We start from the raw sequence: 922,746 nt of genomic DNA on the forward strand, positions 1-922,746 counted from the left end.
CAGCAAAATGTTTTCATGCGGGCTGGGCTGCTCAATCAGGCATTATCGCGGCTTGTTTAGCTAAAGGTGGAATGACAGGACCAGAAACGATTTTTGAAGGCCGCTATAGTTTGTACCAAACACACGGTATCCGTGAAAATGCGTCCCCCGAACAAGTCGCTCAAGACTTGGGCAGTGTCTGGGAGTTTATGAACGTTTCCATTAAGCCCTACCCTGTTTGCCATTTTGCCCATGCTACCGTAGATTGTGGGAGACGATTATTACGACAAGGTATAACCCTAGAACAAATCGCCAAAGTGGAATGTGTCATTGACCCAGTTGCCGCAGCCTTGATTTGCGAACCACCGGAACAAAAATGGGCTCCTCAGAGTGCCTATGCGGCAAAATTTAGCCTCCCATGGCTGTTTGCCGCAGGTTTTATCGAAGACAAATTAACATTAAGTTTGCTCTCACCCGAAAATTTACAACGGACAGATATCCAAAACCTCGCTAAGAAAGTGAGTTACCGTTATCCCACTAAAAATGAAATTCCTTTTCCTACCTATTTTCCTGGCTTAATTTTTGTCACATTAACCAATGGTAAGACGCTAACGGAACGATTAGATATTCAATACGGTAACCCGAAAAATCCAATGTCATTGGAGGATATTGAACGTAAATTTTATGACAATGCGGGATTGATAATGGGAGATGCACAAGCGACACAGCTTGCGAAAAACGTATTGTCGTTTGAAACAAAAAACATAAAAGATATCACACAGTTATTACGTGTCGCTCTTTGATAAACGCGACTCGCGAATAGAAGCCCATACTAAACGGGCTTCTATTTTCCTTTCCCTGTATTATTCATTCAACTGAGCTATGATTTGCTGCAAATGCGCAATAGCAACGTCATTTAGTGGCTCTTGTGGGCGGATCGGGTCACCGACATTAAAACCTTGAATGTTTAGAGATGCTTTAATGCACGATGCGAGTGCATATTGCGTGAAAGCTTCATTGATTTGCCACAGTTCTTTTTGTTTTGCTAACGCAGTATCCCAATCTCCTTGTGTCGCCAACTCGTAGAGTTCTACACACTGTTTTGGCAACACACAAGCAGGCCCCGCCATCCATCCCACACCACCCAATTTAATGACTAATAAGGGGATATGAGCTGAAGCACTAAAAATTTTAACCCGCTCACCAAATGTGTTGAGCATCGTTAATAACCGACCTGTATTACTCGATGCATCTTTCACATATTCGATATTGGGAATGTAACTTAATTCATTCAGAAGAGAAATAGATAGCACATCCCCTAATAACCCTGGGTTGGTATAGACCGTCATGGACTTTTCAGGAAAAAATTCGGCTATTGTCTGGAAATAACTCAATTGAGCCTTATCGCTCAAAGGGTACATTTTTTGCGATATCAGCACCATGCCATCAACACCTAACTTAGCATACTGCTCTGCTTGAAAACACGCATCTGACGTTGAAAAACCCGCAACACCCGCTAATACAGGTACTCGCCCTGCGGCTTGATCAACGGTAATGCGGACGACTTCATTACGTAATTCCTGTGACAAATAAGCGTATTCACCTGTACTACCTAACGGACTTAATCCATGAACGCCACTCGAAATAAGGTGTTCAATCAGATGGCGAAGGGATGATTCAAGAACAACTCCCTTGACTTGATCGACAGGTGAAACAAGATAAGGGAAAATACCGTGAAAATGGGTCATAACCATTCCTAATTTTAATTGTTATAAGAGATAACTTCTGTTTGTTCATTTTTTAGAGAGTCAAAAAGAATTTGTGCAGCTTTAGTTGGGCTTTTTGAGTTGAGATACAGGTTATATCTAATTGCCGGAAGTGCTGGTAAACCTTCATCCTCACCAAGTATACGCAAGTCCTCCCCTGAAAGCTCGATTGAACGCGCCATAATGCCTAATCCGGCTCGAACTGCAGCACGTGCACCAGATAATGTTGTTGCCATATAAGCAATTCGCCAAGGTATTTGCTGTTGGTCGAGGTGATTAATCATCATCTCACGATAAGTGCTCGGCTCATCTAACACCACTAATGGCAGCGGTTGATCTAAGTTAAAGCTGAAATGTTTTCCGCAATACCATAGGGAAGGAGAAACACGTAAGACAATTTTAGGGTAGCCAACGTGCTCCTCTGTTGAGATAGCCAAATCGAGTTCATTATCCTCTAACATTGACATAAGAAATGGGCTACGCTTTACAATAATATCCATGATTAAATTTGGATAAGCCCCTGAAAATCTTGCTAATAAGTCAGGCAATATGGTGTTTGCCGTATCATCTGGTGAACCAATTTTCAGAACTCCGTCAATCTCTTCATAAACGAGTGATAAACACGCTTCATCATTAAGGCGAAGAATACGGCGGGCGTAGCTCAACAGTTGAGTGCCAGAATCCGTCAATGCTTTATTTCTGCCCTGCCGTACAAACAGCTCCTTACCAATGAGTGATTCCAACCTTTGCATTTGTTGACTCACCGCAGATTGCGTTCGGCAAACGGATTCTGCGGCAGCAGCAAACGTTGCACCATCGACAACCGCAATAAAGGTACGGAGTAAATCAAGTTCCAAATTAAAAATAGGACGTTTAGCAGCTGGCATTTTAGTTATCTCTTTTCTTAAGGTATGTGGTGTCATCCAATCAAAGTGTTTAATTTACATACTAAGAAAAAAGTTTTAAATAATCTATGTTAAAGCTCAATAGTTTGGTTTTAAATTGGGTTGGTTTAATTCATATATTGATGAATTTACCTTATGGAGAAAGATTTGATGATGATTTCCTTCATATTCATGAGACCTATAACCATAAACTATTGTTGAACCTTATGGACACTGAATGTATCTTGGCTTTAGGCTAGAAAACTCAAATAAATTTAAAGAGTCGCAACTACCAATATAATAGTTGCATAATTAAAAACTAATAAAATTATTCATCAAGATATTTTGTATAATGCCATTTAACTTTCGACAAAATAGGTATTCATACATCTACTTTTAGTAATTCAATTAAAATCTATCCTCTGATATTAACATTTAAAAAAACAGTACTAAATTAAAGTAACTTTCAATGGTAATAGGCATTTAATTTCAGCCATATCTATTCAATATTAAAAACAAGGACAGTGCTATTGGTGTGTAATCCAGAAGTTATCTCACTCGTAGCAGAGAGTCTCGATTGAAATTTTAAGTTTATTGAGGAAGCCGTTGTATTGATTAAGCCTGTATTGCCATATCCTTCTATACTTAATTGTGAGCTCACACCACCTCCCAAGTCAAGGTTAGGCCTAGCGATAGTGAAACGAACAGTGGCTGGATTTGAACAACTTAGCTGTATCATTTTCTCTGCAATATTACCATTTACAGATCTTGAGCTTACCACATGGTGATCAATATCAATATCGCCAACTATTTGGCAAGAATTATTAGTCGGAGGCATTTTGGTACACCCTACTTCTTGCATGGTCATAATATCACTAGCACTGAGAGAATTGAATTTAGTTACCAACCCTGTACAGATCCCTGTTATTTCCGCTCTTGCGTGGATCCTCACATCATCATTACTCCCACTTGCAGGCCTGCTTTTCAGATATTCCGTATAAATTTCTTTCCATGTCATTGGTTTTTCAATAGTCATATACTTACATGAGATGCAGGTGTAACTTCTTCTACCTTCATACCCCCCACCAAGAGCTCCTACAAAAATCCCATAATAACAAAAACGTCCCTGTGGGCAAGTTACCAATACATCATCGTTTGCACTTGCTACCGAAATCCATGATATGCCATATCGTTGCATGTTAGGATAATAGAGCTTTTCTGCAGAAGTAGCATATAGCGCGTCACTATTTACAGAAAAGGAAATAACAAGCAATAGCAAAGCGTATATTTTTTTTTGCATAACAAATTCTCTGATTTTAATTAAAATTAACAAGTAATGTTGCTGATGCGTAAATCGCTCCCCCTTTTAACGCTCTTTTATTTCCAACCTTCGGAGTTAGCGTTAAGTAGGGTTTTTGATTATAAAAAAAATTAATTTTCTCACCGAGTTTTATCGGGGCCCCGTCCGCTTTTAACGCCAAGCCAAGCTCTTTTTCGCTAGTCGCCAATAGATCTGAATCAAATTCAGCTGAAGCGCCATTCAATGAAATGTTTAAAGAAGGGTTACTCGTTGCATTAGAACATTCAAGTATATAAGGTATCGGCATTTCATACATACTTCCATCAACTTTTGTAGCAACAATATCTTTAAAATCAATAATAATTGGTTGATTTGCCCCATCTTGGCTGTATAGATCACATGTTTCCTCAGTTGTTATGACACTCACCTTAATCGTTGCAGTTGCAGCGTAACTAAGTTTCAGTGTCAGGAAACAAATAAGTATTACTTTTACAAATCTGAACCAGAAAATTTTTATAATTGCTGTGTTTTTTTTCATTATAATTTATCTCACTCTTTGCTAAATAAATTTTATTTTTAATATAGGTATTAGATAAAAATTCAAGTATATTTCACCTTAAACTTCAATTCGTTTATTTCATTGTACGTTTGTATACTGAAATTACTCGTACTGTAGAATTAATTTGGCGGCAGCACTGGTAAAACTCCCAGCTTGAATATTATTTGAAGCAGAATTAAGCCGAGGCCTAACTAACAATGATGGAACTGTACCTGTTGTAAAAAATGACGATACTGTACCAAGTGGAAATTTTTTATTGGCTAATTTAAATTCAAACCCAAGATTTTCGTTATTAACTGATTTCAATAGGGTAGGATCAAAATTAGCTCTATCTCCAGTTAATTTTAGCGATAACACTGGACTACCATTTCTACACGTTATTTTAAAAGGAACAGAAAAGTTATAACTCTCATTTTCTATTCCTTTTTTGGTGATATCTTTGAAATCAACTTCAATGGTATCACCACCTTGTAAATTTTTAATATCACATGTTGTCGAGAGCACGATGACTCTCACATTTATTGAAAGTGTGCTCACATCGGAATATGCATTCGTCGATATCAATATTAAAAAAAATAAATGAATATTCCAGCCACAGATTACCTTAAGTCGTCTACCATTCATTATTATTCAAACTCCACTAGGTAATAGAGTGTTGCCGTAAACGATCCCGGAACAAGTGATTGGTTTTCGAGCGCTTCCGGTGTCGCGACAACTGATGCATATAACGGAATGCGCATTGTACCGCTCTCAATCGGTTTTGCTGGCAAGGGACTTCCCATAGGAATATGCCCACGACTTAAGCTGTCATCCGAAATACTAATGACGGCCCCTTTGGCCACACTGCTTGCATCAAACGCCAAATAGCCATCGGGAGTGACACTGACAGCAGTTCCATTGAGCGTGATCTTGACACTATTCGCGAGTGCTGGATCACAGTTTTTTAATGTCAACGTAAAATTTTTGGCGACTGAATGACCGTTCTTATACAGCTGTTTATCCGTGATGGTGCCCATATCGACAAAGACTGGGATCTCTTCATCAATGACGCAGGCCAAATTGAATAAAGTGCCTTCATAATTCACTGTATTCGTGTCATCACACCATGCCGCGCCACTGAAGAGCATCCCGCATAATCCTATTACGCATCCATATTTGAATACCATACAATCTCCTACGGATAATTGAGCGCCAATGTCGCTGATGCAGTAAATTTACCGGCGGTTAAAGCACCCTTCGGGTCTTTCACCGGAACCGAATAAAAGAAAATTTTCTGTTCTCCATTTGAGGGCATCTTTAACGTTAAGGGAGTATTTAACCCTACCGGCTCCCCAGAACCGTCTTTTTGGTATAACCGTATCCCCAAACCGTCTTTATCCGTGAACAACGCTTTCCCATCAAATAAGCTTGGAGTACCACTATAGAGCAACTCAATGGCGGCATTTGTTCCGAGCGTCTCATCACACGACACAGTTAAGGTCCAATCCTGACGAAAGCGCACGCCATCGATCCGCTGGATCCCGACCTCATCAAATCTGACACGAATAGGTGCCCCTTTCCCATCATCGCCATACACATCGCACGGTGGATTTGTGATTAAGTTTCCTTTGATATTGATGTTAACCGATGAATCTCCCCATACGGGAGCACTGAAGAGCCCACATATACTTAATACTCCCCACATCTTCATTATCCAGCTCATTCGCTTTATCTCATCTTAGTCATAACTCAATTGCACACCCATGACGGCATAAAAAGCCCCCGGCGATAACACACTCGCCACCCGTACTGGCGTCACCGTGTAATTCAACACCGACTGACCTACCGGCAGTAAACGCGGGGAGCTGTACTGCCCCAATGTCAGTGGTTGGCCCTCACTATCCTTAATGACTAATCCTATTCCGCTAATTCCATGCAACTGAACATACCGCCCCGTACCGTCAACATCACTCGTCAAAAATCGTACCGATACTCCCGGTTGGTCTACACTCCACGGCATCTGCCCGGTCTGCCTATCCATTCGCGCATTCGCCACCGCTAAACAATCCGTTAATTCCAGTTGAAAAGGAACACTCCGCCCCTCACTGCCCACGGCAGGCAACTCGCCCACCCCTACAGTGCCCAACTCAATAGTTTGTTCTTGGCTTTCCATCACCAGTCGGCACGGGCTGTCTGTTAGCGATCCGCGAACCCGTAAAATGCCGTGCTGACCATCAACGTTCCAATTATTCACAACACGATAGTCCACTGGCGATGGCGACGCCTGAACGTGGTTATCCACCACACCCCAAAGCAATGTCACCACTAAGCACAACTGCCAGTATGCTGTGTTATTCCATGCTCTCATCGCCTTCCCCTGATTTCGTACGTTACGATTTTTCACTCGCCACATGACACGCGCTACCTTGGCATGTAAAGCTTAATTCTGGTCGGCCACCGTAATCATTAATCGTGATCAGTGTTGGATTGTTCCCTAACTGCGCACTACTTACCCCGAGACTTTCCTGACCAAACGGCGCTATCATCACCGGTGCAAAGCTGTTTGCATCGCCCTTTAAAGTTGGCGAAAATGCATTAATCACCGTCACGTAATACGGCGTCGGATTTTTCACCACCGCTTGCGATCCCGATTTATCCAGCGTCAGCTGGTTGATTGCCGGTTCACTATTATCAGCGGGAATGATCGCTTTCGGGCGATAAAACAGTTTAACTCGCGTTTGCAACGCCACCTGCAACACATTCGCTTTATCACTTTTCGGTGGAATTTCTCGCAAATTAAAGTAGAACAAGCTCTCTCTATCTTGCGGTAAGCTACTGGCCGTAACCGGTAAAGCTTCAATTTTAATTTGACTCGTCTTACCCGGCTCTAATCGCTGTACTGGGGGCAACACCACCAATGGGCTATTCACTTTTTTGCCTTCGGAGTTTTCTAACCACCCTTGCGCTAAATAGGGTAAGCTCTGATTGTTATTACCAATATTTAACGTCATGGAGGTTTTATCTCCTTCAAAAATAATACGGGTACGATCCATCGTAATCCCCGCGGTGGCCAACTGACTGACCATCAAACCACACATCAGTAACCCGCTACGGGTTGTCTTATTCAACATCATACGTTTACCTTTTTTGATTCGGTCTATTTCTTGCTTATTTATTGAGTCGGATGCGTCATCGCATCCGGCGTTAAGCGTTCACACGGCAACAGCACCATGTTCGTTAAATCCATCAGCGGCTCAGGAAACTGCACACGGCACCCTGCCTCACTGCCCCAGGTTACGGTCATCTCGCCACCCGGAACAATCCCACTCAGATAAGTGCTTCCTTCATCGGCCACAATCCCGGTGTTTTTTCCTTGGGCATTGACAACTTGCGCCCCAAACGGCGGATAACTGCCATCGGCAAGACGAATAACCACCATCGCTTTTTCCCCCGACAACACATTAAAGCGGCGGTATCCCACTGCTCCCTCGGTTAACGTCGCTTGGACGACCGACTGCTGAGCATCCACATTGCGCGGTAAATGATTCAAATCAATCTGCACATTGTTACGGTAATAACTGTTCATATCGCCAATCACCGCTTTACCAAATCGGTTTGTCGTCACTGGCGCGCCCACCCCACGGATAGGTACGCCAGCCACTCCGTCAGTGTCTACCAACAGGCGAGAACCTCCTACTTGGCTGACTCGGTGTACAGCTCCCCCTTGCGCAGTCAACGTGACCCCGCCATTTGCACTGAACCCCACCGCTTGGTAATTATTTTCCGCATAGCTGGCATTCGCCGACACAAAGGCCGAGTCCCCTTGATAAGAGACAAAACCACTTGTGGAGACCCCTTTGCGATTTTCGCCTGCACTGAGGTTATACGACAGTCGGTCATTCATCATGCTGTAATAAGAGGCGCGATGACTCGTATCTCCACCTCGGGTATCCATCGAATAACTGACACTACTGCCCTGACTGCCCCACGGCATTGACAGTGACACGTAGGCACTGTCATCATTGACCCCTTGATTCACTTGGCGATTCAATGACACTGACGCACTAATATTCTTAAATCGTCCCCAGTCAAAGTACTTAGAGAGCATCAAGTTGTAATAGTTGTTCTCCGGTCGATCCCAATAAGTTTGATGGTTATAGCTCAGGTATAGCGACAATCCACTGTCAATGAAGTTTTTATTAAATGACAGCGTGTAAAGCTCTTTACTGCCGCCGTAATGCACCCCGGTTTGTTTAGCTGTTAAAAAATCATTCATACTCATAAAATTCCTCTCCGAGAAGCGGTAACCAGCAAACGTCACTTGGCTGTGATATTCATCAAAATTCTTTGAATAACTCAACCGATAGGAGCCCCCACTTAGGGTCCCATTCTCTGGTAACCGTGCCCGCGACTGGGTGAGGTCTATTGATAACGCCCCGAGGGCTAATAAATCGCGACCAAGTCCTACCGACACCGCTTGATAACGTTGACTTCCCAGCAATCCGCCAAACATTGACCACCCATTGCTGATCCCCCATGAAAACTCCCCAGAGGCAAAATTCTCCCCTTGACTATGACGCTCATAATCTGTCGGTTGCCCCAGAGCCACCTTATATTGCACTTGCCCTGGGCGCGTCAGAAACGGTAAGTTCGACGTGTCCACTTCAAAATGCTGAGTACTACCATCTTGCTCCGTCACCGTCACGTCCATCTTACCATTCAAGGCGTCCGATAAATCTTGGATCCGAAAAGGACCCTGTGCCACTTGTGTCTCATAAACCACTCGCCCTTGTTGACGAACAGTCACGGTAGCGTTGGTGCGGGCAGTACCCACGATTTCTGGCGCATAACCGCGTAAGTTCGGGGGGATCATGTTTAAATCCGTCCGAATGGTGGCCCCGATAAAACGAAATGAATCAAAAATGGCTGAATTGAGGTAATCTTCCCCCAACGTTAACTTGGCGTGTAACGCCGCCAAGGCCCGGTAGGCATAAAATCGGTTCCACACCATATCGTGATCAGACTGACTGTTTTCCCCTGTCACTTTACTCATCTGTGCTTGCCACTCCCCTCGCATCCGCCACGCCCCTAAATTCACTCCAGTGGCGCCATTACCGGTAAGTGTGTAGGTTTTTTGGTTGCTTTGTTTCGGGTCATTAATACTGCCATTGACGTTATAATCAAACATCAAAGCCGATAAACCGTTATCCCAGCGGGCCGGTGGATCCCAATCGGGTGAGTTGTACTCCAAGTAGGCTTGCGGCACATTCACCAACAGTGAGGACGAGGCTAAATCCCCTGTCGCACTCAACCCCGACAAACTAGACAACACTAAACAAGAGCCATCCGTAGACCACTTCAACGACTTTTCAGCTTCCGAAGTCAACCCAAATTGGGCGACCAGAGTGGGAGATAAACAGGGGACACTGCCTGTTTCACTATTTTCTTGGGATTCGAACAGCACTCGCTCTTCCCCTAGAGACTGCTGATTTACCTTCACGGTAAGTAAGTAGTCCCCCGGCATTATATGACCCGCTTGAGAAAATTGGTTTAAATCAATATTTTTTCTGTCTTCTACGTCTAATACATCCATATTAAACTGCACATCTTGACCCCAAGTTAACACGCTTTTCCCGCTCAAAAGGGTCGCGATAATCACCGCTAGAAGGCGATAACGCATACGAGGATATAAATGAAAAGACATAAAAAATCCTTATTCAAATCAACACCAATAAAATAAAAAACGCATATTGTTGTTCTTTTTTTTGTGATAACCCGTTGTTCTTATTGTGATAATTAGTCGTAATCTAATTTAAACCGCAGCGTGCTTTGAAAGTCCCCCGGTGTGTAAGCCGAGTTATTACTCACCACACGAAGCCCATATTCCAGTTTACGGTCACCGCGAAGAAGTGCCCCCGCCCACAGCGGCTCGCCGGGCAAAATAGGCTGCCCCTGAGCATCATCAATGCGCAGAGCAATCCCAGTCGCTTGACCAAAAACCGAGAACCCGTTCCGCTCAGCTGGGCCCTCAAAGGTGAGGGAAAAATTCGCCCATACTGTGCCCGTCGACGACGTTAAACGGCAATTAATGATGTTGATAGCAAATGATTGGCGCGTCCCCTCCCCCCACTGTTTTAAGGAGGCCAGTGGCACGGTATCGAGTACAATCGTTTGGTCAAGGGACTCCATCGCGATAGCACACGGGGTCTCTAAGATACTGCCCCCCATATTGACGATACCCTTGAATGTTTCTGCTGCCACAGCAGGGATACACAACACCATACTGACGCCTATGACTAACCAGCCCTTCATCAGATCATCTCCTGATGTCAAATCAGGTGTACCATGCCGGAGCAATGGCACACCTACAGCGATAACTTAGTTGTATGACATGATAAAGTTAGTGGTCGCGTCAAATTTACCTGGCGTCACGCTTGTGCCTTTAATACCTTGCAGAGCAGCTTGGAAACGGAACGTATTATCTCCCGCCACAAAATTACGCTCGGTATTGTCGTTTAACACCACCTGTGTGCCAGAGCCAGTCATTAATTTAACGCCCGCTCCTTGTCCGTCACCGCTGATCTGCAATAAACCGGTTTTTTCGGAATTATTCATCCACTCCGTACCAGTAAATTTAATGTTGACAGTGTTGTTGTAAGTTTTATCAACCGGATTACCATCATCATCCGTACCTTTGTAGGTTGCATTTAAGGTGCATCCCTCTAATTTGATGGCAAACGGCTGCGCAGAAGACATGCCACCATTTTCCAAGGTCGTGTTAGAGATTTGACCTAATGGCACTTCTTGGCTTTCATCACCCGGAGCAATTGAACATGGTGCGGTGATGATCGAACCGCTGAATCTCACTTCACCACTACCTGCGTCTGCAGCAAATACAGAAGAACTCATTGCACCAAACACCATTGTTGCAATAACTAATTTTTTCATATTTCTACCTATATAATTTAAATAAACAAATAATCAAATGATTATTAACACACACAATAAAACCATACTTATTTAATAAGTATGAACGGAGAACTTAAACTTTTATATTTAAAAATTTAAGTTATAAAAACCAATTAAAATTTACGAGAAAACTTATTGGATATAACTGAGTAAAAATAATCAGACCAATCCTTATCTAATACTTTCAAATAATTATTTAGCATATCAACAGAAATCTTACATAGTCCATTTTCATAGCGGGAAATTTGTTGCTGACTCAAGTTTAATAATTTCCCTAACTCTGTTCCTGTTAATGATTTTTCTATTCTTGCTGATTTTAAAAAATGACTCGTTTCTGTTGTAATGTCGGGTTTATCTTTATGCCCTTCATAATCTTCTATCTTATCTATCTTATCTATATTTTCTAAAAACATAGTTAAGTCTCCTAAAAGTTTTACATTATAAAAGCCCATTCCTATTTGGATTTAATAATCTATCGACTACATAGACTAGATTTAAAACCCTGACGATTTTTTTATTCTATTTTTCATATTAAACAAGATGCTTTAATTTAAAAGTAGACACAATACAGAAATAATAAATATTAATTAAATCGTATTCTTATTCTTTTTTCTCACTCAACATCTTTGATGGGCACACTATAGGTTCATCCCCTATCAGAGTAAAAATGTTTTAAACAATGAAAATAACAACTCATCATAGGCGTGAGCTATCAAAAAATATAAAAACATATATTATAGCCTATTAAAAATGAATTATAATTTCTTATATCCATATATATCAATGGCTTAACCAGTCACATCCTGCGGGATTATAAAATTAACATCATTAACATAGTTAAATTAACCTTTTTTTATACACAATAAGGGTGTTTTTATTTTCATTTTGTTACAATTAGACCATATTTGACATATGGTTATTTTATCAATTCCCCTATATTGCTTATCAAAAATAAATCTCACTTATCTATCGAGACAACATCCTCACTAATAAAATGTGTATTTTTTCTGAAATAAGCCCCCACAAGAACATAATGAAACAACTTGTCTTCTGCGCTATGGCAATAGTATGAAGCGCCGCCGACGATAACTGATTGTTTTTATATCAACATAAGCCGTGATATCAAGGTAGCTTCTCTATAAGAAGAGCCTGCTAATAGGTAAAGAGTCTGGATGTCTTGTCTTTGGTAAACGTAGGCAGGGTGGTATTCGAGTAGAAAGTAAATGTGCGAACTCATCGAATGGAAAGAAAAACAACAAAACACATTAAGTGGATAAACCCATCTAACTTATTGTTAATGAAAACCTATTAGATTAATAATCACTGTTTTTTTATCTTTTTTTTCTAAATGTAAAAAAATAATTCTGTCAAAACACATTAATCCTCTAAAAAAAATGCATTGACAGAATCAAACACCATAAAAGCCATTGAAGGCAAAATAAAACACTTGAAAAATTACAACAAAACTTTTCTGGGGTCGACTTTTTACTCCACAGTTGAGTAAACTCAATGCAGCTAATCACTTTATCTGTTAAAATGCTATTTTACAGCTAAAGCATAAACATATATGGAACAATACGTTGTAAGAACAGCATATAATGCTTAACATAAACAATATATGAAATTATAAGTGTAAATTATAGAACTCGTGTTTATGAAATTGACATTCTGTCTTTAGCACAGCAAAAAGGCTAAACAATGATATATATATTGAACAATCGCATAGAATACAATTCTGATACCGCCGAAGTGTTTCAACTAGGTTCCAACATTGACATAGCCAAATTTACCCCCATTTTAAATCGTATTTTCAGAATTTTAGTCGAAAATAATAAAATGATCGTGCCAAGAGACGAGCTATTAAAACAAGTATGGAATGACCACGGCTTGAATGCATCCGTTAATACGTTAAACCAATATATTAGTACTCTCAGGAAGCTATTGTCTCAGCACCTTGACATCGACAATGCTATTTTAAATATTCCCAAAAAAGGCATCATATTATCTTCAGAAATTGTTATCACCTTTCCTCAGGTTGATGAAATTAATAGTAGTGAATTGGCTACAGCACCAGAAAAACTGAACGAAATGAATAAGCCTGCTTTAGTTGAGCTTGATATTAATAATAACAACGAACCTGTCTATGACAGTAATTCATCCTCTATTGCTAGCAAAGTCACAACAAGTAAAACATCAAAACGCAATTTTTTCTTGAAAATAACATTTGCAGCTATATTAGTCCTATTTTCAATTTATAACTTGTTTTTTAACACATTAAAGTTTGAAAAGGTGAATACCTATCTTGTCAGTGCTATAGAATCATGTCCTGTTTATTCGTTTAAAAATAATTTTGACAACGTACACGACCCCGCGATTATCCAAGAGCATATAAACGAATTTAGTTTAAGATGTGATAATGAGGCTATCTTCTATTACTACAATAATCATGATAATCCTCGAGCTGAAAAGCAAAGCATGCTGGCTAAGTGTGAAGAAAATAAAATGTGTATTTCAACAAGAATCAATAGATAGGCCAGAAATGAAAATGAAAAAACTATCCCTTTCATTATCCATCATTATACTGTTATCCATCGTCTCACTTATTTACTCTATCACCAAGGACGATAGCAAGCATTGTGGTGCGCATATTTATTCAAGTTTCCCTTCTGTCTCAGGGGAAACAGGGTATAAAATTGATTTAAGGATCGTTAATCAAAAAGATAATAGCGGTTATATAAAATTAGTTGGTACCATTACATCTGATAAAACCTATTCGGTCAATCGCGTTATCCACTATACAAACTCAGTTATTGATGAAGTTGATAATTTAAAAACAGAAGTCACTCTCGTCAGAAAAGCAAAGAATGATAACGTCAGTGATGAGGTATTTAACAAATACTTAAAAGCATTTTCTTATGGTACAACTAGCTATTCACAAGTTAACCAAATTTCCTCTGGAAACTACCTGTTCTCAAGTACATTTGGCCCTTATTTTATCTGCGGCGAACAAAAAGAAAATGAATTACCGTCTATCTAGGAGATGTTGATTGGTGCCCTTAGTGCTCTTATCAGGTACGCACTGTAATCTTTCGATACCGCAGCGTGATTCGGAGGCAGAGCCGAAATTTCGTTTTCCTCCCACAATTTGCCTGTTTATTCTTTCGAAGACCGAGCTAAGTCCGAGTCAATCAAGCGGTGCATTTGAGTTAGTGTCGTTGAATCGTTTTAAGGATATAGTGACGAGCTAGCTACCCATTGCTAAGATTGGATTTGCGAGGTCGAAATCGTAGCAATGAATGCATCGATTTAGAGTAGCAGAGCCCCATGCCCCTATCACTGTGCTTTGTTATATCTGGAACCGGATAAAACCCACAAATTCAATTCGCAACGCTCGCTGCAAGATGAAAATTTATTTTTCATCGAGGGAGCAGAAGATCTGTTTGCGTGAAATTTGATACCCGTACTCCCGAAACGAAAGCGAGATTAGCTCATCAGAAAAAGAAATTAAGGTGATTTTGCAGCAATGTAGGTCAATATTTAAAGGCGATGGAGGATAGCAAATCAGCCCTAAAAGTGTGCGCACTTTTATTCTGATTCGCATGACCTACGGGCGGTTTTCGCTAACTAACTCGCCCGTTTAACATAAAGGGATTATATATAATAAAACACAGTAAATTTCTGATTGACAAAATTGTTGGTTAAGATATTAATCTTATCAATTGCAATTTAGAAAAGGAATGAAAGTGTGTAGTCAAATATACTTGAAATTAACAGGAAGTAAGCAAGGGCTGATTTCAGCGGGTTGTTCAAGTTATAATTCAATAGGAAATAAATACCAGGATAATCATACAGATGAAATATTCGTTTACTCAACAAATTACGATATAATATGAAAATATCGCTCAGGATATTTGTTTTTTTGTATTTTATTTTTTTATTAGCGTTGGTTAGTATCTTTTCTATATCTGATTATGAATGGATGGTTGGGAGTGGTGACGTAGATAATCTTTGTCAACTTCCGTTGGGAGGTAGGTATATAATTGAACCTATATTGATATTAATTCCGTGTACCTTATTGCTTTTTTTAGAAAGAAATAAAAAAGTAAGATGGGGTTATATATTAATTGTAATTATATATATCATATGGTCTTTTTTTCTGCGATTTACTTTATGCTAAAAAGCATTTTATGATTCTTATAGACTGTGTATAAAATTCCTAATGCTCCTGCCCCTAACACAGTATCAAACGATAAAGAAATTATGGATGCCTGTTCGGTTCTTAGTTAAATTCTAATGGATGGAGATACCGTGTTAGTCGCAGGAAAAGTGAATAAACGTATTTTCTAGCCAAGTTAAAAGTGATAAAAAGGGAACAATGTAAAATATTTTACATGATTAATAAAAAACTCCCCCATGTAGAGGGAGGTAAAATACCATGACTTCTGTTTATATCGGCATCAAGTAAGGCTCGACATCTCTTGCTGCGCCTCTTGCGAGCTCGCTTTTTTGATAATGGCATACAGGACACCAGAAACAAGTGTACCAACCACGATAGCCAGTAAATACATGAATACATGATTAATAGCCCCAGGGATCAGCAAGACAAATAAACCGCCATGTGGTGCCATTAATTGAATCGCAAAGTACATTGACAGTGCTCCAGTGATTGCCCCCCCAATAATACAAGCAGGCAATACACGAATAGGATCTTTAGCAGCAAATGGAATTGCCCCCTCTGATATAAAACACAAACCAAGAACAAAAGAGGCTTTGCCCGCTTCACGCTCTGCTGGAACAAATTTATGTCTTGCCAACAAGGTTGCAACTCCCATCGCTAATGGCGGTACCATGCCTGCTGCCATAATGGCCGCCATTGGTGCGTAAGTTTGCGAACTCAATAGACCGACCCCAAAGGCATACGCTGCTTTATTAACAGGTCCCCCCATGTCAGTACACATCATCGCACCAAGGATTGCCCCCAAAATGACTGCATTAGTTGTTCCCATGGTGTTCAGCCAATGAGTTAACCAATCCATTAACCAAGCAACTGGATGACCAATAACATAAATCATCGCCAACCCGGTAAACAAGGTTGATATAAGCGGCACAATTAAGATTGGCTTCAGTGCTTCCATTGTGTGTGGTAATTTCAATCGGGTACTAATAAAGTGGGCACTATAACCCGCGAGAAAGCCTGAAATGATCCCACCTAAAAAACCAGCGCCTAACGTGGTTGCCAATACCCCACCGACCAAACCCGGTGTTAAACCTGTTCGATCGGCGATGGAGTAAGCAATATAACCAGATAAAACGGGTACCATCAAAGCTAAAGCAGTATGCCCACCAATTAAACTCAGCGCCCAGGCTAATGAGCCTTCAACATTTGCAGCATCTAAGCCAAATGCAAATGAAAGAGCAGTACACAACCCACCAGCGACCACCATAGGTAACATATAAGAAACCCCGGTTAATAAGTGGCGATAGACGCCTCTTTTTTCACCTTTATTACTCGGTTGTGTCGCGGCTTTGTGACCTTGTGGAGTAAACAGTGTGGCTTCTATTTGTGCTTTATCCAACTCTTGAGCTGTTTTTTTCAATGCAGCACTCGTTGAAGTACGATACATCCGTTTTCCTGCAAATTTATCGACATTAACTTCAATATCTGCTGCAACAATCACTAAGTCTGCTTTAGCGATCTCTTCTTCGCTAATTTCGTTACCTACACCGACGGAACCTCGAGTTTCAACTTTGATATTCCAACCGCGCTTTTTCGCTTCCGCTTCCAACGCTTCAGCGGACATATAAGTATGTGCAACCCCTGTTGGGCAAGCAGTAACAGCAAGAACAGAAAAAGGCGTTGATGCATCCTCAGCGGGTTGTACTGCTTGGTATAGTTTAGCCTGCTGTTTTGCTTTTTGTAGAAATTGACTCGGATTTTGTACCGCATTTTCAAGCGTATCGAAATAGACTTTTTTACCTGCCAAATCATAATGTTCTGGAACATTATCTCCAGCGACAATAACAATATCTGCTTCTGACAAATTTTCAGTAACCGTGAATTCTTGGGCGGAAGCAGCGTTTTTTAATGCGTCAATAGCCAGCCAAGCAATGGCTGGATTTTGTTGACGATTTGCTGTAATGAATATTTTCATGGTGTCTTTCCTTACTCAGGCTTGAAAGGGTGTAGATCAACCCGCGCCATCATACGGGCAAGCTGTTCGCGATCCGTGATCCCCACATTCGATTGCGATACAGCAAGCGCAGATACAGCGGTTGCAAGTCGTAGAGTATGTTCACTGGTTTGACTCATCATCAGGCCATAAATCAAGCCTCCAACCATGGAATCCCCTGCACCAACTGTACTGATCACTTCACACTGTGGCGGCTTAGCAAACCAAGCTCCGGATGAATTCACCCACATAGCGCCTTGCGCGCCTAAAGAAATCACGACATGTGCGATCCCTTGAGCCCGAAGTTGATTAGCGGCTTCCACAATATCTTGATGGGTTCGCAACGGCCTACCTGCCCAAATCTCTAATTCGCGATGATTAGGTTTGACTAGCCAAGGAGAGGCTTTTAAACCCGCAGCAAAAGCCTCACGGCTGCTATCAAAAATGACGCACATACATTCATTGCGTAATCGCATCATCCATTTAGTAAACTCGTCTAATGCCACTCCTGTAGGTAAACTACCACTAACGCAAATCATATCGAATTGCCCAGCCCAACTTAGGGAGTCAGCAACAAAGCGCTGCCAATCGGCTTTTGTTATTTCAAACCCCGAAAAGTTTAAGTCGGTCACTTCGCCATTTTTTTCAGTGAGTTTGACATTGATACGTGTACGTCCCTCAACCACTTGAAAGCGGTTAGCAATCCCTGTTTCGCTAAAAACTTTTTGAAACCCATCTTGGTTTTCTTTTCCGAGGAAGCCGCCAACAGTGACATCAATGCCAAGGTTTTTAAGTACCTTAGCAACATTGATACCTTTACCTGCGGCATGTAAGCCTGCTGTCTTGACTAAATTCACATCGCCTTTATCAATTTGAGGTAATAAGCCAACTAAATCATAGGCTGGATTTAATGTAATTGTTGCAACCCTACGACTCATGCTACTTCCTCCCCCAACCCATCATTAATGGCTTGAGCAATAGCGGACATCGCTTCAACGGCATCAGCACCTTGTGCATTAATACGTAAACGATGGCCTTTTTTGGCACCTAAACTGACCACTTTCATTAAACTGCGTCCATTAACAGGCGTGGCTGAACCATCAAGGTTAGCCACAGTGACGTTACTGTCGTATTTTTTAATCGTGTTGACTAATATTGTACTTGGGCGTGTGTGTAGCCCGTGTGGATTACGGATCACAAACTCCTCGGTAATCCCTTCAGCCGTTTCCGTTTCAAGCAGCTCACTGCCTGCTAATAAAGAAGCAAGCGCATCAGCATCCGTCACTTTCAGCAAAGTTTCAATTTGTTGGTGCTGAAGCAACTGGTTCAAATTAGCAAGGAACGGTGCGACTTGCTCGTCCGCATAGGAGAGTGTGATCAGCATTTTCACAGGTTTGCCTTGATAACTCAGTGATGATTTGGTTGTAACCAAAGTAATAGCACTGTGCAGGTTACCGACTGGGCTATCACTTAGCCAAATACCTTCCCCAAGATAATGTGGGGATTGGGTCAACACATGCGTAATAAATTCGGCATTAATAACTTGATGCTCTTGGAGATGAGCCAAATTTAATACTTGTAATGAATTTAAACTGTTAGCTTCAGTATTTAATGTCACCATTACACCATCAAATTTGAGAGGTTTAATGGTTTCCTCCCCCATTAAAAGGCGACGTAGAAGTTCAGCTGAATCGGCTTTTGCCATCGCTTGGGCGACGGCTTCATCACTGATGATATGTGTGAGTTGGCGTAGTAGTGCAAGATGTTCATTCGAAAGTGCTGCAATACCAATAACAATGTAAGCGATTTGCTCATCTCCCCAATCAACACCTTGAGGAAATTGAAATACGGCAACACCTGTTTTAATCACTTGGTCACGTGTCTGTGTTGTACCGTGAGGGATTGCAATACCATTGCCTAAGAAGGTTGGTGCTTGGTTTTCTCTTGCGAGCATTCCAAGTACATACCCCTCTTTAACATAACCAGCTTCAGCTAACGCTGTGGCGACTTGCTTGATAGCCTCGTCTTTACTATCTGCTGTCGCCGCAAGATGTACATCTTGTACTGACAGGTTGAACATAGTGTCTCCTCATTGCCATAATAACTGAATCGATTCAATCAATATAAGCTTAGCCCTATTACATTTAACTTAATATAGCATTGTTATCGTTACCATTGATGCTGAATCGTTTCTTATTGCTTAATTAAGCTACTCTACATTCCCTTTATATGGCTATTAAATTAGTCGACAAATGTGATCTTCGTCTAATTTTTAGACGAAAATTAATATTTAGCTGAAACTTGCTGAAAATAATATTCAGTTTAGTTATATGAAAAAGTTGCATAAAATCTATTGTATAAATTGATGATGATTGATTCATTTTTCAGCAAAAAGAACAAGAGGTAAATGTGAGTTTGCATAGAGAATAGAACTTACTGATACTGAGGCTGTTGATCCTTGCTACTGATTTTTACCGCTAAAAAAGGATCAAAAAATAATCCCCAAAGTGGATAAATGCATCCGTCGTGCTGACTGGCGACGATTTGAATCAACTATTGTCCCTAAACGGACCCTACGGGTTCGATTAAAGCATGTTTCACTCATTTGATGCGACGTTAAGAGGCTCTTACCTTGCCTAAAATGGCGTTAATTCGAATAACAGTTGACCATTAAAGATAAACAGCACCTAATACCGCTATTTTGGGATTTAATCTTGCCCTTTTATTTTTCACCATTCATAGAAACAATTTTACCGGTGTTGTTTGAACCACTATATGTTTCAATGACGCCAAAATTGAGTACTGTCGTAATTTAATCAATTACTCTGCAAAACTCACCTGCTGTATTAGATTCTAAGTAATGCTGATTGATATGAGTTAAGTGAGATTGGCATGTATTAAGCAAAAATACAGAGAAACTCTTATGAACACTGGATTATAAATGCAAAAAAAGACACCAGTTGACGTTTATTTATATCAAGGACGATCTCGCTTTCATTAGTCAATAAGTTGTTTATGATTGATATAAATAATAGAAAAAATTTTGTATACTCAAATCTATACCCCGTGGTTTGAAGTTTGAAAACTGAGTTACGTATTTCTATAATTTCTTTAAATAAACCGCCGTCATAAAACCCTATTTATTTTAGATATTAATATTATACAAAAACAATCGCTAGCCACTCTTATTTATTGTAATTAGTGAAAATTATTAAAAATAACTTGTCAATCTTTTGTTGTTAATTAACAATACAATCAAACTTAAGCTAAATAAAAAGATATTCATGGCAATAGGCTACTTTTTACGAGTTGGTGATAAAACCACCTGTGGCGGTCAGATTTTAACCGGTGATAATACCTTTATATTTCATGGCAGAGCTGCTGCACGTCAGGGGGATTTGGTTACCTGTGGCAAGCATTCAGGAACATACAATATTCTGGGTGGCGTTAGCAATGTATGGGGTAATGGCCGTATGATGGCGGGAACACTGGATAGTTTTAGCTCCTGTCCATGTAAAGCAAGACTGATAAACTCCATCACTGACTGCTACAGTAAAGAAGATGAGCCGATGTCTCGCGCATATAACCCTGTAGCTCCCGAAACTCCGACTCAGCAACCAATTAGCCAACCAAGTAATCATTACGCTCCTTCTATTATTGCCAATGACAGCAACAAAATTAGAATTGATGCACAACACCTAATTGATTGTGCTGATGAGCTTTGTGAAAAGCATCTCTATTATCCTGAAGTAAAAAGCGAATTTAAAAACGATGTTGAAACTTTTGCTTATCAAATTGTTGATCAGGTTGAATCTGGCCAAAAAAGTTATGAACAAGGTTCTGCCGAGTTAAAACAGGAAGAAAAGAGCTTAAGAGAACAAGCATTTGACCTTATTTCTAATGGATTATCCATTGTTGGCGGTATAGCTATGACTGGTGCAGGTATTGGATTATGTTCTACTGGTCTAGGTTGTTTAATTGGAGCACCTCTGATAGCCCACGGAGTTAATGGGATTTATGAAGGAGGAGTGGGAATTTATCAAGGAGATAGCAATATTCAAGGTCCTTTACGTGAGGGATACAAAGCCACGGCGAAATTATTAGGTTTTAATGAATCAGTAGGAAATCTAGCCTATGATCTCATTGATTTAGGTATCTCCATATCAGGCAAACTAAAACTCATTCCAAAGCTAAATGAATACGGTAATCCAAATAAAAATATATTCTTTAAAGAATATATGAGAAAAGATCTTGAGTATGCTTATAAACAATTGAGTAATAGGTTACTTATGGTTGAAATTGTTAGTGATGGTCTTTCGTTACTGGATATAACGGATGATATTAAAAATATGATTGTTATTGATAAAGAAAATAATCATATTAGTCTTGTTATCAATGAACCTGAAAAAATATCAAATGTTAAAGAGATTGTTGATGAGTGCTATACGGCCATGCTAATCACGGGTAATGATGATACTCCATCGAAAATACTCGTATGCACAGATAAAAATGGCAAACCGTATTATGCGGATTTAGCTGGTATTCCATTAGGTTAAAATCAGGAAAAAAAGTGATCTATTTTATATATTACAGTCTAAGCATAATCAGCTTTTTTTTATATGTATCCTTAAAAAAGAAAAAGTTATCTGATTACAGGAATAATCGAAAATTAAACTATATTAGAGTAATATCTATCATTAGCTTTTACTGCATGGGAACATTTAGCTTATACCTTATGAGTATTGGAAAAAATGATGACATTAAAGATTGGAGCGTCCTAATATCTTCATTAGTATTATTATTAATGTACTTCTATTTTATCTCTACATTAGAAACACCCAAAAGATAAAATCTACTATGATATGAAGTGGTCAATAAAATCTGGCCACAGTTTTAGAGTTTTTCCAAAATAATCGTTCCGACTCATTGGGTGTTAACCCACCGTTATATTGATGGGGTCTGAGTTGACTGTAATAGCCAATGATATATCGGGTTATTTCTTGTTGTGCCTCTATCATATTTCGGTAACCTAATGCGGGCACCCATTCCGCTTTTAAACTTCGAAAAAAACGCTCCATGGGTGCATTATCCCAGCAATTACCGCGTCGAGATAAACTTTGCTTTATTTGATAGCGCCATAATAACTGGCGATATTCGCGGCTTGTATAATGCCTACCTTGGTCACTATGGAACAGAAGGTTTGTCGGTTTTCCTCTCAATTCAAAAGCCATCGAGAGCGCATTTGCTGTAAGTTGACTATTTGGTGAAAAGGACATCGCCCAACCAACAGGTTTTCGAGAAAATAAATCCATCACAACAGCAAGATACATCCAGCGATTACCCGCCCAAATAGACGTGACATCACCCACCCAAACTTGGTCTGGCTCTGTAACAGCAAATTGACGTCCTAAATAATTCGGTATTTCAACGTGTTCCTGAACGGCTTTCTTATATCGATGTCTTGGTGTTTGGCAACTCACTAAACCTAATAATTTCATTAAATTAGTCGCTCGATAACGGGATAATTTTATCCCTTTTGCAGTGACCATACCCGCAATTGTCCGAGCGCCCGCGGAACCTCGGCTTTGTTCATGGGCTTCGCGCACTTTAGTACGTAGCTGTAATTGCCCTATCGTCACTTTCTTTGAGCGATAACACCAATATTTGTAGCTGCTTCGATGAACATTAAACACGCTGCATCACATACTAACACAATAGCTCTGACTCAGTTTTTTGATTAACGTGAATTGTTCAGCGAGTCCGACATCACCAGAGCAGTAGCCTTCTTTAGAATTTCATTATGCTCTTCTAGGCGAGCAATTTTCTTTTTCAATTCACGGAGTTCAATTTATTGAGGCGTCATCGGTAAGGCTTTGGGTGAAATGCCTTTACGCTCTTGTTTAAGTTGGCGAACCCATCTGTCCATGGTGGATTTACCCACATTCATGGCTTCTGCGGCTTCAATCGTAGAGTAGTTTTGGTCAACAACGAGTTGAGCCGCTTCAAGCTTAAATTCAGCACTGAAATTGCGTCGAGTTTGCTTTGTCATATATGTCACCTGTTAAGTTATGAGGCGTATAATAACACCTCTATTCAGGTGGCCAAATTAACTATGCCACTTCACACCTATATTTCAACATCAAACCTTATTGAGTATAATTTTTACTATTTACCTTTTATCTATAGCCCCCTTATTCTTTTTATGCATCAAAAATAAGATAATTAATGGCTATCGTTTTTTCTTTTTCATAGCTCTACCGTACATATTGTCTGTAATTACTTGGTACTTTAATATTTATATTTCTAATCCGAATCATTACTCCAGTAGTGGTTCAATCACTGGAGTATTTGGCCACATGTTCATGGTTTCTTACGTAATACATGGTGTATTTTTCATTCCTATAGTTGCATATGCAGCTGATTTTTCACTTCGTAAGATATTGAAGTTACTGAGGTTAGATGATAATTAACTTTAAAGTAAAAGAAAAAACCTTAAAAAAGTGAGCCTTATATGATATCAAACAATGATGCAACGTTTCCTACTACAAATATACTGATGATAAAGGGAAGGGAATGAGCAGAAGTATCACACTAATGGAGATATTATGAAATGATTCCCTATATTGCTTACTATTTTTTTGCTTTATTAGGCGTAATAGCCTATTTTGAAATAAAAAAACGCTATGCTGTAAATTATCATCATTCAAAACGATTAATTCTGGCAAGACGGCTCTTAATCATTTCTGATTATATTATTGCAGCCTATGGTATTTACTTAGCCTCAGAATTAAAAGGAGATACATTATTCAATTGGAGTATACTCGTTTCAGCTGTGATCATTTTATTAATTTATTTAAAAATGATATGGGCATTAGAGTCTTTAGGACGGCGTTAATATAGGGTAGAGCCTTAGTCTACCCGACCCTGTAAATAATTCTGTGTATTTGCCTTTCATTAAATGTGGCCGTCTAGGCGGTCACCAAACTCAATAATAAAACGACTCATTGCCTGTTTCCAGTTTTGAATTGGCATACTCCATTTTTTAGAGGCTGATTCGATGGCGAGATAAATCACTTTTCTGACTGAATCATCACTCGGGAATACTTTTCACTTCTTAATAGCATGACGAATAACACTATTGAGTGATTCAATCGCATTTGTCGTGTAAATCGCTTTGCGAATATCATCGGGATAAGCAAAAAACGTATTTAAATTCTCCTGTTCACTCCCCATTAATTGAGACACCCCAAATTAGAGTTTTCTAACTGTTTACGATAGACCTCCGGTGGGAGGTGATTTAAACTTTCATGAGTTCGATTCAAATTATAATCTTGTTGCCAAAACCACACCATTTCACGTACTTGGCTTAATGATTCAAATAAATAGGCATTTAAAAATTCACGGCGAAATGAACCATTAAAGCGTTCGATAAAACCGTTTTGTTGCGGTTTACCGGGTTGAATATGGCATAGCTCAATCTGATTATTTGTACAATAATTCAATAGATTAACTGAAATAAGTTCAGGCCCATTATCCACGCGAATTTGTTTTGGCAATCCTCTATCGATTTTCAAACGTTCGAGTACTCTAATAACCCGTTCAGCTGGCAACGAGGTATCCACTTCAATCGCCAAACATTCACGTGTTCCTTCATCGATAATATTTAAGGTTCTGAAACGCTTACCACAATATACACTGTCATGTACAAAATCCAATGCCCATTGAACATTCGGGATTTTTTCAATCACTAACGGCCTTTTTTCACGTACAGGGCTCACTTTTTTAACACGACGTTTTAGATTTAATCCTAATCGGCAATAAACACGATAAATGCGTTTATGATTAAAGGAATAACCTTGAAATCTCAGCCGAAAATAGCACTTCCAAAATCCTGATTGTGGCGATTTAGCTAAAACGGATTGGAGTGCATCAATCACTACACAATCTTTTTTACGCCAATCAACAGATTGACGATAAAATGTTGCGCGTGATAATGATGTCAGCTGACAAGCTTTCATGACTGATAAACCGGCACTCTTCAATGATTGAGCGCTGGACTTCTTCTCAGTCACTACCAACCCTTTTTTGCAAAAAGTGCCTTCATGGCATGATTTTCAAGGCTAACTTCTGCAAACATTTTTTTGAGCTTTGCATTTTCCTCTTCAAGCTCTTTTAATCGTTTAACATCATTAGCTTCCATACCACCATACTTTGATTTCCAATTGTAGTATGTAGCATTACTAATCCCATTTTGGCGGCATATATCTTCCACTTTCATACCAGAATCAGCGAGTTTTAAGATATTAACGATTTGAGTTTCAGTAAAACGGGCTTTTTTCATCATGACCTCTGCAAGTTTTAGGGCAGAAAATCTAATTATAGCTGTCTTATTTTAGGGGAAGTAGACATTACTAGATAAGGTTATTATTGATTTTATTAGATATTTTTTATTATATGGATAATTTGAGACGTTAGTATACGTCAAGATGGTGCGAAGGCCGGACTCGCTTTTTATATGCAATGCATTGTTTTTGTTTGAAATAAATTAATAGAAAAATTTTTGTATACTTAAATATATACTCAGCGGTTTAAATCTATCATTAGATTAGCTGTATCTCATAGAAACATGTAGTTTATCTATCTATTTAACTATAGAACATTTATTATTTATACTATGTAGTTACTCACTCATTTAGTAGGCAATATTATGGTAACAGTAACAAGAGAAATAATGAAAGAATGGATAATTGAATGCCTACAAGAAAAAGGCGGTAAAGCTTGGCCTCGTGAAGTCTCAAAATATGTTTGGGAGCACTATGAATCTAAGTTGAAGGCTTCCGGCAATATTTTATATACATGGCAATATGATATTCGTTGGGCAGCACAGCAGTTAAGAAATGATGGTACTCTTAAAGCAGTGAACGGCAGAAGAGATTTGCCATGGGAGTTAGACTCATCGTTATGATAAATAGAACATTCTATTTATCAGTTTTAACAAATTATAAATTGAGACAACGCTATTTTAAGAGATGCTATACATCATATCTTACAATTTTTTTCAGCTTCCTGTACTAATTTTAAAAGAAGCTTTATGTCTAAACCAACATCACCATATGTAAAACTAGTTTCAACAATATTTTTTTTCGATTTTCGTAAATCATAATGAACATGATCAGGCCCATAAAAAATATCATGATGATCAGCTGAATCAACCCTAGATAGCGCCTTTCCTTCAGCACTTAAAATATTATAGGCATAATTTGATAAAGAATGTTGTCTAATTACTATAGTAATTCCAGAATGTCTACGGGCAGTTACAGTATTTCCATCAACTTTAATAATCGAACATTCAAGACTTGTTTTAAGAACATCACAAGTCTGCTCGAGACATTCTTCAATAGTTAATGGGAATGTATTTGAAAATATGTCTCTACCCCCCAAATGTTCTGAGAGATAATTCAGTAATGTTGATTTATCCTGAGATGCTACCTCATGTTCCAGACATAGTTGCATACCAATCATCATTCCTGAGTCTCCATAAATTGTACTGGTTGCTACTCGATCTGTTTCTACACCACAAACTAAACATTTCCCATTGGAAGATAGCCAAACCCCTTGATTTACAGACGTATTTTTCAATCTCCCATCAAGTAAACCATTAAAAAAATTTGAATCCATATTTCTTTTATTCAACCAAACTTTATAACGCTGCATATATCCAACATCATCGATTAATTTTGAAAAATTAGTATCATCTATAGGATTCAGTTTAACTCCTTTATTTTCAAGATAGCTACCTATTCGAGCAAACAAAAAAAGATCACTTGATTTCATAAAATAAATTCTAGCTGCTGGAAAATGAGTTGTTGGCTTATACAACGCATTTATATGTAAAACATCAGCACTAATATAAACATGAACATCATTTGCATCACGCATCATCCAAAGTAATTCTTCTTTATTAAGCATTTCTATGGTTAATACAGGTTTTCTTTCCTGTAGTACATTTCCTCCCAAACACTGAATCATGCTATCTACAGCCGAACCACTTAACTTAAGATTAATACAATCAGTTATTACATCTGTTAGTTTCACTATACTCTTCCTTATTTTTATTTAATTTCACAATAATCAAATTATCAAATAGCTTACCAAGCATTCAATAATTTCATTCCTAATCCCTCACCAAATAATCACAATATTGCCTTGATAAAATATCTTCTAGTATCAATTAACATAAAATGTATTTGAATAGACTAACTCCTATTTTTATATATGAATTCTTATTTACTAAAATGCTCATACATCTTCTCTGTCATCACCCACAGTGCCTTATTCAATTTGATATTGTCCACTCCCCATCAATGCTATTAACAAAACGCGTGCGAGCTCGCTTGCCTTTAGCGTTCCTACCTGATAATCCTCCCTTGATTAAATTTTCCTGTAAACGTTGGTACACCGTCCACAGATCATCTTTCTTATCTTCCCAGCGACGAGGTTGTAATACTTGCTCTTCGGTAATAGGTTGATGCTCCTCACCAAAGCGATAGGTTAAAGCCGCATGTGCCAAGGCCTGCTGTGCTGGTGGCGGTAACAATAACGATTGCATCTGTTCGCGCTTTTCAGCCACCGTATCAAACGTTTCCAATACCTCATACGCCCCTTCAATCACTTTACCCACCACATCGCCTTTGTGCGGTACACGCACTTCACCAAACGTATCTCCGCAAACCAAACCATTTTGACATACCGCTCTAAATAGCCCCGGTAACATCTGATAGCTACTTGATCCATCATGACTGTTTAAGAGGATAATTTCAGGAACTTGAATCCCTGTGATTTGATCGTGTCGCCTGAGCCGTAACATATGCTTGATGTGCTCTCGACGGCTGGCATCGCGTACACGAATCTGGCAAGCGAAGAACGGGTAGAAGCCTTCCTTTTGAAGACTATCTAATAAGGTAATGGTTGGGATGTAAGTATAACGTTCACTTCTGGATTCGTGTTTTTCTTCTGAAAATACGATAGGTACTGTGCGGAACAATTCTTCAATGGTTAACGGGCGGTCACGACGAATGCTATTTGCCGCACCAAAGCGGGAAGCTAAACGAGTCATGGGAATTTCTCTAAAGATGAATTAATGGAGATAAGTCAACGCTGCGAATGGATCTGATGAGAAAGAATGATTTAATCGATTATATGAAAAATTTCAGTAGATTCAGCATGCTGTATTGCATAGTCACGAAGCTGATAGAAACGCTCGACGAGAGTGTCACTTTCCGTTTGAAATGACCATAAACTGTACATCATCAAACATACAGCAATGCCTGCCGCTTCACAGCTAACGTTCGCTTCATTGCCATTATGCGGATTGAATAGCGTAAGCTCCTCTTGATTCAAATCGGGATAAATAAATGCACCACCGTTAGATAAGGTGCAGTATTCCCAATAACCGCTAGTGTACTCATCGCAGAACTGGCCCATAATAGTGAAAATCACGACTTCAAACGTAGCGAAGCCTTTAACGGTGCAAAAGTGGCTTTGCCAGAAATTTGGCCTAACAGAAAGTGTGTAGATACAATCAATTATACCAACAGCAGGTACTTGATGTGGGTTGACCTTAGTATACTTAGGAAGACTGAAAAGTGGGGAAAAGCCTTGTAAACTTAAGATTTCAGATACAAAAAAAGACGTCCGTTGACGTCTCTTGATGTTCTTATGGTGCCGAAGGCCGGACTCGAACCGGCACACCCGAAGGCGGTTGATTTTGAATCAACTGCGTCTACCAATTCCGCCACTCCGGCACTGAAGTGATGTGTTTCTTGGAAAACGCTGCCATTATACTTGCCTTGTGTCTACTGGCAACACTTATTCGTGTTGCGGGCGATTGTTCGATTAAAAAAAAAGCATATTGAACAATAATACGGTGAGCAGATAAGAAAGCTTCTTTTGTTTATATATTGATTAATGAGTATGTTACTTTTTTGCTAATTATTTTTTCATACCCGTACTTGGGCGGCTAGGGGCTGTTGTTCTTTGATGGTCAACTGTTATTCGAATTAACGCCATGTTAGGCAAGGGGAAAGGTTCGCCGCCGAGTGAACTTGACTAGAGCCTTTCAACGTCGCATCAAATGAGTGAAACGTGCTTTCATCGAACCTGTAGAGCTGCGTTTAAGGACAATAGTTGATTCAAATCGTCGTCAGTCAGTACGAGGGAAACATTTATCCATTTTTTGGATTGCTTTTTTGGTCTTTTTTAGCGGTAAAATTCAGCAGCAAAGATAAACAGCCCCTAGCGATAGGCTATTATTTTTGTTAGTTTAACCGCAATCAAGTGCAATATTAAAAGGCGTTATTATGGGTTTTGTAGGATGGATAGCAACAGGGGTCGTTATTGGCATCGTAATTGGTGCAATAATGCGAATTTTCGCTAAGAAAAAATAAGGTTGGCTGAAAAGCCACTTGCAAACAATCATATCGGCTGGCTCCAAACATGAAGAAATCATTTCTAAAAATTCTGTCTGTATCTGCGTTGTCCCTTGCTTTAATGGCATGTTCAACCAAGACAGAAAAAACACCTAAGTTTTTACAAAGTAATGATGTTGAATCCTCAGATTGGCAGGTTTTTGAGGGAGATAGAAGGACTTACGAGCGCGTCGCCAAGATTGTCGATTTATATGCTAATCGTATTTTTAATGAGAGCGATGCACGAGGTATGGCGATTATCGTTATTGATAATAACCAAACACTATCCCGTTATTATGGTGAAACCGCACCCGGTAATGGAAAGAAGCCTGGTCCAAATTCATTAATTCGCATAGCATCGATTACCAAATTAATGACAAGCGAAATATTAATTAAGCTTGAACAAGACAAAAAACTACTTATTACCGACCCACTACAGCAGTATGCTTATCACGGTGTTACGGTGCCTGACAACGGCAGCGGGCAACCAATTCGTTTGTATCATCTTGCAAGCCACACCAGTGGGCTGCCGCGTGAACAACCCGGTGGTAAATGGGGTCGTCCCGTGTTTATTTGGCCAACACAAGATAACCGCTGGGCATGGTTAAAAACAGGTAAGCTGGATGCAACACCAGGAACAGAAGCCTCCTATTCTAACCTCGCTTACGACTTATTGGCTGATGCGATGATCAAGGCTACTGGTCAGCCATATCCACAGCTATTTAGCCATTATGTGACATCTCCTGCGAAGATGACGGACACGACTTACACCCCAAGTAATGCGCAATGTGCCCGTTTAATGGAAGGAACTAAACCAAGCCCATGCCATAACACCCTTGCTGCAGCAGGTAGTGGTGGTGTGTATTCAACGCCTGCAGATATGCAAAAGTGGATGCAACAATTTTTATCCACCGATACTAACTTACGTAAAGCTACGGCAGCGCGGGAACAAGGTATTTACTTTCCGCGAGAAAAGCTATTAGAAATTAAAGGGATGGATGTAGCTGGTCATGCTGATGGGCTAGGCCTCGGCTGGGTTTATATGAAACCGAAAAATGGCATTCCCGGCATTTACCAAAAAACGGGCGGCGGTGGCGGCTTTAATACCTATATGGCGATGATCCCCCAGCAAAACATTGGTGTTTTTGTGGTAATGACTCGTAAAGATAGTAGCAAATTCAGCAAGTTAACTTTGGGTGTTAATGAGTTAGTCGCATCACTCTCATCTAACCATGCGTATGGGAAACATTGAAAGGGTACCGTCGACGCTTTACAAGCAATGGCGAGTTATACCCCTACTCTAAAACGCGGATTTACCCGGGTTATTACGTTGATAGCAACAACAGCCTGATCCCATCAGGCTGTTCAGACTGCTGACAAACCGATTAGGTTTGCCAGCAGGTTGGAAAGGTTTTGAAAAAATAAGGAAAATCAATATATTGATTTTCGCCTGATAACACAAAGTGGGAAAACCACGCTTTTCTCCCACTTTGTCAACAACCTCAACAGCCTGATCCCATCAGGCGGTTTTTAACAATTTTATTCTTTGTTTTTATAATCAATTTCCCCCCGTTCTCGGTATGCTTTTTGTCTGTTAATTCGACTTAAAGTATTTAATATGAGAATAAAAGCTTTTTCATTACAGTCTGACTTTTACGCCAAAGAGTGCCATAAAATCAGCCAAACTGAACTAAAACAAGTGTTAAATCACATTAAAAATCACCCAGTTCAAGTTCCAAAACCAAAATCCATTGCGCTCCAAATTTCTGAAGATGACTCAGATGATTTAGCGCTTTTGGCAGTAAGAGCCTATCGACAAGAAGAAAGGCGTATTTACCGAGAAGAGTGCAATGCCGCTTTTAAATTTAAAGTACAAAACAGCATGAAAGGGGGGATTTTTTCCCTTGCTCAGCAAATTGCTAATAAAAGCGGTAAAAATATTTTAGCCATTGATAATGTAGATAATTCAAGCTACCCAAAAAGAAAATTATTTAAACCGCATCCCCCTTTATTAAGGTTAATCAGTTCACTAGGCTATTCACTCCTTGGCTAAACATATCCATTATTTCAGGTGAGTAGCTGAGCGTTTGCATATCACTATTCGGTAACTCGTGATCTCATCGCCTAAGGCTGTTTATCTTGGATGGTGGATTTTGATTCGAATTAAAGCCATTTTAGGCAAGGGAGAGCCATTTAACGCAGCATCAAATGAGTGAAACGTGATTTAATCGAACCTGTAGGGCAGCGTTTAAGGACAATAGTTGATTCAAATCGTCGTCAGTCAGTACGACGGATATGTTTAGCCATTTTTTTTGGTTTTTTTTTTTGGCTTTTTTAGCGGTAAAAATCAGCAGCAAAGATAAACAGCCGCGAGCAATTTAGCCTATTTTTTAATTTACGTAGCGCTTTATACAATGTTTTCGCTTTGCTAAAGGCTATGCTTATTTGCTTTTTTATTACTCAAAAAAGGAAATAAGATGAAAATATCATTATTTTTTTCACGTCATATACTACGACCCAGTACCACTAGACAAGGCAACGCTTCTGAGTTAGTCCTACAACTGAGAAAAATCGCTAACCACCATAGCGTTTTCCCTACGCCTCAAAAGCCAATTCAGATAGAAATTGACCTTAGCCAGTTTGACCATCTCAAGCTGAAAGATTTAAGGAAAACCCCTGAATATCAACAGCAAGTGGCTGACGCTCGCCAAAATGCGCAAAAAGAATTTGCAAAAATAGAACAGCAGAATGCCTACAGGATCCGCCAATCTTATACCGCAAATGGCGGATTTTTTTCTTACGCTCAGCAATTAGCCAATAAAAGCGGGGCAAATGTGATTGGTGTTAAAGGGGAATATGTCAGTTCATTAGAAGGAAATAAGCAACAATACATCTTATTTCGACCGCAAAATAAATTTCTCGAGATCCTCAGTAACTTCGGTAATTATCTTCTGAGTAAATAATGGTAAAAGAAACAGGCTGTGAAACATAACAATCCACAGCCTTTTATCAACATAAACGGTTATTTCCGTTTAACTAACAAGACAATACTCACAATTAAAAACAGTAAGCTTGGTAAGATAGCAGCAATAATCGGAGGCACGGAATACACAAGGCTCCAGTTACCAAATCCTTGGTTGAGCACGTAAAATAAGAAGCCACCGACAATACCCGAAACCACTCGAACCCCCATTGGAACAGTGCGTAGTGGCCCAAAAATAAAAGAAACTGCCATTAGCATCATCACTGCCGCGGATAACGGCGCTAAGATTTTTTTCCATAAACTTAGCTCATATACCGCTGCCACTTGCCCACTCTCTTTTAGGTATGAGACATATTGATATAGACCCCGAATTGATAACGAATCGGCATTAAGGGAAACGATCCCAAGTTTTTCTGGGGTCAGGTTAGTTTTCCAGTCAACCGTCAACCGTTGTGAACCTGTGATTTTTTTCTCGCTACTGAGAATCGACTCATCCACCTGTGATAACACCCACTGCTGATTAGCCGTATCGTACTCACCACTTAAAGCAAACATTACTGATTTTAATTTTTGTTGTTCATCAAAGCGATAAATGGAAATATCCTGGATTGACATTGCGTTATTGATGCGCTGAATATGAATAAAATCACGACCATCTTTTGCCCACATTCCCTCATCAGTTACCACTAATGAATTACCCACAATTTTTTCTGCGCGGTAATTTCGTGCCCACTGCTCCCCCGCAGGGGCAATCCATTCACCGATAAACATGGCAACAATCACCAGTGGAATAGCCGTTTTCATCACCGACAGTGCGATTTGCAAACGCGTAAAACCAGAGGCTTGCATCACCACAAGTTCACTACGGGAGGCTAGCGCACCAAGCCCCATTAAGGCCCCCAATAGTGCAGCCATTGGAAAGAAAATATCGATGTCTTTTGGTACCGTCAGTAAGGTAAATACCCCTGCACTGAGTGCGGTGTAATCCCCATCCCCCACTTTGCGAAGCTGTTCGACAAATTTAATGATCCCAGACAGCGAAACCAGTAAAAATAGCGTCATCAAAATAGAATTTAAGATGGTTCGCCCGATATATCTATCTAAAACACCAAACATCAAGCCGCCCCTTTACTTAATTTAAGACGCATACGGCGCATTGGGACAGTATTCCACGCATTGAGGATCACCGCCAAGGCCAAGTAGCCTAAGTTCACTGCCCACATGGTATAACGAGGGTCAATGTCACCTTTATCAGCGCTATTACGCAAGGTACTTTGCAGTAAGAAGAAAATAAGGTACAACAACATGGCTGGCAACATGCTAAGGACACGCCCTTGACGAGGGTTTACTTCACTTAATGGCACGACCATTAAGGCCATCACCACCACAGAGAAGACGATTGTTAAGCGCCAGTGAAATTCGGCATTCGCCTCTGGGGTATTTTCCGCCCACAGTTGCAGCATATTTTTTTGCTCAACGCGATCATTACGTGTTTCACCTGATTGGTGATCAACAATCGCTTGGTAGTTCACAAAATCTGTAATACGAAAATCACGCAATAATGCGGTTCCTTCATAGCGAGTCCCTTCATTTAGCACAACCACTTGGCGACCATCGGGGTCTTCTTTCATATAGCCGCTATCCGCGACAACCACAGAAGGGCGCTGTTCATTCGCCGCACGCAATTGAGCAAGGAAAACGTGTTTAAAGTTGCTGCCTTTAACATCACCAATATACAGCACGTAGTTGCCATCTTTTGTGGTTTTAAATTGCCCTTCCACCATTGCCGCAAGCCCCGGATTTGCTTTTGCATCCGCAAGCACTTGTTCTTGATATTGCGATGACCATGGCAACATCCACGTGATATTGGCAATCGCCACCATTGCCGTGATCGTAGCAAGCACTAATGCGGCTTTGACTAACACGCTTTTACCCAAACCACAGGCATGCATCACCGTAATTTCGCTTTCAGTATAAAGTTTACTGTATGTCATCAATAGCCCAAGAAATAGGCTTAAAGGCAAAATAAGCTGCGCCATTTCAGGCACACCTAGCCCCAACAAAGGAAGTACTAAATTTGAGGGAATATTGCCCTGAACAGCTGCGCCCAAAATGTCTATCGACTTCTGGCTAAAAAAGATTAGCATCAATACAAAAAGTATGGCTAACTGGCTTTTCAGGGTTTCTCGTACCAAATATCTAATAATGATCACGCTTATTACGCCTGTGAAAACTTGTCTTTTGGGAAGAAAATGGCTAAGTTCGTTCAATGTCTGCCATTTACTAACATATACTCTGGTTTATTGTATGGCTAGAATGATATAAAAGCATTCTCTATACTGATTGAAATATCAGAACATGCTTAATATTCGTGAAACCAGATATACTTGCCATACTTCACGTTGTTTCGCAATAAACAGCATACAACGTGAGTTATTTCGCGTATAGATGGTTAGTTTAACATAAAGAGTTTATTCTCTATGAGGTAGATCATGCGAAACGTTAATTTTAGCGGGAGCATCGGCCTTTGTCTTTAAGATTCAGGAGAACGCATGGAGTTTAGTGTAAAAAGTGGTAGCCCGGAGAAACAACGCAGCGCATGTATCGTTGTCGGTGTCTTTGAACCACGCCGTCTGTCCCCAATTGCTGAACAGTTGGACAAAATCAGTGACGGATATATCAGCGCCCTGCTGCGCCGTGGCGAACTTGAAGGTAAAGTAGGTCAATCCCTGCTACTCCATCATGTACCTAACGTTCTGTCTGAACGCATTCTGCTTATCGGCTGTGGTAAAGAACGCGAGTTAGACGAGCGCCAATTTAAACAAATTATTCAGAAAACAATTAGCACACTGAATGAAACAGGCTCAATGGAAGCCGTTTGCTTCCTGACTGAATTACATGTAAAAGGTCGCAACAACTACTGGAAAGTCCGTCAAGCCGTCGAAACTGCAAAAGAATCGCTGTATGTGTTTGATCAACTGAAAAGTAATAAAACAGAACATCGCCGTCCACTGCGTAAATTGGTATTTAATGTCCCTACACGCCGTGAGCTCACCAGTGGTGAACGTGCAATTTCTCATGGCTTGGCTATCGCCTCTGGGGTTAAAGCCGCTAAAGACCTGAGCAATATGCCTCCAAATATCTGTAATGCAGGTTATTTAGCGTCTCAAGCGCGTCAATTAGCCGATCTTTCAGACAGCAAACTGACCACTCGTGTGATTGGTGAAGAGCAGATGAAAGAGTTAGGTATGAATGCATATCTAGCCGTGGGTCAAGGTTCACAAAACGAATCACTGATGTCCATCATGGAATATAAAGGCAGTCCAGATCCTGACAGCAAACCCATCGTTCTGTTAGGTAAAGGATTAACCTTTGACTCAGGTGGTATTTCTATCAAACCGGCCGATAGCATGGATGAAATGAAATACGACATGTGTGGTGCGGCTTCTGTTTACGGTGTCATGCGCTTTATCACTGAGCTACAGTTACCTCTTAACGTGATTGGGGTACTGGCTGGTTGTGAAAACATGCCGGGAGGCCGTGCTTATCGCCCTGGTGATATTCTCACGACGATGTCAGGCCAAACTGTTGAAGTACTCAATACCGATGCAGAAGGTCGTTTAGTGCTGTGTGATGCGCTAACCTATGTTGAACGTTTTGATCCTGAGTTGGTTATCGATATCGCGACCTTAACGGGTGCATGTGTCATTGCTTTAGGTAGCCACTATACGGGCTTGATGTCGAATCATAATCCACTGGCTCATGAGCTGTTAAATGCCTCTGAGCAGGCTGGCGACCGTGCATGGCGCTTACCGTTAGCGGATGAATATTTTGACCAAATCACGCCGAACTTTGCTGACTTAGCGAATACAGGTGGTCGCCCAGCAGGTGCAATTACCGCAGGCTGCTTCCTCTCTCGTTTTGCGACCAAATATAATTGGGCACATCTCGATATCGCGGGTACGGCATGGCGTTCAGGCGCAGCGAAAGGCGCAACCGGTCGCCCTGTTTCGATGTTGGCACAATTCTTATTGAATCGTGCTGGCTTAAATGGTGATGAGTAATCCCATTTAGTGGCTTAACAGTACTTCGTCTGTAATAATATCCCGAAGAGCAATAGCGATTCGGGATATGTTTTTTTTGGTTTTCGATATACGAATAAAGCCATTTTGAGGCAGCTATAAAAAAGTATATAATTCAGCGTAGAGATAATCTTGCACTGACCGCTGAGTAAAGCGTAGCCAACACCCCTACAAATTTAAGTATAACCCTTAACGTTATACCCTAAATAATTGAATTTGTAGGTAGGCGGCAAGTGATTGAGGCCTTAGGAGTAGACAAAAGTATGTGACTAAGGCGAAAGCGCATAGCCAACACCCCTACAAATTTAAGTATAACCCTTAACGTTATACCCTAAATAATTGAATTTGTAGGTAGGCGGCAAGTGATTGAGGCCTTAGGAGCATACAAAAGTATGTGACTAAGGCGAAAGCGCGTAGCCAACACCCCTACAAATTTAAGTATGACGGGTATAGATGGGTATATGAAAAAAGGTACATTCTATCAGCTAAAAACCCCCTCCCCACACGCTGAATACGAAGCCCACGAATGGTTAGCTTGTGAGCTTGCTGCTCAAATGTGGCGTCATGGAAAACGGGTTTTGATTGCGTGTGAAACGCAACAAGAAGCCGAAAAAATTGATGAAGCCTTGTGGCAACGGGATCCTCATCAATTTGTTCCCCATAATTTGGCAGGAGAGGGTCCTCGTTATGGTGCACCTATTGAAATTTGCTGGCCTGAAAAACGGGGCAATTCCCCTCGTGATGTTTTGGTTAATTTACAATCACATTTCGCAGATTTTGCAACAGCTTTCCATGAAGTGATAGACTTTGTACCTATTGATGAAACTTTAAAACAGTTGGCGCGTGAACGGTATAAAACATACCGCAGCGTCGGCTTCAATTTGACAATGGCGACGCCGCCAACTTACTGAATATAAAGATGATGGAAAAGAAACCTGATAGCCCAATGAACGAGCCTTCCCTCGATAAAACCTATAACCCCGCAGAAATTGAGCAGAGCCTGTATGCTCACTGGGAGAAAAGCGGTTATTTTAAACCTAATGGGGATACCACCCAAGATAGTTTCTGTGTCGTTATTCCACCACCGAACGTCACTGGTAGCCTGCACATGGGGCACGCTTTCCAACAAACTATCATGGACACTATGATCCGTTACCAACGTATGCAAGGTAAAAATACCTTATGGCAGACGGGAACTGACCATGCGGGTATCGCAACTCAGATGGTGGTTGAGCGTAAAATTGCAGCGGAAGAAGGTAAAACTCGCCACGATTATGGTCGTGAACCGTTCATTGACAAAATTTGGCAGTGGAAAGCAGAATCCGGCGGCACTATCTCACAGCAAATGCGCCGTTTAGGTGACTCTGTTGACTGGGATCGCGAACGCTTCACCATGGATGAAGGCCTGTCTAAAGCGGTAAAAGAAGCCTTCGTACGGATGTATAAAGAAAACCTGATTTACCGCGGCAAACGCCTCGTTAACTGGGATCCTAAACTGCATACCGCCATTTCTGATCTTGAAGTTGAAAATCGTGAAATCAAAGGTTCCATGTGGCATCTGCGCTATCCACTGGCTGACGGCGCAAAAACGGCTGAAGGTAAAGATTATTTAGTGGTTGCCACCACCCGCCCTGAAACCATGTTAGGGGATACTGGTGTTGCCGTTAACCCAGAAGATCCACGTTATAAAGATTTAATTGGCAAAGAAATTATTCTACCGATTATTAATCGCCGTATTCCAATTGTGGGTGACGAACACGCGGATATGGAAAAAGGCACGGGTTGCGTGAAAATCACCCCTGCTCATGACTTTAACGACTATGAAGTCGGTAAACGCCATCAGTTAACAATGATTAATATGATGGATTTAGATGGTAATGTACGTCACGAAGCAGAGGTTTTCGATACCAACGGCCACCCTTCTACTGCCTATAGCAGTGAAATTCCAGAAAATTACCGTGGGATGGAGCGTTTTGCTGCACGTAAAGCCATCGTTGCCGAATTCGATTCACTCGGCTTATTAGTTGAAGTTAAACCTCACGATTTAACCGTGCCTTACGGTGACCGTGGTGGTGTGGTTATTGAGCCAATGCTGACCGACCAATGGTATGTACGCACGGCACCTTTAGCGAAAGACGCGATTAAAGCCGTAGAAGATGGTCGTATCCAATTCGTTCCACGCCAATACGAAAACATGTATTTCTCTTGGATGCGTGATATTCAAGATTGGTGTATTTCTCGTCAGTTATGGTGGGGTCACCGTATTCCTGCATGGTATGACGATAAAGGCAATGTCTACGTAGGCCGTGATGAAGACGAAGTTCGTCGTGAAAACAATCTAGCGGCAGATATTGCACTGCGCCAAGACGAAGACGTATTGGACACATGGTTCTCTTCCGGTCTGTGGACATTCTCAACATTAGGTTGGCCAGAAAATACCGATGCACTAAAAACTTTCCATCCAACAGATGTATTAGTTAGTGGCTTCGATATCATTTTCTTCTGGATCGCCCGTATGATCATGATGACCATGCACTTCATCAAAGATGAAAACGGCGAGCCACAAGTGCCATTTAAAACGGTCTACATGACAGGTCTGATCCGTGATGAAGAAGGCCAAAAAATGTCTAAGTCCAAAGGGAACGTTATTGACCCACTGGATATGATTGATGGAATTTCACTCGAAGATCTGCTGGAAAAACGCACGGGCAACATGATGCAGCCACAATTGGCTGAAAAAATTGCGAAACGAACCCGTAAAGAGTATCCGGAAGGAATTGAAGCCCATGGTACTGACGCACTACGCTTTACGTTAGCAGCATTAGCGTCAACGGGTCGTGATATCAACTGGGATATGAAACGCCTGTCTGGTTACCGTAATTTCTGTAATAAATTATGGAATGCAAGCCGTTTCGTTCTGATGAATACGGAAGGCCAAGACTGCGGTCAAAATGGCGGTGAAATGAGCTTCTCATTGGCTGATCGCTGGATCATGGCACAGTTCAACCAAACCGTGAAAGCGTACCGTGAAGCGCTAGATACTCACCGTTACGATATCGCCGCAGGTATTTTGTATGATTTCACATGGAATGAGTTCTGTGACTGGTACTTAGAGCTGTCTAAGCCTGCGGTTCATAAAGGTAACGAAGCGCAAGTTCGTGCCGCTCGTTTTACTTTAATTGAGGTACTAGAAGGCTTGCTGCGCCTTGCTCATCCAATCATTCCATTCATTACTGAGACCATTTGGCAACGTGTTAAAGTGGTTAAAGGTATTGATGCCGATACCATTATGCTACAAGCGTTTCCAGAGTTCGATGCGGCTAAAGTCGATGAACTTGCACTGAGCGATCTTGAGTGGATCAAAGAAGCGATTATTGCTGTACGTAATATCCGTGCAGAAATGAACATTTCTCCAGGCAAACCACTGGATGTGATGTTGCGTGGTGCTTCTGCGGATGCTAAACGCCGTGTAGAAGAAAACCAAAGCTTTATCAAATCGATGGCACGCTTAGAGAGCATCCGCATACTGGCTGAAGGTGAAGAGGCCCCTGTTTCTGTCACTAAACTGGTTGGTGGTGCTGAGCTACTGATCCCAATGGCTGGTCTTGTCGACAAAGACGCGGAACTGGCTCGTTTAGATAAAGAGCTGGAAAAAGTGGTTAAAGAAATTGACGCTATTGAAAGCAAACTGGCAAACGATGGTTTCGTTAGCCGTGCACCTGCTGCGGTAGTGGAAAAAGAGCGTGAGCGTTTAACTGCAAATATTGAAGCGAAAGCGAAAATTGAAGCACAGAAAGTGACTATTGCCTCTTTGTAATCATTAAGTTTTGCATCTCTCGCCCTGACTTGTCATCGATGAGTCAGGGCTTTTTTATCTCTGAGTATTGAAAAACCTTGAAAGATCCTCAATATCATAAGCATTGCACCAACCAATGGTTCAATTGAAGTTATAATCAATACAAATAAAAAGAGATGTTCTCATGACAACAAACACAACCTCTACTGTTCAAATTCGTTTAATTGAACCTAAAGATAATCCAGGGATCGCGGCAGTTATTCGTGAAGTTTCCGCAGAACATGGTTTAACCGCAGATAAAGGTTTTGCTGTAGCGGACCCTATTTTAGATACCTTATATGAAGTGTATAGTAAGCCACGCAGCGCGTACTGGGTGGTCGAAATGGACGGTAAGGTAGTTGGCGGCGGCGGGATTTCTCAAGTTGCCGGTGGCGACGAACAAACCGCAGAACTACAAAAAATGTATCTCTCATCTGTATTACGCGGTAAAGGCTTAGCCAAGCAAATCGTCCTTCAGTCACTGGAATTTGCTAAACAGCAAGGTTATACCCGCTGCTACTTAGAAACCACTAAAGAGCTGCAAGCTGCGATTAAATTATATGAAAAATTAGGCTTCGACTTTATCGATGAGCCTCTGGGTAATACTGGTCATAGTGACTGTGAAATTCGCATGTTGAAGGCGTTATAATTTTAATCCGTAAAACAAAAAAGGATAGTTTTTAGCTATCCTTTTAAGTCTATAAACGATTCGACTAATTATTAATGAACCCGATCTTCTGGTTCAGGATCGTCACCGTCTTCGTCGTCATATTCTGCGTCTGGATCTTCAAAATAAGTGCCCCAACCATCGTAATTGACGCCCATTTTTTCAGCCAGTTTCATTAATTGCTCAACCTGAGCATCAATTAACTCTGCATTTAATGCACTTTCACTGATCACATCACAGCACATTAGTGTTTCACCCGTTTCGATTTCGAGCTCTTCTGCATCCGTCACTTCATAACCGAGTTTAAACGCTTCAACTGCGGCCTTTTCTAATAACGCAAAGTTATCCGCAGAAAAGTGATGTTCAATGGCATACAGTGCATCTGGGTCACTGCCATCTTCCAGTAATTCTTCGATAATTAGCCGAGTTTCTTCGTGCTGTGCATCGAGTTCTGCTTTATCAACCATATCCACACCCCTTATTCCATTATCGCTATTCTCTGCCTCATTCTCCCATAGGGTTAGCAGTGAAACCATACTTTTCAAAATAATTCTTTTTCATTTGGGGTTGATTTTGAATTTTTATGAATATAAATTGAATATTAATTCAACTAAAAAAGGCTGCATTTTATGAATCCCTTCTATAATAAGCATTTTCTCAGATTATTGGATTTTACTTCTAGCGAAATTCATTCATTATTAAAACTCTCTGCTTGGTTAAAATCAGAAAAAAAAGCAGGGACTGAGCCCCCCCTTCTTGCTGGTAAAAATTTAGCCCTTATCTTTGAAAAAGATTCCACACGCACCCGCTGCGCATTTGAAGTTGGCGCCTTTGACCAAGGCGCTAGAGTGACCTATTTAGGGCCTTCTGGTAGCCAAATTGGCCACAAAGAAACGATGAAAGATACCGCAAGAGTCCTCGGCAGAATGTACGATGGGATCCAATATCGGGGCTTTGCGCAAAGCACTGTTGATGTATTAGCCGCGCATTCGGGAGTGCCTGTGTGGAATGGACTAACTAACGAATTCCATCCCACACAGTTATTAGCCGACTTGCTGACGATTCAAGAACACCGACCAAATACCCCTTTCTCTGAAATTAAATTTGCATATTTAGGCGATGCGCGCAATAACATGGGTAACTCTATGTTAGAAGCGGCCGCGCTGACAGGGTTAGATTTGCGTTTAGTGGCGCCTAAGAGTTGCTGGCCTGAACAGGCGCTGATTGATACCTGCCAACAAATTGCCAAAACGACAGGGGCGAAAATCACGCTCACTGAAGATGTGGCACAAGGTGTCAAAGGGGCAGACTTTATTTATACCGATGTGTGGGTATCAATGGGGGAAGCCAAAGAGGTTTGGGCACAAAGAATTCATCTGTTAAAACCTTATCAGGTCAATATGGATGTGATTAAGTTAACAGGTAACCCAAATGTAAAATTCCTGCACTGCTTACCTGCATTTCACAATGAAGACACTACGCTTGGGGCACAATTAGCAAAAGAGTTCAATATGTTTGGCGGATTAGAAGTGACTGAAGAAGTGTTTGAGTCCCCTTACAGCATTGTGTTCGATCAAGCAGAAAACCGCTTGCACACCATTAAAGCCGTGATGGTGGCGACATTAGCCCCTGAATTACCCGTTACTGTTTTCTAAGCCTATGCCCCTCAATGCAAACTATTGGGTTGAGGGGCAATAGAATCCGCTAAGGTCGCTCGCCTTTTGCTAAACGCTGATTGATGCTTTCAATCACTTCCGGCAAATCAGCCAAGGTATCAATCACATAATGAGCACCTGCGGCATACAGCTTATCTACCGCGCGCTGTTTAAGTATATCGACGTCATATTTGGGCATCCTTTGATACTCATCCCATGTTTTACCAAACTCATTCCCTGATAGAGCCACCCCAACACTCCACATCCCAGCATTACGCCCTTCTTCGATCCCCGGTACCGCATCATCCACTTTGATACAGGTGAACACGGAATGAATACCTAATTCAATCACGTTTTTCAGTGCCATCCATGGCCCTGGGCGTGCCCCTGCTGGGATATCGTCACTCGCCACCCAATAATCCGGCTGATAACCTTGTGCAGCAGCTGCGGGAACCAGTTTTTCCATCACGGCTCTAGGATACCCAGAACAGGAACCTATCTTAATGTTTTGCTGACGTAGTGTCGCAATAGTGTCGATAACACCTTCAATTGGAGAGGCAAAATCGACAACTTTGGCAATTTGCAGTGGCATAAATGCAGCGTAGATAGCATCAATATCCTCATTGTTCATTGAGCGCTCAAATTTTGCATTCCAAAGGGCATCAACTTCAGGTAATTTCCCCAATGCTTCAATATGTTGCCACTTGCCTAGCCCCATTGGGATCCGTGCTTGTGCTAGGGCAATGTTAATATCAAACGCACCTTTAAAGGCTTCAATAAAAATTTGAGTCGGCGCAAAAGAGCCAAAATCGACGGTAGTGCCCGCCCAATCGAGAATAACAGCTTGAATGCGAACCATATTTTTCCCTTATTATTTCCAGTAAATGGCTTTTTCAATTGCCACCAGCAATGCATCTATCTGTTGTTCATATACTTCACCAATATTTCCAATACGAAAGCAATCACTCTGAGAGACTTTCCCCGGGTAAATAACAAAGCCTTGAACTTTTAAGCGCTGATAGAATGTGTTGAATTGATAATCAGGTGAACTTGGTGAGTAGAATGCAGTGATAATTGGCGAATGCACGTTATCTTCGAGTAATGTGGTAAAACCTAATGCTCTCATACCCGCGACCAACTTTTGTTGGTTTTGCTGGTAACGTTGAAACCTTGCCACAACCCCACCTTCTTCGCTAAGCTCTTTAAGTGCTTGAGCAAAAGCCAGCACGGTATGTGTGGGTGAAGTAAACCGCCATTTGCCATGATAATCCTCCATACAGCGCCACTGTGCATATAAATCAAGTGAGAGTGAACGTGAATGCCCTTTACATTGTTCAAGGGCTTGAGTTCGCGCGATCACAAAGGCAAAACCGGGTACACCTTGAATACATTTATTGGCTGAACTAATTAAGAAATCGATGTTTAGCGCAGCAATATCCATAGGGATCCCCCCAAAACTACTCATTGCATCCACGATATAGTGTTTTTGATACTGTTTGGCTAATTTCGCCACTTTTTCGATAGGGTTGAGGATCCCTGTCGTGGTTTCACAATGCACCATGGCAATGTGTGTAATTGCGCTATCTTGTTGTAATATTTGCTCAATCCATTGCTCATCAGGTAAAGTCATTTCACCACAATCATACACACAATGATTGATAGCCAGTCGCTGAGCCATTTCGGCCATCCGTGTGCCATAAGCCCCATTACTGATAATAAATACTTTGTCCGTAGCGCTCACTGCACTACCTAAAACCGCCTCTACAGCATAACTTCCACTACCTTGCAGCAAAACAGCGGAGTACCCTGATTGAGTTGTCGCTAATTCAACAAGCTGTTGGCGAATACGCTGTACCACCGCCAGATTGTAATCATCATCCCATGTGCAACTATCAAATAACATCGCCTCTTTGACGGTTTTCGAGGTCGTCAGCGGCCCTGGAGTTAATAACAAATAATGATCCGTTGTCATTCAATTCACCCTTGGTCTATACCAGATAACTATTATCATGGTCGTAAATAAGCCAAAAGGTCAAAGGAAAAGTCGCTATGAAACAAAAAATTCATATAACTATGTATAATGTGAAAAAACAATAACAGGAAATAGCGATGAAATTATCAACGGAGGAAACCCCTCAATACTTGCTGATTAAGGCACAGTTGCAGGCGCGTATCCAAAATGGCGCATTAAAAAGTGGCGACAAGCTCCCTTCTGAACGCGAGCTTTGTGCCATTTTTAATACGACAAGAGTAACCATTCGCGAAAGTTTGGCGCAGTTAGAGTCCAGTGGTGCAATTTACCGCTCTGAACGCCGAGGCTGGTTTGTCACACCGGAGCGCCTTTGGCTAGATCCCACGCAAAATACCAATTTTCATAAACTCTGCATTGAGCAAGGACGGCAACCGAAAACTAGGTTACTGGACGGACGGGTGGCCACCGTACCTCTTGATGCGATGTCCCCACTGCAACTTCAGCCTTTTGAGCAAATCTATCTCCTGACTCGTTTACGTTTCGCTGATGATAGAGCGGTTTGTTATTGCGAAAACCACTGCCTACCCGCTCGCGTTCCCGAGCTACTGAGCCATGATCTCAACGGTAGCTTAACCGAAGTGTATGAAGCACATTTTGGGCTGATATATACCAGCATGCATTTATCCTTCTATCCAACCGCAATGCCCCCGCAAGCGGCTCATGCGCTAGGTGTGTCGGTTGGTCGACCTGCTTTGCTGTTACAGCGTTTAAACTATGATCAATATGGCCGAATTTTGGATTACGATGTGGAATATTGGCGACACGATAGCCTGCGTATTGAAGTTGATACCTTATAAACAGAGGTTCTAGCCAAGTTCACTAGGTGGCGAGCCTTGCCCCTTGCCTAATCTAACTTTAATTCGAATAAAAATTAACCATCAAAGATCAACAGCCCCTAGGCCAATAAAATATTTTTCGCTATTTAATCGCATTTCATCTTTTTGTCATATAAACCCGTTAGCGTAAAAACATCTGGTATATACCAATACGATTTACCTAACTGGAGATAACCATGAAACCGACTTATTTAGCTGGATTATTGATAGCCGCCTTTTGTTCTACCTCTGCATTTGCAGCTGATATTGTGACAGTTTATTCCGCTGATGGTCTACACGATGGCAACAATAGTTGGTATAAGAACCAATTTGCTGCTTTCACCAAGCAAACAGGCATTAAAGTTCAATATGTAGAAAGCGGTTCAGGTGCCATCGTAGAAAGGCTGGCTAAAGAGCGCACTAACCCTCAAGCGGATGTGCTGATCACCGTTCCTCCCTTTATTCAACGCGCCGCTAAAAATCAGTTACTTGCTGAATTTACCCCGGACGCAGCCACTCATATTCCAAATTCAAACGCTTACTACACCCCCATTGTCAATAATTACCTAACGTTTATCTATAACGCGAACTTATTAAAATCACCGCCTGAAAATTGGGATGCACTACTCGACTCTCGTTTTAAAAATAAATTGCAGTATTCCACACCTGGACAAGCAGGCGACGGGACGGCAGTGATGCTACAAGTTTTTCATAGTTTCAAAAGCAAAGACGCTGGGTTCGATTATTTAGGAAAGTTACAGGTCAATAATGTGGGGCCATCTGCTTCTACAGGAAAGCTCACCGCCCTTGTCAACAAAGGGGAATTGTATGTTGCTAACGGTGACTTACAAATGAACTTATCCCAAATGGCACGAAATCCAAATGTGCAAATTTTCTGGCCCAAAAATGAAAATGGTGAACGCAGTGCTCTGGTTCTGCCGTACGTCGTCGGCTTAGTGAATAATGGTCCAGAAACTGAAAATGGCAAAAAATTGATTAATTTCTTGTTAGATAAGCCATCCCAAAGCCGTGTCAGTGAGCTTTCTTGGGGCATGCCTGTCCGTTCGGATATCACACCATCAGATGCACAATATCGTACTGCGGTGAAAACCTTAGAGGGAGTGAAAACTTGGCAACCCAATTGGGACGATGTCGAAGTGTCTCTTTCTGCTGATATTTCCCGCTGGCAGCAAGTCACAGATAGCGAGTAATTTGGCATGTTAATGAAACGACAACCTATCACCACGATGCAAAAAACCGCACACTCTGGTATTACCTTAGAGTCTTTGCGCGTGTCTTACCACAATCATGTCGTGCTAAAACCACTCGACTTAACCATCGAGCCAGGTGAAATATTAGTGCTCATTGGTCCATCAGGTTCAGGCAAAACAACAGTATTACGCGCAATCGCAGGGTTTGCACAGCCCGATAACGGGCGAATTTTATTGGGTGATATGGATATCACCCACCTTCCCCCCTATCAACGCGGTCTGGGAATGGTGGTGCAAAACTATGCGCTTTTTCCCCATATGAAAGTTGAAGACAATGTCGCATTTGGGCTTCGAGCACAAAAAAAGTCTAATTCATTGATTAAGGAGCGAGTCGCTGAGGCATTAAATATTGTTGGTATGACGGATTATGCAACCCGCTACCCTCATCAGCTTTCCGGTGGGCAACAACAGCGTGTCGCCATTGCAAGAGCTATTGCGGTACGTCCTCGCGTGTTACTGCTCGATGAACCGCTTTGTGCGTTGGATGCGCAAATTCGTCACAATATGGTAGAGGAAATTGCGCGTTTACACCGCGAGCTCCCTGAACTCACCATCTTATATGTCACTCATGACCAAACTGAAGCCCTCGCATTAGGGGATAAAATTGGCATCATGAAAGAGGGCTATCTTGTTGCTCATGGTGAAAAAAACGCCTTGTACCACCGACCGCCAAACCGTTTTGCGGCTGAGTTTTTGGGGCGAGCTAATATTTTACCCGCCACACCTCTCTCCTTTTCCGCCACGCCTGCTCAAGTGAATGTCAGTTGTGCGGGTACATTGTTAGAGGCACAAACATTAGGAATGCGAGCGGGTACCCAAAAATTTGTGTGTATTCGCCCGCAGCACATCACTTTAATTCCTCATTCTAAAGCGACTAATCAACTCCATGGCAGATTGCAATCCATTCGCTGGCAGGGGGATCTTACTCATTTAATTTGTGATGTTGCAGGGGAAACGATGAGTGTTGCTGTTACACACTTAGCAACCCCTCCTCACGTTGGCGATAAGCTCACGTTATGGTTTTCTCCTACTGATACCGTTTTGATTGAGGAATGATATGTCACACATCAGATTGTCAAAAGGCCCCTCCTTGACGCTCAATCCCTTGTATTGGGTCTTGCCACCCCTACTGGTGCTCATCACACTATTTTTTTACCCACTATTGCTTATTGCAGCACAAGCACTACAAACTAAAACAGGGGAATTTGGGCTAGACGCATTTTGGCAACTTATTGAATCAAAGCGTTTTATTAGTGGGTTATGGAACACGCTACACATTGCCTTTTTTGCCACAATGGGTTGTCTGGTTGTAGGTAGTGTTCTATCGCTGATATTGGTTTTTGTGCCGTTTCCGGGCAGCCGATTTATCACTCAAGTGATTGATACTTTTATTGCTTTACCGACATTTTTAATTACCCTTTCGTTTACGTTCATTTATGGCTCAGCGGGATTACTCAACGGGGCATTAATAGCGATGTTCGATTTTGAGCTTCCCCCTATTGATTTCCTGTATTCCGTTAATGGGGTGATTTTAGCTGAGATCACCGTATTTACCCCGCTGATCATGCGTCCATTAATGGCTGCACTGCGCCAGATAGACAAAAGCCAACTCGAAGCCGCCAGTATTTTAGGTGCGCATCCTGCGCGTGTTATTACCCAAGTTATTTTTCCTGCCGCCATCCCTGCACTGCTTGCTGGTGGTAGCCTCTGCTTACTACTAACCACCAATGAATTTGGCATTGTCTTGTTTATTGGGGCAAAAGGCGTCAACACCTTACCCATGATGGTATACAGCAAAGCTATACTAGAATCTGATTATACGGTGGCTTGTATGATTGCCATGGTCAATATTGTGCTGTCGATCGGGTTATTTTCCCTCTATAGACTGGCGACAACTCGCCTTAGCGCTAGGTGAGAGGCTGTTAGCTAAAATGGTTTTAATTCAAATAAAAATTCACCATCAAAATAAACGGCCCTTAGGAGCTAATAATGTTGATTTGGTCTAAAAAAGGGCGCATAACGGTCATCGTTATCGCTGTCACGCTATTTAGTAGCTTATTTTTACTACCATTGATGATGATTTTACTGTCGAGCTTTAGCCGACAATGGAATGGCATTTTACCCACCGGGTTTACGTTTGAACATTTTGTGAATGCGTTTAGTGGACCTGCATGGGATGCCATCTTATCAAGCTTAATCGTTGGGTTGTGTGCCAGTTTATTTGCTTTGTTTTGTGGACTTTGGGCTGCATTAGCGCTCAGAAGGCAAAGCACCAAGTGGCAAAAATTTTGCGGTATCGTATTTTATTTACCCAGCGCCATCCCATCTGTATCGATTGGACTTGGGATCCTTGTGGCATTTAGCCAAGGTTACTTTCAGATGAACGGCACATTTTGGATCGTGTTTAGTGCCCACTTTGTTCTGATCTCTGCGTTTACTTTTAGCCACATTTCCACAGGGTTAGCACGTATTTCTCCCGATATTGAAAATATTGCCTCCAGCTTAGGCGCTTCCCCTTGGTATCGGTTATGTCATGTGACGTTACCATTATTGATGCCATGGATGATATCAGCCTTAGCATTAAGCCTATCACTGTCTTTAGGGGAATTAGGCGCAACCATGATGCTATATCCACCTGGGTGGGTTACATTACCAGTGTCGATTTTTAGCTTAACCGATCGGGGGAATATCGCCGATGGCTCTGCACTCACCATAGTGCTTGTGGCAATAACCCTACTATTAATGATGAAGCTAGAAAGAATAGCCAAAAAATTGGGGCAAAAATAATCACGAAAAAGCCTAAAAAGGCTTTTTCACTTTTCATCCATATCATCGAGTGTTTCAATAATCGTATTTTTAACATGCTTAACATATTTAATACAATTAACATATTTAAAAATAATTTAAGTTATTAATCATAAAAGCATTGAAATGACACTTAAGTAATTAGGCGGACAATTTAAAATAAATCGCTGAGTATTTATACTGAAAATTAAATATCATTAATCCACTGAGGCTTAAAAAAAGCGTTTTCCATTGCATTAAGCGAAAAATCAATATTAAGTTTTTATTTAAACTATCGCTATTTAATAACAATCACATATTGTCTAAAATGCTCTTTCTTTATATTAATAAAAAGGAATTTTTCATGAATTTGCTAAAAAAAAGTGGATTAGCATTGCTCGTCTGTGTTTCTTTACCTGCGTTATCTGCTGTCCAAAATATGCCAATTAATATTAAAGGTACATTTTCAAATGTCACTCAGCCTTGTACGGACACTAAGCTTGAATTTACCACGGCTTTCGGCGCTATTAACACGCTAGAAAAAGTGGGTGATGAAACATCCTATAGAAGCTCAGGCGGTTTAAGTTTTAATTGCCAATTCCCTGCTAAAGCAAAACTAACGTTCACCGCCAACAATGCACCAAATGCACCTGATTTATTTAAAACATCGAGTGATGCTTTTGGTGTTAAATTAAAATATAATGATGTGGAAGTAAAACCGGGTCAGTCTAATGATCTTAACGTTTCCCAAGGAAGTAATTATATTTCTTTCCAAACAAGCATGAAACGTGTATTAGCCAATGGCCCTAACGATTTTGGTAATCATACTTTTGATATCATCGGTAATTTGGCGATTACTTACCAATAATATATTACCTCTACATTTTGAACTGAGTCATCGTGTTACTCAGTTCAAAATGTTTGATTATAATAAATGAGTAATAACGCTTATTTTATTTGAGATATTTATAATGTATGCCATTAACTTAAAAATATTTATTCCATCTATATTATTATTCGGTATTACACCTTACTCTTTATCTGCAACACAAAATATGCCTATTCATATTAGTGGAACATTTTCAAATGCCCCATTATGTCAACTTACTGACAATTCGACCTTTTCAAACTTTACTCATGAGGCTAATTCCTCTAAAAAAATAGGGCAAGAAACCACAGCACACAAAGTTCCGCTTTCCATTGATTGCGAAGCACCAGTTAACGCTCAATTATCATTTACAACACCGGCAAGTGCCCATTCTAGTCAGCTATTCCAGACGTCGAGTAAAGCACATGCTATCAAATTAAGCTGGCAAGGTGAGCAAATACTACCGAATAAAAGCATTGCTATCACGATGACGCAAAATCAAAAAATTTATTATCTCGACGCTGCATTAGTGAGAGTTGCACCGAGTGGCGTAGGTGATTATGGCGAACACACGTTTAACATCGCAGGGAATTTGGCGATAGATTACCCCTAAATAATTTCCAATGATATCTGTGATGATAAGTTTTCCATCTTGCTGATTTCTTAAATTTTTATTGATTTGACTAATTTTCAATCCAAAAATAAAAAATAAAATTTTCATTTTTCTTTATGCAAACGCTTGCGTCAGCAAGAGACATGGGTATAATGCGCCACAATTTGTCGGGAGAAACCATGAACGCTGCTGCTGTATTTTTTACACAGAACACCTCCAACGTACTGCCTTCGAGCGGTCTGGACAGCCTGTTTTTTCCCTCCGTATTGATAAAAAAGCCCCTCATTGAGGGGCTTTTTTTTGGCCTATAGACTTAACATGTCTTGCTGACAAAAGGAGAACAACCATGCCGAATCCTTTATATCTTCGCGATATCATTTCGATTAACGATTTAGACCGCTCAGATCTTGAGCTTGTGCTCACCGTGGCTGCATCATTAAAAAAACAGCCACAACCTGAATTTCTGAAACATAAAGTCGTTGCAAGTTGTTTCTTCGAGGCATCAACCAGAACACGTTTATCATTCGAAACTGCAATCCACCGCTTGGGGGCGTCGGTTGTGGGTTTCTCTGATAGCACCAACACATCGTTAGGTAAAAAAGGCGAAACCTTAGCGGATACGATTTCGGTTATTAGCCAATATGTTGATGCGATCGTCATGCGTCACCCACAGGAGGGCGCAGCACGTTTAGCAAGCCAATTTGCAGGCCAAATCCCTGTCATCAACGCTGGAGACGGTTCTAACCAGCACCCAACACAAACTCTACTGGATTTGTTCACTATCCAAGAAACACAAGGCCGTTTAGAAAACTTGCAGGTGGCAATGGTTGGTGATCTCAAATACGGCAGAACCGTACACTCACTAACGCAGGCCTTGTCTAAGTTTGAAGGAAACCACTTCTATTTTATCGCCCCTGAAGCGCTATCTATGCCGAACCATATCTTGCATATTTTGGAAGAAAAAGGCGCAACTTATAGCTTGCACAATAATATCGATGAAGTGATGCCAGAGCTGGATATTCTGTATATGACACGCGTCCAAAAAGAGCGGCTTGACCCGTCTGAATATGCGAATGTGAAAGCACAGTTCATCTTGCGTGCCGAAGATTTACATTCAGCCAAACCAAATTTAAAAGTCTTACACCCACTGCCACGTATTGATGAAATCACCGTAGACGTGGATAGCACACCTTATGCCTATTACTTCCAACAAGCAGGTAACGGTATCTATGCACGCCAAGCGTTGCTATCACTGGTTTTAAATAAAGAATTGGCTATCTGAGGAGGAACTTATCATGACACACGACCATAAACTACAAGTTGAAGCAATCAGCTACGGTACCGTTATCGACCACATTCCTGCTCAAATTGGCTTTAAGCTACTAAAATTATTTAGGCTGACCAAAACAGATGAACGCATTACCATTGGGCTAAATTTACCCTCAAGTCATCTGGGCAAAAAAGACATTATCAAAATCGAGAATACCTTTTTAACCCCTGAGCAAGCTAACCAATTGGCGATGTATGCCCCAGAAGCGACCGTGAATCGCATTGAAGACTACCAAGTCGTTGAAAAATTGGAATTAACATTACCTGAACATATCGATAATGTGCTGGTATGCCCTAACAGTAACTGTATTAGCCACAATGAACCCGTTGCAAGCAGTTTCCGCGTGAAGAAATTGGGCAAAGAAGTCGCATTGACCTGTCGTTTCTGTGAAAAAGAGTTCGATAGAGATGCTGTGATCAATAACCAATAGGTTATTTCAGCGTAGACTTCGGTGTTGTCTGGGCGCAATCCGTGTTTTAATAGTGCCTAATAGCCATAAAAATGTGACTCCACCTAAGTAATATCAGACGAGTCGCTTCTTTTACGTGATGAAACGGAGTAATTATGTCATACGAAATCAATACAGAAAACGCACCCGCTGCCATTGGTCCATACGTTCAAGGCGTTGATTTGGGTAGCATGGTTATCACTTCAGGCCAAATTCCTGTTGATCCAAAAACGGGGGACGTGCCAGAAGATATCGCCGCACAGACTCGCCAATCACTGGCTAACGTCAAAGCGATCTTAGAGAAAGCAGGCTTAACAGCAGCCGATATCGTCAAAACCACTGTATTCGTTAAAGACTTAAATGACTTTGCGACAGTCAATGCGACCTATGAAGAATTCTTCAAGCAACACAATGCGCCATTCCCAGCGCGTTCTTGCGTTGAAGTCGCCCGTCTTCCAAAAGATGTAAAAATTGAAATCGAAGCAATCGCAGTACGCAAATAACGCTTAATTCTATGCAGGCACCCCATTATCCTGATGGGGTGTTAATCACCGTCCATTGTCAAATATTACGCGGCTCTCTACGTCTCCCCCTTCTTTTCTTTTTTACCGTCAGGTTTCTCCCCTAAACCAACCGACGCGTCAATAATTCAACCCATCAGCATGGTGACAACAAGTGCCATCATACCTGAAGGCAATAAAGCGAATTCATACTGTGAATACCTGTTATTAATTATAGATACATGATGATTTCATTTTCTTAATTCATGATTAAACTCATCGCCAATACTGGGCAATTTTCGTTAACTTAATGGAAACTTAAGTTAAACTTTTTGATTACCCACAAAATTATTTATTTTTCCCCCCACGTTGAATATTCAGGAACTTAATTATTTTCCTTGTCTTAGATCAAATTAATGTCAGCTAAAAAAAAGTAATATCCCACATATTGTGTTTTAATTGCCAGCATAGACACTATATGTAGTATTTATTCACATTTTATCCACAGATAAACGCTAAGCAGAAAAACAACGGATAACACCGTAGCGCGGTGGATAACATAAAAGGAGAGAGACAGTGGGAACGGTTGTCATTAAAAGAGATGGTTGTCAGGTCAATTTTGACCTTCCGAGAATTCAAGAAGCTGTAAAGCGTGCCGCTGCTGCGGTGAATGTTAAGGATGACGATTATTGTCTTCAAGTTGCCTCTATTGTAACAGAGCAACTTTGCGACCGTAGCCAAGTGGATATTGGTGAAATCCAAGACGCTGTCGAAAACCAGCTAATGGCGGGACCATACAAAGATTTAGCTCGTGCTTATATTGAATATCGCCATGATAGGGACAGCGAGCGTGAAAAACGCAGCCAACTTACCCATGATATCCGCGGATTAATTGAGCAAAGTAATGTTTCCTTGTTGAACGAAAATGCCAACAAAGACAGTAAAGTGATCCCAACTCAGCGAGACTTGCTTGCCGGGATCGTGGCAAAACATTACGCCAAGCAGCATATTTTACCTCGCGACGTCGTTCTAGCTCATGAAAGAGGCGAAATTCACTATCATGACCTCGACTATGCGCCATTTTTCCCGATGTTTAACTGCATGCTGATTGACCTTAAGGGCATGTTAACCAATGGGTTTAAAATGGGAAATGCAGAAATTGAACCCCCTAAATCAATTTCTACAGCCACAGCGGTCACTGCACAGATCATCGCTCAAGTCGCTAGCCACATTTATGGTGGCACAACCATCAACCGAATTGATGAAATTTTAGCCCCTTATGTGGCAATTAGTTATCAAAAACATTTAAAAGTGGCGCAAGAGTGGGGAATTGCTGACGCAGAAGGTTACGCGCAAAACCGTACAGACAAAGAGTGTTACGATGCATTCCAATCTTTAGAGTATGAGGTAAATACGCTACATACTGCTAATGGCCAAACGCCATTTGTCACTTTTGGCTTTGGGTTAGGTACATCAAAAGAAGCGCGTTTAATTCAACAGTCTATTTTGAGAAACCGCATTGCAGGCCTTGGCAAAAACCGTAAAACCGCGGTTTTCCCTAAACTCGTTTTCGCCATCAAAGATGGATTAAACCACAAACTGAGCGACCCAAATTACGATATCAAACAACTCGCGTTAGAATGTGCCAGTAAGCGTATGTACCCCGATATTCTCAATTATGACCGTGTTGTTGATGTTACTGGCTCATTTAAAACCCCAATGGGCTGCCGTAGCTTCTTAGGTGTTTATGAAGAAAATGGCGAGCAAATTCATGATGGTCGCAATAATTTAGGCGTTATTAGCCTGAACTTGCCACGTATTGCTATTGAAGCACAAGGTAGCGAAGATGCATTTTGGGCGATATTGGATGAGCGCCTCACTATCGCGAAAAAAGCCTTAATGACACGGATTGCCCGCCTAGAAACGGTGAAAGCCCGCGTTGCCCCTATTCTCTATATGGAAGGCGCTTGCGGCGTAAGGTTAAAAGCAGATGATAATGTCGCTGAAATTTTCAAAAATGGTCGAGCCTCAATTTCCTTAGGCTACATTGGGCTACATGAAACTATCAATGCGCTCTTTGGTTCAAAAACCCATGTGTATGATAGCGAAAAACTGCGTGAAAAGGCGGTGGCTATCGTCAACCGTTTACGTCAGGCAACGGACGAATGGAAAGCCCAAACAGGCTACGGTTTCAGTTTATATAGCACTCCTAGTGAAAACCTGTGCGACCGTTTTTGCCGCATCGACACAGCTGAATTTGGCATCATTGAAGGCGTCACAGATAAAGGCTACTACACCAATAGCTTCCATTTAGATGTTGAAAAACAAGTCAATCCATACGACAAAATTGACTTTGAAGCCCCTTACCCTGCACTCGCGAATGGCGGTTTTATTTGCTACGGTGAGTACCCAAACTTGCAACACAACGTCAGGGCGCTGGAAGATGTGTGGGACTATAGCTATCAACATGTTCCTTATTATGGCACCAATACACCAATAGATGAGTGTTATGAATGTGGTTTCTCTGGAGAGTTTTCCTGTACCAGTAAAGGTTTCACCTGCCCTGCTTGCGGCAATCATGACACTAACCGAGTCTCAGTGATCCGCCGTGTCTGTGGTTATTTAGGTAGCCCAGATGCAAGGCCATTCAACGCCGGTAAACAAGAAGAAGTGAAGCGTCGTATCAAACACTTAGGTAATGGTCAAATAGGCTAATGGTATGAATTATCACCAATACTACCCTGTTGATGTGGTTAATGGTCCAGGAACCCGCTGCACACTATTTGTGGCGGGCTGTGTTCACCAGTGTCGTGGTTGTTACAACCAAAGTACATGGCGTGTGGATTCAGGAGTACCATTCACCCAAGAAATGGAAGACCAAATTATTCAAGATTTGCAAGATACTCGCATCCGTCGGCAGGGGCTTTCCCTTTCTGGTGGAGACCCACTACACCCTGCTAATTTGCCAGCGATACTTAAATTAGTAAAACGGGTAAAAGCAGTTTGCCCAGATAAGGATATCTGGCTTTGGACGGGTTATAAATTAAATGAGCTGACTCTCGAACAACAAAAGGTAGTCAGCTTGGTCAATACCTTGATTGACGGCAAGTTTGAACAAGATCTTCATGACCCGCGCTTAATTTGGCGCGGCAGTGCAAATCAAGTGATCCACTATTTGCGCTAGGCTTTTCGTCCCCAATGCAGTTTTGTGCCAAACCCCAATTTATTGTCCACCATTTTGACCTTTTCTAACTGAAGCTGCCAAATTGGCAGTTTCGCTGTTAGGGCAACAGGGAATCGTCGGCAATAGACCTTTCGAGCTTGCTGTTCCGCGTCCCCGACAAGTCTTTTAATTTCACCAATAAATTGGATCCCCTGTATTGTATTAACGGCTTTGGTTTGTGTGGAGATTGTGCCTGCCACATGGGCGTTAGCAACCATCAATTGACCATGCTTAGAATCAGTGTCTGTCATTAAAATCAATGACATATTTTTCGCATCAAATGCATAATAACAACTGGCGGGCCAGATATCATTGTGATGATGGGTGAATAAGGAAAAAACGTGTTGGCGAGAAATATAGCGCTGAATGTGTTTTAAGGTTTGTTCAGGCGTCATAGCGGTTTCCATATAGGCTCGTTCAGAACAAGCTCATGGAGATCACTCCATAAGCTTGCTAAAACAGTTCTGAACGCAGGTATAAAGTTCGCTATTACTATAGCCTAACTAATTAGAAGATGGTTCTAATTAGTTAGAGCTTTCACTCAAAACAATTCGAGTTGTAGTTAGGCGGCAACTGTATAAGGCACACATATGTAACTAGTGCGAATAAACGTAACCAACAACGCTACGACTCGAAGTATAAAGAGTACAAAGATTATTTGTAAATAGCCGCTGTCCCACTCATGGAATTCTCACCACCTGCTGAGATCACACGGAAAGAAGCTGCCCCAGCTTCATCAGCTTTTTTGGCCAATTGTGCGGTCAAGTCATTTACACTAACTGCACCGGTAACTGAAACATAACCCGCTACAGGCTGATTAGAATGTTGAACTTCATCAGCAGCCATTGAACCAAATGATACAGCACCCAAAGCTAAAACAGCAGCGAATAATGTTGATTTTTTCATATTGCGTTCCTTTTTGTAAAATTGATTTTTAATCGGGTTTTTACTGTCACCCTGTGATGTTGATCATATTATGCACTTTAACTTGGAATGAAAATTAGCATATTTTGCTATCATCATTCAAAAAAATTGAATGATAACCTATATTGAGGTTACAAATTTGTGAAGGTTTTATTGTGTTTTTTATTTATATATTAATGTGTTATAAATAACTTCTTTAACAAATATATTCGTCGTTAACCTATCGTTTTTATAAGACATATCAGCACAAAATGACAAAAAACACCTCAGAAAAAAGCGAGTTAAAGCCAAATAGCTGGTATCTCTATCTGGTGAGAGAAAAAAATAACGCACTTTATTGTGGGATCACGACAGATGTGCAGCGCCGATTTGCGCAACACAAAGCGGGAACGGGTGCAAAAGCGTTGAAAGGAAAAATGCCTCTAACATTAGCATTTTCATGTTTGATAGGCTCGCGTTCAGCCGCTTCTCAAATGGAATATCAAATTAAGCAACTGAATAAAAAAGCAAAAGAAAAGCTGGTCATTGACCAGCCTGACGATATTATTGCTTATTTAGCTCACGCTAAGTTGTCAAAATGTGAAGAGTAGAGCACATCACCGTGCTGCTCACCTATTTCACCATTTTCTAATCCGCAAATTAAAAAGTGAGCTTGTTGTTCTGGCCATTGGCAACGAATACCATGCTTAGATGCAGGCACAAACCCAAAGCGTGAGTAGTATTGCTCATCACCCAAGACAACCACAGCACCGTAACCAAATTCATTCAGGCTATCTAACCCTTCATAAATCAGTTTCGCTGCAATACCTTGCCTCTGATGCGCTTTATTAACCGCCAATGGGGCTAGCCCCACCCACTGCACGTCCTCACCATTTAGATCAACGGGAGTAAAACCAACATAACCGATCACTTCGCCGCTATCATTAGTGGCAACCACACCTAATGTCAGCAAACCGTCCTCTCGTAAATGCTGAACAAGGTTGGCTTCTGCTTCAGTAGGGAAAGTGTCACGCAGTAATCTATCAATGCCCATGGCATCAACTGGGATTTCTACCCGAATTAACATGAGGTCAACGCAGGGGCTTTATGCTCTGCGTCCTCGCTATCGTGTACCGTTTTAATCACATCCGCTAGTTGCAACAGTGCAAAACGCAATGGCGCTGGCATATTTTCGAGCTCAAACGCATCCATCAAGTTTTTCACATACAGCCCTAACTCGGTATCCCCTTCAATTACCAAACGGCGTTGGAAAAATAACGTATCAGGATCTTCCTTACGAGCCGCTATTAGCACTAAATCATTTGCATTGCCGCTAACACTGACGTCCGCTTGAGCATGTTGCTTAACCACAAGCTGCCCCTCTTGCAAACTGATAAACCATACCAGCGCTAAATCACGGATTTCCACTTTGAGCCATTTATCTTCTAGAAAATCAAGCTCCCCTTCTTTAACTGACTCACGAAACTGCCAACTTAATAATTGTTCAAGCACCTGACGTTGCACAGCAAATGGGGTCACTTTTAAAGGCAATTTCAAAAGTGAAGGGCCTTTTGTGATGAGTTGAGAACGAATTTTACCTAACACAATACTGACTCCCGTATTCATTGTCTGCCCGTATTCGTGTAACTACTTAATCAGAGTAGCAGCTCGAAGTAATTAGGGTAACATGTTGTCTATACACATAATTTAGAAAAATCCTAACAATCAATAATCACATTCGTTGATATTATTAATGTGCTATTTGAGTTATGATAAGTATCTTGCCAAAAAATAGGGGCTCTGGTTTGATCCTATATCAATTTTTACCCATCTCGCCAGTATTTATTTTTTATCTGTCCGTTTTGCCAATTGTGTAACGAATACAAACATCCATTAACAATTTCTCTGCTCTAAATCAAAATCTATAACAGTTCCCTTGATTAAAATAGCGACTGTCAAAATTTATACAGGATAGGTCAATGGAATTACTCTGCCCAGCAGGAAACTTGCCTGCTTTAAAAGCCGCAGTCGATAATGGCGCTGATGCGGTGTATATCGGGCTAAAAAATGATACCAATGCTCGACATTTTGCTGGCTTGAATTTTACGCAAAAAAAACTCCACGAAGCCGAGCGCTATGTTCACAGCCACAATCGTAAATTACACATTGCCATCAATACGTTCGCTCACCCTGATGGATATCAGAGATGGCAGGATTCCGTGGATCTTGCCGCCGATCTCGGTGCCGATGCCCTAATTATCGCCGATATTGCCATGTTAGAGTATGCCGCAACCAAATATCCACATATAGAAAGACATGTTTCTGTCCAAGCCTCTGCTACCAACACGGAAGCTATCCACTTTTATCAACGCAACTTTGATGTTCACCGCGTGGTACTGCCTCGCGTACTCTCGATCCATCAAGTTAAACAACTGGCGAAAAATAGCCCTGTCCCCCTCGAAGTGTTCGCCTTTGGCAGCCTATGTATTATGGCAGAAGGGCGCTGTTATTTATCATCTTATCTGACAGGAGAATCGCCAAATACCGTTGGCGCCTGTTCCCCTGCCCGCTTTGTACGCTGGCAACAAACGGCTGATGGCATGGAGTCTCGCTTAAATGATGTGCTTATCGACCGCTATAACGTGGATGAAAATGCAGGTTACCCTACACTGTGTAAAGGTCGTTATTTAGTGGATGAGCAAAAATACCATGTGTTGGAAGAGCCCACCAGCCTTAATACCATCGAATTATTACCTGAGCTTATGGCTGCCAATATTGCATCTGTAAAAATTGAAGGTCGCCAGCGTAGCCCCGCTTATGTCTCTGAAGTAGCGCGGATTTGGCGTCAAGCTATCGACCGTTATAAAGCTAACCCCAATAACTTTGTCACTGATCCGAAATGGATGAAAGCACTCGGTAAGCTTTCTGAAGGAAGCCAAACAACACTCGGTGCTTACCATCGTAAATGGCAGTAATAAAGAAGGTGAAAATATCATGCAGTATTCTTTAGGATCAGTACTTTATTACTGGCCAAAACAGACATTAAACGACTTTTATCAACTCGCGATGCAAAGCGAAGCCGATATTATCTATCTCGGCGAAACGGTGTGCAGTAAACGCCGTGAAATGAAGCCTAGCGATTGGATTGAACTCGCACATCAATTAGCCAAAAGCGGCAAGCAGATTGTATTGAGTTCCCTCGCGCTCCTACAAGCCCCTTCAGAGTTGAAAGAAATCGCAAAATTGGTGGATAACGGCGAATTTTTACTTGAAGCCCATGATTTTGGCGTCATCAACATGCTAGTAGAGAGAAAGCTGCCATTTGTTGCAGGCCATGGTCTCAATTGCTATAACGCACAAGCATTGAATATCTTACTGCGCCAAGGAATGACCCGTTGGTGCATGCCGGTAGAGCTCTCCCGTGATTGGCTGGTTAACTTGCTCAATCAGTGTGAGGAGCTCGGTATTCGCAATCAATTCGAAGTCGAAGTCATGAGCTATGGTCATCTGCCCCTCGCCTATTCTGCCCGTTGTTTCACCGCACGTTCAGAGAACAGGCAAAAAGATGATTGCGAAACTTGCTGCATTAATTACCCTCAAGGGCGTAAAGTACTTTCCCAAGAGCAACAACAAGTGTTTACCTTAAATGGTATCCAAACGCTCAGTGGTGACTGTTATAACCTCGGGAACGAATTGGCCTCAATGAAAGGCTTGGTCGATATCGTTCGCATTTCCCCCGAAGGCGTTGATTCCCTTGATGTGCTCGCGCAGTTTAAGGCCAATGAAGATGGCATGATGCCATTAAGTATCGAAAGCCAAAGCTGCAATGGCTATTGGCGACAAATTGCAGGGTTATCGTTGGTGCCTTGAATGCACATCTTCTTAAGTACTAGAAGCTAAAATCATGCAAATGCATTGCACAATGCATTTGTATTAAAAACTGAGCTTATCGACCAGCATTCCCATGATTTATAAATAATAAAAGTACCGAGAATAAGAAAAAATAGAAAAGAAATTATCCGTAAATAACTCGACAGTTTTGTCAGAAACACCTCGTTTTTCGATATGTAAATTATTAGTCTGCTTTAATCCCTGCCCATCTAGTTAATGGGATCTAACGCACAGTAATAGGTTTTCAGCCACTAGAATTATTAAATTGCTCCCCACTATAAATCAAGCAAAGGACGTTACAGGCACTTTGATGTTTATAGGTGACAAAATTAATTAGAGTACTAGATGTAGTTCCCATTTGGTAATGGCACTTTTTTCGGCATAAAGGTAAACCTTCGGCGGCGATAAGGACATTTCTAAATGGGAACTACAGCGGTGGATCGCTTAAGCACCCTTATATTAAATAAGCGCAATAATAACCATATCATTGCGCTATTAAGCTTTTAATATGCATTAGGTCTAATTTTAAAGGTTTGTAAGATCCTATCCCAAATATCAACCATCTATTCATCCGTATAATGAACAACCTTACTTGATGAATGCATCAGTATGCTAACGGAAGGGTGTAGATAACCGATATTCTTTTCATTCGCGTAATATTGGAAATAATAAAACTTATCGGATTGATTGTCATAACGAGGATCTCGACCTAACGTGAGCCATTCCTCTCCTGACACATTATTAAATTGCGTTTTTCCTTTTCGTAACGTTTTGCCGTCATATTGAGAAAGAACAGATTTAATTTCATCAGCCCTATCAAGCATACTTTCCTTTTCACTTTCTATCGTATTATCCATGTCGACCGCCCAATAGAATTGCGGATTTTCAAACACCATGGAAATTTCTTCTTGATGCGGTTTCCCGTCATCCTGAATAAAACCATAAGGAATACAGATCCCTTTATCGGTCGGAATTTCATTTTTCGAGCGACCGTGCAAACGAGAAATCAACGATTGCATTGTTGCTAATTTTGGTGTTCTATCTGTAAATAATCTATTATTTTTCTTGTATCTTTCTTGTCTATTTTTATATTTATCTTTAGTAATATCTCTATATTTTGAAGTGATGATAAAAGCCACACTATCAATATATATATGAGCTTCTAATTCTCTAGCGGCATCTGGATAAGCATAGCTTTCATTTCTGTCAAAGATAACGCCATTATTTATTCTAATTATCTCTTTCAAAAACGGCCCATCTGACTCATCACTCACACGTTGTTTTTTTAATTCATCTTCGCGCAACTCAATACGTTGTTGAAATGCAGGGGGATAAATAAACTGACTTTCAATCGTCATTTCATCAATTTTGACAATGGAAGAAAGTTCTTGTGTTAAGGCTTTCGGATAATTGAAGGTATAACGACCTAAACAATAGGTCGGCGCATCATCAAACAGGTTATTAATCACAGCAGAATCCTTTTCATTAAGTGAACGTGAATACGTTTTATTGGGCACTGAGCACGCAGCCAAAGCACCAACCAAGACAAAATAGATAAAACCAATCAATCCCTTTTTCATCACGGTTTCACCTCATCCGTTTGCAAGATACGACACAGGGAACGCAAGGTAAATTTAATGGCGGGGGAGACATCTCCTGTTTTTTCGTATGTATCAAATTCCGTATCCCCTTTCAATGGCGCAAACTGATAAGCATTCTGATGGTCGACATTCATTTCTAAAATTTCTTTAAACAGGTCTTTTCTATCTAAATTGATGGAATATCTAGGCACGGTGCCATCACCGGGTCCCCCCCTCATAATCCATTGAGGGTGTACTTTTCCACTTATCACTGGATTTGAGTAACGTATATTCACGCTTATCACCATAAATATCAGTAGAACGGCTATCATCAGACACCCATAACCACGAGGTTTTATCGCGTAATTTCCATGTCACCGTTTCATCTGATCGGCGACTGTCTTTCGGCTCATTTTCATCAAAATACGCCCCATAAAATTGATAGGTGTTTACATGATACTTATTGTCCATTTTTTGGATAAAAGGAGCGACTTTCCGTTCAATTATATTTTTATAATTAATAAAGTTTTTTTTGCTTGTAGCATCGTTTTTATCAAGAATGTCTGACTCATACATTCGCCACCACACATCATCTTGAAGATAGATTTCTTCGAACGGGTCACCATTTTGAGGTAATAAAAAGTCTGTCACTCCATCTTGATTTCCTTTCTCAATCCGTAGCCACGGTTTACCATGATTATATTTCGGAGAAGGTAGGAGCTGCATAGGCGCAGGAGATTGTGCTAGTACCGACATGAGACGAGTCGCACTCATTCCCAGCACTAACCCCATCGGCATGGAATGCTCACCAATTTTCATCATTTTGTAGGCTGTCGGGGAGCCCAAATCTGGCATCACGCCATGCACAATCCCGAGGATTTTATCTTTGTAGGCCGCATCTAATAATTCAGAGGCGTAACGGGATACCAATCCCCCCATGGAGTGGGTCACCAGAATAACTTTTTCATGCCCTTTTTCAAACGCTAATCCATGTCCAATACCACCGTTTTCATTGGTGTTATACATTCTTAAAACTTCGTCGATGTATTTTGCAAGGTCTTGCGCTGACTGAGCATTGTCTTGTAACCAGTTATAGCCAAAAACATGAAGAGGAAGGAGTAGACTGCGGTAATGAGTTGCTTCAGAAAGCGAAAGAGGATTTTCATCATCATCTGAAAGTTTTTTATCTAAGATATGCTGAAATATAGACTTCGAATCTTTGCCTTTACCTTCAAAATATTCCGTTGCCGCAGCCGCAGAGCCAATACCGTCTTTTCTTGCTTGATTATAATAATCTTCCCATATCAGCAATTCTTTTTGTAACTTTTCTAATGAGTCGAAATAAGAAAATCCCAACGCACTTCCCCATCCCCTTTTTTGGCGAGAATTAGCAAAATAGGTAGATTCGTTATCATCATTACCTACTTTTTGACCAAAATCCGTTTCAACTGCGTTAGGGTCTAGTAATTCACGACGACGCTTTCCTGATGTAAAAACCCACCCGAGTGCATCCCATGCGGTTAATGCCTGATTACTGCGTATTCGCCAGACCGAATCGCCCGTATCTTTATGTTTTAAGTTAGACCCCATAATACCGGGTAAAAAAATGACAGGGACAACTTTGGTTGCAGGGAGATAAAGATGGGCTTTAGCGTTCCGTGATTGATGCTCAGTCGTACACTCCCAAGAAACCCGTTTTTTCTCATCAAACTTACAAATTTACCCGGAATATGCCGTGTTTATCGCTGTAAAACACCAGGGGCTTGCCGTGTTTGTGAATGTATTCACGGGTTGCCAGCATATAATCGAATGCTGATTCCGTTTCCCCGAAGCGCAGGTGCATTAACTGACCGGTAGCATCGTCAACAAAGACCAGCAGACAGCATTTCGGGGCGCATCCTTCAAACCAGTCATGCGGGGAACCATCAATCTGTACCAACTCACCGAAACAGTCATGCCGGTTGCGGGGCTGGTAAATACGGGGCTTGCGCCTGACATAAGGAACCCAGAGGTCGTCAGCGATCATCCATTTGCGGAGTGTTTCAACGGAAATAACTATACCGTGCCGTTCCCTGAGTTTTTCAGCCGCCAGAGTCGGACCGAAGTCGGAGTAATCCTGATGCACCAGAGCCAGCACATGAAGTTTAAAAGATTCAGGTAGACAGTGATTGCTCGGTTTTCCCCGGTGGCCGTGAGCCAGTCCAGCGGCGCCTGACTCACGGTAACAGTTAACAAGCCTCTGAACCTGTCGTTCGGTCAATCCAAGTTGTCCGGCAGCATCGCGTCGGCGTAATCGTTTTTCACAAACCGCCTGAATAACATTAATCCGATCTAATTCTTTATCTGACATAGTCACCAACATTTTGAATGTCATTGTCGCGGCAAAAGGTTTTCTCCTTTATGCCGCAAAAAGTGACATTTCTAAATGGCTAAAAAGTGACATTATAATATTGGTGCTACAGTCGCATTACGCTTAAGCACCTTTATTTTAAATCTGAGCGATAACAACAAAATTATCGCTCTAGCATTAATTAAAACGCATTCGGTTTATAACGTAGCGAACCGACAATTCGATCCCAAATTTCGACCATTTGAGCTTCATTGTAACTAGTCTGTCGATATTCACTATTTAATACAATATTTAACCATGGCTTCTGATATGTCGATGTAGCTTCGTTCGCATAAAAATCAAATTTATATACTTTCATTTTTACGCCATCATAATTTTGTTCACCACCAAATAACCATGTTTCTGCTGGAATACCATTCGGCGATAATTTTTGTTTCTGAATAGATTTAAAATAAGTATAATTAAGTGACTCATCTATTGCACCACTTCGATTAAACAGTGTGTCATCTGAACCAACTATAGTATTATCTGATTGTAATCCAATAATAAAATCTGAAGTATCATAAGCAAACCCAACTTTTTCTGAATGTTTTTTTCCATTATCGAGAATAAATCCATTAGGAATACACAAGCCTTTTCCTTCTGGAATATTATTATCTAATCGCCCATTTAGCCGAGAAATTAGAGATTGCATCTCAGCTATTTTTAAAAATCGATTATTCGTATCAGCTTCGCTAAATCCCGATACTTCCATATACGATTTTTTTTCATCGGCATATTTATCAGCGGATAAATCTAAAATATCAGTTGTAATTATAAATGCTATATTATTGAGATATACATGTGCTTCCAATGTTCTATAAGCGTCATTAGAGCCGGATTGATTTCTATCAAAAATAACACCTTTGTTATCCGATAATAGAATCACTTCTTTAAGTGCAGGTGAATTTTCTACACTTTGCTTCCACTCTCTTAATTCTTTTTCGCGTAAATCAATACGTTGTTTAAAAGCTGGAGGGTAAATAAATCTACTTTCAATATGAAAATCATCAATAAACACACTATCACGTGAACTATTTTCCCAGTTGGCAGGAACATCAATGATATAACGTCCAATACATTGCGGCTTAGTTTGTTCAAATAATGCATCTACCACGATCTTTTCCTTTTCCGTTAATACTTGACGCGAAGTTTCATTAGAAGTAATGATAAAATAACTAGCTAATCCACAAAACAAAGCCCCACATAGGCCTATGAGGGCACTAATCTGCGGCTTCACGAGCAACTTCCTTATGTACTACTTTGATGATAGATCTTAGAGTAAATTTTACGGCAGGAGTTAATAAATTGGCTGTAAAAATATTCTCTACTCCATATGCGCTTTGGTGCTCAACATTTGTTGCTAATACACTTTTGGCCGCATATCGAATAGATAATAATGACTCTACAGGCACAGTACCATCCCCAGGTGAATTTGATGAGTTTAGTTTATATTCGTTCATTACGTTGTCTTGAATAATTCGATACCTATCTTGTGGTAAACTATCAGTTCTAGTCGAAGTAATTAAGCGTCCTAGAGTAGTTTTACTCCATTCTAAATAACCATCAGTATTAATTGTTTTTCCATAAAAAACATAAGTATTAGGATGATAATTTCCTTTTTCTTGATGGAGAATAAATGTTTTAACTTTATTTTTCATTAAGATAGAGTATTTATTCCAGTTCTCATCTATTTTTATTTTATCGGAATGAATAATATTGGATTGATACAATTTCCACCAAACATCATTTCTTAAATAAATGTCCGTAAAAGGGTCAGAGCTATCTACTTTAGGATAATTTCCGTCACCATCAATCATTAACCATGGTGATTTATATTTAGGATAAGGTAATAATTGCAGTGCTGCAGGTGCTCTTGCCAATACAGGCATTAACTCTTTAGCTGTAGCCCCTAAAACACTTCCAGCGACCCCTTCTTGACCTGCTCCCGTCTTCATTCGTCGATAGGCAGCTGGCGAACCTAGATCAGGAATAACTCCATGTATGACACCTAATACTTTATCTTGGCATCCATTAAATGAACCTTCAGCTGGATTCATTGCGTACCTAGCTACTAGCCCCCCCATAGAGTGTGTTACTAGAATGACTTTTTCTGTGGCTAATCCATAACCATGTTTATACCTATAAAGATTAAGTATCTCGTCAATATATTTGGCTAGGCTAGCAGCTGAAATTGCATTGTCCTGCAACCAATTATAACCAAATACATGAACTGGATATAAAAAACGCTTAAAATGAGTCAGTTCATCTGAAGTCAATACAGATTCATTTTCAGCTTCTTCCGTATTAAAACGTTTACCTACGAGTTCATTTAGTATCCCTCGAGCTTTAAATGAATAACCTCGAATTTGCTTAACACCAACAGCATCACATTGCCAATCATCCAATAATGCTCCCTGAAAAATACTTAAAAACTGGCTATAACTGAATCCGAGAGCTTCTCCCCAACCACGTTCTCTTCGAGAAGGAAATAAACATCCATCATCCGAAAATGGAGTATGAATTGTATTGTCTATATCACCACGATCATCAACATATGTAGTTTCTGGGTTCAGTAATTCACTTCGAGTTTTTCCAGACATTCCTGCCCATTTAAACAAAACACTTGGTAAATGATCTCCCCTCCAAACTGACTCATATCCTTGACTCTTACCTTTTTTTAAATTTGTTCCCATAATCCCAGGAATAAAAATGACAGGAATAACTTTGGTTGGCGGAACGATACATTTTGCTTCGGCATTAAGGGATCTGTGTTGTAATTGAATATCAATCCACTGACACTTTCCATTCTCATCCCACTGCGGTAGGTGATAGGAAACGTGCTGGCATTCGCCAATATCTGGGGGAGTTTTCTCTGACATGGCGCTAATCCTTTTGACTAATCATTAAAAAAAACAGGATAGCATAATTTCGCTTAAGTTTCTGCTTGATGTGTCCGATTTATTAATTTGCCATAAGACCCATTATGTTAAATCAGAGCGATAACCACAAAATTATCGCTCTAGCGTGAATTAAAACGCATTTGGTTTATAACGCAGCGAACCAACAATTCTATCCCAAATTTCAACCATTTCAGCATCACTGTACGTTGTTTTTTTGTTATCATTAAACAATGTCAGACTTAAAAATGGTTTATCAAACGAGGATGTACCTTGATTTGCCTTTAACAGAAAATAATAGTAGGGAAAACCTGACTCCACTTTATTTTCTTTTTCATTATAAACATCTTGTTGCCCCGCCATTAGCCATTCTTGAACCGGAACGCCATTAGGTTTTATTTCACCTTTTTTAAACGTGTGCATATTATTTAATACCATTGATTTTTTTATTTCTGATGAGCGATTCAATAACGTATCATCAACAGCCGTAACATGGTCTTCCATATTTACCGATAAACTAAAATCATCATTTTCATATAAAAAATATAATCTTTCTGTAGGCTTACTATCATCATCAACTATAAACCCATTAGGGATACAAACGCCTTTTTCAATTGGGATCTCATGATCTAATCGTCCACTCAGTCGTGAAATCAATGATTGCATTGCAGCTAACTTAGCTGGCTTTTCATTCATATCAACTTCAGAAAAACCTGCTTTTTTATACGATTCTTTTCTATATATGTGTTTCGGATTTGATAAATCCAATATATCTACAGTAATAATAAACGCGATATGCTCTGTATATACATGAGCCTCAAGTGTACGACTTGAATCATCCTGCCCTGAATTATTCCTGTCAAAAATAACACCTTTGCCGTTCGGTAATTGAATAATCTCTTTAAGCACTGGAGCGTTTTCTTCGCTCGTTGTTCTATCTCTTAAGGCTTTCTCACGTAACTCTATTCGTTGCTTAAATGCAGGAGGATAGATAAATTGACTTTCAATTTTAAAGTCACCAATAAATATTTTATTTCTTAGCTTATTATTAAATGATTCAGGGACATCCATTACATAACGTCCAATACATTGAGGTTTGACTTTTTCAAACAATGTTTCCATTACAACCTTTTCCTTGTCTGTTAACGGTGATGGCAAAATTTCACGAGTTAACCAAAAAAATGCCATAATAATTATCGCAATAAGCAACCCTACAATTTTTTGTAGTTTAGTCAGCCGCACGAGCATCAACCTCTTGTACGATCTTAATTATCGACCTTAACGTAAATTTAATGGCATCACTGAACTCTGAATACCTCACACTATTTAATGCATATGCATTCTGGTGATCAACATTTGTCGCAAGGACACTTTTAATTAGAGGATTACGTTTTATGAATTCCAATGATTCAATGGGAACTGTTCCATCCCCAGCAGTATCTGATTGTGTTAAAATAAAATCGCAATACTGACCATCAGAAAGGAGCACTTTTTTTTGGTTATGAGGCATTTCTCTATTGGGGTCGACATAGGGAACTTTGCGAGTATATTCCTTTCCTGCATAATAAAGCGTAACAGTTTGTCTATTATCATTGAGTGTATTCCATGCTAAAAAACCATCTGTTTTTTCTTCTGTCCCATAGAATACATAGGTATTCGGGTGATATAACCCTTGTTCTTGATGCTCCATAAAATTTCTAACATTTATGTTTATAAATCTAGCATAAGACTTCCAATTACTATCAATTTTAACCTGTTCAGAATCAATGATGTTGGATTGATATAATTTCCACCAGACATCGTTACGCAAGTAAATATCAGTGAAGGGATCTAACTTTCCTGTTTTAGGATCTTTTGTTTTGGGGTAGCTGCCTTCGCCTTCGATAGTGAGCCATGGTGATTTATAACTGGGGTAAGGTAGAAGTTGTAGTGCGGCAGGAGCTCTGGCTAACACAGGCATTAATTTTTCAGCAGTTGCTCCTAATACTTTACCTGGAGTCCCTTCTTTGCCAGCCCCCGTCTTCATGCGACGATAAGCCGCCGGAGATCCCAAATCAGGAATAACACCATGCACCACCCCTAACACCTTATCTTGGCAACCGTTGAAAGTTACTTCTTTCGGCGGATTCATGGCATAACGAGCAACTAGGCCTCCCATAGAATGGGTGACTAAAATGACTTTTTCGATAGCTAAACCATACCCATGATCATATTTGTACATATCTAAAACATTATCAATGTATAGAGTCAGTTCTTCAGCGGATATAGCATTATCCTTTAACCAATTATAACCGAAGACATGCACAGGAAAGAGAAAGCGTTTAAAGTGCGTTAGCTCAGGAGCGGTTAGCGGAGAGTCATGAGTATCTCCGAGTTTATCACCCACTAAATCATTTAACACACCTTTAATTTTTGTACTTGTAGCCTTAACTTCGGGAACAAAATTATAAATATCCGTTTGCCAATCATCTAACAACGCATATTGGAATACTTCTAAAAATTCCCCATAGCTCAAACTCAGCGCTTGTCCCCACTGCCGTTTGTATCGAGTTGGAAATAAATTTCCATCATCAGAGAAAACAGAATGAGTAATGTAACTAGTGCTTTTATATCTATTTTCAACTGTTGTCGTATCCGGATCTAATGTTCTTCGACGTTCAGCGCCATCTTTAGGAACAAACTTTAGACTATCAGCCCCCATAAACCATTCCGCATTCCACGATGATTCGCCAACATCACTTTTAAGATTTGTTCCCATGATCCCCGGAATAAAAATAATCGGTATCACCTTAGTTGGTGGAACGATACATTTAGCTTCTGCATTGAGGGATTTATGTTGAAGCTGTATATCAACCCAACTACATTTTCCTTTTTCATCCCATTGAGGTAAGTGATACGAAACGTGTAGACATTCTCCTGCTTCAGGGGTGTCTTTTTCTGACATAACGCAGTTCCTTTAGAGTTTTCCTTAAGGTAAACAAGATAACGTAATTTAGCTTAAATTTCCGCTTAATATGTCTGATTTATTAGATTCCCATAAGCCCCTTTATGTTAAATCAGCGCAATAATGGATATATTATTGCGCTATAAGCGTTAGTATGCGTTAGGGCGGATTTTAAAGGATTGCAAAACCCTATCCCAAATATCAACCATCTGTTCATCCGTATAATGAACAACCTTACTTGATGAATGCATCAGTATGCTAACGGAAGGGTGTAGATAACCAATATTCTTTTCATTCGCATAATATTGGAAATAATAAAACTTATCGGATTGATTGTCATAACGAGGATCTCGACCTAACGTGAGCCACTCCTCTCCTGACACATTATTAAATTGCGTTTTTCCTTTTCGTAACGTTTTACCGTCATATTGAGAAAGAACAGATTTAATTTCATCAGCCCTATCAAGCATACTTTCCTTTTCACTTTCTATCGTATTATCCATGTCGACCGCCCAATAGAATTGCGGATTTTCAAACACCATGGAAATTTCTTCTTGATGCGGTTTCCCGTCATCCTGAATAAAACCATAAGGAATACAGATCCCTTTATCGGTTGGAATTTCATTTTTCGAGCGACCGTGCAAACGAGAAATCAACGATTGCATTGTTGCTAATTTTGGTGTTCTATCTGTAAATAATCTATTATTTTTCTTGTATCTTTCTTGTCTATTTTTATATTTATCTTTAGTAATATCTGTATATTTTGAAGTGATGATAAAAGCCACACTATCAATATATATATGAGCTTCTAATTCTCTAGCGGCATCTGGATAAGCATAACTTTCATTTCTGTCAAAGATAACACCATTATTTATTCTAATTATCTCTTTCAAAAACGGCCCATCTGACTCATCACTCACGCGTTGTTTTTTTAATTCATCTTCGCGCAACTCAATGCGCTGCTTAAACGAAGGGGGATAAATAAACTGACTTTCAATCGTCATTTCATCAATTTTGACAATGGAAGAAAGTTCTTGTGTTAAGGCTTTCGGATAATTGAAGGTATAACGACCTAAACAATAGGTCGGCGCGTCATCAAACAGGTTATTAATCACAGCAGCATCCTTTTCATTAAGTGGACGTGAATACGTTTTATTGGGCACTGAGCAAGCTACTAAAGCGCCCATCAAGACAAAACCGAAAAAGCCAATCAATCCTTTTTTCATCAGGGTTTCACCTCATCTGCTTGCAAGATACGACACAGGGAACGCAAGGTAAATTTAATGGCGGGTGACACATCTTTCGTTTTTTTGTACGTCTCAAACTCCGCATCGCCTTTCAGTGGTGCGAACTGATAGGCATTCTGATGGTCAACATTCATTTTTAAAATTTCTTTAAACCGACCTTTTGCTTGTAAATTAATAGAGTATTGAGGCACTGTGCCATCACCGCCACCGCCCTCATAATCCCTTGAGTGAGTATCCCTCCACTTATCGCTGGATTTGAGTAACGTATATTCGCGCTTATCGCCATACATCTCAGTAGATCGGCTGTCATCCGACACCCATAACCACGAGGTTTTATCACGTAATTTCCACGTCACTGTTTCATCTGAGCGGCGAGAGTCTGTCGGATCATTTTCATCAAAATACGCTCCGTAAAATTGGTAAGTATTCGCATGATATTCACCGTCCATTTTTTTGATAAAAGCAGATCAATATAACGCAAACGAAAAAGAATCACAGTCACATTACGCTTAAGCACCCTTATATTAAATAAGCGCAATAATGGATATATTATTGCGCTATAAGCGTTAGTATGCGTTAGGGCGGATTTTAAAGGATTGCAAAACCCTATCCCAAATATCAACCATCTGTTCATCCGTATAATGAACAACCTTACTTGATGAATGCATTAGTATGCTAACGGAAGGGTGTAGATAACCGATATTCTTTTCATTTGCGTAATATTGGAAATAATAAAACTTATCGGATTGATTGTCATAACGAGGATCTCGACCTAACGTGAGCCATTCCTCTCCTGACACATTATTAAATTGCGTTTTTCCTTTTCGTAACGTTTTACCGTCATATTGAGAAAGAACAGATTTAATTTCATCAGCCCTATCAAGCATACTTTCCTTTTCACTTTCTATCGTGTTATCCATGTCGACCGCCCAATAAAATTGCGGATTTTCAAACACCATGGAAATTTCTTCTTGATGCGGTTTCCCGTCATCCTGAATAAAACCATAAGGAATGCAGACCCCTTTTTCGGTTGGAATTTCATTCTTTGGGCGACCATGTAAACGCGAAATTAGTGATTGCATCACTGCTAGTTTTTCAGGCTTATCATTGATAAGCCAATTATGTTTTTTATAATCTAATTGCTCTTTTTCATACTTAGAGCTAGATATATCATCTATCTCGGTCTTAATAATAAAAGCAACATGGTCGATATAAACATGTGCTTCCAACTCTCTTGATGAATCAGGTTTAACATTATTGATATTATGATCAAAAATAACCCCATTATCTAATCGAATAGTCTCTTTCAAAAATGGTGCATTAGAATCACGCCTTACAGTAGCTTTTTTTAGTTCATCTTCGCGCAACTCAATGCGTTGTTTAAACGAAGGGGGGTAAATAAACTGACTTTCAATCGTCATTTCATCAATTTTGACAATGGAAGAAAGTTCTTGTGTTAAGGCTTTCGGATAATTAAAGGTATATCGCCCTAAACAGTACATCGGGGCATCATCAAAGAGAGTATTAATCACAGCAGAATCCTTTACATTAAGTGAACGTGAATACGTTTTATTGGGCACTGAGCACGCAGCCAAAGCACCAACCAAGACAAAATAAATAAAACCAATCAATCCCTTTTTCATCAAGGTTTCACCTCATCCGTTTGCAAGATACGACACAGGGAACGCAAGGTAAATTTAATGGCGGGGGAGACATCTCCTGTTTTTTCGTATGTATCAAATTCCGTATCCCCTTTCAATGGCGCAAACTGATAAGCATTCTGATGGTCGACATTCATTTCTAAAATTTCTTTAAACAGGTCTTTTCTATCTAAATTGATGGAATATCTAGGCACGGTGCCATCACCGGGTCCCCCCTCATAATCCATTGAGGGTGTACTTTTCCACTTATCACTGGATTTGAGTAACGTATATTCACGCTTATCACCATAAATATCAGTAGAACGGCTGTCATCAGACACCCATAACCACGAGGTTTTATCGCGTAATTTCCATGTCACCGTTTCATCTGAGCGGCGCGAGTCTTTCGGATCATTTTCATCAAAATACGCCCCATAAAATTGATAGGTATTCGCATGATACTTATTGTCCATATCTTGAATAAACGGCTTAACAGTGTCCCTTATTATTTTTTTATATTTTTTCAAGTTAGAATCAATTAATTCCGATTTTCCGTCCAAAACATCAGCCTCATACATTCGCCACCACACATCATCTTGAAGATAAATGTCTTCAAATGGATCCCCCGTTTGAGGCAGTAACAAATCCGTCACGCCATCCGAACTGCCTTTTTCAATACGTAACCACGGTTTCCCATGATTATATTTCGGAGAAGGTAAGAGTTGCAGAGGTGCTGGAGATTGCGCTAATACCGACATGAGACGCGTTGCACTCATACCCAGCACTAACCCCATCGGCATCGAATGCTCCCCAATCTTCATCATTTTGTAGGCTGTCGGAGAGCCTAAATCTGGCATCACGCCATGGACAATTCCGAGGATTTTGTCTTTGTAGGGGGTATCTAATAATTCTGATGCGTAACGTGATACCAATCCGCCCATGGAGTGAGTTACCAGAATGACTTTTTCATGCCCTTTTTCAAACGCCATCCCATGTCCAACACCACAGTTTTCATTGGTGTTATACATTCTTAAAACGTCGTCGATGTATTTTGCAAGGTCTTGAGCCGACTGAGCATTGTCTTGTAGCCAGTTATAACCAAAGACATGAAGCGGAAGTAATAGATTTCGGTAATTCGTTGTTTCATTAATAGAAAGAGGTTTTTCATCTTTGGGAGTGAGTTCTTTTTCTAAGATAAAACGAAAGATAGATTTTTGGCTGAAATGTTCCTTCGCTAAACCCGCTGAGGCAGTACCGTCTTTTTTCGCTTGGTTATAATAGTCCTCCCAGACTAATAATTCTTTTTGTAACATATCGAGAGGCTCAGCATACGAAAACGCCAAGGCACTTCCCCACCCTCGTTTTTGTCTTGAATTAGCAAAGTACGTGGACTCATTGTCATTTTTATCGACGTCTTGAGTTGTGTCTGTTTCTGTTTCTGCTGGGTCGAGTAATTTTTTTCGTTTATTACCTGAAGTGAAAAGCCAACCAAGTGCATCCCAAGCCATACCTCCCGTACTCTTTCGGATACGCCAGATTGATTTTTTATCTTTTTTGCTTCGTAAGTTAGATCCCATAATGCCAGGTAAAAAAATAACAGGGACAACTTTAGTTGATGGAAGATAACAGAGGGCTTTAGCATTTTCAGATTTGTGTTTTAGTTGTAGGTCTTTCCAGACAACACATTTGTTATCGTCAAAATCAGCAAAGCAATGTTGGATGGTTTCGTTTTGTTCATTCTGATTCATGATGCACACTTTAAATTTAGGTTATATTTAAATTATAACCTAAATTAAGAAAAACAACAGTGAGATTCTGGCGAAACGGTTATATCCTCACAAGCCCCATGGTGTTAAATAATGGTGAGTTTGCCATTCAAAGCAACCTGTTTCCTCCCCTTCTTTCACCGATTTCAGGCCAATTTCTTCGTCAATCTGAATGATGTAAAAGACGAATCAATACGACATAGAAACGGCTCTAAATTTTCAGCATAGATATTCAGTTAGTCGTATCTTAAAATCGCTTCGATGAACGTTAACGTAGATGTATGGCCGGTTTTTACCTACTAATTAGCTCGTTTAACATAAAAGTGACTAGTTGCCCTCAGAATGTAGCTCCAATTTAGTAATGTCACTTTTTAGCCATTTAGAAATGTCACTTTTTGCGGCATAAAGGAGTAAACCTTTTGCCGCGATAAGGACATTCAAAATGTTGGTGACTATGTCAGATAAAGAATTAAATCGGATTAATGTTATTCAGGCAGTTTGTGAGAAACGATTACGGCGGCGTGATGCTGCATTTCAGCTCATTTGACCGATCGTCAGGTACAAAGGCTTATTAACCGATATCGGAAGTTAGCTATTTCAGTACTGGCTCATGCACAGCGTGGGAAACAAGGTAATCACAGCTTTTCTGATGGTTTTAAGCTTCGCGTTATGTCTTTACTTCACTAAAATTACAGTGATAAGCACGGTATTTTTCGCGTTAATCTCCCAAACTGTACCCCCCAATTTGGTTCGGTGCTCCATGATATTGACGTCGAACTGATTTGCGCAGATAGCCCACAATTTAAAGGGACAAACCACAAACATTGGGGGTCTCCTCAGTTTCGGGCTAAAATTTTACAACAATTCCGTATATGCTTTCGCTGCTGTGAAAAAGATAAAACCACCATTATAGGTTGCAGTACATTACCGCCATATGACTCCCCAAATGATGCCTATCGATTATTTACTCAATACTAACTGATGACTTGAAAAGCCGAAGCCAAGAAGCAAAAAATGGTGGCAAAAACCTGTGTTCCTGACTTAGCAACAGATTTTCTACTCAAAAGTCACGATTAATGCCGATGCCTGCGCCAGCGGTTAAATATATGCGTTAGATGGCGTAATTCCCCATCACGCAGCATGCCAATAAGCACACCAATAACGGTATAGATCACGCCTAACGTCAGCATCATCACGATATCCATCAGAACATCGCTAAATGGTAAGCCCATTTGGTTAAGACTCGCCATGGCATTTGTTGCCCACGTGGAGGGCAGTGCAGAGGCAATCATTCGCACCCAATCTGGCATAGCTTGCAACGGCCAAATCGTGCCTGACATATAAAACACAGGGGTAGTAATAAATGCCAGTGTTAAGTAAATCATCTCCACACTGCGCAAACATTCTGTCACCAACTTACCTAGGCCAAGAACCGCTAATAGGAATGGAAAAGTAAACAACCAAATCACATACAGTGGTGCTTCTTGTCGATAGCCTAATACCCACGGCCAAAGTGCGAAAAATACGGTAGATAAAAATAACCAAATCGGAAGCAAGGCTGATAGAGCCCCTAAATAAACCGCTAACGGTGGTTTTCCTTTAGGCGTAGAACGAACGGCAATACTGACTCGCACACAAGCAATCAACAAGGAGTGCTGTAATAACATCACTAATAAGCCAGGAAAAACAATTGCCGCAAAACTGATCCCGGGGTTATACAAGGGTTCCGTTTCACTGCGAACAGGGGTAATGATCACCTTAGCTTGCTCTGGACTATAACCCGCTTTAGTTAATAACTGAGTGTTATAAGCATTGAGCAATGTCTGGTATGCCTTAGAGAGTTCCTGCTGAATTTGCCCACTCGCCAAGCGGTTTGTCGCGTCCCCATATACAGGTACGGTAATATTTTTACCACTTAATAAATGCTGCTGGAAATCCGTTGGGACGATGATGATCGCAAATAGCTTTCGTGCAATCATATCTTGCCGAGCTTGGGCAAGATTATCGTAACTGTGTAACTGTACTTTAGGAGTCGCATCTAAATCACGGATCAGCTCGCGGCTCGCGGTACTATGATCCATGTCAATCACAGCGACGGGCAAGTCCCATAATACCGGCCTCGCATATACCAAGCTCATCACACATAGTGACACCAAAAGGAGCAGCCACATGGGCTTTTCCAACATCCCAAGCAACACCTTGCGGAAGGTCGCAAAATACACAGTCATTATGCAGCGCCTCCTTGGGTTTCTAATCGTTTCACTAAGCGCTTACGCACTAAGAAAGCGGTAACAACAGGGTAAATGAGTAAAAATAAGCAGACCTCGACTATCCGCCCAAATGAAATTTCCCGTAAGAAAATATCGAACATCGCATTAAGCGTATGGGTTAGCGGTTCAATATTGGAAATAATCCGCGCAGGTAAAATCATCGCTAATTCAGGCACCGCCATCCCCGAGAAAGCTAATGCAATACTCACTAGCATCCCAATTAAGCTATAAGCCATGATGGCACTGGAGGTAAAACTAAATAGCAACAACCCAATACTTTGTGCCGCTATCACATAAAAGAACCCCACCACAATCATATACACCGGGTTCCCGATCACTTTAGCATCAAAAATTGTGACCAGTGCAGCGAGTTCAACCGCTAATAATGTACTGAAAAATAAGGTATAAGGTGCCATTTTGCCTAACAACGCTGTCGCAAAAGGTTTAACACTCTGCAACGTTGTACCACGAGACATCGTGTAGATTGTCGCTGTCACCACAAACAGTTGGAGCATATGAATAGTCGCAGCAAACTGTTGATAATAAATATAGCTGCCACTTGGATTAAATAAGCTGTCATAGGAAAGGGTTACTTGCGCTAAAGGCGGCAAGGCTTTTCCCATCGATGTCGCCATTTCTTGGCGGTATTTCCCATTCAGTTCTGCCACCAGCCCGCTAAAGTCCTGAATAGCATAGCTTCCAGATGCATAAAATAACGCATTATAATACATCCGCAACTCAGGCTGACGACCACGCAGGACATCCTCTTCAAAATTATGAGGAATATACAAAAGCGCATAATCTTTTGAACTTCCTAATCTTTTCAATGAAGTGTTGAGGTTATCATCCACCGTTTTGACATCTGCATGAGGACCCGCATTTAAGTCACGAATAATTTGCCGAGACACTGGACTATGATTGTCATCCACCACCGAAACAGGCAGATCCATCAAGGTTCCCTCTGAAAAGTTAGCGCTAACTAACGTAAACAACATCAGCGGGAACAACCAACTTAACCAGTGAAAAACAGGGCTACGGACAGCCATTTGCGTTTCGCGGCTAAAAGCGTGTTCAAAGCCGTGCCAAGCGAACTTAAGTTTCATGGCAACACCTTTATTTATCCCAGTGCCATAACACACTCATACCGGGCCTTAACCCCTCGATTGGCTCCACTGGATACAAACGAATTTCAAAGGTTTTTAAGTCAAAATCCCCTGTAGCACGAGTCGCACGCTTCGTTGCATAATCACCTTTTGGTGCGATATAACGAATTTCTGCCTCAACCATTTTGTTACCTAAAGCAGGGACATCCAACTGAACTTTATCGCCTTTTTTCACATCCACTAGGATATCTTCACGCAGGTTATAGATAAAATATGCTTGTGGTAGACGGATCAGCGACACTAGAGGGCTACCCGCATTAAATAACTCACCGATTTCTGCTGGGATTGGACCAACCTCACCATCGACAGGCGCTTTGACCTGTAAATCATCAATTTGTACTTGGATTTCAGCGAGTTTTTTCTCTGCTTGTTGTAAAGCCGCTTCATATTGGTGACGCTGCTCAATACGGTCACCTTGCTCGCCTTCATCTAAACGCGCTTTAGCTCCTTGTACTTGTGCGAACGCAACATCTTTAGCTTTACGTGCATTATCCAACTCATTTGCGGAAACATAGCCTTTGCTTTTTAAATTGCTTAAACGCGCATATTCACGGGACGCATTTTGGTACTGTGAATTAGCTTGAGCTAACGACGCTTGTAAGTCACGAATAGTTTCTGCTCTTGTTCCATTTAGTGATTGGTCGAGTTGTGCTTTCGCTTGGTCTCTCGCTGCCTTAGTGGCTTCGTACTGCGCTTGTAACTCAGGGCTTTCAAGCGTCAATAATAATTGCCCCTGTTTGACATCATCTCCTCGCTCTACGTGCCGTTGCACCACACGACCTTTGGCTTTCGAAGTGACAATCACTTCAGGTGCATCCACCTCACCCTGTAGCAATAGATATTGATTATGGGAATGGAACAGTGCCGCTGCTGCGATTAAGATAAGCATCAGCAAAATCAGTGCTATTGTTCTTTTTTTCATTATTTATGCAAACCTTAAATAATAACGGAGGAAACTATTATCCCTAGAGTATGACAAGAAAATTAAGTACAGCGTTAATAAATTCGTGCGCAAGATCACGAAAAGGCAGGCCATCGTTTAATATTGAATCGATTTTTTCCTTATGTCAAATAATGATGGAATTGCTTAATTTAAATGTCGATTACTTAACCAATGACTTACGATATAATCACTCACCAAATAAAGACCAAAATAGATTACAAGAGTAAATAACTCCACCCCAAAATAAGAATCCCACAACGTGATCGCGACGAGCCATGCTCTAAATAGTTCGCATTGTGGTTAGGCAACAAAGAATCGAGACCTTAGGAGCATACCTGAGTATGTGACTAGGGCGAGATGACGCAGTCAACACCCCACAATGGGTAATACGATGAGCCATGTTCTATACCATAATGAAGCATGCTCTAAATAGTTCGCATTGTGGCTAGGCGACAAAGAAACGAGACCTTAGGAGCATACCTGAGTATGTGACTAGGGCGAGATGACGCAGTCAACACCCCCACAATGTGAAATATGACGAGCCATGCTCTAAATAGTTCGCATTGTGGCTAGGCGACAAAGAAACGAGACCCTAGGAGCATACTTGAGTATGTGACTAGGGCGAGATGACGCAGTCAACACCCCCACAATGTGAAATATGACGAGCCATGCTCTAAATAGTTCGCATTGTGGCTAGGCGACAAAGAAACGAGACCCTAGGAGCATACTTGAGTATGTGACTAGGGCGAGATGACGCAGTCAACACCCCCACAATGTGAAATATGACGAGCATGGGATGAGCATGTACGAATTTGACTTAATATTACTCCTACTCCAGCAAATGTGCGTCTACCTAGTAATCGCATGGGCACTCAGTCGCACCCCGCTCGTCATTCCTTTGTTAAAAGTCACCATCCGCTTACCTCATAAGGTGATGTGCTACCTGATTTTCTCGGTTTTTTGCATTATCGGTACTTATTTTGGCTTACATATCAATGATTCCATTGCTAATACCCGTGCTATTGGCGCGGTATTAGGTGGGCTACTTGGCGGTCCTGTAGTAGGGTTTGCTGTCGGTTTTACTGGCGGGATCCACCGTTACTCATTAGGGGGAATGAGCGCATTTGCCTGCATGGTTTCAACCATCGTGGAAGGGCTGATTGGTGGGTTGGTGCATCGTTACTATATGAAACGCGGCGAAATAAATAAAATTTTTAACCCTGTGACCGCGAGTTGTGCGACTTTTGTCGCTGAGCTCCTTCAGATGTTAATTATTCTATTACTCGCCCGTCCTTTCGACGAAGCGGTAGAGCTAGTAAGAAGTATTGTCGCACCGATGTTAGTTGCAAATACCATTGGTGCCGCCATGTTTATTCGTATTTTACTCGACCGCCGGGCAATTGTTGAAAAATACACCACCGCATTTTCGGCACAAGCCCTTAAAATCGCCTTAACCACTGAAGGCATCTTGCGTAAGGGTTTTAATGCGGATAACAGTATGAAAGTGGCCAAAATTATTTACCAAGAGCTTGAAATTGGTGCGGTTGCCATTACAGATCGGGAAAAAATACTTGCCTTTATTGGTATCGGAGCAGATCATCACCGCCCCGGCACACCTATTTCATCAAGCCAATCAAGACAAGCCATTGATAATAATGAAGTTGTTTATGCTGATGGCAATGAAACGCCGTATAAGTGCTCCCTGTGCCCGACCTGCAAACTCGGCTCTGCCCTTGTCATCCCTTTACGGGGTGAGAATGACCGTGTGATCGGTACGATAAAACTCTATGAAGCCAAAAATAGCCTATTTAGCTCGATAAACCGCACGTTAGGTGAAGGTATTGCGAGTTTATTTTCAGCTCAAATCTTAGCGGGGCAATATGAGCGCAATAAACAGTCGCTGTTGCAGTCGGAAGTGAAGTTGCTCCATGCGCAAGTGAATCCCCACTTTTTATTTAACGTGTTAAATACGTTACAGGCCGTGATCCGTAAAGATAGCCAACAAGCCGGGCAATTGGTTCAGTATATTTCAACCTTTTTCCGTAATAACCTCAAACGTCCCGAGCAAAACGCCACTTTGGGGGAAGAAATCGAACATATCAATGCTTATTTACAAATAGAAAAAGCACGCTTCCAAGATAGTTTGCAAATTCATATTGAAATCCCAGAAGAAGTCAAACACGTCGAATTGCCCGCATTTACCTTGCAACCCCTTGTTGAGAATGCAATTAAACATGGCACCTCACAGTTATTAGAGACCGGATATATTACAATACGCAGTTATATCCGCAGTGAGCATGTGTATATCGAAATAGAAGATAACGCTGGGTTATATAAACCCGCAAAACAAAGTGATGGCCTTGGGATGGGCTTGGTCGATAAACGCTTGCGCTTAAAATATGGCGAACAATATGGCATTAGTGTCGAACACGAGCCAGAAAAATATACCCGAATGAAAATTTGTCTGCCATATTTGGCGGCTTCCTAATAATGATAATGTAACCCTATGAATGTATTAATTGTTGATGATGAACCCCTTGCACGGGAAAACGTCCGTTGCTTGCTTGAAGAACACGATGATATTGAAATCATTGGCGAATGCGCTAACGCCATTGAAGCGATTGGCATTATTCATAAAAAAAAGCCTGATGTGGTCTTTCTTGATATCCAAATGCCACGTCTAACCGGCTTAGAAATGGTGCGCATGCTTGATCCCGAAGACCGCCCTTATATTGTATTTCTGACTGCCTTCAATGAATTTGCTATCCAAGCGTTTGAAGAACATGCTTTTGATTACCTGTTAAAGCCCCTTGAATCTGAACGACTCGAAAAAACGTTAAATCGCCTACGCCAAGGCACACAAAAACAGAACCTTGAGCTTCTAAGCAACAATGAGCCGCTGAAATTTATCCCCTGTACAGGTCATAGTCGGATTTATTTAATGAAGCTTGATGAAGTTTTATACGTGACATCCCGTATGAGTGGTGTGTATGTGATGAGTACACAAGGGCAGGAAGGTTTTACAGAACTCACTTTACGAACCTTAGAAACTCGTACACCTTTAGTGCGCTGCCATCGCCAATATTTGGTCAATATGACTCAATTAAACGAAATCTTGTTTGGCGACGGAGGACAAGCCGAACTGGTACTCAGTTCCGGTGAGCATATACCTGTCAGCCGCCGTTACCTCAAACCGCTAAAAGAGGCATTGGGGTTAGTTTAAGTGTTTTTTCAACCTCTCACACATGAACTTAGCGTGTAAATTAATAATAAATTGGTACAGCAAGCCGATTTTTCCATAGTCAGAAACATACGCTCAAAAAACACACAATAGGTTATTCGGTATTTCCCATTGTGTGCTCACCATTTATAGTGACAAAATATGTCTAATACAATGTCGCAAAAAGCAGCACGTGAAGGCCTTGGTAACCCAGAACTGTTTAATGGGGGGACAAAAAATGGGCAATCTGAGTTTTTATCCAAACAAGTGAAGAACGTGAAATAGAGTTAAAAGAAAGGGAAAGAGAGCGCCAAGCAAATGCGCTGCTAAAATTGGTGATGGCAGCAAAAGATAATGTTAAAAATAAAACAACTTCGTCTCCTGAAAAAGCACTAGAAAAATTACGTGCAGTAAGAAAATAATAAACGGAAATTGTGGTGGAACAACCATATGTGGTCACCCTGACAGAAACTGCATTATGGTCACTACAGGATGTAGATAAAACGCATTATCGCTACTATCTACTTAGGTGAGAATGATTAATAAAAACCCGCATTTCCAAGAAATGCGGGTTTCATTTTATTAGGAATTAAATTCCCTAAAACCTAGCTATTACGCGTTATGGCTGCTGCTACGACGACGTGGAGCTGCATTATTACCATCTTGACGTGGCGCTGAGTTACCACGGTCACGGTTACCACCGCCACGGCGTTCACCACCCCCGCGACGCTCGCCGCCGCGATCATTACGACGACCTGCACCGAAACCACCTTCACTACCGCCTTCACGACGTGAACCACCACGACGTTCGCCACCACGGCGTTCGAATGGCTGTGCATCGCCGATCAGTTGCATTTGCGTTGGTTTATTCAAAATGCGAGCACGGCTTAAGTGAGTCAGCACATCAGTTGGCATACCTTTTGGTAATTCGATTGTAGAGTGAGTTCCGTACAATTTGATATTACCGATATAACGGCTGCTGATATCTGCTTCGTTTGCAATTGCACCAACAATGTGACGAACTTCTACACCATCATCACGCCCCACTTCGATACGGTACATTTCCATATCACCAACATCACGGCGTTCACGGCGACCACCACGTTCACCTCGTTCAGCACGGTCAAAACCGTTACCATTACGGTCACGGCGGCGATCATCGCGATCATTAAATTCACGACGTGGACGGCGCGGTGCATCAGGTGGCAGGATCAGCGCACGCTCACCTTGAGCCATTTTTAACAATGCTGCGGCTAAAGTTTCCATGTCGACATCTTCTGATGGAGACATTTTTGCTAACAGTGAACGGTATTGGTCTAAATCGCTGCTTTCTAATTGCTGTTGAATTTTATCCGCGAATTTCGCTTGACGACGTTGACTTAGCAACTCAGCATCTGGCAATTCAACTTCAGGAATAGTCAGCTTCATGGTGCGCTCAACGTTACGCAGCAGACGACGCTCACGGTTTTCAACAAACAGTAATGCACGACCTGCACGACCCGCACGCCCTGTACGACCGATACGGTGAACGTAAGATTCCGCATCCATTGGGATGTCATAGTTAACGACTAAACTAATGCGTTCAACATCCAGACCACGTGCCGCAACATCAGTTGCGATCAAAATATCCAAGCGGCCATCTTTTAAGCGCTCTAACGTTTGCTCACGCAGTGCTTGGTTCATATCGCCATTTAGGGCCGCACTGTTATAACCATTACGCTCTAGCGCTTCAGCCACTTCTAAGGTTGCATTTTTAGTGCGCACGAAAATAATCGCTGCATCAAAATCTTCTGCTTCTAAAAAGCGCACTAATGCTTCGTTTTTACGCATGCCATACACAGTCCAATAGCTTTGAGCAATGTCTGGACGAGTTGTAATGCTAGCCTGAATACGAATTTCTTTCGGATCTTTCATAAAACGACGTGTAATACGACGAATCGGTTCAGGCATGGTTGCAGAGAACAGCGCAGTTTGGTGTTCTGCTGGAATTTGGCTCATGATGTTTTCAACATCTTCAATAAAGCCCATGCGCAGCATTTCATCAGCTTCGTCTAAAACTAAGCCTTTTAATTTAGATAAATCTAACGTGCCACGTTTCAGGTGGTCAAGCAGACGACCTGGCGTACCCACAACAATTTGTGGGCCTTGACGTAATGCACGTAATTGTACGTCATAACGTTGGCCACCATATAAGGCAACAACGTTTACGCGGTTCATATGTTTAGAGAAATCGCTCATTGCTTCCGCAACTTGCACAGCTAACTCACGAGTTGGCGCCAGCACTAAAATTTGTGGCGCTTTTAAATCTGCATCGATATTGTGCAGTAATGGCAAACTAAACGCAGCGGTTTTACCGCTACCTGTTTGCGCCATACCTAATACATCGTTGCCATCCATTAACAATGGAATACATTGTTGCTGGATTGGAGAGGGTTTTTCATATCCCAGGTCGTTCAGTGCTGTCAAAATAGATGCTGATAAACCTAAATCAGCAAAAGAAATATCGGTCTCAGTAGTCATGTAAAGGTGCCTCATACATAGTGGCAGCCAGTTTACATAACCATGGGAAAATCATTTCGGTCATTTTCATTTAAAATGTGAACTGGCTCAAATTGTGTTTATTAAACGAACAAATAGGCCGTCATCCCAAGGGATGATGACTTAAAATTTTTCAATGAAATGTTCGTCAGCTATTGCTGGCCCGATTCTAAAAGGTCGTCTTGTTCTTGGCCTAACAGCGCCAATTCCAACAATGCATAGCGGTGTTCAACAAAGCTGTGAGCGTTGTTAGCTACCGTCAGTTTGAATAACGCAACTGCGCTATCCTTATCCCCCAGACTTAGGTAATGCTTACCTAAATAGAAGTTAGTTTCACTGAGATGCTCAGCGAGCGAAGTGTTATCCGTAGAAGTTTCTTTCAAACGCGCCATCAATGTATCTTCATTGATGTTGCCAAGATAGAACTCTACGATATTCCAGCCCCATTGCCCTTTCTCCGCTTGGTTGTAGCGGGCAGCAAGATTATCTTGTGCCATACGCGGATCTATGTTTTTCTCTACGAGATAAAGCCATAGAGTGCGAAAAGGATCATTTGGATCTATCTGATAATACGCCAGCAGATCATCCTGCGCTAGTTTGTATCGTCCACCGTAATATAATGCGATGCCACGATTCATCCGCGCGAAATTGTAAGTTGGATCAAGCTCTAAAACAGAATCAAACGCTTCATAGGCAGCATCATAATTGCCTGCCTGCGTAAAGTATATCCCTAAAAAATTAAAAACTTCAGGAATATCAGGACGTATGGCTAACGCAGTCGAAAAATCGTTACGCGCTAACGCCCTTAAACCGAGACTATCATACAACACACCGCGCTCATATAAAAGCTGTGCGTACTCATCATCGGTTAAAGATCGGCTCGCAAGGATTTGTTCCATACGCGCCAATATCACTTCTTGTTGTAATGAAGGTTGAAGTGGAACGGCAAACACCTCGTTCTTTCGCCAATCTTTGCTACTACATCCAATAATAACAAAAAAGATAAGCGCCAAGAGCACACGCTGGAGCGTGCGATAATCTCTCACCCGAAGACAGATACTGTTCAACATACTCCGTCCTTACATTACCACGCTTTACAAATTATGGTTTCAGCCAATTGGCCGATAGCGCTCTACTAAAGTAGAGCGCTGTCTTTTAGGTCAGCTTACTCTGCTGAGTCCTGTGGCTGTGTGCCTTCTTCTTCAGTTGGCACAACCGCTTCTTTCATGCTCAGGCGAATACGACCTTGACGGTCAATTTCTAATACCTTAACAGGAACTTCTTGACCCATTTGCAGATAGTCAGTGACTTTCTCAACGCGTTTGTCTGCGATTTGAGAAATGTGAACCAGACCTTCTTTACCACCACCGATTGCAACGAATGCACCGAAATCAACGATACGCGTTACTTTGCCTGGGTAAATGCGACCCACTTCAACTTCAGCAGTAATGTCTTCGATGCGACGAATTGCTTCCTTCGCTTTCAGACCATCAGTTGCCGCAATCTTCACAGTACCATCATCTTCGATTTCGATCGTTGTGCCAGTTTCTTCCGTTAGCGCACGGATCACTGCACCACCTTTACCGATGACATCTTTGATTTTGTCTGGATTAATGCGGATAGTATAAATACGTGGCGCAAATTCAGAGATTTCTTTACGTGGGCTGTTGATTGCTTGTTCCATTGTACCAAGAATGTGCAGACGGGCACCTTTTGCTTGGTTTAAAGCAACTTGCATGATTTCACGTGTGATACCTTCGATTTTGATATCCATTTGCAGTGCGCTGATACCTTCGCGGCTACCTGCAACTTTAAAGTCCATATCACCTAAGTGGTCTTCATCACCTAAGATGTCAGACAGCACAACGAAATCATCACCTTCTTTTACCAGCCCCATTGCAATACCTGCAACAGCAGCTTTAATTGGCACACCCGCATCCATCAGTGCTAATGATGCACCACATACAGATGCCATTGATGATGAACCGTTAGATTCAGTGATCTCAGATACAACACGGACTGTGTATGGGAAATCAGCGTGATCTGGCATCACAGCCAACACACCACGTTTCGCTAAACGACCATGACCGATTTCACGACGTTTTGGTGAACCCACCATGCCAGTTTCACCAACTGAGTATGGAGGGAAGTTGTAATGGAATAAGAAGCGATCAGTGTATTCGCCCATTAATTGGTCGATAACCTGTGCATCACGCTCTGTACCCAGAGTGGCCGTTACCAGTGCCTGAGTTTCACCACGGGTGAACAACGCAGAACCGTGAGTACGTGGTAACACACCAGTACGGACATCCAGTGCACGCACCATGTCTTTTTCACGACCATCGATACGTGGCTCACCGCGAATAACACGGGAACGAACAACTTGTTTTTCTAGGTTAGCCAGGATCTCAGATACTTCAGATACATCGACGTTTTCGTCTTCAGCAACTAAAGCTGCGATAACATCTTCTTTGATTAAATCAACTTGCGCGTAACGCTCTTGTTTCTCAGTGATGCGATAAGCGTCACCTAAACGACTTTCTGCTAATTCAGCAACACGGTCATGCAGCGCTTGGTTAACTGGCTCTGGCTGCCAATCCCATTTCTCTTTGCCCGCTTCTTTAACTAACTCATTGATGTTCTGAATAACAACTTGTTGTTGGTCATGGCCAAATACCACAGCCCCTAACATTTGTTCTTCACTTAACAAATCAGCTTCAGATTCAACCATCAACACGGCATTATCCGTACCTGCAACCACTAAATCTAAGCGGCTGTTTTTCAGTTCATCTGCCGTTGGGTTCAGTACATATTGATCATTGATAAAACCAACACGTGCAGCACCAATAGGGCCATTAAATGGGACACCAGATAGTGCTAATACTGCAGAAGCACCAATCATGGCAACGATGTCTGGGTTAACTTGTGGGTTAACAGAAACAACGGTAGCGATGATTTGAATTTCATTTAAGAAACCTTCTGGGAACAAAGGACGCAGAGGGCGGTCAATCAAACGAGCGATTAATGTTTCGCCTTCACCAGGACGACCTTCACGGCGGAAGAAGCTACCTGGGATACGACCTGCAGCGTAAGAACGCTCTTGGTAGTTAACAGTTAAAGGGAAAAAATCTTGGCCTTCTTTAACTTTTTTCTGCGCTACCGCAGTCACAAATACTGCGGTGTCATCCATATTAACCATAACTGCGGCTGATGCTTGACGAGCAATCATGCCTGTTTCAATGGAGACGGTATGTTGACCATATTGGAATTTACGAACAATAGGATTTAACACAATAGTACCCTTTTTGTAAGGCTACCTGAGCTTCTCGGGTAGCATTGGCTTATTCTTCCTACAGCCTCGCGACTAATGAGAAGATTGATCTTCCAATCATCAACGTTCTCATTAGCCGCGCGAATCGGATGTAGCGAAGAGGCATATTAAAACAGTTAATTACGACTTATAGCTTAACATTTAAGTTAAGTACAATTCGAGTATTACTTCAACTTTCAAAATAACTTTTAGCAGAAAAGGGGCCAGAGCCCCTTTTCACTGAAACTGACTATACTCGTCATATTTCAAGATACAGCATTGTTGACTACACTCACTCGCACTAGTCACATATTTATACATGTTGCTAGTATCTCACTCACTTGTCGCCTAGCTGCACCTCGAATTATTGAGAGTAAGACTAGCGACGCAGACCCAGACGCTCGATCAGAGCTGTGTAGCGTGCGATATCTTTACCTTTCAAGTAAGCTTGTAAGCGACGACGCTGTGCAACCATACGCAGCAGACCACGACGGCTGTGGTGATCTTTTTTGTGCTCTGCAAAGTGGCTTTGCAGATGGTTGATTTGTGCAGTCAGCAGCGCGATTTGAACTTCGCTTGAACCAGTGTCATTTTCACCGCGGCCGAATTCAGCAACGATCTTAGCTTTCGCTTCATTACTTAGAGACATAATAAACTCCAAAAAATTAATGTAAGTGGTGAGAGCCAATCTCTAATTTAGCATCTCAAGATTAAGCGCCGCTATTCTACGCTGCTTAACGCAGCAAAGCAATAAGCGCCACTAAGCGGATTGTTCATTTTCCACAACCAAACGCTTTGGTGCAAGGCGAGCATCTTCACTGATGAGCGCAATACCGATAAAACGTTGCTCTTCGCCGCAGGTAACACGAACCATGCAACCCTCTTCAAGATCTTGAACGGCAGCTCGCACAGGTTGCCCCTGTTTAAAATAAGCGGCTGTTTCCTCTGTAATATTTACAGCAGGAAAGTGAACAACTGCGGTATCCATTGGTAATAACAAGGTATCCAAAAGGGATTCAAACGTCCCTTCCCCAGCATCCACCTTCGCTCGCAATGCAGCTAATTGTTCCAAGGTCACCATGCGTTCATAAGGATAGTTAGCGACTTGTAAGCGACGCAAGTAAGTAACATGTGCACCGCAACCTAACATTTCGCCTAAGTCATCAATAATAGTGCGAATATAGGTGCCTTTTGAACAATGAATTTCCAGTTCTAACTCGTCATTTTCTAAACGGATAAACAGTAATTCATAGACAGTAATTGGGCGTGCCTCACGCTCAACAGTGATCCCTTTGCGGGCATATTCATATAACGGACGGCCTTGATGCTTCAGCGCTGAATACATTGAAGGAACTTGTAATGTATCACCACGGAAAAATTCTAAGGCATCATCCAGTTGCTGCTGTGTAAACTCTACATTACGCTCACTGATAATTTCGCCGTGTGAATCCGACGTGTCAGTGCGTTGCCCTAGGCGAGCAATAACGCGATAACGTTTATCTGAATCGAGTAAAAATTGGGAAAATTTCGTTGCTTCACCGAGACAAACAGGCAACATACCTGTCGCAAGGGGGTCAAGCGCCCCCGTGTGCCCAGCTTTATTAGCATTAAAAAAGCGCCGCACTTTTTGCAGCGCATCATTTGAAGAAATATCCGTGGGTTTATCCAGCAGCACTACGCCGTCAATATGACGGCCGCTACGACGACGCCCCATTATTTTTCCTCTTTATCACTAACATCCGCACGACGTTTTTCATCATCGCGGATCACATTTGACACTAAATTAGACATTCGCATACCGTCAACAAGGGAATTGTCATATTCGAATGTTAACTCAGGAATAATGCGCAAACGCATTGCTTTGCCAATTAATGAACGAATAAAACCCGATGCTTCATTTAATGCTTTAATGCCATCAGCAACCATCTCTTCTTCGCTTTTATCATTGGCGATATTGAAAAAGGTCACAAAGACTTTACCGTATGCGAGATCGCGAGATAACTCAACACCTGAAACGGTAGCCATACCAATTCGCGGGTCTTTAATTTCACGCTGTAAGATGATCGCAATTTCTTTTTGCATCTCTTGCGCAACGCGCTGAGCACGACTGAATTCTTTTGCCATCGTTATGTCTCCTGACAATAAAGGGGGCTATCGCCCCCTTAACACTATTTTGCAGTCACGATACTTCGTGGGTTGTCACAAAATTAACCGTCGATAGAACGTTTAACTTCAATGACTTCGAAGACTTCGATCATATCACCAACGCGAACATCGTTGTAGTTCTTAACACCGATACCACATTCCATACCGTTACGAACTTCACTGACGTCATCTTTAAAGCGACGCAGTGATTCTAACTCACCTTCGTAGATAACTACGTTATCACGCAGGACACGGATTGGGTTGTTACGTTTAATCGTACCTTCGGTCACCATACAACCCGCAACAGCACCAAATTTCGGTGATTTAAATACGTCACGAACTTCTGCAAGTCCAATGATTTGCTGTTTGTACTCTGGTGCCAACATACCGCTCATTGCTTGTTTGATTTCATCAATCAGGCTATAGATAACGGAGTAGTAGCGTAAATCAACGCTTTCACTTTCGATAACACGACGCGCTGATGCATCTGCACGGACGTTAAAGCCAAGAATAATTGCGTTAGATGCTGCCGCCAATGTTGCATCTGTTTCGGTGATACCACCGACACCAGAACCGATGATTTTCACTTTCACTTCGTCAGTTGACAGCTTCATCAGAGAGTCAGTGATCGCTTCACAAGTACCTTGAACGTCAGTTTTCAGTACGATATTCAGTTCAGAAACTTTACCTTCTTCCATGTTAGCAAACATGTTTTCCAGTTTAGATTTTTGCTGACGTGCTAATTTAACATCACGGAATTTACCTTGACGGTACAGGGCAACTTCACGTGCTTTTTTCTCATCACGGACAACAGTCGCTTCATCACCAGCAGAAGGGACATTAGACAAACCTAAAATCTCAACAGGCATTGATGGGCCCGCTGATTGAACCTCTTTACCCAGTTCGTTACGCATTGCACGAATACGGCCATATTCAAATCCACACAGAACGATGTCGCCTTTGTTCAGCGTACCTTCTTGAACAAGAATGGTTGCTACTGGACCACGACCTTTATCTAAGTATGATTCAACAACGACACCGCTTGCCATGCCAGCGTAAACCGCTTTCAGTTCTAAAACCTCAGCTTGCAGTAAGATTGCATCAAGCAGTTCATCAATACCTGTTCCTTTCTTAGCAGAAACGCTAATGAACTGTGTATCACCGCCCCAATCTTCAGAAATAACACCGTACTGAGACAGTTCGTTTCTGACGCGATCTGGATCGGCTTCTGGCTTATCAATTTTGTTTACCGCAACCACGATTGGCACACCAGCAGCTTTTGCGTGCTGGATTGCTTCGATAGTTTGTGGCATTACACCATCGTCCGCTGCAACCACAAGAACAACAATATCCGTTGCCTGAGCACCACGAGCACGCATTGAGGTAAACGCGGCGTGACCTGGGGTGTCTAAGAAGGTAATCATACCTTTATCAGTTTGAACGTGGTAAGCACCGATGTGCTGAGTAATCCCCCCCGCTTCGCCTGATGCCACTTTCGTTGAACGAATGTAGTCAAGTAAAGAGGTTTTACCGTGGTCAACGTGACCCATGATGGTCACAACTGGTGCACGTGGTTCTTTCAGCGCTGAGCCAGTGTCACGGTCATTCATTACCGCTTCTTCTAACTCGTTCTCACGACGCAAAATAACTTTGTGACCCATTTCTTCTGCCACTAATTGTGCAGTTTCTTGGTCAATCACTTGGTTAATGGTTGCCATTGCCCCCATCTTCATCATTGTTTTGATGACTTGAGAACCTTTAACCGCCATTTTGTTAGCCAGTTCGCCAACAGTAATGGTTTCACCGATAACCACATCGCGGTTTACAACTGCCGCCGGCTTAGTAAAGCTTTGCTGTAAAGAACTCCCTTTACGCTGTTTGCCTTTTGTACGACCAGAACGACCTGCGGCACGCTCTTCTTCACGATCCGCTTTTTCAGACAGTTTGTTACCTTTTTTCTGGCGAGGCGCTTTCGCTGTACGGTTACGTGAACGACGACCTTCTTCTTTCTCATCACTTTCATCTTCAGCGGCACGAGCGTGCGTAGAAGTCGTTGTGTGATAATCGCTGTCTTCTTCAGCTTTCGTTTCAGCGGTCCATTTCTCGCTGTTCTCTTCAGCCATTTTACGAGCTTCTTCAGCGACACGGCGCGCTTCAGCTTCAACTTTACGTTGAGTTTCTTCTTCCGCTTTGCGTTTTAACTCCGCGGCTTCAGCTTCACGGCGTTGTTTGTCGGCATTGCTTTCTGATGCTTTGCCTGCTTTTTGTGGATTTTCGCTTGGTTTCACTTTTTCTCTTTCCGCTGCTTCGCGCGTCGCTTTATCTGCTGCTTCACGTTTTGCTTTCTCTTGGGCGTCACGTTTTGCCAATTCCTGTGCTTCACGTTTTGCAGCTTCTTCTGCTAAACGTTTAGCCTGAGCTTCACGTTGTGCCAGTTCTTCAGCTTCGCGCTGTGCCTGCTCTTCCGCTTCACGCTGCGCCTGCTCTTCCGCTTTTGCTTCTTCAGCGTCACGGTTCACATAAGTGCGTTTTTTGCGGACTTCAACATTTACCGATTTGCTTTTGCCACCGGTGACGGGGACGCTCAGCGTGCTACGAGTTTTACGCTGTAGTGTCAATTTGCTTGGCTGCCCCGCTGCCCCGCCTTGTTCGCGGTTTAAGTGGTTCAGTAAAGCTTCTTTTTCTGACTGACTAACCGAGTCATTCTCACCTTTTGTGATCCCTGCTTCAGCAAATTGCTGTACCAGGCGATCAGCGGTGGTTTGAATTTCCCTTGCCAATGATTTTACAGTTTCTGTCATGCCGTTCCTTCCTGCTACAGTGTTTACGCATCGTTACCGAACCAGCAAATATTACGTGCGGCCATAATGAGCAAACCTGCTTTCTCATTATCCAGACCTTCAATATCAATCAGATCGTCGATGCCCTGCTCAGCAAGATCTTCCAGTGTACAGATACCACGAGTTGCCAAATTATAGGCCAGAGTACGATCCATACCTTCAAGATTCAACAGTTCTTCTGCTGGCTGATTATCACCGAGGCTCTCTTTTTGAGCCAATTCAATCGTAGTGAGGGCTGCTTTCGCTCTTTCACGCAGAACTTCAACGGTATCTTCATCAAGGCCGTCAATTTCAAGAAGTTCATTAATAGGCACGTAAGCCAGTTCTTCTAACGTCGAGAAGCCTTCTTCAACAAGTGCAGTGGCGAACTCTTCATCAATATCAAGATGCTTGGTGAATGTGTCAATAGAAGCGTGTGCTTCTGCCTGATGTTTTGCATTCAGCTCTTCTGCGGTCATGACATTCAATTCCCATTTGTCATCACCACGGTGTTTTTTCAGTAACTGAGCCGCTAAACGCACGTTTTGTCCGTTACGTCCGATTGCTTGTGCTAAGTTGCTGCTTTCTACGGCAACATCCATCGTACATTTGTCTTCATCGACCACGATAGATGCAACATCAGCCGGAGCCATTGCATTAATAACGAATTGAGCTGGGTTATCATCCCATAACACAATATCAATTCTTTCGCCGCCTAATTCACTTGAGACAGCTTGAACTCGTGCACCACGCATACCAACACAAGCACCCACAGGATCAATACGCTTATCGTTGGTTTTTACTGCGATTTTGGCACGAGAACCAGGGTCACGCGCGGCCGCTTTGATTTCAATAATTTCTTCGCCAATTTCCGGCACTTCAATGCGGAATAATTCTACCAGCATTTCAGGGCGAGAACGTGTAACGAAAAGTTGTGCACCTCGCGCTTCGGGACGAACATCATACAGGACTCCGCGGATGCGGTCACCTGGGCGGAAGTTTTCACGTGGCAACATATCTTCACGTAAAATAACCGCTTCAGCATTGTTACCTAGGTCTAGCGTGATATTTTCACGGTTAACTTTCTTCACTTGCGCGGTGATAATTTCACCTTGGTGCTCACGGAATTGGTCAACAACCATCGCGCGTTCCGCTTCACGCACTTTTTGTACGATAACTTGTTTTGCTGTTTGTGTGGTAATACGGTCAAACACAACAGACTCAATTTGATCTTCGACATAACCGCCTAATTGCAGTTCTGGGTTTTCAAATTGTGCTGCTTCTAACGTGATCTCACGCGTTGGCATTGTCACTTCTTCGACAATTAACCAACGACGGAAGGTATCAAAATCACCTGATTTGCGGTCAATTTCAACACGTACATCGATTTCTTGCTCGTATTTCTTTTTGGTCGCCGTCGCTAGTGCAGTTTCCAGTGCCTCGAAGATTTTTTCACGAGGAAGGGATTTTTCGTTAGAAACCGCTTCTACAACAGCCAGAATTTCTTTATTCATCCTAGTTGCCTCATTGAACTTTATTAAAAGTGGGGTACCAAGTTAGCTTTCTGGATGTTGCCGAGGGCGAACACCTCATCCTTACCATCTACAGTAACCGTAATCATTTCACCGTCTACCGACTTAATAATACCTTGCCATCTACGGCGGTTCTGCATCGCTATACGTAAAGCCAGGGCAACTTCTTCACCGATAAAACGCTCATAATGAGCAGCGGTGAATAATGGACGTTCAAGCCCTGGTGACGATATTTCCAGGTTATAAACTACGGAGATTGGATCTTCGACATCCAATACCGCGCTCACCTGATGGCTGACATCAGCACAATCATCAACAGTGATGCCTTCTTCACTATCGATGAAGACACGCAGTGTCGATGTGCGACCACGGACAAACTCTAAGCCAACAAATTCAAAGCCTAGTGCCTCCACCGGTGCTGAAATCATCTCTGTTAATTTCTGTTCTAATGTGGACAAGCCCACCCCCAGACATAAAAAAAGGGCATATAGCCCAGTTAATTCGATTGTCAAATAACAAAAAACCCCGAAATTCGGGGCTTTTGCAACTGGACCCTGTAGTGCACGGGTTCACCATGTTCTTATTATACCTTTAAAGTCTAGAGAAATCGATGAGAAATTTTGAGAGCTAGGTTTGATAATAAACCTGATTACTACATCGGATAACTACTATTGACTGCGATAATGACAAGGTATGTTAAGTAAGAAATGGTTGCGGGAGCCGGATTTGAACCGACGACCTTCGGGTTATGAGCCCGACGAGCTACCAAGCTGCTCCATCCCGCGTTCGAAAACGTGACATATTCTACACAGATAACCTGTAAATCACAAGCTATCTAAAATAATGGTGCCGAGGACGGGACTTGAACCCGTACGCCCGTTTTGTAGGCACTACCACCTCAAGGTAGCGTGTATACCAATTTCACCACCTCGGCACTGAGGCGAGGCTATCAATCAATAATCAATAACCTCAAATTTTTAACTTCACACTCATCTCTGAGCTTACTGCATAATGATGGCATAACTGCCTTCATTCGGGAATCTCGAACACTTAACGAGGAATGTCGCTCGTTGGTGCCGCTGGTGCTGCCGGAACGTCTGTTGGTTGCTCGACTTTAGCAGGTTCACTAATGTTTTCCCACTTACTACCACTACCTGTTCCATACTTATTAGCAGTCATATTGCCAAGTATTAAACTGATGATGAAAAACACAGCAGCCAAGATCCCAGTCATACGGGTCATGAAGTTACCTGAACCCGATGAACCAAACAGTGTTGCAGAAGCGCCCGCACCGAATGATGCACCCATGTCAGCACCTTTACCTTGCTGTAACATAATCAGACTAATCAGACTGATAGCTGCTATCAAGAGGATAATTAAAAGAGCTACGTACATTTGAGTTACCTATTCAGTTGCGGTGCATAGCCTGTGCTATGACCTTTATTACTGCACACCTGCTCATTCACTGTGATAAAGGATAGACCTTACAGGATTGAGCAGGTGCGAATACTAACCAAAGCTGAGCCGACAAGCAAGTCTATTTTGAGTTTCTCTTGCTTATTTGCAGAAAAAAACACCAAATCAGCGAAATACCGTGCTCACCAATAACATTCTACACACCAAATCATTTACACAAGAAAGAATCTATATTCTAACTCATTGACGGCGCGAAAGATCTATACACTCAATAATTCAACAATGCAGCCAACAACGCTGCAACTTGAAGCATGATGAGTCTATTTAGCCCGCCGCTTTAACAGCATCCGCAATACGATTTGCCATCGCTGTAACATCGGCTTCATTTTCCCCTTCGACCATGACACGAATTAACGGCTCAGTCCCTGATTTTCTCAGTAACACGCGCCCTTTGCCTGCCAATTGTTTTTCAACTTCTTCATTGGCTGCAATGACAGCATCACTTTGCAGAGGATCGTGTTGACCTTTAAAGCGCACATTGACTAATACTTGAGGGAGTAATTTCATACCGCTGCATAAATCATGGAGGCTCATATGATTGCGAACCATTGCACTAAGAACTTGTAAGCCCGCAACAATCCCATCACCAGTGGTGGTTTTATCCAGTAAAATCACGTGGCCTGAGTTTTCGGCCCCCATACGCCAGCCTTTTTCCTGTAATTTTTCCAGTACATAGCGGTCACCCACTTTTGCACGTTCAAATGGAATACCGAGCTGTTTCAGCGCAATTTCTAAGCCCATATTGCTCATCAGCGTACCCACGACCCCCCCTTTTAATTGGCCTTGGCGTAGCGCTTCACGGGCGATAATATACAGGATTTGGTCACCATCCACTTTTTCGCCAAGATGATCAACCATAATGATACGGTCACCGTCGCCATCAAATGCTAAGCCAACGTGGGCTTGCTCTTGCAAAACTTTTTGTTGTAACTGGCGAACATCTGTTGCACCACATTCTTCGTTGATATTGATACCGTTAGGATCACAACCAATTGTGATAACTTCAGCACCTAATTCACGAAAGACGTTTGGGGCAATATGGTAAGTAGCACCATTTGCGCAGTCGATGACAATTTTTAAACTAGAAAGGCTTTGTTCATTCGGAAATGTGCCTTTACAGAATTCAATATAACGACCCGCCGCATCCACGATACGGTTTGCACGACCTAATTCTGCCGATTCAACACAGGTAATCGGCTTTTCCATTTCCGCTTCGATAGCTTCTTCCACTTCATCTGGAAGCTTTGTGCCATCGATAGAGAAAAATTTAATACCGTTATCATAATAAGGGTTATGAGATGCCGAAATCACGATCCCCGCTTCAGCACGGAATGTACGAGTCAAATAAGCAACCGCAGGTGTTGGCATTGGCCCCGTAAAAGAAGCCGATAAACCCGCTGCGGCTAAGCCTGCTTCTAAGGAAGATTCCAACATATAGCCAGAAATACGCGTATCTTTACCAATGATAATTTTGCGTGAACCATGGCGTGCCAACACTTTCCCCGCTGCCCAGCCTAATTTTAAAACAAAATCAGGGGTAATTGGACTGTCACCCACTTTGCCACGAATACCATCAGTACCAAAATATTTACGAGAGCTCATACGCTTATTTTTCCTTTTCTGACAGAGTCATCTGTACCACTTGCATCGCTTGTACCGTTTCTTTCACATCATGAACACGAATGATGTGAGCCCCTTGCATGGCAGCAATCACTGCGCAAGAGAGGCTGCCTGCGAGGCGTTCTTGTGGTGGAACATTCAATAATTGTCCAATCATAGATTTACGTGACATGCCTGCCAATAGCGGTAGTCCGAAATTATGAAATTGGTCTAAGTTTGCCAATAACTGATAATTATGCGACAAGTTCTTACCAAATCCAAAGCCCGGATCAAGGATTATTTGTTGTCGCTCAATCCCTGCCGCCACACAGCGGGCAATTTCACCTTCGAGATAGGTTTGAACTTCACGCACCACATTTTGATAATTCGGCGCTTCTTGCATGGTTCTTGGCTGCCCTTGCATATGCATAATACAAACTGGCAAGCCAGTTTTCGCTGCCACACTTAATGCGTCCGGTTCATGGAGTGAGCGAATATCATTGATGATATGCATACCGACTTTTGCAGCTTCGGCCATGACCTGCGCTTTTGAGGTATCGACAGAAATCCATACATCGAACCGCTTAGCTATCGCTTCCACGACAGGGACAACCCGATCTAACTCTTCATTGACCGAAACCTCAGAGGCACCCGGCCGCGTTGATTCGCCACCAATATCAATAATTGTTGCGCCTTCTTGCACCATTTTAGCGACATGTTCTAGGGCATCATGATAATGATTATGGGTGCCACCATCTGAAAACGAGTCAGGAGTGACATTCAAAATCCCCATCACTTGCGGGGTAGATAAGTCAAGGATGCGACCTCTAGCTGTGATGTGCATATTTATTTTTTCCTTAACGAAAAAAACCCCAGCGAACTGGGGCTTTATGATTTATGTTAACGATAGCTTATTGTGCCTTGTTATCGTTATTATCTGATGAATTTGATTCATCAGACTGATTGCTTTGTTCTTCAGTACGGTTTTGTGGCTCTTCGGATTGCGGTTTTTCAACTGTTTTCCCCACCGTTGATGGACCTTTACCGAATGTACCAGTCACATTGCTGACTTTCTTGTCTTCATCCCAACCCGCTGGTTCACGTACTGGACGACGATTCATCAAATCATCAATCATCGGCATATCGATAGTTTCATATTTCAGTAATGCATCTTTCGTTGCATGTAGAATATCGATATTGTCTTCCAGTGTTTTGTAAGCCAGTTGGTAACAGTGATCTAAGATTTTCTTGATTTCTTCATCGACAATACGCGCTGTTTCATCAGAAATACCAGAACCATTACCTGAAGAACGACCTAAGAAGGCAGGACCTTCTTCTTTCGAGTATTGCATTGGCCCTAAACGGTCTGAGAAGCCCCACTGCGTTACCATGTTACGGGCAGTATTGGTTGCAAACTGAATGTCGGAAGAAGCACCTGTGGTGACTTTGTCACGCCCATAAATCAGCTCTTCTGCAATACGACCGGCATAAGCTGTCGCAATCATACCTTCGAGTTTTAAGCGGCTACGGCTAACTTCATCACCTTCCGGTAAGAAGAATGCCACACCCAATGCTTGACCTCGTGGAACGATAGTCACTTTATGGACAGGGTCATGCTCAGGCATTAAGTGACCGATAATCATATGACCACCTTCATGGTAAGCCGTTGATTCTTTTTGCTCTTCGGTCATCATCAGAGAACGACGCTCTGCACCCATCCAAATTTTGTCACGTGCTTTTTCAAATTCAACCATGGAAACGACACGCATATTTGCGCGAGCCGCAAACAGTGCTGCTTCGTTAACCAAGTTAGCTAATTCCGCACCGGAGAAACCAGGCGTTGCACGAGCCAGAACGAAGGTGTCTACACTTGGGTCAATAGGCACACGACGCATATGCACTTTCAGGATTTGTTCGCGACCACGTACGTCTGGCAAACCAACAACGACTTGACGGTCAAAACGACCAGGACGTAATAATGCAGGGTCAAGAACATCCGCACGGTTAGTTGCCGCGATAACAATGATCCCTTCATTACCTTCAAAACCGTCCATCTCAACCAACATCTGGTTTAGGGTTTGTTCACGCTCATCATGACCACCACCTAAACCGGCACCACGTTGACGACCCACGGCATCGATTTCATCGATAAAGATAATACAAGGCGCTGCTTTTTTCGCTTGCTCAAACATATCACGAACACGTGAAGCACCCACCCCCACAAACATTTCCACGAAATCTGAACCGGAAATGGTAAAGAATGGTACTTTCGCTTCACCGGCAATCGCTTTAGCCAGTAATGTTTTACCTGTACCCGGTGGCCCTACCATCAGGACACCTTTAGGAATTTTACCACCGAGCTTTTGGAAGCGTGCAGGTTCACGTAGGAAGTCTACGATCTCACCCACTTCCTCTTTGGCTTCATCACACCCAGCAACGTCTGCAAATGTTGTTTTGATCTGATCTTCTGTCAGCATGCGGGCTTTACTTTTGCCGAATGACATAGCCCCTTTGCCGCCGCCACCTTGCATTTGGCGCATAAAGAAAATCCAGACACCAATCAGCAGAAGCATTGGGAACCAGGAAATGAAAATAGATGTCAGTAAGCTAGGTTCTTCTGGTGGTTCACCAACGACAGTCACATGCTTATTCAGCATGGTGTCTAACAGCTTTTCATCCTGCATAGGAAGATAAGTTGTATAGCGGCTATTATCAGCCTTTCTGACGTTCAATTCACGACCTGTGATACGAACTTCACGTACCTGATCCTGGGCTAACTCATTGATAAACGTTGAATAATCAACTCTGCGACTATTCGAATCGCTTGGGCCAAAACTCTGGAACAAGGACATCAGAACAACTGCGATGACTAACCAGAGAATCAGGTTTTTCGCCATGTCACTCAAGGGATTAACCTCATATTACAACTGTGTTAACAAATAACGCTCAGGGTACTATAGTTTTAGTCCTGTCGCTACAATGTATACTTCACGCGACCGTGCCCGCGAAGATTCAGGTTTACGAACTTTTACTTTCGTAAACAGGGAACGGATATCCCTGAGGTAGTCGTCAAAGCCTTCTCCCTGAAACACTTTAACAATGAAACTTCCTCCAGGTGCCAATACTGCACGGCACATATCCAATGCTAATTCAACCAAATACATAGAGCGAGGAATATCAACAGCTGGTGTCCCACTCATATTTGGTGCCATGTCAGACATGACTACCTGTACTTTTTTGTCGCCAACTCGTTCTAGCAAAGCGGCGAGTACTGCTTCGTCACGAAAATCCCCTTGCAGGAAATCCACCCCAACGATTGGGTCCATCGGTAATAAGTCACAGGCAATCACTCGCCCATTATGACCTATTTGGCTAACAACATATTGTGACCAGCCCCCCGGGGCAGCACCTAAATCGACAACGGTCATACCTGGTTTAAAAATTTTATCACCTTGCTGGATTTCCTCCAGTTTAAACCATGCACGTGAGCGCAACCCTTTCTTTTGTGCTTGCTGAACATATTTATCACTAAAATGCTCTTGCAACCACCGACTTGAGCTTGCCGAACGTTTTTTATTGGCCATTGTACTTTCCAACTATACTAAAAGATCTACAACGATATTGCTGCTTCTTTACCATCGAACAGATATAATTGATGGTGATAGAGATCAGATGGCGGTAGAATAAGCCATTTTCAATACTAACCAAGCAAAAAATCGATGAATCTTAATAAAAAACAAATTCAGCACCTTAAAAGTCTCGCTCACCACTTAAACCCTGTTGTTATGATTGGCAACAATGGGTTAACCGAAGGTGTCTTGGCTGAGATTGAACTCTCATTAGCACATCATGAGCTTATCAAAGTCAAAATCGCAGGCGAAGATCGTGATACTAAAAATTTGATCGCTGATGCGATTGTTCGCGAAACTGGTGCAGTTAATGTACAAATTATTGGTAAAATTCTTGTTATCTATCGCCCGTCGGCAGATCGCAAAATCATTTTACCTAAATAATACCCCATCATTTATATAAAAATGCCATTGAAAGCATGTTTTATATGAAGAAAAAGGCCGCCTGCGGCCTTTTTCTTTAAATCAGGAGAAATAATATAGCTAATTCAGGGAAATAGGAATCAGATATACTCAACTTTAAGAATTTCGAACTCGACCTCTCCACCTGGGGTTTTGATTGAGACCGCATCATCGACCTCTTTGCCAACCAAACCACGCGCTATCGGTGAGTTAACCGAAATTAAATTTTCTTTGATATCCGCCTCGTCATCACCCACAATACGATACGTCAGCTCTTCATCGGTATCAACATTCAAGACAGTCACTGTTGCACCGAAAATCACACGGCCATTGTTCACCATTTTGGTCACATCAATCACTTGGGCGTGTGAAAGTTTCCCTTCGATTTCTTGAATACGACCTTCACAAAAGCCTTGCTGCTCACGAGCTGCATGATATTCAGCGTTTTCTTTTAAATCACCGTGTTCACGCGCTTCAGCAATTGACGCAATGATTTCTGGGCGGCGGACTGATTTTAGGAACTCAAGTTCCTCTCTTAGTTTATCCGCACCAAATACTGTCATTGGGATCTGTTTCATTAATAAATACCTCGGTTTCAATCCTATCTAAAAACAAGTATCTTCCTGATTTTGTAACAACAGTACACTGAACACCGCTGGAAACCAGGGGGCTCTAAGTAAATAACTCAATCAGACTCATGTACTCATTTATCTTATCATAATGTACGTTATTTTAACTGAGACTTAATAACGGGTCATCGTTTACTTTATAAGGCATTACACTTTAGTATGTGCAGTATGTCCACTTTAATGCGTGAAATCTATGTCATTACTTAACTTAACCAGAAAATGGATGCTCACTTTTGGGATTGCCTTAGCCAGTTGTCAAGCTTTTGCTATCCCCATTGATGACTACAAGCAATACCTACCAGATGGCACTAATCTTGCTCTGGTCGCGCAAAAAGTGGGAAGCAATACCCCATTGATTGATTATAATGCACAACAAATGGCACTCCCTGCAAGTACACAAAAAGTGGTTACTGCACTCGCCGCCTTGTTGCAATTAGGACCAGACTATCGTTTTGTCACCAATTTCGAAACCAGCGCCAAGCTAAACAAGAATACCTTATCAGGGGATTTGGTGATCCGCTTTAGTGGCGATCCGACACTGACTCGTCAGCAAATTCGTAATATGGCTAATGCGTTGAAACAAATAGGGATCCAGAAAGTTGATGGGGATTTAATTGTCGATATTTCTGCCTTCGCCAGCCACGATAAAGCACCGGGCTGGGTGTGGAATGATATGACCCAGTGTTTTAGTGCTCCACCCGCTGCGGCAATTATTGACCGAAACTGTTTTTCAGTTTCCCTTTACCCTGCCGAACGTGCTGGCGATACCGCGTTTATTAAAACGGCCAATTTTTATCCGGTTAATATGTTCAGTGAAGTCAAAACACTGGCCAAAGGTTCACCTGAAGCACGCTATTGTGAGTTAGATGTCGTGCCCGGAGAATTAAACCGCTACACCTTAACAGGCTGCTTAACTCAACGTAGTGAACCACTTCCTCTCGCCTTTGCTGTACAAAACGGGGCAAGCTATTCTGGAGCGATTGTCAAAAATGAACTAAAAACCGCTGGCATTGAACTCACTGGAAGCGTGAAAAAACGCACACAGCCAACAGCGCAATCACAAGTTTTGGTTAAAACGGAATCTAAGCCACTCCATGATTTGCTCAACGTGATGCTGAAAAAATCTGACAATATGATAGCCGATACGGTTTTTCGGACGATTGGCCGTGAATATTATGGTGTACCAGGAACTTGGCGATCTGGATCCGATGCCGTAAGACAAGTGCTAAAACAAAAAGCAGGGATCGATCTTGGCAATACCGTCATGGTAGATGGATCTGGGCTATCGCGCCATAATTTGATCACCCCCGCAACCATGATGGAGATCCTTCAGTTTATTGCCAAAAATGATCAACAGCTTGACTTTATTTCCATGCTTCCTCTTGCTGGCCATGATGGCACATTGCGCTATCGTGGTGGCTTTGATGAAGCTGGCGTAAATGGTAAAGTTTCAGCAAAAACAGGGGCATTACAAGGGGTGTACAACCTCGCAGGCTTTATTACTACTGCCAGCGGGCAACGTGTTGCTTTTGTGCAGTTTATTTCAGCTTACGCGGTTCCACAAAGCCAACAACGCAGCCGCCGAGTACCGTTAGTGCGTTTCGAAAGCCGGTTGTATAAAGATCTGTATAAAAATAATTAGTTGTTAAATTACATTCATTAAAAAAAGGCGCTTTTGCGCCTTTCAGACTGCTGACAAACATAACATGTTTGGCGGCAGGTTGGATAGGTTTTGAAAATAAACAAGGAAAATCAATATATTGATTTTCGCCTGATAACACAAAGTGGGAAAAACCACGCTTTTATCCCACTTTGTCAACAACCTCAAAGGCGCTTTTGCGCCTTTTTGTATTTCTAAGATAACTTATTTTTGGTAAATAATTTCGACACCTTCGTCGTCATCTTCATCCCAATCATCATCCCAGTCATCAACGTCTTCAGCACCCGAAAGCTGCTCTTTGTGGTAGTCGTCCCACATAAATTCCACTTTTTCTACTTGCTGCGCATCTTCTGTCGTTGCCATATCCCGTGGTTGGGTATTCATAAATTCCATAATATCCCAGCACAGTGCTTTTACACCTTCATGATTAACCGCTGAAATCATATAGAATTTATCTTCCCAGCCCATTGCTTTAGCAATTTCAGCTGCGCGTGTGGCAGATTCTTCTTCCCCTAAAATATCAATCTTATTGAAGACTAACCAACGTGGTTTTGCCGCCAATTTTTCACTGTATTTTTCTAATTCGCTAATGATGATCTTCGCGTTTTCAACCGGATCAGATCCATCGATCGGGCAAATGTCGATCAGATGCAGTAATACGCGACAACGCTCTAAGTGTTTCAGGAATTGGATCCCAAGGCCAGCACCTTCCGCAGCCCCTTCAATTAATCCAGGAATATCTGCAACAACGAAGCTTTGTTCGTTGTCCATACGTACCACACCTAAGCTCGGTACTAATGTGGTAAATGGATAATCTGCCACTTTGGGTTTTGCCGCAGAAACAGAACGAATGAATGTGGATTTACCTGCATTAGGCATTCCCAACATCCCAACATCTGCTAACAGCATTAGCTCTAACAGTATTTCACGTGTTTCACCTTTGGTACCCATGGTACGTTGGCGTGGAGCACGGTTGACTGATGATTTAAAACGGGTATTACCCAGACCGTGAAAACCGCCCTTAGCGACCATATGACGCTGTTCATGGCGCGTCATGTCACAAAGTACCTCGTTGGTACCAAGATCGCGTACACGCGTTCCTACAGGCACTTTAATCGTGATATCTTGACCACGTTTACCTGTACATTCACGACTTTGGCCATTTTGCCCACGCTCCGCACGGAACGATTTTTCAAAACGGTAATCGATTAACGTGTTGAGGTTTTCGTCTGCTTGTAAGTAAACGTCCCCACCATCGCCACCGTCACCACCGTCTGGTCCCCCTTTCGGGATGTATTTTTCACGGCGGAAGCTGACACAACCATTGCCACCATCTCCTGCCACGACCAATATTTTGGCTTCATCTACAAATTTCATAATTCTCTCTCCGCTTCTGAGCCGCATAACGCTGGATGGCTGTTCTACTCAGAGATGGTGCATCTTTAATACGTGTGTAGTTCATTAAAGATCAAATATCTGAATATAAAAAGCCCCGCAAAAAGTTTTGCAGGGCTTTAAGTCTGAATTAAAGATCAGAAAACTTATTCAGCTTCGATGCTGATAAATTTACGATTGTTTGGACCTTTAACTTCAAATTTCACTTTACCATCCGCTAATGCGAACAGAGTGTGGTCACGGCCACAACCTACGTTGTTACCTGCGTGGAACTTAGTACCACGTTGACGAACGATGATGCTACCTGCTAATACAGCTTCACCACCAAAACGTTTAACACCTAAACGTTTTGCTTCTGAGTCACGACCGTTACGAGTCGAACCACCAGCCTTTTTGTGTGCCATTAATCTGCTCTCCTAAATCTTAAGCGATGACAGTGATCTTAACATCAGTGAACCACTGACGGTGACCCTGTTGTTTACGGCTATGTTTACGACGACGGAATTTGACGATTTTTACTTTTTCGCCACGACCGTGTGCAACCACTTCCGCTTTCACTTTAACGCCTTCAACGACAGGAGCGCCGATTTGGATCTCATCGCCATTAGCAACCATTAAAACTTGATCAAATTCAACAGTTTCACCTGTTGCGATGTCCAGCTTTTCTAGGCGGACAGTTTGACCTTCGCTAACTCGGTGTTGTTTACCACCACTTTGGAAAACCGCGTACATATTAACTCCGCTTTCCGCGTACTCGCTAAATATTTCAATTCCAGAGTACGCTATAAAATATTCACAATAGGGCGCGAATTCTACGCAAAAAAGCATCAGAACACAAGCCAATAATGCGGTTAGATGACAAAAAATACGACTTTTTTGTCAACAACCTCTTTTTAGTGCTGATTTAGCATCAATAACTCAAATTGTTACTTATTTAAACATTTTTTGCATCACACCTGATAATCTTATTATTAATAATGTTATGCTAATGGTATAAGTGTTCTATTCGGTCTCCCATTTTGTTCGTCAGGGAATGAACCAAAAACTAATAATATGAATAAATTACGATGAATTTAGAATCTATTATTGAACTAACAGCTGAGGATATGTCAGCAGTAAACGAAGCTATCCTCAGCCAATTGAATTCAGATGTTGCGCTAATTAACCAGCTTGGTTATTACATTGTCAGTGGTGGAGGTAAAAGGATCCGCCCAATGATCGCAATATTGGCAGGAAGATCCTTGGGGTATTCGGGACATAAACATACTCAAGTCGCCGCTTTGATCGAGTTTATTCATACGGCAACATTGCTGCATGATGATGTGGTTGATGAATCCGATATGCGTCGTGGAAAGCAAACCGCCAATGCCGTATTTGGCAATGCTGCAAGCGTTTTAGTGGGTGACTTTATCTATACTCGATCCTTTCAAATGATGACGGATCTTGATTCGATGCGCGTTCTCAAACTGATGTCTGAAGCCACTAACGTGATCGCCGAAGGTGAAGTTTTACAGTTAATGAACTGTAATGATCCTAATATTACTGAAGAAAACTACATGCAGGTGATCTACAGTAAAACGGCTCGTTTATTTGAAGCTGCGGCTCATGCATCTGCCATTTTAGCAAGTGCAACACCTGAGCAAGAAAAAGCGTTACAGGATTATGGTCGCTATATCGGTACAGCCTTTCAGTTAATCGATGATTTACTGGACTACGATGCAGATAATGCTCAGTTAGGTAAAAATACAGGGGATGATCTGGACGAAGGTAAACCAACGCTTCCACTTCTTCACGCGATGCAAAATGGGAATGAAGAAGAGTCTGCATTGATCCGACAAGCCATCGAACAAGGTAACGGTCGCCACTTGTTAGAGACCGTTTTAGCAACGATGAAACGCTGTGGGTCACTTGAGTACACCTATGCACGTGCACAAGAAGAAGCCCAAAAAGCGATCGATGCCCTTAGTGCCATTGATGATTCTATTTATAAAGAAGCGTTAATTGGACTTGCTCATATCGCTATCCAACGCCATTCTTAGGGGCGGTTTATCTTTGCTGCTAATTTTTACAGCTAAAAAAGGTTTAAGAAAAGGGGAAATTATTTTTCCCCTTTTTCGTCTTCATCGATTTGTGCCAGAAGTGAAGATAGGCCATAACGCAAAATATATTTAACGATTTTATTACGTTCAGCCTCGGTTAGTTGATAATACGCTTCCGACCAAATTTGTAATGCATCCGTTCTTTGGCTCTGGTAAGGCACGGGCGGTTCGCATAAACTCAATTGACCTTGAATTTCTCCGGGTAAGCTCTCAATATAATACTCAACGGCTTTACCTTGGACGCCCCGTTTGCGTCGGTGTTTCCAGCCTTCTCGCCTAGCCATTAGATTAACGCCCTGCGGCGAGGTTGGGAGACCTTCAAGCCCTGCGAGTTCTTTCGCAGTGAACCACAATTTTTTCATATCTTCACTTTCACGCTTATATTATGAAACCTGCTATTGCAGCTTTATCGAATCGTTATTTGTAAAAAACAGACTAAATATAATATTATTTTTATATAAAAATTATTTACAACTTAAGTATTTGTAAACGACTTTTTGTTAATTAAATCAATTAGTGCCAACGCACCTTCTCGTATAATAAATGCCAAAATAACCTCGCGTTCATCATTGGAAAGTTGGTTGTAAGCTTCCTGCCAGATAAACAAATTATCATTTCGTTTTACCTGATAGATTGGCGAAACCTCGTTTACAAATTGCCCCTCAAAAATATCGATAGGTAGCGAGCTAATATGGTATTCCAGTGCCTTTCCTTGAATACCTTTTCTTTTACGACACGTCCAGTTCTCACGCCTTGCCATGGCGTTAATACCTTGGGTTGTCATGGGAAGCCCTTGCAACCCAATCAACTCTTTCGCTGTTAGCCATTCCTTGTACATACTGACCCTCCTAGTCCCGATGACAATGTGTTTACAGTTGTTGAAAACTATCTATAGTTTCTTAAAACCCGTTAACTTGTTCATTTTATTAATAACAGGAAATAATAATATACAAACTATATATGTTATTTTCATTCTAATTTCTTTTAATAACAGACAATTAAATAATTTACTCGCTAATAATTTGAGTAATTTTATTGAGTAATGCAGATATATTACCGATACAAGTAACGAGTAGCAGTAAATACGCCATTCTCAATACTAACTCGAAATAGTTAGTTTTATTTTCAAAGTTTTATCTTAATTCACAGTTATTAACTCAGGTTTTCTATTTAATTTCACAAAAACCACGGTAGTTTCATAAAATAGAATTTTTAGAAAAAACCAGAAATTATTTTAGAAAATTTCTGTTATTTTATTTCCAATAACAGGACGATTGTATTGAATGTATCACAATATCCCGTTACTCGTACCACTAACTCTACATGATTCTGAATGAAAAAAGGACTAAAAAATGATTTTACGGAAGTCAGACTGGCACCCAGCCGACATCATCGCAGCATTACGTAAGCGTGGAACTACACTTGCAGCTATTTCGCGTGAAGCAGGACTGAGTTCTTCAACACTCGCGAATGCCCTTTCACGTCCTTGGCCTAAAGGTGAATGGATTATTGCCAACTTTTTAGGCATCCACCCATCTGAGATTTGGCCAAGCCGATATTACGACCCAATTACAGGTAATTTATTAGAAAGGAAAGTAAGAGAAAAAATACCAGAGGAAGATTAAAACCGAATGAAAATAGCTATAAGGCCGTGAATAATAACCCAATTTATTCACGGCTTTATCTTCTTATCATCACCCAATCGGGAAAAATATTATTTCATCCGCATAAAGCCGTCAGCTAAATCTTGCTTTAAGTCATCCAAGTTTTCTAAACCAATTTGGAGGCGTAATGTTGGTCCCCCCGGTTGCCACTGGGTTACAGTACGGTATTCTGCACAGTCAAACGGAATAATTAAGCTTTCAAAGCCACCCCATGAATATCCCATGCCAAAAATCGATAAGCCATCCAGCATATTGGCAATATCTGCTTGGGTGTATTTAGGATCTAATACGATGGAGAATAACCCAGATGATCCTGTGAAATCCCTTTTCCATATTTCATGCCCCGGACAGTCAGTAAATGCGGGGTGTAAGATACGGATCACTTCAGGGCGTTCTTTCAACCAGTGAGCAATATTGAGTGCCCTTTCTTGAGCTTCTTTTAAACGGATCGGTAACGTTCTCAGTCCGCGCAAAGCAAGAAAGCAGTCTTCTGCTCCCGGTAGCATCGCCATGTAATCATAAGTTTCACGTAATTTAGGCCACCACGCTTGGTTGGCAGAGACAATCCCCATCAGTAAATCAGAGTGACCACCTAAATATTTTGTGCCTGCTTCTAACGAGATATCACAGCCCATCTTATGTGCTTTAAAGAACAAAGGTGTTGCCCATGTATTATCGATGATAGTGGCAATATTATGCCGTTTCGCAACATCAACAATTGCAGGAACATCTTGGATCTCAAAACTTTGAGAGCCTGGGGATTCTAAAAAAATAGTACTGGTATTTGGTTGGAGAAGCTTTTCAATCTCTGCACCAATCATAGGGTCATAATAGGTTGTCTTAATTCCCATTTTGTCCAATAAACCATGACAGAATTTACGAGTTGGCCGATAAACGCTATCTGGCATCAGCAAGTGATCACCCGTTTTCAATGTCGTCAGTAAGGCTAATACAATTGCCCCTAACCCTGATGGCGAAAGCACGGTGCCTTCTGCCCCTGCAAGTGCAGACCAAGCTTGCTCTAATTGCTTTATGGTCGGCGTTCCCGCAGTACCATAGTTAAATTCGGCTCTATCGTTGATTAAGTCATCAACTGTTGGGAATACCACTGTTGAACCACGATAAACTGGCGCGTTCACAAACCCTGCTTGCTTTGCAGGATCTCTCCCAAGCTGGGTGACTTGTGTATCAACATGAAATTCAGAAACGGCTTTTTTCTTCATGAGATCCTCTCATCAACATCATTATTTATTCGAAAAATTTAAAGAATGGGGATAGGCACAGCAACACACCAAAGAAAATGATGAACCACACTGTTGGGCCTTTAAATTTGTGTAGTGCAGGCACTTTGTAAACCAGATAACAAGGGATCAGGCAAGAGACGATACCAAACAATGGACCACCTAGCTGCATAAAGAACAGGATCGAGAACCGTGTTGAAACCCAGAACCACAGCGCAATGATCACACCTAAACATACCCCATAGTGCAATGCTGTCTGGTTAATCCGCTCTTCTGGAATAAAACGGCTGATAATATTCACCACAATGCCTTTTATCGCCTCTTGGAAGCCTAAATAGATCCCTAAGAATGCCGTTAAGATAGCAAAAATATTGAGTAACGCAGTCATCACTTTCACAACCGAGCCCGGTATTACTTGAGCAGCAATTGCTAATGCAGAAATATTTTGCTCAAAGGCAGATACCGCTTGTTCATGGCTAATTGAGAAAGTAAAAGAAAATGCAAAAAACAATACCGCTACAGCTAAAATAATATAAGCAACACGGTTAGCCCGTATCGCACGGTACGTAGCGATACGTTTATCACTTTCTACCTTACGATACGCAATATTCATTGGGCTTAAGATCTGCACAAATAAAATGGAGAACAAAGTAAATGGCAATGTTAAGAAAACATCTCGCATAAAGGGCAGAAAATCAGGGAAAGCCGTGATATTGCCAAAGTTCCAATACGGCACCATAACAACACCAAGTAACACAATAATGCCAAATTTCACGATAACCATTGGGCCTGATACTTTAAATAGTAACCGCTCCCCTTGGGCTGCTATCGCCACTAATACGGAAATAATAATCAACCCGTACCAGACAGAATCCGATAATAAGCCTTCAGTTAACCCAAATGTTTTAATGTAAGAAGCACTGTCAAAAGTGACCGCCAGTGAGTAAGAAAACATACCGTGCAATAACATTAAGAAATACGCGATCCCTAAGGCTATCCCCCAGTTTTTGCCTAAGTATTGTGTAATAACACTGGCATAGTCATTGCACTCTTCAGACTCTGATAAGGTTCTCAGATACAAATTTTGTAACCAATAAATTGCTGGATAAGAAAGCAGGGTTGCAGCAATAAAGACCCAAATCCCTTTAATACCAATTTGCACAGGCATAAATACAATCCCTGAGCCAATTGCCATCCCGATACATAAAATAACCCACCCCACATCATATTTTGTAAAAGGGATCTTTTTGGTATCAATCGGATGGTCTGCACTTGCCTGAATACTATTAGACATAGTCTATTCCTCAACGTTATAGATTTAATTATTCAAAAAGTTAGGAACAACATTATTTTGTCGGCGCTAGTTTTTAGTTATCACCGTTTTTTAATACTGGTGTGGCACGAGTAAACTGAGATAAATTCACAATTATAGTATGCTGGAATAAATGGGTTTAATAGGGCAGGACAATGCTAATAAATAAAAACACTTTTGCGTTTAAAGCAAAAATTGACAGCTACGCGATTTTTCGACACTTGGAGTTATTTATCAAAATCGTCGAATGCAATAGTTTTAGTCTGGCCGCAAAGAAGCTCAATGTAACGCCATCATCTGTTAGCCGAGGGTTACAACAACTAGAAGACCAACTGGGCGTTGTATTACTAAAGCGGACAACTCGAAATTTTATTTTGACGGATGCTGGGCGCTATTTATTGCAACGATCGCAAAATTTATTAGCCGATCTCGATGATTCACTGATCAATACCGCCAGTTTTTATCAGCATGCTCAAGGGCAATTAAAAATCACCTGTTCTATTGCATTTGGAGTCTGCCATTTAATGCAAATCTACAGTGAATACCGTGAAACAAATCCCAAGGTAAGTTTATCCGTTGATCTCAATGATGAGCTCATTAATTTAAATGAAGTGGATTTTGATATTGCATTACGTATTACTAGCCACCCACCTGAGAATTTCGCATTACGAAAAATTTGTAATATTAATTGGGTATATTGTGGCAGCCGAACGTATTTCGAGCGTTATGGTATTCCCCAATCTCCCGCCGATATTGCATCACATAATTGCTTAATTAACCCGAATATTCCTGACACGTGGCGAATGACAGATAAAGATGGCAGCGCCTATCCTTTAGAAATCAATAATATGATTGAAGTAAATAGTAGCTTAGGTCTATTAGAAGCAGCGCGCTGCCACCAAGGTATAGTTTGCTTACCAACTTATATGTTAGGAAATTATATTGAAAATGGAGAGTTGATCCCTGTCTTGCTAGATTACGACCCAAAATCAACACCTTTTGCGCTGTATGCTTTATATCATCCAACTCATACGCACTCACCAAAGATCAGAACGTTTATTGATTTTTTAGTCGAAAAAATACCGTCAGATCCCCATTGGGATCACTGGATGCGGCAACATGCATCGTAATAGGACAGAAAACAAAAAGGTTGAGTTCTTTTAAAAACTCAACCTTGAGGTTGTTGACAAAGCGGGAAAAAGCGTGGTTTTTCCCACTTTGTGTTATCAGGCGAAAATCAATATATTGATTTTCCTTGTTTATTTTCAAAATCTATCCAACCTGCCGCCAAACATGTTATGTTTGTCAGCAGTCTGAAGGTTGAGTTCTTTTAAAAACTCAACCTTCTTTTTCAGGGACATTTAATGGTCATTAGCCATTAATGAATTTTTCACCTAATTCGATATCCTTTTTCAGGACATCTAACATATCTTTCAGCGCTTTTTCTTCAAATGCGCTTAATTTACCGATTGGCAGGTGTTTTTCGATACCGTTTTTACCTAAAACAACAGGTTGTGCGAAGAAACGTGCATGTTCACCTTCACCTTCAGTGTAAACACATTCAACAATGTTGCTTTCACCTTGTAGACCACGAATAAGGGATAAACCTAAACGTGCCGCAGCTTGGCCCATAGACAGTGTCGCTGATCCGCCACCTGCTTTAGCTTCAACCACTTCAGTACCTGCGTTTTGAATACGCTTAGTCAGTGCGACGATTTCTTCATCAGTGAAGGTAACACCTGGGATTTGAGACAGTAATGGGAGGATTGTCACACCTGAGTGACCACCGATAACGGGGACTTCGATATCATTGACATTTTTACCTTTTAATTCAGCAACAAAGGTATTAGAACGGATGATATCTAATGTGGTCACACCGAATAAACGGTTTTTGTCGTATACGCCTGCTTTTTTCAGAACTTCGGCAGCGATTGCAACTGTGGTGTTCACTGGGTTAGTGATGATACCAATTAATGCTTTCGGGCAAGTTTCTGCGATTTGTTGAACGAGGTTACGAACAATACCCGCGTTGATGTTAAACAGGTCAGAACGATCCATACCTGGTTTACGTGCAACACCGGCAGATATAAGAACAATGTCCGCACCTTTCAGTGCAGGTTTCGCATCTTCACCAGCAAAACCGGCCACTTTAACATCCGTTGGGATGTGGCTTAAGTCAGCAGCAACACCTGGAGTGACGGGTGCGATGTCGTAGAGGGAGAGTTCTGAACCCGCTGGAAGCTGGTTTTTGAGAAGAAGGGCGAGAGCCTGACCGATACCACCTGCTGCACCTAGGACTGCAACTTTCATTCTGAAACTCCTTAATTTGTACTTTAAAAAGATATCACTTTATTTGTTTATACACTCAACACATTACGTATAAAAAACAATTTGTTAACAGATAGAGAGAGAGTTTAACGCTAGAGAATTCGTTGACTAATTCTTTCTATTCTAAACAAATTCCTTATCTGTTAATGAGATAACGGGCACTTTTTTAACAAATAGTTTTTCTCACTATTGCTTTTCGCACAATAAGTTGTTTTTACTGCTCATTATTCAAGCAAAAACCAGTTTATTAACAATGATTTTACAACATTCATTGAGTAAATTTATTGATATCTTATGCTAATTTTCTTACTCACTCTTTAAGATTAATTACCCATAACCACTATAAACGGGATAACATAAAAGCCAAATAGCACCATTATCATTGATTATTAAATCATCATAACGCAATTTTGTTGCATAAAAATGCACTTTTACGGATAATACAACTTAGTTTAATGCCGATGAATGGGTTAATTATGCGCACTCCGTCTAAACAAGAAGACTTAGTTAAGGCTTTTAAAGCCCTACTCAAAGAAGAAAAATTTAGCTCTCAGGCTGAAATTGTCACGGCTTTGCAGGAAGAAGGCTACGAAAACATTAATCAATCTAAAATTTCCAGAATGCTCACCAAGTTTGGTGCCGTTCGTACTCGCAATGCGAAAATGGAAATGGTGTATTGCCTCCCCGCTGAACCCGGTGTGCCAACCGCCACCAGCCCATTGAAAAATCTCGTTTTAGATATTGATTACAACCCTTCGGTTGTCGTGATAAGAACTAGCCCTGGTGCTGCTCAGTTAATTGCTCGCTTACTGGACTCATTAGGTAAAGCAGAAGGCATTTTAGGCAGTATCGCAGGAGATGATACGATTTTCTCTACCCCTGCAAATAACTTCACGACGAAAGAACTATACGAAGCCATTTTAGCGCTGTTTGAGCAAGAGCTCTAGTTAATAACATCAACCATTGATGTCAAATTCAGGGGGAAAAGCATCGGTTTTCCCCCTTTTTATTGACGCCATAATTAAGGACTTTATCGTGCTATTCGAGATTTTTCGCAACATTGTGCATTATAGCTTTCATTTTTTAATGCCAATTTTGTTCGCCTATCTGTTTTGGCGAGAAAAATGGAAGTTAGCCGCTTTGATTATGATTGCAACGATGGCTATCGATTTAGATCACTTGTTGGCAGATCCTATTTTCGATCCGGATCGCTGTGGTATTGGTTTCCATCCTCTTCACTCCCTTTGGGCCGCTATAGCCTATGTTATCCTACTGTTTATGCCATCGTGGAAGCTGAAAGCCATCGCGGTTGGGTGTTTGTTCCATCTTTTTACCGATTCGTTAGACTGCTATATGGGCAGCTTAAAGAAAGAAATGGATAACCCCGTGACATTAAGCTGGGTGATAGACCAACCGTCTTCTAGGGGGGAGTGTATCTTTGATGGTCAATTTTTATTCGAATTAACGCCATTTTAGGCAAGGCAAGAAGTTCGCCGCCTTGTGAACTCGGCAAGCGTCTCTCAACGCAGCATTAAATGAGTGAAATAAGCATAATCGTTGATTAACATATCCATTCATTTTTTTGGTTATTTTTTGACATTTTTAGCGGTAAAAACAGCAGGAAAGATAAATACTCTCAGCAATAAAAAACCCAGCAACCTTAAGGATCACTGGGATTTATTGAGCCCATCACTAACAGGCTTAATTATTCATCCAGTTCAATTTCCGCTTTGGCTTTTAAGCCTGCGAGTAATTTCCCATGGATACCGCCAAAGCCACCATTGCTCATGACTAGGATATGGTCGCCGGGTTGTGCGGTTTCAATGACCATATTGGTCAGTGCATCAACATCGGCACTCCAACGGGCGGGTTGTACGCATTTTTCAGCGATATCCGTGACCATCCAAGGAATGTTGGCCGGTTGGAATAAAAAGACTTCATCGGCACGACCTAAAGCTGGGGCGATATCGTTTTTATTCACTCCCATTTTCATGGTATTTGAGCGAGGCTCTAACACCGCAATAATACGGGAAGTTCCACCGACCTTGCTGCGTAACGCTTCGAGTGTGGCTAAAATCGCGGTTGGATGATGAGCAAAGTCATCATAGACGCTCACCCCATTTTCCACGCCACGCAGTTCAAGGCGACGGCGCGCATTGATAAATTTATCCAAAGCAAGACAGGCTTCTTTAGCTGGCACCCCTACATGGTGAGCCGCAGCAATGGCCATTAAGCCATTTTGGATATTATGGTTTCCGACTTGTTGCCAAGCGACTTCGCCCACTTTTTCTTGTTGATAATAGACTTCAAAGTGACTGCCATCATGGTTTAATTTTACAGCTTGCCATTCACCATGTTCTCCTCCCACCAGTTGTTGCTCACTCCAACAGCCCATACCAATCACTTGTTTTAAATGATTGTCATTATCTGGGGTAAAGATTTTACCACTCGCCGGCACAATACGAACAAGATGGTGAAATTGTTTTTGAATCGCTTCGAGATTTTCGAAAATATCCGCATGGTCGAACTCAAGGTTGTTCAAGACCAATGTTTTAGGACTGTAATGTACGAATTTTGAACGTTTATCAAAGAAGGCACAATCGTATTCATCTGCTTCAATGACAAAAAATGGGCTTTCACCAATTTTGGCCGACACATCAAAGTTGCCCGGTACACCACCAATTAAGAAGCCCGGCTTGTAGCCGCAATCTTCTAGGATCCACGCTAGCATTCCTGCTGTTGTGGTCTTACCGTGCGTTCCCGCCACAGCAAGTACCCAACGCTCAGGTAACACATGGTCATGTAACCACTGAGGCCCTGAAGTATAAGGTAAACCTCTGTCTAACACCGCTTCAACACACGGGTTACCACGTGTCATGGCATTGCCAATCACCACCATATCCGGAATGGGGTCGAGCTGCGCCGGATCATAACCTTGAATAAGCTCAATGCCTTGATTTTCAAGCAATGTACTCATTGGCGGGTAAACGTTCGCATCAGAGCCCGTCACTTTATGGCCTAAAGATCGCGCCAATATCGCTAAGCTCCCCATAAAGGTACCGCATATACCTAAAATATGTATGTGCATTCTTTTTCATCCAATTAGCATGAGGTTCGTCACTATTCTACCCATCAATAGCAGGTTTATAAATGCATTAACCTATTAATCTTTTTTTTATTTAGTTAAACTCTCCCCCGCGCGGGTATAATCGGCCCGCAAAACCTTTGTTAATTTTATTCAGGACCTTCGTCATGAAAACATTAGGCGAATTCATCGTCGAAAAGCAACAAGATTTTCCTCATGCAACAGGTGAGCTGACGTCATTACTGTCAGCGATTAAACTGGGCGCTAAAATTATCCACCGTGATATTAATAAAGCTGGACTCGTCGATATTCTTGGCACTAATGGTGTTTCGAATATTCAAGGTGAAGTCCAGATGAAGCTCGATCTGTACGCAAACGAAAAACTGAAAGCGGCTCTAAAAGCACGCGGAGAAGTCGCCGGTATCGCCTCTGAAGAAGAAGACGAAATTGTCATTTTCGAAGGAGACCGTGCAGAAAACGCCAAATATGTCGTATTAATGGATCCACTAGATGGTTCTTCGAATATCGATGTAAACGTTTCCGTTGGGACAATTTTCTCAATTTACCATCGTATTACCCCAATTGGCCAACCGGTAACGGAAGCTGACTTTCTGCAACCAGGCAACCGCCAAGTTGCTGCGGGTTATGTTGTTTATGGTTCATCAACCATGTTGGTTTATACCACCGGTGTTGGTGTACATGCCTTTACTTACGACCCATCATTAGGCGTATTTTGCTTATCCCATGAGAAAGTTATGTTCCCATCGGAAGGCAAAATGTACTCCATTAACGAAGGGAACTACATTAAGTTTCCTATGGGCGTTAAAAAGTACATTAAATACTGCCAAGAAGAAGATAAAGCAACCAACCGCCCTTATACCACACGCTATATTGGCTCATTAGTGGCGGACTTCCACCGTAATTTGCTCAAAGGGGGGATCTACATCTACCCAAGTACTGCAAGTCACCCAAATGGAAAGCTGCGCTTACTGTACGAATGCAATCCAATTGCGTTCTTAGCTGAACAAGCTGGGGGAAAAGCGAGCGATGGTGCGAACCGTATTTTAGACATCATTCCAAGTGAATTACACCAACGTGTTCCATTCTTCGTCGGAACAGAGTCCATGGTGGAAAAAGCAGAATCATTTATGCGTGAATTTCCAGACGCTGAATAATTCAAGTTCACTGATGTACAGGCGAGTTTTCCCGCCTCAACCTGCTGACAAACCGAATCGGTTTGGTAGCAGGTTGGCGAAGTTTTGAAACTAAACTGGGAAAATCAATTTATTGATTTTCGCCTGATAACACAAAGCAGGGAAAATCACGTTTTTACCCTGCTTTGTCAACAAGCTTAGGCGGGTTTTCCGCCTTTTTTGTCCCTTTTTTTCGCCAACTAGTGAGTTTTATCCCTTTTTGCGGCTATAATGTCCCCCACGCTATCTACCCGAAAATGTTAGTGACATAATAATCGGTAACTAACATTATTGAATCAATATGTTAATAGTCAGCGGGTAAATTCATTATTCACACAAAGGATGCATTTAAATGGGCCTGAACAATGTACCGGCAGGTAAAGATCTGCCAGAAGATATCTACGTTATCATCGAAATTCCAGCTAACGCAGATCCTATCAAATATGAAGTTGATAAAGAGTCTGGCGCGCTGTTTGTAGACCGTTTCATGTCAACAGCGATGTTCTATCCGTGCAACTACGGTTACATCAACAACACACTGTCTTTAGATGGTGACCCCGTTGACGTGTTAGTCCCAACACCATATCCATTACAACCTGGTTCAGTCATTCGTTGTCGCCCAGTTGGCGTCCTGAAAATGACCGACGAATCAGGGGAAGATGCAAAATTAGTGGCCGTTCCACACACTAAACTGAGTAAAGAATACGACCATATTAAAGATGTGAACGATCTCCCTGAGTTACTGAAAGCACAAATCACTCACTTCTTTGAACATTACAAAGACTTAGAAAAAGGTAAGTGGGTTAAAGTTGACGGTTGGGATAACGCAGAAGCCGCTAAAGCAGAAATTATTGCTTCTTTTGAGCGCGCTGCAAAAAAATAATTTTCCCTCACGGAAAATGAACATCGTTGAAGCTCTGGCTAACCCCAGAGCTTTTTTTATGCCTTTAAAATAAAAACGCCGGTGATATTACCGGCGTCAGACTGCTGACAAACATAACCTGTTTGTCAGCAGGATGGAGCGGTTTTGAAAATAGACTGGGAAAATCAATATATTGATTTTCGCCTGATAACACAAAGTCGGAAAAACCACGCTTTTCACCTACTTTGTCAACAACCTCACGCTGGCGATATCGCCAGCGTCCTACACATAATCCACACGGCACACTATCGTGGGATTATTTTTCTTCATCACGTTTGAGCCAGTCGCCACTTTTAATTTGGCGCAGACCATCAACCGAATGCTTATATATATAAATCCAAGCGTTGCCATATGGCGTCGGAATTAATTCCCTCACATAGTCTTGAGAATTTTTCTTTAGCTCATCTAGCTCAGTCAAAATCGATGGATTGATGCGATATACCTCACATTCAATTGAGCCATCGCCTTTCACCACCGCTGGATAAAATCCAAGATCATACAGTTCATAGCCTTCTAGCTTATGCTCGCCTAGCAATTGGGCATAAGTCATCCAGTGATGATTTCCTTGCTTTTGTCTTAAGCTGCCATAAACAATTACACGCATAATCTAAAACTCAAATTGGTAAAGGAGATCCAAGGCCTGATTCACACCAGACACAGCTTCTAAATACAGTTTTGGCATCAACCGATAACGTAAAGTTAACGTTGCCAATGAGTCAAAGATACCAACTCCATACTTCACTTGTAAATCATTAGTGATTTTACCGCTTACTACAACTTGCGAACCATCCCCGACACCTTGGGTATCAACGGCTAAATCGGAAACACCAAATGTCTCACCAATTTTACCCACCAATTGCCCACTTTGTGCAACACCGAGACCTATCAGCATTGAAGTCATCTGAGCGCCATTTGCATCACCGCTATCTAAGCCCTCTCCCCTGAGTAGATAAGAAAGTGCTTCTTGTTGTGTTTTAGCAGGCTCAGAGAATATCTCGACTTTGGGTTTATCGGCAAGCCCTGTCACCTTCACACCCGCGATCACGCTATCTGCGGTGTTGTCTGGGTTACGGATTGCCTCTAGATTTAAGAATGGTTGGTCAGCAGGGCCTGAGAACTGAATTTGCCCTTTACGCACAATCAGATCCTGACCATAGGCACGGAAACGACCATCAGGAATATCCACCTGACCATTAATATGCAGGCCATGCATATTTTGAACCACTTTCAGCAGCCCTGTAAGGCGAGCTTTTAACCCAAAGGCATCTAACCGCACATCATTACCAATTTTAATATCTAAATTGGTTTGAATCGGAATTGAGGGCGCTTTTTCCTCAATTGGCTTCAAGTTGCTATCTAACATGACCACATCAGAAGATGCGCTCACCGCAGACTCTGGAAGCTCTTGAACTGTAATTCTTGCCCAAGGGATAGTCACTGAGCCAGTGAGTGTTAGGAGCGACGGTGAAGCATCAAACACGATATCAGGCTGTACATCAATTTTAATCATCGGTGGCATCGCAACGCGTAAATTATTTCCACGCGCCATCACTTTCGCCCGCCATGCATTAATATTGCGCCAGTCGGCATCACCATCAATATTCAAATATCCTTCAGGGGTATTGATCTGCCCATTCATTACTGAACTGGTGCCATTGAAATTAATGCCTAAATGACCGCTTTTAATATCAAACGGGATCATCGCGGATTTAACTTCTAAACTGGAAAGAGATAAATTTCCATTTAACAGGGGGTTATTTGCAGAACCACCTAAACGTAAATTCGCATTTAAACGACCATTCGCCACTTCTTTTTCACCAAGTAATGGCTTGATTAAATCTAAGGTAATGGAATTAATTTCAACATTGCCCGATAGCAAGCGACGTTTTTCAATATCCGTAACTTGCAGGTTACCGCGCATTTGCCCATTATTGGCGAGACCAAATAACCAATTAAGGTTTGCTTTCCCGTTTTTCAAAGCGGCACTGAGTGTTAGCGTATCAAATGCAATTGGTAAACGCGTTCCTTCAACAAACTGAGTGGCTTTAACGTCATTTCCACGCAGATCGACCTGTACTTGTGACATGCTACCATCTGCCTTCCAGATAGCATTCGCCTTACCGCTAAATACACCGCTAACACGGGTATCTTTTGGCATAAACGGTTTGATCATCGCTAAATCGAAACGTTCTAGCACTATGTCGGCACTGCCACTTTTGCCTGCTTTAATCGGCTTTGGTACACACAACCGTGCGTTGGGATTAACCCAACAATGGCTACCAATAGTCACTTCTTGCGTTTGGTTAGCATAATTGAGTGACATGGCTTGATTTAAGCGCCATTCGCCCACGACTGTATCAAATAGCGTATTCGATAATGCCCCTTTCCACACCTCAGTTTGGCGGTCAAACCCACCAGCTAACGCCAACTGCCCTGAAACGGGTTCCCCCTTCATATTCAGTTTTAAAGTATGTTGTTTTTCACTGCCTTTGGCATCTAACGTCAGGTTGCTAACGACTAAATCACCCTGCCTAAGCTGACGTAAAACAACCGATAAATCCCCTTTGATTTGCTCCCCTGTTGCAACATTCCCTTTGATAGCAACATTTTCGATCGCGAGGTCATTTTGCCACTTGACGCCTCGTGCAGTGAGATCAACCAACGCTTCTGGCGTTTGCAAATTCCCGCGTAATTTCACATCACCAACAATCACACCGCCAAGCCCTGGCAGTAGCCCATTTAAAGCAGGGGCATTAATTTTAGCATCTAGATCCCATTTCTCCGCGAGAGCGCCCTTAACATCCACATTATTCTTACCTAATGCTAAATTGAATTGGGGTATATCCCACTGACCTGCGGCATTACCTTTTGCCTGCCCACGGGCTTTAAGTAAGTTATTTTTAACATTACCATCTAGCATGATTTCGGGGATTTCTAGCTGCCAGCTTCCACCATATAAGCTACCGCGAGTGGCAATCTTACCGTCCACTTTTGCTGGCCACTCTGGGTACTGTTTGGCGGTGTTAATCCCTGATAGGGTCAGCACCGCATTCCAACTAATCGCTTTGCTCCAATCGGCAACACCTGTGAGATACGCATTTCCTTGCAACGCAGCAAGGCGTAAACGCGTTAAATTAATTTGCGCTTCATTGCCTTTTGCATCAAGCATCAAGGTGGATGGCGGCAAGTCTTGCCCAGTGATTGCAGAACGTAACGATAGATCATAAGCCGATGGTCGACCATTTAAACGTAAGCGCGTGCCATCTAATTGATATTGTGCATCGCCGACTAACGGCCAGGCTAATTTATCGCTTTCTAGGGTTAATAAAATTGGTAAATCTGCTTGAGACAGGTCAGTTTCTGCATCTAACGTGGCATTAATTGGCCCTTGTAAATTGAGCGCCAATTTCAATTCATCAATCAACCCACCTTTGAGGGATAAATCGATTTTCTGACCATTCAAATCCTCTAAACGGCTTTCTCCAATAACAGACAAGGAAACTGGCCATTTGTCTTGCAGCGATGCGGTTCCAGATAACGAGATATCCCCTTGCGGTGCATCAATTTTAAGTTGCTTAATCAACACTTGCTGCCCTTGATTGGACAAACTGAGGTGCAATTGGTTGATTTTAAAGTCAGTACCACCAGTTAATTGGAAGTTCGAGGCATTGATCCCCTCAACGTTTAAATCGACAGGCAGAATGATTTCTGGCAATTGTGCTAATAATGGCTTTGAAAATAGCCCCTTAAGCTCATCCGCAAGGGATTTTTGCTCATCGATTGGCGTCGGGTCTGGCTGCTTTTCTTCAGTAGGCTGTGCTTGCGGGGTCTCAGGCAAGTTGATCGCCAAATCAATAATATCCGTCGGGATAAGAGTAATCCCCCTACCTTCCCATGTTGCACCAGTAGTGAATTTGGCTAAATCGATAGCCATGCCATCTACCATGACATGTGTTTCAACCAATGACAGCTGTTCTAAACGGATAGTTAAAGGTGCTTTTAGTTCTGTAAGCGGCTCAGAAGGCGGAGCCTCTTCCGATGGTGGAAGCTGTGAAGTATCAACGTTAACCGTTACATTTTCAGTGCCTAGCGTGTTAATACATAATTCACCGCGAGTTAAGCAGCCTAATTTAAGTGCCAAGTGTAGTTTCCCTGCATTAACATCCACACCGGGCATTTGATATTTAACACCGGTTAAGGTGAGGTCACGAATATCGCCGTCTATTCCTTCTATCGTTAATTCAGGAACAAAGCGCGTCACCGAATTTAAGGCAAAATGAAAACCCGATTTTGTGCCAATCACCCAACTAAGTGCTGCGATCACAAGAACTAGAATGAACAAAATGGAAAGACTCGTCCACTTTAGCCACTTCAACCACCTCATAATTCCGTCCCCAAACCAATATAAAATTGTATTTTGTTGTTATCTGGATCATTAATTGGCGTCGCAAGATCAAACTTAATGGGGCCTACGGGGGAAACCCAACGAATACCGACACCCGCACCTGTTTTGAAATCACTTTTCTTAATATCATCCACAGCTTCACCACTATCGATAAAGGTTGCCCCCCACCAATTTCCAGTAAAGTTATACTGGTATTCAACAGATCCAACGGCGAGTTTAGAAGCACCTGTTAACTTACCTTTGCTGTCTTCAGGGGAGATTTTTTGATAACCGTAACCACGCACACTGCCATCCCCCCCTGCGAAGAAACGCAAATCGGGTGGCACTTTGTCAAAATCATTGGTTTCAATCCAACCTAAGTTACCACGCACGATAAAACGGTGCCCTTCCCACGGTGTTCGGATCCATACGTTTTTAGCTTGTAAAACTGCAAAATCGATATCCGAACCCCATATTTTATTTGAGTAATCAATGGAATAACGCTGACTATCTCCCCATGTGGGCATCACGCCCCCCCGCTGACGAATGCGACTCACGTAAGCCCCCGGATATAACAGCATGGTCGTATTCGTCACATCCGCTTGGGTAAAGTTACTCAGCATCCAACGCATATTCACACCATATTGCCAACCCGATGAATAATCCCAGTTACGAGACACATTCAATGTCGTTGTATTGGCTTGTGTATCGTTTAAATCTGTACGCTTAAACCCACCCTGCACGGCGTAATATTGTTCAAGGGGGTTAGCTTTTAAGGGGATTTTATAACTTGCATCAATCAATTGCTCAGGCTGAGAAAGACTAATACTTGAGGTTAAACTCTGCCCACGTGAGTTTACCCATGGTTTATTCCATGTTGCTTTAACACGAGGACCAACATCTGTTGCATAGCCACCCCCTAACTCAATAAAGTTTTTCGCACGTGGCGTGACGACCGCTTCCATCGGCAACTCATAGGAATTAGCTTTTCGAGCACTGACAATACGTGGCGTAACAATGGCAGAAGAGAACCAGCCGGTTTCCGCTAATCGTCGGTTGAATTCTGCTAATTGTTCTGAGGTGTAGTATTCACCCTGTTTAAATGGAGCTAGGTTATTCAGATAATCTTCGCGAATTTGCGAACCTTGATAAGTGATGGCTCCAAATCGGTAGCGCTCACCACTATTGTAGTCAAAGTCCCAGTATGAGGCATGATGGTCAAGGGAGATGCCTAACTGGCTTTTTTCCATCACACCATCAAAATATCCCTTACGAATCGCTAAACTATTAAATCGGCCTTTAAAATCCTCATATTCACCATCATTTTGTACAATATCTAACTTCGGCGTGTATTGTTTCACCATCTTTTCAAAATCGGGGTCAGTCTTTGCTGCACCTTGTAATTCTACATTCACGCCTTTTAATAAAATGGGCTCTCCTGGGTTCACTTTGGCGGTCAAAACAGAACGAGCAGGGGGGGCCTTCTCTTCATAGCTAAACTCAACCGTCGGTTGGTAATAACCCAAAGGCTTTAAACCTTCCTGAATTGCTTTCTCAACACGCGCTCGAAAACGGCCGTTTGGCACCACTTCATCTTGGGATATATTAGAAAGCTGTACTCGAACGTTTTGATTAAGTTGTCCTTCAAGCCCTTCTACATTAAGGCGAAGATTAGCCGCATGCACAACAGGCACAGCCACAGTTAAGCAGAGAAAACAGATTTGAGGGTATTTCGACACGCCTGCTCCTAAGGTGGTAGAAAGGTTGACTAAAGGCTTCATATCAATTTATTTTGAGTAAAATTAGCGATAGACACAAGTTTTTATCTCTATTTTTAGATTATTTGTGTGGTCAGGACCAATAGGAACCATTATGCCTTTTAATAAATTTCACTCTGCAAATATTTCACAGCCTCTGCCTGGCAGAGACAGCACAATTCCTTGTTCACCATATCACGCTGTTAACCATCATTCGATTGAGATTATTCCTAAGAATATGGAAGTGGCTTATTTTGCAATGGGTTGTTTTTGGGGGGTTGAACGATTATTTTGGCAACAACCTGGGGTTTATACCACTTCAGCAGGCTATTGCGGTGGCATAACACCAAACCCAACTTATGAAGAAGTGTGCTCTGGGCGAACGGGTCACGCAGAAACCGTGCGTGTGGTTTTCGACCCAAAAGTTATCAGTTATGCTCATCTATTGAGACTATTTTGGGAAAATCACGACCCTGCCCAAGGTATGCGCCAAGGTGGCGATATTGGTAGCCAGTACCGTTCCGGGATTTATACTTTAACGGATGAACAAGACCAGCAAGGGATGAAAACCTTGCAAACCTATCAAGAAGCCATGAAAGCACAAAATGATCTTCGCCCTATCACCACAGAAATCACACCACTGGAAACCTTTTATTTTGCAGAAGATTACCACCAGCAATATCTTTATAAAAATCCCAATGGCTATTGCGGCCTAGGTGGTATCGGTGTGTGCATGCCACCCTCTTTAGATATTTAACGCAAACAGATCCACCTTTATTTATTTTTAGGCTAATGCTTTAACAACAAATATATCTACAATTATTCGTGCTATCGATAGGCGGTAAAGAAAACGCTCCCAATGAGCATACATCAGTATGTGATTTGGGGAGTTTTATGCAGCCAACACCCCTACAGCGCAAGAGCAGGATGAATATGAATATGAATATTCAAAATTATTCGTGCTATAGGTAGGCGGCAAAGAAAACGCTCCCAATGAGCATACATTAGTATGTGATTTGGGGAGTTTTATGCAGCCAACACCCCTACAGCGCAAGAGCAGGATGAATATGAATATGAATATGAATATTCAAAATTATTCGTGCTGTAGGTAGGCGGCAAAGAAAACTCTCCCAATGAGCATACATCAGTATGTGATTTGGGGAGTTTTATGCAGCCAACACCCCTACAGCGCAAGAGCAGGATGAATATGAATATTCAAAATTATTCGTGCTGTAGGTAGGCGGCAAAGAAAACTTTCCCAATGAGCATACATTAGTATGTGATTTGGGGAGTTTTATGCAGCCAACACCCCAATAGCGCAAGAGCAGGATGAATATGAATATTCAAAATTATTCGTGCTGTCGATAGGCGGTAAAGAAAACGCTCCCAATGAGCATACATCAGCAGGTGATTTGGGGAGTTTTATGCAGCCAACACCCCGACAGCGCAAGAGCAGGATGAATATGAATATGAATATGAATATGAATATTCAAAATTATTCGTGCTGTAGGTAGGCGGCAAAGAAAACTCTCCCAATGAGCATACATTAGTATGTGATTTGGGGAGTTTTGTGCAGCCAACACCCCTACAGCGCGAAGAATGAAGAATATTGACGAATATCTCGCCAGCCATCTATACTAACACCACATATCAACAATTTGCGCATACCGCGCACCGTATATTTGTTTACTTAATATATTTTAATATTCGAGACTATGCCTTTAAAGAATTTTGAATTGAATAAATTCACCCTTTGAAAGGCTGGATAACTTATGCTCAACAGTTTACTGATCGTTCTTTTATTATGCGCAATTAGCGCATTTTTCTCTTTGTCAGAAATTTCACTGGCCGCTTCTCGTCGTATAAAACTCAAGTTAATGGCTGATGAAGGCAACATTAATGCAGCTCGAGTTCTAAAGTTACAAGAAATGCCGGGTATGTTTTTCACCGTGGTACAAATTGGCTTAAATGCCGTTGCTATTCTTGCGGGTATTGTTGGCGAATCGGCATTCTCCCCTGCTTTATATGACGTTTTCATTCAATTTTTATCCCCTGAATGGGCACAAAAAATCGCATTCGTTCTATCGTTTACCATCGTTACCAGCTTATTTATCTTAGTGGCGGACTTAACGCCAAAACGTATTGGTATGGTAAAACCTGAGGCTATTGCTATTCGCATTGTCAATCCAATGCGTTTTTGTTTAGTCGTACTCAGCCCTTTTGTTTGGTTCTTTAATGGCCTTGCTAATCTCATCTTTAAATTATTTAAATTACCCATTTCACGTAATGAAGATATCACTTCAGATGATATTTTTGCCGTGGTAGAAGCTGGGGCTGTTGCTGGGGTACTGCGTAAACAAGAACATGAATTAATTGAAAATGTGTTCGAATTAGAATCACGTACCGTTCCATCTGCAATGACGCCACGTGAAAGCATTATTTATTTTGATAAAAACGAATCCGAAGACAGCATTAAACACAAAATTTCCACTCAACCACATTCTAAGTTCCTTGTTTGTGAAGGGGATATTGACCATGTTATTGGTTACGTGGATTCAAAAGAACTCCTTAATCGCGTACTGAATGGGCAAAGCTTAAACTTAAATGATGGAGTTCATATCCGTAGCACACTAATGGTGCCAGATACACTCTCCTTATCGGATACATTAGACGCATTTAAAAATAACGGTGTTGATTTCGCGGTGATTCTCAATGAATACGCCTTAGTAATGGGCGTGATCACCATCAATGACGTCATGATCACCTTAATGGGGGATTTAGTCGGTTCAGGGCAAGAAGAACAAATCGTCGTACGTGATGAAAACTCGTGGCTGGTCGATGGTGGAACACCGATTGAAGATGTACAACGCATTTTAGATATCGATGAATTCCCCGATTTTAGCAATTATGAAACTATCGCTGGCTTTATGATGTACCGCTTGAGGAGAATGCCTAAACGTACAGATTATGTGAAATACGCTGGCTATAAGTTTGAAGTGGTGGATATTGATAACTACAAAATAGACCAATTACTTGTAACGCGGCTCACAACAGCACCTTCCCCCGTGATTGTGCAGCCAGGCAAAAGTACCATTGAAATGACTGATAGCAAACAACAGACAAAAGGTACTGACCATTAGCGTTTGCTAGGGGCTGTTTCTTTCAATGCGCCACCTTAAGTGGCGCGTTAGTCATCAATAATTAACCTTGATTAACCTACCCTAATTCTGCCTGTAGCAGTGAAATCTGTTTGTTGACTTCGCTCATCACACTGTAATGGCGTTTATCACTCACTTTTGGCGGTAAAATCTTCCCATAATTAAACTCAAATGCTCCAAAATCCTTTATATAGAGCCGACCACTGAAGAGTGTTTTAACATAAAGAGCAATTTTAAATGGGTTATAGCGGTTAAATACTTTCATTAGAACTTTTCCTCCCCGTTGTTCTTACGTACGGTACTTCGTAATGCATACCGTACATTAATCATAGACCAGAAATTTCTACTTTGGTTCTAAAATTGCAGTTTTATTCAATTTGCTGACATAACATGACAGTGTCAAATAACGGTTAAATCCCCTTCAAACTGTGCATTTATTCTGATTTTTAAGAAATTGTTAAATTTTCACTTGTAACTCATCCGATGAGCTATGCTATAAATACACGTAGAAAAAGATTTTCGGGCTCACATTCATATCACGATCCAAGGGGCTTTTATGTTTAAAAATATGTGTATTTCTCTTTGCTTACTCAGCTTATCCACTATTGCCACAGCCGCAAATATTCAACTAAACCAATCTGTTCCTGCTGTTTCAGTCACCGATAAAGGTGAATTAATTCTTAATAAAGAAAACAAACTCGATTATCAACCGTGGAAAAGCCAGCAGTTGGTAGGGAAAGTGCGCACTATCCAACATATTGCGGGACGCTCCTCGGCAAAAGAAATGAATGCACCACTGATTGAAGCCATCAAACACGCCAGATTCCCGCATGATACCTATCAAACCACCACTATCATTAATACCGATGATGCAATTTTTGGTACGGGCGTTTTTGTTAAAAATAGTGTTGAAGACAGTAAAAAAGAGTTTCCCTATTCTCAGTTTATTGTCGATAGCGATGGTGTAGTAAAAGCCGCATGGGGGTTAAAGCCTGAAAGCTCGGCAATCATCGTGTTAGATAATCAAGGGAAAGTGCTATTTTTCAAAGATGGTGAACTTAATGAACAAGAAATTGAAAAAGTCATTGGCTTACTGATTTCTTCTTTGAAGTAATCACATCATCAATCCCTTCATGTGAAGAATATTCAGTGAAGGGATCCGCTTATTTAGCCGTTTTCAAAAATAGTGAGTTATTCTAAAATACCCTTATTATAAATATGCATAATTATCTTCATTTTGCTAATAATCAAGCAGTGTAATTAAAGGTATTAAGGCATCACCACATTATTTTAACGCAAAAACCACCTGTCTCTGCGTGAGTAAACATAACATGTAAGTTATGTAACTCCGCAATTCGTTTCACAATAGACAGTCCCAAGCCACTTCCTGTTTTCTCTTGTCCTGGCGGTCGATAAAAACGCTCCCCTAAACGTTGTAAAACATCAGAAGTTACCCCCTCACCATTGTCTTCAATTTCAAGATGTCCGCTATACAATGTGATTTTCACTTCGCCTTTTTCTTTACCATAACGAATGGCATTGTGAAGTAAGTTACGTAGCAACACGCCAAGTAATAGCGCTTGCCCTTTAAATGGTTTTGGTTGTGAAATAATCGTTTGAATAATTGCTGTTCCATAGGTCATCGCTTGCGGTTCAATATCTTTCACTGCCGTATCAATCAAGTTTTCCCACGTCAGTTCACTGATATCTTCCAACTGTGCTGAAGACTCTAACCGCGATAACGTCAATAATTGATCGACAAGTCGTGTTGCCCTATCAATGCCTTCCGTTAAATTTTCGACGGCATGTTGACGGATTTCACGGTTATTGCCTGCAATTTGAACCACTTCCGCTTGCACTCTTAATGCCGCAAGAGGACTACGTAACTCATGAGCAGCATCGGAAGTAAACTGCCTTTCACGCATAAACATTTGGTTAATACGACCGAACAAGCCATTTACTGAATCGATAATAGGTCGAGCTTCACTGGGGATCCGTGCGACTTGTATGGGGGTTAACTCGTTGGGCTTTCGTCGATATAGTTGGTTTGCAACATCATTAAGAGGACGTAATGCACGAGTTAGTAACCATAAAAATACCAGCAACATCGCAGGTAATGCCACCAGCCATGGCATAAATTGAGCAACCATAATGTCCGTTGCCATCTCTTGGCGATATTCCCACTCCTGCCCAACGGCAATCACATACTGCCCATTCTGAGATTTTAGCCAGACAAACCGCCAAGGATCATCACTCCCCGCCATTAGACCATCAGTAAAGCCTTCTCGCGTGAATTCGAATCTAATATCACGACCATTATCACCGTCGTTAAGCACCATTTCCCCTTTTGAGGTAAACACCGCAAATGCCAGTGCATCATCATCTTGGTGACCACGGTTCTTACGCAATAATTTTTTTGTTTTTGTCAGTGAAGGCTTCGTTAATGCCAAATCTGAAGGTAATACCGATAATCGCTTAGCAAATGCCATTTGCTGCGTATCAAATAGCTCATTGATTGTTTTATAACTTTGATACCATGCCAATGAGCTGGCAATTCCCCACGTGAGCAGCGCAAGAAATAATAATGTTAAGGTAAGTTTTAACCGCAGACTAAAGGTTTTCATTGTTGATTATCACCTAGCCGATAACCTACACCGTGAATTGTTCGAATAAATTTATTTCCTAATTTACGCCTTAGGTGGTGAATATGTACCTCAATGGAGTTACTCGATACTTCCTCATCCCAATTATACAGTTTTTCTTCAATCAGCGAGCGTGATAATACTTTGTTGGGATTGTGCAAAAAAAGGGACAACAACGCCAATTCTTTACCCTTAAGCTGAATAGGCTCCCCTTGAAGGGTGACTGTCATCGCGATGGGATCCATTTCAACCTCACCATGGCTGAGCTTGGGGGTGAGTTGACCACTTCTACGGCGGATCAACGCTTGCAAACGCGCCATCACTTCCATCAGTGCAAAAGGTTTGCACAAATAGTCATCCGCGCCTTGTTGTAATCCTTGCACGCGTTGATCAAGCGCATCTCGCGCTGTGAGAATTAACACTGGCTCATCCCGTCCTTCAGTGCGCCAGTGCTTTAGAATATCCATACCATCAATATTGGGTAGGGATAGATCCAGCACTACCGCATCGTATGGTGCATCAAAGAGTGCTTGCTGCCCGTATTTACCGTCCATAAACCAATCCACCGTAAACCCGAGCTGTGTTAAACCGACTTTTAATCCGTCACCAATAAGCCTGTCATCTTCAATTAATAAAATACGCATACCTTCCCCCACATCGGAATATTATTATATTTATCCCATACTCGATAAGATGACTAGCTATTATTAACGAAATTAAAAATATAATGCATTAGGCGAGTTTCTTAAGATCCTGTTAAGATCTACCTGCTTTAATGTCCTCCATACGAACCCGTTAATGTTTTATTTGGAGATAACGATGATGAAAAAATTACCTTTAATAACTTTAGTTGCCGCCCTTGCCACTGCCCCTGTTTTTGCTGCTAATGGCGGTTTTGATGGCCCAGGCGCTGTGACCAACACCGCCACACAAAACACCCAAACAGGTGGTTTTATTGGTCCAAATAGCGGTGAAATGACCGTCGCAAAAGCACTTGATATGTCAGACGATAGCTGGGTTATCTTACGCGGTAATATTGTTAAGCAGCTTGATCATAAGCATTATGAGTTTACCGACGGTACTGGCACTATCAATCTTGAAATCAGCGAAAAACGTTGGAATGGAATTAATGTCACCCCTAAGGATAAAATCGAAATTCGCGGTAAAATTGATAAAGATTGGAATTCAAGAGAAGTTGAAGTTAAACAAATTCAGTTAATCAAATAATTGAGCCCACTTAAGGTCTGTTTATCTTTGATGGTCAGCTTTATTCGAATTAAAGCCATGTTAGGTAAGAGGAGAGGTTCGCCGCCTAGTGAACCTCTCAACGTAACATCAAATAATGTGAAACGTACTTTATTCGCCCCCGTAGGACAGCGTTTAGGGACAATATTTGATGCAAATCGTCGTTAGCCAACATGACGGATACATTTATTCCTTTTTTGGATTATTTTTTGACCTTTTTTAACGGTAAAAATCAACAGCCCTAGTATATTGCCAGCTTAGAGCCCTTAGCAAAAGCAGGCTTTCCTCTAAATCTTATTTCTTGCTATTTTTAACGGTGCTAAATTAGCCTTTAAATATCATTGTTTGCTAAGGCTGTACCATGACTGTTAACCAACCGAAACTGCGCAATATTCAAGAAAAACTCCTCTCAGATAATTGGTATATTTTAAAGAAATACACCTATGAGCTACAAAGGCGTGATGGCAGTTGGCAACGACAAGAACGGGAAGTGTATGACAGAGGAAACGGCGCCGTTATTTTGTTATACAACAAAACCAAAAATAGCATTATTCTCATTCGCCAATTTCGTATGCCAATGTATGTAAATGGCTACCCAAATTTTTTAATTGAAGCAGCCGCAGGCTTGCTCGAAAACGCCTCCCCAGAAGCACGTATTATTGCCGAAGCTGAAGAAGAAACTGGTTTTAAAGTCGATAAACTAGAAAAAGTGTTTGAAGCTTTTATGAGTCCAGGCTCGGTCACAGAAAAACTGCATTTTTATATCGCCGAGTATAGCGATAATAATCGTAGCAATGAAGGCGGCGGACTTGCAGAAGAAGGGGAAGATATTGAAGTGTTAGAGTGGCCTTTTCCCAAAGCGCTTGAAGCGATCAGAACAGGGGAGATTGTCGATGGTAAGACAATTATGTTAATACAGCACCTCGCCTTAAATTCAATTCTGAAAAGCTAATTATTTTATCGACTCACCGCAGTTTAAATAAATGGCTGTGAGTCTTTTCATATTTACCTCTATTTTAACAGTATCATTATTTATATATTTCATTCATTAAAAAAGGCATTTAATCCCCGTCAGTCAATAAACGACAATCAAAACAAGATTCAAATAAATGTTGTATTTCAATTAAATAAAAACATACCGTCTTTACTAGAAATAAAGTTACTTTCGCTTTGACCTGTTACTAAAAAAACCTTAGATTAAAAACATTATATATTTTCGCCATTTTAATATTGTCATTTTACGAACCCTATTTTTATCACTAATCAGTCTAAATTAATTTTCAAGTCATACCCTTTTCATTAAGGAGCTAAATAAGATGATACGTTGTGTTCGTATGTGGACAGGTGAAGATGGAAACTCCCTGTTTGAAGAAGGCACACTGGAACTGGATAGTGTCGCCCGTGGTGATGGCCAAACCCCAGCTATTTCAGTTAGCGAACTGACTTTTCGTGAAACTGAGTCAGGTAGCTCATGGGATTGGCACAAAGATCCCGTCCCTCGTTATGTGATCACCCTTTCAGGCACCTTAGAATTTGAAACTAAAGATGGTTCTAAATTTATTATTAATCCGGGTGATATTTTACTCGCACAGGATAATACTGGAACAGGTCACAAATGGCGACTGATCGGCGATGCCCCATGGCGACGCGCTTATGTTGTCTACCAAGAAGGCACGGAACTGTGTTTCACACCGACAAAAAAATAGAGGCTTTTTATGACTAAACCTATCGCAGAAAACGTTGATATTGCGCTGATCGGTGCAGGGATCATGAGTGCGACACTGGGCACTTTCTTAAAAGAACTTGAGCCATCGCTAAATATTGCCGTTTTTGAACGTTTGAATGATTGTGCACAAGAAAGCTCTCATCCATGGAATAATGCGGGAACCGGCCACGCAGCTAACTGTGAGATGAACTACACCCCGCCAAATCCTGATGGTACCGTTGATATCAGTAAAGCCCTTGAAGTCAATACCGAATTCGATTTATCTCGCCAATTATGGTCATACCTCGTTACCAAAGGGAAAATCAAAAACCCACGCGATTTTATCCACCCTTGCCCTCATATGAGCTTTGTTTGGGGTGCTGACAATGTGAAATTTTTGCAGCAACGCTTTAAACAGATGTCAGCCCACCACTGCTACCACAATATGGAATACAGTGAAGATCCAAAACAAATTAGTGATTGGGCCCCACTGTTGATGGAGGGTCGAGAAGATGACAAAAACCTTGCCGTTACACGTGTTGTAACAGGGGCAGACGTTGATTATGGCGCACTGACGCATTTATTAATGGCGCAGCTCAGTGAACAATCTGGTTTTACCCTTCACTATAAACATGAAGTCGTGGATGTCACACAAACCCCTGATGGCCGTTGGAATGTTGAGGTCAAAAATTTACTGACCCATGAAAAACAAGTTACATCGGCAAAATTTGTGTTTGTCGGTGCAGGTGGTCGTGCTATTGAGTTGCTACAAAAATCAGGGATCCCGGAAGGAAAAGGCTATGGAGGCTTCCCTGTTAGTGGTATTTGGCTACGCTGTGACGATGAAAACGTTGCCGCTCGCCACCACGCTAAAGTTTACGGAAAAGCCGATAAAGGCTCACCACCGATGTCTGTCCCTCACTTAGATACTCGCATCATTGGCGGAAAACGCTCTTTATTATTTGGACCGTATGCTGGTTTCTCAAGTAAGTTTCTAAAACATGGTTCTTACCTAGATCTGTTTGATTCCATCAGATTGAACAATATTGAACCGATGCTCGCTATCGCGAAAGATGATTGGTCTTTGGCTGAATATCTTGTGGGACAAGTTCTGCAAACTTCTGCACATCAATTCTCCATGTTGCAAAAATTCTACCCCGATGCGCAACGTGAGGATTGGAAAGAAGTGGTGGCAGGCCAACGGGTTCAGATCATTAAACCCGATCCGGTGAAAAAAGGTGTATTGGAGTTCGGTACTGAGCTTATTACTAGTGCAGATAAATCGTTCACCGTATTAATGGGGGCATCGCCGGGGGCATCTACCGCAGCTTTTATTGCCTTAAACGTGCTAAAAGAATGCTTTGCTAATCAACTTAAAGCTGATGGTTGGGAAGCGAAGTTAAAAGCGATTATTCCTACCTATGGTATTGATTTAAAACAGGATGCAAAAGCCTGTTTAGATATCCGAACGGCAACCGCTAAAGTACTGCAATTAGATAATTAACATTTGATAAGGTTGGGAAACCACTTCCCAACCTTTAACACCCGTTAGAATAAAATCACCCGAAAACCGGGGTTCAAAAATGAGCTTCTCGGTGTGTAATCTAAGGTTTTGCCATTCCAATCAACCACTTTTGCACCAGCACCAATCGCAATCGCATGGCCTGCCGCCGTGTCCCAAATATTTGTTGGCCCAAATCGAGGGTAAAGCTGTGCTTTTCCCTCCGCCACAAGGCAAAATTTCAGCGATGAACCAATTTCTACCGTTGTGTGCTCTCCCATTTGCGCCAAATAATCCATTAATTCGCTATCTTGATGGGAGCGGCTTATCACAATCACTGGAGGCTTGCCATCATACACATGAATTTGCTGCTTATGACCGCCTTCTTCTTTCCATGCTTGGTTTCCTTCAGCATAGTAAAGCAGCCCTTTTGCAGGTGCATACACAACGCCCATAACAGGCACACCCTTTTCAATCAACGCAATGTTTACCGTAAAATCCCCATTACGATTAATAAATTCTTTTGTGCCATCAAGGGGGTCAATAAGCCAATAACGCTGCCAATGTTGTCGGACTGACCACTCTGGGGGATCTTCTTCAGAAAGTTGAGGAATATCAGGCGCAATACGAGCTAAGCCAGCTGCAATAATCTGGTGAGCGGCAATGTCTGCCTCTGTGACAGGAGAATTGTCACTTTTATGATCAACCCGCAACGGCTCTTGCGCATTGTACGTTTCCATAATGGCATAACCCGCTTCTTGAGCAAGCTGACAAATTTGTTGTAGCATTTTATTCTCCTTACCCATAACTCTTTTACTGCCAGATTAGCAGCCTCAGTAGGCAAATACACGTCAAATTGATCAACACACTCTTTTTTGTCGACATTGTCACTCGCCCACACCACCCGATCACCATAATTTAAATTTAGATTAAATCAATTAAGCTAGCGTGCCGCAAAGAGAAAAAAGGTTGTCGATTGTATGAATTTGACTTTCGATACTTTATATAGCTTAATAAATTTCACTTAAGATATATTTGTCTCTCTTTAGTACAATGTGGTAGTGCATCTTTTCTCTTTACGTCGATCACGAAACGCTATGATCATCAATTACAACTCTAGGAATAAATATGGATACCCCTAGTTACCGCTTTTTTTTAAATTGCCATTTCTATTCGTTATTGTTTGGCTTCTAGCCGAATATGTTTCGTTTCATGCAATAATGCTTCCTGAACTACTCCAATATGTTCCAGTCCATTATCTAAATAATATCATCTATGGATTACGAATTTATTGGTTCTATCAAATTTTTTCCTTGCTGTTCTTTACCACTTTAATTTTTTATTACTTTCGGCTAAATCAAGTTAACATTAAAAATGTTATTGCTGTTGCTTGTATGGCAATTGCCTATTTCGTGATATTAAAAATCAGTGATTATGTCTCTACTCAACTCGTTAATTTCAATGTTGGTGAGGTTTCACGGTTTAATCGCCCGAACGTTCTTTACATTTTTGGTCGCGATATTCTAAAATACATCGTGAATATATTGATACTCATTTTAATATTCATACCAAGAGTGTTTTTATGTAAGAAACCCAAGATTGCTTTTCACGTAACTAAGAAAAATAACTCTTTGATATATAATTCTTTATACATCATAATCATGATGTTTTTCATTCTGACTAGTGCAGTCCTTATCGTATATAGTGCCTGCGTACTTACTAATGACCCTACGCTATTCCAAAATATTTTATTGTTGAGTTATCAACTGTCAGAATACTTATTTATCGGAGCCTTTGTTGCCATTATATTCTTATTCTTAACTGTCTATAGAACCGTTAAATTCCAAGACGAGTCCCTAAAATTAGGACGGTTAATGATATCTTGCCTTATCAATACCCTCATCTTTTGGGTGATCTTTTTCTTGGTCATCAGCCTAATTTATTTGACATCAACTATGTCACAAGACCTTGCTGACGAAGACAAAATCGTATTAATCGGTGGCCTGATTTTCTTCATTCCGATATCACAAATGATCAATCGACTGATGTTTAAAAAGAAATCAGAAAAAAATATCACGGAGAAAATGGAAAAGAGTGACTTAACCCAATAATCATTATTATAAATAATGGGCTTTGTGATGTTCTCTTGCTAAACAAGAAAGAATCATCAACAAAGCCCAGAATAGTATTATTCAGCGAGTTTATTCGATAATTGTTATAAGATTTCTAACAATTCAACTTCGAATACTAAAGTGCTGAACGGAGGAATAGATGCACCTGCACCACGCTCACCATAAGCTAAATTGTGCGGGATATACAGTTCCCATTTAGAGCCAACAGGCATCAGAGTCAGTGCTTCAATCCAACCTGGGATCACGCCACTTACAGGGAATTCTGCTGGCTGACCACGTTGAACAGAACTATCAAACACAGAACCATCAATTAAACGGCCAGTGTAGTGAACACGAACACGGTCTGAGCGAGATGGGATAGCCCCTTCACCTTGGTTGATCACCGAGAATTGCAAACCAGATTCAGTCGTTGAAACACCTTCACGCTTTTGGTTTTCATCAAGGAATTTTTGGCCTTCTTCAGCCAATGCGGCTTGGCGAGCAGCACGAACTTCGTCCGCGCGTTCATGAACTTCACGTAATGCTTTATGCAAGCTTTCAACAGGAACAGATGGCATATTGCCTTCTAATGCATCGACAAGGCCTGCTAAAATTGCGTTTGGTACTAAACCTTCTAAGCCAGACTCTAATAGTTGCTGACCCACTTGTAGACCAATACCGTAGCTTGCTTGAGCTTCTACCGAATCAAAATTTTGGTTTGCCATGAAAATACCCATATGGTTTTTGATAAAAACCAAGGATAGCAGTCCCCCTGCTATGGGTAAACCCAAACCATCAATCTAAATAATAAAACCCTGAGATTACATCTAAATTTATTCAGTGTTCTCTGAAAAATTGGATCACGCTCTAAATTACCCAAAAACAGTGTTAGTATGCGTATAAATACGCCCTAATTAATACATTGCCTCGTCAAGGAGGAGTGATGGTTAAGCTATCTAAATTCCATATCTATAGTATTGCCGTGTTAGCGCTAATTGTCGTGGTTGCCCTGTTTTGGCCAACAGGTGATGAGCCATTGAATAACACACCGCAAAATCAACCGATTGTCATTCCCCCTCCGACAACGCCCGATATCACAACGGCTCCTATTCAAACACCTTCGATTCAACAGCCTGAAGGCAATACGCCACAACTCCCAACAGAGCCTGAAATTGTGCCTGAACCCATAGAGCCTGAGCCAACAGAGCAACCTACAGTAACACCACCACAGGTGCAAGAACCGCAAACAATACGTCCCGCCGCCAATGAATGGCAAAATTATCGTGTTCAAAAAGGAAAAACGTTGGCACAACTGTTCCGAGACAACCATTTACAAGCAAACGATGCCTTTATCATGGCCCGTGTTGAAGGTGCTGAAAAACCGTTGAGCAATTTACGCCAAGGGCAAAAAATTCGCTTAAAAGCAAACAGTAAAGGTGAAGTTCAATTACTGGAAACAACAGCGTCTGATGGAAAAACTTACAGCTTTGCACGGCTAAGTGACGGTAGCTATTATCGGACCCCTTAGTTTTTAGGTGGCTGATTGAGTATCACGCCACCTTATTCTTTACTCAAAGAATACAGTTTGTGACTGTATCATCACTATTTGCCTTGTGCTCAGCAAAAAAATAGATTAAATATTATCTTTAACTACAAAAAAAGGTAATAACAACTTATTATGCTAAAAAATAAATGGGTTAAGGTATTTTTAGGGTGTCTATTTTTATTCATTGCGTCTTTAATCGGCTATATTTCTTGGGTGAAAATTAATGCAAACGCCTTATGGAATATAGTGAATGAACAATGCCTTTCACCACAAAAAACCGTTTTTGCATCCCCCTCATCTTGCCTCAAAGTTGATAAAGAAAAACATTATGTCTTATTCAAAGACAAGCAAGGCCCACGGCATAACCTCGTTATTCCTACCAGTACAATTGCGGGAATTGAGTCTCCCCAATTACTTGAGCCTTCATCACCAGACTATTTTGCTATCGCTTGGCAAGAAAGAGAGAGCTTATTGCCAAAAGCGGGAACACCGTTCCCTCATGATTTATTAGCAGTTGCAGTAAATTCGCCATACGGTCGCTCACAGAACCAACTGCATCTTCATATTGCTTGCTTAAAGCCTGAAGTGAGCCTGCAAATTAACCAAGTCTCCACACATATAACAACAGATTGGGCAACTTTACCAACTAAGCTCATCGGTCATCATTATTTAGCTAAAAAACTCCAAGATGAGCCTACCAAGCCAAAAAATGCATTTAATCAACTGAATGAATATGTCGAAAAACATCAGGATAAAATGAGTAATTTTGGTTTAGCGCTAATACAGCTTACAGACGGCTCAAAGGTGTTACTTGCCAACCGAGTCAATATTTGGGATTTAAACTTAGGCTCCGCAGGGGAATTACTTGATTATCAATGTGTAGCAGCTAATCAGTAAGCGATAATGGATAGGATATAACACGATAAAATAACGGATTTACTTAGAAAGCAAAAAACACCGGACTTAGCCGGTGTTTTTTGACTGGTATCGTCGATAAAACGACAACACCTACCATCATTATTGATTATTCAGCAACGATGATAACGTTCAGCTCTGCGAAAACATCGCTGTGTAACTGGAAGTGAACTTCGTGATCACCAGTAGTACGCAGAACGCCGTTTGGCAGGCGAACTTCGCTTTTCGCGATTTTAACACCAGCAGCAGTCACTGCATCAGCGATATCACGAGTACCGATTGAACCGAACAGTTTACCTTCGTCACCAGCTTTAGAAGCCAGAGTAACAGAACCCAGTGCAGTAACAGCTGCTGCACGAGCCTGTGCTGCTGCCAGAACGTCAGCTAATTTAGCTTCCAATTCCGCGCGGCGTGCTTCGAAGAATTCGATGTTTTTCTTAGTTGCAGGAACAGCTTTACCCTGTGGTACTAAGAAGTTACGAGCATAGCCCGATTTAACGTTAACCTGATCACCCAGGCTACCTAGGTTAGCTACTTTATCAAGCAGAATAACTTGCATTACCTTATCCTCTTAAGTCGTTAATGGACTGTACCAATTACTGATGACGATCAGTATATGGTAACAGAGACAGGTAGCGAGCGCGCTTGATAGCACGAGCGAGCTGACGCTGATATTTTGCACGAGTACCGGTGATACGGCTTGGTACAATTTTACCACTTTCAGTGATATAGTTTTTCAGCGTTGCGATATCTTTATAGTCGATCTCTTGAACGCCTTCCGCTGTGAAACGGCAGAACTTGCGACGACGGAAATAACGTGCCATATGGCTAGTCTCCAGAATCTATCAAATCAATCTGCTCGGCATGGAGGACTATCTTGCTGATCCCATTGCGCCCTTGATGAGTGCTAATGAAACCGCTAACTGTAATCCAACTGCCGACCGTTATACTGTGAGTACGGGCTTGTAAGGTTTGTCCGCTAGCGATAATGGGCATTCTGCACCATGCTTGCCTTGACAGTCCTGCTTCCTGTTGTTGTGAACGATGTTCTAAAACAAACTGGCAGTGAGGAATGCCTGACGGACTCACTTTTCGAATCAATGCTTTGCAGACCATGCCTGTTAGCACCAAACGATTAGTGGACACCTGCGCAATTACTCTTCAGAATCCCCAGTTTCTTCTACTTCTTCATCCTGATATTCATCAGAAAGGTCACGGCTACGACGTTCGTCTTTAGCTTTAACCATTGGAGAAGCTTCTGTTACTGCGTGTTTTAAGCGCATAACCATGCTGCGGATAACGGCATCGTTGAAGCGGAAGTTAGTTTCCAGCTCATCAATCGCTTCCTGTGGAGCTTCTACGTTCATAAGAACATAGTGAGCTTTGTGCAGTTTGTTGATTGGGTAAGCCAGTTGACGGCGGCCCCAGTCTTCCAGACGGTGAATCTGACCTTGTGCGTTAGTGATGACAGCACTGTAACGCTCGATCATGCCCGGAACCTGTTCGCTTTGGTCAGGATGGACCATAAAAACGATTTCGTAATGACGCATTAGTAGTTGCTCCTTACGGATTATTAGCCTCCTGTCTGGGTTAACCGCGGCCCGCGGAGGCAAGGAACTTGTTGAGTGCGGCTAAAAAATTGACGCGTAACTATACCCATCCCTGAGATAAAACTCAAGAGATGGATGCCTTTTTACACAAATATTATTTTTCACCGGAAACTGGCAAGCGCTGGCGCACAGCTTCAAATAAGCAAACCCCCGTCGCTACTGACACATTCAGTGAAGACACTGAACCCGCCATTGGAATGCTGATTAATTCGTCGCAATGCTCGCGGGTTAAACGGCGCATACCTTCCCCTTCTGCGCCCATCACTAATGCAATCGAGCCAGTCAGTTTGCTTTGGTATAAATTATGATCAGCTTCACCTGCCGTGCCCACAATCCATACATTATATTCTTGTAGTAAGCGCAATGTTCTGGCCAGATTGGTCACACGAATTAATGGCACATTTTCAGCGGCACCACACGCCACTTTTTTCGCGGTCGCATTTAATTGTGCCGATTTATCTTTTGGTACAATCACTGCGTGAACACCTGCGGCATCTGCGCTGCGCAAGCAAGCACCTAAATTATGTGGATCAGTCACACCATCCAATACCAATAAGAATGGTGATGGTGTGCTTTCTAATAAATCGGGCAAATCACCTTCTTGGTATTGCTTACCCGGCAACACTTTCGCAATGATCCCTTGGTGAACTGCGCCTTCAGTTTGGCTATCCATCCATTGACGATTTGCAACTTGGACGACAACACCTAATGCTTCTATTTCATGCACGATCGGCATCAATCGGCGATCTTCACGACCTTTTAGGATATACACTTCTTTAATACGTTGCGGAGAACGCTCAAGTAAGGCTTTCACTGCGTGAATGCCGTAAATAATTTCGCTCATAACAGTCTTATGTTTAATCAAAAATGAGAAAAGTGGCGTTCTTACGCCACTTTCGTTAATTAACAATGCACTACGCTAACAAAAAATTATCCCTCTTGTTTTGAGGATTTCTTCGCAACGCGTTTAGCTTTTAATTTTGCGGTAATTTTCTTGGTTTTATCGGAAGGTTTTTTCCCCTTTCCTTTCCCTTTTGTATCCGATTTTGCTTCGCTTTTTTTCCCTTTTTTATCGGAACGGCGAAATGCAGAATCAGGCTCGAAGTTTTTATCTTTACGAGCATCCGCTTTTCGACGAGCTGGACGCGTTGCATTTTTGACTTCTTGCTTCATTTTGTCCCGTGCAGTTTTACCCGGGTTCTTCGCTTTACGGGTCGTTGAAATTAAGGCGAAATCAATAGTACGCTCGTCCATATGCACCGCTTCAACCCGAATTTCCACTTCATCACCAAGGCGATACGTGGTTCCTGATGATTCACCAATTAAGCGCTGACCAACGGCATCATAACGGTAGTAATCGTTATCAAGGGTAGAAACATGCACTAAACCGTCAATAAACAGATCGTTAAGACGAACAAAGAAACCAAAACCGGTCACACTCGTAATGAGACCTGTGAATACTTGCCCCACTTGGTCTTGCATAAAATCGCATTTCAACCAGTCAGCTACATCGCGCGTTGCTTCATCAGCCCGGCGTTCAGTCATCGAACAGTGCTCACCGAGTTGCAACATGCTATCCATGTCAGCGTGCCAGCCGCCCGTTTCCGTCCAACGCTTATCTGAATGGCCATGTTCTTTTGCCAACAGATATTTAATACCGCGGTGTAGTGTTAAGTCGGGATAACGGCGGATTGGCGATGTAAAGTGGGCGTATGACTTAAGCCCTAAACCAAAGTGACCGCGATTTTCAGGATCATAAATCGCTTGTTTCATCGAACGCAGGATCATGGTTTGCAATAGCTCATGATCAGGTCGGTCAGCCACCTCATTCATCACCTGTGCATAATCTTTTGGTTCTGGCTTCATACCACCCGGTAATGTCAGACCTAATTCGCTGAATACTGAGCGTAAGTTCATTACACTTTCTTCTTTTGGACGATCATGCACACGATACAATGCAGGCTCTTCGTTTTTCTCAACAAATCTTGCTGCCGCAATGTTAGCTAAAATCATGCATTCTTCAATTAATTTGTGCGCATCATTGCGCTCAACGGGCTCAATACTTTCAATACGGCGCTCTGCATTGAAGATAAATTTCGCTTCTTCGGACTCAAATGAAATTGCACCGCGCTCAATACGTGCGGCATCTAACGCTTTATATAACTGATGTAAGTGCTCAATGTGCGGAACCAGAGTTTTATAGTGTTCACGCAATTCTTCATCTCCTTCCAAGATTTTCCATACTTTTGTATAGGTCAATCTTGCATGGGAGTTCATTACTGCTTCATAAAATTTGTATGAGGAGAGCTTCCCTGAAGCCGATACCGTCATTTCACACACCATACACAGGCGATCTACGCCTGGATTAAGTGAGCAAAGACCATTAGACAGCACTTCAGGCAGCATCGGTACCACTTGGGATGGAAAATAGACCGAGTTACCGCGGCTACGCGCCTCTGTATCTAGCGCAGTTTGCGGGCGAACATAGTAACTCACATCCGCAATGGCAACCCATAAACGCCAACCGCCACCTTTTTTAGGCGCACAATAAACGGCATCATCGAAATCGCGCGCATCTTCACCATCGATGGTCACTAACGGTAAATCACGTAAATCTACCCGGCCTTTTTTCGCAGACTCAGGCACATGTTCGCTCAAATCAGCAACTTGTTTTTCAACTTGTGGCGGCCACGAATGCGGAATTTCATGGGTACGTAAGGCGATTTCAACCGCCATCCCCGTTCCCATGGTTTCCCCTAATACTTCAATAATATTCCCGACCGCTTGAGAACGGCGTTGTGGGCGAGTCACTAATTCAACGACCACGACATTCCCCATACGAGCACCGCAAATACGGTCTTTCGGGATCAAAATATCAAAACTAAGACGACTATCATCAGGCACGACAAACCCCATGCCAGATTCAATAAAATAGCGCCCCACAATTTGGTTGTTTCTAGGCTCTAATACTCGAACCACGCGAACTTCAGTGCGTCCTTTACGGTCTTGCCCATAGGGTTGTGCTAAAATCACATCACCATGCATTGTGCGTTTCATCTCATCTTGAGATAAATAATAATCTTCTTTTTTACCATCAACACGCAAGAAACCGTAACCATCGCGATGGCCAATCACTTTCCCTTTTAATAAATCCAAACGCTCTGGCAATGCATAACATTGGCGACGTGTAAACACGAGTTGACCATCACGTTCCATTGCCCTTAATCGACGGCGTAACGCTTCTAATTCATCTTCCGTAGAAAGATTAAGTAACTGGGCAATTTCTTCGCGATTAGCTGGCGCGGTACGCTTCGAGATTAAATCAAGAATATATTCTCGGCTTGGAATTGGGGATTCGTATTTTTCTGCTTCTCTTTCCTGAAAAGGATCTTGTGACATCGTTACCTCCGTTGTCATCAGAATTCATAATCACTGCCTGTATTAATCAAGCAGTAATTGATAGAGCGGGCTGTTATCTTTCACCATGTCCGCCAGCGTATATTGATCAAGTTCTTGTAAAAACTGCTGTATTGCTTGGTGTAGCACACCTTTTAAACGACACGCAGGTGTTATGTGGCAAAACTCACCACTACAATTAACAAGGGTCAGGGGCTCTAATGCTCTTACAACATCCCCGATACGAATTGATTCTGCTGGTTGCCCTAATGTAATCCCGCCATTTTTGCCACGAGTGGCTCTTATATAACCTAAGTGACTGAGTTGATTGATAATTTTAACCATATGGTTACGCGAAACGCCATAAACGTCCGTCACCTCTGTAATACTGGTCATCTTCCCTTCCCCCAGAGAAGCCAGATAAATAAGCGCTCGTAACCCATAATCGGTAAAACTCGTCAGTTGCACAATCACCTCAAAATTTTTGGCTTTTACTCACACGACCCAAAATGGGTTGTTCGAAAATTGTCTCATCTATTTTAAAATGCAGATAACCTAATTTGCACCTAAATAGCGTTAGGTTATGCACAGAATATAGCATGCAATTGAATTATGTGTTCATAAATACAGTTTAGCGTATTACGTATCGCAAATATGCATCTAATTACACAGAATCTGCACACAACAGTAACTTAGTTCAATCATTATGAAGAATGTTGACGGTTTATCAAGGAAGTGACATCGTGAAGGGAGGTAAAGCTGTCAATAAAACTGCGCCTGTATCAGACGCAGTCTTTGTGATTACTCAACGTCGAACGGGTCACGCAAGATCATTGTTTCTGCGCGATCTGGACCGGTTGAAATAATATCAACGGGAATACCGGTTAACTCTTCAACGCGTTTGATGTAGTTCAGCGCTGCTTGTGGCAGTAATTCTCTTTGCTTCACACCAAAAGTGGTTTCTTTCCAACCTGGCATTGATTCGTAAACTGGCTCTAAACCATCCCATTCATCCGCAGCTAAAGGTGTTGTTTCCAGCACTTTGCCATCTGGACGACGGTAACCCACACAGATTTTCACTTCTTCTAAACCGTCTAAAACATCCAGTTTAGTCATGCAGAAACCTGACAGTGAGTTGATTTGTACAGCACGGTTAATTGCAACAATATCTAACCAACCAGTACGACGTTTACGACCCGTCGTTGCACCAAACTCTTGACCTTTCTCACGCAGGAATTCACCTGTTTCGTCGAAAAGTTCAGTTGGGAATGGACCTGCACCCACACGTGTTGAGTAAGCTTTGATAATACCCAGTACGTAGTTAACATAACGTGGACCTAAACCGGAACCTGTTGCAACGCCACCCGCAGTGGTGTTTGAAGAGGTTACATACGGATATGTACCGTGGTCAATGTCCAGTAATGTGCCTTGTGCACCTTCGAACATCACAAACTCGTTGTTCTGGCTTGCTTTATACAGCAGATCAGAAACATCGATTACCATGCCTGTCAGGATATCGGCAATCGCCATAATATCATCCAGTGTTTTTTGGTAATCAACAGCAGGTTCTTTATAATAATGAACAAGTTGGAAGTTGTGGTATTCGACGATTTCTTTTAATTTTTCTGCAAAAGTTGCTTTATCGAATAAATCCCCAACACGCAGGCCACGACGAGCAACTTTATCTTCGTAAGCAGGACCAATACCACGACCTGTAGTTCCAATTGCTTTGGAACCACGTGCTTTTTCACGCGCATTATCTAATGCGATGTGATAAGGCAGGATCAGTGGGCATGCTTCTGAAAGACGTAAACGTTCGCGAACAGGAACACCGCGGTCTTCCAATTCTTTCATCTCTTTCATTAATGCGTCAGGCGCAAGAACAACACCATTAGCAATGATGCTGATGACATTTTCACGAAGAATACCGGATGGAATTAAGTGGAGAACGGTTTTTTCACCGTTTACAACAAGCGTATGGCCAGCATTATGGCCGCCCTGATAGCGAACTACATATTTAGCGCGCTCTGTCAGCAAGTCGACGATCTTGCCCTTCCCTTCGTCACCCCATTGGGTGCCCAGTACGACAACGTTCTTACCCATTTCGAAATACACTCGGTTGCTTAAAAATGAATTCTACCATCAAAAATGAACTGTTCCAGTGATATTTTGGCATTACTTAAATTTTTTTCTGGAAAGCAAGTTAAATGGCATTTTTATTTCTGCCGTAAACTCAAAATGAATGTAACCAGTTGAGCAGCTTAAATTTTCCCTGAAAAATCCTACACTTAAAACGACAGGCGAAAAAAAGCCCACCGAAGCGGGCTTTTCTTTAATAGATTAACAGTTATTTTGCTAGGTTGCACGCAACTTAGTTTGATTATTTATTAATCTGTTGCACGAAGCTTAGTCGGTGCTTTCATAAAGCGGAAGAAATCAGTATCTGGACTCATGACCATCACGTCTTCACCACTTTTGAAGCTTTGCTCATACGCACGTAAGCTACGAATAAACGCATAGAACTCTGGATCTTGGTTGAATGCATCCGCAAACAGTTTCGTTGCCATCGCATCACCTTCACCTCGGTAAGTCAGTGCGGTACGCTCTGCTTCTGCCAGTGTTTCAGTGACTGTTTTATCAGCAACTGCGCGGATTTTAGTCGCTTCTTCCTGACCTTGTGAACGGTGCTGACGTGCAACCGCTTCACGCTCCGCACGCATACGTGCGTAAATAGCCTCAGAAACTTCATTCGGCAGCTCAATACGTTTAATACGTACGTCAACAACTTCAATACCTAACGCCGCCATACTGTTTGCATTCACAACCAGTGGTTTCAAGTTAGTTTCTTTTTCAACACGCGCCGCAGCATCAGCTATTGCAGCATCAGCTTCTTTTGTTGCATCGTCAGTCGCAGTCCCTTTGTTCAAGGCATCACGTACATCGACAGTTAAACGACCCCGTGAATCGGTGATAATGTCTTTAACACTTAAACGACCAAATTCAGAACGTAAACGGTCACTAAATTTACGTTTTAACAGTGTTTCCGCTTGATATGGGTTACCGCCACCGGTGGCCACATAGTAGCGGCTAAAATCAGTAACACGCCATTTCAGGTAGGAGTCCACCATTAAGTCTTTGTTTTCGCTAGTCAAATAACGGTCAGCCTGAATTTCCAGTGTCTGAATACGTGCATCTAACATTTTTACCGTTTCAATAAATGGAACTTTAAAATGCAGACCCGGCTCATAGATGATCGGTTTATTTTCAGCGTCACGCAGAACCTTACCAAAACGCAATACGATACCGCGGTCCGTCTGAGGAACAATAAAGATAGATGCGTATGCAACTGCTAAGATAGCAATTACGATAACAATTAGCGATTTACGCATGATTATTGTCTCCCTACTCTAACAGCATCGCCACGAACAGCACTGTTTGGCTGTACTGGTGTTGCAGCAGAAGATGACGAATTACTGCTTGGTGTCGCCATTCTTGCTGACGGATTAACTTTTGGTGCTGAAGCTGCGCCTGAATTTGTACCGCGCATGATTTGCTCAAGCGGCAGCACTAACATGCTATTGCTCTTATCATTCGCAATAACTTTACGTGTATTCCCTAACACACGCTCCATCGTTTCGATATAAAGACGCTCACGGGTGATTTCTGGTGCAGCACGGTATTCAGGTAACATTTTCGCAAAGCTCGCTACCTCCCCCTCTGCTTTAAAGACCACACTCGCTTTGTAAGCTTCGGCTTCTTCAATCAGACGTTGTGCGTTACCTTTTGCCAGAGGAAGAACTTCGTTTCGATAAGCGTGTGCTTCACGAATGGTTTTTTGTTCTTCTTCCCTTGCAGAGATAACGTCATCAAATGCAGCTTTAACATCTTCAGGTGGACGCGCTGCTTGGAAGTTGACGTCAAGCAGTGTGATACCCATTTTGTATGGTGCAATTGTCGTTTCGAGCTCTTTTTGTGTCACATCACGAATAAAAGCACGATTCGTCGTCAGTACTTGCTCCATTGCTGATTGACCAATCACACCGCGCACAGCACTGTCTAACGCCTGACGCAGACTGTTATCTGGGTTCGTTACGCTAAATAAGTATTGAGCAGGGTCAGTCACACGGTACTGAACGTTCATTTCAACGCGGATCACGTTTTCATCTGACGTTAACATCATGCCGTTTGTCGCTTGTTCACGTACTGTTTCTACGTTAACAGGCACAACCCTATCGATAAAGGTTGGCTTCCAGTTCAGACCCGGTCCAACAACACCACTGTATTCACCAAAACGTAACACTACGCCGCGGTCACTTTCTTTGATGGTATAGAAACCAGAACCTGCCCAAACAACTACGATAGCAGCAAGGGCTAACATACCTAAACGACCGCTGATTTGTGAAGGCTGTTTATTATCACCATCACCACCGCTGCCGCCTTTGTTTCCGCCTAGCTTACTGCCTATTTTTCGAAAGAGATCGTCGAGATCATAAGCCCCACGTTTTCGACCACCTTTGTTCCCGCCAGAGTTGCCGCCTTTATTGCCGCTTCCCCACGGATCGCGGTCTTGTCCGTCATTACCGGGCTGATTCCACGCCATGTTTTAGCTCCATTCTTTATGATTGATTTTCAGGGCTAAGAGCTCCACTCACCATATCTAAAGCCGTTCCTAATATGCTGAGTTTATGTGTCTCTTAATATCAATTCCATTGCCTGACCGCGTTGTTAAACCACGTAGTCAGGTAATTGCTGCTCTTGTTTGCACAAACGTCGCCAATCCACCATTGGCATACGCACCTCAAGGCCGATTGAGCCGTCATCTTCCAACCATTCACGTTCGATTGACTGGAGTTGATAAAAGCGGCTACGTAAACGGCCCTCGTTTGGTGGTAAACGCAGTTCATAATGTGCGATTTCACCTGAAAGGCGTTCCGTCAATGCTTGTAACAGCAATGGGATACCTTCCCCTGTTTGCGCGGAAACCCAAACACGAACAGGTTTGTTATCCTCATCTCTGTCAATACGCGGGACAAAATCTTCCAGCATATCAACTTTGTTCATCACTAAAAGTGCTGGTATTTCATCCGCTTCAATTTCTTCCAACACGCTTTCAACCGCATGAATATTTTCATCCAAGCGAACATCTGCTGCATCGATAACGTGCAGCAATAACGTTGCTTCACGTGTTTCTTGCAGGGTTGCTTTAAAAGCCGCAACCAAATCATGTGGTAAGTGGCGGATAAACCCCACGGTATCGGCTAGAACGACAGCCCCCACATCTTCAACATTAATACGACGAAGCGTTGGGTCAAGTGTCGCAAATAGCTGATCTGCTGCATAAACATCTGCGGCGGTCATACGGTTAAATAAACTCGATTTACCCGCATTGGTGTAACCCACGAGAGAAATTGTCGGAATATCCGCTTTACTTCTCGCTTGACGCCCTTGTTCACGCTGTTTTTCTACTCGGCTAAGACGCGATAAAATCTGTTTGATTTTATCCCTTAATAGCCGACGGTCTGTTTCAAGCTGAGTTTCACCGGGGCCTCGTAAACCGATCCCCCCTTTTTGGCGCTCAAGGTGCGTCCATCCTCTCACTAAGCGAGTGGATAAATGCCGTAATTGTGCCAATTCAACTTGAAGTTTACCTTCGTGCGTACGCGCTCGTTGAGCAAATATATCTAAAATTACCCCTGTACGGTCAACAACCTTACATTGGCAAATCCTTTCGAGATTACGTTCTTGAGCAGGGCTTAGGGTATGATTAAACAGCACCACATCTGCGCCACTTTCTTCAACGGCTTGAGCTATCTCTTCCGCTTTACCATCCCCAACAAAAAACTTTGGGTGAGGTGCTTTACGGCTGCCTGTGACTATTTGTACGGGTTTTACCCCTGCGGACGTCACAAGTGACTCAAACTCTGCCAGATTATCAATGTCTTTTTCTTGAGAAAAAAAGACATGGACCAACACTGCTAGTTCACCACCTTCATACCTATCAAACAAGGTGCAACCTCTCAGGCTAAACAATAATTGCCAAGGAAAAACACAGGTATAGTCTCCCTACCCATGTTTTCCTTGTCTTTTAGCGTACAAACTTACTCAGTGACTTCGCCATCCTGCGATGCAGGAGCACCTGAATGGTAGTTACCATTGCCTGTGCTACCACTAGTACCACTGTGGTGAGAAACAGGGCGTGCAGGGACAACAGTAGAGATAGCGTGCTTGTAAACCATCTGGCTAACTGTGTTTTTCAATAAAATGACAAATTGGTCAAAAGATTCAATTTGCCCCTGCAATTTGATGCCATTAACGAGATAAATAGAGACCGGAACCCTTTCACGACGTAATGCGTTCAGGAACGGATCTTGCAAAGATTGCCCCTTAGCCATTCTATGTTTTCCTTATTTCGTTGTTTTTAAAAGAGAATCTTTAAGACTCCCAAAAGTAACTACTCAAAAATTGCGCTTAACGTTCTAATTGTACACAAACATCCGTCCTATGCACGTACTACCTGCATAACTGTGTCAAGCGCCTGCTGCGGTTGCTCACTATCTAACCAGTGAACATTCTCCCAGCTTCTTAACCAGGTTATCTGGCGTTTTGCCAATTGGCGTGTTGCACAGATCCCCCGATAAACCATTTCATCATGGCTAATTTCGCCGTCCAAGTAAGACCACATTTGCCGATACCCCACACAACGAATAGCGGGGAGATCAACATGTAAATCACCTCGGAGGTAAAGAGCACGGACTTCCTCTTCAAAACCGGCGTCTATCATCTGATGAAAGCGTTGTTCTATGCGTTCATGTAAAATTTTACGATCTTGTGGCGCAATAGCAAACTGAAACACATTATAAGGCAATTCTTCCCCTGCTGTTTGTGTCATTTCAGTCAAAGTTTGTCCTGAAATGAGATACACCTCTAAAGCGCGGGATAATCTTTGTGGATCATTCGGGTGGATCCTTGCCGCAGCAACAGGATCGACCTCTGCTAAACGACGGTGAATTTCACCCCACCCTTGTTCTTGTGCTATTTGTTCTATTTGCGCACGCACATTCGCATCGGCAGAAGGCAATGGTGAGAGCCCTTCCAATAATGCTTTAAAATACAACATCGTGCCGCCAACAAGTAAGGGTATTTTACCTTGCTCGGTAATCTCACTCATTACTTTTAATGCGTCACGACGAAAATCAGCAGCGGAATAGGGTAAAGATGGATCGAGAATATCAATCAAACGATGAGGGGCTTTACTGAGTTCCTCAGCAGTTGGCTTTGCTGTACCAATATCCATTCCACGGTAAATTAACGCCGAATCGACACTAATAATTTCCACAGGCAAATGCTTGCGAAGTTCTATCGCTAAAGCAGTTTTACCTGAGGCAGTCGGCCCCATTAGGAATATTGCATCTGGTTTTTTCTGAGTTACTAAATCACTCATTTGTTAGTGCCGCTACCACGGATTGTAAATTAATTAATTGTAATAATGTTGGTGGCGGGTTTTTTACCCACTGCGGGCAAATCCGCTCAACATCAGCCAACAACTGAACAGCTTGTGCTAAACTCCAACTTTCTTCTGTTTTCACCTGTGAAATCGCTTTGGCTAACCATTGTGCGATATCTTGTTGTGTGATGCTTTCTTTTGTCGATAAAAAACGAATCAGATCAGAAAAAAGTTGCGATAAATTTTGTGTTCTTAATGGTAACGATACCGTATGAATTGTTACTTTTCCATGAAATATCGTGGCTTCGATACCAAATATTGCCAATTGTTCCTTGTACCGCTGTAAAACCTCTATTTCATCGTTTTTAAGTGACAATTTTAGTGGTATTAATAGTGGCTGCGGCTTGAGGTTTTCACCCTCTGGTGACAATTGCGCTAATTTCAATAAATAATTAGCTTCCGTTAAGGATAACAGGATTAGCCCCAACGAAGACTCAATTAATGCAAAGTTTTTTGAGTAAATTGTCAATACTTTACCAAAAAGGTAGTTATCCGCACTTTTTGCCACAGATTGGGAAGAAACTTGAAACGTATCCATAGGTTGGCGTTCAGGAAAAAGTGGTTTTTTATCTTCCTCTGCAACCGGGATCGACATTAAGCGTTGGTAAAGCTCTCCCGCTTTTTTGTCATAGTTAGCACCATAATTTTTCGACGCCATATTTTCCGAATATTGCGAGGCAGATTTCGGCTCAGAACAACTTGAGTCCGCAGTGCTTACTGACTGACGACCTATAGACTGATAAGCCGTTTGCGGTTCTCGTGCCGTTTTCTCACCCTGTGACCGAGGTTCTATTCCATTATTTTTAGAAGATGACACAGAGGAAGAGAAATAGTTGTCCCCGGCTGATGTGCGATTTTCAAACTCAGTGTTCGCAGGCTCTATTCCCGGTAATTCATCTATTGATGCCGCTTCAAGCAACACAGTACGCACCGCTTGATAAATAAAATCATGTACTAATCGTGCTTGATGAAAGCGCACTTCATGTTTCGCAGGATGGACGTTCACATCCACTTGTTTTGGATCGATGGTCAAATACAGCACATAAGCAGGCTGTTGATTTTCGTCTAAATGACCTTCAAATGCTTGGCGGATCGCGTGGTTAATTAACCGATCGCGCATCATCCGCCCATTAACATAACAATACTGAGTTTCGCTCACCGGCGTATTTGATGGAGAAACGACCCAGCCTTTAATCGCAAGGTCGCTATGTTCCCAAGACAGAGCTAAAGCCCCTTGCATAAAGCCAGTGCCGCAAATGGTCCCAAGTCGTCTTTCTTGTTGAATTTCATCATAGGCAGCACGGTACTGCCTAACCAATTTTCCATTATGTGTCAAATTGATAGCAACATCAGGACGCGACAATGCAATACGGCGTACCACTTCATCAATATGTCCAAACTCGGTTTTTTCGGTGCGCATAAATTTGCGCCGAGCAGGGGTATTATAGAATAGATCCAACACTTCAACCGTGGTGCCATTGGGGTGAGCCGCAGGCTTTATCGTCACTTGCATCTCTCGCCCTTCCGCATAAGATTGCCACGCTTCAGTTTGATCTGCCGGTTTTGATGTCAACGTTAGCCGAGAAACCGAGCTAATACTCGCTAACGCTTCTCCGCGAAACCCCATACTCATAATGGCTTCAAGATCATCAAGCGTTGCAATTTTGCTGGTCGCATGGCGAGCAAGGGCAAGGATTAATTCGTCTTTACTGATCCCACAACCGTTATCACGAATACGGATCAGTTTCTCTCCACCACGCTCAATATCGATATCAATGCGAGTTGCCTTGGCATCGAGACTGTTCTCAACCAGCTCTTTTACAACAGATGCAGGTCTTTCGACCACCTCACCTGCTGCAATTTGGTTAGCCAGTTGAGGAGAGAGAATATGTATTGCCATTACTCAGCTCCTTATTTGGGTGCGGCTTGGATCGGGTTCGCAAGGAAATACTGACGCAGCCCTAAGTGAATGGCCTCAGCCACTGCCTCTTGGAATTCATTGGATTTGAGCAACTGCTCTTCCGCTGCATTGCTGATAAAACCTGTTTCGACCAGAATGGATGGAATATCTGGTGAACGCAGAACGCCAAGGCTGGCATGTTCTGGCGTTTTCTTATGGATATTACCCACCTTTCTCAGTTGCTGAATTACTTGAACAGCAACATCATACCCTACACGTTGAGAGTGGCCGAACTGTAAGTCCAATACAGCTTGGCTTAAATATGGATCTGCACCACTGAGCGCATCACCAGCTCCCCCTAATAATTCAGATTGTTTTTCGCGTTGTTCTAACCAGCTACCTAACTCACTGTTTGCACGGCGATTTGATAATACCCAAACAGACGCCCCTCGTGCGCTACTATTTGGAGCAGAGTCTGCATGGATGGAAACCAACATATTCGCCCCTTTTTTGCGCGCAACATCAGAGCGCCCACTGACCGAAATAAAGTAGTCACCATCTCGTGTCATTGCTGGTTTAAACATAGGGTCGGCTTCAAGACGCCGATAGAGTTTTTTCGCAACGCTCAATGTCACGTCTTTCTCTTTATAACCATTTTTCCCAATTGCACCGGGATCTTTACCTCCATGCCCGGCATCAATGGCGATCACTACCTGTTTGCTACCTTTTGGCATACTTTTGTATTTGATTGACGCAGGGTTTGAAACAGGCGCTGGCGCTGAACTATTCATTTTTAATGGTTTGTCCTGTGTATTATTGACCACAGGAGCAACATTATTATTAGTGCGATTAAATGAGGTTGAGTTGGTTGAGTTACCTGTTGAAATCGTAAAAACGAGTTGGTATACCCCGCCAACTTGTTTTAAAACAGCCTTGGTTTTTGCTGCGCGGGATAACTCCATCACAATACGTTTATGCTGGCTATCCACAGGTTGGCTTGAGCGCACCAACTTCACCAAATCGCCTGCTGGCACTTTTAGTGGTAAACCCAGGATGTCACCTCGTTGTTTAACATCAACAACGAGTCGCTCAGGTGAATGCAACGGAAAATAAGAATAATCAGGTTTACCATCAATAAAGCTTAATGTCACCTCAGCTTGCGATGGGCTATTATTGACTTGAATATTTGACAGTGTTGCGGCCTGCGCTTGCACAGCAAAAAGCCATGCCAATGAAAGCATAAATAGGACAAAAGCTGCCAAAAAACCCTTTTTTGATATTCTGTGCATTAATGCATTCAACATGAGCTATTAGTTCCTTAGAATTGGGGTAATGTTTCTAATAATGACTCCCCATTTGCAGACAAAGCAACAATGTGAGCCTGACGCCCTTCATTTTGATACGTGAGATGAAGCTCAAGATCCGCGTCGGGTAAAAAGCCTTTACCCTGTTGCGGCCATTCGACCAAACAGATCGAATTTTCAGAAAAATAGTCGCGAATTCCCATAAATTCAAGTTCTTCAGGATCAGCTAAGCGATAGAGATCAAAGTGAAAAACATGGCGATCGGCTAACTCATATGGCTCAACCAGTGTATAGGTTGGGCTCTTTACATGACCTTGATGGCCTAAAGCTTGTAAGAAGCCACGGCTAAAGGTGGTTTTCCCCGCACCAAGATCACCATACAGGTGGATCACTGCACCTTGGTGACATGCGCCAGCTATTGCGCGACCGAGTGCAACCGTTTGAGTTTCATCAGCCAATTGTATTGTACGTTCTTTCATAGTGTTCTTTTGTGACATTATTGATGAGCTTGTTGCTTATTTCTCGTCTAATGACGCTATCAATATACGCAAGCAAGTGTATTTCAGCGCCTTCCAATACCATTGACCATATTAACCTAAGCGCCGTTATTTTTCTTAATTAAGATTGCTGGAATGATCAGTTAAGAAATATCTTATAATAGATCTCAATACTCAAAGGCACTCTTTTCCTTCATTTTGACAAAAGTGGCTTCCATGGTAGAGTGCCAGCCGTTTTATTTTTACCGTGATAGGATCTGATGGCTGCATTACTCGATCTCGACCTTCTCGCTCAGTTGATCAAACAATGGGGCATTGAAGCAGGCTTCCAGCAAGTGGGGATCTGCGATACAGACTTGTCTGCTGAAGAGCCTAAACTGCAAGCATGGCTAGACAAGCAATACCACGGTGAGATGGAATGGATGGAACGCCACGGTATGATGCGAGCGCGCCCTCATGAGCTCCACCCCGGTACTTTACGAGTTATCAGTGTTCGCATGAATTATCTACCTGCCAAAGCCGCATTCGCTAGCACGCTAAATAACCCTGAACTCGGCTATATCAGCCGCTATGCGCTTGGTCGTGATTATCATAAGCTATTAAAAAAGCGCTTAAAAGCCCTTGCCGATCGTATCTTAGCTTATTGTCGCGAATTTGATGGTGCGACCTTAACTGATGGTATCACGATCGATCCGCTGAATTTTCGCCCATTTGTTGATTCTGCCCCCATTTTGGAGCGTCCTCTCGCCGTTAAAGCTGGTTTAGGGTGGACAGGGAAGCATTCATTAGTCTTAAACCGTGAAGCGGGATCGTGGTTTTTTCTTGGAGAACTACTTATCAACCTTCCAGTGCCTGTTGATAAACCCATTGAGGATAACTGTGGTCGTTGTGTTGCCTGCATGACCACTTGCCCAACAGGTGCCATTGTTGAACCTTATACCGTTGATGCTAGGCGTTGCATCTCTTATCTCACCATTGAGCTTGATAGCGCTATTCCTGAAGAATTTCGTCCATTAATGGGGAATCGAATTTATGGTTGCGATGACTGCCAATTGATTTGTCCGTGGAACCGTTTTTCACAGTTGACCGACGAAGACGATTTTAGCCCAAGGAAAGCACTACATACACCTGAATTACTTGAACTATTTTCGTGGAGTGAAGACACGTTTTTGAAGGTAACCGAAGGTTCTGCGATCCGCCGCATTGGCTATATTAAATGGCTAAGGAACATCAGTGTTGCGCTAGGCAATGCACCTTATCAAGACAGAATTGTACTCGCTTTACAAAATAGGTTAGGGATCAACGAAATGTTAGACGAGCATTTTCATTGGTCCATACAACAACAGCTAAATCGCCGCCTCGAAAACCAAGTCACAATTCAGACTTCACAACAAAAACGCCTTGTACGCGCCATTACTAAAGGTTTGCCTCGCGACGCCTAAAAAAAGGCCTGTCATATAACTGAAATCTATAATTGTCAAATCAATGTGAATAAAATAAAAAATCGCTTTATAGACAATGGGTAAAGAATTTGCAAGTTGTACTTAGCACATTTTCAAAAAATAAACTCAACCTCTATAAATCAATAAGTTACAAATTCATTCACAGATTATCTTTACGCGATAGTAGCGAAAAAAGATTGAGGTAAGCCTGTGGATAACTCTGTGCAATAAGTGATTGCTATTTGGCATATAAGCGCACACAAACTCTGTAAGCTGTGGATAACTTTACTATGTTGAATTGTGATGAAAAACACTGATTTTACGTTAACGAATCGAAAATAAGTTGTCAAAAAACCAGGTTAAAATGAAAATTTGCCTGAGTTAAATAAAAAACACATTTTTTGTTTATTATTTAAACATTGATCTTTAAGGCTTAGATACCTTTCGAACGCCTTATTGCTAAGGGGTGGCTATTCTATGGTGACCGGAAGTCGAATGCAAGTAAAAATCCAAAATAGATCCGAAAAAGATCGCCAAAGCCGCATAGATCCTAGCTTAACAAATAACTAGCCGATAAAATCACTAACAGAAGTCAGTTAATTAAAATAGGTAATTTTACTTGTGTTTTAGTCCAAAAATATCACTTGGATTGAAGATATGAAAAACAACTTAGAAGTGAAGGCAAAAAAAGATTGGAGCGGGAAACGAGACTCGAACTCGCGACCCCGACCTTGGCAAGGTCGTGCTCTACCAACTGAGCTATTCCCGCATTTGGTGGGTACTGCTATTTAACTAAAACACTAAGGAAGTTTGGAGCGGGAAACGAGACTCGAACTCGCGACCCCGACCTTGGCAAGGTCGTGCTCTACCAACTGAGCTATTCCCGCATCACGAAAATAGTGCTTTAGCTAAAACACCAAGAAAGTTTGGAGCGGGAAACGAGACTCGAACTCGCGACCCCGACCTTGGCAAGGTCGTGCTCTACCAACTGAGCTATTCCCGCAGACCATTTCTGGGTGTTTTCCGTGCCGACATCATTGCAAAAACTTCATCGGTACGGGGAGCGCATTATACGAAAAATTCAGAGACTAGCAAGCCCTTGCATTCAAATTTTTCATTTTTTTGTTCGTTTGCCGACAAAACAGTCACAATGGTGGTTTTATCAACAAACGTTGTAAAAATCTGATTTCAATACATTAACATTGGTAACTTACTCAACGATAATACATATATCAGCCTATTGGTCGCAGATTTATAAACTTTTTCATCTTCCCTTTTACCAACCGCGACAACAAAAATAACAACTCATCAATAACTTTTTCCATTCCCTTAGAGCACGCTCATCAAATGCAATATCAAATATCATCAATGTTCATTGTACTCATCATAATCTCCTTTTAGGATCCACTGTGAGAATAATATAATGACAAGTGTGATGTAATATGTAATACAACATCATGTTTGAACACAAAAAACCGCCTAAGGGCGGCATCTTTGTTATTTCGTTACTTCAATATAAATGTCTCTCGATAATAAGCCAGTTCAGCGACTGACTCACGAATATCATCAAGGGCTTGGTGAGTATTTTTCTTAGTAAATCCCGCTAAAATTTCTGGTTTCCAGCGGCGAGCCAACTCTTTTAAGGTGCTGACGTCTAAGTAACGATAATGGAAATAGCTTTCTAGTTCAGGCATATAGTTAAATAAAAAACGTCTATCTTGCCCAACGCTATTACCACAAATTGGCGATGCGCCTTTCGGCACCCATTGTTCTAAAAACTCGAGGGTTGCTAATTCCGCTTCGCGCTCACTCACTGTGCTTTTACGCACACGCTCAACTAAACCGCTTCCTGTGTGGGTATTCACATTCCACTCATCCATCAAAGCCAATTGTTCATCCGTCTGATGTACTGCAATCACTGGGCCTTCTGCTAAAATATTAAGATCGCTATCTGTTACAATGGTTGCAATTTCAATAATGCGATCACGAACGGGATCGAGACCAGTCATTTCTAAATCGATCCAAATTAAATTATTCTCATTCTTTTGCATGATATACCCTAACTGCATTCTGTGAAGTTAAGGTATGATAGCACTCTTCACGCCGCAATGCGTGAGTGATATTCCAACCACAGCCAATAGCGAAGAGAGGACAGGTGGCTAAACAGAAACTTTCGAAAGGCCAACAGCGCCGAGTTCAACAAAATCATCAAAAAAGACTAAAAAAACAAAAGACAGTCGAAATCGATGATAGTCAATTAGGTGAAGCACAAGAAGGCTTGGTGATTAGCCGCTTTGGGCAACACGCTGATATTGAAGCGAACGACGGCACTATTCAACGCTGTAATTTGCGTAGAACTATTGCGTCCCTCGTAACAGGGGATAAAGTTGTGTGGCGCCCTGCCTTAAATACCCAAACTGATATCAAAGTTAATGGTGTTGTCGAAGCGGTTCATGAACGTCACTCTGTACTCACACGCCCCGATTATTACGACGGTTTAAAGCCAATTGCCGCCAATATCGACCAAATTGTCGTGGTTTCTGCAATTTTACCGGAGCTTTCCCTTAATATTATCGATCGCTACCTTGTCGCTTGTGAGACGATTGGCATTCAACCGATTATCGTCCTGAACAAAGTTGACCTACTTGATGAAGAAAATCGTGAGTGGGTGAGCGATTTAATGACTATTTATAGTGAAATTGGCTACCAAGTATTAGAAGTATCCAGCCATACCAATGAAGGTATGGAAGCACTTACTAATGCGCTAGCTGGTAAAGTTTCGGTGTTTGTGGGGCAATCTGGTGTAGGAAAGTCCAGTTTGCTTAATACATTGCTTCCACATAATGAAGAAGCCATTTTAGTTAACGAAGTTTCAGATAACTCAGGTCTGGGTCAACATACTACGACCACAGCCCGCTTATACCACTTTCCACTCGGTGGTGATGTGATTGACTCTCCGGGGGTTCGCGAATTTGGTTTGTGGCATTTAACCACGGAACAAGTGACGAAAGGATTTGTCGAATTTAAAGATTACCTTGGCGGTTGTAAATTCCGTGACTGCAAACATTTAGACGATCCCGGTTGCCTGTTACGTGAGGCCGTAGAAACAAACAAAATCGCAGAATCACGATTTGAAAATTACCATCGCATCTTAGAGAGCATGGAACAAGTGAAACCACGTGGCAATTTCACTGGGAAAGAGAAATAAGGTTAGTGAGTGCTTACAATTTAATTACTCAATTCTTTGCTTTAATTTACGCTAACTTGCGCTAAATAGTTCAAGCTGTCGCTGGGTATACACCAACAATGTGGCAGTTTGAAATATGCAAAGTAAACTGTGTACAATAGCGGCCTTTTCGCTAACATACCTTTAAAAATCAGAGGTTAACGTGCTAGACAAAATTAAAATTCGCTTGCAATATATGCTTCCAAAACAATGCCTTACTGAGTTTGCTGGCTGGTTTGCAAGTCGAAATGCTGGGTTTATGACGCAATGGGCAATTAAGCTGTTTGCTAAAGCCTATAAAGTGAATATGAATGAAGCGCAAAAAAGTGAGCTCACCGCGTACGCAACCTTTAATGACTTCTTTATTCGCCCGCTAAAAGAAGATGCACGCCCCATTGTTGAAAAAGACAACCAACTGGCACAGCCAGCTGATGGTGCTGTGAGCCAATTAGGCCCTATCAATGATGAGCAAATTTTCCAAGCGAAAGGTCATAGCTACACCGTTGAAGCCTTACTGGCGGGTCAATATCAGTTAGCAGAGCGTTTTCGCGGCGGCGAATTTATTACGACTTACCTCTCGCCGAGTGACTATCACCGCGTCCACATGCCGTGTGACGGTTTACTCAAAGAGATGATTTATGTTCCAGGCGATCTGTTTTCTGTTAACCCATTAACGGCACAAAATGTTCCAAACCTGTTTGCACGTAATGAGCGCTTGATTTGTGTCTTTGATACCCCTGTCGGCCTAATGGTACAGATTTTAGTGGGGGCAACCATTGTTGGCAGTATCGAAACGGTGTGGAGTGGCTGTGTCAATCCCCGCCGCGAAGGCATTATTAAACGTTGGGTTTACCCTGAAATAGATTCTGAAGGCGCAGTTTTCCTGAAAAAAGGTGAAGAAATGGGTCTGTTTAAGTTAGGTTCTACTGTGATCAACTTGTTTGAACCGAACAAAGTGACCTTTAATTCCTCACTGATCCCAGGTTATGCAACACGTATGGGTGAGCTACTCGCCGAAACGGTTTCAGTTGACAATCTCAACGGATCTGCCGAAGTTTAATTTACGCTTATATTCCTTGAAGGAGCTCCTCACTGTGCGTTTGATTATCAGTTTTGTACTTAGCTTGTTAATCGCTTTTTCTTCCGTTGCGGCGCCCACAGCATTGCAGGATGAAGCACAGATTAAGCAGGAGCTCAAACAACTTGAATCAAGTACTAACCCAAAAGATGCGGAAATAGCTCAAGCGTTACAAGGGGCGCTCAATTGGATGAGCGAAACCCGTGACTCCGATGCTAAAGCCAAGTCTTACCAAGAAGCTATTGATAATTTTCCCAAAATTATCAAAGAAATACGCCAAAAATTACTTAATGAAAGTGATGAGCCAGCCCCGATCCCCGTAGGGATTAGTTTAGGTGAGCTTGAGCAACGTATTATCCAACTTAGTAGTCAATTACTGGATCAAAGCCGTTTAACACAGCAAGAGCAAGATAAAGGTCGTGAAATCAGTGAGTCATTGAGTATTTTGCCCCAGCAATTGTCTGAAGCAAGACGTTTACTCACGGAAGCAAGCTCTCGCTTCCAGTCACTCAGCGCACCGGCTACGCCTTTAGCTGATGCCCAGTATACCTTAGCTCAAGCCGAAGTAAGTGCTCGCAAATCCACGGTCAATGAACTGGAAATGGCGCAGCTTTCCGCCAATAATCGCCAAGAAATTTCACGTCTGACGCTGGAGCTGTATAAAAAACGTTACCAACGCATGGAGCTTGAGCTGCAAAACCTGCGTGATTTCCAAAATACTCAGCGCCAGCAAAAAGCGATTTTGGCGCTTGAACACACCGAAATGTTGGCAGCCCAAGGGGAGTTGACGCCTTTTTTAAAAGAAGAATTAGATATTAACCGCAAAATGTCTCAGGAGTTGACTCAGCAAGCTCAACGTATGAGTGCGATTAATGCCAGCCAAACCGAGATTTCCACCAGCATTCGTGATGCACGCCAAGCGCTGACGACAATCCGTGAACAAGCGCAGTGGATCAGTAGCTCAAGCACTCTTGGGGAAGCGCTAAGAACACAATTATCACGCTTACCTGAGATCCCTAAAAGCCAGCAACTTGACCGCGAAATGGCGGATCTGCGTGTACAACGCTTAAACTATGAAGACGCTCTTGATAGATTAGGCAAAATTAATACGGCGGAGCAAGAGGCGGAACACGCACTCAACCCTGCTCAAATCCAAGTGTATCAGTCACTGATCAAAACGCGTCGGGAACTCCTGACTTCACTGATTTCTGGTCTTGATGCCGAAATGTTGGAGCTAACAAAGCTCAATGTCGCAACAGGGCAATTAACTGATGCCCTCAAAGAAGTGAAAGATGCCTCAAACCGCTATCTGTTCTGGGTGGCTGATGTGCCCCCTATTAGTATTAATTACCCTGTTTCACTGGTTACTGATATTACACAGTTGCTCTCACTGGATACGCTCTCCCAAGTCGCAGGCGCATTGAAAGTGATGCTCACCACCCAAGACACCTTTTTGTATCTCTTGGGTTCCATCGTCTTAGTGATCTTCAGTGTGAGTACTCGTAAGCACTACCAAGCCTTCCTTGATCGCTCCAGCTTGCGTATTGGTAAAGTCACGCAAGACCGTTTCTATTTGACCATTCGGACAATTTTCTGGTCAATTATCGTCGCCCTACCATTACCGATGATGTGGTCAGCAATTGGCTATGGGTTGCAAAGTGCATGGCAATATCCTATGGCGGCGGCAATTGGCTATGGCGTCAGCGCTACCACACCACTGCTGTGGCTATTTATGATCAGTGAAACGTTCTCTCGCCCAACAGGCTTATTTATTGCCCATTTTGGCTGGGATAAAGACGCTGTAAAACGGGCGATGCGTTATTACCGTATGGCGATATTTGTTATCGTCCCATTGGTGATGGCAATTATTACCTTCGAACACTACAGTGACCGTGAGTTTGCTGCTAGCGTAGGGCGTTTATGCTTTATTTTCCTCTGTGTGGCTTTAAGCTTAATCACCAACAATTTGCGCCGTTCTCAAATCCCTCTCTATCTGGATAGACACAGTTCGGGGGATAATGTTGTCAATAAAGGCCTATGGTGGATGATATTGCTTGCCCCAATTGTCGCCGCGTTTTTCTCAATTTTGGGCTATTTTTCTACCTCCCAAGCGCTGCTAGCTCGTTTAGAAACATCCGTCGCGATTTGGTTTGTGATTTTAATTGTCTATCACACCATTCGCCGTTGGATGTCAATGCAACGGCGTAAACTGGCATTTGAACGAGCAAAACAGCGCCGGGCTGAAATACTCGCACAACGTGCAAAAGGTGAAGACGATAACTCGCACGCGAGTGGCAGTAATGAAGGAAATATTGATATTGAAGAACAGGTTATCGACCTCGACACCATCAGTACCCAGTCTGTTGGCTTAGTTCGCTCGATTTTGACCATGATAGCCTTGGTTTCCCTAATTTGGCTATGGTCTGAATTACATACTGCGTTTTCTTTCTTGGAAAACATTCGGTTATGGGACGTGACGTCTACTGTCAATGGCGTAGATACCGTACAGCCTATTACGATGGGCTCCATTTTTATCGCTATCCTAACCATTATTATCACTGCACAGTTGGTTCGAAACCTGCCTGCACTCCTTGAATTAGCCGTATTGCAGCATTTGGATTTAACACCTGGCACAGGTTACGCCATCAGTACACTGACGAAATACACCATTACAATCATTGGTACCATTGTTGGCTTCTCCATGCTGGGTATTGAGTGGTCGAAACTGCAATGGTTAGTCGCTGCAATGGGGGTCGGGCTTGGCTTCGGTTTACAAGAGATCTTCGCCAATATTATTTCTGGTTTGATGATCTTGTTTGAAAAACCCATCCGTATCGGCGATACGGTGACGATCCGCAATTTAACGGGGAGCATCACCAAGATCAACACCCGAGCCACGACCTTAACAGACTGGGACAGAAAAGAAATTATTGTGCCAAATAAGGCTTTTATTACTGAACAGTTTATTAACTGGTCACTTTCTGACACCATCACTCGTATCGTAATGACGATCCCTGCGCCATCTGATGCGAACAGTGAGCTTGTCACCAATACCATTTTACGTGCGGCAAAACGCTCTACGATGATCTTAGACAACCCGGCACCTGAAGTTTATCTGGTTGATTTGCAACAAGGTATCCAAATATTTGAATTGCGGGTGTATGCCGCAGAAATGGGTCATCGCTTGCCGGCCCGCCATGAAATACACCAAAATATTTTAGCGTCCTTTGCAGAACAAGGCATTACTCTGCCATTCCCACCATTCCAAGCAAGGGTGGATGTACGCGATAACTCACTGCAAAGTGCAACCAACAACCTTTCTTCTGCACGTAACCCTCCACGTAAGTCTGGCGAGCTGTAGGTCATATTATGGGGCAAGGTTTTAATGATAAAGACGAAAGCCTTATATTAAGGATCACCCAACTCGAACGAGTTGGGTCGATTTTGTTCTTTTTAATTCCATTAATTATCTTATTAATTGTTGGGAAAGCATTTGCCTTCAATATACTCTATCTGTGGCAAATTTATTGTCTGGTTTATATTGGTGTATTTAGAGTGATTGTCGCTAAACTTTCATCAAAATCATTACAATTAGAGATCAGGCGTGGATGGGGATATAACCGCTTTTATCGGTTGAGCTGGTGCTACCTTGTACTGTCCATTATCATAATGGCGGGAGCTCAGTTTCTCTCCCGCTAATCAGTGAACATTAATTCGCCTTATACCCATAAGACTTAATATAACCTTCCGCCAGCTTTTGTGCTTGCGCCAGTTCCGTTGAACTTAATTGAGCTGCAATTTTCTCTTGTAGGCGATGGCTTTCAGCATTACCACTGTACACAGCCGTTGATAGCCATGCATAGGCTTGTGGTAAGTTTTTCTTCACACCCCGCCCTTCAGAATACATTACACCAAGGCGATCTTGGGATTTAGCATCTTGTTGTTTAGCCGCTTTACGGAACCAAAAAACGGCCTTTTCATCATCCAAATCAACACCACTGCCGATTGAATACATTTGACCAATATGAAATTGCGCAATCACGTTGCCGCCTTGCGCCGCTTTTCTATACCAAAAAGCGGCTTTTTCTACATTCTGAGGAACACCAAGCCCCTGCGCGTACATCATTGCCATATTGGTTTCAGCGCGGGTATCGCCATTGTCGGCTGCTTTTTCATACCACAGCATAGCCTTGTCATAGTCGCGGCGAACCCCAAACCCATTGACAAACATGGTTCCTAAACGAAACTGAGCATCAGAGTTACCTTGATTACCTGCCTTAATAAACCATTCCGCCGCAATTTTTGAATCTTGGGATACACCTTGGCCTTTAAAATAGCGCTCACCCAGTTGAAATTGAGCATTTGGGTCACCTTTTTGCGCTAACTGTGTTATTTGTTCAAGGGTAGGCTGCTGTGTTGATGATGCGGTGGTCGGCGTAACAACCGGTTTAGCGGTTAAAATAGAACTAAAACAAACAGAACCTAACAACAGTGCTAACGCAATTTTTTTCATCCTAAGGAACCCTCAACAGTGCAATCTGCTAACTGTGAATACAGCGCTATCCATTAATATCGACCCAAATACTTATCACCCTAGTTTAAATTCAGTTTTGTCAGGAAAAAATAGGAAAAGTGACCTAATTTCCATAAAAAGCACATTTCGTTGCATTACACGTTAGTCACCCACATTTACGAGCCTGAGATAAAAAAGCCAGACAAACATTGGGTTTATCTAGCTTATTTATTTTATAAAAACGATTGTTACTGATTGAGGTATCGATGCCTTAAATAACGAGCAACAGCGTCATCTGCATTTGAACCAATGACCTCCATTTGAGGTAAAGCATCTTTGAGCAACTGGTGAGCATTTTGCATAATGCAACCTTTTCCAGCCACGGTCAGCATCTCTTTGTCATTCATACCATCGCCAAAAGCAATACTGTCATTAGCCATAAAACCATGTAGCGCGGCAACTTGTTTAAGGGCTTCTCCCTTAGAAACAGATCCCGCCATCACTTCCAAACAGCTACGTAAGGAAAAAGTGACATTAACGCGATCTTGCCAACGGTTTTGAATACGTTGCTGTAAATCCACCAGCAGGTCGTGATCTTCGCTAGTGAAATAGACTTTGCAAACTTCAGATGTAGGAAAATCATGGCGATCGAATAATTGATAATTAAACACCGACTCTTTGAAGAACTCTTTTTGCTCTGGGCTTTCACGGTTAATAAACCAGTCATCGCCATGATAATAGTTGGTAATCAGCTCCGGATTATCAAACTCCATCAAGCAAAGTTCATGGGCAATCTCAGCATCCACATTATGCTCAAAAATTAAATCCCCTTGCGTGTTATGGATCCTAGCCCCATTAGAGGTGATCATATAGGCGTCAATGCCTAACCCATCACGGATTTGTGCAACATCCACATGATGGCGACCCGTAGCAAACACAAAACGGACATCCTGTGTTGCAACGAGCTGTTTCAATGTGTCTTTAGTATAAGACGTTAAATCATGGTTGGGCGATAACAGTGTCCCATCCAAATCGGAAGCCACTAACGGATATTTCATATTCAAACCCTAACTAATACTGGTCAAAAAAATCACAGATAGCATTGAGCGCCATCGCTCTTAACGCATCCACTTCAAATAGGATTTCATGGTGAGCCCCTTCAATAATGAGGGGTAATTTTTCTTCTCGTCCTATTTGCGCTTTTTGCCGACTTTGACAAAAAGCTTGTAGCTCTTTATTGCTGACCACTTTTTCTTCACTTGCTTCTAACACCATCAGTGGTACATCAATTTCTCCCGCTTTCGCGATTAGCTCATCACCAATCGCAAAACTTTCGCGTAACCAGTGGTATGTTGGACCACCAAGTCGCAATTCTGGATAGTCCGCATAGTAACGTAAGTAGCGTCGATAACGCTCTGAACTATGGGTTAATACATTAATTAGATATGGTAAGGGTTGCCATTTACCCGTTGATGCGGCGTAATCATTACGCACACTTTGGCGTGATTCTGCTCTATCGACGATAAAACTGGCCAACCAACGTGGCATTGGCAAATTAATACCAATCATTGGCGCGCACAGCGCTGCTGCATCAAACGTCACACTATCCCGTAACAGATAACCCGCTAAAATCGCACTCCCCATTGAGTGGGCTAATGCATAACACTTCGGATAGTGGCGATACTTCACTTCTAATTCAATAAACTTTTCAAAATCATCAATATAATCAGTAAATTTTTCGACATGACCTTTTTGAGGATCCGCTAACATACGCCCCGATCGCCCTTGCCCACGGTGATCAAGAATAAAAACATCATAGCCTAAATGATAAAAATCATACGCCACTTCAGGATATTTAACGTAGCTTTCACTACGACCTGGTGAAATGACAATGGCTTTATGATGCTTTGGATGAATAAAGCGAACATAGTGGATTGGGATCTCATCAACCCCTTGAAAGCGGAGTTCTTCTCGGCACTGCCAAAAGTCTAAAAGCGGGCCATTGGCAAAAGCTGAAAATTGTGTTTCTCGTGTTAACCAGCGCTTTTTTAGGCTTTCAGGCGTCATCCTACTGTTCCTTATTTATTCATTCATAACCTTCAAGGTGGTCTCGGATGAGAGTCATAAACGACTCGCCAAAACGCTCAAGTTTTCGTTCACCTACACCGTTAATTAACAGCAATTCTGCGGGAGTCGTCGGAACATGTTCTGCCATTTCAATTAACGTAGCATCATTGAACACCACAAATGGCGGGATATTGTCCTCATCCGCTATCGACTTACGTAATTTGCGTAACTTAGCAAACAGTTTCTTATCATAATTGCCATGGTAAACTTTATTTTGTTGATTACGGCTTTTTGTCACTAAAACACGCGGCACCGCCAACTGTAACGCCGATTCACCACGTAAAATGGGCCTTGCTGCCTCAGTTAATTGCAGCGCCGAAAAGTGAGTAATATTTTGGGTGATCATTCCCAAATGGATCAACTGGCGGATCACACTGACCCAGTGCTCATTACTTTGATCTTTTCCAATACCGTAAACGGGTAATTTATCATGACCTAAATCACGGATACGTTGGTTATTTGCACCGCGTAATATTTCGACAATATAGCCGATACCAAAGCGCTGACCAACACGATAGATACAAGAAAGCGCTTTTTGCGCATCAATTAACCCATTGTATTGTTTCGGTGGATCTAAGCAAATGTCGCAGTTACCACAAGGTTGTTGTCGGTTTTCACCAAAATAATTGAGTAGCACCAAACGACGGCAAGTTTGTGCCTCAGCAAATGCAGCAATGGCATTAAGTTTGTGACGTTCAATATCCTGTTGCATACCTGCGGGCTTTTCTTCAAGACAACGACGCAACCACGCCATGTCCGCAGGATCATAAAATAAAACCGCTTCGGCTTCGACGCCATCACGCCCTGCGCGCCCTGTTTCTTGGTAATAGGCTTCAATATTACGCGGGATATCAAAGTGCGCCACAAAACGGACGTTGGATTTGTTGATCCCCATACCAAATGCAACCGTCGCGACCACAATTTGTAAGTTATCTTTCAAAAAGGCGTCTTGCACCCACTCACGCTGTTGGCTATCTAGCCCTGCATGATAAGCTGCAACACTCAACCCCCGTTTTTGTAAACGTTCCGCGGTTTCTTCCACTTTGCTGCGGCTATTACAGTAAACGATTCCTGCTTTGCCTTTTTGACCTTTAATAAAAAACCAAAGCTGATCCAATGGCTTATATTTTTCGACTAAGGTGTAACGAATATTTGGTCTATCAAAACTGCTAATATGCACCAGTGGGTCATGGAGTTCCAATAAACGAATAATATCCGCTCGTGTTGTTTCATCTGCGGTTGCTGTCAGCGCCATGACAGGCACATTCGGCAATGCTTGGCGTAATTGCCCTAATGCACGGTATTCAGGTCGAAAATCATGCCCCCATTGAGAAATACAATGCGCTTCATCCACGGCTAATAATGTGATATCCCAACTTGAAAGTTGATTCAGAAAATAATCGGTTAATAGCCTTTCAGGGGCAACATACAGCAATTTAATCTCACCATTGCTGCATAGCTCCATGATTTGACGCTGCTCTAGCGGTGTTTGGGATGAATTTAAACATGCTGCGTTCACGCCATGTAAACGTAATTGGTCGACTTGATCTTTCATCAAAGAAATAAGCGGCGAAACCACCAGCGTCACACCTTGCTTTACCAATGCAGGGACTTGGTAACACAAGGATTTTCCACCACCAGTTGGCATTAATACTAAACAATCTCGGTTATCTAAAATAGCACCGATAACTGCATCTTGGCCGGGACGGAATGACTGATAACCAAACGTACTATTAAGCACATTTTCAGCCAGTGAAAGTTGGTTAATGACACAAGCAGTGGACACAAACTTCCTCAATTTCTAAAACAAGTCGCTGCCCATTTGAGCAGCGAAATTGTTGGTTTATGACACGGTAATTTAGCCTTGCCAGATAATGTTGACCATGCGGGCTGTAAACTACATCATATCGTTTAGCATAACACCAATACCAAAACGTGTTTGGCGATAATTGTAGTCTATCATTGACTCACCATAACCGCTAAACAACTGGGTATAAAATCGCACATGTTTGCTAATTGGGTAGCTCCAACCTAATTCTGCGCCACCATATCCTGTGTTCCAATTATAACGCCCGGTCGTGGTAAAGACGCTATCTCCCATTGTATAGCCGACTTTTACGCGGTAATACCCCATATATTTTGTGATATCCGAGTTATCATCACTACCTTCGCTTTCATGTATGCGATACCACGGTTTAAGATCAACTTGCCAATTACCATTTTGTGCCATCGCCCGTGCATAAATGCGGTTCCAACTGCGTGATGTTGGGTCAGAGCGACCGTTTGACTCATGGTTAAAACCCGTTTCAAACTCACGTAATGTCCAGCCTGCAAACTGATAATCCGTCAACCAGCCGACAAACACTTGAGGTTCATAATTGGTTTCACGAAAAGGTGAAGATTCTTTTTTATTACTCAACTGCCACCAAGATCGCTGGGTATATGAAACCGCTAAAATAGAGTCATCCCCTGCGATCCCTGCCCAAAGCGGAAACGCCAAGCTTAATTGAAATTTTACTTCATCCTTTAACGCATCATCTCCCCAGTTATAACTGGAAATGGCGTTTTTATTCATTGAGGATGTATAGGTATAAATTATGTAATTTGATTCATACGGATACAAAACAAATGGATTATCATAATTTTGCAATAAGCCAGAAATGATGCTACCACGAATTGGCGTATTATCCGTTATATTCTGATCGGCTTGAATATCTGTATTTTCAGCAGCAAACAGTGATGCTGACCAAAAACAGAGCACTGCACTTATCAATATCGGTAAAGCGCGCATTAGCTATTCCTATTTTCATTATCATAAAAATAAAGTTTGTCCTATTTTACACACAAAAACGCGCAGCTGTTGAAAGATTATTCATACGTTTGTTAGAGACATATTTAATACATAATGTTAACGTCTTGTTTACCTATTTTTTAAGGGATGAAGCCGATGAATGACCGCACTTATACGTTAGAAGAAGCCAGTGAGTTAATGAGCCACGCATTTATCTATAAAATGCCGTTTAATCAACTACTCGGAATTAAGTTGGCACATCTTAATGACGATTTTGTCCAGCTTACCATTGAAAACCGCCAAGCGTTAATCGGTAATTTCACGCAAAATATCCTACATGGTGGCGTGATTGCCTCTATTTTAGATGTCGCAGGTGGTATGGTATGCATTAATCGTATTTTACAACGAATAAACCCGCTCACTCATTCTGAAATTGTCGATAAAATGTCCCGAATGGGTACCATTGATTTACGAGTCGATTATTTGCGCCCTGGCCGTGGGCAGATATTTACAGCGAGTGCCAGCTTACTGCGAGATGGTAATAAAATCGCAGTCACGCGTTGTGAATTACATAATGAAAATAATCAACATATTGCAACGGCAACAGCGACTTATCTTGTAGGATAAACCATTCTTGTAAATAATTAGTTACCCAGTAAACTAATTACTTGTAAAAAAACATGAGCAATGTCACATTAGAAGCATCAAAAACCGAGCCGCGGAATCACTATCATCTACGGCTCGTTATCTCTGTATAAGTTTCTTTTTTGTCTTTAATTCAATTTCAGAGCCAACAATGAGCCAGCAAAATACTACCAAAGGCGTATTATGTGCCTTAGGCGCCTATTTTATTTGGGGTGTCGCACCTATTTATTTTAAAAGCATCCAAGAAGTGCCCGCAGAAGAAATTCTGACTCATCGTATTATTTGGTCATTTTTCTTTATGTTATTGTTATTAACTGTGACACGCCACTGGGATTATCTACGCCAAGTCCTCAAGCAGCCAAAAAAAATATTAATTTTAGGTGTTACAGCAACCACAATTGCCTGTAACTGGCTGATCTATATTTGGGCTGTCAATAATGGTCATATGTTACAAGCTAGTCTCGGCTATTTTATTAATCCGCTCGTTAATGTACTGTTCGGCATGCTCTTTTTACAAGAACGTTTCCGTCGTATGCAATGGATCGCGGTTGGCCTTGCTTTAACAGGTGTCTTAATCCAATTATGGCAATTCGGTTCTGTGCCTGTCATTGGCTTAAGCCTTGCGGTGACCTTCGCAACTTACGGATTATTACGTAAAAAATTGGGGGTTGATGCCCAAATTGGCATGACCTTTGAAACACTTTGGTTGCTTCCTGTGGGGATCATCTTCCTGTTATTTTTTGCAGATAGTCCAACCAGCAACATGGGAATGAATGATTGGCACCTCAACGCATTGCTGATTGCCGCAGGCGTCATTACTACAGTACCATTATTGTTATTTACTGAAGCTGCTAACCATTTAAGACTCTCAACATTAGGTTTTTTCCAATATATGGGACCGAGTATTATGTTCTTGTTGGCGGTCTTTGTGTATGACGAAGTTATGACAGCCGAATTGCTAATCACCTTTGGTTTTATCTGGGTTGCATTAATTTTATTTACATTAGATGCATTATATACCCAACAAAAGCTGAGAAAAAAATAACGCTCATTGTGTCATTATTGTATCTCTAGCAGCCATTAATTAGCCTTATATCTAAACATCAACGTAGGTTTTATTTTGAAACCCACGTTGGTGTTTCATTATATGGAACTAAACTAGTTAATTTCATTAATGGAAACAAACTCACCAATTCCGTTTTTAATGCGTTAAAGGTTTTATTTTAAATAACCTTAAATAAAATAGATTAATTATCATTAACCATTTTAATTTATATTTTTATTTAAAATAATTCACATAAAATCAATTGGTTATGCGATATTTATTGAGCTTGATTTTCTAAAAAAAATGGCTATTATTTAACTTATCTTAAACTCATTTCAATTAACAGCTTATCTATCAAACAACTTATTGAAATAAAAGTAGTTGTCTATTTTTTTAAATTAATGATTGCTTAATAGGCGCTTGGTAATTATATTGTACGCCGCTTGTATTCACCCCAGCGGATGGTGATGGTCCGATTCATCACTGACGTTTCATTAAAGTGCGCACGATGACATGCATTTAACATGTCCTGGTGCGAGGTTTTCTGAAATTGAATACAACCGGCTCTAAAATTTAATTTAATACAACCATGTAGTGTTAATACTCAAATAATTCGAAATCACAACTCGGCGGCAAGCAAGAGAGTCGCTAGCAGCATACAAAAGTATGTGACTAATGCGGCGAAGCCAACAACCTTGTGGTTCGAAGTAGGACGAGTACGACTCTAAATAATTCGAAATCACAACTAGGCGGCAAGCAAGAGAGTCGCTAGCAGCATACAAAAGTATGTGACTAATGCGGCGAAGCCAACAACCTTGTAGTTCGAAGTATGACGAGTACGACTCTAAATAATTCGAAATCACAACTAGGCGGCAAGCAAGAGAGTCGCTAGCAGCATACAAAAGTATGTGACTAATGCGGCGAAGCCAACAACCTTGTAGTTCGAAGTATGACGAGTACGACTCTAAATAATTCGAAATCACAACTAGGCGGCAAGCAAGAGAGTCGCTAGGAGCATACAAAAGTATGTGACTAGTGCGAGCGAGCGAAGCCAACAACCTTGTAGTTCGAAGTATGACGAGTACGACTCTAAATAATTCGAAATCACAACTAGGCGGCAAGCAAGAGAGTCGCTAGGAGCATACAAAAGTATGTGACTAGTGCGAGCGAGCGAAGCCAACAACGTTGTGGTTCGAAGTATGACGAGTAAAACTGCATTTTAGGTTTGCTCGGCCTGTATATTCAGACAGAGCTGACGTTGTTAAGGGCTTTTGGGAAGGGCTTCAAAATGCAACAGAACACCGTTCAAATGAAACGCGTACTGACGACTCCGGCGTTAGTTTTTTTCGGGTTGGCCTATATGGTACCACTCGGAATTTTCACCACCTATGGGCAAGTCACCGTATTAAGTGAAGGCCATCTGCCTATTGCTTATTTAATTACATTAGCTGCCGTCTTTTTTACCGCCATGAGCTATTGTCGCATGACTAGCGCGCTTCCACTTTCGGGATCTGCCTACTCTTACGTACAAAAAACTTTCGGCGGCACATTTGGCTTTTTAGTGGGTTGGGCGCAATTGCTCGACTACCTATTCCTGCCGATTATCAACTACATTGCAATTGGCATCTTCGTCCATGAAGCTTTTCCAAACATCCCAATGTACGTGATTATTTGTAGCACCATCACCATCGTTAGTATTATGAATATTTTGGGAATTAAATTAGTTTCCTCAATGAATATGCTAATCATTTTGATGCAAATCGTGTTTATTGGCGTATTTTTATACTTAAGCTTTAAAACATCATTTGTATTGGATACGGATGCGTTATTAGCGCCAATTACGGTCATGGCAGATCAGGTCCCCGGGCTGTTTGCCGGTGCCGCCGTCTTATGTTTAGCATTCTTAGGCTTTGACGCGATTTCAACTATGGCTGAAGAAACTAAAGATGCACGCAACGCATTGCCAAAAGCGATCTTATACACCGTGTTTATTGCAGGTACCCTGTTTGTTGTTATTTCCTATGGTGCACATTTAGTTTACCCAATGTGGCAGGATTTTATTCCGAATACCGATATCGCCAGCCTTGCTGTTATGAAACAAGTTGGCGGCGCGATGATGGCATCAAGCTTTATTACAGCCTATGTGATTGGTGTTTTTGCTTCTGCCATGACATCGCAAGCAAGTATCGTGCGTATTTTCTATGCAATGGGTCGTGAAGGCGTGTTACCTCGCTCACTGTTTGCTTATCTGCACCCAAGGTTCAATACACCCGTTTATTCAATTATCTTTGTGGCCATCGCGTCTTTGCTTTCACTGGTGCTTTCTTTAAGCATGGTTGCGTCGATGATCAGCTTTGGCGCACTGATTGCTTTTACCTTTGTAAACTTATCGGTGATTAAGCATTTTTACATTGATCGCAAAGCGCCATTAGATAATACAAAAATTATTACCTGCCTTATTATGCCTTCCATTGGTGTTGTTCTAACCTTATGGTTATGGACCAGCCTGGATAGCGAAGCCTTTAAGGTTGGTTTATGGTGGCTAGCGGCAGGTGCTGTTTATCTTGCGCTGCTAACCCATGGCTTTACTCGTCGTCCACCTGCAATTTCTGACGACGAAACAGAAATGATTATTAACTAATCATTCGAAGCCTAATAGATCATTACGGGGAAAGCATTTGCCTTCCCCGTTGTTTTTTAGCTCTGGTGCTTTCTCAAGCACCACTGATACAGATGGTTTACAATGAATAATCAATTTGCTGACGTTATTTATTTTAACGGTTATATCTACACCGCAGATGCTCAAGATCGCGTTGTTGACGCGATTGCTGTTCGTGATGGCTATATCTTAGCGACGGGCAGTTCTGATGAACTCCATCAATATGTTGGACCAGAAACAGAAAGTATCGACTTAGAAGGCAAAATGATGATGCCTGGCATCATTGATGGTCATATGCACCCATTTTGGGGAGGCATTCAGTTATTCGGTTGCCATTTAAATTATGAATCGCTAACCATCAATCAAATTCTTGAACGTGTACAAGATCACTTAGATAAAGACCCACGCACAGGCGAAAATGATTGGCTGAAAGTGACGGCTTGGCTACGCCAAGGCATGATCCCTGCGGGTATTGACATGTACCGCGAAGACATGGATAAACTGAAGACTAAACGCCCTGTTGTGCTATTTTCTAACGACTGCCACACACTACTTGCCAATAGCCGTGCGCTAGAGCTATTCGGTATTACTAAAGATACGCCTGAGCCACCCGATGGTAAAATTGGTAAATACGAAAATGGCGAACTCAACGGTATTTTAGAAGATGCACCAGCAATGCGCGCAGCTGACAGCATTCCTTCTATTCGTGATGATCAAGCCATTGAAGTTGCCGAACTCGTGCAAAAAGTACTTAATCAGCAAGGCGTCACCATGGTCATGGATGCCCGTGTTTCTGAGCAGCAACTCGAGGCATTTTCTCAATTGCAGCAACGTGGTGACCTCACTATTCGCTTCCAAGCTGCTCGAGAAATCACCCCAGACGAAACCCCTGATGTTGCATCTGTTGCTGCTGCAGTTGATAAAGCCGTTGCTTTCGCCAAAAAATGGCACCAAGCCGATTGGACTCCAACACCGGGTATCGGTTTGAATAATATAAAAATGTTTGTTGATGGTGTTTTACAATTCCCAACGATGACAGCCTCATTATTACAGCCTTATCGCATTAATCAAGGTACTGATGATGCACCCAATTGGGTTGAGAGCGACAACTATGGCGATCTGTATTTTACGGCTGAAATCCTTGATGAATTGATGGAAAAAATTGCGGCCGCAGGGTATGACCCACATTTGCATACGGTAGGTGAAGGTGCGGTTTCTATCGTCTTAGATGCTATTGAAAAAATGCGAGCGGCCCATCCTGAAAAAGATATTCGTCCAGGTTTAGCCCACAACGAGCTTGTTCATGCGGATGATTACGCACGTTTTGCTCGCTTAAAGACCATCGCTTGCTTATCTTTCCAATGGGCGGCACCAACACCTGAACTGGCAGCATTCGAAAAAAATATGTTAGGGGAAGCGCGTTTTGAGCAACTAGAGCCAATCGCTAAATTTATTGATGCCGGTGCAACTGTTGCATTTGGTAGTGACTGGCCTATCGATGACTTTGACGAATGGTATGACTTAAAAGTGGCAGCAACACGCCGAGGCCGAGATATCAATGGTCAACAAGCACCGAGATTAAATAATGACCGCGATCTGACCGTAACTGAGGTTTTACGATCTGCAACCATTGATTCTGCTTATGCACAGCACCGTGAAGACGTGTTAGGCTCACTAGAAGCGGGAAAATTTGCAGATATGATCGTGCTAGATCGCAATGTATTTGAGATCCCTGCTGATGATATTGAGAATGTAAAAGTATTACGCACTATTATTGGCGGAAAAACGGTTCATATCGCTTAATAATATCGTTATTTAATTACTTAGAATAAAGATATTAAATAAACACCCCAAAGATTAAATATAATCCAGGGGTGTTTTTAATTGGGTACTTAACTCCAAAACCTAAAGCAATTAAAAAGAGAAATTACGAAGGAATTGACTCCCTCGTAACACAACATTATTTTTCGTCAGAAAATATTGTCTGAACAACCGTATTTCCATCACTAATCACGACATAACACAGCCTGCCGCATATTAATAACAAAACACCTAACACGGTAATACACGTTGATACCAATGCAATCACTGGCAACTTGCTCATTCCCCTTGACCTCTTAATTGTTAAGAGGGACAAGCCTAACTATCTAGGTTTGGATCAGGCCTCGTTGGTGAATAATAACTAACGGGGCTTTTCCATTTCTAGTTCAAACACTTTTCCATCTTAATATGCTTAAACCAGAAAGGCTCAAGCATCCGCCCAAAATAATAACAAAGTTTTATATCTCACTGACGTTTAACTCCATATAAATAAAAATATAATTTTAATCACCTAATAGTTTATTTAATAATTATTAGATAAAACATCATTAATAGAGTTAAATTATTTGCTTGCCTGTTTATTTCAGAAAAAGGCTAAAAACCTGCAATTCTAAAAATAGCACTTGCAAAATAAAAAAGTTACAGCTAGTATCCGCAGCGTTTTATATTCATCAACTAACTGCAAGGAGGGTTACCATGACAACAATTAATCAAACTCTTTGCGGGCACTCTCAGAAATAGTCACTCTCGTTAGTTAACCTATTTTCTTAAATTTGCCTGCTAATCACCTTATTTTTCAATTAAAAATGAGTTAATAGCTTATGGGCAATACCTTACATACTGTGGACGAGCAAGTTAGCTATATCGCCACAGAATCAACATGGATTGAAAGTAAAGCAATCCAACAATTACAAACCACTGCAAACTTACCTGATATGGTATCCGTAGTTGGCATGCCAGATCTCCATCCGGGTCGTGGATACCCAATAGGTGCAGCGTTTTTTTCAACTAAACGGTTTTATCCGGCTCTTGTGGGCAATGACATTGGCTGCGGAATGAGCTTGTTTCAAACAGATATCAAACAATCAAAAGTTAATCTTGATAAGTTAGAAAAGCAGCTTTCAGATATGCCAGACCACGCCCCGTTAGCATGGCTTGATGACAATGTTCCTAATGACATGAAATCACATAATTTTATGGCATCATTAGGCTCTATTGGTGGGGGCAATCATTTTGCTGAATTTCAATCAATCGATGAAATACTACAACCTGAATTATTTGCTGAAATTGGTTTAAGTAAACAGCAATTACTGTTACTTGTTCACAGTGGCTCCCGCGGTTTAGGGCAATCAATTTTACGCCAACACGTTGAAACTCACAGCCATAATGGGCTTTTAGACGATACTGAAGATGGGAAAAAATATCTCCAAGCACATCAAGATGCGCTGAACTTTGCGCAGGTGAATCGTCGTTTGATTGGCTTACGTATGTTGCAGCAAGTAAAGGCAAACGGAGAGCTAAGATTAGATATTAATCATAATTTAGTTGAACCCTGCCGTATCAATGGTATTGATGGCTGGCTTCATCGTAAAGGTGCCACACCATCTGATCGTGGCTTTGTGATTATTCCTGGATCACGTGGAGACTACAGTTATTTAGTCGCACCTCAGCCAAATGAAATTTGCTTGAATTCCCTTGCCCATGGAGCAGGTCGCAAATGGATGCGAGCCGAATGCAAAGGCCGTCTTTCACATCGCTATTCACCCATTCAGCTATCACGAACAGCGTTAGGTAGCCGGGTTATCTGTGCAAACAAGCAATTGATTTATGAAGAAGCTCCGCAATCTTATAAATCCATTGAAACAGTGATTGAAAGCATGGTGGATATCGGTGTTATTCAGGTTGTTGCAAGACTAAAGCCCGTTATCACCTACAAAACCAGCGGGGAATGTTAATCATGCTATTGCAATTTTCCTCTGCTCAAGGTCCCGCTGAATGCTGTATTGCGGTAGAAAAAGCCCTTGCCTGCTTTTTGCAAGAAGCGAAAAATATGGGAGTTTCTACAGATATATTAGAAACATTTCCGTCTAAGCATGGATTAAAATCGGCCTTAGTTTCCCTCGATGGAGAACAAGCTGAACAACTAGCCCAAGATTGGTGTGGAACAATACAATGGCAATGCCAAAGCCCATTGCGCCCACGCCATAAACGCAAAAATTGGTTTATGAATGTGACCCGTTTTTCACCCATTCAACCTATTGAAGAAAGTGAAATCGAGTTTGAATTCACAAAAGCACAAGGCGCAGGGGGGCAACATGTGAATAAAACCGCTTCCGCTGTCAGAGCAAAACATGTTGCTACAGGGATCACTGTAAAGGTTCAATCTGAGCGTAGCCAACATGCGAATAAAAAACTGGCTAAGCAATTAATACAGTGGAAGCTTAATGAACATCAATCACAACAAGTTAGCGCATTAGATAAGCAACGCCATCACTCTCATTATCAAATTGAGCGAGGAAATGCGACAATTATCTTTTCAGGTAACGAGTTTAAGCGGTTGATTTAAAACTGCTAATCCCCTCTAACCTCTGAGGGGATTAGCCGATTGAATGCCACTATACGCAATAAGAGTAGCCTAATACAACATCGGGTGTACATGGGAAAATGGTATCAACCATTTTGGCATTATCACCAGAGAACAGATTTATGTTCTGATCGTGTAAACTGGATATTTGCTCTCTTAAATTTGCATCGATATTAGCTTGCTCTACAAAAATATTTTTTGAAAGCTCACCTTTATAAGCACAAGGATTGATATTCGCGAATATCAATCCTGATTCAATTTCGTCTATTTCTTTATTTATCCGGTTAAGTACAAGTTGATAATCTTTGTTCTCTGCCTCAAGATAATTGATTAGATAATCATCTTTATTGTTAGAATTAATTTCATCTTCAATTTGCTTTTTATTCCAATTAATTAGCGCTTCCAGTTCTTTTGGGAACTCTCTTTCTTCACCTAATGCAATTAAATATTCATTTCTAGTAAAAAATAATTTCATAATAAAATTCATCCTTATTATTTACATTTAAATTAATGATAAATTGACTATCATCGACAGGTGCAGATCATGGCCAAAATTAAAATAGCCAAATTACGTTGGAACTCAACGTGTATTTTATGATGAAATGAACAATTAACTGCCAGCCTCCTTGCAGAGGCGGCATCGAGGGTTATACGCTAGAGAAATTTTTCAGTTAAAAACCAACCGGCTATACTTTCGCGTTTTTGTTCCGTAGGTAGTACTTCATGGGGGAATTCTTCTGACATAAAAAAGATCATTCTTCCTGCTAAAGGTTCCAACTTAAACAACTGATTATCTTCTTTATCAAAAACAACGAGCTCCCCCCCATCGCCTAATTTCCATGACTCATTCATATATAAAACGGTTGTCACTTTACGGCGACCGACCCCTCTAGGGTTATCAAGGTGTTTTTTATAAAACCCACCATTAGGGTAACGACAAAAATGTGTTTCAAAATCTCGTAATCCTAAGTACAACTGGCGATTTAGTGCTTGTCGTATCTCCTCCATTTTATCCATATAAAGAACAATAGGTGCTCCCATTTCAGGTTCTAACCAAACGGTTTGATCCCCCCGAATTGCTTTATTACCTTGCAATGAATCTCGATGACCTATACGAGCGTCCTGCAATGTATTTGGGATGCATTGTTTAATTGCTTCGATACCTGACAGGGTCAGGAAATCGTCCCACACATACCAACCCTGTGTGGAAAGTGAATCAATAAATGTATTAATAGACATGATGAACATTAGGAAGGTTATTCGGTAAAACTTTATACGGCAAGATGATAAAAAAATAAAATTAAAAACTTAAATCTTATTGATTAACCGACTAAATCAAACTCTATCACTAAAAATATTACCTTTACTTTCAAAGCATAAGAAAATAGGGAGGTTATCCCTCCCTTAAAAACACACTTTGTCTTTAACTATTTTTACCACTCAATCAGCAAAAAGCGGTTCGCCCGATACCGCCGCAACTACACACGATGCGCGTTGATTCCGTTTTTATCGGTTGCTCTGTTATCCCTATACTTTCTAATGCGGATTTGAAAGCTGATATCTGCTCTCTAAGTAATAAATCCTCGACTGAATTCATGAATGACTCGGCGACATGACTTTTTCTCAGCTCATTTTGCAATGATCCCAAACGAGCATGGTTATAATCATTAATCATTTGAATAGTTTCTTCTCTTATTTCAGTAAGTAAATTATTGATATGTTCAATTTCGTTATTAACCCTAACTAGGCTTTTTCTCGTATCCTCTGAAATTGACTTTTTTGAATGATGATGAATTTTAGCAACCAAATATTCTTCATAAAATCGTTGATTTGAATGCTCATAGTCTTGATGACTTACTTCAATTGTTTTATCTATTTCAAACTTTAACTCTTCTTGAGTAAATTGTTGTTTAGCGAATTCTTTCAAGCCATTTTCCATCGAATTTATTTTCGCTTGAACTGTATTATTCATTATACCTATATTACTCATTTGTTTATTTAGCTTATTATCTAACTCTGAAGATATAACCTGAAGCTTGTGGAGTGATTTATCTGACTTACCTGTTAAATTTGATATTTTATTAGCATCTGAGATCAAATTTAATTGCGCATGATGTATAGAATCTTCCAATCTATTTATACGCCTGTTTAATACGTTAAAAAGATTTTTTATTTTACTGTGTCTGTCATTAGACAATGAGAAATTCATTTCCATATCGTTATCTCCTTAATTAAATATATAATATTATCTAAATCACCGCAGCTAGATATTATCGTGCGATGTAAGAAGTAACTAATTTATTTTTTATATAACAACTAGCATTATATTTATAAAAATAGGCACACTAGCGATATTCTCCTCACAACTGACAAATAGGCTCTTTTTGACTACTTGGAGCTGTTTATCACTCTTTTAGATCTTAAATCTATTAATTTATAATGAATAATGTAAAGCGGGATAAAACACGTTTTATCCCGCTTTACCAACAAGCTGTAAACTATAAATTCTCTAATCTTGCATAAGAGGCCACCAGCCATTTAATCCCCTGACCTTGGAAAGCAATTTGTAGACGACAGTGCTCTCCGCTTCCCTCAAGGTTTATAATTGTTCCTTCTCCAAATTTAGGGTGCAATACTCGCTGACCTAAGGCGTATCCAGAATCATTTTGGCTAATCGGTGTACCAAGGCGTTGGTGGCTAACAGGGCGTGAAACCGTCGCACGCAAACGAACTTCTTCTACACATTCCGTGGGCAGTTCACCAATAAAACGCGATGGGCGATGATAAACTTCTTTACCATATAAACGGCGACTTTCGGCATAAGTAATGGTGAGCTTTTCCATGGCTCGAGTGATACCGACGTACGCTAAGCGGCGCTCTTCTTCTAAACGACCGCTTTCATCCATGGACATTTGACTTGGGAACATGCCTTCTTCCATCCCCACAATAAAGACGACAGGGAATTCCAAACCTTTGGCAGAGTGTAATGTCATTAATTGAACGGCATCTTGGCTCACATCGGCTTGGCCTTCACCAGATTCTAGCGCCGCATGGGATAAAAAAGCCTGCAATGGCATCAAATCTTGATCTTCATCTTGATAGCTGAAGTCACGAGTCGCGTTGACCAATTCCTCCAAGTTCTCAATACGGGCCTGTGCTTTTTCACCCTTTTCTTGTTCATACATTGCTCGCAGACCCGAGTTATTGATCACTCTATCAGCCTGAACATGTAGTGGCATCTCTTCAGTTTCTTTCGCCAGTGCATCAATGAGTTCTAAAAAACGCTCAATGGATGCAGCAGCACGACCACCCAGCACTTGCTCGCGAAGTAAGTACTCACAACTTTCCCATAAGGTTAATTGTTGATCCCGTGCAGTTTGACGAATCGTGTCTAATGTGCGTTCACCAATCCCACGTGTTGGTGTATTAACCACTCGCTCAAAGGAGGCATCATCATTGCGATTGGCGATGAGCCTTAAGTAGGAAAGCGCATCTTTAATTTCTTGCCGTTCGAAGAATCGCTGCCCCCCATAAATGCGATACGGCATTGCACTTTGAATTAATGCTTCTTCAAGTACACGAGATTGAGCATTGCTACGGTATAACATGGCACAATCTTGCAAGGCACCACCATTTTCCTGCCACTGTTTGATGCGCCCAACCACATAGCGTGCTTCATCTAATTCATTAAATGCACAATAAAGAGAGATCGGCTCGCCATCACCGCCTTCCGTCCATAAATTTTTACCTAAACGGTCGCTATTATTGGCGATCAACGCATTCGCCGCTTTTAGAATATTGTTGGTTGAACGGTAATTTTGCTCAAGACGAATGGTTTCTGCGCCAGGAAAATCATTGAGGAAACGCTGAATATTTTCAACTTGGGCACCACGCCAGCCATAGATAGATTGGTCATCATCACCAACGATCATCACTTTACCGGTTTCACCTGCTAATACGCGGATCCATGCATATTGAATACTGTTTGTGTCTTGGAATTCATCAACCAAGATATTGGTGAAGCGCTCACGGTAATGTTGCAACACATGGGGCTTATTCAACCATAACTCATGTGCCCGCAACAGTAATTCAGCAAAGTCCACTAACCCAGCACGATCGCACGCTTCTTGATAGGCTTGGTAAACTTTTAACCATGTGGCCTCAACAGGATTACCATAACTTTCAATATGCTGTGGACGAAGCCCTTCATCTTTTTTGCCATTGATATACCACATGCCTTGACGCGGCGGCCACTGCTTTTCATCAAGGTTCATCGCCTTAAGCAACCGACGAATTAAGCGGTACTGATCGTCACTATCTAAAATTTGGAAGTCTTGAGGTAAGTTGGCATCCATATAGTGTTGACGCAACAAACGATGTGCCAAACCATGGAATGTGCCGATCCACATGCCGCCTTCACTAGTGCCAATCAATTGATTGATTCGATGGCGCATTTCAGCCGCTGCTTTGTTGGTAAAGGTAACCGCCATAATCGAAAATGGCGAGGCATTCTCAACGGACATCAGCCATGCGATCCGGTGTACCAATACGCGTGTTTTTCCGCTTCCGGCTCCCGCAAGAACAAGTAAATTGGTACGCGGGGCAGCAACTGCTTCGCGCTGTTTGTCATTTAGACCATCGAGCAGATAAGAAACGTCCATAATTACCATCAAAGCAAGACAGTGGGATTTACCACTGTATTTTTATACAGAAAAATGATTATACCAGTGACAAGAGAGATTCCAACTGGGAAATTTCAACATGCGGCAATAAGCGTACGTTTTTCTCTTCCATCAGTGTTTTTTGACTTGGGTTTATCCAACAAGCTTGCATGCCGCTATTAATCGCCCCCTCTACGTCTGTGAGCAAATTATCCCCCACATGCAAAATAAATTGAGGTTCAATATCTAAGCGCTGTGCTGCTAAGCGATACATATCACAAAAAGGCTTAGAACGACCATCGGGGCCAGCTTTTAAAACAAACTGAAAATAATCCCCCAAACCACAGGCTTCAGGCTGTGCATTGCCGTTGGTGATAGCCACTAATGGCAATTTTTCAGCAAGCTGGAGTAATGTTTTATGGGTTGATTCCGGAATATCGATTTGATTACGCCAATAAGTAAAATGCGCCATAATGTCATCGGCACCTTTTTCGGCATTTTCCCGAGAATAACCATAATGGCACAACATCATTTTTGAAGAAAGCCAGCGCCAGCGTGAAATATCATGGAAAATTTCAGGTTCTTGCTCTTCCACAAGGCGACGAAAAGCATACAAATCATCATTGTTAAAATGATTAAATTTCGGGTCATATTCACGTACAAAGCGTAAAACTTCTTCTTCCGTTTTATCAATAACGGGGTGGTTATCGTAAAGCGTGTCATCCAAATCAAACGTTATCGCTTTAATTGGCGATAGCGGACGGTAAAAATGCATTACGGTTTCTCCCTCTTTGCTCTCGGATGAGCCACATCATAAACGTTTGCTAAGTGCTGGAAATCAAGGTGCGTATAGATTTGTGTTGTTGATAAATTCGCATGGCCTAAAAGTTCCTGCACTCCTCGTAAATTACCACTTGATTCAAGGATATGTGTCGCAAAAGAGTGGCGTAATTTGTGTGGGTTAATGTGGCTGTTAACCCCTTGTTTGATACCCCATTGTTCAAACCGTTTTTGAACATTGCGATTTGAAATTCGTTTGCCACTTTGGGTTGAAATAAACACCGCATCGTCTTCAGGATCATACAGCTCACGCATTTCTAACCAGCGTTGTAACCAACTCACTGCGGTTTTTCCCAGTGGAATTTTGCGTTCTTTGCTGCCTTTCCCCATCACCCAAACTTCACCTGTGGTTAAATCCAAATGACGAACATTTAACCCCACCAATTCTGACAAACGCAACCCCGCACCATACATCACCTCAAGCATAGTTCTATCACGAACGACTAGCGGGTCGCCACTTTCCATATTCAGTAGCTGGGAAACTTCATCCACATCCATATTCTTCGGCAGGCGTTTCTTGGCCTTGGGTGCTTGGATCGCCTTTGCTGGGTTGGCGGGTAATTCACCTTGGTGCACCATCCAATCACAAAAACTTCTTAATGATGAAAGACGTAGTGCCATACTTGCAGCTTGAAGACCCGTCTTTCGGCTTTTTGCTGCAATGTTACGAACAATCGTCGCATCAAGCCGTTGCCAGTCATCAATTTTCAACGCAGCCAACATGTCAACAATAACACTCAGTTGACGGCGATAATTTGTGATAGTGACCGGGCTTAATCGGCGCTCAACACGCAGATAACGTAAAAACGCATCAACTTGGATCATCAGCCTGCTAGGCTGAACATCTACAGGCGTTCTATCCATTGGCATAACAACCTCGGAAGAATTTGCGTGACTTTTTCTAGCATTACCGTGCCCATTCCATGTTGGTAATGTTCGCGGTCTCGGCTGGTAAAAATCACCATACCGGATTCACCATGATTGCCAAATAATGAAATTGCGACAGAGCCAACATTCAATGCCTCTGGCAACAGTAGCTGAATTTCAGGGCCATTCAAGCGACCTAGATAATTGCGCCTTTCCCCAAATCGTTGAATTCTTACGGGTTCAAATACACGGCGAGAAATCACTAATTGATGTGCATCAAGGGGAGCAGACAAACGCCAGCTATCACTAAATAGACGCACTGATGCACCAGATAAGCCAAGTTTTTTCGCCCAACGATTCAGAGCTTGCAGCATTTCTTGTAAGCTTTTTGATGATGACATTTCAATCACCAACAGTAATAACTCATCAAAAAGCTCCACATTCTCATGTGCTTGCTCAACCATAAAACGGATATCTTGCTCAAGCTCTTTTATCTTTATCCGTTGGCGATTCATCACCAATTCAGGCAACGAAATCGCCCCGTTCACCACGTGGGGAACGTTTATTTGCTCAACAAGTGTTGGATGGCGCAGAAAAAAATAAGGATTTTCCTTCAGGTATTTCAGCACGTCATTTTCATCCATTTGATGGATCGCTTCGGGTGCTTTTTCAGTTTTATCCATACTATCCTCTTAGCCCTTTCAAGATTAGATTTGGATCACTCCATCATAAACGTGTGTCGCAGGCCCCGTCATATACAAAGGCGTTCCTGGCCCGTCCCAAGAAATCGCCAGAGAACCGCCTGGTAAGTCCACATGAACCCGTTTAGCTAATAAACCTTGAGAGATCCCAACAGCAACAGCGGCACATGCACCGCTTCCACAAGCTTGCGTTTCGCCGGCACCACGTTCGTAAACACGTAAACGAATATGTTCTGCGCTAACAACTTCCATAAAACCAATATTAGCACGTTCAGGGAAACGCTCATGGCTTTCGAGCGCAGGTCCTAAAATCTCGACTTCAGCAGTATGGATACTTTCAACTTGAATAACACAATGTGGGTTACCCATTGAAACAACACCACATAATACTGTACGTTCTTGTGCTCGAATAATATACGTTTTTTCTTCTTTAATAGCGCGAAATGGAACTCTCTGCGGCTCGAAATCAGGCTCCCCCATATTCACACTGACATCATCATTTTCATTAATGGTTAATGTCATGCGGCCGGATTGGGTGCTGACCTTTATTTTTTGCTTATTCGTTAATCCCTTAAGGCGAACAAAACGTGCAAAACAACGTGCCCCATTCCCACACTGTGCAACTTCACTACCATCGGCATTAAAAATACGATAATGAAAATCGAGGTCTGGATCATAAGGCGCCTCAACCAGCAAAAGCTGATCGAACCCCACCCCGGTATGTCTATCGGCTAAGCGACAAATCAATTCAGGGGAGAAATACACATTTTGGGTCACTCCATCAACCACCATAAAGTCATTGCCTAAGCCATGCATTTTAGAGAATTGCATTTCACGCTCCATAGCGAGGAGTTACTGATTATTCGTTGCTTGAGCAGGCTCTTTTTCCGAGCTGCTTGGCGCAGTAGGTTGCACATCAGATACTTGCTCAGATGTTGCATTTTCTTCTGGTGGAAAATAAAGAGGACCTTTTAAGCCACAGCCAGAAAGGGTAAATAAAACAACAAGTGCGCTAAGCCCAATTAAACTTTTTTTCATTCTTTTTCGCCTGTAATACTCACTTTTACCATCTGATATTTTTACACAATAGCAGGTGTGAACCCGCAAATCACGTCTGTTTATCAAGCATGTTGACATTATATACTTTAGGCTAAATTTAATCTGAAAATTTTAATCGCTTCCCTCCCTGCACATTCCCCCCTATAATTTTGATTAACGATAATAATTTCAATTAACTAATTGTGAGCAAACAGGAACTTAACCGTGAATGATAGCGAATTTCATCAACGAGCGGAAACGCTGCTTAGCACCATTGAAGAACATTTAGATCATTATGATGGCGATGCTGACATTGATTGTGAAATTAATGGTGGCGTGATGACTTTAAGTTTTGAAGATGGCAGCAAAATTATTATCAATAAGCAAGAAGCTTTTCACCAAATATGGTTAGCCACCAAACAAGGTGGATATCACTATGATTATCAAGATGGGCATTGGATTTGTGACCGTTCAGGTCATGAGTTTAAAGCAAAATTGGCTGAAGCTATCGCGTTTCAAAGCCAAGAGCCGTTTTCTTTTTAAGAAATGACAAACCATTGGCAGGCCATTAATCTGCCAATGGTGATTCATAAACAGCCCCTAGTAATAGTGTGCTCGTTGCTGCCCGAGTGATGTTGGGCACATATCATGACCAATTTGATCGTTTTCGTCTTCTGTATCAAACGACCACGTTGCGCCAGAAAAAGCGACCACTTGGTTTTTACCATCTTGATTTATAATTTGGTAAAACTGCGGCAGATTAAAATTAATAAAATTAGCGCCGTACGTAAAACGGTCGTGGGAAGAAGAGTAGAACCTACTCACATCACGCACTAAATCTTCTTTTGACCCTTCGCAGTGGGAATAGATTTCAACACGGTTTGCTTCATCTAAGACGTAGATATTAAACCCTGTATTATCTGGGGTATTTTCAAAGAAAAATTGCACAATCCCTTCACTGGCATAACCATCAACGACTGCTGGCAAGTGATTATCACTTTTTGCTTGCAGCTTCACTGGCCAACCATGCAATTTGTTATGAGAAATTGCGCCATAGAATTCAACGGCATTTTCAAGTTTCTGTACTGAAACGTTTAGGCGCTCAAAGAACAACCCCCACGTTTGCCCTGCCATTCGCAGCGCTTTAAAACGCCCTGGGTCATTACGGTTACTGGATAAACGTAACTCAATACATTCAGAAACTAACTGCTGCACGCGGGTACGGATCAGGCCACGTAAGTGTTCACTATAACAAAATACTTCAACCGCTTCAGGCGGTGCGGCATCTTGGTGCATCTTGCCTAAAATGGTTTTTAGCGCTTCTAACATACATTGCTCACCACTGAAATGCAGGGTTCTCACCTCATTCCATGAATTGCGATATAGCAAGTCAATACTGCCGATAAGGCATTGTTGTGATTCGCCAAAGCTGAAAATATCAAGCTTTCTGAAATCCACATGCACCACTTGCTCAGAATAAACCTCAGTTGGGTCTTTTTCTAAATTAACGATAATGGCGAGGTGGCGAATTTCACATGGGCTGTATAGCGCTTTTGGTGTGGGTGCAGGCAAGCGGATCGGGAAGTGGCTAGAGACGTCATGCATCAACTCAAGCAGTTTTCGTTCATCACACTGAGATTGCCCATTGTGCATATACACTTGCGTATTTTCGGTAAGCAACCCGTTAAAATACGCCCATGCAACTAATTTATTCAAATAGCGGTTATATTCTAACGGCTGATGACCAATGATCGCATCAATATTGGGGGCTTGGTTATATAGATACCAACCACTGCGATTCGCTCGCCCAGCAGGTACATAGATAAAGGTTAAGTGGGATTCGCTTAAATCCGGTGAAATCTGTGGATTCACCAATGTCACTTTACCCGGTAAGGCTTCAAAAGCCGCGTATAACTTACGTGTTAATACCCCAATATCTTGTGGGCTTGCACTAACACTTAAATTATTTCGACGCGCAAAACGAATGAGGTTTCGGTAGCTTTGCATCATTGTATCAAGTAATTCATTGTGCGCTTGACGAACACGCTCAATTTTCCATTGATTGCGCGAATCAAGTAATGCTAGACGTTCCGCACTCCAGCCCCACGACTCAACAAGTTGAGATAAAACATCGCGACGCCAACCAGAACACGCATTGCCATCTTCTTCTGACAATTTTTCACAGACTTTAAGGTAGAAACAGCGGCGGATCAGGTCAAGGCGGGTAGAATCATTGATTTCAGTAAGATAGCGCGTAACGCGGTCTAACATCAAACAGTACGAATCCAACCCATAACTCACGATTTCACCTGCATGTAAATGGCGTTTAAACTCCATTGCTAGCAGCTTACCGTGAGGATAGTCCCAAGAATAAGACTCAAGTAAAATACTTTTTAGTACCGCTTTGTACGGTGAATCAACACTTTTATATAGCTGCCACAAACTCGCACCAAAATACTCGGCCGCTGATAGCTCCCCTAATCCACCTAAATCTAACCACTCATTTGGCGTTAATACACCCTGTGCATATAACCCCATAACGTATTCATCGTAATGCTGTTCTTCTTCAACAGGTACCATCGTCCACAGCAAACGTTTTCCTGCCATGCGCACTGCGGTGCGATAAAATTCATCTAATAACAGGATATGCTGCGTTGAGCCGCAATTTTCCCCACCGATATGTCCACTAGCATGGTGACGAAAACGGTTTTCATCGATTAAAAAAATGGTGACATCAATGCCTAAAGAAGCCGCCCACTGCTCAATTAAGGTACATTTTTTTTGCAAAAGACGTTTTTCTTCTTGATCGAGCCATGACGGATGACAAACCCATACATCAATATCCGAACAGTGGCTTTGCCCCACGGAAGAAGTACTGCCCATTGAGTAAATGCCCGCGATAGGTAACTCACCATTTGCACTCGAATCAATGGGTAAAAAGCGTTCGAATTGCTCTAGCCATTTCGTTTGTTCAGTATCTGGTGAGAAAAAACACACGCCATGGGGAACTCTACCTTCGATAAAACCAGGCATCATCGGGTGATGATAATGAAACAAGACTGGCAATAAGCTATAAACCTGTGAAAAGGTTTCGCTCATAGACGCCGTCGCACGCTCTAACCGTAATTGGTTTATCGCATCAAGTCTTTGCTTTAAGGTTTCAATATAGAGATACAAAGGTTACGCCTGACTGAATGAATGTAATACAAATCTGGGAATTTCCCAGCACCCAACAGATAGAGATAGATTTAAAAAAGTTTTCAAATGAATTGCCGGAAACGTGATCAATTTAACACCTTGGAGCAAAAGGGTAAAGTAGATCACATAATTTTATACGCTTATTTTTGATACAAAATGCTTTTCAACATATTGTATAAAAAGACTTTTTATTTTTTAACCCAGCAGAATATCCCTTGTTTTTCAATGGAATAATATCACTCACATAAATTGTTTATTAAAACAACAATTCAAAAAGATATTAAGTACAATACGCACAGCGCCTGTGCTTGCACGCTTCAACACAAATTTAGGCAATCTCAACCTTTACTCACAATGTGAATAGCACGATTAGCTAAAGAAATAATCAAATTGCTATCTTAGGTCATCATCTTTTGAATCACTTTCCTACATCATGGTCATAAATATAAACCTATTACAAATAATCTAGATGGCTATTTTGTGCCCAACTGGAAAAAAAATCCTTAACATGTTAAAACTAATGCCAATTGTATGGTTAATACACGGCAATTTTTGCCAGAGAAAACAGCAAAATGACATCAACACATATCGTGCGTATTGCAACGCGTAAAAGTCCCCTCGCCCTATGGCAAGCGCATTTTGTCAAAGATAAATTAGAGCTGCTTCACCCCGGTTTACAGGTTGAACTGGTCCCTATGGTAACAAAGGGTGACATTATTCTTGACACCCCGCTCGCCAAAGTTGGTGGAAAAGGGTTATTTGTCAAAGAACTGGAGCTTGCGCTATTAGAAGGACGTGCGGATATTGCCGTTCATTCAATGAAAGACGTCCCCGTAGAATTTCCTGAAGGGCTAGGGTTAGTGACTATCTGTGAACGCGAAGATCCCCGCGATGCATTTGTGTCTAATCAGTACGACAATATTGACGCGTTACCCAAAGGCAGCATCGTTGGCACATCAAGTTTGCGCCGCCAGTGCCAGCTCAGAGAGCTTCGCCCTGATCTCATTATTCGTGATCTACGTGGTAATGTGGGGACTCGCTTATCAAAACTCGATAACGGCGAATACGATGCGATCATCCTCGCTGTTGCGGGTTTAAAACGTTTAGGGCTGGAAGAGCGTATCCGCACTCCGCTTGAGCCGGAGCAATGCTTACCGGCTGTTGGACAAGGCGCTGTCGGTATTGAATGCCGATTAGATGATACTGTTACTCGTGAGTTACTGACCGCACTGAATGATGATGTTACTTCAATTTGTGTGCTTGCAGAGCGTGCAATGAATATGCGTTTAGAAGGCGGATGCCAAGTGCCTATCGGCAGCTATGCAATTTGGCAAAATAATAAAATTTGGTTACGCGCCCTCGTTGGTGCGCCAGACGGTAGTGTGATTATTCGCGGTGAACGCCTTATCGCACCACAAGAGGCTAGCCAAGCGGGTATTTCACTCGCTGAGGAGTTACTCGCACAAGGCGCGAGAGAAATTTTAGCTGAAGTCTATAAAGGAAACCCACCTGCATGAGAGTCCTTGTCACACGCCCTGAGCCCTCAGGTTCAGAGCTGATAACGGCAATTACCTCAATAGGTGGACAAGCTTACGCTTCTCCTTTAATCAGTATTGGGCCGGGTGCCGAGCTCAATACCTTAGCGGCTCGGCTAGATGCCTTAGAAAGGAACGATTTGGTCTTTCTTTTGTCGAAAAATGCAGTTGAGTACGCAAATTTAACGCTTGAACAAATGGGCCGTAGCTGGTCTGATAAGCTATCTTACTACGGGATTGGCCGCTCTACTGGTCAATATTTTCAGCAGATAACGGGCAAAATAGCACGTTGGGCTGAACAAGGAGAAACCAGTGAAGTGCTTCTGACCCTTCCTGAGCTCCAATTCTTAGAGGGCAAACGCTGCCTTTTATTGAGAGGGAATGGTGGGCGAGAACTTCTCGCATCCACATTACGCTTACGTGGTGCCCACGTTGATTATTGCGAATGTTATGCAAGGCGACCGGTGAACTACGACAAAAAGCAATTTAATCAGAAATGGGTGCAAACCGATATTACTGATGTCGTGATCACCAGTGGCCAAATGTTAGCCTTACTTGAAGAATTAATCACCGATGAGTATCGGGTATGGTGGTTTTCCCGCCGCCTGCTTGTTGTCAGTGAACGGATTGCAGATCTTGCTCGCCAAAGTGGCTGGCAGAAGGTCTGTGTAGCGAATAGCGCAGATAATAATGCTTTAGTTGAAGCATTAATCTCAACCGACATGGGATGCTAATTTATGACGGAACACGATAAAACAACCGAGACGGTGACCCCAGAAACAGACGAAAAATCAACTGATCGCCGTGGTTCCAAACCTTCTTCGGAACAAAAACGTTCTGGTCTCGTAGGCGGAATTATTGCTATTGCGGTTATCATCGCCATTGGGGGTGGCCTCTATTATTTCACCCAACAAAGCAATGCTAAATTAGTTAATGAAAACAATGAACTAAAACAGCAGCTCAGTGATTTAATCGAACAACAAAACTCAGATAGGCAGCGCATTGATGCCCTGATTGCCGCGAATAAAGACATCAAAAGCCATTCAGTGGAGTATGAAGATAGATTAAACCGCCGTATGCAAGAGCTGCAAGCCCATGTCACTGCGCTGTCGAGTGCAGATGTCAAAAGCTGGCTAATCGCTCAAGCCGATTTCATGGTAAAAATGGCTGGCCGCAAATTGTGGAATGACCATGATCCCATTACTGCGGCTGTTTTGCTAAAAAGCGCAGACTCTAGCTTAGCCGAGATGAACGACCCGAGCCTATTTGATATTCGTAAATCTATCAATAATGACATGGCAAAATTGGCGGCGATTAACCAAATTGACTATGACGGTATTATTTTACGGTTAAATCAGCTCAGTAATGAGGTCGATAACTTACGCCTCGCCGATTTAAACAGCGGTGATGCTACCGATGACAGCAATAATGATGTGAGTGACGATATTTCCGATTGGAAACAAAACCTGTTACGCAGTTGGAAGAGTTTTACCAACGACTTTATTACCGTCCGAGCACGTGATGGTTCTGAAGCACCACTGTTAGCACCAAATCAAGATATTTATCTGCGCGAAAATATCCGTTCACAGCTTTTAATCGCAGCTCAAGCGGTTCCTCGTTATCAAGAAGAAACCTATAAGCAGTCATTAGAGCAAGCTTCTACATGGGTAAGAGCCTATTTTGATACGGAAGCACCTGCCACCAAAGCCTTTCTATCAACCATTGATGAGCTCATCAATCAACCGATTGATATAGAAATGCCAGATGCGCTTGAAAGCCAAGAAAAACTGGAAAAGTTAATGCAAACTCGCGTTCGCAGCATGCTGTCACAATCCGAAACGAACAACGCCACTGATGGTGCAGTGGATGCCGCCGTTGAAGCGACAAAAGCTGCCGAGGATGCCGTTCCTGCCGCTGATGCGCAAACTTCGGATACAGAGCACCCTTTTGGATCCGCTGAGCCTGCTGGCAATAGGGGGTAATGATGATTAAGGTATTAATCCTGTTTCTGGTTCTGATTGCAGGTGTGATCTTAGGGCCGCTACTGGCTGGTCATCAAGGCTATGTCTTTATTCGTACAGATAACTACGATATTACCACCAGTGTTACCAGCTTAGTTTTAGCTTTTATTTTGTTGCAATTTGTTCTGCTATTCCTTGGCTGGTGTTATCGCCGTTTTATCAGTACAACTTCACGGACAAAAGGATGGGTTAGCGGACGTAAATACCATAAAGCGCATACTCAGACCCAAAAAGCATTGCTGAAATTAGCTGAAGGTGATTTTGAGCAAGTTGAAAAGCTGATGAGTAAGCACGCCGATTTTTCTCAACAACCTGTCATTAACTATTTAATGGCGGCTGAAGCGGCGCAGCAACGCGGTGATGAGTATCGTACTCATCAATATTTAGACCGTGCTGCTGAAGCTGCTGGCAGCGACCAACTTCCTGTTGATATTTGCCGAGTGCGCATTCAATTAGCTGAAGGTGAAGTCCATGCTGCACGTAATGGTATTGATAAGCTAATTGATAAAGCCCCAAGGCATCCAGAAGTTTTACGTCTCGCGGAACAAGCTTATTTGCGTTCAGGGGCTTATCAAGCACTGATTGAGTTACTCCCCGTCATGGCCAAGATACAGTTCCACAGCGAAGACGAGCTTGATGCATTAAAACTGAAAGCTTACAAAGGGTTAATGAACCAATGTATGGCTGAAGGTGGAAGCAATGGTCTTAAAGATTGGTGGAAATCACAACCTCGCCGTGTTCGTCATGAAACTGCTCTTCAGGCTTTCTTAGCCGAGCATCTCATTGAATGTGGTGACACCAAAAGTGCAGAAAAAATGATTATTGATGGGTTAAAGCAACAGTACGATGAGCGCTTACTCCTGTTAGTGCCCAAAATTAACAGCGATCACCCAGAAGCCATTGAAAAAACGTTATTACATTTGCAAAAACAAAATGGTGCAACACCTTTATTAAACAGTACATTAGGTATTTTATCGTTACATAATGCCCAGTGGGAAAAAGCAGAAGCTTACTTCAAAGCAGCTTTAGCACAACGCTTTGATGTTCAAGATGCTTCATGGCTGGCAGATACCTACGATAAGCTGCATAAACCAAACGAGGCCGCCAAGATCCGCCAAGAGGCTTTAACCCATTCATTGAAACAAGAACGTACTTAACCATTCCCTAATAAAAATGCCACAGAGTGTGGCATTTTTATTAGACGCGTCACCACAACTCCCTACAAAAAACTTAGTATCCAGCGCCCCCATTGTCATCGTAACGTTGCATAATATCCGTGCGATCAGCACCGAAACAATTGGCTATCCCTCTTTAAGGCAGTTAACCCGATTAAATATCACCATTTTGGGTAGGTAAATAATTAGTCAGTGAACCTGAGCATTTTCACCCTCTATTTCTACCCGTTCAACATCAAAATCGTACAGACACAGGAAAAGTCACCACGTTGTTTTTCGATCGCATCCTGATCAATTATTTTACGTCTGTATAGTGTGACAAAGCCTAAATAGACGTGCATCAGGAAGATACAGTTAGAGCGGCTGCTAAAAAAGAAACTCACCGAAATGATCTCAGCTTGCTCTGAATGTAGTAGGGATCTACGTCCTTTAGCCTTTTGCCAATCCGCAAATGCAGTGCCCCGATAAACACTCGGAAAATTGCTGTTCCACCTCGCTTTATTGCCTAATTCATATCAGAAAAAGATAAAGTAAGTATTATTATCGGTATAAGGGATAAAAAAATTTCTTCCCCAAAAAAGACAAAATGACGCATTGCAAACAAAACAGACACAGCTATGTCATAAACCAAACACATAGTGTATAAAACACTATATGCATTTTTGTTTTGAATCAATTTGGGAAATCTATATGAATGCAATTAAAGCTATTTGGCGCTGGATTATCGCGACACCAAACCGTTTGCAAATCTTTTTTGACTTGCTGCTGTTAGTTTTATCCCCTTTTGTTTTTATCATGATCATTGGTTTTAATACTGAAGACCTCAGTAAAGATATTTTCATTATTACATTTATTATTCTTTGCTATACCTATATCACTCGCTGGTTCAGTAAATGGTTTAGCAAAGGCAAAAACTAGTCTTCTTACTTAATTTCAGCCTCTTATTCACGTCAGTAAGAGGCAATTACCATGAAAAATGCAAAAAAAAACACCTGCACTAGGCAGGTGTAAAATACAATCAGGTCTACAGACGGATGGTGCCTCACTCAACGTTTCGCCCGTTCGTTGATGGTAAGAGGATGAGCTCTTAATCATCTAAGTTGGACAATAGGCACCGATAATCGGCTTTGCGTCATCTCTAGGTTTATGAAGCATTGCTATCATAAGAGGTGAGATGAGCATCTACGTATTTAATAATGCAGGATGCGTGCCAACTTTACTAAAATCTATTTTTTTTCTATCACGCACCTTAATTATCCGTACTGCCTCGGTTTTTCAGGTTAATTCGTATCTAAAAAATCCAACTGTTCGCCCACCACAATTTACATAGCCTTTCACAGACATTAAGGTGCATTTTGCTGTCTCAATATAGAGACACCTTAACACAGTTATAAATTTATCCTTATAAATCAACAAGTAAAATGTCTCCTTTTGGCGACATGAAAATATGCGTTTGTATAAAAATCACGACACTTATTTTTTATATAAAAAACAATGCGTTAAATAATGATGCTTAATATGGACAATTTAATGAACATCATGAGCCTGAAAAGGAAAAACGAGGGGATTTAAAAATAGTGAACAGATAAACTGAGTGAGCAATATTAAAAAATATTCAATACCGCTAAAAAGCAAAAACCCCGCAATTAAGCAGGGTTCTTTAAATTGGTCGGCGAGAGAGGATTCGAACCTCCGACCCACTGGTCCCAAACCAGTTGCGCTACCAAGCTGCGCTACTCGCCGAAATATATAGCTTTACATCAATTTTTTTCGTGGTGCGAAAGGGGGGACTTGAACCCCCACGTCCGAAGGACACTAACACCTGAAGCTAGCGCGTCTACCAATTCCGCCACCCTCGCAATGTCACAAAAAAAATGGGGTGGCTAATGGGACTCGAACCCACGACAACTGGAATCACAATCCAGGGCTCTACCAACTGAGCTATAGCCACCATAACTTCACTTTTTTCAAAGCGTTGCTATCATACTACATACAACGTCATTTTGCCAACCGTAGCGACGTGCTAAAACTGGTGCGCCCGACAGGATTCGAACCTGAGACCTCTGCCTCCGGAGGGCAGCGCTCTATCCAGCTGAGCTACGGGCGCTTAACGCCGTTGCGGGAGAGGATAGTACGGATTTATCTACCCGCTGTCTAGTCCTTTTTGCAATAAAAATATCGATTGCTTGCCTTTTATCCATTTCGTCGAGAAAGAGAGCACTTTTGCCCTCTTTTCTACTCGACCTGTATTTAATCGGTCAGAAAATATCTTGCCTATGCATTTTTAATCCCCCGATTTACCCCCTGAATCAGAAAATAAAGCAGAGAAACCGCACCTAAAAAGAGAGCGCCAACAATTAATGACATCCGTGTATCGGGATTTATCGCCATTCCCACTAATACACAGGCTAAGAATAACAATGTGGCGTAATTGATCCACGGAAATAAAATTGATTTAAATGGGTGACCAACTAATTTTTCTTTATTTTGTTGGCGAAAACGAATTTGGCTAGTCAGTAACACTAACCAAGGCACCATCCCAGGCAAAACACTTGCGCTGTACACATACACAAAGACTTTTTCTGGATTCGGGATAATGTAATTCAAGCTCGAGCCTGCAACGAGACACAGTATAGTAAAACCAACACAACGTGCAGGAACACCATTTTTAGTGAGCTTTAATAACCCGCTCGGCAACTGCTTATTTTGTGCTAATGCGTACAGCATGCGACCGCCACTGTACATGCCACTATTACATCCAGATAGTGCCGCAGTGAGCACGACAAAGTTGATCACTGCTGCTGCAGAAACAATACCCACTTTCGCAAAGGTTAATACAAACGGGCTACCTTGCTGCCCTACCTCTGTCCAAGGAAATAAAGTGACAACAATAAAAATCGCGCCCACATAGAAAATCAAAATACGCCATAAAATATTATTAATGGCCTTTTTCAATGTCACTTGCGGATTTTTCGCTTCACCTGCGGTGATCCCAACTAACTCAACGCCTTGATAGGAAGCGACAACAATACACAGCGCAAATAAGAAGCCTTTCCAGCCCCCCGCAAAAAATCCACCATGTTCTGTCAGATTCGCGAGCCCTATTGGCTCAAAGTGATTACCAAGACCGAAAAAGATTAGCCCTAAACCAATCAGGATCATAACCACGATGGTTGTCACTTTGATCATAGCGAACCAAAACTCTAATTCACCATACAAGCGTACTGCGGCAAGGTTTGCCAGTGCGACTAATAGTACTGCGATAATGGCAAATACCCACTGAGGCACATCAGGGAACCAATACTCCGCATAGACGCCAATTGCAGTGATCTCCGAAATACCGACCGCCACCCACATAAACCAATATCCCCATGCGGTAAGGCAGCCCCAAAATGGGCTCAGATACTTATAGCCAAAAGAAGCAAACGAGCCCGTTACAGGCTCAAGAAACAGCATTTCCCCCATGGAGCGCATAATGAAGAAAACAAAAATACCCGCAATGATATAGGCCAAAAGTACCGATGGCCCTGCCCATTTCAGCGTACTGGCTGATCCCATAAATAAACCAACACCAATTGTTCCACCAAGCGCAATAAGCTCAATATGCCGTGCTTCAAGCCCACGCTGAAGTCCCTGCTGTGGATTCCCCATAAATACCCCTGTCATTAATTATCATCGTTAAATCACAGCATTAATTGGAACGAAATTAGTCGTAATCACTGTAATTTTTTAAAAAAAGTCGGCTATCCGACTGAAAAACACGTCATAAACTCAAATTAGAGAAAAAAACCATGATCTGCATTTATTTTTGATGAATTATAGGAATATTTGAACAAAGAGACCAGCAAATACGCAAATGAGGGATTATGCAATTAAATGAAGACGTAAATAATGTGAGAAACCAACAAACAATAAAGCGGGAAAAGTTCACCTTTATCCCGCTTTATCAATCGGTAATCGCTGGGGTGTAAATTTACAACTTCCCACCGTAGTAGTAGCCTAAAAACTTCAATAACTTAAACTGACGAGTAATACGCGAAGGCTGTGATAATAAACGATACAACCACTCTAAGCCCAAGTTTTGCCACACTTTCGGGGCTCGCTTCACATGGCCTGTAAAGACGTCGTAAGTCCCACCAACGCCCATATAGAGCGCATCTGGGTGTACAACACGACAGTCTCGCATAAAAATTTCTTGCTTCGGTGACCCCATTGCGACCGTAACAATTTTTGCACCACTTGCATGAATTCGTTCAAACAGTGCACTGCGTTCTTCCACGGTAAAATAGCCATTTTGTGAACCCACAATATTCACATTCCATTGTGCGCGTAGTTTATTTTCGGTTTGCTCGAGGATTTCAGGCTTGCCACCGACCAAGAACACTGGCGTACCTTCACGCCCTGCTCTTTCCATCAGTCCTTCCCATAAATCCGCCCCAGCAACACGAGAAACCTTAGCGTCTGGGTATTTACGTCGGATAGCACGCACAATACTGATCCCATCGGCATACAGATACTCTGCCTGCCCCAATAAGGTATTTAGCGCGGTATCTTTTTCCGCGATCATCACTTTTTCCGCATTAATCGCGACTAAAGTACCTGTCTTGGTCTCGTCACCCGCAAACAAATAATCCAAAAAGTGAGCCATATCCCTAAAACCCCATATATTATGGCCACGAATTGAATACTGAGGAACAGATGAAGATTGAGTTGATGACGGTTCCATAATGCTTCCTTAACGACTTTCACGCTGTTGGCTTCTTAAAAAAGAAGCTGTTTTTGTACGGATAAGCCCCGCACTTTCAAATAACCAATACAGTAATTTTGCCAAGACCAAGCACAGCCCGAAAATTAAGCAGAAAAAGACGACTCGCGAGACAAAAGAGTCAACCCCTTCACGTGCTAGCACGATAATATTGAAAATCGCCCCGAAGCAAAACGCCTGCATAATCGCAGCTTTATAGCGGTTTGGTTCTTGCAAACTCATGCCATAGATCCAGTCAAACCACTTAATAATTAAGCCTACAGCAATCGCGCCGAGCGGAATAAAAATAACCCCGCCCATCACCACTAATGAGCCGATCAACGTCGGCGAAATGGCTAACCCTGAGTGATTATTAAGGACTTCCCATGTAAAATAGTTCGCTGAATTCAATACAGTATCTGGTCGTTCTGGCCATACCCATGATGGAATAAATACATAAAAATCACGAATAATTGGAGCGAGCCCTTGGAAATCCATCTGATCATAATGGCTGAGCAATAAGGCAAGGTTTTCCCATGGCGAGAACGTATCTCGAGTCAAGTATAGGAAGGTATAATAGGCTTCCGCACCACTCACATCTAGCCCATAACGCTTCAATGCAAGCCAGAACATCCCGACAATGCTGGCGACGCCTGCCGCAGCCAACATCCATAACGTTATCCAGCCTCGAACAATTCCGATAAACAAAAATAGTGCGAAGGCGATGATAATATTTGCCCGTGTTCCGCCCACGATAACATAAGTTAAAAAGCCAAAAGCCACCGTGCTGACAAGGAAGAAAATCCAGCGTTTTTGCGTAGGTCGTAAGAAATAAACAATCAACATTGCAGGGATAAAAAAGTAGAAGAACCGCTTCAATGCGACCCCTGAAACCTGACTAGAGAAAATTTGGCTGTAGGATTTTAGCTTAAACAGTAAAAAACCGTTTTGCATAAAGAAGATCCCTACCGTCACTACCGCGACAAATATTAATAGCATACAAGTCAGATTAGTTTCGACTTTATTCATGCTAAATAACGCTCGTCGTGAAGTATCCACTTTACGTGATAACCGTGTTTTATAGGCAACATAATAGATGGCATAAAAACTGGTCGCTGCAAGTTGCGCATAGAGGAGATAATCTGCTGTCACAACCGCAACATCAAATTGGAACACCAAGGCGCAGGTCAGTGGGAAACCGAAGTAAAACGTCAATAAATACAACATTGAAAAGAAAATGTTGAAGTTAAAACGCACACGTAAAAATTCTTTATACAGCAAGATGCCGATAAAGAGGATTGATATCAGGTAGACCAACGCTAAGCCACCTAACTGCGTTAGCGTCATGCTTGCCCCTCCGCAACACTGAGAATGGCTTTCCAACCCTCAGTAAAGTTTGGCGCGAAAAATTCAATATGGCTTTTATCCAGTAAGGCCATTTGGCGCTGTGCTTCATCCACCAGCGGCGGCGTCAGTTCATCACCATAGAAAAACACCGGAACATTTTGCGCCGTTAAGTCCTGCCAAAACGTGTTTTGACGACTGATTACAAACGGAATGCCGAATTGAATCAACAAACAGACGGTTCCAACACCTTGCTGACGATTAAAAATAAAATAGCCAAGATCGCAAGTCTTTAACAAGTTAAGATACTCACTGAATTCCATCCGTTCTTTGAGGATCTCCACCTGCCCCGCCGCAAATTCACTGTTTGCCGCGTCTTCCACTTGCTGAATATAAACTTGGTTATTCGCAGGATAACCCATTGGGATAATCACACGAGCTTTATCACCAAACTGCTGTTTAATCGCGCTCAGCGCCTCTACATGGCGATTAGAACGATCCCCTGAGTTACCGAGCAGGATGGTCAATTGCTCGCCTTCACGTGGCTTACGTTCGCTTATTGTTAACGCAGGATCCATCCGTGTCGGGAAGTACAGTACCGAAGCCGGTACTTTGGGGGTCGACTGATGGAAATAACATAAATCCCCACGTGTCGCACAAACATGCCCAACCTTTTTTTGTGCTAAACGGCGTAAAACATAAAATAGCTTAAATTTCAGCGAAGTGGATTCTTCGTATAGATCTGCACCCCAAATATGCCACCAAAATTGGTGGGGCTTAATTTGACCGAATAACAGTGCCAGCCAGATCGGGGCATTAAATTGTCCATGAAAGAAAAAACGAGTGCGACGTTCGGCTTTTGCACGCTGGATCACGCTTTTTGCTATCGATTTTTTATTTTCAAAAACGTCAATTTCGAGCTGAGGATATGCGTCAGCAAGATCCACATCATCGCTGACGACCATAAAATGTGGTTTTTGCGATGGTGCCATTTCTTGGCTAATAACGTTGTTAAAAAACGTTAAAACTGTCTGATTATGATGCGGGAGATTCGATCCCAGTACATGTATTAAGGTTGTCATGCTCGCCTACGGTAAATCAAGAATACGCAACAACATAAAGTAAAGTATACAATATAAGTGGCCATATAGGCCTGTGTTGCACCAAGCGCACCATGCTCAGGGATCAGCCAGTGAGCAAACCCCATCAGCAACACAAATTGGCTGACTTCTGTCAGAACATAAAAACGCAATGCGGCTTTCGCTATCACCAAATAACCGAACACATATGCGCCAACTTTCAATACATCTCCCACCAATTGCCAAGCAAAAAGGTCTCGCATCCCTGTGAATTTTTCAGAGAATAACAGCCAAATTGCAAAATCACGCAATAACCACACCATAAAACTGGCAACCGCGACAGCCGGTAAAACAAATTTCAACGCTTTGATAATTTCCGATGAAATCTCACTTTTATGCTGTAAACGCGAAAGTGTTGGCAGTAAATATACTGAAAATGATGCGGTAATAAACTGCAAATAGGCATCTGAAATCGTACTCACCCCTGCCCATAATCCCACATCATCCCAGCTATAACGCTCCGCGAGTAGATTTCGCATCATGATATAAGCGACAGGTAACGTCACTGAGGTTAACAACGCCATGATGGTAAATTTCCCCAAGTGCGTTGCAATGGCTTTATCCCATGTGGGTTTTAGCATTGACAGTGAAAACTGTTTGCGCCGAACGATCATTAACCCCGCAGGCAGGACAACTAAAGCTGGCACTAGGGCTAATCCGGCAAGCGCCCCCTCATATCCCCCTAAGATATAGCACAAATAATAAGCAACCACACCCACTACGCTACCCAAAATGATAGCTTGAGCGTTACCTGATGCGTCTCGATAGCCTTTTAAAATCGCCAAAAAGTAGTTTGCGTATGCGATCCCCATCTGAATAAATGCGACGGCATAAATCACAGAGGTATAGTCGGGACTATCAAATAATAATTGACTGATAGCGCCGCTAAATAGCAAGAAAATAACGGCTAATAACGTTGAAAAACCTAAGATTAGCGTTGACGATGTACCTAAAACGGCACGAAGCTTAACAGGGTCTTGATGGTGCTCTGCCACATATTTTGTGACACCATTGAAAATACCCGCACCAGACAAAACACCAAGCACCGTAATCAATTGGCGAAAATTCCCTGCCAACCCGACACCGCTCGGTCCAAATGCAATTGCCAGTAATTTAACAATCAGCAGGCCTGCCCCGATCTTAATCAGGGTAGACCCAGCTGTCCAAACGGATGCTTTAGCTAACGACATTAGGCAAAGAACGCCTTAATGTGCTCGATAACCGTTTGCTGCTCTGCATCAGTCATATTGTAGAACATTGGCAAACGCACCAGACGATCACTTTCTTTCGTGGTGTACTTGTCTTCACCATGGAAGCGACCAAACTCTAGTCCCGCAGGGCTAGTATGCAGCGCAACATAGTGGAACACGGTTAAAACACCGTGGGATTTCATAAACTCATTGAATTCCGTACGCTCTTCCACATCTTTCAATTTGATGTAGAACATATGAGCATTATGAACCAACCCTTCAGGCACAGTGGCCAACACTAAACGACCTGCATTCACCAGCGGTTGCAACGCTTGGTAATAACGTTTCCACAGCAGTAAGCGGCGTTCGTTAATTTTATCGGCTTCTTCAAGCTGCGCCCACAGATAAGCCGCTTGTAAGTCAGATAACAGATAGCTTGAACCGATATCGCGCCATGTGTATTTATCCACTTGCCCACGGAAAAACTGACTGCGGTTTGTCCCTTTCTCACGGATCACTTCTGCACGGCTGATTAAATCTTTATCATTGATTAAAGTCGCACCACCTTCCCCACCAGATGAGTAGTTTTTGGTTTCATGGAAACTGTAGCAACCAATGTGGCCGATTGTCCCTAAGGCTTTGCCTTTGTAAGTTGACATAACCCCTTGTGCTGCATCTTCAATAACGAATAAATCATGTTTTTTGGCGATAGCCATGATGGTATCCATTTCACAGGCAACACCTGCGTAATGAACCGGCACAATCGCACGCGTGCGTTCTGTGATAGCCGCTTCGATTTTTGTTTCATCAATATTCATGGTGTCTGGACGGATATCCACAAACACAATTTTCGCACCGCGCAAAACAAATGCGTTTGAAGTTGATACGAAAGTGAAGCTCGGCATAATCACTTCATCGCCTGGCTTAATGTCAATCAAGATCGCCGCCATTTCTAATGATGCAGTGCAAGATGGCGTTAACTGCACTTTTGGGCAATTAAAACGCTTTTCCATCCACTCTTCACAACGCTTTGTGAAGCCACCGTCACCACACAGTTTGCCACTTTCCATGGCTTGTCTCATATACTCTAATTCAGTGCCTACAACGGGTGGTTTATTAAATGGAATCATGTTGTCCCCTGTATAACCAATAGGCGGTACTAGCAATCGCCGCACCGCTACGTGAATAAAGATTTAATGCCGCAACATTACTGATTTGGGTGGCAACATTTAACTGTCTTTTTTGGTGTTGCACACACCAGTCGAATGCCGCTGACATCAATTTGCGACCCACTCCTCGCCCTTGTGCATCAGGCATTTTTGCTAATAACCCGATGCGTGCAGTAGCATCATCAATATGACGCAAACTCACAAAGCCTAAAATGCGACCAGCCGCGTCTTTGACTAATAAACAAGTATGGTCAAACGTACCAAGCACAGCTTTTTCTATCCACAAAGCGTAAAACCGTCCGCTATCCCCTTCACGATACCAAGGGGCACGAAAACGGCTGTTACTAAAGACAGATGCAGCAGCTTGTTGCAGTAAAGGGACGTCAGCCACTTGCGCCGCAACGATGCTGTCTACCGCCGTTAAACCTGCCTTTAGATAAGCATTTTCTGTGCCAATAGTCAGTGCAAAATCAATTTCACCCTCAACAAATGAAAACCCCATACTCGCTAAGTCATCAATCAACAGCGTCTCAGACGCTGCGACTTTAGCTTGGACGATATCGTACGCATCCATTTGATAAGCAAGGACAGTTTCTCGGTTATCCCCCGAAAAATTTAATTTTGCGGTTGAGCGATGAAAAAAATTGCTCTCCCACTGCAAGCTATCAATACTGGCGCGGACGGACACGAAGTAAATCCTCTAAATATTGCCCATAACCGGTTTTTTTCAGTTGCTGCGCAGATACTGCGACTTGTTCATCGGTTAGCCAACCATTACGCCATGCGATTTCTTCCAAGCATGCAACTTTAAAACCTTGGCGTTTTTCAACAGTTTGTACAAATGTACCTGCTTCAATCAAGCTGTCGTGAGTCCCCGTATCCAACCAAGCAAAACCACGGCCAAGCAACTCAACATTTAGCTGCCCGCGTTCTAAATACATTTGATTGATAGAGGTAATTTCTAACTCACCGCGTTCAGATGGCTTAACCTGTTTTGCAAACTCAACCACTTGAGAGTCATAGAAATATAACCCAGTTACCGCCCAGTTTGACTTCGGTTTTGCCGGTTTTTCTTCTATGGATAACACTTTAAAATTATCATCAAATTCCACCACGCCAAAACGCTCTGGATCCATGACTTGGTAACCAAATACCGTTGCCCCATGAGAACGCCCTGCTACCGATTTCAACTTCGGGCTAAACGAATGGCCAAAAAAGATGTTGTCCCCTAACACTAAGCAACAACTATCCCCATTGATGAATTCTTCACCAATAATAAAGGCTTGCGCTAAACCATCGGGTGATGGCTGCTCTGCATAGCTCAGTTCAATACCAAACTCATGCCCATCACCCAATAAGCGTTTAAACATCGGCAAATCATCGGGAGTCGAAATAATTAAAATTTCCCGAATACCCGCTAACATTAAGACTGAAAGCGGATAATAAATCATTGGCTTATCGTAGATAGGCAATAATTGTTTAGAAATACCACGGGTGATTGGGTGCAAACGTGTTCCCGATCCCCCAGCTAAAATAATACCTTTCATGGTTTCACCTAATTGCCAAGGCCTAAGCGTTCACCGGCGTAGGAGCCATCTTGTACTCGACGCCACCACGTTTCGTTATTCAAATACCACAAGACCGTTTTACGAATACCCGATTCAAAGGTTTCTTGTGGTTTCCAGCCTAATTCACGCTCAATTTTTGCGGCGTCTATGGCATAGCGCATATCGTGACCTGGTCTGTCTTTCACATAAGTGATTAAGTCACGGTAATGTGCCACACCTTGTGGTTTTTGTGGATGTAGCTCTTCAAGCAGCTCACAAATGGTTTCAACCACTTGAATATTACGGCGTTCATTATGCCCACCAATATTGTAGGTTGAGCCAGGTTGAGCTTGAGTTGCCACCAAATGCAGTGCACGAGCATGGTCTTCCACAAACAACCAATCGCGAATTTGTTCACCTTTGCCATACACTGGCAGCGGCTTACCGGAAATCGCGTTCAAAATAATCAATGGGATCAGTTTTTCCGGGAAGTGATACGGCCCATAGTTATTCGAGCAGTTAGTGATCAGGGTTGGCAACCCATAGGTTCTATGCCATGCACGCACCAAATGGTCACTGGATGCTTTAGAGGCTGAATATGGACTGCTTGGAGCATAAGGTGTTGTTTCTGTAAAAAAACCTTCTGGGCCATCCAAATCACCGTACACTTCGTCTGTCGAGATGTGGTGAAAACGGAATGCCGATTTTTTCTCTTCATCCAACCCAGACCAATAATGACGAGCCGCCTCTAACAAAGTGTAAGTACCCACAATATTCGTTTCAATAAAGGCCGCAGGACCATCAATAGAGCGATCAACATGGCTTTCTGCCGCTAAATGCATAACGACATCCGGTTGATATTGTGCGAAAACCCGATCAAGTGCAGCTCGGTCACAAATATTCACTTGCTCAAACGCGTAGCGTTCATTGCTCGCTACAGAGGCAAGGGATTCGAGGTTGCCGGCGTAAGTCAGGCAATCAATCACAATCGCACTGTCGTTCGTGTTCTCAATAATATGACGAACCACTGCGGAGCCAATAAAACCCGCGCCTCCTGTGATTAAAATGCGTTTCAACGCCATACTCCTTTTGTATCCACCACCCATTTTTGCGGGATCGCTGAACCCTGAATGCCTTTAAAGACATTGTGATCGACTAACATTAGGATCACATCCGCTTCATTAACCGCTTTTTCAATTGAGACCAGCTCAGAAATACCTTTTAGTGATGTTGGCAGCTCTTCAATATGCGGCTCAACAGCATAAGTTTTACCTGGATTCCAATTAGCGACCATTTTAGTAATGTGCATTGCTGGGCTTTCACGTAAGTCATCAATATTCGGTTTAAACGAAAGGCCGAAACACGCAATGGTCACTTCGTTGGCTTTTTTACCCGTTTCGACTAAACAATCCGCAACGGCAGCCTTCACTTGGTCCACCACCCAAATCGGTTTGCCATCATTCACTAAACGTGCTGTATGGATTAAACGGGACTGCTTTGGATTCTGTGCAACGATAAACCATGGATCAACCGCGATACAGTGACCACCAACGCCTGGACCCGGTTGTAGGATATTGACACGCGGATGACGGTTTGCAAGGCTGATCAGTTCCCATACATTGATATCTTGTTCTGCACAAATTAATGATAGTTCGTTGGCAAACGCAATATTCACATCACGGAAGCTGTTCTCCGTTAATTTACACATTTCAGCCGTTCTTGAATTCGTCACAACACATTCCCCTTCAAGGAAAATGTTGTATAACTCGCTAGCTCGTAGTGATGATTTTGGTGTCATACCGCCGACAACACGGTCATTTTTAATTAATTCGACCATCACTTGGCCCGGTAATACTCGCTCTGGGCAATAAGCCACATCAATGTCCGCTTCTTCACCTGCTTGGTGCGGGAAAGTTAAATCTGGGCGAGCTTCAGCCATCCACTGGGCCATTTGCTCGGTTGTCCCCACTGGAGATGTTGACTCAAGGATCACAAGGTCCCCTTTTTTCAACACAGGTGCAATCGACTCAGCAGCAGACCGAACATAAGCTAAATCCGGTTCATGATCACCTTTAAATGGTGTTGGAACAGCAATTAAGTAAGCATCGGCTGGCTGTGGCTTCGTAAAGGCTTTCAGATGACCTTCTTCAACGGCTTTTTTTACCACGATATCTAACTCAGGTTCCACGATGTGGATTTTCCCCTGATTAATGGTATCCACCGCATGTTGGTTAACATCTACACCAACAACCTGTTTTTTACGTGATGCAAAGGCTGCTGCTGTTGGTAAACCGATATAACCAAGGCCAATAACAGAAATAGTTTCAAAACTCATAATTTCACCTGATTACTTTTTAATGCTGTAAGAATACGCTGACAAGCATGACCATCCCCATATGGGTTATGTGCGCGGCTCATTTCGTGATATTCCGCATCATCTGTCAGTAACCGATTAACTTCGTTAACAATTTTTTGTGTATCTGTTCCCACGAGGCGAACTGTACCTGCGTCAACCGCTTCAGGTCGCTCAGTGGTATCTCTCATGACTAACACAGGTTTGCCAAGCGAAGGTGCTTCCTCTTGGATCCCCCCAGAGTCTGTCAGAATCAAGTAGGCATGATTCATTAAGTAAACAAACGGCAAATATTCCTGAGGACTAATTAAAATAATATTATCAATATTATGCAAAATACGTTTTACAGGCTCACTCACATTGGGATTCAAATGCACAGGGTAAACTACCTGCACATCTGGGTGTGCCTGTGCAATTTCAGCCAATGCGTGGCAAATACGCTCAAAACCACCACCAAAACTTTCACGGCGATGGCCAGTGACTAAAATCATTTTCTTATTCGGGTCAATAAATGGGTAATTTTCTGCTAATTTTTCCATCATGTGCTGGTCGCTCATGACTTTGTCGCGCACCCATAACAACGCATCAATCACGCTATTGCCTGTCACAAAAATATGACTATCCGGAATCGACTCTTTTAATAAATTTTGGCGTGAGTTTTCTGTTGGTGCAAAATGGAACATCGCCAAATGACCTGCAATTTTACGATTGGCTTCTTCAGGCCACGGAGAATACAGGTTCCCTGTACGTAATCCAGCTTCAACATGACCGACAGGAATACGATGATAAAATGCAGCAAGGCTCGTTGCCATGGTCGTTGCTGTATCACCATGAACAAGGACAACATCAGGCTGAAAATCCGCAAAAACACCTTTTAGCCCTTCAAGAATGCGGCAGGTAATATCGGTTAAATCTTGCCCTGGCTTCATAATATTGAGATCGTAATCAGGAGTGATCTCAAACAGTTTCAGTACTTGATCGAGCATTTCACGATGCTGAGCGGTAACACAAACTTTTGCTTCAAAATCTGTGTCATTCGCCAGTGCATGAACCAACGGCGCCATTTTGATGGCTTCTGGTCGTGTGCCGAATACAGTCAATACTTTCACAATGACTCTCTTATATTTATCTTTCGCAGTGTGCTGCTTATTTAATCTTAATGACTTCATCAAGCCACTGACACATGCGCCAGTGGCTTATCCCAAAATCAAGATGGGCGACGGCGAGCAAGTACCACTCCGGCACCAACTAACAATCCTATAGCGCCCCATAGAACCATCATAAAGGCTCGACGTGGGCTATCGCGTTTGACAGGATCTTCAGGCGTACGCAAGTAACGATAAGCTTGAAAATTATCTTGGAGAGTAGGCCCTACACTTAATGTGGATAACATTGCGATGTTTTGATCATAATCTGAATCATGATCGGGCCCTGTTGCTTTTAATGTTTCTATTTGTGCCTGTAATAATGGGGCACCTAACATGAACATTTTAGAATCAGGAATTTCATCTACAGGTGTTGTACTTTGATTACGCACAATACCTTGCTTTTCCGCAACCTTAAGAGCTTGCTCCAGCGCATTTAAACGTCTTTCATAAGCGGCCGTTGCCACTATGTCTTCACGTTTAACCAACGCTTTCATGGATTGCATTTTGGTTGCCCAAGTGCCTTTAATTTCATCATTCAGATTTGCCGTTGCCCGTTGATTCGCAAATTGTATGTATTGGCGTAACAACTGGTTTGCATCTGTTGATGTTTCAGCCACTAATTTAATACTATCGGTTAAGTTTTTTACTTCATCAGCAGGAGTAAACTCAATATTATTAATGAGCTCATCCAGTAATACGGCATCTGCTTTTGCATCGTTCTCTAACCGTTGCTTGTAATAATCTGTACCTAACCAAAATTGACGGCGGGTATCGTAAGACCCAAGTTGCTTCGTAAACTCTTGATAAGCTTCTTTTGCAATTGTCGGCAATTGTCCTTCTTGCCCGGTGGTATTAATACGGGAATCGAGGTTACGCAGAAACTGTTGCTGGGAATAATAGCTTCCCAAATTGTTCACGGTTGGTAAGTCCGTAATGGCTGTCGCACTCCATTTGGGCTGCATAAAATAGGATGCTCCCAATGCAATTGCAGCAAAAATCACGGCAAATGCAACGATCCAAATTTTGCCTTGCCACAAGGAGCGACATAAACCACGGATATCCAATTCCGGCTCTATTGGCGTTTGATGCTGACTCGGTTGTGTTTCTGAGTTATTCACTGCACAGAACCTCTATTTTCGTTTTTTCGTTACCGTACTGCACCTCTACGCGCTCTACGTCTAACTCGTTTGATAAAACGGGCGACTTTCCAAGCTCGTTTGATGCAATAACCATACATCATAAATACAAGCAAAAATAATGCCAACATTACCCATTCTGGTACAAATGTTAAGCGTTCGCCGATAATACCGATGCACGCTAAAACGGCTGCTGACAATGTAATCAAAACGAATGCACCTTTAGGGGTAAAACCTGAACGCATAATTAAATGGTGAATGTGTTGACGGTCTGGCGAAAAAGGGCTCATTCCTTTACGAATTCGACGATACATAATCGCAACCATGTCCATCAGTGGAATTGCAATAATCCACAGTGCTGTAACAGGGTTAATTGGATGCACTTCTTCTTGTGTCGACGCCACCAAAATCCAAATAATCGTAAACCCGATTAAGGTACTTCCCGCATCGCCCATAAAGACTTTAAACCGACGACCTAATACGCCTAAATTTAAAAGGATATAAGGAAGGATAGCTGCAATAAAGGCAAAACACCAAAATGCTAACGCATAATTGCCATTTTGGTACAACAGAAAACCTAGCGCACCAAAAGAAACCGAAGAAAGCCCACCAAGTAAACCATCAATACCATCAACCATATTAAACGCATTTATCGCCGCCCATACAGCAAATAAGGTGACAATATAACCAAACGGCCCTAACACTAGCTCCCACGGACCAAAAGCATGGCCTAACGACTCCAGTTTCAGACCCGCAGCCGTCATCATCACGACCGCCACAATCGCTTGAACACCCGCTCTTAACTTCACGCTAATATCAAACCGGTCATCCAGAGCACCGATAAATACCAATAACCCCGCGCTCGCGATATATAGCCACTTATGAGGGATATACTCCTCTGTGATATAAAACGCAAAACAGATCCCAAAGAAAACGGATATTCCCCCAACCAGAGGAATAAGCCCTACGTGTTTCTTTCTAAAGTTAGGTTTATCAACTAACCCGATTTTTATCGCAACGATACGGGCGAAGAAAATAAAAACCAACGAAAACAAGAAAACGTAGAAGAGGTTGGTTGCAAAGTGTATGGTGTCCACTATTCGACTCTCTTGATATTTTTTATTTAACTATAAATACTAAACTTTTATTGGCGAATGCCGGTAGCCGATAAAAGTAAAAGTGCAATCGCTACTGCATTATCATCCCAGCAATAAAATCTACTATAAGACGAATCTATATTCATAAAGAGATTACTGTAACATTATTAAAAAACACACATTATTCGTGTTGTTAATTCAATAATAGAACCCTACTCATTTTATACTTAATAACTGCAAGATGCATGCCATAAAACTATACACCCAATAAGAGCAAGCCAATTGTTCACTTCTGCATCAATTGATATTTTCATATAAATCAAATAAATAATTTCAATTGAAACAATAAACCCGATAGACAACATTGAATGATGTCAATAATACTTATTATTAAAAACAATAACCCGTCTATTGGATAAAAAAGCGTTCTATCAATTTATTATCAGCGATAAATGTAAAAACGAAATATTTAATCGCCTTTAGCTTTGTCCTACATCGCCAAGACTAATATAAAATCACGCATATTTAACAGGTTTAAAGTAAAATGTGTAATGGATGTATGAACATAAAAAAAGCGCCATGTTAGGCGCCTTTTCTATAGCTGGACAATCAAACAACTAAGCTCTCTTCATAAAATCAAAGAACTCTTCGTTGGTTTTCGTCATCGCCAACTTGCTAATGAGGAATTCCATCGCATCAATCTCACCCATTGGATGAATAATTTTACGCAAGATCCACATTTTTTGCAGTTCATCTTGAGAGGTGAGTAACTCTTCTTTACGTGTACCTGAACGGTTGTAATCAATCGCAGGGAAGACGCGTTTTTCCGCAATCTTACGAGAAAGGTGCAGTTCCATGTTACCTGTACCTTTAAACTCTTCGTAGATAACCTCATCCATTTTTGAACCAGTATCAACTAATGCCGTTGCAATGATAGTCAGGCTTCCACCCTCTTCAACATTACGTGCCGCACCGAAGAAACGTTTTGGACGATGTAAAGCGTTGGCATCCACACCACCCGTCAACACTTTACCGGATGAAGGAACCACCGTGTTATAGGCACGAGCAAGACGGGTAATAGAATCAAGTAAGATAATCACATCTTTTTTATGTTCAACCAGTCGTTTTGCTTTCTCGATAACCATTTCTGCCACTTGGACGTGACGTGCAGCTGGCTCATCAAAAGTCGAAGCGATAACCTCACCTTTCACTAAGCGCTGCATTTCCGTGACCTCTTCAGGACGTTCATCGATCAACAGAACCATCAGAACGCAATCTGGGTAATTGTGTGCAATGTTAGCGGCAATATTTTGCAGTAACATAGTTTTACCCGCTTTTGGCGGAGCAACAATCAGACCACGTTGGCCACGACCAATTGGTGCGGCTAAATCCAAAACACGCGCCGTTAAATCTTCTGTTGAACCGTTACCACGTTCCATACGAAGGCGATTATTTGCATGTAATGGGGTTAAGTTTTCGAAAAGGATTTTGCTACGGGCGTTTTCAGGTTTGTCGAAGTTGACTTCGTTGACTTTCAGGAGGGCAAAATAACGTTCACCTTCTTTAGGAGGGCGAATTTTCCCTGAAATGGTGTCACCTGTGCGTAGGTTAAAACGGCGGATTTGGCTAGGAGAAACGTAGATATCATCAGGACCTGCGAGGTAAGAACTGTCTGCTGAACGGAGGAAACCAAATCCATCCTGCAATATTTCCAGTACGCCATCGCCGAAAATATCCTCACCACTTTTCGCATGCTGCTTCAAAATGGAGAAAATAATATCCTGCTTTCTCATACGGGCTAAGTTCTCTAGCCCCATGTTTTCGCCTAACGTAATCAATTCTGATACTGGCGTATTTTTTAATTCGGTAAGATTCATAATGGTGGGTTCTTTAACTCGGGGTAATTCTCGAACTATGAACGTAAATTGACGGCAACCTATTTATTTAGGTGCCAGTTTAACTTAACTGCCCTGTTGAAAGCCAACTTAATGAAGACCAACAACAATGCATAAAAATTTGTGCTAGCCACTGCTAAGTTTGTTTTAACATATGACCATGATTTATCTGAACGATGCTCGGTATATTATTAGAAACACACACAACATTAGCAATAGTTTTTTTGTACATTTAGGACAACATCTATCCCAATATCGCAAATTTAAGTTCAGTTTTACATAAAAAACAAATTTTACTGAGCTCTAATTTGTCCCGACGCGTTTTTACATCCGAAGATCTAACAACGCATTATGTTATTACCGCTACTTATGCGCTATCCTTAAGGTATATGAAAAACAGATGAACAATGATAAAGAATCTAGCGGATGCTTAACTCAGTGCCTATGTTCTCAATTTTCATATTTAAAATCATTGCGTCATCAGTTTTTATCATTAACAACTATGACACTACTGAACTAACTAGCTTGATATATAAGATAAGAGCAACGGAATACAAGGTCATTCATACGGGTGCGACATGAGGAATAGGCATAACTTATCATGCTTAGATGAAGACGTCTAGCGACTCTCTTGATAAAATAGATACGCCGCTAAACGTTTTAGATCACATATAACGATAACTTACAGATTTTCGTCTAGAAATTCTTTCAGTTGCGTTTTAGATAATGCACCAACTTTTGTGGCTGCTACACTACCATTTTTGAATAATAATAGGGTCGGGATACCACGAATTCCGTATTTTGGTGCCGTAGCCGGATTATCATCAATATTCAGTTTTGCGATGGTCAATTTGCCTGTATATTCTTCAGCAACCTCATCAAGGATAGGCGCGATCATTTTACAAGGACCACACCATGCTGCCCAAAAATCGACGAGAACAGGTGAACTTGATTTCAGAACTGCAGTTTCAAAACTTGCATCAGTTATATGTATAATTTTGTCGCTCATGTTGTACTCCAAAGGATCATCTTTTGCAGACTTAGTGTAACATTATTGGCAGCAGTATGCTTTATTTCAAAAGATACACTTTCGTAAACCAACCGTTAACTGATATTCTAATATACTATGAGTAAAGCACACTTGACAGAAAAGAAGTTTTCCGACTTCGCATTGCACCCTAAAGTCATTGAAGCTCTAAACAAGAAAGGCTTCAATTATTGCACGCCGATACAGGCGTCAACATTGCCTTTCACTGTCGAAGGCAAAGACGTTGCGGGACAAGCGCAAACAGGTACAGGTAAAACGTTAGCATTCTTAACGTCTACGTTTCATTATCTATTAACCCACCCTGCAATTGAAGGGAGGAAAGCGAATCAGCCACGTGCGCTTATGATGGCACCGACTCGTGAATTAGCTGTTCAGATCTACTCTGATGCCAAAGAATTGGCGGAATACACAGGTCTAAAAATGGGTCTCGCTTATGGTGGTGATGGCTACGACGAACAGCTAAAAGTTTTGCAAAACGGTGTCGATATCCTCATTGGAACGACTGGTCGCCTTATTGATTATGCTAAACAAGGCCATGTGGACTTAACTGCCATTCAAGTCGTTGTGCTTGATGAAGCTGACCGTATGTATGATCTTGGTTTTATTAAAGATATTCGCTGGTTATTCCGTCGTATGCCTGAGGCTGCTGACAGATTAAATCTGTTATTCTCAGCCACACTATCTTATCGTGTGAGAGAGCTCGCCTTTGAGCAAATGAACAACCCTGAATATGTTGAGGTTGAGCCTTTACAAAAAACTGGTCATCGTATTAAAGAAGAACTATTTTACCCTTCAAATGAAGAAAAAATGCGTTTACTTCAGACCTTACTCGAAGAAGAGTGGCCTGAACGTTGCATCATTTTCGCTAATACTAAACACCGTTGTGATGAGATTTGGGCGCATTTAGCCGCAGATGGTCACCGTGTTGGCCTATTAACTGGTGATGTTGCTCAGAAAAAACGCTTACGTATTTTAGAGCAATTTACACAAGGCCATTTAGATATTTTAGTCGCAACTGACGTTGCTGCTCGTGGATTACACATTCCATCAGTGACCCATGTCTTTAACTATGATTTACCTGACGATTGTGAAGATTATGTTCACCGTATTGGCCGAACTGGCCGTGCAGGAGAAAGTGGTAACTCAATTAGCCTTGCTTGTGAAGAATACGCACTTAACTTGCCTGCTATCGAAGAATATATTCAGCATTCGATTCCAGTGAGTAAATATAACAGCGATGCTTTATTAAGTGATTTACCAGCACCTAAACGTCGTCATCGCCCACGCCCTGGAGGCCAGCGCCGCAACTCAAATGCACCGCGCCGCCACAATAGTCCACGTAATAACCATAAACGTCCAGGCTGAGTAAAAACGCTATGCTGAAAACTTCTTCTCTTTATGCTGCTATCGATTTAGGCTCAAATAGTTTTCACATGCTCGTTGTGCGTGAAACTGCTGGCAGCATACAGGTTATTTCTAGGGTTAAGCGAAAAGTTCGCCTTGCTGCTGGGTTAGATAAACATAATCATCTTTCTACTCAAGCAATGGAACGTGGTTGGCAATGTTTGCGGCTTTTTTCGGAGCATCTGCAAGATATTCCAAATACACAAATTCGTGTTGTTGCAACTGCAACGCTGCGCTTAGCAAAAAATGCCGATATTTTCATTGAAAAAGCCAGCAAAATCCTAGGAAATCCGGTTAAAGTCATTCAGGGGGAGGAAGAGGCGCGTTTAATTTACCAAGGTGTCGCACACACAACAGGGGGCCCAGATCAGCGATTGGTGGTCGATATTGGCGGTGGAAGCACTGAACTGGTCACTGGCACTGGTGCAAAAGCCCAACAGCTGTATAGCCTGGAAATGGGTTGTGTAACATGGCTTGAGCGCTATTTTAGCGATAGAAGTTTAACAGCAGATAACTTTTCAGCTGCGCAAGCCGCAGCCAAAAAAGTGATCGAACCCGTTGCTGATGCCTTAAAAAACCATGGCTGGAAAATATGTGTTGGTGCATCTGGTACCGTGCAAGCAATCCAAGAAATCATGATTGCACAAGGTATGGATGAACTTATCACGTTGCCTAAATTGCAACAACTTAAGCACAAAGCCATTCAGTGCCAAAAGTTAGAAGAGCTTGAAATCGAAGGCTTAACGTTTGAACGCGCACTGGTTTTTCCAAGCGGCTTATCCATTTTGATCGCGATATTTGAAGTGTTAAATATCGATAATATGACCCTTGCAGGCGGTGCTTTACGGGAAGGCTTGGTTTATGGCATGTTAGAATTGCCGATTGAACAAGATATTCGCGCCCGTACAATACGTAATATCCAGCGCCGTTTCCAAGTCGATATTGAGCAAGCTAGCCGAGTTCGCCAATTAGCTGAATATTTTTATTTGCAAGTTGCTAAAGATTGGCAGCTAGATAACCGCTGCCGAGATTTATTATCGAGCGCATGTGCATTACATGAAATTGGCCTGAGCGTTGATTTTCGCAAAGGCCCCGAGCACGCCAGCTATCTGATCACTCACTTGGATCTCCCCGGCTACACACCCGCACAAAAACGGTTATTGGCTGCATTGTTAAAAAACCAACAAGGGCCTGTGGATTTAGCGCCACTTAGCCAACAAAATGCACTACCTGTGCAACAGGCCTACTATTTGTGTCGTTTGCTTCGATTAGCCATTATTTTTGCCAGCCGCCGACGTGATGACACATTGCCCGCCTTAAGGTTAAACGCAAACGCAGACAGACTCACCATTATGTTGCCTTACCGTTGGTTATCGGAGCATCCACTGCGTGCAGAAAACTTGCAGCAAGAAGTTCAATGGCAAGGATATGTAAATTGGAGATTAGAGCTGGAAGAACGTAATAGTTCGAATTGTTAATATATTCTGGGGCTGTTTATCTTTAATGGTCAATTCTTATTCGAATTAAAGCCATTTTAGGCAATGGGAGAGGTTCGCCGCCGAGTGAACTCGGCAAGAGCCTCCTCTCAACGCAGCATCCAATAAGTGAAACGTGTTTTAATCCAACCCGTAGGGCAGCGTTTTAAGCATCATACTTCATCCACATAATCGTCAGTCAAGTCAGATTGACGTGCCCATCCTTCGGATTGTTTTTTGGCCTTTTTAGCGGTAAAAATTAGCAGGAAAGATAAACAGCCCCGAGCTCTATTCTGGTGCCGAATTTCACCCAATGATTATCACTCGCTTTTCTTATTTAACCCCAAGCGCGCTTTAATGTCCGCCAGAGCAGACTGCCCTTTTTGCATACGTTCTTCGGCACTGACCACTTTGCGCTGTTGCTCCCATTCAAGATCATCTTGCGGTAATTCAAGTAGGAAGCGGCTAAGCTCAGGGCGGATTAATTCGCCATATTGGCGGCGCTCGCGGCAATGAGTGAAAAACAACTCTTTTTGCGCTCTAGTGATCCCTACATACGCTAAGCGGCGCTCTTCATCAATATTGTTCTCATCAATACTACTTTGGTGTGGAAGTAATCCTTCCTCCATACCCACCAAAAAGACATAAGGGAACTCAAGACCTTTGGATGCGTGCAACGTCATCAATTGAACTTGATCAGCTCCTTCATCATCTTCACCGCGCTCCATCATATCCCGTAATGTAAAACGAGTGACAATTTGGCTGAGTGTCATCGGCTCGTTCAACTCATCCCCTTCAACCATCTCACTCATCCATGTAAACAATTGATTGATATTTTTCATTCGCATTTCTGCGGCTTTAGTACTGGTTGATGTCTCATACAACCAGCTTTCATAATCCATTTCATGCAGTAAGTCACGTACCGCAATCAGTGGATCTCGTTCTGACGTTCGAACAATGCTTTCCATCTTTTGGGTAAAGCGTTGCAATGCTTCTAAACCTTTACCCTTAAGGGTTTGCTCTAGTCCTAAATCAAAACTGGCTTGATACAGGCTTTTACCCCGTTGATTCGCCCACTCCCCCAATTTCTGGATAGTTTTCGGGCCAATCTCTCGACGAGGTGTATTTACTATGCGTAAAAAAGCACTATCGTCCTCTGGGTTAGTAAGCACTCGCAAATACGCTAATAAATCTTTAATTTCCGGACGTGAAAAGAAAGATGTTCCACCTGAAATACGATAAGGAATACGGTTTTGCATCAACATTTTTTCAAAGATGCGAGACTGATGATTACCGCGATATAAAATCGCATAATCTTTATAATCCGTTTTGTTGATGAAGTGATGGGCAATAAGCTCACCTATCACTCGTTCCGCTTCATGATCTTCATTATTTGCTGTTAACACTTTTAATGGCGCACCGTAACCCAGCTCTGAAAAAAGTTTCTTTTCAAATACATGAGGATTATTGGCAATTAAAATATTCGCCGCTTTTAAAATACGTCCTGAAGAACGGTAATTTTGCTCAAGCTTAATCACATTCAACTTAGGAAAATCTTGACTGAGTAACACCAAATTTTGCGGTCTTGCACCACGCCAAGAATAAATCGATTGGTCGTCATCTCCAACGACTGTAAACCGAGCGCGTTGGCCCACCAGCAATTTCACTAATTGATATTGGCTAGTATTAGTATCTTGGTATTCATCCACCAGCAAATAACGGATTTTTTGCTGCCAGCGCTCACGCACTTCTTCATTTTGAGTTAAAAGAACCGTCGGTTTACTAATTAAGTCATCAAAATCCAGCACGTTGCAGCTTTTTAGATGTAATTCATAACGGCGATAACATTCTGCAAAATGATGTTCTTTTTCCGTTCGAGCTTGCCCGACAACTTGTTGTGGCGAGATCAGATCGTTTTTCCAATTTGAGATCGCAGAGATCAGCTGCTGTAACAGGTCTTTATCTTCTTCAAGTAAATCAAAGGTCAATTCTTTAAGTAACGCCATTTGGTCTTGATCATCAAACAACGAAAAGTTGGCTTTAATACCTAACGCCTTATATTCCCGCTTAATAATTTCCAAGCCCAATGTATGGAAGGTGGAGATGATTAACCCACGTGCCTCTTTTTTACCTAGAGTTTGTGCCACACGTTCTTTCATTTCACGTGCGGCTTTATTGGTAAAAGTTACTGCGGCAATCTGCCGAGGTTGATAGCCACATTTGCGGATCAAGTGCGCAATTTTATTAGTAATAACACGAGTTTTACCTGATCCGGCTCCCGCCAATACAAGGCAAGGGCCATCGACAAATTCAACTGCCTGTTGCTGGCTTGGGTTTAATCGCATGGTTTTCTACGTCACTCTTATCTAGCGCCAAAAGATACTGAACCGAATTGTAGCAGAAACCAGACCAACTCTTGAGCCGTTAATTTTCTCAATTTATAAAAAACAAAAAACCACATCATTCATCAGAACGATATGGTTGCCTTGTTCTTTTATGACATCAATATATTTTTCTAAATTTATAAAAAACAAAAAACCACATCATTCATCAGAACGATATGGTTTGCTTTGTTCTTTTATGACATCAGTATATTTTTCTAAATTTATAAAAAACAAAAAACCACATCATTCATCAGAACGATATGGTTTGCTTTGTTCTTTTATGACATCAATATATTTTTCTAAACTATTCGCGTTAGAGGAAGGCGGCAAAGGAGGTTATCTCAAGGAGCATACAAAAGTATGTGACTTGGGTAACCGAGTGCAGCCAACGCACCTATCACGCGAAGAGTGACGAAAAATTAGTTGGCGACAGCGATCTTCTTCATATCCGTCATATACCCACGTAACGTCTTACCGATTTTCTCAATAGGGTGATTACGGATTGCCTCATTGATATCGCGTAATTGTGCGTTATCTGTACCATTATCAGCAACTGGCTTCGCTAAATCGCCTGCTTGTAATTTAGCCATAAAGTCTTTCAACATCGGCATAACTGCAAATGAGAACAGGTAGTTACCGTATTCCGCTGTATCTGAAATAACGACGTTCATTTCATACAAACGCTTACGAGCGATGGTATTAGCAATCAGTGGCAATTCATGCAGTGACTCATAATATGCAGATTCTTCTAAAATGCCCGCTTCTAACATCGTCTCGAACGCTAATTCAACACCTGCTTTAACCATCGCAACTAACAGGACACCATGGTCGAAATACTCTTGTTCTGCAATTTTACCATCATATTCTGGGTAGTTTTCAAACGCAGATTTACCTGTTTCTTCACGCCATGCCAACAAGTTTTTGTCATCATTTGCCCAGTCAGCCATCATCGTTGCAGAGAACTCACCAGAGATGATGTCATCCATATGTTTTTGGAACAGAGGTGCCATGATAGTTTTCAACTGCTCAGACAGCGCGTATGCACGTATTTTTGCAGGGTTAGATAAACGATCCATCATCAACGTGATACCGCCTTGTTTCAGCGCTTCAGTAATCGTTTCCCAACCAAATTGAATTAATTTACCTGCATAGCCCGGTTCAACACCGTCCGCAACCATTTTGTCATAACTCAGTAACGCACCCGCCTGTAACATACCGCATAGGATAGTTTGCTCTCCCATCAGGTCAGACTTAACTTCTGCAACAAATGAAGATTCCAGCACACCGGCACGATGCCCACCCGTCGCAGCTGCCCATGCTTTAGCAATCGCCATCCCTTCTCCTTTCGGATCATTTTCTGGATGAACAGCAATCAGCGTTGGAACACCAAAGCCACGTTTATATTCTTCACGGACTTCAGTACCTGGACATTTTGGAGCAACCATCACAACAGTAATGTCTTTACGAATTTCTTCGCCCACTTCAACAATGTTGAAACCGTGTGAATAGCCCAGTGCTGCGCCTTGCTTCATCATAGGCTGAACAGCACGAACAACGGTAGAGTGTTGTTTGTCTGGCGTTAAGTTAATAATTAAGTCCGCCGTTGGGATCAATTCTTCATACGTACCGACTTTAAAGCCGTTTTCTGTTGCTTTGCGCCATGAAGCACGCTTTTCGCTGATCGCTTCTGCACGTAATGCATAAGCGATATCTAAACCAGAATCACGCATGTTCAGGCCTTGATTCAGACCTTGAGCACCACAACCGACGATGACGATTTTTTTCCCTTTCAGGTAGCCAGCTTCGTCCGCAAATTCTTCACGTTTCATAAAACGGCACTTGCCTAACTGAGCTAACTGCTCACGCAAATTCAATGTGTTAAAATAATTCGCCATTGTCATACTCCATTGTTCTGTTGTGTTCGTTATGTCAGGCAAGTAATTTGCCTGTCGCTTATTTTTAAGCGTTTATGGATTTACTATATGCGATGTTTCGCATTGCTTAAATTGATATATTAACAATACAATGTTGCAATATTCGCAACGTGGTTAATTACTTCATTAGAGGCCAAAATGGATATTCGTGATCTAAAACTTTTTTTGCATTTAGCGCAGAGTTGCCACTTTGGCCGAACATCCAAAGCGATGCATGTCAGCCCTTCAACACTGTCTAGGCAAATTCAGCGCCTAGAAGAGCAACTTGGCCACCCATTGTTTGTCCGTGATAACCGCTCGGTAAAACTTACACAAGCGGGCGAACATCTAAAACAATTTGCTCAACAAACCTTGTTGCAATATCAACAGTTACAACACGCCCTTAACCAACAAAGCCCTTCACTCAGTGGTGAGTTACACCTTTTTTGCTCCGTCACCGCCGCCTACAGTCATTTACCACAAGTTTTAGATAAGTTCCGTGCTTTACACCCGTTAGTCGAAATAAAGCTGACAACAGGAGATGCCGCTGATGCGGTTGAGAAAGTGGAAACTCACGAGGCAGACCTTGGTATCGCCGGTAAGCCTGAGCGTTTGCCTGATAATGTGCGTTTCACCAAAATTGGCGAAATCCCTCTAGTGCTTATTGCCCCATCGTTACCTTGCGCTGTACGCTCAATGGTAACTGAAAAAGAACCCGACTGGTCAACAGTGCCATTTATCCTTCCTGAGCATGGCCCATCACGCAAACGTATCGAGTTATGGTTTCGCCGCCATCACATCAATAATCCGGTGATTTATGCCACGGTATCGGGTCATGAAGCGATTGTCTCAATGGTCGCGCTTGGCTGTGGTATTGCCTTGATCCCAAGTGTTGTCGTGGATAACAGCCCTGAGCCGGTTCGTAGCCGTATCTCACAGCTCGACAATATTTCGATGGTAGAACCTTTTGAACTCGGCGTTTGCCTATTAAGCAAACGCCTGAACGAACCATTAATTAAGGCATTTTGGGCCTTACTCCCAGACAACTCAATCTAAGATTTTCTGGCTCTCTTGTGGTGCTAGGAAAAAGCGAAAAGACGGGTTGCCGGTCTCATCGTGATACTCATACCCTAGCGCATCAAGGTGTCGGTCAAAACGCACTTCTGGTCCTGCAAGCTCAAATGCCGCCAGCACTCGCCCATAATCTGTACCATGACTACGGTAATGAAAAAGCGTAATATTCCAGTGTGTTCCAAGTGTTTCTAAGAATCTCAGCAACGCTCCTGGGGACTCTGGAAATTCAAAGCTAAACAATCTTTCATCTAATGGTTTTGATGGGCGACCACCTATCATATAACGCACATGAAGCTTTGCCATTTCGTCATCAGATAAATCATTGACTTCATAGCCATGGCTTCTGAGTTCTTGGATAATTTCCGCGCGTTCACCATCACGACCACTTAAACGTACCCCAACAAAAATGCATGCTTGATCAGGATCTGCATCCGTATAACGGTAATTAAATTCAGTGATTGCACGGTGACCTAATAGCTGGCAAAAGCGTAAAAAACTGCCTTTTTGCTCAGGAATAGTCACCGCCAGCAGTGCTTCTCGTTGTTCACCAATTTCACAGCGTTCAGAAACATAACGCAGTCCGTGGAAATTCATATTCGCACCGGACAATATATGCGCTAAACGCTCCCCTTTGATGTTGTGCTGTTGCACATATTTTTTCAGCCCCGCCAGTGCCAACGCACCTGAGGGTTCCGCAATGGCACGGACATCTTCAAAAATATCTTTCAGTGCTGCACAAATAGAGTCGCTATCTACCGTGATAACGTCATCAACGTATTGTTGACACAACCTAAAGGTTTCATCACCAATACGTTTAACCGCAACCCCTTCTGCAAATAAACCGACACGCGGTAAATCAACAGGATGACCTGCTGCTAATGCAGCTTTCAAACAGGCGGCATCTTCCGCTTCAACGCCAATGATTTTAATTTCTGGCATCAATTGTTTGATGATAACCGCCACCCCCGCGATTAAGCCCCCTCCCCCCACGGGGATAAAAATACGGTCTAAATGTACGTCTTGCTGTAATAACTCCAACGCAATTGTTGCTTGCCCAGCAATGACAGATGGATGGTCAAAAGGGGGAACAAAGGTATAACCCTCTTCTTCGGCCATGGCGATCGCTTTCGCCTTTGCCTCATCAAAATTCGCACCATGTAAAATGGCTTCGCCCCCAAAACTACGAACGGCATCCACTTTGATATCTGCGGTTGCCACTGGCATGACAATTTTGGCTTTAACACCAACACGGCTTGCCGACAGGGCTACACCTTGCGCATGGTTTCCTGCCGACGCAGTGACAACCCCTTTAGCTTTTTGCTCTTCCGTTAAACTGGCGATCATGGCATAAGCCCCCCGCAACTTAAAGCTGTGTACGGGCTGCCTATCTTCGCGTTTAACTAAAATCGTATTACCTAAACGTGCAGAAATTTTATCCATTTGTTGAAGCGGCGTAACTTGAGCCGCTTCATAGACCGGCGCACTGAGCGCCGCCTTTAAATAATCAGCACTTGTCGGTACTGCGGGTAATGGTTTTGCCGCTGCCACATCATCCCCCTAATTTAGACTTATCGCGTACAGCGCCTTTGTCTGCACTGGTTGCTAAGGAAGCATAGGCACGCAAAGCAAAAGAGACGTCGCGCTGGCGATCACGTGGTGTGAAAGCTTTATCACCACGTGCTAATTCAGCTTCGCGGCGTTGATTAAGTTCACTTTCACTGACATCCAATACCATGGTTCTTTTGGGAATATTGATATCAATCATGTCGCCATCTTGAACCAGCGCTAATAAACCGCCACTTGCCGCTTCTGGCGAAATATGGCCAATTGACAAGCCTGAGCTACCGCCCGAGAAACGGCCATCAGTAATAAGTGCGCAACTTTTGCCGAGGCCCATCGATTTTAGGTAGGACGTTGGGTATAGCATTTCCTGCATTCCCGGCCCACCTTTTGGCCCTTCATAGCGGATCACAACTACATCACCTTCCACGACTTTTCCACCTAAGATTGATTCAACGGCTTCATCTTGGCTTTCAAATACTTTTGCAGGGCCACGGAAAGTTAAGCTGCCCTCATCAACCCCTGCTGTTTTGACGATACAGCCATCTTCTGCAATATTTCCAAAAAGTACCGCCAGACCCCCGTCCAAACTATAAGCATTTTCAATATTACGAATACAGCCATTTTCACGATCAGTATCCAGTGAAGGCCAACGGCAATTTTGTGAAAATGCTTTCGTGGTGCGGATGCCCGCAGGTCCTGCGGAAAACATGGATTTCACACCCTCATCTTTCGTCAACATAACATCATATTGCGCCAATGTTTCTTGGAGAGTGAGACCTAAAATATTAGTGACATTTTCTTGCAATAAACCAGCTCGGCTCAGTTCACCTAAAATACCAATCACACCACCCGCACGGTGAACATCTTCCATATGGTATTTCTGTGTACTTGGTGCCACTTTGCATAAGTGAGGCACTTTGCGAGACAAACGGTCGATATCTTCCATCGTAAAATCAACATCGGCTTCTTGTGCTGCAGCCAGCAAATGGAGAACCGTATTTGTAGAGCCCCCCATAGCAATATCAAGCGTCATAGCATTTTCAAATGCCGCTTTATTGGCAATATTGCGAGGTAGCGCGCTTTCATCGTCTTTTTCATAATAGCGCTTTGTTAACTCAACAATGCGTTTACCCGCATTGATAAACAAGGTTTCACGATCTGCGTGAGTGGCTAATAACGAACCATTACCTGGCTGAGATAAACCTAGTGCTTCGGTTAAGCAGTTCATGGAGTTTGCAGTAAACATACCTGAACACGACCCACAAGTTGGGCAAGCGGAACGCTCAATTTGTTCACTATCCGCATCGCTCACATTTGGATTCGCCCCTTGGATCATCGCATCGACTAAATCCAATTTAATAATTTGGTCTGAAAGCTTGGTTTTACCTGCTTCCATCGGACCACCAGAAACAAAAATAACAGGAATATTAAGACGTAACGACGCCATTAACATTCCTGGGGTGATTTTGTCACAGTTAGAAATACACACCATGGCATCTGCACAGTGCGCATTAACCATATATTCGACAGAATCGGCAATTAATTCACGGGAAGGTAAGGAATACAGCATTCCGCCATGCCCCATGGCAATCCCATCATCAACTGCAATTGTATTAAACTCTTTCGCTACACCACCTGCATTTTCAATTTGCTCTGCAACCAGTTTTCCAAGATCGCGTAAATGCACATGACCAGGAACAAACTGAGTGAATGAGTTAACAACTGCAATAATGGGTTTTCCAAAATCAGCATCGGTCATCCCGGTCGCTCGCCACAATGCACGTGCCCCCGCCATATTACGACCATGAGTTGTTGTTGCTGAACGGTACTTAGGCATATCTTTAACTCCCGTGTTTAAAACAGGCGGGGAACGTCCGCCTGTAACATCTATTTTAATTTAATTATTAAGGGTTTACTGGATCTAACCAGCCCCATTTGTCTTCCGTTGTGCCATTAAATAAACCAAAGAATGCTTGTTGAATTTGCTTAGTCACTGGACCACAACGACCAATACCAACTTGAATACCATCAACACTGCGTACTGGGGTGATCTCTGCCGCAGTACCTGTCATAAATACTTCATCAGCAAGATAGAGGGACTCCCGTGATAGTGTTTGCTCACGGACTTCAATACCCAGATCTTTGGCCAACGTTAAAATCGCATCACGAGTAATGCCCGGTAATGCTGATGATGTGAAAGGAGGTGTATATAAAATCCCATCTTTCACTTCAAAAATATTTTCCCCAGCACCTTCTGAAAGATAGCCGTGAACATCTAAAGCAATACCTTCTTGATAACCATGGCGGCGTGCTTCGCTACCAACTAATAGAGAAGATAGGTAGTTACCGCCTGCTTTTGCCCCCGTAGGAATAGTGTTTGGTGCAACACGGTTCCACGAGGAAACCATCGCATCAATTCCCTGATCTAAGGCTTCTTCACCTAAATACGCCCCCCAAGGGAAAGCGGCTAAAATCACATCAGTGTTATAACCATTCGGCGGGTTAACTCCCATGCCAACATCACCGATAAAGATTAGTGGGCGAATATATGCGCTGACTAAGTTGTTTTTACGTAAAGTCGCACGGCAAGCTTCCATTAATTCTTCCACGCTATAGCTGACAGGCATACGGTAAATTTTTGCAGAATCGTGCAAACGTTGCATATGCTCACGGTGACGAAAAACCACAGGTCCTTTGTGAGAATCATAGCAACGGACGCCTTCAAATACTGATGTTCCATAATGCAGAGCATGAGACATTACATGAACCTTTGCATCAGCCCATGGCGTCATTTCACCGTTAAACCAAATAAAGTCAGCTTTCTTAGTCATTTTTATCTTCCTTACATTGCACTTTGTGTGCGTAATAGTCGTGATTCTTGTTGTAGCACTTCAACTTCTGTAATGTCGGAAAGCTTGGTTAACTGAGCACAAAGCTGAGTTAACGGCCTCTGACTACTTACAGTCAGTTCAATATTAACATTACCGCCATCTATTGATTGCCCCATATTCATGGCATTTATCTGAAATCCACGGTGGCGAGTGACCCTTAATATACGCTCTAAAACCTCAGGACGGAAACGGGCCAATATCGAGAGTTGATGTTGCATCATAATGGTTTCTCCATCATTTTTTCATTACTTGCCCCTGGTGGAACCAATGGCCAGACGTTTTCTAATTCATTAATTGATACCTGCAGTAAGTAGGCACCCTCGCTATTCAATAATTCATCTAATGCGGCATTTACTTCAGATTTATCAGTAATACGCTTCCCTTTAATACCAAAAGCACTCGCTAACGCAACGAAATCTGGATTATCTGTTAATATCGTTTCGCTGTACCGTTGTTCAAAAAACAATTCTTGCCACTGACGCACCATACCTAAACGCTGGTTATCCAATAAAAGAATTTTTACAGGCAATTGTTTACGTTTTATAGTGCCTAACTCTTGAACATTCATCATGAATGAACCATCACCAGAGACACAAACAACGGTATCTTCCGGCCTAGCAACTTGTGCGCCAATTGCTGCTGGGATACCAAATCCCATCGTGCCTAATCCACTTGATGTTAAAAAATTTTCAGGAGCATCCACAGTAATGTGTTGTGCTGCCCACATTTGGTGCTGCCCTACATCTGTCGTAACAACAGTGTTTGGCTTCATTTTATCCGACAGTTGTTTCAATAAGAGTGGTGCATAAATAGGCTCCCCAGGATGGTCATAACGCCACCCAAACTCTTTTTTCAACTGCTGAACTTCCGCTTGCCAAGGTGTAATTGTCTTTTTCAGTATTAATTTAGGTAATAACGCTTTTGCATCACCGTGCAAGGCCACATGAGTTTGGCGTAATTTATCTAGCTCAACATGGTCAATATCGATATGGATCACTTTGGCATTTGGCGCAAAGGTATTTAATTTCCCTGTAACACGATCATCAAAACGAGCACCAACTGCAATCAGTAAATCACAGCGTTGTACCGAAATATTAGCGGCTTTCGTACCGTGCATTCCTAGCATTCCCAAATAATTTTCATCCGCTGGATCGACAGCACCTAACCCTTTTAACGTTGAAACAGAAGGTAATCCCGTGTAGGCAATAAACTCGCGTAACTCAGAAACTGCACCTGACATCCCGACACCGCCACCGATGTACAACATGGGTTTTTCTGATTGCTCTAGCAATGCTCTCGCTTGCTGTATTTCAACTTCAGGAGATGGCATTTCTTGTTCTACAGGCATTAAAAAAGGTGAAAGCTCTGCGTGTTGCAGCTGAATATCTTTCGGAATATCAATCAGTACAGGCCCAGGACGTCCACTATTTGCGATTGCGAAAGCTTCAGCAAGGACACGAGGTAAATCCTCTATCGACTCAACTAAAAAGCTATGTTTTGTGCAGGCTAAAGAGAGTCCTAACACATCAATTTCCTGAAAAGCATCCGTTCCAATAAACTCAGAAGCCACTTGCCCTGTTATAGCAACAACAGGAACCGAGTCTAACAGTGCATCCGCTAATCCAGTGATTACGTTTGTTGCACCAGGTCCTGACGTAGCGATACAAACCCCTGTTTTACCTGTTGAGCGCGCATAACCAATTGCCGCAATGACTGCGCCTTGCTCGTGTCTGCACAATAAATGCTCCACACCACCATCATATAATGCATCGTAAACTGGCATAATTGCCCCACCGGGGTAACCAAAAACAGTATCAACCCCCTGAGTTCGTAACGCTTGAACTAACCATTGTGCTCCGTTCATGCTTTTCTCCTGTCCGCCTATGCTCTATCCATTTGTATTTATTATGTTTTATTTACTATCAGGGCATTAACAAATATTCACGTCAAAAAAAACCCCGCGCCTTTCGGTGCGGGGTTCTCGTAAGATCTGGCTGTTATTTTAGCCTTCGTCGTCCAAGTGCAGCCCCGCACGGTGGGATAATAATCACCACCACGCTAATAATAATTAGGCTAACTGCTTGGATAAATGCGTTCATGAGTTTTACTTTTTTTAACTTTATTTGTTGTCCTTATTAAAGAGTTATCATTTTAAAATAGCTTTGACAACTTTTATTTCGTTTATTTATTATCAAAATATTTATCTTCAATAAAATCAAAGCATTAAAATAAATTCAAAATAATATGCTAACAAATAAACGAAAAACCAGTGATTACCCACAAACTCAGCAGGATAATCAGCTACATCCCCCATTCTCCATCAATGGAAATGGGTTGATATCACCTAACCTAATTGATTACTTTTTCTTAACATTATCCAAGAGACTGTCAAAATATATCCTTTTCAAAAAGACCTTAAACCTAGAAATATCAGCTTCTTAATGCGCTTCCCAAGAAAATGGAATAGATAAGTAACTAAACAAATAAATTATCGAGCCGCTTCGCAAATACTATTTTTTAGTCTTAAAAGTCAGCTTGTTTTTAACAGAATATTACTCTGATAATTGTATCGGAGGTTTTATGGCACTAGCGATTGTTTATACTAGAGCTTCAATAGGCATGGAGGCACCTCTTGTCACTGTTGAAGCACATATTAGTAATGGGCTTCCAGGCCTAACATTAGTCGGTTTACCCGAAACGGCAGTCAAAGAATCGAGAGATAGGGTCAGAAGTGCACTACTAAACAGTGGGTTCGAATATCCCGCAAAAAAAATTACGGTAAATTTAGCACCTGCGGATTTACCCAAGGAAAGTGGTCGTTACGACCTTGCAATTGCAATCGCTATACTCGCCTCATCAGGTCAGATATCACATGATATTTTAAACAAGCATGAGTTTTTAGGCGAACTCGCGCTTTCTGGTGATATACGCTACGTCAACAGCGCTATTCCGGCGGCACTAGCTGCATTAAAACAGCAACGAATATTAATTATTTCAACAAAAAATCAGCATCAATTGAATCTGTTGCCTGATAACAGTGTTCAGTTCGTAAACTCTCTACTCGAACTTTGTCATTATTTTCATGGAAATAATAAACTTGCGTTTAATTGCCAGATAAAACAACCACGACCATGTACTAAAAATGGAAATAATATCAATGATATTATAGGGCAAGAGCAAGGTAAGCGAGCACTCGAAATTTGTGCAGCTGGGGGACATCACTTACTCCTTTTAGGTCCTCCTGGAACGGGAAAGACAATGCTCGCTAGCCGACTTATTACATTATTACCCGTTCTTACGCCTCAGGAAGCGCTAGAAGTCGCTTCGCTACATAGTTTAAGCCAAACGACTCAAAATGCCATAGATTGGCCAACAAGGCCATTTAGAGCCCCTCATCATAGCGCATCAGTGGCAGCTCTCATTGGTGGTGGTTCGCTACCTAAGCCCGGAGAAATTTCACTCGCACATCATGGAATTCTATTTCTAGATGAATTACCTGAGTTTAGTCGTGCCGTCTTAGATTCATTAAGAGAACCTCTTGAATCAAGAGAAATCAGTATCTCTAGAGCGAAAGCAAAAGTCTGTTATCCTGCGAACTTTCAACTTGTTGCCGCACTAAATCCAAGCCCTACCGGGCACTATCAAGGAGCAATGAGCCGTTCCTCACCAGTATGTATTTTGCGCTACCTTTCCCGCATATCAGGTCCATTCTTAGATCGCTTTGACCTTTCCATTGAAATACCTTTGTTGCCCATAGGTTCACTCAGCAATCCCACTAACCAAGGAGAAACTAGCGAACAAATACAACTGCGTGTTATTCATGCAAGAAATAAACAGCTAGAGCGAGCGGGGAAAATAAATAACTTACTAACATCGAAAGAAATAACACAATTTTGTTCTCTAAAAACCAAAGACGCTTTATTCTTAGAGGATGCACTAAACAAGTTAGGTCTTTCCATCCGGGCTTGGCATAAAATCTTAAAGGTTTCTCGGACTATTGCAGATCTTAATGAATGCTCAAATATTGAGCGAGAGCATTTATTAGAAGCGCTTGGGTATCGAGCAATGGATAAGTTATTGCTTCATTTGCAAAAACAAGTAAGCTGAGCGGAGGAGAAATAACATATTATTTATCGTACAAAATAAAGGGACCGAAGTCCCTTATCTTATACGATGGTAATATTAGTCATCTGTATCAGTGTAGTCTTCCGATGGATCTATCTGTGGTTTACCACCAGACAACGTATGGAAGCGTTTTGGACGATTAATACGACTAGAGTATTTTACCCAAACTTTTTCTTCCGGGGTAACAGGTTCACGCTCACCGCGGCAAACAGCAACGAAGAGTTTCTCCTCATCAGTTTGTGCTGTGCGTTTACCAGTATCAAGCTCATTAAAAGCTTGACCAAGGCGCTCAAGTAACTGAGCCTCTTTAATGGTGAAATCACCATGACGAGAAAAACCACGTGGGTAATGCTTGTTATCAAAAAAACGATTAGTCGTGATGAAGCTTTCTGCCATCTGACACACTCCTAACTTATTGCAGTCAAACTCTATATGGCGCGGAGTATTAGACAGCATTGACAATCTGTAAAACAAAACATTTAAATCATCACGACAAAAATAATTGGAGATGTATGTGGACAGCGAGTTATTGAGAACTTTTTTAGAGGTAAGCAAGACTAGGCACTTCGGTAGAGCCGCAGAATCACTCTACTTAACGCAATCTGCTGTCAGCTTTCGTATCAGGCAGTTAGAGACTCAACTAGGGACTAGCTTATTCACTCGCCACCGAAATAATATTCGACTAACTGCTGCGGGTGAGCGATTAGTACCCTATGCCGAATCTTTAATGAACACTTGGCTACAAGCCAAAAAAGAAATTTCTCATGCATCACAGCATACTGAACTTTCAATTGGTGCCACGGCTTCATTGTGGGAAGGCTACCTCACTGATTGGGTAGAAGCGCTGTATACTCAACATGATGAATTACGATTAGAAGCCCGTGTTTCTACCCGCCAATCACTTGTAAAACAATTACACTCAAGAGAATTAGATTTACTGATAGCCACTGAACCACCCAAAATGGATGAATTCGAAAGTACCATCATTGGGGCTATCGAGCTTCAACTCATGGCTTCACAAAAAAATATCGCCCTGACAAATTACAACTACATAAAGCTAGAATGGGGAGCTGATTTTCATCCCAAAAATGAATCAGCACTAACTCAAGATGATACGCCAGTGATGATCACAACATCTGCCCATATTACACGTCAATTACTTCCTGTATCACTTTCAGCGGCATTTTTACCTGCTCATTGGGTAAATCAGTATCCTGCGCTAAAAACGCTGTCAGAAACATCCATAACTAAGCCATTATATGCAGTATGGCTACAAAAAAATGATCAACAGGCCCTTATTAATCAATTGATTAAAACACCAATAAAAAATGCACCATTACAACTAGCAGAATAAACAGGATGAGTGAACGATTTCATCCTGTTTATTACTGGTCATTTCAGCATTGATGATTCTTCTAAGATATATTCAATCCGTTAAACGCACGTCAAAAAGCTGTAAAACAGAGCTTAAAAGGCATTTTTGTCCAGAAATAAGCGCAAATTGATGTTCATCATACCCACATTATCAATTTAATTTTCTGAATCCTTTTAGCTGTAAAAATCAGTAGGAAAGATAAACAGGTTCTAAAAACATTCAGGAATAAAAATTACGTCAATATTGTTTTTAACAGGCTTGATGAATACAAAAGAGAAAGTACTGAATGAGGGAAAACAGGTAACAGGAAGAATTTAACAAAGAAAATTATCACAATCTAGATAAAGAAAAACCCGATTAATATAACCGGGTTATCAATAGATACTTCTTTTATTATTACTTAATTGGTAACTGGCAGGGGCGGAGAGACTCGAACTCCCAACACCCGGTTTTGGAGACCGGTGCTCTACCAATTGAACTACGCCCCTAAATTAAGTGGCGGAACGGACGGGACTCGAACCCGCGACCCCCTGCGTGACAGGCAGGTATTCTAACCAACTGAACTACCGCTCCACTTATTCTTTCGCCTTTCGGCTGCTTATTATGAAATCTCACAATAAGGCTTTAATTTAATGTCTGGCAGTTCCCTACTCTCACATGGGGAGACCCCACACTACCATCGGCGCTACGGCGTTTCACTGCTGAGTTCGGCATGGGGTCAGGTGGGACCACCGCGCTATTGCCGCCAGACAAATTCTGTCTCTTCCCGTTTAGTTATCTTTCACTAAACCAGAAGTGCAATCTTGAACAAGCTGTTGTGTCCTTCACCTTTCGGCTTCTCACCCTCTTGAAAATCAACACACTCTCTCTAAAACACCTTCGGTGTTGTCAGGTTAAGCCTCACGGTTCATTAGTATTGGTTAGCTCAACGTATCGCTACGCTTACACACCCAACCTATCAACGTCTTAGTCTTAAACGTTCCTTTAGGACCCTCTAAGAGTCAGGGAAGACTCATCTCAAGGCAAGTTTCCCGCTTAGATGCTTTCAGCGGTTATCTTTTCCGCACTTAGCTACCGGGCAGTGCCATTGGCATGACAACCCGAACACCAGTGGTGCGTCCACTCCGGTCCTCTCGTACTAGGAGCAGCCCCTTTCAATCTTCCAACGCCCACGGCAGATAGGGACCGAACTGTCTCACGACGTTCTAAACCCAGCTCGCGTACCACTTTAAACGGCGAACAGCCGTACCCTTGGGACCTACTTCAGCCCCAGGATGTGATGAGCCGACATCGAGGTGCCAAACACCGCCGTCGATATGAACTCTTGGGCGGTATCAGCCTGTTATCCCCGGAGTACCTTTTATCCGTTGAGCGATGGCCCTTCCATTCAGAACCACCGGATCACTAAGACCTACTTTCGTACCTGCTCGAGCCGTCACTCTCGCAGTCAAGCTGGCTTATGCCTTTGCACTAACCGCATGATGTCCGACCATGCTTAGCCAACCTTCGTGCTCCTCCGTTACTCTTTGGGAGGAGACCGCCCCAGTCAAACTACCCACCAGACACTGTCCGCACCCCGGATCACGGGGCAACGTTAGAACATCAAACATTAAAGGGTGGTATTTCAAGGTTGGCTCCACGCAGACTGGCGTCCACGCTTCTAAGCCTCCCACCTATCCTACACATCAAGGCTCAATGTTCAGTGTCAAGCTATAGTAAAGGTTCACGGGGTCTTTCCGTCTTGCCGCGGGTACACTGCATCTTCACAGCGAGTTCAATTTCACTGAGTCTCGGGTGGAGACAGCCTGGCCATCATTACGCCATTCGTGCAGGTCGGAACTTACCCGACAAGGAATTTCGCTACCTTAGGACCGTTATAGTTACGGCCGCCGTTTACTGGGGCTTCGATCAAGAGCTTCTCCTTACGGATAACCCCATCAATTAACCTTCCAGCACCGGGCAGGCGTCACACCGTATACGTCCACTTTCGTGTTTGCACAGTGCTGTGTTTTTAATAAACAGTTGCAGCCAGCTGGTATCTGCGACTGGCTTCAGCTCCATGAGTAAATCACTTCACCTAATGCCAGCGTGCCTTCTCCCGAAGTTACGGCACCATTTTGCCTAGTTCCTTCACCCGAGTTCTCTCAAGCGCCTGAGTATTCTCTACCTGACCACCTGTGTCGGTTTGGGGTACGATTAATGATAATCTAGAGCTTAGAGGCTTTTCCTGGAAGCGGGGCATGAGCTACTTCGCCACCGTAGTGACTCGTCATCAGATCTCAGTGTATAGTGAACCGGATTTGCCTAATTCACCCACCTACATCCTTAAACCGGGACAACCGTCGCCCGGCCAGCCTAGCCTTCTCCGTCCCCCCATCGCAATTATCACCAGTACGGGAATATTAACCCGTTTCCCATCGACTACGCATTTCTGCCTCGCCTTAGGGGTCGACTCACCCTGCCCCGATTAACGTTGGACAGGAACCCTTGGTCTTCCGGCGTGCGGGTTTTTCACCCGCATTATCGTTACTTATGTCAGCATTCGCACTTCTGATACCTCCAGCATACCTCACAGTACACCTTCACAGGCTTACAGAACGCTCCCCTACCCAACGAACGTATCCTTAAACTGACTTGCCGTGCGTTACCGCCTCGACTTTGATGAACGCATTGACGTCACTGCGTTCCGTCAATCGTTTTGATACATTGCAGTACCACTTAATCAGTTTAAGTGATACGTTCGCTGCCGCAGCTTCGGTGCATAGTTTAGCCCCGTTACATCTTCCGCGCAGGCCGACTCGACCAGTGAGCTATTACGCTTTCTTTAAATGATGGCTGCTTCTAAGCCAACATCCTGGCTGTCTGAGCCTTCCCACTTCGTTTCCCACTTAACTATGACTTTGGGACCTTAGCTGGCGGTCTGGGTTGTTTCCCTCTTCACGACGAACGTTAGCACCCGCCGTGTGTCTCCCGTGATAACATTCTTCGGTATTCGTAGTTTGCATCGAGTTGGTAAGTCGGGATGACCCCCTAGTCGAAACAGTGCTCTACCCCCGAAGATGAGTTCACGAGGCGCTACCTAAATAGCTTTCGGGGAGAACCAGCTATCTCCCGGTTTGATTGGCCTTTCACCCCCAGCCACAAGTCATCCGCTAATTTTTCAACATTAGTCGGTTCGGTCCTCCAGTTAGTGTTACCCAACCTTCAACCTGCCCATGGCTAGATCACCGGGTTTCGGGTCTATACCCTGCAACTCATTCGCCCAGTTAAGACTCGGTTTCCCTACGGCTCCCCTATTCGGTTAACCTTGCTACAGAATATAAGTCGCTGACCCATTATACAAAAGGTACGCAGTCACCCCATCCTCAAATGTCCCGCTTGCCTTGCCGTCCAATCTTGCCCGATTTTTTAACTTCCGCTGCTCATGGACTTCTATGTCCACTGCGCGGCGGCTTGAAAAAATCGACCAACCTTGTTAGCCAATGCTGCGCTGCTCTTGTGGTGGTGTTTTAAGCCATCACTCAATTGCCGAGGCACTTGAGTGATGGGGCTCCCACTGCTTGTACGTACACGGTTTCAGGTTCTATTTCACTCCCCTCGCCGGGGTTCTTTTCGCCTTTCCCTCACGGTACTGGTTCACTATCGGTCAATCAGGAGTATTTAGCCTTGGAGGATGGTCCCCCCATATTCAGACAGGATAACACGTGTCCCGCCCTACTCGTCGAGTTCACAACACCAACACCTTCGGATACGGGGCTATCACCCTTTACTGCCGGACTTTCCAGACCGTTCTCCTGATGCTGATGCTGATTAAGACTCTGGGCTGCTCCCCGTTCGCTCGCCGCTACTAGGGGAATCTCGGTTGATTTCTTTTCCTCGAGGTACTGAGATGTTTCAGTTCCCTCGGTTCGCCTCGTTTGACTATGGATTCATCAAACGATAGTGCAACGAATTGCACTGGGTTTCCCCATTCGGATATCGTCGGTTATAACGGTTCATATCACCTTGCCGACGCTTTTCGCAGATTAGCACGTCCTTCATCGCCTCTGATTGCCTAGGCATCCACCGTGTACGCTTAGTCGCTTAACCTCACAACCCGAAGGTGTCTTTTCGTGTCATTCTGACGGGTAATGGCTGCGCGTGCATCGATTCTATGTTGGGCAGTGCTCGCAATGCTCACGTACTCATGTACGCTGCGCTTGCTGTGCGCTGGCCGCCTTGAATCGCTGACTGCTCGCTCATTACGTTTTGCCATCATGACAAAGAACATCTTGAGTTGAGATTTTTGAGAGACTCTCACATCGTTTAAGCGATAAACGATGTGCGTTGTTTCAATTTTCAGCTTGTTCCAGATTGTTAAAGAGCATAATTGTTAAACCTACTATACTGTAATAGGCTTAATCATTATTGAGTAAAAGCTATCGCGAGCACCGCACAACACAGAAATGTTGACGCGCAGCCTTTCGATATCCTGAAGTGGCGTCCCCTAGGGGATTCGAACCCCTGTTACCGCCGTGAAAGGGCGGTGTCCTAGGCCTCTAGACGAAGGGGACAACAAGTTCTTCAGTCAATCTTAGATTGGCTTTACTCTCTATTTCATCAGACAATCTGTGTGAGCACTTCACAAGTACACTTCAATGGTAAGGAGGTGATCCAACCGCAGGTTCCCCTACGGTTACCTTGTTACGACTTCACCCCAGTCATGAATCACAAAGTGGTAAGCGCCCTCCCGAAGGTTAAGCTACCTACTTCTTTTGCAACCCACTCCCATGGTGTGACGGGCGGTGTGTACAAGGCCCGGGAACGTATTCACCGTAGCATTCTGATCTACGATTACTAGCGATTCCGACTTCATGGAGTCGAGTTGCAGACTCCAATCCGGACTACGACGTACTTTATGAGTTCCGCTTGCTCTCGCGAGGTCGCTTCTCTTTGTATACGCCATTGTAGCACGTGTGTAGCCCTACTCGTAAGGGCCATGATGACTTGACGTCATCCCCACCTTCCTCCGGTTTATCACCGGCAGTCTCCTTTGAGTTCCCGACCGTATCGCTGGCAACAAAGGATAAGGGTTGCGCTCGTTGCGGGACTTAACCCAACATTTCACAACACGAGCTGACGACAGCCATGCAGCACCTGTCTCAGAGTTCCCGAAGGCACTAAAGCATCTCTGCTAAATTCTCTGGATGTCAAGAGTAGGTAAGGTTCTTCGCGTTGCATCGAATTAAACCACATGCTCCACCGCTTGTGCGGGCCCCCGTCAATTCATTTGAGTTTTAACCTTGCGGCCGTACTCCCCAGGCGGTCGATTTAACGCGTTAGCTCCGGAAGCCACTCCTCTAGGGAACAACCTCCAAATCGACATCGTTTACAGCGTGGACTACCAGGGTATCTAATCCTGTTTGCTCCCCACGCTTTCGCACCTGAGCGTCAGTCTTTGTCCAGGGGGCCGCCTTCGCCACCGGTATTCCTCCACATCTCTACGCATTTCACCGCTACACATGGAATTCTACCCCCCTCTACAAGACTCTAGCTGACCAGTCTTAGATGCCATTCCCAGGTTAAGCCCGGGGATTTCACATCTAACTTAATCAACCGCCTGCGTGCGCTTTACGCCCAGTAATTCCGATTAACGCTTGCACCCTCCGTATTACCGCGGCTGCTGGCACGGAGTTAGCCGGTGCTTCTTCTGTCGGTAACGTCAATCGTTGATGATATTAGCATCAACGCCTTCCTCCCGACTGAAAGTACTTTACAACCCTAGGGCCTTCTTCATACACGCGGCATGGCTGCATCAGGCTTGCGCCCATTGTGCAATATTCCCCACTGCTGCCTCCCGTAGGAGTCTGGGCCGTGTCTCAGTCCCAGTGTGGCTGATCATCCTCTCAGACCAGCTAGGGATCGTCGCCTAGGTGAGCCATTACCTCACCTACTAGCTAATCCCATATGGGTTCATCCGATAGCGCAAGGACCGAAGTTCCCCTGCTTTGCTCCTTAGAGATTATGCGGTATTAGCCACCGTTTCCAGTGGTTATCCCCCTCTATCGGGCAGATCCCCATACATTACTCACCCGTCCGCCGCTCGTCAGCGGGAAGCAAGCTTCCCCTGTTACCGCTCGACTTGCATGTGTTAGGCCTGCCGCCAGCGTTCAATCTGAGCCATGATCAAACTCTTCAATTAAAAAGCTTGATGCTCAAAGAATTAAACTGTTAATCCAATCCGCTTATGTTCGGCTAACTTTGTCGGCTTCGTTGCGTTTTCCTCGCCGTACTTAAGTACTGTCTCGGAAATACTCACTCGCCTTCGCGTTATCCTTCCATAATCGAATTGTCACATTGTTAGTTCATATATGAATTAACGTGTTAGTCACTCTTCAAGACTTAAAATCAAATATTTTTTTGATAGCGTCCTGTGAGTGCCCACACAGATTGTCTGATAAATTGTTAAAGAGCGTTGCGACTGAATCTTTCGATTTTCGACTTCAAGGTCGTTGTCGCGAGGTGACGTATAATACGTTTTTCTTTCAGAAAGTCAAGTGTTTATTTTTAACTTTTTCTTTCTTCACACCTTGTTATCACTTACTTTTTTAAGTTTGGCTTAAGGTTTTCTTTTTCCAACCTCGCCACCGAAGCGGTTTGCCGTGACAACGGATGCGCATTATAGGGAGATGTCAGAATTACACAACCTTTTTTTTAAAAAAAAACACTATTTGGGGATAAAATCACCACTCTGCTTTTTTTAGCTTCATAATGATTATAAAAAGAACGTTTTCACTCCTATAATTCTTACTTTGACGCCGTTATTTAGTACATTAGATCACAGCGTGCTCATGATTTGTTTATTGTCCTCTATTTTTCATTTTTATGGTTACTGCGATGAATAAACCTTTACGACCTTACTTAGGTATTTACCCTTCAATCGGATCCCGAGTCTTTATTGACCCATCTTCCGTTGTTATTGGTGATGTACGATTAGCTGAAGATGTAAGTATTTGGCCTCTCTCCGTTTTACGTGGCGATGTAAACTATATTGTTATTGGCGCACGCACAAATATTCAAGATGGTTCCGTGCTACACGTAACGCATAAGTCCGCCAGTAACCCAGAAGGAAATCCATTAATTATTGGTGAAGATGTGACTATTGGGCACAAAGTTATGCTTCACGGTTGCACTATTGGTAATAGAGTATTAGTTGGAATGGGTTCAATCGTGATCGATGGTGCCGTTATAGAAGATGATGTAGTGATTGGTGCGAATAGTTTAGTTACCCAAGGTAAACACTTAGAATCTGGCTACTTATATATGGGTAGCCCAGCAAAAGCCATTCGAAAACTAACGGATGCTGAACTGACTCATTTACGTTATTCCGCCAATAATTATGTCGAATGGAAAAATAATTATTTATCTTCTGATAATACGTAAATTCCATTTTCATCATCAAAGCCTTGTGTAATCAAGGCTTCAAACTCTTCTTCTATATCCCAACGATTTTGTTGAAATAACATTAAAGCCGTTTCTTGCATTCCATATCGTTGAAATAAAAGAGATTGCGAAATCGTACATTCTGAAAGCAAGCCGCTAATTAGCACAGGAAAACGCACTACTCTAGATAATTCGTCCCATTCCTCCCTATCTGGAAATTGGATCAATTGATTCACGCTTTTAATTCCTTATATAAGGCAGATAAAACAGGTGCAATTTCGGGTAGGACTCCATGCCACAATTTAAACGAGAACGCTGCTTGCCCGACTAACATCCCTAGTCCATCAGCAATTTTTATGGCTTGATGTTGAGTCGCAAATTCAAGAAAGGGTGTTAATGTCCTTTGATAAAACATGTCATAACAAGCGACATCCTTCGTAAAAACAATTGGGTTGATTGCAGGGATCTCTCCGCTAACACCTGATGATGTCGCATTTATAATAAGATCAAAATCAGCACATTCGATCTTCTCGATCGCTTTTTTGCGAATTCTTCCTAATGATGAGAACTCGTTAACCAAAGTTTCTACTTTAGAGAATGTTCTATTTGTCAGTGTGATATCACAACCAAATTCTAACAATGGCAGCAATGCTCCACGTGTTGCTCCACCAGCGCCGATGATGAGTATCCTGCTATTTGGGTGCACAAACTCTAAACGCTGTAAGTCTAACAGCAACCCCATACCATCAGTATTGTCGCCAAGTAGTCGGTTATCATCAAGCTTCATTACCGTATTGACCGCACCACAAGTTTGGGCACGTTCCGTCAATTCTGAAACAGCTAGAAAAGCGCGTTCTTTAAATGGCAATGTGATGTTTGCGCCTTTTCCACCCTGTGAAAAAAAACCTGCCAAACTTTCTTCAAAGCTTTCTATTGGCGCTAAAATTTTTTCATATTCAAGATCAATCCCCGTTTGTTCTGCAAACATCCTATGTATAAACGGTGATTTACTGTGTTGAATAGGATTTCCAAAGACTGCAAACATTTCCATTAATTTTTACCCTTTACGATACAATTCGCCTGTCTTAGCATCCCTAATTTCGGATGGGTTTTGGCGACCACCAACAATGCCATCAAGAACAGGCACCCTGTCATTAAACTGAGCGATAACTTCTTCAGTCGTTCTGCATGGCTCAAACCCGCTTAGATTCGCGCTTGTTGATACTAATGGTTTGCCATAATGACGGCAAAGCTTTTTGACAAGTTCATGGTCGGTTACTCTTACAGCTAATGTATCAAACCGCCCCGTTAGCCATTTAGGTGTTGTCGCTTTAGCTGGGATCACCCACGTTACTGGTCCGGGCCATGTGGAAAACATCGCTTGCTTTTGTTCTTCCGTTAATTGTTCATCATCAATATAACCTTTTAATTGCTCATAATTATCAGCAATAAGAATCAACCCTTTTTCCCAAGGGCGCTGTTTAAGATCTAAAAGTTGATGAACGGCCGTCTCACTATCAGGATCACAACCTAAACCAAAAACAGCTTCAGTGGGATAGGCGATTACTTTTTCTTGTTTTAACGAAACAATAATACTCTCAATTGCAGGTGTAGATTCATTTGACATAGTTTTACTCATTATTCTTTTTGTTGCTTACCGCAGCGTTTGCTGGCACAAAATAATCTTACTCCCTGTCCCCCCCTTTTTTCCATCAATAATGGATATTCACAAAATACACATTTACCAACGATAGGTTTATTATTGAGAATAAACTGACAGTTAGGATAGTTATCACAGGCATAAAAAGTCTTCCCAAAACGGGATTTTCTTTGAAGTAAGTTGCCTTTTTGGCATTGTGGGCAAGGGGCTTTTGTTTCATCCGGCTTATCTATAAGCTCAATATGCTCACATTCTGGATAATGACTGCAACCAATGAACATGCCAAACCGACCTTGTTTTAATACCAAATCATGCCCACACTTTGGACAAAGTTGCCCATCTAACACCTTGACAATATGGCTTTCAATACTCGCCCTCAATGGACGCATATAGTGACATTGCGGGTAACTAGAGCATCCAAGAAAAGGCCCATGGCTGCTATTACGGATCACCAGCAGAGAATCGCACTCTGGGCAATGTTCCTTTTTATCTGTATCAAAAGGCAATGATTTCGACATTTTTTTCTCTTACCTTTAATCAATCACTTAATTAGCTTAGTCTGACATATCCACCACTACAGGCACGGATCACACCGTTAATTTCCATCTCAGTTAGAATCGAAACAACTTGAGTAATCGGCATCTGTACTTGAGCTGCAATAACATCCACTGGTGTAACTTGGTAGCCCACCACATCGAAAAGTTTATTTTCAGCTAAACCAAGCTGGGGGAGTGTGCCATTGTCTAGTTGTGAATCGATGGAAAGCTCAGATTGCACCCAATTTAGCCCATCCCTTAAGTGCTGTAAAATATCCTCAGCATCTACTAATAAATAGGCACCCTGCTGCAATAACCAATGGTTACCACCAAATGCAGGATTACCAAGCGGCGCAGGAAGTGTAAAAAGGTCACGATTTTGCTCAATAGCATAACGCGCCGTAATTAAAGAGCCACTTTTCATGCCTGCCTCTATTACCACTACCGCTTTACTTAGCCCACTAATAATTCGATTTCGCCTTGGAAACTGTTTTGGTAATGGCGGTGTATCTGGCCAATATTCTGAGACTAATGCCCCTTTTTCTTTTATTTGTTCGGCGAGTTCATAATGCTGCTTTGGGTAAATATTTGCCAAGCCACTTCCCAAAACAGCAATAGTCACTCCATTGTTATCCAAAACCGCTTTATGGCTTATCCCATCGATTCCTAACGCTAACCCGCTAGTAATTGAAGCACCATATTGGACAAAGTGCCTGACAAATTCAACTGTCCACTTTCTCCCATACTCACTCGCTTGCCGACTTCCCACTAAGGCAATTTGTTGTGTTATCAGAACGTCTTTTTTTCCTACCACAAAAAGCAAAAGTGGCGGGTGATGGATCTGCTTTAATAAAAATGGGTAAAGTGGGTCAGTAAAAGTAATCATTTGATTGCCCTTACCCATTAACCATTGCTGTACTTTTTCTAATCGGTACTTCGGTACATTAAGGAATTGTAATCTCTGTATTTCATTTAAACCACAGTGCTGTAAAGCTCGGTTACTGATTTTACTAAGCTGTTTTAGCTCATTAATCATTTTTACCGCATGAGTGGGTAATAATCGACTGACCTGAGACATTCTTAGCCATATTTCTTGGGGATTCATTTCGTCATCCTGACTGATTAGTGGATACGTTCTTCAGTGAACAAATCATAACCAATACTGTCAATATGATGGATAAATGTCTAGAATAGGCATTAATTCCCATTCACATTTTGGAAACTGCTCGAAAAATTTATGACAGTCTTAAACGTGTTACATTATCCAGACGAACGCTTACGCACAATTGCTAAGCCAGTCGAAAAAGTTGATGCGCAGATTCAACGCATTGTCGATGATATGTTCGATACCATGTACGAAGAAGAAGGTATTGGGCTTGCTGCTACACAAGTGGATATCCACCAGCGGATCATCGTTATTGACGTTTCTGAAACGCGTGACCAACGCTTAGTGATTATTAATCCTGAATTATTAGAGAAATCAGGTGAGACAGGAATAGAAGAAGGTTGCCTTTCTATCCCTGAGCAGCGTGGGTTTGTTCCGCGAGCAGAACAGGTCAAAATTCGAGCATTAGATTATAACGGCGAGCCTTTTGAGCTTGAAGCCGATGGCTTATTGGCTATTTGTATTCAGCATGAAATGGACCACCTTGTTGGTAAACTGTTTGTTGATTACTTATCGCCTTTAAAACGCCAGCGTATCCGCCAAAAAGTTGAAAAACTAGATAGGCTAAGAGCGAAAGAAGCCAAAAATAGTTAGCTGAGTGAATAGAAACAGGGAAATTAACGTGTCAGAATCATTAAAAATTATCTTTGCGGGAACACCCGATTTTGCAGCCAAACATTTAGCTGCTCTCCTTGAAACCCAACACCAAATTGTTGGCGTTCTTACTCGCCATGATAAACCCGCTGGTAGGGGGAAAAAACTGACGCCAAGTCCTGTAAAAGTGTTGGCTCAGCAGCATGATATTCCTGTATTTCAGCCTATCTCCCTAAGAGATGCAGAAAATCAACAATGGCTCAAAGATAGAAATGCTGACCTCATGATCGTCGTCGCATATGGATTGATTTTACCACAAGCCGTTTTAGATATTCCGCGCTTAGGTTGTCTGAATGTACATGGTTCTTTATTGCCTCGTTGGCGTGGAGCTGCGCCGATCCAACGTTCAATTTGGGCGGGAGACACTGAAACTGGCGTGACGATTATGCAAATGGATGCAGGGCTTGATACCGGTGATATGCTGTATAAAGCAGTATGCCCAATCACAGCAGATGACACGAGTGCGACGCTGTATGAGAAGCTCGCGATCACAGGACCCAAAGCTTTAATTCATACCGTTGATATGTTGGCTTCTGGTCAATGCACTGCTGAAAAACAAGACGATACTCTCGCCAACTATGCAGAAAAACTTTCTAAAGAAGAAGCGCGTATTGACTGGCAACAAGACGCCACACATATTGAACGTTGTATTCGCGCATTTAATCCGTGGCCGATGAGCTATTTTATGGTTCAGGAACAAATGATTAAAGTTTGGCGAGCTGAAGTGATAGAAGGTTCATCGGGTAAACGACCCGGAACAATAGTTAAAGCCGATAAAAATGGGATATGCATTGCCACAGGAAATGGCCTATTAAATATTACCCATTTACAACCACCAGGCAAAAAAGCGATGAGTTCACAGGATATACTAAACTCTCGCCGTGAATGGTTTACCCCAGAACAAATTCTAGATTAATTAATCTGTAAACTGCCTGAAATATCAGGCAGTTTTATTTCAGTAACTAAAAGACCCATCTTTATTTATGAAAAACACATACAATTTGCGTAGTCTTGCTGCCACTGCAATTAATCAGGTTCTTGATAATGGACAGTCATTAAGTACCGTTTTGCCTGATCTACAACGCAATATCAACGATAAAGACAAAGCACTATTACAAGAAATATGCTTTGGCGTACTACGCAATTTGCCTAAACTCGAATGGTTTATTAGCCAATTAATGGATAAACCACTTACAGGTAAACAAAGAACACTGCACTATCTGATTATGGTGGGGATCTATCAGCTCCTTTATACACGTATACCCGCTCATGCCGCATTAGCAGAGACGGTAAACGGTGCAGTCGCACTCAAACGCCCGCAGCTAAAAGGTTTAATTAATGGTGTATTGCGTTCTTTTCAACGCCAACAAGTCCAATTAGAAGAACGAATCGCTAATAACAATAGTCGATATTTACACCCAAGTTGGTTACTCAAACGGTTACAAACTGCCTACCCTAATGAATGGCAAACTATTATCGAAGCCAATAATCAACGACCACCGATGTGGCTAAGAGTCAATTCCCAACATCATACAACCAAACAATACCTGAACTTATTAGAACAAGCGCAGATAACCGCACACTTGCACCCAACTCATCCAAGTGCGATCCGATTAAACGAGCCAACCGCAGTGTCAAAATTGCCAGGCTTCGAAGACGGTTGGTCAACAATACAAGATGTATCCGCTCAAGGCTGTGCAGAAATGCTCGATCCACAAAATGGGGAAAGTATTTTAGATCTATGTGCCGCCCCTGGTGGCAAAACAACGCATATTTTAGAGCTCGCACCAAAAGCAAAGGTTTTGGCTGTAGATATTGATGAGACACGTCTTAAACGTGTAAAGGAAAATTTAAATCGCCTCAAGCAACATGCAACCGTTGTGCAAGGAGATGGTACCCAGCCAGAAAAATGGGCTCAAGAACAACAGTTTGACCGCATCTTGCTTGATGCGCCTTGTTCAGCGACGGGCGTTATCCGTCGTCATCCCGATATTAAATGGCTGCGTCGTGAGTCTGATATAAACGAACTTGCAGAATTACAGGCTAAAATCTTAGAAGCCATTTGGCCTTATCTAAAAACAGGTGGTACTTTACTGTATGCAACATGTTCTGTAATGCCTGAAGAAAACAGCCAGCAAATACAGAATTTCCTTGCTAAGCATATTGATGCACATCTAAATGATGGAACTCAGGCAGGGTTACAAATATTGCCAAGTGCCGAAGGCGGTGATGGCTTCTTTTATGCACGTTTAATAAAACAAGCACAATAATAAGTCGTTAGTTACCTAATATAGGAATATGCAATGAAGATCATTATTCTAGGCGCTGGGCAAGTAGGCGGCACACTTGCTGAAAATTTAGTTGATGAGAACAATGATATTACAGTAGTTGATACAGATGGTGATCGTCTGCGTCAGCTACAAGATCAATTCGATCTACGAGTCGTCAATGGCCATGGTTCACATCCGCGGGTGCTTCGTGATGCAGGAGCCGAAGATGCTGATATGTTAGTCGCGGTGACAAACTCTGACGAAACAAATATGGTTGCTTGTCAAATTGCATATAGTCTATTTAATACGCCAAATAAAATTGCACGTATTAGAGCCACCGAATATATCCGTGAGGCGGATAAGCTATTTCTTCCAGAACAAATCCCTATTGACTATTTGATCTCCCCTGAACAATTAGTCATTGATTACATCTACAAACTTATTCAATACCCCGGTGCACTACAGGTTGTTAATTTTGCAGAAGGTAAAGTCAGCATTGTTGCCGTAAAAGCCTATTATGGCGGTTCACTTGTCGGAAATGCTTTATCGAGTTTACGTGAACATATGCCACATATTGATACACGTGTTGTTGCAATATTTCGACAAGACCGCCCAATTCGCCCCCAAGGCTCAACCGTTATTGAAGCGGGTGATGAAGTCTTCTTTGTTGCTTCAACACAACATATCAGAGCCGTTATGAGCGAACTACAAAGACTTGAAAAACCCTACAAGCGCTTAATGATTGTGGGGGGAGGTAACGTCGGGGCTGGGTTGGCTCGCCGTTTAGAAAAAGATTATAGCGTTAAACTTATCGAACGAAACCAGCAACGAGCGACCGAATTAGCACAATTATTACATGACACTATAGTGTTTTATGGTGATGCGTCTGATCAAGAGCTGCTGACTGAAGAACATATTGAGCAGATGGATGTATTTATCGCTCTCACAAATGATGATGAAGCCAACATCATGTCTGCCATGCTAGCCAAAAAAATGGGCGCGAAAAAAGCGATGGTGCTTATCCAACGCTCTGCCTACGTTGAGCTTGTTCAAGGCGGGGTCATCGATATTGCCGTTTCACCACAACAAGCCACAATTTCAGCGCTATTAAGTCATGTAAGAAAAGCCGATATTGTCAGTGTATCTTCTTTAAGAAGAGGAGTCGCTGAAGCCATTGAAGCCATTGCACATGGCGATGAAAATACCTCAAAAGTAGTTGGTAAAAAAATATCGGAAATCAAACTTCCTCCAGGAACAATTATTGGTGCAATAGTTCGAGAAGAGGAAGTTATTATTGCTAGCGATTACAATATTATTGAACAAGGTGACCATGTCATTATGTTTATTACAGATAAAAAATATGTTCCTGACGTGGAGAAATTATTCCAACCGAGTCCATTCTTTTTATAAAATAATAAAAAAAGATAGTAAATATTTGCAGCTTAATAATTCTAACGTCTATAATTTGTTAACCTAACACACATTTTGTTTCAATTGGGTTACTTATTAAGGGGTCGTCGATGAGTTTTTTAAAAGATTTTCGCGAATTTGCCATGAAAGGCAACGTAGTGGATATGGCTGTCGGTATTATTATCGGTGCTGCATTTGGTAAAATTGTCTCTTCTCTTGTTGCTGATGTCATCATGCCCCCTCTGGGCTTACTTATTGGTGGCGTTGACTTTAAGTCATTCAGTATCGTACTAAAAGAAGCACAAGGTGATTTGCCGGCTGTCGTACTTAATTATGGAATGTTTATACAAACTGTATTTGACTTTCTTATTGTCGCTTTTGCCATTTTTATGGCGATTAAAGTCATGAATAAAGTTCGTCGTGAAAAAGAAGCGGCTCCAGCTGAACCAACACCACCATCAACTGAAGAAGTTTTATTATCAGAAATTCGTGATTTATTAAAAGAACAGAATAAAAAATAACTAAAAGGCCAGTGGTAATAAGTAAATAAACTTATTACCGCTGGCCTCCCAGTTACCGACCTTATTATTTTTTCCTTTTCTTGTATAACTTCCTTTCCCTTTTTTATTTTTTTCAACTCTTTGACGAAATAATGGATCATGAAGTAGCGCTTCAATCGCATTATCTTTAATTTCACCACGTTTGTGCTGATATTTACTCATAATATTACCTTTATATATTTCACTTAATAAATCAATAAACCGTAGAAGCACCTCGTTCTAATATCTCCATAATAGAGCAGTATGTTGTCGCATGTTCATCACCACAGCATGCAGAACTCAGCATCTTCAATGAGTCGCGCATAATAATAAGCTCTTGGATCTTTTTTTCAACTTCCAGCAATCTGATATCAACAATATGTTTAGATTCCTGACAAGTATGATGCTCTGGATCGACTCGAATAGACAATAATTCCGCTATCGCTTCTAAGGTAAAACCTAATTGCTTAGCATATCGAATGAAACGTAATCTTTGCAGATCTTGTTCTGTAAACAAGCGATAACCACCTTCAGTTCGTACCTTATGCCCCATCAAACCCTGTTTTTCATAAAAACGAATTGTATCTGGAGTCACATCCGCTAGCTTTGCAATTTCACCTATCTTGTACATGCTCATAATACTGACCTACAAATATGGGTTGATAATAAGAAACTCAAGGGAAGAAAACCATTAAATTGAAGGGTAAGAATAGCAGGTACAAAAAAACCGGGCAAATATACCCGGTTTTCTTGAAAGCGACAACAGATTACTCTGCAGCAGCTTCTTGAGACTCAACAGCACGGTCAACAAGCTCGATGTAAGCCATCGGAGCGTTGTCGCCTGTACGGAAGCCACACTTAAGAATACGAGTGTAACCACCTGCACGAGCTGCGAAACGAGGTCCCAGTTCATTAAATAATTTTGCAACGATCTCGTTATCACGAGTACGTGCGAATGCCAGACGACGATTAGCTACGCTGTCGGTCTTGGCAAGAGTAATCAGCGGCTCAACGACGCGACGCAGTTCTTTCGCTTTAGGCAGAGTCGTCTTGATGATCTCATGACGAACTAAAGAACCAGCCATGTTACGGAACATAGCTTGGCGGTGGCTGCTGTTGCGGTTCAATTGACGACCACTCTTACGATGGCGCATGACCTTATCCTTCTCAGTAAAACCTTAACCTGTGATCTTAATCATCAGCAATACTTGCTGGTGGCCAATTTTCTAAGCGCATGCCCAGAGAAAGACCACGAGATGCCAAGACGTCCTTAATTTCAGTAAGAGATTTCTTACCAAGGTTAGGCGTTTTAAGCAACTCAACTTCTGTACGCTGTACCAGATCACCGATGTAGTGGATAGCTTCTGCTTTGAGGCAGTTAGCAGAGCGGACAGTCAATTCCAGATCGTCAACTGGGCGCAGTAAGATAGGATCGAATTCTGGTTTCTCTTCTTTAACTTCTGGTTGACGTACATCACGTAAATCAACAAAAGCTTCAAGTTGTTCAGCCAGAATGGTCGCTGCACGGCGAATCGCCTCTTCAGGATCGATTGTACCGTTAGTTTCCATTTCGATAACTAACTTATCCAAGTCAGTACGTTGCTCAACACGAGCTGCTTCAACATTGTAGGCAATACGCTCTACAGGGCTGTAGCAAGCATCGACTAACAAACGACCAATTGGGCGCTCATCTTCTTCCGAATGAACTCGGGCAGAAGCCGGCACATAACCACGACCACGCTGTACTTTAATTCGCATATTAATAGATGCGCTTTCGTCAGTCAGGTGGCAGATGATGTGCTGTGGCTTGACGATTTCGACATCACCATCATGGATGATATCGGCTGCAGTCACAGGGCCAATGCCAGATTTATTCAAGGTTAAAATAACTTCATCTTTCCCCTGAACTTTTACCGCCAGCCCTTTCAGGTTGAGGAGAATCTCCAGGATATCTTCCTGTACACCTTCTTTGGTGCTGTACTCATGCAGTACACCATCAATCTCAACCTCTGTCACCGCACAACCCGGCATAGACGAAAGCAGAATACGGCGCAGTGCGTTACCTAGAGTATGACCAAAGCCACGCTCTAAAGGCTCAAGGGTCACCTTAGCGTGCGTCGAACTCACTTGCTCGATATCTACCAGGCGCGGTTTTAGAAACTCTGTCACAGAACCCTGCATTGTGTCCTCTCTTTGGTGCTAAGCTTTACTTGGAGTAAAGCTCGACGATCAGGTGTTCGTTAATGTCCGCAGACAAGTCAGTACGTTCAGGAATACGTTTGAACACACCTTCCATTTTAGCAGCATCAACTTCCAGCCAAGTTGGCTTCTCACGCTGTTCAGCCAGCTCTAAAGCAGCCTTAATACGAGACTGTTTTTTAGCTTTCTCACGAACGCTGATAACGTCATTCGGGGAAACCTGATAAGAAGCGATATTAACTACGCGACCATTTACCATGATAGCTTTATGGCTAACCATTTGACGTGCTTCTGCGCGAGTTGCGCCAAAGCCCATACGGTAAACGACGTTATCAAGACGACCTTCCAGCAGAGTCAGCAGGTTTTCACCTGTGTTGCCTTTCAGACGTGTTGCTTCTTTGTAATAGTTACGGAATTGACGCTCTAGAACACCGTAAATACGACGAACTTTTTGTTTTTCACGTAACTGAACACCGTAGTCAGACAGACGCGGTTTACGCGCTCCGTGCTGGCCTGGTGCCTGTTCTAATTTACACTTGGTGTCAATCGCGCGAACACCAGACTTCAGAAAGAGGTCTGTTCCTTCGCGACGGCTCAGCTTGAGCTTAGGACCCAAATATCTAGCCATTTTCTTTCTCCAACAGTCCTAAAAAAAACGAAACGTATTAAACGCGACGTTTTTTCGGTGGGCGACAACCGTTATGAGGGATAGGAGTCACATCAGTAATATTAGTGATGCGGAAACCAGCGGCGTTCAGAGCACGAATTGTTGATTCGCGACCCGGACCCGGTCCCTTAACCATAACTTCCAGGTTTTTGATTCCGTATTCTTTCACAGCTTCTGCGCAACGCTCTGCTGCAACCTGAGCTGCGAACGGAGTAGATTTGCGAGAACCACGGAAACCGGAACCACCGGCAGTTGCCCAACCTAATGCGTTACCCTGACGGTCAGTAATTGTAACGATAGTGTTGTTGAAAGAAGCATGGATATGAGCCACACCGTCTGAGACTTGTTTTCTTACACGCTTACGTGCACGAACTGGTGCCTTTGCCATTATTTCAATACCCCGACTTATTTCTTGATCGGCTTACGCGGACCCTTACGGGTACGAGCGTTAGTCTTAGTACGCTGTCCGCGCACAGGAAGACCACGACGATGACGTAAACCACGGTAACATCCAAGGTCCATCAGACGCTTGATGCTCAGGGTAATTTCACGACGTAGGTCACCTTCTACCACATACTTGGCAACTTCGTCACGCAGCTTGTCGATTTGTTCTTCAGACAGCTCACTGATCTTAACATTTTCAGCAATACCAGTTGCTTCACAGATAGCCTGTGAACGAGTTTTGCCGATGCCGAAAATCGATGTTAAAGCGATTACGGTATGTTTATGATCAGGAATGTTAATGCCTGCTATACGGGCCACTATGCACTCCTAAGTTAAAATATACATTACTGTGCTGAAAAGCCCGTTTTCAGGATACTCAAACAATAATGTATCTTAGATAAAAAAGATTGGCTGGCTAATTTAGCCAGCTCAACCCAACTTTGCAAGAAAAAAATGCTTTTTCTTAACCTTGACGTTGTTTATGTCTTGGTTCAACACTACAAATTACACGAACGCTACCATTGCGACGGATAATTTTGCAGTTACGGCATAATTTCTTGACGGAAGCACGAACTTTCATTTTTACTCTCCGTAACTTCTAAGCAAACCATAATCACACAAAGTGATTACTTACCTTTCAGGTTTGCTTTCTTCAATGCAGACTCATATTGACTTGACATCATCAGAGTTTGCACTTGAGCCATAAAGTCCATGATAACGACAACCACAATTAAGAGGGAAGTACCACCAAAGTAAAAAGGTACTTTCATTGCGTCACGCATGAACTCCGGGATTAGGCAGATGAAGGTAATATATAGTGCGCCGACTAATGTCAGGCGAGTCATTACCTTATCAATGTACTTGGCCGTTTGCTCTCCCGGACGAATTCCTGGTACAAATGCACCGGACTTCTTCAGGTTATCTGCTGTTTCTCTTGGGTTGAAAACCAACGCCGTATAGAAGAAACAGAAGAAGATGATCGCAGAAGCATAAAGCAACACATATAACGGTTGACCAGGCTGTAAATACATGGAAATTGTAGTCAGCCAGTCCCAGCCAGTTCCATCACCAAACCAAGATGCTATTGTACCCGGGAATAGTATGATACTGGAAGCAAAAATTGCAGGAATTACACCCGCCATATTCACTTTTAACGGTAAATGCGTACTTTGTGCTGCATAAACACGGCGTCCTTGCTGGCGTTTAGCGTAATTAACAACGATACGACGTTGACCACGCTCCATAAACACAACAAAGAAAGTTACCGCGAATACTAATACCGCAACCAACAGCAACAGGAGGAAGTGCAGATCGCCTTGCCGAGCTTGCTCGATGGTATGGCCAATAGCCGGCGGTAATCCCGCAACAATACCAGCGAAGATAATGATTGAAATACCGTTACCGATACCTCGTTCAGTTATCTGTTCACCTAACCACATCAAGAACATTGTCCCTGTGACTAAGCTAACAACAGCCGTAAAGTAGAACGGGAAGCCTGGATCAATAACTAACCCTTGCATCCCTGGCATATTCGGTAGACCCATTGCAATACCAATAGATTGGAATATTGCTAATACCAGAGTACCCCAGCGAGTATATTGGCTTATCTTCCGACGACCTGCTTCTCCTTCCTTCTTAATCTCTGCTAATCGTGGATTAACCACTGATAATAATTGGATAATAATCGATGCTGAAATATACGGCATGATACCCAAAGCAAAGATAGAAGCACGGCTAAGAGCACCACCAGAGAACATGTTGAACATTTCAATGATGGTGCCTTGTTGCTGTTCGAGCAATTTGGCAAGCACAGTGGCATCAATACCAGGGATTGGAATAAAAGAACCAATTCGGAAAACAATTAGCGCACCAATTACAAACAAAAGTCTGCGTTTAAGTTCGCCAGCTCCACCTTTGGCACTTTGAAAATCTAATCCCGGTTGTTTAGCCATCTGTCACTTATTCCTCAATTTTACCGCCGGCAGCTTCGATTGCAGCGCGAGCACCTTTAGTAACACGAAGGCCACGTACAGTAACTGCACGGTTCACTTCGCCAGACAGAATAACTTTCGCAAATTCAATCTGGATGCCAACAACGTTCGCGGCTTTCAGTGCGTTCAGATCAATAACATCGCCTTCAACAGCAGCAAAATCAGACAGACGAACCTCTGCAGTGATCATTGCTTTACGTGAAGTGAAGCCGAATTTCGGCAGACGACGATATAAAGGCATCTGGCCGCCTTCGAAACCACGACGTACGCCACCGCCAGAACGAGATTTCTGACCTTTGTGACCACGGCCGCCAGTTTTACCCAGACCAGAACCGATACCACGACCTACGCGTTTAGGCGCGTGCTTGGCACCTTCAGCCGGAGACAGAGTATTTAAACGCATCTCTTACTCCTCAACTTTAACCATGTAGGAAACCAAGTTGATCATACCACGAACGGCAGGAGTATCCTCACGTTCTACTGTATGACCAATGCGACGCAGACCTAAACCAGTCAAAGTTGCCTTATGCTTAGGCAGACGACCGATTGAACTGCGAACTTGTGTAATTTTAATAGTCTTAGCCATGGCCGATTACCCCAGAATTTCTTCGACGGATTTTCCACGCTTAGCTGCGACCATTTCTGGAGACTTCATGCTGTCTAAAGCATCCAGTGTTGCACGAACCACGTTAATTGGGTTTGTGGAACCGTAGGTTTTAGCCAGTACGTTGCGAACTCCAGCTACTTCTAACACAGCACGCATTGCACCACCGGCAATGATACCGGTACCTTCGTGAGCAGGTTGCATAAACACGCGAGAACCGGTGTGTGTACCTTTCACTGGGTGGAATAATGTGCCGTTGTTAAGAGCAACGGTTTTCATACTGCGACGGGCTTTTTCCATCGCTTTCTGGATTGCTGCCGGAACTTCGCGCGCTTTGCCGTAGCCAAAACCAACGCGACCGTTACCATCACCAACTACAGTCAGTGCGGTAAAGCTGAAAATACGGCCACCTTTAACGGTTTTTGCTACGCGGTTTACCGCGATCAGCTTTTCCTGCAGTTCGCCAGCTTGTTTTTCGATGTGAGACATCTTACACCTCTACCTTAGAACTGAAGGCCAGCTTCACGGGCAGCATCTGCCAGTGCCTGGACTCTACCATGATATTGGAAACCAGAACGGTCAAAAGCAACAGCAGTGATGCCTTTTTCCAATGCGCGTTCAGCAATTAATTTACCAACTACTGCTGCTGCGTCTTTGTTTCCAGTAAACTTAACTTGTTCATTGATAGCTTTTTCTGTAGTAGAAGCTGCAACCAATGTTTCAGAACCGTTTGGTGCGATAACCTGCGCATAAATATGGCGTGGAGTACGATGTACCACCAGGCGAGTCGCACCCAATTCTTGGATCTTACGGCGTGCGCGGGTCGCACGACGGATACGAGCTGCTTTCTTATCCATAGTGTTACCTTACTTCTTCTTAGCCTCTTTGGTACGCACGATTTCATCGGCGTAACGAACACCTTTACCTTTGTAAGGCTCAGGACGACGGTAAGCACGCAGTTCTGCTGCAACTTGACCAATCACTTGCTTATCCGCACCTTTCAGTACGATTTCAGTTTGTGTTGGACATTCAGCAGTAATGCCTGCTGGCAGTGCGTGTTCAACCGGATGCGAAAAACCTAAAGACAAGCTAACAGCATTGCCTTTGATTGCTGCACGGTAACCAACACCAACCAGTTGAAGCTTTTTAGTGAAGCCATCTGTAACACCGACAACCATTGCATTACACAGTGAACGAGTCGTACCCGCTTGTGCCCATGCATCATCGAAACCAGCACGTGGTCCGAAAGTTAAATGGCCATCTTCATGTTTAACTTCAACTGCATTATGGATAGTACGAGTAAGCTCGCCGTTTTTACCCTTAATCGAAATAACCTGACCGTTGAGTTTTACCTCTACGCCGGCAGGAATGACGACGGGTGCTTTTGCCACACGAGACATTCTTTCCTCCCGAATTAAGCTACGTAGCAGAGAATCTCGCCACCAAGACCAGCTTGGCGAGCTGCACGATCAGTCATGACACCTTTAGAGGTAGAAACAACAGCGATACCTAAGCCAGCCATAACTTGTGGCAGCTCATCTTTTTTCTTATAGATGCGCAGACTTGGGCGGCTTACACGCTGAATGCTTTCTACAACAGCCTTACCTTGGAAATAACGTAAAGTCAGTTCCAGTTCTGGCTTGATGTCGCCTTCAATTTTAAAATCTTCAATATAACCTTCTTCCTTCAGCACTTTGGCAATCGCCACTTTCAGCTTGGAGGAAGGCATGGTGACCGCAACTTTGTTCGCGGCCTGACCGTTACGGATACGGGTCAGCATATCCGCGATGGGATCTTGCATGCTCATCTGTCTTTACTCCCGTGATTCAAATGGAATTACCAACTTGCCTTTTTAAGGCCCGGGATTTCACCGCGCATAGCGGCTTCACGGACTTTAATACGGCTCAGACCAAACTTCCGCAGGAAACCGTGCGGACGCCCTGTTTGACGGCAGCGGTTACGCTGACGAGAAGGACTTGAATCACGTGGCAGTGTTTGCAGCTTGAGAACAGCGTCCCAGCGATCTTCATCAGATGCTTTAACATCAGAGATGATAGCTTTCAATTCAACGCGTTTTGCGAAGAACTTCTCAGCTAATTTAGCACGTTTAACATCACGCGCTTTCATAGATTTCTTAGCCATGAGTACCCTGCCTTACTTGCGGAACGGGAAGTTGAACGCTGCTAACAGTGCGCGACCTTCGTCATCTGATTTCGCAGTCGTGGTGATAGTAATATCTAAGCCACGCACACGATCCACTTTATCGTAATCGATTTCAGGGAAGATGATTTGTTCACGAACACCCATGCTGTAGTTACCGCGACCATCGAAAGACTTAGCGGACAAGCCACGGAAGTCACGAATACGTGGTACAGCAATAGAAATCAGACGCTCAAGGAACTCCCACATGCGTTCGCCACGCAGGGTTACTTTACAGCCGATTGGATAGCCCTGACGGATTTTGAAGCCTGCAACAGATTTGCGTGCTTTGGTGATCAATGGTTTTTGACCAGAGATAGCTGCTAAATCAGCTGCTGCGTTATCCAGCAGTTTTTTGTCAGCAATCGCTTCACCAACACCCATATTCAGGGTGATCTTCTCGACCCGAGGGACTTGCATGACAGAAGTGTAACTAAACTCAGACATGAGTTTATTAACAACTTCGTCTTTATAGTAATCATGCAGTTTCGCCATCGTATACTCCAAAAATTACTTGATAGTTTCACTGTTAGATTTGAAGAAACGGACTTTTTTACCGTCTTCGAATCTAAAGCCTACACGGTCAGCCTTACCAGTTGCCGCGTTAAAGATTGCAACGTTAGAAACTTGAATAGCCGTTTCTTTTTCAACGATGCCACCTGGTTGGTTCAGAGCCGGAACTGGCTTCTGATGTTTTTTAACCAGATTAATACCTTCAACGATAACTTTACCAGAAGAAAGAACCTGTTTTACTTTACCGCGCTTACCTTTATCTTTACCAGTTAGCACGATAACTTCGTCATCACGACGGATTTTCGCTGCCATAGTTCGCTCCTTAGAGTACTTCAGGTGCCAGAGAGATAATTTTCATAAACTTCTCATTACGAAGTTCACGAGTTACCGGCCCAAAAATACGCGTACCGATTACTTGCTCGCTGTTATTGTTTAATAACACACAAGCATTACCATCGAAGCGAATGACAGAACCGTCAGGGCGACGTACACCCTTCTTGGTGCGCACCACTACCGCTTTCAGGACATCACCCTTTTTAACCTTACCGCGTGGAATTGCTTCTTTAACAGTAATTTTAATGATGTCGCCTACATGTGCATAGCGACGGTGCGAGCCACCTAGAACCTTGATACACATTACGCGACGTGCACCGGAGTTGTCGGCCACGTTCAGCATAGTCTGTTCTTGGATCATTTTAGTGCTCCGCTAAATGTCAACTACTACTGAGCCACCTCATCTCATTATGAAGAGGCCGTTCAAATATACCCATACTACGAGGGCGCGGCATTATAACACCACATCAACGCGATGGACAGAAAAAAATAAACGGCTCAGTCAAAAAGAGCCGTTTATTCATCAGTAAAGCCTATTCTATTACAGAACAGCTTTTTCTACAACGCGAACTAAGGCCCAAGACTTAGTCTTAGACAGTGGACGAGTTTGGCGGATTTCTACCACGTCACCAATTCCACATTCATTGTTCTCGTCATGTACGTGCAATTTAGTCGTACGACGGATGAATTTACCATACAGAGGGTGTTTCACCATACGCTCGATAGCAACAACAATAGATTTCTCCATTTTATCGCTAACTACACGACCTTGCAGAGTACGGATTTTATCGCTCATTACGCACCTGCCTTCTCAGTCAGTAAAGTCTTCACACGTGCGATATCGCGACGCACTTGTTTCAACAGATGAGACTGTTGCAGCTGACCGCTTGCAGCTTGCATACGTAAATTAAATTGTTCACGCAGCAGATTCAGCAGTTCAGCATTCAGCTCTTCAACGCTTTTTACGCGCAGCTCTTGTGCTTTCATTACATCACCGTCTTAGTTACAAAGGTGGTTTTGATAGGCAGTTTCGCTGCTGCCAGAGAGAATGCCTCACGAGCCAGCTCTTCAGGCACACCGTCCATTTCGTACAGGACTTTTCCAGGCTGAATTAAGGCAACCCAATATTCTACGTTACCTTTACCTTTACCCATACGAACTTCAAGTGGTTTCTCAGTAATTGGTTTGTCTGGGAACACACGGATCCAGATTTTACCTTGACGCTTAATAGCACGGGTCATAGCACGACGTGCCGCTTCGATCTGACGTGCAGTCAGACGACCACGGCCAACAGCTTTAAGACCGAAAGTGCCGAAGCTAACATCCGTACCTTGCGCCAGACCACGGTTGCGGCCCTTGTGCACCTTACGGAATTTTGTACGCTTTGGTTGTAACATCAGCGACTCTCCTTACTTGCGGCCTTTACGCTGCTGCTTTTTAGGTTGAGCAGCTGGTTTCTCAGCTTGTTCAACGGCAGCCATACCACCCAGAATCTCACCTTTGAAGATCCATACCTTAACGCCGAGAACACCATATGTAGTGTGCGCTTCTGAAGTGTTGTAATCGATATCAGCACGTAATGTGTGCAGTGGCACACGGCCTTCACGATACCACTCGGTACGAGCGATTTCAGCACCACCTAAACGGCCGCTGACTTCAACTTTGATACCTTTAGCGCCCAGGCGCATTGCGTTCTGTACTGCACGCTTCATAGCACGACGGAACATAACACGACGTTCCAGCTGTGAAGAAATGCTGTCAGCAACTAATTTTGCGTCCAGTTCTGGTTTACGAACTTCGGCGATATTGATTTGCGCAGGAACACCAGCGATATCCGCTACTGTTTTACGCAGTTTTTCAACGTCTTCACCTTTCTTACCGATAACGATACCTGGGCGAGCAGTGTGAATAGTCACACGAATGCTTTTCGCAGGACGTTCGATAACGATGCGAGAGATTGACGCTTTTGCCAATTCTTTATTCAAGTACTGGCGTACTTTAAAGTCGCTGTCTAGGTTGTCAGCGAATTCATTAGTATTCGCATACCAAGTAGAGTTCCAAGGTTTGACAATACCCAGGCGAATACCATTAGGATGTACTTTCTGACCCATTGCTAGTCTCCAGAGTCTCAGCGATCGGACACAACCACAGTGATGTGGCTGGTGCGCTTAAGAATACGATCTGCACGGCCTTTCGCACGCGGCATGATGCGTTTCATAGTTGGACCATCGTCTACGAAAATTTTCGCAACTTTCAGGTCATCAATGTCAGCGCCATCGTTTTGCTCTGCGTTAGCAATTGCAGATTCAAGTACTTTCTTCACTAAACCAGCAGCTTTTTTGTTGGTGTAGGTCAGAATTTCCAGAGCTTGCGACACTTTCTTACCGCGAATCAGGTCGGCAACTAAGCGAACCTTCTGGGCAGAAGAACGAGCGTGGCGATGTATAGCTAAAGTTTCCATCTCTTCCTCCTATCCTTAACGTTTCTTAGCTTTCTTATCTGCCGCATGGCCGCGATAAGTGCGAGTCGGTGCGAATTCACCCAGTTTGTGACCAACCATTTCGTCGGTTACGAAAACTGGAACATGCTGACGACCATTATGGACAGCGATGGTCAATCCGATCATATTAGGAAAGATCGTTGAACGACGGGACCAAGTCTTGAGAGGCTTCTTGTCTCCGCTTTCCACCGCTTTCTCTACCTTCTTCAGCAAGTGCAGGTCAATAAAAGGACCTTTCTTGAGAGAACGTGGCATGGCTTATCCTCTAATTATTTTTTAGAACGATGACGTACGATGAATTGATCAGTACGCTTGTTGCTACGAGTTTTCTTACCTTTGGTCTGAACGCCCCATGGTGTTACTGGGTGTTTACCAAAGTTACGGCCTTCACCACCACCATGTGGATGGTCTACTGGGTTCATCGCAGTACCGCGAACGGTAGGACGAATACCACGCCAGCGGCTAGCACCAGCTTTACCGAGAACACGTAACATATGTTCAGCGTTACCAACTTCACCTAAGGTTGCACGGCAATCTGCTAATACTTTACGCATTTCACCAGAACGCAGACGTAATGTGACATAAGCGCCATCACGAGCAACGATTTGAGCGTAAGTACCTGCTGAACGCGCTAACTGACCACCTTTACCTGGTTTCAGTTCGATGTTATGAACTGTAGAACCAACAGGGATGTTGCGCATTGGCATTGCATTACCAGCTTTGATTGCTGAATCAACACCAGATTGAATCTGGTCACCAGCTTTCAGGCCTTTTGGTGCAAGAATATAACGACGTTCACCGTCTTTATATAGAACCAGTGCGATGTTCGCAGAACGGTTTGGATCATATTCCAAACGTTCAACAACCGCAGGGATACCATCTTTGTTGCGTTTAAAGTCAACTAGACGATAATGTTGCTTATGGCCACCACCGATGTGACGGGTAGTGATACGGCCATTGTTGTTACGACCACCGGATTTGCTGTTTTTTTCTAACAGCGGAGCATAAGGTTTACCCTTATGCAGCTCAGGGTTAACCACTTTAACTACGTGGCGACGGCCCGGAGACGTAGGTTTACATTTAACAACTGCCATTGTTCTTTACTCCTCCGACTTACTCAGCACCGCTAATGAAGTCCAAATTTTGGCCTTCTTTCAGCGTGACGTAAGCTTTTTTCCAGTCGCTACGACGACCAGTGCGCTGACCGTGGCGTTTAGTTTTGCCTTTAACCAGCAAAGTGTTAACACCTTCAACTTCAACTTCAAACAGTTTCTGTACAGCAGCTTTAATTTCTGCTTTAGTCGCGTCTTTCGCAACTTTGAGAACGATGGTATTGCTTTTTTCCATCGCTGTAGAAGCTTTTTCAGATACATGCGGCGCGCGCAGTACTTTCAGCAGACGTTCTTCACGGATCATGCCAGCATCTCCTCAACTTGCTTCACAGCATCAGCAGTCATAACCACTTTGTCGAAAGCAATTAGGCTAACTGGGTCGATACCTGCTGCATCACGGACGTCAACCTTGTACAGGTTACGTGCTGCTAAGAACAGATTTTCATCTAATTCAGCAGTGATGATCAGAACATCTTGCAGAGCCATATCTTTCAATTTCTGTGCCAGCAACTTAGTTTTAGGTGCTTCAACAGAGAACTGTTCGACAACGATCAGACGATCTTGACGTACCAACTCAGAGAGGATGCTTTTTAACGCACCACGGTACATCTTTTTATTAACTTTTTGACTGTGGTCCTGTGGTTTAGCTGCGAAGCTAACACCACCAGAGCGCCAGATTGGGCTCTTGATTGAACCAGAACGTGCGCGGCCTGTGCCTTTTTGACGCCATGGTTTTTTACCTGAACCAGAAACTTCAGCACGAGTTTTCTGAGCACGAGTACCTTGACGAGCACCAGCTGCATACGCAACAACTACTTGGTGAACAAGCGCTTCATTGAAATCACGCCCGAAGGTAGTTTCGGAAACAGTCAGCGCGCTTTGCGCGTCTTTCATTACCAATTCCATTCCTATCTCCTCGACGTTAAGCCTTGACAGCCGGTTTTACGATCAGGTTGCTACCAGTTGCTCCTGGAACAGCACCTTTGACCAGCAGCAGGTTGCGCTCAGCGTCAACACGTACTACATCTAAGCTTTGAACAGTGACACGTTCATTACCCAGTTGGCCTGCCATTTTCTTGCCTTTAAACACTTTGCCCGGAGTCTGGTTTTGACCGATAGAACCCGGAACACGGTGTGACAAGGAGTTACCGTGAGTAGCATCTTGAGTACGGAAATTCCAGCGCTTAACTGTGCCAGCAAAACCTTTACCTTTAGATGTACCAGTAACATCGACTTTTTTAACGTCAGCGAAAATTTCAACGCTAATGCTTTGACCTGCAGTAAATTCAGCACCTTCTTCAGTACGGAATTCGCGCAGAATACGGCCAGCTTCAACGCCAGCTTTAGCGAAATGACCTGCTTCAGGCTTAGTTACACGGTTAGCTTTTTTGCTACCAGTAGTAACCTGAATTGCATTGTAACCGTCAGTTTCTACAGTTTTAACCTGAGTAACGCGGTTATTTTCAATTTCGATAACAGTTACAGGGATAGAAACACCATCTTCAGTGAAGATACGTGTCATTCCCACTTTCTTACCGACTAAACCAATCATTGTTTCAACCTCTCAATCGTTCGACGACCTGATTAACCCAGGCTGATCTGCACGTCAACGCCGGCAGCCAGGTCCAGACGCATCAGAGCATCAACGGTTTTCTCGGTTGGCTCAACGATGTCAACCAGACGTTTGTGAGTGCGAATTTCGTACTGATCACGCGCGTCTTTATTAACGTGCGGAGAAATCAGAACGGTAAAACGCTCTTTACGTGTCGGCAGCGGGATAGGACCACGTACCTGCGCACCAGTGCGCTTAGCAGTCTCTACGATTTCCGCAGTTGATTGATCGATTAAACGATGATCAAAAGCTTTAAGGCGGATACGGATTCTTTGGTTCTGCATGAGACCAGAGCTCCAACTATTTTATAAACGTAAATGATTACTCCTCGCACCCATTTCGATTGATGGGGGAGTGTAATCGTCTTGATGTAACCCCCATATCGGGAGTATTGTCTAAATGAGCAACAAATTGTTGACTCAATACTGATATTTCAGTCCTAGTAAACTAGGGCTTACTCATCAGTAAGCCCGCGCATTATACGTAAATTATGGTGAAACGCAAGCAATAGCGGAAAATATGTGCGAATTTTCTGGTCGTCATAATAAAAAAGCGCCCAACGCTGATAGGATCAGAAATTAGGCGCTCGTAAAAGCCAAAAAATCTCACTTAAGATAGCAAACTAAAGTCACTACTCTTCAATAATTTGTGCTTGTAGGTAATTTTGAATACCTAAACGTACAATTAAGTCTAACTGTGTTTCTATCCAATCAATATGATTTTCTTCATCAGCTAAAATTTCAATCATCAGATCTCGGCTGACATAGTCATGGATAGAGTCTGCATATTTAATTGCCTCTTTTAAATTTTTTGCGCCATCAAGTTCAAGCTGTAAGTCAGACTTCAGCATTTCTTCAACATCTTCACCGATATTTAGCTTACCTAGGTCTTGTAGGTTAGGAATACCTTCAAGGAAAAGAATACGCTCTATATATTTATCCGCGTGTTTCATTTCATCGATTGACTCATGGTATTCCATCTCATTGAGACGTGTAAGCCCCCAATTTTTAAACATACGCGCATGTAAAAAATATTGGTTAATAGCGACTAGCTCATTGCCCAACAACTTATTAAGGTGGGCTATCATTTTTTTATCGCCTTTCATTTGTACCCTCCATCGCTTCCAGTCTTTTAAGTGTAGTACTGAAATTGATTAGTAGAGTAATTTTTACACAATCATTTATGTAAAAAGCAATAAAGTAGGCAGGTAGATAATTTGAAGAGCTAAGAATTATGCCACTTCAATCGCACAGATTGCTTCTAGATGAGTGAGTTCTTGTTGCAAAATTTCTCTGGTTTGCCGAATACATTTTCCACATTCACGACCTACTGGCAGGACTTGGCGCAACCCTTTTAATGAAGTGACTTGATATTTTCTCACCGCATTTCTGATTTGCTTATCTGTAATGGCTTCACAAAGACATACATACATAGTTATTTACTCATCAATATTACTATTAATGATTCTAAATAAAAATGATTAGCATTTCAATTATCGTTTTGACTGTTTTACAGACTAAATACGCGATAGATACTTCGAGCATTAACTTCGAGTTTAGGCTATAAAAAAGGCACCGATTAAGGTGCCTTTTTCTAAAACTTGTGATGTTATGTATTATGCAATGATTTTTGCAACAACACCCGCACCTACAGTACGGCCACCTTCACGGATTGCGAAACGTAAACCGTCGTCCATCGCGATTGGGTGGATCAGGGTAACGATCATGTTGATGTTATCACCTGGCATTACCATCTCTACGCCTTCTGGCAGTTCGATAGTACCGGTTACGTCAGTTGTACGGAAGTAGAACTGTGGACGGTAACCTTTGAAGAATGGAGTATGACGACCACCTTCATCTTTGCTCAGGATATAAACTTCTGATTCGAATTGGGTGTGTGGCTTGATTGAACCTGGTTTAGCCAGGACTTGACCACGTTCGATTTCTTCACGCTTAGTACCACGCAGCAGAACACCAACGTTCTCACCCGCACGACCTTCGTCCAGTAATTTACGGAACATTTCAACGCCAGTACAAGTTGTTTTTGCTGTTGGTTTGATACCAACGATTTCAACTTCTTCACCAACTTTGATGATACCGCGCTCAACACGACCTGTAACAACTGTACCACGACCTGAAATTGAGAACACGTCTTCAATTGGCAGCAGGAATGGTTTGTCAATTGCACGCTCTGGCTCTGGGATGTAGCTGTCTAAGTGCTCAGCTAATTCAACAATTTTCGCTTCCCACTCTGGAACACCTTCCAGCGCTTTCAGAGCTGAACCGCGAACAACTGGAGTGTCGTCGCCTGGGAAGTCGTACTGAGACAGTAACTCACGAACTTCCATTTCAACTAATTCTAACAGTTCTTCGTCATCAACCATGTCACATTTGTTCAGGAACACGATGATGTAAGGAACGCCAACCTGACGACCTAACAGGATGTGCTCACGAGTTTGTGGCATTGGGCCATCAGTCGCAGCAACAACCAGAATTGCACCGTCCATCTGCGCAGCACCAGTGATCATGTTTTTAACATAGTCGGCGTGTCCTGGGCAGTCTACGTGTGCGTAGTGGCGAGTTGGGGTGTCGTACTCTACGTGAGAAGTAGAGATAGTGATACCACGCGCTTTTTCTTCTGGTGCGTTATCGATTTGGTCGAATGCACGCGCGTTACCGCCGTAAGTTTTAGCCAGAACAGTAGTGATTGCTGCTGTCAGGGTAGTTTTACCGTGGTCAACGTGGCCGATAGTACCAACGTTAACGTGCGGTTTTGAACGTTCAAATTTTTCTTTAGACATTAGATTGTCCCTCTAAGACACGGAATCGGTGGTTAAACCACATCAACCAAGCAAGAAATTATTTCGCTTGTTTTTTTCAGGAGACAAATCAGGGAGATAATTGAGAACATAAGGGAAGTGGTGCTGATAGGCAGATTCGAACTGCCGACCTCACCCTTACCAAGGGTGTGCTCTACCAACTGAGCCATATCAGCACATCTTGGAGCGGGCAGCGGGAATCGAACCCGCATCATCAGCTTGGAAGGCTGAGGTAATAGCCATTATACGATGCCCGCAATGAACTCGGCTACCTGAGTTATCAGCTGTTAAACTGTTCCTTGAAGTTTCTATAAGAAAACCTTCTTGGAGATGGTGGTGGGAGAAGGATTCGAACCTTCGAAGTCTGTGACGGCAGATTTACAGTCTGCTCCCTTTGGCCGCTTGGGTATCCCACCTATCCAAATTTTTAATGGTGCCGGCACCAAGAGTCGAACTCGGGACCTACTGATTACAAGTCAGTTGCTCTACCAACTGAGCTATGCCGGCATCAAGTGCTGCGCATTCTAGGAAGAGTGAGCGCAGGTTGCAACAAAAAAATTTAATTTTTTGTTCGTTTGCTCACATTTTATCCGCTTTTTGTATTTTTGCTGATTTTTTAACTATTTTAAGATTAAAACATCAGCAACAGCTGTTAACTATAATCCATTATTATTCAGTCCGTAAAGTCCGATAATCGACTCCAAACATTTTAAATGTCATTATTTAGTCTCTATCACATTTTTAGCGCTTTGATTAATCGGTTATTTTCCCAGCAATCGCACCTGTTTTTTTTGCTTAACTCAAAAAAAAATCATAAATATTATAAAAAAGCTTACGCCTCCCCCCCATCACTCGCTATGATGCTAGCAAATTTTTTGGATACGGGTGTTTAGGCAACCTGTCCAACCTGCACAAAATAGGCAGATGTTGGTTTATGAAAAAGAACGAAAATTTTATTACTACGCCATATTTAGAGTTTGATAGAGAGCATTGGGCAACATTACGTGATTCTGTCCCTCTGACATTAACATCCAGTGAGCTACTCGAGTTAAAAGGTATTAACGAAGAGCTTTCAATGGAAGATGTTATTGAAATTTATCTGCCTTTATCGCGCTTATTGAATTTTTATATTAGTTCTAACTTACGTCGTCAGGCTGTCCTAGAGCAGTTTTTAGGCACTAATGATGCAAAAGTACCTTATATCATCGGTATCGCCGGGAGCGTGGCCGTCGGTAAGAGTACAACCGCTCGTTTATTACAAGCGCTATTAACCCGTTGGCCAGAACACCGTAAAGTTGATTTAATTACGACAGATGGGTTTCTTCATCCGAATCAGGTATTAAAAGATCGGAACATTATGAAGAAAAAAGGTTTTCCACAGTCATATGATATGCGTAAATTGGTTAACTTTGTTTCTCAAATAAAATCAGGCGCACGAAATGTTCGAGCGCCAGTTTATTCCCATTTAACCTACGACATTGTTCCAAACCAAGAACAAGTTATTGATCAACCTGATATTTTAATTTTAGAAGGGCTAAACGTATTACAAAGCGATATGGACTATCCACAAGATCCACACCATGTGTTTGTCTCAGATTTTGTTGATTTCTCAATCTACGTTGATGCCCACCCTGCACTATTAAAGCAATGGTATATCAGCCGCTTCCTTAAATTTAGACAAGGTGCTTTCTCCGACCCGGATTCATACTTTCATAATTATTCAAAATTGAGTGAAGAAGAAGCTATTAAGATTGCAGGAACAATTTGGGATGAGATAAATGGACTTAATCTTGAAGAAAATATTTTACCGACTAAAGAACGTGCAAGCCTAATAATGACAAAAGGCGAAAATCATTCAATTCAAAATGTCAGATTAAGAAAATAATATATATTGGCCGAAAGTTCTCGGCCAATCATTCCTTATTCGTTTGGTCTTAGCGATATTTCACCACCGATATAGGGGATTATTTCCCCATTATCTTTTTGCAGTAACAAAGCGCCCTGTTCGTTAATTCCTCGCTCAACACCAGTAACAATATCATTTCCAATCAATAGTTTAACTTTTCTTCCTAGAAAGTTATCAAGCTTAAACCATCTGTCCAAAAATGGCTTTAAGCCTTCTTTTTCAAATATAACTAATGATTCTTTTAATGCTTGAATAATATTAGCCGATAATTCATTTCGTTCTATGTCTTCGACTTCATCTCTCAATGATGCCCACTCTTGAGTTATTGTTTTTGTATTTTCTATATTGGTTTTATTCATACCAATATTAATACCGATACCAATAATAATATGAGCAGCATCTCCAGTTTTACCCGTTAATTCAACCAAAATACCTGCAAGTTTTTTATCATTCATATACAGGTCATTGGGCCATTTTACTTTTACTTTTTCTTTGCTTATTTTATTTAAGGTTTCCGCAATTACTATCCCAACAACAAGACTCAAGCCAACTGCTGCCGCTGGACCTTGGTCCAATTTCCAATACATTGATAAATAAAGATTACATCCAAAGGGAGAAACCCATTGTCGACCTCTTCGACCTCTACCTGCACTTTGATATTCTGCAAGGCAAGTATCTCCCGATATCAAGTTTGGGATGCGCTCAAGCATATACTGATTAGTAGAATCAATTACAGGCTCTACAATAATATTTACATCATTAATGCGTTGTTTGATGCTATCTTCGTTCAGTAAGTTTATTTGATAAGGGAGCTTATATCCCTTACTCGTCACAGTTTCAATGTTTAAGCCCCATGAACGTAACGTTTTGATATGCTTATTGATAGCAGCTCTACTCATTCCAAGCTTCTCACCAAGTTGTTCACCGGAGTGTATTTGAGCATCCGCTAAGATATCTATTATTTGTAAAGGGATAGATGTTTCTTTCATTGAATATAATCCATTGCGTTCACTTCGCCATGACGGCCAATAAATCGAACTTCCGGTTCTAAAATAATATCAAAGCGCTTAGCAACGCTTTGGCTAACGTATTTCGCTAAGTTAACGACATCTAACCCTGTTGCTTGGTGTTTGTTAATTAACACTAGCGCCTGCTGAGTATGCACCGCTGCTCCGCCTACCTCATGCCCTTTTAGACCACACTGATCAATAAGCCAACCTGCTGCCAATTTTACGCGACCATCCGCTTGCTGGTATTGAGGGCAGCTTGGATTTTCTTGTTTAATCTTAGCCGCTTTTTCAGCAGAGATAACCGGATTTTTAAAAAAGCTCCCAGCATTACCTGTTACTGCGGGGTCAGGCAATTTGCTTCTACGAGTTTGGCATACTGCATCAAAGACCTGTTTGGGAGTTACTGTTTTGGGGTTAAACATTGTCAAGTCACCGTAAGTCAGTTTAGGCTCCCACTTTTTAGCGAGCTTTAGCCCAATACTAACTATGGCATAACCATATTGATATTCATGTTTAAAAATACTGTCACGGTAGCCAAATTGGCACTCACTTGCTGCAATGCGCGTTTCTTGATTGGTTTCCAGTGATAAGATGTCTACATAGTCACAAATATCTTTCAACTCAACACCGTAAGCACCGATGTTTTGAATTGGCGCTGAACCTGCACATCCAGGAATTAAAGCGAGATTCTCTGCACCATAAATTCCTTTTTGTAACAACGTTTCTAATAGCTGATGCCAATTTTCACCAGCTTGAACATGTACATACCAATAGTCGTCACATTCAGTAATTTCAATGCCTTTTAACTGATTAATAATGACAATACCGTCAAAATTCTCTACAAATAAAACATTACTCCCCCCGCCAAGTAATAATATTGGCAAGTTGTCATTTTTCGCTTCAAGCCATCGCTGATGGAGTGATTGTTTATTCTCTACTATAAAAACTGACAGTGCTTTTGCATCAATGCCAAAACTGTTAAATGGCTTGAGTTCAGAAGTTTGATTCATTACTACCTTCAGGGAAAATATAACGATAATAAAGTAAGTCTATCAGCCAGAGTTAGCCGTGGGTAGCAAGAATAATAAAATAAGATAATTTGAGGTGTTTTATGGAACAGTCAGCTTACTTTCGATAGAAAGCAAAAAGCCACCCATTGGGTGGCTTCTTATATTTAAAACCTAGCAGTTCCCTACTCTCACATGGGGAGACCCCACACTACCATCGGCGCTACGGCGTTTCACTACTGAGTTCGGCATGGGGTCAGGTGGGACCACCGCGCTATTGCCGCTAGGTAAATTCTTTTTAAATGCCGATTATATGGTGCTGATACCCAGATTCGAACTGGGGACCTCACCCTTACCAAGGGTGTGCTCTACCAACTGAGCCATATCAGCAATATGGTGCGGTCAGTTAGTACTGACACAACCTTTAAATTTAATGTCTGGCAGTTCCCTACTCTCACATGGGGAGACCCCACACTACCATCGGCGCTACGGCGTTTCACTGCTGAGTTCGGCATGGGGTCAGGTGGGACCACCGCGCTATTGCCGCCAGACAAATTCTGTTTCTTCCCGTTTAGCTATCTTTCACTAAACCAGAAGTGCAATCTTGAACAAGCTGTTGTGTCCTTCACCTTTCGGCTTCTCACCCTCTTGAATATCAACACACTCTCTCTAAAACACCTTCGGTGTTGTCAGGTTAAGCCTCACGGTTCATTAGTATTGGTTAGCTCAACGTATCGCTACGCTTACACACCCAACCTATCAACGTCTTAGTCTTAAACGTTCCTTTAGGACCCTTTAAGAGTCAGGGAAGACTCATCTCAAGGCAAGTTTCCCGCTTAGATGCTTTCAGCGGTTATCTTTTCCGCACTTAGCTACCGGGCAGTGCCATTGGCATGACAACCCGAACACCAGTGGTGCGTCCACTCCGGTCCTCTCGTACTAGGAGCAGCCCCTTTCAATCTTCCAACGCCCACGGCAGATAGGGACCGAACTGTCTCACGACGTTCTAAACCCAGCTCGCGTACCACTTTAAACGGCGAACAGCCGTACCCTTGGGACCTACTTCAGCCCCAGGATGTGATGAGCCGACATCGAGGTGCCAAACACCGCCGTCGATATGAACTCTTGGGCGGTATCAGCCTGTTATCCCCGGAGTACCTTTTATCCGTTGAGCGATGGCCCTTCCATTCAGAACCACCGGATCACTAAGACCTACTTTCGTACCTGCTCGAGCCGTCACTCTCGCAGTCAAGCTGGCTTATGCCTTTGCACTAACCGCATGATGTCCGACCATGCTTAGCCAACCTTCGTGCTCCTCCGTTACTCTTTGGGAGGAGACCGCCCCAGTCAAACTACCCACCAGACACTGTCCGCACCCCGGATAACGGGGCAACGTTAGAACATCAAACATTAAAGGGTGGTATTTCAAGGTTGGCTCCACGCAGACTGGCGTCCACGCTTCTAAGCCTCCCACCTATCCTACACATCAAGGCTCAATGTTCAGTGTCAAGCTATAGTAAAGGTTCACGGGGTCTTTCCGTCTTGCCGCGGGTACACTGCATCTTCACAGCGAGTTCAATTTCACTGAGTCTCGGGTGGAGACAGCCTGGCCATCATTACGCCATTCGTGCAGGTCGGAACTTACCCGACAAGGAATTTCGCTACCTTAGGACCGTTATAGTTACGGCCGCCGTTTACTGGGGCTTCGATCAAGAGCTTCTCCTTACGGATAACCCCATCAATTAACCTTCCAGCACCGGGCAGGCGTCACACCGTATACGTCCACTTTCGTGTTTGCACAGTGCTGTGTTTTTAATAAACAGTTGCAGCCAGCTGGTATCTGCGACTGGCTTCAGCTCCATGAGTAAATCACTTCACCTAATGCCAGCGTGCCTTCTCCCGAAGTTACGGCACCATTTTGCCTAGTTCCTTCACCCGAGTTCTCTCAAGCGCCTGAGTATTCTCTACCTGACCACCTGTGTCGGTTTGGGGTACGATTAATGATAATCTAGAGCTTAGAGGCTTTTCCTGGAAGCGGGGCATGAGCTACTTCGCCACCGTAGTGACTCGTCATCAGATCTCAGTGTATAGTGAACCGGATTTGCCTAATTCACCCACCTACATCCTTAAACCGGGACAACCGTCGCCCGGCCAGCCTAGCCTTCTCCGTCCCCCCATCGCAATTATCACCAGTACGGGAATATTAACCCGTTTCCCATCGACTACGCATTTCTGCCTCGCCTTAGGGGTCGACTCACCCTGCCCCGATTAACGTTGGACAGGAACCCTTGGTCTTCCGGCGTGCGGGTTTTTCACCCGCATTATCGTTACTTATGTCAGCATTCGCACTTCTGATACCTCCAGCATACCTCACAGTACACCTTCACAGGCTTACAGAACGCTCCCCTACCCAACGAACGTATCCTTAAACTGACTTGCCGTGCGTTACCGCCTCGACTTTGATGAACGCATTGACGTCACTGCGTTCCGTCAATCGTTTTGATACATTGCAGTACCACTTAATCAGTTTAAGTGATACGTTCGCTGCCGCAGCTTCGGTGCATAGTTTAGCCCCGTTACATCTTCCGCGCAGGCCGACTCGACCAGTGAGCTATTACGCTTTCTTTAAATGATGGCTGCTTCTAAGCCAACATCCTGGCTGTCTGAGCCTTCCCACTTCGTTTCCCACTTAACTATGACTTTGGGACCTTAGCTGGCGGTCTGGGTTGTTTCCCTCTTCACGACGAACGTTAGCACCCGCCGTGTGTCTCCCGTGATAACATTCTTCGGTATTCGTAGTTTGCATCGAGTTGGTAAGTCGGGATGACCCCCTAGTCGAAACAGTGCTCTACCCCCGAAGATGAGTTCACGAGGCGCTACCTAAATAGCTTTCGGGGAGAACCAGCTATCTCCCGGTTTGATTGGCCTTTCACCCCCAGCCACAAGTCATCCGCTAATTTTTCAACATTAGTCGGTTCGGTCCTCCAGTTAGTGTTACCCAACCTTCAACCTGCCCATGGCTAGATCACCGGGTTTCGGGTCTATACCCTGCAACTCATTCGCCCAGTTAAGACTCGGTTTCCCTACGGCTCCCCTATTCGGTTAACCTTGCTACAGAATATAAGTCGCTGACCCATTATACAAAAGGTACGCAGTCACACCCCGAAGGGGTGCTCCCACTGCTTGTACGTACACGGTTTCAGGTTCTATTTCACTCCCCTCGCCGGGGTTCTTTTCGCCTTTCCCTCACGGTACTGGTTCACTATCGGTCAATCAGGAGTATTTAGCCTTGGAGGATGGTCCCCCCATATTCAGACAGGATAACACGTGTCCCGCCCTACTCGTCGAGTTCACAACACCAACACCTTCGGATACGGGGCTATCACCCTTTACTGCCGGACTTTCCAGACCGTTCTCCTGATGCTAATGCTGATTAAGACTCTGGGCTGCTCCCCGTTCGCTCGCCGCTACTAGGGGAATCTCGGTTGATTTCTTTTCCTCGAGGTACTGAGATGTTTCAGTTCCCTCGGTTCGCCTCGTTTGACTATGGATTCATCAAACGATAGTGCAACGAATTGCACTGGGTTTCCCCATTCGGATATCGTCGGTTATAACGGTTCATATCACCTTGCCGACGCTTTTCGCAGATTAGCACGTCCTTCATCGCCTCTGATTGCCTAGGCATCCACCGTGTACGCTTAGTCGCTTAACCTCACAACCCGAAGGTGTCTTTTCGTGTCATTCTGACGGGTAATGGCTGCGCGTGCATCGATTCTATGTTGGGCAGTGCTCGCAATGCTCACGTACTCATGTACGCTGCGCTTGCTGTGCGCTGGCCGCCTTGAATCGCTGACTGCTCGCTCATTACGTTTTGCCATCATGACAAAGAACATCTTGAGTTGAGATTTTTGAGAGACTCTCACATCGTTTAAGCGATAAACGATGTGCGTTGTTTTCAATTTTCAGCTTGTTCCAGATTGTTAAAGAGCATAATTGTTAAACCTACTACACTGTAATAGGCTTAATCATTATTGAGTAAAAGCTATCGCGAGCACCGCACAACACAGAAATGTTGACGCGCAGCCTTTCGATATCCTGAAGTGGCGTCCCCTAGGGGATTCGAACCCCTGTTACCGCCGTGAAAGGGCGGTGTCCTAGGCCTCTAGACGAAGGGGACAACAAGTTCTTCAGTCAATCTTAGATTGGCTTTACTCTCTATTTCATCAGACAATCTGTGTGAGCACTTCACAAGTACACTTCAATGGTAAGGAGGTGATCCAACCGCAGGTTCCCCTACGGTTACCTTGTTACGACTTCACCCCAGTCATGAATCACAAAGTGGTAAGCGCCCTCCCGAAGGTTAAGCTACCTACTTCTTTTGCAACCCACTCCCATGGTGTGACGGGCGGTGTGTACAAGGCCCGGGAACGTATTCACCGTAGCATTCTGATCTACGATTACTAGCGATTCCGACTTCATGGAGTCGAGTTGCAGACTCCAATCCGGACTACGACGTACTTTATGAGTTCCGCTTGCTCTCGCGAGGTCGCTTCTCTTTGTATACGCCATTGTAGCACGTGTGTAGCCCTACTCGTAAGGGCCATGATGACTTGACGTCATCCCCACCTTCCTCCGGTTTATCACCGGCAGTCTCCTTTGAGTTCCCGACCGTATCGCTGGCAACAAAGGATAAGGGTTGCGCTCGTTGCGGGACTTAACCCAACATTTCACAACACGAGCTGACGACAGCCATGCAGCACCTGTCTCAGAGTTCCCGAAGGCACTAAAGCATCTCTGCTAAATTCTCTGGATGTCAAGAGTAGGTAAGGTTCTTCGCGTTGCATCGAATTAAACCACATGCTCCACCGCTTGTGCGGGCCCCCGTCAATTCATTTGAGTTTTAACCTTGCGGCCGTACTCCCCAGGCGGTCGATTTAACGCGTTAGCTCCGGAAGCCACTCCTCTAGGGAACAACCTCCAAATCGACATCGTTTACAGCGTGGACTACCAGGGTATCTAATCCTGTTTGCTCCCCACGCTTTCGCACCTGAGCGTCAGTCTTTGTCCAGGGGGCCGCCTTCGCCACCGGTATTCCTCCACATCTCTACGCATTTCACCGCTACACATGGAATTCTACCCCCCTCTACAAGACTCTAGCTGACCAGTCTTAGATGCCATTCCCAGGTTAAGCCCGGGGATTTCACATCTAACTTAATCAACCGCCTGCGTGCGCTTTACGCCCAGTAATTCCGATTAACGCTTGCACCCTCCGTATTACCGCGGCTGCTGGCACGGAGTTAGCCGGTGCTTCTTCTGTCGGTAACGTCAATCGTTGATGATATTAGCATCAACGCCTTCCTCCCGACTGAAAGTACTTTACAACCCTAGGGCCTTCTTCATACACGCGGCATGGCTGCATCAGGCTTGCGCCCATTGTGCAATATTCCCCACTGCTGCCTCCCGTAGGAGTCTGGGCCGTGTCTCAGTCCCAGTGTGGCTGATCATCCTCTCAGACCAGCTAGGGATCGTCGCCTAGGTGAGCCATTACCTCACCTACTAGCTAATCCCATATGGGTTCATCCGATAGCGCAAGGACCTAAGTTCCCCTGCTTTGCTCCTTAGAGATTATGCGGTATTAGCCACCGTTTCCAGTGGTTATCCCCCTCTATCGGGCAGATCCCCATACATTACTCACCCGTCCGCCGCTCGTCAGCGGGAAGCAAGCTTCCCCTGTTACCGCTCGACTTGCATGTGTTAGGCCTGCCGCCAGCGTTCAATCTGAGCCATGATCAAACTCTTCAATTAAAAGTGTTTGATGCTCAAAGAATTAAACTGTTAATCCAATCCGCTTATGTTCGGCTAACTTTGTCGGCTTTGTTGCGTTTTCCTCGCCGTACTTAAGTACTGTCTCGGAAATACTCACTCGCCTTCGCGTTATCCTTCCATAATCGAATTGTCACATTGTTAGTTCATATATGAATTAACGTGTTAGTCACTCTTCAAGACTTAAAATCAAATATTTTTTTGATAGTGTCCTGTGAGTGCCCACACAGATTGTCTGATAAATTGTTAAAGAGCGTTGCGACTGAATCTTTCGATTTTCGACTTCAAGGTCGTTGTCGCGAGGAGGCGTATAATACGTTTTCCTCCGTGAGAGTCAAGCAATTTTTTGCTTTTTCTTTTCAGAACCTCTCGCTGCCGTTTCAGTGTTCATCGCGCTTTGCGTTGTCTTGTTCCCGGTCAGTGGTGGCGCATTATAGGGAGTCAGAAAAATCTGGCAACCCTTTTTTTAATATTTTTTTTCGTTCGCTCAGCTTTTCAACGAATTTACGTTAAAGTGCTAGTTTTTCCAGCGAATTGAACCCTTCTGCTTCAAGTACTGGCCTTAAACTCTGTACTGCATCATTCATTAACAAGCAGTACGCAAAGTCATCTTCGTTAGAATTATGAATTTCTGCCTGATTGTTTATCAGCCAAAGTGTTCTTCTGGCGATTGCAGCCCCTGAATCTATAAACCTTGTCCCATTTGGTAGCACTTTTTCCAGTTCTTCTATTAATAGAGGGAAATGGGTACAACCTAAAATCACTGTGTCTGGAGGCTCCGGCATTCTTATCCATGGCCTCACAGTTTGTGCAACCTCTTCTAACGGTAGGTTCTCCCCGTGCAGCTTTCTTTCCGCTAATTGGACTAGTTCCGCTGAACCTAATGAGATGACTTGGCAATCCGTAGCAAAACGGTCAATTAGTTCTTTGGTATATTCGCGATTTACCGTCCCTTTAGTTGCCAATAACCCAACCACGCCATTACGAGTGAGTTTCGTTGCCGGCTTAATTGCAGGAACCACGCCCACAACAGGGAAGGTAAAATGCGCCCTTAGATTCGGCAAGCTAACAGTGCTTGCAGTATTGCAGGCAATAATAGCAATTGTTAAAGGATGTTTTGACGCTATCGCATTTACAATTTGATAGACCCTATCAATAATAAACTCTTCACTTTTTTCACCATAAGGAAAAGCTTCATTATCGAATGCATAGATATAGTGCGCATTCGGGATCATTTTTTTGACTTCACGATAGACAGATAACCCGCCCACTCCAGAGTCAAACACCAGAATGGTCGGGCGAACAGATAGGTTGTTATTAGAAGTTGTAGCTTCCGGTAAGGAAATATTCTCTTCCAGCGGTGCGATAACCATACGCGGTCTCATAGTCTTTATCGAACATATTAGCTATTTTACCACGAATTGTGAGATGTGAAGTGATTGGATATGCCGCAGTGAGATCCCAGATGCTAACGCCACCGAGTTTTAATCTTTTATAGTCACCAGTACTATTATCATATTGACCAAAGTCTTTATCATATCTAGAGCCAATATATTGATAAGTTAACCCCCAATCTATATTGGCAACATTCCAATCTAGTTGATATTTAACTTGTTGCTTAGCACGCCGAATTAAAACTTTGTTTGTTTTATCGTCTCTAGGATCGGTATATTGATATGTAAACTGATGACGGAATATGCCTGTATCCATATCACCATTCCATTCTATTCCTTTTATCGTTGCTTCACCGACATTTCTCCATCCCCAATTAGTCTCAGCTTTTGCATCAATAAGGTTAGTAATTTCATTCTTATATGCGACCAATTGCCAACTTAGAGGGCCAGTAAGCCCTTTCACTCCACCTTCCCATTGTTTACTTTCTTCTGGCTTTAGCTCTGGATTACCATATGGTGCTGACGCATATAGCTGACTAATATTTGGCGCTTTATAAGCTGTAGCATAAGAGCCTGTAAGCTGATAACCGTCAATGAACTCCCATCCTGCACCCGCTTGCCATGTTGTATGCCAACCAAACTCTGAGTGTTTTTCAGATCTTACTGCACCTTCAAGAGTAAAAGCAGAAATTGCTTGCTGAGACGTTAAATAAAATCCAGTGTTATTGACAGATTCATTATTTGGTAATGAAGAAGTTCCAGCTTCTATGGTTTGTTTTTGATAGTCTACACCAGCCGAAACAGTACCATGTTCTAATTGGTAGTTATTTCCCCATTGAACGTTATATTGCTTAGAATCATCAATACGGGAACCTTTACCATACTGACCATATCTTGGGTCATAGTTATAATCTTTAACGTGACTATAGCTACCCATTAATGAAGTAGAATACTTCTCTTGATGATATTTAACACCCGTTTCATAGGTGCGACTATATAACTTACGTGTATCGACAAGCAAATTTGCATATTGATCATAATATGCATCATATCGGGTACGGTTATCATAACCATAGGCTCTTGCATACGCTAAAACATCTGTAGCAAATTGATGTTCAACACCCAACCATAACGTTTTATTTTGGAAGCCATCTTTATCTGGTTGTGGGTGTCCGCCAGTATTCCCCCTAGCCTCCACATCAAACCCTTTGGTATACGTATAAGCAGCAGCACCAGTAACTGTGGTGTTTTCACCAATCTTTTGCTGAGTTGAACCGTTATAGTTTTGATAACCATAAGAGCCGATACCTGCATTCAACGTGGTTCCATCATTATCACGGCGGGTGATGATATTCACTACACCACCAACAGCATCAGAGCCATAAACGGCAGAGCGTGCGCCGCGAATATATTCAATACGCTGAACCAGAGAAATCGGGATTTGGCTCATATCGGATGAACCTGAAATACCTGCCTGATTTAAACGAACTCCATCAATTAACACTAAAACATGACGAGATTCTGTACCTCGAATAAAGAGGGAACTCATCTGTCCCATTCCGCCATTTTGCGCGATATCCACCCCCGGTAAACGCCTTAGGACATCAATGACGGTATTTGATTGCCAATGGTCAATATCTTCACGAGTCACAACGGTCACTGGCGCTAATATAGAAGAAATGGGTTGTTCAAAACGGTTTGCTGACACGACGAGCTGGTCAGACTTATTGGTAGCATTTGCACTTGCCAGAGAAGAAATACCACATAACACTGCCAGAGCAGCGGCCGATAATGGCAGCAACTTTTTATTATTCATTATGATTACACTCGGAAAATCAATTAAATTAAAATTCCGCGAGGTTGAATATAAGATCCGCGCAAATATTCAACGAAGCGATAAGGTGTGTGGCAGGTATCGGACTTATAAAGTAACAAGTTGAGTTTCTATATATGAAATAAAAACGATATATAAGATGAAAATTCGACCTGTTATATCCCCTAAATAATTCAAGTGGCATGTCGGCGGCAAGCGAAGATATCCCTAGGAGCATACTGAAGTATGTGACTAGGGTAGCTGAGCGATGCCAACACCCATGTAGCTTGAAGAATGACGGGGACACCTTAATTACCGTTGCGCGTCAGTCTTGGATTTACACCAAGTTCCCTAAAACCACAGCCTAGTATCCTAAGTGGAATAGCATTTAGTGTCTATGGATGGATAATGAAAACTGGACATCTTCGCTGCATTCCCTACAATTTCGCCCCTGATACGAATTTTTTACTGTTTTATGGGGCCAAGTATGCCAAATACGTTGCACACCAAAGACTATGAACTGCAACTTGCAGAGAAAACTGACCGTTTAAAGGCTATGATGGCCCCGTTTAACGCACCTGAACCTGAAATTTTTTCATCTCCGAAATCACATTACCGTATGCGTGCAGAATTTCGCGTTTGGCATGATAAAGATGATTTATTTCATATCATGTTTGATCAAGAGACTAAAGAACGCATTCGTGTCGATCAATTTCCGGTTGCTAGCCAATTGATTAATCAAATGATGGCGGCATTGCTGCCACTGATTAAGCAAAGTGAATTACTGCGCCATAAGTTATTCCAAATCGACTATTTATCGACGCTAAGTAACAAACTGATTATTTCACTTCTTTACCATAAGAAGTTAGGGGAAGAATGGATTACTGAAGCAAAAAATTTAAAAGTCGCATTAGTTGAAAAAGGGTTTGATTTACAGTTAATCGGTCGCGCTTCAAAAACAAAGATCATGCTTGATAATGATTATGTGGATGAAGTTTTGCCTGTAAATGGCAAAAATATGATCTATCGCCAAGTCGAGAATAGCTTCACACAGCCTAATGCTCAGGTGAATATTAAAATGTTGGAATGGGCCATTGCTGCCACACAAAACTCAACTGGTGATTTATTAGAGCTGTATTGTGGAAATGGGAACTTTTCATTGGCATTAGCGCAAAATTTTGATCGTGTATTAGCCACTGAAATTGCAAAGCCTTCGGTTGCCGCTGCTCAATATAATATAGAAGCAAATAATATTAATAATGTGCAGATTATCCGAATGTCCGCTGAAGATTTTACCCAAGCAATGCAAGGGGCTCGTGAATTTAGACGTTTGGAAGGAATTACGCTTACAGATTATCAATGCAATACGATTTTTGTTGACCCGCCACGTAGTGGTTTAGATGATAAAACGGTGAAACTCGTTCAAGGATACGAACATATTTTGTATATTTCCTGTAACCCAGAAACACTTTGCGATAACTTAGCAGAGCTCAATAAAACTCATAAAATAGAAAAGCTTGCGCTATTTGACCAGTTCCCCTATACCCATCATATGGAAAGTGGCGTCCTCTTAACCCGCCGTTAGTTGTTAAGACTATCCCCTTTCAATACAAAAGCGCCGCAATATGATGCGGCGTGAGGTTGTTGACAAAGTGGGATAAAAGCGTGGTTTTCCTTGTTTATTTTCAAAACCTATCCAATCTGCCGCCAAACAGGTTATGTTTGTCAGCAGTTTGGCGACGCAATATCATGCGGCGTTTTATCGAAAAACTTATTTAACCTTAATTCTCAGCTTCTTGCTCAAGTGCCAGTTCCGCTTTTTCTTTTTTACGTGCTTTCCAGCTCGCATACATCCATAACGCTAAAATGACGATAAAGGTTGCTGGAATAAAGTTGGAGCCAATTTCAGGGTTTTGAACACGTAAAATCGCAGCATAACCAAAGATCCCAATAAAGAAGCTACCTGCAACAAATTTAGGTAGCCCTATAGGCATCGCTTGGTGTAAGTAACGTTGGTGCAAACAATAGGCTGCCAAAATAAGAGTCAGAATTGGAAAAAATGAAAAGTCGACTAACGAGTTGAATAACGTTGAAAAGGTTCCATGGGTTGCAAGGCCAATCACAAAGGCTAGCAATAATGTGCTTCTTTCATAGCTTTTTTGGTCCATCATTGATTCTCCTTATTATTGAGTAAGATCCGGGTCAGTTTGATTTTGTTTTTCCTGTTCACGGCGGTACCAATAGTAGGCGCCTTTAGCGATCATTCTTAGTTGCAATACCAGCCGTTCTTCGAGATTCCTGCGTTTTTCTTCATCAATATCAAGCGCTTCAGCTCCTGCACTGAAAACGATCGTCACCATCGCCTCGGCTTGCATTTCAGTAAAATGACGAGGCATCCGGCTTTCAAGTTGCAGGTAATCCGCTAACTCCGCAATAAAATGTTGTATTTCCCGTGCAACGGCCGCACGAAACTCAGCGGATGTGCCTGAACGTTCACGCAATAATAACCTAAAGGCGTTGGGGTTATTACCAATAAACTCCATAAAAGTTGAGACTGATGTGCGGATCACACTCCCGCCTTTTGCGATACGCTGTCGTGCTTGTCGCATAAGTTGGCGTAACATCAAACCGCTTTCGTCAACCATGGTGAGACCGAGCTCATCAACATCTTTAAAATGACGATAAAATGACGTCGGTGCAATGCCGGCTTCCCGTGCAACTTCACGTAAACTTAAACTTGTAAAACTACGTTCAGCGCTTAATTGGCTAAATGCGGCTTCGACGAGTGAACGCCGAGTTTTTTCTTTTTGTTTTGCTCTAACGCCAATAGTGTTACTCACAGTGATCCTAATTTCTATGTCATTAAACATTAATGAACGCATTGAAGGTTAATAATAAGCAAGAGCTTATCTTCTAGCATACCTGATATTTCCTAATCTGGTTTAGCGAAAAATCGACTCTTCTTGCAAATTAACAATTTTCAGCACTTCGCTTACCTGCTTTGAAGCTTTCTTACTGATATTTTCTTACGTATTTATAGAAACGTTTCCACTTTTCTCTATACCCTACCCGAATGCGAAAAAATAGATTCACCAAAAATGCACTCTGTTAGCAAATTAATTTCCTCAAAAAGACAAGGGAAATTAGGCGAAATAACCAACTAATGATAACATATTGTTGTCATTTTGTTTTAGAGCAGGTCTTACCTCATGCAACTTACCCATTTTGATGCAATAGTGATTGGTTCAGGTCCCGGTGGTGAAGGTGCCGCTATGGGGCTCGTGAAACAAGGAAAAAACGTTGCTGTTATCGAACGTTATAATAATGTCGGCGGAGGCTGTACCCACTGGGGAACCATTCCCTCAAAAGCCCTCCGTCATGCCGTTAGCCGTATTATCGAATTTAATCAAAACCCGCTTTATAGTGATAATTCCCGCAGCTTAAGCTCCTCTTTCTCTGAAATTCTACGACATGCAGAAACCGTTATTAGCCAACAAACTCGTATGCGCCAAGGATTTTATGAACGAAATGGTTGCCAAATGTTTTCAGGGGAAGCCACTTTTATCGATGAGCAACATGTCAGTGTGCGCTATGCTGATGGAAGCTGTGATGTTTTAAGTGCAGATAAAATTGTGATAGCCACGGGGTCACGTCCTTATTGCCCTTCTGACGTTGATTTCAATCATTCCCGAATTTATAACAGTGATACGATCCTCAATCTAACTCACGAACCTCGCCACGTCATTATTTATGGTGCGGGGGTTATCGGTTGTGAGTACGCTTCAATATTTCGTGGATTAGGCGTTAAAGTGGATTTGATTAACACTCGAGATCATTTATTGGCTTTCCTTGATCAAGAAATGTCTGACGCGTTGTCTTATCATTTTTGGAATAGTGGTGTTGTTATTCGCCATAACGAAGAATATGAAAAGATCGAAGGTGTCAATGATGGTGTTATTGTTCACCTGAAATCAGGTAAAAAAGTCAAAGCTGACTGCCTATTATATGCCAACGGAAGAACCGGTAATACTGATGGTTTAGGTCTTGCAAATGTTGGTATTGAAGCGGATGGTCGCGGCCTCATTAAGGTTGATAAAGCTTACCGTACAACAAATGAACATATTTATGCTGTTGGTGATGTTATTGGTTATCCAAGCCTCGCCTCGGCAGCGTATGACCAAGGCCGAATTGCTGCACGTGCAATTGGTGGTAGCTTAGGTAATGCTCATTTAGTGGAAGATATCCCCACAGGGATTTATACCATTCCAGAAATTAGTTCAGTTGGCAAAACAGAACAAGAATTGACTGCAATGAAAGTGCCTTATGAAGTGGGTCGCGCTCAATTCAAACATTTAGCTCGCGCACAAATTGCAGGAATGAATGTTGGTAGTTTAAAAATATTATTCCATCGTGAAACGTTGCAAATACTCGGTATTCACTGTTTCGGTGAAAGGGCGGCTGAAATTATTCATATCGGCCAAGCTATCATGGAACAAAAAGGTGAAGGCAATACCATTGAATATTTTGTGAATACTACATTCAATTACCCAACGATGGCAGAAGCATTCCGCGTTGCGGCATTAAATGGTTTAAATCGACTATTTTAATCGCCAGTCATGATGGTTGCTTTTTTCCTAGCAACCATCATCTCAGCCGACTACTCGCTTATTTTAACGTTTTATTCCTAGGGGCTGTATTCTGACCTTTTTTAGCGATAAAAATCAGCAGAAAAGATAACCAAGCCTAGACTTTATTCCTATAGTAGCTATCCATTGAATTATAGATAGTTTCCGCTAATTGCTCATAGCGACCACGTAAAGGTGAACCAGGGCGATATACCAGAACAATTGTCCGTTTTGGCTCAGGTTCAATGCAATTTAAATAACACACACCATCACGGCACACTTCGTTTGGAACAGCTAAATCAGGCAAAAGTGTAATACCACTTCCTGCCGCAACCATATTTCTTAATGTCTCTAAACTCGTGGCTCTAAAATGCGTGTCTTCTTTCGCACCCGCTTGGAAACAAAAACCCATAGCCTGATCTCGTAGGCAATGGCCATCTTCTAACATTAATAATTTCTCGCCGGACAATTCGCCCATTTCGATGGTATCGCGGTCATGCCATGGGTGACTTTCATAAATAGCCAGTTTCATTGGTTCTTCAAATAAAGGCACGACAATAAACGGGTCTGTTTCTTTTACTTCCGCTAAAATTGCACAATCTAATTTACCGCTATCCAATTGCGCTAAGAGTTGCTGAGTTTGCGCTTCATGCAAATAAATTTCTAACTTTGGATGAGCTTGGTGCAATTGTGGAATGATATGAGGTAATAAATATGGCGCAACTGTTGGTATTAAGCCAATATGCAATGGACCAGACATGCTTTCCCCTTGCAGTGCCGCCATTTCTTGCAAAACTTTTATTTCCCGCAAAATAGTACGCGCCTGTTCAACGAGCAACAGTCCTTGCTGAGTAAAAAGCACCTTACGACTGGTTCTTTCTAATAACATCACACCCAGCTCTTCTTCTAATTTGCGAATTTGTCCGCTCAGTGTTGGTTGGCTGACATGGCAAGAATCCGCGGCGCGTCTAAAGTGTTTATGTTCGGCGAGTGCAACAAGGTACTCTAAATCTCGAATATTCATATTTCTTTTCCTTTCGTGAATTCTTTGTCATCCAAAGATAGATAATACCAATCACTATAATGATATTGTTTTGTTTTATCTATTAATATATTGTAAATCCCTCGAAAACTTCCCTGTTTTTACTTAGTTTACTGCCAAAACTGAAACAAATAGTAACATTTAGAAACAAAATGTATCAATGGACAATAAAGTAAACTTAACCTCTCTTTGCATAAATGGTGAATTTTTTTTATCAAATTTCACTCACATAACACATCTTTCTATTAAACATTTATTACATAAATCAATATGTAACACTATATTCATAATCTTTAAGTAATAATATACTAGTACTGGAGTGCAGCTAAAAATACAAAAATAATGACTTATAATTCAAAGCAGGCAATTTATCATATTATTTTTATACTTTCGTCTTGCGAATATAACGTGCAAAATCTCTTTTTTAAAATTTTATACACATTTATACACAAATACACCCTAGAAAAAACCAAAATAGACAATATATTTGCAATAAGGAAAGATAAAGCAAAATCCCTGCAAGCCCATAATTAATGGTTTCATATAGTATCGTCGCTTCTAAATGTTTTTCATCAATGATGATAAAGAGGACAAAACGCTATGGACACTATTAACCTTTCTTATCAAGTCAATCCTAATGACGCGCTAGAATATAAAAAGCGTACATAACACAGCAATATTATAAACAGAATGATCTTGGTTACACAAAACTTATAGTCCCATATTAGAAGTTATTTATCACGCTTGAGCCGTGCTCATACAAGACGAATAACGCGAAGAATGAGTAATATCGTTTAAATACAAGTTTAGTGACAAGAGTACATGAACTGTCCCTATATAAAAGCTTAATAGCAAAAAAATCAACAACAGAAAGTTAAAGTTGAGAGGCATAAATTACGATATTCATCGTAATTTAAATCAATACTGAAACATTTATATGATAGATGGCATAAGTTTAATCAAGAAAGTAATAAAACAAAGATTGCCATACTCGTTAAATTTTTAAAATTTGATTTAAATAAAGCTAGCCCAGAAACATTCTGTCATATTTTTTTTCATAATCATATAAAGTTTGTAAATTTCCATTAGAAAGTTAATTAAAAATACCAATACATAATTGAAATTTTATATATCAACCTAAGGAGCGCTCTTATGATTTCAAACTGATCGACAACAGATAAAACCAATAAAAGACGACATAAAATGGATATTGCGGGATATGCAACCACAAAAACCGCATAATACCAGAATTTTATCCTTGATCGTGTTTTCTTTAAATACAATTTGCCATGCAGAGGTAATGACAAGTTTCTATTATATTTTCACACATTTGAATTTTTAGATTTACACCTTTAAGGAGTTTTTCGTTTTATAATTCTTCCCATAGCAATACACGAGCATGTAAACAATAAACAAATTCATTTAAACTTTTATTTAGGAAATAAATATCATGAAAGCAAATAAAATCTCTTCAGTATTAGCATTAACTTTAATCGCAACTTCATTGTTCTCTGCTAATATTCAAGCGAAAGAAAATACGATTAACTTTAAAGCGGCCATTGTTATCCCACCATGTAGCTATGATGTCAATGAAAATGGAGTTGACCTAACTTTTTACAATGATAACACAAAAAAAATGAGCTCTATTTCTATTAATGTTGATAAAGAGAAAAAGTCAGCAGAATGGAAAGTATTAGAGAGCAACCGTAGTATTTATCAGTTGAATTGGACTGATAAAGAAAAAGGATTTGCAATGTTATCAGTTCAGCAAGCTTAATTATTATATAACCTAACCTTTTTAATATAAAACATAGACATATAGCCAACTGATTTTTTTATATAATTTGGTTGTAGGATACTATTATGCAAAATTCAATAATGAACAAAGTATTAACCCTCTCATTAACAGCTTTATTATTACTTTCAGCGTCAAGCTTATGTCGTGCTAATGCCAGTAATGACCAATCCGCGAATATGATTCATTTTTACGGTGCGGTTTTTCATCCTGCATGCACAAATAACATAACAGACAATGAAATTATATTAAATTGCTTAAATGAGAAGACAAATACCACAACCTCAAATATAGCGTTAAATAATGTGACTCAAATAAAAGGTTGGAAAGTCATTAATGATGGTAGAAATGAGTATTCATATAACTGGGTTAATAAAGAAAAGCAGTTAGGAATGTTAACTATCAAATATATTTAAAAAGATACGTGTTATGGGATTTGGGGTAGTCATGCTACCCCCCATTTTTACAGCCAGATAAAAAACTATAAACCCAGCAGAGCTTTCGCTTCCACAATGGCTTTCGCCACCTGCTTCTGAGATACCCCACCTTTAGCTAACCTTTTATCTAAACACGACTGTAACGAAAGAATGTCGTATACATCGAGTTGGATAACATCACTGAATTTTTGCAAATCACTTAACGCCATTTCTTCTAGTGCTTTACCTTGAGCAATTGCAGCGACAACCGCTTCACCGACAATATGATGCGCTTCACGGAAGGGAACGCCTTTTGCGACTAAATAGTCTGCCAACTCCGTCGCATTTGCATAACCTTGTTTGGCTGCTTCTTCACACCGTGGGCGGCGAATTTGAATACCATCGAGAACTAATACAGCCATATGCATACAATCTAACCAAGTATCTAAGGCATCAAATAAACCTTCTTTGTCTTCTTGCATATCTTTGTTATAGGCAAGTGGTAACCCTTTCAAGGTCATCATCATACCCGTTAATGCACCTTGAACTCGCCCACACTTACCACGGATCAGTTCTAGTGCATCAGGGTTTTTCTTTTGCGGCATTAATGAAGAGCCTGACGTAACTTTGTCAGATAACTCAATAAACCCTGCCTCACCGCTATTGAAGAAAATTAAATCCTCAGCAAAACGCGACAAATGCACCATACCAATACTGGCATCAGACAATAATTCGAGGACGTGGTCTCGGTCGGAAACAGTGTCTAAGCTGTTGCGCGTCGCAGATGCAAAACCAAGCCAAGAGGCAAGTTGCTCACGATCAATATCATAAGCGGTTCCGGCTAATGCTCCGCAGCCTAATGGGCTAACATCCAAACGCTTTAAAGTATCTTTTAAACGGCTTTCATCACGCGCTAACATTTCACCATACGCTAGACACCAATGAGCAAATGTCACTGGCTGGGCGCGTTGTAAATGGGTATAACCTGGCATCACTGCGTCTTGGTTGTTTTCTGCTGTGATCACTAACGCTTTTTGGAGTTCAATAACTGCTTCTAGCAATAATGCAACTTGGTCTTTACACCATAGTTTTAAATCTGTCGCGACTTGGTCATTACGACTACGACCTGTATGTAATTTTTTACCCAAATCACCGACTTTATCAATCAGCTTGCCTTCTACCCAACTGTGAATATCTTCCGCATCACTTTGCAGGATCATTTCAGGATTGTCTTTGACTTCTTTTAGCAGTGCATTCAGTGCCTGTTCTAAAGATTGTTGTTCGCTATCTGTCAGCACACCGACAGTAACTAATGATTTTGACCATGCGATTGAACCGATAATATCTTGTTGCGCTAAGCGATAATCAAAACGTAATGAATCATTAAACTGTTTAAACCGCTGATCTGCCTGCTGACTAAAACGTCCACCCCAAAGTGCCATAAAGGATCCCTACCTGATTGAAAAAATAAGTTTTTAACGCCCGACAGCAATAGTCGCTGTCGGGTTACTACGATTGACTTTATTTTGCTTTGTTTTGCTCTTTCAACGCACGAATACGTGAAGACAGGGAATAAAGACGGATAAAACCACCAGCATGGCTATGGTCATACACTTCATCTTCACCAAATGTCGCAAACTCTTCTGAATATAAGCTCTTATCTGCTTTCTTCTGAATAGCAGTCACTTGACCTTTATACAGTTTCAGTACTACTTCACCTGTCACATCTTGTGCTAAAGATTCTGCCGCAGCTTGCAATGAATGACGCAATGGTGCGAACCAACGACCATCATAAACCACATAGGACATTTCTAAACCTAACTGTTCACGCCATTTATAGCTATCACGATCTAGCACTAATTGCTCGACACCACGCAGTGCTGCCATCATGATGGTGCCTCCTGGGGTTTCATAACAACCGCGAGATTTCATACCCACTAAACGGTTTTCAACAATATCGATACGACCAACACCGTGTTTCGCACCTAACGTGTTCAATGCTTCTAAACAGCCTAATGGAGACAGCACCTTACCATTAACAGATACCACTTCACCTTGTTTCACACCAACAGTAACCAGTTCTGCTTCGTCTGGTGCGTCTTGTGGATCCACAGTCCATACCCAGCAATCTTGGTTGGCTGCATTCCATGTACTCTCTAGCACACCACCTTCGGTGGAGATATGCCATGCGTTTTCATCACGGCTATAAATTTTTTCAAGGCTAGCTGTTGTCGGGATATTCCGTTCTTTCAGGTAATCGAGTAGGGCTTCACGGGAACGTAAGTCCCACTCACGCCACGGTGCAACCACTTGTAATTGTGGGGCTAATGCCGCATAGGTGCTTTCAAAACGCACTTGGTCGTTACCTTTACCTGTTGCTCCATGGGCAACGGCATCTGCACCCACTTTTAATGCAATTTCAACTTGCGCTTTCGCAATAATTGGGCGAGCCATTGATGTACCTAATAAATAGCTACCTTCATATAACGCACCTGTTTTTAATACTGGATAGATATATTCTTTGACAAACTCTTCGCGTAAATCAACGACATAACATTCTGATGCCCCCGATTGCAGTGCTTTTTTCTCAACACCGACTAAATCTTCTCTGTCTTGTCCCACATCGGCAACAAATGCAACCACTTCACAATCATCATAGTTTTCTTTCAACCATGGAATAATTGCCGATGTGTCCAAGCCGCCTGAGTATGCTAATACTATCTTTTTAATGCCCTTTTTCATAACGTACCTATCCGCTCAATTAATTTATTATGTGTATGGCTCGCTTACGATGCCAAGATCCGAGTTCCAATTGCCGTTCCATTAAACAGCTCAGGAAGTTGTTCTGCGTGACGCCAACTTGCAATATCGACGGAACGTTGTAGTGCAGTGGCTGCCTCTAACGCCGCATTCACTTTCACAATCATTCCATCTGTAATAATTCCCTGCTCAATAAGTTTCTGCGCTTTTTGCGTGGTCATCTCATCAATTTTTTGGCCTTTGCCATCTAAAATGCCGCTGACATCGGACAATAAAACCAGATCCGCATTGAGCGCCTGAGCCACTGCCGTTGCGGCTTGATCTGCGTTCACGTTCATCAGTTCGCCATCTGGCGTTATCCCTATGGAACTGATAATTGGCAAATAACCTGCACCGAGAAGCAATTTCAATAATTTGGCATCTCCCGGTTTCGCATTGCCGACATGACCCAGTTCGTCATTTAGCTGCGTCACCACTGCACTTTGTCCATCACCGAGTGATAACCCCACCGCAGGCAATTGGTGTTTGATGCTCCATGCCAGTAAGGTCTTATTTGCCGTACCCGCTAATGCACCGGTAATAATGTCAATTTGATCAGCTGGTGTGACACGCAGCCCCTGCTTTTTCACAACAGGAAGTTGCAATTTCTGCATTAATTCATCAACTAAACAGCCACCACCATGGACAATCACCAGCTCGCGTTGATGTGCTTGGCGATAGGTTTGAATGGCGGTAAAGAGTTTTTCTAACGCTTCGGTACTATCGAGTAATACTCCGCCCAATTTAATCACTAAGGGTTGCATGGTTTGTCCTTATTAAAGTAATGACTGAGTTTCATTGAAACCAAAACGAATATTCATGCACTGCACGGCTTGTGCGGCGGCACCTTTAAGTAGGTTATCTTCTGTACCGACGAGAATCAGGTGTTCCCCTTTCAATGCATAGCCGATATCACAAAATGGTGTGCCAACGACGGATTTCAATGCAGGAACACCTTTATCGTATAAACGCACTAACGGTTTGTTTTGATAAGCATCTTTAAATGTTTCACCAATTTTCTCCGCCGTAACCCCCGCCTTTACTTTACACGTGATAGTGGCGAGGATCCCCCTTGAGAAATTCCCCAAGTGTGGTGTAAAAATCACTTCCTGCCCCAAATGTGCTGAAATTTCAGGTTGGTGGCGATGAGTGAAAATACCATACGGCTGCAAGCTGACTTCACAGAAACTATTTGTCATTGATGCCTTACGCCCTGCCCCTGATACACCACTCGTTGCGTTGATAACAGGCCACATGCTGTCATCCAATAATTTCGCTTCAATTAACGGTTTTAACGCCAATTGTGATACCGTTGGGTAACAACCCGGTACGGCAATTAGCTGAGCTTGGCGAATTTTATCGCTTTGCCATTCTGCTAAACCGTAAACTGCTTGCATTAACCATTCGGTATTTGTATGTTCAAAGCCATAGTATTGCGTATAAAACGCCGGATCTTGAACACGGTATGCACCTGACAAGTCGAACACCACGCAGCCAGCCTCAAGGAATTGCGGGGCAATATCGTGGCTCACTTCGTGTGCTGTGGCGAGAAAAACGACATCAATCCCTTTTGCCGCCTCAGCAACATCGCTTAATGGCTGCACAGGAAGGTCAATAATGCCTTTATACTGGGGATATAAATCAGAAAAACGTTTATTTGCATCGGCACTTTGCGCAGAAACCATCAATCCTTGAAGGTTAATGTTAGGATGGCGTTGCAAATAAGCGGCTAATTCTGCTCCAGTATAGCCACTGGCCCCGATAATGAGTGTGTTCAACATATGCTTTCTACCTTGTACTCGTGACCCAAACAGTTTAATGTGTATTTTTATTCAAATAAAGTGCATGAATATTGATACTATTATGGATTAAGGCTGTCAACAGTGAATATTAAATTACCTGCATTTATTGAGATTTATCGTCAATTAATTGCCACTCCATCAATTAGTGCGACTGATTCTCATTTGGATCAGAGCAACAAAGCCCTTGTGGAGCTTCTTGCTGGATGGTTAGAGACGCTGGGGTTTTCGGTAAATATTCAACCTGTACCGGAAACACGTGATAAATATAATCTGCTTGCTTCCATTGGCGAGGGTAATGGCGGTTTGATGTTATGTGGTCATACCGATACCGTACCTTTTGATGAGGGTCGTTGGAGTAAAAACCCTTTCGAGCTTACTGAACACGATGGCAAGCTTTATGGTCTCGGCACCGCAGACATGAAAGGCTTTTTTGCTTTTATTGTCGATGCCCTACGCGACATTGATCTTACTAAACTCAAGCGCCCTCTTCATATCCTTGCTACCGCTGATGAAGAAACCTCAATGGCGGGAGCGCGTTATTTTGCAGCGAATACGGCACTGCGCCCTGATTTTGCCATTATCGGTGAACCGACTTCGTTACAACCGATACGTGCTCATAAAGGTCACTTGTCCAACGCGATCCGCATTACGGGCCAATCGGGACACTCAAGCGATCCTGAGCGTGGTGTAAATGCGATTGAGCTAATGCATGAGTCAATTTCTCATTTAATGACACTGAGAAATACATTAAAGGAACGTTTTAATAATCCTGCTTTTGTTATTCCATACCCTACAATGAACTTTGGTCATATTCATGGTGGTGATGCGGCAAACCGTATTTGTGGTTGTTGTGAATTACATATGGATATTCGTCCATTACCGGGGCTAACACTGCAAGATTTGGATGAGCTATTAAATGATGCTCTCGAACCTGTACGGGCAAAATGGCCAGGTCGTTTAGCAATTGAATCAATGCACCCTCCGATCCCCGGTTATGAATGTCCGACCGACCATAAAATGGTCGCAGTGATTGAACAGTTACTTGGTCAAAAAGCAGAGACTGTGAATTATTGTACGGAAGCACCGTTTATTCAGGAACTCTGTCCAACGTTAGTACTCGGCCCGGGTTCCATAGAACAAGCGCATCAACCCGATGAATTTATCGATATGCGCTTTATTGAGCCAACCCGTCAATTAATTAGCCAAATGATTGAACACTTCTGTTTCACTGAATAAATCTGACTAGCCACTGATGCGAGCGCGACACTAACTGAGTCGCGCTTTTTTATCATGAATTTTTTTCCTCTTCTGTTTGAAAAAACATCAGCGTCATAATTTAATTTAAGTATTGACTATTGATGCCGATCTGGTAATTTCTATTTAGACGTCTAAACGTATAGATGCATGTACGGATATAATAACTTATAAAGATCATTGTCAGTCTGCTAATTGCGAGGTTACAGGGTATGAGTTTTTTTCACGCAAATCAGCGCGAAGCGCTAAATCAAAATTTAGCTGAATTAGATGGCCAAATTAATGTTTCATTTGAATTTTTCCCACCTCGCAGTGAAGAGATGGAGCAGACGCTTTGGAAATCCATTGATCGGCTCAAAAATCTCAAACCCAAATTTGTTTCTGTCACCTATGGCGCTAACTCAGGTGAGCGAGATAGAACCCATAGCATTATTAAAGATATCAAAGACAAAACCGGCTTAGTCGCAGCACCTCACTTGACGTGTATCGATGCCAGCAAAGACGAATTAAAAGCTATTGCTCGTGATTATTGGAACAATGGTATTCGTCATATTGTTGCCTTGCGTGGGGATTTTCCTGATAGTAGCCATAAGCCCGATATGTATGCAGCAGATTTGGTTGAATTATTAAAAGGCGAAGCCGACTTTGATATTTCTGTCGCGGCCTACCCCGAAGTTCATCCTGAAGCCAAAAGCGCGCAGGCTGATTTAATTAACCTGAAAAAGAAAATTGACGCAGGGGCTAACCGTGCTATCACTCAATTTTTCTTTGATGTAGAAAGTTATTTACGTTTTCGCGACCGTTGTGTTTCTACCGGCATTGATGTGGAAATTGTGCCAGGGATTTTACCTGTTTCAAACTTCCGCCAATTAGAGCGTTTCGCCAAACTTACCAACGTGCGCATCCCTTCATGGATGAGCAGAATGTATGAAGGGTTAGATGATGACCCAGAAAGCCGTAACCTTGTTGGCGCATCCATTGCGATGGATATGGTGAAAATTCTCAGCCGTGAAGGCGTCAAAGATTTTCATTTTTACACATTAAACCGTTCTGAATTGACCTATGCTATCTGCCATACGCTTGGTGTTAGGCCTTAATGAATTATCGGTGATAAAACCCGCCATTTCTGTTTTATCACCCTCATCCCCACATCATGACATCACCTAAAATAAAGCTGGCTCTGGAATATTCACTGGAATAAACAAAGAAAATCAATATATTGATTTTCGCCTAATAACACAAAGTGGGGAAATCCACCGCTTTTCTCCCACGTTGTCAACAATCTCATCCCATGGCTAAACATGGGGACGTCTTCAACCTGAGGCCGCTAATCAGCGGCCTTTATTTTCCTTATGGAGTACGATTTAGAATTTCCGCGTGTGCACCAACCGGGAAGATGTTTACCTCAGTAAAATCCTCATCTTGATAACCCATAATGCATCCATCAGTCCGCAATTCGTCCAGATCAATCAAAATAACCCCTAGCGTCGGTACAATTTTTTCTCGCCATACAAACAGATAGAGGTTATCTGATACTTTGATGTAATGACAGCGATCGACATCTGCTAACCCTTTTTCGACACCATCTAAGCAGTGCCATGCATAATATTGCTCATTGAAATAAATATGCTCATAACGTTCCTTAGGGTTATAGGTATACCGATTGCGTAACCCTAAAAGTTCCGTGGTATAAGCCACAGGTTCACCATCAATATCCAACAAACCGAACATGATTTGCGTTTTTACATCTGTTAGAGGTAAATTTCGCTGTATACGGTGAAAAGCGGAAACAGCCACATCCGCAGGGGTTGGTAATTGCCCTTGTACTACGACACAGTTATTGTTTATCTGATTAATAACAATACATAAGCTACTTCGCCAGTCTGTTGGGTCTTGAAAACGAATATAATAGATGGACGGGCGAATCGACGTGATACGGCAGGGGAGTTCTTTCCCATCCCATAAGATCCGTTGTGTTTGAGGAAAGCTTATTGAAACCACGGATCCCCTATCAAGCTGTAAATTAAATGTCTTTCCTGTCAATTCATCAGACGGTGATAAAATATAGCTATCAGGTGCAAAACCATCTGATAATGCACCGACTTGAATAAATGCAGTTTCTGTACTCATATCATCCCCTAGGTAAATGCCAGTGTTGGTAGATCAACCACGGTCGCTCCACCATCAATAACGAGTGCAGCCCCGCTGATCATCGACGCCTCTTCTGAGCAGAGGAAGCGACACGCAAGCGCCACTTCGTACGCGGTGGCGGGACGCTGCAATGGAACATCTCGACAAACATATTGATAGGCTTCATCCAGTGACATCTGATGTTGTGCCATTAACGGCTGCATTTCTTCATCTGCCATCGGTGTTTTCACCCAACCTGGACAGATTGCATTTGCGCGCACCCCCTCTTTACCAAAGTCCCGCGCGACAGAACGCATTAGCCCAATCAAGGCATGCTTAGCTGTCACATAAGCGCAAGATTCTGGTCCAGCAGCGAAAGAGGCTATCGACCCCACAAACAGCACATTGCCCTTTTGCTGAATTAATGACGGTAAACAACCTCGGACACTGGCAAATGCGCTGTCTAGATTCGCGCGCATCGATTGGTGCCAAAGTGCGTCACTCACTTTATCCACAGCCCCTAGCCCCATTCCACCAGCACTACAAATCAGCACATCAATATGATCGGTATGTTGAAAAATATGCGGCAAAATAACCTGTTGCCACGCTTCTTCTGTTGAGACATCCGCAACAATTGGTATCGCACCGCTGACTGTTGCGACATCTTCTAAGGGGGCGGCACGTCGACCAATCACAAACACCGTATCGCCTTGCTGCCTAAATAGCTGCGCGCAAGCACTACCTATCCCCGTGCCACCACCAGTGATCACTACAGTACGAGACATCTCCCCCCCTTTCACTATGTTAATTTTGGGTTAATCGATTTGTTAATATAGAAACAAATAACGGTTGATGACTATCGACCAAAGGAATGAATATGGCAAAACAAGGTGAAAAATTGGCGGGAATGGAAGGAAAGTCACATAAACGCTTGTCATGCTGAAACAATGCTAAGAGGGCGTCAGACTGCCGACACATAAAATGTTAGGCAGCAGGTTGGATAGGTTTTGAAAATAAACAAGGAAAATCAATATATTGATTTTCGCCTAATAACACAAAGTGGGAAAACCACGCTTTATCCCACTTTGTCAACAACCAAACGCCCTCTTAACAGAGAGCGCTTGGTTTAACTAAAAAGACTATCCTGTATTACGCATCCCTGCTGCAACACCTGCAATAGTCACCATCAGCGCTTGTTCAACGCGCGGGTCTGGGTACTCTTGCTGGCGAGAACGGTGCAGCAATTCTGCCTGTAATACGTTAAGTGGGTCGGTATACACATTACGCAATGCGATAGATTCGGCGATCCAAGGTAAATCGGCCATCAGTGCTTCATCTTTTGAAACCGCCAGCACGCTTTTAATATCATCCGATAACTGGTCACGCAGCTTCTGTCCCAACGGCCACAAGCGCTCTTCCACTAAACGGTGGTCATAATATTCCGCCAGCCATAAGTCAGCTTTTGCATACACCATCTCTAACATCGCGATCCGTGTATTAAAGAACGGCCACTGTTGCCACATTTCATCAAGTACGGCCTGTTTGCCTTCGTGTTCAATCACATGTTTAAGTGCTGCGCCAGCGCCTAACCATGCCGGCAACATTAAGCGGTTTTGTGTCCACGCGAAAATCCATGGAATGGCACGTAAGGTTTCCACACCGCCTGTTGGTCGACGTTTTGCTGGGCGTGAGCCTAATGGGAGTTTGCCGAGCTCTTGCTCTGGTGTTGCAGCACGGAAATACGGCACAAAATCTGGCTGCTCACGAACATAATCACGGTACATGGTGCAAGACACATCAGACAACGAATCCATGACAGATTTCCACTCATTTTTCGGCTCTGGTGGTGGTAATAAATTCGCTTCTAGAATTGCACTCGCATACAACGCAAGGCTGCTAATCGTGACTTGAGGTAGACCGAACTTAAAGCGGATCATTTCCCCTTGTTCTGTCACACGTAAGCCACCTTTTAAGCTCCCTGGTGGTTGAGACAGCAGTGCAGAATGTGCTGGTGCACCACCACGACCTATTGTACCGCCACGTCCGTGGAATAAGGTCAGCGTAACGCCTTCTTTTTCACACAGTTTGATTAATGCATCTTGTGCGCGATATTGCGCCCATGATGCTGCCATCACCCCCGCGTCTTTTGCGGAGTCTGAGTAGCCAATCATCACCATTTGGCGATCATCAATAAGGTTGCGATACCACTCAATACTTAACAATTTAGTCATAACGCTTTCGGCGTTATTCAAGTCCTCAAGGGTTTCAAATAACGGCGCAACAGGCAGACGAATAGAAGCCCCCGCTTCTTTTAGCAATAATTTTACGGCTAAAACATCCGAAGGGACTTTTGCCATGGAAATAACATAAGCGGCGATGGAATCATTTTTTGCTTTAGCTATCACACGGCAAGTTTCAAACACTTCCTGGGTTTCTACGCTTGGCTGCCAATCCTGCGGGATCAGCGGACGACGTGATTGCAATTCGGTTAACAAGAATTGCTGTTTTTCCTCTTCAGACCACTGCCCATAATCACCTAACCCTAAATACTGAGTGAGTTCTGCGATGGCATCTGTATGGCGTGTGCTTTCTTGACGTACATCGATACGCACCAGTTGCAAACCAAAACAGCGAATGCGACGCAAAGTATCCAGTAGCTGACCATTAGCAATAATTTTCATATTGCAGGCAATCAATGATTGATAACAGGCGTATAGCGGATCCCATAACTGCGCGTTATCCGTTAATAAATCTGCGGGAGGCAGCACTTGTTCGCCTTTCACACGGCGCTCTAAATATTCCAGCGTGGAGAATAATTGGCTGCGCAAGTTTTTGGCGATTTGGCGATAAGGTTCGTCAATATCATCGCCCCCAGCTAAAGCGCGCAGTTCAGGCGTGGCTTCTGTCATGGACAACTCAGACACTAACACCTGAATATCTTTAAGGAATAAATCTGCGGCTTTCCAACGACTTAGTAGCAAGACATGGCGAGTGACATCTGCCGTCACATTTGGGTTACCATCGCGATCCCCCCCCATCCATGATGTAAAACGGATTGGATTAGCTTCAACAGGGAGAACCGCCCCAATGGACTCTTCTAACTGCTCATTAAACTCGCGCAAAAATGCAGGAACCCCTTCCCACAGTGAGTTTTCAACAACAGCAAACCCCCATTTCGCTTCATCTATTGGCGTTGGGCGGATCTTACGGATTTCATCTGTGTGCCATGATTGAGCCACTAATTGACGCAAACGGCGCATAATGTTATTGCGCTCATAATCCGCAATATCATCGTGATCGAGTTGAGATAAACAATTATTCACCTCAACCAATTTGTGGATCAAGGTGCGGCGTGCAATTTCAGTTGGATGAGCGGTTAACACCAACTCGATGGATAACTGTTCCACGGCTTTTTGGATATCGTTATCGGTAAAACTTTTATCTTTTAAGCGGCTAAATAATTTTTTCAATGCCACAGGGTTACTTGCGGCTTCACCATGTGGAGAAATACTGTGGTACTGTTCAGCCACGTTAGTCAGGTTTAAGAATTGGTTAAACGCCCTTGCAACGGGAAGCAATTCATCATTTGAGAGGTTCTGTAATGTCATCAGCAGTTTTTGGCGCTGGACTTCATTACCTGCACGGGAGGATTTAGAAAGCTTACGAATGGATTCAACTTTATCAAGTATATCCTCCCCTAATGCTTCCTTGATGGTATCGCCGAGTAGCTTACCCAGCATACTGACATTACTGCGCATTGCGGAATATTGCTGATTCATGAGACTCCTGACCTTGTGCTTCTGGCAGAATGCATCCCCGCACTAAGCACGGTTAACAGACTGCGACCTGTTTCCTGTAACAAAATTTCAGTCGGCTGCGTTAGAGTTGTCGTTTTGTGATACAGCCCGCTAAATTTACCCTTGAGTGTATATTCATATCAGAAAAAAATGGCTTTGGGGGATTTTTCTGAAATTTAATTACAGCTTTATTTTTATTAATTTTTCTTATTTAAGTATTGTTTCAGCGCAATATATCGTCGATTCAGCACTTTTAAGACATGAATAATGTTAAAGAATTAAATCATCAGAATAAAAAGAGGGAAAAAATAACCTGTATTAAAAAATTTCATAATGTATTGGCACCCCGAATAAGGGCACCAATACTCGGAAAAGAGGCTATAACAATTGAGATAGGCGGTTTAAATCTGATTGGATTGCCCCGGCGGTGACATCTCGCCCGGCTCCCGGACCGCGGATCACTAGGGGGTTATCACGATACCAACGGCTTTCAATAGCAAAAACGTTATCACCTGGTAATAACGAAGCCAGCGGGTGATCGGGTTTTACTGCTTCCACCCCCACTTTGGCTTTTCCTTTCACTGCATCAAAACGCGCCACATAACGTAATACTAACCCGAGTTCTTGTGCGGCTTCTAAGCGCTGCTGCATTTGCTCATTGATAACGGCGCTATTTTCGAAAAACTCATCCAAAGAGCCGGTCTGTGCTTGCTTAGGTACTAATGATTCAACACGTACTTCATCCGGTTCGATGTCATAACCTGCCTCGCGGGCTAAAATAATCAGCTTACGCATGACATCTTGCCCGGAAAGGTCAATACGTGGGTCAGGCTCCGTTAAGCCTTGCTGCCACGCTTGTTCCACGAGCTCACTAAATGGCACCGTACCATCAAATTGCAAAAATAACCAAGACAATGTGCCCGAGAAAATACCGCTGATCGCCAATATCCCATCACCGCTTTCTTTTAAGTCACGCACCGTGTAGTTAATTGGTAACCCCGCCCCCACCGTCGCGTTATATAACCAATGGCGACCTGTTTTCGAAAATGCATCACGAATTTGGCGATATTGCTCTGTTGGCGATGCACCTGCGATTTTGTTGGCGCTGATCACATGAAAACCGTAACTGGCGAAATCCACATAACTTTCGGCTAGGGCTTCACTGGCAGTCACATCTAAGACGACTAAGTCATCATACGGGTGAGAGCGCATCCAAAGGAATAAATTATCATCTTCATGTTCAACAGCTTCATCATCAAAAAAGGCTAACGCACGGCTTGGGTCGATACCTTGATAATTCAATAAGCTGCGTCGGCTATCCACTACCCCCGCCAACACAAAATCAAAGTCACTACGGGCTGAAATATTGTGCTGCTCCGCGGCAAAAAGTTCTAACCAACGTGCACCGATATTGCCTTTACCAAACAGCACTAAGCCGATACGCTTTTCGGCGCGGAACAAGCTTTGGTGCATTCCTTGGATAAGATGTTCAGTTTGGTTAGTTCGCAGTACCGCAACTAAGCTGATGGCATCTTCCGAGTGCCAAATAAATTCCACGGGTTGGCCTTTCAGTTCTTCATAAAAACGGTGGCTATGTAACGGTTTTTTACAAACCCCTGCGCCAACTAAGGCCACTAAAGAGAAACCTTCACGTAAGGATAATGCCCCAGGTAACGCCGCCTCTTCGAGCACATTTAGCGCACTTTCCACAATCTCAGAGGTATAACAGAGCTGAATTAACGCGCGATCATCGTGAATTCCCTGCGCAAGTGGACGCAACTGTACGCGCTTGAGCAGTAAATCCACATCTTTGCAGATTTGTTTAAAATCACGCCCGGCTGCAATGCGCAGCTCAATTAAGCAAACATCATCGTGGCTCGTGACAATTTTTGCCCCTGCACCAGAAGCTAAAACGCGCTCTATTTTTGTAGAACCCTGCTCTGGCTGGTAACTGCATCTTAGCTGCAAGTCAATATTGCTCACAGAAACAGGTTGCAAAGTCCGAGTATGTAACACAGGAGCCGCTAAACGCGCTAATTCACTCGCTTCATCGAGACGTAATAAAGGCAGCAAGCACGCATCTTTGACTTTACGAGGATCGGCACTGTACACCCCAGCAACGTCACTCCAAATTGTGACTTTTGCCACATCGGCTAATGCACCAACTTGGGTCGCAGAATAGTCACTGCCATTACGCCCTAACAGAACTGTTTCCCCTTGTTGATTGCGTGAGATAAACCCTGTGACAACAATACGACGATTAGGTAATTGGGTTAGCAGTTGCCGTAATAAATAGCGTGATTGTATCTCATCCACCTGTGGTTGTGCGGCACGTTCTGCACGTAAAAATAAACGCGCATCCAGCCAAGCACTTGCCATACCTGTTTGCGCTAATACTTCGGACATCAAACGCGCTGACCAAATTTCACCATGCCCGACAACTTCCGCATAAATCGCATCATTGGCTGGTTGATCAAGTAATGCGCTTAAACGCTCTAAATCTTGAATAAATAATTGGCTCAATACTTCCGCTTGTTTTTCAGGTAGAAGGCTATTAATTAAATCCAACTGATAACGACGCAAGGACTGCTGTGCTTGATGAGCCGATATACGATCACTTTGGCTCAGCTTTAGCCAATTAATCAATTGATTAGTTGTACTGCCAGCTGCGGAAACCACCATTAAATCACCGGGTTGGCTATAGTTCGCCATAATAGCTGCGACTCGCTGGTAACACTTCGCATCCGCTAAACTACTTCCCCCAAACTTATGTAACTGACGGTGACAAGGTGCCACCTCAACCGCTGTTAGTACACTCATCAAAAACTCCGCTAACGTTGTGCCGCAACCTTGAATGCTTGGTCTAAATCTGCAATTAAATCCTGCGCATCTTCTATCCCGACAGAAATCCGCAATAAACTATCTGTAATGCCCGCCTCAAAACGTGCCTGTGCAGACATACCTGCATGGGTCATTGTGGCTGTGTGCGAAATCAATGTTTCAACTCCACCTAATGATTCCGCTAATGTGAACAGCTTTAGAGCCCGTAAGAAATGACGTAACTGTGCTTCATCACCTGCAAATTCAAAACTTAGCATTGCCCCAAAACCTTTTTGTTGTTTAAGTGCAATTTCGTGCCCTGGATGATCGTCTAATGCAGGATAATACAATTTTTTGACCAAAGGCTGAGCTTTAAGATATTTTACGATTTCATGTGCATTTTGTTGCTGCTGTAAAATCCGTGGGGATAAGGTTCGGATCCCTCTTAATAATAAATAGCTATCAAATGCCCCACCTGTTACACCAATATTATTGGCCCACCATGCTAATTCTATTGCCCATTTCTCATCTTTTGCAATCACTACGCCAGCCACAATATCTGAATGGCCATTAAGATATTTTGTACATGAATGCACGACAAAGTCCGCACCAAGTGCAATAGGCTGCTGAAGTACTGGACTCAAAAATGTGTTGTCCACAACAACCAGCGCGCCCGCTTCATGAGCTAACTGAGCAATCTGCTGGATATCAAAAATTCTTAATAACGGGTTGCTCGGTGTTTCAATTAGCACTAATTTTGGTTTTTTCGCTAGTGCAGCCCGCAAAGCGCTTTCATTACTTTGATCAACAAACTGGACTTGATATGCACCACGCTCATGTTGACTATTAAATAAACGGTAACTCCCGCCGTAGCAGTCATGGGGGGCAACTAGTAAATCCCCCGGACGTAAAAATACCGTGCAGATTAGGTGAAGCGCTGACATGCCACTGTTGGTCATCACCGCACCGCTCCCTCCTTCCAGTTGCGCCAATGTTTTTTGCACAATATCACGACCGGGGTTACCACGACGTGAATAATCATGGGCACGAGGTTCATTAAAGTCAGTAAAATTATAAGTACTGGATAAATAAATGGGAGGCACTACGCAACCAAATTGTTGGTCTTCATTTAATCCATTATGAATTGCGATGGTTGACGGTTTGTAAGTCATAAACGCTTCTCCTGAACAGTGATAGTTCGAATCATACCCACCGGATGTTTAGACGTCAACATATCTAGACGTCTAAACCTCTTTACGTTTATATCAAGTAATGGAATAATCAGCCTTAATAATTATGTGTAAATTGATAGTCAATCGCATAAGTAGACTTAGTTCATTAATTTTATACAACATTTTGTGATAAACTAAGCTAAGTCACGTCTCACATATATGCAGGTCTTCTCAATTTAGGGCTTAGAATAAGTTTCTATTAAAAAGAATATGCATATTATTTTTAATTATTTACTGAAAATATCCAAGGTATCTCATGGCTGAATGGAATGGTGAATATGTCAGTCCGTATGCTGAACATGGCAAGAAGAGTGAGCAAGTAAAAAAAATTACAGTATCTATTCCATTGAAGGTACTAAAAATTTTAACTGACGAACGTACTCGGCGTCAGATCAATAACTTGCGTCATGCCACTAACAGTGAATTACTGTGTGAAGCATTTTTACATGCCTTCACCGGCCAACCACTGCCAAACGATGAAGATTTGCGCAAAGAACGTAATGACGAGATCCCTGAAGCTGCGAAAGAGATCATGCGCGAACTGGGTATTAACCCAGAAACGTGGGAATATTAATCCTTACGAATTGTGCATTCGCTATTCAAAAATCCTCACTGCGTCACATCGCCCGTGGCGTAGTGCCTCTTTCTAGATAAAAAACGCACTAGATTCCTCTGAATTCTTTTCAATTCAGAATCCCCCTCAAGCTTTATCACTGACCACGCTCTACACTTTCTGCGAATAACCTATAGTCACAAATAATAATTAAAATTATGAAGGATAGTTCAATGAATAAATATAACCTGACGTTAATTGGGCTACTTAGCGGTGTGTTGATGGTCACTGCTGGGTGCGGAAATCGCCCACATATGGCATCCCAAGACTATAATAATATCGCAAAACCCCAAGCTTCAGAGAAAAAACTTGGAACAAAATGGGGAGAAGATGTCAATTCTGCGGTTACCACGGTCAATGCCACTCGCTTAACCAATACGCCCTTTGATACTGCCGCTATATATTACCGTGGTGAAAGAGTCCCGAGTCACATTCAAACCATGAATTATATTTCGTTATCCCCTATCGAAATCAAGGTAACGGATGAACGCGGTCGTAAAATGCCTATGTATCGCAATAACCAAGGGCAATATATTTTGCCAGCCCAAGAAGGACAACGTTATCAATTAACCATCAAAAATACCGATAGAAATCGGATTTATGAAGTCGTAACAAGTGTCGATGGCATTGATGTATTAAATGGTCGAGCAGGCTCTTATCAAAATAGCGGATATTTAATTCGCCCAAGAAGTGAAGTGACAATTGAAGGCTTCCGTAAAAGCCAAAATCAAGTCGCTGCATTCCGCTTTGCGGCTCCTGAAGAGTCCTATGTGAACCAAAATGTCCAAGGTGACGAACGCAATATTGGTGTCATTGGCTTTGCACTTTTTGAAGTGCGTGAAGAACTCCCTGATTGTGAAGCCAATCCGTTCCCAGCAGAGACACAATACGCTCCAGAACCGTGTCGTAAACGTTAGTGATAATAGCGAAAAAAGCGTATATCTCACGATTGCGCTTTTTTACGTTGATAAAAAATTCACCAAATAAAGACTGAAATTATTAACTTTTATTATATTTTAATTCTAAGTTAATAACATTTCGTCGTGCTATTTGGCAATTTCTCCCATTTATATTGATATTGATCATTTACCTTAAGATATAATACATTTTAATTTATAATAAATGCTAATTATTAATAAGCTAAATGGATGGTATTTCACGATGAAAAAAATAATTGCAGTCTCTCTTTTAAGTTTAATCTCAAGTATGGCGATGGCATCTAACAGCGGCTTTTATGTTTCCGGTAAGATGGGAACCTCCATAGTCAAACTGTCTGACCAAAAATGGTCTGATGAAGATGACACCATTGGAGGCGGCAGTAAGACAAAAGGTGTATTTGGTGGCGGTATCGCTCTCGGTTATGATTTATATGATGCAACCTCTTTACCTCTGCGCACAGAATTAGATATTACTCTGCGTGGTAAAGCCTCATCTAAGCATAACTTGGGCACAGATTCATGGGATAATGGCAATGGATCTTATTACTACGAAAGTGAAGATGGTAAAAACGATATTACCTTAAATACCTTTATGATTAATACTTACTATGATTTCAAAAACCAAACCAACTTCACCCCATATGTGTCTGTTGGCTTAGGTTTAGCAAGTATTAAACATAAAGCGCAATATATCTATACTGAAACCAATTCAGGTGGCAGTGAATATGATGAATTCTCAAAATCAAAAACCAACAGTAATTTTGCTTGGAGCTTAGGTTTAGGTTCACAATACGCGATTAATGATAATCTTTCGTTGGACTTAAGCTACCGTTTCTTAGATGCAGGCAAATCTGAGGTTAGTTATAACGATGATGGCAACACCATTAAATCTAAAGTAAAAGTGCGTAGTAATGACATTATGCTCGGTGTGCTTTATCGCTTCTAATTTTCCTATTTAGAAATACATAGTGCCAATTTTAGGCATCAAAAAAGGGAAACTCAGTTTCCCTTTTTTTCGCATTTCACAAGTTCGATTATTTTTTAGAACCTGGGATGCTGAAACGTTGGTTGAAGCGATCAACACGACCACCAGTCGCAACATCACGCTGTTTACCAGTGTAGAACGGGTGGCAGTTACCACAAACGTCCAGGTTCAGCGAATGACCAGCAGTTGAATTAATTTTCATTACATTACCGCAAGAACAAGTTGCAGTAACTTCTTCGTATTTAGGGTGAATACCTTTTTTCATGGGAGAACCTCTATTAAGGCCGTGTCGCCATTCCAGCCCTAACGCCGGACACCACACGTCGTGTTGATTGAATTTAACGTATTGGTAAAATTAAGTACCAAAGGCGGCGGATCATACAGAAATTCTATTTATTGCGCAATGAAAAACGCGTAAATTTTGTGATATTCTAGTTGGCTATCGCACTTAACATCGAACAAAAAAACAGACGGAAATCCAGTTATGATCGTCGTTCAGGTGGCTTTACCTGTTCCTTTAAACCGCACTTTTGATTATCGACTCCCAGATAACATGCCGCTCCCTGTTGTAGGAAGCCGTGTGATGGTACCGTTTGGTAAACGCCAAGCTCTTGGCATCGTAGTCAAGCATAGCGATAAAAGCGAATTTACAGAAGACCAGCTCAAAACTATCGAGCTGGTTCTCGACACGCAACCTCTGTTTCCTGACGATGTGTGGCAACTTTTACTGTGGTCTTCTCAATATTATCATTATCCAATTGGCGAAGTGCTATTTCACGCATTACCAACGTTACTGCGCCAAGGAAAAGCCGCTGAATTTACCCCAATCTGGCAATGGCAAGTTACTGAGATGGGGATCTCGGTCGATCTGAACGAATTGAAACGATCCCCTAAACAACAACAGGCGTTAGCACTGCTCAAGCGCCGCCCAGTTTATCGTCACCAAATCAGCGAGCTTGAAATCAGTGAAAGTGCTCTGCAATCTCTTAAAAAGAAAGAGTATATCGAATTGCACCCAGTACAGCCGAGCGTTGAAAAATGGCAATCAACTTTTGATGTGTGCGGTGAACGATTACGCCTTAACAGCGAACAAGCGACCGCTATCGGTGCAATACGGGCTCAGGACGACGAATTTTCACCTTGGTTACTGGCGGGGATCACTGGTTCAGGGAAAACGGAAGTTTATTTGAGTGTATTAGAAAATGTGTTGGCACAAGGGAAACAGGCCTTAGTTCTGGTACCTGAAATTGGTTTAACCCCACAAACCATTAACCGTTTCCGCGAGCGGTTTAATGCCCCTGTGGATGTACTGCACTCCGCCCTCAATGATAGCGAACGTTTAGCCGTTTGGTTGCGCGCCAAACTCGGTCAAACAGCCATCATTATTGGTACGCGTTCCGCGTTGTTTACGCCATTTGCCAACCTAGGCATTATTATTATTGATGAAGAGCACGACAGCTCGTATAAACAACAAGATGGTTGGCGCTACCACGCACGGGATTTGGCTGTTTTTCGCGCGAAAAAAAATAATATTCCCATTGTGATGGGCACCGCAACGCCTTCACTCGAAACTTTACTCAATGTGAAACAGCGGAAATATCGCCAACTTAACCTTACAATCCGCGCAGGGAATGCCCGTCCTGCGACGCAACATTTAATTGATTTAAAAGGCCAACCGCTAAAATATGGCCTTTCACACATACTTGTTCAGCATATCAAAACGCATCTGGCACAGAATAATCAGGTCATTTTGTTTTTAAACCGCCGGGGCTACTCCCCAGCCCTCATTTGCCATGAATGCGGCTGGATTGCTGAGTGTCAACGCTGTGACCACTACTATACGCTGCACCAAAATATCCACCAGCTACGCTGCCACCATTGTGACAGCCAACGCCCTGTTCCTCGCCAATGTCCGCAATGTGGTTCAACACATTTAGTCCCAGTTGGTATGGGGACAGAACAACTTGAAGAAGGGATCTCTGAGCTGTTTCCAGATATCCCTGTTACGCGTATTGATCGCGACACAACCAGTCGAAAAGGGGAGCTTGAGCAACACCTAAACCAAGTGCACGAAGGCGGCGCTCGCATTCTTATTGGCACGCAAATGTTAGCCAAAGGACACCATTTCCCCGATGTCACATTAGTGGCACTATTGGATGTCGATGGCGCGCTATTTTCCAGTGATTTTCGTGCCGCAGAGCGTTTTGCTCAACTGTATGTGCAAGTTTCAGGTCGTGCGGGTCGAGCAGGCAAACAAGGGGAAGTGTTTTTACAAACGCATCATCCTGAGCACCCTTTACTGCTGACCTTGTTAGAAAATGGTTATGACGCATTTACTCAAGAAGCAATGGAAGAACGGCGTGTGGCGATGCTCCCTCCCTATACCAACCATATTTTGATCCGTTCTGAAGATCACAATAACCAAGACTCGCGGCAATTTTTACAAAATGTCCGTCAGTACATCACTGAGCACCCAAAAAGTGATACAAAACTGTGGATTTTGGGACCATCGCCATCAATTCAGGCAAAACGCGGGGGGCGTTTCCGCTGGCAGTTACTGTTACAGCACCCATCTCGTCCCTACTTGCAGCAATTTATGGCGCAATTATTGCCTGAAATCCTCAAACAGCCAGAAAGCCGCAAAGTAAAATGGAATGTCGATGTCGACCCAACGGACAGCTAAAGTATTACAGAATTTAAAGGGTCATTTTTACTTTGCTCTCGTTATGTTGTCGGTCTTCTTTCGCCTTTTCGCTTCCAGTTTATTGATATTGTGAACTATCTGTTTTTTTTGCATAAAATGCCATATTTTGTGCAAATTTTATACAACTTGAGTTTCACTTATCCTTTAGCACCCTAAATTATTTTTGAAATTTGCGAAGCAGCTCTAAAAAATGATACGTGTCACACTTTTTATGCAAACTAGGTAACAGATATTATTGAGAATCCAATTAGAATAACTTCTAATCATAAATAATGACGTACTTGCGCCATTCAAAAAAAGCAAACGATTAAATCAATCTAAGGAAGGCGTTGTGGAAAGTAAAAAACACAATAACACGGCGACAATGAAAGATGTTGCTAGTGCAGCGGGCGTTTCGACAGCGACTGTCTCTAGAACATTAATGAACCCTGAAAAGGTGTCCTTACAAACGCGCCAAAAAGTTGAACAAGCTGTTATGGATGTTGGCTACTATCCTCACAACTTGGCAAGAAGCTACAAGCGCAATGAATCAAAAACGATCCTTGTGCTGGTTCCCAATATCCGTGACCCATTTTTTAGTGATGTCGTCTGTGGCATTGAAGAAATCGCCGCCCAAGAAGGTTACTTTGTGCTGATTGGTGACTGCAAGCACCAAGAAAAACAAGAAAATGCCTTTATTAATCTGATTATTACCAAACAAATCGATGGCATGGTGTTATTGGGCTCAAATATTCCGTTCGATGTGTCAACTGAAGAACAAAAAAATCTACCACCGATTGTCATGGCAAATGAGTTTGCCCCTGAATTAAAACTGCCTACAGTGCATATCGACAACTTAACCGCTGCATTTAATGCCACCCATTACCTTCAAAAACAAGGCCATAAGCTGATCGCCTGTATTGCAGGGCCGTCTCATATGCCACTAAGCCAGTACCGTTTAGAAGGCTATAAAAAAGCGATGTTAAGAACAGGGGAAAAACTGCGTGATGAGTACATTATTCGCGGTGATTTTACCCATGAGGGTGGCGCTGAAGCGGTGAAAACCCTGCTATCACTCCCTGAACCGCCAACTGCGATTTTTTGCCATAGTGATATCATGGCGATTGGGGCAATGTGGCAAGCCAAAAAAATGGGATTAACCTTGCCTGATGATTTATCTTTTGTTGGTTTCGATAACTTAGAGCAAGCAAAATATACCTTGCCCGCATTAACGACGATCAACCAACCTCGCGCAGAAATTGGTCATCATGCGATGCAATTGCTACTTGAACAAATCCATGGCAATAATGTGACACCGGGTTCGCGTCTCCTAGATTCTGATTTAATCATCAGAGAGAGTACAAAAGCGCCTAAAAGCTAGTCAAAATTGTTCAGGTTAAGTAACATGTTAGTCCAAATGATGACTAACAATTGATAACTAGTGAATTAATAGCGTGGCACAAAAAGATTATGTAGCTCGTGGGCGGTCATCCGCCCGTAAAAAAGGCAAAGGGAAATCAAAAAAAGCACAAGGGCTACCAATGACCACGTTGGTTGTTGCAGTGGCGATTGTTGTGCTATTTGTTGGCGGCCTGTTTTATATCACCCACAACAAAAAGGATGCGCCGCAGCCACAAATTGCCACGCCTTCAGCACCGCCGGGTAGCACGCTTCCGCCAAAACCAGAAGAGCGTTGGCGCTATATTAAAGAGTTGGAACGCCGCGGTGTTGACCTGCCAAGCACTCAGCAACCTAGCTCCAGCAACAATATTCTGCGTCCTTCTGATTTAACGCCAGAACAGCGTCAATTATTAGAGCAAATAGATTCAGATAGACGCCAACCTGTAACAAATTTGCAGGAGGTGCCGTCCAATGGCAGGCCTGTTCCACGTTCGCAAGTGATCATCAATGAACCCGCTCAACCTATTGAGCCCGTTCAGCGCAAGCCAATTATCAATACTGAACCGAAACCAGAAACTCGCCCTGCGGCACCAATTACCTCCGTACAACCGGCAACGCCTGCGGAGCAAAAACCTGCAAATAACATGCAAAACATGTTAGTGCAATGTGGATCATTCCGTACCGCTGACCAAGCAGAGTCTGTTCGTGCAACATTAGCTTTTGCTGGAATTGAGAGTCGAGTAACCGCTAGTGGTGGCTGGCATCGGATCGTACTTGGCCCTTATTCCAAGTTAACAGCAGAAAAAATGCGCGACCGAGCAGCAAGTGTTGGTGTCTCAGGTTGTATTCTTCGTGCATCAGGGGGTTGAAAAATACCATCCCCCACCCCATCTACTGTTTTAGCGCACTCATGAGCGGTTATTTTTGTCTTCAACTTAATCCAAGTGATAGTTAACCAACAACTATCACTTGGGTTTTGTCTCTTGAAAATAAAACTCAACTGCATTTTTTTGTAATAAAACCAGGGGCTAACTCATGACAACAATCGTAAGTGTTCGCCGTAATGGCCAGGTCGTAATCGGTGGTGATGGACAGGCGACGATGGGTAATACCGTCATGAAAGGCAATGTCCGCAAAGTTCGCCGTCTTTATAATGACAAAGTCATTGCCGGATTTGCCGGTGGCACCGCAGACGCATTCACGCTTTTTGAACTGTTCGAACGTAAACTCGAATTGCACCAAGGTCATTTAACCAAAGCGGCCGTTGAACTCGCCAAAGATTGGCGTACAGACCGTATGCTACGCAAGCTTGAAGCACTGCTTGCCGTCGCAGATGAACACACCTCTCTCATCATTACAGGTAATGGTGACGTAGTTCAGCCAGAAAACGATTTAATCGCTATCGGTTCAGGTGGTCCATATGCGCAATCTGCCGCACGTGCACTATTAGAAAATACAGATTTAAGTGCCAAAGAAATTGCTGAAAAAGCGCTCGCTATCGCTGGCGATATCTGTATTTACACCAACCATAATGTCAACTTTGAAGAAATTTCTTCAAAATCATAAGGATTGTTAGTATGTCCGAAATGACTCCACGCGAAATTGTCAGCGAACTCGACAATCATATTATTGGCCAGCACAAAGCCAAACGTTCTGTTGCCATTGCCCTGCGTAACCGCTGGCGCCGTATGCAATTAAACGAGGTGTTACGCCATGAAGTCACACCTAAAAATATTCTGATGATTGGTCCAACAGGGGTGGGAAAAACTGAAATTGCTCGCCGTCTTGCAAAATTAGCCAATGCACCATTTATCAAAGTTGAAGCGACAAAATTTACTGAAGTGGGTTATGTGGGTAAAGAGGTCGACTCAATTATTCGTGATTTAACCGACTCCGCCGTAAAAATGGTGCGTTTACAATCCATTGAAAAAAACCGCTACCGTGCGGAAGAAATGGCAGAAGAGCGCATTCTTGATGTTCTGATCCCACCGGCAAAAAATAATTGGGGGCAATCGGAACCAGTTGATGAGCAATCACCCGCACGTCAAGGATTCCGTAAAAAATTACGTGAAGGCCAATTAGACGACAAAGAAATTGAAATTGAAGTATCTGCTGCGCCAATGGGGGTTGAAATTATGGCTCCTCCGGGCATGGAAGAGATGACCAACCAATTGCAATCCATGTTCCAAAACTTAGCAGGGCAAAAACAGAAACCTCGGAAGATGAAAATCAAAGAGGCATTCAAACTGCTGGTGGAAGAAGAAGCCGCTAAGCTAGTTAACCCAGAAGAGTTAAAAGAACAAGCCATCGAAGCTGTTGAGCAAAATGGTATCGTATTTATCGATGAGTTCGACAAAATCTGTAAACGCGGTGGACAAACTTCAGGTCCTGATGTCTCTCGTGAAGGGGTGCAACGTGACTTACTGCCACTCATTGAGGGCTGCACTATTTCGACTAAGCACGGTATGGTGAAAACTGACCATATCCTGTTTATTGCTTCCGGTGCGTTCCAAGTCTCGAGCCCATCAGATTTGATCCCGGAATTACAGGGACGTCTGCCAATCCGTGTTGAGCTACAAGCGCTAACGACTGAAGATTTTGTGCGGATCTTAACCGAACCAAACGCCTCTTTAACGGAACAATATAAAGCGCTAATGGCGACTGAAGGGGTGAATATTGAATTCACCGCTGATGGTATTCGTAAGATTGCTGAATCTGCATGGCAAGTGAATGAGTCCACCGAAAACATTGGTGCACGCCGCTTGCATACTGTGCTTGAGCGCTTAATGGAGGACATCTCTTTTGATGCGAGCGACCGTAGCGGTCAAACCATCCAAATTGATGCACAATACGTGAAACAGCACTTAGATGAGCTGGTTGCGGACGAAGACTTGAGCAGATTTATTTTATAATCTTATTAATTATCAGGTTTTCATGTATCCTTAATATACATTGGCTAAAGTGCAGCTTTTATCGCTGCACTTTTTCTATGAAATATTCAGCCCATTGCATAGAATATACTCAGGTATTTTTCCATGCGATGGGTTATTACATTTTTAAGTACGCATCTCAAAGAGTTTGAATGATAGGTAATTGCATGCAGCCGACATCCACAACAATAAGTCGTAAACAAGCTTGGATTGAAAGTCTTCGCCCTAAAACCCTGCCTCTCGGGGTTATCGCCATAGTCACTGGCTCTGCACTCACCTACCTGACGGGTAACTTTAAATGGCCTGTCGCCTTGCTTGCACTGATTACAGCCGGCCTACTACAGATTTTATCTAACCTCGCGAATGATTACGGCGATGCAGTAAAAGGCTCAGACACCGCTGAACGTATTGGGCCACTACGTGGAATGCAAAAAGGGGTTATTACCCAAGCGGACATGAAAAAGGCACTGAAACTCAATATTGCCGCTGTCTGCCTATCTGGGTTATTGTTAATCATTGTTGCCTGTGAAAAGCCTGAAGATGCTTTTGGCTTTCTTGCCCTTGGTCTGGTGGCGATTGTCGCCGCTATTACCTATACCGTGGGTAAAAAACCGTATGGTTATCTGGGGTTAGGCGATATTTCTGTTTTAATTTTCTTTGGTTGGCTAAGTGTGATTGGCACCTATTATTTGCAAGCCAATACGTTCAACATCATCACCGTACTCCCAGCTACCGCATGTGGGCTGCTTTCTGTCGCCGTATTAAACATCAATAATATGCGTGATATCGAAAATGATATCAAAGCAGGAAAAAACACCTTAGCCGTTCGTTTAGGGCCACAAGGTGCGCGCATTTATCATGCAATAATCATTATCGTTGCCATCCTATGTTTAGTGATGTTCAAGCTTACCTACCTATCAGGTTGGAGCGGCTGGTTATTTCTATTTGCCGTTCCTATGCTGCTCAATCACCTTCGTCGTGTTGTGACCGACCCGACTCCCGAAGGGATGAGACCCCTCCTTGAAAACATGGTCAAAGCAGCACTGGTAACGAACGTTTTATTCGCTATTGGCGTGGTAATGAGCAAATAATCTGCGTTATTTGACTAATTTTTGACTTTTCCCGTCTATTTTTAGGCGGGGAATTTTGCCAAGTGCGGTTCAAAAGGGATATACTGATATTCTCTTGCAGCAAAAAAGACCTAAATCCTATGAAATATGATACTTCCGAACTCTGCGATATATACCAAGAAAGCGTTAACGTGGTAGAACCTCTTTTCTCCAACTTTGGTGGACGTACTTCATTTGGCGGTCAAATCATTACAGTGAAGTGCTTTGAAGATAACGGCCTTCTGTATGATTTGCTGGAAGAAGAAGGCGCAGGCCGTATTCTGCTAGTCGATGGCGGTGGTTCTGTTCGTAAGGCGCTGATCGATGCTGAAGTGGCAAGGCTAGCCGTTGATAACCACTGGGAAGGTATTGTGGTTTATGGTGCCGTGCGCCAAGTTGATACCCTAATGGAACTGGATCTTGGGATCCAAGCTATCGCTGCGATACCCGCAGGCTGCCCTGATGAAGGTATCGGTGAAAGCGATATCCGCGTTAACTTTGGTGGCGTAACGTTCTTTTCGGGTGATTATCTGTATGCTGATAATACAGGGATCATTTTGTCTGAAGAGCCCCTCACTGACAACGGTGATGACGACTTTAACGACATTATCGACGAATAACCTTCACAAATACAAGAATCGATAAATAAGGGCAATCGCCCTTATTTTTTTGTCATTAAGCAGATGCTCGTTTCTGTTTACAACAGGTACAGCAATGATTGAATTCGAAGATACTCATAAAAATAAAAAAGGCCACATTAATAGTGACCTGATTTAAAATCAGTTTTCCGTAAATAATCCACATCATTCCTCTATTCTATATAGTTCGTTTCGTAGGTAGGCGGTAAGCGAGGCTAGCCCAAGGAGCATACATCAGTATGTGACTTGAGTAGCTGAGTGCAACCAACACCCCTACAAAGTGAAATATGACGAGGAAATTACTCTATATAGTTCGTTTCGTAGGTAGGCGGTAAGCGAGACTAGCCCAAGGAGCATACATCAGTATGTGACTTGAGTAGCTGAGTGCAACCAACACCCCTACAAAGTGAAATATGACGAGGAAATTACTCTATATAGTTCGTTTCGTAGGTAGGCGGTAAGCGAGACTAGCCCAAGGAGCATACATCAGTATGTGACTTGGGTAGCCGAGTGCAACCAACACCCCTACAAAGTGAAATATGACGAGGAAATTACTCTATATAGTTCGTTTCGTAGGTAGGCGGTAAGCGAGACTAGCCCAAGGAGCATACATTAGTATGTGACTTGGGTAGCCGAGTGCAACCAACACCCCTACAAAGTGAAATATGACGAGGAAATTACTCTATATAGTTCGTTTCGTAGGTAGGCGGTAAGCGAGACTAGCCTAAGGAGCATACATCAGTATGTGACTTGAGTAGCTGAGTGCAACCAACTCCCCTACAAAGTGAAATATGATGAGGAAATTACTCTATATGGTTCGTTTCGTAGGTAGGCGGTAAGCGAGGCTAGCCCAAGGAGCATACATCAGTATGTGACTTGAGTAGCTGAGTGCAACCAACTCCCCTACAAAGTGAAATATGACGAGGAAATTACTCTATATAGTTCGTTTCGTAGGTAGGCGGTAAGCGAGACTAGCCCAAGGAGCATACATCAGTATGTGACTTGGGTAGCCGAGTGCAACCAACACCCCTACGAAGCGAAATATGACGAGGAATTTAGACTTCTTCCATCTTGCCTAACAACGTACGTAACCTCTCCTGCCAAGCTTGCTGTTCTTGCTTCAGTTGCTCATTTTCACGCACGAGTGAATCAGTTCCTGATTTTGCCGTTTCTAATTCTTGGCTTAATGCACTGTTTTTATCTTTTAGTTCGTCGATTTCCATTTGTAACAAGGTAATTGTATCAATCGCTTGTTGGACTTTGGATTCGAGTTTCTCAAATACTTCAAATGACATGTTTCTGGTCTCCCTTATCAGCTTTAACACGATTGTAAGTAGCATGATCCTCTGTGTCCAGTTTCTTCCTTCTGATCCCGCATATCGTTATGATAAAAACACTGGTCTGATCACATAGCAAAGGTCGATTCCGTCACTATTTTTGTTTGTTTTTTTTCGCTTTAGTGATGCAACACGCATTTTTCAATTTCGATATTTCTCGTTTATGTTCTTTAACGATAAATTTACAGGTAGGGGTTTTCAACTAGAAAATCTTAACTTAAAAAACATTACAATAATTTTCATTTTCGTAGGATAGAAACATATGAGCCAAATGACCTCAACATCTCTCACAGGTCAGTGCATTTCGGAATTTTTAGGGACCGCACTGCTTGTATTTTTTGGTTTAGGTTGTGTTGCCGCCGTCAGGATAGCAGGGGCACAGCTTGGCCTCTGGGAAATCAGTGTTATTTGGGGGTTCGGCGTTGCTTTAGCTGTTTACCTCACCGCGGGTATCTCAGGCGCTCACCTTAATCCGGCAGTGACCCTCGCGCTATGGCTATTTGCTTGCTTTGATAAACGCAAAGTTGTGCCGTATATCATTGCGCAAATGCTGGGCGGTTTTTGTGCCGCTGCATTGGTTTATTCCATGTACTCCCCTGTTTTTTTCGATTACGAACAAGTTCACCACATTATCCGTGGTACACAAGAAAGCTTATTCACCGCAGGGGTGTTCTCGACTTACCCTGCTCCACAAATTAGTGTGTTCCACGCATTCTTTATTGAAGTCGTCATCGCGGCAATTCTCGTTTGCTTAATCTTAGGTTTAACGGATGATGGCAACGGTGTTCCTCGTGGCCCACTCGCTCCACTGTTAATTGGTATCTTAATCGCGGTTATTGGCGGTTCATTTGGTCCTCTGACAGGTTTCGCCCTCAACCCAGCACGGGATTTCGGGCCTAAAGTTGTCGCTTATCTGGCAGGATGGGGCGATATCGCCTTTACCGGTGGTCGCGATATTCCCTATTTCCTTGTCCCATTGACAGCACCGATTGTCGGTGGTCTGCTAGGGGCCTTCGGTTATCGCAAATTAATCGGTCGCCACTTACCATGTATGGTATGTGAAGAAGAGACCAAAGCAGAAAAATTATCCGTCAAAAAACCAAAATCCTCGGAACAGGCTTAAATTATGACAACTGAAACTACCATTGAAAAAAAATATATCGTTGCACTTGATCAAGGCACAACCAGTTCTCGAGCTGTCGTACTCGACCATGATGCGAACATTGTGAGCATTTCACAGCGTGAATTTACCCAAATTTATCCAAAGCCAGGCTGGGTCGAGCATGATCCAATGGAAATTTGGGCATCACAAAGCTCTACACTGGTTGAAGTGTTAGCCAAAGCAGACATTCGTACTGATGAAGTGGCTGGAATTGGGATCACCAACCAACGTGAAACGACCATTGTTTGGGAAAAAGCGACGGGTAAACCTGTTTATAATGCCATTGTGTGGCAATGCCGCCGCACCGCAGACTTCTGCACCCACCTAAAACAAAATGAAAAAGATTTAGAAGAGTATATTCGCCAAAATACAGGTCTTGTCGTTGACCCTTATTTTTCGGGAACGAAAGTTAAGTGGATTTTAGATAATGTCGAAGGCGCTCGTGAACGCGCTGAAAAAGGGGAGTTGCTATTTGGTACCGTCGATACATGGCTGGTTTGGAAAATGACACAAGGTCGTGTACATGTAACGGACTATACCAACGCATCTCGTACTATGTTATTTAATATTCGCAATTTAGAGTGGGATGATAAAATTCTCAAGGCATTGAATATTCCACGGATCATGTTACCTGAAGTCCGCCCTTCTTCTGAAGTGTATGGGCAAACGAACATTGGGGGCAAAGGCGGCACACGCATTCCAATCTCAGGCATGGCGGGTGACCAACAAGCGGCCCTGTATGGTCAGCTGTGCGTGAAACCGGGCATGGCGAAAAATACCTATGGTACAGGCTGCTTCTTGCTGTTGAATACAGGAGAAACCGCCGTTCGCTCTAACCATGGGCTGCTAACCACCATCGCCTGCGGACCAAAAGGGGAAGTGAATTATGCCCTTGAAGGCGCAGTGTTCGTTGGTGGCGCATCTATCCAATGGCTGCGTGATGAATTAAAGCTGATTGATGAATCCACAGACTCTGAATATTTCGCGATGAAAGTGAAAGATAGCAACGGCGTATATGTGGTGCCTGCTTTTACAGGTTTAGGCGCACCATACTGGGATCCCTATGCACGTGGCGCAATTTTCGGACTCACTCGTGGTGCTAACCGCAACCATATCATCCGAGCAACACTAGAATCCATTGCTTACCAAACTCGAGATGTCCTTGATGCAATGCAAGCCGATTCTGGCGAACGCCTAAAAGCATTGCGTGTTGATGGTGGTGCAGTGGCAAACAACTTCTTAATGCAGTTCCAATCTGACATTTTAGGTACACCTGTTGAACGTCCAGAGGTGCGCGAAAGTACCGCATTAGGAGCCGCTTATCTCGCTGGTTTAGCAGTCGGTTTCTGGAATAACATTGATGAGCTACAAAGCAAAACCACGATTGAACGTGTGTTTAAGCCAGGTATTGAAACAACAGAACGCAATTTCAAATACGAAGGCTGGAAAAAAGCCGTTGCACGTGCACAAGAGTGGGAAGATAAAGCTTAGTTATCAATTAAACATTGGGCTCGTTGATGCAAAGGCGGTACTTCGGTACCGCCTGAGGTTGTTGACAAAGTGGGATAAAAACGTGGTTTTTCCCACTTTGTGTTATTAGGCGAAAATCAATATATTGATTTTCCTAGTTTATTTTCAAAACCTATCCAATCTGCCGCCAAACATTTTATGTTTGTCAGCAGTCTGAGGCGGTACTTCGGTACCGCCTTTTTTGTTTTGTAATAATCAATTAGCTAATAAATAAAACATTAGTCATTAGACAAATAATAAATTAGAAAGGTTAAATGAGCTTGTTTACACTAATTCCGGAATAATTTATTCAATAAAATGAGGAAAGTGGTTATGGAAAACCCAAAAAAACAAGGCATGATCGCCATTGCTCAATACCCAAATAATCGATTTGGACTTTCAGTTCATACCCGGGAGAGAAGATCAAAAGCAACAACTTCTTTTACCTATGAAAAAACCGTTCCAATGAGTGATATTTACTCTGATTCATCCACCATTGAGCCTAAAAAACAACAAACCGAATGGGTGTATGAAGGCACGCTTCGACCTCTTGAAAAAGGCACAGTAACTTTTTTAGTAGATAACCATAACAGCCCGTTGTCTGTTGAAATACAAGGCAAAAAAATCCATCTCCACCCTGAAAACAGTTTTGAAACGATCACGCTCACTGATTTACAACACAACCAGCCTATCCCAATTAAATTTACTGCACTAACAGAAGGTTACGTTCCTAAGTTTCGTTTTCTTTGGCGCATAAATGGCCTCATCACTCCTGTCCCCGACTATACGGTTACCTCGCCTGCGATATCAAACAACCGCACTGCCCCGTCTAAGCCTGTAGTTGCAGCGACAGTGAATATATTAACGACAAAAAACCACCAGAAAAAACTGCGCATAGGGATATATAAAAATAAAGGCCGGATCGCGGTCATTAACAGCCATTCACCAATTTTAGCCGCCCTAAAAAATAACCCTAAAAATTCAAATAATGGTTTGCGTGCATATCACCTATTTAGCTGGATGATAGACAAGCCACGGTTAGCTGGAGAAAATAAACAAAGCTTCATCTTAAGCACATTACCCTCCACGCAATTTTCGGGTTTTGACTTTCACCCAAATCAAAATTTATTCGTGGATAGCTTTAATTCTCCCCATGAATGGACAAAGGGTGAACCTAGAGCACAAGCTCAATTATCGGATTTGTTATTACCGAGTGGGCAATGGCATCGCCATTACGATACTGTCGTGATATCAGAAAGTGCAAATGATAAGCAGGTGGAACTCATTCAGCACTGGCTTGAACTAACGGGAGGCAGCCTATTAATTATTCGGGATAAGCATAAAACCATGTCCCCATCTGTACGAAAATTAATCACCGCTATTGAACCTATTGATAATATCGACAGTGCAGAACCAACGCTGACAAACACCGCTTTTCAGCAAGTCATCTCCTTGCCCCCCTCGTCCCTCAGTGCTCACAGACTTAGCCCTGAGTTACTCGAAAACGTACAATACTTTTCTCTCAATATCAAAGACGCTAATAACAAACCTATCGTGACTTTTCATGATATCAAGGTTAACCCGTCCCATTCATGGCAGGCACTAGCGCAAGAAATAGAAACAAAAGTGAACCACGATTTAACGTCTCGTTCCCTGCCTCCCATTACGGTACGGTATAAAAACAACACACTTAACCTTCGTGGAAAAGGCATGATTTTTGCTCAATTCCAATTAAAAAAAATAAATGATATTCCCTATTTTCAAGTCAATAAAAAGATGTCTACCTTTGTTGAGAATGAAAAAACCATTCACCAAATGACATTTAAGCTAAATGGCTTTAACCATTGGACCCACTTGTCGTTCAGATTTGTTGGTGACAATAGAGATATCACGCAATATCGTGCACCTTTTAAAGCATTTGATACTCAATTTAGCAGCGCAGAAAATTTTGCTAACTATTTAGAAAATTATTTACGTCATCAATTAAATGACAATTCCATTCGTGTTGTGCTCAAGCAAATTGATAATCAATATGTCGATAGAAAAGAACAACATCTACAAATTATTGTCCCTAAAGGTCGCAGATTTGAGCAGTTTAACTTCGGGTATCAACAGCAAATTTTCCCAATACTCGTTGCTGAAAATCCAGAGGCTGAAGCTAACAAATTAGTGGTAGGTGCGATCCAAGGTAAACTACCGGATAATAACAACATTCAGCAATATCAAATCTTAGAGCAGCCCAAATTTGGCAAAGTGACATTAAACCCGATAACAAAAGAGTGGCTCTATTACGCTAACGAACAGTCCGCCGAAACCAATGACGACCAATTTGATCTTGTCGCTATCATGGGTGATGGAAGCCTTTCTGCACCGATGTCTATTCAGCTACAATCCAATACGCCACCGAATTTAAGCCTTCCTGGGAAGCGAATATTTACCATCCCAGATCCTATCTATCAACAACCTAAGCCACGTTATCACCCTGTGCCACAGAATATGCATATACATTCTATCCAAGTTGCTCAAACGCACTTGCAATCACCAAATGCAGACTCTGTAAGCTTAACGGCCAATCGGTGGGTTCTAATTAAATTAGACATCACTAGCCCATCCTCTGCGAAAGCCCCGGATTTTGTCGCCATCATTAGTGATAACGATGGAAAAGAACTTGGACGGGTTAGACTTATTGGGCCTGATACCCTGCCTATCGCATTAACACCCCAGCCTGATGCAACCAATATATTTGCACACAAAGCGCATGCCACAAGTTTTACCGCACCATTAAAAGGGGAATGGATAAAGCCCAATATCAAAATACGTATTCTAGCGAATAATACCCCAATTATTTCAAATGATACTGATATTCATGGTGTTATTTCTCCCAATATCACCCTTGATAGCCATATTGTGACCTACGTTGATAACAGCAGTGTTTATCGACAGGGGCATGGGGTATATACATACTCACCACTAAGTTGGGGGCTAGAAGCTGCGGCAAAGCTGCCGATTAAACAATTAACACTCTATAGCTACCCTAGCAGCTCACGTAACCCCAGTTTGGTGCCCTATATTGATCGTAATATTCATTATTCGGTGTTAGTTAACCCGAAATATGATGACTTGAAGAAAATCCCCTACCATATTGATTCTCAGATATATTGGGCCACTTTAAATAGCCAACAACACAAGGAAAAACATAATGTTAACTCTGATTACTATTACACAGCGACTGAACAATTTATCCCATTAAAACCCCATGGGCAGGTATTGGGATTGGCATCACCACATTATGGCGGAGGGGTTAATAACCCAATAACTTTATGGCATGAAATCTTTGGTCATGGTCTTGGCTTACCCCATACAACGGACAAAAACCATGGTAACAACATCGCTTATGACCAATACAGGCAACATTACATTACTTATAAATATAAAAATGCATCAGGTGATTATGTGGATATGTACCCTACCATGTACCCATATCATTCATATTTTACCAGTGAACAATATGATGCCTTTTTACCTCATACTGGTGAATACAATAAAAAAATCCATCGTAATCTAAAAACAAAAATGCGCTGGCAACCAAATGAAATACAAGGTGAAGATAAAGAAGATGGTGGGTTTGCGGGGGAAGGTTTCTACCAACATTGGGATGATGACACACAAACATGGGTCACCCTAACGCAATATAATTGGTCAAAATACAATTATCACCAAGTGGACATTGATCAACTCCCTCATCAACGTGATGTCCCCGTTTATTGGCTACGGGGACTCTCTTTAAAGCTAGCGGATGGCTCACCACACCCCTACAACTATATCAATGTGGATCGCACTATCGGCCATTTACCTGCCGATTATCATAATCTCGAAACAGGAGAAGGTCGTCCTTTCACTCGATATAACAGTTATGGATTAAAAGTCACTTATGCAACTCAAGGCGGATTATTAACAGAACGCTTGCAAATCCAAGCTGGGCAAGATTTTATAAGTTTAAACATTGCCGATAAAGGTGAATTAGTCAAATTTTCAATCCACGAATTAAGCTCACAAAAAACGCTCGGATCCACTGTATACCAATATAAAAACCCCAGTTCATTAATCAATAGAGTCTTTTCTCTTCATCATGAAGAAACATTACCTGAAAAATTATATCTCGATAATTATTGGTCGGGCAGCCCAGTGTTTTGGGCCACCACAGATAAAGAACTACTCGATTTTTCTACTGGTGTTGTGAATATGGATAAAATTACCCCACAAAGCGCCCTTTTCGCGAGTTGGATTGAAAATGGGCGGCGTCGGCAACACACTATTTCGCTTGCAAAGCCATTTGGTAAACAGCATAAAGAGGATACCAATACCCAATTTTTCCCACTCAATCATCTGAATATGCAAGGTGATCCACACAATACCCCTTCAACACATATTAACGTGCTGTCGTCGCAGTCGTTTTTACCCGATGTACACGTTAACCAACAAATTAATATTTTAAGGTTAGGTTTACCTGAAGATAATTACCATTATTGGGTCGTTTTGATGATTTATGATGAGCAAGGAAACATCCAAGAGTACACACCACTGGAGTCTTGGCATATATCTGGCAATCAAAAAACATTGACGGTCAAAGGAACGATAGACAGTACACCGGGGTTGGAACTCGCTGGTATAAAAATATATATCGATAAGCACTTACAGGATGCTGTTCCCGCAAGCTCTATTTGGCTTCATCAAAATAAATCAGGACAATTAGCAGAAAACAGAGAATTTTTAAACTATGACCGCCCAGTGATCTTTAATTCAATCGCCGATCAACCTGAACAATTTGTTTCCATACCAGAAACACAAAGGGATTTAGCGTTATCAGCACATCAGCAATTAATACCATCCACAACATTGGTTGCACCGCTGATCGCATAAAAATAATAGGCGGTAACCGTCTACCGCCTTATTTCTTATACCATCCGTGCCGTTTGATCCATACGTCTAGCCAGTGGAAGCCAGCACAAAACCACTAAAACCGACGTTAAAAACATCAGCAAGCCTAAGCTGAACTGACCATTTTGTGGCATAAGTGATGAAATCCATGTTGCCACCCCCGATCCTACATTTTGTAATCCCCCCACCAAAGCGCCCGCAGCACCGGCTAAATAAGGGAATGGTTCCATCGCCCCCGTTGTGGCAAGGGGAAACAGCATACCTGCACCAAAGAAAAATACGGCAGCTGGCACTAACAATGTCCATGTATTCATGATGCCAAACCAGCTAGGCACCCACATCATTAAACCCGCTGACAAACAAATCAACACGGATTGCCACATCAAATTATAGAAGGTTTTACCTTCCCGCCCGGCATACCAAGCTCCGAAAAAAGCCGCAGGAATTGGCAAAATAAATAAAATACTAACAGTAATACTACTCAGCCCTAACACACCGCCCATTAGAACGCCGCTACTTGCTTCAAAAACAGCAATCCCTGCCAGCGCGCCAATTAGCATAGTGAGATAGGATAAAAATGATCCGCTAGATAATAACTCGCGATACGATGCTATCATTTTATGTTTTTCTGGTGATACTGGACGGGTCTCAGGTAACCAGCGGTACATGCTAAATAACACACTCGCCCCTAAGACAAATAGGAAAATATAACATGCGTGCCAGCCAAAGAAGTGCGCTAATATCCCACCAAACATCGGGGCTAATAATGGACTGACTAAAACCCCCATATTTAATAAACTATTTGCATAGCGTAATGCCGTGCCTTTATATAAATCTCGAGGCATTGTTCTCGCCATCACACCTGCGACCCCGGTACCAAGACCTTGCATACCACTAGCAATCGTCAGCGTATTTAATGTTGGCGCAAAAATTGCCACAATGGTGGAAAACAAGAAAATGGTCAGTCCCGCTAAAATCACCGGTCTACGACCAATTTGGTCAGATAACGGACCATATAATAATTGTGAAAAGCCATATGAAAATAAATACGCCGCCATCACCTTTTGAACCGCACCAGAAGGCTCATCAAAGTACACCGCGATTTCAGCGATCACAGGGACATAAATAGTTTGTGTCATTTGGCCGACAGCCGCCAATGCAATAAGCATTAATAACAGATTGAAATGTTCCAGCTTTCTCATTTTTCTCTCAGACACAGCAAAAATTCCAGACACACAGCAACCCAGTATTATTAAAACTTAATAATACAAACCGAATATTGGAATTGAATGACAAATATTTAATGTTGTTTTACGTATTAACAACTGCCCAGATAAACAGCAAATAACACGTTTTGCTCTAATGTGACTAAGATAACAAAATTTAGACTTTTTTCTAAGTAGCTCGACATTTTAGTTTACACACCAATGGCAGCCATATTCGCCACACCTGTCAACTTAACTGTACATTAAAATCAAAAAATACCCATTATTAAGAATAATTCACTGGAACACATAATCGATAAGCGTAAATAGTGAACTGCTTTAGTATTAAAACCTACTGAACAATGCCCTGACTAATTACGGCAAAATATCGCCTTACTTAGCAGCGCGGATTTTGAAATAACAAGAGGTGGATTTATGGCAAATTGGGTCACTGGAAAGGTGGTTGAAGCCAAATTTTGGACGGATACATTATTTAGCCTTGTCATCGACGCCCCCATTAAACCTTTTACCGCAGGACAGTACGCAAAACTTGCCCTAGAAATCGAGGGAGAACGCATTCAACGGGCCTATTCTTATGTGAATGCCCCCAGCGATAATCGACTTGAGTTTTATTTTGTGATTGTTCCCGAAGGAAAGCTCAGTCCGAAGCTCGCACAATTAAAACCTAACGATACACTGCAAATTACAGATGAAGCCGCAGGTTTCTTTGTGTTAGATGAAATTCCAGAATGCAAAAATTTATGGATGCTCTCGACAGGAACTGCCATCGGCCCATTTTTATCTATTTTGCAAGAGGGAAAAGATCTCGAGCGGTTCGATAACATCGTGTTATTGCATGCAGTACGCTATGAAAAAGATTTGAGTTACCTGCCATTGATGCAAAAACTCGAACAACAGTATCAAGGAAAATTAAAAATTGTCACGGTTGTTAGCCGTGAGCACACGCCAAATGCGTTGCATGGCCGAGTACCTGCATTAATTGAAAACCATCAACTCGAAAATGCCGTTGGTCTCTCTCTTTCCCCTGAAACATGCCATGTTATGCTGTGTGGTAACCCTGAAATGGTGAGAGATACCCGTGATATGCTCAAACATAGCCATGGAATGATTAAACATTTACGCCGCAAGCCAGGTCATATTTCTAGCGAGCAATATTGGTAAACTCGCACACATACTACCCTGAGCAATTTCAGGGTAGGAATATATTATAAATAATTCACCGTTTCGGTTTTTTCGCCGTATTTATTGGCGCTATCCATTCCCACAAAGACGCCGCAATCTAATAGCATAATCATCGAAATAAATAAGGGTAAAAATCGGCCAATCCCCCACTGCCAAATGGGCGCAAATTGACTAACATCCATAGAATAAAGCGCGAAAGCCAACACGATCAATGCAAACCATCCACCTGATTTCCCCCTATCGTGTAAACGTTTTGAGAAAATAGCCGCTAAGGGATAAAGCAGGAGGACAAAAAGAAACAGAGTCACCATTTCAGGCAATAAAAATGTATTCTGTAACAGGACAATCACGGTCACTAAAATAAAACTGGCGGCAATACCCGCCCAAAATGGTCGTCGACCCATTCGACCTTTGAAGGAAAAAGCCCATTGTTGTAATGTCATTACCTATAATCCTGATACAATGTGAAAAACCAAAGAATGAGTGGCAAAAAAATGACTCAAACCTTAATTCGTTCGATATCCGCCATCATAACCATTTTTGTACTCAGTGCGCCACCTTTGGCGCTCGCACAAAAAGTGCCAACACTCCCTGACACGGATTTTGAAGTGGCTTATTTAGCCCCTGATGCGGCATCTTTTGATCTCACCATTCCTGAATTACGCAATCAATTTAATCAAAGCTATAAAGATTTATATCTTCATGAATATAAAGTAATTGCAAGCCAAGATATTGCGGCACCCTATATTCGCGCAGCCTCGCGCATTAACCAACATATCTATTCTTCTGCTGTGTTAGAGCGTGGTAGTGAAAAAATCAAAAGCTTACAAATCACCTTACTCCCCACAGATAACGCACAAGAAGCCCAAGAAAATCGCCAATTAATGGAACGCTATACAATTGCGATTATCCATCAATTCGCCCCTGAGGTATCTTTAGATAAAGCCCCTGAACTCACCACGGCTTTAAATAAATTTATGGCCAACCAAAACCCAACCCATGCGGAAGAAGCACGGTTAGGTGGCCTACGATATATTTTAGTAAAAAGTGACAATAATGTGCTTACTTTTGCTGTTGAACCGATTAAGCTAGAGCAACAAACACCCTAAACAGACTGTGATCACGCTCTAACAACAAGCATGATGAAAAGCAAAGCTATTATGCCCTAATGTTCTTATAATACGTTAAGGTGAATGGCGGCAAAACTGTCACGTTGCGTCAGCAGCATTAATGCGCAATGAATAACTTATTGATTAATCATTCAAACTCTCTGGTTGGAGGAAATAACATGCGACATCCATTGGTAATGGGTAACTGGAAATTAAACGGCAGCACCCATATGGTCAATGACCTGATCGCTGGCCTGCGTAACGAACTGAGCAGCGTTGATGGCTGTGATGTAGCGATCGCACCACCAGCAATCTACCTAACTCAAGCAAAACATGCACTGGCAGGTAGCCGCATTGCATTAGGTGCACAAAACGTTGACGTAAACCTGTCTGGTGCATTCACTGGTGAAACATCTGCTGAAATGCTAAAAGATGTTGGTGCAAAATACATCATCATTGGTCACTCTGAGCGTCGTACTTACCACAAAGAAAGCGATGAGTTTGTTGCTCAAAAATTTGCAGTATTAAAAGAACAAGGCTTAATTCCCGTTCTGTGCATTGGTGAAACTGAAGCGGAAAATGAAGCAGGTAAAACGGAAGAAGTTTGTGCTCGCCAAATCGATGCCGTGTTAAACACGTTAGGTGCGCAAGCATTCCAAGGTGCGGTCATCGCATACGAGCCGATTTGGGCTATCGGTACAGGTAAATCTGCAACCCCTGCACAAGCACAAGCTATCCATAAATTTATTCGCGCTCATATTGCGAAAAAAGATGCGGCGATTGCTGAACAAGTTATTATCCAATACGGCGGTTCAGTAAACGCAAGCAATGCGGCTGAACTGTTTACCCAGCCAGATATCGATGGCGCATTAGTGGGTGGCGCATCGTTAAAAGCGGATGCATTCGCTGTCATTGTTAAAGCCGCTGCACAAGCCAAAAAAGCAAAATAATATTATTTTGTAAATTAACAATTAACCGCCATTGATTGGCGGTTTTTTATTTAGATTAAATTTAAAAATAAATAATTAAAATAAAAATAGAAAAAATTAAATTAATAACAAATTAAAAATCAAACGATTAAATAAGAATAAAAAACACAACAAAAAATCAAAAAATAGATTTATTTTCAATGTAATACATATTGAATTACATCTTTAATTAATCCTAAACCAAACAATAATAATAGACATCCTTGCGGCTTTAATTCAGATTTATCTTGCTTAACAAATCAGTAAAGGTTAATTAAATCACTCGCAAGGATAAAAATGAAATATATAATTAATTTAGTATATTGTATTATACTTATATTTCCTGTTATTTGCTTTTCTGAAACAAATAATGATTTTTGGCGTGTTAAAACCAATGTCTATATGGAAATAGAAGAATACCAAGGTCAGCACGATAAATTTAAAAACAAAGTGTATGACAAAATCAGCACAGTCGGTCAGTTATCTCTCTCCAACCCTGAGTCTCTGTGGCGTTTCGATTTAGAACACCGTGAATCAATGAGAAACCATGGGCGTAATTTCAGTACATCACGTGATTCTTACCTTCGTAGCCGAACTCAACTTGATATAACAAAGCAATTTGTTAAAACAGCAAAATCTGACCTTGAGATTGGTGCGCGATATCGTAAAGAATCCAATGATGCTCATCCTGATACAAAATCACGCTCTTCCAATAGTATGTATGCACTAACACCCGCTGGTAACTATCGTTTTAATAACCAATGGTCTTTTGATTTTTGGCTTTCTTACTACTATTACAGTAATTATTTCAATTCAAACAGTCACGAAGCGGAAACAGAATTGGGGGTAACCTACAAATACTCAGATACATTAAAAGCAAAACTTGCCTTATATTACGATAAAGCATGGGATAAAAATTTCAGTACCCGATTTATACAATCACAAATTCGTGCTTATTTACCTTTTACATTAACGACCAATTGGCATATTTCCCCTTATATTCGTTATACATTACAAGATGAAACCTACGATAAAAATTTCTATCTGGTGCAAAAAATCAATAACGGTTTTCGCCTCGGCACAAACGTAGAATACCAAGCAACGCCATCCCTCACGTTATGGGGCGGCATAGCCTATGAACCCTCAACCTGGAAAAATCCTAAAGATAATGGTATGACTTCTGGCGATAGTAATAAGCAAACTCTGTATATTGGAAAAATCGGCGTGAAATATCGCTGGTAACCGCGTTAAGGGCAAGATAAATAAGGGCTTTCGACAGTACCTAATATGCGAAAGCCCCATAAAGATTATAATATATATGCTAAATCGCTGAAGTTGTCGGTAGGCGGCAAGCAAACGCGACTCTAGTCACTGCGCTTTTATTTGGATTATCTGTTGTATTGACCTTTCTGTTTGTTTATATATTCCCCTTAAGTATAAGTTTTTCTTTTTAATTATTTCCAGTATTTGGTGCTATCTGTCAGCCTCGACTTATCGACAATTTGATGAGGAATCGAAGATGGCACGTTCATGGCAGGTAACGAAATCGCAACTAACGACAGCATTGTTATTGGTATTAGCAACGGGAGCTTGGGCGAAAAACATCCAATTATTGAATGTGTCTTATGATCCGACTCGTGAGTTTTATCAACAATATAATCAGGAATTTAGCGATTATTGGCAAAAGAAAACGGGTGATACCGTTACAGTGCGCCAATCTCACGGAGGATCAGGTAAGCAAGCTATCTCTGTTATCAATGGGTTAGAGGCAGACGTTGTGACGCTAGCTTTAGCGTATGATGTTGACGCCATCGCACAAAGTGGTCGTATAGATAAAAACTGGATAGAAAAACTGCCTGATAATTCAGCTCCTTATACATCAACAATTGTCTTTTTAGTGCGCAAAGATAATCCGAAAAATATTCGCGACTGGGATGATTTAATTCGTAAAGATGTTTCTGTGGTGACGCCTAATCCGAAAACATCAGGTGGCGCACGTTGGAATTATTTAGCTGCATGGGGTTATGCGTTAGATAAAAACCAGCAAGATCCCGAAAAAGCGAAGCAGTTTGTCAAGCAGCTATACCAAAATGTGGAAGTGTTAGATTCAGGGGCGAGAGGAGCCACAAATAGCTTTGTTGAACGCGGTATTGGCGATGTATTGATCGCATGGGAAAACGAGGCATTACTGGCTATTAATGAGTTAGGCAAAAATGACCAATTTGAAATTGTGACGCCAAGTATTTCTATCTTAGCGGAGCCAACAGTCGCCGTTGTCGATAAAACAGTAGACAAACGTGGCCGCCGAGACGTTGCAGAAGCTTATCTGGCACATCTTTATTCGCCAGAAGGCCAAGAAATTGCCGCGAAAAATTATTACCGCCCACGCAATAGCGAAGTGGCGAAAAAATATCAACAACAATTTCCAGCACTGAAGTTGTTGACGGTGGATAAAGATTTCGGCGGCTGGCAAGCCGCGCAAGCAACGCATTTTGCGAATGGGGGGGTGTTTGACGACATCATCCAGCGCTGATACTCGTCATATTTCAAGTTGTCGATAGGCGGCAAGTGAAGCTAATCCCTAAGAGCAAACATATGTATGTGACTAGGGTTAGTGAGCGCAGCCAACACCCCTACCGCTTGAAATACCGCCAATACCCATCTTCTAAATAGTTCAAGTTGTAGGTAGGCGGCAAGTGAAGCTAATCCCTAGGAGCATACATAAGTATGTGACTAGGGTTAGTAAGCGCAGCCAACACCCCTACAGCTTGAAATACCGCCAATACCCATCTTCTAAATAGTTCAAGTTGTAGGTAGGCGGCAAGTGAAGCTAATCCCTAGGAGCATACATAAGTATGTGACTAGGGTTAGTGAGCGCAGCCAACACCCCTACAGCTTGAAATATGAAGAAGATTTTAGTAGAGCTTCTTAGCAGTATCAAACCAATCCTTCTTAAAGACACGCTTCATATTCATTACTGCATCAATAATATCGTGGTGAACCAATTTCTCATTTTGGATCCCCACACAGCGACCACCGTAGCCTTCAAGCAGTAATTGAATAGAGTAAGCTCCCATACGTGATGCTAAAATACGGTCATAAGCGACGGGTGACCCGCCACGTTGGATGTGCCCCAATACTGTTGCTCGGGTTTCGTGGTGTGTTTCTTGCTCAATATATTTGGCCAGCTCGCCAACGTCACAAACGTGTTCGGTGATAGCAACAATCGCATGACGCTTACCTTTTTCAATACCACGTTTGATTTCAGATAGTAATTCTTCACGGTCAAAGGCCATTTCTTGCTCGGGCAACACTAAAAACTCACAACCGCCCGCAATCGCCGCAGATAAAGTTAAATCCCCGCAATAACGCCCCATCACTTCGACGATAGAAATACGTTTATGGGATGTTGAGGTATCACGCAAACGGTCAATGGCTTCAACAACGGTTTCAAGTGCCGTAAAATAACCAATGGTGTAGTCGGTTCCTGCCACGTCATTATCGATTGTGCCGGGTAAACCAATGCAAGGGAAGCCAGCTTCTGTCAATGCTTTCGCCCCTAAATACGAACCGTCACCACCAATAACAACCAGTGCATCAATATGGTTTTTCTTCAGATTTTCAACGGCGATAGCACGCACTTTTTCATCACGGAATTGTGGGAAACGAGCTGATCCTAAAAAGGTACCGCCACGGTTAATCATATCGGACACACTGTATCGGTCTAATTGCTTCATGCGGTTTTCATACAGGCCAAGGTACCCATCAAAAATACCCATCACTTCTAAACCTTCACCTAAAGCGGCACGTACCACGCCACGGATCGCGGCATTCATGCCTGGTGCATCGCCACCACTCGTTAAAACCCCAATTCTTTTAATCTGCTTGACCATGATGACCTCTGATTAATGAATATAAAATTGCAAATCTATGAAAAACCGTTAAACCACCCAATAACCCGCTTAAAACCTAAAGCTGAATTGATTCAACAACTGGCATAATACGGTAAAGTTAAGATTATGCATCTGCTTTCCATCAAGCTTTTGTGTTTTATTGTGATCCAGTTTACATAATTCTAGTCGATGACCTCAATAGGTAAACTTTTCCCCTCTAAAAAGAGGTTTTCAACAAATTAAAGCGACAATACTCTAAGGTCACCTTAGTTTGAAACACAAATTAAGTGAAGATAATACCACTTTAATCCATTATACGCTGTAGCCACAAGGCAAAAGAAAAGCACCATTTGGTGCCTTATCTTAGTGAACGAACAAAAACGAAAATGAAACGCCGTTAAGTGTAATAATAACGCGTTAAATGGAAAAAAATCGGTGCTGCAAAACACAGAGAATCGATACGATCTAGCATACCACCATGGCCTTCAATAATCGCACCAAAATCTTTGATTCCACTATCACGCTTAATGGCAGACATGCATAACCCGCCGACAAAGCCCATAATGGTGATCGCCAACGACATTAACCCCGCAACCCACCAACTAAATGGTGTCACCCAGTATAAGCAAATTCCAATCACTACAGAGGATAAAATCCCCCCAACAAAGCCTTCTATCGTCTTATTTGGGCTTAATTTAGGCACAATTGGTCGTTTGCCCATCAGCTTACCAAAGACATACTGCAAGACGTCCGAAATTTGCGTCACAATAATTAAGAAGAGCAATAATTTGACATTTTCCCCTTCGTAACCCTCTATATTGAGCATCAATAATGCAGGAACATGGCTTAAGCAGAAAACTGTCACCAACATCCCCCATTGAATTTTTGCGGTCCGTTCAAGAAAATGGAAGGTATCCCCTGCCAGTGCAATACGTGTAGGTAAAAAGAGAAAAACAAACACAGGTACAAAAATTGAAAACATCCCATACCACTCAATACCAACCAAAAGGTATTGCAGCGGAATAAAGACAAAGAAGCACCAAAACAGCGCTTCATGGTCACTTCGTCGAGTTGGCGTTAAGGTAATAAACTCACGTAACGCAAAGAATGATATCAATGCAAATAAAATAACCACGGCGATATTACCGAGCACCACCGCTAATACGCAGATAATACACATCACCCACCATGCCCGGATCCGAGCATTTAAATTATCAATGGTTGGATTACTTTTATCACCAGAATAACGGTAGGCCAAAATCCCACCTATCACACTCGCAAAAACCAATATGCCAAACACACCCGATAACAGTAAGGCTAATTCGCTGTCCCAAAAACTCATGGCATCAACTCCTCTAATGCTTCCTTGGCACGTTGCAAAAATTCAGTTTTATTTTCATGCTCAGTTAAAGGTGAGAGAGGCTTACCGACTACCGCTGAGCAAATCACTGGCACAACCAATTTAGACCCTTTAGGCAGTACACGATTAAGGTTTTCGAGATAAATAGGGACGACTTCAACCTCTGGGTATTTTTTAGCCAAGTGGTAAAGACCACTCTTGAATTGGCTTAATTCTTCCCCATTACCACGGGTTCCCTCGGGGAAAAATATCAATGAATGCTTGGCGGCTAAAACGGACTCAAGGGGTTCAAGGATATGACCTTGCGCAGGTTTATCCCCTTTTCTCTCCACCAGAACAGCGCGAAAAACCTTATTCACCAAATAACGACGAAACGGAGTTTTGTCCCAATAATCTTTCGCCGCAACTGGGTGAACAAAATGGCGCATAAGAGGTGGTAAGCCAGACCAAATGACTAACCCATCCAAATGACTTGAATGGTTTGCATAATAGATACGCGGAGTTATCGCAGGCTGGCAACCCACCCAACGCGTACGAACCCCTGTCAATAAGCGACAAGTTCCCGATAACAGCATTCCCATTCCTTTTGCGAGAAGGGAAACTTTCTGCACTTTTTCCATCTTTTTTCCTTGCTAACGTTTTATCAAACGTAAAACTGCAACATCATGAAAAAACCTGAATATCGTTTACTCAATAAGATAGAGAGTGATTTGCGGGAAGACAACGGGGTAAGTTCTGATTTCTAACACGAAGATAAGAAGATAAGCAAAAAACAAAGCAAAGGGCGGTTTATCTTTGCTGCTGATTTTTACTTCTAAAAAAGGTTAAGAAACAACCAAAAAAATCGATAAATGTATCCGTCGTGCTAACTGACGACGATTTGAATCAACTATTGTCCCTAAACGCTGCCCTACGGGGTCGATTAAAGCATGTTTCAGGTATTTGATGCTGCGTTGATAGGCTCTTGCCTAAAATGGCTTTAATTTGAATAAAAATCAGCAGCAAAGATAAACAGCCCCTAGGTGCAACAATGCTAATTGACATTGTTGCACCTTATTACCAACAATAATTAAAAATTATTTTTTGTCAGCGGCGATACGGTCACGGATGTTTTGTGCACGCTCACTTGAAGGTGGGTGAGAGTCAAACATACTGGTTTCTTGGCTGCCCATTTTGGCTAATTTCTCAAAGCCAGTCACTAAACCTTCCGTTTTCACACCACGTTTTTTCAGTAAGTCATAAGAGAAGTTATCAGCTTCGCTTTCTTGGTGTTGAGAGAACTGGGAGTTGATCAGTTTTTCACCCAGTGCAGCAACTTGAGATGCGCTCAGTTGCTCAACAACGCCACCTGCTGATGCGGCCGCAGTACGAGCTGCAACAGTTGCATAAGCCACTTGCATTGCTTTACGAGTGTGACCTAATGCAACGTGTCCCATTTCATGGCCCAGAACGCCTTCAACTTCGTTGTCGTTCATGATATCCATCAGGCCGCTGTACACACGTACACAACCATTTGCCATTGCCCATGCGTTTACATCGTTAGTCATGTAAACTTTATAGTTAACTGGTGTGCCATTAACTTCGTTACCCAGAGCTTTTGCGATTTTGTCTAAACGTTTGGCGTATTTGCTCGACGCTGGCGCAATTTTGTTTTGTGCATCCATCTCTTTACAAGATTGGTCACTTAATTGCTTAACATCTGAATCACTCAGTGTTGCCGCTTGGAATAACTGCATACCTGAGTTAGTCAGCATTCCTTGGTCTATATTTTTACAGCCCGTTAAAATCACAGCAGAAACAGCAACTGCTACAAGCGCTTTCATTTTCATAGAACGTTTTTCCTTTAAAAAATACCGTTATTATTTTTTTAGTGAGGCTAAAGACTATAAATTTTGCGAAAAATAACAATAGGAATAAAGGCATAATTACACGTTATATGAATTTGATAACATTTTTACTAAAATAGCTTAATCAACAGAGTAATATTTTTTCCTAAAAACGAATTAATGATAAAAATATCGATAAGTCACCAAATAAATAGCGTCCCCTCTAACTACTTAATAAATAACTCTATTATACAATAACTTTGTTCTGAAAATTGCTGGGTTGTTAATTGCAATGGTTGCCTATTGTTTCTCACCAATAACGTTTCAGACTGATTTAAGGCGAAGGTTTGCAAATTCACTTGTAGTCCCAAATTGGGTGCGGTATTAAAAATTAATATGTGGTTTGCATCACTGATCCAAGTGTTGCTTGGTGCTGAATTTACCCACTGTAGTCGTGCTGAATATTTCTCAGGGTTATAAATCAAATTAAAATCACGAATAGCGTCTTTGACTAACTCAGCATGCACATCGCTTTCTCCCTTAAATGCAAAAAATTCCTTCTGGCGTAATGTTACAGGAGGCTGCGTATCCACATGCAAAATCATCCCTTCACCTTCTAATACGCCAATAATACGTTGGCGATTTAAAAAATGAGAAAACGGTCCTGCTGTTTTAACATCCGCAATAGACACTCGCCAATCAAAGTCATCAAGCCCTTCACCGTGGCTTCTTGCCACTTCCAACGTGACACCTTGCCCATTTTTCCAAGGCATACTGCGATAATCCTGAACGGTTAACACTTGAACCATAACGTTATCCTATTTTTTTAGTAGAGAGGTAATTGCAAGATAATGGCGATAGAAAATGGAAATAGTATGCTAAATCTGTGTTGTGGGTAAGAACATTTATAGCAATATAAACTTAGAGGCTGTTTATTTTTACTGTTACTTTGCTGCTATGTTGATAGGCTGTTGCGAAGTTCACTCGGCGGCGAACCTCTCCCCTTGCCTAAAATGGCTTTAATTCGAATAAAAATTGATAATGAAAGATAAACAGCCCCTATTACTAAATACTTTTAAATTGTCGCTTAATCGTAGACACCTTTGCCTGTCCGTCCATCTGTGACGAACTTCAGAGTGATAGTAATTTGATGTTCAGTCAAACTGGCTATTCGCCCTCAGGGTACTGATTAGTATGGATGAAAATCTCTGAAAGTGAATGGTACTTTTTACTGAAATACTTACGCATTGAATTTACGTATCACTATGAGTTCGTCACAGTCACTGACTATCCATAGCACTAAAACAGATGATGAGAAAGAAAAGATAGACCAAATTTTAGAAAAAGCCTGCCAAGGTAGTTTCTGAGTACTGATATGAAATAAACAACTAGCGAACCTTATGAAACGAGAAGTCGCAAATGCCACTTAAGTTTTGTTTAATGGTTCATTTATGTATAGAATACCCGACATTAAACTTCATACTTGAATGGGTAATATGTCGGCAATCGTATCTCGCATCAAAAATAGTTCATTTCTGAAAATATTGTTAATTTTTATATATTTTACAACCATTCACTACGCTATGGGCTACCACTTTAAGCCTTTTTATGTTATCGCTATTACTGGGCTTGCAATATATTGTAATCAGTATCGTAAGTTATATATCGTATTGATTATGTTTTATGCAATTGTTGCATCCTTGTATTTACCTGTAGGTTTACTTTATGGTCCGCCTGATTACAATATTTTTTCATCCTTTTATTATACAAATCCAGAAGAGGCCAAAGGATTTATCAGTAATATTAATTTAAAGTATTACTTGCTATCGGCACTGATCTTTTTATTTGGGATTATAGTATGTCGAATGAACATGACTATCAGCAAGAATGTAAAAAGGATATCAGTATCAATATTTTTGCTTATCACAATGATACAACCTGTTAAAGCTATTTATGGCAATAGCATAAAATTACTTTTAACATCAGGATTACCTGAAATCAGATTTTTTACTGAAAGCTTATACTATTTAGATTACTTAGAAAAAGAAAAGAAATCGATAGAAGGCTCCCCCTCTTTCGGTGAATTAACGGTTAATAATAAATATAATACATATGTGGTTATCATTGGCGAAAGTGTTCGCCGTGACTTTATGCATAACTACGGTTTCCCTATCAATAATACGCCATTTATGAGCAGCGTTGATGGTGTTTTTTATAATAACTATATATCTGCAGCAGGTTCAACAAACCTTTCACTATCAAGAAGTTTGTCTATGTATCCAGTGATGCCCAATAATATCATTACACTAGCAAACAAGGCGGGGTTTAATACTTACTGGATTTCTCGTCAAGGTCAAAGCGGAAAACATGATGGACCTGTTGCTTCTATCGCAAAGAGAGCAAATGATAGTTATTTCTTTGGTGGTAAAACAAATCTATCTGAAAATGTTATATCAGAAGATGGGTTAGCTTTTCCCAAATTTATTCAAATATTAAACAATCCCTCTAAGAAAAAACTTATTGTTATTCATTTGATTGGTAGTCATTCACCATTCTGTGCACGAGTTTCAAACTCATATGAAAACTTTTATAAAAGTAAAGATCTATCCTGCTATGTACAGAGTATAAAAAATACAGATCTACTCTTGTCAAAAATATATTTTGAGCTATCAAAAAGTAAAGGGACATGGTCAATGCTCTATTTTTCAGATCATGGGCTTTCTTTTATCGATGATCAACAAGATCTAATTCATGGTGATAAGAAAAGACAGAATTTTGAAGTACCATTATTTATTACATCCTCCGATTCAACTAATCGGGAAACAATATCAGCGAGAAGAAATGGACTTAATTTATTTCAATTATTTTCAGAATGGCTAGGAATTAAAGAAACTAATATAGAATATACTTGTAGTATGCTATCAAATAACAATTGCGAAAATCAGAATGCAATAATTGACTTTGATAAACATATTATTGATTTCAATACATTAGATAATGACAATATAAAATAATACTTATTGGGATAAAGCCTTCGATTGTTTAGAAATGAAAGGTTTTATCCTATAAATTAACTAATTCTGTACTAACCCATCAACATAATATAAGAATTAATGATATTAAAAGCTAAAACACAAAGATATTCCCCCAAAAATTCCCCCCATAACAACAGAACAAGTCGAAATCCACGAATTAAAAAAGAAAATTACACGCTTTAAGAAACTTAATGAGCGCTAAAAAAACTACCGCTCTGGTGATGTCGGACTCTATAAACAATTTTCGCGGGTGCGGATCGAGAAACTGAGTCTGAGCTTTAGTATTAAAAACAGTGTGGCATATTCAGTTTACCTGAAAAAATCTCACTGAAATTACTACTTATAGATTAGTATATATTCTTCAATTTGATCCTGACCAATTCATCCGTACACTAAAGTGTCCACGGACTGTCCACACTTATGATTTTTCGTGACTTTTATGGACGCCTAATGAAAATGTTATCACACTGATAAATAAAGGATTTATTTATTTTTGCGATAAAAAAAAGCCCCTAACAGGGGCTATAAAAGACAGGGATGGTGTTCGTTATTAAGGTTTAACTCGTTGTTATATTTAACATTATAATTTACGCCGTCCACGTTCCGTCCACATCGACCATTATTGACCTAGCCCCTCCCAAATGAGGGGCTTTACTTATCATCCAATCCAGACTCTAATTTAAACCCACTTAAAAGGAGGACTCATGGATAACTTATTTTTTATACTTACTCTTATAGCCTTGATTGCTTTTGTTCTAGGATTAGTAAAGCCTAAACTTGTGTTCATGCCCAATAGAAAGAAATCTTCACTTGTTTATTCTGTATCCGTCCTTGTTCTACTTTCTTTATTCATTGTTTTTGCTGAGCCTTCACAGCCCCAAGAGCAAACGAAAAGCACCCCACAAACTGAAGAACAAAAACAGCCACAAAATAATAGTTACTTATCTAGTGACCAAGAATGCACGAAAGATAATAAAATTTATGCAACCGCAAAAGATGCAATGGAATATTTCAGTGATTATTATCCTGAAAATAACACACTCGAAATTATTAGTGAGTCACCGCTAAAAATTAGATTATCTCCGCAAGCTGTTAGTAATGATATTGTTGATGTAAAAGAGTTATTAACTAAGCGCGCTGTTGTCTATGGTGTATACCGTGCTTTGATTAATACACCAAACGATAAAGTTACAGTAACATCCTACTTGGTAGATTTTGAAGGTAAAAAGCTGAAAGACTCACCAGAATATACAACAACTATCACTAAACCACAGGCATTAGAGATCATTAAAAAAAATATTCCGGTTAATAATTTGAGTGAACTAACCGATGATAGCTGCTCTTTTACTGCACAGTTCAATGAATTACGATTTGATGATAGCGGTAAAAAAGGCTTTGATACCTTTTTCAATGAATTGATTAGTGTTTCTAAGTAATATTTAGCCCCTCAATTGAGGGGCTTTGATTTCTATAATGCTAAAGACGGTTGTTGGTATTTGTTCGGATGCGGTTCAACAACATTAACATGTGCGGGTTTAACAACAATTTTTGTCACTGATTCGTGACTAACAAATGTACAACCACAATTAATATTTTGGCACTGGTTATAACGTTCTTTGGTTTCGGATGAAACTTGATAGGAACTACGTGTATGTGCAGCATGACCGCATTCGGGACAATTCATCATGATAGATTACCTTTTGTCATGATGTTGATGTTATGTGAATTATATCATGTGTTTTTATACAGTCTAAAAAATTATTCGTCAGCTATATCTAAATCCGAAATTTTCACTTCTAACTCTAATGCGGTTGTAAAACCACTGTCATTCAGTGAATGAACGACTCGTGTTAATGTCCAGTCCGCGTTATCAATTTCGGGTTTAAATCCGCTCACTGTGACGGGCATTTCAGGGTAGAGATCTGCACGGCCAACCGCGAGTTGAATCGAAAATGAAGCTACACCACGTTGGATTTTTTCCCAGTTGGCTTTTGCGGCTCGGGCGGCATTTTCTTTCGTGGCGTAGGTATGAGAAAGCGTCAGGACGTTCCCTTGTTCGCCGGCTAAATATTCCCCTTGTTTTTCTTTTGGTTCGGCGGGCTTTGTAGGTTTTTTACTTTTTCGCTTACGCTTTACCGTCACTGCTTTTTTCTTTTTTGGCTCACGAGTGTCAAGCCAGTTAGCAATAACCCCCGTATATGCACCACGATCAGCTAGTGAAAAACGGTGGCTGTCACCGACAGAGCGAGTAATATGCATAGTTTTAATGGGTTGGCCAGTCGCAGTGAGCCCTTGGCCTTGCTTCATAAACAGTAAATTCCCGTTTTTAACCGCAACGATTGCACCTTCTGATTTCGCCACTCGCGTTAAAAATGAGCCGTCCGATTCGTTGGTTTGGTCAATATGGGCAAGCTTGATTTTATCTAATTTTTCATCAATAACAGGCTTCAGCTTGTTGCGCTCAGCCAAGGTTCGCACGATATCGCCAAGTGTTTTCTGGTGATATGACTGCTCACGCTTAACGTTTAAGGTCTCGCGAAAATCTGCACTACGACCACGGATCATGAGCTTATCTGGCACGCCGCTATGTTCAATCTCATCAACCGTAAACGTTCCCTTGTAGATCAGCGGTTCATTTTTCCAACCAAGATGCAATGATAAGGTTTCTCCTCGTTTAGGTAAGGCGAGTTTTCCGTCACTATCATCCAGCTCAATATCTAATTGGTCAGCTTCAAAGCCGCGGTTATCTGTCATAGTTAATGACATTAAACGCCCCTGAATCAGGCTATTAATATTTTCACCGCCTGCCGCAAGCACAAAAATAGGGGTTAACTCATCGTTGGTTAAAAAACTCATAGTGGCAAGGCTCCGCGAATATCATTGAGCTGCTGACCTAGATCACCAAACATTTGAGACAGCGATTCATCCGTGCGTTTTAATTTCAGCGTAAAATCAATTTTTCTGGGTGCGCCATCGACAAAAAACTCACTTTTTGATTGCGTGATTTCTTCAATCACGTACATACCGTAAATATTTCCCGTTCCATCAATCAGTGACCATGCGCGGCCTGTTTCTGCCATTTGCTCTAATACGAGCAATGATAATCTACCGCCCGTCAGTGACGGCAATAAGGTGCCACTGAGGGTGATGTCGTCGTTATCAAGGCCGATAAATTGAACTGCGGGGCGTTTGCCAACACGGTTATTCACTCCATATCGGTATTTTTGATTGATTTGCATCATTTGGTAAGGCGTTGTATTTAATTGAAATACAAATAGACCTAGCGCTGCCATTGCCATGTTAATAATCCTCGCTATCTTGGTAGCGGCTTAATTGCCTTGCCTGCTCTTGTCGCTGGCGTTGCTCTAACTGTCTCGCGACTTCTCTTGCAATGTCGCTTGCTGATTGGTTGGGCTGTGGGTAAATATTAATAATTGGCGCAGCATTTGCCATGTGACGATTTTGATTAACCGTGACTGGGGCGGGATGGTAATCGCTGGCAGGCAGTGCATAAGGGTGGATAGGCTTGGCAATGGCAGTCATTGAGCCGAAAGTCAGTGCAGCGGCCGCAAGGGCGGCAGTGTTTTTTCGGCTGGTAATATGCGCAGGACCATTCACAATTTCAGGGCCATATTCCCCTGCAATGCCAAATTGGCCACGGGGAATAAACCCGCCACTGTCGAACATGCCCGCACTTTTCATACCGGCTTGAATGACGGTCACTTGTGACATGGCACGGACAGTTTTGGTTTCATCCGAAAGCATCCAATCGGGTAATATGTTTGTGGCCATTTGCTTGAGTTCGGCAAATTGGGCTTTCAGTGCTTCCCACTTTTCCAGAATGCCGTTTTTCAGGCTATCAATGATCTCACCGCCAATTTGTTTAAAGCGTTCCGGTAAACCTTTAACATCAGCGACAATCTGATCCCACTTATCAGAAATGGTCTTCTTAACCAATGTCCACATACGGACGGTAATAGACACAATGCTATCCCAATGCTTATAAATCCATCCAGCTGGCGTCCAATTTAAAATGAGTGATTTTATCGCTTCAAATGCATCTTTAAAAATGGTCGTGACTAAATTCCATAACCCTTTCGCATAAGGGACAATATCATCCCAATATTTATAAATCAGGTAAGCCGCGCCAGCAATGGCGGTAATAATTAAGATAATCGGGTTAGCTAATAGCGCACGGCCTAGCATCATAAATGCCGTTCCAATTAACTTAATAGGCTTAATGAGTAATGATAGAAACCCACTGCCTTTGATACCTAACACGGACAGACTCAATTTCGCCATGGCGAGTGGTCCAATTAACGCAGCAATCATCAATGAGATACCGCCACCAACGGCCAGCACCGCACCCAACCCCAATGTGATCATAGTAATTTGTTTAACCAGTTCAGGGTTTTTCTTTGCCCATTGGCCAAACTTCGAAATGAGGTCTGTGACTCGTTTAGTGATATCGCGCAAAGGGCTATCCGCACCGCCAAAAATTTGTATTCCTACATCTTCATAAGCCGAGGTTAAGTTTTTTAAGTCGCCATCAAGGTTATCTGTCATGGTTTTGGCAACTTTTTCCGCTTCCCCTTTAGCGGCTTTAATTTCGGCAATCATGGCCTGCAACTGACCTGAGCCAGCTTGATCAACCAATACCGAGAGAGCAGAAAATGCCTCTTCACCGGCAATATGTTTAAACAGTCCGGCACGCTCAGCTGTTCCCATTTTTTTGGTTTTTCTGTCTAGCTCGGCGAGTATGTCGGTAAATTGGCGCAAATTACCTTTGGCATCACGGGTTTTAATTTTCAATTTATCAAGGGCTTCGCCGGCCATTTTCGGCGGCTCTGCTAAACGCCCTAAAATAGAGCGTAAGCCTGTACCGGCCATACTGCCTTGAATACCCGCATCGCCGAGTTTACCGGCAGCAACGGCGGCAGTCTCTAAATCAACACCGAGCCCCGAGGCAACCGGCGCAACATATTTCATCGTGTCGCCAAGCATAGTGAGGTTTGTGTTAGATCGCGTAAACGTGGCAACAAGGGCATCACTGACACGGTTCATTTCATTAGAATTCAGCTTAAAGCCGGTCAAGATGTTGGAACCAATATCAGCCGTGGTGGCCAAGTCAATGTCACCGGCCAATGACATGGATAAAGTGCCAGACATGGCATTTTTAATTTGCTCTGGTTTAAAACCAGCCATGGCATAAAACGCTTGACCTTGTGCAACTTCATTAGCGGTGAATGCGGTTGTCGCCCCAAGGTCTCGCGCTTGCTCCCTTAACATCTTGTAGTCGTCGGAATTTTTATCAAGGCGGGTTAAGGCTTGCACTTTCGACATGCCGATTTCAAAATCATAGCCTGGTACTAAGACTTTTTTAGCCGCATAACCTAACCCCACACCGGATGCAAGGATGCCCGCGCTGCTACCTGCCATTTTATTACGCACTCCCATGGCATTTTGATAGCTATTTTTTGCCGCAGACATTCGCTTTTCTTGGTTGGCTACCCGTTTTAGTTGCTGCTCTTGTTGCTGTAATCGCCGGCTTGTGCTGGCAATGTCGCTATTTAATTTGATTTGGGCTTGGCTTAGCTGGCGTGTTGAAATCCCACTGCCTTTTAGGGCTTCCCGTTGGCGCTGCAATGAGGCACTCAGTGTGCCGGTTTCAGCTTTGAGTTTTGCGGCAGCCGCTTTTGCGCGGTCAAGCTCCCGTGATTGGGCCCTCGTGGGATTTTGAACGGTGGATAATTCACGTGCGAGCCGGCTAACTTTGGCGGTAGCTTGTTGGTAGGCATTATTTGCTGCATCAAGGGATTGCTTGGTTTTCTTAAACCCGTCAATTTGCTTGGCTTGGTTGTTGAGCTCTTTGAGTTGTTGTTTAGATTGGCGGAGGGTTTCCGCCAATTTTTTATTCGACGCTTGGGCACTCTTAAACGGTTTTGTAAATTTATCAACGGCGCTTAAAATCACCTGTAAACGTAAATCTTTACTCATCTTCTACACCGCTACGTTTAAGGGCGTGATAACGCCATTCTAATAATTCGGTTAGGGAAAATTCATCGGTGACAGCCGGTGACCAGTGAAAAATAGTGGCAATATCTGCCACTAAATCATTGACGGTTAATCGTTCTGGAAATCCATAGTCACCGACTTCGGTAACAAAAAAAGCACAAGCTCTTTGGTTAAATTCAGCATATCCGCAGGGTTCATCATGATTAATTCAGGTTTCGTCAATGCCGGTGCGGTGACGCGGGGTAATACCAACATTGCCGAATCCACATCCATTTCCATCAGTGCGGCTAAGCGAACACCACGCAATGCGCCAGAATTGGGTTTACGTACCACAATCTCTGTTACTGTGGTTGTTCCACGTGTGATGGGTTCATCTAGCGTGACGGTGATTTGATTTTTTTCTACTGGTTCAGTCATTTACTTTTCCTATAAACCTAATGCGGCGCGTTGTTCTTCTAGGCGATCAACACCATCAACTTTTTCAATCATATTGAGTAAATCAATCTCAATGAGTGTTTCACCGTCCCAAATGAGCTTGTAATACGTAGCATTAAAAGGCGCTTTGACTTGGGTGTTTTCACCGGCCTTGCCATTACCGGAGTCAATTTCACTGAATCGACCACGTAGCACGACCTCAACGGCGGTGTATTCTTTGGTATCTTGGCGTTGATAAGCACAATTGAGGCGCAACATAACACCATCAATTTGAGTGATACCCCATTGCTTATAGAGCTGGGCTTCTAAGCCTCCAAATGTTAATTCGGCAGAGAGTGCATCATCTTCTAGCCCCATATCAATTTTGACGCCGCCGTTCATGCCGCCGCCGCGGTAGGTTTCAAATTTACGGGTGATTTTCGGTAGCGTGATTTCTTCAATACGCCCCATATAGCTTTCACCCTCATTGAACAAATTTAAATCTTTAAGTTTGCGTGGTAAGGCCATGATTACCCCTTAATTTTTGAGCCAAAATCTAATAAATAGCGGTCAGTGATACGCTGACGTAACAGTAAGTTTTCCAGTGGGGGTACGGCTGTATAGTCATAATCAATGTATAACTTGCCGCTTTTCAGCTCTTCTTTGGTGTTAACGTCTGGATCGAACCAACATTCACCACCCAATAAATAACCCTGCGTTGTCATGCTGCGCAGGTTTGCATTGATACTTTCGATAATATCGCGAGCCAGTGAGGGATTAAGTGCGCCGTCAATTGACCAGTCGAGTCCCTCGGCGATGGTATCGGATAACACTTGCGCGGTGCGGGTGTAAGATTCAAAGGCAAACAACGGATCATCTGAGCAAGTACGGGAGCCCCAAAACTTGAAGCCGTTATTGCGAATTAGCGTGGTGATATCGTTTTCGTTGAGTAAGCCAGCATCGGTGGCGGGGTCTTGTAAATCCCATGACACATCGGCAGAAATGCCTGTGACACCATTAACGCCAACGTTAGACAAGGTTTTATGCCAGCCAATATCATTATCAATTTTGGCGCGTAAGCCCAAGGCACACGCGGTGGCGTAGATATTACTTTCTGCGTTCGCGACAGTGTCCCAGCTTTGAAACTCAGGCCAAATCAACATTAATTCACGTTGATTAAAGTTTTTGCGGTAATCAATCGCCTCGGAAATAGTTTTACTGCCATAGGCGCTAATATAAGCCATGGCACGCATTTTTTGCGCGATACCGGCGAGCGTTGATGAAACTGCCTGTGTATCATGAGCCGGTACGGCTAGAATGCGAGGCTTAACACCTAAACGGCCTTGCGCCACAGTCAATGCCTGTAAGCCGGTTTTTCGTCCATCGGGGGTAGTGCCACCAATAATATTGGATGTGGTTTCTGCTTCGCTTTCGCCTTGTTCAACGCGTACAACCACGGTAACAGGTTTTGATTGGTTACCAACAGCATCCAGTGAGCGTGCAAGCGTGCCGGTTTCGCCAGCTTTACCTGCCGCATTTTTCACATCTGTAATTAAAACAGGGGTATTGAGTGGAAACGCTTTTGTGTCTGCATCATCGGCAGTACACACCATTCCGACAATGGCGGTATTGATGGTGCGAATTGGTCGCGTGCCTTCATTGAGTTCAATCACTCGCACGCCGTGGTGATAATCTTGAGCCATTACTAGCGTCCTCTATTTTGCAATAGCTCAATTTTGGGTTGGGGTTAAGGCAAATGCACGAAATGGGGATTGTGTGAGGGATGAAACAAAGCCCCGTTGATTGGGGCTCAGAGTAGATTAATGTTATTCGGGTTTTTCAGGCCAATCAATATCTGGTGCTGTTGATGTATCAATACGATTTAAATCAACACGGTACTGTTTCCATGTATTTAACCGCATAAGCTCTTTATCCGTTGCGACACCTAAATCGACAGCATCTTGTAATGGTGTTGTCTGGTTGATTGCTTCAATCAGTAAAGCTTGTTTTTGAAGTTCTGCATTAGAAATTAATTCCTCTTTTGAGGGTTGTGTTAACGATATGGCTTCTGATTCAGTTATTTCAATAACTGATTGTTCTAACCAATCTTTAGGCGATTCATCATTACCAAACGCAAAAACTTCATTATCACTATTTTTATAATATCTCATGTCCTTAACTCCAACCATTTGAAATAACTTGCATTAACACCACTGCCGTTAAAATTATATGTTGATGAAGGGGGAATAATGGCTGTGATATTAATATTCTGCCCCGTGCTAGAAAATTTGAAATGGTTACAAGTTATTCCATCTAAGGTAAATGACAATTGATTACCTGAATTAGTCGAGCCTGCCAAATAAACTACAATCGGTTTTCCGGTTGTGTTTGTATAGTTGGTGTTATATTTCCGATTTGAGGTGACATCTTGCCATTTTTGTCCGTAACCTAGGCCACTCCCAACAGCAAACTTACTATCTACCTCTGCTTTGGTATACGCCCCCACATCTCCTGCGGTCAGCGAGATATCTGTACTTAATGGTTTATTGTTGACCTTACGCCCACTCGGAACCCTACCATTCGCGTTATTATTCGCATTAGTTGCCGCAGTATTAGCCGCATTTGCCGTGGTCTGCGCATCCGTGCCTGCCTTTTTCGCATCAGCAACTTTGGTGTCGGTTTCTGCTTTGGTATACGCCCCCACATCACCCGCACTTAGTGTGATATCGTCACTTAATGGTTTATTGTTCACTTTACGCGTACTTGGCACACGACCATTAGCATTATTATTCGCATTAGCTGCCGCAGTATTAGCCGCATTTGCCGTGGCTTGCGCATCCGTTCCGGCCTTTTTCGCATCAGCGACTTTGGTGTCGGTTTCTGCCTTGGTATAAGCCCCCACATCACTAGCACTTAAAGTAATATCTGCACTTAACGGCTTATTGTTTACCTTTCGCGTATTTGGCACACGACCATTAGCATTATTATTCGCATTAGTTGCTGCTGTATTGGCCGCATTCGCTGAATTTTGTGCATTAACAGCCCGTTGGTTAATTTCCGTGGCCAACTTGGGTGTGATAGCTTTGGTGTTATCGGCACTCAGAGCATCAGCCAATTGCACAAAACCTTTGGCGCTAGTCGTTGCATCGGGGTGATTACGGCTTTTAACGTGAGCCTCAATCGCTGTTTTTACTGAATCATCCACATAGCCGCGCGTGGCAAGCACAATCGCGGGGTCAACTTTCAATGTAACCGCTTCAGTATGGCTGACAATCAAAATCATTCGAATGGTTTGCGTACGACCTGAACCCTCGGCTAACAATGGCTTATAGGTTTCAGGGCAATTCGCCACGGCTACCAATAACCCTGATTTATCAAACAAACCGATTTCACGTATCCACCAACCACCCTCATTTTCAGGGATCACTTGTTCCGCAATAACTTGATTAGTATTCATAGGGTCAATAAATAACGTATTAATTGCTGCTCGGCGCTTTTCATTGACTAATTTAGTTTGCTTGGTATCTGGTGCGGGCAAGGCACCGCCGCCGTCACCAACCGCCATGTGCGTTAATTCAATTTTCGTGCCGAGGGCAGTCGCCTCTGCAAGCACTTTTTCACCATAAGTGGTAAGCAATGCAAAATATTTCATTGGAGAGTCACCCTCATTTCATCAATAACATGTACCGCTGCCCCTGTGGAAATCGTACCACCTGAGCTGATCACATCTGGCGTGTATGGGTAAACGGTTAATTCATCACCGCTATAGCTAGCCGCAGAACAATAGATTTGGCCTTTGGTTTCAAGCTGAATAGTAAGCCCGACTAAATGACGGCTTGCCGGCTTGGCATCAAAAATTAATGCTTCTAACTCTTGATACATTTCCTCAGTAATACCGGTTTCCAGTACCCCAATATCAAGGCGAAACGTGCCGGCGGTTTCATTGGTTTTCCACCACTCGATCACACGAATTAAATAACCCAATGGCTCAACTACACGGCGCAAAGCGCCAATCGTGCCCTTGTGTTTATGAATAAACATCGCTGCTTTAACAGCATCGCGCTTGGCTTTTTCCGTCCAGTTTTTATCCCATCGGTCAACACTGAACGCCCACGCCAGATACGGCAACAAATGCACGGGGCATTTATCAGGGTTCCAAAGTTCACGAATAGGAATAGGCACGCGCTCAATCTGTGCCAATGACTCAGCGGCCGCGAGCTCTAACGGTGATGAGCCGACAGGTAATAAACGATTATTCATCTGAACCCCCTAATGCCACGTTAATTTGTGTGCAGAAGCTGGCCTGTGTTTTATCCAATTTGATATCTGCAACCGGCTTTTTCAGTTCAACGCGTTGCACGCCTTGAACATGCAGCGCGGCATAAATGGCGCTAAGGACAATGTCACGGCCTAATCGGTGTTGCTGTGTCGCATAGCGTTTCACTTGTTCTTCTGCCGCCGCCATAATCGGTTCGTATTCAGGGGAGGGATAACAGTAAATCACCGCGTCGATTTCATAGTTAACGATGGTTGCTGATTGTACTGTGACACGATCAGCAACCGGTCTAACGTCCTCATCGTTTAACGCAATATTCACTTTCTCAATTAAATCAGCCGGTGCGCTGCCGTTCCCCTCGCGGGATAAAACCGTAACCGTGACATGAGCCGGTAGCGGACTAATTACCGAGGCATCAGAAACCCGACCATCAGCGCTGCGAGCATGATATTCATAACTGCCAATAGGGCCAGCTACGCTTAACGCTTCGAAAGCGGCCGGTATACGCATACGTAAATTGGCATCAGACTCATACATCGGTGCAATCGGTGGGATGGCGTTTTCATCACCCGCAGATAACATCAAGCGTTTCACGTTATTATTGGCTGCCAGTTGGTCAAGGTCGACACCGGTAGCAAAAGCCACCATACTTGCGCGAGCCGCTTCATTAACCCGCTGACGTAAAATCAATTCTCTATAGCAATTTTCTTGCAGTAATTTGGTTAACGGCTCGGATTCTAATTCTAAAGTGCGGGCTATCGCTTCCCGCTGTTCTTCTGGCATTGCAGCGATTAACGCGGTTTTGCGCTCGGCAAATAGCACCTCAGAATCTAATAGTTCGACAACATCGGGTGCCGGCAATAAACTTAAATCAATACTGGCTGCCATTGTTACCTCACATTGACCGAAAAATTAAGTGACTGGTTGGTGTCTTGGGTTGTGGCTTCAATATCCACAATCATCTGCGCAGCCTCGGTGCTATTTAGGCTAATGCGAGTTAATAAAATGCGTGGCTCCCATTTCAACAATGCGGTGTAGCACGCTGACATTAACTGCAATGTCAGCGCGGAATTTTGTGGCTGGTCGATAAGTTCTGATAATAGCGAACCATAATTTCGCCGTGCGATGCGTGAGCCTATAGGGGTAATCAAAATATCGCGCACGGATTGGCGTATATGTTCAATATCGGAAAGGCACTTTCCATTTTCTCGACTCATGCCGCAATATCTCATTGTGGTTTTCCTGTGGATTCGCCACCGCTACGTACACCGCCATGAGTGTGCTCATGCAACGTAATACCATTGGATGTAATTGCGCCGCCGGTGTGTGTGAAATTGCCCGTCATTTTGCCGCCCTCGGTGACATTGAGCGTGGCACAGGTCAGATTTTGTGAACAAATTACAGTTGGGGTTGTCAGGTTAATTTGTTTGCTTGCATTAACGACAACCACTTTTGTGGTTGCGTTGATTTGCTCACTGGCCTCAATCGTAGCCGTTTTAATCCCTGTTGCGATTAATGCACCAGTAGCGGGTTCATATTCAATGATTGCCCCGTCTGAATAAGTACGATGATCTGCTGTGAGGGAGTCTGTTGGTTCTGAGTGTTCATTGGAAAAGATACCGGTTAGCACAAATGCCGTGGTAAGTTCACCGCCTAACGCCAAGATAAGGACTTGCTCACCCACGCTTGGTGCGTTCATCGTGCGCGTGCTACCGGCGCGTAAGGTAACCCAATTTAGCCAGTCGGTTTCTAGGTTTCCAATTTGCACACGACAGCCTTTCTTGGCATCAACATTAGTCACGCTACCAATGCGGATCAGGTTTCTGATTAGACGTAAAATATCTGCATTATTCATAAAACATAGATTGCCACGGATGAAGAATAAGGCATATGTATATGGCTTTGTGCCATGATTGGCACAAGTTGAATAACGTGAAATTAGTTATCTTTACAGCTTGTAGTTTATAAACTACAATTGCATCATGAAAGAACTTAAACAAACTGAAGCATTCCGTTTATGGGAATCTAAGCTAAAAGACAAAAGGGCTAAGACCATTATAGCAACGCGCCTATTTAGGTTAGCAAATGGATTAGCTGGTGATGCAACGCCCGTTGGAGAAGGGATCAGTGAATTAAGAATCCATCACGGCCCTGGCTATCGTGTTTATTACCAACAACGAGGGAATACGATAATTCTTTTGCTATGTGGTGGTGATAAAAGCTCTCAATCACGAGATATTACATTAGCTAAGACACTGGCTAAAAAGTGGATTTTAGAGGAAAACAATGATGAGTAATTTAACAACCTATGACCCAGCGTTGGCGCTAGTTGATGATGAAGAGATTGCATTTTTTATGGCTGACGCAATCGAAACAGGAGATTCAGCGTACATTGCGAAAGCGTTAGGCATTGTGGCCAGAGCCAAAGGTATGAGCCAAATCGCGGCAGAAACGGGGCTTTCCCGTGAGCAGCTATACCGTTCATTTAGTGAAGATGGCAACCCTACGCTAAAATCCACGTTAGCCGTGATGAAAGCGCTGGGTGTTGAACTTACGGTAAAAACCCACATTAACTAGTTTTATCACCGAGCCAGAAAATCAATAATCTGGCTTTCAATATGCCTGATTTCTTGTGGCGTCAGCCCTAGCAACTGGCGTGATGGGTAGGTAATTTTTGCATTGCCAATACGCTCTGTTAAACCAAATTGATGCACGCCAGCAATATTCCCCGCTGAAGGTAAAAAATAAATCGCTGCTTCTTTATCGCTGCTATACGTTCTTAAAAAACGGGCAGTGGCGAGTTTTTTAAACATGCGCGTTTGCTTGGTTTTACGCTCAGTGCTGATTTTATCTTTCTTGATGCTGATATAGCGCTGAATATCTGACTTACGAAATGAACGCTGGGCTTTTTTATTCGCGTCTTGGCCAGTAATGGTTTTGCTATTACCTCGCCAATTCCGTAAGGTGCGTTTTTGGCCGTGCCACATAAATTGGATCTCACGTTGTACCGTGACAAAATTGGCTTTGCGTTTGGTGTATGGGCTGCCATCCGAATTTTTTTGTTGCTGTATTCGCTTAATTTGAGAACGGCGTAAATCACGAGTGATTTCTTTCGCCAGCTGTCGGCGCTGGCCTTGTGACATCCGATTTAATAAATGTGTTAACTCGTTGTCAAGTTGACGCAAAGTATCATCATTCATCGTGTCGTTGACCATTCATCAAAAGGATTAGTTGGCTCAGGGGTGGCTTCAATCACATATTTGCCGTCTTTATCAATCGCTAATACGCGCTCAGTGAGATTTAAATCAATACTAATGTGGGCGGTTTTGTTATCTAAAATTACCGCCTCAAATCTAAAATCTTGTTGCCGCTTTGCGGGGTTCGCTGAAATATCGGATTGATTTTTTCTTAGCCAATCATTGACTACCGCAATTAAGACATTTTGGTCACCACTATAGCGCTCAATAATAATATTAGCAGTGTATTCATATTCAAAACTGGGCGTTTCTTCCAAGGTGGAAATAATCCGCCCGTTTTCAACGAACAAGTATAAATTTTCGGGGTTATCTTTGAGAAATGGAATTTTGCGGTCTAAATATTCCCGTAAGTTAGTGAGTTTTTTCACGGTTCCGTTCCTCATCAAATTGCTCAATCGCACTTAGTTGAATATTGGCGGTTTCTAAGGCTGCAAGTAAAGGGTCAACCATCGAAGCCAAATCGCAATAAGTTAGAACCCGTCCGGTAGAGGCGGTGGTACTTGCTGGGTTAATGTTTTCGGAATGGGAATGCATTGCGATTGCACGGATACGGTAGGCGTTGTCGAGCACCCGATCAGCAAGATACTGAGGCACAGGCAAATCACACGTTGGCTCGTTTTTAAGAATGGTTTTATATTCAATTTTTCTTTCCTCGGCGGCGGCGCGTTGAATAATACCGCGACGATAGGCATCACCGGCGATTTGATTTGCACGGTGAAAACTTAATGATTGGTCAGTGATCAGCGCGGATTTTTTATCAACGTCTAACGCGAGTTGTTGGTTTTCTGCCGTGAGTATGCCGACTCGTTCATTGAGCCGGTCTATTTTTTTGATACCTTGCCAGCCAGCGAATATGACACCAGCGACAAGGAGTAATGCGAAAGCGATTGCCCATTTTTTCATATTAAACATAAGCTTTTCGTCTCGCATTATTGGATTTAAACATCACAACATCGCCCATGCTTTTTCAAACAATTCATCACTGTATGGCTGCTGACCATTTTCAACATGGACTATCGCTTTAGCGATTTTGAATGCCGTTTCTTTGTCGTAAACATCAAGGCAATCACGACGACCAAAGCCCGTTTCTTTACAGACACGATTAATATAACCCTCTGTATTATTGCGGTCTTTTGCCGGTGCCCAACGTTCAATAATTTCTTCCACCGTATCAATTTTGCCGCAACCAACCCCTTGTTTTCCCGTGTAGGTTGAATAGGTACGCAAAAGCTTGAATAATGCACGAATACCGTATTCAGGTTTCTCAAAACGGCTATGACGAGGCTCAATGCTAGGGTCAAATGCTAACTCCCCTCGCCATGAATTTCTCGGGTTATAATCAATATTGCCCGGATTGTTGTTGCGTATGCCGCGTGGTACGTTAGACATGTTTTCCTCCAGTAAAGCGTGACCATAAATAGGAAAGTCCGATACTTCCCATCGCACCAAATACACCGGTGGTGAATAGGGTGATATAAATGCTCTGATTGCCCTCAATACAGAGCAATCCCCCTAGCAACCCAACAAAGCCAGAAACGACCATTTGCATAAAAGCCGCAAACCAGCTCCACGGGGCATTATTCGTTTTAACGTCAATGATGTATCTCACAACACCTCCCCACATTGAAATGAAGAGCATTAATAACCACTGTGCGATACCGAAACTGTTCGGATCTTTATCAAACATGTATCAATCCCATAGCTGTATAAGTGGCTGTACCGGCTCTTCGGTAATTTCAGGTAACTCAATCAATAGCCCCGCAGGTAGCACGGCACCTTGTTCGGCAAGATTGGGATTGGCTAACAGAACAGCTTCTGTCATGCCTGTCGTTCTGCCGTAAAATCGCCAACAGATCCCGTCTACGGTGTCACCTTTTATCGTTCTGGTTTTCATATCAATTCAACAATATTGTGTGTCGTGCCCTTGATGCGCTGAATTGCCCAAACAGCATCACGCTGTAAATCATCAATATTCGTCTCTAAGGCATCGGCTTTTTTGCTACCGTTCGGTGTGGTGTCTATATCGCGGTAACGTTCGATTAAGTTTGCTTTTGCCGCGCTAAATACGGCACGGCGATAAAGGATCACTAATTCTGATACGTCAATCTCCCCATGCGTGATTTTGTTGGCCGGAACCACGTCTAACGTTGTATAGCCCAACTGAATCTCTTGATGTTGAAAGCGGGATAATTCGCGGTTAGTTTCAATAATGGCGTTTTTTAAAGCTTCAATTAATCGACTTTGGGTGACCGTACCGTCAACTCGCATTGACTCGCGAAATGCACGGGTATTAATCGCAGGCCAAAAATCACCACTGGTGATCGTTTCGTCTTTTTCGTTAGCGGGTTCGGGTGAAACAAAATCCATGAGGTCACCTTAAAATAGGTAGGCGGTGGGCGAGAGTCCGAAAAATAAATTTCTTATCTCGCGCCGCCTTGCGCGTTGGCACGTTCTTTATTCGTCAGCACTGTTTTTTGCTGACAAAAACTTTTCAATATTCTTAATGTCCTGCTTAACACCACTGCGCTCATTAAGCTCAAGGGCTCGCATTAATTCACATAAAGCTGGTTGTGGAAAATCATTATCGCGCAGGCTGTAACCCAGCCATTTATGCAGCTCGGCACGGACTTTATCGGGCATATCTTCATGCTCAATCAATGCCATGGTGCGCTGCAAGATATCCAATGGAATGGGATTTTTTGCGGTATAGGCTTCTTTGGCTCTATCCCCCATTTCTTCGGCAATGGCACAGCCGGTTGTGCGAGATTGACCTGACGGCATGGCGAGCTTGTGCTTTAGTGCATACTCCGCAATATCTAGCCCTTGCTCGAACAAACCGGCGTCAAAACTCCACAACATGAGATACATCAATACATCATCTTGAACGCCTGAATTGCCTTTTAATGTTTCAGTGATCCACGCCTCGTATAGCGGCAAGGCTTTACGTTTGTATGCGGCTTTGCGTTCAAATGATTGTGTTTTACTTAAATCCCGCATGTGTTGGCGCAACATCAATTTGACTTGTGTTGCTGCCGAGGGGTCAGCAAGAACGCCATAGGCGCTGACGTTCTTAGCTTCAACCTGCATACGTTTTCGTTCCCACGGATTCACAGCTTATTCTCCGGTTGGCGCGTCTTTTACTTCGTCCGGCTCAGTAGGCTCCGCCGGTTTTCCTGACGTCAGCTCGATGTTTTCAATCAACGCCACGCAGTCGTAATCTTCAACAATGTAATCTTCATTAACAGACTCATAGTTTTCGATACGGTCACGTTTGGCATTGTCCACCACTTGACGGCGGCGTGATTCGATTTGCCAGTAGATAGATAAATTATCTAACCGTGTAATAAGCATTCCATTTTTCGGGAAATAAGGAACACGTACCGCCGGCAATCCACCGAGGCGTTTTTGGCTGATAATCACATCCGCAGCTAACGCCTCGGTATTGGCTTGATCACGATTAACGATAGGGAAATATTTATCGGCTAAAAGTGAGCGACCACAGATAACCACTAAATCGGTATCATCGGCATAGACTTCAGAAATGGCGTGGTCAACGGCTTGCATAACCAGTGCATCAAGGTTTTCATACTCTTCACCTTTACCCACTTTGATAGGCTCAGGGGTGATTTGGTTGGTGTCTTTATCGGTTGAAGAACCTAAAACATGTTCAGGGGCTTCAAGGCGAATTTTATGTAACCAACCGATGTTGACGTCCTGTAGCATTTTGTTGACTGTACGGTTTGAAGTTGCCGCGCGGCTCGTACCATTAAAACCAATCATAATGCGATCAAGGGCTTGGCGCTGAATAATGGCATCACGGATACGGCGCTGGAAATCTTGAAACATTGCCCACATATCCAGTTTTTCGTAACGGATAGCAGTATCGAAGTTTGTTTGACGGCAGTGATAACCTTGTTTGGCCAATTGTGTTGGGTCAGTCGGTTCGCGGTCTTGCTTCGTGGTGTCCGTCGTGCCGGCAACCGTTGAGCCAATGCCGAGGCCGATTTTTTCGCCCACTTGGTCTTTGACAGGCACAATATTAATTTTGGTCAGAAAGACGGCGCTTAACTGAATTTTGCTTTCCAGTTTTTGGGCTGCCGAAGGCTCAATTTCCACTTTTGAATCTGTGAATTCGTGTGGCTGAACACCGTAAATCTCACCTAGACGGGTCATGTAACCGTTAAATTTAACTTTTGTTTCTTTTCTCATTGTTTTTCCCGTTTAGCAATCAGTCAGGTTTTCAGTGTTGGTTGTATTGCCGCCAAAAGACGTGGGGCGGTGTTGCTGATTATCTTGCTGGCTCAAATCTTTTTTGAGTTGGTCCAGCTCACTGCGCAGGGTTTCATTTTCTTCTTTGATACCCGATAACGCTTTGACTTGTGTTTCAAGCCGAGTCAGCTTTTGTGCAGTTTCGGTTTGCTCTTCCGCGCAAAGCTCTACCGCTTGGTGAATGTCATTGAGTTCAACATCATTGCGCTGACGTTCGCGACTGAATTTCGCCATGATGCGATCTTTCAAGCTGGGTTTTTCTGGTTTGTTTTCTTCTTCGGTAAATTCAATCACCGTTTCTTCCGCCGCCGTAAAGACGTTATCTTTATCTTGCTTGCGTTCTGAGAAAGTCGCGGCTTTATCTGCACCAGTACTAAATTCCAACATGCTCGTGCCGAGACTGGCGGGGTTATCCGTCACAGCCAATCCCACCAAATAAGCCGAATTCATGTCGGAAAAATTAGGGTTAATTTCAACGGAGGTGTATACCTTTTGACGCTTACGATTCATCTCAATTAATGAATCTGTTGGCGATAAAATCCCGTATAGAGCAAGCTTACCTTTCAGAGCTCCTTCACTGATTTCTTCTGTGTAGACAGATTCCACATCACCGAAACGCGGCATCCATGAATAATTCATATGCTCCATGTTGATACGGGCACCGTAGACATTTTTGTCATAGTTTTTTTCGATATCCGTTAACCATTGGCGCTGTACTTTACGCCCATCGGTTGTGGCTCCCTCAACACAAAGGCGCACAGGTTTAGATTTTTTGGTCATTGCTCAAGCTCCGGCAATTAAATTTCATGCGTAGATAAAAAATAATGGCCCTATGTTTTCAGGGTTGAGGGCTAAGAAACAATGCTTTGCTATTGTGTGGGAAATAGTACAACGGCGACACGGGGCGAGAGGGCGAGTGAGCCAGTAATCTGGCGACATGAAAACATTACACGATTTTGACCCAAGAAAACGCGCCATGCACCTGTATTTTAACGGGTACCGAATTGCGCGCATTGCTGAAATCCTAAAAGAAAAAGCCGCCACTATCCACAGTTGGAAACGCCGCGATAAATGGGATGAAATCACTCCCGTTGAGCGCGTAGAAATGACGCTGGAAATGCGACTTTGTACGCTAATCAGCAAAGAAAATAAAGAGGGAAAAGACTATAAAGAAATCGACTTGCTTTATCGCCAAGTGGAGCGGCATGCCAAAATTCACAAATACCAAAACGGCGGTAATGAGGTAGATTTAAACCCGAAACTGGCCAATCGCAATAAAGGTGAACGCCGCACCCCTGAGAAGAATTTATTTAGCGAAGAACAGATTGAAAAGCTGGAAGAAATCTTTCGTGAAAATATGTTTGCGTACCAAAAGGTTTGGTACGGCGCAGGCCATAAACACCGCATTCGTAACATATTAAAATCACGGCAAATCGGGGCAACCTATTTTTTTGCTCGAGAAGCCTTTATGGATGCGCTGACCACTGGACGCAATCAGATTTTTCTCTCTGCAAGTAAAGCACAGGCCCATGTCTTTAAAGGCTATATCATTGATATGGCGCGAGAGGTTGATGTTGACTTAAAAGGTGACCCTATTGTTTTACCCAATGGCGCAACACTTTATTTTCTTGGTACTAATGCTCGAACTGCGCAAAGCTATCACGGCAATCTGTACTTAGATGAATATTTCTGGATACCCAAATTCCAAGAATTACGCAAAGTCGCCTCCGGTATGGCCATGCACAAGAAATGGCGTCAAACCTACTTTTCGACCCCATCCGCACTAACACACAGCGCGTATCCGTTCTGGTCAGGCAAATTATTTAATCGTGGTCGTCGTAAGGCCGATCACATTGAGGTCGATATCAGCCATCAAGCGTTAGTGAATGGCATGATGTGCGGGGATGGTCAGTGGCGGCAAATTGTCACCATTGAAGATGCCATGCGCGGCGGATGTAATTTATTCGATATTGATCAACTCTATTTAGAATACAGCCCTGATGAATTCGAAAACTTGCTGATGTGTGAGTTTGTCGACGATATCGCATCCATTTTCAATTTGCAGCTAATGCAAAAATGCATGGTGGACAGTTGGGAAATATGGGACGACGTTCAACCGTTAATGATACGCCCCTATGCTTTCCATCCCGTTTGGATTGGTTACGACCCTGCAAAAGGTACTCAAAACGGAGATAGTGCCGGTTGCGTAGTGATTGCCCCACCGCTACATAAAGGCGGTAAGTTTCGCATACTTGAACATCACCAATGGCGCGGCATGGATTTTCGCGCACAATCGGATGCAATAAAAGAACTCACTGAGCGCTACAACGTGCAATACATCGGGATTGATTCCACAGGTATTGGCCATGGTGTCCTGCAAAACGTACGCGAATTTTTCCCCGCCGCAAAAGAATTTGTCTATAACCCTGCGTTAAAAAATGCGTTAGTGCTTAAGGCTTATGACGTGATTAGCCATGACCGCCTTGAATATGATGCGGGAAGCAATGATATCACGCAATCTTTTATGGCCATTCGCCGTGCCACTACCGCCAGTGGTAACCGCCCAACTTATGAAGCTGACCGCAGTGAGGAAGCCAGCCATGCCGATTTAGCGTGGGCAACCATGCATGCGCTTTATAACGAACCGATCACCGGTGAAAATCACAATCAACATAATATCGTCGAGGTCTTTTAATGAGCCGTAAAAATAAAAAACGCCAATCACAAACACTGGCGCAAAAAACCGACAGCGCATCAATGGAAGCATTCACTTTCGGTGACCCAATCCCCGTACTGGATAAGCGTGAAATTTTTGATTATTTAGAATGTGTGCAAATTGATAATTACTATGAGCCGCCCATTAGTTTTAATGGCCTTGCTCGCACGTTCCGTGCAGCTCCACACCATAGCAGCGCAATTTATGTAAAACGTAATATTCTCACCAGTACCTTTATTCCTAATAAATATTTAAGTCGTCAGACGTTTGATAGTTGGGCATTAGATTTTTTACTGTTTGGTAATGGGTATCTTGAAGAACGAAATAACCGTCTGGGGCAATCACTGAATTTCAAACATTCGCCGGCTAAGTTTACCCGCCGCGGTGTTGACTTAGAAACTTACTGGTTTGTGCAATATGGCTACGATATTAAACCGTATGAATTTCAAACGGGCAAAGTGTTTCACTTGATTGAGCCGGATATTAACCAAGAGTTATACGGTTTGCCGGAATATCTCGCGGCAATCCCCTCCGTACTGCTTAATGAATCGGCAACACTATTTCGCCGTAAATATTATCTCAATGGTTCGCACGCAGGCTATATCTTGTATATCAGTGATGCAGCACAAAAAACCGATGATGTGGATAAAATTCGTGAAGCCCTGAAAAGCAGCAAAGGGCTGGGAAATTTCCGCAATTTATTTTTGTATGCACCAGGGGGAAAGAAAGACGGCATCCAAACAATCCCACTCTCTGAGGCGGCGGCAAAAGATGAATTCCTCAATATTAAAAATGTGAGCCGTGACGACATGTTAGCGGCACACCGTGTGCCACCACAAATCATGGGGATCATTCCTGAAAATGTGGGCGGCTTTGGTGATGTTGAGAAAGCGGCAAAAGTATTTGTGCGCAATGAGTTGATGCCGTTACAAAGTAAGATGATGCAATTGAATGATTGGTTTGGCGGGGAGATTATAAAGTTTGAAAAGTATTCTCTGGACTTAGACGACGAATAATATCACGCGTAAATTCAATGATACCGCCCACTGAGGCGGTATTTTTTTTGCCCGTAGGTAGGTGATCTCGATGCCCTAAATAATAATAGAACCCCACTGTATTATACCAAACCTAACTCACCAAGACGAATCCGCAATAAATTACCCCCATCAAATAGCGATTTAAACGCACTATACGCCACCACAAAGCGTGCAAAATTAATTGCTATCTAGTTATAGAAATTTGATTTTAACGCTGTGACGGCTCGGAGATTTTGCGGACGAATATTTAACAATAAACACCTCGCCGCGCAATCGTGACCCCGCCACGCCTGCCCACTAAATAGGTCGGTTTTCATGCACCTGCAAGAGATCGTCTGAACCGCGCCAGTAGTGGAGCCTCGCACAGGTAACGATCCTTTTTTGATCTTGCTAATTTAGGCGGAAAAATGCGAAATTTACGCGTCAGGCAAAGTAAAAATAAAAACCGCCTTTTATGTATCAAGAGTCCGAAAAATAATCTCGTCTAAAACCCAAAACGCGCGATTGCTCCCCCGCCTCGCCCGCACACAAAAGGTGTGCTTTTTTGTGCAGTTGTGCCGATCACTAAAACCCGCACCAGTACAGGTACCGAGCAGAAAATAAGTTAAGGCTAAATTTGTGCAAATTGATGCGAAATTGTGAGGTTATTTTAGACAACAAAAAACCGCTAAAAAGCGGCTTATATTTTCAATTAAAAAATTAAATTATTGTTGTATTAGCTATTATATGTTTTGACATATTACAATTAAAAATAGCCATTTAGATATGTTTAATTGACTAACTCTTGCTCGTTTCCGCTAATGAACTCCGCTGGATAAGATGCTTCTTCCTCTGAAGAAAAGCTATATTCTTCCAACGAATATCTACTGAATTCTCTTTCTAGCCTTTTTGTGAATTCATCTTCACTTAAAATTTGTATTTTTTGTTTTGACTTTGTATTTTCAACTAATGTTATATGACAAATCCGTTTTTTGATTTCTTCACCTGAGGGAGCGGTATCGATTTTATCTTGACCGATCGCAGCAAAGATACCGAGTAGTGCCTCTTTTTCTTCATCATTTATGCGATCCTTAATATCTTTATACTCTCTACCTTTAAATTTCGATGGTATTGTTAGTATAATTTGTAGCTTATAGTCGATGTCATCAGGTAACTCATCATGCGTATCAAGTTTGAAGTACACCCCTGAACAATACTCAGAAAAATTTTCTTTACCCCATATTCTTTTTAACCGCTTTTTCTTTGTATCTATTCGCCTATTAAATGCATCTGGAAATACTGATTTTCTATATCTCTCTGCAATCCAATCAAGCAAACAACCGAGCTCTCCCGCCCCCCATTCAATATCCTTTTCAACCTTGCATTCTAATAAAGATTCGCGGCTGATTTGTAAAAAACCCATTGCTGAGAACTCAATACATAATTCATCACTACCTTGTTTAGCGGTTAAATGAATTCTTCTCGGGTGCTTACCATAACGAAAATTTGAGTGCGGGTCAGTACATGTTCCGACCAATACCTGCACCCATGGCTCACTATCAAAATCAGTTGATATCAACGCACAATCATACAACACAGGAACCATAAAAATAGGCTTAGATAAATCATATAGCTTTTGTAACTTCTCAGGTAAAAGAGAAACTAATTGAGTATTCTTACTCAGATCAACAAAAGCTCCTCTCTTCCAGCCTGCGTCAATCCATCGCTGTCTGATATCATGTGACATGATTATAAATCCTTAAACAATCCCAGAACGAGTCACATACCCATCCAAAATACTGTATGAATCGTAATATGCTTTCAGTAAAACATTTAAATCTAACTTAGGAGCAGTAAATGCTCTAGCTAGATCTTCATCATAAATATTTCCAAAAATCATTTTTGCAAAGTAAAATTTATGTGAATCATCAAATTCTCTAGAAAATTGATTTAAAATATTTAAATTTTCTTCAATATTTTTATTTATTCTAATCTCGTTATTTTTCTTCCAATTATAAAGAGTTTTTCTTTCTACTCCTAAAATTTTTGCCCACTGAGAGATATTAAAGCCAAACTTATTTCTTAAATTTTCACTAGTTACAACTGCACCATTGGACAAAATATCAGAATCAGAAACTTGAGTAAAATTTGCATCAGAAGCTATATTGCTGTAGCTTTCTACTGGTTTACTCTCGGAATCATCATCTGCCAGATTCTGAGGAAAACATAAAAAACTAGTAAATAAAGCCAAAATTAGCATTTTTAATAGAAAAGAATTTTGAGCATCTGTATTTGCTTCTGTATTATGTAAATTATATTGAGGATTATCTACATTATAAATCCCAGCATCAAAATCATGCCCTTGGCTTTCGGCTATGGCTTTATCGCTACATAAATCAGAATCCTTAATCATAGTATGGATATTTCCGATATTTTTATTGCAGTCAACAAAATAATCCCCATAGTTACTCACACTCATAATTTATTCCCTTCTAACTATTACTGGGTAATTACTATATCATTAAATATGATATTTGCATTATCTCTTAATTCACTTAATTTATCCAGTATCTCATTGATATTAAAGTCATTACTCTCTCCTTTTCTTCTCGGAATATAAAATGAATTTATATCTAATAATGCCATAGGCCCTTTTACCGTACTGGAAAAATCCGCAAAATCTGACGATATATCAAATAGTTCAGGAGGAATCTTTGTTCCATTCAATGCTATTCCGCTATTAATGGCAACCGCATTATCCTCAATAACATACGTTGAACTTAAATTACTTCCACCTTTACGCCATCCATTCAAATCCGGCTGTAGGAAATCACGACGTTTTATTACATCTTTAAAATCATAATCAGGGTTGTAATCAAAATTATTTATATATCTAATTGACACACTCTTGAGATAGTTTATTTCAAACTTACTCTTAATGAACTGAAGAACAGGTTCTATCCGCTCGGATAACCCTGCAAAATTTTTATAAACCTTTGTTTGAACAACAAGGGAGTCTGTAGAGAGACGAATAGACCAGTCAGAATTCATCGATAAAAGAACACAAATTCTCTGCTCTATCTTTTCTATTCTCGGCACTCCACCATCATTCAATTTTATTTCAATCCCTTCCCTTACCTTATTACTATCAAATATAGGATAATGTAATCTAAATTTTTCTATAAATTCCTCGACTAAAGAAGAAAATCGCCCCTCAGTTATTCCCATGAATTCAATTTTTGAGAGTACATATACTAAATGGTTAGCACTCATAGTAAGCTCCTTATTAACTCTCCGCATATTTTACACAATTTTTCATGCTTACGCACTAGATTACACAAAAAATCATCAGTAATGAGGCAAATTACACACTTTTTTTTTGTTTAGCGCTTATTATTTTCATTCATGATGCTTTTTTAATTCACCAACTCTAGCCAACACATCAGCGCACCGTTGTTTATACTTCCGACTTCTAGCCTCTTTTTGTGCTGCTATTTCTTGTTTTCTTTGCTCTTTTCCATCCTCTGTCAGCTCTAACCTCAGCCGTTCCCCGTCTAATTTCAGATAATAGTCACCATCACTAACCCCCATGCCTTTAGTAAACATGATTTCAACGTGTGGAATATCAAAATCAATACCAACCTCTTTGGCAAAAGTGACTATTTCGGACTGAATTTCTTTATCACTCTCACTTAGTTCAATTTTTGATATCTGTCTTTGCTGATTACACTGTGATATTTCGCTGCCTGCGGCGTTATTAGCGTCTGTTTCTATAAACGCGAAACCGTATTCCTTAATGTTGCATACTTCACCTGAACCCTGTTCAGGCTCGTAAAATTGCACATCTGATAGATTGGACGTGATCCGCGATCTACAGTTATTGACAGGACTCCGAGGCGCTCCGCTGTCGCTTCTTAAAAGATTAAGGTCAACGTCAACGGCGCTTTTCTTGACGATTTGATACTTTCTGTCGCGTGTTTTGATGACTGGAGAAGCAGATTTTAGTTGGTTGTAGATACCAACAACTTTCTGAACATCTTCACCGTAGACATTTACATCACTGTTCTCACGAGCAACGCGTATCGTTTCTTCACTCCGACGAATACATGGGCCACCTTGTGACATCACATACTCAAAGAAATCACCACTATCTGCTGCTGCGCGCACGCGCTCTGCAACTTCACCGAGCTGATCAGCAATAGAAACACCACGCAAACAAGAACGACGACACTCTCGATAAGCGCCTTTTGATGGGAGTTTATAGAAATGAAATTGTGGAATACGCCAAGTTGAAGCCCACGCACTAACTGCCGCCGCCATACTTTTTAAATCTTTTCCGGTTTCGTGGTCTATCTCACCATCAAGGGCGTATCCGTCGATATTTTTAGCAATATATTTTGCGATATAGCCTACTGCACCACCGCGATTCATGTGTTTACATTCAAAACGGTACTTATGTGCGCCGGCCTCGTCACCATCTTCTTTTAATGCACGTTTGCGCATGATCTCAATGGCTTTTGCCCGACTTGCTTTATCAACAAATAACAACATGTGCCAATGCGGTGTACCATCATGATGTGGTTCGACAACCCGAACACCATAAATATTGATATTGTTATCATTGAAAGCGGAACGAATACGCGACCACACTTTGACTAAATAACGCTGCCCGTCTTTTGGTGTATAGGCTTCATCTTTCCATTTATGGTTTAGTACGGCGTAATAATCATCTTTTCCGGTTTCTTTATTTTTCTCTTTACGTTGCTTTGTCGGGTGGTACTTTGACGGGCACGTCAGCGTGATAAACATCCCGATATCACCGCGTTCTTTTGCCACGCGCTCAATCCCTGCCATTTGCGCCATTAATTCCATGCGGCGAATTTCAGGGTTTGACACACTGGCCATCACTTTATCGAACAGATCAAAACGCTCACCTGTTTCAACATCTTGAATATCCATACCCTGTAAATATTGCATGTTGGATAAACGCTGTACTTGAACAGCGCGGATCGCTTGCTTACTGGCGTATGGGTGGCGATTAATGCACACATCCATATTGGCAATCATGATTGCCTCAATCCACTGTGTTCTATGGGCTTTTAGCTTACGGTGCCAGTAATCTGCATTTACAAGGCGAGAAATAGCTGCGATCACTTGGTGCATGGTTAGGTTTTGCTTCCCTTTGCGGTGCTTTCGGTTTTTTAACACTTTGAGATAACTTTGGTGATAAAGCGGTGTGACATGCAAATTTAAAGATAATTCAGCCAGTGCCCCGTAAATTTGAGTTTGTGCTGAATCTTCATAGATAATTTTACGGTCGCCACCATTTTGCTCAGTTAGCTGGTCACAATATGTTTCATATAGCGTGAAAAAACCATTAGAAATGTGCTCTGCCAGTTTTTTGATTGGTTTGTCATAAAGGTCAAACAACCGGTTAAATTGACTGATTTCAGGTGTAAAGCGAGTTGAAAGTGTCAATAGCGCTTTCGTTTTTAATTCATATCGTGAATTAACCGCTGTGATACGTGGAAATATCCGCTTATAAAAATCAGAGCGTAAAAATTCATAAGCTTTATAGTGGCCTGATTCTTTAATGATGTATTCATAATGCTTTTGAATGCGATAACGTAAAATACGCGGTAAAGTTTCAATTTCATCTAAAATCGCTTGCGCATGAATTTGTTGTTCATGGGTAAGGGATTTCTCAAGTGCGTCAATATCAGCTTTGTAGTAATTATTTTTTTCTGGCTTATTCCACGGATACGGAAATACCATATCCGCAGTATAAGTTAACGGTTGCTGCGTAAAATCTAATACCTTAGACATTTAGCGCACCACCCAAGGTTTCAGGCCGCAATGCGTTGATGGCCGTTTCACAACGGCGTGAAATGATATCAACTGTTTGGCGGTAAACATCTAATGATTTGATGCCTTTACCTTTAACGCGGCTAACATGATAAGAAGTTAATTCAATCGCCAGCATCCACGGATCAGAATGGCAACAAACCAACTCATAGCAACGAGCAATTTTATTGATTTGCAATAGTCGCCATTGAACCGCTTTTGAATCTTCGTCAACATGACGTTGAATAGCAAAAGCGGTCCCGCTGATGTATACGCCGTCTTTAGGATCGAGAATCATTAGTGAATCCCCGCTAAAACAGCAATAATTTCTTTAGCCGGCGTTCGCTTTCCATTACTAGCAATGGTGCGTGGTGCTTCTATCTCGTGGATAGTAAAACCGAGGTCAGCGTAAAGCGCCTTTGCTTCTGGTGAATTAGAAACGGTGATTGGATTGCCTTGGATATCATTAATATCTTTTAGAGCTATTGCTAATGCTTCGTGGTCTGCATCAGTAAAGCTGGCGGTATGATATTGCGTGAAGCTATCACGCCCGCCCATATAGGGTGGATCACAATAAACACCATCACTGAAATCAACTAATGAAAGGGTGTCTTGCCATTCAAGATTTAAAATTTGAGTTTTAGTGAGATAGGCCTTATCACAGAAACTATCAATTTCACTTTTAGGAAAATAGGGAGCTTTGTATTGACCAAAGGGGACGTTGAATTTGCCTTGTTGGTTATAACGACATAACCCGTTGAAACAATGTCTGTTTAAGTATAGAAATAAACTTGCTTGTCTTAGCCGTGATAATGCTTGTTTACTATCATTAAACTCTGATCTAGCAAGATAATAATCAGCGCTATTATTCCTTCTAAAAAGTGGCAAAGCCTCTATTAACATACTCTCAGGTAAGATAGTGAGAGTTTCATATAAGTTAATTAAATCAGGGTTAGCATCAGCAATTAAATACTGCTCATAGTCAGTATTCATCATCACAGCGCATGAGCCTGCGAACGGCTCGACTAAGCGTTTAGTTTTTGGTAAGTGTGGGCGTAATTGCTCCATGATACGAACTTTAGAACCGGCCCATTTAAGTATGGTTTTATTAGCCACTTCACACGCTCCGATAATGTTTACTTTTAAGCTCAAAAATCGTTTGGCAATCAATACAGCGTGTACAACCCTGTGATGCAATGCGGCGCGCTTCTGAAATAGGTTTACCGCAGTCTTCACATTCAAAAGCGGAAACATTGACTAGACGATTAGTAATGGTTTTGATTTGTTGCTCACGCATGAGCATTTCGTGCTCGCTTGCGCGGTCAATTTCTTTAGACATGATCCAGCTCCGCAGCTAGGTTTGAGTAATGCTCAGACTCACCAACTAATAACTGGTGAATTTGTTCATCGTTTAGTTTTTCGTTAATTAACTTGCACGCGATGGCTTCAAGGCGAGAGGAAAATTTATCAAACATGACTTTTCTCTCATCCTCGCGAATAGCCTTAATACTGATTGCGACAACGGAATAATCATGTTCACCCGTTGCAGGATCAGCACCGATTAATATTGGTTTTATTTCTTTATTTTTCATTATCAAACCCTCAGATTTAGAATGTAGAAATCCCTGACGCGTTAACGTCATTAATTTTGTTTCTTTACCTTAAATAGGCATGGCGATATGTTTAGGGAATAGCGCCGTAAGTGCTTTAATTTGATTTATTGCTGAAATAATTGCTTGTTGTTCCTCTTTATTAAATTCATCGAAACCTAAATGATGTTGGTTGCTTTTTATTTCCGCTAAATAAAAAATCATATTTAGCATCCGTACATCACTTAATCTCAAGTACTCAATAAATCCGGCTAGCTCTCTATTATCTGGATTTTGTTTATCACAATGAAATACCGATGTTCTTAACTTTGCGGCTTGGTTTAACCCATTTACTCTATTTTCAAAGGTTGCCCCTTGATTTTGATAAAGCTTGATATTTGCTTGGTGCGCGATGATATCGGCTGGCCTTGCATCTTGCTTTACGTTATCTAGTAACTGGATTAACTGTTTAGTTTTCACTAATACAGCCACTGAATTACTCATTGTTTTTATCTAATAGCAACTGAGAACAAGTACAATAAAAACAAAATACCAGCGACCAATAATATTTTATCCATCAAGGTTAATTGGCGTTTTTTATTTCGTTTGTGTTCATTAAATGATGAACTCGTTAATTTATGTTTGTGTTGCTGAAATTGTAATTGAGTCATTTTTTATTCCTATTTTCGCGTGTTCTAAATTACACTATGGTATCTTTTGCTTTAACCTAAAATATAAAGGACCAAGTAATGTACGAAACACCTATTCAGCACACTATCCGAAAAGAACTAGAACCTTTACTAGAGAAACTTAGTGATTTAACGTTTCAAGTTAACCTACAGCACCGACTGATAATTGCATTAATGAGCGAATTACCAGATGGAGCATTAAAAGGTTTTACTCCTTTTGATATGGCTATAAGGGATTACATAAAACACTTCCCAGTAAACTCTGATCAACACTATGATGTGATTACAACTATCAATCAATGCATTGAATTAGCTGAAAATTATAAGAATACATCTCCAGTTGAATGATACTCACCCTCATTAAACTCCTCGCCATCGGATATATGTATCAAAACCTCTTTTAGGTCGGTGGCATTGTATTTCTTTCCATTTGATAAGATTAAACACATACAACCCAATGAAGCTACAGGATAGTTTGCTGTAATCATTTGAGGGTTAACTAAGTGATTTTTCCCATTAGCTCTAAACATTAAGTATTTCAATTTCTACTCCTAAGATAGAGCTTATTTATATAGAGTGCCGCATCACTCATTGAATCAAATAAACCGAATGAATCATCATTTCGTTGGACATGATAGCGGGTTACTGGATTCATAGATTTAGCGGGCAATTTGATAATTAAAAAGCCACGATATTTAAAGCTGTGAGTTGAAATTTGTTCGACTTTCATATTACAACCCTACCCATAAAAGCCATGTTTTCCGTTGCTCTTCTGTACGGCTATAAAATGCCTCATCCATACCACGGTTAAACTCAGTAATGCTTACCCAAATTTCACCAGCACGGCTTTTTGGTTTCGCTGGATCACGAAATTCGATAATGGGTAATTTTCCGTGTTTAGCCATTGTCTTGACCGCTTCATGATTTTTACCGATCAACTCCGCAAATTTTGCCAATGGCACTGCATTCACCGGATATTTGACATTGATTTGCTCTTTATTCATTTGTTACCCTCGTTAGATCAAACCTTTTAAAACCTTTCATTTCGGGTTTTATGGGTTTTTGCGCGTCAATCGGTTCGTATAAAGAACCGATTGACTGAATACTAGTTCGTTAAAGGAACCATGTCAATGGACATATCTCAAAAAATTAAAGCTGTGAGGCAAGCTGAAGGATATAGCCAATCTCAACTATCTGATTTAGTTGATATATCTATTAGTACCCTAAAGAAAATAGAGGCTGGCTATCAAGAACCCAGCGTTTCAACTCTGTCGAAAATAACCAAACATCCTAAATTTGATAAGTATGCCTTATGGATAATTAGCGATAAAACACTCCCTGAAGCTGGTCAGATTGCACCAGCCCTCGCACACAATGGGCCAGAGAAAGAAACCTCACCCCACTCAGGAAAGAAAACTGGTTAGACGTTCTATATCTATATTCTGACTACTGCTGGTCACAGTCAGTCAGCTACATCGGAGGGCTTACTTATGGCAATTAAGAAGCTCAATGATGGTCGATACGAAGTGGACATACGCCCCAATGGAAAAGGTGGTACACGATTAAGACGGATTTTTGATCGTAAAGTGGAAGCTGTTACTTTTGAAAAATATGTCATTGCAAATGCAAAAAAATTCTCTGGTGACGTAGAGCAGGCAGGAAAAGTAAGACTGATAGAATTACTTGATAGGTGGTGGCTATACCACGGTCAAACCTTAAAAAATGGTGTTATCGAAAAAAGGCATTTACTCAAAACAGTAAAAGCCCTCGGCAATCCAACGATGAACCAGTTAGATAAACATGCACTTCTTGAACATCGTAGCTCAAGACTAATTGACGGTATTAGTCCAGCAACAATTAACAGAGATTTGTATCGCTTATCTGGGATGTTAACAGCCCTTGAAAAGCTAGAATTATTCAAGAGCAAAAACCCGTTAAAGGGTTTACCACCACTTAAAGAAAAGCAGCCCGAGCTAACTTTTTTAAGTGATCGTGAAATAGAAACATTACTTAGCTCTGTGTCTGGTGATTACAAGCTTATCGCCCTACTTTGTTTAAGCACCGGCGCAAGGTGGAGCGAAGCTGAAACATTGCATAGTGAGCAAGTCCAAAATGGGCGAGTTACGTTCTTACAGACGAAGAATGGCAAGAAAAGGGTTATCCCTATTTCTGACGAATTGGTAAGCCAAATCAAAACCAAGAAATCAGGAAAATTATTTAAAGTGGATTACAACACATTTAGAGAAAAGCTAAAGGAAATAAAGCCTGATTTGCCGCGCGGACAAGCAACACACGTCTTACGACATACGTTTGCTAGCCACTTTGTAATGAATGGGGGAAATATTGTTGCACTAAAAGAAATATTAGGACACGCGAGCATTAACCAGACAATGGCCTATGCTCATTTAGCACCTGATTATTTGCAGTTAGCAATAAAACTTAATCCACTAAATGGCTTGAAAATTTAATTATATTGAGGTGGGCGACCGTCCACTTTCCGTCCACCTCTGCGAGCTTTGATGAACTTTCATAGCCTTTTAAAAATTGATAAGTTGCTGTTTTTAAAGGATTGAGAATATAACTTATTGAAAAAAAAGCCCCTAACAGGGGCTATAAAAGACAGGGATGGTGTCTATGGCAAGGAAAAACTTCATTAATTGCTACTTCACTACTTACTTCAACATTAAGGGTCTAAAACTAACTTGCTTACTTAACAACAACTTCAGGTACTCTCAATCTGATTTATTGGAACTGCATCGCTTGATATTCCGCCATTTTGTGTTGGTGGATCTGCTCAAGCTGGCTTTTCTGCTCTGGCGTTAATAACTGGTATAATTCATGGTGAATACGTGCCATTTCAACGCGTTGTTCCAACTCTCTTTGCATTCTTTTTTCAAGTTGCTGGCGAACCGCTTGATCATCAAAGCGATCCGCGATAATTAATTTATGTAACGCTTCACGTTCCTGCATTAATGCCGTGTTATCAGCATGATAGTGGCGCTGTGTTGCCATCAAATCACGAAGTTGTTGGCGCTGTTTCTCATTTAATGTGATGCCATTAAACATAAACGTACTGGCGCGTTCTTCGCTACTAAACATCTCATGTGCTTGGAATGGCACCACGACTTGATGGGCTGTCGAGGATGCTTGTTCAGGTTGCATCTGCAACATCAGCGGTGCTGGGCTTTCATTCACAGAGGTTGGCGCAACCTCTGCAAAAGCAATTGCAGGTCCGAACACAAATGCAGAAGCAAAAACTAACATTGCGGTTTTATGTACTGTATTATGTACTTTGCTATGTGTTGTTCTTCGCATTTGACACCTTGTCTCCGAACTGTGCTCGTGATTCAATGTGAACAAATATACACCTGTGGCTGCAAACTAGCGTCAGAGCATGTAAAAGAACGTAAAGTCATGGAAACGCACAGATTGTTATCGTATTTTGGCAGTTGGAGGACTTAAAAAATGCACAAAATCCTATTAGTTGATGACGACCGTGAACTCACGTCGCTGTTAAAAGAACTGCTGGAAATGGAAGGTTTCAATGTTGTCATCGCCTATGATGGTGAACAGGCATTGCAACAAATCGACTCGTCCATTGATCTGCTTTTACTCGATGTCATGATGCCGAAAAAAAATGGTATCGAGACACTCAAAGAATTACGCCAAATTCATCAAACGCCAGTCATTATGTTAACCGCTCGCGGCAGTGAACTGGATAAAGTGCTGGGCTTAGAGTTAGGTGCCGACGACTACCTGCCAAAACCATTCAACGATCGCGAACTTGTGGCGCGTATTCGTGCATTACTGCGTCGCTCAAACTGGAGTGAGCAAACGCAAGGGGATAACGGCAACACCCCTGTATTGCAAGTCGATAAATTGCAACTCAACCCAGGTCGTCAAGAGGCCAGTTTTAATAATGAAATCTTGGACTTAACCGGTACTGAATTCACCTTATTATATCTATTAGCACAGCATTTAGGCCAAGTAGTTTCACGGGAACACCTTAGCCAAGAAGTACTGGGCAAGCGTCTAACGCCGTTTGACCGTGCTATTGATATGCATATTTCGAATTTACGCCGCAAACTGCCAGAACGCACCGATGGTCAACCCTGGTTTAAAACCTTACGTGGCCGCGGATATTTAATGGTTTCTGCCACATGATCAACAGCTTAACCGCACGGATCTTTGCGATTTTCTGGTTCACCCTCGCACTCGTGCTAATGCTAGTGCTGATGGTGCCTAAGCTCGACTCTCGGCAGATCACGGTTCTGATGGAAAGTGAGCAACGCCAAGGGGAGATGCTTGAGCAACATATTGAAGCCGAACTTGCACAAGCGCCAATGAATGACCTACTTTGGTGGCGTCGCATTTCGAACGCCATCAAAAAATGGGCACCGCCGGGCCAGCGGCTGATCATCGTCACCAGTGAAGGTCGTGTTATTGGTGCGATGCCAAGTGAAATGCAGGTGATCCGTAACTTTATTGGTCAATCCGATAACGCTGATCACCCTAAAAAGAAAAAATATGGTCGTGCTGAAATTCTTGGGCCATTCTCTATTCGTGATGGTGAAGATCACTATCAACTCTATTTAGTGCGCCCAGCCAGCAGCCCACAATCTGACTTTATTAACTTGTTGTTCGATAGGCCATTCTTGCTGTTAATTGCGACCATGTTAATCAGTGCCCCACTGTTATTATGGTTATCTTGGAGCTTAGCGCGGCCAGCACGAAAACTCAAAATGGCAGCGGACGATGTGGCTAAAGGGAATCTGCGACCGCACCCAGAACTGGAAGCGGGTCCCCAAGAATTCCTGTCGGCGGGGAACAGTTTCAACCAGATGATCAGCGCACTGGATGGTATGGTCAGTGCACAACAGCGCTTAATCTCTGATATCTCACATGAATTACGTACCCCGCTTACTCGCTTACAATTGGCAACCGCCCTATTACGCCGTCGCCATGGTGAAAGCAAGGAACTGGAACGCATCGAAACCGAAACACATCGTTTAGATAGCATGATCAATGATTTACTGGTGCTCTCCCGTAGCCAGCACAAAAATGAGATCCTGCGTGAAAATATCAAAGCCGATGAACTTTGGGGGGATATTTTAGATGATGCCAGCTTTGAAGCTGAGCAGATGAATAAAACCCTCGATATCACATCAAACCCAGGCCCTTGGCCGTTGTATTGTAACCCTTCGGCGATCGGTAGTGCGTTTGAAAATATCGTGCGTAATGCGTTGCGTTATTCGCACACACATATTGCCGTTGATTTTAAAGAAGAAAACAACGGCATTTTGATCACGGTAGATGATGATGGCCCAGGTGTCAGCCCTGCTGATCGCGAGCATATCTTCCGCCCATTCTACCGTACAGATGAAGCGCGAGATCGTGAAACTGGCGGCACAGGGTTAGGCTTAGCCATCGTTGAAACTGCGATAACACAGCATAAAGGCTGGGTTAAAGCCGATGATAGCCCTCTCGGTGGGTTAAGGTTACAAATCTGGCTACCTGAACACGGCCGCTAACCACCTTCAACATTTCGATTCAAAATAGCCTTCTAGTTTCATATAGAAGGCTTTTTTCTATCTATGCATTAAATAGCAAGATATGAAGCTAATAGAGAATATTCTTATATTGCCTATTCAGTGAAATAGCCCCTAAACCGCTTAGCCAAACATTATTCTTTTTATTATAAAAAAACCCCATCAAATAAAATGAACAAACTATTAAAGCAAGATAATTAACATATAAAACCAAGCAGGATAACATCACTATATATCTTAATAAGTTACCTACCCCTATGCCGAATGTATTAATCTGATATTCTATTTTACTTAATTTAATTGTGATGATTGCTACTGCTCATAAAAGAATTGATGGCGACGGTTTAGCTTTCACATACTGATAATAAAACAAAATATCACTACATTTTATATTGGTTTAATTTTTAAAAACTGATTTATCTTTATTAACCTGTTCAATATTGGCGAACTCAACTTCAAACGGATTTATCAATGAAAAAATTCAAGCTTACCAAACTGGCCATGCTTGCTGTACTGGGCGCAATAAGCACGCACAGTGTTGCTGGGGGATTGGTGTTACCCAACGATAACTTACGCAGCGATTTAGCGTGGCTTGCAGAACGTAACGTGATCCAAATTAGCTTATCCACTTGGCCACTCTCCCAAGAAGAAATTACTCGTTCTTTGAATAATGCGAACATTACTAATAACGAACAAGAAGCGATTATTCAACGTATTAAGAAAAACCTAGATCGCAAAAAGAACAGTGTCCAATTGGAAACGCACTTTGCTTCTAGTCACAATTCGATGCCTCAAGGCTTTGCTCAAAGTGAAAAAAGTGACATTCGTTATACCGTTTCAGGTAACTACAGCACGGACGATGTGGATTTAAACCTTACCGCCAGTGGTGAACGTGCTCTACGTGTTGAAAACGGTTCTGACTACAACCTGAACGGTTCATACGGTGGGGTTAAAGTCTGGAACCAGTGGATCACTTTCGGTGAGATCCCACAATGGTGGGGCCCCGGCCATGACGGCAACTTAATTCGCACCGATGCCGCTCGCCCTGTTACCGGCTTTTTACTGCAACGTGCTGACCAAAGCCCATTTGAAACCCCGTGGTTATCGTGGATTGGCTCTTGGCAATACCAGCTAACTGCGGGACAGATTAAACAATATTCTTCACAGCCAAATACTAAGCTTATCGGCTTACGTATGACCATGAACCCAACCGACTTCTTCGAACTGGGCGGTTCTCGCGTCGTCATGTGGGGAGGCGATGGACGGCCTGATAACTGGAGCTCATTCTGGGATGCTATGGTAGGCAAGGACAATACAGGCGATAAAAATAAAGACCCAGGTAACCAACTGGCGGGTTTAGACTTTAAACTGAAGCTGTACCCATTAATTGACTTACCTGTCAGCGTATATGGGCAAATGGTTGGTGAAGATGAAGCAGGTATGTTCCCATCGAAAAATGCCTTTATGGGGGGTATCGAGGGGTATCACACCCTGTGGGGTCAACCGTTAAATTGGTATATTGAGGGGGCTAATACCCATCACGAATGGGATAAAGATGGCGTAATGTATCGCCACTTTATCTACAAAAATGGTTATTACCAACAGGGTGCATCATTAGGTCACGCCATGGGCGGTGATGGTCGTATGCTCACCACTAAAGTGGAATACACCCTTGATGACGATAACCGTGTTAGCACGCGTTTAATGTATGCCAAGGTGAATAAATCGAACTTTGATGGCAATAAATTATTTCCACGATCTGAAACCATCAAAGGGGCCGATGTAGGCTGGTGGCATAACTTTGATAACGATGTGAGCACTGACGCAAAAGTGTGGGTTTCAAAAACCGATTACGAAACACGCAATGACTTGGGTGCCGCAGTGACAGTAAACGTGCCGTTTAAGTGGTGATCGTTTTATAACCGTAAGTGATGGCATTATCAAGACGGATTATCGGCAAAGGATAATCCGTTTTTTTTTTGCAATTTGTGTCTGTTTTGTCGCAAAATATATATAGTCGAAAAAACAACCATAAAGATTGGATAAATTACAATAATCAATCACACCAATTATTAATCTATACCCACACCTATTTGGTGTGGAAATAAGCGCAATTTATTTTTGCGCTTATTATATCCATACTAAAGCTAATGATATAAAAGGATTAACTTAAGCAAAATATTTAATCACATTACGAGTGTATTAAAAGAATTATAACCTGATAATTTAAAATAATTTATTTATTTGATACTCCTATTAGGACTATTCTTTAAGACTATCACAGCGATAGTCACCCACTAGGATTAATGGTATTATTAGTCGTTTTCGCTTGACCCGATCCGCCATGAGGCATACTCTTTGGTCGGCAAAAAACAATAAGCTATGCTTATCAATTGAGCGCGATGCAAAAAGTGTAACGTTTTCAATTAATAAGTATGCATTTACAATTTTAATGGTGCTCTGGGACCCGATAACCCAGTGCGGTAGCTATGGGTTATTAATAAAAATACTTCTTATGAAATTATCAAAATCAGAGTTTAGTAATATAGCGAAAATAGTCAAAAGCATCTATATGGATGAGGATATTATCAAAATAAATAAAATTGGCGGAATGACTAATATCAATTACTTCTGCGAGACTAGTGTGCGCCAATGTGTTGTACGCATTCCCGGAGATAATACTGAAGTTATGATAAATAGAGAATACGAAAAATTTAACTGTCAGTTAGCTACAGAATTACAATTGAACCCTGAATTATATCACTATGACCTTGAATCTGGAATAAAGATTACAGCATACATTAATCAAAGCTTAACATTAACGCCGCAAAGCGTTACTGAAAAAAACACACTAAAAATGATAGCTAGTACATTAAAAAAACTACATTCATCTAACTTAAAATTTGCGAATCATTTCAATGTATTTGAGCAATATAGAAACTATATAAAAACACTAGTTAAAAGTGATATTAGTTACAATAAATTTGAAAAAACAGAAGAGTTTTTTTACGCGTTAGAGGAAATACTTAGATATAAATCTAACGTTTTAGTTGCGTGCCATAATGACCCTGTACCTGAAAATTTTTTACTCAAAAATAGTAATATCTATCTCATCGATTGGGAATATTCTGGAATGAATGACCCTATATGGGATATCTCTGCATTTTTTGAAGAATCCAATCTTTCAGATGAATATGAACGTTATTTTTTAGAATTATATTATGAAAAAGAAGTAAGCAATGAAATTCTTGAAAAAATTTTAATATATAAAATATGTCAAAATTTCTTATGGTCTGTTTGGACATTAATTAAAGAGAAAAATGAAAAATTATTTGGTGATTATGGAAACATTCGATATCAAAAATGCTTAAAACAAATAGAGCTATACAAGGAAAGGCACTATGAAAAGTAAATGGATTATAATTGGTTTATTATCTGGTATTTTTTGGGCTTTAGATACATTATTATTAGATAATCATATTTCAAAAACCCATATACCTGATTATCTTTTTATTCTCATTCCATTATTAATAGCACTTTTCCATGATCTTTTCTCTAGTTTATGGCTTTTACTGAACATTCAAATTAGAAATGATCAGAAAGAATTGTTATATTCTTTAAAAAAGAAGAATAGTTATGTAATTTGTTTAGCCGCGCTCGCAGGTGGTCCTATAGGTATGTCGTTTTACATACTGAGCATATCATATAGTAATGCATCTATTGCTGCTACGATATCAACTATATACCCAGCTATCGGGTGTATCATTGCCTTTATCTTTTTAAAAGAAAAAATAAAAATAGTTAATATTTTAGGTATAATGCTAGTTATACTATCCACATTTTATCTCGGTTTAGATATAGATAGTATTAAAAACAGTTCATTACTAGGTTTTATATTTGCTTTAATATGCGCTTTGGGCTGGGGTTTAGAAAGTAGTATTTGTTCATATGCATTAAACAACAATCTAAAATATAATATTGCCCTTCTATTTAGACAGGTAACTTCATCTATTATATATATATTGATAATTGTAATTTTTTTCGATTTTACTGAAACAAAAGAAAGTTTATCTATATTATTTAATGGATTAATTTTTTATTTAATACCAATTTCATTAGTTGGTACAGTATCGTACCTATTTTATTATAACGCTATTGGTTTTTTAGGACCAATTAAAGCTATGGGGTTAAACATAAGCTACTCCGCCTGGTCTATACTTTTAGGCTTTACCATTTTTAATCAAGACTTCTATATGAGCTTATTATTTATAAGCATAATTATTATTTCAGGTTCTTTACTAACCAATATTAATAATACAAAATTGGACACACTAAAATGAATGCAATAATATTGGCAGCTGGTTTTGGCTCACGATTTGGTGATATTACAAAGAAAACACATAAAGCGTTACTACCGGTAAATGGCATACCAAATATAGAAAGAACCATATGCTATTTAAAAGAAAAAAATATAGATAATATCATCATAGTAACTGGATATTTGGAACATCAGTTTAGCTATCTAGAAACCAAGTATAATTGCATTATAATACACAACGAAAAATATGATATATATAACAATATATATACCATTTATAAAGCATTAAAATATTTTGGTGATTGTGAAGGAACTTATGTCATTGATGCTGATGTTGCTATATTTAGAAATTTTTTCTCCACAACGGAAAAAAATAGCTATTATTATTTAATACAACGACCACTTAGCCAAAATAAAGAATGGGTTCCTATCATTGATAAGGATACAATCATAGATATTACTGTATCTAACGAATATAAACCATCTTTGCTTGGAATATCATTTTGGAATGATAAAGAAGCCAATAGAATAAAAAAAGAATTTGATAAATATATTAATAAAAAAACATTAACTAATAGCTCATTATATTGGGATGACATCCCTAAAAATATTTTAAATGAATTAAAGCCAAAGTATAAATTAGTTGACAGCACTGCTGCTATTGAAATGGACACCGTAGACGATTATAAAAAAGCCAATGGTTTTTATTAAAAATGATTATAAAAAAAATAATAAATCATAGCCTATTTCAAAATACTTTTTTCTTAAGTTTAGTGAAGGCTCTTGATCTTATTTTGCCATTAATGACGATTCCTTATCTAACTCGAACATTAAATGTAGATGAGTTTGGTTCACTCATTGTTTGCATGGCTGCATATAGTATGGCAAATATCTTGACTGATTTTGGTTTTGGTTTATCAGCCCCTTATGATATATCAAAAAATAAGCATGACAAAAACTATATAAATTCATATTTAACTTCAATATTCACCTTGAAGCTAATATTTATTTTTACCGCAACTATAATTCTTTATATCTATTTCAATTTAGACCATAATTTGTCTGGCGTAGATGAATATACCATATTTCTAATTTTTGGAATCGTTTTTAGCTTAGCTTATCAAGCACAATGGTTCTTCTTAGGCATAGAAAAAATGAAATCCATAGCAATCTTAGCATCGCTAGGGAAACTAAGCTACTTTGCTTTTATCTTTATAATTGTTCCGCATTATAAAACAGTTAATTCAGTATTACTTTGTTCCTTTATTAGTAATTTTATTCCCTTTGTTTTTTATATGAAGTTTATTCACGCAGAAGGATATAGAATAACCAGAATAGAACTAAATAACTTAGTTAAAATATTTTATAGTAGCTTAAGCTTTTTTATATCTAGACTTGCTGTTGGAGTATCAACTACAGCTAATGGAGTGATAATTGGCACTATATTAGGTGTGAATGCCGCAGGATTATATGGAGCAGCAGAAAAAATTTATAATGCTGGCATCAGTTTAGTTATGCCGATTTCTAATGTATTTTATCCTTACATGGCAAGGACAAAAAACTATAAATTATTAATAAAATCTATAATTGTATTAGCTTTGCTCGCTATAGTTGGATGCATAGTGATTTCCAATATTTCCTCTTGGTTTTTTGTCGCATTTTTTGGTCCTGAATATAAAGAGTCTGCAAAAATATTTGATTTATTTTTAATATTAATCCCAATAAATGTCATTTCTATTTTTCTTGGTTATTCAGCTTTTGCTATTGTTAATAAGCCTGAAATAGCAAATTATACTGTTATATTTAGTGCTGTAGTATATATAATAACATTTTTTCTTTTATACATTACAAATAGTATTTCTATCTTTAACATTATGATAATGATAATTAGTATCGATATCTTTACTGTCCTTACTCGAAGTTTCCTATTTTATAAAGAAATAAAAAAAATCAAAAAGGATTAATAACCATGCTTAATTCATACGAAACATTACGTTCAGCTCAAATTGTATTAATTGAAGGGCTTAAAGAAATAGACCGAGTCTGTAGAATACATAACATTGAGTATTGGATAGATTCAGGAACTCTATTAGGAGCAAAAAGGCAAGGAAAATTTATTGAATGGGATGAAGATATAGATATTTGTATGACTCGAGAAAATTTTGATAAATTCATGCTTTTAGCAAACCATTCACTAAACAAAGATTTATATTTTTTACAAAATAAAATAACAGATAAGCACTATGACCTACATCCAGTTCCTGCAAAGCTAAGAGTCAATAATACAAAATTACTATGGACTGACCAAAATGGTCAAGAATATAATTATAATAAGCTCGCTCACTCTGGTTTATATATAGATATTTTCGCTATGGATAAAACGCCAAGATTTATGCTACCTGGAAATATATTAAAATTATTATATAAAATTTATTACCAAAGACGCTATAACAATAAAACTTTATATAAGAAAACAATTTCTTTATTTGGAAAAGTATTTATATATTATCCTATGCTTGAGTTCCTGAATAAAAAATATATAAAATGGGTGAATAAATATCCTAAAGCCATAGGATATGATTATTGCTGTGATATGGGATTAAGGCACTACCGTTATACTAATGAGATGATTTTTCCATTATCATCAATTGAATTTGAAGGCAACCATTATCCATGCCCAGCAAAAGTACACGAGTATCTATGTGAAACATATGGTAGTGAGTATATGATACCACCAAAGGTCAAATATCAGCATGGTATTATAAAAAAAATATTCAACAAAGAATTTAATAAATAATTCAATTGTAACTGAAAGGACTAACTTTTGACTCTAGATCTAGATATAGTTTTAATTTGGGTTGATGGTAATGACCCTGAATGGCAAAATGAATATAAAAAATATTCTAATAAGTATATTAATGGTGATACTAGTGAGATTCGATTTCGAGATTTTGAATTACTGAAATATTGGTTCCGAGGGATAGAAAAATACACCCCATGGGTACGTAAAGTCCACTTTGTAACATGTGGTCACCTTCCAAACTGGTTAAATATTAATAATGAAAAAATTAATTTTGTCAGGCATAGTGATTTCATACCTAAGGAATACCTCCCAACATTTAACTCACATACAATCGAACTTAATCTACACAGAATTGAAGGGTTAAGTGAGAATTTCATTTATTTTAATGATGATTTTTTTATTATAAATAAATTAGAAAATAATTATTTTTTTAACTTAAAAAATAAATTACCTAAAGACTGCTTGATTTTCAATCCTATTATATCTGGGGGAATTTCACATATAGTAATGAACAATCTTGATGTCATAAAAAATACCATACAAAAAAAGAGATAATGAAAAAACACTGGAAAAAAATACTAAACTTAAAATATGGTACTGACCTACTACGAACCTTACTATTAATGCCTTGGCCGGAATTGATAGGTTTTAAAGATACTCATCTACCTGTTCCATTCAATAAGAATACATATATTGAATTGTGGAAATTAGAATACGACATCCTACACAAGACATGCAAATCTAAATTTAGAGAAGATAATAATATAAGTCAATATCTTATAAGATATTGGCAACTATCTAATGGCTTATTTGAAGCAACTAATGTTACAAAAAACTCAAAATACCTTGATTTAGGTAGAGATGATATTAAATATATCTGTAAGTTAATTGAGGATCAAAATAAGAGCATACTAATTATAAATGATGCAAATGTAGAGGATTTTGAGAGTGTAAAAAACAAACTAATTAATTCTTTCAATAAAATATTACCTGAAAAATCCACCTTTGAGAATGACGTAAACTAAAATGCTTGAAACATACGTTATTTATAATTCAATCTTATTTTCATCTATAGCCTTATCCATTCTATATAAAAAAATAAACTCAAAATTAATAAGCAAATTTTTATTAATATTACTATTTTTAATTTTATGGGTACCTGCATCTATACGGTATGGTATAGGTACAGATTACTTTAGCTACTTAGGTATCTTTGAGAACGCTAAAACAGGTTATATAAACACTGAAATTGGTTATTATTTCATTAATATAGGTGTATCATTATTAGAACTAGATCCTCAATTTATATTTGTAATTTCATCATTTATTATATACTTTAATTTAATTGCGTCACTTAATAAAAATTTTTTGTTAACAGCCACCTTTATCGCAATATGTACGTTTTATTTACCTTCATATTCTTTAGTCAGACAAGCCATTGCGATCAGCTTTGCTGGATTAGCAACCGCACAAATAATTAAAGGTAATGATTTTAGATTTATCATATTTATTATAGCAGGTGCATTATTTCACACATCAATATTAATATTGATTCCATTTTATTTTTTAAAAAGAGTGAGCATACCTAAGAATTTATTAATTATAATTACTATATCTGCTTCAATAATCATATATAAATCTGAGGTTCTTATAGATGTTTTAAATAATTCAGTATTAGCATCAACTAAATATGGTTATTATGCAGAAAGTAAATTTAACACATCAGCTGAAATAGGTTCTGGACTTGGTGTCGTCATAAAAATATTAATTCCTATGTTAGCTATGATTTTCGTGAGAAATAATAAAGAAAACAATATCATATTGTTGTTCTGTGTAGGTTCTATAATCGCTAATGTTGCATCTACAAAGATTTATATTTTTAATAGAGTAGCTGATACATTTATGTTCCTTCCATATATAACGTTGCCTCTATTATTAGAAAGCTTTAAATTGAAAACAAATAGAATTATAATTATTATAGGATTACTACTATCTTTTGGTATTTATTATGAAAGAACTATTTTTACTAATCTCTCAATAAATAATTCAGGGTTAGGTATCAATCCTTATGTTAGTATTTTTGACAGGTAATTTATGAATAATAAAGTTAGCGTAGTCATGCCTTGTTTTAATTCTGAAGCAACCATATCTAGAGCTATTAACTCTGTGCTTTCACAATCTCATTCTAATCTTGAGCTAATTATATGTGATGATTCATCTACAGACTCAACAAAAAGTATAATCAAGTCATTTACTGACGAAAGAATAAAACTAATAAATAATAAATATAATAAAGGTGCAGCTGGCGCTAGAAATTCATGCTTAGATTGTTCCAGTGGAAAGTATATAGCATTTTTAGATAGTGATGATTACTGGGGTGATACTAAACTGAGCAACCAATTATCCTTTATGGAAAAGCATAATAGTTTTTTTACATATGGTAATTATTTTATTGTAAATAATTCTCTTGTTACGGGCCGGTTTGAAGCTAATAATAAAATTTATTATCATGATTTAATTAAAAAATGCGATATAGGTTGCCTCACAGTTATGATTAAGCACGAATTATTAGGTAACTATCGATTTCCCGAAAACTATAAAGAAGACTACAGGCTATGGTTAACTTTATTAGCTAAAGACAAAAAGCTATGTGCGCTCAATTATAATGGAACAGATTCATTTTATAATTGTGATACTAATAGCCTTTCAGGTAATAAAAGAAAAGAATTATTAAGGCAATGGTTAGTAATAAATGAACAACCAATACGGCTGTCAAAAAAAATATATTGTATAACTTATTATGTTTTTAATGGTATCTACAAACACATTATACAATATAGATCAGGGGTTAAGAGCTGTGAAAAATAGAAAAAAAATAGTATTTTTGATTGCTGATATATCTTGTGTTGGTGGTATAGAGCGAGTTAATTCCTTATTAGCCAATGGATTTATCGATATTGGTTACGAAGTAGAAATCATTTCGTTATATAAAACCAATGATAATATAAATTATTTTTTAAATGAAAATGTCACCGTAAGCTATATAAATGAAGATAGTTATACTGGTCGACCTGGTAGTGTTTTAAGGCTTTTCAAACATCTATTATCATTTAAAAAACTTAATCAAAAACTTAATAAAACAGTTAAAAACTATACTATAGTTAATAGTTTTCCTATGGCAGTTTTAGCTTTTCCCACCTGTTTATTCTCAAAGTCTCGCTTTATTGTAATCGAGCACGTTCATGCTCTTTACTACAATAAGCCTCTTAGAATATTTCGAAATTTTATTTATAAATTCTATAATGCTATTGTTACTTTAACCGAACAAGATAAATTATTTTATGACAATAAACATCCCCATGTTTATAAAATTGAAAATCCTCTTAGCTTTGAAACTAAGATTAAAGCCAATATAGATAGTAAAAATATAATTGCAGTAGGTCGTTTAGAAAAACAAAAAGGGTTTGATTTGCTAATAAATGCCTATTCTCAAATAGATAAAAAAACTAGAAGTGGTTGGACTTTGAATATTTATGGACAAGGCGGAGAAAAAGATCATCTTCAATATCTAATTAAAAAATATAGTCTTGATAATGAAATTTTTTTGCATGGCGTTGTAAGTAACATATCTGAAATCTATAATAAACACTCAATTTTCACATTTTCATCTCGTTTTGAAGGCTTTGGAATGGTTTTAGTTGAAGCTATGAATAGTGGATTACCATGTATTTCCTTTGACTGCCCAACAGGACCAAAAGATATTCTTTTAAATGGTGAAGTTGGGGTGTTAGTTGAAAATGGTAATATAGATAAATTCGCTTTAGCTCTAAAAAGCTTAATGATAAATGATAAATTAAGATATGATTATTCAAAAAAATCTATTATTCGTTCAAATGATTTCAAACTTGATACTATCATCAATAAATGGGAAAAACTTTTTATGAATCTAGATTTGCTTTAATATACTATATTTTAATTAAATATTAATAACCTTCTTTTAAAAATTTTATAAATTAAAAATCTATCTGGTATATCCATAGCATAAAAAATGAGAGCTATCATATGAAGAGTTACTTCATTACTTTATTATTTGTTTTAACACTTACTGGTTGTACCGTCACCCCCGGTGCCTATATGTCAACTTCAGGAAAAAATGTAGTTGATACTGGTGATCGAGATATTACCAAACTGGTTGATATCTACCCAATTTCGCCCAAATTATTGGATGAAATGTACACCGCACCGACTATCGCCAAACCCAATCCTCAGTTAGAAAAACAATTGATAAACTATGAGTACCGCGTGGGTGCAGGTGATGTATTAACCATTACGGTTTGGGATCACCCTGAACTGACTATCCCTGCGGGTTCTTACCGTAGTGCACAGGATTCCGGTAACTGGGTACATGCAGATGGTACTATCTATTATCCGTATATTGGTAAAGTGAAAGTCATCGGTAAAACCGTCACCGAAATCCGTACGTTAATTAGCAACCGCTTAGCCACCTATATTGAGTCCCCACAAGTGGATGTCAGTATTGCTGCCTTCCGTTCACAAAAAATGTATGTGTCGGGTGAAGTGGCTAAACCCGGTACGTTACCTATCACTAACGTCCCCCTCACTATCTTAGAAGCCTTTAATAATGCCGGTGGCTTAACGGAAAAAGCGGATTGGGATAATGTGGTGCTTACCCGCAATGGCAAAGAAATTAAAGTGTCATTACAGGACTTAGTACAGTATGGGGATTTAACCCAAAACTACCTAATGCTACCGGGTGATGTGCTATATGTACCGCGCAATGACGGTCAAAAAGTATTTGTAATGGGTGAAGTGGGTCAACCAACCACATTGACTATCGACCGTGCAGGGATGAGTATTACTGAAGCATTAAGTAAAGCCAGTGGGATTGACCAAACAACCGCCAATGCAACTGGCGTGTTTGTTATTCGCCCAATTAAAAACCAGCCAGCACAAGACAAAGAACTTGAAGCGTTACTGCCGAAAAAAATGGCGGCGGTATATCAGCTAGATTTATCCGATGCCACATCGCTGGTGATGGGAACCGAGTTTAAACTGCAACCTTATGATTTAGTGTATGTCACTGCGGCACCTGTGGTGCGTTGGAACCGCCTGATCACCCAATTATTGCCAACTATTGCATCTTATAACCAGCTAACAGAAGGCACCAAACGCATTCACGATTGGTAATCGACATGTTTAATCATATTCTCGTTGTTTGTATGGGAAATATCTGCCGCTCTCCGACGGGGGAGCGGTTATTGCAACACTATTTCCCGACAAAAAAAATTGACTCAGCAGGAATTATTGCGAAAGATGGTATCCCTGCCTATGACAGCGCTATCCGTATTGCCAAACAGCATCAGCTTTCTCTTGACGGCCACCAATCACGGCGGTTAACCGGCGAAATATGCCATAAAGCCGATTTAATCCTCGTGATGGAAAACGACCATATTGCTAAAATCCACCAGCAGTTCCCTGAAACCCGTGGAAAAGTGATGTTATTTGGTCAGTGGATTAATAAAACCGAAATCCCCGACCCCCATAAACGCAGTGATGAAATGTTTGAACATGTTTATCAGTTAATGGAAAAAGCTGCGATTGCTTGGCAAGGCAAAATTTAATTTTATTGGATGACTTAACATTTAACCTATTATGAACACAACAAAAAATAACTCCCCTGCTGCAGATGAAATCGATCTGCTCGCCCTGTTTAAAGTTTTGAAATCCAACTCTATTAAAATTGGGTTTTTTACCGTAATTTTTGCGGCAATTGCGGTAACGTATAGCCTGCTAGCAACGCCGATATACCAAGCCAATGCCACACTGCAATACGATAAGCTAGGGCAAGTCTCATTACTTGACCAAATGAGTGATGTGTTGCCATTTGGTAATAGTAATAACCAAGTGGACTCTGAAATTGAAGTGATCAAATCGCGCATGGTATTAGGTAAAACCGTGGCCGATTTAAACCTTGATACCCTCGTTGCGCCAGCAGGCTTTATCAGTAAGCTGTTCGGTGAAACCGCACCTTTAGCTATCACTGTCTATCAACTGCCTGACCATTTAGTGGGTGAACCAGCAACCTTAACATTTACTAGCGACAACACATACTCACTGAATATTGACGGTCAGGTCTTTGGTGGTAACGTGGGCGAAGTGCTTAAGCAAGGTGAAATAAATTTACTGGTTGCCCGTTCATCCGCGAAAGCGGGGGAGGAATTTGCCCTAGTCAAAAACGCCCGCTACTCGTCCATTGAAGATCTACGTAATGACCTAACCATTGGTGAAATCGGTAAAGGCACTGGCATTATCAACTTAGCGATAAAGGGTGCTGATAAAGCGGAAAATGTCAAAATTCTCAATAGCATTATCCAAAACTATGTTGACCAAAATACTGAGCGTAAAAAAGAGGTTACGAATAATACCTTAGTGTTCTTAAATGATTACTTGCCAACTATTAAAGCAAAACTGGATAACTACGAAAACCAGCTTAATGCGTTCCGTAAAAAGAATGAGTCTATTGACCTCTCTTTAGAAGCCAAAGCGGCATTAGACACCGCTTTACAGGTGGAAGAAAAACTGAATGAACTCACCTTTAAAGAGGTGGAAATTCAGCAATTATACACCCGTAACCACCCCGCTTATCAATCGTTATTAGATAAACGCCAGCAGTTGTTGCGAGAAAAAGAGAAAATCAGTAAAAATATTCAAAAACTGCCGAATACCCAGCAAGAGATCGTGCGTTTAACCCGCGATGTCGCAGCAGAGCAGGCGATTTATACCCAACTCGTTTCAAAACAGCAGGAACTCAGTGTCTTGAATTCAGGGATTACCGCGGATGTGCGGATTATCGACTCTGCTGAATCCCAACCTAAAGCTGTTGCCCCAAAAAAATCGCTGATTGTTGCTCTTGCCACCATCCTTGGTTTTATTGTCGGTTGTGCTTATGTGATTGCCCGTGAGTTCTTTAATAACAAAATTAAAAGCACCGAAGATATCGATGCGCTGGGTGTGAATGTGTATGCCACTATCCCATTCTCTACCTATGAGAAAAAACTGATTGAAGCAGGGAATAAAAACCCATTAGCCTTAGAAAACCCTGCCGATACTGCTGTTGAAGCCATCCGTTCACTGCGTACCAGTGTGTATTTCTCGGTGATGAACCAAGGGAATAACCTAGTGATGGTCACCAGTGCCTCACCGGGGGTGGGGAAAAGCTTTGTGACCTCCAATATGGCGGTGGTACTGGCTAACGCAGGGAAAAAAGTGTTATTAATCGATACCGACTTACGCAAAGGCCGTTTACATAAAGCCTTTGGTTTAAATAATAAAGGTGGGTTATCGGAATATCTTTCACAACAAAGTTTAGAGGCTCCAACCATTCATGCCAATGTGATTGAAAACCTCGATGTAATTTGCCGTGGTAAAAATGTTACCCACTCCTCGGAGCTACTAATGGGTGAGCGCTTTAAACAATTACTGGATAAAGTGAAAAACCAATACGATATCGTGGTGATTGATACCGCACCAATCTTAGCCATTACTGACTCGGCGATTATTGGTAAATATGTGGGTACCTCACTGCTGATCGCCTTCTACGGCGTGAATACCGTGAAAGATGTGGATTTATCACTAAAACGCTTTAAGCAAAATGATATCGATATCACGGGTGTAATACTCAACGGTATTGATGCCAGATCCGACGATTATAATTATCACTACGAATATTAAAACACAGGGATAGAATTGATGAATCACCAAGTCTTAGTCACTGGCGGCCTCGGCTATATTGGTAGCCATACCTGTGTGCAAATGATCCAGCAAGGCATGCAGCCGATTATTTTAGATAACCTGCATAATGCTAACCTTGAAGTGCTTAACCGTATTGAAGCCATTACCGGTATAAAACCCGTGTTTTACCAAGGTGATGTGCGTGATCGCCAAGCGTTAGACAGCATTTTTGCCAATCACCAAATTCATTCGGTGATCCACTTTGCTGGCCTTAAAGCAGTAGGGGAATCCGTCGAAAAACCGATTGAATACTATGACGTTAATGTTAATGGTACATTAGTGTTAGTGGAAAGCATGAAAAAAGCGGGTGTTAAAAGCCTGATTTTTAGCTCATCGGCCACTGTGTATGGTGAGCCGGAGCATATTCCATTAACGGAAGAGGCTGCGGTCGGTAATACCAATAGCCCATATGGTACCAGCAAATATATGGTTGAACGTATTCTAACTGACTTAAATATCGCAGATAACGAATGGTCCATTTCATTACTGCGCTATTTTAACCCCGTTGGTGCTCACAATTCAGGCCTGATGGGTGAAGACCCAAATGGTATCCCAAATAACCTTACCCCATTTATTGCCCAAGTCGCGGTAGGTCGCCGTAAGGAGCTCGCCGTATTTGGTGGCGATTACCCAACTAAAGATGGTACGGGTGTGCGTGATTATATTCATGTAATGGATTTAGCTGATGGCCATATTGCCGCGCTCAATAAGGTTAGTCAACAAGCAGGTCTGCATATCTATAACCTTGGAACAGGGACAGGAACAAGTGTTTTGGAAGTGGTCGCTGCCTTTGAAAAAGCAGTCGGTAAGCCAATACCTTATACTATTTCTGAGCGCCGTCCTGGTGATATCGCGGAATATTGGTCAACGCCCGCTAAAGCACAACGTGATTTAGGTTGGACGGCAAAATACTCCATTCAAGATATGGCAGATGACGTTTGGCGCTGGCAATCCATGAACCCGAACGGTTATAAAAGCTAACGTTAATTAGCAGTAATGAAAACGAGCCCCTGTGGCTCGTTTTTTGTTTTTGCCGCGAAAATCAAAGTTCCACATGAAAATAATGTGATTTGCGCGTACACTCTTTCCATCATTTTTTATCATCAAAAATATCAGTCAAACGTTATGCCACACATTGTTTTATTCGAACCTGAAATACCACCAAATACGGGGAATATTATTCGCCTTTGTGCTAACACGGGTTTTAGCTTGCATCTGATCCACCCTCTTGGGTTTACGTGGGATGATAAGCGCCTACGCCGCGCCGGGCTGGATTACAGTGAGTTTGCCGATATCAAACATCATCATGATTATTATGCTTTTTTAACTAGTGAAGGGCTAAATCCTGATAATAACCAGTCGGAAAGTGGTGCTCGCGTGTTTGCCTTAACCACCAAAGGTAAACCAAGCCACAGTAATGTCAGCTACCAAGAAAATGACTACTTGATGTTTGGCCCTGAAACGCGCGGGCTACCGCCTTATGTGCTGGATAATATGCCAATGGAGCAGAAAATTCGTATTCCTATGCTAGCCGATAGTCGTAGTATGAATTTATCGAACTCTGTTGCTGTTGTGGTGTTTGAGGCATGGAGGCAATTGGGGTATGCAGGGGCTCTACTGAAGGACTAGACTATAAAAGGAGCTCAGTTTGAGTTCCTTTAGTTTTACTCAATAAAAAAATGCTCTCCACCAATTAATGGAATCAACCTTGCGAGTACATCATCAAGAACACCCTCATCAGCAACTACCCCAAACTTCATACTTCTATCTTTCCAAGATAGTGTTTGAATAAGGTTTGCCGCAGCAACACACGGAGTATCTAGGTTATTTATAGCAACCTCTGTAATATGTCCTCTAATACTTGTGCTAATAGGACAACAAATAACCAAACCTGATTTTTTATTATATTCCACACTGGATAAAATGAGTGCAGGTCGATATTTTCCTATTTCTTTTCCTTTCGTTGGCTCAAAATCTAGCCAGATAATATCATTTCGCCTTGGGATATAACTTTTACTCATTCACCAATTTCCATATCGCTAACTTGAGCTAGTTCATCTGCATGACTATTATATTCATTCATATTTTCAAGCAGATATGATTCAGAAAACATTCTCATCTTCTTTTTTGGAGAAAGTACCAAATTACCGTTATTAACGGTAAGATCAAGCTGCTGCCCAATATCAATACCTAATTGCTTCAATATAGCTGATGGTATGACAATACCTTGACTATTACCCCACTTTTTTATAGAAACACTCATTTCACTTACCTCATACTTATTTTGAGCATACCCATTACCGAATGTATAAACATTGTATAACTCTATTCAGATCAACGCAAATTTTTGGTGTTTTTTTATACAAAAAATAATTACACTGAATCATACGAAAAAGGATTACAATCCCGTATCAGACTAGTATCAATGAAGCATAAGACTGTAGCAAATCAAGAAAAAGCAATCCAACAGCTAAAATTACATAAATAGAGCAAGGATCCCACAACTCAAATCCCATCCCCATCTTCAAAACCCCAAATACTGCCATTAAAGTTTTGATCCATTTCCAAGGATGGCTTATCACTGGTTGGTTTGCCAACAATGCGAGCAGGAACCCCCGCCACCGTTGTGTGAGGAGGTACAGGGTGAAGAACAACCGAACCGGCACCAATTTTGGCACCGCGACCAATTTCAATATTGCCTAAGATTTTGGCACCAGCCCCTATCATTACCCCTTCTCTGACTTTCGGGTGGCGATCACCACAGGTTTTGCCAGTACCGCCGAGTGTAACGGATTGCAGAATAGACACATCGTTTTCAACAATGGCAGTTTCCCCAATCACGATCCCCGTTGCGTGGTCAAGCATAATGCCACAACCAATACGGGCCGCTGGGTGAATATCCACCCCAAATGAAACAGAGATTTGATTTTGCAGATAAACCGCAAGGGCTTGACGGCCTTCTTTCCACAACCAGTTGCCAATTCGGTAAGCTTGCAGTGCATGAAAGCCTTTCAGGTACAGTAATGGCGTGGAATATTTATCAACAGCAGGGTCTCGCAGGCGCACAGCGGATAAATCCATGGCGGCGGAGAAAATCATACTCTCATCATTGCGATACGCCTCTTCAACGATTTCGCGAACTTCAAGAGCAGGCATAATCGGTGAGCTGAGTTTATTTGCCAACATATAGCTGAGCGCACTACCCAAATTATCATGCTTTAATAATGTCGCGTTAAAAAAACTGGCTAGGAGTGGTTCGCAGTCAGCAAGCGACTTCGCTTCTTCTTTAATGAAGCCCCAAATTCTATCCAATTCTTCACGCGACATAATGACTCACCTATCTGTTTTTATGTTTACCCTATTATGTAACTTAATTAGGCTAATTTTTATTAATCATGCAGTTTGGGCATATCGGCAATTTCATCTTTTGTCGCACGACCTAATAGGGCCTGCGCCGCCTCCAACACGTTTTTATGGCGATAGAGGATCTGATAAATTTGCTCAGTGATTGGCATTTCAACCCCAGCACGTTCAGCAAGTGCACGGACTTCTTTGGTATTTCGATACCCTTCAACGACTTGACCAATCTCTTTTTCTGCTTCTTCCACCGTCACGCCATCGCCTAACATCATACCAAAGCGACGGTTACGGGATTGGTTATCGGTACAGGTTAACACTAAGTCACCTAGCCCTGCCATCCCCATAAAGGTTGAAGGATCTGCACCGAGCGCGACACCAAGACGGCTCATTTCCGCTAAACCACGGGTAATCAACGCGGTACGCGCGTTTGCCCCAAACCCCATCCCATCAGAGATCCCAGCACCAATCGCAATGACGTTTTTCACTGCACCGCCAAGCTGCACACCGACCATATCGGGGTTTTTGTAAACCCGAAAGCTTTTACCACAGTGAAACAACTTTTGCAGATCATCACCAAATTGGCTATCACTCGCAGCGACGGAAATCGCTGTCGGTAAACCTGCCGCTAATTCTTTGGCGAACGTTGGCCCAGATAATACTGCCAGAGGAATTTCGTTACCTAATACCTCACGCGCCACTTCTTGTAACAAACGCCCTGTATCCCTTTCTAAGCCTTTGGTTGCCCAAATAATACGTGAATCAGCACGCAAGTAAGGTTGGATTTGTTTGAGTACATCGCCAAAAACATGGCTCGGTACGACTATCAAGATATTGGGACTCGCTTCAACGGCACGTTTTAAGTCCGTTTCGAGAGATAAACTATCAGGGAAAGAAACGCCAGGCAAAAATGCCTGATTGCTACGATCTTGTTCTAATTGATGAATGTGTTTTGGGTCATGACCCCACAACACGACTTGGTGTGCATTACGAGCAAGCGTAATGGCTAAAGCGGTGCCGTATGAACCGGCACCGATCACTGACATTGAAGCAGTATTCATTAAGCGTCCTATTGAACCTCTGAGTTCTGCGCTTGTTCGCCTTGTTGCTGCTGTAAGTAGTTCATGAACAGAGCATCAAAGTTAACTGGCGCTAAATTCAATTGTGGGAATGTACCGCGGCCCACTAAACTCGTAATTGCTTCACGCGCATAAGGGAACAGAATGTTCGGGCAGTATGCACCTAAGCAATGTGCCATTTGTGTGCCATCGATCCCTTCGATAGAGAAAACACCTGCTTGTTGAACTTCACACAGGAATGCAGTCTCTTCACCTAAGGTGGCCGTCGTCGTCACACGTAAAACAACCTCATAAACGCCTTCTGACAGCTGGCTTGAAGAGGTGTCTAAGTCTAATTTAATCTCTGGCTGCCACTCTTGTTGAAAGATGTGTGGTGCGTTCGGTGCTTCAAAAGAAACGTCTTTTGCGTAGATGCGTTGAATTTGAAAGACCATTTCTGAGTTGTTTTGTTCTGACATGTTTATGTACCTTTAACTTCCATATGAATTTTCCCTGTTATTCTTTGAGCTACAGGGGTGTTCGCTGCGTTGCGCTACCCAAGTCACATACTGATGTATGCTCCTTGGATATCTTAACTTGCTGCCTACCTGTAGCCCAAATAATTTAAGGGAAACCCTATTATTCTTCGAACTACAGAGCTGTTCGCTGCGTTGCGCTACCCAAGTCACATACTGATGTATGCTCCTTGGATATCTTAACTTGCTGCCTACCTGTAGCCCAAATAATTTAAGGGAAACCCTATTATTCTTCGAACTACAGAGCTGTTCGCTGCGTTGCGCTACCCAAGTCACATACTGATGTATGCTCCTTGGATATCTTAACTTGCTGCCTACCTGTAGCCCAAATAATTTAAGGGAAACCCTATTATTCTTCGAACTACAGAGCTGTTCGCTGCGTTGCGCTACCCAAGTCACATACTGATGTATGCTCCTTGGATATCTTAACTTGCTGCCTACCTGTAGCCCAAATAATTTAAGGGAAACCCTATTATTCTTCGAACTACAGAGCTGTTCGCTGCTTTAATGCAACCCAAGCCAATAATGTTTATGACTTGGGTGCAATAATATGCCGGATAATTACTTCTTACCACGAGCTAGAGGAAGGTTTTCACCTGCCCAGCCAGCAATCCCTTCTTTCAGGACAAAGACTTTTTCAAAACCGTGCTGCACTAAGTGCTCAGCGGGTTTGTTTGATTCCATGCCACTTGCAGAAACGACAATCACCGGTTTCTGTTTGTGTTTTTCCAGTTCACCTAAATTATTATCTTTAATTTCAGACGGTGTTAAGTTAATAGAATCAATGATATGGCCTTTACGGAAATCGTCACGAGAACGCAGATCCACAATGACCGCCTCTTCTTTATTAATCAGTGTAATCGCTTGTGCACGAGCAATCACTTTCGTTTTAGAAAAGAGGCTTTTAAAGGTCATAACGACCACAGCAACTAATAGCGCTATCCACACCAGACTCAATAACATGTTCCGGCTTACAAATTGCATGATTTCTTGGATCATGGGGGGCAATCACTCCCGTTAGTTAAAAACAAATATCAAAGGGTTCAGAGTATACCTGTGTGTTGAGCTAATTACAGCCAATTCGCGCAAACTACCGTGTTTTTTTTGCAGTAAAGCACGCAAAATTAATACCATTTTACTGAAAAAGAAAATTCCTTTCTCGAAGCTGTACGCAAATATTTTAACACAAACAGGGCTAAACGGGGCTAACCTGTAGATTAAATAGGCGCTCAGTAATAAAAAACGGTTCAAAACTAGCTATACAAAATAAATCAGTGATAATAAAACTATATTATTTGACTTAATTAGCATTCATTGCAGGGCAAAAATCCGAATTTGTAAATGTTTTCAATACTATTTGTTAGAGAGTGCTGGAAACCGTCACTTGCAGATGAAATAATCAGTTATTGCATTTAATTGAGGTGATCTATCACAATGGCCAATACACAATATCGAATGAAAGTGCCCTTTATTCGTCAGGCTATTACATCCGCCCTACTTAGTTTAGGGCTGCTTGCCATCGCCCCTACGCACACCGCGCTTGCAAACCAGATCACTGAAAATAAAGGGCAATTACACGACTTACTCAAAAGTATTGCTGAAAAAGAAAAAAGCGTTAAAGAGCAACAAGCCAAACGCTCAAATTTACTTGAGCAGCTTAAACAGCAAGAACAAAGCATTTCGGCTGCGGGGCGCAGCTTGCACGAAACTCAAAATCAATTAAAACAATTAGAAAAAGAAATTACCTCGTTAAATAGTCATATCAAACAGCTACAAAGTAAGAAACAACAACAAGAAAAATTACTCGCAGATCAACTTGATGCCGCTTTTCGTTTAGGTAAACACCAAGGGTTAACATTGATGTTTAAAGGAGAAGAAGGTCAGCGGGAAGAGCGAATTTTGGCTTACTATAGCTATTTAAATCAAGCCCGTGAAAAAACCATTGTTGCATTGGAAGAAACCACCAAAACGCTGCAACAACAAAAACAATTAGAGCAGAAAAAACAAGCTGAACAGAAAAGTACCCTGACTCGCCAGCAGCAAGAGAAACGTAAATTAGACAATATTCAAGCTTCACGACAAAAAACACTGGCCGCCCTCGAAAGTACGTTAAAAGAGGATCAAAAAAACCTTGCCGTTTTAAAACAAAACGAAGCGAGATTGCGTGACAAAATTGCTCGTGCAGAACGTGAGGCCAAAGCCAGAGCAGAACGCGAAGCCAAAGAAGCAGCACGAATTCGTGCTCAAGTTGCTGAAAAAGAACGCCAAGCAAAACAGAAAGGTTCAACTTATAAGCCATCTGAAAGTGAGCGATCACTTATGTCCCGAACCGGTGGTTTAGGCCGCCCGGCAGGTCAAGCCATGTGGCCCGTTCGAGGTCCACTGCTGCACAATTATGGCGATGTTATTTCCAGCGAGCTACGTTGGAAAGGTATGGTGATCGCGGCAAATGAAGGCACCCAAGTCAAAGCCATTGCAGATGGACGTGTTTTGCTTGCAGACTGGTTACAAGGCTATGGGCTGGTTGTTGTAGTTGAACACGGTAAAGGCGATATGAGCCTGTATGGCTATAACCAAAGTGCCTTAGTCAATGTAGGCCAAGAAGTTCGTGCGGGCCAACCAATTGCGCTAGTCGGTAGCAGTGGTGGTCAAGAACGCCCCGCCTTGTACTTTGAGATCCGCAGACAAGGCAAAACCGTTAACCCTCGCCCATGGTTAGGAAGATAACCCCGTAAACTTAACATCAAACGATTAGGATGACATTATGTTAAAGCGCTTGCCCTTTAGACTATTCATTAGTTTACCTCTGTTACTGATGAGTCTACAGGTGAGCGCAGCAAAGCTGGCGATAGTGATTGATGATTTTGGCTATCGCGCTAAAGAAGACAACCAAATTTTAGCCCTTTCTCCCGCAATCACTATAGCGATATTACCGAGCTCTCCCCATGGCCGTGAAATCGCAGAAAAAGCTTATCAGCAGGGGCGTGATATCCTGATCCACATGCCGATGAAGCCGTTAAGTAAACAACCTTTAGAAAAGGACACATTAACACCATCCATGAGCACGGCAGAAGTTGACCGTATAATCAAAAATGCGATTGCTCGAGTGCCTCATGCAAAAGGGATGAATAATCATATGGGGAGCGAAATGACCTCCAGCTTGTCTGGCATGCGTAATGTGATGCAGAGCCTAGCGCAATCGAATTTATTTTTCCTTGATAGTGTCACTATCGGCAATACACAGGCAGGGAATGCTGCGAAAGAATTTGGCGTGCCAACATTACGCCGCCATATTTTTATTGATAATCACCAATCAGAAGAAGAAACTCGTATCCAGCTCAATAAAGCCGTAGCGTATGCACGTAAACACGGTAGTGCGGTCGCCATTGGTCATCCACACCCCTCCACCGTCCGAGCTTTACAAAAATACTTGCCCCAACTGCCTAGTGATATTGAGCTCGTTGCCGTGAGCACATTAGTCAATCCACAAGACGCAGCAAAACAACCAGCGAAATCACTCAGAATGCTGTCTGAAGAGGCGCAGAAAAAAACGGCTCAAGCTAAAGTAGAGTACTCGAACGATGGGCAACCCCAAACATCCGAACCAATTGACGCTATCGAGAATAAACCCGAAGATAAAGCTGTTGTTGAGCCGTTAGGTATGTGTGAGGTCGACGTACCAGAAGCGAAACGGCAAGGCATCGAATTGATGATGTTTATCGTCGAAAATATATACCAAGACAAAACATTACAACCGCTGCTTTTAGAAAAAAAACAATAAAAAACTATGCTCGTTAATACAGAGCACTAGATAGCGAGTTGCCCCCTTCTGAAGATACCCTCTCAGAAGGGGATGATTAGTCCATTAATCCCAGTTTAAAATGACTTTTCCTGCTTGGCCTGACCGCATGACATCAAAGCCTTTTTGGAAGTCATCAATGGAAAATTGGTGGGTAATGATAGGGGATAAATCTAACCCTGATTGGATTAACGTTGCCATTTTGTACCAAGTTTCAAACATCTCGCGACCATAGATGCCTTTAATAAACAACCCCTTAAATATTACTTGGCTCCAATCTGTCGCCATTGAGGCAGGCGGGATCCCTAATAGCGCAATGCGCCCACCGTGGTTCATGGTATCTAACATGGTTTGAAAAGCGGCAGGTGCCCCTGACACTTCTAACGCCACATCAAAGCCTTCTTTCATGCCTAGCTCGTTCATTACCTCTTTTAGGTTTTCACGGCTAACATTTACTGCCCGTGAAACACCCATTTTTTTCGCTAATTCAAGGCGATAGTCATTCACATCAGTAATAACAACATGGCGAGCCCCCACATGGCGACATACCGCTGCTGCCATAATCCCAATTGGCCCTGCACCTGAAACCAACACATCCTCACCCACGAGATCAAAAGAAAGTGCAGTGTGTACGGCGTTACCAAAGGGGTCAAAAATAGCTGCAATTTCATCTGGGATATTGTCTGGGATCTTAAATGCGTTGAAAGCGGGGATCACCAAATATTCGGCAAAACACCCTGCGCGGTTGACTCCCACACCTATCGTGTTGCGACAAAGGTGGGTACGACCACCACGGCAATTACGGCAGTGACCACAGGTAATATGCCCTTCCCCTGACACTCGGTCACCAATATTAAAACCTTTAACTTCCTGCCCAATCGCAACAATTTCCCCTATATACTCATGACCGACAACCATCGGGACAGGAATAGTTTTTTGCGACCATTCATCCCAGTTATAGATATGTACATCCGTACCACAAATAGCGGTTTTACGAATTTTGATCATCACATCATTGTGTCCGAGTTCCGGTTTCGGAACGTCCGTCATCCATATACCTGGTTCAGCTTTCAGTTTGGACAGTGCTTTCATAAAAGACCTTTTATTTGATTATATTGAAGGGATGTTGACCTTTGCTGATGATTTTCACTGCTTAAATTGAGGCAAAAAATGGCATTGGTTATTTTTAGAGCCTTTGCTTTGAAGCACTAAACAATTTTAGTGCCACCGCAAAATAGCCCTTCGGGTTCGATTAAGCGTATTTTTCTACGTTGAAAGCCCCTTGCCAAGATTACTCGACAGCAGGGCTCTCCCTTTGCGAAAAACACGCTTAACTCGAATAAAGCCATTAACAGCCAATAACCCCTAATTTTTTACCAATACGGGTGAATGCATCAACAGCGTGTAAAATATCCTCTTCACTATGTGCCGCAGACATTTGCGTGCGAATACGCGCCTGCCCTTGGGGAACCACTGGGTAGAAAAAGCCAGTGACATAAATGCCTTCGTCAAGTAGCGCTTTGGCAAAAGTTTGCGCAAGCTTTGCATCCCCTAGCATGACAGGGATGATGGCGTGATCAGCACCAGCCAGACTGAAGCCTGCGGCGGTCATTTTCTCTCTAAATAACACTGCGTTACGCCATAATTTTTCGCGCAAAGCTTGCCCTTCACTCATCATATCAATCACTTTGATGGAAGCGGCAACAATGGCGGGAGCAAGGGAGTTAGAGAATAAATAGGGACGAGAGCGCTGGCGTAACCACTCAACCACCTCTTTTTTGGCTGCGGTATAACCACCCGAAGCCCCTCCTAGCGCTTTACCTAATGTGCCCGTGATAATATCGACGCGCCCCATGACATTACAGTATTCGTGGCTACCGCGACCATTTTCTCCCACAAAACCCACCGCATGGGAATCATCAACCATCACTAACGCTTGGTATTCATCCGCGAGATCACAGATAGATTGTAAGTCGGCAATCACGCCATCCATAGAAAAAACGCCATCTGTAGCAATAAGAATATGACGAGCCCCCGCTGCTTTGGCTTCTTCTAAGCGTTCTTTTAGCTCCACCATATTGTTATTACTGTAACGGTAGCGCTTGGCTTTACTTAGCCGCACACCATCAATAATTGAAGCATGATTTAATGCATCGGAAATAATGGCATCTTCCGGTCCTAATAAGGTTTCAAATAGACCGCCGTTCGCGTCAAAACAAGATGAATATAAGATAGCATCTTCCATCCCTAGAAATGTGGCTAGCTTATTTTCCAATACCTTATGGCTATCTTGTGTTCCACAAATAAACCGCACTGAAGCCATCCCAAAACCGTGGCTATCCATTCCCTGCTTTGCCGCGTCAATTAGCGCCGGATGATTTGCTAACCCAAGGTAGTTATTGGCACAAAAGTTAATGACGCGCTTACCACCTGTAATTTCGATGTCTGCATCTTGAGAGCTTGTGATAATGCGTTCGTGCTTAAATAACCCGTCAGCGTCAATCTGGGTGAGTTGTTCACGGATTTGCTGATAAAATCTGTCTGACATGCTGTAATTCCTATCGAGTGGCTATTCATAGAGTTTAATAATAGTCTCTAGAAGTGACGATATTCTCAGCACAAAAAAGTTAAGTTTGCTGGCAAGATCACGATAATTGTCTTGCGCGAATTCCTCTGCTTAGTTCAATTCTCTGCTATCAATACTACCGTCTCGCCAAAGAGATGTTATTATAGTCACCAATGATTTTTCTATTTTACTAACCCATTTGAGGTATACCCCATGATCATAGTCACTGGCGGAGCTGGTTTTATCGGCAGCAATATCGTTAAAGCCCTAAACGCAATGGGCCGCACAGATATCCTAGTCGTGGACAATCTGAAAGATGGCACTAAATTTGCCAACCTGGTTGACCTTGATATTGCGGATTACGCGGATAAAGAAGATTTTCTTGTTAGCATTCTTTCTGGCGATGACTTTGGTGATGTCGATGCCGTATTCCATGAAGGTGCATGTTCATCCACAACTGAGTGGGATGGCAAATATATGATGGATAATAACTATCAGTATTCTAAAGAGTTATTACACTACTGTTTAGAGCGCGAAATTCCATTCTTATACGCCTCTTCCGCGGCAACTTATGGCGGTCGTAGCGATAACTTTATTGAAGAACGGGAGTTCGAAAAACCATTAAATGTTTATGGTTACTCTAAATTCCAATTTGACCAATATGTCCGTGAAATTCTACCTGAAGCCGAATCACAAATTTGTGGTTTCCGCTATTTCAACGTTTATGGTCCAAATGAAGAACATAAAGGCAGTATGGCGAGCGTGGCCTATCATTTAAATAAGCAAATTAATGAGGGGCAAAACCCGAAATTGTTTGAAGGCAGTGATACATTCCGCCGTGACTTTATTTATGTTGGTGATGTTGCTGCGGTTAATTTATGGTTCTGGGAACATAACGTTTCGGGTATTTTCAACTGTGGGACTGGACGGGCAGAATCCTTCCAAGCGGTTGCCGATGCCGTGACTGATTTTCACAAAGATAAAAATGTGGCTATCGAATACATTGAATTCCCTGAAAAATTAAAAGGTCGCTACCAAAGCTTTACACAAGCTGACCTCACCAAATTACGTGCTGCTGGCTATACTGCCCCATTTAAAACGGTTGCAGAAGGTGTCACTGAATACATGCAATGGCTCAATAAAGACGCGTAATTGGTATTTATGAAAATATTGGTGATTGGCCCCTCATGGGTGGGGGATATGATGATGTCACAGAGCCTTTATCGCACAATAAAGGCGCTGCATCCTCATGCGCAAATTGATGTAATGGCACCACAGTGGTGCCGCCCTTTGCTCGCAAAAATGCCAGAAGTTAATCAAGCTATCCCCATGCCTTTAGGCCATGGAGCCCTTGAAATCGGTGAACGTCGTCGATTAGGGATAAGTTTGCGGGAAAATGGGTACGATCAGGCGATTGTTTTACCTAATTCGTTCAAATCTGCACTTGTTCCGTTTTTTGCAAACATAGGCAAGAGAACGGGCTGGCGCGGGGAAATGCGTTATGGGTTACTCAATGATATTCGCCCTTTAAATAAAGACGCGTTTCCATTAATGGTACAACGTTATGTTGCGCTTGCTTATGATAAGCAAGCTATTCAATCTGCTAACGATATCCCATCACCAATATTAAAACCTAAACTTGTCACTGTTGCACAAGAGGTCAGTGAAACACGGCAAATTTTTGGCCTTGATGACTCTCGCCCGATTATTGGTTTTTGCCCCGGTGCCGAGTTTGGTCCCGCTAAACGCTGGCCACACTACCATTATGCGGCACTCGCTGAGGTGTTGATCAGCTTAAAAGGCTATCGCGTTTTACTGTTTGGTTCGCAAAAAGACCATCCTGCGGGGGAAGAGATTCGCCAAAGTTTAACCGATGACGCCAAAGCATATTGCCATAATTTTGCAGGGGAAACTTCACTAGAACAAGCCGTTAACTTGATTGACGCCTGCCATGCTGTTGTCAGTAACGACTCAGGGCTGATGCATGTTGCGGCTGCATTAGATAAACCGTTGGTGGCACTTTATGGCCCAAGTAGCCCAGATTTCACGCCACCGTTATCTGATAAAGCAGAAGTGATCCGCTTAATTGAGGGGTATCATAAAGTCCGTAAAGGGGATGGCGAAAGTGGTTACCACCAAAGTCTGATCGATATCCAACCTAAAATGGTTTTAGACGCATTAGCACGTTTAAATATAGGTATTGAATAATGCGAGTATTATTAGTCAAAACATCCTCAATGGGCGATGTTTTACATTCTTTACCTGCATTAACCGATGCTCAGCAGGCTATCCCCGGTATCCAATTTGATTGGGTGGTTGAAGAAGGCTTTGCGCAAATCCCCACATGGCATAGTTCGGTCAACCAAGTGATCCCTGTTGCTATCCGTCGTTGGCGGAAAAACTGGTTTTCTGCGCCGATCAGAGCCGAACGTGCGGCATTTCGCGAAAAGTTGCAAGCAACCCACTATGATGCAATTATCGATGCTCAAGGGTTACTAAAAAGCGCTTTTCTCGTGACTCGTTTGGCTCACGGCGATAAACATGGTTACGATCGCCATAGTATTCGCGAGCCGCTAGCCAGTTTTTTCTACGATCACCGTTATTCAATTAGCAAGCAGCAGCATGCCGTTGAACGCATTCGCCAGTTATTTGCCAAAAGCCTTGGTTATACCTGCCCGACACAGCAAGGGGATTACGCCATTGCGCAGCATTTCTTGCAACCATCGGTCAATCATGAACCCCCTTATGTGGTTTTTCTGCATTCAACTACCCGTGATGATAAACACTGGCCGGAAGAAAATTGGCGCAAGTTAATTGCGTTAATGGCTGAGAGTGGTGTAAAAATTAAGCTACCTTGGGGCGCACCACACGAGGAACAACGTGCAAAACGACTAGCAAATGGGTTTGATTTTGTTGAGGTATTACCAAAACTGACTCTTGCCGAGGTCGCACAGCAAATTGCCAATGCCAAAGCGGTTGTTTCTGTTGATACTGGGCTTAGCCACTTAACTGCGGCATTGGATAAACCTAATTTTACGCTATTTGGCCCTACCGATCCGGGGTTGATTGGGGGCTATGGGCGGGAACAGCATGCTATTAAGTCTGTGGATAAGCTAATGATGTCAATTGAACCTTTAGAGATCTTCAAGAGCATTAATATGATACTTTAGTACTATATCTTACTATGTATCATTGTGTAGCCACATAACCATACCTTATTAACTAAAATACTATGAATAAATCAATTACAGTTGTGACCGCATTTTTTGATATTGGAAGAGGTAGTTGGAAAAACCAAAATAGTGATTTTGAGAAATTTGATCGCACAACTGAAACCTATTTTAACTATTTTAGTAGATTAGCTAGTTTAGATAATGAACTCATTGTTTTTACATCTGAAAATTTTAAAAATAAAATTTTATCTTTAAGAAAAGGGAAGCCGACACATATAGTCACCATTGATATCTATAAAAAATTCAAATTCACGCTTAAAAAGATATCAACAATTCAAAATAGCGATTCCTTTAAAAACTTAATCAACCCCGAACTACATAATAATCCTGAATACTGGTCTAGTAAGTATGTCTTAGTAACCAATTTAAAAACTTTTTTCGTCAACAAAGCCATTGAGATGAAACTTTCAAATAGTGAATTCATCTCATGGATTGATTTTGGATATATTCGAAATAATAAGACATTATATGGTATCAAAACGTGGTATCACCCTTTTCGGCATGATAAAGTCCATTTTTTTACTATTAAAAATATATTAGATTTATCAGATAGAAAAGCCGTTTTGAATGCTGTTTTAAATAATGAACCCCATATTATTGGCGGGGTAATACTTGCAACTAGCGATAAATGGGTTGAGTTATATAAACTCGTTGTTGAAACCCAAAAAGAATTTCTCGCTTCCGGCATTATTGATGATGACCAAGGTATTTTCCTTACATGCGCCAGTAAAAAACCCTCTCTCTTTCAACTAAATTATCTAGGCCGAATGCGATGGTTCAAAGTGTTTAAATTATTCCATAAAGGTTCAAAGGTTAATTATTTAACTCGCCTTGGCATACTACTAAGAATAATCAAGTAACAAAATTACATTGGTCAACTTAATGGGGAAAACGCCTTGAATTTCAAGGCATTTTTCTATTTCTGCGGCGCAATAAAACCAAAGCACATAGTTTCAGGTGCAGCATCGGGCTCCGAACGGTAAATCACATCTTCTTTTTCGATAGTAAATTGTGGCCAAAACTTACGCACTTTTGCGAAGTTTTCATGGGCACAATCATCGTATTTTTTGCCTAGAAGCAGTGCACCATGCTGGCGAATTTCACCTTCAGTAATATCGCGGTTATACACATTCGGCGGCATATGCTTTTCCATCGACCAAGGTTGGATCACATGTGGCCGATCTTTCCCATAAATAATAAACCATTGATATTGATTATCTTCACCACCAACATATTTAACAGGCGTACCATAACGTTGGTACCAGCGCTCTTCCCCTTCCGCTATCAAGGTTTTTACACCGATAAACTTTTGCCCTGCGCCACGAATATTCGCGGCCTGAACGGTGATATACCCCGCCACCACTAAACCACCAAAAATCGCAAGACCAACCAATGATTTCTTAAATGGTTTTCTGGGCATCACCGTTATTGAGCCAACAAACAAAGGTGCCATAATGGCCATAAACGGCTGTAACCATTCCGTGATCCGCCCGCCATCATGGAAAGAGAACCAGCCGTATATTATGGCTAAGGGAAATAAAATAATAAAATTAGCCATGCGGTTAGGCAGAGCCTTAGGCCAGCCTAACTTTCCGCCGCTGCAATAAACAATAATAGTCGCAATCACTAACGGGTAAAAAACGCTTAATGCTGCTTGAGTTGTGTGGAAATTAAAGCCTGGGTCAATTTGAGAATCAACCCATTTAAAGGCGGAAAAATCCGTTGCCATCAACCAAAAGAAATTAGGTAGGACTAACGCAAACCACAGTGCGATAGCCAAATAAAATACAGGATAACGATAGCTTTGACGGACTTGTTTAACAAAAAGGGTCAGTAAAAAAACTGAACCCACTAAGGCTAACGACGAGTATTTCCCCATGGTTGCCAGCCCAGCAAACAAAGCAAAAGGCAACCACCAAGCCGGGTTATCTTCAACGGCTCGCAAAAAGAAATACAGCACCCATGGCCATAAGGTCACTAAGATATAGTTATCATTATAAGGAATAATATCAAAGTTAATGACACCGGATAAATTCAGCATCAACATCGCAAACCAAGCAAGGTCACGACGCCCCGTTAAACGATAAGCCAGTTGCCAAACGCCCAGCAAACCAAATGCAATACCAACAAAATGGATCAAATACCAATAAAAACTATATGAAATCCCCAAATAGATAGCTGGCCACATCAATACGCCAACAAACCATGGATTTTTCGGTGAGCCCCATTCACCATTCATCCCCCAATTCACAGCTTCCACCGTGTCATAAGGCACTGTTGGGTCAAAATAGAAACTCGCTAAGATCCAAACTATGGCATAGCCTATGATCCATAAATAAACATATTTATTTGAAATTGATTGATTAATTGCTGGCATATCGTCTTAAAAGATAAGGGAAAAAATCCAAGTATTCTATTGGTGACTAACAAAACACAGCAGAATACCCCTATAACAAACGGTGCAGTCTACTATAGTTTAAATGTAATACTAAGATGTGGGAGAAAATATTCGTGTTTCATTGCTGTAATGTTCAAGTTAACCAATCTCAAAAAGACACACTTAATCATTATTGTTCTTTTGGCGGTAAATAGGGCTGTAATAATGTTAATAAACGTTGGAGAGCCCCTTGGTTTTCATGCAACACTTCCGCAGCATGGCGACCATAATATAAGCGGTAATCTTCATCAGAAAGTAAGCTCGTCACCGCTTGTGCCATAGATTCACTGTCCGTCACAGTGATCAGCCCATCTGCTTGCGTTAACTTGCCACAAATATCTTTAAAATTAAAGGTATGCGGGCCCATTAAAACAGGTAATGCATGAGCCGCCGCTTCCAGAGGGTTATGGCCCCCCGTTTCAACTAAACTTCCACCAACAAAGGCAATATCCGCAATTCCATACAGCAGCATTAACTCCCCCATCGTATCGCCAATCACTACTTGGATATCTGCGGTCGGGATCGTGTTAGCACTACGGCGAATATACGTTAAGCCTGCTTTTTGGGTAAGTTCTTGCGCTTTTGCAAAGCGCTCGGGATGGCGTGGCACTAAAATTAACAGTAAATCAGGAAAGCGTTTTAATAACTTTTGATGTGTTTCTAAAACAATGGCTTCTTCACCATCATGTGTGCTTGTCGCAATCCATACAGGTCGATGAGCAGCCCACTGGCGACGTAATGTAATGGCGCGTACCGCCAATTCGGGAGTCACGGAAATATCAAACTTTAAACTTCCCGTCACACTTAATTGCATGCGCCTTAACCCCAACTGAACAAAACGCTCGCCATCTTCTTGGTGTTGTGCTGCAATCATCGTGACATTACGCAACATGCGTTTCACAAAACTACCTAATTTTTGATACCCCGCCGCAGAGCGCTCTGATAATCGTGCATTGGCGATAACCAATGGGATTTTTCGCTTATGTAGCTGATTTATCATGTTAGGCCAAAGCTCAGTTTCCATGATAATCACAAGTTTAGGGTCAACCTGCTTGAGAAAACGGCGCATCGCCCCCGGTAAATCATACGGGAGGTAAACATGGTCAACATCATCACCAAATGCAGATAATACGCGCTCTGAACCCGTTGGCGTCATTGTTGTAACAGTGATAGGTAAGGAGGGATAGTGATGGCGAAGAGCTCTCACTAAAGGGACAGCAGCGAGGGTTTCGCCAACAGAGACTGAATGCAATAAAATGCCTTGTGGGCTAACTTTACCCGCACAAAAACCATAGCGTTCCCCCCAACGTTTACGATACGCAGGCGCTTTTCGGCTACGCAGTAAAAGGCGAACCCATATAAATGGCTGGATAAGATAAAGAAGTACCTGATATAACCGCAGCAATAACATTCGATCTGATTCACTTACCAAAATTGGCGCTATCTTACCATAAACATTCTGCAAAAGTGTGCAGAATATGCACCTAAAAATTCACAGGACCTCACTAACTCTTGTTGCAACCCTGCATGATAGCCGATATGGTTAAACTCTTACATCGCTTATTTACACGACTATTTTGAATAAGCAAGAACAAACAATGAGATACTATCGCCATGGAACATAAAGCCATCTACCCAGGTACCTTTGACCCGATCACAACAGGGCATGTTGATATTGTCACGCGTGCAGCGGCAATGTTTGATCATGTGTTATTGGCTATTGCAAATAGTCAACGTAAAAACCCGATGTTTACCCTTGATGAAAGGGTTTCCCTTGCAAGGGAGGTGACATCCCATCTTGATAATGTTGAAGTCGTGGGTTTTTCGGAATTAATGGCAAGCTTTGCACAAAAGAATGGCGCGAATATCTTGATCCGTGGTGTACGTTCCGTGGCTGACTTTGAATATGAGTGGCAATTGGCCAATATGAATCGCCACTTTGTGCCTGAATTAGAAACCGTGTTTTTACTACCATCACAAAGTTTGTCTTTTGTGTCTTCGTCTTTAATCAAAGATGTTGCACTTCACGATGGCGATATTTCCTCTTTTCTACCGCCAGTGGTTGCAGATGCGATGCTACGTAAGCTCAATAAAATATAGCCATCACGGCCTATTTTTGGCATTGAGGGCAAAAAAACGTACTGCGCTGGCCTTGTTTAATACTTTCTATTGGTGCTCCGCACATTGAACAAGGCTCCCCCTTCTTACCATATACAAACAACTCTTGGGCAAAATAGCCCGGCTTGCCATCAGACTGTAAAAAATCTTTTAAGGTTGTGCCGCCTTGTTCAATGGATCGCTTTAAAACTAATTTAATTTGCTTAACAAGTTCAGTAGTTTCAGCCATTGTTAGTGTATTCGTCAGTTTTTCAGGTGAAATTTTTGCCGCAAATAGCGCTTCATTGGCATAAATATTACCCACACCAACAACCACTTTGTTATCCATCAACCAAGGTTTAACCGCCACTTTCTTTTTTTGTGCAAGTTGGTAAAGATATTGCGCATTAAATGCATCAGATAATGGCTCTGGCCCTAAATGTGCTAGTACTGAACTGGTTTCTAAATCGTCACACCACAGCCAAGCGCCAAAACGCCGTGGGTCGGTGTAGCGCAAAACTTTACCATCACGCATCACTAAATCTACATGGTCATGTTTTTCCTCTGGTAACTCTTCCGTCAAAATTCGCACACTTCCCGACATGCCGAGATGTACGATAATCCAGCCCTTTTTCAATTCAATTAATAGATACTTTGCACGGCGCTGCACGCTCAGTACAATCTCATCAGATAGGCTTTTAATTTGTTCGCTGACCGGCCAGCGCAAGCGGCTGTTGCGTACTATTGCATAAGAGATTGTATTACCGACTAAGTGTGGTTCAATGCCACGGCGGCTGGTTTCGACTTCAGGTAGTTCTGGCATTTTCAAATCCTACATAAATCAGATATTCAATACACAATACAATATGTAACTCATTAAACGAAACGGGTTATAGCATAGAATACTCATTGTATATTGGCTTTTCTCAACTTATTTCTCACTATACTATGTTTACATTTAATGCGCTTTACCGCATGATAACTCATCTATTTATAGATGATTAAATCAAAGACAATAAAGGCAATTTTGTGAAATTAAACCATATTATCCCCCACCAATTTCCTTTTTTATTACTCTTTTTAGTCACTCTAGGAATGTTCACTAATGATACACAGGGTGTGCTAAATGTCTCTGTTGTCTTGCTTTTTTTATATACGATTTTTACACTTTTAAAGAATAAAATTAATATCAAAGATGACCTTCTTGTTTTAATTAAAGCTAGGAAAATGCTTTTCCTGTTTGGTGCGTGGGGGTTATTTTGCGCTATATTTTTTACTTATTCAGGTTTCACCCAAGACGCCATCAAAGCTTTCTTTGATGATTGGCGATATATTTTTATTATTGTGTTTTTTTTACTTGTATTTAAAAGCGATACAGAAAAATCAAAAAAAACAATCTGCTATGCACTAATTGCTACACTAGCCTTTACAATATTTATTATTCCAATACTAAAACAATTTAAAAATAGTGAACTGCCTCTTTATCTACAGCTTAGATATGGGTTTGCACACTATATGACGCTCTTATTTCCCTTTACTTTCAGTGCATTATTTCTATTCAAGAAAAAAATATTAAAAGCTATAATGTTGATCCTTTCTATACTCGCTTTCTTATTTTTATTGTATACAGGGAGCCGAGGAGGAGGGCTTTCTATTGTTATTGAGGCTGTCATTCTCCTATTTATTTTATCTCCAAACTACAAAAAATTAATTATTAATATTGCGAGTTTCGGTGTTCTAGCAATCGCAATCATTTTCACCTCGTATCACTATATTCCGCAAGTTAAAAATAAAATAAATCAATCACTCTATGCAGCAGATATCACCTCAGCAAGAGGCAAAATCATTGAAACTCGATATCCAATTTTTACTCAGGATCTCTCATATCAGTTGATGGGAGTCGGTTACGGTTCGGTCGCATATAATCAGTTCTTATTCGATAATAATGCACCCAAATTTAGCGGTGGAATGGGGTATTCAAGAAGTAAAAAAGAATCATTTTACAACAATGATGAGCCCTTTTTTCTCAATATTAGCTATAACATAGGTCTTATTGGTCTGGTTTTGTTTCTAGCAACATTTTTCATTAATATGAAAGAATTAGTTAAGAGCATGCGAGTGAAAAAAGATATCCTCAATGTCGGTATATTTGTTTCATCTATTGGTTATTTTTTAGTATATTGCCTATTTGAATTTATCTTTATTGATATATTTATTTTATATAATATTTTAACGGCGATTCTTGTTAGAAAGGTACTTATTAAGTGAAAATACAAGCACGTAATCACTTTTAAATCAAAACACCTTTTTTATCAAGTATTTAAAAGTTGTTAACAAAAAGCCTAGATAATCTCCATTTTTTCTTAAATGCGATTTTTTTCTTGATAGCTGTTTATAACCTTCTGGTTTTATTAGTTCAATGTCTTCCCATGGTGAATGGCTCCGAGCAACTTCAAAAAAAGAATATTCTTCATAAAATGTCGCCCATTCATGAAATGGTTTTGTTAAACCAACAAAATGAATAAAGACAACATCGGAAGGGATTTTTGGAATGCTCTCTTTTTTCCCAATATACCAATCTAAAGAGAACATATAATTAAAATTTTCACTGATATTCAATAGATTAGAATTTAATAAAATATTCAAAGCATCTTGGTCTGGGTGACTGAAATCACTACGACTGACTAATTCAATGACTTTATTAGGTATATTATTTTCAGCTAATTTCTGTACTGACATATATAAAAAACCAGAATTAAAATACATTGACATATCCATAGGCAATGTTTTTTTCTCACTACGGAATTTGTCTTTTACCGCATACAAAAAAACGTTTTCATCAAATTCTAGTGAATCAAGATAAGACAAGTTACCTTTACAGATAATATCTGCGTCTAGGTACAATAATTTATTGATGTTTTTTTCTGCTAGATAAGAGATGATAACTAGACGAAAATAAATCGCAGCGCTCCATCCTTTTGATGGTAAAGGCAGCGATGTAAATTTTTCATTATCAATCAAATAGATAGTCAACCTATGTTGTGTTCCTTCAATCAATCGATGAAAAAGCAATTCATCTTTGAATTTATCCACAAAAACATGAAAATGAAAACGGCGTTCAGGATTATAGATGAGAATTGAAGCGATAGACGTACCGACTCCGTATAAAAAGTTTTCATCGACACCATAAGCAATATGAAAGTAGTTCCCGTCATTGATCTTGGCATCTGAACCTATCTCTATTTTTGATTTTATCATCTCATTACTTAACATCGTACATTCCTGTTGCAAACGCTTTACCTTCCTAACGTTCAAATCCCGTATTTTGCTATAAGCATCATCAATAGTATAAACTATTCTTAGTTTGATTTTAGATTATTCACTCAGCTTTACACTTTATCTTTTACCACCAAAGGGCATCATATAAACGACACACTAAGTGATAATGGTTATCACTACCGACAATAAAAAGTTTGAGCCACCCCTCTTTATCTACTGGCAAACATAATCAATAATGCTATATTTACTTAACTTACTGAAAACATTTTAAATAGCGTCACAATAAGAGCATATATAGCGCCAATATTTTCCTTTTTTATTCGTGTAAGTACTTTAGCTTTCCTTTATAATTACAAATTATAAGCATTTTACAAAATGCACAATAGAAAAATACAATAAGCTCAATGAGTAAAGCTTAAAACGGTTTAATTTTTAATCACATGGCAACCTTATGGTACAAAAATTCGAGTTAAAAAAAGCCTTATTGGTTTTATTTTCCCTAATTATCCTAGCCTCTATCGCTAAACTTATGTTGCTTGGTTCAGGAAATGCTCATCCTACAGTAAGAGAAATAACATTAGTCTGTTTTTTAATTATCATACTAAGTTCCTCAAATAAAGCCTATTGGTACATAGGATTCCCAATTGTCTTGATTAATGCAGTGTATACACCCATTGGTTTAAACTTCGGAGAGCCTACCTATCAGTACATTTCATCTGTAATTGCTACGGATGCTATGGAATCTAAGGAGTTTTTTACCCAAATCCCGATAAAAAATTATATTTTTGCAATAATGATAGTTATTGGTTTTATTTTTTATCGGAAAATAACAATCAAAAACCAAATTTATTTTTATAAAAATAAAACGTTACTTGTTTGTCTAGCTGTCCTTGCATTGATTAACCAGTCTCCTTTTAAACTGTTTAATAATATGTACCACTCAACATTAAATGTGAAAAAAGAAGTCGATAACTTGAATAAATTTACTAAAAATAGTGAATGGGGAACGTCTACTTTAGTAAAAGATAGAGTGCAGTATGATGACTATGTTTTAATTATCGGTGAAAGTGTACGCCGCGACTATATGAATGCTTATGGCTATCCAATCAATAATACACCATTTATCAATCAAACTAATGGGATCATTGTCGAAGGATTAACTTCTGGTGGAACAAATACGGTTTCTTCGTTACGAATGATGTTGACACAATCAAGTAAAGAAAGCTGGGAACCCAATTATGGGTTAAATTTTGTTGATCTAGCAAAATCAGCGGGGTACAAAGTTTACTGGATTTCAAATCAAGGGTTTCTTGGCGAATTCGATACACCAATTACTTTTATAGCAAAAAGAAGTGATGTTAAAAAATTTAACAAAATGGGAGCTTTTAATTCTAATGATGCTAGTGACTTTAGCTTAATCAATATGTTTAAAGATGAATTAGATGAAAAAGTTAATAAAAAACAAAAAAGGTTGTTTGTAATCCATTTATATGGCTCTCATCCTGATGCTTGTGCTCGCATTGAAGATTATGAAAATAAATATATCACTAAGGATAAAAAATATACCAATATTTCATGCTATGTTTCGAGCATAGAAAAAACAGATAAGATACTCAGCTCAATATATAATCTCTTAAGGGAGCAAGAAAAAGTAAATAATCGAAGCTTTTCAATGGTATATTTTGCAGACCATGGCGTTTCACACTCAATTACAAATGATGAAATTAAATTAAATCTCAGCAATTCCTCAGCCAAGGTGTTAAATATACCACTCGTCATCTTCAACTCTGATAGCCAGAAAAGAGAGCGTATAGTAGTTTATAAATCGGGTAAGTTATTTACTCAAGGGATTGCAAATTGGTTAAATATTAAGAATAAAAAAATAGACCTAGATTATAATTTATTCTCTGCTGCTGATGATGATAATGTAATTGATAACAAAAATTTTAAAAACTTAAGAAGTGGTGAAATTGATGATGTTCCTATAGATATACGGAATAGATAAAAAAAGGGTTAGTGAATATAATTCACTAACCCTTTTTTATTTAAATAGTTTATACTTAATTAAGCTAGTAATTCCATTTATTATTTTTCCTTGATGAATTTCATGCTTATACCTTTCTTGGTACTCTACTTTTTTATAAGCAACAACTAATGGATCATTCTTCCATGGTGAGCATTCAAAAGCGACCTTAAATGTTTGGCTTGCAGGATAATCTACCGCCCAATAATGCCATGGTTTTGTTGCTCCAGTGTAATGAATTAGTTTAGTATTATCGTTAATATAATCTTTATAATTTATATTTTTTAATTCATTTTTTAGCGTATAGATACAGTTGTAGTCTCTTGAAAGATAAATATTTTTACATTCAAATAGAATATTTAATGCATCTTGATCTAAGTATTTTAATTGTTTGCCCGTATGATTATTCACAATTAAATCAAATGCTTTTTTTGTAAATTGTTTTTCATCCCACATCTTTAAATTAAGAAAAATAACACCCGCATTAAAATATTTATTTTTTAAACCTGAAATTTGCAATCGCAATTCACATGAATCTTGCATATATTGTACATCAGGGATTACTGCGGCATACTCATTTTCAAATTTTATTTCAGTATAGCCTAATAGACTTCCTTTACAAAAAACATCTGCATCTAAATATAAAATTGATGGAATGACATTACACAAATGATCGAATATAAAAAATCTAAAATAGGTTGCATATGACCATACGTGAGATGTAGGAAGTTTTTTAAGCTCATCAGAATTTAAAACATAAACATCAATATTAACATTATCATTTAAAGCTAATTTTTCTAATCCGTTCAAAAATCTATCATCAATAAAATCTGTGAACAAATGAAATTTCAAATTAATATTTCTATTATTTATAATAATGGAATTCATAGATATACCAGAGCCAAATAAAAATCCTTTATCTACTCCATATGCAATATTTAAATCAGCTTTAGATTTTCTATTTCCTAACTCAATTTTCTCTTTTATTAATTCCATTTGAATACCTACTATCGCATTATTTTATGGATAAAATACTGAATATAAATCATAACACCAGAAAAAACTTTTCCTTGGTTAAATAAATGCTTCGCACAGTAACGCAAGTGGTTACTGCTATTTGCTTTTAATAAAGGAATATTCTTCCAAGGTGAGGCATTTTTTGCATCAACAAAAGATTGAGCCGTTGGATAATTCGCCCATTCATGCCAAGGTTTTGTTGGGCCAATATAGTGGATTAGAACCGTTTCAGGCGTTATGGGGTTTTCTTTTTTACCTTTTTGCAGTTCGTAGTTGATGCTGTATTGAGTATTGTATTTTCCATCAAGGTAAATAACTTTCTCAGTTAGAAGCATATTTAAAATATCCTGATCTAAATAGGATAACTTAGCTTTAATGGCATCTTGAGAAAGTAATTCCATTGCTTTAGTCGATATGTCAAATTTTGACCAGTTCACTAAATTAAGGACTAAAAAGCCTGCATTAAAATACCCTGAAGCGATACTTGGGACTCCTAAAGCATCCGCCCTTTTTTGCCACCATATGCTGTCTCTTTCAGGTACAACAGCAGCAATTTCGTTCGGTTCAAATTGAATGTCTAATAACGGCTTTAATGAGCCTTGGCACATGATATCCGCATCCATGTAGATCATTCTTTCTAATTGATTTGAAAAATAATCCGCAATGATAAACCTGAAATAGGTTGCATAAGACCAATTTTTAGTGCTTGGCAGCGATTTTAATTGTTCACAATCAACCAGATAAACCTTAATACTCGTTTTGTATTGCTCCGCGAGTTGTTTAAATAATTGCGATTGTTCATCGTCAAAATAGTCGGTAAAAACATGGAATGAAAATGAGATATCAGAATTTGTTTTTAATAGTGATGCAATAGAAATCCCACAGCCATACAAAAAGTTACGGTCAATACCATACGAAATATGCAAGCTATCACCAGTAATAACAGCTTCAGATGATGACAAATCAATCTGTTTTGTGACTGCATTTTCCTTATTGAAGAACATGTATTCTGTCTCTCTAATTTCGATTGTATTTACAATGATTTTCTAATTGTACGTTCTTTAATCTTTTCTGCTTTACGACTAACTTTCTCGATAAGCGCTTGCTCTTGTTTTAAAATTTCTTTTAGTGGCAAGGCAAAATAAATCCTCATAAAACGAAAAATATCACGCGGTGTTAAACCAATGTTTAATGAAGAATAATAGAGGCCAATTAAATCTTTGTCACGCCAACGTGTTGGAACGGATTTTCGAAGTTGCGCTCGGTGCAAGTCAATCACCGATATTTTTAATTCACTTTCGTTACCTGTGAATGGTAAATGCAATAAGAAATGGCAAATATAGCAGTCACGGTGGTTTATACCTGTTTTGTGCATCTCACGCACCATTTTAGCGACTCGGCGAATAATCATTTGTTTGGTGCGAAACAACGGAGGCTCATTTAACCAGTTTGCACAGTAATCTTCCAAACTAATAGTGGGTGTTAAATCTTCCGTAATAATAAAGGAGTGGCGGCGAAGGGGGTTTATGCCTTTTTGCCCAAATGCACGCCCATTCATTGTATCGACTCCCACTTGTGTAAGTCGATGAATTGCATTCCACTCTCTATCTGCGCCTAAAACAGGTAGCCGAAAAGAAATAAGATTTTTCAGGACTTCTTTTAATGTTGTGCCGTAGTGAATTTTAATAAAATAGCTGCGGTTTGCTATCTCAAAGCGTAGCGTTTTTCTCGTTTCTAATGCACGAAAAACTTCACCTTGCAGTTTATCCGTTTCAATAAACGGGTCTTTATTTTTCCAAAGTTCATCAAAAGGTGATTTTAATTCAATCATTTTGGCACCCTAAAATAATATCAGCTGCCTTTTGCGGTAAGCTATACAAGTCTTCCGTATCTGCAAAATGTTGGGCATTTTTCACCCACTGTAAGCGCTTTTCAGTGTCTTCTAAAGCATTTTGTAATGCATGGTTAAGTTGTGATTGCGCAAAAGGTTCGCTAATAACAACCCCACATTGCGCTTTTTGAATAAATGGGGCATACCCACACACTTCAGTGACAATAATAGGTAACCCCGCCGTCATCGCTTCGAGTAATACGATACCCGCCGCTTCTTGGTAGGCCGGATGCATTAAGATATCGGCCGCAGCCATTAATTCTGCAATATCATTGCGCCCACTAAAGAAAGAGACTTGCTGACTAATGCCTAATGTGGCTGCTAGTTGCTGGTATTTAGCTGGTTTATCTTGACCTACCACCAGCAAATACGTATTTTTTTTGATATTTTCAGGCAGTGCAGCAAGGGCTTTCAACGTGCGGTCAACCCCTTTACGTTTAAAATCGGAGCCCACTTGCAGTAACAAAAATGCGGATTCTGAGATTTGGTTTTTTTGGCGATAAATACGCTTTGCATCCGCAATTTGCTTATCATATTTGCGATCCAGCGCTATCCCTGGTGGCAACATATGAAAACGCACATCTTCGGTTTGATAGTGTTTTTTGAAATGTGCAATTTGATGGGGTGTTAACATTAATAATTGAGTCGGCTTGCCCATTGCAAAAACCGCTTTTTCAAATGCCGCATAATGTTTATAACGCGGTGTTAGTTTATAGAAAAAGCCTTTTTCTTCAGCAACTTTCTGTGCATAACACACATCAGCGGCATAATAAATATCCAAACCAGGCATCTTATTAAAGCCGACAATACGGTCAACTGGATGCTGTTTGATATTTGCCAGCACCCAATCACAATACTGTGCATTTCGCCCATGGTTGGTACTGGAAGTAACGGGGACAATGACTATCTCAAACCCATCGGGCTTTTCGCCTTCCCACGATTGGGTATACACTCGCACATGATGGCCACGAGATTGGCATTCTGTTGCAATACGCAAAAAATCGCGCTGTAAACCGCCAAAAGGGAAGTATTTATACAAGCAAAATGCCAATTTCATGTTAATACCTTGTCATTTTTGAACGGATATTCATTGGCAACAATTTTTCAGTTGCTTTAATGACATCTGATGCAGGAATGATGGATAGATATTTTTTATTTCTGTCCAGTTCGTCCCGTGGCGGCATTGTTTCATAATCACCCGCCCAGAATTGCACCGCATTTTCTGTCCAAGGACGCCAAAATATATGGTTGGTTGCGCCAAAAAGGCAAACAATAGGTGTATTTACCGCAGCCGCAATGTGCATCGGAGCAGAATCAACGCCAATAAACAGTGCCGCATGAGCGATCAGCGCACCAAGTTCAGGGAACGTGGTTTTACCGGCTAATTCAACAACGGGTTTTGTTTGGCAACCATTCGCAATATGATCCACACAGTCAAGATCTTCTTTACTCGGCCCCGATGTTAACACCACTTGGTAACCACGAAGTTGTAGCGCATCAATAACCGCAGAGAACTTCTCATCATCCCAACACTTAAAAATTTGTCGTGCTGTTGGTTGAATAACCACATAACTACTGTGCACACCTAAGTCTAATAGCTTTTGGTCAATATTTTTCCAATCATCTTGTGTGTAAGACATCGTTAGATTTGTTTTAAGCTCTTTTAATTTTAAAGGCTTAAGCACAGAGAGATTGTTTAAAACAACGTGTTCCCCTTCTGGGACCGTTAAGTGCGTAAAACTGTTACGCCAATATTTAGAATCACGATGACCAAATTGGTGTGAGATTTTTGTTTCTGCCGGGATAGCACGCACCAGTAAACTGACCATCCACTGATCTGCCAAATTAACAACCAAATCGTATTTATTTTTACGCAGCGTTAGGAGCAATTTGATAAAATTGCATCCTTTTCTTATTCCGCTACTTTTTTTATTCGCTATCCCATATAGCGCATTAATTTCGCTATTTTCAGATAAAATAGGGCGCGTATCCTGATAAAGCAAAACATCAATTTCAGCATCAGGATATTGGTGTTTTAATGAGCTGATAACTGGCGTTGTCAGCAACATGTCCCCATGAAACCGCATCTTGATAACAAGAATTTTTTTAAACTGTTTTTTCACCAGGCACTCTTAGTCAGGTCTATATGTAAAATTAAAAAGACAATAGATATTTGACAATAAATATCATTATTAATTCAATGAATACTCTCTATGTTACTACTTTCAAGATAATGGTCATAGCCTCGCGTGCGCATATCTCTATTCAATTAAAATTTAGGCAAAAAAAAACTCAGCCAAGGCTGAGTTTTTAACGCAGAAAGCAAAATTATTTGATTTTTGCTTCTTTGTAGATCACATGCTTACGAACAACTGGATCGAATTTTTTCAGTTCCAGTTTTTCTGGCATTGTGCGCTTGTTCTTCGTGGTGGTATAGAAGTGACCTGTACCTTCAGAAGAAACCAGCTTGATTTTCTCGCGAATACCTTTAGCCATTTTTTAGCTCCTTAGTACTTCTCACCACGGGTACGCAGTTCAGCAAGAACAGCATCAATACCCTTTTTATCGATAACACGCATACCTTTAGCGGATACACGCAGTGTTACGAAACGTTTCTCAGACTCAACCCAGAAACGGTGAGAGTGCAGGTTTGGCAAAAAACGACGTTTGGTCGCGTTTAATGCGTGCGAACGGTTGTTGCCGCTCATTGGACGCTTGCCAGTAACTTGGCAGACTCGTGACATGTCTATTCTCCAAAAATCTAATCAGCTCGAGCTTTTTTGTTCTGGGTATGGCCGCCTCGTCAGGCTTAGGAGCCCATCTCAGCAAACTTTCATTGACTGAAAAAACCGTTTATACCTGAGTAAAAATTTACTGAGATAGGCCCTTCTCGCCAAACCCAAGATCCTTAAAGGTGGCGTAGTATACGCTTTCAATCGTTTTCACTCAAGCCCAACAGCGTAAAAGTTGTCATTTTTTAGACAAAAAAAATAATTTTATAACCATCCCCGTTCCACAAAAGAGACGCATTGCTTATGCCCGACCACAAAATGGTCAAGTAACTTCACCCCCATAATAGAACAAGCACTTTCAATCCGCTCAGTCACCTGCCTATCTGCCATACTTGGTTCAGGGTTACCTGATGGATGGTTATGGGCCAAAATGATTGAACTTGCATTCATTTTAATTGCAAAACGAATAATTTCTCTTGGATGCACTTCTACGCGGTTTAATGTGCCCTTAAACATTTCTTCATGGCAAATAATTTGATTTCGGGTATTTAAAAAAAGCACCACAAAAACCTCACGCTCTTGCCCCGCAAACAAATCAAGCAACCTCGATTTTAAACGGTCAGGCTCGCTTATCACATCTTCATGAAGAAATTGTTCTGAGAAAAAACGACGGGCTAGCTCACTGACCGCTTGTAGCTGGGTAAACTTGCAATTACCCATGCCTTTACATCCCATTAGCCGCGTATAGTCAGCTTGAATTAATAAATACAACGAACCAAATTCATTAATCAGGCGTTCCGCAAACTTTAAGACCGGTTCACCTTGGCTGCCAGTTCGTAAAAAAATGGCTAACAATTCGGCATCTGATAGCGCCGCTGCACCATAGGCCAATAGCTTCTCTCTTGGGGGTAAGTTTTGATATTCATCCATTATATTATCCATCCCTGAACGCTCTCCTACCACTTTTATTGCATTTTCAATAGAGCGCAATGGCGTGTATAAGGCTTTGCGTAGCGCTTCGCAAAAATAATAAGTTGATGCGAAATCGAGCGCGCCACCTAAACGCGCAATGTGGTAATATGCCGTTCATGTTGAGCAAAGCGGATAAAAATAATGAATCAACTATCACTATTGGGTAAACAGATAGTTATTGGTATCAGCGGGGGGATCGCCGCCTATAAAATCCCAGAACTGACGCGTCGCTTACGTGATCAAGGTGCAATTGTGCGTGTCGTGATGACTCAAGGCGCAAAGGCCTTTATTACCCCTCTGACTTTACAAGCCGTCTCTGGTCACCCGGTTGCTGACGACTTATTAGATCCTGCCGCTGAAGCGGCAATGGGTCATATTGAATTAGCTAAATGGGCAGATCTCATTATTTTAGCCCCAGCAACAGCGGACTTAATTGCTCGGCTTAATGCGGGTATGGCGAATGATTTACTCACCACAATTTGCCTTGCCAGTGCTGCACCGATCGCGGTTGTGCCAGCAATGAACCAACAAATGTATCGTGCTTATGCAACACAAGATAATTTAATCAGATTGAAACAACGCCAATATATGATTTGGGGACCCGCAGATGGGAGCCAAGCCTGTGGTGATATTGGTCCAGGTCGCATGATTGATCCACTCGACATTGTTCGTCTGGCTGGTGAATATTTCAATCCTAAGCTAGATTTACAAGGCATAAAACTGATGATCACCGCAGGCCCTACTCGCGAAGACTTGGATCCTGTTCGGTTTATCAGCAATCACAGTTCCGGAAAAATGGGGTTCGCTATCGCCCAAGCGGCAAGTCAACGAGGAGCCATAGTGACGCTAGTTGCAGGGCCTGTGAACCTAGAGACACCCATAGGCGTTAATCGGATTAACGTGGTAAGTGGCTTAGATATGTATGAAAAAGTGCACCAATCTGTCACTGAGCAAGATATTTTTATTGGCTGCGCGGCTGTTGCCGACTATCGAGCCAAGGTTGTCGCTGAAAATAAAATAAAAAAACAAGGGGATGAGTTTACGATCACACTTGTCAAAAACCCAGATATTGTGGCAAGTGTTGGCGCGCTTACAGAAAATCGCCCTTATGTGGTCGGATTTGCAGCGGAAACACAAAATGTGGAAGAATACGCACGACAAAAACGACAACAAAAACAATTAGATTTAATTTGTGCTAATGATGTTTCCCTTGCTGATAATGGGTTTAATAGCGACAACAACGCATTACACTTGTTTGATGCCAAAGGCGATACACGCTTGCCACATAGTAGTAAAATCGAATTAAGCCACTATTTACTTGACGAGATACTTCAACGTTATGAAAAAAATTGACCTAAAAATCCTTGATAGCCGTATCGGTAATGAGTTTCCTTTACCTACTTATGCAACAACAGGCTCAGCAGGCTTAGACTTACGCGCTTGCCTTGATGCACCTATTGATTTGGCACCAGGTCAAACAGAATTAATCCCAACAGGTTTGGCGATCCATATCGCGGATGAAAGCCTTGCGGCCGTTATTCTGCCTCGCTCAGGGTTAGGTCATAAACACGGCGTTGTACTCGGAAACCTTGTCGGCCTTATTGATTCAGATTATCAAGGCCAACTGATGGTTTCTGTTTGGAACCGTGGTGATAAAACCTTCACTGTGGAGCCTGGTGAACGTATGGCACAAATGGTTTTTGTTCCTGTTGTTCAAGCTGAATTTAATCTCGTTGATGATTTTGATGCAACCGAACGTGGTGAAGGTGGATTTGGCCATTCGGGTCGCCAATAAATAAAATATATTGATATTTAATATGCTATATAGAACCTGTTTTAGGTTCTATATTTATCAATTAAAACAATCAGTCGCATATTACCAAACAGAAAAATTGCTCAAAATTTACTTATACTCTCTATATTTTTAAACCTATTTTGCTCTGTAAGTCTCTTTACTCAGAGCGAAATTTTGGATAGTTTGTTTTGCTGTTTTAGCAGGGGTCTTATTAGACATGGCAGAAAAAACGACAACACAAAAACGTAACAGACGTGACGAGATCTTACAGGCTCTTGCGTTAATGTTAGAAAGTAGTGATGGTAGCCAACGCATTACGACTGCAAAACTTGCAGCCACCGTTGGTGTTTCAGAAGCAGCGTTATATCGGCATTTTCCCAGTAAAATGAAAATGTTTGATAGCCTTATCGGGTTTATTGAGGACTCGTTGGTTTCACGCATCAATCTGATTTTAAACGACGAAAAAGATACCATCATCAGAATTAAATTGATGTTAGCGTTAATATTAGGGTTTTCAGAGAAAAATCCTGGCTTAACGCGTATAATGACCGGTCATGCGCTTATGTTTGAACAAGACAGGCTGCAAGACCGTATTAACCAGTTGTTTGAGCGTATTGAATCCCAATTGCGCCAAGTGTTAAAAGAGAAGAAAATACGTGATGGTCATGGTTTTGTTCATGATGAATCGCTACTTGCTTCTCAGCTGCTCGCTTTTTGCGAAGGCATGTTATCGCGCTTCGTGCGTTCCGAATTTCGTTACCGACCAACCGTCGAGTTTGAAGCGCGCTGGCCTTTAATTTTAGCTCAGTTACAATAACCAATTATTAGTACTACTCACCCCGCCCGTTTTTTTGGGCGAGGGGATTTTTTTAAATACCGTATTGCTCACGATACGCTTTCATCGCCGCTAAATGCACTTCCATACCTTCTTGTTCAGAAAGATACGTAATCAAATCATTCATGGTAATAATTGAATGCACTTTACAGCCATAGTCACGCTCAACCTCTTGTACCGCTGAGATTTCACCTTTCCCTTTCTCTTGTCTATCTAAGCACAGTAAAACACCATTCAATGTTGCTTTCTGTTGCTTTATGATTTCCATCGATTCACGGATTGCTGTCCCCGCTGTTATCACATCATCAACCACAAGCACACGACCTTGTAGAGGGCTCCCCACTAACATTCCCCCTTCACCGTGATCTTTGGCTTCTTTACGATTAAAGCAGTATGGCATATCGATATCATGATGCTCTGCCAGTGCGACTGCCATTGTGGTGGCAATTGGAATACCTTTATAGGCAGGTCCAAAAATCACATCACACGCTATCGCACTCTCTTGCAGTGCTTGCGCATAAAAACGACCGACAAGTGCCAAATCACGTCCGGTATTAAATAACCCCGCATTAAAAAAGTATGGGCTTTTGCGACCTGATTTCAGCGTAAACTCACCAAATTTCAGTACCTGTTTTTTCATGGCAAGTTCAATAAAATCGCGCTGATAGGCTTTCATTGGTCATTCTCCTCATTGATGACTGTTTTGTATGTCTAACGTCTTTGTGCTGATGAATTTATAGGTCAATCAGCAGGTATAAAAAAGGCGACTTTTCAGCCGCCTATTCAAAAATTAACTTATTTCAGCGCTTCTCGCTGAGCTTCAAAAATGGTATTTAGCCCCGTTTTGGCTAATGCTAACAAGGCAAGTAATTCCTCATGGCTAAACGGTTCACCTTCCGCTGTACCTTGTACTTCAATCATACGACCATCATCCATCATAACGACGTTCATGTCCGTTTCCGCCGCAGAATCTTCAACATATTCAAGGTCGCAAAGTGCTTCTTGATTAACGATCCCGACAGAAACCGCAGCAACCATCGACTTGAGAGGGCTTTTCGCAATTTTCCCCTCAGCCACCATATGATTCAGTGCATCCACCAGTGCCACACAAGCCCCTGAGATAGCAGCGGTGCGTGTACCACCATCCGCTTGGATAACATCACAGTCTAAAGTAATGGTGAACTCGCCTAATTTTTTTAGATCAACGGCTGCACGTAATGAACGCGCAATTAAACGTTGAATTTCCATTGTACGACCCGTTTGTTTACCACGAGCGGCTTCACGCTGATTGCGGGAATTTGTTGCACGGGGTAGCATGCCATACTCTGCGGTTACCCAGCCTTGGCCTTGACCTTTTAAAAAGCGAGGTACCCCCTCTTCTACCGTTGCATTACATAACACCTTAGTGTCGCCAAACTCAATAAGAACAGAGCCTTCTGCGTGCTTTGTATAATTGCGCGTGATGGTAATTGGACGCATTTGGTCCGCTTTTCTATCTGCTGGGCGCATGGTGTTATCTCCGTTATCAACTCAAATTGGGACGCATTATACGTCCTTAAAACGATAATGCCTATCCTGTCATCTCTCATAGCGCTATAATCCCATTATCTTATCGATAATAGGAACGAATTATGATCCGTAGTATGACCGCTTTTGCCCGCCGTGATATCAAGGGTGAATGGGGGAATGCGGCCTGGGAGCTGCGTTCCGTAAACCAACGTTATTTAGAAACGTATATCCGTTTACCTGAGCAATTCAGAAGCCTTGAACCGGTTATTCGCGAGCGTCTTCGTTCTCGTTTAACACGCGGAAAAGTGGAGTGTAATCTGCGTTTTGAATTAGACGGTGCTAACCGTAGTGAACTCATTCTCAATGAGCAATTAGCCCGTCAATTAATTAGTGCCGCAAATTGGGTTAAAAATTACAGTCATGAAGGTGAAATTAACCCATTAGAAATTTTACGTTGGCCGGGAGTTATGTCCGCTGGCGAGCAGGATTTGGATGCCATCAGCGAGCAATTAATGGTCGGCTTAGATGAAACCATCGACGCCTTTATCCAAAGCCGTGAAGCCGAAGGGGCTTCATTGCATGCGTTAATTGAGCAACGCCTTGATGCTGTTTTAGTTGAGGTAGCAAAAGTCCGTAAACATATGCCAGAAATTCTGCAATGGCAACGTGAACGCCTGCAAAGCAAGCTCGAAGAAGCTGAAATTCAAGTGGATAATAACCGCTTAGAACAAGAGCTTATTTTGCTTGCTCAACGTATTGATGTTGCAGAAGAATTGGACAGATTAGAATCCCATGTTAAAGAAACTCGTAATATCTTAAAGAAAAAAGACGCTAATGGTCGCCGCCTTGACTTTATGATGCAAGAGTTTAACCGTGAATCGAATACGCTGGCCTCAAAATCGATTAATAGTGAAGTGACGAATTCCGCAGTTGAGCTTAAAGTCTTAATCGAGCAAATGAGAGAACAGATCCAGAATATTGAATAACATCTTTATGGGCTGTTAATCTTTGATAGCTGACACCCCCCTTGCTCTTCACAAGGGGGGTTTTATTATTTAACAATAAAAAATGCAAAGCGATTAAGAATTTCACTAATGAATATAATAATGCAAGCAAGGGTAATTATTTGAGTACTTGCAATAAACGTCACCGACCGATTTTTCCATGCCTGATATCCCAAGAGTAAAATACCAATAATTCCCCAGCTCCACGCAGACAAACGAAGGAGAAAAGTGCCTGTATAGGCTATTTCAGGAGATTGCGGAAATGTAATGGCATTTGAATTAATCACAATGTTCGATAACCACTCTAAATAAAATGGTTGCACAGTCATTCGAATGACGAAAGCAAGAAATATCACTAATAATGCACTGACAACTAACTTATTCGTTAATTCTACACTAATCAAAGTACGGCTTCTTTTAGTCGTCAATCCTAGGGCAATGGCTCCGCCAGTCGCGAAAACTGAACCAAAGAACATAAAGTATGTATTGACATGCATCCACGTCACCATCGAGGTATTAAAATATAAAGACGCCATACAATAAATATCGATAAGCCCCAGTAAACCAATCAATGCAAGAATAGTGTTGTTCATTCTCCCTTTGATCAAAACAACTAAAGTGTATAAACACAATGCGCCAAGATACACAGCAGCAAATACAACTTCACGGCTTAACCAAGACGATGAAATATGGCGAAGGGCATGAAATGCATTCCATGGATACCCCATATGTAACGTTGAAGCTAATAGCCCCAAACATCCGAGAATAGCTGCAAGGATTAAAACTGGCTTCATGATGGTAGTGGATTGTTGAGTCCCCACTTCTTTTTCAATCCAGCAAAAATACAGTGCGCTAAATATCACTACACCCACAGAGCTTTGTACTAATAGGGTGAATGCAACAAGTGGCCATTCGCTCATAATGCGTTTTCTCCTTTATCGATAGCACCAGAGTGAGGCTTGATCACTAAATTGGGCTGTGTAATATCTGCATCTGGAAGGCCTTGAACTTGGCTCAAGTGACCATATTTTTCTCTTAGCATTTTTATTGGGCCAAATTTGATGGCATTCAGTGGGCAAGTATCGACACAAATTGGATTTTGCCCCTTAGCGAGCAGATCAACACAAAAATCGCACTTAGACATTTGTCCTGTTTGCTCATTAAGCTGTGGTGCGCCGTAGGGGCAAGACCATGAACAATATCCACAGCCAACACATTTGCTGGTATCAACGCGCACAATGCCATCACCATCACGTTTATGCATCGCTGTCGTCGGGCAGTTTTTAACGCAAATCGGGTCATCGCAGTGATTACAAGAGATGGTTAACGTATATGAAAAGACATTATTCACGTAACCACCTTGACCATTAGGTGCAAAACCGCCACCTTGCACTTCATAAATACGGCGAAAACGGCGACCTACCTCAAGATCATTTTTATCTTTACAGGCGACTTGGCAGGCCTTGCAACCAGAACAACGTGATGAATCAATAAAAAACCCCAATTGTTCGTCACTGACAGAGGCATATTCTCTAAAATCACTCATACTTTTGCGACCTCAACTAAAACCGTTAAATGCGAATTACCGTGAGCAAGGGGAGTCATACGCGTTGATGTTAAAACGTTAGGGCAACCACCGTGGTCGATGCCGTCTTTATCTGGGTTCCACCAGGCTCCAGCTTGCATGCCAACAACGCCAGGAATAATGCGCTGAGTCACGAGAGCAGGGATTTGTGTAATTCCGCGGTCGTTGAAAATTCGCACCATATCACCGGTTTTGATATCTCTTTGTTGCGCATCGATAGGGTTGATCCACAACTCTTGTCGTTGTACTTCCTGTAGCAGTGGGTTGGAGTATTGCGTGGAGTTAGCGCGATTTTTGCCTTTCCATGTCAACATTTGTAGGGAATATTTCTCAGTTAATGGGTCTTCTGGTCCTTCAATAGCAGGGACATAATGAGAAAGAGCAGGAATATCAGGATTGTCCATGTCATAGAGACGTTTAGAAAATAGTTCAATCTTACCTGAAGGTGTAGGAAAGGGGTTATTATCAATATCTTGAATATTTTTCTCAAACGCAACAAAACCGATATCTTTAAAAAGATAGCGGCGTGATTTGACTAATTCATCAAAGGTTGGAAAATCCGGTCTATCAGGGAATCTCGCTTTATTAACATTAACAAGATGTTCAATCCATTGTTTCTCGGTACGATTTTCGGTAAACGCTTCTTTGACACCCATTTTTTCGGCAACGTCGGTGATCCATTCATAATCGGAGCGACGCTCAAAATCAGGCTCAATGACTTTTTCAGATAAAATAAAATAGCTTCCGGTACCCCATGTATCGCCAATATTCCAGCGTTCCATAAAACTGGTTTCGGGTAATACAAGGTCGGCATATTTTGCTGAAGGTGAAAGGTAGAGATCACTCGAAACAATAAACTCAACTTTTGATTCATCGGCTAATAATTTTGCAGCCGCATTCACATCTGGATTCTGATTAACCAAATAGTTGCCCGCGAGAGAGAAGATCATTTTAATATTGGTATCAAGTTTATCAGCGCCCAATAAACCATCTTCTGGTCGCACTTTGCTAGCATCTTCAACAGCTTGCATCCAGTTCATAATAGAGATTTTGGCTTTAATCGGATTTTCACCAATATCAGGGCCATGCATCGATTGGCGGTTACCAATCCCACCATAACCTGCCGCCCATGCGCCGCGCTTGCCAACATTGCCTGTAATTGCCGCTAATAAGGTTGAACCACGAGCACTACGCTCACCACAGATATGGCGCTGTGGTCCCCAGCCTTGGATCAGTGCAGCTGGTTTTGTCATCGCATATTCACGGGCAAGCTGACGGATTGTATTTGCGGGAACCTTAGTTATTTTTTCCGCCCATTCAGGTGTTTTATGAATGCCATCTTTTTTGCCCATTAGATAGGCGACTAAAGATTCATTTGCTGGAACACCTTCAGGCATGTTCTCCTCATCAAAACCAATAACATACTTATCAATGAATGGCTTATCATGTAAGTTTTCACTGACAATCACATACATCATGGCATCTAGAAGCGCGTTATCTGTCGTTGGTAATAATGGTATCCACTGATCGGCTAAAGATTGTGCTGTATCTGAATAGCGAGGATCGACAACAATAAACTTGGTGCCATTATTCTTCATTTTTTGAAAATAGTGATTGGTATGGCCAAAAACGGTTTCGTTTGGATTATGGCCCCACAAAATAACTAAGGGGGTATTTTCTAGTGTATCTAAAGAACTTCCTGAACGTGAGGTACCATAAGTGTAGGGAGTTGCTTTTACCGTATTACCTAAGCTGACAGAATGGTAATAAGGCAAATACCCGCCTGTGAGATTAAATAATTTCTTCATCATGGTATCACCAGAGAAAATGCCCCCAGTGACGGCGGTATTTACCGTAAGAAAACGGCTGGCTGCACCATATTTTTCGGTTAAACGGGTGATATTTTCAGCGATGATGGTGGTTGCTTCATCCCATGAAATACGCTCAAACTTACCTTCACCACGCTGACCAATTCGCTTCATTGGGTATTTCAAGCGGTTCGCATCGTAAATAAACTTGCGGTAGCCTCTACCACGAACACAGGCTCGCATGATAGGCATAGTTTCATCCAGTTCATTATCTGGGCGGGTTGTGATACGAGTCACTACGCCATCTTTGACGTGTGCGCGAATATCACATTTTCCACCACAGTCAAAAGTACTGCATGTGGCCACCACGTCTGTACCGTCATCTAACACATTTGTAATGGGGATCTGAGTCGTTTGTGCTTTTACATTGCTTGAAATAAAAGGCAAGCTGATGAGTGCCGCACTCGTTTGCACGAAATGACGGCGACTAACTGAAAACGCACCAGTTTCTTGCAAATTTCCATTTGTTATTTTTCTAGACATAGCATTCTCAAAAAAGATGATTTGGATTCACCGTCATGATAGGAATAGGGTTGTTAAGCCTTATTGATTAATATCAATACTACTTTAGTGGTGGGCGTTTATCTGGAAATTGGGAAATAGCGTGATACAACCTGCGAAAATATGATGTGAAAGTGTTTCTCGTTAGCATTTAGTTATAGTAAAAATCAAATAACTATTCACAATAATGATAAACATAATTTGTTATCGGCAAGTTGGAAAAGCCAGAAGATCAATATATTGAATTTCGCCTGATAACACAGAGTGGATGAATATTTAACCTCACTTAATGTCTATCATTTCCAATGAAAAAGTAGTGCCCCTCTTTTTCAGAAATCCGCATAACCATTTGATTAACATCATTAATTACCTGATAATTGATTCATTATTTAAAAATATGAGCTCGCTCATAAATTCACCAATTGTTTTGATTTCAATCACAGATAGCAAAACAGATCTTTGACAGGCCAATAACGGGTTATTAACATACATCTTGTATACAAGATGAATTCAATATAAATACAACAAAATTAATGACCTCTACAGACCAATAAAAAGGTAAGACTATGTCATACAAAGACTCTGTGATAGCACCTACCGCGAAAGACTCACCAGGGCGTTTACGTTGGGGATTAGCCGCCATATTTTTTATCATCGGTTTAATTGCTTATATGGATCGCGCCAATATTTCCATTGTGGCTGAACATATGATGACCGATTTAGGTATGAGTAAAGTCCAATTTGGTTTTTTAGGCGCGTTATTTTCTCTCGGCTATGCATTAGCGCAAATTCCCAGTGGGATATTGGCGGAGCGATTTGGTAGCCGATTAATCGCCACTATTAGCTTATATATTTGGTCCGCGTTTACCATTCTAACTGTTGTTGCGCCTACTTATCTCTGGTTATGTATCGTTCGTTTTCTCTTTGGCGTTGGTGAAGCTCCCTTGTACCCCTCAAATGCGGTTTTTAATACTTGGTGGTTTCGCCAAAATGAAAAAGCCAGAGCTGCAAGTTTCTTATTAGCGGGCTCCTATTTTGGTCCAGTCATCGCACCGACCCTGACTGTTTTCATTATGATTTCTTTCGGTTGGCACGCTGTTTTCTATATCTTTGGTGTTATTGGCATCTTAATTGGCTTGATCTGGTACTTCTGTGCTCGTAACAAGCCAGAACAGCATCCTAAGATCTCACAAAGCGAAATCGCATTTATACAAAGCGGTCGAACAATCAGTGAACATGGCGGTGAGGATGTCAAAGCACCATGGCGTAAGTTTATGAAAGAAGGTCCGTTTTGGGCCGTTGGTTTTCAATACTTTTTTGTCGTTTATATGACCACGTTATTCATGATTTGGCTCCCGACTTACCTTCAAGAAGCCCGTGGTTTTTCATTAACACAGATGGGAGTCGCTGCAAGTTTCCCTTGGTTAGCCATCTGTATTGCCGTACTTACCGCAGGATCCATATCTGACTGGTTACTCAACAAGGGTTACTCCCAATTAGTGGCGAGAGGTTATATCGCTATCACCGGTTTCATCCTGTTTATTGTTGGTATTTGTGGTGCAGCTCAAACAGAAAGCGCCGTTGCAAGTGTTGTTTGGCTCACCCTTGCGCTGGGTTCTTTAGGCCTGCCCGTTGTTACATCATGGGCGATCGCGGCGGATAAAGGTCGTCAATACGCAGGCTCCGTAAGCGGGTGGATGAATCTCTGGGGTAACCTTGGCGGTGTTATCTCCCCTATTTTATGCGGTTGGCTGGCTCAATACTTTGGATGGACAGTCGCCTTACTTTTCAATGTGATACCTATTAGCTTAGCGATTATTTGCTGGTTTTTCATTCAACCTGATAAGCCTTTAGCGGCTGCTGTAAGCCAAGATTAGTTTTACTCATATTCTGAACAATATAACGATTAAAGGTGCCTTATGTTTACATTAAATCCTCGTGTTACCTGTTTTAGCCAAGAAGTCATCGAAAGCTGCCGTGATGTTTGTCCATCAACAATTGGCCATATGACTGATTTTGGTTTTATCAAAACACTGCGCCCACAAATTGAAAAGGCGCAATTTATTGGTCCGGCAGTGACGGTACGTATTCCGCATATGGACTCTTCTGCGGTACATAAAGTTTTTGATATCGTTCAAGAAGGCGATGTGGTTTGCATTGATATGTCTGGAGACTATGATCGCGCCTGTTGGGGTGAGATGGTGTCCTACATGGCTCGAGCAAAAAAAATTGCAGGTGCAGTTATCGATGGTTGTGTCACTGATATTAAAGCGTTACGGGAGATAGGGGTTCCTGTCTTTGCTCGTAAAGTCAGCCCGCTAACGACTCGGATCTTAGGTATCGAAGGGGCAATCAACGTACCAATCAGTGTGGATGGCGTCACTATCCACCCAGGGAATTTAATTATTGCGGATGGGGATGGCATTTTAGTGGCAGATGAAGTGACATTACAAGAATACCGCCAACGAGCACTTAATGCTCAACATGCTGAAATTGATGTGAAAAAGCGTATCGATGCAGGTGAAACCTTAGCGGCTATTTCGGGCGCTGCAAAATTTTTCGAATAAGGAGGGAATATGAAAGTTGCCATTGCACAATTAGCCAGCAGCCCCAACAAAGAACAGAATTTGAAAAAAGCGTGTGAGGCTATCCAAAAAGCTGCTCAAGGCGGTGCGGATTTACTACTATTACCTGAGATGTTTATGGCATTTGTTCCCGCTGATAGCGGTATTAGCTATGCGGAGGTTGCAGAGCCTGTTGATGGCCCTTTTGTCACGCAGTTGGCAAAAACCGCTCAACAATATGGCATTTATGTGATTTGTGGAATCTATGAAAGTGCCCCGAATGAGCCGAAAAGAGCATTCAACACGACAATTATGTTGAACCGCCAAGGTGAGCTTATTTATCACTACCAAAAAACTCATCTGTACGATGCCTTCTCATATCAGGAATCCCTCAACATTATTCAAAGTAATAATGCGTTAAAACCTGTGGAAACTGAATTTGGCAAGATTGGCGTTTTAGTTTGTTATGAACTACGTTTCCCAGAAGTTGCTCGAAAACTGACCTTAGCAGGCGCGGATCTTATACTGGTACCCACTGCATGGGTAAGTGGGCCCCTTAAAGAGGAACACTACCAAACTTTAGTCAAAGCACGCGCTTTGGAGAATACAATCCCTGTCTGCGCATGTGACCAAACTGGTAATATTTTTATAGGCCGTAGCCTTGTTTGTGATGCGCTTGGCGTAACCATTGCCTCTGCTGGCTACGATGAAACACTCTTTTTTGCTGAAATATCAACGCAGCATACCGCAGAAACGCGAGAAAAATTACCTTGCATGCAAAACCGACGCCCTGAGCTGTATTAGTCTAAAAAACTGGCAAGGACGCTGGTTTATTCAACACATCAAGCTCAATTACTCATCAAAATTTAACCGCCCCCTAAATAATATAAAACTAGTGCATTGCTTGTATACCAGTCTATTCCTTTCTATACTCACTGAAATTTCTACTTTTAACACAAGATCCTCATGAAAGATAAACCACTCAGCCAACAAGCCTATACGGCAATTAAGCACAAAATTCTCAGTAAGCAGTTTGGCGAAGAAAGCTACACCTCCGAGAACAGTTTAGTTGAAGAGCTTGGTATGAGCCGCACACCAATTCGTGAAGCACTGTATCAGTTGCAAAACGAAGGTTTAGTTAAAATTATTCCTCGTAAAGGGGTGTTTATCCAAAAACTTTCTTTAAAAGAAACCCGGGATAATTATGATTTACGCTTAGCCATTGAGTCTCATGCCATTAAGCTTGTCCGCGATTATTTGACAGAGGAACACTTTGCTTATTTAAACGCCATTATTGAAAAGCAAAAAGACCTGCTTGCTGAAAATAATTACCAAGGTTGGGTGAAAGAAGATGAACGCTTTCATCGATTTTTTTTAGAGTTACTCGATAACACTGTCTTTTTAGATTTAGCAGATAATATTCGCCAGCGTGTTTATTTTCAGCCAGACCCTATTTATCGCAATGAATATTATTGTGAGTCTACACGTCAACATCAGCTACTTGTCGAACAGTTGCAGAAAAAAGCGTTCAGTCAAGCGGAAGAAACACTGACAGAGCATATTTTACGCGGCAAGCGTAACTATGTTTAGCGTTGAGTTGCGCCAAAAAGAAAAAGCCAAATTCATGGCTTTAAGGTTGTTGACAAAGTGGGATAGCTATCGCAAATGCTATTTTAACGACTCAAGCTAATGTGGTGGTTTGCGGTGGAACCTTAACACCCAAAAATCATTTCTTTGAGATGATGAAAGAGTCCTAATTGTCTGCATTTCCTCATATTCAAACCCGTATTTATGCTGCTAATGATTCTTATGAAATTGTCGCACAAGGTGCTGGAGGGATGGTGATGGAAAAATACCTCTCGGATTAACCTATCCTTTCATTAACAGGGATAGCGTGTAGAATAAATTCACTATTTTATGCTCTATCACGCTAAATGAGGGGATCATGACTGAATTTGAACACATCAACGACACGATAAAATCACAGATATTACAGCAAATTCATCGCCAATCCCCACTAGTGCATTGCATGACTAATGATGTGGTCCAAACCTTTACAGCGAATGTGCTATTAGCGCTCGGCTGTTCCCCTGCCATGGTAATAGAGCCTGAAGAAGCTGAGCAGTTTGCTGCAATGGCGAACAGCTTATTAATTAATGTAGGTACCCTTACAGCGGATAGGCAGCACGCCATGCAACGTGCGGTACACAGTGCAAATAGTGCAGGCACTCCTTGGGTTCTTGACCCTGTTGCCGTTGGCGCTTTAACTTTTCGTACTCGTTTTTGCCATGAATTACTGGCACTTAAACCTGCGGCTATTCGTGGTAATGCATCAGAGATCATGGCATTAGCAGGCGCTAGCCTTGGTGGTCGGGGAGTGGATTCACAAAATTCCACAGACGACGCCCTTCCCGCCGCACAGTCACTGGCCAAACAAGTCGACACGATAATCGCCATCAGTGGTGAAATCGATTATATCACTGATGGTGCACGCACAATGGCTATCGAAGGTGGCGATATTTTGATGACGCGTGTGGTTGGTACAGGGTGCGCACTCTCTGCCGTGGTTGCCGCTAGCTGCGCGCTTTCCGGGGATAGACTACAACATGTTGCGACCGCTTGCGCTCTTATGAAACAAGCGGGAAAAACCGCAACACAGCACTGTCGTGGCACGGGCAGTTTTATTCCAGAATTTTTGGATGCACTTTATCAATTAAATCAGTAAGTTTGCAAAAAAGAAAACTCAGTTACATTATAACCGAGTTTTCTTACCTCTGAGTTTTCTTGACCAATGGCGGAATTTATCCCTAAAGCGAATAAACCGATAAGCCCAATTTTTTTTGTCCGGTTCAATACCATAAAAACGTTTTAACGCAATTAAATCATTGGCTTTACATATTGTTAAGTTGCCATAATCAGACAAATCAATGACTTTCAGCCCATCATCTGTTAGAACAAAATTACCCGCATGAATATCATTAGAGGATAAATCATAATGATGGAGCTGCTTAATCACTGATTTTATTGCAGGATAATAAGGCGTTAAATCATCAAATTGAGATAACACCGTTCCCTCAACATATTCCGCAATAATCCACGTTTCAACCGATTCTCGGCATTGCATTTTTTCCGCGACAAAATAGATATCATTGGTGACATTGCAGCCCTGATTTTGTGCTGAAATTAACCGCATAAATAGGCGAGAATAAAACGGACCGGATAACATACGCATCACCCGCTTTTCAATGCGCTTATCTCGCTCTTTTTCACATTTGATAATATAGCTTCGACCATCAAGTTGAATGCGCGCAACACTTCGCTCCGCATTGCCACTACCTAAATCTTTGCCAACAATCTTCCCATCGATATAGTCATTCACGACTTGCCAAAAATCAATCTCCCCCGCTCTTTGGTAAGTCGTGAAGTCGTCTCTTTGCTTTTTTATAATTTTTTGCATGACAACAACACCCGTTTTTTAATCAATCGGCGGATGCTAGCAAATGAACAAAGACATTTCTTAACGATTCTTGCAAAAAGCGGTTTAAAGATAGAGATATTGCGGGGTATCGCACAGAATGAGAGGTAGTTAAGGAAAGATATGGCAAAAAATAGGCTGGCAAGTTGCCAACCTATTCTTACCATCATTGCTTAATCATTACCAAATAAGTCACGGGTATAGACTTTATCGGCCACATCTTCGATTTCAGGCACCATGCGGTTGGCCAAAATAATGTCGCATTGAGCTTTAAATTCCGCCAAGTCATTGACCACTTTTGAACGGAAAAACTCGGTTTCCTTCATCACCGGCTCATATACCACTACTTCAATGCCTTTAGCCTTGATGCGCTTCATGATCCCCTGTACCGCCGAAGCACGGAAGTTGTCCGAGCCTGCTTTCATCACTAACCGATAAACCCCCACTTTACGTGGCGCTTTAGCAATAATCGCATCAGAAATAAAGTCCTTACGGGTGCGGTTGGATTCGACGATGGCGTTAATCAGGTTATTCGGTACGTCATCGTAGTTGGCGAGCAACTGCTTAGTATCTTTCGGTAAACAATAACCGCCATAACCGAACGATGGGTTATTATAGTGGTTACCAATACGTGGGTCTAAAGAGACGCCTTCAATGATTTGGCGAGCATTTAAACCGCGGCTTTCTGCATAGGTATCCAGCTCATTAAAGTACGCAACACGCATCGCTAAGTAGGTGTTAGCAAATAACTTGATAGCTTCCGCCTCCGTGCCATCCGTAAATAGCACAGGCACATCCTTCTTGATCGCCCCTTCCAGCAGTAAGTCAGCAAAAATTTGAGCGCGCTCAGAACGCTCTCCCACCACAATACGAGACGGGTGCAGGTTATCCCACAATGCGCGCCCTTCACGTAAGAACTCTGGAGAGAAGATGACGTTGCTGTAGCCAAACTCTTCACGTAAACGGGCAGTAAAACCCACAGGAATGGTGGATTTGACGATAATCGTGGCTGCTGGATTGATTTCATTCACATCATGAATGACGGATTCCACTGATTGGGTATTGAAATAGTTGGTTTTTGGGTCGTAATCCGTCGGGGTGGCGACAATCACGTACTGCGCCCCCGTATAGGCTTCAACTTTATTTTCAGTGGCACGGAAGTTGAGTGTTTTTTCCGTTAAAAACTGTTCAATTTCCGCGTCGACAATCGGTGATTGATGGTTGTTTAACATCGCCACTTTTTCAGGAATGATATCCACTGCCACCACTTCGTGGTGTTGTGACAGTAACATGGCGTTAGATAGACCGACGTAGCCAGTCCCTGCGATTGCTATTTTCAAACTTGCCTCTCAAATCCTACTACGGATATTACAGGTTATTGATATTATTGATGGTAATAAGAACGATACCAATCAACAAACGCCTGAACACCCTGTTCAATAGAAACCTGTGGGCGATAACCTGTTACCTTAAACAGGTCTTCAGTATCTGCCCAAGTGGTGTATACATCCCCAGCCTGCATCGGTAAAAAGTTTTTAATCGCTTCTTTACCAAGGGCTTTTTCTAATGCAGAAATAAACTCAATCAGTTTCACGGGTTGCCCATTACCAATATTATAGATGCGATACGGGGCACTGCTTTGTGCGGGCGATGCCGAATGATTGTTAGGGTCTGCTTGAGGGATTATATCGGAAATTCGGATCACACCTTCCACAATATCGTCAACAAAAGTGAAATCACGGCTGAGATTGCCGTTATTATAAACATCGATAGGTTCACCCGCTAAAATCGCTTTGGTAAATTTAAATAACGCCATGTCAGGACGCCCCCATGGTCCATACACCGTAAAGAAGCGCAGGCCAGTTGTCGGCAACTGGTAGAGGTGCGAATAGGAATGGGACATTAATTCATTGGCTTTCTTTGTGGCTGCATACAGCGAAATCGGGTGATCCGTTGGCATATCGGTAGTAAACGGTGTCTTGTCAGTCACACCGTACACAGAACTGGAGGAGGCATACACCAAATGCTTCACTTTAGCCTGACGGCAGCCTTCCAAAATCGAGAGATGGCCTGTTAGGTTACTGTCTGCATAGGCAAATGGGTTTTCTAACGAGTAACGCACGCCCGCTTGCGCGGCAAGGTGAATAACCCTATCGAACTGCTCTTGAGTACACAATACCCTAACTGTTTCACGATCCGTTAAATCGAGATGAATAAAGCGAAATAAAGGGTGCTGTTCTAATAAATGTAAGCGAGATTGTTTAAGCCCCTGATCGTAATAGGCATTTAGGTTATCAATCCCAACGACTTCATGCCCATTTTCCAATAAGCGCTGACATAGCCTAAAACCAATAAAACCTGCACTTCCCGTGACCAAGTATTTCATATTTATTGTCTTCTAGCGTTAAACCATTCACAAAGCTCAAAAGAGCACCAAATACACAAAAAAATTAACTTAATTTAAGACAAAAAAAACAGAGAATGGTTTTATGGTTAAAACAATAATGCGTAAAAAAGTAGAAAACCTTAAGAAAACATTAATATTTCAAAAGGTTAAATAGAAAAGGCCGCCGGATTATTAAAACCTGCGGCCAATAGTCACAATTTATTGCGCGTCGTTTTTATCTGCGGCTTCTAGTGTACGGTAAACATAATTCCGATAACTGTCTAAAAGCTTCTGGTCTTCGCAATCATTTAATTTGCCATCACATAAATGGCGCATTTTGATATTTGCTTCATAGAATGGAGAAACCTTTAAGTTGGCTCTTTCTAGTAAAATTCCACCTAAAAATGAAATATCTGTTAATGCACCTGTTTTGATCGCCGTGCCCGATTTTAAATTATCCCGCAGCGTAAATTGTGTTAAATAAGCAGGGGATGAAAATGGCGAATCATACTGATTTAAACTAATGCCCGGTTGATGGTCACCAAAATACAAGAACATGAGGGGGCGATCACGCTTATCAATAAACTCGGCGAAATCGCGTATTGCACCATCGGATGCCATAATTTTTTCCATATAGTGGCTAAATTCGCCAGCGGCATCTTTATGTTTAATTTTCTCTTTTATGCCAAAATCATCACTATGCGTTTCTTTATAAGGGCCGTGCTCATACATGGTTAGTGAGAAAATAAAAACTGGCTTATCTGTTTCTTTCGCTAAGATTTCTTTGACATATTTCAGCATGTCATCCGTACTGATAGTCCATAAATTATCTTGTAATTTACCAGGGTAACCTAGCTCCTGTGGTTGAATAATTCTATCCACCCCTAATGTTTCATATGCATGACCTGAATGGTAAGCCCCTTTATTAAATGGGGTAAGCACAACAGTATAATAACCATTGGCTTTCATCTCTTTAAATAGGCTGTTTTTCAGGTTGTCGACAATAAAGTAAAACACGCCACTTTTTTGTGCGCCGAAATCATCACTATTTAACCCGGTTAAGGCGGAGAACTCGGATAACCAAGTACCGCCACCAAAGGTTTGGACTCGCATTTGACTATGGGCAACCACTCCTGCATCTTGCTGGAACATAAATAAATTAGGGAGTTTTGTACCTTCGGGTAAATCATAAATATGCGGGTCAACTGTGGATTCTTGCAGTAATAGAACGATATCAGGTTTTTCTGATGATACATTATTTTCTAATGATACTGTCGCTGCTTTTTCAATAAAATAATCAGCGGAACCTGCAAACTCGGGGGATTTATAACTGGAGTTTTTAGCGGACATAATAATATTAGTGACCGTTCCTCGCCCTTTTGGTAATGTTTGAGACCATCGATCATAATAATGGGCGCTGGCAAAGTCAGCACCAAAATAACCAATAATAACAAGCAACAAACCTAAGATACGTGGGAGTTTCGATTTACTCGCCTTAATTAAACGCCAACTAATAACGCCATTAATTACTAATAAAATTAATAACCCAGCTAATGCCACAGCAGCCAACCAATAATGGCTTAAAGTCCCCATATTGGAGGTATCTGTCATGATATTAATATCAGAGAAGAAAAGCTGTTCTTTATAGTAATGGACTTTTAACTGATTTAGGAATTTTATGATAATAAATAAAGTGCTAGTAATCGCTACAGAGAATAACCAGCGCGCAGTTAATACCATTAAAATACCGAATAAAACGGCATATACACTGACCGATATTAGCACAGGATAAATCACGCTACCTTTCTCAAATACTAAGAAAAGAGAGCCAATAAAGATCAATGCCAGATAAAAGCCTGCAAATAACTTTTTCTTCATCAGTTTTACCACAAGTTTAATATGATAGGTTGCTATGAGGAACCATTATAGCGCACCAAAACATTCAATTTATTCAACGAAAATGCCTTTATCTCGTAAATAGTGTCCATCGCCTTTACGGCGAGTAAAACCGCTTTTATCAAAAAATTCAAGTATTTGTATCGCAAGCTTTCGGCCAATGCCTAATTTATTACGAAAATCGGCAGCAAAAATAACTTCATTTTCCAAGCAGTGACGATGGATCAGTGAGGCAAAATGGGTAATTTGTTCATGACTATAATAACGATCACGGACAATCGCCGTAATCAACCCCATTTGAGCCGCTTTTTTGAGCAAACGCCGCATGGTATCTTCTTCATGACCCGTCTCAGCCGCTAAATCACGTACCCACCAAGCTTCATTACGTGTCAATAAAGGGGAAATTTGTTGCCAGATCACTTCCTGTTGGGCATCAAAAATAAGCCCATGCTGCGGCATATGCAACCAACCGCGGGTTTGTTTGATAACGCCATCTTCAATCAAATCATTAATCAGTTTAAAAACTAACGTATCACTCATTGAAGGCAGTGCCATGCGTTTTAAACGCGCTTTTCCAACACCAATTTGGTCGCTATGTGTTTCATTGAACTTTTCAAGAGTTTGCACTAAACGGTCTTTCGCCACTTGTGCTTTAAAAGCAGAGAGAACGCTAGTTCCAACACGTTCTGCATCTGTTTGCACTAACACATTTTCGAGTGCTTCACGGGTTAATTGCCTTGCCCAAGCATAATCTTGTAGATTTAATTCCCCTTGAGGGAGTTGTAACTTGAAATGTGTGAGTTCATCGTCTTCTTTAGACAATAAGGCTAACCAATCTAAAAATTCGGGAAGGCGCTTTCCTCGACGCGGAGAGGTTAAACGAATAACTCTCGCTCCCCCTAAAGTTTGGCGAGCGCTAATATCACGAATAATCAACCGATCATTATCTGCTAACCATAATGGAGTATCTAAGATTAACTCAGCAAGAAAGGGGGTTTCTCCTTGTTCAACCAACAAAGAAACTCGCCCAGTGATATGACTTGCTCCATGGTATAAATGAACAGGTTGCCAATGCTTAATCAGTGGATCACACGCCAGTTCAACAATCACACGATTGGCAATAAATGCAGGTTGCTCTGCTAATAACCAATCACCACGGGTGATATCTTCTTTATCAATATCACCAGAAAGGTTTAGTGCGACACGGTCGCCTGCCTGTGCAAAGTCTGCGGCTTGGTTCTGCCGATGGATCCCTCTAACACGTACTTGCTTATCTGCACCTGTCACCCACAAAGAACCGCCAACCTGAATTTGACCCGCAAGTGCCGTTCCCGTCACCACAATCCCTGCACCTTTGACATGGAAAACACGGTCAATCGCTAAGCGAAAACGACGCTGTAAGTTTTCATGTGTTTCACTTTGCTGATGTCGCTGTTGCAGGTATTGGCGTAATGTATCAATACCGCGTCCATCTTGGGTCGAGGTGATAAATAAAGCTGCATCAGGCCAACCTTGTCGAGATAGCTCAGTTTTAACCTCTTCAGCTACCTGCTCAATACGTTGCTGATTAACTCGATCTGCCTTAGTTAAAATAACGGTAATATTTTGGCAACCTGCAAACCTAAGAATAGACAAGTGTTCAAGTGTTTGGGCCATCACGCCATCATCACACGCAACAACAAGGAGTGCATGGTTGATTCCACCAATTCCTGCCAACATATTGGCTAAGAATTTTTCATGCCCTGGGACATCAATAAAACCGACTGCACTACCATCAGGTTGTGGCCAATAAGCGTAGCCCAAATCGATAGTCATTCCGCGTTTCTTCTCTTCAGGAAGATGAGCGGTATTTACACCTGTAATCGCTTGAATTAATGATGTTTTACCATGGTCAACATGGCCTGCAGTTGCAAAAATCATGAGAGTAAAACCTGTAATAATGCGTGTTCATCGTCAAGGCAACGTAGATCAAGCCACAATTTTCCCTCTTTCATCCGGCCAATTACAGGTTGAGGTAGCTTGCGCCAATGAGATGCCAACTGCTCTAATGTGCCGCCTTTGCCATTCAAAGGCGCAAAGGTAATGGCGAAACTTGGCAACCTGTCAATGGGTAATGAACCGCTACCAATTTGTGACAAGCAAGCTTCAATTTCAACGATAAACTTATCCCCATAAAACGCTTGTAAAGCCACTAGCACATTGTTTGCACTACGACGGATGGTCTCAGGATCACGGGTTAACCAACGTAACGTCGGTAAGTCATTGGTCAGTTTTTCAGGGGTAAGATAGAGTTTTAATGTGGCTTCTAATGCCGCTAGCGTCATTTTGTCGACCCGCAGTGCACGTTTTAATGGGTGTTTTTGAATGGCGTCGATCCATTTTTTCTTCCCAAGTATGATCCCCGCTTGTGGGCCACCAAGAAGCTTATCACCCGAAATAGAAACTAAATCAATGCCTTGAGCTAAATAGGTATGAGGCATAGGCTCTGCTGGCAAGCCATACGCGGTCATATCAATCATTGAACCACTGCCTAAATCAATGGCTGTGGGCAATTGATATTTCCTGCCTAATTCCGCCAGTTTATGACCTTCAACTTCAGCGGTAAAACCTTGGATGCTGTAGTTACTGGTGTGTACCTTCATTAATAATGAAGTCTGTTCATTAATCGCATTTTCATAATCACGTAAGTGAGTGCGATTAGTGGTGCCCACTTCAACCAGTTGGCAACCCGCTTGAGACATCACATCAGGCACGCGAAAAGCACCGCCAATTTCAACTAATTCACCTCGAGAAACAATCACTTGTTTCCCATTGGCCACTGTTGCAAGCAACAATAAAACCGCAGCGGCATTATTATTTACAATACAAGCATCCTCTGCTCCTGTTAGTTCGCAGAGGAGATCGGCAATCGCGCGGTCACGGTGTCCTCGCATTGCACCATCCAGAGAATATTCTAATGTGACAGGTGAACTCATCACTTGGCTAACTGCGTCAATCGCCGTTTTGGACATCACTGCTCGTCCAAGATTGGTGTGCAACACGGTTCCTGTTAGGTTAAACACATTTTTTAATGCACTTTTCCCTAACTCATCGTGGCGTCGTGCTAACTCTTTTAGCCAATCTGTGTGCCATTCGGGTAATTTACCTTGCTGTGAAATACACTTTCGCGCTTGTTCCTGCATTTCACGTAAGCACGTGGTAACCCAATGCAACCCCGACTGCTCAACGCATATTTGCACTTCATCGAGCTGTAATAGTTTGTCGACTGCGGGTAATTGTCGATATAACGCTAAGTTTGCTTCCACCATAGTCACGATTCTCTTTTACTGCTTATTTTTCGCCGGGAAAAAGAAACGGGTTAATGCTGCTACGGGCAAAACCTTCTTCTTCCATGCGTGCATCAAGAATAATTGAGGCTAAGTCATCCGCAACAGCTTCCACTTTGGCTTCTTTTTCTTGGTAAAGAATTTTAAGATAGCTACCACAATCACCGCAGCTTTCGGCTTTAACCGCCGCATTTTCATCATCAAGGGACCAATAGTTCAATTTGCCTGTTTGTTCACAGTTGCTGCACTTCACACGCACCATATGCCATTCGGTTTCACATAAGTTACAGTGCAAATAACGCAGACCTTGTGAAGTCCCGATTTGGACAATGCTGGAAACTGGCATGCTATTACATACTGGGCAGAAGTGGCGATGATCGCCGTGTTCTGCGCGAGCTTTACCCGGAATACTTGCCGCCATTTGCGCCCAATAAACAGAAAGCGCCGCCCAAATAAACATTGATTTATCCGCAGGGACTTTTTCAAATTGTTCGTTTAATAACGCAGTCGCCATGGTTTCTAATTCGTTTTCAGATGCTTTATCCAGATTTTCAAGCGCAGGGCGTACAGATTCAGGCACAACTGGCATTAACTCAGCAATAATTGATTTTAATAATTTGTGCCAATGGGTTGTACGAAGCAGCGTTTTTGCATCTAAAGGAGGTTGATTAGTGTTTATTGAACGTTCTAAAACCGCAGCCATATCAATATCTAATGGATTATCATGCTGTGCATTGTGTTGTGCTGTCGCGACTTCAGCAGCAAAATTAAGATAATCTGCAAAAGGATGCTCACCAATGCCAAGTTCTTTCAATCTTTCTGCTCGACGTTGATATAAGTTTTTTAAGTTAGGGAACAAAACTGGCGGAATAAAACCAATGCCTTTTTCTTTTAATCTTTCTTGTCCTAACTCTTCTTTAGGAACGATACGAATACCCATTGCATTCTCTCTTTTCTATTTTTTATAACGACTATTCCCGAAAAATGGTCAACCACTTTCCCGAAGCGTCTTTGCTCATCATATTTTATCTCTAATGTTCAGGATAAAACAAAAGTAGCCTTGAGGCTACTCCAGGCCTTGATTTATCCAGCGCAATAACCCATGGTAGATCAAGGTAAATGTAAATCAGCATGATGATTCATTTATTTGATATAAAAAATTTGTTATCACTAGGATAAAAATTTATATCTCATCAATCAAAGAGGTTAACACTGAGATTACGACAATAAAGAGTTCGCGCTAGCAATAGCTAATTTGCCCAATATTGTGGCATTAACTTATTATAATAATCCGTGTTTTTAGTGGCGATGTTTAGTTAAAATAAACAAACATATTCAAGTAATAGCGCATGAATATATTGTGGAAAAATGGAATATAAAAAGCATTATTAGTCAATAAATTACGCAACTAAATTGTATTTAGTCGCGTAATTTTGAAATAACAGTTTTCCTTTTTAGAAGCTATAACTGTTCCTTTGGTATAATGGAAATACCAAATAAAAGATCGTTCTAATTTTAAAAATTAAACTTTTAGTAATTCAGGGTAGTACATCCGTTTAAGAGCTAACTCTAACCCTCTAACTTCTGCTAAGCCTTTTAAACGCCCTATTGCCGAGTAACCGGGATTTGTAACTTTTTTCAAGTCATCCAATATTTGGTGCCCATGGTCTGGTCGCATTGGAATTGGTGGTAAACCCGCCATGTGACGTTTTTGTTCAATCGCTAAAATCGCTTTAACAACCTCAAACATATCTACATCACCCGCGATATGGTTACCTTCATGGAAAGTATTTGGGTTTTCTTCTCTCACTGTTGAACGCAAATGCGTAAAGTGAATACGATCTCCAAATGTATTAATCATTTTTACAAGGTCGTTATCTGCACGGACACCATATGAACCAGTACACATGGTGAAACCATTATGAATACTGTCACAACTTTCTTTAATAAACTGCATGTCTTCAATCGTTGAAACAATACGTGGCAGACCTAAAATAGGACGTGGTGGGTCGTCAGGATGAATGGCTAATACAACATTTTCTTCCTCACAGACAGGAACGATTTTCTGCAAGAAATAACGTAAATTTTCGCGTAATTGGTTTTTATCAATATCATTATACAATGCTAATCGGTCACGGAATTGATCTAATGTATACCCTTCTTCTGCCCCCGGTAGCCCTGCAATGATCGTTTTAATTAAATTATCGATATCGTCTGATGACATCGCTGCATAATATTCAGCGGCCTCTTTCACTTCTTGTTCTGAATAACTCGACGCTGCATTTTCACGTTTTAAAATATGAATTTCAAACGCTGCAAACGCAATGTTATCAAAACGCAACGCTTTAGAGCCATCTGGAAGCGTGTAACCAAGATCAGTACGGGTCCAATCTAAAATAGGCATAAAGTTGTAGCAAATTGTTTTAATGCCGCATGATGCTAAATTACGAATACTTTGCTGGTAGTTTTGAATATATTTTTCAAAATCACCCTGCTGGGTTTTAATATCTTCGTGAACAGGAATGCTTTCAACAACAGACCAAACTAAGCCTGCTTCCTCAATGATAGCCTTACGCTTTAATATTTCCTCAACACTCCAAACTGCACCGTTTGGGATATGATGGAGCGCAGAGACGATCCCTGTCGCCTCGGCTTGCCTTGCATCACTTAAAGAAACTGGGTCATTCGGTCCATACCAACGCCACGTATGCTCCATGAGTACTTCTCCTTCACTTATTCAAAAATAGTCTGATAAGGAATTGTTTCAAATAAATAACCATCAAAATTGGGGTCATCAAAATCTGAAAGCTGCATTAGAGTATTTTTGACATTCTCTAAGTGTTGCCACATCTCTTTTTTCGCCAATTCAGGGTCACGCTTTTGTAGTGCATTTAAAATATTTTCATGATCAATCAACCACTTCTTGCGATAAGTCGTGTTATCGATATGCTCATGTAACTTGTCCCACATTGGGCTATTTCGTCTGACAGACCAAATATCATCAATAATCTTTGCCATCATGTCATTTTTGCTTGCTCGAGCAATTAGCACATGAAATTTATGATCATTTTCATCGTCACTTTTATTTTGAGCGACTTTAATTCGCTCATCTTCAAGCAAGGCTCGGATTTCTTGGATATCCGCTTTAGTTGCAGATAACGCAGCACAAGCCGCAATCGCACTTTCAATCACTTGCCGAGCTTGCAAGATCTCGAAAGGACCGTGATCGATGTTCTTTACTTCCTCAATCAATGAATCTGGATGATTAATCACATAAACTCCAGACCCCTTCTTGATAGAAACCAGTTTTTCAATTTCCAGCATGATAAGCGCTTCACGTACCAATGAGCGACTAACATCATATTTTTTAGCGATCTCACGTTCTGGCATTAAACGACTTCCTATCGGATATTCGCCAGAAGCAATGAGCTCTTTTAACTGCTGACCTAGGTACTGGTACGAGCGGTATTGAGTATTCATATATATATACAACGCGTTGTCGAATTAAATTTAGTTCTTCCACTGTAGATTATCGTCACCAACAATAATGGTCAACCAATTTATGCATTATTTTACGTAAACAAGTTAACCAATTTGTGATCCCCTTCACTTATTGTTGGCTTTTTAGTCATTGTTTTTTGATTTTTTGGTTGATAGAGTGAAAAAAAGATAATTTGGTTGACCAATGATTAAACCAATTAATAATTTATACTGATTTGGTTGATCAGTTGGTCAACAAGAATATGGACATGGCAAGAATGAAAATTGTAAGCGCTGAAGTATTTGTATGTAGCCCCGGTCGAAATTTTGTGACACTAAAGATTACCACCGATGAAGGTATATATGGATTAGGTGATGCGACCCTCAATGGTCGTGAACTCTCCGTGGTTTCATACCTAAAGGATCATTTATGTCCCCAACTGATTGGTCGTGACCCACACAAAATAGAAGATATTTACCAATTTTTTTACAAAGGAGCCTACTGGCGTAGAGGCCCCGTTACGATGTCCGCTATTTCGGCTATCGACATGGCTTTATGGGATATTAAAGGAAAAATTGCTAACTTACCGGTGTACCAATTATTAGGTGGAGCCTCTCGTGAAGGCGTCATGGTCTATTGCCATACAACGGGTAAAGACATTCCTGAAGCTTTAGATAATTACGCAAAATATAAAGAAAAAGGCTTTAAAGCTATTCGCGTGCAATGCGGGATCCCAGGTATGGCAACTACCTATGGTCAAAGCAAAGGGCAAAATCTTGCTTATGAGCCAGCCACTAAAGGCCACCATCCAGAAGAACAATTTTGGTCAACCGAAAAATACCTTGATTTTATGCCAAAACTGTTTGAAGCCGTTCGTAATAAGTACGGCTTTAATGAACACCTCTTACACGATATCCATCACCGATTAACACCAATTGAAGCAGCTCGCTTTGGTAAACGCATTGAAGATGCACGTTTATTTTGGATGGAAGACCCAACACCAGCGGAAAACCAATCCTGCTTTAGGCTGATCCGCCAGCACACAGTTACTCCAATCGCTGTTGGCGAAATTTTCAATAGTATTTGGGACTGCAAACAATTAATCGAAGAACAACTTATCGACTATATCCGCACCACTATTACCCATGCGGGTGGTATCACAGGTATGCGTCGAATCGCAGATTTCGCCTCACTTTATCAAGTTAGAACAGGCTCTCATGGTCCATCTGATCTATCCCCTATTTGTCACGCTGCTGCTCTGCACTTTGACCTCTGGGTGCCAAACTTTGGCGTACAAGAATTTATGGGGTACTCCGAAGAAATGCTCTCCGTCTTTAGTCCAAATTGGACATTTAAGGACGGCTACATGCATCCAAGTGATAAGCCCGGTCTAGGTATCGATTTTGATGAAAAATTGGCAGCGAAATACCCGTACAACCCAGCTTACCTGCCTATTGCACGTCTTGAAGACGGCACTTTATGGAATTGGTAATTTTTAAATAATTCGGAGTTAAATATGAAAGCAGTAGTGATTAAAGAACCTAATACTTTATTGATAGAAGAACGTTCGATTCCAGAACCTGCTGAAAATCAAGTCCAAATCAAAGTCCGCTTAGCGGGTATTTGTGGCTCAGACAGTCATATCTATCGCGGTCATAATCCATTTGCCAAATACCCTCGCGTCATCGGTCATGAATTTTTTGGTGTGATTGAAAAAGTGGGTAGCGGTGTAGATAGCAAACGTATCGGCGAGCGAGTCTCTATCGACCCTGTACTCAGTTGCGGTCATTGTTATCCTTGCTCAATTGGTAAACCAAATGTTTGTGAAACACTAGAAGTCTTAGGTGTTCATACTGATGGTGGTTTTACTGAATATGTCACTGTACCTGCAGCCAATGCCTATACCATTCCTGATTCAATTAGTGATGAATGCGCAGTCACTGTTGAACCCTACTCTATCGCGGCGAATGTAACGTCTCATGTTCACCCAACCAAAGACGATGTAGCCTTAGTGTATGGCGCGGGTACTATTGGGTTAACCTGTGCACAAGTTTTAAAAGGTGTTTACCAAGTCAAAACCTTAATTGTGGTTGACCGCGTTGTTGAGCGCTTAGCGAGAGCGACTGCTTGTGGGGCAGATATCGTAATTGATAACTCACAAATACCGCTTCCCGAGCAACTCAAAGCCTTAAACCTACGCCCAACAATTGTATTAGATGCGGCTTGTCATCCGGCTATTTTGCAAGAAGCAATTTTGATTGCATCTCCCGCAGCGAGAGTATCAATTATGGGATTCTCGAGTGAGCCTAGCTCCGTGACACAACAGAGCATTACCAGTAAAGAGATTGCCCTATTCTCTTCACGACTAAATGCCAAAAAATTCCCAGAGGTGATTAGCTGGATTGAGTCTAAAAAAATTGACCCAACGAAAATCTTAACTCATCAGTACCCATTCACTGAAGCGCAAGAGGCTATCTTAACCTTTGAAAAAGATCAGAAGACCTGCTGTAAAATTCTTTTAACCTTTTAATTTAATTAAAAAAATAAATCCGATTTTGGATACTACCCGACGTGATTAATAGGATAATAATATGAATACTCAGTCAATTACCCCATCAGGGAAAGTGGAACGCAGCTCTGGTGATCTCACTAAAGCTGCAGTTTCAGGCTGGCTAGGAACCGCTCTAGAGTTTATGGATTTCCAGCTTTACTCGTTAGGCGCAGCACTTGTTTTCCATGAAATATTTTTCCCTGAACAATCCGCTTCAATGGCATTAATTCTTGCTATGGGAACCTATGGTGCCGGATATGTCGCCCGTATTGTTGGTGCTATATTCTTTGGTCAGATGGGTGACAGAATAGGTCGTAAGAAAGTGTTATTCATTACCATCACCATGATGGGTGTATGTACCACTTTAATCGGGGTCTTACCAACTTATGCGCAAGTGGGGATCCTCGCACCACTACTGTTAGTTCTCTTGCGAATTATTCAAGGTTTGGGGGCTGGTGCTGAAATTTCAGGTGCAGGAACCATGCTAGCAGAATATGCACCAAAAGGTCGTCGCGGTATTGTCGCTTCACTGGTTGGTCTGGGAACAAACTGCGGAACACTGAGTGCAACTGCTATCTGGGCATTTATGTTTTTCTGGTTAGACAAAGAAGACTTACTCGCTTGGGGCTGGCGCGTACCGTTCTTAGCAAGTTTTGTTGTGATGCTATTCGCTGTTTGGCTACGACTGAACCTCAAAGAAAGTCCAGTATTTGAGAAAGTACAAAACACCGAAGAGCAGGAAACTAGAGTTGCCGTTCAAATGCCACCGAAAGAAAGTTTCTTTGCTATGTTCAAAACAAAAGCATTCTGGTTGGCTACAGGTATCCGTTTTGGTCAAGCTGGTAACTCTGGGCTTATTCAAACATTCCTAGCAGGTTATTTAGTTCAAAGCCTCTTATTCGATAAAAGTATTCCAACTGATGCTATCATGATCAGCTCTATTGTGGGTTTCCTGACAATCCCTGTAATTGGCCTACTCTCTGATAAATTTGGTCGCCGTATTCCTTATATTATCCTTAGCTTATCCGCGATGCTGCTTGCATACCCGATGCTTTCAGTTATCGTAAACGGTGCCAACAGCGTTAGCTTAATCACTATCTGTATTATTATTGTTCATAACTGTTCAGTTCTCGGATTATTTGCACTAGAAAATATTACGATGGCTGAAATGTTCAACTCACGTAACCGCTTTACAGGTATGGCTGTCGCGAAAGAAATTGGCGGATTGATTGCCTCTGGGTTAGGTCCTGTACTTGCTGGTATTTTCTGTAGCATCACAGGAAGCTGGTGGCCAATCGCTATTATGATCATTATTTACTCTGCCATTTCATTAATTTCCGCAATTATCATGCCTGAAGTGAAAGACCGCGACTTAACAAGTCCACTGGATGCCGTGGAAGAAGTTGAACAACACAAAGGTAAGGCTAAATATGCAACTGTCAATCAATAACCTAAATCAACTCCCTGCGACTATCAACGTGCCGAGCTACGATAGAAGTCAGGTTAACGTTAAAATGCTTCACTTGGGTTTCGGCGCATTTCACCGCGCCCATCAAGCCATCTTTGCAGACATTTTAGCGTCTGATCACCAAAGCAATTGGGGGTTTTGTGAAGTCAACTTAGTGGGTGGCGAACAACAAATCGAAGATTTACTGGCTCAAGACTGCTTGTATAACGTTGTTGAAATGCAAGATGATAACTGGAAAACCCGTACTGTTGGTGTAGTTAAAGAAGCACTACATCCAAGCATTCACGGCATTGATACTGTTATTAATCGTATGTTGGACCCAAATATTGCGATCGTTTCAATGACGGTTACAGAAAAAGGCTATTGCTATGTTCCATCAACAGGATCAATTGATTTTGATAACCCCGCTATCGCTCATGATTTAGCTGTTCCTGAAGCACCTAAATCACTGCCAGGGGTGATTGTTGAAGCACTTCGTCGACGCAAAGCACTCGGATTAAACCCATTTACCGTGATGTCCTGTGACAATATGCCAGAAAATGGGCACATTACTAAAAATGTTATCCTTGCGATGGCGGCAAAACGAGATGCTGATTTAGCCAAATGGATTGAGAAAAATGTCACATTCCCATCTACCATGGTAGATAGGATCGTGCCAGCAATGACGCCAGAAACAGCCGAAAAAATTCAATCTCAGCTAGGTGTTATTGTCGATAAAGTTGCTATTGCCTGTGAACCTTTTAAGCAATGGGTGATCGAAGATAATTTTGTTGCAGGTCGCCCTGAATGGGAGAAAGCCGGTGCTCAGTTAGTCACTGATGTTATCCCGTTTGAAGAAATGAAACTGCGCATGTTAAACGGCAGTCATTCATTTCTCGCTTATTTAGGTTACTTAGCTGGCTATCAGTATATCAACGAATGTATGCAAGATAACGCCTATGAAAAAGCCGCTTACCACCTAATGGTGAGTGAGCAAGCGCCAACGTTGTCTATCACGAATGTCGATTTACCCGCCTATGCTAATGCACTGATTGAGCGTTTTAAAAATACAGGGCTCAAGCATCGCACATGGCAAATCGCCATGGATGGGACGTTAAAATTATCCCAACGTTTACTCGATTCCATTCAAATTCATCTGACAAATGGACAATCATTTGATTATTTAGCCTTAGCCGTCGCAGGTTGGATGCGCTATGTCAGCGGTAAAGATGATAGCGGTGCTGCGATTCAAATTAGCGACCCACAAGCCGCTAAGCTGGCAGAGTTAGTAGCAAACAGTACTGATGATGAAAACCGTGTCCGCGCATTGCTCTCACTCGATAGTTTGTTTACTAAGGAACTGGTCAATAACTCGCTATTTACCGAAAAAGTCACTGTATTCTACCTTTCGTTACGTGACAACGGAGCTAAGAAAACAATTGAAGCCCTAAATCAAGCTCATTCACTGTAATTATTTTCTACCGTAATAGGCTTACAACCCAAACCTGATACCCCACGTATCAGGTTTTTTTATTTGCCAAATAATGCTTATACTCTCCATCACTGTCTATTTTGCTGAGCGACACCAAAAACATGTCATTATTCCAATTTGAGGCTAACTCCCATACTCCATTCTTTTTGCTTCTTGCCTTTATTGGCGGGTTTGTTGATGCCTGCTCTTTTGTTATTTTCGGCGTTTTTACGGGGCATCTCACGGGGAACAGTATTTTAAGCATGGTGTATCTTGCTAAATTTGACTGGTCGATGTTGCTACTCTGCGCTGTTTCTATCGGTGGTTTTTTCCTAGGGACTTGCTTGGGTTCATGGCAGAGGTTAAAAAATAACTCACTGCGTGATTACCGTTTTCTTATTGGGCTATCATTTTTATTATTCATTGGGGTGTTTGCACTCTACTTCTTCGCCCATGCCTTCTATTCAGCCAATATTGTCATATTTACCATTAGCTTTTCTATGGGGCTACAAAATGGCTTTTTTAATAAAGCGGGAACTGTGGGCATTCATTCAACTTACGTGACAGGGATGACGACATCCTGTATCAATGCCTTTTTAAAAAATGTACAGGGTGATAGTAGCAAAAAGGTGCTGTTTCTCGCCGTGTTATCTTTTGTTTTAGGGGGATTAACGGGCGGGGTGTTATCCGTCAATTATCAATTCCTCGGTTTTTCTTTTGTTTTGCTACTGCTGGCACTGGCTTTTGTCTATAGCTTGACCATTGATGATATATGATTTTTTTAGCTATAAGAAAGCAACAAAAATGACAACACATTAGGCTTATTATGGATACCCTTCATTTTACAATTGATGAAGAAACAAAGTGCCATCAAACAGACCTAACAAAATTAATGCGGCAAAAAGCAGAAAAGTTAGGGGCTGTTTATCTTTGCTGATGATGTTTACCGCTAAAAAAGGTCAAAAAACAATCCAAAAAGTGAAAAATGTATCTGTCGTGGCTGACTGAGGACGATTTAAATCACGTTAACCAAAAAGATAATCACCTTCGTATACTTAAAATATTACACACTGCGACACGTTTAGCCTCTAATTATTAACCCTTTATCCTGCCAACAAAAAAGCCTGCCTCGATATTCTCAAGAGCAGGCCTGATGATTACATGGCAAGATAAAACTTAGTTTTTCTCTTGCTGTTGTTTTTGTTGCTTTTCTTTCTCAAGCAATTCACGGTACCAACGTGGATGATGCTTTCTTGCCCAACCACGAGTGACCCACCCTTCGACCATCGCACGAACGGAGCCTTTCACCCAAATTGCCGCGTAAGCGTGAACCACAATCATAATGATCAACGCAATCGCACTGAGCGAGTGAATCAGAATAGCGGCACGGTAAACAGGGATTGGGAAGTAATCTGCGAAATAAGGACGCCACATGATCACCCCTGTGACCACCAGCGCTAATAAACAGATAGTCACCACCCAATACACCCCTTTTTGTCCGAGGTTATATTGGCCAACATCACCCGCTTCTTCGTTTTTCAGTACCTTGCCGATATTTTTTGCCCACTTAATATCTTCTTTATTAATAAAGTTATGGTGGAAATAACGGAAGAACATAAACACAAACAGCAAGAACATTGCCGTACCCACGAATGGATGCAAAATTCGTGACAGTTGCGGCGTACCTAAAATGTTCATAAACCAGTTTAGGGATGGGAAGAAAAACCCTAATCCACTGATTGCCGTGAACAAGAAGCAAATTACAACCGCCCAGTGATTGATCCTTTCAATCGGCTTATGGCGAATAATTTTGTCGTTATCATCTGGCATCATTTCTGATCCTCCCCTTCTTTTGATTTGGAAGTGTCATCAGATGACATTGCGTTATGCAAATCTTCTAAAGCTTCTTCTTCATCTTTTTTGGAGACGCGGTTCGGACCAATACCCACATAGTGGAAGATGGCCGCCGCAAATGTTGCAGCAAAGCCAACCGCGGCTAACGGCTTCCAGATACCTTTCCAGAAAGTGACTGTTGGGCTGATTGTCGGATTTTCCGGCAGTCCGTGGTACAACTGGGGTTTATCTGCATGGTGTAGAACGTACATCACGTGTGTACCACCAACACCTTGAGGATCGTATAAACCTGCATTTGCATAACCACGGGTTTTCAGCTCTTCAACACGCTCTCCCGCCATGCTAATCATGTCTTCTTTGCTACCAAAGTGGATAGCGCCAGTTGGACATGTTTTCACACATGCAGGCTCTTGCCCCACTTCAACACGGTCGACACACAGCGTACATTTATATGCACGGTTGTCTTCTTTATTGATACGTGGCACGTTGAACGGACAACCCGCGATACAGTAACCACAACCAATACAGTGCTCTGATTGGAAATCCACGATACCGTTTTTGTACTGTACTATCGCGCCTTCTGAAGGACAGGCCTTCAGACAGCCCGGATCAGCACAGTGCATACAGCCATCTTTACGGATCAGCCATTCAAATTTATCGTTCTCTTCCACTTCAGAGAAGCGCATCACTGTCCATGACTTAGCAGTTAAATCTGTTGGGTTATCATATACCCCAACGTTAGTACCGATTTTGTCACGGATATCATTCCATTCGGAACACGCAACCTGACAGGCTTTACAGCCGATACAGGTAGTTACGTCGATAAGCTTTGCAACTTCTTCCTTATAGTCCCGCACCTGAGGTGCGGGAGTCAGGGAATTGGTGGCAGAGCGACGAATAATGTCCTGAGATTGCATTGACATAATTTATCTCCTTACACCTTTTCCACGTTGACAAGGAATGATTTAAATTCCGGCGTCTGTGTATTCGCATCACCTACATATGGCGTTAGCGTGTTGGCAATAAAGCCTTTGACAGCCAAACCTTCAAAGCCCCAGTGAATTGGGATACCAATGGTATCAATATCTTTTCCATCCACTTTTAGCGTATGAATACGTTTGGTGACCACCGCTTTCGCTTTAATATAACCACGTTTGGAGCTCACTTTCACCGTATCACCTTGCTCGATACCTTTTTCTTTCGCCAAGCGCTCACCAATTTCGATAAACTGCTGTGGCTGAATGATGGCATTCAATAAGGCGTGTTTTGTCCAGTAGTGGAAGTGTTCCGTTAAGCGATAAGTTGTTCCCACATAAGGGAATTCTGTCGCTTTACCCATTTGCGTCCAATCGTCTTTAAACACACGAGCAGCAGGGTTCGACACCACATTTGGGTGCAGTGGGTTGGTGTCCAGCGGCGTTTCAATCGGCTCATAGTGCTCTGGGAATGGACCTTCGGCCATTTTATCCAGTGCGAACAGACGCCCCATCCCTTCTGGCTGCATAATAAACGGACCGACACCGCTTCCCGGAGGTGCATTGCTATAGTCAGGAATATCCATTCCTGTCCATTTGCTGCCATCCCACTCCAAGATTTGGCGTTTTGGATCCCACGGTTTACCCATTGGGTCTGCCGATGCACGGTTATAAATGACACGGCGGTTCAGAGGCCATGCCCATGCCCAACCTAATGTGTTGCCTAGACCTGTTGGGTCGGAGTTATCACGGTTTGCCATTTGGTTACCTTTCGGTGTCCAGCTCCCCGTAAAGATCCAACAGCCACTTGACGTTGTCCCGTCGTCGCGTAATTGAGCAAACGAGGTTAACAGTTCACCTTTCTTGACAATGACGTTACCGTCAGCATCTTTCAGGTCAACGAGCGCATAACCGTTGTTTTCTTGTGCTACTTCTTCTGGCGTTGGGTTATCACGGTCAAAGTAGTTCCACGTCATGCTCAGCACCTGTTCAGGTACTGCACCGCCTTCTGCTGTATACATTTGACGTAAACGGTGGAAAATACCCGACAGAATTTCGCCATCACTGATAGCTTCACCCGGTGCATCCGCACCTTTCCAGTGCCACTGCAACCAGCGCGCGGAGTTAACAATCGAACCATTTTCTTCCGCGAAACAACATGAAGGCAGACGGAATACCGTTGTTTGGATTTCCGCAGGGTTCACATCGTTCATTTCACCGTGGTTTTGCCAGAAATTCGAGGTTTCCGTATTCAGTGGGTCAATGGTTATCAAGAATTTCAGTTTTGACAGCGACTTAACCACTTTGTTTTTATTCGGGAATGAGGCGACTGGGTTAAAGCCTTGGCAAATATAACCATTGACTTCACCCTTATCCATCATTTCGAAATAACGTAGTACGTCGTAGCCCTGATCCCACTTCGGTAATAAATCAAAGCCCCAGTTATTCTCTTTTTGCGCTTTATCGCCATAGAAAGTTTTCATTAGGCTGACGAAGAATTTAGGGTAGTTACCCCAATAGTTCACCTGACCAGCAACGGTCGCTTTTGGTGTATTCGCCGCTAAATAGCTTTCTAAAGTTGTCTGTTTTTCTGATGGTAATGTCAGGTAACCCGGTAAGCTTTGAGATAACAAACCTAAGTCAGTCAGACCTTGGATGTTGGAGTGCCCGCGCAGTGCGTTCACACCACCACCTAACATCCCCATATTACCGAGCAGTAACTGGATCATCGCCATGGTACGAATGTTTTGCGCACCAACGGTGTGTTGAGTCCAACCCAGCGCATATAAGAACGACGCTGTTTTATCTTTAGCGCTCGTTTCTGCGATATATTCACAGACTTGCAGGAAGTCTTTAATTGGCGTACCACAGATGTTATTCACCACTTCTGGTGTATAACGGCTTACGTGTTCTTTTAATAAATTCAGCACACAACGTGGGTGTTTCAGAGTAGGATCGCGCAGCGCAAGGCCGTTTTCGTCCATCTCATAGTTCCACGTGGTTTTATCGTATTGGCGTTTTTCTTCATCATAGCCAGTAAATAGGCCATCATCGAAACCAAAGTCTTCACGGATAACTAAACTGGCGTTGGTATACGCTTCCACGTATTCACGCTGAATTTTTTCATTATCCAGTAAGTATTTGATAACACCTGATAAGAACGCAATATCTGTACCTGAACGGATAGGCGTGTAAAAATCCGCCACTGCCGCTGTACGGGTAAAGCGTGGGTCAATCACGATTAATTTAGCTTTGTTATGGATTTTAGCTTCCATCGCCCAGCGGAAACCGACTGGATGCGCTTCTGCCGCATTACCCCCCATAACCACAATTAGGTTTGCATTTTTAATGTCAACCCAATGGTTAGTCATCGCACCGCGACCAAATGTTGGAGCAAGACTTGCTACCGTTGGTCCGTGTCAGACACGCGCTTGGTTATCAACGGCAAGCATGCCGAGAGCGCGGGTAAATTTTTGTGTTACAAAGCCACTTTCATTACTTCCAGCTGATGCACACAGCATACCGGTGGTCAACCAACGGTTTACGGTGACACCATCTTTATTTTTTTCAATGAAGTTCGCATCACGGTCTTCTTTCATTAACTTAGCGATACGATCAAACGCTTCATTCCACGTGATGCGTTTCCACTCATTAGTACCTGGCTCACGCACTTCTGGGTATTTCAAGCGGCTTTCACTGTGGATAAAATCGATAAGTCCAGCACCTTTCGGACAGAGTGCACCACGGTTTACCGGATGATCCGGGTCCCCTTCAATATGGAAAATGCTCTCTTTTGCATTTTTCGCGCCATCACCGAGGCTGTACATTAACAGCCCACAGCCGACAGAACAGTAGGTACAGGTATTTCTGGTTTCCTTCGCACGCAGTAGTTTATACTGGCGCGTTGACGCTAACGCGGTTGCGGGTGCAAACCCCAAAGCCGCTGCCGTCGTACCTGCCATACCGCCAGCGCAGATCTTAAAGAACTGCCTTCTGCTGACTTGCATGGGGATCTCCTCATTTACATTGCTCATGTTTACCTAACGTCAATCGCGATAATCAGGTAAACTGTTTCTTATTCAACGTTTTCCTTACGTATCCAGGTTCATTGCCTGGCAAATGGTGTAAATTCTTTTTACCCATAATTAATATTATGTATCATTAATGCTAGGAATTCATCTAATGTATGAAACAAATACAACAAATGACTCCCAAATCACCCAAATAAAGGGCTTAAATAGCACAATCGTGCAACAAAAAGGCAACCTGAATTCACCAGTTAAAGATTACGTTGCCGAAGAATATCCTGTTGCATTAGTGTTTAATGGCATATCCCATGTGGTAATGATGGCAACCCCAAAAGATCTTGAGGATTTCGCCGTTGGCTTCTCCCTTTCGGAAGGCATAATACAGTCCAGTGATGAAATTCGTGGAATTGATATCGTTGAAAGCTGCAATCGGGGAATTGAGGTGCATGTTGAATTATCCAGCCGCCGTTTTATGGAACTTAAAGAACGTCGCCGTAATTTAGCTGGTCGCACAGGTTGTGGTATTTGTGGCACAGAGCAATTAGATGAAATATTCAAACCTATCGCGCCACTGCCGTTTACTCAAACATTTTCCTTATCCCACCTCGATAATGCATTATATGAACTGAAAAAAGTGCAAGAAATTGGCGCACTAACAGGCTGCACTCATGCCGCCGCATGGATATCCCCAGAAGGTCAATTAGTTGGTGGATGTGAAGACGTTGGTCGCCATGTCGCGCTTGATAAACTTTTGGGAATGAAAAACCGCAATCAATGGCAGCAAGGGGCCGTTTTGGTTTCCAGCCGTGCCAGTTATGAAATGGTGCAAAAAGCCGCTAGCTGTGGCGCAGAAATTTTGTTTGCTGTTTCCGCTGCGACCGCACTTGCTATCGAAGTAGCAGAAAAAGCCAACTTAACCTTAGTGGGTTTTTGCCGCCAAGGGAAAGCGACGGTGTTTACGCACGGGAGTCGGGTGAGGGACTAAATATTATCGATAAGTAATTAACCTTAGATTGGAATAAAAATCTTGCCATAGTCATATTTTACTTCTAAATTAAACGTTAATTTAACTTAAGTTATTCTTAACGTTAAAATACTCATCAAAACAGGTCACCTTATGGCATGGTTTCCCAAAATCGCATTTATTATTTTTATGTCCCTACTTGTTGGTTGCTCGCCTGAAAAAGAGACACAACTCGCGGGTAACCTATACGGTTTTAACCACGTAAAAGACACTGCGGTTAATTGGTTTAAAGTTAATGGCTATGAAGGCCGAGGTGCGGCTGGCACCTGTTGCATCATGATCCCCTCTCAATGGTCCCCCGGTAAAACCGTTTTGGTCGAATGGGAAGTTGATCCAAACCCTTATCCCTCCGATTCTCCAGGAGTTACGGATCCTAAATTTGAAGATTACATGAAAAAGCATGAAGCCAATTATCGCTATTACCGCAAGCAGGTGGAAGTCCCTGAATATGGAGAGCCGTGTGATGTGCAAGTCCATTTTTTACCCTGCCAAGAAGTTAAAATCACCTTATCTTGCTATGCCACTAATCACCCTGATTATCCCATCAAAGAACCCAATGACATGGAGGAGCCCACTGAGTGTCCAACGTCAACCTCTCAATCCCAATAGCTGATCAAATTGCGGCGTTCCTTTATTTTCCCAAGAAATCGCTTTGTGATATAACCCTGATAAAATTGAGTTTGCAATAGGCTCAGGAAAATTTGTTGGAAGCTGCTCCCGAACCTTTGTAATAACACTTTCCATCTGCTCATCAAACTCAATTAAAATCTTTTCCATTTCAGTGCGGTCAAAACCAACCGCTTTGGCGGTCGCAAAAAAATGTCTTGGGAAGATTTGTTCTACATTGTATTTAATCCCTTTTGTCCCTTTCAGCCCCATAGCAAGTTTGGCATCCCCAAGATTAATCCCTCTATCGCCATAACTAGGATACATCGACAGAATATCGTAAAAAGGTGTCAATTGATAACGTCCTTCAGGTTCAATAAACAATGAAAAATTTTTAGCATGACCATCCGTCGCTGCAAGTAACCAAAACATAACTTGGCTCTTCATAAACTGATACCGATCTTTCTCTGCATTTATTGAGCCTAATAAGTAATTCATATACACATGCAAAGCCGCCATCACCACTCCTCCTTCCATCCGGAGTCTGAGTTTGATGAGCCACTTTCATTTCGCGGTTTAATATCGAGTTCTAAATTTAGGGCAAATAAAATCTTAAAGAAGGTTTCTAATTTGGTAGAGTCAGGAGAAAGTTCAAAGCTAGAAACGGTATCTTGCCGAATACCCACTTTACTGGCGACTTTACTTTGAGATAATTTTTTCGTCTCTCTGACATCTTTCATATAAGCACTAAGTTGTCGGGTATTCGTCACTTTCATTTTAAAACCTACCTTATTTAACCCTAACAATATTGACACGCTATAACCGGTAAAAACAATCTTACCTGCTATAGCGTGTAGGGCTATAGCGCTAGGTATGCCTGAAAATAGTGCCATTCTCTGGTTTTTACCGCCTAAGTAGTCTATGCACTATCTTGTTTGTTAGAGCTTAAAGAGCATGCAGCATCCATAAGTTAGGTTCGATATATTCAACTTTTTGGTGCGGTACATCAACGGTAACAGGCACTAAGGCATTAGGGATAATATACTTCCCCGACTGTGGGAAAGACATCCCAGTCCATGATTGCCAATCCGTTATTGAACCTGTAATGACCATTGAACGATGAACAGACTGCAGTACTGTTGCCCCTAAACGCCAATGGGTTCTTATCCACGGGTCAAAAGGCTCTCCTTGTGCATTTTTCCACGCACAATACTCATCAAAATCCTGTAATGGATATCGATGCTTCAGCGTTGGACGCACAGGAACAATCATCGCTTTTGCACCATATTCTTTCGCTGCTTGTTTTAATGCTTCGATCAATAACGCAGGAATTTGCTGACCTCGATATTGAGGGTCAACAGTCACAGAAAGCGCCGAAATATAAGGCTCCCCATCATGTTGGTTCTCCATCGCAAAATTAAAGATATCATCCCACCCCATTTCGACTAACTTGGCGAAATCACCATAAGGCCATAAAAATGGCACAGAACGAATAATACCAATGACCCGTTCCGTTGCTTTTTCATTAACAGTAGCAATAAATTGAAATTGATTATTTGGCTGCTCATCAAGCCGTTCCCAATATTCATCGCTAACAGCAGACTGGCTCATAAATGGTGGCCATAGCCTATCAAGAAATTGTTCACATTCTTCGATAAGATCAGGACGTTGAGCATAGTTAACTACATTAATAATTGAAATTTTGCTATTCATCGGTATTTATAGGGTTATTCATTTAATGAATATATTTTAAGGCAAAAAATCATGGAAGAGATTAATGTGAGATTAAGACTGGTCTATTCGTATCTGTACTCAATAACACAGTGCATACACTAAATTTCAGCGAATACACTGGATAATCATGTTGATTTACTCAATATCTACAAACTCTCAACCATAGAGAAAGATTTAATTATTGCATTCTTACTCAGACCACAAAGAGACTTTAACCAAAATATTTTGACTCGCAGCCCCTTCCCAGGATTTTGCCTGTAATGGAATAATCCCTTCATACACACCTTGGCCTAATATAAGGTGGGTATTATCTTCAGGGAAGTATTCTAATGCTAACCGGGAGTACTTATTTGAGGAGCTACATGACGCGGCACTATTCATTGAGCTTGCAGAACAATCGGTTTTGCGAAAACCTCTAAAATTAACAAAGACTTCATCACCAGATGAAGCTTTTAATATCCCCTTTACCTGAGAGTGCTTTTTATCCGACCACACCAAAGACAGTGGTCCTTGATCACGATATAACGCAACAAATCCATAGTAATCACTACCATTTAACATGTAGCCAGTCGCATTTTTTTTATCTTTTCTAAGGTTTAAATCTAAAATTTCAGCACTTTCGATATCAAATGGAACATCATAGGGGTCATAATTATCAAAAACTAACCTAATTACATGGTTTTTAATATTTTGTGTATCATCCACTATTTTAAAAGTCACCCAAAATTTAAACAGCCCATTTTTTTCAAAATCAAAATCATATAATTTAAAAAAAACATCACCTGTAACATTACCATGAAGATGTGTCTGGCAACCATTTTTCACTAAACCGGCTTTTAGCGTTAGAAGAGATCTGTCATTGGTTGCTAAATCGAGCGCTTTAACATATAAAATTGAATAGTGACTATAGTGTTCTATTTTAACGGTATCAAAAGGCTCAATTCGGCTTCCTTCACTGAGGAATATAGGAATACACTGCTCTGGTGAGCTCATTGGTGTTAATTCAAAATTTGTCGATATAACTTTTCCTAACCCAATAACTGGAATATTACTTTTTTCAATAAAATATCCTAACTCAACATTAAGCTTTTGAGCAGAAACGCCCACATTGACATTCCCACCGCCCCAATGTAAACCGATTAATTGATTGCGGGTTCTTGATATAACAGGAGACCCCGATGAACCACCTTGCGTATCCGCATTGTAGGTTATTTTATTTCCCTTATTCTCAATGTTTAATATCTCAGTAAATTTACCATTTTTTATATCACTAATATACATTGGACGTAATCCACCATTTCCATATTGTGGAATATAAATATTTTCGCCTTTAGTAGGATTCGTTTGGCTTAATTTAAGCCCACCAAATAATGCTTTTACATTAGAATTTAAATAATCGAACTCATCCAGTGTCAATAATGCATAATCGTTATCACTTTCGGAGGCCCCCATCTTTAATATTTTCCCTGGTCTTAAACGAACAGGCTCACTGACAGTAGACGTTGAGCAACAGGATCCATTAAACCAATTAAACCAGATCTCACCTTTCACTAATTTCGGATCACTTGCGACAACATGGTGATTGGTTAATACATGATTTTCACTACCAATTAATGAACAGGAGCCCCATTTTCCAATGCGTGCTGCTGCACTTGATAACGCATATTCAGCAATTGGGCTTCTTTCATAGCACATATAAGGTTTTCGTTCATCTTCCCCAATAATGACTCTTGAATAACTTCTATCATATTTAACCTTACTCAGAAGAAATGAAAAATTATCATCGCTACTGTATTTTTTAGGTAAAATAACGCGGATATTGACCCATTGGTTGGGGATGATAATAACCGAATTATTACCATCATGATCAAAAGATTCCCTTTGTATATAACCTTCACCATACTCAAACTCAACATAGGAATATTGAGGCAACTTTATATTTTCGAAGTATAATTTTAAGAAAGAGGCATTTTCTCTTTTAACTAATAATGCGTGAATTCTCTGCTGAGGACTATCTTTAAGAAGATCAATATTAATTTCCTCAGAAAAACTAGAAATCTGATATGTTTCCATTTCAAACCTTTTATTTTAATATTAAGAAATAAAACTTAGAATAAATTTTTTTTAATTACAGTTACTTTCATTTTCATGAAAATAACGTATTGATTATATTTTTTTCCTAAAATTTGAAATAGGATAAAATTCAGCATAAATGTCTATAATTTAGTTACATGCAATCTATTAGGAAATAACAAATACTAAAAGTAAGAAGAATATCGAAAACATCAATTGAATGGCTGGCGTTAAATCTTTCTAAAATACACTAACTTATGCTAGAAATATAAAACGGCCACTTCACCAATATCCGCAAAGTGGCCATCTTAGTATTTCAATTTTATATTGAGAGTTTTGTGTTCTACTTGCCAATACAGAAACTGGAGAAAATACGCCCTAATAAATCATCAGAAGTAAACTCTCCCGTAATTTCGCTCAGTTCCTGTTGAGCCAAGCGCAGCTCTTCAGCTAATAATTCACCGGAGCGAGCATTCACTAACTGGTCATAACCCTGTTCTAGATGAACCGCTGCTGCATTCAGCGCTTGTAAATGGCGACTACGAGCAAGGAAACCGCCTTCGGTATTACTATTAAAGCCAATCGCTTCTTTTAGGTGATCGCGCAGCAAATCGATACCTTTTTCTTCACGGGCAGACAAACGAATTAATGGGTAACGTGTATCACTGATAAACTCAATCGGTTCATTTGTCATATCGGCTTTATTACGAATTACCGTAACAGGTAATTCATCGGGTAAACGAGCCATAAATTCAGGCCAAATCTCTTGTGGCTCTGTCGCATTGGTTGTGGTGCTATCCACCATAAATAAAACATGGTCGGCTTGCTCAATCTCTTTCCATGCACGTTCAATACCAATACGCTCAACTTCATCACTGGCTTCACGTAGCCCTGCGGTATCAATAATATGCAGTGGCATACCATCAATATGAATATGTTCACGTAAAACATCACGAGTCGTACCTGCAATATCCGTCACAATCGCGGCTTCACGTCCCGCTAACGCATTCAGTAGGCTCGATTTACCTGCGTTTGGACGCCCTGCAATCACCACTTTCATCCCTTCGCGCAGCAAACTGCCTTGACGAGCTTGGGAACGAACCAATTCTAAATCAGCCACCACTTCATTAAGTTTGGCTTCAATTTTACCATCGGATAAGAAATCAATTTCTTCATCAGGGAAATCGATAGCTGCTTCCACATAGATCCGCAAGTGAGTAAGTGCTTCCACCAATTGATGGATATGGGAAGAAAATGCGCCTTGCAGAGAGTTCATCGCAGAACGCGCAGCCTGTTCAGAACTTGCGTCAATTAAGTCAGCAATGGCTTCTGCTTGGGCTAAATCAAGCTTATCGTTGAGAAATGCACGCTCAGAGAACTCTCCTGGATTGGCGATACGAATGCCATCGATAGCTAGAATTCTTCTCAGTAATAGATCAAGAATAACCGGACCACCGTGGCCTTGTAACTCAAGGACATCTTCCCCTGTAAAGGAATTTGGGCCGGGGAAATAAATGGCAATACCTTGGTCAAGGACAGCCCCTTCCACATCACGAAAAGGGAGGTAATCCGCATAACGAGGTTTAGGGAGTTTTCCCAGTACGGTTTCAGCAACCAGTGCCGCTTTCGGGCCTGATACACGTAAAATACCGACACCACCACGACCGGGGGGTGTTGCCTGAGCGATGATAGTATCGTTAATCAGCATGATGTTTCTCTGTCTTTGACTTGAAATCTATTTTGAAAAGAATAAGGCGACCTTATTGGGTCGCCTTAATAGTACTATACAATTGGCCTTTGTGAAGCCATTCTCATTTTACTGAGAAGCGAGATTATTTTTTCTCTTTTTTATCGCGGCTGTGTAGACCACGTTTTTCCAGACCACGGTAAATCACTTGCTGCTGGATAATGGTGACTAAGTTACTCACGATATAATACAGTACCAGACCGGATGGGAACCACAGGAAGAAGATAGTGAACACCACTGGCATGTAGGTCATAATCTTCTGCTGCATAGGGTCAGTGACAGCGGTTGGTGACATTTTTTGAATGACAAACATTGTCACACCCATCAATACTGGCAGGATGTAGTACGGGTCTTGTGCAGACAAGTCTTGGATCCAACCGAAGAACGGTGCATGACGCAGTTCAACAGAACCCATCAACATATAATAAAGTGCCAGGAAGATAGGCATTTGAATCAGCAGCGGTAAACAACCACCCAATGGGTTGACTTTTTCTGCTTTATACATCGCCATCATTTCTTGGCTCATGCGCTGTTTGTCATCGCCAATACGCTCACGCATTGCAGCCAATTTAGGTTGCAGTAAACGCATTTTCGCCATGGAGGTGTACTGTGCTTTTGTCAGCGGGTACATAATACCACGAACGATAAAAGTGATAACGATGATGGCAATACCCCAGTTCCCCACGAAACCGTGAATAAATTTCAGCAATTTAAACAATGGCTGAGAGATAAACCATAACCAACCGTAATCAACGGTTAAGTCTAAGTGAGGTGCAACTGCGGCCATCTCAGACTGAATTTCCGGTCCAACCCATAACGTTGATGAATAAGTACCTGCACCATTTGCGGCAATCGTCATTGGTTCACTCTTATAACCAATGATGGCAGATTTTTTATCAAGATCGATGGTATAGAACGTACTTTTCTCTGAGCTTGCAGGGATCCAAGCTGTCGCAAAGTATTGTTGCAGCATCGCAACCCAGCCGCCTTTCGTCGTCAGGCTCAGATTTTTATCTTCGATATCACTAAAACTATATTTTTTATAGTTATTTTCATCAGAAGAATAAGCCGCACCACGGTAAGTGTGCAGCGCAAAGTTGCTGCTACCCGTATCACGTTCTTTTGGTAATTCGATAGTTTGCTTTAACTGACCGAAAAACGCTAACGTCAGCGGTTGTGCTGTTGGGTTTTGGATACTGTATTCAACTTCAACGGTATACTGCCCACGTTTCACAATGTACGTTTTTTGATAAACAACACCGTTGCTATCAGTAAATGTCATTGGTACACGTAATACATCTTGGCCGTTCGCTAATGTGAAAGTTGCAGAATCTGCAGAGTATAGCGGACGTTCGCCGTTATTATTTGCTGGGTTGTCTGGGCCATGAGGGCCAATCAAACCACTTTGTGCCTGGTAGACAAAGCCTGGGTTAGTTTCCAGTAAACGGAAAGGGTCTTCCGAATGAAGGGTCGCAGGATAGGCTAACAGGTCAGCCTCATCGATATCACCACCACGAGTATTGATGCGAATATCCAGTACATCAGTTTTGACTGTGATGAGCTTACCTTGCCCACTGCTAGCTACTGCTTGGGCATCACTGCTTGGCATATCCGCTTGTTGCGAAGTTTGAACAGTTTTAACGTCCTGAGCAACTTTATCGCTCTCCCAGGCCTGCCAAACTAAGAACGACACGAACAACAAAGCGATGAGTAGAAGATTGCGTTGCGAATCCATCGTTATAATTCTCTATTATCATCAGTTTTTCTGGGTGGGACAGGATCATCTCCACCAGCGTGTAAAGGGTGGCATTTTAATACGCGTTTCGCCGTTAACCAACTCCCTTTTAGCATACCAAACCTGCGCAATGCCTCAATTCCGTAATTTGAACAAGTAGGATTGAAGCGACAGCGAGGCCCTAACAACGGGCTAATCGCCAGTTGGTAGCCTCTGATCAGCATGATCAGGATTTTTGAGCCAAGCGACAGTGACGACGCCATAACTTATCCAATGCTTCCGTGATCTGTTGATTGTCGAGATTAGCAACCCCTTTCCTTACCAATACCACAAAGTCCATAGAAGGCAACTCATGTTGATGCAGACGAAAATATTCACGCGCTAATCGTTTAATACGATTTCGCTCATGAGCTCGTTTAACATTTTTTTTGGCGATGGTAAGACCGATGCGGGGATGCCCCAGCTCGTTTAGGCGACCAAGGATTGTTATCTCTGGGGAACTCGCCCTCTGCGGCTGCTTAAAGACATTATCGAAATGCCTGGGAGTTAACAAACGTAACTCCCGGGTAAAAGCGAGCGTAACCACTGGAATAGAGGGCTAGCTTTATTACTTAGATGAAACGGTCAGACGAGCGCGGCCTTTAGCACGACGGCGAGCCAGAACCTGACGACCATTTTTAGTGGCCATACGAGCACGGAAACCGTGTGAACGGTTGCGCTTCAGTACGGACGGTTGAAAAGTGCGTTTCATAACGATTTCTACCTAACTTTAAAATTTATTACTGATTCAGTAAACGCGTTGGCAACCAGTGGAAACTGATTTACACCTATGCCTCTATCGCAACAATATAGAAAGAGGCAGGATTGTAATAAAACATAGGGGGTCACGTCAATAAAATGACGCGATCATACCTCTTTTATTTATAGCCTGGCTGACCGGTTTGCCGACATATGCTGTGACAGTCAACTCATGATCCTATTTTCATACTGACTGACAACCTGCTTTTCGCCTGTATCCTTGACTAACATTAACATTAGAGCAGAACAAAGAACCTAACAAGTATACCTCAGTTTCGTGTAAAAATCACATCAGTACTGCACACAGGGAGGAAGATTATACGGACTCCGCCCCAAAGCGCAAGGATCTTCCCATTTTCTAAAAATATTTTTTGATCCTAAGGAATATTTCTTTTAAATCGTCTAAAGTTATCCCCAGCCATGTGGAAAAACTGGCGAAAAATCGGATCTTCCGGTCAACATCATCCTTATAAGCGCTGCCTTACCACATTTACCTGTGGATAAAAAGCATAAAAACTGTGTAAAAGAATGGAGATCTCTGGTGAATTTTGCGGTATGATCGTCTGTCTATTTCTGATCCAAGGATCAGCAATACGTAGTGAGTAAAAGTTAATCTAAAATCACTTTGGATCGTTTTGAGAAAATGCTCCATAGAAAATTCTGTGTTTACATCCGTACTTCTTTTGTTCCATTGACCTTGTTTAGGGGAGTCCAACGTGTCACTTTCGCTTTGGCAGCAATGTCTTGCCCGATTGCAGGATGAACTACCTGCCACAGAATTCAGTATGTGGATACGCCCCCTTCAAGCTGAATTAAACGACAATACGCTGGCACTTTATGCCCCAAATCGTTTCGTTCTCGACTGGGTTAGGGATAAGTACATCAATAATATCAATGAATTATTGAATGACTTTTGTGGAACTGACGCACCTGCACTACACTTTGAAGTAGGCAATAAGCCGATTAGCGTCGCACCGGCAGCACCTCAAGCACGTACAACTCACGAAGTACCTGCTTTTGCCGTACCGTCAGCGCCCGTTAAACCGAGTTGGGACAACTCAGCCAAAGTGCAACCCGATGTGGCTTACCGTTCAAATGTGAACCCTAAGCACACGTTTGATAACTTTGTTGAAGGTAAATCGAACCAGTTGGCTCGCGCAGCAGCGAGGCAAGTGGCTGAAAATCCAGGTGGTGCCTATAACCCATTATTCCTTTATGGCGGAACGGGTTTAGGTAAAACCCACTTATTGCACGCTGTGGGCAACAGCATCATGCAACATAAGGCCAATGCACGTGTCGTTTACATGCACTCTGAACGTTTTGTTCAAGATATGGTCAAAGCTCTACAGAATAACGCGATTGAAGAATTCAAACGCTACTACCGTTCTGTAGATGCCTTATTAATTGATGATATTCAATTTTTTGCTAACAAAGAGCGTTCACAGGAAGAATTCTTCCATACGTTTAATGCACTGCTTGAAGGCAATCAGCAAATTATTTTAACGTCCGACCGTTATCCAAAAGAAATTAACGGGGTCGAAGATCGCTTAAAATCACGCTTTGGTTGGGGCTTAACCGTTGCTATTGAGCCGCCAGAACTTGAAACGCGTGTGGCGATATTGATGAAAAAAGCCGATGAAAATGAAATTCAGCTTCCGGGTGAAGTCGCATTTTTCATCGCAAAACGTCTGCGTTCTAACGTCCGTGAGTTAGAAGGCGCGTTAAATCGTGTGATTGCCAACGCAAACTTTACTGGCCGCGCGATTACTATCGACTTTGTCAGAGAAGCACTGCGTGACTTATTAGCACTACAAGAAAAACTGGTAACTATTGATAATATTCAGAAAACAGTTGCTGAATATTATAAAATTAAAGTAGCAGATTTACTTTCAAAACGCCGTTCTCGTTCTGTCGCACGTCCGCGTCAGATGGCGATGGCACTGGCGAAAGAGCTGACTAACCATAGTTTACCTGAAATCGGGGATGCTTTTGGCGGCCGTGACCATACAACGGTGTTACACGCTTGTCGTAAGATTGAACAATTACGGGAAGAAAGCCATGACATCAAAGAAGATTTTTCTAATTTAATCAGAACATTATCATCTTAATTGCTATGAAATTTATAATAGAACGCGAGCAGTTATTAAAACCGTTACAACAGGTTAGTGGTCCTTTAGGTGGGCGTCCAACTCTGCCTATTTTAGGTAACCTTTTATTACAGGTAAAAGAAGGCACCCTCCAACTCACTGGAACCGACCTTGAAATGGAGATGATGGCCAATGTTACCCTAACTGGGGAACATGAAGTTGGTGCAACTACGGTACCCGCACGCAAATTTTTCGATATTTGGCGTGGATTACCTGAAGGTTCTGAAATTCATGTAGAACTAAATGATGACAGACTGCTCGTCCGTTCTGGGCGTAGCCGCTTCTCATTATCGACTTTGCCTGCGGCTGATTTTCCAAACCTTGATGATTGGCAAAGCGAAGTTGAATTTTCTCTTCCGCAATCAATACTGAAACGTTTAATTGAAGCCACTCAGTTCTCAATGGCACACCAAGACGTCCGTTATTATCTCAACGGCATGCTATTTGAAACTGAAGACCAAATGCTCAGAACCGTTTCAACTGATGGTCACCGTTTGGCTGTTTGCGCAATGGATATTGGGCAATCTCTGCCCTCTCACTCTGTCATTGTGCCACGTAAAGGCGTGATTGAGCTAATGCGCTTACTGGATGGTGGCGATGCACCTTTGCAACTGCAAATTGGTAGTAACAATATTCGCGCTCATGTGGGGGACTTCATTTTCACTTCAAAATTGGTGGATGGTCGTTTCCCTGATTACCGCCGCGTATTACCGAAAAACCCAGATAAAACATTGGAAGCGCGTTGTGATCTACTGAAACAAGCATTTTCCCGTGCAGCGATTTTATCAAATGAAAAATTCCGCGGTGTTCGCCTGTATTTCAGCGAAAATCAATTGCGCATCACGGCCAATAACCCTGAGCAAGAGGAAGCTGAAGAAATCGTTGATGTCAGCTACCAAGGCACTGATATGGAAATTGGCTTTAACGTTAGCTATATCTTAGACGTCCTCAATGCACTAAAAAGCGAAAATGTGCAGTTGTTACTAACAGATGCGGTTTCCAGTGTGCAAATTGAAGATGCAGAAAGTAAAGCGGCAGTGTATGTCGTCATGCCAATGCGTTTGTAATCAGTATTTATGATCCTTTCGCGTTTATTGATCCGTGATTTTCGAAATATCGAAAATGCGGATCTCTCCTTAGCTAATGGGTTTAATTTTCTCATTGGTCCAAATGGGAGCGGCAAAACCAGTGTATTGGAAGCGATATACACCTTAGGTCATGGTCGAGCATTTCGCAGTATTCAAGCGAATCGTGTTATTCGCCATGAGCAAGAACAATTTATTCTTCATGGTAAACTTAGCCACTTAGATGAAGCGCGTAACGACCTTTCATTAGGCTTAAGTAAAAACCGTGAAGGGGATAGCAAAGTCCGAATTGACGGAACAGATGGTCATAAAATTGCCGAACTGGCAAAATTATTGCCAATGCAGTTAATTACCCCAGAAGGTTTTACCTTACTCAATGGTGGCCCTAAATACCGCCGCGCTTTCATTGATTGGGGCTGTTTTCACAACGACCCACTGTTTTTCTCTGTTTGGTCAGATTTAAAACGGTTATTAAAGCAGCGAAATGCGGCTTTACGGCAAGTGACGCGTTATGAGCAAATTCGCCATTGGGATACCCAGTTAGCGCCGCTTTCAGAGCAAATAAGCCAATGGCGTCAAGACTATATTTCCGGCATCGCTGAAAATATAGAGCAGACTTGCCAACAATTTTTACCCGAATTTTCATTATCCGTTTCCTTCCAGCGCGGTTGGGATAAAGAAATTGATTATTCAGAACAACTAGAGCGCCAATTTGAGCGTGATAGAGCACTAACCTACACCGCTTCAGGACCCCATAAAGCGGACTTGCGGATCAGAGCCAATGGCACACCGGTTGAAGATATGCTTTCACGGGGCCAACTCAAGCTGTTGATGTGCGCACTTAGGTTAGCGCAGGGTGAGTTTTTCACTCGTCAGAGCGGGCAACAATGCCTGTATCTGCTGGATGATTTTGCCTCCGAACTCGATGCGGGTCGCCGTCAATTATTGGCAGCTCGCCTCAAAGCTACGCAAGCACAGGTGTTTGTCAGTGCCATTACACCGGAGCAAGTTAATGATATGATAGATGCAAATAGCAAGATGTTTAGCGTAGAACATGGCAAAATAGAAGTTCAACCTCAGGAATAGAAAGAGCAGGAAACGTTGATGTCGAATACATATGACTCCTCAAGTATCAAGGTATTAAAAGGACTGGATGCGGTGCGTAAGCGCCCGGGCATGTATATCGGTGATACAGACGATGGAACAGGTCTTCATCACATGGTTTTCGAGGTTGTCGACAATGCCATCGACGAAGCCCTCGCAGGCTTTTGTGACGATATCGTTATCACTATCCATGCCGATAACTCTATCTCCGTACAGGATGATGGACGCGGGATCCCAACCGGTATCCACGAAGAAGAAGGTGTCTCTGCCGCAGAAGTCATCATGACCGTTCTGCACGCGGGGGGGAAATTCGATGATAACTCCTATAAAGTTTCCGGCGGATTGCACGGCGTTGGGGTATCGGTTGTTAACGCCTTATCTGAAAAATTAGAGTTAGTCATCAAACGTGATGGCAAAGTTCACGAACAAATCTACAAATATGGTGAGCCACAAGGGCCTTTGACCGTTGTGGGTGAAACTGACCAAACTGGGACACGCGTCCGTTTTTGGCCAAGTATGGACACCTTTAAAGGCGTCACTGAGTTCGAATACGATGTATTAGCGAAGCGTTTACGTGAGTTATCCTTCTTAAACTCGGGCGTTTCGATCAAACTCATTGATAAGCGTGATGGAAAAGAAGACCATTTTCATTATGAAGGCGGTATCAAAGCTTTCGTTGAATATTTAAGCCGTAACAAAACCCCAATTCACCCATCGGTATTCTATTTTTCAACTGAAAAAGACGGCATTGGTGTTGAAGTTTCAATGCAGTGGAATGATGGCTTCCAAGAAAACGTTTACTGTTTTACCAACAATATTCCACAACGCGATGGTGGTACCCACCTTGCAGGTTTCCGTGCCGCGATGACGCGTACACTGAATAACTACATGGAAAAAGAAGGCTATCAGAAGAAAAGCAAAGTCAACGCAACAGGTGACGATGCTCGTGAAGGTCTGATAGCAGTTATTTCTGTGAAAGTGCCAGATCCTAAATTCTCATCACAAACCAAAGAAAAGCTGGTGTCATCTGAAGTGAAAACCGCCGTTGAAACCATGATGAATGAGAAACTGGTTGAATATTTACTGGAAAACCCAAATGACGCCAAAATCGTCGTTGGGAAAATTATCGATGCAGCACGTGCACGTGAAGCCGCTCGTAAAGCGCGCGAAATGACTCGCCGTAAAGGTGCGTTAGATTTAGCAGGTTTACCCGGTAAACTGGCTGACTGCCAAGAACGCGACCCTGCGTTATCCGAACTGTACCTTGTGGAAGGGGACTCTGCGGGCGGCTCAGCAAAACAAGGTCGTAACCGCAAAAACCAAGCAATTTTGCCACTAAAAGGTAAAATTCTAAACGTAGAAAAAGCGCGTTTTGATAAAATGCTGTCTTCACAGGAAGTTGCAACTCTGATCACGGCATTAGGCTGTGGTATCGGTCGCGATGAATATAACCCAGATAAACTGCGTTATCACAGCATCATTATCATGACGGATGCTGACGTCGATGGTTCGCACATTCGGACGTTATTGTTAACCTTCTTCTATCGTCAAATGCCTGAAATTGTTGAGCGTGGCCATATCTTTATCGCTCAGCCACCACTGTATAAAGTGAAACGTGGTAAACAAGAGCAGTATATTAAAGATGACGATGCGATGGACGATTACCTGATTTCTATTGCCCTTGATGGCGCTGAGCTGCATTTAAGTGCAGAAGCACCAGCCATGAAAGGCGAGGAATTAGAAAAACTGGTTGTCGAATATAATGCCGCACACCGTATTATTCGCCGCCTTGAGCGTCTTTACCCACAAGCATTACTAAATAGCTTGGTGTATCAGCCAACCCTAACCGAAGATGACCTAAAGGTCAGTGAAAAAGTGGAAGAATGGGCGAAAGCATTGGTTCAGCGCTTAACGGATAACGAACAATTCGGTAGTACCTATAGCTACACTATTAACGAAAACCGTGAACGTCAGTTGTTCGAACCCAATATCCGCATTCGCACCCACGGTGTCGATACCGATTACAACCTCGACTTTGATTTTGTACACGGTAGTGAGTATCGCCGTATTACCCATTTAGGTGATTTAATTGGTGGGTTAATTGAAGAAGGTGCTTATATTCAACGTGGTGAACGCCGCCAAGATATTAGCAACTTTGAAGAAGCACTGGCTTGGTTAACACGTGAATCTCGTCGTGGCCTGTATGTACAGCGCTATAAAGGCCTTGGTGAAATGAACCCTGAACAACTTTGGGAAACCACCATGAACCCTGAAACGCGTCGTATGATGCGTGTTACGGTAAAAGATGCGATAGCAACCGACTTACTCTTCACCACATTAATGGGTGATGCAGTTGAGCCTCGTCGTGCATTTATTGAAGAGAATGCCTTAAAAGCAGCGAATATCGATATTTAATTATTATATTTGTTCTGTTTACCAACCCCCTTACATTTGCATGTAAGGGGGTTTAGTTTTTAAATAATATAGTATTAAAATTATATTTTCTTATTTTAATCGCTAGATTGAAAAATTCATCTTATTTTATCTTTCAACTTATCTAACAATAAATTATTACTGACATTAAAAAACAAACAAATAAACACCTTACACATCAATTCATTACAATAAAAACCACGTATTTAAAATAAATAAAAGAATAAAAAAATAGATTAATTCACATCCAATTCAAGAAAAATAAAACTATTATTTTTATTTCCTTCGGCATAAAACATATTCGGTTCTGAAAACAGAATATCGCTGGTTTTAAACTCACTCAATAAGCCTGTAGGAATATAATGAAAAAACCATTCAAATCAGTGCCCATTATATTGGTATCGATGTTTTATACTCATCCTTCATTGGCATTAAAAGGATATGAGAATGCAGAAAAGCAAATTATAGATAAAAGGAATGATTGGCTTCAAGGCATTAAAAATGAAGCGATTACACCACCGCCACCGGAAAACTCAGCGGCAGCAAACAAGGATCGGAGTATTTATCACGAGAAGACAAAAATAACAGGGGAAAGAAAAGCGCTTGCTGAAGCAGATAAAAACCAAAAAAGTGACTATTTGTTAAATAGTTTTAATAACGTCATTTTTGGCAAAAATAAATTTAATGTAAATTTAACCACGAATCGCCCCTTTAAAAAACTTCAGTCATTATACAACCAAGGAAGTTACGCTAGATTCAATGCTAAACAACCAGAAAGGGCAATGGAGTTTATTTTAAAAGATCATTTTCTCCGAGGACGCCCAAAGCAAGTTCTCAACACCGATGGGGAATATCTTCCTGATTATACAAAAATAGCAGGGTCATCATACCCTAGTGGTCATGCATGGAATGCCTTCAAACAGGCAGCAACCTTATCAACGATGTTCCCTGAAAAGATAAAAGAAATCTATGGTCGAGCCTCTGAGTATGGGGAAAGCCGTGTTATCGTTGGCGCCCATTTTCCGACTGATATTATCGCCTCTCGAGTAGGTAATTATTATTTACTGGCTCAACATTTAGCCGACGACGAGATAGCTGAATCATTTGCAACATTAGCGAAAGATGCACGCTCTATCTTACCAACCCTATGTAAGCACAAACCGCAGGAGTGCTTTGCTTCCTCACAAAATGGCAGCGCGAACTTATCTCATAATAACTATGCTGTGCCGGAGTTGTCACCCGATAAACTGCCCAAGCTAGCCAGTAACTTGCTACGACTGCGTTTCCCTTATCTTAATGAAGAACAACGGCTGAGCATTTTAGCCAGCACCGCTTATCCCAGTGATTCCCTTTCAGGTTGGAATATAAAAAGCGATGACCCAAACACTTATTGGGGGCTGATAAATTTACCTGAAGCTTTTGATGGACCCGTTTATTTTTATAACGATGTTATTGTTGACCAGAACAAGAGCAAATACAGCCTAGCGACCTATTCAACTAGCGATGAATGGAAAAAAAACATTCATGGACCAGGGAAATTGATCAAAACAGGCTATGGCATTCTCATTTTATCAGGAAACAATCGCTTTGCAGGCCTGCAACTCAACCAAGGCTGGATCACTTTAAATGGCGAAAATACTTACGCAACACGATCATCCGTCAATGATGGAGAGCTAACCATAAATGGCAGTTTAAATTCCCCGCTAGATATACATAAAGGCACAGTGATCAATAATGGCAAAATGCATGATGTGACTATTCATAACAATGGGTTATTGATAGGGACTGGACAGCTTGGTAATTTAACAGTGAAAGCGGGGGGAACAATATCCCCCGGAAAAAATAAAGCCGCAACAATCGAAATTGCTGACTCTGTCACTTTTGAAGCCGGCAGCCAATATCCTGTTGAAATTACTAAAGAAGGAGTCAATGATAAACTGAATAGCCAAGGTTTAGCGATTTTAAATGGTGGGACAGTTAGTGTCACATTACAGGGCAGCAAAAATGCACTGACGGCAGAAGAACTTGTCCAATTATTGGATGAAAAGTACACCATATTGAGTGCCAAAAAAGGCGTGAGAGGACAGTTTGAGGCTGTATTACCGAGCTATTCTTTTGTTAAGTCTCAACTCATTTATTCACCGAATGATGTTACCTTAAGTTTTTCTCGCAATAACATTGCCTTTGCCTCTTTTGCTGACACCAAAAACCAAAAAGTGGTCGCGGAAATACTCGACAAACTCCCCAGAAGTCATGCTTTATATAAAAGTCTAATATTGTCTGATGAGAATAACATTAAAGTCGCAATACATGAATTATCAAAGCCCATTCATGCTCATGTGTTATCAAATCAAATCAATAACACCCTCCCAATTAGAAGAAAGCTACTGGAACATATTCGAACTTCTGAATCATTCAATCTGACAAAAGGGCGTCACGAGAATAAAGGGGATTTATGGGTTAATACGTTATATCAGCAGGAAACTATACCAAATGATGATAACACCACAGGTTATCACGCCTCCGCCAATGGGATATTCCTAGGTGCAAGCCAACGTTTTTATCATGATACCATTACGGCCGGTATTGCCATCGGTGTTACCCAAGGTTCACTATCCAGTGAAGATAACACTAATAAGAATATCAACTACCACATTGCCGCTTATGGTGGTGCTCAAATAAAACCGATTGTCCTTCGGGGTGGCGTTGAATATAACCGAGGAAGCATCGACACGAAAAGGCCTGTGAACTATCAAATGTACGCTGATAGCAACACTTCCACTTATGATATAAATACAAGCCAAGCGTTTATTGAAATGGCTTACCCTTTAACCACTTCCATTGCAAACATTGAACCCTTTACTAACTTTGCTTATATCAATACTCACAATAGAGTGATTAATGAGAATGGCGGAAAAACAGCGCTTAGCGCAGATGAGCAAAGCACGGTCACACTACTCTCTATGCTGGGCGTACGTTTTGATAACCATTGGGCGCTCAATGAACGCTATAAATTAGGCTTATACGGTGAATTAGGCTGGCAACATCAATATGGTGACTTAACACGTGAAATTAAATTGAAATTTCCACAAACCGGACATGCGTTTATTTCACAAAGCGTATCAGCCCCTAGAGACAGTATCACAGCTAAAATCGGAGCGAACATTGATATAAGTAATGATTATAAATTATCGGTTGATTACAGTAAGTTAAAATCTAACTATTACGACAATAATAATATTAATGCCAAGCTTTCTTTATCATTTTAGCCTTAGTTAACGTTATTTTGTATTTAAAATGCCTTTAATTGCGGCCATGTGCCCCCTAATAATTGGGGGCACTTTCTGACCAAACCTAACGCTCTTTTACATTCTTTTACCCCACTCTTTTGATTATCTTACGTTTTATCATGGTATAAACACTAAATACGTTAATAAAATGTTAGCTGGCAAAAACGAGGGTTTTCTTCACTAAGGCAAGGTTCAAACACATAAAAGACAATAATGATTATGCAACAACTGATTGCTTTAACTTATTTTTTAGCTTTTTCGACACTTCCCATCTTGTTAAGTGGGGAGCTAAATACAGCAACAGATATCACCATTATCTTATCCGGAGTATTGGTGATGGTACTTTGTGCAAGTGTCTATCGAACGCGCTTAGGTAAACTATTTACCACGGTGATTGCCCTTTTATGGGCGCTTAATTTATCTATTTCCTTCTTTTTCTACCAAAAACACGATATCCGTTTTTCATCTTCTATTGCAGAAACCTTTATTAATACCAATAGCAATGAAACGGTGGGCATGTTGTCATATAACATTGGTTATGTTGTTTTCTACCTCATTGCGTTTACTTTGTATTTGTTGAGCATTCATCAATGTTCAAAATACATTTCACCGCGTATAAGTAAATTGAATCTGCTATTGGTGATTGGTTTCTTTGTTGCCATTCCTATTTATTATTCACCGTTACTTAAACAACCAGATAGCCATTTATTAATCGGGGAAAAATACCTACAAAACTCCCCATTTTATAATGCCGCAGCTTTACTCAAAAATTTTTACGAAAACAGAGAGATACAAAAGATATCGTCGCAAAAAGTCTCTTTTAATTACGACAAAACACACAGCGAGACACAAATTTATGTATTAGTGATTGGTGAATCACTGCGTCGCGATCATATGAGCCTGTATGGCTATAACTATGAGACCACACCAAACCTGAATAATCGAAAAAACCAAATAAAAGTGTTCACGCAAGCGTATTCACCCGCACCTGTCACCATCTTGTCGGTCCCCATTTCACTTGCCAATATTCAACTCACACAAATACAAAATAAAAAACATTATGCCGATAATATTATTTCATTGGCAAACCATGCAGGGTTCAAAACCTATTGGATCAGCAACCAAGGAAAAACCAACAAGAAAACCAGTGTGATATCGGCAATCGCCAGTATGGCGCAAGATAAAAAATGGAATGAATTTGTCGGTTATGACAATGAATTAATTGATGATTTTGAGAATGCCGTTAACGACAATACCTCAAACAAAAAGCTGATTGTGTTGCATACCTACGGAAGCCATGAGCCCGCATGTAACCGTTTTCCCGAAAATCAACTCAAAAAAATGAGTGGCCAAGAAGACGATGATTGTTATGACAGTTCTATTGCCTATACTGACGCTTTTATTGAAAAATTATTGCAGAAACTAGACAGTAAACCTGCCTCATTGATGTTTTTTGCCGATCATGCTCTACAACGCTTAGACAGTGATGGTAATATTCATTACCATCATGGGGTGAATAACCCAAGAAAAGAAGCCTATGAAATTCCATTATTGATTTGGTATAGCCAAACAGCCTCAAAACCAACATTGACAAAACAGACCTTGATGGCCCCCTATTCAACGGCCAATAATTATTGGTTAATCAGCGATTGGTTAGGAATACAACAGCATGCCGCACAACGTTGTTTATCCCCCCTACGTGCATGCTATCAACCCAATAAAAATATTCAGGCTATTGATGGTAACCGAAACTTATTATTCATAAATCAATTACCAACAGAAACAATAGATCCACAATAAAACTCGAGAGGTTCGCCGCCGAGTGAACTCGGCAAGAGCTTCTTAACGTAGCATCAAATAAGTGAAACGTGCGTCAATTGAACCCGAACGTCATTAACTTTGTTTAAATTAGAGAAAAAATGAAGCTAAAACACAGTAACATTTTATCTATTGAACAACCTTAACGTACAAGCCGAACTATAGCACAAGTGAAACGTTGGCCACCTTTCTGGATCTATCAATTTAGCCTCCCCCCTTTCGCAAAAGAATAAATACCTCACTTTTTATCGAAACTCACTTCGTCATTGATAGTGCTAATAAAAAATAAAATTATTCATACATTTTCGAAATAAACCTAAAAGGAAATAGGTATATTTTAAGATATATACAACAAAACCAGTGAAAAACAATTTACTTAACGAATTGATACCGTAATTACAATTTGCGCGTTTTAATTTTTTATATTTTCGAGGAAAGAGTTAATCAATGCCTATATCCAATATACAGCACCGAAATATAGCAGGGAATGACCCTAGTATTCCCAAACCAACGCCTAATGTTAGAGTTCGAAAGTACTCATCTGTTTCCGATGAAACATTGAATTTAAGACAACAACTAATTCAAGTTGAAAATTCACATGAAGTCTTAAACAGGAGAGCATCACTCAATATTTCAACTCCTTGTCATACCGCTATTTCACTTTTACTACTAATAAGCCAATGTCGTCTCATTGATAGTGCACATTTGGAACAAGCCAATTATCCAGCTCTTGCCTCAAATAGAAACCTCCCCTCCGATACCTCAGCCAAATCATTCAATGTAGATAGCTCGGACTTTATAATTCACTCTACGGTAAGTCCACATGAAGAAAACCGCTTTGTTGCTCAACTTGACCCGCTAAGGTTCACTTCTGCTCAGACCTCAGCATTACCTCATCCAACACAAACAAAACGTTCTCATAAAAATACGACCTCATTAGGAAATAAAAACCTAACCTACATATTGAATCAAGAAAACGAAAAGAAAGAATTAATTTCTGTAATAACACAACAATTAGTAGAGAGCGGTCAACTCGCATTAGAACAGCGTGCATATTTTGAATTTTTACTTCGTTCTGAATCAGCTAACGAACCAATAATAATCTCCCACTTGAGTGACAATACAGAAAACAGCACATCACGAAATAGGCGAGCCCTACTCCCTCATCTTAACCCTCATACAGGAGAACACATCAAAGAGAATTGTGCTTTTGAAGAAGAAATCTTAAATGTAAAAGGCGAGCATGAAGGAAAAATACTGTTATTTGAGGCTCAACGCATCGAAAATCCATTTCGCATGTTATATGATAATACAGACAGTGAACCATCCCCCACAATCAAAAGTATCGCTGATATCCTTAATCTAGGAACCAACATATTAACCATTGGTATTAAGCCGTTTATAAGCAATACCATAGCGAACGCTAAACGACGAGAATACTACAAAAATAACGATGACCCGATTTGTACTGAACGATACAGAAGAATAATAACCGCTGAATTTTTAACATCTCTTGATGTAGCTTTACCTAATCACCAGTCATTTCCCATTCAATCAACTAAGCCCATCATCAAACCTATTGAACTGAGTAACATTCGACGTTCCCGCGAAAGAGCCGCATTTTATACAAAAGATCCACACACTGAAATTCGCAAGGAAATTTTGCTAGAACTAAAAGAACATAAAAAAGCAGTGGCTGATAATATTCAGCCAACATTTCTTAAACCAACAGATAAGCCTAATGAATTCATTACACACCAGCCCAGTTCTTCAAATAACCCCCCTGTTGAAAGGACTGTTATTGCTGATGAAAGTGGCTCATCATGGCACTATGCCGATCCCCTTAATGTAGAAAAAATCAATGTCATTGCTCGTGAAGGAAAAAAGCAGGTTAAATTACTTGATAATTACTATGATCTGCAAAAAAGTATTTCAGGTGGCTATGAAGTTATTATTCAAAAAGAAAACGCAATAAAAGTACATAAATCTGTTTATATGGAGCCACTCTCAAAAACCTGGCACCTACATACTCATAATGAACACCCTGTTTTTAATAATAAACAACTCGCTATCATTGAAGAAATAAAATCATCAAAGCAAGAAAGTGCTCAATATCTACGTAGTGTAAATAAAAATCCCAGCTACTATCGTGATGGTCACTTATATTCAAAAAAAATAACGAACAAACAGTTCCCTGAACATTATATTGAAATGAATGGTGAGTTACTCCCTGTAAGGGAAAACCGACACCAACAAAATGAAATTTTATATGAAGTGTTCAATATAAATAAACCCAAAAAGAAGGGATATCCTATTGAATGGGACGGTAATCGTTGGATATTTGAGAAAAAAACATCCCCTCATGTTTCACATGAATTAAAAAATTTAGTTGATATCAACAATAAATATCCTCATCAAACCACTCTCAGTAAACTTTCCTTGCCTGATAACCAAGGACTTAGACATGATAGTAACGGATTGAGTTATATTAAAATCAAAGGTAAACATCTAGCTTTAGAGAAAAGCAAACATCACTATTATCTCAAAAATGAAAATGGTGATAAAATTTATATTGACTATATTAATCATAAATTTACGCCATTAAGCATAAAAAAATATAGCGGAAAGCTTTCTTTACATCCTTTCCAAGCTATTCAAGATGCCCAAATGGCCTCACCAGCAGGACTCAAATTTCCCGTAGAATCTCCATTAAACAAAGCATGGTATCTTGAAAATATAACCGTTAAAAATAAAGGGAACATCAATAATAGTGAGCGAGTAGGAACAGCTATCGATGTAACATTTAAAATGCGATACAACAAACCTAAACGAGGAAAATACATTGAAATGCCCGCTCTTGAATGGAATGAAAATATAAACTTAAAGAAAGGCCATACCAAATGGAATTTTAAAACTGATATGTATCGCCATAAACCAACAAGTAAAACATTTAAGCCATGGTTAAATCGATATGTTGAAGCCTATCATTACGCTAAAGCACAGGATAAAACTAAATTTAATGGGAACGTGAAAATCTTTGACATCAATATGGAACCCATTAGCGCAAATCGCATTAAAAACGCTAATACCGATATTCAAAAAGTCAGAAGCATTCAACAATTTTTAAGGAAAAATGGTGGGATCATGGAAATCACAATTACAGATCGTCCAAGTATTGCCAATAAAGAAATGCTACATAATAAAGAAAGAAATCTGATGTTTAATATTGGTTTTAATGGTCAATCCATGGCCCATTTTTTTCAAGGTGCGTACTGGCCCACTAATAATCAAAAAAATGCATTTATCACGGTGAGCCATAATATCAAATTAGCCCAAGGGGACGTTAATATTCTCCCACCTAGTGACGTTTCACTACCTAAAAAACCTTATTTTTTATCAGGTGAAATATATTGAGATTGATATCAGTTATAACTGTTCTAAAAGAACCTAACTTAGCCTAGGTTCAATATTTTCAATACGTTATTCAACGTGCTAACAAATATATTATGTTTATTAGCACGTTGACCTGTACATTTAAATGCACAAATTCTGATAAAACAACCCGTTAAAGCCTTACCGCTATAATAAAATACGCAACATGCGGCGCAGTGGCTCAGCCGCTCCCCATAGCAATTGGTCACCGACGGTAAACGCAGACAGATACTCTGGTCCCATATTCAGTTTACGCAAGCGCCCTACAGGTGTACTCAGAGTGCCTGTAACAGCAGCAGGTGTCAGTTCACGCATAGTAATTTCACGATCGTTTGGTACCACTTTCACCCAGTCATTATGAGATGCCAACAATTGTTCAACTTCTTTTAATGGAATATCTTTTTTCAATTTCAACGTAAAGGCTTGGCTATGGCAACGCAGTGCGCCAATACGCACACATAAGCCATCAACTGGGATAATGTTATTGCCCGTGGCTAAAATTTTGTTAGTTTCCGCTTGGCCTTTCCACTCTTCACGGCTTTGCCCATTTTCCAGTGCTTTATCAATCCATGGGATCAAGCTGCCCGCTAATGGTACACCAAATGCATCCGTTGGCATTGTGCCGCTGCGGGTAAAGTCAGTGACTTTTTTCTCAATATCTAAAATAGCTGATGCTGGATCTTGCAGCTCTTTTGCCACTTGGGTATGTAATGAACCCATTTGCACTAAAAGCTCACGCATATTACGCGCACCTGCACCCGATGCTGCTTGATAGGTTGCAACAGACGCCCATTCAACCAAATTATTAGTGAATAACCCGCCCAAAGACATCAGCATCAAACTGACCGTACAGTTACCGCCAACAAAGGTCTTAATGCCTTTATTTAATCCATCTTGAATATGCTGGCTATTCACTGGGTCTAAAATAATAATTGCATCATCTTTCATGCGTAATGAAGATGCGGCATCAACCCAATAACCATTCCAACCAGATCCACGAAGTTTTGGATAAACTTCATTGGTATAGTCGCCGCCTTGGCAACTAATGATAATATCCAGCGCCCTTAATGCGTCAATATCAAAGGCATCTTGTAACGTACTGCGGTGGCCACCGTAGGTGGGTGCTTCCGCCCCCTGTTGTGAGGTCGTGAAGAATACAGGACGAATTCCATCAAAATCACGCTCTTCAACCATTCTCTGCATAAGTACAGAGCCAACCATTCCTCGCCAGCCAACAAATCCTACATTTTTCATTTCTATTCACCCTGTTTGTTTAATATTTTACCAAGAAATTTCCAGTTCCGGCTCAAGCCCTCTTAGATGTTGCCATTTTTATCATTTATCGGGCATTCACATAAGTTGAAGCTAGAAATTTTTCGGATGTATTAAACCTGACAAAATATGCCTCTGTGTGCAAGTGAATTTCATCACTATTAGCAAGATGATTAGTAATAAAACTAATGAACATGGAGAGAAAACAAAAAAACCACGACAAGGAGTATGCGTTGCCGTGGTTAAGCTAAAAATAAAATGAAGCAATATAGGTTAAAATTTAAAGGAAAAGCAGGCACTAACGTTTTTTCTTACCACCTTGTACCGCTTTAAAACGTGGATTAGTTTTACAAATCACATACACACGTCCACGGCGACGAACAACTTGGCAGTCTGGATGGCGTGTTTTTGCTGTTTTTAATGAACTTAACACTTTCATGTTTACTTATCCTCCGTTTGTAAAAAACGCCCAAAACGTTTCTGGAATTGCGCTGTTTTTCCTTCTTGGGAAATTAATTTCTGTTTTCCGGTATAAAACGGATGGGATTGAGAAGAGACGTCCAAAGTAACATATGGAAAAATGTCGCCTTCAAATTCAATCGTTTTTTCAGTTTTAATTGTTGAACCCACTTTGAAATAGGCATCCGCACTAGTGTCATGAAAAACCACAGTACGATATTGAGGATGGATCCCTTGTTTCATAATAACCACCTAAATGTAATGTTATAATATAACAATACACTATTTAAAAAAGGGGAGCAATTCTTTTATTTGCCGAAAACGAACAGAGAAAAATGGCGCAACTTTAACATTAGCGCCAATGAATGAAAGTCGTGGCTAAAGCCTTTAGCGATAACCTTGAAATAAGGGAACTTCAGGATCTGGCTCACCCGTTATTCGGTTTCTTAAATCCCGACGGATAATCTCAATCGACCAAAACCAAATTAAATGCCCAAAAATTTCAGAGACATTTTCGTACCAAGGCAAGTCTAAAAGTGGTGGAGTTAAACCCATTAATGGGAAGGAAATCATGTGAACAAATAACTGCGCTAATGCCCCTGCGAGTAAACCTTGCCATAATTTAATTTTGGGGAATACTTCAGCAACAATGCAGTATCCAATCGCAAAAACCAGTGAAAATAGGATGTGCGTCACCCCAACCCAATTAAAAACATGCCCAGCAAACGTGTACACAGCAGCATTAGGATCGACCATTCCCAACCAATCCCTTAAAAAAACGTACGGCGGATTGAGAAAATTACGCGAGCAGTCCACTTGCTCTGCGACACGGATCAGTGTTTCTGGTGAACAAGCGGCATTAAACATATCTGTTGGACTTCTAGGCGGTAAAGGCACTTCTGCCCCCCATTTAACAAATGCAGAAACAATCCCACTGATAATGCCGACAAAAAAAGCAACACCATAACGACGACGTTTTTTTTCCGTGATATAAAAAAATCCCCGAGCCATAAAACCTCTTTATTTGACTTAAGCTTTGTTGAAATTCATTTATTCTCTTTTTACGACAACAGGTAAATGACATACATCAACAAAACAATAATCACAGATAGAAATTATTAATATCTAAGTTGTTCCCCCAGGTCACTGAACCAAAATAAAAACCAAAACGATAATTTCTCTTGGGGCAATCTTTTGTATAATTAGACCACCACATACGATCATTTAATTGTTTATCAAATGGATACATCATTATCGATGATAAACACACCATTTGGGGAAGATGAAAATGTATTACGGCTTTGACATGGGTGGCACCAAAATTGAATTGGCAGTCTTTGATAATGAATTAAATCAAGTCTGGCAAAAACGTGTTCCAACCCCCAAAAATGACTACCAAGCCCTGTTGGATGCTTTTCTTGTGCTCACCCAAGAAGCAGATAAAAAATTTAACTGCCAAGGGAAAATTGGCGTTGGTGTTCCTGGTATCGTTAATCATACAGAAGGTACCGTATTTACCACCAATGTTCCCGCCGCGCAGTACAAGCCGCTAATTCATGACTTAGCCAATACTTTACAACGCCCAGTAAAAGTGGAAAACGATGCCAATTGTTTTGCATTATCCGAAGCTTGGGATCCAGAATTTAAGCGTTATCCAACCGTATTGGGCTTAATTTTGGGAACCGGTGTCGGCGGTGGTTTTATCATTAATGGCAAAGTGCTATCAGGGAAAAATGGTATAGCAGGTGAAATTGGTCATATGAACCTGAGTGTTCGCGCGGCAAAACGTTTAGGTGATACCGTGCCTGAAATAACTTGCGGCTGCGGGCAAACGGCTTGTTTCGAAACGTATCTTTCAGGGCCAGGGTTCGAACGTATTTATGCTGCATTTACAGGGGAAAAACGTTCCGCTATCGATATTATTGAACGCTATTACCAACACAGCCCTGAGGCAGTAGAGCACGTTGAACGCTATACATCAGTGCTAGCGATGTTTATGGGGCAAGTGATCACGGTGTTTGATCCTGATTTAGTGGTTATTGGTGGTGGACTATCGCAATTTGAAGATATCTATCAGCGTTTACCCAAAATTTTACCACAATATCTTTATGGAATAGCAACAATGCCAGCCATTGAAAAAGCGCGCTATGGTGATTCTGGCGGGGCTCGTGGTGCCGCCTTCCTCAATTTAATCGACTAACGTTCCCTTCAAACTCCTTGGTAATGATCTGCCAAGGAGTTCATTTTCCTTTAATTTTAGATGATAATCATTATCATTTATTTATGAGTGATGATAAAATAGCCTGAAATCAATAGGTTCAATTATCATTACCATTTTAAGAATAACTTCAGCGAATAATAAATAGAAAACAGTAAGATATTGTTAAATACTAGCGATAAAGACTTGTCTGATACAGTTCATGACTAAAAACGCTATTATTACATTACATATAATAAAGTCTTAAACAAAACAGCTGCCATTAACCCTAAACAACAATAAAGAGAAAACATTATGAGCTTGTTTTTCCAGAGTAGTTTGATGTTTCCCACGATTATTTTCAGTGGCTTACTCATTATTGTTTTATTTTACTGGTTATGTGCGGCATTTGGTCTGCTTGATATTGATGTCTTCAATATCGACACTGAATTTGATTCTGGGCTTGATGCTTCTGGTTTTGCCGGTTGGCTCACCAAACTTGGTTTAGCGGGCATCCCGGTCACCATTATTCTGACCTTATTTACATTATTTGGCTGGGTTATCAGCTACTTCTGTGTTTATGGTTTTATCCGATTTATTGATTCAACTTTATTGCGCTACCTAGTTGGTTTTGCCGTATTTGCCATCACACTGTTTATTTCTGTTCATCTTACCGCGCTGTGTTTAAAACCCGTTCGCAAAAAACTCATTGACCTCAATAAACCGAAAACGGTACATCAGCTTATTGGCAAATTAGCGACGGTACGTTCGGGCTCAGTTAGTGAACAAAATGGGGAAGCGACATTGGAAGATGGCGGTGCTGGGTTAATTTTACAGATACGCGCACCTGCAACTGAGAATTTAAAACGGGGGGATAGAGTTGTCATTATTAGCTATGACGCACAATCCCACAGTTATCAAGTCGTGACGGAAGATGAGTTTCGTCATTAATTACTTACGATATCGACAATAAACCTTTGCTTGCCTATTTAAATAACGACCACGTCGGAACCTATGGAGAAAAAATATGGATTTGGCTGCACTAATGCCCTTTTTAACCGTTATTGGCGGGATCATCGTCATTATTTTAGGCTTCTTTGGATTATTTAAAGCCTTCTATATCAAAGTCCCACAAGGTACGGCATTGATTGTGAACGATATGTCGTCACAACCTAAAGTACATTTTACGGGTGCATTGGTTTATCCCGTTATCTACAAAAAAGAATTTATGCGTATCTCGCTTCTGACGTTAGAAGTGGATCGCCGTGGTAAAGATGGTCTGATTTGCCATGATAACTTACGTGCGGATATCACTGTTGCATTCTATTTACGCGTAAATGAAACCACTGAAGACGTTTTGAAAGTTGCAAAAGCGATTGGGGTTGACCGTGCTTCTGATCACCAAGCTGTCAGCTCCCTATTTAGTGCTAAATTCTCTGAAGCCCTAAAAACTGTCGGTAAACAATTTGAATTGGCAAAACTTTTTGAAGACCGCCAAAATTTCCGTGATCGCATCGTTGATGTGATTGGTAAAGACCTTAATGGCTACGCATTAGAAGACGTTGCCATTGACTACTTAGAGCAAACACCGAAATCCGCCCTTGACCCAAATAATATCTTTGACTCCGAAGGTATTCGTAAAATCACTGAAATAACCGCTATCCATAACATTGAAACGAACCAAAAAGAACGTGATCAAGAGTTAGCGATCCAAAAGAAAAATGTGGAAACCCGTGAAGCAAGCTTAGCGTTAGAACGCCAACAAGCCGATGCCGAAGCACGCCAAAAACGTGAAATTGACAATATTCGTGCTCGAGAACAAGCCGAAACACTGCGTGTTCAAGAAGAAGAGCGCCTGAAATCAGAACAAGCACGTATTCAAACTCAACAAGAGATTGAAATTCGTGAAGAAAACCGTATGCGTGAAGTTGAAGTTGCTCAACAAAACCGCACACGTGCGGTTGCTATTGAAGAAGAGCGCGTTAGCCGTGCACGTGAACTTGAAATCGTGGCGCGTGAGCGTGAAGTAGAACTTCAACGTATTGAAAAAGAAAAAGCTTTAGAAGAAGAACGCAAAAATATTTCGAATGTGATCCGTGAACGTGTCGCTGTTGAAAAAACCGTCGCACAAGAAGAAGAGCGCATTAAAGAAGTCCGTGAAGTGTCTGAAGCTGAACGTATGCGCCAAGTCACTGTGATCAATGCACAAGCCGAAGCAGAAGAGTTATTAGTTCGCCAAGTGAAAAAAGCCGAAGCCGATGAAGCAAGCGCTAAACACAGAGCAGAAGAAATCAGCACCATGGCTCAAGCAGAATTAGAAGCATCAGCCAAACAAGCAGAAGCGAAAAAACGCTTAGCAGAAGGGGTTGAAGCTGAACATGCTGCATTAGGCTTAGCTGAAGCGAGAGTTCGCCAAGCAACCGCTGAAGCGGAAGAAAAAGAAGGCTTAGTCCTTGCGAATATCACCGCTGAAAAACTATTAGCAGAAGCGCGGGGCTTGAAAGAAAAAGGCTTAACCGAAGCCCAAGTCATGGAAGCTAAGGCCAAAGCAGAACAACAACAAGGGTTTGCAGAAGCAAAAATCCTTGAAGAGAAATTAGCGGCACAAGCGCGTGGTGAAGAACAACAAGCCAACGCCAAAGAGAAATTAGGCTTAGCGGACGCGAAAGTTCTTGAAGAGAAACTGGCTGCACAAGCACGCGGGGAAGGCCAATTAGGCTCAGCCCAAGCGGAAGTTATTCGCCAACGCCTGAAAGCAGAAGCTGACGGTTTAACCGACAAATTCAAATCCATGGATCACCTTAGCGATACAGCACGTTCTCATGAAGAATTCCGTATGCGCCTTGAGAAAGAGTTTGAACAAGCTATGGCCTCTATCGAAGCGAATAAAGAGATCGCTCGTGAACAAGCAGATGTCTTGGCAGCCGCGCTTAGCAAAACCAATATCGAAATTGTGGGTGGCGATGGTAACTTCTTCAACACCTTCTCTAAAGCTCTTAGTCTAGGTAAAGCCGTTGATGGTTTTATGGATAAAAGTAGTTTTGCCAAAGAAAATGTGGAAAAGCTAATTAACCGCAGCAAAGAAGATAAAAAAATTGATATTGCCGCTTTACTGAAAAACCCTGAAGTTCAAGATCTTATTAATGGTTTTATGGCAGCCAAAGGCGCTGGGCAATTAGCGAAAACGGTAACGGCGAAACCCGTTCCACCAGCCGATGACCAACTTTAGTTAATCAAAATCTGAGGGGCATTTTTGCCCCTATTGCCTTTATTTATCATCTACTTTAAGGGAATTCGCTGCACAATGTCAGATTTTCAGGAAACGGATCGCGAGCAAGAAATACTCGATAGCGCTGTTGCAGAAGGAGGGGCTTATGAAATCTTACGTAAGCGACTGACCGAACAAGGCCAACAACTTTATCAAAAAGCGGTACAACTCAATGAAAAACGCCTAGATGAGTTTGGCCAAAGCCAAATGGATATTATTGGCCGTATTCGTATTCGTACTGAAAATAACTGCCAAGCCCGAGATATTATCCGTGTTGGCGAATGGCTGTTGTTTGGCTATAACGTTTTCCTTGGGTTAAAAAAAGAGACACATCTTGATGATGTATTTTCATTGTACCGTTTGATTGAAAATGAAGGCGAATTTGATGTTGAAGCCGTCGACAGTGAAAACACCTTTTTGAGTGACACTCGTTTTGTTCAGGATTTTACAGAGCTCTACACCTATTACAAAAATACCCAATTACTTCAACTTGTTGAACGTGATGGTAAACTGCTTGCTAGCTTCCAAATCGGTGATCGCATAACCGATGTTCGTGTTTTCCGTTGGTCAATTTCAAGTGATAAACAGCGCATTGAATACATTGATAACCGAGGGGAACGCGATATAGCCCTCCCCCCCGCTTATGATTTTGATTGGCAAAAAACCACCCGTGAAGACACGGTAAATGGTCGTTATCCACACATTAACATCCTCGATACCGTATTTGTTGAAACTATCGGCGGTGACTTAACTATCAAGTGTGAAAATAACACTGAAGATGGTTTGGGGATCTATCGTGAAGCGGTGCTGGATAAAAATCAGTCTCTCGACGATGCACAAATTGAATATGCCCAAACTGGCAGCCTAATTATTTTAAAGATTTTACCTTATCGGGAAGAAAGCTGGCGCTATTTGGTTTACAACTCATTAACCCAATCTGTACAACGCATTGATGCTATTGGGCAGGCTTGCGTACAACTCCCTGAAGATCACGGTATTATTTTCCCTGGTGGTTATTATCTGCAAAATGGCGAATATAAAACGTTTGAACAACCGATGGACGGTATGCGTTTTCGTCGCCTACGCCGCTCACCAAATGGGGAAGACGTTTTATACGTTTTTTATTCACCCAACCAAGGTCGTATCGCGCTTTTCAATTATAACCTGATTGAACGAACCCTATCCGTTCCACTGATTGGGCACGGCTATGCCATGCTTGAAGATGGTAAAATGGTTCTTTTTGAAGGTGAAGGGGAAGAAGCGACTCGTGTTCACCCAATGCAAGTGTGGCAAACACCTTTCTATTCCGATGAGTTTGCAGATCAACAGCCTGCTCGTGGGGGCTTTTTGGGTCGAATTGGTAATGCGGATTTGGTGCGGGGTATTTCCGAAATATTGCATGTTGCCAAAGAGATTGAAGGTAATCATGTCTCTATCGCTCGCTATGAACAGCTCAGCCAGCAACCCAAAAATCTTTTGGATTTGTACTATTGGTTTAGCGATGAACAATGCTTAGGGATTGGTAAATTACTCAGAGAAATCACGCAAACCAGTGAATTAGTGCTCGATGAGTATGAAAAGGTGGAGAGCATCCGCCAGCAATCAGCTAAGTCGATGAATGAAGCAATTAGCCGTCAAAAATCGCTCTTAGCGCTCACATTACCGGACAGTTGGAATAATATTCAGCAATTTGTTGATGGTTTAAATGCGTTAAATGCACAACGTGGGCACTTGATTTCGCTACGTGAATTTCGCTACATGGACTTAGAAAAACTGAGCGAAATGGAGAGCGAAATTGAAAAAAATCAGCAATATGTCTCCCAAGAGACTGCGGTTTTCCTTGCTAGTGATAAAGCATTGCAACCTTTCAAAACGCAGTTAACGATTTTTGAAGAGCAAACTGAAAAAGCCCAAAATAGTGCACAATTAGATATCCCAATGAATGACATGGAAAAAATGTCAGCCGATTTGGATATGTTGTCGAATTTGATGGCTTCGCTGTCATTCAATGATGTGACCCAACAGACCCATATTATTGATTCTATTTCACAAATTTATGCACAACTGAATCAGTCACGGGCTCGCTTACAACAAAAACGAAAGTCCCAAACCAGCATTGAAACCGTGGCGCAGTTTGGCGCGCAATTTCGCTTATTTAGTCAAGGGATCACCAATGCATTATCCCTTGCGACAGATCCTGAGCGTTGTGATGATCAGCTATCAAGATTACTGGTTCAGTTAGAAGAACTCGAAAGCCAGTTTAGTGACCACGATGAATTTCTTGATGATATCTTAGCGAAACGTGAAGAGTTACTCGAAACCTTTGAGTCACACAAACAAATTCTGATTGATGACCGCCAGCGCCGCGCACAAAATTTATTAACTGCCGCTGATCGCTTACTCGATAGCCTGCAACGTAGAACCACTCGTCTACAATCTCAAGATGAACTGAACGCCTTTTTTGCCTCAGATCCTCTCGCACTAAAAACACGCGAAATCATAGAGAAACTGAGGGAAATCAACGATAACGTTAAAGCTGATGATATCGATGCACGTTTAAAAGCCTCTCGCGACCAAGCCATCCGCATACTACGGGATAAAACGGATATTTTTGAAGATGGTGGCAACATTATCAAATTAGGGCGTCACCGCTTTAGCGTCAACACGCAAGAGCTAGACCTCACTATTTTGCCTAAAAATAACCAACTTTGGGTCTATCTTACTGGCACAGATTTCCAAGAGCCTATCGAAAATGAAGAGTTGTCTCAGTTACAACCTTATTGGACAGCAACATTAGAATCTGAATCAGAGACCGTTTATCGCGCTGAATACCTTGCTTATTCGATTATTTATTCTGCTGCTAAACGCCAAGATGGACTCAGTATGGCGTTACTGACCAGCGCATTAACTTCCCCTGAAAAGCTCGAAAAAATCGTGCGCGATTTTGCTGCTCCACGCTATAAAGAAGGTTATGAAAAAGGTATTCATGACCACGATGCTATTGCCATATTAAAAAAACTAATTCCTGTGGGAGAAAGTGCTGACCTTCTTCGCTATAACCCGACAGCGCGGGCAATTGCAGCGATTTACTGGGAAAATGCACAAAATGAAGCGTTCCCCGCACTTTGGCCGGAACGTGCGAGAACGGCGATGAATATACATCAGCTATTCCATAATGATAATGCCTTACTTGACCTCCAAGCCGAAATTGAAGCCAATATCAGTTTGTTCTTGCAAGATAACCCTATTCAATGTCAAGGTTATGAGCAAACACAAGCGGCTGAATACCTTAGTTTTGCATTAGCACGAACCCCTATCGAATTGGTTTACAGCAAATACGCAAAAGAGCTCGTTCTGGCGTTACAAAGCCGCTTGGAAGAGGCTCATATGTGGGTCGATTTCAACCGTTCCCAGCAAAACTTAGGTAAACGCTACGCCCAACGTTGGTCACTGATACAAAATTGGCTACAAGGATTATGCTCAACCCCTGAATTTGCACATCTAGTACCTTATATTCCCGGTGCAATTGCCATTATCATTTTAGATAAAGTGTCTTCAGCACGTTATAGCGAAGCTGACCTTTACTTTAAAGTCAGTGGCTTACTGGGAGATCACCCAACTATTGAAAACCAAACACTGTCACTGAGCTTAGATAACTATTTTAGTCGGATGCGCGGGCAGCGAAAACGCTTTATCCCTGAGTTCCGCCAATATCAGGCTTTGCGTCAACGTATTGTGGCAGAAGAACGTAACCGCCTAAAATTGCATGAATTTAAAGCGAAGCCTTTAAGTTCATTTGTTCGCAATAAACTGATTAATGATGTCTATTTACCTATTATTGGCGATAACATGGCCAAGCAAATTGGTGCACTTGGTGACGGGAAACGTACTGATTTGATGGGACTGCTATTAATGATCTCCCCTCCAGGTTACGGTAAAACCACCTTAATGGAATATGCCGCCGATCGTTTAGGGCTCATTTTTATGAAAATCAATGGACCTGCTCTAGGCCATGATGTCCTTTCCCTTGATCCTGCACAAGCCCCCAATGCCACCGCAAGGCAGGAGTTGGAAAAACTCAATTTAGCCCTCGAAATGGGGAATAATGTCATGTTGTATGTGGATGATATCCAACATACACACCCTGAGTTCTTGCAAAAATTCATTTCCCTGTGTGATGGAACTCGTCGCATTGAAGGGGTTTGGAAAAACAAAACCAAAACCTATGATATGCGTGGTAAAAAATTCTGCGTGGTCATGGCGGGGAATCCATATACCGAATCAGGCGAAGTTTTTCGTATTCCTGACATGTTAGCCAACCGCGCCGATATTTATAACCTCGGGGAAGTTTTAGGTGGGATGGATGATGCCTTTGCATTAAGTTATATTGAGAACAGCTTGACTTCAAACCCTGTTTTAGCACCTTTAGCCCTTAGGGATCTCAATGACTTATATCTCCTTGTTGATAAAGCAATGGGGAAATCAGTTTCCACTAACACACTAAGTTACCCTTATTCAGATGCTGAGATTAATGAAATAACATCGGTGATTAGACAATTAATCAAACTTCGTGACATTGTATTAAAGGTCAACCAGCAATACATTGCCAGTGCAGCTCAGTCTGATAAATACCGAACTGAGCCAGCATTCCGTTTGCAGGGCAGCTATCGTAATATGAATAAACTCAGCGAAAAAGTCTCTTCTGTCATGAATGATGAAGAGCTAGAACGATTATTGGATGATCACTACCTTGGTGAAGCCCAATTACTCACCACTGGTGCAGAAGAAAACTTATTAAAACTTGCTGAGCTACGAGGAACACTCTCTGAAAAAGAAGCCGCGCGTTGGCAACAAATCAAAAAAGACTTTATGCGCAATAAAGCGCTTGGCGGTAACAATGCAGATATTGGTGATCGGGTAGTGGGTCAGCTCGCCTCATTAGTTGAAAGCGTACAAGCATTAGGTAAAACCGAATGAAATCCCCCCGAGTTACGCTATTGGTGGCGTTAGTTGCCACACTTCTCGGCATTCAACTGATTAATAGCGTAACGACGGGAGGGCTTATTCACTTTGGAATTGTCCCTCGTACAATTAGCGGGTTGGTGGGAATATTATTCGCACCTTTTATTCATGGAAGCTGGGATCACTTATTCAGTAACCTTCCTCCACTAATCATACTTAGTGCCCTATTACTTCATCGCACCATCAAATTCTATCTCGTTGCTTCATTTTTTATTATTGTTGTAGGTGGTTTGATGGTGTGGCTGGTGGGGCGAAATGCCGTGCATGTGGGGGCGAGTGGCTGGATTTTTGGGTTATGGGGGTTGTTGATTGCCCAAGGTTTTTTGCGCAGAAAATTAGCGGATATCGCCATCGCATTGTTAGTATTATTTTATTTTGGTGCAATGGCGAGCGGCTTGTTACCCGTTCATCAATATATCTCAACAGAATCACACATCGCAGGCGCGTTATCGGGTATTTTGTTTGCTTGGCTAATAAACAAAAAAGAACAACCTCGTTAACGTACTGAAATGCGGTAAACACAGCGCCCTGCGCCATTGAGTAAATATTGTTCACGTTCTACATGCCCTTCCTTCCCCACCACATCACGAAACAAGGCCAATTCTGAGCGACAGAAATTTTGACACGCCGTTGCTGCCGCGCAAATAGGGCAATGGTTTTCAATAAACAGCCAATCTTCTCCCTGTTGCTCAACTTTTGCCATATAGCCTTCTTCACTACGAACCTCGGCTAATGCTTTAAGACGCTCCCCTAAAGGTAGGTTTTGGCAACGGGTAAAATATTTTTCACGGCTTTCAACCTCTCTTTGATGGATCAGCTTATCCAAGCCCTCATCACCAAAAATAGTCCGAACGGAATCAATCAGCTGTAGAGCAAGCTGAGCATGGGTATCAGGGAAACGTTGATGCCCCAGTTCCGTTAGAACCCAGTTTTGTCGTGGTCGACCAGCACCTGTTTGCGATAAACACTGTGCCCCTTCAACTAACCCCATTGAGGTAAGTTTTTGAATATGTTGCCTTGCGGCTTCCCCTGTCATATTTAAATCATTGGCAATCACTGACGTCGAAATCGGGCCTTTCGTTTTAATACAAAAAAGCACTTTATCGACCGCTTGTGTTAGATTTAAATTATCAAAGTAATTACTTGCATTAATCATTATGCGACTCTATTATCCAAGCTATTACTTGGATAATACTTTTTTTTCCCTATTCCGTCTAGCGGGTCTCTCTATGAGCAATGAAACATCGACTTTACCACAGGCTAAGTGGGCTGATTTACTCAGCGGTACCAATGCATTACTGACTATTGCCCTTACTGGTGGCGTTGCATTACATGCAATCAATATTTATATCGTTACCACAATCTTACCCACCGTCGTTAATGATATTGGTGGCCTTGAATATTATGCATGGAATACTACATTATTTGTAGCTACCTCGATTGTCGGATCCGCACTTTCAAGCAAAGTACTCGACAGTTTTGGCCCGAAATTGGCGTATTTAATTGCCTTAGCCCTCTTTTCTCTCGGTTCTATTTGGTGTGCGGCCTCACCATCAATGTTGGTTTTACTGGGAGGACGTGCATTACAAGGACTCGGAGGGGGAATTTTATTTGCACTCAGTTACGCACTAATACGTATCGTATTTAACGAAAACTTATGGTCTCGGGCCATGGGCGTGGTCTCAGGGATGTGGGGAATTGCCACATTATGCGGTCCAGCTATTGGTGGGATCTTCGCACAAGGAGGTCATTGGCGCTGGGCATTTTGGGCATTGCTTCCTGTCGCTTTATTTTTGGCACTTATTGTGATGAATCAATTACCTAAAAAACAAGCTCAATCATCACACAATAATAAGATACCTTTCTTAGCGATATCATTATTAGTGATTTCAGTACTCGCAATTTCCATTGGCAGCTTATCTGACAAGCCATTGATGAACCTAATTGGTTTAATTGTCGGCATTGCCACGGTAATTACTATGGCGCATTTAGACGGTAAAAATGGCAAACGAATTTTACCTACTGGCGGTTATTCGTTGAAAAACCCGCTTGGTGTAATTTTCTTAACAATGTGTCTACTCGTCGGTGGAATGACAACTGAAATTTACGTGCCCTATTTCTTACAAACGATCCATCACTTTTCACCACTATCCGCGGGGTATTTAACGGCAATCATGGCCGCGGGTTGGACAGTTGGCGCGTTATTTAGCGCCAATAAAACAGGTACAATAGTTCTGAAGATCATCAGAACAGGTCCAATCATTATATTTACCTCACTGATATTATTAGCTGTTTTAACTTATAATCAGCGACTTACTGATTCATTACCATTATTGATTGTTTATTTAGTGGCGATGGCCGGTGTGGGATTAGGGATTGGTGTTTGCTGGCCTCACCTTGTTTTACGCGTTTTTAATGCCGCCCCTGAAGGTGAAGAAAACTTAGCATCTTCATCTGTCATCACAATCCAGCTCTATGCCACTGCCTTCTCCGCTGCTCTGGTTGGTGTAGTCGTAAACAACAGTGGGTTAATGAACCCCGGGGGCATTGTAGGTGCACAGCAAGCCTCTATTTGGCTTTTTGCGTTATTCGCTCTTAGCCCATTATTGGCTATCTTTTTGATCCGTAAAATAAAATGAAAAAAGGGCGCAGCGATATCGTTGCGCCCTCCTAAAAGGCTTAACAGATATGAATTAAACTTATTGCTCCTTTTTAGCTACTAAGCCGATAACGCCTTTTTTGATCGTAAGAAAACAGGTAATACGACGATACTGATTAACAAAACAAAAATGGTTGCGACCATAACGGCTAAAAAGGCATGATCGAAAGCAATATTCGCCTGATTAACCAATAAACTGGCTGTTTCTTGTGGTAATTTCTCCGCAACCAACAAAGCTTCATCAATACTGTCATACACTTTATCGCTAACCACTAAACTTTCCGGCAAAGAGAGCTTTAAGGTATACATCGCACTCATTAACCCGCCCATAAATGTCACACCAAGTACGCTACCAATTTCATAGGCGATTTCTTCAATAGAAGCTGCCATTCCTGCTTTCTCATCCGGAGCATTTAGCATCACTGTCGTCGAAGCCGTTGTGAAAATAGCCCCTAAGCCAAAACCTATCAAAAAGAGGAATAAAAGTAGCAAAATCCCTATCGAGGTTTGGTATACCATTGTTAAGCCAACAACCCCAATTAACGTACAAGTAAATCCCAAAATAGTGAGTTTTACTTCACCTAATTTATGAAGATACATACCCGCTAATGGTGCAGCTATCACTGAAGCCAGTGGAATTGGAATGATATATAACGCAGCTTGGAAGGGCGTATAACCTAAAACTAGCTGTAACCGTTGACTAAATAATAATTCAACACCAACGATGACCACGATGGATAAGACCGCCATCAGGATCCCCGCACCAAATTTAGGATGTTTCAACAAGGTAAAATCAATCATTGGTGATTTTGACGCCATCTGACGACGTTTAAATACAACCAAAAAGAAGATCCCTATTGCCCCTGAAATCAGTACACTTGCCCAATCCGTATAAGGTTTTCCCAGTTCTTTTAATGCATAAATAGCACCAATCAAACCAATTAAAACGAGGATCGAACCTAAGACATCAATTTTTTTACTACCTTGACCACGACACTGTGGGATCAAGAAGTAAGCAAATGGAATAACCAGCAATACAACGGGAACATTAATGAGGAAAACAGAACCCCACCAAAAGTGGTTAAGTAATATTCCACCAATTAAAGGACCGATCGCAGCCCCCCCTGAGGCCACCGCTGACCATATTCCAATCGCCAGCGCCCTTTCTTTCGGGTCTAAAAAAACATGCCGAACAATGGCAAGTGTCGCAGGCATGCTCACCGCAGCACCAACAGCAAGAAAACCGCGCGATAAAATTAAACTCATTGCGGAGGGGGAAAATGCGGCGCACAAAGAAGCTAAACCAAATAAGGGTAGCCCCAATAAAAACATCCGCTTATGACCAAATTTATCGCTTAACATTCCTGCGGCAGGTAATAACCCCGCGACAACCAACGGGTAAGCATTCATAATCCACAATTTTTCGGATGATGTCGCCCCTAAATCGTGCGTTAATTTGGGTAATGCGGTATAAAGCACAGTGACATCGATAACGATAAGAAACAAGACGCTTGAAACTAACAGAAGTACTATCCAGCGTTTATAATCGGCTAACATAAAAAGTTCTCTCAATGCGTTTAATTGATCATTCTTTATTGATGATCGTGCTATAATATAAATCCATACGTATGTATTGAAAAGGGGGTTTCCTAAATGGGACGTCAACGAACAATCGACAGAGAAAAATTGCTTGATGCAGCTGAAGATATTGTTATTCATCAAGGTGCTGCGGCTCTAACGATTGATGCCGTTGCTAAAGCGATGGATATCTCCAAAGGGGGCGTTCAATACTGTTTTGGCAACAAAGATGCCTTAATTGATGCGATGTTTGAGCGTTGGGGCCAGTCCTACGATACCGTTTTTAATCAAGCAATTGAACATGATAACTCCCCTGAAGGGCAGGTTTTGGCGCATATGCAAGCCACCCACCAGCACGATAAAATCGCAATGGCAAAAGGCGCTTCGTTAATGGCATCATTGTTGCAAACCCCTGAATACCTTGAAAGCACACGCATTTGGTATCGTGAGCGTATTGCAAACCTCGATACATCCACAGAAAAAGGCAAATTAGCCAGAATGGTATTTCTGGCAACAGAAGGGGCATTTATCCTGCGCTATATGGGATTCATGGAAATTGATGATAATGAATGGCAATCTATATTTAGCGATTTGGAAAATTTATTGAAAAACCATTAGTAACATCATTTTTTTAAATAAATAATCTCCAAATTCAATACTATTGAATAACATATTAAAATGGAGATTATTATGAGAAAAATCATTACCCCTGTTATTCCAAATATTAACTATCATTACCAACCGCAGAGGACAAACAAAAATTTTATAATTGATAATATAAAAAGCATAAATTCAAACAATAATAATATAAAAATTAATGAACCTAGCAATAAAAAACACTACAAATTTAATGTTGATATTCCCTATCTTGCATCAAAAGAAAAGAAAGCCAATCCTATTATTGATAAAAAAGTACCGGTAGAACCGGTAAGTAGAAGCAAACTCGAAGATATAAAAAGCATCAATTATTTTGTTAGAAGGATAAAAGAAGAAAACATACATTATATATCAGGAAATAAAAAAGGCATTATTTATCGAGGTGATCTTAATATTGCCAACAAGGGAAAGCCTACAACTTTATCTCTCGACGGTTTCAATTATTTAGGTCATGGCACTTATGGAACAGCCTATCGGGTTGGGAATTTTGTTATTAAAGTTCCGTTTTATAACACTTATAAAATCAATCCTCAAAGCAATGTCCATCGCTGTTCTAACTTACTAAATGAACTAAATAAAAATCCTAATTTTTCTAGAGCCATTACTCTGGACAATGGAAATGATATTTTAATCACGAAATATATTTCTGGAAAAAATGTTGAAGACGATGAAGCTTATGATTTTGTGAAGCAAAGAGGCAGAGTCATTTTTGATTATGGTTCTGAAGGCAATGTTAAAATAGATAACAATGGGAAAAAATACATTATTGATGCTGACCTCATCGCACAGCCTATTGAGTTAAAGCGATATCCCTCATTAGGCACCTTAACAATCCGCAAAATTTATAAAAAAAATTTTATTAAAGCCCCTCTTGAAACAAATGAAGTAGAACCGCGCTATTACCACGAGATAAAAGATCTTTTACCGAAATAAACGGACTCAATGGGTACTCTCATTGAGAATACCCATTGATTATCATGTTAAAACTATATGATTAAATACAATTTAAAGAATCGAAAAAATCCCTCTATCATCCTCAATCATAATTTTATTTAATGGCGTATGAATTCCGCCATCATCCGTATGCAAGATAAAAACAAACAAAACCTGGCAAAGCGCTGATTGAGGATAATTTTTAGGCCGATATTTTGAATAAATTTGCCATCCATTTGCAAGATACCTTTCGTGCATTTTTTTTATTGCATCAACAACAGAGTTAGCGGCTTGCCCCTTAGTTATCGTAGTCGATTTTTTTTGATAATACACAAAGGCATCAGTAATCGTTTTAGAAATAATATGAAAAACTTGCCCAACAGATAGGTGTTCTAATAAATTAGTAATGTTTTTTATTGTTTTTTCACCAATTTTAAAAGATGTAAAACCATATTCATGCATTTCATTATTAAGATAAAAAAAACACTCAAATAAATTATTTTTCTTACATAGCTTCATTAATTCATCTTTATTTTTATTTAAAAACTCAACATTGGATAATTTATCTTCTAGCAAATCGATAACAATTGATAAATTATCTGTTTCTGTAACAACGACCTCCCAGCACATCGACATTTTATTAAAATAAATATAATCATCACTCACATTTAATCGTTCTAAATTAGTCACAGAACTAATAGCAAGCACACCGATTGTATACAGCTGTTCAATAATGATACTGTCAAATTCATAACTCGGAGTCAGCTTGTTACACTTCTGACTGTCAAGACTTTCTAAATACATTAGATTTTCATCTGCACTATGGCGTATCAGTGCAAGTAAAAAGACACTATCTTCAAAAGAAAGATCATTGATACTTATTGCTTTTTCTTTTTTATAAAGCATCATTCCATCAATATACTCTATCTTTTCTAATCGTTCTTTTTCATTTTCAATACGAATACAATTAATACATATATGTTCTAAATTACTTAAATGACTAAAATGGCTTCTATCTCTTAGTTGCTCCATTTCACCACATGAAACACATTGTAATTTTAAACTATAGGCCTTACAGCTTTTAGCCGCTATCGCTTTTATTTCTTTAGCTTTTAACTGTAGTTTTTCTTCTAATTTAATCATTGAATATGAAAATCGACCATTTTCTTCAACCTGCCAATATAATTGGCACAAATATTCATATTCTTTATCAATAATATCAATAGATATAATTTCCATATTTTGTTTCCTTGTTTTTTTATCATGTTATATTAAAAAAAACAAAAAATAGAAGCTATATTTTATGAATAATAATAAAAAAGGCTCATTACAATTAAATAATGAGCCTTTTATTAATCAATCTGAATGATTACTCAACCGTCACTGATTTCGCTAAGTTACGTGGCTGGTCAACGTCTGTTCCTTTAATTAAGGCAACATGGTAAGACAATAGTTGCAATGGAACGGTATAGAAGATTGGCGCGATCAGCTCTTCAACGTGTGGTAGCGAAACAATTTTCATATTTTCGCTTGCAACAAAACCAGCGTCTTGATCAGCAAACACATACAGTAAGCCACCACGTGCACGTACTTCTTCAATATTGGATTTCAGTTTTTCCAATAATTCATTGTTAGGAGCAACGATAATTACGGGCATGTCTGCATCAATTAACGCTAATGGGCCATGTTTTAACTCACCCGCAGCATAAGCTTCAGCATGAATATAAGAAATCTCTTTTAATTTCAATGCACCTTCCACAGCAATAGGGAATTGATCACCACGACCTAAGAATAAGGCATGGTGTTTATCAGAGAAATCTTCAGCCAGTGCTTCGATAACTTTATCTTGCGATAACATGCTTTCTATACGTGCAGGAAGCGCATGTAATGCATGGGAAATACTTTCTTCCAGCTCAGGGTTGGCACCTTTCAAGCGCCCCATATACGCCACTAACATCAGTAAAACAGTTAACTGTGTAGTAAAGGCTTTGGTTGATGCTACACCAATCTCTGCGCCTGCTTTTGTCATCAATGCAAATTCAGATTCACGAACCAAAGAAGAACCCGCAACGTTACAAACGGCTAACGAGGTTAAATAGCCTAACTCTTTTGATAAACGCAGCGCAGCCAGTGTATCCGCCGTTTCCCCTGATTGAGAAAGGGTGATCATCAAACTATTTTTACGATACGCAGGATTACGGTAACGATACTCGGAGGCGATTTCCACATCACATGGGATCCCCGCTAAGGATTCAAACCAATAACGCGCGACCATACCTGCATTATAAGAGGTTCCACAAGCGACAATTTGGATATGTTCAACTTGGGAAAGAATTTCGTTTGCTTTAGGGCCTAATTCGCTTAAATCGATGCCATTGTCTTTATCAAAACGCCCTTCAAGGGTGTTCTTAATCGCCATTGGCTGTTCGTAAATTTCTTTTTGCATGTAATGGCGATATACGCCTTTATCACCTGCATCATATTGAACATTCGACTCAATTTGCTCTCGCTCAACGGCTTCACCACTTTTATCAAAAATGCAAACCGTACGACGAGTCACTTCAGCAATATCCCCTTCTTCAAGGTAGATAAAGCGGCGAGTCACTGGTAACAGTGCCAGTTGATCAGATGCTAAAAAGTTTTCGCCAACACCCAAACCGATAACCAATGGACTACCAGAGCGTGCCGCAACTAATAATTCAGGAATACGGCTATCCATAATCACTGTACCATAGGCACCGCGTAGCTGTGGGATAACACGTTGAACCACTTCCACCAGCGAGCCACCTTTTTGCTGTTCATGGTGAACTAGGTGCGCAATGACTTCGGTGTCAGTTTCTGAACTAAAGACATAACCGAGTGTTTTCAGTTCTTCTTTCAGTTCTAAATAATTTTCAATAATACCGTTGTGAACAACAGCAATATAACCGGACGTATGCGGATGCGCATTACGTTCACTTGGAATGCCATGAGTCGCCCAACGGGTATGTGCAATCCCTGTCCCGCCAGATACTGGATTTTTCTCTGCCTCTTCCGCCAGCATTTGCACTTTGCCCACTTCACGTAAGCGTTGCAAATGACCATCGTGGTCAACCACGGCCATACCCGCTGAGTCATAACCACGATATTCAAGACGACGAAGACCTTCTAACAGAATTTCTGCGATATCACGTTGTGCAACAGCACCTACAATTCCACACATAATTTATTGATTCCTAGACAAAAAGTTTCTTTCTTTAGAAACCTTCATTTGTCGCGACCTAATTGTTATCCAGCTTTTGCTGTTCCCCAGCCTTGTAGAAAATGGGGATATATTTTTATAATTTACTGCTTTTTTATATTCAAAGGGGCAATGGGCCCCTTATCAAAATGGATTTATTTTTTCTTCACTGGACGCTGCCAGTTTTTAATGTGTATCTGCTTAACGCGGCTAACCACTAATTCGTCTTCATTGATATCACGAGTGACGGTGGTACCCGCCCCAATAGTGGCACCTTTAGCTACCGATACAGGGGCAATTAACTGGGTATCAGAACCAACGAATACATCATCACCGATAATGGTTTTATGTTTATTCGCACCATCATAATTACAAGTGATGGTTCCTGCGCCAATATTCACGTTATCACCAATTTGCGCATCCCCAAGGTAACTTAAATGCCCCGCTTTCGAGCCTAGACCTAAAGAGGCATTTTTCATTTCAACGAAATTACCCACGTGCGCTTTAGCCGCTAATTTAGCACCAGGGCGTAAGCGTGCAAAAGGACCAACCGTACATTCGGCTGATAATTCAGAGTTTTCTATGACTGTATAAGGGCTAATAATTGAGTTATCGCCTATGACACAGTTCTTTAAAATACAACCAGATTGAATTTGTACGTTGTTACCAAGCGTGACATTCCCTTCGATAATCACATTAGTATCGATAATAACATCACGTCCATGAGTCAATGTACCGCGGATATCAAAACGCTCAGGATCAATTAACATTACACCCGCAAGTAACAGTTTTTCTGCTTGCTCTTTTTGGTAGACTCGCTCAAGTGCAGCCAATTGCAAGCGGTTATTAACTCCTTCCATTTCACTTAAACGGCTTGGGTGAACCGTCGCCACCTTGTTACCTTCTTTATGAGCAAGGGCGATAACATCGGTGATATAATATTCACCTTGCGCATTATCATTGTTCAACTGAGCCAACCAACGTTTAAAGTCTTTTCCGCTAGCAACCATGATCCCGGTATTAATCTCTTGGATTTTACGTTGCTCTTCAGTCGCATCTTTTTGCTCAATGATGCCGACAACTTCATTATTTTCGCGGATGATACGACCATACCCCGTTGGGTTATCTAACATCACGGTCAGTAAACCAATACCGCCTTCTGGTTTAACTTCAATAAGTCTATCCAAGGTCTCTTTGGCAATCAGTGGCACATCGCCATACAACATGACAATATCTTCGTCATCTTGGAAATTTGGGGCGGCTTGTTGCATTGCATGACCCGTACCGAGCTGTTCTGCTTGCAAAACCCAATTTAAATTCTGCTCACCCAATTTTTCTTTCAGTAAATCACCGCCATGTCCGTATACCAGATGGATATCTGATGCACCAATTGATTTTGCCGTATCAATTACGTGCTGAACCATTGGTTTGCCCGCAAGTAAATGCAAAACTTTAGGCAAATCTGAATACATCCGTGTGCCTTTACCGGCAGCTAAAATTACGACACTTTTTCTTTGCACAGTCATTTTTCCTGAAACTCCAACTTTGGGATGAAAGTAAACCTATTTCCTGTCTAAAATACTACATATTTCGCTCAAATAAAAAAGCCAGTTAGGTTTAACCAACTGGCTTTTTTTACTATACCGCTATCATTACATTAGCTTTTTAGTTAACTCGATGACTCGAAGTTTCGCTATTGCTTTTGCAAGTTCTGCCGATGCCTGAGCATAGTCAACATCGCCGTGAGCTTTACGGACGTGTTCTTCCGCTTTGCGTTTAGATTCCACTGCACGAGCTTCATCTAAATCTTTACCACGGATCGCTGTATCAGCGAGTACGATAACACCGTTTGGTTGCACTTCTAAAATACCGCCAGAGAGGTAAATTAGTTCTTCTTCGCCAAACTGCTTGGTAATACGTACCATGCCCGGTTTTATGGCAGTCAGCAGCGGGGTATGCTGTGGGTAAATCCCCAGCTCACCTTCACTACCTGTCACCTGAATTTTCTGTACTAGGCCATCAAACATTTGTTTTTCAGCACTAACAACAGTCAGGTGGTATGTCATTGCAGCTACCATATCAACCTCCTGTCAGCTGGATTAAAGCTTTTTCGCTTTTTCCACAGCTTCTTCAATGGTACCAACCATATAGAACGCTTGTTCTGGCAGGTGGTCGTAATCACCGTTCAGGATACCACTGAAGCCACGGATAGTGTCTTTCAGGGAAACGAACTTACCTGGTGAACCGGTAAATACTTCAGCAACGAAGAATGGTTGAGACAGGAAGCGCTGGATCTTACGAGCACGAGCAACAACCAGTTTGTCTTCTTCAGACAGTTCATCCATACCCAAAATTGCAATGATATCTTTCAGTTCTTGGTAACGTTGCAAAATAGACTGAACGCCACGCGCAACATCATAGTGCTCTTGACCAACAACGAGTGGGTCTAGCTGACGGCTAGTAGAATCCAGAGGGTCAACCGCTGGGTAGATACCCAAAGATGCGATTTGACGGCTCAGAACTACCGTTGCGTCTAAGTGAGCAAAGGTTGTTGCTGGTGATGGGTCAGTCAAGTCATCCGCAGGAACGTAAACCGCTTGTACGGAAGTGATAGAACCCGTTTGAGTTGAGGTAATACGTTCTTGTAGAACACCCATCTCTTCCGCCAGCGTTGGCTGATAACCTACCGCTGATGGCATACGACCTAACAGTGCTGATACTTCAGTACCTGCTAAGGTATAACGATAAATGTTGTCAACGAACAGCAGTACGTCACGACCTTCGTCACGGAATTTTTCAGCCATAGTTAGACCAGTCAACGCAACGCGCAGACGGTTTCCTGGTGGCTCATTCATCTGGCCATAAACCAGTGATACTTTATCCAGAACGTTTGAGTCGGTCATTTCATGATAGAAGTCGTTCCCTTCACGAGTACGCTCACCCACACCGGCGAACACTGAGTAACCTGAGTGCTCAATCGCGATGTTACGGATCAGTTCCATCATGTTTACTGTTTTACCTACACCCGCACCACCAAACAGACCGACTTTACCACCTTTCGCGAATGGACAGATTAAGTCCATTACTTTGATACCGGTTTCCAGTAATTCTGTTGAGTTAGCTAACTCTTCGTAGCTTGGTGCAGCACGGTGAATTGACCAGCGCTCTTCTTCGCCAATATCACCTTTCATATCAATAGGCTCACCCAGAACGTTCATGATACGTCCTAAAGTTGCTTTACCTACTGGTACTTCGATTGGGTGCTCTAAGTTTACTACTTGTAAACCACGGCTCAGGCCATCTGATGTCCCCATTGCGATACAACGGACAACACCACCACCTAACTGTTGTTGAACTTCCAACACCAGTTTTTCTTTACCGTTAACAACCTCAAGAGCGTCGTACACTTTTGGTACGTCATCTTGAGGGAACTCGACGTCCACAACGGCGCCGATTACCTGGATAATCTTTCCAGTAGCCATCTTGAATCCTCTACGTAATTCGTAAACCTAGCTGTTAAACCGCGGAAGCACCCGAAACGATTTCGGTAAGCTCCTGAGTAATGCTGGCCTGACGAGCTTTGTTGTAAACCAACTGCAACTCTTTGATCAGGTTTCCACCATTATCAGTAGCGGCTTTCATCGCTACCATTCGTGCGGCCTGCTCACTAGCCAGGTTTTCAACGACGCCCTGATAAACCTGCGACTCGATATAACGACGTAGCAGGGTATCCAGCAACGCCTTAGGATCGGGTTCGTATATATAATCCCAAGACTTCTTCTTCAATGTTTCGTCATTGCTTGCAGGCAATGGCAGTAATTGAAGAATAGTTGGCTCCTGAGACATTGTATTGATGAACTTATTCGTCACCACATACAGTTTATCCAAACGCCCTTCATCATAGGCTTGTAGCATAGTGTTAACTGGACCAATCAAATCTGAAAGCGTTGGGTTATCCCCCATTCCAGTCACTTGTGTTACGACATTGCCGCCCACAGAACCGAAGAATGACACCGCTTTAGAACCGATTAAAGCCAAATCAACCTGAACGTTTTTCTCAGACCATGACTTCATATCTGTAAGTAGTTTTTTGAACAAGTTAATGTTCAAGCCACCACACAGGCCACGGTCTGTAGAAACAACCAGATACCCGACACGCTTAACTTCACGCTCATCGAGATATGGATGTTTATATTCCAGATTACCTAACGCTAGGTGACCAATCACACTGCGCATGGTTTCTGCATAAGGACGGCTGGCCGCCATGCGTTCCTGCGTTTTACGCATTTTGGACGCAGCGACCATTTCCATCGCTTTAGTGATCTTTTGTGTATTTTGTACACTTCCGATCTTGGAACGTATCTCTTTTGCGCCGGCCATTTCTGCTTCTCCTTATTAACCAGACGGCCCTAAAAATTCGGGCCGAATAGTATTACCAGGACTGAGTTGCTTTAAATGATTCGAGCAGTTTTTTCAACTTGCCTTCGATATCATCGTTATAGCTACCAGCCGGGCCAATTTCGTTCATAAGGTCAGCATGCTCGCGCTGTGCAAAAGAAACTAAAGCAGCTTCAAATGCACCAATTTTCGCTAACTCAACATCATCCAAGAATCCACGTTCTGCCGCGAACAGAGACAGTGCCTGCTCTGCTACTGACATCGGTGCATATTGTTTCTGTTTCAGCAGTTCAGTTACTTTTTGACCATGACTTAACTGTTTACGAGTCGCGTCATCGAGGTCGGAAGCAAACTGAGCAAACGCTGCAAGTTCACGATACTGAGCAAGTGCAGTACGGATACCACCAGACAGTTTCTTAATGATTTTAGTCTGAGCAGCACCACCAACACGAGATACTGAAATACCTGGGTTAACCGCTGGACGAATACCAGAGTTAAACAGGTTAGATTCCAGGAAGATCTGACCATCTGTAATCGAAATTACGTTTGTCGGTACGAATGCAGAAACGTCACCAGCTTGGGTTTCAATGATAGGCAGAGCTGTCAATGAACCTGTTTTGCCTTTAACTTCACCTTTAGTAAAGTTTTCTACATATTCAGCGTTAACGCGAGCAGCACGCTCAAGCAGACGTGAGTGTAGATAGAAAACGTCACCTGGGTAAGCTTCACGTCCTGGTGGACGACGCAGCAACAGTGAAATTTGACGGTATGCAACAGCCTGTTTAGACAGGTCATCGTATACGATCAGTGCATCTTCACCGCGGTCACGGAAATATTCACCCATCGCACAACCAGCATACGGTGCTAAATATTGCAGAGCAGCTGATTCAGATGCGGTAGCAACAACAACGATAGTGTTTTGCAGTGCACCGTGCTCTTCCAATTTACGAACTACGTTAGAAACAGTAGACGCTTTTTGTCCGATAGCAACGTACACACATTTGATACCTGAGTCGCGCTGATTGATGATTGCATCGATTGCCAAAGCAGTTTTACCTGTTTGACGGTCACCGATGATAAGCTCACGCTGACCACGACCAATTGGAATCATCGCATCGACTGATTTATAACCAGTCTGTACAGGTTGATCAACAGATTGACGATCGATAACACCCGGAGCAATCACTTCTACAGGTGAGAAGCCATCGTTATCAACAGGACCTTTACCATCAATTGGTTGACCCAGTGTATTCACGACACGTCCTAACAGGCCACGGCCTACTGGAACTTCAAGAATACGACCAGTACATTTAACTTTCATGCCTTCTGCCAAGTCGGCATAAGGACCCATAACGACCGCACCAACAGAGTCACGCTCTAAGTTCAATGCGATAGCGTAACGGTTGCCAGGCAGTGCGATCATCTCACCCTGCATGACTTCGGCTAAACCGTGAATACGAATGATACCGTCATTAACGGATACAATCGTACCTTCATTGTGAGCTTCACTCACAACATCGAACTGAGCAATACGCTGTTTGATCAGTTCGCTGATTTCGGTGGAATTCAGTTGCATATGCTCCAGTCCCCTTAAGACTGCAAGACGTCAGTTAAACGCTCTAAGCGACCGCGGATACTCCCGTCAATAACGAGGTCTCCAGCACGAATGATCACTCCAGCAATAACAGACTTATCAATTTTGCAATTCAGCTTAACTTTGCGTGACAGACGTTTTTCCATCGCTGCAGAAATTTTGGCTAACTGCTGTTCATTCAGTTCGTTAGCAGAAATAACATCAACCTCGATGGTTGATTCCAGCGCATCGCGCAATTGAATAAATTGAGCTAATACTTCTGGCAGCGTCGTTAAACGCCCGTTGTCTGCCATAACACGAATCAGATTCTGAACATGCTCGTCAATTTCATCTCCACAAACAGAGATAAACGTTTTAGCTAATGTTTCTGGTGCAATAGAACCAGAAAGTAGCTCACCAACCTGCTCGTTGCGCGTCACCAGTGAGGTGAAGGCCAGCATATTCTGCCATTTTTCAACAGCTTGGTTTTCCACAGCAAAGTCAAAAGCTGCTTTGGCGTAGGGGCGAGCTACAGTAGCGATTTCAGACATGCCCCTCCCTCCTTACAGTTCAGCGACTAGTTTATCAACGATGTCGCTGTTAGCAGCTTCATCCACGGAACGTTCGATGATCTTCTCGGCACCTGCGATAGCAAGCATCGCAACCTGTTTACGTAACTCTTCACGTGCACGTTTACGCTCAGCATCAATTTCAGCTTGCGCTTGTGCGACGATTTTTGCACGTTCTGCTTCTGCTTCTGCTTTTGCTTCATCAATCATTTGAACACGCTGTTTATTCGCTTGTTCAATGATGACTTGAGCTTCAGCTTTCGCTTTTTTCAGTCGGTCGGTTGCGTCGGTTTGCGCCAGTTCCAGATTCTTTTTAGCACGTTCTGCAGAAGATAAACCGTCAGCAATTTCTTTTTGACGTTTTTCAATGGCCGCCATAATCGGTGGCCATACATACTTCATACAGAACCAAACAAACAGGACAAACGCGATAGCCTGGCCGAGGATTGTTGCATTTAGATTCACAGACAATACCTCTTATTCATTAGTGAATTAATGTTCTTACAGTGTTCCGTAACGTTAATTAGGCGACAGCGAACATTACATACAAGCCCAGACCAACAGCAATCATCGGAATAGCATCGACCAGACCCATTACGATAAAGAACTGTGTACGCAGCAGAGGAATTAAATCTGGCTGACGAGCAGCACCTTCTAAAAATTTACCACCTAGGATGCCGATACCGATCGCAGCACCGATCGCCGCTAAGCCCATCATCACAGCGGCAGCCATGTACAGCAGATCCATACTCAGGTTTTCCATGACAGTCTCCAGTTTGTTTCAGTTAATACAATTATTGATTAATTAAATTAGTGCTCTTCAGATGCCATCGACAGATAGACAACAGTCAGAACCATAAAAATAAAGGCTTGTAACGTAATAATCAGTATGTGGAAGATAGCCCAAGGTAGGCTTAACAACCACTGTGACCACCACGGAAGCAGAGCCGCGATAAGAATAAAGATCAATTCACCTGCATACATGTTACCAAACAGTCGCAGACCGAGTGATACAGGTTTTGACAGCAGGCTTACCCCTTCAAGAATCAAGTTGACAGGAATGAAGACAGGATGGTTAAAAGGCTGCATTGTGAGCTCTTTTGTAAACCCGCCGATTCCTTTCATCTTGATGCTGTAAAAGAGGATTAGGATAAACACACCAATTGCCATCGATAACGTAACACTAACATCCGCGGTTGGTACTGCACGTAATGCAGGTAACCCGAGATAATGCTCAGCAATATACGGAAGGAAATCAATTGGGAGTAAATCCATCAGGTTCATTAAGAATACCCAGACGAACACCGTTAATGCTAAAGGAGCAATAACTTTGCTCTTACCGTGATACATATCACGGACTGAGTTATCAACGAAACCAATGATCAGTTCTATTGCAGTCTGTAACTTACCGGGTACGCCACTAGTCGCATTAACTGCAACTTTTCTAAATAGCCACAGGAACAGAGCCCCGAGAACTACCGAGAAAAAAAGCGAGTCAATGTTCAACGTCCAAAATGTTGGACTAGCTTGGGGATCGACCAACTTAAAGGTACTCAGGTCCAACTGAAGGTTATTCAGGTGGTGGCCTATGTAATCCTCTGTAGTCATCACTTCTCCTGATGCAGACATGATGCCTCTTACCCTTTTGTAGTTTAAAAATACTTACCGTTTAAAAACGGCTGGTGCAACAATCTGAACAATTAGCACCGCTAAATAGGTCAAACCCAGTGGTGTTAATGACGCTTTGAACACACCGAAGGCAACAACTAAAACAACAATCGTTGTAACAACCTTTAGCCCTGCTCCTAATGCTAAGAACCAGGCAATGCGGACAGGTTCATCCTCTCCCTTTGCTTTCTGAAATTGTGCTAGCAGCATAAATACGATATTAGGTAACCAGCATGCTAACCCACCAGCAAGAGCAGAGGCCCCCCATTCTATACTATTTGCACAGAAAGCCCCACTGAGGATCACTAAAGTTATAAACTGAACAGACAACTGCTTTGTCGCATGCTTGTTGTCATAAAGGGATACAGACATAACTTTTTGTATACTCCCAGCTCTTCTCAGCCTCAGAAACGCTAAGTGTTGTATAAAACTGCCTTTGCTTAAATGTGTCAAGAGACAAAAACGTGCAAATTATACGGGCAGGCGAAATGAATTCAATCAGTAAGTAGCGAAAAGGTGAATAAATATTTAATTTTTTCGAGATGGCGCAGAATTGTCGCTGCAATAATTAATAAATAGTTAACGATTTGCTACATTCCTTTACTTAAATGTGATCCTAATCACATTTAACTTTATTCGCTTTATTTATTCCTTCAACTTTCTTCACAAGGAAGATGATATTTAATCTGTAAATCAAATAATTAAAGAAGACAATTTTTAAGCTAAATAATGAACCTATAAATCAAATATTTTACTGTTAACTATTTTATTGGCTAAATCGATTAATCCCAAATAGCCAATGATATTCACTTTTTCCTTTCAACTTATTATTTTTGCAACTTATTGGTTATTTTCGTGTAAATAATGCGTAAAATTCAAGTTTTATTATTTGCTGAAAAAAACAAAAATAGCCGTCAGTTTTGCAACATTCGGCTACCGCTCTAAAAGATAAAATAATTTGAAAGAAAGCAACTTTATTTCATCGAAATTTTAACTAAATGGCGTTGTTCCGCAAGTTCAGGTACCTGAAGTTCGACGATAGATTCTATCTCGAATCCTTCAGGCAGAACCATTTCATCATCACGAATGACACCTTTAAGTGCATAAAAATGTCCTTGCGATGACGGCAAATGATGGCACCAGCTTAGCATATCGTTCAGTGATGCAAATGCGCGGCTAATGACACCATCAAAACCATTCCCAGCAGGATAAGCTTCAACACGTGATTGAACAGGTTCAATGTTAGTCAACCCTAACTCATGTTGAACCTGTTTTAGAAAGCGCACACGCTTCCCTAAGCTGTCCAACAGAACAAAATGGGCATCGGGTCGGACAATAGCTAATGGAACACCTGGTAAGCCAGGACCTGTTCCGACATCGATAAACCGTTGCCCGTTGAGTTGACCGTTCACCACTATGCTATCCATGATATGGCGAATTAACATCTGCTGTGGATCACGTACGGATGTCAAATTATAAGCTTTGTTCCATTTAACTAATAACTCAACGTAATCAACTAGCTGCTGCTTTTGCTTTTCCGTTAAATCAAGATCGGTTTTTGCGACCAATTGATTAAGTTTTGAAAATAAATCCATGTTAAGCACTCCGGCGTAGCATGCCTTGTTTTTTCAACCAAACAAGTAAAATTGAAATTGCCGCTGGGGTGATCCCTGAAATACGTGAAGCTTGGCCGATCGATGTTGGTTTGTGATCATTCAATTTTGCCATCACTTCGTTCGATAGGCCTTTCACTTGCTTATAGTCAAGGTCGACAGGTAATAAGGTGTTTTCGTTACGTAATTGTCTTTCGATCTCTTCTTTTTGGCGTGCAATATAACCTTCGTATTTAACTTGTATTTCAACTTGATCCGCAGCTTGTGGATCATCAAGTGCAGGTGCAAACAAGTTTAGTGACGTTAGCACTTGATAAGTCATTTCAGGACGACGCAGTAGATCTTCGCCATTGGCTTCTTTAGATAACGGAACGGTTAAAATTTTATCAATTTCGGTATGGTTATCAGATTTAGGGTGAACCCAGATATCCTTTAAGCGTTGACGCTCTTTTTCAATAAGTTCCACTTTTTTGTTAAAGTGTGCCCAACGAACATCGTCAACTAAGCCAAGCTCACGACCTTTTTCTGTTAAACGTAGATCCGCGTTATCTTCACGTAACATCAAACGGTATTCTGCACGAGAGGTAAACATGCGATACGGTTCTTTGGTACCTAGTGTACAAAGATCATCGACAAGAACCCCAATATACGCTTGATCACGGCGTGGGAACCAGCCTTCTAAGTCAAATGCATATTGCGCGGCATTCAACCCTGCAAGCAACCCTTGAGCTCCCGCCTCTTCGTAACCTGTTGTACCGTTAATTTGGCCAGCAAAGAACAAACCATCAATAAATTTGCTTTCTAATGTTTGTTTGAGATCTCTTGGGTCAAAGAAATCATACTCAATAGCATAACCAGGGCGAATGATCCTTGCGTTTTCCATCCCTTTCATCGAGTGCACAATTTGCATTTGTACATCAAAAGGCAAGCTGGTGGAAATCCCGTTAGGGTAGATTTCGTTACTGGTTAAACCTTCTGGCTCTAAGAAAATTTGGTGTGAATCTTTGTCTGCAAAGCGCATCACTTTATCTTCGATCGATGGGCAATAGCGAGGACCGATCCCTTCGATGATCCCTGCATACATTGGACTACGATCAAGGTTATTTCTGATCACTTCATGGGTTTTTTCATTGGTATAAGTGATATGGCAAGGCATCTGTTGTGGATGTTGATCTTGCGAACCTAAGAATGAAAATACCGGCATAGGATCATCACCTAGCTGTTGAGCTAACTGACTGAAATCAATGGTTCTTGCATCAATACGTGGTGGTGTTCCCGTTTTTAAGCGGTTTACTCGTAATGGTAATTCTCTTAAACGTTGAGAAAGTGAAATTGAGGGCGGATCACCAGCACGTCCACCACTGTAGTTTTCTAACCCAATGTGAATTTTTCCATCAAGGAAAGTCCCAACTGTTAATACCACTGCTTTGGCTTTAAATTTTAAGCCCATGCGAGTGATTGCCCCAGTGACACGATTGTTTTCAACAATTAAATCTTCAACAGGTTGTTGGAAAATCATTAAGTTAGGTTGATTTTCTAAAGCTGTTCTCACCGCTTGGCGATAAAGAACACGGTCTGCTTGTGCTCGAGTAGCACGAACAGCAGGGCCTTTGCTGGCATTTAATGTTCTAAATTGAATACCTGCTTTGTCTGTTGCTGTGGCCATTAAACCACCGAGGGCATCAATTTCTCTGACCAGATGCCCCTTACCGATCCCACCGATGGCTGGGTTGCAAGACATCTGGCCCAATGTATCAATATTGTGAGTCAGTAATAGGGTTTGACGCCCCATACGTGCAGCTGCCATTGCTGCTTCAGTACCGGCATGACCACCACCAATTACGATGACGTCAAATTGCTCTGGATAAAACATGTGTGAACCTTAAACGTTAGAAAATGCTGACTGTGCATTTGAGGAGAGAATTCTACTCAAGTTTGAGGAAGAGACCAAGTCTTAGGTTTCTCCCCTATATAATATAAAGATCTTTTTATTTAAAGATCTCTTTATTAGATCTTTTATTAGGATCATCTGCTTCTGTGGATAAGTGAATTTTCACTTTAAAGATCATCAAAGTGTAAAGGATCATATACTGTGAATGATCCGTGATCCTTTTGCGTATAAGCTGGGATCAAAACAGGTACTTATGCACAGGCCTTTGTGGCCCTAAAACTTATACTCTGGATAACTACGGGTTAATACCGGGATCTTCCCTGAGTTATCCACAGTTAAATGATGTTGTTTTAATCGATCTACAGTTCGATCGCCCAATTTTTAACCCATTCCCCTGCGGGATCTTCAGGGATTTCGTGTTTTTGAATGTCTATTTCAAAACATTCGCCGATCCGTTTCGCCCCTTTTTCGCTTAATAAGGTATCAAGTTTATGGATCGCCCCGCAGAAAGTGTCATATTCTGAGCTACCGATCCCAACTGCGCCAAATTTTACTTGGCTTAGATCAGGGGAGTTTTCTTCAATGGCTTCAAAGAGTGGTTGAATGTTTTCAGGTAGATCACCTGCTCCGTGAGTTGAACTCACCACCAGCCAAATGCCTTCAAGTGTTAAGTCATCAAGCTCTGGACCATGTTGAACATCTGTTTCATAACCGAGTTCTTCTAAAATCTCAGCCATATGCTCGGCAACATATTCCGCACTGCCCATTGTACTGCCACTTATTAAGGTTACTTTTGTCATGGTGATTCTCTTTCACAATAATAGGTCGCTATTGTACGCTGTGAATGAGCTGGGATCTACCTGTGGATAATGTGGTTATATCATTTTTTTTCTAAGGGTTGATGGTTCGTAAGATCGGGTTCTGCAAGGAGATCAAGGTTTCTGTGGATTGAATTTCATCAATCGTTTGGATTTTGTTGATAAGTACGTCTTGCAGAGAATCAATTGATCGACACATAACTTTAATAAAAATACTGTACTGGCCAGTTGTGTAATACACTTCGACCACTTCTTCTAATGCATCTAATTTTTTTAATGCTGTTGGGTAATCTTTTGCACTTTTTAAAATAATGCCAATAAAGCAGCAGACATCAAAACCGAGCTGTTTTGGATTGATATCAATACGGGTGCCTTTAATGATCCCTGCTTGTTTCATTTTTTCTACACGAACATGAATTGTGCCTGGGCTAACTGCAAATTTTTTGGCTAATTCAGCGTAAGGTGTTCGTGCATTTCCCATTAATTCGTGAAGTATGTCACGATCGAGATTATCGATTTGATAATTTTCTGGCATTATTTCATCCTCATTTTATCGATTATTCATTTTTATACCCATTTTTTTAATCAAAATAAACAGTGAAGGCTTTTTTTAATGAGATATATTGAATTTATACCTTATTTTGTTGCTTAATCTATACATCAGCTAATACAGCAAACAAATTATGGGTAATAAATTATGGACAAGTCATTCATCGAACATCAGCAACAAATTAGTTTTGTAAAATCCTATTTCTCACGTTTACTTGAAAAAGAACTCGGTCTGATTGAAGTTCAAGGGCCTATCCTGAGCCGTCTTGGTGATGGTACCCAAGATAACTTATCAGGCAGTGAAAAAGCGGTTCAAGTGAAAGTGAAATCAATCCCAGGTGCGACCTTTGAAGTGGTGCACTCATTGGCTAAATGGAAACGTAAAACGTTAGGTCGTTTTGGTTTCAGCGCAGGCCAAGGACTTTATACGCATATGAAAGCGTTGCGTCCGGACGAAGATCGCTTAACCCCAATCCACTCCGTCTATGTCGATCAGTGGGATTGGGAAAAAGTGATGGCAGATGGGGAACGTACACTTCCTTATCTGAAACAGACAGTGGGTAAAATCTATAAGGCAATAAAAGAAACAGAAGCTGCCGTAAGTAAAGAGTTTGGGCTGGCACCGTTCCTGCCAGACCAAATTCACTTTATCCACAGTGAAGAATTGTTACAGCGCTACCCTGATCTTGATGCAAAAGGTCGTGAGCGCGCAATCGCGAAAGAGCTTGGCGCTGTTTTCCTAATTGGTATCGGTGGCAAGTTATCCAGCGGAGAATCACACGATGTACGTGCACCAGATTACGATGACTGGACAACTGAAAACGAAGACGGTTTTTGTGGTTTAAACGGTGACATCCTCGTGTGGAACCCTGTGTTACAAGATGCATTTGAAATCTCTTCCATGGGGATCCGTGTGAGTCCTGAATGTTTAGTACGTCAATTAAGCCTAACACAAGATGAAAAACGTATGGAATTAGAGTGGCACCAAGCGCTAGTAAGAGGTGAAATGCCGCAAACTATTGGCGGTGGTATCGGGCAATCGCGTTTAGTGATGTTGCTTCTGCAACGCCAACATATTGGTCAAGTGCAATGCGGTGTTTGGTCACCTGAAATGCAAGAAGCTGTTGAAGGTATGTTGTAATTAGCGACTAAAGCGGCGTAATAATCTGCTTTTTAACCCGGTGTCAAAACGCCAAATATGGTCAAAAATTTTCATGATGCCGGGTTTCCCATAATTTGACACGGATACCGCATGGAAGCGGTATTTACCTTTATTCTGCATGGCTTTGATTTTCTGGATGAGTTCTTCAGGTAAACGTTGGGCGACAAAATCAGAAATGACCACTGCATCTGCATCACTCCACTGTTTAGATTCCAATTTGATGGTAGTTTCTTGCAAACATGCGGCTAGATCTGTCCCACCTTTAAATGTTTGGTGTAAAAACCGAATGCATTGTTCCAGTCCATCTGCAGATAATAAATCGTAATGTACAATATCGGTGGAAAATAGCATCACATGGCATGCTCGATTATCGGCTAACGCAATTTTCATTAAAGCAAGGCAAAAGGCTTTTGCACAACGTTCATTCAAGCCACCCATTGAACCTGATGTGTCTATGCATACGACGAATGGGCCTCTCGGTTGCTCTTCATTATGATGATGAGTAATGGGACGCAGTACTTTTCTTTCTTGCCAGCTATCCCCTTGTAATCGATAAGTTAATAGCTGTTTTTCCAGCAATTTTCGATAAAATTCCAATTCGATTTCTTCAATGCCCAACATGGCCAGTTCAGCAGGTAATAAACGTAGAATATCATCACTTTGATTTAAACCATTTACTTGTTCTGGCACGGCTTCAGGGACTTTTTCCATGATGGTCATCGGCTCTAAAATCACGCTATCATCAGGTATAGCTTGCGCTGTTTGGCTGCGTCCTAGTAATTGAGCTATTTTTTCGAGTTCGGGTTGCTGGCGCAAAAATTCACTATAGCGATTTAATAACTGGTCATTATAAGCCGAGGTCATATTCACCCCTTTGCTTAAATCCCACAAACGACCCGCTGCGCGTTCATTTTCCCCCAGAATATCTTCTAAATTTCCACTTAGGGCTAATCTGCGCTGTAATTCCGCCAGCAATTGCTCTTTTTCTTGTTCTAACAATTCTTTATGCAGTGTGGTGACTTGTAAAATTAAGCTAACTCGCCACTTTTGCACAAACAAAGCCTGCCTTGCACTGCGGTTTTCTATTTTTCCGTTTTGCAGTTGATACGCTTCTCGATAAAACGGTGAGTCGATTTGATTGAGTCTTTCGATTACGGAAGGAAGGCGTGCAAAAAAAGCATCCGTTGAGATCCCAAGAGATTGCCGATAAAGTTCAAACTCCTCAGAAAGTTGCGCTGGAACTAAGGCATCTTGCAGGCGCTGTTTAAGATCTTTTTTCCAACTGGATAAATCTTTTAATAATGCTTTTTTAAAACGGGGATGCTTTTCAAAAAATACCGCCAATTGTGGCGTAGCAAGAAGGGAGATAATAATCTCTTCAATTAATTGGCTTTCGTTGACTGAAAGCAGCATCTCCAGAGTGGCTAAACTCATCATAATTATTCAGCCACTTTCCCTGTGATTTGGTTGCGTAATTGCGTTAGTTTCTCTGTAAGTTGCAGAAAGCTTTGTTCAATATCCGCCAGCCAATGAGCTTCGATAAAAAGGTTTGGTTGTTGTTTTTCAAATTGATAGCGTGCTGCTTGAATATCAGATTGAATTTTATCCAGTTTATCTAGCCATTCTTGGTTATTGGGCGTGGAGTTTTGTGCCGCTGTTTTATCTTGGATATATAACGTTGATGATTGGTGGCTGATATCTAATAACTGTATCTGATTTAAATTGTTGACCTCAGCGGCAATTTCTTGAGCAAAACCAATGCCATTTAAATGGGCAGATAATGTCGTCCCTTTATTTAAAAATAGGGTGAGTGCTTTTTTATCTGTGGTGATAAACGTCACTTTCATATTATGCAATTGCAATGGGCGATGTAAGAATAGCGTGATTCGTCCTTCATTAATATGTTCAGGTAATATATATGAGGCCTTACGAGCAAACATTGCATTGTTTTTATTCACTTTAAATGCATCTTGGTTGTTTTGATCTTGGGTGGATGACATCCATTGTTGGTAAATTTGCTCAAGTTCACGGGTGAATTTACGTTGTTGCCAGCCATCTTCTTGCAAAAGAGACTGAAGTAATTGTGGTAATGCATTCATAGATTGAATATCGTGCCAGAGACAATCTTTCAAAAGAACCAGATCGAGGGGGGAGACACTGGAACGACCATTAAAAAATGCACTTGCTTGTAATAAATAAACCGCTTTTTTCCAGCGTCTATCTGAAACATAAACTTGCTTATCCATCGCATCTAGCTGCTGACGCAGCTGATAAATCAACTCAAAACAGTGATCGGGCAATGTAATTTTAGGAATTTCTTGTTGCCACTGTAGATATTCTTCGTCATTGATTTTTAAATGTTCAGGGATCTGATTTTCATCTAATGAGGATTTTCCTGTGAGTAAGGCACGGAAGTTTTGTTTCTCCTGCACTTTATCTAGCCACAGACGTACTAACATACGGTCAAAAAGGGCTTCTAAACTATTATCTGCATCAGGCAATTCATTTGAGGCTGTAACTAATAAACGCATTGGAATGGACTTTTCTTCATCACCATTACGGAATTTACGTTCATTGATAGCGGTTAACAAGGTATTGAGGATCGCAGGACCAGCTTTCCAGATCTCATCTAAAAAAACCACTTGTGCATCAGGTAAATAACCTTTTGTTAAGCGTTCATAACGCCCTTCATCTTTTAAAGCTTGAATGGATAATGGGCCAAAAATTTCTTCAGGCGTTGAAAAACGCGTCATTAAGTATTCAAACGCATGTGCATGGCGAAAGGCATATTTCATTCTTCGTGCAATTAAGCTTTTGGCTATCCCTGGGGGACCTAATAGAAAGACGCTTTCACCACTGAGTGTGGCTAATAAACACAAACGTATTGCCTGCTGGCGTTCATACAAACCGCTTTCTAGATAATTACTCAGTTGGGCGATACGCTCAGCAAGTTGCATAACAGTTCCTTCCTATTGGCGAGTTATTGATAAAGACTATCAATTCCTTTTATTACATACTGCGTCGATTTTTTCCATTTTTCTTTGATATATCCCAAAAAACAAGAAAAAACGATTCAGCTACAAGTGATTCAATAAGTTATTTTTTTTGCGTCTTTTTAATGTCAACGAAACGTTTCGATAGTGATCACAAATATCGACTATCAATATTGAGTTGTGACTTATCTAAACTATGATTATATGAGCGAAACGTTTCGCTTATCAGAGATGGCGGAGAAAAAATGAAAAAAGGTGTGCTGCTTAATGCCAATATTAGTTCAGTGATTGCAAAGTTAGGTCATACTGACCAAATCACACTGGCGGATGCTGGCTTACCCATTTCAGCGGGGCCTGAGCGTATAGATTTAGCGATAACAGCAGGATTACCTGATTTCATGGCTGTTTTGCGAGTTGTTACGCAAGAAATGCAGGTCGAAAAAGCCATTATTGCAGAAGAAATTAGCGCGATGAACCCCGCAATGGAAACGGCTATTTTAGCGCATTTGCACGACCTACAAACCATGCAAGGCAATCAAATTGAAATTATCTATTGCAGTCATGAACATTTTAAACAACTGACACATGACAGCAAAGCGGTCATTAGAACAGGAGAATGTTCACCATTTGCTAATGTAATTCTTTGTTCTGGCGTGACTTTCTGAGGTGACTATGCAACCTTTATTAGAACTTATCGGTATTGATAAATCATTTCCGGGAGTAAAAGCGCTCAGTGGTGCGACATTAAATGTCTACCCCGGGAAAGTCATGGCGCTGGTGGGGGAAAATGGAGCTGGCAAGTCAACCATGATGAAAGTGCTTACCGGTATCTATCAAAAAGATGCGGGTAAAATTCGCTATCTTGGCAAAGAAGTGGCTTTTAATGGACCCAAAAGTTCCCAAGAAGCAGGTATTGGCATTATTCACCAAGAGTTAAACCTGATCCCTGAACTGACGATTGCTGAAAATATTTTTCTCGGGCGTGAGTTTGTCAACGCATTTGGCAAAATCGACTGGAAAAAAATGTTTAGTGAATCAGACAAACTGCTCAAACGCCTTAACCTCGATTATGACAGCCACCAAACGATTGCTGAACTTTCAATTGGTGAGCAGCAAATGGTGGAAATTGCTAAAGTCCTCAGCTTCCAATCCCAAGTGATCATCATGGATGAGCCGACGGATGCACTTACTGATACAGAAACAGAATCATTATTCCGCGTTATCGAAGACTTAAAATCACAAGGCTGCGGTATTGTTTATATCTCTCACCGTTTAAAAGAAATCTTTGAAATTTGCGATGATGTTACGGTGTTTCGTGACGGTCAATTTATTGGCGAAAAACCCGTGAGTGAATTAGAAGAAGAAAAACTGATAGAAATGATGGTGGGGAGAAAACTCGAAGACCAATACCCTCGAATTGATGTTCAAGCGGGAGGTATCCGTTTACAGCTTGAAAACGTTTCAGGCCCCGGTGTGACTAACGCCAGTTTTACCTTAAAAAGTGGTGAAATTTTAGGGGTTTCAGGGTTAATGGGCGCAGGTCGTACCGAATTGATGAAAATTATCTACGGTGCTGCGACAAAAAAATCGGGCACGATAAAACTCGAAGGCAAACCCGTTACATTGAAAACGCCACAAGATGGTTTAAATAGCGGAATTGTCTATATTTCAGAAGACCGTAAACGTGATGGACTCGTGTTAGGCATGTCGGTCAAAGAAAACATGTCGTTGACAGCGTTACGTTATTTTAGTCGCGCTGGGGGGGCACTTAAGCACAGCGAGGAACAACAAACGGTCGGCGACTTTATTCGTCTCTTCAATATTAAAACTCCATCAATGAACCAAATCATTGGCAACCTTTCAGGGGGAAATCAGCAAAAAGTGGCTATCGCCCGTGGGTTGATGACTAGACCAAAGGTGTTGATCCTTGATGAACCAACACGTGGTGTCGATGTGGGGGCAAAAAAAGAAATTTATCAGTTAATTAATCAATTTAAGAAAGAAGGGCTGAGCATCATTTTAGTTTCTTCAGAAATGCCTGAAGTGATTGGAATGAGTGACCGCATTTTGGTGATGCACGAAGGTCATATCAGCGGCGAATTTACTGCCAAAGACGCGACTCAGGAAGCCTTAATGGCTGCCGCAGTGGGTAAAAATTACGGCTCAGTTCAGGAGTTATCAGTATGAGTTCAACAACAGCATCATCAAAACGCTGGTTCAGCAAAGCTTGGCTAATGGAGCAAAAATCCTTAATTGCACTATTAGTCTTAATTGCTATCGTATCAACATTAAGCCCTAACTTTTTTACGATTAATAACCTATTCAATATATTACAGCAAACATCAGTGAACGCCATCATGGCAGTGGGAATGACCTTAGTTATCTTAACATCGGGCATTGACTTGTCGGTAGGGTCGTTATTAGCACTGACTGGCGCAGTCGCAGCGTCGATGGTTGGGGCTGAAGTGAATGCCTTGGTTGCTGTTGCAGGGGCATTAGCACTGGGAGCTGCGATAGGGGCTTGTACTGGGGTTATTGTGGCTAAAGGTAAAGTTCAAGCCTTTATTGCGACGTTAGTCATGATGCTATTATTGCGCGGTGTAACTCGTGTATATACCGATGGAAGCCCGATTAATACAGGTTTTAGTGATAATGCAGACTTATTTGGCTGGTTTGGTATTGGACGTCCATTAGGGGTTCCTACCCCAGTTTGGTTAATGATCATCGTTTTTGCTGCGGCGTGGTATATGCTCCACCAAACTCGCTTAGGTCGCTATATTTATGCGTTAGGTGGAAATGAAGCGGCAACACGTCTGTCGGGCATTAATGTCGATCGCATCAAAATTATCGTTTATGCCTTATGTGGTCTGCTCGCCGCGCTGGCAAGTGTAATTGAAGTGGCTCGTTTGTCATCGGCACAGCCAATGGCAGGTAATGGGTATGAACTGGATGCTATCGCCGCAGTTGTATTAGGTGGCACAAGTCTTGCGGGCGGAAAAGGGCGTATCGTTGGTACGTTGATTGGTGCACTGATCCTTGGTTTCTTAAACAATGGCTTAAACTTATTAGGTATTTCGTCGAACTATCAGATGATTGTTAAAGCAGTCGTCATCTTACTTGCGGTACTTGTTGATAATAAAAAATAACCCTACAGGAATAAGATTATGAAACTGAATAAATTAGCAACATTGTTATCAGCCGTTGCACTGAGTGCAACCGTTAGTGTTAATGCGATGGCAAAAGACAGTATTGCATTAGTGATTTCAACACTTAACAACCCTTTCTTCGTGACGATGAAAGATAGCGCACAAAAAGAAGCTGATAGACTGGGCTATGAACTGATCGTCTTAGATTCTCAAGATAACCCAGCCAAAGAATTAGCTAACGTTCAGGACTTAACCGTTCGTGGAACGAAACTGATGTTAATTAACCCAACGGACTCCGATGCGGTGGGTAACTCCATCTTGATGGCAAATAAAGCCAAGATCCCTGTTATTACCTTAGATAGAGCGGCCAATAAAGGTGAAGTGGTTAGCCACGTCGCTTCAGATAACCGCATGGGCGGTAAAATGGCTGCGGATTACATTGCACAAAAAACAGGTAATGAAGCTAAAGTTATCCAATTAGAAGGCATTTCAGGTACTTCTGCGGCACGTGAACGGGGTGAAGGCTTTAATACTGGTGCGAAAGAGCATAAATTCAATTTACTGGCTAGCCAGCCAGCTGACTTCGATAGAACAAAAGGCTTAAACGTTATGCAAAACTTGCTGACGGCTCATCCTGCGGTTCAAGCGGTATTTGCTCAAAATGATGAAATGGCCCTTGGTGCATTAAGAGCTTTACAAACAGCAGGTCGTACAGATGTATTAGTCGTGGGCTTCGATGGTACCAATGACGGTATTAAAGCGGTAGAAAGCGGTAAATTGGGGGCAACAATTGCACAGCGACCTGATCAAATTGGTATTGTTGGTGTTCAGATTGCCGATAAAGTCTTAAAAGGTGAGAAAGTTGAAGCAACTGTTCCTGTTGAATTGGAATTAGTGGTAAAACAATAAGATAAAATCACCACCGCCGCATTTGCGGCGGTTTATTCGTTGTGTGGTTATAATGTCACAATAAAAAGGATATCAATGTTATGGGTGCAGCAAAACTGGTGGTATTGGGTAGTATTAATGCTGATCATATTTTGAATGTTAAGCAATTTCCACAACCAGGTGAGACCGTTAGAGGTGACAGCTATAAAGTTGCCTTTGGTGGAAAAGGTGCAAACCAAGCCGTGGCTGCGGGGCGTAGTGGTGCTGACATAACTTTTATCGCCTGTGTGGGTGATGATGATATCGGTGCGAGTATTAAAAAACAGCTTCACCTAGATAATATCAAAACGGAATGCATTGATGCGATAAAAGAAGAAACCACTGGTGTGGCGCTGATTTATGTGAATCAACAAGGTGAAAATATCATTGGTATAAATGCTGGAGCAAATGCGCAGCTAACAACTCAGAGATTAGCGCAATATCAGCAGAAAATTATTGAGGCAGACGCTGTCTTAATGCAACTTGAATCACCGATAGAAACAGTGCAGATGGCCGCTGAAATCGCCAAAAAAAGCAATACAAAAGTCATCTTAAACCCAGCCCCAGCACAATCATTACCCGATTCGTTATTAGCACTGGTGGATATTATTACGCCAAATGAAACTGAAGCGGAACATTTAACGGGGATCGCGGTGAATGATGACCAAGGCGCACAGGCTGCGGCACAAGCATTACACCAAAAAGGGATCAGTAAAGTGATGATTACGTTGGGGGCTCGAGGGGTTTGGTATAGTGAAAAAGGCACTCAAGGTAAAATAATTGCTGGGTTTCGCGTAAAAGCAGTGGATACTATTGCGGCAGGTGATACATTCAATGGGGCATATGTTACGGCTTTATTGGAAGGTAAAGCTGACGAAGATGCTATTATTTTTGCCCATGCAGCGGCGGCGATAGCAGTAACTCGCCCTGGTGCTCAACCTTCTGTTCCATGGCGTAAAGAAATAGACCAATTTTTAGCTCAATAGGATCAACTTGTGGCAACAATGAAAGATGTGGCTCGTCTTGCTGGTGTGTCGACATCCACCGTCTCTCACGTTATTAATCAAAATCGCTATGTTAGCGAGAGTATTACTCTACGCGTTAAAAATGCTATCAAAGAGCTAAACTATGCTCCTTCAGCATTAGCGAGAAGCTTAAAGATGAATCGTACAAATACGATTGGCATGTTACTGACAACCAGTAATAACCCTTTTTATGCAGAGGTAGTGCGAGGTGTCGAACGAAGTTGCTACGAGCGTGGTTATAGCCTGATCTTGTGCAACACTGAAGGTGATCTTCAACGGATGAATCATAGTTTAGAAACCCTGTTACAAAAGCGAGTTGATGGGCTATTGATCATGTGCACAGAAGTTCAAGGTCCCTCAAAAGAGGTATTAGCTCGTTATCCAGCGGTACCGACGGTGATGATGGACTGGTCGCCATTTGAGTCTGACGGCGATGTTATTCAAGATAACTCATTTTTAGGCGGCGAGATTGCCACTCGTTACTTGATTGATGCAGGCTTCACTCGTATTGCTTGCATAGCAGGACCGCAAGATAAATCACCAGCAAGAGCGCGTTATCAAGGCTTCATTCAAGCTATGAATAAGGCTGGCATTGAAATTAATAAAGATTATCTGATTTTCAGTGATTTTGAATTCGCTGGTGGATTTGAGTCGATGAATGCATTGCTTGAGCTACCAATTCCACCACAAGCTATTTTCGCAGGTAATGACGCAATGGCGGTTGGGGCTTATCAGGCAATATACCAAAAAGGGATGAAAGTTCCTGATGATATTTCGATTGTTGGTTACGATGATATCGATCTTTCTTCTTATATGATCCCACCATTAACAACTATTCATCAGCCAAAAGATGAGCTCGGGCAACAAGCGGTCAACCAACTGATTTACCGAATGGATAACCCAGAAGCTGAGACCAGTGTGTTAGTACTTACCCCTGAGCTTATTGAACGCCAGTCTGTTAAGAAAGTGAATTTTTAATTTTTCTTCGCTTTCCCTTTAATTAAGTTATCACCATCGGTTTTACTTAATAATAAGAAGACAAAAGCGGAAATCAGTGTAATCACACCAATAGTTATAAAGGTATAGTGAAAATTATCCACTGTATTACTATTGGGTTGGCTATCATAGAAATTTAATATCGCGGCACTCACGGCAATGCCAAAACTAATGGATAGCTGCTGTGTTACGGCTAACATACTATTGCCTGCACTTGCATTATTGTCTGTTAAATCTGCCAAACAAATAGTGTTCATTGCGGTGAATTGTACGGACATCACCATGCCTAAAATAAATAGCGGTACAATCAACAGATAAATAGACATACTCGGGGACTGCAATGAGAACTGAGCAATCATTGCTCCAATAATCACGGTGATCACAAATAATGTATTACGATAGCCATATTTGGTGAGAATTTTTGTCACACCAGATTTTGCGGTTATTGAACCAATCGCCAATGGTGCCATCATCATTCCAGCCACAACCGCTTCATAGCCAAAACCAACTTGTAACATTAATGGCATTAAAAATGGAATACTGCCAGTTCCTAAACGCGTTGCAATATTGCCACTGATGCCAATCGAAAATGTTCGGGTTTTAAATAAATTTAATGGGATGATTGCATGCTTAATACGTCTTGCATGGAAAACATACAGTAATAAGAAAATAAAGCCGCTTACAACAATCGCTGCAGGTATTGAGGTCGATAGTGTTTTATCACCAAACAAATCTAGGCTAACAGAAAGCATAACTAAGCCAATACCAAAGAGTAAAAAACCAAGAGTATCAAATTTACGTTTCGGCATTTTAAAATCAGGCATGTGTTTTAAAGCATAAAAAATCCCCAAAACACCAATCGGAATATTAATAATAAATATCCAATGCCATGTCGCATAAGTAACTAATATACCGCCCAGTAGTGGTCCTAGTATTGGACCGACTAATCCAGGTATTGTCACAAAGTTTAATATAGGCAATAACTCACTACGTGGATAGGCTCTTATTAATGCTAATCGAGCCACTGGCATCATCATTGCACCACCAATACCTTGAATAACTCGAGAAGTGACCAAAAAATTTAATGATGGTGAAAGGGCACAAAGCAAAGAGCCAAATGAAAATAATGAAACGGCTAAAATAAAGACATGTCGAGTACCAAATCGATCAGCAAACCATCCACTAACAGGAATGAGTAAGGCTACCGTCAAAGTATAGCTAACAACAGCAGATTGCATTGCAAGCGGCGAATGATGCAGGCTTTTGGCTATGTCAGGTAAAGCCGTATTTAAAATAGTGGCATCAAGGGCTTGCATAAAAAAGGCCATTGCTGCAATCCATGGAAGGCCTGACATATTTTTAGCTGTTTTGAACATCATTTACCTATCTAAAAAGTTAAAGCCAATAAAGGATAGTTATCTTCCTAGGTTATTTTTCATTTACTGTTAATAACTTATAGCAAAAATCGAGAGCTTTGGTACTGTGACCTTGAATAATGGCATTCGCCAATTGCTGGTGGATATCCACTTCAATGACTTCGTTGTCAGTAATAACATCAAAATAGCGCTGATAAATAGAACGAAATAAATTAGCGAAAGAGATTAAAAAAGGGTTTGCACAGGCTTTATAAATAGTTAAGTGAAAATAGTAGTCTACTTTTACCCAGTGTTCTCTATCAAATTCTTTTGCGAGTAGTAGCATTTCATTAGCTAAGAGCTGTAAAGATTGTTTTTGTTCGGTTGTTGCATGCATAGCTGCAAGATAACAAGCTTGGGGCTCAATTGCGAGGCGAACAATTTTGAAATGTTTAATAACAACCGATTGTTCCTCGCTATTTGCCCACCAGCTTAAGAGATCTTGATCCAAAAAATTCCAATTTGATGATGGCATAACACGAGTTCCTATTTTGGGGCGTGCTAATACCATGCCTTTAGCAGCTAGTATTTTAATGGCTTCTCTTATTGCTGTTCGGCTAGCTTGGAATTTTTCTGATAACTCTAATTCACTTGGTAAAATGGAATCAGGTAAATAGGCACTTGTTAAGATCTGTTGACCCAGATTTTCTGCAATAATATAAGAACGATTCTTTTGCGAGGCCGTTTGTTGTTTACTTAATTCCATAATTCATCTCAAATCTTATTTCTTGGATATCTATATTACGTGAGTAAAGGGATAATTGCTGCTGAAATAGTCAATTATCAGGTGTTATTTAGTTTAAAACCCTCCTTTTGATTAAAATAACCGCGAACAAAATAAAAATGTAAAAAAACACTTGCGAGATTTTTTCGTCTCCCTATAATGCGCATCCGTTGTCACGACAAACCGCTTCGGCGAACAAGGTAAAACCTTAGTGATAACAGAGGTGAGAAAGAAAAAGTTAAAAATAAACACTTGACTTTCTGAAAGAAAAACGTATTATACGTCACCTCGCGACAACGACCTTGAAGTCGAAAATCGAAAGATTCAGTCGCAACGCTCTTTAACAATTTATCAGACAATCTGTGTGGGCACTCACAGGACACTATCAAAAAAATATTTGATTTTAAGTCTTGAAGAGTGACTAACACGTTAATTCATATATATGAACTTAATAGGTAGTAACGTTATTTTGGAAGGGTAACGCGAAAGCAAGCAGCGATGAACCGAGACAGTACTTAAGTACGGCGAGGTGAAGCGATGCGCAGCTGACAAAGTTAACCGAACAAAAGAGCGTTACGAGACAGTAACATTCTTTGAGCATCAAGCTTTTTAATTGAAGAGTTTGATCATGGCTCAGATTGAACGCTGGCGGCAGGCCTAACACATGCAAGTCGAGCGGTAACAGGGGAAGCTTGCTTCTCGCTGACGAGCGGCGGACGGGTGAGTAATGTATGGGGATCTGCCCGATAGAGGGGGATAACCACTGGAAACGGTGGCTAATACCGCATAATCTCTAAGGAGCAAAGCAGGGGAACTTAGGTCCTTGCGCTATCGGATGAACCCATATGGGATTAGCTAGTAGGTGAGGTAATGGCTCACCTAGGCGACGATCCCTAGCTGGTCTGAGAGGATGATCAGCCACACTGGGACTGAGACACGGCCCAGACTCCTACGGGAGGCAGCAGTGGGGAATATTGCACAATGGGCGCAAGCCTGATGCAGCCATGCCGCGTGTATGAAGAAGGCCCTAGGGTTGTAAAGTACTTTCAGTCGGGAGGAAGGCGTTGATGCTAATATCATCAACGATTGACGTTACCGACAGAAGAAGCACCGGCTAACTCCGTGCCAGCAGCCGCGGTAATACGGAGGGTGCAAGCGTTAATCGGAATTACTGGGCGTAAAGCGCACGCAGGCGGTTGATTAAGTTAGATGTGAAATCCCCGGGCTTAACCTGGGAATGGCATCTAAGACTGGTCAGCTAGAGTCTTGTAGAGGGGGGTAGAATTCCATGTGTAGCGGTGAAATGCGTAGAGATGTGGAGGAATACCGGTGGCGAAGGCGGCCCCCTGGACAAAGACTGACGCTCAGGTGCGAAAGCGTGGGGAGCAAACAGGATTAGATACCCTGGTAGTCCACGCTGTAAACGATGTCGATTTGGAGGTTGTTCCCTAGAGGAGTGGCTTCCGGAGCTAACGCGTTAAATCGACCGCCTGGGGAGTACGGCCGCAAGGTTAAAACTCAAATGAATTGACGGGGGCCCGCACAAGCGGTGGAGCATGTGGTTTAATTCGATGCAACGCGAAGAACCTTACCTACTCTTGACATCCAGAGAACTTAGCAGAGATGCTTTGGTGCCTTCGGGAACTCTGAGACAGGTGCTGCATGGCTGTCGTCAGCTCGTGTTGTGAAATGTTGGGTTAAGTCCCGCAACGAGCGCAACCCTTATCCTTTGTTGCCAGCGATACGGTCGGGAACTCAAAGGAGACTGCCGGTGATAAACCGGAGGAAGGTGGGGATGACGTCAAGTCATCATGGCCCTTACGAGTAGGGCTACACACGTGCTACAATGGCGTATACAAAGAGAAGCGACCTCGCGAGAGCAAGCGGAACTCATAAAGTACGTCGTAGTCCGGATTGGAGTCTGCAACTCGACTCCATGAAGTCGGAATCGCTAGTAATCGTAGATCAGAATGCTACGGTGAATACGTTCCCGGGCCTTGTACACACCGCCCGTCACACCATGGGAGTGGGTTGCAAAAGAAGTAGGTAGCTTAACCTTCGGGAGGGCGCTTACCACTTTGTGATTCATGACTGGGGTGAAGTCGTAACAAGGTAACCGTAGGGGAACCTGCGGTTGGATCACCTCCTTACCATTGAAGTGTATTTGTGAAGTGCTCACACAGATTGTCTGATGAAATAGAGTAGCGGTATCGATAGGCTTGTAGCTCAGGTGGTTAGAGCGCACCCCTGATAAGGGTGAGGTCGGTGGTTCAAGTCCACTCAGGCCTACCACTTTTCTCTTATGCTGCGTTATGGCTCAGCTCGTTTACTCAAGTAAACGTCGCTAATCCATGCCTTGCCTAAGAAAAAAGACCTCCGAGTAAGAAAAAAATCTTATCAGGAGATTGATTGATACCGAAAAACCTTTATGGGGCTATAGCTCAGCTGGGAGAGCGCCTGCCTTGCACGCAGGAGGTCAGCGGTTCGATCCCGCTTAGCTCCACCATAATTTTTCTGATTATTCAGAATAGATTAGTAATAGTCTATTGCGAATAATTATGCTCTTTAACAATCTGGAACAAGCTGAAAATTGAAAACAACGCACATCGTTTATCGCTTAAACGATGTGAGAGTCTCTCAAAAATCTCAACTCAAGATGTTCTTTGTCAAGATGGCAAACGTAATGAGCGAGCAGTCAGCGATTCAAGGCGGCCAGCGCACAGCAAGCGCAGCGTACATGAGTACGTGAGCATGGCGAGCACTGCCCAACATAGAATCGATGCACGCGCAGCCATTACCCGTCAGAATGACACGAAAAGACACCTTCGGGTTGTGAGGTTAAGCGACTAAGCGTACACGGTGGATGCCTAGGCAATCAGAGGCGATGAAGGACGTGCTAATCTGCGAAAAGCGTCGGCAAGGTGATATGAACCGTTATAACCGACGATATCCGAATGGGGAAACCCAGTGCAATTCGTTGCACTATCGTTTGATGAATCCATAGTCAAACGAGGCGAACCGAGGGAACTGAAACATCTCAGTACCTCGAGGAAAAGAAATCAACCGAGATTCCCCCAGTAGCGGCGAGCGAACGGGGAGCAGCCCAGAGTCTTAATCAGCATCAGCATCAGGAGAACGGTCTGGAAAGTCCGGCAGTAAAGGGTGATAGCCCCGTATCCGAAGGTGTTGGTGTTGTGAACTCGACGAGTAGGGCGGGACACGTGTTATCCTGTCTGAATATGGGGGGACCATCCTCCAAGGCTAAATACTCCTGATTGACCGATAGTGAACCAGTACCGTGAGGGAAAGGCGAAAAGAACCCCGGCGAGGGGAGTGAAATAGAACCTGAAACCGTGTACGTACAAGCAGTGGGAGCACCCCTTCGGGGTGTGACTGCGTACCTTTTGTATAATGGGTCAGCGACTTATATTCTGTAGCAAGGTTAACCGAATAGGGGAGCCGTAGGGAAACCGAGTCTTAACTGGGCGAATGAGTTGCAGGGTATAGACCCGAAACCCGGTGATCTAGCCATGGGCAGGTTGAAGGTTGGGTAACACTAACTGGAGGACCGAACCGACTAATGTTGAAAAATTAGCGGATGACTTGTGGCTGGGGGTGAAAGGCCAATCAAACCGGGAGATAGCTGGTTCTCCCCGAAAGCTATTTAGGTAGCGCCTCGTGAACTCATCTTCGGGGGTAGAGCACTGTTTCGACTAGGGGGTCATCCCGACTTACCAACTCGATGCAAACTACGAATACCGAAGAATGTTATCACGGGAGACACACGGCGGGTGCTAACGTTCGTCGTGAAGAGGGAAACAACCCAGACCGCCAGCTAAGGTCCCAAAGTCATAGTTAAGTGGGAAACGAAGTGGGAAGGCTCAGACAGCCAGGATGTTGGCTTAGAAGCAGCCATCATTTAAAGAAAGCGTAATAGCTCACTGGTCGAGTCGGCCTGCGCGGAAGATGTAACGGGGCTAAACTATGCACCGAAGCTGCGGCAGCGAACGTATCACTTAAACTGATTAAGTGGTACTGCAATGTATCAAGACGATTGACGGAACGCAGTGACGTCAATGCGTTCATCAAAGTCGAGGCGGTAACGCACGGCAAGTCAGTTTAAGGATACGTTCGTTGGGTAGGGGAGCGTTCTGTAAGCCTGTGAAGGTGTACTGTGAGGTATGCTGGAGGTATCAGAAGTGCGAATGCTGACATAAGTAACGATAATGCGGGTGAAAAACCCGCACGCCGGAAGACCAAGGGTTCCTGTCCAACGTTAATCGGGGCAGGGTGAGTCGACCCCTAAGGCGAGGCAGAAATGCGTAGTCGATGGGAAACGGGTTAATATTCCCGTACTGGTGATAATTGCGATGGGGGGACGGAGAAGGCTAGGCTGGCCGGGCGACGGTTGTCCCGGTTTAAGGATGTAGGTGGGTGAATTAGGCAAATCCGGTTCACTATACACTGAGATCTGATGACGAGTCACTACGGTGGCGAAGTAGCTCATGCCCCGCTTCCAGGAAAAGCCTCTAAGCTCTAGATTATCATTAATCGTACCCCAAACCGACACAGGTGGTCAGGTAGAGAATACTCAGGCGCTTGAGAGAACTCGGGTGAAGGAACTAGGCAAAATGGTGCCGTAACTTCGGGAGAAGGCACGCTGGCATTAGGTGAAGTGATTTACTCATGGAGCTGAAGCCAGTCGCAGATACCAGCTGGCTGCAACTGTTTATTAAAAACACAGCACTGTGCAAACACGAAAGTGGACGTATACGGTGTGACGCCTGCCCGGTGCTGGAAGGTTAATTGATGGGGTTATCCGTAAGGAGAAGCTCTTGATCGAAGCCCCAGTAAACGGCGGCCGTAACTATAACGGTCCTAAGGTAGCGAAATTCCTTGTCGGGTAAGTTCCGACCTGCACGAATGGCGTAATGATGGCCAGGCTGTCTCCACCCGAGACTCAGTGAAATTGAACTCGCTGTGAAGATGCAGTGTACCCGCGGCAAGACGGAAAGACCCCGTGAACCTTTACTATAGCTTGACACTGAACATTGAGCCTTGATGTGTAGGATAGGTGGGAGGCTTAGAAGCGTGGACGCCAGTCTGCGTGGAGCCAACCTTGAAATACCACCCTTTAATGTTTGATGTTCTAACGTTGCCCCGTGATCCGGGGTGCGGACAGTGTCTGGTGGGTAGTTTGACTGGGGCGGTCTCCTCCCAAAGAGTAACGGAGGAGCACGAAGGTTGGCTAAGCATGGTCGGACATCATGCGGTTAGTGCAAAGGCATAAGCCAGCTTGACTGCGAGAGTGACGGCTCGAGCAGGTACGAAAGTAGGTCTTAGTGATCCGGTGGTTCTGAATGGAAGGGCCATCGCTCAACGGATAAAAGGTACTCCGGGGATAACAGGCTGATACCGCCCAAGAGTTCATATCGACGGCGGTGTTTGGCACCTCGATGTCGGCTCATCACATCCTGGGGCTGAAGTAGGTCCCAAGGGTACGGCTGTTCGCCGTTTAAAGTGGTACGCGAGCTGGGTTTAGAACGTCGTGAGACAGTTCGGTCCCTATCTGCCGTGGGCGTTGGAAGATTGAAAGGGGCTGCTCCTAGTACGAGAGGACCGGAGTGGACGCACCACTGGTGTTCGGGTTGTCATGCCAATGGCACTGCCCGGTAGCTAAGTGCGGAAAAGATAACCGCTGAAAGCATCTAAGCGGGAAACTTGCCTTGAGATGAGTCTTCCCTGACCCTTAAAGGGTCCTAAAGGAACGTTTAAGACTAAGACGTTGATAGGTTGGGTGTGTAAGCGTAGCGATACGTTGAGCTAACCAATACTAATGAACCGTGAGGCTTAACCTGACAACACCGAAGGTGTTTTAGAGAGAGTGTGTTGATTTTCAAGAGGTGAGAAGCCGAAAGGTGAAGGACACAACAGCTTGTTCAAGATTACACTTCTGGTTTAGTGAAAGATAGCTAAACGGGAAGAAACAGAATTTGTCTGGCGGCAATAGCGCGGTGGTCCCACCTGACCCCATGCCGAACTCAGCAGTGAAACGCCGTAGCGCCGATGGTAGTGTGGGGTCTCCCCATGTGAGAGTAGGGAACTGCCAGACATTAAATTAGTGAGAAAGCCACCCAATGGGTGGCTTTTTTGCGTTTGGCGAATGGTAAGCTAATAAAATCATCGCATCAAGCACAGCCAGTACTGGGTAAATCACGATAAAATGGGTTCAGCCGCAAGGCTGCAATTTTTAACCCAGCAATGATAATCGTATTATATATCCCCTCAGCAATTACCTTTTGTGTGAGCACAATTTTAGCTATCTCGATATACAAATGGAGCATTGAGTGCGAGCTCGGATTAAACGATAGATATAGCCATCTTGTCTGCACTAGGCACGCGCTGACTAACCTTATGAATAAGGGATACAAAAGAATGCTAAGGCAAGTATGAGTCCCCTCAGCAATTACCTTTTGTGTGAGCACAATTTTAGCTATCTCGATGTACAAATAGGGCATTGAAAACAGGCTCAGATTAATCGGTATTGGTCTCTATCTTATCTATACTAGACAAGCGCTGACCGCTCCTATGGATAAGAAATAGCACAAGAATGGTTAGGCAAGTATTAGTCCCCTTAGCAATTACCTTTTGTGTGAGCACAATTTTAGCTATCTCGATGTACAAATAGGGCATTGAAAACAGGCTCAGATTAATCGGTATTGGTCTCTATCTTATCTATACTAGACAAGCGCTGACCGCTCCTATGGATAAGAAATAGCACAAGAATGGTTAGGCAATGATTTGTCACCTGAGCAATTACCTTTTGTGTGAGCACGTTTTTAGCTATTTCGATGTGCAAATAGAGCATTGAGTGCGAGCTCGGATTAAATGATAGATATAGCCATCTTGTCTGTACTAGGCACGCGCTGATCGCTCTTATGGATAACGGATACAAAAGAATAATCAGGCAAGTATGAGTCCCCTCAGCAATTACCTTTTCAATGACCCTGTTTTTCGCTAGTTAAAAAGCAAATAAGGCATTGAGAGCGAGCTCGGATTAAACGATAGATATAGCCATCTTGTCTGCGCTAGGCTCGCGCTGACCGCTCTTATGGATAAGAAATAGCACAAGAATGGTTAGGCAAAATATTTTTCTGTAACGTTTGATTCACTGATTTCTGAGAATACGTCATTAAGTTAATGGGTGAGTGTACCTGCGCTTTCTACTATTTTTTATCTCATTAGTAATAGATAAATCATAATCAATTAAAAATAATAATGACTCAGTGAAATTATCTCGCTTATTTATTCATATTCCGCTATATAATACTTATCATTTTAATGGTTTTTATGGTGTTAATTGGTTTGGCTACTTTGCTCATGTTTTCAACAATAACCCCATTAATATCAATAGATAAAGATAAGCTAATTAATTTTACTCATATAGAAATTAACAAGTTTGTTCGCTGCCTTTTGATATATGAATGTGTAAAAGTTTATTTTTTTATATAAAAATTGTTAAATTGATGTTTCATTTGCTTACATTTATACTATTTTAAAACAGTTAATGGCGTATCCAGATATCAGGTTATCGATGAAGTTTGCTTATAAGTGAAATTTTCAAAGGAAAGAAATTCGCATCTTGATATGAAAGATAGGTCCGAATCAGCAAGTTATACCCTATTGCATGGTATTTCTTGTAAACAATATCTGTGTGCCAAAGGTGGATCACATGAATAATTCCAAAAGCGCTAATCACAAAATTTTTGACCAAATTCTTTGTGTGAATAAACAAAAAGAGAATGAATTTAATAATGGCCAAGATGGGGCAACGATTCTTGCTTTATTAGTGATGTTTTTTGTCCCATTTTTATTGCTAAATGCCGTGAGAAATTTCGTTGGAATTGATTATAGCTTTGTGTCCGTTGTCGGTATGTTAGCGGTCAGTGCAGTTATTACCGCAGTACTGTTTAAAACGTTAAAATTAAGTTCTCGATTTGCAGATAAACATATTGTATTAGACCAGCTACTGTCTCGTTATACCCCGAAAAATAAGCAAGAATTTCAAAAATTACAGGAAGAGAGAAAAGTAAATTCAGTTGAGTTTTACTCACTTGTAGAAGAGTGGGTTAATGTAGAAAAGCAATACTACACAAGATAGCAACGAATAACGAAAACAAAAATAAATCCTTAAATATTATAAATACCTTCTTTTCTCTTTGTAGAAAGAAGGTTTTTTTTGCTTAAAATTCTTAGTCAGTAGGGGCTGTTGAACGTGGATGGTCAATTTTTATTCGAATTAAAGCCATTTTAGGCAAGGCAAGAGCCTCTCAATGGAGCATTAAATGAGTGAAACGTGCTTTAATCGAACCCGTAGGATAGCGTTTAGGGACAATAGTTGATTTAAATCGTCATCAGTCAGCCACGACGGGTACATTTTTCACTTTTTGGATTATTTTTTGACTTTTTTAGCGGTAAAAATCAGCAGCAAAGATAAATAGCCCCTAAGTGGCATTCTCACTTTATTTGCTCTTACATCGGCTAAAAGTGTTTTTTATTGCGATTTTTGCACTATGTGCAACGCTATTGTAACGCCATATTATTTCGTTTTTATTTGTGGTGAGCAGAAGAGGTTTTAACATCGTTTTCCTTCATGTTAATAGGTCTATAGAACTCATCACTGTTCTTTGAAAGCAATAAAAAACGGCTCGATGTTTTGAGCCGTTTGGTGTGGCAATAAGGTGCGCTTTAGTGAGATTTTCCTTGTTCAATACCCAAGCCAATTTGTGAACGGACAAACTGTTCTTTAAAGCGTTCTCTTTCCATTTTTCCTTGCTCTGAGTTATCAGTCACAGAGAATAACCAAGAGGCAACGAATGCAACAATCATGGAGAAGAATGCAGGATATTCATATGGATAGATTGGTTTTTCATGGTGAAGAATACTGACCCAAATCGTTGGTCCTAGGATCATCAAGACAACGGCAGTAATCAGCCCTAACCAACCCCCAGCTAATGCGCCGCGAGTGGTGAGTTTGCGCCAGTACATAGATAGTAAAATAATCGGGAAGTTACAGCTTGCAGCGATGGAGAAGGCTAAGCCAACCATAAAGGCAATATTTTGTTTTTCAAATAAAATACCAAGACCAATAGCAACAAAGCCTAAGACGACAACTGTAATTTTTGAGACTCGTAATTCGTCTCTTTCGTCTGCCTTGCCATTTTTCATTGCCATCGCATAAAGGTCATGAGATACCGCAGAAGCCCCTGCGAGTGTTAATCCTGCAACAACCGCAAGGATGGTGGCGAAGGCAACAGCAGAAATAAAGCCAAGGAAGAAGTTACCGCCAACAGCGTCAGCAAGGTGCACAGCCGCCATATTGGTACCGCCAATCAGTGCACCCGCAGCATCTTTAAATGCAGGGTTTGAGCTGACAAGGACAATCGCACCAAAGCCAATAATAAAGGTTAATATGTAGAAGTAACCGATAAATCCTGTTGCATAGAACACGCTCTTGCGGGCTTCTTTTGCATCACTGACGGTGAAGAAGCGCATAATAATATGAGGAAGACCGGCTGTACCAAACATCAAGGCTAGGCCAAGTGATAAGGCAGAGATTGGGTCGGAAACAAGCCCTCCAGGGCTCATAATGGCAATGCCATTTTTATGAACGGCGACCGCTTCTTTAAATAGGGTATTAAAGTTAAAACCGACATGCTTCATGACCATTACCGCCATGAATGTCGCACCAGCTAATAATAAAATAGCTTTGATGATTTGCACCCATGTGGTTGCTAACATTCCACCAAATAGAACATACAGCACCATCAAGATACCCACAATAACGACCGCAACGTGGTAATTAAGGCCGAATAATAATTCGATTAATTTACCGGCCCCCACCATTTGAGCAATGAGGTAGAGTGCGACCACGACCAGCGAACCTATTGCAGATAGGATACGTATGGGTCTTTGTTTTAACCGGTAAGATGCAACGTCAGCGAAAGTATAGCGACCTAAGTTACGTAAGCGCTCGGCAATTAAGAATAGAATGATCGGCCAGCCAATTAAGAAGCCAATTGAGTAAATCAAGCCATCATAGCCAGATGTATAAACTAGAGCGGAGATCCCTAAGAAGGAAGCGGCAGACATAAAGTCACCAGCGATTGCCATCCCGTTTTGGAAGCCTGTAATTTTCCCACCTGCTGTATAGTAGTCAGAGCGAGAACGCGTTCTTTTTGACGCCCAATAAGTGATATATAAGGTAAAGCCGACGAACAGTAAGAACATGATAATGGCCTGAATATTGACAGGCTGGCGTTCAACATCCCCTGTCAATGCGTCGGAAAACGCCATTGATGAGGTAAAAAAGAGAATGAGTGAGAGCAAATATTTCATTTTTCTACCTCGTTTAAAATTTCGGTCGTTAAACGGTCGTATTCACCATTTGCACGGATAACATAGAGTCCTGTGAGTAAAAATGAAATGACGATCAGCCCAACACCTACAGGGATCCCTCGAGTGATATATGAACCTTCCGTTATTGGTGTACCTAACCAGCTAGGATCAAAAGCGATAAGAAAAATAAAACCAACATACAGGACAAGCGTTATTATTGATAACAACCATGAAAAGCGACTACGTTTTCTAACCAGTTCTTTAAAGCGAGGGTTATCCTCTACCTTTTCGTAAGCAGTAGCATTCATCAGAGTTCTCCTCTGTTATTGTATTATTGGTACTCTATTCTCTTTAAAATGACAGAAAATTGGCTGTAGCTAATTACCCAGATATTTTCTAGGGTCATTTCGCATCTCAATTCTGCGCTTTTAAAGATTTTGAGTATTTATATGAAGGCCGCTATCAGACGGCCTTTTTAAGCTATTTAAGCTATGACATACTCATAGATTGTTTTTCTTCGAGTAATTTTTCGACAACTCCTGGATCTGCTAGCGTGGAGGTATCTCCAAAGTTGCTAGTGTCTCCTGATGCAATTTTTCGTAGGATACGGCGCATAATTTTACCGGAACGGGTTTTTGGTAATGAATCCGTCCAGTGAAGAACATCTGGCGTTGCAATTGGACCGATTTCTTTACGTACCCAATTGCGAACCTCAGTATAGAGTTCAGGTGAAGGCTCAACCCCAGATATTAATGTGACATAGGCATAGATTGCCTGCCCCTTAATATTATGAGGAATACCGACTACCGCAGCTTCCGCTACTTGTGGATGCGCAACGAGTGCTGATTCTATTTCTGCGGTACCTAAACGGTGACCCGAAATATTCAATACATCGTCAACACGACCCGTGATCCAGTAATAACCATCTTCATCACGACGAGCTCCGTCTCCACTAAAGTACATGCCTTTAAAGGTTGAAAAATAGGTTTGCTCGAAGCGTTCGTGGTCGCCAAATAAAGTACGGGCTTGACCCGGCCAAGAATCAACAATAACTAAGTTACCTTCGGTTGCCCCTTCCATCGGTTCACCTAGGTTATCCACTAGCGCAGGGCGTACACCGAAGAAAGGTAATGTGGCGGAACCTGGTTTTAACATAGTTGCACCTGGTAGTGGTGTGATCATAAAACCACCTGTTTCGGTTTGCCACCATGTATCAACCACTGGGCAGCGGCTATTACCAATTTTCTTGTAGAACCATTCCCATGCTTCAGGGTTAATAGGTTCCCCCACAGAGCCAAGAATACGCAGTGAGCTACGGTCTGTACCTTCAATGGCTTTATCACCCTCTGCCATTAATGCACGAATAGCCGTTGGTGCGGTATAAAGAATATTGACTTGGTGTTTATCAACGACTTGACTCATTCGGTTAACAGATGGGTAATTTGGCACACCTTCAAACATTACCGTTTTTGCGCCATTAGATAATGGCCCATACAGTAAGTAACTATGACCTGTTACCCAACCTACATCGGCGGTACACCAATACACCTCACCGGGGTGATAGTCAAAGGTGTATTTAAATGTGAGTGTGGCATAGACCAAATAACCGCCAGTGGTGTGGAGTACCCCTTTAGGTTTACCTGTTGAGCCTGAGGTATATAGAATGAACAGCGGATCTTCTGCTCGCATTTCTTCTGGTGGACAATCGGCACTAACACCTTTCGTAATATCATGCCACCATAAGTCACGCCCTTCGACCCAGCTTGGCACATTGCCTGTGCGTTGATAAACAATCACATTTGCAACGGTGGTCACGTGTGGATTGGTTAATGCGTCATCCACATTCTTTTTCAGCGGGATAGCACGGCCAGCACGTAAGCCTTCGTCAGCAGTGATAATCAGTTTCGCTTTACAGTCAATCACGCGACCAGAGACCGCCTCAGGGGAGAACCCTGCGAAAATGACGGTATGGATAGCGCCAATTCGTGCACACGCTAGCATGGCGACAGCTGCTTCTACTACCATTGGCATATAAATCGCCACGACATCACCTTTACGGATGCCGTATTTCTTTAAAACGTTAGCGAACTGGCTAACATCATGATGCAGTTCACGGTAAGTGACATTTTTTGACGATGATGGGTCATCGCCTTCCCAAATAATCGCGACTTGGTCGCCTTTTTCAGCTAAATGGCGATCCAAACAGTTTGCACTTAAATTTAATGTTCCATCTTCAAACCAACGGATATCGATATGTCCGGGGTCAAAAGAGGTATTTTTGACACGGGTGTACGGTTTAATCCAATCAACGATTTTTCCTTTTTCGCCCCAAAATCCTTCAGGGTCTTGAATCGAACGTTGGTACTCATCGTGATACTGTTGTTCAGTAATCAGGGCATTTTTTGCAATTTCAGCAGGAACGGGATGTTTAGTTATTTGAGTCATATTATTATCTCCTTGCAGATGTTAATATTATGTCAAAAAACAGTTAACTAAAGCATGAAATATAAATTTGTTTTTCTTTTGAGCGGAAGATCACGTATTAATTGTAATGATATTTGCAGAATTATCATTTGATGCTAAATGGCATATTGGAGTATAAATCTAAAAATATTATAAATGTTGGATGAAAAGAAAAACAAACCATGGGGATATTGGTATTAGTTACTGTATAAACGAATTCTCATAGGGAATGCAAAAGACCACATTTTTTTTATGGATTTGATAATGATTTTCATTAACAGTAAAATAACTATAATAGAAAGAAATTCACAAGGTGCGAAACTACGCAAGTGCTATACCCTATGAACCTTGTGGTGAAAATGAGAAACATAGTGGTATTTACGTCACTGGAGACAATTAAATGAGTTATACATTACCTGCTTTACCTTATGCTTATGATGCGTTGGAACCACATTTTGACAAACAAACCATGGAAATCCACCACACTAAGCATCATCAAACCTATGTGACTAACACCAACACGGCGTTAGAAAAATTACCTGAATTAGCGGGTCTTGATATTGACGTTCTAATTCAAAAATTAGACCAAGTTCCTGCTGATCAACGTACTTTTGTGCGTAACAACGCGGGTGGTCACTCAAACCACAGTATGTTCTGGAAAGGTTTGAAATTAAATACTGAATTAAAAGGCGACTTAAAAGCAGCTATCGAGCGTGATTTTGGTAGCGTTGATGCATTCAAAGAGCTGTTTGAAAAAGCCGCAGCAACTCGTTTTGGTTCAGGCTGGGCGTGGCTGGTTCTGAAAGATGACGGCAAATTAGCCGTTGTATCTACTGCTAACCAAGACAGCCCATTAATGGGAGAAGCCATCTCTGGCGCTTCAGGTTACCCAATCATTGGTTTAGATGTGTGGGAACACGCATACTACCTGAAATATCAAAACCGTCGCCCTGATTACATTAAAGCGTTCTGGTCCGTAGTTAACTGGGACGAAGCAGCGGCGCGTTTTGCATCAAAAGCTAAATAATTAGACTTTGTCACTAAGTCGAGAATGGGCGTAGCGTCAATGATGCTGCGCCTTTTTTATTCCTGTCCATTTGATTGTTATCTCGATCAGCATTCTTTATGATGAAGCCTTCGTTACTCATCTATGTGGAGCGTGGCTAATGTCATTCCTACCTCAAGTCTTTATCGGTAAAGTTCAAGCAACACAATCTTGCGGTCAAAGTGCTATTTATAAACACCCAGTAGATGGTTTATTAATGCTAGGACAACTCGGGTTAGAGGGGGATGAGCAGGCAGAAAAGCGTTTTCACGGTGGCCCTGATAGAGCGCTTTGTCACTACCCTCGTGATCATTATCAATTTTGGTTGAATGCTTATCCTGAGCAAGACGATTTGTTTATTGCATCAGCGTTTGGCGAAAATATATCCACTGTTGGGATGACCGAAGAGAATGTATTTATCGGTGATATTTATGCGTGGGGAGATGCGCGAATTCAGGTAACGCAGCCCCGTTCCCCTTGTTATAAGCTAAATGGGTTGACGGGTGTGGAAAACTTTGCCCAGATTATGCAAGACAACGGTCGTTGTGGATGGCTGTATCGCGTGATTAAAACGGGAAATGTCAGTGCCAATTCACCGCTAACGTTATTGAGCCGTAACAGTGATATATCCGTACAAGAGGCGATAATGATCGCATTTCACGCCCCTTATGATACACAGTTATATAAAAGGCTCCTTAGCGCAGCGGGGTTATCTGCGAGTTGGAGCCTAACCATGCAAAATCGCCTCGATAATCATCGCATTGAAGAGTTCAGCCACCGTTTATTTGGCAAACGGGGTTAATTTATTGCTTAGCAAAGTAAGCAATGCCTAATTCCACATTAGGCATTTTCATTTTTTATCGCAGCTTGAAACCCTTGGTTTTTAACATAGTCATCGTTATTAACCTGTATTTTTAAATTAAGATTACGTCCTGCTAGCCTTTTACTTTGTAATTCATTCAACTTATTGTGACTCTTTTGTCGTTCGCTTTTTAATTGTTCTACCTCTGATTCAAGCATAGACACTTCTGTTTTCAACTGCGCTAATTCTGCTAGATGAGCTGAGGATATTTCATTGTTATTCAATTGGTGTTGAGTATTTAAATTTGAATTTTCGTCGTCAAATTTTTGTGATGGTGTGATGTGGCTATCTGATTGGTTGGTAATTTTTAGGGCTTGATAGTTGCTTTGTAGTTTACTTGAAAGCTGAGCGAGTTTTGATTCTAGCTGAGTTAGGGTGGTAAGCTTATTTGGATTATGTTGATAGCTTGAGCTAAGGATATTATTTCGAAATTTATCTATTTTATTTTGTAATGCTAAAAGGTTGCTACATAATGCTTGATACTCTTTTTCACTTGGTTGCCAGTAAGCTTCTTTATTTAAGTCATTGATAAATATATTAATTGCATTTTTTATGTTTTGATTGCTTTTTATCAAGCTAGTAATATCTTTTTGTTTTATTACTTTAGCCTTGGTTGTTAACTCACTGATTTTCAATGAGCTGGATCTTTGCTGTGCATTAGCCTTAATGTCATTAATAGAGACATCAGACAGCTTATTGAATGTTTTGCAATAAACCTTATTAATATTAAGCTCTTTTTTTTCTTTTACCTTTGAGTTTTGAGTATCTAAGATAGATTTTAATGTGTTTAACGCTTTTTGAGCGCGATAATAATTTTCAAGTGAAATCTCTTCAGATGAATTCGTTACTTTTTTCAGAAGCATTGCTATATCAGAATGACTGACTTTTTTTTTTCACTAGCTTGGTTTGCTTTGATTTCAAAAAAATCAGCAATCGAAGCTGTAGCTGTTGTTGGTGTTGAAATTACTGTATTCATAATCGTCTCATCATAAAGGTGGGTGATGAAACTATGCTATCCATTTTTATCAATAGTATTTTCATAAACGGTTCTAAATTGTCTATTTTCACCTTTCAACCATGTTGGTGTTGTAAGGGTTAATTTCCTTGCTGAATAAATTGCTGATACCACGGAACATTCGCAAATAATGTTTGGTGAGCGCCTTGAGCTATTATTTTTCCGTGCTCCATATATACGATATGATCCGCTTGGCGAGCTAGGTTTGGCTGGTGGGTGACCACGATACGAGTTTGTTGTTTAGCTTGCATGAGCAGTTTGATGACGCAAGCCGTGTTGATGTTATCAAGGCTTGCTGTTGGTTCATCCATTAAAATGATATCAGGATGACGTAGAAGTAGCCTTGCAATAGATAAACGTTGTTTTTGCCCACCGGATAGCGCCATACCATTCGCGCCAACCTCCCTATCCAAAAGAGCTGGGGTCACCTCAAAATTTAACTGTGAAAGCAGGGAGAAAAGTTGTCGGTCATCAATATCTGACGCATCTAATGTTAGATTTTGGCGTATGCTACCCCGAAATAGCGCGCTGTCTTGTAATAAAATCCCACGCTTTGTACTGAGTGCTTCTTGCGATAATTCAATAAGGTTTTTATTGCCGTAATGGATTGAGCCTTGGGTTGGATCTTGTAAACGTGCGAGTAGGCTTAATAAAGTACTTTTTCCTGCTCCTGATGGGCCAACGATAGCCGTAAATGTGTTATGTGCAAAATCCACTGAAATCCCGTTTAAAATTTGTTTCCTTTCATTATTGTAGAACGATAATTGTTGGCAACTGACTGTATTACCCTCAGGAGGCGAGGCGCGATAAGGAAAGCTTAACTCAGGGGTATTTAATGCAGACTCAAGCTGTTCAATAGACTGTTTTGCTTGCCTGACTGACTGATCCAAATGGGAAAGAAGCCATAAAGGCTCAATAAAACGTGCCAATAATACCATTCCTGCGAGCCATAGACTTAATGGCATTTCTGCCTGACTGACTTTTTGAATGCCCAAATAAAATAATGCAATAAAAATAACTTGGATGGCACATGAAAATAATAAATGGAATGGCAAACTTTGACGTTGCAACTGTGTTTGCGTTTGATGTTGTGATGCGAAAGCACATATCAGTTGCTGCTGTTGGGCATGACTCATCCCTGCCCGACGAATAAGTGGCTGGTGGAGGGCAAATTGGTCGAGTTGGTGAATGACATCTTGTTCAGATGCCTGAGTTTGTTGCTCAAAAAAAGCCAACTTTTGGCCACAAAACCGTAAGATAGATAATAATAAAAGAGCAGCTAATAAGAGGATCACCCCAAAAATAGGTTGATAGATTAATGTGCCAAGCACAACCGTTAACGGTGCGATCACTCCGTTAATAATAGGATGCAATAAATGAGCGGGGACTGACATAATGTGAGAAACAGGCCCAGCCACTAAGTGGTTTGCATTTTTTATCGGCTGTAATGACAAAGGTAAATGGCGTATTAACGCGTTAGTGAGGTAGCGCATAACTAACCCACCAGCTAAATAGCCTTTTTGGGTAGCAATAAAGGTAATGATGAGGGATGTCAGGCTACACAATGCCAGTAAAATCAGTGGGATAAGTGTGTCTAATGACCAACTGAAAATGATATACACAAGGAATAACCCGCTAAGCCCATCTAAAATAGCAGCGAATACCATCCAAACAATGGCGTTTCGTATCTTATGTAATAAAGATTTAAGCATGGCTTTTCTCCAAGGCACTTAGTAATTGCTGATAATCTATTGATGTATCCGCTAAATCTTTGTGGGTGCCTTGTGCAATCAGTTGGCCTTCTTTTAGCAGCAAGACTCGGTTAGCGAGGTTTAAACTGTCTAGATGATGAGTGACTAACACGCAGGTTCGAGGTTCAGATTGTAAGAGTGATAATACCCGTTGAGCATTTTGTGGATCCAGTGCCGAGGTTGGTTCATCGAAGAGTAATAATGGTGCAGGTGATAATAAGGCTCGCGCAATGGCAAGTCGCTGAGACTCACCACCAGATAACACCATTTCTTTTCCAATCTGGCTATCAAGCCCTTTAGGGGATTGTTGTATTAGAGGCAGCAAATCGAGGGCTTCAAGGTAGTGATAAATCTCATTTTCACTGGCTTGCGGTGCGAAAAGTTGCACATTTTCTTTTAACGAGCAGGACATCGGTTGCGGGTTTTGCATCACAATCGCAACTTGGCGGTTTAACGCGGTTAAAGAGAGTTCAGGTAAGGGGATTTGATTAAATGAAATGGTCCCTTGTGAAGGGTCTAGAAAACGCGCCATCAACTGTAATAATGTGCTTTTACCTGCACCAGATAATCCCACAATAGCAATCAACTCACCATTAGCAATGTCGATATTAATCTGAGATAAAATGGGCTTATCACCCAGTGTAACGTTAACTTGAGCTAGTTGGAGGTGGCATGATGTGGTATCCAGCATTTTTTCACCGTATTGCATTTCAGGTTCATTGAGTACTTGTTCAATGCGTTGTGATGCGCTGACAGCAAGGCTTAATGCATCAGCTCCGTGTCCCATGGCCGCTACAGGGGCGGCAATGCTTTGAATTAATAAAATAAACAAAATAACCTGAGCGAGTGAAATCGGAGTAGGAAGCAGTATCGCACCAAAAACTACCCAGCAAGAAAGTAATGTTGCGCTGATCCCTACTTGGGTGAGTGAGCTTAGTGCGCCAATTTTATCAATCCAACGAATAAAGGCGTTTTCAAAGGTTTGCAACGCTTGAGATACCCTTTTTTGTATGCCTTGATATGGATATTGCCTAGCTAATAATGGGTTATCGGCGAATTCGGCATATTGGCTGTAAAGGTTTCCCATGGTTTCATTGCGAGCGGCATATAAGCCTTGGTAGCGTGGGGATCTCATCGCTCGAAATAAAAAAAATGAAGCCACTAAGGGAATAAGGCAAAACAGGGTGAGCAAGATGTTTTGCCATAGCAAAATAAGGGTGGTTGCAATAGGCACTACCAATAACTTAGTGAGATCTGCTGGTGCGTGAGCCGTTAATTGGTGAAGGTAGCGCACATCACGGTCAATCACCTGTGAAATACCGTCTCTACCTTGCTGTACGAAATGGGTTAATGGTAATTTACTTATTTTATCAAGTAATTGTAATCGCAGCTGGTGGCACAAGCGGCTATCTGTTTGGTGGGTGAGATGCATTGCAATAGTTTGGCAAACTAACCAGCATATCCCCCCAATACAAGCAATAATGACCCAATTTGTATATTGATGAACGGGAGCTGCAACGATTTGGCTAATCGCAATCCACGGAATAAGAGAGCAAAGGCCTGAAATAGCCTGCAAAACGACTGCAAGTAGTAAAATCGAGCGATAGGGACGAAGTTGTGTCCAAAGTGCGCGGTACATACAAAACCTCCATAGCGAATTTATCACTGTAATTTATTTCGCTTTATTTAAGGGATTTAGTTGTTTTGCTCACCAGACTATTTGTTTTGTTTGCGGGGCTTGGCATCCTCTTTGCCCTAAAAGTGAACTACACCCAAGTTGGATTCTTTTAGTCTAATTTGAAGGGGAATTTTTATGTTAAAAACAGACTTGGGAGTTCAAACGTTAAATTATTTAGGCTGGCCAAAATGATGAGGGAGGAGATGAGTTAAACCTCATTAAAAATACCGGGCGCTTAATACAGCAAGATAATCTACCACGCATTATCTAACGCATTAAACGTAATACATTTATTTTATGTTTAGCGATTAGCCGAAAAGCACTCACTATTCAAGCTATGATGGCAAAAGGTATCGCAATACAGATTTTCAGTAATTTATTGCGTGCTTATGGGGGATAAAGAAAATGGGGAGATTGGCACTCCCCGTCTGTATATTACAGCTGTGGGCGTTTGACAAAGCCAATGGCGTCGTACACCTTATCTAAGGTTTTTTGAGCGCGAGTCGCGGCTTTCGTTGCGCCTTCATCCATAATTTGGTTCAGCAGTGCTTCGTTATTACGGAATTCGTGGTAACGAGCTTGTAAGTTTGTCAGCATATCGGATACCGCTTCGGCAACAGCACCTTTAAGATGACCGTACATTTGCCCGTCAAATTCTGCTTCTAATTGTGCAATTGGCTTACCTGTCACACCAGACATGATATCCAGTAAGTTGGATACACCCGGTTTGTTTTCTAAATCATAGCGAATACGAGGTGGCTCTTCAGAATCAGTCATCGCACGCTTAATTTTCTTCACGACGGATTTCGGGTCTTCCAACAACGCAATGACGTTATTGCGGTTATCATCAGACTTGGACATTTTCTTGGTTGGATCTTGGAGCGCCATTACGCGAGCCCCGCCACCTGTTGGGATAAATGGTTCTGGAACGGTAAAAATATCGCCATAAATTGCATTGAAACGCTGTGCAATATCACGACTCAATTCAAGGTGTTGTTTTTGGTCGATACCAACCGGCACTTGATTCGTTTGATAAATCAAAATATCTGCCGCCATTAATACTGGGTAGTCAAATAAGCCCGCATTGATATTTTCTGCATGGCGCGCTGATTTGTCTTTGAATTGTGTCATACGGCTTAATTCGCCGAAATAGGTGTAGCAATTTAGCGCCCAGCTCAATTGTGCATGTTGTGGCACATGGGATTGTACAAAAATAGTACTTTTTTTCGGGTCAATGCCACACGCTAAATAGAGCGCTAGAGTATCGAGGGTTCTTTTACGCAGTTCGACAGGATCTTGACGAACGGTGATTGCGTGTTGGTCAACAATACAGTAAATACAGTCAAAATCATCTTGCATCTGTACCCACTGACGTAATGCACCCATGTAGTTACCGATGGTCAATTCACCGGAAGGCTGTGCGCCGCTGAATACGATAGGTTTCTGGGGTTGCTTTGTTTTTTCAGTGGGAGTGCTCATTTTAAATTATGTCCTTGCTTATTTTATTTCAGATAAACCGATTGCAGGTAATAAGCCTGCAAAGTGAGTTAACACACAGTCAGGTTCAGTCAATGCAATAGATTCACCATAGTTATAACCGTAGGTCAGACCGACACACGGGCATCCAGCGTTTCGTGCTGCAATAATATCATTACGGGAATCACCGACAAAAAGCAATTCTTCTTTGCGTAAACCGAAGGTTCCCATCGTTAAGTAGAGGGGAGCAGGGTGTGGTTTTAAGGCTTTAACATCGTCGCTGCCTAATACAAGGGAGAAATAGTGATCGATATTCAGTTTTTTAAGTAGTGGGGCAATGAATGGAGTGGCTTTGTTCGTGACAATCCCCATTGGCAACCCATGTTTTGCTAACTGCTCGAGAGTTTCTCTCACTTCAGGAAATAGCACGCTGCCAGTTGTGACAGACACGGCATAATATTTATCAAAGCGTTGACGAGCTTGTTTTTGCAAATCAGGCGTGATGGTTGCGTTAGCCCAAGTGAGTGCTCGCTCAACTAAGATATCCACACCATTACCAACCCAAACTGAAACGCGCTCTTTGCCCGCCGGTGGGAAATCAAAATCAGTTAGCATGTTATCGATGGCTTCTGCTAAGCCACCGGCACTGTCAACAAGGGTTCCATCTAAATCGAAAGCAACGGCTTTGATATTCTCTAATACGGCTTGGGTCATTGAGATACCTTTTGTAATTCAACACGCATTGCATCGATAACGGCTTTGTAATCGGGCTGATCGAAGATAGCTGAGCCTGCAACGAAAGTATCGGCACCGGCTGCGGCAATCTCCGCGATATTATTCACTTTCACACCGCCATCGACTTCCAAGCGGATATCATAGCCACTTTCATCAATTAATTTACGGACTTGGCGCAATTTATTGAGGGTTTGTGGGATAAAGGATTGACCACCAAAGCCCGGGTTAACAGACATCAGCAAAATCATGTCCACTTTGTCCATCACATAATCAAGGTAGCTCAGAGGGGTTGCTGGGTTAAACACCAGACCCGCAGTACAGCCATGTTCTTTGATCAATTGCAATGAACGGTCTACATGGTCACTGGCTTCAGGGTGAAAGCTAATGTGTGTTGCCCCCGCCTTTGCGAAATCAGGAATAATTCTGTCAACGGGTTTTACCATCAAATGAACATCAATGGGGGCGGTGATGCCATAATCCCGCAATGCTTTACAAATTGGTGCGCCAAAGGTTAGGTTAGGGACGTAATGGTTATCCATCACATCAAAATGCACGATATCTGCACCTGCGGCGAGAACTTTGGCGGTATCTTCGCCTAAACGAGCAAAGTCAGCAGATAAAATAGATGGGGCAATGAGGAAGTTTTTCATTATTGTCTCCGAATATTAGTCGTTATCTGAGAGCCATTCTGCGCTAGGTTCAGTGCATAGCGTTTTTTTATTATTCGTTTTTCTAGGAGAAAGGCTATTAGGTTTATTCGTATATAAAGCCAGTAACTCATTGACTTTACTGCGATTCGATATATTTCTACTAATGGTGCGACGAACTTTAACAATATGTAATTGTGCTTGATGATACCACTCTCTTGTTGAGGGGGTATCATGATTTGAGATCAACACTGGGATTTTGCTTTCTGTGGACAATTTATGCGCCAAAATCGCCAAATTTTGTTGCTCTAACGCCCCAAATGAATTGGTGTGGTAAGCCGTGAAGTTAGCGGTTTCAGAAAGCGGTGCATAAGGAGGATCGCAGTATATGACGGAGCCTTCTCTTGCATTTAATAGGGTTTCACCATAATGCTGAGTGATAAAGGTGGCTTGTTGTGCTTTCTCTGCAAACCACAAAAGTTCTTCTTTGGGGAAATAGGGTTTTTTATAGCGACCAAAAGGTACGTTAAATTCACCTTTTGAATTATAGCGGCACAAACCATTATAACAGTGGCGATTTAAGTATAAAAAAAGCACGCTGCGTTTTTCTGTATCACCAGATTTATTAAATGCTTCACGCATCAGATAGTACTGTTCTGATGTATTAAATTCAGGTGTGAAGATGCGCTGGGCTTCTTCAATAAAAAAGTCAGTTCGGTGTTTAACTGTATTATAGAGGTTGATGAGGTCACTGTTGATATCTGCCAGTATGTATGAGTCATAACTGGTATTTAAAAACACTGACCCTGCACCAACAAAAGGCTCAATTAAGCAATCACCCTGTGGAAGGTGCTTTTTGATTTCTTCCACAAGGGGGTATTTACCCCCAGCCCATTTTAAAAAAGCGCGTTTTTTTTTCATGCCGTCTTATTATTACAATCGTTTAGAGTAACTGCATTCATACTCTGTCAGGACAACATAATGCGCCCGGGGAAAAACGTTGTTATTTTTGATCCTGTTTGACTTGTTTCATATTTCTCACCCACGGTTTTTTCGCTTGAACAGCAGCAGGTAAAGTCCCTATTGCATTTTTCGCGTCAGTGACTGAGTTATAATTACCGTGAATAAGAACATACCAAGTTTGCCCATTGCGAATGGTCTTATAAACCTTGTAATTGGCAAGTTTGTTTTCTTTTGCGAAAGCTTCCAGTGTGTCTGAACGGCTGGCACTGCTTAACTGAAGCGTATAACTACTCGCTGGTGCAGACATCAGATTGCTGCTTGAGTTATTGGCCGTTGCAGCCGATTTTGTCGGTTGCTTTGGTTGAGTTGGCTGTTTTGGTTCCACCGCTTTCGGTTGTGTTCTTTCTGGCGTAACGGGTTTTACTACTGGCTGTTGTTCAGCAGGCTTAACTACTGGCGGAGTCAGTGGCGTCACGTTCTGTGGTTGCGTTGTACCTGGTGCTGGAACTTGCCCTTGGTTTAAGGCATCAACAACATCACCTGGAATTTCGATTCGCTCACCCAAACCATTTGGCTGAGTTTGTAACTCGCCTTGCGTTGGTGTTGGCGTGATTTGTGAACCAGTAATTTCTTGAACTTGCCCTTGCTGGGTTTGGCCTTGTGTATTGGTTAAAGAGGAGGAACCAGACAAATCAATATTTTGCCCGCTACTATTGTTGGTCGTTTGCTGGCGTTCATGCTCCGTCGGTGCTTTTAATGCAGAACTGATGGCAATAATCAGTAGCAATAAAACAAGCACCCCCACACCGATCATGATGTGTTGGCGCGATAAGGCAATTTTGGGTTTCGCTGTCATTGATTGACGTGAACGGCCTGCTGGTCTGTCTGATGTATCTGGCCTAAGGTCATTTTGACCTTGCGGCTGGTTATCTGGTTTAAATTCGTCCATTTTCCTCTCCCGAATAAAATGTGCCTATAGTAGAGATAAAATGTCTCTTATCAGTACAACCTGTTAACGACCAAGCAGAGTTTTCTGCTTATTTTTAAAGCATAGATTCTTTCGTGATACCATGCTAGCTTGGATGGTATTTTCGTATGCTTTTTTGACGTTCGTATAGAGGTGTAGGCATACCGTATAATTTAACGACTTTGAACAGCATCTACCAGTAACATTTTAAAACGCTAGTATAAATTAAGCATTTTCTTTATTTTTGGCGATCTCTAAGGTCATTTTGCCATAATTTTATTGCGTACAGGATGTTATTGCGGCAATGACCGTTTGAGAATCAATGTCTGAACGCATTTCTGAGTGCCCAATAGTGGTTGGTAAAATTAAGTGTAATTTCCCCCCCATCACTTTTTTATCTCGCATCATATGGGGTAGATAGTCGTCAGGCTTCATTTGTGAAGGGCCAGTGACAGGGAGTGAGGCACGTTTTAACAATGCAATAACGCGCTGTGTTTGTTCCGGCGTGAATTGGCCAATCAGTTCAGCTGTTTTAGCCGCCATGACCATACCCGCAGCAACGGCTTCACCATGCAGCCAGACACCGTAACCCATGTGCGCTTCAATCGCATGACCAAATGTGTGACCGAGGTTAAGTAATGCACGTAGACCACTTGTTTCTTTTTCATCGGCGGCAACGACTTGTGCTTTGAGCTCACAGCAACGGCGGATACAGTAAGCCATCGCTTGATTGTCGAGAGCAACCAGTGCATCAATGTTGTTTTCCAGCCAAGTGAAAAACGCACTATCAAGGATAATGCCATATTTAATGACTTCAGCGAGACCAGAAGCCAGTTCCCTAGGTGGAAGGGTTTTTAAACAATCGAGGTCGATGACAACAGAAGCGGGCTGGTAAAATGCCCCAATCATATTCTTCCCTAATGGATGATTGACTGCGGTTTTACCGCCGACAGAAGAATCCACTTGGGATAATAATGTGGTTGGAACTTGGATAAAACGAACGCCGCGTTGATAACTGGCCGCAGCAAAGCCAGTTAAGTCTCCGATAACTCCCCCACCAAGAGCGATGAGGGTGGTATCGCGGTTATGATGTTTTTCAAGTAAAGCAGTAAATACATCATTCATAATAAATAATGATTTATACTGTTCACCATCAGGCAAGGTGATGGAATCCACTTTGACGCCAGAAGCCTCAAGGGCGCGTTTTATCTTTTCAAGATAAATAGGTGCGAGTGTTTCATTTGTCACTATCATTGCTCGTTGACCCGCAGCTAATGGCCAAAATGCCCCTGTTTGGTTATATAACCCAGGTGCAATATTGATTGGATAACTACGTTCATCCAGAGTAACAGTGACCTTTTCCATCTTGTTCTACCTTGAGTTTATTACTAACAAAATAACATGATGATAAATTAGTTTTTTTCTAGCATTTCGATGATTTGGCTAGCAACGACTTTAGCGCTTTGCTCATCGGTATGAATGGTAATATCTGCAATTTCTTCATACATAGGATTGCGTTCGTCCGCCAACTTCTCGAGTACTTCACGTGCAGGTTCATCAACCTGTAGCAGTGGTCGTTTTTTGTCTCGTTGTGTACGAGAAAGCTGTTTCTCAATTGTGGTTTCGAGATACACAACGACACCGCGTGCTGATAAGCGGTTACGGGTTTCTTTGGATTTAACAGAACCGCCACCGGTCGCTAATACAATGCCTTGTTTCTCAGTGAGTTCATTGATGATTTTTTCTTCGCGATCACGGAAGCCTTCCTCACCTTCAAGGTCGAATACCCAGCCGACATCTGCGCCGGTGCGTTTTTCTATCTCGTGATCAGAGTCGAAAAACTCCATATTAAGCTGTTGTGCCAACTGACGACCAATGGTGCTTTTACCTGCACCCATCGGTCCAACCAGAAAGATATTGCGTTTCTCTGCCATGTTTTTTGGTATTACTACGATTATTCGTTAATGAACCCGCCCCGCCAATATAATTAGCAGCGGGACCTAAACTGAAACCTCATTAGTGATGATGTGAGATCAGATAAGAAAATTATCTCAACACATCAACTAGGAATGCAACTATATAAGTGTGGCACTTAGTGAACAAAGTGCCACACTTCAAATTACAGGTTTCGATATTTGAGCTGTCGTTATTGCCTAATGCATTGTTTAGCATGATTTTTAACAGAGTTAGAATACCGCTAGAAGCATATAATTTCTGTTAAATATAGAGCAAAATTATTGTGGCTGTTTTATAAGCGACTGACAGCTTGTTCTTTAATCTAAGGATAGTTAGAACATTCAATGGATAACCTTGTATGCTAAAACGACGCCAGCGTCAAATTTATCCGGTAGGTTTATGGTATAAAAAAAATTTTTTTTCGTGCTCTTTGGCTTATAGTTTATTCAACTACTTGAAGTATAGGTATTATTTTATTCACATTAAATATCGATAAGTTTTGGGGTAATAAAAACCACTAAAACCCGCCGATCGATATGTTCCGCTCTATTTGTAAACAATCTGCCTAAAAAGGGAACCTGTGAAAGTAAAGGGAGACCGGTTTGTGTTTTTTCCTGTTTTTGCTGGAAAATTCCACCGAGTATCAGGGTTTCATTATTTTTAATGGTGACTGAGGTGGTCATTTCCTGTTTGTTGATTGCTAAATGATGGTTTTGACCGCTGGTGAGCGCGGTATCTGGTGAGTTATGGCTAATTTTTAGATTCAATGCGACTTTTTCATCGCCGAAGATTGTTGGCGTTACATCCATACCCAAGACGGCATCCTTGAATTGCACATGGTTTTTTTTTTCGCTGCTGGTGACATAAGGAATTTCAGTACCTTGTTGGATACTGGCGGCTTGTTGATGTGAAGCCATTAACCGTGGGCTGGCAATAATGGACAGTAAATTTTCTTTTTCTAATGCATTGAGTTTCATTTCTAGCAGGCCTTCACTCAGTTTGAGAACATTAAAGGAGAATTGCCCCGGTATAGAGTGGTAACGATTATAGCGGTTAAGGCGGCTGTGGGTTGTGTTACCTGCAAGCATTCCCCATTCTAGCCCCAGTTCCTGTAGTGCTGTTTTACTACTACTAATAATGTGCGCTGTGATCTGAACCTGTTGTTGCGGCAAATCTTTCTGTTTTATCCATTCTTCAATGAGCGCTAAGCGATCGGGACTCTCTTTGATGATCACGCTATTTGTTGTGGGATCATGGTGAATGGTTGCTGTTTTTGATAATAAAACCATTTCTGGTTGTGTCAATAAACGTTGAACTTCCTGCGCTTTTATTGAGACTAATTTGAAAATTTTTTCATGCCAAATGACGTTATCGTTCTTAGATGATGGGGTGGGATGTGTTACCGATGGCTGTACATTTTCCTCTATGGGGAGGAGTGGCACAAAAGGGTCGCGAATTGGCTCTGCAAAAACAGGGCTAAAGGTTAAGGATAAAATGATGGCGATTAGTCTGATGAAAAAGAATGGGTTATTCATGGCTATTTTCATCCTTGATAGCGGTTGAATTAATGGTTGATGACAGTGTTATTGAGGCAATTAATGCATTTTTTCGCTGGGTTAGTGTGATTTCCGAGCAATACCATATATTGAGTAATGGAGTGGCGATCAGTTTTTGAAGAAAGTGATAAATATCGGCGAAACTCCCCTGAACTTCCATAAAAACCCCTTCGTTCTGGTTTATAGGCTGAAGCTTATTGAGCGTAACGGCAGACTGGCTGAGCAGTGCATTGAAATGTGAAAATAATGCGAGAGGGCGCTTATCCAGTACGGTGTATTGTTTAAGGTTTTCAATTTGTTGTGCTAACTGCTTTAATGAAGGAAGTTGCCGAATACGTTGCTCTTCTTTTTGAATGTTATCAAATAGATTGTTTTTTTTGTTTTCTAATTCAATAAGTTGTAATGATGAGCTTTTCCAATAGGTAAAATATCCCACAAAAAGAAGTAGCCCAATGAGCACAACAAAGGGTAAGGCTTGTTGCCAAAAAGGGCGATACCAAAACTGATGAAATGTCTTATTCATCTACCTCTCCTTGGTGTTTGGCTGTTATATGTAGCCGATTTAGTTGTTGATTTCGACTGAGTTGTTTTAATTGGATCCCACTTATACTTTTCAGATTTTCCAGTTGCTGGCTAAAAATCGCTATATTTTGAAAGTCATAGCTGTTTGTTTTGATATCGAGTTGATTATTAATGAGTTGAAAAGAGGTAAGCCAGCTTTTTGATGGTGTAATGGTGGGCAAGCTATGCAGTAAAGCTAAGAGTGCATGGTTGTTTTGCTGGATAGTTTTCCGGTTATGTTGTTTTTCAATCAATAGGTTTAATTGTGCTTGTTGATTGACCATTTGCTGGCTTATTTGTTGGATTTGTTGGTGTTTTTTTTGTGCGTTATGCAGGATCACTTGTTTACTTTCAATTCCATTTTGTTGAAATAAATATAAAAAATAGCAAGTTGTCAGTGTGGAACAGCACAATGCGCAAGTGAAAAGGAGAAACTCACGTTTTTTTTTCACTATTTTTTGTTGTCGCCAAGGCAAAAAATTAACTTGGTATAGCAGGGGATTTTTCATCTCTTAAATATCTCCATGACGCAGTGCGAGGCCAGCAGCAATCACAAAATCCCCTAATTGGCGGGGGAGTTTTAGGTTATGGTATTGAAAAGCTTGGCGTAGCTCCCAGCGGTGCGAATGCCCCTTGGTATAGTGATCTGCTTGGTCGGAGGGAAGTGCAATATCGAGATGATCGGTAATTAAATAAATGGGCAGGGTTGCATTGTGATCTTCTGCGTTTAGATGGGGCAAAAGTTGTGAAAGCGTGGTGATTTCATTATCTTGAACATGATTATAATTTGCAGGTAGGCTAATTGGCCCTGACCATAACCATTCACCTTGTCTATAATGAACTAGCCAGCATTCGTCAGGTAATCCACAATGGCGAGCGACATAGCGCAATGCGACAGGGGCGACATCAATCGCCAGTAAATTAAACCCGCTTTGTGTTAACAGGTTTTGCCAAAAGGCAATGTCGGTTTTCCGTGCCCCATTAAGGTAAACTTGCTGGTTGATCACGCGATAGTCAATGGCGAGCTCGTGGACATTCATTGGAAAGCATTTTTCAGCTTGAGAGTGCAGATACCAGTCCAGCTCCGGTTGTTGCAAGTGGTGTTGGGTTGGTAATGAAAACTGTTGCTTTAACGTGCGAACAGCAGGTAAGGCGATAGAAACGGCGCAGTTTTTCGGTAATTTCTGACGCCACTGTAGTAAAACTTTCAGTAGAATTTGGTGTTGTTCTGGATCTGAATTATCGGTTATTTCGAAAGGAAGTTGTTGTTGCCAACATTCGCATAAAGACCAGTATTTTCGACGACGTTTTGTGGCAACTAACTGAATTTTATTTTGATAAATATCTATTCCAATGTTCCATTTTGATGTGTACATAGCTAATTTCCTTATCATTAACAAATAAATTACGTTTTCTATTGTGCTGTATAAGCTTTATACTATGCGTTAGTGATATCTAAACCCTCTTGTTAGCCGAGCATGGGAATTTTCCGGTGAAGTTCGTAAAATATTTTTTTATTCTTATTTTCTGTTGCATTTTTTTGGGAACCGCCTCGATTTATGGCATGTATAAATATGTCGAAGGTGAGTTACCTGATGTTGCAACCATGAAAGACATTCGTCTGCAAATTCCAATGCAGGTATATAGCGCAGATAATGAGTTAATCGCCCAATATGGCGAAAAACGTCGTATTCCACTTCCACTGACTGAGATCCCCCCTTTGCTGGTGAAAGCGTTTATTGCGACAGAAGATAGCCGTTTTTATGATCACCATGGTATTGACCCAATTGGTATTTTCCGTGCGGTATCCGTAATGGCGTCATCTGGCCATGCGTCACAAGGAGCGAGTACCATTACTCAGCAGCTGGCGAGAAACTTTTATTTAAGCCCAGAAAAAACCTTAATGCGCAAAGCGAAAGAGGCATTCTTAGCTATTCGCATCGAACAGCTTTTTTCGAAAGATGAGATTATGGAGTTGTACCTAAATAAAATTTATTTGGGTAACCGTGCTTATGGTGTTGGGGCGGCGGCTTATGTCTATTTCGGGAAAACCGTTAATGAACTCACGCTAAGTGAAATGGCGATGATTGCTGGGTTACCAAAAGCGCCGTCAACATTCAACCCATTGTATTCTTATGATCGTGCGGTCAATCGTCGGAATGTTGTGCTTTCTCGTATGTTGGAAGAAAAGTACATTACGAAAGACCAGTATGACCAAGCGAGAAATGAAAAAATTGTCGCGTCCTATCATGCACCGAAGATTGATTTCTCAGCGCCTTATTTAGCCGAAATGGCACGCCAAACGCTGTATGATAAATACGGTGAAGATGCATATACCGACGGTTACAAAGTTTACACGACGGTGATCCGCAAAGATCAGGAAGCCGCAACCGAGGCTGTGCGTAATAATCTGATCGACTATGATACTCGCCATGGTTATCGTGGCCCAGCAGAAGTGCTGTGGAAGTCAGGCGAAACGGCTTGGACATCTGAAAAAATTATTGAAAAGTTGAAGAAATCCCCTGTTTATGGGCCCCTTATGCCTGCTGTCGTATTATCAGCAACAGGTTCTGAGGCGAGCGTTATGCTAGCGGATGGTTCAAAAATTGATATTACGATGGCTGGCGTGCGCTGGGCGCGTAAATTTATTTCGGATACCCAACAAGGTGCATCACCAAGGGCCGTGAATGCGGTTGTTCAAGCGGGTGAGCAAATTTGGGTTCGTAAAGTTAAAGACAATTGGTGGTTGGCGCAAGTTCCTGATGTCAATGCAGCTTTTGTTGCACTTAATCCTAATGACGGTGCGATTATCGCATTAGTGGGCGGTTTTGATTTTAATATGAGTGAGTTTAACCGCGTAACGCAATCATTGCGCCAAGTGGGGTCGAATATTAAGCCGTTCTTGTATACCGCAGCGATGGATAAAGGCCTGACATTGTCTTCTTTGCTGAATGATGTACCAATTAGTCGTTGGGATGCCGGTGCAGGTTCTGACTGGCGTCCGAAAAACTCACCACCACGCTATGATGGGCCAATTCGTTTACGTCAAGGGTTAGGGCAGTCGAAAAACGTGGTGATGGTGCGCGCAATGCGAGCTATGGGGGTTGATTATGCAGCAGATTACCTGATGCGTTTTGGCTTTCCTCGTGAAAATATTAACCGTACAGAGGCGTTAGCGTTAGGTGCGCCGTCATTTACACCAATGCAAATGGTGCGTGGCTATGCGGTTATGGTCAATGGTGGTTACCTCATTGACCCATACTATATTTTGAAGATCGAAAATCACAATGATGAAGTGATATTTGAAGCCAATCCTAAATTAGCGTGCCCTGATTGCACTCATATTCCTGTTGTTTATGGTGATACCGAGCGCACCATTGAAATGAAAGGGATTGATGATGAATCAACAGAAGAAGTGACTCAATCCGGTCGTAACGAAATGGCTCAAGAACCCACAATGGAAGTGGCAGTGTCCAGTGAGAAAAATGAGAGTCCGGGATCTCAATACGCTCCTCATGTTATTGGTACGCCACTCGCATTTTTAATTCGTGACGCGATGATGACCAATATTTATGGTGAGCCAGGCTGGTCTGCTACAGGTTGGCGTGCCGCAAGGGATTTAGGTGGCCGACGTGATATCGGTGGAAAAACAGGTACAACGAATAGCTCGAAAGACGCTTGGTTCTCTGGTTATGGTCCTGATGTTGTGGCGTCCGCTTGGATAGGCTTTGATGATAATAAACGCACACTTGGTCGTGGTGAAGCTGGTGCGAAGAGTGCCCAACCGATGTGGAATGATTTTATGAAATCAATTCTTGACGGTGTTCCTGTGAAGATGATGAAGCCACCAAAAGGGATTATCTCTGTGTCTATTGATAGTAGAACGGGCAAACTAGGGTCATCTCGCCGCGAGTATTTTATCGAAGGAACTGAACCTAAAGAATATTCGGTACAAGAAGTGGGAACAACCATTTCAACCGAAGGTGGCGCTAGCCAGGAATTATTCTAAAAAGTCGGGTCTTAACGTTATCTTGATGAACACCCCACTGTTATCAAAACATGGGGTGTTTTTTTATGATAAAACACGCTAAATGAGTGTAAAATGGCATATTAAGGTAAGGATAGCCATAGAAAAAAAACGTGACTTATATAAAATACACAAATAAGTAGTGTCACTTACTACTTTTTAAGTAACGTTCTAAGTAGAAAAGTGCGCTAATATTTCGTGCTTCATTGAAGTCTGGGTGTTCTAGCAATTCCATCATGCGTGCAATCGGCCACTTAACTTGTTGCAGTGGTTCAGGCTCATCACCTTCAAGTTTTTCGCTATACAGGTTTTGCGCTAGTAATATGTTCATTTTGCTAGAAAAATAAGATGGTGACATAGTCAGCTTAGCGAGCTGAATAATGCTTTTTGCACCATAGCCTATTTCTTCTTTGAGCTCGCGCTGCGCGGCTTCTAGTGCAATTTCGCCTGGGTCGATAGCCCCTTTAGGGAAACCAAGTTCGTAGTTTTCAATCCCTACGGCGTATTCGCGGATTAGAATTAGGTGGTCATCAATAATAGGAATAATGAGGACGGCTTCGCGTTTCGCAGGACGCATTCTTTCATAGACTCGTTTTTCACCGTTGCTGAATTCGAGATCAACTGACTGGATACAGAATAATTTTGATTGAGCGACATCTTGAATATTCAAGATTTTAGGTTTTTTTAGCTCTGTCATAACGATTTCCAAACAAGATGGGAGAAACTTATTGCTAAAAGCATGTTTCATTTATTTATGTGGTATTTTTACTCGGCGTTGCCAGTATTTTGACATCATGATGTCACTATGACCTATATCAAAAAAAAATGATAGAGATGATCGAGTAGATAAATGGCTGTTAGCCTATTCGTGCACGGGGATAGCACAGATAAATAAATAAAATATTTTTTTACAACATATTGTAAAATAAAATAAAAACCATAAATAGAATAGGAATCGGCTTATTTTGAGAAAGCAGAAGGGTTGCTATGCTTTTCTTATTCATTTTCTGTTGGGGAAACAATGTTAAATCATGTCATTATAACGGCTATTGTTGTTATTAGCCTAACTATAATGGCTTCCTTCCTGTATTTCAGGCGGGGGCGGCACTCTGGTGTCTATCAGATACCGTCGGTGGCCTCACCTTCCTTTCGTAAAATGATTGATTCCGACTACCAAACAATCACGCAGTATTTAAATTATTCCGCTTCAATTTCGAATACTCCTTCACATAAGCCGTGGCAAATTAAGAAAAATTCGACAATCGCGACCGTTTGCCATTCCGTGACACGTTTTAATTTACGTCAAGAACAAGGAAATAGCTGGCGCTATTTTATCGACACAATTGAAGTGCAACTTCCATCACAGCTTGAGCCTTACTTGCAACGGCAAAATGTCATGGAGATAGTGGAGACGGATCATTTACCGCTGATTGTATCGATGAATAGTCATTCATTAAAGGATTTTAGTCATGAATGGCTCGGCAATGCTGCATCGTTCACTGCTGCCCCTGAAGCGGCTATCCAAGAGCGTGGGCAACATAATGTGGAATTACTGCGTGTTCGTCAAGAAACGCCAGAGGAACACCGTTTATATCATTCCACAGGGTGGTTAGGTGCAGGGCTGATTTGCTTAAGTTTTTTACTCGGCTACATCACCTTAATTTCTATACGGATTTTGCAAGGGTGGGGACTTGCGATCGCATTACTGGTTTTTATTATCGGCGCGTTAGTCCTCTTTCGTTCAAAAATGTTTCCTCGTAAGTACCAAGATGTTCAGTGTATTTATGGGCAGCCAAAGCGCTGGGAATTGTATGGTGAATTAGATAAAAAATACTCCACTAATGCCTCTGTTGGTGGTATAGATTTACATTATCCTCCTCATTGGGAAGACTATTTAAAATACGAAGCAGATAGACCCGTAAATATTGATTTTTACCCAACGGGGGAAGTCATTCGCCATGGGCAATATCTGTCGCTGCATGAAGAAGAGCGGTATTATCCTTATAAGCGTTACAAAAAAAATGTACTGATGTTCATCGGTGCATTAGTTGTAATTGCCCTAGTGTTTTCTTACCAATCCATGAGTCTGCCCATTAAATTGGGTTTTGCTTGGTTTGGCGGAACACAAAAAATCAATGTGACTGACGTGACTGAGCTTGTTTCTCATAAACTGAAAATTGGAGATACCCTAACCGCGCAAGGTAAGGGGATGTGTTATCGTCCTCCGAATTTAGATGACACCAATCAGGCACAATTCGTTCCATTTGATTGTTCAGGTATTTATTGGAATAACATCAGTTTGTCGACAGAGCCTCAGTCTGAAGTCGCTGATCGATCCATATCCTTACTTAACACAGTCAAAAGCCAATTGCATCCTGATAAAAATGCTATTGGCGTAAACCCAAGATTACAGCGCGACATCATGAAATCAGGAATGAATATTATCTTTGATTTTTCCGCCATTATTATGCAAACAGACCAATTGTGTCATGATGATAACGCCTGTCTAAAACTCAAAAATGCCCTGACAAACCTAGGAAGTACCGATGAGTGGTCGACATTAGTCAGTAAAGCATCATCAGGAAAATTAAGTGGTGCGCATGTTTTATTACGTGCAGGAAGTGCTGAGGCCTTGGAAAATATCGTTGAAGACACCACATATGAATTTATCAGGAAAGAAATAGACAAAGAAGTACGTAAAATTAACAGCCCTCCCCCAGGTGGAGTGTTGTTTGTGAGTGATGAAAACAAGCCTCTAGTGGATTTAATGGTGGGGCCATCGTTTAATTTTAATGAGTTGTCACAACTGGAACGTTGGAAAGAGCTTCATCGTTTATCGAATTTGTTAATTAACACCCCCTTTAATGTGGCGGGGATTGTGACTAACTTATCGACAGATGCCAATGGCACACTGCATATCGTGTTACATGAAGAGCCAAATGAAGATATTGTCTCACAATATGTCTGTAGTACACTTTTTGTCTTGTTTCTTATCTTTTGTGCGTTATTGAACGGTTCGCTAATTGTGTTTCGTATTTTGAATAATAAGAAGCGACTACGTAATATTACGCAATACTACGACAAATGCTTTGAGGCTAATAACCCTTCCAATCGTCATTAGCAATACCCCGAAATGGTGGGAGCCTCATTTTAGTTTGATGAAGACTGATTGTGAGGAGGCACCGTGAATCAATCGTCTATAGAACCTGTTCGCCTCGATAAGTGGCTTTGGGCTGCGCGTTTTTATAAAACACGCTCTCTCGCTCGTGAAATGATTGATGGCGGAAAAGTTCATTATAATGGGCAAAGAACCAAGCCCGGAAAAATCGTCGAGCTTCATGCATTGGTGAAGCTGAGGCAGGGAAATGATGAACGGACGATTGAGATCATTGAAATCAGTAGTCAGCGTAGAGGGGCACCTGAAGCTCAATTACTTTATCGTGAAACGGCAGAAAGCATTGAACAACGGGAAAAAATAGCGGCCGCGCGCAAAATGAATGCGCTAACAATGCCTCATCCAGAGCGTCGTCCAGATAAAAAAGAGCGACGAACTCTGCTAAAATTTAAACAAACGAATTCCCATGAGCCATCTTAATGATGGCCAGAGCAACCGCCCGAGCAATAGGCAATAGAGAGAAATTATGTCAAAACCAGACCAACTCCATCGTTTTCTGTTTGAACAACATTCCGTACGTGGAGAAATGATTAGCGTCGATAAGACCTTTGAACACATTTTAGAAAATCATGATTATCCCATCGCAGTAAAAGGCTTATTGGGCGAGCTGCTTGTTGCGACCAGTTTATTAACGGCAACGCTGAAATTTGATGGTGATATTACCGTTCAAATCCAAGGTGATGGCCCTGTTAAAATGGCTGTTATTAATGGTAATAACCTACAACAAATGCGCGGCGTTGCGCGCGTTGATGGCCCCGTTGTGGCAGGAAGTACGCTTAAGCAAATGATTGGCAATGGGTTTATGGTCATTACCATTACCCCTAAACAAGGGGAACGTTACCAAGGGATTGTGGCGATTGAAGGGAATTCTATCGAAGAAAGTATTGATGCGTACTTCCGTCAATCAGAGCAGTTACCAACGCGTTTATTTATTCGTGTGGGAGAAGTTGACGGTAAGGCAAGTGCGGGGGGGATGTTATTGCAAGTGTTGCCTGCTGCGGACGATACTAGCCACGACTTTTTTGATCACTTAGTGCAACTGACGGCAACCATTAAGGGCCAAGAGTTGAGTACATTGGGTGTTAAAGAGGTTTTATACCGTCTGTATCACGAAGAAGATATTACTTTATATGACCCACAATCTGTGGAGTTTCGTTGTACCTGTTCAAGGGAACGTTGTGAAAGCACACTTGCAACTTTACCTAAAGAGGATGTTATCAGTATTTTGCACAAAGATGGAAAAATTGATATGGAGTGTGAATATTGTGGCACACACTACGTATTTATTGAATCCGATATTGAAGGGTTAAATGATGAGCGAAATCAGCAACTTCACTGATACGATTTAGCAACCTAATTATGTGACAAGGGTGCAATTCTGCACCTTTTTTTTATAATTTTAAAGCATTATTACGTGCTCTAAGTCTCATTATGAATTAAAAAAAATTATACATTTTCAATTCTTTGATAACTATCGCTGTTAATTAGTCGTAAAGAATTATGATCATCTGCAGATTAGTTATGTTTACCAGGAGCAAAATAATGAGCGCTAAAAGCATTACCCTGAAGGAACTTGAAAAGTACGGTATTCATGATGTCGCTGAAGTGGTTTATAACCCAAGTTATGAACTATTATTCACGGAAGAAACCAAACCAGAACTTGAAGGTTATGAACGTGGCACAGTGACCACATTAGGTGCGGTTGCAGTCGATACAGGTATCTTTACGGGTCGTTCACCAAAAGATAAATATATTGTTCGTGATGATGTTACTCGCGATACAGTATGGTGGGCAGACCAAGGCAAAGGTAAAAACGATAACAAACCAATGAGCCAAGAGGTTTGGAGCAGTCTGAAGCATCTTGTGACTGAGCAGTTATCCGGCAAGCGTCTGTTTGTTGTTGATGCATTCTGTGGTGCGAACGCAGATACTCGCCTGAAAGTCCGTTTTATCACTGAAGTTGCATGGCAAGCTCACTTTGTTAAAAACATGTTTATTCGTCCATCCGATGAAGAACTCGTGGGTTTTGAACCTGATTTTATCGTGATGAACGGTGCAAAATGCACTAACCCTAACTGGAAAGAACAAGGTCTGAACTCAGAGAACTTTGTTGCTTTCAACTTAACTGAACGCATGCAGTTAATCGGTGGCTCTTGGTACGGCGGTGAAATGAAGAAAGGTATGTTCTCAATGATGAACTACCTGCTGCCATTAAAAGGCATCGCTTCAATGCACTGTTCTGCTAACGTGGGTGAAGATGGCGACGTTGCTATTTTCTTCGGTTTATCAGGCACAGGTAAAACCACACTGTCTACTGATCCAAAACGTAAGTTAATTGGTGATGATGAGCACGGCTGGGATGACGATGGCGTATTCAACTTCGAAGGCGGTTGTTACGCGAAGACGATCAATTTGTCTAAAGAAGCTGAGCCAGACATCTATGGCGCAATTAAACGTGACGCTCTACTAGAAAACGTCATGGTATTGGCTGATGGATCTGTTGATTTCAATGATGGTTCTAAGACTGAAAACACCCGTGTTTCTTATCCAATCTACCATATCGAAAACATCGTTAAGCCAGTTTCTAAAGCGGGTCACGCAACAAAAGTTATCTTCCTGACGGCAGATGCATTTGGTGTGTTACCGCCAGTCTCCCGTTTAACAGCTGAGCAAACTCAGTACCACTTCTTGTCTGGCTTCACCGCGAAATTAGCCGGTACAGAGCGTGGTGTCACTGAACCAACACCAACGTTCTCAGCGTGTTTTGGCGCGGCTTTCTTATCACTGCACCCAACACAATACGCAGAAGTATTAGTTAAACGTATGGAAGCTGCGGGAGCGAAAGCTTATTTAGTGAATACAGGCTGGAATGGAACAGGTAAACGTATCTCAATCAAAGATACTCGTGCCATCATTGATGCAATATTAAGTGGCGATATCGAAAAAGCCGATACCATTAAACTGCCAATTTTTGATTTAGAAGTCCCAACAGCATTACCTGGCGTGGATACGAATATTCTTGATCCGCGTAATACTTATGCAGATAAAGCACAGTGGGATGAAAAAGCGAAGGATTTAGCGAACCGTTTCGTGAATAACTTCGACAAGTACACGGATACACCAGCAGGTGCTGCTTTAGTGAAAGCCGGCCCTAAACTGTAATTCGTTAATGTGTTTTGTGTGATAGAAAAAGGCTCTACACAGTAGAGCCTTTCTTGTTGATATTGCGATTATTCGGCAGAAGGCAGGTCAAATAACAGAATTTCGCTGTCTTCATCCGCTTTGATGGTTAAGTTAGCTTCTTCCCAAATAGCTAACCCATCACTGGTAGAGGCTTTTTGACCATTAACGTCAACGTTACCTTTAACGACTTGGATCCAGACGACACGTTTTTGTGCGATCTCGTGGGTTTGTACGTCATTTGCAGGTAATGCCCAGCGCCATAAAGCCATATCTTGATAAACTTTCAGTGAACCGTCACGAGCATCAGGTGACAGAACCAATTGTTTGCCATCAAGTGAATCAAAGCGCTTTTGTTCATAACGTGGTTCAATACCTGTTTTTTCAGGAATGATCCAGATTTGGTACAAATGTAGCTCTTTATCACTGCTTGGGTTGTATTCTGAGTGGCGGATCCCCGTTCCTGCACTCATAATTTGAAACTCACCCGCTGGAATTTGTTCCATATTACCCATGCTGTCTTTATGTTCGACAGTGCCATTTAGCACATAGGTCAAAATTTCCATGTCTTTATGAGGGTGAGTACCAAAACCCTGTCCTGCGGCAATAAAGTCTTCGTTAATCACTCTCAGAGCCGAAAAGCCCATAAATTTTTCATCGTAGTAGCTAGAGAATGAAAAAGTGTGCCAACTGTCGAGCCAACCATGGTTAGCATGCCCACGTTCATTTGCTTTGCGTAAATAGATCATTGTGTTATCTCCTAGCTGGATAATCCAACCGTGGTTGAACTTCTCTCTAAATCAATTGCTGACAGTTTAACCGTTTTACTCAGGGAGAAAAGTAGCTGCTATTAACCATAGGATCCAAAAAATTTGAATAAGTACGTTTGAGATAAGTGAAGGAAATGGATGGATATGGCGTTGCGGAAATTGTAGTCAACTCACTTGTTAATGTAGATAAAAAAATAGCCAGCACAAGGCTGGCTAAAGTAAACACTGGAAGCAATGTGAGCAATGTCGTACCTCCAACAATGGGTGACTAAGTAACCGTATCGAGGAGGTGATATTAATGATAATGCTTATCACTATCATTTGTAAAGCATTATTTTTAACCAAAATAATATATCTTATAATTAATAATGTAATTATATGATTTATATAAAATTTAAATATTAACCATTGTTTTTCAATGGATTAAATAATTTTAGTGCCTAAAAAGAGCCTACTTTTTATCAAGAATATATAAAAACTAGCAAATTCCTAATCGGTAAGCCCATTTTACTAACCCGACAGAACTGTGTGTGCCCAACTTACGCATTAGGTTCAGACGATGTGTCTCAACTGTCTTTATGGTGATTTTTAAGTCTTCCGCAATATCTCGATTGCGCCGTTCTTCTGATATTAGCTTGAGTATTTGCCTTTCACGCATCGTGAGGCGTACAGGCTCTTTTGTTTGGGGTAACTCAAGGATTTGTGCCTCACTGAGTTGTGGATCGATAAATACGCGATCCATAAAAACAACAGATTGTAGGGCGGATAATAAAGTTTGTTGTGAGCTATTTTTTAGCACATAACCCATCGCACCCGCATTTATCGCGGAGCAAGCGCGATGCTCTACGCAGTCAGCAGTTAAGACAATAACTCTGAGCTCATGCCATCGTTGCTTTAAGCGACAAATAACATCGATACCATCCATTCCGGGTAAACCAAGATCTAATATGATGATATCTGGCATTAATTTCTGACAAGTTTCATAAACCTGCAGCCCATTAGTGACTTCACCGATGACTTCATATTCTGGAAGGTATGAAAGAAAATGCTTTATTCCGGCACTTAATAATACATGATCTTCGACTAATAAGACTTTTTTCTTCATTTTAACTTTATAGGATTTATTTACTATTAATTATACTTTTATAGATAATTTGTTATAGATGTCAAATAATATTTTTATTTTTTTATTTTATAATATTTGAAGTGTATTTATTTTATATGTCTATTTTATTTATTATCTTTTAAATTGATAAACTAGCCATTTCTCATTATCAATATCATTCCATTCGGCTCCCTGTGATATAAGTGCATTTATTAGTCGTTGACGAAGGTTAGTGAGTTTAGGGTGAGGACTATTTAAAAATAGCCCTCTAACTGATTCTATTTGGGTAAGTGACTTTTCCAAATCATGAATGAATTTAATAAAAGAAATTGCAGAAGTTCCTTTATTTTCACATGATGATGTCGATGTGAAATCACAAATAATTAATTCCTTGTTATCTAATCGATAAATGACTTCAAAGTCAGGGTAGGTAACTTTCCAGCCGATAAAAACTTCACTCTGATTAAAGAAAGTTTTAATTGGATTTTTACCTTTTTTATATAAATAGTCTGTGACGATATCTACTTGCATCATGTTTTTCTATCTTTTTTATAAGAAATAAGTGATTAATAATTAAAATCTTACAGCGGAAAAAATTCTATCTCGTAATTCATTCAGCTCTCGAGTTAAATTCGCCATACGTTTAGAGGCTTCAGCACCTGAATCTGCGATATTTGACAATGACTTATAGTATTCAGTTGCTGAACTAGATTGAAAGTCACCGAGCGCTTGTTTCTTTTGTGCATCTCGAGTGGTATTTGCCATGCCAGCAGAAACGGAACCTTCGGTAAGCCTTCCGAGACCACTTGTTCCTGATGATATAAATTCTCCACCTAAACTTGCTCCTCTTGCAATACCTAAGCCAGCCCCCGCTACACTGATAACACCCGAGGTTGTCTTTGCAATTGCATTCGATAGTGTTGCTTTGTAATTTAGTTCAATGGCTGCTTGTTTTGTGGCTATTGCGGTCAGTTCTTTTTTAAATGCGGTGCTTTGTTGTGATGCATAGTGATCTCGCTGTATATCACGCATATCACTATTTATTTTTTGTAGTAATAAAACCATGACATCTATTGTCGCGCAGATACCAAGAGAGGTTGATGTACGAGATATTTCGCTGCTATTAATATTAATTTCTTCGATATTGTTTGTCTTTTCACTGATGGTGTTCATATTCTTACCTTATTTAGTGTTTATTTTTTAGAAAATGCATTATCATTTTTAACAATAGCGTTGGCGATCTCATTACTATCTAAATTGATAAAATTATTTGCCTCACTGAGTAATGAATACATCATGCTTTTATCAATTGAATATAATGAACCTAGCATGGATTGACTTATATTACTGACTTGGCTTCCTAATTCGGTATAGTCATTCAACTGTTGAGCTGAAGTATGCTGTGCGATAGATTGGCCTTCATGAAGTACCTCGGCACTACATGTTGTTGTATCATTTATTTCTTTAATACTAATGGGAGAAAAATTATTATTTGTCTGTGATTGGTAATAGTTAACTCCTGCTGTTGGAGTTTGTTTTATAGCATCAATTAACATTGTCTTACTAGAGTTCAATGTACTTTGGTTGATTAACTCTGAACTTATGCAACCTAAGGTATAATTAATAATATGTATAGAAGATAGCGTCGGTAATATTTGCTCCCCTCTTTTTCGCATACTTTCACCTACTTTTCCCATTAATTCAATCAACAATGAAATAATATCGATAAGCTTACTTTCGCTTAAATTGAGTGATTTCACTGTATTGTCCCAATCTTCATTTGTTGGTATACAGTTTGAGAAAACACCAGGCGCTGATTCTTCTATTAAAGCGAGTAGCTTTTGTTGCTGTGGTGCGTCTTGCTTGAGGTCATCAATTGCAGTCTTCGAATGAGATGTAAAATCAATGAGCTCATAATTTAGTTGCTCCTCGGTAAATTTAATGGGAAAAGTCGCTAATGCCTTTTCATTAGAAGCCAATATTATCTCAGGGTGACTGTTTATTCCTTGTATCGGTTGAGAATTATCAATCAATGCCCCATTTGTTGTGGAAGAGATATGCATCTTAATTAAACCATCGATGAAGCCATATGCATTTGTGTGGATGCAATTGTACTTAATAGCTTAGTTCCATCTTGGATGACATTCGCTTTGTCTTCTTGTAAAGAACTCACTTTCTTTACTGTTTCCTTTTTTTCTTCCTCAAAAAATTCGAATAGATTTTGAAGCCAATTTTGGTCCAGCATCAATTGATCTATTTGTTTTTGTAGCTTGGCTTTTTGTATTTCTAAAGCGCCAATAGAGATTTGTTGAGTGCCTGTCATTACCACTCTAGATGACTGCAAAAAGAAATCTAGACGGGTTACCGAAGCTTTGCTGACCGCTTTTAAAACGTCTTTTTGTATTTGTTTGGATACATTCTTAATCAATGTATCGGTGGTAATTTGTGTGCCATGTTTAGCCGCCTTTTTCGCTGCTTTTTGCGCTGCTTTTTCTACTGATTTAGTAACCATTTCTTCAATGGCCTTTTGTGAGAAAGCATCTACCATCTTGTTAAACATACTTTTACTGACGCTTTCCGCAGCTTGCTGACCTAGTTTATTAATAACTTTATTACCAACTTGGGTACTGACTTCTTGGCCAATTGATTTTGAAAGGCTTTTGATGGCGGTTTGGCTACCTTCTTTTATTGCGGCATTTAACGCTTCACCTGCCCCTTCTTGTAAAACTTTAGTGGCAACTTTGGGGACAATCTTTGTTGCAAGCGCATTACGGACAGCGCTGGTAATATCAATAGTGGCTCCTATAATTTCGAATGATAGCTGAGCTTTACCAAACTTATCTGCCATTGCATGGTATTTTTCTGCATTATTAGAGTCGATTAAAGCCATTGTATTAGCGACTGCTTTACCAATCCCTGCAAGCCCAGCCATAAAATCCATGGAACCACTTGCGGCCATTAATGCATTACCTGATAGCGTTCCCCCTACCACTTTTGCAACGCCAACAACCACTTCAACAGTGGCAATGACCCAGTCGAAAATCACGCCAATAATGCCCGCTTTTCTCGCTTTATCTTGTTGCTCTACAGCGTTATTCATCTGTTCTCGAATATTTTTAACCTCTTCCATTCGCAGCAAGTCTTGCTTCTTGGTGATAATTTCTAGCATTTCACCTTTTGTGGCTGCAATATCGCCTAATACCTGCCCGACGAGTAATAATGATGCTGCAAACATTGAATTCATTGGCAGCCCTTCTACTGTCGTCAAAGACATATTGATTATCGGATTGTTTACGCGACTGTTTTTATTCTCCACAGAAAGTTGGTTCAATGTTTGAAATAGATTATCAAGGTCGTCGGCAGCTTGAGCTTGTGTGACTTCCTCTGTATTTGCTTTTGGTGTCGCCAATTCCGTCAGTGGTCGACTATGCTTTGGGGAAAAATTATTTAATTCACAACGTTGAAATGAAATTGCTTGAGCAGTATTTTTAGTAATGTCTGTTGGTATTTCATTTATCCAATTTTCTGATGGTATATTTTTATTATAAAAAGAATGAGTAAGGGACATCGACATTATTGTGCCTCCAATATGGTTTTTAGCATTTCGCGTGCACTTTGTTTTATATCTTGATATTCAGAACGATCGCCGCACCAACCTATAGCCGCATTGAAGGCTTTAGCTGAATATGTGGTATTACCAAGCAAGTGATAGCTCAGACCTGCAAAAAATGAAGGGCGGGGATCATCAATTTTTATGATCCCTGCACGTGAAAAATGAGTTATGGCATCTTCATGGTTGCCTAAGCGTTGATGGCATAACCCTAAAGCAATTAGATATTCAGGTTCCCATTGATCAAAACAGCTTAATAAATGATAAATATTATGTGCAGCAGAGAAATTGTGAGTATCAAACAACTGATTAGCATATGCGTAAAGCCGTGCTAATTGCTGGCTATTTAAACCAGCAATTAATTTTAATGAGCCACCACGCGCTAAAAAATGTTGCAAATTATCATCGCTTTCAGATTGCGACGGAGTGCTAACGGTTTTTGGCATATAAATCTCATGATGATAGCAATAGAGGAATTTAAAAAATAAGAAATAAAAATTAAACAAAATTACGATATTGTTTTTTTGTTATATTTTTTTTCTTTTCTAATATTAAATTAGCGTTTTTCTCTTCAATATTATCAACCGAAAGTTGCGCAAACTGTTTTTTTAATTGATTAAAAACATGTTTCACTTCTTCTGATTGTTTAATGATTTTTTTAGTATCCTCAGAATTTATGACATTATTGAATTTAGTGAGTTTATGTAAAGCATCTGGATCTTGGTTAGCTTTATCATGCAGCTCTTTAATTTCATTTTGCAATAAATTAAATTCATCAATTTGTTTTTTGACATTCATTCTGCAACGTTGTAATTCATTAATCATATTTTTAAACTGAATTAATGTGTTCATCTTCAATCCTATAATAATAGTATCAACGATACTCTAATTATTAGCGAATAGATTGAGCGATGGATTTAGTGGATTCGGCATTCATGCTTTGAATACTATTTGCCATTGTCACTGCGGTATTGAAGTTCTGCATAAGCTGTTGAAGTTTAAGCTGATTTTGTTGTACGAAATCGGATGCACGACCAGAAGCTGACTCTAACGCGGCTTTAACGGCGGTTAAATCACCTTTATCTAATTTTCCATTTTTGCCTTTCATAAAGTCATCAATACTTTGGTTACCATCAATCATGATATTGTTAACTCGCATATAATGAATAACATCTGGAGGTAACTCACCCGTCGAATCAGGCTTATCTAAATCAGCAATAACGCGGTCAACTCGGTTAGCCATATCTTGAGCATCACGAGCTACTTCTGTCTTTTTAGACATGGCTTCAAATTTTGAATTCGCTAGCTCAGTAAATAACAACATAATGTTTTCCATGGTAACCATAGCTGTACCCATAAGGGAATGGTTTGTCATTGCACTTCGGTAAGCCGTATCACCATGACTTACATTATTATCATTGTTTATTAGACTACCGCCGGCATATGATGTCTCTGGAGTAGGGTAGAGGTTTGCACCATTTTGGTCAAAATCGTAATAAACCATAGTTTTTTCCTTTATAATTACATGTTGATAAACTTGCGAAGATAAATGCTTCGTGATTAGTAAGGTCAATGTTAATTGTTTAAAAATAGTTTTTTTTCGAATTTATATTGAAACTATCAGATTTTTTTTATTTAATTTTAATTATTATTATCTTATAGTTAATTAACTAGTTGATAACAAAATAATATCAGGTTAATACCTGATACTGCTATTCCTCTTGAAGTCAGAAAATAATCAAAACTAGATTTTAGGGGGGTATATGCCAGGGGTAAAGTTTATTATTAGTACAGAAGCAGGACAGCTATCTTTATATGGTAAACTATATACCATTCCGGCGAGTTGTTTAGTCGTTACAAATAGTGATGCGAGTATAGTGAAAAGAGGGTTTGGTTATGAACCGTTAGCTGTTAAGTTTAACGCCGTAAATTTGCAAAAAATTTATCCCGAACTGATTAGTTTATTACATCCACAGGTATCTAAGTTATATAATACTGAGCCACTTAAAGTTATTCGTGCAGAAAAAAAAGTATTGGATGTATTTACCTATTTGTTACAGCTTTCTGAGGATAATTTTTTACAATTTGCATATACCTATTGCCTAGGATTTGATAACGAATATTTTTCTGCTTTGCTGTATAAATATATTTCAGGTAATAAAGACTTTTGTTCTTTTATTGAGACCCATTTTATGCGTCAGTGGTCAGTTGTTCGATTAGCTCAAGAGTTTGATTTACCTGTACGTAAGTTTAATGAATTATTTTTATGTACTTATGGTCAAACTGCGAAACGTTGGTTACTGGAGCGAAGAATTAAGTATGCAAAGCAGTTACTAACGACAACATCGATGAGAGTCATTGATATTGCTATTGAATGTGGATTCTCTAGTCATGCCCATTTTACCGATAGATTTCGTCGTTATTTAAATTGTAGTCCAAAGCAATATCGTAATCGTTCACTTCAAATAAAACATCATGGCATCAAGAAATAATTATGGATATAGAAGCAATAACTAATCAATTATCACAGTTGGTTGATAAAGCAGGTAATGAAGTACAGTCAAAAGTCACTGCTGCGGATTTAAACGATCCTGCAAGAATGTTACAAGCTCAATTTGCTATTCAGCAATATTCTGTTTTCGTGAGCTACCAAAGTGCAATCATGCGAGCTGTAAAAGATATGTTATCTGGGATAATTCAGAAAATATGATTTCGTTAGATGACGGTGTTAGGAAATTGATAATTGAATGTGGCCTAGCTGCTGTTAATAATGGTCTTTATCTTGAAGCAGAAAGTATTCGCAATACTCTATCATGTTTAACTGAGAATGAACATGCTCGCAATATTATTGATATCACGATGTTAATTGGTATGAATAATCTATATTTAGCACAGGAGAAGCTGCAAGGAAATTTATCCCATGAAGCTGAGATATTAAGACAACTCATTCATCATATAAACCATCAGTAAAATGGTTATATATTAATATAAGACTAATTAAGAAAGGTACCATACTATGGATATAACACCCTTATCTTCAACTAATATAACATTACCGGCAGATAGTATTACTTCAGTTGAGCGTATTGAGGATGTAGAGTTATTTAACAACATGTTATTAGGGCAATACGAGGCTTATCCAGAAGAAGTGCTAATGACATCGTTACAAGAAAAATCGTTAGCCGTCTCAGATACTATTAGTCATGCCCGAGCGACAGAGGATGTTCTTAATAATCCGGCAACAATGTTAAGAGCGCAATCATTCCTTAAAAATGCAATGGTGGAAGTTGACTTTATTGCAAAAGTGACAGGACAGCTTTCTCAAGGAATTAATAAATTGGTAAGTATGCAGTAATGAAATTTTCCGTTAGGTTTAGCTTTATTGTATTAGTTCTATTTTGTTTGGTGGGGTGCAAAATAGAACTTTATAGTGATCTTACTGAAGAAGAAGCTAATCAGATGTTAGCATTATTAATGTTGCGAAATATTGATGCAGAAAAAAGTGTTATCAAAGGCAGCGGTATTACTATTAATGTAGAGAAAGGAGATTTTGCGAATGCTGTTGAAGTGTTACGACAACAAGGTTTACCTAATAAACGAACTGAGAGTATTGCTGACTTATTTCCGGCTGGGCAACTAGTAACATCCCCTGCGCAAGAACAGGCAAAAATTACTTATTTGAAAGAACAAAACATCGAGAAAATGTTATTGAGTATGGACGGTATTATTATTGCTCAGGTCGCTATATCGGAAAGTCCCAATACAAATCGTCGTGAGATACCCCCGCCAACGGCATCGATATTTCTTAAGTATGCACCACATATCAATATGCAAACTAAAGAACCGGAAATTCGTAGGCTAGTTCAGAAATCTATTTCAAATTTGAAAGTCGAAAATATCAGTGTTGTGATGCAAATGGCTGATTATCGTTTCCAGCAAGCTAAACCTAAAAGTAAAGCAACGGATAGGTTTGAATGGAAAAAATATGTTCCTTGGGGGGGCGCTATCATATTTATAGTAGGTATGACCATTTTATTAATGATATTCAAAAGCAAATCTCAAAATAAAGTATGAATACGATTATTGGGGCTGAGCAGCAACGATTACATGATTTATTCTGGCGACCTGGTCAATGGATGCATCCTTCATGGTGGGAACAATTAGAGTTGTCTCAGTGGCAATTGGTGTACCAACAATCAGCGGCTTGTCGCCCTTTGATTGATCAAATTATTATTCAGCGCAAAGGGCTTCCTATGTCTCCCATACCGAGAGACCTTGACGCATATCAGTGCCAGTTTCTTGCATTAGAGACACAACTGATGAAATTGTTTATTGCAATGGGACTTTTAGTATTAGCGAGCCCTGATTATTTATTATTTGGTCATTATCGCCGTCATTTGGTTGAAATATTTGGTGAGAGAGGTTGTGAGCAATTACTGGCGATTGGTGTATTTCAGAACTCATCGTCCCAATGCCTTTATTCAGAAGATGATTTTATTATGAAGGCGCAGGAGATAGGGTTAAGTTGGTGGTATTCAGAAAAAAACAATTGTATTGTTTATCAGGCGTTAGGAACATTGTTTCCAATACAGCCTGCTAAAGAGGTTCCTCACCTTGGTAGCATTATTCCTTGGCTGTTGCGGGTTGGGCGTTTTTTATGAATATCATTAAAACGCCGGTAATTTCATTACCGGATATGCCTATATTTGGCTCGATTATTTCCCCCGATGAACTTAGCGACTATTTTTCTGCAAATGACATTATAAAAATCGCAGAACAAAAAGCACAAGTTATCTACCAAGAGTCTTTAAGCCATAGAGAAAAAATAACACAAGAATGTGAGGACTTACGCCAAGCGGCTTATCAAGAGGGTATCCGTTTATTGGAGGAGGAAGCCCCTTATATTAGACAAAAGATAACAGCGGATACAATTGAATGGTTGGTGGCCGAGCATCAGCTAGAGCAAAATATTCTAATACGCTTGGAATCTTGCTTGCAAAATGTACTTGCTAATATAGTCAGCTCATTTTTTATTGAAAGTAGTAGCGCAGAGTTATTGGCTAAGCAGCTGAAAGATAAACTTGAGATGATGAATAATGAAAAAGTGGCAACGTTGTATATTCATTCTAGCCAACACAATGAATTTGTTGAATTATTTTCTGATTATCCATGGCTGAATATTATACCTGATGATACAAAAGGCAAAGATGAAGCATTACTTTCTTCCTCTTTATTTAATCTTCATATTAATCTGCAAGAACAATTTAAATCAATTTGTGAGCGCATTTTATTAACGAAATAAGAGATATACTATGTCTGGCAAAATTGAGCCCATTGATTCCCGAATATCTTTAGCTAAAAGTCAGCAATTGACTCAACAAAATGTAGAGCTTGCTCGTCAGGGTGAGAAAAGTAAATCGATAACGCAAGTCATTCCTGCGCAATCAGCCCTTGAGTTTACACAAAGCCAATTGGATATTGACATACCTAACTTTGATAGTGATTTCTTCGAGAATTATTCTTTACAAGAAGCTCAAGAAAATATCGGGCTAGCAATTGGTAATTTTGTACGTATGAGAGGGGGGTATAACCCTCGAGTTTCAGAACGTTCAACTCGAGGCATGTTACAGCGGCTTGCAAAGAATTTAGAGGATGCAGATCCTGATAGTATGAGTGAGTTACGCCATCGTATCGGCGGCGTATCGAAGGTTGAAGAAATTGATGATCTTCTTAATAGTTTTCAGCGGCATCGCTTTGATACAGGAGAAAGTATTTTACTCCTAGCTAATATGCTAAATGGCAAAGAGGGAACTTCTTTACAGCATAAAGAAATGCTCAAGCAAGCCTTAACGAAAATCATAGCCGATGATAAAGAGTGGGTTTTGAAATTATTTGCTCGTGTGGAATTTGGGGCGACTAATTTACAAGAGTTGGCTGGGTTACGTTTATTATATCAGCAAGCGGTTAGCTCCCAGCCTGAATTACTCTATTGGCTTAAACAATTTAGTCAATATAGCGGGGATCAACGACACCTCAGAACGCTGATCCGTACACTCGCTTTTGAGCTATCCGCAGGTTATAAAGCAACAGATATTCGCTTGGCTGCAGTCATTACGGACTTAAAATGGGTGTTACAATTTCTCACTATCAAATCACATAGCCACCGTTTGGCGAATTACCTTGATACCCCAAATCTTACTGGTGAGAAAATTACCCATTTATTACTCGAGATAGTGCAACAATCTTGGCTGTATATAGATTGGTTAGACAATGAAATTTCAGCTCAAGTATTAGAAAATAAGTATAGTTATGCGAAAGGACTGATGGAGTTGATCAAGTTATTACCTGATACTTGTTTTATGGACGATGAGCAACGCAACGTTATTATTGATACCTTCCTTGAATATTTACAGAAATTAGATGAATCAGAATAATGAAATATTACCTTTCAGGTAAAAACCTGATTTTATGAATCGTAAGATTATTAGATGATATTATCGATACTAAAATAGTATTCTATTTTAAGAAAACGGATGGAATTACAAACTGAGCGTTGGTTAGAAAGTTTTTTATTACTGGTCGGCTTACCAGATAATAGCATATCGGAAAAAATGGAATTTTCACATCCACATTATAATTTTTATATTGAATATATAAATGACAATATTGTTTTTACTATAGGAAAAATAATAGAGCCTGCGTATAGAGAAAAAATATTATTGAAAATATTATCAAAGTGTTTTCCAGCTAGGACTAAAGGGACATTATTACGTCCTTGGATAGCTGGAGATTATCTAATGCTGAGCTGTACAGTGAATACAACTAGCTCAATTCATCATTGGGTTTATTGTTTTAAAACTATGCAAAAATTACTGGATGAAGTTGTTGGTATTAAATAATGGAATTGATTAAGCAGTTTTTAATAATAGCCTCACGTAGACAAGATATTTTTCTCGTTATCCTGCTGTTAGTGGCTATTTTTATGATGATCATTCCACTACCAACAGGGTTAGTCGATTTTATGATTGCGCTTAATCTGATGCTGTCTATCCTTTTAATGATGATGGCTATCTATATTAAAAGCCCATTAGAATTCTCTACCTTTCCTGCCGTATTATTAATTACAACACTGTATCGTCTATCACTAACAATTAGTACAACACGCTTGATCCTATTGCAGGCTGATGCCGGAGATATTATTGAGACTTTTGGAAAATTTGCGGTTGGGGGGAGCTTAGGTGTTGGGCTAACTGTTTTCCTGATTATTACGATTGTGCAGTTTATTGTAATCACAAAAGGCTCGGAACGTGTTGCTGAAGTGAGTGCACGCTTCTCGTTGGATGCTATGCCGGGTAAGCAAATGAGTATTGATGGTGATCTGCGAGCGGGAACAATTGATGCAGATGAAGCGCGAAGATTACGAGGCTTAGTACAAAAGGAAAGCCAGCTTTTTGGTGCGATGGACGGTGCCATGAAGTTTGTTAAAGGCGATGCGATTGCGGGCATCATCATTATATTTGTTAACATACTAGGCGGAACCGCCGTTGGTATGATGATACATGATATGAATGCGGGTACTGCTTTTTCGACCTATGCAATTCTATCCATTGGAGATGGGCTCATTAGCCAAATTCCTGCTTTATTAATATCAATCACTGCTGGAATTATCGTTACGCGAATATCGGGTGAGGAAAATAATAACCTAGCTGGTGACTTAGTGATGCAGATTGGCAAGCAATCCCAAGCAGTTGCATTAACATGTGTTATTTTACTTATATTTGGCTTATTACCCGGATTTCCAACCATTTATTTTTTCTTGCTTTCAGCCATAATATTTTCCATTTCATTTTTTTCTAGAAAGCGAAATAGTTCTGAACAATCAACAGCAGCATCAGGTATGCAGGGAGATACAACTAACCACGTTATTAGTCCAGGTTCAACTCCATTAATTGTGAGGATGGCAAAAGATTGTTGTAATAAAAATACATTGGCTGCACAGATCGATACTTTCCGTTTCCAAAAGTTTGAGGAGATCGGGATACCATTACCGGATATTAATATACAGATAGATAGCGCCTTACCTTCGGGCTCATTGCAAATACTGCTTTACCAAGAGGTTATTTTAAATATTACGCTACCGAAAGGTCTTATGTTAGCAGATATTAGCTCACCGGATATTATGCAAGCAGAACATACGGATAAGCTTTCGCTAAGTGGTAATCAATTATTACAGTGGGTTTCTCCTAACTATAAAGAAACGTTATTAGCAATGGGAATTGTGCTGTATCAAGACGAAGAGATTATCACTCACTGTTTGTCTATTGTTGTCGAGCGTAATGCAAAAGAATTTATTGGTGTCCAAGAAACACGTTTCTTAATGGATGCGATGGAAGGTAAGTATGCAGATCTAGTTAAAGAAGTTCAAAGACAACTTCCTATTGGTCGTATTGCCGACATACTTCAACGTTTAGTTTTAGAAAAAATATCTATTCGTGACCTGAGAACTATTTTTGAATCATTAATTGAGTGGAGTCCTCGAGAAAAAGACCCAGTGATGCTCACAGAGTATGTAAGAATGGGATTACGCAGGCATATTATTGCTAAGCATAGTTTTGGGCAGCCTTGGATTAGCGGCTGGATTATTGGTAACAATATTGAAAATCATATTCGTGAAGCAATTCGCCAAACATCGTCAGGATCTTATTCTTCATTAGAACCTTCTTTTAGCCAAAAACTGATAGAAGAAATAAATGAGGTTATTAAAGATAATCAGCAAAATAAATATGTATTAATCACAACAATTGATGTGAGGCGCTTTTTACGTAAAGTCATCGAACGTGAATTTTATGGGTTAAATGTACTTTCATTTCAAGAAATAGGTGAAGACGTTGAACTGCGTATTTTAGGTAATATTGATCTTATTGAGGAGTATGAGTAATGCGCCAACCCGATGAGGACTTTATTTACCAAAGATTATCTGAACGCTTAAATATTACCTTAAAAATGGAACAGTTAGAGGTGAGGCTAACGGGCAAAATAATTGAAATTGGACCAACGCTCTTACGTGCATCATTACCAAATGTTAGCCTCTATGAGTTTTGTTATTTAGAGCCTAGTGGTATAGAAGCTGAAGTGGTTGCTATTGATGGCAACTATGCGATGTTGTCGCCATTTTCAGAGCCACTAGGTGTGACAGTAGGTTCTCATGTTATTCCAACAGGGAATACCCATCAAATTCACGTTGGTGATTTTCTTCTGGGGCATGTTCTTGATGGTTTAGGGCGCCCATTAGAAGGTGCTGATTTCTTATCAGAGTGTGGTGAATTTCGCAGCTTGAAAGCCGATGTACCGAATCCTCTCCTTCGGCAGATTATAGATACGCCATTGCCGCTTGGCATTCGCGCAATTGATGGTCTGTTGACTTGTGGGATAGGGCAGCGAATTGGTATTTTTGCGGCAGCAGGTTGTGGGAAAAGTACGCTGTTAGGCATGATCACTGAGGGTTGTGAGTCTGACATTATTGTACTGGCACTGATTGGAGAAAGAGGTAGGGAAGTCCGCGAGTTTATTGAACTTACCTTAACACCTCAGGCACTTAAGCGTTGTGTCATTATCATTGCGACCTCCGATAAGTCTGCATTAGAGCGCTTGAAAGCGGCATATACTGCGACAACAATAGCTGAGTACTTTCGAGACCAAGGGAAAAATGTGCTATTGATGATGGATTCATTAACACGTTTTGCTCGTGCTTCAAGAGAAATAGGGCTGGCAGCAGGAGAGCCTGCGGCATCAGGGGGATACCCCCCTAGTTTTTATGCTCAGTTACCTCGTCTTCTAGAAAGAGCCGGTCAAGCGGAGTCAGGAAGTATTACCGCAATTTATACTGTTTTGGTGGAAGGCGATAATATAAATGAACCTGTTTCAGATGAAGTGCGTTCTATTTTAGATGGACACATTGTTCTTTCGCGAAAATTAGCACAGGAAAATCATTACCCAGCAATTGACATTAGCAGTAGCATTAGCCGGATCATGGGACAAATTACCACGGAACAGCACCGCATTAATGCCGGGAAATTACGTAGACTACAAGCGGCATGGAAAGAGATTGAGCTCTTGGTTCGAGTGGGGGAATATCAAGTCGGGCAAGATCCTGAATCAGATGAAGCATTAGCCAAAAGACCACTAATCCGAGAGTTTCTTTGTCAGCCAACCGATGAATTAAGCAATTTTCAAGAAACATTGGACGCATTATGCAAAATCATGAAGTAACAATAATGGCATTACTTTCCTTAAAAAAGCGTCGTGAAAGTGGTATTCGAGCGCAATTAGTGCAATTAGAAAAACAACAAAGTGAGCAATTGCAAGCTCGTGAAAGACTCATGCTTCAAAGAAAAACACTGTGTGAGCAATGGAAAGATTACAGCTCACATGAACGGTTATTAGCCGCTAATAAAGTGAGTGCATATCGCAATGAATTGGCAAGTTACTATCAACAAGATCAGTCTATCATTGAAAAAATTAATATAACAAAGAACAAACACACTGAGTTAAAAATAAAAAAAGAAAATCAATTAGGTTTATTACAAAGAATTATTCTTGAGCAAGAAAAGTTAAAACTTCTATTGGAATAACGTATGTACAGTAAAACTATTTCACCGCGGCGTGGTATTACATTTCTAAATAGTGATATGGAAGAATCAGCATCTAATCAAGATGCAAAGCGTCAATTTGAAGATTTATTAATTACTCCTGTTGAAAGGATAACGACAAATAATGATATACGGAATAAATGCAATTTTTTAAATGAGGTAGAGCCAATAAATAGTGCTTATTTGTATAACCAAATACGAGAAAAAATATCGTTCAATAGCTTACACAATCAAGCCTATAGATTAAAGTGGCAATTAACGAATGGTCCACTGAAGGGGTTGATTATTGAAGCTGACTATACAGGGATAGCAGTAATGATCATTTTTACTGTAAATATATTCTCTCATTATGAAAAAATTAATGGCGTTATTACTGAGTTGGAAAATTTATTTTCTCAAGAGTTTAATTACCCTATAACTTTAAAGGTAAATGATGCCAATACCTCAACTCGATAGTGTAACGGCTAGGCTTGTTAGCATTGTAGGAGCGGGCTGCCAATTAATGGGGGATCAAGGGGAGGTATCTATCACATTTGAGCATCGCCATGAGACAACAGGATTATTGCTCAACACGTCTATGCATAATGGTGACGAAATCAGTTTTTGGTTAGATGAAAAAGAATGGTGTGAGTGGGTAAGCTCTGTTTTAGTTATCCCTTCTTTTTCAATGATCCCTGAAGAATTTAAAGCGGTACTTGCTAAATGGACATTGGATACCCTCAAAGTATGTGTGGATATTGAGGGTTTTGAATGGCCAACGGTTAAACAAATGAGACCTCATATTCTAACGCAGGGGATGGGCTGGCGGTTGTGCGCTAGATGCCATGATAGAGTGCTTAATTTACAGGTTACTCAAGCCCCAGGGTCTTGGCTAGAAATGCTGGTAAGCCATGCATCACCCAATAGCGAGGAAAAAAAAGATCCACCAATTATTATTGGCGCTAAGTTAGTGGCTGGCTGGACTTTGTTGGCTAGAGATCAAATAAGTGCAATACGAGCTGGTAGTGCTCTGGTATTACAGCAACAAACTGACATCTCGAATGGAAACTTTTTTTTATTTACCCACCGCCCCCTTGCCATTGTTCATCAAAATAGAGGGACTGGTGTATTTACTGTGGAGACGTTAATGGAGACTTTTGATGATTGGATTGATATTGGTTTACCTACTGGCGATTTAATGGGTGAGGAAAATCAGGTTATAGATGCACCAATTCCTGTCGTTGTAGAGGTTGCTAATTTCAATGTGTCAGTTAACGAACTAAGTCAGATAAAACCAGGCTATTTATTACCAAGTGAGTCACATCATAGCACGTCTGTTTCATTAAGGATTGGTCATCATATTTTTGCTTTTGGTACGCTACTACGCATAGGTGAACGATTAGCGGTTAGGATTGATAGGGTATGTTGATTATTTAAAGTTAAAATAATCAACATTCTTAATATTTAATATATATGAATTATCGATTGAATAAGAAGTGTGTGAATAATTTTCTATTCTTGGTTAATAAATTCATTTTCATTTGATGGGGTGGATGAAAATAGTAACGAAATAAGCTTATTGGCAATGTTTTCATTGTGTTCTTCGGTGATTTCGTTATCGAGTAATTCATTTAGTTTACTTGGCTCGTCTTCAATGTTTTCATCCACATCAAAATTATTGTTTCTCTCTGATTCCATAACTGAAATATTTTGTGGGTTAAGGCTGTCAATATGCTTTTCTTGGTTGGAAAACTCAACTTTAAATTTGTTGTTTAACTGATTTTCGTATATATCTAAATTCTCCATATTATCAATTTCTGATATTTTATCAAAAAAGTCAGACCAAGCTAAATTATCATTAATATTTTTTTCAGTCAGATTTAATTCGTTGTTATTCGGGGTGTTTAAATCGTTAGGAATATCATTTTTAATCGCTGAGCAAGCAGATATTATTAGGCATGGAACTAATAAAAAAATAACTTTAGTTTTCATCTCTGATACTCTCTTTTTCATAATTTAAATTCATAACTGTCCGTAAAATGTTTGCAACTGGTTCAAATAGAGTTGGGGGAATATAACTTCCTACCGCTGTTTTCTTAGCGAGTGAACGCGCAACATCAATGTTTTCGACAATGGGGATGCCTGATTTCTCCGCTAACTGGATGATATGCAACGCACGTTTGTTGAAGCCAACCTCAATAACTTTAGGTAGCGGGGTCTCATTACTTTTGTAATATAAACAAACAGCAACGTGAGTTGGATTCTTAACGACGACAGTAGATTTAGCGACATTCTTTGATAAACTGCCACTTTGTATCTCTCTATGAATGGCTTTGCGTTTACTTTTTAATTGAGGATTACCTTCGCTATTTTTATACTCTTTCTTTATTTCATCGAGTGACATCATTAATTTTTTGGTATTATTATACCGCTGGAATGCGAAATCAGCTATTCCAAAAACAACATAAAACCCAATTAATGATAAAATCATAATATAAAGCAAGTGGATACAAATAAGAACTCCATTACCGATAGGATTTAAAGGTAAAAACTGAATGGAATATGAGTTATTTTTTATTAACAAATAAAAAATAACGGATAGAGAGACCGTTTTAAATATAGATTTCACAAATTCAAATAGATTCTGCATTGAAAAAATATGCTTAAAATTAGATATCACATTCAGTTTTTTAAATGATGGTGTGAGAGCTTCTGTTGCAAGTAATGGCCCAATCTGGCTCATGATACTAAAAATAGAAGTAAATATGACTACGAGTGCTAACCCTCCCATAAAACGTAGAAGGATAGAAGAAAATGCATTGAGCCATTGCCCTATAGCAAAATGTTCATTATAGTTAATAAAACTAATATTAGTATCAATCATTAACTTGAATGCATTCCAAAGTTCTGGGCCTTCAAAACTAAAATAAGAAAGTAGTACAACAAGCTGCATTCCGCTTGTTATTTCATTACTTTTCGCAACTTGTCCTTTTTTCCGTGAATCTCTGATTTTTTTTGATGTGGGTTTTTCTGTTTTCTCACTCATTGAAAAATTCCATTAGCTTTTGACTAAGGCTCAAATATTGCAAGCTATAATCTAATAAGTGGTTAAAAGCAAAGCTAAAACAGATCACTAACATTAATAGTGAAAATGCACTTTTAATTGGCATCGCAAGGAAGAAAACATTAAGTTGCTGTGCTGAGCGGTTGATTAACCCTAAAGCCATATCGACTAGTATGATGATAACGATAGCAGGCATAGCAAAACGAATACCTAACTCATACATTAGCTGCCATAGGCTGGCAATAAAAGAAAAAGCATCGATGTCATAATGTAAGATACTTGCTGGTGGAAAAGTAATATAAGAGTGATAAAGGGTTTCTATCAACTTATTAAAGCAGCCAGTAATAAGAAAAATGACATTGAATACTTGGCTAAATAAAACCCCAAATAATGATGATTGCTGGCCTAATAATGGATTAATGATACTCGCCATAGAAGAACCGCGCATAGTATCTATTATTGTTCCCGCTGCATCCATTGCCCAGAACGGAATTGCTGCACAAAATCCTAAAGTTAATCCTATACAGATTTCACTAATGATTAACCCGATATAACCACTGATGCTTAAATTAGACTGACCCCAGTCTGGATACACATAAGCAATAGGCAAGACAAGGATTAGTATCAGAGAGTTCCTGACTAATGTGCCACCCAAATTAGAGCTATTAAGTAAAGGAACAAGGAGAAAAATACCTAAGCAGCGTAACATGCAAAGCCCTAATATGGGTAACCATTCAAACCAAATAATCACTGGCTATTCTCTCATGCGGAGTATCATATCAAAAGTTTGTTCAGCATAGTTAAGGAGAACATCTCCCATCCAGCGGTAGCTAATTGCAAGCGTGATAGATACCGCGATTAACTTAACAAGAAATTGAATTGTTTGCTCTTGTATCTGTGTCAATGCTTGTAACAAGCTAATTAAAATTCCGACACAGGATGCAACGATTACAACTGGTAAAGATAGCAGTAAAACTAGCCACATCATTTGTTTTGCTAATTGAATTACCAGTGTTTCACTCATTTATTATATAGTCCATCATATTATGAAAAAGAGAGTATGAGTTGTTTCAGTAGTTTCTCCCACCCACCCATTAGCACAAAAATTAATAATTTAAGAGGCATAGATATTGTCATAGGAGATACCATCATCATTCCCATTGCTAATAATACATTGGAAACAATAAGGTCGATTGCAATAAAAGGTAAGAATAACAATAAACCTATTTTAAATGCTTCAACGAGTTGGCTAACGGTAAATGCAGGAATTAAAATAAGCAATGATTCATCAGGGATCTTTTCGTGATATTTCTCTGGCCAAACTTGATGGCCGATGTTGATAAAAAAGAACTGCTGTTCAGGGTCAGTATTTTTATTCAGAAATTCGCGATATGGATGCAATATATTTTTTTCGACTTTATAGACAAACTCGGGGGATTCTATTTCTATCGGTTCATTAATCAAATTATCCTGAATAGCTAAGACAATCGGCGCCATTGTAAATAATGTTAATATTAATGCTAACCCATAAATCGCAATATTGGGCGGAGTTTGTTGAATGCCTAAGGCATTACGTAGTAATGAGAATACGATGGCTATTTTTAGAAATGAGGAACCTAGTACTAAGACCAATGGCAAAATAGATAGTATAAATAAAGTTAATATTAATTGCAGTGGTTGGTCTAATAATGGCATTGATGTTTTCCAAGTATTTCGCTTAGGAAGATTATGAATTGAAAAAAGACTTATAAATATAAGGTAAATACCTGAGTTATGGTGATTACTGAGTTGTCTTTAAATTTGTTAGCGTAATGGTTTGATTTTGTTAATTAAAATGATTGTTTATTTTGATTTTTTATTAAATTATTTAATCTATGTTGATATTTTAAATATGAGCTTATTTTGATTTTATCATTATTATTAAGTAAGATATTCTAAATATTAATGTTGTGGAATATCATTATAGTTAAAAGTTAGAAATAATAATATTTTAATTTTTGGTAATAAATGAAAAAAGAAAAGGTTATTCTGTTTTAATATATTTTTTATATTTTCACTGTACCAATAGTATATTTAAAATTAAATATGTTAATTTTATGATGATAAGTATATATAATTAAAAATCATGTTATATGTATATTGACAATTAGATGATGTACTAACTAGAATATATTAAAAATAAATTTATAAACTGAAGGCACTGTACATACTTTTTAAATTTTTTATTTGATTATTTTTAAAGGATCTTAGTTTATTTTTTTAATAAATAATTGAAATTTTATAAACTATTATCCAATGGTTTGATTATTTCAAACTGTAAATATATAGGTAAAACCAATGAACAAAGGTAACGCAGCTGAAATAAGTAAAAGCATTACTCATGAGATCAGAACGCCAATGAATGGGATTGTTGGAGCAATCGAATTATTACAACAAACACCATTAACTACTCAGCAAAAAAATATAATGGAGATCATGCGTACATCTAGTGATTATATGCTAGATTTAATAAGTAACTTATTTAATATCAATGTATTAAATGTTGGCAGTAATAGATTGCCAAAAGAAATGGTTAATTTATTAGATCTTATTGATAGAGTTATGTTAATTGTCAATCTTGATGCCAAAAAAAAAGGTTTAATGCTGTCAACCCTGATTTCTGCGGACATACCCAAAAAAGGATTAATCAATCAAGTAAGTTTGATGCAAATATTAATAAATTTAATAGGAAATGCAATTAAGTTTACTTCAGAAGGCTCTATTACCGTTAAAGTAGGTATAGAAAAAAAAGACTTAGTCTTTGATATCATTGATACCGGAATTGGTATTGATATTAGCAATCAAACTAAAATATTTGAGCCTTTTTTTAAAGTTAACTTGAATGAGAATGGTTGTGGATTAGGCTTGAGTATATCCTCCAAGCTTGTTAAGTTAATGAACGGAAAAATAAAAATTCAGAGTCAATTAGGCAAAGGTTCACATTTTAAATTATATTTCCCCATGGAGGTAAAAGAAAATATAATTGAGGATTTTTGCTCGTCTATCACAGCGCCTATAGAGCTTCATCAACAATTACGGCTATGGAAAATAACACCAAAACTAGGCGAAAATAAATTACTATCTTGTCCTGATTTAGTTTTTTTACCAGGGAGACTACATGAAAAACTTTTCAGGTTTACAAACAAATATAAAGAAAACATGCATAGATATCGTTATTCTAAGCCTTGTTTATGGTCACTGAAAATTTTAATTGTGGATGATGTCGCTATTAATCAAAATATCATGCAGTTGATACTGCAAAGTATGGGACATCAAGTTGATCTAGCGAGTTCAGGTTCAATGGCGATTGACTTGGGGAAAAAGAATATCTATGACATGGTATTAATGGATTTAAATATGCCAAGAAGAGATGGCTTTGAGACTCTTTTGCTTTGGAGAAAATTAGAAAATGAAATATTAGATAATGAGACACCAATTATTGCAACAACGGCGGATCCTAATGGAGCCGACTGTAGTAGCTTGAAATCCGTAAAGTTTAATGATTATTTGACTAAACCATTTAAGTTAGAAAATTTATCTGAAATTATTGATAAAGTTATTATAAGCCAGTTGGAAAGGGGAATTGAGCTTACGAAAAACGAAAATACAAGTCGTTCTATTATAAATATTAACGATTGTGAAGGGTTTAATATTAGGTTAAAAATCACATTTGAGAAATTTTATAATCAAGTGGAAAACATTTGGTATAAAAGGCAAAGAAATAGTTTTTTAGAAGTATTACATTCGATAAAAGGTTGTGCAGCACTCATTGGGATTGGTGATGTTTATGAGTTTTGTCAATATTTAGAAAATAAGGTGAAAGCTGGAATTTGGTCTGAAAGAGACAAGCAGTTACTACTAAAACAGATTTCTCAGTGCTATTGAATTTTAGTGTAAATAAGTATCATTGTTTATTAGACTATGACCAATCAAAATTGGCTGGCAAATGGATTGTTATTTTAGCATTTACCAGCCAGTTTTTACTTTATTCATTCCTAATAGAATGAGCTTTTTAAAATAATTATTTATATAGTTTTATAACGTCATTCATGAATGATACAAAGATGTTTATTGCAATAGACATAGATTCTCCATCTTGTAATGATAATGGTGTAAATGCCGCTCTTAATTCAATATTATCATTTATCTTTAATAAGGCAGGTTGTCCGAAATGAAAATATGGTGTACTACTATCCATAATATAAGATAATAATGCGTCACTATTTAATTTAAAATTGACATCATCAGCTTTTTCAATGATAGCCCATATCATTGGCATTTCATCAACTACAAATATATTAACATCAGGTAATTCATGAAAACTAATCGTGATTGCCGAGTGGTTATCAATCTTACTGTTGTTAAAGACATCTTCACGGCCGATATGATTAATTGCACTTGTGACTAACTCTGCTAAATCAGTATACATCTATAGTCTCCGAATGATAGCGTTTCCATATGATTTTAATGATTTTTTCTGCTTGTTGGTGAGCATCCAAAATATGATAGATTCGTTCTCTTAATACCGAATTTTTAACTAAGTAGAGGTCTTTTAGGATTTTTTCTTGAGATAGGTTTATCTTTAAAAGTAAACTATCACGGTAATCCCCTGACTTGTCTTCTCTTAGCTCTATTTCTAGGTCTGTTAGCTGTGACATGAATATTTAAAGATTAATAGCAATTGAAATAAATCTCTGTTTTTTGATGAGCATTAATGTATTGTCGGTTATTGCATATACTCTGTATCCACTTGGTAAAATACTACCTTGATATAGCCTGAGATTATTCGATAATTGAAGATAAATATAATCATCATTTCCCCCAATACTGATAATTTCTGCAGGTAAAACCTCTGCTAGATAATTTTTATTAGGTATGTCTTGGTAGCTAACTCTCATTCTTGTATATTTTTCTTCGTTAAACGTAGCTACAATATGATTAAGTTTGCTCTCGTTATTATTTGAAGGCTGACCACTAATCAGTAATTCATTACCAACAATTAATATATTGATTCCTTCTAAAAGTGATTCAGTCTCAAGTGCTTGGAATAATTTTTTAAACTCCTCATCTCTATCATTAATGACAACCCAACTTTTTAGCTGACTAATTTGTTTTAATTGTAATTGTGTCTGGTGCCACTGGTTATCCAACTGAATATCACCATATATCTTCACGGTGCCTAATTTCTCACCACGCACGACTTCAACATCATGGTAGCCATTCATTTCTAGAATTTGACTGACCAGATTATGAAGAGTGTTAATATCGATACTTCGATTATAAAAAGAATAGCCAAAGTAGGAAAACTGCTCTTTCAATTGGTGAATGACATCTGATGATGATGATATACCACTGAGATGTATAATATGATGATCATCAAAGCTTGCTTGTAAACCAACATACTCTGGTTTTTTCATTTGCTCTACTAACCAAGCGTTTTCATCGAAAAAAGCGTTATCTTCTGAAAATATGCTTAGCGTTGTTATATATATTAAAATAAGCGATAAAGGTAAGATAATTATTAACAAAAATACGCCATAAAAATTTTTATTCTTTTTATTTTTGTCTTTTCTATGGGGGATGGGGAGTGTGGGTAATACTTGGTCTACAGTCCCAAATATAAATACAAGCCCAGCCAAGTCGATAATATGCCCTGCCGGTAGGGGAGTCTCTATTTCCCATGGAATACCATCGACCCAAAGAGGAACAGGCTGAGATACAATGATCCCATGTTCATTAATGATGAGCTGAGTTTCAGCATCTAGTTCGAGAGGTAAGGCGATATCAGGGGTATTTCCCCCTAAACGAATTTCTCCAAATGGTAGCTCAAGTTCTCTACCAATTAATATGCCATTTAGCCATTTTAATTTGTAAATTGGGTTCATCATTAGTGCAGGTTAGCTGGCTGTGCTTTAATTAAAAAAAGGCGAATTGTGCTGCGATTATTCTTTTGAGACGAATTAAATAAACCACCGACAAAAGGTATATCACTGAGTAGGGGAATTTTACGTTCTCCTTCACTATGCTCATCTTGTACAAAACCACCTAGTAGTAGGCTTTGACCAGCTTGCAATAGTGTTTGAGTCGAGACTTCAGAGCTTAATGTCTGTGGTAGTGGTTCTAGTTCACTCGTAGAGTGAATTTGTCGACCATCTTTAATGGATAGGGTTAGCATAATTTCTTTTCTCCCTGATCCTTCAATTAAGCGCGGTGTGACTCGTAATAATGAACCTGTTGATATCGATTCTAGCTTAGCTGTATTTTCGGCAATTAATTTTGTATGAAAAGTGATGCTTCTATCGAGGACAGCCTGGTTATTATCTAGTGTAACAATAGAGGGGCGAGATAATATTTGTGCTTTAGCGTTTTGTTGCAATGCATTTAGCTTAATCATGAAATTATTTGTGTTAGATACGATTGAAGAGAAGTTGCTGGTATCAGGTATACCGCTGCTGTTTAAGCTTATATTTCCCCCTCCAATTTGAGTTGAGACAGACCAATCAATTCCAAGTGTACTTAAGTCTTCAGCATTAACATCGACAATCAGTACAGAGATTTCAATAATTACGGGTTTCTTATCTAATTGATTAATGAGTGAAGCATAACGAGGCATGGTGAGTTTTCTGTCTCGTATTATGATTGCATTTTGTCTAGGGTCGACAGAAAACATCGGTAGGTTACTATCCGCAGGAGAGGGTTGTCCTTGGCTTTGCTGTAAGGGTAAGGTACGCCCTTGTGCCATGTCTTTTAGTACACTGATGATACCGGGTATCACTATTTTTTGGCCTCGATATTCATAATCACTGTCAGCAGCATGAGTATATTTTAAAGGAAATACCCGGATTTCTTCTTGGTTTTGGTCTTGGTTTAATTTTTGTTCATCAATACGTTTTGTCATGGATTCAACGCGTTGAATACATACTGGTACGCCTTGAACTTGTAAAGTATTAGAGGACGAAATAATATTTGCTTGGCAGTACCGTCCATCTAAAATATCACTGTTATTTAATTGCTGAATAAGGGTATTTACATTTAAATATGTTGGGGAAATTAACTGAGAGTTAACTTCTTGAGCCTTATAAAAATAGAGTGCTTGCCCATCATAGTACCAAGCAAGCTTGTGCATTTGTGAAAGTTTATTTAGCGCAAGTTCCGGTGGGATCTTAGGAATAGTACCACTAAATATTTCATCTATTTGGTTACTGACAATAACGGGAATATTATAATTAGCACCAAAATCACGTAAAACATCAGAAAGCTTATGGCCTTTACTTGAAATAAAGAAAAGTGAATCATTTTTCCAAGGTATAGTGGATGCCAAGGTTTCAGTACCCAGTAAAGCATTTGTTATTATGATGAATAACAATATTTTTCTCATTATGATTGCTCTAATGACTAGTTTGCATGGAATGTTTATAGTGTCTAACGAGGTTTTGGACTAATCCAATTTGCTGTTCAACAATCAGGTTATATTGTTCACAATTAAGCTCTTTATGGTAATGACGTAATAAATACAAACGGTCGGACTCTATAAAAAGAGCGTCATTGTAAGAACTCCGCATGGATGCCATCCACAAGCAAAGATGTTTTAGCCAATCAGTGTTCACATTTTGCAACTCTGTATCTATTGCTATGCACATTCCATAGCTGTAGTTGCCACCCCATCCACTGTGACCATTAATATCGAGTAATACTCTATCTGTGAGTGAGGCTATTTGTATTATATTTTTTTGTTCAATAAATTGAATAGGGAGTTTCATAGAGATTACCAATCGATATTAAAAGAAAGATATTTTATATTTTTGCATTATTTAGTATATAAGGTATTACCCTGAACTATGATGTAATTAATAAACGTTAAGTTTAGTCCATTCATGGTGTTCTTTTAATTTAATAACCAAATCTATAATTTTCTGTAAAAAAATGGAAGGACATGGCGGCTTTTCATATGAAAATATTAATGAAAAACATAACTAAAGATAAATTTATGTGCGTTAGTTTTTTGATGGGTAATTATTTCTTTTCTTACTTTTTGCTGTGTATCTTATTGATTGGAAAGGATTTAAATGCAATGCCATATCAAGTTCTTTGTTTATAAGCTTATGAATAATATTGATATTTAAATTTTGTTACTTTTTATTTTTGTTTAGATTCTCTAATTGTTTTATATTAGGCAACCTCAAATTCTTGCTGAATTTTTTTACTCAAAATTAGAGTAATTCTACTCGAATCCTTATTTGGATGTGCGGTCTTACTAATAAACACAATGGTGACTACATGGTTAAAAAACCAAAGCTAATCAATATACCAATTGAATACATAGAGAAGTATCAACAATTTAAAACAAATGGCTACACCTCATTATCTCTTAGCTCATTTATTGTTGAAGCTACTCGAAAGGCTTTAGATGAACGTAAAATGGATGTTCAGAGTGATATTATAAAATCACGAACTTAATATTTATAACTAGATAAACTTTCAATTAATTATCTTGTAGTAATTGCCCCGCAAGGGGCTATTTAAATTATTTTTAATTAAAAATAACATTGAATCTTTTTAATAATACATTTGAAATGTTTTTTATCATGACCATTGAACCATTAATTGGTTTAATATTTTTAATTTTTACACACTAAGGTTTTTATGAGTAATATATCTTTATATTTTAAATCTCACATTATGCATAGTTCATCAGCTGCGATAGAATTAGCAGAAATTAATCCATCAGATAAAAACTTAAAATTTGCAGAAAAATTATTAGCTATAAAAATGGCAGATATTGATACTGATTTAAGAGAAGAGTATATTGGTTATAGAAAATTCATGGAAAAAACTAATAAATATACTGAGTTGCATGGCAAATTAAATAATATTATGAATGCCAAGGCACTACACACGCCATCAAACACGTCAAACAAGGCAAATAGTTTAGATGAAACTCAATTATCAAGTATAAATGAGCTTTCTAGCCCTTTACCGATGATGAGTAAAATTTACTCTAATTTCACAAATAGGAATCTAGGAAACTATGATAATAACTTTTTCAAAAATAAAAATTTAACAGGTTGTAAGTTTTCTGGAGGAATAGGAGCAGGTATAGATTTTTCTAATTCTAACTTAGAAAAAGTTGATTTAAGTTTGACTTATTTAAAATGTCCTAAATTTACTTCTAGTAATTTAACGTCAGCAAAACTATGTTTGAATTCAGCTGATTTTACTGAAGCAGTAATGAAAAATACTGAAATAAGTTTAAAACTACCTAGCCCTGATAGATTAACTATATCTGAAAGCTTAGATATAATAAACCGTTATTTTAATGACATTAATAATTCTGATACAATTTTCAGTATGATCAATACTATCAGTGATGACTATTCAAATTTAAAAACAAAATTAATGCGTGATTCACTCAATTTTATCAGTTCATTTCCCGATAAAATAACTATGCGCAGTAGTGTACCAATAGCCTCTATATTAAACAACATTACATCCAAAGAGTTTTATTTAAAAGATAAGCAAATTAGTGATCTAGTCCATCAGCTCATAGAGAGAGAATTCGCAAGGCCTGCAGCTAATAACAATACTCGGCCTAATAGAGAGAGAGATTTTGTTAATAGGACATTAATAGACTCTTTTTCTGATAATACGTTATTACTTTTTATGAATTACATTAATAAATTAGAGGTTAGCACCCGAGGATTACATCAGGATTTTGGAGGAAATATAAGAATGTTGTATTTTCCTCGTTGCAATATTGTATTTACAAAGTTAATGTTGCGTTCTCTCTACAGTGAAAATGAAAAACTTCATCATGAAGCAATTCAAGCATATAATAAATATTTAAATTTAGAGCGACTTGGTAATATTATTTTAAAACATGAATATGGTAATGGGGAAAATCAGCCAGATTGGACAGATAAAAGCAGCCTTAATTTTATTCTTTTATCTAAAAATAAAAAAATGCTTATTGATTATGATCATCTCACAACAATGTTATCTTTAAATAATGATTCAGATATGGAATGGGATCATTTTTACCTCTATGATGAAAATGATGATAATATACCAAGTGGTAATCTTAATAATTTGTTTATTAAAGATTTTAAAATTTTTAAGGATAGTTATCTCTTTGATTTAAATAAATCGATGATGCCAAGTTTAATAAAATCGCTGAATCTGTCATCTTATGAAAGCGAGTTTCAGAACGCATTGATGGGGACATCAACGCATAATTTGAAAAAACTAGTTGGAAACGAAGATCAAATAAAATTGAGCGAAATATTTGACAATGTCATTGAGAATCCGTTTGATAGGGTATATACACTAACATATGAACACTATGATGCATTATCTTATATTTATAATTTAGACTTCAAAAATGATAGGACTAAGGCTGAAACGTTATTCTGCCTTTCTGCTATGTTTTGTTATCTATCAAGTAGTAAAATGTTCGGCACTGAAGATGATTCACCAGTAGCTTTAAGAAATTATGTTTCAGCACTAATGAATACAGTACATGATTTAAGCCCTTCTGTGATGGGGTATCAATTTGATTCTTGGAATGATATATTGCTAGGATTGAATGATGAATTTACTTGTACTTCGGTGCTTGCTAGTGACATGATTTACCATGCTCGAACTCATTTTGGTTCAATTGCGCGTTCAATATTGCCTTCAATGTTTAGGTAGTGGCATTATTGCCAACAATGGTGAGCGTTTTCTTAGCCTAGAAGTAGGGGGATGATAGCTCACCAACTTGATCTAAAAGATCTCTTTATTGTGTAATTTCACTTCATTAAAATGCGTTTTTATCTATTTTGCATAAGAATAGTTTCAGGTAAATTTTCCGCACATGCAGCGGCAGAGCTCCACGCCCACTGGAAGTTATAACCGCCTAGCCAGCCTGTCACATCCACGACTTCACCGATAAAATATAACCCTTCTGTTTTCAGTGAGCCCATTGTTTTCGACGAAATTTCATGGGTATCAACGCCGCCTAAAGTCACCTCTGCGGTGCGGTAACCTTCTGTTCCGTTGGGTTGAACTTGCCAGTTATGCAGCGTGTTATGCAAGGATTCAACTTGTGGATGGTTTAATTGCTTTAAGGGGCACTCAGGAATTTGCCCTTGGGCTTGCAGAGTTTCGATTAGCCGCTTAGGCAATAATTTTGCGAGGGTAGTTTTTAAAGATTGATTTGGGTGCTCTTGTTTTTCTTTCATGACAAACTCACCCAGTGATAGGTTCGGAAGTAAGTTAATACTCACATACTCACCGGGATTCCAGTAGCTAGATATTTGCAAAATAGCAGGACCCGAGAGGCCTCGATGGGTAAATAAAATATTTTCTTTAAAGAGTGTCCCATCTGCGGCTGTCACGGTCGCTGCCACGGAGATCCCTGAAAGGACTTGCAGAGCCTCTAACTGTGGTTTATGCAGGGTAAATGGAACAAGACCCGCTCGGGTGGGAATGATGGAGTGGCCAAATTGCTCTGCTAAACGGTAGCCGAACGGCGTAGCGCCTAAGCCCGGCATGGATAGCCCACCTGTAGCGACAACAAGTGAGCGAGCACTTACTTGATTTCCATTCACAGTGACTAAAAAGCCCTCTGGTATTTTTTCAACATAGGTAACTTCACTGCGGAGTTTTATCGAAATATTCGGTAAATTACACTCATTTTGCAGCATATCAACGATATCTTGTGCACTATTATCACAAAAAAGCTGACCCAATGTTTTCTCGTGATAAGGAATATTATATTTAGTGACCAAGTCGATAAAATCCCACTGTGTATAGCGAGCAAGTGCTGACTTACAGAAGTGGGGATTTGTCGAAATATAATGACTGTGCTCTGCATACATGTTCGTGAAATTGCAGCGTCCGCCTCCGGACATCAATATTTTTCTGCCTAATTTTTTGCCGTTATCAAGGACGAGGATATTGAGTCCGCGTTTACCTGCGAGTGAGGCACAAAATAGGCCAGCGGCACCTGCACCTAAAATAATAACGTCGATATTTTTCACGATTAGTTTCTCTATAGCTATTTGATTTTCAGCATAATTATATTATGTAGTGTGGCTATTTTACGTCATCTTGAGATGGTTGTAATGTAAAGCTTGGAACGAGATCGGATGAAAAGTGCGTAAGACGTATTATAATTAGAAAAATTCGCTCAAAAAGAACAAATAACTTTTATTTTCGGGAAATATCGTTAAAAAAGTTTCAAAATTTCAGAATAAGTTCGTTTTGGGTAATGCATTGAAATATATGGAGTAATTGCTATGAGGTGCTTTTTTGATGAGTAGTTAAATCAAAAAAAGGTTAGATTTTGCTTCCACCGCCAGCGTTTGTCACTGATAATGCGCCGCGTTCATGTCCAACATATAATGGCTTAACGTCTATGCTACATCTTTTTACAGGTTTAGAATTTCATACAGGTCTATTATTAGTTCTAGCACTGTTGTTTGTGCTGTTCTATGAGGCTATAAATGGCTTCCATGACACCGCTAATGCGGTAGCTACGGTTATTTATACCAGAGCAATGCGGGCACAGTTCGCAGTTGTCATGGCAGGAGTTTTTAACTTTTTTGGTGTCTTGCTGGGAGGGTTGAGCGTTGCCTACGCGATTGTCCACCTCTTACCAACAGACCTCTTGCTTAATGTGAGCTCCGCTCACGGCCTTGCAATGGTCTTCTCATTGCTACTGGCTGCAATTATTTGGAACCTCGGAACGTGGTACTTAGGTATCCCCGCATCCAGTTCCCATACACTGATTGGCGCTATTATCGGGGTGGGTTTAACCAACGCGATAGTGACTGATTCATCAGTAGTTGACGCCTTGAATATACCGAAAATGATCAGTATTTTCATGTCATTAATTCTTTCTCCAGCGATCGGTTTTGTGATTGCCGGTTTGATGATTTTCTTTTTGCGCCGTTATTGGAGCGGAACAAAGAAACGTCGCCGTATTCACTTAACACCAGCAGAACGTGAGAAAAAAGATGGTAAGCGTAAGCCACCATTTTGGACCCGTACCGCATTGATTTTATCCGCGGTTGGCGTCAGTTTCTCTCATGGTGCAAACGATGGTCAGAAAGGTATTGGTCTTATCATGCTTGTGCTGATTGGTGTTGCGCCAGCAGGTTTCGTCATGAACATGAACTCGAACGGTTATGATATCGCGAGAACCCATGACGCAGTGGTTCACCTGCAACAATACTATGAAACACATAAGCCTGCGTTAAATCATGCAATTGAAAATACCCCGACGGTTGCTGAAACTAGCAATGAGCCAGGAGGGGAATTCCATTGTGATAGCTCACGTACAGGTGCAATTTTAAATCAGGCTCAAACGATGTTAAACGGCATCCAGAGCTATGAAGAGTTAACGCCTGACCAACGTAACCATGCACGCCGTTTATTGATGTGTATCTCTGATACAGCAAACGCAGTGGCAAAATTACCTGAAACCAGAGCAAAAGATGCAAGCTTACTGAAAAAGCTCAGTAATGATCTGTTGTATACCGTGGAATATGCACCACTGTGGATTATCATTGCGGTTGCTTTAGCCTTGTCTTTAGGCACCATGTTCGGTTGGCAGCGTGTTGCAGTCACTATCGGTGAGAAGATTGGTAAAAAAGGCATGACCTACGCACAAGGTGTGTCTGCACAGGTAACAGCAGCAGTATCGATTGGAGTGGCGAGTTATACTGGGATGCCTGTTTCAACAACCCAAGTTTTATCTTCAGCCGTTGCTGGAACCATGGTTGTTGATGGCGGTGGTGTACAAACTAAAACAATCAAAAGTATTGCATTAGCTTGGTTACTGACCTTACCAGTATCAATTGTACTGTCTGGTGGGTTGTACTGGCTATCTTTGCTGTTTATTTAACAGTATTTCACTTGGCTTCACTGTTGTGAAGCTGTCAAAAGTGACATGAACATAGTGATATTAAAATAACAAATAGTGATGACCGTAAGGGCATCACTATTTTTTTCTCATTTTTTTCGTTAAGAAAACCCGTTATCCTGCCATTAAAAGATAAGCTAAGCTTACGATAACAAGAATGCTGAGCCGGCTTATCGTCATAAACTGCTTGCGAATCCGCTCACAACGGGCGATGACTTCAGGATCATAATGCTCAAGATACTGTTTACTATTGATGTATCGGACAAGCCGAAGTTGCTTGTTCAGTTGACCATGTGTGGTGAAAAAACCATTGCCATCAACGGATTGGTAGAGTAGCGGATCAGAATCTCGCAAAATAGACAATAAAACGCGAATTGAAGAAAAATAACGCATCATATTCAAGATGCACAAAATGCAGAGCGCCCAAAATAAAGCAATCATACTGAACATAATCCCCTCCTTAGAAACCCAGCTCACAGCACCTGTCAAAAAGGAAATACAGCAAGATATTTTATTTATACTCAGTCATTTCATTGTAGGATAAATATTTGTTTAAAAAAAGTACATCCCCCTCAAAAATATGATTACTTTTTGTTTATATTCAAAAAATACTTTATGAGTGCTTATCATTGGACATCACACTTATGTATGAAATTGTGTTGTACTTTACCCAAAGATGTGTAGCCATAACTCGAATTGTTTAGGTGAATATATTAATATTGAATGAATGATGTTATTGTTTTATAAAATGTTATATGCGCTTATGATTTTGAGATTAATCTGCTTAGATGTGATCAAAGCAACACTTAATTATCACAATTAACAGGTATAGTATTATTAAGATGTGGTGAAGGTATAACCACTGGATTAATCAGCATTCGGAAGGAGTTTACTTATGGCTTACAAACATATTCTTGTTGCGGTAGATTTATCACCTGAAAGTAAAATATTACTGGATAAGGCTGTCTCTATGGCTAAACCTTACGGTGCCAAAGTCTCCATGATCCATGTTGATGTGAACTATTCAGACCTGTACACCGGTCTTATTGATGTCAATTTAGGCGATATGCAGCAACGCATTACTGACGAAACCCGTAATGCGCTGAAAGACTTATCTGCGGGTGCAGGTTATGAAATCCAAGAAACGCTAAGTGGTAGTGGCGATCTTGGTCAAGTACTGGTTGATGCGATTAAAAAATATGACATGGACTTAGTGGTCTGTGGTCACCACCAAGATTTCTGGAGCAAACTGATGTCGTCTGCTCGTCAGTTAATCAATACAGTTCATGTGGATATGTTGATTGTCCCGCTAAATGACGACGAAGAATAATCTATCTCCCAGAATTTGAAATATTATTCACTAAAAACGCTTGCTTATGCAGGCGTTTTTTTTTGTGACAAAATATGTCATTCAGGATAGATATTGGCAGGTCAAGCATTTTTTTTTGCAATATAGTGAAAAAAAACCTTGAATTTAGAATACAAACTAATGATATATTCAATAGGCAAAACACAAATCAACCTCACATTTCCTAAAAATAATGACAAGAAAGAGTGAGGCACATCACAACAACTACACGTTAAAAAGGAAGACATAGATGACACAATCACTATCTTCATTCTTGGAGTCTGTCCAAAAAAGAGACCCTTCACAACCTGAGTTTCTACAAGCGGTGCGTGAAGTATTCACTTCCCTTTGGCCATTTCTTGAGCAAAATACAAAGTACCGCGACCAAGCACTTCTTGAGCGCTTCGTCGAGCCGGAAAGAGTGATCCAATTCCGAGTGTGTTGGATGGACGACCAAGGCAAAGTCCAAGTCAACCGCGCATGGCGTGTGCAATTTAGCTCAGCCATCGGTCCATTTAAAGGCGGTATGCGTTTCCATCCATCTGTTAACTTATCCATTCTGAAATTCCTAGGCTTCGAACAAACACTGAAAAACGCATTGACTACCTTACCGATGGGGGGAGGAAAAGGCGGTTCAGATTTCGATCCTAAAGGGAAAAGCACAGGTGAAGTGATGCGTTTCTGCCAAGCATTGATGACAGAGCTGTATCGCCACATTGGTTCAAACACTGACGTACCTGCGGGTGATATTGGTGTTGGGGCGCGTGAAGTTGGCTTTATGACAGGTATGATGAAAAAGCTGTCTAATGACACTTCTTGCGTATTTACCGGGAAAGGCTTGTCTTTCGGCGGTAGCTTAATTCGCCCTGAGGCAACCGGTTACGGCTTAGTGTATTTCACTAATGCGATGTTGCAGCGCCATGGCTTAAGCTTTGATGGTATGCGTGTTGCTGTTTCAGGTTCGGGTAACGTGGCACAGTACACCATTGAAAAATGCATGGAACTGGGGGCGAAAGTCGTTACTGCATCTGATTCTAGCGGTACTGTGGTTGATGAAGCTGGCTTTACGGCGGAAAAATTAGCGCGCTTAGAAGAAATCAAAAACAACTATGGTCGTATTGAAGAATACGCGAAAGAGTTTGGGTTAACTTACTTAGCTGGTCAGCAACCTTGGAATGTTCCGGTTGATATCGCACTGCCATGTGCAACACAAAATGAGCTGGATATTGATGCAGCGAAAGTGTTAATTAAAAATGGCGTTAAAGCGGTCGCTGAGGGCGCAAACATGCCGACGACAATCCCTGCAACAGAACTGTTCCTTGAAGCTGGCGTGTTATTTGCTCCAGGTAAAGCTGCTAACGCAGGCGGTGTGGCGACATCAGGTCTGGAAATGGCGCAGAACGCAGCTCGTCTTAGCTGGAAAGCAGAAAAAGTTGATGCGCGCTTACACCACATCATGTTGGATATTCACCACCACTGTGTTGAGTTCGGCGGTGAAGGAAAACAAACCAACTATGTTCAAGGTGCAAACATCGCAGGCTTTGTAAAAGTCGCTGATGCAATGCTTGGGCAGGGTGTGTTGTAATTCTCTGACAAAAAAACGTACGCGAAAGGGCGGCTGTAACATACTGATAATTCACCTGTACATACGCCCTTCGCCGTTACGTTCCATCGTTGTTTTTAACACACGGGTAGATATCGAATCGATGGCTTTTTGTTGTTACCGCTGACGGCGCTTTTTGTCCCGCGAGGGGCTCTGCGTAGTCAGGGCGTTTTACCACGACACGGCGTTTGGCTAAGGCAATCGCGGGCGCTAATAACGCATCTGCATCATCATCCGCTCCCACCAATGACTGAAACACCCGCATCTCTTTCTTAACTAACGCACTTTTTTGCCGATGTGGGTACATCGGGTCAAGATAGATAACATCTGGCGCAGGGGTTATTTCACTCAATGCAGTAATACTCGATGCATGGATTAGGGACATGCGTTGTTGCAGCCATGAGCCGATTTCTGCATCTTGATAACCACGCTGTAGACCATCGTCAAGCAATGCAGCGACCACAGGGTGGCGTTCTAACATGCGAACACGGCAACCAAGAGCAGCAAGCACAAACGCATCGCGACCTAACCCTGCGGTGGCATCAATTACATCAGGTAAATACGCTTTTTTGATCCCAACAGCTTTGGCAACGGCTTCACCACGCCCACCACCAAATTTGCGGCGGTGTGCCATCGCCCCAGAAACAAAATCAACAAAAATACCGCCAAGCTTAGGCTCGTCAAGTTTACGTAATTGCAGATTTTCACGGGTAAGTACCAGCGCCATTGTGGCGTCTGGCGTATGAGAAAGTTGCCATTTTTCAGAAAGTTGGGAAAGGGTGCTTTGATCAGCACCCTCCTCACAGATCAACTGGATCTTAATGTGATTAGCCATGAATACCGTAGCTCTTCAACATCGCATCGAGTTCGGGTTTGCGACCACGGAAACGTTCAAACAACGCCATTGGCTCTTCAGAACCGCCACGGCTTAAAATATTGTCAAGGAACGATTGACCAGTTTGGCGGTTAAAAATGCCTTCTTCGCTAAAGCGTGAGTAGGCGTCTGCCGCCAAGACATCAGCCCATAGATAGCTGTAGTAACCCGCTGCGTAGCCGCCTGCAAAAATATGGCTAAAGGCATGTGGGAAGCGCGCCCATTTTGGCGATGGCACCACAGCGACTTTCTCTTTAATTGCATATAACGTTGGCATAACTTGCGCACCTTTTGCAGGGTCATACTCTGCGTGTAAGGTGAAATCAAACAGACCAAATTCCAATTGACGTAGAACAAACATCGCGGATTGGTAGTTTTTCGCGGCTAACATGCTTTGTAGCATTTCTGCTGGTAATGGTTCACCCGTTTCATAGTGACCAGAAATAAATTCTAGTGCTTCAGGTTCCCAACACCAATTTTCCATAAACTGACTGGGTAATTCCACTGCATCCCATGGCACACCATTGATGCCAGCGACATCCGCGACATCAATTTGCGTCAACATATGGTGTAAGCCGTGGCCAAACTCATGGAACAGGGTGATCACTTCGTCATGAGTAAAGAGTGCGGGTTTATCGCCTAATGGTTGATTAAAGTTACATGTCAGGTAAGCCACCGGATTTTGCAACGAACCATCTTTGTGCACCATGCGACCCACACAATCATCCATCCACGCTCCGCCGCGTTTGTGTTCACGTGCATAGAGGTCAAGGTAGAAGCTACCGCGCAATGTATTGCTATCGTCATACAGTTCGAAGAAACGCACATCTTTATGCCATGTTTCCACGTCATTGCGTTCTTTGGCGGTTAAACCATAAATACGATGAACAACTTCAAACAAACCGTTTAGAACGCGCTGCTCAGGGAAGTAAGGGCGTAATTGCTCATCGCTTAATGAGAATTTATGCTGTTTTTGTTTTTCGCTGTAATAGGCCAAATCCCATGACTCTAGTGTTTCAACGCCATAGTGTTCTTTGGCGAAAGCCGTAAGTTCAGCGAGCTCATCTTTACCTTGCTGGTGGGCGCGATCAGCTAAATTATTGAGAAAACTTAAAACTTGTTCAGGCGATTCCGCCATTTTTGTTGCCAGAGATTTCTCTGCGTAGTTTTTGAACCCCAATAACTGGGCTAGCTCATGGCGTAGAGCCATTAACTCATCGATAAGCTCGCTGTTATCCCACTTACCCGCATTTGGGCCTTGGTCTGAGGCTCGAGTGCTGTATGCATGGCTCATTTCACGGCGCAACTCAGCGTTATCTGCGTAGGTCATGACGGGAAGGTAGCTTGGCATATCAAGGGTTAAGAGGTAACCTGTTTCACCTTTGGCTTCCGCCATGGCTTTAGCTGCTGCGATAGCACTTTCAGGCATCCCTGCTAATTCTTTTTCATCTTTAATCAGCTTCGTCCAGCCCATTGTCGCATCAAGTACATTATTGCTAAATTTAGAGGCTATCTCCGACAAACGTGCAACAATTTCACCATAACGTTGCTGTTTTTCAACTGGCAAACCAATGCCGGATAATTCGAAATCACGTAAGGTATTTTCGATAGATTTGCGTTGTGCTTGGCTAAGTGAATTAAATTCCGCACTTTCTTTTAAGGATTTATACGCTTGGTATAAAGGTTCGTGCTGACCCATCCAGGTACTAAATTCAGACAACAGCGGTAAACATTGTTCGTAGGCCTCACGCAGTTCAGGGCTATTCTTCACGGAGTGCAGATGACTTACTGGTGACCAGACGCGAGACAGCTTATCGCTGGCTTCTTCTAACGGCTGGCATAAGTTATCCCATGTATAGTGGTTGGTCGCATTTAGGAGATTTTCAACCGTTTGGCGATACTCGGTGAGCACGTGCTCGACAGCAGGAAAAACGTGTGCAGGTTCAATACTCGAAAAGCGGGGTAATGCAGAATCGGCTAATAATGAATTTGTCATAAAAAACATCCTGTGATTGCAGGCTTGTGCTCGTAGGCCAAGGCTTACAGTGTTGACAATAAAAGTTAAACGGCGAACTTATCCCTAAAACGGTTTATGTTATAGGGTAATAAAACCAGCACACCATTATGAATATAAGAAAGTATATGGGGGCGGATATGCAAACCTCAATATCAAGATAACGTTTTTTCTTGTCAGCACTTATCAATAAATGGGATTTTTATTAGCTTTTATCAATAAAGGTGATAGTTGTAGTTTCAATGCTTTAGAAAATAATGAATTCAGTCTATAATTACTCTCCAATCTATAGAGGAAGATCGTCGTCTCCGGTGAGGCGGCTGGACTTCAAATCCAGTTGGGGCTGCCAGCAGTCCCGGGCAGGTTCGACTCCTGTGATCTTCCGCCACTCAAGTTCAATACACCTCCGCTGAAGTCAATTAAACCCTTGAAATTAAACATATAAAAGCAATTCATCGTCAACTCAGTTCAACTGGGATCATTATAGGTAGCTGTATCTTGTACCTTTAAATTCTCATTTTTGATTGTAACAGATAGGGTTTACGGTGGTTTTGTTATGGCTCTGGGTAATATAAAAATTAAAACGGCGAAGCCGCTAGATAAGCTCTACAAACTTTCTGATTCGAAAGGGTTATATCTTCTGATAGTGGGTCGTAACGGCTTGCTTGTCAGACCCGTGTGCGAAATGCAAGCCGCCGAGAGCTACGGCTACGTCGTCATGACCAAATCTCAGGGATCCAAGTGCCTGAAATTATTCTTTTGAATAGCCACGATGGCACAAGCAGCTATTAGATGCTGCCGGGGTTATTTAGAGCAGTATGCTCGAACGGTTTAGTCTGCGGAGATACCTTTGGTGAAGTGCATGTCTCACATAAAGGCGATGTTGTCGGGAAGGCCATTGAAGGGACCTAGAGGTGCTAGAAACCTTTGAAGCTTTAGCTGAAAAGCGTGAACAGATGCAATCACTATTTTTACAGCCACCAGCACAACAAGCTTTGGCACAAGCGGCTTTAACTTATCGCTTTGGTGAGGAGCATCAACCGATTACCGAGGGGCAAGTATTACAGCCTCGCCGTTGGGAGGATAAGAAAGATGATCTCTGGACGGTATATCAGCGTTTACAGGAGAATTTAATCAAGGGAGGATTATCGGGAAAGAATGCGAAAGGTAAGCGAGCTCGAACTCGTTCGGTGAATAGTATTGATGGTAATATTAAATTGAATAAGGCGCTGTGGGTAATGACAGAAAAGATGCATGAGCATTTTTCTTTAATATAATGCAGTTAGTCGCATAAATAAGCGTAAGTTTGATTTAAGTATTGTAAGTTTGGCTTAAGTGTAAAATAATCTATCCTCAGTTATGGATGAGGATAGATTATGGCAATAGGATATTTTTTACGGGTTGGTGATAGAACCACTTGTGGAGGTCAAATACTAACGGGAGACAATACCATACAATGGTATGGTGTTGCTGGTGCTCGTGAAGGCGATATGGTCAGTTGCGGTAAACATTCAGGAGCATACCGAATTCTCGGGGGTGTAAATAGTGTATGGCTTGAAGATAGGAAACACGCTGGAACACTTGAAAGCTTTAGTTCCTGCCCTTGTCATGCACGATTTATTAATTCAATTCATGATTGCTATAGCGATGAAAGTGGGTCAGCCTCTCCAGAAACAGCTTCAGCTATCTTTCCAGTTTTAACAAATAAAATTTGTATTAGTTGCTTAATGAAAGCAGCTGAGTCTGGGCAAATGCTAGTTGTTCGAGAAGGATAATCATAAATGCATAATCTGCATCCTATTTTTAACTATTTTGAACGCTATCCTGATGCAAAGCATTATTGTTTAATCTGTGGTCTGCAATATGAACGTTACTTTGATCAAGAACTTCAGAGTCGTTATGGAACCGCAAGTCCACTCTTTAAACAACTTCCAGATTCGGAAATCGCATGGGCGGGTCCATGGCTAATTGACGTGACCAAACGAAGTGATTTCCTGACCGATTTAATTCAATTAGAAACTGAATCGCCGGCACTATCATGGCTAGTCAGTGACTCATCAATTGAGAAATTGGCGACTCACTTCTCTGAACGACTTAATGTCAGTTTGCCTGATGGTAAAACCACTTTATTTCGGTTTTATGACCCTCGCGTAACCCATTATATGCCTCAAGTTCTGACATCCGAACAATTCAATGAAATAACCACGCCACTCATTGCATGGTATTACCGTTTTGAAGGACGATTTTATGCATTACAAGGAGGCGGCTTAAATGCAGTTTAGCGAAGAACAATTAAAGAAAATTCAAAATATTGAACAGAGTCATTATGTGACTCAAGTGAGTACTGATTTTTATCAACATCATTTGGATAAACTACAGAACCTCGAAACATTGAATAAACGTTTAGAATCCGCATTTCAATATGTTCTCTCCCTCGGTTTCACTCAAGAACCGTTAATTCGGTCATTTTTATTTTACGAAGCATGTTGCCCCGGCTTTCATTTAAAACCCGAAATTAGAAATATGCTTGAGGAAAAAAATCGTGTGCCAGAGCAGCAGTATCAAGATTTTTTACGGATAGCCATGAAATTGATTGAATGGAGAACTTAGCATGCCGATTCCATTAATAGTTGCAGGTGCAGGGTTAATGACTCTGGGCGGTCTAGCCGCTGTGACACAAGAGGCCTCAAAAATCGGCTTTCCTTCTTCGTCAGGTAGTGGAGATGATGAATGGGGAGATAACACAAGTTACGGTGATAAAATTCGTGAGTATGAAAGTATAGCCATTGGTGGAATTGATGACGAAGATGTAAATGGTCGTCGAAATAGTGGACAAGGTTCGGCTACAGGAGCTGTTGCTGGCTCATCGATTGGTGTTGCTGCAATTGAAGCGAGTAAAGGGTGTAAGGATTGTCCTGCTATTCCGTACATTATTCCTCATGAAAGTAATATAACGAATACACGCTCACCAAATGCTTATGAGTATCAGGCTAGAATATGTAACACACAAATAAGAACCGTTGATACCCTAGCAGGACAACTTAAATACATTGATGAATGGGAATGCACCATTCCTGTACCAACAAGAACAAAAAATAATGTTATTTTTGATGGTTGGGTACCCAGTGAATGTAACTTTATTGAAACGAAAGATAATTATGATTTTTTCTTTAATAGTAAAGGTAAACCAAATAAATTTATGGGAGAAGATAAAAAAATACTTAAGCAAGCAACTGATCAAAATTGGTTATGTTCCAGCCAGTTTAAAAGCAGATCATTTATTGATTGGCATTTTTCACATAAAAAAATGTTTGAATTTTGTGAAGTGCTATTAGAACCACTATCACAGGTACGGACACATTACACACCATAGTTTTGAGGTAGCCATGGACTTATTAATTAAGTTAGACATCGAGCTAAATGAAGAAATATCAACTCCATCTTTAATTGATATTTTTAGTCATATGATTTTAACATGTGAATCAATTACTAATGAAAAAGAGGACTCATGGTATTTAACAGGCGATACCCTTGAAGATGCATTAAAAAAGAAAGCCTTTAATCAAAACACACCAACCAATTTATTAAAGGATATTCCTTACTTTGATTGTATGGAATCAATATGGGCTAATGAAAACAAGGCATTGAATATAAAGTATACCAGTTCTGGATTAATCTATAATCTTGAATTTGCTATTGATGATATTAACTACATCAAAAAAAATTCTGTAATAGAGGCCATAAATTATTATTTTAGTGCCTATAAAATCGTTTGTATGCGGATTGATACTAATGGATATAGGTATAATAAAAAAAATGTTTTCCCTGACAGACTCCCCGTTGGCTGGATGCTTTATCTCAATAAAAAAATAACCCAACAACAATTACCTATGGCGGCTGAACTTATTGATATTGATAATGACAAAAATAAAGGTACTTTGATTATCAGTACCGACCATGTGTTTGATGGTTCAGATAAAGCGGATATCAAAAAAGCCAATGAGATAGAGATTCAGCTAACAGCATTAGGGTTATTGCCGTTGATACGAGAAATATATAGTTAATACTGTTAAGAGGAAAGTAGTGAGTATGCAGGTAGATTATATGATTTTTTGAAACGTATAATCTACTGTGTATTATGATGGCTTATGATTACTAGATATGAGTTAGTTAAAAATATTGTTTGTGTATAATTATTAATTTAGATATGATTTTGCCTTGGGGGTGTATTTGGGGGGTAGTTATTTATCCATATTAATAATTTCCTTTTAAATCATATTATTTGTATCTATATGCGATTCCTGTGATCGCCACTCAAGTTCAATACGCCTCCGCTGAAGTCAATTAACTCCTTGAAATTCAACATATAAAAGCAATTCATCGTCAACTCAGTTCAACTGGGATCATTATAGGTAGCTGTATCTTGTACCTTTAAATTCTCATTTTTGATTGTAACAGATAGGGTTTACGGTGGTTTTGTTATGGCTCTGGGTGTAGTGGCAAACCTAATCGGTTTGCCAGCAGTCTGAGGAATGCCAAACGGCATTCCTGATATAGGGACTAATTTAACGTTGCAATGAGCTTGTTTCTAATCAATAACGCACTTTGTGGGCGATTGAACAGGCACAGTTCCAGCCACGCTTCGATCTCTTGGTAAGTGGCATTTGGCAGGCAATTTAGCCATTTTTGCTTTAAATCAACGGGTATTTTGAGAAACTGCTGGCGGTCTAAGCGGTGGCTTAGTTGGGCTGAGCCGGCGAGAAACAAGGTGACTTGATGAAAACGCTTTTCGGGGGCAAGAACGTCCGGTGGAACGCTTCTATCAGGATTGCGATTAACGCGTTGCGCCAATGCCATAATTTGCGGGTCTAACTCGGGTTGTGTGAAATCGCACAAATGCAAATCACCTTTAATTAGCATGGCTGCGATAATGTATTCAAGGCAAAAACGCGCTTCGATACCGTTTTCTGGCACTCTAATATTGGCAGCAATATCTCCCCCTAATGGAAACGCAATATCGATACGTTGAAGGTTATCAAGAAGGGCCGCCAATGGCTTTCCGCTACTTAGCCAACGTTCACGTAAAACTTGGGTTACCGCGGCAGCGGAGTGAGTGCCTGCACAGGTTGGATAAGGTTTGAACTCAAGTCCCGGAGACACAATACGCCATGGTTTTCCCCAATCTTTGGTCAGCAGTTCTGGTATGGCTTGTCGGTGACTCATGGCATCTAAAAATGCGTCAATCACGCCATTGGAACGTGATGAGAAACCACGAGATGCGAGCTGAAATGACATGACGGCAGATTGTGCTGCTAAGCCCGCATGAAGGGGTTTTACCGCTGAACCAAATTGCGCTCGCAGCGCTGTTGATTGTGTTGCTGCTAGGCCGAGCGCACAAGCCGTTGTTTCTAGATCAGCTTTGAATAAATAACACAATGCTGCGGTGGCTGCGATAGCACCTAAGCTTCCTGTTGAGTGAAAACCCAACTGGTAATGTTGGTTAGTGATTGCTAACCCTAATCTGCCAGCGACTTCGATACCAACACAATAAGCATTTAAAAATCGGTCGTTATTGATTTCGTTTTTAGCAGGGGCTAAGGCAAAGAGTGCCGGTAAAATGACCGTTGAAGGATGACCACGAAAATTTGCGTGAAAATCATCAAAGTCAAGGGCGTGACCAGCATAACCGAGTAATAGAGCGATACTACGTGGGTCGCGCTCAGGGTATAGGGTGCTTAATTGTTGCCAGCCTGCATCATTGATATGACCTTCTGTCACCGAGAGTGTGACGGCAAGGTAATCTTTGATGCCATTTTGCGCAGCTTGCTGGGCACAAAGAGACGGAGATGCCTCAAGGACTTTCTCCGCCAATACGGTGGTTAACTCGCTAATCATTGCGCCTTTCCGCTGTATTCGTTTAGTACCGTTTGCGCTAATTCGGCAAGATAACGAGCGGTGGGGTACAAGGCTTTATCATCAACACGGAATTTCGGATGGTGCAGGGCATACGGGCCACCAGAGCCGATCATCATAAACGCACCGGGTATTTTTTGTTGATAAAAAGCAAAATCTTCACCAATCGGGCTTGCTTCGACTCTTCTTGCTTCAAAACCAGATTTTTCAGCTTGGATCAATGCTAAATCTACCCATTCTTTAGTATTGACCACCGAAGGTGGACCTGGATGCCATAATAGTTCGATTTTAGCATTAAAGGTGGCGGCAATACCGTCTAAAATTTGACGTAAGCGTTGCTCAATTTGCTCTCGGGTGGCTTGTTTGAATGTGCGTACAGTACCTTCTAAATAAGCTGTATCAGGGATCACATTCCATGTACTGCCACTATGAACTTGTGTAATGGATACCACTGCGTTTTGATCAGAAGAAACATTCCTACTGATAATTGACTGTGTGGTATTAATTATCTGAGCAATGATAATAAGTGGATCATTGCCATCATGTGGTTTAGCTGCATGGGCGCCTTTTGCGGCAACTTTAATCTCGAAACGGTCAACTCCAGCAGTCAGCGCCCCTTCTTTACTTCCGATAACGCCGACTGGCAATGTAGGATCATTATGAATACCAAATATCGCAAGGGCACCGTCTAATGCGCCAGTGGCAAGTAGCGCTGGTGCGCCTTGACCTGTTTCTTCTGCGGCTTGGAAGAGAACGCGTACGGTGCCTTTTAAATTGGCGATATTTTGTTGCAGTAAAATGGCAGCGCCAAGCGCTGCGGATGCATGAAAGTCATGGCCACAAGCATGCATGACTCCTTTGTTCTCAGAGACAAAACTCACACCGGATTCTTCTTCAATCGGTAGTGCATCAATATCGGAACGTAACACAATTAAAGGACCGTCTTGTTGGCCTTTAATTTCGGCCACTAATCCCGTTGCCAGTGGGAGTGGAAGGATAGAGATCCCCGCTTCTGTTAATGCATCGCGAATACGTTGCGTTGTTTGATATTCTTGATTTGATAGTTCAGGGAATCGGTGCATTTCATGGCGAAATGCTTGAATTTTATCTGCAAGTACTTGTTCATGGCGGCTAATGTTCATTAAGTCTCTCCCAATTGAGGCGCAGGTGCCTATGGATATTTTTGGTTATATATTGAATTCGTCGATGGGTTCTATATTGGTCAATTGACGTAAAAAACGGCGCGTTTGCGGGTTTTCAGAGAAGCGAATAACGTGCTCTGCGGGCCCTTGCTCTACAATTTTCCCATCCGCCATAAAAATCACGCGATCAGCGACTTCTTTTGCAAACTCCATTTCATGGGTCACAATCACCATGGTTGTTTTTTGTTGAGCGAGGGATTTAATGACCTGAAGAACTTCGAACACTCTTTCAGGGTCGAGAGCAGAGGTTGGTTCGTCAAATAAAATGGCTAATGGTTTGACGGCAAGTGCGCGGGCGATACTCACTCGTTGTTGTTGGCCACCGGATAAAGTGGCTGGATACTTGTGACTATGTTCTGCAAGACCAACTTTATTTAATAGCGCTAAACCGATTTCATCAGCTTCGCTTTTTGCCATTTTTTTGACGGTGATTAACCCTTCCGTCACATTTTCCAGTGCCGTTTTATTTTTAAACAGGTTGTAGTTTTGAAACACCATTGCCGTTTGGCGGCGTAAGGCATAGGCTTCGCTGATGGTGTGTTTATGGGCGTCTAATATAACATCGCCAATTTGTATGGAGCCGGATTCAGGTTGCTCCAATAGATTTAAGCAGCGTAATAATGTGGATTTCCCTGAGCCTGATGGACCAATAATTGCCACCACCTCCCCTTCTTGGATATCGAGGGAAATGTTATTTAGCACGGTATTTGCGCCGAAGCTTTTGTTTAGTTGTGATACTCGGATCATCATCATTCCTTAGCGTTGCAATGATTGGCTTAAGCGTTTTTCTAGCGCCATTTGAATACGGCTGTAAATAAGTACGGTAAGCCAGTAAATGAGCCCAACAACAATAAATGTTTCGAAGTAACGTAATGATTCAGCTGCGATCATTTTGCCTTCAGCAAACAGTTCGGTGACACCAAGCGCAAAGGCTACAGAGGTATCTTTAATCAATGAAATAAAGGTATTACCAGTCGCAGGGAGTGTGTTTAGCATTGCTTGTGGCAAAATAATGCGGCGGTAAATTTGGCGCTTTTGCATACCAATCGACAAACCTGCCTCCATCTGCCCAAAGTCGACGGATGTTAATCCAGCACGATAAATTTCGGCCATATAGGCAGAATTTTTGAGGCTAAAGCCAATGATTGCTGCCGTAAACGCATCCATTCCACTAAAAATAGGAAAGGCTTGAGGTAAACCGAAATAGATAATAAACAGCTGTACCAGCGTTGGAATTCCCCGAAATAGGGAGACATATAAATCGACGATTTTAACAATCGCTTTGATACCTGTTGTGCGCAGTAGTGCAAGCGTCAATCCTAATGCCATCGCACAAGCCATTGAAACAATAGCAAGAAATAGCGTGACGGGTAGGTAGCTTAAAATTTGCGGAAAGATCCGCACAATATAGTCGAAATCTAAATTCATTCTTTATGCCTTACCATGCTTTACCAGCCCCTAAGGCTGGTAAGAGCCTAGACTAATTAGTTGGCTTTTTTAGTCGTGATGTCTTCACCAAAATATTTTTCTGATAGCGCTTTTAAACGACCATCTTGGCGTAACACATCTAACTCTTTATCAAATGCCGCTTTGAGTGCTTTGCCTTTTTCATCTTTTTGGAAAGGGAAGCCTACAGCTTCAATCACTAAAGGATCACCGACCAGTTTTAAGGGTAGGTTGTTCTCTTTGATTTCCGCTAATAAGATAGGGCGTGAGTTCACGTAAGCTTGAACACGGTTATTAATCGCATCATTCATCGCGGCATCACGGCTTTCGTAAGTTCGGATAGTGACACCATTTTCCCCAAAGGCTTTTTTCAGGTTTACCAAGTGGTTAGAACCTAAAACGCCAGCGATGGTTTTCCCCTTTAAATCATCAACCGTATTGATATCGTTATTTGAGGTATTGGTGACGAGTTGACTGCCGTAATAGCTATAAGGTGCAGTGAAATCGTATTTTTCTTGGCGAGCTGGTGTAATTGATACGACGTTTGCCACAGTATCAAGTTTTTTCGCTTCAAGTTGCCCCATTAAGCCACTGAAATCAGATGTGACCCAGACAATGTTATAATTGAGGTCTTTGGCGATGGTTTCTGCCAGTTCAACATCAAAGCCTGTGAGTTTGCCGTCTTTTTTATAGGCACTTGGGAAGCTGAGCCCCGTAGCACCAATGCGCAACTCTTGACTGGATTGTTTTTCAGGCGTTTTTTCAGTTTTGTTATCACAAGCAGTCAGCAAAGTCGTTGCCGCGACGAGACCTGCAATCAGCGTAATATATTTTTTCATCGTGTTTTCTCCGGTTGATTAGAAATAGCTAACCATTGTGTATAACGTTGTTGATCAATGATTTTTTGCATAAAAATAGTCGTATGACCTTTGCCTAAGTCTCTTTTCTCAATGATTTGAAAGTTCAAAGATTGGTAGTAACTCACCAACCAAGGATGGCTTTCGGCAGTGCCTAGCGAATAAGCGGGAGCACGTAATTGTTGTGATAAAATGCTATCTTCAAACCAGGCCAATATTTTTTTACCCAATTGTTGGCCTCGGTGTGTAGGGGCTGTAGCAAACCAGCCAATATGAGGTAAACCAAACGGACCGGGTTGCTTGCTCCATGGGTAACGTAAAGTGACAGAGGCAATTAAAATACCGTCTTCAAACATCCCATATACGGCATGGTTATTGAGATGTTGAGTCATGGCGGCTACGTCAGCCGTTGCTGCATCGAAGCGAATACCTAACTGCTTGATTTCGGCATAAGCATGATGAAGCAATTGGTAAAACGCAGTTGCATCGGCAGCAAATAATTGACGGTATTGATACATGGTGACCTCGTTCTTATTCTGCTAATAAACCGAGTGCTTTCGCTTGGTGAATCACTTGGTCAACCTTTTGAGGCGCTGAGCCCAAATAGTTAATTGGATCTAACCATGCATCCAGTTCTTGCTCAGAAATCAAGCCTGCTAACTGAGCATTATTTTGCAAAACGGCTTTAAATGAACGCTGTTCCTCATAAGATTGCATTGCGCACTCATACACAATGTGGTGCGCGGTTTGTTTGCCAATTTTAGAGCCTAATTCGAACATCACTTTTTCAGACAGTAATAAGCCACCTTGCAGATCAAGGTTTCGGCGCATTTGTTTTTCGTTGACAGTGATCCCGTCGATAACCGCGATAGCGTTTTTCAATTGCGCAGAAAGGTAGATACAAATTTCAGGCAATGCTATCCACTCTGCACGCCAACTCATGGCATCTCTTTCATGTTCAACATGCATGGATTCATAAATGAGAGAGACGCTCTTTAATAATGGATGCGTCAAACTGGCTAATCCCTCCAACGCCGCAGGATTACGTTTATGAGGCATAGTTGTCGAACCAATTTTCCCAGCAGAAAATGGCTCTTCGATTTCATTAATTTCGGTGCGCATCAGGTTGTATAATTCGTTTCCGATTTTGCCGAGGGTGCCACTGATTAATGCACAAATAGAGGCAAACTCACTGAACCTATCTCGCGCAGATTGCCAACCAATAGTGGGAGTGCTTAACCCTAAAATATCTAATGTGCGTTTTTCGACAGCAGGGCCTTTTTCGCCAAATGCAGCATAAGTACAGATTGCGCCACTAATATTTCCGGTTAATACACGTGATTTAATTTCATTTAGGCGCTGGTTATGACGCAAAAATTCATCTAACCAAACCGCGACTTTAAAACCAAAGGTCGTTGGAAGTGCTTGCATTCCATGGGTTCTGCCAACCATCGGGGTGTATTGGTAACGCTTTGCACTATTTGCAAGGGCGATAACTAATGCTTTTGCATCACGCTCAATAATGTTAAATGCGCTATTGAGTTGTAACATGGTGGCGGTATCCACGATGTCTTGTGTGGTTACGCCATAATGAATGTACTCGCCAGCATCGCCACATTGTTTTTGCAATGCGCTTAACGTAGGCATCAAAGAGTGCTTCATTTGCGCCCCTTGGCTTGCAATTTCTTCAATGTTTAGCTTATCTGCATCTGCATGCTGCTCGATATATTGCGCGGCTTGGGCAGGGATCACCCCCAGTTCACCTTCTGCTTTAGCGAGTGCGACCTCGACAGCGACTTGGCTTTTTAGCCGATTATGTTCAGACCAAACATGACGCATTTCCTCGGTGCCAAAGTTATTACCAATTAATATAAAGTCGATAAGATGTGAGGCCATTTTGTTCTGCCTTATAACTAAATTTATTTAACAAGATGATTTTTTCATAAAATATCATTGTGGTTATAAAACGATAAGAATTAAAAAATATAAGTTATATTGAATAGGTAATTATCAAATGAGTGAATATAAATAAAGATTTTTATTGTGGTTTTGTTTTTTTAAAAATGCTTATTTATCAAATGGTAATGACTTTATTGATGCATTTTGGTTTTTTCTTGAGAATTGCGATTAGCGATAGAAATACAAGTTTATTCAATGGCGAATTTAATATATAACCATTTTTCTAGCACGGTAATAAATGGTTATAAGTTTCTATTTCATTATGTTAGTGCATTAATTTAACCATAAATTAAGAGTGGATAAATATATTTAATATTCATCTTATAATTAAATTAAATAACTCAGTTTTTTTTATTCTTTCTCTCTTTAATTTCCACTTCATAGAGTAGAGCTAACGCACGTTATGTGGCGATCATATGAAAAGGGATAAAGAATGAGTAAACGAAATACCTATTTTGAAAAGTCAAACACCAGCGTTTTAACCGTGGTGACCATTGCGTTAGGTTTATTCGCAACGTCTTCAAGTTTTGCCGTATCTGAAAGCCCTGTGAGTGGTGGAACCTTAACCGTGGGGTTAGGCAGTGACACCCCCATTATTGACCCCTCATTGACGGCGTATTCGGTTGCCGCAGTGGTATCCCGTAATGTGCTAGATTCATTAGTTGGGCAAGCGGAGGATAATAGTTTTACCCCTTGGTTAGCCGAAAGTTGGGAAATTAACGATAACAATAAAGAATATGTGTTTCATTTACGTAAAGATGTTACGTTCAGTGATGGCACACCACTAAATGCAGAAGCGGTTAAATATAACTTTGAGCGGATCTTAGATCCTAAAACCATTTCCCATTATTCAAAATCATTATTAGGTCCAGTTAAATCGATAACTACGCCGGATGAATACACTGTCGTTATTCGCTATGACGAATCATTTGCGCCGTTACTGCAAGGTTTAAGTTTGCCATATCTTGGCATTCAGTCACCAACCTATTTGAAAAACACCCCAAATACCAGCTTCACTTTAGTGGGGTCCGGTCCATTTCTGTTAGATTCATTTGTTAAGGGAAGCGGCAGTAAATTAACCAAGCGCGCCGATTATAATTGGGGACCTGGTTATGCGACCCATACAGGCCCTGCGTATTTGGATCATATTGAATTTAAATATTTACCAGAAGCATCTGTTCGTTTAGGGGCGCTAAATAGTGGTCAAATTCAAGCAATTGATGCTGTTCCGCCAGTGAACTTTAAGCAAGTGAAAAATAACCCTAAATTGAATGTGATCACCCATGAGAATCCCGGTGTTAACCGCGTATTGTATTTGAATACTGGGAAAGGGGTCTTTTCAGATGTGAAATTACGTAAGGCTTTTCAAAGTGCAGTTGACCCCGAAGTCGCGGTAAATGCAGCCTTCTTTGGTTCGCTGCGCGCCGCCGATAATGTGTTAGGACCCGCTACGCTGTATTACGACCCATCAGTACGTAATTTATGGGGCTATGACCCAGAAAAAGCGGGACGTTTGTTAGATGAAGCGGGCTGGAGCCAGCGAGATAAAGACGGTTATCGCACAAAGGATGGTCAGCAACTGCTTGTTCGCTTTACCTATGTACCGACGAACGTAGAAGCGGCGGATGTCACTTTATTCCAAGCGGTTCAGCAGCAAGTTAAAAAAGTAGGTTTTAATCTCCAGTTTGATCCTGTAGATGCGGGCGTATTTGATGAGCGAACGGCTTCAAGCAACTATGATATTGCATCAAACTTCTTTGTGCGCCCTGAGCCCGACATTTTACGCACCGTATTTCATTCCGCATTTACGCCACCACAGGGTAATAACCATGCTCGCGTGAATACACTTGATAAGCAATTGTCAGAGGCGGTCGGCACCAATGATAAAGAGCGTGAGCGCTTATATCATGAGATCCAACGTCAAATTATTGATCAGGCTTATGTCGTGCCACTTTACATTCCAGCGTATCAGCTTGGAGTTTCTAAACAAGTTCAGGGTATTAACTGGGCGACTAATGCGAAGCCGAATTTCTATGATGCTTGGATTAAACCGTAATTTCCGGTTAGTTGGTCATCGTATATTGATGATCGTTGCCGTGCTTTGGGGGGCGGCAACCCTCTCATTTATGGTGGTAAAGTTTATACCGGGCGATCCTGTTAGCGTCATAACGGGTGGTGAAGGGGTCGTTGATGAAGCGGTCAGAGCTGAGATTATTCATCAATTTGGGTTGGATAAACCAGTGTGGCAGCAATATATCAATTATACCACACATGCATTGACGGGGGATCTAGGTCAAAGCTATCTATATCGCCAGCCTGTTATTTCAGTGATCGGTAATGGGTTAAAAGAGACGCTGCCTTTAGCGTTGGGTGGGTTGGGTTTTGCGTTAGTGGTTTCGATTATTAATGCCGTTTTCACCGCAGGGCGTCGGCATCAAGCAAAAGATCTGATTGTTGGTTTAGAGCTTATTTTGCTCAGTACACCGGTGTATTGGATCGGTATTTTGCTGCTCAGTATTTTTAGTTTTTCGTTGCAGTGGTTTCCGGTTACGGGAAACGATGGTGTGATGTCATTGGTATTGCCTGTGATCACCCTGAGTTTGCCTTTAATTGCAGTGTTAAGTCAGGTTCTACGTGATGGCATGGAAGAAGCGTTAGCTCAGCCTTTTGCCACGACGGTTAGGACACGAGGTGTCAGTGAGTTTATGTTACGGGCTCGCCATATTTTGCGACATGCCGCATTGGCGATATCAACCTTAACGGGCACATTGTTAGCGTCAGTACTGGCTGGTTCTGTATTGACGGAGACGGTTTTTGGTCGAGCGGGTATTGGTCAAATCATGTTAGGAGCGATTGAAAACCGGGATATGCCGTTGGTACTTGGGCTGGTGATGTTTTCTGCTTTTTTATTTGTTGTGATTAATTTATTGATTGATGGCCTTTATGTGTTAATCGACCCTCGCTTACGTAAACAGGAGGCTATCTGATGAGCAGTGATTTGTTTGGGCTCAATATCTCACGACCACAGGTTATTCCCCAGTTTGTGGTGAAATATCGCGGTTTATTTTTACCTAGTATCGTATTAGCGGTATTGTTGTTCGCAGTATTTTTTCCCGCTTGGTTTACTCACTATGCACCCGATGAGGTTGATTTAACGGCGATTTTGCAACCGCCTAGTACAGAACATTGGTTTGGTACCGATCAACTCGGTAGGGATGTATATACGCGAGTGGTGTATGGCACCTCGTTATCACTTAGCATTGGCTTAGGTGCTACGTTAATTGCATGTTTAGGTGGGATATTATTAGGCAATGCGGCAGTGTTAGCGCCGCGGTTTATCCGTACACCGTTAGTACGTTTGCTTGATATCATGTTGGCCTTTCCTGATTTATTGCTGGCGTTATTAGTGATCGCAGTATTAGGGCGTGGACCTGAGAATACTTTGCTGGCGGTAGGGATAGCGGCGATCGCGGGGTATGCCCGGCTAGTCCGCTCACAGGTGCTATTGGTTAAATCCTCGGGTTATGTTGAGCATGCCATTGCTCTTGGGGCGTCGTCGGGGCGCATTATTTTTCGACATATTGTGCCTAATACCCTGCGCCCTTTACTCATATTAGCCACTATTGGTGTGGGTCATGCGGTGTTAGCCGCTTCGGCCTTGAGTTTCTTGGGGTTGGGTGTCACACCGCCGACGGCGGAATGGGGAGCTTTGCTCGCGGATGGTCGAAATTATTTAGACAGTGCACCATGGATAAGCTTAATGCCAGCCTCCGTAATTGCATTGTCAGTGATCACCATTACATTAATGGGCAGACGCATACAGCGATTGATTGCGCGAGGTGAATTTTAATGAGTCCTAAAATAACAGAGCATGGTCAACCTGTTTTGCAAGTTGAAGATCTGCATGTACGCTTTTTATCTCAACATGGGTCTTTTCAGGCTGTTGCTGGCGTATCCTTTACATTACACGCAGGTGAAATTATTGCATTGGTTGGTGAGTCGGGTTCAGGGAAATCTGTCACCGCACGCACGTTAGTCGGTCTGACTGGTGATAATGCAGAAATTTCTGCCAAGCGCTTAGCGCTGTGCCATACCGATCAACACGGGAGCAGTCGGGAAATTGATTTACGCCACCAAAGTCAATCTGATTGGCGCAAAATACGTGGGCGAGAAATTGGTTTTGTCTTACAAGATGCCCTGACATCTTTAGATCCTCTGCGCAAAATAGGCCAAGAGATAGCGGAGCCATTGTTGACTCACCGATTGGTTTCTCGCCGTGAAATCCCAGAAAAAGTGAATACCTTACTGAAGCTGGTCGGGATACCCGATCCGATTAATCGTTCACAAATGTATCCTCATGAATTATCAGGAGGATTACGCCAAAGGGCGTTGATCGCATCTGCTCTAGCGGGGCAACCTCGTGTATTAATTGCAGATGAACCAACGACAGCGCTAGATGCCACTATCCAAAAGCAGATATTAGAAGAATTCAAATCATTAGCCCGTTTAGGAATTGGTATTTTATTAATTACTCACGATTTATCAGTCGTCGCTGATATTGCTGATCGAGTGATTGTGATGCAAAACGGGCGACCGAGAGAAAGTGGGGATATTTATCAGGTGCTTAAATCACCAAAAGATCCTTATACGGTAAAACTATTGGCCTCTGTGCCCACCCGACACTCACGAGGAACTTGGTTGACAGGGCGTGACCCATTAGCAAATTGGTCAGGTCCCAAAGCCATATCATCAGTGAGTACACTATCTGACACGGTGTTAGCGGTTGATCATGTTTCTCGCGCTTTTCGATTACCGGATGGGCAGAAATTGCAGGCGGTTGATAATATTTCCTTAACCCTTAAAAGAGGGGAAACGCTGGGAATTGTGGGAGAGTCAGGATCAGGTAAAACAACATTAGGCAAACTGATCTTAGCACTACAAGCCCCCGATGAGGGTTATATTAAGTTACTAAACCAACCGTGGAGCACGCTAAAAGAGCGTCAGCGCAGAGCCCTTCGCCCGCGTATTCAAACGATTGTGCAAGATCCATTAAGTTCTTTCGACCCACAACATACGGTCGAGCAAATACTGTTGCAGCCACTTGATCTGCACTCGACACTCTCTGCGCCCCAGAAGCAACAGCGAATGAATGAGTTATTATCTTTAGTCTCTCTCGATAGTCAGTTATTGAAACGCAGACCCTCTTCCCTTTCTGGTGGGCAGCGGCAACGTATCTCGATTGCTCAAGCATTGGCCTGTGAACCCGATATTCTTGTTTGTGATGAACCTGTCTCCGCTCTGGATGTAACGACTCAAGCTCAAGTGTTGGATCTATTGTTTTCATTACAGCAAAAATTGGGGTTGGCAATGGTGTTTATCTCTCATGATTTGGGGGTGGTACAGCATATTAGCCATCGCATTGTCATATTGAAGTCAGGGAAAATTGTGGAAATGGGCAATGTTGATCAGATTTTTACGCAACCACAGCACCCTTATACTCAATTGCTTTTATCGAGTACACCGTAACAGCCCGATCTTCAAGGGGGAGGATGCCCGAGTCAGTGTATTATAAAAAGAGGGGCAGTTATCGTGGTTTATTCGTTTGCTTTTTTGTGCACTTAGCTTGACGGTAGTATGCCTAGTCTATATTGCTAACTCGAATTAGTTTATACTTAAGCTTATTTATAAATGATTATAGCGAACTTATGGCAAAAACTGTTGAGCAAATTGCGAACGATTTAAACCTTTCTGTTACGACGGTCCGGTTAGTTTTAAGTCAAAAGGCGGAGCAATACCGAATAAGCAAAGCCACCCAAGAACGTATCCAGTCTTATGTTGAAACCCATGGGCTGGTGGTTAACTATGCCGCTCGTAGTTTGAAACTGAATAAAACCGACACACTTGCCCTTGTGGTTCCCCGTTTATCTAACTTATTTTTCTCCACTTTAGCAGAAAAACTTGAAACCTGTTGCCAAAAAGCGGGATATCAGCTAATTATCGCTTGTTCTTATAGTGACCCTAAACATGAAAAAGAAGTTGTTCGTCGTTTGTTAGAGCGCAATGTTGACGGGTTATTTATCGTTCCTTCCTCTTTAGAAACCCAGCAATATCATCGAAAACTCGCCCGTAAGCGACCCATTATATTTTTAGATAGAGATTTCGGCGAAATGGATGTCTCTTTGGTGTTAAGTGATAACTACAGCGGCAGTAAGACGTTAGTTCAGTCGATTAGAAAGGCAGTCCATGTCGAACCATTATTTTTTATTGCGGGTGATACTCAGCAACCGTCAATCCAAAGTCGTTTACAAGGTTATTTAAATGAAATGCCCGAGCGGCAAAGCTGGGTGTTAACTGCGCGCCACAATCGTAAGGAAGATGGTCAGCATTTAATGCATGAATTCTTAAAGAAAAACAAGCAACCCCCTTCCGCGTTCATTACGTCATCACTGCCTATTTTAGAAGGGACATTAAGTGCGCTTCGACAGGTTTATGGATTTATTCCGCAGGAGATCCCGATAGGTACTTTTGATGAAAGTGACATGCTTGGTTTTTTACCGAATGCTGTCTGGTCTATGGGGCAGAATGAAGATGCGTGGGCACAACATGCTTTTCACCTAATGCAAAATAAGCTCCAAGGTGATAAGACTAATGTAAAAATAACGGTACCAATGACATTAATTTATCGGCCGCTGTCGGTTGCTAGAAATATTTAACGGAGATTGAGCCCCAAGATAGGGGCTCTTTTTTTCACTCAATTAAGGTGCGAGCAGAGCGAATGTATTCTTGTAAACGAGAATGCAAATTATTGAGAGCTTGTTTTTGCACTGAATTCAAAGGGATAAAGGGTTCTCTTGCAGGACCTAAATAGGCAACATCTAGCCCTGCTAAGTATTTTGTTGATTGAAAAATACCATTATTGACCATGGTTTCAACGACATCATTGATTTGCTGCTGTAGTTTTTGTGCGGTGACAAAATCGCCTTTTGCAAAACAGTGGCGAACCGCGAGAAAAAGTTCAGGTTGGATATTTACGGTTGTTCCGACAGTTGCAGTTGTTCCCGCCGCCAAACTGGCAAGAAAAATTTCATCAAAGCCATTAAAGAAAACTTTTTCAGGGTGTTTATCCACCATTCGTTCTAAGGCGTAAAGGTTGTGGGAAGTGTGTTTTACACCTAATGTTTGCTCGTTGCTAAATAATGTCTTTGCCGTTTCGAGGTCCAGTTCGACACCTGTAAATTGTGGAATATTATACAAAATAACAGGCAGTGATGTTTCATCTAAAATACGTTGGTAATAACGAATAATCGCTTCATTACTGTATTTATAATAGTAAGGAGGAACCAAAGAAACGGCACTCGCACCCACACTTTCTGCGTGTTTTGCTAATTCGACGGCATCTTGGGTTCTAGGGGCCCCAATATGGCTAATAACAGGCACTTTCCCTTCACTGCTTGTAATAATCGTCTCAAGAACTTGTTTTCGTTCGTCTAAATGTAACAGAGGGCCTTCACCCGATGAGCCGCAGCAATAAAACCCTTCAACCCCCCGTGCTAGTTGGTGTTTCACAAGGGTATCTAATGCCGTGGTATTGATATCTTCATTGTCATGCATTGGGGTAACAATGGCAGACATAATACCTCGAAATTTAGCCCATTTATCTTGCTGTTGATTTACCATGCTGTCCAACCTCCATCAATGACAAGGTTAGCACCTGTCATATAACAAGATGCGTTAGAAAGCATAAAGACAATAGCGCCATTAAACTCATCGGGTTTCGCCATGCGACCAATTGGAATGCGGTCAGTGTAATTTTTTTGGAAGCGCGGGTCTTGATCCTGCCGGGCAACACCTGAAAGCGTTAATGTATTCACACGAATACCTTCTTTCCCCCAATAGGTAGCGCAATAGCGGGTAAAATTATAGATACCCGATTTGGCGGCTGCATAGGCAACAGGTTTAATAAAAGGAATGCCAGTATCTTCCTTTTTATAGCTATAGATATCTTGAACAGGTGATACAACACCATAAATTGAACCAATATTGACGATAGAACCGGTTTTTTGTGCCTTTCTCATTCGCTTTCCAACTTGCTGGGTCATTAAAAAGGTACCAACAAGGTTGACATCAACGACTTCACGGAAAATTTCTTCTGGAAAATCCTCAAATGGTCCTGATACCTCTGGTGGTGCGCTTGGTTGAGTATCGATACCCGCGTTATTCACCAAACCATCGGGCGTTCCCCATGTCGATTCAATACGGTCTAATACTTTGTTAATACTTGATTTATCAGTAATATTAACTTCATAGCATGCTATGCGAGGAGAGTCTTTTAATGAACCTAATACTTGAGTCAAACGCGCTTGCGTAATGTGGGTTGCTAAGACTGCAACATTTGCGCCACGTTCATGCAGGGTTTTGACGTACTGTGCGCCAAGCTGCCCTAATCCACCAGTGACAATAATAATTTTATCTTGTAATGAGAAAAGTGGGTCAGTCATAATGTGTTCCTTATTTTTTTATTTATTGATGGATAAAATATTGACGGGCGTCCCCTGCAATCAACACTTGGATATTTTGCGTCATTGCTTGTGCTGCAAAGGCTTGGACTACGTTACCTAAAATATCCTCATCGACATAGGCTATCGACAAATGGTTACTTTGATGTCCAGCCATTAATGAATCACGAGAGACCCCATCAAGTACAGCATTTAATAATGGCCACTCATAATTCGTTGCTCGGCGACGACGTTCAAATTCGGCATCTGGAAGTTCAACGGCGGTACCTGTTCCAATATGCATTATCACTTGGAGCCCTTCATAATGGGCACGAGCCCAGATAAATCGACCTTTTTTCCCTTGCCCTGCGATTGTTGACCCCCCAAATGGGAAAAACATTGGAGGCTGGCGATAACCTGTTGCCCCGGCAATACCTCCTTTTAAATGTGCAAATGGAACTGCGCCTGAAATTTCAAAATCCCAGTAGAAAGTGCCTTCATACTCACTTCCCCAACGAATGTCATGCAACGTTGTTTCACTGGCAATATTTAATGATTGTAATAGCTTAGCCATGATCACTTGCGGGATAGCGCTGCCCATATCAACCTCATTAATACAGGTGATCGGTAGGTTTGGTGCAATAATGTCACCATTTTCATCGGGTATAGGGAAACGTGCCGAGTTACCGATAGCCCCTTCGGCAAAGTCTGAAGCGGCACAACTGTCTTTCAAGCCTTGCTGGTATTGCACTCCAACCGCACTTAAACCAAATCTTTTTGTAAACCGAGCCATCGCTATCATCATGGCGCACTGTTCTAACACTTGCTCACGGGTTAATTCGTTGTGGTGGTTTGTACCAAATTTAAAGGTCATTCCTTGGGATTGATACCATGCCAAGCAGGCTTCTCGTAAGGATTGTGGTACTTTTTGCATTTCAATTAGCAATGCAGACTGAGATAAGGACTCGATCGGCATTCCTATATCAATCATTGATTTTTGTGGGAAAACCCCATTAATCATTCCCATGCAAAAACTATCAAATAACCCAATAATGGCTTTATCCCGTAACATAGCTTGGCCCATCTCACGACCAATTTTACCTTCAGGGGTTCCCATAACGGCATCGGTCGCTTTTAATGGGTATAAATAATCTAATTTATGATTGAGAAAACCATCCTCAAGCCATGTCTGTAGACCTTTCATAAAGAATTCGTCAGTGAAGGTTTCCGACCATAATCGTGAGTAGTGGCAGCCCAAACTTGTCAAGCACCCAGCCATACACAACATACCCACTAGCCCAGGCCATGTGCCATCGAAGTTGGCTAATAGTAAGATCGGACCACGGTGATGAACTAATGAAGGGGCAATATGGTGTGAATATTGCCATGCAGTTAATAAAACAATGACGGGGGCGTCAGGCGCTATTTGCGCAAAAACATCACTTCCTTCCCGCTGACTACTGATGAACCCATGCCCTCTTTCATTATCTACCGGGTGTGCTCGTTTGATTTGGTAGCCAAGGTTGTTTAATGCATCCGCTAAACGTTGCTCATAAAGTGCTTGAGTTGGCCAACAGGTCACGTTTGCTGGTTCACGTAAGTCAGCATTTGTCACCAATAATACTTCATTGGATTGAGTTGTTATTAATTTCGGATGAGGGGGAGGGGTAAAAGTCAACATAGGAAGCTCTCCTGATGAATGATGCTGAGTATGCTAAGTGTGCTAATTCGAGTTAGCAAGGTATTATTATTGGTTGTATAACTCAATTTGTTTAAACTAAATATGTGACAAATATCATGATTGTTTTCTTAACGCATTGAAATTAATTGATTTTATTATCTGGTTTTATACGTCTGTTATCATTATTCTCCTTAGGTTGATATGTTAATATATTGTTTTTATTTGTTTTTGTTTTGTTAATCACGGGTGTTGGGCTGAACTCAGTTATCTTTAGTTATTTTGTATGAAATCTGTTAAAAGATAATGTCATATTAATAAATAAAATATATTACGCTTTTAAATCAGTTGGATATAAGAGTTTAAAAGATCGTCATCACAAAATTATAAATAATAACTTTGAGCAACCATATCCTTTGCTATTATCGGCTAACTCGAGTTAGCAAATTAATAAAGGTATTTACATAACATAGCTAATGCAAGCATACCGATAATCACTGTGTAGAGGATTGGAAAATGACACTACTAACACCCGCAACAAGTACAGCTCAGGTACATGAAGAAAGTGAACAAGAAAAAAAGCAGCAACGTAAGCTTGTTACTGTTCTTGGTTCAGGATTAGCAGGAACAACTATTGAGTTTTATGATTTTTTTATTTATGGCACAGCAGCAGCATTAGTTTTTCCAACATTATTTTTCCCAAATTTATCGCCGTTAATGGCATTGATCGTTTCATTTTTAACGTTGTCGATTACCTTTGTCAGCCGCCCAATAGGTGCCATCGTTTTTGGTCACTACGGGGACAAAATTGGTCGTAAAAAATCGTTGGTGATTTCATTGATGATCATGGGAATTTCTACCTTTTGTATTGGGTTAATCCCGTCTTATGAATCGATAGGAAATGCGGCCCCGTTGCTTTTGATCTTTTTACGCCTCTGCCAAGGGTTTGCTATCGGAGGGGAGTGGGGCGGTGCGACAACACTCATTACGGAATATGCACCACGTCATCGCCGTGGATTTTTTGGCACGTTTGTCCAATTAGGTAATGTATTAGGGTTATTTATTGCAACAGGTGTTTTTGCTTTAGTCGTCATGTTGCCTGAGGATGCTTTAATGTCCTGAGGTTGGAGAATGCCTTTCTTAGTCAGTATTTTGTTATTATTTATTGGGTTATATATCCGTGCAAATATTGAAGAAACACCGGTTTTTAAAGAAAACCAACGCCAACAACAGACCACTCAAACGAAAGAACAAAAATACCCAGTATTAACCGTGTTAAAGCATTATCGTAAATCGGTATTTTTAGCAATGGGCATGCGCATGGGGGAAATTGTATTAGGGTGGTTAACCGTGGCATTTTTCATGTCGTATGTTACTCGTGAGTTAGATTTTACGCGTGAAACAGCGTTAAACGGTTTACTTCTAGCGAGTTTCTGCGGCATTTTTACCTTCCCGTTCTTTGGCTGGTTATCGGATAAAATCGGTCGTCGTCCTGTTTATTTAGCGGGGGCCACAATCACCTTTATCTTTGCTTTTCCTTTATTTTGGATGATTGATAGCGGTTCCGTTAAAATGTTTATGTTTGCCACGTCTTTTTGTTACTCCGTTGGGTTAGGAATGATGTTTAGTGTACAACCGGCATTTTTCGCGGAGTTATTTGATACAAAAGTCAGGTATACCGGCGTGTCTTTAGGCTTCCAACTTGCAAATATTGTAGGAGGGCTCACGCCAATGATTGGTACGCTTTTACTGGTGTGGTCTGGTGGTAATTCATGGCCTATCTCAGCATTTTTAGCTTGCATGGCTTTAATCACAATTGCTTGTGTCTGTGTGACAAAAGAAACATATAGTGATGATTTAACAGAAGAAATTAAAAATTAATGTTAGTAATAAATTAAGTGTGTCATAAACATAAACCCTAATGATGTGGTAAATAGAGTCATTAGGGTTTATTGATTTAATCTATTTTAAAACTCAACATCGAAATCACAAAGTGCCCTTCCTTCAATAGACATATACACGCTCACTCACCGATGCGGTACATGCTCAACAATTACAGGTATAATCCCTAATTATCTCACTGACAAATTCATTGATGTGGAAATAAAAATGGCAAAACTCACCTTACAAGAACAGATGCTACAGGCAGGACTGGTCACCAGTAAAAAAATGGCTAAAGTCCAAAGAACCGCGAAAAAATCACGAGTACAAGCGCGAGAAGCGAGAGAAGCGGTAGAAGAAAATAAAAAAGCGCAGCTTGAGCGTGATAAGCAGTTGAGTGAGCAACAAAAACAAGCGGTTTTGGCGAAAGAATACAAAGCGCAAGTGAAGCAACTGATCGAAATGAACAAAATTGAGATAGCAAAAGGCGATATTGCTTTTAACTTCACGGACAACAATGTGATTAAACAAGTGATGGTGGATAAACTCACACAAAAGCAGCTCATTAGTGGGCGTTTAGCTATTGCACGTTTACCCATTGATAATATTGAGGTAAATGAATATGCAATAATTCCTGCGGTTGTGGCAGATAAAATTACCCAAAGAGATGCGAACAGCATTGTATTAAATAATGCGTTGAGTGAGGAAGCGCAGGACGAAGATGATCCATATGCTGAGTTTAAGGTTCCTGATGATTTGATGTGGTAAATACTCGTCATATTTCAAACCGCAGCGTTGTTGTCTACGTTCAGTCACCTTAGTCACATACTTATGTATGCTCCTAAGAATGCCTTCACTTGACGCCTAGCTGCAATTTGAACTATTTAGAGTATTTTTAAGCAGTTAACTTATTAATAAACAGTCTCAAACCGCAGCGTTGTTGTCTACGTTCAGTCACCTTAGTCATAGACTTATGTATGCTCCTAAGGATGCCTTCACTTGACGCCTAGCTGCAATTTGAACTATTTACCTATTTATAGGTTATTAAAATGGGCTGTTATGAGTGATATGGAGTCGTTTGCGGCTAATGGGATGCGTAAATTGCAGCTCGCTTGCGTGTAACATCAACCGCGGTATGTTTTCTGTGCCAGATAGCCGTTGACCTCCGTATAAATCACAGCCCAAAATGGGATGCCCCAAATATTGGCAATGAATACGTAGCTGGTGGGTGCGACCCGTTTCAGGGGTGAGCTGTACTCGAGTGAGTGGAATGATGGCGTTTCCCTTTAATGCCTGTTGAAAGCGCTCAATAACCAAATAACGAGAACGCGCGGGTTTTCCATTGACTTCGCAAATAGACATCACCGGAAATAGCGCTGGGTCTTTTGCAATCGGTGCATCAATTATTCCTTCATTTTCACTCAGGTGTCCACACAGTAGGGCTTGATAGGTTTTTGTCACAGTGCGTTGGCTAAACTGTTGGCAAAGCGCAGCATTGGTGGCTTTATTGAGCGCAATAATCATCAGTCCAGACGTCCCAAAATCTAAGCGATGGACAAGGGTACAACTTGGAAATAGCTTTACGAGTCGATGATGTACAGAATCCAAATTCTGAGGATTTTTCCCTGAAAGGCTGAGCAACCCCGAAGGCTTATTGATAATCAATAAATGTTCGTCTTGATGAAGGATATCAATCCGCTCATGGCAAGGCGGGGCAATAAAGGTATCAATAATTGTAGACATCGCGCTCTCTGAATGAAGAATGACGGCGAATAATAACCAATTTATCGTTATTAGTCCCCGTTACATTGTACGAAATTGGTCATCATGCTGAAAACCAAAGACATGGTTTGAGCTGGCATTGTGCTTTATACTGCGTCAGAGAAACTGAGTTCATCAACGATTAATTAGGTGGTAATGGCAATGAAAGGAACAATCACAACGTGGTTTGAAGATAAAGGCTTTGGATTTATCAAAGATGAGAATGGTGATAACCGTTATTTTCATGTGATTAAGGTTGCTAATCCTGAACTGATCAAAAAAGGTGCTGAAATCACCTTTGAACCCACAACCAATAATAAAGGTTTATCTGCTTATGCGGTTAAGGTGATCCCGGAAAGCAAATATATTTATATTGCTGGTGAGCGTTTGAAACTTACTTCAATTAAATCTTTTCTTGTTTTTAGTGAAGATGTTCCGGCAGATGCAGGTATTGATAAAGCTAATACGGTGTTATCAGTCGGTGCACTGATGAGCAATATTCGCCCAAAAACAGAAACTAAACCGGGTGATATGCGCTCACTGAAAAAATTAGCAATTACCACACTACATGGCACGACTTTGACGTTTTCTGAAGATGAAATTGATATTGAAGAAACGGTGAAGCGCCTGAAACCATATAAAAAATAGCTTTCAAAGATGTCCGCAATGTCATGACTAGAGCGCCATTTTTATATGGCGCTTTCAGTTAGATGATTTCATAAACCTTTTCTTCGGCTTGGTTAGTATAATATCATTTGTTTTTCTAAGTAAATCTACTTAGTATTGATGTTGTGTTTTAAAGCAGTTGATTCCCTTTTTCGTTTTAACAGGCCATTAGCCCAAATATCAATAATGAATATAAGCTTATCAATACTCGTAATACTAGTAATTTGAAAAACATAACTAAAACCGACTGATTATCGCATTTTTCCTTGCTTTCTAACTGTTATATTGAGGTGGGACGTTATTTTTTTAGAGATAAGTATTGGCTTGGTTATTATTTATTATCAATAAAACTAAAACCAGCCATATTTTTGGTTTATTATTTTACCCATATTATGGGTTTATATTATTGGATTTTATGTACTTTGTTTCAATTTGTAATTCATTGTAACCTTGTGTGTTTTTAACCTCATAGGTGTAATCTAGCTCTGGGAATTATTCTCAATAATATTCTCCATAAATTAAAATAGAGTAATAGTACTTAATTGATATATTTATCATGCGCTTAATTATTCTTTCCTTAAATAATATACCCGAAAAATGCGTATATTAATAAGTTAAAGTGATCGATATTTAATGTTTGATAGCTGGTGGCTATCAAAAAAAGCGTTTCGATCGATATAAACGTTTTTACTCTTATTTTAATGTATTTATTATTAATAAAAATTAAATTTTTAATTAATTATTTTATATTGGAGTGTGGTTAATGAAATCTAATATAATTAGTGCTCATGTTGGTATTTTCTTAAGGCGAGCCCGTAAAGAAAAAAACATGACAGGAAAACAGATGGCTAAATTAATGAATATTAGTCAGCAACAAATCTCGCGGTATGAAACAGGCACCACATCAATTACATTAGATCAACTAGAACAATTCTTGAGAATACTTGATAAAAGATGGATTGATGTACTTCGGTTTCTCGAAAATGAATCAGTAATTGGAATAAAAACAGATCGAAACGAGAGTAAAAATAAATACCTTTCATGGAAAGGCTATTCTACAAAAAACTTCATAAATAACATCTAGTCAACTCAACTAGCCTAATGAAATAATCAGATAAGCTGATTATTTTGTTGATTATATTTTATAAAAAGCACGGTTAAAAGTGTTTTTTATACTATGTAATTATTTTTTGATATAAATTTAAATTAGAGAGAATAATATGTTAAATAAAAAAATGGCATCTGTTTTGCTATCAACAATTATTGCTGCTTCTTTTGCAACCGCTGCTAATGCTGATACACGTACTGCTCAAGCGACGGCGACTTGGCAAGCAACAGCAATTAAAGATACAACTAGTATGTTAGTTGTAACTCCATTAAGAAGTTTAACGTTTAATTATGCAGAAGGCCAAAAAAGTTTTAACCAGCAAAATGGCGCTTTCGATATTGCTATTCAAGGGCAAGCTGGAGCAACAGACTTTAAATTAGCATCAAAAATTATTGCTAACACATTAACAAGAACTACTGACGATTCTAAATTAACCGTTGGTGTTAAATGGAATGGCGAAGACTTAAATAAAAACACAGAGTTAGTTTTAATTGATACATCTAAAGGTTTAACTTCTGGTTTAGATAACTTAGCTGCTGACGGTATTTATAATGGTTCTGAGCGCGCAACAGACCGTGGTGAATTCACCTTTGTTATTGCAAGTGCAGAAGCGGCTGGCGCTGCAACAGACTTTAAAGCACTGACAGATGGTACATGGGATGGTGATGTGAAAGTTCAATTTACCGCTACTTGGGACGGTACTTTTACTCCAGCGCCTTAATTATACCTTTATTAGATAATTGAATCTTACGATAAAGATACTATAGGGAAATAATATCTTTATCGTTATTCTTTTTTTAGAAATTTATGATTATGAAGAAAATAACATTAGCGTTAATTTTATTATCATTGCTTCCATTAAAAAATAGCTTCGCTGTTAATGTCGGAAACATTACTGAGATAATGTCATCCGATGAAAATACGATAGCGAAAGAAATTGAAAATACAGTCAATACGGCAAGATTGGTCAATTTAACAATTGAAAAAATAGATTCCCCACTTGAGAATGGAAAGGTTATTCCAGTTATTGACCCTAATGAAATATTATCAACACCTGCTAATTTAATTCTTCCAGGCAAAGCGAAAGATGTCTTTAAAATTATTTATCAAGGCCCAAAGGACGACAAAGAGCGTTATTACCGTTTAAACTGGAAAGATGACCCTATCGGTGAAAGTGGTGTGACACAAAGTTCAAAATCAGCATCAGCGACGACATCGGCAACAATTAGTACGATTTTGGTTGTCGCCCCAAGAATTGAAAATTTTAATTACCAATATATAAACTCACAAGTTGCGAATATTGGTAATAGTTCTTTTAGGGTTGTGGCTTCAGGACCCTGTTTAGCAGAAAAACAAAAATACGCAGTGGATGGAATATGCCGTGAACGGTATTACCTCATGCCACATTTAGCCGTTAAATTGCAATTTGTCGATCTCTCAAATAAAAAATCTAGCGTAGGTATTTGGCACAAAGGAGAGTTCATTGTTGTCAAATAATGAAGAATGGACTTAAATCATGCGTAAGAGTGCTATTGCTTTATCAATATTAAGTATTATCTTTTCGAATTCGATTAATGCTGATGAAATGAAAAGTATTAAGATTGGTGGATACATTATTCCTCCTGCATTTGTGAATGCTTTGGAGGAAGGAATGTCTGTGCCTGTTTTTTTACGGCTGAATGATGATACTAAAAAAAATCAGAGTGAAAGCAAAATTGCGGATGCAGTTATCGTCATTGATCAGGATAAAATTAAATTATCAAGTCTTCATCTCATTGATACAGATCAGGGGGCGAAACTTAATAATCTATTAGTTGAAAAACTTGAAAGTAAGAAAAATGCTATTTTTAATGAAAGTAATAGCATTTTGATTGATAACAATGCCGTTCTTCAATTAAATATCTCTTCATTCAACCTATCACTAGATGTTGATAAAGCCGCTTTTGCCCCAAAAGAGCATGCGCGACAATCTGTTTTAGGAAACTCATCCGTTAATTCACTTTCAGCGGTCGCTAATTATGATTTAGGGGTATTTCAGAGCCGAGTCAAAGACGCGAAAGATTCATCAAGCAGTTATTTTAATTTAGATACCTTATTTGCTGCCGCAGAACATCATTTTAACGTGAATGCATCTGCTTATAGTATTGGAAAATCGAATTCGAACGTTGAGCTTTATCGCGCAATGTATGAGCATGATTTTAATGGATTCCGTTTTGCTCTCGGCTTAATGAGCACATGGAATTTACAATCTATTGCCAGTTTGACGGCACTGAGTAGTAGTAAAATTTATGCTGCCTCCATTGGGAATAATTCATCCAGTATGGTGGTGAATAAACAGCAGTCACTAACACCCATTTATGCTTTTTTAAATAGTCCAGGTGAAGTGCGTATATACCGCCAAGGTAAATTATTAAATATCCAAAATTTCCCTATGGGTAATTTTGAAGTTGATACCAGTGTTCTGCCTTATGGTATTTATGAAGTGACTATCGAAACTGTTGTTGATGGGAAAGTTGTCACCACTCAGCACCAAACAATTAATAAATCCTTCGGTGCGATAACGGGAAATTACGATAAACTCAATTGGGAAATTTATGGTGGTTATATTGATTTTGATAAACGCCATTATGTGAGAGGTGAAGATTCACATAGTCAAACCCCTGAAAAAAGCTATTTAGCGGGTGTTTCTTTTGCGTATAACTTCCCTGTGCTATCAGGTGTTCGTTTTCAAATGTCTAATTATGGATTTGATAAGTTTGTTGTACAAGAAACGAGTGTTAATGCCACTTTAAATAACTATATTTCAGTATCTTGGCAGGGCATGTTAGAGAATCATGGCAGCCATCGCAACATTGCGACGATTTCGGTCAATATTCCTGAAGGTTACGGTTCTTTATGGGCTTCTAAAGAAAAGACGGTGGTAAAGGGGGATTTACCGCTTTATGATGCTGATAGCTATTCTTACGGTGGCACAATTAATTTTGATAAAATTATTGATAGAACGGGCTCATTTACTATCAGTAATACCAAAGACCGACGTGTCGGCAGTGATTCAATTAACTATGAATATGCCAATACATTATTCTCTGGTCGTTATGGAACCGTAGGTTTAAGGGCGGGTGTGCAACGTTACCATTATGATAATCAAAACAGCACCAACGAAAAATATGTAAATCTCGATTTCTCTTTACCACTTTCTACTTGGTTAAGCACAGGCGTTTCTTCAACAAACGGTAACGTGAAAGCCAATATTTACGCGAATAAGAATTTTGAAAACTCAGTGATCACTAACGCAGGTGTTTCTGTTTCAAAATTGGTTCGTGATAAAGATAATGGTGAGTCGGATTTTTCAACTCTGGCTTATGCATCTTACGATACAAAATATAATTCCGGTACTGTAACGATTAACAGACCAGATAATAACCGCCTCAATGGTAATTTAACTTCTCGCGGTTCAGTGGCCTATAGCAACGGCATGATCACACCAAGCGGACAGCAAGGTAAGTCCGGTGTAATTATTCATTCTGATATTAAAGGTAGCGGCAGTATGGTCGCTAAAGTGAATGGTCAAAATTACCCAATCAGTGGGAAAAATACCTTTATTCCATTGTCTCCTTATTCTGATTACGACATTCAATTAATGAATGATGGTAAATCAAAAGACAGTTTTGATATTGTCTCTGGTCGAAATAAATCCGTTACGTTATATCCAGGAAATATTGCTCTTTATCAGCCTGAAGTTAGGCAATTAGTAACCGTATTTGGTCGTCTGAAATCCCCGAAGGGCGAATATATAAAATATGCCTCTATTAGAAACCATATCGGTCGAACAAAAACAGATCAAAATGGTGAGTTTTCCATGGACGTTGATGTCCGATACCCAGTGATATCGTTATTACAAGACGACCAACAGACTATTTGCGAAGCAGACTTAAACCTACAAGATGCACGCGGTGCATTATGGGTTGGTGAGGTGACCTGTGAACCTCAAGAAGCATTTGCAAAACGTTAATTATCTCTTTAAAGGTTTATTTAATATGCGATTACTATCAATAATAGCGCTATTTTTTTCATGGGCTGTTCTAGCGCCGAATTCTTTTGCGGCAACCGCACCACTGCAAGAATATGTCATTGTTGAAAACCAAGTTGATAATGAATTCTTTATTGTTGCAAATAGGGTTGACCCACGTTTCTCTGGTTCCAATGTTTTCACAAAATATCAGCGTAATAGCCAGTTAAGTTTAGGTTATATGGGGTATACCGGAACGCCTTTTAGTTCGGCTTATAATATTGGCGATATTTGGTTAGAGAATTCCCCAGTCAGCCAACCTTTTATTGGAAACCGTTGTATGACAAACAACCGAAATTGCCCAGCAACATCTTATTGGTCTGCTCAGCAATTACGGGAAAATGGCGCGTATAAAATACAACAAACGGGTACGCCAGGTGAGTCTGGGTATTCAAGACCCATTTTTTCAGAGGCGTTTTATCGATGGTTGGCAGAAATACCACCGGGAACAGAATATACCTTTGATTTAAGAACATGTACGAGTCGTGATGATTATGATCTTAGCAATGCGACCTGTATGACCAGTGGAGGGCGAACAAGTACGCAGCAACATTACATTCCAACTAATAAAAAGGGGAACATTATTCTGAAAGGCACAGGAGCCTTACAAGAGGTTTTCGTGGACAGTAATGGTAATCCAACGGTTGGGCTTGGCTCTAATTTTTGTTCTACGGGTATTGTTGGGAGTGATTCTGGCGTAATTTGCAAATTGGTTGAGTTAGAAACTAAAGGTTCATCAATTAGCGGGACGTTTACTGTCCGTATGTATATTGATAGTGCAAAATTAGGTTTAGCAAGAGCTCCGAGCGCAGCATCGATAAAATATAAAGGAACCAATAGTACACGCTGGACAAATTGGTCTTCAACAACAAATATGTCTGAGATCTTTAATAATGGTTCACAGAATATTGAGGTTTTTCTCTCCAATACTTATTTAAAATCGATTGTTGATGCTTCGCCAAATTCCACCGTTACATTGGCAGACAGTGTTTATACGTTTGGCTTTCAATCTCCGCTTCCTCAGTCTGGCTTTTATGAGTTTACGCCTTCTAACTACCTAATTATTAAACCAAGAGATTATGGAATTAGCATTATTCCTGCGGATTTTAATCCAAATCAATCGAAAACGGGGAAGGTTGGTAGTGAAGAGCCACCAATAGAATTTAATTATATAGTGACCACTAGCGGACCAAGACAGGCTGATTCTATCACGGCGAAAGTTGAAGGACCTCAAACAACATTAAAAGGTCAGTCGTATTGCTTGTTTACGTCAAACGATAACAAATTGAATGTGCCTTTTTCTGCTTATTTGTCATTTAAAAATGCGAGTGGGATAAAGGAGTCATACCGAGCAAGTTGTGATAACAATGAAATTTCATTGAAAAATGCATTATGGATGGAAACACCATGGGATAGGCCAAATGAAGATCTCGGTTCCTTTTATCGCACTAATTTAGACTTATCATTTCCAATGAATGATGCAAATTCATTTTTTACATTAGACGGCATTGATTGGCTAGGTACAGTCTCGGCAAGAGGAACAATCACGGTTAAAGCCATTTGGACGGGGCCTGATATTCAGTAAATTTAATGGTTATCTATGGCTACTTGTAAAAACGCAAGTAGTCTTTTTATTAAAGCCAATTTGCCATTCAATTCAATATCGGATTTTTATTATGAACCCTTTTCTTTTACTTAAAATCCTATTCTTGATTGTAGTGTCTTCGTTATACAACAATGCGTTTGCGTTATATATCAATTCAGATATATCTTCGATGGAATCGGGCCAAGAGTTTTTTTCTAAGCCATACGTTAATGATACGAAAAAGACGAATTTATACAATTTTAGTGCTTATAAAATTGATAAACCGGGTAGTCAAGAGCAGGGGGCACCGATACTCAATGGTGAAATTATCTTTACACCATTGAAGAAAATTTTATTACCGGGAGAACAAGAGTTTTTTAAGATTTTTTATCGGGGACAAACAGATGAAACCGAGCGTTATTACAAGATTATTATTAGTGAGACGCCTTTGGATATGCGTAATGATGATGTTCAAAAGAAAATACCGTTATTTTATCCAACAGTTAGTCTTGAAACATACTTTGTCGTAAGACCCCAAAAACCTAATTTTAAATATGAGATTAATCCAAATAAAGGGATATTGAAGAATACAGGTAATACCTACTTTAGAGTGCTATTGCATGAAAGCTGTGATGCGGATGATGACTCAGAGCCTTACGTCTTTTATTTATTACCTGATCAAGAGTTTAAAGATGCGCGCTTAAAGAAAAAAAGTCGAAAATATATTGTAATTTTTGATAAGTACTATTCAGTTGGGAATTGTGAATAGGCAATTAGAAAGAGGCTTTTATCAACGAAAAACCTCTTTCTTATGATCAGGGGGTGGACATAATAATAGTCGCAGCAGCGTTAAATTGCCCTTCTGTTAGTTCATTTGGCGATAAATTGGGTTTCTTAACTAACGTAAACATTAATGTATCACGGCCATAACCGTTTTCGATTTTTGAATTGAAATGCCCATTCATTGGTGAGACACGTTGACCTTGATGATAAACTTCCACACCTAGCCCAGGCATAATCGGACCCTGGCTACCGATATCACCTGTTCTAACGAGTAGCGCATCAGACGAAAAGGTTGATGTCTCTCCGCTTAAGAGCATTTTTATGGGGGCTGTTAGGTTATTATCTTCACAACGGTATGTGATATCAACATTACGCTGAAAACGGCTTGCGCTACCAACGGTTGAAATGCCTGATGCATTAACTGTTTCAAAATCAACAATAATAATTTGGTTATCATTGATATCACATGTCCCTGTTCCAACAACCACATCGTTACCAGCATAGAAATTCCATTTAAAATAAGCGTGGTCAATATGTTGATTGCTACCTATAAATGTTGCGTATTTATGGAGGTCTAACGTCATCAGTAAATCGCCTTTTCTGACTAATACTGAAGGTGTAGGTTTAACATTGACTTGTAAATATAACTTAATTTGTAAAGGCTCAGAGGCGGTTGTTAAACGAAAAACTTGAATTTCTTGACCGCTAAAAGGGGCTAAATAGTAAGCACCACGTACAACAACACCGGCTTTTAATTCTGGGTTGTTTTTAAATGCTGGTCCTAAGTCTGCCCCTGTGACATTGAGATAATCGACATATGCAGAGGGTGCTTCGTTACGGCAAGTCATAAAGTCGCTCACATCTGCGAATTCATTAATTCGATTAGGTACCGAAAATATATCATTATCGAGAGGAACATCCTGTATACTCTGTGTTCCGCCACCGACCTCTTGACCGCCATTTGTTTTACATTGGAATGCAAAAATGGTAGGTGAAAATAGTAAGGTTGCGAGAAGTAATATTAATATTTTCATTGTTACTGATACCTTAATCATAAATTAAACTAAAAATAGCGGTTGCAGTAAAATGGCCAAACGCAATACTTTTATTCTTTATTGCATCGGGCTCTCCTTGCACATTCGCATTAAAACTTAATATATTCGTACCATTTTCTAAATTGTATGCGGGTGTAATACTATTAATGGGAATTTTTTTACCGTTATATTCTAAAATTTCAATTCCTATACCTGAAGCCATGCTGCCAGAATCTAAAGCAAGTAGCCCGGGTAAATTGGTATTTTCAACCCCTGTAAATTTAACGGTTACGGTCTTAAAAATACTGTTATCACAGTCATCTAGATGAATATTGAAATTTTCTAATGGTGTTTTTTGATTGATATAGAGGTACTTATTAACAATAGTACCAAAGTCTACAATAATATTTTCATCACCAGGTCTTACCGTACAAGCTTCAGCGACAAGTAACCCTCGTATTTTAATTTCACCGATTTGACCATTTTTTGCATGACTTGGTAACGAAAAAAATAACAAACTTAATAGCATGGAGAGTATTATTTTTTTAAATTTATAAAAATTGAAATTTAATTTATTCATATAAATACCTGCAATGCTACATCAGCAAATTGAGTTAGCTTATTCATAGGTTATTTGAAAAGAAATAACGCTTCGGTATGCGCCTGCCTGTAATTTTTCGGCAATCCTGACAGGGGCGACATAATAAGTTAGGATATTTTGTCCATACGAAATAAGTTGTGGTTCACTGTATTCACCAAAGTCGATTTCTTTCCCTTTTGGGGTAGTGATTTGTAACCCTAGTCCGGTAATGCCTTCTACAGTAGCAATGTTAGGACGAAAAGGAGCCACAGGGGCAATGAAGCGAATTTTCATTCCCGGCTGGGATGTACTCCATGTGACATTGCCAGATTTATCATTTCTTAGGGCGGTTGGTGTTTCGATACAATCAAGTAATTCAATATTAATAGGGGTTTTATTCCCTTGGGCTCCAACTGCTTTTAATGACGCAGTTCCAACATTTCCCAAATCAACAGATTGAAATGCAGAATCCATCGATAAATGACACGCGCTTTCGGTTAAGGAGCCATAAACAAAAATTTTTCCATTTGCACCTTCGACATCCCAGTTTCCTGTGGTGTTATAAAAAGCATTCGTGGATGCCGCATATATCACAAACGAAGGTAATATAAGAGATAACCCGAGAAGTAAGGGAAGACTTTTTTGATTAATCATCTTTTCCTCTCTATTTATTTTCAGGAATAACCTGACATGTATTGGCTTGGCATTTAAATTGCAATTTTGGGCGACCACCATAATCATTGATATAGGTCAGTACAGGGCTTGCACCGACAGTGGTGCTAGACACACCTAAATTCTCCTCACTAAATGGAGCGACCATAACAGCTTTAAAATGCTGATTTACAGGCGAGTTTATACGCTCAGCGGCGCCAATAATGGTGATGTAAAAAGGTGTTGGGTTTTTAATAATATATTGATCACCTTGTTTAATAAGCAGTGTTTTTTCTTGCCAAGGATTATTTAACATTTCAGTTTCACTTAGCATAATGCTTTTAGGGCGATAAAATAATTTAATTTTGCTTTGTAACGCTAATTGCAAAACATTCGGTTTATCACTTTTCGGTGGAATTTCTCTTAAGTTAAAGTAATAAACACTTTCTCTATCTTGAGGTAATTGGCTTATTTCCGGAAGCGCTTCAATGCGAACTTGGCTCGATTTTTCGGGTTCAACTCTTTGTACCGGCGGTAATACGGCAAAAGGTGAGGTAACTTTTATCCCTTGAATATTTTCTATCCAACCTTGGGCTAAATAAGGTAGTTGGTTATTTTTATTGGTTATAGTAACTGAAACGCTTTTTTGATCGCCATTAAAAATAACGCGAGTTCTATCTAAAGCAATTGCTGAGAAAGCACTTCCGCTAACTAAACTGCTTAATAAAATAGTACTGATATATAAATTAGTTAATTTTTTCATAGCAATCACTCATCTACAGATTATCATCTGTTTTATTACGTTTATTTGATAATGGTTTACAAGGAATGAATAAACCTTGGTTAATAGTGTCTAAATTCTCTGGGAAATGAATTTCACATTGAGCTTCGCCACCCCAATAAATAATCATGGATTCATTTGGGTTGATACCACTGACGTATGCATATCCGTTGTCAGTTACTATTCCCGTTTCTTTTCCTTTCAAATTGGTAATCTGAGCACCAAATGGTGGTGCAGAACCGTCAGACATGCGCATTGAAAGCATCATTTTTTCACCCGATAACACGTTAAATTTACGGTAGCCAATTGCGCCCTCTGTTAATGTTGCTTGAACAATAGAATCAGTGACCTCTGCATTATTCGGCAATGCGTTTAAGTCGACTTTAACTTTGCTGCGGTAGTAGCTATTTAGATCAGGGACAACCACTTTACCGAATGCATTTGATGCAATAGGGATCCCTCGGTCTGATACGGGGATTTTAGCCACACCATCGGTGTCGATTAGCAAACGAGTTCCACCAATATTTGATACTCGGTGAGCATCTGCACCATTTAAGGTCACGGTGAATCCACCTTGAGCGCCTACTCCAAATGATGTGTAATTGTTGTGAATATAGCTGGCATTTGCAGTTAACTTGGTATTATCGCCATAATGGGTGATATAGGTGCTTGCGGTTCCGCCTTTATTGGTAGAACCTGCACTGATTTGATAATTGGTTCTATCCGATAGTTTGTCATAATAGGTAGCTCGATTGACGGTATCATCTCGCGTTGCTTGCAATGAATAACCGATGTTGGCACTATTTCCCCAAGGCATTGATGCCGAGATATAAAGACCGTCATCGTTTGTTTCGTTATATTTATTGCGATAAGCCGATAACGAAATGTTAATATTTTTCAGACTTCCCCAATCAAGGTTTTTGGTCACCATTAAGTTGTAGCGATTGTTTTCTGGCTTATCCCAATAAGTTTGGTGTGAATAGTTTAAATAAGCAGTGACTCTTGATTCTCTAAAATTTTTATTTAGAGAAATCACATACATTTCTTTGTTACTACCTTGGCGTTCGCCGGAGTCTTTAGCAGTTAAAAAATCAGTAACTGTCATAAAACTGCGTTCTGAGAAGCGGTAACCGGCAAATTGGACTTGGCTATCATAGTCATCAAAGCGTTTCGAATAGTTTATTCGATAAGAACTACCTGTGAGTTTTTTATCATTAGGAATATTGGCAATAGAATGTGTAATATCGAAAGACAAGGCACCAAGTGCTAATAAGTCTCGTCCTACACCCATATTGAATGCATTATAGTCTTGGCTATTTAATGAACCCGCGAGCAATGACCAACCATTGGTGACACCCCATGACATTTCACCACTTGCGAATGTATCTCCATTAACATGGTGCTCCATATCCGTTGGGCGACCCATAGCTAATTTATATCGAACACTGCCTGGCCGAGTGAGGTAAGGAATATTAGCGGTTTCGACTTGGTATTCTTGAACCGAACCATCTTGTTCTTCGATGCGAACATCTAATTTACCTGTTGTGGCATCACTTAAATTTTGAATACGAAAAGGCCCCGCAGCGACTTGTTCTTGGTAAATAATTCGCCCTTGCTGGCTAATAATTACTGTCGCATTAGTCGTTGCAACACCCGTTATTTCAGGTGCATATCCACGTAAATTTGGCGGCAGCATTAAGATATCAGAGCGTAAACTAACCCCTGTAAATCGAAAACTATCGAATAAATCAGTGTTGAAATAGTCTTCACCCAAGGTCAATTTAGCTTTAATACTGGTTAAAGCTTTATAGGCGTAAAGTCGACTCCATTGGAAATCATGCTCGTTGTTACTATTTGAACTCGTTTCTCGTTGAGCACGCCCCTGCCAGTCCCCTCTGAAGCGCCATTCACCAAAATTTACACCCGCAACACCATTTGCCGTTACATTATAGTTGCTATTATTATCATGTGGTTTATTGGCTCTTACATTAATGTTGTAATCTAAAATAGCTCCAGAAATCCCTTCATCCCAAAGAGAAGGCGGATCCCAGTTAGCCGTTCTATATTCAAGATAGGCTTGAGGAATACTCAGGTATAATGTTGAATCAGACAAGTCTCCTCTGGCTTGAAAACCGGGTAAACTCAGTACATCAAGGCACTCATTATTATGCCACCAAGTAATTTTCTTCAATGCATTCGCCGTTAGCCCTAACTGCTGAACTTGTTCTTGAGTAATACACACAAGACTGGCTTCAGGATCATTCTTTGGTGGGTAAAATGAAAATCGTTGCTCAGGTAGAGTTTCTTTATTTAATTGTATTTTTAGAGGGTAAGTGCCTGGCATAATATAACCAGCACGTGAAAATTGCTTAATATCGATGTTTTTTTTGTCTTCCAAATCAAATAATGCCGTATTAAATTGTATGCTATCGGCAGCATATAACTGGGCAGATAATGCCCCAAAACTGATCATTATTGTTGTCGTTATTATATTTATCTTGTGCTGTTTAAAAAACATAAAAACATCCCTAAAACACCAATATAAATTTGAAAATTAATAATAATCGACCTTGAACCTTAATAAGGTTTGGTAATTACCCGATTTAATAGGGTGATAATTAGTGACTAGTTGCATTTGATATTTCAGCATCATTGTGCCAGGTGTAATTCCTAATGCAGGCAGTGGCTTACCTGGGGTAATGGAATATCCTGATATATCATGCAATGCCAATTGCACTCCCTTTGCTTCACCTGAGAGTGTAAAAAAATTACCTTCTGATGGGCCATCAAAAGTGACTTCGAGTGAATTCCATTCGTTATTATCTTTTGAATATTTTTCCCAACGGCAATCAACGAGTTTAATATTGAATTCTTTTATGGGGCCTTTCCCAACTTCACGAATATAGCTTGTTGGAAGCACCCCCATATTAATGGTCTGATCCCTTGACCCGATATCTATTGCACAAGCGGTATCGACTATTTCACCGTTCATTGTGACTTTTCCCCATCCATGAGGTGAGGCATCCAGCGTTGGCGAAAGAAATAATGTTAGAAGAAATAGAGAAGATATTTTTCTTAGCGAATAGAGAAATCCTTTCACTTTAACCTCTGACTTAATTAGGCGATTAATAAGAGGAATACGTAAGTATTCCTCTTAAACTAATCAATTAGTTATAAGTTAAGGTAAAGTTAGTTACACCTTCGAATTTACCTAATGGGATTTTATCAACAGCAACGTTTGCACCTTGAACATAAGCGCTATAACGTAATGTATTGTCACCTGCTTGCAATTGATGCTCTTGAGCTGTTGCAACACCCATATCTAATGCTGTGCCGTTTGTATCAGTTAATTGAATACCAACGTTACCAGCGATAGTTGGATCAGTTGCATCTAAGCCAGTTACACCTAATAATTTAGGATTGAACGCAGCACTAGAGCCAGAGAATGTGATGTTGACTTTGTCGTTATAAACCTTGTCATTTGCATCTTTAGGGAACACGCAGTCTTCTAGCTCAATGTTGAATTGTTTAGCGTTAGAAGTTCCACCGTTTGCTAAAATAGAGTTAGCGATTTGCCCCAACCAGACTGTTTGGTCAATAGAGTCAGAGCTAATTGAGCAAGGTGCATCAATGATTTCACCTTTAAATGTTACTTTACCATGCCCTTGATCAGCGAGTGCTGGAGATGCGATAGCGGCAGAAATAAGTGCTGCTAAAAATACTTTTTTCATTTGAACCTCATTTATATATAACAACGTGATGATTACCCAACAATTAAGTGGGCATAGTTAAAAATTTATATTTTTTAAATAACTATTTGCTGTATAAAGAATTTAATATAATTTCATTTTGTCGATTAAAAATATAATGATAGTTATCTTGTTCATCGATGAGATTTTCATTGTTATGAATGAATACATTAGCATCAGGATGTTCTTCATTTATTTTCAATGTTATACTTTCGAAAAACGTACGAGGGTTAGTATCTAGATAGAATAAGATTGAAAACAGCATCCCACAGTTAATACTGCATATTCCTCTCTCATATCGAGAGATTTGTTGTTGTGATATTTTTAATTTTTTAGCTAGCTTTTTTCCACTTAGCCCTTTTTCTTTTCTAAGATGGGATAATTCCAAACCAATTTGTTCAGTTAGTATTTTCTGAAAGTTATCTATACTGGTATTTAAATTATTATTTTTCATATCTCACCAACAAAACTTTATGTAATTTGGTTACACCGTTAGACTAGCTTACAACGCGAACGCTTGATTGTTTTATGTACAATAAACGCAACAAAATAAATCAAAATGTTGCGTTAAATTGATTTTAGCAAAATCGTTTTATATATTGGGATTATCAGGATTAAAAACTTTAATTTATATTTTTTTATATATCATTTAGATTATTTGACTGGCTATTTTTCTTAATAAAAATATCGTGGATGGTAACCTTCTGTTGTAGATAACAAATTTTTACATTAATTGCTAGTTATTGCTAAAATGCATTACTGTAACAGCATTTTATGCTGTTTGATTTTGATTAGTCTCAGAATTATACTTATTAGGCATTTTAAACATTTTGATTTATTATGTTGCGTTGCCATTTGATTTTAGATGATATTTTTTCCATTTTATTGATATTCAATAAAATATTCATTATTGTTTTTATTATTATCTAAATTACCTATATTACATTTCTATTTATGTTTTATTTCTTCCATTTATAATCTGTTTTCGATATTAAAATCTAAATATAATTTATACCTCATTAAGGAGCATATTATGTGTCTTTATATGACGCTCCAAATTCGAGTGGTTTTGTGATATTGATGTAGGAATATTGATGCTAGATTGTTAATTTTACATGGTTGTTTTGGTACTCGTATTTTGAGTATTTAAAATATGATAATTGGTTAAAGAGGAATAAATAAAATTATTAACTGCTCATATTTTGGAATTTGAAAAATAGCGTATTGAATACTCTATTTAGAAGGGAAAGCAATAATGACATCAACCTTTATAAGAATACCCCAGTTTTATATAGCCAATTGGCTAAATAGCTGAGGTATTCTGGTGTTTAATTCATTTTATAATATTGAACTTTAGTTTTATGTTGATGTAAGTCATTAAATTGCCTCTTGATTAGACCAAATACCGCTGAAGCGCTTTTCGTTACTTGCGGTATAAATTACAGTATGGGCGATATTTCGATGGCCTAAATAGTCTTGAATTAATCGAGTATCTCTACCGAGGTCAGCTAATGCATACCCACATGCATGTCTTAGCATGTGGGGGTGAAGCTTAACTGGAAGTCCAGCTATCTTGCCGTATTGTTCAAATAAACGGTAGATTTGGTAACGAGAGATTTGGCTTCCTTTTTGCGAGATAAATAAGCAAGTTGAGTCGGAAGTTTTCCAATTATCTCTTTCAATTAGCCATTTTTTGATTGCTATAAATTCTTCTGGGATTATTGGTTGAACAGTGGATAACCCTCCTTTTAATCGCCTGATATAGATCACTTTCTGTACTAAATCGATATCCTGCATTGTGATATGAGTAAGTTCACTAACTCTTAGACCATGTAGAAAGCTCATTAGCAACAAACAATAGTCACGGTTAGGATAACGACCTTGCTGTGTTGCTTTTAATAAGGCATTAACTTCGGTGCGTGTAATAAATTTTCGTTTAGTCATTATGATCTCATTTATACCTCGTTACATTTCGCTATATACCAGCAATAAACTAACTAAAAATAATTAATTTTCAAAAAAACAAAATATAATATATCAGACATACACCTGATAATACTTAAATTGGCGTGATTAATTATGGTGGTTTTTTATACTCTATAGTTGTATTAAAGGTATAAGAAAGCAAAAAGCACAGCTTATTGAAAGAGAAATTGATTTTTCTGAAGTTTATTTCGCGCTTTGAGATAAATCGACTTATGAAGAAGTGATGTTGCGTTAGCGCTAAGAGCGGCGAACCGTAAAGGGCCGCTTTACTGGCTCAGATCTTGAAAAAAATCATCGACTGGCGTGTATCAGCTGTCCTTTGTTAATTGATAAGAAAAACCAAGAATAAAGTGTTAAAGGCAACCCATTCATGGTGAATTTCCATCTTTCAATCATTCAAGACCGATCTGAGTGTTATGTCCGAACGCAATGCAATGAACTACTACATAAAGAAGCTATTTGGCGTATAATCATTATGTTGATTGTTTGTGCTATTTCATAATTATTAATATTAACCATGTTATTGGCCCCAGCAGTGTAATGGGATTTTTCGGCAAAATTGGTCAGGTGGGATATGTTGGAATTTTTAAAAAATTACGATAATTTAACGATCAGTGAAAAGAAAGTATTAAAATACCTGAACGATAACATTGCTGATATTCCATACTTAAATATCAATGAGTTAGTGGAAAAAACGTATGTTTCAAAAACGGTTATTATTAACTTATCGCAAAAATTAGGCTTTAGTGGCTTTAAAGAGCTAAAATTTCAAATCAATAATTATATTTTATCCAAGAACAAAACCGAAAAACTCACTCCAGCTTCCTACAAAAAACAACTAGAGAAAAATATTAATAAAAGCTTTACGCTGATTAATGAAGACCAAATCAATGATTGTGCAAATATCCTACATAAATCGCGCAATATTTTTATCGTCGCAAGAGGAACTAGCAAAGCGGTGGGTTACTACCTTGAGCATTTACTCTTCGCACTTGGTCTGCACTGCTTTTTTATTAATGATTACAACTTGTCTGATTCTTTCACTCGGTTAGTCAACAAAGATGACACGGTGATATTTATTTCACTTTCCGGTGGAACAAAAAAAATTATTGAAACAGCTAAAATTGTCCAATTAAAAGGGGCAAATATTATTAGTATGACGGCGTTTAATACGAATGAATTAACCAGTTACACTGATAACACGCTGTTTTGCTTTGCAGATAATTATGATACTAAAAGGGATGATACTAAGTCTCGCATCGGTTTTTTTATCTTAGTTGATCTACTTATCAATGAGTTAGAAAACTTACTTTAAGCAATTCTCTTAATCTATCCATCGTATATCACCGCCTGTTTTTGTTAATATTTGTTAATAACTCAGTTGCAAAATGACTTAGGTCATAATTTATGACCTAAGATAATTTTTAAAACCGAGACATCATTTCTTTTATAAAACCCCCAAGCTAGTATGCCTTTAATTCTAATAATAGAAGTCATAAGGAAAAAGTATGGCCAGAAGAAAGTTTGGTGAATCTATCCAACGCTTTGGGAGAACATTACTCCTTCCGATTGGTGTGCTTGCACCTATCGGTATGATATTGGGTATCAGCGGTGCGCTAGTGCAAACGTATATGATTGCACGCTTTCCTTTCCTCGGAAATGAAACGGTTAACGCACTATTAGTTAGCATTCGTTCTATTGCAGGGGTGATTTTCGATAATATCCCATTGCTGTTTGCGATGGGGGTGGCTTATGGGATGAGTCAAAGAGATAAAGGGATTGCTGTCTTTGCCTCGGTAGTGGGTTATTTATCCTTGATTATCACCATGAATATTTGGTTGGTACTCACAGGAAAACTCGCTGATCCGGCGATTATGAGCCAAGTGGGGCAGATCAAAGTTCTTGGAATACAAACTCTGAATATCAGTGCAGCAGGGGGGATCATCACGGGTTTAATCGCCTCGTGGGCGACTGATAAATTCTACAACCTTGAGCTTCCTACCGCATTTGCCTTCTTCTCAGGAAAAAAATCGGTGTCCATAATCATGATTGGTTTAATGATCATGGTCGGTGCATTACTACCGTTTATCTGGGAAGTTTTAGTTCAAGGTTTGATGAAGCTATCGGCGGTGTTCTTGAGCCCTGTTGGACCATTCTTTACTGCCGGTGGTGAGCGATTATTCATTCCATTCGGGTTGCACCACGTTTGGAACGTATTATTTCGATTCACAGAAGCAGGTGGTACCTATGTTATTGATGGACAAACCTTTGTAGGGGTTGTACCTGCATTAACTGAAGTGTTATTCAAACAAGGCCCTAATAGCGAATATTGGGCGATGATGCCAAGTTTGACTCGCTTTATGGCTCAGCAACAAATGCTGGTTACGCTGTTCTTGTTCCCTGCAATTGCACTGGCAATTTATAGAACATCGAAGAAAGAAAACCGTGCAGAAGTGAAATCCATGCTGGTAACGATGGTGCTTACCGCCATGTTGGGTAACGTGACAGAGCCGCTGGAGTTTACCTTCGTATTTATTGCGCCGCTGCTGTATTTAATTTACGCCATTATTGTGGGTATCGGTGCGGTATTATTGTCTTTCGCTGGCGTTGCTATCGGCTATATTCGAGGAACCGTATTCGACTTCACGATATTCGGATTGTTATATGAGCACACTAACTGGATATTCTTAGTCATTATTGGTAGCTGCTTAGCCGTCGTCACTTACTTTATTTTCTACTGGGCGATTATTAAATTTGATATCAAAACACCGGGTCGTGAAGAATCTAGCAATCTGAAAAATACCTTAATTAAAGAAAAACGTTATGGGGAAGTTGCAGAAATTTTAATCCAAGCGTTAGGTGGCAAACAAAATATTCGTAACGTAGATAACTGTATTACTCGTATGCGTATTGATGTTGGCGAAGTGAATCAAATTGATAAAGATTTAATGTTGGAATCAGGATGTACCGCATTCTTCTTTCCATCGGCAAACCATGTCCATGTCGTCTATGGACCGAAGGTTGAATTCGTTCGCAATGCTGTTGATGAAGCAATGAAGAAATAAAGAAGGGACACGAAATGAGAGCATTATACGATTCTAAAAGTAAAACAATTGATGACCGAGGTATTAAAGCGCTTTTATCTGATGAAGCGAAATACTCCACTTGGTTAATGTTTGAATCTATGTTAGCTCAAGCACAAGCGGAACAAGGGTTTATTCCTCAATCCGCAGCTGATGAAATTAAAGAAAAGGCCGTTATTGAAAATATTGATTTCGAAGAAATGAGCCGTATTTATCAAAAAATCGGTCATGGATTCGTGCCTTTTCTAAAAGTATTAGTTAATGCATGTTCAGAAGAGAGTGGCAAATATATCCATTATGGTATTACCACGCAGAATATACAGCAGAGTTCTCAACTGTATATGATGAAAACGGTGCACAACAAATTTATGTTGTTGCTCGGCGAAATCATTGAAAACTTATCGGGATTAGCAGAAAAAACCAAACATATGGTAATGCCGGGTCGCACACATGGTCGTCATGCGATCCCGATTACTTACGGTTACAAAGTGTCTGTGTGGATCAGTGATTTTATTGATTGCTATCAGCGCATGAGAGAGTGTGAAAAACGCGTATTTACCATCATGATGGGCGGCGCGGTTGGTGCGTTTAACTCTATGCCCGGTATTGGTTTACAAGTACAAAAGAGAGTCGCTGAACTGACGGGTATGCATGCGATGGAAGTCCCATCAAGAAACCTCAGTACCCATAAATTGGAGTACATGGCGAACTTGGCGCTGATGGCAAATATCTGCCATAAAATTGGTGAAGAAGTTTATAGCACTACACTGGAAGAAATTGCTGAGGTGTCTGAAGGGTTTACTAAAGGGACGGTGGGGAGTAGTACTATGCCACACAAAATTAACCCAAAATTAGCGAAAGGTATTATTGCTAATTCACAGAAGCTGTATTCTCTGCCAAGTGTAGGTATGTACTCTGCTGTACGTCCTTATGAAGGTGACAGTAGTTCTTATATGTTATTCGATGGCTTAATTGAAGAAGCGTTAGAGTTAACGACAGAAATTCTATTAAGAACCGAAGAGCTTTCAAGGACTATCGTTCCCCATGAAGATAGAATGCTTCATAACGTATTGAGAAACAAAGGGTTAGATAATACTGAATATGTCATGATGAAAATGGCAGAAAAGCTAGGAAAAGATAAAGCCCACGAACTGTTATACGAAGAAGCGATTAAAACGGCGGCAGATGGGGAGGATTTCTATACCAACTTAACCAAAAACAGTGTGATTTCAGCCGCTTTTAGTGATGATGAAATTAAAGCCATGCTTGATCCACGTTCTTATATTGGTTTATCGGTTGAGATAGCAGAAAAAGAAGCGAAACGAGGCTTAATTATTTCGCAAGAAATTAAGCAACATTATCAGTAACGACTGTCAAAGATAACTCTAAACCTATCCAACCTGCCGCCATACATTTTATGTTTGTCAGCACTCTGAGCTACCTAAATCGGTAGCTCTTTTTTTGATAAAAAATAATAGGTTATAACTCACTATATTTTTTTAGGTTGTATTAATTGATACGTTTTTCATTTGGCATTTTTTTGTTTATACATAGGTAAAACGCTTCAAAATAAGCGTTCTATTTTTACTCTCGTGAATAAAGGTGAGAATTATTTATGTCTAAACAATATCGTTTTACTGCCAAAACAGTTGATTTCCTATTACCCAATGTTGCAAATCCAGTTAAAGATCAGAGTGTTATATATATATACGCTACCGGTTCATTTGAGAATGAAGAAGAGGTCAAAAAGGTACGGTTTATTCTCGATGATTTGGCCGTGAACTCAGTACCATTTACAGCGTTACTCGCATTTGTTTTTGGTTCAAAAGGGGCGGATGCAAAAACAGGGTTTACGCCACCAACTCAGCTGGTTTTTTCATGTACAGAGAATGAGCTGAATGAGGGGGTATTTGATGTTGTATTTTTGAGTTTAGAATCGGAAGAACGATGGTAAGAAAATTATCACTACGAAAGAGCTCGCAGTGATAATCTTTGTCGAACACTGTTATTGATGTTGAGTACGTCTTTACTTAACCGTTTTTAAATGGTTTTCTAGTTGTAGAAGTTCCCGTTGCCTGGCTTCATTGCGCCGTAAAAACCGAAAAATCGCAGCAACTTTTGTTGGTTCCAATCGGTTTTGTTGAATTCGCTTTTCAAGCACCTTAAGCGCTCTTTTTTTCGATACTTGATGGGTAAATTGTTTATGCAAAATAAACAGGTTTAGCCAAATTCCATGTCGATTTGCAAAGAATTCCAGTGTTGGTTCATAAGGTAACTTATCCTTACGGGCGAGTAATAATCCACTAAATAGGCGATGCATAAATTGTGTTGTAGACGGTTTATTGCCTTGCATTAATACACTAATACCTTGTTTAAACTGTTGTTCAGCAAGGTAAATCAATTGCTGATAACGTTTTTTAGGGCTGGTAGGAAAAATCCAAGCGAAAGCTGCCATTGCCACTAATGGCCCTGAAACAATAGCGATAGCATTTCCGATGCTTTGCCACAGAGGCAGGGCGTATGGGTAGCTGGGTTGGAGTAAGATCAATGAAACCATAATGTAATCGAAAGCAATCAAAATAAGCTTATTATGGGAAAAAACCACCACACCGCTAATAATCACGGGAACAATAAGAAAGGTCATCTGCCATGATGAAGATGCTAACGGCCATAAAAACCAAGTACAAACTAATGCGGTAATCGCGCCAAAAAACTGTCCAGTGAAGATATTTTTCATAAATCTTGCCGGGTTATCTAATGAGGCAAATAAAGCGAGCATCACCGAAAGACCAAGGGTCAGATAGGCTAAAGATTGCCATTGCGTCCATAGCCATAAAAGGCCTATGGCTCCAATGGTGATAAACGAGCGAGTAAAGGCATGCCAAGCGGAAATTTTATCCTGATGAAGTTTTAGTTTATCAATTTTGTTCACTCGTTTGATTGATTTACCTTGAGTTGCATAATAAAGCGGGATCAATAACGTTTTGAGAGTGCCACTTGGACAAAGAGATAACAGGTGCTTCCATTGCCTTGTTGTTGGTTCCTGATCGGGAAAATAAAAGGGAGCAATCGCACTATATTTATCGATATGTAGTAGGATTTGGCTCTGTGAAATTAATGTTTGGCGCGCTTTAGCAACCGCTTTGCGATGGTGATGCCAGCCGATTCGGTTGGCTTCTAGCAAATCTTCGTAGCTGGCCATTTTTTGCCAAAGCGCGTTGATATCCTGCTGATTGACATGATTTTTCCGTTCTAATGCCGCATGTAATATGGGGTAAAATTGATTATTAATCTGTTCTCTAAGTGCAATAACCGTTTCTTGTTCACGCTTTGGCGTAAACAAAAAATTGAACACTACCGCCGAAAACACCCCGACAAGGATTGTCCATAATCTATCCCAAGCCACCATAAATAAGTTATCAGTACTGTGGATACTGAGCATGCTGACCATGACCGCAGAGTAACCCGCCAAAAAGGTGCCATAGGCCACGAAGCCTTTTTGCAGTTGGCCTATGCCGCTACATGCCCCTAACCATATGGCTAACCCCACGATAAACAATAAAGGGTTGATGAGATGCAATTGAATTAATATCACACCCGCTAATACACCACTCACCGTTCCGGCAAAACGCCACCAACTTTTTTCGAGTAAGTTTTCTCGCCAAGGTTGTGCGGATGCCCAAACGGTCATCGCGGCCCATTGTGGGTGAACTAATGCTAAATATTGAGCAATAAAAAGAGCAGCGATAGAGGCACAAGCGGTTATAAAGGCAAAACGAAAGCGCGCTTTATTAAACCCTAAGCGGTACAGTAACGTGTTTTTTTGTGGCATAGAATATAGGTAACTTCGAGGTGTTCAATAAGTTATTAGTTGATAAAATCAATCAAATGTATTCTTATTATTGACTGTTTAGTTGATAAAATCAACTAATGAGGTGTTATGCGTACAGAACAAGCCCGAGTTTTTGGCGTAATTAGCCGGGCGGCTCACCATTATATGAGATGGATGGGGGAGCCTTATGGACTTAATGCGATTGAATGTTTGATGATTTTGCATATTCATCAATATGATGCTTCCACTTTAGAGCAAATCTCGACAGCGATGGTGGTAGATAAATCGGTCACCACGCGAGGTGTTGGGAAATTCCTTGAAAAGGGTTGGATAGAGAAAACCAATAGCCAAATAGACAAACGGGCTTACCACATATCACTAACCTCACTTGGGCATACGATTGTCAGTGAATTGAATGATAAATTAGATAAATGGAATGATTACTTGGCCGCTGATTTATCTGAACAGCAAACTGAGCAATTGTTTCATTCACTTGAAAGTTTAGCGAAACGCGCACTAGAAAGTTCTATAAAAGATTATCCGTTCATATTTGGGGATAAAATAGATGAAAGTGAGTAGATTGCATATTAATGGTAATGATGTGGGCAGTACATGAACAAGTAACGTATTTAGCGCCATTTTCGGCGCTAAACATCAATTAAATTAATCTGTCATGATGTTGATGATATTATTTTTATATAATTTATTAAAATTGTTAGTAACGACTCAATACGCTATTCAAGAATTAGACTTATTGTAGGGAGGTAATAGGAATGGACATTTTTTCCGATAAATTCTTTGGAATTGAGATGAATTTGTGACTCATCATGACCAATTTATTCTCTTTTTCAACTCTCACGCTAACACCTAATGTTTGCGGGGTATTGGCTATTGTATGTGGTAAATTTATTGCAAAAGAAACATGACGACTATTTTCTTTCGTTTGAAAATGGAAATTGTAATGATTATTAGCCATTGAATTTGGTGTATCCATTGAGCTAATTGATAAAGTGATGTCTGATTTTTCAGGAATATAAGTTTGTGAGTGAATTTCCCCCTGTAGTCTGTATTGATGACTATTTTGGATATGTTTAGAAAAATAACTACATCCGAATAATAAATTAACAGTTAATAATGTAAAAAAAGGCTTAAATAAATTTTTAAATATATTGAATAATAACATGACTGTTCTTCTTTTATAGCGAGTTATGATTAAAATGAACGAATAAAAACTTTTTGAAAAAAGCATTTAATATAACAATACAGCTTCGGGCGTTGTTGATATCTTGACAATACAGGCATCTCTGATTTTTCACCAGTGTATAAAATGCCAATTCTTGGTAATGTCATTATTAAGTTTTCATCCAATTCAACTTTTTTAAAGGACTGACGAAGTTGCCTGACTAGCTTGTAATAGCTACTTTCCGTCACGATAGTGCCTCTTTTTTCCCAGATTTCATACATGATCTCCCGTTTATTGCTTGTTTTTATTAATAAAAGCTTTAATAAGCAAGATTCATTTTCTGTGAGGTTAATTGACTTCTTACCGCGCGATAACGTTCTTTTTAGTGGGTCGTAAACTACCTGCTCTGATAATAGAACCATTGGTTCCATGTCATTATAGTCGATACTACTCATAAATTTTCCCATAAGTGATAAGTTAGTCATAAACTATATCTATCCTAACTTCCGACAATATATGCTTCAATATAAAAAAAAGATGCTACATCATAAAATAAAAAATTAAGTCGTTTTTTTATATTAAAGCCGTATTTAACAATGGGGTAAATTTAAAACAATTTTTGTTGATACATATATCAAAAATATATTTGTATTTTTTATTTTTCGATATAAATAGAAAGGCAAGATGGATTTTTATCAATAAACTAAAAGAATTTTATTAATATTCGGCAGAAATAACTCCCACATTATCATATGATAAATGATGGGAGTGTTCTAAACTCAAATTAGGTCGAGTTCATCGCTGTCATCGTCAACTTCAAGCTTTATTTGGTTAATATTACGATTTAATTGTTCTGCAATAGGTCCATTCATCAAACTAATAGACATATAGCGTTTCAATGCATTATTGAAGCGTTCAGCGAGTGAAGGCGTTCCTTCACTATGGTGATTTTTTAATGCAAATGATGCACCGGCGATAAAGTTTTCTTTTTCATTTTTACCTAAGTGGACGAAGGTGTTAAATACATAGGTAAACAATTCTTTATCACTATTTTTTTGTTCTAATCGATTGATAAAATTATCAATTTTCAGTTTTTCTTCGGGTGAGAACGGAATATTATCAATCTTTTTATCACTTAAAGATGAAATAGGTGCGGATCTAGCTGCCATTTTTTGCTGAAAAGTGGCTTGCATTGAAGAAGAGGAATCCGCTGTTAATCGTGGTGTCGAAGTATTTAGGCTATTTATCGGGAGATCCATGTTCACCTCTAGTGGTATTAAGCAATTCGATAAATTGTTGGTAAGACGCTTTATGTTGCGCCAATACTTGGCAGCGGCTTGAAATAGATAAAATCTGCGGTAAGGAGTTTTTTGCCGCAACTGATGGTGAGAAATAACAAATTTCGTTATCAGCCTCTAACGCGATGGTATCGCAATTTGAATGAGTTTGAATTTTTACTTTAGAATATTGCTTATCTAGTAGAGGTTGTATTTCTACAGGAATATGCAACTGAATATTGTTGGCGTTTTCCTGCTGATGAAGAAAATAGTGAGCAATAATTTGTTTTAGTCTGATATCGCTAAACAGATCCACAAGTAATTTTTCCAGCTTGGCTTCGCTTTGGTTAACCTGCTTTTGAAAGGTTATCTCACTTTTATTCAATCCCTCAATAAAATCGGTTAATAATTGCTTGATTCCGTCGTTATAACCATGCTGGTAAGCAATTTGTTGGATAGTTTCTTTTTCTATTATTGCTTGCTGGTAATAATCATTGGCTCTTTTTTGAGCAAATTGAATAACCTTTTTTTCATATTTGGATGCATTTAGAACACGTTTTCTAATTAACACGTTTTCGAGTACGGTTTCTCTAACCGCGGATACGGGTTTTATTGTCTCTATTTCTACTGACATAATGGCATGTTTCTTCAATAATATTCCAAGGCAACATTGCCTTAGTGTGAGTGGTAATAAGCTTTTGAATATCCTGACTAAACATATACTTAGCGCGTTCAGTATATAAATAACCAAAGGGCGCTAAGTAGGATAAAACTTGTGCTGCACCTAATACAATTAATGTTTCTGGTTTATTGCAACCTAATATTTCATGGGAATTTAGTGGCTGATTAAAGTATTGCTCTAGGGTTTTACGATTAGCAAATTTCTCTGACCACGGTTGTGGGCCCATTTGTAGCAGCGCGCCTAAATGAACAGCAATGGTAGGTAGTTGCTTCCAATGTTGTAAAAGCAGCTTAGGCAACAATAACGTCTGGCCCTTTGGCAAAGGTAGTTGATATCGCTTAATTAGATACTGATTATGTTTTCCCTGTAATAGTGGGGGTAATAGATGATAATCCTCGCGACTAAACTCAGGGTGAAAATAATCACCAGGTGCGAGGATAATATCACCTTGATTAATCAGTAAGTTATTTAATGTCAGCATCAGAATGATTCTCAATGGCCATTGTGGTCACTTTTTTATTTGTTTGCTGTTTCCAAAGGAAACCGAATGTGCCAAGTAATAAAATAATCATACTTACAATAAGACCAAGATTGAGTGGGCTGATTAAATTTTGCGACTCGGACTTAATTTGATACTGTAATGGCGGTCGATTAACAATCACCACTGAAACATTATCATAAGTCGTTTCAGCAAAGCTGCTATTTAAAAACAGTTTAATTTTATTCATCATCATTTTCGGATCTTCATTCCCTGAATAAGTCACTAGGCTGGAGACTTTTTGTATCGGTTTTACCGTACCATTCCCATTTAATGGATAGCTAACATGCACCCTCGCGTTCACGACATCAGGAATCGATAATAGTGACTGTTCTAAACGTTGCTCTATTAACGATAATAAACGGGTACGCTCAGCCTGTGGGGATGCGACTAGCGAGTCGCCAGGAAAAGCTTGAATAATCTCAACTGGATCCTTTGAGGGGAGGTTATATTTTTGGAGTAAATCCACAGCAATGACAAAATTATCACTTGAAACACGAATAGTATCCCCATTTTTATTATCATGTTTACGGATTGCGTCGACGCCATGAGCCTGCAATATGGCGAGGACCTCATTGCTTTGTCTTTGGCTTAAGTTACTGAGTAATAATTGGTTATCACATCCCATTAATAAGCCAATAAACCCAATTAACAATAATTTTTTTAAAATATTCATGGTTTATTGGGCTTTTAATACAGTATCAATGGCTGAAACACTTTTATGGGTTAGCGTACTTATCATACTCATCGCTAAATTGTAATTACCCACTTTGTTTTGAATCTCAAGTAATTTTGCTGGGTTACTAACATCAATATTATTTGCCTGATTAATTAAGCTTGCTTTTTCATTACTAACAGCTGCGGTATATTCAGCAAATAATTGTTTTACTTTGTCTTCAAAGGAACCTGTAGGCGCTCTAATAATAGCTGTATCATCCTGAATAGTAGGGATCGCTGAAAATGATATTGGAGTGATCATATAATTTTCCTATAGAAATATAGCACTGCATCAACAGTGCTTTTATTAAAATTACACGTTACGAATAATGGCTTGAGCTGCATCTTTAATGGATTTCATTACGTTACTTTGTAATTGACGCGCCATATTATAGTTACCGCTTAATGCGGTGATTTTACCGAGGACTAAGGGGTTGTCCACTTCAACATTTGGGTTATTCAGTGTATCCTTCAATTCATCAGCAATAATTTTAGTGCGCTGACTAAGACCTGCTGAAGCTCGGTACATCATTCCCCATTTACTATCTTGGGTACCCGCGGTTTCGAAACTTGAGCCGTCCCATTCACCCGTGCTCGTAACTTTCCCATTGTTATCTGTTACACTTCCTATTCCTGATGCTATTCCTGATGCTGCCATAATAACTTCCTCTTTGATTACAATTAAAGTGATTTTAAATTAAATGTCCAATGGTTATTCCCTAATAAAATATAACCATCAGTGTTTGTGATAAAAGATTTTCCAGCTAATTCATTATTTGCTAATGAGATAGAGAAGCGAATTTGTCTTTCTCCCCATTGTTGATAAAATGAATTTGCAAAAGTAATTGCAGAGATAGTTTGTTTATCATTCAAGCTATCTTTAATAATAAATACTGTTTTATTATTCTCAGTGATTTTATGCCATTTTACATTGCTTTCTGTTAATCCTAGTTTGGATTTTTTTATTAATTCATCAATGTTGGTAACCTGTGAGGTGTAATTCGTGTAGCAGCTAAAGTAGCTAGATAATAACTTTTCAATAAAATCATTTTTTTTGTCTATATATTGATTTGATAGTGATTTTATGACGGGGGAACAAGGGTTACTGATATCAATTTTTAATAAGTCTGGGATTTCATCTGAAATTTTATTTTCTATTTCAACCTCTAGCTGATTTTTTACTTTAATAGAAAAGCTATTGCGAAACTTTGTTTTTAACAACTGCTGCATACTCCAATCATAGTCCCGTTGAGATTGAACTAAGATAAGCACTTTATTTTTATTATCCTTGGTTACAATCGCTTTTTGAGTGCTTCCGATAAGGATATTTTCGATAGCTTGCAGTTGTACATCTTTTTGTAATTGAGAATTTTTAGGAAAACAGAGATAGCCAACAAAAATAAGAGCGAATAATGATAGAGCAGCGAAGATTTTATTGTTGTGTGGCGATTTATTAAATTTATTAGAGGTCTTTTCTGCTTTAATAGGCTGATGTCGCTTATTTTCAGCGATTAATGATGGCTCCCAAGGTGTATCAATTTCTTTGAGAGAAAATGGAAATAGCTCTTTTAAAACAAGTTGTTGTAATTTAATTGGAATGATTTCACTACGGTTTTTTGCATGAAGATCAACTGCAATTTGACCATCATGGGAAATAATTGAAAAAGTGAAAGCCTCTTGATCACTCGGTATTGAGTAACCTGTAAAGCCTTCTTCTGTCACATTTGCTGTATAGGTTTTCTCTTCGCCAATCACAACTAAGTTGGCATTGAGTTTAATCAGTATTTCTTGATCACGCATTTCACCATTCATGATCTTCATAACATAAGTCTTATTATGGATATCTTTCACGCATATAATCTCTGTAAAAATAATTTAAGCTTATTTAACAGAATAAAAAAATAGCAGTCAGCTGAATTTATCTTATTCATTATGACTACAAGTTTTCTCATTAAAGTATGAAATAGTCTTTTTTATTCCTTTGTGTTTTGTGTGTGTATCTTTCAATCTGCTTTTGAAAAATCAATAGATAGGGTTTATTTATAATGGAAAAGAAAGATATTGCTGCGCTGTTAGAAAATGGAAATCTCTGTTTTTCTTTGCAGGACAAATTAGTTTTGGCAGTACCAAACGATAAAGCGGCGACTTTTTTTTATAAATCGCCATATTCAAATTTAAATATTTCATTCGATAAACAATCTATATTTATTGCTAATGATGAAGTGTTGCCGTGTGATGAAAATCCATATTGGTCTATTCACTCAATGGCATTGTCAGAGTTAATTGAAATTCTTGCCGTTATTGATACTGCTATGGGGCAGTCGTTTCTTTCGAAGAAAGAGACCTATAGTCCAAATGAACCGGTAACACAAGAGTTTATTTCATTGGATGAAGAGCTTTCTACCAATGTATCAATTAGAAATGTTGTTATTGATTTGGTAATTAAAATGCACCCACGATTTAACTGTTGGTGTAATGTTTTACGTAAATATGAAGCTTACGGAATGATGCGTTTTATTCTGGAAGCCGCACAGAGTGATAAAAATGCAAATATCAATCAACTTTGTGCACGTTATGGCGTATCAGCATCGTATTTTAGACAACTTTACCGAGAAAACTTTAATAAAACAGCAAAACGTAAAATTATGAGTGTCCGCATGGCGAACGCAATTTTACAGTTAATTGAGAGTGAAAGTTCAATTTTAGATGTTGGGTTAGAAGCGGGTTATTGTTCAGCCTCACATTTTACCAATGATCTTAAAAAAGAGTTGGGGTTAACCCCTTCAGAAATAAGACATCTTGGAGCAAATTTATATGAGCAGTAAGAGAAAGGGAGTGATGTTATTTACACTCCTTTTACTGAGTACCTACACTTATTCGGCTCAGTCTGAAGTCTTTATTGCACAGCCTGTAGCACAAGAAAAGAACCATGATACATTTGTTGCGAATAACATTGCCGTTGGTAAAGTGTTTGAAGTTGTTGCTGAACAGCTAAATAAACCGATTATTTTAAGTAAATTAGCCGCGCAGAAAAAAGTCACTGGTAATTTTAATCTCGCTAATGCCGATGAAATGTTCAAGGCGTTAACACGTCGCATTGCGTTGGTGTGGTATGACGATGGTGCGAGTATTTATGTTTATGATAATAGCGAAATGCGTAGTGCAATTATCCCAATGCACAATGTTAGTAGCGGCCAAATACTCAATTATATTCAACGCAATGGCATTTATGATGAACGTTTCCCCGTTCGTGCTCAAGGCGCAGACAGTTTATTGTTTGTTTCGGGCCCACCTTTATATGTGGAATTAATTAAAGCGGCGGCTCTTTATTTAGACAAACAAACTCAACAAGAAGAGCAAGTCAGCAGTGAAGTGGCGGTTATTTCATTAAAGCACGCGTCGGTGACGGATCGCAGTTATTCATTACGAGGTCAAAGTATTACTGTACCTGGTATGTTAACGGTGATTAGTACTTTATTTAAAGATAGCGGAAATACGGTTGAAGAGGTCGTCAATATTCAACCAGCCAAACTGAATACAACAGGTGATTCGATTGATGAATTGATGGATGCACCAATTGGTGAAAGTGAACTCCCACAAAAGAAAGTGATAGTGAACCGTTCATCAGGGAAAAATGCATTATCACTTGTGGCTCATCCAGATAGTAATAGCTTGATTGTTAAAGGTAGCGAAGAGCAAATTCGTTATGTTAAGCAACTCGTTAGAACCCTAGACGTTCGCCGTCGCCAAGTCGAATTATCATTATGGATAATTGATATAACACGTTCAGAGTTAGATAACTTGGGTGTTAACTGGGAGGTTGGAACATTTAAAACAGGTCGAGGGGCAGTTGCATTTAATCGCAGTACATTATCTAACAGCCAAGATTTTTTATTACAAATTGATGCATTAAGTAAAAAAGGAAATGGGCATATCGTATCGCGCCCGGTTTTGCTAACCCAAGAAAATATTCCGGCTTTATTCGATAACAACACCAGCTTCTATGCCAAGTTACAAGGTGAGCGTATTGCTACATTAGAACAAGTGACTTACGGAACCATGATCAGTGTGATGCCACGAATTTCAGCAGGTCATCAGGTTGAAATGGAAGTGAACATTGAGGATGGCGCACAAAGTCATGGTAGTGATGGCAAAGCGTCTAGCGTTGAAGGGCTCCCCTCTATTAACCGAACCAGTATTAATACTGTTGCCCGTATTGCGAAGGATAGCAGTTTACTTATCGGGGGTTATACTCGCGAACAATATATTGAAAATGAAAGTAAAATTCCTGGTCTTGGTGATATTCCTTTTGTTGGGGGCTTATTCAGCAGCTCGTCAGTTAACCAACAAAAAATGGTGCGATTATTTCTGATACAACCTCGTTTATTGGATGAAAATGAGGCTTGGGATGGGCGTCAGTTTTCCGAAAAAACACGTATTACTCAGCGTGATAGCCAGTTGCATGGCACGGTGCAATTTCTTAAACAATATATGAGTGACTCATGGCAATAACGCCTCTGAGCTATGGCAACCGTTTTTCGTTGGGAGTGCAAGATAAAAGCCGAGCCTCAACAAAAGCCAATACCGATGACAGCGAAGAGGTAACTCGTGGGCAAGGCGTCATTGATAGCAGCAGTGAATATGCCTCAATGGCGATGTTGGCGGCAAGTCATATTCGTCGGGGCAATTCGCGAAAAGACCCTGAAGAAGAGTGGATGCGTTTTGCAGAACGTATTTTAGATAATCATGCGGATGAAAAAGTCACGCGGATTGAAGGGGTGCTTAATAAGCAATTACTGAGCCCAAAGCAATTACGAGCGCTTTTATTACAGTTCTTTCCTGATCCCAGTGATTTATTAATGGCATTAGCGACATTAATTCACCGAGGAAGATTAAAAAAAGAGCAGATAGCACATCTTGATACGCTTCATGCGCAATTACTGAGTGAAGAAAATGCACGTAGTGCGCAAGCGGGGGCAAATGTTGCCTTATTAGCTAAAGCATTTGCGCAGAAATTGAAGCAAAGTGCCGGTAATTTACGTTCGATTTATCGTGAATTTATCAGTTATGACGGCCCTGTCATTTACCTGTATGAACAATGGGTTGAAGAGATGGCACTGCAAGAGCGCGAAAATATGATGCGTTATTTAGCTCGTGCATTAGCATGTGATTTGCAAGCCCTACCTCTCGGGGATGTGAATATTAGTGAGTTTGGTAATTTTTTTATTCGAGTCGGGCGATTACGGGAATTGCAATCTCTCGATTTTACCTTTAGTCAGAAATTCCTGATGTCAGCATTATTTCGCTATCAATTAGATATCAATAAACAGCCATTAGAAAAAGGCCTTAGCCAAATATTTATCAGTGGACTGCGTGGACAGGTGAATTTTGAAGAGAAGCTTATCGATTTTGTGAATAAAGAACTGCGAACAATGCATACGGAAATGCGAGGGAGATTTATACAATTATTATTATTGGCATTTTCAATTATTCCTACTGCGGTTTTTCCTTCTTTAGAAGCAAGGGATGAGTTATTGGAATTTTTAAAATTTCATATGAGTGACATCGTGGCACAAGAAAATATTAGAAAATAAATAGAGATAGGAAATAAATAGTTCCATGAAAAATATAACTGGATTTTTATTACAGATCCGCCAACGACCAGAGTTAATGGTATTAATTATCATGGTAATGGTAATTGCTATGTTAATTATTCCATTGCCAACAATTTTGGTCGATTTGTTAATTGGCCTAAATATTATGATTTCAGTACTGATTTTTATGAGCTCGTTTTATATTACTCGAGTACTGAACTTTCAATCATTTCCCTCTATTTTATTAATCAGTACCTTATTTAGATTAGCATTATCAATTAGTACCAGTCGCCTCATTTTATTAGAAGCGGATGCTGGGGACATTATTGCGACGTTTGGCGAATTTGTTATTCAAGATAACCTTGTCGTCGGAATGGTGGTGTTTGCCATTGTGACGATTGTGCAATTTATTGTTATTACAAAGGGCTCTGAGCGTATTGCAGAAGTCGCAGCTCGATTTTCTCTTGATGCCATGCCGGGTAAACAAATGAGTATTGATGCTGATTTACGTGCCGGGGTGATTGATGAAGCGACTGTTAAAGAGAAGCGTGCTGATCTGGAAAAAGAGAGTCAGTTATTTGGTTCATTTGATGGTGCGATGAAGTTTATCAAAGGGGATGCCATTGCGGGTATTGTCATTATCTTTGTCAATTTGATTGGTGGTATTTCTGTTGGTACTGCTCAGCAAGGTATGGATGTCTCTACAGCATTAAATACTTTTTCCTTACTTACAATTGGTGATGGATTAGTTGCACAAATTCCTGCGCTGCTGATTTCTATTAGCGCCGGTTTTATTGTGACTCGAGTTGGGGGGAATGATAAGAACCTTGGTGAGAATATTGTTTCTGAGCTATTTGCACATGACTTTACAATATTAATTACGGCACTGATTATCCTTTTTATGGGGTTCTTACCCGGTTTTCCAACGACGATTTTTCTCTTCCTTTCTGCATTGTTGTTTGGATTATTTGCGATACGCTTTCTAAAAGGGCGTAAGAAAAAAATCAATGAAAAGCAGCAAGAAACTGAAAGTATTCATCCTGATGTGATGGAAGGGGAAACTCAGCGGGCGAATCAACAGATTGAAGAAGAGTATATCCCCGAAACGTTACCGATTATTATTTCAGTCAATCAAAATTATAAGCTGCATTTAGAAGAAAATAATTTTTTAGCTCGAATGAAAAAGGATGTGTTTATTCGCTATGGATATCGTATTCCAGATATAGCGATTAACTACTCCCCTATTGTCCCAGAGAATAAAATTATTGTGTTAATTAATGAGGTCAAAGCGGGTGAGTATGATATTTATTTTCACGGTTATCGTTTATTAACCCAGACTGAAGAGTTAGGCCACCTTGGAATTGAACTAACGCAATATACCGATGAATATGGTGCAACAAGTCTTTGGCTTTCCGAGTCAGATAAAGAAAATATCGAGCAGTTAGGGTTATATGTTCGCGATGATATTGCTGAAGTTATTGATTGTGTCAGTACCTTAATGCTGCGACATATTAATGAATTTTTCGGTATTCAAGAAACTAAAAATTTACTGGATGATCTTGACAGAAAATACCCTGAATTACTGAAAGAATGTTATCGCCACGCGACGGTGCAAAAAGTGACAGAAGTTTTCCAACGTTTACTAATGGAAAAAATCTCGGTACGCAATATGAAACTAATTATTGAAACCTTAGTGCAGTGGGTGCCCAAAGAAAAAGATAGTCTGATGTTGGTTGAGCATATTCGTAGCGGCATGGCACGTTATATTTCAGCAAGATTTGCAGTGGAAGGTCGCTTAAATGTATTGATGATTAATTCAGCTATCGAAGACACTATTCGTCAAGGTATTCGCCAATCCTCGGGGGGAGTGTATTTACATCTTGAGCCAGAGACCAGTAATCAGTTGATCCAAGCTGCGGAATTAGCATTAGAAAACAGTTATTTATCTGTAAGGGACGTGAATGTGTTGGTTCCTGTGGATATTCGTCGTTTTGTGAAAAAAATCTTAGAAGGCCGTTTCCCTGAATTGGAAGTGCTGTCCTTTAATGAGGTTTCAGAAACGGTGAAAGTTAACGTAATTAAAACCATCTAATTAATAGAGATAAACCAAAGAGGGAGTTAAAAATGAAATATCGTTTTATCGAAACATTAAATAAATATTTAAATAGCATGGGACGTAGTGATTTAATTAATTCACAATTAGATTGTCATTCAAATATTCAACTAGAGATGAATGACTCTCCTGCAATTAATATTGATCTGTCAACGGATGATATTATTATTTGGTGCAATTTAACACACTGTAATTATAGCCGATTAGATTCTGTGAGTGGTTTGTTATTAAAATCTATTATTGAATATCCACCACGTAATTTTCAACCTGGTCAACCTGCTTTAAATTTAGTTGATGATATGTTGATTATCTCTGCGGTATTAAAACAATCCGCACTAGAGGATATATCCCTTTTCTCGGATAGTTTTGAGGAATTTTTCGAACGTGCTAATGAATTACGTGAACAATTATCCGCTTAAATGATGAAATTTTTTGATCTCTGCGCACACCCTACGTGCATTCATGGATGCTTAATCGAAGCACCACTAAAGGGCGTCTTTATTGGCGAAATTTGTTTTCTTGAACGGTCAATTTCAAACCCTGAAATTATTGCGAAAGCGCAAGTCGTTGGCTTTAAGGAGGGGTTAACGGTATTAAGTTTAATTGGGCGTACACAAGGTTTGACCCGTGAAGTGGTTATTCGACCGAGTGGCTATCCATTTGTATTTCCAGTGGGGGAGCATCTGGCCGGAAAAATCTTTGACGCATCAGGTGAGCAAGCGGGTTTATTGACCGACAGTATTGCAGAAGTGACAAATTTAGAGAGTCGCTTACAACGCATTGATAATAAACCCGTTAGTGTGACGCAAAGACGACCGATCAGCGAACCTATGTTTACTGGTGTACGTGCAATTGATGGCTTATTGACCTGTGGATTAGGGCAACGGGTGGGTATTTTTGCGGCGGCAGGGAGCGGAAAAACGTCACTCATGAATATGATCATTAACCATGCCCATGCGGATATCCATGTTGTGGCTTTAATTGGTGAGCGTGGGCGAGAAGTTATTGAATTTATAGAAGAACTAAAATCTTCTCCTCATGCGGCACAAACGATCCTTGTGTATGCCACATCCGATAGCCCGCCAATAGAACGGTGTAACGCGGCATTATTAGCGACCACTATTGCGGAATATTATCGCGATAACGGTCGTCATGTTTTGTTATATATCGACTCGATGACGCGCTATGCAAGGGCCTTGCGTGATGTGGCGTTAGCGACAGGTGAGTTACCCGCAAGACGAGGCTATCCTGCTTCTGTGTTCGAACAACTTCCCTTGTTATTAGAGCGGCCCGGCCGTCTTCAACAAGGTTCAATCACCGCTTTTTATACGGTATTGCTTGAAAGTGAAGATGAGTCTGACCCGATAGGCGATGAGATTCGTTCCATACTTGATGGGCATATTTATCTTAGTCATACATTGGCGGGGCGCGGTCATTACCCTGCAATTGATATTCTGCGCAGTATTAGCCGTGTATTTCCAAAAGTCACTTCTTCTGAGCATGGAAAAGCCGCAACTGAGGTGCGTGAAATGCTCGGGAAACTCGAACAACTTCAACTGTATTTGGACTTAGGTGAATACCGTGAAGGGGAAAATAAGGATAACGATAGAGCATTAAATAAGCAGGCTGATATAGAGATGTTCCTAAGGCAAGGGATGGCGCAGCCAAGTAACTTTGGGGATATGTTAAAACAACTCACCCAGCTAACATCATGAGCATCAAGGACTTATTGCTCCTCACTGAGCGCCGCTTAGATAAAACACAGCAAGAACAAGGGCGACTAAATTTAGCGATTTCAGCGCTTAAACAAAAATCAGCCGATATGAAAGCGCGGATCAAAATTCTGACCGCGCAAGTTGTTGTGTATGAAAAGTCTCAAGAACTCAAACCGATAGCATTTTGGGAACGCCAGCGCTTAAAAGCGGCGGTACTGGCTGAAATAGCCCAATACGAATATCAAATTGATAGCATTTTAATGGAAATAGAAAAATACCAAGAACTGGCTGAAAAAATGAAAGCACAGGCATTTTTGTTGCATCAAAAGTGCGAGAAATTCCAAAAATATCTTAAACAGCAACGTATTAAACGATGTTTAAAATTAGAGCGTCAGCAGCAAAATGAAATAGAGGAGTTATTTGTCCATGTCAGCAATTAAATCATGTTCAAATGAAAATGTGATAAGTGGCGTTACTGAAGGCATCGAAACAGCGGTTAAGCCGATAGGTTGCTTTGGTCAGCTAGGTAAAATCAATGAAAAAGGATTAATCCATCAACAGCTTGCCAAGAAGATTATGAAAGGATTAGAACCGGCAGTGGCATTGAAACCTGTTTGTAGCTCAGCAATAGCTCAGGATAGAAAGCATACAGAATTTATGGCAATACCCACGTTGGAACAAGTTGATTATCAAGTCTTTATTCCTTCATTAGAGCACAAGAAAGTACAGGTTGAACCTGAACAACAAGTGGTGCTTTGCCCATTAGATCACAAAAATGAGCAGATTGAGCTTGAGCAGCAAGTTGATATTGAAGAGGAACTAAGAAGCGATCATGTAGATACCATGCCATTAGATGATAGGTTACTTGATGATGAGATCCCCCTAATTAATATGAGCGGCTTGCCACTTATCCCTTTTAGGGAGAATGAGACGATTCAGCATTCTAATCATCTCATCAGCCAATTAACCCCATCCGAACACTGGGAATCGACAGCTTCGGTGTTAAATGTACAAGAAAATCAAGATGGCACTAATGGGGAGTTATTCGATACCCCCCCAAAAAATGCACCTTCTTCCCGTCTTATGGCTGAATTACCGCCACGTCAGTTGGCACGTTCACCGTTATTTCAAGCGGGTAGCTCGGTTGTTTTAGGAAAAAATAATCCATCACAACTCACACAACCGGTATTTGTTCCACAGGTTCAAATCAATACAGGATCTGTTTTACATGACTTACCCGCGGAGAATGGTATAGAGGCAACTGTAATAGGATATTCAGATAGCACAGAGCCACGCTCTGCAATTGGGTATTCAGATAGTCCTGAGCCACGGTCTGTAGTCGGATATTCAGACACGGCTGAGTCACACTCACTAATGACTTCCGAGCGTTTTTTGCAAAATCTGGCGAAAATTGAGAAAAACCAACCCGTTTTGCAAGAGATAACTGATATTGAGCACGCTAATATTACCCAAAATAATCGAGTGCCTATGGAAATCGGTGTGATGACTCAAACGTCGCCCCAAGTACCAACAACAATACAGGAATCGACATCGATATCCCATCAGGTTGAAAAATGGATTGAACACAGTGCTGCAATTGAGAATGCGCAGTTGAATGAAAATAAGCCACGAACGTTAACCTATACATTCCAACAATGGAAAAATACCCCATCGGTGACGTTTGAATTGGCGACGAAAACGGATGTTATTGCAACGACATATAGCCAAGAAGTGCAGCAGATATTACAAGATAACAAACACTTGTTGCATGGTGAAAAGAGTGTTTATTTTCGCCATGATCAAGGGCAAGAGCACGGGCGGCAGCATAGTCGGCAGCAGGAACAACATCAGCAAGAAGAAGAGTAAATATGTTGAACATTCGACGAGTTAGTTTGCGAGAAAAACAGCTAAAAACATGGCAACAACAATACCAAGTCGATGTTGTGAGCCAAAATACCCCCGCAGATCAACGTTATTTTTCTGTTTATTTACAAAATGAAACGCAAAATACGCATGTTTTGGTGCACGCTGAGCGTTGGTGTCGATACCGTTGGCCTGATTTAACGCACTACGCATGGGCAGCATTAGATGACAAAACCTTATGTGACATGTTCATTTTTGAAAATAGTGATAAACGTTTTTTTGATAAGCAGTTTAGTTGCTACTCAGTGGAGATGATCAATAACGCTGATACGGAAAAATTTGGTTTATTAGCGAAAGAAGACTCCCTTGGTGATGCTATGTTGCTTGGTCCTATTGCAGGACTGACCGCGAGAAAGCCCATATCCAAACAATTTGAAAACCTCTTAGTGCCTGCGGATTGGGTTTTAGGTGATAGCTATATTAGTCTCTCATTATTGCGCTCATTATCTTTAGGTGATGCACTATATATTCAGAAATTACAATTACATATGTTGATTGGTGGGCGTGTATTTGCTCGGTTTCAAAAACAAGAAGAAGGCTTATTTATGATTGAAGAAATATTACAACCAGAAGACACTGCTGATTTACCGTTGAGTGAAGATTATCAAGATGAAATTGAGCGTCCATTTAATTTAGATGAGATGAGTATTAAATTAACCTTTGTGTTAGGTCATAGCGATATTGCTATTTCAGAAATAGATAATATACAACCCGGCTCTATTTACTCTATTGGTAAAAATAAAGAACGCGAAGTAAAAGTTTATGCTAATAAGCAGCTCGTAGCAGAAGGTGAGCTTATTTATTTGGGTGATAATGAAGAATTAGGTTTAGAGATCACACGCATAATTAGCCTAGGTGATAAAAGGGTTTAATATGCCAACGGTTCCACAAGAAATTCCATTATTAGCGATCATTGCATTTTCGACATTACTTCCTTTTATTATTGCAGCAGGAACATGTTATTTAAAAATATCCATTGTGTTAGTTATGGTGCGTAATGCAATTGGGGTACAGCAAGTACCTTCTACCATGGCATTAAATGCGATTGCGTTATTATTATCTATTTTTGTGATGATGCCCGTATTGCAGGATATGAATAACTATATGCGTCAAGAAGGTGTTGATTTTAGTCGTGTGGAATCAATAGATAACTTCGTTGATGATGGACTGGGGCGTTATAAAACCTACTTGCAGAAGTATTCAGATCCACAACTAGTCACCTTTTTTGAATCTATTCAACAAGGACGTAGTGAAGAGGAAATTAGTACAGACTCGGCAGCGCCGACACTATTTTCTTTATTACCTGCTTATGCATTAAGTGAAATTAAATCGGCATTTGAAATCGGTTTTTATATTTATCTACCGTTTGTTGTTATCGATTTAGTGATATCCAGTATTTTACTCGCACTCGGTATGATGATGATGAGTCCAGTGACGATTTCTGTGCCTGTAAAATTGATTTTATTTGTTGCTATTGATGGATGGACATTAATCTCTAAAGGGTTAGTGATGCAATATTTTGAACTAGCACAGCACTGACGTGGAATATTGGTATGGATCAGATTGTATATATCAGTAATAAAGCGATGTTATTAATTGTTATTTTATCAGCTATTCCGGTTATTGTGGCGACAGTCGTTGGGTTATTAGTCGGGCTGATACAAACGGTAACTCAATTGCAGGAACAAACATTACCTTTTGGGATTAAATTATTAGCTGTATTTGGTTCATTATTTATGATCTCAGGTTGGCTGGCTGACAAAGTGATTAACTACGCCATTGAAGCTATTACCGCAGCAATTCCAGCGGTAGGGTTATTCTAATGAGTCAAGAGTTAGTCTCACTTGCTTCCTATTTGTTTTTTTTGTTTCAACAAGGGTTGATAAAGTTGTCGCTGGCATGGTTGAGAATAGCCCCTGTGATGTTTTTTCTGCCTTTTTTTAGCAATAAATTATTAAATGGCGGAATTATAAAAAATTGTGTTGTTATCTATATTGCTTTGGGGCTATGGCCATTTTTGGCTGGAGCAGATATACAATGGGAGAAAATCGGGTTAGCTGAAATATTTGTGTATGAAATTGTTATCGGGTTAGTTTTAGCTTTTATTCTAGGCTTACCTTTTATGATAGCCAATATTATTGGGGAATTAATCGATACCCAACGCGGTGAAACCATCAGCAGTATTGTTGATCCTGCAAGTGGAACCGAATCATCGGAACTTGCTGTATTTTTAAGTTATATCGTTTGTATGGTATTTTTAGCGCAAGGGGGGATGTATCAACTCTCTAGCATTTTTGCACAAAGTTACCATCTATTACCTGTAGGGCACGGATTTTCCTCTTTTAATAGCTTACCGTTGGGGGAATGGCTAAATAGTTTGGTATTGAAAGGCGCTATTTTAGCGGCACCAATTATTGTGACCTTATTTATTACTGAAGTTGCACTTGGGTTATATTCTCGATTTTGCCCACAGATAAATGCATTTTCATTATCATTGGCAATAAAGTCAATTATTGCATTTATTGTGTTTTTACTTTATTTCCAAAATGAAGTCCCCGATATACTTGTGAATATGATTTCATTATCCCCGTTAAATGATGTTTTTTTTCCTAACTCATCATAGCTAATCGGAAGTCTATGGCAGAAAAAGGGCGGAAATAAATGGCAGAAAAAACAGAAAAACCTACCGACAAAAAAATAAAAGATTCAGCAAAAAAAGGCCAAGGTTATAAAAGCAAAGATTCGGTAGCTGCAATTGTACTTGTTGTGAGTGCTTTTATTTTTGACGGAGTGACAAGTTTAGAGGATTTAGCAATACTGATGAAAAAGATATTGTTATCTCCGTCTGATATCAATATAGATACGTTAATTTGGGAATTTTTTATTATTTTTCTTGGTATTTTATTGCCTATTTTATGTGCGTGTTTTTTGGCAGGAACAATAATCTCCCTATTACAAAGCCGATTTAGATTAGCAACAGAAGCAATAAAACTTGATTTTACTAAACTAAATCCAATTGCAGGATTGAAAAAGATATTTTCTTTAAATTCGCTAAAAGAGCTTGTAAAAGCATTTTTGTATTTGATTGTATTTGCTATTTCTACGATGGTCTTTTTTTATCTTTGGCGACACGAAATTTTTATGCTGTATCGCACAATGTTAGATGGGATGATCCACCAATGGGCGAGTTTATCGACCACGTTCATTATCGTGTTTCTTGCCGTTGCATTGCTGATTATTGTTGTCGATATGATCACAGAATTTTTCTTGTTTATTAAAAACTTAAAAATGGAAAAGCAAGAGGTTAAAAAAGAGCATAAAGACAACGAGGGGGATCCCCATATAAAAAGCGCACGTAAAAGTTTACATCGGGAGTTGCTGTCAGAGGAGGTCAAAACGAATGTGCGTAACTCAACGTTTGTTATGGCGAATCCTACGCATATTGCGATTTTAATTTATTATGATCCAGACATTGCGCCATTACCTTTTTTATTTTCTAAAAGCCGAGGAACTCTGGCAAAGGCAATAATTAAATATGCTGAACAGCAAGGTGTTCCTGTTATTCGAGATATTCCATTAGCCCGTAAGATTTGGCGTTCATATAAAAAAGATAGCTTTATTGATGAGGTGGGCTTGGAAGAAATTATGCAGATTTTGTCTTGGTTAATTCAAGTTGAATTAGTTCAGATGGGCGTTGATGTCGATGACGTATTAGGGAAATTAGCCAGAAAATAGAAGGCTAATTTATAACGTTTTATAAATAATAAATAACGATCAATAGAATAAATCGTTTTTTTAAAGCCGGTAAAAAGTGAGTTGATTATGATACGGGTATAAACTCGAGTCATATATTAAATATTAATGCAAAGGTAAATATATGAATGATACTCAATATAATGAAATAAAAAAAATTGATATGGAAGAATTACTGGGGAATATTACAACAGCACTGATGGATGGGGCTACGTATAAAGATATCCACGGTATTCCACAAAGCACAATGGATGGCATTTATTCTTATGCCTATGAATTTTATCAACAAGGTAAATTAAAGGAAGCCGAAACGTTCTTTCGTTTTTTAAGCATCTATGATTTTTATAATACGGATTATGTGATGGGGCTTGCTGCTGTTTACCAATTAATGAAACGTTATGATAAAGCGACAGAGTTATATGCCTTAGCCTTCGTTCTTGCAAAAAATGATTACAGGCCATTATTTCATGCGGGTCAATGCAATCTAATGATGAAAAAAAGCAGTGCGGCACTGCACTGTTTTGAAAGTGTTTTAGAAAGTAGTGAGGATATTGATTTGCAAAAAAGGTCACAGGCTTATTTGACGGTATTAAAGAAAAATATTGAGCCTTCAGGATCAGTAAATACTTAAAGAGGTATAAATATGGTCGACATTTCAAATAGTTCGAAAATTGAAAATCAGGAACGCATAAAAAATATTCATACCTATTTGCAGGCGGGTAACCCATTAGCAATGAGTGAAGATATCGCAAAGTCGGTTCTCGCTTTAGAAGAAGCCTGTGGAGAGCTAACGTCAACAGAGCAAATGAAGCAAGCTCGAGCTAAGCGCTCACCGACCTTGAATCCGCCTAAAGCGATGCTAATGATGGCAAAAACCACTCAAGGTGAAAAGTCATTTAATGCAAATGCGTTGTTAATTGAAACCTTTTCGACAATACGCCAATTACTCCATGAAGGGAATATCGGTGAACTAAGTAACCGCTTACAACTGCTCAATATGGAATCAGAGTCATTACGCAACCAAGGTAATGCACTTTTAGATATGTTTAAGAAAAATACAGAAAAACTGGGGGAGTTTAAGGAAAAGTTAGCTTCACAACAAGGTGAAGATGCACGACTGCGCGTTAAACTTGACGAGTTAAATCATCAATTAGACACCTTCCAAAAACCGATTGAACAAAATGAGATTCAGCAGCAGTCGATTCATGAAAAATTAAAGGAAGTTGATGACTTAATGACTCTGCTTCCCTCTCCTGCAACTACCCAAGAAGAGCAGGATGCGGAAACTAAATTATTGGAAACAAAAAATATTTTAACTTCGCAATTAGACCAATTAACAACTGAAAACAAGACTTTATTATCAAATAGACAAACAGTCAGCCATCAGATTGCTGATGTTAGCCAACAAATTTCGTTACTCAATGCAGAAATACTGAAAACGTCTGATTTAGCTGTTGAACAAGCGAAAATGGCTCAAACTGATAGTGACAATTTAAATACTTTTATTGAATCGGCTCCCCGTAGAACAGATATTGACGGCGAAAAATGGGAGAACACGCTAGCACTGTTAACGATGTTAACGGCGCAGCTTAAAAAAGCGATGGGTGAAGATTCGATTCGCAATATGAAAGAGCAAGAAGAGGTGATGCTGAAAATCAACGAAGCCTCTCGTAAAGATTCAGATAAGAAGGCAAAGGAAGCGGCAGAATCAGAACGTAAAGCCGCTGAGTCTAATAAAGCGGCATCATGTGCCAGCAAAATTTTTAGCTATGTCTTACTTGCCGTTTCCGTGATTGCCACGGTGGCATCTTTTGGGACTGCGGCACCATTAACCCTCGCCATCGCCGCAATTGGTATTGCCATGTCAGTGGCTGATATCGTGCTAGAGGAGACGGGACATGGCAGTTTAATGCAAATGCTGGCAAACGAAATTTCTTCTGCCGTGACGGATATGCTGATTAGTTTTGGTGTGGATGAAGATAAAGCGAAACAGATTGGCAGCATTGTTGGCATGATTGTCGCCGCCATCGCTTTTTTAGCGATTTCATTACTTTCTATGGGATCAATGGTTAAAAACCTCGTTAACACCGTCAAAAATGCCGCCAAATTATTACTTAAAAATGTAGGTGCTCTGTTAAAAAATACCATTAAATCAATGCCCAAAAGCCTAATGAATGCATTAGGTAATATTGCGACTAAAACAGCAAAAGTGAGTGATTCGGTGGCGGATACTGCGGATAGTGCGGTGAAGTTATCAAAATTAGCCAAGTTGTCAGATAAGTTTGATGATGCACAGCACATCGTTAAAGCCGTTAGCCAAAGCGCAAATAAGCTAGATAAAACGTCCGATCTGGTCTCTATTGGCGGGCAAATGGTGAAAGTGAGTGATTCGGTGGCGGATACTGCGGATAGTGCGGTGAAGTTATCAAAATTAGCCAAGTTGTCAGATAAGTTTGATGAAGCACAACACATCGTTAAAGCCATTAGCCAAAGCGCAAATAAGCTAGATAAAACGTCCGAGCTGGTCTCTATTGGCGGGCAACTGGTGAAAGTGAGTGATTCGGTGGCGGATAGTGCGAATAGTGCGGTGAAGCTAACTAAATTAACTAAGCTTGCGGACAAATTTGATGATGTAAAAGGGGTTTCCAAGTCGATTAGCCAAACCACCAACAAATTGGATGATGTATCAGATACTGTTTCATCAACGGAAAAACTCACCCAGGGCGTCAAAAATCAAAGTGTGACGATGGCGCGTGTTGAAGTGGGGATGAAAGCAACGGGGGCAGGGGTAACAGTTGCAAATGCCGCGACAACGGGAGGTCTTCGTTTGAACTCAGCGGCACATATGCGTGATATGAAAGAGATGTTAGCCGGAATGATGCTAAATAATGAAACCATCCAGTCATTAACTGAGCTGCTTAATTCACTGATTAAAGCCATGTCAAAAAACAGTGAGCAATTTGATGAAATGTTCATGGGCATGATGACGTCGCTAAAACAATCAGGTGATAACAAAGTCGAAATGTTAAAAACGGCTCGATTTGCATAAATTACAAGGAAAACAAATGGATATTACAAATTCTAAATCACAAGTTGCTATCAGCAATAGCCTTGGATTAACGCATCTACAAGCCACGCAAGAAGGGAAAACGCCATCGACGACTGAGAGTTGCAAAGAAATCAGTTTACAGAATGTTTCTCCAATTGACATTGAATTTAACACGGAAAAACCCGTTTTAAAATTGGCGACTAAAGAGGTTGATAATGAGCAATTATCCAGTGTACTAAGCCAATTCGCGTTATCAAACCAGCCGCTTCCTGTACCGGTTTTTGATGAAAATAAAGCAGTTCTTGAGAAGGTTTTTCAACATGTGACACCAGTAGATGTCGCGGAAATTAAACAACTACCACAAATTGTGAGTGCTATCTATAAAGAGGTACTCAATAATCAGGTTATGGTTGCTGAGGGAACTAACGAGGTTAAATCCGTTAATCAGGTAAAATCTAGCCAATTTGTCGGTATTGTAAGTAGCGATATTCTGCTGGAGCTGGCTAAGATCATCCGCAGCGTACTGAGTGAAGTGGCTATTTCAGATCGAAAAATTAGCGCAGAATTCTTAATGCTCAACGCTCGGATGGTGAAAGCTGCGGCAGAGTCGACCATTAATGAAGGTAAAAAAATGATGATTGGCGCATTAGCGAGCTTTTGTGTCTCAATGGCCTTCACTATGGTGGGCACTGGGTTCCAATTAAAATCACTTCGAACTCAAAATCAGTCAATTAAAAATAATTTAGTTAAAGCTAATCAAAATAATGCAGTTGCTGATCGTTTAAGCGAATTAAACAAAAGTAGTTCATTAGCCAAAAGCAGTTCATTGAATTTAAAAGGTAAAGATGGTCAAGGGATAGACATGGTTGATAGCCCAAGTGCCTCTCAGCAAGCCACGGCAAGTCAACGTACAACAGAAGCGGCTCAACGCACTAAGAAGCTTAGCCAAGTGGAATATCAAAAACATGACCAAGTCATGAATAGCGAGCGAACAAAAAGCAGTATTGCGGAACAAAGTGCCCGTTTAGCAGATAATGCAGGTCAAATGGCGACATCGGTGAATCAAATTGAAGTCAAAAAAGAAGAAGCCAATAAGATGCAAGAGCAATCTACCGCAGATATTGCACGCACCGTTTCGGGGGAAAAAGATAAGCAAATTGACAAAGATAAAGATCTGGTTAAACAGATGAATGAACATTTGCGTGAGATTCGAGAAGGTCAATTAAGAACTTTCCAAAGTGTTGTAAGGGGATAGTGATGGAAATTGTATCACAGAGAAATTATGCCAATACGATACCCGTGAATATGACAGGAAAAACGATAGAAGGTCATCGTTCCCAGGTTAGTGAAAATATTCATACGGATATATTGGTAGACCCTTATGAGCAAAGCATTCAGTTTGCTAAAGACCTTGGGCTCTCCTTTAGCCCAACGACCTTTCGAGAAGACGCTGTAACGAGTAACCTCGATAAAATTAAAGCGCAAATGCAAGCTGCTAAACGTGATCTAAACTATACCAATGATTTAGTTAACGGTTTGCGCACTAAAAGAAGTACCACGAAAATTAACCATGTGGATGGACGCCCACATATTGAAGGAACGAAAAAACTTATCGAAAACATTCATACAGGGTATCAAAAACAGTACGGTGAAATAATAAAAAAGGCAACGGAGTATATGCAAGATGTCAATACTGCCTTGGGAAAAATGAGTCAACACATTGAGCCAGGGAAAGATGGAAAAGTTCAATATAATAAAAGAAACTTTTTAGATGGATTGAATAGAAGTTTTGAAAAATATTCAACTTATTGTGCAGGCCGGAATTATAATCAAAATGATAAGCATATTATTAATAGCTTTTATGGGGGGTGGTCTCCCTCAGAACAGAGTACTAAACCAATTGCCAGCCTTGAATACAATAAGTCTGCATTACAATTTTGGGAGAAAAAATTAGGGAGACAAGGTTTTTTTGTCAAAAGAGATGGCAATACCATTAATATATATCCTGATTTAAAACCTATTAGTGAAATATTCTCTGCATCGGCTGCAATTGATACTGAATGGTGGGGAGGAGATATTATGGCACAACAATTTCAAAGCTTACAAACAGCTATTGATAGCCAAAAAAACACGGTAAACAACAGTGTGTCTAGGTTATTAGAAAATTTCCGTCAAGATAACAGCCATTTTGAAACATTAGTTCAGTTATTAATCCAATTAATTAAAGATTTAAATCAGAATAACAATTCCTTAGTTAATATGTAATTGGATATTAATAAATAAAAATTGAATCATAAATTATTGTGAGGGTGTTTTATGCCTATAAATGCGATCAGTTCTAAAACAGTTGAAATGCCTCGGGCGATATCTACTAATGGAGCAGTAAATAAAGGTTTATCGATATCGTCTAATATTTCTTCCATTCATTCTTCGGGTATAGAAGAACAGTTACCGTTGAATTCAGCCAAAAATGTGAGTATGAGTACTCCATCAATGTCAAAAGATGATTTACATCGTTTAAATAATCAAAAACAGGCGGATAAAATTGCTGACCTATTAGGCTCTAATATTACTGCAGATATGGTTAAGACGGCATTAAACTTCGGGGGAATAGGAGATATACATCAACAAGCCATGAATTACCGACCAGAAAGTAGTTTAATTGTTTTAACATTACTCGCGCCACACGAAAGGGCAAATGGGTTATTAGAAGCCGCCACAAAAATGGTTCAAGACGTGAACCAAACAAGCAATATTAATCATAAAGCAATTCTAAAAAATTCATTAGAGCAATTCGATAAAAAGATCCAGCAATCTTTATCAGGTATTAAAGGTGATGCTTTTTCAATTATGGAGGAAAGGTTTAATGAGATTTATATTAAACCTGAATTTGAAAATATTTTAAAACCTTACTTACCACCAAATACGATAAAACAACTTTCTATGGATGATTGTTTACTTTCTCTGGAAAATAAACAAAAACAAGCAGAAATTTCAGTTTTAAATAACGCTTATCACCAAGAGGGAAATGCTCTATCTGTTGATAAAGCGCACTATATGCATAGCATGTTCAACATATTGGAGGAAAGATTAGAAATTGTTAAAACGTTAAAAACGACGGTGAATTGGCAAGAGCATTCGTTACCCTCTGGATTAGAAAATCCACCTTTACAGGTAGCGGATGAGGTTGATAGCGCTGCGACCTTACCGCAACCTGCGACAGAACTACAACACCATATATTAGGCAGTTATAATACAACAAATAACTACTATTTTAGCTCTCCACTCAGTGACAATATCACTAAGATTAGTACTCAAAATCCTGAAGTAACTCACACATTACCAGAAGAGGATAAGACAACCAAGAAAAGTGAAGAGCCGATATTACCGCCTGTTAGACATCAATTTATCGCAAAACTACCTCGCGCCATACTAAGCCAGCCTGAGAAAGAACCGGAAGTAGATTACGCATTACCGAAAGAGGATAGCTCTATTTTCCAGAGTAAGGGCTTCGTTGCGAGTACGTTACGTGGCACTCAAGTTGCGACGGCAAAAGTGGTCTCAAAGAGCCAATCAGCCAAGCAGGATGCCATACAGTCGTTTTTACCTAAAAATGGTCACCTTTTAGGGAGCTACTTAAAGAGTGGTGAAGTGCCGAGCCGAGTCACATTATCAACAGAGGGGGCATTAACCCGTAACCAATCGGATAAAGAAATATATCGTGGTGAACGCGAAGGGGAAAAACAGGTGATCGATATGTCTTCTCATCTGCCTAATTTAGCGCGCCCTGTAACATTAACCGAAAAAGGGGCATTAACCCGTGATCAAAGCCGAAAAGAGGCGTATACCAGACAAGGGTAAGGGATAATCATGGCAACCATATCAGCAGAAAAACACTGGATTTGGCTAGAAAGCCAAATTCAGCAAATTCGTACCTACTCAGGCATTGCGAATGATTTTACTTTGGATTCGGCATTGATCTCGGATGTACATATTGATTCACTTGAAATGTTGGAGCTTATCACCGCAATTGAGCAATATACGGGGGGCCCTATCCAAGATGAAATTTGGATGAAATGGCATTATCTACGGGATATTGTCAGTTATCTAGAGGCTGCTTGTCTTTGATGGTCAATTTTTATTCGAATTAAAGCCATGTTAGGCAAGGGGAGAGGTTCGCCGCCAAGTAAACTCGGCAAACCTCTCAACGCAGTATTAAATGAGGAAAACCTGTCCTTAATCCTTTTGATATATAGAAAGCCGTGAGTCATTGATAGCGGCTTTTTGTTTCCCGTCGGGTCACCATAAAACGATGAGTCGATGAACTAGTTATTCAGAATGTTAATAAACAAACATAAAATTAATTCTTTAAATTGTATTTAATTTGAGTTTAGTGGCATTTATATCAATGAACTAATCTTTAAATTAACTATTTTTTATAAAATAAAATTAACATTAATTTTTCATGTCATGAAATCGATCACAAAATAAATGATTCATTAAATGTAATGTTCGAAATATTGATTCCATATTTAGAGGCTGAAATGGACAGTATTTCGAATCGCTATCAATTTATACAAAAAGTTGCCGTTGACGCAGGCAAACTCGCAGTCGCTTATTATCATCAACGTGACCAACTGAATATTGAGAAAAAGCACGGGGACGGACAAGACCTTGTGACCGTGGCGGATAAAAAGACAGAAGATTTTATTCGAGAGCAAATTAATCAGCATTTCCCTGATGATGCTATTTTTGGTGAAGAAAGTGGCTTCTCTCAAGGAGCGTCGGGCTATACATGGGTAGTCGACCCCATTGATGGAACCAGCGCGTTTATTTTCGGTTTGGCTTCATGGTGTGTCTCTATCGCGTTACTTGATAAGCAAAAAAACACCGTCATTGCTGCCGTTTATGATGCAGTACATAACGAATTATTCCATGCCATGAAGGATCATGGAACCTACCTAAATAATACGTCAGTGAAGGTAAATCCAGTGAGCTCACTAAACGCAGGGTTACTTGGCGTTGGTATTTCAACTCGCATGCCACCTGAAACTATTATTCCATTTTTAGATAAATTACTTCACGCTAATGGTATGTTCGTCCGCAATGGTTCCGCAGCATTGATGCTTGCTTACGTTGCTGCGGGGAGGTTGATTGGTTATTTCGAGCCTCACCTTAATTCTTGGGACTGCCTTGCTGGGTTGTTATTAATCCAAGAAGCGGGCGGAACCACCAATAACTCTGTTTCTCACCCCGATTTTTTAACCAAAGGAGGCTGTGTATTAGCGTCTAGCCCTGATGTGTATCAGCAGCTCGCTACATTTTTGCCGTAACCCAAAGTCATTACTCAAAGATAGAACATTAAAATAATTAGAAACAATAAAAGGGCTATAAGATGAGTTCTAAATTTTCATTTTTTGATATTAAAAGACTACCGACAGGAACAGTTCCTCTCTCTGTACAGCGTGATTTGTGGCTACGAAAATTTATGGAACCCTTTCTGGTTATGTGTCTCGCCTATACTGGAATTTATTTTCTTCGCTATAACTTCAAAGCGGCTACCCCATTTATTATCGAACAAACGGATTTTACACTTAGTGACTTAGGGACGGTGGGGTTTGGTTTCTCTATCACATATAGCCTAGGGAGGGTGCTACTTTCCTATTATATTGATGGTAAAAATACTAAGAAAATATTGAGCTTTTTACTGATGCTCTCTTGTGCATCTTCATTTGCTATCGGGATGTTCTTGCTCTCTTCAGGTCACTCACTGGGAATATTTATTTTTTTGTGGGCATTAACGGGGTTGTTCCAAGCACCGGGTGGACCTTGCTCAAACTCAACCATTAATCGTTGGACGCCAAGAAAGAATCGAGGCCGTTATATTTCATGGTGGAATGCCTCGCACAATATTGGCGCAATCTTAGCGGGGCCAATTGCGTTATTTGGAATGGAATATGCATTCAACGGCAACGTGGCAGGAATGTTTATTTTCCCTATCTTATTTGCCGGCGTGATTGCAACATTTGGCATGTTTTTTGGTAAAGATGACCCATCAGAGTTAGGGTGGAATACACCGGAAGAAATCTTTGATGAGCCAGTTTCTAAAGCGGATACCGCGGCAGAAAGCATGTCCAAGCGTGATATTTTTGTTAAATATGTACTGAAAAATCCGGCGGTATGGTTTTTATGTTTTGCAAATTTATGTGTGTATACCATTCGAATTGGTGTCGATAACTGGAGTGTCGCTTATGTAAAAATGGCACTCAACTGGGATGATATTTCTGCAATTGGTACAATAACGGCTCTCGAACTCGGTGGTTTTTTAGGCTCGCTAACATGGGGTTATGTCTCTGATAAGATGGGCGGAAGACGTGCGCTGTTAGGGATGTTGTGTATGATTTCGGTAATTTTCCCGCTGATCGCTTACCAAAATATGAGCAGTATTTGGGGAATTTATATCGCCCTGTTTTTTGAAGGTTTCTTTATTTTTGGCCCTGTGATTTTAATCGGTATCTCTATCATTGGCTTTGCACCGAAGTGTGCAACCGCAGTGGTGAATTCAATCCCAGGTTTTTTTGGCTATCTGTTCGGTGATGGGATGGCAAAAGTGTTTGTTTCCCGTATAGCAGACCCAAAAGGCGAGGGTATTTCAGTGGGTGGCTTTACATTGCACGGCTGGTCAGATACTTTTTATCTATTATTTGCGGCAACCGCGGTGGGGATTGTAATGCTCGGTGTTGTCGCCATATATGAAGAACGGAAAATTCGGTTAGATAGGGCAGGATAACTTTTTCCAATGTTTAGCCTCTTGAGAGAGCAGTTGTTCCAAGAGGCTTTCACTTCTTTTTCACGCCATTGATTGTTTCCTTTATTTTCAGTCATATAAATTTCATATTTTTATCATCAAGTGATAACGCTCACAAAATAGGATTAGCTCGTTTGCTTAATTCTACGCGCGTAGACTATGCTTTAAGTAAATAAAAACCACAAACTACATTGTCTTGATTAATCGGCTTTGCGCCAACACCAAGGGTTTATGACTATGGTCACACAATCAATTATTGAGACTAATCAACAAGCTGCACAAGAGCGTTTAAATACGCCAGAAGGAAAAAAAGATTTCCGTCGAGCGATTTTTTCATGTTGGTTAGGAACAACCATGGAGTATGCAGATTTTGCACTGTATGGTTTAGCGGCAGGTATCATTTTTGGTGATGTTTTCTTCCCTGATGCAACGCCGATTATGGCATTGCTCTCAAGTTTTGCGGCTTATTCCGTTGGCTTTATTGCAAGGCCTATAGGGGCGTTATTTTTTGGATGGTTAGGTGATAAACATGGCCGCAAGATGGTTATGGTGATCACTATTGCGCTAATGGGGCTATCAACTACGCTGATTGGTGCAATTCCAAGCCATGCTCAGATTGGTATTTGGGCACCTGTGTGCTTAGTCATTTTGCGTTTTGCACAAGGTTTAGGGGCAGGCGCTGAGTTATCTGGCGGAACCGTGATGCTGGGGGAATATGCCCCTGTGAAACGTCGGGGGCTGGTCTCTTCAATTATTGCACTAGGTTCCAACAGTGGTACATTGCTGGCATCGATGATCTGGTTAATTGTCTTGCAATTAGACAAAGAAAGCCTAATGTCCTGGGGCTGGCGTATCCCTTTCCTTGGGAGCATGTTAATTGCACTCGCCGCGTTATTTATTCGTCAGCATATGCGCGAAACGCCTGTTTTTGAGCGCCAAAAAGAGCAACTGGCGCAGGCGCGTCGTCTTGCATTGGAGTCTGATGCAATTGCCCATCCCGTAGATAACCGCTCATTTTGGCAGAAAACCCGTGCATTCTGGACGATGGTTGGGTTACGAATTGGCGAAAATGGCCCATCTTATCTTGCTCAAGGTTTTATCATCGGTTATGTCACAAAAATCTTGCTGGTGGATAAATCGGTTCCTACCACTGCGGTGTTAATCGCATCAATTTTAGGTTTCGCCATTATCCCATTTGCGGGGTGGTTATCTGACCGATTTGGTCGCCGTATTGTTTACCGCTGGTTCTGTTTCTTATTAATGTTGTATGCCGTGCCTGCCTTTATGTTGCTGGACTCCCGTGAGCCAATGATTGTGATCCCAACCATAATTGTTGGGATGGGGTTAGCATCACTCGGAATTTTTGGGGTACAAGCGGCATGGGGCGTTGAATTGTTTGGTGTGCGTAACCGCTATACTAAAATGGCATTTGCGAAAGAGCTTGGCTCCATTTTATCGGGTGGAACGGCGCCGTTGGTCGCTTCAGCATTACTGTCTTGGACCGGGCATTGGTGGCCAATTGCGATCTATTTCATTGGAATGGCTTGTATTGGGCTCGTAACAACATTCTTTGCGCCAGAAACGCGAGGTCGTGACCTTAACTTGCCAGAAGATGCCATATAAGTGGTATATAAAAGCCAGAACGACTGCTATTCTTTGGAGAAAATATAGGTAATAGAAATAAGGAATGCAGAGTGTCTGATGCGAATAGCCGTAAAGTGACGCGGGTAGATGTTGCTCGTGAAGCGGGAACATCGGTTGCGGTGGTCAGTTATGTGATTAATAACGGTCCTCGACCTGTTGCCGAAGCGACAAAACAGAAAGTGTTAGCTGCAATCAAGAAAACGGGGTATCGCCCTAATGGGATTGCAAAGGCACTTGCATCAGGTAGTACGCAGACTTATGGGTTAGTGATCCCCGATATCTCAAACCCTTTTCTGGCTTCAATAGCCCATGCGCTACAACGGGAAGCATTTAAACATGGGCATATTTTGTTACTTGGGGATGCTGGTGACTCGAGAGCGCGTGAAAAAGAGCTGATCAATAACTTACTGTTACGTCAGGTTGAAGGCCTGATTTATACCAGTGTGGATCGTCATCCCTATATAGATCTTATTCAATCATCTGGCACGCCGTGTGTGATGCTTGATAGGGTAGATGCGACTGAAGGTGTTAGCACTATTCAAGTGAATGAGAAGTTAGCGGCTTATAAGATCACTCGCCATTTGATTGAGCATGGCTACAAACATATTGGCATTATTTGCGGACCAAATGAAATGCTCAATACGCAAGATCGTTTAAGTGGCTGGCAGGAGGCGTTAGAAACCGCCAGTCTGCAAGTACAGCAAAAATGGATTTTAGCGGGGAAATATACGCGAGATTGGGGGTACCAAGCAGTTTATCAAATGCAAAAGATCGGTTTGCCAGAGGCTATTTTTGCCACTAATGAATTACAAGCTTTCGGTTGCTTGAAGGCGTTAGCTGAACTAAATGTGCGTGTACCCGAGGATATCGCACTGGTTTGTTTTAATGGTACGGTTCAATCCGAATATACAGTTCCTACACTAACAACAGTTCGCCAACCAGTTGATAAAATAGCAGAAAAAGCGATACATATCTTACAAAACTGGCCGTATAAAGAAGCCATTTGTGAGGTGGAATTTGAATTACAGATTGGACACTCTTGTGGGTGCTAATGATTTAATATTTCAGGGAAAATTATGCGTGTAATTATTGATTGCGATCCTGGGAACGGTATTGCAGGCGCGAATGTCGATGATGGGCTCGCACTTGCGCTTGCAATTGCAGCGCCTGAAATCCAATTAGAGATGATCACCACCGTTTCAGGCAATACGCCAAGCCAAGTAGGCTATAATGTTGCCAGCCATTTGGTGCATTTATTAAAGGAAGATATTCCCGTTTATCGAGGCGCATCATCCGCCCTGATTGAAGCAAGCGCCCCATGGCGTGAGCAGTTAGACAATGGTGTACACAGAGCGCAGCTTACACATTTATGGGACAAGCTTCCTTCCGTGCCGGTATTACCTGAATCGATTCCTGAAGCCGCTTTACGTATTGGTAAACTGGTATGCGAACACCCAAAGCAAATCACAATTATTGCCATAGGCCCCCTTACCAATATCGCGATGGCGATGCAGTTATTTCCTGAACTTGCTGACAATGTTGCCGAAATTATTATTATGGGAGCAGTATTTAATGTGCCAGGTTATGTGAAAGATACTAACTTTGGTTTAGATCCTGAAGCGGCTTATGCGGTGCTTAATAGTGGTGCAAATATCACGTTAGTGCCTATGGATGTAACGGTTCAAACTCAAATGCTGCATAGCGACCTCGATAGATTTACTAAGCTGGCCTCGCCATTAAGCCAATTTTTAGTCAGTACCATGCGCCCATGGATAGACTACTCGCGAGCGACTAGGCAGCTTGCCGGATGCTGGATCCACGACGTACTCACTGTGGCGTGGCTGTTGGATAAAAGTGTGGTGACTTATGAGTTTCAGCAAGTGAATATTGAGTTGCATGGCGCCTTAAGAGGAAAAAGCTATTGTGTTGAACCCTTACGATTACGAGTTGGTATGCCAGAGTTACACACCAAGCCGATTAAAGTATTCCAATCGGTTGATAACCAAAAACTATTAGATTTAATCTTTCAAGTTATTGAAGCGTACTCAATGAAAAAATAGGGTAATGGTGGCTTTTCTCACTTTGTGTTATTAGGGGAAAATCAATGAATTGATTTTCCTAGTTTATTTTCAAAACCTATCCGGCCTGTCACCAAACATGTTATGTTTGTCAGTAGTCTGAAATAGCGCCATTGGCGCTATTTCTAACTTGACTTAGCTAACTGATTTTTGCATTACACCATGGGCAAGGTAGCCTTTATGGAAGCAGGCATGTCTAGGTGAAATACGCGCAACGGCTTCAGCGGAACAAGACGCGTCAACGAATACAAAACTCGCTTCATCCCCTTTTGCTGGCCAAATTTGCTGCCCTTTTTCATTTAACGGCAGAATATTGCCTGTTGCGATCGCGAGAGAACGCGATAATGAAAACTCGTCGGGACGTGTGTAAAGCTGTGCGTATAAATTGGCTTTTTCCAACATGTCCCCAAGACCAAATGGCGACCAATGGTCAATTACGCTATCGGTTCCGGTCATTACAAACACCCCATTTCTATTGAGTGTCGCTAATGGCATATGTAGCGTGCCAATCGGTACTGTTGACGCAATTGCAATTTGTTGCTCTGCCAACTGTTTTGCTATTTCTTCTGCCTGCTCAGGGCTGAGTGTTGCTAGGGCAAATGCATGGCTGATGGTCACGTTTCCACGTAAGCTGCGGTTTTCATCCACCGTTTTGATCATATACTTGATAGCCGCGAGGCCCGCCGGGCTGGTTTCATGTAGATGAATATCAACGCCTTTATTGTAGTCTAAGGCAATTTGGAATAGGGCATCGAGAGATTTTTCCATCGCGCCATCGACATTGGTTGGGTCTAATCCTCCCACATAGTGTGCGCCAGCTTGCATGGCTTCACGCATCAAGCCTTCTGATTTTGAAAGCAATAGCCCGTGTTGTGGGAACGCAACGATTTCACAAGTCAGGTCTTGTTGGTGATCGCTAAGGACTTTTTGTAGGACTTCTAAGTTTTTTAAACCAGAAACCGGTTCGATATTACAGTGGCTGCGTGCAATGGTTGATCCGTGGGATTGGATCAACGTGATCAGCGCATTGGCTCTTTCTTCGGTAAACGGTTGTAGCTCGGGCAGTAACTTTTGTTCAAGCGTTATCATATCCATAATCGTCTTGCCTTCACGTGATGCAGGGGCTTGCCAAGGGCCGCCATAGAAGGTTTTATCAAGGTGGATATGCATATCGCGAAACGCAGGTAACATCAATTTACCTTGTGCGCTGTAGGTATTTAAGGTGCTATTGGCATGTTGTTTATTCGGTAAAACTGCAACAATTTTGCCTTGATCGATTTCAACGGTTTGTAACGCCGTTTGAGTGCCTACGACCGTTGAATCACGAAAATTAAACCCAGTTTCAAGTAACACATCATCGAGGTAGTAGTGTTTGTCAGTGATACTTGAAATACTCGATTTTCCAGTGGGTTGGTTTTGTGTATTGGCGATACTCGACATCGCGCCAAATAAGGTACAAGCGGCAGCGACTTTCGCACCTGTAGAGAGGAACTCTCTTCTGCCGGAGGTTTTTTCTGCTGTCATAGAAACTCCTTTTTTGGATGGCACTTAAGCGTCCAGATCATCTTTAAACGATCTGGACGATTATTTAACTTCGCGATGGATACCAAATTCGTATGATCCTCATGAGATGATCAACGAACTAAACGCTTAGCCTTTAACAATATGGGTACCTGTTTCGCCGCGTAAAGCTTCAGGTAATTTTTCAGGGGTGGTGATAATGACACGCTTACCACCGTTGGCAATAAACGACAGGCTAGCTTCAATTTTTGGCAGCATGCTGCCCGCAGGAAAATGGCCTTCTTCCATATAGCGTTGCATATCACTGGTCGAGGTCTCACCAAGGGCTTTTTGCTCTGGTTTGCCGAAATGAATGCACACTTTTTCAACGCCTGTGGTGATGATCAAAATATCGGCATTCAATTCTTTCGCGAGCAGTGTGGTCGAGAGGTCTTTGTCAATGACAGCATCAACGCTTTTGTATCCTCCATGTCCATTATCGATAACGGGGATACCCCCACCGCCAGCGGCAACCACGACAAAATCATGCTCTGTTAAAGCGCGAATGGCGTTTGATTCAATCACCCGCTTTGGTTCTGGGGAGGCGACCACTCGGCGATAGCCACGGCCAGAGTCTTCCACAAAGTGCCAAGTTGGGTTCGCTTGTTGTAACTCATTGGCTTGTTGTTGCGTAAAAAATGCACCAATTGGTTTTGTCGGCGCGCTAAAGTTCGGGTCGTTTTTATCCACCTCCACTTGTGTCACAACAGTAATCGCTTGGCGATTATGGCGTTTAGCTAACACATTAGTCAGTGCTTGCTGAACTAAATAGCCAATGCCACCTTGTGTATCTGCTACGCAGTTAGCTAATGGGGTTAACGGTAAACCTTCTGTTTCGTGTGCGATTTCTGCACGGCGTAAATCCAACCCAACTTGAGGTCCGTTTCCATGTGTTAAAACAATGTTATAGTTGCCTTCAAGCATGTCACTAATATGCAGTGCGACTTCTTGAACGGCTTTTTCTTGAGCTTCGATAGACTGGCTGTTGTTATCTTTGATAATACTGTTGCCTCCGATGGCAACAACCACGAGTTCTTTCATTGTTATTATTTCCTGATACAGAGAGTCTGGATAGTAGGGGCACAGCGCACACCTGCTCTGCGAGGTTGGCTGTGTTACACTGACTTGCTGAGCTTCTCAGACTGTTCAGCTTGTTGTTCTTCAACCGATTTACGGCTATCTAAAAAATGCTTGAGTACAAATAAAGCCGCCATCATGAGGTAAGCGTACACAAACATCAAGGTTGAACCAGTTGCAATTCCTACCGCTGGGGAGTGAATAATTCCGAAGAACACTAATATCGCCCCTGCTGCTGCGGCAACGGCACCACGTAGCGGTTGGTTTAAGATAGCGAAGATAGCGATACAGCCCCATAACATACTGGCTAATGGAGCGCCATTGCCTAAGTGAACAAGGCCTTGGTAGTAAACGCCTTTGTGCAGTAATGTTTCGATACCAATTGCTTTTGCTGACGTACCCGCAGCACCCATTACGCTATTGACCATCGTCAGTGCCCAGTTAGCAATCCATGGGAATAGACAGATAAAGATAACGGGGACTTCAATTTTGGGGGTTTCTCGTACCACTTGGTTAGCCGTAACGACCCCGATAAATACCAAAATGGGGACGATAGCAGTCATTGGGATGATGGCTAACATGAATGCGCCGATACCGAACAGCGGAACGATAAACATGGTGATACCGGATGCTAAGGTATAACCCACGCTTGCCCCCATTGCTTTCCAACCTGCATGACCGACGTAAACCGTGACGGGGAATGGGTTACCCATAAAACAACCAACAGTGGAGGATAATCCGTTAGCTAACATAACCTTGCGTGTATTGTATTCATCACCCGCAGCGTGGGCACTTTCAATATTTTCAAGGTCAAAGATATAGTTTGCTAAGCCCAATGGTACCGCAGATGCTAAGTATGGCAGTGCGTGAGGTAAGCCTTGGAAGAAACTGTCAATGTGGATCCCTGGTGGGTTAAAACCAAATGATGCCATTGAGTCTTTGATAGCTTCAGCACTTTGTAAGCCAGAAACCCACGCTAATACCGTACCTGCGATCAGCAGCAGTAACCCTGTTGGAATGCGAGCAAAGATCGGCTTTTTACCAAACCAGTTAATGAAGATTAACAGTAAAACGACGAAAGATACGGTTGGCGCTTCAAATGCTTGTAACATTGGGTTCATTGCAAGAAGCAGTAAACCTAAGCCAGATAAACAGGATAACAGTACGGTGCGGGGGATCATCTTACGGATGGTTTCACCTAAGAATGAGCCACCCACTAAAATCATCGACTCCACAAAACACCAAACCAAGGCGATTTGAATAGCAAAGTCTGCATTCTGCGTGGTTTGGTACACTGGCATGATAACTAGGAAAGTTACGGTGAAGATGGACGGTGCGCTTGGGCCTGAAGGCAGTGCGGTCACATCGTTTCGACCGGTTTGTTTGATCATTTGCTGACCAAAGTAGGCATAACTGACACTGGCGAGTAAAACGGCGAAGCCAAAAGCGGGAGCGATGCGGCCGTAAACCATTTCAGATGGGATCCCAACGACAAAAATTAATAAGCCCATCATGGTGAGGAGGTTGGTGAGGTTATTGGTCATTAAGCCGAAGTAGGCCGCTAAGTCACCACGTTTCCACTTTATACTAAGAATACTCATATCATACTCTCCCATACCCGTCATTACCCATCATACTTTAAGCTACAACTGTGTTGGCTACACTCGGCTACACTCGGCTACACAGGTCACATACTGGTGTATGTTCCCTGAGATATCCTCGTTTGCCGCCTTGCTGCAACTTAAATTATTTTGGCTAACTGCTTACTCATTTTAAGCTGCAACAGAGTTGCTTTTGCTTTACTTCTGTATGTTAATAATCTGGGTATTGATATTTTATTATTGCCCGACCAAGGTCGGGCGTTTATTGATTAAATGGAAACTAGGCGTATTTTTCTGCGTAGGCCAACATGGCTTTTTCAAAGCAATCAAACGGCGGGTGAACAATACCGGCTCCAATCATGCCGATACCTGCATCCTTATGAGCAATCGCTGTGTTGATAACAGGTAAGATGCCGCTGGCGGCAACTTTGGTAATATCAATAGCGGTAGGAATTCCCATAAAGCCAAGTAACGGGATAGTCACATTTGGGTTTTCACCCAGTGTGATTTCACGCATTTGACGAGAGAAATCTATTGCTTCTTCTACTGTACCGCCGACTAATGCCACGATAGCTGGGGCCGTTGCCATTGCAAAGCCACCGATACCATAGGTTTCTGTGATAGCGGAGTCCCCGATATCTAAGCCAGAATCTTCAGGTTTATAACCGGCGAACATTGGACCGATAACTTGCTGAGAAGGACCTGTAAACCAATGACCTGGTAACCCACTGATACGTAAACCGAATTCATAGCCATTACGCGCCATAGTGGTGACCACGGTGCTATACTCAATACCGTGTGCCGCATCCATTGACGCTTTACACATAGCCATCCATGTGGGACCTGAGAAGTAGTCGCTACTTGCCACGAAATCAAACACTTCTTTTTGCTGTGCTACAGAAAAATCGGTTTGGATAATCCCTGTGGTCAGGGCTTGGATCAGCAGTGTGGTGCCTGCGTTATTACGGTTATGACATTCATCCCCCATGTGCAGCGCTTGCGCTAACATCAAACGCAGGTCAATTTCACCGACAATTTTCATGGCGTCACGTAACATGGGGCCCAATACATCACGCATCCAATTTAGCCGGTCAATGACGCTTTGGTCGTTCGCCCCCATACGCAGAATTTTGGCCATCTGTTCACTTAGATTTGTGAATGCGCGGTTACCGTAAGTCTTGTTTTCAACGATGTGCATAAACATCGATGCGGAAGTGACCCCCGCCATGGAGCCTACGCAGTCATGTTCATGGCATGCAGAGAAGATAATCTCACCCGATGCCGCAACACGTTCAGCATCGACTAAATCTTTAGCAAGGCCTTCAAAGACTAATGCACCTGTTACCGCCCCTTTCATTGCACCGCACATGTTTTCCCATGTTACCGGCGGACCTGCATGTAAAATGGTGTTTTTCGTCATGCCAGGGACAACATTAATCGCTTGGTCGTAGCCGATTAACATAGGTTGAGACTGGATAATGCGCTCGAGAGCTTGTGCGTTCGCTGCGTTGATTTTTTCTTGCAGCGCTGCATTTCCTTCGATTTGGTCGAGAGCACGGATCACCGCCACGTTACCTTGTCCTGGTGGTGTCCACGTTAAGTGAGTCACCGGGACATGTTGTTTTTTCAGGTCATCACTGAACATCTCGATACCGACATTGATGACACTTAATGGCTGCTTAAATAATGTCGTCATTATGCTTTCTCTCCTTTGTACACAAACTCTCGTCCTAATAACCCCGTATTGGTGCTGCTGCTTGCCCAAATTACCCCCGCGTCGGTTAGCATCTTGACTTGAGCATCCATATTCGGGGTGTCTTGGTCGGTTCCTAGTACATAACCTAAAATTGGTAATTCACGTTTATCTTGCTTGGCGATATTTTTGGCCTCTTTAATCGCATCGATCATCACCCCAACAGGGTCTTCGTGAGAACCAAAGCCGAGGACGAAGTCCATCATGATGACTCCAACTTCTGGGTCACGAGCTTCTTGCAATAAACGCTCAATACGGTTTGTTGGGTCGATCATTGGGTGTGGTTTACCGTTGGTAAAATCATCATCACCAAAGTCAAGGAAGGTGTGGGCAATACTTTTGTTTAAGTCTTTTAAGCGATACTCAGGGTTTGGCTGGATGTTACTGTAAACATTGTCATATTTTTCCAATGCAGCAAACATGGCTTCATCACACAAGGTGCCGCCACAAAATAGCCCGCGAATGTATTTTTGTTCAGGTTTGAGTTGAGCTCTAACTTCATCGATTAATGGTAGGTTAAGCGGATGCAGATCTAAATCTTCTTTGCGCATCCCTGCTAACAAAACGGCTTTCAATGCGGCTTCTTTAGTACTTTTTGCAAACGTCAGTCCTGGCTTGTCTTCTGGTACGGGTTGGTTACCTAAGAAGCAAACGACAACAGGTTTGTGGCATTTTTCTGCCTGTTCAAGCACTTTCTTAGCAACGGCAGGCGCTGGTGGCTTAGAAATCAGCGTAATAACCTGAGTCTCATCATCAGCATCTAACATTTTTAGGGCGTCAATCATCATGATGCCGCCAATTTTTTCACTCAGGTCACGACCACCTGTACCGATGAGTTGGGAAACGCCCGCACCAAATTCATGAATACGTACGCTCAGTTCTTGGCTACCTGTGCCGGAAGCGCCGATAATCCCGATGCTACCTCGGCGTACATTGTTACCAAAGCACAGTGCGGTACCATTGATAATTGCCGTTCCGCAGTCAGGGCCCATCATTAATAAGCCTTTTTTACTGGCGAGTTGTTTCAGCGCTAGTTCATCTTCAATCGAAACGTTATCTGAAAACAGCATGACGTTCAGGTCATTTTCTAATGCAATGCGTGCTTCACGGGCGGCAAATTCCCCATTGACAGAAATCACTGCTAAGTTGGCATCTGGAATGTGGGTCTTGGCTGAATTAATGGTGGCGTATTTTGCTTCATGTTGTCCTCCACCTTGGTTTTTCTTATTAAATAACTCTTCGATAGCAATTAATGTTGCATCGTTGGCTTCATCGCTCGACCCTTTAATGACAATCATTAAATCGCCATTCTTTGCTTGTTCTAATTCAGCGGTTAATAACCCTAAATTACGCAGAACACCTTTATTCATCTCTGTTGCCATGGCGACAAAAGCTTGGTCAACATTCTCAAGCTGGTTGGCTTTAGTCGAAATAGACATTAATGATACAGAATCAAAATAGGTATTTTTCTTTATGACAACTTTAATCGACATGTCTTTCTCCGAAATAGTGAGTGAGGTACAAAGCATCGCGAAGGCCAAATAATATGTCGCTGCCTGAACTCGACCCGATATTTAAAATCTCTAGAAATTGTGGATAAACATTTGTCTTTGTTGCATTAACTAATGACTGAATTAATTGATGCATATTTTCGCGATATTCTTGGTTTAAGGCTTTTTCTAACGTAATGGCACTAATGGGGGTCGTTTGGCCTTTACTTTGTGTGATCCCGTGATAAAACGCAGGAAATAAAGCTGAAGCGGGATGACCTTTTAATAAAATAAATGCCATAAACCCAACTAAATAATCATCTCCAGAAGGTGTAAGCCCAATACCTAACCCAACAAGTTGTTTAATAATCTTGCTGATACTCTGTTGGTCTTTGTTAATTAATGACTCAATTAGGTTTAAACGTAATTGAATCAGTTTTTTTGATACGGTTAGATAAAATAAGTTATCTCCTTGATAATTAAATAGAGAGCTAGAATTATCATGTAAAATAAAATCCAAATTTTTAATTTGAGCTTCGATATATAATAAGTAATTCTTATTAGTTAATTTTTCAGAATCAAAACTAATTATGATTGGTTGCCAGTGTCTACATAAAGAAAATGAAATCGTGTAATTTTCCCCAATATTCCATTCTTTATTTGATAGATAAATAGGATCTCCTTCTTTTAATGTTAAGAGAGAAAATTCTTTATTGATTAATCGGCAGCTATTTGGTGCATTATCTAACTGAGAGCAAAGTAACGTATAAAGGGTATTTTCTACCGTAAAATTAATTGCTTTATTGAATACTTGCTCTATTTTTCCTAAAGACCGCGGCTGGTGTAAAAGGTTGAGAAAGTGGCTATCAGCCGTGAGCCCATATAATATTTGCCGATGAGGTGTAAATGTGTCCACACGCCTCCTTATCGGTGAAGGTTTGCGGATTACGCTCCCGCAGCAATCAGTAAATCCGCTATTTCGTTATAGCCTTTTTCCCGTGCAAGCTCTAACGGTTTTTTACCATATTTATCAGTCATATGTGGGTTTGCACCATGGTCTAGTAATAATTTGACGATTTGCTGTTGCTTTTCTCCGCCATCATTTAATACGATAGCTTCAAGCAGCGGTGTCCAGCCCACAAAGTTGGTGTGGTTGACGTTGATCTCTGTTTTTTCGAGTAGTTCACGGACGATTTCGACGTGACCCTTTTCACTCGCAGGGGTGATACCTACGCCACCAAAACGTGTTAATAAATCTAAATTAGGGTTTGCAGGCAAGACAAGGCGTAATAAAGTCAAGTCGTTATTTAGGCAACTTAATAAAAATGGGTTAAAACAAGTTTGATCTTGTTTATTAATATCAGCGCCAGCATTAATTAGGAAAGAAACACATTCATAGTGTTTATTTAAGCTTGCATTGACAACAGCAGTGCGTCCTTGGCGGTTTGTCGTATTAATATCCACACCTCTTTTGAGGCAACTTTTTAATAACTCTAATTGCCCTTTTTCAGCAGCGGTTAAAAATTCTTGAGCAAGTGTGCTGGCAGTCATTATTTCCCCTTAGGTTGGTTTTTTGATATTCCCAACATAGATAGAGACAATTTAAAGATTATTTGTGATGGTTAAAGCATAGCAATTGTTATTAATAAAAAGAATCCATTTAAATTTAATTCATCAATGCAGTATTCTATTATTGAATATAATTCAATAATCCTTCTTTTTTGTGCGGATGCGCATTGTTTTTTATCCTTTTCTGTGTTTTTTTGCGTTTTTTTTATTCAAATTTCGTCATTTTTTTTTGTTAATCGATGGCGAGAATAAGGAATTACTCAGTTCTGTGATGGACATCAAATAGAAGGTTTTGTGGTTGTTAAATTTGTAACTTTTTTGTTTTTAATTGAGATGAATGTTAATACTTGGTATAGCTATTTAATTTAGTAATATTAAGTATTTTGATGATTAATAGTTCTTTTTATAGCACATGATTAATTTCAAAATTAAACTAAATGAAATTAAACCCCTTCTCCTTGGTATAAATTCTGTTAAGCTAGAAAAACAGATGGAAAAATAGCCTACTTTCCGTTCTATTGAATAATATTCACATAAAAAAATAAAATTGATTAATTTCTAAACACGTTAGGGAAAGCAAGTATGAACTCAATTTTTACTGAAGAAAACTTATTAACCTATACGACAGCGGCAAAGTTAGTCAGCTTTAGCAAAGCGGCGGAAGAACTCGGTATCACAACATCGGCCGTGAGTTATACCATTAAACGTATTGAAACCTACTTAGATGTGGTGCTGTTTATTCGTGATACACGCAATATTGAATTAACGGAAGCGGGTTACTATTTTTATCGTAAGGCTACAGATTTACTGAATAACTTTCATGCAATTCAAAAAAGTATTTATTCTATCGAACAGGGTATTGAAGCGCGGGTTTGTATTTGTATTAACCAACTTTTATATACGCCTTACCATACGGCTAAATTATTACAGATATTAAAAAAGCAATTTGCAACTTGCCAAATTACGGTGACCACAGAGGTCTATAATGGTGTTTGGGATGCGATTATTAATAACCATGCGGATATTGCGATCGGTGCTCCGGGGACTTTAATGGAGGGGGGAGGAATCGATTATACCGAAATTGGTGCGATCCATTGGCAGTTTGCGATTGCCGCCACACATCCCCTCGCATTAATGCCAGAGCCTATCGCAGAAAGTCAATTGCGTCTTTACCCGAATATTATGGTGGAAGATACCGCAGACACAATTAATAAACGGGTTGGCTGGTTATTACACGGGCAAGAAGCGATACAAGTTCCTGATTTTAATACCAAGTGTCAGTGCCAAATATTGGGTGAAGGGATCGGTTTTTTGCCAGACTATATGGTGAAAGAACATGTTAAAAGTGGTCGACTCGTCATAAAAAACATTCAAAATCCGCGGCAAGATTCCCATATGCTATTAGCCACACAGCATTCAGCCACAGGGCAAGTTACCCAGTGGATCCGTAAAGAGTTTGCCGCTAATGGGGTTTTAACCCACCTTTACAGTGATTTGCTAAAACCTATTAGCGGGTAACTATTGGGTGGCGACATCAAGTGCTTTATTGATGGCATCGGGGATCACGCTACCATGGTTTTTGTTATCAAATAAGGTGAATTCGCAGCTTCGCTGATGGGTTTGAATCTCTGAGCACACTTGGCGTGCGCTGATCCAGCTTGTGCGGTTTTGGTAGTTTTGGATTTGTTCTTCCGTTAACTTGGATAAGTCAGGACGCTCTTCTAAGCCACCCAAGGTCATAAAAATAGGTGCAGCGGTTTGCTTTTGAGTGAGTTTCGCTAATGCTATCATTTCGCCTTGTCCCCACCATAGTGACGGGCTTGCTGCAACATAATACTGAAAATCATTAGGTTTTTGTTGATAAGCCATCAGTGTGAATAATCCCCCAAATGAATGACCAAATAAGGTTTGTTTTTGCTTATCAATGGGAAACTGTTGTTCGACCCAAGGGCGCAACGTTTGCTGGATAAATTGGTACAGCGCCGGAGAACCACCACCATGACGAAAGGCTTCTCCTGATACTGGCGGTGTATAATCATAGGTGCGTAACGCTTTTGGAAACGCCTCATCAACGGGGTATCCAATACCAATAATAATGGGTAGCGAGTCTTTATTGAGTTTTTCTACGGCACGGTTGACGACTTTAGGATATAGCCCATTTCCATCTAGCATATACAGTACAGGGCGTTTTTTAGTGACAGGATAAGGCACCGCACTATAGATACGTAATGCTCGGTCACCATAAGCCATATCCGTTTGTTTAATATCGTAAAATTGAGCGACATTGTCATCTAAAGGCGGAATGGTCTGGCTAGGGCGAGAAAATGCGGTAGTTGCCATACAAAGTAGTAAGCTGGAAATTAATAATTTATTCATAGGCTCGTTATTCTTCAAGTTGCATGAGGGGACTACGCTCAGCCCCCCGAATCACATACTTTTGTATGTGTTCGGGGTATCTTATTGTCGCCTACATGCAACTCGAATTATTGAGAGTATAGGCTTTTAATGTAATAGGTAGTCGTTAAAAACTAATAAGATAAGCGATTAGAAACTGATGTTTACGTTCGCCCAATAACGACGACCATCTTCTACATCCCAGTTTCCATCCACTTTGTCAATTTTAGGTCCTTTTTCATTACCAATATTAAGCACTGCAAGATTTAACTTGGTATTTTTAAATAGCTGATAGGTTGCTCCCACATCCATGGTGGTATAGCCACTACGGTAACGAGGGACTTTTGAACCATTACGCTGAGCAGCCCACACTTGTTTGCCTGTATATTGCGCTCGTGTATATAGGTTGAGGTCTTCGTTAAACTGCCAATCCAATTTCGCGTTAGCCATATGTTTTGGTGTCTTATCCAATGGGTAACCTTTGAGTGATAAAGTATTGTTGAGTTTTTCATCATCACTTTTACGTTCTGAATCAGTATAGGTGTAATTCAGGTTGAGGTTCCAATCTTGCGCTAAAGGAGTCCCCATTGCGATTTCAACCCCTTTGATATTTGCTTTCCCCACATTATCGTAGGTATATAATGTCAGTTTAGGGTGATCAGGATCTGCTTTGTTAAGTGAATAACTTGTGAGCTTGTTTTTAAAATCGGTATTAAAGAAGGTTAAGCTCGCATTGAAACCTGACTCATGATTATACGCAATACCAATTTCTTCACTTACGCTCTTTTCTGGCTTCAGATCAGGGTTGCCATAGATAATCCCATTTCCACCTTGAGTTGAAGTGCCATAGCCTTTACTAATTTCGCGTAGTGTAGGGGCGCGGAAAGCGGAGGATACACCGCCTTTGATGGTGATTTCATCAGTCAGATAATAAACGGCGTAACCTCTTGGATTCCAGTGGTTACCGTAGGTTTCATGATGGTCTAAACGCAGTCCTCCCGTTAAGATCAAATCATCCGTTGCAGTAAATTCGTTTTCCACAAACAGTGCTGATTGATCAACAGACATACTGGTTTTTTCCATAACATCTTTTTCTACCAGCGAGCTGTCTTTTAGCTTCGAGTATTGGTATTGACCACCAACGGTGAGGATATTATCCGGTAAGAATGCAACGACTTTACCATCGACGACAGTATTAGTGATTTCAGGTACTCTCGATTCATAACCGCCTTCCCAATGACCTGTTGTTTGATTACGCTCTTGGGCTTTTATCTTACGTTTGGTTTGTTCTTGGTAAACGCTTAATTCCGTATTAAAAGAGTCCCACTCACCTTTATAAGTCAGTGCAACATGATTGCGATCATTATGCCATTCATCTTTAGAGTTATATTGCTTGTCACCACCACGGATCTCATATTCCCCAACGGATTTTCCAGGTGTAGACGTTTTTTCTTGAGTGCTGCGGCCAGCTTCAAGTAAAAAGGTTTGGTTTTCTTGCGGGGTAAAGGTTAATTTCGCCGTTAAGCTACGGTTATCGCGTTGATGGTGGCCTTCTAATATTTTGTCTTCTTGACGGTAGTTTCCACCACCATACAACTGCAAACCTAATTTATCTTTCACTAAAGGGCCTGACAGGTAGAAGTTGCCATCTGTTGAGTTACCACTATCACTGTTTTCTTGGATAATCGCCCCAGTTGTCACACTGCCGTGCCACTCATTAGTCACTTTCTTGGTGATGATATTGATAACCCCGCCCATCGCATCGGAACCATACAGTGAAGACATAGGTCCGCGGATCACTTCTATACGTTCAATGGCTTCTACTGGTGGCATAAAGCCAGCTTCAAAACCACCACTACCATTTGGGCGTGACTCACGGCTATTTTGGCGGCGACCATCAACCAGTATCAAGGTGTATTCACCGGGTAAGCCGCGAATATTAATGTCTTGCTTATTAGCGGCTCCGACGATACTGACGCCTTCAACATCTTTGACGGCATCGGCTAAATCACGTACTGGCTTATTTTGTAGCTGTTCTGCGGTGATCACAGTAACACTTGCTGGCGCATCACGTAATTGCTGTGAGAAGCCTGAGGCACTGACGACCATCGTGTCTGTTTTGTTGTCTGCTGCTGTGGCAGTAAAAGTGGTTAAAGCCGCGAAAATACCTGCGGCAACGAGAGAATAGTGATAGTGCTGAACCATGATTATCCCTGAAAACGTAAATGATAATGATAATGATATAGTTTGCGAATACTATCACTAAAGCACATCGAAAATAAATAATTAGCTAGCTAATTAGTGGTCAACATTTGATCTCAGATAATAATTTCCCTGTATGGCAAAAAAGCAGTTTATGGTTTTTCCCAAGCTTAACGAAAAATTAAGGTTTAACTTTGGTTTATGGAGTTTACGGTTCAGCGAACTTACAGTAGCGCGAAGGTCTACTAGGGAATTTTATGATTTATGAAACACATGTTTTTAGCTCTTTCATTATTTTTCATTTGCCTGAATACACAAGCAGAAGAAATGCGCTTAAGCGTTACGAATCCACAACAGGTGATGGCGGTTGATATCGTCACTATTCCCGGGAAATTTGTGGCAAAAAATGAAATTTCAATTGGTTCCCCGTTGCAACAACAAATGGTTACCGCAGTGTTTGTGGAAGAGGGGGAATGGGTGGAAAAAGGGCAACTGCTTGCGACATTGGAATCACCGATCCAAAGTGCAGGGGTGAATCAGTTAAAAGCAGAGATAGACAAAGCCGCTGCGTACATTAAACAGCAAGAAGCGCTCAACGCCCAATCTCAACAAGAATTGCAACGGTTATCGCCGCTGGCAAAAACCGGGGTGATTTCGGCGAATGAGTTTGGTAAAGCCAAATCAGAAGCCGCCGCACAGCGTGCATTGTTAACAGCTAGCCGTGCTGAGCTACGACAACTAAAAGCGCAGTTAATGCGTGAGCAAAGCCAAGAAGACAAATCAAAAATTATTGCCCCTGTTTCAGGGGTGATCAGTGAGCGTCATGCCATGAATGGCATGTTATCGGATAATAGTTTGTTATTTAAACTGATTGAAGATAATGAATTGGAGTTTGAGGCACTCGCACACCCTTCAGAACTTTCGCGTATTGTCGGTAGCAATCCTGTTACGCTCAACCTTGATGAAAATCAGTCAATATCAGGAAAACTGCGTTATTTATCACCCAAAATAGACGCATTAACACAACTTGGGAAAATCCGTGTTGCTCTCACAGAGCCAGCTAAACATGTGCGTTTAGGGGAAACGGGCACAATGGTGTACAGCAATTCACCGCGTGAACAGTTGTCGTTACCTTATAGCGCCATCCGTACAGAACCCAATGGTGAGCGTTTTATTTTTACCGTGACAGACGGCAAAGTGGCGAAACAAAAAATACAAATTGGCAAAATTCAACAAGGGCGAGTGGAAGTGTTAACCCCATTAGCGTCGAATTTAGATGTTGTGACTTATGCGCAGGCTTTTTTATCCGATGATGACATTGTTGTGCCTGTAAAGGATAGTCAATGAAATTACAGTTATCTTCTTGGGCCATCACGCGGCCGATTCCTACGATAGTGATGTTTTTGGCATTGACCATCGCGGGGTTATTTTCGTTTCATCAATTACCAGTGACTGCAAACCCTGTGGTCACGTTTCCGATCGTCACCGTCACCGTAACGCAAGATGGCTCATCGCCAACAGAACTGGAAAATGCGGTGACAAAGCGAGTTGAACGTGCGGTATCTGGGATCCCTGGAATTCGTCATATCACCTCTTCCATTAGTGAAGGTGCATCGACAACCACCATTGAGTTTGACCTCAGTGTGGATGCGCATGTTGCGACAAATGACGTGCGCGAAAAAATGGGGCAGATCCGTGGAGAGCTACCTCAAACGATTGATGAACCGCTGATTAACCGTATTGATGTCGAAGGTGGGGCGATTTTACGTTATGCCGTTTCATCTGAAACTGAATCACTCGCGGATTTATCTTGGTTTGTGGATGACACGGTGAGTAAGCAATTGATCACTGTACCGGGGGTGCAAAAAGTCAGCCGTTTAGGGGATACCGAGCGAGTGATCCGCATTGAACCTGATGCGAACAAATTAGCGGCAATGCAAATTTCCATAGCCAGTATCAATGAATTACTGAAAAACAATCATCAGAATTCCGCTGGCGGGAACGCAAAATATCACTCATTGCAACATACTATTCGTGTATTAGGTGAAAAATCCACAGCGGATGAGATTAAGAACATCATGCTACCGATTGATAACTTGCAATCTATACGGCTGGGCGAAATTGCTAATATTTATGATGGTCATAAGAATGTGAAGTCGATTTCTCAATTCAATGGTAAAGATGTCGTGGGTTTTGCCGTTTACCGTGCTAAAGGTTCTAGTGATACCAAGGTGGCGCAAGGGGTTGCTGAAGCGGTCGAAAAGTTGCAAAAAGCGAATCCAGCGATTGATATTCACTTGATCTCCTCAACGGTTAAATACACGGAGTCCAGCTTCTTTTTAACCATTCAAACCTTGCTAGAGGGGGCGTTCTTAACCGTTGTTATCGTCTTTTTCTTTTTAAAAAGTTGGCGTGCAACCTTAGTGGCTGCGGTGGCATTGCCGTTATCGATTCTGCCAACCTTTTTTGTTTTGGCACTGTTTGATTACAGTTTGAATAGTATTACGTTGCTGGCGTTAACATTAGTTATTGGGATACTGGTGGATGATGCGATTGTTGAAATTGAAAATATCCAAAAGTATATCGAACGCGGTGAACGCCCTTATTTGGCGGCGCTGAAAGCATCCGATGCCATTGGTTTTGCGATTGTGGCGATCACACTAACCATTGTGGCGGTATTTTTACCTGTTAGTTTTATTGGTGGCTTTGTTGGGCAGTATTTCGTGCCATTTGGTGTGACGGTGTCGGCAGCGGTGCTATCTTCGTTACTCGTCGCGCGATTGGTGACACCTTTAATGGCAGCGTATGTGCTCTTGCCACAAAAAAGGGATCATAATGGTGTAAAAACGCCAAACTGGATTGCGCGTTACACGCGGTTTTTATCGTTAACGTTAAAGCATCGAAAACTCGCATCTGTATTAGCAGGGGGCTTTTTAATTGGTTCGGTCGCCGTGACCAGTTTGTTACCTGTAGGCTTTATGCCTGATGGCGATATCAGTATTAGTCAAATTAATATTGAGCTACCACCGGGAACACCTGTTGAGCAAACACAGCAGAAGATTAATGAGATCACCAAGCAGTTAAAAGGTAGACCTGAAATTATTTCAACTTATACGGTAGCTGGGATCGCCGACGATTCAGAAGGTATTGCGCAACACAAAGGCGAAATGATCCTTACGTTAGTTGAACCAAGCGAACGTGAATTATCACAAAAGCAATTTGAGCTTGAAATAGGTGAATTGTTAAGTGAAAAAACGGATGCGCGCTATACCTTTAGTAACAGCAATGGTGGCAAAGAGTTCTCCTTGATGTTTACAGGTACAGATCCCCAAGAGCTTGAAACCTCAATGCAAAAACTGCGCGACGCAATGGCCAAAGTAGAAGGGCTGAAAAATGTTCAAGTTATGAAACCCTTATTACGTAAAGAGCTGATTGTTAAACCGAATTTGGTTGATATTGGCCGAACGGGAGTCAATGTTGAGGATATTGCGAATACATTGCGTATTGCAACTATGGGGGAGGCTAATTCACGTAGTGCTAAGTTTAATTTACCCGACAGGCAACTGGCGGTGCAGGTGATTTTGCCTGAATATCAACAACATAATATTGATGTACTGAACAATTTATATGTAAAAAGTACAAGGGAGCAAGCCGTACCGCTGAAATCGGTCGCTAAAATCGAATCCAGTGACGGACCTTCACAAATTGAGCGAATTAACCGACAAAGGCAAATGTCGATAGAAGCCAATCTTGAAGGCTTAACACTCGGTGAAGCGCTGGAAATTGTGATGCAACTTCCTGAATATCAACAATTACCCCACAGTGTTTCACAAGTGGAGTATGGTGATATGGAATATATGATTGATATGTTTGAGCGTTTTGGCACCACGATGGTATTTAGTATTTTGTTGGTATTTGCCATTTTAATTGTGCTGTTTAAGGACTTTATGCAGCCGATTACCATACTGGTGGCGCTGCCGTTTTCCATTGGAGGTGCCATTATCGCCCTTGTTTTATATGGCGCGATGATCGATTTACCGGTGATTATCGGTATTTTAATGCTGATGGGGATTGTGACGAAAAACTCAATTTTGCTAGTGGAATTCATTCTTGAAAAACAGCGTTCGGGGATGCCAAGAGAAGCGGCAATCATAGAAGCCGGGCAAGAGCGTATTCGTCCTATTATCATGACCACATTTGCCATGATTGCGGGGATGATCCCCCTTGTGTTAACTAGCGGTGCTGATGCAGGATTTAGAGCACCAATGGCGATTGCGGTGATAGGTGGCTTACTCAGTTCGACGATCTTGAGTTTATTATTTGTACCAGTGATTTATAGTTTGCTGGATGATTTAAAACATAAATTATTACCGCAACTCGCAAAACTTACGTCGGTGACGCCAGAAGACCGTAATATTACGCAGTGGTAAATGCAAACAGGGTAATACGTGGGTTTCAGACTGCTGACAAACATAATATGTTTGTCGGCAGGTTGGATAGGTTTTGAAAACCAACTATTGATTTTTGCCTGATAATACAAAGTGGGAAAATGATGCTTTATCCCACTTTGTTAACAACCTCAAGGCGGTCAATACGCCCATTTTTACCCAACATATCACTATTGCAGGAAAAGGTGGCAAAGAGGATAAATGCTATTCATGTAGTCAATTAATGGACTCGGTAGAAAACAAGTTAATTTATGCCTTGATAACAATCAAAAACAGTTACACTCATTTTCAAGGTATTGCGCTGTCCTCGAATATTTCCCAAACACATCAAAAAAAGAATAGTTATTATCAAATTGGTGGCGTTAATATATTGGATTGGTATTCTTTTATTCAAATCAAACATCCAATTATGAATAGTCAAATTTAAATGAAACATAAAATAAATCTATTGGATTTAATTGGATTATATTTTATTTATTTGATATCTATCAATGAATTACCTGTTTTTAGTGGTGCTTGTTTTATTTGTAAAATATTAACTCTTGCATTATTTCATTTACTTCTTGAATATAGAGGGAGAATTAATATTGATTTTAGACCCTGAGAGTTATTATGAGTCAATCAACCCATTCAGAAACAAATAATCAAAAAACGAAAAATGAAAAACGTCGAACAATATGGATGATCATTGCCACAATAATCATTATTTTATTATTTGTGGCTTATGGCGTTTATTGGTTTTTAGTTTTACGCTTTCAAGAATATACCGATGATGCTTATGTCTCGGGGTTACAAATTCCTATTATTGCGCAAACAACTGGCAATGTAACTCAAGTCAATTTTGAAAATACGGACTTAGTGAAAGCCGGTGATGTGCTGGTGGTTTTGGATAAAACCAATGCTCAACTCGCCTTTGAGCAAGCTAAGCACGATTTAGCGACCACAGTCCGTAAGACCAAAGAGTTATATATTAATGGTGATGAATATCAGGCGCAAATACAGAAAAACCGCGTCTCACTTGCGCAAGCTCAGAAAGATTACCAGCGCCGTGCAGCACTTGGGCGCAGCGGTACTATCTCAAAAGAAGACCTACAGCATGCCCAAGAAGCGGTGCAATTAGCTCAAGCCGCGTTAGACATTTCCGTTCAACAATATAATGCCAATCGCGCGTTATTACGGAATACGGCATTAAGAAAACAACCCGCTATCCAACAAGCGGCTGATAGTGTGCGTAGTGCGTGGATTAATTTGCAACGCACTGAAATTAAAAGCCCAATGACAGGCTATGTTTCACGGCGTAATGTGCAAGTCGGCTCCCAAGTGAGCCCCCAAAGCTCTTTAATGGCTATTGTGCCTGTTCAACCGGTTTGGGTTGATGCTAATTTCAAAGAAACTCAGCTTGAAAAAGTGCGCATAGGGCAGCCTGCCACCATTAACAGCGATTTTTATGGTGACAATATCGTGTATAACGGCACGGTGGTCGGCTTAGACATGGGAACGGGAAGCGCATTTTCGTTATTGCCTGCGCAAAACGCCACGGGGAACTGGATCAAGGTGGTTCAACGCTTACCTGTGCGCATTGAGCTTGACCCGGAGCAAGTGGCCAAATACCCATTGCGCATTGGTTTATCAATGAATGTTACCATTGATATTAAAGACCAAAATGGTCCCGTGTTAGCCGAAGTTCAGCGTACCACCCCTGCGTTTGAAAGTGATGTATTAGTGCTAAACTTGGCCGATGTCGACCACATTATCGAAAGCATTATCAGTGATAATGCGGACTAGCTCGTAAGGAGTGGCTGTGGCAGATATCCAACCCCTAAAGGGGGCGAAGCTAGTTTGGGCGACCATCGCATTATCGCTTGCAACCTTTATGCAAGTGCTCGATTCCACTATTGCAAACGTGGCTATTCCGACTATTGCGGGTAACCTTGGTGTTTCCGTATCACAAGGTACGTGGGTGATCACCTCATTTGGGGTGTCGAACGCGATTTCGATTGCGATTTCGGGGTATCTCGCTAAGCGTTTTGGTGAAATTCGTGTTTTCTTATGGGCGACAGCTCTTTTTACTTTATTTTCATTGCTTTGTGGTTTTTCAGATAGCCTTGGGATGCTGATTTTATATCGCGTTTTACAAGGTGCTGTTGCAGGACCTGTCATTCCGTTATCCCAAAGCCTAATTATGCGCTGTTATCCGCCTAAAATGCAGAATATGGCATTGGCCTTTTGGTCGATGACGATTATCTTAGCCCCCGTATTCGGCCCAATTTTTGGCGGGTATATTAGTGATAACTTTCATTGGGGCTGGATATTCTTTATGAACGTGCCTTTAGGGATTTTCGTGATTATCGTGGGGGCGATTATCCTTAAAGGGATGGAATCGACAGTGGTCAAAATGCCGTTCAATGTGATTGGATTGGCACTATTATCTGTGGGTGTTGGTTGCTTACAAGTGTTGCTGGATAAAGGGAAAGAGCTAGGCTGGCTGGCATCGAATGAAATTGTGATTTTAGCGGTGGTTTCTGCCATTGCGTTGGTATTTCTCGTGATTTGGGAACTGACCGATAAAAACCCGATTGTTGAGTTGTCTTTATTTAAATCGCGCAACTTCACGATTGGAACCATTTCAGTCAGTTTGGCGTATATGGCATATTTTGGGGCGATTGTGTTATTACCTCAATTGCTGCAAGAAGTGTATGGCTATACCGCAACTTGGGCAGGGCTTGCACTTGCGCCAATTGGCTTGTTACCGGTTCTTTTTTCAGCGCCAGTGGCAAAATTATCCGATTTTCTGGATATCCGTTGGATAGTCACTTTTAGCTTTGTGTTTTATGCCATTTGTTTCTTTTGGCGGGCGTATACCTTCGAACCCAGCATGGGGTTCTCAGCGGTGGTTTGGCCGCAATTAGTGCAGGGCATGGCGGTGGCGTGTTTCTTTATGCCATTGACGACGCTAACGCTTTCAGGGCTTCCACCTGAAAAACTGGCTTCGGCTTCCAGTTTGGCTAACTTTTTCCGTACATTAGCGGGGTCAATAGGGACATCAATTACGACAACGATGTGGAGCGATCGTGAGTCTGTGCACCACAGCCAACTTACTGAATTTATTACCGACTATAACCCAGAGTCTTTAGCGATGTACCAAGGCATGGCGGCTCACGGTTTAACTACCGAGCAAACTTCGGGTTTTATTGCGCAGCAAATTACTAGCCAAGGGCTCATTATTGCGGCGAATGAAATATTCTGGTTATGTGGCTGGGTATTTATTGTGTTAATCATTACCGTTTGGTTTGCTAAGCCACCCTTTGGTAATAATACGAAGTAATTATCTTTGACTGAATGATTGAGGAACCCGATTGCGGTTCCTTAATCGTTTTAAAGCTGAGATTTTGGGATAATATTGTCAAACTTAAGCACAGGACGGTTGGCATCTATCTCGGTTAATGGCTCAACTTCTTGAAAAGTATTTAAACAGCGAGTGACGAGGTTCTGGTAATCTTTGGTGCCGCTGCTTTTCCAGGCAATCTCTTGTTCTGATAACGTGCGTAAAACTTTGGCTGGAGTGCCTAGGATCAGGCTATTGTCTGCGAATATGGCTTCTGCTTTGACAAAAGTGCAAGCACCAACAATTGAATTTTCACCAATCACAGCACCGTCCATGATCACGCTATTCATCCCCACGAGGGCGTTGCGTTTGATATGGCAGCCATGCAAAATAGCACCGTGGCCGATATGGCCATCTTCCTCAATGATTGTGTCAAATTGCGGGAACCCATGCATCACGCAATTATCTTGCACATTCGCTCCATCTTTAATGATTAAACGACCAAAATCACCGCGTAAGCTGGCATTGGGGCCAATATAGACATTTTTACCAATGACGACATCGCCGATAACGACCGCTGTGGGGTGAACAAAACTGTCTGGACTAACAACAGGTGTAATACCATCGATTTGATAAAAAGGCATAAAGGCTCCTTAAGCTATTCGTTTAGGCGGCGATATCCCGCAATACTCCACCAAAACGCCGATAGTAAGCGTTAGAAGGTTGAGGGAGTTCACCGACGGTGGTTTCGCCATTTTCTGACACATATTGCGTTGCAGCTTGATCGATACGTTGATAAATATTAGTGCACAAATGGCGTGCAATATGACCTTCCCATTGGGGGGGCAAAAGTTCGTCCGGTAATAGTGGGTCTTTAAGGGTGACGCGACGATAAAAGTGGATCAGAAGCAAGCGTAATTGAAAACAATGCTCGGGGCTGATTTGTGCGCCCGCATTATCTTTGAGTAATAGCGCCAGTGGTCTAAATAAGGAAATAAACTGGTGATAATGCTCTGAGATATCTTGCAAAGACCATGCTTGTGACACCAAGTCTTTCAGGTTTTTTTCTGAGCGATTGTAGGGGTAGTCAGCGTGAAAATAAATCACTTGCTCAGTGGCATTGAGCTCATTTAATAACGCAGGAATATCACTTTGTGCACAGCTTGGTGCAGCCATTAAAGAGGTATTAAATTGCCCAAACCCTAGCCAACTAAGCTCTTTTTTTAAGCGATTTTTTTCTTCTTTATCAGCGGCTTCTAATAATAATAAATCCCATTTGCCATCCCAATCAGGCTGCTGTGCAAGGTAAATTTTTTGCTCCGCACGCCGAAACCGGCTCTGACCCCGTGCTGAGATTCGGTAGTAGCTGCGCCGTCCAATCTTTTCGACATCTAACCAACCTTCTTTTTGCAAGCGAAAAACAGAGGTGCGTACAAAGCGGTCAGTAAACCCCATCGGCTCTAATAGTTTGCTTAGGCTACCTAACCAAATCTCACCTCCACGGTGATGCAGTGCATCACCATAAAGGGAGCTAATCAGCGATGTACCACTGATGGGTTGGCTGGCGATAGCATGTTGGATAAATTGATCGAGTTTAGTATTCATTTATGCTTCATCCATAAATTTTATGTATCAGAATGCTTCCTGAATAGTAGACATAAAAGTGAATATTGTCTCGTTTCGTTTTTTGCTAAAGCCTGTTTTACCAATAAGGCATATTAGATAACTGACGGTAAATATGTCCTAATATGTTGATTTAAATTGCAATTCTAGTATCAATCACACGATCAGCTTTACCTTGTGAACGTGGGATATCACCACAGTTTACAATACTGATCCGCGTGCTGATCCCCACCATAGACTTGATACGGTGTTTTAAGTGATGGCAGATATTACAGCGCTCATCATAAGTCAGTTGTTCTGGGTGTTTGAGTTCAACACGTACTGATAAGCTATCCATATTGCCTTGGCGGCTGATTTCCAACTGGTAGTGTGGAGATAGTTCTTTGAACTGCATAATCTGTTCTTCAATTTGAGAAGGGAATACGTTCACTCCGCGAATAATCATCATGTCATCAGAGCGACCGGTGATTTTACCAATGCGGCGCATGTTGCGATTTACGCCACTCATTAAGTGGGTTAAATCTCTGGTTCTATAACGGATTACAGGCATAGCTTCTTTTGTAAGGGTAGTGAACACTAACTCACCATGCTCACCATCCTTCAATGTTTTAAGCGTTTCCGGTGAAATAATTTCAGGATAAAAATGGTCTTCCCAGATGGTTGGGCCGCTGACACCGGAATCCGCACACTCCATGGCGACACCGGGTCCCATTACCTCTGATAAGCCATAGATATCTAACGCTTTAATACCTAAGCGTGTTTCAATTTCAGTGCGCAGAGATTCTGTCCAAGGTTCGGCACCAAATACGCCGAGTCTAAGTGAGCACTTACTAGCATCGCCTCCCATAATTTTCTCAAGCTCATCGATAATGCTCAGGCAATACGATGGGGTCACCATAATCACATCGGGTTTGAAATCAGCAATTAATTGGGCTTGTTTTTCTGTTTGACCCCCAGACATTGGAATAACAGCAGCACCAAGACGTTCAGCACCGTAATGTGCTCCTAATCCACCCGTGAACAGGCCATAACCATAAGCTATATGAACTTTATCGCCTCGTCCTGCCCCTGCGGAACGTAGACTGCGGGCAATTAAATCCGCCCAATTATCTATATCACGTCGGGTATAACCCACAACGGTTGGGCGTCCAGTGGTACCAGAGGAAGCATGAATACGAATGATTTGATCCATGGGTACCGCAAAGGTACTGAATGGATAGTTTTCCCGTAAATCTTGTTTGGTGGTGTACGGGAATTTTTCGATATCACTTAACTGTTTAAAATCATCAGGGTGCACGCCCGCATTATCGAATTTTTTACGGTACATCGGTACATTTTTATAGGCGTGAGTGAGTGTCCACTTCATTCGAGTATATTGTAATGACTCGATTTCATCTCGTGAGGCAAACTCAATTGGGTCGATGCTGTTTTGTATCATGCTCATAATTGCCAGTCCTCATAATTATTATGGTAACCAGTTTTCGTTGATGACGTTGCTGGTTTTCGCCTGAGCAGGTGTTGGGTTCAGGCGGTTCTTATTGATATAAAAATGTTGTTTAGACTCGTTCAATGATCATGGCGATGCCTTGGCCTACACCAATACACATGGTGCATAGGGCATAGCGACCTTGTTTACGATGAAGCTCATTAATCGCAGCAATCGCTAGCCTTGCGCCACTCATACCTAATGGGTGACCCAAGGAAATCGCGCCACCGTTGGGGTTAACATGTGGTGCGTCATCGGGTAAACCTAATTTCCTTAACACTGCGAGAGCCTGTGCGGCAAAGGCTTCGTTTAGTTCAATGACATCCATTTGCTCGATAGTTAACCCTGCCATTTTCAATACTTTTTGTGACGCAGGCAGAGGACCAATCCCCATTAATCTTGGCTCAACACCACAAGTGGCAGTGGCAACAATACGAGCGCGTGGTGTTAAGCCTTGTTGTTTAGCGATTTTTTCAGAGGCAATAATCAGTGCGGCGGCACCATCATTGACGCCTGAGGCATTTCCTGCGGTGACTGTGCCATTTTCACGAAAGGGGGTTTTCAGTTTTTGCAGTTGCTCAAACGTGGTTTCGGCACGCGGATGCTCATCTTCAGTGACGACCATTTCGCTTTTACGCTGTTTAATGGTGACAGGCACAATTTCTTGCGCAAAAATGCCGTTAACTTTAGCGATCTCAGTGCGTTGTTGACTACGTAGCGCAAATGCATCTTGGTCTTCACGGCTGATCTGATAGGTTTCAGCCACATTTTCAGCCGTTTCAGGCATCGAATCAGTACCATATTGTTGCTGCATTAGCGGGTTGATAAACCGCCAACCGATAGTGGTATCAAACAGTTGCGCTTGGCGTGAAAAAGCGGATTCTTGTTTCCCCATAACAAACGGCGCTCGGCTCATCGACTCTACGCCGCCTGCAATCATCAATTCCGACTCACCCGCTTTAATGCTTCTTGCGGCAAGCGCGATGGCATCTAACCCTGAACCGCATAAGCGGTTGATCGTCGTGCCTGAAACCGAAATAGGAAAACCAGACAGTAAACCTGCCATGCGAGCCACATTGCGGTTATCTTCACCGGCTTGGTTTGCGCAACCTAAAATAATGTCATCGGTTAGCGACCAATCTAATTGTGGGTGTCTTGCCATCAACGCTTTTAGTGGTAGTGTGGCAAGGTCGTCAGGGCGCAGGGAAGAAAGCGCGCCACCATAGCGACCTATCGGCGTGCGAACGCCATCGCAAATATAAGCATCAATCATGGGGAGCATCCTCTAAACGGTATCCTAAGCGGTGAGAACGCCCTTGAAATAAAGCGAGAGTTTTACCGTCTTGGTTGGTTATTTCCACTTCATACAGACCACTGCGTTTACCTTGGTGTTTCATTGTTGCGCAGGCGGTCAGCAAATCCCCTTCAAAGCCGGGACGAATAAAATCAATGGAACACATGGACGCAACGGCGGCATATCCTTGGCTGTTACAGGCGTAAGCAAATGCGGTATCGGCAAGGCTAAATAGCACTCCGCCATGGCAGCTTTGATGACCATTAAGCATATTGATGGTGATGGGCATTTTTAATTGCGCAAAGCCCTCTTCGACTTTTTCAATCGACATACCCATTGCTTTTGCACATGCATCACCACGATACATAATATGAGCTGATTTTTGAGCAGTCGTGATATTTGGCACTGTGATCATAGCAACTCCTTGAAAGATAAAGACTGATAACCGGCTGCTAACTGCTTTAGTAATGGGTTTGGTCGATATCGACCATCCCGATAAAATTGCGCTAGCTGCTCAAGTACCGATAGCACCCGTGACCAACCCAGTTGAGCGCCCCAAGCTAATGGACCTTTGGGGTAATTCACCCCAAAGCGCATGGCATTATCGGTATCTTGTACGGTTGCAACACCTTTATTCACCACGTCAAGTGCCTCATTACATAGCATCGCAACGGTTCTCATGGTTAAAAGAGCAGGGTAGTCAGGTAACACAATCACGTTTTTTCCAAGTGATTGAAAAAAGGCGATAGCATGCTGATTTTGTTGCGCACTATTTTGTACTGCACAGGTTAGGGTGATAGCGGTTGCTGCAAGGTAATTTGCCGATAAATCAAATAAAACCACCGCTTGCTTTGATCGTTGCGCATGGGATGATGCTAATTCACCATCTGTTAACATAATAATAACGTCATTAACAATAAGGGTAGGAGGGTGATTTGGTTGTTGTACCAATCCTTCGAGTGAGATCCCATTTTCAGATAAAAGCTGCGTAAACTCAGGAAATATCTGCCAATCGCCATGCACTTTTACATTTTGAGGTAAGTTAAGGTGGACTTTTGCTGCAAATGACGCTGTGGATTGCGGTTTATTCTCATCATAATGATAGAAGCCTTGTTTTGTTTTACGACCGAAATACCCCGCTTGCACTAATTCCAATTGCATTAAAGAGGTTTGGAAACGAGGATCGAAACCGAAGGCTTGAAATACGGATTCAGTCACGGCGTAGTTAACATCATGACCAATTAGATCCATAAGCTGTAATGGCCCCATTGTAAAGCCACCTGCATCGCGTACTGCGCAGTCTAATGTGGCAGGGGAGCCGATTTGCTCTTCCAGTGCTCGTAAGGTCTCCGCATAAAAAGGCCTTGCAACGCGGTTAACAATAAACCCAGGTGTGGAGCGGCAAATAACCGGCACTTTCCCCCATGAGAGCATCAATGCTTTCAACTGTTCAATAACGTCTGGTGAGGTTGCTAGACTACGGATCACCTCAACCAATTTCATAACCGGGGCTGGGTTAAAAAAATGTAATCCAGCAAGTCGTTCGGGGTGTTTTAATTGGCTGCCAATAGCCGTAATCGATAATGACGATGTATTGCTAGCAAATAGGGTTGATTCAGAGCAAATACCTTCAAGTTCAGCGAAAATAGCTTGTTTGATTGTTAATTTCTCTACCACAGCCTCGATGATAAGTTGGGCGCTAGCCAATTCAGATAACTGTTGAGCAGTCTGGATGTTAGCAATCAGGGCTTCCGTGGTTTTTGACTCTGCTTTTCCCTGTTCAACACGTTGACGTAAGCGTTGCGTCATTGCATTTAATGAGCGGGTGAGTGTGTCTTGGTTGACATCAAACAGTAAAACCCTGAGACCCGCAGTGGCTGCGACTTGGGCAATACCGATGCCCATGGTGCCCGCACCGATAACCGCGACAGTATTGATGGTCGAATTTAATGGTAGCGTCATGGTTATTTCCCCTTAAACTGCGGCTCGCGCTTGTTTAAAAAGGCATTTACCCCTTCGCGATAGTCTTCGCTGCGCCCTCCTAAACGCTGCAAATCGCGTTCAAGATCAAGCTGTTCGTCGAGGGTGTTGGTTGCTGCGCAATAAATGGCTTTTTTGATAAGCCCTAAACCATAGGTTGGTTGTGTCGCAAGGTGTTGAGCGAGTTGTTGAACGGTGTCTGTAAGCGCGTCATCTTCAGTGACCTGCCAAATCATTCCCCATTGTAATGCTTGCTCTGCGCTGATTTTATCCCCGAGTAGTGCCATACCCATTGCTCTGGCATGTCCCACCCGTTGTGGCAAAAACCAGCTTCCTCCTGAGTCAGGAACCAGACCGAGGCGACAAAATGATTGAATAAAACGGGCACTTTTGGCTGCGATAACAATATCTCCGGCAAGTGCGATAGCCGCGCCTGCACCTGCTGCGACCCCGTTTACGGCGCAAATAATCGGTTTTGGTAAGGCGGTGAGACGGCGGATCAGTGGGTTATAATAGGTTTCTACAGAAAAGCCGAGATCAGGCGCTTCACGATTGGCACTGACATTACGATCGTTGAGATCTTGCCCCGCACAAAATCCACGACCAGCACCGGTGATCACTAAGCAACGCACCGACTCGTCGCGCTCTGCAATTTTGATAGCTTCACTCAGTTGGCGGTGCATTTCATCGTTAAAGCTATTGAGTCTGTCAGGGCGGTTTAAGGTCACCGTGAGAACACCATTTTCCTGTGTGGTGAGGATCATCGCTTGGTTTGTCATGGTTATTGTCCTGTAAACTGAGGTGTACGTTTTGCGAAAAAGGCATCGATCCCTTCTTGCCGATCTTGGGTGCCAGCTAAGGTTACGAAATATTGGCGTTCCAGTTGCAACCCCTCAGTAAGGTGGCTGTCTTGGGCATGAATGAGGGCAGCCTTTGCTGCTCGCACCGCTAAAGGCGCGTGTGTCGAGATGTGCTGCGCAAGTTGCTGGGCGCGTTCGACCACTAAATCATCAAGGCAAATTTCACTAATGAGCCCTGCTTGAAGTGCGCGTTTGGCGTTAATGGATTCTCCTGTCAGCACCATTTGCATTGCTAAAGACTTGCCCACGGCGCGGATCAAACGTTGCGTACCGCCCGCACCCGGCATTAAGCCAAGGGTAATTTCAGGTAATCCAAAGCGGGCGGACTCCCCTGCAATCACCATGTCACAGGCAAGGAGTAGCTCAAAACCTGCGCCAAGCGCATACCCATTGGTCGCTGCGATAATGGGTTTTGATATCATGGATAAACGACGCCATACTTGAGGCCGTTTATCTGTCATCGCGCTGGCGATAGTTTGCTGTTGCAACTCTTTAAGATCGGCTCCCGCTGCAAAAAATCGCGGGTGGCCCGTAAGCACTATCGCACCAATTTCCTTATTGCCATCCGCCGCTTCAAGGTGCTGTACAAGGTGCTCAAGGTATGGTGTGCTGAGCGCGTTGCGCACTTCGGGGCGATCCAACGTCAGTGTGAGAACGCGTTTATTTTGTTGAGATAAAATCCAAGGCTTTTCCATTGCGCGTCCTATACGTCAAAGTCTAAAACAACGCCATCGCCCTTCGGCCATGATTGGCAGCTCAAAATATATCCATCAGCAATTTGGTCGGGTTCCAGACTGTAATTGACGCCCATTTCCACTTCCCCTGAGCGCAATTTGCATTTGCAAGTCGCACACACGCCGCCTTTACAGGCGTATGGCAGGTCTACACCTTGGCGTAATGCAGCATCTAAAATACTGTCATCTTGGCTGTCTATGCTGATATCTAAGATCCGACCATCAAGGTGAATGCTCACTTGGCGCACCTCATTAGACTTGACCACCGTTGGTTTAAATTTTGCTCCAGAGGTGTTGAAGTGTTCCATGTGAACGAATTCTTTTGGCATGCCATAATGGATAAGGGTGTCATGCACCTCATCTATCATGCTTTCAGGGCCGCAAATAAATGCACGATCAAATTGTTTGAAATTTAATAATGTATTGCCCAAAGCAGAAAGCTGCTGTTGGTTAATGCGACCGTTGAGGAGTTCACTTTCTTGTGGCTCTTGGCTGAAAAGGTAAATCACTTGAAAACGTTCAGCAAAACGGCTTTTTAAATCTGCAATGCTCTCTTTAAACATCACTGAACGGCTATTGCTGTTGCCATAAATTAAGACAAAATGGCTTTTAGGTTCAGTTTGTAATGTGGCTTTAATAATTGAAAGTAGTGGGGTGATCCCAGATCCTGCGGCTACGGCGAGGTAGTGTGCATGAGTCTGTTTTTCAGGCTGGTAGCCAAATTGCCCTTGCGGAACCATGACATCAAGGCTATCACCGACTTTCAGTTGTTGATTGATAAAATTGGAAAATCGTCCTTCATAAATAGCCTTTACGCCAATTTTCAGTATCTGTTCGTCTGGTGAGCTACAAATGGAGTAGCAACGGCGTAGGTTTTCCCCATTAATTGAGGCTTTTAAGGTGAGATGTTGCCCTGGGCGATAATGATATTGTTCGCGCAAAGCATCAGGAACATTGAACGTCACCGCAACGGCATCAGGGGTGTCACGTTCAATAGCGGCAATACTTAAACGATGAAATACAGTCATATGCGTGCCCCTAAATACATTTAAAGTAATCAAATGGTTCTAAGCATTCGGTGCACCTATATAAGGCTTTACACGCCGTTGAACCAAATTCGCTAATTTTTTCAGTTTGTTCGCTATTGCAGTGTGGGCAACGGATGGCTCCTTTGTGTTCAGGGTGCTCGCAAGAGGAGCCTTGTGGTGGTGCAATACCAAATTCTCTTAAGCGCCTTTTAGCCTCTTGGTTCATCCAATCGGTTGTCCAAGCGGGGGTTAACATGACTTCGATATTAATGTTTTCAAACCCGGCACCTTCTAAAACCGTTTTTATTTCATTGAGTAAAAATTCGGTTGCAGGACAGCCTGAATAGGTTGGTGTAAAAATAATTTTCCAACCCAGATTGTCTGGGAGTACATTGCGGATCATGCCAAGATCAGTAATAGAGAGCGCAGGCAGCTCAGGATCAGGAATTTGATGAAGCTGTTGCCAGATCTGATGAACTTGGGGGGATTGGATCTCACTTAATTGCAGTCTCTGTTCCATGGCATCACCACTGGCAATTTGGGTAAGCACGTTGCATAAATTGCAATTGCGTTAATAGCAGACCGAGATGTTCAGTATGGCTACCTTGCTTACCCCCTAAACGATACGCATCCTTTTCAGGCACACTGAGTGTGGCCTCATCAAAGGTTTCAGTAATAGTCGTTAACCATGGCGCTTTCAAACTGCGCGGGTCAACAGCAATGCCCGCTTCACTAAGAGCGATTTCAATGCTATCTGCGTGGAAAAGCTCGCCGGTAAAGCGCCATAACGCATTGACGGAATTTTGAATTCGGCGGTGACTTTCTTCTGTGCCATCCCCTAAGCGGATCAGCCAATTACGGCTAAATCGTAGATGGTAAGTCGCCTCTTTGAGGGATTTTTCTGCAATAGCAGAGAGTTGTTCATCGCAGCTATGACACAAAGCTTCATAGAGGGGAACATGATAGGCATCCATAAAGAATTGGCGTACTAGTGTGTCATCGAAGCCGTTATTTGGCTGCTCAACCAGTAACAGATTACTAAATTCTCGCTCGTCACGTAAAAAGGCCAGTTTGTCTTCATCATAATCTGCCCCTTTTAACTGTGCGGCATAGCTTAAAAAATTGCGTGCTTGCCCTAGTAGATCCAGACCAATATTGGATAGCGCAAGGTCGATTTCAATTTCAGGCGCATGTCCGCACCATTCGCACAGGCGCTGTGCAAGAATTAATGGTGAGTCACCTAGCCGTAACGCGTAATGATGGAGCTGTTCTTGTTGGTTCATCGGATGGCTCCTTACATGTTTTTTATGCCATCGGGGATGGTATAAAATGTTGGATGGCGGTAAACCTTGGTGTCCGCGGGATCAAAGAATGTGCTTTTATCTTCCGGTTGTGACGCAATTAAATATGCGGATTTAACAACCCAAATTGAGCAGCCCTCACTGCGTCTGGTATAGACATCTCGCGCGTTTTCTAGCGCCATTTGGTCATCTGCGGCATGTAAACTTCCCACATGGCGATGAGCCAAACCCTGCTTACTACGAACAAATACTTCATACAAAGGCCAGTCTAGGTTATTCATGATGTTTTCCTTTTCTGAACGGGTTCAGTAAACTAAGCGGCAGATTTCACGGCTTTTTGTTTGCGACTATGTGCCATGGCACCTTCACGTACCCATGCACCTTCTTCCCAGCCTTTGCGTTTTGCACCGAGTCGTTCGTGGTTGCAAATGCCATTCCCTTTAATCACTTGGTAAAACTCTTCCCAATCAATGTCACCAAAGCGATAGTGGCCGAGTTCGTCATCCCACACTAAGTCGGGATCAGGGATAGTCATACCAAGGGCTTCAACTTGCGGTACGGTGTTGTCGACAAACTTCTGACGTAGTTCATCATTACTAAAGCGTTTGATTTTCCACGCCATACTTTGAGCGCTATGTGGCGAGTCTGAGTCATTTGGGCCAAACATGGTCAGAACTGGCCACCAAAAGCGGTTTATCGCATCTTGTAACATCGCCTTTTGCTCATCAGTGCCTGCTGCCAGTGCCATGACGGCTTCATAACCTTGGCGTTGGTGAAAGCTCTCTTCTTTACAAATTTTCACCATGGCGCGGGCATAAGGGCCATATGATGTGCGGCACAGGGCGACTTGGTTCACAATCGCCGCGCCATCCACTAACCAGCCGATCACACCGATATCTGCCCAACTCAACGTGGGGTAATTAAATATCGAGGAATACTTCATTTTTTCATCAAACAGTTTTTGGTAGATATCTTGGCGGGAACAGCCAAGGGTTTCTGCGGCGCTGTATAGGTAAAGGCCGTGACCTGCTTCATCTTGGATTTTGGCAAGTAATATGACTTTACGGCGCAGTGTTGGTGCACGTGTGAGCCAATTGGCTTCAGGGAGCATACCCACGACCTCGGAGTGGGCATGTTGACCGATTTGGCGGATAAGGTTCTGCCGATAAGCATCGGGCATCCAATCCTTAGGCTCGATGGAAATATCTGCTTCGATTTTGGCTTCGAAGTTAGCCTGATTTTTCTCGCTCATTGATTTTTCCGTTAAGTGATTCGTAAATTAATCATTAAACAAAAATATTGAATCATGTTTATTTAACATTAATGCTAGAAACGGTTAACATAAAGATCAATATTTCTTAACGCTATTTTGCGATACACTTCACAGGGTTTTATTAAATAACTAATATAATCAAATAGTTAGTTTCAATGTATTTTATGTGGATTTTAATGTCTTATTAAAATTCAATTATTTTGTTTTTAATTTGTTAAATTTTAATTAGCATCTATGCTTGTTTTTATGATACACATTTAAATATCAATATTGTTTATTGTCTTTGTTTCTGGAGTGAGATATGCAACATTTAACAAGTTACATTATGGGAAAGTGGGTGCAGGGTACCGGTAAAGCACGCACGATTTATCATGCGCTGACTAATCAAAGCTTATATGCGGTGACAACGAATGGACTCCCTTTATCTGAGTGTTTGACCTATGGGCGAAAAGTCGGGGGGGAGGCGCTATCTACAATGACATTCCAGCAACGAGGTCAGATGCTAAAAGCGGTTGCCAAGTATTTATTGGAACACAAAGCCGAGTTATATGCGATTTCAGCACAAACGGGAGCAACAAAAGCAGATAGCTGGGTGGATATCGAAGGGGGGATTGGGACGCTATTCGCCTATTCAGGGCTTGCAAGTAGGGAACTTCCCGACGACACCATTTGGCCTGAAGGTGACACAGCTCCATTATCTAAACAAGGGCAATTTATCGGTCACCATATTTTGACTTCTCGTCGTGGTGTTGCGTTGCATATCAATGCCTTTAACTTCCCTTGTTGGGGAATGTTAGAAAAGCTGGCACCCACATGGTTAGCGGGTATGCCGGCGATTATCAAGCCTGCTACGGCATCTGCTCAAGTCACTCAAGCGATGGTGAAACTTATCGTCGACAGTGGTCTGGTACCTGAAGGGGGGATCCAACTCGTGTGTGGCGGTGTAGGGGATATGTTTGATTATCTTGATTTTGAGGACGTTGTGACTTTCACTGGTTCAGCCTCAACAGGACAAAAGCTCAAGTCTCATCCACGTATCATTGAAAAATCAGTGCCTTTTACTATGGAAGCAGATTCGCTGAACTGTGCCATCTTGGGCAATGATGTTCAGCCAGAACAGCCTGAATTTGAGTTATTTATCAAAGAGGTTACCCGAGAAATGACCGCAAAAGCGGGGCAAAAATGTACGGCTATTCGTCGCATTATCGTGCCTCAAAATCAATTAGAGAATGTTAAGCAAGCGCTGCTCAAACGTTTATCGGCGATCACCATGGGTGATCCTGCAATTGATGGGGTTCGTATGGGGTCGTTGATTAATCTAGAGCAACGGCAAGATGTACAAGCTAAAGTAGATTATTTGCGTAACCATGGTTGTGAAGTGCTATGTGGTGGGCAGTTTGATCAATTAGATGTGATTGGGGCAGATAGCCAAAACGGTGCATTTTATCCGCCTACATTATTGTATTGTGCTGAGCCATTTAACACTTCAGCGGTTCATGAAACTGAAGCGTTTGGTCCAGTTGCTACCTTAATGGGTTATGAAAGTCACGAACAAGCGGTACAACTTGCCCTTTTAGGAGGCGGTAGCCTTGCCGGCACCTTAGTCACTGCGGATCCCCAAGTGGCGCAATCGGTGATCCGGGCGAGTGCGCGAGCACATGGGCGTATGTTAGTGTTAGATCAGGCGTCATCAGTGGAGTCAACTGGGCATGGTTCGCCATTGCCATTGTTGGTACATGGTGGGCCAGGGCGTGCCGGGGGAGGAGAAGAGTTGGGTGGGCTGAGAGCCGTGAAGCACTATATGCAGCGCACTGCCATTCAGGGTAGCCCATCGATGTTAACGGCAATTAGCCAGCAATGGTTCCGTGGTGCGGATACGATGACTGATGTTGTTCATCCGTTTCGAAAACATTTCGAAGATTTACTGATAGGCGATACGCTACTTACCGCGAGGCGTACGGTGACGGAAGCTGATATCGTTAATTTTGCCTGCCTTAGTGGCGATAACTTTTATGTGCATGTTGATAAAATTGGCGCGGCACAGTCCCTGTTTGGTGAACGTATAGCGCATGGGTATTTTGTCGTTTCAGCCGCCGCAGGCTTATTTGTTGATGCAGGGGTTGGGCCCGTTATCGCAAATTATGGCATGGAAAATTTGCGTTTTATCGAGCCCGTAAAAATTGGTGATACGATACAAGTTCGTTTAACGTGTAAGAAAAAGATTAAAAAGCCACAGAAATTAGCCGAAGATAAACCCAATGGTGTCGTTGAATGGGACGTGCAAGTTTTCAACCAAGACAATACAGTTGTAGCACTTTATAGCATATTGACGCTGGTGGAACGCCGTCATGGTGATTATCACTAACCATCATCGGGATAGATTGGTGGTGAATAAAGAGGTGCTTTTTCAATCATTTTCTGGTGTGATGAGGAAATGATCAACGGAATGTAAGGAAACAGAATGAAAACGCACCACCAAGCGGTGTATCAACAATTTGATGAGCAAGCTAACGCCTATTTAACCAGCCAAGTTCATGCACAAGGTGAGGATTTACTCGCCTTGCAGCAACGGCTACAAGGCTGCCAAGCTGAAGATGTCCTTGACCTCGGTTGTGGTGCTGGGCATGCGAGCTTTTATACAGCACCATTGGTGAAATCGGTCACGGCGTACGATTTGTCCGACTCAATGCTTCGTGTTGTGGAAAAAAGTGCCCAAGAGCGGCAACTTACTAATATTACCACCTGCAAAGGCACTGCTGAGCAATTACCATTTGCGGATAATCACTTTGGTCGAGTAATTAGTCGCTATTCTGCCCACCACTGGCATGATGTGGAAAAAGCATTGCGTGAAGTTCGCCGTGTGCTAAAAGTGGGGGGAAAGGGTATTTTTATTGATGTGGTTTCACCAGGTCACCCAATATTAGATATTTATCTACAAACTGTTGAAGTGCTAAGGGATACATCGCATATTCGTGATTATTCTGCTGGAGAATGGTCAGGGATGTTTAATAAGGCAGGGTTATTTGTTACTGGTGTACAAAGCTTCCGTTTACCCCTTGAGTTTACCAGTTGGGTTGAACGGATGCGAACGCCGCAACCCTTGGTTGAGGCGATCCGCCAATTCCAAAACACACTCAGTGATGAAGTTAAGCAACATTTTGCATTACAAGCAGATGGCTCATTTACTTCTGACGTAATGCTATTTGAATTTCATCGGCAATAAGCATCTATTTTTCAATAAATTGCGCTTGGTTGACTAGACTGAGCGCAGTGTTCACGGTAAAAATTTCACCGCGTACCTCGGGCACACCAAAAGCCTTTAAACGCGCGCTGTGTTTGGTTAAGTAAGCTTTTGCCTCTTGCTCAGAAGCAAACAGATAAACACCACCCGCCATTTGTCTCTGTTGGTTTTCAGTCCAAATTTTCCAGATAAAACCCGGTTCTTGATTGATTGACTCGGCTAACGCATTCATTGCCAACGTCATTTCTTCCCCCCAAGGGCCTTGGTATGGGAAGTCTACTTGTAAAATCACACTCATTGATTTCATCTCCTTATCATCAGGCTTGCATAATAACCTTTAACACAAATAATAACTTTGCTATTTATCGTATTTAAGGCTATCGCGTTTGCCTGCTTCAAAGGCTTCCAGTGTGTTTAATCGTGCCTGCTTGTGGTCAACGATGGGTTTAGGGTAATCAAGGTGTATATTATTTTCCTCTGCCCATTCATGAGGGGTATGAATATATTTAGCAGGTACAGTCCGTAATTCAGGTAGCCAATGACGGATAAACGTGCCCTGTGCATCGAATTTTTGCCCCTGTGTGGTGGGGTTAAAAATACGAAACCATGGGGAAGCATCAACGCCAGTAGACGCTGACCATTGCCAGCCGCCGTTGTTGGCGGCTAAACTTCCATCAATTAGCTGACTCATAAAATATTTCTCTCCCTTTCGCCAATCGATGAGTAAATCCTTCACTAAGAAACTTGCCACAATCATACGTAAGCGGTTATGCATCCAGCCAGTTGTATTGAGTTGGCGCATAGCCGCGTCAACAATGGGGTAGCCCGTTTGCCCGGTTTTCCATGCTGCAAAATCAGTAGGTGAATCATTCCAATGAATATATTGTGTCCACTGAATAAAGGGCTGGTGGCGGCAAAGTCGAGGAAAGGCAACTAAAAGATGGGTATAAAACTCACGCCAAATTAATTCATTTAACCAACAGAAAGCCCCGCTATCAGGGGAATCAAGCACCTGTGGATTTTCAGCTTGTAAACGGTTAAAACATTGACGAGGAGATAACACCCCAATCGCAAGGTATGGCGATAACTGGCTAGTGCCATCAATGGCAGGAAAATCCCTATCTTGTTGGTAATCTGTCACTTTTTGGGCACAAAAAAGCCTGAGCCTTTTTAATCCAGCTTGTTCACCCGCAGGGAAAGTCGGTATTTCTTGATGTTCATGGGGAAATAACGGCAAGGCTGTTTTAATTTCTAACGGTTCTGCTCGCTTTTCAGGTGCACGTAATGAACGGCAATCTGTGACAGAAAGTTGGGTTAGAAACGCACGGCGAAATGGGGTATAGACTTGGTACATCTCGCCTTTTTGATTTGTTACGGTACCAGGGGGGAGTAATAAAGCATCATCAACCCCATGAACCTGTATTGTATCCGCGTGTGCTATTAGCCATTCATCGCGTTTTTTTTCGTTCCATTCATATTGCCGATTGAAAAACAGAGCATCCGCTTGTTGCTCTTTGGCGTAATCCAGTACCCATTTCGCCGCATTAGCAAAATTATTGGTGGTATGACAAATCAGTGGGATACCCAGTTGGGCAAGGGAATGCTGTAACTCAACAAGGTTTTGGTGAATAAAGGCGATTTGCCGTGCAGAGACATCGTGTTGTTGCCATTGCTCTGGTGTGGCGGTGTAGAGGGCGATGACGTTGGCCTGCGGATCAGCGCAGGCCAAGGAAAGCGCTTTGTTATCGGTGACGCGTAAATCATGACGAAACCAGATAAGATGACGAACTTGCTTCGCTGCCACCGCTTTCCTCCTTGGAGTTAATCTAATTTAGGGTGCTGATTAATTAACGACTGGCGCTTTTTCTCCAGTTCAGCAATTTGTTGGTCAATATCTTCAACTCTTTGCTCAATATTGTCAAAGTGCTCACTTAAAATTTCTTTTGCTTCCGCTTTATCTGATGCTGCGGGTGTCGCACCACGTAACGGTTTATTGGCCGTTTCTGGCATGCGGATCCCGGTGTATAAACCAATTAATGCAATCACCATCAAGTAATAGGCTGGCATATATAAATCGGTGGTCGATTCTACTAACCATGCTGCAACAGTGGGGGTTGCACCTGCGATTAATACCGAGATATTAAAGGCGATCGCCAAGGCACTGTAACGGATATGTGTTGGGAAAATTGCGGGTAAAATTGATGCCATTACCCCAGTAAAACAGTTCAACAATACCGCGAGGATCAGTAACCCAACAAAAATTAAGCCAACAGAACCGCTGTTAATTAGCATAAAGGCAGGGTAAGCAAGCAACACTAAACCGACGCTACCGATAATGACAAATGGGCGACGGCCAATTTTGTCACTGGTTAAGCCAATTACGGGCTGAACAAATAGCATCCCGATCATAATAGCGATAATGATAAGCACACCATGGTCAGTTGAATAATTCAGGTTATGCGACAAATAACTTGGCATGTAAGTCAGCAACATGTAATACGTGACGTTAGTTGCAATAACTAAGCCCACACAAATTAATAAGCTTTTCCAATACTTAGACGCGACTTCACGTACTGAAACTTTGGGGGGATTTTGAATATTCGCTTTATCTTGTTTTTCCAGTGTTTCAACATGCTGTTGGAAAGCGGGCGTTTCTTCAAGGGAATGACGCAGATATAACCCAATGATCCCTAAAGGTAAGGCTAAGAAGAACGGAATTCTCCATCCCCAATCATGGAAATTCGCCTCTCCAACGATACTGGAAATCAGCACAACAACACCAGCACCCAATACGAAACCAGCAATGGAACCAAAATCTAACCAACTTCCCATAAAGCCACGTTTACGGTCTGGTGAATATTCGGCAACAAAGATTGCAGCTCCTGAATATTCCCCTCCGACGGAGAAACCTTGGGCCAATTTGGCAATCAATAATAAGATGGGTGCCCAGATTCCGATGGTTTCATATGACGGGATCAAACCAATACTGAAGGTACTGACCGCCATGATAATAATGGTCATTGACAAGACTTTTTGTCGACCATATTTATCACCTAAGATACCAAAGATCACGCCTCCTAATGGCCTAACAAGGAAAGGCACTGAGAAGGTAGCAAGTGCAGCAATCATCTGAACGCTCGGTGATGCGTCTGGAAAGAATACTTGACCTAGGACGTAGGCTAAGAAGCCGTATACACCAAAGTCAAACCATTCCATCGCATTACCCAGTGAAGCAGCGGTAATTGCCTTTTTTAATTTTCCGTCATCAATAATTGTAATATCATTGATATTTAACGGTTTTTCTTTTTTCTTCTTGAATTTCATGAAACCATCCTCTTATTTGAATTTCAACAACGAGATTAATCGCATTTAAGGTGTGGATTTTCATACTAGAACAAACTGTGAGTCTTATTATTTAGAATAGTCGTTGTATGAATTTTTGATAAGTTTTTAATACTGACAGTGACGTTAAATAATGGGGCAATACAGCAGAAATAGAGGAAAAAACAGGGAGTGTTCTTGTTGTAAATAAAGCAAAATAACCACCTTGGTATAATCAAATAGGTTATCAATAATACATTAATATCGCGCAAATGTAAAATGCTTGGCTTTTCATTCCAAATAAAACGAATTTTCAGCGTTTTATTTCAGGGTGTTAGGTTTATATCAATATGTTATTGTGTTGATAATATTTCAGGTAAATATCTTAAGTGTGTAACTATAAAAATCTTAATAATCATTTGGTTATATTTTATTTTTTCTAAACCCTTCTATGCTAAATAATTTGTAAGCAGAAGGAGAAAACATATGAATATGCCAGTGAAAATATCCGCAATTAATGTGTATCATCCCTCAAATATCAGGTGTAATGATTATTTCATCAAAAAACATACGAATATCAAAAATATTAATAATCTATTTGAATTATTTGGTAAGAGACAGCGCTATGTGTCTGACCTTGAAAATGAAAATGTGTTAACTATGGCGTTTAATGCAGCAGAACCGATAGTGAATGATAGTAATATTGATATTATTATTTTCGCCTCGACAACAGTAGAATATTTATCGCCAACTCACGCATTATTAATTCATCGAAAATTCAATATTAAACATAGCTGTGTTTGCATTGATATGAATTTAAACTGTTTAAGTATGCTGGCTGTTCTTGAACAGGCAACCATGATGCTAAACTTCAAAGCCTCTTATCGTAGGGCGTTGATTATCTCAGCAGATCAAATTTCGCGTTATGCAAACCCACAAACGTTTTTTCCGGAGGTTTTATTTGGCGATGCGGCGGTTGCAATGATATTAGAAAAAGCCGAGGACCATTCAGGGGCCGGGTTCATTGATAGTCTCTATTATACAGATAGTCAGTACGCAGATACGATTGTATTTCCACATCATGGGCTATCTCGTAGCCAGAATATGCAATCTGAAAAATTTTACTGGGGTAATTTTAGCGGGGAACCTTGTGTCTCCTTTGCAATAGAAGCTATTCAATGTCAGTTGAAAAAACATCTTCTAAAATTGAGTGATGTATCTTGTTTTTTCTTTTCTCAATTATCAAAAAGTTATATTGAAGCAATTAAAAATGCATTAAACCTTTCTTGGGAGCAGATTGAATATATAGGTGATGAATATGGCTATACAGGGGGAAATAGCCCTTTTATCGCTTATGAAAGCCGTTTAAAAAAAGGTTTGCTTTATGATGGGGACCTTATTGTATTTTGGTCATTTAGCTCGGGGTATCAAACCAGTGTTTTGTTGTGGAAATTATAAGTTCATCATGCCTAAATCGATTAGCTATTCACGCTAATCTTTTTACGATGCGCTTATTTCCAATGTGAGTATAAAAATAAATGCTTGATTTATTCCGTTATTACTATCTTCTTTTGATAATAACGGAGGATTGTGTCGTTCTTTTTTATAATGGATTTGATAAGTAGGAATGAATAATTGACTTGGTTACAATCAAATAAATTAGTGCAAATAAGTTTGATAATCAACGTGTGCAGTGAGATTTAATCAGGATCTTACTGGGTATTTATAAATCAATACCCTTATATTTTTTACTCACAAAAATAGAGGGCGTATGACCTCCGACGGAGAAGAGTGCCATTATGAAAAAACAGAGTGTTGCATCCTATATTGCGAAAGTACTTGATAATGCAGGCGTTAAACGTATTTGGGGCGTTACTGGAGATTCATTAAATGGCTTAACCGACAGCTTGCGCCGACAAGGGGCAATTGAATGGTTAGGCACTCGTCATGAGGAAGTTGCGGCATTTGCTGCGGGCTCAGAGGCTCAGCTTACCGGAAAACTAGCGGTTTGTGCGGGGTCTTGTGGGCCGGGAAATATGCACCTTATCAACGGATTATATGACTGCCACCGTAACCGAGTGCCGGTATTAGCGATTGCAGCACATATCCCATCAAGTGAAATTGGCAGTAATTATTTTCAAGAAACGCATCCTACAGAACTATTTCGTGAATGCAGCCACTACTGCGAAATGGTGTCAAACCCAGAGCAGATCCCGCAAGTGCTAGGCATTGCAATGCGTAAAGCCATCTTGAACAAAGGGGTTTCTGTTGTCGTTATTCCGGGTGATATTGCATTAAAAGAGGCACCAGAGAGCGCCAAAGAGACATGGTATCAGCCACAAGCGCCATTGATTATGCCACAGCGTGCTGAAATTGAACGATTAGCACAAGCCCTGAATGAAGCCAAAAATGTGACATTATTCTGCGGTAATGGCTGTGCCGGCGCACACGATGAAGTGATCAAACTGGCAGAAACACTAAAAGCGCCCGTGGTACATGCACTACGAGGTAAAGAACATATTGAATGGGATAATCCGTACAGCGTTGGAATGACAGGTTTAATTGGTTTTTCATCGGGCTACCATGCGATGATGAACGCTGATACGGTCGTTTTATTAGGAACGCAATTCCCATACCGTCCTTTTTATCCAAATGATGCAAAAATTATCCAAATTGATATTAATGCAGGAAGCTTAGGTTCTCATTGCCATATCGATATGGGACTGATTGGTGATATTAAAGCCACTCTCGATGCTTTGCAGCCGCACCTGCAAACTAAACAAGATAATAAGCACCTTGAAAGTGCCCTAAAACATTATGCAGAAGCCCGTAAAGGGTTAGATGATCTTGCAAAACCGGGTCATGAAGGGCTCATCCATCCGCAGTATCTGGCGACTAAAATTAGTGAATTGGCAGATGATGATGCTATTTTTACTTGTGATGTCGGTACGCCAACGGTATGGGCTGCACGATACCTGAAAATGAATGGTAAACGCCGTTTAATTGGTTCGTTTAACCACGGTTCTATGGCGAATGCGATGCCGCAAGCGATTGGGGCTCAAGCGGTTGATAAAAAACGTCAAGTGGTTGCCATGTGTGGTGATGGTGGGTTTAGTATGCTAATGGGGGATTTTATTTCCCTATCACAAATGCAATTACCTGTGAAAATTATCATCCACAACAATGGCGTACTAGGTTTTGTGGCGATGGAAATGAAAGTCGCAGGTTTCCTAACGGCAGGAACGGATTTACATAACCCGAATTTTGCAGCGATTGCGAATGCTGCGGGTATTAAGGGGATCCGTGTCGAAAAAAGTGAAGATCTCGACGGTGCACTTAAAGAAGCTTTTGCTCACGATGGCCCTGTGGTTGTGGATGTCTTAACGGCAAAACAAGAGCTGTCGATGCCGCCAGAAATTGAGGCGCAAGAAGCCAAAGGCTTTAGCTTATATATGCTAAAAGCCATTATGAGTGGGCGTGGTGATGAAGTGGTGCAATTAGTGAAAACTAACTGGCTGCGTTAATACGATTTATGTCAATAATGCATAGCAGTTAATCATTAATGAGCCCAATCTAATTGAAGTCTTTCATTAGGGGCTGTTTATCTTTGATGGTCAATTTTTATTCGAATTAAAGCCATTTTAGGCAAGGGGGGAGGTTCGCTGCCGAGTGAACTCGGCAAGAGCCTCTCAACGCAGCATCAAATGAGTAAAACGTGCTTTAATCGAACCCGTAAGGCAGCGTTTAGGACAATAGTTGATTCAAATTGTCGTCAGTTAGCACGACAGAGTCATTTATCCATTTTTTTTGATGGTTTCTTGACCTTTTTTAGCGGTAAAAATCAGCAGCAAAGATAAACAGCCCCAATGATTGGGCTTTCCCTTAACTTAACTGTCAATCTATTCATTTTTTTCAGAATATTGTGCCAGTATGGCATGATATTCGGCTTTACTTAACGGGATAATTGCAACTTCAACGAAATTATGGCGAGAACTTGTTAGAGTGCATTCTGCCGCCTCTATACTCTCGACATATTCGGTCATAAAGTGATTTTGATGTCCTGGCGAGGCTAATAATCTTAATGTCAAAAAGTTCTCAAGCTGTTCAGGCTCTGACATTAATTGTTCGCCATGAAAAAATTTATCGAGACATTGATAGGCAAGAGGCTCCGCTTTTAAAGGGAACCATTCTTTTATAAGATGCCATACTGGGGAGGCGTCGCTAGGAAGCTCATCATTATCAAATATATTACCTTGAGCAAGGGGTAAGTTATAGGCTCCGAAATTAAAATTGTCCATATTTATTATCCGACAAAAAAGTTTAGACAGTCACCTAATAAATCATACGGTTCAAGTCTATCAAATCAGGTAATAACCTGAACTAATACCCAGCCGCAGATTGACTCCGCCATAAATGAGCTGCAACCAAAGCTCTCCATGGGGAATACTGCAACAACCATTTTTCAGTCTCTTTGGCTGTTGGTTGTTCCTGTTTAACAAGTAGGGTCTGTAAGTTGCGCCTAACAGCGACATCTCCATGCAAAGAGCCATCCAAATAATTGAAACCACGCAATAGCGCATAGCTGACGGTCCAAGGACCAATCCCTTTAATTTTTAATAACTGTTCGGTGATCAAATCGGCGTTCTCATGGTTCACTTGTTGTGATAAATCAATCTGTTGGTTCTCTATCGCCTCACATAGTGCTCTGAGCGCAATAATTTTCCCTAACGAAAATCCTGTTTCCCTGAGAGTCTCATCACTAACTAAACTCACTTGTTGAATATCAGGAAAACACCAAATTTTCGATGAGTGCTGCATGCCTACCGCTTGAATAAAGCGTCGGCGGATGGCGATAGCAGCATGGACACTAATTTGCTGTCCAATAATTGCCCATACTAAGGCTTCAAAGGCACTAGAGGATTGATAAATGCGCAGTCCCCTTTGCCTTTCAATGAGTTTGCCAAGTACCGGATCTGTGAGATAGTGTTGTTCAAATTGATTAACAGGCTGGTTTAAACCCAATAAATGTTTTCCAAGAGCGCTAAGTTCTGCCTCTGTTGGCGCAATATTGGCGTGATCAACCTCCAGAGAAACCGTGGCATTCAAGTTCTTAATGGCTAACTGAATTTTGGCAGGGTGATTTTGCCAAATTAAGCCTTTATGCAAACAATTATTAGTAACAATTTCAGCGACATTTTGTTGATCTCTTAAATGAAAGGCAAAAAAATCATCAGCCCGATAAGGTTGTGGGAGCGGTAAATTAACAGTGAATGTTTGCATTATGATGACCTTATAAGATTTTTCTTTAATCACAATATATTGTGTATTGGCACATTAGGTAACTCATATTTTAGAGAATAAGTATGTTATCTTGATTGAGCTGATAATTGCGTAAATGACATGGTGTTTACTATTTAATAAGGAAGTGAAATGAAAACTGAAGATAGCAGTTCATCTCATAACACTCCAAATCCTGCTAAATCAGCCCCCGAATTAACAGGGATTGGTGGTTGGCTGATTTTCCCCATGCTAGGGATTGTGTTGTCCGTTATTTTTCTTCCATTTGCAATTTATGGGCAAAATATTCAGGTTATTGAGTATTGGGATGAGCTAACCAACCCGCAATCCGATACATTTATTCCTTTATTTAAAGAGCTTATTTATTTTGAGCTTTTAGGGAATGTGATCTTATACGCTTTATTGCTTTTTTTGTGTTATGTCTTTTTTACGAAGAAAAAACTCACTATCAAAATTTATATTTTCTTCCAGCTATTTGCTTTAGGATTGACAGTTTCAGATATTATACTGGCAGGGTTATTATTAGATTTAGATGTTGAGGCGTCAGACATTCGCGACATTTTGCGAGCGCTTATTGGCTGTGCAATTTGGATACCTTACTTTTTGGTTTCTAAGCGTGTGAAAAATACATTTGTGAATTAAATACCATCATAGAGGTGAAATGATGATTTATTGCAAAAGAGTGTATGATCCTGCAACCAAGGATGATGGCTACCGTGTATTAGTCGATAGGTTATGGCCAAGAGGGATAAAAAAAACCGATTTGCAGTGTGACGCGTGGCATAAAGAGGTCGCTCCCTCTAATGAATTACGTAAATGGTTTCATCAACACACAGACCAATTTGAGCAATTTGTACAGCAATATCACGAAGAATTGAACCACAGCAAAGCGTGGCAAGTGTTAGTTGAGCAGGCTCAGCAAGGCAATTTAACGCTACTGTATAGCGCCAAAAATACAGAGCATAATCAAGCAATTGTACTTAAGAATTTTATTGAAGAAAAAATACAGGATAAAAAGGTTCGTTAAATGGAGAATCCTCAATCAACCGTTCAATTAGAGCAGGTTGCCGCTCAAGTCGTGCCACAACCTATGGCGGAAAAAGTGCCTGAAGGATTAGGGGGGTGGTTGATGTGGCCAATTATCGGGCTGTTTTACATGTTGTACAAAATGGTTACGATGATGATACAAGAAATTTCCCAAGTGGAAACGGTTTGGCCATTGGCGACAAACGTCGCTTCTGACTTCTATGTGCCAGGTTTTTCAACAGCCTATTACCTGTTACAAACCAGTTATGGGGTGCTCATTGCATTATTGTTGTGGACCTTTATTGCGGCAATTAAACGGAAAAAAAGGACGAAGTGGTGGTTTATCATCACCATGCTGTCATATACCCTGATGGTGTTTGTTGCGCGCTTTGTATTTCCTTATGTATTTGGTATGGAAATTAATTATTCCAATATTATCACGGTGATTAACGGCAGCTTTTATTGTGTGTTGTGGATTCCCTATTTTTTAGTCTCTAGTCGCGTCAAAAATACCTTTATTGGCTAAATATTAGCCACCTTCAAAGAAGATGGCTAACCAAGCTATTAACTAGAAAGATCTAACGTATGGGTAATATTACAGCGCTTAACAAAGGCATCATCATGGGAAACCAGTAGCAATGTACCTTGGTAATCATTTAATAGATCCTCAAGTAATTGCTTTGACTCTAAATCCAAATGATTATCAGGTTCGTCGAGTAACAATATTGCTGGCGGGTTCGGGCTATGGGTCAGCGCTAATAACGTGGCTTTGAGTTGCTCTCCCCCACTCAATTGTTGTAGTGGCTGTAAAGACTTATCACCTCGAATGCGTAACATACCAAGTTGTGTACGCCACTGTTCAACGGTGAATGAGGGCTGGTATTGATGTAAAGCTTCACTCACAGGTTGTGTTTTATCGAGCAAGTTTAGGTGTTGGTCTAAATAGCAAAAATGCCCGCTTAAGCGGAACTCCCCTGATTGGGCTTGAAGGTGCCCAGCAAGTACCTTAAGCAAAGTGGATTTTCCGCAACCATTATCACCTTGGATATGCCAATGCTCTCCACTGTATATGGTGAATGACAGTGGCGATAAATAACCATAGGGCAAGCGAAGATCCGCCGCAAAAACGGTCACTTTTTTCCCTTCACTCTGGTAGGAAATGACCATTTTTTGTTGTTTGGTATAGTGCATTTTCTCTTGGTTTTCTTGTTGCTGGTTTTGTAGGTTATCCATTACGCGTTGATGACGCTCTGCGATATTGGATTGCCTTTTTTCCGCGCGATTTTTTTGCATATCCAATAGCAATAAAGATTGAGATCCGCCATAGCGGATCTTCTCCCCTTGTTTTTTGCGTTGAGCGGCTTTTTGTAAGGTAGCTTGTTGCTGTTTTTTCTCTTGGTTGATACGTTTTTCTATACGTTCAGCCTGTGCTTCTATGGCGGCAATCTCGACACTTTTTTGCGAATCATACAACGCATAATTTCCCCCGTACTCCTGCAACCCTTTCTCGCTGAGTTCAAAAATAGTCGTCATCTCACCTAATAGCGCTCGATTATGGGAGATAACCAGACTGCCGGCACGGTGCTCCGTCAGCTTTTGGCTTAGCCATTGGCGGCTTGTTGCGTCTAAATGGTTATCTGGCTCATCAAGCAGTAAAAATTTATCTTGCTGTAAGAACGCTCGACATAACGCAAGGCGTGTACGTTCACCACCACTGAGATGGGCGATAGGGGTTTCCATCGAAATGGGCAATCGAGCGGAGTCTAACAGACTCTGCCATTGTGAAGGTAAGTGCCATTTATCGTCTACCAACTCAAAATCGGATGGTGAACCACCACCAGCCTCAATACGCGAAAAAGCATGATAGAGTTGCGTAATGCCTAAAGCATCAATAAGCGTTTCCCCTGTTAGGCGGGTTAGCTGATCAACATAGGTAAATGGTATGTTCCAATGCACATTTCCTTGTGTCGGTGGTAATACTTGGGCAAGCAGTCGCATCAATACTGATTTGCCCCGCCCATTATGACCAATTAAGGCATTTTTTTGGCACGACAGTGTCCCGTTTAATGGCGGAAATAGGGCGACTTGGTTGAATTCGATATTCAATTGTGAAAAGTGACAAGCAATTGTCATCGGCACCTCCAAAAATAAAGGGTGCAGACAACGTGGTTGACTTATCAAGACGTGTCGATGAATAGCGTTGCCTGCCAGGAACAGAAAAATGAATACCCGTGTGGTATTGGAAAATATTTTCTGGCAGTGCTTAATTCATCGTAGGGAGTACCTGCTAGGTTTAGTGATAAAGAGAGTAAAACTAGTATAGGCAAAAATAAGCGATCTAATCAACCCATTAGTTTGGAGAATGTCCTAAATTGAGTGCGACAATGGCGAAACCCTAAAATATCGAGTCAGCATTGGAAAGTAGGCCTTGAATGTTTGAAAAGGCCAATCAACGTAATATTGATTGGCCTTTTTACTAACAACAACGAGATTTTCAAGATTATGCAGAGGTGTGCTCTGACAACCATTGTGCGATGCGCTGTTTTTCTTCTTCATTCAGCCACATGCCCAATTTAGTACGACGCCAGATGGCATCATCTAATTCTGTTACCCACTCATTTTTCACTAAGTAGCGTAATTCAGCTTCATAAACATTCGCACCGAACGCTTCACCGAGATCGCTGAGCGAATTCGCGCCTTCCAAAATTAGCTTACTGTTACTGCCGTAAGTTCTGGCGTAACGCAGTGCTAAACCTTCAGGAAGCCATTGATAATGTTGGCGTAATACACGTGAATAGCCATCACGATCACAACCTTCGATATCACCACCCGGCAATTGACCATTTTTGGTCCACGGGCCACTTGCATGCGGGTAGTAGGCCGCCAGTTTATTGACCGCGGCTTCCGCTAATTTACGGTAAGTGGTTAGTTTACCACCGAATACAGACAGTAATGGGGCTTGGCCTTGCTCATCGTGAATATCTAAAGTGTAGTCACGGGTAATCGCTTGTGGTGAATCTGACTCATCATCACATAGCGGACGAACTCCTGAGTAATCCCACACAATGTCATTGACGGTTAACTGTTTTTTGAAGTGATCGTTATACACTTTCAGTAAATAATTAACTTCGTTATCATCAATTTTGACGTCTTTCGGATCGCCTTTGTATTCCACATCTGTCGTACCAATAATTGAAAATTCATCCATCCACGGAATAACAAACACGATACGGTTATCTTCATTTTGTAGGATGTAAGCTTGTGGTTCATCGTGAGCACGTGGAACAACGATATGGCTACCTTTGATTAGGCGAATACCGTATGGCGATTTTAATTTCAGGCCATCATCAAAGAACTCTTTCACCCAAGGTCCAGTTGCGTTAACCAGACCTTTGGCTTGCCAAGTGAGTGTTTCACCCGTACGTAAGTCTTGTGCTTCAACCACCCATAAGCCGTTTTCACGATAAGCGCGAGTCACTTTTGTGCGAGTACGAACTTCACCTTGCTTACGTACCACTTCTTGAGCGTTTAGAACAACTAAACGAGCATCATCAACCCAACAGTCTGAGTATTCAAATCCTTTGGTTAATTCAGGTTTTAATACCGAATTTTGGTTGAATTTTAAGCTCTTGCTACCCGGCAAACTGACACGTTTACCTAAATGATCATAAAGGAACAGACCAATACGGATCATCCAAGCTGGGCGTAAATGCGGTTGGTGTGGTAAACGGAAACGCATTGGGAATGCAATGTGCGGAGCCAGTCGCAATAAGACTTCACGCTCTGCCAGTGCTTCACTTACTAATCTAAATTCATAATGCTCTAGGTAGCGTAAGCCACCGTGGATCAGTTTTGAACTTGCTGATGAGGTTGCACTCGCTAAATCTTGAGCTTCGAGCAGCAATACCGATAATCCACGACCTGCAGCGTCAGCTGCAATACCAGCGCCGTTGATCCCGCCGCCGATGACAATCAAATCTTTAGTTTCCATGCATCCCCCTGAGATGTTCGAAACACTTTCTATAATGTTCGTTTTCGCTCATTTGATTGTAATCAAATTCAATTAGTATGCCAACTAATAATGCATAAAAATAACAACTGCGTGATATCGATAACAAATTTTACATAGGGTATTCTTTCCACCACCGCGTCGTTGACGCCACTTATCAATGCGTTGTAATGCGAATTGTTGTGCGTATAACCTGTAAGTGAATAATGATTAGCAACGAGCGGAGGAATAAAAATACAGAAGAGAGTTAAGGGGATTATGATGAAAGACGATATTCATTAGCGTGATGGCAGGTCGTTACACTGCCATCATAACCATAATGATTTCATTAGCAAAGTTCGAGCTGGACGTTATGTTGCTCAATCACTTTGAGGATACTGTCTGGTGGTTGTTTATCGGTAAATAGGTAGTCGATTAAGTTCATGTTACCGAGGTTAACCATCGCATTACGACCAAATTTAGAGTGATCAGTGACCAACATAACGCAACGTGAATTCTCAATAATTGCGCGTTTCGTACGCACTTCATGATAATCAAACTCCAGTAATGAGCCATCCATATCAATGCCGCTGATCCCAAGAATGCCGTAATCTAACCTAAATTGAGAGATAAAATCGAGCGTCGCTTCACCAACAATTCCGCCGTCACGTGAACGCACTTCGCCCCCCGCTAGAATTAAGCGGAAGTCTTCTTTTGGCATCAGTAACGTGGCAACGTTAAGGTTATTGGTCACTACCCGCAAGTTTTTATGGTTAACTAACGCATGCGCAACGGCTTCAGGTGTCGTTCCGATATCAATAAATAGTGTTGCACCATCAGGAATTTGGCTAGCGACATGCTGCGCAATACGAGCTTTTTCATCTGACCACATGATTTTACGGTCATTATACGCCGCGTTTACGGAGCTTGAAGGCAGTGCTGCACCCCCGTGGTGCCGCTGAATTTTATTCTGCTCAGCGAGGTCATTGAGGTCTCGTCGGATGGTTTGAGGACTCACCTCAAAGTGCTCGACCAGTTCTTCAGTACTGACATATCCCTGAAGACGCACAAGTTCAACAATTGCATCATGTCTCTGGGTTTGTTTCACAGCGTTAGCCTCTAATTATTAAAATGTATTATCTGGAGCTCTGGTATTTAATAAAACTGTGCCTATTATCCCACACTCCCATCAATAAGCCGATAATTAACCCTGAAGTATGTGCGGCATTAGCAATATGCATACCTAAAATATCGAAGTAACCGAAAAAGAGCCAGATAATTGAGAAAATCATTAACCCTCGGGGGACGTGCACGCCGCTCTCTGGGTTGCGCTCGCCAGTAAGCCAAACATAGCTGACTAAGGCATACACCACACCCGATAGACCGCCAAAGTTATTTTCACTAAATAACGATTGCCCCCAGTTACTAAACAAGGCGGAGACCAGTAAAATAGTAAACAGCTTCCCTGTACCTAGCTTGCGTTCAACTTGGCCTGCCAGAAACCACCATAGTGCAAGGTTAAATCCAATATGCGACAGTGAAAAATGTACAAACGCGGGGCTTATCCAACGCCAAAGTTCAGATTGTTGGTCGCCAATCGGCCATGCTAAGTAACGTAATACTTCAAACGCACCCGTCATTTCTACCCAAAGATATACAACAATCGATAGCAGAATAACAGCAATTGTTAGTGGGCCAGATTGTTCTTTTAAGTAGCCCCAAGTGAGAAAATTACGGTATTGAAATTGTGTATCGGCGTTACCTGTTTGCCAACTGGCAGCAAGGTAACGGGGATCATTTGGGTTTTGCAGGAAAATATCAAGTTCGTGACGGACTTGATTTAGAAATTGGTCATCTTCCAACCAAAGTTCATACAGCGCTTGTTCTTGGGAGGGCTGAAGGCTTAAATGGATATTTTGCCCCGCCATATAATCAACAAAAGCTTGCGCCATTCTAGGGTTGGCAAAGGAAGTGATGTGGATCATGAATGTATTTTCTCGTCTAGAGCGCCGTGACGGCTTGTGGATATTCCCTTAACCAAGCTTCAAACCCGCCATTAATGCTGTAAACAGATTCATAGCCAATGTTGATCAGATACTGTGCCGCCCCTTGGCTGCTGTGCCCGTGGTAGCACATAACCATAACGGGCTGTTCATAATCCGTTTGTTCTAAAAATTGACTGAGCGACTCATTGGTAAGGTGATAAGCACCGCTGGCGTGGCCTGCACGGAAGCTCTGTGGGTCACGTACATCAACAAGTACGGCCGTGTTTTCTAACCAATGTTGGTAAGCCTGTTCTGGTGTTAGTGTCTCAAAATGGTCCATAAAATACCGAATATAAAGGGGAAAACCTGATAAAAGACAAATTCGGCACCTGTAAACAGAAAAACAGGTGCCAGATATTCATGGCAATTAGTAGAAAGAGTGCTCGCCACGTTGGTGTTCAGTTAGGTCTTTAACGCCTTTTAACTCACCATCAAACATTTTCAGTAATTCTTTTTCAATACCTTCTTTTAAGGTGACATCGACCATTGAACAACCGTTACAACCACCACCAAATTGCAAGATAGCAAAGCCGTCATCGGTGATTTCCATAAGAGAAACACGACCGCCATGGCTAGCTAATTGCGGGTTAATTTGTGATTGTAAAACGTACTCAACACGCTCGATTAATGGTGCATCATCAGAGACTTTGCGCATTTTCGCGTTTGGCGCTTTTAGGGTTAGTTGTGAGCCCAATTGGTCGGTAACGAAATCAATTTCAGCTTCTTCCAAGAAAGGTGCACTAATTTCATCAACATAAGCAGATAATTTTTCAAACTTCAATTCTTTATCTGTTGCTTCAACAGCACCTGGTGGGCAGTATGACACGCCACACTCAGCTGTTGGTGTACCCGGGTTGATGACAAATACACGGATTTGGGTTCCTGGCTCTTGGTTTTCCAACAACTTGGCAAAGTGAGCCTGTGCTGCTTCAGTAATATTAATCATAATCATTTGCTCAATAATAGTTGACTGCTTTAGTTGGTTATAATACGCCCATTTACCCCTTTCCTACAAGGTGCGACAGAGTGACCACGCATCAACAGTTCGCGCACCCGCACAAATCAACAATTGTGCCGCAGCATTCATTGTCGAACCTGTTGTAATCACATCATCCAAAATGGCGATATGTAGGCCAGAAACGCGAGTTTCTAAGGTAAACGCTCCCTTTAGGTTTTTTCGGCGATGTTCACGTTTTAATGTAATCTGCGCCAGTGTATCACGACTACGGAGTAATGAATTTCGCGAATAGGGGATATTTAACCATCGGGATAAATTTTCGCCTATTAATGCCATGTGGTCAAATCCTCGCCACCACAACCGGTGACGATGCAACGGGACAGTCATTATCAGATCGGGTTTTTGCCAAGTATTTTCGCGGTAACCCCGTAACCAAAATAAAACAAAAATGCGCGCTAAAGGGAAAGCAAGCTGCGATTGTTGGTGAAACTTAAAGTGATGAATAAGCCTACGTAGTGGAGCTTGATAGGGTGATACGGTGATTAAACACTGCCAAGGGGGAGGCTGCTTCAAGCAGCGTCCGCAGTGTTGCATTGCGGACTCGCAGGGGAGTGCGCAACGTGGGCAGCACTTTGGCATCGACGGTAAGCTTTTTAGGCAAAAACTACAAATGCCTTGGCAACCTAATTTTAGTGATTGATGGCATAGCCAACATGCCCCTTCCATTGATAGCATAGTCACATTCCGTTAAAAATAATGGCTGAGAAATAATCCAAGAGAGTGTAACTATGGCAACGTTATATTGGCAGACTGTCGGTGAAGGAAAACAAGATCTTGTGTTGCTGCATGGATGGGGGCTGAATGGGCATGTTTGGCAAACAATTATTCCTCGAATCGCTTCGCATTTTCGGGTTCATTTAGTTGACTTGCCGGGTTATGGTCGAAGCCAAGGTTTTTCGCCCATGAATATTCAATCCATGGCGAATATTTTGTGGGAACACGGGCCAAAAAACGCGATTTGGCTAGGGTGGTCACTGGGGGGGTTAGTCGCCAGTCGTATTGCATTGGATCATCCTGATGAAGTTCAAGGGCTGATTACCGTTGCGTCGTCACCTTGTTTCAAGGCTGAGGAGCACTGGGCGGGTATTCGTCCCGAAGTTTTATTGGGTTTTGAACAACAGCTGTCCGCCGACTTTCATCGAACCGTCGAACGTTTTTTGGCCTTACAAACCTTAGGAACTGAAAGCGCTCGCAACGATGCTCGCACCTTAAAATCAGTGGTGCTTGAGCAGCCTATTCCGGCGGTGGAAACGCTAAATGCAGGTCTTGAATCGTTGCGAACAGAAGATTTACGGGAGGAATTGAAAAGTCTGCCAGTGCCGTTCTTACGCATTTATGGTTACCTCGATGGTCTCGTGCCTCGCAAGGTGGTCCCCATATTGGATAAACTTTACCCCGACTCTCCGTCCGTGATTATGCGTAATAGCGCCCACGCACCATTTATTTCGCATCCCGATGAGTTTTGTGAATATCTGCTAGATTTTCAAAGCCGCTTGGCAGAATAGATAGAACTATCGCGAAATCAGTGGAAATTCCCAAATGAGCTTCCCTTTGGTTTAGAGCAGGTGATGACGGATCGCTGGTTACAAGAACACTTAGGGACTCCACTTGTCAGTGAACTTGAATAGACGGTTATGGGAATTAATTTTGGAAAGATTGATGTATTTTCCATAACGCTTCCAAATGTAGATAAAAGAATAGCATTATCAATGCGCTATGGTTATAAAAAATTGAATGTTAACCGTGTTACTTTTTCCTGTACGGGCGTTTAGAGTTAAAAATGAAGAAAATAAAAACCTCATTCCCTTTAGCCAGCGGGTAAAAAATCAACCCATACAAACATATCTGCCCAGCTTACTTTATCTTATAAACAAAGTGAGCGCAGTCAGTGCTTTCGGGGCAGCCTTTGCAGCTTGGGCCGGATAAGCAGGCGCTTATATCTACCTGCTCAATTTTTCCTAGGCTCTCTAACTTCTCCACCATTGCTTTTATCATGGGTGCAGGAGTATTTAGCCTTTCACTGAGTAACGCGATGTCAGCTTGCCCATATAAAGCAATCAAATCTCTCACTTGTAGCAAGCTGACCATCGTTTAGCCCTTTTATGTCTATTTGCCTAGTGGCAAGCAGTGTTTGAACAGCCAGAGCACTGCTGTGCGGTTTTACTTTTAATATTCAAAGTCACGCGGCTACGCATACGGCGTAGGAGCATGAATAGCGCAATATTAAACACCAAGACAGCCAAAATAGTGATTAAGCTACTTTGTGGGTGCTCACGGAAAGTGGCGATTTGGTAAAACAGTGCTGATAGGCTATAGGCCACATTCAACCCCCAAAAGATGGAGAAACTCATCCAACTTTTATTGGTTTCACGGGCGATAGCTCCCATCACCGACACACATGGAACATAGAGCAGGACGAAAATCAGGTAACTATAAGCAGCAATACCGGAACCAAATTTCGCGGCCATGGTGCCCATAGAACCAGATTCCATTTCCCCATCACCTTTACTGGCTTCAATAGGATTTGATAGCGCACTCAAGGTGAACGTTTCTTTTAAACTGTCCCATGTTTCAGATACCGCATCTTCCAGTTCATCCCATAAGCTAAAGGACTCTGCATCGAAGGGTTCTGATGTAATGGCTTCAGCGGTATAAAGAGTGTTAAGTGTCCCAACGACCACCTCTTTTGCCATTGCACCCGTGATTAAACCGACCGTTGCTTGCCAATTATCCGCATGAACACCGATAGGCTGTAATGCTGGGGTGATCACTTTACTGACGGAGGCTAGCGCCGAATCATTAATATTATCAACAGGTTTACCCGAAAATGAAAAGCTATTTAAGGCACCAATAAAGATACTCGCCACGACGATGACTTTACCCGCGCGTACCACGAAACCTTTTAAGCGTTGCCAGGTTTGAATTAATAAAGTTTTAGCGTGTGGAACGTGGTAAACCGGTAACTCCATCACAAATGGTGATGCTTCACCACGCATGAGTGTGTGTTTAAGCAAAAGCCCTGTGAGGATAGCGACGACAATTCCTAAAATATACAGGGAGAACACCACACTCGCGCCATTTTTACCAAAGAAAGCCGCGGAAAATACCGCAAAGATTGCTAGCCTTGCACCACAAGACATAAATGGTGCCATGAGCACGGTAATTAGCCTTTCTCGTGGCGCATCAAGGGTACGAGCGCCCATAATCGACGGGACGTTACAACCAAAACCGACGATTAATGGCACAAAGGATTTGCCCGGTAAACCTAGCGCCTGCATTAATCTATCCATCACGAAAGCCGCACGTGCCATATAGCCTGAGTCTTCAAGGATGGAAAGGAACAGGTACATCATCCCGATTTGTGGAACTAATGGCAGAACGGTGTTAATACCGCCACCAACACCTTGAGCCAAGAAGATAGTGAGCCAATCAGGAAAACTAAAGTATGCACCAACCCATTGAATACCATGAATAAATATAGCCTCTGATGCTCCCTCAAAGAAAGGTTGCAGAGCGCCACCAATATTGATGGCAAGGACGAACATTAGGTACATCACAAACAAGAAAATTGGCACACCTAACCAGCGGTTGAGGATAAATTTATCCAGAGATTGCGTTAGGCGGTTAGGTTCAGCTGCGCTATTGTTGATCGCCCCTTGGCAGATGGTGGCGATGGATTGATAACGGGCATCGGCAATTAATAGTTCAGGCTCTTCATTTAGCGTTTCATTGAGCTGCTGGCGAGTGACTTGTAATTGCGCGTCAGAAATTTCAGCGCGTTGTCGACTATAAATATCCCCTTCAAGGATTTGCAAAGCTAACCAGCGGCGTTGTTGGTGGCTAAATTGTTGAGCTGAGATTTGTTCAGACAATGAATCAACAGCTTGTAATAATTGTGGTGGATATTCAACAAGGGCTTTTTGGTTATTTTGCGGATGAGTATCAATGGTTTTTTTCAATTTATCGATACCTGTGGCACGAGTTGAAACCATTGGGATAACTGGACAACCCAGTTGTTTTTCCAGTTCAGCAATATCAATATCAATGTGTTGGCTTTTGGCAATATCCAACATATTCAGGGCGACAATACATGGCACGCCTAATTCAACTAACTGTAGTGTTAGGTAGAGGTTACGCTCAAGGTTCGAAGCATCAACAACGTTAATCAGCATGTCGGCTTCACCACTTAAAATAAAGTAGCAGGCAATTTGTTCGTCGAGGGAGGTTTGCTCAGAAATCGTGGTGAGGGAGTAGGTGCCGGGGAGGTCGACAAGCTCAATTTTGTGGTCATCCGTGTGGAAGCGGCCAACTTTGCGCTCAACCGTGACGCCTGCCCAGTTACCGACGCGTTGTCTTGACCCTGTTAGCTGGTTAAAAAGAGTTGTTTTACCTGCATTGGGGTTACCAATTAAGCCGATAGTCAATCGTTTCATAGTGTTTGCCAATAATAAAAAAGAAGACTTAAGCGGTAGGCGCTTCATCAAGGTTTAGTAGGGCGAGATCCTTTTTGCGTAGCACTAAGCTGACGCGGTGGGTTTCTATTTGAACAGGATCGCCAAAAGGCGCTAAACGCACCACTTTAAAAACGGAGCCCGGCAATAAACCGAGAGACAATAATTTTTGACGATATGCAGGGCTGATTTCGGGGGAAAAACCCAGAATTTTGTAACTGCATTGAGGAAGTATAGCCATGGTGTCTTCCTATTCTCTTCCTAACGATTTAATTCATAATGATACTGATAATTATTGTTAGAAAAGTTTCTATCTACAAGAAAAACGTTGAGTAAAACAAAAATAAATCTAATTAACAATGAGAATCATAATCATCCATCTTCTATTATATTTAGCCTCTTTTTTCGTCATTTTGACTTGATGTGGATCAACGAAGCATGGAGTTGACGGTGTTTTTTCGCTGATGTGGGGATTGTGGGAAAAGAATCAAGTAGGTTGGTTTTTGTACAGTATATTGAGTTTATTTATATAGTGGCGAAGATATTTCTGATAAAGACAATACCCCAATAAGTTTATTGGGGTATTGGTCTTAATTAGACTAGCGTTTCTTGCCAAACGCGGCGGCAAGCGCATCGCTCATGGCGCTATTACCTGATGAGTTTGTATTTTGGCGTGAATTACCTCGAGGAGCCGCTGTTTTACGTGCGTTTTTATCTTGTGCAGGCGCAGCTTTACGAGGCCCATTGCTAGACTCACCTGCTTGTTCGTCCAAACGCATGGTAAGGGCGATACGCTTACGGGGAATATCCACATCCAAGACTTTTACCTTCACTATATCCCCAGCTTTCACGACTTTGTGTGGGTCTTCGACGTAACTGTTGGATAATGAAGATATATGTACTAAACCGTCTTGGTGAACGCCGATATCCACAAATGCCCCAAAGTTGGTCACGTTAGTCACGGCGCCTTCTAAAATCATGCCAGAAACGAGGTCATTCATCGTTTCGACACCTTCTGCGAAGGTGGCTGTTTTAAACTCAGGGCGGGGATCGCGTCCTGGTTTTTCCAGTTCTTTGATGATATCTGTGACTGTTGGCACCCCAAATTGTTCAGTGGTGAAATCACGGGGACTCAGTGCATTAAGCACTTGTGAGTTACCCATAATTTCTTTCAGTGGTTGGCGAACAGTTTGCAGAATTTTTTCAACAATAGGGTATGCTTCAGGGTGAACCGTTGACGCATCCAGTGGGTTTTCACCATTGGTGATACGCAGGAACCCCGCACACTGTTCAAAGGCTTTAGGCCCAAGGCGTGCCACTTTCAGTAACTGTTTTCTGTCATTAAACTGACCATTCTCATCACGCCAATCAACAATGTTTTGTGCGATCATTTTGCTCAGGCCTGCAACGCGGGTGAGTAAGGCAACTGATGCGGTATTTAAGTCCACCCCCACGGAGTTTACGCAATCTTCGACAACAGCATCCAGTTTACGGGCAAGTTGGGTTTGGCTAACATCATGTTGATATTGACCTACACCGATAGATTTCGGGTCAATTTTAACCAGTTCAGCCAGTGGGTCTTGCAGGCGACGGGCAATAGACACAGCACCGCGTAAAGACACATCTAAGGTTGGGAACTCCAGTGCAGCCAGTTCAGAGGCGGAATACACTGAAGCGCCAGCTTCACTGACAATCACTTTTTGCGCCGTCACTTCTGGGTACTGTTTTTGTACTTGTGCAAAGAAACGCTCTGTTTCACGGGATGCAGTACCGTTGCCAATTGCCACTAACTCAACGTTATGTTTTTGGCACAATGCCGCCACAATAGTTGCCGCTTTCGCGGCTTGTCCCGTATGCGGGTAGATGGTATCGGTGGCGATCAGTTTTCCAGTGGCATCCACAACCGCGACCTTTACACCAGTACGTAGACCAGGATCGAGACCCATCGTTGCACGCATTCCAGCTGGTGCCGCCATTAGCAAGTCACTGAGATTACGAGCGAAAACATTAATAGCTTCTTCTTCTGCCTTTTCGCGCAGAGAACTCATTATTTCTGTTTCCAAGTGCAAAAGCACTTTGACGCGCCATGTCCAACTGATCACCGCTTTACGCCACTGGTCTGCTGGGGCATCATTCAAACGCACATCTAAATGGCGAGTAATGATTTCTTCGCAGTAACTTTCTTTTGGCGGCTCATCGAATTGCGGGTCACAGTTTAATGAAAGCTGCAAAATCCCTTCGTTACGACCACGGAACATGGCCAGTGCGCGGTGTGAAGGGACTTGAGAAACTGGTTCTTGGTGTTCGAAGTAATCGCTAAATTTCACCCCTTCCTCTTGCTTTCCTTCTGCAACCGAGGAGACAAGGTGAGCATTTTTCCAAATATAGTCACGAACTTTCGCTAATAAGGTAGCATCTTCGGCGAAACGCTCCATCAGGATATAACGTGCGCCATCTAAAGCCGCTTTCACATCTGCAACACCTTTATCTGCGTCGATGTAATTTTGAGCAAGCGTTTCAGGAGACTGGCTAGGATCTGTCCACAATGTATCAGCTAACGGCTCAAGGCCTGCTTCAATGGCTATCTGACCACGGGTACGGCGTTTCGGTTTATACGGTAAATAGAGGTCTTCAAGTTCGGTTTTATTCAGCGTGGTATCAATCGCAGCGGCGAGTTCAGGGGTTAATTTACCTTGCTCTTCAATGGATTTAAGAATGGTCTGTTTACGGTCGTTCAGTTCGCGTAAGTACCCTAAGCGGCTTTCCAGCTGGCGAAGCTGAGTATCGTCCAACCCTCCGGTAACCTCTTTACGGTAACGCGCGATAAACGGGACAGTATTGCCTTCATCCAATAACGTGATGGCTGAAAAAACCTGTTTCGGTTGGGCATGCAGTTCAGTTGCAATAATTTGGCTTAGAGTTTCATTCATGTCGTGTTTAAATACCTACTGAAAGAACAGTTAAAAAATTTACTGCACTGTTATACTTGGTGGTAGCGAGAATTTCCAGACTGAATTTGGGTCTATTGGTAGGAAAGTCTCAGATTATGTTCTATAAAATATTATAATTGTTGTATTTATTGACTAATATTCTAAGGTTATGGCGAAAAGTCTATTAATAACGCGTGAGGGTTGGGACGCACTCGACCAAGAGCTAAAGTATCTGTGGAAAGAAGAACGACCTAGAGTGACTCAATCCGTGTCAGAAGCTGCGGCACAAGGAGATCGTTCAGAAAACGCAGAATATATTTATGGGAAAAAAAGGTTGCGTGAGATAGACCGACGCATTCGTTTTTTATCCAAAAGGCTAGATCAACTCAGGATTATCGAGCCAGATCCTCGCCAAGAAGGCCGTGTCTTTTTTGGCGCATGGGTTAAACTTGAAGATGATAATGAAAATATCAGAATATTCCGCATAGTTGGTGCAGATGAGTTCAACCCGGCAAAACAATGGATTTCAATTGACTCTCCTGTAGCACGGGCCCTGATTGGTAAGCAGGTTGATGATGAAATCACGGTGAATACGCCGGGCGGGATAGTAACCTATTTTATTTTAGAAATAAGCTATAAGCCACTAACCGTCTGAAGCGTAAAATGATTCATTAAATCTATGGTTAATGGTAAATTAGTGAACATTAAACGTGTTTTTGTTCACATTTAAAACAATAATTTGAAAGATGCACATCTTGAGGGCTACAAAATGCAGGAAAGTTATAAAGTTCTTGTCGTCGATGATGATATGCGTTTACGTGCACTGCTGGAGCGTTACCTCACTGAACAAGGCTTTCAGGTAAGGAGTGCTGCGAACGCTGAACAAATGGACCGGATCCTGACGAGGGAATCTATTCATCTGATTGTGTTAGATTTAATGCTTCCAGGTGAAGATGGTTTATCAATTTGCCGTCGTTTACGTAGCCAAAATAACCCTATCCCTATCATTATGGTTACGGCTAAAGGTGAGGAAGTTGACCGTATCGTTGGTTTAGAAATTGGTGCGGATGATTATATTCCAAAACCATTCAACCCACGTGAATTGCTTGCACGTATTCGCGCCGTATTACGTCGTCAAGCGAATGAATTACCAGGGGCACCATCTCAAGATGATGCAATCATTACCTTCGGTAAATTTAAACTGAACCTTGGAACCCGTGAAATGTTCCAAGGTGATGAAAATATGCCATTGACCAGTGGTGAGTTTGCGGTACTAAAAGTATTGGTTTCTTATCCAAGGGAACCGTTATCTCGTGACAAGCTAATGAGCTTAGCGAGAGGCCGCGAGTACAGTGCGATGGAACGTTCTATCGACGTTCAGATTTCGCGCCTGCGCCGCATGGTTGAAGAAGACCCTGCGCACCCACGTTATATTCAAACGGTTTGGGGCTTGGGCTACGTGTTTGTTCCAGATGGAAGTAAAGCATGAAGCGACTGAGGTTCTCACGACGTAGTACATTTTCTCGTTCGTTATTCTTATTTGTAGCGTTGCTGTTCGCGAGCTTAGTGACCAGTTACATGGTGGTATTGAATTTTGTTGTGATGCCAAGCTTACAACAATTCAATAAAGTCCTTGCGTACGAAGTAAGAACATTGATGACCGAGAAAATGGTTCTGCAAGATGGAACCTCAGTGCGGGTCTCTCCCGCGTTGCGTAAGAAAATCTATAATGAATTGGGTATTACGTTCTATGCCCATTCAGCGGCAATGGAAGAAGGGCTGAATTGGGCCAAAGAGTATGATTTTCTGAGCGAGCACATGTCACAATACTTAGGGGGTAAGGCGAATGTTCACCTTGAACTCGGGCGTGAATACCCGATTTTGTGGTTAACGTCGTACCTCGCCCCTGATATCTGGGTTCGAGTTCCTCTAACTGAAATCGGTCAAAACCAGTTTTCCCTTGTTTTTCGGTATACCTTAACGATTTTCCTTACTATTTTTGCCGGAGTGTGGCTGTATATTCGTTATCAAAACAAGCCATTGCTTGAATTGGAATACCACGCAGGGGAGGTAGGAAAAGGCTTTGTCTTGCCCCCGATGCAAGAAAAGGGGGCCACTGAAGTTAGAGCTGCAATTCGGTCTTTTAACCACATGGCCGCCGGGATCAAAACCCTTGAAAATGACCGAACTATTTTAATGGCAGGGGTCAGCCATGACCTAAGAACACCATTAACCCGTATTCGTTTAGCCACAGAAATGATGAGTCCAGAAGACAGCTATCTGGCAGAGTCTATCAATAAAGATATTGAAGAGTGTGATGCGATTATCGGTCAATTCATGTCTTACCTGAAAACAGGGCAAGAGATGGACATGGAATTCTGTGACCTCAACGCGATTCTAATGGAAGCCGTCAATGCAGAAAGTAACGTGGTCGGCGAAATTGAAACGGCGTTAGAACCGGGCTCAATGATTGTTAACGGCAATCCACTGGCCATTAAGCGTGCAATCACCAATATGATTGTGAACGCTTATCGCTATGGAAATGGCTGGATCAAAGTGAGCAGTGGGAAAACTGAGGATTTTGTGTGGTTCCAAGTGGAAGACGACGGCGCAGGTATTAAAGACGAAGATATCCACCGCTTATTCCAACCGTTTGTGCAAGGCGAAAAAGCGCGAAGCAACAAAGGAACAGGCTTGGGGCTGGCAATTATTCGCCGTATTGTAGATGCTCATGAAGGGAGCATTGAGATCCATAAAAGCGAACGGGGGGGATTTGCGATTAGAGCGTTGCTCCCTCTAAAAGAGAAAGAAGATTGATATCTCGTCATAGTTTAAGTTGTAGGGGGGTTGCCTATAACTTGAACTATTTTGAGCTATCCCTTTACGCTTCACACTTTGCACCGCCGCGTTGTCGGCTGTGACACAAATTGTTTTGAGTATGACTTTATGGTTGTAGGAAAAAAATTTTCGCTTTTATGACAGCCTGTCATTTTTCTTTTTCAAGCATATATTGATGTAATCTCCCTTTATTCTATTGAATTTACTGTGTTTTTATTTTTATCCTTCCGAGTTCTACCTTACCTTCAGTGAAAAAATAATCAATTGTCATAAAACTGTCATAAAAACGACATGTTGTCGTAACTAAATTGTCCTATTTTTCCTACCGTGACATACACCCAACAATTTTATACTTGATTGTTTCTATACATCCCCGGAGGGATTATGAAAATGACGCGTACCACCTTAGCAAGCGTATTGGCAGCAACTTTATCTCTGACCGCAATGTCTTCTTTTGCTGCTACCAGCCTGACCGGAGCTGGCGCGACCTTCCCTGCTCCAGTTTATGCAAAGTGGGCAGACTCTTATCAGAAAGAAACAGGTAATAAAGTAAACTATCAGGGGATCGGTTCTTCTGGTGGTGTAAAACAAATCAATGCAAAAACCGTTGATTTCGGTGCATCTGATGCGCCATTGACGGATGAAAAACTCAAAGAAGATGGTCTGTTCCAATTCCCTACCGTTATCGGTGGTGTGGTATTGGCAGTTAACGTCAAAGGTATCGAATCAGGTCAATTAACCTTAGATGGTAATACATTAGGTGATATCTATTTAGGTAAAATCACTAAATGGAATGACCCAGCTATTGCAAAATTAAACCCGAAAGTTAATTTACCAGACCAAGCAATCGCAGTGGTAAGACGCTCTGACGGCTCAGGTACAACATTCGTCTTTACCAGCTACTTATCAAAAGTGAACACAAATTGGAAAGATGAAATTGGTGCGGGTTCAACCGTTAACTGGCCGAAAAACAGCGTAGGGGGTAAAGGTAATGACGGTGTTGCGGCATTCGTACAGCGTCTACCAGGCTCTATCGGTTATGTTGAATATGCTTACGCAAAACAAAATAATCTTGCGTATACTAAGCTAGTTTCTGCGGATGGTGAAGCGGTGTCACCTACTGGTGAAAGTTTCAGTGCAGCAGCGAAAAAAGTTGATTGGTCGAAGTCGTTTGCTCAAGACTTGACTAACCGTAATGGTGCAAATGCATGGCCAATCACATCAACGACGTTTATTTTAGTCCATAAAGAACAAGCCAATGCGGAAAAAGGCAAAGCGGTTCTCGACTTCTACAACTGGGCGTACGATAAAGGCGGTAAACAAGCGGAAGCTCTGGATTACGCCGTTTTACCTCCAGAAGTGGTAACAGCCGTTCGTGCAGCATGGAAAACAGAAATTAAAGATAGCCAAGGTAAAGCATTATTCTAATGTACCTCGGGTTGGAAATGGCGGGTAAGTGCTGAGGAACAGGGCTTACCCGCTCATTGTTGTAACGCAATCCTACAAAACATGTAGGAATGGAAAGAGAACAAAGCGCATGGCCGAAAAAACAACGGCATTTAGAGCTCCCAGCAAATCAGGTGATGTCATTTTTGGTGCACTGGTAAAGATTGCCGCGCTAATCACTTTGTTAATGCTTGGTGGCATTATTATTTCCCTTATTTTTGCATCTTGGCCAAGTATGCAGAAATTTGGGTTTTCGTTTTTATGGACCAAAGAGTGGGATGCTCCAGCGGAACAATTTGGTGCCCTTGTACCCATTTACGGCACCATTGTTACCTCGTTAATCGCTCTGATTATCGCTGTCCCTGTCAGTTTCGGTATTGCACTATTCTTAACTGAACTTGCGCCCAACTGGCTAAAACGTCCATTAGGGATTGCAATTGAATTACTCGCTGCCATTCCCAGTATCGTTTACGGGATGTGGGGGCTATTCGTTTTTGCACCACTATTTGCAGAATACTTTCAAGAACCTGTCGGCAACGTGATGTCGAGTGTCCCGATTGTCGGTGAATTATTCTCCGGTCCCGCATTCGGAATAGGTATTTTAGCCGCAGGGGTTATCCTTGCGATTATGATCATTCCGTATATTGCGTCTGTTATGCGGGATGTCTTTGAACAGACCCCTGTGATGATGAAAGAGTCAGCCTACGGGATTGGCTGTACCACATGGGAAGTGATTTGGAATATCGTACTGCCGTATACCCGAAATGGGGTCATCGGTGGGGTAATGTTAGGGTTAGGACGTGCATTGGGTGAAACCATGGCGGTAACCTTTGTGATTGGTAATACATACCAACTCGATAGCGCATCCCTCTTTATGCCAGGAAACAGTATTACCTCTGCACTGGCGAATGAGTTTGCCGAAGCTGAAAGCGGCTTACATACTTCAGCGCTGATGGAACTTGGACTTATCCTGTTTGTCATCACGTTTATTGTGTTGGCGATTTCCAAGTTGATGGTCATGCGTCTAGCGAAGAATGAGGGGCGTTAATATGTCAGAATCTCAACCTTTTATTGTCAATGAGAAAGAGCGCGCCCGCCGCCAAGCATGGCGTCGCCAAGTTAATAGAATAGCGTTGCTTATCTCAATGTTGACCATGGTATTTGGGCTGTTCTGGTTAGTGTGGATTTTATTTTCGACGGTGACCAAAGGGATTGATGGCATGTCCCTCAATCTATTTACCGAAATGACGCCTCCCCCAAATACCGCAGGCGGTGGTTTAGCGAATGCTATCGTCGGGAGTGGTTTATTGATCCTATGGGCAACGGTGATTGGTACACCTTTAGGCATTTTAGCGGGGATCTACTTAGCAGAATACGGTCGTAAATCATGGTTAGCCTCAGTAACTCGCTTTATTAACGACATTTTGTTATCAGCACCATCTATTGTTGTTGGCCTGTTTGTGTACACCATTGTGGTCGCACAAATGCAACACTTTTCTGGATGGGCGGGTGTAATCGCATTGGCACTGTTGCAAATTCCTATCGTTATTCGTACCACTGAAAATATGCTGAAGCTGGTACCTGATAGCTTGCGTGAAGCGGCTTATGCACTTGGCACGCCAAAATGGAAAATGATTTTATCGATTACGCTAAAAGCATCTGTATCCGGGATTATTACAGGGATCTTGCTAGCAATTGCGCGTATCGCGGGGGAAACTGCACCGCTCCTGTTTACTTCACTGTCGAACCAGTTCTGGAGTACAGATATGAGCGAACCCATTGCTAACTTACCTGTGACTATCTTCAAATTTGCAATGAGCCCATTCTCCGAATGGCAAGAACTTGCATGGGCAGGGGTGCTGTTAATCACCTTGTGCGTCCTGCTGATTAACATCATTGCCCGCGTTGTGTTTGCACAGAAAAAACACTAAGCGCCCGGATAAATAAAGATTTAGAGAGAAAGTAACCATGATTAATGCAAACGAAATTGCAAACAGTAAAATTAAAGTCCGTGACCTCAATTTCTATTATGGAAAGTTTCACGCACTGAAGAATATCTCTTTAGACATTGAAAAAAATAAAGTGACAGCATTTATCGGCCCATCAGGTTGTGGTAAATCCACGTTATTACGTACATTTAATAAAATGTATGAACTGTACGGCGAACAACGTGCGGAAGGCGAAATCTTATTGGATGGTCAAAATATTCTGACTGACAAACAAGATATTGCCCTATTACGTGCAAAAGTCGGAATGGTATTCCAAAAGCCAACGCCATTCCCGATGTCTATCTATGACAACATTGCATTTGGCGTGCGTTTATTTGAAAAATTATCTCGTGTGGAAATGGATGAGCGCGTGCAGTGGGCATTAACCAAAGCGGCGTTGTGGAATGAAACCAAAGATAAACTGCACCAAAGCGGTTACAGCTTATCCGGTGGTCAGCAACAGCGCCTGTGCATTGCGCGCGGTATTGCCATTCGTCCAGAGGTTTTATTATTGGATGAACCCTGTTCAGCATTGGACCCCATTTCCACGGGGCGTATTGAAGAGTTAATCAGTGAATTAAAATCAGAGTATACCGTCGTGATTGTTACCCACAACATGCAACAGGCGGCACGCTGTTCTGATTACACGGCATTTATGTATTTAGGTGAATTGGTTGAGTTTAATCATACCGATAAAATGTTCACCACCCCAGAAATGAAGCAAACTGAAGATTATATTACTGGCCGCTACGGTTGATATGGAGCCGACGATGGATACGCTGAATCACAATAAACATATATCTGGGCAGTTCAATGCGGAACTGGAACATATCCATACTGAATTAATGACGATGGGGGGGCTGGTTGAAGAACAGCTCACCAAAGCCATTACGGCGATGCATAACCAGGATGAAGCCCTAGCGCGCGAAGTTATCGAAAATGATCATAAAGTTAATATGATGGAAGTGGCGATTGATGAAGAGTGCGTCAAAATTATCGCCAAGCGCCAGCCAACGGCGAGTGACTTACGTCTGATTATGGCCATTTCAAAAACCATCGCAGAATTGGAAAGGATTGGTGACGTTGCGGATAAAATCTGCCAAACCGCATTGGAGAAATTTTCGCAGCAACATCAGCCCCTTTTGGTTAGTTTAGAATCACTAGGTCGTCACACAGTGCAAATGCTGCATGATGTGCTGGATGCGTTTGCACGCATGGATCTCGAAGAAGCGATTCGTATTTACCGTGAAGACGAAAAAGTTGATCAAGAGTATGAAGGAATTGTCCGTCAGCTAATGACCTATATGATGGAAGACCCGCGCACAATTCCAAGCGTATTAACGGCGCTGTTCTGTGCCCGTTCAATAGAACGTATCGGCGACCGCTGCCAAAATATCTGTGAGTTTATTTTCTACTATGTGAAGGGGCAGGATTTCCGACATGTGGGTGGGGATAATCTTGAGAAAATGCTCACTAACAAATAAATACTCGTCATATTTCGTGCTGTGGCGGTGTTGGCTTCGCTCGGCTACTCGGGTCACATACTGATGTATGCTCCCCGAGATACCCTTGCTTGCCGCCTAGCCACAACACGAACTATTTAGAGTATTAATCCCGTTAGGTTTCAAGCTGTGGCCTTATCCTCTGGTCTTAGCAATTCGGGTCACATACTGATGTATGCTCCCCGAGATACCCTTGCTTGCCGCCTAGCCACAACACGAACTATTTAGAGTATTAATCCCGTTAGGTTTCAAGCTGTGGCCTTATCCTCTGGTCTTAGCAATTCGGGTCACATACTGATGTATGCTCCCCGAGATACCCTTGCTTGCCGCCTAGCCACAACACGAACTATTTAGCGTATTAATCCCGTTAGGTTTCAAGCTGTGGCCTTATCCTCTGGTCTTAGCAATTCGAGCCACATACTTGTGTATGCTCCCCGAGATACCCTTGCTTGCCGCCTAGCCACAACACGAACTATTTAGCGTATTAATCCCGTTAGGTTTTAAGCTGTGGTGTTGTCCTCTGGTCTTAGCAATTCGAGCCACATACTTGTGTATGCTCCCCGAGATACCCTTGCTTGCCGCCTAGCCACAACACGAACTATTTAGCGTATTAATCCCGTTAGGTTTCAAGCTGTGGCCTTATCCTCTGGTCTTAGCAATTCGAGCCACATACTTGTGTATGCACCCCAAGATAGCTTCAATCGACGCATTGCTATAGCAAAAACTATTTAGAAAATTGCTTTTAACTTTTAACTCTTACTTTGCTCACTACTTACAGTTAATTTTTCGTGAAGTGAATAAATCCACTCTTTCATTATTCCATTTAGTTATAAATATATTATTTAATATTATTTCAAGTGCTAAGAGATAGTTGATAGCTTGTGATGGTCGATTTACATAAATTTACCGCCAGAGGTATTCAATGAAAGCTCGTATTCTAACGACTGTTTTACTTACAGGTTTGGCGCTGACAGCGAATGTCGCTAGCGCAGATAAATTAGATGATATTAAACAAGCGGGTGTGATCCGTATTTCCGTATTTGATAGTAACCCACCGTTTGGTTTTATAGACCCACAGACTAAAAAACTAGCAGGTTATGACGTTGATATCGCACAGGAAATCGCTGATGGTTTAGGCGTAAAACTGGAACTGCGCCCAACGAATCCTGCAAACCGTATTCCATTGCTGACCTCAGGTAAAGTTGACCTGATTGGTGCGAACTTCACGATCACCGATGAACGAGCAAAACAGGTTGATTTTTCAATCCCTGATTTCGCAACGGGGCAAAAATTTATTGCTCGCAAAGGCGTATTAAAAACCCCTGACGATATCAAACCTCTGCGTATTGGTGCAGACAAAGGTACCGTACAAGAAGTAACGCTGCGTGAACGTTTCCCTGATACTAAAGTGATTTCGTATGATGATACTCCGCAAGCATTCGCTGCGCTACGTAACGGTAATGTCCAAGCGATTACGCAAGACGATGCAAAATTGGTTGGCTTATTAGGTAACTTGCCAGAGAAAGTGAAAGCGGATTTTGAAATATCACCGTTTAGCTTAACCAAAGAGTATCAAGCGCTGGCTGCGAGTAAAGGTGAAACGCGTTTAATTGAAAACGTGAACGAAACCCTATTGAAACTGGAAAAAGACGGTAAAGCGCAAGTGATTTATAACCGTTGGTTTGGTCCAGACACTAAAGCGGCACAGCCTCGGGGAGATTTCAAATTTGCCCCACTGAGTGAGCAGCAACCACAGTCTTAATCGGTAATGGTATAAGTACTCAGTAAGTTGAAACCCTGCACACTGTGCGGGGTTCTTGGTTATACGGGGTCAGTTTTTAATCACAGGACGTGAAAGAAATAGGTCGTGAACTATGTTTGAGAAATTTGTTAGTGGTGATTTTTGGTCTGCGCATTTATTAGCGCCGCAGTACCTTGAATGGTTTGGTTATGGTTTTGTTTTAACCGTCTGGATATCTGTTTGCACCATTATTGCCGCTACCTTTTTAGGCTTTTTAGTTGCATCAGCAAAGGATAGCCAGATAGCTCCTCTGCGTTGGGGAGTGAGTATCTATATTTCTATTTTTAGAAACACGCCTTTGTTGGTGCAGTTATTTTTCTGGTATTTCGCCTCGGGGGAAATTCTTCCTTCTGCGGCGATGGAATGGCTAAATACTCCCCATGAAATTGTTATTCTAGGGCTAACGGTTGCCTGGCCTTCCTTTGAGTTTTTAGCCGGTTTTATTGGATTAACGTTATACACTGTCCCATTTATTGCTGAAGAAATTCGTGCGGGGATCCGCGGTGTACGTCAAGGGCAAAAATATGCCGCATTCGCTCTGGGACTGACCTCATGGCAAGCCATGAAACTAGTGGTATTACCTCAGGCGGTCAAAATCGCCATGCCACCGTTACTCGGTCAATATATGAATGTCGTGAAAAACTCCTCGTTAACTATGGCGATTGGTGTCGCGGAGCTATCTTATGTGTCTCGCCAAGTAGACAGCCAAACGTTGCAAACTTTCACCGCATTTGGGATTGCAACAGTGCTGTATATCGCGATTATTGCGTTAATGGAAGGTTGGGGACAATGGCGTCTACAACGTAACTTGGCTCAGGGGATATAGCATGGATTTTTCAGTGATCGAACAAAATTGGCAATATTTACTGTTTGGTACTTTTCCTAATGGGCCTTTAGAAGGGGCTGCATTAACACTTGTGATTAGTTTATTCGCTGGGGCGGCGTCGATTGTTTTAGGCACCTTAGGCGGTATTGCTCTAGCGATGTTAAGGGGTTTTTGGGTTAACTTGTTTGCGGCAGTATTAGGTTTTTTCCGTGCAATTCCCGTTATTATGCTGATATTTTGGACCTATTTCTTGTTGCCAATATTATTAGGCACCGAGATCCCGGGGATCACCACAGTTGTGTGCGCGTTAGCCTTGATCACGTCGGCTTATTTGGCGCATGCCGTAAAAGCGGGGATCTTGGCGATAGGAAAAGGGCAGTGGCAGGCAGGGTTATCCCTTGGGTTTAGCCGTTGGCAGGTACTGTGGAATATTGTGTTGCCCCAAGCATTGCGAATGATGGTTCCATCGTTTATTAACCAATGGGTTGCGCTGATTAAAGACACTTCATTGGCCTATGTTGTTGGTGTAGCGGAGTTGTCTTTCTTGGCGACTCAAGTGAATAACCGTGAAATGGTTTATCCGCTCGAAGTTTTCCTTTTCGTGGCGTTTATCTATTTTGTGATGTGCTTTGCAGTGGAAATTATTGCCAATGTGGCTGCAAAAAAACTCAGTGCACAAAATGACCCGCATAAGTTGGCGGCAAAACGCGGCTTATTATTTTGGCGTAGACAAAAATTATTGGCGCTATCCTAAATTTGCTGGCGGTTTTTATACCGCCCTTCTTTTACTTTTCATTTTATTCTTATTTTAATTCACCGCGTTGTATCAGTTAGTTAGGACATTCTGCTTGTGGAATTTTACGCAATCGTTTTCTTTTGTGATTTTTAATTGTAGTATAGGGCGAAAAAAACTTTTTTTAGGCGCCATATCTAATGAGTAATCAATCTTCTAGCTCGGCACAATCGCAGAGCTTGTTTCAGCGTGTTTTTAAATTACAAGAACACGGCACAACAGCACGAACTGAAGTTGTTGCTGGCTTCACGACCTTCCTGACGATGGTGTATATCGTCTTTGTTAACCCACAAATTTTGTCAATTGCGGGCATGGATATCAACGCGGTGTTTGTCACCACGTGTTTGATTGCCGCTATAGGCAGTATTTTGATGGGCTTACTGGCTAACCTACCAATTGCAGTTGCACCGGCGATGGGGCTCAATGCCTTCTTTGCATTTGTGGTGGTTGGTGCAATGGGTTATTCATGGCAAGTGGCAATGGGTGCTGTTTTTTGGGGCGCAGTTGGCTTGTTTATCCTGACATTATTCCGTATTCGTTATTGGATTATTGCGAATATCCCTTTGAGTCTGCGTGTGGGGATCACTAGCGGTATTGGTCTATTTATCGCGATGATGGGGCTAAAGAACTCTGGTATTATCGTGGCAAACCCAGACACATTGGTGTCTATTGGTAATTTGACACACCATAACGTGTGGTTAGGTGCACTGGGCTTTTTTATTATCGCTATCTTAGCCGCGCGTAATATTCACGCAGCGGTGTTAGTGTCAATTGCGGTGACCACCTTAATTGGGCTGGCTCTGGGGGATGTGAAATTTACAGGTATTTTCTCTATGCCACCGAGTATCACCAGCGTGGTTGGGCAAGTGGATTTTGCTAATTCACTGGATTTAGCGCTATCCGGTGTGATTTTTGCTTTTATGTTAGTCAACTTGTTTGACTCATCAGGCACCATGATCGGGGTTACTGACAAAGCAGGGATCACCAATGAACGGGGGACTTTCCCTCGAATGAAGCAAGCCCTGTACGTTGATAGTTTAAGTTCTGTTACGGGTTCGGCAATGGGAACCTCATCGGTAACGGCTTATATTGAAAGTTCGTCGGGGGTTTCAGTCGGTGGGCGCACGGGGTTAACTGCTGTTGTTGTTGGGATCTTATTCCTACTGACCATGTTTGTCTCACCACTGGCAGGTATGGTTCCGACTTATGCAACCGCAGGGGCTTTGATTTACGTGGGGGTCTTGATGACATCAAGTCTAACTCGCGTTAAATGGGACGATTTAACCGAATCGGTGCCTGCGTTTATTACGGCAGTGATGATGCCGTTTAGTTTCTCGATTACCGAAGGGATTGCGTTAGGGTTTATTGCGTACTGTGCGATGAAAATCGGCACAGGGCGCTGGCGTGATCTGGGGCTATGTGTGATTTTAGTTGCGGGGATGTTCTTGCTAAAAATGATCCTAGTCGACGCTTAAAATGCTCGGATACTCGTCATACTTCGAGCTGTGGCGTTGTTGTCTACACATGGTTACTCGGAGCACATACTGGTGTATGTTCTTCGAGAAAACCTCGTTTGGCGACTAACCACAGTTCGAATTATTTAGCGTGTTGGAATTCTCTAGAATATTACTCAGTATATCTTGTTTAGCAGCACCCATTTTTTAAAGTCATCTAATGGGTTAATCATTTCTCTTTTTTCTATTCGAATCCCTCTGCATGCAACACAGATTATTTAAGGTATAATCAATAAAGTACTATTGCGAAGGCAGGGTGGAATAAAAAAATCCACTGAAATTGCAAACTAGTGCTTTCCCCCTTTATGGGATCCTGCTAGATTTCGCAGCAGAAACTGACTTTACCAAGGTATCAGACCATGAATGCACCCAAAAAACCGGCAGTTAAGCCAAAGAAAAAATACCGTAAAACCAAAGAAGAATTAAATGCGGAAGGCCGTGAACGTAAACGTGAGAAAAAACGTCGTGGTCATAAAGCAGGCAGTCGCTATGAGATACAAACATCTAATAAGCAAAGTGGCGGGCAAAATGTCTCAGTTGATCCGCGCTTAGGCAGTAAAAAACCTGTCCCTTTAATTGTGGATGACAAACAAATCACTAAGCCTGTTGTAGAGAAAAAACAGCCTACTATTAAAGAAAAACTGTCGCCTGAAAAAGAATTAGAACTATTAGAAAGTGATGACCGTTTAGATAGCCTACTTGCACGCTTAGAAGACGGCGAAACGGTGAGTGCGGAAGAACAAAAATATATTGATACGTGCTTAGACCGTATTGATGAACTGATGAATATCCTAGGCATTGAATATGCCGAAGAAGAGGAAGAAGACGAAGATAAATTAGATGATATTATGCGCATCCTAAAAAGCAAATAACGTCGTTTAACCATCCCTCGCACAAATGAGGGATGCGTCTATTTTTCCAACAAACACACTTTTCTTTGATGTTGCATCAAGTCTCTTTTCGCTAACATATTTATAATATTATTTAAGTTGTGAAACTTTCACGCTCACCAAATAACAATTAAATAAGGTGCAACCCATTGTTATGGTTTGAGATTTTGGTCAATTGAGGAATGTTATGTCAGAGCAAAATATTGTTTGGGATCTTTCTCTCATTCAAAAATATAACTATTCAGGGCCGCGGTATACATCATACCCAACCGCCCTAGAATTTAATCAACACTATGATGAACAAGCGTTTATAAGCGCAACAGCACGTTATCCTGAACGTCCGTTATCTCTATATGTGCACATTCCTTTTTGCCATAAACTCTGCTACTTCTGTGGTTGCAATAAGCTCGTAACTCGGCAAAAGCATAAAGCAGATGAATATTTAAAAGTTATTGAAAAAGAAATTATTCAACGCGCATCTTTATTAAAAAATCGTACCGTGACGCAAATGCATTGGGGGGGCGGTACACCGACTTATCTCGATAAAGCACAAGTCAGCCATTTGGTCGGTTTATTAAAAAAACATTTTCATTTTGCACCTACTGCGGAAATGTCTATTGAGGTAGATCCGCGGGAAATCGAATTAGATATGATTGACCATTTGCGCAGCGAAGGCTTTAATCGCCTGAGTATGGGGGTGCAGGATTTCAATAAAGAAGTGCAGGTGTTGGTAAACCGAGAACAAGATGAAGAGTTTATCTTTGCTTTGATAAAACGCGCGAAAGAAATCGGTTTTACGTCAACCAGCATTGATCTGATCTATGGTTTGCCAAAACAGACCCCTGAAAGCTTTGCTTTTACGTTGAAGAAAGTGGCTGAATTATCGCCAGACCGTTTAAGCGTGTTTAATTACGCTCACTTACCAAACTTATTTGCTGCCCAGCGCAAGATCAAAGATGCTGATTTACCAAGTGCAGAGCAGAAACTCGATATTTTACAAGAGACGATCGCGAATTTAACAAAAGGTGGCTATCAGTTTATTGGAATGGATCACTTTGCTCGCCCTGAAGATGAGTTGGCCGTGGCACAGCGTGAAGGAATTTTACACCGTAATTTCCAAGGTTATACCACACAAGGGGATTGCGATCTTTTAGGGTTAGGTGTGTCGGCGATCAGTATGTTAGGGGACAACTACGCACAGAATCAGAAAGACTTAAAAACTTACTATGCGCAAGTGGAAGAACAAGGGCACGCCTTATGGCGAGGCTTAGTGTTAACCGATGATGACTGCCTGCGTCGTGATGTGATCAAAACATTAATCTGTAATTTCCAACTGGATTTTGCACAAATTGAAGCGATATATTCAATTGATTTTAAATCTTATTTTAAAGAAGATTTGGAATTGTTAAAGCCAATGGCAGAAGATGGGCTGGTGGAAGTCAGTGAAACGGGTATTAAAGTCACACCGCGCGGACGTTTGTTAATTCGTAATGTGTGTATGTGTTTTGATGTGTATCTTAGAAGTCAAATGCGTGTTCGCCAATTTTCTCGCGTCATCTAAATGTTCGTCATACTTCACGTCGTGGATTTGTTGTCCGCTCTCGGTCACTCGGGGCACATACTTTTGTATGCTCCCCGAGATAACCTCGTTTGACGCCTAGCCACAACGTGAATTATTTAGCACATTGACTCTTAGCTAGAAATCTAATTTACTGATTAATCTTTTCAATTAGCTGATAAGCGGCACTAATGCGGTCGGGGATCGGGTACCATTTATTAGCAAGGAGCACCACGGCGACTTGCTCTTCAGGAATAAATACCGCGTAGCTGGCAAAGCCATTGGTTGAGCCTGTTTTGTTATAAAAAGCACGGCTTTCTGGGGGAAGTGCGGGCACAATCGCTTCCACTTTTTGTGGTTGAAGTGCCATTTCATTACGGTTTCCTTGCTGTAACTGAGAAAGGGACACTGGCCATGGATAACTTTCCCACATCATATCTTGCACAAATGAATCCGTTAAATATAACCCGGTGTGAGTATCCTCAACGGCTTCTTGCCAGGCTTTTGTGACTTTTACCGTTTGCATATTAATTTCAAGAAAACGAATTAAATCCTTAGCATTGGATTTCAATCCATAAGCTTCAGCATCTAAAATTTGTGGGGTGACCCGTACTGGTTGGTCTTTTTTATTATAACCTTGTGCATAATTTTTTTGCTGGTTATTAGGTACGTGAATATAAGTGTGCTTGAGACCAAGGGAAGGTAGCATCAATTTTTCCATGGCTTGTTCAAACGGCATCTTTAACTGTTTTGCTGTCACAATACCTAATAGCCCAACCCCTAAATTAGAGTATGAACGAAACTGACCAATCGCTTTTTCAGGGATCCAATGTTGGTAATAACGGGTGAGTTCTGTCGAATTAGTGATCGTATCAGGCACAAACAAAGATAAGCCTGATGTATGGGTTGCAAGGTTCATAACACTAATATGATCAAAGGCAGAACCTTTTAATTCAGGCAAATAGTGACTGACTTTTTGTGAAAAATCTAATTTACCCTGCCCTTGTGCATAGGCAGCCAAAGTGGCCGTGAACGTTTTTGACAGCGAGCCAATTTCAAACAATGTGTTGTCATTTACAGGGTTTAGGCTTTGTTTGGATTGAACACCATAGTGGTAAATATAGCGCTTTCCTTCCAGTGAAATTGCGACAGACATACCTGGAATGCCTTGCTGTTTCATCAACGGTTTAATGATGCTATCCACATCTTGTTGGCTTAATGCGTTGGCTGAAAGGGTAGTGAAAGCCAAACTAAGAGCGACAAACATCCGCCCCTGACGAAAAATATTTTTCATAGGTTGTCCAATTAAATAAAAGTTTAAGTTATTGCTCGCTGATTTTGAAAAGTACTTCAGTGCGGCAAGTAAGTGCCGTAATATAGCAATGAGTTGCTTAAAATAGCCGTTGAGCAAGAGTATGCGTGTTTTAAGTTATTTTTTAAAACGATATAAAATTCGATGAGCCAAAAGAAAATCTTATGTCAGGAAATTACCGTCATCGCCTCCCACTTAACGCTCTTCGCGCATTTGAAGCGTCAGCGCGGCATTTAAGTTTTACGCGAGCAGGGCTGGAATTGAATGTGACTCAGGCTGCAGTGAGTCAGCAGGTTCGCTTGTTAGAAGAGCAATTAGGTTTAGAATTATTCATTCGTTTATCAAGAGGTTTAGCGTTAACTGATGAGGGTCTAGCGCTTTTGCCTGTATTAAGTCGCTCTTTCGATCAAATTGAATCCCTATTAATGCAATTTGAAGATGGACACTACCATGAAGTGTTAAGTATTTCAGTGGTCGGAACTTTTGCGGTTGGCTGGCTATTACCCCGCTTAAGGAAATTTTCTGATCTATACCCATATATTGATTTACGTATTATGACCCACAATAACGTGGTGAATTTAGCCGCTGAAGGTGTTGATTTTGCTATTCGTTTTGGCGAAGGGCTATGGCCATTAGTGGAAAATATTCCATTATTTTCCACCTCCCATGCGGTGTTGTGTTCAGAAAAAGTCGCTGCTAATTTGTCGTCACCACTGGACTTAAAAGAGCAAAATTTGCTGCGCTCTTATCGTAAGGATGAGTGGGAAAAGTGGTTTTTGGCGGCGGGAATAGAACCCTGGCGGGTAAAAGGACCTGTTTTTGATTCTTCTCGCTTAATGGTTGAAGCGGCAATATTAACGGACAGTGTTGCGCTAGTACCAAGCTGTATGTTTGAACATGAACTTAGGGCGGGAACATTAGTACAGCCTTTTGATATTGGAGTTACATTAGGAGGCTACTGGCTAAGCCGCCTAAAGTCGAAGTTAATGACGCCAGCGATGACGATTTTCCAACAATGGATTATAGAAGAGGCACAACATTGTTAAGCCAGCATAACCATATGACTGGCTTAGGTGAGATGACTCTGACGTTTTTCTAAATGCCATAGTTTAAAATACAAGCGTTTCGGCTTCATAGAGGCTTTTTTTGTCATTAATTAAATTATCCGCATGATGTAATGGGATGTAGTCAGAGAAAAAGTAGGCAGGGTCAATCTCAAATATTTGGCAAAGTTGATAAAGTGTATCAACATGAATATTAACTTCCCCATTTTCATAGCGAGATTGATGCTGTTGGCTAATACCTAACAAAGCACTTAATTCTTTACCACTCATTCCGTAGCTTTCTCTTAATGACCTAATTTTCACACCAACAGAGAGGGATATTTTTTTGTTCATGATATATCCTTATGAATAACGTTATTTAAGTATTATTGCTTATTCTGATTCAGCTAATTCTTTTATATCTTTATTAGATAATAAGTCATAAAAACTAATTTCAAAGTAATTAACATATTGTGCTAAGCGATCTAAATTAATCCGGTTTATACCTCGTTCGTATCGTGATTGTTGTTGTTCACTAAACCCAAAATCATTAGCAATTTTAGATAATGTGATGCCTTTCATTTTTCGATAGTAAGTTATTTTACGACCGACTAATTTTGATGCAGGATAATATTTTTGCATAATAAACTCCTTTTATATCGTTAAGATTACATAAGAGCAAATTTTTGATATAAAAAAGAATTTTAAATAAAATTAGTTTTTTATATTACATTTCCACTCTAACAGAGAGTAATTAGTATTAAAATAGTTTTATGCGATTAAATTTGAAAATTTTGAATTTATGTTTAAGCCTAAGTTAATTAATTCCGATTTGAAACAAAGTGCTCACTATTCGATTAAAATAAATTGATTTGTTGATTGGCTTAATTATGATGAGTATAATTCCGATTATTCATATCTGATATTTATAGTTGCTGTGCTATTTGCTGTCCCTGGTGTTATTTTACTCGCTGTTTTAATATAACGAGCTTTCCAATTAAAACTATAATTACCACCAGGCACATTATTTTGTAAGCTATTTTTAGTGTTTAATTTAATTGGTGTATTATTTCTATCAAGAAGTTGGATTGCTATCCCTGTAGCAGATCCTGTTCCAGACAATTTTATTTTTCCAGTTGCCGTATCAACATAGCCTGCGCTACTGGTGACGGTGGTTTTAATGTTGGTTCCAGCCGCACAATTTAGCGTGATTGGAATATTGTAGCTGTTGCTAAAACTACCAATACTTGGAAATTGTGTATCATACCAACTACCTAAGTTAACAGTATAATTTGTTGATTGTGTTGTACATTTTAACACATTCACTCGAACAGCATTACTTGGAATATTTAACGAAGATATATTCCATGTTGAGTTATGTGGTGCAGGGTTTTGTTGAGTTAACCTGCTAACAATCCCCGCTTTAAGGCTATTTGACGCCGTCACTTGTCCTGTTTTAATAAAGGTAATGGTCCAGTATGGGTTTGGCAGTTCCCATGAAAGACGTCCCGCAATAGCGGGTCCATATCTTACATTCAAGTCACCGATTTGAGTTGCTTTGATCCTAACGCCGATACCCGGTATGTTTGTAGCTGCAATTTTATTCGAATTTGGAACCCAACCATTAATATAATCGCCATGCAAATAAGAACGGCCACATTGACCGTTATTACCAGAGAAAGTATTGACCGGAGCGTTTTTGAAATTCACTCTGGTTGTTGCTAACTCTCTGGTGCCGAGATCGTCGTATTGGATATTAAAAACATGATTGGGCACGTTAACAACGATATTTCGCAAGTTAGGGTTTTGAATACAAGCAGCATTAACGAAACTTGCGTTTAATAATATTAATAGTGATAGTGTTTTGTGATTAAATATTTCTTTTTTCATCTTTATCTATAAATTGTTGAGTAGGTTTTAGTTATTTTAGCTATTTCTTCATTTGAAAAACTAAAGAAACGAATGAGATCTATTTCAAAAAAATTAGCATATTGGCTTAATCTATCAAGATTAATACGGTTTATACCCCGTTCATATCTTGATTGCTGCTGTTCGCTAACACCGATTACTCTTGCCAGTTCATTTAAAGACATTCCTTTCATTTTTCGATAATAAGTGATTTTATTTCCAATAATTCTAGATACAGGATAATACTCAGGCATTTAACCACTCCTAATTAAAAATAGAACAGCATGTTATTAATTAACGTTGTTAGTTATAAATAACATTAAACTCTAAATGGCTACGAAAAGAACCCGGTTCCATACCACTACCATAGCCAGCTACGCGAGCAGAAAATGGAAATTCGACGCTACGAGTTTGACTATTAACGGGGAGCGTAATTTTAGTGCCATTTTTAACCGTGGTTTTACTGGAGCCATTCGCTAAGTTTAGTGCGACATTTTTTGCTGTTCCGTTATTTATAAAATAGTCAGGTGCGGTGGTATCGGGGGTGCCAGATAGAGTCATCACCGCCTCTTTAGTCGCCACAGGGCAATTTTTTAATTTTACGGAAAAATCGACCCATGTGGATTTTTGGGTATCTTTAATATTCCAAATATTGATTTTTTTTAGATCAATCACATAGTTTGTGGTTTCTAATTCACAAGGCATAGCCGTGACATAGCCATGGACATTAATATTAATTTGTTGGTCGGCGGCAAATATTGAGCCAGAGATCAACAATAATGAAAGTGTGAATTTTTTCATTATTTCATTCCTTCGCTTATAAATAGGTAATTGTCGCGGTAATATTGGCAGAAATAGATCCTGGCACCACATTACCCACTGTACTAAAGGCTCGGGTACGCAATGGAATAGCGATATTCGATTGTCCATTTAGTGGCACTTGCAATGCTTTTGAATTACCTAGCGGTGTTGCTCCGTTATTGCTTTGTAATTGCACGGCGACATTTTTGGCTGTACCTAAATTTTTATATAAACTACTGGTAGTATCACCTGCTTCTGCTGCACCCGTAAAAGTCAGTTTGATTTGGTTTACAAACGACGAACAGTTATTTAAATTAATATCAAAGCTTTTCCAATCAGAACCGGTTTGAGGGTTATTAAAGGTATCAGCTGGTAATTGTTTTAAATCAATATCAATATTATTGCCGCCTGAAATATTACAGGTTGCCGCTCTAATATTACCGGTAAAATTCACAGTAATATTAGTTGCAGCAAATGATAAAAAAGGTATCGCGAGCAAATTAATCGATAAAATTACAGGTAATATTTTTTTCATACGGTTATTCCTATTCATAGCGAATATTAATTGTCGCAGTTCCATCGGCAGAGCCTGGGGTTATTTTATCGGCGGTTTTAATATAGCGCGCTTTCCAGCCAAATATATAATCACCTGCGGCGGCATTATTTTTTATAGTTCGCTTGCTTCCCAAAGGGATCGGATTGTTATTTTGATCAACCAGTTGTATGGCAACGCCTGTCGCTCTATCTGCCCCTGATAAGGCTAATTGCCCTTGTGTGGCATTAACAGTTCCGCTGGTTGCAGTTACGGTAGCCTTAATATTGGTACCGGCTAAGCAACTCAATGTAATGGGAATATCGACTTCTGTACTGGTGCTCCCAATAGCAGGGAACTGTGTATCATACCAATCGCCTAAGTTAATGGTGGGAACTGAGTTTTTTAATGAGCAGCTTAATACATTGATACGGATAGCATTAGCTGGCATATTCAGGGTTGTTAAATACCATGTACCAGATACTCCAGTATTGGTTTGGGTTAGCTGTGCAATGCTTCCTGAACGAATCGATCCTGAGCTAGTCACTTGCCCAGTTTTTTTGATTGTAATGTGCCAAATGGTATCATAGACAATCCAACCTAATCGCCCCGCAGGCTGCGGTCCTAATTGACGGTTAAAATTTCCACCGAGCCCACCTGTTGCGACAGTAATGCCAATCCCAGGTATATTTGAAGGAGCGATATAATTATTAGGCGTCCAACTGTTAACAAAGCTTCCATATAAATAGGAATTACCACAACTGGTATTCTCACCATAAGTATTTGTTGATGCAGCTGATAAATAGCGTACATCGAATGAACCAAGATCCCTCGCAGTAGTATCATCATACTGAATGTTATAGGTTGCGGAAGGGACATTCACCTGTATATTTCTAAAATTAGGATTTTGCGTACAAGCCGCATTCGCATACCCTGAATATAAATAGACACATCCTGCCGCTAATATCGATTGATAAATCAATTTTTTCATAACCTAATTCCTTATTATCGGCAAACCGCAGTGGTTTTATATAAGCCCATATAATCCGAAATACCCGCTAAGTTATAATTGACTTGGCATTGCTGTTTATCATTATATTGAACAATAAAATGGCCACTTTCCGCTAAACCGGATAAATACACTTCACCGTCATTACCGACAAGGCTATTTAATTGGCTGTTATCGTTAAATATGGCCTGTGCGCCAAATGGCACTGGTTTACCATCGGCAAAGGTCAACAGCATAATGGCGCGATATCCCACATTGGCGGCAAAGCTAGCTTTAACCAACGCACCACGGCTAGGAGCCACGGTCTGGCTAGTTAACTCCATTTCAGTATTATTGGGTAACGCTGAAGTATCGATATCCACGGTGTTCTTACGATAGGCTGTTACGTACGGCACTAACGCATAACCTTGGTTATTGGTCACAACTCCCGCTTGGTTCATAATCGGTACATCCCCTGCATTCGGGATTTCGACGATAGCGGCAGTTTCTCCCAATTGTTGCCCTAACACTAATCCGCCTGAGTGTGCGACTAAGCTACCGTTTGCGCCGTAATAGAGATTATAGTTATCTTTGCTGTAGCCTGTTCCGCCTGATACTTCGCCGTATTGTCCTTTATAAGAGGCATTCATATTGCCCGTTGTACCTTGCTGTTGATTGGTAAAACCTTGCTGTACACTCCAATTCAATCGATTATTCAACTGTGAGGCAGAAACGCCCATACTGCCTGAGCTGGAGTCGCGGCTACTGTGGTTACTGACAAAGTTGATGTAGGCTGTGTCATCAAGTAAGTTAAACGGAATATTAATTGAGAAGGTGAATAAGTGGTCTTCATCACTCTGGCTTTTCGTTCCCGTTGTGTATGAATAGCTGCTGGTATTTTTGTTATAGGTATAGTTCAGCCCGTAACTGATCCCTTGCCAACTGTTGTTATAACCCAGTGTGGCAGACTGTGTTCTTCGGTCACTATTCCAATAGTCTTCATTGATGTAACCCGCTGAAATTGAACCGTAAGTATCCCCAAGGTTTTGACTTAAGGTGATTTCACCACGATTGCGGCGGCGTTCGACTTCAGGCACATAGCTGGTATCACGGAAGGTATCAAAGACCTCCGCTAAACTGTAGAAACCTTCTGTAGAATAGCGGTAACCTGCCAACGCAATATTGGTGCCGATATCATTCAGGTTTTTGTTGTAGCGAAAACGGTAAGATTGCCCGCGCTCTTTGGTGTCATTGCGCAACTTAGCGTGAGATTGTGTGACGTCAATGGAGATGGCTCCAAAACGGCCCAAGTTTTGCCCTGCTCCCACAGAATAGGATTGGTAATCTTCACTCAACTGACTACCACCATAGGCGGTTACGCCATAGGGGAGGCCATAAACTAAGGTAAACTGGCCAAATTTGGTTTTATCTACATGGCTATCATAAGAGCGATACTGACCAGCAGTGGCACTGTAGGCTAAATAACCTTCACGTTGTAACACGGGCAGTGATGCAAACGGCACGATCTGCACTTGTTCGCTGCCATTCGACTCTTTTATCGTTACATGCAGGTCACCGCTGCTCCCCGTAGGGTACAGGTCGTTGATTTCGAATGGTCCCGCAGCCACATCCGTTTGGTAGATGGTATAACCGTTTTGGCGGATGGTGATTTGCGCATTACTGCGCGCTATTCCACGTACCACAGGAGCGTAACCGCGTAAGCTTTCGGGATACATATCATCATCCGTAGCAAGTTGCGCCCCACGAAATGGTACACTATCAAATACTTGAGACGGCGATATGCTATCCCCAAGGGTTAATTGGCTTTTTAAACTGTTAATCCCTCGAGAAGCATAGGTGTAAATAGTATCCCATTTACTTGATTGGTTAGTGCTATTTGACCAGGTGGTGTAGTTACGCAAACGCCATGGTCCGATATTAATGCCCGGTCGCAGGTTAACGTAATTTGATGTCGTATCGTCACCACCTTTGCGGTTGGTGTTTTTAGACCCGCTGTAACTGTAATTAAGCAGTAAGGCGGTGATCCCATTGTCGATATCGGCTAAATCCACATATCCCCGAGGGTTTTTGGCTAGGGCGATTTGCGGAATACTCAAATAGAGGCGCTGTGAATCAAAGTCAAAGTTACTTTTCGCATCAGGAATAATCGCTAAATTTACGCAGCCATTTTGTGTATTTTGTAATTCAGGATAATCCGCAACTTTAATATCAAAACTTTTTAGGTCACCCAATGTTAAGCAAGGGGTTAATTTATTTTCGCTATTTTTATCAAACTTTAAGCTTTTGCCACCAATTAAATTAGTATTCACATAAATATCGACATAATAGCTACCCGCTAATTGTTGGTTATTTTCAAATTGGGTTAAATCTACTGTCTCATTATTTGGCAGCTCTAAAAAGTCAGGATCAAAATACGTTTTCCCTTCAGCATTATTATTGCTAACAGCATTTTCAGCGTATAAAGACACGGTATAGCCTAAATAAAGCAATAGGCTAAGACATATTTTATTTATTTTCATGTTCACAACCTAAAATATTTTGGGCTATATTTTCGCTTCAGAGGCCTCAGCGGCAGAGCCATAATCATTAATCACTTCCCATTTTACGGTACCGTGTGCGGCATTATCATTGATGTCAAAGGTGGCGCTAGAAAAAGGGGGCGCGTAGGAGACATCATTGGCTTTTTTGCCATTAAATGTAATGCTCTGGAAATTCATAAAATAGGGTGTTGGGTTTTTTACGGTTAATTGATTACCGGATTTAGACCATGTCAGTTTTTTCTGTTGTTCTTCAAAATTCACATCTTTAATTGCTGCTGGGCGATAAATTAATTTCATCTGAGTTTTAAAAGCGATCTGCAATGAATTCTCTGTACGTTCAGTCGCAGGAATAGTTTTAATATTTAACCAAAATAAAGACTCTTTATCTTTCGGTAAGGTATTGGCGGTTAAAAAGATACGCAGCGCATTGGTTTTATCGGCATTTAATCGAAATAATGGCGGTGTAATCGTAAAGTCTGATTGTTTTTTTTCATCTATGTTGTCAATCCACGATTGAATTAAATAGGGAATTTTATCTGGGTTTTCGACACTGATACTGACATCTTTATTACCTTCATTATAAATAACGCGTGTGCCGCCAATAATGACGCCAGCACTGGCAGTTTGAATGAATAAAAATAAAGAAATAAAAAAACAAATTATGCGATTCATATTACCACCTAGTCATGCAGAAATAAGGTTTAAGTCCATTTAAACCTTAAAATCGAATTAGTTATAATTGATTGTGAAGGTCGCTGTGCCGTTAGCTGGACCCGTCGTCACCGTGCCAGACTTGGCAATATAACGCGCTCTAAAGTCTAAATTATTTTCCACGTTCTGTTGTAATGGATATTCTTTAGAAGCAGTAAACAGCGGAACGACGGTATTCACATCATCTGTAATTTGGATCCCCACACCTGTTGCAACGCCGGGTTCTTGTTTTAGTTTGATAACAGTGTCATCACCTAAATAAGAATCCGCATCGAATTTCACAGAGGCCGCAGTGACCGTTGCTGGGCAGTTAATTAATTTAATCGTGAATTTAGTTGCAGCGGCTGTGCTGCCAGCACTTGGTAATGCTGTTTTAGACACTTTACCTAAGTTCACTTTTAATGCATCAGAGCCCGCTGCTAATTCACATGCTTGGTCAGTAATTTCGCCAGTAAAATCGATAGTACCGTCAGCCGCAAGAGCACTATTAATAGCAAAAACAGATGAAGCCGCAATTAATGTTGCGATGACATTCTTTTTCATTCATTTATCTCCAAAGGATATATTTAATTTGATGGTATTGAGAAAGGATAAATATCCCGTTACTCAATTGTGGAGTATTTTGTGATTATTTTTAAAAATAAACAAGTCAGTGGTGAATCAGGGTTAAATAGTAATTAAATTTAAAATTTAGAGAATTTAAAATAGAAAACACATTATGTGTTAGAGAATGGATTTATATCATAAAATAAGAGTGATTTGATTTTTTGTTTTCATCTCACTAAAGTGAAATAACAATAAAAAGCTAATAATAATTTCCTGGTGATTTATAAATTTTATTCCTCTCGCATAATGTGATTTTTGGGTTTTTAATCTTAAGGTAAATTTATTTATTGTTTTAAAAAGTAAATAAATGACTAAAAAGAATAGTTGGTATTGTACCCTCGGAAAAAGTTGCTCTAAATAGTATGGTCTAATTTTATTATGAATATAAAAATATTTTCATTATTGTTAATCGGGCTACAACAATAGCGTAAAAAAGTAAGGGTAAAGAAGATGTCTATTTTCGACGCTATTTTTTAGGTTTCAATCATAAAGTTCAATTAACCTACTTATAGAGAACATAGTGCTGTTCAGGTGACAATAACAACTCTGCTTCAATCACCTGTTTGTTGATCAAGCTATATTTTAGATGTCTTTAATTGAGCATCAAAATAAAATAGATTTTGAATTTACCATTCTTAATTAACGGTAGATAAAACTAAACGCTAAATGGCTACGAAATGAACCCGGTTCCATACCGCTACCATAGGTATTTTTTTCATTTATGACTCTCCAAAGATAATAAATTATTTGATGGTATTGAGAAATGAAAAGTATCCATTCACTCAATTGCTATATATTTTGTCGTTTATTTTGATAATAAACAATATGCGAGTAATTTAGGTTTAATGGTTTTGTTTTTTACAATTGCAAGAAGTTTAGTTTGTTTTTTACATTATGAGTTGGCGAGGGGTTAAAGATATTTTTAAAAATTAACTTTAACCTTAATTTATTAACTGGGGCATAATTAAAATAAAAATTAAATAGTTAAATTGGTTTTTATTCGCTATTTGTGTTTTATATATTACGTATAATGTGTCGAGGGGATATTTAATAATTATGCTGGCATCAATAGGGCATGAGTTTTTATCAAAAAACATCATTAGTGTATTACATTAAATGTATCATCATATTTCAATGGTCAATATAAAAATAAAACTGGAGTCTGGAGTATCTGAAATAGAGGGTGTTGATTGGTTTTAAAATGAAACTTAATTAACAGATATGATTAAGTTTGTTTTTAGGATCTCTAAAAGAAGTAGAGTTTTTTCTCTACCTCTTACTGAATCATATTAATGATAATTCAATACACCTAATGATGTAGTGAACTACTCAATTCCCAGTTCTTTTAATTTACGGGTTAATGTATTTCTCCCCCAGCCTAATAAGCGAGCGGCCTCTTGTTTATGTCCATCCGTATGTTTTAGTGCGCAGTTAAGCAAAGTGCGTTCGAATAGTGGTACTGCCTGGGCTAATAAGTCCACTTTGCCAGCAGCGAATGCGTGATCGGCCCATTTTTCCAATAACTCAAACCATTGAGCATCTGAACTGGATTGCTGCACTGGTAAAGGTGTAGAGGCCGGTATAATGGCTTTCGGTTTATTTACATCACTATTTTGTATCGGCTGTTCTTCCAGCAAATCATCAGGCAAATCTTGCGGTAAAATCTCTTGGCTTGCCGCCATGACAGTGAGCCAGCGGCAAACGTTTTCCAGTTGGCGAACATTCCCTGACCAATAATAACGTTGCAAAATTTTTTCACTATCTGGGTGCAACACTTTGCTTTCCACACCGAGCTCTTTTGCGGTATTTTGCAAAAAATAGTGGGCAAGACGCGGAATATCTTCTGTACGTTCTCGCAAAGGGGGGAGCTGCACTCGGATCACATTTAATCGGTGGAATAAGTCTTCACGAAATAAACCTTCTTTCACTCGTTTTTCAAGATCTTGATGGGTGGCTGCGATAATACGCACATCCACTTTAACGGGGGTGTAACCGCCAATGCGATAAAATTGTCCTTCAGCAAGAACACGTAATAATCGAGTTTGTACATCAAGAGGCATATCACCAATTTCGTCTAAAAATAACGACCCGTGATTGGCTTGTTCAAAACGCCCTTGGCGAACTTGAGTGGCGCCAGTAAACGCCCCTTTTTCATGACCAAACAGTTCTGATTCAATTAAATCCTTCGGAATAGCGGCCATATTCAGGGCAATAAACGGCTCATTAACCCGCGGGCTATGTTGATGCAAAGCATGGGCAACAAGTTCTTTCCCTGTTCCTGACTCCCCGTTAATGAGCACGCTAATTGAAGAGCGTGATAAACGACCAATAATGCGGTATACCTCCTGCATTGCAGGGGCTTCACCAATCATGGTTGAGGAAACAATCGGGGCTTTTTGTTTTGTTTCACGGCCAGTGTGGTTTTGTTCACGGCTATGATTAAGTGCCCGTTCAACTAATGCGACAGTTTCATCAATATCAAACGGTTTGGGTAGATAATCAAATGCACCTGATTGATAGGCATTTACGGCAGCATCAAGATCGGAATGGGCGGTCATGATAATGATTGGTAACAGCGGGTGCGATTGCTTAATCGTATTCAGTAGCTCAATACCGCTTGTGCCGGGCATACGAATATCAGATAACAAAACGTCAGGGAGTGAGTTTTCTAAGGCGGCAAGTACCGCATCGGCACTGTCAAAGCAAGTACAGACAAATTCCGCATTATTCAGTGCGCGCTCTAAAACCCAGCGAATGGAACTGTCATCATCGACGACCCAAATTTTTCCCTGTGACATGGTTATCCCCTATTTTTTGATGGGTAGATAAATAGAAAACTCAGTGTGCCCCGGCCAACTGGTAAACTCGATTTTCCCTGCATGTTGATCAACTAAGCTTCGAGCGATCGACAAACCAAGCCCTGTCCCATCAGGTCGCCCACTGACCATTGGGTAGAAAAGGGTATCTTGGATGGCTAATGGAATACCAGGGCCGTTATCTTCAATATCAATACGAGCCGCTAACCGATAACGCTCTCCTTGTAGCATGACGTGAAAAGCTGTGCGTGTGCGCAACGTAATATAACCCCCAGCTTCACCAAGGGCTTGTAAAGCATTGCGGGTGATATTCAATAAAACCTGTTCAATTTGATCGGGGTAATATTCCAGATCGGGCAAACTGGGGTCATAGTCACGAATTAAAGTGACATTATCGGGTTTTTCCAGTGAAACCAAGCGTGTCACATTTTCCATAATATGGTGGATGCTTTGCTGGGTTTTAGGGCCGGGATACTGCGGCCCAAGTAATCTATCGACCAAGGCCCTTAAGCGGTCAGCTTGTTCGATAATGACTTGAGTATATTCATTTAACTGTGTATCAGGCAGCGCTTTAGATAACAACTGTGCAGCCCCGCGCAATCCACCAAGAGGGTTTTTTATTTCGTGCGCTAGCCCACGGATCAGTTCACGGGCGGCAAGTTGCTGCGCATTTTGAGCTAATTCTTGGCTAAGGCGTCGTTGGCTATCTAATTGAGATAACTCAACTAAAATAAATTGTTCTGAAAAAGGCTGCGCGCTGAACGACATTACGTGAGAATGGTTATTAAACACCAATGTGACTTCATTTTCAGTAAAACTGTGACCTTCTTTTAAGCTAGTTAGCAGCAATTCATCATTGAGAGAACAGTAGCTAAATAAGAGTGGGAAAGGGGTTCCGTATAGCTTGCGCTGACTTTGGGTTAGAATTTGCAGTGCAGCATGATTGGCGTAATGAATAACCAAATCATAATCCAAAATAAGTACGCTATTAATGAGAGAGTCGAGGATCTGTTCTGGTGCTGGCAAATGTTCGGTTTTCATGTAATGTTGCTCCTGCACTATTTTGGTGCATTATACCTGATGGACCAAACAATCGATAATCGATTTTTGTTTCTTTGGTGCAGTAGAGAGAAAAGGCCCCATCGAAAGATGGGGCAAGTGCTTCACGGCAACAAAGACTATCAGTGGAACGGCGTGTTACACACTGTAGTACATTTCAAATTCGAGAGGGTGTGGTGCCATACGAACACGTTGGATGTCGGCACGGGTTAATTCAATATACGCATCAATAGCGTCATTGGTGAACACACCACCACGAGTTAAGAATTCGCGATCTTTATCCAGTTCAGCCAGCGCTTCATCTAACGAGCCTGAAACGGTTGGGATCTCTTTCGCTTCTTCTGGTGGTAAGTCATATAAGTTTTTGTCCATTGCATCACCTGGGTGAATTTTATTGATGATGCCATCAAGACCCGCCATTAACTGGGCTGCAAACGCTAAATATGGGTTAGCCGCAGGATCTGGGAAACGGACTTCAATTCGACGTGCTTTGGTGCTTGCAACCACCGGAATACGAATAGACGCAGAACGGTTACGCGCAGAGTAAGCCAACATCACTGGCGCTTCAAAACCCGGAACTAAACGTTTATATGAATTGGTTGTTGGGTTAGTAAATGCGTTCAGTGCACGTGCATGTTTAATAATACCGCCAATGTAGTACAGCGCCATTTCAGATAAACCGCCGTATTTATCACCTGCAAACAGGTTTACACCATCTTTTGATAAAGACATATGGCAGTGCATACCTGAACCGTTATCACCCACTAATGGTTTCGGCATAAAGGTGGCTGTTTTGCCGTATGCATGAGCCACATTATGAACAACATATTTATAAATCTGAGTTTCATCCGCTTTTTTGGTCATGGTATTAAAGCGGGTAGCCACTTCGTTTTGGCCTGCGGTTGCGACCTCATGGTGGTGAGCTTCAACCACTAAGCCCATCTCTTCCATTGTGGTACACATTGCAGAACGCAGGTCTTGTGACGAGTCAACAGGCGGCACTGGGAAGTAACCCCCTTTAACTGCTGGACGATGACCTTTGTTACCCCCTTCGTATTTAGTGCCACTGTTCCATGCGCCTTCGATATCATCGATATGGTAGTAACTGCCGTGCATATTATTGCCAAAACGAATATCGTCAAAAACGAAGAATTCAGGTTCTGGGCCAAATAATACGATGTCAGCGATACCGCTTGAGCGCAGGAAATCTTCTGCACGTTTGGAAATTGAACGAGGGTCTCTGTCATAACCTTGCATCGTACCCGGCTCTAAAATATCGCAACGGATAATTAAGGTTACATCAGCAAAGAAGGGATCTAACATTGCGGTTGATGCATCTGGCATCAATACCATGTCAGATTCGTTGATGCCTTTCCAGCCACCAATAGATGAACCATCGAACATCTGACCTTCTTCAAAGAAGTCTTCGTCAACTTGGTGAGCAGGGATAGTGATATGTTGCTCTTTACCTTTTGTGTCGGTAAAACGCAGATCAATAAATCTTACATTGTGCTCTTTAATTAACGATAAAACATGTTCAGCGGACATTCTCGGCTCTCCTGGTCGGGTCTAATCAACAAAACACCTAATTGTAGGTTGTAGGCGTCTGTTGGTTTGTCTGGCGTGGCAGCGGCGATTAACCATAATTAATGCACATTGCTCGCTCACTATAAATACAATAAGCGAAAAGCGTGCCAACTTTTAAAAAGAGAGTAAATACTGATTGTTACGAAGATATGTCAGTTGATTGAATTAAAATTGAGCGCGAATTGCACTATTTTGGTGCCCCCAAGGTTTGGATTGCACTAATTTGGTGCATAATGGCGGTTTAATGGAGTGAAGAGTCAGCTTTGTGTTTTATTATAAGCCCAAAGCTGACTGAGTTGACATTATTTAACGAGCAAGGAGAGGTTATTCATCATCACTATTGGTTAGTAATGTATTTACTTCTTCAATTTGTTTCACAGCATCATTGATGATAGAAGCGATTTGACGAGTTTGTTCTTCATTGAGTTGCTTTAGAACCATTTTATGGCGCAATAGAGCTTTAAAACGGCTGACTGCCATTTCAATATCCTCTGCTAAATTACCGCCTTGTTGCATATCACGTGCTTTTGCAAATTTGCGTGCAATTACGGCCTCAGTCTCTTTATTCTGTGCTAAATGGGCTGCACCTTCTGGCGTAATCGTAAAGCTTTTGCGATTGCGTTCAATAATTTGAGACTCTAAAAAGCCTTGTTCCTCTAATAGTGTTAGTGTTGGGTAAATAACACCCGGGCTTGGGATATAGAGGCCGTTTGAGGCTTCTTGAATGTCTTTGATAATTTCGTAGCCGTAGCTCGGTTTTTTCGCCACTAATGAAAGAACCATAATGTGAAGATCGCCATGGTCGAATAAGCGGCGTAGACCTTTGCCTCTTCCTCGACCTCTTTGGCGTTCGTCTCCGTGCTCATGACGGTGTTCACCGTGGCAACACTCATCGTGTCTATGACCATGACGACCTCTGCCGTGGCAACGCTCACCGCGTCCGTGCCCATGACGACTCTCGCTATGATAATGATCATCGTGGCAACATTCACCATGACCATGGCGGCGTTCATTATACCCATCACGCTCTTCGCCATGGCAACAGCCATCGCGGTGGCCGCGTTGATTTTCGTCATGATGCGCATAATATACATGACGACAAGATTTAATTAGCATATAGTGACTCCTTAGTTTATAACTTTAGATATATCGAATTTATTTTATTGTTTCACTATATTTAGATATATCTAATTAGTCAATTTAGATATATCTAAATGACGCAAAAAGACATTAAAAATGGCGGCTACAAAACAAAGTCCATTTTTTATTCTTTTTTGGGGCTGCTAATATCGTGTTTTTAGCGTATTATCCTGCTACTTCGTGGTTTCGCAGAGATGATGCTCATTATTTTGTGGGGGAATCTGGCACTGTTACGCAACTGAATGTTTTTTCGTTAAAAACTTTTTATACAGTGATGGGTTTCACATTTATTCCACTTGTGCGGAAAAACGTGTAAAATAACAGCAAATTAACGTAGAAAGTATGTTTGGGTAATTAAAATACCGCAAAAAACATATTCCTTTCCTGTCAATTAAACGGTAAAAATCCTTGTCAATTCAAAACTTAAGAAACATCGCCATCATCGCTCACGTTGACCATGGCAAGACAACACTGGTTGGTAAATTATTGCAACAGTCAGGTACGTTCGGCGAACGTGAAACTGTCGATGAGCGTGTTATGGACTCCAACGACTTGGAGAAAGAGCGTGGTATTACCATTCTTGCTAAAAATACCGCTATCCAATGGAATGGTTATCACATCAATATCGTAGACACCCCAGGTCACGCCGATTTCGGTGGTGAGGTTGAACGCGTAATGTCTATGGTTGACTGCGTTCTACTGGTTGTTGATGCAATGGATGGTCCAATGCCACAAACGCGTTTCGTTACGCAAAAGGCGTTCGACCATGGTTTACGTCCAATTGTTGTTATCAACAAAGTTGACCGTCCAGGTGCACGCCCTGATTGGGTTGTAGACCAAGTATTCGACTTATTCGTGAACTTAGGCGCAACGGATGAGCAGCTCGATTTCCCTATCGTTTATGCATCAGCATTAAACGGTATTGCAGGTCTTGACCATACTGAAATGGCTGAAGACATGACCCCACTCTACGAAGCTATCGTAGAACACGTTGAACCACCAAAAGTTGATCTGGATGGTCCATTCCAAATGCAAGTTTCGCAGTTGGATTACAACAGCTACTTAGGTGTTATTGGTATCGGTCGTATCAAACGTGGTGTGGTTAAGCCAAACCAGCAAGTGACTGTTATCGATAGCGAAGGTAATACTCGTAACGGTAAAATTGGTAAAGTGCTAACCCACTTAGGTTTAGAGCGTATTGATTCACAACAAGCTGAAGCGGGCGATATTGTCGCACTGACAGGTTTAGGTGAACTGAATATCTCTGACACCATCTGCCAAGTGGGTAGTGTTGAAGCGCTACCAGCATTAGCCGTTGATGAGCCAACTGTTAGCATGTTCTATTGTGTTAACACCTCACCTTTCTGTGGTAAAGAAGGTAAATTCGTGACTTCACGTCAAATCCTTGACCGCTTGAATAAAGAACTGGTTCACAACGTTGCGCTACGTGTTGAAGAAACTCAAGACCCTGATGCATTCCGTGTATCTGGTCGTGGTGAGCTGCACTTATCTGTTCTGATCGAAAATATGCGTCGTGAAGGCTTCGAATTAGCCGTATCTCGTCCAAAAGTTATTTATCGTGAGGTTGATGGTCGTAAGCAAGAGCCATTCGAGCAAGTGACGTTAGATGTTGAAGAGCAGCACCAAGGCGATGTGATGAAAGCGTTAGGTGAGCGTAAAGGTGACCTGCGTGATATGATGCCGGACGGTAAAGGTCGTGTACGTTTAGACTACATCATTCCAAGTCGTGGTTTGATTGGTTTCCGTACTGAATTTATGACGATGACATCAGGTACTGGCTTACTGTATTCAACATTCAGCCATTATGATGATGTTCGCCCAGGCGAAATCGGTGGTCGTCAAAACGGTGTTCTGATCTCTAACGGTCAAGGTAAAGCGGTTGCTTACGCACTGTATAGCTTGCAAGATCGCGGTAAGTTGTTCTTAGGTCACGGTGCAGAAGTGTATGAAGGCCAAATTATTGGTATTCACTCACGTTCTAATGACTTAACCGTTAACTGCTTAACCGGTAAAAAACTGACTAACATGCGTGCGTCAGGTACAGATGAAGCAACAACACTGTCACCACCAATTAAAATGACTCTGGAGCAAGCGCTTGAGTTTATTGATGATGACGAATTAGTTGAAGTGACTCCGCAGTCTATCCGTCTGCGTAAACGTCACCTGACTGAGAACGATCGCCGCCGTGCAAATCGTTCTAAAGAAGACTAATTTTTGTTAAAGAATAGAACATGATAGTTTAATGTTCTATTAAAATATGAAAGGCCCCACAGTGTATTCTGTTGGGCCTTTATTTTTAATGTGTATCGAGAAGTTTTTCTAATGTTGCTGAGGATGTCGGTAAGAGCGCTAGCCTCAAATTAAAAGGTCTCGCTATAGCACTAAGGGTTTCAATTGATAAATTCCCTCGGTTATTCTCAATGTCAGAGATTGTTTTTCGTGACACACCAACAAGTTTAGCAAATTGTTCTTGATTAATTTTCAATATATTGGTTCTGAGTTTTTTTATTGCATTACCAATCGTAATATTATTTAGAAATAAATCTCTACTAACTTTTAGAAGGTAGATTTCTTTATCTTCTTTAGTGAGTGTTGAAAAATTAGGTGATGTTTCGTTCTTGGTTTTTTTTATAGTGTAATTTTTCGTCTCCACCTCTTTTTCTGCGCTGCTATCAAGTGCACTAATAATTTCAAGTTGCCTTAACTTTAATTTATTTGATAATTGAATTAACTCAGTTTTTTGATTATTCAAATGTTTTAATCGTTCATAAAAACGAAGTTCTTGGTTTTCTAACTTAGTTAAGTTATCGTCTAAGTTGAGTGTATTCAATCCATGAGCGCTTGATGAGGCTATGCTTGCACTTATTTGAGAACAATTTTTCTTTATTTGAGCGAGTTTATTATTTATTAATTTCTCCTCACTATCTATGATTTTTAACTGGTGTTCCAGCCTAATATTTTGATAGTCTATTTTGCTTAATTCGGAGTTTATTTGGTATTTTCTGTTTTGATTAATAAATTGTCTTTGTTCTCTCTCTTTAATTTTTTGAATTTCTTCGAACATTTCTAATTTTTTATCTTTCACAGTAACCCCCACTTTGCTAATTTCTCAGGGATAAAATCAAATCCAAATGTAGGCATATCAAGGATACGTTCAGGAACCCCTCTATCCCTTAATCGTTCTTTAAGACCCACTAACTTTTCAGCAGTCATTTTTATATTTTCAATAATGATGTTTGTATCAGCTAGATCGGAAAAAGATTGTGCGATGCCAATATAATCAAAACTCCCACCTTGTTCATATTGTACAGACCATTTTGCAGTTCGAGGAATACCTTCAGGGTCGGCCTTCATGGGAGCAAAGTCATAAATTGGCGCAAATTTTATTTGGTTATTAAACAGAAGAAAAGCGGTGTTTCTCCCATGATTGTCGCTATTACCAAAAATAACATTTAATAAGTCTCTATTTATCCATTCTGTTATATATTCTTCCCGAGTAAATAGAGGCTTAATATTACTTCTTTCGATGATTTGAAGTAAGTCCCTGATCATTTTTTCATTATGTAGAGCAGAGCCTGGCCCCATATTGAGAATAGAATAGACAGATTGTACAGATAGTTTGTAGGTCTCACTGTTTGAACGCTGTATATCAAATCGAGGGAGCCACAAAGAAGGCACTTGATTACTATTTTCAAGGAGCTTCATCGTTGGTGTTTTGATGGTATCAAATCCGAGAGATTCTAATTCATGATAATAATGGTATTCCGTTCGGAGGATATCGCAATCAATTTCACTGCGGCTTCCTCTTGGATATTTTACTAAATAGGCAAGATCATCAGGTCGATATGAATAATCTTGATAATAGTCAACCCAGATATGGTCATCGTCGGCATAACGAAGCAGCAGTTTGGGGGCTTCCCCTCCCGCCCCTGTAGCACCTCCTGCAACCCCCCCTTTTTCATTGGCATAATCTAAAAAGTCAGAGGTTCTTTCTGTTACATCACTTAGCTTAAAAAAAATCTCTCTATTTTTAAATTGGCGATTAATTGATTCCCGAACACGTAAATTACCAATAGGTGCTGCGGTTGCATATTTAAGTAAGATAAAGTTTTGAGCGTTATAGCTTAAACTTTTTATATCAAGGTGTTGGACCCAAAAACGGCGACTTGCACCACTGGGAATTAAGTCATCTAAAAAATGATTTTCTTTATTAAAATCATATGGAAATAATTGGACTGGATTATTAATTGAAACAGCATAATTATCACAGGAGTCAAAGTGATTTAAAGAATATTCAAAGTCATAGCTAATTCTTGATAAATCAAAGTTAGTTGAAAATTCAATTGATGCGATATTCACCCAGTTTTGATCAATGTATGCTTCAATAGTTATTTTTTCTAAATTATCCACAATACGGCTCCCTCTTAAAAAGAGATTGATCATCATGATTGAGTATTATATCACTCATAAATAAGTGTATCAAGCTAAATTGAGTTATATATTACTCATTGGTGGTTGGTGATCTATTGAGGTTACTTAAACAGAGTTGTAAGAATAGGTTATCTCACTAATACCTAAGTCCTGCTCAATCGATAAATTGACAAAATAACGTGAATTATCACTAATTAGGGCTGTTCAGTTGGACGAATAATGATTAAAGTAAATTTAGTGAATAACAAAGAGGAAAATTTATGCTGTATATCTTCGATATGGGTAATGTGATTATTGATATCGACTTTAATCGTGTGTTTGATAAATGGTCTGAACTGAGCGGTACGCCAAGTGAAGAAATCAAGTCACGGTTTACTTTTGGCAATATCTTTCAATTACATGAGTGTGGAAAAATTTCAGATATAGAGTTTGCTGAGCTACTTTGTGAAGAAATGGGGATCACTCTAAGCTTTGAAGACTTTGCTGAAGGCTGGCACGCTATTTTCATTTCGTTAAGGCCCGAAGTTATTGATATTATGGAGCGCCTGCGTGAGCAAGGGCACCGTGTCGTCGTCTTATCGAATACTAACCGTCTACATTTAGACTACTGGCCAGAACACTACCCTGAAATTGCAGCTTCCTCCGATTTTCTTTATTTATCCCAAGATTTAGGTATGCGTAAGCCAGATCCTGAAATCTTCAAATACGTTCTGCAATCAGAAGAGTTTGACGCGGCAGATGCGATTTTCTTCGATGATGTAGAAGAGAACGTAAAAGCGGCTGAGGCACTTGGGATCAAAAGTGTCCATGTCTTGAGTAAAGACACCGTTCCTGAATATTTCCGTACTTACGACTTTAGTGCTGAAGTTGAATAACACATTGATTTTGATAGTGGAGTAACGGTTAACGTTGCTCCATCTTTTTGTGCAGAGTAATCATGATTGCATTAATCCAGAGAGTCACTCATGCGAGTGTGGTTGTTGATGAACAAACGGTTGGGCAAATAGGCTCAGGTTTATTGGTTTTGCTTGGCGTCGAAAAAGACGATGACGAGCAAAAAGCAAAACGGTTATGTGAAAAGGTGCTGGGCTACCGTATTTTTAGCGATGAGCAAGGGAAAATGAACCTGAATGTTCAGCAAGCGGGAGGCAGCTTACTTGTTGTTTCACAATTTACGTTAGCGGCGGATACCAAAAAAGGCATGAGACCGAGCTTCTCTGGTGGCGCAGAGCCTGAAAAAGCAGATAAGTTGTATCAATATTTTGTTGAGCAAAGTCGCCAGCAGGGCGTCACGACTGAAACGGGGCAATTTGCCGCCGATATGCAAGTCAGCTTAACCAATGATGGCCCCGTGACCTTTTGGCTGCAAGTGTGATTCCATTTTTAAAGGGGGAACCGATGTACCATTTACGTACACCGAAAGATGAAATTGAATTTGCGACTTACTACCACTTTCGTTGGGAAATGTTGCGAAAACCGTTCAATCAACCCCTTGGCTCTGAAAAAGATGGTTATGATCTAACCGCCCACCATCAAATGGTTGTGGATGATAAAAACCGCATTTTGGCGATAGGTCGTTTATATATTAATGCCGATAACGAAGGCGCAATTCGTTTTCTCGCAGTCGATCCTGCAATGCAAGGTAAAGGGCTGGGCAAACTGATTATTATGGCGCTGGAATCGGTTGCGCGGCAAGAAGGCGTAAAACGAATTGTTTCCAGTGTGCGCGAAGAGGCGGTTCCTTTCTTTAATAAGATGGGTTTTGAAAACCGAGGGCAAGTGGCTGGGCAGCTTAAAACGCCAGTGCGTCATTATTTAATGATCAAGCCAATTGAAACCCTAGACCAAATTTTGCATCGTCCCGATTGGTGTGGTGAATTGCAACAGGCGTGGCATAAATATATTCCATTAAGCGAAAAAATGGGGGTGCGCATCGAACAATATACGGGAACCCGTTTTATTACAACGATGCCAGAAGCCGGCAATCAAAACCCCCATGAAACCATTTTTGCAGGTAGCCAATTTTCATTAGCCACATTAACTGGCTGGGGATTGATTTGGTTGTTAATGCAAGAACACCAGCTTGGTGGTGATATCGTGTTAGTGGATGCGAATATCCGTTACGGTAAGCCTGTTAGTGGCAGGCCGACAGCGATTGCCGATTTAGCAAACATGAGTGGTGATCTTGATCGCTTAGCGCGGGGGAGTCGAGCTCGGGTTAAACTGAAAGTGGAAGTCAGTAATCCCAATAACCAAGTTGGTGCGATTTTTAGTGGTGTCTATATGGTGTTGCCTGTGGAGAAAACAAAGTAGTACAGAATATTACGGACTCAATAATATTAAGAGGGCAGGTCAAGTGACCTGCCTTTTTGATTATTGGGGGACTAAGACGGGAGCTTGTGTCGCTTCTGATATAATGTCTTGTGGCGTAGGCGTTGTTTGCATATTTTGTGTTTCTTCTGGTGTTTCTATCGAAGAGGTCACGACGCCTTTGGCTACCGTGCGGTATAGGCGTTTACCTTGAAGGGGGACTGCCATGAGTTCGCCATTTAAGCTTTTTACAAATGAAGGTGCAAGGAAGTCCCCTTGCAATGTCGCATCAAAATCCCCAATAACTTGTGCGGGAAAACCCGACCATCCCCATTGATTTAAATCGATTAAATCAATATTCGACCCTGAAGCTCGCAATAGAAACGGCATTTTTTTCGGCTCTTGCTTCACTAATACACCAATTTTACTGATACCTCTTTCGGTACTGACGGTCAAACTGGCGGCTGCGGAAGACTTTCCACTTTGACGAACTTCTAAGAATGGGCGGCGGACTAAAACTTGATTAATTGTGCCGCTATCTGCATTGAATGTCGCCTTACCACTCCAAATCCCCCACTGTTTTTGCTTGATAAGGTCAATACCTTCGATATTGGCACTCAGTGCCGTAAATTCGAACGGAAACTCTGGCTGGATGTTCATCAACAGCGATTGAGAGACAGTGAATTTTTTGATGGATAAGCCAGATAACCACGAAGGTGCGGGTTCGGCAAAAAAGGTGAGCCATGTTTCTGGTAGAGTATATAAAATGCCACCTAATTTACCTTCGTTAATGGTGAGGATCTGGTCATTACGTTGCCAAGCGCCACTTAAATTAAACACACCTTTATTGTAGTAACCGGATAATTTATTGATATTTAGCTTGTCTCCATCAATATTCAAGTCACCGATTAGCGTACTGAGTTGTTGATCTTTCATGACTAACTGATCAACATTGAAGCTGATTTTACTTTTGGGGCTTGTCCAACTGCCTCTGACAAAGCCGAGCTGATCGATTTCAGTACTCAGCCCTGATAGCGCCCAATCTTTTCCTTGAATATCGACATTGGTCAGCTCAAGATTTTTGATTTGAATAGTTTTATCACTGTTAATTGCATCAAATAATGCATCGAAACCTACCTCATTTTCCCAACCGACTTTATTCATTGCCAGAGAATCAATGGTGATTGAGCCATCAGCAAACACTTTACCTTCACCTGCAATATAGCCGTTGTTCAGGTATGCACTGGCTTTGCTGATTTCAGTAACTTGTTCTTGCAACTTCCCAGTCAGAGCGACATTTTTGAATGACAATTGATTGATTTTTAATTGGTTGGTGGTAAAGCGAAAATCGCCATATCCAAAAGGATGATCAATACTCGGTTTCCACGGGGTGATCCCCCCAGTAAAACCAGTGGCAAAAATGGTGTCATCCCCCTGTTTTAGCGTTAGTTGGCTATTTTCAAATTGTAGGATATCCGCAGAAATGGGAAGAGGGGGGGATTCAGGTGAGATTGTGGCTGAAAGCTCGCCTTGTGTGATGACGAAGCGGCGAATAGCAGTACCACTGAAAATATTGCGCCAATTCACATCAACCACAATTTGGCGTGCATCTAAGGATAACGCTTTGTTTTGTGAAGTTAATGTTACATCCTGAAAGATGAATTCGCCAGGATTGGAAAATTCATGCCCCATGATCCCGACATGGATATCGTAGGGGGTAAATTTGCTAAGAAATTGGCTGGAATAGGCTGCACCCCAGCGAGTTTGCAAGCCAATATAAGCAGCAATAAATAGCAGCAGCAGAAGTAAAAGTGCGTAGGCGGTAAATTTGATTAACCATTTCACAGTTTGCTGCTCCTCAAATTTGTGAGTTAACAGGTTTAATATCGTGGCAACTTAAGGATAGCATACAGAAGAACCGCCAGAATATTCAACTCTGACGGTTTAGATAGAAGATTATTTTTCGAGAGGGAAAACTAAATTCAGTACAATTGCGGTTAATCCACCTGCGGCAATACCCGAAGAAAACAAAGTTTTCAACCAATCAGGGGCAAATTGCAGAATTAATGGCTGTTGGGAAACCCCCATTCCAACGGCGAGGGATAACGCGATGATCATAATCGCTCGGCGGTTTAGTGGTTCGCGGGAAACAATACGAACACCGGATGCCGCAATGGTACCAAACATCACAATTGTAGCACCACCAAGAACAGGTTCAGGAATTTGTTGCACAAATCCTGCAACCGCAGGGAACAGTCCCAGTAAAACAAGCATCAATGCGACGATATAACCCACATAGCGGCTGGCAACACCCGTTAATTGAATAACCCCGTTGTTCTGACCGAAACAAGAATTGGGGAAAGTATTAAAGACGGCAGAAACCATTGAATTCAAACCATTTGCTAATACGCCACCCTTAATGCGTTTCATATACAGTGGACCGCGAACAGGTTGCTCAGAAACATCGGAAGTTGCAGTGATATCACCAATGGTTTCCAAAGAGGTCACCATAAAGATTAAAATCAGAGGGATCAACAGGTTCCAATCAAATGATAATCCATAGTAAAAAGGTTCAGGCACAGTAATAATGGATTGATTTGGCTCAGTTGGTTGAGCATTTGGCAACATATCCATCCACCAGGCAGAAAGGTAGCCCACAGCCATAGCAATCACCAGAGAAGCAACTCGTAGGTAGGGATTTTTTTGACGATTGAGTAAAATAATGACTGTGAGAACTATCCCCGCCAATATCAAATAATCAGGGGAACCAAACGTATTATCACTAATTGCGCCATAACCGCCACCAATTGAGGTGAGACCGACTTGGATCAGTGATAGGCCTATGATCATCACAACAACGCCAGATACTAGAGGGGTGATGACGCGACGAGCCAGATGCAAGAAGCGGGATAAAATGACTTCAGTAAGCGCGGCGACTAACAGCGTGCCAAATAATGCGGCCATCATTGACGGAATATCTGCGCCGCCTTGTTTCAGTGCAACACCTCCCATGATTAAAGGTGCAACAAAGTTGAAACTGGTTCCTTGAATAGACAGTAAACCTGAGCCAATAGGCCCCCATGCTCTAATTTGAATTAACGAGGCAATACCAGAGGCAAACAGGGACATGCTAATAATGCGTTGGGTATCGTGTGCTGGTAACCCGAGGGCTTGGCAGATCAGCATTGCAGGAGTGATAACAGCAACAAACATCGCAAGAAGATGCTGCCCAGCCGCGAACAGTGCCTGGGGAAGCGGCGGTCTATCTTCTAATTTATAGATCAATTCGCTCTGAGTGTTTATGGTTGATTCTGTATTTTGTTTTTCAGACGTTGCTGTATTCATTACCTTAATTTCCCACCAACAAAAAACGCATTGTAAAGCGATAAATTTAAAAAGCAATCGTTTGCGTTAAAAATATTTTGTAACAGTTAAATTAAGCTCATCACATTTTTATATCTTTTAACTTGTATTTATAACAGTTTTTTTTTCTAATCTGTTCACCTGTTTTTGGCGTTTTAAGGAAGATATTAACGTCTTACTAATATTTAATAATTTTAACAACAGACGAGGTACGTAAATGTATCATCTCGATGTCTACGGGACTTTGGTAGCAGCTACATTAGTATTACTGCTTGGGCGGAAACTCGTTAAAACCGTTCCTTTTTTAGAAAAATACACAATCCCTGAGCCAGTTGCTGGCGGGTTGTTAGTCGCTTTTAGTCTGCTTTTGCTGAAGCAACTGTTTGATTGGAGCTTATCTTTTGACCTATCACTGCAAGAACCTATGATGTTGGCATTTTTTGCGACCATTGGCTTAAATGCTAACCTTGCGAGTTTGAAAGCAGGTGGTAAGGCTCTGTTTATTTTTATTTTTGTGGTTGTCGGCTTATTGCTTGTCCAGAACACGGTGGGGATAGCTCTTGCTGAACTGCTAGGACTAGACCCATTAATGGGGTTACTTGCTGGTTCAATCACATTATCGGGTGGTCATGGTACTGGTGCTGCATGGGGGAAAATTTTCTCTGAAAGTTACGGCTTCAAAAGTGCAACCGAAGTGGCCATGGCATGTGCAACATTTGGATTAGTCCTTGGTGGCTTGATTGGTGGCCCTGTTGCACGTTACCTAACGCGAAATATTCCTACTCCAGGTACTTTGGACGACGATAAAGACGTTCCAACCGCGTTTGAAAAACCACAGTCAGGTCGCATGATCACATCAATGGTTTTGATTGAAACTATTGCGCTTATTGCTATTTGTTTACTTATCGGTAACTACCTTTCTGCGTTATTATCGGAAACGATTTTTGCTTTACCGAAATTTGTTTGCGTTCTTTTTGTCGGCGTGATCCTCAGTAATGGCTTATCCATACTGGGCTTTTATCGGGTGTTTGACCGAGCGGTTTCCGTATTAGGTAATGTCAGTTTGTCACTGTTTTTAGCCATGGCATTAATGAGCCTAAAATTATGGGAGTTAGCATCGTTAGCCATCCCAATGATTGTTATCCTTGCGGTACAAGCGTGCGTGATGGCAGGATATGCTATCTTTGTTACCTTCCGAATAATGGGTAAAAACTACGATGCAGCTATTTTAGCGGCGGGTCACTGTGGTTTTGGTCTAGGAGCGACACCAACAGCGATTGCAAACATGCAAGCGGTGACAGATAGATTGGGGCCATCTCACTTAGCATTCTTAGTTGTGCCAATGGTGGGGGCATTCTTTATTGATATTGTGAATGCCATTGTCATTAAATTGTATTTGATGCTCCCCGTTTTCCCAACAATTACGGGATAATTTATATTCTAATAGTTGATAGTAAAACAGGTGTTGCCGTGACAAGTTCACGGCAATTTTCGTTTTAACGGATGTGTTTTTTAAGCGTGACTATATTGTTCGCGCTCAGGGAGCCAGCGTTCAATAATTTGTTGGGCGTTATCCGGATAGTGTTGTTGGATATGGCGGGCAAGGCGTTGCACTTCTGGCAACATATACTGATCACGGAGTAAATCAGCGACTTTAAATTCGGCATTCCCTGTTTGTTTTGTGCCTAATAACTCCCCCGGACCGCGGATCTCAAGGTCCTTTTGGGCAATAACAAAACCATCATTGCTGTCTCGCAGAACTTGCAAACGTTGTTTGGCGGTATGTGTGAGAGGGGTTTTATATAAAAGGACACAATGGGACGCAATAGCCCCACGACCGACTCGTCCTCTTAACTGATGTAGTTGAGCAAGGCCCAAACGTTCGGGGTTATCAATAATCATCAAACTGGCATTTGGCACATCAACCCCGACTTCAATAACGGTGGTTGCCACGAGCAATTGAATTTCATTGTTTTTAAACGCTGCCATAATACTTTGCTTTTCTGCGGGTTTCATTCGACCATGGACTAGACCGACTTTAAGTTCGGGAAGTGCAAGTGCCAACTCTTCGCTCGTCACTTCAGCCGCTTGGGCTTCTAATAACTCGGAGTCTTCGATGAGTGTGCATACCCAATAAGCTTGGCGGCCTTCCTCTACGCAAGCTTGTCTTACGCGTTCAATAATATCACTGCGGCGTGTATCTGGAATGGCAACAGTGGTTATCGGCGTTCGTCCCGGTGGGAGCTCATCAATAACGGAAGTGTCTAAATCGGCATAGGCAGTCATCGCCAATGTGCGTGGAATTGGCGTAGCGGTCATAATAAGTTGGTGAGGGTGGAAACCTTGCTGCTCCCCTTTTTCACGCAGAGCGAGGCGCTGGTGAACGCCAAAACGGTGTTGCTCATCAATAATCACTAAACCTAAGGCATTGAACTTCACTTGTTCTTGGAAAATAGCATGGGTACCAACCACCATAGATACCTCACCGTTTGCAATCGCTTCTTGCTGTTGCTCACGGGCTTTCCCTTTTTGCTTGCCAGCCAGCCAGCCAACATTGATACCTAAAGGCTCAAACCATTGTTTAAAGGTATTTGCATGTTGTTCCGCTAAAATTTCAGTCGGTGCCATTAAGGCGACTTGTTTACCATTTTCGATGGCACATATTGCGGCTAATGCGGCAACAAGGGTTTTTCCTGATCCCACATCCCCTTGAATTAAGCGCATCATTGGCGCGTCTTTAGCAAGATCACTCTCAATTTCCGCCACAACACGGTTTTGTGCATTAGTGGGTGAGAAAGGGAGCTGCGCAAGTAACCGTGATTTGAGTTGGCCACTCGGGGTTAGCCGCTGTGCATATAAACGTTCATTACCAGCACGGATGGCTAACATACTTAAGTGGTGAGCCAGTAACTCTTCAAGTATTAAGCGTTTTTGTGCTGGGTGATGGCCTTTTTCTAACTCACTGAGTGCAACATTTGGGGGCGGGTTATGAAGTAGCCGTATCGCATCTGGGAGGCTGATCATGCCTCGGCTAAGCTCTTCAGGGAGTAGTTCTTGAATTTTACCGTTATCAAGCATGACAAGCGCTTGATCTATTATTTTACGCAACGTAGCTTGACGAACCCCTTCGGTGGTGGGATAAACAGGGGTCAGGTTTTCTTGTAACGCAATACTGGCAGTATCTTGTGATACTTTATATTCAGGGTGAATAATCTCAGGGCCTGTATTGCCACGGCGAATTTCACCGTATGCGGTCACTTGTCGGCCTTCCGCTAAGCTGTTTTTCATCGCTGCCGAAAAGTTAAAAAAGCGCAGTGTTAGGTTGCCTGTCCCATCAGTTATCAGGCAGGTCATCATACGTTTTCGACCGAAAACCACTTTTGTTTGGAGTACTTCGCCTGTGATAGTTGCAGTGGTTCCGGGGAGCAAATCTTTGATTTGATATAAGCGGGTATGGTCTTCGTAACGAAGTGGAAAATGAAGAAGTAGGTCTTGAACGGTGTTCAAACCGATTTTACGCATTTTTTCTGACTGGCTTGCACCAACTCCGTGCAGTGCGGTCAGTGAAATGGTATCAAGTAACCTATGACTCATGTTAGTTCCTTTTCATTAACCAAATTGTTGTCTTTTCATTTTTTCGGTTAGCTGCATTTGCGCCCACCAATCATCAGTGGCTTCAATTTGCCCTTGTGAGTTGATAAATGGGCGTGATAATCCTTTGCGCTTAGCCACTTCGGCTAACACAGGGTAACCCCCTTCAAATAGCCACTCTTGCTGTTCTTGTACAGATAAAATGCTGTGTTTACGGTCGTACATTCCTGCTAGCTGCCGTTGCCTTTGCGCTTCATATAATATTAAGGCAGAGGCGACAGAAACATTCAACGATTGAACCATACCTGCCATTGGAATGATGATGTGCTTATCTGCCAGCGCAAGTGCTGTTTGTGAAATCCCCGTTTTCTCATGTCCCATCATAATACAAGTTGGTCGGGTATAATCAATCTCACGAAAATCAACAGCATGTTCAGATAAGTTTGTCGCTAAGATCTGCATATTTTGCGATTTAATGTGTGCAATAGCGTCTTGAGTTGACTGATGGGAGATAACTTTTACCCAACTGTTACTGCCAGCGGCGGAAGAGACAGATAATTTAACCTGTTGGTCAGGCCAAATAGCGTGAATTTGCTGAATGCCTACGGCATCGGCACTGCGGACTATTGCCGACACATTGTGAGGTTTATGGATTTCTTCCAAACAAATTGTGAGATCTGGCTGCCGCATCGCCATCATTTGGCAAATGCGGCGGTAGCGGCGTTCATTCATAGTTGTTAGTTACGGTTTCGGCTTACTCGTAGAACATCAGGCATGATACGTATTTTACGCATCACGTTCGCCAGTTGAACACGGTTTTTGGTAGTCAGACGGATGAAAGCACAATAGACGCGACCATCTTTCTCTTCAGTATTCATGCTCTGAATGCTTGAGTTGGCATCATTAATTGCAGCTGTAAGGTTTGCTAGCGCGCCTTGATGGTTAATCATGTCTACCTTAATTTCAGCAATGAAATCGGTATCGGTTTCGTTATCCCATTCAACCGCCATAAATTTGTCAGGTTCTTTTTGGTAGCCACGAATATTACGGCAAGATTCATGGTGGATAACCAACCCTTTACCTGGGCTAATGTGAGCCACAATCGGGTCACCAGGAATTGGGCGACAACATTTTGCAAAGGTGATTAAAACACCGTCAGCACCTTTGATGGAAAGCTTATTGCGGCTCTCAATGACAGCTTGATCTTCAGGGGTACTTTGCGGATTATTTTGCAAATTACGTGCGACGACAACACTCATTGCATTACCTAAGCCAATTTCCGCGAGTAGGTCATCAATTGTGTTGAGTTTCATGCGTGCCAGTTCAGCATCGATATTACTTTGTGGAATATCGGACAGTTTATTTCCAGCTCCTAACGCATGGTTAAGCAGTCGACGACCAAGATTAATTGAGTCTTCTCGTTTTAGATTCTTCAGCAACTGACGAATTTTAGCGCGCGCTTTTGAGCTGACGACAAAATTAAGCCAAGCAGCGTTCGGACGCGCCCCTGGTGCAGTAATGATTTCAACAGTTTGACCACTCGTTAATGATTGAGAGAGTGGATACGGTTGGCGGTCAACACGTGCACCAACACAGGCATGGCCAATATCAGTATGCACCGCATAAGCGAAATCAACAGGGGTGGCACCAGTGGGTAATTCGACAATACGGCCTTCAGGCGTGAAAACGTAAATTTCATCAGGGAATAAGTCTGATTTCACGCTTTCGATAAATTCGAATGAACTACCTGCACTTTGCTGCAACTCAAGTAGACTTTGCATCCAACGTTGGGCTCTGACTTGTGCTGTGGTACCTTGTTCACCTTGCTCTTTATAGGCCCAGTGTGCCGCAACCCCCATTTCTGCCATTTGGTCCATATCTTCTGTGCGAATTTGGACTTCAACGGGAACACCATGTGGCCCAATTAAGGAGGTATGCAGGGATTGATAGCCGTTGGCTTTAGGGATGGCGATATAGTCTTTGATGCGTCCTGGGCGTGGTTTGTACAAGCCATGCATCTGGCCTAAAACACGGTAACAAGTATCCACATCTTTAACGATGACCCTAAAAGCATAGATATCCATGATGGAATGGAAACGTTGCTCTTTTTGGTGCATCTTGCGGTAGATTGAATATAGGTGTTTTTCCCGACCGCTGACACGACAGGGAACCCCGGCTTCAGTGAGCCGACCGTCAATTTCAGAGAGGATTTTTTGGATCATCTCTTTACGGTTACCACGAGCCGCTTTAACGACTTCTTTGATAACGCGATAACGGTTAGGGTAAAGCGCCTCAAAACCGAGCTCTTCAAGCTCTGTTTTTATATGATGTATACCCAGCCGATGTGCAAGTGGACTATAAATTTCAAGGGTCTCACGAGCTATACGACGACGCTTATCTGGCCGTAATGAGCCGAGCGTGCGCATGTTGTGGGTGCGGTCTGCCAGTTTGATCAAAATGACGCGAATGTCTTTAACCATCGCCATAATCATTTTGCGGAAGTTTTCTGCTTGAGCTTCTTTTTTGTCGCGAAAGTTTAGCTTATCGAGTTTGGAAACACCTTCGACGAGACCTGCGACGGTTGTCCCAAACAGTTCTTCTATGTCTTGAAATGTTGCTGGAGTATCCTCAATCACGTCATGAAGTAGCGCAGCCATCAGTGTTTCATGATCCAGACGCATCTCAGCAAGAATGCAAGCAACAGCTACAGGGTGAGTAATATAAGGCTCACCACTTGAACGGGTCTGTCCTTCATGGGCATCCCGTGCGACAACATAGGCTTGTTTCAGTAATTCAATTTGCTCCTTAGGGAGGTACTTTTGAATAACTAAATTAAGGCTCTCAAACAGATACAAGGCAGACCCACCTTAGTAATTAGCGACGACCTTCAGCGATTGCAGAAACAGCTTGCATCTCTGCGGCTTCTTGCTCTTGCTGTTCTTGGCGTTCACGCACATCCAAAATGTGACCGTTAATTAAACCTTCTTCCACTTCACGTAGTGCGATAACGGTATATTTATCGTTTTCTTCAGGAACTAAAGGATCTTTTCCACCGGTTTGTAACTGGCGAGCTCTGCGCGCTGCAACCAATACGAGGTCAAAGCGGTTACCAATTTTTTCTACTGCGTCTTGAACAGTTACGCGTGCCATAAGTGTGCTACTCCAAAAGAAATAAAAAAATGACCTGATATGATACTGAAACTATTCTCAGTCTGCTAGTAATTTGCTGATTAAAGCATCATGTCTCTGAACTTGACGCCCTAGTTTTAAGCGTTCAGTGCGGATAATGGATTGTAAATCGCCTAATGCGGTATTGAAATCATCATTAACGATAAGGTAATCATACTCGTTGAAGTGTTCGATTTCACCTACTGCTTGCGACATTCGTTTCTCAATCACTTCATCGCTATCTTGGCCTCGGCCACGTAGTCTACGATAAAGCTCATCTTTTGATGGTGGGAGGATAAAAATGCTACGCGCTTCAGGCATTCTTGCCCTAATTTGTTGCGCTCCCTGCCAATCTATATCGAGAAAAGCATCTACTCCGCTTTTTAAAACGTCTTCAATAATAGGTTTAGATGTCCCATAGTAATTGCCAAAGACATTAGCGTGCTCTAAAAAGTCACCATTTTCGACCATCTGTAAGAAATCAGTCTCTGACACAAAGAAATAGTGTTCACCATGAACTTCACCAGGTCGTGCAGCTCGAGTTGTATGTGAAACAGAAACTTGCGTGTCATACAACGGTTGTGTTTTCAATAGAGCCTGTATTAGGCTTGATTTACCCGCACCACTAGGGGCAGAAACAATATATAACGTACCTTGTATCATGATGATTTCTTGAATAGTCGAGGGTTAAACATAAAAGATGGTGATAAACCCCACATAGTATACACATACTTCTATCAACATGCAGCGATATCAATAAAACATGAATGGTAGAGAATAGAAATTTGATCTATGAGCAATTTGCGATCAGCTTCCAGAAATTAATTGTTTATTCCTGTAAATCACATTTGCCTTGCGAAGCTTTTCGCAAAAAAACATATTTTGCAGTGAAAGTTAAGCGGATTACTTTCATGCTTAAAGATAGAAAACACATTCAGAGGTATGGAGTCATTAATCACTTACAATGAACTGTACTCATAAGGAATTGTTATGGTCTATTTTATGGATAAATTGAGAGACAACTTAACCTTTTTTAGCGGTAAAAATCAGCAGCAAAGATACACAGCCCCGAGTCATAGCCGACTGAGTAATGAAACTTATGGCCAATTAGGGCATCAATGGCAATCTTTACGTCGATGTTAGCAACTCTTTGAAGTGCTACCAGAGGCGGTGTAGCCTAAAACGTACATCTTGTTAAATCCCCAGATTCTTATGTAGGACTAAAAAGTTAACAGAATCTAGGGATTATGATTGAGTCGGTTTACATCGTGAAATATGGCTACAACCTAAAGTGGATGGCGTGGCGCTCAGTCTCGTCTATCTCAATGGTAAACGGGTTTTTATTTAGGCATGGTCAATTGGCTCAACAAGAGGGGCAATTAATCTTGGTTTTCATAGTTGAATATGGGTAATCCAAGTCTGTAGCGAATTGCAATTAAGCGCGCACTTAGCCCAACGACGAGGGTTATAATAACAACAATATCTTGCGGGAGTGGGGTTTGCAATAAGCCAATATAGATCCACGCGGCGGCAAAAGAGACCCCTGCATAGACTTCTTTTTGGAAAACTAGAGGGATAGTATTACATAGCATGTCTCTGAGAACACCACCAAAGACACCTGTAATAACAGCAGCAATTGCCGCAATAATAGGGCTATAATTCATATCGAGAGCAATTTGAGCACCAAGGATAGAAAACACAATTAACCCGATGGCATCTAAAATAAGAAACAGCCGACGTAAGTGTTTCATCATCGGTGCTATCCAGATAGTCACGACAGCAGCGCCAGCAACAGTTAGGATATATTCAGGGTGTGCGACCCAGCCTAACGGGTAGTGCCCAAGTAAGATATCACGTACTGAACCACCGCCAATAGCAGTTGCTGAGGCAATAATAATAACACCGAAGACATCCATTTTACGTCTACCGGCAGCAAGGGCTCCTGTCATCGCTTCAGCGGTGATACCAATAATATAAAGCACACTTAATAACATAATGGTTTTATTCAATGCTAAGGTTATTGCTAAAGGGTAATATTACTTTAGTAATATCTCGACTGAGATTTTCTAGTATCAGGAAAAATAGATTAGTTAAAGTAATCCGATAGCTATATTAAATGATGTGAAAGGATAACAGATTGAACAATAAATTACCTTATAAAGAAACACGTTTAACGAATGATAAGCGTAGCCATCAACTTACTAACATTAATGTATGGACACCTGATAGCCAGTGGATAGTTTATGATGTTCGTCCAAGTGGCAGTTCATTTACTGGATTATCAATAGAAAAAATTCATGTAAATACATTGCATGAGGTTGAAATTTACCGAGCTGAACATGGTGCTCACGTTGGTGTTGTCACCGTAAGCTCACAGCAACCTCCTCAGTATGCCTTTATTCATGGTCCAGAATACCCTGACGAACAATGGCATTATGACTTTCACCATCGTCGCGGTGTGTATGTTAATGATGATCAATTAAATGTTGCTCACTCTATTGATGCGATGTGTATTTCACCACCTTATATTGCTGGTGCTCTTAGGGGAGGGACGCATGTTCATGTATATAGCCCAGATGGTAAATGGCTAAGTTTTACTTACAATGACCATGTGATGCATGAATTAGATGCTAAGTTAGATCAACGAAATGTTGCTATTGCTGTACCTGCTGGCGTGGTAAATATTGAGCCGAAAAAGCATGAACGTGAATATAATGGTGACTATTTTTGTTGTGTTGTGACTGAAACAGCAGTGGAACCTAAGCCTGATAGTGATGAAATTAGCCGTGCATATGAAGAAGGATGGGTCGGGCAACGCGGTTACCAAAAACAGGATGGACAATGGCAAGAAAGGGCACTTGTTTTTATTGGGGATACACATGCTTTGAATGGAACAGTCGTTCCTGAAGTTTTTATCGTGGATTTACCTGCACAACCTGAAGATTGCATGATCGCAGGAGAAAAACCACTGCAAGGTACGCAATCTTGTCTGCCTGCACCACCAAAAGGTGTTTACCAAAAGCGTCTTACTTATACTCACCAACGTAAATATCCTGGTTTAGCAAAACAGCCTAGGCATTGGCTTCGTACTTCACCTGACGGTAAATCCATTGCTTGTTTGATGCATGATGATGTTGGCAATGTGCAACTGTGGTTAGTTGATATTTTAACAGGGGCGTTAAACCAAATTACGCATGGTGATTTTTCGATACAATCTGCGTTTAATTGGGATAGTAAAGGTGAACATATCTGCTTTGTTTATGATAATAGCGTGACTATTTGCCATATCGCGACTCAAACATTAACGAGATTAACTGAGCGAACGGAACAAGCTCCTGTCGCTGATGCAGTCGTATTTTCACCGAATGACAAACTTATTGCATTTATGCGAGATATTGATGGTTTTAGGCAACTTTATATCGTAGAGACAGGGCTATCTTGTTAGCATTTTATTGGCGATTAACTCTATTTATGAATAAAAACAAGGCTGCAAGCCTTTTTATTCATTAATGGCTTTATTTTACTCTGAATAATATTCTGATTATTTTAATTTTTAACAATAAAATTTTAAAATTGGGATATTTAATATAGGGGCATTTTAGTTAAGTTGTGGTTGTATATTGTTTTTTCAAAATAGAATAATAAGAATATGTGAAATTAATAAATAGAAAATAACTAAGGTGCTAATTATTCAACTTTTAAATTAGCGATTGAAATTTCCTTTTAATCTTAAAGGCATTACTCTGCTTTTTCTGTTTTATCAATATCTTCTAGTCGTTTTTTAGGTGAGTCTTTTTTTCCATCATCACCCGATTTTGCATAATCTAAAGGGATTAAAAGTGTATCCATAACAACAGAAAATGGGAGGTCAAGAGCAAGGAGAGGCCTAACTACCCAACCCGTCTCATCATCTTTAATCATTTTGATGCTATTTCTAGATCCTGGGTAATAGCCGTCGGAAGGACCTGCATGAGTCATAATACTTGAACAACCGTTTAAAAATAATGGCGTGATAAGAACGAACAATTGTGCTGCATTTAAACTCGGCATATGGTGGTTAACCTATATTTTGTTGGTTATTCCTAATTGACTCATCATATCGAAAAACAAAAAATTCACAATCGTGACATTGCATTATTATTTAATTAAATAACATACATTTTCTTAATTAATACTTAATTATATCCCATAGATGAAAGTTGTTTCTTTTTTGTGTTTATTTTTATCAGTTGTGAAGGATTTAAGCAAAGAAAGAATGATTATTTTGATATTTGTTATCAATCTGAAAATTCAAAGACATAGAGATTTTAATTCATTCTAAAGTGTGCTCTGTGCCACATCTTACTCTTTTTCTATTTGGCATAATCGATTCAGTAGTATGTTTTATCGCCGATTTGGGCTTGGTTTGTGGGTAACTTGTCGTCAAAAGGATGCGGTCTATGAGTGAATTAGCTCTTACTGTAAGTTTGTTGGCGTTGGCTGCCGCTCTAGGGTTATGGATAGGAAACTGGAAAATCCGTAATGTTGGATTGGGGATCGGCGGTGTTCTTTTTGGGGGGATCATTGTTGGGCACTTTGCCCAAAGTTATGGTTTACAACTTAATAAAGACATGCTGTATTTTATCCAAGAATTCGGTTTAATTTTGTTCGTATACACTATTGGTATTCAAGTAGGTCCTGGTTTTTTCTCCTCACTTCGTGTTTCCGGGCTGAAGCTAAATGGTTTCGCATTAATGATCGTGGTTTTAGGTGCAATAGTTACAGCCATTATTTATAAAGTTGCCAATATTCCACTCCCCATTATTCTTGGCATTTTTTCAGGGGCGGTTACAAACACCCCATCACTCGGTGCAGGTCAGCAAATTCTTACAGATTTAGGTTCAGATCCAAACCTTGTCGGACAGATGGGAATGGGATATGCAATGGCGTATCCCATGGGGATTTGTGGAATATTGCTGGTGATGTGGTTAGTGCGGATTATCTTTAGAATATCAGTTGATAAAGAAGATGCTGCCTTTAATAGTACAAATATCCAACAGCGCGATACATTGCAAACCATGAATATTGCGATCCGCAATGCCAACCTTGATGGTTTAATGATGCAAGATATTCCATTGCTTGGTAGTGAAGCCATTGTTTGTTCAAGGCTAAAACGTGGTGACATGTTGGTAGTTCCGCAGCCAACAACGGAAATTCATTTGGGTGATTTACTGCACGTTGTTGGACAAAAAGATGATTTAAATAAAGTGCGCTTGATACTCGGGGAGGAGGTTGATGCTTCTTTGTCGACATCGAGTTCTATTTTGCATTCTGTTCGTGTGGTGATCACTAATGATGCGGTGTTGAGTAAGAGACTCAAAGATCTGAACTTAAAACAAAAGTACGATGTTGTTGTCACTCGCTTAAACCGAACGGGGATTGATTTAGTTGCGAATAATAATTCAGTACTGCAATTCGGTGATATTTTAAATATTGTTGGACGACCGGAATCCATTGAAGCGGTTACCGCGCTGCTGGGAAATGCCAAACAAAAATTACAGCAGGTACAAATGCTACCTGTGTTTTTAGGGATTGGACTTGGTGTGGTACTTGGGTCAATCCCTGTTTTTGTACCTGGTTTCCCTGCGGCATTAAAACTGGGGCTTGCTGGTGGACCGCTAGTTGTCGCGCTTATCTTAGGACGAATTGGGACAATTGGGCGCTTGTATTGGTTTATGCCTCCAAGTGCTAACCTTGCTTTAAGGGAACTTGGTATTGTGATGTTCCTTGCAGTTGTTGGGCTAAATTCAGGTGGTGACTTTATTAAAACACTGATTAACGGTGATGGATTAACATGGATTGGTTACGGTTTACTGATTACGTTTATTCCCTTATTTATTACAGGCATTGTCGCAAGAATATTTGGCAAAATGAATTATTTAAGCCTATGTGGTGTATTGGCTGGCTCAATGACTGACCCTCCTGCACTTGCATTTGCCAATAATATCCATCCAACTAGTGGTGCACCAGCGCTGTCTTATGCAACTGTCTATCCATTAGCGATGTTTTTACGGATTATTTCCCCGCAATTACTCGCAATCCTATTTTGGGCTATTTAATTCTTAACATGCTAACGCTCTCTCGATTTGATGGGAGCGTTTTTATTTTCAATTGAAATATTAAAATTATTGAATATTCAATTAGATGGTGAGTTATGGCTGGGGTAGAAAACAAGATAGTAAAATGAAGTATCCGAACATATAGCGGCTAAAAGTGCTTTTGTTCAAGCTATAACCAAACAAAAAAGATGTTCTAATAGATTTGAATGATATTCGTATTGAAAAAGTGATTTGATTTCAATTACGGAGTTCTCGCTAATTTTTTGCCCTTCCTATTTGAAAGGGCTTTTTTTATTTTAAATTAGCTAATGTTTTGTTTTTAATCATTTTACAATGATCTAGCAAGTCACTTCTTGGTATGCCTTTTCTAACTCTTCAGCTAATATTTTGATCCCTTGCTCAATTTTTTCAGGCTCAGGAACATAATTCATTCGCATGCATTGGTGTGCATGTGACCAATCTTGTTCGATACCAGGGAAGAAATAGTGACCAGGAACCATCAATACCCCACGTTTTTTCAAGCGTTGGTATAACTCTAAGCTATTAATCGGCAGATCTTTAAACCATAGCCATAAGAAAATAGCGCCTTCGGGTTTGTGAATCAGGCATTTATCTTCGGGTATATAACGGCGAATGATCTCGATAGCCTCTTCAACACGTTGTTTGTAGAAAGGACCAATGACATTCTTAGATAGCGAGATTAAATCATCCCGTTTTAGCATTTCTAAGGCAAGAGCTGGACCAATACCGCCAGGGGCAAGGCTGATAATACCGTTTACATTACTGACTGCTTCAATAAGTTCTTCATTGGCGATAATGATACCGCAACGTGTGCCGGGTAAACCAAGCTTAGATAGACTCATACAAAGAATGACATTTTCATTCCAAAATGGCGTCGCTTCACTAAAGATAATCCCTGGGAAAGGAACGCCATAAGCATTATCTATCAGTAGCGGAATATTATGTTGTTTTGCTAATCGATCTAAGTGCTCAACTTCTTCATCAGTAATGACATTCCCTGTCGGGTTTGTTGGGCGTGATACACAAATAACACCAATGTCATCAGTGACTTCTAATGTATTAAAGTCAACGCGATATTTAAATTGGCCATTAGGCAAATATTCGATTTGTGGTTTATTAGCAACAAATAGGTCATCATCAAGACCTGAATCCGCATATCCGACATATTCAGGAGCAAGAGGAAATAGGATCTTACGGGTGATACCATCTTCAAAGCGACCGGCTAGCAAGTTAAATAGATAGAAAAAAGCACTTTGGCTACCATTGGTTAGTGCAATATTTTTCGCACTGATGTTCCAGCCTAGTTGTGCTTTTAGCGTTGCCGCAAGCGCTTTCAACATGGCATCTTTACCTTGAGGACCATCATAGTTACATAAGGTGTCCGTCAGTTGGCCATTTGCACACATTTCAGTTAACAATTCTTGGAAGTATTTATCCATCTCGGGAATATGAGCTGGATTACCGCCGCCAAGCATGATCGAGCCAGGGGTTCTGATGCCCTCATTCAAGTCTTTCATTAATAATGAAATCCCTGAATTTTGAGCGAACTTATTACCAAATTTAGAAAGTATCATTGCATTTATTCACATATGTCTATTAGGTTGTTAATGGAATTTAAAACATACTCTGCCCAATCCTAGAGTTCAACCGCTTATTTTTATTTATTTTTAACATAAAATATGCCAAATAGCGAAATAAATAGATATATTGTTTTAATTGTTAATGTTTTGATAGTTTATTTTTCTTTGCTACGGAGGTGAGCCATCTATAAATTCTGAATTATTTAAATTGGCAACAATTAATTAAGTGGTCATTTATCATGCCAGTTGCTTGCATGAAGGCATAACAGGTTATTGAACCTACAAACTTAAATCCTCGCTGTTTGAGTGCCTTGGAGAGTTTTTTTGAGAGCTCTGTTTCCGCAGGAACTTGGGATGGATTTTGCCATTGATTTATCATGGGTTGCCCGCCAACAAACTGCCAAATAAAGGTCGAAAAATCTTCCCCGTTTTCCTTCATCGCTAAATAAGCTTTTGCATTTGCGATAATTGCATTGATTTTTAAACGATTTCTAATGATGCGTGTGTCTTGCATTAGGCGCTCAACATCTTGTTCACTCATTAATGCAATGCGTTGGGGATCAAATTGATAGAATAACGCACGGTAACTGTGGCGTTTTTTTAAAATTGTGTACCAGGATAACCCTGCTTGCTGCCCCTCTAGGCAAATCATTTCAAATAAATAATGGTTATCATAATTCGGTTGACCCCATTCGTTATCATGGTAGGCAATATATTCAGGATCTTGATTAACCCAATGGCAACGTGTCGGTGATGTACCCATTTTTCATCCTTTTTACAATCACAATCAACTTGCGTCAAAAAACAAGGTATTTATACTGTATAAATAACCAGTTTAAAAGGGATGAAAGTATATTTTTTTATTTTTAGAATAAATACAGACATATTCAATGCTGTATATCTGTCGGTCAAAGGGTATACTGGCGTACTTTCATTAAATTTAACGTATCGCGTGCGGATCTAACATGCAAAAGTTTGATACCAAAACCTTCCAAGGTCTTATCCTGACATTACAGGATTATTGGGCGCGTCAAGGCTGTACCATTGTTCAACCACTGGACATGGAAGTCGGCGCAGGAACCTCTCACCCAATGACATGTTTGCGTGCATTAGGCCCTGAGCCTATTGCTGCGGCTTATGTCCAACCATCTCGCAGACCAACTGATGGTCGCTATGGTGAAAACCCAAACCGTCTGCAACATTATTATCAGTTTCAGGTGATCATCAAACCATCGCCAGATAATATCCAAGAATTGTACCTTGGCTCGTTGAAAGAGTTAGGGGTAGATCCAACTGTTCATGATATCCGCTTTGTTGAGGATAACTGGGAAAACCCAACACTAGGTGCTTGGGGATTGGGTTGGGAAGTCTGGCTAAACGGCATGGAAGTGACGCAATTCACCTACTTCCAACAAGTTGGTGGGCTTGAATGTAAACCAGTAACAGGTGAAATCACCTATGGTTTAGAACGTTTGGCGATGTACATCCAAGGTGTCGATAGCGTATACGACCTCGTGTGGTGTGATGGCCCGTTAGGTAAAACTACTTACGGTGATATTTATCACCAAAATGAAGTTGAGCAATCCACCTATAACTTCGAATATGCAAATGTCGATTTTCTCTTCAAATGTTTCGAAGAATATGAAAAAGAAGCACAGCATTTGTTAGCGCTGGAAATCCCACTTCCATTGCCAGCTTATGAACGCATCTTAAAAGCGGCTCATACTTTCAACTTACTGGATGCGCGTAAAGCCATTTCTGTTACTGAACGCCAACGCTATATTTTACGAATTCGTACCCTGACTAAAGGGGTTGCTGAAGCATATTATGCTTCACGTGAAGCGCTGGGATTCCCTATGTGTCATAAGAACTAAGAGGCTGTCATGACCCAACAGACTTTCCTTGTGGAAATCGGCACCGAAGAGTTACCGCCGAAGGCTCTTCGTTCATTAGCTGAATCATTTGCGGCAAATTTTACTGCAGAACTTGATGGTGCTGATATCGCTCACGGCGCAGTAACTTGGTTTGCTGCTCCGCGTCGTTTGGCGCTTAAAGTTGCTGATTTAGCCGCATCACAACCGGATCGCGAAATTGAAAAACGCGGTCCTGCCATTGCTCAAGCGTTTGGCGCAGACGGTCAACCTACTAAAGCAGCTGAAGGTTGGGCGCGTGGTTGTGGTATTACCGTTGCTCAAGCAGAACGTTTGACGACAGATAAAGGCGAATGGTTATTGTATCGCGCTCAGATGAAAGGCCAAGCCGTCAGCGAATTGCTGGTGGATATGGTTAGCCGCTCATTAGCGAAATTACCTATTCCTAAATTGATGCGTTGGGCAGATAAAGATACACAATTTGTGCGTCCTGTTCACACTGTAACACTGTTACTGGGTAGCGATGTCATTGATGGCGAAATTTTAGGTATCAAAAGTGCTCGTACTATTCGCGGTCATCGCTTTATGGGTGAAGCTGAGTTTACTATTGATAATGCTGAGCAATATCCAGCTATTTTACGCGAACGCGGTAAAGTAATAGCGGATTACGAAGAGCGTAAAGCGGTTATCAAAGCAGATGCAGAAAAAGCCGCACAAGCGTTGGGCGGTAAAGCAGACTTAACGGAAAGCTTATTAGAAGAAGTTGCTTCATTGGTTGAATGGCCAGTTGTATTAACAGCAAAATTTGAAGAGAAATTCTTAGAGGTTCCTTCAGAAGCGTTGGTTTATACAATGAAAGGTGACCAAAAATATTTCCCTGTTTATGATAATGCAGGCAATTTAATGCCTAATTTCATTTTCGTAGCCAATATTGAGTCTTCTGATCCGCAACAAATCATTTCTGGTAACGAAAAAGTTGTTCGTCCTCGTTTAGCCGATGCTGAGTTTTTCTTTAAAACCGACCGTAAACAACGTTTAGAAGATAATTTACCACGCTTAGAAACGGTATTGTTCCAAAAACAATTAGGGACGCTGCGTGATAAAACTGACCGTTTAGAAGCTTTATCGGGTTGGATTGCAAGTAAAATTGGTGCAGATGTCAATCATGCCACCCGTGCGGGGTTATTAGCAAAATGTGACCTTATGACCAACATGGTATTCGAATTTACCGATACACAAGGTGTCATGGGGATGCATTATGCACGTCACGATGGTGAATCAGAAGATGTTGCATTAGCGCTTAAAGAGCAGTACCAACCCCGTTTTGCGGGTGATGAACTCCCGTCTACTGATGTATCTGCTGCATTAGCACTCGCTGAAAAAATGGATACATTAGCGGGCATCTTCGGGATCGGTCAGCATCCAAAAGGGGATAAAGACCCATTTGCTTTACGCCGTGCTGCATTAGGTGTTCTGCGTATTATTGTTGAAAAAGGGTATCAGCTTGATTTAGTTGAAATGACTGAAGAAGCTGCACGTTTATACGGCGATAAGTTAACCAATAAAGACGTGGTTAATGATGTGGTTGAATTTATGTTAGGTCGCTTCCGCTCTTGGTACCAAGAGTTGGGCTACAGCATTGATACAATTCAAGCCGTATTAGCGCGTCGACCAACACAACCTGCAGACTTTGATGCACGTGTGAAAGCGGTAACTCACTTCCGTTCATTGGAAGAAGCACAGGCACTTGCAGCGGCAAATAAGCGTGTTTCGAATATTCTGAGCAAATCAGATGAAAAATTATCGGATACGGTTTTAGCATCTGTGCTGAAAACACCAGAAGAAGTGAAGCTTGCTACACATGTTGTTGTTCTGCAAGATAAGCTAGCGCCAATGTTTGCGCAAAGGAACTATCAAGACGCCCTTGCTGAGCTAGCCTCTTTGCGTGATGTTGTTGATGAATTCTTTGAAAATGTGATGGTAATGGATGAAGACCAAGCGGTTAGAGTAAACCGTTTGACGCTTTTAAGCCAGTTACGTGAGCTATTCTTAAAAGTGGCAGATATTTCGTTACTGCAATAAGGTTAAATTGCACATTTAACACACGGTTAAATGGTTTTTTATAAAAGTTAATCTGCTTGATAAATAAGCGCTAAATTGTATTTAGCGCTTATTTTTTTAGCCTATTTTGTTTAAAAGCTAATAAACCTTACCATTTTGGTGGTTTTATCAGCAGATGAATGGAATTCGATAAAAATGGGTTGACGCCCCCCATTCTTGGCAGTATTATTCACACCGTTTTCGGCGAGTAGCGCAGCTTGGTAGCGCAACTGGTTTGGGACCAGTGGGTCGGAGGTTCGAATCCTCTCTCGCCGACCAAATTCCAAAACCCACCTCATTAAGGTGGGTTTTCTCGTTTTAGCCCTCTCATATTTAATTTTCCTCGATATGTTTTCAGACTAACTTTGGTTGTAATGCATCACTGTGTTTGGTGTGATAGCTCCTACGGTTTGAGGTCCCCTCATGAGTTACGTAACGGTAAAACTTATTTATTAGGGGCTGTTTATCTTTGCTGCTGATTTTTACAGCTAAAAAGGTTAATAAATAATCAAAAAAAGGATAAATATATCCGTCGTGCTAACTGACGACGATTTGAATCAACTATTGTCCCTAAACGCTGCCCTACGGGTTCGATTAAAGCACGTTTCACTCATTTAATGCTGCGTTGAGAGGCTCTTGCCTAAAATGGCTTTAATTCGAATAAAAATTGACCATCAAAGATAAACAGCCCCTAGCACGGTCTTTATTCGGTTAATAAAGGCATTTTTCATGACAAGGAGTCGTTGATGAAAACCAACTACGTTAACTCACGCATTGTTATCTTTTTATTAGCCATAGTGATGGTCACTTTACCGATATCAATATGCAGTGCAGCACCTAAATATCCGGATACTCATATACAACCCTCTATCTCATCTCCTTGTGTGGTCATTACACTTTTTCAGTTAGCGGGTATCGAAAAACTGCCTAATATAACGCCGAAACAGGTTAAGGTTTGGCAACGAATGATTGAAGGGCAATGTATTGGTCATGCAGAGTTGCTTGCTTATGCTGATTATATTAGCGCAGAGTTCGCTAGGGCTGGCTATTTAACCTCTTATCTATCTTATCCGGAACAATCATTGTCATTAGGTATTTTGCAGGCAGAAGTCATTACGGGAACCATTTCAAACGTCCTCGCGCAAGGAGGATCTCATCTATTTCCATTTAAAACAGGTGATGTTCTCAACCTGCGTCATATTGAGCAAGGCTTGTACAATCTGCAAAACTCGGTTTTGATTCCATATCGTATAGAGCTAGTGCATGGCTCACATAATCAGCATGGGACTGACGTTATTGTTATTGGAAAAAACCAGCGTGAATGGAGTGGTTCGTTATCAACGGAATATCGTTCTATTAAAGGAAGTAGCAGCACAACTGCTAATCATGTCCTAACTTTGGCTAATCCATTGCGAATTAGTGATTTGCTCAATATTCATTATTCTTTAGGTTACTCGCAGGGAAATAAGCGACAAAGCCTTGCAGTTAGTTATTCAGCCCCTTATCGGTACTGGTTATTTTCTCTCTATGGCGATTATCAAAATAGCCAATCATGTATAGATCTTGATGATATTGAGCTGGATTTACAACAACATCAAAAAGCCTTATTACTCAATACACAATATATATTAAGTCGTACAGAAAATTCGCTGTCATCACTGATTTTCGGCTCGAAAATTCAAACGATTGATACATTTTTAGCCGGGCAGCGGCTGATGACACAAAGGCGGTTAGCAAGTTATTCGACTGGGGAATTTATTTATCAGAGAGATTTTCGACAAGGTCATGGGGAGATCTCTTTGAAATATATGCAAGGAAATAATTGGTTTGGGGCGAATGCCGCGCAAATTACCAAGCTAAAGCCGGCTCAAATCTACCAATTATCTTTCACATCAGGCTGGAGAAACCCATCTGTTTATTATCAGAATGGTTTAGATATTCAATTGAGCCGCGCTGAAGTTGACAGCATGTTAGAACGAGGCTCTTTTATTGGGCAACATGGCGTACAGGGCTTTTTAAGTACAGAGCGTGTGGAGATGGGAGACAATAGTTTAAAGCTACACAATGAATTCAGTTGGGATATACCGTGGAAACGAGTCCAGTTATATAGCTCTATTGGGCTGGGAACAACGTCAAATGATAGAGCAACATTTTGGCGAAAGAACATGCTAGTCGGTTGCAAGTTTGGTGTAAGGGGGGCGGTCGGTGCGGTAGCTTATCATGTTTTCTTTGAAGCACCACTTTGGCAGGTTAATCAAGTTGTTGCTAATACACTTCACTCAGGCTTTCAACTTAGTATTAATTATTAATCAATAGGTTAATATCAGTGTGGGGATGTTATTTAATGTATTAGGTAATTGTAGGTTTTATCAACAATATCGCAGAATTTTGTGTATACAACCTAATGGATTAAAAAGCATCGGGAAATATTATTTTATTCTTTAAGTTATCAGTTGGTTAAGATTATGTTGAGTGAGGGCAGTTGAATGTTTTTAATGTGGATAAAAAATAAACCAAATAATAACATACTAAAATAATTTCAATGCCTATTTCCTTTAGTGTTTTATTTCACGTCCTGTTGGGTAAAACGCTATATTCGTTCAGTAATTCAGCACTTAATCACAAATATAAAAATAAATAACCGCAGCATAAAGCACTAACCATTACTAATAATATGGTTATAATGCCTATTGGTTGTTTGGTTTGCTGATATTTTAGCCTGAATTGACCTGTTAATTGTTTCTAATATGTTACGGGTTTTGTGTGTGGTAAGTTAATGTGGCTATTGACGAAGTGAGTGACAGTTGATTAATTGCTCAATGAATAACAAAAAATACAGATACTATTTCTGTCATTTTAATGACGGGGTTAGTCGTCGAGCAAAAACAACATGAATACCACAGGAGCATACAGATGCGCTCTATTAAAAAAACAGGTCTACTTTCAGTAGGATTAACGTTAGCAGCATTAGCGGTGTCGGCATCAGTACAAGCTAAAACATTAGTATACTGTTCCGAAGGTTCGCCAGAAGGCTTTAACCCTCAATTATTTACGTCAGGTACCACATACGATGCCAGTTCAATTCCACTGTATAACCGTTTAGTTGAATTTAAACTAGGTACGACTGAGATTGAGCCGGGCTTAGCAGAAAGCTGGGAAGTGAGTGATGATGGTAAAGTGTATACTTTTCATCTACGCAAAGGCGTAAAGTGGCACTCAAATAAAGAATTCAAACCAAGCCGTGATTTTAACGCGGATGATGTTATTTATACTTTCATGCGTCAAAAAGATGCAAACCATCCATACCATAAAGTGTCAGGCGGTAGCTATGAGTACTTTATGGGAATGGACATGGATAAAATTATCGATAAAGTTGAAAAAGTCGATGATAACACAGTAAAAATTACACTGACTCGTCCAGAGGCTCCGTTCTTAGCCGATATGGCAATGGACTTTGCGTCCATCCTGTCTGCTGAATATGCAGACCAAATGTTAAAAGCGGGAACGCCAGAAAAAGTTGACTTAAACCCAATCGGTACGGGGCCTTTTGTCCTGCAACAGTATCAAAAAGACTCTCGTATTCTGTATAAAGCCAATGACCAATATTGGGGCACAAAGCCGAAACTTGATCGTTTGGTGTTCTCGATTACGCCGGATGCATCAGTGCGTTATGCAAAACTGCAAAAAAATGAATGCCAAGTCATGCCATATCCAAATCCGGCAGACTTAGAAAGCATGAAACAAGATAAAAACATTACCTTGTTAGAACAGCCGGGTCTGAATGTGGGGTATCTCTCTTATAATGTAGAGAAAAAACCATTGGATAACCAAAAAGTTCGTCAAGCGCTATCGATGGCAGTGAACAAAGATGCGATCATCGAAGCGGTTTATCAAGGTGCAGGTCAAAAAGCGAAAAACCTGATCCCACCAACGATGTGGAGCTACAACGATGCGGTGAAGGATTACGAGTATAATCCAGAAAAAGCGAAAGCATTACTCGCAGAAGCAGGTTTCCCAAATGGTTTTGAAATTGATCTGTGGGCAATGCCAGTCCAGCGCCCATATAACCCAAATGCACGCCGCATGGCAGAAATGATCCAAGCGGACTGGGCGAAAATTGGCGTGAAATCAAAAGTAGTTAGCTATGAGTGGGGTGAATATCTCAAGCGTGCTAAAGATGGTGAGCCGCAAACAGTTATGATGGGCTGGACTGGTGACAATGGGGATCCAGATAACTTCTTCGCAACGTTATTTAGCTGCGCAGCGAAAAAACAAGGATCAAACTATTCTAAATGGTGTGATGAAGGTTTTGAAAATCTGATCCAACCTGCGCGTATGACGGCAGATCATGACAAACGTGTTGAACTGTACAAGCAGGCACAAGTGGTCATGAATGAACAGGCTCCAGCGCTGATCATCGCTCACTCAACAGTGTTTGAACCAGTGCGCAAAGAAGTGAAAGGCTATGTGGTTGATCCACTCGGTAAACACCACTTCGAAAACGTCGACATTGAGAAGTAATCGTATCTAATCTGTCTATGCCCTTCGTTGCTGGTTTGGAACGAAGGGCGTTTTCTTCTTTAAAAGAAGCAGAGAAGTTCAGTTGTTTGTGAGCACCCGGAAAAGTCATTTTCTGAGTAGCCAAACGGACTAAGAGCCGTCAACGGCATTATTAAAGAGATTCAGGATATGCTGCAATTTATCCTCCGACGATTGGGGCTTGTGATCCCCACGTTTATCGGTATTACATTACTCACATTTGCTTTTGTCCACATGATCCCTGGGGACCCAGTCATGATCATGGCGGGTGAAAGAGGGTTATCTCCCGAAAGACACGCCTATTTAATGGCTGAGTTAGGACTTGATCAGCCACTATGGAAACAATACCTGCATTATATTAATGGCATATTTCATGGGGATTTAGGGATTTCTCTAAAAAGTCGCATTGGTGTATGGGAAGAGTTTGTCCCACGCTTTTTAGCAACTGTTGAATTAGCCACTTGTGCCATGATTTTTGCGATTTCTGTCGGGATCCCTGTCGGGGTACTCGCCGCCGTTAAACGCGGATCGATTTTTGATCACACCGCAATAGGCCTTTCCTTAACAGGTTATTCAATGCCTATTTTCTGGTGGGGGATCATGCTTATCATGTTAGTGTCGGTACAACTAGACTTGACGCCTGTTGCAGGGCGGGTTAGCGACACTGTATTCCTTGATGATTCACAGCCACTCACTGGTTTTATGCTTATTGATACCTTGATTTGGGGTGAGAGTGGTGATTTTGTTGATGCATTAGAGCACCTTATTTTACCTTCTATTGTATTGGGAACTATTCCATTAGCCGTTATCGTGCGAATGACGCGTTCTTCAATGTTGGAAGTGTTGGGGGAAGACTATATCCGTACCGCGAGAGCGAAAGGCTTAGGGCGAGCACGAATTATCCTTATTCACGCTTTACGTAATGCGTTATTGCCAGTAGTCACGGTTATTGGCTTGCAAGTCGGGGTGATGTTAGCGGGCGCTATTTTAACTGAAACCATTTTCTCATGGCCGGGGTTAGGGCGCTGGTTAATCGAAGGGCTGCAACGTCGTGATTACCCTGTTGTACAAGGTGGCGTGCTGCTAGTGGCCACATTGATTATCTTTGTTAACTTAGTGGTCGACGTGCTGTATGGCATCGTAAACCCACGAATTCGTCATAAGAAATAAGGAGCGCTAAATGTCTCAATCTACTGAGCCAACCGTTGTCAGCGCCCCGCAGCCGATGACACCATTACAAGAGTTTTGGCACTATTTTAAACGTAACAAAGGGGCGGTTGTTGGGATGTTTTATATCGCCCTGATGATACTCATTGCGATTTTTGCAGGGGTGCTTGCGCCTCATGCCCCAGATGAACAATTCCGTGATTTCTTACTTGCGCCACCTGTTTGGCAAGAGGGCGGAACGTGGCAATTTATTTTAGGCACCGATGACGTTGGGCGCGATTTATTATCACGCTTGATGTATGGCGCCCGTTTATCACTATTAGTTGGTTGCCTTGTGGTCGTGCTTTCACTGATCATGGGGGTAACTATTGGGGTGATAGCGGGTTATTTTGGTGGTGTCGTTGATGCGTTAATTATGCGTATTGTCGATATCATGTTGGCGTTGCCAAGTCTCCTATTAGCGTTAGTGTTGGTGGCTATCTTTGGTCCCTCTATCGTTAATGCCTCTATTGCACTGACGTTCGTGGCATTACCTCACTATATCCGTTTAACTCGAGCAGCTGTTTTGGTCGAAGTTAATCGCGACTATGTGACCGCTTCTCGCGTTGCTGGTGCGGGAGCTATTCGCCAAATGTTTGTTAATATTTTACCTAACTGCCTTGCCCCTTTGATTGTGCAGGCATCGTTAGGCTTCTCGAATGCTATTTTAGATATGGCTGCTTTGGGTTTCCTTGGTATGGGGGCTCAGCCACCAACACCAGAGTGGGGAACGATGCTATCGGACGTGTTGCAGTTTGCACAGAGCGCGTGGTGGGTCGTGACGTTCCCAGGATTAGCCATTTTATTAACGGTATTAGCGTTTAACCTGATGGGCGATGGTTTGCGTGATGCGTTTGATCCAAAACTCAAGCAGTGATGAGGTAATCTAATGGCACTGTTAAATGTAGAACAACTTTCGGTACATTTCGGCGACGAAAAAGCACCGTTTCGCGCCGTTGACCGCATCAGCTATAGCGTTGAGAAAGGGCAGGTCGTTGGCATCGTTGGCGAATCAGGTTCAGGAAAATCGGTTAGCTCTTTAGCCATTATGGGGTTAATCGACTACCCCGGAAAAGTGATGGCAGACTCGTTAAAGTTCGACGGTCGCGATTTATTATCTATTCCTGAGAAAGAGCGCCGACAGATCGTCGGTGCAGATGTGGCGATGATCTTCCAAGATCCGATGACGAGTTTGAACCCCTGCTTTACGGTTGGTTATCAAATCATGGAGGCTCTAAAAGTCCACCAAGGCGGCAGTAAAGCAACGCGTAAACAGCGAGCGATTGACCTGCTTGATATGGTGGGGATCCCAGATCCAGAATCGCGGTTAGATGTCTATCCACACCAGTTATCTGGCGGGATGAGCCAACGGGTGATGATTGCGATGGCTATTGCTTGTCGCCCTAAATTATTGATTGCTGATGAGCCAACAACGGCGCTAGATGTAACAATTCAAGCGCAAATCATCGAATTATTGTTGGAATTACAGCAGCAAGAGAATATGGCTTTGGTTCTGATCACCCATGACCTTGCTTTGGTGGCAGAAGCCGCCCACCATATTATTGTGATGTACGCAGGGCAAGTGGTGGAATCAGCAAAAGCCACTGATATTTTTAAGCACCCTCGCCACCCTTATACGCAGGCGCTATTACGCGCATTACCTGAATTTGCCTCAAACAAATCGCGTTTAGCCTCACTTCCTGGCGTGGTTCCCGGCAAATATGATAGACCAGTGGGGTGCTTGCTAAATCCACGCTGTCCATATGCTACAGAGAAATGTCGTCAAGAAGAGCCAATGCTACAAACCGTTGGTGATCGCCAAGTTAAATGCCATATGCCACTGGATGATATGGGGAGGCCAACACTATGAGTGACAAACATGCGACACCACTACTAAAAGCAGTGGACTTGAAAAAGTATTATTCCGTTAAAAAAGGCATTTTTGGTGCCGAAAAGACGCTAAAAGCACTTGATGGTGTTTCATTTGAGCTTGAAAGAGGTAAAACGTTAGCGGTTGTTGGTGAGTCTGGTTGTGGGAAATCCACATTAGGTCGCTTGTTGACGATGATAGAACAACCCTCTGAAGGTGAGCTGTATTATCAAGACCAAAATCTGTTAGTTAAAGATAAATCGGCAGAAAAATTACGTCGTCAAAAAATTCAAATCGTTTTCCAAAACCCGTATGGTTCTTTGAACCCCCGTAAAAAAGTGGGGCAAATTTTGGAAGAGCCATTGTTGATTAATACCTCGCTTTCGAAAGAGGAGCGAAAAGAAAAAGTATTATCGATGATGGCAAAAGTGGGTTTGAAAACAGAACATTATAGCCGTTATCCACACATGTTTTCAGGTGGACAGCGTCAACGTATTGCCATTGCTCGTGGCTTGATGCTTGATCCTGATATTGTGGTTGCGGATGAGCCAGTATCTGCACTGGATGTGTCTGTGCGTGCACAAGTTTTAAACCTGATGATGGATTTACAACAGGATTTAGGTTTGTCTTATGTGTTTATTTCCCATGACTTATCAGTGGTAGAGCACATTGCCGATGAGGTCATGGTGATGTATTTAGGACGTTGCGTTGAAAAAGGGACTAAAGAGCAGATTTTTAACAATCCACGACATCCTTATACACAAGCGTTACTCTCGGCAACACCAAGATTGAATCCTGATTCGCGCCGTGAACGGATTAAATTAACCGGGGAATTACCGAGTCCGTTAAATCCACCTCCAGGCTGTGCTTTTGCGGCGCGTTGCCGTCGGGCATTTGGGCAATGTACACAATTTCAGCCGACACTGAAAGAGTATGACCAACAACTTGTCGCGTGTTTTGCTGTCGATGAAGACGAAAAACAAACAGTGGCAGTAAGTTAAACTTTTACGTGGCAGAAAGCCTCTCTTTCTGCCACGTTATTTGTCGAATGAGTGTTTAATTCTCTTCAGGTTGTAGCTTATCTTAAATATCCAATCTTTCTTTTTAAATTGCTCTTTTGCAGATAAAATCAAGTATACTGGCAAATGTCTTCTGTTCTTATTTAAAAAGCGACTTGATTAGGAAGGTTGTGGCCAAATGAATACGCGAGTCCAACGCTCACTAACATTAAAAAGTATGGTTGCATTTTTTGCGATTACTTTACTTTCACTTGCGCTTTTTTTAGCTATACAATTCAGTTACTTACTAGAGCAGCGTAAGCAAGATTACTTAGGTCAGCTCAGTAACGCAGTTGTACAAATTCAAAAACCATTAACGGATTCTCTGCTAAGCTCAGATCTTAACGAAGCAAAAAGGTTGCTCGTGAGTTTAAAAACCTCGGGCATTATGGGAAAAGCGATAGTTACCGTTGATGACGCGACAGTGATGAATTTAAGTTTTGCGACGCCGAAACCGATACCGGAGTGGGCAGAGTATATTGTTGGTATTCCAGTTGAAATGACTGTGCCGTTGTATGCTTACGGTAATGTTGTCTTACAGGCTAAGCCTCAGGGCTATTTGACCTTACAGGTAGATTCAAATCGCGTTTATCGGTTTGCGCTAAATACACTTGCTTTGATGACAACCACTTATTTGTTGTTGGTTTTGATTATCGCGATTGCAATGACATGGTGTGTTAGCCGGATGATCGTTAGGCCATTGCGTAAAATTGCAATTGAATTGCAAGGCAATCAACCTGTTAATCAAGTGGCCGTATCCAGTTATCATCATGATGATGAGCTTGGTTTATTGGCAAAAGGTTATAATCGTCAAAGAAAACAACAAAATTCAGACTAAGCCATGAACATGCTCTCAGCTTTATGGTCTAATATCGTTAGAGTGGTGACAATGAAAGATTGGATAAAGCCATACGATATCGTTTAACCCAATAAGTTTGCGTTTTTCGTTAATTTATTAGTTGTAATTCGCGGTTAAATATAAAGATATAAAACACATAGGGGTTTACATGCAGGGCTTGAAAGTTCGGTATATTATCAGTGTTGTATTACTGTCAGTGGTGCAATTTGCACGAGCTGAACCGTTGCAACCCGATCCAGCATGGCAGCAAGGAAAGCTAGAAAATGGCTTTAGCTGGCAATTACTACAAACACCACAGCGCCCGAATGACCGCATTCAGCTCAGGTTAGCCATTAAAACAGGTTCATTATCCGAAAAAGCGAGTGAAAAAGGCTATAGCTATTTAATCCCTAAAATGGCGCTGCTTCATCAAACAGAAGCGTTTTCAAGCGGGGCATTACAAGAATTTTGGCGTCAGGCGACAGATCCCGATATGCCAATTCCACCTGCCGTGGTGTCTTATGATTACACAATTTACAGCTTAAGTTTACCGAACAACCGCCCTGATTTAATTAAACAGGCGCTCAGTTGGCTTTCTACGTCAGTTGCTGGTGCAACTTATACAGAAACAGCACTTCATAATGGGTTAGAGGCTCAAAAGGTTCCTGTTGCAACGCTGCCATTAAATGCCAATGATCCTGTTTGGCGCGCGCGTTTAAAGGGATCTGCGATGATGGGCTATGATCCAGGTCAGAAACCAAATGGGAATGTTGACCTTGCCAGCGTCAATGATTTTTACCAAAAATGGTATACCCCAGATGTGATGACACTGTATGTGGCGGGGCATGTGGATTCACGGATGCTATCCGATGCAATTTCGCAAACCTTCTCTGGCTTGCAAGGAAAACGTTCAGAGCCTGTTTCTGTGGCCGTATTATCAACGGTTAAACCACAGTCTATTGATATTCTACAAGATCAGTCAGCACAAGATACGCTGTCTTTAATTTGGGATATTGATTGGTTACCCATAAATGATTCAAACGTTTTATTACGTTACTGGGCGAGTGATTTAGCTCGTGAAGCGGTTTACCGCACTTTGCAAAAATCATTTAGCCAAAAATTTAATCAAGATGAAGTCGTTCCTGGTTTAGATTGCCGAGTACAATATCAAAAAGCCACATGTACGCTGACTGTCAGCGCTGCGCCAGAAAAAATGGCCGCAGTTACTGATCTGGTGGTGAACGAATTGGCAGCCATTAATCAAAACGGGATTGCGCCTGAACTGTTTGATGAGATGATCAAAGAGAAGCAGGTTCAGTTGTCCCAATTGTTTGCAGCTTATGCCCGTACCAGTACCGATGTGCTGATTAGCCAACGCTTGATTTCTCAGCAAAATGGTGTGGTAGATATTGCACCCGAGCAATACCAACGTTTAAGGCAGGCCTTTTTAGCGGGGCAAAGTCTTGATCAGGTTAATATGGAAACACGTCGCTTATTATCGCAAGAGGCTGCTTTTGTTTTAGCGCAGCCAAAAGATAAACAGACCATGGATGCAGAGCAAATTCGTCAGAAATTCAATAAAGTACTCTGGCCGCAAGTCCCTGCAAACCCTGAACAAACTGAGGCAGTGCCGGAAACGCCAGTACCCGCGGCTCAGTGATCACTAAAAAGACAGCCTGTTAAGCGCACAGGCTGTCTTTATCCGTTTAAGTTATTGCTCAGTTAATAAGGATTCAATCACGCTAATTAATGTGGCTCTTGAGTCTTTATCATCCACAAAACCCGCTGCGCTGATTTTACTCTCTGGGGCATAGTAGGCCACTGAACCCCAAAAACCTAAGTGTGAATAAAGCGTTATCCCATTAACTTTACTCACCATAATTCCTAAACGGTAGCTTTCGGCATCTTCATGGGAACCGATACTTAACATGGTTTCTAGGGTTTTGGATGAAACAAAAATTTGCCCTTCAAATAACGCTTCTAAAAATTGTGCCATTTGTTTGGAGGACATAACCAGCCCGCCGCCCCCATACACATCCATGGATGCATGAATATGAGTCCCTTCAAATTTACCAAGGTATTGTTTTGCTCGAGGCGCTGCGCTTTTGGGAGGCTGTTCTAAATATTCCCAATAAGCGTTGCCTAGCCCAATTTGATCAAATTTAAGTAATTCTCGAACGGCTTGTCCGAGGGATTTACCTGTTATTCGCTCAATAATATCACCGAGTAAAATATATCCGGTATCTGAATAAATAAATGATTTAGAGGGGGCAATAAAGGGAAATTGCTTACGCACATACATCTCAACCTGCTCAAGGCGGCTCCATTGGTAATCTGGGCGCTTAAGGACTTCTTTCAGATAATCTGCATCAGCATGGTCAAATAATCCGCTACTGTGACTGAGTAAATGGCGAACGGTTATTTGACTGGTGTTGTATTGGGTGTTCAGCAATGCATCATATTGTGGGTCGATTAAGTTAGAAATGGCATCATCAATATTGATTTTTCCCATTTCAGCAAGACGTAAAATGGCTGCGGCGGTAAAGGTTTTGGTGTTACTGGCAATACGTAATGGCGTATCAACGGTAAGTGGAGCATTATCCAATGATGTGCCTCTAGCACAAAATGTGCTAACACTGTTTTTCGGTTTATTATGGTAATAGAGAACCACGCCACAGGATAAGTTTTCCAGTTGTTGGATTATGCTTGTCATTAAAAGCCCTTATTCGACCGTCATTTTAGTGTTTTCATCATACCGACTCCTTAGTGGCGTGATGCACGCTTTAAATGCGCTAAATGCAGGTACATGGTAATTTTCACGGTAAATCAGAAGCGTGTCACACGTGGTGATGGGGAGGCGTCCTAATGGTAATGATGAAATTGGCATTGATTCGATAAGGTATTTAGGCAGTAGTGCCACACAACTGCCTGCGCTGACACAAGCTATCATCGCATGGTAAGAATTCATCTCTTGAATACTCCAGCCACTATTTGCTGGAATATCTAGCCATTGCTCGGCAATATTGCGATAGCTGCACCCTTGAGTAAATGCGGCGAGTGAGCGCGTTTTAATATCAGTGCTATTGGTAGCGTGTCGGTCGTGCTCAGGGAGTAGCAATTGCAATTCTTCCTGCCAGATAATTTCTGTTTTAATACCCATTTGTGATAATTGATCCGGCTCGTAGAGTGAAGCCGGTAGGGCAACAAAAGCGCAGTCCAGTTTCCCTGTATGCACTTGGTCAAGCAGGGATAAAGAAGATCCCGTAGATAATAACAATCGGGTCGTTGGGTTTTGTTGATGAAATTGTGCCAAAGGTAAAGGTAACCGGCAGGCTGCCGTACTTTCCATGCTACCAATACGTAGCTGCCCTCCATTTAGGCCACCACTTATCACATGGCGTGCCTCTTCTTCTAATGCTAACAACCGCTTTGCATAATCGAGAAATTGCCTGCCCGATGCTGAAAGCTCAAGACGTTTGTTTTGACGAATAAAAAGGGACTCCCCCAAATCCGCCTCTAATTGTTGGATACGGGTGGTGATATTGGATGGCACACGACCTAAGCGTGTTGCTGCTCGGGTAATACTGAGTTCGGCAGCAACAGTGCAAAATATTTTCAGAGATTCAGTATTCATTTTCTTTTTATGTGAATAATATGCTATTTTCATTCTTTAAATGAGAATATAAAGTGTACCCTGTCATTGAGATAAAGGAAAGATAATGAATAACTCAAATGCATTTCTACAGCGGTTAGGCTTACGCTATCCGATCATTCAAGCACCGATGGCAGTTGTTTCAACACCAGCATTGGTTGCTGCGGTTTCAGAGGCAGGTGGCATGGGATCATTAGCGCTAGGAGCCAGTTCTGTTGAACAAGCTCGTCAATTGATTCTACAAACGCAGGCTCTAACGGATAGCGCTTTCAATGTGAATGTGTTTTGCCATTTAACACCCAAACGCGATCAGGTAAAGGAACAAGCCTGGATTGATTATTTATCACCTCAGTTTTCTCAATTTAATACCCCGCCGCCTGAACAATTGGAGGAAATTTATCTCTCTTTTCTTGATAACCCTGACATGCTGGCACTGTTTCTTGAACTGAGACCTCCTGTGGTTAGTTTTCACTTTAATGTGCCCTCGGTTGAGGTTATTCATCAACTTAAAGCACGGGGGATTTACACCATGGCTACGGCAACTAATTTGCAAGAAGCCAAAGCGATTGAAAAAGCAGATATTGATGCCATTGTTGCTCAAGGGATTGAGGCGGGGGGGCACCGTGGAATATTTGATATGCAAGCGACTGATGATCAGTTAACCACACAAGAGTTAGTGACGTTACTGGCACAGCATACCACCCTTCCTATTATTGCAGCAGGGGGGATTATGGATGGGCATGATATTAAAGCTGCTTTGCATCATGGTGCAGCAGCGGCACAGCTTGGTACGGCATTTTTGTTATGCCCAGAATCTGCGACGAATAAGAGCTATCGCGCCAAATTAAAACAACAAACTACTGATAGCACAGCGTTAACGATGGCAATTTCAGGGCGTCCAGCTCGCGGGATCATAAATGCATTTATATCCATAGGAACACAATATGATCCGAATAAATTACCCGATTACCCAATTGCTTATGATGTCGGTAAGCAGCTTAATGCCGCTGCGACTCAATCAGGTTGTGACGCTTTTGCGGCTCATTGGGCAGGGCAAAATGTGGCGAAAGTGCGAGAAATGCCAGCGGCTGAACTTGTCGAAACACTCGCTAAAGAATTAAAACAGTAATTTTGTGATATAGACAGAAAGAGGGGGGATTCGCCCCCTAAATAAACGGCTAGAGTGTGGCTGCTTGTTGTGCATTTTTAGGCTCATCCGTTGCAATCCACGCTGCACAAAATAGGGTTAAGCGAGCAAAGAAGTAGAAGAATGCCATGAGGCCAAGCACAGAACCAAATGCTGCGCCTGAGGGGGATGAGGCCAAGTTAGGTAAAATCCATGTCATCACCGATTTAATGATTTCAAAGCCAATCGCGGCTAATAATGTGCCTTTGAACAGTGAGCGGCGGCGGTGCTGCATACGTGGCAGGATCCAAAATATCCATAAAAACAAGAGGAAATTTGCTGCAATGGAAATTCCCAAACCGATTAATGTCCATGCAGGCTTTAGCCACTCAATACCGTCTAAACCTAATGTGTTGACGATGGTGGCTTGGGCTGAGCCTGCAACGGAGGTCAGAGTAATAGTCACAATCAACGCAATTAATAAGCCAATTAAGGCAAAAAAATCACGAATATAACGGAAAAAGATATTTTCTTGTTCGTCTTCGTTTCGCTCCCACACTGGCCTTGATTGCGCCAAAATGGCTAACCGTAAGTTATTTACCCAGTTAACCCCGGAATAGACCGCAAGTGCTAAACCGGTTAAACCGACGGTTGTCCGCTGGCGAATTGCGGTATCAATGGTGCGTTCTAATGTATTGGCAAGGGTAGGATCAGTGATATTGGCAGAGATCCCGCGTACCAGTTTTTCCAGTAGCTCAGGGTTGCTGGCTAACACGAAACCCGCGGCAGCAAAGGAAAACATCAATACTGGGATCAGCGAGAGAAAAGAAAAATAGGTAATGGCGGCACCAAACTGGTTACCCATACGATCCGTAAAACGTTGTGCAGTGCGGATTAAGTGAGCAATAAAAGGGATCGCTGTAATAAAATTCACCACACGCATTGAGAAAGTGAGGGCTTTTTTACTGCCATCAAGGCTTTTAGTCAGTGTCGCTTTCAGTTTATTGGTTTCTTTTTGCTGTTCTTCCTGCATATTCGACATTGATGTCCCTCTTATCTTTACTGCTAAATTGGTATGACTTATTCGAGCAATACGCTGTTTATTAACGATAACCTGCCATTACTATAGCTTAAATTTAGGGAGAACTTTACTCCAATGGCTATTTTTCAGCGAAAACAGGCATTGGAGTGCGGTTTAGAATGAAATAAGAAACACTAAAGTGCGTCTTTGTAGAGCTGTAATTCCGCTTGGGCTTGTTTTAGCTCTTCTTGCGCTTGTGCTAATTTGCGTTCACGTTTTTCAATTTTGTTACGGTCATTGCCCTTTATTTTTTCTTCTTGTAATTCAGCCTCACGCTCTTGGACTTTTTCCATTTTTTCTGCGACATCTTTTTGGCTATCACGATATAAAGATTCTGGCGTGCAATACCGGTTTACATTATCTAATGCTTGCTCTAAACCGTTAACGCGATACTGGTTGCCATGTTGTTTGGCGTATTTAATTTGTTCTTCAATGCGTTGTTTTTTTATTTCGCAGCCATTTTGACCTTTGGCAGCGGTTGCTGATGAACTGGCAAAAAAAGCCGCTGATATGGCGGTGATGATGAGTAGTTTTTTCATTTTTTTCCCCTGAATATTATAAAATTTGTGTTTAGGATAGCTTTTTATGGCATTTAGGTCATGTAAATTTTACAGTTTCCATGACTGTGACAATTGTGGCTAAATTTCGTTATAATGGCGTATAAGAATCAATACGGCCTATTTTTTATCCAAAAAGGCATCTTTTACGCACCCATTTAATAGTAGCCACGATGGTGGTTAGTGTTGAATTTCCTCAGGAAATAAACGTAACATGTTAAGTTATCGTCATAGCTTTCACGCAGGCAACCACGCTGATGTGTTAAAACACACAGTACAAAGTCTGATCATTGAATCTCTAAAAGAGAAAGAAAAACCGTTTTTGTATTTAGATACACATTCAGGGGCGGGTCGTTATCAATTAACGGGTGAGCATGCAGAAAAAACCGGTGAATACCTCGACGGGATTGCACGTATTTGGGCGCAATCAGACTTACCTGAGGAATTATTGCCGTACATGAATATTGTGCGTCGCCTTAATGATGGTGGGCGCTTGCGTTATTATCCCGGTTCGCCGTTATTAGCCAAATTTTTATTACGCGAACAGGATAGACTGGTATTAACTGAATTGCACACCAGCGACTATCCTTTATTACGTGGTGAGTTCTTGAAGGATAATCGTGCACAAGTTTTTCGCGAAGATGGTTATCAGCAACTGAAATCAAAATTACCACCACAAAGCCGTCGCGGGTTTATGTTAATGGATCCGCCCTATGAATTAAAAAGCGACTATGAAGCTGTGGTTAACGCGGTTGTTGAAGGGTATAAACGTTTCGCAACAGGGACTTATGCGATTTGGTATCCTGTGGTCTTACGCCAGCAAATTAAGCGCATGGTGAATCAATTACAAGCAACAGGTATCCGTAAAATTCTGCAAATTGAATTAGCTGTGCGCCCTGATAGCGATCAACGTGGGATGACAGCATCAGGGATGATTGTTATCAATCCTCCTTGGAAACTTGAGCAACAGATGAAAAATGTGCTGCCATGGCTGCATAAAACACTGGTTCCAGAAGGAACTGGGCACACGTTAGTTGAGTGGATCGTGCCAGAGTAATTCATCTAATTAATAGGCTCTGTCAATTGAAATAACAGGTATAGCCTATCGCAAATCGCCATTTATCTCATGACAATGGATAGCGACCTGCGAGAAAATATATCAATAAGTCATTCAATAAATGGGAATAACCAAATTATGAGCAAACATTACGACTATATTGCAATTGGTGGTGGAAGCGGTGGTATTGCATCGATGAACCGTGCGGCGATGTATGGACAAAAGTGTGCCTTAATTGAGGCGAAAGCATTAGGCGGAACATGCGTTAACGTCGGTTGTGTGCCGAAGAAAGTGATGTGGCATGCTGCGCAAATTTCAGAAGCTATTCGCAACTATGGCCCTGATTATGGTTTCGACACAACCATCAACCGTTTTGATTGGAAAACCTTAATTGAGAGTCGTACTGCTTATATTGATCGTATTCACCAATCCTATGATCGTGTATTAGGGAATAATAAAGTGGATGTGATCAGGGGTTTTGCTCGTTTTGTTGATGCACATACTGTTGAAGTTAATGGTGAAACTTATACTGCTGATCATATTTTGATCGCAACTGGTGGTCGCCCTGTGATCCCTGCTATCCCAGGTGCAGAATATGGCATGACGTCAGATGGCTTTTTCGAGTTAGCGGATTTACCAAAGCGCGTTGCTGTTGTCGGTGCGGGTTACATTGCTGTTGAACTGGCGGGGGTATTAAACGGCTTAGGGGCTGAAGCTCATCTATTTGTCCGTAAGCATGCACCACTGCGTTCATTTGATCCACTGATTGTGGAAACGCTGGTGGAAGTGATGAACACCGAAGGGCCAAAATTGCACACTGATTCTATTCCAAAAGAAGTCGTGAAAAATGCAGATGGTTCACTGACGTTGAAACTGGAAAACGGCCATGAACAGACTGTTGATGCCTTGATTTGGGCAATTGGTCGTGAGCCCATGACAGATAACCTGAATATTGAAGCCACAGGTGTTGCGCTGAATGAAAAAGGTTATATCAAGGTGGATAAATACCAGAATACCAACGTTGCAGGTGTTTATGCCGTTGGTGACAATACTGGTGCAGTAGAGTTAACACCAGTCGCGGTAGCGGCAGGTCGTCGTTTATCTGAACGCTTGTTTAATAACAAGCCAGATGAGCACTTAGATTACAGCAATATCCCAACCGTTGTATTTTCACATCCTCCCATTGGCACTATTGGTTTAACTGAACCAGAAGCGGTTGAAAAATATGGCGCAGATAATGTAAAAAGCTATAAATCATCGTTTACAGCCATGTATACCGCAGTCACATCTCATCGCCAACCTTGCCGCATGAAGCTAGTTTGTGTTGGTGAAGACGAAAAAATTGTGGGCATTCATGGCATTGGATTCGGTATGGATGAAATTCTTCAAGGTTTTGCGGTTGCATTAAAAATGGGGGCAACCAAGAAAGATTTCGATAATACTGTGGCAATCCACCCAACGGCAGCGGAAGAGTTTGTGACGATGCGTTAAGTATTGGTTATTGAACATTAAAGGCTAAGTTCGAATGAGCTTAGCCTTTTTTGATATTATTTGACCAGTAACTCTGCAATTTCAGGAATGCTTGCCAGACTATTAAGGTACTTTTGCATTATAGGCGTGGCTTCCATGATATTGTATCTGATTAAGAACATCACAAATGCACCGACATACACATCTACCGCAGTAAATTGCTCGCCACAAATAAATGGCTTAGCGTTGTTTAATCCCACATCTAAACAGGCTATTACGCGTTCAAAGGAACCAAAACCAGAAGATTTCTGTTGCTCTTCATTAAGCTGAACACCTAAGTTATTGATGGTGAATGCAGATTCTATGGGACCTGCGGTAAAGAAAAACCAACGGTAATAGTCAGCACGTTTAGGGTCATTTAGTGCGGGTGCTAACCCTTTTTCGATAAATTTATCTGCTAAATAAGCACAAATCGCGGCTGTTTCAGTGACGATAACATCACCATCAACTAAAGCAGGAACTTTGGCCATCGGGTTAATGGCGAGATATTCTGCGGTATGCATATCTGCACCATAACCTAACTCTATGCGTTTATAAGGAACATCTAAGATTTTTAATAACAAATCGACTGTATTACCGCGTGACATTGAATTAGAAAAAAGGACAAGTTCGCTCATGGTTATTCCCTTATATAAAGTTGAGCACTAACTATAAGGGAGTGCAGTGTCAGAAATTGTCAGGAGAGACGCACAAGACTTCTTTTTGCCAGCGCGCTAATAAATATTCCTTTGGATATGGCAGATTATCAGGGAGGGCAAGATAAGATTGAATGCGATCTAAACGAAAATGACGGTAGCTTCCCCGTAATTCACACCAAGCGGCTAAGACTTGGGACTCTTTCATATAACCAATCGCGATTGGCCAAATAATGCGTTCTGTTGATTGATTTTGACCATCAAGGTAGGTCATTTTTGCTTTGCACTCTTTTCGTAAGCTTAAACGTAAGTCCTTAGAGACGTTATCATTAATGTCATAATAATGCGTTGCAGGAGCAAATAAGGTATTTTGGTCGAGTATCTTTTTAGCGTTTCTCGCGACTACTGAATTAATTTTACTGATCGCACGTCTGGCCGAGCTCTTGAGCTCACTATCAGCATGACTTTTTACCCAGCGCAAACCTAAAATCAACGCTTCCAGTTCATTTTCATCAAAGGTCAAAGGGGGTAATAATAACCCTGTTTTAAGCTGGTAACCGACCCCCGCCTCCCCTGAAATTTCAGCGCCTTGAGCCCGAAGAGATTCGATATCACGGTAAATTGAGCGAATACTCACTTCTAATTGGGATGCAAGCGTTTGCGCCGTTATCGGATAGCGGTTTTCTTTTAGGATCTGCAATAAAGTCAGTAAGCGTTGGGTGCGAGTCATAAAGTTGTCTATTTAACTATATTGAATACGCTGTAGTATAAAAAATAACTCCGTGTATGCGAACTGTATGAGTCTGAATGTGGCAAAGTCAATAATCATTTTCCTTTGCCACTGAATGTTTATCACTATATTTAGAATGTGAGTACGGTTTTGAGCCCTAATACCCAAGCATCAGACGTTTTCTTTACGCCACCAGGTTGGTGCCAATATTGCATGCTTGGTTGTAGCGCTAACCAAGTAACGGGTTTAAAACGGTAATACAACTCAGCGTTGAGTGAACTAGACGTAATTGGATGGAATAATGGATCGTTATAATCGCTGATCCCTAACTGTTCATTTTGTTGTTTTTGTTTTTTAGCAAAATGAGAGCTAAGGTCAATATAGGAAACTCCTACACCAATCCAGTCTTCGGGTCTTGTATCAAACAATCCTCGATAGCGCAGAGAACTGGAAACGACGTAATTCATAAAATTACTTCGTTCATCATGGTAGCTACCACTTACTGATAAGCTTAAACCGCGATTTGGGTCATCTTGATGGCGGGTTAACTGTTGATTCATGCCACTGTAAACAAACCAGGTATTGTTATAGCTTTTATCTTTATATAGGTCGTATTGTTTTGCGTTGGTATACAGTAAGCCAAGGTTATAAGCCCCAGGTAGTCCATTGACGAAAGTACGGTTTTCGATCTCTAAAGGAAGTAATACTCCTTTGCTACCCTTAGTAGACCAACTCCAAGCATGGCTTCTATCTGTTGCGTGTGGGTTCTGTTCCATGATCGCTGTTTTCAGCGTGATTTCAGGTGTGATTTTATAGCTGATGGTTGTACCCCATGTATGAATATTCCAGTTATTCCAAGTGAGGGCATTGGCGGATTTACCACCACATTGACTCAGTAGTTGAAAATCGCAAGGAATGATCTGGTCGAATTCTTGAACTTTATTCATCATCCCAATTCGCCAAGTGAGGCGGCGGTCGTCAAAGCTGCGAGCGAAGGTGAGCCATCCAAGTCGAGTCACTGAACCACCACCGTAACTTTCTTGAGCGAGGTCATTATTTGGAACTCGGGGGTCTTGGAAGCGTTTTGCGGTGAGGCTATCTTCATGGTTCCGATTAACAATATTGCCTTCTATACGAGCATCAGGAATGCCTGTCCAACGTTCAAGGTCTTGGGTAAAAGTGAAGGCAAATTGATCAATATAGGCGGTATGTTTGTCATGGTTGTATCCCCCTTTTGCATTGTAAGCAACTTGGCTTAAATAGTTGCTATTAAAAGTAAAACCATGGTCGGATAATATTGGGCGGATCCCGATTATGTCGCCAAATACCCCTGGAGATGCAGGTTCAAATCCTAAGACAGTACCATTCCATTGTTGTTCATCTGCTATAGAGGGCAATGCTAAAAATAATAAAGAAAATAAAAATTTTTTATTCATATTAAATACAACCTATTGATAATAGTTTGCCCCGACTTATTAATAAATAATAAGTCAATACTATTTTTAATCGCTGAGGAACTCGAGATAAATAAATTATCCCGAGGTTGTCTGTAAATTAATTAGCGCAATAACTCCCCTTGGCTTTTAATAATACCTTGGTACCAGTAAAAACTTTTTTTGCGTTTTCTTTCTAGTGTGCCATCACCTTGATCATTACGATCCACATAGATAAAACCGTAACGTTTTGACATTTCAGCTTTAGAGGCACTGACGATATCAATGGGTCCCCAACTGGTGTAGCCCATAATATCAACACCATCTTGAATAGCCTCATGAACCTGAATCAAATGGTCATTGATATATTGAATACGATAATCGTCATTGATATTACCTTCAGGGGTGATTTCATCTACGGCCCCTAAACCATTTTCGACAATAAATAGGGGTTTTTGATATCTATCCCATAATATATTTAATAGCGTTCGTATGCCTTTTGGATCAATCTGCCATCCCCACTCTGAACTTTCTAAATGTGGATTTGGCACCATGGTGAAAATATTTCCTCGTCTCTTTTCATATTCATCTTTGTCTGCGGTAATACAACCAGTCATATAATAACTAAATGAAATAAAGTCGATGGTGTTTTTGAGGTCATGTATATCTTCATCGGTTATAGTGAGATTGATTTGATTATCGCTGAAATAACGCAACATATAACCAGGATATTGCCCACGGCACTGAACGTCGCCAAAAAATAACCATTTACGGTTTTCAGTCATCGCTTCCCAGACATCGTCGGGTTTGCACGTTAATGGATAGACTAATCCACCTAAGAGCATGTTACCGATTTGAGCATCTGGAATGATGTCATGACATGCCTTGACGACACGAGCACTTGCAACGAGTTGATGATGAATCGCTTGATACACTTCTGAAGAGGAACTGTCCGACGGCAATCCCACCCCTGTCATTGGTGCATGTAAAGACATATTTATCTCGTTAAAAGTGAGCCACAGTTTGACTTTATCTTTATATCGTTCAAAGACTGTACATGCATAATGTTCAAAAAACGCGATTGTTTTACGATTTCCCCACCCGCCATACTGTGTGACAAGATGATAGGGCATTTCATAGTGGGAGAGGGTAATTACAGGCTGGATGTTATATTTTGCCATTTCATCAAACAGATCATCATAAAATGCAAGACCGGCTTCGTTAGGGATAATCTCATCACCTTGGGGAAATATACGGCTCCAAGCTATGGATGTGCGTAGGCAGGTGAATCCCATTTCAGCAAATAATGGGATGTCTGTTTTATATTGATGATAAAAGTCGATTGCAGTGTCTTTAATAAAGCTTTGATTGTCGGTTCTGTTAACCAATGGACCGAATATGCCATGAGGCTGCATATCGGAAGTACTGAGCCCTTTTCCTGCAGTGAGATAGGCCCCTTCTGCTTGGTTGGCTGCGATTGCACCACCCCATAAAAATGAATCTGGAAATTTAGCCATTCTCAGCTCCTTATTTGTTATTAACGGTTATAACTTTTTGACCCTGTTGAATTGATTGATTGAGTTCAATAAATTCAATGGATTGATATTCGTCGCTATTACTGATGATGACAGGCGTTGTGAGGTCATATCCTGCTTCAAGGATTTTTTCTCTGTCAAACGTGAGGAGTAAGTCGCCTGTTTTGAATGTGTCACCTTGCTGAATGTGTGGTGTGAAATACAGACCATCGAGCTTAACTGTATCTATGCCTACGTGGATCAGCAGTTCAATACCACTTTGGCTCAGTAACCCTAATGCATGACCCGTTTTAAAAAGTGACCCAACTTCCCCATCAAAAGGTGCATAAACTTCCCCTTTATTTGGAATGATTGCGATCCCTTGGCCGAGTAACCCACTCGCAAATGTTTCATCCGGAGTATCTGATAAAGGGATCGCAGCCCCACTGAGTGGTGCCAGAATATCGTTTGGCATGGAGTCTGGTTTACTATCAACTTGAGGAGCTGGGGCTAGGTTGTCTTTTTTGATACCAAATAAGTAGGTGGCAACGGTGGCAAAAACAAAGGATACCGAGGTACCAATAATGGCTCCCCAAACAGTATTATCAATACCTTGTTCAGGGATAATTTGGGTGAAAGTGAAAATATTAATTAAACCAAAGGAATAAATGAGTGTTTGGCTATACCCAACGATGGCACCACCAAGAGCTCCACCAATACAACCAAAAATAAATGGGCGACGAAGAGGAAGGGTTACACCATAAACCGCAGGCTCTGTGATACCAAATAGCCCTGCTGTGATGGATGAACCTGCCATGATTTTCATTTTGGCATTTTTCGTGGCAAGCAGAACGCCTAAAGTGGCACCTATTTGTCCAGCAACAGCGGGGAGTAATAGAGGGGCAAGGGCATCTTGACCAAGCACACTTAAGTTATTGATACTAACGGGGACAATTCCCCAATGTAAACCAAAGATAACACAAACTTGCCAGATCCCTCCCATAACGGCACCCGCGATTGCTGGGGCAAAGTGGTAAACGGTTTGGAAACTTTCGGCGATTAATAGGCTTATCCATGTCGCTAATGGTCCAATAACCAGAAACGTGAGTGGGACAATAATAATTAGACATAAAAATGGAGATATAAAGTTTTTCATTGCCGACGGTAAAATTTGATTGAGCCTTTTTTCTAGAAAACAGGTCAACCACGCGGCGAAAATTATTGGAATAACAGATGCGGTATAATTAATAAAAGTGACAGGGATACCGAGAAAATATTCAGTTGTGGCATTTGCTGCAAAGCTTTGCTCAAATGCGGCTATCATTGTGGGGTGTATTAGCGCTCCCCCAATCGTCATTGTAAGAAATGGATTACCGCCAAATTTTTTTCCAGCGGTATACCCCAACACTAATGGGAAGAAATAAAATAGAGAGTCACTTGCAGCAAACCAAATTTTGTATGTTCCACTGCTCGAAGGTAGCCAATTTAACGTTTCGGCTAATGATAATAACCCCTTTAAAATCCCCGAAGCTGCCATGATCCCAAGTATTGGGGTAAAAATACTTGAAACGATATCGATAAAATAGCTCAGTAAACTCTCTTTATCCTTTTTATTATCTTTAACGTTATTTTTCTTTATTCTTACTGATGAAGAGGGGGAATAATCTGTTATTCCCAATAATTGGCTGACAACCTGATAAACATCGTTAACATGATTTCCAATCACAACTTGAAACTGACCGCCACTTTCAACGACAGTGATCACCTCAGGATTTTGTTTTAATTGTTCAGCGTTAGCTTTCTTGTTTTCTTTCAACTTAAAACGTAGGCGTGTTGCACAATGTATTACATCGATCACGTTGTCTTTTCCTCCCACGCTGTCGATGATTTTTTCCGCTAAAGCTTGGTATTTCATAATTAATTCCTTTATTCCTTAAATAATGAAAGCCACTGCTATTGATGAATAGATAAAAAAAAACCTGACCCATCACCGCAATAACGCAGTGATAAAAATCAGGTTTTGCCTGCTTTTAGGCAGTAACAATCCATCGGTTTTTTAACGTTAAATTAACGACTTCAACTATGACTTTCTTTTCGAACGCGTTCTATATGGATAGTGAGATACATGCACTCTTCGTTGGTTAAATGTCGTTGATATTTCTTCGCTAAAAAAGCACCAATTTTTTCGGCACATTTCCATGACACGGAATAATTTTCTTTTATGACCATGTGCATCTCAATATCATCATTTTCTACGGGGTCATTACTCATCATCCGATGGGTAAAAAACTTTAAATGAGTCACAAAGCGTTGGTAGCTCAAGGTGTCTTGTTGATATTCGATTTGCAGATGATATTTCACAAAATGCATGATTTCATTCATGATCGCCATAGTTTCCATGACAATTGGCATCTCACCCGTTAGCTGAGCATTGACGAAATGTAGTGCAATAAACCCTGCTTCATCAATGGGTAACTCAACGTTTAAGTCTTGTTTGATGATGGCTAACGACGCCAACCCTAATTGATACTCTTTGGGGTAAAGCCGTTGAATTTCCCATAGCATTGTATTTGTAATAGAGAGACCTTTTATTTGCCTGTCAATGGCATAATTGCAATGGTCAGTCAGTACGATATAGAGGCTTTCATGTAAATCACCAAGCTTAGCTTTTGCATGCTCAATTATTTTGTTACAAACCTCCATGACATTAAGCGGTATTTGACTCAATAACTCACTTAACCGATGAGTTAGCTCATTACTACGTAGTTCGAATACTTTTTCGATATTTTTAGGATCGATAGGCTCGTTTACTTTCCTTTGAAAAGCGAGTCCTCGACCCATGACGACAACTTCTTGTTGTTTTTCATTCAGGGCGATAACCGCATTGTTATTTAAAATTTTTGCGATCCGCATTTTTATTTCCCTTAAAACGAAAAAAACCTGATAGCCAAATGAAAAATCATCGGCTAATCAGGTTTTGCCTGCCTTTGATAGGGCAGTAACAATCCAGTAATTTACTTTTGTGTACTTTAATTAAACTTTTTGTTTTATTCAAACCACAAAGTTTGAAACTGTGAACTCGCACATTTTATTCTATTGATATCATCTTCATCAGGTTTAAAGTGCTATTTGATTGTTTTTTGCCACCAGGAAACGATGTAATCTGCCACCTGTTCAGGATTATTGATGTCTAACTGTGGTATTTGTGTATCAATAATTTCATTACTGGCAACAGCAACCACATAGTTATCGATCAAGCCGTTAAGTGGTTTTCCGACCTCAGATCGAAACAAAGCGATTTTATCGATCGTCTCATGTTTAAACCCTTCAACTAAAATGAGATCTAAAGACGCGGGATCAAAACGGCTTGCTAAATAATACAGATCCATCTCTTTCGCTTTAGGGGTTTCTGTCATCAGCGCCCAACGTTTTTCGCTGGCAACAAGAGTTTGGTCTGCACCTGCTTTTCGTAACTCAAAACTGTCTTTGCCCGGTTTATCCACTTCCATATCATGGTGAGTGTGCTTAATTAAGCCGACACGCACGTTACGTTGCTTAAGTAATGGAATGACTTTTTTTAATAATGTCGTTTTACCCGTGCCGCTGTAGGCGGTAATTCCGAGTAGGGGTAGAGTATTTTGCTTCATGGTAATTTTTGTTGTAACTCCCAGTTACGGCTATCTTCCGGGGTATTCAAGTTAGCGAATGACCCAGTTTCTGACGAGAACGTGATGCCTTTTGCGTTGATTTCGCGCATAAATAGCATCAATTTACGATCACCTCTGGCGAGATAATCATCAAGTTGGGATTGAAGACTGCGATGCAGTAGGGCGAAAGTAGGGTGCTCGCGCTCGGTATCCTGAGCGTAGCAGGCTAAGTGCTGTTCTTTTTCTGCAAACATTTTTTCCGATAAATTCAATGGGAAAGAAGGCACATCGCAAGGAACAAATAATAGCCAATCGGTTTTTGCATAGTGAAGAGCAGCTTGCATACCAGCTAAAGGACCCGAAAAATCGCTATTTAAATCAGCAATCACCGTTAATTGACTTTGCCTATATACGTCTTGGTTGCGATTGGCATTAATCATCACTTGGCTAACTTGAGGGGATAAACGTGCGAGGATATATTGGTACAATGGTTTACCTAACAAAGGCACTAACCCCTTATCTTGCCCGCCCATACGTGTGCCTCGACCACCTGCCAGTATAACCCCTGTAATTGATTGTCGAAATGACATATTCAATATCCTTGAATATCTTCAAGAAAATGTTTTAACTTACCTGTAAACACTTTCGAGTATAGTAATTGCTAAAATTTATTCTATTTTGCTATAAAATCAATGAATATTCGTACGTATTGGCACTAAACTTTACGTAGATTGACAACAGTTCGCTTTTTCTCTTGTATGATTATTGATAACGTGTATCGAATATTCGTGATAAAGGAATAAACATGAAATGCCATCGCTTAAATGAAGTCATTGAGCTTCTGCACCCTGTTTGGAAAGATAACTCAGATTTAAACCTTGTTGAATTATTGCAGAAACTTGCTGATGAAGCAGGCTTTAAAGGCAGCTTATCTGAATTAACGGATGATGTATTGATCTATCATCTGAAAATGCGTGGCACAGACAGTAATGATGTAATCCCAGGTCTGAAAAAAGATTATGAAGACGACTTCAAAACGGCTATTTTACGTGCCCGTGGGATCATAAAAGATTGAATTATGGATGAGATAGAACATTCGCATTTCCATTTTAGTGGAATTTCACCTGATTTGATTTTAGATGCGCTGATGGAAGCTGGGATCTATTTAGAATCAGGGCTGACAGAATTAAATAGCTATGAAAACCGTGTCTTTCAGTTTCAAGATGAAAATCGCCAACGTTATGTGGTGAAGTTTTATCGCCCTGAGCGCTGGAATCGGTCGCAAATTCAAGAAGAGCATGATTTCACGCTAGAGCTGCATGAAGAAGGATTACCTGTTGCTGCGCCTCTTGAGTTTGCTGGGCAAACGGTATTGGAGTTTGGCGGTTTTATGTTTGCTGTTTTTCCGAGCATTGGTGGACGGCAATATGAAACAGATAACTTATTTCAGCTCGAAAGTGTGGGGCATTTATTAGGGCGGATCCACCAAATTGGACAGCGCAAAAACTTTGCATTTCGTCCGACTATGGGGGTGGATGAATACCTTGATAAACCGCGCGATATTATCGTCTCGAGTTCATTACTAAAAGAACGTGACAAGGCGTTATTCATTGAATCGTTGGATAAACTGATTGCGCAGGTGAAAACGCAATGGCCAACCACGCTATCCACTCTACGGCTGCAAGGGGATTGTCATCCAGGTAATATTTTGTGGCGTGATGAAGCGTGGATGGTGGATTTTGACGATGCACGAAATGGTCCTGCAATTCAGGATCTGTGGATGTTGCTTAATGGCTCACGTCAAGAGCAACTTATTCAATTAGAGACATTATTAGAAACTTATAATGAGTTTTCTGATTTTGATGTAAAACAGCTTAAGCTTATCGAACCGCTTAGGGCAATGCGTATGGTGCACTATCTCGGGTGGATTATTCGCCGTTGGCAAGATCCTGCATTTCCTCGGGCATTTTCGTGGTTACAAGCTGATGATTTTTGGCAAAAGCAATCCATTGAGTTTGCACAGCAAATTGAACGGTTGCAGGATGCTCCTTTGCAATTAACCCCGCAGTTTTAACATTTAAGTCTTTGTTTTTGGAGAGCGTAGTATATGAAAAAAATTATGTTGGCTTTGCTTGGTATTGCCATGTCTTTTGGTGCAGCAGCGAATTACACGGAAGGTAAAGAGTATACTGATGTTAAACCTGTGCAAAACCTGCCACAAGTTTTAGAGTTCTTCTCTTTTTACTGTCCACACTGCTACCAGTTTGAAAGTGTGTATAAAGTACCGCAAACAGTCGAAGCGAATTTACCAGAAGGCGTCAAAATGGAGCGCTACCATGTTGATTTTTTAGGGCCTTTAGGTGCTGATTTAACTCAAGCGTGGGCAGTTGCTATCGTATTGAAAGCAGAAGATAAAGTGACCCCAATTCTGTTTGAAGGCATTCAAAAAACGCAAACTATCAACAGCAAAGCCGATATTCGCAATGCTTTCATTAAAGCGGGGATCTCTGGTGAAGAGTATGATGCCGCGCTCAATAGTTTTGTGGTGAAATCCGTGGTAGCAAAACAGCAAAATGCAGCACAAGATCTAAAACTGCGTGGTGTGCCAGCCTTATTTGTTGACGGTAAATATCAGATCCGTAACAACGGTATTTCTGTGGATAAAGCAGAAGACTACGGCAAAGAATTCTCCAATGTGGTGAATTTCTTAATTAACAAAAAGTAATTCCTCTTGATGGTGGCAATTGTGCCACCATCCAGTTATTTCCCTCAGTAGCTAAATCAATATCCACAATCCGACTACCTCCTTCATCTTGTGTTAAGTCAATCTTTCTATTCGCTAACTTATTGATTTTTATTTCTTGTTTTTATATGCGAATAGCCTCTTTGTTATTGAATTTAATCAATAACATAAATATATACACAGGGTTATCCACAAGATATCCTCTTGCCTAGAGGGATTAATCATACAGTGAATAATTACCAAATTGGTTTAAATAGAGTGTCATCGGTTTGAAAAAGGTGACGGTTTAAAGGGAATTTAGAGAGTGGGTAGGCGGAATTTAAAACTTGAGATGTATCTGAAGCCACATTATGGCATCCTATTAGTATTCATTCCCGATTAACAAGATGATGACAGACTATGGCTCAGATTGCAGAAAATCCCCTTATTTTGGTTGATGGTTCTTCCTACCTATACCGTGCTTATCATGCATTCCCTCCGCTAACAAACAGTGCAGGCGAGCCTACAGGTGCTATGTATGGCGTGCTTAATATGTTGCGAAGCTTAATATTGCAATATAAACCTAGCCATGTCGCTGTTGTCTTTGATGCGAAGGGAAAAACGTTTCGTGATGAATTATTCGAAAGTTATAAGTCTCACCGCCCACCGATGCCTGATGATTTACGGGCACAAATCGCGCCATTGCATGAAATGGTTGAGGCAATGGGCTTACCGTTGCTGGTGGTTCCTGGCGTTGAGGCTGATGATGTTATCGGCACCTTGGCTTGTGAGGCCAGCCGTAAAGGTATACCTGTTCTGATAAGTACTGGTGATAAAGATATGGCGCAGTTAGTTGAGCCAAATATCACACTGATCAACACCATGAACAACACTATTCTTGGCCCTGATGAGGTGAAAGAAAAGTACGGCGTTCCTCCCGAGCTTATCATCGATTTTTTAGCATTAATGGGTGACTCATCAGACAATATCCCTGGCGTGCCGGGGGTTGGTGAAAAAACCGCATTAGCCTTGTTACAAGGAATTGGCAACTTAAACGCTATCTATAGCGACCTTGATGCAATTGCACCACTTGGTTTTAGAGGTTCGAAAACCTTAGCGCCTAAAATGGCCGAAAACCGTGAACTCGCCTTTTTATCTTATCAACTCGCAACGATTAAGACGGATGTCGAGTTGGATAAAAAGTGTGAAGAATTGCATATGGCTGAAATTGATGCAGATAAACTTCATCAGCTATTTAGCCGTTATGAGTTCAAGCGCTGGCTCGCAGAGGTCGAAAATGGATCTTGGATGGATGGCAAAGGAACAAGTCGCAAAACGGCTCCAACCCCAGCAACGGCAAAAGTGAAGGCCCCAGCCCCTGCGACCCCGACGCTTAACGCTGAAAATTACCAAACCATTTTAGACAAAACAGATTTACAGCGCTGGGTTGAAAAACTGAGCGCGGCATCTTTATTTGCCTTTGATACTGAAACTGACGGCTTAGACACACAAGAAGCACGTTTGGTTGGTATGTCATTTGCTATTGAAGCGGGTCATGCTGCCTATTTACCATTAGGTCATGATTACCTTGATGCCCCAGTTCAACTACCTCTGGACGAAGTGCTTCAGGTGATGAAACCGATCCTTGAGAATGAAAAAATTATTAAAATTGGTCAAAACCTGAAATTCGATGCGGAAATTTTAGAAAATTATGGCATTGAGCTTAAAGGTATTGGCTATGACACCATGTTGGAATCCTATGTGTTAAACAGTGTGGCAGGCATGGGACGTCATGATATGGATAGCCTAGCTGAGCGCCATCTTAACCACAAAACAGTGAGTTTTGAAGAAATTGCAGGCAAAGGTAAAAAACAGCTGACGTTTAACCAAATTGCTTTAGAAGAGGCCGCTAATTATGCAGCGGAAGACGCTGATGTCACTTTGTTGTTGCATCAAGCACTTTATCCGCAGCTAGAAGCTGAGCCAAAACTGAAGTACATTTTTGAAAATATCGAAATGCCGCTGGTGCCTGTATTAGTCCGCATGGAGCGTAAAGGGGTATTGATTAATGCAGCGACGCTCGCCGCACAATCGAAAGAGATCACGGCACGTCTAGGTGAGCTGGAAAAAGAGGCTTTTGAACTGGCAGGTGAAGAGTTCAACCTTGCATCACCAAAACAGTTGCAGACAATTTTATTTGAAAAGCTGCAATTACCGGTGATTAAGAAAACGCCAAGTGGTGCAGCTTCGACAAATGAAGAAGTGCTGGAAGAGCTGGCACTTAACCATGCGTTGCCTAAATTGCTTCTGGAGCACAGAAGCTTAGCCAAATTGAAATCGACCTATACAGATAAACTGCCTTTGATGATTAACCCTCGCACTGGTCGCGTTCATACCTCTTACCACCAAGCGGTGACGGCCACAGGGCGTTTATCTTCGCGGGATCCAAATTTACAAAATATCCCAGTAAGAACGGAAGAGGGGCGCAGAATTCGCCAAGCTTTTGTCGCGCGGGACGGTTACAAAATCATGGCGGCTGACTATTCGCAAATTGAATTACGCATTATGGCGCATCTATCACAAGATAAAGGCTTACTCACTGCTTTTGCAGAAGGAAAAGATATCCATAAAGCGACGGCGGCAGAGGTGTTCGGTGTGCCTCTCGATAAAGTGACTAGCGATCAACGTCGTAGCGCAAAAGCGATTAACTTCGGCTTAATTTATGGTATGAGTGCGTTTGGTTTAGCGCGCCAGTTAGGTATTCCCCGCGGCGAAGCTCAACGCTATATGGATCTGTATTTTGAACGTTATCCTGGGGTATTACGTTATATGGAAAATACCCGCTTACAGGCATCTGAACAGGGGTATGTTGAGACCTTGGAAGGTCGTCGATTGTACTTAGCCGATATTAAATCCAGCAATGGTATGCGTCGTAAGGCCGCTGAGCGTGAAGCCATCAATGCCCCAATGCAAGGGACTGCTGCTGATATCATCAAAAAAGCGATGATCGCCGTAGATAACTGGTTGCAAAAGGAAAAACCACAAGCCGACATGTTAATGCAAGTGCATGATGAGTTGGTCTTTGAAGTCAAAGAATCAGAATTAGAGCGCGTTCAAGCTCAGGTACAAACGCTGATGGAACAAAGCTTGAAGTTGGCTGTGCCGCTTAAAGTGGAAGTGGGTATTGGCGATAACTGGGACGAAGCCCACTAATACTCGTCATTTTTCATGCTGTGGCGGTGTTGGTTTCATTCAGCCACTTGGGGCACATACTTTTGTATGCTCCCCAAGCTGTCTTCACTCACCGCCTTGCCACAACATGAACTATATAGAGTATTAATAGGTAAACGGCTTTAGAAGCAAAAAACTAGCAGCAAAAGAAAAAACTCGGCGGAAAGATCATGTAAGGCACCTCAAAGGTTAGCGACAACTTTTGGGGTATTTTTATGCCTAGCATATTTTTTCTCGTGGTGTTTACGCAAAATTTGGCGGCGTTTTATTCCCTTTACATTGCAGATAATTCATGGGTAAAACACTGAATTTTAAATATATCGTAGAGATGGGAATGGGGTTTATTATGCGATTTAGATCTCATAAATATGTAATAAAAGTACGTTTTTAACGAATTCATAGGCAATATGCAGAGCTGAATCGTAGTAAGCTTTGAAAAAAAACTACAAAAAGTCTTTTTTTTGTGCGAAAAATAAAGTACATTAATAGGCGTAGGGTACAGAGGTAAGATGTTCTATCTTTCAGACCTTTTACTTCACGTAATCGGATTTAGCTGAATATTAGCTGCTCCAGTCAAAAATTTTTGGCTGGAGCATTTTTTTATCTAAATTTCAGATGATTAGAGTTAAAGTAGACAAGTGAGCCACAGGTGACTCACCTCTTCGGTAGGTTAAGCCGGTGTGTTATACCAGCTATCTAACTTAATTCGCAGTTTATCAACGCCTATTTTTTTCAGCGCAGAAAAATATTCAACTTGAATATCCCCTTCTAATGGGGCCAGTGCTTCACGCACTTCTGTTAGCTGTTTCTTTCTTGCACCTGAAGCCAGTTTATCGGCTTTTGTTAGCAAAACTAAAACGGGAACATTCATTGCCACTGACCACTCGATCATTTGCATGTCGAGATCTTTTAGCGGATGGCGGATATCCATTAAAACGACGAGGCCTTTAATACACTCTCTTTTTTGCAGATACTCACCAAGAGCTTGTTGCCATTTGCGCTTCATTTCTTCAGGAACTTCGGCATAACCATAACCAGGAAGGTCAACAAGGCGCACACCTTCTTCAACTTCAAATAGGTTGATTAGCTGCGTTCTACCTGGTGTTTTACTGGTACGTGCTAAGCTTTTTTGCTGTGTTAATGCGTTTAACGCACTGGATTTACCTGCATTTGAGCGGCCAGCAAAAGCCACTTCAATACCCGTATCTTTGGGTAGATGACGGATATCGGGTGCACTAATGACAAATTTTGCCATCTGATAGTTATGATTTTTAATTGCCATTGGTCGTTCTCCCTGAGTTAGCCTCAAAAGGCTGGGGGATTATAGCTTTGCTTTGCCTCTTCCGACAACTCGAAATATTGACAGTGCTTACGTTACCTATATTGAATAAATGGATAATAGTAGTAAAAGGGGGCAATGGAGAAATCATCACAATTGGTCTACAATCTAACGCATTTGGTGTTTTTCAAGCTTTTGGCGTAAATATAGGTAAATCTTTAGCAATCTCGGCGTCTTCACTCTAGAATTGGCTAATTGCAGTTGTCATGCGTCATAACGAAAGGGATCTTACATGTTAAAACGAATTTTTGTGCCACTTTTGGCCGTTTGCGCAATGAGCGCCTCCTCTCTTGCATTATCTGCAGGTGAAACTTATGTCAAATTAGTGACGTCAGCGGGTAATATCGAATTAGAATTGAACAGTAAGAAAGCGCCGGTGACGACAGAAAACTTCGTTCAATATGTCAATGAAGGCTATTACAATGGAACAACCTTCCACCGAGTGATCCCAGGCTTTATGATCCAAGGTGGTGGCTTCGATAAAGACTTACAGCAAAAACAAACCCGTGCACCTATCAAAAATGAAGCAGATAATGGCTTACGTAACTTGCGCGGTACTATTTCCATGGCACGTACAGCAAACAAAGACAGTGCAACAAGCCAGTTCTTTATTAATGTTGCTGACAATGCATTCTTAGATCATGGTCAACGTGATTTTGGCTACGCCGTATTTGGTAAAGTGGTTAAAGGCATGGATGTGGCAGATAAAATCTCTAAAGTGAAAACTGAGAATGTTGGCCCATATCAAAATGTCCCTGTTGAACCGATCAAAATTATTTCCGCAGAAGTGATTAAAAAACCGTAATACAGCTTTGTGGGTAAACGAATGCGTTTACCCACTTTCGTTTGCAAATTGACCTTTCTCTCTGCGGTTTTATTGTGACACTTACGAAAAGTTTGTCAGAATCTCACCGTATTTAAAAATACTTTTACTACCTTGTATTTAAAGTAATTCTTAATCTCATTATGAAGTTGTTATGGGAGTGTAAATATAATCCCATGATTTTTATATGGAAATTTTCAGAGATAAAAAGCATTCCTTGACTTAAATAGGCTATTTTCCTGCCTTGGCTGTGATATGATAGCCGCCCTTTGATATTTTTTGTGGTGTTTTAATCATCGTTCTGATTGCCAACATCAAAAAAATATGCATTGGAAATAATATATAATGATAAAAATCAGTCGGATAGGCTACTATGCTTCTACTTATTGATAATTACGATTCGTTTACTTACAACCTTTACCAATACTTTTGTGAGTTAGGGGCTGAGGTTGTTGTAAAACGTAATGATGAAATTACCATCGAAGAAATTGAACAGCTTGCGCCTACACATCTGGTGATTTCACCTGGGCCATGCACACCAGATGAAGCGGGGATCTCCCTTGAGGCAATAAAATATTTTGCGGGCAAGCTGCCTATATTAGGCATTTGTCTTGGTCACCAAGCCATAGGCCAAGCTTTTGGTGCATCTGTGGTCAAAGCTCGTGAGGTGATGCATGGCAAAACATCTGCAATCCATCATAACCATCAAGGCGTGTTCAAAGGTTTGAACCGTCCGCTGACAGTCACTCGTTATCACTCTCTGGTTATTGCCGCAGAGACACTTCCTGTTTCTTTTGATGTATCCGCATGGTCACTGAATAACGGTGATGTTGATGAAATCATGGGAATACGGCACAAAACCTTACCAATCGAAGGCGTTCAGTTTCACCCTGAAAGCATTTTGAGCGAACAAGGCCATGAGTTATTGAATAATTTCTTAAAATATTAGTTTAGTCATATCCTAGTTAAAAATTAATTATGCATATTTCTCCCTTAGCTATTGCTCTTTTGTGATTTTTTATTCATATTTGATGCTTATATTTTCACTTAGGCATCAAGTTAGAGCAGGTGAGGGGTATGACAGAACAACAATCAGTAAATCGGCAGACTTTTGATCAAGTCATGTTGCCTATTTTTTCGCCAGCAGAGTTTATTCCAGTGAAGGGTGAAGGAAGCCGTGTATGGGATCAACAAGGTAAAGAATATATTGATTTTGCAGGTGGGATTGCAGTTTTAGCTTTAGGACATTGCCATCCGAGCTTAGTTGCTGCGGTTCGTGAGCAAAGTGAAAAACTTTGGCACGTCAGTAATATTTTTACAAATGAGCAGGCGCTTAAGTTAGCGCAAAAGATCACCCAAGCAACATTTGCCGATCGTGCATTCTTTGTTAACTCAGGTTCTGAAGCGAATGAAGCGGCATTTAAACTAGCGCGCCGTTATGCCATCACAAAATATAGCCCTTATAAAACGAAAATTATCGCATTTAAGCAGGGGTTTCATGGCCGAACCTTATTTACTGTTTCGGTAGGAGGGCAAGCTAAATATGCCGATGGCTTTGGGCCAAAGCCTGCCGATATTATCCATGTGCCTTTTAATGACCTTGACGCGGTTAAAGCGGTGATTGATGAAAATACCTGTGCGGTTGTTTTAGAGCCCGTACAAGGCGAAGGTGGCGTCACTGCGGCGACTTCAGAATTCCTGCAAGGAGTTCGTAAGCTGTGTGATGAAAATAATGCCTTATTAATTTTCGATGAAGTGCAAAGCGGTATGGGGCGTACAGGGAAATTATTTGCTTATATGCACTATGGTGTGACACCCGATATTTTAACTACGGCAAAAGCACTGGGCGGCGGTTTTCCAATTAGTGCAATGATCACCACAGAAGAAATCGCGAAAACCATGGAAGTCGGTTCCCATGGTACGACTTACGGGGGGAATCCATTAGCTTGTGCTGTCGGTAATGCCGCATTCGATATTATTAATACTGAAGAGGTCTTAAGCGGTGTTGAAAAACGCCGTGAGCTATTTGTTTCTCATCTTAATAAACTTAATGAAAAATATGGTATTTTTTCTGAGATCAGAGGCATGGGACTATTAATCGGTGCTGAATTAGATGGCAGGCTATTGAACCGTTCGAAAGATATTTTGCAAGCCAGCGCAGTGGAAGGCCTGATGATGCTAAATGCAGGTACTAACGTACTGCGTTTTACGCCTTCACTGATTATTTCTGAAGAAGAAATTAATAGTGGAATGGCGAAGTTAGATGCGGCGATTGGGAAGTTGCTGGGTTAGCGACTATATTAAAGGTGCAGATGTTTCGCTGCACCTTCATTCTAATTAAGCTGTTACGCTATATCCTAACTTCTTTAGTTGATTTTTTATTTCAGCAGAATGGGCTTCTTCTTGTTCTATTTCGACTTGAAGATGAATCAAATCATCAACAGTTGCTACTGAGTCTTTTAGCAGAGCTTCTAATTTTTTAGTTTCTGGTTTTCCATGATTTGAAATTATTATTGGAGAATTTTCATGTAGTGGAAATTGATATTTTTCACTATTATGTTTAGCTCGTAGCATTGATGTCTTAGTTTGGTATATTTTTCCATTAAACTGATATGTTTTTTTCTTCGGCTTCACTGTAATATGTGTTTTTTTAAGAGGAGTTTCTGTATTTTTTAATTTTTCGTTTTCTTGCATATTATTTTTTCGATTAATAGTCTGTTTATTGGTTATATTTTGCTTTATAGTTTCTTCTGAACTATATTCCGATGTATCAGTTGATTCTGAGAAATAACCTGAGGAATTAGAGTTTAGACTCTCATTACTATTGAACATAATTTTTTTAGATGTGGTTTCTATGTTTGTATTTTTATTTTCTTTAAAATAAAGGTGTTGACTATTTAGCTTATTAATAATTCCATTCATAGTCTCAATGGTGGCATTAAACTTATTACCTCTTTTATTCGATGGAGATAAAATACATTCATTAATCAGTTGTTGTACTGATTTGGTATATTGAAACTTATCACCTACATGACTAAAATTATCATAATGTAATATCTTTTTTTCGAGTTCATAAATTTCATTTTTTAATATTTTAGCCTGATTAAATTGCGCTTTATCCTTACCTGAAAATGCTATTGGCAGATTTCTTTCGTTATTGACAGTCTCTGTATTTTGTTTGTTAGTCTTTTGTATTTCAGTGATCCTCTGTTGACTATAAAACTTAACACTGTATAAATCTTCTGCTCTGGGCTTCAGTTTATTCATAACGATTAAAGCTCGAATCTTACCTGTTGAGTTTATTTTATCAATAGATTCATAGAAAAAGTGTTTTAATTTGTTGATGCCAAAATCTTTAATTAAGTTTTTTCTATTTATATTTATTGATTCAGAATTAGGATTACTAATTTTCATGGCGGTATCTTCCTGTTTAACGCTTTTGGGTGAATTTTGTTCTATGATAATGCTACGCTTAAAGATATTTGATGGAGAAATAAACTCATCTTCATGATATTTATAAGGTAGCAAGATTTTTTCAACAGGTGGTGAATAAGGTAGATGGTCTAATTCGGGTTGTGCTCTTTCATGAAAGTATCGAGACTGAATAGCAAAATTTATTTTCTGATAATTTACGGTATTGAATGTTTTGATAGTATTTAAATTACAAATGACTGAAGGCGTTCGAGGGGGAATATTTTTATTACTAGATATGCTGGCTAAATGATTATTTTGTTTATTGTCTATTTTCATAACTAATAATCTCCGAGTAATGATTAGTTATCACTATCTTAGTTTGACAATTAGCTAGAAAATATAAAGAAACGATACTACTTGGATTGTTATGGGAAATATGATTATCACTAATCATTCATGTAAATAGCTTTATACCAATGATATAAAGCTATTCGAAAGAGTGCGCCTCACCAAGGGAGTGAGGCGAAAGGTTAATTATCGTGTGCCGTAAACAACAATGGTTTTACCATGTGCGGAGATTAAGTTTTGATCTTCCAGCATTTTTAAAATACGGCCGACAGTTTCACGGGAACAACCAACGATTTGACCAATTTCCTGACGGGTGATTTTAATTTGCATCCCATCTGGATGTGTCATGGCATCAGGTTGTTTAGCGAGATTCAGTAACGTTTGAGCGATACGACCTGTAACGTCTAAGAAAGCGAGGTTACCCACTTTTTCTGACGTTGTTTGCAGGCGGCTTGCCATTTGCGCAGAGAGACGCATTAAGATATCAGGATTAACCTGAATCAATTGACGGAATTTCTTGTAAGAAATTTCAGCAACTTCGCAGGCGATTTTTGCTCTAACCCACGCAGTACGTTCTTGCCCTTCTTCAAATAATCCAAGCTCACCAATGAAATCCCCCTGATTCAGGTAGGAGAGGATCATTTCTTTGCCTTCTTCATCTTTGATTAAAACAGCCACTGAACCTTTAACTATGTAGTAAAGGGTTTCTGCTTTCTCACCCTGATGGATCAGTGTGCTCTTGGATGGATACTTATGAATATGGCAGTGTGACAAAAACCATTCAAGAGTAGGGTCTGTTTGTGGCTTGCCGAGAACCATTAGCGTTATCCTCTGTATGTTATTGCAGCCATCCGGAAAAAGCGTACCAGAAAGGCTGGCTTTAAAGTCACTAGCTTAGCATATTAATTTGTCTTATATACCCTAAATAATAAGAATAGCAACATTATATCAATCGCTTTTCATGGTTAGGGTGAACAAATTGATATCAACACTATAATATAATCAAATGCAACGTTGAGTTTTGATCTTAATCCTATCAACTAAGTATTGTTTGTAGCATATCCAATACAGAAAGTCTCTCCTGTATCGCTTCAGCAGAATAAAGCTGATATAACATTTATTATATCTATGGAACAATGTAGCCTTTAAATCGATTTCATTTCAAGGGGAATAAAATGGAAGCAAGAGTTAAATGGGTAGAAGGCCTCTCTTTTTTAGGTGAGTCAGCATCAGGTCATCAAGTGATGATGGACGGTAATGCTGGAGATAAAGCACCAAGCCCAATGGAGATGGTACTAATGGCTGCGGGCGGTTGCAGCGCCATCGACGTGGTATCTATCTTACAAAAAGGTCGTAATGATATTACCGACTGCGAAGTGAAATTAACCTCTCAGCGCCGTGAAGAAGCACCACGTTATTTCGTTAAAATTCATCTGCATTTTATTGTAACAGGAAATGAATTAACGGATAAAGCCGTTGAACGTGCAGTGCAACTTTCGGCTGAAAAATATTGTTCAGTGGCGTTAATGCTAGAAAAAACCGTTGAAGTGTCACATAGCTTTGAAATAAAAAACCAAAAATAAGTTTAATTGTTGTTGTTATATTTGATAAATAAGATGCTTACCTTAATTAATGATAAGCATCTTTTATAATAATCAAAAAATTTAGCTGTGCTTTCGACTAATTAATTTTTCGACTATTGGCGTCATAATTAACTCCATCGCTAAACCTAATTTCCCACCGGGTACGACAATCGTATTCATTGCTGAGATGAAAGAGCCAGATATCATTGATAGTAGATAGGGGAAATCGATCTGTTCTAGCCCACGAAAGCGAATAACAATAAAACTTTCATCTTGTGAAGGAATGGCTTTCGCTGAAAAGGGGTTTGAAGTATCTACCGTGGGGACGCGTTGGAAGTTAATATGCGTACGGGAAAATTGTGGCGTGATATAGTTAATGTAATCGCCCATCGAGCGCACGACTGAGTCCATCACAGCTTCTCGAGAGTGCCCGCGTTCTGTCGTATCGCGGATCAGTTTTTGTATCCACTCCAAATTTACGATAGGTACAACGCCAACTAATAAATCAACATGTTGGGCAACATTGTGTTCGGGGGTTACTATCCCACCGTGTAAACCTTCATAAAATAGCACATCGGTTTTTTCAGGCAGTGCTTCCCAAGGCGTGAATGTCCCCGGTTGTAAACCATAAGGCACCGCTTCATCGTAGGTATGTAGGTATTTTCGCGATTTTCCACAGCCAGTTTTAGCATAATCAACCAGCGTTTGTTCAAGTAGCGCAAAGTCATTGGCTTCTGGACCAAAGTAGCTAATGTGCCGTCCTTGTTCTCTCGCTTTGCGGATCGCCATATCCATTTCAGGGCGCGTATAACGGTGGAAACTATCGCCCTCTAGCGTGGCAGATTGGATATTTAATTGGTGAAATATTTTACGGAATGCTTGGCTGGTAGAGGTTGTGCCGGCACCGCTTGAACCAGTGATGGCAATAATCGGATGTTTTTTGGACATAGCGGACTCCCTGTGTTGCGCTTATGGCCACTATTTTAGCAACAGCGAGCGAAGCGGGTTAGCGGGCTTTAGGCATGAAATTAACCGATTCATGCAATTGTGACCAGACTAGCACAATTTCGCCAGAAACTAACTGCCGTTTCACATCGTTTACTTTCTCTTGCAGGCTTTTTTCTTGGGCACCGTAGTCGGTGCCTTCGCGTAACACATAGCTTTCTATCAGATTTTCCAATGTTTCAGGCGCAAGTTCTCGCCAAGGAATAATCATTTTTGTTCCTTATTTAAATAAGGGGTTAGCCATTGTGGAATTCGGGTTTCTAGCCACATTTTGGGTTTTCTTAACGAGCCACTGACAAAGCCCACATGGCCACCGTGTTCAGTCATTTGGTACTCTACATTTTTAGGCAGATGTGATAAATCAGGGACCACTTCAGGTGCCATAAAAGGATCATCTTTCGCATGAATGATTAACGTAGGTTTGGTGATATAGGCTAGCTTAGGAAGCGCACTGCATTTTTGATAATAGTCCGTTGCATCATCAAAGCCATGAATACGGGCGGTGATAACATCATCAAACTCACGAATGCGTTTAAGTTGTTTTAGTTGTAACAAATTTAATGGCAGTGAACCGGGGTAGCGCACCAGTTTGCGAGTCGCATTACGCTTTAAGCCATTCAATAAATAGCGTTGATAAAATTGGGAGATCCCTTTTTCCATACGTAATGAACAAGCTTCTAACATTAATGGCGCTGATACCACCACGCCTGCATCTACATCGGCATTTTGCCCACTTTCAGCTAAGTAACAGGCTAACATATTGCCGCCGAGGGAATAACCTACAGCCGCCGTTGGTGCTTCACCAAACGTGTGTTTTAGCCAGCGTAGGAAATAGCGTGCATCATTAGTTTCACCTGAATGATAGATGCGCTGCTGGCGATTCGGTTCGCCGCTACAACCACGAAAATGCATGATCACACCTAACCAGCCCTGGTTCTGTGCGCTTTCTAACATGCCGTGAGCATAGGGGCTTTTAAAATTGCCTTCTAACCCATGAAAAATAACTAAACGCGGCTTGTGTGCTGCGAGCTCAGGTTTTTCGCTCCAAGCGAGATCGATAAAATCGCCATCAGGCAATTCAAGTCTCTGCCAAAAAGGTTTAATTTTCGGTGTCCTGCGAAAAATTCTTGGCAACAACGTTTGGAGGTGTGGATTCTTAGCCCAACTTATCGGACGAAAGTTTTCTGACATAGCCTTATTTTATTTAATGGGGACTCTTGTGAGTCACATAACATACTGTTATTTTTTTGTGATGCAAGTAAACAAATTTGAGTTTGAGGATTAAAGTATAAATGACACTAGGGCTGATTTTTTCACTTTTTACATTTCTATTCATTGCAGCAGTCACACCCGGCCCTAACAACATGTTGCTGACCTCAAGCGCAGCAAATTATGGCTTTCGTCGCACAATCGCATTATGTCTAGGGATTATGCTAGGTATGCAATCCATACTTTACCTATCTGCATTTGGTATTGCTGCGCTTTTACTGCTATATCCTGCGATCCATATTGTCTTAAAAATTGCAGGAAGCCTTTATTTATTGTGGCTTGCATGGAAAACCGCCACAGCAAATTATGCCCCACTTAAGGCAAATAGCGAAGTGGCAAAAAGTGTGACTTGGTATCAAGGTGGTTTATTGCAATTTTTAAACCCAAAAGCATGGATGATGGGGTTAGGTGCAGTGGGGGGATTTAGCTTACCTGGTGAGTTATTTACTCAGTCTATTATAGTGATGAGCATCGCTTTTGTGGTTGTCAATTTGGTTGCGGGGCTTATCTGGATGGGGTTTGGTTCATTAATTAGCTTATTTTTACGCAGTCGCCAAGCTTGGTTTATTTTTAACTGGGTTATGGGGAGCTTAACAGCTTTATGCGTCCCTCTGATTTGGCTAGAGTGATGAGGTTGTTACCAAGAAGCTAATAGGAGCTAGGGGCTGTTTGTCTTTGCTGCTGATTTTTACCGCTAAAAAAGGTTAAGAAAAAATCTAAAAAATAGCCAAATGTATTTGTCGTGCTGACTGAATAATACAAAGTGGGAAAAAACATGCTGTTATCCCACTTTGTTAACAACCTCAAAGCAGCCAACAGGCTACTTTTGGGCATGGAGTACGATTAACTTAAATCCACACCTTTACTTCCAAACAGGTATGTAAAGAGGAAGCCGCACACATACGAAACCAGTACGCCCCCGATGTACACCGCCATCCCTGCAAGGACACCTTGTCCAGAGGTCATTAATGGAATAGCAATGAGTCCTGACGGGCCAAACACCGTATTTAAACCGACGGGTAAACCCATCCATGCGACGGCACCGATAAAGAATCCGCCAGCCGCACCACCAAAGCAGGCGGTGATGAATGGTTTGACGCGAGGCAGCGTAACGCCATAAATTAATGGCTCGCCGATGCCTAAGAAGCCGGGGAACAGCGCCCCGCCAATTTGCCCTCGTGTCACAGAGCCTTTTTTTGCTTTCACATATAAAGCGAGTGCGGCACCCACTTGGCCTGCACCTGCCATCGCCAGTATCGGAAATAACGAGTTAAACCCTTGTGCGTCCACTAAAGCGACATAAACAGGGATAAACCCTTGATGAACACCAAACATGACTGCAATTAAGAATAGCCCAGCCAAGATAGCGGTTCCAATTGGGTTACCGTTTAAGTGCATAAATAACCACGACATTCCGTCAAACAGCCAAACACCAATTGGCATGATAAAGATAAAGGTTGCTGCACCTACAATTAACAGAGTAATGGTTGAGGTTAAAATAATATCAAGGCTGGATGGAATAATTTTGCGAACGTGTTTCTCAACCCACGCACCAAAAATACAGGCGATTAAAATCCCAATAATATTACCGCGAGGATCGATGTGCCAACCAAAGAAGTTCGACATCCCCGAATAGAAGCCTTTTGTTGCTTCTGGGTCATAGCCTAAAATAAACAAGGCGGCAATAATTGCGCCGTTAACGCCGCTTCCCCCAAAGGCTTTTTGGGCATTATAGCCAATTAAAAGTCCCATAAAGGTAAATAATCCTTTACCAAATACGGCTAGGTAGGCAATAGCGCTTTTTAGCCAGCCCAACTGTTGGGAATCTGGTGGGAACAGGTTTTCATTGGTGACTAGCAACCCGAGCAATGAGGCGATCCCCATCAATAGACCCGCCCCAATAAATCCAGGAATTAATGGGGTAAATATCGTGGCAAATTTTGATAGAAAACGGTGTACTGCACTGGTTTGTTTCTTTTTCAGTTGTTGCTTATTGGCAGACGCAATTTCGTTAAGATTTTGAGTTTGATGAGGTGTTACATCGGTATCATCTTCTCCATCTTCTAATATCTTGTTCATTAAGTCGGCGGCGGTTTGGGCTTTACCGGGGCCGAGAACAATTTGCAGTTGTTCGTCACTCTCGATAACACCGAGCACGCCAGCAATTTGTTTGAGTGCGGCTTTATCGACCAGTTGGTCATTGTTGAGTGTGAGTCGTAAGCGGGTCATGCAGTTGCCCGCTAACTTAATATTGCGACGACCTCCGACCTGTTGCAGGATCTGCTGCATCATTTCTGTTGTTATTTTAGCCATACTATTTTTCTCATTAAAATCCGCTTATTAGGCGGAGGATGCCATATTGAGTGCTGTACGAATAAAACCGTTATTGTTTGAGAGCAGTTGACGCGCATCATCGGCATTCAAACCGGATAACACCATCAAAATGGCGGTCTTACAGTGTCTATTACATTGTTGAAGTGCCGCTTCTGCGGTGGTTCGGTCGCAGTCTGTTGCCTCCATGACAATTTTAGTTTGTCTTTCAATTAACTTGGCATTAGTGGCTTCAACATCGACCATTAAGTTGCCAAATACCTTACCGATGCGGATCATTGCACCGGTGGTGATCATATTTAGGACTAATTTTTGGGCTGTTCCTGCTTTCATTCGTGAAGAGCCGGTGACCACTTCTGGACCGACAACAGGGGTGATGGCGATATCTGCCGCATTAGCAATCGGGCTGTTAGGATTACAGCTAATGGCTGCGGTGGCTGCACCGATGGCGTTTGCATAAGCTAAAGCACCTAACACATAGGGAGTACGACCACTTGCCGCGATGCCAACAAGCACATCTTTTTCATTGAACTGGATATTTTTCAGATCTTGCTCACCGAGTTCGGGTTTATCTTCTGCGTTTTCAACCGCACGGAAAATCGCTTGGTGCCCGCCAGCAATAAGACCAACAACTTGCTCATGAGGTGTGCCATAGGTTGGCGGGCACTCACTGGCGTCAAGTATCCCTAAGCGCCCTGATGTGCCTGCACCTGAGTAAATTAACCGACCACCGTTTAGAAAAGCATCTGCCACTTTATCAACCAACTGTGCAATTTCGGGTAGGACTTTTTCGACCGCTAAAGGGACTTGTTTGTCTTCGTTATTGATCACTTGCAGCATTTGCAAGGTCGGTAGTTGGTCAATATGCGTGCTTGCAGCATTGCGGCTTTCCGTTACCATTTTGCTTAAGTCGATAGTCATAAAAATTGCTCCTAAGTCAGATATTGCGCTAATACTAAGGAATTATTTATTCCTATGGTGTGATTGAAATCACGGTGCTATCTATTCTAACTTGCGAATATAAAGGAATATTTTGTAAATAAAATCTAATGGAAAAATGGTTGTTGATTGAATTCATTCAGTTATTTTTAACGTATCGATGACGTCTTATAGGAATAATTTATTATTATTTTTTTGATGAATTGAAATTTACACCTCTTAGGGAGATCGCGATGACATTATTAGACATCATCACCTATTCGCTACCGCGATTAGCTGAAAACCAACGGAAAATTGCGCAATTTATCCTCGAAAACCCAGAAAATATACTGAGTTTGTCTTCATCTGAACTGGCTGAGCGTTTAAGTGTCAGTCAGTCTGCTATTGTGAAGTTTAGCCAAAAAATCGGTGTTAAGGGGTATCCCGCGCTGAAATTGGCGCTGAGTGAAATTATCGGTCGCCAAAAACTTCATGAAGGGGCGGCTCATACGGCATTACATAATCGGATTGCACCGAATGATAACTTGATGGTGGTGGCACAAAAGCTGGCAATGGAGAAGCAACACTCGATTACTGAAACGACAAAACATATTGATTTTAAACAGTTTGAAAAGGTTGTGGCGTTAATCGAGAAATCGACGCGGGTACAGATAGTCGGTATTGGCGGTTCAGGACTGACGGCGAAGGACTTAAGCTACAAGTTGCAAAAAATTGGCATCACCACCTTGGTGGAATTTGACCATCATGTGCAAATTGCTACGGCTTTAACGTTAAATTCCAATGACGTACAAATTGTGATCTCTTTTACGGGCAAACGAAAAGACATGTTGAGCGCGGCAACAATTGCTCGTAAGCAGGGCGCTTCAATTATCTCAATAACGCGTGATCGACATTCTCCCTTAGCACAACTTTCTGATTACATTCTTGAAAGTATCGCTGAAGAAGATGAGTGGCGTAGTTCATCTATTTCTTCTCGAACAGCGCAAAATACTATAACAGACTTAATTTTTATGGCATTGCTACAAAAACGCGAAACCAAAGCAAAATCGTTAGTTATGAATGCGAGGATGGCTATTAATAAGTTGGATGAATAGTCTTTTGTCTTATCTTTCGTCGATAATTTTGCAATAAAGGCGTATTTGCGTTAAGACTTAAAGTAATAAGTATTTAAATTTGAAATATTTTAAGAGGAATTATTGATGAGGGCGCTCATTGTTTATACTGAATTAACAGACGAAGATTCCGTGATCAGCCATGCTGTTGCAAGGCTTGCCAGTGAGTTGAACGATGAGCACGTTGAAACCGTGATTATCCGGGATTTTGAAGATGGCATGGCGTACATCCGCTCAAACACCAGTATCGATTGCTTGCTTTACGGCCGCGATATGTCGGATAAACAAGAACAAGCTCAAGCCCATCAATTAATTACCCAACTTCATCGTCGTCAAGAAGATGTCCCTGTATTTCTATTGAGTGATCGTGAAGAGGCACTAACCGCTTTCGACCGTAAAATGATGGAGCAAGTTGATGAGTTCGCATGGATTTTAGAAGACTCTGCCGACTTTATTGCTGGGCGAGTACTGGCTGCGATTATTCGCTATCGTGCGCAATTACTGCCACCATTAATGAAAAGCTTAATTAAATACAGTGATATACACGAATATTCGTGGGCGGCACCCGGGCACCAAGGTGGTGTTGGGTTTACCAAAACACCCGCTGGGCGCATTTATCATGATTTCTTTGGTGAAAATTTATTTCGGACAGATATTGGGATTGAGCGAGTCGCAGTCGGCTCATTACTCGATCACACAGGGGCATTCGGTGAGTGTGAAAAAAATGCGGCGCGCATCTTCGGTGCTGACCAATCTTACTCTGTGGTTGTTGGAACCTCTGGCTCCAATAGAACCATAATGCAAGCCTGTATGACCGATGAAGATGTCGTCGTCATCGACCGAAATTGCCATAAATCTATTGAACAGGGGCTGATCCTTACAGGGGCTAAGCCTGTGTACATGACACCAAGTCGCAACCGCTACGGGATTATTGGGCCAATCTACCCCAAAGAGATGACACCGGAAGCGATTACTGAAAAAATCGCGCAAAATCCGTTAACATCAGACAAAATCGGCAAACGTCCGGCTTATAGCGTGGTCACTAATTGTACCTATGATGGCGTGTGCTACCATGCTCGCAAGGTACAGGATTTGTTGGATAAATCATTGGATAGGATCCATTTTGATGAAGCATGGTATGGCTATGCGCGTTTTAACCCAATTTATCATGACCATTTTGCGATGCGAGATGAACCGCGTAAAGGTGATGAACCGACTATCTTTGCCACACATTCCACCCATAAATTATTGAATGCGTTATCCCAAGCCTCATTTATTCACATCAGAAACGGTCGTAACTCGATTGATTTTAATCGTTTTAATCAGGCTTACCATATGCATGCCACCACATCACCGTTGTATGCGATTTGTGCCTCAAATGATATTGCAGCGGATATGATGGATGGGAATAGTGGGCGTTCACTTACTGACGAAGTGATCCGTGAAGCTATCGATTTTCGTCAATCATTAGGTTATTTGTATAAAGAGTTTCTTAATGATGACGAATGGTTCTTTAAACCTTGGAATCAGGAGATGGTAAAAGATCCCGCAACAGGAAAACGCTACGCTTTTGAGGATGCACCCGTCGAATTACTGATGAAAGAGCAGAACTGCTGGGTAATGAACCCAGAAGATAAATGGCACGGCTTTAAAGATATTCCTGAAAACTGGGCTATGCTCGACCCAATTAAAGTCAGTATCTTATCACCGGGAATGGGGGACGATGGTAAATTATTGGATACAGGCGTCCCCGCAGCACTCGTGACCGCATGGCTAAACCATTATGGTATTGTGCCGACCCGGACAACCGATTTTCAGATTATGTTTTTGTTTTCCATGGGGATCACTAAAGGGAAATGGGGAACCTTGGTCAATGCGCTGCTCTCTTTTAAACGCCATTATGATAATAACACTGGGCTGAAGAAAGTGTTGCCAGAAGTGGTGGAAAGTGCCCCTGAAATTTATGGTCATATGGGATTACGTGACTTAGGGGATAAGATGTTTACCTACCTGCAAAAAAACAACCCTGGGGGGCAGCTTAATCAAGCGTATGAGCAACTCCCTCAAGTGATCATGAGCCCAAGGGACGCTTATCAAGAAATTGTTGCTAACCGCGTTGAGGCCGTTCCCCTTGATAAACTAGCGGGGCGTATCGCCGCTAACTCGATTATTCCATATCCGCCGGGTATTCCAATGTTGCTATCAGGGGAGAGTTTTGGTGATAAAAATAGCCCGCATATCGGTTACTTACATAGTCTCCAAGCATGGGACAGTGAGTTTCCTGGCTTTGAACATGAAACAGAAGGCACTGAAATTATTGATGGGCAGTATTATGTGATGTGTGTGAAACACTAATTATACCAAGTAGGCTATAGTTGTAGATTGGAAAACGATCAAAGCGCTTGGCGTTAAATAAGACAAGCGTTTTGATCGAATTTAATTAAATGGGAAAATAACTAGCCAGCTTCAAATTCATTGGTCATGCTTTCTAGCTGTTCTTGTAATTCCATCCATTCCATTTCAACGTCTTCCAGTGCGGACTTTTGCTCGGTTTGCTTCTTCAAACAGGCAGTCAACTCCGCTTTTTTGTCTTGTTCATAAATGGCAGCATCGGATAGCTTCGCCTCTAACTCTGCTAAGGATGCTGAATATTTTTCCATCAGCTTTTCTAACTCGGTGATCTTTTTACGAATTGGCTGAGTCAGTTGGCGGAACTCCGCTTCACGACGCTTTTGGTCTTTTCTATCTTGTGCCGTGACAGTAGCCGCCGCAGCGGGTTTATCCTTTTCTTGCTGATCACGCACTTGTTGTAATTCCAGCTTATTTTGCTCTGCAAGCCATTGCTGGTAATCTTCTAAATCACCATCAAATTGCTCTACCGCACCGCCATGAACTAAATACAGTTCATCGGTTGTGGTACGTAATAAGTGCCTGTCATGGGAAACTACAACCAATGCCCCTTCGAATGCCATTAAGGCCTCGGTGAGAGCTTGACGCATGTCTAAATCCAAGTGGTTAGTTGGCTCATCGAGTAACAACAGATTTGGGCGCTGCCACACAATGAGCGCCAGTACTAAACGCGCTTTTTCTCCACCAGAGAAACGGCCGCTTGGATCGGTCACTTGGTCACCTTTAAAACCAAAGCCACCTAAGTAATCACGCAATTGCTGCTCCGTTTGCTCGGGCGCAAGGCGAGCGAGATGCTGTAATGGCGATTCTTCTGGGTGCAGATACTCCAATTGGTGCTGAGCGAAGTAACCCAATTTTATGCCTTTAGCGAGGGAGATTTCCCCCTGTAGTGGTGGTAAATCACCGGCTAACATTTTAATTAATGTGGATTTACCCGCACCATTGCGACCGAGTAAACCAATGCGTGAACCCGGCACTAAGTTCAGTTTAATCGATTGTAAAATGACTTTTTCACCATAACCTGCACTCACTTTTTCCATCTTTAATAATGGGTTTGGCAAGCTATCTGGCTTACGGAATGAAAAATGGAAGGGGTTATCCACATGTGCAGGTGCCACCATCTCCATTCTTTCCAACATCTTAATACGGCTTTGTGCTTGCTTTGCTTTGGTCGCTTGCACTCTAAAGCGGTCGATATAGCTTTGCAAATGGGCAGCTTTGGCTTGTTGGCTCTCATACAACGCTTGCTGCTGAGCCAATTTTGTCGCACGTTGGCGTTCAAACGAAGAGTAGTTCCCTGTATATTCGAACATTGTTTCTTGTTCGATATGCAGCACTTTATCAATAATAGGGTCAAGGAAATCCCTATCATGGGAGATCAAAATTAATGTTCCTTGGTAGCTTTTCAACCATTTCTCTAGCCAAATGACCGCATCTAAATCAAGGTGGTTAGTTGGTTCATCAAGTAACAGCAAATCAGAGCGGCAAAGTAGCGCCTGTGCGAGGTTCAAACGCATTCGCCATCCACCTGAAAACGATTTTACAGGGGAGTCTAATTGCGCTTGGCTAAAACCTAAACCATGGAGCAAACTGGATGCACGTGAGCGGATTGTCCACGCATCGATGGCATCTAACTGCCCATGTACCACAGCAATGGCGTGACCATCATTTTTCTCATTTGCCTGTGCAAGTTTTTGCTCAAGAGCACGAAACTCGCGATCACCGTCAATGACATATTCAAGAGCTGGCACGTCTAATGCGGGGGTTTCTTGGTTCACCCATGCCATAGACCAGTTGCTTGGAAACGTTGCAGAACCTGCTTCAGCCTGTAATTCGCCTTTTAACAGCGCAAGAAGTGTCGATTTACCGCAGCCGTTTTTACCCACTAAACCAACTTTTTGGCCGGGGTTAATCGTCGCCGTGGCATTGTCCAAAAGAACACGAACGCCTCGACGAATTTGGAGTGAAGAGAAAACAATCATAGCAACCGTCTATTAAAAATATGTTAAATTATTAAAGTATATACGTTCGAATAATAATACGAATACTGCAATATTTAGGGCGTAAACTCTATTTAGCAGGCAGCATGGTAACGGAAAATTATCCGTCTGACACGCCTTTGAGGAGGGAAAGATGTCAAATACACCAAAAGTGCTGGTGGTCTATGCCCACCCAGACTCTGATGAGTCCATTGCCAACAAGGCATTGCTTGATGCAGTGCGCGATTTTGAACATGTCACAGTGCACGATTTATATGCCACATACCCCGATTATTTTATCGATGTTACCGCTGAGCAAAAGCTACTGTGCTTGTATGATGTGATTGTTTTTCAGCACCCGCTCTATACTTATAGTTGTCCGGCCTTGTTGAAAGAGTGGTTTGACCGCGTATTAACACGCCGCTTTGCTACGGATATGGGGTATCAAAAATTAAAAGGTAAGTATTGGCGCTCTGTGATCACCACTGGCGAACCCATCCATGCATATCAATATGATGGGTACAACCGTTATCCTCTAACAGAAATACTCCGACCATTTGAATTGACAGCATTGATGTGTGATATGCAGTGGCTGGAGCCTACCATAATTTATGCAGCACGTCGGCAGCCTAAAGCGCATTTTCAACAGCTTATTGACGACTATCGTCAATGGATACAAAAACCGCTTAGTGCGGGAGGGCTTTCCTAATGTCAGACATGGGGCTATTTGAATCCGTCATCATCTTTTTGTGTGCTGGCGTGATAATGGTACCAATTGCCCAGAAAATTCGACTGGGTGCGGTACTTGGATATCTATTGGCAGGGATTATGATCGGGCCATTTGTACTTGGCTTTATTCATAATGTTGATGACATTTTACATTTTTCAGAAATGGGTGTTGTGTTTCTGATGTTTTTAATCGGCTTAGAGTTAAAGCCATCTAAGCTATGGGAACTTCGGCACTCTATTTTTGGCGTCGGCACTGTTCAAGTGGTGGTCACTGCGGCAATCATGGCCTCATTACTGTTTTTGGCGAAATTTTCATGGCAGGCCGCCATTGTGGGCGGGCTTGGGATGGCGATGTCATCAACCGCGATGGCATTGCAACTCATGAACGAAAAGGGCATGTCGAATAAAGAAAGCGGGCAGCTTGGGTTTTCTGTTTTATTATTCCAAGATATGGCCGTGATCCCGATTATGGCGTTAATTCCATTATTAGCTGGGGACACCGCCCCCAGTGACTGGCAAAAAATTGGCTTAAAAGTTGTCGCCTTTGTGGGGTTATGGGTGGTTGGTCGCTACTTATTGCGTCCAATGTTTCGGTTAGCGGCAAAATCGGGTGTCCATGAAATCTTCACCGCTGCCGCACTACTGGTAGTATTGGGGTCGGCGCTGATCATGGAAAGCCTCGGATTTTCTATGGCATTAGGTACCTTTATGGCGGGGGTAATGTTAGCAGAAACTGAATTTCGCCATGAACTGGAAATCAACATTGAGCCGTTTAAGGGCTTATTATTAGGGCTGTTTTTTATCTCTGTAGGGATGTCACTTAACTTACAAGTGCTGTGGACATATTTACCGCAGGTACTTATTGCGGTGGTTGTCTTGGTCGCCGTGAAAGCGTTGGTATTGTATATACTGGGTTTTGTTGCACGGCTGCGCAATGGTGCTCGCGCCCAATTTTCAGGGGTATTAAGTCAAGGTGGTGAATTTGCTTTCGTCATTTATGCAACGGCTTTTGGGGCGAGTGTGATTGATGAACGTCAAATGGATCTTTTGCTGGTGGTCGTCACACTTTCAATGATGACAACCCCACTTGTGATGCAGTTGATAGATGCCTATTTGAACTACCGTTATAATCAGCAACCTGCATCCAGTGAAAAGCCATTTGTGGAAGATAACGACCCGCATGTGATCCTCGTGGGCTTTGGCCGTATGGGGCAAGTGGTTGGGCGTTTATTAATGGCGAATAAAGTCAAAATCACCGTTCTCGAACAAGATGTTACAGCGATTAGCACTATGCGCCGATATGGTTATACCGTGTATTACGGTGATGCGCGTGAACTACAATTACTGCGCTCAGCAGGGGCGGATAAAGCCAAATCGATAGTGATCACCAGTGATATTCCTGAAGAAGTGATGGAAATTGTGCGAATTTGCCAAGAAAATTTCCCTAACTTACATATTATTGCTCGAGCAAAAGGCCGTTTGGAAGCACATGAATTGTTGCATAGTGGTGTGACTGATTTTAGCCGTGAAACATTCTCTAGTGCGCTTGAATTAGGGAGTAAAGCATTGGTTAGCACTGGTATGCATCCGCACAAAGCCTATCGGGCAAAACAACATTTTCGTCGTTTAGATATGCGAATGCTGCGGGATGTGTATCCCGAAAGCGAAAACAGTGATAGCGGGCAGATCTCACGAGTAAAAGAGGCGCGTCGTGAACTCAACGAGTTATTTGAAAAAGAAATGCAGCGAGAACATCGACAACCGCATAGCTGGAACAATGAACAATAAGGGTAACACATGGCTTCAACACGTAAGCGTTTTATTGCAGGGGCAACCTGCCCGAAATGCCAATCACAAGATACATTGATGATGTGGCGTGAAGATAAAATTGATGTAGTCGAATGCGTCAATTGCGGTCATCAGCAACGTCAAGCGGGGGAGGCTGCCACCGAACACGTGAGACAAAAAGAGCAGGTAATTGGTATTTTTACACCTGAATAAGAGAATTTTGTCAATTCTCAATACATCATCATTGTTTTTCGGTACAATTGGCAAAAATTTTTCCCCTTACGGGTAGTAGGAGATATCATGAAAGTAGCAAAAGACTTGGTGGTCAGCTTGGCTTATCAAGTAAGAACAGAAGACGGTGTTTTAGTTGATGAGTCCCCGGCAAGCGCGCCACTAGACTATTTGCACGGTCGTGGTTCTTTAATTTCGGGTCTGGAAAAAGCGTTAGAAGGTCGTTCTGTTGGTGAAAACTTCGATGTTGAAGTCGCCTCTGACGATGCATACGGTCAATACGATGACAACTTAGTTCAACGCGTTCCTAAAGATGTCTTTATGGGCGTTGATGAGCTGGAAGTGGGTATGCGTTTCTTAGCTGATACTGATATGGGGCCTGTTCCTGTTGAAATCACAGGAATTGAAGGCGACGAAGTTATCGTTGACGGTAACCACATGTTAGCAGGTCAAAACCTGAAATTTAATGTTGAAATCATGGGGATCCGTGAAGCAACTGAAGAAGAAATCGCTCACGGTCACGTCCATGGCGCTGATGGTCACGATCATGATCACGGTCACGAAGGTGGCTGCTGTGGTGGTGGTCATGGTCACGGTTCAGAAGGTGGTTGCTGCGGTGGTGGTGAAGGCCATGGCCACGGTCACAAACACGGCGGCTGCGGTTGCCACTAATACGATGTATTAGCGTTTGTTAAAAGTTTTTTTAAAAAGGAAGCTTATGCTTCCTTTCAGACTGCTGACAAACATAACATGTTTGGCGGCAGGTTGGATAGGTTTTGAAAATAAACAAGGAAAATCAATATATTGATTTTCGCCTGATAACACAAAGTGGGAAAACCACGCTTTTATCCCACTTTGTCAACAACCTCAGGAAGCTTATGCTTCCTTTTTTTGTCGCTATTAATAATGCGGCGGTGGTGTTTCTTCTTCAGGTCGCGCTAAGTGGCTATCTTGCGAGGATTTCAGTCTTTCTGTCACGATGCGTAAATGTTCTTGCATCCGTGTTAGTTGCATTTGCTGATCAGTAATCACCTGATTAAGCTGCTCCATGGCCAATTCTTGGAAAGCGACTTTACTTTCCAGAAGCTCTAAACGGTGTTCGAATGTTTGAGATGAGTCCATTTTCGACTCTCCTTTGGCGTTTTCTTCATAATTAAACCATCATAATAACCGAACATTACAAATCAACAGATAAGTTTTAGTTAAATATATAGGCGATGAAACCTCTTTTTGTTAATGTTGTCTGAAGAAATGATTATACTGTTTCTATGTAAATAAATAATGAGCCTCCAAAGCATTGGAACCATTATTATAAAATGAATGGTTAACACCAAGTTGACTGTTCAAAAATAAGTTCGAATAAAAATCATCGGAGATTAGGATGAAATCACTGTTTAAGGCAAGTCTTCTGGCAACAACGTTGGCACTTACTTTCACTGCTCCGCAAGTTATGGCAGCGGAAGCCAAAGCTCAAAGTAGCGCATTTAAAAATGCAGAAGAGCGCAATGCGTATGCACTGGGTGCTTCTTTAGGTCGCTACATGCAAAATTCATTAGAAGAACAAAAAAACATTGGTATTAACTTGGATAACGCACAATTGCTGGCGGGTGTTCAAGATGCATTTAACGGTAAAAGCAAAATGACCGATGCAGAAGTTGAAGAAACTCTGCGTCAGTTCGAAGGGCAAGTTAAAGCGGCTGCCGATAAAAAAATGAAAGACGAATCCATCAGCAATGAGAAAAAAGGTGCTGAATTTCGTGAAAAATATGCCAAAGAAAAAGGCGTAGTGAAAACCAAATCAGGTTTACTGTACAAAATTGAAAAAGAGGGTACAGGTGCAAAACCGAAAGCGGATGAAACCGTTGTGGTTCACTACAAAGGTTCTTTGATTGATGGTACTGAGTTCGATAGCTCTTATTCACGTAACGAGCCACTGACTATTCCATTAAACTCTGTTATTAAAGGTTGGACTGAAGGTTTAGTTAACCTGAAAAAAGGCGGCAAAATGCAGTTAGTGATCCCTGCGGATTTAGCCTATGGCGAAAACGGCGTACCGGGTATCCCAGCTAACTCAACTTTAGTCTTTGATGTTGAATTACTAGATATCAAACCAGCAGCTAAATAAAATAGATTTTAGTTGTGATAAGGCCTAAGGCATTCGTGTCTTAGGCTTTTTTGTTTATATGTACTCTTCATCAATTAGGTACAGTCACAACAATCGTTGAACCAAGAGGCGCATATCCTCTTAATCGAATATAATCACTTCCAGCGCCATCGCCTTCAATTGTATGGTTTCTTGGGCCTAACGTTTGTACGGTGGATGTATTAAGGCCATTCATAAACTTAATTTGCACATCAAAAGGCCCCATTGTTAAAGGATCTCTAAAATCATACGAGACAGTGTATTTATGTTTACCAATGTAAGATTGAATCGGCTACCAATTAGACCATTTACCAAATTGAGCGAAAATTAAGATATCTTTGTTTCCTGCCATGAAAGCTCCTTATTTAAAAATAAAGAAAGCACAGTGGGTAATACCGTTAAAAAGATAAATGTTTTAGGTGAGTTTCTAATGATATGGAAAGGAGTAAAATATGAAATATCTATATTTGACAGATAGAAAACAAAAAGATTAACAGCATCAATTATTAATGTTAATGAAATGGCTAATATAAAAGTACGTTTAAATATGGATTTAATATGTAGTGAATAATTAAACGTAAGGGTAAGTAGTAGTGAGCGCATGACAGTGATCAGTAAAGTAAACGCTATTGAATAGAGAGTTATTTTATCAAGATGTATCGTGATAGAGCCAGTGATGAACAGTAATAAGTCGTATATTCCATTAAATGAAACTATTAGAAAGTAAATAATTAGAATGAAGGGTTTATAGTTAAACATGAGAAACCTTACGGGTTAATATAGTTTTTAAGTAATATTGTTTGGTTATTAATTCAATGTTGGATGTGTGATGTTATTATTTTATTTTAATTAAGTAAAACCATAAATGATTGTAATTTTATTATTGAGTTAATAGAGTTGGGTTGGTTTAATCTATTTTTAATAAAAACGGATGACAGCGAATAGTATATTTATATTGAGTTACAAACGGGCTAAGTTTATTTCATTATAGATTATACTAAGTCAAAGCTGATGAGTGAATTTTAGGTAAGTAACATCCTGATAGCGGCAATAAAGGTTAACCTTGATGAATTTTCTGTGAAAAAAATCCCCAAATTGTTTAAAACTTGTGATAAAACAGACTGTCTTGCATTCATTCGCTTGACGGCAGCGTCTTGGAGTTTTAACTTCACAAGACTCAATTTTATTTTTTATCATCACAATTGTTGATTATACGCGGTGCAATAAAGGCAAATTAGTCGAATAATGAATGCCTTATTAGTCAACTGGATGAAATGTTTACATTAGAAGGATGATGTTGAAAATGTCAGATTCTTTACCGTCACACGACCTCAGCGATATAAATATACTTGATAATCAACCTTTTGCTGAGACTGACCACGAGATCCTAAAATCATATGAAGCGGCGGTTGATGGCTTAGCCATGTTGATTGGTGGCCACTGTGAAATTGTGCTTCACTCATTGGAAGACCTAAACTGTTCTGCGGTGAGAATTGCGAATGGTCAGCATACAGGGCGTAAAATTGGCTCGCCAATTACGGATTTAGCACTGCGCATGTTGCATGATATGGCAGATGAAGAGTCTAGTGTTTCTAAAGCCTATTTTACCAAAGCGAAAAGCGGTGATTTAATGAAATCAGTGACAATCGCAATCCGTAACCGCAAGCAGCGTGTCATTGGTTTACTGTGCATCAATATGAACTTGGATGTACCATTCTCAGAAATTATTCAATCGTTTGTCCCTGAAACAAAACAAGAAGTGACTTCAGATGTAAACTTTGCTTCTTCTGTCGATGACTTAGTGGCTCAAACATTAGAGTACACGATCGAGGAAGTGGGGGCCGACCGTAATGTCTCGAATAATGCAAAGAATAAACAAGTGGTTCTGAATCTTTATGAAAAAGGTATTTTCGATATCAAAGATGCGATTAACCAAGTGGCCGATCGTTTAAATATCTCCAAACATACCGTTTATTTGTATATTCGTCAGTTTAAGAGTGGTGAATGAGTCGCGCCAATCCATTAACGTACTGTATTTTAGTGACAGGCCCAGCGTATGGGACACAGCAAGCTGCAAGTGCGTATCAATTTGCCAAAGCCCTTCTTGCAGAAGGGCACACGTTAAAGACCGTGTTTTTTTATCGTGAAGGTGTTCTGAACGCAAACTTACTCACCTCCCCTGCAACGGACGAATTTGATTTGCTCGCTGCTTGGCAGCAATTAGCTAAAGAAGCAGGCTGTGAAATGCACATTTGCGTTTCTGCTGCCTTACGGCGTGGGGTAGTTGACCAAGAACAGGCTAAAAGCTTATCTTTACCCGTTAATAACTTAGCTGATGGGTTTATCATGAGTGGGTTGGGTAGCCTTGCTGAAGCTATGATGACAACCGATAGAACCCTTCAATTTTAAGCAAGTAAGGTATCCCGTGAAAAAAATCGCCTTCGTTTTTATGACAATGCCCCATGGAAGTGCCAGTGGGCGAGAAGGGTTGGATGCGTTACTGGCAACCTCTGCATTAACCGATGAGATTGAAGTATTTTTTATTTCAGATGGCATTTTTCAACTTCTCGCAAACCAACAACCTAAAGCCATTCTTGCACGGGACTACATTGCAACCTTTAAAATACTGCCGTTATATGACATTGAAAATATTTATCTTTGTCAACAATCCCTTCAGGAGCGTGGGTTACCCGAACAAAATGAGTATGTTGTTACGCCTAAAATTCTTAGCGCGCTTGAAATTCAGCAAAAAATAGCCGATTGCGATGTGGTGTTGAAATTTTGATCAATTGTTCGTATTTTAAGCTTGGGTTGCATTTTGATCTATAGTAGGATCGTTTCTATGCTTTATACATTAGCAACATCTCCGTTTAAGTGTGATTTTGCGGCAATACTCCGTTTAATTACAGACAAAGACGCGGTTTTATTGATGCAAGATGGTGTGGCTACTGCAATATCCCAGTCACCTCACCTTGATGCATTACAAAAAACGGGGGCACAATTGTATGCGTTGGATGTCGATGTCAACGCTCGAGGGTTACAAAATACCCTGTCATCCGCCGTTTCTGTGATCACATATCAAGGTTTTGTGAAACTAACAGAAGTCCAAAAGCAACATTTTGCCCTATAAAGGCACTAAAAGTTGTATATTTCTTGACACCTGACTCAGTCGGCAATAAAATTTCGCGTCCTCGTGTATCGTCATGTTGGCGAACGAGGTCAAAATCCGTGTTTACGAAGCAAAAAACCAGGAGCTTTTTTAATAATGGCAACTATTAATCAGCTGGTACGCAAATCTCGTAGCTCGAAAGTTGTTAAAAGCAACGTTCCAGCACTGGAAGCTTGCCCGCAAAAACGTGGCGTATGTACTCGTGTATATACTACCACTCCTAAAAAACCAAACTCAGCATTACGTAAAGTATGCCGTGTTCGTTTAACTAACGGTTTCGAAGTTTCTTCCTACATCGGTGGTGAAGGCCACAACTTGCAGGAACACTCCGTAATCCTGATCCGTGGCGGTCGTGTTAAAGACTTGCCAGGTGTGCGTTATCACACCGTTCGCGGTGCACTGGACTGTTCTGGTGTTAAAGACCGTAAACAAGCTCGTTCTAAATACGGCGCGAAAAAACCTAAGGCTTAATGGATTTCCGTTAAGTAAGGCCAAACATTTTAATCTTAATGTCAAAATACTCTCGTAGAGTTTTGGACAAACCTGAATTAACAACGGAGTCATATCCATGCCACGTCGTCGCGTAATAGGTCAACGTAAAATTCTTCCAGATCCTAAGTTCGGATCAGAATTACTGGCCAAATTTGTCAATATCCTGATGGTAGACGGGAAAAAATCTACTGCTGAAGCAATCGTATATAACGCTCTTGAGACTCTTGCTCAGCGTTCTGGTAAAACTGAACTTGATGCATTCGAATTAGCACTGGATAACGTGCGTCCGACTGTGGAAGTTAAATCCCGCCGTGTTGGTGGTTCAACTTACCAAGTTCCAGTTGAAGTTCGCCCGGTTCGTCGTAATGCCCTGGCAATGCGTTGGATCGTTGATGCTGCTCGTAAACGCGGTGATAAATCTATGGCACTTCGCCTGGCAAATGAATTATCAGACGCTGCTGAAAACAAAGGTTCCGCTGTTAAGAAACGTGAAGACGTTCACCGTATGGCAGAAGCTAACAAGGCGTTCGCACACTACCGTTGGTAATTTTTTACCCACTTTAGTGATGTATCTCAGGGTAGCCTTCTGCTACCCTTTATATGAAGCATTGAACGCCCACGAGAGAGGAAAAAATGGCCCGTCAAACGCCCATAGCACGTTATCGTAATATCGGTATCAGTGCACACATCGACGCCGGTAAGACCACAACTTCTGAACGTATTCTGTTCTATACTGGTGTAAACCATAAAATTGGTGAAACTCACGAAGGTTCTGCAACAATGGACTGGATGGAGCAGGAGCAAGAGCGTGGTATTACTATCACATCTGCAGCGACTACTGCATTCTGGTCTGGTATGGCAAAACAGTATGAGCCACACCGTATCAATATCATCGACACCCCAGGGCACGTTGACTTCACTATCGAAGTAGAACGTTCTATGCGTGTTCTTGATGGCGCAGTAATGGTTTACTGTGCGGTTGGTGGTGTTCAGCCACAGTCTGAAACTGTATGGCGTCAGGCTAACAAATATAAAGTTCCACGTATTGCGTTCGTTAACAAAATGGACCGTATGGGTGCGAACTTCTTACGTGTTGTTGAGCAATTAAAAACTCGTTTAGCAGCTAATGCAGTTCCATTACAATTACCAGTTGGCGCAGAAGAAGCGTTCACAGGTGTTGTTGACTTGCTGAAAATGAAAGCAATCAAGTGGAGCGATGAAGACCAAGGTGTTACCTTCGAATACGAAGATATCCCTGCGAACATGCAAGAAGCAGCTGAAGAGTGGCACAACAACCTGATTGAAACCGCAGCAGAAGCATCAGAAGAACTGATGGAAAAATATCTGGGCGGTGAAGAACTGACTGAAGCAGAAATTAAAGCTGCATTACGTCAACGTGTTCTTGCTAGCGAAATTATCCTGGTTACCTGTGGTTCTGCGTTTAAGAACAAAGGTGTTCAGGCAATGCTGGATGCAGTTGTTGATTACTTACCTGCGCCAACAGATGTACCTGCAATTAATGGTATTCTGGACGATGGTAAAGACACACCAGCAGAGCGTCACGCAAGTGATGATGAGCCATTCTCATCATTAGCATTTAAAATTGCAACTGACCCATTTGTTGGTAACTTAACGTTCTTCCGTGTTTACTCTGGTGTTGTTAACTCAGGTGACACAGTATTGAACGCAGTTAAAGCGAAGAAAGAACGTTTTGGTCGTATCGTACAGATGCACGCTAACAAACGTGAAGAGATTAAAGAAGTTCGCGCTGGTGATATCGCGGCGGCTATCGGTCTGAAAGACGTAACTACAGGTGATACTTTATGTGCAGTTGATGCACCAATCATCCTGGAGCGTATGGAATTCCCAGAGCCAGTAATCTCTGTTGCAATTGAACCAAAAACGAAAGCTGACCAAGAAAAAATGGGTATCGCATTAGGCCGTCTGGCTCAAGAAGACCCATCTTTCCGCGTATCAAGTGATGAAGAGACTAATCAGACTATCATCGCTGGTATGGGTGAATTGCACTTAGACGTTCTGGTTGACCGTATGCGTCGTGAATTTAAAGTTGAAGCGAACGTTGGTAAACCTCAAGTTGCTTACCGTGAAGCAATCACTGCTAAAGTGACTGATATCGAAGGTAAACACGCGAAACAGTCTGGTGGTCGTGGTCAGTACGGTCATGTCGTTATCGATATGTTCCCTCTGGACAAAAACGATAAAGACGGCCAGCCAATGGATTACGAATTTATCAACGAAATCAAAGGTGGTGTAATCCCTACTGAATACATCCCTGCGGTTGATAAAGGTATCCAAGAGCAGCTGAAATCTGGCCCATTAGCGGGTTACCCTGTTGTTAACATGGGTGTTCGTCTGCATTTCGGTTCATACCATGATGTTGACTCATCTGAACTGGCATTTAAACTTGCGGCTTCAATCGCGTTTAAAGATGGCTTCAAAAAAGCGAAACCTGTTCTGCTTGAGCCAATCATGAAAGTCGAAGTGGAAACACCAGAAGACTACATGGGTGATGTTATTGGTGACCTGAACCGTCGTCGTGGTATGATTGAAGGTATGGATGACCTGCCTACTGGTAAAGTCGTTCGTGCACAAGTACCATTGTCCGAAATGTTCGGTTATGCTACTGACCTGCGTTCTCAGACACAAGGTCGTGCTTCATACTCTATGGAGTTCCTGAAGTACAATGAAGCACCAAACAACGTTGCACAGGCTGTTATCGAAGCTCGTAACGCTAAATAATCGATTTTAATCGGTTAACTACTTTAATTTAAGTTCCTTCTTTATCGTGAAGAGGGAACTCCATAAGGAATAGAGTCGTGTCTAAAGAAAAATTTGAACGTTCAAAACCGCACGTTAACGTTGGTACTATCGGCCACGTTGACCACGGTAAAACTACCCTGACAGCAGCAATCACTACTGTTCTGGCTAAAACTTACGGCGGTAACGCGCGTGCATTCGACCAAATCGATAACGCACCAGAAGAAAAAGCGCGTGGTATCACTATCTCTACTTCTCACGTAGAGTACGACACCCCAACTCGCCACTACGCACACGTAGACTGCCCAGGACACGCCGACTATGTTAAAAACATGATCACTGGTGCTGCGCAGATGGACGGTGCAATTCTGGTTGTTGCTGCGACTGATGGCCCAATGCCACAAACTCGTGAGCACATCCTGTTAGGTCGTCAGGTTGGCGTTCCTTACATCATCGTGTTCCTGAACAAATGTGACATGGTTGATGACGAAGAACTGTTAGAATTAGTTGAAATGGAAGTTCGTGAGTTACTGTCTCAGTACGACTTCCCAGGCGACGACACTCCAGTTGTTCGCGGTTCAGCTCTGAAAGCGCTGGAAGGTGTTCCAGAGTGGGAAGCGAAAATTGTTGAATTAGCTGAGCACTTAGACAGCTACATCCCAGAGCCAGAGCGTGCAATTGACAAACCATTCCTGCTGCCAATTGAAGACGTGTTCTCAATTTCAGGTCGTGGTACAGTTGTTACAGGTCGTGTTGAGCGCGGTATCATCAAAGTTGGTGAAGAAGTTGAAATCGTTGGTATCAAACCAACAGCAAAAACAACTTGTACTGGCGTTGAAATGTTCCGTAAATTACTGGACGAAGGTCGTGCGGGTGAGAACGTTGGTGTTCTGCTGCGTGGTACTAAGCGTGAAGAAATCGAACGTGGTCAAGTCCTGGCTAAACCAGGTTCAATCAAGCCACACACCCAATTCGAATCAGAAGTTTATATCCTGAGCAAAGATGAAGGTGGTCGTCATACTCCATTCTTCAAAGGTTACCGTCCACAGTTCTACTTCCGTACAACTGACGTAACCGGTACTATCGAACTGCCAGAAGGCGTAGAGATGGTAATGCCAGGTGATAACATCAACATGATCGTTACCCTGATCCACCCAATCGCGATGGACGACGGTTTACGTTTCGCAATCCGTGAAGGTGGCCGTACTGTAGGTGCGGGTGTTGTTGCAAAAATCATTGCATAATACCGCTCTTTCTGAATAAGAAAGAACTACTTAGTAAAAAGGGCGTCTTATAGACGTCCTTTTTATACGTTGCAAAATTAAGAACCTATCTCATCAATCATTTGTAAATAATTATTGGTGAGATAGGCTCTGAAACAACGAATTAATAATTGCGTTGGCTCCTTTACGCAGTTATATGAGATTTATTAAGGTTTTGCTCAGAAGATATGGTATATTTTACCGCTGCCACAAAAAGAACCTAATTTTTCTTATTGGCGTGGCTGAAAATTTACTGAGCATGCTGAAATTCCTGCGGAATGGATAGCACTTGTGAAATGGAAAGTACTGACGAACGAATAGTACTTGCGAAATAGAATGTGGCTGCAATGGTTGTATTTGCAGAACAAATACCGCTAATTACCTCCATTAACAAGGCTAATTGCTTTAACTCGCAGGTGATGTTATTGATATCCCAATTAAATTTTGCAGGCTTAGTTTGTAGTGATTGAGGGATATGTTGGCATATTCTATTGGTTTGGCTTGATTGTTTTACCTTTGTAAACAAACAGGCTTTGTACATACTTCATGGTAACAGGTTGAATTATGAGTGCGAATAGCGAAGCTCAAGGAAGTGGACGCAGTGCAGACATTTTCAAGTGGGTCATTGTCTGTGCCCTATTAATAATTGCAATTGTTGGCAACTATTACTTCCGTCAATATAATCTCGCGCTGCGTGCTTTTGCAGTTGTGGCTGTGGTCGCTATTGCAGGTGCTGTCGCTTTATGGACAACAAAAGGTAAAGCAACACTGGCGTTTGCACGCGAAGCTCGCATCGAGATGAGAAAAGTCATTTGGCCTACTCGCCAGGAAACATTACAAACGACTTTAATTGTTGCCGCAGTAACGGCTGTAATGTCATTAATACTGTGGGGATTAGATGGTATCCTGGTGCGTTTAGTTTCATTTATTACAAGCCTGAGGTTATTCTAAATGTCCGATTCACCTAAAAAGCGCTGGTATGTCATTCAGGCATTCTCTGGTTTTGAAGGTCGCGTAGCACAATCTTTACGTGAACATATCAAATTACATGCTATGGAAGATTCTTTTGGCGAAGTTATGGTTCCAACAGAAGAAGTTGTTGAAATCCGTAGCGGTCAGCGCCGTAAGAGTGAACGTAAATTCTTCCCAGGCTATGTCTTAGTCCAAATGGTCATGAATGATGACTCTTGGCACTTAGTACGTAGTGTACCTCGTGTAATGGGGTTCATTGGTGGGACTTCAGATCGTCCAGCACCAATTAGCGATAAAGAAGTTGATGCTATTATGAACCGCTTGCAACAAGTTGGTGATAAACCACGTCCGAAAACACTGTTTGAACCCGGTGAAATGGTTCGCGTTAGCGAAGGTCCATTTGCTGACTTTAACGGTGTTGTTGAAGAAATCGATTATGAAAAGAGCCGCTTAAAAGTCTCTGTTTCTATCTTCGGTCGTGCAACTCCAGTCGAATTGGATTTTGGTCAAGTCGAAAAAGCCTAATCTAAACGATAAAACTGACTTGCAAAAGGCGTGAAATTTGACTACAATTTCGCGCCTTTTGTTTTTATGCTTTGCCCATTTTGCTTTTTAATTGAGCTTATTTAGGCGGGGCATGTTTAATGTAACGGGGAGCCTTGCAAACCGTAAGGCGCTATCACCCATCTAGAGGAAATATCATGGCTAAGAAAGTTCAAGCCTACGTTAAGTTGCAAGTCGCAGCTGGTATGGCGAACCCAAGTCCACCAGTTGGTCCAGCTCTGGGTCAACAAGGTGTTAACATCATGGAATTCTGTAAAGCGTTCAACGCAAAAACAGACAGCCTGGAAAAAGGTTTACCAATTCCTGTTGTTATTACTGTTTATGCAGACCGTTCTTTCACTTTCGTTACCAAAACTCCACCTGCAGCAGTTCTGCTGAAAAAAGCAGCTGGCGTTAAGTCTGGTTCAGGCAAGCCTAACAAAGACAAAGTTGGTAAAGTGACCTCTGCTCAGATTCGCGAAATCGCTGAAACTAAAGCTGCGGACATGACTGGTGCTGATGTTGACGCAATGATGCGTTCAATCGAAGGTACTGCTCGTTCCATGGGCCTGGTTGTGGAGGACTAAGACAATGGCTAAACTGACTAAGCGCATGCGCAATATCCGTGAAAAAGTTGATGCGACTAAACAGTACGACATCACTGAAGCCGTTGCACTGCTGAAAGAATTAGCGACTGCTAAATTCGTTGAAAGCGTTGACGTTGCTGTTAACCTGGGCATCGATGCTCGTAAATCTGACCAGAACGTTCGTGGTGCAACTGTACTGCCACACGGTACTGGCCGTTCAGTTCGTGTTGCCGTATTCACACAAGGTGCAAACGCTGAAGCTGCTAAAGCTGCTGGCGCTGAACTGGTTGGTATGGAAGATCTGGCTGATAAAATTAAAGCTGGCGAAATGGACTTTGACGTTGTTATTGCTTCTCCAGATGCAATGCGCGTTGTTGGCCAATTAGGTCAAGTTTTAGGCCCACGTGGTCTGATGCCAAACCCGAAAGTGGGTACTGTAACACCTAACGTTGCTGAAGCAGTGAATAACGCTAAAGCAGGTCAGGTTCGTTACCGTAACGACAAAAACGGAATCATCCACACCACTATCGGTAAAGTTGATTTCGACGCTGACAAACTGAAAGAAAACTTAGAAGCACTGCTGATCGCGCTGAAAAAAGCAAAACCAGCTTCTGCTAAAGGTGTTTTCATCAAGAAAGTTAGCCTGTCTACCACTATGGGGGCAGGTGTTGCTATTGACCAAGCTGGTCTGTCAGCAACAATTTAATTGCTATAGCGACAGCTAATCAGTAATTAGGCTTTACCTTTGCGTCAATTTTGTATAAAATTTGACGCCTCGAGTTTGTTGGGTATGAAAATGTACCCAACAAACCACAAATTTCGGTATGGAGTCTGGCCTTTCCAGACCCCGTCCAAGACCGCAGGTGTAGTTTATTAAACTAATACTACTTAATTTGCCTGCGTAGACGGTGACAGAGATACCTAGAATTTTATTCTGGATTCTGCTCACCGTGTTTTAGCGCTCAAATACATGTTGTATCTGAGTGATGTGAGTCCCGGGGGTTTCCCGGTTAATCCAGGAGCAAGAAGCTAATGGCACTAAATCTTCAAGACAAACAAGCGATTGTTGCTGAAGTCAGCGAAGTAGCCAAAGGCGCGCTTTCTGCAGTTGTTGCTGATTCACGCGGCGTAACTGTAGCAAAAATGACTGAACTGCGTAAAGCAGGTCGCGAAGCTGGCGTTTATATTCGTGTTGTTCGTAACACACTGATTCGCCGTGCTGTTGAAGGTACTTCTTACGATGTACTGAAAGACGCGTTTGTTGGTCCAACCTTAATTGCTTTCTCTAACGAACACCCGGGCGCTGCTGCTCGTCTGTTCAAAGAGTTCGCGAAAGCGAATCCAGCATTTGAGATTAAAGCTGCGGCCTTTGAAGGTGAGTTAATCCAAGCGAAAGATATCGATCGTCTGGCAACTCTCCCAACTTACGATGAAGCAATCGCACGCCTGATGTCAACCATGAAAGAAGCCGCTGCAGGCAAATTGGTTCGTACTCTGGCTGCTCTGCGCGATCAGAAAGAAGCTGCATAAGCCCTTTCCTTCGTTGCTTTTTAACGTATAAACTATTTCTGAATTTTAGGAACACTTGTTATGTCTATCACTAAAGACCAAATCCTTGATGCAGTTGCAGAAATGTCTGTAATGGACGTTGTTGAACTGATTACTATGATGGAAGAAAAATTCGGCGTTTCTGCTGCTGCAGCTGTTGCTGTTGCTGCGGGTCCAGCTGAAGCTGCTGAAGAAAAAACTGAGTTCGACGTTGTTCTGGCTTCTGTTGGCGGTAACAAAGTTGCAGTTATCAAAGCAGTTCGTGGTGCAACCGGTCTTGGCCTGAAAGAAGCTAAAGATATGGTAGAGTCTGCTCCAGCGACCATCAAAGAAGGCGCAAGCAAAGACGAAGCTGAAGCTCTGAAAAAATCTCTTGAAGAAGCAGGCGCTTCTGTTGAACTTAAATAAGTTCAAGCTCAAGAACGCAGCTTAATCTAATTAGGCTGACGGCTGGTGATTTTTTAATCACCAGCCTTTTTGCGCTGTAAAGCGTGATGGGTGTTAACAGCTTTTCACGCAGTTTTAATGTTAACAACAACCCCCCAATACTTCTTTCTATTGACGACTTAATATACTGTGTTCTTCGCTACGACCCGCTCGGGTAGCTCGGTAGTAAATGCAACACAATGAAATGATTTAAGAGTAATAGCAATGAGTATTAAGGAAAGTATTCATTTTCCGTTTCTTATATAAAAAACGCGTTGCGGTTCAGTCTCTTATTCTAAGAGCGAACCACTTGGGTCACTGATCAACGAGCTGAGGAAACCTATGGTTTACTCCTATACCGAGAAAAAACGTATTCGTAAGGACTTTGGTAAACGTCCACAAGTTTTGGACATACCTTACCTCCTTTCTATCCAACTTGACTCGTTCCAGAAGTTTATCGAGCAAGATCCAGATGGCCAGAATGGGCTGGAAGCAGCTTTCCGTTCTGTGTTTCCAATTCAGAGCTACAGCGGTAACGCTGAACTGCAATATGTCAGCTATCGTTTAGGCGAGCCTGTTTTTGATGTTAAAGAATGTCAAATTCGCGGTGTGACTTATTCTGCTCCTCTGCGTGTTAAATTACGTCTCATCGTGTATGAGCGTGAAGCACCAGAAGGCACCGTTAAAGACATCAAAGAGCAAGAAGTCTACATGGGTGAAATTCCGCTCATGACTGAAAACGGAACTTTCGTTATCAACGGTACTGAGCGTGTTATCGTATCTCAGTTACACCGTAGTCCAGGTGTATTCTTCGATAGCGATAAAGGTAAAACGCACTCATCAGGTAAAGTGCTGTATAACGCACGTATTATCCCTTACCGTGGTTCATGGCTTGATTTCGAATTTGACCCGAAAGATAACCTATTTGTACGTATTGACCGTCGCCGTAAATTACCTGCGACCATTATTCTGCGTGCAATGGATTACAATACCGAAGAAATCTTAAACCTATTCTTCGAAAAAACGGTATTCCAAATCCGTGATAATAAACTGATGATGACGCTGGTTCCTGAGCGTCTACGTGGTGAAACTGCTTCTTTTGATATCGAAGCGAATGGCAAAGTCTATGTTGAAAAAGGCCGCCGTATCACTGCACGTCATATTCGTCAGTTAGAAAAAGAAGAAATAAACAGCATCGAAGTCCCTGTTGAATATATCGCAGGTAAAGTCGTTGCAAGAGATTACATCGATGAAAGTACCGGTGAGCTGATTTGTGCAGCGAACATGGAACTTTCTTTAGACATGTTGGCACGTCTGAGCCAAGCGGGTCACAAAACAATCGAAACATTGTTTACCAATGACTTAGACCACGGTGCTTACATTTCTGAAACCGTTCGTATCGACCCAACTAACGACCGTCTGAGTGCATTGGTAGAAATCTACCGCATGATGCGTCCTGGTGAGCCACCGACCCGTGAAGCGGCAGAAAACTTGTTCGAAAACCTGTTCTTCTCTGAAGATCGTTACGACTTGTCTGCTGTGGGTCGTATGAAATTCAACCGTTCACTGAATCGCGATGAAATCGAAGGTTCTGGTATCCTGAGTGAAGAAGACATCATCGAGGTGATGCGCAAACTCATCGATATCCGTAACGGTAAAGGCGAAGTCGATGACATCGACCACTTAGGTAACCGTCGTATTCGTTCCGTTGGCGAGATGGCAGAGAACCAATTCCGTGTGGGTCTGGTTCGTGTTGAGCGTGCAGTGAAAGAGCGTCTTTCTCTGGGCGACCTTGATGCATTAATGCCACAAGATATGATCAACGCTAAGCCAATTTCAGCGGCAGTCAAAGAGTTCTTTGGTTCCAGCCAGTTGTCTCAATTTATGGACCAGAACAACCCTCTGTCTGAAATTACGCACAAACGTCGTATCTCTGCATTAGGCCCAGGCGGTCTGACTCGTGAACGTGCGGGCTTTGAAGTACGTGACGTACACCCAACTCACTATGGTCGTGTATGTCCAATCGAAACCCCTGAAGGTCCAAACATCGGTCTGATCAACTCATTGTCTGTTTACGCACAGACTAACGAGTACGGTTTCTTAGAAACCCCATACCGTTTAGTTCGTGACGGTTTAGTGACGGATGAAATCCACTATCTGTCTGCAATTGAAGAAGGTAACTTCATTATTGCTCAGGCGAACACCGTATTAGGTGAAGATGGTAGCTTCATTGAAGAGCTAGTGACTTGTCGTAACAAAGGTGAATCGAGCCTATTCAATCGTGAGCAGGTTGAATATATGGACGTTTCGACTCAACAGGTCGTTTCTGTTGGTGCGTCACTGATCCCATTCCTTGAACACGATGACGCCAACCGTGCATTGATGGGTGCGAACATGCAACGTCAAGCGGTTCCTACATTACGTGCTGATAAACCATTAGTCGGTACAGGTATGGAGCGTGCAGTAGCGGTTGACTCTGGTGTAACGGCGGTTGCAAAACGTGGTGGTTCAGTTCAGTACGTTGATGCTTCTCGTATCGTTATCAAAGTTAATGAAGATGAGATGTATCCAGGTGAAGCTGGAATCGACATTTATAACCTGACTAAATATACCCGTTCTAACCAGAACACCTGTATTAGCCAGATGCCTTGTGTGTCTTTAGGTGAGCCAGTTGAACGTGGTGATGTGTTAGCGGATGGTCCTTCAACAGACCTCGGCGAATTAGCACTGGGTCAAAACATGCGCGTGGCATTCATGCCATGGAATGGTTATAACTTCGAAGACTCCATCTTAGTTTCTGAGCGTGTTGTTCAAGAAGACCGTTTCACAACGATCCACATTCAGGAACTCTCTTGTGTGTCTCGTGACACCAAATTAGGGCCTGAAGAAATCACTGCGGATATTCCAAACGTCGGTGAGGCTGCACTTTCTAAACTGGATGAATCTGGTATTGTTTATATCGGTGCAGAAGTGAAAGGCGGCGACATTCTGGTTGGTAAAGTGACACCAAAAGGTGAAACCCAGTTAACTCCAGAAGAAAAACTGCTGCGTGCTATCTTTGGTGAAAAAGCGTCAGACGTTAAAGACTCTTCTTTACGTGTTCCTAACGGTGTTTCTGGTACGGTTATCGACGTACAAGTATTTACCCGTGATGGCGTAGAGAAAGACAAACGTGCATTAGAGATTGAAGAAACTCAGTTACGTGATGCGAAGAAAGACTTAACAGAAGAGCTGCGTATTTTCGAAGCGGGTCTGTTTGCACGTATCCGTTCTGTACTGGTTAACGGCGGAATTGAAGCTGACAAACTGGATAAATTGCCTCGTGATCGTTGGTTAGAATTATCTTTAGCTGACGAAGAGAAGCAAAATCAGTTAGAGCAATTAGCTGAACAGTATGACGAACTGAAATCTGAGTTCGAGAAAAAACTTGATGCTAAACGCCGTAAGATCACCCAAGGTGATGATCTGGCACCTGGTGTTCTGAAAATTGTTAAGGTTTATCTGGCAGTTAAGCGTCAGATCCAACCGGGTGATAAAATGGCAGGTCGCCATGGTAACAAAGGTGTTATCTCAAAAATCAACCCAGTTGAAGACATGCCTTACGATGAAAACGGTAACCCAGTTGACATCGTTCTGAACCCACTGGGCGTACCATCACGTATGAACATCGGTCAGATTTTGGAAACCCACTTAGGAATGGCAGCAAAAGGTATTGGTGAGAAAATCAATGCTATGCTTAAACAGCAGGAAGAAGTTGCCAAACTGCGTGAATTTATCCAAAAAGCCTACGATTTAGGTGATGATCCACGCCAGAAAGTTGACTTGAGCACTTTCTCTGACGAAGAAGTTATGCGTCTGGCTGAAAACCTGAAAAAAGGGATGCCAATTGCAACACCAGTGTTTGATGGTGCGAAAGAGAAAGAAATCAAAGAACTGCTGAAACTGGGTGGTCTGCCAACATCAGGTCAGATTACATTATACGATGGTCGTACTGGCGAGAAATTCGAGCGTCAAGTTACCGTTGGTTATATGTACATGCTGAAACTGAACCACTTGGTTGACGATAAGATGCACGCCCGTTCAACAGGTTCTTACAGCTTGGTTACTCAGCAACCGCTGGGTGGTAAAGCGCAGTTCGGTGGTCAGCGTTTCGGGGAGATGGAAGTGTGGGCACTGGAAGCATACGGTGCAGCCTATACTCTTCAAGAAATGCTTACAGTTAAATCGGATGACGTTAACGGCCGTACGAAGATGTATAAAAACATCGTCGATGGCAGCCATCAGATGGAACCTGGTATGCCGGAATCTTTCAACGTATTGCTGAAAGAAATCCGCTCACTGGGTATCAACATCGAGCTGGAAGACGAGTAATTCGTTTTGTGCCGGAAGGTTCGCCTTCCGGCCTATGTAAGCACTGGGATTTGGGGAGAGTGGCTTTGAACACTCACCTAACAGGTCTAACTCCGACAGGAGCATTTTGTGAAAGACTTAATAAAGTTTCTGAAAGCGCAAACCAAGACCGAAGAGTTTGATGCTATCAAGATTGCTCTGGCATCACCTGATATGATCCGTTCATGGTCATTCGGTGAAGTGAAAAAGCCAGAAACCATTAACTACCGTACGTTCAAACCTGAGCGTGATGGTCTTTTCTGTGCGCGTATTTTCGGGCCAGTAAAAGATTATGAATGTCTGTGCGGTAAGTACAAACGTTTAAAACACCGCGGTGTGATTTGTGAGAAGTGTGGCGTTGAAGTTACACAGACCAAAGTCCGTCGTGAGCGCATGGGTCATATTGAACTTGCATCTCCGACTGCACATATTTGGTTCTTAAAATCACTGCCATCTCGTATCGGTTTGTTGCTTGATATGCCACTGCGTGATATCGAACGCGTTCTGTACTTTGAATCCTATGTGGTTGTTGAAGGCGGTATGACTAGCCTTGAGCGCGGACAAATTCTAACAGAAGAGCAATACCTTGATGCGTTAGAAGAATTCGGTGACGAATTTGATGCGAAAATGGGTGCGGAAGCTATCCAAGGCCTGCTGAAAAACCTCGATCTTGAGAACGAGTGTGAAACGCTGCGCGAAGAGTTAAACGAAACAAACTCTGAAACGAAGCGTAAAAAGCTGACTAAACGCATTAAACTGTTGGAAGCATTCATTCAATCGGGTAACAAACCTGAGTGGATGATCTTAAATGTGTTGCCAGTATTACCACCGGATCTGCGTCCATTAGTTCCACTGGATGGTGGCCGTTTCGCAACGTCTGATCTGAATGATCTGTATCGTCGCGTGATCAACCGTAACAACCGTCTGAAACGTCTTCTGGATCTGGCTGCGCCAGACATCATCGTACGTAACGAAAAACGTATGCTGCAAGAAGCGGTTGATGCTCTGTTAGATAACGGTCGTCGTGGTCGTGCTATCACAGGTTCTAACAAACGCCCTCTGAAATCTTTGGCTGATATGATCAAAGGTAAACAAGGTCGTTTCCGTCAGAACTTACTTGGTAAGCGTGTTGACTACTCAGGTCGTTCTGTTATTACCGTAGGTCCATACCTGCGTCTGCATCAGTGCGGTCTGCCGAAGAAAATGGCGCTTGAGTTATTCAAACCATTTATCTATGGCAAATTAGAATTACGTGGTCTGGCAACAACCATCAAAGCGGCGAAGAAAATGGTTGAGCGCGAAGAAGCGGTTGTTTGGGATATCTTGGATGAAGTTATCCGCGAACACCCAGTTATGCTGAACCGTGCACCAACACTTCACCGTCTGGGTATCCAAGCATTCGAACCCATTTTGATCGAAGGTAAAGCTATCCAGTTGCATCCACTCGTTTGTGCGGCATATAACGCCGACTTCGATGGAGACCAAATGGCGGTACACGTTCCTCTGACTCTGGAAGCTCAGTTAGAAGCGCGTGCGTTGATGATGTCAACCAATAACATCCTGTCACCGGCAAGTGGTGAGCCTATCATCGTACCTTCACAGGACGTTGTATTGGGTCTTTACTACATGACACGTGACTGCGTAAACGCGAAAGGCGAAGGCATGGTATTAGCCGGACCTAAAGAAGCTGAGCGTGTTTACCGTTCAGGTCATGCTTCATTGCATGCCCGTGTTAAAGTCCGTATCACTGAAGAAGTGAAAGATTCGGAAGGTAACATCACAATCAACACAAGTTTAGTTGACACTACTGTTGGTCGTGCAATTTTATGGATGATCGTACCAAAAGGTCTGCCTTACTCGCTGGTTAACCAAGCGTTAGGTAAGAAAGCGATCTCTAAAATGCTGAACACCTGTTACCGTGTTCTGGGACTGAAACCTACGGTTATTTTTGCTGACCAAATCATGTATACCGGATTTGCCTATGCGGCACGTTCAGGTGCATCAGTTGGTATCGACGATATGGTTATTCCTGAGAAAAAAGCAGGAATTATCGCCGAAGCGGAAGCCGAAGTTGCAGAAATTCAGGAACAGTTCCAGTCTGGTCTGGTAACAGCAGGTGAACGTTACAACAAAGTTATCGATATCTGGGCTGCGGCAAACGAACGTGTTGCTAAAGCGATGATGGAAAACTTGTCGACTGAAGCGGTGATTAACCGTGATGGTGTCGAAGAACAACAAGTTTCTTTCAACAGTATCTTTATGATGGCCGACTCCGGTGCTCGTGGTTCCGCTGCTCAGATCCGTCAGTTAGCGGGTATGCGTGGTCTGATGGCTAAGCCAGATGGCTCCATCATCGAAACACCAATCACGGCAAACTTCCGTGAAGGTCTGAACGTTCTCCAGTACTTTATTTCGACGCACGGTGCGCGTAAAGGTCTTGCCGATACCGCATTGAAAACAGCGAACTCCGGTTATCTGACTCGTCGTTTAGTTGACGTTGCGCAGGACTTGGTTGTCACTGAAGACGACTGTGGAACTCATGAAGGTATCCTGATGACTCCGGTTATCGAGGGTGGCGACGTTAAAGAACCACTGCGTGAGCGTGTTCTGGGTCGTGTGACTGCTGAAGATATCCTGATCCCAGGTACAGCGGACATTCTGGTGCCACGTAACACTCTGCTACACGAAAAACTGTGTGACCTGTTAGAAGCGAACTCTGTCGACAGCGTAAAAGTGCGTTCAGTTGTAAGCTGTGAAACAGACTTTGGTGTGTGTGCTCACTGTTATGGTCGTGACCTTGCTCGTGGTCATATCATTAACAAAGGTGAAGCTATCGGTGTTATCGCGGCACAGTCAATCGGTGAGCCGGGTACACAGTTAACGATGCGTACGTTCCACATCGGTGGTGCGGCATCTCGTGCGGCAGCTGAATCTAGCATCCAAGTACGTAACACAGGTACACTGAAACTGGTTAACGCGAAATTCGTGACCAACTCAGAAGGCAAACTGGTGATTACTTCACGTAATACTGAATTGCGTCTGATTGACGAATTCGGTCGTACGAAAGAAAGCTACAAAGTGCCTTATGGTGCGCACTTATCTAAAGGCGATGGCGCAGCGGTAACAGGTGGCGAGACAGTTGCAAACTGGGATCCACATACCATGCCAGTTGTCAGTGAAGTTTCTGGTTTCATCAGCTTCTCTGACATGCTTGATGGTCAAACAATGACACGTCAGACTGATGAATTAACGGGTCTGTCTTCAATTGTTGTACTGGATACTGCTGAACGTACCAGTGGTGGTAAAGACCTGCGTCCTGCACTACGTGTAATTGATGCAAAAGGTAACGATGTTCTTATTCCTAACACAGACATGCCAGCTCAGTACTTCTTACCGGGTAAAGCAATTGTCCAGTTAGACGATGGCATTGCTATCAATGTCGGTGATACTTTAGCGCGTATTCCACAAGAATCTGTGGGTACGAAAGATATCACGGGGGGTCTGCCACGCGTAGCTGACTTGTTTGAAGCACGTCGTCCGAAAGAGCCTGCAATCTTGGCTGAAATCAGCGGTATTATCTCGTTTGGTAAAGAAACCAAAGGTAAGCGTCGTCTGGTTATCACGCCATTAGATGGTAGCGAACCGTACGAAGAGATGATCCCTAAATGGCGTCAACTCAACGTGTTCGAAGGTGAGATCGTTGAACGTGGTGACGTGGTTTCTGATGGTCCAGAATCTCCACATGATATTCTGCGTCTGCGTGGTGTCCATGCTGTTACGCGTTATATCACGAATGAGGTTCAGGAAGTTTACCGCTTACAAGGCGTTAAGATAAACGATAAACATATCGAAGTTATCGTTCGTCAGATGCTGCGTAAAGTGACTATCGAGGATGCAGGAAGTTCTGAATTCCTTGAAGGTGAACAAGTTGAGTACTCACGTGTTAAAGTTTCTAACCGTAAACTGGAACAAGAAGGTAAAATTCCAGCAACTTACGCACGCGATCTGTTGGGTATTACTAAAGCATCTCTGGCAACAGAATCCTTTATCTCAGCAGCATCGTTCCAAGAAACAACACGCGTACTGACAGAAGCCGCCGTTGCTGGTAAACGTGATGAGCTGCGTGGTCTGAAAGAAAACGTTATTGTTGGACGTCTGATCCCAGCAGGTACTGGTTTTGCGTATCACCAAGACCGTATCCGTCGCCGTCATCTGAACGACGTTGTGGAAGCACCGCAAGTTAGCGCGGATGAAGCAACTGCGAACTTAGCTGAACTGTTAAATGCAGGTTTCAGTAGCGATAACAATTAAGGCAAGATAGTCTTATAAGTTATTATTAATAGAACCGGTACTGAAAAGTACCGGTTTTTTTATATTAAAAATAGAATGAATAAAATAATTTTTTTAACTTTAAATTGGCGAGATAAAATGCCTAGCCAGCAGCTAAAATCAAGTGCAGACTAATCAGTTTCATCATCTAATATCCTTTCTATTATTATGATCTCCAAATATTTTCGCTAAGGCCAGTCGTTGATACAGATTAACTAAACGATCAAAAATTTATTGCGATAGCGTCGTATATTGCCTTGCACATATGCTTAATGTCATATATATGCAGGGGGGATATAAATATCCATTGTAAATAATATGATGTTTGTATTTTATTATTATCTTTGGCGTTAATTTTTATCATGGCTTTATATTTATTATGGAATGGTAAAAGGTTGAATTCATTAAATAATAAAACTCCGTTTTCTAAATGAAATCGATTGTTATTAATTTAAATAAGTCTAACTTATTAAAGATTAAGGAATATATTTATGAATCAACATTCAGATAATAGAAATAACGAGGATAATACAAAGGGAGCTTTGGCGAGCAAAAATGACTTTCCCTCCTTGAGCCAAACCAATAATACCGCTCAGATCATTACGGGAAGCGGGCCAATAGCTTTAGATTTAGTTGTGGTCATTGATACGAGTGGCTCCATGGCTGATGAAGCAGGGGATTTAAGTAAGCAAATAGATGCCACAATTGCAAATGCTTCAATGAAATGTCCATCCCATCTTCGCGCCACATTCCTTGGTATTGAAGGTACATGGGCAGGCACTAAATTCGATCAAACGGCCAGTGAATATTTAATGAAACTAGGGGTAAATGAAAGAGAATTACAAGCAAGATTGCCTTTTAAAGAATCGGATGGCAAAGATCATGCAGGAAATAAGGAAGATCTTTGCCGTGCCGTCATCGATATCAGCAAGCATTTTGATTGGCGTGAAGATGCACGTAGAGCTATTTTTGTTTTAGGTGATGAAGGAATGGAAGGCGGCGGCGGGATTTTGACTCGCGCAGCGATTGCAAAGAACAATGAGGCTATTCGAGTTGCGCAGGAATTAGGGATAAAAGTCTATACCTACCAAGGTACGCCGGATGATAGCCTAACTAACCTAGACCGTTTTCCAACGTTGGCAGATAGAGACAACGTGACGAGAGAATATGAAAGGTTAGCAAGAGAAACAGATGGGCGCTCGTATATTTACACGACAGGTATTGCAGATTTTGCGTTGGTACTGCAAGAAATATTGTGTGATAGCTTAACGCCCCCCGTAAAACCAAAACACGATAACTCAAATTGTGAGACAGTTTGTGATCATTTGCCATCAATCATAAAAATTGTCGATAAACTATCTGAAGTGATTAATAAAACGATTGATTCTTGTTGCTCGCAGCAATCAGAAAAACAGGATATAACGGACAAACAGTGTCAGTGTAAAAAGTAGCGTTCAATACACCATCCATAAAAAGAGGGAATGCTTCCCTCTTTTAGTTAATTAGATGTATTAAAACTGTACAGCTTAATAAAAAATCCCAATAATTGCGCAGTGGGCAACAAACCCGACCATCAACGGTACTGCGGTGCGTTTCACCACATCGAAAGGCTGTAGTTTTGCGCCACTCGATACAGCAATGATTACCCCCGCAACTGGGGACATGCCGCGTCCCATATGGGAAGCTTGCTGCATAGGCAAGATCATCGAAATCGGGTTTACTCCCATACTATGGGCGATTTGCGGGATCAACTCCACAAAGGCTAAGAATGGTGCATTACCCGAGCCCATAATAATCGCCGCTGCCAGTGTCACTAAAGCGAAGACGATCGCCATAGCAAACGGTGGTAAACCAACGGACTCAGCACCGAGTATCAATTGGTCGATTGCACCACTGACTTTGATACCGTGGGCAAATACCCCAGCTGCCACTAATAAGCCAACAACATGGCTGAAAGCATGCCCCATTCCATTAAGGAACGTTTGGAAGCCATTACACACCAATTTAAAGTTACGTACTCGTAGAGTTTCAATCACCATACAAATTGCCATCGCAATCAGCACAATGGTTACTACGTCTAAATGAATACCTGCAAAGAATAAATTGGATGTACCGACCGCCATCACGATTGGTAACATAGGAAGAAATGCATAATATCCTGGAACAGATTTTTTACCTTCTTCTTTCTCATGGGATTGAACCGCTTTACCGATCTCAGGCACAAAACCTTGTTTACGGTCACAATGGCGCTGCCAGAAAATATGGGTAATACCAACCACCAGCACAGTGGCTAATGCCGCAGGGCCTTGGTAGTAAAGTACATATTCAACCACAGACATATCGACCGCTTTCGCGCCACGGATGGCATCAATCGCTGTTGGCGTATATGCAACACCGAGAGAGGTGGCGATAACCCCTGCTGCAGATGCAGGCGATAAGCCTAACCCAATCATAATCGGAAACATAGTTCCCATCAGTAACACAGCAAGGCCCGTTGCGGAGGGGATAGCTAGCTGTAGGATACTTGCCAATAAAAAAGAGAAAAACAGCAATACATAGGGCGAGCGCATGTTTTTTAGTGGCTTAGTGGCAACACGTACAACCGCTTCATTTGCGCCAATATGATCCATATATTGTGCAAATCCCATCAATGCCATGATCATTAAGCCAAGATCTGCCGCACGACTACTGAAAAGATCGCGCATGACTTCAAATGGGTCGAGCCACGTTATTCCTGTTGTTGCAACGTTTTTAGGTAGAATTGGTCCCCAACCCAATACCATGGTGAAGATCATCAATGCTAAACCCGCAATGAATAATACGGGTTCTGCTTTGTAGCCCTTCAAAATAAACCGTGCAACCAAAACAACGATAATCAGAACCGTTAGAATTGGGATCATGCTTTTGCTCCTGGTTTGAAGCGTTCAGCAGTGATCTGGACGACTTGTTTTAAAACATCGCTAGCTGCATATAGGGATTTCACCGGGAGGTATTCATAGATGGAGTGGAAATTATGAGCACCAGTGAAAATATTTGGACAAGGTAAGCCATTTTGCGATAGCGCCGCACCATCATAGCCCCCACGCATTGGGATAACTTTCGGTGTAATACCACAGGCTTGATAAGCATCGATAGCAATGTCAATTGGGTAGCGGTTCTCACCTTGTAGGCTGTTATACACGTTAGAATAGCGATCGGCTAATTTGCAAACCACACTTTCTTTACCCCACAATGCTTCACAGTTTTCAGCCAGTTTTTTCAAGAAAGCCATACGTGCACGGTAGCCTTCTTCGGTAAAGTCACGAACGTCCATTTTTAACACAGTACGTGCGCTATTTCCGGACATTTGTTTAACCCAGTAATAGCCCTCGCGACCTTCGGTATACTCAGGTGCTTCGCCACCTGGGAGCATGGCAATAAATTTTTGAGCCATCAGCAGCGAGTTGACTAATTTTCCTTTCGCAGACATTGGGTGGGCCGATTTACCCGTAAAGATAATTTCTGCATCACCCGCATTCCAGTTCTCATACACGAGCTCACCAATACCACAGCAGTCGAGTGTATAGGCAAAATCAGCGCCAAACTCTTTGACATCAAACACTTTTGCACCACGTAGACCCTGTTCTTCATCGGGAACGAAGCCCACTTTGATGGTACCGTGTTTCACCTCTGGGTTCTGTTTAAAGTATTGCAGCATATCCATGATAGAAGCGATAGCAGCTTTATCATCGGCACCTAATAAACTGGTTCCATCAGTAACAATGATGTCATCACCAATGTAGTTGACCAGCTCAGGGAATTCACTTTGACGTAAATAAATATTCAGTTCTTTGTTCATGCACAGATCTTCACCGGTATAGGGTAAAATTTGTGCTTTAGTGTCATTAGTTTGCTCCGCACTTGTATCTAAGTGACCAAAAAATGCGACAGTGGGGACGTCGTAATCAAGGTTAGATGGCAGCGTAGCGGTTACAATGGCGGTATCACGTAGTTTAATATCTTCAACCCCAAGCGCTTCTAGCTCTTGCACGAGCTGTTTAGCTAACACACGCTGCCCTTCGGAGGATGGCATGATCCCCGCAGCACCCTTTTCCCTATCAGTGGTGGTATTCACTTTGGTGTATGAAATAAAACGGTCAACAATATTCATTATTCTCATGCTCCAGCATTATTTTGAATGTTTTATACTTTAGTTATCGCTGTGTTTGTAATCTCATTTCACAGTATTATTCTTGTATCACAACTAAAGAGAGCCTGAATATCCGACCTGTAGAATTTTTTTAAAAAATGTTAGAGAGAATATAAAATTAATAATTAATACTAGCTTTATTCGTGTAATGAATTAAAATGCGCAACTTTATACCACTCTTATTTGATAATGTTAATTTATTGATATTAAAGCGTAATAGATCCCTCTATTATGTTTTTTTATTTAACATTTGATATTATTCTTACCTATCCAAAATCTATTTACCAATAAACTGAGTTAGATAAGTTAAATTAATTTTAAATTTTATTTCTAAGTTTTTATTTTGATTTTAGTAAAATAAAATATCTCTTTAGTCAGCTATTAACTAATGGTTAAGGTGGTGTTTTCAGTATTTAACACCAAAATTAATGCGGTGAGGCTCAATTGCTCATAAATTTGTTGCGATAATAATCAATGCTTAAGTATGTTTACTTGGTTTTCGATAAGCAAAAAAAACAGTGTTTAATTTTATTATTAATATCTATTTATGAATAGATAAAATAGATTGATAGCTAATGTTAAACCATAAAACCAAATATACCGTAGTTTAACGTTTTATTTTAATGGAATCTAAGGTGTTTTTTTGACATGATGCAAATAGATGCCTAGCGAGTTGACTTAACTAAATAAAAAGAAAGCTGAAGTGGGCTCTTCCTAATATGTGTTTAATAAAGTTAGGCAAGGAATAAACATGGGTTCAATTAACATTAAAAAAAATAATATTATTTCTGGCTTTCAATGGTTCTTTTTTATTTTTTGTAACACAGTGGTGATCCCGCCAACATTACAATCTGCGTTTCATTTATCGGAGCAGGCTACTTTTACCATTACACAATATTCATTTTTATTAACTGCTTTAGCCTGTTTGTTACAAGCTTTTCTCGGTCATAAAAGGTCAGTAATGGAGGGGCCGACAGGACTATGGTGGGCGACGATTTTAACCGTCACTCTATCTGAATCGATGCAGGGAACAGCGCTTGATACTATTGGTTGGAGTCTGGCTATTGGGATTTTTTTCTCAGGTATTATCACGATATTCATTGGATTAAGCGGTCTAGGCGGTTGGCTTGCCAGTTTATTTAAACCGGGGGTGCTAGTTGTTTTTATGTTTTTACTTGGTGCCCAACTAGTGACCATCTTCTTAAAAGGGATGCTTGGTCTTCCATTTGGTGTCGGAGGTACCGAGGTTGCGGTGAATTACCCTGTATTCTTCCTTGCTCTTGCCGTACTCGCTTTGGTCATCGGGATTATTATTTATTTACCTGTGAGCATCAGTAACTATGCGCTGTTAATCGGTACAATTATTGGTTGGGCTGCGTATAGCATGTTGTTTGACAATAATACATTACCCGTACTGTCGTCTTCGTGGACGCTTTTTCCGCTTGGTAAATCCGATGAAGTGAGTGTGAGTATTATTTTAACTGCTATTTTTGCCGGTATTCTGAATACTTCAAATACCTTTGGGGCGATGCGAGGAACCGATGTTTTTTACCCAAATTCACAACCAACTAAGTCACTATATCGGCGTAGTTTTATCATGTCAGGTTTTGTAACAGTACTTGCTGCGCCGTTGGGTATTGTGCCTTTCTCACCTTTTGTATCCTCTATTGGCTTGATAACTCAAACAAAAGACAGTTCTCGCATGTCTTTCAGTATTGGCAGCCTTATTTTCTTATGTGTGGGGGGAGTTGCGGTACTCACGCAGTTTTTCCGTTCACTGCCTCTTGCTATTGGGAGTGCGGTAATGTTAGCCACCTATCTGCCGCTGCTATTTTCATCATTTTCATTTCTGGCTGATATGAAATTAAATGCACGTAATATTTACCGCTTAGCGCTGCCAATTTTTGTCGGAATATTTTTAATGTCTGCACCTGCGGCTGTATTGGATTCTTTACCGACAATGTTTAGTTCGCTATTAGGTAATGGGCTTTTAATGGGGATTATTTTTGCATTAATTCTGGAAAATACCATTAAGTGGGACAAAATCGCTTAGGATACTGTTGTAAGTATCGCTAATTTGAAAAAATCCAATGGAAATTATTGCTGAAGCTCAAGGCAACTCTATTGTTATTGTTAATCGAAATGAACCTGCTTTTTATTGTGTGTCGCCTGAGTTATCCGCGTGGTTTATGGCGCTAGCGGAAGATGCTAAGCTCAATAAAATTGCAGATGAGCGTGTACAATCACTCGATACCGTTAGGGTAAATCTCGATGATTTTAAACTCGAGTTCGATAAACGTGCATTAAAGGAGTGGCAGGCTTCTAATCAACGTTAACACAAAAATGTCTTAAGACACTGGCAATTAATGGGCTAACCTTATGTTAGCCCATTGAATATTAACGTCCTAAATAGCCGTCCCAATCTTTCCAAACTGGCTGTAGTCCCGCTTGTATCAAAGCTTGTGCAACTTGTGCCGCACTGCGGTTATCATTTGGTGAAAACTGTTCCAGTTCTTCTTTGGTATCGGCATAGCCACCCGGTTGGGTTTTTGAGCCCGCACTGACATTATTAATCGCTAATGGCACCACATGATCGCGAAAATAGGGGGATTCGCGCGTTGACAGTGAAAGCTCGACATCGGGGGCAAGTAACCGAAAGGCGCAGATTAATTGTACCAATTCTGCTTCATCCATCAGTGATGCAGGCTCAACGCCCCCCGCACAGGGGCGCAAGCGAGGAAAAGAGATAGAATAACGGCTTTGCCAGTAGTATTGCTGCAAAAAGCGCAAATGTTCGGCAACCATATAACAATCGGTACGCCAGCTATTGGATAAACCAATTAATGCGCCAAGACCGATTTTATCCACTCCCGCTTCACCAAGGCGTTCAGGTGTAGCTAAACGCCAGTGAAAGTCCTGCTTTTTGCCTTTGAGGTGATGTAATTGGTAGGTTGGCTCATGGTAAGTTTCTTGATACACCATCACCCCATCTAATCCCAATATTTTTAGTTCCTTATATTCATCAGTGCTTAAAGGCTGCACCTCCATCATTAACGAACTGAAATAAGGGCGAATAATGGGTAAAGTATGGCGGAAGTAATCCATCCCCACTTTATGTTGGTGTTCCCCCGTAACCAATAATAAGCTATCAAAACCAATTTTGCGCAGCGTTTCACACTCATTAATGATCTCTGCATCATTCAGTGTTTTTCGTTTGATTTTATTACTCATCGAAAAACCACAATAAGTACAATCGTTTGCGCAGAGGTTTGATAAATAAAGTGGGACGTAAAACCCAATCGCATGACCAAAGCGTTGGCGAGTGAGTCTTTGCGCTTTTTGCGCCATCGCTTCAATATAAGGCCGTCCCGCAGGGGAGAGTAACGCCATAAAATGGTCGAGGGTGAGAATATCGCTCGTTAAAGCCTGTTCCACATCTTGGGCAGTTTTGCTATGAATTCGTAGCGTGATATCGTCCCAGTTCAGTGCCTTTAAGCGCTCTTGGAAACTGGGGATCATGACAGTGCTCCCAAAAAATGGGTCAAGGGGCTGGACGCTTGCGCTTGCTGTTTGGGAGCTGCTAAACCGCTTTGATAAGCGAGTTCGGCCGCTTCAACGGCAAGTTTAAAGGCTTTTGCCATTAACACCGGCTGCTTGGCAACGGCAATCGCGGTATTCACCAGCACCGCATCTGCGCCCATCTCGATGGCTTCTGCGGCGTGGCTTGGTGCGCCAATTCCTGCATCCACCACGACAGGTACAGTGGCTTGCTCTATGATAATCCGCAGCATCTCTTTGGTGGCTAAGCCTTTATTGGTGCCAATAGGCGCGCCTAATGGCATCACCGCAGCGCAGCCAACCTCTTCAAGACGACGACATAACACAGGGTCTGCACTGCAATAAGGCAATACCACAAACCCTTCTTTAACGAGTTGCTCCGCAGCGAGCAATGTTTCGATAGGATCAGGCAATAAGTAACGCATGTCAGGATGAATTTCGAGTTTGATCCAATTAGTCCCCAACGCTTCTCGAGCAAGGCGGGCAGCAAACACGGCCTCATGGGCATTTTTTGCCCCTGATGTATTAGGCAGAAGTTTTACGCCAATTGATTGAAGTGGTTGTAAAATGCCATCATCATCCCCGCGTAAATTAATGCGTTTCATGGCCATAGTGACCAATTGACTGCCAGAGGCTTGAATGGCGTCTTGCATTAACGTGGCATTGGCAAATTTACCTGTTCCTGTAAATAGGCGTGATTGAAAGGTAAAATCGGCGATTTTTAACATCATTAGCCCCCAGCGATAGCTTGAAATAACAAAATATTGTCTTGGTCATTGATGAGATGTGTATCCCATTGACTCTTTGGAATGATCACTTGATTGATGGCCAGTGCTGTCCCTACCGTGCTGCGCCCTAGCGCCTCAAACAATTGATTGACGGTCAGCGGCGCATCAAACACCATATTTTGGTCATTAATTAGGATATGCATGCTTCTTCCCGACAAATTGGACATTGCAACGACGGGGTCAGTTGCAAGGTATGCCATTGTTGTTGTTTTCCATCAAATAAGCGTAATTTCCCGCTTAAGGATGAAGGTAATCCGACAAGTAATTTAACGGCTTCAAGGGCTTGCAGCGTCCCGATAACCCCAACGACAGGACCCAATACACCCGCGGTGCGGCAGTTGCGTTCAGGTTCGCCTTGGTCGGGATAAAGGCAAGCGTAACAGCCTGCGCTAAACGGTGGCTCAAGTACCATCAGTTGCCCCCCAAAACCGACGGCGCTACCACTGACTAATGGGGTATTCGTCATCACACAGGCGGCATTGACGGCATGGCGGGTTACCATGTTATCGCAGCAATCGAGGACTAAATCGACCTGCTCGACAAGAGGCATTAATGTTTCAACCTCTAATTTCTGCGCTATCGCACGGGTGTTTACTAGCGGATTGAGTTGATGAAGCCTATTGACGGCAAGCTGAGCTTTTGATTGGTTGATGTCATCAGTACCGTAAAGTACTTGTCTTTGTAAATTAGAAACATGTAAATCATCGTGGTCTGCTAGCCATAATTCGCCGACCCCTGCACCCGCGAGATAGAGGGACGCAGGGGAGCCTAACCCACCTAATCCGACAATCAGTACTTTGCTATTCTTTAGTTTTTGTTGCCCTTCAGGGCTAATGTCCTCAAGTAATAGCTGGCGGCTGTAACGCATGAATTCTTGATCATTTAACATGATTAAATCCTCGAACTATCAGCCGTGTATTTCTGTTACTAAATACACGGCTAATCATTTGATTGTTAGTTAACTGGCGCGATGACGCTCAATTAAATTCAGTAACGTTTCAGTCGCTGCTCGCCAATCATTCGCTTTGGTGATAGCACTGACGAGTGCCACACTACCAACCCCTGTTGCTAAAACAGCCGGTACACGGTCAATCGATATTCCGCCAATGGCAACTGTTGGGTAATCAGGCGTTGCTTCCACCATCGCTTTGAGCGTATCTAGTCCTTGTGGAGATGACGGCATCTCTTTGGTTTGTGTGGGGAAAATATGCCCCATTGCGATATACGAGGGGCGCACGGATTTTGCGATGGCTAACTCATGTTCATCGTGAGTGGAGATACCTAACCGAAGACCTGCTTGGTGTATAGCCAGCAAATCTGCCGTTTCCAAATCTTCTTGACCAAGGTGTACGCCGTAGGCCCCAAACTCTACGGCTAAGCGCCAATAGTCGTTGATAAATAATCGTGCGTTATGTTTTTTACCCAGAGCAATGGCTTTTTGAATATCGTCGCGTACTTCCGCATCCGCTTTGTCTTTGATGCGTAATTGAAGAGTGGAAACGCCCACATTAAGCAAACGTTCGATCCATTCAACAGAATCGACAACAGGGTAAAGACCGAGATATTGTTCGGTCTTTGGAAATGGCGATCCGGGCGTAATAATAGCGTTAGGCGATTTTTTCATTATCAGTGACCTCTGGATTCATAATTTCTGCGCTATGGTATAGCTCGCTACCATGGGCACGAAAGGCTTCAGACATTTGTTCCATTCCCGCCTCTTTTTGCGCAGCATAATCACGTACTTCTTGGGATATCTTCATTGAGCAGAATTTGGGACCGCACATTGAACAGAAATGAGCAATTTTTCCGGAGGCTTGTGGTAAGGTTTCATCGTGATATTTACGCGCGGTTTCTGGATCTAATGCTAAGTTAAATTGGTCTTCCCAGCGGAATTCGAAACGTGCTTTGGACATGGCATTGTCACGAATTTGTGCACCTGGATGGCCTTTGGCGAGATCAGCTGCATGAGCCGCGATCTTATAGGTGATTAATCCCTGTTTTACGTCCTCTTTATTGGGCAACCCTAAATGCTCTTTAGGGGTGACATAGCACAACATTGCACAGCCGAACCAGCCGATCATGGCGGCACCGATACCGGAGGTGAAATGGTCATAGCCCGGTGCAATATCAGTGGTGAGTGGCCCTAAAGTATAGAATGGGGCTTCGTGGCAATGTTCTAATTCTTCTGTCATATTGCGGCGGATCATTTGCATCGGCACGTGGCCGGGGCCTTCAATCATCACTTGGACGTCATATTCCCACGCAATTTTGGTCAGCTCGCCAAGGGTATGAAGTTCGGCAAATTGCGCTTCATCGTTGGCATCTTGGATTGAGCCTGGACGTAAACCATCACCTAATGACAAAGAAACATCGTAAGCGGCACAAATTTCACAGATTTCGCGGAAGTGTTCGTATAGGAAGTTTTCTTGGTGATGAGATAAACACCATTTAGCCATGATGGAGCCGCCGCGTGAAACAATCCCCGTCAAACGTTTAGCTGTCATAGGCACATAGCGTAGTAAGACGCCAGCATGGATAGTAAAGTAGTCAACACCTTGCTCAGCTTGTTCTAATAATGTATCGCGGAACATTTCCCATGTGAGGTTTTCCGCGATGCCATTGACTTTTTCAAGGGCTTGGTAGATTGGCACTGTACCGATTGGCACTGGGCTATTACGTAAAATCCATTCACGGGTTTCGTGAATATAGCGTCCTGTGGACAAATCCATCACCGTATCTGCCCCCCAGCGAGTTGACCAGATCAGCTTTTCCACTTCTTCTTCGATGGATGAAGTGACGGACGAGTTGCCAATATTGGCGTTTACTTTTACTAAGAAATTACGGCCAATAATCATCGGCTCAGATTCTGGGTGATTGATATTCGCAGGGATGATAGCGCGACCTGCGGCGACTTCTTGGCGAACAAACTCAGGGGTAATGTTTTCCGGTAAATTCGCCCCAAAGCTTTGCCCAGAATGTTGTTGCAGCAAAACTTCGCCACGAATACGTTCACGCCCCATATTTTCGCGAATGGCGATAAACTCCATTTCTGGCGTGATGATACCTTTACGTGCATAGTGAAGTTGGGTGACGCACTTGTTAGGTTGTGCTTTTAATGGGCGCGGGCGGTTATTAAAGCGCAAGTGGTCAAGACCGGCATCGGCAAGACGCTGTTGTGTGAAGTCTGAACTGAGGTTTTCGACTTCAGTGGTATCTAAACGTTCTTGTATCCACGGTGCGCGAATTTTTTTCAGCCCTTTGTGCACATTGAGTTCTGAATTTGGGTCGCCGTAGGGGCCTGACGTGTCATAGATAGGAACGGGCTCGTTATCTTCAAATTGCGGATTGTCTTTGTCACCACCAATTAAGGTTGGCGATAGTTGGATTTCTCGCATCGGGACTTGGATATCGTCTCTTGAACCTTGCAGGTAAATACGTACCGAGTTAGGAAATGAAACCCCAGAAACGGTATTGATGAAGTTTTCAGCGGCGTCACGTTGGGCTTTACGAGTGCGAGCAGGTGCGGCTTGAGGGGATAAATCAGTGGTAGGTATAACGTTATTTGTAATATTGGACATAGCAATTTCCTGACATTGTCACGGCTATGATGCAAAGGGCATCTAGCGGGTTTATCGAAAGAAAGTTGCTTGTCAGGAGTTCGGCGGAGTAATAAAAAGACGTTGTGCTTAATTTTTCGCCAGAAGAAGAATGGCAAAAATGGCACCGAGTGATTACTCTTGTTCCCTTCGCGGGTATTAACCCGATCAGGTTCCGCGGATCCCGAATTAACGGTCTCAGCCTGATGTTTTCACATACTAGGCACTCCGACAAGAATTGATCAGTATAAGCTTTCCTCGTCATTCTTCAAGCGATTTCCCCGTCATTCTTCGCGCGATAAGTGCGTTGGCTTCACTCAGCTACCCGAGTCACATACTTATGTATGCTCCTCGGGATATCTTCGTTTGCCGCCTTCTTCTCACTCGAATAATTTAGGGGAAATATGTGTATTGGGTAAAAAATAATTTAGGGGAAATGTTTCCTTGTCATTCTTCGCTAAATAGGCGAACAACGAATGTTTGTTTTCAGGGTTAATAATTAAAGTGTTGTTCAATATCCGCTAATATTTGCTGTTTATCTATTCCTAACTCAGCATAAGGTGCATAGTATTGTTCTGCACCTTGATGGGTAAATAACTCTGCTTTTGAGGTATTACTGATAAATATCCCACTTGATTCAAGCCAACCAGGTGACTGCTTAAGTTGTTCTGGTGTAAGGCGAAACTCATCGTTTTTGAATATTAAATACATGCTAACTTGCCGATCACCCATATATTGAAATACGGATGTGGTGCTAATATGTTTATCGGCAGATAGTTTTTGGCAGGTATCTTGGATTAATAAGGCTTGTTGCTGCCAGTCAGCTCTCGCGCTATCTATTTCTATACGCAAAGTTGGTAAGAACCAATTTATCCATTTGCATGTTTCATTGTTAGAGGGAAGAGTTTGTTGATAGAGCAATGGTAACCTAACATTATTCGGGATCAGTTGAAAATGAGGCGTATTTTCGTCACTACTCGTTTCTAACGAGTTTTGTACCAAAATATCCTTTATTTCACCAAAGTTTGTTAAGTATTCCACCATAGGGATAAAATACCGCGCTTCATTTAAAAACTTATCACCCTGACGTATTTTTGACTCTTGGTTATAAACCTCGTCATTGTAGGTTTTTAAATCTAAAATTGCCTGTTTGTTAAAAGGTACTGCGCTGTCATCGCGTATTTGGCTCAGTAATAACTTATTCCTTTGCTGCTGTTCTTGCACACGATGAATAGTAAAATCAGGCGTAATTATTTTTTGCCCAAGAAAATAAGGCTTTGTTGGCTGTTGTTCAATAAACGGTTGACCATTTAATTCAATCTTTCTTATTTGTGATTGTTCATCGCGAGTGTAAAACCGCAGCACGGTGTCTAATTGCGAGGATTTGTCTGTCGTTTTTGGGGATTGCTTTATCACATCAATATTCAATTGATCGAGCAAGCGCTGCCTTGGCGATTGAAATACTTTTTCGGCAAAACTTAACCTAGTTTGATCACCGAGTAACGATATCATATAAGGCGACATGCCTGTTGGCTCGAGACTTCCCGCTAATGGGTGGGTCATTTTTTCTATACTACTTAAACTGCTGCCCGGTACATCATCTAATCTAATAAATTCACAACTCGGTTTATCTACGGTGAGTTTTGTTGCATATGGCTCCGCGTTTTCTTGTGAAAGAGGAATAAACTGGGCAATCATCATGCGGTAATTATGATTCATCATATTAATTATTTTCTACGTTATGTAATCAGTGGCTGATAACATTAGCCATCAACGAGTTTATCTTTTAGTAAACGATGACTAATAAAATGCTGTAACAAGGGAATTTGCTGCTGTTCAATTTTATAGAACAGCTCTGGGTTATTACGTTGCAGCTCAGGATCTGATTTCAGATCTTCAATCATATAGTAGGTAAATAACGACAATACCTGATGAGTCTCAGGGTATGTTGCGCGGTCAGTAAATTGGCTGCTGTATTCTTTAGCCAGTGCTGCTCGGCTTTCATATAATGCCACCTTTTGGGGATCGGCACTGGAGGCGGTAAAGGACAGGCAAGCATTTTGGTAAAATTGTTGAATATTTTGGGTCAACTGGGTGATATCTGTCATTGGTATGAGATTATCAGGGGTATCACTAAATTTTACTTTAGGTAGATCACGGCGAAGGGGTTCTATGAAGGCACTGTTAGGGCGTTCTCTGAGTTGTGTTCTTGCTGGAAATGCTTGGTTTTCCGAGCAATCGGGTTTTAGCTCTGCATTTTGGTCGTAATTCATTAATAAAGGTACTATCGTTAAAACCGTTTTCCGTTGTTCTGCTAATGAGCGGTTGAGTTCCAATCTAGGGATTTTATCTAAGACTTCAGGTAAATCGTCATAAGTTTCCACTTGTTTCTTGAATAATGGTTCATTAGTGATTTGAACGCCTTGCTCACTGAATTTTGCAACAGTGATATCATCTAAAGGTACAAAGCGTTGGTTTTGAATGCTTTGTTTTATTTGTGCATTTAGGGCATCTTTTTCTGTTGCCAGCCTTGCAATAAATTCGTTCGCTGAGGAATGTTTAAATTCGCCCAATACAAAGCGTTGTAATGGTGTTAGGTGCGGGGCATTATCCAGTTCCTGCGTGGAAAGGAAGGGTTTGCATCGCCCTATACCATGAAAAGTCATTAATTCGGAATCACGAGCCTGTTTTTCATCTTTACCGCTGGCAGAACGGTGGTGTACGATCATTTCAGTGCGAATGCCTGTTTCAATCGGGGTGTCATTATTGGGGTTATGAATAACGGCATAACGGGCATCTGGTACATGGCTAAATTCACGCTGTAAATCCTCCATGGTGGGAAATTTAGTGGCTGCTTCACTTTTCGTAAAGCGAATAGCGCTTTGTGTATTGTATGGGAATGCAGCTAAGCACTGTTCAGTGTTGGCTTTGATACTATCTGCGTTACGGGTAGTGATCAGTTTGAATTCAGCGGCATAATTACTATTATCAAAGTGGTACATCCATTCGCGGTATTTCCCATCATCTTTATTGGCAGGATTGAACATAAAACGAAAGTTAGAAACTGCGGGAATATCGCCTAATTGATAGGCAGCTTTGAATATTTGAAGTGGAGTTAATTTGGCATTAAGGCAACGGGGATCAGTAATAGCAGTTTTGATGTTTTGAGTAGCGAAATCGAGCTTTTTATAATCATCTTTGCAAACCGCGTGTTTCATTATTTTTTCGTCATAAAATGACTTAAAAATTTTATAATTTTCATTATCAACCTCACATGCAGATACGCCATACATCCCCCATTCTTTGACCATAGTATTTAGCTCGTCTTTTATATCATCATCAACGAGGGATAATAATGCTGTTCGAAGTTGTGCTATTTCTGTTGATTTTGATAATTGCTGATATTGGCTTTTTTCGACTTCACTTAATTCAGCGATAGCTTTGAACCTATTGGGCTGTGTAAGAACGGTATTATATTGGCTAAGAACTAATTTCGTTAAACTGGGGTTCTTAGTGAAGTTTGGATTATCAGTCAGATTGATGCCTTTAATCATTTCCGCAATATTAATATGAACGATTTTATGTCCTAAAAGGGCTCCTTTTTTTTCTAAAATATCGAGTATAGATGGCTCTGTTTGGTGAATTTGGACTTCACGATTTTTCAAGGAAATTAATTGGTAAGCGGTGTTTGTGCGGTTATCTATAATAAAATTCTTAATGCCATCCGTAGTGCTTGCTTGGGCTAAGGTAACAGTATAATCAGTATGAGCTTGTAATGAGCTAGGGTTATTAATATTTGGCATTTAGTCCTCGGTGTATATTTGAACAGGAGGACATTGTCTATTAGCGGAAAAACTACTTCTTTCGAAAATATATAACAAATTTACTGTATTGACATTTTAATCTGTTACTGAAAATGGCGCGGCTAAAATGAATGTAATACGGTATTTATATTAAATACCCACCAATAGCGCATCGATGAGTATTCAGTATTGTTCCCATGTTGGTTTTGATCATAAGTGCCAAGTGTATTGGCACCATTTATATTCTTTGGCGGCTTGTTGCAAGCGAGGATCACCGTTGACGATAAAGGTTTCGTCGGCGAATTGGCACAGAGGGAGATCGTTGGCAGAGTCGGTATAAAAATAAATATAAGCATCGGTGATTGGCTGGTGGCGGATCCAATCCAATAAGCGTTTAACCTTACCTTCCTTGAATGTTGGGATACCGTTAATTTCGGTGGTATAGCAGCCATTTTGTTGCTTGATATCAATACCCATGGCGACATCGGCATTGAGCTTATTAGCGATTTTTTTAACAATAAAGGAAACAGTCGCGGAGATCACCATAATCGGGATCCCTTTGGCGCGGTAGTGAGCGATCGTTTGAATCGCATCAGGGTAGATCCTTGGTAAAATCACGCTTTGTACAAAATCATCCAACCAAATATCCACTTGCTCTGTTTTTATATTGGCGAGAGTTTGCAGATTAAAACGCAAGTAAGTGGGCATATCTAATGTGCCTGCATTGTATTGCGCCATCATGGTTTTATCGGCTTCTACAAACTGCGGGTCACTGATGATTTGCTTATCCCATAGGTATTGTGTCCATAATACGCTGCTATCCCCTTGGATCAGCGTATCATCTAAGTCAAAAATGGCTAATTGATTTGGCATTATATTCCTATCTTATTAACTAAGTGCGCGAATTTCATTTTTATTAAACATTAACTCAAGGCGGGTGCCGGGCTCAAATAAACGCTCCGATGAGCGATTGAGTAAATCTACGGTCATATCCCCCGCAGGGGTATTCACGCTATAACGAATAATATTGCCGAGCAATTGATGATCTAAAATCACTGCATCCACAGGATGAGAAATATGATTACCGTACTGGCGACCCGCTTCTTTTACATAAATAGATTCAGGGCGGATGGCGAGAGTGCCTTGTAAATTTAACCCTAACATCGCGTTAGCTTTGTGGGCATCGACCAAATTATAATGCCCCATAAATCGAGCAACAAACTCGGTGGCGGGCTGAGTATAAATATTCTCTGCCGTATCATTTTGCACTATCTGTCCTTTATCCATTAAAAAGATCCTATCCGACATGATCATGGCTTCATCTTGGTCATGGGTAACAAAAATAGTTGTTAAACCTAATTCGCGTTGGATCTGACGAATTTGCTGGCGCAAATGTTTACGAATGCGAGCATCAAGGGCAGATAGTGGCTCATCAAGCAGCAAGATTTGCGGTTTCATGACTAATGCTCTTGCTAATGCAACCCGTTGGCGCTGACCACCCGATAACTGATGAGGATATTGGTGCTCTTTTCCTTGCAACTCCACCATTTCAATCACTTCGGAAACAGCTTTGGCTCTTTCACTGCCATTGACTTTACGCATTTTCAAACCAAATGCGATGTTATCTGCCACGGTCATATTGGGAAACAAAGCATAGCTTTGAAACACCATCCCAACACCTCGCTGTTGAGCGGCTTGGTGAGTGACATTCTGACGATGAATGTAGAGTTCTCCGCTATTAAGTTGTTCAAGCCCTGCGATACAACGTAATAAAGTGGATTTACCACAGCCACTAGGTCCTAGCAGAGTAATAAATTCACCTTTTTCAATCGTGAATTGAATATCGGTAAAGACACGATTTGCACCAAAAGACTTGGCTAAATTTTCAGCAATAACATAACTCATCATTCATCTCCCGCACGATTTAAGTGCATGGCTAACCATGTCAGCAATAACGTAAATAAGAAGTAAGACATCACCAGTGCGGAAGTAAAGTGCCCACTGGTTTGGCGCATATTAAATAAGTAGATTTGCAGGGTTTCATAACGTGTACCGACTAGGATATTGGCAAATACAAACTCACCCATTAAAAATGAAAATGAAATTAATAATGAAACCAACATGCCTTTACGAATATTTGGCAATACAATCATTAGGAAAGCTTTGAAGGTAGTTGCGCCAAGCAAATGAGCTGCATCCATCAAGTCATGTAAATTTATCCCTTGAAAACTGTTAGCGAGGGCGCGATACATAAACGGCAATGTGATGGTGAAGTAGGTACCAATTAAGATCCACGGCGTTCCCACTAACATTAATGGTTCATCTGCAAAAATTTGCAGTAAGCCAACTGATGAGACAACTGGCGGGATCGCAAAGGGTAAAATAATCAATAAATCCATCACCCCTTTGAGTTTGGGAAAACGGTAAAAAACCGCAAATGTCATCGGCAAAATAACTAAGGTACTGATTAACAGCGTGCCGAAGCAGATGATTAAAGAGCGACCAAATGCCATTAAAAACCGTGGGTCTTGCCATAATTGCAGATACCACTTTATGGATAAGGCATCCGGCAACACGGTTGCTCCCCAAGAACTGGCGATAGAATATAAAAATGTGGCAATAATAGGTAAGGCTAATAGGCTGGCTACGCTAATTAACACTAATTTATGAAACCATAACCCTGAGATTTTTTTGCTATTGATTATGATTGGGCTGATCACATTGTTATTTTGCATGATAGCTCCCCTTGATTAACCAATGATGGATGCCAGTGATAAACCCTAAGATAGCGATAAGCAGGACGGATAACGCAGCCGCCATGTTGGGTTCTAGGAACAAATCACCGGAAACTAAACTGGCAATACGGATGGTTACAAGGTTGTAATTGCCGCTAGTTAGCGCATAGGTACTGGCGTATGCCCCCATCGCATTGGCAATAAGGATAATAAATGTGCCAAGTAAAGCGGGGGAAAGCACAGGAATAGCGACTTTTAACCAATAGGTTAATTTACTGGCGCCCATGGTTTTTGCGGCATCTTCCCACTCAGGTTTTAGGGCATCAAAGGCGGGGTAGAGTAATAAAACGCCTAATGGTATTTGGAAATAGACATACAATAGCATTAAGCCGCTTGCGCTATAGATATTAAAATCTTCGATAATTCCCCATGCTTTGAGCTGCAAGGTGATCGCGCCATTAAAGCCTAAAATAATGATAAATGCGAACGCCAATGGAACGCCGCTAAAGTTACTCGCCATGGTGGTGAAAGAGATCATCATCCGGCGCACTTTACCTTGCATCTTATAGATAGAAAAAGCGGTAACGCTAGCGATAAACAAACCGAGTACGCTACAAATAAGGGATAGCCATAGAGTATTTTCAAAGGCTTGCAGGTAAAAATCATTGGTAAAAACTTCAAGGTAATTACCAAGGGACCATGTTTCTTCATAAATAAAACTGTTGATAAACACCCAGATCATCGGGGCGATTTGAAATAAGCCAAATAGCACAAAAAACGGCAGCAATAATAATGCAGCGCGCCAATGAAAACGGGCAAAGGTTTTCTTTAACATGGCGATTTTCCCGAGTTGTGGTTGGGCTTGTTCATAGGGGGCAGTTAGGTCAGCCATTACCTATCTCCTTGTAATAGCCCATCACACACGGGCTTATCGAGAGGGTCGACACCTAATAAACGGCATACCGTGCCACAGATATCCGTTTGTGCGATATCACAAGGCTGGTGGGAAAAGGTAGAACCGACCACAAATAGTGGCACCAAGCATTCTTCGGGAAGTGTGCCGCCATGGCTACGGTCATTGTTCATACCATGGTCACTGGTGATCAGGATTTGATAGCCTTGTTCAATCCATGTCGGGACATAATTCGACAAAATAATATCCGCGTGGCGAGCCGCGTTGCGGTATTGCGGTGAATCGAAACCAAACTTATGCCCTGTATCGTCGATATTCATCGGGTGAATTAATAAAAAGTCAGGGTTAAATTGGCTACGCAAATATTCTGCATCCATCAACAGATGATCATCAGGGTAGCTGTCTGCTTGGTAAAAACAGCCATGTTGGATGGTCAGCCGTTCATCGTGCGTAAAACGGTCGCGAGTAGCTACAAATGGCGCTCGGTTATACAGCTCGCTGACCCAGTAATAAGCCGCGGCGGCGGTTGTTTTACCCGCAAGGCGTGCAAGAGAAAAAATACTGTCAAAGTGAGATAAGCGTACAACGTCATTGTTGACGATCCCGCTTTTTACTGGTGGTACACCCGTTAAAATGCACTCGTACAGTGGGCGAGACATGGAAGGGAGCTCGCACTCCAATTGATAAAGTGTTGCGCTATCGGTTCTGATGAGTCCATTGAGATAGCCCATACAATGATGGGCTACTGAATAACTTAAACCGTCTAGGACAACAAGTATGACTTTTTCAGACATTAGACTCGTATTCCTAAATTCAACAAATTCAATTACTGCTGGTGGATCAGAACTTGTTGTTGCCACATTTTGGGTAAATTACGCGATGATTTTTCCCAGCCTGCGGCATCTTTAATTGGGTGAACATTTTTATACTGTTCTTCAGGTAGTAATTTGGCTTTGATATCATCAGGTAACGTCAAATATTGGGCACGGATTGGGCGAGCGTAGCCTTCTGCAAGGTTTAATTGGCCTTTATCGCTAAAAATAAATTCACGTGCTAACTTGGCCGCATTGGGGTTTTTCGCAAATTTGTTGATGATAGTGGTATAACCGGAGATCACGGAACCATCTGATGGGATCACAACGGTAAAGCGATCGCGGTTGATCTGATCGCGGTAATTCAACGCGTTAAAGTCCCATAAGATCCCAACTTCCACCTCACCTTTTTCGATGTTAGCGACCGTTGGATCATTGACTGAAAGGCGTTTTTGTTTGGCTAATTCCGCAAACAATTCAATGGCAGGTTTGAGGTTGTTTTCATCACCACCGCGGGCAAATGCGGCCGCTAAAACGGCGTTATTGGCTTGAGCTGCAATCCCAACATCACCCACTGTCACTTTGTATTTGCCTTTTAATAAGTCATCCCAACTTTTTGGGGCGTCTTTGACTAAATCGTTATTAATCATAAAGGCTATCGAACCGGTATAAGCTAATGCCCAGTGACCGTCTTTATCTTTTGCCCAATCAGGAATTTGTGACCATGTGGTTGGTTTATAAGGCTGAGTTACCCCTTTTTGCACTGCGACCGGACCAAATGAAGCGCCGACATCACCGATATCCGCAGTGGCATTATTTTTTTCTGCGGCAAATTTGGCAATTTCTTGTGCGGAACTCATGTCCGTGTCTTGGTGTTTTAAACCATATTGTGTCGTTAAATCTTGCCAAGTTCCTTTCCAGTTTGCCCAAGAATCAGGCATCCCAACGCTGTAAACTTGCCCTTCTTTTTTTGCAGCATTGATTAACTCTGTTAAATGAGTATCAGCAGCAAATGTCATACTGGATGCGGTCAGTGATAGTAAAATCGCAGGAACGATAGTTTTCATTGTTATCTCACTTTTGAAGAACGATGAACCAGATTGGTTACTTAGCATCCTAATTTTAATAAGTGACAGTGAGTTGACTGTTTTATGACAGTTTTTAGACATTTTATGGGATGAACTGTCTAAAAACTGTCAAAATTGACGGTGATAAAAAATGAAACAAAGCTTTGAATGACATTGTGTCAAAGAAGTGTATTGTGTTATTCGAAACTGATTTTTTTATCGACGACCTTTTTATCAACAACAAAAAATCAAAAAAGACATAAAAATGAATAAATTAACGTTAGTAGGAACAGAAAGTGGCTGGTGGTTCGTCTGTTTCGCCGGCCGATTGTGGTTGCCGAAAGGGGATATTCCACACGGCAGCGCTAAAGACTATTCATTAGAAGGTAAAAATGCGACCCCCATTGGCGAATGGCAAGGGGAAATCGTCTGGCTTATTGCTGAAAAAATGCCATCAGATATGATGTCCCCCCGAGTTGTCGCTGCGCAGGATGAAGGTTTGTTTCGCCTTGCTGGGCGGGGGGTACAATTGGCTGAATTCTATCGTTCTCATCGTTACTGTGGCTATTGTGGTACGGCAATGCGCCACAGCGCAACAGAATGGGCATGTCTGTGTGACCATTGCCATGAGCGCTATTACCCACAAATTGCCCCTTGCGTTATTGTAGGGATCCGCCGTGATGATCATATTCTTTTGGCACAACACCGTCGTCATTCGCAAAACCCATTATTTACGGTACTAGCCGGTTTTGTTGAAGTGGGTGAAACATTAGAAGAAGCGGTTATGCGCGAAGTCATGGAAGAGAGCCAGATAAAAGTGAAAAATATTCGCTACGTATCCTCACAACCATGGCCCTTTCCTCATTCTTTAATGATGGGCTTCCTTGCCGATTACGAGAGTGGTGAGATTCAGGTCGACCCGAATGAATTGATCAGTGCAAATTGGTATCATTACAATGAGTTACCACTTATTCCCCCGGGGGATACTATTGCAAGGCGCTTAATTGAAGATACAGTAGCATTGTGTCGTCAAAGTGAGTACAGATCCGGCAAATAGCAGTACGCTGATATTGTTGCCTTTTACATGATACAATCGCTATCTTTGCTTATAGCCATTTGCGGCGGCCACTGATAATAATGGAGTAAATAATGACTGAGTTAAAAAATGACCGCTATCTACGTGCTTTGCTACGTCAGCCTGTAGATGTGACCCCGGTATGGATGATGCGTCAAGCGGGGCGTTATTTGCCTGAATACAAAGCAACGCGTGCCGAGGCTGGTGATTTTATCGCGCTGTGTAAAAACACTGAACTTGCATGTGAAGTGACATTACAGCCTTTACGTCGTTTTCCATTAGACGCCGCAATTTTATTCTCTGATATTCTGACTATCCCTGATGCAATGGGGCTTGGGTTGTATTTTGAAACAGGGGAAGGTCCACGTTTTCAAAAGCCTGTCGCCTGTGCAGCGGATGTGAAAAACATCCCAATTCCCGATCCTGAAATGGAATTGGGTTATGTGATGGATGCGGTTCGCGCTATTCGCAAAGCCCTTGAAGGGAGTGTCCCACTCATTGGCTTCTCAGGAAGCCCATGGACATTGGCGACTTATATGGTGGAAGGCGGCAGTAGTAAAGCATTCACCAAAATCAAAAAAATGATGTATGAAGACCCGAATACACTGCATTTATTACTGGATAAACTGGCTGATAGCGTGATTTTATACTTAAATGCGCAAATTCGTGCAGGGGCACAATCCATCATGATTTTTGATACGTGGGGTGGAGTATTAACTAAACGTGATTATTTACAGTTCTCCCTAAATTACATGCATAAAATTATCGACGGATTGATTCGTGAAAACGATGGTCGTCGTGTGCCTATCACCTTGTTCACCAAAGGGGGAGGGCAGTGGTTAGAAGAAATGGCGGCGACAGGATGTGATGCTTTAGGCCTTGATTGGACTACCGAAATTGCTGATGCACGTCGCCGTGTAGGGGATAAAGTTGCGCTACAAGGCAATATGGACCCTTCTATGTTGTATGCATCTCCGGCTCGTATTGAAGATGAAGTACAAAATATCTTATCCGGTTTTGGCCATGGTGAAGGGCATGTATTCAACTTAGGCCATGGTATCCATCAAGATGTTCCACCTGCGCATGCAGGAGCATTTGTTGATGCGGTTCACCGTTTCTCTCGCCAATATCATCAGTAGTCATCATTTCTTGATGTTCTTGATTTGTGGTGTATTTATGAAACCTTGTAAGTACACCATTATCATCTATGATTAAGAATAATTAAGTATCGAAGCATTGGAAGCGTTATGGTTTTAGATACTCAACAGTTACGAAAAGAGCAAATTAGCCAAGCCTCAAAAATCGTTTTGCATGATGAGTTTCCACCATTGCAACTGATTGGCGGGGCAGATGTGGGGTTTGAACAGGAAGGCGCTATCACACGTGCAGTGGTGGCGGTGCTATCTTGGCCGCAGCTAGTGCTTGTTGAATATCAAATAGCGCGAATACCGACTCAGTTGCCTTATATCCCAGGATTACTTTCTTTTCGTGAAGTGCCAGGGCTAATGGCGGCATGGGGAAAAATACAGCATAAACCTGAATTAGTACTTGTTGATGGTCAAGGCATTGCTCATCCACGGCGCTTTGGTGTGGCTTGTCACTTTGGTTTGCAAGCCAATGTCGCAACAATCGGTGTTGCAAAAAGCCGCTTATGTGGTGAATCTGCAGAGCTAGGTGAAGATCCCGAAAGTGTACAACCTTTAATGGCAGGTGAAGATCAACTCGGTTGGGTATTACGTAGCAAAAAACGCTGCAAACCATTATATGTTTCTCCGGGGCATAACGTAGGTTTTTCGTCTTCCTTAGCATGGGTTAAGAAGTGCTTAAGAGGTTATCGACTACCCGAACCAACGCGTTTTGCTGACGGAATTGCATCAAATCGAACGTTTTTTAAGCGAATGAATGAGAAAATCAGCTAATTATCAGCAAAATATGTGGCATTGACAGATTTTCAGGTAAACTGCGAAGTATTAAGATTGATGAGTCAGAAATTATGTTAAGAAATCCCATTCATTTGAGGTTGGAAAAATTAGAAAGCTGGCAACATACCACTTTCATGGCAAGCTTATGTGAAAGAATGTATCCCAATTTTCGGATGTTTTGCCAGCAAACTGAATTTGCCGATGCAAAAGTTTATCGTTCCATCCTTGATTTAGTTTGGGAAACTTTGGTTATTAAAGATAGCAAAGTCAATTTCGATAATCAGTTAGAAAAATTAGAAGAAATTATCCCATCAGCAGATGATTTCGATATGTATGGTGTGTATCCAGCTATTGATGCCTGTATAGCATTAGGTGAAATCATTCACTCTAAATTGAGTGGTGAAACCCTCGAACACGCAATACGGGTTAGCGAAGCCTCCATTCGTACGGTTGCCATGCTCGAAATGACTCAAGCAGGGCGGGAAATGACAGAAGAAGAACTTAAAGAAATCCCTGCAATTGAAGAAGAGTGGGATATCCAGTGGGACATTTTCCGTTTACTGGCAGCTTGTGAAGAGCGCGACTTAGAGTTAATTAAAGGATTAAAATCTGACCTTCGCGAAGCGGGGGTGAGCAATATAGGTATTACTTTAGGCTAATTTTTGCATTTTCGTCATCGAAAACGTGACTTAGCGCAGTAATGCTGAGTACTAAGACTTCACATTTGCCCCTACTCTGGTCTACATTTAGGGGCGAGAAGAAGTGGCTATCGGGGGCGTGTATCAGGGGCTGTCAATTTGGCATATCCGACGCACTCGATGCTTTGCAAACGATAAACACACTGTGTAAGGATAATTTATGAATAAGACTGAATTAGTTGATGCTATCGCAGAATCAGCAGACCTGACCAAAGTTCAGGCAAAAGCAGCTTTAGAATCTACTCTGAATGCTATTTCTGAAACGCTGAAAAAAGGCGAGCAAGTACAACTGGTCGGTTTCGGTACTTTTAAAGTTAGCCACCGTGCTGCTCGTACTGGTCGTAACCCACAAACTAAAGCAGAAATTCAAATTCCTGCGACAACTGTGCCTGCTTTCACTGCCGGTAAAGCATTGAAAGAAGCTGTAAAATAAGTACATTGTACAGTCGAATTATCAGGGGGGGTAAAAAACTACCCCTTTTGTTTATTCAAAAAGGGTTGCTGGTATTGGGAACTCTCTCAATGCTAAGCGCCTGTTCCTCGAATGCACCAAAGCTTCCAGAGTTTAGTGCAAGTGGTTTTATTGCCGATGATGGCGTCATACGTATGTGGCGGCTTAACGATGCAAAAAGCCAACCTCTTGTCCTTATGGTAGTTTATAGTCCCTATAAAGGCACAGACACCTCCGTTAATTTCTTCGAATACCGATTTGGTAACCTCTGGCAAATTCGCAGCCAAATCTTGAATCAAAAAGGTGGTGATATCACCGAGCAACTACGCTTCAATAAAAATAATGATGTTATTTTTATGCAGCGTGTTCAAGATGGTAGTAAAAGACCGCTTTCAAATGATGAAATCACACGTTGGCGCTTTGAAGCGGAACGGGTACTTGAGACAAACACTGCGCTGATTGTTGGTGGCGTCAAATTGTATCAAGGTCGTTGGCAACAAGGTAAAGTCACAACTTGTGAAGGGGATGTGCGCGAAGTGACGTTTGAACCTTATGCTGAAAACTGGCTGCAAAACCGTGCAAAGGTGTGGCACTCCCAGTTGAATTTAGCGTGGCTGGAGTCCTCAGAGGGCAATCAACTTTTGATGGTGGCCGATACCGATTTTTGCCGCTGGCAGCCTTCTAAAGATAGTTTATAAATAACCGCTCGTCGTCTTTCGAACCACCGCTACACTACTTCGTTCGTTCACCCTAGAGCTATTTATCTTTGCTGTAAATCGAAATACTTAGACTCATTGGCTGTGTGAAGGTCAAAGGCAAAAAAATTCAAAAGCAGAAAACAAAAAGCTGATAAAAGTTTCCTCTTATCAGCTTGGGTAATGATTTGATTCTTTGTATTATTTAATACGAGCGATAGCGCGATAGCCAATATCGGTGCGATAAAAACTATCATTCCAATGAATGTTTTTTGCTACTTCATACGCTTTAGCTTGGGCCTTGGCAATATCATCGCCTAATGCGGTGACACATAGTACACGTCCACCGGCAGTGACAACGCCGCCATCTTTCAGGCGAGTACCAGCATGAAAAACTTTACTATCTGCGGTTTCATGGGGCGGTAAACCTGAAATAACATCGCCATTGTGGTAATCACCCGGGTAACCACCTGCGGCAATCACAACGCCTAAAGCAGGGCGTTCATCCCATGATGAACCTTTGCCAGCCAGTTCGCCTTTTGCACCGGCTAAACACAGTGCAACTAAGTCTGACTGTAAACGCATCATAATAGGCTGAGTTTCAGGATCACCAAAGCGGCAGTTAAATTCGATAACTTTTGGATTACCCGCTTTATCGATCATTAACCCAGCATATAAAAAGCCTTGATAACGGTTACCTTCCTGATCCATTCCTTTAATGGTTGGGTAAATCACTTGTTCCATAACACGTTGATGGATTTCATCTGTGACTACAGGCGCGGGAGAGTAAGCTCCCATCCCCCCTGTATTAAGGCCTGTATCACCATCGCCAACACGTTTATGGTCTTGGCTTGTTGCCATCGGGATCACGTTCTCCCCATCAACCATCACGATAAAGCTGGCTTCTTCCCCATCAAGAAACTCTTCAATAACAATGCGGTGTCCGGCATCGCCAAAGGCATTACCTGCTAGCATATCTTGTACAGCATCTTTCGCTTCTTGCAGTGTCATTGCAACAATCACGCCTTTACCGGCGGCTAAACCATCCGCTTTAATTACGATAGGCGCGCCGACTTTATCTAAATAGGCTAAAGCAGGCTCCACTTCTGTGAAATTTTCATAGGCCGCGGTCGGTATGTGATGGCGAGCTAAAAAGTCCTTAGTAAATGCTTTCGATCCTTCTAATTGAGCTGCGCCTTTCGTTGGACCAAAAATAGTTAAACCAGCGGCTTTAAATGCATCAACAACACCAATAACTAATGGTGCTTCAGGACCAACAATGGTTAAGTCGATTTGTTTTTCTTTAGCAAATCGTAATAAGCCATCGATATCAGTGGCAGAAATATTCACATTTTCAAGTGCAGGTTCAAGGGCTGTTCCTGCATTTCCTGGTGCAACATAGACTTTCTTTGCTAAAGGCGATTGTGCTGCTTTCCAAGCTAATGCATGCTCACGACCACCACCGCCAATAATTAATATATTCATTAGTAATCTCCTAATAATTAGTGACGGAAGTGACGCATATTAGTGAAAATCATCGCAATACCATGTTCATCGGCGGCGGCAATAACTTCTTCATCACGAATCGAGCCCCCAGGCTGGATAACGCAAGTGACACCCACAGAAGCAGCAGCATCAATGCCATCGCGGAATGGGAAAAATGCATCTGAAGCCATTGCACAGCCAGCGACTTCTAACCCTTCATCTGCGGCTTTAATGCCTGCAATTTTAGCAGAATACACACGGCTCATTTGGCCTGCACCAATCCCGATGGTCATATCATTTTTAGCGTAAACAATCGCATTCGATTTAACGAATTTAGCTACCTTCCAGCAGAATAGGGCGTCTTTCAGCTCACGCTCAGAGGGTTGGCGTTTGGTGACAACGCGTAACGCTTCTTTTTCTACCATGCCTAAATCACGGTCTTGTACTAATAGACCGCCGTTGACACGTTTGAAATCTAAGCCAGCAACAGGTTTTCCCCACTCACCACAAACCAGCACACGAACGTTTTGTTTTGTTTCTAGAATAGGTAACGCATCATCTGCCACTGACGGTGCAATAATCACTTCAACAAACTGACGATCAATAATCGCTTGTGCGGTTGCTTTATCTAATTGACGGTTAAAAGCGATAATGCCACCGAATGCAGAGGTTGGATCAGTCTTAAATGCATTGTCATAGGCTGCATGAATATTGTTACCGATAGCAACACCGCAAGGGTTAGCGTGTTTTACAATTACACAGGCAGGCTCATCGAATGATTTCACGCATTCTAAAGCCGCATCAGTATCCGCGATATTATTATAAGAAAGCGCCTTGCCCTGAATTTGCTGTGCAGTTGCAATAGACGCTTCTTTTGGATTCTCTTCTATATAGAAAGCGGCATCTTGATGGCTGTTTTCGCCGTAGCGCATATCTTGTTTTTTGATAAAGTTTAAATTCAAGGTCCGCGGGAAACGGCCAGAAGGCTGTGTGGTATCACCATAATAAGGGGCAACCAACTCGCCAAAATAGTTCGCAATCATACTGTCGTATGCGGCGGTGTGTTCGAATGCTTTTATTGCCAAGTCAAAACGGGTTGCCCAGTTCAGTGAGTTTTGGTGATCATCCATTTCATCAATAATGGTTTGGTAGTCATTACTGTTCACTACGATCGCAACGTCTTTATGGTTTTTAGCGGCAGAGCGCACCATAGTGGGGCCGCCAATATCGATATTCTCAACAGCGTCCTCTAGTGTACAGTTTGGTTTTGCGACGGTTTGAGCAAAAGGATATAAATTCACAACGACCATATCGATAGGCGAAATATCATGTTCTTGCATGATTGCATCATCGGTACCACGGCGACCTAAGATCCCGCCATGAACTTTTGGGTGCAGCGTTTTTACACGGCCATCCATCATTTCAGGGAACCCCGTGTAATCAGAAACCTCAGTCACATTTAGGCCTGATTCTGCGAGTAGTTTCGCAGTACCGCCAGTGGATAGAAGCTCAACACCACGCTCGGAAAGCGCCTTAGCGAATTCAACAACCCCTGTTTTATCAGACACACTAAGCAGGGCACGACGAATAGGACGAAGCAGTTGCATGAGATAGATCCCTTGGATTTGAATAAATAAGGCAATAACAAATATCAATTAGTGAAAGCCATTGGCTCTTCTTATATACCTATTTATAAAAGCGGAATTTGGAGGCTTCTTCAATAGCAATATATAAGTCACTAACAATTTCAGAACATAAAAATAAAATCAATGCTGAAATTTCGCGCTAATTGTAACGCAAACGTTTGCGTAATGCGCGATAAATTTTAAATTATTTTCACCTTGTGGATAACTTGGTGGATAAGTCAGTATAAGTCGGGCTTTTGCTGTGGAATGCAGCAGTTGGATAAAAAAATGAAAAAAAGGGGTTGCCAGATTTTTCTGACTCCCTATAATGCGCATCCACTGACCGGGAACAAGACAACGCAAAGCGCGATGAACACTGAAACGGCAGCGAGAGATTCTGAAAAGAAAAAGCAAAAAATTGCTTGACTCTCACGGAGGAAAACGTATTATACGCCTCCTCGCGACAACGACCTTGAAGTCGAAAATCGAAAGATTCAGTCGCAACGCTCTTTAACAATTTATCAGACAATCTGTGTGGGCACTCACAGGACACTATCAAAAAAATATTTGATTTTAAGTCTTGAAGAGTGACTAACACGTTAATTCATATATATGAACTTAATAGGTAGTAACGTTATTTTGGAAGGGTAACGCGAAAGCAAGCAGCGATGAACCGAGACAGTACTTAAGTACGGCGAGGTGAAGCGATGCGCAGCTGACAAAGTTAACCGAACAAAAGAGCGTTACGAGACAGTAACATTCTTTGAGCATCAAGCTTTTTAATTGAAGAGTTTGATCATGGCTCAGATTGAACGCTGGCGGCAGGCCTAACACATGCAAGTCGAGCGGTAACAGGGGAAGCTTGCTTCTCGCTGACGAGCGGCGGACGGGTGAGTAATGTATGGGGATCTGCCCGATAGAGGGGGATAACCACTGGAAACGGTGGCTAATACCGCATAATCTCTAAGGAGCAAAGCAGGGGAACTTAGGTCCTTGCGCTATCGGATGAACCCATATGGGATTAGCTAGTAGGTGAGGTAATGGCTCACCTAGGCGACGATCCCTAGCTGGTCTGAGAGGATGATCAGCCACACTGGGACTGAGACACGGCCCAGACTCCTACGGGAGGCAGCAGTGGGGAATATTGCACAATGGGCGCAAGCCTGATGCAGCCATGCCGCGTGTATGAAGAAGGCCCTAGGGTTGTAAAGTACTTTCAGTCGGGAGGAAGGCGTTGATGCTAATATCATCAACGATTGACGTTACCGACAGAAGAAGCACCGGCTAACTCCGTGCCAGCAGCCGCGGTAATACGGAGGGTGCAAGCGTTAATCGGAATTACTGGGCGTAAAGCGCACGCAGGCGGTTGATTAAGTTAGATGTGAAATCCCCGGGCTTAACCTGGGAATGGCATCTAAGACTGGTCAGCTAGAGTCTTGTAGAGGGGGGTAGAATTCCATGTGTAGCGGTGAAATGCGTAGAGATGTGGAGGAATACCGGTGGCGAAGGCGGCCCCCTGGACAAAGACTGACGCTCAGGTGCGAAAGCGTGGGGAGCAAACAGGATTAGATACCCTGGTAGTCCACGCTGTAAACGATGTCGATTTGGAGGTTGTTCCCTAGAGGAGTGGCTTCCGGAGCTAACGCGTTAAATCGACCGCCTGGGGAGTACGGCCGCAAGGTTAAAACTCAAATGAATTGACGGGGGCCCGCACAAGCGGTGGAGCATGTGGTTTAATTCGATGCAACGCGAAGAACCTTACCTACTCTTGACATCCAGAGAACTTAGCAGAGATGCTTTGGTGCCTTCGGGAACTCTGAGACAGGTGCTGCATGGCTGTCGTCAGCTCGTGTTGTGAAATGTTGGGTTAAGTCCCGCAACGAGCGCAACCCTTATCCTTTGTTGCCAGCGATACGGTCGGGAACTCAAAGGAGACTGCCGGTGATAAACCGGAGGAAGGTGGGGATGACGTCAAGTCATCATGGCCCTTACGAGTAGGGCTACACACGTGCTACAATGGCGTATACAAAGAGAAGCGACCTCGCGAGAGCAAGCGGAACTCATAAAGTACGTCGTAGTCCGGATTGGAGTCTGCAACTCGACTCCATGAAGTCGGAATCGCTAGTAATCGTAGATCAGAATGCTACGGTGAATACGTTCCCGGGCCTTGTACACACCGCCCGTCACACCATGGGAGTGGGTTGCAAAAGAAGTAGGTAGCTTAACCTTCGGGAGGGCGCTTACCACTTTGTGATTCATGACTGGGGTGAAGTCGTAACAAGGTAACCGTAGGGGAACCTGCGGTTGGATCACCTCCTTACCATTGAAGTGTATTTGTGAAGTGCTCACACAGATTGTCTGATGAAATAGAGAGTAAAGCCAATCTAAGATTGACTGAAGACCTTGTTGTCCCCTTCGTCTAGAGGCCTAGGACACCGCCCTTTCACGGCGGTAACAGGGGTTCGAATCCCCTAGGGGACGCCACTTCAGGATATCGAAAGGCTGCGCGTCAACATTTCTGTGTTGTGCGGTGCTCGCGATGCTCACGTACCTTAAGTACGCTCCGCTCGCTGCGCGCCTCCGCCGAGAAATGTTATAGCTCGCACTTTCTCGCGATAGCTTTTACTCAATAATGATTAAGCCTATTACAGCGTAGTAGGCTTAACAATTATGCTCTTTAACAATCTGGAACAAGCTGAAAATTGAAAACAACGCACATCGTTTATCGCTTAAACGATGTGAGAGTCTCTCAAAAATCTCAACTCAAGATGTTCTTTGTCATGATGGCAAAACGTAATGAGCGAGCAGTCAGCGATTCAAGGCGGCCAGCGCACAGCAAGCGCAGCGTACATGAGTACGTGAGCATTGCGAGCACTGCCCAACATAGAATCGATGCACGCGCAGCCATTACCCGTCAGAATGACACGAAAAGACACCTTCGGGTTGTGAGGTTAAGCGACTAAGCGTACACGGTGGATGCCTAGGCAATCAGAGGCGATGAAGGACGTGCTAATCTGCGAAAAGCGTCGGCAAGGTGATATGAACCGTTATAACCGACGATATCCGAATGGGGAAACCCAGTGCAATTCGTTGCACTATCGTTTGATGAATCCATAGTCAAACGAGGCGAACCGAGGGAACTGAAACATCTCAGTACCTCGAGGAAAAGAAATCAACCGAGATTCCCCTAGTAGCGGCGAGCGAACGGGGAGCAGCCCAGAGTCTTAATCAGCATCAGCATCAGGAGAACGGTCTGGAAAGTCCGGCAGTAAAGGGTGATAGCCCCGTATCCGAAGGTGTTGGTGTTGTGAACTCGACGAGTAGGGCGGGACACGTGTTATCCTGTCTGAATATGGGGGGACCATCCTCCAAGGCTAAATACTCCTGATTGACCGATAGTGAACCAGTACCGTGAGGGAAAGGCGAAAAGAACCCCGGCGAGGGGAGTGAAATAGAACCTGAAACCGTGTACGTACAAGCAGTGGGAGCCCCATCACTCAAGTGCCTCGGCAATTGAGTGATGGCTTAAAACACCACCACAAGAGCAGCGCAGCATTGGCTAACATGGTTGGTCGATTTTTTCAAGCCGCAGCGCAGTGGACATAGAAGTCCATGAGCAGCGGAAGTTAAAAAATCGGGCAAGATTGGACGGCAAGGCAAGCGGGACATTTGAGGATGGGGTGACTGCGTACCTTTTGTATAATGGGTCAGCGACTTATATTCTGTAGCAAGGTTAACCGAATAGGGGAGCCGTAGGGAAACCGAGTCTTAACTGGGCGAATGAGTTGCAGGGTATAGACCCGAAACCCGGTGATCTAGCCATGGGCAGGTTGAAGGTTGGGTAACACTAACTGGAGGACCGAACCGACTAATGTTGAAAAATTAGCGGATGACTTGTGGCTGGGGGTGAAAGGCCAATCAAACCGGGAGATAGCTGGTTCTCCCCGAAAGCTATTTAGGTAGCGCCTCGTGAACTCATCTTCGGGGGTAGAGCACTGTTTCGACTAGGGGGTCATCCCGACTTACCAACTCGATGCAAACTACGAATACCGAAGAATGTTATCACGGGAGACACACGGCGGGTGCTAACGTTCGTCGTGAAGAGGGAAACAACCCAGACCGCCAGCTAAGGTCCCAAAGTCATAGTTAAGTGGGAAACGAAGTGGGAAGGCTCAGACAGCCAGGATGTTGGCTTAGAAGCAGCCATCATTTAAAGAAAGCGTAATAGCTCACTGGTCGAGTCGGCCTGCGCGGAAGATGTAACGGGGCTAAACTATGCACCGAAGCTGCGGCAGCGAACGTATCACTTAAACTGATTAAGTGGTACTGCAATGTATCAAAACGATTGACGGAACGCAGTGACGTCAATGCGTTCATCAAAGTCGAGGCGGTAACGCACGGCAAGTCAGTTTAAGGATACGTTCGTTGGGTAGGGGAGCGTTCTGTAAGCCTGTGAAGGTGTACTGTGAGGTATGCTGGAGGTATCAGAAGTGCGAATGCTGACATAAGTAACGATAATGCGGGTGAAAAACCCGCACGCCGGAAGACCAAGGGTTCCTGTCCAACGTTAATCGGGGCAGGGTGAGTCGACCCCTAAGGCGAGGCAGAAATGCGTAGTCGATGGGAAACGGGTTAATATTCCCGTACTGGTGATAATTGCGATGGGGGGACGGAGAAGGCTAGGCTGGCCGGGCGACGGTTGTCCCGGTTTAAGGATGTAGGTGGGTGAATTAGGCAAATCCGGTTCACTATACACTGAGATCTGATGACGAGTCACTACGGTGGCGAAGTAGCTCATGCCCCGCTTCCAGGAAAAGCCTCTAAGCTCTAGATTATCATTAATCGTACCCCAAACCGACACAGGTGGTCAGGTAGAGAATACTCAGGCGCTTGAGAGAACTCGGGTGAAGGAACTAGGCAAAATGGTGCCGTAACTTCGGGAGAAGGCACGCTGGCATTAGGTGAAGTGATTTACTCATGGAGCTGAAGCCAGTCGCAGATACCAGCTGGCTGCAACTGTTTATTAAAAACACAGCACTGTGCAAACACGAAAGTGGACGTATACGGTGTGACGCCTGCCCGGTGCTGGAAGGTT

Annotated in this window: 823 protein-coding genes, 24 tRNA genes, 12 rRNA genes, 12 pseudogenes and 2 riboswitches (2 of these 873 running past the window's edge); of the genes and pseudogenes, 359 read left to right on the top strand and 512 right to left on the bottom strand. The window is 41.5% G+C overall.

The window, feature by feature from the left end; all coding sequences use genetic code 11:
- Window positions 1-782: the 3' portion of an MmgE/PrpD family protein gene (locus AB6N04_RS14160; RefSeq protein ID WP_369308940.1), read on the top strand. The gene continues 598 nt to the left of window position 1, outside the view; the window shows 782 of its 1,380 coding nt (coding positions 599-1,380); the start codon falls outside the window, past its left edge; it ends in the stop codon at window positions 780-782.
- A 60-nt stretch (window positions 783-842) separates the two neighbouring features.
- Here AB6N04_RS14160 and AB6N04_RS14165 read toward each other — a convergent pair whose 3' ends face one another.
- The 13 genes from AB6N04_RS14165 to AB6N04_RS14225 form a co-directional block, all read right to left on the bottom strand.
- Window positions 843-1,727, bottom strand: a complete 885-nt coding sequence (locus AB6N04_RS14165; protein ID WP_369308941.1) for a dihydrodipicolinate synthase family protein — start codon at window positions 1,725-1,727, stop codon at window positions 843-845.
- A gap of 14 nt (window positions 1,728-1,741) precedes the next feature.
- Entirely contained in the window at window positions 1,742-2,632 is an 891-nt protein-coding gene (locus AB6N04_RS14170) for a LysR family transcriptional regulator (protein ID WP_369308942.1), read from the bottom strand.
- A gap of 496 nt (window positions 2,633-3,128) precedes the next feature.
- A complete protein-coding gene (locus tag AB6N04_RS14175; RefSeq protein WP_369308943.1) occupies window positions 3,129-3,929 on the bottom strand; it encodes a hypothetical protein in 801 nt (266 codons plus the stop codon).
- Between the two features lie 16 nt (window positions 3,930-3,945).
- Window positions 3,946-4,467: a fimbrial protein gene (locus tag AB6N04_RS14180; protein ID WP_369308944.1), complete on the bottom strand. Its 522-nt coding sequence runs from the start codon at window positions 4,465-4,467 to the stop codon at window positions 3,946-3,948.
- 123 nt (window positions 4,468-4,590) lie between these two features.
- Window positions 4,591-5,112 (bottom strand): fimbrial protein, encoded by a 522-nt coding sequence (locus tag AB6N04_RS14185; protein ID WP_369308945.1) that lies wholly within the window; start codon window positions 5,110-5,112, stop codon window positions 4,591-4,593.
- Between the two features lie 2 nt (window positions 5,113-5,114).
- Entirely contained in the window at window positions 5,115-5,654 is a 540-nt protein-coding gene (locus AB6N04_RS14190; RefSeq protein ID WP_369308946.1) for a fimbrial protein, read from the bottom strand.
- Window positions 5,655-5,662: 8 nt separating this feature from the next.
- Window positions 5,663-6,178, bottom strand: coding sequence for a fimbrial protein (locus AB6N04_RS14195; RefSeq protein ID WP_369308947.1), 516 nt, complete (start codon window positions 6,176-6,178; stop codon window positions 5,663-5,665).
- Window positions 6,179-6,205: 27 nt separating this feature from the next.
- Entirely contained in the window at window positions 6,206-6,835 is a 630-nt protein-coding gene (locus tag AB6N04_RS14200) for a fimbrial protein (protein ID WP_369308948.1), read from the bottom strand.
- Between the two features lie 22 nt (window positions 6,836-6,857).
- Window positions 6,858-7,601 (bottom strand): fimbria/pilus periplasmic chaperone, encoded by a 744-nt coding sequence (locus tag AB6N04_RS14205; protein ID WP_369308949.1) that lies wholly within the window; start codon window positions 7,599-7,601, stop codon window positions 6,858-6,860.
- Window positions 7,602-7,639: 38 nt separating this feature from the next.
- Window positions 7,640-10,171, bottom strand: coding sequence for an outer membrane usher protein (locus AB6N04_RS14210; RefSeq protein WP_369308950.1), 2,532 nt, complete (start codon window positions 10,169-10,171; stop codon window positions 7,640-7,642).
- A gap of 92 nt (window positions 10,172-10,263) precedes the next feature.
- Entirely contained in the window at window positions 10,264-10,779 is a 516-nt protein-coding gene (locus tag AB6N04_RS14215) for a fimbrial protein (protein ID WP_369308951.1), read from the bottom strand.
- A gap of 66 nt (window positions 10,780-10,845) precedes the next feature.
- Window positions 10,846-11,376, bottom strand: coding sequence for a fimbrial protein (locus AB6N04_RS14220; protein ID WP_369308952.1), 531 nt, complete (start codon window positions 11,374-11,376; stop codon window positions 10,846-10,848).
- 173 nt (window positions 11,377-11,549) lie between these two features.
- Window positions 11,550-11,849 (bottom strand): helix-turn-helix domain-containing protein, encoded by a 300-nt coding sequence (locus AB6N04_RS14225; RefSeq protein ID WP_369308953.1) that lies wholly within the window; start codon window positions 11,847-11,849, stop codon window positions 11,550-11,552.
- A gap of 1,285 nt (window positions 11,850-13,134) precedes the next feature.
- Between AB6N04_RS14225 and AB6N04_RS14230 the strand changes: the two genes are divergently transcribed.
- The 4 genes and pseudogenes from AB6N04_RS14230 (at window position 13,135) to AB6N04_RS14245 (ending at window position 15,613) form a co-directional block, all read left to right on the top strand.
- A complete protein-coding gene (locus tag AB6N04_RS14230) occupies window positions 13,135-13,968 on the top strand; it encodes a transcriptional regulator (protein ID WP_369308954.1) in 834 nt (277 codons plus the stop codon).
- 13 nt (window positions 13,969-13,981) lie between these two features.
- Entirely contained in the window at window positions 13,982-14,473 is a 492-nt protein-coding gene (locus AB6N04_RS14235; protein WP_369308955.1) for a FidL-like protein, read from the top strand.
- 706 nt (window positions 14,474-15,179) lie between these two features.
- Window positions 15,180-15,323: pseudogene (gene tssD, locus AB6N04_RS14240) on the top strand (type VI secretion system tube protein TssD); the annotation flags it as partial.
- Window positions 15,324-15,325: 2 nt separating this feature from the next.
- The gene (locus AB6N04_RS14245; RefSeq protein ID WP_369308956.1) at window positions 15,326-15,613 is read left to right on the top strand and encodes a DUF2645 family protein; all 288 of its coding nucleotides are present in this window, start codon (window positions 15,326-15,328) and stop codon (window positions 15,611-15,613) included.
- Between the two features lie 280 nt (window positions 15,614-15,893).
- On the opposite strand, the gene fruA is transcribed toward AB6N04_RS14245, so the two are convergent.
- Genes fruA through fruB form a run of 3 tightly spaced genes read right to left on the bottom strand, consistent with a single transcriptional unit; the run spans window position 15,894 to window position 19,686 of the window.
- Window positions 15,894-17,588 (bottom strand): PTS fructose transporter subunit IIBC, encoded by a 1,695-nt coding sequence (gene fruA, locus AB6N04_RS14250; protein WP_369308957.1) that lies wholly within the window; start codon window positions 17,586-17,588, stop codon window positions 15,894-15,896.
- An 11-nt stretch (window positions 17,589-17,599) separates the two neighbouring features.
- Window positions 17,600-18,544 carry a 1-phosphofructokinase gene (gene fruK / locus AB6N04_RS14255; RefSeq protein WP_369308958.1) on the bottom strand — a complete coding sequence of 315 codons (945 nt, stop codon included), beginning with the start codon at window positions 18,542-18,544 and terminating at the stop codon, window positions 17,600-17,602.
- The gene (gene fruB, locus AB6N04_RS14260; protein ID WP_369308959.1) at window positions 18,541-19,686 is read right to left on the bottom strand and encodes a fused PTS fructose transporter subunit IIA/HPr protein; all 1,146 of its coding nucleotides are present in this window, start codon (window positions 19,684-19,686) and stop codon (window positions 18,541-18,543) included. Before fruB ends, fruK begins: the two co-directional genes overlap by 4 nt.
- Before the next feature lie 1,204 nt (window positions 19,687-20,890).
- Between fruB and AB6N04_RS14265 the strand changes: the two genes are divergently transcribed.
- A complete protein-coding gene (locus tag AB6N04_RS14265) occupies window positions 20,891-22,162 on the top strand; it encodes a DUF4225 domain-containing protein (RefSeq protein ID WP_369308960.1) in 1,272 nt (423 codons plus the stop codon).
- Window positions 22,163-22,477: 315 nt separating this feature from the next.
- On the opposite strand, the pseudogene AB6N04_RS14270 reads toward AB6N04_RS14265, so the two are convergent.
- Window positions 22,478-23,655 (bottom strand): annotated as a pseudogene (locus AB6N04_RS14270) (IS3 family transposase).
- 561 nt (window positions 23,656-24,216) lie between these two features.
- Here AB6N04_RS14270 and AB6N04_RS14275 point away from each other — a divergent pair.
- On the top strand, window positions 24,217-24,501 hold the full coding sequence (locus AB6N04_RS14275; protein ID WP_369308961.1) for a hypothetical protein: 285 nt from the start codon (window positions 24,217-24,219) through the stop codon (window positions 24,499-24,501).
- A 59-nt stretch (window positions 24,502-24,560) separates the two neighbouring features.
- On the opposite strand, the pseudogene AB6N04_RS14280 reads toward AB6N04_RS14275, so the two are convergent.
- Window positions 24,561-24,824: pseudogene (locus AB6N04_RS14280) on the bottom strand (transposase); the annotation flags it as partial.
- Between the two features lie 14 nt (window positions 24,825-24,838).
- Window positions 24,839-25,947, bottom strand: a protein-coding gene (locus AB6N04_RS14285; RefSeq protein ID WP_369312124.1) for an IS3 family transposase whose coding sequence is annotated in 2 segments (ribosomal slippage) — window positions 24,839-25,695 and window positions 25,695-25,947 — 1,110 coding nt in all. Because the reading frame shifts where the segments join, the coding sequence is not laid out codon by codon here.
- Between the two features lie 366 nt (window positions 25,948-26,313).
- Between AB6N04_RS14285 and AB6N04_RS14290 the strand changes: the two genes are divergently transcribed.
- A complete protein-coding gene (locus AB6N04_RS14290) occupies window positions 26,314-26,571 on the top strand; it encodes a hypothetical protein (protein ID WP_369308962.1) in 258 nt (85 codons plus the stop codon).
- 74 nt (window positions 26,572-26,645) lie between these two features.
- Here AB6N04_RS14290 and AB6N04_RS14295 read toward each other — a convergent pair whose 3' ends face one another.
- The 4 genes and pseudogenes from AB6N04_RS14295 to AB6N04_RS14310 form a co-directional block, all read right to left on the bottom strand.
- Window positions 26,646-27,701, bottom strand: coding sequence for a hypothetical protein (locus AB6N04_RS14295; RefSeq protein ID WP_369308963.1), 1,056 nt, complete (start codon window positions 27,699-27,701; stop codon window positions 26,646-26,648).
- 188 nt (window positions 27,702-27,889) lie between these two features.
- A pseudogene (locus tag AB6N04_RS14300) lies at window positions 27,890-28,722 on the bottom strand (DUF932 domain-containing protein).
- Window positions 28,723-28,793: 71 nt separating this feature from the next.
- Window positions 28,794-29,195: an antirestriction protein gene (locus tag AB6N04_RS14305; RefSeq protein WP_369312126.1), complete on the bottom strand. Its 402-nt coding sequence runs from the start codon at window positions 29,193-29,195 to the stop codon at window positions 28,794-28,796.
- A 130-nt stretch (window positions 29,196-29,325) separates the two neighbouring features.
- Window positions 29,326-29,410 (bottom strand) — tRNA-Leu (locus tag AB6N04_RS14310).
- Window positions 29,411-30,101: 691 nt separating this feature from the next.
- Between AB6N04_RS14310 and ampH the strand changes: the two genes are divergently transcribed.
- From ampH to AB6N04_RS14325, 3 genes are all read left to right on the top strand, one after another.
- Window positions 30,102-31,325 carry a D-alanyl-D-alanine-carboxypeptidase/endopeptidase AmpH gene (gene ampH / locus AB6N04_RS14315; RefSeq protein WP_369308964.1) on the top strand — a complete coding sequence of 408 codons (1,224 nt, stop codon included), beginning with the start codon at window positions 30,102-30,104 and terminating at the stop codon, window positions 31,323-31,325.
- Window positions 31,326-31,691: 366 nt separating this feature from the next.
- A complete protein-coding gene (locus tag AB6N04_RS14320; protein WP_369308965.1) occupies window positions 31,692-32,126 on the top strand; it encodes a hypothetical protein in 435 nt (144 codons plus the stop codon).
- Window positions 32,127-32,550: 424 nt separating this feature from the next.
- A complete protein-coding gene (locus AB6N04_RS14325) occupies window positions 32,551-33,036 on the top strand; it encodes a hypothetical protein (RefSeq protein ID WP_369308966.1) in 486 nt (161 codons plus the stop codon).
- 59 nt (window positions 33,037-33,095) lie between these two features.
- On the opposite strand, the gene lptG is transcribed toward AB6N04_RS14325, so the two are convergent.
- On the bottom strand, window positions 33,096-34,172 hold the full coding sequence (gene lptG / locus AB6N04_RS14330; RefSeq protein WP_369308967.1) for an LPS export ABC transporter permease LptG: 1,077 nt from the start codon (window positions 34,170-34,172) through the stop codon (window positions 33,096-33,098).
- The gene (lptF, locus tag AB6N04_RS14335; RefSeq protein WP_369308968.1) at window positions 34,172-35,269 is read right to left on the bottom strand and encodes an LPS export ABC transporter permease LptF; all 1,098 of its coding nucleotides are present in this window, start codon (window positions 35,267-35,269) and stop codon (window positions 34,172-34,174) included. The genes lptG and lptF overlap by 1 nt, the downstream gene beginning before the upstream one ends.
- 339 nt (window positions 35,270-35,608) lie before the next feature.
- On the opposite strand from lptF, the gene pepA reads away from it, so the two are divergent.
- The 4 genes from pepA to AB6N04_RS14355 all read left to right on the top strand — a co-directional run bounded on the left by pepA (window position 35,609) and on the right by AB6N04_RS14355 (window position 41,622).
- Complete coding sequence (pepA, locus tag AB6N04_RS14340; RefSeq protein WP_369308969.1) at window positions 35,609-37,120, top strand: leucyl aminopeptidase; 1,512 nt, start codon at window positions 35,609-35,611, stop codon at window positions 37,118-37,120.
- Window positions 37,121-37,599: 479 nt separating this feature from the next.
- The gene (locus tag AB6N04_RS14345) at window positions 37,600-38,049 is read left to right on the top strand and encodes a DNA polymerase III subunit chi (protein WP_369308970.1); all 450 of its coding nucleotides are present in this window, start codon (window positions 37,600-37,602) and stop codon (window positions 38,047-38,049) included.
- Between the two features lie 35 nt (window positions 38,050-38,084).
- Entirely contained in the window at window positions 38,085-40,955 is a 2,871-nt protein-coding gene (locus AB6N04_RS14350) for a valine--tRNA ligase (protein ID WP_369312128.1), read from the top strand.
- Between the two features lie 163 nt (window positions 40,956-41,118).
- Window positions 41,119-41,622, top strand: coding sequence for a GNAT family N-acetyltransferase (locus AB6N04_RS14355; RefSeq protein WP_369308971.1), 504 nt, complete (start codon window positions 41,119-41,121; stop codon window positions 41,620-41,622).
- 71 nt (window positions 41,623-41,693) lie between these two features.
- Here AB6N04_RS14355 and rraB read toward each other — a convergent pair whose 3' ends face one another.
- Complete coding sequence (rraB, locus tag AB6N04_RS14360) at window positions 41,694-42,107, bottom strand: ribonuclease E inhibitor RraB (protein WP_369308972.1); 414 nt, start codon at window positions 42,105-42,107, stop codon at window positions 41,694-41,696.
- Between the two features lie 162 nt (window positions 42,108-42,269).
- Here rraB and argF point away from each other — a divergent pair, with 162 nt between their 5' ends.
- Complete coding sequence (gene argF, locus AB6N04_RS14365) at window positions 42,270-43,295, top strand: ornithine carbamoyltransferase (RefSeq protein WP_369308973.1); 1,026 nt, start codon at window positions 42,270-42,272, stop codon at window positions 43,293-43,295.
- A 49-nt stretch (window positions 43,296-43,344) separates the two neighbouring features.
- Here argF and phnX read toward each other — a convergent pair whose 3' ends face one another.
- On the bottom strand, window positions 43,345-44,154 hold the full coding sequence (gene phnX / locus AB6N04_RS14370) for a phosphonoacetaldehyde hydrolase (RefSeq protein ID WP_369308974.1): 810 nt from the start codon (window positions 44,152-44,154) through the stop codon (window positions 43,345-43,347).
- A gap of 12 nt (window positions 44,155-44,166) precedes the next feature.
- The gene (phnW, locus tag AB6N04_RS14375) at window positions 44,167-45,267 is read right to left on the bottom strand and encodes a 2-aminoethylphosphonate--pyruvate transaminase (protein WP_369308975.1); all 1,101 of its coding nucleotides are present in this window, start codon (window positions 45,265-45,267) and stop codon (window positions 44,167-44,169) included.
- Window positions 45,268-45,404: 137 nt separating this feature from the next.
- On the opposite strand from phnW, the gene phnR reads away from it, so the two are divergent.
- The 12 genes from phnR (at window position 45,405) to nrdG (ending at window position 57,140) form a co-directional block, all read left to right on the top strand.
- Window positions 45,405-46,124, top strand: a complete 720-nt coding sequence (phnR, locus tag AB6N04_RS14380; RefSeq protein ID WP_369308976.1) for a phosphonate utilization transcriptional regulator PhnR — start codon at window positions 45,405-45,407, stop codon at window positions 46,122-46,124.
- Between the two features lie 215 nt (window positions 46,125-46,339).
- On the top strand, window positions 46,340-47,353 hold the full coding sequence (gene phnS, locus AB6N04_RS14385) for a 2-aminoethylphosphonate ABC transporter substrate-binding protein (RefSeq protein WP_369308977.1): 1,014 nt from the start codon (window positions 46,340-46,342) through the stop codon (window positions 47,351-47,353).
- 6 nt (window positions 47,354-47,359) lie between these two features.
- Window positions 47,360-48,469, top strand: a complete 1,110-nt coding sequence (phnT, locus tag AB6N04_RS14390) for a 2-aminoethylphosphonate ABC transport system ATP-binding subunit PhnT (protein ID WP_369308978.1) — start codon at window positions 47,360-47,362, stop codon at window positions 48,467-48,469.
- A gap of 1 nt (window position 48,470) precedes the next feature.
- Window positions 48,471-49,328, top strand: a complete 858-nt coding sequence (phnU, locus tag AB6N04_RS14395) for a 2-aminoethylphosphonate ABC transporter permease subunit (RefSeq protein WP_369308979.1) — start codon at window positions 48,471-48,473, stop codon at window positions 49,326-49,328.
- 74 nt (window positions 49,329-49,402) lie between these two features.
- Window positions 49,403-50,200 (top strand): 2-aminoethylphosphonate ABC transport system, membrane component PhnV, encoded by a 798-nt coding sequence (gene phnV / locus AB6N04_RS14400; protein ID WP_369308980.1) that lies wholly within the window; start codon window positions 49,403-49,405, stop codon window positions 50,198-50,200.
- A gap of 361 nt (window positions 50,201-50,561) precedes the next feature.
- Window positions 50,562-51,065 carry a fimbrial protein gene (locus tag AB6N04_RS14405; protein ID WP_369308981.1) on the top strand — a complete coding sequence of 168 codons (504 nt, stop codon included), beginning with the start codon at window positions 50,562-50,564 and terminating at the stop codon, window positions 51,063-51,065.
- A gap of 103 nt (window positions 51,066-51,168) precedes the next feature.
- The gene (locus AB6N04_RS14410; protein ID WP_369308982.1) at window positions 51,169-51,678 is read left to right on the top strand and encodes a hypothetical protein; all 510 of its coding nucleotides are present in this window, start codon (window positions 51,169-51,171) and stop codon (window positions 51,676-51,678) included.
- Window positions 51,679-52,024: 346 nt separating this feature from the next.
- Window positions 52,025-52,960, top strand: a complete 936-nt coding sequence (pyrB, locus tag AB6N04_RS14415) for an aspartate carbamoyltransferase (RefSeq protein ID WP_369308983.1) — start codon at window positions 52,025-52,027, stop codon at window positions 52,958-52,960.
- A 13-nt stretch (window positions 52,961-52,973) separates the two neighbouring features.
- On the top strand, window positions 52,974-53,438 hold the full coding sequence (pyrI, locus tag AB6N04_RS14420; RefSeq protein ID WP_369308984.1) for an aspartate carbamoyltransferase regulatory subunit: 465 nt from the start codon (window positions 52,974-52,976) through the stop codon (window positions 53,436-53,438).
- 134 nt (window positions 53,439-53,572) lie between these two features.
- The gene (gene ridA / locus AB6N04_RS14425) at window positions 53,573-53,959 is read left to right on the top strand and encodes a 2-iminobutanoate/2-iminopropanoate deaminase (protein WP_219244857.1); all 387 of its coding nucleotides are present in this window, start codon (window positions 53,573-53,575) and stop codon (window positions 53,957-53,959) included.
- A 573-nt stretch (window positions 53,960-54,532) separates the two neighbouring features.
- On the top strand, window positions 54,533-56,671 hold the full coding sequence (nrdD, locus tag AB6N04_RS14430) for an anaerobic ribonucleoside-triphosphate reductase (RefSeq protein WP_369308985.1): 2,139 nt from the start codon (window positions 54,533-54,535) through the stop codon (window positions 56,669-56,671).
- Window positions 56,672-56,675: 4 nt separating this feature from the next.
- A complete protein-coding gene (gene nrdG / locus AB6N04_RS14435; RefSeq protein WP_369308986.1) occupies window positions 56,676-57,140 on the top strand; it encodes an anaerobic ribonucleoside-triphosphate reductase-activating protein in 465 nt (154 codons plus the stop codon).
- Here the strand turns inward: nrdG and AB6N04_RS14440 are convergent.
- Window positions 57,137-57,574, bottom strand: coding sequence for a YhbP family protein (locus AB6N04_RS14440; RefSeq protein ID WP_369308987.1), 438 nt, complete (start codon window positions 57,572-57,574; stop codon window positions 57,137-57,139). The genes nrdG and AB6N04_RS14440 overlap by 4 nt on opposite strands.
- Window positions 57,575-57,833: 259 nt before the next feature.
- The gene (locus AB6N04_RS14445; protein WP_369308988.1) at window positions 57,834-58,085 is read right to left on the bottom strand and encodes a DUF1471 domain-containing protein; all 252 of its coding nucleotides are present in this window, start codon (window positions 58,083-58,085) and stop codon (window positions 57,834-57,836) included.
- Between the two features lie 269 nt (window positions 58,086-58,354).
- Between AB6N04_RS14445 and AB6N04_RS14450 the strand changes: the two genes are divergently transcribed.
- Window positions 58,355-58,693 carry a GIY-YIG nuclease family protein gene (locus tag AB6N04_RS14450; RefSeq protein WP_369308989.1) on the top strand — a complete coding sequence of 113 codons (339 nt, stop codon included), beginning with the start codon at window positions 58,355-58,357 and terminating at the stop codon, window positions 58,691-58,693.
- Here the strand turns inward: AB6N04_RS14450 and AB6N04_RS14455 are convergent.
- Window positions 58,663-59,169 carry a GNAT family N-acetyltransferase gene (locus AB6N04_RS14455; protein ID WP_369308990.1) on the bottom strand — a complete coding sequence of 169 codons (507 nt, stop codon included), beginning with the start codon at window positions 59,167-59,169 and terminating at the stop codon, window positions 58,663-58,665. The genes AB6N04_RS14450 and AB6N04_RS14455 overlap by 31 nt on opposite strands.
- Entirely contained in the window at window positions 59,163-59,687 is a 525-nt protein-coding gene (locus AB6N04_RS14460) for an SCP2 domain-containing protein (RefSeq protein ID WP_369312130.1), read from the bottom strand. Before AB6N04_RS14460 ends, AB6N04_RS14455 begins: the two co-directional genes overlap by 7 nt.
- 374 nt (window positions 59,688-60,061) lie before the next feature.
- Between AB6N04_RS14460 and AB6N04_RS14465 the strand changes: the two genes are divergently transcribed.
- Window positions 60,062-61,057 carry a peptidase U32 family protein gene (locus tag AB6N04_RS14465; RefSeq protein ID WP_369308991.1) on the top strand — a complete coding sequence of 332 codons (996 nt, stop codon included), beginning with the start codon at window positions 60,062-60,064 and terminating at the stop codon, window positions 61,055-61,057.
- 19 nt (window positions 61,058-61,076) lie between these two features.
- The gene (locus tag AB6N04_RS14470) at window positions 61,077-61,952 is read left to right on the top strand and encodes a U32 family peptidase (protein WP_369308992.1); all 876 of its coding nucleotides are present in this window, start codon (window positions 61,077-61,079) and stop codon (window positions 61,950-61,952) included.
- Window positions 61,953-62,536: 584 nt separating this feature from the next.
- Here AB6N04_RS14470 and AB6N04_RS14475 read toward each other — a convergent pair.
- The 12 genes and pseudogenes from AB6N04_RS14475 to AB6N04_RS14530 form a co-directional block, all read right to left on the bottom strand.
- A complete protein-coding gene (locus AB6N04_RS14475) occupies window positions 62,537-63,553 on the bottom strand; it encodes a T6SS immunity protein Tli4 family protein (protein ID WP_369308993.1) in 1,017 nt (338 codons plus the stop codon).
- Entirely contained in the window at window positions 63,553-63,765 is a 213-nt protein-coding gene (locus tag AB6N04_RS14480) for a hypothetical protein (RefSeq protein WP_369308994.1), read from the bottom strand. The genes AB6N04_RS14475 and AB6N04_RS14480 overlap by 1 nt, the downstream gene beginning before the upstream one ends.
- A 7-nt stretch (window positions 63,766-63,772) precedes the next feature.
- Entirely contained in the window at window positions 63,773-65,143 is a 1,371-nt protein-coding gene (locus tag AB6N04_RS14485; protein WP_369308995.1) for a lipase family alpha/beta hydrolase, read from the bottom strand.
- Window positions 65,144-65,270: 127 nt separating this feature from the next.
- Window positions 65,271-65,903 (bottom strand): annotated as a pseudogene (locus tag AB6N04_RS14490) (ISNCY family transposase); the annotation flags it as partial.
- A 181-nt stretch (window positions 65,904-66,084) separates the two neighbouring features.
- Window positions 66,085-67,182 carry a T6SS immunity protein Tli4 family protein gene (locus AB6N04_RS14495; RefSeq protein WP_369308996.1) on the bottom strand — a complete coding sequence of 366 codons (1,098 nt, stop codon included), beginning with the start codon at window positions 67,180-67,182 and terminating at the stop codon, window positions 66,085-66,087.
- A complete protein-coding gene (locus tag AB6N04_RS14500) occupies window positions 67,166-68,824 on the bottom strand; it encodes an esterase/lipase family protein (RefSeq protein ID WP_369308997.1) in 1,659 nt (552 codons plus the stop codon). Before AB6N04_RS14500 ends, AB6N04_RS14495 begins: the two co-directional genes overlap by 17 nt.
- Before the next feature lie 150 nt (window positions 68,825-68,974).
- The gene (locus AB6N04_RS14505) at window positions 68,975-70,090 is read right to left on the bottom strand and encodes a T6SS immunity protein Tli4 family protein (RefSeq protein ID WP_369308998.1); all 1,116 of its coding nucleotides are present in this window, start codon (window positions 70,088-70,090) and stop codon (window positions 68,975-68,977) included.
- Window positions 70,071-71,786 (bottom strand): esterase/lipase family protein, encoded by a 1,716-nt coding sequence (locus AB6N04_RS14510; RefSeq protein WP_369308999.1) that lies wholly within the window; start codon window positions 71,784-71,786, stop codon window positions 70,071-70,073. Before AB6N04_RS14510 ends, AB6N04_RS14505 begins: the two co-directional genes overlap by 20 nt.
- A gap of 149 nt (window positions 71,787-71,935) precedes the next feature.
- The gene (locus tag AB6N04_RS14515) at window positions 71,936-73,012 is read right to left on the bottom strand and encodes a T6SS immunity protein Tli4 family protein (RefSeq protein WP_369309000.1); all 1,077 of its coding nucleotides are present in this window, start codon (window positions 73,010-73,012) and stop codon (window positions 71,936-71,938) included.
- A complete protein-coding gene (locus AB6N04_RS14520; protein WP_369309001.1) occupies window positions 73,012-73,482 on the bottom strand; it encodes a hypothetical protein in 471 nt (156 codons plus the stop codon). Before AB6N04_RS14520 ends, AB6N04_RS14515 begins: the two co-directional genes overlap by 1 nt.
- A 117-nt stretch (window positions 73,483-73,599) precedes the next feature.
- Window positions 73,600-74,676: a T6SS immunity protein Tli4 family protein gene (locus AB6N04_RS14525; RefSeq protein WP_369309002.1), complete on the bottom strand. Its 1,077-nt coding sequence runs from the start codon at window positions 74,674-74,676 to the stop codon at window positions 73,600-73,602.
- Entirely contained in the window at window positions 74,676-76,421 is a 1,746-nt protein-coding gene (locus AB6N04_RS14530) for a lipase family alpha/beta hydrolase (RefSeq protein ID WP_369309003.1), read from the bottom strand. Before AB6N04_RS14530 ends, AB6N04_RS14525 begins: the two co-directional genes overlap by 1 nt.
- Before the next feature lie 460 nt (window positions 76,422-76,881).
- On the opposite strand from AB6N04_RS14530, the pseudogene AB6N04_RS14535 reads away from it, so the two are divergent.
- Window positions 76,882-77,123, top strand: a pseudogene (locus AB6N04_RS14535) (ISNCY family transposase); the annotation flags it as partial.
- A gap of 389 nt (window positions 77,124-77,512) precedes the next feature.
- On the opposite strand, the gene AB6N04_RS14540 reads toward AB6N04_RS14535, so the two are convergent.
- Genes AB6N04_RS14540 through AB6N04_RS14550 form a run of 3 tightly spaced genes read right to left on the bottom strand, consistent with a single transcriptional unit; the run spans window position 77,513 to window position 80,794 of the window.
- Entirely contained in the window at window positions 77,513-78,667 is a 1,155-nt protein-coding gene (locus tag AB6N04_RS14540) for an ABC transporter permease (RefSeq protein ID WP_369309004.1), read from the bottom strand.
- A complete protein-coding gene (locus AB6N04_RS14545) occupies window positions 78,667-79,812 on the bottom strand; it encodes an ABC transporter permease (protein WP_369309005.1) in 1,146 nt (381 codons plus the stop codon). The genes AB6N04_RS14540 and AB6N04_RS14545 overlap by 1 nt, the downstream gene beginning before the upstream one ends.
- A 10-nt stretch (window positions 79,813-79,822) precedes the next feature.
- Window positions 79,823-80,794, bottom strand: coding sequence for an HlyD family secretion protein (locus AB6N04_RS14550; RefSeq protein WP_369309006.1), 972 nt, complete (start codon window positions 80,792-80,794; stop codon window positions 79,823-79,825).
- 823 nt (window positions 80,795-81,617) lie between these two features.
- On the opposite strand from AB6N04_RS14550, the gene AB6N04_RS14555 reads away from it, so the two are divergent.
- The 3 genes and pseudogenes from AB6N04_RS14555 to AB6N04_RS14565 all read left to right on the top strand — a co-directional run bounded on the left by AB6N04_RS14555 (window position 81,618) and on the right by AB6N04_RS14565 (window position 84,457).
- Window positions 81,618-83,303 carry a LytS/YhcK type 5TM receptor domain-containing protein gene (locus tag AB6N04_RS14555; protein WP_369309007.1) on the top strand — a complete coding sequence of 562 codons (1,686 nt, stop codon included), beginning with the start codon at window positions 81,618-81,620 and terminating at the stop codon, window positions 83,301-83,303.
- A gap of 18 nt (window positions 83,304-83,321) precedes the next feature.
- Window positions 83,322-84,038 carry a two-component system response regulator BtsR gene (gene btsR, locus AB6N04_RS14560; protein ID WP_369309008.1) on the top strand — a complete coding sequence of 239 codons (717 nt, stop codon included), beginning with the start codon at window positions 83,322-83,324 and terminating at the stop codon, window positions 84,036-84,038.
- Between the two features lie 159 nt (window positions 84,039-84,197).
- Window positions 84,198-84,457 (top strand): annotated as a pseudogene (locus AB6N04_RS14565) (hypothetical protein).
- Window positions 84,458-84,647: 190 nt separating this feature from the next.
- Here the strand turns inward: AB6N04_RS14565 and AB6N04_RS14570 are convergent.
- The 16 genes from AB6N04_RS14570 to rlmE form a co-directional block, all read right to left on the bottom strand.
- Window positions 84,648-86,555 carry a DEAD/DEAH family ATP-dependent RNA helicase gene (locus AB6N04_RS14570; protein WP_369309009.1) on the bottom strand — a complete coding sequence of 636 codons (1,908 nt, stop codon included), beginning with the start codon at window positions 86,553-86,555 and terminating at the stop codon, window positions 84,648-84,650.
- Between the two features lie 170 nt (window positions 86,556-86,725).
- Window positions 86,726-87,643 carry a lipoprotein NlpI gene (gene nlpI, locus AB6N04_RS14575; RefSeq protein WP_369309010.1) on the bottom strand — a complete coding sequence of 306 codons (918 nt, stop codon included), beginning with the start codon at window positions 87,641-87,643 and terminating at the stop codon, window positions 86,726-86,728.
- 95 nt (window positions 87,644-87,738) lie between these two features.
- Window positions 87,739-89,865, bottom strand: a complete 2,127-nt coding sequence (gene pnp, locus AB6N04_RS14580) for a polyribonucleotide nucleotidyltransferase (RefSeq protein ID WP_369309011.1) — start codon at window positions 89,863-89,865, stop codon at window positions 87,739-87,741.
- Between the two features lie 397 nt (window positions 89,866-90,262).
- A complete protein-coding gene (gene rpsO, locus AB6N04_RS14585) occupies window positions 90,263-90,532 on the bottom strand; it encodes a 30S ribosomal protein S15 (protein WP_004905890.1) in 270 nt (89 codons plus the stop codon).
- A gap of 111 nt (window positions 90,533-90,643) precedes the next feature.
- The gene (gene truB, locus AB6N04_RS14590) at window positions 90,644-91,597 is read right to left on the bottom strand and encodes a tRNA pseudouridine(55) synthase TruB (protein WP_369309012.1); all 954 of its coding nucleotides are present in this window, start codon (window positions 91,595-91,597) and stop codon (window positions 90,644-90,646) included.
- Entirely contained in the window at window positions 91,597-92,007 is a 411-nt protein-coding gene (gene rbfA / locus AB6N04_RS14595) for a 30S ribosome-binding factor RbfA (RefSeq protein WP_004905894.1), read from the bottom strand. The genes truB and rbfA overlap by 1 nt, the downstream gene beginning before the upstream one ends.
- A gap of 83 nt (window positions 92,008-92,090) precedes the next feature.
- Complete coding sequence (infB, locus tag AB6N04_RS14600) at window positions 92,091-94,829, bottom strand: translation initiation factor IF-2 (protein ID WP_369309013.1); 2,739 nt, start codon at window positions 94,827-94,829, stop codon at window positions 92,091-92,093.
- 23 nt (window positions 94,830-94,852) lie between these two features.
- Entirely contained in the window at window positions 94,853-96,361 is a 1,509-nt protein-coding gene (nusA, locus tag AB6N04_RS14605; protein WP_369309014.1) for a transcription termination factor NusA, read from the bottom strand.
- A 23-nt stretch (window positions 96,362-96,384) separates the two neighbouring features.
- A complete protein-coding gene (gene rimP / locus AB6N04_RS14610) occupies window positions 96,385-96,837 on the bottom strand; it encodes a ribosome maturation factor RimP (RefSeq protein ID WP_369309015.1) in 453 nt (150 codons plus the stop codon).
- A gap of 250 nt (window positions 96,838-97,087) precedes the next feature.
- Window positions 97,088-97,164: transfer RNA gene (locus AB6N04_RS14615), tRNA-Met, on the bottom strand.
- A gap of 59 nt (window positions 97,165-97,223) precedes the next feature.
- Window positions 97,224-97,313 (bottom strand) — tRNA-Leu (locus AB6N04_RS14620).
- A gap of 116 nt (window positions 97,314-97,429) precedes the next feature.
- Complete coding sequence (secG, locus tag AB6N04_RS14625) at window positions 97,430-97,774, bottom strand: preprotein translocase subunit SecG (RefSeq protein WP_369309016.1); 345 nt, start codon at window positions 97,772-97,774, stop codon at window positions 97,430-97,432.
- Window positions 97,775-98,119: 345 nt separating this feature from the next.
- Window positions 98,120-99,457, bottom strand: a complete 1,338-nt coding sequence (gene glmM, locus AB6N04_RS14630; RefSeq protein ID WP_369309017.1) for a phosphoglucosamine mutase — start codon at window positions 99,455-99,457, stop codon at window positions 98,120-98,122.
- 4 nt (window positions 99,458-99,461) lie between these two features.
- Complete coding sequence (gene folP, locus AB6N04_RS14635) at window positions 99,462-100,298, bottom strand: dihydropteroate synthase (protein ID WP_369309018.1); 837 nt, start codon at window positions 100,296-100,298, stop codon at window positions 99,462-99,464.
- 67 nt (window positions 100,299-100,365) lie between these two features.
- The gene (gene ftsH, locus AB6N04_RS14640) at window positions 100,366-102,351 is read right to left on the bottom strand and encodes an ATP-dependent zinc metalloprotease FtsH (protein WP_369312132.1); all 1,986 of its coding nucleotides are present in this window, start codon (window positions 102,349-102,351) and stop codon (window positions 100,366-100,368) included.
- Window positions 102,352-102,408: 57 nt separating this feature from the next.
- Window positions 102,409-103,038 carry a 23S rRNA (uridine(2552)-2'-O)-methyltransferase RlmE gene (rlmE, locus tag AB6N04_RS14645; RefSeq protein WP_004905912.1) on the bottom strand — a complete coding sequence of 210 codons (630 nt, stop codon included), beginning with the start codon at window positions 103,036-103,038 and terminating at the stop codon, window positions 102,409-102,411.
- A 135-nt stretch (window positions 103,039-103,173) separates the two neighbouring features.
- Here rlmE and yhbY point away from each other — a divergent pair, with 135 nt between their 5' ends.
- Entirely contained in the window at window positions 103,174-103,467 is a 294-nt protein-coding gene (gene yhbY / locus AB6N04_RS14650; RefSeq protein ID WP_004905914.1) for a ribosome assembly RNA-binding protein YhbY, read from the top strand.
- Between the two features lie 119 nt (window positions 103,468-103,586).
- Here yhbY and greA read toward each other — a convergent pair whose 3' ends face one another.
- Window positions 103,587-104,063: a transcription elongation factor GreA gene (gene greA / locus AB6N04_RS14655; protein WP_369309019.1), complete on the bottom strand. Its 477-nt coding sequence runs from the start codon at window positions 104,061-104,063 to the stop codon at window positions 103,587-103,589.
- A 274-nt stretch (window positions 104,064-104,337) separates the two neighbouring features.
- Between greA and dacB the strand changes: the two genes are divergently transcribed.
- On the top strand, window positions 104,338-105,756 hold the full coding sequence (gene dacB / locus AB6N04_RS14660; protein ID WP_369312134.1) for a serine-type D-Ala-D-Ala carboxypeptidase: 1,419 nt from the start codon (window positions 104,338-104,340) through the stop codon (window positions 105,754-105,756).
- 222 nt (window positions 105,757-105,978) lie between these two features.
- On the opposite strand, the gene cgtA is transcribed toward dacB, so the two are convergent.
- The 3 genes from cgtA to rplU form a co-directional block, all read right to left on the bottom strand.
- Window positions 105,979-107,151: an Obg family GTPase CgtA gene (gene cgtA, locus AB6N04_RS14665; RefSeq protein WP_369309020.1), complete on the bottom strand. Its 1,173-nt coding sequence runs from the start codon at window positions 107,149-107,151 to the stop codon at window positions 105,979-105,981.
- A 164-nt stretch (window positions 107,152-107,315) separates the two neighbouring features.
- Window positions 107,316-107,573 (bottom strand): 50S ribosomal protein L27, encoded by a 258-nt coding sequence (rpmA, locus tag AB6N04_RS14670; RefSeq protein ID WP_004905922.1) that lies wholly within the window; start codon window positions 107,571-107,573, stop codon window positions 107,316-107,318.
- Window positions 107,574-107,592: 19 nt separating this feature from the next.
- Window positions 107,593-107,901, bottom strand: coding sequence for a 50S ribosomal protein L21 (gene rplU, locus AB6N04_RS14675; RefSeq protein ID WP_004905925.1), 309 nt, complete (start codon window positions 107,899-107,901; stop codon window positions 107,593-107,595).
- 335 nt (window positions 107,902-108,236) lie between these two features.
- Here rplU and ispB point away from each other — a divergent pair, with 335 nt between their 5' ends.
- Window positions 108,237-109,208 (top strand): octaprenyl diphosphate synthase, encoded by a 972-nt coding sequence (gene ispB, locus AB6N04_RS14680; RefSeq protein WP_369309021.1) that lies wholly within the window; start codon window positions 108,237-108,239, stop codon window positions 109,206-109,208.
- 59 nt (window positions 109,209-109,267) lie between these two features.
- On the opposite strand, the gene AB6N04_RS14685 is transcribed toward ispB, so the two are convergent.
- Together AB6N04_RS14685 and AB6N04_RS14690 are read right to left on the bottom strand one after the other, a co-directional pair.
- Entirely contained in the window at window positions 109,268-109,630 is a 363-nt protein-coding gene (locus AB6N04_RS14685) for a DNA-binding protein (protein WP_369309022.1), read from the bottom strand.
- A 113-nt stretch (window positions 109,631-109,743) separates the two neighbouring features.
- Window positions 109,744-110,106, bottom strand: coding sequence for a DNA-binding protein (locus tag AB6N04_RS14690; RefSeq protein ID WP_369309023.1), 363 nt, complete (start codon window positions 110,104-110,106; stop codon window positions 109,744-109,746).
- Window positions 110,107-110,620: 514 nt separating this feature from the next.
- Here AB6N04_RS14690 and AB6N04_RS14695 point away from each other — a divergent pair.
- Complete coding sequence (locus tag AB6N04_RS14695) at window positions 110,621-110,893, top strand: helix-turn-helix domain-containing protein (protein WP_369309024.1); 273 nt, start codon at window positions 110,621-110,623, stop codon at window positions 110,891-110,893.
- An 89-nt stretch (window positions 110,894-110,982) separates the two neighbouring features.
- Here AB6N04_RS14695 and metC read toward each other — a convergent pair whose 3' ends face one another.
- Together metC and AB6N04_RS14705 are read right to left on the bottom strand one after the other, a co-directional pair.
- Window positions 110,983-112,155, bottom strand: a complete 1,173-nt coding sequence (metC, locus tag AB6N04_RS14700; RefSeq protein ID WP_369309025.1) for a cystathionine beta-lyase — start codon at window positions 112,153-112,155, stop codon at window positions 110,983-110,985.
- A gap of 25 nt (window positions 112,156-112,180) precedes the next feature.
- Complete coding sequence (locus AB6N04_RS14705) at window positions 112,181-113,467, bottom strand: amino acid permease (protein WP_369309026.1); 1,287 nt, start codon at window positions 113,465-113,467, stop codon at window positions 112,181-112,183.
- Between the two features lie 173 nt (window positions 113,468-113,640).
- Here AB6N04_RS14705 and AB6N04_RS14710 point away from each other — a divergent pair, with 173 nt between their 5' ends.
- Window positions 113,641-114,615, top strand: a complete 975-nt coding sequence (locus tag AB6N04_RS14710) for a LysR family transcriptional regulator (RefSeq protein WP_369309027.1) — start codon at window positions 113,641-113,643, stop codon at window positions 114,613-114,615.
- A gap of 241 nt (window positions 114,616-114,856) precedes the next feature.
- On the opposite strand, the gene mdh is transcribed toward AB6N04_RS14710, so the two are convergent.
- Window positions 114,857-115,795 carry a malate dehydrogenase gene (gene mdh / locus AB6N04_RS14715; RefSeq protein ID WP_369309028.1) on the bottom strand — a complete coding sequence of 313 codons (939 nt, stop codon included), beginning with the start codon at window positions 115,793-115,795 and terminating at the stop codon, window positions 114,857-114,859.
- A gap of 494 nt (window positions 115,796-116,289) precedes the next feature.
- Here mdh and argR point away from each other — a divergent pair, with 494 nt between their 5' ends.
- On the top strand, window positions 116,290-116,760 hold the full coding sequence (gene argR, locus AB6N04_RS14720; protein ID WP_369309029.1) for a transcriptional regulator ArgR: 471 nt from the start codon (window positions 116,290-116,292) through the stop codon (window positions 116,758-116,760).
- Window positions 116,761-116,848: 88 nt separating this feature from the next.
- On the top strand, window positions 116,849-117,289 hold the full coding sequence (locus tag AB6N04_RS14725; RefSeq protein ID WP_369309030.1) for a DUF6122 family protein: 441 nt from the start codon (window positions 116,849-116,851) through the stop codon (window positions 117,287-117,289).
- Between the two features lie 229 nt (window positions 117,290-117,518).
- Here AB6N04_RS14725 and mpl read toward each other — a convergent pair whose 3' ends face one another.
- Window positions 117,519-118,901 carry a UDP-N-acetylmuramate:L-alanyl-gamma-D-glutamyl-meso-diaminopimelate ligase gene (mpl, locus tag AB6N04_RS14730; protein ID WP_369309031.1) on the bottom strand — a complete coding sequence of 461 codons (1,383 nt, stop codon included), beginning with the start codon at window positions 118,899-118,901 and terminating at the stop codon, window positions 117,519-117,521.
- A gap of 164 nt (window positions 118,902-119,065) precedes the next feature.
- On the opposite strand from mpl, the gene fbp reads away from it, so the two are divergent.
- Both fbp and ppa read left to right on the top strand, forming a co-directional pair.
- The gene (gene fbp, locus AB6N04_RS14735; protein WP_369309032.1) at window positions 119,066-120,073 is read left to right on the top strand and encodes a class 1 fructose-bisphosphatase; all 1,008 of its coding nucleotides are present in this window, start codon (window positions 119,066-119,068) and stop codon (window positions 120,071-120,073) included.
- A 370-nt stretch (window positions 120,074-120,443) separates the two neighbouring features.
- On the top strand, window positions 120,444-120,974 hold the full coding sequence (gene ppa / locus AB6N04_RS14740) for an inorganic diphosphatase (RefSeq protein ID WP_369309033.1): 531 nt from the start codon (window positions 120,444-120,446) through the stop codon (window positions 120,972-120,974).
- Between the two features lie 295 nt (window positions 120,975-121,269).
- Here ppa and AB6N04_RS14745 read toward each other — a convergent pair whose 3' ends face one another.
- Genes AB6N04_RS14745 through AB6N04_RS14755 form a run of 3 tightly spaced genes read right to left on the bottom strand, consistent with a single transcriptional unit; the run spans window position 121,270 to window position 127,136 of the window.
- Window positions 121,270-121,617, bottom strand: a complete 348-nt coding sequence (locus tag AB6N04_RS14745) for a gamma-glutamylcyclotransferase (protein WP_369309034.1) — start codon at window positions 121,615-121,617, stop codon at window positions 121,270-121,272.
- 3 nt (window positions 121,618-121,620) lie between these two features.
- Window positions 121,621-125,397, bottom strand: a complete 3,777-nt coding sequence (locus AB6N04_RS14750) for a translocation/assembly module TamB domain-containing protein (RefSeq protein ID WP_369309035.1) — start codon at window positions 125,395-125,397, stop codon at window positions 121,621-121,623.
- A complete protein-coding gene (locus AB6N04_RS14755; protein ID WP_369309036.1) occupies window positions 125,394-127,136 on the bottom strand; it encodes an autotransporter assembly complex family protein in 1,743 nt (580 codons plus the stop codon). The genes AB6N04_RS14750 and AB6N04_RS14755 overlap by 4 nt, the downstream gene beginning before the upstream one ends.
- A 133-nt stretch (window positions 127,137-127,269) precedes the next feature.
- Between AB6N04_RS14755 and msrA the strand changes: the two genes are divergently transcribed.
- Entirely contained in the window at window positions 127,270-127,911 is a 642-nt protein-coding gene (msrA, locus tag AB6N04_RS14760; RefSeq protein WP_369309037.1) for a peptide-methionine (S)-S-oxide reductase MsrA, read from the top strand.
- Between the two features lie 1,015 nt (window positions 127,912-128,926).
- Window positions 128,927-130,294 carry a hemolysin family protein gene (locus AB6N04_RS14765; RefSeq protein WP_369309038.1) on the top strand — a complete coding sequence of 456 codons (1,368 nt, stop codon included), beginning with the start codon at window positions 128,927-128,929 and terminating at the stop codon, window positions 130,292-130,294.
- Window positions 130,295-130,370: 76 nt separating this feature from the next.
- Here AB6N04_RS14765 and AB6N04_RS14770 read toward each other — a convergent pair whose 3' ends face one another.
- On the bottom strand, window positions 130,371-130,577 hold the full coding sequence (locus tag AB6N04_RS14770) for a DUF1107 domain-containing protein (protein ID WP_369309039.1): 207 nt from the start codon (window positions 130,575-130,577) through the stop codon (window positions 130,371-130,373).
- A gap of 291 nt (window positions 130,578-130,868) precedes the next feature.
- Here AB6N04_RS14770 and AB6N04_RS14775 point away from each other — a divergent pair, with 291 nt between their 5' ends.
- The gene (locus AB6N04_RS14775; protein ID WP_369309040.1) at window positions 130,869-131,426 is read left to right on the top strand and encodes a YtfJ family protein; all 558 of its coding nucleotides are present in this window, start codon (window positions 130,869-130,871) and stop codon (window positions 131,424-131,426) included.
- A gap of 163 nt (window positions 131,427-131,589) precedes the next feature.
- Here the strand turns inward: AB6N04_RS14775 and qseC are convergent, their stop codons facing one another.
- On the bottom strand, window positions 131,590-132,936 hold the full coding sequence (gene qseC, locus AB6N04_RS14780; RefSeq protein WP_369309041.1) for a quorum sensing histidine kinase QseC: 1,347 nt from the start codon (window positions 132,934-132,936) through the stop codon (window positions 131,590-131,592).
- Entirely contained in the window at window positions 132,933-133,598 is a 666-nt protein-coding gene (gene qseB, locus AB6N04_RS14785; protein ID WP_369309042.1) for a quorum sensing response regulator transcription factor QseB, read from the bottom strand. Before qseB ends, qseC begins: the two co-directional genes overlap by 4 nt.
- Window positions 133,599-133,776: 178 nt before the next feature.
- Here qseB and AB6N04_RS14790 point away from each other — a divergent pair, with 178 nt between their 5' ends.
- The 4 genes from AB6N04_RS14790 to mqo all read left to right on the top strand — a co-directional run bounded on the left by AB6N04_RS14790 (window position 133,777) and on the right by mqo (window position 137,408).
- Window positions 133,777-134,181: a YgiW/YdeI family stress tolerance OB fold protein gene (locus AB6N04_RS14790; RefSeq protein ID WP_369312136.1), complete on the top strand. Its 405-nt coding sequence runs from the start codon at window positions 133,777-133,779 to the stop codon at window positions 134,179-134,181.
- Between the two features lie 379 nt (window positions 134,182-134,560).
- Window positions 134,561-135,151 carry a GDP-mannose pyrophosphatase NudK gene (gene nudK, locus AB6N04_RS14795; protein WP_369309043.1) on the top strand — a complete coding sequence of 197 codons (591 nt, stop codon included), beginning with the start codon at window positions 134,561-134,563 and terminating at the stop codon, window positions 135,149-135,151.
- A 364-nt stretch (window positions 135,152-135,515) separates the two neighbouring features.
- Window positions 135,516-135,905 carry a hypothetical protein gene (locus AB6N04_RS14800; RefSeq protein ID WP_369309044.1) on the top strand — a complete coding sequence of 130 codons (390 nt, stop codon included), beginning with the start codon at window positions 135,516-135,518 and terminating at the stop codon, window positions 135,903-135,905.
- 9 nt (window positions 135,906-135,914) lie between these two features.
- Complete coding sequence (gene mqo, locus AB6N04_RS14805; protein ID WP_369309045.1) at window positions 135,915-137,408, top strand: malate dehydrogenase (quinone); 1,494 nt, start codon at window positions 135,915-135,917, stop codon at window positions 137,406-137,408.
- Window positions 137,409-137,452: 44 nt separating this feature from the next.
- Here mqo and cysQ read toward each other — a convergent pair whose 3' ends face one another.
- Window positions 137,453-138,193, bottom strand: a complete 741-nt coding sequence (gene cysQ, locus AB6N04_RS14810; RefSeq protein WP_369309046.1) for a 3'(2'),5'-bisphosphate nucleotidase CysQ — start codon at window positions 138,191-138,193, stop codon at window positions 137,453-137,455.
- A gap of 1,167 nt (window positions 138,194-139,360) precedes the next feature.
- On the opposite strand from cysQ, the gene AB6N04_RS14815 reads away from it, so the two are divergent.
- Window positions 139,361-139,516 (top strand): hypothetical protein, encoded by a 156-nt coding sequence (locus AB6N04_RS14815; protein ID WP_369309047.1) that lies wholly within the window; start codon window positions 139,361-139,363, stop codon window positions 139,514-139,516.
- A gap of 104 nt (window positions 139,517-139,620) precedes the next feature.
- Here the strand turns inward: AB6N04_RS14815 and AB6N04_RS14820 are convergent, their stop codons facing one another.
- Complete coding sequence (locus tag AB6N04_RS14820; RefSeq protein ID WP_369309048.1) at window positions 139,621-140,241, bottom strand: peptidylprolyl isomerase; 621 nt, start codon at window positions 140,239-140,241, stop codon at window positions 139,621-139,623.
- A gap of 218 nt (window positions 140,242-140,459) precedes the next feature.
- Between AB6N04_RS14820 and AB6N04_RS14825 the strand changes: the two genes are divergently transcribed.
- Window positions 140,460-141,044, top strand: a complete 585-nt coding sequence (locus AB6N04_RS14825) for a LysM-like peptidoglycan-binding domain-containing protein (RefSeq protein ID WP_369309049.1) — start codon at window positions 140,460-140,462, stop codon at window positions 141,042-141,044.
- A gap of 150 nt (window positions 141,045-141,194) precedes the next feature.
- Window positions 141,195-141,959 (top strand): CDP-diacylglycerol diphosphatase, encoded by a 765-nt coding sequence (locus AB6N04_RS14830; RefSeq protein ID WP_369309050.1) that lies wholly within the window; start codon window positions 141,195-141,197, stop codon window positions 141,957-141,959.
- Between the two features lie 127 nt (window positions 141,960-142,086).
- Here AB6N04_RS14830 and rplI read toward each other — a convergent pair whose 3' ends face one another.
- From rplI to tsaE, 16 genes are all read right to left on the bottom strand, one after another.
- Window positions 142,087-142,536, bottom strand: coding sequence for a 50S ribosomal protein L9 (gene rplI / locus AB6N04_RS14835; protein ID WP_206083173.1), 450 nt, complete (start codon window positions 142,534-142,536; stop codon window positions 142,087-142,089).
- A 37-nt stretch (window positions 142,537-142,573) separates the two neighbouring features.
- Window positions 142,574-142,801 carry a 30S ribosomal protein S18 gene (gene rpsR / locus AB6N04_RS14840; RefSeq protein WP_000135199.1) on the bottom strand — a complete coding sequence of 76 codons (228 nt, stop codon included), beginning with the start codon at window positions 142,799-142,801 and terminating at the stop codon, window positions 142,574-142,576.
- Window positions 142,802-142,805: 4 nt separating this feature from the next.
- Entirely contained in the window at window positions 142,806-143,123 is a 318-nt protein-coding gene (gene priB, locus AB6N04_RS14845) for a primosomal replication protein N (protein ID WP_369309051.1), read from the bottom strand.
- 8 nt (window positions 143,124-143,131) lie between these two features.
- On the bottom strand, window positions 143,132-143,527 hold the full coding sequence (gene rpsF / locus AB6N04_RS14850) for a 30S ribosomal protein S6 (protein WP_369312138.1): 396 nt from the start codon (window positions 143,525-143,527) through the stop codon (window positions 143,132-143,134).
- A 154-nt stretch (window positions 143,528-143,681) separates the two neighbouring features.
- On the bottom strand, window positions 143,682-144,431 hold the full coding sequence (gene rlmB / locus AB6N04_RS14855) for a 23S rRNA (guanosine(2251)-2'-O)-methyltransferase RlmB (protein ID WP_206083169.1): 750 nt from the start codon (window positions 144,429-144,431) through the stop codon (window positions 143,682-143,684).
- 86 nt (window positions 144,432-144,517) lie between these two features.
- Window positions 144,518-146,986, bottom strand: coding sequence for a ribonuclease R (gene rnr / locus AB6N04_RS14860; protein ID WP_369309052.1), 2,469 nt, complete (start codon window positions 146,984-146,986; stop codon window positions 144,518-144,520).
- Window positions 146,987-147,028: 42 nt separating this feature from the next.
- Entirely contained in the window at window positions 147,029-147,451 is a 423-nt protein-coding gene (nsrR, locus tag AB6N04_RS14865; RefSeq protein WP_369309053.1) for a nitric oxide-sensing transcriptional repressor NsrR, read from the bottom strand.
- A gap of 333 nt (window positions 147,452-147,784) precedes the next feature.
- Complete coding sequence (locus AB6N04_RS14870) at window positions 147,785-149,086, bottom strand: adenylosuccinate synthase (RefSeq protein ID WP_369309054.1); 1,302 nt, start codon at window positions 149,084-149,086, stop codon at window positions 147,785-147,787.
- A 284-nt stretch (window positions 149,087-149,370) separates the two neighbouring features.
- A complete protein-coding gene (gene hflC / locus AB6N04_RS14875; protein WP_369309055.1) occupies window positions 149,371-150,372 on the bottom strand; it encodes a protease modulator HflC in 1,002 nt (333 codons plus the stop codon).
- 2 nt (window positions 150,373-150,374) lie between these two features.
- Window positions 150,375-151,583, bottom strand: a complete 1,209-nt coding sequence (gene hflK / locus AB6N04_RS14880) for an FtsH protease activity modulator HflK (protein ID WP_369309056.1) — start codon at window positions 151,581-151,583, stop codon at window positions 150,375-150,377.
- A 125-nt stretch (window positions 151,584-151,708) separates the two neighbouring features.
- Window positions 151,709-152,989 carry a ribosome rescue GTPase HflX gene (gene hflX / locus AB6N04_RS14885; RefSeq protein WP_369309057.1) on the bottom strand — a complete coding sequence of 427 codons (1,281 nt, stop codon included), beginning with the start codon at window positions 152,987-152,989 and terminating at the stop codon, window positions 151,709-151,711.
- 92 nt (window positions 152,990-153,081) lie between these two features.
- Complete coding sequence (gene hfq, locus AB6N04_RS14890; RefSeq protein ID WP_369309058.1) at window positions 153,082-153,375, bottom strand: RNA chaperone Hfq; 294 nt, start codon at window positions 153,373-153,375, stop codon at window positions 153,082-153,084.
- Between the two features lie 107 nt (window positions 153,376-153,482).
- Window positions 153,483-154,424 carry a tRNA (adenosine(37)-N6)-dimethylallyltransferase MiaA gene (gene miaA, locus AB6N04_RS14895; RefSeq protein ID WP_369309059.1) on the bottom strand — a complete coding sequence of 314 codons (942 nt, stop codon included), beginning with the start codon at window positions 154,422-154,424 and terminating at the stop codon, window positions 153,483-153,485.
- On the bottom strand, window positions 154,417-156,387 hold the full coding sequence (mutL, locus tag AB6N04_RS14900) for a DNA mismatch repair endonuclease MutL (protein WP_369309060.1): 1,971 nt from the start codon (window positions 156,385-156,387) through the stop codon (window positions 154,417-154,419). Before mutL ends, miaA begins: the two co-directional genes overlap by 8 nt.
- 11 nt (window positions 156,388-156,398) lie before the next feature.
- Complete coding sequence (gene amiB, locus AB6N04_RS14905) at window positions 156,399-157,691, bottom strand: N-acetylmuramoyl-L-alanine amidase AmiB (RefSeq protein ID WP_369309061.1); 1,293 nt, start codon at window positions 157,689-157,691, stop codon at window positions 156,399-156,401.
- Between the two features lie 14 nt (window positions 157,692-157,705).
- Window positions 157,706-158,170: a tRNA (adenosine(37)-N6)-threonylcarbamoyltransferase complex ATPase subunit type 1 TsaE gene (tsaE, locus tag AB6N04_RS14910; RefSeq protein ID WP_369309062.1), complete on the bottom strand. Its 465-nt coding sequence runs from the start codon at window positions 158,168-158,170 to the stop codon at window positions 157,706-157,708.
- A 278-nt stretch (window positions 158,171-158,448) separates the two neighbouring features.
- Here tsaE and queG point away from each other — a divergent pair, with 278 nt between their 5' ends.
- Complete coding sequence (gene queG / locus AB6N04_RS14915) at window positions 158,449-159,630, top strand: tRNA epoxyqueuosine(34) reductase QueG (RefSeq protein ID WP_369309063.1); 1,182 nt, start codon at window positions 158,449-158,451, stop codon at window positions 159,628-159,630.
- Window positions 159,631-160,323: 693 nt separating this feature from the next.
- Here the strand turns inward: queG and AB6N04_RS14920 are convergent.
- The 4 genes from AB6N04_RS14920 to orn form a co-directional block, all read right to left on the bottom strand.
- Window positions 160,324-160,399: transfer RNA gene (locus AB6N04_RS14920), tRNA-Gly, on the bottom strand.
- Window positions 160,400-160,441: 42 nt separating this feature from the next.
- A tRNA-Gly gene (locus AB6N04_RS14925) sits at window positions 160,442-160,517 on the bottom strand.
- A 40-nt stretch (window positions 160,518-160,557) separates the two neighbouring features.
- Window positions 160,558-160,633 (bottom strand) — tRNA-Gly (locus tag AB6N04_RS14930).
- A 502-nt stretch (window positions 160,634-161,135) separates the two neighbouring features.
- Window positions 161,136-161,681, bottom strand: coding sequence for an oligoribonuclease (orn, locus tag AB6N04_RS14935; protein WP_369309064.1), 546 nt, complete (start codon window positions 161,679-161,681; stop codon window positions 161,136-161,138).
- Between the two features lie 104 nt (window positions 161,682-161,785).
- Here orn and rsgA point away from each other — a divergent pair, with 104 nt between their 5' ends.
- The 4 genes from rsgA (at window position 161,786) to AB6N04_RS14955 (ending at window position 167,633) form a co-directional block, all read left to right on the top strand.
- Window positions 161,786-162,838 carry a small ribosomal subunit biogenesis GTPase RsgA gene (gene rsgA / locus AB6N04_RS14940; RefSeq protein WP_369309065.1) on the top strand — a complete coding sequence of 351 codons (1,053 nt, stop codon included), beginning with the start codon at window positions 161,786-161,788 and terminating at the stop codon, window positions 162,836-162,838.
- Between the two features lie 181 nt (window positions 162,839-163,019).
- Entirely contained in the window at window positions 163,020-163,916 is an 897-nt protein-coding gene (gene asd, locus AB6N04_RS14945) for an archaetidylserine decarboxylase (RefSeq protein ID WP_369309066.1), read from the top strand.
- A 34-nt stretch (window positions 163,917-163,950) separates the two neighbouring features.
- A complete protein-coding gene (gene mscM, locus AB6N04_RS14950) occupies window positions 163,951-167,295 on the top strand; it encodes a miniconductance mechanosensitive channel MscM (RefSeq protein WP_369309067.1) in 3,345 nt (1,114 codons plus the stop codon).
- An 8-nt stretch (window positions 167,296-167,303) separates the two neighbouring features.
- On the top strand, window positions 167,304-167,633 hold the full coding sequence (locus tag AB6N04_RS14955; RefSeq protein WP_369309068.1) for a hypothetical protein: 330 nt from the start codon (window positions 167,304-167,306) through the stop codon (window positions 167,631-167,633).
- Between the two features lie 10 nt (window positions 167,634-167,643).
- On the opposite strand, the gene AB6N04_RS14960 is transcribed toward AB6N04_RS14955, so the two are convergent.
- From AB6N04_RS14960 to pldA, 5 genes are all read right to left on the bottom strand, one after another.
- On the bottom strand, window positions 167,644-168,447 hold the full coding sequence (locus tag AB6N04_RS14960; protein WP_369309069.1) for a tetratricopeptide repeat protein: 804 nt from the start codon (window positions 168,445-168,447) through the stop codon (window positions 167,644-167,646).
- A 248-nt stretch (window positions 168,448-168,695) separates the two neighbouring features.
- Complete coding sequence (gene yigL / locus AB6N04_RS14965) at window positions 168,696-169,505, bottom strand: sugar/pyridoxal phosphate phosphatase YigL (RefSeq protein ID WP_369309070.1); 810 nt, start codon at window positions 169,503-169,505, stop codon at window positions 168,696-168,698.
- Window positions 169,506-169,518: 13 nt separating this feature from the next.
- Window positions 169,519-170,514 carry a lysophospholipase L2 gene (gene pldB, locus AB6N04_RS14970; RefSeq protein ID WP_369309071.1) on the bottom strand — a complete coding sequence of 332 codons (996 nt, stop codon included), beginning with the start codon at window positions 170,512-170,514 and terminating at the stop codon, window positions 169,519-169,521.
- Window positions 170,515-170,533: 19 nt separating this feature from the next.
- Window positions 170,534-172,360: an ATP-dependent DNA helicase RecQ gene (recQ, locus tag AB6N04_RS14975; RefSeq protein ID WP_369309072.1), complete on the bottom strand. Its 1,827-nt coding sequence runs from the start codon at window positions 172,358-172,360 to the stop codon at window positions 170,534-170,536.
- A 111-nt stretch (window positions 172,361-172,471) separates the two neighbouring features.
- The gene (pldA, locus tag AB6N04_RS14980; RefSeq protein ID WP_369309073.1) at window positions 172,472-173,365 is read right to left on the bottom strand and encodes a phospholipase A; all 894 of its coding nucleotides are present in this window, start codon (window positions 173,363-173,365) and stop codon (window positions 172,472-172,474) included.
- A 156-nt stretch (window positions 173,366-173,521) separates the two neighbouring features.
- Here pldA and AB6N04_RS14985 point away from each other — a divergent pair, with 156 nt between their 5' ends.
- The 6 genes from AB6N04_RS14985 (at window position 173,522) to prfH (ending at window position 182,101) form a co-directional block, all read left to right on the top strand.
- On the top strand, window positions 173,522-173,992 hold the full coding sequence (locus AB6N04_RS14985; RefSeq protein WP_369309074.1) for a thioesterase family protein: 471 nt from the start codon (window positions 173,522-173,524) through the stop codon (window positions 173,990-173,992).
- Window positions 173,993-174,161: 169 nt separating this feature from the next.
- On the top strand, window positions 174,162-175,055 hold the full coding sequence (gene rarD / locus AB6N04_RS14990) for an EamA family transporter RarD (RefSeq protein WP_369309075.1): 894 nt from the start codon (window positions 174,162-174,164) through the stop codon (window positions 175,053-175,055).
- A 1,288-nt stretch (window positions 175,056-176,343) separates the two neighbouring features.
- On the top strand, window positions 176,344-177,696 hold the full coding sequence (locus AB6N04_RS14995) for an APC family permease (protein ID WP_369309076.1): 1,353 nt from the start codon (window positions 176,344-176,346) through the stop codon (window positions 177,694-177,696).
- A gap of 102 nt (window positions 177,697-177,798) precedes the next feature.
- Window positions 177,799-179,517 (top strand): amidohydrolase, encoded by a 1,719-nt coding sequence (locus AB6N04_RS15000; RefSeq protein ID WP_369309077.1) that lies wholly within the window; start codon window positions 177,799-177,801, stop codon window positions 179,515-179,517.
- A gap of 839 nt (window positions 179,518-180,356) precedes the next feature.
- Window positions 180,357-181,490, top strand: coding sequence for an RNA ligase RtcB family protein (locus AB6N04_RS15005; RefSeq protein WP_369309078.1), 1,134 nt, complete (start codon window positions 180,357-180,359; stop codon window positions 181,488-181,490).
- A 2-nt stretch (window positions 181,491-181,492) separates the two neighbouring features.
- The gene (gene prfH / locus AB6N04_RS15010) at window positions 181,493-182,101 is read left to right on the top strand and encodes a peptide chain release factor H (RefSeq protein WP_369309079.1); all 609 of its coding nucleotides are present in this window, start codon (window positions 181,493-181,495) and stop codon (window positions 182,099-182,101) included.
- 49 nt (window positions 182,102-182,150) lie between these two features.
- Here prfH and AB6N04_RS15015 read toward each other — a convergent pair whose 3' ends face one another.
- The 9 genes from AB6N04_RS15015 to AB6N04_RS15055 all read right to left on the bottom strand — a co-directional run bounded on the left by AB6N04_RS15015 (window position 182,151) and on the right by AB6N04_RS15055 (window position 190,226).
- Window positions 182,151-182,594, bottom strand: coding sequence for a hypothetical protein (locus tag AB6N04_RS15015; protein WP_369309080.1), 444 nt, complete (start codon window positions 182,592-182,594; stop codon window positions 182,151-182,153).
- A gap of 179 nt (window positions 182,595-182,773) precedes the next feature.
- Window positions 182,774-183,358, bottom strand: coding sequence for a 2OG-Fe(II) oxygenase (locus AB6N04_RS15020; protein WP_369309081.1), 585 nt, complete (start codon window positions 183,356-183,358; stop codon window positions 182,774-182,776).
- A gap of 205 nt (window positions 183,359-183,563) precedes the next feature.
- Entirely contained in the window at window positions 183,564-184,334 is a 771-nt protein-coding gene (locus tag AB6N04_RS15025) for a hypothetical protein (protein ID WP_369309082.1), read from the bottom strand.
- A gap of 283 nt (window positions 184,335-184,617) precedes the next feature.
- A complete protein-coding gene (gene uvrD, locus AB6N04_RS15030; protein ID WP_369309083.1) occupies window positions 184,618-186,780 on the bottom strand; it encodes a DNA helicase II in 2,163 nt (720 codons plus the stop codon).
- Window positions 186,781-186,838: 58 nt separating this feature from the next.
- The gene (gene yigB, locus AB6N04_RS15035; RefSeq protein WP_369309084.1) at window positions 186,839-187,555 is read right to left on the bottom strand and encodes a 5-amino-6-(5-phospho-D-ribitylamino)uracil phosphatase YigB; all 717 of its coding nucleotides are present in this window, start codon (window positions 187,553-187,555) and stop codon (window positions 186,839-186,841) included.
- The gene (xerC, locus tag AB6N04_RS15040; RefSeq protein WP_369309085.1) at window positions 187,555-188,484 is read right to left on the bottom strand and encodes a tyrosine recombinase XerC; all 930 of its coding nucleotides are present in this window, start codon (window positions 188,482-188,484) and stop codon (window positions 187,555-187,557) included. Before xerC ends, yigB begins: the two co-directional genes overlap by 1 nt.
- A complete protein-coding gene (locus AB6N04_RS15045) occupies window positions 188,466-189,170 on the bottom strand; it encodes a DUF484 domain-containing protein (protein WP_369309086.1) in 705 nt (234 codons plus the stop codon). Before AB6N04_RS15045 ends, xerC begins: the two co-directional genes overlap by 19 nt.
- A 24-nt stretch (window positions 189,171-189,194) precedes the next feature.
- Window positions 189,195-190,019, bottom strand: a complete 825-nt coding sequence (gene dapF / locus AB6N04_RS15050) for a diaminopimelate epimerase (RefSeq protein WP_369309087.1) — start codon at window positions 190,017-190,019, stop codon at window positions 189,195-189,197.
- Window positions 190,020-190,040: 21 nt separating this feature from the next.
- Entirely contained in the window at window positions 190,041-190,226 is a 186-nt protein-coding gene (locus AB6N04_RS15055; RefSeq protein ID WP_369309088.1) for a lipoprotein, read from the bottom strand.
- 225 nt (window positions 190,227-190,451) lie between these two features.
- Here AB6N04_RS15055 and cyaY point away from each other — a divergent pair, with 225 nt between their 5' ends.
- Window positions 190,452-190,769 carry an iron donor protein CyaY gene (gene cyaY, locus AB6N04_RS15060; protein ID WP_369309089.1) on the top strand — a complete coding sequence of 106 codons (318 nt, stop codon included), beginning with the start codon at window positions 190,452-190,454 and terminating at the stop codon, window positions 190,767-190,769.
- 57 nt (window positions 190,770-190,826) lie between these two features.
- Here the strand turns inward: cyaY and AB6N04_RS15065 are convergent, their stop codons facing one another.
- Window positions 190,827-193,403, bottom strand: a complete 2,577-nt coding sequence (locus AB6N04_RS15065) for a class I adenylate cyclase (RefSeq protein WP_369309090.1) — start codon at window positions 193,401-193,403, stop codon at window positions 190,827-190,829.
- Window positions 193,404-193,996: 593 nt separating this feature from the next.
- Between AB6N04_RS15065 and hemC the strand changes: the two genes are divergently transcribed.
- The 4 genes from hemC to hemY are packed head-to-tail and all read left to right on the top strand — an operon-like array spanning window position 193,997 to window position 198,137.
- Complete coding sequence (gene hemC / locus AB6N04_RS15070; protein ID WP_369309091.1) at window positions 193,997-194,941, top strand: hydroxymethylbilane synthase; 945 nt, start codon at window positions 193,997-193,999, stop codon at window positions 194,939-194,941.
- Window positions 194,938-195,693, top strand: coding sequence for a uroporphyrinogen-III synthase (locus AB6N04_RS15075; RefSeq protein ID WP_369309092.1), 756 nt, complete (start codon window positions 194,938-194,940; stop codon window positions 195,691-195,693). The genes hemC and AB6N04_RS15075 overlap by 4 nt, the downstream gene beginning before the upstream one ends.
- Window positions 195,694-195,696: 3 nt before the next feature.
- Window positions 195,697-196,941 (top strand): uroporphyrinogen-III C-methyltransferase, encoded by a 1,245-nt coding sequence (hemX, locus tag AB6N04_RS15080; RefSeq protein WP_369309093.1) that lies wholly within the window; start codon window positions 195,697-195,699, stop codon window positions 196,939-196,941.
- A gap of 2 nt (window positions 196,942-196,943) precedes the next feature.
- Entirely contained in the window at window positions 196,944-198,137 is a 1,194-nt protein-coding gene (gene hemY / locus AB6N04_RS15085) for a protoheme IX biogenesis protein HemY (protein ID WP_369312140.1), read from the top strand.
- A gap of 210 nt (window positions 198,138-198,347) precedes the next feature.
- Here the strand turns inward: hemY and AB6N04_RS15090 are convergent.
- A pseudogene (locus AB6N04_RS15090) lies at window positions 198,348-198,496 on the bottom strand (IS200/IS605 family transposase); the annotation flags it as partial.
- Window positions 198,497-198,845: 349 nt separating this feature from the next.
- Between AB6N04_RS15090 and AB6N04_RS15095 the strand changes: the two are divergent.
- Window positions 198,846-199,073, top strand: coding sequence for a hypothetical protein (locus AB6N04_RS15095; RefSeq protein WP_369309094.1), 228 nt, complete (start codon window positions 198,846-198,848; stop codon window positions 199,071-199,073).
- A gap of 748 nt (window positions 199,074-199,821) precedes the next feature.
- Here the strand turns inward: AB6N04_RS15095 and AB6N04_RS15100 are convergent.
- The 19 genes from AB6N04_RS15100 to trxA all read right to left on the bottom strand — a co-directional run bounded on the left by AB6N04_RS15100 (window position 199,822) and on the right by trxA (window position 217,926).
- A tRNA-Pro gene (locus AB6N04_RS15100) sits at window positions 199,822-199,898 on the bottom strand.
- 30 nt (window positions 199,899-199,928) lie between these two features.
- Window positions 199,929-200,014 (bottom strand) — tRNA-Leu (locus tag AB6N04_RS15105).
- A 16-nt stretch (window positions 200,015-200,030) separates the two neighbouring features.
- Window positions 200,031-200,106, bottom strand: a tRNA-His gene (locus AB6N04_RS15110).
- Window positions 200,107-200,185: 79 nt separating this feature from the next.
- Window positions 200,186-200,262, bottom strand: a tRNA-Arg gene (locus AB6N04_RS15115).
- A 167-nt stretch (window positions 200,263-200,429) separates the two neighbouring features.
- A complete protein-coding gene (locus tag AB6N04_RS15120; RefSeq protein ID WP_369309095.1) occupies window positions 200,430-201,806 on the bottom strand; it encodes an amino acid permease in 1,377 nt (458 codons plus the stop codon).
- 322 nt (window positions 201,807-202,128) lie between these two features.
- Window positions 202,129-202,881, bottom strand: coding sequence for a lipopolysaccharide N-acetylmannosaminouronosyltransferase (wecG, locus tag AB6N04_RS15125; RefSeq protein WP_369309096.1), 753 nt, complete (start codon window positions 202,879-202,881; stop codon window positions 202,129-202,131).
- Window positions 202,882-202,890: 9 nt separating this feature from the next.
- Window positions 202,891-204,246, bottom strand: a complete 1,356-nt coding sequence (gene wzyE / locus AB6N04_RS15130) for an ECA oligosaccharide polymerase (RefSeq protein ID WP_369309097.1) — start codon at window positions 204,244-204,246, stop codon at window positions 202,891-202,893.
- Entirely contained in the window at window positions 204,243-205,325 is a 1,083-nt protein-coding gene (locus AB6N04_RS15135) for a TDP-N-acetylfucosamine:lipid II N-acetylfucosaminyltransferase (RefSeq protein ID WP_369309098.1), read from the bottom strand. The genes wzyE and AB6N04_RS15135 overlap by 4 nt, the downstream gene beginning before the upstream one ends.
- Window positions 205,322-206,572 (bottom strand): lipid III flippase WzxE, encoded by a 1,251-nt coding sequence (gene wzxE, locus AB6N04_RS15140; RefSeq protein WP_369309099.1) that lies wholly within the window; start codon window positions 206,570-206,572, stop codon window positions 205,322-205,324. The genes AB6N04_RS15135 and wzxE overlap by 4 nt, the downstream gene beginning before the upstream one ends.
- Window positions 206,572-207,702, bottom strand: coding sequence for a dTDP-4-amino-4,6-dideoxygalactose transaminase (gene rffA / locus AB6N04_RS15145; RefSeq protein ID WP_369309100.1), 1,131 nt, complete (start codon window positions 207,700-207,702; stop codon window positions 206,572-206,574). Before rffA ends, wzxE begins: the two co-directional genes overlap by 1 nt.
- Window positions 207,689-208,429 (bottom strand): dTDP-4-amino-4,6-dideoxy-D-galactose acyltransferase, encoded by a 741-nt coding sequence (gene rffC, locus AB6N04_RS15150; protein ID WP_369309101.1) that lies wholly within the window; start codon window positions 208,427-208,429, stop codon window positions 207,689-207,691. The genes rffA and rffC overlap by 14 nt, the downstream gene beginning before the upstream one ends.
- Window positions 208,407-209,288 carry a glucose-1-phosphate thymidylyltransferase RfbA gene (gene rfbA, locus AB6N04_RS15155; protein WP_369309102.1) on the bottom strand — a complete coding sequence of 294 codons (882 nt, stop codon included), beginning with the start codon at window positions 209,286-209,288 and terminating at the stop codon, window positions 208,407-208,409. Before rfbA ends, rffC begins: the two co-directional genes overlap by 23 nt.
- Before the next feature lie 8 nt (window positions 209,289-209,296).
- The gene (gene rffG, locus AB6N04_RS15160) at window positions 209,297-210,370 is read right to left on the bottom strand and encodes a dTDP-glucose 4,6-dehydratase (RefSeq protein ID WP_369309103.1); all 1,074 of its coding nucleotides are present in this window, start codon (window positions 210,368-210,370) and stop codon (window positions 209,297-209,299) included.
- Window positions 210,361-211,623 carry a UDP-N-acetyl-D-mannosamine dehydrogenase gene (wecC, locus tag AB6N04_RS15165; protein ID WP_369309104.1) on the bottom strand — a complete coding sequence of 421 codons (1,263 nt, stop codon included), beginning with the start codon at window positions 211,621-211,623 and terminating at the stop codon, window positions 210,361-210,363. The genes rffG and wecC overlap by 10 nt, the downstream gene beginning before the upstream one ends.
- Complete coding sequence (gene wecB / locus AB6N04_RS15170) at window positions 211,620-212,750, bottom strand: non-hydrolyzing UDP-N-acetylglucosamine 2-epimerase (protein ID WP_369312142.1); 1,131 nt, start codon at window positions 212,748-212,750, stop codon at window positions 211,620-211,622. The genes wecC and wecB overlap by 4 nt, the downstream gene beginning before the upstream one ends.
- Window positions 212,751-212,848: 98 nt before the next feature.
- Window positions 212,849-213,907: an ECA polysaccharide chain length modulation protein gene (wzzE, locus tag AB6N04_RS15175; protein WP_369309105.1), complete on the bottom strand. Its 1,059-nt coding sequence runs from the start codon at window positions 213,905-213,907 to the stop codon at window positions 212,849-212,851.
- A gap of 29 nt (window positions 213,908-213,936) precedes the next feature.
- Window positions 213,937-215,022 (bottom strand): UDP-N-acetylglucosamine--undecaprenyl-phosphate N-acetylglucosaminephosphotransferase, encoded by a 1,086-nt coding sequence (gene wecA / locus AB6N04_RS15180; protein WP_369309106.1) that lies wholly within the window; start codon window positions 215,020-215,022, stop codon window positions 213,937-213,939.
- A gap of 617 nt (window positions 215,023-215,639) precedes the next feature.
- A complete protein-coding gene (gene rho, locus AB6N04_RS15185) occupies window positions 215,640-216,899 on the bottom strand; it encodes a transcription termination factor Rho (RefSeq protein WP_004915469.1) in 1,260 nt (419 codons plus the stop codon).
- 700 nt (window positions 216,900-217,599) lie between these two features.
- A complete protein-coding gene (gene trxA, locus AB6N04_RS15190; protein ID WP_353244195.1) occupies window positions 217,600-217,926 on the bottom strand; it encodes a thioredoxin TrxA in 327 nt (108 codons plus the stop codon).
- 117 nt (window positions 217,927-218,043) lie between these two features.
- On the opposite strand from trxA, the gene rhlB reads away from it, so the two are divergent.
- Together rhlB and gppA are read left to right on the top strand one after the other, a co-directional pair.
- Window positions 218,044-219,330, top strand: a complete 1,287-nt coding sequence (gene rhlB / locus AB6N04_RS15195; protein ID WP_369309107.1) for an ATP-dependent RNA helicase RhlB — start codon at window positions 218,044-218,046, stop codon at window positions 219,328-219,330.
- 11 nt (window positions 219,331-219,341) lie between these two features.
- Complete coding sequence (gene gppA, locus AB6N04_RS15200) at window positions 219,342-220,847, top strand: guanosine-5'-triphosphate,3'-diphosphate diphosphatase (RefSeq protein WP_369309108.1); 1,506 nt, start codon at window positions 219,342-219,344, stop codon at window positions 220,845-220,847.
- Window positions 220,848-221,164: 317 nt separating this feature from the next.
- On the opposite strand, the gene rep is transcribed toward gppA, so the two are convergent.
- Both rep and ilvC read right to left on the bottom strand, forming a co-directional pair.
- On the bottom strand, window positions 221,165-223,189 hold the full coding sequence (gene rep, locus AB6N04_RS15205) for a DNA helicase Rep (protein WP_369309109.1): 2,025 nt from the start codon (window positions 223,187-223,189) through the stop codon (window positions 221,165-221,167).
- 458 nt (window positions 223,190-223,647) lie between these two features.
- Window positions 223,648-225,123, bottom strand: coding sequence for a ketol-acid reductoisomerase (gene ilvC, locus AB6N04_RS15210; RefSeq protein ID WP_369309110.1), 1,476 nt, complete (start codon window positions 225,121-225,123; stop codon window positions 223,648-223,650).
- Window positions 225,124-225,300: 177 nt separating this feature from the next.
- On the opposite strand from ilvC, the gene ilvY reads away from it, so the two are divergent.
- The gene (ilvY, locus tag AB6N04_RS15215) at window positions 225,301-226,197 is read left to right on the top strand and encodes an HTH-type transcriptional activator IlvY (protein WP_369309111.1); all 897 of its coding nucleotides are present in this window, start codon (window positions 225,301-225,303) and stop codon (window positions 226,195-226,197) included.
- Here the strand turns inward: ilvY and ilvA are convergent.
- The 6 genes from ilvA to ilvL all read right to left on the bottom strand — a co-directional run bounded on the left by ilvA (window position 226,189) and on the right by ilvL (window position 232,768).
- Window positions 226,189-227,763: a threonine ammonia-lyase, biosynthetic gene (gene ilvA / locus AB6N04_RS15220; protein WP_369309112.1), complete on the bottom strand. Its 1,575-nt coding sequence runs from the start codon at window positions 227,761-227,763 to the stop codon at window positions 226,189-226,191. The two genes, ilvY and ilvA, sit on opposite strands and share 9 nt — an antisense overlap.
- Window position 227,764: 1 nt before the next feature.
- The gene (gene ilvD, locus AB6N04_RS15225) at window positions 227,765-229,615 is read right to left on the bottom strand and encodes a dihydroxy-acid dehydratase (protein ID WP_369309113.1); all 1,851 of its coding nucleotides are present in this window, start codon (window positions 229,613-229,615) and stop codon (window positions 227,765-227,767) included.
- A gap of 67 nt (window positions 229,616-229,682) precedes the next feature.
- Window positions 229,683-230,609: a branched-chain amino acid transaminase gene (locus AB6N04_RS15230; protein ID WP_369309114.1), complete on the bottom strand. Its 927-nt coding sequence runs from the start codon at window positions 230,607-230,609 to the stop codon at window positions 229,683-229,685.
- 11 nt (window positions 230,610-230,620) lie between these two features.
- Window positions 230,621-230,890, bottom strand: coding sequence for an acetolactate synthase 2 small subunit (gene ilvM, locus AB6N04_RS15235; protein ID WP_369309115.1), 270 nt, complete (start codon window positions 230,888-230,890; stop codon window positions 230,621-230,623).
- Complete coding sequence (ilvG, locus tag AB6N04_RS15240; protein ID WP_369309116.1) at window positions 230,887-232,533, bottom strand: acetolactate synthase 2 catalytic subunit; 1,647 nt, start codon at window positions 232,531-232,533, stop codon at window positions 230,887-230,889. The genes ilvM and ilvG overlap by 4 nt, the downstream gene beginning before the upstream one ends.
- Window positions 232,534-232,666: 133 nt before the next feature.
- Complete coding sequence (ilvL, locus tag AB6N04_RS15245; protein ID WP_071524553.1) at window positions 232,667-232,768, bottom strand: ilv operon leader peptide; 102 nt, start codon at window positions 232,766-232,768, stop codon at window positions 232,667-232,669.
- A gap of 481 nt (window positions 232,769-233,249) precedes the next feature.
- Here ilvL and AB6N04_RS15250 point away from each other — a divergent pair, with 481 nt between their 5' ends.
- Entirely contained in the window at window positions 233,250-234,776 is a 1,527-nt protein-coding gene (locus AB6N04_RS15250) for a YifB family Mg chelatase-like AAA ATPase (protein WP_369309117.1), read from the top strand.
- Window positions 234,777-234,851: 75 nt separating this feature from the next.
- Here AB6N04_RS15250 and AB6N04_RS15255 read toward each other — a convergent pair whose 3' ends face one another.
- Window positions 234,852-235,190: a DUF413 domain-containing protein gene (locus tag AB6N04_RS15255; protein ID WP_369309118.1), complete on the bottom strand. Its 339-nt coding sequence runs from the start codon at window positions 235,188-235,190 to the stop codon at window positions 234,852-234,854.
- Between the two features lie 112 nt (window positions 235,191-235,302).
- Between AB6N04_RS15255 and hdfR the strand changes: the two genes are divergently transcribed.
- On the top strand, window positions 235,303-236,148 hold the full coding sequence (hdfR, locus tag AB6N04_RS15260) for an HTH-type transcriptional regulator HdfR (protein ID WP_369309119.1): 846 nt from the start codon (window positions 235,303-235,305) through the stop codon (window positions 236,146-236,148).
- 433 nt (window positions 236,149-236,581) lie between these two features.
- On the opposite strand, the gene AB6N04_RS15265 is transcribed toward hdfR, so the two are convergent.
- From AB6N04_RS15265 to AB6N04_RS15290, 6 genes are all read right to left on the bottom strand, one after another.
- Window positions 236,582-236,657: transfer RNA gene (locus tag AB6N04_RS15265), tRNA-Trp, on the bottom strand.
- An 8-nt stretch (window positions 236,658-236,665) separates the two neighbouring features.
- A tRNA-Asp gene (locus AB6N04_RS15270) sits at window positions 236,666-236,742 on the bottom strand.
- Between the two features lie 61 nt (window positions 236,743-236,803).
- A 5S ribosomal RNA gene (gene rrf, locus AB6N04_RS15275) occupies window positions 236,804-236,919 on the bottom strand.
- 139 nt (window positions 236,920-237,058) lie between these two features.
- Window positions 237,059-240,258: ribosomal RNA gene (locus AB6N04_RS15280) — 23S ribosomal RNA — on the bottom strand.
- A 388-nt stretch (window positions 240,259-240,646) separates the two neighbouring features.
- Window positions 240,647-240,722, bottom strand: a tRNA-Glu gene (locus AB6N04_RS15285).
- Window positions 240,723-240,810: 88 nt separating this feature from the next.
- Window positions 240,811-242,350: ribosomal RNA gene (locus AB6N04_RS15290) — 16S ribosomal RNA — on the bottom strand.
- Window positions 242,351-243,045: 695 nt separating this feature from the next.
- Between AB6N04_RS15290 and AB6N04_RS15295 the strand changes: the two genes are divergently transcribed.
- The gene (locus AB6N04_RS15295) at window positions 243,046-243,591 is read left to right on the top strand and encodes a gamma carbonic anhydrase family protein (protein WP_369309120.1); all 546 of its coding nucleotides are present in this window, start codon (window positions 243,046-243,048) and stop codon (window positions 243,589-243,591) included.
- Here AB6N04_RS15295 and AB6N04_RS15300 read toward each other — a convergent pair.
- Genes AB6N04_RS15300 through dprA form a run of 5 tightly spaced genes read right to left on the bottom strand, consistent with a single transcriptional unit; the run spans window position 243,567 to window position 246,892 of the window.
- Window positions 243,567-243,827 carry a DUF1488 domain-containing protein gene (locus AB6N04_RS15300; protein WP_369309121.1) on the bottom strand — a complete coding sequence of 87 codons (261 nt, stop codon included), beginning with the start codon at window positions 243,825-243,827 and terminating at the stop codon, window positions 243,567-243,569. The genes AB6N04_RS15295 and AB6N04_RS15300 overlap by 25 nt on opposite strands.
- Window positions 243,824-244,642, bottom strand: a complete 819-nt coding sequence (gene aroE / locus AB6N04_RS15305; RefSeq protein ID WP_369309122.1) for a shikimate dehydrogenase — start codon at window positions 244,640-244,642, stop codon at window positions 243,824-243,826. The genes AB6N04_RS15300 and aroE overlap by 4 nt, the downstream gene beginning before the upstream one ends.
- Before the next feature lie 6 nt (window positions 244,643-244,648).
- Window positions 244,649-245,218: an L-threonylcarbamoyladenylate synthase type 1 TsaC gene (tsaC, locus tag AB6N04_RS15310; protein ID WP_369309123.1), complete on the bottom strand. Its 570-nt coding sequence runs from the start codon at window positions 245,216-245,218 to the stop codon at window positions 244,649-244,651.
- An 11-nt stretch (window positions 245,219-245,229) separates the two neighbouring features.
- Window positions 245,230-245,769 (bottom strand): topoisomerase DNA-binding C4 zinc finger domain-containing protein, encoded by a 540-nt coding sequence (locus tag AB6N04_RS15315; protein ID WP_369309124.1) that lies wholly within the window; start codon window positions 245,767-245,769, stop codon window positions 245,230-245,232.
- A gap of 31 nt (window positions 245,770-245,800) precedes the next feature.
- Window positions 245,801-246,892, bottom strand: a complete 1,092-nt coding sequence (dprA, locus tag AB6N04_RS15320) for a DNA-processing protein DprA (RefSeq protein WP_369309125.1) — start codon at window positions 246,890-246,892, stop codon at window positions 245,801-245,803.
- 132 nt (window positions 246,893-247,024) lie between these two features.
- Between dprA and def the strand changes: the two genes are divergently transcribed.
- The 5 genes from def to mscL all read left to right on the top strand — a co-directional run bounded on the left by def (window position 247,025) and on the right by mscL (window position 251,807).
- On the top strand, window positions 247,025-247,546 hold the full coding sequence (gene def / locus AB6N04_RS15325; protein WP_369309126.1) for a peptide deformylase: 522 nt from the start codon (window positions 247,025-247,027) through the stop codon (window positions 247,544-247,546).
- A gap of 28 nt (window positions 247,547-247,574) precedes the next feature.
- Window positions 247,575-248,522 (top strand): methionyl-tRNA formyltransferase, encoded by a 948-nt coding sequence (fmt, locus tag AB6N04_RS15330; RefSeq protein ID WP_369309127.1) that lies wholly within the window; start codon window positions 247,575-247,577, stop codon window positions 248,520-248,522.
- Window positions 248,523-248,589: 67 nt separating this feature from the next.
- The gene (rsmB, locus tag AB6N04_RS15335) at window positions 248,590-249,876 is read left to right on the top strand and encodes a 16S rRNA (cytosine(967)-C(5))-methyltransferase RsmB (RefSeq protein ID WP_369309128.1); all 1,287 of its coding nucleotides are present in this window, start codon (window positions 248,590-248,592) and stop codon (window positions 249,874-249,876) included.
- Between the two features lie 33 nt (window positions 249,877-249,909).
- Window positions 249,910-251,286 carry a Trk system potassium transporter TrkA gene (gene trkA, locus AB6N04_RS15340; protein ID WP_369309129.1) on the top strand — a complete coding sequence of 459 codons (1,377 nt, stop codon included), beginning with the start codon at window positions 249,910-249,912 and terminating at the stop codon, window positions 251,284-251,286.
- 110 nt (window positions 251,287-251,396) lie between these two features.
- Complete coding sequence (gene mscL, locus AB6N04_RS15345) at window positions 251,397-251,807, top strand: large-conductance mechanosensitive channel protein MscL (RefSeq protein WP_369309130.1); 411 nt, start codon at window positions 251,397-251,399, stop codon at window positions 251,805-251,807.
- Here mscL and AB6N04_RS15350 read toward each other — a convergent pair.
- From AB6N04_RS15350 to AB6N04_RS15530, 37 genes and pseudogenes are all read right to left on the bottom strand, one after another.
- Window positions 251,689-252,008 (bottom strand): annotated as a pseudogene (locus AB6N04_RS15350) (alternative ribosome-rescue factor A). The gene mscL and the pseudogene AB6N04_RS15350 sit on opposite strands and share 119 nt — an antisense overlap.
- A gap of 31 nt (window positions 252,009-252,039) precedes the next feature.
- On the bottom strand, window positions 252,040-252,456 hold the full coding sequence (gene zntR / locus AB6N04_RS15355) for a Zn(2+)-responsive transcriptional regulator (protein WP_369312144.1): 417 nt from the start codon (window positions 252,454-252,456) through the stop codon (window positions 252,040-252,042).
- A gap of 136 nt (window positions 252,457-252,592) precedes the next feature.
- A complete protein-coding gene (gene rplQ / locus AB6N04_RS15360; RefSeq protein WP_014657271.1) occupies window positions 252,593-252,979 on the bottom strand; it encodes a 50S ribosomal protein L17 in 387 nt (128 codons plus the stop codon).
- A gap of 37 nt (window positions 252,980-253,016) precedes the next feature.
- On the bottom strand, window positions 253,017-254,006 hold the full coding sequence (rpoA, locus tag AB6N04_RS15365) for a DNA-directed RNA polymerase subunit alpha (RefSeq protein ID WP_004265491.1): 990 nt from the start codon (window positions 254,004-254,006) through the stop codon (window positions 253,017-253,019).
- A 25-nt stretch (window positions 254,007-254,031) separates the two neighbouring features.
- Window positions 254,032-254,652, bottom strand: a complete 621-nt coding sequence (gene rpsD, locus AB6N04_RS15370) for a 30S ribosomal protein S4 (RefSeq protein ID WP_004265487.1) — start codon at window positions 254,650-254,652, stop codon at window positions 254,032-254,034.
- A gap of 37 nt (window positions 254,653-254,689) precedes the next feature.
- Window positions 254,690-255,079 (bottom strand): 30S ribosomal protein S11, encoded by a 390-nt coding sequence (gene rpsK, locus AB6N04_RS15375; RefSeq protein WP_004388621.1) that lies wholly within the window; start codon window positions 255,077-255,079, stop codon window positions 254,690-254,692.
- 17 nt (window positions 255,080-255,096) lie between these two features.
- Window positions 255,097-255,453, bottom strand: a complete 357-nt coding sequence (rpsM, locus tag AB6N04_RS15380) for a 30S ribosomal protein S13 (protein ID WP_004907144.1) — start codon at window positions 255,451-255,453, stop codon at window positions 255,097-255,099.
- Between the two features lie 145 nt (window positions 255,454-255,598).
- Window positions 255,599-255,715 (bottom strand): 50S ribosomal protein L36, encoded by a 117-nt coding sequence (gene rpmJ, locus AB6N04_RS15385; RefSeq protein WP_004265484.1) that lies wholly within the window; start codon window positions 255,713-255,715, stop codon window positions 255,599-255,601.
- A 46-nt stretch (window positions 255,716-255,761) separates the two neighbouring features.
- Window positions 255,762-257,087: a preprotein translocase subunit SecY gene (gene secY / locus AB6N04_RS15390; protein ID WP_369309131.1), complete on the bottom strand. Its 1,326-nt coding sequence runs from the start codon at window positions 257,085-257,087 to the stop codon at window positions 255,762-255,764.
- Window positions 257,088-257,094: 7 nt separating this feature from the next.
- Window positions 257,095-257,529: a 50S ribosomal protein L15 gene (gene rplO / locus AB6N04_RS15395; RefSeq protein WP_369309132.1), complete on the bottom strand. Its 435-nt coding sequence runs from the start codon at window positions 257,527-257,529 to the stop codon at window positions 257,095-257,097.
- A 3-nt stretch (window positions 257,530-257,532) separates the two neighbouring features.
- Window positions 257,533-257,712, bottom strand: a complete 180-nt coding sequence (gene rpmD, locus AB6N04_RS15400; protein WP_369309133.1) for a 50S ribosomal protein L30 — start codon at window positions 257,710-257,712, stop codon at window positions 257,533-257,535.
- Window positions 257,713-257,718: 6 nt separating this feature from the next.
- The gene (gene rpsE, locus AB6N04_RS15405; RefSeq protein ID WP_006657022.1) at window positions 257,719-258,219 is read right to left on the bottom strand and encodes a 30S ribosomal protein S5; all 501 of its coding nucleotides are present in this window, start codon (window positions 258,217-258,219) and stop codon (window positions 257,719-257,721) included.
- Window positions 258,220-258,233: 14 nt separating this feature from the next.
- Window positions 258,234-258,587 (bottom strand): 50S ribosomal protein L18, encoded by a 354-nt coding sequence (gene rplR / locus AB6N04_RS15410; protein ID WP_369309134.1) that lies wholly within the window; start codon window positions 258,585-258,587, stop codon window positions 258,234-258,236.
- 9 nt (window positions 258,588-258,596) lie between these two features.
- A complete protein-coding gene (gene rplF / locus AB6N04_RS15415) occupies window positions 258,597-259,130 on the bottom strand; it encodes a 50S ribosomal protein L6 (protein WP_369309135.1) in 534 nt (177 codons plus the stop codon).
- A 14-nt stretch (window positions 259,131-259,144) separates the two neighbouring features.
- Entirely contained in the window at window positions 259,145-259,537 is a 393-nt protein-coding gene (rpsH, locus tag AB6N04_RS15420) for a 30S ribosomal protein S8 (RefSeq protein ID WP_004907134.1), read from the bottom strand.
- A gap of 29 nt (window positions 259,538-259,566) precedes the next feature.
- A complete protein-coding gene (rpsN, locus tag AB6N04_RS15425; protein WP_004265458.1) occupies window positions 259,567-259,872 on the bottom strand; it encodes a 30S ribosomal protein S14 in 306 nt (101 codons plus the stop codon).
- Between the two features lie 12 nt (window positions 259,873-259,884).
- Window positions 259,885-260,424, bottom strand: a complete 540-nt coding sequence (gene rplE / locus AB6N04_RS15430) for a 50S ribosomal protein L5 (protein ID WP_369309136.1) — start codon at window positions 260,422-260,424, stop codon at window positions 259,885-259,887.
- Window positions 260,425-260,439: 15 nt separating this feature from the next.
- Window positions 260,440-260,754, bottom strand: a complete 315-nt coding sequence (rplX, locus tag AB6N04_RS15435) for a 50S ribosomal protein L24 (protein WP_047756683.1) — start codon at window positions 260,752-260,754, stop codon at window positions 260,440-260,442.
- 10 nt (window positions 260,755-260,764) lie between these two features.
- Entirely contained in the window at window positions 260,765-261,136 is a 372-nt protein-coding gene (gene rplN / locus AB6N04_RS15440; RefSeq protein WP_004265449.1) for a 50S ribosomal protein L14, read from the bottom strand.
- Window positions 261,137-261,316: 180 nt separating this feature from the next.
- Window positions 261,317-261,571, bottom strand: a complete 255-nt coding sequence (gene rpsQ, locus AB6N04_RS15445; RefSeq protein ID WP_004265446.1) for a 30S ribosomal protein S17 — start codon at window positions 261,569-261,571, stop codon at window positions 261,317-261,319.
- Complete coding sequence (gene rpmC / locus AB6N04_RS15450; protein ID WP_206086917.1) at window positions 261,571-261,762, bottom strand: 50S ribosomal protein L29; 192 nt, start codon at window positions 261,760-261,762, stop codon at window positions 261,571-261,573. The genes rpsQ and rpmC overlap by 1 nt, the downstream gene beginning before the upstream one ends.
- On the bottom strand, window positions 261,762-262,172 hold the full coding sequence (gene rplP / locus AB6N04_RS15455) for a 50S ribosomal protein L16 (RefSeq protein ID WP_004265436.1): 411 nt from the start codon (window positions 262,170-262,172) through the stop codon (window positions 261,762-261,764). The genes rpmC and rplP overlap by 1 nt, the downstream gene beginning before the upstream one ends.
- Window positions 262,173-262,184: 12 nt before the next feature.
- Complete coding sequence (gene rpsC / locus AB6N04_RS15460; RefSeq protein WP_004907131.1) at window positions 262,185-262,886, bottom strand: 30S ribosomal protein S3; 702 nt, start codon at window positions 262,884-262,886, stop codon at window positions 262,185-262,187.
- A 17-nt stretch (window positions 262,887-262,903) separates the two neighbouring features.
- Complete coding sequence (rplV, locus tag AB6N04_RS15465; protein ID WP_206086916.1) at window positions 262,904-263,236, bottom strand: 50S ribosomal protein L22; 333 nt, start codon at window positions 263,234-263,236, stop codon at window positions 262,904-262,906.
- Window positions 263,237-263,251: 15 nt separating this feature from the next.
- Window positions 263,252-263,530: a 30S ribosomal protein S19 gene (gene rpsS, locus AB6N04_RS15470; RefSeq protein WP_004265426.1), complete on the bottom strand. Its 279-nt coding sequence runs from the start codon at window positions 263,528-263,530 to the stop codon at window positions 263,252-263,254.
- Window positions 263,531-263,544: 14 nt separating this feature from the next.
- Complete coding sequence (rplB, locus tag AB6N04_RS15475) at window positions 263,545-264,369, bottom strand: 50S ribosomal protein L2 (RefSeq protein WP_206086915.1); 825 nt, start codon at window positions 264,367-264,369, stop codon at window positions 263,545-263,547.
- Window positions 264,370-264,388: 19 nt separating this feature from the next.
- Window positions 264,389-264,691: a 50S ribosomal protein L23 gene (gene rplW / locus AB6N04_RS15480; protein ID WP_206086914.1), complete on the bottom strand. Its 303-nt coding sequence runs from the start codon at window positions 264,689-264,691 to the stop codon at window positions 264,389-264,391.
- A complete protein-coding gene (gene rplD / locus AB6N04_RS15485; RefSeq protein ID WP_036955909.1) occupies window positions 264,688-265,293 on the bottom strand; it encodes a 50S ribosomal protein L4 in 606 nt (201 codons plus the stop codon). The genes rplW and rplD overlap by 4 nt, the downstream gene beginning before the upstream one ends.
- A gap of 16 nt (window positions 265,294-265,309) precedes the next feature.
- Window positions 265,310-265,939: a 50S ribosomal protein L3 gene (rplC, locus tag AB6N04_RS15490; RefSeq protein ID WP_369309137.1), complete on the bottom strand. Its 630-nt coding sequence runs from the start codon at window positions 265,937-265,939 to the stop codon at window positions 265,310-265,312.
- A 32-nt stretch (window positions 265,940-265,971) separates the two neighbouring features.
- A complete protein-coding gene (gene rpsJ, locus AB6N04_RS15495) occupies window positions 265,972-266,283 on the bottom strand; it encodes a 30S ribosomal protein S10 (RefSeq protein ID WP_001181005.1) in 312 nt (103 codons plus the stop codon).
- 347 nt (window positions 266,284-266,630) lie between these two features.
- Window positions 266,631-267,104 carry a bacterioferritin gene (gene bfr / locus AB6N04_RS15500; protein ID WP_369309138.1) on the bottom strand — a complete coding sequence of 158 codons (474 nt, stop codon included), beginning with the start codon at window positions 267,102-267,104 and terminating at the stop codon, window positions 266,631-266,633.
- A 126-nt stretch (window positions 267,105-267,230) separates the two neighbouring features.
- Window positions 267,231-267,431: a bacterioferritin-associated ferredoxin gene (gene bfd / locus AB6N04_RS15505; protein ID WP_369309139.1), complete on the bottom strand. Its 201-nt coding sequence runs from the start codon at window positions 267,429-267,431 to the stop codon at window positions 267,231-267,233.
- 183 nt (window positions 267,432-267,614) lie between these two features.
- Window positions 267,615-268,799 carry an elongation factor Tu gene (gene tuf / locus AB6N04_RS15510; RefSeq protein WP_369309140.1) on the bottom strand — a complete coding sequence of 395 codons (1,185 nt, stop codon included), beginning with the start codon at window positions 268,797-268,799 and terminating at the stop codon, window positions 267,615-267,617.
- A 118-nt stretch (window positions 268,800-268,917) separates the two neighbouring features.
- Window positions 268,918-268,993, bottom strand: a tRNA-Thr gene (locus AB6N04_RS15515).
- A 6-nt stretch (window positions 268,994-268,999) separates the two neighbouring features.
- Window positions 269,000-269,074: transfer RNA gene (locus tag AB6N04_RS15520), tRNA-Gly, on the bottom strand.
- Between the two features lie 74 nt (window positions 269,075-269,148).
- A tRNA-Tyr gene (locus AB6N04_RS15525) sits at window positions 269,149-269,233 on the bottom strand.
- A 15-nt stretch (window positions 269,234-269,248) separates the two neighbouring features.
- A tRNA-Thr gene (locus AB6N04_RS15530) sits at window positions 269,249-269,324 on the bottom strand.
- 427 nt (window positions 269,325-269,751) lie between these two features.
- Between AB6N04_RS15530 and coaA the strand changes: the two genes are divergently transcribed.
- A complete protein-coding gene (gene coaA, locus AB6N04_RS15535) occupies window positions 269,752-270,702 on the top strand; it encodes a type I pantothenate kinase (protein WP_369309141.1) in 951 nt (316 codons plus the stop codon).
- Window positions 270,703-270,737: 35 nt separating this feature from the next.
- Here the strand turns inward: coaA and birA are convergent, their stop codons facing one another.
- From birA to btuB, 10 genes are all read right to left on the bottom strand, one after another.
- Complete coding sequence (gene birA / locus AB6N04_RS15540; RefSeq protein WP_369309142.1) at window positions 270,738-271,712, bottom strand: bifunctional biotin--[acetyl-CoA-carboxylase] ligase/biotin operon repressor BirA; 975 nt, start codon at window positions 271,710-271,712, stop codon at window positions 270,738-270,740.
- Window positions 271,709-272,743, bottom strand: coding sequence for a UDP-N-acetylmuramate dehydrogenase (gene murB, locus AB6N04_RS15545; protein WP_369309143.1), 1,035 nt, complete (start codon window positions 272,741-272,743; stop codon window positions 271,709-271,711). The genes birA and murB overlap by 4 nt, the downstream gene beginning before the upstream one ends.
- 169 nt (window positions 272,744-272,912) lie before the next feature.
- A 5S ribosomal RNA gene (rrf, locus tag AB6N04_RS15550) occupies window positions 272,913-273,028 on the bottom strand.
- Between the two features lie 26 nt (window positions 273,029-273,054).
- Window positions 273,055-273,130, bottom strand: a tRNA-Thr gene (locus AB6N04_RS15555).
- A 45-nt stretch (window positions 273,131-273,175) separates the two neighbouring features.
- Window positions 273,176-273,291, bottom strand: a 5S ribosomal RNA gene (gene rrf / locus AB6N04_RS15560).
- Window positions 273,292-273,430: 139 nt separating this feature from the next.
- Window positions 273,431-276,452, bottom strand: a 23S ribosomal RNA gene (locus AB6N04_RS15565).
- A 389-nt stretch (window positions 276,453-276,841) separates the two neighbouring features.
- Window positions 276,842-276,917, bottom strand: a tRNA-Glu gene (locus AB6N04_RS15570).
- 88 nt (window positions 276,918-277,005) lie between these two features.
- Window positions 277,006-278,545 (bottom strand): 16S ribosomal RNA (locus tag AB6N04_RS15575).
- A 527-nt stretch (window positions 278,546-279,072) separates the two neighbouring features.
- The gene (gene murI / locus AB6N04_RS15580) at window positions 279,073-279,936 is read right to left on the bottom strand and encodes a glutamate racemase (protein ID WP_369309144.1); all 864 of its coding nucleotides are present in this window, start codon (window positions 279,934-279,936) and stop codon (window positions 279,073-279,075) included.
- On the bottom strand, window positions 279,881-281,773 hold the full coding sequence (gene btuB / locus AB6N04_RS15585; RefSeq protein WP_369309145.1) for a TonB-dependent vitamin B12 receptor BtuB: 1,893 nt from the start codon (window positions 281,771-281,773) through the stop codon (window positions 279,881-279,883). Before btuB ends, murI begins: the two co-directional genes overlap by 56 nt.
- A 73-nt stretch (window positions 281,774-281,846) precedes the next feature.
- A riboswitch (cobalamin riboswitch) is annotated at window positions 281,847-282,147 on the bottom strand.
- A 110-nt stretch (window positions 282,148-282,257) separates the two neighbouring features.
- On the opposite strand from btuB, the gene trmA reads away from it, so the two are divergent.
- On the top strand, window positions 282,258-283,355 hold the full coding sequence (gene trmA, locus AB6N04_RS15590; protein ID WP_369309146.1) for a tRNA (uridine(54)-C5)-methyltransferase TrmA: 1,098 nt from the start codon (window positions 282,258-282,260) through the stop codon (window positions 283,353-283,355).
- 196 nt (window positions 283,356-283,551) lie between these two features.
- Here the strand turns inward: trmA and AB6N04_RS15595 are convergent, their stop codons facing one another.
- Window positions 283,552-283,941, bottom strand: coding sequence for a YijD family membrane protein (locus AB6N04_RS15595; protein WP_369309147.1), 390 nt, complete (start codon window positions 283,939-283,941; stop codon window positions 283,552-283,554).
- Window positions 283,942-283,953: 12 nt separating this feature from the next.
- A complete protein-coding gene (gene fabR, locus AB6N04_RS15600) occupies window positions 283,954-284,610 on the bottom strand; it encodes an HTH-type transcriptional repressor FabR (RefSeq protein ID WP_369309148.1) in 657 nt (218 codons plus the stop codon).
- A gap of 369 nt (window positions 284,611-284,979) precedes the next feature.
- On the opposite strand from fabR, the gene sthA reads away from it, so the two are divergent.
- Window positions 284,980-286,377 carry a Si-specific NAD(P)(+) transhydrogenase gene (sthA, locus tag AB6N04_RS15605; RefSeq protein WP_369309149.1) on the top strand — a complete coding sequence of 466 codons (1,398 nt, stop codon included), beginning with the start codon at window positions 284,980-284,982 and terminating at the stop codon, window positions 286,375-286,377.
- A gap of 136 nt (window positions 286,378-286,513) precedes the next feature.
- Here sthA and oxyR read toward each other — a convergent pair whose 3' ends face one another.
- On the bottom strand, window positions 286,514-287,419 hold the full coding sequence (oxyR, locus tag AB6N04_RS15610; RefSeq protein ID WP_369309150.1) for a DNA-binding transcriptional regulator OxyR: 906 nt from the start codon (window positions 287,417-287,419) through the stop codon (window positions 286,514-286,516).
- Between the two features lie 1,468 nt (window positions 287,420-288,887).
- Between oxyR and AB6N04_RS15615 the strand changes: the two genes are divergently transcribed.
- Together AB6N04_RS15615 and AB6N04_RS15620 are read left to right on the top strand one after the other, a co-directional pair.
- Complete coding sequence (locus AB6N04_RS15615; RefSeq protein ID WP_369309151.1) at window positions 288,888-289,214, top strand: pilus assembly protein; 327 nt, start codon at window positions 288,888-288,890, stop codon at window positions 289,212-289,214.
- A gap of 86 nt (window positions 289,215-289,300) precedes the next feature.
- Window positions 289,301-289,648 (top strand): hypothetical protein, encoded by a 348-nt coding sequence (locus AB6N04_RS15620; RefSeq protein WP_369309152.1) that lies wholly within the window; start codon window positions 289,301-289,303, stop codon window positions 289,646-289,648.
- Between the two features lie 65 nt (window positions 289,649-289,713).
- Here the strand turns inward: AB6N04_RS15620 and argH are convergent, their stop codons facing one another.
- From argH to argC, 4 genes are all read right to left on the bottom strand, one after another.
- The gene (gene argH, locus AB6N04_RS15625) at window positions 289,714-291,090 is read right to left on the bottom strand and encodes an argininosuccinate lyase (protein ID WP_369309153.1); all 1,377 of its coding nucleotides are present in this window, start codon (window positions 291,088-291,090) and stop codon (window positions 289,714-289,716) included.
- A 79-nt stretch (window positions 291,091-291,169) separates the two neighbouring features.
- Window positions 291,170-292,390, bottom strand: a complete 1,221-nt coding sequence (locus AB6N04_RS15630) for an argininosuccinate synthase (RefSeq protein ID WP_369309154.1) — start codon at window positions 292,388-292,390, stop codon at window positions 291,170-291,172.
- A gap of 44 nt (window positions 292,391-292,434) precedes the next feature.
- Window positions 292,435-293,211 (bottom strand): acetylglutamate kinase, encoded by a 777-nt coding sequence (gene argB / locus AB6N04_RS15635; protein ID WP_369309155.1) that lies wholly within the window; start codon window positions 293,209-293,211, stop codon window positions 292,435-292,437.
- Window positions 293,212-293,223: 12 nt separating this feature from the next.
- A complete protein-coding gene (gene argC, locus AB6N04_RS15640; RefSeq protein WP_369309156.1) occupies window positions 293,224-294,228 on the bottom strand; it encodes an N-acetyl-gamma-glutamyl-phosphate reductase in 1,005 nt (334 codons plus the stop codon).
- A gap of 102 nt (window positions 294,229-294,330) precedes the next feature.
- On the opposite strand from argC, the gene argE reads away from it, so the two are divergent.
- Complete coding sequence (gene argE, locus AB6N04_RS15645) at window positions 294,331-295,485, top strand: acetylornithine deacetylase (RefSeq protein ID WP_369309157.1); 1,155 nt, start codon at window positions 294,331-294,333, stop codon at window positions 295,483-295,485.
- 230 nt (window positions 295,486-295,715) lie between these two features.
- Window positions 295,716-296,600, top strand: a complete 885-nt coding sequence (metF, locus tag AB6N04_RS15650; protein ID WP_369309158.1) for a methylenetetrahydrofolate reductase — start codon at window positions 295,716-295,718, stop codon at window positions 296,598-296,600.
- Between the two features lie 253 nt (window positions 296,601-296,853).
- On the opposite strand, the gene AB6N04_RS15655 is transcribed toward metF, so the two are convergent.
- The 5 genes from AB6N04_RS15655 to metB all read right to left on the bottom strand — a co-directional run bounded on the left by AB6N04_RS15655 (window position 296,854) and on the right by metB (window position 305,422).
- The gene (locus AB6N04_RS15655) at window positions 296,854-297,633 is read right to left on the bottom strand and encodes a MoaF C-terminal domain-containing protein (protein ID WP_369309159.1); all 780 of its coding nucleotides are present in this window, start codon (window positions 297,631-297,633) and stop codon (window positions 296,854-296,856) included.
- An 8-nt stretch (window positions 297,634-297,641) separates the two neighbouring features.
- Window positions 297,642-298,418, bottom strand: a complete 777-nt coding sequence (locus tag AB6N04_RS15660) for an SDR family NAD(P)-dependent oxidoreductase (protein WP_369309160.1) — start codon at window positions 298,416-298,418, stop codon at window positions 297,642-297,644.
- A 354-nt stretch (window positions 298,419-298,772) separates the two neighbouring features.
- The gene (gene ppc / locus AB6N04_RS15665; protein ID WP_369309161.1) at window positions 298,773-301,412 is read right to left on the bottom strand and encodes a phosphoenolpyruvate carboxylase; all 2,640 of its coding nucleotides are present in this window, start codon (window positions 301,410-301,412) and stop codon (window positions 298,773-298,775) included.
- Between the two features lie 396 nt (window positions 301,413-301,808).
- Complete coding sequence (locus AB6N04_RS15670; RefSeq protein ID WP_369309162.1) at window positions 301,809-304,250, bottom strand: bifunctional aspartate kinase/homoserine dehydrogenase II; 2,442 nt, start codon at window positions 304,248-304,250, stop codon at window positions 301,809-301,811.
- Window positions 304,251-304,261: 11 nt separating this feature from the next.
- Window positions 304,262-305,422 (bottom strand): cystathionine gamma-synthase, encoded by a 1,161-nt coding sequence (gene metB / locus AB6N04_RS15675; protein ID WP_369309163.1) that lies wholly within the window; start codon window positions 305,420-305,422, stop codon window positions 304,262-304,264.
- Between the two features lie 316 nt (window positions 305,423-305,738).
- Between metB and metJ the strand changes: the two genes are divergently transcribed.
- The 3 genes from metJ (at window position 305,739) to AB6N04_RS15690 (ending at window position 307,979) form a co-directional block, all read left to right on the top strand.
- A complete protein-coding gene (gene metJ / locus AB6N04_RS15680) occupies window positions 305,739-306,056 on the top strand; it encodes a met regulon transcriptional regulator MetJ (RefSeq protein ID WP_369309164.1) in 318 nt (105 codons plus the stop codon).
- A gap of 212 nt (window positions 306,057-306,268) precedes the next feature.
- On the top strand, window positions 306,269-307,012 hold the full coding sequence (locus tag AB6N04_RS15685; RefSeq protein ID WP_369309165.1) for a hypothetical protein: 744 nt from the start codon (window positions 306,269-306,271) through the stop codon (window positions 307,010-307,012).
- Window positions 307,013-307,256: 244 nt separating this feature from the next.
- Window positions 307,257-307,979 carry an outer membrane protein gene (locus AB6N04_RS15690; RefSeq protein ID WP_369309166.1) on the top strand — a complete coding sequence of 241 codons (723 nt, stop codon included), beginning with the start codon at window positions 307,257-307,259 and terminating at the stop codon, window positions 307,977-307,979.
- Between the two features lie 88 nt (window positions 307,980-308,067).
- Here the strand turns inward: AB6N04_RS15690 and rpmE are convergent, their stop codons facing one another.
- Window positions 308,068-308,283 carry a 50S ribosomal protein L31 gene (rpmE, locus tag AB6N04_RS15695; RefSeq protein ID WP_004265313.1) on the bottom strand — a complete coding sequence of 72 codons (216 nt, stop codon included), beginning with the start codon at window positions 308,281-308,283 and terminating at the stop codon, window positions 308,068-308,070.
- A 219-nt stretch (window positions 308,284-308,502) separates the two neighbouring features.
- On the opposite strand from rpmE, the gene priA reads away from it, so the two are divergent.
- The 7 genes from priA to rraA all read left to right on the top strand — a co-directional run bounded on the left by priA (window position 308,503) and on the right by rraA (window position 316,761).
- Window positions 308,503-310,701 (top strand): primosomal protein N', encoded by a 2,199-nt coding sequence (gene priA, locus AB6N04_RS15700; protein WP_369309167.1) that lies wholly within the window; start codon window positions 308,503-308,505, stop codon window positions 310,699-310,701.
- A 352-nt stretch (window positions 310,702-311,053) separates the two neighbouring features.
- Window positions 311,054-312,082, top strand: coding sequence for a DNA-binding transcriptional regulator CytR (gene cytR / locus AB6N04_RS15705; protein WP_369309168.1), 1,029 nt, complete (start codon window positions 311,054-311,056; stop codon window positions 312,080-312,082).
- Between the two features lie 73 nt (window positions 312,083-312,155).
- A complete protein-coding gene (gene ftsN / locus AB6N04_RS15710) occupies window positions 312,156-312,971 on the top strand; it encodes a cell division protein FtsN (RefSeq protein ID WP_369309169.1) in 816 nt (271 codons plus the stop codon).
- 166 nt (window positions 312,972-313,137) lie between these two features.
- The gene (hslV, locus tag AB6N04_RS15715; RefSeq protein WP_004265304.1) at window positions 313,138-313,668 is read left to right on the top strand and encodes an ATP-dependent protease subunit HslV; all 531 of its coding nucleotides are present in this window, start codon (window positions 313,138-313,140) and stop codon (window positions 313,666-313,668) included.
- Between the two features lie 11 nt (window positions 313,669-313,679).
- Window positions 313,680-315,014 (top strand): HslU--HslV peptidase ATPase subunit, encoded by a 1,335-nt coding sequence (gene hslU, locus AB6N04_RS15720; RefSeq protein ID WP_369309170.1) that lies wholly within the window; start codon window positions 313,680-313,682, stop codon window positions 315,012-315,014.
- 185 nt (window positions 315,015-315,199) lie between these two features.
- Complete coding sequence (locus AB6N04_RS15725; protein ID WP_369309171.1) at window positions 315,200-316,123, top strand: 1,4-dihydroxy-2-naphthoate polyprenyltransferase; 924 nt, start codon at window positions 315,200-315,202, stop codon at window positions 316,121-316,123.
- Between the two features lie 119 nt (window positions 316,124-316,242).
- Window positions 316,243-316,761, top strand: coding sequence for a ribonuclease E activity regulator RraA (rraA, locus tag AB6N04_RS15730; protein ID WP_369309172.1), 519 nt, complete (start codon window positions 316,243-316,245; stop codon window positions 316,759-316,761).
- A gap of 1,073 nt (window positions 316,762-317,834) precedes the next feature.
- On the opposite strand, the gene zapB is transcribed toward rraA, so the two are convergent.
- The gene (zapB, locus tag AB6N04_RS15735; RefSeq protein WP_369309173.1) at window positions 317,835-318,074 is read right to left on the bottom strand and encodes a cell division protein ZapB; all 240 of its coding nucleotides are present in this window, start codon (window positions 318,072-318,074) and stop codon (window positions 317,835-317,837) included.
- 304 nt (window positions 318,075-318,378) lie between these two features.
- On the opposite strand from zapB, the gene AB6N04_RS15740 reads away from it, so the two are divergent.
- The 3 genes from AB6N04_RS15740 to AB6N04_RS15750 all read left to right on the top strand — a co-directional run bounded on the left by AB6N04_RS15740 (window position 318,379) and on the right by AB6N04_RS15750 (window position 325,707).
- On the top strand, window positions 318,379-319,239 hold the full coding sequence (locus AB6N04_RS15740) for an MIP/aquaporin family protein (protein ID WP_369309174.1): 861 nt from the start codon (window positions 318,379-318,381) through the stop codon (window positions 319,237-319,239).
- A 3-nt stretch (window positions 319,240-319,242) separates the two neighbouring features.
- Window positions 319,243-320,769 carry a glycerol kinase GlpK gene (gene glpK / locus AB6N04_RS15745; protein WP_369309175.1) on the top strand — a complete coding sequence of 509 codons (1,527 nt, stop codon included), beginning with the start codon at window positions 319,243-319,245 and terminating at the stop codon, window positions 320,767-320,769.
- Between the two features lie 351 nt (window positions 320,770-321,120).
- Window positions 321,121-325,707 (top strand): hypothetical protein, encoded by a 4,587-nt coding sequence (locus tag AB6N04_RS15750; protein ID WP_369309176.1) that lies wholly within the window; start codon window positions 321,121-321,123, stop codon window positions 325,705-325,707.
- Between the two features lie 35 nt (window positions 325,708-325,742).
- Here the strand turns inward: AB6N04_RS15750 and emrD are convergent, their stop codons facing one another.
- The gene (emrD, locus tag AB6N04_RS15755) at window positions 325,743-326,927 is read right to left on the bottom strand and encodes a multidrug efflux MFS transporter EmrD (RefSeq protein ID WP_369312146.1); all 1,185 of its coding nucleotides are present in this window, start codon (window positions 326,925-326,927) and stop codon (window positions 325,743-325,745) included.
- A gap of 438 nt (window positions 326,928-327,365) precedes the next feature.
- Here emrD and fpr point away from each other — a divergent pair, with 438 nt between their 5' ends.
- Complete coding sequence (gene fpr, locus AB6N04_RS15760) at window positions 327,366-328,112, top strand: ferredoxin--NADP(+) reductase (protein ID WP_369309177.1); 747 nt, start codon at window positions 327,366-327,368, stop codon at window positions 328,110-328,112.
- Window positions 328,113-328,156: 44 nt separating this feature from the next.
- On the opposite strand, the gene AB6N04_RS15765 is transcribed toward fpr, so the two are convergent.
- Window positions 328,157-328,576, bottom strand: coding sequence for a DUF805 domain-containing protein (locus AB6N04_RS15765; protein ID WP_369309178.1), 420 nt, complete (start codon window positions 328,574-328,576; stop codon window positions 328,157-328,159).
- A 51-nt stretch (window positions 328,577-328,627) separates the two neighbouring features.
- On the opposite strand from AB6N04_RS15765, the gene AB6N04_RS15770 reads away from it, so the two are divergent.
- From AB6N04_RS15770 to AB6N04_RS15785, 4 genes are all read left to right on the top strand, one after another.
- Window positions 328,628-329,242 (top strand): DUF1454 family protein, encoded by a 615-nt coding sequence (locus AB6N04_RS15770; RefSeq protein ID WP_369309179.1) that lies wholly within the window; start codon window positions 328,628-328,630, stop codon window positions 329,240-329,242.
- Between the two features lie 179 nt (window positions 329,243-329,421).
- Window positions 329,422-330,192 carry a triose-phosphate isomerase gene (tpiA, locus tag AB6N04_RS15775; protein ID WP_369309180.1) on the top strand — a complete coding sequence of 257 codons (771 nt, stop codon included), beginning with the start codon at window positions 329,422-329,424 and terminating at the stop codon, window positions 330,190-330,192.
- 315 nt (window positions 330,193-330,507) lie between these two features.
- Window positions 330,508-331,452: an autotransporter outer membrane beta-barrel domain-containing protein gene (locus AB6N04_RS15780; protein WP_369309181.1), complete on the top strand. Its 945-nt coding sequence runs from the start codon at window positions 330,508-330,510 to the stop codon at window positions 331,450-331,452.
- Window positions 331,453-331,729: 277 nt separating this feature from the next.
- The gene (locus tag AB6N04_RS15785; RefSeq protein WP_369309182.1) at window positions 331,730-332,743 is read left to right on the top strand and encodes a sulfate ABC transporter substrate-binding protein; all 1,014 of its coding nucleotides are present in this window, start codon (window positions 331,730-331,732) and stop codon (window positions 332,741-332,743) included.
- 382 nt (window positions 332,744-333,125) lie between these two features.
- Here AB6N04_RS15785 and pfkA read toward each other — a convergent pair whose 3' ends face one another.
- The 5 genes from pfkA to AB6N04_RS15810 all read right to left on the bottom strand — a co-directional run bounded on the left by pfkA (window position 333,126) and on the right by AB6N04_RS15810 (window position 338,098).
- Window positions 333,126-334,103, bottom strand: coding sequence for a 6-phosphofructokinase (gene pfkA / locus AB6N04_RS15790; protein ID WP_369309183.1), 978 nt, complete (start codon window positions 334,101-334,103; stop codon window positions 333,126-333,128).
- A gap of 397 nt (window positions 334,104-334,500) precedes the next feature.
- Window positions 334,501-335,445, bottom strand: coding sequence for a phosphatidate cytidylyltransferase (locus AB6N04_RS15795; RefSeq protein ID WP_369309184.1), 945 nt, complete (start codon window positions 335,443-335,445; stop codon window positions 334,501-334,503).
- Window positions 335,442-336,083: a lysophospholipid acyltransferase family protein gene (locus tag AB6N04_RS15800; protein WP_369309185.1), complete on the bottom strand. Its 642-nt coding sequence runs from the start codon at window positions 336,081-336,083 to the stop codon at window positions 335,442-335,444. Before AB6N04_RS15800 ends, AB6N04_RS15795 begins: the two co-directional genes overlap by 4 nt.
- A 456-nt stretch (window positions 336,084-336,539) precedes the next feature.
- Entirely contained in the window at window positions 336,540-337,292 is a 753-nt protein-coding gene (locus tag AB6N04_RS15805; RefSeq protein WP_369309186.1) for a M48 family metallopeptidase, read from the bottom strand.
- Window positions 337,293-337,516: 224 nt separating this feature from the next.
- Complete coding sequence (locus AB6N04_RS15810) at window positions 337,517-338,098, bottom strand: HutD family protein (RefSeq protein WP_369309187.1); 582 nt, start codon at window positions 338,096-338,098, stop codon at window positions 337,517-337,519.
- 687 nt (window positions 338,099-338,785) lie between these two features.
- Here AB6N04_RS15810 and AB6N04_RS15815 point away from each other — a divergent pair.
- Together AB6N04_RS15815 and AB6N04_RS15820 are read left to right on the top strand one after the other, a co-directional pair.
- A complete protein-coding gene (locus AB6N04_RS15815; RefSeq protein WP_369309188.1) occupies window positions 338,786-340,303 on the top strand; it encodes a phosphoethanolamine transferase in 1,518 nt (505 codons plus the stop codon).
- Window positions 340,304-341,028: 725 nt separating this feature from the next.
- Window positions 341,029-341,760 carry a hypothetical protein gene (locus AB6N04_RS15820; protein ID WP_369309189.1) on the top strand — a complete coding sequence of 244 codons (732 nt, stop codon included), beginning with the start codon at window positions 341,029-341,031 and terminating at the stop codon, window positions 341,758-341,760.
- 32 nt (window positions 341,761-341,792) lie between these two features.
- On the opposite strand, the gene AB6N04_RS15825 is transcribed toward AB6N04_RS15820, so the two are convergent.
- The 14 genes from AB6N04_RS15825 to AB6N04_RS15890 form a co-directional block, all read right to left on the bottom strand.
- Entirely contained in the window at window positions 341,793-342,011 is a 219-nt protein-coding gene (locus AB6N04_RS15825; protein WP_112308381.1) for an ogr/Delta-like zinc finger family protein, read from the bottom strand.
- A 71-nt stretch (window positions 342,012-342,082) separates the two neighbouring features.
- Window positions 342,083-343,180 carry a phage late control D family protein gene (locus tag AB6N04_RS15830; protein WP_369309190.1) on the bottom strand — a complete coding sequence of 366 codons (1,098 nt, stop codon included), beginning with the start codon at window positions 343,178-343,180 and terminating at the stop codon, window positions 342,083-342,085.
- Complete coding sequence (locus AB6N04_RS15835) at window positions 343,177-343,623, bottom strand: phage tail protein (protein WP_369309191.1); 447 nt, start codon at window positions 343,621-343,623, stop codon at window positions 343,177-343,179. The genes AB6N04_RS15830 and AB6N04_RS15835 overlap by 4 nt, the downstream gene beginning before the upstream one ends.
- A gap of 1 nt (window position 343,624) precedes the next feature.
- On the bottom strand, window positions 343,625-346,321 hold the full coding sequence (locus AB6N04_RS15840) for a phage tail tape measure protein (protein WP_369309192.1): 2,697 nt from the start codon (window positions 346,319-346,321) through the stop codon (window positions 343,625-343,627).
- On the bottom strand, window positions 346,314-346,433 hold the full coding sequence (locus AB6N04_RS15845) for a GpE family phage tail protein (protein ID WP_036962273.1): 120 nt from the start codon (window positions 346,431-346,433) through the stop codon (window positions 346,314-346,316). Before AB6N04_RS15845 ends, AB6N04_RS15840 begins: the two co-directional genes overlap by 8 nt.
- Window positions 346,434-346,447: 14 nt before the next feature.
- Entirely contained in the window at window positions 346,448-346,756 is a 309-nt protein-coding gene (locus AB6N04_RS15850; protein ID WP_036962040.1) for a phage tail assembly protein, read from the bottom strand.
- A 9-nt stretch (window positions 346,757-346,765) separates the two neighbouring features.
- Window positions 346,766-347,281, bottom strand: coding sequence for a phage major tail tube protein (locus AB6N04_RS15855; RefSeq protein WP_036962042.1), 516 nt, complete (start codon window positions 347,279-347,281; stop codon window positions 346,766-346,768).
- Between the two features lie 2 nt (window positions 347,282-347,283).
- The gene (locus AB6N04_RS15860) at window positions 347,284-348,456 is read right to left on the bottom strand and encodes a phage tail sheath protein (protein ID WP_369309193.1); all 1,173 of its coding nucleotides are present in this window, start codon (window positions 348,454-348,456) and stop codon (window positions 347,284-347,286) included.
- A gap of 123 nt (window positions 348,457-348,579) precedes the next feature.
- Window positions 348,580-348,924: a tail fiber assembly protein gene (locus AB6N04_RS15865; RefSeq protein ID WP_369309194.1), complete on the bottom strand. Its 345-nt coding sequence runs from the start codon at window positions 348,922-348,924 to the stop codon at window positions 348,580-348,582.
- Window positions 348,921-350,405, bottom strand: a complete 1,485-nt coding sequence (locus AB6N04_RS15870; protein WP_369309195.1) for a phage tail protein — start codon at window positions 350,403-350,405, stop codon at window positions 348,921-348,923. The genes AB6N04_RS15865 and AB6N04_RS15870 overlap by 4 nt, the downstream gene beginning before the upstream one ends.
- The gene (locus AB6N04_RS15875) at window positions 350,402-351,013 is read right to left on the bottom strand and encodes a phage tail protein I (protein WP_369309196.1); all 612 of its coding nucleotides are present in this window, start codon (window positions 351,011-351,013) and stop codon (window positions 350,402-350,404) included. The genes AB6N04_RS15870 and AB6N04_RS15875 overlap by 4 nt, the downstream gene beginning before the upstream one ends.
- Window positions 351,006-351,917 (bottom strand): baseplate J/gp47 family protein, encoded by a 912-nt coding sequence (locus AB6N04_RS15880; RefSeq protein WP_369309197.1) that lies wholly within the window; start codon window positions 351,915-351,917, stop codon window positions 351,006-351,008. The genes AB6N04_RS15875 and AB6N04_RS15880 overlap by 8 nt, the downstream gene beginning before the upstream one ends.
- 2 nt (window positions 351,918-351,919) lie before the next feature.
- Window positions 351,920-352,261, bottom strand: a complete 342-nt coding sequence (locus AB6N04_RS15885; RefSeq protein ID WP_369309198.1) for a GPW/gp25 family protein — start codon at window positions 352,259-352,261, stop codon at window positions 351,920-351,922.
- A complete protein-coding gene (locus AB6N04_RS15890; RefSeq protein WP_369309199.1) occupies window positions 352,258-352,884 on the bottom strand; it encodes a phage baseplate assembly protein V in 627 nt (208 codons plus the stop codon). Before AB6N04_RS15890 ends, AB6N04_RS15885 begins: the two co-directional genes overlap by 4 nt.
- Before the next feature lie 127 nt (window positions 352,885-353,011).
- Here AB6N04_RS15890 and AB6N04_RS15895 point away from each other — a divergent pair, with 127 nt between their 5' ends.
- Window positions 353,012-353,326, top strand: coding sequence for a type II toxin-antitoxin system RelE/ParE family toxin (locus AB6N04_RS15895; RefSeq protein WP_369309200.1), 315 nt, complete (start codon window positions 353,012-353,014; stop codon window positions 353,324-353,326).
- A complete protein-coding gene (locus AB6N04_RS15900; protein WP_369312148.1) occupies window positions 353,319-353,606 on the top strand; it encodes an addiction module antidote protein in 288 nt (95 codons plus the stop codon). Before AB6N04_RS15895 ends, AB6N04_RS15900 begins: the two co-directional genes overlap by 8 nt.
- Window positions 353,607-353,611: 5 nt before the next feature.
- Here the strand turns inward: AB6N04_RS15900 and AB6N04_RS15905 are convergent, their stop codons facing one another.
- From AB6N04_RS15905 to AB6N04_RS15950, 10 genes are all read right to left on the bottom strand, one after another.
- Window positions 353,612-354,229 carry a phage virion morphogenesis protein gene (locus tag AB6N04_RS15905; RefSeq protein ID WP_369309201.1) on the bottom strand — a complete coding sequence of 206 codons (618 nt, stop codon included), beginning with the start codon at window positions 354,227-354,229 and terminating at the stop codon, window positions 353,612-353,614.
- Entirely contained in the window at window positions 354,226-354,654 is a 429-nt protein-coding gene (locus tag AB6N04_RS15910) for a phage tail protein (protein WP_369309202.1), read from the bottom strand. Before AB6N04_RS15910 ends, AB6N04_RS15905 begins: the two co-directional genes overlap by 4 nt.
- Window positions 354,638-355,198, bottom strand: coding sequence for a DUF2570 domain-containing protein (locus AB6N04_RS15915; protein ID WP_369309203.1), 561 nt, complete (start codon window positions 355,196-355,198; stop codon window positions 354,638-354,640). Before AB6N04_RS15915 ends, AB6N04_RS15910 begins: the two co-directional genes overlap by 17 nt.
- A 33-nt stretch (window positions 355,199-355,231) precedes the next feature.
- Window positions 355,232-355,675 (bottom strand): structural protein, encoded by a 444-nt coding sequence (locus AB6N04_RS15920; RefSeq protein WP_369309204.1) that lies wholly within the window; start codon window positions 355,673-355,675, stop codon window positions 355,232-355,234.
- A complete protein-coding gene (locus AB6N04_RS15925; RefSeq protein WP_036962068.1) occupies window positions 355,668-355,973 on the bottom strand; it encodes a phage holin family protein in 306 nt (101 codons plus the stop codon). Before AB6N04_RS15925 ends, AB6N04_RS15920 begins: the two co-directional genes overlap by 8 nt.
- Before the next feature lie 3 nt (window positions 355,974-355,976).
- Window positions 355,977-356,180 carry a tail protein X gene (locus AB6N04_RS15930; protein ID WP_036962069.1) on the bottom strand — a complete coding sequence of 68 codons (204 nt, stop codon included), beginning with the start codon at window positions 356,178-356,180 and terminating at the stop codon, window positions 355,977-355,979.
- A complete protein-coding gene (locus AB6N04_RS15935; RefSeq protein WP_369309205.1) occupies window positions 356,177-356,653 on the bottom strand; it encodes a head completion/stabilization protein in 477 nt (158 codons plus the stop codon). Before AB6N04_RS15935 ends, AB6N04_RS15930 begins: the two co-directional genes overlap by 4 nt.
- Before the next feature lie 87 nt (window positions 356,654-356,740).
- On the bottom strand, window positions 356,741-357,397 hold the full coding sequence (gpM, locus tag AB6N04_RS15940) for a phage terminase small subunit (RefSeq protein ID WP_369309206.1): 657 nt from the start codon (window positions 357,395-357,397) through the stop codon (window positions 356,741-356,743).
- Between the two features lie 3 nt (window positions 357,398-357,400).
- The gene (locus AB6N04_RS15945) at window positions 357,401-358,495 is read right to left on the bottom strand and encodes a phage major capsid protein, P2 family (RefSeq protein WP_048606855.1); all 1,095 of its coding nucleotides are present in this window, start codon (window positions 358,493-358,495) and stop codon (window positions 357,401-357,403) included.
- 12 nt (window positions 358,496-358,507) lie between these two features.
- A complete protein-coding gene (locus tag AB6N04_RS15950; RefSeq protein ID WP_369309207.1) occupies window positions 358,508-359,335 on the bottom strand; it encodes a GPO family capsid scaffolding protein in 828 nt (275 codons plus the stop codon).
- 157 nt (window positions 359,336-359,492) lie between these two features.
- Here AB6N04_RS15950 and AB6N04_RS15955 point away from each other — a divergent pair, with 157 nt between their 5' ends.
- Window positions 359,493-361,250, top strand: coding sequence for a terminase ATPase subunit family protein (locus AB6N04_RS15955; protein WP_369309208.1), 1,758 nt, complete (start codon window positions 359,493-359,495; stop codon window positions 361,248-361,250).
- The gene (locus tag AB6N04_RS15960; protein WP_369309209.1) at window positions 361,250-362,287 is read left to right on the top strand and encodes a phage portal protein; all 1,038 of its coding nucleotides are present in this window, start codon (window positions 361,250-361,252) and stop codon (window positions 362,285-362,287) included. The genes AB6N04_RS15955 and AB6N04_RS15960 overlap by 1 nt, the downstream gene beginning before the upstream one ends.
- Window positions 362,288-363,077: 790 nt before the next feature.
- Here AB6N04_RS15960 and AB6N04_RS15965 read toward each other — a convergent pair.
- The 10 genes from AB6N04_RS15965 to AB6N04_RS16010 form a co-directional block, all read right to left on the bottom strand.
- On the bottom strand, window positions 363,078-364,034 hold the full coding sequence (locus AB6N04_RS15965) for a hypothetical protein (protein ID WP_369309210.1): 957 nt from the start codon (window positions 364,032-364,034) through the stop codon (window positions 363,078-363,080).
- A gap of 12 nt (window positions 364,035-364,046) precedes the next feature.
- Entirely contained in the window at window positions 364,047-364,766 is a 720-nt protein-coding gene (locus AB6N04_RS15970) for a hypothetical protein (RefSeq protein ID WP_369309211.1), read from the bottom strand.
- 20 nt (window positions 364,767-364,786) lie between these two features.
- Window positions 364,787-365,560, bottom strand: a complete 774-nt coding sequence (locus AB6N04_RS15975; RefSeq protein WP_369309212.1) for a TIGR04255 family protein — start codon at window positions 365,558-365,560, stop codon at window positions 364,787-364,789.
- Window positions 365,561-365,686: 126 nt separating this feature from the next.
- Window positions 365,687-368,113: a replication endonuclease gene (locus tag AB6N04_RS15980; protein WP_369309213.1), complete on the bottom strand. Its 2,427-nt coding sequence runs from the start codon at window positions 368,111-368,113 to the stop codon at window positions 365,687-365,689.
- Window positions 368,106-368,429: a hypothetical protein gene (locus AB6N04_RS15985; protein WP_369309214.1), complete on the bottom strand. Its 324-nt coding sequence runs from the start codon at window positions 368,427-368,429 to the stop codon at window positions 368,106-368,108. Before AB6N04_RS15985 ends, AB6N04_RS15980 begins: the two co-directional genes overlap by 8 nt.
- Window positions 368,429-369,247, bottom strand: coding sequence for a DNA adenine methylase (locus tag AB6N04_RS15990; protein ID WP_369312151.1), 819 nt, complete (start codon window positions 369,245-369,247; stop codon window positions 368,429-368,431). Before AB6N04_RS15990 ends, AB6N04_RS15985 begins: the two co-directional genes overlap by 1 nt.
- 1 nt (window position 369,248) lies before the next feature.
- Window positions 369,249-369,470 (bottom strand): TraR/DksA family transcriptional regulator, encoded by a 222-nt coding sequence (locus AB6N04_RS15995; RefSeq protein WP_369309215.1) that lies wholly within the window; start codon window positions 369,468-369,470, stop codon window positions 369,249-369,251.
- On the bottom strand, window positions 369,463-369,723 hold the full coding sequence (locus AB6N04_RS16000) for a DUF2732 family protein (protein ID WP_230085747.1): 261 nt from the start codon (window positions 369,721-369,723) through the stop codon (window positions 369,463-369,465). The genes AB6N04_RS15995 and AB6N04_RS16000 overlap by 8 nt, the downstream gene beginning before the upstream one ends.
- A 69-nt stretch (window positions 369,724-369,792) precedes the next feature.
- Window positions 369,793-370,200, bottom strand: coding sequence for a DUF5347 family protein (locus tag AB6N04_RS16005; RefSeq protein WP_369309216.1), 408 nt, complete (start codon window positions 370,198-370,200; stop codon window positions 369,793-369,795).
- Window positions 370,201-370,229: 29 nt separating this feature from the next.
- Window positions 370,230-370,391, bottom strand: coding sequence for a TetR family transcriptional regulator (locus AB6N04_RS16010; RefSeq protein WP_369309217.1), 162 nt, complete (start codon window positions 370,389-370,391; stop codon window positions 370,230-370,232).
- Window positions 370,392-370,469: 78 nt separating this feature from the next.
- Between AB6N04_RS16010 and AB6N04_RS16015 the strand changes: the two genes are divergently transcribed.
- Complete coding sequence (locus AB6N04_RS16015; protein ID WP_369309218.1) at window positions 370,470-370,757, top strand: hypothetical protein; 288 nt, start codon at window positions 370,470-370,472, stop codon at window positions 370,755-370,757.
- A gap of 190 nt (window positions 370,758-370,947) precedes the next feature.
- Here the strand turns inward: AB6N04_RS16015 and AB6N04_RS16020 are convergent, their stop codons facing one another.
- Together AB6N04_RS16020 and AB6N04_RS16025 are read right to left on the bottom strand one after the other, a co-directional pair.
- Complete coding sequence (locus tag AB6N04_RS16020; protein ID WP_369309219.1) at window positions 370,948-371,139, bottom strand: hypothetical protein; 192 nt, start codon at window positions 371,137-371,139, stop codon at window positions 370,948-370,950.
- Window position 371,140: 1 nt separating this feature from the next.
- Window positions 371,141-371,413, bottom strand: coding sequence for a Cox family DNA-binding protein (locus tag AB6N04_RS16025; protein WP_369309220.1), 273 nt, complete (start codon window positions 371,411-371,413; stop codon window positions 371,141-371,143).
- Between the two features lie 126 nt (window positions 371,414-371,539).
- Between AB6N04_RS16025 and AB6N04_RS16030 the strand changes: the two genes are divergently transcribed.
- Both AB6N04_RS16030 and AB6N04_RS16035 read left to right on the top strand, forming a co-directional pair.
- Entirely contained in the window at window positions 371,540-371,833 is a 294-nt protein-coding gene (locus tag AB6N04_RS16030) for a helix-turn-helix domain-containing protein (protein ID WP_369309221.1), read from the top strand.
- A gap of 66 nt (window positions 371,834-371,899) precedes the next feature.
- On the top strand, window positions 371,900-372,877 hold the full coding sequence (locus tag AB6N04_RS16035; protein WP_369309222.1) for a tyrosine-type recombinase/integrase: 978 nt from the start codon (window positions 371,900-371,902) through the stop codon (window positions 372,875-372,877).
- A gap of 274 nt (window positions 372,878-373,151) precedes the next feature.
- Here AB6N04_RS16035 and AB6N04_RS16040 read toward each other — a convergent pair whose 3' ends face one another.
- A complete protein-coding gene (locus AB6N04_RS16040; protein WP_369309223.1) occupies window positions 373,152-373,724 on the bottom strand; it encodes a Spy/CpxP family protein refolding chaperone in 573 nt (190 codons plus the stop codon).
- A 150-nt stretch (window positions 373,725-373,874) separates the two neighbouring features.
- Here AB6N04_RS16040 and cpxR point away from each other — a divergent pair, with 150 nt between their 5' ends.
- From cpxR to trmL, 18 genes are all read left to right on the top strand, one after another.
- A complete protein-coding gene (cpxR, locus tag AB6N04_RS16045; RefSeq protein ID WP_369309224.1) occupies window positions 373,875-374,573 on the top strand; it encodes an envelope stress response regulator transcription factor CpxR in 699 nt (232 codons plus the stop codon).
- Window positions 374,570-375,940 carry an envelope stress sensor histidine kinase CpxA gene (cpxA, locus tag AB6N04_RS16050; protein ID WP_369309225.1) on the top strand — a complete coding sequence of 457 codons (1,371 nt, stop codon included), beginning with the start codon at window positions 374,570-374,572 and terminating at the stop codon, window positions 375,938-375,940. The genes cpxR and cpxA overlap by 4 nt, the downstream gene beginning before the upstream one ends.
- A 489-nt stretch (window positions 375,941-376,429) precedes the next feature.
- Entirely contained in the window at window positions 376,430-377,869 is a 1,440-nt protein-coding gene (locus AB6N04_RS16055) for a capsule assembly Wzi family protein (protein ID WP_369309226.1), read from the top strand.
- A 661-nt stretch (window positions 377,870-378,530) separates the two neighbouring features.
- Window positions 378,531-379,370, top strand: coding sequence for a phosphotransferase (locus AB6N04_RS16060; RefSeq protein ID WP_369309227.1), 840 nt, complete (start codon window positions 378,531-378,533; stop codon window positions 379,368-379,370).
- Entirely contained in the window at window positions 379,360-380,298 is a 939-nt protein-coding gene (locus tag AB6N04_RS16065) for a DMT family transporter (RefSeq protein ID WP_369309228.1), read from the top strand. Before AB6N04_RS16060 ends, AB6N04_RS16065 begins: the two co-directional genes overlap by 11 nt.
- Window positions 380,295-380,987, top strand: a complete 693-nt coding sequence (locus tag AB6N04_RS16070) for an NTP transferase domain-containing protein (RefSeq protein WP_369309229.1) — start codon at window positions 380,295-380,297, stop codon at window positions 380,985-380,987. The genes AB6N04_RS16065 and AB6N04_RS16070 overlap by 4 nt, the downstream gene beginning before the upstream one ends.
- 2 nt (window positions 380,988-380,989) lie before the next feature.
- On the top strand, window positions 380,990-382,240 hold the full coding sequence (locus AB6N04_RS16075) for an oligosaccharide flippase family protein (protein ID WP_369309230.1): 1,251 nt from the start codon (window positions 380,990-380,992) through the stop codon (window positions 382,238-382,240).
- 5 nt (window positions 382,241-382,245) lie between these two features.
- Window positions 382,246-383,073, top strand: coding sequence for a phosphorylcholine transferase LicD (locus tag AB6N04_RS16080; RefSeq protein WP_369309231.1), 828 nt, complete (start codon window positions 382,246-382,248; stop codon window positions 383,071-383,073).
- A gap of 27 nt (window positions 383,074-383,100) precedes the next feature.
- Complete coding sequence (locus tag AB6N04_RS16085) at window positions 383,101-383,634, top strand: stealth family protein (protein ID WP_369309232.1); 534 nt, start codon at window positions 383,101-383,103, stop codon at window positions 383,632-383,634.
- Entirely contained in the window at window positions 383,634-384,104 is a 471-nt protein-coding gene (locus AB6N04_RS16090) for a hypothetical protein (protein WP_369309233.1), read from the top strand. The genes AB6N04_RS16085 and AB6N04_RS16090 overlap by 1 nt, the downstream gene beginning before the upstream one ends.
- Before the next feature lies 1 nt (window position 384,105).
- The gene (locus AB6N04_RS16095) at window positions 384,106-385,170 is read left to right on the top strand and encodes an EpsG family protein (protein WP_369309234.1); all 1,065 of its coding nucleotides are present in this window, start codon (window positions 384,106-384,108) and stop codon (window positions 385,168-385,170) included.
- Window positions 385,171-385,173: 3 nt separating this feature from the next.
- The gene (locus AB6N04_RS16100; protein ID WP_369309235.1) at window positions 385,174-385,947 is read left to right on the top strand and encodes a glycosyltransferase family 2 protein; all 774 of its coding nucleotides are present in this window, start codon (window positions 385,174-385,176) and stop codon (window positions 385,945-385,947) included.
- A complete protein-coding gene (locus AB6N04_RS16105; protein ID WP_369309236.1) occupies window positions 385,937-387,040 on the top strand; it encodes a glycosyltransferase family 4 protein in 1,104 nt (367 codons plus the stop codon). The genes AB6N04_RS16100 and AB6N04_RS16105 overlap by 11 nt, the downstream gene beginning before the upstream one ends.
- 101 nt (window positions 387,041-387,141) lie before the next feature.
- Window positions 387,142-388,287: a polysaccharide export protein gene (locus tag AB6N04_RS16110; RefSeq protein ID WP_369309237.1), complete on the top strand. Its 1,146-nt coding sequence runs from the start codon at window positions 387,142-387,144 to the stop codon at window positions 388,285-388,287.
- A gap of 5 nt (window positions 388,288-388,292) precedes the next feature.
- Window positions 388,293-388,721: a protein tyrosine phosphatase gene (locus tag AB6N04_RS16115; protein WP_369309238.1), complete on the top strand. Its 429-nt coding sequence runs from the start codon at window positions 388,293-388,295 to the stop codon at window positions 388,719-388,721.
- 31 nt (window positions 388,722-388,752) lie between these two features.
- Window positions 388,753-390,831, top strand: a complete 2,079-nt coding sequence (locus AB6N04_RS16120; RefSeq protein WP_369309239.1) for a polysaccharide biosynthesis tyrosine autokinase — start codon at window positions 388,753-388,755, stop codon at window positions 390,829-390,831.
- 18 nt (window positions 390,832-390,849) lie between these two features.
- The gene (galE, locus tag AB6N04_RS16125; RefSeq protein ID WP_369309240.1) at window positions 390,850-391,872 is read left to right on the top strand and encodes a UDP-glucose 4-epimerase GalE; all 1,023 of its coding nucleotides are present in this window, start codon (window positions 390,850-390,852) and stop codon (window positions 391,870-391,872) included.
- Window positions 391,873-392,016: 144 nt separating this feature from the next.
- Complete coding sequence (gene trmL, locus AB6N04_RS16130; protein WP_369309241.1) at window positions 392,017-392,520, top strand: tRNA (uridine(34)/cytosine(34)/5-carboxymethylaminomethyluridine(34)-2'-O)-methyltransferase TrmL; 504 nt, start codon at window positions 392,017-392,019, stop codon at window positions 392,518-392,520.
- Between the two features lie 35 nt (window positions 392,521-392,555).
- On the opposite strand, the gene AB6N04_RS16135 is transcribed toward trmL, so the two are convergent.
- The 6 genes from AB6N04_RS16135 to AB6N04_RS16160 form a co-directional block, all read right to left on the bottom strand.
- A complete protein-coding gene (locus AB6N04_RS16135; RefSeq protein ID WP_369309242.1) occupies window positions 392,556-392,912 on the bottom strand; it encodes a type II toxin-antitoxin system PemK/MazF family toxin in 357 nt (118 codons plus the stop codon).
- Entirely contained in the window at window positions 392,909-393,154 is a 246-nt protein-coding gene (locus tag AB6N04_RS16140; protein ID WP_369309243.1) for an AbrB/MazE/SpoVT family DNA-binding domain-containing protein, read from the bottom strand. Before AB6N04_RS16140 ends, AB6N04_RS16135 begins: the two co-directional genes overlap by 4 nt.
- Before the next feature lie 242 nt (window positions 393,155-393,396).
- Window positions 393,397-394,218 carry a serine O-acetyltransferase gene (gene cysE, locus AB6N04_RS16145; protein WP_369309244.1) on the bottom strand — a complete coding sequence of 274 codons (822 nt, stop codon included), beginning with the start codon at window positions 394,216-394,218 and terminating at the stop codon, window positions 393,397-393,399.
- Window positions 394,219-394,280: 62 nt separating this feature from the next.
- Complete coding sequence (gene gpsA, locus AB6N04_RS16150; protein ID WP_369309245.1) at window positions 394,281-395,309, bottom strand: NAD(P)H-dependent glycerol-3-phosphate dehydrogenase; 1,029 nt, start codon at window positions 395,307-395,309, stop codon at window positions 394,281-394,283.
- An 8-nt stretch (window positions 395,310-395,317) separates the two neighbouring features.
- A complete protein-coding gene (secB, locus tag AB6N04_RS16155; protein WP_369309246.1) occupies window positions 395,318-395,785 on the bottom strand; it encodes a protein-export chaperone SecB in 468 nt (155 codons plus the stop codon).
- 618 nt (window positions 395,786-396,403) lie between these two features.
- Window positions 396,404-396,841: a rhodanese-like domain-containing protein gene (locus AB6N04_RS16160; protein ID WP_369309247.1), complete on the bottom strand. Its 438-nt coding sequence runs from the start codon at window positions 396,839-396,841 to the stop codon at window positions 396,404-396,406.
- Window positions 396,842-397,276: 435 nt separating this feature from the next.
- On the opposite strand from AB6N04_RS16160, the gene envC reads away from it, so the two are divergent.
- Entirely contained in the window at window positions 397,277-398,569 is a 1,293-nt protein-coding gene (envC, locus tag AB6N04_RS16165; RefSeq protein WP_369309248.1) for a murein hydrolase activator EnvC, read from the top strand.
- 37 nt (window positions 398,570-398,606) lie between these two features.
- Complete coding sequence (locus AB6N04_RS16170) at window positions 398,607-399,623, top strand: divergent polysaccharide deacetylase family protein (RefSeq protein WP_369309249.1); 1,017 nt, start codon at window positions 398,607-398,609, stop codon at window positions 399,621-399,623.
- Between the two features lie 84 nt (window positions 399,624-399,707).
- Here the strand turns inward: AB6N04_RS16170 and tdh are convergent, their stop codons facing one another.
- Together tdh and AB6N04_RS16180 are read right to left on the bottom strand one after the other, a co-directional pair.
- Window positions 399,708-400,733 carry an L-threonine 3-dehydrogenase gene (tdh, locus tag AB6N04_RS16175; protein WP_369309250.1) on the bottom strand — a complete coding sequence of 342 codons (1,026 nt, stop codon included), beginning with the start codon at window positions 400,731-400,733 and terminating at the stop codon, window positions 399,708-399,710.
- Window positions 400,734-400,989: 256 nt separating this feature from the next.
- The gene (locus AB6N04_RS16180) at window positions 400,990-402,189 is read right to left on the bottom strand and encodes a glycine C-acetyltransferase (protein WP_369309251.1); all 1,200 of its coding nucleotides are present in this window, start codon (window positions 402,187-402,189) and stop codon (window positions 400,990-400,992) included.
- A gap of 231 nt (window positions 402,190-402,420) precedes the next feature.
- Here AB6N04_RS16180 and rfaD point away from each other — a divergent pair, with 231 nt between their 5' ends.
- The 4 genes from rfaD (at window position 402,421) to AB6N04_RS16200 (ending at window position 406,300) form a co-directional block, all read left to right on the top strand.
- Window positions 402,421-403,359: an ADP-glyceromanno-heptose 6-epimerase gene (gene rfaD, locus AB6N04_RS16185; protein WP_369309252.1), complete on the top strand. Its 939-nt coding sequence runs from the start codon at window positions 402,421-402,423 to the stop codon at window positions 403,357-403,359.
- Window positions 403,360-403,368: 9 nt separating this feature from the next.
- Window positions 403,369-404,415, top strand: a complete 1,047-nt coding sequence (gene rfaF / locus AB6N04_RS16190; RefSeq protein ID WP_369309253.1) for an ADP-heptose--LPS heptosyltransferase RfaF — start codon at window positions 403,369-403,371, stop codon at window positions 404,413-404,415.
- Window positions 404,415-405,377, top strand: coding sequence for a lipopolysaccharide heptosyltransferase RfaC (gene rfaC, locus AB6N04_RS16195; RefSeq protein WP_369309254.1), 963 nt, complete (start codon window positions 404,415-404,417; stop codon window positions 405,375-405,377). Before rfaF ends, rfaC begins: the two co-directional genes overlap by 1 nt.
- Before the next feature lie 62 nt (window positions 405,378-405,439).
- Window positions 405,440-406,300 carry a WlaTC/HtrL family glycosyltransferase gene (locus AB6N04_RS16200; RefSeq protein WP_369309255.1) on the top strand — a complete coding sequence of 287 codons (861 nt, stop codon included), beginning with the start codon at window positions 405,440-405,442 and terminating at the stop codon, window positions 406,298-406,300.
- Between the two features lie 56 nt (window positions 406,301-406,356).
- Here the strand turns inward: AB6N04_RS16200 and AB6N04_RS16205 are convergent, their stop codons facing one another.
- Both AB6N04_RS16205 and waaA read right to left on the bottom strand, forming a co-directional pair.
- Window positions 406,357-407,817 carry an ArnT family glycosyltransferase gene (locus AB6N04_RS16205; protein ID WP_369309256.1) on the bottom strand — a complete coding sequence of 487 codons (1,461 nt, stop codon included), beginning with the start codon at window positions 407,815-407,817 and terminating at the stop codon, window positions 406,357-406,359.
- A gap of 190 nt (window positions 407,818-408,007) precedes the next feature.
- Complete coding sequence (gene waaA, locus AB6N04_RS16210; protein WP_369309257.1) at window positions 408,008-409,288, bottom strand: lipid IV(A) 3-deoxy-D-manno-octulosonic acid transferase; 1,281 nt, start codon at window positions 409,286-409,288, stop codon at window positions 408,008-408,010.
- Window positions 409,289-409,491: 203 nt separating this feature from the next.
- On the opposite strand from waaA, the gene coaD reads away from it, so the two are divergent.
- Window positions 409,492-409,977, top strand: coding sequence for a pantetheine-phosphate adenylyltransferase (gene coaD / locus AB6N04_RS16215; protein WP_369309258.1), 486 nt, complete (start codon window positions 409,492-409,494; stop codon window positions 409,975-409,977).
- Between the two features lie 10 nt (window positions 409,978-409,987).
- On the opposite strand, the gene mutM is transcribed toward coaD, so the two are convergent.
- Window positions 409,988-410,797: a bifunctional DNA-formamidopyrimidine glycosylase/DNA-(apurinic or apyrimidinic site) lyase gene (mutM, locus tag AB6N04_RS16220; RefSeq protein WP_369309259.1), complete on the bottom strand. Its 810-nt coding sequence runs from the start codon at window positions 410,795-410,797 to the stop codon at window positions 409,988-409,990.
- A gap of 206 nt (window positions 410,798-411,003) precedes the next feature.
- Between mutM and AB6N04_RS16225 the strand changes: the two genes are divergently transcribed.
- Window positions 411,004-412,242: an O-antigen ligase family protein gene (locus AB6N04_RS16225; protein WP_369309260.1), complete on the top strand. Its 1,239-nt coding sequence runs from the start codon at window positions 411,004-411,006 to the stop codon at window positions 412,240-412,242.
- A 27-nt stretch (window positions 412,243-412,269) separates the two neighbouring features.
- Here AB6N04_RS16225 and AB6N04_RS16230 read toward each other — a convergent pair whose 3' ends face one another.
- Window positions 412,270-413,247 carry a glycosyltransferase gene (locus AB6N04_RS16230; protein WP_369309261.1) on the bottom strand — a complete coding sequence of 326 codons (978 nt, stop codon included), beginning with the start codon at window positions 413,245-413,247 and terminating at the stop codon, window positions 412,270-412,272.
- 457 nt (window positions 413,248-413,704) lie between these two features.
- Between AB6N04_RS16230 and AB6N04_RS16235 the strand changes: the two genes are divergently transcribed.
- The gene (locus AB6N04_RS16235) at window positions 413,705-415,258 is read left to right on the top strand and encodes a phosphoethanolamine transferase (RefSeq protein ID WP_369309262.1); all 1,554 of its coding nucleotides are present in this window, start codon (window positions 413,705-413,707) and stop codon (window positions 415,256-415,258) included.
- Window positions 415,259-415,294: 36 nt separating this feature from the next.
- Here the strand turns inward: AB6N04_RS16235 and AB6N04_RS16240 are convergent, their stop codons facing one another.
- The 8 genes from AB6N04_RS16240 to radC all read right to left on the bottom strand — a co-directional run bounded on the left by AB6N04_RS16240 (window position 415,295) and on the right by radC (window position 421,858).
- Window positions 415,295-416,272, bottom strand: a complete 978-nt coding sequence (locus AB6N04_RS16240) for a glycosyltransferase (RefSeq protein WP_369309263.1) — start codon at window positions 416,270-416,272, stop codon at window positions 415,295-415,297.
- Window positions 416,273-416,283: 11 nt separating this feature from the next.
- Window positions 416,284-417,297 (bottom strand): lipopolysaccharide 3-alpha-galactosyltransferase, encoded by a 1,014-nt coding sequence (gene waaO, locus AB6N04_RS16245; RefSeq protein WP_369309264.1) that lies wholly within the window; start codon window positions 417,295-417,297, stop codon window positions 416,284-416,286.
- A 29-nt stretch (window positions 417,298-417,326) separates the two neighbouring features.
- Window positions 417,327-418,124 carry a lipopolysaccharide core heptose(I) kinase RfaP gene (gene rfaP / locus AB6N04_RS16250; protein WP_369309265.1) on the bottom strand — a complete coding sequence of 266 codons (798 nt, stop codon included), beginning with the start codon at window positions 418,122-418,124 and terminating at the stop codon, window positions 417,327-417,329.
- Window positions 418,117-419,241, bottom strand: a complete 1,125-nt coding sequence (locus AB6N04_RS16255; RefSeq protein ID WP_369309266.1) for a glycosyltransferase family 4 protein — start codon at window positions 419,239-419,241, stop codon at window positions 418,117-418,119. Before AB6N04_RS16255 ends, rfaP begins: the two co-directional genes overlap by 8 nt.
- A gap of 1 nt (window position 419,242) precedes the next feature.
- The gene (gene rfaQ / locus AB6N04_RS16260; RefSeq protein ID WP_369309267.1) at window positions 419,243-420,307 is read right to left on the bottom strand and encodes a lipopolysaccharide core heptosyltransferase RfaQ; all 1,065 of its coding nucleotides are present in this window, start codon (window positions 420,305-420,307) and stop codon (window positions 419,243-419,245) included.
- Window positions 420,308-420,512: 205 nt separating this feature from the next.
- Window positions 420,513-420,680 (bottom strand): 50S ribosomal protein L33, encoded by a 168-nt coding sequence (rpmG, locus tag AB6N04_RS16265; RefSeq protein WP_004265124.1) that lies wholly within the window; start codon window positions 420,678-420,680, stop codon window positions 420,513-420,515.
- Between the two features lie 11 nt (window positions 420,681-420,691).
- A complete protein-coding gene (rpmB, locus tag AB6N04_RS16270; RefSeq protein WP_004265123.1) occupies window positions 420,692-420,928 on the bottom strand; it encodes a 50S ribosomal protein L28 in 237 nt (78 codons plus the stop codon).
- A gap of 252 nt (window positions 420,929-421,180) precedes the next feature.
- Window positions 421,181-421,858, bottom strand: a complete 678-nt coding sequence (radC, locus tag AB6N04_RS16275; protein WP_369309268.1) for a DNA repair protein RadC — start codon at window positions 421,856-421,858, stop codon at window positions 421,181-421,183.
- 171 nt (window positions 421,859-422,029) lie between these two features.
- Here radC and coaBC point away from each other — a divergent pair, with 171 nt between their 5' ends.
- The 3 genes from coaBC to slmA all read left to right on the top strand — a co-directional run bounded on the left by coaBC (window position 422,030) and on the right by slmA (window position 424,500).
- A complete protein-coding gene (gene coaBC, locus AB6N04_RS16280) occupies window positions 422,030-423,241 on the top strand; it encodes a bifunctional phosphopantothenoylcysteine decarboxylase/phosphopantothenate--cysteine ligase CoaBC (protein WP_369309269.1) in 1,212 nt (403 codons plus the stop codon).
- On the top strand, window positions 423,228-423,683 hold the full coding sequence (dut, locus tag AB6N04_RS16285) for a dUTP diphosphatase (protein WP_369309270.1): 456 nt from the start codon (window positions 423,228-423,230) through the stop codon (window positions 423,681-423,683). The genes coaBC and dut overlap by 14 nt, the downstream gene beginning before the upstream one ends.
- A gap of 217 nt (window positions 423,684-423,900) precedes the next feature.
- Complete coding sequence (gene slmA / locus AB6N04_RS16290; RefSeq protein ID WP_369309271.1) at window positions 423,901-424,500, top strand: nucleoid occlusion factor SlmA; 600 nt, start codon at window positions 423,901-423,903, stop codon at window positions 424,498-424,500.
- A 52-nt stretch (window positions 424,501-424,552) separates the two neighbouring features.
- Here slmA and pyrE read toward each other — a convergent pair whose 3' ends face one another.
- Both pyrE and rph read right to left on the bottom strand, forming a co-directional pair.
- Window positions 424,553-425,194 (bottom strand): orotate phosphoribosyltransferase, encoded by a 642-nt coding sequence (gene pyrE / locus AB6N04_RS16295; protein WP_369309272.1) that lies wholly within the window; start codon window positions 425,192-425,194, stop codon window positions 424,553-424,555.
- Between the two features lie 119 nt (window positions 425,195-425,313).
- Window positions 425,314-426,027, bottom strand: a complete 714-nt coding sequence (gene rph, locus AB6N04_RS16300; protein WP_369309273.1) for a ribonuclease PH — start codon at window positions 426,025-426,027, stop codon at window positions 425,314-425,316.
- A 122-nt stretch (window positions 426,028-426,149) separates the two neighbouring features.
- Between rph and AB6N04_RS16305 the strand changes: the two genes are divergently transcribed.
- Window positions 426,150-427,013: a YicC/YloC family endoribonuclease gene (locus tag AB6N04_RS16305; protein WP_369309274.1), complete on the top strand. Its 864-nt coding sequence runs from the start codon at window positions 426,150-426,152 to the stop codon at window positions 427,011-427,013.
- A 65-nt stretch (window positions 427,014-427,078) separates the two neighbouring features.
- On the opposite strand, the gene AB6N04_RS16310 is transcribed toward AB6N04_RS16305, so the two are convergent.
- From AB6N04_RS16310 to AB6N04_RS16320, 3 genes are read right to left on the bottom strand one after another with little or no spacing between them, the layout of a single operon-like run.
- The gene (locus AB6N04_RS16310) at window positions 427,079-427,951 is read right to left on the bottom strand and encodes a dimethyl sulfoxide reductase anchor subunit family protein (RefSeq protein WP_369309275.1); all 873 of its coding nucleotides are present in this window, start codon (window positions 427,949-427,951) and stop codon (window positions 427,079-427,081) included.
- Window positions 427,948-428,577: a DMSO/selenate family reductase complex B subunit gene (locus AB6N04_RS16315; RefSeq protein WP_369309276.1), complete on the bottom strand. Its 630-nt coding sequence runs from the start codon at window positions 428,575-428,577 to the stop codon at window positions 427,948-427,950. Before AB6N04_RS16315 ends, AB6N04_RS16310 begins: the two co-directional genes overlap by 4 nt.
- Window positions 428,574-430,967 (bottom strand): DMSO/selenate family reductase complex A subunit, encoded by a 2,394-nt coding sequence (locus AB6N04_RS16320; RefSeq protein WP_369309277.1) that lies wholly within the window; start codon window positions 430,965-430,967, stop codon window positions 428,574-428,576. Before AB6N04_RS16320 ends, AB6N04_RS16315 begins: the two co-directional genes overlap by 4 nt.
- Before the next feature lie 584 nt (window positions 430,968-431,551).
- Here AB6N04_RS16320 and AB6N04_RS16325 point away from each other — a divergent pair.
- The 5 genes from AB6N04_RS16325 to thiM all read left to right on the top strand — a co-directional run bounded on the left by AB6N04_RS16325 (window position 431,552) and on the right by thiM (window position 436,274).
- Window positions 431,552-432,862 carry an MFS transporter gene (locus tag AB6N04_RS16325; protein ID WP_369309278.1) on the top strand — a complete coding sequence of 437 codons (1,311 nt, stop codon included), beginning with the start codon at window positions 431,552-431,554 and terminating at the stop codon, window positions 432,860-432,862.
- 42 nt (window positions 432,863-432,904) lie between these two features.
- A complete protein-coding gene (locus AB6N04_RS16330; protein ID WP_369309279.1) occupies window positions 432,905-433,552 on the top strand; it encodes an RraA family protein in 648 nt (215 codons plus the stop codon).
- A gap of 9 nt (window positions 433,553-433,561) precedes the next feature.
- Window positions 433,562-434,353, top strand: a complete 792-nt coding sequence (locus AB6N04_RS16335) for a carbon-nitrogen hydrolase family protein (RefSeq protein ID WP_369309280.1) — start codon at window positions 433,562-433,564, stop codon at window positions 434,351-434,353.
- Between the two features lie 162 nt (window positions 434,354-434,515).
- Window positions 434,516-435,139: a GntR family transcriptional regulator gene (locus AB6N04_RS16340; RefSeq protein WP_369309281.1), complete on the top strand. Its 624-nt coding sequence runs from the start codon at window positions 434,516-434,518 to the stop codon at window positions 435,137-435,139.
- A 355-nt stretch (window positions 435,140-435,494) separates the two neighbouring features.
- The gene (gene thiM, locus AB6N04_RS16345) at window positions 435,495-436,274 is read left to right on the top strand and encodes a hydroxyethylthiazole kinase (protein ID WP_369309282.1); all 780 of its coding nucleotides are present in this window, start codon (window positions 435,495-435,497) and stop codon (window positions 436,272-436,274) included.
- A 27-nt stretch (window positions 436,275-436,301) separates the two neighbouring features.
- Here the strand turns inward: thiM and AB6N04_RS16350 are convergent, their stop codons facing one another.
- From AB6N04_RS16350 to AB6N04_RS16390, 9 genes are all read right to left on the bottom strand, one after another.
- Complete coding sequence (locus tag AB6N04_RS16350) at window positions 436,302-437,006, bottom strand: lipopolysaccharide core heptose(II) kinase RfaY (RefSeq protein ID WP_369309283.1); 705 nt, start codon at window positions 437,004-437,006, stop codon at window positions 436,302-436,304.
- Window positions 437,007-437,197: 191 nt separating this feature from the next.
- Window positions 437,198-438,364: a nucleotide sugar dehydrogenase gene (locus AB6N04_RS16355; RefSeq protein ID WP_369309284.1), complete on the bottom strand. Its 1,167-nt coding sequence runs from the start codon at window positions 438,362-438,364 to the stop codon at window positions 437,198-437,200.
- A 44-nt stretch (window positions 438,365-438,408) separates the two neighbouring features.
- The gene (locus AB6N04_RS16360) at window positions 438,409-439,410 is read right to left on the bottom strand and encodes an NAD-dependent epimerase (RefSeq protein WP_369309285.1); all 1,002 of its coding nucleotides are present in this window, start codon (window positions 439,408-439,410) and stop codon (window positions 438,409-438,411) included.
- Between the two features lie 219 nt (window positions 439,411-439,629).
- Entirely contained in the window at window positions 439,630-441,288 is a 1,659-nt protein-coding gene (locus tag AB6N04_RS16365; RefSeq protein ID WP_369309286.1) for an LTA synthase family protein, read from the bottom strand.
- A 69-nt stretch (window positions 441,289-441,357) separates the two neighbouring features.
- On the bottom strand, window positions 441,358-443,226 hold the full coding sequence (gene selB / locus AB6N04_RS16370) for a selenocysteine-specific translation elongation factor (RefSeq protein ID WP_369309287.1): 1,869 nt from the start codon (window positions 443,224-443,226) through the stop codon (window positions 441,358-441,360).
- Window positions 443,223-444,614: an L-seryl-tRNA(Sec) selenium transferase gene (selA, locus tag AB6N04_RS16375; RefSeq protein WP_369309288.1), complete on the bottom strand. Its 1,392-nt coding sequence runs from the start codon at window positions 444,612-444,614 to the stop codon at window positions 443,223-443,225. Before selA ends, selB begins: the two co-directional genes overlap by 4 nt.
- A 22-nt stretch (window positions 444,615-444,636) precedes the next feature.
- Entirely contained in the window at window positions 444,637-445,572 is a 936-nt protein-coding gene (fdhE, locus tag AB6N04_RS16380) for a formate dehydrogenase accessory protein FdhE (protein WP_369309289.1), read from the bottom strand.
- Window positions 445,573-446,154: 582 nt separating this feature from the next.
- A complete protein-coding gene (gene uxuA / locus AB6N04_RS16385) occupies window positions 446,155-447,348 on the bottom strand; it encodes a mannonate dehydratase (RefSeq protein ID WP_369309290.1) in 1,194 nt (397 codons plus the stop codon).
- Between the two features lie 17 nt (window positions 447,349-447,365).
- On the bottom strand, window positions 447,366-448,112 hold the full coding sequence (locus tag AB6N04_RS16390) for an FCD domain-containing protein (protein WP_369309291.1): 747 nt from the start codon (window positions 448,110-448,112) through the stop codon (window positions 447,366-447,368).
- A gap of 278 nt (window positions 448,113-448,390) precedes the next feature.
- On the opposite strand from AB6N04_RS16390, the gene manD reads away from it, so the two are divergent.
- From manD to AB6N04_RS16415, 5 genes are all read left to right on the top strand, one after another.
- Window positions 448,391-449,605, top strand: a complete 1,215-nt coding sequence (manD, locus tag AB6N04_RS16395; protein ID WP_369312153.1) for a D-mannonate dehydratase ManD — start codon at window positions 448,391-448,393, stop codon at window positions 449,603-449,605.
- A gap of 24 nt (window positions 449,606-449,629) precedes the next feature.
- Entirely contained in the window at window positions 449,630-450,643 is a 1,014-nt protein-coding gene (locus AB6N04_RS16400) for a Zn-dependent oxidoreductase (protein WP_369309292.1), read from the top strand.
- Window positions 450,644-450,704: 61 nt separating this feature from the next.
- The gene (locus tag AB6N04_RS16405) at window positions 450,705-452,114 is read left to right on the top strand and encodes an MFS transporter (protein WP_369309293.1); all 1,410 of its coding nucleotides are present in this window, start codon (window positions 450,705-450,707) and stop codon (window positions 452,112-452,114) included.
- A complete protein-coding gene (locus AB6N04_RS16410) occupies window positions 452,095-453,582 on the top strand; it encodes a mannitol dehydrogenase family protein (RefSeq protein WP_369309294.1) in 1,488 nt (495 codons plus the stop codon). Before AB6N04_RS16405 ends, AB6N04_RS16410 begins: the two co-directional genes overlap by 20 nt.
- Before the next feature lie 122 nt (window positions 453,583-453,704).
- Window positions 453,705-454,358, top strand: coding sequence for a YoaK family protein (locus AB6N04_RS16415; RefSeq protein WP_369309295.1), 654 nt, complete (start codon window positions 453,705-453,707; stop codon window positions 454,356-454,358).
- 400 nt (window positions 454,359-454,758) lie between these two features.
- Here the strand turns inward: AB6N04_RS16415 and fdoI are convergent, their stop codons facing one another.
- Genes fdoI through fdnG form a run of 3 tightly spaced genes read right to left on the bottom strand, consistent with a single transcriptional unit; the run spans window position 454,759 to window position 459,418 of the window.
- Window positions 454,759-455,415, bottom strand: a complete 657-nt coding sequence (gene fdoI, locus AB6N04_RS16420) for a formate dehydrogenase cytochrome b556 subunit (RefSeq protein ID WP_369309296.1) — start codon at window positions 455,413-455,415, stop codon at window positions 454,759-454,761.
- Window positions 455,412-456,359: a formate dehydrogenase subunit beta gene (gene fdxH / locus AB6N04_RS16425; protein WP_369309297.1), complete on the bottom strand. Its 948-nt coding sequence runs from the start codon at window positions 456,357-456,359 to the stop codon at window positions 455,412-455,414. Before fdxH ends, fdoI begins: the two co-directional genes overlap by 4 nt.
- A gap of 11 nt (window positions 456,360-456,370) precedes the next feature.
- Window positions 456,371-459,418 carry a formate dehydrogenase-N subunit alpha gene (gene fdnG, locus AB6N04_RS16430; protein WP_369309298.1) on the bottom strand — a complete coding sequence of 1,016 codons (3,048 nt, stop codon included), beginning with the start codon at window positions 459,416-459,418 and terminating at the stop codon, window positions 456,371-456,373.
- A gap of 175 nt (window positions 459,419-459,593) precedes the next feature.
- Between fdnG and fdhD the strand changes: the two genes are divergently transcribed.
- Both fdhD and AB6N04_RS16440 read left to right on the top strand, forming a co-directional pair.
- Window positions 459,594-460,424, top strand: coding sequence for a formate dehydrogenase accessory sulfurtransferase FdhD (gene fdhD, locus AB6N04_RS16435; RefSeq protein WP_369309299.1), 831 nt, complete (start codon window positions 459,594-459,596; stop codon window positions 460,422-460,424).
- Window positions 460,425-460,556: 132 nt separating this feature from the next.
- Window positions 460,557-461,072: a DUF3304 domain-containing protein gene (locus tag AB6N04_RS16440; RefSeq protein ID WP_369309300.1), complete on the top strand. Its 516-nt coding sequence runs from the start codon at window positions 460,557-460,559 to the stop codon at window positions 461,070-461,072.
- On the opposite strand, the gene AB6N04_RS16445 is transcribed toward AB6N04_RS16440, so the two are convergent.
- From AB6N04_RS16445 to rpmH, 9 genes are all read right to left on the bottom strand, one after another.
- The gene (locus AB6N04_RS16445) at window positions 461,052-461,501 is read right to left on the bottom strand and encodes a HipA domain-containing protein (protein WP_369309301.1); all 450 of its coding nucleotides are present in this window, start codon (window positions 461,499-461,501) and stop codon (window positions 461,052-461,054) included. The genes AB6N04_RS16440 and AB6N04_RS16445 overlap by 21 nt on opposite strands.
- A gap of 86 nt (window positions 461,502-461,587) precedes the next feature.
- Window positions 461,588-461,845 (bottom strand): helix-turn-helix domain-containing protein, encoded by a 258-nt coding sequence (locus AB6N04_RS16450; RefSeq protein WP_369309302.1) that lies wholly within the window; start codon window positions 461,843-461,845, stop codon window positions 461,588-461,590.
- 169 nt (window positions 461,846-462,014) lie between these two features.
- Complete coding sequence (locus AB6N04_RS16455; protein ID WP_369309303.1) at window positions 462,015-462,782, bottom strand: GNAT family N-acetyltransferase; 768 nt, start codon at window positions 462,780-462,782, stop codon at window positions 462,015-462,017.
- 210 nt (window positions 462,783-462,992) lie between these two features.
- Complete coding sequence (locus AB6N04_RS16460; RefSeq protein WP_369309304.1) at window positions 462,993-464,876, bottom strand: serine protease; 1,884 nt, start codon at window positions 464,874-464,876, stop codon at window positions 462,993-462,995.
- 343 nt (window positions 464,877-465,219) lie between these two features.
- Window positions 465,220-466,584, bottom strand: a complete 1,365-nt coding sequence (gene mnmE, locus AB6N04_RS16465; protein ID WP_369309305.1) for a tRNA uridine-5-carboxymethylaminomethyl(34) synthesis GTPase MnmE — start codon at window positions 466,582-466,584, stop codon at window positions 465,220-465,222.
- A 124-nt stretch (window positions 466,585-466,708) separates the two neighbouring features.
- Complete coding sequence (gene yidC, locus AB6N04_RS16470) at window positions 466,709-468,358, bottom strand: membrane protein insertase YidC (RefSeq protein ID WP_369309306.1); 1,650 nt, start codon at window positions 468,356-468,358, stop codon at window positions 466,709-466,711.
- Between the two features lie 2 nt (window positions 468,359-468,360).
- Window positions 468,361-468,621: a membrane protein insertion efficiency factor YidD gene (gene yidD, locus AB6N04_RS16475; RefSeq protein WP_369309307.1), complete on the bottom strand. Its 261-nt coding sequence runs from the start codon at window positions 468,619-468,621 to the stop codon at window positions 468,361-468,363.
- Complete coding sequence (gene rnpA / locus AB6N04_RS16480) at window positions 468,585-468,944, bottom strand: ribonuclease P protein component (protein WP_369309308.1); 360 nt, start codon at window positions 468,942-468,944, stop codon at window positions 468,585-468,587. The genes yidD and rnpA overlap by 37 nt, the downstream gene beginning before the upstream one ends.
- Before the next feature lie 21 nt (window positions 468,945-468,965).
- Window positions 468,966-469,109 carry a 50S ribosomal protein L34 gene (gene rpmH, locus AB6N04_RS16485; RefSeq protein ID WP_004906236.1) on the bottom strand — a complete coding sequence of 48 codons (144 nt, stop codon included), beginning with the start codon at window positions 469,107-469,109 and terminating at the stop codon, window positions 468,966-468,968.
- Between the two features lie 763 nt (window positions 469,110-469,872).
- Here rpmH and dnaA point away from each other — a divergent pair.
- From dnaA to AB6N04_RS16520, 7 genes are all read left to right on the top strand, one after another.
- A complete protein-coding gene (dnaA, locus tag AB6N04_RS16490; RefSeq protein ID WP_369309309.1) occupies window positions 469,873-471,264 on the top strand; it encodes a chromosomal replication initiator protein DnaA in 1,392 nt (463 codons plus the stop codon).
- A gap of 5 nt (window positions 471,265-471,269) precedes the next feature.
- A complete protein-coding gene (gene dnaN / locus AB6N04_RS16495) occupies window positions 471,270-472,370 on the top strand; it encodes a DNA polymerase III subunit beta (RefSeq protein WP_369309310.1) in 1,101 nt (366 codons plus the stop codon).
- Window positions 472,371-472,379: 9 nt separating this feature from the next.
- A complete protein-coding gene (gene recF / locus AB6N04_RS16500) occupies window positions 472,380-473,474 on the top strand; it encodes a DNA replication/repair protein RecF (protein ID WP_369309311.1) in 1,095 nt (364 codons plus the stop codon).
- An 18-nt stretch (window positions 473,475-473,492) separates the two neighbouring features.
- On the top strand, window positions 473,493-475,907 hold the full coding sequence (gene gyrB / locus AB6N04_RS16505; RefSeq protein ID WP_369309312.1) for a DNA topoisomerase (ATP-hydrolyzing) subunit B: 2,415 nt from the start codon (window positions 473,493-473,495) through the stop codon (window positions 475,905-475,907).
- 380 nt (window positions 475,908-476,287) lie between these two features.
- Window positions 476,288-479,194 (top strand): autotransporter domain-containing protein, encoded by a 2,907-nt coding sequence (locus AB6N04_RS16510; RefSeq protein WP_369309313.1) that lies wholly within the window; start codon window positions 476,288-476,290, stop codon window positions 479,192-479,194.
- Window positions 479,195-479,428: 234 nt separating this feature from the next.
- Window positions 479,429-481,015, top strand: coding sequence for a phosphoethanolamine transferase (locus AB6N04_RS16515; protein WP_369309314.1), 1,587 nt, complete (start codon window positions 479,429-479,431; stop codon window positions 481,013-481,015).
- Window positions 481,016-481,480: 465 nt separating this feature from the next.
- On the top strand, window positions 481,481-484,447 hold the full coding sequence (locus AB6N04_RS16520; protein ID WP_369309315.1) for a hypothetical protein: 2,967 nt from the start codon (window positions 481,481-481,483) through the stop codon (window positions 484,445-484,447).
- Between the two features lie 165 nt (window positions 484,448-484,612).
- Here the strand turns inward: AB6N04_RS16520 and asd (AB6N04_RS16525) are convergent, their stop codons facing one another.
- The 4 genes from asd (AB6N04_RS16525) to AB6N04_RS16540 form a co-directional block, all read right to left on the bottom strand.
- Window positions 484,613-485,719: an aspartate-semialdehyde dehydrogenase gene (gene asd / locus AB6N04_RS16525; RefSeq protein ID WP_369309316.1), complete on the bottom strand. Its 1,107-nt coding sequence runs from the start codon at window positions 485,717-485,719 to the stop codon at window positions 484,613-484,615.
- Window positions 485,720-486,035: 316 nt separating this feature from the next.
- Window positions 486,036-486,176 carry a type B 50S ribosomal protein L36 gene (gene ykgO / locus AB6N04_RS16530; RefSeq protein WP_369309317.1) on the bottom strand — a complete coding sequence of 47 codons (141 nt, stop codon included), beginning with the start codon at window positions 486,174-486,176 and terminating at the stop codon, window positions 486,036-486,038.
- Between the two features lie 2 nt (window positions 486,177-486,178).
- The gene (locus tag AB6N04_RS16535; RefSeq protein WP_369309318.1) at window positions 486,179-486,439 is read right to left on the bottom strand and encodes a type B 50S ribosomal protein L31; all 261 of its coding nucleotides are present in this window, start codon (window positions 486,437-486,439) and stop codon (window positions 486,179-486,181) included.
- Window positions 486,440-486,583: 144 nt separating this feature from the next.
- Window positions 486,584-487,207 carry a YagU family protein gene (locus AB6N04_RS16540; RefSeq protein WP_369309319.1) on the bottom strand — a complete coding sequence of 208 codons (624 nt, stop codon included), beginning with the start codon at window positions 487,205-487,207 and terminating at the stop codon, window positions 486,584-486,586.
- Between the two features lie 277 nt (window positions 487,208-487,484).
- Here AB6N04_RS16540 and nagK point away from each other — a divergent pair, with 277 nt between their 5' ends.
- From nagK to AB6N04_RS16565, 5 genes are all read left to right on the top strand, one after another.
- Window positions 487,485-488,396 (top strand): N-acetylglucosamine kinase, encoded by a 912-nt coding sequence (nagK, locus tag AB6N04_RS16545; protein WP_369312155.1) that lies wholly within the window; start codon window positions 487,485-487,487, stop codon window positions 488,394-488,396.
- A 312-nt stretch (window positions 488,397-488,708) separates the two neighbouring features.
- Complete coding sequence (locus AB6N04_RS16550; protein WP_369309320.1) at window positions 488,709-489,344, top strand: ubiquinone biosynthesis protein UbiH; 636 nt, start codon at window positions 488,709-488,711, stop codon at window positions 489,342-489,344.
- 76 nt (window positions 489,345-489,420) lie between these two features.
- On the top strand, window positions 489,421-491,622 hold the full coding sequence (locus AB6N04_RS16555) for a hypothetical protein (RefSeq protein ID WP_369309321.1): 2,202 nt from the start codon (window positions 489,421-489,423) through the stop codon (window positions 491,620-491,622).
- 75 nt (window positions 491,623-491,697) lie between these two features.
- Entirely contained in the window at window positions 491,698-496,638 is a 4,941-nt protein-coding gene (locus tag AB6N04_RS16560) for a DNA repair ATPase (protein ID WP_369309322.1), read from the top strand.
- Window positions 496,635-497,183, top strand: coding sequence for a rhomboid family intramembrane serine protease (locus AB6N04_RS16565; RefSeq protein WP_369309323.1), 549 nt, complete (start codon window positions 496,635-496,637; stop codon window positions 497,181-497,183). Before AB6N04_RS16560 ends, AB6N04_RS16565 begins: the two co-directional genes overlap by 4 nt.
- Here the strand turns inward: AB6N04_RS16565 and AB6N04_RS16570 are convergent.
- Entirely contained in the window at window positions 497,180-497,839 is a 660-nt protein-coding gene (locus AB6N04_RS16570) for a helix-turn-helix transcriptional regulator (protein WP_369309324.1), read from the bottom strand. The genes AB6N04_RS16565 and AB6N04_RS16570 overlap by 4 nt on opposite strands.
- 73 nt (window positions 497,840-497,912) lie before the next feature.
- On the opposite strand from AB6N04_RS16570, the gene AB6N04_RS16575 reads away from it, so the two are divergent.
- Window positions 497,913-499,322: an MFS transporter gene (locus AB6N04_RS16575; RefSeq protein ID WP_369309325.1), complete on the top strand. Its 1,410-nt coding sequence runs from the start codon at window positions 497,913-497,915 to the stop codon at window positions 499,320-499,322.
- 80 nt (window positions 499,323-499,402) lie between these two features.
- On the opposite strand, the gene AB6N04_RS16580 is transcribed toward AB6N04_RS16575, so the two are convergent.
- Window positions 499,403-500,899, bottom strand: coding sequence for an MFS transporter (locus AB6N04_RS16580; protein WP_369309326.1), 1,497 nt, complete (start codon window positions 500,897-500,899; stop codon window positions 499,403-499,405).
- Between the two features lie 96 nt (window positions 500,900-500,995).
- On the opposite strand from AB6N04_RS16580, the gene AB6N04_RS16585 reads away from it, so the two are divergent.
- Both AB6N04_RS16585 and AB6N04_RS16590 read left to right on the top strand, forming a co-directional pair.
- On the top strand, window positions 500,996-501,538 hold the full coding sequence (locus AB6N04_RS16585) for a TetR/AcrR family transcriptional regulator (protein WP_369309327.1): 543 nt from the start codon (window positions 500,996-500,998) through the stop codon (window positions 501,536-501,538).
- 72 nt (window positions 501,539-501,610) lie between these two features.
- Entirely contained in the window at window positions 501,611-502,510 is a 900-nt protein-coding gene (locus tag AB6N04_RS16590; protein ID WP_369309328.1) for a hypothetical protein, read from the top strand.
- A 72-nt stretch (window positions 502,511-502,582) separates the two neighbouring features.
- On the opposite strand, the gene AB6N04_RS16595 is transcribed toward AB6N04_RS16590, so the two are convergent.
- From AB6N04_RS16595 to asnC, 16 genes are all read right to left on the bottom strand, one after another.
- The gene (locus AB6N04_RS16595; protein ID WP_369309329.1) at window positions 502,583-503,749 is read right to left on the bottom strand and encodes a hypothetical protein; all 1,167 of its coding nucleotides are present in this window, start codon (window positions 503,747-503,749) and stop codon (window positions 502,583-502,585) included.
- Window positions 503,750-503,879: 130 nt separating this feature from the next.
- Window positions 503,880-505,712 carry a glutamine--fructose-6-phosphate transaminase (isomerizing) gene (gene glmS, locus AB6N04_RS16600; protein WP_369309330.1) on the bottom strand — a complete coding sequence of 611 codons (1,833 nt, stop codon included), beginning with the start codon at window positions 505,710-505,712 and terminating at the stop codon, window positions 503,880-503,882.
- A 173-nt stretch (window positions 505,713-505,885) separates the two neighbouring features.
- A complete protein-coding gene (gene glmU / locus AB6N04_RS16605) occupies window positions 505,886-507,256 on the bottom strand; it encodes a bifunctional UDP-N-acetylglucosamine diphosphorylase/glucosamine-1-phosphate N-acetyltransferase GlmU (protein ID WP_369309331.1) in 1,371 nt (456 codons plus the stop codon).
- A gap of 126 nt (window positions 507,257-507,382) precedes the next feature.
- The gene (locus AB6N04_RS16610) at window positions 507,383-507,808 is read right to left on the bottom strand and encodes a F0F1 ATP synthase subunit epsilon (protein WP_369309332.1); all 426 of its coding nucleotides are present in this window, start codon (window positions 507,806-507,808) and stop codon (window positions 507,383-507,385) included.
- Between the two features lie 21 nt (window positions 507,809-507,829).
- The gene (gene atpD, locus AB6N04_RS16615) at window positions 507,830-509,212 is read right to left on the bottom strand and encodes a F0F1 ATP synthase subunit beta (RefSeq protein ID WP_369309333.1); all 1,383 of its coding nucleotides are present in this window, start codon (window positions 509,210-509,212) and stop codon (window positions 507,830-507,832) included.
- A 34-nt stretch (window positions 509,213-509,246) separates the two neighbouring features.
- On the bottom strand, window positions 509,247-510,110 hold the full coding sequence (atpG, locus tag AB6N04_RS16620) for a F0F1 ATP synthase subunit gamma (protein ID WP_369309334.1): 864 nt from the start codon (window positions 510,108-510,110) through the stop codon (window positions 509,247-509,249).
- 52 nt (window positions 510,111-510,162) lie between these two features.
- Window positions 510,163-511,704, bottom strand: a complete 1,542-nt coding sequence (gene atpA / locus AB6N04_RS16625) for a F0F1 ATP synthase subunit alpha (RefSeq protein WP_369309335.1) — start codon at window positions 511,702-511,704, stop codon at window positions 510,163-510,165.
- Window positions 511,705-511,718: 14 nt separating this feature from the next.
- A complete protein-coding gene (gene atpH / locus AB6N04_RS16630) occupies window positions 511,719-512,252 on the bottom strand; it encodes a F0F1 ATP synthase subunit delta (RefSeq protein ID WP_369309336.1) in 534 nt (177 codons plus the stop codon).
- Window positions 512,253-512,264: 12 nt separating this feature from the next.
- The gene (gene atpF / locus AB6N04_RS16635) at window positions 512,265-512,735 is read right to left on the bottom strand and encodes a F0F1 ATP synthase subunit B (RefSeq protein ID WP_004906301.1); all 471 of its coding nucleotides are present in this window, start codon (window positions 512,733-512,735) and stop codon (window positions 512,265-512,267) included.
- 58 nt (window positions 512,736-512,793) lie between these two features.
- Window positions 512,794-513,033: a F0F1 ATP synthase subunit C gene (atpE, locus tag AB6N04_RS16640; RefSeq protein WP_004093904.1), complete on the bottom strand. Its 240-nt coding sequence runs from the start codon at window positions 513,031-513,033 to the stop codon at window positions 512,794-512,796.
- 47 nt (window positions 513,034-513,080) lie between these two features.
- Window positions 513,081-513,899: a F0F1 ATP synthase subunit A gene (gene atpB / locus AB6N04_RS16645; RefSeq protein ID WP_369309337.1), complete on the bottom strand. Its 819-nt coding sequence runs from the start codon at window positions 513,897-513,899 to the stop codon at window positions 513,081-513,083.
- A 33-nt stretch (window positions 513,900-513,932) separates the two neighbouring features.
- Window positions 513,933-514,310: a F0F1 ATP synthase subunit I gene (gene atpI, locus AB6N04_RS16650; protein ID WP_369309338.1), complete on the bottom strand. Its 378-nt coding sequence runs from the start codon at window positions 514,308-514,310 to the stop codon at window positions 513,933-513,935.
- 602 nt (window positions 514,311-514,912) lie between these two features.
- Window positions 514,913-515,533, bottom strand: a complete 621-nt coding sequence (gene rsmG, locus AB6N04_RS16655; protein WP_369309339.1) for a 16S rRNA (guanine(527)-N(7))-methyltransferase RsmG — start codon at window positions 515,531-515,533, stop codon at window positions 514,913-514,915.
- A gap of 1 nt (window position 515,534) precedes the next feature.
- Entirely contained in the window at window positions 515,535-517,424 is a 1,890-nt protein-coding gene (gene mnmG, locus AB6N04_RS16660) for a tRNA uridine-5-carboxymethylaminomethyl(34) synthesis enzyme MnmG (protein WP_369309340.1), read from the bottom strand.
- Between the two features lie 377 nt (window positions 517,425-517,801).
- Window positions 517,802-518,242 carry an FMN-binding protein MioC gene (gene mioC / locus AB6N04_RS16665; RefSeq protein WP_369309341.1) on the bottom strand — a complete coding sequence of 147 codons (441 nt, stop codon included), beginning with the start codon at window positions 518,240-518,242 and terminating at the stop codon, window positions 517,802-517,804.
- A gap of 91 nt (window positions 518,243-518,333) precedes the next feature.
- Window positions 518,334-518,795 carry a transcriptional regulator AsnC gene (gene asnC, locus AB6N04_RS16670; protein ID WP_125893840.1) on the bottom strand — a complete coding sequence of 154 codons (462 nt, stop codon included), beginning with the start codon at window positions 518,793-518,795 and terminating at the stop codon, window positions 518,334-518,336.
- A 162-nt stretch (window positions 518,796-518,957) separates the two neighbouring features.
- Here asnC and asnA point away from each other — a divergent pair, with 162 nt between their 5' ends.
- Complete coding sequence (gene asnA, locus AB6N04_RS16675; protein ID WP_369309342.1) at window positions 518,958-519,950, top strand: aspartate--ammonia ligase; 993 nt, start codon at window positions 518,958-518,960, stop codon at window positions 519,948-519,950.
- Here asnA and viaA read toward each other — a convergent pair whose 3' ends face one another.
- Complete coding sequence (gene viaA / locus AB6N04_RS16680; protein ID WP_369309343.1) at window positions 519,951-521,408, bottom strand: ATPase RavA stimulator ViaA; 1,458 nt, start codon at window positions 521,406-521,408, stop codon at window positions 519,951-519,953. It lies immediately after the preceding gene.
- 2 nt (window positions 521,409-521,410) lie between these two features.
- Entirely contained in the window at window positions 521,411-522,928 is a 1,518-nt protein-coding gene (gene ravA, locus AB6N04_RS16685; RefSeq protein WP_369309345.1) for an ATPase RavA, read from the bottom strand.
- Between the two features lie 281 nt (window positions 522,929-523,209).
- Here ravA and rbsD point away from each other — a divergent pair, with 281 nt between their 5' ends.
- The 6 genes from rbsD to rbsR all read left to right on the top strand — a co-directional run bounded on the left by rbsD (window position 523,210) and on the right by rbsR (window position 529,040).
- Window positions 523,210-523,629: a D-ribose pyranase gene (gene rbsD / locus AB6N04_RS16690; protein WP_369309346.1), complete on the top strand. Its 420-nt coding sequence runs from the start codon at window positions 523,210-523,212 to the stop codon at window positions 523,627-523,629.
- A gap of 7 nt (window positions 523,630-523,636) precedes the next feature.
- Window positions 523,637-525,151 (top strand): ribose ABC transporter ATP-binding protein RbsA, encoded by a 1,515-nt coding sequence (gene rbsA, locus AB6N04_RS16695; RefSeq protein ID WP_369309347.1) that lies wholly within the window; start codon window positions 523,637-523,639, stop codon window positions 525,149-525,151.
- On the top strand, window positions 525,148-526,110 hold the full coding sequence (gene rbsC, locus AB6N04_RS16700) for a ribose ABC transporter permease (RefSeq protein ID WP_369309348.1): 963 nt from the start codon (window positions 525,148-525,150) through the stop codon (window positions 526,108-526,110). Before rbsA ends, rbsC begins: the two co-directional genes overlap by 4 nt.
- Window positions 526,111-526,128: 18 nt before the next feature.
- The gene (gene rbsB / locus AB6N04_RS16705) at window positions 526,129-527,019 is read left to right on the top strand and encodes a ribose ABC transporter substrate-binding protein RbsB (protein ID WP_369309349.1); all 891 of its coding nucleotides are present in this window, start codon (window positions 526,129-526,131) and stop codon (window positions 527,017-527,019) included.
- Between the two features lie 80 nt (window positions 527,020-527,099).
- The gene (gene rbsK / locus AB6N04_RS16710) at window positions 527,100-528,023 is read left to right on the top strand and encodes a ribokinase (protein WP_369309350.1); all 924 of its coding nucleotides are present in this window, start codon (window positions 527,100-527,102) and stop codon (window positions 528,021-528,023) included.
- A gap of 9 nt (window positions 528,024-528,032) precedes the next feature.
- Window positions 528,033-529,040 carry a ribose operon transcriptional repressor RbsR gene (rbsR, locus tag AB6N04_RS16715; protein ID WP_369309351.1) on the top strand — a complete coding sequence of 336 codons (1,008 nt, stop codon included), beginning with the start codon at window positions 528,033-528,035 and terminating at the stop codon, window positions 529,038-529,040.
- Here the strand turns inward: rbsR and mdtD are convergent.
- Both mdtD and AB6N04_RS16725 read right to left on the bottom strand, forming a co-directional pair.
- A complete protein-coding gene (gene mdtD, locus AB6N04_RS16720; protein WP_369312157.1) occupies window positions 529,037-530,434 on the bottom strand; it encodes a multidrug transporter subunit MdtD in 1,398 nt (465 codons plus the stop codon). The two genes, rbsR and mdtD, sit on opposite strands and share 4 nt — an antisense overlap.
- Before the next feature lie 52 nt (window positions 530,435-530,486).
- The gene (locus AB6N04_RS16725) at window positions 530,487-531,179 is read right to left on the bottom strand and encodes a FadR/GntR family transcriptional regulator (RefSeq protein ID WP_369309352.1); all 693 of its coding nucleotides are present in this window, start codon (window positions 531,177-531,179) and stop codon (window positions 530,487-530,489) included.
- Window positions 531,180-531,807: 628 nt separating this feature from the next.
- On the opposite strand from AB6N04_RS16725, the gene AB6N04_RS16730 reads away from it, so the two are divergent.
- The 6 genes from AB6N04_RS16730 to AB6N04_RS16755 all read left to right on the top strand — a co-directional run bounded on the left by AB6N04_RS16730 (window position 531,808) and on the right by AB6N04_RS16755 (window position 539,358).
- A 16S ribosomal RNA gene (locus AB6N04_RS16730) occupies window positions 531,808-533,347 on the top strand.
- Between the two features lie 65 nt (window positions 533,348-533,412).
- Window positions 533,413-533,489 (top strand) — tRNA-Ile (locus AB6N04_RS16735).
- A gap of 138 nt (window positions 533,490-533,627) precedes the next feature.
- Window positions 533,628-533,703 (top strand) — tRNA-Ala (locus AB6N04_RS16740).
- Window positions 533,704-534,033: 330 nt separating this feature from the next.
- Window positions 534,034-537,055 (top strand): 23S ribosomal RNA (locus AB6N04_RS16745).
- Between the two features lie 138 nt (window positions 537,056-537,193).
- Window positions 537,194-537,309, top strand: a 5S ribosomal RNA gene (rrf, locus tag AB6N04_RS16750).
- Between the two features lie 1,620 nt (window positions 537,310-538,929).
- Window positions 538,930-539,358, top strand: a complete 429-nt coding sequence (locus AB6N04_RS16755; RefSeq protein ID WP_369309353.1) for a hypothetical protein — start codon at window positions 538,930-538,932, stop codon at window positions 539,356-539,358.
- A 587-nt stretch (window positions 539,359-539,945) separates the two neighbouring features.
- Here AB6N04_RS16755 and actP read toward each other — a convergent pair.
- The 3 genes from actP to acs all read right to left on the bottom strand — a co-directional run bounded on the left by actP (window position 539,946) and on the right by acs (window position 544,040).
- On the bottom strand, window positions 539,946-541,595 hold the full coding sequence (actP, locus tag AB6N04_RS16760) for a cation/acetate symporter ActP (RefSeq protein ID WP_369309354.1): 1,650 nt from the start codon (window positions 541,593-541,595) through the stop codon (window positions 539,946-539,948).
- Window positions 541,592-541,903, bottom strand: coding sequence for a DUF485 domain-containing protein (locus AB6N04_RS16765; protein WP_369309355.1), 312 nt, complete (start codon window positions 541,901-541,903; stop codon window positions 541,592-541,594). The genes actP and AB6N04_RS16765 overlap by 4 nt, the downstream gene beginning before the upstream one ends.
- Before the next feature lie 181 nt (window positions 541,904-542,084).
- Complete coding sequence (acs, locus tag AB6N04_RS16770) at window positions 542,085-544,040, bottom strand: acetate--CoA ligase (protein ID WP_369309356.1); 1,956 nt, start codon at window positions 544,038-544,040, stop codon at window positions 542,085-542,087.
- Between the two features lie 418 nt (window positions 544,041-544,458).
- On the opposite strand from acs, the gene sodA reads away from it, so the two are divergent.
- Both sodA and yiiM read left to right on the top strand, forming a co-directional pair.
- Window positions 544,459-545,085, top strand: coding sequence for a superoxide dismutase [Mn] (gene sodA, locus AB6N04_RS16775; protein ID WP_369309357.1), 627 nt, complete (start codon window positions 544,459-544,461; stop codon window positions 545,083-545,085).
- A gap of 139 nt (window positions 545,086-545,224) precedes the next feature.
- Window positions 545,225-545,905 carry a 6-hydroxyaminopurine reductase gene (gene yiiM, locus AB6N04_RS16780; RefSeq protein ID WP_369309358.1) on the top strand — a complete coding sequence of 227 codons (681 nt, stop codon included), beginning with the start codon at window positions 545,225-545,227 and terminating at the stop codon, window positions 545,903-545,905.
- A gap of 38 nt (window positions 545,906-545,943) precedes the next feature.
- Here the strand turns inward: yiiM and AB6N04_RS16785 are convergent, their stop codons facing one another.
- From AB6N04_RS16785 to pilM, 14 genes are all read right to left on the bottom strand, one after another.
- Window positions 545,944-546,828, bottom strand: a complete 885-nt coding sequence (locus AB6N04_RS16785) for a hypothetical protein (RefSeq protein ID WP_369309359.1) — start codon at window positions 546,826-546,828, stop codon at window positions 545,944-545,946.
- 232 nt (window positions 546,829-547,060) lie between these two features.
- Window positions 547,061-548,692 carry an ATP-binding cassette domain-containing protein gene (locus AB6N04_RS16790; RefSeq protein ID WP_369309360.1) on the bottom strand — a complete coding sequence of 544 codons (1,632 nt, stop codon included), beginning with the start codon at window positions 548,690-548,692 and terminating at the stop codon, window positions 547,061-547,063.
- Entirely contained in the window at window positions 548,685-550,370 is a 1,686-nt protein-coding gene (locus tag AB6N04_RS16795) for an ABC transporter ATP-binding protein (protein WP_369309361.1), read from the bottom strand. Before AB6N04_RS16795 ends, AB6N04_RS16790 begins: the two co-directional genes overlap by 8 nt.
- A 474-nt stretch (window positions 550,371-550,844) precedes the next feature.
- Window positions 550,845-551,888, bottom strand: coding sequence for a tryptophan--tRNA ligase (gene trpS / locus AB6N04_RS16800; protein WP_369309362.1), 1,044 nt, complete (start codon window positions 551,886-551,888; stop codon window positions 550,845-550,847).
- An 18-nt stretch (window positions 551,889-551,906) separates the two neighbouring features.
- Entirely contained in the window at window positions 551,907-552,599 is a 693-nt protein-coding gene (locus tag AB6N04_RS16805) for a phosphoglycolate phosphatase (protein ID WP_369309363.1), read from the bottom strand.
- Entirely contained in the window at window positions 552,596-553,270 is a 675-nt protein-coding gene (gene rpe / locus AB6N04_RS16810) for a ribulose-phosphate 3-epimerase (protein ID WP_369309364.1), read from the bottom strand. Before rpe ends, AB6N04_RS16805 begins: the two co-directional genes overlap by 4 nt.
- 15 nt (window positions 553,271-553,285) lie before the next feature.
- Window positions 553,286-554,188, bottom strand: coding sequence for an adenine-specific DNA-methyltransferase (dam, locus tag AB6N04_RS16815; RefSeq protein WP_369309365.1), 903 nt, complete (start codon window positions 554,186-554,188; stop codon window positions 553,286-553,288).
- An 82-nt stretch (window positions 554,189-554,270) separates the two neighbouring features.
- Complete coding sequence (locus AB6N04_RS16820) at window positions 554,271-555,179, bottom strand: SPOR domain-containing protein (RefSeq protein WP_369309366.1); 909 nt, start codon at window positions 555,177-555,179, stop codon at window positions 554,271-554,273.
- Between the two features lie 294 nt (window positions 555,180-555,473).
- Entirely contained in the window at window positions 555,474-556,562 is a 1,089-nt protein-coding gene (aroB, locus tag AB6N04_RS16825) for a 3-dehydroquinate synthase (protein ID WP_369309367.1), read from the bottom strand.
- A gap of 47 nt (window positions 556,563-556,609) precedes the next feature.
- Window positions 556,610-557,131 (bottom strand): shikimate kinase AroK, encoded by a 522-nt coding sequence (aroK, locus tag AB6N04_RS16830; RefSeq protein ID WP_047756505.1) that lies wholly within the window; start codon window positions 557,129-557,131, stop codon window positions 556,610-556,612.
- A 504-nt stretch (window positions 557,132-557,635) separates the two neighbouring features.
- A complete protein-coding gene (locus AB6N04_RS16835; protein WP_369309368.1) occupies window positions 557,636-558,688 on the bottom strand; it encodes a secretin N-terminal domain-containing protein in 1,053 nt (350 codons plus the stop codon).
- Window positions 558,681-559,232 (bottom strand): hypothetical protein, encoded by a 552-nt coding sequence (locus tag AB6N04_RS16840; protein WP_369309369.1) that lies wholly within the window; start codon window positions 559,230-559,232, stop codon window positions 558,681-558,683. The genes AB6N04_RS16835 and AB6N04_RS16840 overlap by 8 nt, the downstream gene beginning before the upstream one ends.
- The gene (locus AB6N04_RS16845; RefSeq protein WP_369309370.1) at window positions 559,225-559,779 is read right to left on the bottom strand and encodes a PilN domain-containing protein; all 555 of its coding nucleotides are present in this window, start codon (window positions 559,777-559,779) and stop codon (window positions 559,225-559,227) included. Before AB6N04_RS16845 ends, AB6N04_RS16840 begins: the two co-directional genes overlap by 8 nt.
- A gap of 3 nt (window positions 559,780-559,782) precedes the next feature.
- A complete protein-coding gene (pilM, locus tag AB6N04_RS16850; RefSeq protein ID WP_369309371.1) occupies window positions 559,783-560,646 on the bottom strand; it encodes a pilus assembly protein PilM in 864 nt (287 codons plus the stop codon).
- A gap of 116 nt (window positions 560,647-560,762) precedes the next feature.
- On the opposite strand from pilM, the gene mrcA reads away from it, so the two are divergent.
- Window positions 560,763-563,279 (top strand): peptidoglycan glycosyltransferase/peptidoglycan DD-transpeptidase MrcA, encoded by a 2,517-nt coding sequence (gene mrcA, locus AB6N04_RS16855; protein WP_369309372.1) that lies wholly within the window; start codon window positions 560,763-560,765, stop codon window positions 563,277-563,279.
- 163 nt (window positions 563,280-563,442) lie between these two features.
- On the opposite strand, the gene nudE is transcribed toward mrcA, so the two are convergent.
- Window positions 563,443-563,994 (bottom strand): ADP compounds hydrolase NudE, encoded by a 552-nt coding sequence (gene nudE / locus AB6N04_RS16860; RefSeq protein ID WP_369309373.1) that lies wholly within the window; start codon window positions 563,992-563,994, stop codon window positions 563,443-563,445.
- 324 nt (window positions 563,995-564,318) lie between these two features.
- On the opposite strand from nudE, the gene AB6N04_RS16865 reads away from it, so the two are divergent.
- The 4 genes from AB6N04_RS16865 (at window position 564,319) to pckA (ending at window position 569,634) form a co-directional block, all read left to right on the top strand.
- A complete protein-coding gene (locus AB6N04_RS16865) occupies window positions 564,319-566,418 on the top strand; it encodes an IgaA/UmoB family intracellular growth attenuator (protein ID WP_369309374.1) in 2,100 nt (699 codons plus the stop codon).
- Between the two features lie 63 nt (window positions 566,419-566,481).
- Entirely contained in the window at window positions 566,482-566,892 is a 411-nt protein-coding gene (gene hslR / locus AB6N04_RS16870) for a ribosome-associated heat shock protein Hsp15 (protein ID WP_369309375.1), read from the top strand.
- A 46-nt stretch (window positions 566,893-566,938) separates the two neighbouring features.
- The gene (gene hslO / locus AB6N04_RS16875; protein ID WP_369309376.1) at window positions 566,939-567,811 is read left to right on the top strand and encodes an Hsp33 family molecular chaperone HslO; all 873 of its coding nucleotides are present in this window, start codon (window positions 566,939-566,941) and stop codon (window positions 567,809-567,811) included.
- A gap of 203 nt (window positions 567,812-568,014) precedes the next feature.
- A complete protein-coding gene (gene pckA, locus AB6N04_RS16880) occupies window positions 568,015-569,634 on the top strand; it encodes a phosphoenolpyruvate carboxykinase (ATP) (protein WP_369309377.1) in 1,620 nt (539 codons plus the stop codon).
- A 68-nt stretch (window positions 569,635-569,702) separates the two neighbouring features.
- On the opposite strand, the gene AB6N04_RS16885 is transcribed toward pckA, so the two are convergent.
- From AB6N04_RS16885 to AB6N04_RS16925, 9 genes are all read right to left on the bottom strand, one after another.
- Complete coding sequence (locus AB6N04_RS16885; RefSeq protein WP_369309378.1) at window positions 569,703-570,401, bottom strand: pirin family protein; 699 nt, start codon at window positions 570,399-570,401, stop codon at window positions 569,703-569,705.
- 499 nt (window positions 570,402-570,900) lie between these two features.
- Window positions 570,901-571,527 (bottom strand): two component system response regulator, encoded by a 627-nt coding sequence (locus AB6N04_RS16890; RefSeq protein ID WP_369309379.1) that lies wholly within the window; start codon window positions 571,525-571,527, stop codon window positions 570,901-570,903.
- 132 nt (window positions 571,528-571,659) lie between these two features.
- Window positions 571,660-572,061: a hypothetical protein gene (locus tag AB6N04_RS16895; RefSeq protein ID WP_369309380.1), complete on the bottom strand. Its 402-nt coding sequence runs from the start codon at window positions 572,059-572,061 to the stop codon at window positions 571,660-571,662.
- Between the two features lie 39 nt (window positions 572,062-572,100).
- Complete coding sequence (locus tag AB6N04_RS16900; protein ID WP_369309381.1) at window positions 572,101-572,700, bottom strand: hypothetical protein; 600 nt, start codon at window positions 572,698-572,700, stop codon at window positions 572,101-572,103.
- A 20-nt stretch (window positions 572,701-572,720) separates the two neighbouring features.
- The gene (locus AB6N04_RS16905; protein WP_369309382.1) at window positions 572,721-573,590 is read right to left on the bottom strand and encodes a hypothetical protein; all 870 of its coding nucleotides are present in this window, start codon (window positions 573,588-573,590) and stop codon (window positions 572,721-572,723) included.
- Window positions 573,591-573,595: 5 nt separating this feature from the next.
- Window positions 573,596-575,101 (bottom strand): type III secretion system translocon subunit SctE, encoded by a 1,506-nt coding sequence (gene sctE, locus AB6N04_RS16910; protein WP_369309383.1) that lies wholly within the window; start codon window positions 575,099-575,101, stop codon window positions 573,596-573,598.
- Window positions 575,101-575,583 carry a SycD/LcrH family type III secretion system chaperone gene (locus tag AB6N04_RS16915; protein ID WP_369309384.1) on the bottom strand — a complete coding sequence of 161 codons (483 nt, stop codon included), beginning with the start codon at window positions 575,581-575,583 and terminating at the stop codon, window positions 575,101-575,103. Before AB6N04_RS16915 ends, sctE (AB6N04_RS16910) begins: the two co-directional genes overlap by 1 nt.
- Before the next feature lie 52 nt (window positions 575,584-575,635).
- Window positions 575,636-575,989 carry a hypothetical protein gene (locus tag AB6N04_RS16920; RefSeq protein ID WP_369309385.1) on the bottom strand — a complete coding sequence of 118 codons (354 nt, stop codon included), beginning with the start codon at window positions 575,987-575,989 and terminating at the stop codon, window positions 575,636-575,638.
- A gap of 40 nt (window positions 575,990-576,029) precedes the next feature.
- Window positions 576,030-576,641 carry a hypothetical protein gene (locus AB6N04_RS16925; protein WP_369309386.1) on the bottom strand — a complete coding sequence of 204 codons (612 nt, stop codon included), beginning with the start codon at window positions 576,639-576,641 and terminating at the stop codon, window positions 576,030-576,032.
- Window positions 576,642-576,900: 259 nt separating this feature from the next.
- Here AB6N04_RS16925 and AB6N04_RS16930 point away from each other — a divergent pair, with 259 nt between their 5' ends.
- From AB6N04_RS16930 to AB6N04_RS16995, 14 genes are all read left to right on the top strand, one after another.
- A complete protein-coding gene (locus AB6N04_RS16930) occupies window positions 576,901-577,629 on the top strand; it encodes a helix-turn-helix transcriptional regulator (protein WP_369309387.1) in 729 nt (242 codons plus the stop codon).
- 2 nt (window positions 577,630-577,631) lie between these two features.
- Window positions 577,632-577,847: a type III secretion system needle filament subunit SctF gene (gene sctF, locus AB6N04_RS16935; RefSeq protein ID WP_369309388.1), complete on the top strand. Its 216-nt coding sequence runs from the start codon at window positions 577,632-577,634 to the stop codon at window positions 577,845-577,847.
- On the top strand, window positions 577,844-578,107 hold the full coding sequence (locus AB6N04_RS16940; protein ID WP_369309389.1) for an EscG/YscG/SsaH family type III secretion system needle protein co-chaperone: 264 nt from the start codon (window positions 577,844-577,846) through the stop codon (window positions 578,105-578,107). The genes sctF and AB6N04_RS16940 overlap by 4 nt, the downstream gene beginning before the upstream one ends.
- A 46-nt stretch (window positions 578,108-578,153) precedes the next feature.
- Window positions 578,154-578,492: a type III secretion system inner rod subunit SctI gene (gene sctI / locus AB6N04_RS16945; RefSeq protein WP_369309390.1), complete on the top strand. Its 339-nt coding sequence runs from the start codon at window positions 578,154-578,156 to the stop codon at window positions 578,490-578,492.
- Window positions 578,492-579,211, top strand: a complete 720-nt coding sequence (sctJ, locus tag AB6N04_RS16950; RefSeq protein ID WP_369309391.1) for a type III secretion system inner membrane ring lipoprotein SctJ — start codon at window positions 578,492-578,494, stop codon at window positions 579,209-579,211. Before sctI (AB6N04_RS16945) ends, sctJ (AB6N04_RS16950) begins: the two co-directional genes overlap by 1 nt.
- Window positions 579,208-579,798: a type III secretion system domain-containing protein gene (locus tag AB6N04_RS16955; protein ID WP_369309392.1), complete on the top strand. Its 591-nt coding sequence runs from the start codon at window positions 579,208-579,210 to the stop codon at window positions 579,796-579,798. Before sctJ (AB6N04_RS16950) ends, AB6N04_RS16955 begins: the two co-directional genes overlap by 4 nt.
- A complete protein-coding gene (locus AB6N04_RS16960) occupies window positions 579,795-580,439 on the top strand; it encodes a hypothetical protein (protein ID WP_369309393.1) in 645 nt (214 codons plus the stop codon). Before AB6N04_RS16955 ends, AB6N04_RS16960 begins: the two co-directional genes overlap by 4 nt.
- 10 nt (window positions 580,440-580,449) lie before the next feature.
- The gene (locus tag AB6N04_RS16965; protein ID WP_369309394.1) at window positions 580,450-581,571 is read left to right on the top strand and encodes a TyeA family type III secretion system gatekeeper subunit; all 1,122 of its coding nucleotides are present in this window, start codon (window positions 580,450-580,452) and stop codon (window positions 581,569-581,571) included.
- Window positions 581,572-581,670: 99 nt separating this feature from the next.
- The gene (locus AB6N04_RS16970) at window positions 581,671-582,036 is read left to right on the top strand and encodes a type III secretion chaperone SycN (RefSeq protein WP_369309395.1); all 366 of its coding nucleotides are present in this window, start codon (window positions 581,671-581,673) and stop codon (window positions 582,034-582,036) included.
- Window positions 582,036-584,075: an EscV/YscV/HrcV family type III secretion system export apparatus protein gene (locus AB6N04_RS16975; RefSeq protein ID WP_369309396.1), complete on the top strand. Its 2,040-nt coding sequence runs from the start codon at window positions 582,036-582,038 to the stop codon at window positions 584,073-584,075. The genes AB6N04_RS16970 and AB6N04_RS16975 overlap by 1 nt, the downstream gene beginning before the upstream one ends.
- Complete coding sequence (gene sctN, locus AB6N04_RS16980) at window positions 584,075-585,406, top strand: type III secretion system ATPase SctN (RefSeq protein WP_369309397.1); 1,332 nt, start codon at window positions 584,075-584,077, stop codon at window positions 585,404-585,406. Before AB6N04_RS16975 ends, sctN (AB6N04_RS16980) begins: the two co-directional genes overlap by 1 nt.
- Window positions 585,388-585,768 carry a hypothetical protein gene (locus AB6N04_RS16985; RefSeq protein WP_369309398.1) on the top strand — a complete coding sequence of 127 codons (381 nt, stop codon included), beginning with the start codon at window positions 585,388-585,390 and terminating at the stop codon, window positions 585,766-585,768. The genes sctN (AB6N04_RS16980) and AB6N04_RS16985 overlap by 19 nt, the downstream gene beginning before the upstream one ends.
- A 3-nt stretch (window positions 585,769-585,771) precedes the next feature.
- Window positions 585,772-586,242, top strand: a complete 471-nt coding sequence (locus AB6N04_RS16990) for a hypothetical protein (protein WP_369309399.1) — start codon at window positions 585,772-585,774, stop codon at window positions 586,240-586,242.
- Entirely contained in the window at window positions 586,220-587,194 is a 975-nt protein-coding gene (locus AB6N04_RS16995; protein ID WP_369309400.1) for a FliM/FliN family flagellar motor switch protein, read from the top strand. Before AB6N04_RS16990 ends, AB6N04_RS16995 begins: the two co-directional genes overlap by 23 nt.
- An 83-nt stretch (window positions 587,195-587,277) precedes the next feature.
- Here the strand turns inward: AB6N04_RS16995 and AB6N04_RS17000 are convergent, their stop codons facing one another.
- The 5 genes from AB6N04_RS17000 to sctR are packed head-to-tail and all read right to left on the bottom strand — an operon-like array spanning window position 587,278 to window position 590,524.
- Window positions 587,278-587,757, bottom strand: a complete 480-nt coding sequence (locus AB6N04_RS17000; RefSeq protein WP_369309401.1) for a hypothetical protein — start codon at window positions 587,755-587,757, stop codon at window positions 587,278-587,280.
- Window positions 587,747-588,811, bottom strand: a complete 1,065-nt coding sequence (locus AB6N04_RS17005) for an EscU/YscU/HrcU family type III secretion system export apparatus switch protein (RefSeq protein WP_369309402.1) — start codon at window positions 588,809-588,811, stop codon at window positions 587,747-587,749. Before AB6N04_RS17005 ends, AB6N04_RS17000 begins: the two co-directional genes overlap by 11 nt.
- On the bottom strand, window positions 588,804-589,580 hold the full coding sequence (gene sctT, locus AB6N04_RS17010; protein WP_369309403.1) for a type III secretion system export apparatus subunit SctT: 777 nt from the start codon (window positions 589,578-589,580) through the stop codon (window positions 588,804-588,806). The genes AB6N04_RS17005 and sctT (AB6N04_RS17010) overlap by 8 nt, the downstream gene beginning before the upstream one ends.
- Window positions 589,581-589,583: 3 nt before the next feature.
- Entirely contained in the window at window positions 589,584-589,853 is a 270-nt protein-coding gene (gene sctS, locus AB6N04_RS17015) for a type III secretion system export apparatus subunit SctS (RefSeq protein ID WP_369309404.1), read from the bottom strand.
- Window positions 589,854-589,873: 20 nt separating this feature from the next.
- The gene (sctR, locus tag AB6N04_RS17020) at window positions 589,874-590,524 is read right to left on the bottom strand and encodes a type III secretion system export apparatus subunit SctR (RefSeq protein WP_369309405.1); all 651 of its coding nucleotides are present in this window, start codon (window positions 590,522-590,524) and stop codon (window positions 589,874-589,876) included.
- A 642-nt stretch (window positions 590,525-591,166) separates the two neighbouring features.
- On the opposite strand from sctR, the gene AB6N04_RS17025 reads away from it, so the two are divergent.
- Window positions 591,167-592,753, top strand: coding sequence for an ATP-binding protein (locus tag AB6N04_RS17025; protein WP_369309406.1), 1,587 nt, complete (start codon window positions 591,167-591,169; stop codon window positions 592,751-592,753).
- 136 nt (window positions 592,754-592,889) lie between these two features.
- Here AB6N04_RS17025 and AB6N04_RS17030 read toward each other — a convergent pair whose 3' ends face one another.
- From AB6N04_RS17030 to AB6N04_RS17050, 5 genes are read right to left on the bottom strand one after another with little or no spacing between them, the layout of a single operon-like run.
- Complete coding sequence (locus AB6N04_RS17030) at window positions 592,890-593,297, bottom strand: type III secretion protein (protein ID WP_369309407.1); 408 nt, start codon at window positions 593,295-593,297, stop codon at window positions 592,890-592,892.
- Window positions 593,287-593,526 carry an EscE/YscE/SsaE family type III secretion system needle protein co-chaperone gene (locus tag AB6N04_RS17035; protein WP_369309408.1) on the bottom strand — a complete coding sequence of 80 codons (240 nt, stop codon included), beginning with the start codon at window positions 593,524-593,526 and terminating at the stop codon, window positions 593,287-593,289. Before AB6N04_RS17035 ends, AB6N04_RS17030 begins: the two co-directional genes overlap by 11 nt.
- A gap of 6 nt (window positions 593,527-593,532) precedes the next feature.
- Entirely contained in the window at window positions 593,533-594,756 is a 1,224-nt protein-coding gene (gene sctD / locus AB6N04_RS17040; protein WP_369309409.1) for a type III secretion system inner membrane ring subunit SctD, read from the bottom strand.
- Complete coding sequence (locus AB6N04_RS17045; RefSeq protein WP_369309410.1) at window positions 594,756-596,246, bottom strand: EscC/YscC/HrcC family type III secretion system outer membrane ring protein; 1,491 nt, start codon at window positions 596,244-596,246, stop codon at window positions 594,756-594,758. The genes sctD and AB6N04_RS17045 overlap by 1 nt, the downstream gene beginning before the upstream one ends.
- Window positions 596,247-596,256: 10 nt before the next feature.
- Window positions 596,257-596,628 (bottom strand): hypothetical protein, encoded by a 372-nt coding sequence (locus AB6N04_RS17050; protein ID WP_369309411.1) that lies wholly within the window; start codon window positions 596,626-596,628, stop codon window positions 596,257-596,259.
- A 517-nt stretch (window positions 596,629-597,145) separates the two neighbouring features.
- On the opposite strand from AB6N04_RS17050, the gene AB6N04_RS17055 reads away from it, so the two are divergent.
- Together AB6N04_RS17055 and AB6N04_RS17060 are read left to right on the top strand one after the other, a co-directional pair.
- Window positions 597,146-597,325 (top strand): hypothetical protein, encoded by a 180-nt coding sequence (locus tag AB6N04_RS17055; protein WP_369309412.1) that lies wholly within the window; start codon window positions 597,146-597,148, stop codon window positions 597,323-597,325.
- Window positions 597,326-597,511: 186 nt separating this feature from the next.
- Window positions 597,512-599,557 (top strand): pentapeptide repeat-containing protein, encoded by a 2,046-nt coding sequence (locus tag AB6N04_RS17060; protein WP_369309413.1) that lies wholly within the window; start codon window positions 597,512-597,514, stop codon window positions 599,555-599,557.
- Window positions 599,558-599,676: 119 nt separating this feature from the next.
- Here the strand turns inward: AB6N04_RS17060 and AB6N04_RS17065 are convergent, their stop codons facing one another.
- The gene (locus AB6N04_RS17065; RefSeq protein ID WP_369309414.1) at window positions 599,677-600,888 is read right to left on the bottom strand and encodes an NAD(P)/FAD-dependent oxidoreductase; all 1,212 of its coding nucleotides are present in this window, start codon (window positions 600,886-600,888) and stop codon (window positions 599,677-599,679) included.
- Between the two features lie 377 nt (window positions 600,889-601,265).
- Here AB6N04_RS17065 and pitA point away from each other — a divergent pair, with 377 nt between their 5' ends.
- Complete coding sequence (pitA, locus tag AB6N04_RS17070; RefSeq protein ID WP_369312159.1) at window positions 601,266-602,756, top strand: inorganic phosphate transporter PitA; 1,491 nt, start codon at window positions 601,266-601,268, stop codon at window positions 602,754-602,756.
- A gap of 132 nt (window positions 602,757-602,888) precedes the next feature.
- Here the strand turns inward: pitA and uspB are convergent, their stop codons facing one another.
- A complete protein-coding gene (gene uspB / locus AB6N04_RS17075) occupies window positions 602,889-603,224 on the bottom strand; it encodes a universal stress protein UspB (RefSeq protein ID WP_369309415.1) in 336 nt (111 codons plus the stop codon).
- Window positions 603,225-603,669: 445 nt separating this feature from the next.
- Here uspB and uspA point away from each other — a divergent pair, with 445 nt between their 5' ends.
- Window positions 603,670-604,104, top strand: a complete 435-nt coding sequence (uspA, locus tag AB6N04_RS17080) for a universal stress protein UspA (RefSeq protein WP_369309416.1) — start codon at window positions 603,670-603,672, stop codon at window positions 604,102-604,104.
- 268 nt (window positions 604,105-604,372) lie between these two features.
- Window positions 604,373-605,707 (top strand): NADP-specific glutamate dehydrogenase, encoded by a 1,335-nt coding sequence (gene gdhA, locus AB6N04_RS17085; RefSeq protein WP_369309417.1) that lies wholly within the window; start codon window positions 604,373-604,375, stop codon window positions 605,705-605,707.
- 76 nt (window positions 605,708-605,783) lie between these two features.
- Here the strand turns inward: gdhA and rsmJ are convergent, their stop codons facing one another.
- Window positions 605,784-606,560: a 16S rRNA (guanine(1516)-N(2))-methyltransferase RsmJ gene (rsmJ, locus tag AB6N04_RS17090; protein ID WP_369309418.1), complete on the bottom strand. Its 777-nt coding sequence runs from the start codon at window positions 606,558-606,560 to the stop codon at window positions 605,784-605,786.
- On the bottom strand, window positions 606,553-608,595 hold the full coding sequence (gene prlC / locus AB6N04_RS17095) for an oligopeptidase A (RefSeq protein ID WP_369309419.1): 2,043 nt from the start codon (window positions 608,593-608,595) through the stop codon (window positions 606,553-606,555). The genes rsmJ and prlC overlap by 8 nt, the downstream gene beginning before the upstream one ends.
- A gap of 311 nt (window positions 608,596-608,906) precedes the next feature.
- Here prlC and AB6N04_RS17100 point away from each other — a divergent pair.
- From AB6N04_RS17100 to AB6N04_RS17135, 8 genes and pseudogenes are all read left to right on the top strand, one after another.
- Window positions 608,907-609,001 (top strand) — tRNA-Sec (locus tag AB6N04_RS17100).
- A 168-nt stretch (window positions 609,002-609,169) separates the two neighbouring features.
- Window positions 609,170-609,259: pseudogene (locus AB6N04_RS17105) on the top strand (DUF4102 domain-containing protein); the annotation flags it as partial.
- Window positions 609,260-609,276: 17 nt separating this feature from the next.
- Window positions 609,277-609,890: pseudogene (locus AB6N04_RS17110) on the top strand (DUF932 domain-containing protein); the annotation flags it as partial.
- Between the two features lie 99 nt (window positions 609,891-609,989).
- Window positions 609,990-610,388: a PAAR domain-containing protein gene (locus AB6N04_RS17115; protein ID WP_369309420.1), complete on the top strand. Its 399-nt coding sequence runs from the start codon at window positions 609,990-609,992 to the stop codon at window positions 610,386-610,388.
- Window positions 610,389-610,394: 6 nt separating this feature from the next.
- Window positions 610,395-610,895 carry a DUF4123 domain-containing protein gene (locus AB6N04_RS17120; protein WP_369309421.1) on the top strand — a complete coding sequence of 167 codons (501 nt, stop codon included), beginning with the start codon at window positions 610,395-610,397 and terminating at the stop codon, window positions 610,893-610,895.
- Window positions 610,885-611,223 carry a hypothetical protein gene (locus AB6N04_RS17125; protein ID WP_369309422.1) on the top strand — a complete coding sequence of 113 codons (339 nt, stop codon included), beginning with the start codon at window positions 610,885-610,887 and terminating at the stop codon, window positions 611,221-611,223. Before AB6N04_RS17120 ends, AB6N04_RS17125 begins: the two co-directional genes overlap by 11 nt.
- A 1-nt stretch (window position 611,224) precedes the next feature.
- On the top strand, window positions 611,225-611,986 hold the full coding sequence (locus AB6N04_RS17130; RefSeq protein ID WP_369309423.1) for a Tox-REase-5 domain-containing protein: 762 nt from the start codon (window positions 611,225-611,227) through the stop codon (window positions 611,984-611,986).
- 13 nt (window positions 611,987-611,999) lie between these two features.
- The gene (locus AB6N04_RS17135; RefSeq protein WP_369309424.1) at window positions 612,000-612,677 is read left to right on the top strand and encodes a hypothetical protein; all 678 of its coding nucleotides are present in this window, start codon (window positions 612,000-612,002) and stop codon (window positions 612,675-612,677) included.
- 496 nt (window positions 612,678-613,173) lie between these two features.
- On the opposite strand, the gene AB6N04_RS17140 is transcribed toward AB6N04_RS17135, so the two are convergent.
- From AB6N04_RS17140 to purB, 7 genes are read right to left on the bottom strand one after another with little or no spacing between them, the layout of a single operon-like run.
- Complete coding sequence (locus AB6N04_RS17140) at window positions 613,174-614,508, bottom strand: MmgE/PrpD family protein (RefSeq protein WP_369309425.1); 1,335 nt, start codon at window positions 614,506-614,508, stop codon at window positions 613,174-613,176.
- Window positions 614,505-615,668: an amidohydrolase gene (locus tag AB6N04_RS17145; protein ID WP_369309426.1), complete on the bottom strand. Its 1,164-nt coding sequence runs from the start codon at window positions 615,666-615,668 to the stop codon at window positions 614,505-614,507. The genes AB6N04_RS17140 and AB6N04_RS17145 overlap by 4 nt, the downstream gene beginning before the upstream one ends.
- 45 nt (window positions 615,669-615,713) lie before the next feature.
- Complete coding sequence (locus AB6N04_RS17150; RefSeq protein WP_369309427.1) at window positions 615,714-616,475, bottom strand: amino acid ABC transporter ATP-binding protein; 762 nt, start codon at window positions 616,473-616,475, stop codon at window positions 615,714-615,716.
- Window positions 616,476-616,484: 9 nt separating this feature from the next.
- A complete protein-coding gene (locus AB6N04_RS17155) occupies window positions 616,485-617,156 on the bottom strand; it encodes an amino acid ABC transporter permease (protein ID WP_369309428.1) in 672 nt (223 codons plus the stop codon).
- Between the two features lie 56 nt (window positions 617,157-617,212).
- Window positions 617,213-618,013: an amino acid ABC transporter substrate-binding protein gene (locus AB6N04_RS17160; RefSeq protein WP_369309429.1), complete on the bottom strand. Its 801-nt coding sequence runs from the start codon at window positions 618,011-618,013 to the stop codon at window positions 617,213-617,215.
- Complete coding sequence (locus AB6N04_RS17165; protein WP_369309430.1) at window positions 618,010-618,549, bottom strand: GNAT family N-acetyltransferase; 540 nt, start codon at window positions 618,547-618,549, stop codon at window positions 618,010-618,012. The genes AB6N04_RS17160 and AB6N04_RS17165 overlap by 4 nt, the downstream gene beginning before the upstream one ends.
- Window positions 618,550-618,562: 13 nt before the next feature.
- Window positions 618,563-619,927: an adenylosuccinate lyase gene (purB, locus tag AB6N04_RS17170; protein WP_369309431.1), complete on the bottom strand. Its 1,365-nt coding sequence runs from the start codon at window positions 619,925-619,927 to the stop codon at window positions 618,563-618,565.
- 496 nt (window positions 619,928-620,423) lie between these two features.
- Between purB and AB6N04_RS17175 the strand changes: the two genes are divergently transcribed.
- The 5 genes from AB6N04_RS17175 to AB6N04_RS17195 all read left to right on the top strand — a co-directional run bounded on the left by AB6N04_RS17175 (window position 620,424) and on the right by AB6N04_RS17195 (window position 626,703).
- A complete protein-coding gene (locus AB6N04_RS17175; RefSeq protein ID WP_369309432.1) occupies window positions 620,424-622,046 on the top strand; it encodes an ABC transporter substrate-binding protein in 1,623 nt (540 codons plus the stop codon).
- Window positions 622,024-622,977, top strand: a complete 954-nt coding sequence (locus tag AB6N04_RS17180; RefSeq protein ID WP_369312161.1) for an ABC transporter permease — start codon at window positions 622,024-622,026, stop codon at window positions 622,975-622,977. Before AB6N04_RS17175 ends, AB6N04_RS17180 begins: the two co-directional genes overlap by 23 nt.
- On the top strand, window positions 622,977-623,840 hold the full coding sequence (locus AB6N04_RS17185; RefSeq protein WP_369309433.1) for an ABC transporter permease: 864 nt from the start codon (window positions 622,977-622,979) through the stop codon (window positions 623,838-623,840). Before AB6N04_RS17180 ends, AB6N04_RS17185 begins: the two co-directional genes overlap by 1 nt.
- Window positions 623,840-625,516, top strand: coding sequence for a dipeptide ABC transporter ATP-binding protein (locus tag AB6N04_RS17190; protein ID WP_369309434.1), 1,677 nt, complete (start codon window positions 623,840-623,842; stop codon window positions 625,514-625,516). The genes AB6N04_RS17185 and AB6N04_RS17190 overlap by 1 nt, the downstream gene beginning before the upstream one ends.
- A gap of 179 nt (window positions 625,517-625,695) precedes the next feature.
- A complete protein-coding gene (locus tag AB6N04_RS17195; protein WP_369309435.1) occupies window positions 625,696-626,703 on the top strand; it encodes a substrate-binding domain-containing protein in 1,008 nt (335 codons plus the stop codon).
- Between the two features lie 34 nt (window positions 626,704-626,737).
- Here AB6N04_RS17195 and AB6N04_RS17200 read toward each other — a convergent pair whose 3' ends face one another.
- The 3 genes from AB6N04_RS17200 to AB6N04_RS17210 are packed head-to-tail and all read right to left on the bottom strand — an operon-like array spanning window position 626,738 to window position 630,166.
- On the bottom strand, window positions 626,738-627,667 hold the full coding sequence (locus AB6N04_RS17200; protein WP_369309436.1) for a dihydrodipicolinate synthase family protein: 930 nt from the start codon (window positions 627,665-627,667) through the stop codon (window positions 626,738-626,740).
- On the bottom strand, window positions 627,661-628,488 hold the full coding sequence (locus AB6N04_RS17205; RefSeq protein WP_369309437.1) for an SDR family oxidoreductase: 828 nt from the start codon (window positions 628,486-628,488) through the stop codon (window positions 627,661-627,663). Before AB6N04_RS17205 ends, AB6N04_RS17200 begins: the two co-directional genes overlap by 7 nt.
- Window positions 628,489-628,510: 22 nt before the next feature.
- Entirely contained in the window at window positions 628,511-630,166 is a 1,656-nt protein-coding gene (locus AB6N04_RS17210) for a signal transduction protein (protein ID WP_369309438.1), read from the bottom strand.
- Between the two features lie 513 nt (window positions 630,167-630,679).
- Here AB6N04_RS17210 and AB6N04_RS17215 point away from each other — a divergent pair.
- Together AB6N04_RS17215 and AB6N04_RS17220 are read left to right on the top strand one after the other, a co-directional pair.
- Window positions 630,680-632,044: pseudogene (locus tag AB6N04_RS17215) on the top strand (MFS transporter).
- A 228-nt stretch (window positions 632,045-632,272) separates the two neighbouring features.
- Window positions 632,273-632,812, top strand: a complete 540-nt coding sequence (locus AB6N04_RS17220) for a DUF2058 domain-containing protein (protein WP_369309439.1) — start codon at window positions 632,273-632,275, stop codon at window positions 632,810-632,812.
- A gap of 276 nt (window positions 632,813-633,088) precedes the next feature.
- Here AB6N04_RS17220 and AB6N04_RS17225 read toward each other — a convergent pair whose 3' ends face one another.
- Window positions 633,089-633,787, bottom strand: coding sequence for an RluA family pseudouridine synthase (locus AB6N04_RS17225; protein WP_369309440.1), 699 nt, complete (start codon window positions 633,785-633,787; stop codon window positions 633,089-633,091).
- A gap of 174 nt (window positions 633,788-633,961) precedes the next feature.
- Between AB6N04_RS17225 and AB6N04_RS17230 the strand changes: the two genes are divergently transcribed.
- The 7 genes from AB6N04_RS17230 to AB6N04_RS17260 all read left to right on the top strand — a co-directional run bounded on the left by AB6N04_RS17230 (window position 633,962) and on the right by AB6N04_RS17260 (window position 642,002).
- Entirely contained in the window at window positions 633,962-634,453 is a 492-nt protein-coding gene (locus tag AB6N04_RS17230; protein ID WP_369309441.1) for a cold shock domain-containing protein, read from the top strand.
- A gap of 781 nt (window positions 634,454-635,234) precedes the next feature.
- Window positions 635,235-635,555: a helix-turn-helix domain-containing protein gene (locus tag AB6N04_RS17235; protein ID WP_369309442.1), complete on the top strand. Its 321-nt coding sequence runs from the start codon at window positions 635,235-635,237 to the stop codon at window positions 635,553-635,555.
- A gap of 136 nt (window positions 635,556-635,691) precedes the next feature.
- Window positions 635,692-636,300 carry a common pilus major fimbrillin subunit EcpA gene (locus AB6N04_RS17240; RefSeq protein WP_369309443.1) on the top strand — a complete coding sequence of 203 codons (609 nt, stop codon included), beginning with the start codon at window positions 635,692-635,694 and terminating at the stop codon, window positions 636,298-636,300.
- 92 nt (window positions 636,301-636,392) lie between these two features.
- Window positions 636,393-637,076 (top strand): hypothetical protein, encoded by a 684-nt coding sequence (locus AB6N04_RS17245; RefSeq protein ID WP_369309444.1) that lies wholly within the window; start codon window positions 636,393-636,395, stop codon window positions 637,074-637,076.
- Window positions 637,077-637,095: 19 nt separating this feature from the next.
- A complete protein-coding gene (locus AB6N04_RS17250) occupies window positions 637,096-639,591 on the top strand; it encodes a CS1-pili formation C-terminal domain-containing protein (RefSeq protein ID WP_369309445.1) in 2,496 nt (831 codons plus the stop codon).
- 25 nt (window positions 639,592-639,616) lie between these two features.
- Entirely contained in the window at window positions 639,617-641,233 is a 1,617-nt protein-coding gene (locus tag AB6N04_RS17255) for a fimbrial protein (protein WP_369309446.1), read from the top strand.
- A gap of 91 nt (window positions 641,234-641,324) precedes the next feature.
- On the top strand, window positions 641,325-642,002 hold the full coding sequence (locus tag AB6N04_RS17260; RefSeq protein WP_369309447.1) for a fimbrial protein: 678 nt from the start codon (window positions 641,325-641,327) through the stop codon (window positions 642,000-642,002).
- Between the two features lie 46 nt (window positions 642,003-642,048).
- On the opposite strand, the gene AB6N04_RS17265 is transcribed toward AB6N04_RS17260, so the two are convergent.
- The 9 genes from AB6N04_RS17265 to AB6N04_RS17305 form a co-directional block, all read right to left on the bottom strand.
- Window positions 642,049-643,050, bottom strand: coding sequence for a fimbrial protein (locus AB6N04_RS17265; protein ID WP_369309448.1), 1,002 nt, complete (start codon window positions 643,048-643,050; stop codon window positions 642,049-642,051).
- 13 nt (window positions 643,051-643,063) lie between these two features.
- Window positions 643,064-643,630, bottom strand: a complete 567-nt coding sequence (locus AB6N04_RS17270) for a fimbrial protein (RefSeq protein WP_369309449.1) — start codon at window positions 643,628-643,630, stop codon at window positions 643,064-643,066.
- 39 nt (window positions 643,631-643,669) lie between these two features.
- Window positions 643,670-644,284: a fimbrial protein gene (locus AB6N04_RS17275; protein ID WP_369309450.1), complete on the bottom strand. Its 615-nt coding sequence runs from the start codon at window positions 644,282-644,284 to the stop codon at window positions 643,670-643,672.
- A 10-nt stretch (window positions 644,285-644,294) separates the two neighbouring features.
- On the bottom strand, window positions 644,295-645,044 hold the full coding sequence (locus AB6N04_RS17280; protein ID WP_369309451.1) for a fimbria/pilus periplasmic chaperone: 750 nt from the start codon (window positions 645,042-645,044) through the stop codon (window positions 644,295-644,297).
- Window positions 645,045-645,057: 13 nt separating this feature from the next.
- Window positions 645,058-647,580, bottom strand: a complete 2,523-nt coding sequence (locus tag AB6N04_RS17285; protein ID WP_369309452.1) for an outer membrane usher protein — start codon at window positions 647,578-647,580, stop codon at window positions 645,058-645,060.
- Between the two features lie 36 nt (window positions 647,581-647,616).
- The gene (locus AB6N04_RS17290; protein WP_369309453.1) at window positions 647,617-648,054 is read right to left on the bottom strand and encodes a fimbrial protein; all 438 of its coding nucleotides are present in this window, start codon (window positions 648,052-648,054) and stop codon (window positions 647,617-647,619) included.
- Between the two features lie 175 nt (window positions 648,055-648,229).
- Window positions 648,230-648,793 (bottom strand): fimbrial protein, encoded by a 564-nt coding sequence (locus tag AB6N04_RS17295; protein ID WP_369309454.1) that lies wholly within the window; start codon window positions 648,791-648,793, stop codon window positions 648,230-648,232.
- 82 nt (window positions 648,794-648,875) lie between these two features.
- Window positions 648,876-649,265: a helix-turn-helix domain-containing protein gene (locus tag AB6N04_RS17300; RefSeq protein ID WP_369309455.1), complete on the bottom strand. Its 390-nt coding sequence runs from the start codon at window positions 649,263-649,265 to the stop codon at window positions 648,876-648,878.
- Between the two features lie 923 nt (window positions 649,266-650,188).
- Window positions 650,189-650,755, bottom strand: a complete 567-nt coding sequence (locus tag AB6N04_RS17305) for a tyrosine-type DNA invertase (protein WP_369309456.1) — start codon at window positions 650,753-650,755, stop codon at window positions 650,189-650,191.
- Between the two features lie 616 nt (window positions 650,756-651,371).
- On the opposite strand from AB6N04_RS17305, the gene AB6N04_RS17310 reads away from it, so the two are divergent.
- The 4 genes from AB6N04_RS17310 (at window position 651,372) to AB6N04_RS17325 (ending at window position 655,834) form a co-directional block, all read left to right on the top strand.
- Complete coding sequence (locus AB6N04_RS17310) at window positions 651,372-652,112, top strand: MurR/RpiR family transcriptional regulator (protein WP_369309457.1); 741 nt, start codon at window positions 651,372-651,374, stop codon at window positions 652,110-652,112.
- Between the two features lie 193 nt (window positions 652,113-652,305).
- Window positions 652,306-653,862 (top strand): PTS transporter subunit EIIC, encoded by a 1,557-nt coding sequence (locus AB6N04_RS17315; protein WP_369309458.1) that lies wholly within the window; start codon window positions 652,306-652,308, stop codon window positions 653,860-653,862.
- A gap of 14 nt (window positions 653,863-653,876) precedes the next feature.
- The gene (locus tag AB6N04_RS17320; RefSeq protein ID WP_369309459.1) at window positions 653,877-655,247 is read left to right on the top strand and encodes an adenylosuccinate lyase family protein; all 1,371 of its coding nucleotides are present in this window, start codon (window positions 653,877-653,879) and stop codon (window positions 655,245-655,247) included.
- Window positions 655,248-655,495: 248 nt separating this feature from the next.
- On the top strand, window positions 655,496-655,834 hold the full coding sequence (locus AB6N04_RS17325) for a hypothetical protein (protein WP_369309460.1): 339 nt from the start codon (window positions 655,496-655,498) through the stop codon (window positions 655,832-655,834).
- Between the two features lie 72 nt (window positions 655,835-655,906).
- Here the strand turns inward: AB6N04_RS17325 and AB6N04_RS17330 are convergent, their stop codons facing one another.
- A complete protein-coding gene (locus AB6N04_RS17330) occupies window positions 655,907-657,712 on the bottom strand; it encodes an FUSC family protein (RefSeq protein ID WP_369309461.1) in 1,806 nt (601 codons plus the stop codon).
- A 108-nt stretch (window positions 657,713-657,820) separates the two neighbouring features.
- Here AB6N04_RS17330 and AB6N04_RS17335 point away from each other — a divergent pair, with 108 nt between their 5' ends.
- Window positions 657,821-658,291, top strand: a complete 471-nt coding sequence (locus AB6N04_RS17335) for a MarR family winged helix-turn-helix transcriptional regulator (protein ID WP_369309462.1) — start codon at window positions 657,821-657,823, stop codon at window positions 658,289-658,291.
- Window positions 658,292-658,463: 172 nt separating this feature from the next.
- Here the strand turns inward: AB6N04_RS17335 and AB6N04_RS17340 are convergent, their stop codons facing one another.
- From AB6N04_RS17340 to AB6N04_RS17380, 9 genes are all read right to left on the bottom strand, one after another.
- Entirely contained in the window at window positions 658,464-658,895 is a 432-nt protein-coding gene (locus tag AB6N04_RS17340) for a hypothetical protein (RefSeq protein ID WP_369309463.1), read from the bottom strand.
- 29 nt (window positions 658,896-658,924) lie between these two features.
- Window positions 658,925-659,350 carry a transcriptional regulator gene (locus AB6N04_RS17345; protein ID WP_369309464.1) on the bottom strand — a complete coding sequence of 142 codons (426 nt, stop codon included), beginning with the start codon at window positions 659,348-659,350 and terminating at the stop codon, window positions 658,925-658,927.
- Window positions 659,351-659,674: 324 nt separating this feature from the next.
- The gene (locus AB6N04_RS17350) at window positions 659,675-660,154 is read right to left on the bottom strand and encodes a hypothetical protein (RefSeq protein WP_369309465.1); all 480 of its coding nucleotides are present in this window, start codon (window positions 660,152-660,154) and stop codon (window positions 659,675-659,677) included.
- Window positions 660,135-660,806, bottom strand: coding sequence for a hypothetical protein (locus tag AB6N04_RS17355; protein ID WP_369309466.1), 672 nt, complete (start codon window positions 660,804-660,806; stop codon window positions 660,135-660,137). The genes AB6N04_RS17350 and AB6N04_RS17355 overlap by 20 nt, the downstream gene beginning before the upstream one ends.
- Window positions 660,763-661,335, bottom strand: a complete 573-nt coding sequence (locus AB6N04_RS17360) for a hypothetical protein (RefSeq protein WP_369309467.1) — start codon at window positions 661,333-661,335, stop codon at window positions 660,763-660,765. Before AB6N04_RS17360 ends, AB6N04_RS17355 begins: the two co-directional genes overlap by 44 nt.
- Window positions 661,319-662,068, bottom strand: a complete 750-nt coding sequence (sctJ, locus tag AB6N04_RS17365; protein WP_369309468.1) for a type III secretion system inner membrane ring lipoprotein SctJ — start codon at window positions 662,066-662,068, stop codon at window positions 661,319-661,321. The genes AB6N04_RS17360 and sctJ (AB6N04_RS17365) overlap by 17 nt, the downstream gene beginning before the upstream one ends.
- A gap of 3 nt (window positions 662,069-662,071) precedes the next feature.
- Window positions 662,072-662,371: a type III secretion system inner rod subunit SctI gene (gene sctI / locus AB6N04_RS17370; RefSeq protein WP_369309469.1), complete on the bottom strand. Its 300-nt coding sequence runs from the start codon at window positions 662,369-662,371 to the stop codon at window positions 662,072-662,074.
- A 51-nt stretch (window positions 662,372-662,422) separates the two neighbouring features.
- Entirely contained in the window at window positions 662,423-662,767 is a 345-nt protein-coding gene (locus AB6N04_RS17375; protein WP_369309471.1) for an EscF/YscF/HrpA family type III secretion system needle major subunit, read from the bottom strand.
- Between the two features lie 23 nt (window positions 662,768-662,790).
- Window positions 662,791-663,930, bottom strand: a complete 1,140-nt coding sequence (locus tag AB6N04_RS17380) for a PrgH/EprH family type III secretion apparatus protein (protein ID WP_369309472.1) — start codon at window positions 663,928-663,930, stop codon at window positions 662,791-662,793.
- Between the two features lie 224 nt (window positions 663,931-664,154).
- Here AB6N04_RS17380 and AB6N04_RS17385 point away from each other — a divergent pair, with 224 nt between their 5' ends.
- From AB6N04_RS17385 to AB6N04_RS17500, 24 genes are all read left to right on the top strand, one after another.
- Window positions 664,155-664,934, top strand: coding sequence for an AraC family transcriptional regulator (locus tag AB6N04_RS17385; protein ID WP_369309473.1), 780 nt, complete (start codon window positions 664,155-664,157; stop codon window positions 664,932-664,934).
- Window positions 664,924-666,621, top strand: coding sequence for a type III secretion system outer membrane ring subunit SctC (sctC, locus tag AB6N04_RS17390; protein WP_369309474.1), 1,698 nt, complete (start codon window positions 664,924-664,926; stop codon window positions 666,619-666,621). The genes AB6N04_RS17385 and sctC overlap by 11 nt, the downstream gene beginning before the upstream one ends.
- Window positions 666,612-667,703: a type III secretion system gatekeeper subunit SctW gene (gene sctW, locus AB6N04_RS17395; protein WP_369309475.1), complete on the top strand. Its 1,092-nt coding sequence runs from the start codon at window positions 666,612-666,614 to the stop codon at window positions 667,701-667,703. The genes sctC and sctW overlap by 10 nt, the downstream gene beginning before the upstream one ends.
- A 25-nt stretch (window positions 667,704-667,728) precedes the next feature.
- Window positions 667,729-669,795 (top strand): EscV/YscV/HrcV family type III secretion system export apparatus protein, encoded by a 2,067-nt coding sequence (locus AB6N04_RS17400; protein WP_369309477.1) that lies wholly within the window; start codon window positions 667,729-667,731, stop codon window positions 669,793-669,795.
- Window positions 669,796-669,827: 32 nt separating this feature from the next.
- A complete protein-coding gene (locus AB6N04_RS17405; protein ID WP_369309478.1) occupies window positions 669,828-670,235 on the top strand; it encodes a type III secretion system protein in 408 nt (135 codons plus the stop codon).
- 3 nt (window positions 670,236-670,238) lie between these two features.
- A complete protein-coding gene (gene sctN, locus AB6N04_RS17410) occupies window positions 670,239-671,531 on the top strand; it encodes a type III secretion system ATPase SctN (protein WP_369312163.1) in 1,293 nt (430 codons plus the stop codon).
- Window positions 671,528-671,971, top strand: a complete 444-nt coding sequence (locus AB6N04_RS17415; RefSeq protein WP_369309479.1) for a hypothetical protein — start codon at window positions 671,528-671,530, stop codon at window positions 671,969-671,971. Before sctN (AB6N04_RS17410) ends, AB6N04_RS17415 begins: the two co-directional genes overlap by 4 nt.
- Window positions 671,958-673,397 carry a hypothetical protein gene (locus tag AB6N04_RS17420; RefSeq protein ID WP_369309480.1) on the top strand — a complete coding sequence of 480 codons (1,440 nt, stop codon included), beginning with the start codon at window positions 671,958-671,960 and terminating at the stop codon, window positions 673,395-673,397. The genes AB6N04_RS17415 and AB6N04_RS17420 overlap by 14 nt, the downstream gene beginning before the upstream one ends.
- Window positions 673,398-673,399: 2 nt before the next feature.
- Window positions 673,400-674,326, top strand: a complete 927-nt coding sequence (locus AB6N04_RS17425) for a FliM/FliN family flagellar motor switch protein (RefSeq protein ID WP_369309482.1) — start codon at window positions 673,400-673,402, stop codon at window positions 674,324-674,326.
- Between the two features lies 1 nt (window position 674,327).
- The gene (locus AB6N04_RS17430; protein ID WP_369309483.1) at window positions 674,328-674,993 is read left to right on the top strand and encodes an EscR/YscR/HrcR family type III secretion system export apparatus protein; all 666 of its coding nucleotides are present in this window, start codon (window positions 674,328-674,330) and stop codon (window positions 674,991-674,993) included.
- Window positions 674,994-675,007: 14 nt separating this feature from the next.
- Window positions 675,008-675,277: a type III secretion system export apparatus subunit SctS gene (gene sctS, locus AB6N04_RS17435; protein ID WP_369309484.1), complete on the top strand. Its 270-nt coding sequence runs from the start codon at window positions 675,008-675,010 to the stop codon at window positions 675,275-675,277.
- Window positions 675,277-676,077 (top strand): type III secretion system export apparatus subunit SctT, encoded by an 801-nt coding sequence (gene sctT / locus AB6N04_RS17440; RefSeq protein ID WP_369309485.1) that lies wholly within the window; start codon window positions 675,277-675,279, stop codon window positions 676,075-676,077. Before sctS (AB6N04_RS17435) ends, sctT (AB6N04_RS17440) begins: the two co-directional genes overlap by 1 nt.
- 38 nt (window positions 676,078-676,115) lie before the next feature.
- Window positions 676,116-677,189, top strand: coding sequence for an EscU/YscU/HrcU family type III secretion system export apparatus switch protein (locus AB6N04_RS17445; protein ID WP_369309487.1), 1,074 nt, complete (start codon window positions 676,116-676,118; stop codon window positions 677,187-677,189).
- Window positions 677,190-677,370: 181 nt separating this feature from the next.
- Window positions 677,371-677,838: a type III secretion system translocator chaperone SicA gene (gene sicA / locus AB6N04_RS17450; RefSeq protein ID WP_369312165.1), complete on the top strand. Its 468-nt coding sequence runs from the start codon at window positions 677,371-677,373 to the stop codon at window positions 677,836-677,838.
- Between the two features lie 12 nt (window positions 677,839-677,850).
- Window positions 677,851-680,256 carry a type III secretion system translocon subunit SctE gene (gene sctE, locus AB6N04_RS17455; protein WP_369309488.1) on the top strand — a complete coding sequence of 802 codons (2,406 nt, stop codon included), beginning with the start codon at window positions 677,851-677,853 and terminating at the stop codon, window positions 680,254-680,256.
- A gap of 16 nt (window positions 680,257-680,272) precedes the next feature.
- Entirely contained in the window at window positions 680,273-681,511 is a 1,239-nt protein-coding gene (locus tag AB6N04_RS17460) for a type III secretion target, IpaC/SipC family protein (protein ID WP_369309489.1), read from the top strand.
- Window positions 681,512-681,513: 2 nt separating this feature from the next.
- Complete coding sequence (locus AB6N04_RS17465) at window positions 681,514-682,521, top strand: IpaD/SipD/SspD family type III secretion system needle tip protein (protein WP_369309490.1); 1,008 nt, start codon at window positions 681,514-681,516, stop codon at window positions 682,519-682,521.
- Between the two features lie 51 nt (window positions 682,522-682,572).
- Entirely contained in the window at window positions 682,573-684,117 is a 1,545-nt protein-coding gene (locus AB6N04_RS17470) for a hypothetical protein (protein ID WP_369309491.1), read from the top strand.
- A 9-nt stretch (window positions 684,118-684,126) separates the two neighbouring features.
- On the top strand, window positions 684,127-684,384 hold the full coding sequence (locus AB6N04_RS17475; protein WP_369309492.1) for a phosphopantetheine-binding protein: 258 nt from the start codon (window positions 684,127-684,129) through the stop codon (window positions 684,382-684,384).
- A gap of 416 nt (window positions 684,385-684,800) precedes the next feature.
- The gene (locus AB6N04_RS17480; RefSeq protein ID WP_369309493.1) at window positions 684,801-685,589 is read left to right on the top strand and encodes an inositol monophosphatase; all 789 of its coding nucleotides are present in this window, start codon (window positions 684,801-684,803) and stop codon (window positions 685,587-685,589) included.
- 62 nt (window positions 685,590-685,651) lie between these two features.
- Complete coding sequence (gene uhpT / locus AB6N04_RS17485) at window positions 685,652-687,046, top strand: hexose-6-phosphate:phosphate antiporter (protein ID WP_369309494.1); 1,395 nt, start codon at window positions 685,652-685,654, stop codon at window positions 687,044-687,046.
- Between the two features lie 255 nt (window positions 687,047-687,301).
- Entirely contained in the window at window positions 687,302-688,687 is a 1,386-nt protein-coding gene (locus AB6N04_RS17490; protein ID WP_369309495.1) for an MFS transporter, read from the top strand.
- Between the two features lie 71 nt (window positions 688,688-688,758).
- Window positions 688,759-689,760, top strand: coding sequence for a LacI family DNA-binding transcriptional regulator (locus tag AB6N04_RS17495; protein ID WP_369309496.1), 1,002 nt, complete (start codon window positions 688,759-688,761; stop codon window positions 689,758-689,760).
- A gap of 24 nt (window positions 689,761-689,784) precedes the next feature.
- The gene (locus AB6N04_RS17500) at window positions 689,785-690,768 is read left to right on the top strand and encodes a nucleoside hydrolase (protein ID WP_369309497.1); all 984 of its coding nucleotides are present in this window, start codon (window positions 689,785-689,787) and stop codon (window positions 690,766-690,768) included.
- A gap of 153 nt (window positions 690,769-690,921) precedes the next feature.
- Here the strand turns inward: AB6N04_RS17500 and AB6N04_RS17505 are convergent, their stop codons facing one another.
- From AB6N04_RS17505 to AB6N04_RS17535, 7 genes are all read right to left on the bottom strand, one after another.
- Window positions 690,922-692,310: an amidohydrolase family protein gene (locus AB6N04_RS17505; protein ID WP_369309499.1), complete on the bottom strand. Its 1,389-nt coding sequence runs from the start codon at window positions 692,308-692,310 to the stop codon at window positions 690,922-690,924.
- A gap of 126 nt (window positions 692,311-692,436) precedes the next feature.
- Window positions 692,437-693,387 (bottom strand): carbamate kinase family protein, encoded by a 951-nt coding sequence (locus AB6N04_RS17510; protein WP_369309500.1) that lies wholly within the window; start codon window positions 693,385-693,387, stop codon window positions 692,437-692,439.
- A 74-nt stretch (window positions 693,388-693,461) separates the two neighbouring features.
- On the bottom strand, window positions 693,462-695,024 hold the full coding sequence (locus AB6N04_RS17515) for a xanthine permease (protein ID WP_369309502.1): 1,563 nt from the start codon (window positions 695,022-695,024) through the stop codon (window positions 693,462-693,464).
- A 280-nt stretch (window positions 695,025-695,304) separates the two neighbouring features.
- Window positions 695,305-696,720 carry a DUF1116 domain-containing protein gene (locus AB6N04_RS17520; RefSeq protein WP_369309504.1) on the bottom strand — a complete coding sequence of 472 codons (1,416 nt, stop codon included), beginning with the start codon at window positions 696,718-696,720 and terminating at the stop codon, window positions 695,305-695,307.
- Complete coding sequence (fdrA, locus tag AB6N04_RS17525) at window positions 696,720-698,270, bottom strand: acyl-CoA synthetase FdrA (RefSeq protein WP_369309505.1); 1,551 nt, start codon at window positions 698,268-698,270, stop codon at window positions 696,720-696,722. Before fdrA ends, AB6N04_RS17520 begins: the two co-directional genes overlap by 1 nt.
- Window positions 698,260-699,183, bottom strand: coding sequence for a DUF2877 domain-containing protein (locus AB6N04_RS17530; RefSeq protein WP_369309506.1), 924 nt, complete (start codon window positions 699,181-699,183; stop codon window positions 698,260-698,262). The genes fdrA and AB6N04_RS17530 overlap by 11 nt, the downstream gene beginning before the upstream one ends.
- Before the next feature lie 29 nt (window positions 699,184-699,212).
- A complete protein-coding gene (locus tag AB6N04_RS17535; RefSeq protein ID WP_369309508.1) occupies window positions 699,213-699,818 on the bottom strand; it encodes an ankyrin repeat domain-containing protein in 606 nt (201 codons plus the stop codon).
- A 600-nt stretch (window positions 699,819-700,418) separates the two neighbouring features.
- On the opposite strand from AB6N04_RS17535, the gene AB6N04_RS17540 reads away from it, so the two are divergent.
- A complete protein-coding gene (locus tag AB6N04_RS17540) occupies window positions 700,419-701,354 on the top strand; it encodes a LysR substrate-binding domain-containing protein (RefSeq protein ID WP_369309509.1) in 936 nt (311 codons plus the stop codon).
- Here AB6N04_RS17540 and AB6N04_RS17545 read toward each other — a convergent pair whose 3' ends face one another.
- Both AB6N04_RS17545 and AB6N04_RS17550 read right to left on the bottom strand, forming a co-directional pair.
- Entirely contained in the window at window positions 701,355-702,212 is an 858-nt protein-coding gene (locus AB6N04_RS17545; RefSeq protein ID WP_369309510.1) for an alpha/beta hydrolase, read from the bottom strand. It abuts the gene before it with no gap.
- A gap of 168 nt (window positions 702,213-702,380) precedes the next feature.
- Complete coding sequence (locus AB6N04_RS17550; RefSeq protein ID WP_369309511.1) at window positions 702,381-704,435, bottom strand: TonB-dependent receptor; 2,055 nt, start codon at window positions 704,433-704,435, stop codon at window positions 702,381-702,383.
- Window positions 704,436-704,696: 261 nt separating this feature from the next.
- Between AB6N04_RS17550 and AB6N04_RS17555 the strand changes: the two genes are divergently transcribed.
- From AB6N04_RS17555 to AB6N04_RS17570, 4 genes are all read left to right on the top strand, one after another.
- On the top strand, window positions 704,697-705,779 hold the full coding sequence (locus tag AB6N04_RS17555; protein ID WP_369309513.1) for an efflux RND transporter periplasmic adaptor subunit: 1,083 nt from the start codon (window positions 704,697-704,699) through the stop codon (window positions 705,777-705,779).
- Window positions 705,776-708,862, top strand: coding sequence for an efflux RND transporter permease subunit (locus AB6N04_RS17560; RefSeq protein ID WP_369309514.1), 3,087 nt, complete (start codon window positions 705,776-705,778; stop codon window positions 708,860-708,862). The genes AB6N04_RS17555 and AB6N04_RS17560 overlap by 4 nt, the downstream gene beginning before the upstream one ends.
- Before the next feature lie 630 nt (window positions 708,863-709,492).
- Window positions 709,493-710,665 (top strand): multidrug efflux MFS transporter periplasmic adaptor subunit EmrA, encoded by a 1,173-nt coding sequence (gene emrA, locus AB6N04_RS17565; protein WP_369309516.1) that lies wholly within the window; start codon window positions 709,493-709,495, stop codon window positions 710,663-710,665.
- 16 nt (window positions 710,666-710,681) lie between these two features.
- Entirely contained in the window at window positions 710,682-712,205 is a 1,524-nt protein-coding gene (locus AB6N04_RS17570) for a DHA2 family efflux MFS transporter permease subunit (RefSeq protein ID WP_369309517.1), read from the top strand.
- A gap of 50 nt (window positions 712,206-712,255) precedes the next feature.
- Here the strand turns inward: AB6N04_RS17570 and paaY are convergent, their stop codons facing one another.
- From paaY to paaA, 13 genes are all read right to left on the bottom strand, one after another.
- Complete coding sequence (gene paaY / locus AB6N04_RS17575; RefSeq protein WP_369309518.1) at window positions 712,256-712,849, bottom strand: phenylacetic acid degradation protein PaaY; 594 nt, start codon at window positions 712,847-712,849, stop codon at window positions 712,256-712,258.
- A gap of 22 nt (window positions 712,850-712,871) precedes the next feature.
- Window positions 712,872-713,810 (bottom strand): phenylacetic acid degradation operon negative regulatory protein PaaX, encoded by a 939-nt coding sequence (gene paaX, locus AB6N04_RS17580; RefSeq protein WP_369309519.1) that lies wholly within the window; start codon window positions 713,808-713,810, stop codon window positions 712,872-712,874.
- Window positions 713,811-713,961: 151 nt separating this feature from the next.
- The gene (gene paaK, locus AB6N04_RS17585; protein ID WP_369309521.1) at window positions 713,962-715,272 is read right to left on the bottom strand and encodes a phenylacetate--CoA ligase PaaK; all 1,311 of its coding nucleotides are present in this window, start codon (window positions 715,270-715,272) and stop codon (window positions 713,962-713,964) included.
- Window positions 715,273-715,384: 112 nt separating this feature from the next.
- Window positions 715,385-716,587, bottom strand: a complete 1,203-nt coding sequence (gene pcaF / locus AB6N04_RS17590; RefSeq protein WP_369309522.1) for a 3-oxoadipyl-CoA thiolase — start codon at window positions 716,585-716,587, stop codon at window positions 715,385-715,387.
- Complete coding sequence (paaI, locus tag AB6N04_RS17595; protein ID WP_369309524.1) at window positions 716,580-717,023, bottom strand: hydroxyphenylacetyl-CoA thioesterase PaaI; 444 nt, start codon at window positions 717,021-717,023, stop codon at window positions 716,580-716,582. Before paaI ends, pcaF begins: the two co-directional genes overlap by 8 nt.
- Window positions 717,020-718,570: a 3-hydroxyacyl-CoA dehydrogenase gene (locus tag AB6N04_RS17600; protein ID WP_369309525.1), complete on the bottom strand. Its 1,551-nt coding sequence runs from the start codon at window positions 718,568-718,570 to the stop codon at window positions 717,020-717,022. Before AB6N04_RS17600 ends, paaI begins: the two co-directional genes overlap by 4 nt.
- A 2-nt stretch (window positions 718,571-718,572) precedes the next feature.
- Window positions 718,573-719,367 carry a 2-(1,2-epoxy-1,2-dihydrophenyl)acetyl-CoA isomerase PaaG gene (paaG, locus tag AB6N04_RS17605; RefSeq protein ID WP_369309526.1) on the bottom strand — a complete coding sequence of 265 codons (795 nt, stop codon included), beginning with the start codon at window positions 719,365-719,367 and terminating at the stop codon, window positions 718,573-718,575.
- A 2-nt stretch (window positions 719,368-719,369) separates the two neighbouring features.
- Entirely contained in the window at window positions 719,370-720,143 is a 774-nt protein-coding gene (paaF, locus tag AB6N04_RS17610; RefSeq protein ID WP_369309528.1) for a 2,3-dehydroadipyl-CoA hydratase PaaF, read from the bottom strand.
- 8 nt (window positions 720,144-720,151) lie between these two features.
- Window positions 720,152-721,210: a 1,2-phenylacetyl-CoA epoxidase subunit PaaE gene (gene paaE / locus AB6N04_RS17615; protein WP_369309529.1), complete on the bottom strand. Its 1,059-nt coding sequence runs from the start codon at window positions 721,208-721,210 to the stop codon at window positions 720,152-720,154.
- A gap of 10 nt (window positions 721,211-721,220) precedes the next feature.
- Window positions 721,221-721,730, bottom strand: coding sequence for a 1,2-phenylacetyl-CoA epoxidase subunit PaaD (gene paaD, locus AB6N04_RS17620; RefSeq protein ID WP_369309531.1), 510 nt, complete (start codon window positions 721,728-721,730; stop codon window positions 721,221-721,223).
- A gap of 4 nt (window positions 721,731-721,734) precedes the next feature.
- Window positions 721,735-722,493 (bottom strand): 1,2-phenylacetyl-CoA epoxidase subunit PaaC, encoded by a 759-nt coding sequence (paaC, locus tag AB6N04_RS17625; protein ID WP_369309532.1) that lies wholly within the window; start codon window positions 722,491-722,493, stop codon window positions 721,735-721,737.
- A gap of 11 nt (window positions 722,494-722,504) precedes the next feature.
- Window positions 722,505-722,792: a 1,2-phenylacetyl-CoA epoxidase subunit PaaB gene (gene paaB / locus AB6N04_RS17630; RefSeq protein ID WP_369309534.1), complete on the bottom strand. Its 288-nt coding sequence runs from the start codon at window positions 722,790-722,792 to the stop codon at window positions 722,505-722,507.
- 32 nt (window positions 722,793-722,824) lie between these two features.
- Entirely contained in the window at window positions 722,825-723,763 is a 939-nt protein-coding gene (gene paaA / locus AB6N04_RS17635) for a 1,2-phenylacetyl-CoA epoxidase subunit PaaA (RefSeq protein ID WP_369309535.1), read from the bottom strand.
- Between the two features lie 322 nt (window positions 723,764-724,085).
- On the opposite strand from paaA, the gene paaZ reads away from it, so the two are divergent.
- A complete protein-coding gene (gene paaZ / locus AB6N04_RS17640; RefSeq protein ID WP_369309536.1) occupies window positions 724,086-726,149 on the top strand; it encodes a phenylacetic acid degradation bifunctional protein PaaZ in 2,064 nt (687 codons plus the stop codon).
- 96 nt (window positions 726,150-726,245) lie between these two features.
- Complete coding sequence (locus tag AB6N04_RS17645) at window positions 726,246-727,007, top strand: class I SAM-dependent methyltransferase (protein WP_369309537.1); 762 nt, start codon at window positions 726,246-726,248, stop codon at window positions 727,005-727,007.
- A 4-nt stretch (window positions 727,008-727,011) separates the two neighbouring features.
- Here AB6N04_RS17645 and AB6N04_RS17650 read toward each other — a convergent pair whose 3' ends face one another.
- Genes AB6N04_RS17650 through proP form a run of 3 tightly spaced genes read right to left on the bottom strand, consistent with a single transcriptional unit; the run spans window position 727,012 to window position 730,349 of the window.
- Window positions 727,012-727,323, bottom strand: coding sequence for a monooxygenase (locus tag AB6N04_RS17650; RefSeq protein WP_369309538.1), 312 nt, complete (start codon window positions 727,321-727,323; stop codon window positions 727,012-727,014).
- A gap of 60 nt (window positions 727,324-727,383) precedes the next feature.
- Window positions 727,384-728,829, bottom strand: coding sequence for a deoxyribodipyrimidine photo-lyase (gene phrB, locus AB6N04_RS17655; RefSeq protein ID WP_369309539.1), 1,446 nt, complete (start codon window positions 728,827-728,829; stop codon window positions 727,384-727,386).
- A 17-nt stretch (window positions 728,830-728,846) separates the two neighbouring features.
- Window positions 728,847-730,349, bottom strand: coding sequence for a glycine betaine/L-proline transporter ProP (gene proP / locus AB6N04_RS17660; protein ID WP_369309540.1), 1,503 nt, complete (start codon window positions 730,347-730,349; stop codon window positions 728,847-728,849).
- Between the two features lie 483 nt (window positions 730,350-730,832).
- On the opposite strand from proP, the gene AB6N04_RS17665 reads away from it, so the two are divergent.
- A complete protein-coding gene (locus AB6N04_RS17665; RefSeq protein ID WP_369309541.1) occupies window positions 730,833-731,804 on the top strand; it encodes a 3-oxoacyl-[acyl-carrier-protein] synthase III C-terminal domain-containing protein in 972 nt (323 codons plus the stop codon).
- A gap of 341 nt (window positions 731,805-732,145) precedes the next feature.
- Window positions 732,146-733,870, top strand: a complete 1,725-nt coding sequence (gene poxB / locus AB6N04_RS17670) for a ubiquinone-dependent pyruvate dehydrogenase (RefSeq protein ID WP_369309542.1) — start codon at window positions 732,146-732,148, stop codon at window positions 733,868-733,870.
- 375 nt (window positions 733,871-734,245) lie between these two features.
- Here poxB and AB6N04_RS17675 read toward each other — a convergent pair whose 3' ends face one another.
- The gene (locus tag AB6N04_RS17675; RefSeq protein WP_369309543.1) at window positions 734,246-734,644 is read right to left on the bottom strand and encodes a hypothetical protein; all 399 of its coding nucleotides are present in this window, start codon (window positions 734,642-734,644) and stop codon (window positions 734,246-734,248) included.
- 82 nt (window positions 734,645-734,726) lie between these two features.
- On the bottom strand, window positions 734,727-735,626 hold the full coding sequence (locus tag AB6N04_RS17680; protein ID WP_369309544.1) for a DNA-3-methyladenine glycosylase: 900 nt from the start codon (window positions 735,624-735,626) through the stop codon (window positions 734,727-734,729).
- 150 nt (window positions 735,627-735,776) lie between these two features.
- On the opposite strand from AB6N04_RS17680, the gene AB6N04_RS17685 reads away from it, so the two are divergent.
- From AB6N04_RS17685 to AB6N04_RS17695, 3 genes are read left to right on the top strand one after another with little or no spacing between them, the layout of a single operon-like run.
- Window positions 735,777-736,286: a DUF2569 domain-containing protein gene (locus tag AB6N04_RS17685; protein ID WP_369309545.1), complete on the top strand. Its 510-nt coding sequence runs from the start codon at window positions 735,777-735,779 to the stop codon at window positions 736,284-736,286.
- Window positions 736,287-736,308: 22 nt separating this feature from the next.
- Complete coding sequence (locus AB6N04_RS17690) at window positions 736,309-736,671, top strand: DUF488 domain-containing protein (RefSeq protein WP_369312167.1); 363 nt, start codon at window positions 736,309-736,311, stop codon at window positions 736,669-736,671.
- Window positions 736,672-737,196 (top strand): DUF2569 family protein, encoded by a 525-nt coding sequence (locus AB6N04_RS17695; RefSeq protein ID WP_369309546.1) that lies wholly within the window; start codon window positions 736,672-736,674, stop codon window positions 737,194-737,196. It begins immediately after the preceding gene.
- Between the two features lie 38 nt (window positions 737,197-737,234).
- Here AB6N04_RS17695 and AB6N04_RS17700 read toward each other — a convergent pair whose 3' ends face one another.
- From AB6N04_RS17700 to AB6N04_RS17730, 7 genes are all read right to left on the bottom strand, one after another.
- Entirely contained in the window at window positions 737,235-738,803 is a 1,569-nt protein-coding gene (locus AB6N04_RS17700; protein ID WP_369309547.1) for an ATP-binding cassette domain-containing protein, read from the bottom strand.
- Between the two features lie 367 nt (window positions 738,804-739,170).
- Window positions 739,171-740,661, bottom strand: coding sequence for a glycerol-3-phosphate dehydrogenase (gene glpD / locus AB6N04_RS17705; protein WP_369309548.1), 1,491 nt, complete (start codon window positions 740,659-740,661; stop codon window positions 739,171-739,173).
- 346 nt (window positions 740,662-741,007) lie between these two features.
- Window positions 741,008-741,766: a DeoR/GlpR family transcriptional regulator gene (locus AB6N04_RS17710; RefSeq protein ID WP_004262881.1), complete on the bottom strand. Its 759-nt coding sequence runs from the start codon at window positions 741,764-741,766 to the stop codon at window positions 741,008-741,010.
- Window positions 741,767-741,794: 28 nt separating this feature from the next.
- A complete protein-coding gene (gene glpG, locus AB6N04_RS17715) occupies window positions 741,795-742,643 on the bottom strand; it encodes a rhomboid family intramembrane serine protease GlpG (protein ID WP_369309549.1) in 849 nt (282 codons plus the stop codon).
- Between the two features lie 16 nt (window positions 742,644-742,659).
- A complete protein-coding gene (gene glpE / locus AB6N04_RS17720; RefSeq protein ID WP_369309550.1) occupies window positions 742,660-742,983 on the bottom strand; it encodes a thiosulfate sulfurtransferase GlpE in 324 nt (107 codons plus the stop codon).
- An 87-nt stretch (window positions 742,984-743,070) separates the two neighbouring features.
- A complete protein-coding gene (gene nfuA, locus AB6N04_RS17725; protein ID WP_369309551.1) occupies window positions 743,071-743,649 on the bottom strand; it encodes a Fe-S biogenesis protein NfuA in 579 nt (192 codons plus the stop codon).
- A gap of 63 nt (window positions 743,650-743,712) precedes the next feature.
- Window positions 743,713-744,396, bottom strand: a complete 684-nt coding sequence (locus AB6N04_RS17730) for a DNA utilization protein GntX (RefSeq protein ID WP_369309552.1) — start codon at window positions 744,394-744,396, stop codon at window positions 743,713-743,715.
- A gap of 53 nt (window positions 744,397-744,449) precedes the next feature.
- Between AB6N04_RS17730 and bioH the strand changes: the two genes are divergently transcribed.
- Both bioH and AB6N04_RS17740 read left to right on the top strand, forming a co-directional pair.
- Window positions 744,450-745,226, top strand: a complete 777-nt coding sequence (gene bioH, locus AB6N04_RS17735) for a pimeloyl-ACP methyl ester esterase BioH (protein WP_369309553.1) — start codon at window positions 744,450-744,452, stop codon at window positions 745,224-745,226.
- Window positions 745,227-745,349: a DUF6392 family protein gene (locus tag AB6N04_RS17740; RefSeq protein ID WP_369312169.1), complete on the top strand. Its 123-nt coding sequence runs from the start codon at window positions 745,227-745,229 to the stop codon at window positions 745,347-745,349.
- 226 nt (window positions 745,350-745,575) lie between these two features.
- Here AB6N04_RS17740 and AB6N04_RS17745 read toward each other — a convergent pair whose 3' ends face one another.
- From AB6N04_RS17745 to AB6N04_RS17760, 4 genes are all read right to left on the bottom strand, one after another.
- Window positions 745,576-745,809: a FeoC-like transcriptional regulator gene (locus AB6N04_RS17745; RefSeq protein ID WP_369309554.1), complete on the bottom strand. Its 234-nt coding sequence runs from the start codon at window positions 745,807-745,809 to the stop codon at window positions 745,576-745,578.
- 26 nt (window positions 745,810-745,835) lie between these two features.
- The gene (gene feoB, locus AB6N04_RS17750) at window positions 745,836-748,154 is read right to left on the bottom strand and encodes a Fe(2+) transporter permease subunit FeoB (RefSeq protein WP_369309555.1); all 2,319 of its coding nucleotides are present in this window, start codon (window positions 748,152-748,154) and stop codon (window positions 745,836-745,838) included.
- Window positions 748,155-748,182: 28 nt separating this feature from the next.
- Window positions 748,183-748,413 (bottom strand): ferrous iron transporter A, encoded by a 231-nt coding sequence (feoA, locus tag AB6N04_RS17755; RefSeq protein ID WP_047756225.1) that lies wholly within the window; start codon window positions 748,411-748,413, stop codon window positions 748,183-748,185.
- 358 nt (window positions 748,414-748,771) lie between these two features.
- On the bottom strand, window positions 748,772-751,102 hold the full coding sequence (locus AB6N04_RS17760; protein ID WP_369309556.1) for a Tex family protein: 2,331 nt from the start codon (window positions 751,100-751,102) through the stop codon (window positions 748,772-748,774).
- Window positions 751,103-751,271: 169 nt separating this feature from the next.
- Here AB6N04_RS17760 and greB point away from each other — a divergent pair, with 169 nt between their 5' ends.
- The 14 genes from greB to hemN all read left to right on the top strand — a co-directional run bounded on the left by greB (window position 751,272) and on the right by hemN (window position 766,261).
- Entirely contained in the window at window positions 751,272-751,757 is a 486-nt protein-coding gene (greB, locus tag AB6N04_RS17765; RefSeq protein WP_369309557.1) for a transcription elongation factor GreB, read from the top strand.
- 114 nt (window positions 751,758-751,871) lie between these two features.
- Window positions 751,872-752,591 carry a two-component system response regulator OmpR gene (gene ompR, locus AB6N04_RS17770; RefSeq protein ID WP_004266122.1) on the top strand — a complete coding sequence of 240 codons (720 nt, stop codon included), beginning with the start codon at window positions 751,872-751,874 and terminating at the stop codon, window positions 752,589-752,591.
- A complete protein-coding gene (gene envZ / locus AB6N04_RS17775) occupies window positions 752,588-753,919 on the top strand; it encodes a two-component system sensor histidine kinase EnvZ (RefSeq protein WP_369309558.1) in 1,332 nt (443 codons plus the stop codon). The genes ompR and envZ overlap by 4 nt, the downstream gene beginning before the upstream one ends.
- Window positions 753,920-754,324: 405 nt before the next feature.
- Window positions 754,325-755,368: a phosphate ABC transporter substrate-binding protein PstS gene (gene pstS, locus AB6N04_RS17780; protein WP_369309559.1), complete on the top strand. Its 1,044-nt coding sequence runs from the start codon at window positions 754,325-754,327 to the stop codon at window positions 755,366-755,368.
- Window positions 755,369-755,477: 109 nt separating this feature from the next.
- Complete coding sequence (gene pstC / locus AB6N04_RS17785) at window positions 755,478-756,434, top strand: phosphate ABC transporter permease PstC (RefSeq protein ID WP_369309560.1); 957 nt, start codon at window positions 755,478-755,480, stop codon at window positions 756,432-756,434.
- 1 nt (window position 756,435) lies between these two features.
- Window positions 756,436-757,317, top strand: coding sequence for a phosphate ABC transporter permease PstA (pstA, locus tag AB6N04_RS17790; protein WP_369309561.1), 882 nt, complete (start codon window positions 756,436-756,438; stop codon window positions 757,315-757,317).
- A 37-nt stretch (window positions 757,318-757,354) separates the two neighbouring features.
- On the top strand, window positions 757,355-758,131 hold the full coding sequence (pstB, locus tag AB6N04_RS17795; protein WP_042847741.1) for a phosphate ABC transporter ATP-binding protein PstB: 777 nt from the start codon (window positions 757,355-757,357) through the stop codon (window positions 758,129-758,131).
- A gap of 13 nt (window positions 758,132-758,144) precedes the next feature.
- Entirely contained in the window at window positions 758,145-758,858 is a 714-nt protein-coding gene (gene phoU / locus AB6N04_RS17800) for a phosphate signaling complex protein PhoU (RefSeq protein ID WP_369309562.1), read from the top strand.
- 940 nt (window positions 758,859-759,798) lie between these two features.
- Complete coding sequence (locus AB6N04_RS17805; protein ID WP_369309563.1) at window positions 759,799-760,638, top strand: ABC transporter substrate-binding protein; 840 nt, start codon at window positions 759,799-759,801, stop codon at window positions 760,636-760,638.
- Window positions 760,639-760,750: 112 nt separating this feature from the next.
- Entirely contained in the window at window positions 760,751-761,503 is a 753-nt protein-coding gene (locus AB6N04_RS17810; RefSeq protein WP_369309564.1) for an amino acid ABC transporter permease, read from the top strand.
- A 1-nt stretch (window position 761,504) separates the two neighbouring features.
- Window positions 761,505-762,257 (top strand): amino acid ABC transporter permease, encoded by a 753-nt coding sequence (locus AB6N04_RS17815; protein WP_369309565.1) that lies wholly within the window; start codon window positions 761,505-761,507, stop codon window positions 762,255-762,257.
- A gap of 179 nt (window positions 762,258-762,436) precedes the next feature.
- On the top strand, window positions 762,437-763,771 hold the full coding sequence (locus tag AB6N04_RS17820) for an NCS2 family permease (protein ID WP_369309566.1): 1,335 nt from the start codon (window positions 762,437-762,439) through the stop codon (window positions 763,769-763,771).
- Between the two features lie 398 nt (window positions 763,772-764,169).
- A complete protein-coding gene (gene yihI / locus AB6N04_RS17825; protein WP_369309567.1) occupies window positions 764,170-764,682 on the top strand; it encodes a Der GTPase-activating protein YihI in 513 nt (170 codons plus the stop codon).
- Between the two features lie 205 nt (window positions 764,683-764,887).
- Window positions 764,888-766,261, top strand: a complete 1,374-nt coding sequence (gene hemN / locus AB6N04_RS17830; RefSeq protein WP_369309568.1) for an oxygen-independent coproporphyrinogen III oxidase — start codon at window positions 764,888-764,890, stop codon at window positions 766,259-766,261.
- Window positions 766,262-766,409: 148 nt separating this feature from the next.
- Here hemN and ampC read toward each other — a convergent pair whose 3' ends face one another.
- On the bottom strand, window positions 766,410-767,525 hold the full coding sequence (gene ampC / locus AB6N04_RS17835) for a class C beta-lactamase (protein ID WP_369312171.1): 1,116 nt from the start codon (window positions 767,523-767,525) through the stop codon (window positions 766,410-766,412).
- Between the two features lie 209 nt (window positions 767,526-767,734).
- Between ampC and AB6N04_RS17840 the strand changes: the two genes are divergently transcribed.
- The gene (locus AB6N04_RS17840) at window positions 767,735-768,616 is read left to right on the top strand and encodes a LysR substrate-binding domain-containing protein (protein WP_369309569.1); all 882 of its coding nucleotides are present in this window, start codon (window positions 767,735-767,737) and stop codon (window positions 768,614-768,616) included.
- Between the two features lie 63 nt (window positions 768,617-768,679).
- Here AB6N04_RS17840 and AB6N04_RS17845 read toward each other — a convergent pair whose 3' ends face one another.
- The 14 genes from AB6N04_RS17845 to AB6N04_RS17910 form a co-directional block, all read right to left on the bottom strand.
- Window positions 768,680-768,967: a helix-turn-helix domain-containing protein gene (locus AB6N04_RS17845; RefSeq protein WP_369309570.1), complete on the bottom strand. Its 288-nt coding sequence runs from the start codon at window positions 768,965-768,967 to the stop codon at window positions 768,680-768,682.
- A 39-nt stretch (window positions 768,968-769,006) separates the two neighbouring features.
- Window positions 769,007-769,255: a helix-turn-helix domain-containing protein gene (locus AB6N04_RS17850; RefSeq protein WP_369309571.1), complete on the bottom strand. Its 249-nt coding sequence runs from the start codon at window positions 769,253-769,255 to the stop codon at window positions 769,007-769,009.
- Window positions 769,256-769,522: 267 nt separating this feature from the next.
- A complete protein-coding gene (locus AB6N04_RS17855; RefSeq protein WP_369309572.1) occupies window positions 769,523-770,503 on the bottom strand; it encodes a fimbrial protein in 981 nt (326 codons plus the stop codon).
- 2 nt (window positions 770,504-770,505) lie between these two features.
- Entirely contained in the window at window positions 770,506-770,775 is a 270-nt protein-coding gene (locus AB6N04_RS17860; RefSeq protein ID WP_369309573.1) for a helix-turn-helix domain-containing protein, read from the bottom strand.
- 49 nt (window positions 770,776-770,824) lie between these two features.
- Window positions 770,825-771,322 (bottom strand): fimbrial protein, encoded by a 498-nt coding sequence (locus AB6N04_RS17865; protein ID WP_369309574.1) that lies wholly within the window; start codon window positions 771,320-771,322, stop codon window positions 770,825-770,827.
- A 16-nt stretch (window positions 771,323-771,338) separates the two neighbouring features.
- Window positions 771,339-771,857: a fimbrial protein gene (locus AB6N04_RS17870; protein WP_369309575.1), complete on the bottom strand. Its 519-nt coding sequence runs from the start codon at window positions 771,855-771,857 to the stop codon at window positions 771,339-771,341.
- A 10-nt stretch (window positions 771,858-771,867) separates the two neighbouring features.
- Complete coding sequence (locus AB6N04_RS17875; RefSeq protein ID WP_369309576.1) at window positions 771,868-772,845, bottom strand: fimbrial protein; 978 nt, start codon at window positions 772,843-772,845, stop codon at window positions 771,868-771,870.
- A 14-nt stretch (window positions 772,846-772,859) separates the two neighbouring features.
- Entirely contained in the window at window positions 772,860-775,382 is a 2,523-nt protein-coding gene (locus AB6N04_RS17880; protein ID WP_369309577.1) for a fimbria/pilus outer membrane usher protein, read from the bottom strand.
- A gap of 24 nt (window positions 775,383-775,406) precedes the next feature.
- The gene (locus AB6N04_RS17885) at window positions 775,407-776,075 is read right to left on the bottom strand and encodes a molecular chaperone (protein WP_369309578.1); all 669 of its coding nucleotides are present in this window, start codon (window positions 776,073-776,075) and stop codon (window positions 775,407-775,409) included.
- A gap of 57 nt (window positions 776,076-776,132) precedes the next feature.
- Window positions 776,133-776,657: a fimbrial protein gene (locus AB6N04_RS17890; RefSeq protein ID WP_369309579.1), complete on the bottom strand. Its 525-nt coding sequence runs from the start codon at window positions 776,655-776,657 to the stop codon at window positions 776,133-776,135.
- 1,388 nt (window positions 776,658-778,045) lie between these two features.
- Window positions 778,046-779,518 (bottom strand): nitrogen regulation protein NR(I), encoded by a 1,473-nt coding sequence (gene glnG / locus AB6N04_RS17895; RefSeq protein WP_369309580.1) that lies wholly within the window; start codon window positions 779,516-779,518, stop codon window positions 778,046-778,048.
- A gap of 9 nt (window positions 779,519-779,527) precedes the next feature.
- Window positions 779,528-780,577, bottom strand: a complete 1,050-nt coding sequence (glnL, locus tag AB6N04_RS17900) for a nitrogen regulation protein NR(II) (protein WP_369309581.1) — start codon at window positions 780,575-780,577, stop codon at window positions 779,528-779,530.
- A 156-nt stretch (window positions 780,578-780,733) separates the two neighbouring features.
- On the bottom strand, window positions 780,734-782,143 hold the full coding sequence (glnA, locus tag AB6N04_RS17905; RefSeq protein WP_369309582.1) for a glutamate--ammonia ligase: 1,410 nt from the start codon (window positions 782,141-782,143) through the stop codon (window positions 780,734-780,736).
- A gap of 363 nt (window positions 782,144-782,506) precedes the next feature.
- The gene (locus AB6N04_RS17910; RefSeq protein ID WP_369309583.1) at window positions 782,507-783,298 is read right to left on the bottom strand and encodes a PadR family transcriptional regulator; all 792 of its coding nucleotides are present in this window, start codon (window positions 783,296-783,298) and stop codon (window positions 782,507-782,509) included.
- Between the two features lie 432 nt (window positions 783,299-783,730).
- Here AB6N04_RS17910 and typA point away from each other — a divergent pair, with 432 nt between their 5' ends.
- On the top strand, window positions 783,731-785,554 hold the full coding sequence (typA, locus tag AB6N04_RS17915; protein WP_369309584.1) for a ribosome-dependent GTPase TypA: 1,824 nt from the start codon (window positions 783,731-783,733) through the stop codon (window positions 785,552-785,554).
- An 85-nt stretch (window positions 785,555-785,639) separates the two neighbouring features.
- On the opposite strand, the gene AB6N04_RS17920 is transcribed toward typA, so the two are convergent.
- Window positions 785,640-786,428 carry a helix-turn-helix transcriptional regulator gene (locus AB6N04_RS17920; RefSeq protein ID WP_369309585.1) on the bottom strand — a complete coding sequence of 263 codons (789 nt, stop codon included), beginning with the start codon at window positions 786,426-786,428 and terminating at the stop codon, window positions 785,640-785,642.
- A complete protein-coding gene (locus tag AB6N04_RS17925) occupies window positions 786,425-787,753 on the bottom strand; it encodes a type II toxin-antitoxin system HipA family toxin (RefSeq protein ID WP_369309586.1) in 1,329 nt (442 codons plus the stop codon). Before AB6N04_RS17925 ends, AB6N04_RS17920 begins: the two co-directional genes overlap by 4 nt.
- 281 nt (window positions 787,754-788,034) lie before the next feature.
- Here AB6N04_RS17925 and yihX point away from each other — a divergent pair, with 281 nt between their 5' ends.
- The 3 genes from yihX (at window position 788,035) to fabY (ending at window position 790,087) form a co-directional block, all read left to right on the top strand.
- Window positions 788,035-788,649, top strand: coding sequence for a glucose-1-phosphatase (yihX, locus tag AB6N04_RS17930; protein WP_369309587.1), 615 nt, complete (start codon window positions 788,035-788,037; stop codon window positions 788,647-788,649).
- A 62-nt stretch (window positions 788,650-788,711) separates the two neighbouring features.
- Complete coding sequence (dtd, locus tag AB6N04_RS17935; RefSeq protein ID WP_369309588.1) at window positions 788,712-789,149, top strand: D-aminoacyl-tRNA deacylase; 438 nt, start codon at window positions 788,712-788,714, stop codon at window positions 789,147-789,149.
- 23 nt (window positions 789,150-789,172) lie between these two features.
- Window positions 789,173-790,087, top strand: a complete 915-nt coding sequence (gene fabY, locus AB6N04_RS17940) for a fatty acid biosynthesis protein FabY (protein ID WP_369309589.1) — start codon at window positions 789,173-789,175, stop codon at window positions 790,085-790,087.
- 60 nt (window positions 790,088-790,147) lie between these two features.
- Here the strand turns inward: fabY and AB6N04_RS17945 are convergent, their stop codons facing one another.
- Window positions 790,148-791,929, bottom strand: a complete 1,782-nt coding sequence (locus tag AB6N04_RS17945; protein WP_369309590.1) for an AsmA family protein — start codon at window positions 791,927-791,929, stop codon at window positions 790,148-790,150.
- A gap of 111 nt (window positions 791,930-792,040) precedes the next feature.
- A complete protein-coding gene (locus AB6N04_RS17950) occupies window positions 792,041-793,429 on the bottom strand; it encodes a uracil-xanthine permease family protein (protein ID WP_369309591.1) in 1,389 nt (462 codons plus the stop codon).
- Window positions 793,430-793,664: 235 nt separating this feature from the next.
- Here AB6N04_RS17950 and gltS point away from each other — a divergent pair, with 235 nt between their 5' ends.
- Entirely contained in the window at window positions 793,665-794,879 is a 1,215-nt protein-coding gene (gene gltS, locus AB6N04_RS17955) for a sodium/glutamate symporter (RefSeq protein WP_369309592.1), read from the top strand.
- 80 nt (window positions 794,880-794,959) lie between these two features.
- Here gltS and recG read toward each other — a convergent pair whose 3' ends face one another.
- The 6 genes from recG to AB6N04_RS17985 form a co-directional block, all read right to left on the bottom strand.
- Entirely contained in the window at window positions 794,960-797,041 is a 2,082-nt protein-coding gene (gene recG / locus AB6N04_RS17960) for an ATP-dependent DNA helicase RecG (protein WP_369309593.1), read from the bottom strand.
- A 15-nt stretch (window positions 797,042-797,056) separates the two neighbouring features.
- Window positions 797,057-797,770 carry a tRNA (guanosine(18)-2'-O)-methyltransferase TrmH gene (trmH, locus tag AB6N04_RS17965; RefSeq protein ID WP_369309594.1) on the bottom strand — a complete coding sequence of 238 codons (714 nt, stop codon included), beginning with the start codon at window positions 797,768-797,770 and terminating at the stop codon, window positions 797,057-797,059.
- A gap of 5 nt (window positions 797,771-797,775) precedes the next feature.
- Window positions 797,776-799,893, bottom strand: a complete 2,118-nt coding sequence (gene spoT, locus AB6N04_RS17970) for a bifunctional GTP diphosphokinase/guanosine-3',5'-bis pyrophosphate 3'-pyrophosphohydrolase (protein WP_369309595.1) — start codon at window positions 799,891-799,893, stop codon at window positions 797,776-797,778.
- Window positions 799,894-799,912: 19 nt separating this feature from the next.
- Window positions 799,913-800,188 (bottom strand): DNA-directed RNA polymerase subunit omega, encoded by a 276-nt coding sequence (gene rpoZ, locus AB6N04_RS17975; RefSeq protein ID WP_004262665.1) that lies wholly within the window; start codon window positions 800,186-800,188, stop codon window positions 799,913-799,915.
- 57 nt (window positions 800,189-800,245) lie between these two features.
- Window positions 800,246-800,869: a guanylate kinase gene (gene gmk / locus AB6N04_RS17980; protein WP_369309596.1), complete on the bottom strand. Its 624-nt coding sequence runs from the start codon at window positions 800,867-800,869 to the stop codon at window positions 800,246-800,248.
- Window positions 800,870-801,585: 716 nt separating this feature from the next.
- Window positions 801,586-802,200, bottom strand: coding sequence for a trimeric intracellular cation channel family protein (locus AB6N04_RS17985; protein ID WP_206085224.1), 615 nt, complete (start codon window positions 802,198-802,200; stop codon window positions 801,586-801,588).
- A 143-nt stretch (window positions 802,201-802,343) separates the two neighbouring features.
- On the opposite strand from AB6N04_RS17985, the gene AB6N04_RS17990 reads away from it, so the two are divergent.
- Window positions 802,344-803,651, top strand: a complete 1,308-nt coding sequence (locus tag AB6N04_RS17990) for a DUF3748 domain-containing protein (protein WP_369309597.1) — start codon at window positions 802,344-802,346, stop codon at window positions 803,649-803,651.
- A 293-nt stretch (window positions 803,652-803,944) separates the two neighbouring features.
- On the opposite strand, the gene AB6N04_RS17995 is transcribed toward AB6N04_RS17990, so the two are convergent.
- Entirely contained in the window at window positions 803,945-804,256 is a 312-nt protein-coding gene (locus AB6N04_RS17995; protein WP_369309598.1) for a YceK/YidQ family lipoprotein, read from the bottom strand.
- A gap of 389 nt (window positions 804,257-804,645) precedes the next feature.
- Here AB6N04_RS17995 and AB6N04_RS18000 point away from each other — a divergent pair, with 389 nt between their 5' ends.
- The gene (locus AB6N04_RS18000) at window positions 804,646-806,304 is read left to right on the top strand and encodes a putative transporter (RefSeq protein ID WP_369309599.1); all 1,659 of its coding nucleotides are present in this window, start codon (window positions 804,646-804,648) and stop codon (window positions 806,302-806,304) included.
- Window positions 806,305-806,642: 338 nt separating this feature from the next.
- Here AB6N04_RS18000 and AB6N04_RS18005 read toward each other — a convergent pair whose 3' ends face one another.
- On the bottom strand, window positions 806,643-807,899 hold the full coding sequence (locus tag AB6N04_RS18005; RefSeq protein ID WP_369309600.1) for a valine--pyruvate transaminase: 1,257 nt from the start codon (window positions 807,897-807,899) through the stop codon (window positions 806,643-806,645).
- A 205-nt stretch (window positions 807,900-808,104) separates the two neighbouring features.
- Window positions 808,105-808,668, bottom strand: coding sequence for a DNA-3-methyladenine glycosylase I (locus tag AB6N04_RS18010; protein WP_369309601.1), 564 nt, complete (start codon window positions 808,666-808,668; stop codon window positions 808,105-808,107).
- A 202-nt stretch (window positions 808,669-808,870) separates the two neighbouring features.
- Between AB6N04_RS18010 and glyQ the strand changes: the two genes are divergently transcribed.
- The 11 genes from glyQ to AB6N04_RS18065 all read left to right on the top strand — a co-directional run bounded on the left by glyQ (window position 808,871) and on the right by AB6N04_RS18065 (window position 823,047).
- Window positions 808,871-809,779, top strand: a complete 909-nt coding sequence (glyQ, locus tag AB6N04_RS18015) for a glycine--tRNA ligase subunit alpha (RefSeq protein ID WP_369309602.1) — start codon at window positions 808,871-808,873, stop codon at window positions 809,777-809,779.
- Between the two features lie 9 nt (window positions 809,780-809,788).
- Window positions 809,789-811,858: a glycine--tRNA ligase subunit beta gene (glyS, locus tag AB6N04_RS18020; RefSeq protein WP_369309603.1), complete on the top strand. Its 2,070-nt coding sequence runs from the start codon at window positions 809,789-809,791 to the stop codon at window positions 811,856-811,858.
- Window positions 811,859-812,078: 220 nt separating this feature from the next.
- Window positions 812,079-812,155: transfer RNA gene (locus AB6N04_RS18025), tRNA-Pro, on the top strand.
- A gap of 467 nt (window positions 812,156-812,622) precedes the next feature.
- Window positions 812,623-814,185: a ShlB/FhaC/HecB family hemolysin secretion/activation protein gene (locus AB6N04_RS18030; RefSeq protein WP_369309604.1), complete on the top strand. Its 1,563-nt coding sequence runs from the start codon at window positions 812,623-812,625 to the stop codon at window positions 814,183-814,185.
- Window positions 814,186-814,789: 604 nt separating this feature from the next.
- Complete coding sequence (dppA, locus tag AB6N04_RS18035; protein ID WP_369309605.1) at window positions 814,790-816,397, top strand: dipeptide ABC transporter periplasmic-binding protein DppA; 1,608 nt, start codon at window positions 814,790-814,792, stop codon at window positions 816,395-816,397.
- Between the two features lie 168 nt (window positions 816,398-816,565).
- Entirely contained in the window at window positions 816,566-817,585 is a 1,020-nt protein-coding gene (dppB, locus tag AB6N04_RS18040; RefSeq protein WP_369309606.1) for a dipeptide ABC transporter permease DppB, read from the top strand.
- A 10-nt stretch (window positions 817,586-817,595) separates the two neighbouring features.
- Window positions 817,596-818,498 (top strand): dipeptide ABC transporter permease DppC, encoded by a 903-nt coding sequence (gene dppC / locus AB6N04_RS18045; RefSeq protein ID WP_369309607.1) that lies wholly within the window; start codon window positions 817,596-817,598, stop codon window positions 818,496-818,498.
- Between the two features lie 12 nt (window positions 818,499-818,510).
- Window positions 818,511-819,491, top strand: coding sequence for a dipeptide ABC transporter ATP-binding protein (gene dppD / locus AB6N04_RS18050; RefSeq protein WP_369309608.1), 981 nt, complete (start codon window positions 818,511-818,513; stop codon window positions 819,489-819,491).
- On the top strand, window positions 819,488-820,492 hold the full coding sequence (dppF, locus tag AB6N04_RS18055) for a dipeptide ABC transporter ATP-binding subunit DppF (protein ID WP_369309609.1): 1,005 nt from the start codon (window positions 819,488-819,490) through the stop codon (window positions 820,490-820,492). Before dppD ends, dppF begins: the two co-directional genes overlap by 4 nt.
- A 196-nt stretch (window positions 820,493-820,688) precedes the next feature.
- A complete protein-coding gene (locus AB6N04_RS18060) occupies window positions 820,689-821,387 on the top strand; it encodes a HAMP domain-containing protein (protein ID WP_369309610.1) in 699 nt (232 codons plus the stop codon).
- Window positions 821,388-821,556: 169 nt separating this feature from the next.
- Window positions 821,557-823,047: a M16 family metallopeptidase gene (locus AB6N04_RS18065; protein ID WP_369309611.1), complete on the top strand. Its 1,491-nt coding sequence runs from the start codon at window positions 821,557-821,559 to the stop codon at window positions 823,045-823,047.
- A 51-nt stretch (window positions 823,048-823,098) separates the two neighbouring features.
- Here the strand turns inward: AB6N04_RS18065 and AB6N04_RS18070 are convergent, their stop codons facing one another.
- A complete protein-coding gene (locus AB6N04_RS18070) occupies window positions 823,099-824,100 on the bottom strand; it encodes a serine hydrolase domain-containing protein (RefSeq protein ID WP_369309612.1) in 1,002 nt (333 codons plus the stop codon).
- Window positions 824,101-824,109: 9 nt separating this feature from the next.
- On the bottom strand, window positions 824,110-825,021 hold the full coding sequence (locus AB6N04_RS18075; RefSeq protein WP_369309613.1) for a LysR family transcriptional regulator: 912 nt from the start codon (window positions 825,019-825,021) through the stop codon (window positions 824,110-824,112).
- 85 nt (window positions 825,022-825,106) lie between these two features.
- On the opposite strand from AB6N04_RS18075, the gene AB6N04_RS18080 reads away from it, so the two are divergent.
- Entirely contained in the window at window positions 825,107-826,168 is a 1,062-nt protein-coding gene (locus tag AB6N04_RS18080) for an NAD(P)H-dependent flavin oxidoreductase (RefSeq protein WP_369309614.1), read from the top strand.
- Window positions 826,169-826,217: 49 nt separating this feature from the next.
- Here the strand turns inward: AB6N04_RS18080 and yhjD are convergent, their stop codons facing one another.
- Both yhjD and AB6N04_RS18090 read right to left on the bottom strand, forming a co-directional pair.
- A complete protein-coding gene (yhjD, locus tag AB6N04_RS18085; RefSeq protein ID WP_369309615.1) occupies window positions 826,218-827,207 on the bottom strand; it encodes an inner membrane protein YhjD in 990 nt (329 codons plus the stop codon).
- 173 nt (window positions 827,208-827,380) lie between these two features.
- A complete protein-coding gene (locus AB6N04_RS18090; protein ID WP_369309616.1) occupies window positions 827,381-827,785 on the bottom strand; it encodes a DUF1090 domain-containing protein in 405 nt (134 codons plus the stop codon).
- A 232-nt stretch (window positions 827,786-828,017) separates the two neighbouring features.
- Between AB6N04_RS18090 and AB6N04_RS18095 the strand changes: the two genes are divergently transcribed.
- Both AB6N04_RS18095 and gorA read left to right on the top strand, forming a co-directional pair.
- Window positions 828,018-828,860 (top strand): 23S rRNA (adenine(2030)-N(6))-methyltransferase RlmJ, encoded by an 843-nt coding sequence (locus AB6N04_RS18095; RefSeq protein WP_369309617.1) that lies wholly within the window; start codon window positions 828,018-828,020, stop codon window positions 828,858-828,860.
- 138 nt (window positions 828,861-828,998) lie between these two features.
- On the top strand, window positions 828,999-830,351 hold the full coding sequence (gene gorA / locus AB6N04_RS18100; protein WP_369309618.1) for a glutathione-disulfide reductase: 1,353 nt from the start codon (window positions 828,999-829,001) through the stop codon (window positions 830,349-830,351).
- A gap of 56 nt (window positions 830,352-830,407) precedes the next feature.
- Here the strand turns inward: gorA and AB6N04_RS18105 are convergent, their stop codons facing one another.
- The 8 genes from AB6N04_RS18105 to mobA form a co-directional block, all read right to left on the bottom strand.
- Window positions 830,408-831,007 (bottom strand): glutathione S-transferase family protein, encoded by a 600-nt coding sequence (locus AB6N04_RS18105; RefSeq protein WP_369309619.1) that lies wholly within the window; start codon window positions 831,005-831,007, stop codon window positions 830,408-830,410.
- A gap of 49 nt (window positions 831,008-831,056) precedes the next feature.
- Complete coding sequence (locus tag AB6N04_RS18110; protein ID WP_369309620.1) at window positions 831,057-831,755, bottom strand: helix-turn-helix transcriptional regulator; 699 nt, start codon at window positions 831,753-831,755, stop codon at window positions 831,057-831,059.
- Between the two features lie 131 nt (window positions 831,756-831,886).
- Entirely contained in the window at window positions 831,887-833,191 is a 1,305-nt protein-coding gene (locus tag AB6N04_RS18115) for a carbohydrate porin (protein ID WP_369309621.1), read from the bottom strand.
- A 122-nt stretch (window positions 833,192-833,313) separates the two neighbouring features.
- Window positions 833,314-834,705, bottom strand: coding sequence for a 6-phospho-beta-glucosidase (gene ascB / locus AB6N04_RS18120; protein ID WP_369309622.1), 1,392 nt, complete (start codon window positions 834,703-834,705; stop codon window positions 833,314-833,316).
- A gap of 10 nt (window positions 834,706-834,715) precedes the next feature.
- A complete protein-coding gene (gene bglF / locus AB6N04_RS18125; RefSeq protein ID WP_369309623.1) occupies window positions 834,716-836,617 on the bottom strand; it encodes a PTS beta-glucoside transporter subunit IIABC in 1,902 nt (633 codons plus the stop codon).
- 161 nt (window positions 836,618-836,778) lie between these two features.
- Window positions 836,779-837,615 (bottom strand): BglG family transcription antiterminator LicT, encoded by an 837-nt coding sequence (licT, locus tag AB6N04_RS18130; protein ID WP_369309624.1) that lies wholly within the window; start codon window positions 837,613-837,615, stop codon window positions 836,779-836,781.
- A 212-nt stretch (window positions 837,616-837,827) separates the two neighbouring features.
- On the bottom strand, window positions 837,828-838,349 hold the full coding sequence (mobB, locus tag AB6N04_RS18135) for a molybdopterin-guanine dinucleotide biosynthesis protein MobB (RefSeq protein WP_369309625.1): 522 nt from the start codon (window positions 838,347-838,349) through the stop codon (window positions 837,828-837,830).
- On the bottom strand, window positions 838,346-838,939 hold the full coding sequence (mobA, locus tag AB6N04_RS18140) for a molybdenum cofactor guanylyltransferase MobA (protein ID WP_369309626.1): 594 nt from the start codon (window positions 838,937-838,939) through the stop codon (window positions 838,346-838,348). Before mobA ends, mobB begins: the two co-directional genes overlap by 4 nt.
- Before the next feature lie 215 nt (window positions 838,940-839,154).
- Here mobA and AB6N04_RS18145 point away from each other — a divergent pair, with 215 nt between their 5' ends.
- From AB6N04_RS18145 to polA, 4 genes are all read left to right on the top strand, one after another.
- A complete protein-coding gene (locus AB6N04_RS18145) occupies window positions 839,155-839,424 on the top strand; it encodes a YihD family protein (RefSeq protein ID WP_206084828.1) in 270 nt (89 codons plus the stop codon).
- Between the two features lie 3 nt (window positions 839,425-839,427).
- On the top strand, window positions 839,428-840,423 hold the full coding sequence (locus tag AB6N04_RS18150) for a serine/threonine protein kinase (protein WP_369309627.1): 996 nt from the start codon (window positions 839,428-839,430) through the stop codon (window positions 840,421-840,423).
- Between the two features lie 33 nt (window positions 840,424-840,456).
- Window positions 840,457-841,074: a thiol:disulfide interchange protein DsbA gene (gene dsbA, locus AB6N04_RS18155; RefSeq protein ID WP_369309628.1), complete on the top strand. Its 618-nt coding sequence runs from the start codon at window positions 840,457-840,459 to the stop codon at window positions 841,072-841,074.
- 417 nt (window positions 841,075-841,491) lie between these two features.
- Window positions 841,492-844,284, top strand: a complete 2,793-nt coding sequence (polA, locus tag AB6N04_RS18160) for a DNA polymerase I (RefSeq protein WP_369309629.1) — start codon at window positions 841,492-841,494, stop codon at window positions 844,282-844,284.
- A 688-nt stretch (window positions 844,285-844,972) separates the two neighbouring features.
- Here polA and yihA read toward each other — a convergent pair.
- Complete coding sequence (yihA, locus tag AB6N04_RS18165) at window positions 844,973-845,584, bottom strand: ribosome biogenesis GTP-binding protein YihA/YsxC (RefSeq protein ID WP_369309630.1); 612 nt, start codon at window positions 845,582-845,584, stop codon at window positions 844,973-844,975.
- A gap of 289 nt (window positions 845,585-845,873) precedes the next feature.
- Here yihA and ppiA point away from each other — a divergent pair, with 289 nt between their 5' ends.
- The 3 genes from ppiA to AB6N04_RS18180 all read left to right on the top strand — a co-directional run bounded on the left by ppiA (window position 845,874) and on the right by AB6N04_RS18180 (window position 848,756).
- A complete protein-coding gene (gene ppiA, locus AB6N04_RS18170) occupies window positions 845,874-846,446 on the top strand; it encodes a peptidylprolyl isomerase A (protein ID WP_369309631.1) in 573 nt (190 codons plus the stop codon).
- Between the two features lie 391 nt (window positions 846,447-846,837).
- On the top strand, window positions 846,838-847,413 hold the full coding sequence (locus AB6N04_RS18175) for an aminodeoxychorismate synthase component II (protein WP_369309632.1): 576 nt from the start codon (window positions 846,838-846,840) through the stop codon (window positions 847,411-847,413).
- Window positions 847,414-847,541: 128 nt separating this feature from the next.
- Complete coding sequence (locus tag AB6N04_RS18180) at window positions 847,542-848,756, top strand: aspartate aminotransferase family protein (RefSeq protein ID WP_369309633.1); 1,215 nt, start codon at window positions 847,542-847,544, stop codon at window positions 848,754-848,756.
- A 45-nt stretch (window positions 848,757-848,801) separates the two neighbouring features.
- On the opposite strand, the gene AB6N04_RS18185 is transcribed toward AB6N04_RS18180, so the two are convergent.
- Together AB6N04_RS18185 and crp are read right to left on the bottom strand one after the other, a co-directional pair.
- Window positions 848,802-850,214 (bottom strand): hypothetical protein, encoded by a 1,413-nt coding sequence (locus AB6N04_RS18185; protein WP_369309634.1) that lies wholly within the window; start codon window positions 850,212-850,214, stop codon window positions 848,802-848,804.
- A 198-nt stretch (window positions 850,215-850,412) separates the two neighbouring features.
- Window positions 850,413-851,045, bottom strand: coding sequence for a cAMP-activated global transcriptional regulator CRP (gene crp, locus AB6N04_RS18190; RefSeq protein WP_004262556.1), 633 nt, complete (start codon window positions 851,043-851,045; stop codon window positions 850,413-850,415).
- A gap of 356 nt (window positions 851,046-851,401) precedes the next feature.
- Between crp and AB6N04_RS18195 the strand changes: the two genes are divergently transcribed.
- Window positions 851,402-851,809, top strand: coding sequence for an OsmC family protein (locus AB6N04_RS18195; RefSeq protein WP_369309635.1), 408 nt, complete (start codon window positions 851,402-851,404; stop codon window positions 851,807-851,809).
- Window positions 851,810-851,890: 81 nt separating this feature from the next.
- Here the strand turns inward: AB6N04_RS18195 and AB6N04_RS18200 are convergent, their stop codons facing one another.
- Genes AB6N04_RS18200 through AB6N04_RS18210 form a run of 3 tightly spaced genes read right to left on the bottom strand, consistent with a single transcriptional unit; the run spans window position 851,891 to window position 854,005 of the window.
- Window positions 851,891-852,757, bottom strand: a complete 867-nt coding sequence (locus AB6N04_RS18200; protein WP_369309636.1) for a phosphoribulokinase — start codon at window positions 852,755-852,757, stop codon at window positions 851,891-851,893.
- Window positions 852,758-852,815: 58 nt separating this feature from the next.
- Window positions 852,816-853,025: a YheU family protein gene (locus AB6N04_RS18205; RefSeq protein ID WP_369309637.1), complete on the bottom strand. Its 210-nt coding sequence runs from the start codon at window positions 853,023-853,025 to the stop codon at window positions 852,816-852,818.
- Window positions 853,022-854,005 (bottom strand): hydrolase, encoded by a 984-nt coding sequence (locus AB6N04_RS18210; RefSeq protein WP_369309638.1) that lies wholly within the window; start codon window positions 854,003-854,005, stop codon window positions 853,022-853,024. The genes AB6N04_RS18205 and AB6N04_RS18210 overlap by 4 nt, the downstream gene beginning before the upstream one ends.
- 101 nt (window positions 854,006-854,106) lie before the next feature.
- On the opposite strand from AB6N04_RS18210, the gene AB6N04_RS18215 reads away from it, so the two are divergent.
- On the top strand, window positions 854,107-854,712 hold the full coding sequence (locus AB6N04_RS18215) for a LysE family translocator (protein WP_369309639.1): 606 nt from the start codon (window positions 854,107-854,109) through the stop codon (window positions 854,710-854,712).
- 214 nt (window positions 854,713-854,926) lie between these two features.
- On the opposite strand, the gene murP is transcribed toward AB6N04_RS18215, so the two are convergent.
- The gene (gene murP / locus AB6N04_RS18220) at window positions 854,927-856,396 is read right to left on the bottom strand and encodes a PTS N-acetylmuramic acid transporter subunit IIBC (RefSeq protein WP_369309640.1); all 1,470 of its coding nucleotides are present in this window, start codon (window positions 856,394-856,396) and stop codon (window positions 854,927-854,929) included.
- Window positions 856,397-856,423: 27 nt separating this feature from the next.
- Window positions 856,424-857,335 (bottom strand): N-acetylmuramic acid 6-phosphate etherase, encoded by a 912-nt coding sequence (gene murQ, locus AB6N04_RS18225; RefSeq protein WP_369309641.1) that lies wholly within the window; start codon window positions 857,333-857,335, stop codon window positions 856,424-856,426.
- A 251-nt stretch (window positions 857,336-857,586) separates the two neighbouring features.
- Between murQ and AB6N04_RS18230 the strand changes: the two genes are divergently transcribed.
- Window positions 857,587-858,447, top strand: coding sequence for a MurR/RpiR family transcriptional regulator (locus AB6N04_RS18230; RefSeq protein ID WP_369309642.1), 861 nt, complete (start codon window positions 857,587-857,589; stop codon window positions 858,445-858,447).
- Between the two features lie 105 nt (window positions 858,448-858,552).
- Window positions 858,553-860,820, top strand: a complete 2,268-nt coding sequence (gene adiA / locus AB6N04_RS18235; RefSeq protein WP_369309643.1) for an arginine decarboxylase — start codon at window positions 858,553-858,555, stop codon at window positions 860,818-860,820.
- Window positions 860,821-860,921: 101 nt separating this feature from the next.
- Here adiA and AB6N04_RS18240 read toward each other — a convergent pair whose 3' ends face one another.
- Window positions 860,922-862,856 carry an ABC transporter ATP-binding protein gene (locus AB6N04_RS18240; RefSeq protein ID WP_369309644.1) on the bottom strand — a complete coding sequence of 645 codons (1,935 nt, stop codon included), beginning with the start codon at window positions 862,854-862,856 and terminating at the stop codon, window positions 860,922-860,924.
- 151 nt (window positions 862,857-863,007) lie between these two features.
- Here AB6N04_RS18240 and kefG point away from each other — a divergent pair, with 151 nt between their 5' ends.
- The 4 genes from kefG (at window position 863,008) to slyD (ending at window position 866,273) form a co-directional block, all read left to right on the top strand.
- On the top strand, window positions 863,008-863,562 hold the full coding sequence (gene kefG / locus AB6N04_RS18245; protein ID WP_369309645.1) for a glutathione-regulated potassium-efflux system ancillary protein KefG: 555 nt from the start codon (window positions 863,008-863,010) through the stop codon (window positions 863,560-863,562).
- Entirely contained in the window at window positions 863,562-865,370 is a 1,809-nt protein-coding gene (gene kefB / locus AB6N04_RS18250; protein ID WP_369309646.1) for a glutathione-regulated potassium-efflux system protein KefB, read from the top strand. The genes kefG and kefB overlap by 1 nt, the downstream gene beginning before the upstream one ends.
- 9 nt (window positions 865,371-865,379) lie before the next feature.
- Window positions 865,380-865,583, top strand: a complete 204-nt coding sequence (locus AB6N04_RS18255) for a YheV family putative zinc ribbon protein (protein WP_369309647.1) — start codon at window positions 865,380-865,382, stop codon at window positions 865,581-865,583.
- 87 nt (window positions 865,584-865,670) lie between these two features.
- On the top strand, window positions 865,671-866,273 hold the full coding sequence (gene slyD / locus AB6N04_RS18260) for a peptidylprolyl isomerase (RefSeq protein WP_369309648.1): 603 nt from the start codon (window positions 865,671-865,673) through the stop codon (window positions 866,271-866,273).
- Between the two features lie 228 nt (window positions 866,274-866,501).
- Here slyD and AB6N04_RS18265 read toward each other — a convergent pair whose 3' ends face one another.
- Window positions 866,502-866,723 (bottom strand): SlyX family protein, encoded by a 222-nt coding sequence (locus AB6N04_RS18265; protein WP_369309649.1) that lies wholly within the window; start codon window positions 866,721-866,723, stop codon window positions 866,502-866,504.
- Window positions 866,724-866,982: 259 nt separating this feature from the next.
- Between AB6N04_RS18265 and fkpA the strand changes: the two genes are divergently transcribed.
- Window positions 866,983-867,726 carry an FKBP-type peptidyl-prolyl cis-trans isomerase gene (gene fkpA / locus AB6N04_RS18270; protein WP_369309650.1) on the top strand — a complete coding sequence of 248 codons (744 nt, stop codon included), beginning with the start codon at window positions 866,983-866,985 and terminating at the stop codon, window positions 867,724-867,726.
- A gap of 70 nt (window positions 867,727-867,796) precedes the next feature.
- On the opposite strand, the gene AB6N04_RS18275 is transcribed toward fkpA, so the two are convergent.
- The gene (locus AB6N04_RS18275; protein ID WP_369312173.1) at window positions 867,797-868,033 is read right to left on the bottom strand and encodes a colicin Z C-terminal domain-related protein; all 237 of its coding nucleotides are present in this window, start codon (window positions 868,031-868,033) and stop codon (window positions 867,797-867,799) included.
- 1,014 nt (window positions 868,034-869,047) lie between these two features.
- Here AB6N04_RS18275 and AB6N04_RS18280 point away from each other — a divergent pair.
- From AB6N04_RS18280 to tuf (AB6N04_RS18315), 8 genes are all read left to right on the top strand, one after another.
- Window positions 869,048-869,752, top strand: a complete 705-nt coding sequence (locus tag AB6N04_RS18280; RefSeq protein WP_369309651.1) for a transcriptional regulator — start codon at window positions 869,048-869,050, stop codon at window positions 869,750-869,752.
- A complete protein-coding gene (tusD, locus tag AB6N04_RS18285; RefSeq protein ID WP_369309652.1) occupies window positions 869,749-870,153 on the top strand; it encodes a sulfurtransferase complex subunit TusD in 405 nt (134 codons plus the stop codon). The genes AB6N04_RS18280 and tusD overlap by 4 nt, the downstream gene beginning before the upstream one ends.
- A 16-nt stretch (window positions 870,154-870,169) precedes the next feature.
- On the top strand, window positions 870,170-870,529 hold the full coding sequence (gene tusC, locus AB6N04_RS18290; RefSeq protein WP_369309653.1) for a sulfurtransferase complex subunit TusC: 360 nt from the start codon (window positions 870,170-870,172) through the stop codon (window positions 870,527-870,529).
- A gap of 57 nt (window positions 870,530-870,586) precedes the next feature.
- Window positions 870,587-870,874 carry a sulfurtransferase complex subunit TusB gene (tusB, locus tag AB6N04_RS18295; protein ID WP_369309654.1) on the top strand — a complete coding sequence of 96 codons (288 nt, stop codon included), beginning with the start codon at window positions 870,587-870,589 and terminating at the stop codon, window positions 870,872-870,874.
- Between the two features lie 135 nt (window positions 870,875-871,009).
- Window positions 871,010-871,384: a 30S ribosomal protein S12 gene (gene rpsL, locus AB6N04_RS18300; protein WP_004265905.1), complete on the top strand. Its 375-nt coding sequence runs from the start codon at window positions 871,010-871,012 to the stop codon at window positions 871,382-871,384.
- A 97-nt stretch (window positions 871,385-871,481) separates the two neighbouring features.
- Entirely contained in the window at window positions 871,482-871,952 is a 471-nt protein-coding gene (gene rpsG / locus AB6N04_RS18305; RefSeq protein WP_004262486.1) for a 30S ribosomal protein S7, read from the top strand.
- Window positions 871,953-872,038: 86 nt separating this feature from the next.
- On the top strand, window positions 872,039-874,165 hold the full coding sequence (gene fusA, locus AB6N04_RS18310; protein WP_369309655.1) for an elongation factor G: 2,127 nt from the start codon (window positions 872,039-872,041) through the stop codon (window positions 874,163-874,165).
- A gap of 77 nt (window positions 874,166-874,242) precedes the next feature.
- Window positions 874,243-875,427, top strand: coding sequence for an elongation factor Tu (gene tuf, locus AB6N04_RS18315; protein ID WP_369309140.1), 1,185 nt, complete (start codon window positions 874,243-874,245; stop codon window positions 875,425-875,427).
- 268 nt (window positions 875,428-875,695) lie between these two features.
- On the opposite strand, the gene AB6N04_RS18320 is transcribed toward tuf (AB6N04_RS18315), so the two are convergent.
- Complete coding sequence (locus AB6N04_RS18320) at window positions 875,696-875,986, bottom strand: hypothetical protein (RefSeq protein ID WP_369309656.1); 291 nt, start codon at window positions 875,984-875,986, stop codon at window positions 875,696-875,698.
- Between the two features lie 23 nt (window positions 875,987-876,009).
- Between AB6N04_RS18320 and secE the strand changes: the two genes are divergently transcribed.
- The 9 genes from secE to AB6N04_RS18365 all read left to right on the top strand — a co-directional run bounded on the left by secE (window position 876,010) and on the right by AB6N04_RS18365 (window position 889,690).
- Window positions 876,010-876,396 (top strand): preprotein translocase subunit SecE, encoded by a 387-nt coding sequence (gene secE / locus AB6N04_RS18325; RefSeq protein ID WP_369309657.1) that lies wholly within the window; start codon window positions 876,010-876,012, stop codon window positions 876,394-876,396.
- The gene (nusG, locus tag AB6N04_RS18330; RefSeq protein WP_004264378.1) at window positions 876,397-876,942 is read left to right on the top strand and encodes a transcription termination/antitermination protein NusG; all 546 of its coding nucleotides are present in this window, start codon (window positions 876,397-876,399) and stop codon (window positions 876,940-876,942) included.
- A 176-nt stretch (window positions 876,943-877,118) separates the two neighbouring features.
- Window positions 877,119-877,547 (top strand): 50S ribosomal protein L11, encoded by a 429-nt coding sequence (gene rplK / locus AB6N04_RS18335; protein ID WP_004264379.1) that lies wholly within the window; start codon window positions 877,119-877,121, stop codon window positions 877,545-877,547.
- A 4-nt stretch (window positions 877,548-877,551) separates the two neighbouring features.
- Entirely contained in the window at window positions 877,552-878,253 is a 702-nt protein-coding gene (gene rplA, locus AB6N04_RS18340; protein WP_369309658.1) for a 50S ribosomal protein L1, read from the top strand.
- Between the two features lie 326 nt (window positions 878,254-878,579).
- Window positions 878,580-879,077 carry a 50S ribosomal protein L10 gene (rplJ, locus tag AB6N04_RS18345; protein WP_369309659.1) on the top strand — a complete coding sequence of 166 codons (498 nt, stop codon included), beginning with the start codon at window positions 878,580-878,582 and terminating at the stop codon, window positions 879,075-879,077.
- 60 nt (window positions 879,078-879,137) lie between these two features.
- On the top strand, window positions 879,138-879,503 hold the full coding sequence (rplL, locus tag AB6N04_RS18350; protein WP_369309660.1) for a 50S ribosomal protein L7/L12: 366 nt from the start codon (window positions 879,138-879,140) through the stop codon (window positions 879,501-879,503).
- A 360-nt stretch (window positions 879,504-879,863) separates the two neighbouring features.
- Window positions 879,864-883,892 carry a DNA-directed RNA polymerase subunit beta gene (rpoB, locus tag AB6N04_RS18355; protein ID WP_369309661.1) on the top strand — a complete coding sequence of 1,343 codons (4,029 nt, stop codon included), beginning with the start codon at window positions 879,864-879,866 and terminating at the stop codon, window positions 883,890-883,892.
- A gap of 108 nt (window positions 883,893-884,000) precedes the next feature.
- Window positions 884,001-888,221, top strand: a complete 4,221-nt coding sequence (gene rpoC, locus AB6N04_RS18360; RefSeq protein ID WP_369309662.1) for a DNA-directed RNA polymerase subunit beta' — start codon at window positions 884,001-884,003, stop codon at window positions 888,219-888,221.
- A 509-nt stretch (window positions 888,222-888,730) separates the two neighbouring features.
- Complete coding sequence (locus tag AB6N04_RS18365) at window positions 888,731-889,690, top strand: VWA domain-containing protein (protein ID WP_369309663.1); 960 nt, start codon at window positions 888,731-888,733, stop codon at window positions 889,688-889,690.
- Window positions 889,691-889,765: 75 nt separating this feature from the next.
- On the opposite strand, the gene dcuC is transcribed toward AB6N04_RS18365, so the two are convergent.
- Both dcuC and pepT read right to left on the bottom strand, forming a co-directional pair.
- Window positions 889,766-891,139 carry a C4-dicarboxylate transporter DcuC gene (gene dcuC / locus AB6N04_RS18370; RefSeq protein ID WP_369309664.1) on the bottom strand — a complete coding sequence of 458 codons (1,374 nt, stop codon included), beginning with the start codon at window positions 891,137-891,139 and terminating at the stop codon, window positions 889,766-889,768.
- Entirely contained in the window at window positions 891,136-892,389 is a 1,254-nt protein-coding gene (gene pepT, locus AB6N04_RS18375; protein WP_369309665.1) for a peptidase T, read from the bottom strand. Before pepT ends, dcuC begins: the two co-directional genes overlap by 4 nt.
- Window positions 892,390-893,179: 790 nt before the next feature.
- Between pepT and AB6N04_RS18380 the strand changes: the two genes are divergently transcribed.
- Window positions 893,180-894,481 carry a uracil/xanthine transporter gene (locus AB6N04_RS18380; RefSeq protein ID WP_369309666.1) on the top strand — a complete coding sequence of 434 codons (1,302 nt, stop codon included), beginning with the start codon at window positions 893,180-893,182 and terminating at the stop codon, window positions 894,479-894,481.
- Window positions 894,482-894,518: 37 nt separating this feature from the next.
- Window positions 894,519-894,764, top strand: a complete 246-nt coding sequence (locus AB6N04_RS18385) for a plasmid stabilization protein (RefSeq protein WP_369309667.1) — start codon at window positions 894,519-894,521, stop codon at window positions 894,762-894,764.
- A gap of 61 nt (window positions 894,765-894,825) precedes the next feature.
- Here the strand turns inward: AB6N04_RS18385 and thiH are convergent, their stop codons facing one another.
- The 14 genes from thiH to AB6N04_RS18455 form a co-directional block, all read right to left on the bottom strand.
- Window positions 894,826-895,947: a 2-iminoacetate synthase ThiH gene (gene thiH, locus AB6N04_RS18390; protein ID WP_369309668.1), complete on the bottom strand. Its 1,122-nt coding sequence runs from the start codon at window positions 895,945-895,947 to the stop codon at window positions 894,826-894,828.
- Window positions 895,944-896,714 carry a thiazole synthase gene (locus tag AB6N04_RS18395; RefSeq protein ID WP_369312175.1) on the bottom strand — a complete coding sequence of 257 codons (771 nt, stop codon included), beginning with the start codon at window positions 896,712-896,714 and terminating at the stop codon, window positions 895,944-895,946. The genes thiH and AB6N04_RS18395 overlap by 4 nt, the downstream gene beginning before the upstream one ends.
- 2 nt (window positions 896,715-896,716) lie before the next feature.
- Complete coding sequence (gene thiS, locus AB6N04_RS18400; protein ID WP_369309669.1) at window positions 896,717-896,917, bottom strand: sulfur carrier protein ThiS; 201 nt, start codon at window positions 896,915-896,917, stop codon at window positions 896,717-896,719.
- A complete protein-coding gene (locus tag AB6N04_RS18405; protein ID WP_369309670.1) occupies window positions 896,905-897,663 on the bottom strand; it encodes a ThiF family adenylyltransferase in 759 nt (252 codons plus the stop codon). Before AB6N04_RS18405 ends, thiS begins: the two co-directional genes overlap by 13 nt.
- Window positions 897,664-897,732: 69 nt before the next feature.
- Window positions 897,733-898,398, bottom strand: a complete 666-nt coding sequence (thiE, locus tag AB6N04_RS18410) for a thiamine phosphate synthase (RefSeq protein WP_369309671.1) — start codon at window positions 898,396-898,398, stop codon at window positions 897,733-897,735.
- On the bottom strand, window positions 898,382-900,352 hold the full coding sequence (gene thiC / locus AB6N04_RS18415; RefSeq protein WP_369309672.1) for a phosphomethylpyrimidine synthase ThiC: 1,971 nt from the start codon (window positions 900,350-900,352) through the stop codon (window positions 898,382-898,384). The genes thiE and thiC overlap by 17 nt, the downstream gene beginning before the upstream one ends.
- A 146-nt stretch (window positions 900,353-900,498) precedes the next feature.
- A riboswitch (TPP riboswitch) is annotated at window positions 900,499-900,611 on the bottom strand.
- Between the two features lie 251 nt (window positions 900,612-900,862).
- Window positions 900,863-902,092 (bottom strand): hypothetical protein, encoded by a 1,230-nt coding sequence (locus AB6N04_RS18420; protein WP_369309673.1) that lies wholly within the window; start codon window positions 902,090-902,092, stop codon window positions 900,863-900,865.
- A gap of 41 nt (window positions 902,093-902,133) precedes the next feature.
- Window positions 902,134-904,173 (bottom strand): hypothetical protein, encoded by a 2,040-nt coding sequence (locus AB6N04_RS18425; RefSeq protein WP_369309674.1) that lies wholly within the window; start codon window positions 904,171-904,173, stop codon window positions 902,134-902,136.
- A 210-nt stretch (window positions 904,174-904,383) separates the two neighbouring features.
- Complete coding sequence (locus tag AB6N04_RS18430; protein ID WP_369309675.1) at window positions 904,384-905,046, bottom strand: HAD family hydrolase; 663 nt, start codon at window positions 905,044-905,046, stop codon at window positions 904,384-904,386.
- Window positions 905,047-905,061: 15 nt separating this feature from the next.
- The gene (locus AB6N04_RS18435; RefSeq protein WP_369312176.1) at window positions 905,062-906,078 is read right to left on the bottom strand and encodes an ABC transporter ATP-binding protein; all 1,017 of its coding nucleotides are present in this window, start codon (window positions 906,076-906,078) and stop codon (window positions 905,062-905,064) included.
- A complete protein-coding gene (locus tag AB6N04_RS18440; protein ID WP_369309676.1) occupies window positions 906,078-906,908 on the bottom strand; it encodes an ABC transporter permease in 831 nt (276 codons plus the stop codon). Before AB6N04_RS18440 ends, AB6N04_RS18435 begins: the two co-directional genes overlap by 1 nt.
- Window positions 906,898-907,800, bottom strand: coding sequence for an ABC transporter permease (locus tag AB6N04_RS18445; RefSeq protein WP_369309677.1), 903 nt, complete (start codon window positions 907,798-907,800; stop codon window positions 906,898-906,900). Before AB6N04_RS18445 ends, AB6N04_RS18440 begins: the two co-directional genes overlap by 11 nt.
- Window positions 907,800-908,615, bottom strand: a complete 816-nt coding sequence (locus tag AB6N04_RS18450; protein ID WP_369309678.1) for an alkaline phosphatase family protein — start codon at window positions 908,613-908,615, stop codon at window positions 907,800-907,802. Before AB6N04_RS18450 ends, AB6N04_RS18445 begins: the two co-directional genes overlap by 1 nt.
- 32 nt (window positions 908,616-908,647) lie before the next feature.
- Complete coding sequence (locus AB6N04_RS18455) at window positions 908,648-909,700, bottom strand: ABC transporter substrate-binding protein (protein WP_369309679.1); 1,053 nt, start codon at window positions 909,698-909,700, stop codon at window positions 908,648-908,650.
- Window positions 909,701-909,965: 265 nt separating this feature from the next.
- Between AB6N04_RS18455 and nudC the strand changes: the two genes are divergently transcribed.
- From nudC to AB6N04_RS18485, 6 genes are all read left to right on the top strand, one after another.
- A complete protein-coding gene (gene nudC / locus AB6N04_RS18460) occupies window positions 909,966-910,757 on the top strand; it encodes an NAD(+) diphosphatase (RefSeq protein ID WP_369309680.1) in 792 nt (263 codons plus the stop codon).
- A gap of 92 nt (window positions 910,758-910,849) precedes the next feature.
- Window positions 910,850-911,914 (top strand): uroporphyrinogen decarboxylase, encoded by a 1,065-nt coding sequence (hemE, locus tag AB6N04_RS18465; protein WP_369309681.1) that lies wholly within the window; start codon window positions 910,850-910,852, stop codon window positions 911,912-911,914.
- Window positions 911,915-912,022: 108 nt separating this feature from the next.
- A complete protein-coding gene (nfi, locus tag AB6N04_RS18470) occupies window positions 912,023-912,694 on the top strand; it encodes a deoxyribonuclease V (protein ID WP_369309682.1) in 672 nt (223 codons plus the stop codon).
- 74 nt (window positions 912,695-912,768) lie between these two features.
- Window positions 912,769-913,356 carry a YjaG family protein gene (locus tag AB6N04_RS18475; protein WP_369309683.1) on the top strand — a complete coding sequence of 196 codons (588 nt, stop codon included), beginning with the start codon at window positions 912,769-912,771 and terminating at the stop codon, window positions 913,354-913,356.
- Between the two features lie 199 nt (window positions 913,357-913,555).
- On the top strand, window positions 913,556-913,828 hold the full coding sequence (locus tag AB6N04_RS18480) for an HU family DNA-binding protein (RefSeq protein ID WP_369309684.1): 273 nt from the start codon (window positions 913,556-913,558) through the stop codon (window positions 913,826-913,828).
- A gap of 89 nt (window positions 913,829-913,917) precedes the next feature.
- Entirely contained in the window at window positions 913,918-914,544 is a 627-nt protein-coding gene (locus AB6N04_RS18485) for a DUF1481 domain-containing protein (protein WP_369309685.1), read from the top strand.
- A gap of 198 nt (window positions 914,545-914,742) precedes the next feature.
- On the opposite strand, the gene purD is transcribed toward AB6N04_RS18485, so the two are convergent.
- Together purD and purH are read right to left on the bottom strand one after the other, a co-directional pair.
- Window positions 914,743-916,026 (bottom strand): phosphoribosylamine--glycine ligase, encoded by a 1,284-nt coding sequence (purD, locus tag AB6N04_RS18490; protein WP_369309686.1) that lies wholly within the window; start codon window positions 916,024-916,026, stop codon window positions 914,743-914,745.
- 17 nt (window positions 916,027-916,043) lie between these two features.
- Window positions 916,044-917,633: a bifunctional phosphoribosylaminoimidazolecarboxamide formyltransferase/IMP cyclohydrolase gene (gene purH, locus AB6N04_RS18495; RefSeq protein WP_369309687.1), complete on the bottom strand. Its 1,590-nt coding sequence runs from the start codon at window positions 917,631-917,633 to the stop codon at window positions 916,044-916,046.
- 798 nt (window positions 917,634-918,431) lie between these two features.
- Here purH and AB6N04_RS18500 point away from each other — a divergent pair.
- The 3 genes from AB6N04_RS18500 to AB6N04_RS18510 all read left to right on the top strand — a co-directional run.
- Window positions 918,432-919,971 (top strand): 16S ribosomal RNA (locus AB6N04_RS18500).
- Between the two features lie 88 nt (window positions 919,972-920,059).
- Window positions 920,060-920,135 (top strand) — tRNA-Glu (locus AB6N04_RS18505).
- Between the two features lie 465 nt (window positions 920,136-920,600).
- Window positions 920,601-922,746: ribosomal RNA gene (locus tag AB6N04_RS18510) — 23S ribosomal RNA — on the top strand (it continues 1,054 nt past the right edge of the window).

The sequence above is a fragment of the Providencia rettgeri genome (assembly GCF_041075285.1).
GTDB classification, from domain to species: domain Bacteria; phylum Pseudomonadota; class Gammaproteobacteria; order Enterobacterales; family Enterobacteriaceae; genus Providencia; species Providencia rettgeri_G.

Excerpts from the sequence above, each read along its gene's own strand:
- AB6N04_RS14165 (WP_369308941.1), bottom strand. The coding sequence starts at position 1,727 with ATGACCCATTTTCACGGTATTTTCCCTTATCTTGTTTCACCTGTCGAT.
- AB6N04_RS14170 (WP_369308942.1), bottom strand. The coding sequence starts at position 2,632 with ATGCCAGCTGCTAAACGTCCTATTTTTAATTTGGAACTTGATTTACTC.
- AB6N04_RS14175 (WP_369308943.1), bottom strand. The coding sequence starts at position 3,929 with ATGCAAAAAAAAATATACGCTTTGCTATTGCTTGTTATTTCCTTTTCT.
- AB6N04_RS14180 (WP_369308944.1), bottom strand. The coding sequence starts at position 4,467 with ATGAAAAAAAACACAGCAATTATAAAAATTTTCTGGTTCAGATTTGTA.
- AB6N04_RS14185 (WP_369308945.1), bottom strand. The coding sequence starts at position 5,112 with ATGAATGGTAGACGACTTAAGGTAATCTGTGGCTGGAATATTCATTTA.
- AB6N04_RS14190 (WP_369308946.1), bottom strand. The coding sequence starts at position 5,654 with ATGGTATTCAAATATGGATGCGTAATAGGATTATGCGGGATGCTCTTC.
- AB6N04_RS14195 (WP_369308947.1), bottom strand. The coding sequence starts at position 6,178 with ATGAAGATGTGGGGAGTATTAAGTATATGTGGGCTCTTCAGTGCTCCC.
- AB6N04_RS14200 (WP_369308948.1), bottom strand. The coding sequence starts at position 6,835 with ATGAGAGCATGGAATAACACAGCATACTGGCAGTTGTGCTTAGTGGTG.
- AB6N04_RS14205 (WP_369308949.1), bottom strand. The coding sequence starts at position 7,601 with ATGATGTTGAATAAGACAACCCGTAGCGGGTTACTGATGTGTGGTTTG.
- AB6N04_RS14210 (WP_369308950.1), bottom strand. The coding sequence starts at position 10,171 with ATGTCTTTTCATTTATATCCTCGTATGCGTTATCGCCTTCTAGCGGTG.
- AB6N04_RS14215 (WP_369308951.1), bottom strand. The coding sequence starts at position 10,779 with ATGAAGGGCTGGTTAGTCATAGGCGTCAGTATGGTGTTGTGTATCCCT.
- AB6N04_RS14220 (WP_369308952.1), bottom strand. The coding sequence starts at position 11,376 with ATGAGTTCTTCTGTATTTGCTGCAGACGCAGGTAGTGGTGAAGTGAGA.
- AB6N04_RS14225 (WP_369308953.1), bottom strand. The coding sequence starts at position 11,849 with ATGTTTTTAGAAAATATAGATAAGATAGATAAGATAGAAGATTATGAA.
- AB6N04_RS14230 (WP_369308954.1), top strand. The coding sequence starts at position 13,135 with ATGATATATATATTGAACAATCGCATAGAATACAATTCTGATACCGCC.
- AB6N04_RS14235 (WP_369308955.1), top strand. The coding sequence starts at position 13,982 with ATGAAAAAACTATCCCTTTCATTATCCATCATTATACTGTTATCCATC.
- AB6N04_RS14245 (WP_369308956.1), top strand. The coding sequence starts at position 15,326 with ATGAAAATATCGCTCAGGATATTTGTTTTTTTGTATTTTATTTTTTTA.
- fruA (WP_369308957.1), bottom strand. The coding sequence starts at position 17,588 with ATGAAAATATTCATTACAGCAAATCGTCAACAAAATCCAGCCATTGCT.
- fruK (WP_369308958.1), bottom strand. The coding sequence starts at position 18,544 with ATGAGTCGTAGGGTTGCAACAATTACATTAAATCCAGCCTATGATTTA.
- fruB (WP_369308959.1), bottom strand. The coding sequence starts at position 19,686 with ATGTTCAACCTGTCAGTACAAGATGTACATCTTGCGGCGACAGCAGAT.
- AB6N04_RS14265 (WP_369308960.1), top strand. The coding sequence starts at position 20,891 with ATGGCAATAGGCTACTTTTTACGAGTTGGTGATAAAACCACCTGTGGC.
- AB6N04_RS14275 (WP_369308961.1), top strand. The coding sequence starts at position 24,217 with ATGATTCCCTATATTGCTTACTATTTTTTTGCTTTATTAGGCGTAATA.
- AB6N04_RS14290 (WP_369308962.1), top strand. The coding sequence starts at position 26,314 with ATGGTAACAGTAACAAGAGAAATAATGAAAGAATGGATAATTGAATGC.
- ampH (WP_369308964.1), top strand. The coding sequence starts at position 30,102 with ATGAAGAAATCATTTCTAAAAATTCTGTCTGTATCTGCGTTGTCCCTT.
- AB6N04_RS14320 (WP_369308965.1), top strand. The coding sequence starts at position 31,692 with ATGAGAATAAAAGCTTTTTCATTACAGTCTGACTTTTACGCCAAAGAG.
- AB6N04_RS14325 (WP_369308966.1), top strand. The coding sequence starts at position 32,551 with ATGAAAATATCATTATTTTTTTCACGTCATATACTACGACCCAGTACC.
- lptG (WP_369308967.1), bottom strand. The coding sequence starts at position 34,172 with ATGTTTGGTGTTTTAGATAGATATATCGGGCGAACCATCTTAAATTCT.
- pepA (WP_369308969.1), top strand. The coding sequence starts at position 35,609 with ATGGAGTTTAGTGTAAAAAGTGGTAGCCCGGAGAAACAACGCAGCGCA.
- AB6N04_RS14345 (WP_369308970.1), top strand. The coding sequence starts at position 37,600 with ATGAAAAAAGGTACATTCTATCAGCTAAAAACCCCCTCCCCACACGCT.
- AB6N04_RS14350 (WP_369312128.1), top strand. The coding sequence starts at position 38,085 with ATGAACGAGCCTTCCCTCGATAAAACCTATAACCCCGCAGAAATTGAG.
- AB6N04_RS14355 (WP_369308971.1), top strand. The coding sequence starts at position 41,119 with ATGACAACAAACACAACCTCTACTGTTCAAATTCGTTTAATTGAACCT.
- rraB (WP_369308972.1), bottom strand. The coding sequence starts at position 42,107 with ATGGTTGATAAAGCAGAACTCGATGCACAGCACGAAGAAACTCGGCTA.
- argF (WP_369308973.1), top strand. The coding sequence starts at position 42,270 with ATGAATCCCTTCTATAATAAGCATTTTCTCAGATTATTGGATTTTACT.
- phnX (WP_369308974.1), bottom strand. The coding sequence starts at position 44,154 with ATGGTTCGCATTCAAGCTGTTATTCTCGATTGGGCGGGCACTACCGTC.
- phnW (WP_369308975.1), bottom strand. The coding sequence starts at position 45,267 with ATGACAACGGATCATTATTTGTTATTAACTCCAGGGCCGCTGACGACC.
- phnR (WP_369308976.1), top strand. The coding sequence starts at position 45,405 with ATGAAATTATCAACGGAGGAAACCCCTCAATACTTGCTGATTAAGGCA.
- phnS (WP_369308977.1), top strand. The coding sequence starts at position 46,340 with ATGAAACCGACTTATTTAGCTGGATTATTGATAGCCGCCTTTTGTTCT.
- phnT (WP_369308978.1), top strand. The coding sequence starts at position 47,360 with ATGTTAATGAAACGACAACCTATCACCACGATGCAAAAAACCGCACAC.
- phnU (WP_369308979.1), top strand. The coding sequence starts at position 48,471 with ATGTCACACATCAGATTGTCAAAAGGCCCCTCCTTGACGCTCAATCCC.
- phnV (WP_369308980.1), top strand. The coding sequence starts at position 49,403 with ATGTTGATTTGGTCTAAAAAAGGGCGCATAACGGTCATCGTTATCGCT.
- AB6N04_RS14405 (WP_369308981.1), top strand. The coding sequence starts at position 50,562 with ATGAATTTGCTAAAAAAAAGTGGATTAGCATTGCTCGTCTGTGTTTCT.
- AB6N04_RS14410 (WP_369308982.1), top strand. The coding sequence starts at position 51,169 with ATGTATGCCATTAACTTAAAAATATTTATTCCATCTATATTATTATTC.
- pyrB (WP_369308983.1), top strand. The coding sequence starts at position 52,025 with ATGCCGAATCCTTTATATCTTCGCGATATCATTTCGATTAACGATTTA.
- pyrI (WP_369308984.1), top strand. The coding sequence starts at position 52,974 with ATGACACACGACCATAAACTACAAGTTGAAGCAATCAGCTACGGTACC.
- ridA (WP_219244857.1), top strand. The coding sequence starts at position 53,573 with ATGTCATACGAAATCAATACAGAAAACGCACCCGCTGCCATTGGTCCA.
- nrdG (WP_369308986.1), top strand. The coding sequence starts at position 56,676 with ATGAATTATCACCAATACTACCCTGTTGATGTGGTTAATGGTCCAGGA.
- AB6N04_RS14440 (WP_369308987.1), bottom strand. The coding sequence starts at position 57,574 with ATGACGCCTGAACAAACCTTAAAACACATTCAGCGCTATATTTCTCGC.
- AB6N04_RS14445 (WP_369308988.1), bottom strand. The coding sequence starts at position 58,085 with ATGAAAAAATCAACATTATTCGCTGCTGTTTTAGCTTTGGGTGCTGTA.
- AB6N04_RS14450 (WP_369308989.1), top strand. The coding sequence starts at position 58,355 with ATGACAAAAAACACCTCAGAAAAAAGCGAGTTAAAGCCAAATAGCTGG.
- AB6N04_RS14455 (WP_369308990.1), bottom strand. The coding sequence starts at position 59,169 with ATGTTAATTCGGGTAGAAATCCCAGTTGATGCCATGGGCATTGATAGA.
- AB6N04_RS14465 (WP_369308991.1), top strand. The coding sequence starts at position 60,062 with ATGGAATTACTCTGCCCAGCAGGAAACTTGCCTGCTTTAAAAGCCGCA.
- AB6N04_RS14470 (WP_369308992.1), top strand. The coding sequence starts at position 61,077 with ATGCAGTATTCTTTAGGATCAGTACTTTATTACTGGCCAAAACAGACA.
- AB6N04_RS14475 (WP_369308993.1), bottom strand. The coding sequence starts at position 63,553 with ATGAAAAAGGGATTGATTGGTTTTATCTATTTTGTCTTGGTTGGTGCT.
- AB6N04_RS14485 (WP_369308995.1), bottom strand. The coding sequence starts at position 65,143 with ATGGGGTCTAACTTAAAACATAAAGATACGGGCGATTCGGTCTGGCGA.
- AB6N04_RS14500 (WP_369308997.1), bottom strand. The coding sequence starts at position 68,824 with ATGTCAGAGAAAACTCCCCCAGATATTGGCGAATGCCAGCACGTTTCC.
- AB6N04_RS14505 (WP_369308998.1), bottom strand. The coding sequence starts at position 70,090 with ATGCTCGTGCGGCTGACTAAACTACAAAAAATTGTAGGGTTGCTTATT.
- AB6N04_RS14510 (WP_369308999.1), bottom strand. The coding sequence starts at position 71,786 with ATGTCAGAAAAAGACACCCCTGAAGCAGGAGAATGTCTACACGTTTCG.
- AB6N04_RS14515 (WP_369309000.1), bottom strand. The coding sequence starts at position 73,012 with ATGAAAAAAGGATTGATTGGCTTTTTCGGTTTTGTCTTGATGGGCGCT.
- AB6N04_RS14520 (WP_369309001.1), bottom strand. The coding sequence starts at position 73,482 with ATGGACGGTGAATATCATGCGAATACTTACCAATTTTACGGAGCGTAT.
- AB6N04_RS14525 (WP_369309002.1), bottom strand. The coding sequence starts at position 74,676 with ATGAAAAAGGGATTGATTGGTTTTATTTATTTTGTCTTGGTTGGTGCT.
- AB6N04_RS14530 (WP_369309003.1), bottom strand. The coding sequence starts at position 76,421 with ATGAATCAGAATGAACAAAACGAAACCATCCAACATTGCTTTGCTGAT.
- AB6N04_RS14540 (WP_369309004.1), bottom strand. The coding sequence starts at position 78,667 with ATGACTGTGTATTTTGCGACCTTCCGCAAGGTGTTGCTTGGGATGTTG.
- AB6N04_RS14545 (WP_369309005.1), bottom strand. The coding sequence starts at position 79,812 with ATGAAACTTAAGTTCGCTTGGCACGGCTTTGAACACGCTTTTAGCCGC.
- AB6N04_RS14550 (WP_369309006.1), bottom strand. The coding sequence starts at position 80,794 with ATGAAAAAAAGAACAATAGCACTGATTTTGCTGATGCTTATCTTAATC.
- AB6N04_RS14555 (WP_369309007.1), top strand. The coding sequence starts at position 81,618 with ATGTACGAATTTGACTTAATATTACTCCTACTCCAGCAAATGTGCGTC.
- btsR (WP_369309008.1), top strand. The coding sequence starts at position 83,322 with ATGAATGTATTAATTGTTGATGATGAACCCCTTGCACGGGAAAACGTC.
- AB6N04_RS14570 (WP_369309009.1), bottom strand. The coding sequence starts at position 86,555 with ATGACTACTGAGACCGATATTTCTTTTGCTGATTTAGGTTTATCAGCA.
- nlpI (WP_369309010.1), bottom strand. The coding sequence starts at position 87,643 with ATGTTGAACAGTATCTGTCTTCGGGTGAGAGATTATCGCACGCTCCAG.
- rpsO (WP_004905890.1), bottom strand. The coding sequence starts at position 90,532 with ATGTCTCTAAGTAATGAAGCGAAAGCTAAGATCGTTGCTGAATTCGGC.
- truB (WP_369309012.1), bottom strand. The coding sequence starts at position 91,597 with ATGGGGCGTCGTCGTAGCGGCCGTCATATTGACGGCGTAGTGCTGCTG.
- rbfA (WP_004905894.1), bottom strand. The coding sequence starts at position 92,007 with ATGGCAAAAGAATTCAGTCGTGCTCAGCGCGTTGCGCAAGAGATGCAA.
- infB (WP_369309013.1), bottom strand. The coding sequence starts at position 94,829 with ATGACAGAAACTGTAAAATCATTGGCAAGGGAAATTCAAACCACCGCT.
- nusA (WP_369309014.1), bottom strand. The coding sequence starts at position 96,361 with ATGAATAAAGAAATTCTGGCTGTTGTAGAAGCGGTTTCTAACGAAAAA.
- secG (WP_369309016.1), bottom strand. The coding sequence starts at position 97,774 with ATGTACGTAGCTCTTTTAATTATCCTCTTGATAGCAGCTATCAGTCTG.
- glmM (WP_369309017.1), bottom strand. The coding sequence starts at position 99,457 with ATGAGCTCTCGTAAATATTTTGGTACTGATGGTATTCGTGGCAAAGTG.
- folP (WP_369309018.1), bottom strand. The coding sequence starts at position 100,298 with ATGCACATCACAGCTAGAGGTCGCATCCTTGACTTATCTACCCCGCAA.
- ftsH (WP_369312132.1), bottom strand. The coding sequence starts at position 102,351 with ATGGCGAAAAACCTGATTCTCTGGTTAGTCATCGCAGTTGTTCTGATG.
- rlmE (WP_004905912.1), bottom strand. The coding sequence starts at position 103,038 with ATGGCCAATAAAAAACGTTCGGCAAGCTCAAGTCGGTGGTTGCAAGAG.
- yhbY (WP_004905914.1), top strand. The coding sequence starts at position 103,174 with ATGAATCTTAATAAAAAACAAATTCAGCACCTTAAAAGTCTCGCTCAC.
- greA (WP_369309019.1), bottom strand. The coding sequence starts at position 104,063 with ATGAAACAGATCCCAATGACAGTATTTGGTGCGGATAAACTAAGAGAG.
- dacB (WP_369312134.1), top strand. The coding sequence starts at position 104,338 with ATGCTCACTTTTGGGATTGCCTTAGCCAGTTGTCAAGCTTTTGCTATC.
- cgtA (WP_369309020.1), bottom strand. The coding sequence starts at position 107,151 with ATGAAATTTGTAGATGAAGCCAAAATATTGGTCGTGGCAGGAGATGGT.
- rpmA (WP_004905922.1), bottom strand. The coding sequence starts at position 107,573 with ATGGCACACAAAAAGGCTGGTGGTTCGACTCGTAACGGTCGTGACTCA.
- rplU (WP_004905925.1), bottom strand. The coding sequence starts at position 107,901 with ATGTACGCGGTTTTCCAAAGTGGTGGTAAACAACACCGAGTTAGCGAA.
- ispB (WP_369309021.1), top strand. The coding sequence starts at position 108,237 with ATGAATTTAGAATCTATTATTGAACTAACAGCTGAGGATATGTCAGCA.
- AB6N04_RS14685 (WP_369309022.1), bottom strand. The coding sequence starts at position 109,630 with ATGAAAAAATTGTGGTTCACTGCGAAAGAACTCGCAGGGCTTGAAGGT.
- AB6N04_RS14690 (WP_369309023.1), bottom strand. The coding sequence starts at position 110,106 with ATGTACAAGGAATGGCTAACAGCGAAAGAGTTGATTGGGTTGCAAGGG.
- AB6N04_RS14695 (WP_369309024.1), top strand. The coding sequence starts at position 110,621 with ATGATTTTACGGAAGTCAGACTGGCACCCAGCCGACATCATCGCAGCA.
- metC (WP_369309025.1), bottom strand. The coding sequence starts at position 112,155 with ATGAAGAAAAAAGCCGTTTCTGAATTTCATGTTGATACACAAGTCACC.
- AB6N04_RS14705 (WP_369309026.1), bottom strand. The coding sequence starts at position 113,467 with ATGTCTAATAGTATTCAGGCAAGTGCAGACCATCCGATTGATACCAAA.
- AB6N04_RS14710 (WP_369309027.1), top strand. The coding sequence starts at position 113,641 with ATGCTAATAAATAAAAACACTTTTGCGTTTAAAGCAAAAATTGACAGC.
- mdh (WP_369309028.1), bottom strand. The coding sequence starts at position 115,795 with ATGAAAGTTGCAGTCCTAGGTGCAGCAGGTGGTATCGGTCAGGCTCTC.
- argR (WP_369309029.1), top strand. The coding sequence starts at position 116,290 with ATGCGCACTCCGTCTAAACAAGAAGACTTAGTTAAGGCTTTTAAAGCC.
- mpl (WP_369309031.1), bottom strand. The coding sequence starts at position 118,901 with ATGCACATACATATTTTAGGTATATGCGGTACCTTTATGGGGAGCTTA.
- fbp (WP_369309032.1), top strand. The coding sequence starts at position 119,066 with ATGAAAACATTAGGCGAATTCATCGTCGAAAAGCAACAAGATTTTCCT.
- ppa (WP_369309033.1), top strand. The coding sequence starts at position 120,444 with ATGGGCCTGAACAATGTACCGGCAGGTAAAGATCTGCCAGAAGATATC.
- AB6N04_RS14745 (WP_369309034.1), bottom strand. The coding sequence starts at position 121,617 with ATGCGTGTAATTGTTTATGGCAGCTTAAGACAAAAGCAAGGAAATCAT.
- AB6N04_RS14750 (WP_369309035.1), bottom strand. The coding sequence starts at position 125,397 with ATGAGGTGGTTGAAGTGGCTAAAGTGGACGAGTCTTTCCATTTTGTTC.
- msrA (WP_369309037.1), top strand. The coding sequence starts at position 127,270 with ATGCCTTTTAATAAATTTCACTCTGCAAATATTTCACAGCCTCTGCCT.
- AB6N04_RS14765 (WP_369309038.1), top strand. The coding sequence starts at position 128,927 with ATGCTCAACAGTTTACTGATCGTTCTTTTATTATGCGCAATTAGCGCA.
- AB6N04_RS14770 (WP_369309039.1), bottom strand. The coding sequence starts at position 130,577 with ATGAAAGTATTTAACCGCTATAACCCATTTAAAATTGCTCTTTATGTT.
- AB6N04_RS14775 (WP_369309040.1), top strand. The coding sequence starts at position 130,869 with ATGTTTAAAAATATGTGTATTTCTCTTTGCTTACTCAGCTTATCCACT.
- qseC (WP_369309041.1), bottom strand. The coding sequence starts at position 132,936 with ATGAAAACCTTTAGTCTGCGGTTAAAACTTACCTTAACATTATTATTT.
- qseB (WP_369309042.1), bottom strand. The coding sequence starts at position 133,598 with ATGCGTATTTTATTAATTGAAGATGACAGGCTTATTGGTGACGGATTA.
- AB6N04_RS14790 (WP_369312136.1), top strand. The coding sequence starts at position 133,777 with ATGAAAAAATTACCTTTAATAACTTTAGTTGCCGCCCTTGCCACTGCC.
- nudK (WP_369309043.1), top strand. The coding sequence starts at position 134,561 with ATGACTGTTAACCAACCGAAACTGCGCAATATTCAAGAAAAACTCCTC.
- AB6N04_RS14800 (WP_369309044.1), top strand. The coding sequence starts at position 135,516 with ATGATACGTTGTGTTCGTATGTGGACAGGTGAAGATGGAAACTCCCTG.
- mqo (WP_369309045.1), top strand. The coding sequence starts at position 135,915 with ATGACTAAACCTATCGCAGAAAACGTTGATATTGCGCTGATCGGTGCA.
- cysQ (WP_369309046.1), bottom strand. The coding sequence starts at position 138,193 with ATGCTACAACAAATTTGTCAGCTTGCTCAAGAAGCGGGTTATGCCATT.
- AB6N04_RS14815 (WP_369309047.1), top strand. The coding sequence starts at position 139,361 with ATGTCACAAGACCTTGCTGACGAAGACAAAATCGTATTAATCGGTGGC.
- AB6N04_RS14820 (WP_369309048.1), bottom strand. The coding sequence starts at position 140,241 with ATGGCAAACCAAAATTTTGATTCGGTAGAAGCTCAAGCAAGCTACGGT.
- AB6N04_RS14825 (WP_369309049.1), top strand. The coding sequence starts at position 140,460 with ATGGTTAAGCTATCTAAATTCCATATCTATAGTATTGCCGTGTTAGCG.
- AB6N04_RS14830 (WP_369309050.1), top strand. The coding sequence starts at position 141,195 with ATGCTAAAAAATAAATGGGTTAAGGTATTTTTAGGGTGTCTATTTTTA.
- rplI (WP_206083173.1), bottom strand. The coding sequence starts at position 142,536 with ATGCAAGTTATTCTGCTTGATAAAGTAGCTAACCTAGGTAGCCTGGGT.
- rpsR (WP_000135199.1), bottom strand. The coding sequence starts at position 142,801 with ATGGCACGTTATTTCCGTCGTCGCAAGTTCTGCCGTTTCACAGCGGAA.
- rpsF (WP_369312138.1), bottom strand. The coding sequence starts at position 143,527 with ATGCGTCATTACGAAATCGTTTTTATGGTCCATCCTGACCAAAGCGAA.
- rlmB (WP_206083169.1), bottom strand. The coding sequence starts at position 144,431 with ATGAGCGAAATTATTTACGGCATTCACGCAGTGAAAGCCTTACTTGAG.
- rnr (WP_369309052.1), bottom strand. The coding sequence starts at position 146,986 with ATGTCACAAGATCCTTTTCAGGAAAGAGAAGCAGAAAAATACGAATCC.
- AB6N04_RS14870 (WP_369309054.1), bottom strand. The coding sequence starts at position 149,086 with ATGGGTAAGAACGTTGTCGTACTGGGCACCCAATGGGGTGACGAAGGG.
- hflC (WP_369309055.1), bottom strand. The coding sequence starts at position 150,372 with ATGCGTAAATCGCTAATTGTTATCGTAATTGCTATCTTAGCAGTTGCA.
- hflK (WP_369309056.1), bottom strand. The coding sequence starts at position 151,583 with ATGGCGTGGAATCAGCCCGGTAATGACGGACAAGACCGCGATCCGTGG.
- hfq (WP_369309058.1), bottom strand. The coding sequence starts at position 153,375 with ATGGCTAAGGGGCAATCTTTGCAAGATCCGTTCCTGAACGCATTACGT.
- miaA (WP_369309059.1), bottom strand. The coding sequence starts at position 154,424 with ATGAGTGATTTAGTAACTCAGAAAAAACCAGATGCAATATTCCTAATG.
- mutL (WP_369309060.1), bottom strand. The coding sequence starts at position 156,387 with ATGGCAATACATATTCTCTCTCCTCAACTGGCTAACCAAATTGCAGCA.
- amiB (WP_369309061.1), bottom strand. The coding sequence starts at position 157,691 with ATGTTGAATGCATTAATGCACAGAATATCAAAAAAGGGTTTTTTGGCA.
- tsaE (WP_369309062.1), bottom strand. The coding sequence starts at position 158,170 with ATGAAAGAACGTACAATACAATTGGCTGATGAAACTCAAACGGTTGCA.
- queG (WP_369309063.1), top strand. The coding sequence starts at position 158,449 with ATGGCTGCATTACTCGATCTCGACCTTCTCGCTCAGTTGATCAAACAA.
- orn (WP_369309064.1), bottom strand. The coding sequence starts at position 161,681 with ATGCAAAAGAATGAGAATAATTTAATTTGGATCGATTTAGAAATGACT.
- AB6N04_RS14955 (WP_369309068.1), top strand. The coding sequence starts at position 167,304 with ATGGGGCAAGGTTTTAATGATAAAGACGAAAGCCTTATATTAAGGATC.
- AB6N04_RS14960 (WP_369309069.1), bottom strand. The coding sequence starts at position 168,447 with ATGAAAAAAATTGCGTTAGCACTGTTGTTAGGTTCTGTTTGTTTTAGT.
- yigL (WP_369309070.1), bottom strand. The coding sequence starts at position 169,505 with ATGAAATATCCGTTAGTGGCTTCCGATTTGGATGGGACACTGTTATCG.
- pldB (WP_369309071.1), bottom strand. The coding sequence starts at position 170,514 with ATGACGCCTGAAAGCCTAAAAAAGCGCTGGTTAACACGAGAAACACAA.
- pldA (WP_369309073.1), bottom strand. The coding sequence starts at position 173,365 with ATGCGCGCTTTACCGATATTGATAAGTGCAGTGCTCTGTTTTTGGTCA.
- AB6N04_RS14985 (WP_369309074.1), top strand. The coding sequence starts at position 173,522 with ATGAATGACCGCACTTATACGTTAGAAGAAGCCAGTGAGTTAATGAGC.
- rarD (WP_369309075.1), top strand. The coding sequence starts at position 174,162 with ATGAGCCAGCAAAATACTACCAAAGGCGTATTATGTGCCTTAGGCGCC.
- AB6N04_RS14995 (WP_369309076.1), top strand. The coding sequence starts at position 176,344 with ATGCAACAGAACACCGTTCAAATGAAACGCGTACTGACGACTCCGGCG.
- AB6N04_RS15000 (WP_369309077.1), top strand. The coding sequence starts at position 177,799 with ATGAATAATCAATTTGCTGACGTTATTTATTTTAACGGTTATATCTAC.
- AB6N04_RS15005 (WP_369309078.1), top strand. The coding sequence starts at position 180,357 with ATGGGCAATACCTTACATACTGTGGACGAGCAAGTTAGCTATATCGCC.
- prfH (WP_369309079.1), top strand. The coding sequence starts at position 181,493 with ATGCTATTGCAATTTTCCTCTGCTCAAGGTCCCGCTGAATGCTGTATT.
- AB6N04_RS15015 (WP_369309080.1), bottom strand. The coding sequence starts at position 182,594 with ATGAAATTATTTTTTACTAGAAATGAATATTTAATTGCATTAGGTGAA.
- AB6N04_RS15020 (WP_369309081.1), bottom strand. The coding sequence starts at position 183,358 with ATGTCTATTAATACATTTATTGATTCACTTTCCACACAGGGTTGGTAT.
- AB6N04_RS15025 (WP_369309082.1), bottom strand. The coding sequence starts at position 184,334 with ATGGAAATGAATTTCTCATTGTCTAATGACAGACACAGTAAAATAAAA.
- uvrD (WP_369309083.1), bottom strand. The coding sequence starts at position 186,780 with ATGGACGTTTCTTATCTGCTCGATGGTCTAAATGACAAACAGCGCGAA.
- yigB (WP_369309084.1), bottom strand. The coding sequence starts at position 187,555 with ATGCATTTTTACCGTCCGCTATCGCCAATTAAAGCGATAACGTTTGAT.
- xerC (WP_369309085.1), bottom strand. The coding sequence starts at position 188,484 with ATGGATAGAACGCCTGTAGATGTTCAGCCTAGCAGGCTGATGATCCAA.
- AB6N04_RS15045 (WP_369309086.1), bottom strand. The coding sequence starts at position 189,170 with ATGGATAAAACTGAAAAAGCACCCGAAGCGATCCATCAAATGGATGAA.
- dapF (WP_369309087.1), bottom strand. The coding sequence starts at position 190,019 with ATGCAATTCTCTAAAATGCATGGCTTAGGCAATGACTTTATGGTGGTT.
- AB6N04_RS15055 (WP_369309088.1), bottom strand. The coding sequence starts at position 190,226 with ATGAAAAAAAGTTTAATTGGGCTTAGCGCACTTGTTGTTTTATTTACC.
- hemC (WP_369309091.1), top strand. The coding sequence starts at position 193,997 with ATGACATCAACACATATCGTGCGTATTGCAACGCGTAAAAGTCCCCTC.
- AB6N04_RS15075 (WP_369309092.1), top strand. The coding sequence starts at position 194,938 with ATGAGAGTCCTTGTCACACGCCCTGAGCCCTCAGGTTCAGAGCTGATA.
- hemX (WP_369309093.1), top strand. The coding sequence starts at position 195,697 with ATGACGGAACACGATAAAACAACCGAGACGGTGACCCCAGAAACAGAC.
- hemY (WP_369312140.1), top strand. The coding sequence starts at position 196,944 with ATGATTAAGGTATTAATCCTGTTTCTGGTTCTGATTGCAGGTGTGATC.
- AB6N04_RS15095 (WP_369309094.1), top strand. The coding sequence starts at position 198,846 with ATGAATGCAATTAAAGCTATTTGGCGCTGGATTATCGCGACACCAAAC.
- AB6N04_RS15120 (WP_369309095.1), bottom strand. The coding sequence starts at position 201,806 with ATGGGGAATCCACAGCAGGGACTTCAGCGTGGGCTTGAAGCACGGCAT.
- wecG (WP_369309096.1), bottom strand. The coding sequence starts at position 202,881 with ATGGAACCGTCATCAACTCAATCTTCATCTGTTCCTCAGTATTCAATT.
- wzyE (WP_369309097.1), bottom strand. The coding sequence starts at position 204,246 with ATGACGCTAACGCAGTTAGGTGGCTTAGCGTTGGTCTACCTGATATCA.
- AB6N04_RS15135 (WP_369309098.1), bottom strand. The coding sequence starts at position 205,325 with ATGACAACCTTAATACATGTACTGGGATCGAATCTCCCGCATCATAAT.
- wzxE (WP_369309099.1), bottom strand. The coding sequence starts at position 206,572 with ATGTCGTTAGCTAAAGCATCCGTTTGGACAGCTGGGTCTACCCTGATT.
- rffA (WP_369309100.1), bottom strand. The coding sequence starts at position 207,702 with ATGATTCCATTTAATAAACCACCCGTTGTAGGCACTGAATTAGAGTAT.
- rfbA (WP_369309102.1), bottom strand. The coding sequence starts at position 209,288 with ATGAAAGGTATTATTTTAGCTGGGGGATCGGGAACACGTTTGCACCCA.
- rffG (WP_369309103.1), bottom strand. The coding sequence starts at position 210,370 with ATGGCGTTGAAACGCATTTTAATCACAGGAGGCGCGGGTTTTATTGGC.
- wecC (WP_369309104.1), bottom strand. The coding sequence starts at position 211,623 with ATGAGTTTTGAAACTATTTCTGTTATTGGCCTTGGTTATATCGGTTTA.
- rho (WP_004915469.1), bottom strand. The coding sequence starts at position 216,899 with ATGAATCTTACCGAATTAAAAAATACGCCAGTATCAGAATTGATTACG.
- trxA (WP_353244195.1), bottom strand. The coding sequence starts at position 217,926 with ATGAGCGACAAAATTATACATATAACTGATGCAAGTTTTGAAACTGCA.
- rhlB (WP_369309107.1), top strand. The coding sequence starts at position 218,044 with ATGAGTAAAGCACACTTGACAGAAAAGAAGTTTTCCGACTTCGCATTG.
- gppA (WP_369309108.1), top strand. The coding sequence starts at position 219,342 with ATGCTGAAAACTTCTTCTCTTTATGCTGCTATCGATTTAGGCTCAAAT.
- rep (WP_369309109.1), bottom strand. The coding sequence starts at position 223,189 with ATGCGATTAAACCCAAGCCAGCAACAGGCAGTTGAATTTGTCGATGGC.
- ilvC (WP_369309110.1), bottom strand. The coding sequence starts at position 225,123 with ATGGCGAATTATTTTAACACATTGAATTTGCGTGAGCAGTTAGCTCAG.
- ilvY (WP_369309111.1), top strand. The coding sequence starts at position 225,301 with ATGGATATTCGTGATCTAAAACTTTTTTTGCATTTAGCGCAGAGTTGC.
- ilvD (WP_369309113.1), bottom strand. The coding sequence starts at position 229,615 with ATGCCTAAGTACCGTTCAGCAACAACAACTCATGGTCGTAATATGGCG.
- AB6N04_RS15230 (WP_369309114.1), bottom strand. The coding sequence starts at position 230,609 with ATGACTAAGAAAGCTGACTTTATTTGGTTTAACGGTGAAATGACGCCA.
- ilvM (WP_369309115.1), bottom strand. The coding sequence starts at position 230,890 with ATGATGCAACATCAACTCTCGATATTGGCCCGTTTCCGTCCTGAGGTT.
- ilvG (WP_369309116.1), bottom strand. The coding sequence starts at position 232,533 with ATGAACGGAGCACAATGGTTAGTTCAAGCGTTACGAACTCAGGGGGTT.
- ilvL (WP_071524553.1), bottom strand. The coding sequence starts at position 232,768 with ATGAACGCATTTATCCAAGCAGTTAGCCTAATTATTATTAGCGTGGTG.
- AB6N04_RS15250 (WP_369309117.1), top strand. The coding sequence starts at position 233,250 with ATGGCACTAGCGATTGTTTATACTAGAGCTTCAATAGGCATGGAGGCA.
- AB6N04_RS15255 (WP_369309118.1), bottom strand. The coding sequence starts at position 235,190 with ATGGCAGAAAGCTTCATCACGACTAATCGTTTTTTTGATAACAAGCAT.
- hdfR (WP_369309119.1), top strand. The coding sequence starts at position 235,303 with ATGTATGTGGACAGCGAGTTATTGAGAACTTTTTTAGAGGTAAGCAAG.
- AB6N04_RS15295 (WP_369309120.1), top strand. The coding sequence starts at position 243,046 with ATGAATAAACCTTTACGACCTTACTTAGGTATTTACCCTTCAATCGGA.
- aroE (WP_369309122.1), bottom strand. The coding sequence starts at position 244,642 with ATGGAAATGTTTGCAGTCTTTGGAAATCCTATTCAACACAGTAAATCA.
- tsaC (WP_369309123.1), bottom strand. The coding sequence starts at position 245,218 with ATGTCAAATGAATCTACACCTGCAATTGAGAGTATTATTGTTTCGTTA.
- AB6N04_RS15315 (WP_369309124.1), bottom strand. The coding sequence starts at position 245,769 with ATGTCGAAATCATTGCCTTTTGATACAGATAAAAAGGAACATTGCCCA.
- dprA (WP_369309125.1), bottom strand. The coding sequence starts at position 246,892 with ATGAATCCCCAAGAAATATGGCTAAGAATGTCTCAGGTCAGTCGATTA.
- def (WP_369309126.1), top strand. The coding sequence starts at position 247,025 with ATGACAGTCTTAAACGTGTTACATTATCCAGACGAACGCTTACGCACA.
- rsmB (WP_369309128.1), top strand. The coding sequence starts at position 248,590 with ATGAAAAACACATACAATTTGCGTAGTCTTGCTGCCACTGCAATTAAT.
- trkA (WP_369309129.1), top strand. The coding sequence starts at position 249,910 with ATGAAGATCATTATTCTAGGCGCTGGGCAAGTAGGCGGCACACTTGCT.
- mscL (WP_369309130.1), top strand. The coding sequence starts at position 251,397 with ATGAGTTTTTTAAAAGATTTTCGCGAATTTGCCATGAAAGGCAACGTA.
- zntR (WP_369312144.1), bottom strand. The coding sequence starts at position 252,456 with ATGTACAAGATAGGTGAAATTGCAAAGCTAGCGGATGTGACTCCAGAT.
- rplQ (WP_014657271.1), bottom strand. The coding sequence starts at position 252,979 with ATGCGCCATCGTAAGAGTGGTCGTCAATTGAACCGCAACAGCAGCCAC.
- rpoA (WP_004265491.1), bottom strand. The coding sequence starts at position 254,006 with ATGCAGGGTTCTGTGACAGAGTTTCTAAAACCGCGCCTGGTAGATATC.
- rpsD (WP_004265487.1), bottom strand. The coding sequence starts at position 254,652 with ATGGCTAGATATTTGGGTCCTAAGCTCAAGCTGAGCCGTCGCGAAGGA.
- rpsK (WP_004388621.1), bottom strand. The coding sequence starts at position 255,079 with ATGGCAAAGGCACCAGTTCGTGCACGTAAGCGTGTAAGAAAACAAGTC.
- rpmJ (WP_004265484.1), bottom strand. The coding sequence starts at position 255,715 with ATGAAAGTTCGTGCTTCCGTCAAGAAATTATGCCGTAACTGCAAAATT.
- secY (WP_369309131.1), bottom strand. The coding sequence starts at position 257,087 with ATGGCTAAACAACCGGGATTAGATTTTCAAAGTGCCAAAGGTGGAGCT.
- rplO (WP_369309132.1), bottom strand. The coding sequence starts at position 257,529 with ATGCGTTTAAATACTCTGTCTCCGGCTGAAGGTGCCAAGCACGCGCCT.
- rpmD (WP_369309133.1), bottom strand. The coding sequence starts at position 257,712 with ATGGCTAAGACTATTAAAATTACACAAGTTCGCAGTTCAATCGGTCGT.
- rpsE (WP_006657022.1), bottom strand. The coding sequence starts at position 258,219 with ATGTCTCACATCGAAAAACAAGCTGGCGAACTGCAGGAAAAGCTGATC.
- rplR (WP_369309134.1), bottom strand. The coding sequence starts at position 258,587 with ATGGATAAGAAAGCAGCTCGTATCCGTCGTGCGACCCGCGCACGCCGT.
- rplF (WP_369309135.1), bottom strand. The coding sequence starts at position 259,130 with ATGTCTCGTGTGGCAAAAGCACCCGTCGTCATTCCTGCCGGCGTAGAG.
- rpsH (WP_004907134.1), bottom strand. The coding sequence starts at position 259,537 with ATGAGCATGCAAGATCCCATCGCGGATATGCTGACCCGTATCCGTAAC.
- rpsN (WP_004265458.1), bottom strand. The coding sequence starts at position 259,872 with ATGGCTAAGAAATCTATGAAAGCGCGTGATGTTAAACGTGCTAAATTA.
- rplE (WP_369309136.1), bottom strand. The coding sequence starts at position 260,424 with ATGGCGAAACTGCATGATTACTATAAAGACGAAGTTGTTAATAAACTC.
- rplX (WP_047756683.1), bottom strand. The coding sequence starts at position 260,754 with ATGGCAGCGAAAATCCGTCGTGATGACGAAGTTATCGTGCTAACTGGT.
- rplN (WP_004265449.1), bottom strand. The coding sequence starts at position 261,136 with ATGATCCAAGAACAGACTATGCTGAACGTGGCCGACAACTCCGGTGCA.
- rpsQ (WP_004265446.1), bottom strand. The coding sequence starts at position 261,571 with ATGAGCGATAAAATCCGTACTCTGCAAGGTCGTGTAGTTAGCGATAAA.
- rpmC (WP_206086917.1), bottom strand. The coding sequence starts at position 261,762 with ATGAAAGCACAAGAGCTGCGCGTAAAAAGCGTTGAAGAGCTGAATGCT.
- rplP (WP_004265436.1), bottom strand. The coding sequence starts at position 262,172 with ATGTTACAACCAAAGCGTACAAAATTCCGTAAGGTGCACAAGGGCCGC.
- rpsC (WP_004907131.1), bottom strand. The coding sequence starts at position 262,886 with ATGGGTCAGAAAGTACATCCTAATGGTATTCGCCTGGGTATTGTCAAA.
- rplV (WP_206086916.1), bottom strand. The coding sequence starts at position 263,236 with ATGGAAACTTTAGCTATACATCGCCACGCTCGTTCTTCTGCCCAGAAG.
- rpsS (WP_004265426.1), bottom strand. The coding sequence starts at position 263,530 with ATGCCACGTTCTCTCAAGAAAGGTCCTTTTATTGACCTGCACTTGCTG.
- rplB (WP_206086915.1), bottom strand. The coding sequence starts at position 264,369 with ATGGCAGTTGTTAAATGTAAACCTACGTCTCCGGGCCGTCGCCACGTA.
- rplW (WP_206086914.1), bottom strand. The coding sequence starts at position 264,691 with ATGATCCGTGAAGAACGTCTGCTGAAAGTACTGCGCGCGCCGCATGTA.
- rplD (WP_036955909.1), bottom strand. The coding sequence starts at position 265,293 with ATGGAATTGGTAATGAAAGACGCGCAAAGCGCGCTGACTGTTTCCGAA.
- rplC (WP_369309137.1), bottom strand. The coding sequence starts at position 265,939 with ATGATTGGTTTAGTCGGTAAGAAAGTGGGAATGACACGTATCTTCACT.
- rpsJ (WP_001181005.1), bottom strand. The coding sequence starts at position 266,283 with ATGCAGAACCAAAGAATCCGTATCCGCCTTAAAGCTTTTGATCATCGT.
- bfr (WP_369309138.1), bottom strand. The coding sequence starts at position 267,104 with ATGAAAGGCGATAAAAAAATGATAGCCCACCTTAATAAGTTGTTGGGC.
- bfd (WP_369309139.1), bottom strand. The coding sequence starts at position 267,431 with ATGTATGTATGTCTTTGTGAAGCCATTACAGATAAGCAAATCAGAAAT.
- tuf (WP_369309140.1), bottom strand. The coding sequence starts at position 268,799 with ATGTCTAAAGAAAAATTTGAACGTTCAAAACCGCACGTTAACGTTGGT.
- coaA (WP_369309141.1), top strand. The coding sequence starts at position 269,752 with ATGAAAAAGAACGAAAATTTTATTACTACGCCATATTTAGAGTTTGAT.
- birA (WP_369309142.1), bottom strand. The coding sequence starts at position 271,712 with ATGAAAGAAACATCTATCCCTTTACAAATAATAGATATCTTAGCGGAT.
- murB (WP_369309143.1), bottom strand. The coding sequence starts at position 272,743 with ATGAATCAAACTTCTGAACTCAAGCCATTTAACAGTTTTGGCATTGAT.
- murI (WP_369309144.1), bottom strand. The coding sequence starts at position 279,936 with ATGGTTATCGCACCGCTGGAAGAGAATATTTCCTTACCGGAAGCTACA.
- btuB (WP_369309145.1), bottom strand. The coding sequence starts at position 281,773 with ATGAATAATAAAAAGTTGCTGCCATTATCGGCCGCTGCTCTGGCAGTG.
- trmA (WP_369309146.1), top strand. The coding sequence starts at position 282,258 with ATGCCAAATACGTTGCACACCAAAGACTATGAACTGCAACTTGCAGAG.
- AB6N04_RS15595 (WP_369309147.1), bottom strand. The coding sequence starts at position 283,941 with ATGATGGACCAAAAAAGCTATGAAAGAAGCACATTATTGCTAGCCTTT.
- sthA (WP_369309149.1), top strand. The coding sequence starts at position 284,980 with ATGCAACTTACCCATTTTGATGCAATAGTGATTGGTTCAGGTCCCGGT.
- oxyR (WP_369309150.1), bottom strand. The coding sequence starts at position 287,419 with ATGAATATTCGAGATTTAGAGTACCTTGTTGCACTCGCCGAACATAAA.
- AB6N04_RS15615 (WP_369309151.1), top strand. The coding sequence starts at position 288,888 with ATGAAAGCAAATAAAATCTCTTCAGTATTAGCATTAACTTTAATCGCA.
- AB6N04_RS15620 (WP_369309152.1), top strand. The coding sequence starts at position 289,301 with ATGCAAAATTCAATAATGAACAAAGTATTAACCCTCTCATTAACAGCT.
- argH (WP_369309153.1), bottom strand. The coding sequence starts at position 291,090 with ATGGCACTTTGGGGTGGACGTTTTAGTCAGCAGGCAGATCAGCGGTTT.
- AB6N04_RS15630 (WP_369309154.1), bottom strand. The coding sequence starts at position 292,390 with ATGAAAAAGGGCATTAAAAAGATAGTATTAGCATACTCAGGCGGCTTG.
- argB (WP_369309155.1), bottom strand. The coding sequence starts at position 293,211 with ATGCAACCCTTAGTGATTAAATTGGGCGGAGTATTACTCGATAGTACC.
- argC (WP_369309156.1), bottom strand. The coding sequence starts at position 294,228 with ATGTTGAACACACTCATTATCGGGGCCAGTGGCTATACTGGAGCAGAA.
- metF (WP_369309158.1), top strand. The coding sequence starts at position 295,716 with ATGAGTTTTTTTCACGCAAATCAGCGCGAAGCGCTAAATCAAAATTTA.
- AB6N04_RS15655 (WP_369309159.1), bottom strand. The coding sequence starts at position 297,633 with ATGAGTACAGAAACTGCATTTATTCAAGTCGGTGCATTATCAGATGGT.
- AB6N04_RS15660 (WP_369309160.1), bottom strand. The coding sequence starts at position 298,418 with ATGTCTCGTACTGTAGTGATCACTGGTGGTGGCACGGGGATAGGTAGT.
- ppc (WP_369309161.1), bottom strand. The coding sequence starts at position 301,412 with ATGAATCAGCAATATTCCGCAATGCGCAGTAATGTCAGTATGCTGGGT.
- AB6N04_RS15670 (WP_369309162.1), bottom strand. The coding sequence starts at position 304,250 with ATGAGTGTACTAACAGCGGTTGAGGTGGCACCTTGTCACCGTCAGTTA.
- metB (WP_369309163.1), bottom strand. The coding sequence starts at position 305,422 with ATGACTTACAAACCGTCAACCATCGCAATTCATAATGGATTAAATGAA.
- metJ (WP_369309164.1), top strand. The coding sequence starts at position 305,739 with ATGGCTGAATGGAATGGTGAATATGTCAGTCCGTATGCTGAACATGGC.
- AB6N04_RS15685 (WP_369309165.1), top strand. The coding sequence starts at position 306,269 with ATGAATAAATATAACCTGACGTTAATTGGGCTACTTAGCGGTGTGTTG.
- AB6N04_RS15690 (WP_369309166.1), top strand. The coding sequence starts at position 307,257 with ATGAAAAAAATAATTGCAGTCTCTCTTTTAAGTTTAATCTCAAGTATG.
- rpmE (WP_004265313.1), bottom strand. The coding sequence starts at position 308,283 with ATGAAAAAAGGTATTCACCCTAAATACGAAGAAGTTACTGCAACTTGT.
- priA (WP_369309167.1), top strand. The coding sequence starts at position 308,503 with ATGATCGTCGTTCAGGTGGCTTTACCTGTTCCTTTAAACCGCACTTTT.
- hslV (WP_004265304.1), top strand. The coding sequence starts at position 313,138 with ATGACAACAATCGTAAGTGTTCGCCGTAATGGCCAGGTCGTAATCGGT.
- hslU (WP_369309170.1), top strand. The coding sequence starts at position 313,680 with ATGTCCGAAATGACTCCACGCGAAATTGTCAGCGAACTCGACAATCAT.
- AB6N04_RS15725 (WP_369309171.1), top strand. The coding sequence starts at position 315,200 with ATGCAGCCGACATCCACAACAATAAGTCGTAAACAAGCTTGGATTGAA.
- rraA (WP_369309172.1), top strand. The coding sequence starts at position 316,243 with ATGAAATATGATACTTCCGAACTCTGCGATATATACCAAGAAAGCGTT.
- zapB (WP_369309173.1), bottom strand. The coding sequence starts at position 318,074 with ATGTCATTTGAAGTATTTGAGAAACTCGAATCCAAAGTCCAACAAGCG.
- AB6N04_RS15740 (WP_369309174.1), top strand. The coding sequence starts at position 318,379 with ATGAGCCAAATGACCTCAACATCTCTCACAGGTCAGTGCATTTCGGAA.
- glpK (WP_369309175.1), top strand. The coding sequence starts at position 319,243 with ATGACAACTGAAACTACCATTGAAAAAAAATATATCGTTGCACTTGAT.
- AB6N04_RS15750 (WP_369309176.1), top strand. The coding sequence starts at position 321,121 with ATGGAAAACCCAAAAAAACAAGGCATGATCGCCATTGCTCAATACCCA.
- emrD (WP_369312146.1), bottom strand. The coding sequence starts at position 326,927 with ATGAGAAAGCTGGAACATTTCAATCTGTTATTAATGCTTATTGCATTG.
- fpr (WP_369309177.1), top strand. The coding sequence starts at position 327,366 with ATGGCAAATTGGGTCACTGGAAAGGTGGTTGAAGCCAAATTTTGGACG.
- AB6N04_RS15765 (WP_369309178.1), bottom strand. The coding sequence starts at position 328,576 with ATGACATTACAACAATGGGCTTTTTCCTTCAAAGGTCGAATGGGTCGA.
- AB6N04_RS15770 (WP_369309179.1), top strand. The coding sequence starts at position 328,628 with ATGACTCAAACCTTAATTCGTTCGATATCCGCCATCATAACCATTTTT.
- tpiA (WP_369309180.1), top strand. The coding sequence starts at position 329,422 with ATGCGACATCCATTGGTAATGGGTAACTGGAAATTAAACGGCAGCACC.
- AB6N04_RS15780 (WP_369309181.1), top strand. The coding sequence starts at position 330,508 with ATGAAATATATAATTAATTTAGTATATTGTATTATACTTATATTTCCT.
- AB6N04_RS15785 (WP_369309182.1), top strand. The coding sequence starts at position 331,730 with ATGGCACGTTCATGGCAGGTAACGAAATCGCAACTAACGACAGCATTG.
- pfkA (WP_369309183.1), bottom strand. The coding sequence starts at position 334,103 with ATGGTCAAGCAGATTAAAAGAATTGGGGTTTTAACGAGTGGTGGCGAT.
- AB6N04_RS15795 (WP_369309184.1), bottom strand. The coding sequence starts at position 335,445 with ATGAGTTTTTGGGACAGCGAATTAGCCTTACTGTTATCGGGTGTGTTT.
- AB6N04_RS15800 (WP_369309185.1), bottom strand. The coding sequence starts at position 336,083 with ATGGAAAAAGTGCAGAAAGTTTCCCTTCTCGCAAAAGGAATGGGAATG.
- AB6N04_RS15805 (WP_369309186.1), bottom strand. The coding sequence starts at position 337,292 with ATGAAAATGAAAGCGCTTGTAGCAGTTGCTGTTTCTGCTGTGATTTTA.
- AB6N04_RS15810 (WP_369309187.1), bottom strand. The coding sequence starts at position 338,098 with ATGGTTCAAGTGTTAACCGTTCAGGATTATCGCAGTATGCCTTGGAAA.
- AB6N04_RS15815 (WP_369309188.1), top strand. The coding sequence starts at position 338,786 with ATGTCGGCAATCGTATCTCGCATCAAAAATAGTTCATTTCTGAAAATA.
- AB6N04_RS15820 (WP_369309189.1), top strand. The coding sequence starts at position 341,029 with ATGGATAACTTATTTTTTATACTTACTCTTATAGCCTTGATTGCTTTT.
- AB6N04_RS15825 (WP_112308381.1), bottom strand. The coding sequence starts at position 342,011 with ATGATGAATTGTCCCGAATGCGGTCATGCTGCACATACACGTAGTTCC.
- AB6N04_RS15830 (WP_369309190.1), bottom strand. The coding sequence starts at position 343,180 with ATGAGTTTTTTAACCAACGATGAGTTAACCCCTATTTTTGTGCTTGCG.
- AB6N04_RS15835 (WP_369309191.1), bottom strand. The coding sequence starts at position 343,623 with ATGGCAATGGCAGCGCTAGGTCTATTTGTATTTCAATTAAATACAACG.
- AB6N04_RS15840 (WP_369309192.1), bottom strand. The coding sequence starts at position 346,321 with ATGAGTAAAGATTTACGTTTACAGGTGATTTTAAGCGCCGTTGATAAA.
- AB6N04_RS15850 (WP_036962040.1), bottom strand. The coding sequence starts at position 346,756 with ATGACTGAACCAGTAGAAAAAAATCAAATCACCGTCACGCTAGATGAA.
- AB6N04_RS15855 (WP_036962042.1), bottom strand. The coding sequence starts at position 347,281 with ATGGCCTTACCACGCAAACTTAAAGATTTAAATTTGTTCAATGAGGGT.
- AB6N04_RS15860 (WP_369309193.1), bottom strand. The coding sequence starts at position 348,456 with ATGGCTCAAGATTATCACCACGGCGTGCGAGTGATTGAACTCAATGAA.
- AB6N04_RS15865 (WP_369309194.1), bottom strand. The coding sequence starts at position 348,924 with ATGAGATATTATAAAAATAGTGATAATGAAGTTTTTGCGTTTGGTAAT.
- AB6N04_RS15870 (WP_369309195.1), bottom strand. The coding sequence starts at position 350,405 with ATGAAATATTTTGCATTGCTTACCACTTATGGTGAAAAAGTGCTTGCA.
- AB6N04_RS15875 (WP_369309196.1), bottom strand. The coding sequence starts at position 351,013 with ATGAATAATCGTTTATTACCTGTCGGCTCATCACCGTTAGAGCTCGCG.
- AB6N04_RS15880 (WP_369309197.1), bottom strand. The coding sequence starts at position 351,917 with ATGGCAGCCAGTATTGATTTAAGTTTATTGCCGGCACCCGATGTTGTC.
- AB6N04_RS15885 (WP_369309198.1), bottom strand. The coding sequence starts at position 352,261 with ATGAGATATTGCGGCATGAGTCGAGAAAATGGAAAGTGCCTTTCCGAT.
- AB6N04_RS15890 (WP_369309199.1), bottom strand. The coding sequence starts at position 352,884 with ATGAATAATGCAGATATTTTACGTCTAATCAGAAACCTGATCCGCATT.
- AB6N04_RS15895 (WP_369309200.1), top strand. The coding sequence starts at position 353,012 with ATGAAAGAACTTAAACAAACTGAAGCATTCCGTTTATGGGAATCTAAG.
- AB6N04_RS15900 (WP_369312148.1), top strand. The coding sequence starts at position 353,319 with ATGAGTAATTTAACAACCTATGACCCAGCGTTGGCGCTAGTTGATGAT.
- AB6N04_RS15905 (WP_369309201.1), bottom strand. The coding sequence starts at position 354,229 with ATGAATGATGATACTTTGCGTCAACTTGACAACGAGTTAACACATTTA.
- AB6N04_RS15915 (WP_369309203.1), bottom strand. The coding sequence starts at position 355,198 with ATGTTTAATATGAAAAAATGGGCAATCGCTTTCGCATTACTCCTTGTC.
- AB6N04_RS15920 (WP_369309204.1), bottom strand. The coding sequence starts at position 355,675 with ATGTCTAACGTACCACGCGGCATACGCAACAACAATCCGGGCAATATT.
- AB6N04_RS15925 (WP_036962068.1), bottom strand. The coding sequence starts at position 355,973 with ATGTTTGATAAAGATCCGAACAGTTTCGGTATCGCACAGTGGTTATTA.
- AB6N04_RS15930 (WP_036962069.1), bottom strand. The coding sequence starts at position 356,180 with ATGAAAACCAGAACGATAAAAGGTGACACCGTAGACGGGATCTGTTGG.
- AB6N04_RS15935 (WP_369309205.1), bottom strand. The coding sequence starts at position 356,653 with ATGGATTTTGTTTCACCCGAACCCGCTAACGAAAAAGACGAAACGATC.
- AB6N04_RS15945 (WP_048606855.1), bottom strand. The coding sequence starts at position 358,495 with ATGAGAAAAGAAACAAAAGTTAAATTTAACGGTTACATGACCCGTCTA.
- AB6N04_RS15950 (WP_369309207.1), bottom strand. The coding sequence starts at position 359,335 with ATGACCAAAAAATCTAAACCTGTGCGCCTTTGTGTTGAGGGAGCCACA.
- AB6N04_RS15955 (WP_369309208.1), top strand. The coding sequence starts at position 359,493 with ATGAAAACATTACACGATTTTGACCCAAGAAAACGCGCCATGCACCTG.
- AB6N04_RS15960 (WP_369309209.1), top strand. The coding sequence starts at position 361,250 with ATGAGCCGTAAAAATAAAAAACGCCAATCACAAACACTGGCGCAAAAA.
- AB6N04_RS15965 (WP_369309210.1), bottom strand. The coding sequence starts at position 364,034 with ATGTCACATGATATCAGACAGCGATGGATTGACGCAGGCTGGAAGAGA.
- AB6N04_RS15970 (WP_369309211.1), bottom strand. The coding sequence starts at position 364,766 with ATGAGTGTGAGTAACTATGGGGATTATTTTGTTGACTGCAATAAAAAT.
- AB6N04_RS15975 (WP_369309212.1), bottom strand. The coding sequence starts at position 365,560 with ATGAGTGCTAACCATTTAGTATATGTACTCTCAAAAATTGAATTCATG.
- AB6N04_RS15980 (WP_369309213.1), bottom strand. The coding sequence starts at position 368,113 with ATGTCTAAGGTATTAGATTTTACGCAGCAACCGTTAACTTATACTGCG.
- AB6N04_RS15985 (WP_369309214.1), bottom strand. The coding sequence starts at position 368,429 with ATGATTCTCGATCCTAAAGACGGCGTATACATCAGCGGGACCGCTTTT.
- AB6N04_RS15995 (WP_369309215.1), bottom strand. The coding sequence starts at position 369,470 with ATGTCTAAAGAAATTGACCGCGCAAGCGAGCACGAAATGCTCATGCGT.
- AB6N04_RS16000 (WP_230085747.1), bottom strand. The coding sequence starts at position 369,723 with ATGAAAAATAAAGAAATAAAACCAATATTAATCGGTGCTGATCCTGCA.
- AB6N04_RS16010 (WP_369309217.1), bottom strand. The coding sequence starts at position 370,391 with ATGACTCAATTACAATTTCAGCAACACAAACATAAATTAACGAGTTCA.
- AB6N04_RS16015 (WP_369309218.1), top strand. The coding sequence starts at position 370,470 with ATGTACGAAACACCTATTCAGCACACTATCCGAAAAGAACTAGAACCT.
- AB6N04_RS16020 (WP_369309219.1), bottom strand. The coding sequence starts at position 371,139 with ATGAAAGTCGAACAAATTTCAACTCACAGCTTTAAATATCGTGGCTTT.
- AB6N04_RS16025 (WP_369309220.1), bottom strand. The coding sequence starts at position 371,413 with ATGAATAAAGAGCAAATCAATGTCAAATATCCGGTGAATGCAGTGCCA.
- AB6N04_RS16030 (WP_369309221.1), top strand. The coding sequence starts at position 371,540 with ATGGACATATCTCAAAAAATTAAAGCTGTGAGGCAAGCTGAAGGATAT.
- AB6N04_RS16035 (WP_369309222.1), top strand. The coding sequence starts at position 371,900 with ATGGCAATTAAGAAGCTCAATGATGGTCGATACGAAGTGGACATACGC.
- AB6N04_RS16040 (WP_369309223.1), bottom strand. The coding sequence starts at position 373,724 with ATGCGAAGAACAACACATAGCAAAGTACATAATACAGTACATAAAACC.
- cpxR (WP_369309224.1), top strand. The coding sequence starts at position 373,875 with ATGCACAAAATCCTATTAGTTGATGACGACCGTGAACTCACGTCGCTG.
- cpxA (WP_369309225.1), top strand. The coding sequence starts at position 374,570 with ATGATCAACAGCTTAACCGCACGGATCTTTGCGATTTTCTGGTTCACC.
- AB6N04_RS16055 (WP_369309226.1), top strand. The coding sequence starts at position 376,430 with ATGAAAAAATTCAAGCTTACCAAACTGGCCATGCTTGCTGTACTGGGC.
- AB6N04_RS16060 (WP_369309227.1), top strand. The coding sequence starts at position 378,531 with ATGGATGAGGATATTATCAAAATAAATAAAATTGGCGGAATGACTAAT.
- AB6N04_RS16065 (WP_369309228.1), top strand. The coding sequence starts at position 379,360 with ATGAAAAGTAAATGGATTATAATTGGTTTATTATCTGGTATTTTTTGG.
- AB6N04_RS16070 (WP_369309229.1), top strand. The coding sequence starts at position 380,295 with ATGAATGCAATAATATTGGCAGCTGGTTTTGGCTCACGATTTGGTGAT.
- AB6N04_RS16075 (WP_369309230.1), top strand. The coding sequence starts at position 380,990 with ATGATTATAAAAAAAATAATAAATCATAGCCTATTTCAAAATACTTTT.
- AB6N04_RS16080 (WP_369309231.1), top strand. The coding sequence starts at position 382,246 with ATGCTTAATTCATACGAAACATTACGTTCAGCTCAAATTGTATTAATT.
- AB6N04_RS16090 (WP_369309233.1), top strand. The coding sequence starts at position 383,634 with ATGAAAAAACACTGGAAAAAAATACTAAACTTAAAATATGGTACTGAC.
- AB6N04_RS16095 (WP_369309234.1), top strand. The coding sequence starts at position 384,106 with ATGCTTGAAACATACGTTATTTATAATTCAATCTTATTTTCATCTATA.
- AB6N04_RS16100 (WP_369309235.1), top strand. The coding sequence starts at position 385,174 with ATGAATAATAAAGTTAGCGTAGTCATGCCTTGTTTTAATTCTGAAGCA.
- AB6N04_RS16110 (WP_369309237.1), top strand. The coding sequence starts at position 387,142 with ATGAAGAGTTACTTCATTACTTTATTATTTGTTTTAACACTTACTGGT.
- AB6N04_RS16115 (WP_369309238.1), top strand. The coding sequence starts at position 388,293 with ATGTTTAATCATATTCTCGTTGTTTGTATGGGAAATATCTGCCGCTCT.
- AB6N04_RS16120 (WP_369309239.1), top strand. The coding sequence starts at position 388,753 with ATGAACACAACAAAAAATAACTCCCCTGCTGCAGATGAAATCGATCTG.
- galE (WP_369309240.1), top strand. The coding sequence starts at position 390,850 with ATGAATCACCAAGTCTTAGTCACTGGCGGCCTCGGCTATATTGGTAGC.
- trmL (WP_369309241.1), top strand. The coding sequence starts at position 392,017 with ATGCCACACATTGTTTTATTCGAACCTGAAATACCACCAAATACGGGG.
- AB6N04_RS16135 (WP_369309242.1), bottom strand. The coding sequence starts at position 392,912 with ATGAGTAAAAGTTATATCCCAAGGCGAAATGATATTATCTGGCTAGAT.
- AB6N04_RS16140 (WP_369309243.1), bottom strand. The coding sequence starts at position 393,154 with ATGAGTGTTTCTATAAAAAAGTGGGGTAATAGTCAAGGTATTGTCATA.
- cysE (WP_369309244.1), bottom strand. The coding sequence starts at position 394,218 with ATGTCGCGTGAAGAATTGGATAGAATTTGGGGCTTCATTAAAGAAGAA.
- gpsA (WP_369309245.1), bottom strand. The coding sequence starts at position 395,309 with ATGAATACTGCTTCAATGTCAGTGATCGGTGCCGGTTCATACGGCACC.
- secB (WP_369309246.1), bottom strand. The coding sequence starts at position 395,785 with ATGTCAGAACAAAACAACTCAGAAATGGTCTTTCAAATTCAACGCATC.
- AB6N04_RS16160 (WP_369309247.1), bottom strand. The coding sequence starts at position 396,841 with ATGATCCAAGAAATCATGCAATTTGTAAGCCGGAACATGTTATTGAGT.
- envC (WP_369309248.1), top strand. The coding sequence starts at position 397,277 with ATGGCCAATACACAATATCGAATGAAAGTGCCCTTTATTCGTCAGGCT.
- AB6N04_RS16170 (WP_369309249.1), top strand. The coding sequence starts at position 398,607 with ATGTTAAAGCGCTTGCCCTTTAGACTATTCATTAGTTTACCTCTGTTA.
- tdh (WP_369309250.1), bottom strand. The coding sequence starts at position 400,733 with ATGAAAGCACTGTCCAAACTGAAAGCTGAACCAGGTATATGGATGACG.
- AB6N04_RS16180 (WP_369309251.1), bottom strand. The coding sequence starts at position 402,189 with ATGTCAGACAGATTTTATCAGCAAATCCGTGAACAACTCACCCAGATT.
- rfaD (WP_369309252.1), top strand. The coding sequence starts at position 402,421 with ATGATCATAGTCACTGGCGGAGCTGGTTTTATCGGCAGCAATATCGTT.
- rfaF (WP_369309253.1), top strand. The coding sequence starts at position 403,369 with ATGAAAATATTGGTGATTGGCCCCTCATGGGTGGGGGATATGATGATG.
- rfaC (WP_369309254.1), top strand. The coding sequence starts at position 404,415 with ATGCGAGTATTATTAGTCAAAACATCCTCAATGGGCGATGTTTTACAT.
- AB6N04_RS16200 (WP_369309255.1), top strand. The coding sequence starts at position 405,440 with ATGAATAAATCAATTACAGTTGTGACCGCATTTTTTGATATTGGAAGA.
- AB6N04_RS16205 (WP_369309256.1), bottom strand. The coding sequence starts at position 407,817 with ATGCCAGCAATTAATCAATCAATTTCAAATAAATATGTTTATTTATGG.
- waaA (WP_369309257.1), bottom strand. The coding sequence starts at position 409,288 with ATGTTATTGCTGCGGTTATATCAGGTACTTCTTTATCTTATCCAGCCA.
- coaD (WP_369309258.1), top strand. The coding sequence starts at position 409,492 with ATGGAACATAAAGCCATCTACCCAGGTACCTTTGACCCGATCACAACA.
- mutM (WP_369309259.1), bottom strand. The coding sequence starts at position 410,797 with ATGCCAGAACTACCTGAAGTCGAAACCAGCCGCCGTGGCATTGAACCA.
- AB6N04_RS16230 (WP_369309261.1), bottom strand. The coding sequence starts at position 413,247 with ATGTTAAGTAATGAGATGATAAAATCAAAAATAGAGATAGGTTCAGAT.
- AB6N04_RS16235 (WP_369309262.1), top strand. The coding sequence starts at position 413,705 with ATGGTACAAAAATTCGAGTTAAAAAAAGCCTTATTGGTTTTATTTTCC.
- AB6N04_RS16240 (WP_369309263.1), bottom strand. The coding sequence starts at position 416,272 with ATGGAATTAATAAAAGAGAAAATTGAGTTAGGAAATAGAAAATCTAAA.
- waaO (WP_369309264.1), bottom strand. The coding sequence starts at position 417,297 with ATGTTCTTCAATAAGGAAAATGCAGTCACAAAACAGATTGATTTGTCA.
- rfaP (WP_369309265.1), bottom strand. The coding sequence starts at position 418,124 with ATGATTGAATTAAAATCACCTTTTGATGAACTTTGGAAAAATAAAGAC.
- AB6N04_RS16255 (WP_369309266.1), bottom strand. The coding sequence starts at position 419,241 with ATGAAATTGGCATTTTGCTTGTATAAATACTTCCCTTTTGGCGGTTTA.
- rpmG (WP_004265124.1), bottom strand. The coding sequence starts at position 420,680 with ATGGCTAAAGGTATTCGCGAGAAAATCAAGCTGGTTTCTTCTGAAGGT.
- rpmB (WP_004265123.1), bottom strand. The coding sequence starts at position 420,928 with ATGTCACGAGTCTGCCAAGTTACTGGCAAGCGTCCAATGAGCGGCAAC.
- radC (WP_369309268.1), bottom strand. The coding sequence starts at position 421,858 with ATGGATAATATAATGGATGAATATCAAAACTTACCCCCAAGAGAGAAG.
- coaBC (WP_369309269.1), top strand. The coding sequence starts at position 422,030 with ATGAATCAACTATCACTATTGGGTAAACAGATAGTTATTGGTATCAGC.
- dut (WP_369309270.1), top strand. The coding sequence starts at position 423,228 with ATGAAAAAAATTGACCTAAAAATCCTTGATAGCCGTATCGGTAATGAG.
- slmA (WP_369309271.1), top strand. The coding sequence starts at position 423,901 with ATGGCAGAAAAAACGACAACACAAAAACGTAACAGACGTGACGAGATC.
- pyrE (WP_369309272.1), bottom strand. The coding sequence starts at position 425,194 with ATGAAAGCCTATCAGCGCGATTTTATTGAACTTGCCATGAAAAAACAG.
- rph (WP_369309273.1), bottom strand. The coding sequence starts at position 426,027 with ATGCGCCCAGCAGATAGAAAAGCGGACCAAATGCGTCCAATTACCATC.
- AB6N04_RS16305 (WP_369309274.1), top strand. The coding sequence starts at position 426,150 with ATGATCCGTAGTATGACCGCTTTTGCCCGCCGTGATATCAAGGGTGAA.
- AB6N04_RS16310 (WP_369309275.1), bottom strand. The coding sequence starts at position 427,951 with ATGAGCGAATGGCCACTTGTTGCATTCACCCTATTAGTACAAAGCTCT.
- AB6N04_RS16315 (WP_369309276.1), bottom strand. The coding sequence starts at position 428,577 with ATGAGTGATTTTAGAGAATATGCCTCTGTCAGTGACGAACAATTGGGG.
- AB6N04_RS16320 (WP_369309277.1), bottom strand. The coding sequence starts at position 430,967 with ATGTCTAGAAAAATAACAAATGGAAATTTGCAAGAAACTGGTGCGTTT.
- AB6N04_RS16325 (WP_369309278.1), top strand. The coding sequence starts at position 431,552 with ATGTCATACAAAGACTCTGTGATAGCACCTACCGCGAAAGACTCACCA.
- AB6N04_RS16330 (WP_369309279.1), top strand. The coding sequence starts at position 432,905 with ATGTTTACATTAAATCCTCGTGTTACCTGTTTTAGCCAAGAAGTCATC.
- AB6N04_RS16335 (WP_369309280.1), top strand. The coding sequence starts at position 433,562 with ATGAAAGTTGCCATTGCACAATTAGCCAGCAGCCCCAACAAAGAACAG.
- AB6N04_RS16340 (WP_369309281.1), top strand. The coding sequence starts at position 434,516 with ATGAAAGATAAACCACTCAGCCAACAAGCCTATACGGCAATTAAGCAC.
- thiM (WP_369309282.1), top strand. The coding sequence starts at position 435,495 with ATGACTGAATTTGAACACATCAACGACACGATAAAATCACAGATATTA.
- AB6N04_RS16350 (WP_369309283.1), bottom strand. The coding sequence starts at position 437,006 with ATGCAAAAAATTATAAAAAAGCAAAGAGACGACTTCACGACTTACCAA.
- AB6N04_RS16360 (WP_369309285.1), bottom strand. The coding sequence starts at position 439,410 with ATGAAATACTTGGTCACGGGAAGTGCAGGTTTTATTGGTTTTAGGCTA.
- AB6N04_RS16365 (WP_369309286.1), bottom strand. The coding sequence starts at position 441,288 with ATGAAGAAAAAGTTATTTGCAGGCTTTTATCTGGCATTGATCTTTATT.
- selB (WP_369309287.1), bottom strand. The coding sequence starts at position 443,226 with ATGATTTTTGCAACTGCAGGCCATGTTGACCATGGTAAAACATCATTA.
- selA (WP_369309288.1), bottom strand. The coding sequence starts at position 444,614 with ATGGTGGAAGCAAACTTAGCGTTATATCGACAATTACCCGCAGTCGAC.
- fdhE (WP_369309289.1), bottom strand. The coding sequence starts at position 445,572 with ATGGGTATTCGTATCGTTCCTAAAGAAGAGTTAGGACAAGAAAGATTA.
- uxuA (WP_369309290.1), bottom strand. The coding sequence starts at position 447,348 with ATGGAGCATACGTGGCGTTGGTATGGACCGAATGACCCAGTTTCTTTA.
- AB6N04_RS16390 (WP_369309291.1), bottom strand. The coding sequence starts at position 448,112 with ATGAATACTCAATACCGCTCGTACCAGTACCTAGGTCAGCAGTTAAAA.
- manD (WP_369312153.1), top strand. The coding sequence starts at position 448,391 with ATGAAAATTGTAAGCGCTGAAGTATTTGTATGTAGCCCCGGTCGAAAT.
- AB6N04_RS16400 (WP_369309292.1), top strand. The coding sequence starts at position 449,630 with ATGAAAGCAGTAGTGATTAAAGAACCTAATACTTTATTGATAGAAGAA.
- AB6N04_RS16405 (WP_369309293.1), top strand. The coding sequence starts at position 450,705 with ATGAATACTCAGTCAATTACCCCATCAGGGAAAGTGGAACGCAGCTCT.
- AB6N04_RS16410 (WP_369309294.1), top strand. The coding sequence starts at position 452,095 with ATGCAACTGTCAATCAATAACCTAAATCAACTCCCTGCGACTATCAAC.
- AB6N04_RS16415 (WP_369309295.1), top strand. The coding sequence starts at position 453,705 with ATGTCATTATTCCAATTTGAGGCTAACTCCCATACTCCATTCTTTTTG.
- fdoI (WP_369309296.1), bottom strand. The coding sequence starts at position 455,415 with ATGATGCCAGATGATAACGACAAAATTATTCGCCATAAGCCGATTGAA.
- fdxH (WP_369309297.1), bottom strand. The coding sequence starts at position 456,359 with ATGTCAATGCAATCTCAGGACATTATTCGTCGCTCTGCCACCAATTCC.
- fdhD (WP_369309299.1), top strand. The coding sequence starts at position 459,594 with ATGTATGAAACAAATACAACAAATGACTCCCAAATCACCCAAATAAAG.
- AB6N04_RS16440 (WP_369309300.1), top strand. The coding sequence starts at position 460,557 with ATGGCATGGTTTCCCAAAATCGCATTTATTATTTTTATGTCCCTACTT.
- AB6N04_RS16445 (WP_369309301.1), bottom strand. The coding sequence starts at position 461,501 with ATGTTTTGGTTACTTGCAGCGACGGATGGTCATGCTAAAAATTTTTCA.
- AB6N04_RS16450 (WP_369309302.1), bottom strand. The coding sequence starts at position 461,845 with ATGAAAGTGACGAATACCCGACAACTTAGTGCTTATATGAAAGATGTC.
- AB6N04_RS16455 (WP_369309303.1), bottom strand. The coding sequence starts at position 462,782 with ATGAATAGCAAAATTTCAATTATTAATGTAGTTAACTATGCTCAACGT.
- AB6N04_RS16460 (WP_369309304.1), bottom strand. The coding sequence starts at position 464,876 with ATGGAAACATATCAGATTTCTAGTTTTTCTGAGGAAATTAATATTGAT.
- mnmE (WP_369309305.1), bottom strand. The coding sequence starts at position 466,584 with ATGCTGATTAACGATACTATCATCGCTCAGGCAACACCCCCCGGTCGT.
- yidC (WP_369309306.1), bottom strand. The coding sequence starts at position 468,358 with ATGGATTCGCAACGCAATCTTCTACTCATCGCTTTGTTGTTCGTGTCG.
- yidD (WP_369309307.1), bottom strand. The coding sequence starts at position 468,621 with ATGGCGTCGTCACTGTCGCTTGGCTCAAAAATCCTGATCATGCTGATC.
- rpmH (WP_004906236.1), bottom strand. The coding sequence starts at position 469,109 with ATGAAACGCACTTTTCAACCGTCCGTACTGAAGCGCAACCGTTCACAC.
- dnaN (WP_369309310.1), top strand. The coding sequence starts at position 471,270 with ATGAAATTTATAATAGAACGCGAGCAGTTATTAAAACCGTTACAACAG.
- recF (WP_369309311.1), top strand. The coding sequence starts at position 472,380 with ATGATCCTTTCGCGTTTATTGATCCGTGATTTTCGAAATATCGAAAAT.
- gyrB (WP_369309312.1), top strand. The coding sequence starts at position 473,493 with ATGTCGAATACATATGACTCCTCAAGTATCAAGGTATTAAAAGGACTG.
- AB6N04_RS16510 (WP_369309313.1), top strand. The coding sequence starts at position 476,288 with ATGAAAAAACCATTCAAATCAGTGCCCATTATATTGGTATCGATGTTT.
- AB6N04_RS16515 (WP_369309314.1), top strand. The coding sequence starts at position 479,429 with ATGATTATGCAACAACTGATTGCTTTAACTTATTTTTTAGCTTTTTCG.
- AB6N04_RS16520 (WP_369309315.1), top strand. The coding sequence starts at position 481,481 with ATGCCTATATCCAATATACAGCACCGAAATATAGCAGGGAATGACCCT.
- asd (WP_369309316.1), bottom strand. The coding sequence starts at position 485,719 with ATGAAAAATGTAGGATTTGTTGGCTGGCGAGGAATGGTTGGCTCTGTA.
- ykgO (WP_369309317.1), bottom strand. The coding sequence starts at position 486,176 with ATGAAAGTGTTAAGTTCATTAAAAACAGCAAAAACACGCCATCCAGAC.
- AB6N04_RS16535 (WP_369309318.1), bottom strand. The coding sequence starts at position 486,439 with ATGAAACAAGGGATCCATCCTCAATATCGTACTGTGGTTTTTCATGAC.
- AB6N04_RS16540 (WP_369309319.1), bottom strand. The coding sequence starts at position 487,207 with ATGGCTCGGGGATTTTTTTATATCACGGAAAAAAAACGTCGTCGTTAT.
- nagK (WP_369312155.1), top strand. The coding sequence starts at position 487,485 with ATGTATTACGGCTTTGACATGGGTGGCACCAAAATTGAATTGGCAGTC.
- AB6N04_RS16550 (WP_369309320.1), top strand. The coding sequence starts at position 488,709 with ATGAGCTTGTTTTTCCAGAGTAGTTTGATGTTTCCCACGATTATTTTC.
- AB6N04_RS16555 (WP_369309321.1), top strand. The coding sequence starts at position 489,421 with ATGGATTTGGCTGCACTAATGCCCTTTTTAACCGTTATTGGCGGGATC.
- AB6N04_RS16560 (WP_369309322.1), top strand. The coding sequence starts at position 491,698 with ATGTCAGATTTTCAGGAAACGGATCGCGAGCAAGAAATACTCGATAGC.
- AB6N04_RS16565 (WP_369309323.1), top strand. The coding sequence starts at position 496,635 with ATGAAATCCCCCCGAGTTACGCTATTGGTGGCGTTAGTTGCCACACTT.
- AB6N04_RS16570 (WP_369309324.1), bottom strand. The coding sequence starts at position 497,839 with ATGATTAATGCAAGTAATTACTTTGATAATTTAAATCTAACACAAGCG.
- AB6N04_RS16575 (WP_369309325.1), top strand. The coding sequence starts at position 497,913 with ATGAGCAATGAAACATCGACTTTACCACAGGCTAAGTGGGCTGATTTA.
- AB6N04_RS16580 (WP_369309326.1), bottom strand. The coding sequence starts at position 500,899 with ATGTTAGCCGATTATAAACGCTGGATAGTACTTCTGTTAGTTTCAAGC.
- AB6N04_RS16585 (WP_369309327.1), top strand. The coding sequence starts at position 500,996 with ATGGGACGTCAACGAACAATCGACAGAGAAAAATTGCTTGATGCAGCT.
- AB6N04_RS16590 (WP_369309328.1), top strand. The coding sequence starts at position 501,611 with ATGAGAAAAATCATTACCCCTGTTATTCCAAATATTAACTATCATTAC.
- AB6N04_RS16595 (WP_369309329.1), bottom strand. The coding sequence starts at position 503,749 with ATGGAAATTATATCTATTGATATTATTGATAAAGAATATGAATATTTG.
- glmS (WP_369309330.1), bottom strand. The coding sequence starts at position 505,712 with ATGTGTGGAATTGTAGGTGCTGTTGCACAACGTGATATCGCAGAAATT.
- glmU (WP_369309331.1), bottom strand. The coding sequence starts at position 507,256 with ATGACTGTGCAAAGAAAAAGTGTCGTAATTTTAGCTGCCGGTAAAGGC.
- AB6N04_RS16610 (WP_369309332.1), bottom strand. The coding sequence starts at position 507,808 with ATGGTAGCTGCAATGACATACCACCTGACTGTTGTTAGTGCTGAAAAA.
- atpD (WP_369309333.1), bottom strand. The coding sequence starts at position 509,212 with ATGGCTACTGGAAAGATTATCCAGGTAATCGGCGCCGTTGTGGACGTC.
- atpG (WP_369309334.1), bottom strand. The coding sequence starts at position 510,110 with ATGGCCGGCGCAAAAGAGATACGTTCCAAGATCGGAAGTGTACAAAAT.
- atpA (WP_369309335.1), bottom strand. The coding sequence starts at position 511,704 with ATGCAACTGAATTCCACCGAAATCAGCGAACTGATCAAACAGCGTATT.
- atpH (WP_369309336.1), bottom strand. The coding sequence starts at position 512,252 with ATGTCTGAAATCGCTACTGTAGCTCGCCCCTACGCCAAAGCAGCTTTT.
- atpE (WP_004093904.1), bottom strand. The coding sequence starts at position 513,033 with ATGGAAAACCTGAGTATGGATCTGCTGTACATGGCTGCCGCTGTGATG.
- atpB (WP_369309337.1), bottom strand. The coding sequence starts at position 513,899 with ATGTCTGCATCAGGAGAAGTGATGACTACAGAGGATTACATAGGCCAC.
- atpI (WP_369309338.1), bottom strand. The coding sequence starts at position 514,310 with ATGTCTGTATCCCTTTATGACAACAAGCATGCGACAAAGCAGTTGTCT.
- rsmG (WP_369309339.1), bottom strand. The coding sequence starts at position 515,533 with ATGGATTTATTTTCAAAACTTAATCAATTGGTCGCAAAAACCGATCTT.
- mnmG (WP_369309340.1), bottom strand. The coding sequence starts at position 517,424 with ATGTTTTATCCAGAGCAATTTGACGTCATCGTAATTGGTGGTGGTCAT.
- mioC (WP_369309341.1), bottom strand. The coding sequence starts at position 518,242 with ATGACAAAAGTAACCTTAATAAGTGGCAGTACAATGGGCAGTGCGGAA.
- asnC (WP_125893840.1), bottom strand. The coding sequence starts at position 518,795 with ATGCCAGAAAATTATCAAATCGATAATCTCGATCGTGACATACTTCAC.
- asnA (WP_369309342.1), top strand. The coding sequence starts at position 518,958 with ATGGACAAGTCATTCATCGAACATCAGCAACAAATTAGTTTTGTAAAA.
- viaA (WP_369309343.1), bottom strand. The coding sequence starts at position 521,408 with ATGATGAGTTTAGCCACTCTGGAGATGCTGCTTTCAGTCAACGAAAGC.
- ravA (WP_369309345.1), bottom strand. The coding sequence starts at position 522,928 with ATGCAACTTGCTGAGCGTATCGCCCAACTGAGTAATTATCTAGAAAGC.
- rbsD (WP_369309346.1), top strand. The coding sequence starts at position 523,210 with ATGAAAAAAGGTGTGCTGCTTAATGCCAATATTAGTTCAGTGATTGCA.
- rbsA (WP_369309347.1), top strand. The coding sequence starts at position 523,637 with ATGCAACCTTTATTAGAACTTATCGGTATTGATAAATCATTTCCGGGA.
- rbsC (WP_369309348.1), top strand. The coding sequence starts at position 525,148 with ATGAGTTCAACAACAGCATCATCAAAACGCTGGTTCAGCAAAGCTTGG.
- rbsB (WP_369309349.1), top strand. The coding sequence starts at position 526,129 with ATGAAACTGAATAAATTAGCAACATTGTTATCAGCCGTTGCACTGAGT.
- rbsK (WP_369309350.1), top strand. The coding sequence starts at position 527,100 with ATGGGTGCAGCAAAACTGGTGGTATTGGGTAGTATTAATGCTGATCAT.
- mdtD (WP_369312157.1), bottom strand. The coding sequence starts at position 530,434 with ATGTTCAAAACAGCTAAAAATATGTCAGGCCTTCCATGGATTGCAGCA.
- AB6N04_RS16725 (WP_369309352.1), bottom strand. The coding sequence starts at position 531,179 with ATGGAATTAAGTAAACAACAAACGGCCTCGCAAAAGAATCGTTCTTAT.
- AB6N04_RS16755 (WP_369309353.1), top strand. The coding sequence starts at position 538,930 with ATGAATAATTCCAAAAGCGCTAATCACAAAATTTTTGACCAAATTCTT.
- actP (WP_369309354.1), bottom strand. The coding sequence starts at position 541,595 with ATGAAATATTTGCTCTCACTCATTCTCTTTTTTACCTCATCAATGGCG.
- AB6N04_RS16765 (WP_369309355.1), bottom strand. The coding sequence starts at position 541,903 with ATGAATGCTACTGCTTACGAAAAGGTAGAGGATAACCCTCGCTTTAAA.
- acs (WP_369309356.1), bottom strand. The coding sequence starts at position 544,040 with ATGACTCAAATAACTAAACATCCCGTTCCTGCTGAAATTGCAAAAAAT.
- sodA (WP_369309357.1), top strand. The coding sequence starts at position 544,459 with ATGAGTTATACATTACCTGCTTTACCTTATGCTTATGATGCGTTGGAA.
- yiiM (WP_369309358.1), top strand. The coding sequence starts at position 545,225 with ATGTCATTCCTACCTCAAGTCTTTATCGGTAAAGTTCAAGCAACACAA.
- AB6N04_RS16785 (WP_369309359.1), bottom strand. The coding sequence starts at position 546,828 with ATGCTTCTGAAAAAAGTAACGAATTCATCTGAAGAGATTTCACTTGAA.
- AB6N04_RS16790 (WP_369309360.1), bottom strand. The coding sequence starts at position 548,692 with ATGCTTAAATCTTTATTACATAAGATACGAAACGCCATTGTTTGGATG.
- AB6N04_RS16795 (WP_369309361.1), bottom strand. The coding sequence starts at position 550,370 with ATGTACCGCGCACTTTGGACACAACTTCGTCCCTATCGCTCGATTTTA.
- trpS (WP_369309362.1), bottom strand. The coding sequence starts at position 551,888 with ATGAGCACTCCCACTGAAAAAACAAAGCAACCCCAGAAACCTATCGTA.
- AB6N04_RS16805 (WP_369309363.1), bottom strand. The coding sequence starts at position 552,599 with ATGACCCAAGCCGTATTAGAGAATATCAAAGCCGTTGCTTTCGATTTA.
- rpe (WP_369309364.1), bottom strand. The coding sequence starts at position 553,270 with ATGAAAAACTTCCTCATTGCCCCATCTATTTTATCTGCTGACTTTGCT.
- dam (WP_369309365.1), bottom strand. The coding sequence starts at position 554,188 with ATGAAAAAAAAACGCGCTTTTTTAAAATGGGCTGGGGGTAAATACCCC.
- AB6N04_RS16820 (WP_369309366.1), bottom strand. The coding sequence starts at position 555,179 with ATGGACGAATTTAAACCAGATAACCAGCCGCAAGGTCAAAATGACCTT.
- aroB (WP_369309367.1), bottom strand. The coding sequence starts at position 556,562 with ATGGAAAAGGTCACTGTTACTCTGGATGAACGTAGTTATCCAATCAAT.
- aroK (WP_047756505.1), bottom strand. The coding sequence starts at position 557,131 with ATGGCAGAGAAACGCAATATCTTTCTGGTTGGACCGATGGGTGCAGGT.
- AB6N04_RS16835 (WP_369309368.1), bottom strand. The coding sequence starts at position 558,688 with ATGAATAACCCATTCTTTTTCATCAGACTAATCGCCATCATTTTATCC.
- AB6N04_RS16840 (WP_369309369.1), bottom strand. The coding sequence starts at position 559,232 with ATGAATAAGACATTTCATCAGTTTTGGTATCGCCCTTTTTGGCAACAA.
- AB6N04_RS16845 (WP_369309370.1), bottom strand. The coding sequence starts at position 559,779 with ATGAAAAATCCCCTGCTATACCAAGTTAATTTTTTGCCTTGGCGACAA.
- pilM (WP_369309371.1), bottom strand. The coding sequence starts at position 560,646 with ATGTACACATCAAAATGGAACATTGGAATAGATATTTATCAAAATAAA.
- nudE (WP_369309373.1), bottom strand. The coding sequence starts at position 563,994 with ATGACAGAGCTAAAAAAACCTAAAATCTTGAATATTCAAGATGTCGCT.
- AB6N04_RS16865 (WP_369309374.1), top strand. The coding sequence starts at position 564,319 with ATGTTAAATCATGTCATTATAACGGCTATTGTTGTTATTAGCCTAACT.
- hslO (WP_369309376.1), top strand. The coding sequence starts at position 566,939 with ATGTCAAAACCAGACCAACTCCATCGTTTTCTGTTTGAACAACATTCC.
- pckA (WP_369309377.1), top strand. The coding sequence starts at position 568,015 with ATGAGCGCTAAAAGCATTACCCTGAAGGAACTTGAAAAGTACGGTATT.
- AB6N04_RS16885 (WP_369309378.1), bottom strand. The coding sequence starts at position 570,401 with ATGATCTATTTACGCAAAGCAAATGAACGTGGGCATGCTAACCATGGT.
- AB6N04_RS16890 (WP_369309379.1), bottom strand. The coding sequence starts at position 571,527 with ATGAAGAAAAAAGTCTTATTAGTCGAAGATCATGTATTATTAAGTGCC.
- AB6N04_RS16895 (WP_369309380.1), bottom strand. The coding sequence starts at position 572,061 with ATGATGCAAGTAGATATCGTCACAGACTATTTATATAAAAAAGGTAAA.
- AB6N04_RS16900 (WP_369309381.1), bottom strand. The coding sequence starts at position 572,700 with ATGAACACCATCAGTGAAAAGACAAACAATATCGAAGAAATTAATATT.
- AB6N04_RS16905 (WP_369309382.1), bottom strand. The coding sequence starts at position 573,590 with ATGCATATCTCTTCCACAACAAATGGGGCATTGATTGATAATTCTCAA.
- sctE (WP_369309383.1), bottom strand. The coding sequence starts at position 575,101 with ATGTCGATGTCCCTTACTCATTCTTTTTATAATAAAAATATACCATCA.
- AB6N04_RS16915 (WP_369309384.1), bottom strand. The coding sequence starts at position 575,583 with ATGCCAAAAACCGTTAGCACTCCGTCGCAATCTGAAAGCGATGATAAT.
- AB6N04_RS16920 (WP_369309385.1), bottom strand. The coding sequence starts at position 575,989 with ATGAACACATTAATTCAGTTTAAAAATATGATTAATGAATTACAACGT.
- AB6N04_RS16925 (WP_369309386.1), bottom strand. The coding sequence starts at position 576,641 with ATGGTTTATTACGATTTTGACCAAAATGGTGCAAACCTCTACCCTACT.
- AB6N04_RS16930 (WP_369309387.1), top strand. The coding sequence starts at position 576,901 with ATGCCAGGGGTAAAGTTTATTATTAGTACAGAAGCAGGACAGCTATCT.
- sctF (WP_369309388.1), top strand. The coding sequence starts at position 577,632 with ATGGATATAGAAGCAATAACTAATCAATTATCACAGTTGGTTGATAAA.
- AB6N04_RS16940 (WP_369309389.1), top strand. The coding sequence starts at position 577,844 with ATGATTTCGTTAGATGACGGTGTTAGGAAATTGATAATTGAATGTGGC.
- sctI (WP_369309390.1), top strand. The coding sequence starts at position 578,154 with ATGGATATAACACCCTTATCTTCAACTAATATAACATTACCGGCAGAT.
- sctJ (WP_369309391.1), top strand. The coding sequence starts at position 578,492 with ATGAAATTTTCCGTTAGGTTTAGCTTTATTGTATTAGTTCTATTTTGT.
- AB6N04_RS16955 (WP_369309392.1), top strand. The coding sequence starts at position 579,208 with ATGAATACGATTATTGGGGCTGAGCAGCAACGATTACATGATTTATTC.
- AB6N04_RS16960 (WP_369309393.1), top strand. The coding sequence starts at position 579,795 with ATGAATATCATTAAAACGCCGGTAATTTCATTACCGGATATGCCTATA.
- AB6N04_RS16965 (WP_369309394.1), top strand. The coding sequence starts at position 580,450 with ATGTCTGGCAAAATTGAGCCCATTGATTCCCGAATATCTTTAGCTAAA.
- AB6N04_RS16970 (WP_369309395.1), top strand. The coding sequence starts at position 581,671 with ATGGAATTACAAACTGAGCGTTGGTTAGAAAGTTTTTTATTACTGGTC.
- AB6N04_RS16975 (WP_369309396.1), top strand. The coding sequence starts at position 582,036 with ATGGAATTGATTAAGCAGTTTTTAATAATAGCCTCACGTAGACAAGAT.
- sctN (WP_369309397.1), top strand. The coding sequence starts at position 584,075 with ATGCGCCAACCCGATGAGGACTTTATTTACCAAAGATTATCTGAACGC.
- AB6N04_RS16985 (WP_369309398.1), top strand. The coding sequence starts at position 585,388 with ATGCAAAATCATGAAGTAACAATAATGGCATTACTTTCCTTAAAAAAG.
- AB6N04_RS16990 (WP_369309399.1), top strand. The coding sequence starts at position 585,772 with ATGTACAGTAAAACTATTTCACCGCGGCGTGGTATTACATTTCTAAAT.
- AB6N04_RS16995 (WP_369309400.1), top strand. The coding sequence starts at position 586,220 with ATGCCAATACCTCAACTCGATAGTGTAACGGCTAGGCTTGTTAGCATT.
- AB6N04_RS17000 (WP_369309401.1), bottom strand. The coding sequence starts at position 587,757 with ATGAAAACTAAAGTTATTTTTTTATTAGTTCCATGCCTAATAATATCT.
- AB6N04_RS17005 (WP_369309402.1), bottom strand. The coding sequence starts at position 588,811 with ATGAGTGAGAAAACAGAAAAACCCACATCAAAAAAAATCAGAGATTCA.
- sctS (WP_369309404.1), bottom strand. The coding sequence starts at position 589,853 with ATGAGTGAAACACTGGTAATTCAATTAGCAAAACAAATGATGTGGCTA.
- sctR (WP_369309405.1), bottom strand. The coding sequence starts at position 590,524 with ATGCCATTATTAGACCAACCACTGCAATTAATATTAACTTTATTTATA.
- AB6N04_RS17025 (WP_369309406.1), top strand. The coding sequence starts at position 591,167 with ATGAACAAAGGTAACGCAGCTGAAATAAGTAAAAGCATTACTCATGAG.
- AB6N04_RS17030 (WP_369309407.1), bottom strand. The coding sequence starts at position 593,297 with ATGTATACTGATTTAGCAGAGTTAGTCACAAGTGCAATTAATCATATC.
- AB6N04_RS17035 (WP_369309408.1), bottom strand. The coding sequence starts at position 593,526 with ATGTCACAGCTAACAGACCTAGAAATAGAGCTAAGAGAAGACAAGTCA.
- sctD (WP_369309409.1), bottom strand. The coding sequence starts at position 594,756 with ATGATGAACCCAATTTACAAATTAAAATGGCTAAATGGCATATTAATT.
- AB6N04_RS17045 (WP_369309410.1), bottom strand. The coding sequence starts at position 596,246 with ATGAGAAAAATATTGTTATTCATCATAATAACAAATGCTTTACTGGGT.
- AB6N04_RS17050 (WP_369309411.1), bottom strand. The coding sequence starts at position 596,628 with ATGAAACTCCCTATTCAATTTATTGAACAAAAAAATATAATACAAATA.
- AB6N04_RS17055 (WP_369309412.1), top strand. The coding sequence starts at position 597,146 with ATGGTTAAAAAACCAAAGCTAATCAATATACCAATTGAATACATAGAG.
- AB6N04_RS17060 (WP_369309413.1), top strand. The coding sequence starts at position 597,512 with ATGAGTAATATATCTTTATATTTTAAATCTCACATTATGCATAGTTCA.
- pitA (WP_369312159.1), top strand. The coding sequence starts at position 601,266 with ATGCTACATCTTTTTACAGGTTTAGAATTTCATACAGGTCTATTATTA.
- uspB (WP_369309415.1), bottom strand. The coding sequence starts at position 603,224 with ATGTTCAGTATGATTGCTTTATTTTGGGCGCTCTGCATTTTGTGCATC.
- uspA (WP_369309416.1), top strand. The coding sequence starts at position 603,670 with ATGGCTTACAAACATATTCTTGTTGCGGTAGATTTATCACCTGAAAGT.
- gdhA (WP_369309417.1), top strand. The coding sequence starts at position 604,373 with ATGACACAATCACTATCTTCATTCTTGGAGTCTGTCCAAAAAAGAGAC.
- rsmJ (WP_369309418.1), bottom strand. The coding sequence starts at position 606,560 with ATGGCTAATCACATTAAGATCCAGTTGATCTGTGAGGAGGGTGCTGAT.
- prlC (WP_369309419.1), bottom strand. The coding sequence starts at position 608,595 with ATGACAAATTCATTATTAGCCGATTCTGCATTACCCCGCTTTTCGAGT.
- AB6N04_RS17115 (WP_369309420.1), top strand. The coding sequence starts at position 609,990 with ATGGCAATAGGATATTTTTTACGGGTTGGTGATAGAACCACTTGTGGA.
- AB6N04_RS17120 (WP_369309421.1), top strand. The coding sequence starts at position 610,395 with ATGCATAATCTGCATCCTATTTTTAACTATTTTGAACGCTATCCTGAT.
- AB6N04_RS17125 (WP_369309422.1), top strand. The coding sequence starts at position 610,885 with ATGCAGTTTAGCGAAGAACAATTAAAGAAAATTCAAAATATTGAACAG.
- AB6N04_RS17130 (WP_369309423.1), top strand. The coding sequence starts at position 611,225 with ATGCCGATTCCATTAATAGTTGCAGGTGCAGGGTTAATGACTCTGGGC.
- AB6N04_RS17135 (WP_369309424.1), top strand. The coding sequence starts at position 612,000 with ATGGACTTATTAATTAAGTTAGACATCGAGCTAAATGAAGAAATATCA.
- AB6N04_RS17140 (WP_369309425.1), bottom strand. The coding sequence starts at position 614,508 with ATGATTAGCGAGTTAACCACCGTATTGGCGGAGAAAGTCCTTGAGGCA.
- AB6N04_RS17145 (WP_369309426.1), bottom strand. The coding sequence starts at position 615,668 with ATGAACATTAGCCGCCATGAACAAGTACTTGCAGATAAAATTCAAGCA.
- AB6N04_RS17150 (WP_369309427.1), bottom strand. The coding sequence starts at position 616,475 with ATGATCCGAGTATCACAACTAAACAAAAGCTTCGGCGCAAATACCGTG.
- AB6N04_RS17155 (WP_369309428.1), bottom strand. The coding sequence starts at position 617,156 with ATGAATTTAGATTTCGACTATATTGTGCGGATCTTTCCGCAAATTTTA.
- AB6N04_RS17160 (WP_369309429.1), bottom strand. The coding sequence starts at position 618,013 with ATGAAAAAATATATTACGCTGATTGCAGGTCTCGTCGCGGCAACGACT.
- AB6N04_RS17165 (WP_369309430.1), bottom strand. The coding sequence starts at position 618,549 with ATGTATCAATACCGTCAATTATTTGCTGCCGATGCAACTGCGTTTTAC.
- purB (WP_369309431.1), bottom strand. The coding sequence starts at position 619,927 with ATGGCCTCACATCTTATCGACTTTATATTAATTGGTAATAACTTTGGC.
- AB6N04_RS17175 (WP_369309432.1), top strand. The coding sequence starts at position 620,424 with ATGAGTAAACGAAATACCTATTTTGAAAAGTCAAACACCAGCGTTTTA.
- AB6N04_RS17180 (WP_369312161.1), top strand. The coding sequence starts at position 622,024 with ATGATGCTTGGATTAAACCGTAATTTCCGGTTAGTTGGTCATCGTATA.
- AB6N04_RS17185 (WP_369309433.1), top strand. The coding sequence starts at position 622,977 with ATGAGCAGTGATTTGTTTGGGCTCAATATCTCACGACCACAGGTTATT.
- AB6N04_RS17190 (WP_369309434.1), top strand. The coding sequence starts at position 623,840 with ATGAGTCCTAAAATAACAGAGCATGGTCAACCTGTTTTGCAAGTTGAA.
- AB6N04_RS17195 (WP_369309435.1), top strand. The coding sequence starts at position 625,696 with ATGGCAAAAACTGTTGAGCAAATTGCGAACGATTTAAACCTTTCTGTT.
- AB6N04_RS17200 (WP_369309436.1), bottom strand. The coding sequence starts at position 627,667 with ATGGTAAATCAACAGCAAGATAAATGGGCTAAATTTCGAGGTATTATG.
- AB6N04_RS17205 (WP_369309437.1), bottom strand. The coding sequence starts at position 628,488 with ATGACTGACCCACTTTTCTCATTACAAGATAAAATTATTATTGTCACT.
- AB6N04_RS17210 (WP_369309438.1), bottom strand. The coding sequence starts at position 630,166 with ATGTTGACTTTTACCCCTCCCCCTCATCCGAAATTAATAACAACTCAA.
- AB6N04_RS17220 (WP_369309439.1), top strand. The coding sequence starts at position 632,273 with ATGGCAAAACTCACCTTACAAGAACAGATGCTACAGGCAGGACTGGTC.
- AB6N04_RS17225 (WP_369309440.1), bottom strand. The coding sequence starts at position 633,787 with ATGTCTACAATTATTGATACCTTTATTGCCCCGCCTTGCCATGAGCGG.
- AB6N04_RS17230 (WP_369309441.1), top strand. The coding sequence starts at position 633,962 with ATGGCAATGAAAGGAACAATCACAACGTGGTTTGAAGATAAAGGCTTT.
- AB6N04_RS17235 (WP_369309442.1), top strand. The coding sequence starts at position 635,235 with ATGAAATCTAATATAATTAGTGCTCATGTTGGTATTTTCTTAAGGCGA.
- AB6N04_RS17240 (WP_369309443.1), top strand. The coding sequence starts at position 635,692 with ATGTTAAATAAAAAAATGGCATCTGTTTTGCTATCAACAATTATTGCT.
- AB6N04_RS17245 (WP_369309444.1), top strand. The coding sequence starts at position 636,393 with ATGAAGAAAATAACATTAGCGTTAATTTTATTATCATTGCTTCCATTA.
- AB6N04_RS17250 (WP_369309445.1), top strand. The coding sequence starts at position 637,096 with ATGCGTAAGAGTGCTATTGCTTTATCAATATTAAGTATTATCTTTTCG.
- AB6N04_RS17255 (WP_369309446.1), top strand. The coding sequence starts at position 639,617 with ATGCGATTACTATCAATAATAGCGCTATTTTTTTCATGGGCTGTTCTA.
- AB6N04_RS17260 (WP_369309447.1), top strand. The coding sequence starts at position 641,325 with ATGAACCCTTTTCTTTTACTTAAAATCCTATTCTTGATTGTAGTGTCT.
- AB6N04_RS17265 (WP_369309448.1), bottom strand. The coding sequence starts at position 643,050 with ATGAAAATATTAATATTACTTCTCGCAACCTTACTATTTTCACCTACC.
- AB6N04_RS17270 (WP_369309449.1), bottom strand. The coding sequence starts at position 643,630 with ATGAATAAATTAAATTTCAATTTTTATAAATTTAAAAAAATAATACTC.
- AB6N04_RS17275 (WP_369309450.1), bottom strand. The coding sequence starts at position 644,284 with ATGATTAATCAAAAAAGTCTTCCCTTACTTCTCGGGTTATCTCTTATA.
- AB6N04_RS17280 (WP_369309451.1), bottom strand. The coding sequence starts at position 645,044 with ATGAAAAAATTAACTAATTTATATATCAGTACTATTTTATTAAGCAGT.
- AB6N04_RS17285 (WP_369309452.1), bottom strand. The coding sequence starts at position 647,580 with ATGTTTTTTAAACAGCACAAGATAAATATAATAACGACAACAATAATG.
- AB6N04_RS17290 (WP_369309453.1), bottom strand. The coding sequence starts at position 648,054 with ATGAACGGTGAAATAGTCGATACCGCTTGTGCAATAGATATCGGGTCA.
- AB6N04_RS17295 (WP_369309454.1), bottom strand. The coding sequence starts at position 648,793 with ATGAAAAAAGTATTTTTAGCAGCACTTATTTCTGCCGCTATCGCATCT.
- AB6N04_RS17300 (WP_369309455.1), bottom strand. The coding sequence starts at position 649,265 with ATGAAAAATAATAATTTAAATACCAGTATAGATAACTTTCAGAAAATA.
- AB6N04_RS17305 (WP_369309456.1), bottom strand. The coding sequence starts at position 650,755 with ATGACTAAACGAAAATTTATTACACGCACCGAAGTTAATGCCTTATTA.
- AB6N04_RS17310 (WP_369309457.1), top strand. The coding sequence starts at position 651,372 with ATGTTGGAATTTTTAAAAAATTACGATAATTTAACGATCAGTGAAAAG.
- AB6N04_RS17315 (WP_369309458.1), top strand. The coding sequence starts at position 652,306 with ATGGCCAGAAGAAAGTTTGGTGAATCTATCCAACGCTTTGGGAGAACA.
- AB6N04_RS17320 (WP_369309459.1), top strand. The coding sequence starts at position 653,877 with ATGAGAGCATTATACGATTCTAAAAGTAAAACAATTGATGACCGAGGT.
- AB6N04_RS17325 (WP_369309460.1), top strand. The coding sequence starts at position 655,496 with ATGTCTAAACAATATCGTTTTACTGCCAAAACAGTTGATTTCCTATTA.
- AB6N04_RS17330 (WP_369309461.1), bottom strand. The coding sequence starts at position 657,712 with ATGCCACAAAAAAACACGTTACTGTACCGCTTAGGGTTTAATAAAGCG.
- AB6N04_RS17335 (WP_369309462.1), top strand. The coding sequence starts at position 657,821 with ATGCGTACAGAACAAGCCCGAGTTTTTGGCGTAATTAGCCGGGCGGCT.
- AB6N04_RS17340 (WP_369309463.1), bottom strand. The coding sequence starts at position 658,895 with ATGTTATTATTCAATATATTTAAAAATTTATTTAAGCCTTTTTTTACA.
- AB6N04_RS17345 (WP_369309464.1), bottom strand. The coding sequence starts at position 659,350 with ATGAGTAGTATCGACTATAATGACATGGAACCAATGGTTCTATTATCA.
- AB6N04_RS17350 (WP_369309465.1), bottom strand. The coding sequence starts at position 660,154 with ATGGATCTCCCGATAAATAGCCTAAATACTTCGACACCACGATTAACA.
- AB6N04_RS17355 (WP_369309466.1), bottom strand. The coding sequence starts at position 660,806 with ATGTCAGTAGAAATAGAGACAATAAAACCCGTATCCGCGGTTAGAGAA.
- AB6N04_RS17360 (WP_369309467.1), bottom strand. The coding sequence starts at position 661,335 with ATGCTGACATTAAATAACTTACTGATTAATCAAGGTGATATTATCCTC.
- sctJ (WP_369309468.1), bottom strand. The coding sequence starts at position 662,068 with ATGAATATTTTAAAAAAATTATTGTTAATTGGGTTTATTGGCTTATTA.
- sctI (WP_369309469.1), bottom strand. The coding sequence starts at position 662,371 with ATGATCACTCCAATATCATTTTCAGCGATCCCTACTATTCAGGATGAT.
- AB6N04_RS17375 (WP_369309471.1), bottom strand. The coding sequence starts at position 662,767 with ATGGCAGCATCAGGAATAGCATCAGGAATAGGAAGTGTAACAGATAAC.
- AB6N04_RS17380 (WP_369309472.1), bottom strand. The coding sequence starts at position 663,930 with ATGAAGATCATGAATGGTGAAATGCGTGATCAAGAAATACTGATTAAA.
- AB6N04_RS17385 (WP_369309473.1), top strand. The coding sequence starts at position 664,155 with ATGGAAAAGAAAGATATTGCTGCGCTGTTAGAAAATGGAAATCTCTGT.
- sctC (WP_369309474.1), top strand. The coding sequence starts at position 664,924 with ATGAGCAGTAAGAGAAAGGGAGTGATGTTATTTACACTCCTTTTACTG.
- sctW (WP_369309475.1), top strand. The coding sequence starts at position 666,612 with ATGGCAATAACGCCTCTGAGCTATGGCAACCGTTTTTCGTTGGGAGTG.
- AB6N04_RS17400 (WP_369309477.1), top strand. The coding sequence starts at position 667,729 with ATGAAAAATATAACTGGATTTTTATTACAGATCCGCCAACGACCAGAG.
- AB6N04_RS17405 (WP_369309478.1), top strand. The coding sequence starts at position 669,828 with ATGAAATATCGTTTTATCGAAACATTAAATAAATATTTAAATAGCATG.
- sctN (WP_369312163.1), top strand. The coding sequence starts at position 670,239 with ATGAAATTTTTTGATCTCTGCGCACACCCTACGTGCATTCATGGATGC.
- AB6N04_RS17415 (WP_369309479.1), top strand. The coding sequence starts at position 671,528 with ATGAGCATCAAGGACTTATTGCTCCTCACTGAGCGCCGCTTAGATAAA.
- AB6N04_RS17420 (WP_369309480.1), top strand. The coding sequence starts at position 671,958 with ATGTCAGCAATTAAATCATGTTCAAATGAAAATGTGATAAGTGGCGTT.
- AB6N04_RS17425 (WP_369309482.1), top strand. The coding sequence starts at position 673,400 with ATGTTGAACATTCGACGAGTTAGTTTGCGAGAAAAACAGCTAAAAACA.
- AB6N04_RS17430 (WP_369309483.1), top strand. The coding sequence starts at position 674,328 with ATGCCAACGGTTCCACAAGAAATTCCATTATTAGCGATCATTGCATTT.
- sctS (WP_369309484.1), top strand. The coding sequence starts at position 675,008 with ATGGATCAGATTGTATATATCAGTAATAAAGCGATGTTATTAATTGTT.
- sctT (WP_369309485.1), top strand. The coding sequence starts at position 675,277 with ATGAGTCAAGAGTTAGTCTCACTTGCTTCCTATTTGTTTTTTTTGTTT.
- AB6N04_RS17445 (WP_369309487.1), top strand. The coding sequence starts at position 676,116 with ATGGCAGAAAAAACAGAAAAACCTACCGACAAAAAAATAAAAGATTCA.
- sicA (WP_369312165.1), top strand. The coding sequence starts at position 677,371 with ATGGAAGAATTACTGGGGAATATTACAACAGCACTGATGGATGGGGCT.
- sctE (WP_369309488.1), top strand. The coding sequence starts at position 677,851 with ATGGTCGACATTTCAAATAGTTCGAAAATTGAAAATCAGGAACGCATA.
- AB6N04_RS17460 (WP_369309489.1), top strand. The coding sequence starts at position 680,273 with ATGGATATTACAAATTCTAAATCACAAGTTGCTATCAGCAATAGCCTT.
- AB6N04_RS17465 (WP_369309490.1), top strand. The coding sequence starts at position 681,514 with ATGGAAATTGTATCACAGAGAAATTATGCCAATACGATACCCGTGAAT.
- AB6N04_RS17470 (WP_369309491.1), top strand. The coding sequence starts at position 682,573 with ATGCCTATAAATGCGATCAGTTCTAAAACAGTTGAAATGCCTCGGGCG.
- AB6N04_RS17475 (WP_369309492.1), top strand. The coding sequence starts at position 684,127 with ATGGCAACCATATCAGCAGAAAAACACTGGATTTGGCTAGAAAGCCAA.
- AB6N04_RS17480 (WP_369309493.1), top strand. The coding sequence starts at position 684,801 with ATGGACAGTATTTCGAATCGCTATCAATTTATACAAAAAGTTGCCGTT.
- uhpT (WP_369309494.1), top strand. The coding sequence starts at position 685,652 with ATGAGTTCTAAATTTTCATTTTTTGATATTAAAAGACTACCGACAGGA.
- AB6N04_RS17490 (WP_369309495.1), top strand. The coding sequence starts at position 687,302 with ATGGTCACACAATCAATTATTGAGACTAATCAACAAGCTGCACAAGAG.
- AB6N04_RS17500 (WP_369309497.1), top strand. The coding sequence starts at position 689,785 with ATGCGTGTAATTATTGATTGCGATCCTGGGAACGGTATTGCAGGCGCG.
- AB6N04_RS17505 (WP_369309499.1), bottom strand. The coding sequence starts at position 692,310 with ATGACAGCAGAAAAAACCTCCGGCAGAAGAGAGTTCCTCTCTACAGGT.
- AB6N04_RS17510 (WP_369309500.1), bottom strand. The coding sequence starts at position 693,387 with ATGAAAGAACTCGTGGTTGTTGCCATCGGAGGCAACAGTATTATCAAA.
- AB6N04_RS17515 (WP_369309502.1), bottom strand. The coding sequence starts at position 695,024 with ATGAGTATTCTTAGTATAAAGTGGAAACGTGGTGACTTAGCGGCCTAC.
- AB6N04_RS17520 (WP_369309504.1), bottom strand. The coding sequence starts at position 696,720 with ATGACGACATTATTTAAGCAGCCATTAAGTGTCATCAATGTCGGTATC.
- fdrA (WP_369309505.1), bottom strand. The coding sequence starts at position 698,270 with ATGTCGATTAAAGTTGTCATAAAGAAAAATACCTATTTTGATTCTGTA.
- AB6N04_RS17535 (WP_369309508.1), bottom strand. The coding sequence starts at position 699,818 with ATGACTGCCAGCACACTTGCTCAAGAATTTTTAACCGCTGCTGAAAAA.
- AB6N04_RS17540 (WP_369309509.1), top strand. The coding sequence starts at position 700,419 with ATGAACTCAATTTTTACTGAAGAAAACTTATTAACCTATACGACAGCG.
- AB6N04_RS17545 (WP_369309510.1), bottom strand. The coding sequence starts at position 702,212 with ATGAATAAATTATTAATTTCCAGCTTACTACTTTGTATGGCAACTACC.
- AB6N04_RS17550 (WP_369309511.1), bottom strand. The coding sequence starts at position 704,435 with ATGGTTCAGCACTATCACTATTCTCTCGTTGCCGCAGGTATTTTCGCG.
- AB6N04_RS17555 (WP_369309513.1), top strand. The coding sequence starts at position 704,697 with ATGAAACACATGTTTTTAGCTCTTTCATTATTTTTCATTTGCCTGAAT.
- AB6N04_RS17560 (WP_369309514.1), top strand. The coding sequence starts at position 705,776 with ATGAAATTACAGTTATCTTCTTGGGCCATCACGCGGCCGATTCCTACG.
- emrA (WP_369309516.1), top strand. The coding sequence starts at position 709,493 with ATGAGTCAATCAACCCATTCAGAAACAAATAATCAAAAAACGAAAAAT.
- paaY (WP_369309518.1), bottom strand. The coding sequence starts at position 712,849 with ATGCCTTTTTATCAAATCGATGGTATTACACCTGTTGTTAGTCCAGAC.
- paaX (WP_369309519.1), bottom strand. The coding sequence starts at position 713,810 with ATGAATACTAAACTCGATCAATTTATCCAACATGCTATCGCCAGCCAA.
- paaK (WP_369309521.1), bottom strand. The coding sequence starts at position 715,272 with ATGAGCATGATACAAAACAGCATCGACCCAATTGAGTTTGCCTCACGA.
- pcaF (WP_369309522.1), bottom strand. The coding sequence starts at position 716,587 with ATGATTGATGCTTATATTTGCGATGGCGTTCGCACGCCGATAGGTCGC.
- paaI (WP_369309524.1), bottom strand. The coding sequence starts at position 717,023 with ATGATCACAGTGCCAAATATCACGACTGCTCAAAAATCAGCTCATATT.
- AB6N04_RS17600 (WP_369309525.1), bottom strand. The coding sequence starts at position 718,570 with ATGACGCTACCATTAAATTCGACCATCAATACTGTCGCGGTTATCGGT.
- paaG (WP_369309526.1), bottom strand. The coding sequence starts at position 719,367 with ATGACAAACCAAGCGATGATCCTCACCACACAGGAAAATGGTGTTCTC.
- paaF (WP_369309528.1), bottom strand. The coding sequence starts at position 720,143 with ATGGAAAAGCCTTGGATTTTATCTCAACAAAATAAACGCGTTCTCACA.
- paaE (WP_369309529.1), bottom strand. The coding sequence starts at position 721,210 with ATGACTGTATTTCATCGTTTAAGTATTGCCGCTATTGAACGTGACACC.
- paaD (WP_369309531.1), bottom strand. The coding sequence starts at position 721,730 with ATGGAACAGAGACTGCAATTAAGTGAGATCCAATCCCCCCAAGTTCAT.
- paaC (WP_369309532.1), bottom strand. The coding sequence starts at position 722,493 with ATGAACCAACAAGAACAGCTCCATCATTACGCGTTACGGCTAGGTGAC.
- paaB (WP_369309534.1), bottom strand. The coding sequence starts at position 722,792 with ATGAATAACCTAGACTGGCCTTTGTATGAAGTATTTGTTCGTAGTAAG.
- paaA (WP_369309535.1), bottom strand. The coding sequence starts at position 723,763 with ATGAGCGAGAAAAATCAGGCTAACTTCGAAGCCAAAATCGAAGCAGAT.
- paaZ (WP_369309536.1), top strand. The coding sequence starts at position 724,086 with ATGCAACATTTAACAAGTTACATTATGGGAAAGTGGGTGCAGGGTACC.
- AB6N04_RS17645 (WP_369309537.1), top strand. The coding sequence starts at position 726,246 with ATGAAAACGCACCACCAAGCGGTGTATCAACAATTTGATGAGCAAGCT.
- AB6N04_RS17650 (WP_369309538.1), bottom strand. The coding sequence starts at position 727,323 with ATGAGTGTGATTTTACAAGTAGACTTCCCATACCAAGGCCCTTGGGGG.
- proP (WP_369309540.1), bottom strand. The coding sequence starts at position 730,349 with ATGAAATTCAAGAAGAAAAAAGAAAAACCGTTAAATATCAATGATATT.
- AB6N04_RS17665 (WP_369309541.1), top strand. The coding sequence starts at position 730,833 with ATGAATATGCCAGTGAAAATATCCGCAATTAATGTGTATCATCCCTCA.
- poxB (WP_369309542.1), top strand. The coding sequence starts at position 732,146 with ATGAAAAAACAGAGTGTTGCATCCTATATTGCGAAAGTACTTGATAAT.
- AB6N04_RS17675 (WP_369309543.1), bottom strand. The coding sequence starts at position 734,644 with ATGGACAATTTTAATTTCGGAGCCTATAACTTACCCCTTGCTCAAGGT.
- AB6N04_RS17680 (WP_369309544.1), bottom strand. The coding sequence starts at position 735,626 with ATGCAAACATTCACTGTTAATTTACCGCTCCCACAACCTTATCGGGCT.
- AB6N04_RS17685 (WP_369309545.1), top strand. The coding sequence starts at position 735,777 with ATGAAAACTGAAGATAGCAGTTCATCTCATAACACTCCAAATCCTGCT.
- AB6N04_RS17690 (WP_369312167.1), top strand. The coding sequence starts at position 736,309 with ATGATTTATTGCAAAAGAGTGTATGATCCTGCAACCAAGGATGATGGC.
- AB6N04_RS17695 (WP_369309546.1), top strand. The coding sequence starts at position 736,672 with ATGGAGAATCCTCAATCAACCGTTCAATTAGAGCAGGTTGCCGCTCAA.
- AB6N04_RS17700 (WP_369309547.1), bottom strand. The coding sequence starts at position 738,803 with ATGACAATTGCTTGTCACTTTTCACAATTGAATATCGAATTCAACCAA.
- glpD (WP_369309548.1), bottom strand. The coding sequence starts at position 740,661 with ATGGAAACTAAAGATTTGATTGTCATCGGCGGCGGGATCAACGGCGCT.
- glpG (WP_369309549.1), bottom strand. The coding sequence starts at position 742,643 with ATGATCCACATCACTTCCTTTGCCAACCCTAGAATGGCGCAAGCTTTT.
- glpE (WP_369309550.1), bottom strand. The coding sequence starts at position 742,983 with ATGGACCATTTTGAGACACTAACACCAGAACAGGCTTACCAACATTGG.
- nfuA (WP_369309551.1), bottom strand. The coding sequence starts at position 743,649 with ATGATTAATATTACTGAAGCAGCACAGGCTCACTTTGCCAAGTTGTTG.
- AB6N04_RS17730 (WP_369309552.1), bottom strand. The coding sequence starts at position 744,396 with ATGCTATCAATGGAAGGGGCATGTTGGCTATGCCATCAATCACTAAAA.
- bioH (WP_369309553.1), top strand. The coding sequence starts at position 744,450 with ATGGCAACGTTATATTGGCAGACTGTCGGTGAAGGAAAACAAGATCTT.
- AB6N04_RS17745 (WP_369309554.1), bottom strand. The coding sequence starts at position 745,809 with ATGGTCAGCTTGCTACAAGTGAGAGATTTGATTGCTTTATATGGGCAA.
- feoB (WP_369309555.1), bottom strand. The coding sequence starts at position 748,154 with ATGAAACGATTGACTATCGGCTTAATTGGTAACCCCAATGCAGGTAAA.
- feoA (WP_047756225.1), bottom strand. The coding sequence starts at position 748,413 with ATGGCTATACTTCCTCAATGCAGTTACAAAATTCTGGGTTTTTCCCCC.
- AB6N04_RS17760 (WP_369309556.1), bottom strand. The coding sequence starts at position 751,102 with ATGAATGAAACTCTAAGCCAAATTATTGCAACTGAACTGCATGCCCAA.
- greB (WP_369309557.1), top strand. The coding sequence starts at position 751,272 with ATGGCGAAAAGTCTATTAATAACGCGTGAGGGTTGGGACGCACTCGAC.
- ompR (WP_004266122.1), top strand. The coding sequence starts at position 751,872 with ATGCAGGAAAGTTATAAAGTTCTTGTCGTCGATGATGATATGCGTTTA.
- envZ (WP_369309558.1), top strand. The coding sequence starts at position 752,588 with ATGAAGCGACTGAGGTTCTCACGACGTAGTACATTTTCTCGTTCGTTA.
- pstS (WP_369309559.1), top strand. The coding sequence starts at position 754,325 with ATGAAAATGACGCGTACCACCTTAGCAAGCGTATTGGCAGCAACTTTA.
- pstC (WP_369309560.1), top strand. The coding sequence starts at position 755,478 with ATGGCCGAAAAAACAACGGCATTTAGAGCTCCCAGCAAATCAGGTGAT.
- pstA (WP_369309561.1), top strand. The coding sequence starts at position 756,436 with ATGTCAGAATCTCAACCTTTTATTGTCAATGAGAAAGAGCGCGCCCGC.
- pstB (WP_042847741.1), top strand. The coding sequence starts at position 757,355 with ATGATTAATGCAAACGAAATTGCAAACAGTAAAATTAAAGTCCGTGAC.
- phoU (WP_369309562.1), top strand. The coding sequence starts at position 758,145 with ATGGATACGCTGAATCACAATAAACATATATCTGGGCAGTTCAATGCG.
- AB6N04_RS17805 (WP_369309563.1), top strand. The coding sequence starts at position 759,799 with ATGAAAGCTCGTATTCTAACGACTGTTTTACTTACAGGTTTGGCGCTG.
- AB6N04_RS17810 (WP_369309564.1), top strand. The coding sequence starts at position 760,751 with ATGTTTGAGAAATTTGTTAGTGGTGATTTTTGGTCTGCGCATTTATTA.
- AB6N04_RS17815 (WP_369309565.1), top strand. The coding sequence starts at position 761,505 with ATGGATTTTTCAGTGATCGAACAAAATTGGCAATATTTACTGTTTGGT.
- AB6N04_RS17820 (WP_369309566.1), top strand. The coding sequence starts at position 762,437 with ATGAGTAATCAATCTTCTAGCTCGGCACAATCGCAGAGCTTGTTTCAG.
- yihI (WP_369309567.1), top strand. The coding sequence starts at position 764,170 with ATGAATGCACCCAAAAAACCGGCAGTTAAGCCAAAGAAAAAATACCGT.
- hemN (WP_369309568.1), top strand. The coding sequence starts at position 764,888 with ATGTCAGAGCAAAATATTGTTTGGGATCTTTCTCTCATTCAAAAATAT.
- ampC (WP_369312171.1), bottom strand. The coding sequence starts at position 767,525 with ATGTTTGTCGCTCTTAGTTTGGCTTTCACTACCCTTTCAGCCAACGCA.
- AB6N04_RS17840 (WP_369309569.1), top strand. The coding sequence starts at position 767,735 with ATGTCAGGAAATTACCGTCATCGCCTCCCACTTAACGCTCTTCGCGCA.
- AB6N04_RS17845 (WP_369309570.1), bottom strand. The coding sequence starts at position 768,967 with ATGAACAAAAAAATATCCCTCTCTGTTGGTGTGAAAATTAGGTCATTA.
- AB6N04_RS17850 (WP_369309571.1), bottom strand. The coding sequence starts at position 769,255 with ATGCAAAAATATTATCCTGCATCAAAATTAGTCGGTCGTAAAATAACT.
- AB6N04_RS17855 (WP_369309572.1), bottom strand. The coding sequence starts at position 770,503 with ATGAAAAAAGAAATATTTAATCACAAAACACTATCACTATTAATATTA.
- AB6N04_RS17860 (WP_369309573.1), bottom strand. The coding sequence starts at position 770,775 with ATGCCTGAGTATTATCCTGTATCTAGAATTATTGGAAATAAAATCACT.
- AB6N04_RS17865 (WP_369309574.1), bottom strand. The coding sequence starts at position 771,322 with ATGAAAAAATTCACACTTTCATTATTGTTGATCTCTGGCTCAATATTT.
- AB6N04_RS17870 (WP_369309575.1), bottom strand. The coding sequence starts at position 771,857 with ATGAAAAAAATATTACCTGTAATTTTATCGATTAATTTGCTCGCGATA.
- AB6N04_RS17875 (WP_369309576.1), bottom strand. The coding sequence starts at position 772,845 with ATGAAAAAATTGATTTATCAATCGATATTAGCGGCAGGATGTGTCTAT.
- AB6N04_RS17880 (WP_369309577.1), bottom strand. The coding sequence starts at position 775,382 with ATGAAAATAAATAAAATATGTCTTAGCCTATTGCTTTATTTAGGCTAT.
- AB6N04_RS17885 (WP_369309578.1), bottom strand. The coding sequence starts at position 776,075 with ATGAATCGCATAATTTGTTTTTTTATTTCTTTATTTTTATTCATTCAA.
- AB6N04_RS17890 (WP_369309579.1), bottom strand. The coding sequence starts at position 776,657 with ATGAAAAAGAATGTCATCGCAACATTAATTGCGGCTTCATCTGTTTTT.
- glnG (WP_369309580.1), bottom strand. The coding sequence starts at position 779,518 with ATGTCACAGGGAAAAATTTGGGTCGTCGATGATGACAGTTCCATTCGC.
- glnL (WP_369309581.1), bottom strand. The coding sequence starts at position 780,577 with ATGAAAACCGAACATTTGCCAGCACCAGAACAGATCCTCGACTCTCTC.
- glnA (WP_369309582.1), bottom strand. The coding sequence starts at position 782,143 with ATGTCCGCTGAACATGTTTTATCGTTAATTAAAGAGCACAATGTAAGA.
- AB6N04_RS17910 (WP_369309583.1), bottom strand. The coding sequence starts at position 783,298 with ATGCTAATTAAATCTTGTCGTCATGTATATTATGCGCATCATGACGAA.
- yihX (WP_369309587.1), top strand. The coding sequence starts at position 788,035 with ATGCTGTATATCTTCGATATGGGTAATGTGATTATTGATATCGACTTT.
- dtd (WP_369309588.1), top strand. The coding sequence starts at position 788,712 with ATGATTGCATTAATCCAGAGAGTCACTCATGCGAGTGTGGTTGTTGAT.
- fabY (WP_369309589.1), top strand. The coding sequence starts at position 789,173 with ATGTACCATTTACGTACACCGAAAGATGAAATTGAATTTGCGACTTAC.
- AB6N04_RS17950 (WP_369309591.1), bottom strand. The coding sequence starts at position 793,429 with ATGAATACAGCAACGTCTGAAAAACAAAATACAGAATCAACCATAAAC.
- gltS (WP_369309592.1), top strand. The coding sequence starts at position 793,665 with ATGTATCATCTCGATGTCTACGGGACTTTGGTAGCAGCTACATTAGTA.
- recG (WP_369309593.1), bottom strand. The coding sequence starts at position 797,041 with ATGAGTCATAGGTTACTTGATACCATTTCACTGACCGCACTGCACGGA.
- trmH (WP_369309594.1), bottom strand. The coding sequence starts at position 797,770 with ATGAATGAACGCCGCTACCGCCGCATTTGCCAAATGATGGCGATGCGG.
- rpoZ (WP_004262665.1), bottom strand. The coding sequence starts at position 800,188 with ATGGCACGCGTAACTGTTCAAGACGCAGTAGAAAAAATTGGTAACCGC.
- gmk (WP_369309596.1), bottom strand. The coding sequence starts at position 800,869 with ATGATACAAGGTACGTTATATATTGTTTCTGCCCCTAGTGGTGCGGGT.
- AB6N04_RS17985 (WP_206085224.1), bottom strand. The coding sequence starts at position 802,200 with ATGTTATTAAGTGTGCTTTATATTATTGGTATCACCGCTGAAGCGATG.
- AB6N04_RS17995 (WP_369309598.1), bottom strand. The coding sequence starts at position 804,256 with ATGCCGAGTTTAAATGCAGCACAATTGTTCGTTCTTATCACGCCATTA.
- AB6N04_RS18000 (WP_369309599.1), top strand. The coding sequence starts at position 804,646 with ATGAGTGAATTAGCTCTTACTGTAAGTTTGTTGGCGTTGGCTGCCGCT.
- AB6N04_RS18005 (WP_369309600.1), bottom strand. The coding sequence starts at position 807,899 with ATGATACTTTCTAAATTTGGTAATAAGTTCGCTCAAAATTCAGGGATT.
- AB6N04_RS18010 (WP_369309601.1), bottom strand. The coding sequence starts at position 808,668 with ATGGGTACATCACCGACACGTTGCCATTGGGTTAATCAAGATCCTGAA.
- glyQ (WP_369309602.1), top strand. The coding sequence starts at position 808,871 with ATGCAAAAGTTTGATACCAAAACCTTCCAAGGTCTTATCCTGACATTA.
- glyS (WP_369309603.1), top strand. The coding sequence starts at position 809,789 with ATGACCCAACAGACTTTCCTTGTGGAAATCGGCACCGAAGAGTTACCG.
- AB6N04_RS18030 (WP_369309604.1), top strand. The coding sequence starts at position 812,623 with ATGAAAACCAACTACGTTAACTCACGCATTGTTATCTTTTTATTAGCC.
- dppA (WP_369309605.1), top strand. The coding sequence starts at position 814,790 with ATGCGCTCTATTAAAAAAACAGGTCTACTTTCAGTAGGATTAACGTTA.
- dppB (WP_369309606.1), top strand. The coding sequence starts at position 816,566 with ATGCTGCAATTTATCCTCCGACGATTGGGGCTTGTGATCCCCACGTTT.
- dppC (WP_369309607.1), top strand. The coding sequence starts at position 817,596 with ATGTCTCAATCTACTGAGCCAACCGTTGTCAGCGCCCCGCAGCCGATG.
- dppD (WP_369309608.1), top strand. The coding sequence starts at position 818,511 with ATGGCACTGTTAAATGTAGAACAACTTTCGGTACATTTCGGCGACGAA.
- dppF (WP_369309609.1), top strand. The coding sequence starts at position 819,488 with ATGAGTGACAAACATGCGACACCACTACTAAAAGCAGTGGACTTGAAA.
- AB6N04_RS18060 (WP_369309610.1), top strand. The coding sequence starts at position 820,689 with ATGAATACGCGAGTCCAACGCTCACTAACATTAAAAAGTATGGTTGCA.
- AB6N04_RS18065 (WP_369309611.1), top strand. The coding sequence starts at position 821,557 with ATGCAGGGCTTGAAAGTTCGGTATATTATCAGTGTTGTATTACTGTCA.
- AB6N04_RS18070 (WP_369309612.1), bottom strand. The coding sequence starts at position 824,100 with ATGACAAGCATAATCCAACAACTGGAAAACTTATCCTGTGGCGTGGTT.
- AB6N04_RS18075 (WP_369309613.1), bottom strand. The coding sequence starts at position 825,021 with ATGAATACTGAATCTCTGAAAATATTTTGCACTGTTGCTGCCGAACTC.
- AB6N04_RS18080 (WP_369309614.1), top strand. The coding sequence starts at position 825,107 with ATGAATAACTCAAATGCATTTCTACAGCGGTTAGGCTTACGCTATCCG.
- yhjD (WP_369309615.1), bottom strand. The coding sequence starts at position 827,207 with ATGTCGAATATGCAGGAAGAACAGCAAAAAGAAACCAATAAACTGAAA.
- AB6N04_RS18090 (WP_369309616.1), bottom strand. The coding sequence starts at position 827,785 with ATGAAAAAACTACTCATCATCACCGCCATATCAGCGGCTTTTTTTGCC.
- AB6N04_RS18095 (WP_369309617.1), top strand. The coding sequence starts at position 828,018 with ATGTTAAGTTATCGTCATAGCTTTCACGCAGGCAACCACGCTGATGTG.
- gorA (WP_369309618.1), top strand. The coding sequence starts at position 828,999 with ATGAGCAAACATTACGACTATATTGCAATTGGTGGTGGAAGCGGTGGT.
- AB6N04_RS18105 (WP_369309619.1), bottom strand. The coding sequence starts at position 831,007 with ATGAGCGAACTTGTCCTTTTTTCTAATTCAATGTCACGCGGTAATACA.
- AB6N04_RS18110 (WP_369309620.1), bottom strand. The coding sequence starts at position 831,755 with ATGACTCGCACCCAACGCTTACTGACTTTATTGCAGATCCTAAAAGAA.
- AB6N04_RS18115 (WP_369309621.1), bottom strand. The coding sequence starts at position 833,191 with ATGAATAAAAAATTTTTATTTTCTTTATTATTTTTAGCATTGCCCTCT.
- ascB (WP_369309622.1), bottom strand. The coding sequence starts at position 834,705 with ATGGCTAAATTTCCAGATTCATTTTTATGGGGTGGTGCAATCGCAGCC.
- bglF (WP_369309623.1), bottom strand. The coding sequence starts at position 836,617 with ATGAAATACCAAGCTTTAGCGGAAAAAATCATCGACAGCGTGGGAGGA.
- licT (WP_369309624.1), bottom strand. The coding sequence starts at position 837,615 with ATGCGGATCGCAAAAATTTTAAATAACAATGCGGTTATCGCCCTGAAT.
- mobB (WP_369309625.1), bottom strand. The coding sequence starts at position 838,349 with ATGAAGCAAAATACTCTACCCCTACTCGGAATTACCGCCTACAGCGGC.
- mobA (WP_369309626.1), bottom strand. The coding sequence starts at position 838,939 with ATGTCATTTCGACAATCAATTACAGGGGTTATACTGGCAGGTGGTCGA.
- AB6N04_RS18145 (WP_206084828.1), top strand. The coding sequence starts at position 839,155 with ATGAAATGCCATCGCTTAAATGAAGTCATTGAGCTTCTGCACCCTGTT.
- AB6N04_RS18150 (WP_369309627.1), top strand. The coding sequence starts at position 839,428 with ATGGATGAGATAGAACATTCGCATTTCCATTTTAGTGGAATTTCACCT.
- dsbA (WP_369309628.1), top strand. The coding sequence starts at position 840,457 with ATGAAAAAAATTATGTTGGCTTTGCTTGGTATTGCCATGTCTTTTGGT.
- polA (WP_369309629.1), top strand. The coding sequence starts at position 841,492 with ATGGCTCAGATTGCAGAAAATCCCCTTATTTTGGTTGATGGTTCTTCC.
- yihA (WP_369309630.1), bottom strand. The coding sequence starts at position 845,584 with ATGGCAATTAAAAATCATAACTATCAGATGGCAAAATTTGTCATTAGT.
- ppiA (WP_369309631.1), top strand. The coding sequence starts at position 845,874 with ATGTTAAAACGAATTTTTGTGCCACTTTTGGCCGTTTGCGCAATGAGC.
- AB6N04_RS18175 (WP_369309632.1), top strand. The coding sequence starts at position 846,838 with ATGCTTCTACTTATTGATAATTACGATTCGTTTACTTACAACCTTTAC.
- AB6N04_RS18180 (WP_369309633.1), top strand. The coding sequence starts at position 847,542 with ATGACAGAACAACAATCAGTAAATCGGCAGACTTTTGATCAAGTCATG.
- AB6N04_RS18185 (WP_369309634.1), bottom strand. The coding sequence starts at position 850,214 with ATGAAAATAGACAATAAACAAAATAATCATTTAGCCAGCATATCTAGT.
- crp (WP_004262556.1), bottom strand. The coding sequence starts at position 851,045 with ATGGTTCTCGGCAAGCCACAAACAGACCCTACTCTTGAATGGTTTTTG.
- AB6N04_RS18195 (WP_369309635.1), top strand. The coding sequence starts at position 851,402 with ATGGAAGCAAGAGTTAAATGGGTAGAAGGCCTCTCTTTTTTAGGTGAG.
- AB6N04_RS18200 (WP_369309636.1), bottom strand. The coding sequence starts at position 852,757 with ATGTCCAAAAAACATCCGATTATTGCCATCACTGGTTCAAGCGGTGCC.
- AB6N04_RS18205 (WP_369309637.1), bottom strand. The coding sequence starts at position 853,025 with ATGATTATTCCTTGGCGAGAACTTGCGCCTGAAACATTGGAAAATCTG.
- AB6N04_RS18210 (WP_369309638.1), bottom strand. The coding sequence starts at position 854,005 with ATGTCAGAAAACTTTCGTCCGATAAGTTGGGCTAAGAATCCACACCTC.
- AB6N04_RS18215 (WP_369309639.1), top strand. The coding sequence starts at position 854,107 with ATGACACTAGGGCTGATTTTTTCACTTTTTACATTTCTATTCATTGCA.
- murP (WP_369309640.1), bottom strand. The coding sequence starts at position 856,396 with ATGGCTAAAATAACAACAGAAATGATGCAGCAGATCCTGCAACAGGTC.
- murQ (WP_369309641.1), bottom strand. The coding sequence starts at position 857,335 with ATGACTATCGACTTAAGCAAAATGGTAACGGAAAGCCGCAATGCTGCA.
- AB6N04_RS18230 (WP_369309642.1), top strand. The coding sequence starts at position 857,587 with ATGACATTATTAGACATCATCACCTATTCGCTACCGCGATTAGCTGAA.
- adiA (WP_369309643.1), top strand. The coding sequence starts at position 858,553 with ATGAGGGCGCTCATTGTTTATACTGAATTAACAGACGAAGATTCCGTG.
- AB6N04_RS18240 (WP_369309644.1), bottom strand. The coding sequence starts at position 862,856 with ATGATTGTTTTCTCTTCACTCCAAATTCGTCGAGGCGTTCGTGTTCTT.
- kefG (WP_369309645.1), top strand. The coding sequence starts at position 863,008 with ATGTCAAATACACCAAAAGTGCTGGTGGTCTATGCCCACCCAGACTCT.
- kefB (WP_369309646.1), top strand. The coding sequence starts at position 863,562 with ATGTCAGACATGGGGCTATTTGAATCCGTCATCATCTTTTTGTGTGCT.
- AB6N04_RS18255 (WP_369309647.1), top strand. The coding sequence starts at position 865,380 with ATGGCTTCAACACGTAAGCGTTTTATTGCAGGGGCAACCTGCCCGAAA.
- slyD (WP_369309648.1), top strand. The coding sequence starts at position 865,671 with ATGAAAGTAGCAAAAGACTTGGTGGTCAGCTTGGCTTATCAAGTAAGA.
- AB6N04_RS18265 (WP_369309649.1), bottom strand. The coding sequence starts at position 866,723 with ATGGACTCATCTCAAACATTCGAACACCGTTTAGAGCTTCTGGAAAGT.
- fkpA (WP_369309650.1), top strand. The coding sequence starts at position 866,983 with ATGAAATCACTGTTTAAGGCAAGTCTTCTGGCAACAACGTTGGCACTT.
- AB6N04_RS18280 (WP_369309651.1), top strand. The coding sequence starts at position 869,048 with ATGTCAGATTCTTTACCGTCACACGACCTCAGCGATATAAATATACTT.
- tusD (WP_369309652.1), top strand. The coding sequence starts at position 869,749 with ATGAGTCGCGCCAATCCATTAACGTACTGTATTTTAGTGACAGGCCCA.
- tusB (WP_369309654.1), top strand. The coding sequence starts at position 870,587 with ATGCTTTATACATTAGCAACATCTCCGTTTAAGTGTGATTTTGCGGCA.
- rpsL (WP_004265905.1), top strand. The coding sequence starts at position 871,010 with ATGGCAACTATTAATCAGCTGGTACGCAAATCTCGTAGCTCGAAAGTT.
- rpsG (WP_004262486.1), top strand. The coding sequence starts at position 871,482 with ATGCCACGTCGTCGCGTAATAGGTCAACGTAAAATTCTTCCAGATCCT.
- fusA (WP_369309655.1), top strand. The coding sequence starts at position 872,039 with ATGGCCCGTCAAACGCCCATAGCACGTTATCGTAATATCGGTATCAGT.
- AB6N04_RS18320 (WP_369309656.1), bottom strand. The coding sequence starts at position 875,986 with ATGTACAAAGCCTGTTTGTTTACAAAGGTAAAACAATCAAGCCAAACC.
- secE (WP_369309657.1), top strand. The coding sequence starts at position 876,010 with ATGAGTGCGAATAGCGAAGCTCAAGGAAGTGGACGCAGTGCAGACATT.
- nusG (WP_004264378.1), top strand. The coding sequence starts at position 876,397 with ATGTCCGATTCACCTAAAAAGCGCTGGTATGTCATTCAGGCATTCTCT.
- rplK (WP_004264379.1), top strand. The coding sequence starts at position 877,119 with ATGGCTAAGAAAGTTCAAGCCTACGTTAAGTTGCAAGTCGCAGCTGGT.
- rplA (WP_369309658.1), top strand. The coding sequence starts at position 877,552 with ATGGCTAAACTGACTAAGCGCATGCGCAATATCCGTGAAAAAGTTGAT.
- rplJ (WP_369309659.1), top strand. The coding sequence starts at position 878,580 with ATGGCACTAAATCTTCAAGACAAACAAGCGATTGTTGCTGAAGTCAGC.
- rplL (WP_369309660.1), top strand. The coding sequence starts at position 879,138 with ATGTCTATCACTAAAGACCAAATCCTTGATGCAGTTGCAGAAATGTCT.
- rpoB (WP_369309661.1), top strand. The coding sequence starts at position 879,864 with ATGGTTTACTCCTATACCGAGAAAAAACGTATTCGTAAGGACTTTGGT.
- AB6N04_RS18365 (WP_369309663.1), top strand. The coding sequence starts at position 888,731 with ATGAATCAACATTCAGATAATAGAAATAACGAGGATAATACAAAGGGA.
- dcuC (WP_369309664.1), bottom strand. The coding sequence starts at position 891,139 with ATGATCCCAATTCTAACGGTTCTGATTATCGTTGTTTTGGTTGCACGG.
- pepT (WP_369309665.1), bottom strand. The coding sequence starts at position 892,389 with ATGAATATTGTTGACCGTTTTATTTCATACACCAAAGTGAATACCACC.
- AB6N04_RS18380 (WP_369309666.1), top strand. The coding sequence starts at position 893,180 with ATGGGTTCAATTAACATTAAAAAAAATAATATTATTTCTGGCTTTCAA.
- AB6N04_RS18385 (WP_369309667.1), top strand. The coding sequence starts at position 894,519 with ATGGAAATTATTGCTGAAGCTCAAGGCAACTCTATTGTTATTGTTAAT.
- thiH (WP_369309668.1), bottom strand. The coding sequence starts at position 895,947 with ATGATCCCCAGTTTCCAAGAGCGCTTAAAGGCACTGAACTGGGACGAT.
- AB6N04_RS18395 (WP_369312175.1), bottom strand. The coding sequence starts at position 896,714 with ATGTTAAAAATCGCCGATTTTACCTTTCAATCACGCCTATTTACAGGA.
- thiS (WP_369309669.1), bottom strand. The coding sequence starts at position 896,917 with ATGCATATCCTAATTAATGACCAAAATATGGTGTTTGATGCGCCGCTG.
- AB6N04_RS18405 (WP_369309670.1), bottom strand. The coding sequence starts at position 897,663 with ATGTTAAATGATCAAGAATTCATGCGTTACAGCCGCCAGCTATTACTT.
- thiE (WP_369309671.1), bottom strand. The coding sequence starts at position 898,398 with ATGAAAAAATCGCCTAACGCTATTATTACGCCCGGATCGCCATTTCCA.
- thiC (WP_369309672.1), bottom strand. The coding sequence starts at position 900,352 with ATGTCCAATATTACAAATAACGTTATACCTACCACTGATTTATCCCCT.
- AB6N04_RS18420 (WP_369309673.1), bottom strand. The coding sequence starts at position 902,092 with ATGATGAATCATAATTACCGCATGATGATTGCCCAGTTTATTCCTCTT.
- AB6N04_RS18425 (WP_369309674.1), bottom strand. The coding sequence starts at position 904,173 with ATGCCAAATATTAATAACCCTAGCTCATTACAAGCTCATACTGATTAT.
- AB6N04_RS18430 (WP_369309675.1), bottom strand. The coding sequence starts at position 905,046 with ATGCCAAATCAATTAGCCATTTTTGACTTAGATGATACGCTGATCCAA.
- AB6N04_RS18435 (WP_369312176.1), bottom strand. The coding sequence starts at position 906,078 with ATGAGTTATGTTATTGCTGAAAATTTAGCCAAGTCTTTTGGTGCAAAT.
- AB6N04_RS18440 (WP_369309676.1), bottom strand. The coding sequence starts at position 906,908 with ATGCAAAATAACAATGTGATCAGCCCAATCATAATCAATAGCAAAAAA.
- AB6N04_RS18445 (WP_369309677.1), bottom strand. The coding sequence starts at position 907,800 with ATGGCTGACCTAACTGCCCCCTATGAACAAGCCCAACCACAACTCGGG.
- AB6N04_RS18450 (WP_369309678.1), bottom strand. The coding sequence starts at position 908,615 with ATGTCTGAAAAAGTCATACTTGTTGTCCTAGACGGTTTAAGTTATTCA.
- AB6N04_RS18455 (WP_369309679.1), bottom strand. The coding sequence starts at position 909,700 with ATGAAAACTATCGTTCCTGCGATTTTACTATCACTGACCGCATCCAGT.
- nudC (WP_369309680.1), top strand. The coding sequence starts at position 909,966 with ATGAATAAATTAACGTTAGTAGGAACAGAAAGTGGCTGGTGGTTCGTC.
- hemE (WP_369309681.1), top strand. The coding sequence starts at position 910,850 with ATGACTGAGTTAAAAAATGACCGCTATCTACGTGCTTTGCTACGTCAG.
- nfi (WP_369309682.1), top strand. The coding sequence starts at position 912,023 with ATGGTTTTAGATACTCAACAGTTACGAAAAGAGCAAATTAGCCAAGCC.
- AB6N04_RS18475 (WP_369309683.1), top strand. The coding sequence starts at position 912,769 with ATGTTAAGAAATCCCATTCATTTGAGGTTGGAAAAATTAGAAAGCTGG.
- AB6N04_RS18480 (WP_369309684.1), top strand. The coding sequence starts at position 913,556 with ATGAATAAGACTGAATTAGTTGATGCTATCGCAGAATCAGCAGACCTG.
- AB6N04_RS18485 (WP_369309685.1), top strand. The coding sequence starts at position 913,918 with ATGCTAAGCGCCTGTTCCTCGAATGCACCAAAGCTTCCAGAGTTTAGT.
- purD (WP_369309686.1), bottom strand. The coding sequence starts at position 916,026 with ATGAATATATTAATTATTGGCGGTGGTGGTCGTGAGCATGCATTAGCT.
- purH (WP_369309687.1), bottom strand. The coding sequence starts at position 917,633 with ATGCAACTGCTTCGTCCTATTCGTCGTGCCCTGCTTAGTGTGTCTGAT.